The organism is Aliihoeflea sp. 40Bstr573 (assembly GCF_024105655.1).
Taxonomy (GTDB): domain Bacteria; phylum Pseudomonadota; class Alphaproteobacteria; order Rhizobiales; family Rhizobiaceae; genus Aliihoeflea.
In genome coordinates, this window is record NZ_JAAAMH010000001.1 from 1 (window position 1) to 648,286 (window position 648,286).

Sequence of the window (648,286 nt, forward strand, 5' to 3'; positions counted from 1 at the left end):
GCCTTCTTCACCCAGTCCAGCAACGTGTGGGCCGAGCAGCCGATCTTTGCCGCTATCGACTGGCAGGCGGTCCAGCGAGAGGAATGGTCAGCCTCGTGATCCAACACCAACCGCACAGCGCGCTCGCCCACCTCAGGGGAAAACTTGTTCGTCGTCTTGCTCGTCATGGCTCCATCCTATTTGGAAGTTGGAGCCTCCGGCAAACCCGGGGCGGTTCAGTTCTGGTTGACCTGTGAATTGCCCCTAGATTTGTGGACGCCTTCTTCCCTAAATTTGAGGCAAGGAGGCCATGATGGGGTCTGGCAATTTCACTGATGAGTTCAAGCGCGATGCGGTCGCGCAGACCACCGAGCGTGGTTATCCTGTCGCGGAGGTGTCGAAGCGGCTGGGTGTCAGCCAGCACTCGCTCTACGCGTGGCGCAGGAAGTTCTCGAAGCCATCAGGAGGCGATGGGGATCAGGCAGCCGAGATACGTCGTCTGAAGAAGGAACTGGCGCGCGTCACCGAGGAGCGCGACATCCTAAAAAAAGCCACCGCGTATTTCGCCAAGGATGCAAAGTGAGATACGCGTTTGTTGCCGAGCATCGCCAGCAGTTTGCTGTGCGCGCGATGTGTCGCTGCCTGCGCATCCGACCCAGCGGCTTTTATGCCTGGCTGAAGGCCCCATTGAGCAAACGGGCTCGGGAAGACGCACGTCAGACCGAACTCCTCAGCAAGGCGTGGAAAGAGAGCGGCAGGGTCTATGGTTATCGCAAGCTGCACGACGACCTTCTCGATCAGGGAGAAACAGCCTGTGCCAACCGTGTTGCCCGTCTTGCAAAGCTTGCCGGGATCAAGGCGCAGATCGGCTATAAGCGCCGGCCCGGATCCTACGGTGGCAAGCCGTCCGTCGTGGTCGACAACACCCTTGCCCGGCAGTTCGACGTCGACGCGCCGGACAGGGCATGGGTAACAGACATCACCTACATCCGAACCCAGGAAGGCTTCGCCTATCTGGCCGTGGTGATCGACTTGTTTTCACGCCGCGTCATCGGCTGGTCGCTGCAGAGCCGACAGACCACCGATGTCGTGTTGCAGGCGTTGCTGATGGCGGTGTGGCGTCGAAAGCCGAAGAGCAAGGTCCTGGTCCATTCCGATCAGGGCTCGCAATTCACCAGCATGGACTGGGTGGCCTTCCTGAAGCACCACAATCTTGAGCACTCGATGAGCCGGCGCGGAAACTGCCACGACAATGCTGTGGCAGAGAGCTTCTTCAATCTTCTCAAGCGCGAGCGAATCCGGCGAAAGACCTACCGAACACGCGACGAGGCAAGGCAGGACGTGTTCGACTACATCGAGATGTTCTACAACCCGAAGCGCAAGCACGTCAGGAACGGGATGCTGTCACCCGTCGAATTCGAACGGCAGCAGGAAATGTAACCCGAGGGTGTCCATGAAACTCGGGGCTATTCACTGCACACGCGAGAGCCATTCATAAAACGTGCCTTCAAAGCCTGAGGTCGATGCGCACAGAGGCGACGCGGCCATCCCAGGCGCCGCGCTCAGCAGCATGGCCACAATCGCGCCGCCGATAGGTCTGATGCCACATCGCAGAATTGGATCAAGGACTGCCGGACCTGAAGCGATGCGAAGGCCTGCCGGCGAACGCTTCGGCTTTGGATCCCGAGAGTTCGATCTTGGCGCGCCATGCTCGATACCGCACGATCCGCCAGATCCGCTCCCTATCGCCGAAACGGGCCCGGCCTTCCCGGATTTTCGCGCGAACGACCACCTTGCCGCCACTCGCATGACGGCATCTGAGAATGCTTGGAACATTGTCACCCCACCCGCCGGCCTCGCTCCGAAGCCCGCAATGTCGCGCCTGGCTAGCGCCCCCTTCCGCGGCAAAGCAGAATCAAATGAAACAGCTAGCCAAACTCGGCGGCGAGTAATTCGAAAGCCAACACCAACACAATGCAAATTCGATGGAGTTTACGATTGTTAATTTGGTACGTGCCGTGGCTTTGACCGTGCCGCCAGATCGCGTCTCTTTCGTATCGCGCCTCGGGTCGACCGTCCGCATAGTTCCGGAGAATTGGAGACGCCGAGCTTGTGCAAGGCCTCCCGTGAGCCTCACACCAGCTTTGGTGCACCGATCGTGGCAATGCCGCTGCGTCGTGCTCGACGGCACCGGGGACAACACGCCGGGAGCCGGCCACCCGAGCTAGAAGAAGTCCTCCTGGGACAGGCGGCATCCCGACCGTGCGGCCTTCGCGAAGCTTCCTGTCAATCTTGCGATCGTGCCCGAGAGCGAGCAGCGCATCACGGACTGGTTCGCCGTGAAGACGGTCCCGTTGCTGAACCCGGAGGATGCAACCGACAAGCAAAGCAACGCTGGCCAAACTGCCTTCCCTGGCTTCGAATGTGCGGCCGCCCGCGATTGCAGACATCACGTCACGCCTGCAGAAAAAGCATTAGGGCGGGGATCTTAGAGCACCTGAACCCGAGCGTTTTCGGGGTGGTGTGGGCGTCGAAATACAACCCCCTTGGAGAACGTGGTGGGCGATGACGGGCTCGAACCGCCGACATCTTCGGTGTAAACGAAGCGCTCTACCAACTGAGCTAATCGCCCTCACGAGGCTGGAGATTTATGCGGTAAGCGCCTTGTGCGCAAGACCGAATTGCCATCGGCCAGCCCTTCCGCAGCGTAGCGTTGGATCGCTTGCGAAATAACGTTCCGCCCGGCTTCGGGCGCTTGACACCTCCGGTCGAACCGCTTAATTCACCCACCAACGCGGGCCGCACGAAACGTGCCGCAAGCGCCAAGCGCGGGTGTAGCTCAGTCGGTTAGAGTGCCGGCCTGTCACGCCGGAGGTCGCGGGTTCGAGCCCCGTCACTCGCGCCATTTTTTCCTAGATTTTCAGCAGTTCGCTGTCTCAAGGTTTCAACTCGGTATTTGGCCGGGTTTCGAATTCGCGCGTCTATGGTTGTTCTTCCTCGCCGGTCTCGAGTTGCGGCGCGATCTCGTCGGTCGCCTCCGGTTCCGGCTCGCGCGCCTGTTGCGTCAGAAGCAGCAGCACGAGAGCGATCCCGGCCAGCAGCTTCCACAGTCCAGCGGCCAGTCGTTTGCCCGGATCGTTGATCATGGAATAACTGTCCTGCGTCGGTGGCCGTCATGCAAGGCTGAAACGAAAAAGGCCGGCTTTCGGCCCGACCTTCAAAGTCTCGACGGCGGCGCCAGTACGTCCGTGGTCACCAGCCCATATTTCAAGGGGTCATCCGCGCGGGCGTCGCCGCTCGCGACGGTTTCCCTCACCGCCGCTTTGCGAGGCCAACTTGTTGCGCATCGGGCCGATCCGGGCCTCGATCGCCTCGACGCTCGGGCGCGCGCCTTTCGTGTGACCGTCGATCGCCGCGCGCATCGCGGCCAGGTGGACGAAGGACGTGCCGCAGCAGCCGCCGACGATGCGCGCGCCGCCATCGACCGCCAGTCGCACATAATCGGCCATCAGTTCCGGCGTGCCCGAGTAATGGATTTCCGACCCGCGAAACTCCGGAATGCCGCAATTGCCCTTGACGATGATCGTGGCATCCGGCCGCGCCGCGCTCATGTCGAGGAGCGAGGCCAGGATATCGGCCGCGCCGACGCCGCAATTGGCGCCGACCGCGACGGGATGATCGGAGAGTTGGTCGCCGACCTCGTAGATCGCATCCGGCGCAAGCCCCATCATGGTGCGCCCGGCCGTGTCGAACGATCCGGTGTAAGTGTAGGGCAGGCCGACTTTGATTGCGGCCTCGGCTGCCGCCTTGATCTCGTCGGGCGCCGACATGGTTTCGATCCACGCGACTTCCGCGCCACCTGCCTTCAGTCCCTCGATCTGCTCGACGAAAGCGGCCACTGCCTCGTCATAGGTCATGGCTCCGAGGGGCACGAGGAGTTCGCCCGTCGGTCCGACCGAACCCGCCACGATGACGCGTCGGCCCGCCTTGTCGGTGATACCGCGTGCGATCTCGGCCGCCCTGCGGTTGATTTCGTGCACGCGGTCTTGCGCATGGTGCAGCTTCAGCCGGTGCCGCGTGCCGCCAAACGAGTTGGTGAGGATGATGTCGGCGCCCGCGTCGACGAAGCCCTGGTGCAAGGCCGCGATCTTGTCCGGCGCGGTTTCGTTCCAAAGCTCCGGCGCCTCGCCGGCTTCCAGCCCCATCGCGAAGAGATTGGTGCCGGTGGCTCCATCGGCCAGGAGCACACCCTTTTCGGCGATCAGGGCGTCGATCGGATTTTCCAATGAGGGTCTCGATTTGCTGTTTGCAACAGATATAAAGAAATCCTTATATCCGGTCAATCGATCGGGCCGTCAGCGAGTTGTCGGCAATAGGCGGCGGCCTCGTGAGCGTTGATCTCCGCCGCACGGATGAGATTGTCGAAGTGCCGTGTCAGCGTGCGCACGGGCGTTACCGCGTTCAGCACCAGATACATCTCGCCGACATAGATCGCCGCGCGGATCTGGCCGAAGATCGTGTAGGGGATGGAGTAGCGCTGGCGCCCGTCATAAAGATAAAGTCGGAAGCTTGGATAGAGATCGTCGACCAGCCGCGCCATATGGGCAAGCTGTTCACGCCGCGCGCTCTCGTCGAGCCCGCTCCACACGCCGTTTCCCTTGGCGAATATCTCCAGCATGTGGCGCGGCATGCAGACCTCCATGTCGGTCTCCGGCCGCCGGTTGTAGTCTATCCGGTAGTCTTTCTCGTCGATCTGGCTCTCACGGTTCTTGCGCGTGATTCCCGCCTCGTAGTCGATCACGGCGTCGGTGCGCAAAAGGTCGGGTATGCCCGCCGGCACGTAGCGGATCTTTGTCCCCGCCGCCTCCGCATGCCAGACGGCGAGAAGCGTGCGGTCGAAGCCACCGGTGCCTTCTTCGATCTCGAGGCTTTCGCGGATCTCCGAGGCAAGCCCTTCGTCCTGGCTGATACCGAGTAGCCAGTCGAGAGAAACATTGTAAGTCGAGGCCATGTTGAGAAGCGTTTCGGCCCGCGGCAACCGCGTCGATTGTCCGGATAGAAGCTGCGAAAGGGCCGAGCGGTCAATGCCGACGCTGGCGGCGAAGGCCGATTGGTTCTGGTCACTACGGGCCAGCAGAAGTTTGAGCCGCTCGCGAAAGAGTTGGGAGAGGTCACGCTTGTCCATGCCCAATGATATCGCTCTTGTTGACTAAACAAAACAATTGTCGTCTTCGATTTTCACTATCAACGAAATATGCGCAAAGTCACATTGGTGTGAGCCTCATTTGATGTCAGCATCATGTCAGCAGGATCGGGGGATCCACGCGAGTCGGGGCGGGACATTGACATGCTACGAAACGACGGAAGGGCCGCGTCGGCACCGCGCGCCCGATTTGTTTCCAGTGCCATCGAGTGGCCCACGGTCGTACTGATCGCGGGGTGCTACGGCGCCTGGCTCGCGGCGGGCACGGTCGGCTGGTTCTTCTCGCCCTGGATTGCGATCGCCATCCTCACCATAACCGTCGCATTGCAGTCCTCGCTGATGCACGAGGCCGCACACGGCCATCCGACGCGAAACGGCATCCTCAACGAAATCCTCGTCGGCCTGCCGCTCGGGATCGTCTATCCCTATCGTCGGTTCAAGAAGCTGCATCTGTGCCACCACGCCGATGAGCGGTTGACCGACCCATTCGACGATCCGGAAAGCTATTATCAGGCATTCTGGAGGCATGAGACGCTGCCGGTCTGGCTGCGCACCCTTCTGTCCTTCAACAACACCATGGTCGGCCGCTTCCTGATCGGCCCCGCCCTGTCGAATGCCGCGTTCCTGGCGTCAGACCTGAAGCTCCTGCGTGCCGGCGACCTCGGCGTCCAGCGCGCTTGGCGACACCATCTGGTCGGCCTGGCAGTCATGCTTCCAATCCTCGTCGTCGCATTCAATATGCCGCTTTGGCTCTATCTGGTGCCGGTCTATCTCGGCCAGTCGCTGATCGCGATCCGCACTTTCGCCGAGCATCAGTGGTCGGAGCGCCCGGACGGCCGCACGATCATCGTCGAGCGCTCTCCACTGGCACTGCTCTTCCTCAACAACAATCTCCACCTCGTCCATCACAAGCTGCCGACTGTGCCATGGTACGAACTGCCCAGTCGCTTCCGCGCACGGCGCGAGGAGTGGGTGCGCATGAATGGCGGCTATGTCTTTCCGAACTATCTTGCGCTCTTCCGCGCCTTCGCGCTCAAGCGCAAGGAGCCTATCGTCCACCCCGTTCTGCGCCGGCAGCCCGAGCCGGGCAGGGCGTTTCGCCCGCGCATTCGGGCCCGCTCCGTGCATTTTGCGGGGTCTGCGCCGGTCCCGGCCGAACCGTCGACCGAGTAGGGGCTTGCATCCTGCCCTGACGGCATCCGATAAGGCCTCATGAGCAATCCAATCGCCGCCCTTCCCATGTATGACTGGCCGGAAGTTCGCGCCGAGACGAATGCGCAATGGATCGCCATTCGCGATGTCCTGCGCGGCGCCGGCATCGATGCGCCGGAGGAACTGACCCGCGAGACCGGCGACCTTTACGACTTCTGGCGCCGCCCCGACGTCCTGTTCGCCCAGACCTGCTGGGGCCCGATGGGCGACGGCCTCGCCGACCATGTCCACGTCATCGGCCAGCCGGACTATTCGGACGTGGAAGGGGGCGAGGGAGAGCTGTATCGCAGCGCGGTCTTGATGCGGAGGATGGACGTGAGTTGCATGGAGCCGCCAGCTTCCCGACAGTCCCTGTCCGACCGCATCCGCCACAAGCGCTTTGCCTACAACGCTCCCGACTCGATGTCCGGCTATCTCGCCCTTCAGTCCGACCTCGCCTCGCTGGACGTTTTCAGCGAGCACATACCCACCGGCGGACATCGTGCTTCGATCCGTGCCGTTGCATCGGGCCGGGCGGACGTCTGCGCCATCGACTGTCGATCCTGGGCATTGGCGCAGCTTCACGAGCCGGCTGCAGCCGACCTCGTCCGCGTCGGCTGGACGAGCCCACGCAAGGGCCTTCCCTACATCACCAGTCGAACGACGAATCCTCAGGCGCTTGCCGCGATGCGGGCCGCGCTCTTGGAAGCTAAGGTCATTCTAGCTGCCGGCTGACTTTCTGCTCTTCGGCTTGAGGCGTATCATCAAGCCCCCTTCTTTCGGCTGGTCGACATCGAAGGCGCCTGCTTTTCGGGCAAGATCGCTGAGCTTCTTGAAACCGTAGCTGCGCGGGTCGAAATCGGGTGCGAGATTCGCGAGTTGCGTGCCGACGCCTCCAAGCCCGACCCATCCGCCGTCCGGATCGATCTGTTCTATGGCCTTTCGGATCAACGGTGCCGCCGCGCTCGGTGATTGAAGCGATTTGGTGTCGGCCTTTCGGTCGCTCTTGCTGTCCGACGAGACAGGCAGGAGGTTCTCGATATAGATGAAGCGCTTGCAGGCATGGCGAAAGCTTTCCGGCGTTTTCTGTTCGCCGAAACCGTAGACCTCCAGCCCTTCTTCGCGAATGCGGGATGCGAGACGCGTGAAGTCGCTGTCTGAGGAGACGAGGCAGAACCCGTCGAACCGGCCGCTGTGCATCAAATCCATCGCATCGATGACCAGGGTGATGTCCGAGGCGTTCTTGCCGGTCGTATGCGCGAATTGCTGTTGTGGCACGATCGCGTGCTTGGACAGGAGTTCCGCCCACCCTTTCGAACGTGCATTTGAAAAATCGCCATATATCCGGCGAACGCTGGCCTCGCCGAGGGTCGCGATTTCCTCGAACAAGCCGTCTGCGATCTTGAACGACGCATTATCCGCATCGATGAGCACGGCAAGACGCGGCAATTTCTCTGCAACGGGCATTCCGGCTCCTTGTGCCTTGTCGAGACCAATTGAAGGCAACGCTGTCTCCCGATCAACCCCGCATCTTCTCTCCCGCCGGATCGAACGGAGGCTCGACCGCGATTCGCGCCGGACGGCGCTGGCCGAGAATTTCGATCTCGAACACGCCGTCACTCGAATCTTCCGAAAGCGCCGCCGGCACATAGCCTTGCGCCATCGATTTCTCGACGAAGTGCGCATAGCCGCCCGACGTCACCCAACCGACCACCGTCCATTCGCCGTCGCGTATGCCGCGTACAGCAGAGGCGTCGGTCGCCGCCTGCGATCCGCGAACGTCCTTGCCGTCCAGATCGAAGCGCGGCGCGCCATAGCCGTGCGGCTCGATGACCGTGCCGAAATCCTGGCCGTTTATCTTCGCCCAGATTGGCTCGTCGCCCATGACGTCCGCATCGAGCGCATCGACGGTGAAGGAGACGCGCCGCAGCTTCGGACCTTCGGCCTTCTCGTTTGCCACCGCCTCGCGGCCGATGAAATCGTTCTTCTCCAGCTTGATGAACCGGTCCATCGCGCCTTCGAAGGGTCCGTAGATCGGCCGCAATTCCCGGAACCAGGTCGGGAAGTTCTTTTCCAGGCGCATCGAAAGCAGCGCCCGCATGCCGAAATCGACGATGCCGAACTCTTCGCCGTCGCGCTTGATCGCCTGATAGACGAGGCGCTGATATGCCGGCTCCATCCAGATTTCATAGCCAAGATCGCCCGTGTAGGAGATGCGGTTGACCATGCACGGCGCGCCGGCCACTGCCATCTCGCGAAAATCCATGAACTTGAACGCCGTGTTCGACACGTCCGTGTCGACCAGTTTCTGAAGCAGGTCGCGCGAGCGCGGCCCGGCGATCGCGAGCCCCACCAGTGTCTGGTCGAAGCGGATGATGCGGACCGAGCGGTCCTTGGGCAGATGCTTTTCAAACCAGCGCATGTGGTACTTCTGCGCTGCGGACGAGCCCCAGACCATGAAGCGGTCGTCATCTGCCTTGGCGATGGTGAAGTCGCCAATCAGCTTGCCGAACTCATTCAGCATCGGCGTCAGAACGATGCGGCCGGTCTTTGGCATCCGGTTTGTCATCAGCCGGTTGAGAAACGCCTCCGCACCGGTGCCCGCGACTTCGTATTTGGCGAAATTCGCTATTTCCGTCACGCCGACACGTTCGCGCGTCGCGCGAACTTCCGCCCCGATATGCTCGAAATCGTTGGAACGGTGGAAGGAAACGACGTCCTTCGGCTCGGTGCCCTTCGGAGCGAACCAGAGAGGGGTTTCCAGGCCCCATGAATCGCCCATCACCGCATTGTTGTCGCGCACCATGACGTCATAGATCGGCGTCGTCTGCGCCGGGCGCGCGGCGGGCAGTTCCTCGTTGGGAAAACGGATCGAGAAGCGCCGCGAGTAGTTCTCGCGCACCTTGGCGTTGGTGTAGCGCAGGCTCGCCCATTCACCGAAACGCGCGACATCCATGCCCCAGACATCGAAGCCGGGGTCGCCGTTGACCATCCAGTTGGAGAGTGCCAGCCCCACGCCGCCGCCCTGGCTGAAACCCGCCATGACCGCGCAGGCGCACCAGAAATTGGTCAATCCCTGAACTGGGCCGACCAGCGGGTTGCCGTCCGGCGCGAAGGTGAAGGGACCGTTGATGATCTGCTTGATGCCGGCCTTCTCGATGCCGGGAAAATGCTTGAAGCCGATCTCCAGCGACGGCGCGATGCGGTCGAGGTCCGGCTGCAGCAGTTCGTGGCCGAAATCCCAGGGCGTGTTGACCGGAGACCACGGCTTGCACGCCTTCTCATAGGTGCCGAGCAGCACACCGTTGCGTTCCTGCCGCGTATAGATTTCGCCCTTGAAGTCGAGCACGCCGACCATCTCGCGGCCGGTTCGCGCGTTGAACTCCTCGACCTCCGGCATCGGCTCGGTCAAAAGATACATATGCTCCATGGCGAGAAGCGGCAGCTCGACGCCGACCATCCGGCCGACCTCGCGTGCCCACAGGCCGCCGCAATTGACGACATGTTCAGCTTTCACGGTGCCGTTCTTGGTCACCACGTTCCAGGTGCCGTCGGCCTCCTGCGTCAGTTCGATCACCGGGTTGCGCAGCACGATCTCCGCCCCGAGCGTCTTCGCCGCCTTGGCATAGGCGTGCGTCGTGCCCGATGGGTCGAGATGGCCCTCGACCGGGTCCCACATCGCGCCGACGAAATTCGTCTCGTCCATCAGCGGAAACATCGCCTTGGCTTCCGACGGCGTGATGAGTTCGGTGTCCATGCCGAGATAGCGCCCCTTGGCATGGGCGAGCCTCAGGAAATCCATGCGCTCCGGCGTATCCGCCAGCATCACGCCGCCCGTCAGGTGCAACGAGCAGGACTGGCCGGAAATCTCCTCCAGTTCCTTGTAGAGCTGGACAGTATAGGCCTGCAGCTTGGCAACGTTGGGATCGCCGTTCAGCGTATGAAACCCGCCCGCTGCATGCCAGGACGAACCGGACGTCAGCTCCGACCGCTCGATCAGCATCACGTCCGTCCACCCGGCCTTCGCCAGATGGTAAAGCACCGAACACCCGACGACGCCCCCGCCGATCACGACCGCTTTTGCATGGGATTTCATGTGGATATGCCTGTCTTCGGAATCAGAAAGTCATGTTCGGACGATCATACTAGAAATCCGTCGGCGCGCCGCCCTCGACAATCCGCCGCTCGACGAAATCGTTGATCGCGTCCTCGATCGCCGGGTCGATCGCCGGCTTTTCCCAGGCGGCCAGCCGCTCCTTCCACACCCGGTTGGCCTTTTCGACCGTCGTCGGGCTGCCCGCCAGTTGCCAGCTTTCGAAGTTGCGCCAGTCGGAGAGGATCGGCGAATAGAACGCGTTCTTGTATCGATCCTGCGTGTGCTGGGTGCCGAAGAAGTGCCCGCCTGGGCCGACCTCGCGGATGGCATCGACCCCCAGCGCCGCGTCCGAAAGATCGAGCGGCGTCAAGAACTCTGCGACCATCTGAAGGAGGTCGATGTCGAGGATCATCTTTTCGTAGGAGCAGCGCAGCCCGCCCTCCAGCCACCCTGCCGAATGCATCATGAAATTCGCGCCAGCCTGCACCGCACCCCACAGCGAGAAGACGCTTTCATAGGCGGCCTGTGCATCGACGGCGTTGGCGGCACACACGTTCGACGTGCGGTAGGGAATGCCATAGCGCCGCGCGAGCTGTCCGCCGACGAGCTGCGCCTTCATGTATTCCGGCGTGCCGAAGGCCGGCGCTCCTGACTTCATGTCGACATTCGAGGTGAAGCCACCATAGCCGACCGGCGCGCCCTTGCGCACCATCTGCGCGAATGCGATGGCCGAAAGCGCCTCTGCGTTCTGCTGCACGAGCGCGCCCGCGATCGTCACCGGCGCCATCGCGCCGGACAGCGTGAAGGGCGTGACGATCACGATCTGTCCGCGGCTCGCCATCTGGATGATGCCTTCCATCATCGGGATGTCGAGCTTGAGCGGCGAGTTGGTGTTGATGATCGTATAGACCGACGGCTCTGCGAGAAGCTGTTCCTCGGAAATACCGCGCGCCAGCCGAGCGATCTCGATGCCGTCGACATTGCGCTCCCTGCCGAGCGAATAGATGTGGAACGGCTTGTCGGTAATCAGCGCCAGATCGCGCACGCATTCCAGATGCCGGATCGATGGGTGGATGTCGGTCGGCTCGACCGGATAGCCGCCGGTTGCGTGAATGATGTAGTGAACCTGCGCCAGCTTCAGGAAATTTCGGAAATCCTGCTGGTTGCCCGGCCGGCGCCCCCGGTCGAGATCGGAACAGTTCGGCGCCGAAGCGACCTGCGCGAAGACGAGATTGCGCCCGCCGAAATGGACGTCATGCCCCCGGTTGCGCGCATGTAGTGTGAATTGCGACGGGCAATGTGAAACCAGTTCGAGGATCAGGTCGGCGTCGAAGCGCACGCGTTCCGACCCCTCGCGCACGTCCGCCCCGGCATCTTTCATGATCCGTCGCGCCTCGTCATGCAGCACGTCGACGCCGATTTCCTTGAGCACTCTCAAGGAGGCAAGGTGGATGGATTCGAGTTCGTCCGCTGAGAGAAGTTCGGTCGGCGCGAACGGAATCGTGTGGCGGCGATAGGCAGGCTGCTCGAACGCTGCCGATCCGCCAGATCGCTTACCCGCCCGCCCGCCGCGCCGGCCGCGTTCGGTTGCGAGCGCCTCGGTGGGCATGGTCAGATCAGTCATCGCTGCCTCGACGGAACGCTGGAAATTTCGCCGCATATTGAACTGCGAACGATCCCTCCAACAACGAGCCGGCGACCTTGAGAAAGAGGGAATCGACACGCGCGACATGGCGCTATCGAAGGAGCGACATCGCCGGATTTCCGGTGTCTGGACCACCGAAATCCAACTTTTCGGCCACTTTCATTTTGCTCTGGCGCGCTGCGCATGGACAGGATCATGTCTCTGCATGGAAACGATCGCTCTGCCCGCCGCAAAGCCTGTGCCATGGCTCGCCATTGGCGCCGTGACGGCGACCGTGTCGGTGTTCGCGATCGCGCAAGGCCTGTCCTATCCGCTGCTCTCCTTCATCCTCGAGCGGCGGGGCGTCTCGCCGACGATGATCGGCCTGTCCGCCGCCATGTCTCCCCTCGGCATGATCGTCTCCTCCTCGCTCGTGTCCGCGCTCGTCAAGCGGCTCGGCGGCGTGCGCACCGTGCTTTTGTGCGCCGCATTCTGCGCGTCGCTTCTCGCCTTGATCGGCGCGACCCAGAATGTCTGGCTCTGGTTCCCGCTGCGCTTCATGATCGGAATGTCGGTCATTCCGCTCTACGTCCTCTCCGAGGTCTGGATGATCTCGCTGGCTCCCGCCCATGCGCGAGGCCGGTTCATGGGCTTCTACACCTCGACCATCTCGCTTGGCTTTGCGCTCGGCCCGACAACGCTTGCGCTGGTCGGCACGCAGGGCTGGCCGCCCTTTCTGGTGGGCATCGCAGCCTTCCTCATCTGCGGCCTCTTCGTCGCTGCCGCCGCGCCGCGTCTGCCGCAATTCCACGAGGACGAGCAGCAGGGCACCGTGCGCCGCTTCCTTCCCGTCGCGCCGACATTGCTCCTCGCGGTCATCGTCGCGGCCGGGTTCGAGACGGCGATGCTCTCGCTTCTGCCGTCCTACGGCCGCGCCTTCGCGGTCGGGGAGGCGGAGATGGCGACGCTCCTCACCGTCTTCATCATCGGCAATTTCGCGCTGCAGGTCCCGTTCGGCATCATTGCGGACTGGTGGAGTGCCCGCGCCGTCATGCTCGTCTGCACGGTGTTGACGATGGTTGGCTGCGCGCTCTTGCCAGCGGTGCTCGCCACGCCCGCGCAATGGCCGGTGGCCTTCTTCTGGGGCGCGTTCGCCTATGGCATCTACACGATGGCGATCGTCGAGCTTGGCCAGCGCTTTTCCGGTTCCATGCTGGTGGCCGGCAATGCCGCCTTCGCGTTGATGTGGGGCATCGGCGGCATTTCGGGGCCACCGAGCGCGGGGATCGCGATGCAGCTTTTCGGGCCGCACGGCCTGCCGGCGGTGCTTGCGGTTTTCTGTTTCCTGCTCGTGCTGGTCGGCGCCCTGCGCGCGCGCCAGCGCGCTTGAACCGAAACCGGGCCGCCGCTACAAAAGCCTATGCGCCGCTCTGTCAAAAGACATGCCCATGCCTCGACGCCGTCGCCGCGAACGCGGCACGCCGAGCTTTTGCGCCTGTGCGCCCGGATCGGATATTCTCCGCCGCTCTCCGCCTGAACCCCTCGTTCAACGGAGAGACATGACATGACCTACCAGAATTATTCCCTGAAGCAGCTTCAGGAGATCGATGCGGCCCATCATCTCCACCCCTTCACTGACCACAAGGATCTTCGCGATGCCGGCTCGCGCATGATCACGCGCGCCGAAGGCCCGTTCGTATATGACAGCGAGGGCAAGGAAATCCTCGACGGCATGGCCGGCCTTTGGTGCGTGAATGTCGGTTACGGCCGCAACGAACTGGCCGAGGCCGCCTATGCGCAGATGAAGGAGTTGCCCTACTACAACTCCTTCTTCAAATGCACGACGCCGACGCCGACGCTTCTGGCGAAGAAACTGGCCGAAATCGCGCCGGCCAACATGAATCAGGTCTTTTACGGCTCGTCCGGCTCGGAAGCCAACGACACCGCGCTGCGCCTCGTGCGCCACTATTGGGCACTGGAAGGCAAGCCGCAGAAGAACCGCATCATCTCGCGCAACTGGGCCTATCACGGCTCGACGATCACCGGCACGTCGCTCGGGGGCATGTCGGCGATGCACGGCCAGTTGAACGGCGCGGTTCCGAACATCGTTCACGTGATGCCACCTTATGCGTACGAACTGGCCCGGCCGGGCGAGAACGATCATGATTTCGGCCTGCGCGCCGCGAAGGCGGTCGAGGATGCGATCCTCGAGGCGGGCGCGGACAATGTCGCCGCCTTCATAGGCGAACCGGTCATGGGGGCAGGGGGCGTCAAGATCGCGCCCGAAAGCTACTGGCCGGAGATTCAGCGCATCTGCCGCAAGTACGATGTGTTGCTGATGCTCGATGAGGTCATCACCGGCTATGGCCGCACCGGCGAATGGTTCGCCGCGCAGACGCTCGGCATCGAGGCCGACACGATCACCACCGCCAAGGCACTGACCTCCGGCTACCAGCCGCTCTCGGCTCTTTTGGTCGGCGACCGGATCGCGTCGACGCTGGTCGAAAGGGGCGGCGAGTTCTATCACGGCTACACCTATTCGGGTCACCCGGTCGCCTGCGCCGTCGCGCTTGCCAATCTCGACATCATCGAGAAGGAAGGGCTGGTCGAGCGCGTTCGCGAGGAAACCGGGCCGTATCTGGCCAACGCCCTGACGGAACGCTTGGCCGGCCATGGCATCGTCGGCGAGGTGCGGAGCATCGGCCTCATGGCCGCCATCGAAATCGTCAAGGACAAGGGCACGCGCGAGCGGTTTGAAAATGTCGGCTTCGCCGCCGCCACCGTTCGCGATCACGCAATGGCAAACGGCATGATGATGCGCGCGGTGAATGACACCATGATCCTGTCTCCTCCGCTCATCTGGACGAAGGAAACGATCGACATGGCTTGCGAGCGTATCGGCAAGGCGCTCGACCTGGCAGAGCGCGACCTGCGCAAGTGACGCATGCGCCCCTTTCGCGCCTGAGCGAGAGGGGCACCTTAAACCGGAGGCCGGCTCAATGACCGCACCCATCCTGCAGCTTGTCGAATATCCCGACGCCTCGCCCGAAGTCCGCGAAGTCTACGACGACATTATGAAGACGCGCGGCACGGACTGGATCAACAATTTCTGGAAAATTCTCGCACACGACCCCGCGACGTTGAAGCGGACATGGCGGGATGTGAAGGAGGTGATGGCGCCCGGCGCGCTCGATCCCCTGACCAAGGAACTGATCTACATTGCCGTCTCGGCCACCAATGGCTGCGAATACTGCACATATTCCCACACGGCCGGCGCACGCGCCAAGGGGATGACGGACGCGCAACTCATGGAGGTCATGGCGGTGATCGGCATGGCGAACGAAACCAACCGCCTCGCCAACGGCTTGCGCCCGCCGGTCGATCGGCAGTTCATGCCGGAACAACCCAGCTCCTGACGCGTTTTGTGCGGCGCAATATCGCGCTTCTGAAAGCCTGATTCCATGCCGGCCAAGCCCACCGCTCGAAAGATCCGCGCCGCCGCCTCCCTGACGGGAAACCTTATGCTGGCGCCGGCGGTCATCGCCATGCGTATGCCGATGCTCGCGGCGGAGGCCCAGAGTTCCAACCCTTACCGGGTGGAAACCACCCGCGCAGTGACGGAGAAGATGTCAGCCATGGTCGAGGGTGCCTTAGCCGCCCAGTTGGCCTTCACACAGGCCGCCATCCAGTTCTGGCCGGAAGTCTGGTCCGGCCGCACGCCGTCGTTGATCAACGGCGTCGCTGCCGACCGGGCGCTGCGCGCTGCGCTCAAGCCGTCGGGGACGGCGGTGCGCAGCAATCATCGTCGATTGAGCCGCAGCATCTGAAACGCAAAACCGCGCTCTCCAGAAGAGAAACGCGGTCTTGCCACAAAGACGCATGGCACTTCGCGACAAGATACTTGCGAAGGTTACTGCTCCGGTACGCAATACCTGATCCGGAGCGGGAGGCGGTTGCGACGACCACCTTGTGATCTGTTCTAGCCGGACAATCTTACCAGCGGGTTAGCAGTTGCTTAAGCAAAGATGAATCTGCCGAAAATCGGGTAGCTCAACCGACTTTCCCGCGAAGAAAGTTGATGATGCCGGAAAAATCCGTGCCGCCCTGGCCCATCGCGTTGAAAAGCGCGTAAAGCTGCGCTGCCTCTGCGCCGAGCGGCGTCACCGCCCCGGCGCTCTGCGCCGCTTCCTGCGCCAGCTTCAAGTCCTTCAGCATCAAGGCGGCAGCGAAGCCCGGCTTGTAGTCGCGATTGGCCGGCGAGTTCGGAACGGGGCCGGGGACCGGGCAATAGGTTGTCAGCGACCAGCACTGGCCCGATGAGGTCGACGCGACGTCATAAAGCGCCTGGTGTGACAAACCGAGCTTCTCGGCCAGCACGAAAGCTTCGCCGACACCGATCATCGAGATGCCGAGGATCATGTTGTTGCAGATCTTCGCCGCCTGGCCCGCGCCCGCTTCGCCGCAATTGACCACCTTGCCGGCCATCGGCTTCAACACCGCAGCGGCCTTGTCGAGCGCGTCCGCGCTGCCCCCGGCCATGAAGGTCAGCGTGCCTGCCTCCGCCCCGCCAACGCCGCCGGAAACCGGAGCGTCGACCGAGAGCATGCCGGCATCGGCAGCAATCTTGTGGGCCTTGCGTGCCGATTCGACATCGATGGTCGAGGAGTCGATGAAGAGCGTCCCTTTGGCGGCAGCTGGGACGATGTCTTCATAAACGGACACGACATGCTTGCCTGCCGGCAGCATGGTGATGACCACCTCTGCGCCCGAAATCGCTTCCCGCGCGCTCGAAGCGACCGCGACGCCATTAGCCCTGGCAGTGTCAAGATTGGCCTGGACGAGGTCGAAGCCCGTTACGTCATGTCCGGCCTTGACGAGATTTGCGGCCATGGGATTGCCCATGTTTCCGAGGCCGATGAATGCGATTTTCGCCATCGCGAAGTCCTCCCGATAGATGGTTATCAGCGTCCGATCATGTGACGCGCGATGATGACCCGCATGATCTCGTTCGTGCCTTCCAGGATCTGGTGCACACGCAGGTCGCGCACGATCTTCTCGACTCCGTAATCGTGCAGGTAGCCATATCCGCCATGGACCTGCAGCGCCTGGTTTGCGACGTCGAAGCAGGTGTCCGTGACGAAGCGTTTCGCCATCGCCGACCACTTGCCGGCGTCATGCGCCTTGCGATCGAGCTTTGAGGCTGCCGCATAGAGCAGCATGCGCGAGGCACTCAACTCGGTTTCCATGTCGGCAAGTTTGAACTGCAGCGCCTGGAACTGGTCGAGAGTCTTCCCGAAGGCCTGCCGCTCGCCGGCATAGGCAAGCGCCTTGTCGAGCGCGGATTGCGCGCCGCCCAGCGAGCAGGCGGCAATGTTGAGCCGTCCGCCGTCGAGTCCGGCCATAGCGATCTTGAAGCCCATGCCCTCGTCGGCAAGAAGGTTTTCGGCCGGTACCTTGCAGTCGTCGAAGATGACCTGACGGGTCGGCTGCATGTGCCAGCCCATCTTGTTTTCACTTGCGCCGAAGGAAAGGCCGGGCGCATCCTTGGGGATGACCAGCGTCGAGACGCCCTTCGGCCCGTCTTCGCCGGTACGCACCATGGCGACGTAAACGTCCGATTCGCCGGCACCGGAGATGAACTGCTTGGCGCCGTTGACGATATAGTCGCTGCCATTGCCGCCCGAGCGCGTTGCGCGCGTTTTCAGAGCGGCCGCGTCCGATCCCGCGCCCGGTTCGGTCAGGCAATAGCTCGCGATCCATTCGAGCGAGGTCAGCTTCGGCAGGAAGCGCTGGCGCTGGGCCTGATCGCCGAACCTGTCGATCATCCATGTCGCCATGTTGTGGATCGAGATGAAGGACGAGAAGGCGGGGCAGGCGGCGGCCAGTGCCTCGAAGATCAGGACCGCGTCGAGCCGTCCGAGCCCCGACCCGCCGACATCCTCGCCAATGTAAATACCGCCGAAGCCGAGCGGACCCGTCTCACGGATGACGTTTGCCGGGAAATGCCGCTCGCGATCCCAGTCGAGCGCATAGGGCGCGACGCGCTCGGCGGCAAAGCCCGCCGTCATTTCCTGAATGGCGCGCTGGTCCTCGTTGAGTTCGAACTGGCTGGCCGTGGCGTCGGTCGCGGCGTCCATGCCGACCTCCCTGTCGCGATGGATTTTCCTCGCCGGGCAATCTAGACCATTGGCCGGCGCGCGCAACGTGAAGCCTGTGCGCCAGGCGACAAGGGGATGTGCATGGCTTCGAGTCTGTCGGTTCCGGGCCATTGGTGCTCCTTATGACCAGCTCCATTATGCTCCAGGGCACAGGCTCTGATGTCGGCAAGACGCTGCTTGTCGCGGGCCTCTGCCGTGCGGCGCTGCATCGTGGTCTGCGCGTGCGACCGTTCAAGCCGCAGAACATGTCGAACAACGCCGCGATCGCCATCGGCCTCGACGGCTCACCTGGCGAGATCGGCCGCGCGCAATGGCTGCAAGCGCGCGCCTGCAAGGTCGCGCCAAGCGTCGACATGAACCCCGTCCTGCTCAAGCCGCAAAGCGACGTCGGCGCGCAGATCGTCATCCATGGTCGCATGGCCGGCGAGGCCGCGGCGCGCAATTTCGGCGCGCAGAAAAACCGATTGATGGCGGCAGTGATGCAGTCCTGGCATCGGCTTCGCGAAGACGCCGATCTCGTCATCGTCGAAGGCGCGGGTTCGCCGGCCGAGATCAATCTGCGCGATCGCGACATCGCCAATATGGGCTTTGCGACCGCCGCGAACGTCCCGGTCGTCCTTGTCGGCGATATCGACCGTGGCGGCGTCATCGCCTCGATCGCCGGTACCCATCTGATCCTGCCCCGGGAAGACCGGCGGATGATCGCCGGTTTTATCGTCAACAAGTTCCGCGGCGAGCTTTCGCTCTTCGACGATGGCCTTGCCGCCATCGAGCGCTTCACCGGCTGGCGCTCCTTCGGCGTCGTGCCCTGGCTGAAGGAGGCGGCGACCCTGCCGGCGGAAGACGCGGTCGTGCTCGACCGCGCCTCGCGCGGCGGCAAAGGCAGGCTGACGATTGCGGTGCCGATGCTCTCGCGCATCGCCAATTTCGACGATCTCGACCCGTTGCGCGCCGAGCCCGACGTGGACGTCGTCTTCGTGCGGCCCGGCCGTGCGATCCCGCCGGTCGACATCGTCTTTCTGCCGGGCTCCAAATCGACCATCGCCGATCTCGCCTTCCTGCGTGCGCAGGGCTGGGACCGCGACATCGTCCGTCATCATGCCGCGGGCGGCACCGTGATCGGCTTGTGCGGTGGCTTCCAGATGCTCGGCCGCCGCGTCACCGACCCTGATGGGACGGAGGGTCTGGAGCGAGATGCGCCCGGCCTCGGCTTGCTCGACGTCGAAACCGCGCTCGAACCGCAAAAGACCCTGCGCGAGGCGAACGCCCTCTCAGTCCGCCACGGCGTCGCAACGTCAGGCTACGAAATCCATCTCGGCCGCACCAGCGGGCCGGATTGCGCGCGTCCGGTGTTCCGGATCGACGGCTTGCCGGACGGAGCATGCTCGGCGGACGGCCGGATCTGGGGCACATATTTGCACGGGCTCTTCACCGGCGATGCCTTCCGCCGCCGCTTCCTTGCAGAGCATGGCATCGAGGCCGCGCCGCTCGGATTCGAACGGCGGATCGACGACGCGCTTGACGCAATCGCCGAGGCCCTCGAAACCCATCTCGACTGCGACGGCCTATTCGCCGCCGCGCGCTGATCGTCAGCCGTTCTCTTTGAACCAGTTGACGATGGCCGGCATGTTGCGCTCGAAGCCGCCGGGAATGAAGAAGTTGAGCAGACCCGCGCGCGCGTCCGTCCGGTTCTCGAAATCATGGATCGTGCCGGCTGGAATGCGCAGGAAATCGCCCGGCCCAATATCGTGCCATTCCTCGCCGACGAGTACAGCCATCACTCCGCCGATCCCGTAGAACACCTCGTCATTCGCGTCATGGCTATGCGCACCCGGTCCGGTTGTCCTTGGGTCCAGCCACCATTCGGAGACGCTGTAGGCCTCCTTCGTCTCGGCCTCGTCGGCCTTGAAGATCGCGCGCATGCCCGGCATCTCATAGCTGCGGCCGGCGCCGGCTGTGAGCTTGATGACTTGCGGCTTCATCATGATGTCCAACCCGCCCTCCATCGTCGGTGAAGGATAGCGCCGGACATAGCCGGCCAGAAGGCTTCGCTGCAATCGAGGCCAACATTTCCGGGCACCGACCGCAAGACTGCCGTCACCGCAAGCATAAATCCTTCGTAAGCATAATTCGGCTAGGATTAGCAAAACGCGCAACTTGCATCGAGCGCGTATCGGAGTTGAAGCGTGGTCGAATCAGAACAGGACTTGCGGATGCCGGCCGAAATGCTGCTCGTCCTCGCCATCGTCCTGCGCGAAGGCGATCGACTGGACCAGTTCGACCTCCTTTGCGAACGTGTTTACGACTGGCTGGGCCTCCCCTCTGGGGAACGCGAATTATTGGCTGCCGAGCTGGCCCGCTATCATGCAGGAGTGAGCACGTCGGCAAGCATCCTCGCCCTGCGCGCACTGGCGCAAGAACAGCGCCGTCTGGTAGCCGAACAGGTGCTTGACTTCGCCGTGACGGACACGCTGCTCAGCCAGCATCAAAAGCGGCTCGGCATCCGCGTTCGCGACATTCTGGCCGTCGACGATCCAACCAGCTAGATGCTTGCCGCCGCGCGCCGCCGCGCAAGCGCGCGGTCGAGATCGGGCGAGGCAGCGACGAGCATCCTGCCCGCCTCCGATTGCGGACCGTCGAGCACTGCTGCGGTATCGCCGCGCTCCACGATCTCGCCCTCGTGCATCACCATCACCTGATCGGTGATCGCCCGCGCGACCATCAGATCGTGCGTGATGAAGAGATAGGCGACGCCGAGCCGCTGGTTGAGGTCGGCAAACAGGTCGAGCACCTGCGCCCGGATCGACACGTCCAGAGCCGATACCGGTTCGTCCGCGACGATCAGCTTCGGACGCGTGATCAGCGCCCGCGCGATCGACAGTCGCTGCCGCTGGCCGCCCGAAAATTCGTGCGGATACTTGTCCATATCCGCCGTCGATAGCCCAACCTCGGCAAGCGCCTGCGCCACCATCTGGCGCTTTTCGTTCCGGGAGGGCTGGAGTTCGAGAAGATGCAGAGGCTCCGCAACCAGGCGCTCAACCTTGTGGCGCGGATTGAACGAGCCGTAGGGGTCCTGGAAGACCACCTGCATGTTCCGCCGCGAGGGCCGCAGCTCCGCCTCGCTCTTCGTGGTCAGTTCCTCGCCGGCAAACCGGATCGAACCCGAGCTAGGCCGATCGAGCGCGAGGATCATGCGGGCGAGGGTGGACTTCCCGCATCCCGACCGCCCCACAAGCGCCATCGACTGGCCCTCATGAAGGGCGAACGACACACCTCTAACCGCGCGAAATGGCTCGGGCTTGGAAAAGAACGATCGCCTGCGTCCCGCATAGTCGCGGGTGACGTGTTCCAGGACAAGAAGGGGGCCGGTCTGCGCGTTGCGAGATGATTGGGCCGCATCGCGTTGGGACGGTGCGCCCCCACCCCGTGCCCCTCCCCACGAGGGGGAGGGAGACGTCGAAGCCGAGCTCTTCCCGATGAGTTTTCCGCCTGGCACCGAGGAACCAGAACCGGTCGCGGCATCCGCGTCTCCCTCCCCCTTGTCGGGAGGGGAGAGGGGTGGGGGTACGAAGCGCGGGGTCCTCGCCGGCACATGCATCGAAGCCTCGGCGAGCTGGCGCGTATACGGATGCTTCTTCTCGGTCAAAATGCGCGCTGTCTCGCCCGTATCCATCACCTCGCCATGGCGCATGATCGTGACGCGATCGGCCATGTCGGCGACCACGGCCAGATCGTGCGAGATGAGCAGAAGCCCCATCTTCCGCTCGTCGACGAGGTCGCGCAGAAGGTCGAGAATCTGCGCCTGCAGCACCACGTCGAGCGCAGTTGTCGGCTCGTCGGCGACGAGCAGCTTCGGCTGCAGCGCGCATGCGATGGCGATCACGACGCGCTGGCGCTGGCCGCCGGACAGTTCATGCGGATAGCGCGACAGCGGGAACTTGGCCTCCGGCAGGCCGACACGGTCGAGCATCGTGCGGGCGCGGTTCTCCGCATCCTTGCGGTTCGCGCCGGTGTGCCAGCGAATGCCCTCGGCCACCTGTTCACCGATGGTCTTGACCGGGTTCAGCGCCGTCATAGGTTCCTGGAAGACCATGCCGATGTCATCGCCGCGCAACTTGTTCATCGCCGCTTCCGGCGCGTTCAGGATGTCGATGCCGTCGAACGTCACGCGCCCGCTGGTACGCGCGAGTTCGGGTAGGAGGCGCATCAGCGTCAGAGCCGTCATTGATTTGCCGGAGCCGGATTCGCCGACCAGACCCAGCACCTCGCCCTGGTCAATATGCAGATCGACGCCCCTCAGGACCTCGAAATTGCCGATCGAGAGCCGCAGCTTTTCGATTTCGAGCAGGCTCATCGCTGGCGCCTTAGTCGCGGGTCGAGCAGGTCGCGCAGCCCGTCTCCGAGAAGGTTGAGGCCGAGAACCGTGATGACGATCGCAAGGCCCGGGAAGATGGCCAGGTGCGGCGCGACCATCATGCGGGTCTGGGCGTCGAATAGCATGCGCCCCCAACTCGTCATCGGCGGCTGCGCGCCGAGGCCGAGATAGGAAAGCCCCGCCTCGGCGAGGATGCCGAGCGCGAACTGGATCGTGCCCTGGACGAGCAGAATCGAGGCGATGTTGGGCAGTATGTGCTGGATGGTGATGAGCGTCGCCGACTTGCCGGAGGCACGGGCGGCGAGCACATATTCGCGCGGCCACAGCGCCATCGCGCCGGCGCGGGCCACGCGCGCGAAGACGGGAATGTTGAAGATGCCGATGGCGACGATGGCGTTGACGGCGCCCGGCCCGAAGATCGCTGTGATCATGATCGCCGAAAGGAGGGCAGGGAAGGCGAAGACCACGTCGTTGAAGCGCATCAGCGCCTCGTCGATCCAGCCGCCGCGCGCGGCCGCCCAGCAACCGAGCGGTACGCCGATCCCCATGCCGATTCCGACTGCGACGAGCGCGACGGCGATCGAGTTGCGGGCACCCATCATGATCAAGGAGAGGATGTCGCGCCCGAAATGGTCGGTACCGAACCAGTGCTGCGCCGAGATCGGCTGCATACGGTTCGCAACCGTCAAATTGATGACGTCGTGCGGTGTCCACACAAAGGAGACCAGCGCCATCAGTGCGATCAGCGCGGTAATGACGAACCCGGCGACGAAGGAGACGTTGGAGAACGCCGCGCGGGCGAACTGCCCGACGCCCTCCACCGGCGGTGAGGTCGGCTCGGCGCTCATGCGCGTGCCCTCAATCGCGGATCGACCATCGCGTAGGCGATGTCGACCAGAATGTTGACGAGGACGACGCTTGCAACGAGGAGCATCACCACGCCTTCGACGACGATCAGGTCGCGCTGCGTGATCGCCTGGAAGACGAGCCGCCCCAGCCCGGGCAGGTAAAAAACGTTCTCGATAATGATCGTCCCGGCGAGAAGAAAGGCAAATTGCAGCCCGAGGATGGTCAGCACTGGGATCATTGCGTTGCGCAGCGCATGCCGCCAAAGCACATAACGGCGCGGCATGCCTTTGGCGCGCGCGGTGCGGATGTAGTCTTCGCCGAGAACTTCGAGCATCGCCGAGCGGGTGACGCGCGCAAGAATCGCCGCCTGCGGCAGTGCAAGCGCGATCGAAGGGAGGATCAGCGCCTTGACGCCCGGCCAGATGCCGCCCGCCCAGCCGGGAAATCCACCGGCCGGAACGAGGCGCAGCCACACGGCGAAGACGTAGATCAAGAGAAGTGCAAACCAGAAATTCGGGATGGCGACGCCGATCTGCGCGGTGCCCATCGAGACCGTATCGCCAAGCCTGCCGCGCCGCGCTGCAGCGAAGATACCGACCGGAATGGCGATGACGGTAGACAACACCAGCGAAATCACCGCCAGCGGCAAGGACACGATGGCCCGCTCGGCGATCAGTTCGATCACGGGCGAGCGGTAGGTGTAGGAATTGCCGAAGTCGCCGACCGCCATGCCGGCGATCCAGTTCGCGTAGCGCTCCACAAGCGGCACGTTGAGGCCCATCTGCTCGCGCAGCGTGGCCAGCGCTTCAGGCGCGGCGTTCATCCCCAGCATGATACGCGCGGGATCACCCGGCAGGATTTCCATGATGGAGAAAACCACGATCGACGCGACGAGAAGCGTCAGGACGCCGATTGCGATGCGCTTGGTGAGGAAGAGGGTCATTGCTTCTGCGCACAGCACCGGTTTCGGCGATGGTTCTCGTCCTTCGACGGTGAACCCCCACCCATTGTCCCTACCCACGAGGGGGAGGGAGCCGCCCGCGCCGCACCGCACCCTGTCGCGTGGCGGAACGATGACGGCATGAACGCGCCGTCGAGGTCTCCCTCCCCCTTGTGGGGAGGGCTGAGCGGTGGAGGTTCAAGCGCGAACACGATGCAGGCTGGCCACGTTACTCCGCCCACCGCACCTCGGTCAGATCCGTCGACTGGATCGGCGCGTTTTCCCACATGCCTTCGAGTTTGGCGTCCCAGACGCCGATCTTCGGCAACTGGAAAAGGAAACCCACCGGAACGTCCTCGGCCAGAATCCGCTGCGCCTGGCCGTAAAGTTCATTGCGCTTTTCTTCGTCCGACGTCGCGTCGAGTTCGGCGATGACCGCGTTGAACTCGTCGTTGTGGTAGTCGAAATAGTAGTCCGGCCGCGAATAGATATCGATGTCGTTCGGTTCGGTGTGAGAGATCACCGTAAAGTCGTAGTCTTTCTCGGTGAAGACCTGGCTCAGCCAGTCTGCCCATTCCACCGGGATGATCTCCAGCTCGATACCGACCTGGCGCAGCTGCGAGGCGATAACCTGTCCGCCTTCGCGCGCATAGGGCGGCGGCGGCAGCTTCAGCGTCGCCGAGATGCCATCGGCAAATCCAGCATCGGCGAGGAGTTGCTTCGCCTTCTCGGGATCATACGGATAGGTATCGGTCAGGTCGATATAGGCCGCGTTGGCGGGCGAGAAGTGCGAGCCGATCGGCGTGCCGAGGCCCGAGCCGTTTCCGGCGATGATCTCCTCACGGTTTAGCGCGTGGGCGATGGCCTGTCGCACTTCGAGCTTGTCGAACGGCTCCCTGCCATTGTTGATCGAAAGCAGCGTCTCGCCCTCGGTCGAGCCGATCACGACCTCGAAGCGCGGGTCGGACTGGATCTGCGACAGCGCGTCGCCGGCCGGCATATTGGGGAAGGCATGGACGTTGCCCGAAAGCAGCGCCGGAATGGCTGCCGCGGCATCGGGCACGATGCGGAATTCGGCGCGTTCGAGCGCCGCCGGCTCACCCCAATAGTCCGGGTTCTTGACGAGGACGACGGACGAACCCTTGGCCCAGTTGTCGAACTTGAACGGGCCGGTGCCCACCGGTGTCTCCATGTTGCCGGCGGCCGATGCCTCCGAGACGATCACCGCGTCGCCCCAGCCCATATTGTAGAGGAATGACCCTTGCGGACGCGACAGCTTGACGGTCACGGTCGTCGGGTCGGTCGCCTCCACGCTTTCAATTGCGGCAAAAAGGCCCTTTTGCGCGTTGGTCGAATCTTTGGCACGAGCGCGGTCGAGCGAGAACTTCACGTCGGCCGAGGAAAACTCGGCGCCGTCATGGAATTTCACCCCTTCATGAAGCTTGAACGTGTAGGTCAGGCCATCTTCGGAAACTTCCCAGCTTTCCGCCAGCGCCGGCAGAACTTCGCCCGTTGGTCCGATCTTGGTCAGCCCCTCGAAGAGGTTGGCATAGACGATCTCGTCGATCGCGGCGGCCGCGCCTGCGGTGGGGTCGAGATGCGGCGGTTCGAGCACGACGCCGATCACGACATCGGCGCGCTGCGCGAAGGCGGTGCCGGACGCGAGCGCGATGGCTGCAGCGGTGAGCACAGGAACGATGATTTTCATGTCAGGCAGGCTCCCAGGGAACGGACGTGGCTGGCCGGATTGAAGCGCGAAAACAGGGCGGAGTAAATCGCGATTGTGCTCTGCGAACCCGTTGCGTTGAAAAGTTCATGTGCGGCTTGAGTGGTTTCAGCCGGTTCTGCCGCCAAGTAGGTACCCAAGCCCGATACCCATAACCTTGGCCGACTGCACCATGTCCTCGATGCCCACCCATTCGTCCGGCTGGTGGGCGAGGTCGAGGATGCCGGGGCCGTAGGCGATGCAGCTGAACAGGTGCCCGATGCGCGAGACGTGCTTCTGGTCGTAAGTACCCGGCGAGATGACGTAGTCCGGTTCGCGGTCAAAAATATCGCGAATTCCGGATGCGACAGCCTGAACGACAGGCTCGTCCTTCTCCGTCATCAAGGGCAGCACTTCCATCATGTCGCGGATCGAATAGTCGAATTTCGGCCGCTCCCGTTTCAGCCGGTCGAGGATGGACGTCACCTCGCGCTTCACGTCGCCGATGTCTTCCTCGAGCAGGAAGCGCCGGTCGATCACGGTCCGGCAGGTGTCTGCCACGTTGGGCGAGGGCAGTCCGGGGTAAAAATCCTCGGTCTGGCCGCCATGGATCGAGTTGATGTTCATGGTCGAGCGCCGCGCGCCTTCAGGCACGACGGGCGTGCGTGTCTGCTTTTTGTCGAGCGCGGGAAAGAGTTCGTCCTCGAAGGCGGCGAGCACGGCGCCCATGTGGCGGATCGCCGAATCGCCCAGGAACGGCATCGAACCGTGAGCGATCCGCCCCTTGGTCTCGATTTCCGCCCACCAGACGCCGCGATGGCCAAGGCAGATGCGATCCTTGTTCAGCGGTTCGGGAATGATGACGTGATCGACGCGCGGCTTGGAGAAGTAGCCCTTGCCGGCAAGATAGGCAACGCCGCCGAAGCCGCCCGATTCTTCGTCCACCGTGCCGGAGATTTCGATCGCGCCGGCAAAGTCCGGGTTGGTGGCGATGAAGGCTTCGGCCGCAATGATCGAGGCGGCGAGCCCGCCCTTCATGTCGCAGGAGCCGCGACCGTAGACGCGTCCATCTTTCACCACGCCCTCATAGGGATCGACCGTCCAGCCTTCGCCCGCCTCGACCACGTCGATATGCGAGTTGAAATGCACGGTCTCGCCCGGCCGTTTGCCTTCAAAGCGGGCGATGACGTTTGTACGCGGATAGCGGTCGCTGTCGCCCGGCGTGCCTTCGCCGCGCACATATTCGATCTCGAAGCCGGAACGCTTCAACCTTTCGCCGATATATTCGGCGCACGGCGTATAGGCCTCGCCCGGCGGATTGATCGTTGGAAATCGGATCAGGTCGCGCGTTAGCGCCACAAGGTCATCGGTGCGGTCCTCGACCGCCTTCATCAACTGTTCTCTCATGGCCGCAATGTGAGCGGTGGGCGGAAGGCTTGGCAAGTGCGACAGACGGACGATCGTGCTGGACCAGAACTTTCGGTGCGCTGGCGGGGGTCAAGGCACCGTTGCCCACGCAAACCCGTTTTCTTGGCATCGCGTCTTGTATAAAAGTCGGGTGAAGCAAAAAGGTACCCATGTCCAGCCAACACCGCGTCGACCTGTCCCGCCCCGTATCGGACGAAGTGCGCAAGACGACCTGCTACATGTGCGCCTGCCGCTGCGGCATCGATGTGCATCTCAAAGACGGCAAGGTCCGCTATATCGAGGGCAACCGCGACCATCCCGTCAACAAGGGCGTTCTGTGCGCCAAGGGCTCGGCCGGCATCATGCAGCACTATGCGCCGGCGCGGCTCAAGGCGCCCATGCTGCGCACCGGCCCGCGCGGTTCCGGCGAATTCAAGGAAATTTCTTGGGACGAGGCGCTGTCGCTCGCCGTCGACTGGCTTGGTTCCGTCCGCTCCAGCGATCCGAAGAAGCTCGCCTTCTTTACCGGTCGCGACCAGTCGCAATCGCTCACCGGATTCTGGGCGCAGCAGTTCGGCACCCCCAACTATGCCGCCCATGGCGGCTTCTGCTCCGTCAACATGGCTGCCGCCGGCATCACCACCATCGGCGGCGCGTTCTGGGAATTCGGCCAGCCGGACTGGGACCGCACCAAGCTCTTCGTCCTCTTCGGCGTTGCCGAAGACCATGACTCGAACCCGATAAAGATCGGCATCTCCAAGGTGAAGGCGAACGGCGCACGCTTCGTGTCGATCAATCCCGTCCGCACCGGCTATTCCGCCGTCGCCGACAACTGGATCGGCATCCGCCCGGGAACAGACGGCCTCTTGATCCTTTCTCTCGTCCACGAACTCCTGAAAGCGCGGCGCATCGATGTCGACTATCTGATCCGCTATTCGAACGCGCCCTGGCTGGTCATCGATGCCCCCGGTACCGCCGAGCATGGTCTTTTCGCACGCGATGGCGAAGGTCGTCCGCTCGTTTTCGAGACGGTGACGGAACGCGCGGTCCTGGCCGGGTCGAAAGGCGCGCGTCCCGCACTGCACGGCCGTTTCACGCTGCCGGACGGCCGCTCCGTCCGCCCGTCCTTCGAGCTTCTGGCCGCCGAATATCTCGACCCGAAATATGCGCCGGAAAACGTCGCGGCGCAGACCGGCCTCGACGCGGGCACGATCCGCGGCCTTGCCGCGGAAATCGGACGTGTCGCCTTCGAGGAAACGATCGAAATCAAGCAACCCTGGACGGATGTGAACGGCCAGCGGCACGAAAGCTTCGTCGGCCGTCCGGTCTCCTTCCACGCCATGCGCGGCATCTCGGCCCATTCCAACGGCTTCCAGACCGCCCGGGCACTCCACATGCTGCAGGTGCTGATCGGCGCGATCGACTGTCCCGGCGGCTTCCGCTACGAGCCCCCATATCCAAAGCCCGTCGAGGCACATCCGCGCCCGCACGGCAAGGCGGAGCATTTCGGTTCCAACCAGCCGCTCTCCGGCCCGCATCTCGGCTTCCCGCTCGGACCGGAAGACCTGTTGGTGGACGAAGCGGGCAAGCCGACGCGGATCGACAAGGCGTTCTCGTGGGATGCGCCGCTCTCGGCTCACGGCCTGATGCACATGGTCATCGCCAATGCCCATGCCGGCGACCCCTACCCAGTCGACGTTCTGTTCCTGTACATGGCCAACATGGCCTGGAACTCGTCGATGAATACGGCGGGGACGATCCGCATGCTGGAGGAGAAGGACGAGGCGACCGGCGAATACCGCATCCCGAAGATCATCTATTCCGACGCCTATTCGTCCGAGATGGTCGCTTATGCGGATCTCGTCCTGCCGGACACGACTTACCTGGAGCGCCACGACTGCATCTCGCTGCTCGACCGGCCGATCTCCGAGCCCGATTCGGTCAACGACGCGATCCGCTGGCCGGTGCTCGCGCCCGATCGCGACGTGCGCCCGTTCCAGACCGTTCTCATCGATCTCGGCGCACGGCTGAAGCTGCCCGGCTTCGTCGACCATCGAGGGAATGCGCTATACGCCGACTATGCCGACTACATCGTCCGTCACGAGCGTCGCCCCGGCATAGGCCCGCTGGCGGGCTTTCGCAGCGCGCAGGGTGACCGCGCGGGCAGGGGTGCGGTGAATCCGACCCAGATCGAGCGCTATATCGAGAACGGCTCGTTCTTTTCCGCGCACATCCCCTCCGAAGCGCTTTTTTTCAAGCACGCGAACCAGGCCTATCAGGACTTCGCGGTGAAGATTGGCTTCTTCGACAAGCCGCAGCCCGTCACCTTCCAGCTCTATTCGGAAATTCTGCAAAAATTCCGGCTCTCGGCGGAAGGTGTTCGCGAACCGTTCGCGCCGCAGGAGCATCGCGCGCGCATTCTCGCCAGCTTCACGCCGTTGCCCGCGTGGTACATGCCGCTGGAGGAAGCTGGCGTGGATCGCGACGAGTATCCCTATCACGCCATCACCCAGCGCCCGATGGCGATGTACCACTCTTGGGGTTCGATGAATGCGTGGCTGCGACAGATCCACACGAAGAACCCGCTCTACGTTCCCGGCGCGATCTGCGACGCGCACGGTTTGCGCGACGGCGACTGGGTCTGGCTCATCTCGCATCACGGCCGGATCAAGGTCGAGATCGCGCGCTCCAACGTCATTAACCGCGACACGATGTGGACTTGGAACGCGATCGGCAAGCGCGGCGGCGCATGGGCGCTCGACCCGAAATCGCCGGAAGCCCGAAAGGGCTTTCTCCTCAACCACCTGATCCACGAGCTCCTGCCGCCCAAGGGCGATGGTATGCGCTGGTCGAACTCCGACCCGATCACCGGCCAGGCCGCCTGGTACGATTTGCGCGTCCGGATCGAAAAGGCCGAACCAGGCATGGTCACCGAACCGCACTTGCCCGACCAGCGCCGCATTGCGCCCGCACCGGACGAATTGCGATACGGGCAGGAGTGGAGCGAATGATGCAAACTCAGCTCGGCTCACCCCCACCCTGTATCCATCCCCACAAGGGGAAGGGAGGGCATCCACGCCGCGCCTTACGTTCCGCTTGTCTGGCCGTGGGCGATAGTGCACCGCCGCCGACGTTTCCCTCCCCCTTGTGGGGAGGGGTGCGGGGTGGGGGTACGCGACCTCTGCGGCAAGGTGCGGCTCCAAATCGCGGCAGCCCAAACCCATGACCTCGCTTCCCGCAGTCCCAACCCCCAAGAAGCTCGGCCTCGTCATCGACCTCGACGTGTGCGTCGGCTGCCATGCCTGCGTCATATCCTGCAAGGAGTGGAACACCGGCGGCTATGGCGCGGCGCTCTCTGACCAGGACCCATACGGCCCCGACGTCTCAGGCACCTTCCTCAACCGGATTCACTCCTTTGAAGTGCTGCCCGTAGGCGCAGAAAAGATTGGAGAAGCAGGCGATGCGCGGATCGTCCATTTCCCCAAATCCTGCCTCCATTGCGAGGATGCGCCGTGCGTCACCGTCTGCCCCACGGGCGCGTCCTACAAGCGCGGCGAGGATGGCATCGTCCTGGTCGACGAGGATATGTGCATCGGCTGCGGCCTGTGCGCCTGGGCCTGTCCCTACGGCGCACGCGAGATGGACCTTGCCGCTGGCGTCATGAAGAAATGCACGCTTTGCGTCGACCGCATCTATAACGAGACGATCGATGAGATCGACCGCGTCCCGTCCTGCGTGCGAACCTGCCCCGCCAACGCCCGCCACTATGGCGACCTTGCAGACCCGCAGTCCGACGTTTCGAAAATGGTCGCTGCACGCGGCGGCATCGACCTGATGCCAGAGCAGGGTACGAAGCCGGTCAACAAGTACCTTCCGCCGCGCCCGCGCACGGCCCTTGCCGACAGCGCGGTTCCGCTGGCGGAGACCTCGGCCGGCGCGTCCGGTTTCTTCGCGTGGCTTGACGGCGTGCTGGAGCGTATTTGATGCATCCCGCACTCTCCATCATCGTCTTTACGACGCTCTCCGGCATGGGGTACGGCCTTGCGACCCTGCTTGGTCTCGGCCTGTTCGAGCCCGCTGCGCTTGCGACCAAGATCGGCTATCTCCTCGCCTTGGCGCTCATTGCCGGCGGGCTCGTCTCCTCCACTCTCCATCTCGGCAATCCGCAACGCGCTTGGCGCGCGCTATCCCAGTGGAAGACGAGCTGGCTGTCGCGTGAAGGCGTCATGGCGATCCTGACCTTCTTGCCGCTGACGGTCTGCGCCTACGCGTCAATCTTCCACGACCGCCATCTGGTCCTGGCTGGTGTCCTCGCAGCCGGCCTCAGCCTCGTCACCGTATACTGCACGGCAATGATCTACGGCTCCCTGCGGACCGTCCAGCTCTGGTCGCAACCTCTGACGCCCGTCACCTATCTGCTCTTCTCGCTCTCGAGCGGCGCGACCGTCGGCACGCTGCTAGCCGTGACCGGCGCGTCCCGGCCATGGCTGCTCGCTGTCCTCGCCGTTCTGTCCACCGTCGCCGCCTGGATGGTGAAGCGCCGCTGGCGCGCAGACGGCAAGGCCCTTCCGCCCCTGACGACGCCCGAAACCGCAACCGGCCTCGGCTTCATCGGGCGCGTGCGGCTCTTCGAAAGACCGCACATCAACGACAACTACCTGACGCGCGAGATGGGCTTTCAGGTCGCGCGCAAGCATGCCGACAAGCTTTTCGGCATCGCAATCCTGCTCGGCGGCTTTGTCCCGGTCGTGCTGCTCGTGGTCGCTGCGCTGGCGGCAAACGCCATGGGCCCGGGGCTGACGGCCTTCCTCGCCGCCTTCCTGGCCGTCCTGGCGCACTATGCTGGTGTGTTCGTCGAGCGCTGGCTCTTTTTCGCCGAAGCGCGCCACGCGGTCATGAACTATTACGGGCGCTAAAGCGCAGCTTCAGTCCGCCCAGCGCTTGTGAAACCACATCCACTGCCCCGGATGCTCGCGCACCCAGCCTTCGACGATGTCGTTCATCATCTGGCAGCTTGCATGAATGTCTATCGCGCCGGATGCATTGCGCGGAAACTCGATCTTTTCCTGCAGTTCAAGCCTGAACTTGTTGCCCGGCAAGCGGATCGAGCGCGCGGGATAGACGTCGCATTCGAACTGACGGGCAAGTTTCGGCACCAGCGGGTTGGTGCGGCATTCGCGGCCGAAAAATGTGGTTTTTTGGCCCTTGTGGAACTTCTGGTCGACAAGGACGCCGATATTGCCGCCGCGATCCAGAACACGCGCAAGCGCGAAGGCCGCGCCGGCGCGGGAGGCCAGCAATTCACCCATCGTGTCGCGCCGCGTCTTGAAGACGTATTCGGCCATGTACGGGTTGTTCGGCGCCCGGAACAGCGCGGTCACCGGCAAATCGTAGGCCATTGCCGCGACGGGCAGTAGCTCGAAATTCCCCGAATGAGCGGTGAAGATGATGTGCGGGCGCTTTTCCTCGCGGATGCGCAGGAAAATATCCTCGCCGATCACCTCGACGCGGCCCGGCGCCTTGCCTGGCTCGTGGTCGAAGATCTGGTCGAGGAAGATATACTCCGCCGCTAGCCGTGCCATGTTGCCCCACATGTCCGAGGCAATCTGCTGGATTTCCGATTCGGATTTCTCCGGATAGGCGCGCCGGAGATTGTTGACCGCCACGCGATGGCGTCCGAATTTCGGGCCGAGCCTGCGCGCGGTCCGGTCGGCGAAATCGAGCGCCTTGTCGGCCGGCAGCTTGCGCAAGCCCCAAAGGACGGCCATCGCCAGCCGCGCGGTCGTCCAGTATTCCGCCTGTTTCAGTGCACCCGCCGATCTGTAGACCAGCGGTCGCAGGAAAGCCGGCAGCTTGTCGCCCTTCATGACACGCGCAGAATGATCTTGCCGAAAACGTCACGGCCTTCCATGCGCTCCAGCGCGCGGCCGATGCCGTCGAAATCGACTTCCGTGTCGATCACAGGAGAGACCTGGCCACCTGCCATCTTCTGCATCGCATCGGCCATGTTCTCCATCCGGCAGCCGAACGAGCCGAAAATCTTGAGCTGCTGCTGGAAGAGCTGCATCAAATTCATCGAGGTCGAGACGCCGGAGGTCGAACCGCAGGTCACAAGCCGCCCGCCGCGTTTCAGGCAAAGCATCGACCCCGCCCAGGTGTCAGCGCCGACATGTTCGAATACGACATCGACACCCTTTTTCTTCGTGATCTTGCGAACCGCACCCTCGAACCGGTCTGTGCGGTAGTTGATGACGTGATCGGCGCCCAGCGCCTTGGCCGGCTCGATCTTCGCATCCGATCCGACCGTGGTCAGGATTGTGCAGCCCATGCGCTTGGCAAGCTGGATGGCCGCGGAGCCGATTCCCGACCCGCCGGCATGGATCAGGATCGTCTCGCCGGGCTGCAGCTTCGCATTGTCGAACAGCATGTGCTCGACCGTGCCGAACGTCACCGGCGCGACCGCCGCGCCGATTTCGTCAACGCCGGGCGGGGCAGGGACCAGCAGGCGCGCTGGCAGGTTCATGTATTCCTGCGCGAAGCCGTCGAGATGGAAGCCGTGAACGCCCGAGACGTTCTCGCAAAGATTGTCACGCTTCTCGCGGCAGGCCTTGCAAAGCCCGCAGGTGCGCGCACCGTAGATCGAGACGAGCTGCCCCTCGCGCAGGTTCGATACGCCCGGGCCGACCTTGACGACCTCGCCCGAGGCTTCCGCGCCGACAGTCAGCGGCATCTTGCGCTTTGCGAACGCCATGCCGCGCCAGCCCCATACGTCGATATGGTTCAACGCCACGGCGCGGATGCGCAGCGTCACTTCGCCCTGGCCGGGTGCGTCGGGGTCGGCAATGTCGACGGTTTCGAGGCGGCGATCCTCGATCAGTTGCAATGCGCGCATGGGTTCTTCCGTTTTGCTGTCGAAGCGGAGCTAGAACGCTTCGCGCGCCATGACAAGGCACGTGTTCTGGCCGCCGAAGCCGAAAGAGTTCGACAGAACCGTCCGCACGTCCGCCGATCGCTTGGCGTTCGGCACCACGTCGAGGTCGATGGCGGGGTCGGGATTGTCGTAGTTGATCGTCGGCGGCAGCACGCCTTCGCGCATGGTCATCAGCGAGAATACGGCCTCGATCGCGCCGGCTGCCGAAAGCGTATGGCCGATCATCGACTTGTTGGAGGAAACCGGCATCCGCTTCAAGTTGTCGCCGAAGACGGTCGCCAGCGACAGATGCTCCATCTTGTCGTTTTCCGGCGTCGAGGTGCCGTGCGCATTGACATACGCGATGCCGTCGTCACCGAGTCCGGCATCGTCGAGCGCCGCGCGGATCGCGCCGATGGCGGGCGAGCCGTCGGGCTTGGAGCGCGTGCGATGGAAGTCGTCGGCCTTCTCGCCACACCCGCGAAGGATGCCGAGCACCTTGGCGCCGCGCCGCATCGCGCTTTCCAGCGATTCGAGCACCAGCGCAGCACCGCCCTCCGCCATCACGAAGCCATCGCGGTCCTTCGAAAAGGGCTTGGACGCTTTCGTCGGCGCTTCATTGGCGGTCGAGAGCGCCGAGAGCAGGGAGAAACGGATCAGGGCTTCGGCAGTCGCCGAGCCGTCTGCGCCGACGGCCAGCGCGCGCTCGCACTCGCCGCGCCGGATTGCCTCGACGCCGAGCTGGATCGCCGTCGCGCCCGAGGCGCAGGCGGTCGAGAGCGTGATCGGCAGGCCGCGCGTGCCGTACTTGTCCGCGAGGCGGTCGGCGATGGTGGCGAATTGCGCCACGTCGAAAATCTCCGCCGTGAGCTTTTCGCGCGCGACCTTCAAGAGGCGCGGGTAGCCTTGCTCCTCGCTCGACGAAGCGTAGAGCGACAGTCGGTCCTGCCAGCCCAGCTCAACGGGTGGTGAGGCGAGGAAAAGCGGGCCGTCGAAGCGCCCGCGCGCGATGCCCGACATGCCGACCGCTTCGTCTGAGGATAGGTCCGCGAGTTCCTGCGTCAATGCCGATGCGCCTTCCTTGCTCGATGGCAGGAAGTCGACGGTGCCCGAAATCGTCGTCGCCAGATGGTCGGTCGGGAAGCGGGTGATGGGGTGGATGCCGGACTGGCCGGAGGTCAACGCGGCCCAGTTCGCATCGAGCCCCTGGCCGAGCGAGGTGACGACGCCGATGCCGGTGACGGCGACGATGGGACGTCCAAGATGATCGGTGGTCTTCACGGCGATCTCCCTTATGCCCGCGCCAGCACGGCCGCGCCTTCGAAGCGATTGTAGCCGATCGCGGTCGCGACGGCCCTGGCCGGCGGCGCGCTCGCGGCGGCTTCGTTCTCGGCGTCGAAGGGCGGGTAGGCGGCCTCGTTCGACAGCGCCAGGGCGGCAAGCGCGATTGCGAACGGGAACTGCGCTTCCTTGATGTGTCCGGTCAGCGTCGAGAAGGCGCGTACGGCGTGGCTGCCCTGTTCCCGCAGCGCCTGGCGCTCGGCGGCCGTGGCGGCATGGGCGCCCGAAGCGCCGGAAATCACGAGTTCAGTCGCGACGAAATCGGGTAGGGAGCGCAAAAGCCCGGAGACGGCCGTCGCAAGGTCGTTGCCCTCGCGCCGCGCGCGTCCGGAAGCCACGGCGTCTATCCGGGCATAGGCCTTGCGGCCGCGCGCTTCGGCATGAGCGCGCGATTCCAGAACGAGGAACGCGCCGCCGGACCCGGTGACGACGCCGCCGCCATCGTTCGCGCCGCGCTGCCAGACGGATTTCCAGCGTTTGCGATGCAGATACCCGCCAAGCTCGTAGCCCAGCAGCATGTCGGGGTGTTCGGTCTGGAACGCGCCCCCCACGAGCACATGCGTCGACTGGCCGGAGCGGATGCGCGCGGCCGCGGTCTCGATCGCGGAAACGCCGGCGCCTTCCTCGCCCATGAATGTGCGCGAGGAACCGGTGACCTTGTGGACGATGGATATGTTGCCGGCGAGAAGGTTGGAGAGTTGCGCGAGAAAGAGCGTGGGGCGCAGCTCGGTCGTCAGCTTTTCGTTGAGCAGCAATTCATGATCGTTGCGCGATCGCGAGGCCTCGAGAATCGCTTCGTCGACGGAGACGTCCCGTTCGCCGCCTCCTGCCGCCACCACCATGTCCATCGAGGCACATAGCGCCTCGTCGTCCTTGATGCCGGCGTCAGTGAGAGCCAGCCCGGCCGTATAGGTGCCGAGCCGCTGCCAGGTTTCCATCTGCCGCTGGTCCCCGCGCTTGGGGATCTGCTGGCTCCAGTCCATCTGCGGCAGAGGATGGATCGTGTAAGGTGCGAAGCGCTCGGCGTCATAGACCGGCTTTGCATCGCCGGCCGACAGTATCGACCAGTGCGCCTGCGCCCCTTCGCCAAGGCAGGAGACGAGGCCGATGCCGGTAATGACGACGTCGTTTGCGCTCATGCGGATCGGCCTTAGGCTGCCTTGGCGGCGACGAGCTGGTCGATCTTGGCGCAGAGGTTTTCCATCACGAAGTACTCTTCGGTCGTGGCTTTGCCCTCGTTGACTTCCTGGGTCCACTTCTCGAGCGGAATCTTGATGCCGAATTCCTTGTCGATCGCAAAGACGATGTCGAGGAAATCGAGCGAATCGATGCCGAGGTCGTCGATCGTGTGGCTCTTGGGCGTGATCGTCTCGCGATCGATCTCGCTCGTCTCGGCGATGATGTCGGCAACCTTGTCGAATGTGGATGTCACGGGCAGTCCCTCGATACGAGGTTGGAAAAAGATGTTCGCGCGCTCTCTAATCGCTTTTTGGCGGCAGGAAAAGGGCGCGGGGGATTTTGCGCCGATGCACGGCGGCGGGCGTCCTAGTTGAAGACGATGCGGGCGGCGGCATGAAGGCCGTTCTCGTTGAGGTTGACGACGACGGCTTCGCCCTCGCGTGAACGTGTGCCGAGCACGGCCTGGATGAAATCCCCATGCGTCACAAGCACAAGAATGCCGGAGCCGGTATAGGCCTCGATCGTCTCGCGCAGCTTTTGCGCGCGCACCTCTGCCTCCGGCGTCTCGGGCTCGACCGGATCGAGCCAGTCAGCGGTTTCGACCAGCGACGCGCCGAAGGCGAGTTCAGCCGTTTCCTTTGTGCGGCAATAGCGGCTTGCGAGCACTTCCTGCACCGGCGCGGACCGCGCCGCGAACAGCGCACCGATTCGCCGTGCCTGCTGGCGGCCCTGCTCAGAAAGATTGCGCTGCGTGCGGCATGCTTCGATGTCGAACGCAGCCGGTTCGCCTGAGCCGGGTGCGTTGGCGTGGTTGAGGAGCACGACCTGACCGCCGTTCCGCAGGAGCGCCCAGCCTGCCTCGGTCGCGTGGGCCGGCAGAGCAAGCGCCAGCGCGGCGATGATGATGAGCGCCCGGATCATGCAATCTCCATTGATTTCATGACCAGTCATATAGGGTGAACGGCAAAGAGCGAAACCGCCGACAGCACGCCTTTTGACGCGGCTGGTCCATTGCGGTGGTTTTCAGCGCGCGTTACTGCCCCGTCATGTCGCCTTTGACCGAGACCATTATCTTCGTCTTCGGACTTGTCGCGCTCGGCTACGTGTCGGGCTGGACAGGCCTGTTGAAGACGGCAGTCGGGGACGCGCTGACGGCCTTCGCGGTCGCGATCGCCGTTCCGGTCCTTCTCTTTCGAACGCTGGTCGAGGCGGATTTCGAAGGCGCAGCGCCGCTGTCGCAGTGGGCGAGCTACTTCTTCGCCGTCGCTGTCGCCTGGGCGATCGGCCAGGTGGTCACGGCAAGAATTTTCGGGCGTGACAGCCGTGCCAACGTTGTCGGAGGTGTATCGTCCGCATTCTCGAACCTCGTCCTCCTCGGCCTGCCCCTGGTGCAGGGCGTCTTCGGACAGCCGGGACTGGAAGTTCTCTCGCTCATCGTCGCCGTCCACCTGCCGATCATGATGGCGACGTCGATCGCACTCTTCGAATGGGCCGGTCGCGGCTCCTCGGAAAGTGCCGGCGTGTTCGCTGCTATCGCCGACTTCTTGAAAAAGCTCGTCTCCAACCCGCTTATCGTCGGCATCCTGGCGGCCTTGATCTGGCGGTTGACGGGCTTCGAGATGCCGTCGCTGGGCATGCGCTTCGTCGATGCGCTTGCCAATTCCGCCGGGCCGCTTGCGCTCTTCGCCATGGGGCTTTCGCTGCGGCGCATGGGCATATCGGGCAATGTGAAGGCCGGGCTTGCCCTGTCGGCGATCAAGCTTTTCCTCATGCCGGCGGCCGCCCTCGGCGCGGTGCTCGTCATCGGCCTGCCGCCGCTCGCAGCCATGGTCGTCGTCACCGCGGCATCGCTGCCCGCTGGCGTGAACCCATATCTGATCGCAACGAAATTCGGCACCGGCCAGGCGCTCGCCTCCAACGTCATGACGATCTCCACCCTCGTCGCCGCCGCGTCGAGCTTCCTGTGGCTGGCCGTGGCTCAACGCCTATTTGGCTGAATGCCTTGGTCCGGCCGGCTGGCTGCATTACATCATGCCTCACGCATTCCAATTGAAGGAAAGAGGGAGGGCATTATGCTCAAGAAGACCAGCCATTTTCTCCGCGAGGCCAATCTGATCGGCGGCGAATGGGTGCAGGCCGATTCGGGCCAGACCATCGACGTCACCAACCCCGCCAACGGCCAGAAAATCGGCGTCGTCCCCAAATCCGGCGCCGCTGAAACGCGCCGCGCCATCGAGGCCGCACACGAGGCCTTCAAAACCTTTCGCAAGACCACCGCTCTCGAACGCTCCAAGATGCTGCGCAAGCTGCACGACGCGATCATGGACAATCAGGATGCGCTCGCCGAGCTTCTGACCATGGAGCAGGGCAAGTCGCTCACCGAATCGAAGGGCGAGATCGGCGCGTCCGCCGCCTATATCCTCTGGTTCGCCGAGGAGGCACGCCGCACCTATGGCGACGTCGTGCCGTCACCATGGGCAGACCGCCGCATCCTTGTGACGAAGGAGCCTGTCGGCGTCATCGCGGCCATCACGCCCTGGAACTTCCCGTCGTCGATGCTCTCCCGCAAGATCGGCCCGGCCATCGCCGCCGGCTGCACCTCCGTCATCAAGCCGGCATCGCAGACGCCTTATTCCGGCCTTGCCTGGGGTGCGCTGTGCGAGGAAGTCGGCATCCCGAAGGGCGTGGTCAACGTCGTTACCGGCGCCGCGAGCGAGATCGGCAAGGAGCTTTCGACCAATCCGCTGGTCAAGAAGATCACCTTCACCGGCTCTACCGAAGTCGGGAAAATCCTCATCCAGCAGTCCGCTTTGACCGTGAAAAAAGTCTCCATGGAACTTGGCGGCAACGCACCGTTCCTCGTCTTCGACGACGCCGACATCGACCGCGCGGTCGAGGGCGCCATTGCCGCGAAGTACCGCAATTCCGGTCAGACCTGCGTGTGCACCAACCGATTTTTCGTTCAGTCCGGCATCTATGACGCGTTCGTAGACAAGCTCGCCAAGGCTTCGAACAAGCTGAAGGTTGGCCCCGGCCTCGAGGTAGGCGTTCAGCAGGGCCCGCTCATCGACGAGAAGGCTGTCGAAAAGGTCGAGGAATTCGTCGCCGACGCCAAGTCCAAGGGCGGCAAGGTCGTCGCGGGTGGCAACCGTCACCAGCTCGGCGGCTCCTTCTTCGAGCCCACCGTCATCGCCGACGCCACGCCCGAGATGAAGTTCATGAAGGAGGAGATCTTCGGCCCCGTCGCGCCGGTCTTCCGCTTCGAGAAGGAGGAAGAGGCGGTGGAGATGGCCAACGACACCGAATTCGGCCTTGCCTGCTACTTCTACACCGGCGACCTCGGCCGCGCGTTTCGGGTCATGGAAGGCCTGAAATACGGCATGGTCGGCGTCAATGAAGGCATCATCACCACGCCCGAAGCACCGTTCGGCGGCGTCAAGGAATCTGGCCTCGGCCGCGAAGGCGGACGACAGGGCATCGAGGATTACCTCGACACCAAATATGTCTGCATCGGCGGTCTGGGGCTTTGATCCACACTCGGGAGGCCGCCTACGGGCGGCCTCTTCAGTTCTGTCGATCCTTCACTGTCTCCATCGCCACGAAGGTCGACGTCTGCGCCACGTGCGGAAGCGCCGAGATGCGTTCGCCCAGCACGCGCCGATAGGAAACGATGTCGCGCGTGCGCACCTTGAGCAGGTAGTCGAAGCTCGACGCCATCATGTGGCACTGTTCGATCTCGCGGATCGTCATCACCGCCTTGTTGAATTCGCCGAGCGCCGCTGACCGCGTATCCGACAGTTTCACCTGCACGAACGCGATGTGTCCTTCGCCGAGCCGTTCTCGGTCGACGATCGCCGAATAGCCTCGGATATAGCCGTCCGCCTCCAGCCGCTTCACCCTCGCCGCAACCGGCGTCTTCGAAAGGCCCACTTGCACGGCCAGTTCCGCCATGGACAGGCGCGCCTCCTTCGACAGCGCGGCGATGATGTTCAGGTCGATACGATCGATTTGGTCTGGCATTGTCCGAAATCCAGTTCGGATGGCGATTTTCGAGCCATATCATCAGTCCGTTCGGTCTGAAAAGCGCATCTGTTTGGCCGAGGCGCAATTCTGCGCCATGCTATTCTCGCGTCATTCAGGCCACCCCGTCTTTCGAGGCTCCAAATGCTCGATGCCACCCGCGACCTGCGCGCCGCCATCCGCCGAAACAATCTGGCCGAAGAGGGCGAGGTTCTGCAAAGCCTCATCCGGCAGGCCGGCCTGTCATCCGAAAAGCGCGCGCGCATTTCGACGCGCGCCACCGGTCTCATCCGCCAGGTGCGCGGTCACGCCGAGCCGAAGCTGATGGAGGTGTTCTTGGCCGAATACGGCCTGTCGACGAGCGAGGGCGTCGCGCTGATGTGCCTCGCCGAAGCGCTCCTGCGCGTGCCGGACGCCGAGACGATCGACGAATTGATCCGTGACAAGATTGCCCCGCATGACTGGTCGGCCCATTCGGGCGGCTCCGGCTCGATCTTCGTCAACGCGTCCACCTGGGCGCTGATGCTCACCGGCAAGGTTCTGGACGAAGGCGAGGGCGGTATCGAGCGCACGCTGCGCAGTGTGGTCCGCCGCGTCGGCGAGCCCGTTATCCGCCGCGCGGTCGCCGCGGCCATGCGCGAGATGGGCGAGAACTTCGTTCTTGGCCGCAACATCGCCGAGGCGGTCAAGCGCGGCGCGGGCGAGATCCGCAAGGGCAACCTCTATTCCTACGACATGCTGGGCGAGGCCGCCCGCACCGAGGAGGATGCGCTGCGCTACCTGAAGGCCTACGCCGACGCGATTAGTGCGCTCGCAAAGGAGGCCCGCTCCGACGACATCCGCAAGAACCCCGGCATTTCAGTCAAGCTCTCCGCGCTCCACCCGCGCTATGAGCGCCCGCAGCGCGCGAGCATGCTGCCGGTCATGACCGAGCGGCTCCTGTCGCTTGCGCTGGCGGCGAAGGACGCCCGCATGGGCCTCAATGTCGACGCAGAGGAAGCCGATCGGCTCGACCTCTCGCTCGACGTGATCGAAGCGGTGCTGGCCGATCCGCGCCTTGCCGGTTGGGACGGCTTCGGCGTCGTCGTCCAGGCCTATGGCCTGCGCGCCGCGCCGGTGCTCGACTGGCTGCACGATCTGGCGGTGCGGCTCGACCGCCGGATCATGATCCGCCTCGTCAAAGGCGCCTATTGGGACACCGAGATCAAGCGCGCGCAGGTCATGGGCCTTGCCGGCTACCCCGTCTTCACCCGCAAACCGAACACGGACGTGTCCTACATCGCTTGCGCGGCCAAGCTTCTGGGCATGACGGACCGCATCTACCCGCAATTCGCCACTCACAACGCCCACACCGTCGCCGCCATACTCGAAATGGCCGCCGACCGCGATGCCTTCGAATTCCAGCGCCTGCACGGCATGGGTGATGCGCTGCACGAGGCGGTGCGCAAGGCCGAAGGCACGCGCTGCCGCATCTATGCGCCGGTCGGCGCCCACTCCGACCTTCTCGCCTATCTCGTCCGCCGCCTTCTCGAGAACGGCGCGAACTCCTCCTTCGTCCATCAGATCGTCGACGAAAGCGTTGCGCCCGAAGAGATCGCGCGCGATCCGTTCGATGTCGTCGCGCATCAGGGCGCCGCCCGCAATCCAGCGCTGCCGCTCCCGTCCGAAATCTTCGGCGCGGGCCGCGTCAATGCCACAGGGTTCGACATCACCGATCCGCTGACCGAAGACGCCATCGAAGCCGAACGCTCGAGATTTTCCGCCCCGCACCAATGGAAGGCGGGCGGCACCGGCCAACCGCGAGAGGTGGCCAATCCGGCCAAGCCCGCCGAAATCGTCGGCGAGATCGTCGAAGATGATGCCGTAACTGTCGCTGCCGCGATCGACCGCGCCTCCACGGCTGCCGCTGCATGGGCGGCAACGCCCGTTGCCGAGCGCGCGGACATGCTACGCCGTGCCGCCGACCTCTACGAGCAGCACGCTGTCGAGTTCTTCGCGCTTGCCACCCGCGAAGCCGGCAAATCGGTGCCCGACGGCATCGCGGAAGTGCGCGAGGCGGTCGACTTCCTGCGCTATTACGCGGCACAGGCCGCAGAGGCGGAAAAGGCGGGCGCGGCGCGTGGCGTAATCGCCTGCATCTCGCCCTGGAATTTCCCATTGGCGATATTCACCGGCCAGATCGCGGCCGCGCTCGTCACCGGCAATGCGGTCGTCGCCAAGCCCGCCGAGCAGACGCCGCTCATCGCCGCCCGCGCCGTTGCGCTTTTGCATCAGGCGGGCATTCCCGCCGACGTGCTGCAACTCGTCATCGGCGACGGGCCGAATGTCGGCGCGCCGCTGACGGCCGATCCGCGCATCGCCGGCGTCTGCTTCACCGGCTCGACCGAAGTCGCGCGTTTGATCGAGCGGCAACTCGCCGAAACCGCCACGCCCGATGCCATGCTGATCGCCGAGACGGGCGGCCTCAATGCCATGATCGTCGATTCCACCGCGCTGGCCGAGCAGGCGGTGCGCGACATCGTCGCTTCGGCGTTCCAGTCCGCCGGACAGCGTTGCTCGGCCCTGCGCATGCTCTACGTCCAGAAGGACGTCGAACCGCACATGCTTTCGATGCTCAAGGGTGCGCTCGCTGCCATGCGCATCGGCGATCCCTGGTCCATGGCGACCGATATCGGCCCCGTCATCGACGCCGAGGCGCAGCAAGGCATCGCGGAGTATTGCCGCAAACTCGACGGCGAGGGGCGACTGGTCGCAAAGCTCGACGCCCCCTCGGAAGGACGCTTCGTCGCCCCGCATATCTTCCGCGTGAAGGGCATCGAGGAACTGGAGCGCGAAGTCTTCGGCCCCGTCCTCCATGTCGCAACCTTCGAGGCCGACGAGATCGACAAGGTCATTTCCGCCATCAACAGAACGGGTTACGGCCTGACCTTCGGGCTTCACACGCGCATCGACGCGCGCGTCCAGCACGTCATCGACCGCGTCCACGCCGGCAACATCTACGTCAACCGCAACCAGATAGGCGCGGTCGTCGGCTCCCAGCCCTTTGGCGGCGAGGGCCTGTCTGGCACCGGCCCAAAGGCTGGCGGCCCGCACTATCTGCGCCGCTTCCGCAAGAGTGACGCGCCCGCTGAGCTCGTCGAGCCGGCCAAGGAAATCGCGCTGACCACGTTGCGCGATCATCTGCCGGACGCAAGGAAAGGTCATTGGGCGACACGCGCGGATCGCATCGCCGTCCTGCGCAAGCATTTGCGCGGCCGCGCAGGCGAGGCAATCGCGGCTGCGGCATCGCTCGAATACGGCCCGGTCGACCTGCCGGGACCGACTGGCGAGGGCAACGCCCTGTCGCTTGGACCCAGAGGCCGCGTGCTCTGCCTTGGGCCCTCGGAAGATGCACTTCTCGTGCAGGTCGTCCAGGCGCTTGCTGCCGGCAATGCCGTCCTCGCCGTCGCCCCCCGCGCGAATGCCATCCTGAAGCCGCTGACGGCCAAGGGGATGCCGCTCGCCGCGCTCGACGGCCAAGTCGCATCGACCGACCTCGTCGACCTCGACGCCGATCTGGTCGCAAGCGTGGCCGACGATGCGACGCTCCGGAAGATCCGGCATGCGCTGGCGCGGAAATCGGGACCGCTCGTGCCCCTCGTCACCGAGAGGATCTACCCGGCCGCCTATGCGCATGAGCGATCCGTGTGCGTCGACACCACCGCCGCGGGCGGCAATGCCAGCCTGCTGGCCGCAGCGGACTAGTCGTCGTCTTCGGTCGGCATCCCGAACTTGAGCAGGTTGCCGTCCGGGTCCCATACGTAGAACTCGGTCATGCCCCAGTCGCGCGCCATGATCGGGCTCAACTTTTCCGCGCCGCGTGCCTCGAAGTCGGCGTGCAGTGCCAGGGCGTCACGCCCGCGAATATAGGCGCAGGTGACCGGAGGAAGCTTCTCATCGTCGGTCCGCCAGAAGTGCAACTCGATGTCGCCCCGCCTGACGATGAGATAGTCATCCCCTTGGTAGTGCTTGCTGGAAAAGCCGAGCCGTTCCTCGTAAAAACGGCGCGAGCGGTCGATGTCGAGCGACGGAAGGACAGGAATCGCACGGGCGCTCTCCTCCAGTCCCTCCATGGTCAGGCCCCTTCGACGACTGAAAAGCCTTCGAACTGCGGATGCCCGATATAGGCGGGCTTGGTCGTGCCGGCATTCTTGTGCGCATCGCGGAAGTTCTGGGACTTCGTCCATGCGAGGAAGTCGTCATGGCTCGCCCACACGGTATGCGAGGCAAAGAGCGTGTAGCCTTCCTCTTCGTTCACCGGTCCCCGCAGGAGATGAAACTCGCGGAAACCCTTCATTTCGGAAAGCTTGGAATCGCGGTTCTTCCAGATGTCTTCAAACTCGGCTTCCGAGCCGTTTTTGACCTTGAAGCGGTTCATGGCGATATACATCAGGCGGTTCCTTTCGCTGCTTTGCTGTTTTCCACGTCGAGCGCCAACTCGGCTGCGCGGAGTTTGAAGTCGATCACGTTGCCGGGCCTGAATGCTCCAGGCGCAGGCGTGGGGTTCGGCCCGGCCTGCACGATCTGGCCGCGCATGCCTGCCAGATCAGCGATTCGGCTGTCGGTCTCCAGTGCCTGCCGGCGCTCGAGGAGGTCGCGCAGGACCGGATGAAGGCCGTCCCCGCGTTTGCCAGCCATGGCGTCGAAACCGAGAAGAGACATCGCAAACTACCTCGAAAAGACCAGCGGCACGGTGAACGGCCAGGAATTGCGCCCGGCCGCCGGCGGAATGGCGGGGAAAGGCGCGGCGCGCTGCACAGTCTGCAACGCTGCCTGGTCGAGCACCGGCGAACCGGAGCTGCGTGCGATGCTGATGCCGCCGACGCCACCGCTGGCGTTGACGGTGAAGCGCACATGGACTTCGCCCCGAATGCCCTGCCGCTGTGCCTCGCGCGGGTAACGTAGCGAACGCCGCAGCCGGCTCGCGACCTGTCCGGGATAGTTCGAGACGGCCGCGTTGCCGGCCGCATTCGCCCGCGTGGTCTGGCCCGATGACGTGCCGCCCGTCGATGCGGTGCCTTCGTTCGTTCCGCGTCGCGCATCGGTCTGGTTCTGCCCGCCCGAGCCCTGGCGCGGCGCCTGTCGGGCGGCCTGCTGTTGCTGCTGGCGTGGCCGTTCCGTGCGCTGCGGCGGGGGCGGGGGCGTATAGGCGGGGCGGGGCGTGGGAAGCGGGACGTCGACGAGCGCCAGGTCGTCCTCGGGCAGCGGTTCGAGCGTTTCGGGCTCGACGGCCGTCACGCTTTCCTGTTCTTCGACCGGAACCGCGTCGGGCTCGACGGCTTCGGCCTGCTCGGGCGTCTCGGCGGGCGTCGGCGTCTCTTCCTCGCGCTGCGCGGGCAGGACGGGAACGGCGGTTGCATCCTCGACAGGTTCGGCTTCGACCGCCTCGGCCTCGGCCTCGGCCTCGGGAGCGGGGGCCTCTTCGACAGGCGGTGCCTCAGCGGCCTGGGGCTGCACCGCCGCCATCTCCTGTGCCGTTTCGACCGGCTCGGCCGCTTCAATTTCGCTCGGCGTCGCGGTTTCAGAGACGTCGCCGGCTGCGACCTGGTCCTCGAAGGCATTGCCGATGACGGCAAGCTCTGTCGGCGCGCCGCCGGCGATCTTGATCTCCTCGTTGGGCGACAGGAAAAGACCCACCGCGCCGGCATGTAGCGCGGCGGAGATGGCGAAGGCGGCCGTCCATTTGAGCAGGCGGGACCTCATGGAACCGCCCGCTCGGTGATGACGCGGATCGTGCCCGCACCGGCCGCTCGCAGTTCCGCTACGACGTCGATGAGCTTGTCGGCGGCGAGGTCGCGGTCGGCGGCGAGCTTGATTTCGACGCCCTCCGTTTCCGCCTGCCGCTCGCTCTCGCGGGCGACGTAGTCTGCGGCGCTCATTTCGACGCCGCGGCTGCGCATCGTGCCTTCAGCGGTCACGTAAAGTGCGTCCGGCGGCTCCGATCCGTCCGCGTCGGCGGTGGAGATGAACGATATCTCCGAATCGATCGGCGGAGCGAGCGTGCCGGCGATCAGGAAGAAGATCAGCATCAGGAAAACGATGTTGATCAGCGCGATCGTGCTTTCGCCCTTCCGGGAGGGGCGTGGTCGTGGAAGCTTCATCGTTTTACCTGGCTACCGAAAGCGTGAGTTCCGTTTCGCGCCGGATGCGCTCGACTGCGCCCACCAGCATCTGCGAGGTGACGTCCGCGCCGCGCACCAACACGACGGCACTCTCCGCGCCCGCCTCGTGCAAGCGGGACAGTTCGGGAATTGCGTCATCCTCGCCGAACGTCACGCCATTTACCTGCCAGCCCTCGGTCGAGAGTCGGATCAACACGTCCGGGCGTTCCGCCGCGCTTGCCGTGGTCGCCCGCCCGCCCGTGATCTCGACCTCCGCGAACCGCGTGAAGGTTGAGGACAGCATGAAGAACAGCAAGAGCAGGAAGATGACGTCGATCAGCGAAGTCAGCGACAGCGGCCGCCGTCGCCTGACCGCCTGTTCAATGCGCATGGCTCCGCTCCACCAGATGGTCAGCGCGAATGGGCTGCGTCGTGCCGATCTCGCGCTGCGAAAGCAGTGAAGTCGTCATCGTCTCGATCGCCACGCGTTCGTTGTCCAGCCGCGTTTCGAACCAGGTGAGGATCAGCGAAACGGGCATCGCGACCGCAAGACCGACGGCGGTGGTGAGAAGCGCCACCCAGATGCCGCCCGCAAGCAGCGACGGATCAACGGCATTGCCCGCACCCTGCAGCGCCTGGAAAGCCTCGATCATGCCGAGCACGGTGCCGAACAGACCCAGAAGCGGTGCGATCTGGGCGATCGCGTCGAGCGCGCGAAAACCCTTCTGCAACTCGTGCAGCCGCCCGAGCGCGATGCGGCCGACCTCGTCCTCGATGACGGATTTCGAAGCCGAACGGTTCGCGGCAAGACGCATCGCGGTCGATAGGGCCGACCCGAGCGCCGAGCGGTCGTCATCGAGCAGATGGCGCGCATCGCCGTATCCGCCATGGAACCAGGCGTGCAGCGCCTTCTTGGCGCGGCCATGCCTGCCGACGCCTTCGCGCCAGAACTGCCAGAATTTCAGCACGATGATGGCGACTGCGAACACGGACAAGACGAGCAGGATGGCGACGACCGCGCCACCCAGCTCGAGGAACCAGCGGATTGTCTCGACCATTTTCCGGTCAGCTCCCGAATTCGACCGACGACTTGGTCGCGGTCTTGAGATTGCGGATGCAGGCATCCGGTTCGATGCCGTCGCCGGCGCAGTCCGTCGCATCGTTGATGAGCACGCGGCCGAGCTGGTCGCAGGGCGTTCCCTTGAAGTCGAACTGGCGAACCTTGGTCTTGTCGGCCGGCAGGTCCTGGAAGTCGACGACGGTCATCCGGTCGACCAGCCCCTCGGCATTGAACAGCACGAGTTCGAACGCCGCGCGGCTGACGTCCGCGCCCAGGCCGTTTTCCACGACGAAGGTGAGCCTGCATCCGCCTTCGGATGGCTGCAACGCATTGAGTTCCAGCGAGAGCGCCGGCGCGTCGGCCTCCTGCGCCGTCGCAGGGCCCCATGCAAGCGTAGCGGCCAATATGCCGAACAATGCGCGCTTCAAGGTCGATGTCATGAATGTCTCCGATGTAGATGTAGGCGTATGTGTCGACGGGACCGGGGCGATGCCGGTGGAGGCCGTTAAAACGTGCATCGCCCCGGTCTCCATCAGCCGCCCCAGCGCATGGTTGCGCCAACCTTGACCGACAGGCCCGGTTCGAAGACCGTCGTCGTCGTCGAGGCATTGAGCGGATTTGCGTATTTGACATCGAACAGATTGTCGATGCGGAAGTCGAGCCGGAAATTCTCGGTCGCCTGGTAGTTGGCGAAAAGGTTCACCAGCGTATAGTCGTCTGTAAAGCTTGCCCCGCTGGTCGGCACATTGTGCTGAACTTCGCCGCCGAAGGTCAGCTTGCCCTCATAGGCGCGCATGCCGAGCTGCGCCGTCACCTGGCTCGAAGGGATGGTGACGAGGTCGGCACGCACTCCGTCCTGTTCGGTGAAGCCATCGGTGATCGAGGCCGAAAGGCCGCCGAAGAACCGTCCCTGATCGTAGACGGCCTCGAATTCGAAGCCACTGATTTCGGCGGATGCGAAGTTCTGATACTGGAAACAGATGGGGATGCGGCCCGCGCCCGGGGTGAACCGGCAGCCCGATCCCGGCACGAAGGGAGACAGGTTCACGCCGCCGATATAGTCCTCCACATCGTTGTGGAAATATGCGGCCTTGACGCGCAAACTGTCATTGTCGTTGAAGACGCCGTCGCGACTGTAGTTGATGCCGGCTTCCCAGGTCTTCGCCGTTTCCGGACGCAGATTGGAGTTGGGCAGGAACGGGAACACCACGCCATTGGGGTGAAGCCCGCTTATCAGCGTCTCGGTGATCGACGGCGAGCGATAGCCCTCGGCATAGGTGCCGTAGAACTGCAGCCCCGCGAGCGCCTCTGTCTCGAACGGCGATACGCCGACCGTCAGGCGCGGCGACAGCCGGTCGCCGGAGCTTTCGGCATTCGTCCCGTCGAGGCTGTAGCTGTCGTAGCGCAGCGCGCCGATCACCTCGAGCCAGTCATAGGTCAGCTTGTTCTGCACATAGGCGCCGCCCACCTCGCGCTTGCCGGACGGCGTGTAGACGTCGCTGCCCCCGGCCGGGCTCGTGGTCGTCACGTCGTCCTGCAGCCAGTCGCCGCCATAGGTCAGTTCGTGGTCGACCAGTCCGGTTGCAAAGCGCGACGTATTCCAGATGTCGATGCCGAGCGTATCGAGATCGTAGCTCGTCTGCGAACCGGCGGGAATGACGATCGGCCGGCCGGTGAGGGAGGAGAACTGGCGCGTGTCGGTCTTGAATGTCTGCGCGAGATCCGTGGCGTTGTAGGCAAGGTTCACGTTGAGATCGAGCCACGTCGCATCGGGATCGGTGACGTTGTAGCGAGCCGTCCAGGTGTTTTGCTTCAGATCGACGTCGTAGGTGTCGGCTCCCTCGGTCCAGCCATTGTCGGCGCCGGTCCAGCCGAGCTTCAACGCGGAAAATTCCGTCAGCCGAATGGTCGATTTCAAGAGCCCGCTGAGAACGTCGAAGCCCGACCCTGCGACCCTGTCGCCGCCGCCATGCTTGTAATCGCCGAAATCGCGCCAGACGATATTTCCCAGGACGTCGATCGCATCGCTGATCCGATAGGCGCCGACCGCGCTCGTCGTCCAGCCCTTTCCGTTGCTCTCGTAGCGCCCGGAGGTGGAGACGGCATAGGTCTCATCGTCATGGAGGAAGTCCTCGGCGTCCTTCGTCTCGAAGAATACCACGCCGCCGATGGCGCCCGAGCCGTAGGTGTTGGCCACCGGGCCGCGGATCACGTCGACCTGCTGGATCAGTTCGGGATCGAGGAAGAACAGGCTCTGCGTCCCGTGGCCGGAGCGCTGGAAGTTCTGCCTTGCGCCGTCGACGATGACCGACACGCGGCCGAAATCCTGCAATCCGCGCACATTGATGCTGGAAGCAGCGCGCTTGGCATCTGACTGCGCGGTGATGCCCGGCACGCCGAAGAACAACCCGCCCGCCGTCGAGGGCTGGCGACGCTCGATCTGCTCGCGGTCGATCCGGCTCACCGACGCCAGCTGGTCGATCGGGCTTTCGCCCGTCCGGCTGACGATGGTGATCTGGTCGAGCACAGTCACGCGTGCAAGCGCCTCCGACAGATCCGTCTCCTCTTGTGCCATGGCGGGCGCACCCGCCACCAATGCTGCGCTGGCAAGCAACATGGCCCGCCTCGTTCGTGTCGCCCGGCTTGCGCCCGTTGCCCCGTTGCCCGTCATCACCACGCTCCTGATTCAGTGATCTGGTTTGCTGCTGGCTGGCGCTGGGGCTTGCTGGCACGTCTTGAACTGGCGGGTCATTCCTGACCAATTCACTCCGGTATTGCGCTTCCCTATAAAACCTGATTATCACTGTCAAGAAATCGCAATCGAGATTTGTCCTATCGCCCAGCCAGCCTTCAGCAAGCCCGGCGCGAAAAAGGGTTTGACACCGTGAATATGAGCAATTCACCGGACGCGTTCGCTGAGCGTTCAAGGACTGACTGGAAGCATGAGGAGGGGCGGGCCGAACCGCGTCATGTTCAAAGCCGCGACCTGTTTGAGGGCCGTACGGAAATTTGCATCGAGCACGAGGGCTCGGTCTATCGCCTCAAGATCACCCGGCAGGGCAAGCTGATCCTCAACAAATAGGTGCTCCATGACTGCTGTCGCGAAGCCATCGCCGCGAGAGATACGCCAGGCGCGCGCCGACAATTCGAAGATGCGCGAGCGCGACCTCGCCGCGCAACTCTCCATTTCCGAAGCCGAACTCGTTGCCGCCCATGTGGGCGAGGGCGCGACCGCTATCGGATCGCGCGTGAACGACCTCCTCGCCGGCCTCGAGGCCGTTGGCGAGGTCATGGCGCTGACCCGCAACGAGAGCGCCGTCCATGAGAAGATCGGCGTTTACGACAACGTCCATCCCGGTCCCGGCGCCGCTATGGTGCTGGGCGGCGAGATTGACCTGCGCATCTTCCCGAAAGCATGGGCCCATGGCTTTGCGGTAGAAAAGCGCGACGGCAACGAAATCCGCCGCAGCCTCCAATTCTTCGACAAGGCCGGTGAAGCGGTCCACAAGATCCATCTGCGCCCGACCTCCAATCTCTACGCCTTCCACAAGCTCGTGGCGGGCCTGACATTGGATGAGCAGTCGCAGGAACTGGAGATCGAGCCTTCTGCGCCGGTCGAGTTCGTGCCCACGAGCGCAGACGGCAATGCCGTGCGTGGCCGTTGGGCGGCAATGAGCGATCCGCACGATTTCAATGGCCTCCTGCGCTCGCTGAAGATTTCCCGTCGTGAGGCGGTCGGCCTGGTGGGCGACGATTTCGCCTGGCAGCTTGACGCAAGCGCTCTCCACGCCATGTTCAATCATGCCGCCGAGCAGGCTTTCCCCATTATGTGCTTCGTTGGCAATCGCGGCTGCATCCAGATTCATTCGGGTCCAATCATGAACGTCAAGCCGATGGGGCCCTGGATCAATGTCATGGACCCGACCTTTCATCTTCATCTGCGCGCCGACCATGTCGCCGAGCTATGGGGTGTGCGTAAGCCGACCAGGGGAGGTCACGTCACCTCCATCGAGGCCTACGACGCCAGGGGCGAACTCATCATCCAGTTCTTCGGCAAACGCAGGGAAGGCGAGGACGAACGCGCCGACTGGCGTCTGATCGCGGAAAACCTGCCGCGCATTCCGCGTTCGAGCGCGACCTGAACGAGGCAAGTACATGAAGACCACCATACTGGCTCTTGTCGCGACGCTGGCGCTTTCCGCCCCGGCGCTCGCGCAGGACGGGCCGCAACGCATCGTCGCCATCGGCGGCTCGCTCACCGAGATCGTCTATGCGCTCGGGCAGGAAGACCGATTGATCTCGCGCGACACGACCAGCGTGTTTCCCCCCGAAGCGCTTGCGCTGCCCGATGTCGGCTACATGCGTGCGCTCTCGCCCGAAGGCGTTCTGTCGGCCGATCCGGACCTGATCCTGGTGCTCGAAGGCGCTGGCCCGCCCGAGGCGATGGAAGTCATCCGTTCGGCGAGCGTGCCGGTCGTCACCGTTCCCGAAAGCTTCGACCGCGATGGCGTCCTTGCCAAGGTCGAGGCGGTCGGTAAGGCACTCGGCGAGGAGGAAGCGGCGGCCGAACTGGCGACGCGGATAGACGCCGATCTTCGCGTGGCCGAAGATGCGGCAAGCGGCGTCGATGATCCGGCCCGTGTGCTTTTCATCTTGTCGATGGAGGGAGGCCGCGTCATGGCGTCCGGCACCGGTACCGCCGCCGACGGCATGATCCGCCTTGCGGGCGGAGAAAACGCCATCACGGACTATGCCGGCTACAAGCAGTTGACCGATGAGGCCATCGTAACCGCCTCGCCCGACGTCATCCTCCTGATGGATCGAGGCGGCAATCTCGACCCCGCAACCGTCGACCTGTCTGCCCAGCCTGCGCTGGCAGCGACGCCGGCTGGAGAGGCGGGCCGCGTCATCCGCATGGACGGCGCGTTCCTGCTCGGGTTCGGCCCGCGCACCGCCGCTGCCGCAAAGGAACTGGCGGCGGCCCTCTACGCCGACGCCGATTGAGATGAGTGTGACCCAGGAAGCGGGGTCGCTTGCCCCGAGCGGTGCAAGAGCGGCCGGTGACCGCTCGCACATCGCTCGGCTGACGATCTTCGGCCTTGCGTGCCTGTTGGTCCTCGTCTCGCTTTTCAGCCTGACGTCGGGCGCGTCCGATGCATCGGTTGTCGATCTCGCCCGTGCCTCGCTTTCCGGCGAACTCGAGATTTCGGCGCGCGACCGGGTCATCATCTATGACATTCGCCTGCCGCGCGTTGCGCTCGGCATCCTCATCGGCGCGGCGCTCGCCGTTTCCGGCGCGGTGATGCAGGGTCTCTTTCGCAATCCGCTCGCCGATCCCGGGCTCGTCGGTGTCTCGGCCGGCGCCGGGCTCGGCGCAATTTCGATCATCGTTCTCGGTGGCACGGCGCTGGGTCCGGTCGTCGCGCTCTTTGGCATATACGCTCTGCCGTTCGCCGCCTTCCTCGGCGGCCTCGCGACGACGCTGCTGCTCTATAAGGTCGCCACGCGTCGCGGACAGACCTCTGTCGCGACCATGCTTCTGGCCGGCATCGCACTCGGGGCCATGGCCGGCGCCTTCTCCGGCGTGCTTGTCTATCTGGCCGATGACAACCAGCTCCGCGATTTGACCTTCTGGGGCCTCGGCTCGCTCGCCGGCGCGACCTGGGCCAAGATTCTTGCCGCCGGGCCGATAATCGCCCTTGCCCTCGTCGCATCGCCGTTCCTGGCGCGGGGCCTCAATGCGCTTGCGCTGGGCGAGGGGGCTGCGCACCATCTCGGCGTTCCGATCCAGCGCCTTAAGAACATCGCCATCGTCGCTGTTGCGGCCGCAACCGGGGCATCCGTGGCGGTTTCCGGCGGAATTGGGTTCGTCGGCATCGTCGTCCCGCACCTCCTGCGCCTGTCGATCGGCCCCGACCACCGCTATCTCCTGCCGGCCTCCGCGCTTCTCGGCTCAAGCCTCCTGCTCCTTGCCGATGCCGTCTCGCGCACCATTGTCGCACCTGCCGAACTGCCGATCGGCATCGTCACGGCCGCCGTCGGCGCGCCATTCTTTCTGTGGATCTTGCTGCGCCGGCGCGGCGTCCTGGACTTGTGAGGCGTCGATGATCGAAGCGAGAAACGTTCATGTTTCGCTTGGAGGCCGCCCCATCCTTCACGGTATCGACTTCGCCGCCAAAGCCGGCGAAATCACCGCCATCGTCGGCCCGAACGGCTCGGGAAAATCGACTTTTCTCAAGACCTTGTCCGGCGAACTGGATTCGATGGGCGAGATCAATTTCGACGGAAAGGACCTCCGGTCGATGAAGCCGTGGCAGGCTGCCAGTCTGCGCGCTGTGCTGCCGCAGGCGACGAGCCTTTCCTTTCCATTCACCGTCCGCGAGATCGTCCGGATCGGCCTGATGGGCGGCAGATCGGGGGTAAAAGGTCGCGATCTGGAAACACTGCCGGATCGCGCCTTGGCGACAGTGGATCTCTCAGGCTTTGCGGGACGGCACTATCAGGAGCTCTCGGGCGGCGAACAGCAGCGCGTGCAACTTGCCCGCGTCCTCTGTCAGGTCTGGGAACCGGTACTCGACGGCCAGCCGCGCTTTCTCTTCCTCGACGAGCCCGTCTCCAGCCTCGATATCAAGCACCAGCTCGTGATCATGGACGTCGCGCACGACTACGCTCGGCGCGGCGGCGGCGTCATCGCCGTGCTGCACGATTTGAACCTGACCGCCATGTATGCGGATCGGATCATGATGATGCACAAGGGAAGGGTCGCCGCATCCGGCGCGCCTGCCGAACTGTTGACCGACGAACTCATCGAAGACGTTTTCGACTGCCGCCTGCGCGTGGGCGTCGCCCCGTCTGGTCGGACGCCTTTCGTGCTGCCGCAGTCGATCCGGATCTAGTTGGGCACCGCAGGCCGCGGCAGCTCGACGTCGATCCCGAGCAGCGAGCGCATGTTTGGCCGCGCCTTGACGAGATCCTCGATCGTATAGCTCTCGAGCACTTCGAAGAACGCGCCGAGCGCCTTGCGCAGCGCCTCGTTCAGCGCGCAGGCGTCGACCAGCGGGCACTCCGTCGCATCCTTCTCGAAGCATTCGGCCATGGCAAAGCTGTCTTCCGTCACGCGCACGATATCGAAGAGCGTGATTTCGGAGGCCAGCCGTCCGAGCCGCACGCCACCATTGCGTCCGCGCACCGTTTCGACCAGGCCATTCTCGACCAGGGGCTGCAAGATCTTGAACAGGAAAAGCTCCGAGACGCCGTAGGCGCTCGCGATCTCTGGTATGCGGCTCAACCGCCCGGGATTGGCCGCGCAATACATCAGGATGCGCACTGCATAATTCGTCTGGCGGGTCAGCCGCATGGCATGCCTTTCACGATTTCGTCGGTCGGCTTCCTATCGTCTATTCCTTAGAATGGTTCCAGACAAGCCTTCATTCAAAAAAAACATGAGCATGGCTATCAGCTTTATGCATGCATGGCAGCCATGCTCACGCGGATTTGGCTTGAAAAGCATGTTGCAATGCACAATATTCGGCTGGTCGAGTTGCTTCGACTTCAGGGGAGGAGCCCTTGAGGAGAGCGACGATATGCAAGACCTGAGAATCAACACCGAAATGCCCCTTGGCGTCATCCGCCAGCTCCGCCCGTCGGACCTGCCGAAGTTCCGCGAACACCTCCTCCGGCTCGATTTCGAAAGTCGCCGTGACCGCTTCAACGGTCCGTCGAACGACGCGTTCGTCGCAGCCTATGCGGATCGTGCCTTCCGCGTCGGCACGACGGTGATCGGCTATGTCGAGGGAAACGAGGTGCTGGGCGCAGCCGAACTGCACGAGATCGAAGGCGAGGGCGAGCCGACTGGCGAGATCGCGTTCTCTGTCGAATTGGTTCTTCAGCACCGCGGCATCGGCAGCAGGCTGTTCCAGCGGCTGATCTGGCATGCCCACGCGCTCGGCTACACCCAGCTTCGCGTCACCACTCACCCGCAAAACCAGGCCATGAAGCGCCTGGCGTCCCGCTTCAATGCACGGCTGCGCTTCGAGGGCGGCGAAACGGTGGGGCTGATCGAGCTCGAGCCCGCCGCCGAAATCCTCGCCCCACAGGTGATGCCTCAACCCCGACCCCTTGCCGCCTGACTGACGGCACAAAAAAAGGCCCGGAAAAACCGGGCCCTTTTCTTGTCTTCTGGAAGTTCAGGCGGCGTTCTTGACCTGCTCCTGAACGACCTTCGCATTGTCGGCCATCAGCGTCTTCGCCTGGTCGGCGCCGGTGCGGATGCGCTCCATGTTGGCGGCGGCCGCTTCGCGCACGTAGTCGGCCTGGATCGTCAACGCCTCACCGACCGAATTGGCGTCGGCCAGCTTCTCGACGGTGGCAAAATAGTGCTGCGTGTTGGCGAGCGTCGCGTCGAGCATGGTGCGCGTCACGGCATCGAAGCTGCCGGCGAACGGGCCGAATACGGCCTTGCTCTGGTCGGCGAGCGAAGCGGCCTGGCGGTGCAGTTCTTCGGCGCGCTGGGCAGCGGTTGCGGCCTGCGTGCGGAAAAAGCCGCGGGTGGCTTCAGGAACCTGGATCTTCGCGCCGACTTCGTCAAATGCGCGGGTGAAGGCGTCGAAATAGGAAGCGGCGGCCTGCTGGGTCTTGGTCTTGGTCATCACTATCTCCATTCTCGTTAAGGGAGCCATGGTCGGGCCTCGCCCGTTACGGCTCGAGGCTGAAAGCTTATATAGAGAGGAATTTGTGCAATGCAACATGAAAACCGGGTGCAATGCAATATTTCATGAATCGTGGTCGCGCCCGCGCCGAAATTGCCGCGCTCAGCGATGCGAATAAGGCCCGCGCCCTGCGCCGGACCAAAGCCGTCGCGACCTTGGCGCTGGTACTGTGTGTTGCCGTCTTCATCGCCGCGCGCGCGTTCGAGCCCGTCTCTCCCGGCCTCGTCTATGTCGCCGCCTTCGCCGAGGCCGCCGCCATCGGCGGCTTCGCGGACTGGTACGCCGTCGTCGCGCTCTTCCGCCGCCCGCTCGGCCTGCCGATCCCCCACACAGCGATCATCCCGGCCAACAAGGATCGCATCGCCGACAATCTCGGCCGCTTCATCGAGACAAACTTCCTCACCGAAAAGGCCGTTCGTGCCAAGTTGCGGGAGGTGGACTTCGCCCGTCTCGTCGCCGACTGGCTGGGCGATCGCCGCCACGCCGAAGATCTGGCAGGGTTCGTCACGCGGATGACTCCGCAGGCGCTCGCCGCGCTGGAAAGCTCGAACCTGCGCGGCTTCCTCGGTAAGCGCGTCGTGGAGCGGCTCGAAGAGATCGACATCGCACCGGTTGCGGCCGAACTCCTCTCCGCCGTCACCGCCGAGCGCCGCCACCAGCGCCTCTTCGACGGTCTGATCCAGGTCCTTGGCGGCATCTTGAACGACGAAAAGACGCTGGGCGTGATGCGCGAGCGCATCCGCGCGGAACTGCCGACCCTCGCCAACATCTTCCGTGCAGACGCGTATCTCCTGAACAAGATCGTCGCCTCGGCCGGCCGCCTGATGGAGGAAGCGGGCAGCGATCCCGATCATCCGCTCCGCCAGGAGTTCGATGCTTTCGCGCTGCGCTTCATCGAGGATCTGAAGACCGATCCCACCTATGTCGCCCGCGCCGAGCGTATCAAGGCGAACCTGCTTGCCCGTCCGGAACTTGCCACCCTTGCCGATGAGATCTGGAAGAACCTCGCCTCCTTCCTGCGCGAGGACGCCGAGAGCGCCAATTCGATCATCCGCACCCATCTTGCCTCGATGTTCGTGGAAATCGGCCATCGCCTCGCGGATCATCCCGATATCCGCGCCGACATGAACGCCGGCTTCGTCGTCGCGCTCGCCTCCTTCGTGGAGAAGCAGAAATCCGGTGTCGCCATCTTCATCGCCGAGCAGGTCAAGGCATGGGACATCGCCCAGACCACGCGGCTGATCGAGCTCAACATCGGCCGCGACCTGCAATACATACGCTTCAACGGGATGATCATCGGCGGCCTTGCGGGTCTCGCCCTTCATATCGGTGAAGGCATGATCTTCGGCTGATGCGCTCGCGCGCTTGACAATATACGTGCTCTGGCATAGCAGACACTCCAACGCCGCGCCGCAACGCGCGGTGTTTCATTTGACGTGTCCCGTGGGCATCTTCATCGCATTGCGTGAGGTGCCCTGTCAGGCTCCGAAAACGGGGGCCAGAGGAGGGCGCGTTTCCTTCGCCCGGTGCGCGAGCATCCGGGTGCAATTGTTTGAAAGGGAATGCGATGAGCAAGCGCCAGTCCGCAAAGTACAAGCTCGACCGCCGTTTGGGCGAAAACATCTGGGGCCGTCCGAAGTCCCCGGTCAACAAGCGCGATTACGGCCCCGGCCAGCATGGCCAGCGCCGCAAGGGCAAGCTGTCGGACTTCGGCCTGCAGCTCCGCGCCAAGCAGAAGCTCAAGGGCCACTACGGCGACATCTCCGAAAAGCAGTTCCGCAAGACCTACGAGGAAGCTGATCGTCGCAAGGGCGATACGCCGGACAACCTGATCGGCCTTCTGGAGTCGCGCCTGGACGCGATCGTCTACCGCGCCAAGTTCGCGCCGACGATCTTCGCGGCCCGCCAGTTCGTCAACCACGGCCACGTCAACGTCAACGGCCGCCGCACGAACATCTCGTCGTTCCGCTGCCGTCCGGGCGACGTCATCGAACTGCGCGAAAAGTCGAAGCAGCTCGTCGTTGTCCTGGAGTCCGTCCAGCTCGCCGAGCGTGACGTTCCGGACTATCTGGAAGTCGATCACTCGAAGATGACCGCGACCTACAACCGCGTTCCGGGCCTCGCGGACGTTCCGTTCGCCGTGCAGATGGAACCGAACCTGGTCGTCGAGTTCTACTCGCGCTGATCCTGTCCGATCATCCAGTTTCGAAGGGCCGCGTTTCGACGCGGCCTTTCTTTTTGTGCTGTGCTTTGGTCTATACGCCCCATGACACTCCATCAGACTGAAGACGATGACGCGCAGTCCATCCCGCCCCTGATGGCGGATGCGCCGCGTTCGGTCGAGTTCAACAAGCTGCGCAAACGCCTTTTGCGTTCCACGCGCCAGGCGCTCGAAGATTTCGCCATGGTCAGGCCGGGCGAGAAATGGCTGGTCGCGCTGTCGGGGGGCAAGGATTCCTACGGATTGCTCGCGATTCTGCTCGATCTTCAATGGCGCGGGCTGCTTCCGGTCGAACTGCTCGCCTGCAATCTGGATCAAGGCCAGCCCAATTTCCCAAAGCACGTCCTGCCGGACTACCTGTCGAGGCACGGTATCGCCCATCGCATCGAATATCGCGACACCTATTCGATCGTCACCGAGAAGGTGCCCGAGAGCGCGACCTATTGCGCGCTCTGCTCGCGCCTTCGCCGCGGCAATCTCTATCGCATCGCACGGGAGGAGGGGTGTTCAGCACTCGTCCTCGGACACCATCGAGAGGACATCCTCGAGACGTTCTTCCTCAACCTATTCCACGGCGCGCGCCTTGCCGCCATGCCGCCCAAACTCCTGAATGACGACGGCGACCTGATGGTCCTGCGCCCACTTTCCTATTGCGCGGAGAGCGATCTGGCGAAATTCGCCGAGGCGATGCGCTTTCCGATCATCCCCTGCGACCTGTGCGGCAGCCAGGACGGGCTGCAGCGCAACGCGATGAAGGAGATGATCGCCGATATCGAGCGCCGCATGCCCGGCCGCAAGGAGGCCATGATCCGGGCACTGGCCAACGTCCGCCCGTCCCATCTGCTCGACACGAAGCTGTTCGACTTCGCCGCGCTCGAGAAAGCGGATAAGAACGCGTAGGGCCTTCTCTCTCCACAAGGGGAGGGAACCTTGAGCGTGGAACGTCGATCGTTCGCGCACTCGGCTTGAAGGATAAGCGTCACGCCGAGGCGCCGATACGGCAGATCGAGCGCAACCACTACCGCCGCACCGGCGCCTCATTCTGCGCCTGGAACAGCTTTCCGCGTTCCGCAAGCAGCACCATGGCCAGCGCTCCCAGTCCGGCAAAGAAGTATCCAGCCGCAAGCGGGGTCCCCGTGCCGTCGAAGGCCTGGCCGATCATCGCGCCGAGAATGCCGCCGCCCACCGTCTGCAGGAAACCCTGTACCGACGAGGCTGTGCCGGCGACATGGCCGAGCGGCTCCATGGCGAGGGAGTTGAAGTTCGCGCCCATCCAGGAAAACTGAACCATCGCGAGCGCGAAGAGCAGCGTGAATGCCCAGAGCGGGACAGGCCCCAGCAGCGACAGGAAGAAGCTGATCGCGGTGACCGCGATGAAGCCGATCAGCGCGCCATGAGCGAGCTTGCGCATCCCGAGGCGGCCGACGAGCCGCGAGTTGAGATAGGACGATACGGCCATGAGTCCGGCCACGATGGCGAACAGCACCGGGAACCACGCGCCGACGCCATAGATGCCGATATAGACCTGTTGCGCCGAGTTGATGAAGCCGAAGAGGGCGCCGAAAATGCAGGTGAACCCCGCCGTGTAGCAGATCGAGACCCTGTTGGTCAGAACGATCCGGAACCCGTCTGCGATCGCGGATGCCGTGAAGGGACGACGGTATTCCGGCTTCAGCGTCTCCGGCAGGCGCATGGCAACCCAGCCCAGCACGACGGCCGACATCAGGCCGATGAAGAGGAAGATCATCGGCCAGTCGCCAAAGAGCATCACCGCCTGCCCCACGCCCGGGGCGATGACCGGAACGACCATGAAGACCATGAAGACCAGCGACATCACCTCCGCCATTGCGCGTCCGCCAAATACGTCCCGCACGAGCGAGATTGCGATGACGCGCGTCGCCGCTGCGCCCAGGCCTTGCACGAAGCGCATCAGGAGGAGCGTCTCGAAGGACGGCGCGAATGCGCAGGCGATCGCCGCAGCGACATAGACGCTAAGCCCTGCGATCAGCGGCGCGCGTCGTCCGAAGCGGTCCGACAGCGGGCCGAACAGCAACTGTGCGAATCCAAAGCCCGTCACATAGGCGGTGATGACGAATTGCCGTCGGTTCTCGTCGCTTTCGCCGAGGCTGGAACCGATCTCCTGCAGGCCGGGCAACATTATGTCGATGGCAAGCGCGTTGAGCGCCATCAGCGCTGCGGCGAGCGCGATCAGTTCATTGCGTCCGAGCGGAAAGCTCGTCGGCAGCGCAATGCCGGAGCGGGGCTGGTCCATGCGGGTTGATCCAACGCTGTTGAGCAGACGAAAATGCGCCGGGCAGGGCCGGCGCATTCTGGTCTGGATCATTCTTCAGGAGCGGCGGGTCTCGCCGCGATGCTGGTTCAGGCAGCGCCCTTGACGGCAACACCCTTTTCGCCGAGGACGGACTGCAGTTCGCCCGCCTGGAACATTTCACGGATGATGTCGCAGCCGCCGACGAACTCGCCCTTCACATAGAGCTGCGGGATGGTCGGCCAGTTGGAATATTCCTTGATCCCCTGGCGAAGCTCGTCCGAGGTCAGGACGTTGACGCCCTTGTAGTCGACACCGAGATAGTCGAGAATCTGAACCACCTGTCCCGAAAAGCCGCACTGTGGAAATCCCGGCGTACCCTTCATGAAAAGAACGACGTCGTTGCTCTTCACTTCGCTGTCGATGAACTGGTTGATTGCGGTCATGTCTGCTGCCTTTCGTCTGCCGGTTCAAAGCCGGTAACGGATAGAAGATGTTGGCCTTAGATAAGCGACCGGGCACAAAATGTCGAGTTGCTGTGCGCCGCTGCCGTCAGTCGGGAATGCTCGTCTGCAGCGCCAGCGCATGCAATACGCCGCCCATATTGCCCTTGAGCGCGTCATAGACCATCTGGTGCTGCTGCACGCGGCTCTTGCCGCGGAAGCTCTCGGCTACGACTTCGGCGGCATAGTGGTCGCCGTCGCCGGCAAGGTCGCGAATCGTCACCTTCGCATCGGGAATCGCGTCCTTGATCATGCGTTCGATGTCGTGCGCGTCCATTGCCATAGCATATATGCCTTCAGTCCATGAATTCCGGGAACCACGATTCGTGGCGGGCCTTGAGCTCTTGGACGGATATGGCACGCGTGCCGGGCAGTTTCAATTCGGAGCCGCCCGTCTCGCCGATCCATGCAACGACGAGCCCGCGCGCCGCGCCCTCATCGATGATCTCGCGCAGAAGCTCCTTGTCGGCCCGCGGCACGGTCAGCAGATAGCGGCCCTGGTCTTCGCCGAAGAGCACAGGCGTCGGATTGGTCGGCATCGGTAGGCTGATCGCCGCGCCAATGCCCGAAGCCATCGCCATTTCAGCGACCGCGACGGCGAGCCCGCCGTCCGAAAGGTCGTGGCAGGCGGTGATCCGCCCGTCGCGGATGGCATCGCGCACGAACTCGCCAGCCTTGCGCTCATGGGCAAGATCGACCGGCGGCGGCGGGCCGTCGCGGCGCTCGTGCATGTCGCGCATATAAGCGGACTGCGCCAGATGCGTACCCCACATGTTGGAGGCGCATACGAGCAGGATCGCATCACCTTCGGCGGCAAAGCCGATCCGCGCCATCTTGGCCCAGTCGTCGATGAGCCCCACACCGCCGATGGTCGGCGTCGGCATGATCGCCTTGCCGTTCGTCTCGTTGTAGAGCGACACGTTGCCCGAGACGATCGGGAAGTCGAGCGCGCGGCAGGCTTCGCCGATGCCTTTGATCGCGCCGACGAGCTGGCCCATGATCTCGGGCCGCTCGGGATTGCCGAAGTTCAGATTGTCCGTGGCGGCCAGTGGCAGCGCGCCGGTAGCGCACAAATTGCGCCAGCATTCGGCGACTGCCTGCTTGCCGCCTTCATAAGGGTCGGCCTCGACATAGCGCGGCGTCACGTCGGACGAAAAAGCGAGCGCCTTCGTCTCGTGCCCCTCGACGCGCACGACGCCTGCGTCGCCGCCGGGCCGCTGCAGCGAGTTGCCCTGGATCAGCGTGTCATACTGTTCCCAGACCCAGCGCCTCGAGGAAAGGTTCGCCGATCCGACGAGCTTCAGCAGCGCATCCGCCGGGTCGATCGCAGGCAGGGCGGAGAAGTCGGGCAGGGCGGCCTTCGGGCTTTCCACCCAGGGCCGGTCATATTCCGGTGCTTCGTCGCCCAGTTCCTTGATCGGAAGGTTCGCAACTTCCTCGCCCTGGTGCAGAACGCGAAAGCGCAAATCGTCGGTCGTCTTGCCGACAATGGCGAAGTCGAGCCCCCATTTGCGGAAAATGGCCTCGGCCTCTTCTTCCTTTTCGGGGCGCAGAACCATGAGCATCCGCTCCTGGCTTTCCGACAGCATCATCTCGTAGGCCGACATGCGCTCCTCACGCACCGGCACCGCATCGAGGTCGAGCTCGATGCCGAGATCGCCCTTGGCGCCCATCTCAACGGCCGAACAGGTGAGGCCCGCCGCGCCCATGTCCTGGATCGCGATAACGGCGCCCGTCTTCATCAACTCGAGGCAGGCTTCCAGCAGGCATTTCTCGGTGAATGGATCGCCGACCTGTACGGTCGGACGTTTCTCCTCGATGTCGTCGTCGAACTCGGCCGAGGCCATCGTCGCACCGCCGACGCCGTCGCGCCCGGTCTTGGCGCCGAGATAGACGACCGGCAGCCCCACGCCCTTGGCCTGCGACAGGAAAATCTTGTCGGAATCGGCAAGCCCGGCCGCGAATGCATTGACGAGACAGTTGCCGTTGTAGCTCGGGTCGAACTCGACTTCCCCGCCGACCGTCGGCACGCCGAAGGAATTCCCGTAGCCGCCGACACCGGCCACGACGCCCGCAACGAGATGCTGCGTCTTGTGATGGTCCGGCGCGCCGAAGCGCAGCGCATTCATCGCAGCGATAGGCCGCGCGCCCATGGTGAAGACGTCGCGCAAGATCCCGCCGACGCCCGTCGCCGCGCCCTGGTAGGGCTCGATATAGGAGGGGTGGTTGTGGCTCTCCATCTTGAAGACCACGGCCTGCCCGTCGCCGATGTCGACCACGCCGGCATTCTCGCCAGGTCCCTGGATGACCCGCGGGCCGGAGGTCGGCAGCGTCTTCAGCCACTTCTTGGAGGACTTGTATGAGCAGTGCTCATTCCACATCGCAGAGAAGATGCCGAGTTCGGTGAAGCTTGGCTCGCGTCCGATCAGATCGAGAATGCGCTGGTATTCGTCGGGCTTCAGACCGTGCGACGCAATCAATTCGTCGGTGATCGGGATCGTGTTCGAAAGGGTCACGCGGACTAGTCTCCGTCAGGCCGGGCGGGAACAGGTGGAGGTGCCCGACGCCCAGCGGGTGACGTCGGACGAGATGCGGCTCGCCTCGGCGCCGCCATCCATCATCGGGCCGAAGGCGTTGAGCTTTGCCGGACTGCCCGAAGCCTCGACGACCAGCTTCGGCAGGCCGCCGATATTCCCTTGCGGGACGGCGAGGATGCGCGGCTTGCCCGAATGCGAGGTCAGTTCGGGCGACATGGTCAGGCCGGCAAAACGGGGGTCACCGGCGCGGAACCAGCAGCGCTGCGCCGCGACCGCGATGCGTTCCATGGTCGACAGTGCCGAATCGTCGCCTGGCCGCGACTGGGCCGTGGGTTCAGGCGTGGAACTGCGGCAGCCGGCCAGCGCCAGCGCAATGGTGACCACGACGAAGCCAGCCTTCACGCTGCACGTCCAAGCGCGGCCTCGAACAGCGCGCGGCCGTCCGTGCCGCCATGCGCGTCCTCGATCAGGTTTTCGGGATGTGGCATCATGCCCAGCACGTTGCCCTCGGCGTTGACGATGCCGGCGATGTCGTTGAGTGAGCCGTTCGGGTTTGTGCCCTCGCCATAGCGAAACGCGACCTGCCCTTCGCCCTCGATGCGTGCCAGCGTCGCCTCGTCGGCAAAATAGTTGCCGTCATGGTGCGCGATCGGGCAGCGGATCACCTGTCCCTTTTCGTAGCGGCTGGTGAAGCGCGTTTCGGCATTGGCGATTTCGAGCTTCACCTCGCGGCAGACGAACTTGAGCGAGGCGTTGCGCATCAGCGCGCCGGGCAGGAGGCCGGCCTCGAGCAAGATCTGAAAGCCATTGCAGACACCCATGACGGTGACGCCTTTTGCGGCCTTCTCGGCCACGGCCCGCATCACCGGCATGCGCGCGGCGATCGCGCCGCAGCGCAGATAGTCGCCGTAGGAAAAGCCTCCGGGAATGACGATCAGGTCGACGTCCGGGATTTCGGTGTCGGTCTGCCAGACGGTAAGCGGCGCCGTGCCGCCGATCTTGGTCAGCGCCGCGATCATGTCGCGGTCGCGATTGAGACCGGGAAGAAGGATGACGGCTGATTTCATGGGATCATCCCTGACTGTCGTCTCTAGGCGAGTTCAACCGAGTAGTTCTCGATCACCGTGTTCGCCAGAAGCTTGTCGCACATGGCCTTCAGTTCGGCTTCGGCCTTGGCGCGGTCGGCGCTTTCGAGTTCGATGTCGAACACCTTGCCTTGCCGCACATGGCCAACGCCCGAAAAACCGAGCGTGCCGAGCGCGCCCTCGATCGCCTTGCCCTGCGGGTCGAGAACGCCGTTCTTCAGCGTGACGGTGACGCGCGCTTTGATCACTTCAGACTCCGAAAGTTAGTGCGGCTTGCCCTTGCCGTTGCCGGAGGTGACGAGCACCGGTCCGGACGGGCGCGGCGGCTCGTTCTCGTTCATGATGCCGAGCCGGCGGGCGACTTCCTGATAGGCTTCGACGAGCCCGCCCATGTCGCGACGGAAGCGGTCCTTGTCGAGCTTGTCCTGCGTCGCGACATCCCACAGCCGGCACGAATCCGGCGAAATCTCGTCGGCAACGACGATGCGCATCATGTCACCCTCGTAGAGACGGCCGCACTCGATCTTGAAATCGACGAGCTGGATGCCGACACCGAGGAACAGCCCGGAAAGGAAGTCGTTGACGCGGATGGCCAGCGCCATGATGTCGTCGAGTTCCTGGGGCGCTGCCCAGCCGAAGGCTGTGATGTGCTCTTCGGAGACCAGCGGGTCGTCGAGCGCGTCGGCCTTGTAGTAGAATTCGATGATCGAGCGCGGCAGGACCGTGCCTTCCTCGATGCCGAGGCGCTTGGCGAGCGAGCCGGCTGCCACGTTGCGCACGACGATCTCGAGCGGGATGATCTCGACTTCCTTGATCAGCTGCTCGCGCATGTTGAGCCGGCGGATGAAGTGAGTGGGAATGCCCATCCGGTTCAGATGCGTAAAGATGTGCTCGGAGATGCGGTTGTTGAGCACGCCTTTGCCGTCGACCACTTCGTGCTTCTTCTTGTTGAAGGCGGTGGCATCGTCCTTGAAGAACTGGATCAACGTGCCGGGCTCGGGGCCTTCATAGAGAATTTTGGCCTTGCCCTCGTAGATGCGGCGGCGACGGTTCATGGCGGTCTCTGGTCTCGGTGGCCGGAACGGATAGGGCCCGGCAGCCTGTCATCCGCAGGAATTGCGGAAGGTCACTGAACTTGCCCGCTCTCTAGCGCAACTGGTGCGCCCGCTCAATCACCAAATGTCCCTGCCCACAAGGCGCGCCGCTTCCGATTGGCCCTTTCGCCTGACCATTCTTGCCGCCATATTGACCGCCGTGCAGCCATTTGATTTGTGGTAGCTGCCGCAACGGCATGAAATCGCAGCAGAAGATGAGGTTGGTCGATGAGCCTGAAGGATCGCGAAGAAGGGTTCGAACGCAAGTTCGCCCATGACGAGGAACTGAAGTTCAAGGCCATGGCCCGCCGCAACAAGCTGCTTGGGCTCTGGGCGGCCGAAAAGCTGGGCAAGAGCGGCGACGATGCCGAAGCCTATGCACGCGAAGTGGTGGCGTCCGATTTCGAGGAAGCCGGCGATCACGACGTCTTCCGCAAGATTCGCAAGGATTTCGATGCCGCCGGCGTCGAGCAGTCGGACCACCAGATCCGGCGCACGATGGAAGAGCTGCTCGCGACGGCCGTCCGGCAGATCGAGGCTTCGTGAGTCTCGCTGCACGTCTTCGTGCCGGCGACACGGTCTTTACGGCATGGTCGGGCATTCCGGATTCCCTGACGGTCGAGGCCATCGCCGACACGGGCTTTGATGCCGTCACGCTCGACATGCAGCATGGTGGCCATCACGAGGACAGCGTCCTGCGCGGCCTCGCCCCGGTCATTTCGGCGCAAAGGCATGCGATCGTCCGTATCCCGGTCGGGCGATTCGACATGGCGAGCCGCGCGCTCGACTTCGGGGCCGAGGCCGTCATCGCGCCGATGGTCAATTCGGTCGCCGATGCGCAGGCCTTCGCCCGATCGATGAAATATCCGCCACTCGGATCGCGCTCCTGGGGGCCGGTCTTTGCGATGCCGCGCCGTCACACGTCCGACTCGTCGGCATGGCTCGGCGGTCAGAATGAGGAAACGCTCGCCTTCGCCATGATCGAGACCCGCCAGGCTCTGGATGCGCTCGACGGCATCCTCGCAGTTCCGGGCATCGACGGCGTCTTCGTCGGCCCATCCGATTTCTCGATCGCATGGACGGACGGCAAGGTCCTCGATCCGTCCTTGTCGCAGATGTTGGACGCGGTCGGCGAAATCGCCCGCCGAACGACAACGGCGGGCAAGCTTGCTGCGATCTATATCGTCGACCCGAAATTGACCGGCCGGTACCGGGAAATGGGGTATTCGCTCATCGCACTCGGTTCCGAACAGCGTTACATCGCGATGGGAGCGAAAGCCTTGCTCGACGACGCCAAGGGCACCGTCAGGGGTTGAGCTTCGAGACGAACTTCGCGAAGGTCAGCGTGCCTTCCGGCCACGGGCCGTGGCCGGATTCGGCGTTGATGTGGCCCGATTCGCCTGCATCGATGAACAGCGAGCCCCACGCGCCGGCAATATCCTCCGCCACGTCGAACGCGCAGAACGGATCGTTGCGGCTTGCCACCGTGATCGATGGGAAGGGCAGGGGATCGCGCGGGTACGGCCCAAACGTCATCAGGTGCTTCGGGCGCACGTTCGGGTTCGCAACGTCAGGCGGCGCGACGAAGAACGCGCCTGCCACCGTATTGCGAAACTCGGGAACTGCTTGCACCGCGGTCGCGACACCCAGCGAGTGCGCCACCAGCACGACCGGCTTGGTCGCCGCATTCACGGCCTCGATCAAATTGGCCTTCCAGTCGGCCAGCACGGGTTTCGACCACTCGGCCTGCTCGACCCGGCGCGCGGTCGAAAGTTTCTCTTCCCAACGCGTCTGCCAGTGATCCGGCCCCGAATTGGTGTAACCTGGGATGATGAGGATTTCGGCGTCTTTGGCTTTCATGGCGCGCCATGTAGCGAGCACCGGCGCACTGCGCAACCTCATGGGCATTGTTCTTTATGCGTGAACAAGGTGTCGCCGAAATCAAAATTGCATCGAACAATGGCACATACGATCTTTGCGGCATCAGCGGAGACATCCGCCAAGGAGATCACTATGACGGAACTGCCCTTTTCGGCCACCACGCCGACGCATATCGCCAAGGTCGGGCTCAAGGCCCGCGACGCCGAGGCGCTTTCGGCCTTCTATCGCCATCTTCTGGGACTCGCCGAACTCGCCCGCAGCGATGGTGCCATCGTGCTTGGAGCAGGTGGCCGCGAGTTGCTTGAGATCGAGCGCGCGCCGTCCGCAAAGCCGGACGATCCGCGCAGCGCCGGCCTCTTCCACACTGCCTTCCTGCTCCCCACCCGCAAGGATCTCGCCCGTTGGGTTCGCCATGCCAGCGAAAACCGTATTCCGGTCACTGGGGCGTCAGATCATCTCGTCAGCGAGGCGCTCTATCTGAACGACCCCGAGGGCAACGGCATCGAAATCTATGCTGACCGGCCGAAGGACCGATGGACGAGGAGCGGCGGCGACATCGCGATGGCGACGGAGCGCCTCGATATCGACAACCTGCTCGGCGAGCTCGACCCATCCACGCCCGTTTGGCACGATGCGCCCAACGCAACCGTCGTCGGCCATGTGCACTTGCGGGTAGGCGATCCGAAAGAGGCGGAAGAGTGGTGGCATTCGCAGTTCGGGTTCGAGACGATGGCGAGATATGGCTCGCAGGCGGTCTTTCTCGCCTCCGGCGGCTATCATCACCACATCGGCGCGAACACGTGGGCAAGCGCGGGGGCAGGGATGCGCGATCCCGATCGCGCCGGGCTTGCCTTTGTCGAAATGGCGTCGAGCACCCACGCACCTGCAACACTTCGCGACCCGTGGGGCACGGAAATCCGGGTCAGGTCCGCTTAAGGCACCTGCACCCGTTCAGCTTCGCCAGCGTCGCTTGAGTGCTGCGCCACGTCCAAAATACGAAGAAGTCCGCGCCAGGGGAAACGCGGACTTCTTACTGGAGGGGGTCTTCTCGTCTCGCCGCTTCGGTGAGGGGGGCCGTTGCAGCTATGCGACTATAATGTCCCATTGGATTTTCGGTTCCTATAGATCGGCGATTCATTGCGATCACAAGGCCGTGAGAATATCGCAAGCGGGATTTCGCCCACCATGTCCGGTCAGATGGCTGTCGAGCAAATCGCCGGGCGGGCGGCGTCAGGTCGCACCGAACACGCGCCTGAAGATCGTGTCGACATGCTTGGTGTGATAGCCGAGGTCAAATTTTTCCCGGATGTCGTCTTCCGAAAGCGCGGCGCGCACATCTGCGTCGTTGAGCAGTTCCTCGAGGAAATCCGCCCCCTTCTCCCACACCCGCATCGCGTTGCGCTGAACGAGCCGGTAGGAGTCCTCGCGCGAGACGCCCGCCTGCGTCAGCGCAAGCAGCACGCGCTGGCTCATCACGAGCCCACGGAACTTGTTCATGTTTGCGAGCATGGTCTGCGGATAGATGACCAGCTTCTCGATGACGCCAGCGAGCCGGTTCAGCGCGAAGTCGAGCGTGATCGTCGTGTCCGGGGCGATACCCCGTTCGACGCTCGAATGGCTGATGTCACGCTCGTGCCAGAGCGTGACGTTTTCCAGCGCCGGCGTCACTGACATGCGCACGAGCCGCGCGAGGCCGGTCAGGTTCTCCGTCAGCACCGGGTTGCGCTTGTGCGGCATCGCCGAGGAACCCTTCTGGCCAGGCGAGAAGAATTCCTCCGCCTCCAGGACTTCCGTGCGCTGCATGTGCCGGATTTCGGTCGCGACGTTCTCCATCGAAGAGGCGATGACGCCGAGCGTGGCGAAGAACATCGCATGCCGGTCACGCGGGATGACCTGCGTCGAGATCGGCTCCGGCTTCAGCCCGAGCTTGGCGCAGACATGCTCTTCGACCGATGGGTCGATATTGGCAAAAGTTCCGACCGCGCCCGAGATCGCGCCGGTCGCAATTTCCGCCCGCGCGGCAAGGAGGCGGTCGCGCCCACGGGCCATCTCCGCATAGAACCGCGCGAAGGTGAGACCCATCGTGGTCGGCTCTGCGTGGATGCCGTGGCTGCGGCCGATCCGAACGTCGTCCTTGTGCTCGAAGGCGCGCTTCTTCAGCGCTGCCAATACCCGGTCCATGTCGGCAAGCAGCAGGTCGGCCGCGCGCACGAGCTGGATGTTCAACGTCGTGTCGAGCACGTCGGATGATGTCATGCCCTGGTGGACGAACCGCGAATCCGGTCCGATGAACTCGGCCAGATGGGTCAGGAAGGCGATCACGTCGTGCTTGGTCTCGCGCTCGATCTCGTCGATCCGCTCGACATTGAAAGTCGCCGCGCCGCCTTTCGCCCAGATGTTCCGTGCCGCTTCCTTGGGAATGACTCCGATTTCGGCAAGTGCGTCGCAGGCATGCGCCTCGATCTCGAACCAGATGCGGAACTTCGTTTCCGGAGACCAGATGGCGACCATTTCGGGCCGCGAATAGCGCGGGATCATGCGTCTCGTCCTGACGTTGGGAGGCTTCAGCCCGCTCACTAACAGACGAGGTCCAAAGGCTCAACGCTCTATAGCTTTGCATTCAAAGCTTTCCGGGGACGGCAATCCAGCGGTGGTCCGGTCCTTCGAAGCCCACGCGCCGCACGGCGATGAGCACGACGAAGACGGGCGCCCCGCCCTCGGGAAAGAAAGTCTGCACCGCGCCGATCCGATAGCCGAGCGGGCAACTGCGGCTTGCCGGAACGCTTTCGTCCTCATGCAGAAGCTCCGTCGCGACCCCGGCCTCATGGCTCACCTTCAGCAATCGGAAGCCGACATGCCGCTCGGCCGCGAACGTGCAGTTCTCCGGCACTTCGAAAGCGATTTCCTCGAGCCGGATCGCAAGTGGCGGGTCGATCGGCGGGAAAACCGGCCGCGGGTTGACCTCCATGGCCAGCGGCTGGGCCGAGTGTTCGGTGACTGCGTTCGCGCCGGCGGTGAAGCCACGGTTCGCGGCAAGCTCTTCCTCGCTGACGATCTCCGCGCCCCGTCGCTGCGCTTCAGCCCGCGCGTGCTCGATCGAGGCGTCCTGCTCTTGCGAGAGCACCCGGATCGGCGTGCCCTCGACGAAGCGGTCCGTCTCCGTCTCGATGTAGTAGCGGTTCGCGTAGGCGAAGCCCGAGCCGTCCTGGATGCCGTATTCCTCGAAGGCGAAGACGGCACCGTCCGCGCTGAAACCCAAAATGCCGAGTTCGGCGGCGTCTCCGGCAGCGGCAGGCCCCGCGGCAAACAACGAGAGGGCGGCAATCACCGAACGCATGGGCGTCTCCTATCTCCTGGAGGACCAGACGGGCATGATATCACCCACGTTTGCGCTCGCGGCCTGAACGCCCCGCGCGATCGCGCGCGCCATGGTCGCGGCCGCAGCGGCATGGAAATCCATTTCCGATGCGGGGTCGAGCTTCGCCGCATTCGCTCCCGTCGCGAGCGAGAAGACGAGGTCGCCGTCGTAAGGCGTGTGCGCCGGCCAGATCGCGCGCGCAAATCCGTCATGGGCCGAGATCGCAAACCGCTTCGCCGCCGCCTTGGTCAGGGCCGCGTCCGTCGCGATCACTGCGATCGTCGTGTTGGCAACGGGCGAGACCGGATCGCGGAACTTGATCAGGACGTCCTGAGCGTCCGCTGGCAGAGGGAAGGGCATTCCATGCCCGCCGAACTCGTCGCCGATCTCGAACGGCGCCGCCCAGAAATGCCGGCTGCGCCCGACCGTTACCGACCCCGTCGGGTTGACCGCCACGAGCGCGCCGATGGTGATGCCGTTTGGCAGAACGGTCGATGCCGAGCCGAGCCCGCCTTTCAACCCCGCCGTCAGCGCGCCATAGCCGGCCCCCGTGCTGCCGATGTCAAAATCCGCGCTTGCCGCCGCCACGGCGTCGAACCCGAGCTCGCGATAGGGCGGATAGCGCCCCCAGTCCTTGTCGCCTTCATTGGCAAGGTCGAACAGGATCGCTGCCGGCACGATCGGTACCTTTTGCCCGCGCACCTCAAAGCCGATGCCGCGTTCGCGCAAGGCCGCCTGCACGCCCGATGCCGCATCAAGCCCGAAGGCCGACCCGCCGGAAAGAACGATGCCGTGCACGGTCTCGACCGAATTGTGCGGCTCGAGCAAATCCGTCTCGCGCGTCCCCGGCGCGCCACCGAGCACCTGATAGCTTGCGACGGCCGGCGTCTCGCACAGAATGACGCTGGCCCCCGAGCGCACCTTTTCGTCATGGACATTGCCGACGGAAAGCCCCGCCACGTCGGTGATCAGATTGCGCGGTCCTGCCTTGAACGCCATCAGTCCGCCGGCACGAAGTTCGATCCGTCGAAACGGTAGCTGCGGTAGAGTTCGCCCTGCATGTCGCCGTTCTGGTCGAATGTTACCGGCCCGATGAGCGTCTCGAAGCGGCCATTGCCGATGCTCGTGTCGTCTTCAGATGCCGCGACAGCGATCTCCACCGCCGCATGCACGGGCAGGAAATAGCCCTGTTCCTGCACTGGTCTCTCGGGGTCCGGTGCGACCCGATCTTCCCACTGCGTCGCCGCGATCATCACGATTCCCTCGGCAAGCGGAACGTCCCCGTCCGCCGCGCGCAGGGCCTCGCCGCCGGCGATGGTCAGCGCGTATTCCAGCCCGGCCGCGTCGCGCGCCATGATCGCGATGTCCGCCCGGTCGCCGCCAACGAAGACATGCGTCGCGCCCGATCGCCGCAACCGGCCGACAAGGCCGACCTGATTTTCGAGCTGCGGCCGGAACGTGTCGACGAAAACCGGGGCGAGGCCCGATTCCTCGGCCGCGATGCGCACCGTCTCGGCGATCTCGCGGCCATAGATCGTGCCATCGTCGACGATGGCGAACAGCGATCCGCGCCAGTTCTCGACAACGTACCGCGCGGCCGCTTCGCGCTCGCCGTCGGAGCGCGGCCCAAGTCGGAACACCTCAAACCCGGTGCGCTCGCGCCGGTCGGTAAGGCTGTCGGTTCTGACGCCCGTCGCGATGACGGGAATGTCGGCTTCGGTCAGGATGGGGAGCGCTGCCTCGATCGCTTCGGTGCACAGAAAGCCCACCACAGCATCGACCTCGTCCTCGACAAAGCGTCGCGCGGCCGCTCCGCCGCCATCGGCTGAGCACGAATCGGCCTCGATCACGAGCTCGGCGTCGAGGTCGTCCGCTGCCCGTTCTGCGCCTGCGCGCATTTGCGCTTCGAGAAGCGGCGCCGTGTCGTCGCCCGGTACGGCGAGACCGACGCGCGTTTGCGCGGCGGCCGGCGCACCGGCGAGCATCAGCGCAAGGAGTACGAGAGCGGGTTTCGGTCTGTATGGCATCTGAGAGGTCGCGGCCCGCCCGGCAGTGAATGCTGCGTCAACAGGTAAAGGGTGGCAGCTGGTCGCGCAACCGGCTATTCGGAGGCCACGCGCTTGGGTTCGGACGCATGCCGCCCTATATGCGCCAAAATCGATGAAGGGGCAGCCGTGCTCGACAGGAAACAAGTGGAATCCGCGCTCTATCGTGACGCGATGAGCCGTTTTGCAGGCGCAGTACACGTCGTGACGACCGACGGTGTCGCGGGCAGGCGGGGCGTGACCATCATCGCCGGCTGTTCGGTGTCCGACGAGCCCCCGACGGTTCTCGTGTGCCTCAGCCGCTTGAAGCCTGAGAACGACGTTTTCGCCGAGAATGGTGTCTTCGCGCTCAACACGCTGTCCTCCGATCACCGGGCGCTGGCCGATGCATTTTCCGGCTTTACCGGCCTCGATCAGAAGGAACGTTTCGCGCTCGGCGAGTGGGAAACGGTTTCGACCGGCGCGCCGGTTCTCGTCGGTGCGCTGACGTCGTTCGATTGCCGCATCATCGAAACCAAGGAAGTCGCAACTCACCGCATACTTTTCGGTGAAGTGACAGGCATCCGCATCGGCGATAGTCTTTCGCCGCTGATCTATCACAACCGCCGCTACCACAGCCTCGAAACCTGATCGGTTTCACCGGAGCCCCCATGCAGACAGCCCATCCGCGTCCCGTACCGAACTCGATCGACGAGACGCTGGAACTGCTGAAATCCGCCGATTATGTCGGCGATCGTGCGCTCGCGACCGTCCTGTTTCTGAGCCTGCGCATGGCCCGGCCGCTCTTTCTGGAAGGCGAGGCCGGCGTCGGCAAGACCGAGATTGCCAAGGTGCTCGCCTCCGCGCTCGGCCGCCGTCTCATCCGCCTTCAGTGCTATGAAGGGCTCGACGTTTCATCCGCCGTCTATGAGTGGAACTACGCCGCGCAGATGATCGAGATCCGCATGGAGGAGGCCGCCGGCGAAGTGAAGCGCGATGCGATGGAGCGCAATGTCTTCTCTGAGAAATACCTGATCCGCAGACCGGTGCTCGACGCGCTGTCGGGCGAGGAGGGCGCGGCCCCGGTCTTCCTCATCGACGAGCTCGATCGCACCGACGAGGCCTTCGAGGCCTTCCTTCTCGAAATCCTGTCGGACTTCCAGGTCACAGTGCCCGAGCTCGGCACGATCAAGGCCAAGGAGCCGCCGATCGTCATCATCACCACCAACCGCACGCGTGAAATCCACGACGCGCTCAAGCGCCGCTGCCTCTATCACTGGGTCGACTATCCGACCGCCGAGCGCGAGTTGGAAATCGTTGCGCGCAAGGTGCCGCAAGCAAACGAGCGCCTGTCGGCCGAAGTCGTCGCCTTCATCCAGCGCCTGCGCCAGATGGACCTCTTCAAGGCGCCCGGTGTCGCCGAGACGATCGACTGGGCGAGTGCGCTCACCGAACTCGACAAGGTCGCGCTTGATCCAGAGACCGTGTCCGACACGATCGGCGTCCTGTTGAAATATCAGGATGATATCGCTCGCATCGGCCAGGGCGAGGGGCGTCGCCTCCTCGCCGAGGTCAAGTCCGAACTGGCGGCAGCCGAATAGCCATGAACGCGGCGCGCAGGCAGGCCGAGGGCAGGATCGCCGACAACATCGTCTATTTCGGCCGCACCCTGCGCAAGGCGGGGATGCGCGTTGGCCCGGCAGCGGTCAAGGATGCGATCGAAGCGGTTCTTTCAGCCGGCATTGGTACGCGGGAAGAATTTTACTGGACGCTCCACGCGGTACTGGTGAACCGGCGCGAGGATCACGCCACCTTCGACGAGGCCTTCCGCCTCTACTGGCGCTCGCGCGAGCTGATCGAAAAGATGATCGCAATGTTCTCGCCCGTCGCACCGGACATGCGCGAAAAGTCGAAGCCGAAACCGGCGGAGAGCCGCGTCTCCGAAGCTTTGCTTGGGCAGAACGAGCGCCAGACGAAGCAGGAAATCCCTGAAGTCGAGTTCGATGCCCGCTTCTCGGTGTCAGGCAACGAGGTGTTGCGAGGCAAGGATTTCGCCCAGATGTCTGCCGCCGAGCTTGCCGAGGCCCGCGCCGCCATCGCCCGATTGAAGCTGCCCGCCGATCATGTGACGACGCGGCGCTTTCGGCCGGATCAGCGCGGCGGCCGCGCCGACCCGCGCGCGATGATGCGCCAGGCCCTGCGCACCGGTGGCGACCTGATGCTTCCGCGCTTCAAGTCCGTCCGCACCGTCCATCCGCCACTTGTTGTTCTGGCCGATATTTCCGGCTCCATGAGCCAGTATTCCCGCATCTTCCTGCATTTTCTTCATGCCTTGAGCGAGAAGCGCAGTCGCGTGCACACCTTCGTCTTTGGCACGCGCCTGACCAATCTCACCCGCCAGATGCGCCACCGCGATCCCGACGAGGCGCTCGTCGAGGCCGCCGCTGCGGTCAAGGATTGGTCGGGCGGCACGCGCATCGGCGAGACGCTGCACGAGTTCAACCGCCTCTGGTCGCGTCGTGTGCTGGGACAAGGCGCGGTCGTGCTCCTCATTACGGACGGTCTGGAGCGCGACAACACCGACCTTCTTGCCAGCGAGATGGACCGGCTGCACAAATCCTGTCGTCGCCTGGTCTGGCTGAACCCTCTGCTGCGCTTCGAGGGTTTCGAGCCGCGCGCGCGCGGCGTCCGTGTCATGCTCGACCATGTCGACGAATTCCGCCCCGTCCATTCGCTCGACGCGCTGAGCGACCTCGTGGCCTCGCTGTCGTCGAAAAGCCGCCAGTCGACCGACCCGCGTCAATGGTTGGCACTTGGCAAGGGCGGGGCCGCATGACCATATCCAGCTTGGAGGATTCTGCGATGACATCTGATCTCCTCGGACAGGGAGCCGATCCGCTCGCACTCGCCGAACGCTGGGTCGGCGAAGGCCGCAAGGTCGCGCTCGCGACCGTCGTTGAGACATGGGGCTCTGCGCCGCGCCCCGTCGGCAGCCACCTCGTCATCGATTCAGAAGGCAATTTCGAAGGCTCGGTCTCCGGGGGCTGCGTGGAGGGCGCGGTGGTCGGCGAAGCCATCGATGTGCTCGACTCCCGGGCGCCAAAGATGCTCGAATTTGGCGTTGCGGACGAAACCGCCTGGCAGGTAGGCCTCTCCTGCGGCGGCCGCATCAAGGTCTATGTCGAGCCCGTCGCCTGACCATGGATCTGGACCTTCTCCGACAGGCCAATGCCGAACGCGCCGCTCGCCGGGCGGTGATCCTTGCGACCGATCTCGAAACCGGCGCCGCGACGATCCACCGCGAATCAAGCCGGCGCAACGGCGACCTCGGCGCCGCGCTCACCCGCGCCTTCGATTCCGGCAAGTCCGGCACCGTCGAAGTCGATGGCCGCCAGCTTTTCCTCAATGTCCATGTCCCGCCGGCGCGGCTGGTCATCATCGGCGCGGTCCATATCAGTCAGGCACTCGCTCCCATGGCGCGTCTAGCCGGCCTCGATGTCGAAATCATCGATCCCCGCACGGCCTTCCCAACGCCCGAGCGCTTCCCCGACACGGCGCTGAGCGCCGAATGGCCGGAAACGGTGCTTGCCACCCGCCCGCTTGATGCCTTCACCGCGCTCGCTGCCGTGACGCACGATCCCAAGATCGACGACTTCCCGCTTGAAGCCGCGCTGCGCGCGAACTGCTTCTATGTCGGCGCGCTCGGAAGCCGCAAAACGCACGCCAAGCGGGTCGAGCGCCTCATTGCTGCGGGCTTGGACGAAACCGAGATCGCCCGCATAAGCGCCCCGATCGGCCTTGCTATCGGGGCCGCCAGCCCCGCCGAGATCGCCGTCGCGGTCCTTGCCCAAATCATCGGCGCGCTGCGCACCCGCGCCTCGCGTCATATGGAAGCGCAGGCGTGAAGTTCGGCCCGCTGACGCTCGATCAGGCCGAAGGCGCGCTGCTCGCGCATTCCGTTTCCGTTCCGGCCCTGCGTCTGAAGAAGGCTCATCGCCTGACAGCATCCGACATCGCCTCTCTGCGCGCCGCAGGCATCGAGACTGTGATCGGGGCGGTTCTCGAAACCGGCGATGTCCCGGAAAACGACGCCGCTGCCCGCCTTGCCGTAGCCCTCAGTGTCGATGGCGTCGAAATCCGCGAGCCGGCGACCGGCCGGGTGAACATCCACGCCCGCGAAGCGGGCGTTTTCGCCGTCGACCGCGCGATCATCGACGCCATCAACCGGGTCGATCCGGCGCTGACCATCGCCACGCTCGCCCCCTTCGAAGCTGTTCAGTCCGGCCAGATGGTTGCGACCGTCAAGGTCATCCCCTTCGCCGCGCCGGAAATCGCCCTGCGGGCCGCAAGCGACGCCGCCCGAGGCGGTCAGGCGTTCGCCGTTCATGCGTTTCGCCCGCGCCGCGTCGCGCTCGTCCAGACGACATTGCCCGGCATCAAGCCGAGCGTCCTCGACAAGACAGCCCGCGTAACCGCAGACCGTCTTGGCCGTTCGCACAGCACGATAGGCACCGAACTTCGTGTTCCGCACGATGATCTGGCGCTCGCCAAGGCCCTTTCCGATCTGGACGTCGACACCCAACTGGTCCTCGTGTTTGGCGCCTCGGCGCTCTGCGACTGGGATGACGTCATCCCCGCCGCCATCCGCCGCGCCGGCGGCATGGTCGAGCGAGCCGGAATGCCCGTTGATCCGGGCAACTTGCTCGTCCTCGGTTCGCTCGATGGCCGCACCATCATCGGCGCGCCCGGCTGCGCCCGCAGCCCCAAGCCGAATGGCTTCGACTGGGTGCTCGACCGGCTGATCGCTGGCATGCCGGTTACCGCGGACGACATCGCCGGCATGGGCGTCGGTGGTCTCCTGATGGAGATCCCCGTCCGGCCGCAGCCGCGCGACACGACCTCCGCCGCGGCAACGCGCCCGGTCGTCCACGCCGCGATCCTCGCCGCCGGCCGCTCCAGCCGCATGCACGGACCAAACAAGCTCCTCGCCGAATTCGACGGCGAGCCCTTGATTCGCCGCGTCGCTGAAGCGGTGACGAATTCATCCGTCGACGCCACCCACGTCGTCCTCGGCCATCAGCGTGACCGTGTCGCCTCCGCGCTGGGCGGGCTGGACCTCGCCATGGTCGAAAACCCCGAATATGCCGACGGCCTCTCCACCTCGCTCAAGGCCGCCGAGCGTGCATTGCCGCCGGAGGTGAACGGCCTCCTCGTCGTCCTCGGCGACATGCCCGGCGTCACAGCAAAGGCCATCGACGCCATGCTCGAAGCCTTCGCCGGCGCCGGTGGACAAGCCATCATCCGCGCAACTGATGCCGGCAAGCGAGGCAATCCGGTCCTGCTGCCCCGCGCGCTCTTCGCGCAGATCGAGCGGATCGAGGGCGACACCGGCGCGCGCCACCTTGTCGAATGCGCGGCCCTGCCGGTTGTCGACGTCGAACTCGGCGCGGCCGCCAGCCTCGATCTCGACACCCAGGAAGCCGTCCGCCAGGCCGGCGGCAACATCGTGGAAGGCGCCTGATGCGCTTGCTTCTTGCCGCTGCCGTCCTTGCCGCAACGCTCTCCACAGCCGCCGCCGAACTTCTTGCCCCCTCGAGGATGGACCGCCTCTTCGCCCTCCCGGCCACCATCGAGGCGAGCGACGACGGCGCCCGCCTCGTTGTCGACTACCAGGAAATGCGTGACATCAACGGCCGTGACGAAATTCCCGAGCGTCGCGCCCACGCCACCTATGTCGATCTCTCCGTCCGCCGCGCCCAGCGCGACGTGACGGTCCAGACGCCGGCCGGTAATATCCCGCACGTCGCGGTCGGCAAGGCGCAGGGCGCAAGCTTCATCGTCGCCTATCTCCACGGTCAGGGTGGCAGTCGCAGGCAGGGCGCAGACGATTTCACCTTCGGCGGCAATTTCAACCGCATCAAGAACCTTGCCGCGCAAAATGGCGGTCTTTACCTCTCGCCCGACTTTGCCGATTTCGGCGCCACCGGTGCAGGGCAGGTGGCTGCGCTCCTGAAGACCTATGCGAACGCCTCGCCGCAGGCTCCGATCTTTGTCGCCTGCGGCTCCGCCGGCGGCGCGATCTGCTGGCAACTGGCGCAGGAAGGCGACCTGGCCACCCGCCTCGGCGGGCTTCTCCTGCTAGGCTCCCATTGGGACGAAAACTTTCTGAAAAGCCCTGCCTTCCGCGCCCGCGTACCAGTCTATCTCGGCCATGGCAGCCGCGACCGCGTCTTCCCGGTCGAGCGGCAGGAGGCGTTCTTCCGCTCCATCCGTGCCGCGTCGCCCGGCTATCCCGCCCGCTTCGTCCGCTTCGAGACCGGCAGCCACGGCACGCCCATCCGCATGACCGACTGGTGCGACGTGATCAACTGGATGAGCGACCACCGCTGATGCTTGGAAAAGGAGAGACCATGGAAGCCTACGTCGATCCAACGCGTGAGACCTTCGGAGATTTCCGGCGGCTGGCGGAGGAAGGGCCGATCCATATGCTCAATCTCGTTCGCTTGCGGGACCGGGCCGAATATCCGGATGGCCGCCATGTCAGCGGCGAAGAGGCCTACCGCGCCTACGGGCGCGAAAGCGGGCCGATATTCCGTCGCGTGGGCGGACGCATCGCATGGACAGGCGATTTCAGGCTCATGCTGATCGGCCCCGCCGACGAGCGCTGGGACCGTTGCTTCATCGCCGAATATCCAAGCGGCGTGGCTTTCGTGGAGATGGTCAAGGATTCCGACTACCAGAAGGCCGTGGTCCATCGACAGGCGGCCGTACTCACGTCGCGCCTCATACGCTTGGCGCCGGGACGCCCAGGTGACGACTTCGGTTGATCACGGCGCCTCGCCGTACCCGATCACCTGTTCGGGGTTGATCTCGCCGTCATAGGTCGCGTCGACCTCGTAGAAGACGAGCGAGAACGTGCCATAGCGAAAGATCCAGCGTCCCGACGCCGAGGCATCCCCGACGCCCCGCCACTTCTCGAACGAGGTGATCGCCTGCGTGTCTGGATCGTAGTCGGAGTTGATGAGTTCGGTGCGTGTGATCATGCCGAGTTGCGTCATCTCCTCGACCGTGCCTTCGAGATCGTCGTTCTCGTAGCGGATGTCGAGCTCGGGCACCGCGAAGGCCACCGGCTCGACCGGGCTCTCCCCGTCCGTCATCAGATAGACATGGCTGATGTTGTAGGCGCCGGACTTGCAGAAGAAACGGAAGAGCCGTGCCGTCCGCAGCGCATCGTCCGACGTCTCGTGCATGTAGCGATAGCCGATCTCGAAGCTGTCCGGCGCGCGCTCGTCGGCCGCTACCCCTTCCATGGCCCCGCCGCCACAGCGATTGGCGAAACTCGTAGCGAACACGCGCTCGGCCTCGAGCAGTGCGGCATCGGTTTCGGGCAATTCCAAATCGCCGCACTGCCGCGGTAATGCTTCCGGGCCGAATGCGGAGTGGGTTACCCGAAGGTCGCCGTCCTCGATCGCCATTGGCGTGTAGCCGTCGGCGAAATTGGCCGGGTTCGGCGCCTGCAGCGTGTAGCATCCGGCGTAGATCGTCTCCGTTCCGTCCGTCGCCACGGAGCGCAAAACGAGCGGCAGGCGGTAGTAGACGCTGCCGGCCGCACCTTCCTCCGCCGGTACACCGAGCAGAAGTTCGCTTGTGTCGGTGTCGGCATAGCCGTTCGCGTAGGCCTCGACGCTGTCGGCCGGCGGATTGGCAAAATACGAATAGGCGCGCGCGAATTCCTCGCGCTCGATCGCATTGTAGAGCGAGCGGATGACGGCATCGGGCGACGATCGGTCGTCGATGAAGTCCGTTTGAGCGAGCGCAGCGCTGCTCATCAAAAGAGTTGCCGCGCTGATCGAGACGAGCTTGCGCATGGGCAGACCTCGCGAATCATGTCCCTTCATGATCGCGAAGTCAGCCACTCATTGGCGGCAATGTCTAGAATCTGCGCTTCGATGCCATGTCGCGGGCGATGTGAGGAAAGTCGGCCGGCTTGATGCCGAGGTCCGACAGTTCCGCGCTGCCCATGGCGTTGAGGATCAGCATGCCGCGCGATTGATGGCTCGGGCGCATCGGCCGCGGCTTGGCGAAGAATTCAGTCAGAATGCCCATGGATCGTCTCCGAAGTTGCGATCCTCCCGTGCCGGAAGATGGCATCGCGACAGACGATTGTGCAGTGCAATATGTGCAGGTCTCCCATGCGTGTCGAACGCGCCGAATGGGAACCTTTCTTAGGAAATGACGATTACTGTCAGGCGAATAAACGAGAATGGCTGGGAGGCCTCATGTCCGGCACGCGCGCCAAGAGCTTCGGGGATCTGCTCGACGAGCTGATTTCGGATGAAGCGCTGGAGCGTGTCGAGCTTGGGCCAACTCCAACGCTGCAGGGCGACCTCCTCGACCAGATCGAGCGCCTTCAGGCATCGAATGCGCCCCTTTTCGAGCCAATCGCGCGGAAGGCCTATGGCGAGCCGACCTTAGCGCCGGATGTTCTGGAAGCGCTCGACACGCTGATGCCGGAACTGTCCACCGATCCTCACGAGATTGCCCTCGAACTCGGCATTGGTGGCCTTCACACAGCCGCCGACCTCGACCGGGCTCGTCGGCGTTTCGCCTTCGAAAACCACCCCGACCGGCTGGCGCCGCATCTTCGCGAGCGCGCCGCCACGCGCATGGGCATAGCCAACGGCCTGATCGATACGGCGAAGAGGACGATGGCCGAGTAGCCATCGTCCGCGAGGATGTTACCAGCTTCCCGTGTTCGGCATGGACGCCCAGGGTTCGGCCTTTTCCTTGGCCGGGCCTTTTTGCAGAAGCTCGATCGAGATTCCGTCCGGCGATTTGACGAACGCCATGTTGCCGTCGCGCGGCGGGCGGTTGATCACGACGCCCTTGTCGGAAAGCCTCTGGCAGGTCTCGTAGATGTCGTCGACCTCGAAGGCGAGATGGCCGAAATTGCGCCCGCCCTGATAGTCTTCAGGGTCCCAGTTGTAGGTCAGCTCCAGTAGTGGCGCCTGTTTCGACTTGCCGGTCTCCACGTCTTCCGCTGCGGCAAGGAAGATCAGCGTGAACCGGCCCTGTTCACTTTCAATCCTGCGCACTTCCTGCATACCAAGCTTGTTGCAGTAAAAATCGAGTGCCTCGTCGACGTCCTTTACTCGGACCATCGTGTGCAAGTATCGCATTTCGCTATCCTTTTCAGATATGCGGCCGTTTTGCCGTGGATGCGACAGATAGGATCAGCGCCGCCTGCTGGCAACCGGCGCGTCGAAGCTCGGCAACAGTGACGCGCCAGTATTTCCGGCCTGTTGCGACGAAAAAGCCACAATCAGCCCTTGCAACCACCCGAAGGCCCAATGCTATCCTGCGCATCCAGAATCAAGTGTATCGTATCTTGGAAGGGGTCGGGCATGGGGGATAATGCCTCAGCAGCGGGGAGTCTGGCGACGAACGCTAAGAGCGCCGACAGCGACGTTGAGACGTCCGACCATGTCGAGGCCTCCGGCGCCATCAAATGGTTCGACGTCGCCAAGGGCTATGGTTTCATAGCTTCGGACGATCCAGCGCTCGGCGATATCCTGATTCACGTCACCTGCCTGCGCCGCGATGGCTTTCCCACGGCCCTCGAAGGCGCGCGGGTCACCTGTCTCGTGCGCCGCGGCGACCGCGGGCTGCAGGCGTTTCGCATCCTCGCGATGGACAGTTCAACCGCGGTCCACCCCTCCGATCAGCCGGCCGACCGCACCCATGTCTCTGTCGTCCCCGAAAGCGGGCTGGAGCGCGCGCTCGTCAAGTGGTTCAACCGCACCAAGGGCTTCGGATTCCTGACGCGGGGCGAGGGCACCGAGGACATTTTCATTCACATGGAAACGCTCCGCCGTTTCGGCATCACTGAACTGCGTCCAGGCCAGGTTGTGCTCGTGCGCTTCGGTCGCGGCGACAAGGGCCTTATGGCTGCCGAAGTTCACCCCGATATCGGGACTTTGCCGGTCGCGCATTGACGCCAGCCCGTCGCTGCACGGCCCAAATCGCAAAGGATCATCAGTGAACGCACGCATCGCAGCCCTTGCCCTTTCACTCTCCTGTGCCTTTCTACCTCTGGCATCGGTGCCCCATGCCGCCGCCCAGCAGGTGGTGCAGGGCGCCCCGATGGAATTGCCGGTCGACGCCGCGCCGCTCACCTTCGAGGTGGATGGCGAGACGGTCTCCTTCGACATCGAGATCGCCGATACCGCGGAGCGCCGCGCGCGCGGGTTGATGTTCCGCACCGACCTGCCGCAGGATCGCGGCATGCTCTTCGTCTTCGAACAGACCCGGCCGGTCAGTTTCTGGATGCAGAACACGCCGTCGCCGCTCGATCTCGTCTTCATCGGCCAGGATGGACGCGTCATAGACATCCTGCCGGGTGAGCCCTTCTCCACGGCCTCGATCGGGCCGGACGAGCCGACCCGGTTCGTGCTCGAACTCAACCGGGGTACGTCCGAGCGCGTCGGCCTCGTCGCCGGCACCCGCCTGAACCATCCGACGATCGATCGGGTCGCAGGCAATTGACTCTTTTACGCCCGATGCAGCATTTCCATCACGACGGTTTCGACATTGCCTTCATGGATGAGGGTGATCGCGACGCTGAACCGGTCCTCCTTGTCCACGGTTTCGCCTCAACCCACCGCATCAATTGGGTTCAGCCTGGCTGGGTGCAGACGCTGACACGCGCTGGCTACCGTGCCATTGCCTTCGACCATCGCGGCCATGGCGAAACGTCGAAGAGCTACGACACGAGCGCCTACACGCCCTCGGCCATGGCTTCGGACGCGGCGGCGTTGCTCGATCACCTCGGCATCGCACGTGCTCACGTGTTCGGCTATTCCATGGGCGCGCGCGTCTCCGCCTTTCTCGCGCTCGAGCACCCGGAACGCGCCGCAACGCTCATATTCGGCGGCCTGGGCATCGGGATGGTCGAGGGCGTGGGCGATTGGGACCCCATTGCCGACGCGCTGCGGGCCCCCTCTCTGGATGATGTCAGCCATCCGCGCGGCCGCATGTTCCGTGCATTCGCGGATCAGACCAGGAGCGACCGCGCCGCACTCGCCGCCTGCATCGAGACGTCCCGTCAGGAGCTTTCGCCGCAAGATGTCGGCCGCATCGCACAGCCGACCCTCATTGCCGTTGGCACCACCGACGACATCGCCGGCGATGCGCACCGCCTTGCCGACCTGATGCCGCATGCCGAGGCATTCGACATCGTCGGCCGAGACCACATGCTGTCCGTCGGCGATCGCACCTTCAAGACGCGCGCGCTGGAATTCCTAAAGGAGCATCCGCTGTGATCGACGAAGCCGCCATCTCCTTCCGCGGCACTGAAGACAATCGCCTCGTCGGCTCGATTTGGGATGGCGGTGGCCAGCCCGTCATCCTGCTTCATGGCGGCGGCCAGACCCGGCATGCTTGGCAGAAGACCGCCATGCGCCTTGCCGAGCGCGGCAAGCGTGCCATCACGATCGACATTCGCGGCCACGGCGAGAGCGACTGGGTGGAAAGCGGCAATTACAGCTTCCTTCACTACGCCGGCGACGTGCGTGCGCTCTGCGTCGCGGTCGAACGGCGGTTCGGCGAAAAGCCGGCGATCGTCGGCGCTTCCCTCGGCGGGCTCGCCTCGCTCCTGGCCGAGTGCCGCGAAGGCCCGCTGATGGATGCGCTGGTGCTCGTAGACATCGTGCCGCAGATGAACCCTGCCGGCGTTGCACGCGTCATCGGCTTCATGGGCTCGCGCATGGATGAGGGCTTCGGCTCTCTCGAGGAGGCGGCGGACATGATCGCCGCGTACCTGCCCAACCGAAAGCGGCCGCGTACGCTCGATGGCCTTTCCAAGAACCTTCGCCTCGGCGAGGACGGACGCTTCCGCTGGCACTGGGACCCGGCGTTCATGCGCGGCCCGACCAGCATCGACGCCGATGCGCGAACGCTTCTCGGCGACGTGGTTGACCGGTTGCCGCATCTCGATCTGCCGATCCTGCTCGTGCGCGGCATGCAGTCGGAACTGGTCGACGAGGCCGCCGCGCGCGATTTTGTCGGACAGTCGAAGAACGCCCGATATGTCGACATTGGCGGCGCTGGCCACATGGTCGCCGGCGACCGCAACGATGTCTTCTCACAGGCCGTCATCGACTTCTTCGAAGAACAGGCAACTCCTCTGTCGACCTCCTAGCCGCGCGGGGCAGGGCCGGGGCCTACGACCAGATGTTCTTGTCGATCTTGCCCAGCAGTTCGGGGTATTCGCTCGCCTCAAAGCGTGGCGACTTTCCGGCCTTTCGCTGCCGGAAATAGTCCCGCGTCAGCTTTGCGACCGTGCCCGACAGCAGCACGATTGCGATCAGATTGATTGTCGCCATCAACCCCATCGACGCGTCGGCGGCATTGAAGACGGTCGACACGCTCTCATAGGCGCCCCAGATCACCATGCCGAGAAGTGCGAAGCGCAAGATGCCAAGCGAGACGGCATTGTCGGCCCGCAAGAAGGTCATCGCATTCTCGGCATAGGAGTAATTGCCGATAATCGAGGTGAAAGCGAAGAAGAAGATGGCGACCGCCACGAAGTAGAGGCCGAATGCGCCGAATTGCTCCTGCAGTGCGCTTTGCGTCAGCGTCGCGCCCTCGACGTCGCCCCCAAACTGGTAAACGTCGGAAAGTAGGATCATGATCGCGGTCGCCGTGCAGATGACGATGGTATCGATGAACACGCCGAGCGCCTGAACGAAGCCCTGCGAGGATGGATGATGCGGCTGGGGCGTGGCAACGGCTGCGATGTTCGGCGCCGAGCCCATGCCGGCCTCGTTGGAAAAGAGCCCACGCTTCACGCCGTTGAGCATGGCGGCCATGATCCCGCCCGTCACGCCGCCCGCAGCTTCCTGCAGGCCGAGAGCATGGGCGAAGATGGAAGCAATGACGCCGGGCACTTCCGACAAGTTCATGACCAGCACGATGACCGCCATCAGAAGGTAAAGCCCGGCCATCACCGGTACGATGACCTGGGCGACGCGCGCGATCTGCCTGATGCCGCCGAAGATGACGATGCCCGACAGAACGGCGACGATCACCCCCACCCACAGTTTCGGAACCCCGAAGGCGCCTTCTACCGCGTCGGCGATCGAATTGGCCTGCACCGCATTGAAGACGAGACCGAAGGACAGGATGAGGAAGATGGAAAAAAGCGCTCCCGCCCATGGAGCGCGCAGCCCGCGAGCGATGTAAAAGGCCGGTCCGCCGCGATACTGCCCTTCGCTGTTTTCGATCTTGTAGAGCTGCGCCAGCGTGGATTCCGAATAGGCTGTCGCCATGCCGACCAGCGCCACCATCCACATCCAGAAGATCGCGCCCGGCCCGCCCAGCGATAGCGCGACCGCGACACCAGCGATGTTGCCTGTGCCGACCCGCGAGGCAAGGCTGATCGTCAGCGCCTGAAACGGGCTGATGCCATGCTTGTCGGTTTCTTCGCTCTTGGCGATCACCCGGAACATCTCGCCGAAGTGGACGAACTGCAGGAAGCCGAGCCGCGCGGTGAAATAGATGCCGACGGCCAGAAGCCCGTAGACCAGCACGTAGTTCCACAGGATGTTGTTGAGGAAGTCGACGATAGCGGTCACGGCACGTCCCCTTGGTTGATCGAGTCGGGCGCGCAGCGGCCCTCGTGTCGAAACTGTGGCAACGAGCGCCTGTTGTCGAGGCCGCCCATTCGCAAATCATCGTTTTGGCGACAGCGGAAATTAGCGAATGCTTAACCCCGTTGCGCATTCGCCGTGCTTGCGATCCACTCCGTTAATCTTGTTGGACCAGTGTCGTAGGCTCCAAAGCGGGGTGGTGCTATGGCAAACTTCTGGCGGTCCGAGGCGGGCAATTTCGGTATCATGACGGCGGTGCTTTTGCCGGCCTTGCTGGCCGGCGCTGGCCTCGCCATGGACACGGCCAATATCGTCAGCGCCAAGTCCCGGCTGCAAAACGTGGCCGACGGCGCCGTCCTCGCCGCCTCGCGCGAAAACGCCTCGGATGAAGAGCGCGAGCGCCTGTTCGACGACTTCATCGCCAGCCAACTGCACGAATCGACCATCCTTTCGGCCGAGACCAGCCTCACCACGCGCGAAGGCCTGAACTATGTCGAGGTGACGGGCCGCGTCGATGCCAAGGTCGGGCTCTTCCTGATGAACCGTTTCGGCCGCGGCGACGTCACCGTCACCGCCACGTCCTTCCGCTCGACCAAGACGCTCGAGATCGCCATGGTGCTCGACAACACCGGCTCGATGGGGCAAGCCGGCATCAACGCGCTCAAGAAGGCGTCGAAGGCGCTCCTGGAGGCAGTGGAAAGCGACGGCGACCCGCGCCAGGACGTCAAGGTCGCGCTCGTGCCCTTCGTCACCGCCGTCAACATCAAGGGCGAGGGTTACGACGAGGCGTGGATCGATACGAAAGGCGAGGCCGTCTACAATGGCTGGAACTTCATCACCGATGCGATGCGCACCACGCGCCAGACGCAGACCGCGGTGCAGCGCCGCTCGGACCTGACCGACGCGCAGCGCGACGCGGTCGTCACGAACTGGGAGCATTTCAAGACCGGTTGCTCGATCAACGGCAATTCGCAGGACGCCAAGGACATGCGCACCATGTGCGCGAACGTGAAGAAGTACCCGCATCACCTCGAACTCTTTCGCCAGTCGAAGACGACGTGGAAGGGATGCGTCGAGGCACGTCCTGTCCCCTACAATTTCGACCTGACCGCGCCGGACCCGGCGAACCCCGATACGCTCTTTGTCCCGTATTTCGCGCCGAGCGAGCCCCGCACACGCCAGACCGAGGGCGGCAACGACGGCTCGGCGTTCAACAACGCCTGGCTCGACCACAAGACCAGGAATTTCGACATCAGCGAGGATGCCGGCAGGAACGACGTCCAGCGATCCACCGTCAAGTATGGCATCGACGGCCTGGTCAACTACGTCCCGGGGAAGTCTGTGAAGGACACCCACAACCTGACCATCGGCCCCAACCGCGCCTGCCCGACGCCGATCGTGCCGCTGACGGCCGACATGACGAAGGTGCGCGCGGGCATCGACGCGATGCAGTTCTGGAACGGCTCAGGCACCAACATCTCCGAAGGCCTTGCCTGGGGCTGGCGCGTCCTGTCGCCCGAGGCACCCTATACGCAAGGCGCGCCCTTCGAGAGCGACAGCGTTTCGAAGTTCATGGTGCTCATGACCGACGGCACCAACGTTTCCTTTGGCGCCAGCAACACCATCAACAAGTCCGACTACGGCTCCTATGGCTTCCTCGGCACCAAAGGCGTCAACAATGCAGCCAGCCGCATCGACGGCAAGACCAGCCAGGGCGAAGCCGAAAAGACGCTCAACACGTGGACCGGCTCCATGTGCACGCAGATGAAACGCCAGGGCGTCGAGGTCTTCACCGTTCTCTACAACACGACGAATTATGCCGTTAAGACGCTGTTCCAAACCTGTGCCACGAAGAAGGAAAACTTCCACATGGCAAGCAACACCGCTGCGCTCGAAACAGCCTTCGCCAATATCGGTCGCGCGGTTGCCGCACTTCATTTGACCCACTAGGCCGAAAGCTTGGAGGCGACATGCGCTCCTGCTTGACCGAGCGAACCTGTCATCGCCCTTCTGCGTCCTGCCAGACCTTTGGCGACAACGGGGAACGAACCGTCCTCCCACGCATTTCATCAGGTTAAACGCATCGTCTGATCTGGGGGAGTGCCATGTCTTTCCGCGAGTTTCGCCGCGACCGTCTCTCAAAGCCGATCTTCGGCTGGGCGAAGGGCATCATGCCGCCCATTTCGGACACCGAGCGTGACGCAATCGACGCCGGCACGGTCTGGTGGGACGGTGAAATCTTCACTGGCACGCCCGATTGGGACAAGCTCGTCGCCATGCCTCCGGCCAGCCTGTCAGCCGAGGAGCAGGCCTTCATGGAAGGCCCCGTCCGCGAACTGTGCGCCATGGTCGATGACTGGAAGCTGGCCTGGGAAGACCGCGACCTGCCGCGCCCGGTCTGGGATTTCCTGCGCGAGAAGAAGTTCTTCGGCATGATCATCCCGAAGAAATACGGTGGGCTGGGGTTCTCCAACACCGCGCATTCCGAGGTCGTGCGCACGATCTCGTCCGCCAGCGTCGTCGCCGGTGTCACGGTTATGGTCCCCAATTCGCTCGGACCGGGCGAACTGCTGATGCATTTTGGCACCGACGAGCAGCGCGACCACTGGTTGCCGCGCCTCGCTGACGGGCGCGAGATACCCTGTTTCGGCCTGACCTCGCCGGAGGCCGGTTCCGACGCGGCGGCGATGACCGACACGGGCGTCGTTGAATATGGCGAGCACGAGGGCGAACGTGTCCTGGGAATCCGGCTCAATTTCGAAAAGCGCTACATCACCCTCGGCCCGGTCGCGACCGTCATGGGCCTTGCCTTCAAGCTCTCCGATCCGGAAAACCATCTCGGCGCCGGAGAAGATCGCGGCATCACCGTCGGCCTGTTGCCGACCTCCACGCCCGGTGTCAGCCACGGCGACCGCCACATCCCTCTCCTTAACCATTTCCAGAACGGGCCGCTGTACGGCAAGGACGTCTTCATTCCGCTCGATTGGGTCCTGGGTGGACCGGAACGTGTCGGGCAGGGGTGGAAGATGCTGATGACGGCACTTGCAGCCGGGCGCGGAATTTCGCTGCCCTCGCAGTCCGCCGCATCTGCTGGCATCTGCGCGCGCGCGACCGGCGCCTATGCCCGCGTGCGAACACAGTTCAACGTGCCGATAGGCAAGTTCGAGGGCATTCAGGAACCGCTCGCGGAAATCGCGGCGAATGCCTACCAGATCGACGCCGCACGCCGCCTGACTGTCGCCGCGCTTGACGAGGGCCACAAGCCGTCGGTCATCTCGGCGATCATGAAGTTCCATGCGACCGACCGCATGCGTCGGTCGATCGAGCATGCGATGGACATTCATGGCGGCAAGGCCATCATCGATGGGCCGAAGAACTACCTTGGCGCGCAGTACCGCTCCGTCCCCATCGGCATCACGGTCGAGGGCGCGAACATCCTTACCCGCAACCTGATGATCTTCGGCCAGGGTGCGATCCGCTCGCACCCCTACATGCTCAAGGAGCTGCTGGCGCTCTCCGACGAAGACCAGAAGCGCGGGCTGGAAGAGTTCGACCGCCAGTTCTGGCATCATGCCGGCCATTCGGCGCTCAATGCGCTGCGCACCTTCGTGCGCGGTTGGACGGGCGGGCTCATCGCGCCCGCGCCGCGCAAGGCGGCGCTCTCAGGGCACTGGCGGCAGCTTTCGCGTTACGCCGCCGCCTTCGCACTCTTGTCCGATCTTGCGCTCCTGACGCTTGGCGGCGCGTTGAAGCGCAAGGAGATGCTGTCGGCACGGCTCGGCGACATCCTTGCCGAGATTTATCTCGGCGCCGCGGTTCTCAAACGCTTCGAGGACGAAGGCCGTCAGGAAGCCGACAGGCCGCTGGTCGACTACGTGATGGTTCGGGGCCGCCAGCGCATGGGCGTCGCCTTCCGTGGCGTCCTTGCCAACCTGCAGGCCCGCTGGGCCGCGTGGCTCGTGCGGGCGCTCGCCTTCCCGCTGGGTGTGCCGAACCCCGAGCCGAGCGACAGCGAGCGCACCCGTGCGGCGGAAATGCTGATGGAGCGCGGCTCGCAGCGCGACCGCCTTACGCCCGATCTGTATTTTGGCCAGGGCCATCAGAGCCATGCCCTGAAGGATCTTGAGCACGCCTTCGATCTTCTCACCGCGATCGCCCCCATCGAGAAGAAGCTGCGCGATGCCAAGGTCCGCGACCTCGACCGCGCAACCGAAACGGGTCTGCTCTCGGCGGACGAGCGCCGGCGGCTCGACGAGGCGCGCGCGGCCGTCGCGAAGGTCATCGCGGTCGATGCGTTTCCAATGGCTGAAGTTTCGCCTCTGGCAGACCTGCATGAAACCCGTGAACACCGTTCGGAACCCCGTCAAGCTGCCGAGTAACCTGGCTGTCCTTTGCCGTTGACAGGGGCGGCAAAACCAGTGACCAAGAGCCTCGATAGGAGGGGGGTCCATTGTCCGCGAGGAGCGTCGAGGAACACGGTTCTGGAGGCCGGTTGGACGACAACTCTCCTGAGCCGCTGGGGGTGGGTGCGTTCGACTGGGATCTGACTGGTCTCGGTCCGCGCTCAGGCTGGCATGCGCCCCTGCGCGCTGCGGCCGACATTGTCCTGGCCATGGACGGGCCGGCGATTCTTGTCTGGGGGGATGACGACCGGCTGGTCTACAACGACGCTGCGACGCCTGTCGTCGATCGCACCCTTCGCCCGATGCGTCGCGGCTTGCCTCTTCGCGACCTCGATGCCGAGTTGCGTCAGCCCCTGTTTACTCTTGCCGCCGAGGTTCGGGCCGACGGAAAATCCTCGAAGGCAAGCTTTCAACGCCAGGTCCTCGATTTGACCGGAAGCGTTGACCGCCGCGTGGATGTGACGGCCAGCCCGGTCGGTGACGGTGTCGGCGTCCTCTTCACACTTAAGGTGGAGACGTCGGAAAGCGGTCGCTCGCCGGTCTCCTCGCTGCGGCTGATCGACCAGATTCGCCAGCTTGCGGACGGCCTGCCGCAGATGGTGGCCTTCATCGATTCGGATTTGCGCTACACTTTCCGCAACGAGGCTCACCGCCTTTGGGTCGACCTTCCGGACGAGCAGGTCATCGGCCGTCGCCAGTCGGAAGTGTTGGGCGTCGAAGCGTACGAGGCCCTTCGTCCCTATGCAGAATCCGCGCTTGCCGGCCAGTCAGCGCACTTCGAAACGCTTCTGGCGCACCCCTCCGGCACGCAGCGCTATATCGAGGCAGATTACGTCCCCCATCGCCGTGAGGACGGCATCATCGCCGGTTTTTTCGTTGTCGCCCGTGACATGACCGAGGACCGCTTGCAGGAGGCCGAACTCGTTCGCGCTCGCGAGCGCCTGCGGCTGATTCTGGACAGCGCGATCGAGTATGCGATCATTCTCCTGGACAGGGATGGCCGCGTCACTTCGTGGAACAGCGGCGCTCAGCGCCTCCTCGGATATGACGAGCAGGACGTAATCGGCAAGGATGGTTCGATCTTCTTCACCGAGGAGGACCGGGCGCGCGGTCTTCCGCAATATGAACGGGCATTGTCACGCGAAACCGGTAAGGCCAGCAACGAGCGCTGGCATGTCCGCAAGGACGGCAGCCGCTTCTGGGGTTCCGGCTCCATCCTTCCTTTGGCCGATGGAGGGCATGGCGGCTTCCTAAAGATTCTGCGCGACCGGACGGAGGAGCGCGAAGCGCAGGAGGCGATGAACGAAGCGCGCCAGCGCGCCGAATTGATCGCTGCCGAACAGGCGGCGCTGCTCGGCCAGTTGAGCGAAGGGGTCATCGTCACCGATCCAGCCGGCCGGATAACCTTCATCAATCGCTCTGCCGCGGAGATTCACGGCGTCGCCCATCTCGACATTTCGCCGGAAGAATACGCCAATAGCTTCCAGCTCTTCCGCGAGAACGGCGAGCCCTATCCGTCGCACGAACTGCCGCTTGCCCGCGCGGTCCTCAATGGAGAAAGCGTGATCGAGGCGCGCTGGCGTATCCGGCGCCCCGATGGCGCGGAGGTTCTCGCCATTGGCAGCGCCAAGCCTGTTGTCGGTCCAAAAGGCAAAATCATCGGCAATGTCTTGACGATCCGCGACGACACGGCGCGTCAGGCGGCCGAGCAGGAACTGCGCGAAATCTCGCTGCGCAAGGATCTGGCGCTATCGGCCGGGCAAATGGGTGTCTGGGAATGGAACGCGCTGACCGACACGATGATCTGGGATGACGCCCAGTTCAGTCTGTTTGGCGTCAGCCAGGATGGCTTCGTGCCTTCTCTCGCCGCGTTCCGGGAACTCACCATCGGCGACGATTTCATGGCAATCGCCAACGCAGCCGACAAGGATGGGCCGGGAGGCCGTCTTGTGGACGTCGATTTCCGCATCCGGCGGCCCGACACCGGCGAAATCCGCTGGATGGGTTCGCGCGCCATTGCCATGCACGACGACACCGGACGGCTGATGCGTATGGTTGGCGTCAATATCGACCTGACCGAGCGCAAGCGCGCCGAGGAGCGCCGCGGCCTCCTGATCAACGAACTCAACCACCGCGTCAAGAACACGCTCGCAACGGTCCAGTCCATTGCCTCGCAGACATTCCGGGAAAACGATGTCGGGCGCGAAATGCGCGCCTTGTTCGAGGCGCGGCTGGTGGCGCTTTCCAATGCGCACAACGTGCTGACCCGCGAAAGCTGGGAAGGCGCGCCGCTGGCGGAGATCATCGGTCAGGCGATCCTGCCCTTCGTCCAGAAGCAGTCGCCGCGCATTCGTGCGAAGGGGCCGGATATCCGGTGCTCGACGAAATCGGCGCTTGCGCTGGCAATGGCCTTGCATGAACTGGCGACCAACGCCGTCAAATACGGCGCGCTTTCAGGAGCGGTCGGCGAGGTGACCATCGACTGGTCGGTCGACGGCGCTGCTGACCTTTTCAAGCTTGTCTGGCAGGAAAGGGACGGGCCTGCGGTCATCCCGCCCTCGCGGCAGGGTTTCGGCTCGCGCCTGGTCGGTCGCAGCCTTGCAGGAGAACTCGGCGGCGACGTCCGGCTCGATTTCCAGCCAGCCGGGCTGATCTGCACCATCACCGCCCCGCTCGACCAGATCGGCACCTTGGTCTGAGTCTTCGATATTTCAGCAATGCTGCAACCACCTTCCGGCCGGAAGCGTTTTGGGGATGAAGATTTCAAACAGGAGGCTCATATGCCGGAAAACGAAAAAAATCGTCATCTCGACATCGAAAAGAACGAGGACAAGAACGTTCAGGAGGAAGAATTGCAGGAAGGCCTGGAGGACACGTTCCCCGCGAGCGATCCTGTCTCCGCAACCGGCTCGAGCATCACCGGCGCGCCGGAAAAGGAAAAATCCGACAAGAAATGAGCTGAAACCCGCTGGTATTGAGCTGGCTTTCGCCGGATTAGCTCACTTTTGAGCTCAAAAAGGCGGCTTTCGAGCCGCCTTTTTCGTGTTCCGAGGACTAATAATCCCGTTCGAAGAAGACGCCCAGGCTCGAATCCCCATCGGACCCGACCGCCCCGCGCGCCTTCAATTCGTCGGTAATGTCGAGGTTGATCGTCCCTCGCGCCGTCCCGCCGGCGCCGGCTTCGACGCCCAGGTAGATATTGTCCTGAATGTAGCGCCCGGCGCGGACAGCGGCGTTGCCTTCGCTGTCGGTGACGATGTCGAGATCGTCCAGACCCGTCGCGCTGCGCAGGCTGCCCAACAGTGACGAGTTCCCGCCGCCAGCAAGCTCTGCCGCCGCTGCGGCAAGCTGCGCGATCTGGAAGGCGGAGAGCTCGCTCAGGGACCGGTTGAAGATAAGGCGGGCAAGCACTTCATCTTCCGGCAGTTGCGGCGAGGACGAGAAAGAGATGTCGAGGTCGGAGACACGGCCAGACACGGTGATGAACACGGTCGTCCCGTCGCTTTCAGAACTGGCGACGAAGTTCAGCACCGGATCGAGATCGCCAACGAGCGTGATCGTGCCTTCCTCGAATTCGATCCTTTGGCCGAGAATTCCAATCCGGCCCCGGATCAACTCGAACCCGCCAACCGGCTGTACGTTCGTTACCGGCCCCAGCACGCGAACGCTGCCGCCGAGCTCGGCATCGAGGCCGCGACCGCGTACGAAGATCTGGTTCGGCGCGTTGACCGTCACGTCGAGCTGAATGACGCTCGGTCGGGAGGAGGGGACCGGCGTGCCGTCATTTGCGCGCGCGCGCTCCAGCGTCGCTGCGACGCCCGGGGGCGGATTGCGATGGATGACATCGATACCGGCAGCGCCGCCGCCGAGATTCTCGGGAACGGAAATCTCTGCCCGCTCGATATTGAGCGTGCCCGACAGCCGCGCGTCGGCCGCAAGCGGGCCGGTGAAGGCTAGGTTGCCCGACACGGTCGCGACGATCAGGTCGCCATCGTTGTAGCGCGCCTGGTTCAGCACGATGTTGATGTCGGCAGGCAGGCCTTCGCCAAGCGAGATCGTGCCGCCCGCCGAAATCGTGCCGCCGGCGCCAAGCGTGGCGTTGGCGGACTGGATCGTGATCGTCTGGCCGTCGATGCTTGCCGACACGTTGATGCCGCGCAGCGAGACGTTGGTTTCGGGATCCACGACCTGCGCCCCTTGCGTCGAGACGGTGCCGCGGATCTGCGGATCGGAGATCGAGCCGGTGACCTGTCCCTGGACGCCGACCGTGCCGACGAGCTGCGTGCCGCGATCGATCAGGAAGCGGTTGGCGAGCGAAAGCGGTGCCTCGGCGGTCAGATTGACCGCGAGCCCTGAGCCCTGAAGCGGAACCGTGCCGCTTGCGGAAAGTGACAGCCCCTGATTGCCAGACACGGTGACCGAGGACAGGGTCACTGTCTGATCCGCGAACCGACCGGCCGCGGCCGCGTTGAGCGCGCTAATGCCGGCATCATTCAGCGGTGCGGCGGAAAGGCCGGATGCGCTGAGATTGAACGCGGCCTGCGGGTCGGAAGTGGTACCGGTCACGCGGGCGGTCCCGGAGAGATTGCCGCCAAGATTTTGATCGGGAACGACAGCGTTCAAGATGCCGAAGGGGAAGGCGGCCAGCGTAACATCGAGCGCAAGCTGGCCATCCCCCAGCGGCGCGGAGCCGCGAACCGTTGCGTCGAGCCCTTCGGGGCTGGTAGCGCGTGCGTCGATCTCAAGCCGGTCCCCGGATGTCGTGCCGCGCGCGGTCAGCCCGAGCGAGGAAAGGCCAGCATCGCGAAGAACGGCGGCCCGCAGGGTACTGCCGCGAATGTCGAAGGCGACGTCCGGCTGGTTGCGCGGTCCGATGATACGGGCCGTCCCATCGATCGTGCCGCCGAGTTCGAGGTCAGGACGGATCGTATTGGCGATCGACAGCGGCAAGGCGGCGACCCTCACGTCGAGATCGATCTGGTCCGCAATGCGGCCAGTGGCGTCGATGCTTCCACCCCCGACATCGAGCGCGAGCGCGTCGATGGTGATGGTTTCGCCAATGACGGAGAGGCTCGCTGGCTGCCGCAGCCGCGCCGCCAAGTCGCCTTGCGCAAGGTCGATGCGGGTCAATGCCAGACGGAAACCGTCTCCTTCGGGCGTCAGCGAACCTTCGGCGGCGGCTGTCGTGCCGTTGTCCAGAAGTGCATTGGCGGAGAAATCTGTCGTTTCACCCTGTCGGTTCGCCCTTGCCTGAAGCGTCGTGACGTCGACGCCGCCAGCCGAAATGCCGCGCGCGTCGCCGGAGCCGTCGATGCGCGGTACGCCGAAAAGATCGTCGATCCCGGCCTGGATGTCGGCTGCCTCGATACGGGTCTCACCGACTACGAAGCTGTCGATCGTACCCTCGACGGTAGCGCGCTGTTCGTCTTCGACCGGCTCGAGTGCGATGGTTGCCCGAACGGCGCCAGACGCTTCCTGCAGCGCAAGCGCTGCGAGGGTCGAGATGTCGGCCGCATCGATTTCGAGCGAACCGGCAAGAAGGCCGGTTTCACCCTGCACGACGGAGCCGGTCAGGCGCGCGCCTCCGGCGGAAAATACCAGGTCGGTCAGGCGACGTTCCTCCTCGACGAGCGCGATGGCCGAAGAGAGGTCGACGCGCACGCCGTTGAGGAAAGCGCTGCCCCCGATCGTGCCATCGAGGTTTCTGTCCTGGAGGGTGCCTTCGAATGCGATGGCAGCGTCGCGCAGCTGCTTGTCGGCAAGGCGGCCTGATGGGACCGTGACGTACGTCGTAAGGTTGATCAGCCCATCGCTGCCGGATGCGCGGCCTTCGGCGGTCAGCGCGCCAGAGGCCTGCGGAGAGACCAAAGCGAGGTCGGTCAGGCCGAAGCGGAAGTCGAAGTCGGCGGCGCCGGTAGCGTAGGTGCCATCAGCCAGGAGGTCGAACTGCTGGTTCTCGATGCGCAGGTCGTCGGTAACGAGACCGTTTTCTCCGCGCTCGATGCGACCTGCAATCGTCGTGCGGCCACCCATGAGGTTGTCCGCCGCTTCCTGGTCGATGCGCAATTCGTCGATGGTGCCATCGAGCGTCAAATTGAAGCCGCCGGAAATCGGCGTGACGCTGCCGTTTGCGCTGAGCGCGAGCGCGCCGGAGAGATCGCGGCCGGCCAGCCCGGAGAACGGCGCAAGGCTCGACGTCTCGACCGCGATGTCGCCATCGAAGACGTATTCGGCGACCGTGCCGGCGAGACTGAGGATCAGCGCTTCCGCTTCTATCCGCGTATCGGAAAGCACCAGCGGCTGCGATGCGTTCCACTCGCCGGATGAGGAAAGGTCGATGCGGGTGCCGAGGGCTTGCGCGACTTCCTCGTCGGGCGAGGTGACGCCATCGACGGCTCCGGAAAGGTCGAAGGTAATGCGCCGCTCGTTCGGGCTGTCGAGGTTCTGCGCCACGCCAGCAAGGTCGAGTGCCATCGTTTCGGCGGAAAAGCTCGCCGTGGCGAGCCCGCGAATGTCAAGCTCGCCCGACCAGTCGTCGTCCGCCCCTTCGCCATAGGAGAGAGCCAGAGCTGCGCGCTGGACGGTGGTATCGCCGCCGGGAACCGGCAGGACGACGACGTCGCCGCTCGGGTCTTCGACGGATGCCTCGATGGCGAGGCGACGCAGGAAGCCGTCCGCGGTCGTCTCGGCGGATGCGGAGAGCGCGAGCGCGGCGCTTTCGAGGTCGAGCGCATCGAGACGGAACCCGCCTTCATCCGGGATGAAGCCCTGGGCTTCGAGAGACGTCTCGGCGCCGAAGAAGTCGCGGAACCGCGCGGGGATCAGCTGAGCGATCGGGCCGGACAGTCGGGTCGAGAAGCCCCGGCCGGCCCGACCTTCGCGCAGCATCGCGGTGCCGGTCAAAATGCGCTCGCTGTCCGCATCGAGTGCGAGCTGAACATCGAGATTGTCGAGTTCGCCATTGCCGGCGAGTGTCAGTGCAACCGGAGGACGATCTTCGATATTCAGCAGATTGGCCACTATGCCGTTTTCCGGCTCACTCAGCGACAGATCGAGATCGACGGCTTCGGTGGCGTTCGAATAGGCGAAGGCCAGCCCGAGTTGGCCTCCCGGCCCATCGAGGCGCGTGACGTCGAGCGCAGTGTCGATCGCGCCATCCTCCAGCCGCAGGCGGCCGGCGAGCGAAAGCTCCGATTCCAGACCGAAGACGGTCGGGCCGAAGGTCGCCACCGGGATTTCGAGGCTTTCCAGATTGACCGCGACGGGCAGTTCGGGGACCGCGAAGCCGGAGGATTCGGGCGCCGGTAGCCCTTCGTCGGGCAGCGGCTGGCGTATTACGTCGATCCGATCGGCGCGCAGCGAAGAGATTTCGAGCCTTTGGCGCAGGAGTAGGGCCGTGCGGCTCCAGTCGATGGACGCGTTGGTGATACGCAGCCAAACGCCTTCCCGGTCTGCGACCGTGATTGAGCCAATGCGGGCATTGGACGACATCGCGCCTTGGATGCCGCTGATCTGAATCTGGCGGTTGGGCGTCGAAAGCTGGTTCTGGATAAAATTTGTGAAGATCGAGCGCGTCTCGGCTTCGGTTTCCTGCGCGCTGGCGGGAACCGCGAAGACGAGACAGGCAAGGGCTACAAGAACTCGGATCAAAACGCCTGTCCTATCCCAACGTAGAAGGCGACGGATGGGTCGCCCGGCCTTGGATCGAGCGGAACCGCTACGTCAAGGCGGATGGGACCAAGCCCGGTGAAATAACGCAGGCCCGCGCCAACGCCGATACGCACGTCCTCGCCGAAATCTGGCACTGAGTCCGCTCCGACGAGGCCGGCATCGGCAAAGCCGACGAGGCCGATGGAGTCGGTGACCTGCGCACGTGCTTCCACCGAGCCTTCGATGAGCGACTTTCCGCCAATGACCGTTCCGCCAGGTCCTTCGACGCCGATATTTCGGAATGCGTAACCGCGCACCGATCCGCCTCCACCAGCGAAAAAGAGCTTGTCCGGCGCGGTTTCGCCGATCGACGGGCCAACCAGGGTGCCAAGCTTGGCGCGACCGGCAAGAACGAAGCGGCTCTCCTCGCCGAAACCGTAATAGGTGCGGCCTTCGAGCGTGGAGCGGAAGGCGGCATTGCCGTACTGAAATTCGTAGAAGGGTTCGGCCATGGCCTCGGCGAAATAGCCGCGGGTCGGGTTAGGCACGTCATCGCGCGAATCGAAAGTCAGCGAGCCAAGGAGGCCGGCGGTCGTGAACTGGCGCGTGCCGAAAGCGTCGTCCTCGAACTCGGCATGGCTTGCATTGACGGCGAAGCGGCCGGCCAGTTCCTCGGTAAAGATGTGCGAATAGCCCGAAATCGCATCGACGCCGGTGCGGGTATAGGTGTCCAGCACCTCACGCGTGCCGAAGAGCGAGGCGAAGTAGTTGGTATCGGGCGTGAATACCCCAGGCTTTTCAAAGCTGACGCCGACGCGATAGGTGAAGTCCTCGGGATTGAATCCGTCGCTGTCGAGCGACTTGCCAATGCCCGCGACGCGCGCGTCGAACCGCAGGCGCTCGGCACGACCGAAGAGGTTGCGGTGCAGCCAGTAGGTCTCGAAACCGAGGCCGTCGACAGTGGAATAGGAGCCGCCGACGCCGAAGCGACGCAACTCGCGCTCCTGCACGATAAGGTCCATCGGCAAGAGCCCGTCCGGCCCGATCGCCTCTGCCTCCTGAAAGCGCGAGGCGCGAAAGACGTCGAGGCGGGCGAGGCGGTCGCCCGCGCGCTTGATATCGTCGGGATCGTATTCGCGCCCGAGAGGCAGGCCGGCCATGAAGGCCACGAATTGGGGGTCCATCCGCTCGGTGCCCTGGACCGTGATCGGCCCGTAGAACGCCTTGCGGCCGGGTTCGACCGTGATGCTGGCATTGACGATGTCGGCGTCATGCGCGGCCTCGACGCGCCGCTCGACCACCTCTGCCTTGGCATGGCCTTGCTGGCGCCAGGCTTCGACCGACAGGCGCTCGGCGCGCAGGATGACGGTGGAGCGGGCGACTTCACCGGGCGCATAGCCTTCCTCGCGCGGGTCGTCGACTTCATCGCGCCAGCTTTGCGGGGGTGGGGCCTCGTTGATGATTGAAGCCTCGCCGAAGCGGAATTCGGGACCGGGATCGATGGAGACGACGACGGTGGCGGGATTGGCGAGCGGCGTGTCGGGGGCGATGTCGGCTGCTTCCCGGCCATCGATGCGGATCGATATGGTGCCGCCGTAGCGGCCCTCCGTGTAGAGCGCGGCGAGGAGGCGGCGATAGTCGCCGCGCGCTTTCGCGAGGAGGCCGCCAGCGCCGGACGCCGGCTCGTCGCGTTCGTTCCAGAGCGTGGACGAATTGCGCAGCTTGCGCTCGAGCGCGGTTTCGGCGTCAAGCACCGTGACTTCGGCGGTGTAGTTCTGTGGCTCGCCGATGACCTCGACCTCGTCGGTGTCGTTCGAACCGAACAGGCCGAAGAAGGCGGACGCGCTGGTGACTTGCGTCATCGCGGTTGCGAGCGACAGCGAAGCGACGAGGAGCCGGTGACGTATCCCGAACTGTCCTGACAAGGCAACTCCCCGCACTCTGAGACGGGCGGGTCGAGAAGACCAAAGCTTCCCCCTCCCGCGCCATCCGTCCAACGCCACCAACTCTGGCCAAGGCCAAGCTCGTGATATTGATAATGAATCCCTAACAAATCGCGACCAGTCGCGCCGATGCAACCTATCGGTTAGTCCCCGTCCTGTCCAATCGCCTTCGTGGCCGGAAGGTCACGGCATGTGTCGTAACGTCAGGAACATTGGGTCGGCGTCACGACTTTGAACGCATGAACACGGCAAGAGGAGATCATGCCATGCCTGCCAAGTCCAAGGCGCAGCAGAAAGCTGCCGGAGTTGCCCTTTCCGCCAAGCGCGGCGAGATCAAGAAATCCGAACTGAAGGGTGCATCGAAGCAGATGGTGGACTCGATGAGCGAAAAACAGCTCGAAGAATTCGCCGAGACGAAGCGGAAAGGCCTTCCCGACAAGAAATCGTGATCGTCAGGCCACGTCGAGTGTGATGCCGTTCGGCTGGGTTTCCAGCGCTTCGAGGAACGATTTCTGCCAGGCGAGAGCGTCGCCCGCCGACACGCGCTCGTAAAGCGCTGAATGGCGTTCCTGCCTCTCTTCGAGCGGCATGGTGAGCGCTCGGTCGATGGCGGCGGCCATCGCATCGATGTCATAGGGGTTCACGATCAGCGCCTCGGCGAGTTCTTCTGCCGCGCCAGCGAACTTGGACAGGATCAGCACGCCGGGATCATCCGCATTCTGTGCGGCGACATACTCCTTTGCGACGAGGTTCATGCCGTCGCGAAGCGGGGTGACAAGGCCGGCACGGCTGACGCGGTACAAGGCGGCGAGCTTCTCGCGGGCGACGGAGCGGTGAATGTACCGAATCGGTGTCCAGTTGAAGTCGGCGAAGCGGCCGTTGATCGAACCGGACAGCGATTCCAGTTCGTTCCGGATGTCGGCATAGGCGTCGACATCCTCGCGCGTCGGCGGGGCGATCTGGAGGAAGGTGACCCTCTTCATGTGCTCGGGATAGAGATCGAGCAGCCGCCCGAACGCCTTCATCCGGTCGGGCAGCCCCTTCGAATAGTCGAGCCGGTCGACACCGATGATCTGCTTTCGGTCGAGCACCATGCGGCGCATGGAATCGATCTGGACATCGTCCGATGGCGAGGCGGCAAGTTCGGCAAAGGCTTCGGTGTCGATCCCGATCGGGAAGGCGGCGAGATGGAGGTCTCCCGCAGGTCCCGACATGCGCCCATTGACCGGCGCGGAGAGCTCCATGTGATCCTGCGCGTAGCGCGCGAGGTTGGCGACGTCCGTCTGAGTCTGGAAGCCGACGAGGTCGTAGGCGAGGAGGCTGTCGGCCAGCCACTTGTGGCCAGGCGCGGCCGCGAGGACTTCCGGTGGCGGAAACGGGATGTGCAGGAAGAAGCCGATGCGCTGCGTGCAGCCGCGCTTGCGAAGCTCGGAGGCAAGCGGGATCAGGTGATAGTCGTGGATCCAGATCGTATCGTCCGGCCTGAGCATCGGCAGGAGCGCGTCGGCAAAGCGAAGGTTGACCTTTCGGTAGCCGTCGAGGAATTCGGAATGGAAGTCGACGAGGTCGAGCCGATAGTGGAAAAGCGGCCAGAGGACGGAGTTGGCGAAGCCGAGGTAGTAGTTGGCATAGTCGTCCGGCGTCAGAGGAATGGTCGCCATGGCGACGTTGCCGGCTTCGGTCAGTTCCGGCGACGCGTCATTGGCGGTTTCCGCGGTTTCGCCCGACCAGCCGACCCAAAGCCCACCACGACGCTTGAGCGCGTCGGAGAGGCCGACTGCAAGCCCCCCGGACTGCGTGGGTTTCGTCAGATCTGCGACCCTGTTCGAGACGACCACCAACCTGCCCAATCCAAAATCTCCCTTCTTGCCGATGTCGGCCAAACCCGCTGCATGGCGATTTGATCCACGGAAAATTAAATCGATGTGCGCACAGTTTTAGCAACAATGACGGCCGATGCAAATTTAGGCAGGCACGTCGGCGAGTCGGACGAGCCATTCGCGAAGGCGCCCGGGGTCGTCCACACGCCATGACGCCGCCGTGTGGCCCGGCCCGATCTTGATCGCCACGCCGTCCATCTCGTTGACGGCAGCGAAGCCGAACTCGTCGGTGACATCGTCGCCGGCGAAGAGCGGGATGCGGCCGGCAAATGGCTCCTCGGCCATGAATGCGCGAATCGCGTCGCCCTTGTGCGCGTGCCCGGCCTTGACCTCAACAACCATCTTTCCGTGCAGAATGTCGAGCCCGTCCAGTTCGCCGAGTACGTCGTGGATCCGCGTGGCAATCGTGTCGCCGAGGTCCGGTCGGCGCCGGTAGTGGAAAGCGATGGAACCCGGCTTGATCTCGATCATCGTGTCGGCAAGAGCGAGATGCAGCTGCGTCAGACGGGCCTGCGCCTCGGCGAAGAGATCGGCGTTGTGCTGCGTCGAGTGCACGGTGCCGTCAAAGCCGCGCCGCCACATGCCATGAACGCCGGCGACCGGCAGCACGAGTGGGGCAACCAGCGCATCGATCTGTTCGATCGGCCGGCCGGTTACGATCGCAACGGCTCCCGACGTCAGGCGCGCGAGACTTTCCAGTGCCGCGCCGGTCTGCACGGGCAAGTGAACGTCGTCGGGATGCTCGACGATGTCGGCCAGCGTGCCGTCGAAGTCGAGGAAGACGGCCAGACGCTCGGTCGGGCAGGGAATGCGAAGATCGGCGAGGGATTTGGTCGAGATGATATTCACCCTTCGTTGAAGTTGCGGAACAGGCCCTGATTGACGGCGTTATCCCGCCATATAGGCAACACAATCCCAACACCAACGGGGCCGGCACGAATAGCGGCAAGGTGACATATGGCATATTTCGAGCGGGACATTCTCGACCAGTCCAAGGTCGTGGAGATCGGCAACGACACCAAGGGGGGGCCAACAGTGCGGCTGACACCAGCGGATGCGCCCAGCATCATGCTAGGCGATGGCCGTGACCATGGAGCCGCGCCGGAGACCCACAGCGGGTTCAGTTGGCGACCAACGGTGGTCGTCACTGGGTTGGTGCTGATTGTATTTTTTGCCGCTGCATTTCTTTAGTCGTATTCCTGCAGGCCTTCGGCGGGATGATGGAGGTTGATGTGATTTTGCGAATGTCGATGACCATCGCCGTTTCGTTGGCGATCGCTACCGGGGCAATCGCGCAGGGACGACCCGACAGCCGAACGATGTCGTGTGCGCAGGTGCAGGACATGATTGTGCAAAACGGCGCGGTAGTACTGACGACGGGCCAGTTCACCTATGATCGCTATGTCGCGACGCGTCAGTTTTGCAGCCACCCTTACGTCCCGGTGCTTGCGTCGGTCCCGACGCGGGATCGCGCGCAGTGTCCGGTTTATCGCTGTGGCGAAGACCTGTTCCAATTCGACGAGTGACGATCACAGGCGCACGCGTTCCGCAGTCGGATCGTAAAGCGGCTTGAGGCATGCTGTTGCCGCGTGACGAATTCCGGCAATCTCGATTTGATAGTCCGAGGACAGGATGGAATCCGGGCTTTCGCCTCTCGACGGCACATAGCCAAGGCCGATTGCGCTGCCCAGATGATGGCCGTAATTGCCGGACGTGATCGTGCCCACGATCTCTCCGTCACGCACGATCGCTTCATTGTGGAAGATGAGTGGCCGCGGGTCGTCGAGCCGGAATTGCACGAGCCGGCGTGACAGGCCGCTCTGCTTTGTGCGCAGGACGGAATCGCGGCCGATAAAGTCGCCCTTCGCTGTCTTCACGGCAAAGCCGAGCCCGGCTTCGAGAACGTGATCCTCATCGGTGATGTCATGGCCGAAATGGCGGAACGCCTTTTCGATGCGGCAAGAGTCGAGCGTGTGGAGACCACAAAGCTTCAGGCCGACATCCTCGCCTGCCGCCTCGATCGCTTCGAAGACATGAGCTGCTTGATCGGTCGGGACATAGAGCTCCCAACCGAGCTCGCCGACATAGGTAACACGGTGCGCGCGGGCGAGGCCCATGCCGATCTCGATCTCCTGGCATGTGCCAAACGGGTTGGCTTCGTTCGAGAAGTCGTTCGGGCTGATCTTTCCGATAAGCTCTCGAGATCGCGGCCCCATGAGGCAGAGCACCGCTTCGGCAGCCGTGACATCCGTGATAACGACGAATTCGTCGGCGAGATGCCGGCGCAGCCAGGCGAGGTCGCGCTGGAGCGTTGCACCGGGAACGACGAGATAGAACACCGTCTCCGACAGGCGCGTGACGGTCAGGTCGCTCTCGATGCCGCCGCGCGCATTGAGCATCTGCGTGTAGACGATCCGGCCCGGAACGACGTCGACATCATTGGCGCAGAGACGTTGCAGGAAGGCGCAGGCGTCACGGCCTTCCACTCTGATCTTGCCGAACGAGGTCATGTCGAAGAAACCGACGCCGTTGCGGACGGCGAGATGCTCCTCGCGCTGATTGTCGAACCAGTTCTGCCGCTGCCAGGAATAGCGATAGTCACGCTCCTGGCCATCGCGGGCGAACCAGTTGGCGCGCTCGAAGCCGGCGACCTCGCCGAACACCGCGCCCCGCGCCTTCAGATGCGCGTGGAACGGTGAGCGGCGGATACCGCGGGAGGTTTCCATCTGGCGATAGGGAAAATGGTCGGCGTAAAGGAGGCCGAGCGTCTCGGAAACGCGCTCGCGCAGATATGACCGGTTCTTCTGAAAGGGCTGGGCGCGGCGGATGTCGACTTCCCACAGGTCGAAAGGCGGTTCGCCATCGTTCATCCACTGGGCGAGCGCCATGCCCGCGCCGCCCGACGAGACGATGCCGATGGAGTTGTAGCCGGCCGCGACCCAATAGCCGGCAAGTTCGGGCGCTTCGCCGAGATAGTAGCGGTCGTCGGGCGTGAAGCTTTCGGGGCCGTTGAAGAAGGTGTGGATGCCGGCCGAACCCAGCATCGGCATCCGGTTGACGCCCATTTCGAGGATCGGCTCGAAATGCGCGAAATCCTCCTGCAACTGGTCGAAGCAGAAATCCTCTCGGATGCGCTCGCCGACCGGCGGCCAGGCCTTCGCCTTGGGCTCGAAGGCGCCGAGCATCATCTTGCCCGCGTCTTCCTTGTAGTAGGCGCATTCGTCCGGCACGCGCAGGACGGGCAGGCGGCCAAGGCCGGCGATGGCCTCCGTGATGAGATAGAAGTGCTCGCAGGCATGAAGCGGGATCGTGACCCCCGACAACGCTCCAAGGTCGCGCGCCCACATGCCGGCGCAGTTGACGACGATGTCGGTTTCGATTGTGCCGGATTCACCGCTCTGTTCCCAGGCAACGCCAGCAACGCGGCCGTTCTTCTGCTGGACTGCCGTCACCTTGACGTTTTCCGCGATCGTCGCGCCGTTCTGCCGTGCGCCTTTTGCCAAAGCCATGGCAATGTTGGCGGGGTCCGACTGGCCGTCGAGCGGCAGATGGACGCCCGCCTTGACGCCTTCGATGTTGAGATGCGGATACATCTCCTTGACTTCGGCGGGCGATATCTCGCGCACGTCGACATCGAAGGCACGGGCGAGCGAGGCCTGGCGGAAAATTTCCTCCCTCCGCTCGTCGGTAAGAGCGACGGTGATCGATCCGACCTGCCGCATACCGGTGGCGACGCCGGTTTCGGCCTCGAGCTTGGCGTAGAGATCTGCCGAATATTTCGCGAGCCGCGTCATGTTGCGCGAGGCGCGAAGCTGCCCCACGAGCCCGGCCGCATGCCAAGTGGTGCCGGACGTGAGCTGCTTTCGCTCAAGAAGAACCACGTCGCGCCAGCCAAGCTTCGCCAGATGATAGGCGACGGAACATCCGGAGATTCCGCCGCCGATGATAACGGCGCGGGCGCGGGTGGGAAGGGCGGTCATGGGGTGTCCTTGGGCGTTTGCGCGCGGGAAGCCTCACGCTCTATCCCTCTCCACAAGGGGGAGGAAGTTCGCCAACTCCGCGCAACGCGTTCGGCTTGGCGCAAGATCGCAGGCAGAGCCGCAACGTTCACGTCACCCTCCCCTTTGTGGGGCGGGATACAGTGTGAGGATAGCAACGCTTCCACCAGGCCGCGTTACGCTTGTAGCCGGCGACGAAGCGCTTCAGGCGGATGGCGGCGTCGCGCAGGATGTCGTCGGGCTGGGTGAGGCTGATGCGGATGTGGCCGGCGGCGGCGTCGCCGAAACTGGAGCCCGGCATGACAGCGATCTTCTCGGCTTCGAGCAGCGCCCAGGCGAAGGTCTCGCAGTCCGGGTCGACCGCGGAAATGTCGAGCATGACATACATGCCGCCTTGCGAGCCGCGCACGACGATGTCGTTGGCGCCGGCCAGCGCGTCGAGAAAGACGGTGCGGCGGGCACCGTAGCGGGCGGCGATGTCGTCGACGCCGTAGCGGTTTTCCAGCGCCTCTGTTGCCGCGCGCGAGACGAAGTCGGGCAGGCCGTAGGTCGTGACCAGATTAAGGTTGATCAGAAGCGAGATCATCGGCTCCGGCCCGGTCAGCCAGCCGATGCGCCAGCCGGTCATGCCATGGCTCTTTGACATGGAGTTGATGACGAGCGTGCGCTTTTCCATGTTTGGCAAGGCGCGCGGCGAGATGTGCTCGCGCCCGCCGGTAATCGACCAGTAGACTTCGTCCGAGAGCAACCAGAGATCGTGCCGGATGCAGATATCGGCGAGCTTTTCGAGGCTTTCGCGGGTGTAGATCGCGCCAGTCGGATTGTTCGGCGTGTTGATAAGAATTGCACGGGTGTTCGGCTCAATCGCCTTTTCGATGGCGGCGGCGTCAGGCTGAAAGCCGTCCTCCGCGCGGGTCTCCACGACCGTGAAGCCGGCGCCAGCGGCGCGGAACGTGCCGGGATAGGTCGCGTAGTAGGGCGCAACCACGATGGCGTGGCTTCCCGGATCGAGCGTCGCGGTGACGGCAGCGAAAAGGGCGGACTGGCCGCCGGGTGTCGCGAGCACCTGGTCGGCCGTGGTCGCGACGCCGGTGCATTCGGCCGAGACGGCGGCCATGGCACGGCGAAGGCGCGGCACTCCGGGCAGGTTCGTATAGTGGTGATGGCCGGCGCGCACTTCCCGCACGCAGGCCTCGACGGTTTCGCTCGGCGTATCGAAATCATGGTCGCCGACCGAAAGCATCGTGATGGCTTCACCGGCCTGCTTGCGGGTGTATGCCTCGAAATGAACCTCCCAGCCATCCTTGCCGGAGGGAATGATGCCGGAAATGCGGGCGGACGGGGTGGGCATGGCTGAACCTTCAGGCTTTGAGTCTGGCGTTTTCCGGGTCCCAGAGGGGCGCATCGCCATGAACCGTTGCGGCGAAGCGTTCGCCGAAGATTTCGATCTCGACCCGGGAGCCCGGTTTTGCACAATCCGCACGCAGCATGGCAAGGGCGATCGACTGGTCCACCCGGTGGCCCCAGCCGCCGGAGGTCGTTTCGCCGACGATTTCGTTCCCATGCCACACGGTCGACATGTAGGGCGCGTCGCAGGCGCCGGGGGTATCGAGGGTGAGGATCGCAAAGCGCTTTGTGACGCCTACCTGCTTTTCGGATGCGAGGGCGGCCTTGCCGAGGAAATCCGGCTTGTCCCACTTCACGAAGCGTTCGAGGCCGCACTGGAGAACCGAATAGTCGGTCGACAAATCCTGCTTCCAGCCGCGATACCCCTTTTCGAGGCGCAGCGAATCCAGCGCGAACATGCCGAAGGGCTTGAGGCCGTGTTTCTGGCCGGCGGCCCAGACGGCATCGAAAATCGGCGCGGTGTCTTCAATCCTGGTGTGGATTTCCCAGCCGAGTTCGCCGGCGAAGGAAACGCGGACGAGCTGGCACCATTGGCCGGCGATCTGCGCAGACTGATGGGTGAGCCAGGGACGGGACAAGTCGGCGTCAGTGATCGCGGCCAGAATGGCGCGGGAACCAGGGCCGGTGAGGATCTGGCAGGAGAAGGCGTCGGTGACGTTTTGAAGCGCGATGGCAGAGCCTTGCGGCAGATGTTTCGCCAACCACTCGAAATCGTGGAGCTCGGCAGCGGCTGCGGTGATGAGGAAGAAGAAGTCGTCGGCGACCGCCATGATCGACATCTCGGTGACGAGCCGGCCCTTTGCGTCGGCGAAATAGCCGAGGCCGATGCGGCCAGGTTTCGGCACGGCGCCGGTGATGAGCGATGCCAGCCAGTCGCGCGCGCCATCGCCCTGCACGCGGTAGCGCGAGAAGCCGGGAAGGTCGAGAATGCCTGCCGCGTCGCGTACGGTGTGACATTCCTCGCGGACGCGCTTTTGCCAGGGGCCATCGCGCTCGAAGGTCTGCGTCGCGGCCTCGGATGTGTCATCGCCGGGCTGCGCGTACCAATTGGCGCGTTCCCAGCCATTGGTCGCCCCGAACTGCGCGCCGAACGCGGCGATGCGGTCGTGAATGGCGGAGAGCTTGGCGGGTCGACCGGCCGGCCAGGCATGGCGGGGAAAGTGGATCGCGTATTCGTGGCCGTAGACCTCCATGCCCTTGGCAACCGCGTAGTCGGGCGCTGAGGCGAAGGCGGTAAAGCGGCGCGGATCGCACGACCACATGTCCCATTCGGTTGCGCCTTGCGTGACCCATTCGGCGAGCACCTTGCCGGCGCCGCCTGCCTGCGCGATGCCGAAGGTGAAGACGCAGGCCTCGAAGGCGTTCGGCACGCCCGGCATCGGGCCGATCAGCGGATTGCCATCGGGCGCATAGGGGATCGGACCGTTGATGACCTTGGAAAGCCCGGCGGTGCCGAGGATCGGGACGCGCTTCACGGCGTCTTCCAGATACCATTCCAGCCGGTCGAGATCGTCGGGGAAGAGCTGGAAGGAGAAGTCGTCCGGCATCGGATCGTCGCTCGACGCCCAATGTGCGCGGCAGTTGCGCTCGTAGGGCCCGAGATTCATGCCGGTCTTTTCCTGGCGCAGGTAATAGGAGGAATCGACGTCGCGCAGCAGCGGCAGCTTGCGGCCCGCTTCCTCCGACCAGGCGGCAAGTTCGGGGATCTCTTCAAATAAGATGTATTGATGGCTCATCACCATCATCGGTACGTCGCGGCCGAACATGCGGCCGACTTCGCCAGCGCGGTAGCCGGCGGCGTTGACGACGATTTCGCAGGCAATCTCACCTTCGGACGTCGCGAGCTTCCAAAGGTCGTTCTCGCGGCGAACGCCGGTGAGGGGGCAGAAGCGGACGATCTTCGCGCCCATGTCGCGTGCGCCCTTGGCCAGAGCCTGCGTCAACTGCGCGGGATCGATGTCGCCATCGTTCGGGTCGTAAAGCGCGCCCTTCAGGCCGTGCCTTTCGAGGAAGGGGTAGCGCGCCTTAAGCTCGTCGAGCCCGAGAAGGTCGATCTCCATTCCTTGATGGCGGCCCATGGCTTTGACGCGCGCGAACTCCTGCATCCGCTCTTTCGTGTGGGCGAGGCGCACCGAGCCGGTGACGTGATAGTTCATCGGATAGCCGACTTCGTCAGCGAGGCCGCGATAAAGCTGCGCCGAATAGCGCTGCATGTTCATGACCGACCAGGAGGACGAGAAGGTCGGGACATTGCCGGCGGCATGCCAGGTGGAGCCGGAGGTGAGCTCGTTCTTTTCAAGCAGGACGCAGTCTGTCCAGCCGGCCTTGGCAAGGTGATAAAGGGCCGAGACGCCAACGGCGCCGCCGCCGATGATCGCCACGCGGGCCTGGCTTGGCAATTCGCTCATGATGCTCCCCATTTGCCGCTCTAGCCTGCAAGCCGCGGTGGAAAAGGCAATGGGTTTGACGTTCCTGGCTCAAAGAATTTGCGTGCTGGCATGGCATGGCCTATGCCGACCTGATCCACGGGGTAGCCAAACGCGCCCGATTTGAGTCTCAAGCCGCAACGCTAGGATTTCGCATGCTGGCTCCCGACATCAATATTTCTCCGCTGGACGAAGCCGTTATCGTCGATGAAGCGATCAATTCCCGCAAGTCGGTGCGCGCCTTCCTTCCGACGCCGGTGGATGAGCAAACGGTGCGGGACATTCTGGAGATCGCCGCGCGCGCGCCCTCGGGCACGAACATGCAGCCCTGGAAGGTCTATGTCGTCACGGGCGAGAAGAAGCAGGCCATGAGTGACGCGATCCTGGGGTCCGGCATCCGCGCGGAAAAGATCGCCTGGGACGAGTACAAGTACTATCCTGACCAGTTCTTCGAGCCGTACCTTTCGCGCCGGCGCGCGGTCGGCTTCGCACTTTACAACCTGCTCGGCATCGGCAAGCGCGAAACGGAGCGCATGCGCGCCCAGCACGACCGGAATTTCACCTTCTTCGACGCCCCGGTCGGCATGATCTTCACGATCGATCGCCGACTGAACCAGGGGTCGTGGATAGACCACGGCATGTTCTTGCAGTCGATCATGATCGCTGCGCGGGGCAGGGGGCTGCATACCTGTCCGCAGGCGGCGTTCGCGCCTTATCATCGGCAGATCCGGCCGGTGCTGGGCATTCCCGATGAGGAAATCATCGTTTGCGGAATGGCCCTTGGCTACGAGGACGAATCGAAGCCTGAAAATTCTCTGAGGTCCGAACGCGCACCGCTCGAAGAGTTCGTTTCCTTCGTGAAGTGAAGCCCCAATGGCAGCGCCCCAGATACAGATCTGGGGCGCGTCGGAGGCTTTACTTGCTCAGGAAGTCGATCAGGTCCCGATTGAGCTTGTCCTTGTCGGTGAAGTGGAGGCCGTGGGGGGCGCCGTCATAGACCTTGAGCTCAGCGCTCGGCAGGAATTCCTTCACGCGATTAGCCGAGACATCGATCGGTACGGTCTGATCGTTGTCGCCGTGGATGACGAGGGTCGGGATCGAGAACTTTCGCAAATCGTCCCGGAAGTCGGTTTCGGAAAAGGCGCGAACGCAGTCGATGGTGGCCTTGGGCGAAGCCAACATCGCGAGCTGGCTCGTCCAGGCCAGCAATTCATTCGAAATCTCGAAATTGAGCATCCCGGCGCCGTAGAACGTCTTGCCGAAATCGGCGAGGAAGTGCGGCCGGTCCGCCTTGAGGCCACTGACCATCTCGTCGAATGTGCTCTTGTCGGCGCCATCGGGATTGTCGCCCGTCTTCAGCAGGAAGGGCGTGACGGAGGAGACGAGCACAGCTTTCGAGATCCGGTCGCTCCCGTATCGGCCGACATAGCGCGCGACTTCCCCGCCGCCCATCGAGAAGCCTACGAGGGAGACCTCGTTGAGGCCGAGCTCTTCGATGATCGCCTTCAGATCGTCGGCCATCGTGTCGTAATCATAGCCCGTCCATGGCTGGCTCGACCGACCGAAGCCGCGTCGGTCGTATGAGATCACGCGCATTCCGGCATCGACGAGGACGCGCGCATTGTATTCCCACATGTCGCCGTCCAGCGGCCACCCATGGATGAGAATGACGGGTTTGCCGGTGCCCCAGTCGTTGTAGAAAATCTGGGTGTCGTCGGCAGTCTTGATGAAAGGCATGAAGCAACTCCGTTTGGTTCGAGAGGCGAACCAGAACGGGCCGACTGGTGTTCCTCTAGCCAACCGTCAGAAAAAGTTGATCGTCGTGGCGTGAAGGATCAGGAACCCGTCGCCAGCCTGCATCGAGGAACACAGCCGAGATGACTGCGTCATTCAACCGTATAGCCGAACTCTTCGGCGCTTGCGCGCAGCAGGTGCCAGAAGGATCGCGCGAACGAGCGGTAGACGTAGAGGTCGAAGCGGTCGACCCCGGTGCGGTGGATGAGCGTGAAGACGTCGTGGTGCGCGGTGGATTTGGCCTGGCCGACCGGAAAGGCACCGGCTGAAAAATCGAGCGCGTAAAGTTTCGACAAAAGACGCTCCGCCCTCTCGCCCTCGACGGCGATGGCCGTGCGGCCGTGCGAGAGGTCGCAAACCGTGCCGAGATCGCTGCCGATTCTGTCGCGCAGGGTTTCGCCGCGTCCCTCGGCCTGGTCGACGACGAGCCAACGGCCGGGCGCGAAGCCGAAGGCGGCGGTGTTCTCGACGATCGCGCCCGCCCCCGGCACAGCATCGAGGTGCAGACCCGTCACGGTTTGAATGACCTTGCGCAGCGCTTCGTCCTGGCCAGGCCACGCGGCGAGTTGGACGATCGATCCGGGCTGGGTTTCCGACAGCGTCACCCCCGAGCCGCCTTCGCGATTGCCATGCGCACCGCGGCGGTAGTCGGGCTCGAGCGGGGAGACGATTTCAACCATGCATGCGGCTCCCTTCGGGATCGAAGAAGTGGTGACTGACGATTTCGACCGGGCCGTATCGGTTCCGCACGGGATCCGAGACGAAAGCGCGTTGGCCGTGGCGGGCCTTGCCGCCTTTGACGAGGGCGAGCGCGATGTATTTGCCGAGCGCCGGAGAGAAGCAGAAGCCGGTGATGTGGCCGATCGAACCGCGCGGTTCCTCGCCGAGCTGCTCCACGATGTGGCCGCCGCCCTGGAGCGGACGGTCGTCGAGCGCGACGATGCCGACGAGGCTGATGCGGTCGGGCGCGACAAGACCTTCGCGGTCGACCATGGCCGAGCCGATATAGGGCTTCTTCTTCGAAAGCATCCAGTCAAGGTAGAGATCGCGCGGCGAGGTACGCCCGTCGATCTCCGCGCCAGTGACGTGGCCCTTTTCGATGCGCAGCGTGCCGAGCGCCTCAAGCCCATAGGGTACGATGCCGAATGGCTGGCCAGCTGCCATCAGCGCATCCCAGACATGCTGGCCGTGACCTGCGCCGCAATAGACCTCATAGGCGAGTTCGCCCGAGAAAGAGAGGCGGCAGATCATGACCGGCGCCCCGGCGATCTCGCCCCTGACGATCCCCATGAAGGGCAGAGCGTCGTTGTCCACACCGGTGCTCTCGACGCAGGCTTCGAGGACGCGACGAGCGTTCGGGCCGGCGACGGCCGCGCCCGCCCACTCGTCGGTGACGGAGGTGACGTGGACGCGCAGGTCCGGCCAGACGCAGTCGAGATAGTATTCCAGATGCTGCATGACCTTGCCGGCGTTGGCCGTGGTGGTTGTCATCAGGAAATCGTGCTCGCCAAGCCGCCAAGTCGTGCCATCGTCGAAGGCGATGCCTTCCTCGCGCAACATCAGGCCGTAGCGCGCCTTGTGGACGGGGAGCGTGGAGAACATGTTGGTGTAGACGCGGTCGAGGAATTCGGCAGCGTCCGGGCCCTGGACGGCGATCTTGCCGAGCGTGGAGACGTCGACGATGCCGACGGAGGCGCGGACGGCTCGGGCTTCGCGGACATAGGCCTGCTCAACCGTCTCGCCGCCTGCGCCGTAGATCATCGGGCGATACCAAAGGCCGGCGGCATACATGCGCGCGCCGCGCGCGAGGTGCCAGTCGTGCATAGGCGTCAGCCGTTGCGGCTTGAAGTGGCCATGCCGATCTGCGGCGAGCGCGCCAAGCGAGACGGCGGAGAAGGGCGGGCGGAAGCGCGTCGTGCCGACTTCCGAGATCGGCAGCCCGCGCGCGGCGGCCATGATCGCGAGGCCCGGCACGTTGGACGATTTGCCCTGGTCGGTCGCCATGCCGAGCGTCGTATAGCGCTTCAAATGCTCGACAGACTGGAATCCCTCGCGATGGGCGAGGCGAATGTCGGAAGCGGTGACGTCGTGCTGGAGATCGACGAAGGCCTTGCCGGACTTCTTGCCGGTCGGGTGGATTTCGAACACGGGCGCTGGTTCGTACTCGATCTCGGGCTCGTTGACGGCGTGATCATCGCCGAGCGCGGCGGCGGCGGAAAATGCGCCGGTGAAAGCGCCGGCGCCGGTCCAGCGTTGCGTGGGCGACGGTGGCAGAAAGGCTCGGAGCGACTCGTCCCATTGCGGCGCGTGCCCGGCCTGGCTGGCAAGGTGAATCGCGGGCGACCAGCCGCCGGAAACAGCAAGGCAATCGACGACGATGGCCCGCGTGGCGCCATCCTTGACCTTTCCGTCGGCGAAGGGTTGGATCTCGATCTCACGCAGGCGGCGCGCGCCGGACGTGCTGGTGACGGCGTAGCCGAGCAAGAGTTCGGCGCCTGCCTCCCGTGCAAGTTCGCGCGCGGAAAGCGAGACGCCGGCGCGCACGTCGATGATGGCGGCGATCTCCGCCCCGGCATCCTTCAGCGCCAGCGCGGCTTCGTAGGCGGAATCGTTGTTTGCGAAGATCGCGATGCGCTCGCCCGGCAGAACGCCGTATTCGCTGGCGTAGCGCGCGGCGGCGGAGGCGAGCATGATTCCCGGCCGATCGTTGCCGGGGAACACGATCGGCCGCTCGAAGGCGCCTGTGGCCAGAACAACGTCCCCGGCGCGGATGGTCCAATGGCGATGGCGCGGCTCGCCGATGGCCGCGTGCGCCTTGTGGTCGCTGACACGCTCGAGCGCGCCGAGCGCATTGTCGTCGTAATAGCCCCACACCGTCGTGCGGGGCAGGAGGGTGACGTTGGGCAAGGTTGCAAGTTCGGCAATCGTGGCGGCGACCCACTCTGCTGCGGGAAGGCCATCGATGGTGGCCGACTTCCAGCGCAACGTGCCGCCGAATTCGGCCTCCTGCTCGGCAAGGAAGACGCGTTTGCCTGTCGCCGCCGCGCGCTTCGCGGCCATCAGCCCGGCGGGACCGGAGCCGACGACGAGCACGTCGCAAAAGCCGTACATCTTCTCGTAGCGATCGGTATCCGGCTCATAGCCCGCGCGGCCCAGGCCGGCGGCGCGGCGGATGAAGTGCTCGCAGAACATCCAGAAGCGCGTGCCCTTCAAGGGGCCGACGACCGGTCCCATGAAGGTCTTGTAATAGAATCCGGCTGCAAAGAGGTTCCCGGCAAGGCTGTTGAGCGCGCCGACGTCGAACGATAGCGAGGGAAAGCGGTTCTGACTCTCGACGGTGAGACCGTCGTAAAGTTCGATCTGCGTTGCGGGGATGTTCGGCTCGCGCAGCTTGCCCCTGATCACCGTGACGAGCGCGTTCGGCTCTTCGATACCGGCGGAAAAGACGCCGCGCGGGCGGTGGTACTTGAACGAGCGGCCGACGACTGAGATGCCGTTGGCCAAAAGCGCCGAGGCGAGCGTGTCCCCGGCATGGCCGGTCATCGCCGTGCCGTCGAAGGTGAAGCGGAGGCGGGTCGCGCGGTCGATCCGGCCGCCATTGTGGGCGCGGCGCGGGCTCACTTGGCGGCCTCTCGGTTCATGCTCTCGCGGGCAATGGCGACGGACTTGATCTCGTGCGTCAGCGTCGAGCGGACGACGGCCAGATGCGCGCGGCAGCCGCCGGAGTGCTGCCAGAACTCGCGATGGTCACCGGCCGTGTTGACGCGGTCGTAGACATAGGCGTTCCACGCGGACTGGTCGTTCGACATCGGGTGCGGCCGGGTGCGGTTGGCATCGCCCTGATAGGTGAATTCCGACAGGTCGCGGGGGCCGCAATAGGGGCAGGCGATCAGCATGGATGAAGCCTCAATGCCATTTGGGCGTTGCGCCCTGGCCTTTTTCGTCGATCAGGATGCCGCGCGCGAAGCGGTCGAGCGTGAAGGCGGCGTTCAAGGGGTGGGCTTCCCCGCGCGCGATCGTGTGCGCGAAGCACCAGCCGGAGGCGGGCGTCGCCTTGAAGCCGCCGTAGCACCAGCCGCAATTCAGGAACATGCCGGGCAGCGGGCCGGGCGTGATGATCGGCGATCCGTCCATCGACATGTCCATCACGCCGCCCCATGAGCGCAGCAGGCGAACGCGGGCGAGATTGGGGAACATGGCGAGAAGCTCGCTCATGACCTCCTCGACCAGCGGCAGGTTTCCGCGCTGGGCGTAGGTGTTGTAGCCGTCGAGATCCCCGCCGAACACGAGCCCGCCCTTGTCGGACTGCGAGACATAGAGATGGCCGCCGCCGAAGGTGACGACCTGGTTGATGAGCGGCTTGAGAGACTCAGAGACGAAGGCCTGGAGGACGTGGCTTTCGATCGGCAGATCGTCGATGCCGGCGAGCTTCATTACGCGGCCGGTAGAGCCGGCGACGGCGACGGCGACCTTCTTGGCGCGAATCTCGCCGCGCGTGGTGGTGACGCCGACCACGCGTTCGCCCTCGCGCAGGAAGCCGGTGACCTCGCAATTCTCAAGGATGTCGACGCCGCGCCGGTCAGCGCCGCGCGCATAGCCCCAGGCAACCGCATCGTGGCGGGCGGTGCCGGCGCGCGGCTGCAGCAGGCCGCCGAGGACGGGAAAGCGCGCCGTGGCCGACATGTCGAGGCCGGGCACCATGCGCGCGACTTCCCCGCGGCCGAGCAGGACTGCGTCGCCACCCTCGTGGCGCATCGCGTTGCCCCGGCGCGCGTGCTCGTCCATCTGGGCGGGGGAGTGGGCAAGGTTGAGAACGCCGCGCTGCGAGAACATCACGTTGTAATTCAGATCGTGGGAGAGGTTTTCCCACAGCTTCATCGAGTGCTCGTAAAAGCGGATATTGTCCGGCAAAAGGTAGTTCGAGCGCACGATCGTGGTGTTGCGGCCAATATTGCCCGAGCCGAGATAGCCCTTTTCGAGCACCGCGACATTGGTGATGCCATGCTCCTTGGCGAGGTAGTAGGCGGTCGACAGGCCGTGGCCTCCGCCGCCGATGACGATGACGTCATAGGAAGGGCGGGGGTCCGGCTTGCGCCAGGCCGGCTTCCAGTCCTCGTTTCCGGAAAGGGCGTTCCTCAGGAGGGAAAGGAACGAGTATTCGGCCATGCGGGTCCCCGCTCGAATGAAGCGTTGCGACTGGGCGACGGTATAGATCACGCCCGCGGGCCAACGCAAATAAAGCGCCATCGGCTTTCGCTATCCCGACCTATCGATGTGGCGGATCGCCAGCGTCGCGGGGCGTTTGGGCGATGTCGCAAACAGGCCTGAAAGGGACTTTCGGGCCAGCCTATTGTCCGCGAAATTCGATGCAGGCCGCACCACAAGAACTGCGCTGCCAATCTCATATTCGGGGAGCCTTCGGGGACATGAAAGACAAAGCGCGTGCGGTCGTCATCGGTGGAGGCGTGGTTGGCGTCTCGACGCTCTATCACCTCGCCAGGAAGGGCTGGTCGGACGTCGTCCTGATCGAGCGCAAGGAACTGACCTCGGGCTCGACCTGGCACGCGGCGGGGCTGCTGCCGCTCTTCAACATGAGCTATTCGGTCGGCCAGATTCACCGCTATTCGGTGAAGTTCTATCAGGAGCTTCAGGAAGAGACCGGCATGAATGTCGGCTTTTCGCAGGTCACGAATATCCGCCTCGCCCGCACCAAGGACCGCTGGGACGAATACATGTACTACGCCGGCGTCGCCGAGACGCTTGGCATCCCGGTCAATATCCTGACGCCCGGCCAGGTCAAGGAAATCTGGCCGCTGTGCGAGACGGACGGGCTTCTGGGCGCGATCCAGCATCCCGACGATGGCTATATCCAGCCGGCCGACCTGACGCAGGCGCTGGCAAAGGGCGCGCGCGACCGCGGCGCCACGATCTACCGCAACACAACCGTGACCGCGATCGAGCAGACCGCCGACGGCAAGTGGCTGGTGAAGACCGACAAGGGCGACATCGAGGCCGAGCACATCGTCTCGGCCACCGGCAATTTCGCCCGCAAGACCGGAGAGATGGTCGGGCTCAACGTGCCGGTCATTCCGGTCGAGCACCAGTACATCGTCACCGAGCCGCATCCGGCGATCGTCGAGCGACGGAAGCAGGGACTGCCGGAAATGGGCGTGCTGCGCGAGAGCGACTCGTCCTGGTACATGCGCGAGGAAAATGGCGGGCTGCTTCTTGGGCCCTACGAGCACGGCGCGCCGGTCTGCTATGTCGACGGGCCTTCTGACGATTCGGAATACGAGCTGTTCCAGGAAGAGCTCGAACGGCTGATGCCGCATATCGAAACGGCGATCGCGCGCGTGCCGGCCTTCGGTGAAGTCGGCATCAAGAAGGTCTATAACGGGGCCATCGCCTATACGCCGGACGGCTCGCCGATCATCGGGCCTGCGCCGGGGCTGAAGAATTTCTGGCTGAACGAGGGGCATTCCTTCGGCGTCACGGCCGCCGGCGGCGCCGGCTGGCAGCTTGCCGAATGGATCGTCGACGGCGAGCCGACCATCGACATGATGGGCGTCGACCCGCGCCGCTTCGGCCCCTACGCGACCGAAGGCTACCTGAAGGCGAAGAATGAGGAAGCCTACGCCAACGTCTTCACCATGCACTATCCCGACGAGGAACGCGCCGCCGCGCGCCCCTTGAAGACGACGCCGGTCTATTCGCGGCTGAAGCAGATGGGCGCGGTGTTCGGGTCGGTCTATGGTTGGGAGCGCGCCAACTGGTTTGCGCCGGAAGGTTATGAAGTGCCGGCGGCCGAACTCGGCGTCGGCGCGGACGTCCTGACCAACCACAACCATGCGCCGGCGCTGGACGATGGCCGCATCGTCGAGCGCTGGTCGTTCCGCCGCTCGAACTACTTCGACCATGTCGGCGCGGAAGTGAAGAACGTGCATGAGAATGTCGGCGTGCTCGACATGTCTGCCTTCGCCAAGATGGAAGTGTCCGGGCCGGGCGCACGCGCATGGCTGGAATCGATCCTCGCCAACAGGATCCCAAAGAAGCGCGGGCGCATCGCGCTGACGCATCTTCTGACGAAGACCGGCGGCGTCAAAAGCGAGTTCACGGTCTACGAGTGGAAGCCCGGGCGGTTCTACCTCGTCTCGGCTGGCGCTTACGAGGCGCACGATCACGACGTTCTCGCCAAGCTCGCGCCGACCGACGGTTCGGTCGTTCTCCAGCCGATCACGCAGATGTATGGCGTTCTCGTGCTGGCCGGCCCGAGGAGCCGCGACGTCCTGAAGAGGCTCACCCGCACGAGCCTGTCCAATGCCGATTTCCCTTGGCTGTCAGGCAAGGAGATCGCGGTCGGAACCGGGACGGCTCATGCGCTGCGCGTCAACTTCGTCGGCGAACTCGGCTGGGAACTGCATCACCCGATCGAGCAGCAGAATGCGATCTTCGACGCGCTGATGGAGGCAGGCGCCGAGTTCGGCATCAAGCCATTCGGCATACGCGCGATGACGGCGATGGCGATCGAGAAGAGCTATCGCCTGATCCCGCGCGAGCTCTCGATCGAGTATTCCGCCTGGGAAAGCGGGCTCGACCGTTTCGTCCATCCCGGCAAGGGCGAATTCATCGGCCGCGACGCGCTGGTGAAACTGAAGGAGACGGGTCCGAACTGGAACTTCGTCACGCTCGAGGTCCATGGCGTGACCGACTCGGACGCCCGCGGAAACGAAGCGATCCACAAGGACGGCAGGCTGGTCGGCCGTGCGACCCATGGCGGCTATGGCTGGCGGATCGGCAAGAGCATCGCGCTTGCGATGGTGAAGCCGGAAGCCGCGGCAGAGGGCACGGAACTGGAGATCACGATTCTCGGCAAGCCGCACAAGGCGACGGTGATCGCCGAAAGCCCGTTTGACCCGGAAAATGCTGCGTTGCGCACCGACGGATGAAAATTCTGACGTAACGTCATCGTGAATGGAGAAGCCCGGTATGGCCGGGCTTTTCGCTTTGTGATCGATAGAACGTGCGTATCCTCGTGACATGGCCGTGACTGTTCGAACCATGTCTTCGATCACAGGCAGCGTCACAATCACGCTGATGACGGCAAGCGTTTCCACCGACCGGGCATTCGCGGAACAGGAAATCGTCGACGTTCAGCTCGTTCTGGCAGCCGACGTTTCGCTTTCGATGTCCTATGAGGAGTTGCGCATCCAGCGCGACGGGTACGTGGCGGCGCTGACGCATGAGAGCGTGATCCAGGCGATCGAGGATGGCGCCTACGGCAAGATCGCGCTCGCGATGTTCGAATGGGCGGGGGACGAATCCCATTATCTCGTCGTGCCCTGGACGGTGATCGCCTCGCGCGAGGACGCAGAGGCCGTTGCCGCGCTTATAGGCCAGCAAAACACCAACAGCGCGCGCCGCACGTCGATCTCCGGCGCACTGGATTTTGCCGGTGACCTCTTCGCGGAGAGCAATTTCAGGGGCCTGCGCCGAGTCGTCGATATTTCCGGTGACGGACCGAACAATCAGGGTGGCCCGGTGGCCGAAGCGCGCGACCGGCTGGTGGCGCAGGGCATTGTCGTCAACGGCCTGCCGCTGATGACCAATGGCGGTATGAGCACGGTCTTCGATGTGCCGGACCTCGACGGGTACTACTCCTATTGCGTCACAGGCGGGCCGGGGTCGTTCGTTATCCCGGTCAACGACTGGGGCCAGTTCCCGGAAGCCGTCCGGCGCAAGCTGGTGCTCGAACTCGCGGGTCCCTGGTCGCCCACATGGCGGACCTATGCCGAGCGGGCCCCGGTCGTGCAGGCGGCGAATGTCGAAGAGTATGATTGCCTGATCGGCGAGAAGCGGTGGATGAACCGCAGTTGGAACTGGCCCAATCCCTAACACTTCGTCATCCTCGGGCTTGACCCGAGGATGACGAAGCGCGGGGTGGAGGCTCGCCGCGAACGCGGTCGCGGGAGTGTCTTGGCGCGGACGCCTCAGGCCACCAACAACTGGCGGCGTTCGCCGCGCTCCTGCTGCGGTGAGCGGGCGTAGACTTCGCGGTAGCACTTGGAAAAATGCGAGGCGGAGACGAAGCCGCAGGCGACGGCCACTTCGACCACCGGCATTGCCGATTGGAGCAGGAGATGCCGGGCGCGGTCGAGACGGATTTCGAGATAGTATCGCGCGGGCGAGCGGCCCATTTCCTGACGGAACAGGCGTTCGATCTGGCGGCGCGACAGGCCGACATGGTCGGCGATCTCGATCAAGGACAAGGGCTCGGTCAGGTTCGCCTCCATCAGTTCGATGATGATCAGCACCTTCGAATTCTGGACGCCGAGGCGGGCGCGCAGCGGCAGGCGCTGGCGGTCCGTGGGGCTGCGGACGCGGTCAGTCAGAACCTGTTCGCACACGCGGTTGACCAGATGCTCATCGAAATCGTCGCCGATGAGCTTCAGCATCATGTCGAGCGCGGCTGTGCCGCCGGCGCAGGTGTAGATGTTCTGGTCGACCTCGAAAAGATCGGCGAACACGTTGGCCTTCGGGAAAGCTTCGGCGAAGCCCGGCAGGTTCTCCCAATGGATCGCGCAGCGGCGGTTGGAGAGGAGGCCAGCGGCGGCGAGCACATGCGCCCCGGTGCACAGGCCGCCGATTGAGACACCGCGATTGTACTCCTCGCGCAGCCAGGCGAAGGTGGTCTTGTTGGAGTAGGTCTCGACGTTGACGCCGGAGCAGACGATGACCATGGACGGCCGATCACCGCCCGTCATTTTGCGCCGCTCGACCTCGAGCGAGGTGTCCACCGCGCACTCGACCGAATTCGACGCCTTGACGGGCTTGCCGTCGACGCTGGCGAGCCGCCACTGGTAGGCGGAATAGCCGAGCATGCGGTTGGCGGCGCGCAACGGTTCGATGGCCGTCGCAAAGGCGATCATGGTGAATTCGGGAACAAGGAAGAAGACGATCGAACGCTTGACGGTATTTCGGGCGTTCATTCCACACCTCGCCGCGGGCCGCGCGACACCGGTCTTGCCATGTCGCTTTCCGGCCAGCCTCAACAGGAAAACCCTTAGCTGTCAATGGAATGCGGCAGCTTGGTGACAGCAATTTGTCGGCAGGATTATCTAGCGGGCGCTCGACACAAAAAACCGTGCGGAACTGGCGTTCCGCACGGCATCATGTGGGCCACATGATAAAGCTCGATCAGACGAAATGTCCGAGGCGCGAGGCGTTCATTGCCCCGGTCTGGCCAGGCATGGTGCGTCCAAGGCGCTGGCGCTCAAGCGCCGTCGCAATGTTGGACGAGCGCTTCTTGACGAAAAATCGGTTCAGGAACTTCATGACACGTCTCCAGTCTTTGATGACACGCGCAACGGCCTTCGCATCGTGGAGTGGGGTCGTTCGTCGTTGCCGCAGATATAATGATGCGCTGCGCGAATTTGCGATGCAAAAGCGAAGTGCAACGATGCAAAAACGACATCCCCGGTTCCAGTTGAAGGTGTAGCACTCGCCTATCCGAGCCTCAGGCGCGGGCAGGGAGGGAATCCGTCGGGCGCACTCTCCTCGAAGGCGTCAAAAAGCGACGGGCGCAACAGATCGGTCTGCATTTCGTGCGGCAGGTTGGAGAAGAACAGGAAGGCCTGGAGTCTTCGGCGCCGTGCGCGTCGCGCTGCCAAGTGGTCGTGTAGACGCGTCAGGAAGGAGCAGATCATCGGAAGTTCCTCCCATTCCAGAAGCGGTCTTCGTCGACGCGGGAGGCGGTCCGATCGGGCCATCCGATGTCGCGGCGGGTTTCCGGCGAGAGGCTGCGCATCAACGCGTCGCTGCGCTGGCGGTGATGGATGGCGCGCAGCCCGTCTACCAGATGCGAAAAGGCGGAGAGCGTGAACATGGCAATCTCCTTTCGTTCGCTTGCTCTTCGATGGATTGACAATGCGCCGCACCCAAGGTTCAATCAAACGAAATGAAATGATCCTCGCATTCAGGAATGTTGATCATGAACGCTCCCATTAATCATCCTGTGCCGCTGCTCGATCTCGACCTGTTGCGCACCTTCGTGGCCATTGCGGAGACGGGCAGCTTCACGGCCGCGGCCAGTGCCGTGTTCCGCACGCCGTCGGCGGTATCCATGCAGATCAAAAAGCTCGAGGAGATTCTGGGGCGTTCGGTCTTCTCGCGCGATGCGCGCTCCGTGACGCTGACCAGTGATGGCGAACTCCTGATAGGCTACGCGCGGCGGCTGATCGCGCTGAACCGGGAAGCAGTATCGAAATTCGTCATCCCCGACATTTCCGGTGTGGTGCGGCTCGGCTCGCCTGACGATTACGGCGAGCGCGTGCTTCCACATGTGCTCAAGCGTTTCGCGAAGACCCATCCGGCGATCGCCGTCGACGTCGTCATCGACCAGTCGAGCAATCTGCGGCAGCGGCTGTCGGATGGCGGGCTCGACATCACGCTTTTCACCGTCTGCCGCAACATTCCGGCCGAAGCCGAAATCCTCCTGACCGAGCCGATCGTCTGGGGCGGCGCCAAGGGTGGCTGCGCGCATATGCGAGAGCCGCTGCCGCTGTCGATCTGGGAAGAAGGCTGCGCCTGGCGCTCGGTGGCGCTTGAAGCGCTCGGCCGGGCCGGTCGCGAATACCGCATCGCCTATATGAGTGCGCACACGGCCGGCCAGCGCTCGGCAATCCTGTCGGACCTCGCCGTCGCGCCGCTGCCGCGCTCCTTCATCGGCGAGGAGATCGTGGCGCTCGGGCCGGAAGAGGGCCTGCCGCTGCTGCCGACCTACAATCTGGCGATGACGGTGGCGCCGGACGCCTCGGCGCCGGTGAAGGCGGCGGCGGACCACATCCGCGCGACGTTCGAAAGCTTCCGCGAAACCGGGAAATTCTAGTCTCGGCTGCGCCTTGCCGCGCGTTCCTCGCGTGAACGGCGGCGCGGGGCGCCATCGCCTTCGTTGGAGGGGGTGGCCTTGCGTTCCGGCAGTTTCACCTGGGCCGCGAGCTTCGGGAACGGATCTACCTTGTTTGGCAGCGCCATCGCGTCGATGAAGAGCTGCTGGAAATGCGGCTCCAGTGCCGTCTCGATCTTGTCGATGCGCTTGACGGTGTCTTCGATCTCGCGGCGATGGTCGCGATTCAAGAGCGCCATCAGCGCGCCCGTGCCTGCCGCGTTGCCGACCGCCTTGACCTCGGACAGGTCGCAATCGGGGATGAGACCCAGCACCATCGCATATTTCGGGTCGATGAAGGAGCCGAAGGCGCCGGCGAAGCAGATCGTGTCGACCGTTTCCACGCCCTGCTTTTCCATCAGGAGCTTTATGCCGGCATAAAGCGCGGACTTGGCGAGCTGGATCGCCCGCACGTCGTTTTGCGTTACGGTGATGCGCTGCTTGCCTTCGTAGAGAACGTAGGTCGCAGTGCGTCCGGAGGCTTCGATGCGCGCAGACTTTGCGGCAAGAGAGCCATCGACGACGCCATCTTCAGTGATGATGCCGGCAAGGTACATCTCGGCGACGACCTCGATGATGGCCGAGCCGCAGATTCCGGTGATGCCGACGGCCTCGGCGTCCTCGAAGAAGCCCGGCTCGTCCGACCACTTGTCGACGCCGATGACGCGGAACTTGGGCTCCAGCGTCTCGGGATCGATGCGCACGCGCTCGATGGCACCGGGGGCCGCGCGCTGGCCCGACGAAATCTCGGCGCCTTCGAAGGCGGGGCCAGTCGGCGATGAAGCGGCTAGAAGGCGCTGGCGGTTGCCCAGGACGATCTCCGCGTTGGTGCCGACATCGACGAGGAGCATCATGCGGTCCTGCCGGTGCGGGCCTTCCGACAGCGTCGCGCCGGCCGCATCCGCGCCGACATGGCCGGCAATGCACGGCAGGACGTAGACGCGCGCACCGTGATTGATCTTGAGCCCGATCTCGCTCCCCCATGTGTGCACCGCGCCTGAAACGGCGAGGGCGAAGGGCGCCTGGCCGAGCTCGGTTGGATCAATGCCGAGGAAGAGATGGTGCATGATCGGATTGCCGACGAAGACGGCGTCGAGGAGCGTGTCGGGTTCGACCTCGGCTTCGGTGCAGACCTTGTCGATCAGGTCATTGACCGCGCCGCGCACGGCCTTGGTCATCGCCTCGCGTCCGTCCGGGTTCATCATGACGTAGGAGACGCGGCTCATCAGGTCTTCGCCGAAGCGGATCTGCGGGTTCTGGGTGCCCGCGGTGGCGGCGATGCGGCCTGAAAGGAGCGAAACGAGGTGCATGGCGATGGTGGTCGAGCCGATATCGCAGGCAATGCCGTAGGCCTCGTTCTTAAGACCGGGCCAAAGCGCAATCAGCGTCGGTCGCGAGGAATCGAGGTCGCGGTGGATGGCGGCGGTCACGCCCCAACTTCCCTTGCGCAGGATCGACTGCACCTGCGGCAGCAGATGCTGCGAGACGAGCAGGTCCTGCCAGCCCCAATCCTTTTCCAGCATCACCTTCAGCCGGTCGAGATCGCCGAGCGGCTTGTGCATGTCGGGCTCGTCGACCTCGACATAGCAGAGCTGGACCGCCGGATTGCGCTCGATCACGCGATCGATGGGCGACTTGCGCACGAGTTGCGCATTGATCTGCACGTCCTGCGGCACGTCGATGACGAGATCGCCCTGGATCGTCGCGGAGCAGGAGAGGCGCCGGCCTTCCTTGAGGTCGCGCACCTTGGCGTAGCGCTGTTCCTTCGCACCGAAGGGCGAGATGTGATCGGCGGCAGACGAAATCTTGTGCTTGGCGAAATGCCCTTCCTGCACTTCGATCTGACAGCGCCCGCAAGTGGCGCGCCCGCCGCACACGCTCTCCACATAGACGCCAAGCTCGCGCGCGGCGTCGAGCACGGTGGTGCCGATGGGAAACCGCCCGCGCTTTCCGGAGGGCATGAAAAGGACCAGCGGGTCCTTGATATTGGACGGGGCGTTCAATCTACTTCTTTCTAACGAAGCACCAGTTCAGACACGGAAGCCTATCCCCGCGCCATCCGGGCTTCCCGCCCGCCGCGGCGGCGGCCACCATTGCCATCGCCCGGGGCGTTGACGGGAACCGGGGCGGCGACCGCGTGACCGCCCTCGGCGGGCTTGTAGTCCTTGTAGGTACGTATCCAGGTGGTGCAGTCGCGGTCGGTGCCGTTCAGGACATTGGCGGCACGAACGGCCTCCATTTCCTGGGGACGGCAGGGGTTCATGATCGCGCTCGTCATGCCCGCGCCGATGACCATCGGAATGAAGCCGGCATTGATGCCGTGGCGGTGCGGCAGACCGAAGGAAATGTTGGACAGGCCGCAGGTGGTGTTGACCTTCAGTTCCTCGCGCAGGCGACGCAGGAGCGCGAAGACCTGGCGACCGGCATCGCCCAGCGCGCCGATCGGCATGACCAGCGGGTCAACCACGACGTCGTGCGCGGGGATGCCGAAATCGGCGCAGCGCTCGACGATCTTCTTGGCCACAGCGAACCGGACGTCCGGGTCCATCGAGATGCCTGTCTCGTCATTGGAGATGGCGACGACGGGGACGTTGTACTTCTTGACCAGCGGCAGGATAGCCTCGAGCTTTTCTTCCTCGCCGGTGACCGAATTCACCAGCGGCCGGCCCTTGGCGACCTTGAGCGCGGCCTCGATGGCGGCAGACACGGAACTGTCGATCGACAGTGGCACGTCGACGAGTTTCTGCACGATCTGCAACGTCTGGACGAGAAGCGCCGGCTCGGTCGCGTTGGGATCGACAGCGGTGACGCCGGCATTGACGTCGAGCATCGTGGCGCCGGCGGCAACCTGTTCGAGCGCGTCCTTCGTCACCGTGTCGAAATTGCCCGCGACCATCTCGGCAGCGAGCTTCTTGCGGCCGGTCGGGTTGATGCGCTCGCCGATGACGCAAAAGGGCTGATCGAAGCCGATGATGATTTCCCTTGTCGCGGAGGCGACGATGGTGCGGGTCATTTCGAGATCCTTGGGCGCGAGGATTAGCGGGATGCGTGGACGGCGGGCGAGGCGGCGTGGGTTGGCCACGAGCCGCGCTCGACGAGCCATTCGGCGCTTTTCTTCAAACCGCCGAAGGGGAAGACATGGATCTGCGCGATGGCGCTGCCGGGCGTTGACTGCCAGTGCCTCTCAATCGGACCGACCATGCCCTCGGGTGAATGGCTGGTGGCGAGCGCAGTGAGTGACAGCGCATTCTTCTTCAGAAACTGGATCGAGTTTCCGACGCCGCACATGGCAGCGAACTTGATCAGCGTCGTGATCTTGGCTGGGCCTGCCACGCCGAGATGGACGGGCAGGTCGATGCCTTGAGCCTTCAAACCTTCGGCCCAGGAGATGAACTTCTGCGGATCGAAACCGAACTGGGTGACGATGCGCACGTCGATGCCGGAGCGCTTGGCGAAATCCTGCTTTTGCCGCAGCGCATCTATGGCTTGCGCGTCGGTAAAGTCGGGGCTGCCTTCCGGATGGCCGGCGACACCGAGATGAGAGATGCCGTACTTTTCGAAAAAGCCGGTGTCGAGCACTTCCATCGTCGAGGCGAATTCGCCGGCCGGCTTGTCGAGCCCGCCGCCGATGACCAGGACGTCGGTAACGCCGGCCTCCTGTGTGGAGCGCTGGACACGCTCCTCGAGGGCGGCGCGGGTCGTCAGCCGGCGCGAGGCGAAATGCGGGACGGGCCGGTAGCCGAGATCGCGCACGCGCCTGGCGGCGGCGACCAGCGTGTCGGTCGGGTCATTGCCGATGTCTGTAATGTAAACGCGCGAGCCTTCCGGAAAGAGACCCGGCAGGTCGTTGGATTCGATGGCCTGCATGGGCGCAACCTCGATCGATGCAGCAATCTTCGTCATTCAGCGCTCCTCCGCCATATTCGCTTCACGACCACCGGATTTCACGAGCGCAACGAGGCGGTCGCGATCATAGGCGGTGTCAAATTCCATCAATGCCTTTTCGGCCTCGGCCTCAAGATCGTCTCCGACCGGCACTGGATCGGCTTTGCGCCACTCTGCAAGATACGCATCGGTCTCGCCTGCACCAGTGCGCATGGCACACATGTCGATCGCCTCGGTGAAGCGCAGGGGCAGTTCGCGCTTTGCGTTCTGCCGGCCCTTGCGCACGATCACCTGTGCGGGGATGTCGCGCCAGTACACGATGATGAGATCGGCCATGAAGGCTCCGTGAAATCAACCAGCCGGAGCATTGCCGCATGGCGACGGGCGCTGCTTGTTGCCGGGCGACGCGGGTGCCTTCAAAAGCGACGCTTGTCAGATGCCGAAGACGGCGCTCGCCAGGAACGCGCCCGCGCCGACGACGGCTGCGATGATGGCGAGCGAAAGCGCGCCGAGGCCGAGCCCGACGGCGAGGAAGATGCCGTCGCGCTCCGACAGCGCCAGTCCGATGACGGCGACGGAGAACGCCGGCAGCCAGTTGCCGAGTGGAATCGGCAGGAAGACGGCGACGGCGAGGACAAAGCTGGCCAGGCCGAGATAGCGGTCGGCCTGGGCCGTGTCGAACGGCCAGTTGCGTGGGCGCACCAGCCTTTCCAGCCATTCGAGACGTGGAACGACATAGCTGACAGCGTGACGGAAACGGTCCACGCCGATCGACTTGTCGAGGACGAAGCGCGGCAGCCACGCGGTGGGATAGCCCAGCATCATCTGCCCTGAGACCAGCATCAGCGGAATGCCGAGGACCAGCGTCGAGCCGGGCGGCAACGGCAGGAGGTTGAGCGCTGCGAAGAGAACGAGCAGCATTGCGAAACCGCGGTCCCCCATGGAATTGCGCAGTTCCTCGATTGAGACCGAGTGTTCCGATTCGGCCGCCAGGCGCCGGAAAATCTGCGACAGGCGCGCCTTGCCTGCAGCCATGGCGGGCACGGGGACTGGCAGCATTTCGGAACGGGCAAGTTCGTCGGTCATTGTCGTCCGGTCATCCTTCGCAGTCGCCCGCCAAGATGGGCAGCGTCGACCACACCGCAATAGAACTAACATCGATTCATTGTGCGAATATTGCGGTCTATCGCCTGAACTCGAGAATGTCGAAAGTGGATTCGTAGCGCGGCAGGGGGAATTCGATCTGCCAGCTTTCCGCACCGGTGCGCACGGCGTAGCCGACCTGATCACTGTCGGTGCCCGCGCCGTATTCGGGCGCGGCGTCGCCGGCGACGAAAAACGCGCCGAGATAGGTCAGACGCGTGTCGCTCTCGGTGAAGAAGCGGCCGACGGTGCGCTGTGAGCCCGACAGCTTTTCAAGACGCCAGCCGGATCCGTCATCGGTGACGCGGCAGTCGAACCAGCCATAGACGGCAAGCTTCGCCAATCCACCGGCCTTCAGCGTGCGGCACTGCCAGTTGCCCGTCATGTCGAAGTCGGAAAATGGCAACGGGTCCGCCTCTGCCGCCTTGCGTAGCGCGGCAAGCGCGGTGCGGCTGTCCGCGTTCTCCGCCTCGCCCAGCGCCTGCTGCTTGGCGCGGTCGAAGGCGGCGAGACGCTCACGGTCGGCGTCGGTGATCAAATCCTCGATCTCGCCGGTGGCGAGCGAGGCAGCTATTGAGGAGAAAATCGCGATAAGCGCGAGCGCGGGGCGGCGAAGCATCGGTAGTCCAATATGGAGGTTCAGGCGCCCTGATTGGCCTTCTCATGTGCCCTTTTCAGGGCAGGGCCAAGATCGCCATAACCTGTGAAGCGTCGCTCATAGGCAAGGCCGAGCATGTCGGCGGCGCGGATGGCCACGGCTTCCAGCGCTGGATCGTCCGTTTGGGCGAGATAGACGACCTTCTCATAATTGCCGAAGAAGTCCGTGATCAGTTCGGGATGCCGGTCGAGGCCCATCGGCTTCATGAAGAAGGCATCGAAATGCCGGCACAGGAAATCGGTCATATAGAACGATGTCATGTCGCCGTCGGCGATCGCCTCGAAGGCGGGCAGGCCCTGGTAGAAGGCAAAGCAATGCGGGCCGTCGATGCGCTCGACGCCATGGGCGGCGCAGACCTTGTCGATATCGCCCCCTGTCCCACAATCTGCATAGCCGACGAAAATGCTCGCAATGCCCTCGGCGCGGGCCCGTGCAATCGCAGTGTCGAGGGCGGGGGCGATACGGTCCGGGTGATAATGGAACTCGGCCGGCAGGCAAGTCAGGTCCAGATGATCGAGGTGCAAGGCGGCCTTAACCGCGATTATCTCGCGCGCAATCATCCCGCAGGCGATGACGAGAACCTTTTGCGGGTTGGCGCGTTCACCGAAGGAAGCTGGATTTTCCATGCCTTATCATCGCGGGAGCAGATAAAATGTCCAAGGCAATTTCGCGTGTCGCCATCGTCTTCGCCGTCGTCGCCGTGGCCAGCGGCTGTGCAAACACCATCCGAGGCGTCGGTGCAGATGCCGCCAACACGGTGGATGCGACGCAGTCGGCCGGCCGTAATGTTGCCGGCGCGGCAGAATAGCGGTCGATCACGAACCGGATTTGAAAAGGGCGCCATGGGCGCCCTTTCTTGTCAGACGGAAGCGCGGACGTTGTGCTTGCGCTTCATAAAATCCTTGGCAGTCTCGACCGCGACCGCCGCGTCCCGGCAATAGGCGTCGGCGCCGACAGCCTTTCCGAACTCCTCGTTGAGAGGCGCACCGCCGACGAGAACGACGAAATCGTCGCGGATGCCCTTTTCCTTCATCGTGTCGATGACGACCTTCATGTAGGGCATGGTCGTTGTGAGGAGCGCAGACATGCCGATGATGTCCGGCTGATGCTCCTCGATCGCGTTCAGGTAGTTCTCGACCGGGTTGTTGATGCCCAGGTCGACCACGTCGAAGCCGGCGCCTTCCATCATCATGCCGACGAGGTTCTTGCCGATGTCATGGATGTCGCCCTTGACGGTGCCGATAACCATCTTGCCCTGCTTGGGTGCATTCGTGGCGGCCAGAAGCGGGCGCAGGATATGCATCCCGGCCTTCATCGCGTTGGCCGACAGAAGCACTTCGGGGACAAAGAGGATGCCGTCGCGAAAGTCCTCGCCGACGATTCGCATGCCCTCGACCAGCGCCTCGGTAAGCACCCTGTAGGGCTCCCAGCCGCGCTCCAGCAGGATGTTCGTGCCTTCCTCGATTTCTTCCTTCAGCCCATCATAAAGATCGTCATGCATCTGCTGCACGAGTTCGTCGTCGGACAGTTCGGAGAGGATGATTTCGTCGTCGGACATCGGGGACTCCTGAAAGGCTCGGGCAGGCGAGCATGCGCCTGAATTGTCGTGCCCAATTCATATTCTGACGGCGGCGATTTCCCATAGTCGGAATGCGACGTCGGCGGAAACGAAAGCGACCGGAAAACATGCAGGATTCCGTGTCGATTTTGCGACACGGTTTGGCGCGGCCAAGCCCGTTTGCAAACGGCCCTCGACTAGATTGGCGGGAAAACGCCGCGATCGATGGCGACCGGATAAGGACGGGTTTGGACATGGACGAAAATCTCGCTCACGCGGAAGAGGCGGGCGCAGGACGGCGCGGTCGTGGAGCCAGCGGCGGCGCGGCGGCACGGCGCGCGGCGCGCTCGGGCGGCGGTCCGGGCAAGACGCTGACCTATATCAAACGCCAGATCCCGCTCTATGAGGTGCTGAACGAGGAAGGCCTCGCGCTGATCGAGGCCAATGCGGACACCGTTCTCGAAGAGGTAGGCATCGAGTTTCGCGACGACGCCGAGGCGCTGGAGCTTTGGAAGCAAGCGGGGGCGGATGTGCGCGGCGAGCGGGTGCATTTCCCCAAGGGCCTGTGTCGTGAACTGCTGAAGACCGCTCCGTCCGTCTTCACCCAGCATGCGCGCAATCCCGAGCGCTCCGTCCAGATCGGCGGCGACGCGACGGTCTTCGCGCCCGTCTACGGCCCTCCCTTCGTGCGCGACCTCGACGGCAATCGCCGCTATGCGACGATCGAGGATTTCCGCAATTTCGTGAAGCTCGCCTACATGGCGCCATCGATCCATCATTCGGGCGGAACGGTGTGCGAGCCGGTCGACATTCCGGTCAACAAGCGGCACCTCGACATGGTGTTCAGCCACATGAAGTTCTCCGACAAGCCCTTCATGGGCTCGGTGACTGCGCCGGAACGCGCTGAGGACACTGTGGCGATGGCCCGCATATTGTTCGGCGACAAGTTCGTCGACGAGAACACGGTCATCATCAACCTGATTAACGCCAACTCGCCGATGGTCTTCGACGAGACCATGCTGGGCGCGGCCAAGGTCTATGCCCGCGCCAACCAGGCGACGATCATCACGCCCTTCATCCTGGCCGGGGCCATGAGTCCGGTGACGGTGGCGGGCACGCTCACGCAAGTCCTGGCAGAGGTGCTGGCCGGCGCATCCTTCACGCAGCTCGTGCGGCCGGGCGCTCCGGTGCTCTTCGGCACCTTCGCCTCGTCGATATCCATGCAGTCCGGCGCGCCCACCTTCGGCACGCCGGAGCCGACGCTCGTCTCCTACGGCGCGGGCCAGCTCGCGCGCCGCCTCGGCCTGCCGTTCCGCACCGGCGGATCGCTCTGCGCCTCCAAAGTGCCCGATGCGCAGGCGGCATACGAAAGCGCGAACACGCTGAACTCGACGGTGCTGGCCGGCACCAACTTCGTTCTCCACGCCGCAGGCTGGCTCGAGGGCGGGCTCGCCTCCTGCTACGAGAAGTTCATGATGGATGTCGACCAGCTCGGCATGCAGCAGAAATTCGCCGCCGGCATCGATCTGTCGGAAAATGGGCAGGCGATGGACGCGATCCGCGAGGTCGGCCCCGGCAGCCATTATCTTGGTTGCTCACACACGCAGGCGAACTTCCAGACGGCGTTCTATCGCTCCTCGATTGCCGACAATAATTCCTACGAGCAGTGGCTGGCCGAGGGCGAAAAGACCGCGCCGCAGCGCGCGAACGATCTCGCTCGCCGCTGGCTCGATTCCTACGAGTCGCCTTATCTCGATCCGGGCATCGAGGACGGGCTGAAGGACTTCATGGCGAAGAAGAAGGAATCCATGCCCGACGCCTTCACTTGAAAGGAGCCCGTATCAGGCCGGGCTAAAGTGGCCGACATCATCCACAAGGAAGTCTGGCGCTCGGCAATGCGAGGGCCGGACGGGAAGGCGTGATGCCTTCGCCTGGTCGCTCTGCCGGCATGGCGGTCATCGAGCAGATCGCCGCGCACCTGTGCGCAAACGGCCTCATCCTGCGGGGCGGGTTCAACTTCGGTCGCGGCGAGGATGCGCCGGCCAAGGCGGTGCTGTTGGTCGGCCATGGCGGGGCAGGGCACTGGCCGCGTTTTCGGGCATGGCGGGCGCACAACCAAGGCGTCGCCGACCCATTGGACACGTGGTCAAGGCAGGTCATCGACGAGATCGCGAACGATGTGGGCGCGCGCGCGGCCTATCCGAATGACCGGCCCCATCTGCCGTTCCAGCAATGGGCGATGCGGGCGGAGGGGCTAAGGCCGTCGCCGATCGGGATTCTCATGCATTCCGAATTCGGGCTGTGGCACGCCTATCGCGGGGCGCTGCTGTTCGATTGTATGCTGGCGCTCGGGGAGGCACCAAGGCCGCGCCATCCATGCGATGAATGCGTGGCTCGGCCTTGCCTTCTGGCGTGTCCGGTCGGCGCATTCAGCGCAAGCGGATATGACGTGATGGCTTGTCGGAGCCATGTTCACGGCGAAGGTCTGAACTGCCGCGAGCAAGGCTGCATCGCGCGCAATGCCTGTCCACACGACGCGTATCGCTATCCCGCCGAGGTTCAGGCATTTCATATGGATGCGTTTGTGGCTGGATAGTTTGGTCGAGTGAAGCTCACTAGAAGAATTCAGATCGCCAGCCGTGTCGTATGCTTGATGCTCTTCAGCACCAGATTTGTGCGTACGTTAGCGATACCCGGCAGACGGAACAGAAACCCTTCGAGGAAGGCATTGTAGGCGTCGAGGTCGACGCAAAGGACGCGCAGATGATAGTCGGCCTCGCCTGTCGTCGAGAAGCAGTCCAGCACCTCGGGCCTTTGCTGGACCTCGGCGATGAATGTGTCGACATGGCCGTGGTCGTGGCGGGTGAGGGTGACGTGGACGATGGCATGGAAGTTCAGTCCCGCCCGGCTCGGATCGAGCAAGGCGCGGTAATCGCTGATGATCCCGGCCTCCTCCAGCGCCCGCACGCGACGCCAGCAGGCCGAGGCCGACATGCCCGCCCGGTCTGCAAGGTCCTGGTTGGAAATACGGCCGTTTTCCTGCAAGATCGAGAGAAGGCGGCGGTCCGGTTCTTCCAGTTGCATCGCAATACCCGAATGAATTGACCAGCTATCGCCGAATTCGCGGCAATGGCTTGCGCATTGATGGCTCAGCGGCCGCAAATCGGCAAGCTCTTTCACCCGATCGGGCGTATCCTGTCCCGAGCCAATCGGGAGACTAGCCATGACCGTTCACGAGCCCATTCGCGAACTCGCCCGCTACCAGCTCAAGGACCGTTACGAGATGGAACGCGGACGCGTCTTCATGACGGGCACGCAGGCGCTGGTGCGGATAGCACTCGACCAGGCCCGTCGCGACCGCGCGGCAGGCCGGAAGACCGGCGGGTTCATTTCCGGCTATCGCGGCTCGCCACTCGGCGGCCTCGATCTCGAATTGTGGCGCATCGGAAAGAAGCTCAAGGAATCGCGGATCGAATTCCTGCCGGCGGTGAACGAGGATCTGGCGGCGACGGCTGTGTTGGGCTCTCAGCAGGTCGAGACCAACCCCAGGCGCGAGGTCGAGGGCGTCTTCGGCATGTGGTACGGCAAAGGGCCGGGCGTCGACCGTTCGGGCGACGCGCTGAAGCACGGCAACGCCTATGGCTCCTCGCCCAATGGCGGCGTGCTGGTGGTGGCCGGCGATGACCATGGTTGCGTCTCCTCATCCATGCCGCACCAGTCGGACGTCGCCTTCATGGCGTGGTTCATGCCGACGCTGAACCCGGCGAGCGTGGCGGAGTATCTCGAGTTCGGCGAGTACGGCTATGCGCTGTCGCGCTATTCGGGCATGTGGGTCGGCTTCAAGGCGATCTCGGAAACCGTGGAATCGGGTGCGTCTTTCGAACTGAAAGCCGACAGGCAGTTCAAGGCGCCAGACTTCACGCCGCCGCCCGATGGTCTCCATTATCGCTGGCCCGATTTGCCCGGACCGCAGATCGAGGAGCGGATGGAGGCGAAGAAGCAAGCGGTCTTCGCTTTCGCGGACGCAAATCCAATCGACCGGCACATCTATGAGGTGCGCGACGCCAAGTTCGGCATCGTTACGACGGGCAAGGGCCATCTCGACCTGATGGAGGCGCTGCGGCTTCTGGGGATCGGCGAGGCGGAGTGCCGCGAACTCGGCATCGACATCTACAAGGTCGGCATGGTTTGGCCGCTGGCGCGCCGCGACGCGCTCGATTTCGTTCGCGGCAAGCAGGAAGTCCTCGTGATCGAGGAAAAGCGCGGCATCATCGAGAGCCAGTTCAAGGAATATTTCTACGACTGGCCCGGCGACAAGCCCAAGCGCATGGTCGGCAAGCGCGACGAGGCGGGCGAGCGGCTGGTGCCCTGGACCGGGGAATTGTCGCCGCGCCAGCTAGTGCCGATCGTGGCCAAGCGCCTCGACGGCATCTTCCCCGGACGCGGCTTCACGGAACGGGCGCAGCGCATTTCGGAAGCGCCGCGCATCGCGCTAAACGTTCCGGGCGCAACGCGCACACCTTATTTCTGTTCGGGCTGCCCGCACAATACTTCGACCAAGGTTCCTGAGGGCTCGCAGGCGCTCGCCGGCATAGGCTGTCATTTCATGGCGTCATGGATGGACCGCGAGACGAGTTCGCTGATCCAGATGGGCGGCGAGGGGGTGAACTGGGCTGCGTCCTCGCTCTTCACCGGCAAGGGCCATGTGTTCCAGAATCTGGGCGAGGGCACCTATTATCATTCTGGCTCGATGGCAATCCGGCAGGCGATCGCCGCGAAGGCCAACATTACCTACAAGATCCTCTTCAACGACGCGGTGGCGATGACCGGCGGCCAGCCCGTGGACGGGCCGATCTCGGTCCACGCCATCGCGGCCGAAGTGCGGGCGGAAGGCGTGAAGCGGATCGCGCTCGTGTCCGACGATCCGGAAAAGTTCTCGATGCAGGACTTTCCCGCTGGCGCGACGTTGCATCATCGCCGCGAGATGGACGCCGTCCAGCGTGAACTGCGGGATATCGAGGGCGTCTCGGTCTTGATCTACGAGCAGACCTGCGCGACCGAAAAGCGGCGGCGGCGCAAGCGAGGCACGTTGGAAGACCCGAAGAAGTTCGTCGTCATCAACGAACTCGTCTGCGAGGGCTGCGGCGACTGCTCGGTCGAATCGAACTGCCTGTCGGTCGAGCCGCTGGAAACCGAGTTCGGCACCAAGAGGCGAATCAACCAGTCGTCCTGCAACAAGGATTTCTCGTGCCTCAACGGCTTTTGTCCGAGCTTCGTGACGGTGGAGGGCGCGACGCGCAGAAAGAAGAGTGGCGTCGAATTCGACCTCGCGACGCTTGCCGCGGACATCGCCGCACCTGACATCCCCGCTCTGGAAAAACCGTTCGATCTCCTGATCACCGGCGTCGGCGGAACCGGCGTCGTGACGGTCGGCCAGCTCGTCACCATGGCGGCACACTTGGAGGCCAAGGGCGCGACCGTGCTCGACTTCACCGGTTTTGCGCAAAAGTTCGGCCCGGTGCTCTCCTTCGTCAGGCTGGCGGCGAGCCCACAGGCGATCCATCAGGTGCGCATCGACGGTGGCGCGGCCGACGCGCTGATCGGCTGCGACATCGTCGTATCGTCCTCGCCAAAGGCCTCTGCGACCTATCGCGCGGGGATGAAGGCCGCGGTGAACCTCGCCAAGATGCCGACCGGCGACATCGTGCGCCGTCGCGACGCGGATCTTGCCGTCGACCAGCGGCTGGCGGCAATTGCCGGCGTGGTCGGAGAGGGGGCGCTGACGGCGGTCGATGCCAACGCGCTGTCCGAAAAGCTGATGGGCGATACGGTTTTCGCGAATGTGATGATGCTCGGTTTTGCCTGGCAGCTCGGTCTCGTGCCGGTCGGCCACGAGGCGCTGCGACAGGCGATCGAACTCAACGGCGTGGCAATCGAGGCGAACCATCGCGCGTTCCTGATCGGGCGGTTGGCGGCGGCGAAGCCCGAGGCGGTGTCAGCACTGTTCAAGCCCAAGCCAGTTGGCGGCGAAACGCTGGACCAGATCGTCATGCGCCGCGAGGCGTTTCTGACCGACTATCAGGACGCCGCCTATGCCGGGCGCTATCGCGCGCTTGTGGATCGCGTTCGGGCGGCGGAGGCGGGCTTGAGGTCGCAGAGATTGACAGAGGCCGTCGCGCGCTCGCTCTTCAAGCTGATGGCCTACAAGGACGAGTACGAGGTCGCGCGGCTTCACACGCAAACGGGCCTGAAGGCAAAGCTCGCGGCCGAGTTTGAGGGTGACTGGAAGATCGTCCATCACCTCGCGCCGCCGATGTTGAACGGTGAGAAGGATGCGCGGGGGCGGCCGTTGAAGCGCGCGTTCGGACCGTGGATCAGGAAGCCGTTCCACGTTCTGGCGCGCATGAAGAAGCTACGCGGTACGCCGCTCGACATCTTCGGCTACACGGCCGAGCGGCGAATGGAACGGGCGCTGATCGACTGGTACGAGACGAAGATCGAGGAAGCGCTGGCCCGGCTTTCACCGCAAACCCATGCGGCGATCACCGAAGCGATGGCGTTGCCGATGCAGATTCGCGGCTTCGGGCCGGTCAAGGACAAGGCGGTTGCCGAGGTCAAGCCGAAGCTGGATGGCGCGCTGTCTTCTCTTTGAAGCGCGCTCACGTTTTGTGACCGGGGGCCAAGGTTAGGCTTGCGTCCTCCGGATCGCTGCGCTAACCCTCGCCGCGTTGCAACAAGGCCCATGGCCGGTCCCGTTTCAGGCTTGCGAAAGAGTCGCGCTACTTCTCTCGGCGCCACCCCGCTATAGTCAGGGATCGACGCTCAACGGGAAGTCGGTTCATGAACGAAGTGCTCACCTCATACCTGCCCATCGTTATCTTCATGGGCGTGGCGCTGATCGTCGGTCTGGCGCTGATCGCGGCGCCCTTCCTCATCGCCTACCGCAATCCGGACCCGGAGAAACTGTCGGCCTACGAGTGCGGATTCAATGCCTTCGACGACGCCCGCATGAAGTTCGACATCCGCTTCTACCTCGTCGCGATCCTGTTCATCATCTTCGATCTCGAAGTCGCCTTCCTCTTCCCCTGGGCGGTCTCGTTCGGCGAAATCGGCATGCTCGGCTTCTGGTCGATGATGATTTTCCTGGGCGTTCTGACGATCGGCTTTATCTACGAATGGAAAAAGGGAGCGCTGGAATGGGATTGATCGATAACTCCCAGACCCTCGTCGCGCCGCAACCCAAGGGTCTGGTCGACCCGCGCACGGGCAATCCGATCGGATCTGACGATCCGTTCTTCCTCAATGTGAAGGAAGAGCTCGACGACAAGGGTTTTCTCGTTACCTCGTCCGAGGCGCTGATCACCTGGGCGCGCTCCGGCTCGCTGATGTTCATGACGTTCGGCCTGGCCTGCTGCGCCGTGGAGATGATCCACACCTCCATGCCGCGCTACGATTCGGAGCGGTTCGGCGTCGCGCCGCGTGCCTCTCCGCGTCAGTCCGACATCATGATCGTCGCCGGGACTTTGACCAACAAGATGGCGCCGGCGCTGCGCAAGGTCTACGACCAGATGCCGGAGCCGCGCTACGTCATCTCCATGGGGTCGTGCGCCAATGGCGGCGGCTACTATCACTATTCCTATTCGGTCGTGCGCGGCTGCGACCGCATCGTGCCGGTCGACATCTACGTGCCCGGTTGCCCGCCTTCGGCGGAAGCGTTGCTCTACGGCGTTCTTCTTCTTCAAAAGAAGATCCGCCGCACCGGCACGATCGAGCGCTAGGACAGGACGAATGAGCGAAGCTCTCAAAGACCTTGCCGCCTACATCAAGGAGCGGCTCGATGCGCAGGTTCAGGACGCGGTCGTCGCCTTCGGCGACCTGACCATCCATGTCGAGCCGGGCGACCTGATCGCCGTGCTCGAATTCCTGAAGAACGACGTGCAGTGCCGTTTCGTGTCGATCATCGACATCTGCGGCGCGGACTATCCGGCACGCGAGAAACGCTTCGACGTCGTCTACCATCTGCTCTCGCCCTATACGAACCAGCGCGTGCGCCTGAAAGTGAAGACGGACGAGGACAACCCGGTCCCTTCTGCCACCGAGGTTTTTCCCGGTGCCGACTGGTTCGAGCGCGAAACCTACGATCTCTACGGCGTGCTGTTCACCGGTCACCCGGACCTTCGCCGCATCCTGACCGACTATGGTTTCGAGGGCCATCCGCTGAGAAAGGACTTCCCGCTGACCGGCTTCGTCGAGGTTCGCTACGACGATGAAGTCAAGCGCGTTGTCTATGAGCCCGTCGAGCTGAAGCAGGAATTCCGCAACTTCGACTTCCTCTCGCCTTGGGAGGGCACGGATTACGTGCTGCCGGGCGATGAGAAGGCGAAAGCGAATTGAGGCGCCGCAATGGCTGAGACTTCCGTCCGCAACTTCAACATCAATTTCGGCCCACAGCATCCGGCCGCGCACGGCGTCCTGCGCCTCGTGCTCGAACTGGACGGGGAGGTCGTGGATCGCGTCGATCCGCATATCGGCCTGCTTCATCGCGGCACCGAGAAGTTGATCGAGCAGAAGACGTACCTCCAGGCCGTGCCCTATTTCGACCGGCTCGACTATTGCGCGCCGATGAACCAGGAGCATGCTTTTGCCTTGGCGGTCGAGCGCCTACTCGGCATCGAGGTTCCGCGCCGTGGGCAGATCATTCGCGTGATGTTCTCCGAGATCAGCCGGATCATGTCGCACATCCTGAATGTGACGACGCAGGCCATGGACGTCGGCGCGCTGACGCCCCCGCTGTGGGGTTTCGAAGAGCGCGAGAAGCTGATGGTCTTCTACGAGCGCGCTTCGGGCAGCCGCATGCACGCTGCCTATTTCCGTCCGGGTGGGGTCCATCAGGATCTGCCCGATCAGCTAGTCGAGGATATCGGCACCTGGATCGGACCGTTCCTCAAGATGATGGACGATCTCGACAATCTCCTGACCGGCAACCGCATCTTCAAGCAGCGCAACGTGGACATCGGCGTCGTCTCGCTCGAGGACGCATGGGCCTGGGGTTTTTCGGGCGTCATGGTGCGCGGTTCGGGCGCGGCGTGGGACCTGCGCAAGTCGCAGCCCTACGAATGCTATGCCGACATGGATTTCGACGTGCCGATCGGCAAGAACGGCGACTGTTTCGACCGCTATCTGATCCGCATGGAAGAGATGCGCCAGTCGGCGAAGATCATCAGGCAGTGCGTCGATCTTCTGCTGGGCGCCGAGAAGGTCGGTCCCGTCTCGTCGACGGATGGCAAGATCGTGCCGCCGAAGCGGCAGGCGATGAAGCGCTCGATGGAAGCGCTGATCCATCATTTCAAGCTCTACACCGAGGGCTATCGCGTGCCGGCCGGCGAGGTCTATGCCGCCGTCGAGGCGCCCAAGGGCGAGTTCGGCGTCTATCTCGTCGCCGACGGCACCAACAAGCCCTATCGCTGCAAGCTGCGCGCGCCCGGTTTCGCGCATTTGCAGGCGATGGATTTCCTCTGCCGCGGCCATCTCCTGGCCGACGTTTCCGCCGTTCTCGGCTCCCTCGACATCGTGTTTGGTGAGGTCGACCGCTAAATGTCCGTACGCCGTCTCGCAGACCCGCAATTCCAGCCCCCTGCATTCGCTTTCACCGGCGAGAACCTGGCCTGGGCCGAAAAGACGATCCGGAAATACCCCGCCGGACGCGAGCAGTCGGCCGTCATTCCGCTGCTCATGCGCGCGCAGGAGCAGGATGGCTGGGTGACGCGGGCGGCGATCGAGCACATCGCGCATATGCTTGAAATGCCGCTGATCCGCGTGCTTGAGGTCGCGACCTTCTACACGCAGTTCCAGTTGAAGCCTGTCGGCACCAAAGCCCACATCCAGGTATGCGGCACGACGCCGTGCATGCTGCGTGGGTCTGAGGCACTGATGGACGTGTGCCGCTCGAAGATCCATCACGAGCAGTTCCAGTTGAACGAGAGCGGCACGCTGTCGTGGGAAGAGGTCGAGTGCCAGGGCGCCTGCGTGAATGCGCCGATGGTCATGATCTTCAAGGATGCCTACGAAGACCTGACGCCGGAGCGTCTGGCCGAAATCATCGACGAGTTCGACGCGGGCAGGGGCGACGCCGTCCCGACCGGGCCGCAGATCGACCGCGTCTTCTCCGCACCTCAAGGCGGGTTCACGTCGCTGACGGATGAGAAAGCCGTTCTCAAAGCATATCGCCAGTCAGGGCCGAAGAAGACTGGCGGCGACCAGCCGGAAGTGGCCCCCTCGCAGGCCGCCAAGCCAAAGACGGCCGCGCCCGAAACCGACCCGACGATCAAGTCGCCATCACCGGTCAAGGCCGATCCGGCTGCCGAAAAGGCCGCCAGCGCGCAAGCGCCAAAGGAAGACAAGGGTGCTGCCGATCTGGCTGAGCCGTCAGTCGAACGCGAAGTGACTGCGCGCGAGCATCCCGACAAGAAGGACGGCACGACCGCTGATTACCGCGCGCCGGAGGACATGGAAGGCGAGCCGATCGGTCCCGCCGGCCGCCGCCGCGCATCGGAGAGCAAAGCGGAAGTCGGAAAGCCGTCGCCCGAAGGCAAGACCGAGGCGAAGAAGCCAGCACGTGCGAAGAAGCCGAAGACCGGCGATGAAGGCGGAGACAAGTGATGCTGCAGGACAAGGACCGCATCTTCACCAACATCTATGGTCGCTTCGACAAGTCGCTGAAAGGTGCCATGGCGCGCGGGCACTGGGACGGTACGGCCGGCCTCATCGCCAAGGGACGCGACTGGATCGTCCAGGAAATGAAGGATTCCGGGCTGCGCGGCCGTGGCGGCGCGGGCTTTCCGACCGGGTTGAAATGGTCGTTTATGCCCAAGGCTTCGCAGGACGGTCGCCCACACTACCTTGTCGTCAACGCGGACGAATCCGAACCCGGTACCTGCAAGGACCGCGAGATCTTGCGCCACGACCCGCACACGCTGGTCGAAGGCTGCCTGATCGCCGGTTTCGCGATGGGCGCCAACACGGCTTACATCTACGTGCGCGGTGAGTTCATACGCGAGCGCGAGGCGCTGCAGCGTGCGATCGACGAAGCCTATGATGCGGGCCTTCTCGGCAAGAACAACAAGAATGGCTGGGACATGGACGTGTTCGTCCATCACGGCGCCGGCGCTTATATCTGCGGCGAGGAAACGGCGCTGCTCGAGAGCCTCGAGGGCAAGAAAGGCCAGCCGCGCCTCAAGCCGCCATTCCCCGCCAATGTGGGCCTTTATGGCTGCCCGACAACGGTCAACAACGTCGAATCGATCGCGGTTGCCCCGACCATCCTGCGCCGTGGCGCGGGCTGGTTCGCAGGCTTCGGGCGCCCGAACAATGTCGGCACCAAGCTCTTTTGCGTCTCCGGCCACGTCAATACGCCGTGCACAGTCGAGGAAGAGATGTCGATCCCGTTCCGCGAACTGATCGACCGCCACTGTGGCGGCATTCGCGGCGGCTGGGACAATTTGCTTGCGGTCATTCCGGGCGGCTCATCCGTTCCGCTGGTTCCGGCCGAGCAGATTATCGACACGCCGATGGATTTCGATTCGCTGCGCGACCTGAAGTCGGGACTTGGCACGGCGGCGGTCATCGTCATGGACAAGTCCACCGACATCGTAAAGGCGATCGCGCGGCTTTCGTATTTCTACAAGCACGAGAGCTGCGGGCAGTGCACGCCGTGCCGCGAAGGCACCGGCTGGATGTGGCGCGTGATGGAGCGCCTGGTGCGCGGCGAGGCGCAGAAGCGCGAGATCGACATGCTGCTTGACGTTACCAAGCAGGTGGAAGGTCACACGATCTGCGCGCTTGGCGACGCGGCCGCCTGGCCGATCCAGGGTCTGATCCGGCACTTCCGACCCGAGATCGAACGCCGCATCGATGAGTTCACGCGCAACAGTCACCGCGCCGAGCCGGCGCTGGTCGCTGCGGAGTAGAGACGCGCGCGATGACCGATAAAAACCCGTTCGAGGATTTCGCGAAGCCGAGCCGGTCGGCGATGCCCGACCAGTTCGCCGGCATGGCGAATTTGATGGCGCATCCCATGGCCGGCATGGCCGCCGCCTCGGCCATTGGATTTGGTGTGGCAAGTCACGCGTTCGGCCTTTGGATTGGAGCGATGGCGGGGGCGACGGAGGCCTCGCGCAGATTGCTGGCGGAAACGGAAGAAGGGGCGGCAGCCGTGCCGCGCACGCGACTCAAGTTGGTGTCGGTCAATGCGAACGATGAGGTCGCAAGCCTTGCCCGCACGGTCGAGGCCGATGGCGACAAGGTGGCGCGCGACGCCGCGCATGCTTCGGCGCGTGCCGCCGAGGCGCTGCTCGGCGATGTGAAGTCGGCGGCGGAAGGCGCGATGCGCGCCCCGGCCCAGAAGGCCAAGCCCGCCCGGCCGGACGATCTGAAGGCAATTTCAGGCGTCGGGCCGAAGCTGGAGCAGGTACTGAACGGTTTGGGCATCTGGACCTTCAGCCAGATCGCGGCGCTGGCGGATGCGGAGATCGCGTGGCTGGATGACCAGTTGGGCTTTGACGGTCGAATTCATCGCGACGGCTGGTTGGAGCAGGCGAAGAGCCTTGCATCCGGGCCCAAGTCCGGTTCAAAGGGTGCGGGCCGCAAGCGGTCCTGAAATTTCCCGGCCGACGAGGCCGGAACTGTTGGGCGGCTATAGCCGCCGGGGTTAGAGGCAAGATGGCGAAGCTCAAGGTAGACGGCAAAGAGATCGAGGTTCCCGATCACTACACGCTGCTTCAGGCGGCGGAGGAAGCGGGCGCGGAAGTGCCGCGCTTCTGTTTCCACGAGCGTCTTTCGATCGCCGGCAACTGCCGCATGTGTCTGGTCGAGGTGAAGGGGGGGCCGCCCAAGCCCGCCGCGTCCTGCGCGATGGGCGTGCGGGACCTGCGCCCCGGCCCGAACGGCGAGCCGCCGGAAGTCTTCACCAACACGCCGATGGTGCGCAAGGCTCGCGAAGGCGTGATGGAATTCCTGCTCATCAACCATCCGCTCGACTGCCCGATCTGCGATCAGGGCGGAGAGTGCGACTTGCAGGACCAGGCGATGGCCTTCGGCGTCGACGCCTCGCGCTATCACGAGAACAAGCGCGCGGTCGAAGACAAGTATATTGGCCCGCTCGTCAAGACGATCATGACACGCTGCATCCACTGCACGCGCTGCGTGAGGTTCACGACGGAAGTTGCTGGAATCTCGGAACTCGGACTGATCGGTCGCGGCGAAGATGCCGAAATCACGACCTATCTCGAGAACGCGATGACGTCTGAACTTCAGGGCAATGTCATCGACCTCTGCCCGGTGGGCGCGCTGACCTCCAAGCCCTACGCCTTCCAGGCGCGTCCGTGGGAACTTTCGAAGACCGAATCCATCGACGTGATGGACGCGGTCGGCTCGGCGATCCGTGTCGACACCCGTGGCCGCGAAGTGATGCGCATCATGCCGCGCGTCAACGAGGCGATCAACGAGGAATGGATTTCCGACAAGACCCGCTTCATATGGGACGGCCTGCGCACGCAGCGTCTCGATCGTCCCTATGTGCGCAGGAACGGCAAGCTCACTGCCGCAAGCTGGGGCGAAGCCTTCGGCGCGATCAAGGATGCTGTGGCGAAGACGTCTGGCGACAGGATCGGCGCGATCGCCGGCGACCTTGCGACCGTCGAGGAAATGTATGCGCTGAAGGGTCTGATGACGGCACTCGGCTCGGCGAACATCGACTGCCGCCAGGACGGCGCTAAGCTCGATCCGGCCAATGGCCGCGCCAGCTACATCTTCAATCCGACCATCGAAGGCATCGAGGACGCCGACGCGCTCTTGATCATTGGCGCGAATCCCCGCTTCGAGGCATCGGTTCTCAACGCCCGCATTCGCAAGCGCTGGCGCATGGGCAATTTCCCGATCGGCGTCGTCGGCGACATCGGTGACCTGCGCTACGATGCCGAGCGCATCGGCGGCGGCGCGGAAACGCTGCGCGAACTCGTTGCCGGCAATCTCGAATTCGCCAAGGTGCTCAAGGACGCGGCCCGTCCGATGGTCATCGTCGGCCAGGGCGCGCTCGTGCGTGCCGATGGCGAGGCAGTGCTGGCGCTGGCCGCCGAACTTGCCGCTTCCGTGGGTGCTGCCAGCGCCGAGTGGAACGGCTTCGCCGTCCTTCACACCGCGGCTTCGCGCGTCGGCGGCCTCGACCTCGGCTTCGTGCCGGGTGAGGGTGGCAAGAACGTTGCGGGGATGATGGGTGGGCTTGACGTGGCCTTCCTGCTGGGAGCCGATGAATTCGACATGGCCGGCCTCGGCTCGGCCTTCACCGTCTATATCGGCAGCCACGGCGATGCGGGAGCGCACCGTGCCGACGTGATCCTGCCGGGCGCGACGTACACGGAAAAGTCGGGCACCTATGTCAATACGGAAGGGCGCGTGCAGATGGCAAACCGCGCCGGCTTCGCGCCGGGCGACGCCCGCGAGGACTGGGCGATCCTGCGTGCGCTGTCGGATGTGCTTGGCCACAGGCTGCCCTACGATTCGCTGCCGCAGCTTCGGGCCGCGCTCTATGCCGAATTCCCGCACTTCGCCGCCGTCGACGAGATCGCGATGGGCGACGCGGCGCACGTCTCGGCGTTAAAGAGCAGCAAGACCGAATTCGACAAGGCGGCTTTCGTGTCGCCCATCAAGGACTTCTACCTGACCAACCCGATCGCGCGCGCATCCGCCGTGATGGCCGAGTGCTCCGCGCTCGCCCGGGATGGTTTCAGGCAGGCAGCCGAATAGGGCAGGGGTAATGGATAATTTGTTCTCGACCTACGTCGGACCCGGGCTGTTGATCCTGCTGCAGTCGGTCGTGCTGATCGTCACGCTGCTGATACTCGTCGCCTATCTTCTTTATGCCGACCGCAAGATCTGGGCGGCTGTTCAGCTTCGGCGCGGCCCGAACGTCGTTGGCCCCTGGGGCTTGCTGCAGGCTTTCGCCGACCTGTTGAAGTTTGTCTTCAAGGAGCCGGTCATACCGTCCGGCGCCAACAAAGGCGTGTTTCTGCTCGCTCCGCTGGTGACGGCGGTTTTGGCGATCTCGGCGTGGGCGGTGATTCCGGTCGCCAATGGCTGGGCGATCGCCGACGTCAATGTCGGTATCCTCTTCGTCTTTGCCATTGCCTCGCTGGAGGTCTACGGCGTGCTGATGGGCGGCTGGGCCTCGAACTCGAAATACCCGTTCCTCGGCGCGCTGCGCTCGGCGGCGCAGATGGTGTCCTACGAGGTCTCGATCGGCTTCGTCATCGTCACGGTGCTGCTACTCGTCGGCTCGCTGAACCTTTCCCACATCGTATTGGCACAGCAGACCGGTCTTGGCACGATGCTGGGCCTGCCGGGCTCGTTCCTCGACTGGCACTTCATCGTGCTGTTTCCGATGTTCGTGATCTTCTTCATCTCGGCGCTCGCCGAGACGAACCGGCCGCCCTTCGATCTGGTGGAAGCCGAATCGGAACTCGTCGCTGGTCACATGATCGAATACTCCTCGACGCCGTTCCTGCTCTTCTTCCTCGGCGAATATGTCGCGATCGTCCTGATGTGCGCGCTGACGACCATCCTGTTCCTGGGTGGATGGCTGCCGCCCTTCGACTTCGCGCCGTTTACCTGGGTGCCGGGCGTGATCTGGTTCCTGATCAAGGTCTGCTTCGTCTTCTTCATGTTCGCCATGGTGAAGGCGTTTGTGCCGCGCTACCGCTACGACCAGTTGATGCGCCTTGGCTGGAAGGTCTTCCTGCCGATCTCGCTCTTCATGGTGGTCGCAACCGCGAGCTTCATCAAACTGTGGGAAGCGATGGCGGCATGAGCATCGCGCTGATCGGAGGCCTCGTGGGACTGGGAATCGCGCTCGTCGATTTCGCCTTCCTGCGGCTTCTGGCGACCCGCGTCGATCTTGCCGAGACGAAGACCGCACTCAATGTTGCCGGGTTCACCCAGTTGGTGCTCCTCCCGGTCATCGGCTACTTCGTAGCCCCGTACGTGTTCGGAGACTGAATATGTCAGCTCTTGCCCAAGCCGCGAAATCGCTGCTCCTGCTGGAGTTCGTGAAGGCTTTCTTCCTGTCGATGCGTCAGTTCTTTGCGCCGAAGGGCACACTGAACTATCCGCACGAGAAGGGCCCGACCAGCGCGCGCTTTCGCGGCGAACATGCGCTGCGCCGCTACCCCAATGGCGAGGAGCGTTGCATCGCGTGCAAGCTTTGCGAGGCGATCTGCCCTGCGCAGGCGATCACCATCGAGGCCGGTCCGCGTCGCAACGACGGCACACGCCGCACCGTGCGCTACGACATCGACATGGTGAAGTGCATCTATTGCGGCTTTTGCCAGGAAGCCTGCCCGGTCGATGCCATCGTCGAGGGACCGAATTTCGAGTTCGCCACGGAGACCCGTGAAGAGCTCTATTACGACAAGGACAAGCTGCTGGCGAACGGCGACCGGTGGGAGCGTGAACTGGCGCGCAACATCGCGATCGACTCGCCGTATCGCTGAGGCTTGGAGAGTGGACGCAGGCACGCCTTGCGTCTAAGAGACACGCGGCTTCGGACGCAGGCCGACGCCAATGGCCGGGATGATCCCCGGCCTTCGATGAAATCCGGGGGAACCCATGCTGACAGGACTAGAGGCGATCTTCTTCTACGTGTTCGCCTTCATAGCGGTGGGCGCGGCATTCATGGTGATTGCCGCCCGCAATCCCGTGCATTCCGTCCTTTATCTGATCCTGACCTTCTTCAACGCGGCCGGGCTCTTCCTGCTGACGGGTGCCGAGTTCCTGGCGATGATCCTGCTCATCGTTTATGTGGGCGCCGTGGCGGTGTTGTTCCTTTTCGTCGTCATGATGCTGGACGTCGACTTCGCCAGCCTGAAGCGCGGCGCACTGCACTATGCGCCGGTCGGCGGGCTCGTCGGGATCATTCTTGCGGCAGAGCTGATCATTGTTGCCGGCGGCTATGCCTTCGCACCTGAGATCGGCTCGCAGATCGCCCAGCCAATTCCGGACGTGGCGACGCGCCACAATACGGCGGCCCTCGGCGACATTCTCTATACGGACTATATCTACTTCTTCCAGATCGCCGGCCTGATCCTGCTCGTCGCCATGATCGGCGCGATCGTCCTGACGCTGCACCACAAGGCGGGCGTCAAGCGGCAGGACATCGCCACGCAGGTCCGCCGCACGCCGGAAACCGCGATAGAGATCAAAAAGGTTGAAACGGGCAGGGGTCTTTGATGGAAATCGGCATCGCGCACTATTTGACGGTATCGGCCCTGCTCTTCACGCTTGGCGTCTTCGGCATCTTCCTGAACCGCAAGAACGTCATCGTCATCCTGATGTCGGTCGAGCTGATCCTGCTCGCCGTCAACATCAACTTCGTGGCGTTTTCCGCAGCGCTGGGCGACCTCGTCGGCCAGGTGTTCGCGCTGTTCATCCTGACCGTGGCCGCGGCCGAAGCCGCCATCGGTCTTGCAATTCTCGTCGTCTTCTTCCGCAACCGCGGCTCGATCGCGGTCGAAGACGTCAATCTGATGAAGGGCTGAGGGGCTCATGTATCACGCCATCGTCTTTCTTCCGCTTCTCGGCTTCCTGATCGCCGGCCTCGGCGGCCGCGCGATCGGTGCCAAGGCGTCGGAATATGTGACGTCCGGTCTCCTGGTGATCTCGGCGGTGCTGTCGTGGATCGCGTTCTTCTCGGTCGCGCTCGGAGACACTGAAGGCTTCACCGTGCCGGTGTTGCGCTTCATCCAATCGGGCTCGCTGGACGCCTCCTGGGCACTGCGGATCGACACGCTGACGGCAGTAATGCTCGTCGTGGTGAACACGGTGTCGGCGCTCGTCCACATCTATTCGATCGGCTACATGCACCACGACCCGCATCGGCCGCGCTTCTTCGCCTATCTCTCGCTCTTCACCTTCGCCATGCTCATGCTGGTTACATCGGACAACCTCGTCCAGATGTTCTTTGGCTGGGAAGGCGTGGGTCTGGCCTCCTACTTGCTGATTGGCTTCTGGTACAAAAAGCCGTCGGCCAACGCAGCGGCCATGAAAGCCTTCGTGGTCAATCGCGTCGGCGATTTCGGCTTCGCGCTCGGCATCTTCGGCGTGTTCGTCTTGTTCGGGTCGGTCAATTTCGACACGATCTTTGCGACTGCCGCGACGATGGCGCCGACTGAAGGCGCCGAAGCGGGCGAGGCGGTCTGGACCTTTCTCGGCTATGGCCTCGACCAGACGGCCGCCGTCACCGTCATCTGCCTCCTGCTCTTCATGGGCGCGATGGGCAAGTCGGCGCAGGTACCTCTGCACACCTGGCTTCCGGACGCCATGGAAGGCCCGACGCCGGTCTCAGCGCTGATCCATGCCGCGACGATGGTCACCGCCGGCGTGTTCATGCTGGCCCGTCTGTCGCCGATCTTCGAACTCAGCCACACGGCGCTGCTGGTCGTCACCTTCATCGGCGCGATAACGGCGTTCTTCGCCGCGACGGTCGGCCTCGTCCAGAACGACATCAAGCGCGTCATCGCCTATTCGACCTGTTCGCAGCTCGGCTACATGTTCGTCGCGATCGGTACCGGTTTTTACGCGGCCGCGATCTTTCATCTCTTCACGCATGCCTTCTTCAAGGCGCTCCTGTTCCTGGGTTCCGGCTCGGTCATCCACGCCGTCTCCGACGAGCAGGACATGCGCCGCATGGGGGGGCTGCGCCGCCTTATCCCCCGCACCTACTGGATGATGATCATCGGCACGATCGCGCTGACGGGCGTCGGTATTCCCGCGACCATGATCGGCACCGCCGGCTTCTTCTCCAAGGATGCGATCGTCGAAGGCGCGTTCGCCGGCCACAACGCGTTCGCCGGTCCCGCCTTCGTGCTGCTGGTGATCGCTGCGGTGTTCACAAGCTTCTATTCGTGGCGCCTGATCTTCATGACGTTCCACGGCAAGCCGCGGGCGACCGCGGACGTCATGCACCACGTGCACGAGTCGCCCCCGGTCATGCTGGTGCCGCTCTATGTCCTCGCTGTCGGCGCGCTGTTCGCGGGCGTCCTGTTCTACGGGTTCTTCGTCGGCGACAGCTACGACACCTTCTGGAAGGGCGCGATCTTCATGGCCGAGGAGAACCACATTCTCCACGAGTTCCATGAAGTCCCGTTCTGGGTGAAGGCTTCGCCGTTCCTTGCGATGATCGTGGGGTTCCTGACGGCTTACGAGTTCTATATCCGCTCGCCCGAAAAGCCTCGGCAACTCGCTGCCCGTCACCACGGCCTCTACCAGTTCCTCTTGAACAAGTGGTACTTCGACGAGCTCTACGACTTCCTGTTCGTACGCCCGGCCATGCGTCTCGGCCGCTTTCTGTGGAAGACGGGTGATGGGAAAGTCATCGATGGGCTAGGCCCTGACGGCATCTCCGCGCGCGTCGTCGACGTGACCAACCGCGTCGTCAAGCTGCAGACCGGCTACCTCTATCACTACGCCTTCGCCATGCTGATTGGCATCGCCGCGCTCGTCACGTGGATGATGCTCGGGAGTTCCTTCTGATGACCGACTGGCCCATTCTTTCCACGGTCACCTTCCTGCCGCTGGTCGGCGCGTTCCTGATCCTGCTGATCCGGGACGAGGGAACGTCCGCGCGCCGCAACATCCGCAACGTCGCGCTGCTGACGACCGTCTTCACCTTCCTGCTCTCGATCTTCATCTGGCTCGGCTTCGACAACGCGAACCCCGGCTTCCAGATGGTCGAGAAAGTGGAGTGGCTGGATTCGGGCATCTCCTACCATCTGGGTGTGGACGGCATTTCCATGCTGTTCGTCATCCTGACGACCTTCCTGATGCCGATCTGCATCTTGGCATCGTGGCAGGCGATCGAGAAACGCGTCAAGGAATACATGATCGCGTTTCTGATCCTGGAAACGCTGATGATCGGCGTGTTCTGCGCGCTCGACCTCGTGCTTTTCTATGTCTTCTTCGAAGCCGTGCTGATCCCGATGTTCATCATCATCGGCGTATGGGGCGGCAAGCGGCGCGTCTATGCGTCTTTCAAGTTCTTCCTCTACACGCTTCTCGGCTCCGTGCTGATGATGCTCGCAATCATGGCGATGTTCTGGGAAGCGGGCACAACCGATATCCCGACCTTGATGACGCACGACTTCCCCGTCGGCATGCAGCAATGGCTGTGGCTCGCCTTCTTCGCTTCCTTCGCGGTGAAAATGCCGATGTGGCCGGTCCACACTTGGCTTCCCGACGCTCACGTCGAGGCGCCGACCGCCGGCTCGGTGATCCTGGCAGCCGTTCTCCTGAAGATGGGTGGCTACGGCTTCCTGCGCTTCTCGCTGCCGATGTTCACGGATGCGTCGATCTACTTCCAGCCGCTGGTTTTCTGGCTCTCCGCAATCGCGATCGTCTACACCTCGCTGGTTGCGCTGATGCAGGAAGACATCAAGAAGCTGATCGCCTATTCGTCGGTTGCCCACATGGGCTACGTGACCATGGGCATCTTCGCGATGAACCCCGAGGGCATCCAGGGCGGTATCTTCCAGATGCTGAGCCACGGCCTCGTCTCGGGCGCGCTGTTCCTGTGCGTCGGCGTCGTCTATGACCGCATGCACACCCGCGAGATTGCCGCATACGGCGGCCTCGTCAACAACATGCCGAAATACGCCGTCGTCTTCCTGATCCTGACGATGGCCAATGTCGGCCTGCCGGGCACCTCCGGTTTCGTCGGCGAGTTCCTGACGCTGCTCGGTGTCTTCCAGGTGAATACGCTCGTTGCACTGGTTGCCACGCTCGGCGTCATCCTGTCGGCGGCCTATGCGCTTTGGCTCTACCGCCGCGTCATTTACGGTGCGCTGACCAAGGAGAGCCTGAAGAGCATGCTCGACCTGTCGGGCCGCGAGAAGGCGATCATCTATCCGCTGGTCGCGCTCGTCATCCTCTTTGGCGTCTATCCTGCGCCGATCTTCGACGTGACGGCCGCCTCGGTGGAGGCGCTCGTCAGCAATGTGAACCAGTCGATCGAAGCGGCGGAAGCCGCCGCATCGGCCGGCCTCCAGACCGCAGCGCAGCAGTAAGGCGCGGAAAAGACCATGACCCTAGACCTGTCCCAGAGCCTCGCCCTCGTCACGCCGGAGATGATCATGGCGGTCGGCGCCCTGGTTCTCCTGATGATCGGCGTCTTTTCCGGACCGCGCGCCAACATGACGGTGACGGGCCTCGCCGTCGCGGTGCTTATCGGCGTCGGCGCATGGATGCTGCTTTTTTCGGACTACGGTCAGGGTTTCGGCGGCGCCTTCGTCGCCGACCCGTTCTCGCGCTTCATGAAAGTGCTGACCATCATCGGCGCTGTCGTCACGCTCGTGATGTCGGTGGGCTTCGCCAAGGCGGAGAAGTTCGACAAGTTCGAGTATCCGGTCCTGATCATGCTGGCGACGCTCGGCATGATGGTCATGGTGTCGGCCAACGACATGCTGACGCTCTATATGGGCCTCGAACTGCAGTCGCTCGCACTCTACGTCGTCGCCGCGTTCAACCGCGACAATGTTCGCTCGACGGAAGCGGGCCTGAAATACTTCGTCCTCGGCGCGCTGTCCTCGGGCATGCTGCTCTACGGCATCTCGCTCGTCTACGGCTATACGGGCAACACGGGCTTCACCGAGATCGCGGCTTCGCTTGCGGGCGGCGAGCGCTCGCTCGGCCTCGTCTTCGGCCTCGTCTTCGTGCTGGCCGGCCTTGCTTTCAAGATCTCGGCCGTCCCGTTCCACATGTGGACGCCGGACGTCTATGAGGGCGCGCCGACGCCCGTCACCGCCTTCTTCGCCGCTGCGCCGAAAATTGCCGCCATGGCGCTTCTGGTCCGCGTCACGGTCGGCGCGTTCCAGCCGGTTGCGCCGGACTGGCAGCAGATCATCGTCTTCGTCTCCATCGCCTCGATGGTGCTCGGCGCTTTCGCCGCCATCGGCCAGCGCAACATCAAACGCCTGATGGCCTATTCGTCCATCGCCCATATGGGGTTCGCGCTGGTCGGCCTTGCCGCCAACAGCCAGGCCGGTGTGCGCGGCGTCGCGATCTACATGCTGATCTACCTTGCCATGACGCTAGGCACCTTTGCCTTCATCCTCGCGATGCGCCGCAAGGAAGGCCATGTCGAACAGATCGACGAACTGGCGGGCCTCTCTTCGACCAATCCGGTCATGGCGACAGTCCTGACGATCCTGATGTTCTCACTCGCCGGCATCCCGCCGCTCGCCGGCTTCTGGGGCAAGTGGTACGTCTTCCTCGCCGCGATCGAGGCGCAGCTCTATCCGCTCGCGATCATCGGCGTCATCGCCTCGGTCGTCGGTGCCTATTACTACCTGCGCATCATCAAGATCATGTGGTTCGACGAGCCGGCAGGCGGCTTCGTGCCGATGGCGGGCGAACTGCGCCTCGTCCTGGGCGCTTCAGGCGCGTTCGTTCTCTTCTACGTGCTGATCGGCGGTCCGATCGGCACCATGGCCGAGGCCGCCGCGCGCAGCTTCTTCTGACGGTATGGCGTTCGCGCTCGCACCTTCGGCGCTCGCTGCCGGCTACGGTCTGGAAGTCTTCGACACGGTCGGCTCGACCAATGCGGAAGCGCTCGAGCGGGCGAAAGCCGGCGGGCGCGGGCGCACTTGGTTCGTTTCCGATCATCAGGTTGCGGGGCGCGGCCGGCGTGGTCGCCCCTGGCACACGCAGCGCGGCAATCTCGCCGCATCGCTTCTCCTGACCCCGGACGTGCCGCTCGGCCAGGCAGCTGCGCTTGGCTTCGTGGCCGGTCTCGCCCTTTCGGATGCGCTGGAAGCCGTGGTGCCGCAAGCGCGGATCGGTATCGGCGTTGATGGAGGTTCGACGTCGGGCAAGGGCCGCTTCGAGCTCAAATGGCCGAACGACGTCCTCGCGCATGGCGCCAAGCTTTCGGGTATCCTTCTCGAATCGGCCATGCTGGATAGCGCGCGTTATGCGCTGGTGGTCGGCATCGGCGTCAATGTCGTAACCTATCCGCAGGACGTGCCTTATCCGGCCACGTCGCTGCGCGAGATGGGTGCAGATTTGGACGCGCAGGTACTGTTTCTCGCGCTGTCTGACGCGTGGATCGACAATGAGCGGTTGTGGCGCGAGGGGCGCGGCCTTGACGCCATTCGGGAAAAATGGCTCGCCAAGGCTGCGGGTCTCGGATCGGAAGTGGCGGTGCGCGCGGAAGGCCGCGTGGTGCGCGGCCGTTTCGAAACGATTGATGAAGAATGCCGGTTCGTCATCCGGGAAAATGACGGAAATGCAATCAGGATCGCGGCCGGCGACGTTCATTTCGGCGCCGTCGCATCCGCAAGTCTGGACGAGAAAGCAGGAGATTGATGGCCACGGACGACAGGAACGAACTCGTCTTTTGCCCGCTTGGCGGGGTTGGTGAAATCGGGATGAACTTCGCGCTCTACGGCTTTGGGCCGGCGGACAAGCGCGAGTGGCTGGTGGTCGATGTCGGGGTGACGTTCCCTGACCCCACGTTGCCGGGCGTCGATCTGGTGCTGCCGGACACGCGCTTCATCGAGGGCGAGATCGACAGGCTGCGCGGCATCGTCATAACACACGCTCATGAGGATCATTACGGCGCGCTGCTCGATACGTGGCCAAAGTTGAAGGCGCCGGTCTGGATGACGCCGTTCTCCGCCGGGATGCTGGAAGCCAAGCGCATTTCCGACAATGTGTGCGTGAAGCCTCCGATCAACATCTACAAGGCCGGAGAGCGATTCAAGGTCGGTCCGTTCGAGATCGAAGCCGTCGCCGTGACGCACTCGATCCCCGAACCCGTGTCGCTCGCGATCCGTACGCCGGTCGGCACGGTGATCCACACCGGCGATTGGAAGCTCGATCCGGCGCCGAACCTGCCCCCGATGACGGACGAAAACCGCTTCCGCCAGATTGGCGAGGAGGGCGTGACGGCGCTGATCTGCGATTCGACCAACGCCATGCGCGAGGGTGACTCGCCGTCCGAACAGGCGGTCAGCGAAGGGATTCGCGGCGTCATCGAAAAGTCGGCGGGCCGCGTGGCGATCACGACCTTTTCGTCCAATGTCGGTCGCATCGTCTCGATTGCCGAAGCAGCGCGCGACACCGGCCGCCAAGTGCTGGTTCTCGGCCGTTCGCTCAAGCGCGTGATCGATGTCGCCGGGGAACTCGGTTATCTCGATGGCCTGCCACCCTTCCTCCAGGAGGAGGACTATGGCTACATCCCGCGCGAGAATGTCGTGGTGCTGTGCACAGGCAGCCAGGGCGAGCCGCGCGCCGCGCTCGCCAAGCTCGCACGCGACGAGATGAAGCATGTCGCGCTGACGGCGGGCGACACGGTCGTTTTTTCCTCGCGTGTCATTCCCGGCAACGAGAAGGCGATCCTCGAGATCAAGAACCAGCTCATCGAGCAGGGAATCAAGATCGTCGAGGACAGTGACGCGCTGGTCCATGTGTCGGGCCATCCGCGCCGCAGCGAGCTTCTCAAGATGTATTCCTGGGTAAAGCCGCGCATCCTTGTGCCGGTGCACGGCGAGGCCGCGCATCTGGTAGCGCAAGGCTCGCTGGGTGCGAGCGCGGGTATCCCGGAGGTGGCGCAGGTTCGAAATGGCGACATGATCCGTCTTGCGCCTGGAGCCGCCGAGATTGTCGGCACTGTGCCTTTCGGTCGCCTGATGAAGGACGGCCGGATCATCGGCTCCGAGCAGGCAGTCGGCGTGCGCGACCGGCGAAAGCTCGCTTTTGCAGGTCATGTCGTCCTCAACGTCGTCCTAGATGATCGCTACGAGATGGCGGGCGAGCCCGACATCGTCGCCATCGGCGTCGCCGAGACGGATGCGAAGGGCGAGCTTCTCGAAGATCTCATGCTCGACGCGGCCATCAGCGCCGTGGAAAGCATTCCCCGCCAGCGCCGGAAGGACCTCGACATGGTGTCGGAGGCCGCGCGCCGCGCAGTGCGCTCGGCCGCCAACGATGCCTGGGGCAAGAAGCCGATCGTTACGGTTTTTGTGACGCGGTAGGGAGAAAGGTCATGCTTGGACGATTGAACCACGTTGCGCTTGCGGTTCCCGATCTTGCGGCCGCGACGGCGCTCTATCGCGACACGCTCGGCGGCAAGGTATCCGAGCCGCAGGCACTGCCTGAGCATGGCGTGACCGTGGTCTTCGTCGATGTCGGCAACACCAAGATTGAGCTGCTCGAACCACTGGGCGAGGGATCAAGCATCCAGACTTTCATCGACAAGAACCCGGCGGGTGGCATGCATCATGTCTGCTACGAGGTCGATGACATCATTGCTGCGCGTGACCGAATGAAGGAGTCTGGCGCGCGCGTTCTCGGTGACGGCGAGCCAAAGATCGGGGCACACGGCAAGCCGGTGATCTTCCTGCATCCCAAGGACTTTATGGGGACGCTGGTCGAGCTCGAGCAGGTCTGAGCGCCGGTCGCGACCAACCGACACGTTTGCGGGCCGCCGCGTTTGCGATAGGGGTTCGCCAACGGCCGGCGAGCGCGCAGGCCGTCATGAGGACGAAACATGAACTGGGTATCCGCCTTTGCGGTCTACTTTATCATCTGGTGGACGGTTCTGTTCGCCATGCTGCCCTTTGGCCTGCGCACGCAGGACGAGGAGGATGATGTCACCCTCGGGACCACGTCGAGTGCGCCGTCGGGCTCGCATATGCGAAAGGCCATCATCCGCACGACTGTTGTCTCCCTGCTGATCTACGGTGCGTTCTATGTCGCCACGTCGGTTTTCGGTTGGAGCTTCGATGACATTCCGAGGATTGGACCGGGGACCTGAAAGCCTAGCATTACCGGCGCCCCAGTATTCCATATGAACTTCGATGCCCAAAAAAAAAGCAAGGCACGAAGCCTTGCAAATTTAAACGCGTCCGATCCATTTCCAATTACAGGCGGCTGCGGGTTTATCGCGCCAGGATCGCATCCTCCCAAGACTTTGACCGCGTAGGAAAGCGAGAATGCTGTGCTCGCTTTCTCTGTTATGGTGGTGAGACTAGACCAATCGTCGCACCGCTGTCACCTTAATTTTCGCGTCGTAGCCCGTATTTTGTGCTGCAATGCACAATTATCCGGCAATCGGTTGTCGCCTGTCCAGCAATCGTTGGGCGGCGACGCGTCGCGCCATGCGCTGGGTTTTCAAGGGGCCTTGAAATAGCTATGAAGCGCGGGCAATCGCGGCTTAGCCGAGCCGTTTGATTCCGCGCCTTTCTCTACTCAATGGACGTCCTTGATGCGTTTGTCGCAGTACTTTCTTCCCATCCTGAAAGAAAATCCCCGCGAGGCCGAAATCGTTTCGCACCGGCTGATGCTGCGTGCTGGCATGATCCGGCAACAGGGGCAGGGCTCGTTCACCTGGTTGCCGCTGGGCAAGCGCGTTCTCGACAAGGTCAACCGCATCATCCGCGAGGAACAGGATCGGGCGGGTGCCCACGAGATCCTCATGCCGACCATCCAGTCTGCCGAGTTGTGGCGCGAAAGCGGCCGCTATGACGACTACGGCAAGGAGATGCTGCGCATCAAGGACCGCCAGAACCGCGACCTTCTCTACGGCCCGACAAACGAGGAGATGGTGACGGAAATCTTCCGCTCCTACGTCAAGACCTACAAGGACCTGCCGCTCAATCTCTACCACATTCAGTGGAAGTTCCGCGACGAAGTGCGCCCGCGTTTCGGCGTCATGCGCTCGCGCGAGTTCCTGATGAAGGACGCCTATTCCTTCGATATCGACTATGAGGGCGCGAAGGCGGCGTACAATCGCATGTTCGTCTCTTATTTACGCACCTTCACGCGCGTCGGCATGAAGGCGATCCCGATGCGGGCCGACACCGGTCCGATCGGCGGCGACCTCTCCCACGAATTCATCATCCTGGCCGAGACCGGCGAGAGCCAGGTCTTCTGCGACAAGGCCTATCTCGACCTTGCCGTCCCCGGCGCGGACACCGACTTTCGCGACGAAGCGGCGATGGCCGCGATCGTGCAGGAGTGGACCACGCCCTATGCGGCGACCGAGGAGATGCACGACGAAAGCGTCTGGAGCGCCGTCGGCGATGGCGACAAGCTTGCCGCACGCGGCATCGAGGTCGGGCACATCTTCCACTTCGGCGAGAAATATTCCAAGCCCATGGGCGCCAAGGTGCAGGGCCCGGACGGCAAGGAGCATTTCGTCTCGATGGGCTCCTACGGCATCGGCCCGTCGCGCCTTGTCGCAGGCATCATCGAGGCGAGCCATGACGAGAACGGCATCATCTGGCCGCAGGCCGTCGCCCCGTTCGATGTCGGTCTGATCAACATGAAGTCGGGCGACGCAGCTTGCGATGCTGCCTGCGATCGCCTCTATGCCGAACTCGGTGCGTCGGGCCGCGACGTGCTTTACGACGACACGGACAGCCGCGCCGGCGGCAAGTTCGCCACCGCCGACCTAATCGGCCTGCCCTGGCAGGTGATCGTCGGCCCGCGCGGCGTGGCCGCGAACGAGGCCGAGATCAAGAATCGCAAGACCGGCGAGCGGCGCACCGTTTCCCTCGATGCAGTCGTGCGCGAACTGGGAGTGTCCGCATGAGCGAAGCCGTGTCGAAGAAGGGCGCCGGGCCGTTTTCGGCCTTCGAGCGCATGGTCGCGTGGCGCTATCTGCGCTCCAAGCGCAAGGAAACGGTGATCTCGGTCATCTCGATGATCTCCTTCATCGGCATCATGCTGGGCGTGGCTACGCTGATCATCGTCATGGCGGTGATGAACGGCTTTCGGGCTGAGCTTCTCGACCGCATTCTCGGCATCAACGGCCATCTGGTCGTCCAGCCGATCGAGAGCGGTCTCGACGACTACGAGGAGATCGCCGCGCGCTTCAACGGCATTGCCGGGGTGCGGTATGCGATCCCACATGTGGACGGTCAGGTGCTCGCCTCCGGGCGGCGCACGGCAGGTACGGGCGCGCTCATCCGCGGCGTTCGCGCCGAGGATCTGGCCAAGATGGACAGTGTTTCCGGCAACATCCAGCAGGGGTCGCTCGAGGGCTTTTCGGGAGACCAGGGCGTTGCGATCGGCAGCCGCATGGCGGAGTCGCTCGGCCTGTCGGTCGGCGATCCGATCACGTTTGCGTCCGCCGACGGCGACGTGACGCCGTTCGGGACGACGCCGCGCGTCAAGTCCTATCCGGTGATCGCCGTGTTCCAGCTCGGCATGTCCGAATATGACGCCTCGGTCGTGTTCATGCCGATCGAGGAGGCGCAGCTCTTCTTCAACTCGGACGGCGTCGCGCAGTCGATCGAAATCTTCGTCGACAATCCGGACGCGGTAGACGAGTTGCGGCCCGCCATCGAGGACGCCGCGATGCGGCCGGTCTTCCTGACCGACTGGCGCCAACGCAATCAGACGTTCTTTTCCGCGCTGCAGGTCGAGCGCAACGTGATGTTCATGATCCTGACGCTGATTGTGCTTGTCGCCGCGCTCAACATAATCTCCGGTCTGTTCATGCTGGTGAAGGACAAGGGCCGGGATATCGCGATTCTGCGCACGATGGGCGCGACGAGCGGCTCGGTGATGCGGATTTTCTTCATGACAGGCGCTGCGATCGGCGTGGTGGGAACCATTGCCGGCGTCATCCTCGGCGTCATCGTCTGCCTCAATGTCGAGTCGATCCGTCAGTTCTTTTCCTGGCTGTCGGGAACCACGATCTTCAATCCCGAACTCTATTTCCTGAGCCAGTTGCCGGCGCGTATGGACATTGCCGAGACGATTTCCGTCGTCCTGATGGCCCTAACCCTCTCATTCCTGGCAACGCTCTTTCCGGCATGGCGGGCCGCCAAGCTCGATCCCGTCGATGCGCTGAGGTACGAATAATGGCGGCCAAGACCGTATTGAAGCTCAAGGGCGTCGAACGCTTCTACGAGGATGCCGCCGGCAAGCTCGTCATCTTGAAGGGGGCGGACTTTGCGATCGCGCAGGGCGAGATGGTCGCCCTCGTCGCGCCGTCCGGCGCAGGCAAGTCGACGCTTCTCCATACCGCCGGCCTCCTCGAGCGCCCTAACGGCGGCGAGGTGGTGCTGAACGGCCAGGAATGCGGCCAGATGTCGGATGATGACCGAACGGCGATCCGGCGCAACGAGATCGGCTTCGTCTACCAGTTCCACCATCTCCTGCCGGAGTTCTCGGCGCTCGAGAACATCATGATGCCGCAACTCGTGCGCGGACTTTCGAGCAAGGAGGCCTCCGAACGCGCGGCGCAGCTGCTCGATTACATGAAGATCGGCCATCGGAGCACGCACCGGCCGTCCGAGCTTTCGGGCGGCGAACAGCAGCGCGTCGCGATCGCGCGTGCGGTCGCCAACGCGCCCCGGCTCCTGCTCGCTGACGAGCCGACAGGCAATCTCGACCCAGCGACGGCCGGCTACGTCTTCGACGCGCTCGAAGCGCTGGTGCGCCAATCCGGCCTGTCCGCCCTGATCGCGACCCACAACCACGAACTTGCAGCGCGCATGGACCGACGCGTGACGCTTTCCGAAGGCAAGGTCGTCGAAATGGTGGCCTGAGCGCCCGTTCGCAAAAAGTGCGCCGTGCGGGAACGATCCGCGGCGCTCAGGGTTTTTCCTGCGTAGGGACGGCGCCTCGGCGCCACGCAGGAAATAAGAAAATGGCAGGCAGGTTTTTATCGACCACGCTGATTTGCGCGCTCGTGGTGGGTTCGTTCTACTTTTTCGGAAACGTGCAGGCAGAACCCCAGGCAAGGCTCTCGCTGATCAATCCGCCGATAGCCGAAAATTCCACTAACTGAGTTATTCGGCGTCGGGTTGACGTGCGGGCGACGCGTCGGCGAATGCGGAAAGCTCCATGCAGGCGTCACGAATCCGCGAGATCGTCGGATAGGGCGACATGTCGACGTTGAACCGGGCATTGTTCGCGACCTGGGCGACGAGGCAGATGTCGGCAAGGCCGGGTGTCTCGCCGTGGCAGAAGCGACCTGTCTGCGGATGGGTTGCCAGCATGGCTTCAAGCGGAACGAACGTCTCGTGGACCCACTGGCGAAACCAGTCGGCAACGCCCGCATCGTCGGCACCGTAGCGCGAGCGCAGCGTGTTGAGAACGCGCAGATTGTTCACCGGATGGATTTCGCAAGCAATCATCTGCGCTATTGCCCGAACCCGGGCCCGGTCGCCAGGTTCGGCGGGAAGCAGCGGCGGCTCGGGGATCATCTCGTCCAGGAATTCGCATATCGCCAGCGATTGCGTGACGATTGTCCCGTTCGACCAGACCAGCGCCGGCACGAGCCCTTGCGGGTTCACCGCAAGGTAGGCGGGGTCCCGATGCTCACCGTGGCGCAAGTGGTGCGCGACGTAGTCGTAATCGACGCCCTTGAGGTTAAGGGCGATGCGGACCCGATAGGAAGTCGAGGAGCGGAAGTAGTTGTGCAGGACGACCCGGCTCATGCGCCGTCCTTCATCGCTGCCAACTCATTGAGCAAGTCGATGAGGTGCTCGGTCTTCTCGCGTCCGTAGCGCGCCTCGAGGACGGAATAGATTGCGATGCTCTGCGGCGTCACGGCCCGGATCAGCTCGAAGCCGGTTTCATCGAGGCTGAGGAGCGAACGGCGCGCATCGGCATGGTCGCGCTCGCGCCGAATGATGCCCCGCTCCTCGAGCGACTTGATGATGCGGGTGAGGCTCGGCGCCAGGACGCAGGCGCGCTCCGCCACTTCGGTCGCGTCGAGCGGGCTCGTTTCCGCGAGAATGCGGATGACGCGCCACTGCTGTTCGGTCAGATCGTGCATGGCGAGCAGCGGGCGAAAGCGCACCATGACGGCTTCGCGCGCGCGCAGAAGCGACAATGGCAGCGAGCGTGACGTGTCACGCGGCAAGAGCGTGTCTTCCAGAACGTCGTTCGGTTCACCCATCCCGCGTCCCCCGATTCTAGTCGCCATAGGGTACCCAGACATTCTTCACCTCGATAGCCCGTGGCAAGAGGAGATCGTGCGGCTGAACGGTCCAGTCGACGGCCTTCCCGTTCGACGTCCACACGCGCTTGAGATTGCCGGCAGATTCGGCTTCGGCGGTGCGGCAGGTATCCTTGTCGGCGACGACCCAGAGCCCGTCGACGTCGTCGTGCATGGCAAGGACTTTGGCGAGATCACGGGCCGTTCCTGTGACGATGTTGACCGCGCCGGCCGGGAGATCGGATGTCTCCATGACCTGGTACAGATCCGTCGCAACAAGCGCATGCCGGGCCGATGGCACTGCAACGACGCAGTTGCCCATGGCAAGCGCCGGAGCGATCAGCGAGATGAGACCGAGAAGCGGCTGCTCGTCGGAAGCGACGACGCCGATGACGCCGACCGGCTCGTGGAGGGCAAGCGTGACCGCGCGGGCAGGGGGCTGGTGAACACGGCCCTCATATTTGTCGGCCAGGCCGGCAAGCGCAAACAGGCGCTCGACGGAAAGATCGACCTCCGCGCGGGATGCATGGGCCGACGCGCCGGTGAGATCGGCAATGCGAGCGGCAAATTCCTCGGCACGGGCGTCGAGGTTCTCGGCGAAGAAGTAAAGCACCTGCGCACGGTTGTAGCCGGTGGCGGACGCCCAGCCCCTGGCGCCGTGCGCAGCGGAGACGGCGTCGCGGATGTCCTTGCGGCTGCCGACGCCGACTTCGCCGGCCAGGCGGCCCTTGGCGCCGACGATCGGCATTGAATAGGCGCCGTCCGGCCGAACCTGCTTGCCGCCGATATAGAGCTTGGCCGTGCGATCGATGCCAATGCCATCGGACCCTGAAGTCGGCTCGATCGCGTTGGCGGGCGCGAGATCGGCGGCGCGGGGCATCGGCGCAGAAAGATACTCGGCAAGGCCCTCCCGCCCGCCTTCGCGTCCGAAACCGCTTTCGCGGTAGCCCCCGAAGCCGCATGCGGCGTCGAACATGTTGGTGCCATTGATCCAGACGACGCCGGCCTTGAGCTTGGGCGCGGCGTCGAGCGCGAGATTGATGTTCTCGCTCCAGATCGAGGCGGCGAGGCCGTAGCGGGTGTTGTTCGCGATCGAGACCGCTTCGTCGGTCGTGCGGAACGTCATCGCGGCGAGGACCGGACCGAACACCTCTTCCTGGGCCAGAACGTTGGCCGGTGCGAGATTGGTCGCGAGGAGTGGCAGGTGGTAGTGGCCTTCCGTCGGGACCGCGCAGTCCGGCTGCCAGCAGACTGCTCCCTCGGCCGCACCCTGCGCGACGAGGCGACGCACGCGTTCGAGCTGCGTTTTGTCGACGAGCGGGCCGATATCGGTGTTCTTATCGAGAGGGTCGCCAAGGCGAAGCTTGCCCATGCGCGCCTTGACCTTCTCTACGAAGCGCTCGGCGATGCCTTCCTGAACGAGAAGGCGTGAGCCCGCGCAGCAGACCTGGCCCTGGTTGAACCAGATCCCGTCGACGAGGCCTTCGACGGCGGAATCGAGATCGGCATCCTCAAAGACGATGAAGCCCGATTTGCCGCCCAGTTCGAGCGACAGCTTCTTGCCCGTTCCAGCGGTCGACCTGCGGATGATCTTGCCGACCTCTGACGAGCCGGTGAAGGCGACCTTATCGATGTCGGCATGATCGACGATGGCCGCGCCTGCCTCGGGGCCGCCCTGGACGATGTTGACGACGCCCTTGGGCAGGCCCGCTCGGGCGCAGATCTCGGCAAAGAGGATTGCGGTCAGCGGCGTGAACTCGGCCGGCTTCAGGACGACGGTACAGCCGGCTGCAAGCGCCGGCGCGATCTTCCAGGCGAGCATCAGCAGCGGGAAATTCCAGGGAATGATCTGGCCCGCCACGCCGACGGCCTTGTGGCCGGGAAATTCCTTGTCGAGCGACTGCGCCCAGCCGGCATGGTGGATGAAATGGCGGATCGCAAGCGGCACGTCGATGTCACGGCTTTCGCGGATCGGCTTGCCGTTGTCGATTGACTCCAGCACGGCGAACAGGCGCGCATGGCGCTGCATGGCCCGGCCGATGGCATAAAGATGGCGCGCGCGCTCATAGCCCGACAGCGCCTGCCACTTGGGTAGCGCCTTGCGGGCGGCCGCGACGGCGGCGTCGATATCGGCGGCGCCGGCCTCGCCGAGCGTTGCGAGCAGCCTGCCCGAGGCCGGATCGCGGCTCTCGAAGGTCTTGCCCGAGGCCGGCTTCCTCCATTCGCCATTGATAAAGAGCGAGGCGGAAAAATCCCGTGCGGCCAGCCAGCGATCTGCTTCCGAACGGGATTCGGGGGCGGGGCCATATTCCATGGCGTCGTAACGTTCCAGAATGTTCACGTCAGTCGGTTCCGGTTTCTTCCGTCAGGCCATGGCGTGACGGTGGGCGGCCGAATAGCGGCCGGTCAGATGGTGCTCGAGCTGCCGCTCGATGTCTGTCAGGAGGCTCGATGCGCCAAATCTGAAGAGATCGGGCTCGAGCCAGCGCCGGCCGAGTTCCTCGCGCATCAGGACGAGCCAGTCGAGCGAGGCTTTCGCGGTCGAAATGCCACCGGCCGGCTTGAAGCCGATGAAAAGGCCCGTGCGCTCGAAATATTCGCGGATCGCGCGGACCATGACGAGGCCGACGGGAAGCGTCGCATTGATGCTTTCCTTGCCGGTCGAGGTCTTGATGAAATCGGCGCCGGCCATCATTGCCACCATCGAGGCGAGCATGACGTTGCGCAGCGTTGCAAGGTCGCCCGTTCCGAGGATGACCTTCAGATGCGCCTCGCCGCAGGCTTCGCGGAAGGCGGTGATCTCGTCGTAGAGTTCCTGCCAGCGCGCGCCGAAGACGAGCCCGCGCGGGATCACGATGTCGATCTCGTCTGCGCCTGCGGCGACCGATGCGCGGACTTCGGCAAGCCTGGTCTCGAGCGGGGCAAGTCCGTGCGGGAACGCTGTCGAGACGGCCGCGACGTGGATGCCGCTCCCCTCGAGCGCTTCAACCGCGGTCGCGACGAAAGGATGATAGACGCAGACAGCCGCCGGCCGGATCGGCCGCTCGGTCAGGCCGAGGCCCGCAACGAGATCTGCGCGCAGCGGGTTGAGCGCCTTGGCGCAGAGCCGTTTCACGCGATCCGGCGTATCGTCGCTCGACAGCGTTGTCAGGTCCATCAGTGATATGGATTTCAGCAGCCAGGCCGCCTGATTGTCGGCTTTGATAGAGCGGCGCTTCGTCATGGTCTGCGCGCGGCGCTCAAGCGCACTCTTGTTGACGTGACGCATCGCTTCCAGCCAGCCGAGGTCGAGGGGTTGGCCGGGATTGCGCTTCAGCCCGTCGCTGGCCGCGCCCGCCGTGGGAAGGTGGTGCAAGGTGGCGGCTTGAAGCTTTGCCGTCATCGTTCTTGTTTTCCAGTTCGTCTTGTCCGCACGATATCGCACGAAACGCAGGCAAGTGGAATGCGGGACGGGAATACGCTGCCGCGAGATTGTTTTGCGCCATAATAGTTTGGGAACAAACAAGGTGGTTGCCACGGGCGCCAGCCTCGTTATAGGCTTGCCTACGCATCGGTCGGATGGGAGGAATGTCCGCACCGTGTGAATGACAACGGGAGGAGGAACCCATGTCAAAGAAATTTCTTGCCGCTGCTGCTATCGCCGCGCTCATGTCCACGTCGGTCCTGGCACAGGACGCGCCCGTCGAGCTTCGCTTTGCCCATTGGGTACCGCCGCAGCATCCGTTGCACGTGACCGGGATGACCGAATGGATCGAATCCATCAAGGAGGCGTCCGGGGGCTCGATCACGATCACGCTCTATCCCGCACGACAGCTCGGCCAGGCCGGCGACCACTACGACATGGCGCGCGACGGCATCGCTGACATCGCGTTCGTCAATCCGGGCTATCAACCGGGTCGCTTCCCGATCATCGCGGCCGGCGAACTGCCCTTCCTGGTATCGAATGCGACCGGCGGCTCCGCGGCGCTCGACGCATGGTATCGCGAATATGCCGAACAGGAGATGGCCGACGTCAAGGTCTGCCTTGTCCATTTCCATTCGCCCGGTACGTTCCATTCCCGCGAGCCGATCAAGGTCCCTGCGGATGTGAATGGTATGAACGTGCGTCCCGCACATGCCACCATGGCCGCTTTCGTTTCGGCGCTCGGGGGCCAGAACTTCCAGGTCTCGGCGCCGGAATCGCGCGACGCATTGGAGCGCGGTGTTGCCGACGCCATTTCGTTTCCGTGGAACTCGATCCTGATCTTCGGCATCGAGGACGTCGCGACCTACCACCTCGACCTGCCGCTTTACGCGACGACCTTCGCATGGGCGATGAACAAGGCACGCTACGAAGGCATGTCGGAAGCCCAACGCCAGGTGATCGACGATCACTGCACGAGCGAATGGGCCGAGCGCGTCGCAACCGGATGGGCCAACGACGAGGATTCGGGGCGCGAGACTCTGGTCTCCATGGAAGGCCATGAGGCCTATGCGCCGACGGACGAGGAGGTCGCTCAGTGGCGCGAGGCGGCAGCCCCTATGAAGGATAGCTGGGCACAGGCGGTGACCGGAGCCGGCCACGACGCCGACGCCGTCTTCCAGGGACTTGTCGACAAGCTGGAAGAGCACGACGCGGCCTACTGACCACCGAATGAACCAGCGGTCGATCCGGATGTTGCGGATCGGCCGGCTAACCGCGCGAGGAGGCGGGATCGATGACTGAGGGCCAAGGCCTGCTTCGGCGCGTCGTTCAATTGGTCGATGGCGCAGCGGCCGTCTTTTTGGCGGTCATCACGCTTTTGACCTTTGCGGCCGTGGTGATGCGCTACGTGTTGCAGATGCCTTTTCCCGGCTCCTTCGATGTCAGCCGCCTGCTTCTGGGCGTTGCGATTTTCTGGGGTATTGCGGCGGCCGCCTACCGCAAGGACCACATCCAGGTCGATCTCTTCTGGCAGATCCTGCCACCGGCCGGACGGCGCGTGCTGGATGTTTTTTCGGACATCGTCTTTGCCATCTTCATCGCCGCCATGGCGTGGATGCTGTTCTGGCAGGTTGGCCGGGTTCGACAGTCGGGCCAGACGACTTTCGAGCTCGCGATCCCGATCTGGCCATTCTACGGTATCGCCTGGCTCGGTATCGGCCTTTGCCTGCTCGTTCTCATCGCCCGCATCTTGCGGGGCTTCACCACCCCCGTCTCCGACCCGGCTGGCTCCCAATGATATCGACCAACTTCGTCGCCGCCGGCGGCTTCGTCACTCTTTTTGTCCTACTGATCCTGCGCGTCCCGATCGGCGTCGCAATGGGCTTGGTCGGCGTCGCGGGCTTTGGCCTGCTGGCGGCCTGGGACCCGGCGCTCAATCTTCTCGCGATCTCTCCGATACGCACGGTGACCGACTATTCGCTCGGTCTCATTCCCATGTTCATCCTGATGGGGGCGGTGGCGTCCGCATCCGGCATGAGCGGCGAACTCTACCGCGCGGCAAACTCCTTCCTCGGCCATCGCAAGGGCGGTCTGGCGATGGCGACGATCACCGCCTGTGGCGGCTTTTCGGCGATCTGCGGCTCCTCGGTGGCAACTGCCGCGACCATGGCCAAGGTCGCCCTGCCGGAAATGAAGCGCTATGGCTATCCCGATACGCTTGCGACGGGCTCGATTGCGGCGGGTGGGACGCTCGGGATTCTCATACCCCCCTCGATCGTGCTCGCGATCTATGGCGTCATGACCGAACAGGACATTGGCCAGCTCTTTATCGCCGGCCTCGTCCCGGGCGTTCTGGCGATGTTGATGTACCTCGTCACGGTGCAGGTCTATATTCGCGTGCGCGGATTGCAGATCCCGGTGCAGGAGCCGGTCAGCTGGGGCGAGCGGCTCGCGGCGCTGCGCGGCGTCTGGGCGATAATGCTGCTTTTCGTCTTCATCATCGGCGGCATCTATGGCGGCGTATTCACGCCGTCGGAAGCGGCCGGCATGGGCGCGGCCGGTGCAATCATCATATCGGTTCTGCGGCGCCGGCTCTCGATGAAGAAGCTCTTCGATTGCCTTCGGGAAAGCATGCAGGTGACCGCCGGCATCTTCAAGATCCTGATCGGCGCGATCATCTTCGGCTACTTCCTGACGATCACCCAGACGCCGCAGAAGGTCACGAGCTTCCTGCTGTCGCTTGAACTCGGGCCCTATCCGACGCTGCTGCTGATACTTCTCTTCATGATCGCCCTCGGCTGCATCCTCGACGCGATGGCGATGATCATCCTGATGATCCCGATCCTCTACCCGGTCATCATGGCGCTCGGCTTCGATCCGATCTGGTTCGGCGTCGTCATCGTCATGACGGTGGAGCTCGGCCTGATCACCCCGCCGATCGGGATGAACGTCTTCGTCATCAACTCTATGGCCAAAGACGTGCCGCTGCAGAAGATATTTGCCGGCGTGATGCCTTTCGTCATGACGGACCTCGTCCGGCTTGCATTGATCCTCGCCTTCCCGGCAATCGTGCTCTTCCTGCCCCAAACGATGCGGTAACGGTCGAGGATGGGCTACGCAAACGTTGAAGACATGCGCCAGCACGCCCGGCGCCGCCTGCCGCGGGCGGTCTTCGACTATGTTGACGGCGGCGCGGGAGACGAGCGCGGCGTCCAGCGCAATCGGGATGCGATCGAGCAGCGGCTGCTGAAGCTGAAGCCGCTCACCGACGTCAGTCGCCGCGACCCGACGGTCCCGCTCTTCGACAAGCGACTGCCTTTGCCGTTCATCATCGGTCCGACCGGCCTCAACGGCGCAATCATGCCAGGTGGTGACGTGGCGCTGGCGCGCGCTGCCGCGAGATTCGGCATTCCATTCGTGCTGTCGACAGCTTCGAGCATGTCGATCGAGGAAGTGGCCGATGCGGCAGACGGCGAGCTCTGGTTTCAGCTCTACGTGCTCAACCGCGATGCGGCCCGGCAGTTCGCGGCCCGCGCGCTCGCCGCGGGCTACCGGACACTGGTGCTGACTGTCGACGTGCCCGTGGGCGGGCGGAGGGACCGCGACTATCGTAATGGCTTCGGCGTTCCCTTCCACATGACGGTCCGTTTTGCGCTCGACTGCGCGCGCCGCCCGGCCTGGGCGCTGCAGCAATTGCGCGGCGGGGCGCCGCAGATGGCGAACTTGCGCAGCAGCGCGGCCCAGGACGCCAACAGCCAGGCGATGCTGATGCTGCGCCAGATGGATGCGAGCTTTGACTGGGACGATCTCAAGGCGCTTCGGAATGAATGGCCGCACCGTCTGATCGTAAAGGGCCTGACCGATCCGGCAGACTGCGCGCGCTGCTATTCGCTCGGCGTCGACGGCGTCGTCCTGTCCAACCACGGTGGGCGCCAGCTCGAGGACGTCGTCTCGGGGTTCGACGTGATCGAACATGTAGACGTTCCGGACGGCAGAACGCTTTTGGTGGACGGCGGTTTCCGGCGCGGCGCCGATATCGTCAAGGCGCTGGCGCTGGGTGCCGATGCGGTCATGCTCGGTCGCGCAACGCTTTACGGACTTGCCGCCGCCGGTCAGGCCGGGGTGGAGCAGGTGATCGAGACGCTTAGCCTTGAGATCGACAACACGCTGGCGCTCGTCGGCTGCCCGAATGCGGCGGACCTCGACCGCACGATTCTTCAGGTCTAGCCGATCGCGACCTCGACGAGTGCAAGCTGGCGCTTTTCCTCGATGTGGCGGATCGCGCCTTGCAGAGCCCTTGGCAGGTCGTCCGCACTGGTGACCTTCACTGCATAGGCGCGGCTCGCCTCGGCAACCTTGGTGAAATCGGGCGAGGGCTCGAGCGAGGTCAGCGGCATCCGGTTGGCTTTGGCGGCATAGCCATCGGGATAAAGACCGGTCACCGAATGGCGCACCGCGCCCCATTCGGAATTGTTGAGGATCACGACGAGGATCGGCAGCTCCAGCGCCTCGGCGATCTGGTGACAGGCGACCGGATTGGAAAAGACGTAGGATCCGTCGCCCATTGTCGCAACGACGAGCTTCGAGCGGTCGGCAAGCTGCATGCCCATCGCACAGGGAAACGACCACCCGAGCCCGCCCGCATGCGGCTCCTGATGCCAGGAATTGTGCCGGTCGAGCACGATCGGATCGAGCGGACAGCCCAGTTCGGAAAGCACCGTCGCTTCTTTGCCGGCAATGGCGTCGGATACGCACTTGGAAACGTAGGCCTTCGACATCGGTGCCGATGGCGCGGCGGCCTGCGCGAGGCGTTCGCGAAGCTGCGGCACGCGTAAGGACAGGAGCGCCTGACGGCTCATTCTCGCGCCGACGTGACGGTTCATCATGGGCCGCATTTCGGCTGCGAGCGCAAGAATGCCGTCATCGCTCGGGCAGGCGATGGTGACGTCTGATCGGAAATTGCGCACTGGCGTGCGCGCGAAAAGCGGGTCCGGTCCCAAATGGATGAATTTGGCATCCGGCGCCGGCTTGTGCATGTCCGGCCACCAGGGCGCGAGCGCATCGAGCACCAGCACGACGTCAGCTTCGCCAAGCCACGGGTCCGGGTTTGCGCCAACATAGCAGGGATGGTCCGTTGCAATGGCGGTCGCGACTGCCCACCACTGGCACACCGGGATCGACCAATCGGACACGAGTTGCGAAAGCGCCGCGAACCCGGCTTCGCTGCCAGCTCCCCGCTGGGCGACGATCAGGGGATTGCGCGCTTCGGCCAGCATCTTCGCAGCCTGGCGGATCAGCGTCATGTCCGGCCCCGCGCGGGTCGGCTGCATCGTGGCGGGCGCGTCAAGCCCGGCGGCGTCGACCTCTTCGCACAAGACTTCGCGCGGCAGGCTCAGATAGACCGGCCCCTTTGGCGTCGAATTGGCGATCGCGTGCGCTCGGTCGAGAAGGGGGCCGATCTGCTCGGCAAATCGCAGCTCGTAGTCCCACTTGGAAGCTTCCCGGACGAGCGCCGTCTGGTCGCGCATCTCCTGCCCCCAGCCGATCGGCACGGTTCGCGCCCCGAAGCGCCCTTCTTCCGTGACGGGCGTGCGTCCCGACATCATCAGCACCGGAACCTGGTCGACGGCGGCATTGATCGCGCCAATCGAGCCATTGGCAAGACCGACATTTGTGTGAAGGATCACCGCTTGTGCCTTGCCGGTCGCGAAATAATAGCCGTGAGCCATGCCCATGGCCGCGTGCTCATGCGGCATGACGATCGCGTGTGGCAGCGGGATGTCCTTCGCGGACGCCTCGGCAAGGCCCTCGATGATCGGGGGGAAATCGGTGCCCGAATTGCAGAAGACGTAATCGACGCCGAGCGATTTCAGCCGCGTGAAGAGCGCGGCGCCGGCCGTCATCTTCGCGCTGCCGGCCTTGTCTCCGGCTCGACTCTCCAGCATCGATACCTCCTGTAGTTGAGCGCAAGGGCGGTCAAACTAGTTTGGTATCAAACATTCTTTCGAAACTTCGCGCAACCCGACTCACTCGATCTCGGCGGTGATTCTGCGCAGAAGGTTAAGCAACTCGGCCTTCCGGTCGCCGACGATCCGGTCGAGACGCTTGTCATGTTCGGCCGCATGGCGCGACAGATCCACCAGGCGCGCGATGCCGGCCGGGGTCGCGAAGAGAGCGTAGCTGCGCCGGTCGCGCGCGATAGGCTGTTTTTCAACGAGACCTTCGCGGATCATGTCGCGCAGGAGGGGCGTCAGGGTCGACTTGTCGCGACCGGACGCGCGCGAGAGCGTCATCGGCGTGATGCCGGGATTGTCGTTGATGAGGCTCAACAACGCATACCAGCCCGGACGCAAATCGCTCTGCCCCGTCTGGCGCTGAAATGCGCGGAACGACGCATTCTGGGCAAGTCGGAGATGAAATCCGATGTAATCGTCAAGGTCGCCGAGCGCGATGTCGCCCACCTGCCTGTTTTCGATTTCGCCCCGAAGTGGTTTTGCGTGGTTCATATGGTTTTCCATGAAGACCTTCCCCATGATCTTACCTCTTATACGGTCGCCGGCAAATGTGGATTGCATGCACAACCATAAGAGGTTCTTGTGCGGTTGTTGCTTCCATGGAGGGTCCACTGGGAGGAGAGCTGACTCCCGAGCCGGGCGCTGCGACCCTCCCGTCTGGACCACGGTCGAAGAAACCGCGCCGAAAGGAATGGCTGTCGTTTGGCCCGATCTCTCATCGAACGCCCGGTCATCGAGAACATGGACTGGCGTGACCTTCTGGACCGCTACGCTCGGCTGCGCGCTTGGACCTTCGATTACCGGTGCTTCGGATGTGAAGGGGACTTCGGGAAAGAGTTGTTCGCTCGAGCAGACTTCGCCGTTATGGCGGCCTGCGACCCTTCGTTGCGAACGAGATGCACTCTTGATGAGTGATTACGACCAGTCTTGTGATGTCACTGCAATCCAGTCGGATCGACGCCTCGCGGAGCCTGAGGCAGGTCTCACCTGGGCGCCCTCTCAACTGCAAGTCGAGCGTCGTAGCGCTACCGCCCGCCATTCTTCTCGCGCGTCTTCGTCCATGCGCGAGCCGGCGGCTCGCTGTTAGAGGTACATGACTCGCGACGAGCGATCCGACCATCGCGTTTCACGACGATCTGCGCTAAGTAGGCCGCCGATCCGTCCTTGAGGGCGGGGTACGATGGTTCTCGTCGGTACAACATGCTCGTCATCGGTACGACAATTGTTGTGCTCTCGCCAGAACCGTCAATGACGCGCACGAACGAGCAGCAAACAGGCATGAGCACGAAAGACGCAAACCTGCATGAAGGCGGCACTCCCGCGCTTTACCGCCGTCCGGTTTTTGCTATAGCCCCGATGATGGACTGGACGGATCGCCACTGCCGGTACTTCCACCGGCAGATGACGCGCCATGCGCTGCTCTATACGGAAATGGTGGTGGCCGATGCCGTTATCCACGGCAATCGCGACCGCTTGCTCGGATTTGCGCCTGATGAGCATCCCGTTGCGCTGCAACTCGGCGGCAGCGATCCGGTGAAGCTGGCCACGGCGGCGGAGATCGCGGCTGAATGGGGCTATGACGAAATCAATCTGAATGTCGGCTGCCCGTCCGACCGCGTGCAAAGCGGCACCTTCGGCGCCTGTTTGATGCGCACGCCGGACCTTGTGGCCGAATGTGTTTCGGCGATGAAGGCGCGTGTGTCCGTGCCTATCACCGTCAAGTGCCGGATCGGCGTCGACGAGCAGGACCCGCAGATTGCGCTCGACGAGATCGCCGACAAGGTGATCGCCGCAGGCGCCGATGCGCTATGGGTCCATGCGCGCAAGGCTTGGCTGCAGGGGCTTAGTCCGAAGGAGAACCGTGACATCCCGCCGCTCGACTATGGTCGCGTCTACAGTCTGAAGGCGCGGCTCGGCGCAAACTTCGTCGGCATCAATGGCGGCATCGCCGATCTCGACGAGAGCGTGCGGCATCTGGAAAAGACCGATGGCGTGATGCTGGGACGTGCCGCCTATCACAATCCCGGTCTGCTGGCCGACGTCGACCGGCGCATCTTCGAGGCCGCCGAGGCCCCGATCGAATGGCCCGAACTGATTGACCGCATGGCCGATTACTGCGCGGCGCATATCGCCGGCGGTGGCCGGTTGACCCATGTCACGCGCCACATGGTCGGTCTCTTCCACGGCTTGCCGGGCGCGCGGCGGTTCCGCCAGATTCTGTCGACTGACGCGACGAAGGCCGGCGCGGGACCCGATGTGCTGCACGCAGCCTTTGGCCAAATTGAGTTGGACCAAGCCCGCGACGCCGCCTGAAGCGGTTTACTTTCCCTTCTCGTCACGCTAGCGCACGAGCGCAACAAATTGCGGGGGATGCGCATGTCCGGACTTGATCTGCCGTGGGGCGAGCTTGCGGTCTTCGCTGCGGCCATCGCCGCCGCAGGCGTCGTCGCAGGGCTGATGGCCGGTATTTTCGGGATCGGCGGTGGCGCGGTTCTGGTGCCAGTCTTCTACCAGGTCTTCGGCCTTCTCGGCGTTGATGAAGTCGTACGCATGCATCTGGCGGTCGGCTCGTCGCTGGCGATCATCATTCCGACGTCGATCCGCTCCTTTACGGGGCACAAGGCACGCGGGGCGGTCGACATGGATCTTCTGAAGAGTTTCCTCATTCCGGTTCCGATCGGCGTTGTGCTGGCGTCCATCACCGCCGCCTATATCTCGAGCGAAGGCCTCCGCATCGTCTTTGCCGTGCTCATGCTGCTCGTCGCGGTGAGGCTTCTGTTCAACCGCGAGTCTTGGAAGATCAAAGGTGACCTGCCGGGCGCGGGGGGGCGCACGTTGGCGGGCGTGATCATTGGCTATTTCTCGACGCTGATGGGCATTGGCGGCGGGGTGATGAACAACACGTTCATGACCATTTACGGCCGGCCGATGCATCAGGCAGTGGCGACGTCGTCGGGCGTCGGCGTCCTGATCGCAATTCCCGGCACGATCGGCTACATCTGGGCAGGCTGGAACCACCCCGACCTGCCGATCCTGTCGACCGGCTTCATCAACTGGATCGCGGTGGCGCTTATCATCCCGATCGCGCTGATCGTCACGCCCTATGGTGTCCGGATCGCGCATGCGTTGAAAAAGCGCCAGCTCGAAGTCGCCTTCGGCCTGTTCTGCATCTTCATTTCCGCTCGCTTCTTCTGGAGCTTGATTGCCTGACGTTCAGTCGCGCAGGATGAGGCGCTCGCCGCGCATGTCGAAACCGGACAGCGAGCCGATGAAATTCATGCCGAGAAGCGTGCGGTCGAGCTGACCCTCCGCTGCGACGAGCGCCGGCAGGCGAGTCCGCGAAATCCCGCCGATCCGGATTTCATCTATGACGATCCGCGCGGCCTGCGTCGGTCCGTTCGCGGTCATGATCGGGACGGTGTAGCTCAGATTCTCTGGCTCGAAGCCCACGCGGCGGGCGTCAGCAGAACTGAGGACCGTCGTGGTCGCGCCGGTATCGACCATGCTGTTGACGGTCGTTCCGTTGATCGATGCGCGGATCTCGAAGTGACCGTTCGCCATCCGGTCGATCATGACCGCAGCGCGGCCATCCTCCCCGATCATGGCGAGCGGGCTGCCGGGAATGAGCCCGGCCGTCAGGCGGCTGCCGACATCCTGCAACTCGTAGCGGTACTGATAGCCGACCATCAGTGCCATGATGATGACCAGCCAGATGGCGAGCGTACGCGCCATCGGGCCGAAGCGCTGTCCGGAGCCCAGGATGCCAACGGCGATGACCGCGCCGAGGAGGCCGAGATAGAGAGTCTGCGCGAAGCTGGCGCTGTCGAGACCGAAAATCGTACCGCTGTCGCCCGTCGCGACCAGTGCAACGAGGCCGAGGGCCATGACGGCGATGACGATCCAGAAGAGGCGGCCCATCGCTCAGTCCTGCGTCAGGTCGCGCTCGCGCGCCATACGCGCGCGGCGCGTTTCACGGCGAGGGCGGCGCTCCATGGTGGCAAGGCGCGTGGGCAGCTCGGCCATCATTTCGCGGCGCGCCTGGGGCGTCATCGTCGTCCACGCGCCGATCTCCTCACGCGTGCGCCCGCAGCCGAAGCAGAAGCCGGTCGCCATGTCGATCGAGCAGACGAGAATGCAAGGCGATTCGATCGGCGTCATTGAGTGTTCCTGGACATGCATGACAGATGGTCCAAATGAAGCGGCCTTGCAAGACGAGGGCTTGGAGGTTCGGTGTGGGCATCCGCCATTGTGATACCGACGCGACTTGGGTATGCGCTATCGCAGATTCTGAGGAGTATTCGATGACCAGCGGCCTGCCATTCGACGACTATCGCGATCTCCTTCGGCGCATGCCCGAGGCGGACAAGGAAGCGCGGCGCGAGGCCGAGGCTCGCCTGCGGCTGCTCGAGGCGCAGGGCGTGCCGCTCGGGCGATTGGGCGAACTCGCCGTCTGGCTGGCCGGCTGGCAAAGCCGCGCCCAGCCGCAGATCACGCGGCCGATGGTGACGCTTTTTGCAGGCACGCATGGCATCGCCAGGCATGGCATCAGCAGCCGGCAGGCCAATGAGACACAGGCAATGGTCGAGTTCTGCGCGGCGGGAGGAGCGGCGATCAACCAGATCTGCGCGGCGAACGATTTCGGACTGAAGGTCTTCGATCTCGCCCTCCACCTGCCAGTCGACGACATTTCGGAAGGCCCTGCCTTCGACGAGCGCGGCTGCGCGGTGACCATGGCCTTCGGCATGGAAGCGATAGCAGGAGGGGCGGATCTGATCTGCATCGGGAGCCTTGGGGTCGGCGGCGAAACGGTCGCCGCCGCGCTCCTGATGGCGCTGCACGGACGGGCCGCGCTCGACTGGATCGAGCCGATCGGAGATCCGGATCTGACCGAGCGGCGCATCCGCCTCATCGACAAGGCCGTAGAACTCCATGGCGGACATGTGAAAGACCCTCTGGAAGCGCTGCGCCGACTTGGCGGGCGTGAGATCGCGGCGATTGCCGGCGCGATCCTCGCAGCGCGCATGGAGCGCGTTCCTGTGGTGCTCGACGGGATCGTGTCGCTCGCCGCGGCGGCCGTCCTCCACGCTGCGCGGCCGGATGCGATTGACCATTGCCTGCTTGGCCACGCGACGACCAATCGCGGCCAGCGTCATGCGGCGCAGGCGCTCGGCTTGAAACCGATCCTCGATCTCGAAATGGGCGAGGGCGAAGGGATCGGCGCGGCGATGGGTGCGCTGGTTCTGAAAAATGCAGCCCAGACTTTCGGCTCCATGACCATCCGGCAGAACTGAACTCAGCGCCGTCCGGCCGCTGCCCTCTGCCGGGTCGGCAACGCCGGCAGGGCCTCCATCACGCGCGCAGGCGGCAGGATGGCGATGGCTTCAGTGCCCTCGCGCAGCTTGGAGCGAAGCTGAAATTCGCCGCCGTGCAGTTCGAGCAGCCCCTGGACGATGGGCAGGCCGAGCCCGGTTCCCTGTTCAGCACTCTTGATGGCGATCGAACCCTGGCCGAAGGCCGAGAGCACGACGGGGATTTCCTCGGCCGGAATGCCGGGGCCGTTGTCCTTGACCGAGACGTACTGACCGCCGCCGGCGGTCCAGCCGACGCGCACGCGCACTTCCGAGCCGTTCGGCGCGAACTTCACGGCATTTGAGATCAGGTTGAGCGTGATCTGGCGCAGCGAGCGCTCGTCTGCGAAGACACGCGGCAGCGTCGGCTCGAACTGCTGGACGAGGCGGATCGCCTTCTTGTGCGCCTTCAGCTCCATCAGGTGGCAGCACTCTTCGACGACGCCGGTCAGCGACAGAGGCTCCTCGTTGAGCTGGTAGCGGCCCGCCTCGATGCGGGAGAGGTCGAGGATCTCGTTGATGAGGTTGAGGAGGTGCTGGCCGGACGCGTTGATGTCGCGCGAGTAGTCGCGATAGGTCTCGTTGTGCATGGGGCCGAGAACCTCGTTGCCCATGACTTCCGAAAAGCCGAGGATCGCATTGAGCGGCGTGCGCAGCTCGTGGCTCATCGTCGCCAGAAATCGAGACTTCGCAAGGTTCGCCTCCTCTGCGCGCCGACGCGCCTCGTCCGACATGGACTTCGCCGTCTCCAGTTCGACGATCAGCCCGTCCTTTTCCGCCTGATAGGACAGGAGCATGACGGCGGAACGGTTCATGTGACCGGCGACAAATGTAAAGAAGCCGAGCGAGACAGCCAGCAGCGCGACCATGATCGCCTCGACGGGCATTGCCATATCGACAGTCAGATAGGCGAAGACGGCGACCGGCAACGCGAAGGTCAGGACCAGCGCCCCGCGCAGCGTGTGCGAGATGAGGGCAGTGGAGGCAATGGCCAGGAGCAGGATGACGGTCTTGAGGACCGTGAACTGGTCGAGCTGGCATTCAACGCATTCGATCGCCGCAAGATACGCCCAGCCGAGACCGGAGACGAAATGACCGAGCAGAAACGAGCGCTTGACGCCCACTGCGTCGAGTTCATTGATGTCGGCGCGGTCGACCCGGCGCGCGATCAGCGCGAGACCGAGATAGCAGGCGACCGTGATGATGGCCCATATGACGATCTGCGGGCCGGTGCCTGCAAAGACGCCACCGGCCATCACGACAAGCACCATCAGCGGGATCGCAGCCGCCGTATTGATCATCGCGCGTGCGTGAAGTTTCAGAAGGTCGCGCTCGAACACCGGATTGCCCTCGCGCTGGGAGAGGCGCTCGCGCGTGCGTCGCACCGCCTTGGCCACATCCGTGTTGCGATGCGCCTTCCTGCGGTCCACGATGTTCTTGTCGGCAAGTTGCGTGCCTGAAAACGCCATACGAAATATCAGTCAATGCGCGCCAATGATCGGCACGAAGTCTAGCCAAAGAAGATTAAGAGACCCTTCGCTTGCCAGTTCTTCCCTTTCGCAGACCACGGCAGGCCCGGCCACGGCGGGGGGGCAGGGGCGCGATGCGCCCGCTCGGCCTGCGCGACCTGGCGTTGACGGCCGGCATGTTCCTGGTTCTTGGCGCGCTTGCCTGGAACTTCGAGCAGCGCGCGGCGCACGAGATCGTGTCGACGGTTCGAGTGATCGACGGCGACACGCTCGACACCCGCGACGGCCGGATTCGGCTTGTCGGGATCGACGCGCCGGAGATGGGCCAGACCTGCGACGACGGCATGGCGATCTATGACTGCGGCCGCGAGGCGCGCGAGCGACTGCGGCAGCTGATCGGCGGTCGCGAGATAAACTGCGCGACTCGGCGCAAGGACCGCTATGGCCGGTTCCTTGCGACCTGTCATGCCGGTGACCTGAACCTTGCCGCGCGGATGGTCGAAACCGGCTGGGCAGTCGCCTCCGGTGACTACGACCTCGCCGAATTGCGCGCGCGCAGGGCCGGGCGCGGCATCTGGGCCGGCACGTTCGAGCGTCCGGACGAGTGGCGCGCGACGCGTGGCATGGCGACCGAGGATGGCGGGCTTTTCGATCCTGTCCTCGACCGGCTTCGGCTTTGGATCGGCCGCTGACGAAAAGCGTCTGGCGGGACAGGCGATTTCCGTTCTAGACAGGAGCTGAACGAGGGAGAGAGACGGACATGAAGCTTTACGATGGCGGCCGCGCGCCGAACCCGCGCCGGGTACGCATATTTCTCGCAGAGAAGGGAATCGACGTGCCGATCGAGCCGGTCGACATGGCCGCGATGGGACACAAATCCGAGGCAGTGACGAGCCGCAACCCGTTGCAGCGCCTGCCGGTGCTTGAACTGGACGACGGGACTATCCTAGCCGAATCGGTTGCCATTTGCCGCTATTTCGAGGAGTTGCATCCCGAGCCGCCGTTGTTCGGTATGGGCGCGCTCGGCCGCGCGCAGGTCGAGATGTGGCAGCGTCGCATGGAGCTTCATTTCCTTTCCGCCGTCGCCCAAGCCTTCCGGCATATCCACCCTGCGATGAAGGAATGGGAGGTGCCGCAGATCCCCGAATGGGGCGAGGCCAACAAGCCGAAGGCGATCGAATATCTCCACATGCTCGACCGTCATCTGGCTGACAGCCGCTTCATCGCAGGCGACGACTACACGATCGCGGACATCACCGGCCTCGTCGGCGTCGAGTTCATGAAGCCGGCCCGGCTCGAAGTGCCCGCCGAGCTTCAGAACGTGAACCGATGGTTCGCTGAGGTCTCCGCGCGGCCGAGCGCCAAGGCCTGATCCTGGGCAATGCGGAAGAATTTGTCCGGCGCATCCGGCTTTGCCGAATATGCCGGGACAAGCCGCTCAAGACGCCGCTGCCGCACGAGCCGCGGCCGGTCGTCGTGGCGTCCTCCACAGCGCGCGTACTGATAGCGGGGCAGGCGCCCGGCACGCGCGTTCACGCCACCGGACTGCCGTTCAACGATCGCTCGGGCGATCGCCTGCGCGACTGGATGGGCGTCACGCGCGAGGAATTCTACGATCCGGCGCTGTTCGCGATCGTCCCGATGGGATTCTGCTTTCCGGGGCAGGACGACAAGGGCGGCGACTTGCCACCCCGTCGCGAATGCGCCCCGGCGTGGCGGGCACCGCTTCTGGCAACCACGCCGCAGATCGAGCTCGTCCTGGCAATCGGGCTCCACGCCCAGCGCTGGCATCTTGGCCGCGAATTTGGGACCTCGCTGACATCGAACGTCGAGAGCTGGCGGGCGATATTCCTGCGCAACACGCACCCGCGTATCCTGCCGCTGCCGCACCCCTCCTGGCGCAACACCGGATGGCTGAAACGCCACCCGTTCTTCGAAAGCGAATTGCTTCCGGTCCTGCGCCGCGAAATTCGTTTGTCGACAGCGCCCTCGGATTAGGACAATTTTGCTTCGATAGAAGCTAACGACCGGACTGCATGCTTGGCTACCGCGCGAAACTTCGTCATTTTAGCATGAGATTTCTCATCGGAGCCTCATATGGACCGCCTCGACCGCAAGATTCTGCGTCTCCTGCAGGAAGATTCCACGCTCGCCGTTGCCGACGTCGCCAAGAAGGTGGGGCTGTCGACGACGCCGTGCTGGCGTCGCATCCAGAAGCTCGAGGAAGAGGGTGTGATCCGCAAGCGCGTGGCGCTGCTCGATCCGGTGCGCATCAATGCGCGTGTGACGGTCTTCGTCTCGATCCGCACCAATTCGCACAGCCACGAATGGCTGCGCCGCTTCTCGGAAGTCATCCAGGAATTTCCCGAGGTCATCGAGTTCTATCGCATGAGCGGCGACATCGACTACCTCCTGCGCGTCGTCGTACCTGACATCGCCGCCTACGACGCCTTCTACAAGCGCCTGATCGCCAAGATCGAGATCCGCGACGTGTCCTCGTCATTCGCCATGGAGCAGATCAAGTATACGACCGAACTGCCGCTCGACTATATGGTGTTGGACAAGGAAAGCGGGTCTGGCAGCAATGCGGCTTGACTACGTCAGTCGCGAGATCAGCGAGGATGTATCCCAGCGCTTGCCGCCCTTGCCCTGGACGTCCTTGTAGAACTGGTCGATGAGGGCCGTGACGGGCAGTTGCGCCCCGTTGCGGTCGGCTTCCTCGAGACAGATGCCGAGATCCTTGCGCATCCAGTCGACCGCAAAGCCGAAGTCGAACTTGCCATCGCGCATCGTCTTCCAGCGGTTCTCCATCTGCCACGAGCCGGCGGCGCCCTTTGAGATGACGTCGACCACCTTCTCGATGTCGAGGCCCGCACGCTGGCCAAAGGCGATGCCTTCCGACAGGCCCTGGACGAGACCGGCGATGCAGATCTGGTTGATCATCTTGGTGAGCTGTCCCGCCCCGACCGGACCCATCAACCCGACCATGCGCGCATAGGCGTCGATGACGGGCTTCGCCTTGTCGAAAGTCTCTTGGTCGCCCCCGCACATGACGGTGAGGACGCCGTTTTCAGCGCCGGCCTGTCCGCCCGAGACGGGCGCATCGATGAACCCGATGCCCTTTTCGCCGGCAAGCGCCGCCAGTTCACGTGCGACCTCTGCCGAGGCCGTCGTGTTGTCAATGAAGATCGAGCCGGAACCCATTGACGAGAATGCGCCATTGTCGCCGAGCGTCACGGAGCGCAAATCATCGTCATTGCCGACGCATGAGAAGACGAACTCCGCGCCCCTGGCGGCGTCCGCCGGCGTCGCGGCCGACTTGCCGGAGAACTCCGCGGCCCATTTCTCGGCCTTGGCAGCGGTGCGGTTGTAAACGGTGACGTCATGGCCGCCCTTGGTCTTGAGATAGCCCGCCATCGGGTATCCCATAACGCCCAACCCCAAAAATGCGACCTTCGCCATCGTCCTCTCCTCCGTCGTGGATCAAAGTCCCAGCCGGGACGTGATAAAATCTGCCACTGCCGCTATGTCATCGATCGGGAAAACGGGCAAGGTTTCGGCCGGCAATGCGTGGTCGCTGGCGACCGCGACGATGTTGGGATCGTCCGCCGAGAGCGGGCGCGTGTCCTTGGCGTCGCGCCGGCGCGTTTCGATCTTCAAGTGTCCCTCGCGCTTGTAACCCTCGACGATGACGAGGTCGCAGGGTGAAAGACGCGCGAGAACCGCGTCGAGCGAAGGCTCGCTCTCGTCGCGCAGTTCGTGCATCAGCGCCCAGCGATTGCCCGAGACGATCGCGACCTCGCCGGCACCGGCCGCGCGGTGGCGAAACGAATCGGTGCCGACCTGGTCGAGGTCGAAGGCGTGATGCGCGTGCTTGACGGTCGAGACTTTCATGCCCCGCGCGACGAACTCGGCCACGAGACGTTCCGTGAGGGTGGTCTTGCCCGAATTCTTCCAGCCGGTGATGCCGATGACACGCTGTGTCATGATCCGATCAACCTTGAAATTCGCTCGGCCTCGGCAAGGTCGTCGGGCGTATTGACGTTGAAGAAGGGATCAAAGGCTTCAGTTGGGAAATCGACGCCGTCGAAGCCGAATTCATCGAGAAACGTCATGACCTTGCGGGTTTCGGCTCGTACAAGAAAGTTGGACAGCGGTTCCAGTGCCGTGACGGGCCAGAGGGCGAAAACCGGATGAACGCGTCCGATCGACCGGGCGACCTGGATGCGGGCCGGGTCGCCCTTTCTCAATTGGCGCACGAGGGTTTCGGGGAAGAACGGGCTGTCGACGGCGACGCTGGCGAGCGCGGAATGCCCGCGCGACTGCGCCCATTGGAGACCGGCCTGGATGCCGGCAAGCGGCCCTTCGAAGCTTGGCGTCGCGTCAGCGATGACAGGCACGCCGGCCGCCTCTACCTGAAGCAGATTGGAACTCACGGACAGTTCGTCAACCTGCGGCTCAAGGCGTGCGACTGCGCGGGCAAGAAGCGTCCGGTCGCCGAGAATGATCATCGCCTTGTCGCTGCCCATTCGCGTCGAGCGCCCGCCGGCGAGAACGAGGCCGGCGACGCTCATTGTGCCAACTCGCCCTTTCGCGCGGCCACGTGCATAACGTAGAGCGCGGCTACGATCCCCAGGCTGGAAGACGCCAGCATGACCCATAGCAGAGGAGCCGGGCCGGTTTCAGGCCCCAGAAGGCCGCCGGCAAGAACGGAAAGCCCTGCGCCGCCGCCGATCTGCATAGCACCGCCGAGGCCGGACGCTGAGCCGGCAAGATGCGGACGCACCGAAACGATACCGGCCATCGCGTTTGGCAGCGTCATGCCGTTGCCGAGCCCGACGAACATGACGGGCACGAACAGCGATGCGGGCGTGACGTATCCTGCGAAGTAGAGAATCAGCGGCACCGTCATTCCGCCCGCCGCGATCAGATTGCCCATCAGGAGCATTCGATTGATGCCAATGCGGCTCGAAAGGCGCCCCGACAGGAAGTTGCCGAGCATGTATCCGACCGAGACGAAGCCGAAGTAAAACCCGTACTGGGAGGGAGAGAGGCCGAAGATTTCGCTCGCAACATAGGGACCACCGCCGAGAAAGGCGAAAAAGGTACCCGAGGTGCAGGCCGCAGTGAGCGTATAGCCCCAGAAGCGTTCCGACCGGACCAGTTCAGGATAGGCGCGAACCTGCGCGAAGAGCGATGAGGAGGGGCGCAGGTTCGTCTCGCCGAGATCGACCCAAATGATGGCGAAAGCGGTCAGGCCGAAAGCGAGTGTCAGGACAAACGTCGACTGCCAGCCATAGAGCTCGTCGAGGAAGCCGCCGATGATCGGTCCGATCATGGGAACAAGCGTCATGCCCATCGTGACGTAGCCGATCTTGCTCGCCGCCTGGTCCGGCCCGACCGTGTCGCGCACGATCGCGCGCGAGAGAACCATCCCCGCAGCCGAGAACGCCTGCAGAATGCGGCAGGCGAGCAGAACCTCGATCGTCGGCGCGAAGATCGCGGCAAGGGTTCCGGCGAGAAAGACCACAAAGCACAGAAGCAGGACCGGTCGACGGCCGAACCTGTCCGAGGCCGGGCCTATGAAAAACTGCAGAACGGCCGTAGCGATGAGATAGAGGGCGACGGCAAGCTGCACGACCGAATATTCGGCGTCGAAATGCCGTGCCATGGCCGGGAGCGATGGCAAGAAGACGTTCATCGCCAAGGCGCTCGACGCCGTAGCCATGACGAGCGTGAAGATGTGCGGCGGCGTCGCCGCGCGCTGGGCGAGGCGGAGCGTCATTGCAATGAACTGAACGCGTTAATCATGCCGCCTGAATAGGCCTCATCCGTTCCGGCATCAAGCGCATCAGACGCCATCGGGAGCCATGGCGGGTGTTGTGGTATCGATTACCGGCTGCGTCTTGCCGGCATGGCGCTCGCGGTAGAGCGTGTAAAGCCCCGACGCCACGACGATGGCCGCGCCAATCAGCATGGCCGTGTCCGGAACTTCGCCGAAGGCAAACAGGCCGATGAGCAGGGCCCAAATCAGCGCGGTGTAGCGGAACGGTGCGACGAAGGATATTTCGCCGACGCGCATGGCCATGATGATGAACTGATAGCCGACGATCAGCAGCAGTGCGGCTGCAAAGAGGAACGATGTCGACGTGACCGTCAACGGCGTCCAGCCGCCATAGGGGATGACGAGAACCCCGCCTACGATCGTGACGAAAAGCGCGGTCGCGAAGGAGACGGCAAGCGTCGGTATGTGTTCGGGAATGCGTCGAGTGATGAGGTCGCGGACCGCGCAGAAGGCGACGCACAAGAGCGCCAGCAGCGCGTAGGAATTGAAGCCCTCGAAGCCAGGCCGCACGATGATCAGGACGCCAACGAATCCGACGAGAATCGCCGTCCAGCGCCGCCAACCAACCGGCTCGTTCATGAAGAGCGCCGCGCCCATGGTGACGGCAAGCGGCAGCGCCTGCAGGATGGCCGAAACGTTTGCAAGCGGCATTTGCGCAAGCGCGGCAAGGAAGCACAGTGTGCTCCCGACCTCACCGATGGCCCGAATTGCCACGAGCGGGCGCCGAATAAGGCCGAGCGCTCGAAAAACACCGCTGTGCCAGGCGAGCAGTCCGATCAGGACCGTGGCGAAAGTGCCCCGGACGACCATCACCTGCGCGGCGCTCATCTCGCCGATGACCGTCTTCGTCATCGCGTCGTTGATGGTGAAGCCGGCCATCGAAATGGCCATGAACAGGGCAGCGCGGAGATTGGGCGAAAGATTCACGGAAGATGGCTCGTCGGTTGGCTCACCGATGCCATAGGATGCCGCCGTGCCGGGCGCAACGGACCAGCGCGGCGAAACTCTGCTCCACAGAACGCTTTAACCGCCGGTGACGCTCATGTGCCGGGAAACGGATGGCCGACTGGTGCGGCGGTCGATCACGAAATCGTGGCCCTTGGGCTTGCGGCCGATCGCTTCGTCGATCGCGCTCGACAGCAGCTCGTTGCCCTCTGATGCGCGCAGCGCGGCTCTCAGATCAGCGGCGTCATCCTGGCCGAGACACATGTAAAGCGTGCCCGTACATGTCAGCCGGACGCGGTTGCAGCTTTCGCAGAAATTGTGCGTCATCGGCGTGATGAAGCCGAGCCTTCCGCCCGTCTCAGCCACCTCGACATAGCGCGCAGGACCACCGGTCTTGAACGGAATGTCGGTGAGGGTAAATTGGCGCTCGAGCTGGGCGCGAAGAAGCGACAGTGGAAGATACTGGTCGGTCCGATCCTCGTCGATCTCGCCCATCGGCATCGTCTCGATGACCGTCATGTCCATGCCGCGACCATGCGCCCAGCGCAGCATGCCGGGGATTTCATGGTCGTTGAAGCCCTTGAGAGCGACGGCGTTGATCTTGATCTTGAGACCCGCCGCCTGCGCGGCGTCGATGCCGGCCATGACCTTGGAGATGTCGCCCCAGCGAGTGATCTGTTTGAACTTCGCAGGATCGAGCGTGTCGAGCGAGACGTTGATCCGCTTGACGCCGCATTCGGCAAGTTCGGCGGCGAAGCGCTGGAGCTGCGAGCCGTTGGTCGTCAGCGTCAGTTCCTCGAGCGCGCCGCTCTCGATATGGCGCGAAAGGTCGCGGATCAGATGCAGAATGTTCTTGCGCACCAGCGGCTCGCCGCCTGTCAGCCGCAGCTTTTTCACGCCCTTTTCGATGAAGACGGTGCACAGGCGGTCGAGTTCCTCGAGGCTGAGAAGGTCGCGCTTGGGCAGGAAGGTCATGTCCTCAGCCATGCAGTAGGTGCAGCGGAAGTCGCAGCGATCAGTCACGGAAACGCGCAGATAAGAGATTGCGCGTCCGAACGGGTCGATCATGCTGGGGTCACCAAATGTCATGCGGCAATCTTCCATGCTCATCCCGTCAATTTCGTGATCTTTTCGTCCGCGCGCAAGCCCACTGAGCCGAAAGTCTGGCGCTTGACGATGAATTGAGGCATTCGGATGTGAACGGCGGAAAAGGACATCACATGCGGCCACCATCGGAATTGCGCGTTGCCAAGGATCGGCGTTTGCTCACGGTCCTGTTCGACAATCACGCGCCGATCCCGCTCGATGCGGAGTTCCTGCGCGTCGTTTCGCCTTCGGCAGAAGTGCAGGGTCATTCGCCCGAACAGCGCGTGACCGTGCCAGGCAAGCGCAATGTCGCGATTTCGAAGATGGAGCCTGTCGGCAACTACGCCGTCCGCATCATCTTCGACGACGGGCACGATACCGGCATCTTCACCTGGGATTACCTGCACGCGCTTGGCCACGAGAAGGAGACGCGCTGGCAGGCCTATCTCGATGAACTGGAGGCCAAGGGCCTGTCGCGGGACTAGTCTTCCTTCAGGGCGTCGCTGATGCGGCGCATCTGGTCGCCGAGCCGCTCGCACTGGTCGGGCGTCGATTGCGCCATGACGCGGTCGAGCAGGGCCGCATAGATTTCCATGGCCGTCATCAGCCGCTTGTCGCCGTCGTCAGTAAGGTAGAGGCGCATGATGCGGCGGTCGTTGTCGTCCGGATCGCGCCGCAGCAGCCCCTGTTTCTCGAGCTGCGGCAGCAGCATGGTGATGTTCGAACGACCCACCAGAAGCCGGCGCGCAAGATCGTGCTGCGACAGGCCAGGGTGGCGGTAGAGGTTCATCAGAACGTCGAGTTGGCCGATTTTCAGCGGCGCGATCGCCTTGGCCAGTTCGCGCACGACCGCGCGCTCAGCCCGCACGACCGCGATCCAGTTGCGGAACCGGGGATTGTCCCAGGGCAGGCGGGGCGCGTCGATGGATTTCGTTGCGGTCAAGGCTTGCGCTCGGCTGGCGGATCGTAGGGCAGTCCGGCTTCCTTCCAGGCGCCGAACCCGCCTTCGATGTGCTTGACGGGAGAGAGCCCCATGTCCTGTGCGGTCTTGGTGGCGAGCGCCGAGCGCAGCCCGCCCGCGCAAAAGAACACGAACGTCTTGCCGCTGGCGAAGACCGGCTTGTGGTAGGGGCTTTCGGGGTCGATCCAGAATTCCAGCATGCCGCGCGGCGCGTGCAGGGTGTGCGGAATGCGTCCCTCGCGGTCCAGTTCACGCGGATCCCGGATGTCGACCAGAACAACGTCGTCGCGCGCAGCGAGTTCGTGTGCTTCGCTGGGCGATATCGCCTCGACTTCGGCATTGGCTTCTTCAAGCAATGCCTTGTAACCCTTTTTCATCGCAGGCCTCCTAACCTGCCGATGATGGCCGCGCAAAAGCGTCAGCGCAAGACGCTCGCGCGCTCCCGGTCAGCCAAGGTTCAGTTCCTTGAAGAAATCGTTGCCCTTGTCGTCGATGACGATGAAGGCGGGGAAATCCTCGACCTCGATGCGCCAGATCGCCTCCATGCCGAGCTCGGGGTACTCGACGACTTCCACTCGCTTGATGCAGTCCTGTGCCAGCCGCGCGGCGGGGCCGCCGATCGAGCCGAGATAAAAGCCGCCATGGCGCCCACACGCCTCACGCACTTGGCGCGAGCGGTTGCCCTTGGCAAGCATCACCATCGATCCGCCGAAGGACTGGAACTGGTCGACATAGGAGTCCATGCGACCCGCAGTCGTCGGGCCGAACGAGCCCGACGCATAGCCGACCGGCGTCTTGGCCGGGCCGGCATAGTAGATCGGGTGGTTCTTGAAATAGTCGGGCATCGGCTCGCCGGCTTCGAGGCGCTCGCGGATCTTGGCGTGCGCAAGGTCGCGCGCGACGATGATGGGGCCGGTCAATGACACGCGGGTCTTGACGGGCTGGGCCGAGAGGATTTTCAGGATCTCGCTCATCGGCTGGTTGAGATCGACCTTCACCACATGCGAGGTCAGCTTTTCTTCGTCGATGTCGGGCATGTAGCGGGCCGGGTTTGTCTCCAGCTCCTCGAGAAAGATGCCGTCCTTCGTGATCTTTCCCTTGGCCTGGCGGTCCGCCGAGCAGGAGACGCCAAGCCCGATCGGCAGCGAGGCGCCGTGGCGGGGCAAGCGGATGACCCGAACGTCGTGGCAGAAGTATTTGCCGCCGAACTGTGCGCCGACGCCCATGGATTGCGTCATCTTGTGAACTTCGGCTTCCATCTCGAGATCGCGGAAGGCGTGGCCGGTCTCGCTGCCCGATGTCGGCAGTCCGTCGAGATAGCGCGTGGAGGCGAGCTTCACGGTCTTGAGATTCATTTCCGCCGAAGTGCCGCCTATGACGATCGCGAGATGATAGGGCGGGCAGGCGGCGGTGCCGAGCGTCAGGATCTTTTCCTTCAGGAAGTCGAGCAGCCGGTCGCACGTCATCAGTGAGGGCGTCCCCTGGTAGAGGAACGTCTTGTTGGCCGATCCGCCTCCCTTGGCGACGAACAGGAACTTGTAGGCGTCCGCGCCTTCCTCGTAGATGTCGATCTGTGCAGGAAGATTGTTCTTGGTGTTCTTTTCCTCGAACATCGACAGCGGTGCCAGCTGCGAATAGCGCAGGTTCTTCTTCTCATAGGCGTCGAGCACGCCCTGGCCGAGCGCATCGGCATCGCCGCCTTCAGTCCAGACGCGGCGGCCCTTCTTGCCCATAATGATCGCCGTACCTGTGTCCTGGCACATCGGCAGGACACCGCCAGCGGCGATATTTGCATTTTTCAGGAGGTCATAGGCGACGAAGCGGTCGTTGTCGGTCGCTTCCGGGTCTTCGAGAATCGCGGCAAGCTGCTTCAGATGGCCGGGTCGCAGCAGATGGTTGATGTCCGCGAAGGCAGTTTCCGACAAGAGGCGCAGACCTTCGACGTCGACCGTCAGGATTTCCTGGCCGCGGAAGGTATCGACACTCACATGCTCCGAGGTCAGCTTGCGATAGGGCGTTTCGTCGGCTGCGAGGGGAAAAAGCTCGGCGCTTGCATAGTCGGCCATCGTCGAAAGGTCTCCGGAAAGAAACAGGTTGGCAGGCTCTTAAAGCTAAACGGGTCCGGATTGAAGCCTGCCTTTGGACCGAATGAAGGGCGTTGTATTCCTGCAATGGTCGCCACAAAACCGGCCATGCAAGACGCGGACTGCCTTGAACACCAGGCCTCGTCATCCGTAGCATCGTGATTGCGGCGGGCGCGAGTTTGCGATTTGGAAACCATATCGGGTCCAGTGTCGGCCCTAATGTTCGCAGGCACGCTTCGCGCCCGGTTGGAACTCTCACTGGATTGGACGATATGATCAAGCGTATGCGCCTTCGGGCTCTGGCCCTGACCTCAACCGCGCTCGCGGCGTCGCTCCTGACCGGTGTCGAAAATGCTTCCGCGCAGGGGTTTTTCGAGCGCCTGTTCAATCAGCCGCCGCGCCGCTATGTCGAGCCGCAATTTCCCCAGCAGCAGCAGCAGCAGGCACCGGTCCAGCGGCAGGCCCAGCGTGCCGCGCCGCCGCAGGCTCCGCGCGTCAGCGGTCCGCAATACTTTACCTACAAGACCGATGCGCTGGCCAAGGTGAACTTCGCCGCCATTACGATCGATCCCGCACTGGTCGGTTCCGGCATCGACCACGGCACGGTAGGCGCGACGACCCAGGTTACGCGCGGACCTTCACAGCCGGTTACCGTTGCCGGCGGCAGCCTGGAAGAGGCGGTGGAGAAAGCGCTTGAGGGCAATGAGATCCGCGGCGAGTCGCGCCGACGCATGGCCGAGCCTGACGATCGGCAAGTGCCGTCAATCACCGGCGCCAGTCCGAAGCTCGAGATCGACGTTCGCAAGCATGCCGTGCCTTCGCCCGAGCCGGCAAAGGCGACGGCGGCGACGATTGCCAGTTCGCTCGACGACCTCGCGACCTACGAATTTTATGCCGAGCAGGCGATCGGCGATGCGGTGGTGGCGCATTACTCCAAGCACCCGCAGGTGATCTGGTCCGACGGCGGGCGCGTCAACTCGGCGGCGCGCGACGTGTTGCGCGAACTGGCGAGCGCCGACGACTACGGCCTCAACCCCGGCGACTACGCCGTGTCCATGCCGCGAGCGAACGATGAAGCGGCGCTGGCGCGATTCGAAATGGCGCTGTCGGCGCGCATGCTGCGCTATGCGCGCGATATCCACGCCGGCCGCGTCGATCCGAACCGCATCTCCGGCTATCATGATTTCGAACTGAAGACGGTCGACTATTCCGGACTATTGGCGAATCTTGCCGATGGCGGCGACGCGCGCGACGCGTTGCGCGCGCTTCATCCGCAAAACGAGTTCTACAAGGCCATGCAGGTTGAACTCGAGGAGCTGCGCGCCAGCGAGGAGAAGAGCATCGTCATCGCGCCCGGTACGTTCATCCGGCCCGGCCAGACGAATTCAGAACTGCCGAAAATCCTCGCCGTCATCGAGAAGGAGGCGGATCAGAGCTTCCTCGCCCAGCATGCGACGGCTATCGAACTCAACCGTGCCAGCGAGGTCTATTCGGATGATCTCGTCGCGGTCATCAAGGCGGCGCAGCAAAAGCGCGGGCTGCAGGTCGACGGCATCATCGGACCGCGCACCGTTACCTCATTTGCGGGCGAGTCGAAGGCGGCGCGAATCGAGAAGGTGAAGCTTGCGATGGAGCAGCTTCGCTGGCTGCCTTCGGACTTTGGCGACCGCTACGTGTTCCTGAACGCGCCATCTGCGACGGCGAGCTATGTCGAGGACGGCCACGAGAGGCTCTCGATGCGTACCGTGGTCGGCACCAAGGCGACGCAGACGTATTTTTTCCAGGACGAGATTTCGTATGTCGAGTTCCACCCCTACTGGGGCGTGCCGCGGTCGATCATCGTCAACAAATATCTGCCGAAGCTCTATTCGGATCCGTCCTATCTCGACCGGTCCGGATTCGAGGTGACAGACCAACAGGGCCGCCAGATTTCGTCCTCGGCTATCGACTGGCCCCGCTACGGGGCGAACATCCCCTTCAACGTCCGACAGCGTCCGGGGCCTGGCAATGCGCTCGGCGAGTTGAAGATCATGTTCCCGAACAAGCATGCGATCTACATGCACGATACGCCCGACCGCCATCTGTTCACCCGCGACAACCGCGCCCTCTCCAACGGCTGCGTGCGTCTCGAAGACCCGCGCGCCATGGCGGCGGCGGTGCTTGGCTGGGATCGGGCGAAGGTCGATTCGCGCCTTGCCGGCCAGCACGGCCGGGACAATCTGGAGGACAAGATCCCGGTCTACGTCGCCTATTTCACCGCATGGCCGGAGGCTGGCGGCAAGATGGGTTACTACCCTGACGTCTACGAGCGGGATCTGAAAACGCGCGAGGCCATGGAGCGCATCGAAGCGGCGAGGGCGCCGTCGATCTGACGGCGCTCGATCGAGCAATCATCCTGGCGTGCTGATCGGGTGTCGTTCCGCGCTACAGAACGAAAAATGAGAAGCGACAATGCCGACAGTTCGGTAAATGGTGGGCGCGACAGGGATTGAACCTGTGACCCTTCGCGTGTGAAGCGAATGCTCTCCCGCTGAGCTACGCGCCCATGAGCGTCCGGCGCTCAAGGTCGTCCGGCGGACCGAACGTGGCCCGCGTATAGGAGCATCCGGCGGCGTCCGTCAAGCGGTCTTGGCGCGCGGCGAGGTTGCCGCTGCGATCAGTCGGTCGGCAAGATCGACTGTCAACTCGTCGAAATGCGAAACTATGTGCGACGGCTCGAATTCGCGCACGTGCTTGTCGGTGTAGCCGAAGTCGACGGCGACGACGGGAATGCCCGCTGCCTTGGCCGTCTTGATGTCGGTTTCAGAGTCGCCGACCATGATTGCGCACTCGGGATCGCCGCCGGCGCGTGCAATCGTCTCGATCAGGTGGCGCGGGTCCGGCTTGCGGAAGGCGAACGTGTCCTGGCCGCAGATTGCGCGAAACCGTTCGGTGAGGCCGAGGCCCTGCATCAGGCGCGTCGAATGCATCTCGAACTTGTTGGTGCAGATCGCGGTCAGGTAGCCCGCGTCGTCGAACCGGTCGAGCGCTGCGATAACGCCTTCATAAGGCTGCGATTCGCCGGGCATGTTCGAGCCATAATGCTCGATAAACGTGTCGAGCAGCTCTTTCAGGCGCTCATTTGAAAGAACCCGCTGCTGCGCCGCGTAGGCGCGCTCGATCATGACCTTGCCGCCCATACCGACGAAGCGCCGAAACTCCGCGGGCCCGGCCACGGTCATGCCATCCAGCGCCAGGCAATGATTGAGACTCGCCATCAGATCGGGCGCGGTGTCGACGAGGGTGCCGTCGAGGTCGAAGACAATGATCGGAGCAGGCATAGGGATCGTCCGTCGGTTTCCGTTGCGGCGGGTCTAACTTGGCCCAGCGGCGCGCGCAAGGCGACCGGGAAGGTTTGCCAGCGCGGGGGAAGATGATAAACGGCGTCTGCCAACGAAGGAGCGGGACATGGATGCGCGAGCGCTGAAGATCGAGGCGGCACGGGTCGCCCTTTCCCACGTGGAAGACGGGATGAAGCTCGGCATCGGAACGGGCTCGACCGCCGAGGAGTTTGTGCGGCTCCTCGCCGTGCGTGTTTCCGACGGGCTCAAGATCGTCGGCGTTCCAACCTCCGAGCGCACGGCCGAGCTTTGCCGCGATCTCGGCGTGCCGCTGGCGACGCTCGACGAGGAACCGGCGCTGGACCTCACCATCGACGGCGCCGACGAGATCGGACCCGCCCTTTCGCTCGTCAAGGGCGGCGGCGGCGCGCTGCTGCGCGAGAAGATCGTCGCCTTTGCGTCGCAGCGCATGATCGTGATTGCAGATGCCTCGAAGGTCGTCGACACGTTGGGCAAGTTCCCGTTGCCGATCGAGGTGAATGCATTTGGCCTGGGCGCCACGCGCATCGCGATCGAGGAGGCCGCTGGAAGGCTCGGACTGTCGGGAAAGATCAGTCTTCGCGAGAAGAATGGCGAGCGTTTCCTCACCGACGGGGGCCATGTCATTCTCGACGCATCTTTTGGCCGTATTCCCGATCCACTGGCACTTTCGGATGCGCTTCACGCGATCCCGGGCGTCGTGGAACACGGACTTTTCCTGGGCTTGGCGGATCTTGCCGTGGTCGCCGAACCAGATGGCGTGAAGACGATCGACGGCGTATAGGCGTCGTCAGAACGAACAAGCGGCGCGTGCGCGCCGGCAAAGAGGAGACTGGACATGAATTTCAGGTATGCGGGCATTGCGCTTGCCGTCGGTGCAGCCATCGCTCTCGGATCGGCCATGGGCCCTGCCGCCTCGCAGGAGCCTTCTGAAAGCCATCTCGCCGCCGCGCGCGCGGCCGTGGACGCCGTCGGGATGACCGACGAGTTCGACAACATCCTGCCGCAGGCCGCGATGGCCCTGAAGAACGAACTCACGCAGAAGAACCCCGACCAGGTGAGCCTGATTTCCGAGACCGTCGACGAAAAGGCGATCGCGCTCGCTGCCCGCCGCGGCGATCTTGAGCGCGAGGCAGCCGCTGCCTATGCGCAGTTCTTCTCCGAGGAGGAGCTGAAGGAAATCTCGGCATTTTACGCCTCGCCAACTGGCCAGAAATTCATCGAGACACATCCGGAAGTGACCAACCAGGTTTTCCAGGCGGCCAATATCTGGCAGTCGGGCATTGCCCGCGATCTCGCGCGCGACGTTGCCGCCGAATTGGAAGGCCAGGTCGCCGAGCCTGCCGATGACGCCGCTCCGGCGCCCGCGCAGTCGAACTGAGCGGAATGTCATGACGAGGAGCCCGGCCCAGCGCCGGGCTTTTCTTTTGGGTGTCGCAGCCTTAAGTCTTGCGCCGCAATAGCAAGAAAGGCCGCCGCATGACCCAGTACGACTATGACCTCTTCGTGATCGGCGGCGGCTCCGGGGGCGTGCGGGCGGGCCGTGTCGCGGCCTCGCTGGGAAAGCGCGTCGCTGTTGCCGAGGAATACCGTTTCGGCGGCACCTGCGTCATTCGCGGCTGCGTGCCGAAAAAGCTCTTCGTGTACGCTTCGCAGTTTCCCGAGCATTTCGAGGTTGCCGCCGGCTATGGCTGGACGGTCGGCGAGCGGTCGTTCGACTGGAAGACGCTGATCGCCAACAAGGACAGGGAGATCGCGCGGCTGGAAGGCCTTTACCGCAAAGGTCTCGAGAATGCCGGCGCGACGATCATCGAAAGCCGCGCGGTGCTGGAGGATTCGCACACGATCCGTCTTGAGAAAGACGGGCGCACGGTGACCGCCCAAACGATCCTGATCGCAACCGGAGGCCATCCGAGCCTGCACCCTGCGCTGCCTGGCCATGAGCACTGCATTACCTCGGACGAGGCGTTTCACCTCACCGAACTGCCGAAGTCGATCGCCATCGTGGGCGGCGGTTATATCGGCGTCGAATTTGCCAATATTTTCCACGGGCTCGGCGTCGAGACGACGCTGATCTATCGTGGAAAGGAGATATTAGGCCGCTTTGACAAGGATTTGCGTACCGCACTTCATGTCGAGATGGAAGCCAAGGGCATTACGATTTTGTGCAAGGAGATCTTCACGAAAATCGACAGGCGCGCAGATGGCAGGCTGGAAGCCCACACCAATGCCGACCGTACGCTCATCGTCGACCAAGTCATGCTTGCAATCGGTCGCCAGCCCAACACGGCCGGACTCGGGCTCGACAAGGCAGGTGTGAAGACCGGGCCGAAGGGCGAGATTTTCGTCGACGAGTACTCGCGTACGAATATTGAGAACGTCTACGCCGTCGGCGACGTCACCGACCGCGTGCAACTGACTCCAGTGGCAATCCACGAGGCGATGTGTTTCGTAGACACGGTCTATCGCGGCAAGCCGACAACGCCGGACCACGATGCGGTGGCGACCGCCGTCTTCTCGCAGCCCGAACTCGGGACGGTCGGTCTTTCGGAAGAGGATGCGGCAGAACAGTACGACGAGCTCGAAATCTACAAGGCGACCTTCCGGCCGATGCGCCACACGCTGTCCGGCCGTCTGGAAAAGATGGTGATGAAGCTCGTTGTGGATGCCGCGAGCCGCCGCGTCGTCGGCGCCCATGTACTGGGCGTTGACGCGGGGGAGATGGCCCAGCTCCTTGGCATCGCGGTAAAGGCGAAGCTGACAAAGGAAGACTTCGACGCGACGATGGCCGTCCACCCCACTGCGGCGGAGGAACTCGTCACCATGTACCAGCCCAGCTATCGCGTGAAGAACGGCCAGCAGGTGGCGTAAGTGTCGGGAAGTCCTGTGGATCGGCACGCCGCGCCGGTGGAAGGGCTGGTCGCCTATTTCGGATACGGCTCGCTGGTCTGCCGGCTGACGCACCGCACCGAAATCGTCGCCGCCTATCCGGCGCGACTGAAGGGCTGGCGTCGCCATTGGCGCCCGCGTCCCGACATGCCGGGCTTTCCGGCCGCGCTCCTGACCGTGCGGCCGCAGGACAAAGCCGGCTGCGACGGTCTCCTTGTCATCGACCGTGCCGAAAACCTTGCCGATGTCGATGCGCGCGAAGCCCGCTACGACCGCGTTGAGATCAACCGGGCATCGATCGATTGCGCAGCGAGATTCGACGGGATTCCGATCTATCTCTACGTCGCCGAGACGCAGGTACCGGCACACCCCGCGCCGCCCATGATTTTGCAGTCCTATCTCGATGCAGTCATGCATGGCTTTCAAGCCGAGCATGGCGATGACGGTCTTATGCGCTTCCTTGACGAGACGGATGGTTGCGAGATCGGACTTCATGCGGATCGCGATCAGCCGCTCTATCCGCGGGCGCTTGCGCATGACGACGCGCGTGCCGCGGCTTTCGATCGCCTGCTCGCGCCCTATCTGGTCGCGCCTTCGGCCAAGCAGGTGTAGAATCACCGGCTTTCGTAGTGTAAGGACGCCGCCACGGGCAGGGCGCATACCCGGCCCCCAGGCGATTTTGAACGGGTGCGATGATGACGAAATGGTCTCCGAATTCCTGGCGTGACAAGCCGATCCAGCAGGTTCCTGCATATCCGGATCTTGCTGCCCTTGCCGAGACCGAAAAGCAGCTTGCCAGCTATCCGCCGCTCGTTTTTGCAGGCGAGGCGCGCAAATTGAAGAAGCAGCTTGCCGCCGTTTCCGCCGGCGAAGCCTTCATGCTTCAGGGCGGTGACTGCGCCGAAAGCTTCGCCGAGCACGGCGCCGACAATATACGCGACTTCTTCCGCGTGTTCCTGCAGATGGCCGTGGTGCTGACCTTCGGCGGCGCGCAGCCGGTGGTGAAGGTCGGTCGCATTGCCGGCCAGTTCGCCAAGCCGCGCTCGTCCGATATCGAGACGAAGGATGGCGTTGCCCTGCCTTCGTACCGCGGCGACATCATCAACGGCATCGAGTTCAGCGAGGAGGCGCGCACGCCGAACCCGGCACGCCAGCGCATGGCCTACCGCCAGTCGGCTGCGACGCTGAACCTCCTGCGCGCCTTCGCACAGGGCGGCTACGCCAGTCTCGAGAACGTTCACAAATGGATGCTCGGCTTCGTATCTGACAGCCCGCAGTCGGAGCGCTACAAGGCGCTGGCGAACAGGATCACCGAGACGGTCGATTTCATGAATGCGGTCGGCATCACGTCCGAATCCCACGCGGCGCTGCGCGAGACCGACTTCTACACCAGCCACGAAGCCCTTCTCCTGGGCTACGAAGAAGCGATGACGCGTGTCGATTCGACCTCGGGTGACTGGTACGCGACGTCCGGCCACATGATCTGGATCGGCGACCGAACGCGCCAGCCGGACCATGCTCATGTCGAATATTGCCGCGGGATCAAGAACCCGCTCGGCCTGAAATGCGGTCCGTCCATGACGCCCGAGGGATTGATCCGGCTGATCGACCTCCTGAACCCGGAGAACGAGGCCGGGCGCCTGACGCTCATTTCGCGTTTCGGGTCAGAAGCGGTTGGCGATCACCTGCCCAAGCTCATCCGCGCCGTCGAGAAGGAAGGTCGCAAGGTTGTCTGGTCGTGCGATCCGATGCACGGCAACACGATCACGGCTGCCGGCTACAAGACGCGGCCGTTCGATCGCATCTTGAAGGAAGTGCAGTCCTTCTTCGACGTTCATGCGGCCGAGGGCACTCATGCCGGCGGCATTCATATCGAGATGACGGGCAAGAACGTCACGGAATGCACCGGCGGTGCGCGTGCCGTGCGCGACGAGGATCTGCAGGATCGCTACCACACCCATTGCGACCCGCGCCTCAATGCCGACCAGGCGCTTGAACTGGCCTTCCTGGTGAGCGAACTTCTCGCCAAGAAGACGCACGGCCAGGCACCGCGCCAAGCCGTCAACGCCTGAGACAAGGCCATGACCGAGCCGGCGATCCGCACGACGTGCTGCATCGCCGGCGGCGGGCCGGCCGGAATGATGCTTGGCCTGCTTCTCGCACGGGCCGGGATCGACGTGGTCGTCATGGAGAAGCATGACGACTTCCTGCGTGACTTTCGCGGCGACACGCTCCACCCCTCGACGCTGCAGGTGATGCACGAACTGGGATATCTCAGTGAGTTGCTCACCCTGCCTCATCAGAAAGTGGAAGATATTTCGGCCGAAATCGGCGACGAACTGGTGACTGTCGCCGATTTCCGGCACTTGCCCGTCAAGTGCCCGGCCGTCGTCTTGATGCCGCAGTGGGATTTCCTCGACTTCCTGCGCCGAAAGGCCGAAGCTTATCCGAACTTTCGCTGTCTTATGGGATGCGATGCGCGCGAAATCGTGCTCCGCGATGGCCGGGTGCGCGGTCTCGAGGCGCTTAAAGGCGGTCAGCCGATTGCCATCGAGGCAGATCTCGTCGTTGCCGCCGACGGGCGCCGGTCGCGGCTGCGCGAAGCGGCAGGGCTCAAGGTCGAACCGCGCGGCGCGCCGATAGACGTCATGTGGTTTCGCGTCGCGCGCCTGCCTACCGATACCAACGCGACGGGCGGTCGCTTCGACGCCGGCCGCATCTTCGTGCGCCTTTATCGCGGCGACTATTGGCAGTGCGGCTATGTCATCGCCAAGGGCAAGGCAGAGACGATCGAGGCGAAGGGCATCGACGCCTTTCGCCGCGAGATCGCGAGCCTCGGCCGTTGGGACCTCGCACGATTGGAAGCCGACCTGCCGGATTTCTCCTCTGTCCGCGTACTTTCGGTCGCCGTGGATCGGCTGCGGCAATGGTGGATGCCGGGTTTGCTGTGCATCGGCGATGCGGCACACGCCATGACGCCGGTGGGCGGCGTCGGCATCAACCTCGCGATCCAGGATGCAGTCGCGGCCGCCAACATTCTCGGCGATCCGCTGAATGAGGGCAGGCTTGGCGACGGCGACCTCGCAGCCGTCCAGCGCCGGCGCAGCCTGCCGACGAGGTTGACGCAGGCAGCGCAGGTCTTCGCGCAGGAGAGGATACTGGCGCCGACGCTGCGTCAGAGGCGCGGCAACAAGACCCGCCTTCCTGTGCCGCTCCGCCTCATCCGCCGGTTTCCGCTGCTGCGGCGCATTCCAGCACGGTTGATTGGCATGGGAGCGCGCCCCGAGCATGTCAGGTCAGGCGGCGGCCCTGCCGGTTGAGCCGACGCTCTCGCCGGCCGCTGATGGCGCGAAGATACTGATCGCTGCCGGGTGGACCTTGAAATGCGCCGGCGTCTGCGTGACGATCTCACCATCCGTGTTGACCGGGCGTGGCCGGTCCGTTTCGATGTCGAACTCGACGCAGCGCGCGGTGCGCACCTCTTTCCAGGCGCCATGACGGCCTGAGCGGAACGAGCGCAGCATCAGCGCAAGCTTCCAGACATTGGTGAGTTCGAGGCTATACAGGTCGAGATGGCCGTCATCGATCGCGGCCGTTTCCTCGACGACGTTGCCGCCGCCATAGTGCCGGCCGTTGCCGACGGCGATCTGGTAGGTCGAAACGCGGATCGTTTCGCCCTTCTCGGTGATCGTTGCCTTGAACGGGCGCACCTTGGTCAGGACGCGGCTCGCCGCGATCGCATAGCCGAGACGGCCCCAGCGCTTCTTGGTCTGCGGGTCGAGGCTCTGGGCAAGTTCGGTGGAAAGGCCGATCGAGGCGACGTTGAAGAACGCATGGCCGTTGACGGTGCCTACATCGACTTTTCGCGTATGGCCGGCGGCAATTACGTCCGCAGCCTCCTCGAGGTCCATCGGAATGTTGAGGGTGCGGGCAAGATCGTTTGCTGTGCCCATCGGCATGATGCCCATCGGCAGGCCCGATTCCATGACCGCCACGGCGGCCGAGGATACGGTACCGTCGCCGCCGCAGACGATAACGAGATCGGCCATTTCGCGCAGGCGAACGATGTCGCGCGCAAGCTCGGGCAGCGCCTCGAAAGGCTCGACCGTGACGTCAAGCCCGCCAGCTTTCAGGCGCGCCAAAATGGGTTCCACGGGTTCGCGCCCGCGGCGCGCCTTTGGATTGACGAGAAAGAGGGCGCGTCTGCCGGTCTGCAAGTTCAATCCTTTCCGGTTCGCGAGTCTTCGCCAGATAGGCACTGTAACTTGCGATTGCGAGCTTTTGCTGGACTTCAGCTGACGTACGGCAATCGGCGATGGCCACAAAATGCGCCGGCTGGCAATCTGCTTACCCATAGATGCAGGTTTACGGATGAAGCGAGCTGAGAGCTGCCTTTCTGGTCCGACGACGCGCTGCCCAACACCTGCACAACTGGAACGGCTCGGTCGACTGAACGCTGCGTCGCCCTTGGCGCGAGGACGCCGGCGTGCCTATTTGCGGGTCGAACGGAGCCTGTGATGGATGATATCGACCCCAAGCTGTATCTCGAAACCCGCCTCGGCCTGCCAGAGGATCTGCGATTCCTCGTCGAGAAGTATCCACGCGATAGCTGGGCCGGGCATCGCAACGTCCACGGGATGGCGTCCATGTGGCTGCAGCGGCACGACATGTTCCGCGAACTGGGAGGCATCCTAACCGGCTCGATCGCCGACTATCGCGAGGGTCGAACGGATGCGCGTGGTTTCGCACAGTTTTTCGGGCCGCGCCTCAACTTCTTCCTTGGTCAGCTCGACGGGCATCACAATATTGAGGATCATCACTACTTCCCGATCTTCGCGCGCGTCGAGACGCGGCTGAAACGCGGCTTCGACATTCTCGATGCCGATCATCATCTCATCCACGATGCGCTGGAGATGAACGCGCAGACCGCCAATGCCTTCCTCCAGGCGCTGACGGGTGACACCGACGCGCAGCACTACGCCGCCGACGCATATGCGGACCAGAATTCGCGGCTCGTCGCCATGCTGGCCCGCCATCTCGACGACGAGGAAGACCTGATCATTCCGCTGATTCTCGACAAGGGCGACCGCGAACTCGGTGGATATTGATCCGCGCTTGCGGTTCGATAGTCTGCGCGGCGGAGGATCATTCATGAAATCGTTCGAGGAAATCCGTGCGCGGGCAGCCGATCGCAAGGGCGGCAACGACGTTCTGCAATCGCTCCTGGGGCCGCGCTCCGACATTAACGCGCTCGCCAGGCTGCCGGATGATCGCGTCCTTTTGACCATGGCAAACCGCATTTTCGCGGCCGGCTTTGTGTGACGGGTGATCGAACAGAAATGGCCGGGCTTCGAGGCCGCCTTCCTCGGCTTCGAGCCGCGCGCGCTCCTCTTCCAGCCGGACGATTTCTGGCACGATCTTTCGCTCGACAAAAGCATCATCCGCAACCCGCAAAAGATCGCTTCGGTGCGCGAGAATGCGGCCTTCGTCGCCCGCATTTCCGAGGAGCATGGAGGCTTCGGCCGGTTTCTTGCCGAATGGCCGGCAGGCGACCAGCTTGGTCTGACGGCATTTCTGGGCAAGAACGGAAGCCGGTTGGGTGGCAATACGGGTCACTATCTCCTGCGCTGGCTTGGCTGGGACACCTACATCGTCTCGGCCGACATGGTCGCGGCGCTGCGCGATGCCGGACTTGGCATCGCCGAAAAGCCGACCTCGAAGAAGGATCAGGCCGCGATCCAGGCGTAGATGAGCGCATGGTCCGACGAGACCGGGCTGCCGCGCGCCCAAATCTTGCGCGTGCTCTCGATGTCGATCGGAACCAATCACACCGCCGAGGAATTGCGCGCCTATGTGGGCGAGTGAACGTCGCTGCTGCGCCATTGCCCGCCGAACGCGCCCGCGCTAGACGAACGCAATGACCAAGACGCCCGACATTCTCCGCATCGCCATCGCGCAGCTCAATCCGACTGTCGGCGACATTGCCGGCAACCTCGCCAAGGCCCGTGACGCTCGCGCGGATGCGGCACGACAGGGTGCGGACCTCATCCTCTTCACCGAACTCTTCATTGCGGGCTATCCGCCGGAAGATCTCGTCTTGAAGCGCGCCTTCGTCGCTGCCTGCGAGAAGGCGGTCGGCGACCTTGCAGCGGATACGGCCGATGGCGGACCGGGCATCGTCATCGGCACGCCGTTGGCTCGCAAGAGCGGGTTGCACAACTCGGTCGTCGTGGCCGACGGGGGCAGGATCGTCGCCGAACGCTATAAGCTCGATCTGCCGAACTATGGCGAGTTCGACGAAAAACGGGTGTTCCAGCCGGGTCCGGACATGCCGGGACCGGTCAATTTCCGCGGCATTCGGCTCGGCATCCCGATCTGCGAGGACATTTGGGGCGACCTCGGCGTCTGCGAGACGCTGGCAGAGGCCGGCGCCGAACTGCTTCTCGTGCCCAATGGCTCGCCCTATTACCGCAGCAAGACGGATATTCGCCAGCAGGTCGTCATCCGCGAAGTAATCGAAAGCGGCCTGCCGCTGATATACGCCAACCAGCTCGGCGGGCAGGATGAACTGATCTTTGACGGTGCGTCATTCGCCATCAATGCCGACAAGTCGCTCGCCTTCCAGATGAGCCCATTCGAGGAGACGCTGGCCGTCACCACCTGGCGGCGCGGCGCGGACGATTCCTGGGCCTGCACAGAAGGCCCTCGCGCGATTCTGCCCGACGTGAAGGAGGCCGATTATCGCGCCTGCATGCTGGGGCTTCGGGACTACGTCAACAAGAATGGCTTCAAGACCGTGGTGCTCGGCTTGTCGGGCGGCATCGATTCCGCGATCTGTGCCGCGCTTGCGGTCGATGCGCTCGGCGAGGAGCGCGTTCGCACGATCATGATGCCGTATCGCTACACCTCCAAGGATTCGCTGAAGGATGCCGAGGACTGCGCCCGTGCGCTTGGCTGCCGCTACGACATCGTGCCCATCGCTGAGCCGGTCGAAGGATTCTCAAACGCGCTCGCTCAGGTCTTCGAGGGTACGGAAGAGGGAATCACCGAAGAAAACTTGCAAAGCCGCGCGCGCGGCGTGATCCTGATGGCAGTGTCGAACAAGTTCGGCGCGATGGTCGTGACCACCGGCAACAAGTCGGAAATGTCGGTCGGCTACGCGACGCTTTATGGCGACATGAATGGCGGCTTCAATCCGATCAAGGATCTTTACAAGATGCAGGTCTATGGCCTGTCGGCGTGGCGTAACACGACGGTCCCGCCCGGCGCGCTCGGTCCGGCAGGTGAGGTGATTCCGCAGAGCATCATCGACAAGGCACCCTCCGCCGAGCTTCGTCCCGACCAGACCGACCAGGATTCGCTGCCGCCCTATCCGGTACTGGACGACATCCTCGAATGCCTCGTCGAAAACGAGATGGGCGTCGACGAGATCGTCGCGCGCGGGCATGACCGCGAACTGGTCCACCGCGTCGAGCACCTGCTCTACATCGCCGAATACAAGCGCCGACAGGCCGCGCCGGGCGTGAAGATCACGAAGAAGAATTTCGGACGCGACCGCCGCTATCCGATCACCAATCGCTTCCGCGACCGGAGCTGAGCCCAAAAATGACCGTCACCGTTCGCTTTGCGCCGTCGCCGACCGGCCACATCCACATCGGCAATGCGCGCACGGCGCTGTTCAATTGGCTGTTCGCCCGCAAGGCCGATGGCCGCTTCATCCTGCGCTTCGATGACACGGACGTCGCGCGCTCCAAGCAGGAATATGCCGACCAGATTCAAAAGGACCTGTTCTGGCTCGGCATCAAGCCCGACGTGACCGTGCATCAATCTGCGCGATTTGCGACTTACGACGCGGCGGTGGAGACGCTGAAGGCGAAGGGCCTGCTTTATCCCTGCTACGAGACGGCGGAGGAGCTGGAGCGCAAGCGCAAGCTGCGCCTGACGCGACGGCTGCCGCCGGTCTACGGCCGCGAGGCGCTCAAGGTCACGGCTGACGAGAAGGCGGCGTTCGAGGCGGAAGGCCGCAAGCCACACTGGCGCTTCCTCCTGCCGAACTTCGAGAGCGACCCGTTTGCGCCTCAACGCACGGAAGTCCACTGGGACGACGTGGTGCGCGGTCCACAGACAGTCGATCTTGCCTCGATGTCCGATCCGGTGCTGGTCCGCGAGGACGGCAGCTATCTCTACACACTGCCTTCCGTCGCTGACGACATCGAGATGGGCATCACCCATGTCATTCGCGGCGACGACCATGTGACGAATACAGGCGCGCAGATTGCGCTCTTCAAGGCGCTTGGCGCTTTGCCGCCGGGCTTCGGACACCACAACCTTCTGACGACCAGCACGGGCGAAGGGCTTTCGAAGCGCACTGGCTCCCTGTCGATCAAGGGCCTGCGCGAGTCCGGCATCGAGCCGCTGGCGGTCGTGTCGCTGGCGGTGCTGATCGGCACTTCGGAGAACGTGGCTGCGGTCCACTCGCTTGACGAACTTGCAGACCGGTTCGACCCGACTGCGACATCGAAATCGGCGGCGAAATTCGATCCGGCCGATCTCGACGGTCTTAATCGTGACGTGCTCCATGCGATGCCCTTCGCGATTGCAAAGGCACGGCTGGCCGAACTCGGCGTCGATGGCGAAAAGGCCGAACCGTTCTGGCTGGCGGTGCGGGGGAATCTCGACCGGTTCGAACAGGCGGCAGACTGGTGGGCAATCTTGTCGCCGAAGGGCCGACCGGCCTATGCGGCATCCGATGAGGATCGCGCGTTCCTAGAGCAGGCCTTCGCCGAACTGCCGGTCGCGCCCTGGGATCAGATGACGTGGAAGATCTGGACCGACCGCGTAAAGCAGGTGACGGGCCGCAAGGGCAGGGCCCTTTTTCTGCCGCTGAGATTGGCGCTTACAGGCCGGGAGTCCGGACCGGAGCTCGCAAATCTATTGCCGCTTCTGGGGCGGGAAGAAAGCTTGGCCCGACGACCCTGACGGGCGGCAGATCGTCGAGATCGCGCAATTCGGGTTCCACGACCGGCGCAGCCGGTGGCGCTGGCTGCGCGTAGTCGGCCAGGGACGCGCCGATCACGATCAAGCTGCCATTCGAGATCATGGCGCGCATCCGCGCAGGCGAGGCTCTGCACCCCGTATCGTGAAACGAAGCCGAAACGGCTTCGCAGGCGAGCGCATCGCCTCCGGCCAGGACCAAGGCAAGGAGGACCGGCACCGCGAATCGCAATTTGCTCGAACGGATCATGCAAGGACGCATAGCGCGCCGCGATTAATCCGTCGTTGTCTCGCCCGCCGTCTGGCTCGCCTCGACGACCGCCAGCGCCGTCATGTTGACGACACCGCGCGATGTGACCGACGGCGTCAGGATGTGCGCCGGACGCGCCGTGCCAAGCAGAATCGGCCCGACATGCAGCGAATCGGTCATCGCCTTGATGGTATTGAGCGCGATGTTTGCCGCATCTAGGTTGGGGAAGACCAGGAGATTGGCTTCGCCGGTCAAGCGAGAATGCGGGAAGACGCGGTTGCGCAGCGTCTCGGACAGAGCCGAATCGCCGTGCATTTCGCCATCAGCGACGAGATCGGGCGCGATGCGATGCAGGATTTCGGCCGCCTGCCGCATCTTGAGCGCACTTGCCGAATCGCGCGAGCCGAAATTGGAGTGCGAAAGCAGTGCCGCCTTGGGTTCGATGCCGAACCGGCGGATCTCCGTCGCCGCCAGCATCGTCATCTCGGCGACCTCCTCGGCGCAAGGATCCAACGTAACATAGGTGTCGGTAAAGAATGTAACGCCGCGCTGCGAAATCAACATCGACAGCGCCGATGCGTCCGTGACTTCCGGCCGCCGGCCGATGATGAGCTGGACGTTGCGCAGATGGCGTTCGAAGCGGCCTTCCAGACCGCAGATCATGGCGTCGGCTTCGCCGCGCATCATGGCGAGCGCCGCGATGACCGTGTTGTTGGTGCGCACCATGGTGCGCGCAGCCTCGGTCGTGACGCCGCGCCGCCCGCCGAGCCGAATCAGAAGCTCGACATAGTCGCGGTAACGCGGATCGTCTTCCGGGTTGATGATCTCGAAATCGTGCTGAGGCCTGATCTTCAGGCCATAGCGCTTCAGCCGCGTCTCGATGACGGCCGGACGGCCGATCAGAATCGGCTTGGCGATCTTTTCCTCCAGCACGACCTGCGCCGCGCGAAGGACGCGCTCGTCCTCGCCGTCCGAATAGATCACCCGGTTGGCACTCGCATTGCGGGCGGCCGCGAACACCGGCTTCATGACGAGCCCGGATCGGAAGACGAAGCGCGTCAGCCGGTCGACATAGACGCCCATATCCTCGATTGGACGCGTCGCGACCCCGGTTTCCATGGCCGCCCGCGCCACCGCAGGCGCGATGCGCAGGATGAGGCGCGGATCGAAAGGCGAAGGGATGAGGAAGTCGGGGCCAAAGATCGGCGTTTCGCCTGTATATGCGCGCGCAGCAACGTCGGACGGCTCCTCGCGGGCAAGCGCTGCGATGGCGCGCACCGCCGCCATCTTCATCGACTCGTTGATGGCCGTCGCACCGACATCGAGCGCGCCGCGGAATATGTAGGGGAAGCAGAGTACGTTGTTGACCTGATTGGGGAAATCCGATCGGCCGGTGCAGATCATCGCATCGGGACGGGCCGCGCGGGCGAGTTCCGGCATGATCTCGGGCGTTGGATTTGCCAGCGCCAGGATCAGCGGCCGCTCGGCCATGTGTGCGAGAAGCTCTGGCTTGAGGACGCCGGCGGCCGACAGGCCGAGGAAAACGTCCGCGCCGCCGATCACGTCAGCAAGCGTTCGCGCATTTGTGTCCTTGAGATAGGGGTCTTTCCAGCGGTCCATCTCCTCGACGCGCCCCTTGTAGGCGACGCCGTGCCGGTCCGTGATCCAGATGTTCTCACGGCTGGCGCCGAGTGCGACGAGAAGGTTGAGGCAGGCAAGCGCCGCCGCGCCCGCGCCGGACGTGACGATCTTCACCTCGTCAATGGCCTTGCCAGAAAGTTCAAGCGCGTTGAGGACGGCGGCCGCGACGATGATGGCCGTGCCGTGCTGATCGTCGTGGAAGACGGGAATTTTCATCCGCGCCTTCAACTGTTCTTCGACGTCGAAGCATTCGGGCGCCTTGATGTCCTCGAGATTGATGCCGCCGAAGGTCGGCTCCAGCGCCGCCACGGTCTCGACCATGCGCGCGATTTCCGGCGCGTCGATCTCGATGTCGAAGACGTCGATGCCGGCGAATTTCTTGAAGAGAACGGCCTTGCCTTCCATCACCGGCTTGGAGGCCAGCGGCCCGATATTGCCGAGCCCCAGCACCGCCGAGCCGTTCGAGATGACGGCGACAAGGTTGGAGCGCGCCGTGTAGTCGGCCGCGAGTGCCGGGTCCTCGTGGATGGCAAGGCAAGGTGCGGCGACGCCGGGCGAATAGGCAAGCGCGAGGTCGCGCTGGTTGCCGAGCGGTTTGGTCGCCTGAATCTCGAGCTTACCGGGCGCCGGATATCGATGATAGAAGAGCGCCGCCTCGTCCAGTTCCGCCGGCGCTGCTTTCGTCGTCTCGACATCCGTCATCGCTCGCCCGTCCTTTTCCTTGATGTCCATGATACCTGCGCGCTGAACCGACAGCGATGCCCGCCGCCGTCATGGCGAAATCGGCGCCAACCTATCGCCAGCGGCCCATCAAAGACAACCGTCATACGGCTGTGATCTGACTCACGCCATAGAGCGGACGACGCAATGACGAGGGCATTTCATGACCGCCACGCCGCGCCGCTTTCGCACGCTGTTCATCTCTGACGTGCATCTGGGATCTAAACCGGCCAAAGCCGACTATCTGATCGACTTCCTGCGCCATCACGAGGCAGGTTGCATCTTCCTTGTTGGCGACATCGTCGATGGCTGGCGCCTCAAGCGCTCCTGGCACTGGCCGCAGGCGCACAACGACGTCGTCCAGAAGCTGCTGCGCCAGGCGCGCAAGGGCTGTCGCATCACATACATCGCGGGCAATCACGACGAGTTTCTGCGTAATTTCCAAGGTACCCATTTCGGCGGCATCGTCGTTGCCGACCGGGCCATTCACGACGCAGCGGACGGACGGCGCTATCTGGTCATCCATGGCGATCAGTTTGACGCGGTCGTCCACAACTATCGCTGGCTCGCCTATCTCGGTGACAAGGCCTATGACGCAGCCATCGTTGTCGGGCGGCTCGTCGCGCGGCTACGTCGGCTGGCGGGCCTGCCATACTGGTCGTTTTCGTCCTGGGCGAAGCTGAGGGTCAAGAAGGCGGTGAACTTCATTGGTGCCTTCCAGAACGTGCTCGCCGAGGAAGCCCGCCGCTCCGGGGTCGACGGCGTTATCTGCGGCCACATCCACCACGCCACTGACGATCAGATTGGTGGCGTGCGCTACATCAACACCGGCGACTGGGTGGAAAGCTGCACGGCCGTCGCCGAGCATTTCGACGGTACGTTCGAGATCATCCACTGGGCGAAGGCAGGCGCCACAGCCGCGCCAGTGCTTGTGCCGATCATCATCGACGCGGCTCCAGCGAAGGCTGCGTAGTTTCATCCCCACAAGGCCGGGTCGGGTGGCGACACGAGAGAGCCGCTATAGGAGAGCCCCGGGCTCCGATCACGCGCGAGAAGAAGAGGCCCGTCGAGATCGACATAGTCCGCATCCTGCGCAAGCAGGACCGCCGGTGCCATTGCCAGCGACGTTCCGACCATGCAGCCCACCATGACGCCGAAGCCGAGGCTGCGGGCACGGTCGCGCAACTCGATGGCGGACGTGAGTCCGCCGGTCTTGTCGAGCTTGATATTGATGGCGTCGTAAAGCCCGAGCAGTTGTTCAAGATCGTCAGGCCCATGCACACTTTCGTCGGCGCAGATCGGCACCGGATGCGGAATCGACCGCAGGATTTCGTCCTTGCCCTGCGGCAATGGCTGCTCGATGAGCGAGACCTTGAATTCGGCGGCGACGAGCAGGTGCTCGCGGATGTTTTCCGGAGTCCAGCCTTCATTCGCGTCGAGGATGATCCGGCTGTTCGGCGCCGCACTTGCGACCGCATGTATGCGCGCGCGGTCGTCTGCCGTCCCGACCTTCACCTTCAGGAGAGGGCGATACGCATGGGACCTTGCCTGGGCGGCCATTTCGTCCGGCTCGCCGAGCGAGATCGTCATCGCGGTGGCAAGTGGACGGGGCGGCATGGTGCACACGTCCGAATGGGCCCGGCGGCCGCCGATCTTTGATTCGAGGTCCCAGAGCGCGCAGTCGACTGCATTTCGGGCCGCGCCCGCCGGCAGCAATCGCAGGAGATCTTGTCGCCCGGCGCCATCACGGATCGCGGGCATGACCGATTCGATGGCGCTGCGAACCTGATCGAGGCTCTCACCATATCGTGAATAGGGAACGCATTCGCCACGGCCGATGTTGTGTCCTTCGGTGATCGCGCAGGCGACGACTTCCGCCTCGGTCTTCGAACCCCTTGAAATCCTGAAACTCCCGGCGATGGGGAACCGTTCTATCTCGGCAGAAATGTCACGCCGCATGAGGAATTCTCCAGTGCTGAAATCGTGCTCCGGTTGTCAAAGTGACAGCCGGGAAATTCGCAAGTAAGACTTCCGCCATGTTCAGGAAACATGCATCGGAAGCAAGTCCGGCCTTGGCTGATAACGATTTGGCGCGCCCCGCGGTCGAGTGGCGCGACGAGGACGGCCAGCTTGTTTGCATGCTGTCCGGCGACTGGGACACCCAGACGGTCGCGCTCGTTGACGAACAAATGCGTGAACTCGAGAGAACAGACGGCACAAGACGATTGTCGGTTGACGTCTCGCGCGTCGGCCGCATGGACACGGCCGGCGCGTGGATCATCGAGCGCCTTGTCCATGCTCATCGCAGCCGCGGCGCGGAAGTCGCCGTGTCCGGAAAGACGGAATCGCTCGGTATCCTGTTCGACGCCGTCGGCGAGAAGCTGCGCAAGCCCGACGAGCGCGCCGCCGAAGACCGCCCGTCCTTCGTCATCCGCACACTGGAAGCACTGGGCCGGAACACGTACACCCTGTACGGCGATTTCCTCGCTTCCATGCACATACTGGGCGCGACGATCCGCGGCGGTCAGTTGAAGCTCGGGCGGGGACATTCGGTGAACCTCGCCGCGATCTTCAATCAGATCGACAGGATGGGTGTCGGCGCCATTCCAGTCGTCGTCCTGATGTCGTTCATCGTCGGCGCGATCGTCGCCCAGCAGGGAGCGTTCCAGCTTCGCTATTTCGGCGCCGAAATCTTCGTCGTCGATCTCGTCGGCATTCTTGTCCTGCGCGAGATGGGCGTGCTGTTGACGGCCATCATGGTCGCCGGCCGTTCGGGCAGCGCCATCACCGCCGAGATCGGATCGATGAAGATGCGCGAAGAGGTCGACGCACTGACCGTGATCGGCCTCAATCCGGTCGGCGTTCTCGTCTTCCCCCGCCTCGTGGCACTGGTCATCGCACTGCCATGCCTGACGATCCTCGCCAATTTCGCGGCAATCGGCGGGGCCATAACGGTCACCTGGGTCTATTCGGGCATCACGCCGGATGCCTTCCTCGACCGCATGCGCTCCTCGATCGACATCGGAACGATCATGGCCGGCCTCATCAAGGCACCGTTCATGGCGCTGATCATCGGCATCATCGGGTCCGTCGAAGGCATGAAGGTGGGCGGCAGCGCCGAATCGCTCGGCCGGCACGTGACGAGTTCGGTGGTCAAATCGATCTTCGTCGTCATCGTGCTCGACGGTCTTTTCGCCATTTTCTACGCAGCGATCGATTTTTGAGGCGGGCATGAGCGAAGCGATACTCCAGAACGCCCCGGCCCACCTGCACCCAACGCCCGATCGCGATGTGGTTCTGAGCGCACGCGACGTGACCGTTCGATTCGGCAAGACAACCGTGCTCGAGAACCTCTCGCTCGACGTCTATCGCGGCGAAATCCTCGGCTTCATCGGACCTTCCGGCTCGGGCAAATCGGTGCTGCTGCGCACGGTACTCGGCCTCAACCGGAAGCAGGCCGGCACGATCGAACTCTTCGGTGTCGACATCGACAAGGTGACGGACCAGCAGCGCGTCGCCATCGACATGCGGCTCGGCGTCCTCTTCCAGCACGGCGCGTTGTTCTCGGCGCTGACCGTGAAAGAGAACATCCAGGTCCCGATGCGCGAGTATCTCGACCTGCCGAAGAAGCTGATGGACGAGCTCGCGATGCTGAAGATCGAGCTGGTCGGTCTCAAGCCTGACGCTGCCGACAAGTTTCCGTCCGAACTTTCCGGCGGCATGATCAAGCGCGCCGCCCTGGCCCGAGCCCTGGCGCTCGATCCCGACATCGTCTTCCTCGACGAGCCGACATCTGGTCTCGATCCGATAGGCGCGGCCGATTTCGACGATCTGGTCGACAAGCTGCGCAACACGATGGGCCTCACCGTCTACATGGTCACGCACGACCTGGACAGCCTGTTTTCCGTCTGCGACCGCATCGCGATTCTCGGCAACAAGAAGGTGATGGTCGACGGGACGGTCGAAGAACTGATGAATTACGACGAGCCGTGGGTGCAATCCTATTTCCGCGGAAAACGCGCGCGCCAGATCGACATGTCGGCGCGCGGTTGAACGAGAGAATCTGAATGGAAACACGTGCCAACTACGTCACCGTCGGAATCTTCACTCTGGTCGCCATCCTGGCGGCCTTCGCCTTCGTCTATTGGACGGCAGCGGTGGGCGAGCGCGGCGAGACCGCGCAGGTTCGTATCCTCATTCCCGGCTCTGCATCGGGGCTGGGACGCGGCAGCGCGATTCTATTCAACGGCGTGCGCGTCGGCGATATTCGCCGTGTCTATATCGATCCGCGCAATCCCGCAGCCGCCATCGCGGACGCCCAGATCGACCGGTTGACGCCCATCACGCGCTCGACGCAGGTCGATGTCGGCCTCGCCGGCCTCACCGGCCAGGCAAATATCGAGCTGCGGGGCGCCAATCTCGATGAGCCGAGCCTTCTCGACGAAGCCGAGGCGAACAACACCGTCGCCGAACTGACCGCCAATCCATCAGCCGTGACCAATCTTCTGGAAAGCGCGCAGTCTATCTTCCGCCGGGCCGATTCGGTGCTGACCGAATTCGAGGGCTTCGCGACCGATGTTCGCGGCCCGCTGGTCGAATCGGCCCGCAACGCACAGCGCTTTTCCGAAGCGCTTGGCCGCAATGCCGACGGCATCGACACCTTCCTCGCCAGCGTTTCTGACCTTTCAGGCACGCTTTCACGCGTCTCGGGCCAGCTCGAATCGACCCTCGGAGCCGCCGAGACATTCATCGCGGCGATCGATCCAGTCCGCATCAATGCGGTCGTCTCCAACGTCGAGGAGTTTACAGGCGACCTGCGCGTGGCTGGCGACGGGTTGGAAAACATCATGGCTAACGTCGGTCGCGCCACCGAGTCGATCGCCGAATTGACGTCGAGTGCACAAGGTACCTTCGCACGCGTTGACGGCGCGGTTGCCAACGTCGAGGCCATCATTGGCAGGGTCGATCCCGATGTCATCGGGGAGGTCGTTTCCAACTTCTCGTCGGCGAGCGACACGATCCGCCAGGCGGCTGCTGATGTCTCCTCCGTCGCCGAAACTGTCAACAACCGCTCAGGTGACATCGACGCCATCATTTCCGAGGCTCGGCTTCTCGGCGACAGGCTGAACCAGGCAGCGTTGCGCGTCGACGGCGTGATCCTGCGGGTCGACGAACTGCTCGGCTCAGGCGAGGCTGATGGCGTGATCGCTGACACGCGCGAGACGTTGCAAAGCTTCCGCCAGGTGGCCGACAACCTCAATGCGCGCATCGACAGCCTGCTTGGCTCCGAGGAAACGGAGGGCCTGGTCGCGGATGCCCGCCAGACACTCGACGCCTTCCGAGGAATGGCGAACACGATCGACTCGCGCGTCGACGAAGTGCTCGGTTCGGAGAATACACGGGGTCTGATTGCCGATGCGAGCGCAACTCTGGCCGCCTACCGGCAGGTTGCAGACACGCTCAACGCGCGTGTGGGCGCGATTTCGGACAATCTCGCCCGTTTTACGGGCCAGGGGCTGCGCGAGGTCGACGGGCTCGTGCGCGACACGCGCCAGTCGATCAACCGCATCGAGCGCGCCATTACGGAACTGGAACGCAATCCGCAGCGCATCCTCGGCGGGGGCGCCGGCGAAGTCCGCCAGTTTGATGGGCGACAGCGGCGATGAGGGAACGAATCGTGCCAAACGATAATTCTAGTGAGCGGGCATGCGCGCGCCGGTTGAGCGTCGACGCTCCAAGCATCAAGTCGGGGGTAGATAAGTGACATTGCGCTTTCGCATTCTGGCGGTTGCCGGGCTCGCCTTTTCGTTGTCCGGCTGCGCCCTTCTCGGCGGCGGTCCGGCTCCCCTCGATACGTTCGAATTGACCACGACCGCGACGGTCGCTGCCGGCCCCCAGCGCGGCCGCACGCAAATCCTGATCGCCGAGCCGACGGCGCTGCAGTCTCTCGACGGACAGGAAATCGTCATCCGCACCTCGCCGGGGTCGATCGAGTATCTGTCGGGCGCCCAATGGTCAGACCGCCTGCCACGGGTCGTGCAGGTGCGCCTTGCGGAGGCGTTTCAGGCGTCCGGACGGCTGGCCGGCGTTGGTCTGCCCGGGCAGGGGCTTGCCATCGACTACCAGATCGTTACCGAAGTTCGCACCTTCGGCGTGAGGGTCGACGGTGGCGCGCGGGCGGACGTAGGGCTCTTCGTAAAAGTGCTGAACGATCGCAACGGCTCGGTGCGCGCCTCGCGGCTCTTCACCGCGCAAGCGCCGGTCTCCGGTGCCGGCAACGTCGCCTATGCCGCCGCGCTCGATCAGGCATTCTCGCAGGCGATCAGCGAATTGGTGCCCTGGGCGCTGTCTGCTATGTAGCAGCAGCGTCGCCAATGCAGGCGCGCCGGGTCAAGGAGCGGTTCATGGCGTCGATCTGGCCGATCGCGAGGTTGCGCTGGCGAACTTCCTTGGTGCGAAGATCGGGGATCAGCGGACCGACGCCCATGAAACGCGATTCGGTTGCCGGTGTGCGCTCGACCGTCTGGGACAGCCCGTATTGCGCCGCCAGCGCATTCCGTTCGCTGATGAGTTGCGCGCAGGACGTATCGTCATAGCGGATCGAATTGACCACCTCGGCTTCAAGACCCTCGTTCAGTGTCGTGCAGCCGGAAGCGGCCACCAGATTGACGGCGAGAAGAAATGAAAGGGTCTTGTGCATGGATGGCAGGCTCTTGTGAGTTTGGCGGCATAATGCACGGAATCGGGGGGCGTTCCAGCCTGAAGCGGCAAGCACATCGCGAATCTGCCGCAATTGATGCTAGAAGACGGACATGCTGCGGATTCGGGGTGTTTCCGCGCGTTCAGGGCTTATACTGGAGGGAAACTTGACTTCGATGAAGCATGCCGTTGCCGTTACGGCTCTCATTTTCGCAGCCGGTTGCACGACCGACCCATTCACCGGCGAACAGCGCATGTCCAACACAGCTGGCGGTGCAGCCATCGGCGCCGGGCTCGGCGCCCTTGCGGGTCTCGCCGTCGGCGGCAGTGACCGTGCGCAGCGCAACGCCGTTCTGATCGGCGCCGGTGTCGGCGCGCTGGGTGGCGGCGCGATCGGCAATTATATGGATCGCCAGGAAAACGAGTTGCGCCAGCAGCTTCAGGGTACCGGCGTTTCAGTGACGCGCCAGGGCGATCAGATCGTCCTGAACATGCCTTCGAACGTTACCTTCGACACCGATCAGGATCAGGTGCGCGGCGAGTTCTACAACACGCTGAACTCGGTCGCCCTCGTCCTTCGCCGCTATGAGCAGACAGTCGTCGACGTCAACGGTCACACCGATTCAACCGGCAACCCGGCCTACAATCAGGCTCTTTCGGAGCGTCGGGCGCTTTCGGTGGCGAACTATCTCAATGCTCAAGGCATCGATGGCCGTCGCTTTGCTGTCAACGGTTTCGGCGATCGCCAGCCGGTGACCACGAACGCGACGCCCGAAGGACGCCAGCAGAACCGCCGCGTCGAAATCTACCTCGCTCCGATCACCTGACCCGGCGGTTCTGACGAATCAAAAAAGGCCCCGGAAGTTCCGGGGCCTATTTCTTTCATCAAAGCGACTTGGCGATTTGCGCCGCCAACCGGGCGTTGTTTTCGACCAGCGCGATGTTCGTCTTCAGGCTCGCGCCTTCGGTGAGTTCCAGCAAACGGCCAAGGAGATAGGGCGTAACTGCCTTGCCGCTGATGCCCTTGGGGCCAAGCTCGCCTTGCGCCTGCGCGATATGACCCGACATGACCTCGGCCGGAATTTCCTCGTCCTGCGGCACCGGATTGGCAACCAGCATGCCGCCGCGAAGACCAAGTTCCTGCCGCGTGGCGTGAAACCGCGCGATGGCCGCTGCCTCGTCGAGGCGCAGCGGCGCGGGCAGGGCGGAGCGCGAGGACCAGAAAGCCGGCATGACGTCTGTGCGATAGCCGACGACCGGAACGCCGCGCGTCTCCAGCACTTCGATCGTCTTCTCCACGTCGAGGATGGCCTTCGCGCCGGCCGACACCACGATGACTGGCGTAAGCGCCAATTCGTCGAGATCGGCAGAAATGTCGAAGCTGCTCTCCGCTCCCTTGTGGACCCCACCGATGCCGCCCGTTGCAAAGACCCGGATGCCGGCGAGCTCGGCCGCGATCATCGTCGCGGCCACGGTGGTACCTCCGGTTTTCTTCTGAGCCACAGCGAAGGCGATGTCGGCGCGCGACAGCTTCATCACGTCCTTCGCCTGCGCGAGTGCGTTACGCTCCAGATCTGTAAGCCCGATCTTGATCCGGCCGTCGACTACGGCAATCGTAGCCGGCACGGCTCCTTCTTCGCGGATGATTGCCTCGACGCGTGCCGCCATCTCGCCATTCTGCGGATAGGGCATGCCATGGGTGATGATCGTGCTCTCGAGCGCGACGATGGGCTTGCCGGTGGCCTTCGCGGCGGCAACCTCGGCGCTATAGTCGAGATAGGCGTGGCTTGGCGTCATGTCAGGCTCCGATGACTTTTGGCACGTCGGCCAGGCGTTTGAACAGTTCGGCTTCGCCGAAATCCGCAACGACCGTCTCGCTCTGGATCGTCAGCGAAGCGGCGGCGATGCCATGGCGCACAGCTTCATGGAAGTCCAGCCCTTGCAGCATGCGCGCCATCGTCACGCCGGCGAGCGAATCGCCTGCGCCTGTGACATCTCGTACGTTTGGCGTAGGGGGTGGCGCCAGCGTTGAAAGGCGTCCGTCCTCCAGAACGAGCATGCTGCCGCTGCCCGATGTGACCACGGCGCGCGCCAGCCCCGTCGCGGCGAGAGCGCGCGCCAACGCTTTGTTGGGCGCGCTTGCACCAAGCCCACTAAGCGCTCCTGCTTCGTTGCGGTTGACGAAAAGGACCGAAAGCAAACCGAGAATCGGTCTCAACCGGATCACCTTGGCTGGCGAAACGCCGATTGCAAAGAGAGGCAGGGTCCCGATCGCAGCGGCAAGCCGCTCGAGCGCTGGTTGGGGCAAGTTAGCGTCGGTCAGCACGCCATCTTTGCCGTCGAGCGCGTCGCGGAAAGGACGGCGGCGCAGTTGCTTGTCGAAAGCCTGCTCGTAAAGAGCCATGTCGGCAAAGCCGCAGACGAGTTCGCCGCCCTCCTCGAGGATCGCCGTATAGCTGGGCGTCGATCTGTCGAGGAACGTCGCGGACAAATCGAAAATGCCGGCAGCGTCAATCGCGCGCTGGACCATCTGGCCGGCTGAGTCGCCGCCCCGAACGGAAAGCAACGCACCCTGTGCGCCGGCGAGACAAGCGTTTCGAAGTGCATTGAACGCGCCGCCGCCCACTTCCTCGCGCATCGTGCCCGGGTTGGAGGCGCCGCTGCGGTAAGGCCCAGAAACAACGCCGCGCCGATCTATGTGCGCCCCTCCGATGGCGAGAATCGCAGGACGATCAGTCACGGACGTCGTCCGACGATCGCGACGCCACGTGTAGCAAAAGGCCGCATTGATATCTCACGAACGGTACGGAACATATTTCGAACACGCAAATGAAACCCTCGTAATACCAGTGGCTTAGACCTACTTGCCAAAACGGAACAAAAAAGGTACAAAAATCTACGGGACACGGAACTGTCCATCTTCGCTGACCAGCACGGGGTATGTATCATGGCTCAGAATTCATTGCGGCTTGTAGAGGACAGAACTGTGGACAAGACAAAGGCACTCGACGCTGCGCTTTCGCAGATTGAGCGTGCATTCGGCAAGGGGTCGATCATGCGGCTCGGCGCGAACGAGCAGGTGGTGGAGATCGAAACCATTCCCACCGGATCGCTCGGCCTCGACATCGCGCTGGGCGTCGGCGGCCTGCCCAAGGGCCGCATCATCGAGATTTACGGGCCTGAAAGCTCGGGCAAGACGACGCTGGCGCTGCACACCGTTGCCGAAGCCCAGAAGAAGGGCGGCATCTGCGCCTTCGTGGACGCCGAGCACGCGCTCGATCCGGTCTATGCCCGCAAGCTGGGCGTCGATCTTGAAAATCTCCTGATTTCGCAGCCCGATACGGGCGAGCAGGCGTTGGAAATCTGCGACACGCTGGTGCGTTCGGGCGCGATCGACGTCCTGGTGGTCGATTCGGTCGCCGCTCTGACGCCGCGCGCGGAAATCGAAGGGGAGATGGGCGATTCGCTGCCAGGGCTTCAGGCACGCCTGATGAGCCAGGCGCTGCGCAAGCTCACGGCTTCGATCTCGCGCTCCAACTGTATGGTCATCTTCATCAACCAGATCCGTATGAAGATCGGCGTCATGTTCGGCTCTCCGGAGACGACCACGGGCGGCAATGCACTGAAGTTCTACGCCTCGGTGCGCCTCGACATCCGTCGCATTGGCTCGGTCAAGGATCGCGACGAGGTGGTTGGCAACCAGACCCGCGTCAAGGTCGTCAAAAACAAGCTTGCACCGCCCTTCAAGCAAGTCGAGTTCGACATCATGTATGGTGAGGGCGTTTCAAAGACCGGCGAACTCGTCGACCTCGGCGTCAAGGCCGGGATTGTCGAAAAGTCGGGCGCATGGTTTTCCTATAATTCGCAGCGCCTCGGCCAAGGTCGCGAGAACGCCAAGCAGTTCCTTCGCGACAACCCGGAGACGATGCGCGAGATCGAACTTGCGCTGCGCCAGAATGCCGGGCTTATCGCCGAGAAGTTCCTCGACGAGGGTCGTCCCGACGACGGCGATGCAGATTTCGACGACGCTGCGGGCATGTGATCCGCATCGGTATTGAAGCCTTTAGGCCGCCGCTCACCCGGCGGCCTTTTTGTGTTCGACGTGCCTGACAAAGCCGAACGTCGGCTACCGTCTCGGATTTCTGGACAGTGCAGGGGCCCGACGCTAAAAGGCCTTTCCTCTCCCCCGATGGCGGGGCCAGTCAGCACGTAAAGGTTTGCAGATGAGTGGCGTCAACGAAATCCGATCGACCTTCCTCGACTACTTCCGGAAGAACGGTCACGAGGCGGTCGCGTCGAGCCCGCTCGTCCCGCGCAACGATCCGACGCTGATGTTCACCAATGCCGGCATGGTGCAATTCAAGAACGTCTTTACCGGTCTCGAGACGCGCCCTTATTCGCGCGCGGCGACTGCGCAGAAATGCGTGCGTGCCGGCGGCAAGCACAACGATCTCGACAATGTCGGCTACACGGCGCGCCACCACACCTTCTTCGAGATGCTGGGGAATTTTTCGTTTGGCGACTATTTCAAGGAAGAGGCCATCACGCTCGCCTGGAACCTAATCACCAGGGAGTACGGCATCGACCCCACGCGTCTCGTCGTCACCGTCTACCACACCGACGATGAAGCAGCTTTGCTGTGGAAGAAGATCGCCGGCCTTGCAGACGATCGCATCATCCGCATCGCAACGAGCGACAATTTCTGGGCGATGGGAGATACGGGCCCATGCGGCCCGTGCTCGGAAATCTTCTACGATCACGGAGAGGGCATTCCCGGTGGGCCTCCCGGTAGCCCGGACGAGGACGGCGACCGCTTTATCGAGATCTGGAACCTCGTCTTCATGCAGTACGAGCAGATCTCGAAGGATGTGCGCGTCGACCTGCCTCGCCCGTCGATCGACACCGGCATGGGGCTGGAGCGCATCGCGGCTGTCCTTCAGGGCGAGCATGACAATTACGACATCGATCTCTTTCGCGCGCTGATACGCGCCTCGGAGGAAGCGACGGGCGTCAAGGCGGAAGGCAAGAATCGCGCGAGCCATCGGGTCATTGCCGATCATCTGCGCGCGTCGAGCTTCCTCATCGCTGATGGCGTGCTGCCGTCGAACGAAGGCCGCGGTTACGTCCTGCGCCGCATCATGCGTCGGGCGATGCGCCATGCGCAGCTTCTCGGTGCCTCCGATCCGTTGATGTGGCGTCTCGTGCCAGCGCTCGTGCGTGAGATGGGCCAGGCGTATCCTGAACTCGTGCGCGGACAGGCGCTCATCACCGAGACGCTGAAGCTGGAAGAATCGCGATTCCGCAAGACGTTGGCGCGCGGTCTCGGCCTGCTTTCCGATGCGACGGAAAAACTCGGCGAGGGCGATCGGCTCGATGGCGAGACGGCATTCAAGCTATACGATACTTACGGCTTCCCGCTCGACCTGACGCAGGATGCGCTGCGCCAGCGCGGCATTTCCGTAGACACTGATGCCTTCTCCGCTGCCATGGAGCGGCAAAAGGCTGAGGCGCGGGCCAACTGGGCAGGCTCCGGCGAGGCGGCGACCGAAACCGTTTGGTTCGCCATCCGCGACCAGGTCGGCGCAACCGAGTTCCTCGGCTATGACACCGAGGCTGCCGAAGGTGTGATCGCCGCTATCGTCAAAGCCAGCACACGGGTGGACGGCGCGTCCGAAGGTGACGAAGTCGCGATCGTCGTCAACCAGACACCTTTCTACGGCGAATCTGGCGGGCAGGTCGGCGATACCGGCCGCATCTTGGGCGAAGGTTTTGCCGTTGACGTGACCGACACGCAGAAGAAGGCCGACGGGCTGTTCGTGCATTTCGGCCGTGTAATTTCGGGCACGGTAAGGTCCGGTGCGGCAGTTGAGCTCAAGGTCGATGCGGCACGCCGCGCACGCATCCGCCGCAATCACTCGGCGACACACCTCATTCACGAGGCGCTGCGCGAGGTGCTTGGGACACATGTCGCGCAGAAGGGCTCACTCGTCGCGCCTGATCGCCTGCGGTTCGACTTTTCGCATCCTAAACCGATCGCGGCCGATGAGCTTGCGCGTATCGAAGAACTCTCCAACGAGATCGTGCTGCAGAACGCACCGGTGACGACACGCCTGATGGCGGTCGACGACGCGATCGCGGAAGGCGCGATGGCGCTCTTTGGCGAAAAGTACGGCGACGAGGTTCGTGTTGTTTCGATGGGTATGGCACTTCATGTTGATAAGGCCGGCAAGAGCTATTCGACCGAGCTGTGCGGCGGAACCCATGTCGGCGCGACCGGCGACATCGGCATCATCCGCCTGCTGGCCGAGGGTGCCGTCGCCTCGGGCGTGCGACGGATCGAGGCGCTGACGGGCGAGGCCGCGCGCCAGCACCTCGATGAGCAGGACAAGCGTCTCAAAGCGGCTGCCGCTGCGCTGAAGGTCGCACCGGCAGATGTCGTAACGCGCCTCGAGGCGGTTCTCGATGAGCGCAAGAAGCTCGAGCGAGAACTCTCCGATGCCCGCAAGAAGCTGGCGCTCGTCGGCGGCGCGGGCCCGGCCGGCGCGCAGGAGCCGGAAACCGTTGCCGGTATCGGCTTCCTCGGTCGCGTCGTCCCGGGCGTTTTAGCCAAGGACCTGAAGCCGCTCGCGGATGAGGGCAAGTCGTCGGTCGGCTCCGGCGTCGTCGTCTTCGTCGGTACGGATGACGGCAAGGCCAGCATCGTCGTCGGCGTCACCGACGACCTGACCGCCCGGTACAGCGCCGTCGACCTCGTTCGCGCTGCCGCCGCCGCCATCGGTGGAAAGGGAGGTGGTGGCCGCCCCGACATGGCACAGGCCGGTGGCCCCGACGCGGCGAATGCCGATGCGGCCATTGCCGCCGTTCGGGGAGCGCTTGCCGGCTGATCGGCACAGCGATCCAGAACTAAAAAAGCCGCGGAACAATCCGCGGCTTTTTCTTGGTTAGACTAGGACTGCGCAGATCAGCGCTTGGCGATCGGCACGTAATCGCGTTCCGCCGGGCCAGTGTAGAGCTGGCGCGGGCGGCCGATCTTCTGGTTCGGGTCCTCGATCATTTCCTTCCACTGCGCGACCCATCCAACCGTGCGCGCGAGCGCGAACAGCACGGTGAACATGGTCGTGGGGAACCCGAGGGCCTTGAGGGTGATGCCCGAATAGAAGTCGATGTTCGGGTAGAGCTTCTTCTCAATGAAGTACTCATCGGTGAGGGCGATGCGCTCCAGTTCCATCGCGACGTCGAGCAGCGGATCGTCCTTGATTCCGAGCTCGCCGAGAACCTCATGCGTGGTCTTCTGCATGATCTTGGCGCGCGGATCGTAGTTCTTGTAGACCCGGTGGCCGAAGCCCATCAGGCGGAAGGGATCGTTCTTGTCCTTGGCGCGTGCGATGAACTCGGGGATCTTGTCGACAGAGCCGATCTCCGAGAGCATGTTCAGCGCCGCCTCGTTGGCTCCGCCATGTGCAGGACCCCACAGGCATGCGATGCCTGCGGCGATGCAGGCAAACGGGTTGGCCCCCGAAGAACCCGCAAGACGCACGGTCGAGGTCGACGCGTTCTGCTCGTGGTCGGCGTGCAGGATGAAGATGCGCTCCATGGCGCGCGCCAGCACGGGATTGACCTTGTACTCCTCGCACGGCACGGCAAAGCACATGTGCAGGAAGTTGGCCGCGAAGGAGAGCTCGTTCTTCGGATAAACGAAGGGCTGGCCGATATGGTACTTGAACGCCATGGCGGCGATCGTCGGCATTTTTGCGATCAGCCGAATCGAGGCGACCATGCGGTGGTGCGGGTCGGAGATGTCGGTCGAGTCGTGGTAGAAGGCCGACAGCGCGCCCACCACGCCGCACATCACGGCCATCGGATGCGCATCGCGGCGGAAGCCGGTGAAAAAGCGCGACAGCTGCTCGTGCACCATCGTGTGGTGCGTGACGCGGTAATCGAAGTCTTCCTTTTGCGCCTTGGTCGGCAGTTCGCCGTAAAGCAGGAGGTAGCAGGTCTCGAGGAAGTCGCCGTGCTCGGCGAGCTGGTCGATCGGGTAGCCGCGGTGGAGCAGAATACCCTCGTCACCATCGATATAGGTGATCTCCGATTCGCAGCTCGCGGTCGAGGTGAAGCCGGGATCGTAGGTGAAGGCACCCGTGTTCTTGTAGAGCGTCGAGATGTCGATGACGTCCGGACCGACCGAGCCTTTTCGCACCTTGAATTCGTGGGCGTCGCCATCGAATTCGAGTTTTGCCGTCCCTTCAGTCATATCAACACCTCATTCATGCGGAAGACATTCTGTTGGCAGTGCATCATTGTCATAGATCATAACCAACGTGCCGCCGTGCGAGCACTAGCTAGCGCATTTGCAATGCCCTGCCAAGTTCACCGACAGTTGCGTGCTGCGCTGCGAAGGCGCTTCACTTTTCAGCCTGATCGCGCAACCGGCCAAGACTTTCTTCGCGCCCCAGGACAGCCAGGACGTCGAAGACGCCTGGAGAAACCGAGCGGCCCGTCAGCGCTGCACGAAGGGGTTGCGCGGCCTTGCCGAGCTTCAATCCGGTCTCTTCCGCATAGGCACGCACGGCGCTCTCGGTTTCAGGGGCGTTCCACTCGGCGACGGCTTCCAGCCGGGGCAGAAGATCGCGCACGACGGCGCGTCCGCCATCGGCGAGAATCTGCTCGGCTTTCTCCTCCATAGGCAGCGGACGGGCAGCGAACAGGAACGCCGCGCCGTCCTTCAACTCGACCAACGTCTTGGCGCGGTCCTTGAGGCCGGTCATCGCGGCAAGAAGCTGTGCGCGGCGTTCCGGCGTCAGCGCGGCGAGCATCTCATCGCCGCTGGGCAGATAGGGCAGTGTCGCCTCGAAACGAGCGAGGAGGTCGGCATCGTCGCTCTGACGCATGTAGACGCCGTTCAGCGCTTCCAGCTTGGCGAAGTCGAAGCGCGCCGCGCCCTTGTTGACGTCCTCGATCTCGAACCAATCGATCATCTGCTCAAGCGTCATGATCTCGTCGTCGCCATGGCTCCACCCCAGGCGAACGAGATAGTTGCGCAGCGCTGCTGGCAGGTAGCCCATCTCGCGATAGGCCTCGACGCCGAGCGCGCCGTGACGCTTGGACAGCTTGGCGCCGTCCGCGCCGTGGATCAGCGGGATATGCGCCATCACCGGCACGTCCCATCCCATGGCCTGGTAGATGATGGTCTGGCGCGCGGCATTGGTCAGATGATCGTCGCCGCGGATGATGTGCGTGACGCCCATGTCGTGGTCATCGATGACGACCGCGTGCATGTAGGTCGGATTGCCATCCGAGCGCAGGATGATGAAATCGTCGAGATCCTTGTTGGGAAAGCGGACCTCGCCCTGCACTTTGTCGGCGACGATGGTGTAGCCTTCCTGCGGCGCCTTGATGCGCACGACTGGCTTGACACCTGCAGGCGCCTCGGACGGGTCGCGATCGCGCCAGCGCCCGTCATAGCGCGGCGGCTTGCCTTCGGCGCGGGCCTTCTCGCGCATCTCCGTCAGTTCTTCTGGCGAAGCGTAGCAATAATAGGCCTTGCCGCGTTTGACGAGTTCCTCGCCGACCTCGCGGTGGCGCTCGGCGCGCTCGAACTGCGAGACTGGCTCGCCGTCCCAATCCAGGCCGAGCCACTTCAGTCCATCGAGGATCGCGGCGGTCGCGGCATCCGTTGAGCGCTCTCGGTCGGTGTCCTCGATGCGCAACAGCATCTCGCCGCCCGTATGCTTGGCATAGAGCCAATTGAAGAGCGCTGTGCGCGCACCGCCGATATGAAGATAGCCGGTGGGCGAGGGGGCAAAGCGGGTGACGACCTTGGAGGACATGGCTGCTCCTGGAGAACTGGGGGAGGCACACGGGCTCGACGCTTTGCGGGCGCTGTGGCCATTCGTGCTGGCTCATGTAGCATAGGCGGCCTGAGGCGCAAGCGGGCGGGCAGGGGATATGACCGGGGACACGCGTCAAGACGAGGAATGGCGCGCCTTCGCTCCGCCTGGCGAAGCGGATGAGGCCGCCGTGCCGTTCGCAACCGACGCAACCACCGCGCATTTTGAATCGCGGGCGCCCGCACCACGAGTCGTCTCGGCACGTACCCTACCCATCGGTGCAGCGACAGCTCGCGCTTTGGCTGACGAACGCGACCGGGGAACGGGCTTCGTTCTTTTGCCCGTCGCCATGGCGCTCGGGGTCATGGTCTACGGCGCGCTGCCGTTCGAACCGTCGCTGGCGCTGGTCGCGGCAGTACTGGGCGTTCTGTTCGTCCTGGCCCATCTGTCCAGGGGGAGGCCGATCCTATCCTTTGCCGTCATCGGATCGCTGGCAATCTTGTTCGGCGCGGGGCTTGCCGGCGTGGAAACATTGCGAGCCGGCACCGCAATGATGGGATCCGAGATCGGCACCGAAGTGACAGGAAGAGTGGTGCGCATCGAAAACCAGGCGACTGGCCGCACGCGGCTGACCGTCGACGTGATCGCGACAGCACGGCCCGAGCTTCGCTATGCCCCGGATCGCGTTCGCCTTTCCGCGCGAAACGTGCCGCCCGAACTGCAGCTTGGCATGACGATAGTCGGCATTGCCCGCTTGATGCCGCCATCGGGCCCCGTGCGGCCTGGCGGATATGACTTCGCCTACAACAGCTACTATGACGGCATAGGCGCGATCGGCTTCTTCCTGCGCGATCCGGCGATCGTATCGTCATCCTCGCCGCCCGACTGGCGCGAAACCCTCGCACTGCGCCTCGAAGCCGTCCGGCTCGACATCGCTGCGCGCGTGCGAGGCGTACTGGACGGCGCGGAGGCTGAAATTGCCGCAACGTTGATTGCCGGTGTCCGCGCGGGCATACCTGAGACCATCAACGAGGATCTGCGAAAGACCGGTCTTGCCCACATCCTGTCGATCTCCGGTCTGCACATGGCGCTGGTCGCCGGCACAGTGCTCGTCGCCATTCGCGGAGGCTTCGCGCTCTTTCCGGTCTTCGCCTCGCGGCGGCCGGTGAAGAAATACGCCGCAATCATCGCGCTGATCGCGGCGACGCTCTATCTCGGCATTTCCGGCGGTGCCGTGGCAGCGCAACGCAGTTACATCATGCTGGCCGTCATGCTCGTCGCCATCCTCTTCGATCGCGCAGCACTGACCATGCGCAACCTGGCAATCTCGGCCATCATCGTCATCGCCCTGTCACCGCACGAAGTTCTCGGGCCGAGCTTCCAGATGTCATTCGCTGCGACTGCCGCGCTGATCGGAGCCTATGGCTGGTGGAGTGAACGGCGCCGCACAACCGAGGCCATCCAGCAACAGCGCGGTGTCGTCGGCCGCATCGGCATGACTGCGCTCAAATTCATGCTCGGCCTCGCAGCGACATCGATCGTCGCAGGTTTGGCGACGACGCTCTACGGTGCGTACCACTTCCACCGCGTATCGCCACATGCACTGTGGGTGAACTTGTCCGCGATGCCAATCGTCTCGGCAATCGTCATGCCCTTCGCCGTCCTGTCTGCCATCTTGATGCCGATCGGTCTCGAGGCCTGGCCACTCAAGATCATGGGCGCCGGCATCACGTCCGTTCTCGAAATCGCTGCATGGTTCGCAGCACGTTCGCCGATCGATGCCGTCGGGTCCCTGCCGGTCACCGCCGTCGCCATTTTCACGATCGGTCTTCTGATCATGACCGCTCTCTCGGGGCGGTTGCGTCTTGCCGCATTGCCGTTTGTGTTCGTCGGAACCGGCCTGATCGCGAGCCGCGAACTGCCGGACGTTCTTGTTTCCGAAGACGGACGCCTTGTCGCCGTGGCAGGTACGGCGCGCACGCTTCACGTAAACCGCAACCGACCAAACGGCTTTACGATCCAAAACTGGCTGCATGGAATGGATGCCGACCGGTTCCAGAGTCCGACCGATGCGGAAACACTCTCGACCGCCCTCGCGGCATCGGAACAAACTCCCGGCTTTAACTGCGCAGACAAGACCTGCGTGGCCCGGGATGGAGAGGGACATCTGATCGCCCACGTTCCCGACGCCGTCTCGGCCTTCGCATTCTGCACGCGCGCCGCCCTGATCATCATCGACGACGCTACAGCCGGCGATGTCTGCCGTACGGGCGAGGCAGCGATACTCACCAAGCGAGATTTAGCGCGGCGGGGAAGCGCGGAAGTTCGATTCGGCGGCGGCGGCGATGGTCCGCAAATCATCCACGCGATCCGCGAACCGTACCGGCCGTGGCACACGCACCGGCAATTCTCCCGTGAAGCACGCGGGATGCCGCCCTACCGACGCGAGTGAGCCGCCCTCCGCTCAGTACTTGCGAAGGAGCCCAACCAACTTGCCCTGCACCTTGACGCGCTCGGATCCGTAAATCTTGGTCTCGTAAGCCGGATTGGCGGCTTCGAGCGCGATAGAGGCACCTTTGCGGCGGAAGCGCTTCAGTGTCGCTTCCTGATCGTCCACGAGGGCGACGACGATTTCTCCCGGCGTCGCCGACGGGCCCGAGCGAATTATGACCGTGTCGCCATCGAGAATGCCGGCCTCGATCATCGAGTCGCCATGGACTTCCAGCGCATAGTGCTCGCCGCCCGAAAGCATTTCGGGCGGAACGGCGACGGCGCGCGTCGCGTGCTGAATCGCGTCGATCGGCACGCCGGCGGCGATCCGCCCCATGACGGGAATCTCGACCGGCGCGCGTGTCACCGGGATTTGCTGCGGCTTTTCCGATTTCGGAGCCGCCCTATCCGACAGGCTGCCCTGGATGATGCTCGGCTGGAAACGCCGCTGCGGCTGCGAGATTGATTCAGGCAGCTTGATCACTTCCAAAGCGCGCGCCCTGTTGGGCATGCGCCGCAGGAAACCACGCTCTTCCAGCGCAGTGATGAGCCGGTGAATGCCGGACTTCGAAGCCAGCCCCAGCGCCTCCTTCATCTCGTCGAATGACGGCGGCACACCGCTTTCCTTCAGCCGCTGATGAATGAAGAGCAAAATTTCATGTTGCTTGCGCGTGAGCATGGCTGACCTTACAAGGAGAATCGCCGAAAAACAAAACCAGAACAAACTTAACCGTTCTTCATGTGTTCTGCAACAGGCGCGCGACAATCGACGATTCCGGGAAACTGCATGCCCCAAACAGACCGAATTCTTTTCTTCCTTGGCGCCATATGCGGCGCTCTAGGCGTCGCACTCTCGGCCGTAGCGGCACATCGGGAGGGCTCGCTCGGCACTGCGGCGAACATGCTGTTGTTTCACGCCCCGGCGCTGATTGGGCTCGCGGCCCTGCGGTTTGGCCGGTTGCAGCTGGCCGGTGCATGGGTTCTCTTGCTCGGGCTCGCGCTGTTTTGCGGCGATATCGCCGCACGTACGTTTCTCGGCGACCGACTATTCCCGATGGCAGCGCCTGCCGGCGGAGTACTCCTGATTGGCGGTTGGATACTGGTCGCCGTCTCCGCTGTCGTCAGCCGGCGCGGATCAGCCTGATCGCGTCGTCTCGCCCGAAAAGATAGAGGAGCTTGCGGATCGCCTGTCCGCGCGGTGTTGCAAGGTCCGGGTCGCGCTGGAGAAACAGCCTGGCATCGTCGCGCGCGACTGACAGAAGGTCGGCGTGGTGTTCGAGGCGGGCCAACTGGAAACCGGGCGCGCCAGACTGGCGGGTTCCGAGAAGTTCGCCTTCGCCGCGCAGTTTCAAGTCTTCCTCGGCGATGCGGAACCCGTCCTCCGTGTCGCGCATAACAGACAGCCGCTGCTTGGCAATCTCGCCGAGCGGCGACTGGTAGAGCAGGACGCAGCTCGACGCCGCCTGTCCGCGCCCGACGCGGCCGCGCAACTGATGAAGCTGGGCAAGACCGAAACGCTCGGCATGCTCGATGACGATGATCGTCGCGTCTGGCACGTCGACGCCGACCTCGATGACCGTGGTACCGACGAGGATGCGCGTTCGCCCGGCCTTGAAATCGGCCATCGCCGCGTCCTTCGCTGCACCCGGCATGCGGCCGTGGACCAGCCCGACATCCGCGCCGAAGATTTCCGCCAGCGCCTTGTGCCGGTCAGCCGCGGACATGACATCCATGCCCTCGGCCTCTTCGACCAGCGGGCAGATCCAGTAGATCTTCTGGCCTTCGTCGACGGCGCGGCGCATCCGGGCAATGAGGTCGGAGAGGCGCTCGAGCGGCAGCGTGACTGTCTGGATCGGCTGGCGGCCGGCCGGCTTTTCGTCAAGGCGCGAGACGTCCATATCGCCGAACGCCGTCAGAACCAGTGTGCGTGGGATCGGTGTCGCGGTCATGACGAGGATATCCGGCGCCGCGCCCTTGGCGCCGATCGCAAGTCTTTGGTGGACGCCGAACCGGTGCTGTTCGTCGATCACGGCGAAAGCGAGGTCATGAAAGTACACGCTCTCCTGGAAGATCGCGTGAGTTCCGATGACGATATGTATGGTCCCGTCGGCAATGGCGGCAAGGGTTTCGGTGCGCTCGCGGCCCTTCTCGCGGCCAGTGAGAATGGCGGCGCGAAGGCCGGCCTTGTCCGCCAACGGCGCAATGGTCGAAAAATGCTGGCGAGCGAGAATTTCGGTCGGCGCCATCAGCGCGGATTGACCGCCAGCCTCGGCAATGCGGGCCATCGAGAGGAGAGCGACGACAGTCTTGCCCGAACCGACATCCCCCTGGAGGAGCCGCAGCATGCGATCGGGCTTGGCGAGATCCGCTTCGATTTCGGCGATGGAGCGCTGTTGCGCTCCGGTCAGCGCGTAAGGAAGGGCGGCGCGTATGGCAGCCCCCCTGGACCCGTCGCCAAGCCGCGCCTGACCCGCGACGCGCTTCATGCGCAGGCGAACCAGCGCGAGCGCAATCTGGCCGGCGAGCAGCTCATCATAAGCGAGCCTGCGCCAAGCAGGGCTCGCGACGTCGCAATCCGTCGGCGTTTCGGGCTGATGGAGGTGGAAAAGGGCTTCGCGAAAGTCGGGAAAGGCGTAGCGGTCGAGCACGGTCCGGTCCTGCCACTCGGCGAGAACCGGCATCCGCTCCAGCGCCGACGCCATCGCCTTGCGCACGAGCTTGGCCGAGAGCCCGGCCGTCATTGGATAAACCGGCTCGATCGCGGGCAGGGCGCCGGCCTCGGCCTTGGCGACGATATGGTCAGGATGAACCATGGAGGGGCGGCCGTTGAACCATTCGACCTTGCCTGACACGACGATCTCGCCGCCAACCGGCATCAGCTTTTCCAGCCATTGTCCCTTGGCATGGAAGAAGGTCAGCGCGATCTCGCCGGTCTCGTCGAAGGCAAAGACGCGGTAGGGCAACGAGCCACGGCCGCGCGGCGGCGGCTGGTGGCGGTCGACGGTCAGGTCAAGCGTCACGATCGACCCTTCGCCCGAAAGTGCCACGCCCGGACGGCGTGTGCGGTCGATCACCGAATGAGGCGGCACGAAGAGAAGGTCGGCCGCGCGCACGTCGCGGCCCGTCGTGTCTGCGGCAACGATGCGGCGCATCAGGTCGGCCGTCTTCTCGCCGATGCCGGCGAGTGACGTGACGGGCGCGAATAGGGGATCGAGTTCGGTCGGACGCATGGCGCGGGATACTATCGACGCAACTTCACGGCCGAAAGGCTGACATCGCGTTTCCCAGACGCTATATGCGCGGTCCAACCCGGTAGGCCTTTCATGTCAGACGCGACCCCATCCCCCGACCCGCTCCAGACCCGCAAGCGCAAGGCGCATTTCCGCGCCTGGCATCGTGGCATGCGCGAGGCCGATCTCGTCATCGGCGGCTTTGCCGATCGGGAACTGCGGAGCTTCGACGAAGGCCAGCTCGAACTCTTTGAATCTTTGCTCGGCGAGTCTGACGGCGATATCGTAAAGTGGATCACCGGCGAAATGCCGGTTCCGCCGCATCAGGACAACGAAATCGTCCGCCGCATGATCGCTGACGCCCGTAGCCTCGCCACCTGACATGACCCTCTTGAACCCCATTCACCTGCCGGCAAAGCGTACCGGCGATCCGACGATCGTCGATGGTGTCGCGGACGGCTACGAGGCCTTCGCGCTGGCGGCCATCGCCGCCGCGCAGGACGGGCCGGTCGTATTCGTCGCGCGCGACGGGCAGAAGATCCCGGCACTCGCAGAGATCCTGCAGTTCGTCGCGCCGGGCCTGCCGGTGCTCGAACTGCCGGCATGGGACTGCCTGCCGTATGACCGGGTGTCACCCGGCAGCGATGCCGTTGCACGCCGGCTGGATGCCATGGCGTCGATTGCTGCGCTTCGCGCCAAGCCGCACCGAGCCATTGTCCTCGTCAGCGCCAATGCCGTGCTGCAAAAGATGCCGCCGCTCGATTTCGTCGCCGGCCAGACGTTGAGCGCCAAACCCGGCAACCAGATCGACATGAACGACCTCGTCGCGCGGCTGGGGACGAGCGGCTTCGAACGCGTGGCGACTGTGCGCGACGTCGGCCAGTACGCCGTGCGCGGCGGCATCCTCGACCTGCTTGCGCCCGGCGCTGAGGAAGCACTCAGGCTCGACTTCTTCGGCGACACGCTTGAATCGATCCGAGCTTTCGATCCCGCGTCGCAACGCACGACGGGGCAGCGGCGCGAACTGCGGCTGCAGCCAATGAGCGAGATCGCGCTGACGCCCGACACGATCAGCCGCTTTCGCCGCAACTACATCGAGCTCTTCGGCGCGCCCTCGCGCGACGATGCGCTCTACGCCTCGATCAGCGAGGGCAAGCGCTTCGCCGGTATGGAACACTGGCTGCCGCTCTTCTTCGAAACGGTCGAGACCGTTTTCGACTATCTGCCGGATGCGCCCTTCGTCTTCGACCATCTGTCGCGCGAAGCGATCGGTGAGCGGCACACGCTGATCCGCGACTATTACGACGCGCGCAAGCGGCAGTCGTCGGGCAGTGTCGGGGAGGCAGTACCCTACAAGCCGCTGCCACCGGACGCGCTCTATCTCTCTGCAGATGCAGTCAAGGCGGCCGGCGAGGGCCGCGACGTCCTCGAATTCACGCCGTTTGCGGCACCGGAAGTCGACCGACGCCGCATCATCCATGCCGGCTCGGAAGCCGGACGCTCCTTCGCCGAGGAACGCGCGGACCCTTCGATCAACGTCTTCGAGCGCGCCGCGCGCTACATCGCGGAGCTGAGAGCCAAGAAGCGCAAGGTAGTCGTCGCCGGCTGGTCGGAAGGCTCGTCAGACCGTCTCGCCCAGATTCTCGGCGAGCACGAACTTGAAGGCGTCGAACGCGTTGGCTCGTTGGCCGACCTCGAAAGGCTCGGGGCCAACAGGATTGGCCTTGCGATCCTGCCGCTCGAAATTGGTTTCCAAACCGACAAGCTCGTCGTCGTCGCCGAGCAGGACATTCTTGGCGACCGGCTCGTGCGTCGTTCGAAGAAGCGCAAGAAGGCGTCTGATTTCATTGCCGAAGTCGCCGCACTCAATGCTGGCGACATCGTCGTGCATGCCGACCACGGCATCGGCCGCTTCGTCGGACTGCAGACGATCACGGCCGCAGGCGCACCGCATGATTGTCTGGAACTGCGGTACGCGGGCGACGACCGCCTGTTTCTCCCGGTCGAGAACATCGAGCTCCTGTCGCGCTATGGCACGGAGGGATCGGAGGCCACGCTCGACAAGCTCGGCGGCGGCGCGTGGCAGGCTCGCAAGGCGAAGCTGAAAAAGCGTCTGCTCGAAATGGCGGGCCATCTGATCCGCATCGCGGCGGAACGGACCTTGCGACCCGCCCCCGTCATGGCGCCACCCGACGGCGTCTATGGCGAATTCGCCGCGCGCTTCCCGTATGAAGAAACCGACGATCAACAGAACGCCATCGAAGCAGTCATGGACGATCTGGCGCGCGGCCGCCCGATGGATCGCCTGATCTGCGGCGATGTCGGCTTTGGCAAGACGGAAGTGGCCCTGCGCGCGGCCTTCATTGCAGCGCTCGAAGGGTTTCAGGTCGCCGTCGTCGTTCCGACGACGCTGCTCGCACGCCAGCATTTCAAGACGTTCTCGCAGCGCTTTGCCGGGCTGCCGGTCAAGGTGCGGCAGGCGTCGCGTCTCGTCGGCTCGAAAGAACTCGCCGAAACCAAGAAGGGCATCTCGGACGGCACGATCGACATCGTCGTCGGCACGCACGCGCTCCTAGGCTCGGGCGTCAGCTTCAAGAATCTCGGCCTCCTGATCGTCGACGAGGAGCAGCATTTCGGCGTGAAGCACAAGGAACGGCTAAAGGAACTGAAGAGCGACGTTCACGTGCTGACGCTGTCGGCAACGCCGATCCCGCGCACGCTGCAACTGGCGCTTACAGGCGTGCGCGAACTCTCGCTCATCACAACGCCGCCGGTCGACCGGATGGCGGTGCGCACCTTCATCGCGCCCTTCGATCCCCTGGTCATCCGCGAGACGCTCTTGCGCGAGCGCTATCGCGGCGGCCAGAGCTTCTATGTCGTGCCGCGCATCTCCGACCTCGGCGACATCAAGCAGTTCCTCGACGACCAGGTCCCGGAACTAAAGGTCGCAACCGCCCACGGGCAGATGGCCGCTGGCGAGCTCGACGACATCATGAACGCCTTCTACGATGGCCAGTACGATGTGCTTCTGTCGACCACGATCGTCGAATCAGGCCTCGACATCCCGACCGCCAATACACTGGTCGTCCACCGCGCCGACATGTTCGGCCTTGCGCAGCTCTATCAGATCCGCGGGCGCGTCGGCCGGTCGAAATCGCGTGCCTATGCACTGATGACGCTGCCGGCCAACAAGATGTTGACGCAGCAAGCCGATCGCCGGCTGAAGGTGCTGCAATCGCTCGATACGCTCGGCGCCGGCTTCCAGCTCGCCAGCCACGACCTCGACATTCGAGGCGCCGGCAACCTTCTCGGCGAGGAGCAGTCCGGGCACATCAAGGAAGTCGGCTTCGAACTGTACCAGCAGATGCTGGAGGAAGCTGTCGCCGAGACGAAGGGCGACGTCGATGCGGGTTCGGGCGAGTGGTCGCCGCAGATCGCGGTCGGTACGGCCGTCATGATTCCGGAAAGCTACGTGCCGGATCTGCAACTGCGCATGGCGCTCTATCGCCGCCTCGCCGAACTCGACACCCCGCAGGAAATCGACGGCTTCGGCGCCGAGCTCATCGACCGTTTCGGCCCGCTGCCGCAGGAAGTCGAGCACCTGATGAAGATCGTCTTCATCAAGGGCCTGTGCAAGCGCGCCAACGTGGAAAAGCTGGACGCCGGACCGAAGGGCGTCGTCATCCAGTTCCGCAACAAGAGCTTCCCGGAGCCGGCCGGGCTCGTCCGCTACATCGGTGAACAAGGGGCGGCGGCCAAGATCCGCGCTGACCATTCGATCGTGCTCGTGCGCGACTGGCCGACCCCCGCCAAGCGATTGCAGGGTTCTGCGGTAATCATGACGCAACTGGCGAAAATCGCCGATCAGGCGGCTTAGCTAAGCGGCGGGCCCGAGTTCGCCGCGCGCCTTTGCGGCCGAAATCTGCCGAATAGCATCGGCGAGCACGGCGGGATCCTGCGCCCCCATCACCGCATAGCGGCCTTCGAGCAGATAGCAGGGAACGCCCGTGACGCCCATCTGCTGCGCGGTTTCGATTTCGGCGCGCGTCTCGGCGACATCGGCATCGGTCGCAAGCAGCGCCTCGACCAGCACTGCGTCCATGTCCGCCTCGCGGGCGATGTCAACGAGGACTGCGCGGTCACCGACGTTGCGGCCCTCCTCGAAATAGGCGCGCATCAGACGCTTCTTGACCTGAGTTTGCCGATTGCCCTCAGCCGAAGCCGCCCAGCGGATGACCCGATGTGCATCGAGTGTGTTCGGCGAAACCTTGATCGCGTCGAACGCGAAATTGATACCGGCCGACCGCCCCGCCTCGGCAACGCGTTCATGAATCTCGCGAAGCCTTTCCTCGCTGCCGAATTTTGCCAGCATGTATTGCTTGCGATCGCGGCCTTCGGGCGGAATGGTCGCATCGAGCTGATAGGGACGCCAGCGTACGTCGACCGGAATTTCGTCCACTTGCGCCATCGCCGCATCGAGGCGCTTCAGCCCGATATAGCACCAGGGACAGACCACATCGGAAACGACGTCGATCGAGATCGGGCTAATGTGCTCCATGGCGAATTCCCTTATTGCGCGCGCCACCAGGCAGGCAGGTGGATGCCATAGAGCGGAACCTTATCAGGGTGCTCGATATGCGACCAGTGCGCGACCCAGAGCTGTGGCTGGTGATAGAGCGGCACGACATAGGCGCCGTTGAGAAGCACGCGGTCATAGGCTCGAACGGCGTCGACAAAGTCCTCGCGCGTCGAGGCGGTGAGGAGATGCCGGATCATGGCGTTAACCGCGGGCTCGGCGACGCCGGCGTAATTCATCGTGCCCTGGGGTTCCTTCGACCGGCTGCCCCAACGGCCCACCTGCTCGACGCCCGGAGACAGCGAGGCGGTGTAGGTGTGGAGGATCATGTCGTAGTCATAGGTCAGGAGGCGCTGCTGGTACTGCGCGTCGTCGACCGAGCGCAGCGTCAGCTCAATTCCGATAGCGCGCAGCGTGCGCTGCCAGGCCGCTGCGATCTCCTCGCCGTTTCGCCCGCGCAGCATGATCTCGAAGGCGAGGGCACGCCCGTCCGGGCCGACCATGCGTCCGTCCTGCATCGAGTATCCGCACGCCTTCAGCGCCTCGAAGCCTTTGCGCAGGAAGTCGCGGTCGCGGCCGCTGCCGTTTGTGCTTGCCGGCTGGTGGGCCCCAGCGAGGATCTCGGGTTCGATCGTCTCGGCGAAATCGCCGAGCAGCGCGAGTTCGGCCTCGCTTGCCGGGCGGTCGATGGAAGAGAGTTCGGAGCGCGCGTAGTAGGAGCCCGTGCGCTCGTAGGCATCGGAGAGGAGCGTGCGGTTCACCCACTCGAAATCGAAGAGGCCTGCAAGCGCGCGCCGAACGGCCAAGTCCTGGAACACGGGCCGGCGCGTGTTCATGACGAAGCCCTGCATGCCGGAGGGCAGTCCCGTCTCGAATTCCTCCTGCACCACGTCGCCCGATGCGACCGCCGGGAAGTCGTAGCCCGTCGCCCAGCGTTGCGCGTTCGTTTCGAGCTGAATGTCGATCAGTCCCTTCTTGAACGCCTCGAACATCGTGTTCGTGTCGCGGTAATAGGTAATGCGAATCTCGTCATAATTGTCCATGCCGCGCTTTGATGGATGGTTCTTGGCCCAGTAGTCGGGATTGCGCTTCAGCACGAGGCGCTCGCCCGGTCGCACTTCCGCGATCTCATAGGGTCCGCTGCCGATCATGGGCGTCAGCGTCGAGCGGTCGAACGTGTCGCGGTCGATCGCATGTTCGGCCAGGACCGGCATCAGCCCGAGGATCAGCGGCAATTCGCGATCGGGTTCGACGAACTCGAAGCGCACCGTGTTGCCCTCGACGATCGTCTCGGCAATCTTGCGCGCAGTCGTCGCATAGCGCGGGTAGCCCTTCTCGGCCAGAAGCTCGACCGTGAAGGCAACATCCTGCGCCCTGACCGGTTTGCCGTCGGAAAAGCGAGCATCCGGATCGATCGTGAACTCGACGAAGGATCGCGCTGCGTCCGTCTCGACCGATTGCGCGATCAGCGGATAAAGCGAGAACGCTTCGTCATAGGAACGCTGCATCAAGGTCTCGAAGACATTGTTGCCAAGTTCGAGGTCGAGAATGCCGCGCGCGCCGGAGCCCTGCACTATGAACGGGTTGAGGCTGTCGAAGGAGCCCTGGACGGCGTAGTCGATCCGCCCGCCCTTGCGTGCGTCGGGGTCGGCATAGGGCAGGTGCGTGTAGTCTTCCCCGAGCGCCGGTTCGCCATGCATGGCAATGGCATGGCGTGGCTCGGCGATCGCCTGTGCAACTGGCATCGCCATGACAATGGCTGCTGCCGCTATGCCCAGTAGTGCTCGCATGCCCGGTTCTCCAGAAAATCGTGCTATGATTCGCCGCAGCCTATTCGATACGGGCCACGGTTTGAACCGATCGCGCGCGTGCCGGCGACGCATTGCTCGCCCTTTATGGCAAAACGGCAGGGGCTCTGGATTTCGGCTGGTATAAGGTGTAGACGCCCCCGGCAGTCATGCTCTCGCCGCATTTGGTCAACACGACGCCACTCGATGGACCACGGCCGGTGCCGACACTCAGATCTCACGCGAAAGGATCGCTTCGAATGACGACCCTTACCACCGCCTCTACCATTTCCACGATTGCCGCCGGCCTGGTGGGGCTGGCCCTGACGACTTCGGGCGCCAGCGCTCAGCAACAGCCTCAACTGCCGCAAGGCTGGTTCAAGGCCTGCAGCCAGCAGGAAGAGACCAATATCTGCAACGTGCAGAACATCATGGTTTCCGAAACCGGCCAGTTGCTTACCGGTGTCAGCCTGATCCAGATCGAGGGCTCGCAGGCGCGCCGCGTCTTTCAGGTCACGGTCCCGGTTGGTCGTCTGATCCCGCCAGGCATCGGCATGCAGATCGATGGCGGCGAAACGCAGAAGCTCGACTACGTCATCTGCCTGCCAGACCGCTGCATCGCCGAAGGTCAGTTGACCGACAACCTCGTTGCGTCGTTCAAGCGCGGCTCGAACCTGCGCCTGACATCGGTGAACTTCCAGAACCAGCCGAACCCGATCCAGGTTTCGCTGTCGGGCTTCACCCAGGCCTTCGAAGGCGCGCCGCTGCAGCAGTCCGACATCGAGGACCGCCAGCGTCAGCTTCAGGATTTCGTCAGCCGCAACACGGAAGACTTCAACCGCCGCCTGCGCGAAGAGCAGGAACGGGCCAAGCAGGGCGGTGCTGCCGCACCGGCGGCCGCGGAAACCGAAACCGACTGAGTCTCGGTTCAATGGAACAAGGCGAACAGGCGGCCATCGGCCGCCTGTTTTTGTTTCACGATACGGTCAGTGGCTCGCGCGCGGTTTTGGCTCGTAGCGTCCGTCGAACAGGGCGCCGAAGTACTCGCGCAGTTGCGGATGGCGCACCGGGACGCCGCTTTCGTCGGGAAGAAGATTCTGCTCCGACACATAGGCAACGTATTCCGTCTCCGCGTTCTCTGCGAGCAGATGGTAGAACGGCTGGTCCTTGCGCGGGCGCATTTCGGCGGGAATGGCACGATACCATTCTTCGGTGTTTGCAAATTCTGGATCGACGTCGAAGATCACACCGCGAAATGGGAAGATGCGGTGACGAACGACCTGACCAATGGCGAACTTTGCGTTTCTTGTCTCTGGCATGTGACTGACCTCGTGAGACTATTTGGCGCAAGGCCGGGCTAAATTCAATCCCGCTCGGGTTGACGCATGGCCGATCGCTGCGTAAGCGCGACAATCCGCACCGATTGCAGGCCACATGTCGGAAATCGTCGCACTCCTTCTGCCATTCTTCGGCATGATCTTCATCGGCGCGTTCGTCGCACGTCTGACGAAGCAACCCGTCGAAGCGCTGGGTTGGATGAACTTCTTCATCATCTACCTCGCGCTGCCCGCGCTGTTTATCCAGCTTCTTTCGCGCACCCCGCTCGAAGACCTGACCAACTGGCGTTTCATCGTTGGTGCCGTTGCGGCGACCTATTGCGTGTTCTTTCTGATGTTCGCCATCGCCTGGTTGAAAACCCGCAACATTCGCGAGACGGCGATCCAGTCGCTCGCCGCGTCCTATGGCAATATTGGCTATATGGGCCCAGGCATCGCGCTTCTGGCATTCGGCCCGGAGGCGGCTGTTCCGGTGGCGCTGATCTTCTGTTTCGAGAACGCGGTCCACTTTGCCATGACTCCGTTCCTGATGGCCGTAGCGGACCGCGACCGTCAGTCGTTTGCAAGCGTCGCGATCGACGTCCTGCGCAAAATTGCCTTCCATCCGTTCATCGTCGCCTCCGCGATCGGCGTCGCGCTGGCTTGGCTGCAATTTCGGCCACCGCTACCCCTCGAAACGCTGATCGATTTCTTCGCCCGTGCCGCAGCGCCATGCGCGCTTTTTGCGATGGGCGTGACGATTGCCCTGCGGCCGCTGAAGCGCGCGCCGGTCGAACTGTTGCCGATCACGCTCTTCAAGCTCGTCGTCCATCCCGCGATCTGCTACGCGATCCTGACCGCGATCGGCGGCTTTCCACCGATGTGGATCTACACCGCCGTGCTGCTGGCGGCATTGCCGACGGCCACCAATGTCTTCGTCATCGCCCAGCAATATGGTGTCTGGATCGAACGTGCATCCGCAAGCGTGCTCGTAACGACGGTGGTCTCGATCGCCTCTCTGACTTTGACGCTCTACGCCATCAAGTCCGGTCTTCTGCCCGTCGATCCCTGGCCTTGAGCGAGAAAAGGGCGCGCAGGCCGCTGCCCGGCCGCATGCCCTCATGCATGAACAAGGCCCGTATTGGCGAAAAGGCGCGCAGGGCCTCAAACACGGTGCTGCGGGCAAGCTGCGCGGGCAGGAGGTCGGAAAGCAGGGACCGGTTGAGAAGGTTCACTGCATTTGCCCGCATCGCGACATCCGGCCGCCGGCGAACCTCGTACTCGGCGAGCGCGGCCGAGGCCCCGGGGTCGCCGCGATAGCGGGTTGCAACGGAGACCAGGCTTTCGACGTCGCGGATGCCCAGATTGAGCCCCTGCGCGCCGATGGGCGGGAAGACATGGGCGGCCTCCCCTATGAGGGCGATGCGCTTGTCGGCGTAGCGGCGTGGCCGCGAAGTCGAAAGCGGATAGGCCTGCGGGTCGACATCAACCGTGACGCGCCCCAACATCGACCGCATCTGGCGTTCGACGCGGCTTGCGAGTTCGTTTCTGTCGAGCGCAAGCAATTCCGCCGCGTCCTGCGATTTCACCACCCAGACAAGACTCGAACGGTCGCCGGCCAGCGGAACCTGCGTGAACGGGCCTGATTCCGTATGAAATTCAGTCGAAATGCCCGAATGCGGGCGCGCGTGTGAAAACGCGAGGACAATCGCCGTCTGGCCGGTCGGGCGCACATCGACCTCGATGCCGGCGGCGAGACGGGCAGGCGAACTGCGCCCGTCCGCTGCGACCACGAGCCTTGCGGTAAGCTCGGTTCCATCGGCAATCTTTGCGCCCACACGGCCCTCGCCGGGCTCCCAGCGCTCGACCATGCTTTCGTAACGAACGACGCCGGGGCGCGCGTTGGCCGCGCTTTCGAGTGCGGCATTGAGTTCGGCATTGGTGATGTTGAGCCCAAAGGCAGGCATGTCGATCTCGGCCGCCCGGAACGTGACAGTCGGGCTGCGCACGAGCCGCGAGGTTGCATCGACGATCCGCATCGTCTTCAGGGGTTCGCCGTGTTCGTGAAGAAACGGCCCCATCTTCAACGAATCAAGAAAGCGCAGTGCGGGGTTCATGACCGCCGTCGTTCGCGCGTCGCTGGTCGAGGCCTTCGGCCCGACGAGCGCGATGCGGAAGCCGGCATCGGCAAAGGCCAGCGCCGCAATCAGGCCGACTGGCCCCGTTCCGGCGATCAGCACATCATACTCGGCACGTTCCATCGTATCAGCCCGCTTTCCGTTTGATAGGAGCTATATGTTCTCACGCGCGGGATTGATCAACGGGACGATTTGGCCCATTGCGGAGCCTTCACTTTGATTGGACGGCCCCAGTGGCCATCCCTCGCAAGCTGGACTGGCCTCGACCCGTGAGCAAGGACACCAACCGAAAGCCGCTGTCGCAGCGCATTCCGAAGCCGAAGAAGAAGGTGACATGGCCGCAGGCCCGCGCTTTCTCAGTTCACCTCCTGACGGCCTCGGGTTCGTTCCTGGCCTTCCTCTCGCTCGTCGCGGCGGCCGAAAAGCAGTGGACGGCGATGTTCCTGTGGCTCGGACTTGCGCTCTTCGTCGACGGCATCGACGGCCCGATCGCCCGCAAGCTGGACGTCAAGGAAGTGCTGCCCACCTGGTCGGGCGAACTCCTCGACAACATCATCGACTATGTCACCTACGTCCTGATTCCTGCGTTCGCCCTCTACCAGAGCGGCTTCATGGGCGAGGGACTGTCCTTCCTGTCGGCGGCGATCATCGTCGTGTCGAGTGCGATCTACTACGCCGACACCGGCATGAAGACGAAGGAAAACTTCTTCAAGGGCTTCCCGGTCGTCTGGAACATGGTCGTGTTCACGCTCTTCGTGATCGAGCCAGGCGAATGGGTTTCGTTCGCGGTCGTTCTGGTGGCCGCGCTCCTCACATTTCTGCCGCTGAATTTCCTTCACCCGGTGCGCGTCCAGCGCCTGCGACCGCTCAATCTGGGCATCTTCCTCGGTTGGTGCGCGCTCTCGGCCTACGCGCTGCTCGTGGACATGAACCCGTCTGAACCGGTGCAGATCGCGATCGCGATCCTCAGCATCTATCTGTTTTGCATCGGCATCGTCATGCAGATATTCCCCGCGCTTGGACTGAAGAAGGGCTGATCATGGCAAAGGCAATCCGCATCCACGCCCATGGCGGACCCGATGCTATGGTTATGGAAGAGGTGGACGTCGGTGCGCCCGGTGTGGGCGAGGTCCGCATTCGCCACACCGCCATCGGCGTCAATTTCATTGATGTCTATTTCCGCACCGGTCTCTATCAGGCGCCGAATGGCCTGCCGCTGACGCCCGGCCACGAGGCCGCTGGCGTTGTCGAGGAACTCGGCGCGGACGTCGAGGGCCTGAAGGTCGGCGATCGCGTTGCCTACGCCTCGGCGATCGGCGCCTACGCCACGGAGCGCGTCATGGCGGCTGAAAAGCTCGTGAAGATTCCTGAAGGGGTATCCGACGAGGAGGCGGCCGCTATGATGCTGAAAGGCATGACCGCCGAGTATCTTCTGCGCCGCACCTTTCCTGTAAAGCCGGGCCACACCGTGCTTTATCACGCGGCGGCCGGGGGCGTCGGCCTGATCTTCGGCCAGTGGGCAAAACATCTCGGCGCGACGGTCATTGGGACCGCGGGGTCGGCCGACAAGATCGAGCTGGCAAAGGCGCACGGATTCGATCACGTCATCAACTACCGCACCCAGAACTTCGTCGACGAGGTGATGGCCATCACTGGCGGCAAGAAGTGCGACGTTGTCTATGATTCGGTCGGCAACGACACCTTCCCGGACTCGCTCGATTGCCTGAAGGCGCGCGGCATGTTCGTCTCCTTCGGCCAGTCGTCGGGCCCGATCCCGCCGGTCAGCCTCGCAACCTTCGCACAGAAGGGCTCGCTCTACGCCACACGCCCAACGCTCTTCAACTATATCGCGACCCGCGCCGAACTGGAGGAGTGCGCGGGCGCGCTCTTCGACGTGGTGAAGACCGGCGTCGTGAAGATCGAGATCAACCAGCGCTACGCGCTTGCCGATGCCGGACAGGCCCATGCCGACCTCGAAGGCCGCAAGACGACCGGGACGACGATCCTCGTCCCCTGATCACATGGTTGAAACTTGAAGCACTTTCAAATTCAGGCAAGCTTTGCGCATTGGCTTCGCCAGGCATAAAGTCCCGTCAGGGAACAGAAAAAGGCAGGCCAAAGGCCGCCGCATGGGGGTTGAGTGGATCAGTCCGATCCGAGCCAGACCGAAGCTTTGCTCGCGGTTCGCGGGCTGACGAAGATGTTCGGATCGCTCAAAGCCTGCGACAATGTCGACCTGACCATCGGTCGAGGTGAAATCCACGCGCTTCTCGGCGAAAACGGCGCCGGCAAGTCGACGCTGGTTAAGATGCTGTTCGGCTCGCTGGAGCCGGCATCCGGGACAATTCACTGGAAGGGTGAGCCCGTTCGCATAGCCAGCCCCGCGCAGGCGCGCGCGCTCGGCATCGGTATGGTCTTCCAGCATTTCTCCCTGTTCGAGGCGCTGACGGCGGCCGAGAACATCGCGCTTTCCATCGACGACGACACGCCGATCATGAAGATCGCCGAGCGGGCGCGAAATCTGTCCAAGACCTACGGCCTGCCGCTCGACCCGTTCAGCCATGTCGGCGACCTGTCGGTCGGCGAGCGCCAGCGCATCGAGATCATCCGCTGCCTCTTGCAGGAGCCTGAACTCATCATTCTCGACGAACCGACCTCTGTCCTCACACCGCAGGAAGCCGACAAGCTGTTCGAGACGCTCGAGCGGCTGAAGGGTGAGGGCAAGTCCATCCTTTATATCTCGCATCGCCTCGAGGAGGTGAAGCGCATCTGCGACCGCGCAACCGTCCTGCGGCACGGCAAGGTCGTCGATCACTGCGACCCGAAGCAGGAAACAGCCGCGTCACTCGCCCGAATGATGGTCGGACTCGAAGTCCAGAACGTCACCCGCGACGTGCCGGCCAGCGCAAGCGATCACCGTCCGCTGCTTGAGGTCGACCGCCTCAGCCGCAAGCCCGCGACGCCCTTTTCGGTGGCGCTGCGCGACATCTCGGTCAAGGTCCATGCAGGCGAGGTGTTGGGAATTGCGGGCGTCGCCGGCAACGGGCAGGGCGAATTCTTCGAGGCCGTCTCCGGCGAGGCGCTCCAGGACCGCGCCGAGACCGTGCGCGTCTCAGGCCATTTGGTCGGGCGCCTCGGAATTTCGCAACGCCGCCTGAAGGGCGCCGCCTTCGTGCCGGAAGAGCGGCTTGGTCACGGCGCGGCGCCGGCCATGCGGCTTTCCGAAAACCTCTTTCTTACGCGCTACCGCACCGACGCCCGCGAATATATGGGCGCAGCCGGGACGATCCGCACGAGCCGGATCGCGGCTGCCGCGCGGCGCATCGTCGAAGCAATGGATGTGCGCAAGAGCGCGGAAGATCCTGAAGCCTCTGCGCTTTCCGGCGGCAATCTGCAAAAATTCATCATCGGTCGCGAGCTCGACCGCGAGCCGAAGGTGATGGTCGTCAATCAACCCACCTGGGGCGTCGATGCCGGCGCTGCCGCGCGCATCCGCCAGGCGCTCATCGATCTCGCCCGCTCCGGCTCCGCCGTGCTCGTCATCAGCCAGGATCTCGACGAACTGTTCGAAATGTCGGACGCGATTGCGGTCATGCATGACGGACAGTTGTCCGCGCCGATCCCGATCAGCGAAGCGACCTATGAGAAAGTGGGTCTCCTGATGGGCGGCGCCGATGCGGGCCACCCGCCAAGCCCGCTCGAAGAGGAAGCAGTCTGATGCGGCTCGAACTCGTCAAGCGGCCGCAGCAATCGACGCTGTTCAGCGCGCTGTCGCCCTTCATTGCCTTTGGCCTGACCATCGTCGCCGGAGCGACCCTCTTCGCTGCCCTCGGCAAGGACCCGGTTGAAACGCTCTACTACTATTTCATCGATCCCCTGACCGAGACCTGGTCCTTGCATGAACTGGCGATCAAGGCCGCGCCGCTGATCCTGATCGCGGTCGGCCTCTCCGTCTGCTTCCTGTCGAGCAACTGGAACATCGGCGCCGAGGGACAGTTCATCATGGGCGCGATCGCAGGCTCCATCCTGCCGGTGCTCTTTCCCGACTTTCAGTTCTGGTTCGTCCTGCCGCTGATGCTGATCATGGGCATGGCGGGCGGCGCGGCCTACGCCTTCATTCCCGCGCTCTTGAAGGTTCGGTTCAACACCAATGAAATTCTCTCGAGCCTAATGCTGGTCTACGTTGCCCAGCTCTTCCTCGACTGGCTGGTGCGCGGCCCCTGGCGCAACCCGGAAGGCTTCAACTTCCCCGAAACGCGCAACTTTCATGAATACGCGATCCTGCCAGAAATCTGGTCGGCATCGGGCCGCGCGCATTGGGGCTTCGTTTTTGCGATCGTCGCCGCGCTCGTGCTTTGGTTCATGCTGTCGAAGACGATCAAGGGCTTCGAGGTCAAGGTCATCGGCCAGAGCCCTCGGGCAGGGCGCTTCGCCGGGTTCTCGGCCGGCCGCATGGTTGTCTTCGCCTTCCTGGTCTCTGGCGCGATGGCAGGGCTTGCCGGCATATCCGAAGTTTCGGGTGCGATAGGGCAGCTCCGCCCGACGATTTCGCCCGGCTACGGTTTCACCGCCATCATCGTCGCCTTCCTCGGTCGCCTGAATCCGCTCGGCATCGTTGCCGCCGGCCTCATTCTCGCGCTCACCTATCTTGGCGGCGAGGCGGCGCAGATTTCCGTCGGCCTGTCCGACAAGGTCGTGCGCGCCTTCCAGGGCTCGATCCTGTTCTTCGTCCTCGCCTGCGACACACTGATCCACTACCGCATCCGCATGGTGCGGCCCGCTCAAAAGGCGGAGGTCGCCAATGTTTGAAGCCATCCTGCTCACCGTCTCGATGGCCGCGACGCCGCTGTTGCTGGCGGCAATCGGCGAGTTGGTCGTCGAGCGCTCGGGTGTCCTCAATCTGGGTGTCGAAGGCATGATGATCATGGGGGCGGTGACCGGCTTCGGCGTCGCACTGACGACTGGCAACCCGTTCCTGGGCGCGCTCGCCGCGATCATCGTCGGCGCGCTGTTCTCGCTGCTCTTTGCCTTCCTGACGCTGACGCTCGTCACCAACCAGGTCGCCACCGGGCTGGCGCTGACGCTGCTTGGCCTCGGGCTTTCGGGCATGATCGGCGAGAGCTTTGTCGGCCAGCCGGGTGTGCGCCTGCAGCGCCTCGACGTGCCGTTCCTTTCCGAACTGCCGATCGTTGGCCGACTGATCTTCAGCCAGGACCTGATCTTCTACGTGTCGGTTTTCCTGACCGTCGCCGTCGCCTGGTTCCTGTTCTACACCAAGGCGGGGCTGACGCTGCGCTCGGTCGGCGACAACCATGCCTCCGCCCACGCGCTCGGCATCAAGGTCATCCGCATCCGCTATATGGCCGTGCTGTTCGGCGGCGCCTGCGCGGGCCTCGCTGGCGCGCACCTGTCGCTGGTCTACGTGCCGCAATGGGTGGAAAACATGACCGCCGGCCGCGGCTGGATTGCATTGGCACTCGTCGTTTTCGCCTCCTGGCGTCCGCTACGCGTGCTCGCCGGCGCCTATCTCTTCGGTGCGGTGTCGATCGGCCAGCTTCATGCACAGGCTTTGGGCATAGGCATTCCGTCGCAGCTTCTTTCGGCACTTCCCTATATCGCGACAATTGTCGTACTTGTACTCATCTCTCGAAACCGGCGACTGACAATGGTGAACACACCGGCATCTTTGGGGCGGCCGTTTGTTCCAGATCGCTAGAAATCAAATTACGGGATATGCCCCTTGGTGACCAACAGAGGACGAACATCCATGAAAACTACGCTTCTTGCTCTGGCAGCTTCCGCTGCAGTGCTCATTCCCGCGGTCGCCTCCGCCCAGGATGATCCGACCAAAGCCTGCTTCATCTATGTGGGTCCGATTGGCGACTTCGGCTGGTCCTATCAGCACCATCAGGGCCTTCTTGAAGCCGAAGAGCATTTCGGCGACAAGCTCGAGACCGCCTATCTCGAAAGCGTGCCGGAAGGCGCCGATGCCGAGCGCGCTATCGAGCGCTTCGCCCGGTCAGGCTGCGACATCATCTTCACGACGTCGTTCGGTTACATGGACGCGACCAACAAGATCGCCGGCCGCTTCCCGGACGTCAAGTTCGAGCACGCCACCGGTTACAAGCGCGAGCACCCGAACGTCGCAACCTACAACTCCAAGTTCCACGAAGGCCGCTACGTACAGGGCGTGATCGCCGCCAAGATGTCGGAAACGGGCGTTGCAGGCTACATCGCCTCCTTCCCGATTCCGGAAGTGGTTATGGGCATCAACGCCTTCCTGCTCGGCGCGCAGTCCATTGATCCGGATTTCCAGGTCAAGGTCGTCTGGGCCAATACGTGGTTCGACCCGGCCAAGGAAGCCGACGCCGCCACCGCGCTGATCGATCAGGGCGTCGACATCATCACGCAGCACACCGACTCGACCGGCCCGATGCAGGTTGCCGCCGACCGCGGCATCAAGGCCTTTGGGCAGGCTTCGGACATGATCGAGTTCGGCAAGGAAACCCAGCTCACTTCGATCATCGACGACTGGGGCCCGTACTACATCGAGCGCATCCAGGCTGTCATGGACGGCACTTGGGAACAGCAGGATGTCTGGGAAGGCATGGCCGAAGGCCACGTTGTGATGGCACCCTACACCAACATGCCCGATGACGTGAAGGCGCTGGCCGAAGAGACCGAAGCCAAGATCAAGTCTGGCGAGTTCGATCCCTTCACCGGCCCGATCAAGAAGCAGGACGGTTCCGACTGGCTCGCCGAAGGCGAAGTCGCCGAAGAAGGCGTGCTTCTCGGAATGAACTTCTACGTCGAAGGCGTCGACGACCAGCTCCCGCAGTAAGCGCGGCTCGCGTAGCGATGGAAATGGGCGCCTTCGGGCGCCCATTTTCGTTTCTGGCAGCAAAGCTCGTGACGGTCAGGGGGCGACGAACTCGCGACAGCGACAACGTTCTTCCAAGGGAGATGGCGTCGAACCGCTGATCAGACCGCCGTGCCGGCAAGGTCGTAGGCCGATGCCTGGTCGATCTTGACGGTCACGACGTCGCCGATCCGCAGCGGACGGCGTGAAGTCACCTGAACCGAACCGTCGATTTCCGGTGCATCGTAGCGCGTACGGCCCTTAGCGGTCAGGCCCGTCGTTTCGTCGATGATGATGGGAAGTCGCTTGCCGACCTTCTTGGCCAGAAGCCTGGCGGAGACCTTCTGCTGGCGCTCCATGAAGCGGTTCCAGCGAATCTGCTTCACCTCGGCCGGCACCTCGGGCAGCGCCATCGCTTCGGACCGCGCACCGCCGACCGGCTCGTATTTGAAGCAACCGGCTCGATCGATCTTTGCCTCGTCGAGCCAGTCAAGGAGCATCTCGAAGTCTTCCTCCGTTTCTCCGGGAAAGCCGACGATGAAGGTGGAGCGCAGGGCGAGATCGGGGCAGATTTCCCGCCATTTGTGGATGCGATCGAGCGTCTTTTCCTGATGCGCCGGGCGGCGCATGTTCTTCAGCACGGCCGGCGAGGCGTGCTGGAACGGGATGTCGAGGTAGGGTAGCACCTTGCCTTCCGCCATCAGCGGGATGACTTCATCGACGTGCGGGTAGGGGTAGACATAGTGGAGACGCACCCACGCGCCCATGTCGCCGAGTTCGCGGCAAAGGTCGAGGAAGCGCGTGCGCACCAGTCGATCCTTCCACTGGCTTTCCTGGTACTTCAGGTCGACGCCGTATGCGCTTGTGTCCTGTGAGATGACGAGGATTTCCTTCACACCGGCCGCGACGAGCTTTTCGGCCTCGCGCAAGACGTCGGCCGCCGGGCGCGAGGCCAGATCGCCGCGCAGCGCGGGGATGATGCAGAAGGTGCAGCGATTGTTGCAGCCCTCGGAAATCTTGAGATAGGCGTAGTGTCGCGGCGTCAGCTTTACGCCCTGGGCAGGAATGAGATCGATGAATGGCTCATGGGCGGGCGGGACGGCCTCGTGCACAGCTCCCATCACGCTTTCATAGGCCTGCGGGCCGGTGATCGCGAGCACGTTCGGGTGCTTCTGGCGGATCAGTTCCGGCGTCGCACCCATGCAGCCGGTCACGATGACCTTGCCGTTCTCCTTCATCGCCTGGCCGATTGCCTCAAGCGACTCGTCGCGCGCGGAATCCAGGAAGCCGCAGGTGTTGACCACCACGACATCCGCGCCGTCATGCTTGCGCGAGATTTCGTAGCCTTCAGCGCGTAGGCGCGTGATGATCCGTTCGGAATCGACCAGCGCCTTCGGGCACCCAAGGCTGACGAACGAGACGCGCGGCGCTGACATGATCTGCGGACCTTCCGGATATCTGGCAATTTTGGAGATGCGCCGGCGCCATAACATACAAGATCCCTGCTGGCACCCCTGCAATCACTCCTGCGACAGTTCGGGCGCACCGGCGCTGGGGTCCGAGGAGGGAAGGGAGCGCGTGAAGGTCCGTCCGGCGAAGATAACTGTCAAAAGGTCAGGCGCGGACATCTGGTGTATTGCGCCATCCGTGCAGGTATAGACCGGCCAACCAGCCGGCTCGCAAAAGACGTAGGTCGTCCAGTTCGCGGCGGCCGTCCAAATCTCCATCCGGAACGAGCTGTCAGGCATGCGCCGGATCGTTGAGCCGTCCTGCGCCTCCCAGAAAAATGGGATGATCGTCGGACTTGAACGCGCATGGTCGAATGCGACGGAGAGAGGCTTCGGGCCATGGATGAACCAGTTGAGGCGCGCCCGCGTCATGGTGCTTGCAAAGCGGTCAGGCAGCGCCATCGGGCGCGGCGGCTCCAGGAGCCGATCATTCGCTGCCCCGGGGCCCGTCATCGCGAGCACCGCTGCAATCACTGGAAAATGCCGCAGAGAGGTCGCCAACTTGTCTGTCGCTCCCGATACCCTGAGCTGGAAGCGATACGCCATCGCGTCAGTTTGCGCCAGTTTTGCGAAACCGAAACCGACGCGCGAACGTATTGCACGTTATCGCCAGATGAAGCGGGAGTTGACTCATGCATTGCAAAGCACGGTTCGTCGTCGCACTCGGATTGCTTGCCACCGCGCCGGCTGTTGCGCAGACACTGGACGGCGCGGACATCGAAAGCCTGATTGGCGACAAGCGCGTCCTGCTTTCGACGCCCTACGGCCTTGAACTCCCGCTGCGCTACAGCGGGAACGGCGATGTCACCGGCGACATATCCGGCTTCACGATGGCGTCGATGTTCACGCCGAGCGAAACCGGTCGCTGGTGGGTCGACGGCGACCAGCTCTGCCAGCAGTTTCCGACATGGTACGACGGCCAGACCTACTGTTTCGCGATTGAACAGACTGGCGAACGGACGATTTCATGGCGGCGCAACGATGGTCTGGAAGGCACGGCCCGCATCGAAGGCTGATCGGCGGCAATTTAGTCAAACTTTAACCATGTCAGCAACGCGGCAGTAGCTGCCACATTCACGCCCGGTTCCAAACACAATCGATTAATACGCAGCTAAACAATTCGTGCGATCCACAGGATTGCTCGATGGTGGACGCAGGCAATACGTCCAAATAGGTTTTGGCTGCGCATATTCGTAGCATTGGGGATCGGGGACATACATATGGCCGAACTTGGGCGCCGCAGCACGAAGACGCTTGGCTCGATCCTGGCTCTGATTTGTGGCGCGGCATTGCTTGCCGCCTGTTCAACCGGTCCCTCTCAGGTTGCCAACGGCAAGCCGAAGCGCTCCAAGGAGTACTTTGCCGAATCCGAGTACGGGGTAAAGGCGAGCCCACGCGTCTCGCATCTTGCGTCGAACCTGCCGCGCGGCGGTGGCCGCGACCAGATCGGCAAGCCCTACCAGGTGCGCGGCAAGTGGTACACGCCGAAGGAAGACCCCGACTATCGCAGCGCGGGCCTTGCGAGTTGGTATGGCGACGCCTTCCACGGTCGACTGACCGCAAACGGCGAAGTCTACGACAAGACGCATCTGACGGCGGCGCATCCGACCATGCCGCTGCCCAGCTATGCCCGCGTTACCAACAAGAAGAACGGCAGTTCCGTTATCGTGCGCGTCAACGACCGCGGGCCATTCGCCAAAGGCAGGGTTATCGACCTGTCGCAGCGCGCCGCCGAAATGCTCGACTACAAGAATAGCGGCGTCGCCGAGGTTGCAGTGGAATATGTCGGTCGCGCCCCGCTGCACGGTCTTGATGACGAGTATCTGGTGGCGTCCTACCGCCCAGGCAATGCCGCACCCGACCCGTCGGATGGCCTGCCGACTGGCGTGATGATCGCCATGAATGGCTCTACGCCGACATCGCCCATTCCGACCGCTGCCCCAATGCCGCAGACAGCGCCGTTTCCCGGCCAGTTGATGCCGGCGCCGGCGGCCGACGGCCATCTCGTGCTGCCCGACGTTGTGCCGATCGTGCCGTCGCGTCCGTCTGTAACTCTTGCTTCTGCAGGGGCCGCTTCCGGCATTATCCTCGCCTACGCCGACGAGCGCGTCAGCACGGCAAGCGCGGTCTCGAGCTTCGGTGCGCACCAGCTCGACGCTGATGCCGTCATCGCGTCATTCGCCCGTTCCACGGCGGCGCGGGAAGGAACCGGCGCTCCGGACTACATCAATGCCGGCGCGTTTGCGTCGAAGGCCGAGGCGATTGCTGTTGCGGCACAGTTCGCCCAGCTGGCCGATGCGGCGATCGAATCCGATCCCTCTGGCAGGTGGTTCGCTGTCAGCGTCGAGGAAAACGGCCGTGCCTCGCTTGACCAGATTCTGCGTCATGCCTGGGCGCACGGCGCGCTGGACGCGATGATCGTCCGCAACTGATCCCACTTTATTGCAGTTTGGAACGCGTCGTGATCCGGCGCGTTACTGTCTTGCTACTGGCTGAATCCGAACCAATCCGCACAAGGATTGGGCAAGTTTTTCAGCGCGAGTGCAAAGGGGGAGCTCCATCATTTCAAACACTTGCTTTTTCCAGAACGAAGCTTTCGAATGCGACGAGAGGGGAGTTCTCGCGTGGTAGCTTTCGACGAAATGCGCCCGGAAAGTGCCGGGCTTCGAAATCCTTATTCTGAATATGACAACTGGCTGAACGAGCAGGACACTGCCCGGCTCGGCCAGAAGATGAAAGACGCCGAGAACGTCTTTCGGCGCACCGGCATCACCTTCGCCGTCTATGGCGAACAAAACGCCGCCGAGCGCCTTATCCCCTTTGACATCGTGCCGCGAATATTGGCCGGGGCCGAGTGGCGGCGCCTGACGCAGGGCATCGAGCAGCGCGTGCAGGCGCTGAACGCTTTCCTCGAGGATATCTATCACCGCCAGGAGATCTTGCGGGCAGGGCGCATCCCGCGCGAGCTGATCGCCGGAAATGTCGCGTTCTTGCCGGAGATGATTGGTGTGCGCCCGCCCGCCGGTGTCTACACGCATATTATAGGCACGGACATCGTGCGCACGGGCGAGAACGAGTTCTACGTTCTGGAGGACAACGCGCGTACCCCTTCGGGCGTCTCCTACATGATCGAGAACCGCGAGACGATGATGCAGCTCTTCCCCGAGCTCTTCAAACGCGTCAAAGTCCGCCCGGTCGAGAACTATCCGCAATTGCTGCGCCAGTCGCTGGCCGCCGTCGCTCCGCGTACGGCCCACGAACAGCCGACCATCGCCGTTCTGACGCCAGGCAGCTTCAACTCAGCCTATTTCGAACATGCTTTTTTGGCCGATCACATGGGCGTCGAGCTTGTCGAGGGGGAGGATCTACGCGTCGTCGACGGACACGTCGCCATGCGCACGACGGAAGGTTACAAGCGTATTGACGTGCTCTATCGCCGCGTCGATGACGACTTCCTCGATCCGCTGACCTTCAACCCGGATTCGGTTCTCGGCGTGCCGGGTATCATGGATGTCTACCGCGCTGGCAACATCACCATCGCCAATGCCCCTGGCACAGGCATCGCCGACGACAAGGCGATCTACTCCTACATGCCTGAGATCGTGGAGTTCTATACGGGGCGGAAAGCGATCCTCGGCAACATTCCCACTTGGCGCTGCTCCGAGCCCGCCAGCCTGTCCTATGTGCTGGAGCATCTTGCCGAACTGGTCGTCAAGGAAGTGCACGGATCGGGTGGCTACGGAATGCTGGTCGGCCCGGCCGCCTCGAAGAAGGAGCGCGAAGCCTTCTCCGAGAAGCTTCGCGCCCGGCCCGGCAACTATATCGCTCAACCGACGCTGGCTCTTTCGACGTGCCCGATCCTGACGGATGCCGGACTTGCACCGCGCCATGTCGATCTGCGTCCCTTCGTGCTCGTTTCCGACCGCATCCGCATCGTTCCCGGCGGGCTGACGCGCGTCGCCCTCAAGCCCGGTTCCCTGGTCGTCAACTCCTCCCAAGGGGGTGGCACCAAGGATACCTGGGTACTGGACGATTAGAGGGGGCGAGACGGATGCTGCTGGGACGTACGGCCAACGGCCTTTACTGGATGGCCCGCTACATCGAGCGGGCCGAGAACATGGCGCGCCTCGTCGATGCGGGCCTGCGTATGGCGCTTACGCGCAACGAAGGCGATGTCGAGGAGTGGACTTCGGTCATTGTCTCGAGCGGCGTGGAGGCCGGCTTTCGTCAAAAGCACGCGGAATTCAACGCGGCAAATGTCTGTGACTACCTTCTGCGTGACGTCGAGAACGGGTCGAGCGTGCTGTCGTCGATCGAGACCGCGCGTACGAACGCGCGGATGGTCCGGACGGCGCTGACCCGCGAGACTTGGGAGAGCATCAACGATGCCTGGATGTCGTTCAGGCGCATGTTGGCGTCCCCGATCGACGAGCGCGAAGTGCCGAAGGTCCTCGACGCGATCAAGCGCGAAACTGCGCAGATCCGCGGCGCCTTCCAAGGCACCATGCTGCGCAACGAGATCTACGATTTCTGCCAACTCGGCCTCCACGTCGAGCGCGCCGACAACACCGCACGCATTCTCGACGTGAAATACTACGTTCTCCTGCCGTCCATTTCCTGGGTGGGCTCGTCGATGGACAACTACCAGTGGGAATCCATTCTGCGCTCGGTTTCGGCGCACCGATCCTATCGCTGGGTCTATGATGCCGCCTACAAGCCGACGAACATCGCCGAATTTCTGATCTTGTCGCGCCGTATGCCTCGTTCGCTGGCCTTTTGCTATCGCATGATTGACGAAAGCCTCGAGGGGCTGGCCAACGATTACGGCAATCGACACGCCTCGCACGAGATGTGCGAAGCTACGCTGTCGCGGTTGAAGCGGATGACCATCAAGGATGTGCTCGATGAAGGCCTGCACGAATTCCTGACCGATTTCCTTGTCCGCACGAACAATCTGGGCGACCAGGTTGCACGCGATTACAGGTTCTTCTGAGATGCTGCTGAACATCGTCCACCAGACGACTTATCGCTACGACCAGCGTCTGCCCTATGCACTGCAGCGGGTCCGGCTGATCCCGCGCACTGACGCGCTGCAAACGGTCGATCGGTGGGAGCTTTCCTACGAAGGCGCACGCGAGGAAGTGCGTTTCGTCGACCATTTTGGCAATCAGTGCCGGCTGTTGAGCACCGAACCTGGTGCGAGCCAGATCGTCATCACGGCGAAGGGCATGGTGACGACCCGGGATCAGACCGGCGTGGCCGGCCAGCATGCCGGCTTTGCGCCGCTATGGCTGTTCGAGCGCGAAACGCCGCTGACCATGCCGTCAGATGCGCTCGGCGCGTTGTCAAAACCGCTCGGTGGGCCTGAAACACTGGAACTTCTTCACGATCTGATGGACGCAATCGCAAAGCGCGTCGCCTACGTACCCGGCTCGACGACCTCCGAGACGACGGCCGACGCGGCGCTGGCGGCGGGGCAGGGCGTCTGTCAGGATCATACCCACATCTTCATTTCCGTCGTACGTATGCAGGGTCTGCCTGCCCGTTATGTCAGCGGCTATCTGATGATGGACGACACGACGCAGCAGGTCGCTACTCACGCCTGGGCCGAAGCCCATGTGCCCGGACTGGGCTGGGTCGGCTTCGACGTTTCCAACAGCATGTGCCCGGACGAGCGTTATGTGCGAGTCGCCTTCGGTCGCGACTATCGCGATGCGATGCCGGTCGCCGGAATCCGTCAGGGACAAGCTCACGAAGAGCTTGAAGTGCGAGTGACTGTCGAGCAGTAATCATCGCTACGCTATTTCTCAGGCAGCGATTCGATGACCTATTGCGTTGGCCTCAAGATCGATCGGGGGCTCGTCTTCATGTCCGATACCCGGACGAATGCGGGCATCGACAGCATTTCCACCTTCCGCAAGATGACTGTTTGGAAGAAGGAGGGCGACCGCGTCATCGTCCTTCTATCGGCGGGCAATCTTGCAACCACGCAATCCGTCGTCAGCTTGCTCGACGAGCGCTCCAAGGCCCATGCGGACCGCGCGCCCTCCATTCTCGAGACGCCTTCAATGTTTCAGACCGCGCGCCTCGTGGGCGACACGGTCAAGGAGGTGATCTCGAACTCGGCACCGGTCGGCCAGCGGGCAGACGCATTCGGCGCGTCCTTCATCCTCGGCGGCCAGATGAAGGGTTCGGAGCCACGCCTGTTCATGATTTATCCGGAAGGCAATTTCATCGAGGCCTCCGATGACACGCCCTTCTTCCAGATCGGCGAAACCAAATATGGCAAGCCAATCCTCGTTCGCGCATATGACCCGCAGATGACGTTCGCCGAGACTGCAAAGCTGTTGATGGTGTCCTTTGACTCGACTCTGAAATCAAACCTTTCCGTAGGCCTCCCGCTCGACATGCTGTTCCTGGCGCGCGACAGCTACAGAATAGAACTGCAAAAGCGAATCGGCGGCGACGACCCGTATTATCGTCAGATTTCTGAAGGTTGGTCAGATGCGCTCAGGAATGCATTCAAGAGCTTGCCAGACTTTCCCGGCTGAGACGAAAAAGGCGGCTAAGCCGCCTTTTCGTTGATCCCCATCTATTGCTCGCTCAATAGTAAGGCGAACGGCACTGACGGCGTGGCCCGTTATAGGGCTGGAACGTGTTGTCCGAAGCGCGATACGAACGGTAGCGATCGTAGCACCACTCGACATGCGCACTGCCGTAGTCGCGCACCACAGCGCGTGGTGGCGATGCAAGCGCACCACCAATTATCGCGCCCGTGATGAAGGCTGCTCCCGGATACCAGAAGCCATCATCATAGCGGCGGTAGCCCGGCCGGTAGTCGCGATACCCACGATAGCCGCGATAGTAGCCACGCCGGTCACGGTCGCGATCCCACCTGCGGTCGGATCGGCGGTCACGGTCCCAGCGACGGTCCGCCCGGCGCTCGATGCGGCGCTCGACATTGCCTGCCCACGGACTGAATTGTCGATCGGGATCGATCGCCCGGAACGAGCCAGGGAATTGGCCTTGATTGGTCTGAACTCGCTCGACGGTGGATGGAACCGATATATCGACGCGCGGCAGTGCCGACGCGTGCCCCGTCATGCCGAGCGGCAGCGCCATTGCGAGCGCGATGAAACCTGACATTAACCTTTTCATGACGACCTCCGAAATGGATTGGAACGCAAGTCCCTTTGTCACAAAATGAAATGACGTGAGGTAAGTTCCCGACCATACCGGTCAAAGACCCCGGTCGGAAGATCAAAAGCCGGTGATCAGCCGATCGTGCGCAACATGAGGACGCGGCACGCGTCTCCGCGCCCCAGCGCCGGTGCGAAAGGCGGCCGTACGATCAGGCAATTCGCTTGGGCAAGCATGCGCAGCATCGACGAGTCTTGGAGGGTGAGCGGCGTAACGATCAGATCGCCATCGCCATCGAGGCGCGCGACGGCTCGGACATAGTCCTGGCGCCGGTCGTTTTCGCCAAGCGAGCCATCGAGCACTGCCCTAGGCAGGTGTTCGCTCGCAGGCTGGCCTTGCAGCGCGGCAAGCAACGGCCGCAGGAACAGATCGGCGCAAACCATTGCGGAAACTGGATTGCCGGGCAGGCCAAGGACCGAAGCGGCACCGAGACGTCCCGCCATCAGCGGTTTGCCGGGGCGCATCGCGATCTTCCAGAAAGCAAGTTCAACGCCCTTTGTCTCAAAGACCGTCGCGGTCAGGTCGTGATCGCCAACGGAGGCGCCGCCAAGTGTGACGATCACGTCGCATCCCACCTCCACCGCGCGATCGAGCGCCGCCCCGATCGCCGCCTCATCATCAGCGACAATGCCCAGATCGATCGCTTCTGCGCCCGCATCGCGGATGATCTGCCCAACGCCAAAACTGTTCGACGCGATGATCTGGTCGTCGGTTCGCGGCTCGCCGGGCAGGACGAGTTCGTCGCCTGTCGCGATGATCGCAACCCGCGGCCGGCGCACAACCCGAACGGCCGGGACATCGGCCGCCGCGATTAGGGCCAGAGCTTGCGGGTCGATCCGGCGACCCGCTTCGAGGAGCACATCGCCTGCATGAAAATCGAGCCCCGCGCGGCGTATATGCCGCCCGACGGAAACAGTCTCGGTCGCGATGACTGCCGCGCCGTCGCGGTCGGCATTCTCCTGGATCAGAATCGTATCCGCGCCATCGGGAACAGGGGCTCCGGTAAAGATGCGCACCGCCTCGCCGGGTTCTACGAATCCTGAAAAACGTCGCCCTGCAGCGGATTCGCCGATCACGGTCAGGCGGGCAGGGACGTTGGCGACATCGTCCGCCCGCACCGCATAGCCGTCCATCGCCGAGGCATCGAAGGGGGGATGCGTTCGCCCGGCAACGATGGGCGCCGCCAGAACACGATTCCCCGCAGCATGAAGCGCGACGGTTTCCTCGTCGAGTCGCTCGACACCGGCCAACAGCCGCTCCAGCGCCTCGGCGACCGGTATCATGGGTTCTGCTTGCCGCGCCGGAAGTCGCCCGACTTGCCGCCGCTCTTTTCGACCAGCCGCACGTCGCTGATAGTCATCGCCTTGTCGAGCGCCTTGGCCATGTCGTAGATCGTCAGGCAGGCGACCGACACCGCAGTCAACGCCTCCATTTCGACACCGGTCTGGCCCTTCAACCGCACCTCTGCAACGACGCGCAAGCCGGGGAGTGCGGCATCCGGCTCGATTTCGACCGTGATTTTCGTCAGGAGCAGCGGATGGCAAAGCGGGATCAGGTCGGAAGTCTTCTTCGCCGCCATGATTCCGGCCAGCCGGGCCGTCCCAAGCACATCGCCCTTTTTGGCGTTGCCAGCCAGGATCGCATCGAGCGTCGCGGCATCCATGCGCACTTGCCCTTCGGCCACGGCGGCGCGGTGCGTCTCGTACTTGTCGCCGACATCGACCATATGTGCTTCGCCGGTCGCTCCGATGTGGGTAAGGCCGCTCATTCGTCCCCCAGAAGCGCCCGTGTGGCGCCCGCGACGTCGTCGCGGCGCATCAGGCTTTCGCCGACAAGGAACGTGTTGATCCCCACCGCGCACAGCCTGTCGCAGTCGGACCGTGTGAAGATTCCGCTTTCGCCAATGATGACGCGGTCGTCGGGGATCAGCTTGGCAAGACGCTCGGACGTCGCCAGATCGACCTCGAAAGTGCGCAGATTGCGGTTGTTGATGCCGATCAGTGGCGAGCGCAGTTGCAGCGCGCGTTCGGTCTCGGTCTCGTCGTGAACCTCGACCAGCGCTGCCATTCCAAGCTCGTGCGCCGCGTCTTCGATATCGCGTGCCAGTTCGTCGTCAACGCTCGCCATGATGATCAGGACAGCATCGGCGCCCCATGCACGGGCTTCGTACACCTGGTAGACGTCGAAGAGAAAATCCTTGCGCAAGGCGGGCAGGGCACAGCTCTCGCGCGCGGCCATCAGAAAGGCGGGCGAGCCTTGGAAAGACAGCGCATCCGTCAGGACCGAAAGGCACGCCGCGCCGCCGGCCTCATAGGCGCGCGCGAGCGACGGCGGGTCGAAGTCGGAACGGATCAGGCCCTTCGATGGGCTCGCCTTCTTGATCTCGGCGATCAGTGCCGGCTTGCCCGCTGCGTGCTTCGAGCGGATCGAGCCGGTGAAATCGCGCGCCGCGGGCATGTCCTTCGCCGCCCGCAGGATGTCGCCAAGCGGGATCGCCGTCTTCGCGGCAGCGATCTCCTCACGCTTGTATGCTTCGATCTTGCGCAGGATATCGGCCATCACGCAGTCCTTGCGCGGTTGGAAACCTCGACCAGGTCTGCCAGACACTTTCTGGCCTTGCCCTCGTCAATCGACTTGCCGGCGAGTTCGAGTCCTGCCTCCAGCGTGCGTGCGCGACCGGCCACGACAAGCGCACCGGCAGCGTTGAGCATCGCAATGTCGCGGTAGGCTCCTTGTGCGCCCTCCAGGACACCGCGCAAGGCCTCCGCATTCGCCTGCGCATCGCCGCCCTTGAGCTCTTCCGCCCGGGCGCGCCGAAGACCAAATTGCTCGGGTTCGATCTCGAACGTGTGGATTTCGCCATCCTCCAGCGCAGCCACCTGGGTGATGCCGGCGGTCGTCATTTCGTCCAGCCCGTCGCCATGGACGACCCAGACGCGCGACGAGCCCAGCTTCTTGAGAACTTCGGCGATCGGCTCCAGCCAAAATGGGGAAAAAACGCCGACGAGCTGGTTGGAGACACCGGCCGGGTTGGAAAGCGGTCCGAGAAGGTTGAAGATCGTGCGTGTGCCAAGTTCGACGCGGCTCGGCCCGACATGGCGCATCGCGGCGTGATGCGCTGGAGCGAACATGAAGCCAAGGCCGGCCTCCCGGATGCAGGAGGAGATCTCTCGCGGTCCAAGCTCAATATTGACGCCCAGTGCCGCCAGCGCGTCAGCCGCTCCCGAGCGCGAGGAGAGGGCACGATTGCCATGCTTGGCGACCGGCACGCCAGCCCCCGACACGATGAAGGCCGCGCAAGTCGATACGTTGTAGGAACCCGACGCGTCACCGCCTGTGCCGACGATGTCGACGGCGTCCGGCGGCGCTTCGACGCGCAGCATCTTGGCCCGCATGGTCGCCACCGCGCCCGAGATTTCCGGCACCGTCTCGCCTCGCACGCGAAGCGCCATCAAGAAACCGCCGATCTGGCTTGGCGTCGCTTCGCCCGACATCATGATGTCGAACGCCTTGCGCGCATCCTCGAAGGAGAGCGTTTCTCCCGATGCAACCCGCGCGATATGTTCTTTCAGATCGGCCATCGATCAGAAACTCAGTGCCTGCTGGACCGCGCCTTGGTTGACCGTAACCGGATACTTCCCCTGGAGCCGCGTGACGAGCTGGTCGAGGAGATCGTCGCCAAGGCCCCCGGCATAGTTCTGCGCGACATTCTCGGGCAGCGTCTCGGCCGATGCGTCGGCGGGTGCAAAGACCTCCGTGACCTGCAGAACGATCTGCCGGTCGCCTTCGTTCGAACCGATCGTCTCGACACCGCGCACGGGAACGGAGAAGGCGGCAGCCACGCCTTCGCGTCCGAGATCCACGTCGTCCGCGCCGCGGCGCAGGCCGCGCTTTGTCTGTACTTCGAGGTCCAGTTCGTCAGCAACGTCGGCAAGGGCGGCGCCCTCCTCAATGCGCGTTGCGATCTCATTGGCGCGCTCGGCCAGGAGACGGCGGGCCTCCTGCTCGCGCCACTGTGCCAGCGCATCCTCGCGGACCTCGCCGAGCTCGCGCTCGCGGGCAGGGGTCACGTCTGTGACCTCGTAGAAGACGTAGCCGTTGGAGCCGAGCATGATGGGCGCGTTTTCCATGTTGGGCTCGGCCTCGAAAGCGGCCTGCAAAACTTCCTCCCTACCCGGGATGTCTGCAACTTCGTTGCCTTCTGGATCAAGTCCGTTGGCGTCGACAGCCGGGATGTTGACGACTTGCAGATTCTGCTGCGCCGCCGCTTCCCGCAGTGTCGCGCCGCCAGCACGCGCATCCTCATAGGCGTCGTAGACGTCCAGCAAGATGCGGTTTGCCTCGTCCAGAGCGATTTCCTCGCGGATTTCGGCGGAAACCTCCTCGATCGGACGCACAGCCTCGGGCATGATCTCGTCGACCCGGACAATCAGCGCTCCGAACGCGCCGTCAACGACCTCGCTGATGCCGCCTTCTTCAAGCGCGAACGCGGCCTCGGCGATCGCCGGATCGGGCACGTCCTCGCGTGTGAAGGTCCCAAGCGTCAGGTCGCCTGCCGAACGACCGAGCTCGGCGGCGATCTCGTCGAACGTCGCATCACCGGCCGCGATGCGGCTGGACGCAGCCTCAGCCGCTTCCACGTTCGGAAAGACGATCTGGCTAATCGTGCGCTGCTCTGGTTCGGAGAATGAATCGCGATGGGTCTCGTAGAACTCCGTCACCTGTTCATCGCTGACCGCGGAAGGGTCGGAAATGTCTTCAGGCTCAAGCTTTGCGTAGTCGAGCCCGCGATACTCGGGTGCCGCAAAACTGGCCGCGTTCTCGTCGAACCACGCCTGCAGCACGTCGTCAGCCGGATCTCCGATGGGTTCGACCAGCCCGCGGTCGAGAATGACATAATCTGCCGTGCGGTCTTCGCCGCGGTAGAGAGCAACGGCGTTGAGAAAAGCGTCCGGAACCCCCATCCCGTCGGCAACCGCATCGACGATCTGCTGACGGATCGCCAGTTGCTCACGATCGCGCAGATAATCGTCCGGCCGCATGCCGACCTGCTGCAGCACGAAATTGAACTGGTCGCGGTCGAACTGGCCATTGGCATTGCGGAAGGCCGGGTCTTCGGCGGTCAGCGCCGCAAGGCGATCGCGCGAAAGGCCGAGATTCATCTCGCGCGCCTGCTCGTCGAGTACCGCGCCGGCGACGAGTTGCGCGAGAACCTGCTGTTCGAGCCCGAAGGCGCGCGCCTGCTCGCGCGAAATGCGCGTGCCGAACTGCTGCGACAGAAGCTGGAGCTGGCGGTCATAGGCGAGGCGATATTCGTTGACCTGCACCCGTGTATCGCCAACCGCCAGAACGTGGTTGCCGACTCCGGTCAATATCTGCCCGGATATGCCCCAGACCGCGAAACTGACGACGAGCAGGCCAAGCAGCAGCTTCACCATCAAGGAGCCGGATTTGCCGCGCAGCCAAGTCAGCATTTTCGACCTTCCCAAATTGGTCCAACATCAAACTGGCTGACGGAATACCGTCACTAGCAGGCGCTGTCGATTGCTTTGTCGACGCTTTTTGCTACCAAGCTGCCATCCGAACCACTGTTGAACGAAGGAAGTCCGATGAGCGCCAGCATTCGCCCCGTCCTGGCAGGCAACTGGAAAATGAACGGCACGAGCGCCTCGCTTCCCGAACTTCAGGCGATTACAGCCGGCGCCGCCGGGTTCGCCAGGCTCGATCTCGTCGTTTGCCTGCCCGCAACCTTGATCTCGCGCGCGCAGCCGATCGTCGCCGGCTCATCGGTCGCCCTTGGCGGGCAGGACTGCCACACCAAAGCCTCCGGGGCCCATACAGGTGACATTTCAGCTGACATGCTGGCTGACGCCGGCGCTCGTCTTGTCATCGTCGGCCACTCGGAACGGCGCACCGACCATGGCGAAACAAGTGAAATGGTCGCTGCCAAGGCCAAGGCAGCTTGGGACGCGGGGCTGAAGGCGATCATCTGCATTGGCGAAACGCGGGCGGAACGCGAGGCGGGGACGACGTTGGACGTGCTGTCGGAGCAGATCGAAGGCTCGGTTCCTGCCGGCGCGACGGCGCAGAACACACTCCTTGCATATGAACCCGTCTGGGCGATCGGCACCGGCCTGACCCCAACCGCGGAGGACGTTCGCGTCGCTCACGCGCATATCCGCGCAAGGCTGGGGGCGAAGATTGGCGAGGAAGCGCGGTCGATTCCGCTGCTCTATGGCGGATCGGTCAAATCATCGAACGCCGGCGAACTGATGGCGGTGGCAGACGTCGACGGGGCGTTGGTCGGCGGCGCAAGTCTCAAGGCCAGCGACTTCCTGGCAATCGCTAGTGCATTTTGAACAATTCGATTTAATATGCAGCTTCAGGATTGATAGGCGCTTCACCACCTGACAATCCGATACATCTGGTTACCTGACGCAGCCATTGCCGCGCTCTATAGCATAGTCATGTGGCGAATCGCTCGAGGAACGACCTCCTGCGGCGTGTCGCCATCGGTATTGATGCGGCGGGAGTACGCGTATGAGTGATGAAGACATGGCGATCGCACCTGAGCTGATCGAACCGGGCAGGCTGCTGGAGCTGACGACGCAGATCGTTTGCGCCTATGTCAGTCATAACCCGGTTCCAGCCTCGGAAGTGTCGGGACTGATTGGCTCGGTCCATCGTTCGATTGCCGCGCAGGGCCAATCCACCGCGCCGGAACGGACTCAGGAGCCGGCCGTGCCGGTCCGCAAATCGGTCACGCCCGACTACATCATCTCGCTGGAAGACGGACGCAAGTTCCGCACCTTGTCGCGTCATCTCATGGCCAAGTACGGGATGACGCCCGAACAGTATCGCCGCAAGTGGGGCCTGCCTGACGACTATCCCATGGTCGCCCCGAACTATGCCGTCGAGCGCTCGAAGATTGCGAAATCCATGGGCCTCGGCCGGCCGGAACCGGGCAGTTCGGACCAATAAGGCAGACGGGGCGGGGGGGACCATCCCCCCGCCCTGTCGATCATCTGCCTAACCGATCAGCGGGCAGTTCGGCGCCCGGCCGAATACGACCCAGACACGTTCGCCTCGCGAACGTCCGATGATCTCGATCGAGCGCCGGCCGACATCCACCACTTCGGCCCGCCGGATGCCCATCCGCTCAGCCTTGCGCAAGGCGTCTCGCGGCGAGCAGCCGCCGCGGCCGCGCCATTCGTCGCGATCTCTGTATTCACCACGGTCCCAGCGTCCCGGGCCCCGATCGCGGCCATGGCCACGATCGGGTGCAAAGAACTCCGCGCCCGGCCTATGGCCACCACCCAAGCCGTAATAGCCGCGATCCTGCGCCGCCACAGGCAGGGCGGTCAGCAGACTGGCTGCGACAAGCCCCAGAACAGCGATTTTAATCATCACAAACCCCTCATCGACATCGCACGATTGCGACCGCGATGCACCTTGCATGTCGAAAGCTGAACAGCATGGCAAAGCCTCGTTCATCCAGCGTTCATGGGGCCGCTTAGCATGAAATGTCAGCGATGGGGGTGACCGCTAACCTACTGCTTTATCGCCACTATCTCCGATACCCTCCTCCTGCGTCTATTCCCGAGACACAAAGATGCCGAGAAAAATTCCGAGAACGCTTGAAAAGAGAACAAAACAAGAACATACTGCGTCATCAACTAAGGAGAAGAACCAATGTCCGATCTCGTCCACGACCTTGTCTCGTTCGTTTCCATTGGCGCATTCATAACCACGTTGGCGCTCTGGCTGGTTGCCGTCTGATCAATCACCAATGGCAACGCCCTCGCGACGCGGGTCGGCTGCGCCTTCGATGCCCGCGGCCGTGAACTGGATGCCATGGATGCCCGAGTTGAGTTCGCGCCCCTCGGTTTCGTAGCCCAGCGCCTGAAGGGCAGGGGCAAAGTCTTCCGCACGCGAGCCGGCCTCCAGCCAATATGGACCGGCGATATTGGCCAGATGGGGCAAGGCGATCGCTTCGTTCATCGGCATGGCCCAGTCGATCAATGCGATGAGCGTCTTGGCGACATAGGGAATGATGGTAGCGCCGCCGGGTGAGCCAAGGGCATAGACCGGCTGTCCGTCCTGGAGGACGATGGTCGGCGACATCGAGGATCGAGGGCGCTTCGACGCCTCGACCCGATTCGCCACAGGCCCGGTTTCGCTTTCGGGAACGAACGAGAAGTCGGTCAGCTGGTTGTTGAGGAGATAGCCATTGGCCATCACCCGCGCGCCGAACGCGTTCTCGATCGACGAGGTCATGGAAATGACATTGCCCTCCGCGTCGGCGATAACGAAATGCGTGGTGGCCGGTGCTTCGTACGAAAAGCCGTCGATCAGGTTTTCCGTGCGTTTGCTTGAGGGCTCCCCGGGCAGGATGCGACCGTCGGCCAGCGCCTCTTCGGATTGCAGAAGTTGCGCGCGCGCAGCCAGATATTCGCCATCAAGCAGGCCGGACGGCATATCGATAAAGTCGGGATCTGCCAAATATCTGTTGCGGTCGGCGAAGGCGAGGCGGGTCGCATCGCCAATCAGGCGCCAGGCCTTCGCATCGTCGGCGCCAAGCGCGCGCAGGTCGTACGGCTCGAGCAGGCCGAGGATCTGGCCGACGGCGATGCCACCGGAGGAGGGCGGGCCCATCCCACAAACGTCGAACTCGCGGTAGGTGACGCAGACCGGCTCGCGCTCCACGACTTCGTATTCGGCGAAATCCGAGAGCGCCAGCGAGCCGGGATTTGTCGGATGGCTGGTTACTGCGTCAACGATCGCCGCTGCAACATCGCCCCGGTAGAAGGGCGCGGCGCCATGCTCGGCGAGGATCCGCAGGGCATCCGCGTAGGCTGTGTTCCGAAGTTCGTCGCCCGCCACAAGCGCTTTGCTTCCGGGAAAGAAGTAGTCGGAGGCGGCAGGATCGATGTCGAGGCGACCCGTTTCGTCTTCAAGCAAACGCGCCAGGCGGGGCGAAACCGTAAAGCCGCCCCCAGCAAGCTCGATCGCATCCGCCAGGCTGTCGCTCAGCGCCAGCTCGCCGTGCTTTTCGGCCAGGATCTCCAGCAGCAAGGGCACGCCGGGAACACCAACTGATCGTCCACCAACGACCGCCTCGAAAAAGGGCAAGGGCTCGCCATTGTCATCGAGGAAGAGGTCGGGCGCTGCGTTCCCTGGCGCCGTCTCGCGCGCATCATAGGTGATCAGTTGTCCCGTGGCGCCGTCGAACCAGAGTGCGAAGGCGCCGCCCCCGAGCCCCGAGGATTGGGGCTCGACGAGCCCGAGAACGGCCTGCACCGCGACCGCCGCGTCCGCTGCGGAGCCGCCCAGCCGCAAGACCGTCATGCCGGCTTCGGCGGCGAGCGGATTGGCAGCTACGACCATCGCCTCCTTGCCCACCACCAAAGGGGCCGATTGCATGCCGGTCGCGGCCTCAGGTGCGATGAGGTCGCTTTGACTCTGGGCCGCTGCCGGCATGGCGGTCGAAATTGCCAGAACTGCAAGAACGGGCAGGGGCGTTCGCAAGAGCTTCGACATGGCTGATCTCCGTTGCGGGAATCAGTCTACGTTGCCGAACACCTCTTCGAAAGCTGCCTTCATTGCAAAGTCGACATCGGCCATGGTCACCGGGAGGCCGAGATCGACGAGGCTCGTGATCCCCTGGCCGCGAATGCCGCAGGGCACGATCCCGTCGAAATGGGCAAGATCGGGCTCGACATTGAGCGCGATGCCGTGGAACGACACCCAGCGCCGCAGGCGGATGCCGATCGCCGCGATCTTGTCTTCCGCCGGCGTGCCGTCAACCAGGGGCGGCCGCTCGGGCCGCACGACCCAGACGCCGACGCGGTCGTCGCGTCGCTCGCCTTTCACGTTGAAGCGGTCGAGCGTGCGGATGATCCACTCTTCAAGCGCGGCGACGAAGGCGCGCACGTCCTCGCGCCGACGCTTCAGGTCGAGCATGACATAGGCAACCCGCTGACCGGGCCCGTGATAGGTATATTCCCCGCCGCGCCCCGCCGCGAAGACCGGGAACCGGTCGGCCGCGAGGAGGTCCACCGGGTCGGCGCTGGTGCCGGCGGTGTAGAGGGGCGGGTGCTCGACGAGCCAGACGAGCTCGCCTGCCGCACCGTCGCGGATCGCGCCCGCGCGCTCTTCCATAAAGGCGAGCGCAGCCGGATAGTCAGTCAGGCCCGGCTCGATCCGCCATTCGACGGACGGCGATCCGGGGATTGCCAGAAACTGAGCGGGCAGGGCATCGCGCGTGGTCATGATCAGGCGGATGTATGGGATCGGACGGCGCGCGTCCACTCGTTGACGCAGCGTCTTGCAGGTATCGGCAAAATAATCGGCAATTCCCAGCCGGTGCTCTTGTGCGGGGTGGGGCGATTTGCTAATTGCGCCGGGCCGGTCAAGACCGGCTGGTCATGGCGTGCGGTCGTGGCGGAATTGGTAGACGCGCAGCGTTGAGGTCGCTGTGGGGCAACCCGTGGAAGTTCGAGTCTTCTCGACCGCACCAATGCCATCTCGGCGCCCCCTTCAGCGCCGCTTGCCGGCTTTCTCAAATCAGCATCCACTCATCGATCAGCCATAGCGAGCTCATCGGTCGAGACCTTGCGCCACAGCAAGGCGGTCCATTCGAAGGCGGCCTGACATCGAGCTTGATAGGTTCTCCGAAGAATCGCATTTCTGGTTCGTCGGGATGACGAGTTCCACGTCATCGCGATCAGTTACGCCGTCTCGGGAATCGCGCAGCTAAATTCGCTCGCAGAGCTGAGCACCGCCTGCACGTGAGTTCTCATGGCAGGAATGTCCTTCGAGGGTGCGGACAGACGCCGAGCAGGTAAATGAGCAGCCTTTGCCGTCGCAGCATCAGGCGCTGAGGGGACATGACCTTTGGAGTTCGCTCGCCATGCCACTCACGAAGTCCTCGGCCGATCAGGTGTAAGAGGGCGTCGACCGAGCGGACCCAGAGCTATCCGCCAGTCGCATAAGATGGATTATGGAACTCCCGGGCATCTCTTGGCCCGGCATCTCGCTCAACCTTCGAAGTCGAGAACCATCCCATCATAGGCCGGATCGACGTAACCTGGCGTCTCGGACGCTACGGTTTCGTAGTCGAGCGGAATATGCATGTGGGTCAGCACTGCCCGCTTCGGCTTCAGCCGTTCGATCACTTCCAGCGCTTCCTCGAGCGAGAAATGGCTGGGGTGCCGCTTGTACTGCAGCGCGTCGACAATCAGCACGTCAAGGCCCTGAAGCTGCGCCAGCGTATCGTCCGGAAACGCACTGACGTCGGAGCAATACGCAAGCCCGCCGATACGAAAGCCGAGCGAGATGATGTCGCCATGGATCTGCGGCAACGGCAGGAACTCGATCGCGCCCCCGGCACCGTCGATCGCGAACGCGTTGTCATGCGTAATGATGTGCGCGCTCAGGATCGGCGGATACGAGCTGCCGGGTGGCGTTTCGAAGCAATAGCCGAAGGAATCGCGAAGCCGGTCGAGCGTCGGCCAATCTGCGTGAATGTCGATGCGTCTGCGCTGGACAAGCGCGAAGCCGCGCAGATCGTCGATGCCATGGATATGGTCGGCATGCGGATGGGTGTAGACGGCTGCGTCGACAGACCCGACGCCCGCTGAGATCATCTGGTCGCGAAAGTCCGGCCCGGTGTCGATTACCACGCGTGTTACGCCAGCCGGTCCAACGCGCTCCACCATGGCGGCCGCGCGCCGGCGCCGGTTGCGCGGGTTGGCGGAATCGCAATTGCCCCAGTCGCCGGTGATCCGCGGCACTCCTGGAGACGAGCCGCACCCAAGGATCGTGAAGCGATAGCCGCTGCTCACGCTCATCAGGGCCGCGGCATCTTCGAGAACAGGCGGAAAAAATTAACGGTCGTCAGCCGGCGAATTTCGGCGTCATCTAGGCCGATCGTGTCAGCCAGAACGCGTGCCGTATCGGCGACATAGGCCGGCTCATTTCGCTTCCCTCGATGCGGCACCGGCGCGAGGAATGGCGCGTCGGTTTCAACAAGTAGCCGATTGTGCGGAATGGTCCGGGCGATATCGCGAATATCCTGCGAATTGCGAAATGTGAGGATACCAGAGAAAGACACATATCCACCGAGTTCGACGCCGACTTCGGCAAGCCGTGCTCCGGATGAAAAACAATGCAGAACAAAGGGAAAGGAGCTCGTCTTCGATTCGTCTTTCAGAATCGAGATCATGTCATCGTCCGCCGCACGGGCATGGATCACCAGTGGCAGTCCGGTCACGCGCGCCGCATCGATATGCACCCGCAATCCATGCGCCTGCGCGTCGCGCGGCGCCTTGTCATAGTGATAGTCGAGACCCGCCTCGCCGATCGCCACGACCTTTGGATGGCTGCTCAATTCGATGAGCTCGGTCGCGGTGACGTCGCGCTCCTCGCCAGCATTGTGCGGATGCGTACCGACCGAGCAATAAATCTCGTCATACGCCTCGGCGATCGCCCGAACCTGGTCGAAGCGGCGGACGCGTGTCGAGATGGTGACCATGCGCTCCACGCCTGCCGCGCGCGCGCGGGCGACGATGGCGTCGCGCTCTTCCGCGAAGTCGGGAAAGTCGAGATGGCAATGGCTGTCGACCAGCATCGTCACGCGTCCTGCACTTCCTGGTCCACATAGCGCGGAAAGATACCCTGCGGTACTGGCAGTTCGGCTCCCGGCTCGAGCCAACTTTCCGCCAGACATGCAAAGGTCCGCTCGTTCGCCGGCACGTGTAGCAGATCCAACAGCTTGTCGGCAGACTGTGGAATGAAGGCGGAGCACAAGATGCCTACGCGGCGAAGAAGCTCCGCCGTCGTGTAAAGCACGGTCTCCATCCGCGCCGGATTGGTCTTGCGCAGCGCCCAGGGTTCCTGACCGGCGAAATAGCGGTTGGCCTCGGCGACCACGCCGAAGATTGCGGCAAGCGCGGTGTGCAGCGCTTGCTGAGCCATCGCCGCGCGCGCGGTCGCCAGCGCCTCCAGTGCCTGGTCGAGGAGCGCCAGGTCGGCCTCGGCAAGTTCCCCGCGCTGGGGCACCCTGCCCGCGCAGTTCTTGGCGATCATCGACAACGAACGCTGCGCCAGATTGCCAAGATCGTTGGCAAGGTCCGCGTTGGTGCGGTTGACGATCGCCTCGTGGCTGTAGTTGCCGTCCTGGCCGAAAGGCACTTCGCGTAGCAGGAAATAGCGCAACTGATCGAGGCCGTAATGCTCGACGAGCGCGGCCGGGTCGATGACGTTGCCAACCGACTTCGACATCTTCTCTCCACGGTTGAAGACGAAGCCGTGGCTGAAGACGCGTTTGGGCAACGGAATTCCAGCTGACATCAGGAAGGCCGGCCAGTAGACGGCATGGAAGCGCGTGATGTCCTTGCCGATCACGTGCAGATCGGCAGGCCAAAAACACCAAAGCTCTGCATTAACATCGGGATAGCCAATGGCGGTGATGTAGTTTGTCAGCGCGTCGACCCAGACATACATGACGTGCTTCTCGTCGCCGGGCACAGGAATACCCCAATCGAACGTTGTCCGCGAAATCGACAGATCCTTCAGCCCCGAGCGCACGAAACTGGCAACCTCGTTGCAGCGTTCGGCGGGCCCGACGAAGTCCGGCTGGCGCTCGTAAAGGTCCAGCAGGCGTTCCTGATAGGCCGAGAGACGGAAGAAATAGCTCTCTTCCTCGACCCACTCGACCGGCGTGCCTTGCGGGCCGTAGCGAACGCCGTCGGCGCGGACCTCCGTTTCGTCCTCGCCATAATAGGCTTCGTCGCGAACCGAATACCAGCCTGCGTAGGAGCTCTTGTAGATGTCTCCGTTGGCTTCCATCGCCTTCCAGATCGCCTGCGATGCGTGCTTGTGGCGCTCCTCGCTCGTGCGAATAAAGTCATCGTTTGACGCATTCAAAAGAGCTGCCATCTTCTTGAATTCTGAGGAATTCCGGTCAGCCAGCTCTTTCGGGGAAATGCCCTCCTTGCGCGCGGTCTGCAGCATCTTGATGCCGTGCTCGTCTGTGCCGGTCAGGAAGCGCACATCCTTGCCATCGAGGCGCTGGAAGCGCGCCAGTGCGTCGGTCGCGATCAGTTCGTAGGCATGGCCGATATGCGGCTTGCCGTTTGGGTAGGAGATCGCGGTGGTGATGTAGAATTTCTCGGCTGCCATGCACTCGCTCGGTCATTGGAGCATCGGACGATGCTCGCTTAGATCTGGTCGCGGTCACATAAACCACGCACTGCCGTTTGGCCAGACGGGCAATCAGCGCGCGCCGCAAAGCTGGCCGAGCAATCCGACGACATGCTGGCGCTTGTCGAGGTTGTAGGTTTCTGTGTCAGCAATGCGCTGGCGCATGCCGCCCCATTGCTCGGCGAGCCGAGCCGCGAGTTCCGCGTCGCCGGCGTGTCCGGCAGCCTGGGCCCTCTCCTCGGCCATGCGTGCGATATACTCGTTGAACAGCCGAAACTGCACGGTCGCGTCGCGCCCGCCGACTGCGTCTGCGATCCGGTAGGCTGCAGCGACGTCGAACCGACCACCCGACACTACGGCATCCACGGCGTTGGCGATGTCGAGCCCGCCGAACTGCGTCATCAAGAGCGCCTCGCGCACACTGCCTCCCGCCTTGGCGGCAAGTTCGCCCGGCGAAAGCCCGGCGACCGTCTCGGCCCCTGGCGAGACCGCTCGCAATGCGGCGGCAAGGTCGTCGCTTGCAAGCGGCTTCAGTTTCAAAAGCTGACAGCGCGAGCGGATCGTCGGCAGCATCCGGCCGATAGAATGGACAACGAGGAGGAACAGCGTGCGCTGCGGCGGTTCCTCGAGGCTCTTCAAGAGCGCGTTGGCGGCATTGCGGTTCATGTCATCGCCGGCGTCGACGATGACCACGCGGTAGCCGCCGTCATGCGACGTCATCGAAAGGAACCGGCCGACGCGACGGATTTCGTCCACCGTGACGGCTGACTTGAAGCCAGCGCCGCGATCGGCCGTGGGACGCGTAAGGTGCAGAAGCGACGGATGCGCGCCCTGCGCCATCAGGCGAAACAGCGTCGACCCGGTGTCCGGCCGTGCAAGAATCGATGGCGCCTGGGCTGGATCGGGATTGGCGAAAAGGTGGTAGGCGAGCCGAAACGCGAAGGTCGCCTTACCGATTCCGCGCGGGCCCGAAAGGATGAGCGCGTGGTGAAACTTGCCGCCCCGATAGGCACGCGCCAGTTCGTCGCCCTCCGCGACATGACCGAAAAGCTCCGCGTGCTCGACCGGTTCGGGCACGTCGGGAATGCTGTCATATTGTTCCGGCGCGGTGCGCTCAAAGCTCATCGGCGACCTGCAAAAGGCTCCCCGATGGCGCGATCACCTTGGCGACACGCGCCCACACGGCATCAGCAACCTCCTCCTTCGCCTTCGAGGCGTCGATTATGACGCAACGCGCGGGCTCGGCGCGGGCAATGTCGATATAGGCTTCGCGCCGCTCCTCGTGCAGCGCCAAATCCTCCTTCTCGTAGCGGTCGGCGTCGTCGGAGCCCCGCCGGCTAGCCGCACGCCGCATGCCTTCCGCGGGGTCCAGATCGAGGATGATCGTCAGGTCCGGCATCACGCCGTTGATCGCGACGCTTTCGAGGGCCGTCATGAATGTCTTGTCGAGACGCCCCGAGACGCCCTGATAGACGCGCGAGGAATCGAGGAAGCGATCGCAGAGCACGATCTTCCCCGCGTCGATCGCCGGCCGGATGATCTGCTCGACATGGTCGGAACGGGCCGCTGCGAACAGCATTGCCTCCATCGCCGGACCGAACGGCTCGGCCGCGCCTGAAAGGAGCACGTGGCGAACCGCCTCCCCGCCTGCTGAACCGCCGGGCTCGCGCGAGACGACGACTTCATGCCCTTCCGCCCCGAGTCGATCGGCCAGCAGCCGAATCTGTGTCGACTTGCCTGCGCCTTCGCCGCCTTCGAAGGTGATGAAATGTCCTCGTGGCAATGGGCATCCTTTCGTCGGCCGCTGAATTCGCTCCAGCGCCTAGCAGATAATGACTGCTCGGGCCAATGCGATGAACGCCCGCGCGCGGGACGCGCCTGATCAGCGCATCCAGCCGACCGCAAGTTCCTCGATGGCGTCGAGCGCGCGCTGGTGGAGCTTGCCGGTTTCGACCGACTCGGCTGCATAGAGCGGCGTTTCCTGGCTCATCGCATCGCCGATCCAGACTTTGAGCGTGCCGACCCGCGCGCCCTCCTCCACCGGCGCCATGACGGGCCCATCATAGACGATGCGCGCAACGAGACGGTCTCGGTTCGTCAGCGGTACGAAGAGCGAGATCGGCCCATTCGATCGCAGGCCGACGCCCCCTTTCTCGCCGCCATAGACCTTGGCTTCGCCGACGATCTCGTTCTCCGCGAAGACCTCGTACTTGTCGAAGGCTCGCATGCCCCAGTCGAGAATCTTGCGTGCTTCCTCCCCGCGCACCGCATCGCTCTCCATGCCGCTCAATGCGACGAAGAGGCGCCGGTCGTCACGCGCGACCGAGCCGACGATGCCGTAGCCCGATTCTTCGGTAAAGCCCGTCTTCATGCCGTCCGCGCCGATATTCATGCGCAGGAGCGGGTTCCGGTTGCGCTGGGTAATGTTGTTCCAGGTGAACTCCGGCTGGGAGTAGTAGACGTAGTATTCCGGGTATTCGGTCCAGATGTGATGCGCCAGCATCGCGAGTTCGCGCACGGTCACCACCTGCCCTTCGGCCGGCAAGCCAGTCGAATTCTTGAATACCGACCGCGTCATGCCGATCTGCCGCGCGCGTTCGGTCATGAGCTGCGCAAAATTCTCTTCCGAGCCTGCCATGCCTTCGGCGATGATGATGCAGCCGTCATTGGCGGACTGGACGATTACGCCCTGAATCAGATTTTCGAGGCGGATTGACGAGCGAACCTCGGCGAACATGGTCGATCCGCCCGACATCGCGCCGCCCGTCCGCCATGCATTCTCGCTGACGAAGAACTCGTCCTGAAGCGTCAGCCGTCCAGATTTCAATGCGTTGAAAACGACTTCCATCGTCATCAGCTTGGCGAGCGAGGCCGGCGGGATCAGCGCATCGGGGTCTTTGGAAAAGAGCACGGTTCCCGTGTCCGCATCGATCATGAAGGCCTGCTGAGCACGCGTCTCGAAGAGCTGAGCCGATGCGTTCGACCCAAGACCCAGGACACACAGGAAAGCCGCCACCGCCACGCCCAGAATTCGCCGATCATACATTGCCCTACCCCGTGTCAGCCCCTCGATGAAGGCTAGCACCGGGTCCGGCAATTTCGCAACTCAACCTCGCGCGATCACTCGATCTGCCCAAGCCATTGCAAGATTGCAACGGTGCCACCGGCTACGGCTGCGCCCATGACCGTTCCCCAGCCGGTATCCACCAGGGCAACGACGCCGTCATAACCGCGCAGAACGGAAAGATTGGTGAAATTGTAGGTAAGATAGGCGAAGAAGCCGAACAGCGCGCCGTTGAGCGCGGCCGCATGCCAGGCGCTTGCCGCCATACCGGCCGTCACGCCGAAATAGACGAACCCGACAATGTAGACTGCGTAGAAGATGGCTGCGACGCCCCAGCGCGGTTGGTCCAGCAGCAGGTCGCCCATCCGGCTCGCATAGAAGCTGCGGGCGATGACGCCAAGCCAGAGTGCATCCAGGATCAGAAAAAGGACAAGGGCGATCCCATAGGCGGATAGATATTTGGTCATCTGGCAATCCTGGTTGCTGCGAACGACCTGTCTACGCCGTCACGAAGACGGCAGATCGCCCCGCTGCCAGCTTTCCGTGATCTCACCGGCCCGATCGGTAAACCGTCCCGCTTCGATAGAACTTCGAATATCGGCCATAAGAGATTGATAATAATAGAGATTATTCCACGTCAGAAGCATCCCCGCCAGCGATTCGCCAGACTTGACCAGGTGATGCAGATAGGCGCGGCTGTAGTCCCGCGCGGCCGGGCAATCGCTTTCCTCGTCGAGTGGCCGATGGTCCTCGGCGTGGCGCGCGTTCTTTAGATTGATCTTGCCGTGCCGCGTGTAGGCAAGCCCGTGACGGCCGGCTCGGGTCGGCATCACGCAGTCGAACATGTCGATGCCCCGGGCGACGGATTTCAATATATCGTCGGGGGTGCCGACGCCCATCAGGTAACGCGGCTTGGTCTCTGGCAGGAGCGGATTGGTCACCTCCAGCATGTCGAGCATCACCTGCTGCGGCTCGCCCACCGCCAGGCCGCCCACGGCATAGCCCTTCAGGTCGAGATCGCGCAGCGCCAACGCGGAGCGCTCGCGAAGGGCCGGCACGTCGCCGCCCTGCACGATGCCGAACATCGCCTTGCCGGGCTGCGTGCCAAATTCCGCCTTGCAGCGTTCCGCCCAGCGCAGCGACAGCTCCATCGCCTTCTCGATTGCCTGGTGCTCTGCCGGCAGCGCCGTGCATTCGTCAAGCTGCATCTGGATGTCGCTGTCGAGCAGGCCCTGGATTTCGATCGAACGCTCCGGCGACATTTCATAAACCGTACCGTCGATATGCGAACGGAATTTCACGCCCTGTTCGGTGATCTTGCGCAACTGCGCCAGCGACATGACCTGAAACCCGCCGGAATCCGTCAGGATAGGGTGCGGCCAACGGGCGAATTCGTGCAAGCCCCCCAGCCGCGCGACGCGCTCGGCGCCGGGTCGCAGCATCAGGTGATAGGTGTTGCCGAGGATGATGTCCGAGCCGAGCTCGCGGACCTGGTCGAGATACATCGCCTTGACCGTGCCGCCGGTGCCGACCGGCATGAAGGCGGGCGTGCGGATCGTGCCGCGCGGCATGGTGATCTCGCCGCGCCGCGCCGCGCCATCCGTCGCAAGCACGCGAAATTCGAAGTTCTCGGTCATCAATCGTCCGATCTGAAGAGCAGGCTCGAATCGCCGTAGGAGTAGAACCGGTAGCGGTTCCCGATGGCGTGGGCATAGGCCGCGCGCATCCGCTCGGTGCCGGCGAATGCCGAGACGAGCATGAACAGGGTTGAGCGCGGGAGGTGAAAATTGGTCATCAACACGTCCACCGCCTTGAAACGGTAGCCGGGCGTGATGAAGATGTCTGTGGGTCCGGACCATGGCGCGATCGTGCCGTCATCGCGCGCCGCGCTTTCCAGGAGCCGCAGCGACGTGGTGCCGACCGCGACGATGCGCCCGCCCCCGGAGCGAACGGCGTTCAGCCTCTCGGCCGTCGCAGCGTCGATCGTTCCGATCTCGGCATGCATCTTGTGGTCGTCGGTGTCGTCGGCCTTGACCGGCAGGAACGTGCCGGCGCCAACATGGAGCGTGACGAACGCCGTTCTTGCGCCCGCTGCCTCGACCGCGGCCAGCAGGTCGGGCGTGAAGTGCAGACCTGCCGTCGGCGCAGCGACAGCCCCCTCCTCGCGCGCATAGACGGTCTGGTAGTCTTCGCGGTCACGCGCGTCTTCCGGGCGCTTGGACGCGATATAGGGAGGCAGCGGAATGTGTCCGACTGCGTGCAGCGCCTCGTCGAGAAACGCGCCCGATACATCGAAGGCCAGCGTCACCTCCCCGGCATCCGCCTTTTCGCGCACTTCGGCGGTCAGGCGTCCTGCAAGGCACATCGACCCGCCATGGCCAAACTCGATCCGGTCGCCGACCTTCAGCCGCTTGGCGGGCCGGGCAAACGCCTTCCAGCAATCGGGCGCCGTGCGCATGTGCAACGTGACGTCGATTTCGCTGACAGCCTCGCCGCGACGACGCATTCCCGTCAATTGCGCAGGAATAACCTTGGTGTCGTTGAAGACCAGCATGTCACCGGCCCGCAGAAAAGACGGCAGGTCGCGTACCGAGCGGTCGGCAAGGCCATCCGGTCGAACGATCAGCATCTTCGCCGTATCGCGCGGCTCGGCCGGCCGCAGCGCGATGCGGTCCTCGGGTAGATCGAAATCGAAAAGGTCGACGCGCATAGAGGCTCAAGAACCGGCTGGACTGAGTTCGGCCGAAGCGGCGTCCCTCAGGATGAACGAAATCGTGCCGGAAGCGTGGGCGCTCCCGGCACAATGGGCCATTCGCAGTGAGATGGCCGCGCGTCGCATCAGGCGTCGGCGACGACCTTCATCGACACGATCGTATCGGGGTCCTGCACCGGCTCCCCGCGCTTGATCTTGTCGACATTGTCCATGCCTTCGATGACCTGGCCCCAGACCGTATACTGGCGGTTGAGGAATCCGGCATCGCCGAAGCAGATGAAGAACTGCGAGTTTGCCGAGTTCGGGTTTTGCGAACGGGCCATCGAGCAGGCGCCGCGGCCGTGATTGGCGTTCGAGAATTCGGCCTTCAGGTCGGGCATGTCGGACCCACCCATGCCGGCGCGGCTTGGATTGAAGTCCTTGCCACCCTTCTTGCCGAACTTGACGTCGCCGGTCTGCGCCATGAAACCATCGATCACGCGGTGAAAGACGACGCCGTCATACGCGCCGGCGCGCGCCAGCTCCTTGATCCGCGCGACATGGCCGGGCGCCAGATCGGGATAAAGCTCGATCGTGACGTTGCCTTTGGTCGTCTCCATGACGATCGTGTTTTCCGGATCCTTGATCTCGGCCATAGGTCGTTCCTTTCTTGTCTGTATTCAGAATTATTCGGCCGCGCCCATGCGGACGCTGACCATGCGGTCGGGGTCGGTCACCGAGCCGTTCATGGCCGGGTCGCCCTTCTTGATGTTGTCGACAAACTCCATGCCGCTCTCGACTTCGCCGACGATCGTGTAGGCGCCGTCCAGCGGCGGGGCCGCATCGAACATGATGAAGAACTGCGAGTTGGCCGAGTTCGGGTCCTGGGCGCGCGCCATGCCGACGGTGCCGCGAACGAAATTCTCATCAGAGAACTCAGCCGAGATATTGCCAAGGTCGGAGCCGCCCGTTCCGGCACGCTGGCTGTTGTAGCCATTCTCCATGTCGCCATACTGAACATCGCCGGTCTGCGCCATGAAGCCGTCGATCACACGATGGAACGCGACATTGTCATAGGCGCCCTGCTCGACCAGCGTCTTGATCTGTTCGACATGCTGCGGCGCGAGGTCGGGACGAAGCCCGATGGTCACCTCGCCGTCCTTCAGCGTGATGATCATCGTGTCTTCCGGCTCGGCGGCAAGTGCCGAGGTCGCCATGAAGGCGGCGATGAGCGTGGACGAGGCGAAACGAACGAAGGACATGTCGAACTCCTTGGAACCTAGCTGAATTTCTGACGCAGAGCGGGGGCGACGCTCTTCGGCACGAAGGCCGTAATGTCACCGCCCATGGAGGCTATCTGGCGGACGAGTGTGGCGGTAATCGTGCGGACCGAGGGACTTGCCGGGATGAAGACGGTCTGCAGCTCCGGCGCGATCGTTTCGTTCATGCCCGCCATCTGCATCTCGTAGTCGAGATCGGTGCCGTCGCGCAGGCCACGGATCATGATGGAAGCCCCGTGCTGGCGCGAGGCGGTTACGACGAGTCCATCGAAAGCGACGACGTCCAGCCGACCAGCCTCTGTGCCCAGTTCTTCGGCACAAGCATTCTTGATCAGGTCGACCCGCTCTTCGAACGAAAACAGTGGCTTCTTGGACGCCTGCACACCGATGCCGACGACAATCCGGTCGGCGACCGAAAGAGCCCCTTTGAGAACATCGAGATGGCCGTTGGTCAGGGGATCGAACGATCCCGCGTAAAAGGCAATGCGCTCAGTCATGGAAGGCTTCTACTCAGACGGGACGTGGATGGCAAATGGGAGACGCGGCGTGAACGGCAGAAGAGCAGCCGCGAAAGGCGTCCAGCGCGAAACGACAATAGTCAAGGCGAACAATGAAACCTTTTGAATCATTCGTCGTTAATTCGGCAAGGAGACACATCATGATCATCATCATGCTCGCAGCCACCATGACCCTCGCAATGCTGATAGCCACAGCCTTCGGCCTGCATCAGGAAGCCCAGCGCGTTCGTGTCGAGAACCGGCAGCAGAAGATCAACCGCTACCGGTACTGATCTCTACTACTCGGCCTGGCCCTCGGGCGCATCGCTGGCGGCATCCGCCGCGGCCTGCGCCACGATCTCGGCTTCGCTCTCGAGCTCATCTTCGCCGTTTTGCGGGTCCGAAATCCGCTCCACCGACACGACCTTTTCGTCCTTGGCCGTATTGAAGATTGTCACGCCCTTCGTGGCGCGGCTGGCAAAGCGGATGCCGTTGACCGGTACGCGAATGACCTGCCCCGCATTCGAGACGAGCATGATCTGGTCGTCATTTTCAACCGGGAAAGCTGCGACCAGCGAACCGATCTCTCCGGCCTTCGAGACGTCCGTTGCACGGATGCCCTTGCCCCCGCGCCCAATAACGCGGAAATCGTAAGAAGACGAACGCTTCCCATAACCCTTCTCGCTGACCGTGAGGACGAATTCCTCACGCGCCTTGAGCTCTTCGTAGCGCTCGGCGTCGATTTGCGCGTCCTCCGAGACATCCTCGTTGGTCAGTGCGATCTCTTCATCCTCGCCCGTCACAGCCCGCCTTTCGGCAGCCGACTGCTTCAGATATGCGGCTCGCTCGGCCGGCGTCGCGTCAACATGGTGCAAAATTGCCATCGAGATCACCCTGTCGCCGTTACCCAGATTAATGCCTCGAACGCCAGTCGAGTTGCGGCTCTGGAACACGCGGACGTCGGTGACCGGGAAACGGATGCACTGGCCAGAGCCGGCCGTCAGCAAGATGTCGTCATGCTCGGTGCAGGTGTAGACGCCGAGAATTTCGTCGCCCTCGTCATCGAGCTTCATCGCGATCTTGCCGTTGCGGTTCACCTGCGTGAAATCGGAAAGCTTGTTGCGGCGAACGGTGCCCCGCGTGGTCGCAAACATGACGTCCAGATTGGCCCAGCTCTCCTCGTCCTCCGGCAACGGCATGATGGTGGTGATACGCTCGCCTTCCTGCAGCGGCAGCATGTTGCGCAGGAACTTCCCGCGCGACTGCGGCGTACCAATCGGCAGGCGCCAGACCTTCTCCTTGTAGACGATGCCGCGAGAAGAGAAGAACAGGATCGGCGTATGCGTGCTGGCCACGAACAGGCGCGTGACGAAATCTTCGTCGCGCGTCGACATGCCCGAACGTCCCTTGCCGCCGCGCCGCTGCGCTCGGTAGATCGAGAGCGGCACGCGCTTGATGTAACCGGAATGGCTGACCGTGACGACCATGTCCTCGCGGGCGATCAGATCCTCGTCGTCCATGTCCGCGCCGCCTTCGGCAAGCTCGGTGCGCCGCGGCGTTCCGAACTCGTCGCGGACCGCGATCAGTTCGTCCTTGACGATCTGCTGTATGCGCGCGCGCGACGACAAGATGTCGAGGAAGTCCTTGATTTCGTCGCCGATGGCGTTGAGTTCATCGGCGATCTCGTCGCGGCCGAGCGCGGTTAGTCTCTGCAGGCGCAGCTCGAGGATTGCGCGGGCCTGCTCTTCGGATAGGTTGTAAGTGCCGTCATCGTTGATCCGATGGCGGGGATCGTCGATGAGGCGGATCAAAGCCTCGACGTCATGCGCCGGCCAGCGCCGGGTCATCAATTGCTCGCGCGCCGTCTGCGGGTCCGGCGCCTTTCGGATGAGTGCGATGACCTCGTCGATATTCGCAACCGCAATCGCAAGACCGACCAGCACATGCGCACGCTCGCGCGCCTTGCGCAAAAGATACTTCGTGCGCCGGCTGACGACATCCTCTCGGAAGAAGACGAAAGCGCGCAGCATGTCGAGCAGATTGAGTTGCTCGGGTTTGCCGCCGTTCAGGGCGACGATATTCGCGCCGAAGGACGTCTGCAGCGGCGTAAAGCGGTAGAGCTGGTTCAAGATGACGTCGACGACGGCATCACGCTTCAGCTCGATGACGACGCGGTAGCCCTGGCGGTCGGATTCGTCGCGGATGTCGGAGATGCCCTCGATGCGCTTGTCGCGCACGAGTTCGGCCATTTTCTCGATCATCGAGGCCTTGTTCACCTGGAACGGCACTTCGGTAACGACGATGGCCTCGCGGTCGCCGCGCATCGGCTCGACATGCACCTTGCCGCGCATCAGGATCGAGCCGCGGCCCGTCTCGTAAGCGCTGCGGATGCCCGCCTTGCCGAGAACGATACCGCCGGTCGGGAAATCGGGCCCGGGGATGATCTCCATCAATTCGTGCAGTTCGATCGCCGGATTGTCGATCAGCGCGACGCAGCCGTCGACGACTTCGCTGAGATTGTGCGGCGGAATATTGGTCGCCATACCAACGGCAATGCCGCCCGAACCGTTGACCAGAAGGTTCGGAAACCGCGCCGGCAGTACCTTCGGCTCCTGGCCGGACGAATCATAAGTGTCCTGCCAGTCGACTGTTTCCTTGTCGATGTCTTCGAGCAGTTCGTGCGCCACCTTGGTCAGGCGCGATTCCGTGTAGCGCATTGCCGCCGGCGGATCGCCGTCGATGGAGCCGAAATTGCCCTGCCCGTCGATCAGCGGCACGCGCAGCGACCAGTTCTGCGCCATGCGCACAAGTGCGTCATAGATCGAGGCGTCGCCATGCGGATGGTACTTACCCATCACGTCGGCGACGGGACGGGCCGACTTCACATATTTCCGGTTCCAGTAATACGCGCTCTCATGGCTGGCATAGAGAATGCGCCGGTGCACCGGCTTCAGCCCATCGCGCACATCCGGCAGTGCCCGGCTCACGATCACGCTCATGGCGTAATCGAGATAGGAACGCTGCATCTCCTCGATGATGGAAATCGGCTCGATGTCGTCCGGTCCGCCCTGCGGTCCGCGCGGTGTCGTCAAATCAGTCAAGTGGGTTCACGATCGTGCTGATGAATCACAGGCAACTTATATAGGAAGGGCGCCCAAAATGCCAAACCTCCAGCCTCATCACGGCACGAGATAAGCGGCGCTATATCAATGCGTTAGCCGAAATGTTTCGATTTGCCGCGACAAACTGGGGAAAAACTTGGCGTTCCGGCATCCCGACCATCGGCTCGCGTGAGGATGCGATGGCGGACCGAACATGCGATAAGTGGGTTCCAGTCAACCACTCGCACCCCGGACTTTGAAGTGTTCGACGCCATCTTCAACGCCTTCGTGACCCTATTGGTGACGATCGATCCGCCAGGTCTTGCCCCGCTGTTCCTGGCGCTTACCGGCGGCATGAACCGTGCCGAGCGCGGGCAGGTCGCACTTAGGGCAAGCATCATCGCCTTCGGCATCCTGGCGCTGTTCGCAGTGGCAGGGACGACGATCCTCGCCGTCTTCGGCATCACGCTTCCAGCGTTCCGGGTCGCTGGCGGCCTCCTGCTGTTCTACATCGCTTTCGAAATGATCTTCGAGCGCCGCAACGAGCGCAAGGAGAAGAGCGCCGATGCCGCGATTACCGTCGACCACATACGCAACATTGCCGCCTTTCCGCTGGCGTTGCCGCTGATCGCCGGCCCGGGCGCCATCTCGGCAACCGTGCTCTTGTCGGGAACGTTCGAGGCGGCGCACCACCGGGCCATGCTCGTCGCCATCATCGCCGCCTGCATCGGCCTGACCTGGCTGGTCTTCATCGCCGCAGAACGGATCGACCGGTTCCTCGGCGAAACCGGTCGATCGATCCTCACGCGCCTTCTGGGCGTCATCCTGGCCGCGCTCGCGGTCCAGTTCGTCGCCGACGGCATCAAGGCGCTGATGGCCGCACCTTGACCCTTACTGGGCCGGCGCGGGCTCTGTCGGAGCTGACGGTTGCGCCGGCTGGCCCACGGCCGCCTGAATGTACGTGTTGATCTGCTCGGCCAGCGCCGGGTCGGTCTGCGCCTGCTGAATGATCGTGCCGTACTCCTCCACGGTGATGCCATCGACGGATTCGACCGCCTCGACCATCTCTTCGCTGGCCTGCTGGCGCACCGTGTTCTGCGCTTCTTCACCTTCGGCTTCCTGGAGCTGCGGCGCATAGGTGCGATTGATCTGGTCGACCTGGAGGAAGGCGACCACGAAGGACTGCAGCTTCCCCTCGTCGTAGCTGGCAGCGGGTGCAGTCTGTTCGGCTGGAGCCTGCGCGGCCGGTGCTTCCATCGTCTCCTGCGCGAGCGCCGGAATTCCGGTCGCTCCGGCAAAGCCAAGCGTGGCAGCGAGAATTGCAGCGCGCATCTTTGTATTCATTGGCATGGTTCGCCCTTCCATTTCGATTGCCGGCAGTATTGCGACAATTTCGGCTTGTTCGGCGGCGCCATTTCGAAAGGCCTTGGAGAAGCCGAACGAAGATAACGCAACCCTATACTCATCCGACAATGTCGGGTGATTTTCAGCAGAGCGAAGACTGGCAGCGAACGCGCGAAATGCCACTCAATTGATCTATGAATATGAGACAAAAATTCAAAAAGGGCCGGCGCGATCCGCACCAGCCCTTTGCGATTTCATAACGAATGGGAAGATCAGAACGGAATTTCGTCGTCCAGATCGCGGCCATAGCCGCCTCCGCCGGACTGCCCGCCGCGACCACGATCGTCGGAAGGGCCGGACTGGCCGAAATCGCCGCCGCGGCCGCCACTCGAATAGCCGCTTCCGCCGCCATAGCCGACCTGACCCTGGTCACCGCCCTGCCCGCGTGAATCCAGCATCTGCAGTTCTCCCCGGAACTTCTGCAGCACGATCTCGGTCGTATAGCGCTCGACACCGTCCTTTTCCCATTTGCGGGTCTGGAGCGCGCCCTCGATATAGACCTTCATTCCCTTCTTGAGATACTGCTCGGCGACCTTGGCGAGGTTGTCGTTGAAGATGACGACCTGATGCCACTCGGTCTTCTCCTTGCGCTCCCCCGAATTCTTGTCGCGCCAGGTCTCCGACGTCGCGATGCGCAGGTTGACGACCGGATCGCCCGAATTCAGGCGGCGCGTTTCCGGATCGGCGCCGAGATTGCCCACCAGGATGACCTTGTTCACGCTGCCTGCCATGTCGTTCTCCAAATTACATACAATTCAACTTGTGACCGGCACCATAGTGGATGCCGTCCCGCCGCGCGCCGCCGATGTACCCGCGGTCCACAACAATCATGTTCCGTTTTTGTTCTAGCGAGCGCAAAGTGCCGCATCAAGCGGAATTTGCCTCACCGCAAAAACAAAGGCCCCTGACCATCGAGGGTGCGAGGGGCCTTCTTGTCGCCACTCAGGGCGACTTTATCGATACCCGGGTATCGATCTTTTCTCTCGAAAGCGACTGGACGTCGTTCGACAATAGTCAGAGCTTTTCAGTTGGTCGCCGACCGTTGGTCAGCGCGACTGCACTAAGGCAGTCAGACGATCCTGTCCGGTGGAGTCATGCCTCACCTCATGATTGTCTCTCGGCTGTCACCGATTTCAATCGGATGACAAATTCATCGTGCCCTTGCCTTGCCGCTAGGTCAAGACAGAATCGATGTCAGGAGCATGTTCCATATTCGTTCTTTTCGCTTGATGGGTCCGTTGAAAAGCAGCAAAAGAAATTTGACGCGCGTACCGGCCTCGACGGACGCGTTCGACTACCTACATGTGCGGCTTGGCCGGACGGCTCATTCCCGGCGACGCAATCAGGAAGGCAGCGTTCGGCCCATGGCGGACCACAAATTCATTTCCGTGCGCGGCGCGCGCGAACACAATCTCAAGAATGTCGATCTCGACCTTCCCCGTGACTCGCTGATCGTCATGACCGGCCTGTCCGGCTCGGGCAAATCGTCGCTTGCGTTCGACACCATCTATGCCGAAGGCCAGCGCCGCTATGTCGAGAGCCTGTCGGCCTATGCCCGGCAGTTCCTCGAGATGATGCAGAAGCCGGATGTCGACCAGATCGACGGCCTGTCGCCCGCCATCTCGATCGAGCAGAAGACGACGTCGAAGAATCCGCGCTCCACGGTCGGCACGGTCACCGAAATCTACGACTACATGCGCCTTCTCTTCGCGCGCGTCGGCATCCCCTACTCGCCCGCGACCGGCCTGCCGATCGAGAGCCAGACGGTCAGCCAGATGGTCGACCGCGTGCTCGAACTCGAGGAAGGCACACGTCTTTACATCCTTGCGCCGATCGTTCGCGGCCGGAAGGGCGAGTATAGGAAGGAACTCGCCGAGCTGATGAAAAAGGGCTTTCAGCGCGTGAAGGTCGACGGCACCTTTTACGAAATCGCGGACGTCCCGGCACTCGACAAGAAGTACAAACACGACATTGACGTGGTGGTCGACCGCATCGTGGTGCGGGGCGACCTGGCCACGCGACTGGCGGATTCGATGGAGACCGCGCTGCGCCTTGCGGAAGGCCTGGTCATCGCCGAGTTCGCCGACAAGCCGCTCGGCGAAGAAATGACCGGCGCGGACGCCGTCAACAAGTCGAAGAACGAGACGCATGAGCGCATTTTGTTCTCCGAGAAGTTCGCTTGCCCGGTTTCCGGCTTCACCATTCCGGAGATCGAACCGCGACTTTTCTCATTCAACAATCCGTTCGGCGCTTGCCCGACCTGCGACGGCCTCGGAAGCCAGCAGGCGATCGACCCCTCGCTGATCGTGCCGGAGGAGCATGTGTCGCTGCGCGAGGGCGCGGTCGCGCCTTGGGCGAAATCGTCGTCGCCCTACTATGTCCAGACGCTCGAAGGCCTCGGCCGAGCCTATGGCTTCAAGATCGGCGACCGCTGGCGGGATTTGCCGGACGAGGCGAAGAACGCGATCCTGCACGGCACCGGCACGCGCAAGGTCGAATTCTCCTATGATGACGGCATGCGCAGCTACAAGACCTCGAAGACCTTCGAGGGCGTGATCCCGAACCTGCAGCGCCGCTGGAAGGAAACCGAGTCCGCCTGGATGCGCGAGGAGATCGAGCGCTTCATGTCGGCCACTCCCTGCCCGGCCTGTAACGGCTACCGTCTCAAGCCCGAGGCGCTGGCGGTCAAGATCAACGGCCTCCACATCGGCCAGGTCACGGAAATGTCGATTCGAAAAGCCGTCGGCTGGTTTGAGGAACTGCCGAAAGCGCTCAACGACAAGCACAACGAGATCGCAATCCGCATCCTCAAGGAGATCCGCGAGCGTTTGCGCTTCTTGAACGATGTCGGCCTCGACTATCTGACCATGTCGCGCAATTCGGGCACGCTTTCGGGCGGCGAGAGCCAGCGCATCCGCCTCGCCTCGCAGATCGGTTCGGGCCTGACCGGAGTGCTCTACGTGCTGGACGAGCCGTCCATCGGCCTCCACCAGCGCGACAATGCGCGCCTACTCGACACGCTGAAGCACCTGCGCGACCTCGGCAACACGGTCATCGTCGTCGAGCATGACGAGGACGCGATCCTTCAGGCCGATCATGTCGTCGACATCGGCCCCGCCGCCGGCATCCATGGCGGCAAGATCATCGCCGAGGGCAAGCCGGGCGAGATCATGGCCGATCCAAATTCCCTCACGGGCCAATATCTATCGGGGTCGCTGGGCGTCCCCCTTCCGGCCGAACGGCGCAAATCGAAGAAGGGCAAGCGCGTCAAGGTTGTCGGCGCGCGCGGCAACAATCTGCGCAATGTTACGGCAGAGATTCCGCTCGGCACCTTCACCGCCGTTACCGGCGTCTCGGGGGGCGGCAAGTCGACCTTCCTCATCGAAACCCTCTTCAAGGCTGCCTCGCGCCGCATCATGGGCTCGCGTGAGCATCCGGCCGAGCATGACCGGATCGAAGGCCTCGAGTTCCTCGACAAGGTCATCGACATCGACCAGTCACCGATCGGCCGCACGCCGCGCTCCAACCCGGCGACTTATACCGGTGCCTTTACGCCGATCCGCGACTGGTTCGCGGGTCTGCCCGAAGCAAAGGCGCGCGGCTACCAGCCAGGTCGCTTCTCCTTCAACGTCAAGGGCGGCCGCTGCGAGGCGTGTCAGGGCGATGGCGTCATCAAGATCGAGATGCACTTCCTTCCCGACGTCTACGTCACTTGCGATGTCTGCCATGGCAAGCGTTACAATCGCGAGACGCTCGACGTCACTTTCAAGGGCAAGTCGATCGCCGACGTGCTCGACATGACGGTCGAGGAAGGCGTCGACTTCTTCGCCGCCGTCCCAGCCGTACGCGACAAGATGGAAACGTTGAAGAAGGTTGGCCTGGGCTACATCCATATCGGCCAGCAAGCGACGACCCTCTCGGGCGGCGAAGCACAGCGCATCAAGCTCGCCAAGGAGCTGTCGCGCAAGGCGACCGGAAAGACGCTCTACATCCTCGACGAGCCGACCACGGGCCTGCACTTCCACGACGTCGCCAAGCTGCTTGAGGTGCTGCACGAACTCGTGGACCAGGGCAACACGGTCGTCGTCATCGAGCACAACCTCGAAGTCATCAAGACGGCAGACTGGGTCCTCGACCTTGGTCCTGAAGGCGGCGACGGCGGCGGCCAGCTCGTCGCTTCCGGCACGCCCGAAGACGTCGTTGCCGAGCCGAAGAGCTACACCGGGCGGTTCCTCAAGGAACTGCTCGAACGCCGCCCCGTCATCGGCAAGGCGCAGGCAGCGGAATGAGCAGGGCAGGCAAAATCCGCGCCGGCATTGGCGGCTGGACCTTCGCGCCATGGGAAGGCACCTTCTATCCCGAGAAGCTCGCGAAGAAGAAGCAGCTCGAATATGCCAGCCGGCAAATTCCGACGATCGAGATCAACGGCACCTATTATCGCGGTCAGACGCCTGAGACCTTTGCCAAGTGGGCGGCTGACGTGCCGGAGGGGTTCGTCTTTTCGGTCAAGGGCAACCGCTTCGTCACCAACCGCAAGGTGCTGTCTGAAGCCGGTGAATCGATGCAGCGCTTCTTCGATACCGGCGTCGGCGAGATGGGTGAGAAGCTGGGTCCGATCGTCTGGCAGTTCGCCCCGACGAAAAAATTCGAGGCCGACGATTTCGAAGGCTTTCTGAAGTTGCTGCCCGCGAGCCGCGACGGCGTTTCCTTCCGCCACGTGCTCGAAGTGCGGCACGAAAGCTTTGCGGTGCCCGAATTCGTCGCGCTTGCCCGCAAACATAAGGCCGCAATCTGCTATGCGGATCACCACACCTACCCGGAGATCGCCGATGTGACGGCCGATTTCATCTATGCGCGCCTGCAAAAGGGCGAGGACGACGTGCCGACGGCATACCCGCCTGCGGAACTCGACCAATGGGCGGAACGCGCGCGCATCTGGGCCCAGGGTGGCGAACCGGTCGAGCTGTCAAAGGCCGATCCGAAATCGAAACCGGAAAAGCGCCCTCGCGACGTCTTCGTCTATTTCATCCACGAGGGAAAGATCCGTGCTCCACAGGCGGCGCAAGCCTTCATCGAGCGCGTCAACTCATAGAAGTTCGCGCAGGATGCCAGGCAGCATGTCCGGCAGATCGTCGGCGATGAGCCCGGGCCCGAAGCGCGATCCGGCTTCGGCGTGAATCCAGACGCCGGCGCAAGCAGCCTCGAATACCGGCATCCCCTGCCCGGCCAGCCCGGCGATCATTCCGGCCAGCACGTCGCCTGAGCCGGCAGTCGCCAGAAACGGCGACCCATTCCCGTTCACGGCAATGCGTCCGTCCGGCGCAGCGATAACGGTATCCGGTCCCTTGTAGACCACGATCGCACCTGAACGGCGGGCCGCCTCGACCGCGCGATCCGCCTTCGGTCCCTCTCCGATACTGGCGAACAGCCGCCGAAACTCTCCCTCGTGCGGGGTCAGGATCACAGTCCAATTCGATCGGGCGATCAGCCCGAAAAGACGATCTGGATCGTTCTTGAACGAGGTGATCGCATCCGCGTCGAGAACCGCTGTCGCGCCCCTGTCCTCAAGGGTGCTGGTCAGGATTGCCTCGACGAAGTCACGGCAGCCGCCGCCAACGCCGAATGCGGGACCGATCACGACAGTCGCCGGCAACCGCTCGGCCAGAAACGTGCGCAGCGAAGCCAAATCGTTGATCTCGGACAGCATGATCGACGTCAGATGCGAGGCATTCACCGCCAGCGCATCGCGAGGCGAGCCGACGGTGACCGCTCCGGCACCCGCTCGCGCCGCGCCTTTTGCCGACAGCCGCGCAGCTCCGGTATTGAGCGGCCCACCGGAAAGCACCAGCACGTGCCCGCGTCGATATTTGTGCGCGTCGCGCGCCGGCCGCGGCAAGGCCGCCGCCCACAGGGCGGGCAGATTATCGGGCGCGGAGAGAAGAGCCTGATCACTCATTGCATATTATCGCTGCATATTGCCTTCATTTTAGGCAGACCCTTTCGCTTCGCCGTGGCCTCGGATGCCGCTTTCCCACTGCCCCCATGCTTGCCGGGCTGTGGCCAGCGCGGCAATCGCGCCTTTCGGCAAGAAACCGCAAAACGAGACCCGGAATCACCAAAACTGGCACGGCCCGTGCATTCTTTTTGCCGAAACGGGACTGTCAGGCTCGTTTTTATCGTATCGGAGGCCAATTTCGCATGAAAAAGATCGAGGCGATCATCAAGCCTTTCAAACTCGACGAGGTGAAGGAAGCTCTTCAGGAAGTCGGGCTTCAGGGGATCACCGTGACCGAGGCGAAGGGCTTTGGTCGCCAGAAGGGTCATACCGAGCTTTATCGGGGGGCCGAATATGTCGTCGATTTTCTTCCCAAGGTGAAGATCGAGGTCGTGCTCGGCGATGACCATGTCGAACAGGCGATCGAGGCCATCCGCAAGGCGGCTCAAACGGGGCGGATCGGCGACGGCAAGATCTTCGTCTCGAATGTCGAGGAAGTCGTGCGCATCCGGACGGGAGAGACCGGCATCGACGCCATCTAGGCGCGGGTCGGTCAGGATTTCAAAGTTCAACTACAGGGATACCAAAATGACCACAGCAAATGACATCCTCAAGCGGATCAAGGACGAGGACGTCAAGTTCGTCGACCTGCGCTTCACCGATCCCAAGGGCAAGCTGCAGCACGTGACGATGGACGTGGGCGCCGTCGACGAGGACATGTTCGCCGACGGTGTCATGTTCGACGGTTCGTCCATCGGCGGATGGAAGGCCATCAACGAGTCCGACATGGTGCTCATGCCCGACACCGAGACGGCCCACATGGACCCGTTCTTCGCCCAGTCGACCATGGTCATCGTGTGCGACATTCTCGACCCCGTGTCCGGCGAAGCCTACAACCGCGATCCGCGCACGACCGCCAAGAAGGCGGAAGCCTATCTGCGTTCGGAAGGCTTCGGGGACGAGGTCTATGTCGGTCCGGAAGCCGAGTTCTTCGTCTTCGACGACGTCAAGTACAAGGCCGACCCGTACAACACCGGCTTCAAGCTCGATTCCTCGGAACTGCCGTCGAACGACGATTCCGAATACGAGACCGGCAACCTCGGCCACCGTCCGCGCGTCAAGGGCGGCTATTTCCCGGTCCCGCCGGTCGACTCGCTCCAGGACATGCGCTCCGAGATGCTTTCGGTCATGTCGGAAATGGGCGTCGTCGTCGAAAAGCACCACCACGAAGTGGCTGCCGCTCAGCATGAGCTTGGCATCAAGTTCGACGCGCTGACCCGCAACGCCGACAAGATGCAGATCTACAAGTACGTCATCCACCAGGTTGCCAACGCTTACGGCAAGACGGCAACGTTCATGCCCAAGCCGATCTACGGCGACAATGGCTCGGGCATGCACGTCCACATGTCGATCTGGAAGGGCGGCAAGCCGACCTTCGCCGGCAACGAATATGCGGGCCTGTCGGAGAACTGCCTGTTCTTCATCGGCGGCATTATCAAGCACGCGAAGGCGCTCAACGCCTTCACCAACCCGTCGACCAACTCCTACAAGCGCCTGGTTCCCGGCTTCGAAGCTCCGGTTCTGCTTGCCTATTCGGCGCGCAACCGCTCGGCCTCCTGCCGCATTCCGTTCGGCAACTCGCCGAAGGCCAAGCGCGTCGAGGTCCGCTTCCCCGATCCGACCGCCAATCCTTACCTCGCCTTCTCGGCGATGCTGATGGCCGGTCTCGACGGCATCAAGAACAAGATCCACCCAGGCCAGGCCATGGACAAGGATCTCTACGACCTGCCGCCGAAGGAACTGAAGAAGATCCCGACCGTCTGCGGTTCGCTGCGCGAAGCGCTGACCTCGCTCGACAAGGATCGCGGCTTCCTGAAGGCCGGCGGCGTGTTCGACGACGACCAGATCGATTCCTACATCGAGCTCAAGATGGCCGAAGTGCTGCGTTTCGAAATGACGCCGCACCCGATCGAGTTCGACATGTACTACTCGGTCTGATCAAGACCACCATCAAACGAGGAAAGCCGCGGCAGTGCCGCGGCTTTCGCTTTGATGGAACACAGAATTCGCCGGCGAGCTACATCTGCTGGCGAAAGTCTGCCGCGACGGCTTCGGGATCGATCAGCCGTCGATATTCGCGGCGGATTTCGATCCAGGCGAACTTGAGCGAGTTTTCTACGATCTCGCGGTCGTAGGCCTTGAGCTGAGGCGCGATGGGCGCCCACTCGACGAGAGTTGCTGGGCTCGTGCCAAAAACGTCGCCGCCAGCCGCGGCATTGTCCCACTGGACGTCGGCAAGCCGCGCCTCGAACGCCTCGTTCCAACCCGCCGCAGCATCGGCGTGCGCAAGCTGATCCGCATTGGCATCGAGCCCGTGCTGAAAGCACTGCCGGGCGAGCGCATCCTTGCCGTCCCGCGAAAGCCGGCCCTGCGCGCCGACATCGGCGACCGCGAACAACGTCATGTCGGAAAGGCATGCCGCAAAGACGTGCGCCTTCGCGATGTTGATCGAGGCGATGAACTGCTCGTCCTCGAACATGGTCGGATAGCGCGTTCCCATCCGCGTCTTCAGATAGCCGTAGAGCTTCTTCTGCGAAACATATGCCGAGCGCGTGGCAACGAAGTCCGCAAGCATGTCGGCGGTTTCGAGCGGTTGTTTTTGCGCACCGAGGCCGAACATTCCGGCAAGAACTCGACCCGCACTGCGCATCTTTTCCGCTACCGCCACACGCGTTCCTCCTCTGGGTACGACGAATGTCTCAATTCCAATCGCCCGGTACTTGACCGACACTTTGCCGTCACGATTGCGATTCCATCGCCGGGAGGCGGCAGTCGGGCTGTTGGCGGAGAGGTCGCTAACACAATTTGAGGGAGGAGGACACCATGTCCGCTGACTATCGGGAAATCCCCCAGGATGTGAGAGATCGCTACTGGGCAAAGACCAGGAATCTGACAGTCGTCATTCTGGTTCTCTGGTTCATCTTTTCCATCGTGGTTCCGCTGATGGTGCGGCCACTCAATGAAATCACGTTCATGGGCTTTCCGCTTGGCTTTTACATGACCTGCCAAGGCTCGCTCATAGCGTTCGTCCTGCTGGTGTTCTTCCAGAACTGGCGGCAGGACCAGATCGACGACGAATTCGGCGTCGGCGACTAAGGGGGGATGAGGCAATGAACGGGAGTTTTCTCGACAACCTGGGCCGGGTTTACGGCCTCTACACAGGCGGGTTCTTCGTTTTCATTCTGCTGATGGCCGTCCTCGAACAGATGGGCGTCGGCGCCGATACGATCGGCCTTCTCTTTGTTGGCTTCACCATCTTCATTTACGCGGCGATCGGCTGGCTGTCGCGTACGATGGAAGTGGAAGCCTATTACGTTGCGGGTCGTCAGGTCCCCGCCGTCTATAACGGCATGGCCACGGCGGCGGACTGGATGTCCGGCGCGTCATTCGTGGCGATGGCCGGCGGCATCTACTTCGGCGGCTACAGCTACCTGGCCTTCGTGGTCGGCTGGACCGGCGGCTACATCCTCGTCAATTCGCTTATGGCGCCATACCTGCGCAAGTTCGGCTGCTACACGGTACCGGACTACATCGGCACACGTTATGGCGGCAATTTCGCACGGATCCTCGCCGTTATCGTCCTTGTCGCGGCCTCCTTCACCTATGTGACGGCGCAGATCACCGCGACCGGCACGATCGCCGCGCGCGCTTTGCACATTCCGTTCTCGTTTGGCGTGTGGTTCGGCCTTCTCGGCATCCTGCTGTGCTCCATGCTCGGCGGCATGCGCGCCGTCACATGGACGCAGGTCGCGCAGTACATCGTGCTGATCATCGCATACCTGATCCCGGTCATCTGGATGTCCAATGCCCAGGGCTTCGGACTCATCCCGCACTTCACATATGGCGAAGCGGTCCAGACCATTACCGGGCTCGAAGCCCAATATGGGCTGACGGCGCCGCCTGAGGGGGTTGCCGGCATGAAGGCGCTGACGACTCCGCATGTCGAACCCGTCGGCGGCCTTGCGGAATGGCAGTTCGTCACGCTCGCGATCTGCATGATGGCGGGTACGGCGTCGCTGCCGCACATCCTGATGCGCTATTTCACCACCCCCTCCGTGCGGTCCGCGCGCAAGTCGGTGGCGTGGTCGCTGCTCTTCATCTTCCTGCTCTACTTCACGGCGCCGGCCCTGGCCACGCTGACGAAGCTGCAGCTGCTCGATCCGTCCTTGCCCACGGCGATCATCGGCAAGACGATCGAGGAAGTTCAGGCACTCGCATGGGTCCAGAACTGGAGCAGCGTCAACTTCCTGGCGATCGTCGACCACAATGGCGACGGCATTCTCCAGCTCAACGAGTTCTTCATGCGTGAAGATATCGTCGTTCTGGCGACGCCGGAAATTGCCGGCCTGCCCTATGTCATCTCCGGCCTCGTGGCCGCGGGCGGCATGGCGGCTGCGATGTCGACGGCGGATGGCCTCCTGCTCGCCATCGCGAACGCGCTCAGCCACGACCTTTACTACAAGGTCATTGACCCGAAGGCCGATACCGCGCACCGCCTCATCGTCGCGCGCGTCCTTCTGGTCGTCATCGGCGCTGCAGGTGCCCTGATGGCTGCGATGCAGCTCACGGGCATCCTCGGAGCGGTTGCGTGGGCATTCTGCTTCGCGTGCTCGGGGCTCTTCTTCCCGCTCGTTCTCGGCGTGTGGTGGAAGCGGGCGAACACGCAAGGCGCGATCGCCGGCATGGCAGCGGGCTTCATCTCGGGCTCGGTCTACCTGTGGTACGTCTACACGGGCGGAACGCCGATCCTGGGCCTGAACGATCTGCGCTTCGGCATCATCGGCATGGCCTTCAGTCTCGTCGCGATGGTCGTCGTCACGCTCATGACGCCGGAGCCGGATGCGGAAATCCAGCGCATGGTCGATGAGACCCGCATTCCGACGGGCATGCCGATCCTGGACCCGCACTAAAAACCAGGTTGAATACATCGCGGGGGCGGGACATTGTCCCGCCCCCGCCCTGTTGTCCCAATGAACGATCGGTTGATGGAACAGTCTCTAGGTAGTTTCCCGCTTTGGGTGATCGTCGTCGACTACGTTCTCGGCGTCATCATGTGGACGCTCATCGGCCGTGCGGCGATGAATTTCTTCCTTTCGGAAGATTCGAATTTTTTCTTCATGCGCTTCTTCGTGCGCTCGACGAACCCGATCCTCCGGCTGTTCCGGCCAATCACACCCGGCTTCCTGCTCGAGCCGCTGATCCCGCTCTATGTGGCGTGGTTCTTCTTTCTGTTCCGATTCTATGTGATGCCCTGGCTGCTCGGCTATTCCGTGATGGGCATGCTCTCCTTCCCGCTCGAAAGCGAGATCGCGCGCGCAATTCAGGCGTTCCTGACGCCACGCCCGTAGGGGAGCTATGACTTCAGCGCTTCGAGGAGTGTCGCTGCCGCCAGCATGTCACGCTTCTTGGCGGCGCGCATCTTCGCCGCTTCGCCGTCCTCACCCCACTGGGAAATGTTCCAGTCCTCGTCGATATGGGCTGCCATCCAGCCCTCCTCGGCCGTGAGTTCGCCGGCATCGACGGCCAGCGCAATCAGTGCTGATCCGGTCAGCGACGTCATGACGTGGAGCGCCGACAGTCGAAACGGTTCCTCGCGCATCTTGAGATGAATGCCGACTGCACCGATCGCTTCGCGCGGCTGGTCGACGTGCATCACGCCTTCTGCAATCACGAAGCGCGCACCGAGGCTCGCGCGTGCCCAGTCGAGGATTCGGTCCCATCCTTCGCTCTGGCGCACGACGAGTGATTCCGGCCCTTCCGCGCGGTAGCAGACGAGGTCGGTTGACGAATAGCGCAGGATGTCTTCCAGCACGGCCTGCGTATCCGTCGAAACGCCATCGATGGCGGTGTTGCCAATCCGCAGCACCGGCATGTCGAACGGGTTGATTTCCTCGGTCTGTGCGTCGAACTCGTCGGCGACAAGCCGTGCCGCTGCCTCGGTGGGGAGGGCGAGCACGGCACGCCCGGGCGTGCGAACCGGCTTGCCGTCGAGTTCCACCGCGAAATCGCCGGTGGCAGGGTCCTGGCGAACCGACGCGGATTTGTAGAAGCGTTTCGGCAGCGGCGTGCGCATCTGCTTTTGCGCCCGCTTCATCGGGTTCTCGTCAGAAACAAAGGGGGTGTCGAGATCGCTCAGGATATCGCGCATGGTCGGTCCTCGAAAAATCAGCCGGGCGGAATGCGCCGGCGCACGGGCCGGTTCACCACCAGAAGCCCGAGTGCGATGAGCGCAAGGGCTGCGAATATGTTGATAGACAGCGGCTCGTTCAACAGGAACCCGCCACACAGGACGCCGAACGCAGGCGTCAGGAAGGCGAAGCTCGCCAACCCGGTCGCCGGATAGGTGCGGATCATCCAGAACCAGAGAATGTAGGTGAATGCGACGACGAATATCGCTTGGAACAGCAGGGAGCCCGTGGCGAGCGCGGAGACGTCGCGCAGGATTGGCCCGCCCAGTGGCAGGAGCGGAACGGCAACGACGACCGAGACGACGAGTTGGTACAACAACGTCTTCTCGGCGCTCGCATCCGACAGTTTGGACTTCTTGATGACCAGCGTCGTCGCTCCCCACAGGATACCTGCTGCAAGGCACATCAGGTCACCGATGAGCGCGGCATTGTCCGGAAGGCTGAGCTGGTCCAGGAAAACCAGCGCTACGCCGAAGAACGCCATCGTCAGCCCGAGGAGCTTCGTGGCGGTGATCCGCTCGCCCAGCAGGAAATGCGCGCCAATCAGCACCCAGAATGGCATGGTGTTTATCATGAGCGCGCCGCGCGCCGCCGTCGTGTAGTCGAGGCCAAAGAAGATCAGCATGAACTCGGCGGCAAAGAGCGCGCCTGCCAATATGCCCGGCCACAGGGTACCGTCGCGCTCGAACAGGCGGATGCCGCGCCACACGCACCAGCCATAGACCAAAACGGCGGCGATCGCCGAGCGCGCCATGGTCAGGTAGATGGGGCTGTATCCGGTGTTCGCGATCTTTATGGCGACTTGGTTCAGACCCCAGGAACAGGTCAGCATCAACATCATCACGACGGCGAAAGCGTCGATCGCATCGCGCCTTTCAATGGTCGTAGCGCCCATCGCGGCCATTTTAGTCGTCTGCCGAATTCTCGTCGAAGCCGAGCAGGTTCCAGCTCTGCTTCATGTGCGGCGGCAGTTGCGCGGTAACGTCGATCTTGCCGCCGTCGGGATGCGGAATGATGATCCGGCGCGCGTGGAGGTGCAGGCGCTTTTGCATGCCGCCCGGAAAATCGTAGTTCTTGTCGGCCTCGAAATATTTCGGATCGCCGAGGATCGGGCAGCCCAGATGGGCGGCATGGACGCGTAGCTGGTGCGTGCGGCCGGTATAAGGCTCCATTTCCAGCCAGGACATGGTCTGCGCGGCCTGCTCGACAATCCGGTAGAAGGACACGGCGTGGTCAGCGCCCTTCTCGCCATGGTCGGCGACCCGCATCCTGTCGCCGTCAATGGTGGATTCCTTGATCAGCCATGTGGAAATCTTGTCTTCGCGCTTGGGCGGCACGCCTTTTACCAGCGCCCAATAGGTCTTCTTCGTCTCGCGGTGGCGGAAGGCCTCGGCAAGCTTCATCGCCGCCAGGCGTGTGCGCGCGACGACGAGCACGCCAGAGGTGTCGCGGTCGAGCCGGTGAACGAGGCGCGGCTTCTCGCCCTTCTGACTGCGAAGCGCCTCGAGCATGGAGTCCACGCTGCGCGTGATGCCCGATCCACCCTGGACGGCAAGGCCGGCCGGCTTGTCGAAGACGATGACCTTCTTGTCCTCGTAGAGCGTCATCTTCGCCAGCACTTCGGCGTCTTCCTCGCCGCGCATGGTGCGTGCGGTCACGGGTCCTGACTTGCGATCGGCGGCGATCGGCGGAATGCGCACCTGCTGGCCAGGCTGCAGCCGCGTATCGGACTTCACCCGGCCGCCGTCGACGCGGATCTGGCCCGAGCGCAGGAGCTTTTGCAGCGGCCCGAAGCCGAGGCCGGAATAGTGAATCTTGAACCAGCGGTCGAGGCGCATGCCCGACTCGTCGTTTGCCACTGCGATCTGCTCGACGCCTGCCATTTTCAGTCTCTTTCCGGTATGAACAGGGCCCATAGCACCCCAAACCCGCGGGCGCGAGGTTCAACGCGTCGAAATTTGCAATCCAGCAGGCTAGCGGCCCGACTGACGCTCCAAGCGCAGCTTTTGCCAGTAATCGAGGCGCTTGCGGATCTCGCGCTCGAAACCCCGATCCGGCGGGTCGTAGAATTTTTGTCGTCCCAACGCCTCTGGGAAATAGTCCTGCCCGGAGAACGCGTCGGGCGCGTCATGATCGTAGAAATAGCCGGTCCCATAGCCTTCTGACTTCATCAGCTTGGTCGGCGCGTTGAGGATGTGCTTGGGCGGCAGCAGCGAGCCGTTCTCCTTGGCCGCCCGCATCGCCGCCTTGTAGGCGACATAGACGCCATTCGATTTGGGCGCGGTCGCGAGATAGACGCAGGCTTCGGCCAGCGCCAGTTCGCCTTCCGGCGAGCCGAGATAGTCGTAGGCGTCCTTGGCCGCGAGCGTGATCGCCAGTGCCTGCGGGTCGGCGAGGCCGATATCCTCCGAGGCCATCCGCACGAGGCGGCGGCCCAGATAGAGCGGGTCTTCTCCCGCATCGAGCATGCGCGCGAGATAATAAAGCGCTGCATCTGGGTCCGAACCCCGCACCGCTTTATGCAGGGCGGAGATCAAATTGTAGTGGCCATCCTGCCCCTTGTCATAGACAGGCGCCCGACGCTGGACGATGCGCTGAATGCCATCCGCATCGAAAATCTCGTCGCTTCCCGCCGCACGCCAGATTACCTCGGCGAGCGTCAGCGCGGCGCGGCCATCACCATCGGCCATGCGCAGCAGAACCGCCCTCGCCTCGTCGTTGAGCGGCAACGGCAGGGCCTCTGCTTCTTCGGCGCGCGCGAGAAGGCGCTCGATGCTGTCGGCATCAAGCGGATGGAAGGTCAGCACGCGCGCACGCGACAAAAGAGCGGCGTTGAGCTCAAAGGACGGATTCTCGGTCGTCGCGCCGACAAGGATGACCGTTCCATCCTCCATCACCGGCAAGAAGGAATCCTGCTGCGCGCGATTGAAGCGGTGGATCTCGTCGACGAAGAGCAGCGTCTGCCGCCCTTGGCTGCGCCGCAGCCGCGCCGTCTCGAACACCTTCTTCAGGTCGGCGACACCGGAGAAGATCGCGGAAATCTGCTCGAACGCCAGCCCCGTCTCGCCGGCGAGAAGCCTCGCTACGGTGGTCTTGCCTGTGCCCGGCGGGCCCCAGAATATCATGGAGCCGAGCGTGCCGGAACGCAGCATGCGCGTCAGCGCCCCGCCCTCGCCCGTCAGATGCTCCTGGCCGACGACCTCTGCGAGCCGTTGCGGGCGCAGCCGGTCGGCAAGCGGCTGACCCACGGGCCGCCGATCGTCCTGATTGTCATCCGTCGAGAAAAGATCGGCCACGAGGTCCGTCCGTCAAAAACGCAGCGCCTGGCGCAGCAAACGCCCCTCGCGCTCGAGTGTAAAGCGCCACCAGCGCGTCTTCGCCGATGCGGCCGCTTGAAGCGCCTCCGGGCTGTCGATCTCGTCGCCATTCACCTCGTGCACGATATCGCCGGGCCTGAGACCAAGACCTGCAGCAGGCGACGCGCGGTCGACATTGACGATGGCAACGCCACGTGCCTCTTCCGGCAGGCGCAGCCGTTGCGCAAGGCGCGGCGACAGGCTCTCCACGGTCGCCCCGGCAAACGGGCTCGTTCCGCTGATGGTCACCGCGCTGCCCGCTGCGCCTTTCGGCGCGCGCAGGAGCGTGATGTCAACGGCGCGTTCTTCCGACTGGCTAAGCACGCCGAACCTGGCAGTCGAGCCGATTGCGAGCGTCGCGAGGCGATAGCCGAGCGCATCGGGGTGCTCGATGGCGCGGTCGTTGAGCGACAGGACGACATCGCCCGGACGCAGGCCGGCACTGGCCGCAGGCCCTTCACTGGCCACGCTCGCGACGAGTGCTCCGCGCGGGCGCGCGATGCCAAGCGCCTCGGCGATCTGCGGTGTCACTACCTCGAAAGTTGCGCCAAGATAGGGCCGTTCGAAATAGTCAGAGCCCGCCTTGGCCGCGTCCACGACGGCGCGGACCATGTTGGAGGGAATCGCGAAACCGATGCCGATCGAGCCGCCAGACTGGCTGAAGATTGCCGTGTTGATGCCGACCACCTCGCCGCTCATGTTGACCAGCGCCCCACCCGAATTGCCCGGATTGATCGCCGCATCGGTCTGGATGAAGAAGCCGAAGTCGGAAATACCGATATGGGTGCGCGCGAGCGCGGAGACGATGCCGCTCGTCGTGGTCTGGCCGACGCCAAACGGATTGCCGATTGCAAGCACGAGGTCCCCCACTTGGAGCGCATCGGAATCACCAAGCGCGATGGACGGGAATTCCTCGTCGGCTTCAATCTTCAGGATCGCGAGGTCGAGCGATTCGTCCTTGAGCAGAATTTCGGAGGTGAACTCGCGTCCGTCCGGCAGTGCCACACGCACCTCATCGGCGTCGCGGATGACGTGGTTATTGGTGACCACATAACCCGACGGATCGACCATCACGCCCGAGCCAAGCGACGACTGGACCCGTGGAGGCATCTGCCTGTTGAAGAACTGTTCGAAGAAGGGATCGCCCATGAAAGGCGAGCGGGTCTGCACCTGCTGCGACGCGTAGACATTGACCACGGCCGGCGCGGCCTTTGCCACCAGCGGAGCATAAGAAAGCTGCACCTCGCTCTGGCTGAACGGCAGCCGGCGTTGGACCTCGACTTCGCCTGCGGGCGCGTCGGCCGGGCGCTCGGTGCGCTCGGTGCCGAAGCCGAACATGTCCAGCAGGCTGCGATTGCGATCATCCTGAGCGTGGACCAGTCCGGCGCCAAGGGCCGTTGCTGCAATCGTCAAAGCCAAGATCAGTCGGCGCATCGCGAATCCCCCTATCGTTCCGCCGGCAATGTCGTGTCCGATTGTGCAAAAGGAAAGGCCGCAAATGCGAAAGGGGCCCTCGCGGACCCCTTCCAGATTCGAGCCGAACGAACGCCTTATTCGGCGTCCTTGTCCTTGGCTGCCGCCTTCTTCTTTGCGGGCGCCTTCTTCTCGGCCTTCTCCGCATTGTCGTCGGCGTCTGCCTTCTTCTTCTTCGGCCCAGCCTTCTTTTCCGCCGTCTTGGCGTCGGCCGCTTCGTCCCCGTCTTCCGCCAGGAGTTCCTCGCGGGTCACCTTGACGTCCGTCACCTTCACTTCGTTGAGCAGGTGGTCGACGACCTTTTCCTCGAAGAGCGGAGCGCGGACATTGGCGAGCGCGGCCGGGTTGTTGCGGTAGAAGTCATAGACTTCCTGCTGCTGGTGCTGCGGAACGCGACGGATCTGCTCGAAGAGCGCGCGCTGCAGTTCGTCGTCGGTGACCTGCACGCCGGCCTTCTCGCCGATCTCGGCGAGGACGAGACCGAGACGAACACGGCGCTCGGCAAGGCGCTGGTATTCGGCGCGCGCCTCGTCTTCCGTCGTCTCTTCGTCCTCGAACGAGCGACCGGCCTGCTCCAGGTCGCGGGTGACCTGCGTCCAGATGTTGTTGAATTCGGCTTCGACCAGCTTGGACGGAGCTTCGAACTTGTATTCCTCGTCAAGCGCGTCGAGAAGCTGGCGCTTGGCCTTCTGGCGGGTCAGCGCGCCGAACTGGGTCTCGATCTGACCCTTGATGATCTCGCGCAGCTTCTCGGCCGACTCGAGGCCAAGCTGCTGGGCGACTTCGTCGGTGACTTCCAGATCGCCCGGCTGTGCGACTTCCTTGACGGTGACGTCGAAGGTCGCATCCTTGCCGGCAAGATGCTGAGCGCCGTAGTCGGCCGGGAAGGTCACGTTGATGGTCTTCTCGTCGCCGGCCTTCAGGCCCACGACCTGGTCTTCGAAGCCGGGGATGAACTGGTTGGAGCCGAGCACGAGGTTGGCGTCTTCGGCCGCACCGCCGTCGAAGGGCTCGCCGTCGATCTTGCCGACGAAATCGATCGTGACGCGGTCGCCTTCGGCGGCCTTGCCCTTCTTGGTCTCGTAGGTGCGCGCGGATTCGGCGACCTTCTTGACCTGCTCCTCGATCTCCTCTTCCGGTACGTCATAGACCTGACGGGTGATCTGGATGTTCGAAAGATCCTTGGCTTCGATCGCCGGAATGACTTCGTAGTCGATCGAAAACTCGAAATCCTGGCCGCCAGAGAGGATCTTCTCGGCTTCCTTTTCATCCTCGGTCATCGTGACCTCGGGCTGCATCGCGGCCTTCTCGCCACGCTCGGCGAGGATGTTGCGCGGCGAGGACGAGATGATCTCGTTGACGACTTCGGCCATGAAGGACCGGCCGTACATCTTGCGCAGGTGCTGGACCGGAACCTTGCCAGGACGGAACCCGTTCAGGCGCACCTTGCCCTTGGCGTCGGACAGCCGCTCCATGAGCTTGGCTTCCATGTCCTTGGCCGGCACGGACACCTTGATCTGGCGCTTCAGCCCGGAATTAAGCGTTTCGGTAACCTGCATCTCACAACCTTTGTTATCGCATGCTGCTGTCGCGACGGCGCGCCGCCCAGCCTGCTGAATTCTTCTGACTTGAGCGTCTCACCCCAGCCGAACCGGGTCGACGCTCAGTTTCATTTCCCGGGGCGGCAATTGGTGCGGGTGGAGGGACTTGAACCCCCACGCTTTTCAGCGCTTGGACCTAAACCAAGTGCGTCTGCCAATTCCGCCACACCCGCATCACGAGCAATCAGCCCTTGAAATCGGCTGGTTCTATATCACCGGCTCATGATCGATCAAAGGAAAATTGCCCCGAAAACGGGCTTTTTTCTGGTCGCTCCCGCGACACGGAGTGCGTTGAGATTTGGGCATGTGCCAGGCGAAAAAGACGGAGTTCGAGAACCGCAGCGGAGTGGACATCTTGTCCGTGAGCATCGGGAGGGCATAAAGCCGGCGTTCGCAAGCCATCCACGCTCTAGGAACAGCACGCTCCTTAGAACAACGGTTCGCTGTAGACCGCGCGCCCGTCATGAAGAAGCGCCTTGATCTGCGCCGAGCCGTCTTCGTCGACGGCCGCCAGGATTTCGAAACGATCCTGTTGCATGGCCTCCTCGATCGCCCTGCCCTCGCCCTCCGGCAAGTAGTATCGCTCAATGCCATAGGCGACCTGAACCGCCCCTCCCGCGCCGGGCTCGCGCGCGACGATGCCGCGCAGATCGACCTCGTTGTCGCGCCGCTCGCCCGAGGGCGGCGCATCGAGCGCGGCTCCAGCGGGCGTGAACGAGCCATCCTCATTGCGCGCCAGACGCACATAGAGCCAGCGGCCTTTCAGTTCCTGGTCGCCTGTCTTGGCAATCAAGGACCGTTCGATACTCGAGATCGGATAGCCGAGGACGACATAGTCGCCCCGCAGGAGGTCTCGCGGATCGACCGGCTGGACGGCGAGACGGATTTCGATTCCCTCCCGCAAGATGGCGGCGCGGCCGAGGATCATCGAGCCGAGGAAGCCGATCTGCAAGGCGGCAGCGGCGAACGCAATCGCGAAAATGCGTGCGGGGCGGCTCATGTCGATGCTCCTTGCTGCGCCGGCGGCGTCATCCGCCGCTCGAAGCGGGTTACGAGCCTGGCGAAGATTGCAAGCGCTATCGCGGCGAGCGTCAGGAAGCCGAACGTGCCCAACATGGTCCCGACCGTCTGTACGTAAATGAAGACCAGTTCGCCCGCGAACGCCACGTAGACCAGCCGCCGGATGCCGCTACTTTCCTTGCCGCCGAGAAGCAGCGCCGCCGTCAGTCCCGCGAACATAAGGCTCGCGACGAGGACAAGACCGGGGCCTTCATGCAACTCGACGTGCAAAAGCACGCCTGCCAGCACGAAATACTGCAACATCGACAGTTCGATGCCGAGATGGGGCGCGCCGCTCCGTTCCCCGCGCCATTCAAGCTGCATCGCGGCGGCAAAGCCGAGCGCCGCCAGCGCCATGGTGACGACGGGAACCCATACGCCCCAGGCGAGAAACAGCACGATCACGTATACGCCGAAAGCCAGCAATGCGAGGTCGCGGGCCATGGCGACGCGTGTGTGGAGCGAGACCACCCAGCCCGCAAAGAGCATGAGCGGGAAGAGATGCGCCGAGAGCGGCAGGCTCGTCTCGATGGCATCCCAGTGCGCGATCCCGGCGACGAGCCATGCGACGCCAATCAGGATCGAAGCCATCGTCAGCGTACGCGAGCGCAGCGCGAGCGCAGAGACGATCGCAGAAAGCCACCAGACGAGATAGAGCCCGCTCTCGCTTCCCGAAAGGCGATACATCTGGCTGACGAGTGCCATGCCCGCCGCAAATGCAGACGAGCCGATCAGCCAGAGCGCGTCGGCGAGATAAAGCCGGCCGAGCGTCACGGCCCAGGCGCCAAGGCCGTTTGCGGCGAGGATGATGGTCGCGATCAGTCCGACGCGCGCAAGGCGCGGCATCGCGTCCCAGTTGGCGGCGATGAAGATCAGGAGTGCTGCCGAAAAGAGCAGCGCCGACATGACCATCAACACGCCCGATACGGCAAATCCGCCACCGCGCGTGACGACATCCTGACGAAGCCGTTCGGCGATCTCCGCATCGATCAGGCCGCGCTGCGTCCAGTCGTCGATTTCGCGCTGCACAATACGGCTTCGTCGCGACATGCACTATCCCCTCAAACCCCAGCAGCTCCGGGGCATTGACGCCCGGCCACCATGCCCGCATTTTGGCGAAGGCTCACTTTCGACACAGCTCCTAACGGCCGTTAATGGTGCAATGCACAAACTGCATTACAGGCATGCAGAAACTGCACTTCAAATATGCATCTGCCGGGATTATCTGCACGCCATACCGCAAGAACAACAGCCAACTTGAAACGAGCAAGACGATGAACCTGATCCGCAACTACCGCAACTGGCGCCGTTACCGCGACACCGTCAACGAACTGAGCCGCCTGTCGACCCGCGAGCTGAACGACCTCGGCATCGCCCGTGGCGACATCCCGTTCGTCGCACGCAAGGCCGTCTAAACGACATTCGGTTCCGCTCACCCCTTCTCCTCCCAGGGGTTCGAGCGTGGAAGACCGGCGATTATCCTCCTCCCGATCGTCGGTCGACATCAACGGCGCTCCCGGTTCCTCCCCCGGTGAGCGCCGTTCGCTTATCTGCGGCCCAGAGTGCCGCGCCCCAGCCATTCTTGCAGACGCATCACGTCCGGCGCACCGCCCGCCGGTTCGTACCAGCTATCCACTGCCCAGCGCTGGCCGCCCTTGTCACGAATGACCGCCGTCGCGTGGAAGTAGCGTCCGTCGAAGAGGACGCCACGCGTCACGTTCGTCTGTACCTCGTGGTGCTTCACCAATCCGCTCGATTGGAGATAGCGCAGGAAGGTGCGGGTGTTCGTCGACTCGTCGATGCAGTCCATCTGGCCATGCTGACCCGTTTGCGACAGGTCCGATTTCGGCTTGTCAGCGACGCCAAGCCGCGACGTCGTCGCGTTCTCGAAAATCTGGACCGCCTCGGCGATGGACTGGCGCTCGGCTGCAGCGTCCAAGGATTTCGCAAACAGCGCGCCGAGGCGCTGTTGCTCGTCTGCGGAGAACGTCAACGTCGTCTGGTTGCGGCAATCGAAGCCGTGGCAAACCGTCAGCCGTCCGTTCGAGACGTCTGCGATGTCGTCATTGTAGTTCGACGAAACGGAGGTGCAGCCGCCTGCCGCTGCGACCACGACGATGAGCGATGCGAATCGTGCCGACCAAGCCATTCGTCTTGGTAGCACCCGCGTACGCCATCGCAACGGAGCTTTGATTTGCAAAGGCGCGCGCTGTGGATTATCTCGCCGCCATGAGCACACAACCCGTACATGTCATCGGCGGCGGTCTTGCCGGTTCCGAAGCCTCCTGGCAACTGGCCGAAGCCGGCGTTCCCGTCATTCTGCACGAGATGCGCCCCGTTCGCGGCACCGACGCGCACAAGACGGAGGGACTTGCCGAACTCGTCTGTTCGAACTCGTTCCGGTCCGACGACGCCGAAACCAATGCGGTCGGGCTGCTCCACGCCGAAATGCGGCTTGCCAATTCGCTGATCATGTCTTGCGGCGACGCCAACCAGGTGCCGGCCGGCGGCGCGCTCGCGGTCGATCGCGACGGATTTTCCGATGCCGTGACCGCGAAGCTCGAGGCGCATCCGCTGATCACCATCGTGCGCGAGGAGGTCGAAGGCCTTCCCCCTGCCGAATGGGACAAGGCGATCATCGCGACAGGCCCCCTCACCGCGCCGTCGCTCGCCGCAGCGATAGCCGAGGCAACTGGCGCCGATGCCCTCGCCTTCTTCGACGCCATCGCGCCGATCGTTCACTTCGATTCCATCGATCTCGATGTCGCGTGGTTCCAGTCGCGCTACGACAAGGTCGGCCCCGGCGGCACCGGCAAGGACTACATCAACTGCCCGATGGACAAGGACCAGTACCTCGCTTTCGTCCAGGCACTGATCGACGGGGGCAAGACCGAGTTCAAGGAGTGGGAAGGCACGCCCTATTTCGACGGCTGCCTGCCCATCGAGGTCATGGCCGAGCGTGGCGTCGAGACACTGCGCCATGGCCCGATGAAACCGATGGGCCTGACCAATGCGCACAAGCCTGACGTCAAGGCCTATGCCGTCGTCCAGCTTCGCCAGGACAATGCGCTGGGCACGCTCTACAACATGGTCGGCTTCCAGACGAAGCTGAAATATGCCGAGCAGACGCGCATCTTCAAGATGATCCCCGGGCTCGAAAATGCCGAGTTCGCACGGCTCGGCGGCCTCCACCGCAACACCTACCTGAACTCGCCGACCCTGCTGGACGGTTCGCTTCAACTGAAGTCGCGGCCGGGCCTGCGCTTTGCCGGCCAGATCACCGGCTGCGAGGGCTATGTCGAGAGTGCCGCCATCGGCCTTCTCGCCGGCCGTTTCGCTGCTGCCGAGCGTCTGGGCCGGCCGCTGCTTCTGCCCCCCGTCACGACGGCCTTCGGCGCACTGTTGAACCACATCACCGGCGGGCACATCGTGACCGACGAGGAGCCGGGCAAGCGTTCCTTCCAGCCGATGAACGTGAATTTTGGCCTCTTCCCGCCGGTCGAGGCGCCCAAGTCGGAAGGCAAGCGCCTGCGCGGCAAGGAAAAGACCAACGCCAAACGCAGGGCGATCACGTCGCGCGCGCTCGTCGATGCGCGGAAATGGCTCGGCGTCGAAGCGGCGGCAGAAGCCGCGGAGTAGCTATCCGGCCGGCGGCAGACCAGGTTTTCCAGCTTCCCCGGGATTGCGCTTCACATAGGCGGCCTTGATCGTCTGCGACGTCTCGCGCGAGCCGTCATGGCTCCAGCCCGGCGGCTGGAACAGGTAGTTCAGCCGCTCGCCGATCGTCAGCCCCGGCTGCGCCGAATCCTTCAACATGCCGACCCACTCGTGAAAGGCCACCTTCACGGGGTTGTAGGTGCCGATGTTCCTGACAATGCCGTAACGCGGCGCGTCCTCGGCCAACTCGTCTACAAACGTACCGAACATTCGGTCCCAGATGATCAGCGTGCCGGCATAGTTCGCGTCGAGATAGCGCGGATTGGTCGCGTGGTGGACGCGGTGGTGCGAGGGCGTGTTGAAGACGAGCTCGATCGGCCACCACATCTTGCCAACCGTCTCCGTGTGGATCCAGAACTGCCAGACGAGGTTGAAGCCGAAGACGAAGGCGATCACCGCCGGATGGAATCCGAGCAGCACCAGCGGCACCTGCAGGACGAACATGCCGGTGAAGAGCCCGGTCCACGATTGCCGAAGCGCGGTCGACAGATTGTAGTGCTGGCTTGAATGGTGATTGACATGCTCCGCCCACACCCAGCGCACCCGGTGCGCGATGCGGTGGTAGACATAGTAGCGCAGGTCGTCGAGCAGGAAGGCAGTAAGGAAAACCCACCAGCCAAGGCCGAGATCGAACAGCCGGAACTGCCATATCCACAAAAGCGCGGTGAACGACACGACGCCCAGCAGGATGCCGGCTACCACGTTGCCCGTTCCCATGATCAGGCTCGTCAGCGTGTCGCGGGTCGAAAAGTCGCCCTTCGCGCGCCCTGTCCGCACAAGCCAAAGCTCGATCAGCATCGCGAGGATGAAGAACGGAATCGCAAGCTGCGTCACCGAGGGAAACTGATACTCATCCATGCCGGACGGACCCGATGTGATAGCGCGGCGCCCCAAGCGCCGCTGGTGGGAACCAGCTGGCGACCTCGCTCGCGACCGCCGTGTCGTCGAAGATGTAGCGTCCGCCCTTCCAGGTGAAATCGCGCAGGGAAACGATAATGGCGGCATGATCGGTCGCCACCGAGGCTGAGAGGTCCGGAGCGCCGATTTCGCGCGTCAGGAAATGCTGGCCGAACACCGCAACGAAGCCGACGCGGTCGGGCGTTGCCAGTCTAAGGAAGGCGGCGTCTCGTCCGCGCGTCAACCGGCCGTCAAGGACATCGGTTTGCGGATGGTCGCCGCGATATGCGGCAATCGCATCAAAGACGGTCTCAAAATGGGCTGCCCGGCTGCCGCCGGTGAAGTGAACGGCGAACACCACCACCGCGATGCCGAGAACGACGATCGAGGCGAGCAGGGCAAGGCTCATGTCTGGACCTCCTCCCGATCCGGATTGCCGTCAAAGTTTAGGCAGCACTGACGTTTGCGTCAACGCGACGGCCAGCCTGCTGCCGCCACCGTCGTCATCTGGACCTGTCGGCGCAGCAGCCCTGGCCACCGGCCGCCGTGGCGCACCGATGCGGCAGCCGGTGCAAGCGCGATGAAAGCCGGGCGCAACTTTTCGGGAAGCGTCTGAACGGCACCGAGAAATGCGCTGCGATGCTCGCGTGCAATCGCCTGCAAGCCTTCCACAGCGGCCATCGAGGGTTCCTCGTATCCAGCTTGCCCAAAATTCGGACGGTCGAGGCCGAGTGCGGCCAGAAGGTCGCCTGGCATGAATGGCCGCAGCCGCCCTGGCTCGTCCCGCCACCGCAATGCCTGCGCGATAGTGCCCAAGCATCCGCCATGGCCGCACGCATCCGCGGCGCCGTTTGCCGCGTCAGGGTCGAGGATCATCGCGGAAAGCTGCAGCATGATGCCGCTCGTCTCGCCGCAATAGGCTTCGAGGTCGCCGCGCGTTGGAAAGCCATCATCGTAGAGATCGAAGAGCCGCGCCTCCAGATAGGTCGCGAAAGCACCGACCGGCAGGCCGTAGGACTGGATGACCGTCGCCAGTGTATCGGCCAGCGGATTGCCGGACGCAACGTCCCCCGCAGTCTCGATACGGTCCTGCCACCAGCGGATGCGGATTTCACCTGCCATGGGCTCGCGAACCTTGCGGCGTAGCGAGGCGATCTCGGTGTCGAATGCGGCGAGAGCCAGCAGCGCAGTGCGCCTTGCGGCGGGCGCAAAGAGGCATGCAAAGTACCGGTCCGGATCGTTCTGGCGAACGAAGTCACGGACGAAGGCCGCGTCGTCCATTAGTCGACCGCGATCAGGGCAGCGGCGACGGCGCGCTCCTCGGCAAGCAGCACGTTGAACGTGCGAACGGCCGCGCCGGTCGACATCGGGTCCGCCGAAATCCGTGCTTCACGCAGCCGCTTGCGCAGTTCTGCCGGTAAGGGCCGCAGATGTGGTCCCATGCCCACGAGAAGGATTTCTATCGCGTCGCTTTCATTGAGCAGCGGCGCGAAATCGTCGATGGTCAGCGCGGCCGGGTCGGCCGGCGCCCAGCCATGGATGCCCGATGGCAAGCACAGGATCGAACCGCGATGGGACATGTCGGCAAAGCGGAACCCGCCATTGCCGTAGGCGTCGATTGGCGCGCGGCCGGGAAAATGGGCATCCCGAATGATCAGCCCCTGCGACATGACGGGTCAAGCCTTGCTCGACTGCGCCGGCGTCGCGCCGGTGGCCTCGTCCTGTTCTTCCTTCGCCGGGCGAAGGTTGAACAAGATGAGCAATGGGCCGGCCACGAAGACTGAGGAATACGTGCCGACGAGGATGCCGATGATCATGGCGATGGTGAAGGAAGCGATGACCTCGCCGCCGAACAGATAGAGCGCGAAGAGCGCGAGCAATGTGGTGACGCCCGTGAGAATGGTCCGCGAGAGGGTCTGGTTCAGCGACATGTCGAGAACGCCTTCGATCGGCATTTTCTTGTATCGTCGAAGATTCTCGCGCACCCGGTCGTAGATGACGACCGTGTCGTTGATCGAGTAGCCCACCACCGTCAGCACGGCGGCAATACTCGTCAGATTGAACTCGATCCCCAGCAGCACGTAGAAGCCGATCAGCATGATCACGTCATGTAGGGTCGAGATGATCGCGCCGAGGGCAAATTGCCACTCGAATCGAAGCCAGATGTAGACGAGCATGGCGAACATCGCGACGACGACCGCGATCGTGCCATTGAGCGCAAGCTCGCTCGAGATGGTCGGGCCGACAATCTCGACGCGGCGGAACTCGTAGTCTGCTTCCAGCACGCTGCGCACTTGTTGCACGGCCTGTTGCTCGGCCGTATCGCTTTCGGCGTCCTGCGTTCCGATGCGGATCAGAAGTTCGTCGGGGCTGCCGAATTCCTGGACCTGCACCTCGCCGAGGTTGAGGTCCGTCAATCGGTTGCGGACGTCGCCCGCGTCGGCGGGACCTTCGCGGGACTGGACCTCGATACTGGACCCTCCGCGGAAGTCGATGCCGTAGTTCATGTTGATCGTGAAGAACATCCCGATCGACGCCAGCGTGAGCAGCACGGAGACCACGAAGCCCCAGTTCCGGTACCTCATGAACGGAATCTTCGTGTCATACGGGATGTAACTGACCGCGCCCGCCGGCATCTCGGTGGGGCGCTGGCGGCGCAGCCACCAAGAGATCAGCCAACGCGTCAGCGTGTAGGCGGTGAAGACCGTCGTGATGATGCCGATCGCAAGCGTCACGGCGAAGCCTCGGACCGGGCCGGAGCCGAGGAAAAACAGAATGGCAGCAGCGATGAACGTCGTCAGATTGGCATCGACGACCGTCGCAAGAGCGCGCTGGAAGCCCGCATCGAGCGACTGTACCAGCGACCGCCCCTGGCGCCGCTCCTCGCGCACGCGTTCGAAGATGATGACGTTCGAATCGACCGCCATGCCCATCGTCAACACGATGCCGGCGATGCCGGGCAACGTCAGCGTTGCGCCAAGCATCGACAGGATCGCGATGATCATCGCGATATTGGCGATCAGCGCGATGTTGGCGATGATGCCCAGCTTGCCGTAGGCGATGACCATGAAACCGACGACCAGGATCGCCGCAAGAATGGAGGCGAACTGGCCCGCCTCGATCGAATCCTGGCCAAGGCTCGGACCGACGGTGCGTTCCTCGATGATCGTTAAATCGGCAGGGAGCGCGCCGGCGCGCAACAGAACCGCGAGGTCGTTCGCGCCCTGGACGGTAAAGCTGCCCGAAATCTGGCCGGAGCCGCCGAGGATCGGCTCGTTGATGCGCGGGGCCGAGATCACCTCGTCGTCGAGGATGATCGCAAAGGGACGGCCGACATTTTGCTGCGTCGCCTGGCCGAACCGCGTGGCGCCCTGATTGTCGAAGCGGAACGAAACCACCGGTTCGTTGGTGCGCTGATCGAACGTCGCCTGCGCGTCGACGAGGTTCTCGCCCGATACAATGACGCGGTTCTCGATGAGATAGGGAACGCGCGGCTCGTCGGACGAGTAGAGAATGTGTGTCCCCGCCGGCGGGCGGCCGTCGATGGCGTCCTGGACGTCGTTTGTGACATCGACCATCTGGAAGGTGAGCTGCGCCGTCTGGCCGAGGATTTCCTTCAGCCGTTCGGGGTCCTGCAGACCAGGAACCTGCACGAGGATACGGTCCTCGCCCTGGCGCTGGATGATCGGCTCTGTCGTGCCGAGTTCGTTGACGCGTCGCCCGACGACTTCGATCGATTGGTTCAACGCCGAGTTTAGACGATATGCAAGCCCGTCCTCGCTGAGCGACAGTCGGAAGAGGCCCGGTTCGGTCTCGGCCAGATTGACTTCGGTGACGAGCCCGGTTCCGAACAGGCCGGATGAGACCGGCTCGGCGAGTGCCTGCAAGGCGGTACGCGCCGCCTCGATCTGGCTTTCGTCGCGCACGCGCACCTGAACCGCGCTGCCGCTTTCCGTCAGACCCGTATAACCAATGCCCGCGTCGCGCAGCGTGGTGCGCACGTCGTCCCGCACCGTCGCCAGCCGATCCTCCGCCAGGTCCTGCCTGTCAATCTGCAACAGCATGTGCGAGCCGCCCTGCAGATCGAGCCCAAGCGTCATCTGCCGCTTCGGCAGCCAGTCCGGCAACCCTGCCAGCGTGGACTGGGAAAAGAGGTTCGGCAGGGCGAAGATGACGCCGAACAGAACCACGAGCCAGATCGAGATCGTCTTCCAGCGGGAAAAGTAAAGCATTGGGCCTCTTACGGGCGGTTTGTGCCGGGGCAGTCTCGCCCCGTGTCACACAGTCGGCTTGTCTATTGGGTCAACGCATGCGGTATGAAGGTCGCTGCATGCGGCCTCAACCGGGTCGTGGGCCCCAAATGCGACTACTTCTTGGCGTTCTGATTGGCGACCGGCTCGCCCTTGACGCGGACATCGGCGATCATCGCGCGAAGCGACGTGACCTTGACGCCGTTGCCCAGGTCGATCTCCAGCTCGTTGTCGTCGATCACCTTGGTAACCTTGCCGATCAGGCCGCCGCCGGTGACGACGGTATCGCCACGCCGAATGGCGGCCAGCATTTCCGTGCGCTTCTTCATCTGCGTCCGCTGCGGGCGGATGATCAGAAAATACATGATCACGAAGATCAAGAGGAAGGGCAAAATACTGACGAAAATGTCGGGGGCGCCGCCTGCTGCCTGCGCATATGCGGGGGTCACGAACATTGCTTGCTCCTGGTGAGAATACGCAAAGGGACCGCATGCGGCGGTCCCGTCAAATCGGCGCGAATATAGTCGCTAAGCCCATCAATGCAACTCTTGTTGCCGCCGGTTACACCGCTTTGCGCCCGAGCGGCTGCGTGATAGAGCCGCAGCGGATAAAAAGCCGGAGGAACTGGAACTTGGAACGCCCCGACGTCGCCGAATTGATGATGCGCCTTGATCGGCTTGCCGACGCGCTCGAACGAATGGGACCGCGCCAACCAGCGGCGCCCGATCTCGACAGCGCCGAATGTTTCGTCTGGAATGCAGAGAGGCTCACGCTCGATTCGGTCGTCAAGGTCAGCCGCATCGACATCCAGCTCATCAAGGGTGTCGACCGCGTGCGCGACATCCTCGTCGAGAACACGCACCGATTCGCTGCGGGCCACGCCGCCAACAATGTGCTCCTGTGGGGCGCGCGGGGCATGGGCAAATCCTCACTCGTCAAGGCCGCGCATGCCGAAGCGGTCCTTGAGCACCCCGGTCTCAAGCTGATCGAAATCCACCGCGAGGACATCGATACCCTCCCCCGCCTTCTCGGTCTCCTGAAGGATACGCCGTTCCGCTTCATTCTCTTTTGCGACGACCTCTCCTTCGATCATGACGACACGTCCTACAAGTCGTTGAAGGCGGCGCTCGAAGGCGGCGTGGAGGGCCGGCCGGACAATGTCGTCTTCTACGCGACGTCGAACCGCCGCCATCTCCTGCCGCGCGACATGATCGACAACGAGCGCTCCACCGCGATCAATCCGGCCGAGGCCGTCGAGGAGAAGGTATCGCTATCCGACCGTTTCGGCCTGTGGCTCGGTTTTCACAAATGCTCGCAGGACGAATATCTGGAAATGATCGATGGCTATGCGGCGCACTTCGCGCTCGACGTGCCTAGCGACGAACTGCACCATTCTGCGCTGGAGTGGTCGACGACCCGCGGCGCGCGCTCTGGCCGCGTTGCCTGGCAGTTCATTCAGGATCTCGCCGGCCAGCTCGGCCGCAGGCTCTGACGCAAGCGCAAATTGCCCGCCCCGCAAGCGGGACGGGCAGACGCAATCCTGGACTGGAGAACTAAACAGGCAGCGTCGATCGCCGACCACACTGTGCGGCAAGGCGCAAACGCCTCGCACCGCACAAATGTGGCAAAATCATTGCCTGCCTATTCGAGATAGCTTGCCGGGTTGACCGGCGCGGAGTCCTTGCGAACCTCGAAGCGAAGCTTCGGAGCGTCGGCATTGCCGCTCATGCCCGACGTTGCGATCTGCTGGCCGCGCGTCACTTTCTCGCCACGCGCCACCTTCAGGTCGCTCGCATGGCCGTAGACGGTGACAAGGCCGTTGTCGTGGCGGACCAGCACGGTGTTCCCGAACTCCTTGAGGCCGTCGCCTGCATAGATCACGACGCCGTTCTCGGCGGCCATGACGGGCGTGCCCTGGGGAACGGAGATGTCGATGCCGTCACCGCTCTGGGCGGAGCCGAAATTCGAGATCACGCGGCCGCGCACGGGCCAGCGCATCTTGCCGACGCCAGTCGAGTCGGGCGCAACGGCCGCGCCGTCCTTGACCGCCGCCTCGACCGACTGCTGCGCCGAGGAAGATGGCGCATAGGCTGCGGCCTGCGGCTGTGAGGTCTCGGCCGGTTTTTGGGGCGCAACCGTACCATTGGTGACAACCGGATCGGGCTTGGGCGCGGCGCTGGCGACCTGCGTCGTCGACTGAGCCGAGGCACCCGGAATGGTCAGGGTCTGGCCGATACGAATCAGGCCGCTGTCGAGATTATTGGCCCGCTTGATGGCGTCTGCCGAAACGCCCGTGCGGCGCGAGATGGCCGAAAGCGTGTCACCGGAGGCCACGGTGTAGCTGGCCCCGCCTGATGCCCCGGGAGCAGGCGCGGCTTGCGGCTGCTCAGCCTGTCCGGCGTCACCCACCTTCGGCGTCTGCGGCAGGACGGCGACCTGCGTCTGGTCGGGCTGCTGTGGCGCAGGCTGCGCTGGAGCTGGAAGCGCATTGGAGGCAGGCAGCGTCGGCGCCGGCTGTTTCACCTGCGGAGCGGCGGCCATCTGGCTGCCCGACGGCGGCGCGAGTGTCGCACGTCCGACGGGAGACGCGGCAACCCCCTGGCTCGCATAGACGGGCTGCGGCTGCTGGTAAACCGACTGCTGAGCCTGCGCTTGATAGACAGGCTGCCCGCCGCCAACCGTCGCGGCCGGGACCGGCGCGCCGCGCTGGCCGTTACGCGAAACCGACCCGGTATAGGTCTGGTCGACGCCGGCGACCTGCTGGTCCCCCGGATAGGGCTGCGAGACGGGCGCCACGGCGGCCGTGCTGCTCGACGAGCCGGTGAAGAGTGAATCCTGGAAGCGCTGAACGTTCGAGCTGCAACCGGCAGCCAGGCCGCCAACCAGCGCGATTGCGGCGCTGCGCAGGAGAATCTGTCGCGTCTGATGAGAAAGGCCGAAGCACATGGCAGAACCCGCAATTACCCGATACCAACTGATCTGGATTAAAGCGCGTTAATCTTACTGCCCGGTTAAATTCAGCGGCAAATTCATGGCATTTCAGCGGAATTTAGATCACCGCCGCCACACCTTTGACGATCGGCTGGAAGCGCACGCGTCCGATGTCCTCGCGCTCGAAGCGGCTGCCGACCTTGGTCAGGCGCGCGAGTGCCTGCTCGTCCTCCGCCGGGCCGATCGCCGCGATCATGATCCCGTTGCTCGACAACTGGTCGACGAAATGGCGCGGCAGCGTATCGAAAGCGCACCAGGCGATGATGCGGTCGAAAGGTCCTTCCGCGCCGACGCCGGAAAGCCCGTCCACATGGCGCACCACGACGTTCTGGAGACCGAGAGATTCGATCCGCGCCTGCGCCTGTTCGCAGAGCGTTCTGTAACGCTCGAGCGACAGCACGCGGCCCGCGACCCGGCCGAGAACGGCGGCCGTATAGCCCGATCCGGTCCCGATTTCGCAAACCCGATGTCCTGCCTGGACACTGAGCGCCGCGAGGCACTGAGCCTGTAGGTCGATGCCTTCGATGACTTCGCCGCATTCGATGGGGACCGGCCGGCGCGACCAGGCATCGGCCTGCCACTGGCTGGGCACGAAGCCCTGGCGTGGCGTTGCCTCGATCGCCGCAATCAACTCGCGCCCTGTCAGGCCGAGCGCGCGGGCGCGCAGGAGAAATGCAGCAAACCCTTCCCGCTCGACCGTGTCCGTCATTACTGCAGCGCCTTTGCGAGCTGGTCCTTGATCTCGTTTGCCGTCAGGTCGAGATGCAGCGGGGTGATCGAGATGTAGTTATCGCGCAGCGCCGCAAGATCGGTGCCCTCGCGAATTTCGGACGGCTCGCGGCCGAATCGCAGCCAGTAATAGGGAAAGCCGCGCCCATCCTTGCGCTTGTCGAGCCAGAGGCCGTGGACGCGCTTGCCCTGGCTGGTGACGCGCGAACCCTTGACCTCGCCGGGCGGGCAATTCGGAAAGTTGATGTTGAGGAAGATACCAGCCGGGATCGAGGCGTCGAGCATCCGGCGCAGGATGGACGGCGCATGCGTCTCGGCCGTCTCCCAGTGCAGCGTGCGACCTTCCTCCGTCACGTTGTAGCCCTGGCTCAGCGCAACCGACGCGATGCCGAGAAGCGTGCCTTCCATCGCGCCCGCGACGGTTCCTGAATAGGTCACGTCGTCGGCGACGTTGGAGCCGGAATTGACGCCCGACAGGATGAGATCCGGCGGCTCGGGCAGGATTTCGCGCACGCCCATGATGACGCAGTCGGTCGGCGTGCCGCGAACGGCGAAGTGCCGATCCGATATCTTGCGCATCCGCAGCGGTTCGGACAGCGAGAGCGAGTGCGCGAAGCCCGACTGGTCGGTTTCCGGCGCCACCACCCACACATCGTCGGAGAGTTCCCGCGCGATCCGCTCCAGAACCTGCAATCCTTCGGCGTGGATGCCATCGTCATTGGTGAGCAGAATGCGCAAGATGAGTTCTCCTATTTGACGCCGATCTTCTCCAGCCCGCCCATATAGGACCGCAAGGCTTGCGGGACGGTGACGCTGCCGTCCTCGTTCTGGTAATTTTCCATGACCGCGATCAGTGCGCGGCCGACCGCCGTCCCCGAACCGTTCAGCGTATGAACGAAGCCGGTGCCCTTGCCGTCCGCCCGGCGGAAGCGCGCATTCATGCGCCGCGCCTGGAAGGCGCCGCAGACCGAGCAGGACGAGATTTCGCGATAGGCATTCTGGCCGGGCAGCCAGACCTCGATGTCGTAGGTCTTGCGGGCGCCAAAGCCCATGTCGCCGGTGCAAAGGGTGACCGTGCGGAATGGGAGGTCGAGACGCTTCAGCACCTCCTCGGCACAGGCCGTCATCCGCTCGTGCTCGGCGATCGACTCGTCCGGTGCGGTAATCGACACGAGCTCGACCTTGTAGAACTGGTGCTGGCGCAGCATGCCCCGCGTGTCGCGCCCGGCGGAGCCGGCTTCCGAACGGAAGCACGGGGTCAGCGCAGTCATGCGCAGCGGCAGGCGGTCGTTCGCGACGATTTCCTCGCGCACCATATTGGTCAGGGACACTTCGGCCGTGGGAATGAGGCCGAGCCTGCCTTCGCCGTGCTTGGCGAAAAAGAGGTCTTCCTCAAATTTCGGAAGCTGGTTCGTTCCAAACAGCGCCTCGTCGCGGACCAGCAGCGGCACCTGCATTTCGGTATAGCCATGCTCGCTCGTATGGAGGTCGAGCATGAACTGGCCGAGCGCGCGTTCCAGCCGCGCGATCTGGCCGGACAGCACCGTAAAGCGCGAACCCGAAAGCCTGGCGGCGCGCTCGAAATCCATCTCGCCGAGCGCCTCGCCGATCTCGAAATGCTCGCGTGTCCAGTTGGTTTTCGGCTTCGGCTCGCCGAGCCGGCGCACCTCGACATTGTCGTTCTCGTCCTTGCCAATCGGAACGTCATCCAGGGGGATATTGGGCAGCACGGCCAGCGCATCGGTCATTTTGCGGTCGAGATCGCGCTCGATTGCCTCGCCGTTCTGGACGAATGCTTTGATGTCGGCGACTTCGGCCTTCAGCCGCTCGGCAAGATCCATGTCGCCGGAGCGCATCGCATTGCCGATTTCCTTCGAGGCGGCGTTTCGACGCTCCTGCCTTTCCTGCAGCGCGACGAGATGGGCGCGGCGCGCTTCGTCGTGGCCGATGATTTCCTCGACCTTGGCGGCAGCCTCGTCCTTCGTCCATCCGCGCTTCACGAGAGCGGCGGCAAGCGCTTCAGGCTGTTCGCGAATCCATTTGATGTCGAGCATTGGCAGAGCGTCCCGGTGATATTTCAGGGACTGCCGCGACCGAACGATGACGGCCCGGCGAGCGCCTAGACCTTCGACGACGCAGCCTCCGCTTCCTCGCGGGCGATGCGCTCCCGTTCGCGATTGCGTTCGAGCCTGCGGGCAATCCAGATTGAGACCTCGTAGAGAAGGATCGTTGGCAGCGCAAGACCGATCTGGCTGACCGGATCGGGCGGCGTGATGACGGCCGCGACCACGAACGCGGCGACAATCATGTACTTGCGCTTGTCCGCCAGGCCGGCAGCCGTGACCATGCCGACCCGGGCCATCAGCGTCGTCACGACGGGAAGCTGGAACACCAGGCCGAACGCGAAGATCAGCGTCATGATGAGGCTGAGATACTCCGAAACGCGCGGCAGGAGCGAGATCTGGATTTCCTGGTCGGGACCCACCTGCTGCATCGACAGGAAGAACCACATGACCATCGGCGTGAAGAAGAAATAGACCAGCGCCGCGCCCATCAGAAAGAGGATCGGAGATGCGATCAGGAACGGTAGGAAGGCCGCGCGCTCGTTCTTGTAGAGGCCCGGCGCGACGAACTTGTAGATCTGGTTGGCGATCAACGGAAAGGCCAGCACCATGCCCCCGAACATGCCGAGCTTGATCTGTGTGAAGAAAAATTCCTGCGGCGCGGTGTAGATGAGATCGACGCTCTTGGGGTCGAGCCCCGCCCACTCCGTCGCCCATTGGAAAGGAATGACCAGAAGGTTGAAAAGTTCGCGAGCGAAGAAGAAGCACAGGAGAAACGCGACGAAGAAGCCGATCAGCGCCCGGATCAACCGCGAGCGCAGTTCGATCAGGTGATCGAGCAGCGGCGCGGAGCTGGACTCGATATCGTCGTCATTCTTGGTCACTTGTCTGCCTTCGCCTTGGCCGTGCTCGTCTTGGCTGCTTTCGTCGCCGGCTTCGTCTTCGCGACCGGCTTGGCCGTTGCAGCCTTCGTGGGGGCGGCTGTGCCATTCCCCTTCGCGGCGGCCTTGGCGGCCGACGCCTTCGCAGGACGCGCCGCCTTGACCGGTGCCTCTGCCGGGGCAGGCGTCGCAACCGAAGGAGCCTTGGTCATCGCCTCGGGCATTGCCGTCGCGCCGGCCTTTTGCGGTGCGGCGGGCTGCGGCGTCGAGGACGGTTTTTCGGCGGAGATCGGCGTCGCAGGCGTCATCGCCTTGTCGAGCCCGGACCGCACGTCCTTTGCCGCCTGCTCCATCGGGTTCAGCGCCTTCCTGATTTCGGACGCCGGATTGAGCTTGCGCGCATCGTCGGCAAGCGATTTCAGATCCTTGAGGTCGGCTTCCTTGATCGCCTCGTCGAACTGCTTGCGGAAATCACCCGCCATCGATCGCACCGTCGACATGGTCTTGCCGAAGGAGCGCAGGAGGCGCGGCAAATCCTTTGGGCCCACGACCACGATCAGGACGATCGCGACTACGAGAATTTCGGACCAGCTAAGATCGATCATCATTCATGTCCGCGTCAGGCAATGCGGCCTTGCGCGATCAGGACGACGTCTTCCCGACCTTGTCCTTGCCCGTCGGCGCCATCGGCTCGTCGGCACGGTGATCGAGCGTCTTGGTTCCAACGTCCTCGTCGTCGGCCATGCCCTTCTTGAAGCTCTTGATGCCCTTGGCCATGTCACCCATCAACTCGGGAATCTTGCCCCGGCCGAACAGGAGAAGGACGACGACAAGCACGATGAGCCAGTGCCAAATCGAGAAGCTACCCATGATCACTCTCTTTCGAACAATTCGTTCGTTCTTGACTTATGCGTTTTCGGAACGGCTTTCAAACACGAGAACATCAGACTTTCTGACGTTTAGCCAGACGTCCCGGCTCGTCCGGGCCAATGCGCCGCAGCGGATGCGCGCCCGCACGTGTCGCTCTGCCCCTTGAACCGCAAGTTCCAGCATTTCCACCACCCCAAGGAAACGGCGTGATACCACCCGTGCCGGGATTTCGCCAACGCTTTCCGACACATCGAATGCCGAAAGCCGCGTCGCAACCGAGACGGCCTGGCCATCTTGAATGCCGTTTGCGTCGAAAATGCCGATGGGCGTCTCGACCCGCCCTGATAACGCGCGGCCATCGAAAATATTCAATTCGGAGAAGAACCCCGCCGCGAAAAGACTGACGGGCGAATTGAAGAGTTCTTCCGCCGTTCCGGTCTGTATGAGTTCACCGTTCCTCAGGAGCGCGATCCGGTCGCCCATCCGCATCGCCTCCTCGGCGTCATGGGTAACCACGACGGCGGTCGAGCGGCTTTGGCGCAGGATCCCAAGCGTTTCGGCCCGAACCTGGTCCTTGAGGCGCGAATCGAGGCCGGAGAACGGTTCGTCCATCAGGAGCACGCCGGGGCGTGGCGCAATCGCGCGGGCGAGCGCCACGCGCTGCTGCTCGCCCCCAGAAAGGACGTGCGGGTAGGAATTTGCATAGGCGTCGAGCCCGACGCGTCCGAGCGAAATCAACGCCTCGCGCTTGGCTTCCTCCCGCGACAGTGCGGTCAATCCGAACTTCACGTTTTCGAGGATCGTCAGGTGCGGAAAGAGCGCAAAATCCTGAAAAACGAGGCCGATCGAGCGGCTTTCGGGCGGAACGAAGACGTTTGGGCCGGAAATTTCGCGGTCGTTCAGAAGGACCCGGCCGCTTCGCTGCGTCTCGATCCCGGCTGCGATGCGCAAGAGCGTCGTCTTGCCGGAACCTGACGGGCCAAGAAGGCACAGGACCTCGCCGGGCTCAGCCGAAAGCGAGACGTTCCGCAGCGTCTCGGCATGCGAATTGAAGGAATGCGAGATGTTCTCGAAGGAGAGCCGCGACGCAAACGCCACGCCTGCGGTCGTGACCCGTCCGTCCTGCCTGCGTTCGCTCGTTTCAGTCACTTGACCTCCGACGCCGCGACCTGCGGCGCTCCGCGTCAATCATCCTCGACCTTGGGTGTCAACAGGCCGAGTTCCTCCAGATCTAAGTCGGTGAGCGGCTCCTCGTCCTCACCATAGATGCCGGGGTCGGCAGGCGGCTGCGGAATGTGGAGATTGGCCGGCAGCCGCGCCGACAAGAGCCCTGCCCCGCGCAACTCGTCCATGCCAGGCAGATCCCGGATCTCGCCAAGGCCGAAATGGTCGAGGAACGCTTCCGTCGTTCCGTAGGTGACGGGCCGGCCCGGTGTCTTGCGCCGCCCGCGCATCCGAACCCAGCCTGTCTCGAGCAGCGCGTCGAGCGTACCCTTGGCCGTCTCCACGCCTCGGATATCCTCCATTTCCGCCCGGGTGACCGGCTGGTGGTAAGCGATGATGGCGAGAACCTCGAGCGCGGCGCGGGAGAGTTTCTTCTGCTGAATCTGATCGCGGGCGAGCAGGAAGGACAGGTCGGATGCGGTGCGGAAGGCCCAACCTTCACCGACCCGGATCAGGTTCACGCCACGCGAGGAGTAGAGCTTTTGAAGTTCGGTCAGGACAGTTGCGATATCGACATCAGCGGGAAGTCTATCCATCAAATAACGGGCTGAAACCGGCTCAGACGAGGCAAAAATGAGCGCTTCAGCCATCCGGATGGCTCCAAAAAGGTCCGGATCGGGCGATTTCGAACTCGTCTGCCCCAAGAATGCGATGACTTTTCCGGCGTTCTGGTCCATCTCAGGCACTCTTCGACTTCAGATAGAGCGGTGCGAAAGCGCCCTCCTGACGAACTTGAAACTGTCCTTCGCGGACGAGTTCCAACGTCGCCGCAAACGAACTCGCGATCGCGCTGGCACGCTCCTCCGGTGCGACGACATAATCGATCAGGAAGCGGTCGAGCGCTGTCCACTCGGTGAAACTGCCCATCAGCCGCGTCAGGAGTTCGCGCGCGTCCTTCAAGGACCAGACGCCACGCTTTGCGATTTGCACGCTTGTCACCGCCGCCCGCTGGCGTTGGGAGGCGTAAGCGATGAGGAGATCGTAGAGCGAGGCTGTGTAGGTGCTTTCGCGGCGGATCGCGATCGGCTCAGGCATGCCGCGGGCAAAGACGTCGCGGCCAAGATGATCGCGGTTCATCAGCCGGTTCCCGGCCTCGCGCATGGCTTCGAGCCGGCGCAGACGATACTGCAGCACGGCCGCCAGCTCGTCACCGCTCTGGCCATCGTCGGTTTTCTTGTGCGGAATCAGAAGCTTGGACTTCAGGAAGGCGAGCCAGGCCGCCATCACGAGATAGTCGGCCGCAAGCTCGATGCGCAGATGCCGCGCGCGCTCGATGAATGTCAGATACTGTTCGGCAAGGGCCAGGACCGAGATGCGGGCGAGATCGACCTTCTGGCCACGCGCAAGGTGCAGGAGAAGGTCGAGGGGACCTTCAAATCCATCGACATCAACGACCAGCGCGGGATCGGAGGCGGCACGACCGCTCTCGTCCCAGAATTCGTCCAGGGGAAGCGTCGGGGCCGCTGTCGGCGTCTCTTTGGCCAATCTCGTCCTTCTAGGCTGCGGGCGCGAGCAAATCCTCAAACTCGCGGCGCAGCGCATTCCCGTCTTCGTGCCCGCCATTTGCGATGGCCGCCATGGCGCGCGCTGCGCGTTGTTTCGCCTCCCCCGAAAGAACCGGCGCCGCCGAAGCGACCGCTACCATCTCGTCCATCACGCCGTTGCAGTGAAGAACGACGTCGCAGCCTGCGGCAAGTGACGACTGCGTCCGCGTGGCGAAATCCCCAGAAAGCGCCTTCATCGAAAGATCGTCGCTCATCAGGAGGCCATCGAAGCCTATCTCGCCGCGAATGAAGTCGCGAATCGCGCGGGGCGATGTCGTCGCAGGATTCTCGGCATCGATAGCTGTATAGACGACGTGGGCCGTCATCGCGGCGGGCGCGTCCTGCAGCGCCTGGAACGGCACGAAATCATGATGGCGCAACTCGTCCAACGACGCGTCAACGACCGGCAGCGCATGGTGGCTGTCTGAGAAGGCCCGGCCATGGCCGGGAATATGCTTGATGACGGGCATCACGCCGCCGGCTAGAAGCCCTTCCGCCGCCGCCCGACCGAGGACCGCGACGGCCCGAGGGTCACGCGCATAGGCGCGATCGCCGATTACGTCATGCGATCCTTCGATGGGAACGTCGAGGACAGGGAGGCAATCTGCATTGATGCCGTACTGCATCAGATCGAGCGCATGGAGGCGCGACATCAGCCATGATGCGCGGATGCCGGCCTGCGGATCGGACGCGTGGATTCGGCCGAGAATCTCGGCTGGCGGATAGTGGCCGGCAAGCGGCGGACGCAGGCGCTGGACCCGCCCGCCTTCCTGGTCGATGAAAATCGCCGCATCGGAACGACCGACGCAATCGCGCAGATCGGCGACGAGATCTCGGATCTGCTCCGGCTCCGCCAGATTGCGGGCAAACAGGATGAACGCCCACGGCGCTTCGCCCTTGAAGAAGGCACGCTCCTGCGGCGTCAGAACGGGGCCCGAGGCACCCAGGATAAGCGCTTTCGAATCGGTCATTTCTCAACCATGGCACGGAGTTTTCGGCCGTCAATCGGCCCGTGAAACCAGAAGGCCGGGCAATGGCCCGGCCTTGGTGGTTTTATCGCGATACGAAGCAGTTGCCGCCAGCACCTTTGAAGCTTTCGCAAAGGTTGATGGCCTCGTCGCGCGTCGCGGCCGGAATGCGCACCCGGTAGAACGTACCCATGCCCTCGATGTCGGCGCGCACGATGTTGACGCCCTTGCCTTCCAGAACCGAGCCGTAGCGGCGGGCGAGGTCCTGATAGGCGCTTTGCGCGCCTTCGGCGGTTGGCTGCGAGGCGATCTGCATCGACCACTCGCCGACAGCCGGCGCGGCGGAAGCGCTTTGCGCGACAGGCGCCTGCGCCGCAGGCGCCTCTGCAGCGGCAACTTGAACCGGCGCTGGCTGGCTGACGGGCGCGGCCGAAGGCTGAGGACGCGAGGGAACAACGCCAACCGTGTCGGGCATGACTGGATCGTCGGCGAGGACTTCGCTTTGCGGAACGAGGGTGCCGATCGGCTGGGCATCCTGCACCAGCGGCACAGCCGTTCCCTGCCCGCTTGCGGCGGCGACAGTCGTCGCTTCCAGTTCGGCGCGGGTTGCGGCGAGCGGAACTTCGTCACGCGGAACGAGCGTTCCATCGGGCCGAACGACCATTGTGCGCACGCGGCGCGGCGCGATCTCGATGCTGTCCTCTTCGATGATGTCCTCGACGCTGCCAAGGCGTTCGTCGCTTTTCACCGAAGCCAGCATCTCGTTCGCCTCGGCTTCGCCGAGCATCGGGATTTCTTCCATGCCGACCAGCGGGAAATCGTCCATCGGCTCGGATGGAGCGACGGCTGCGCGGACATCCATCGGCTCCTCGACAGACGTGACGAGCTGCTCCTGGCCGCCGCCGGGCTCGCCCGAGGCTCCGGTCGCCCGGCGGTAGGCCTGGCTGTTCTGGTTCGGCACTGTGACACCGCCGCGATTTTCCGGCCGCACGCGAACCGGCTCGGGATCGGCCCGCACGATGGCTGGCGCTCCGTCGCCGGCCGGCCCGCCTGAAACGAAATAGCCGAGGCCACCGATGATTGCGATCGCTGCCACACCACCCAAAATGAAGTACTTGCGGCGCATGCCGTCCTTCGGCGCGGATTGGCGCGCGTCGAAGTCGTCGTCGTCGGCGTCGTCGTCGAATTCGACGTCGCCAAACTCGCTGCCGCCCGCGCCCTCCTGTGGCGTATAGGCATAGTCGCCATCGGCGAAATAGCCCTGAAGGGGCGGTTGCTCGAGAGCTTGGGCAGACGCGGCCTGCTGCTGCGGAGCGGGCAACTCCTCTTCCGTCGCCAAGCTGCCGAAGGCCACATCGAGTTCAGCTTCCAGATCGTCCGGCGAAAACAGCGGTGCGACGTCTTCCGGCTCGGTCAGGTCAGGAATATCGAGATCGTCCGCGAGAGCGACCGGCTGGTCTTCCACATCGACGGTCTCGATTTCCGGCGGAACGGGCCTGTTGGCGCGCGCCAGGCCGAAGAGTGGCGTGGCGGGCTGTGCTGCCTCCGTGGAACGGGCGACACTTGAACGCTCGCCCCCGCCAAAGCGGGCTATAGCGGCGGGCGCCAGCGCGGCCAACATGGCGAGCGGACCCGACTTCTTCGGTGCCACGGGTTCTTCGACAAGATTGTCAGAGGACGGCCGCGATGCAGAGAATGCAGCAGCGTCGAAATCGTCTTGGTCAGAGGTTTCGACCTCGAATGCAGTGGCTTCCTGCCCGCCATCCCAGCCATATTCGTCGGCCTCTTGCCACGCAGTGGGCTGAGGTGCGTACTCCTGCTCCAAGTCGGGTTCGTCGAAATCGAAGTCCAGCGCGATTTCGATTTCTTCGCTTTCCACTGGCGATGCGTTCGTGACGACGGGCTGCGCGTCCCCGGCCTCATAGGGCGTTGGTTCATGCCAATCGATGACCTCTTCGCGTGCCGGCACCTGCAGGGCTACGTCGTCGCCGAGCAATGCGCTGAGTTCATCTTCCAGGCTGAGGGTTTCGGATTCTACAGCGGCAGGCGCCGATGTTTCCGGCGCGACCGCGACGGGTGCCGGGTCGACGGCGGTGAAAACCGGTCTGGTCGTCACGGATGCGGCGGCGGCCGCCGGCGCTGACGGCTCGTAGTCGGCGCCCAGCCAGCTCTCAATGTCGTTCAGGACGTCGTCATCATCTGCGATCTCGCGGCGCAATTGCGGCTCGAACGGTGAAGAGAGCTGCGGCTCGACATGCGCCGCCACGGATTCGACCGGGCCTTCAGCCTGCAGTTCGAGCGGCGTCCATGCGAGACTTGCTTCCGGCTCCTGCGCATATTCGGTCTGCTGCTCATGGTCGGCGGCGGGACCGGCCTGCAGCACGTCATCATGAGCGAATGTCGGCGCTGTTTCAGCGGCGTCGGTCTCTGCAAAATGCGTGAGTTCGTCGACAAAGCGCTCGTCCTGCACCTCGTGCTCGGCGGCAACGTCCTCATGTGCCGTCGGTTCATCGAAGCGCCATTCGTCGCCTGTGGCAGCAACCGGCTCGGCCGCCATGTCCTCGGCAACTTCCAGTTCGGCGTCGAACGCGAGATCGAGGTCATCGTCCGAGACGGCTTCGACTCCCGAACTCCAGATTTCGGAACGGTGCGGCGCCGGTTCGGAGAACTGCCCGAGCTCGGTGTTCAATTCGTCGAAGGAGATGGGATCGGCGACAAGCTGAGGCTCGGCGGCGATCTCAGATTGCAGATCAGCAGCCAGGTCGAAGTCCGCAAAGGCCTCGTCCAACTCGTCCGATACCGGATTGGTCACAACCGGATCACCGGCACTTTCGGGCTGGTCCGCGATCTCCGGCACGGATTGGAAGAGCGCGTGCGAGCGGACGTCGAAATCTTCGGGAACATCGTCCTCCGCGTCGAACACAACGCTTTGTTCCACCTGCGTGTCAGCAGTCGACAAAGGCAGATGTGGCCCCTCGTCGGACATGTCGAGCTCGAAAGCCATGTCGAACTCGTCCAGCGCCGCCTCATCTCCGGACCCAGCGTACTCGGGCTCGACATATGAAGGTTCATGGATCGACGGTTCGGACTCAGCTTCCGCGGCCGCCGGCTCATATTCCGGCTCGCGCGACCAATGATCGGCGATCGAGCTGGCGACCGGTCCTGCGTCCGGCTCGTCGAAATCGCCCAGAAGCTCGCGCTCCAGATCGATATCGAAGCTCTCGTTGGCCGAGCGTGACGGTTCCTGCGTGGCCGGGCGCGGCGCGTCTGCCATGCGCATCAACTCGGCAAAGGGATCATTGTCCAGAAAACCGGACTCGTCGGGGCGCTTGAAAGGATTGTCTGCCATGCTTTTTCCCGCACTCGCACTCGGTCGGACGCCGGCGACGTCTCAATGGATCTTGGCCGCTACCAAGGCAATGTGGGCAAAAGGTGACACTTTCCCTTGAGGCAATCAGCGCATTTCGGAGGGAGCATCCGCTCCAACCAGCGCGAGCCCCGAAGAAAGAACGTTGGACACCGCCTGCACCATTCCGAGCCTGGCACGCGTCAATTCTGGGTCGTTAACCTTAATAAAGCGTAAGTCGTTGTTGTCCGTTCCACGGTTCCAGTGACCGTGGAAGGCACTGGCAAGGTCGTAGAGGTAGAATGCCAGTCGATGCGGCTCCTGGGCTAGAGCGGCAGATTCGATCACCCGGGGATACTCGACCAGCTTGCGGATGAGCGCCAGCTCGCCCTCGTCGGTCAAACGGTGAGCGGCCGCCTTCATCGCAGCCTCGTCGATCCAGTTTGTGCCGAGCTGCTCCTTGGCCTGGCGGAACACAGAGTGACAGCGTGCGGACGCATACTGCACATAGAAGACCGGATTGTCCTTCGATTGCTCGGTGACCTTCGCAAAATCGAAATCGAGCGGCTCGGAGCTCTTGCGGTAGAGCATCATGAACCGGATCGCATCACGGCCGACCTCGTCGACCACGTCGCGCAGGGTGACGAACTCCCCTGCCCGCTTTGACATGCGCACCGGCTCGCCGCCCCGGAAGAGCTTGACCAGCTGGCACAGCAGGACTGTGACCTTCAGTCTGTCGCCTGCAAGCGCCTTCGCGAGCGCCTCCAGCCGCTTCACGTAGCCGCCATGGTCGGCGCCGAGGATGAAGACGAGCTCCTCGAAGCCGCGCTGGTATTTGTCCTTCATGTACGCGACGTCGGCGGCGAAATAGGTGAACTGGCCGTCCGACTTCATCAGCGGCCGGTCGATATCGTCGCCGACGGCGGTCGATTTGAAAAGCGTCTGCTCGCGATCTTCCCAATCGTCCGGCAACTGGCCCTTCGGCGGCGGCAGCTTGCCTTTGTAGACATGGCCCTTGAGCGTCAGGTCGTTGATCGCCGACAAGATGGCGCCCCCATTGCTGCCATGAAGGCTGCGCTCGGAGAAAAACACGTCATGATGGACGTTGAGCGCGGCCAGATCCTCGCGGATCATTGCCATCATGGCGTCGATCGTGCGGTCCTTGATGATGGCGAGTGCTTCTTCGGACGGCATCTCCAGAAGGCGATGCCCGAACTCCGCCGCCAGCGCCTCACCGACCGGCACGAGGTAGTCGCCCGGATAGAGCCCGGCGGGGATTTCGCCAATCCGCTCGCCCAGCGCCTCGCGGTAGCGCACCATCACCGACTGGGCGAGCACGTCGATCTGCGCCCCGGCATCGTTGATATAATACTCCTTGGTCACGGCGTGCCCGGCGAAAGCTAGGAGATTGGCGAGCGCGTCGCCGACGACCGCGCCACGGCAATGACCGACATGCATGGGGCCGGTCGGATTGGCCGAGACGTATTCGACATTGACCTTGCGACCGGCGCCGATGGTCGACCGGCCGTAATCGGTGCCGCCGTCGAGGATTTCGCCGAGGCGGGCCTGCCAGAAGGTGTCGTTCAGGCGCAGATTGACGAAGCCGGGTCCGGCGATGTCGACGGCAGCGACGTCGGGATCGGCCTTCAGCGCTTCGGCAAGACGTTCGGCGAGCGCACGGGGATTGGTCTTCGCGGGCTTGGCCAGCACCATCGCGGCGTTGGTCGCCAGGTCGCCATGGCTCGGATCGCGCGGCGGCTCGACGGTCACGCGCGAAAGATCGACCGTGCCCGTCTCCGTCTGCAGGTCGAAGCTCTGCACGATCTTTTCAATACGTGCGTTGAATTCGGCGAAGATGTTCATCGAAAACCAATCTCGTCAGATTCTGGAAGGCGGGCGCAAAGCCAAGCGCGGCATGGGCGCGGCCCTAGCCCAAATCGGGGGTGCGGTCAAACAGGCGCCGGTGCTCGCGAACCGCATAGGTGTCGGTCATGCCGGCCAGGAAATCAGCCACGTGGCGGGCTCGGGCAGCTTCGTCGCGGACGGCTTGGCGCTCGCGCCAGTCCTCGGGCAGCGCGGCATCGTCGGTCATGTAGCGGTCGAAGAGATCGCGGACGATGACGTCAGCGGATGCGCGCACGCGCATCACCTGAGGATGACGGTACAAATGGCTGTAGAGAAAGGATTTCAGTTCGGATTCGGCTTCGCGCATCGACGCAGAGAAATTGACCAGCGTGACCCCGGCCGTATGCACTTCAGCGGGAGAGCGCGGCGCGAGCCGTTCGAGATTGGCGCTCGCCGTCGCGATGACGTCTTCCACCATCAAAGTGATCTGGCGGCGCATCAGTTCGTGCGCGGTGCGTACGGCGTCGAGATCGGGGTATTGCCTGCGCACGTCGGCCAGGATTTCGGCGCAAAGCGGCACCTCCTCAAGCATGTCGAGCGTGACCAGCCCGGCGCGCAAGCCGTCGTCGATGTCGTGCGTGTCATAGGCGATGTCGTCGGCGATTGCGGCGGCCTGCGCCTCGAGCCCGGCGTGGCGGCCCAGTTCGAGATCGTGGTGGTCGTTATAGGCGAGGATCGCCGGCGGGATGTCGCCGGTGAGCGGGCCGTTGTGTTTGACGAGGCCTTCGAGCGTCTCCCAGGAGAGGTTGAGTCCGTCGAAATTCGCGTAGCGGCGCTCGAGTTCGCTGACGATCTTCAGCGACTGCGCATTGTGGTCGAAGCCGCCCCAGGGACGCATCTTCTCATTGAGCGCGTCTTCGCCGGTATGGCCGAAGGGCGTGTGGCCGAAATCGTGGACGAGCGCGACGGCTTCGGCGAGGTCCTCATCGAGCCGCAGTGCACGCGCCAGAGCGCGGGCGATCTGGGACACTTCGATTGTATGTGTCAGCCGCGTGCGGAAATGGTCGCCCTCATGGGCAATGAAGACCTGCGTCTTGTGCTTCAGTCGCCGGAAGGCGGTGGAATGGATGATGCGGTCGCGGTCGCGCTGGAAGGGCGTGCGCGTCGCACTTTCCGGCTCCAGAACGAGGCGCCCGCGCGTTTGCGCGGGGTCGCTTGCATAGGCTGCCCGCGGCCGGTAGCCGAAACCGATCTCGGTCGTATTCACCTGCCGTCACCCGTTGCCACTTCGTTGACTTGTCCCCGCCGGCTTCATACCTATGGTGGGAATGCGAACGCAAGGTGACGTCATGGGCATGGATGCCAAGACCGATATGAAATCCGTTGAAGTGAGCGACGCCGCGATCCGCCGCGTGGCGAGCATCCTGCGCGACGAACCGGGCAAGACGGCCCTGCGCGTTGCTGTCGAGGGCGGCGGTTGCTCGGGGTTTTCCTATACGTTCGACCTCGTCGACAACCAGAACGACGACGATGTCGTCATCGCACGCGACGGCGCCAAGGTGCTGATCGACGAGATTTCGCTCGTCTACATGGGCGGATCGGTGATCGACTTCGTCGACGATCTGATGGGTCAGTCCTTCCAGATTCGCAATCCGAACGCTGTCGCCTCGTGCGGCTGCGGCACGTCGTTTTCGATCTGACCGACCGACATGAAGATCGCGACCTGGAACATCAACGGCGTCAAGGCGCGCATCGACAATCTCCTCCATTGGCTCAACGAGAGCCAGCCCGACATCGCCTGCCTGCAGGAGATCAAGTCGGTCGACGAGAACTTCCCGCGCATGGAGATCGAAGCGCTCGGCTATCATGTGGAGACGCACGGCCAAAAGGGCTTCAACGGGGTCGCGATCCTGTCCAAGCTGCGTTTCGACGAGGTCAATCGCGGGCTGGCCGGTGATGATGACGACGTGCAGGCGCGGTTCATCGAGGGTGTGTTCTCGACCGACCGCGGCGCATTGCGGGTCGTCTCGCTCTATCTGCCGAACGGCAATCCGATCGGCACCGAGAAATTTCCTTACAAGCTCGGCTGGATGGAACGGCTGGAGCGCTGGGCACAGGCGCGATTGGTGCTCGAAGAACCCCTCGTGCTCGCCGGCGACTACAACGTCATTCCCCAGCCGCATGATGCGCGCCATCCCGAGAATTGGCTCGGCGACGCGTTGTTCCAGCCCGAATCGCGAGAGGCGCTTCGCCGGCTGGCGAATCTCGGCTTCGTCGATGCGTTCCGCACCGTTTCCGATGCGCGCGACGCTTACTCCTTCTGGGATTATCAGGCGGGCGCCTGGCAGAAGAACAACGGCATACGCATAGATTTCCAGATGCTTTCCCCAGAGGCGGCGGCGTGGTTGCGCTCGTCCGACATCGAAAAGCACGTCCGAGGTTGGGAAAAGCCCTCGGATCACGTGCCGGTGGTGATCGAGTTGGACATGTGCCCCCTCGCGCAAGCGGCTTGATATGACGGAGCGTCATTCGCTGTGGTATAGTAGGGCATGCTCGAGAGCCTGCTCATCGCGGCAATGACGGTCGGTGCTGCCGCAGAACCCCAAATTGCTGCGGGTCCGACCTGCCATGCGAATGAGATGGTCTTTGACCAGGGGCAGATCGTGTGCCTCGATATCCCCTGCGCGCCGCAACTGGCGCGCTGCGGCATGGTTCTCAATAATTCCGCCTGGATCAAGATCCAGGACGGATGCGCGGTCAGCCGTTCGCAGCAACGTCCGCGTCCGAGGCTTGGCGCGCAGGCGAAGAACAAGCTCATGGCCGTACAACACCGAAAGTGATCGCTATTGGGGAAAATGCCCCGCTTCACTCTTGCTCTGGCGCAAATAGCATTTGATAGTCGGCGCGAATTTAGGCGCTACGGACCGATGCGATGTCTCAGCCGACCAAAGACGTGACTGACTGGGTCGCGAATTTGAAGACGCTCCTCGGCAGTTCCCTCGCCGAGCTTGGCTCACACAGCAGCGCTGGCTCCACGGAGAGCTATCGCGTGTACCGGGCGGCACACCAAAGCGCCGTGTTCTCCGAACTGAACTTTTCGGCGCTTTGCCATCCTGACGGCGTGGTCTACCCCTGTCCGAACGGCATGGATGATGACGTGCTCGATGCACAGTTTCGCGAACACCGCTTCTCTGGCGTTCCGATCGATACGCTGGTCTCCCGCGCGCTTGATCTGGTCATCAACGAAAACCAGGCCGAGGCCGCCACCCAGTTTCGTACGCTGCGCTTCAGGCTGCTGCGTGCGCTCGAAGCCGTCGATCTTCAACTGGCCGAACTCGATGCCAAGAAGCAAACGACGCAGTAGATCATCGCGATGGCAACGCGCCCTTGAAAAGCTGAACAATGTGTCGACTAATCGCCTCCCGGTCTGGTAGTCGCTTTGTCGTGCGCGACTGCGCGAAGCGACGGGAATTGGCCATTGGCAAGCACGAACTGGATCGAGACCGCGGAAGTCCCCAGCCCCAATCGGTACTTTGCCTATATGGGGCTGACGATAGTCTGCATTGTCTTTCTCGCAATTTTGCCGATCTGGATCGGCGAACATTTCTATGCCGAATATCTCAGCGAGGGCGGCGCGCTCCAGGTCTTCTCGGCCGCGTTCTACCTGATCGTCGCGACCACCATTGTTCGTGAATCGCGACCCGACCTCCTGGCCTCGCGATGGCACCTTGTACTGATTCCGATCCTTATGTGCCTGCGCGAACTCGATTTCCACGCCAAGCTGACAACGATGTCGATTACCAAGACATCCTTTTACGTATCGCCGGACGTGCAGCTCGGCGAAAAGCTGGTCGGGGCTGGCGTGTTGTTGCTTGTCGGCCTTGCGGCCTACCGGCTCATCCAGGTGAACGGACGCGGCTTCTTCGCCGGCCTTCGCCGATTTGACGTCGTCGCAGTGGCTGTTGCTGCCGCTGGCGCCAGCGGTGTGATGTCCAAGACATTGGACGGCGGCATCCGCAAGCTTGCCGGTTTAGGCATAACCGCGGCGCCCGAACTGCATGCCCCCTCGGTCATCTTCGAGGAAGTGCTCGAACTGAGCATCCCCGCCTTCATGGCGATCGCAGCGTTCGCCTATTTTTCCATCCATGAGCCACAGGGCCGACCCCTGGCCCGCGCGTAAACATCGCCGGCAAGGATGCGGACAAGCGCTGACGTGGATGGTCAGAGCGGTCAGGCACTATCGGGGCTTGCTGGAGCGGGTAGCGGGAATCGAACCCGCGTATTCAGCTTGGAAGGCTGCTGCTCTACCATTGAGCTATACCCGCCTCTTGCGAGGTACAACTTTCGATGTGGGCCGGTGGTGGAGGGGGCTGGATTCGAACCAGCGTACGCATAGCGAACGGATTTACAGTCCGTCTCCTTTAACCACTCGGACACCCCTCCGTCAGACCACATCGGAGCCGTGCAACGAGGCTTGGCTTGCGGGCTGGGCCAGAACCGAAATCCAAGCCAAATCCGCGATGGGCCTTATGGCGGCACCGCGAAATGCTGTCAACCGCGGCCGAGCCAATTGTCCAGAAATTCGCTATGACCTTGCGTCGCCCCATGTCCAACGGCAATCGCCGCCGCTATAGAGAACCATGAGCGAGAAGAAGACGCCTCCCGCCGGCACCGCGCGGGACACCCACTACGCAAAGCTGCGCCGCAAGTTTCGAGACGAGAAGGCCGGAGGTCCGGTCTTCCGGCCGCGCGCGCCAATCGAGCCCGGCTCCCCACCGCAGGACGGTTCCGTGCGGCTTTACGGCATCCACACCGTGCGCGCCGCGCTCGACAATCCGCGCCGCACGATCCGGCGGCTCCTCGTCACGCGCAACGCGCTGGCGCGGCTCGAACTTGCAGAGCCACTGGACCTTAACTATCCGGCCGAGATCGTCGAGCCGCGCGAGATCGACAAGCTCGTCGGCTCCGATGCCGTCCACCAGGGCGCGCTCGTCGAGGCCCTGCCGCTGAAGCCCAAGCGGCTCGGAGAGTTGCAGGACACACGGCTCCTTTTGGTGCTTGACCAGGTGACCGACCCGCACAATGTCGGCGCGATCATGCGATCGGCCGTTGCGTTCTCGGCAGGTGCGCTGATCACGACCGGCCGCCACAGCCCGCAGGAATCGGGCGTCCTGGCGAAGTCGGCTTCCGGCGCGCTGGAGCACATCGACCATATCGAGGTGCGCAATCTGGCCGACGCGCTCGGTGAACTCACCCAACTCGGCTTCCAGACCGTGGGCCTCGATTCGGACGGGCCGGAGGTCCTGGAAGATACGCTTTCCGGAACACGCATAGCGCTTGTGCTCGGCGCGGAGGGCAAGGGGCTGCGCCAGAAGACACGCGAGACCGTTTCCGCCCTCGCCCGCCTCGACATGCCGGGCGCAATCCGCTCGCTCAACGTGTCGAATGCGGCCGCGATCTCCCTCTACGCTGCGCACCTTCATCTGGGCCAACGTCCTTAGCTTGTTTTCGGCCCGCATTCGTGCTGGCCTTCCAAGGGGCGCGAAAGGCGCCGAGGGAAAAGACACGCATCATGATCAAGACCGATATCGCGCGCCGGGTCTACAACCACACCTGGAAGCTCGATCCCATCATCCGCAGCCTGCTCGACACGGACTTCTACAAGCTCCTGATGCTGCAGATGATCCGGGGCGTCTATCCTGACGTGGACGCGACCTTTACGCTGATCAACCGGACGAAGTCCGTGCGCCTTGCCGACGAGATCGACGAAAGCGAATTGCGCGCGCAACTCGACCATGCGCGCTCGCTTCGCTTTTCGAAGAAGGAGATGATCTGGCTCGGCGGCAACACCTTCTATGGCAAGAGCCAGATCTTCCGGCACGACTTTTTGCGCTGGCTGGCCGATTTCCGGCTGCCTGAATATGAGCTGACGCGCAAGGACGGCCAGTTCGAGTTGACCTTCCATGGGCGCTGGCACGATACGACCATGTGGGAAATTCCCGCGCTTGCGATCATCAACGAGTTGCGTTCGCGCGCGGCGCTGAAATCGATGGGCCGCTTCGCGCTGGACGTGACTTATGCACGCGCCAAGGCGCGGGTTTGGGAAAAGGTCGAGCGGCTGCGCGCTTATCCCGACCTGCGCATCTCCGACTTCGGCACAAGGCGGCGCCACTCGCATCTTTGGCAGCGCTGGTGCGTCGAAGCGTTGAAGGAGGGTATCGGCCCCTCCTTCACCGGCACGTCGAACGTGCTTCTGGCCATGGACACCGATCTGGAGGCCCTGGGCACCAACGCGCATGAACTGCCGATGGTGCTGGCGGCGATGGCGAATTCGGATGCCGAACTGAAGACCGCGCCCTATCGCGTGCTGCAGGACTGGCAAAGCTATTATGGCGGCAACCTGCTCATCGTTCTCCCCGACGCCTTCGGGACCGAGTCTTTCCTGCGCGGCGCGCCGGACTGGGTTGGCCAGTGGACGGGGTTCCGCCCCGACAGCGCGCCGGCGATCGAGGGCGGCGAGCGCATCATCCGCTGGTGGAAAGAGCGCGGCATCGATCCACGGGAACGGCTGATCATCTTTTCGGACGGGCTGGACGTCGACACGATCGAGCGCGCCTACCTGCATTTTGACGGCCGCGTGCGCATGGCGTTCGGCTGGGGAACGAACCTGACGAATGACTTCCACGATAGCGCGCCCGAACGCAATGAAGCGCTGAAGGCGATTTCGCTCGTCTGCAAGGTGACGTCGGTCAACGGCCGCCCGGCCGTCAAGCTTTCCGACAATCCGGAAAAAGCAACGGGCGATACGGCCGAAATCGAGCGCTACCTGCGCGTATTCGGTGGGAAGGAACGTGTAAGACAGCCGGTAACTGTCTGAAACTTCTGCACAGATGATCAAATATCGCGCAACCGGAAAAATTGCTCAAATACCGGCTTGAAATGCGCGAGCCGCGATGCTCACATGCGGGCAAGACGACTTTTCGATTGCCCGCAACCGCCGCTTTCCAGCAGCCCGTTTCGTGAGTAGATGCGATAAGCCAGGTCCTCGAAGTTCGCGATTTGCGCACGCACTTCCACACGCAGGACGGTGTGGTCCACGCCGTCAACGGCATCAGCTTCCATCTGGACGAAGGCGAACTTCTCGCCGTTGTTGGCGAGAGCGGCTCGGGCAAGAGCGTGGCGATGATGTCGCTGATGCAGCTTTTGCCAATGCCTCCGGCCGAAATCGCTTCGGGCCGCGTGAACTTTCAGGGCCAGGACCTCGTCAAGCTGAAGGCTTCGCAGATCCGCCAGGTGCGCGGCTCGCGCATCGGGTTCGTCTTCCAGGACCCGATGACCTCGCTCAACCCGGTGTTCACCGTCGGCTTCCAGATCATGGAGCCGCTGCGCGAACATATGGGATTGTCGAAGAGGCAGGCACGCGAGCGGGCGATCGAGCTTCTGGAACTCGTCGGCATTCCCGCCGCCGACCAGCGTATCGACGACTATCCGCACCAGTTTTCAGGCGGCATGCGCCAGCGCGTCGTCATCGCCATCGCGCTTGCCTGCGATCCGAAGGTGCTGATCGCAGATGAGCCGACGACCGCGCTCGACGTGACCGTGCAGGCGCAGATCCTCGAACTGATAAAGGAATTGCGCCAGAATCTCGGCATGGCGATCATCTGGATCACCCACGACCTCGGCGTAGCGGCGGGCATCGCCGATCGCATCGTGGTCATGTATGGCGGGCAGATCGTCGAGCACGCGGCGGTGGAAGATCTCTTCGACGATCCGCAGCATCCCTATACGCGCGCACTGCTGGAGTCCCTGCCCGGACGGCACGCGGCGCATGAAAAGCTGCGCTCGATCGCGGGGCAGCCGCCGCTCTTGCTCAAGCAGCCGGATTTTTGTCCGTTTTCCGCGCGTTGCAAACACGTGTTCGACAAGTGCCTGAGACAGAACCCGCCACTGATAGCCGTGGAGGGCGATCATCGTGCGGCGTGCTGGTGGAACCCTGAAACCGGAGGCGTGCGCGATGTCGCTTGAAGGCGCGATGGCACGGCCGACGCACCACGTTCCAAGCGACGAGACGCTGGTCTCGATCGACAATCTCAAGGTCCATTTCCCGATCCACAAAGGCATTTTGCGCCGCAAGGCGGGCGCGGTGCGGGCGGTCGACGGGCTGACCTTCGTGATCAGGAGGGGCGAGACGCTGGGGCTTGTCGGCGAATCCGGCTGCGGCAAATCGACGACGGGGCGCGCGCTCTTGCGGCTCTACCGCGCGAGCGACGGCAAGATCGTGTTCGACGGGACCGACATCGCCTCGCTCGAAGGCGATGCGCTGCGCCGGCAACGGCCGCGGATGCAGATGATCTTCCAGGACCCTCAGGCATCGCTCAATCCGCGGATGACGGTGGGCGCGATCATAGCCGAACCGCTGGTCGAGCATGGCGTCATGAACGCCAGGGACCGCAAGGCGCGAGTACGCGAGCTGCTCGATGCGGTCGGGCTCAATCCGGACTACGTCAACCGCTACCCGCATGAATTCTCCGGTGGCCAACGCCAGCGCATCGGCATCGCGCGGGCACTTGCGCTCGATCCCGAATTCATCGTCTGCGACGAGCCGATCGCCGCGCTCGACGTTTCCATTCAAGCGCAGGTGGTGAATCTTCTCGAGGATCTGCAGGCCAAGCTCGGCCTGACCTATCTGTTCATCAGCCACGACCTTTCCATGGTCAAGCACATCGCGGACCGCGTCGCCGTCATGTATCTCGGCAAGATCGTCGAGCTGGCGGATGTGGAATCCCTGTTCGCGGACCCGAAGCATCCCTACACGAAGGCTCTTTTGTCGGCCGTGCCTGTGCCCGACCCGAAGATCGAGGCGAGCCGGCGCCGCATCATCCTGACCGGCGACATTCCAGACCCGGCGAACCCGCCGGTCGGATGCCGCTTTTGCACACGCTGCCCGGAGGTCTTCGACCGCTGCCAGGTCGAGGAACCGGACTGGCGCGAAGTACAGCCTGGCCGTTTTGCTGCATGTCACCGAGTCGAGGGAGGAGAGGCGTCGAGCGCGACATAGGAATCCAGCATGGCGCACCGTGGCGGATGGGAGCCAACGCGGATGCGAATAACCTAGCAAAACCAATAATATCGCAAGGGGAAATGCAATGAAGAAACTGACGACGTTCCTGACGGGAACGGCAGCGGCCATTGCCATGACGGCAGGCGCTGCCCAAGCCGAGCGCGGCAGCGACGGTCACCTCAATATCCTTTACTGGCAGGCTGTTTCGATCCTCAACCCGTTCCTTTCGGGTGGCACGAAAGACGTCGAGGGCTCGTCGCTGATCATCGAGCCGCTCGCGAAGTTTAACGAGAAGGGTGAGATGGTCCCTGCCCTCGTCGACGAGATTCCGACGGTCGAAAATGGCGGCGTCTCGGAGGATTTGAAGTCGGTCACCTGGGTCCTTTCGGAAGGGCTGATGTGGTCGGACGGCACGCCGGTGACGGCGGAAGACGTCAAGTTCACCGCCGAATATTGCATGGCCGAAGATGGCGGTTGCCAGCAGGTCGCCAACTTTACCGACGTCGAAAGCGTCGAGGCGGTCGACGAGCGTACGGTCAAGGTCAATTTCTCGATAGCCAAGCCCTACCCATACGGCCCGTTCGTCGGTGCGCAGTCGCCGATCATCCAGAAGGCACAATTTGAAAACTGCGTCGGTGCCCGCGCGCCCGAATGCACGGACGCCAATTTCGGCCCGATCGGCACCGGCCCGTTCGTCGTGACGCGCTTTGCCGCCAACGACGTGATCGAACTCGAAGCCAACCCGAACTATCGCGATCCGGCCAAGCCCGCATTCGCGACGGTGACGCTGAAGGGTGGCGGCGACGCGGCGTCGGCAGCGCGCGCGGTCATGGAGACGGGCGAATTCGACTATGCCTGGAACCTGCAGGTCGAACCGGAAATCCTGGCGCAGATGGAAGCGGCCGGCCGCGGCGAACTGATCTCCTCGTTCGGCACCTCGGTCGAACGTATCAACCTCAACATGACCGATCCGAGCCCTGAAAAGGGTGCCGACCGCTCGACCGTCGAGGCAGGACCGCATCCTTTCCTTTCAGACCCGGCCGTTCGCCGTGCGCTGTCCATCGCGCTCGACCGCGAACTGATCGTGGAGGCCGGTTATGGCGAGACGGGTCGTCCGACCTGCAACATCCTGCCGGCGCCGGAAGCCTACGCATCGAAGAATGTCGACTGGTGCCTGACGCAGGACATCGAGGAAGCCAACCGCCTCCTGGACGAAGCCGGCTGGATGCCGGGTGGCGACGGCATTCGCGAGAAGGACGGCGTGCGCCTCTCGATCCTCTACTCGACCTCGACCAACTCGGTACGTCAGGCGACGCAAGCGCTGGTCAAGGACATGTGGCAGCAGATCGGTGTCGAAACCGAACTTCGTAACGTCGACGCGGCCGTGTTCTTCGGCGGCGATCCGGCAAGCCCGGACACGTTCCAGAAATTTTATGCGGACGTTCTGATGTACACCAACAATTTCGACGGGACCGACCCGGAGAAATACATGGCCGAATGGCTCTGCGACGACGCTCCAAAGCCGCAGAACGGCTGGCTCGGTGCCAATATCCCCCGCTTCTGCTCGGAGGAATATGACGCGCTGGTCGCGAAGATGGGCGAGACCGCTCCGCTCGAGGAGCGCCAGGCCCTCGCCATCCAGATGAACGACATCCTCACCAATGAGGGTGCGCATCTGCCGCTCGTCCACCGGGGCGACGTTTCCGCGAAGTCGATGACGCTGAACGGCGTCCTGATGAATTCGTGGGACTCCGAACTGTGGAACGCGGCCGACTGGACCCGCGCTGAGTAAACCCGAATCCGGCATCCGCATGCGACCCATGCGGATGCCCTTTCGCGGGTATGGGGCAAAGCCGCGCGGCTGACCGCGACGGCCGGAGTTCAGCCATATGTTTCACTACACGCTGAGGCGCCTGATGTTCGCGGTGCCGACATTGTTCGTCATCAGCTTCATCATCTTCGCGCTGCTCGACCTTGCGCCCAATGATCCGACCGGCAATCTGCCGCTGACGATTCCGCCGGAGGTGCGCGAGCAGATCCGCATGTCGCTCGGCCTCGGCGAGCCGTTCCACATCCGCTATCTGAAGTGGCTGCAGCAGTTCTTCATTGCCGAGCCGCTCAACTTCATTGAACAGGCATTCGGAATCGAGATCGGCAATTCGGCCGAGCGCGTGCGTATTCGCTCCTGGGCAACCCGCAGCCCGGTCGTCGACCTGATCGTCGAACGCATGCCCCAGACCCTGTGGGTGGTCGGCATGTCCTATGTCGTCGGCATCCTGATTGCGCTTCCCGTCGGCATCATCTCGGCCTACCGGCAGTATTCCTGGTTCGACCAGATCGGCACCTTCGTCTCGATGGTCGGCTTTTCGGTCCCCACCTTCTTCACCGGCGTTGTGCTGATCGTCGTCTTCTCGGTCTATCTGGGCTGGTTCCCCTCGATCTACGACACAACGCACCGCGTGACTGGCTGGGACAGCTTCTGGGTACAGGTGCGCCAGATGATCCTGCCGGTCATGGTGCTGGCGCTCTACAATGCGGCACAACTCAGCCGGTTCGTCCGCGCGTCGATGCTCGACAACCTCAATCAGGACTATGTCCGCACGGCGCGCGCCAAGGGCATGAAGGAAAGAGTCGTTCTTCTGGTCCACGTGCTGCGCAACAGCCTAATCCCGGTCGTGACCGTCATCGCGCTCGGCATTCCGACGATCTTCTCCGGAGCGATCATCACCGAGCAGATTTTCCGGGTGAACGGGCTTGGCCAACTCTTGATCATCGCGATTCAAGGCGCGGACATTCCGCTCGTCCAGACGCTGACCTTCATCTTCGCGGTGCTCATCATCCTGTGCAACCTGATCGCCGACATCCTTTACGGCATTCTGGACCCGAGAATTCGCTATGATTGATCAGGTCTCAGTGGCACCCGAAAAGGTCATCCCGCCCGCGCCGGGCTCGCCCGTCGCCGCCGAGCCGCGCAAGCAAAGCACGTTGACCGCTGACGTCTGGCGCCAGTTCCGCCAGCACAAAGGCGGCGTCATGGGCGCGATCGTGTTCCTGACGATCATCTTCCTCGTGGTCTTCGGGCCCTATATTCACGGCGTCGACCCATCGGCACTGAACGTGCGCGAGCGCAATGCCGGCATTTCGCTTGCCCATCCGATGGGGACGGACAATCTGGGCCGCGACACCTTCGCGCAAATCCTGGCCGGAGGACGGACCTCACTTTCGGTCGGGGTCACCGCGATGCTCCTGTCGCTTTTCGTGGGCACCACGATCGGGGTGCTGGCCGGCTACTTCAAGAAGCTGGAAGGGCCGCTGATGCGGCTGACGGACCTCTTTCTGGCGCTGCCGCTTCTGCCGCTGCTGCTGGTCATCATCATGCTTTTCCGCGACACGCTGCGGCGCTCGTTCGGGCCGGAGACGGGCATCTTCATGCTGATCGTGTTCGTCATCGGCATCACGAGCTGGATGCAGACGGCGCGCATCGTGCGCGGAGCAGTCCTCTCGGTGAAGGAGCAGGAGTTCGTGCTGGCGGCCAAGAGCATCGGCACGCGCGAGCGTCGCATCATCACGCGGCACATCCTGCCGAACGTACTGTCGCCGATCATGGTATCGGCAACACTCGGTATCGCGACGGCAATCATCACCGAGTCCGCTCTGAGCTTTCTCGGTCTCGGTTTCCCGTCCGACTTCCCGACATGGGGGCGTCTGCTGTTCGACGGCGTGAACTTCATGCAGATCAACCCCTCGCGCGTCATCTGGCCTGGACTGGCGATCTCGCTGACGGTGCTTTCGGTGAACTATATCGGCGACGGCATACGCGACGCGCTCGATCCGCGTATTCGCGGGCGGTAGGTCATATGCGACGTGGCAGGTAATGCCACGTCACCACCGCGCAGACGGCCATCAAGATCGCGAGCGAGGCGAAGACGCCGCCGAGGCCAAAGAAGATCAGGACTATGGAATAGACCAGCGGCGGCATCAGTTCCGACAGGTCGAGATAGGTGCGATAGACGGCCGTCATCTGAGCGCGTTCATGGCTGCGGACAGCGCGCATGAAGACGACGGAGCCCAGAGCGTCGAGCGCCACGCCGAAAAACGCCGTGACGAGCAGGAACGCGCCGGCGACCCAGGGCGAGGCTTCGCCTGCAGCGGCCGTGACGGTCAGCCCGACGGCCATTCCGGCAAACGCCACCGCCATGGTACGGCGCGCGCCGAATCTGGCGCCAAGTCGCCCCCACAACAGCGCGGTGAACAGGAGCGCATTTCCGGCCGAGACGATCAGCCCGCCGGCGAGGCTGCCCTGCCCCGTTACGACCATCAGGAGCGGCGCGTAGACAAAGAAGCTCGTCCAGAAACAGGAGCGGCCAAACGCGATGAACCACGCGAGCCTCAGCCGCGGCTGGGCGAGAAAACGGCCGATATTGGCAAGCGGATTGGCCGGCTTGGTCTTGCCGGGCCGGATCGCAATATTGTCGGACAGACGAAAATACCAGAAGAAGCAGAGCAGGATCGCGGCGAAAATCGCGACGGCTCCATGCGCCGCCCAGAGGCCGAACTGCGAATAGAGGGTGACGCCGAGCGTGGGACCGCACATCCATGCGATGGTGGACCAGGCCATGCGCAGCGATTCCGACTGAATGAACTGTGTCTTGCGAATGTGATCCATGATGTAGAGGTTGAGCGTGATCGACAGCGCCGACGCGCCGATGACCCGCGCCAGCATGCCGCCGAGCTGGCCCGCAAGCGTTCCCGTGACGAGGCAGAGCGAGCCAAGTCCGAGAAGCAGGACGCCGGCAGTATAGACGCGGCGGCGCGCAAAACGCTGGATCGCCAGCGGCATCAGGATGGTTGCCGACAGGCCGAGAAGCGCGACGACCGTGTAGGTCAGCGAAACGGACTGCTCGCTGCGCAGAAGTTCGTAAGCCTGGATCGGGATGACGCTGGCGACCGAGGCGCGGGCGAACGATTCCAGAGTGAACAGGATTGCAAAGGTACGCGCGCCGGGCGCGCGCGCTGCAGGAAGCCAGATCGGATGCCGGACCTGCGCGACCATGCGCCCCCTCCTTCATGGAAGACGAGCTATGCGGCGGCGCAGATCGAACGGTTATGAGGAAACCGGCATGACGTGACGCAATTTCGTCTGGACCAAGGAGCGGGTTGAGCCCGGCTCAGGCGGCGTCCCATTCCGGCGAGAAATCGTAGCCGCAGATGCGCGCGTTCTTCACGCCGAGTGCGCTGATCGCTGCCATTTCACCATCGGTGAGCGCGAAATCGAACATGTCGAAATTCTCGGCGAGCCGTTCCTTCCGCGTCGTGCGCGGGATCGCGACGACACCGTCCTGCTGGACGTGCCAACGCAGGACAATCTGGCCCGGCGTCTTGCCATGTGCCTTCGCCGCATCGACGACCGCTCGTTCCGCAAAAAGGTCGCCACCACGGGCCAGTGGACAATACGAGGTCATCGCCATGCCGGCCTTGCGACACGCGGCGTACACCTTCGCCTGGTCGAGATAAGGATGATGCTCGACCTGATTGGCGACGAGCGGCGCATCGGAAAGCGCGAGTGCTTCGGCAAGGAGCCCGGTCGGAAAATTCGAGACGCCGACATGGCGGGTCAGGCCATCTGCGCGAGCCTTGTTCAGCGCCTCGATCGTCTCGGCGAGCGGAATCTTCGGATTGGGCCAGTGGATGAGAAGAAGGTCGACCTGATCGAGCTTCAAGCGCTCGAGGCTCTTTTCGGCTGAGCGGCGGAAATCGTTTGCCGCCAGATCGGTCCACCAAACCTTGGTGGTGACGAAAACCTCGTCCCGCGCAAGACCCGAGCGGCGCAGGCCCTCGCCAACATCCATCTCGTTGCCATAGCTGGCGGCGGTATCGAGATGGCGGTAGCCGATGCCGAGCGCATGGGCGACGAGATCGGCACAGACTTCGCCTTTCAAAGTCCACGTGCCAAGGCCGAGGGCCGGGATGCTTGCGCCATTCGCTTCGATTCTGTGCATCGCTCCGTCCATCCTTCTGCTTGGCCGTGCCGGTCGGTTTCATGCTACCGACTTGTAACAACGAGATTCTTCAATGACCGACCTAGTGCACAGCCCGCCCAAAAACAAATCCCGGATCGAACTGATCGACGCGGCGCGCGGCTTTGCGCTGGTCGCGATGGCGATCTACCATTTCGCATGGGACCTTGAATTCTTCGGCTATGCGACGCCCGGCATGACCGCTGTCGGCGGGTGGCGGATTTTTGCGCGCTCGATCGCCTCGTCCTTCCTGTTTCTCGTCGGCTTCAGCCTGTTTCTCGCCCATGTGCGCGGGGTGCGCTGGCGTCCCTTCTGGTGGCGGATGCTGCAGGTAGGCGGGGCCGCAGTGGCGATCACGATCGTCACCTATTTCGCGACGCCCGACTCATTCATCTTCTTCGGAATCTTGCATCACATTGCGCTGGCGAGCATCGTCGGCCTTTTGTTCCTACGCCTGCCGGCCGTGGCAATTGTCGTCATCGCGGCAGGCGTGATCGCTCTGCCGGTGCTGTGGCGCAGCGACGTTTTCAACGCAATGGCGCTCGCCTGGACGGGCCTCGCCCCGGTCAATCCGCGATCCAACGATTTCGTGCCGCTGTTTCCATGGTTCGGTGCCGTCCTCCTCGGGATGGCGACGGCGCAGGTCGCGCGCGCTTCAGGCTGGACGGAACGGGCGGCCAGCAAATCCCTGCCCGGCTGGACCAAGCCGCTGCAATTTGCCGGACAGCACAGCCTGGTCGTCTACCTACTGCATCAGCCGATCCTGATCGGCCTGATCTTTCTCGCTTCGCTCATCGTGCCACCTCTAGCCGAGGAGCCACGCGTCGGCTTCCAGCGAGCCTGCGAGGCACAGTGCGTCGAGACCCGCGATGGCGCTTTTTGCGAAGCCTATTGCGGCTGCGTGGTCGCTCAAATCGATGGCGACGCGCGCGCGGCAGAGATTTACACTGGCGCACCGAGCCAGGGCACGACGGCGTGGCTCAGCGACGTCGCCGCGCAATGCTCGATCGCAACCGATATGGAAATGCCAGGAGAAGCCGAATGACGACGATCGATCAACCGCCGATGCGTTTTCCCTGGCCGCCGGTCATCCTCGTGTCGGCCGTGGCGCTGGCCATCATTCTGGGAAGCGTCATACCGTTGCCCTGGCTGCGCGGGCCGTTCGCCGAGTTCCTCGCCGGCGTTGGCGCGCTGATAATCGTCGGCGGGGCGACGCTCGTCGTGCTCGCGATCACGCGGTTCCGCAAGACCGGGACGCCGGTCGCACCGACCTCTTCGGCACAGCGCCTCGTGACAGACGGTCCGTTCGCGATCAGCCGCAATCCGATCTATCTCGGCGGCGTGACCATCCTCATCGGGCTCGCGCTCGTCACGCACAATGCCTGGTTCATCCTCGCCGGCTTCGCGGCGGGCATCGCAATCAGCTTCATCGCGATCCGCCCGGAAGAACGGCATCTCGACCGGCGCTTCGGAAAAGCCTATCGCGACTATGCAAAGCGGGTTCGCAGGTGGTTCTGATCAGGTATTGACGCCCAGCTCGGCGAGACGCTCGACGCAAGCTTCCTCGGCACCGTCGAGTTCCGACAGCGTTTCCTCGAGGTCACGGCGCTTCTGGCGCAGATCCTCGCGCTTTTCCTCGATGCGCTTGATCATCAGCTTGAGCTGACCCACCTCGCCGGGCGGCTCGCGGTACATCTGGATGATCTCGCGGATCTCGTTGATCGAGAAGCCGAGGCGCTTGCCGCGCATGATCTGCTTGATGAGGTGGCGATCGGCAGGGCGGAACAGGCGCGTGCGTCCCCGTCGCACGGGCATGACCAGCCCCTCGTCCTCGTAGAACCGCAAGGTGCGGGTCGATACGCCGAACTCGCGCGTGAGCTCGGTGATCGTGTAAAATTCCCGCATCCGCTTATCCGATCAAGCCTTTGGAACCGAGCCGAGACTGCCACGGCATTTACGTAAAAGTCAATTACGCCGGCTCACTGCGGTGTGCGACCGTCTAGGATCGACACCTAGAGAAGGCCGAACCACCAGGTTGCAAGGCCGAGAAAGGCGAAGAAGCCGACGACGTCGGTGATTGTGGTGACGAACACCGCGGAGGCGACGGCGGGATCTGCGCCAACCTTGTCCAGCAGCAGCGGCACGAGAATGCCCGCCAGGGCCGCTGTAAAGAGGTTGATCAGCATCGCGACCGCTATGACCATGCCGATGTCGTTGGAAAACCAGAAGGCGGCGATGCTTCCGACCAGCACCGCGAACAGGACGCCGTTGATCAAGCCGACGCCCATTTCGCGGCGTATGATGCGGCCGGCGTTGTAGATATCGAGGTCACGGGTAGCGAGCGCGCGGACGGTGACCGTCATGGTCTGCGAAGCGGCATTGCCGCCCATGCCGGCGACGATGGGCATCAGGATCGCGAGCGCGACGACCTCCTGGATCGTGGCGTCGAAAAGGCCGATCACCGAGGCCGCGAGAAAGGCCATGACGAGGTTGATCAGAAGCCAGGGCACGCGCGAGCGCGATGTGGTGCGCACGGAATCCGACAATTCCTCGTCGCCGACGCCGCCCATGCGCAGGAGATCTTCCTCGGCTTCTTCCTGAATGACGTCAACGACGTCGTCGATGGTCAGGACGCCGACAAGCCGCTCGTTCTCGTCGACGACGGCAGCGGAGAGAAGATCGTACTGCTCGAATTCCTGCGCCGCCTCTTCCTGGTCCATCGTCGCGGGGATCGCGTGACGCGTCTCGTGCATCACGTCCTCGATCCTCACACCGCGTTGCGAGCGCAGGATGCGGTCAAGGTCGACGGCGCCCATCAGCCGGAAGGTAGGGTCGACGACGAAAATCTGGGGAAACGAGTCCGGCAGGTTCTTGTCTTCGCGCAGGTAGTCGATCGTCTGGCCGACCGTCCAGAAAGGTGGCACGGCAACGAACTCCGTCTGCATGCGCCGGCCGGCGGTCTCTTCGGGATAGTCGAGAGAGCGGCGCAGCCGTATCCGTTCGGTAAACGGAAGCTGCTTGAGGATCTCGTCCTGATCCTCCCTGTCCAGGTCTTCCAGAATGTAGACCGCGTCGTCCGAATCCAGTTCCTGGACAGCCTGCGCGATCTGTGCGTTAGGCAGATGCTCGACGATGTCGAGACGGATCGCCTCATCGACCTCGGTCAGTGCCGTGAAGTCGAACTCGTCACCCATGAGAACGACAAGGCTGCGGCGCGCCTCGGCCGGCAGGGCTTCGAGAAGGTCGCCGATTTCGGATTGGTGGAAGCCAGAGACTTCGCTTTTCAGCGTGTCGGCGTCCTGATCTTCGATGGCAGCGGTGATGCGCGCGATGAAGTCCTGCCGGATCGCGCCGTGTTCATTGTAGATTTCAGGCCGAGCCTCTTCGCCGCCGCCGGTTTGGTTGTCGTGGGCAATCATCGGCGCCTCCATGGGTGTTCGGATGGAGTTTGAGGATGTCGGGCGAAACGGATGGCTGGCCGGTTCGTCTGACAGGCCGACTGGTTGGGTAAGACGAAGGCGGCAAAGCCGCAAGCCCTTGCCGCGCAAAAACGCCGGCGATCGGGTGAAGGCTGCGGCGCTGTGGCTTCGGTCGCTTCAGACGGTAAGGAAGCGGCGCACGTGCGGATCGTCGAGATCGTGCGCTTCGCCCGAATGGACGATCTGGCCGCGGTCCATGATGTGGATGTCGTCGGCAAGCTCACGGCAGAAGTCGAGATACTGCTCGACGAGGAGGACGGCGATGCCGGCGGAATCGCGCAGGTAGCGGATCGCGCGGCCGATATCCTTGATGATCGACGGCTGGATGCCTTCGGTAGGTTCATCAAGGACGAGGAGTTTGGGACGCAGGACAAGCGCGCGGCCGATAGCCAATTGCTGCTGCTGGCCGCCCGAAAGATCGCCACCTCGTCGGCCGAGCAAGTCCTTCAGCACTGGAAACAGCGCGAAAACATGATCGGGGATGTTGCGGTCGGAGCGCTTCAGCGGCGCGTAACCGGTCTCGAGATTTTCGCACACGGTCAGGAGTGGAAAGATCTCGCGGCCCTGGGGAACGAATGCGATGCCCGACCGGGCGCGCTCTGACGGCGCGCTCCGGTCGAGCACCTTCCCCTCAAAATCGATCGAACCCGTCGTCAGGCGGTGATGGCCGACGATGGCGCGCATCAGGCTGGTCTTGCCAACACCGTTGCGCCCGAGGACGCAGGTGATGCGACCGGGATGCGCGGTAAGGGAAACGCCTCGCAATGCCCGAGCAGCGCCGTAATGGAGGGTGGCGTCGGTGACGGTCAGCATGGCTTCACCTTCCCAGATAGACTTCGACGACGCGGGGGTCCGCGCTGACGTGATCGAGCGAACCTTCGGAGAGCACCGATCCTTCGTGCAGGCAGGTGACCTTGACGCCAAGCTCTCGGACGAAGTGCATGTCGTGCTCCACGACGATGACCGAGTGCGTGCGGGCGATGTCGCGCAAAAGGCGCGCTGTTTCCTCGGTTTCGGCGTCAGTCATGCCGGCCACCGGCTCGTCGACAAGCAGGAGCTTGGGATCTTGCGCGAGCAACATGCCGATCTCCAGCCACTGTTTCTGGCCATGCGAGAGATTGGCTGCGAGATCGTCGCGGCGTGCAGCCAGACGCACCGTTTCGAGGATGCCATCGAGCTTGCGCCGCGCCGCGGCGGTTTCGCGCCAGAAGAGCGTCGGGAATATGGTACGCGGCCCCTTGAGCGCGAGCAGCAGATTGTCCTCCACCGAGTGGCTTTCGAACACGGTCGGCTTCTGGAATTTGCGGCCGATACCCATGATGGCGATGTCCGCTTCATCGTGACGGGTCAGATCGACTTCGCCGTCGAAAAAGACCTCGCCGCTATCCGGCCGCGTCTTGCCGGTGATGATGTCCATCATCGTGGTCTTGCCCGCGCCGTTGGGGCCGATGATGGCCCGCATCTCCCCCTTGTCGAGCACGAGCGAGAGATTGTTGATCGCGCGGAACCCGTCGAAGGAAACCGAGACGCCGTCGAGATAGAGGATCGTGTTGGATTTCGACATGGCGCTCACTCGGCCGGTTGCGGGCTGGCATCGGCCCCCGGAAGACGGCGGACCGGCGGCTTTTCAGGACGCACGACGGGCAGGTCTGGCGTTTCCGACGCGCGAGCAGCCTTGGTATCGCGGCGATCTTCGAAATAGCGCCCGATCGTGCCGACGATACCCTTGGGCAGGAACAGCGTCACGGCGACGAAGAGGCCGCCGAGCGCGAAGAGCCAGAGGTCTGGATAAGCAGCGGTGAACCAGGTCTTGGCATAGTTGACGAGAATCGCGCCGATGATCGGCCCGACCAGCGTGCCGCGACCGCCGACGGCCGCCCAGACGACGATCTCGATCGAATTTGCCGGCGCGAATTCGCCCGGATTGATGATGCCGACTTGCGGCACGTAGAGGGCGCCGGCGATGCCGGCCATGACAGCGGAGACGACGAAGGCGAAGAGCTTCACATATTCAGGCCGGTAGCCGATGAAGCGCGTGCGGGTTTCCGCGTCGCGCACCGCGATCATGATCTTGCCGAGCTTGGATTTCGTGATTGCGCTGCAGATGACAAAGGAGAGCGCGAGTGCGACGGCAGTTGCGGCAAAGAGCGCCGCGCGGGTGCCGGGCGCCTGGATCGAGTAGCCGACGATCTCGCGAAAATCGGTCAGGCCATTGTTGCCGCCGAAGCCCATGTCGTTGCGGAAGAAGGCCAGCATCAGCGCATAGGTCATCGCCTGCGTGATGATCGACAGGTAGACGCCGGTGACGCGGCTGCGAAAGGCGAACCAGCCAAAGACGAAGGCGAGCAGACCGGGCACCACCATGACCATCAGCATGGCGAACCAGAAATGGTCGAAGCCCCACCAGTACCAGGGCAGTTCCGACCAGTTCAGGAACACCATGAAATCGGGCAGTTCGGCGTTTCCGTAGACGCCGCGCGAACCGATCTGGCGCATGAGATACATGCCCATCGCGTAGCCGCCGAGCGCGAAGAATGCGCCGTGGCCGAGCGAGAGGATGCCGACATAGCCCCAGACGAGATCGAGCGCGAGGGCGAGCATGGCGTAGGTCAGATACTTGCCCATCAGGGCGACCATGTAATTGGGCACGCGCAGGGGATGGCCGATGGGCAGAAGCAGGTTGGATACGGGAACGAGGATCGCCGCCAGGAGGAGCAGGCCGACCACCCAGTAGAGCCGCGCCCCCAGCGCCCGGATGAATAATTGCGTGATCATGCTTCGACCGCCCTTCCCTTTTGCGCGAAAAGGCCGCGCGGGCGCTTCTGGATGAAGAGGATGATGAAGACGAGGAGCAGGATCTTGGCGAGCACCGCGCCGGCATAAGGCTCGAGAAACTTGTTCAGGACGCCAAGCGTCATCGCGCCAACCAGCGTGCCCCACAGGTTTCCGACGCCACCGAAGACCACGACCATGAACGAATCGATGATGTAGCCCTGCCCCAGATTGGGCGAGACGTTGTCGATCTGGCTGAGCGCGACGCCCGCAAGCCCGGCAATGCCGGAGCCAAGTCCGAAGGTCATCGCGTCGACCCAAGGCGTGCGGATGCCCATGGACGATGCCATTCGCCTGTTCTGTGTCACTGCGCGCATCTGGAGGCCGAGTGCGGTGCGCTTGAGGACCAGCAGCAGTGCGGCGAAGACGATGAGTGCGAAGATGACTATGAAGAAGCGGTTCCAGGTGATGGCGATGCCGTAGAAGTCGAAGGAGCCGGACATCCAGGACGGATTGCCGACCTCGCGATTCGATGCGCCGAAGGTGGTGCGCACGGCTTGCTGGATGATCAGCGACAGGCCCCAGGTGGCGAGCAGCGTTTCGAGCGGGCGGCCATAGAGGAAGCGTATGACGCCCCGCTCGATTGCGATTCCGATCAGGCCTGTAACGAGGAACGCCGCCGGCAGGGCGAAGGCGAGCGACCAGTCGAAAAGTTCCGGGAAGGACGCGCGGATGAAATTCTGGACGAGGAAGGTCGTGTAGGCGCCGAGCATGACCATCTCGCCATGCGCCATGTTGATGACGCCCATGACCCCGAAGGTGATGGCAAGGCCGATGGCAGCGAGGAGCAGAACCGCGCCGAGCGAGACGCCGTACCAGACGTTCTGCCCCACATCGAGCAGCGCCAGCCGGCCCTGGATGTCGGCTATGCCTTTCTCGATGGTCGGTGTGACGTCTGCATCGGCGCTGGAAAGCGCAGCCTGGAGGATTCCGAGTGCCTGGCGGTCGCCGCGCGCGGCGATGGTGTCGACGGCCGCGGCGAAGGCGGCGGGCTCGGCATCGGAGCGCAGGATCGCGACCGCGCGGGCCTCTTCCATGACCTGCAGGACGGCGGCGTTCTGTTCCTCGGCAATGGCCTCGTCGAGCAGTTCGACATTGTCGGGATCGCCGGCCTGGAACATGGCGCGGGCAGCCGTCATGCGGGTATTCGCGTCCCCGCTCATCAAGGTGAGTTGGCCAACGGCGGTGCGCACGGCGCGGCGGAGTGAATTGTTGACGCGAATGCGCTCGACCGAAGCTTTCGCGACCTCGCCTATGGATTCGCCGGTCAGTGCGTCGACAGCGTCCAGCGGATCGCCGCGACCGGATAGCGTGACTATTTGGCCCGTGGCTTCGACGACATTCAGTTCACCGGCGGCAAGGGCGTCGAGGAGGTTTGCGGCGCGCGGGTCTCCGGTGGCGGCGATCTGGGAGACGATTTCCGCGCGATCCGAGTAACTGCCTTTGGGAAGCTGGCGAACGAGGTCTTCGACGGATTGGGCAGACGCGCCGCCGCAGGTTGCCAGCAGCGCGACGGCAATCATCATCACGTGACGGCGCAGGAAATCGGTGAAGATCATCGTCCAGTCCGGTTTGGGTCAGGATGACGCGAAGGCGGAGGGGCCGCCTTCGCTCATTTTCAGATCGTCAGATCAGTTCGCCGCTGCCTGCGCACCGCCGCAGGTTTCGGTTTCGGTGTTGAAGTTTCCGCAGTTGACCGGGTCGGTCCAGTCGGCCTCGAGGACGGCCGATTCCGGCAGGAAGTCGGACCAGGCGTCGCCAGGGACGAGGTCCTCGGTTTCCCAGACGACGTCGAACTGACCATCGTCCTGGATTTCGCCGATCAGCACCGGCTTGGTGATGTGGTGGTTCGGCAGCATCACAGCCGTGCCACCTGTCAGGTTCGGAACCTCCACTCCGACGATCGCGTCGATGACGGCGTCGGCTTCGGTGGAGCCGGCCTTCTCGACCGCGGCGACCCACATGTTGAAACCGATATAGTGGGCTTCCATGGGGTCGTTGGTGACGCGTTCCTCATCGCCGATGAAGGCGTGCCAGGTCTCGATGAACTCGGCGTTCTCCGGCGTGTCGACCGACATGAAGTAGTTCCATGCAGCGAGGTGACCGACGAGCGGCGCGGTGTCGAGGCCGGCCAGTTCCTCTTCGCCGACCGAGAATGCCACGACCGGAATGTCTTCGGCGGCGACGCCCTGGTTGCCCAGTTCGCGATAGAACGGAACGTTGGCGTCGCCGTTGATGGTCGAGACGACCGCGGTCTTCTTGCCCGAGGAGCCGAACGCCTTGATGTCGGACACGATCGTCTGCCAGTCCGAATGGCCGAACGGCGTGTAGTTGATCATGATGTCTTCGGCGGCCACGCCCTTGTCCTTGAGATAGGCCTCGAGGATCTTGTTGGTGGTCTGCGGATAGACATAGTCGGTGCCGGCCAGCACCCAGCGCTCGACGCCTTCCTCTTCCATCAGATAGTCGACGGCGGGGATGGCCTGCTGGTTGGGCGAGGCGCCGGTGTAGAAGACGTTGCGCTGGCTCTCCTCGCCCTCATACTGAACGGGGTAGAACAGAAGGCCGTTGAGCTCCTCGAACACCGGCAGGACCGACTTGCGGCAGACCGAGGTCCAGCAACCGAACACGGCGTCGACGCCGTTGACCTCGTACATCTCGCGCGCCTTTTCGGCGGCAAGCGGCCAGTCGGACGCGATGTCGATGACGACAGGCTCGAGCTGGCGACCCAGAAGGCCGCCCTTCTTGTTCTGCTCCTCGATGAGCATCAGCATGACGTCCTTCAAGGTCGTCTCCGAAATCGCCATCGTGCCCGACAGCGAGTGGAGAACACCAACCTTGATCGGCTCGTCCTGAGCGGCGGCCGCCGACATTAAAAGACCGCTGGTGACGGCCGCGGCTAGCGTTTGACGAATTCCCCTCATGATTGCCTCCAGGCATTCTTGTTTGCACCGCAATATGTGGAGCAAACGCCATGCCAAGCGGGCGCCTTCGTGAGGGCAAGTGAAGTCCTCATGGGATTTCAATTGCTTGGGCGGGCGCCAACGGACGTGGAGAGGTTGGGAGCGCGCTACAATGCAATTCGCTTGCAGACGATGTGCGCAGTGAACTCGCGAATACGCACAATAAATAGGCAACATGGCCAGCAGAAACGTGATGCATAAAAAATGGGCGACACCGCAAGCAGTATCGCCCAAGTCCTCGGGGGATGATTGAGTTCAGATCGTGCCGGACGACATCTCGTTTGCGATATGTTCTGCCTGGCGGATGGCGAGCGCCACGATGGTCAGCGTCGGGTTTTCAGCCGCGCCGGTCGTGAACTGGCTGCCGTCGGAGACGAAAAGGTTCGCGATGTCGTGCGTCTGGCCCCACTGGTTGACGACACCGTCCTCCGGACTCTCACTCATGCGGTTCGTGCCCAGATTGTGGGTCGAGGGATAGGGCGGCGTCGGGAAGGTGCGGGTCGCGCCGACCGCGTCGTAGAGCGCCATGCCCTGGCTGTACGCATGGTTGCGCATTGCCGTGTCGTTCGGGTGGTCGGTGAAAGCCACGTCCGGGATCGGCATGCCGTATTTGTCCTTCAGTTCGGCATGAAGGGTGATCCGGTTCTTCTCCTGCGGCATGTCTTCGCCGACGATCCACATCCCCGCCATGTGGTCATACTTGTCGAGCGCGGACGTGAAGGATCGTCCCCAGCCACCCGGATTGAGGAAGGCGGCCATAAAGGGCAGGCCGAGCGCTAGTGTCTCCAGCTCGTATCCGCCAACGAAACCGCGCGAGGGATCGTGCCTGGCCTCGTCGCGGACGATGCCGGCCATGGTCGTGCCGCGGTAGAAGTGGACCGGCTGCTCGAAGACGGCATAGACCGAGCCCGTCGTGTGGCGCATGTAGTTCTTGCCGACCTGGCCCGACGAATTGGCAAGTCCGTCGGGATATTTCGACGAGGCCGAATTCAGGAGCAGGCGGGGGCTTTCGATCGAGTTGCCGGCGACGGCGACGATGCGGGCCTTCTGCTGCTGAAGGTTGCCGTCCTTGTCGGCATAGACGACGCCTGTCACCTTGCCGGTATCGTCGTGCTCGATCTTGATGACGTGGCTGTCGGGCCGCACTTCCAGCTTTCCGGTCGCCTCGCCCTTGGGAATCTCGGTGTAGAGCGTCGACCATTTCGCCCCCCATTTGCAGCCCTGGAAGCAGAAGCCGGTCTGCTGGCAGCCCATGCGGTCGTCGCGGAAGTCCGAATTTATGGCCATGTTGCCGGTATGGCAATCCTTGTAGCCGAGCTTGTCGGCCCCCGCCTTCAGGATCTTGAAATTGTTGTTGCCGGGCAGGCCCTCGATGCCGTTGGTGCGGGTCACGCCCATCTTGTCCTCGGCCTTGGCGTAATAGGGCTCGAGATCGGCAAGGGTGATCGGCCAGTCGAGAAGATTGGCGCCTTCGACCGGGCCGTAGTTGGTCAGGGTCTTGAATTCATGTTCCTGGAAACGCAGCGACGCGCCGGCCCAGTGCGTCGTCGTGCCGCCAACCGCCTTGACGATCCAGGCCGGCAGATTGGGAAAGTCCTTCGACACCCGCCAGTCGCCGGACGTGGTGCGGTTGTCGAGCCAGGCCAACTGGCCGAATGAATCCCATTCGTCGTTGATGAAGTCCTCATATTCGATGCGCGGCCCGGCTTCGAGAACGACGACGTCGACGCCCTTCTGGGCAAGTTCGTTGGCCAGCGTGCCGCCGCCGGCACCAGAGCCGATGATGACGACGACCGAGTCGTCGGTAAGTGCATAAGGAGCAGGCATGATATCCTCCCGGAAACCTGTCTATGGCTGGATGGTCAGGTCGAGCGGGTCAAAGCCACTCGATATCGTCGAAGCCGCGGGTCAAGTAGCCACCCTGCGAAAACGACTCGCCCTCGTAGCCAAACAGCGGCCACAGATCCTTCTGGTTGTAGAGCCCGACGACCATTCCACCGCGAACCGCCTGGAAGAAGGGCGTCGCCTCGATGTCCTGGAGCAGCTTCACGCGGTCTTCCTCCCAGCCGACACCGCGATATCCACCCTCGCCCGCGCGCTGGTCGAGATCGGCAATGCCGGCTTCGATGAGTGCCTTGTGGGCCGCTTCGCTGCCGGCCTTGGTATCGTGATCCTTCATCGCAATAGCGTAGAAGCGATCGGCCACATGATCGTGCGGATATACATCGCGCGCCATCTGGATGAGCGTTGCCATCGTCTCGGGATTCAAGGCCGCAGGTTCGACACCCCAGGCCTGCTGCGGACTGATGACGGCACTGCCCGTCACGACGAGGACGAGAGCGGCGCCGCTGCCTTTCAGGAGGGCGCGCCGCGATAGACCGGGGCCCCTGCCGGGCTCTCGTTGATAGACTGTGACCATGGTTTCCTCCCTGGCTTGCTGGTCGCGCCCGTTGGCGCGATTGACTGGCTACGGCCGCGCCTCCCCGCGCGGCCGTGAACTCATGTGTATCGTCCGTGTCGTTGCAGCACCTCGATCTTGTATCCGTCGGGATCGGCGACGAAGAAGAAGCGGGCGATGAGTTGGCCCTCGTTCTTGAATTCGACGATGTCGCGCGGGGCGAGATCGCTTGCCTTGAACCGCGCGTGCTCGGTGTCGAGATCGTCGACGCAAAAGGCTATGTGGCCATACCCGTCGCCAAGATCGTAAGGGTCGGTCCGGCCCTTGTTGATCGTCAGTTCGACCTCGAAATCGGCCTCTACATTGCGCAGGTAGACCAGCGTGAACGTTTCGAAATCGAGCCTGTCCGCGATCTCGAGCCCGAAGGCCGTTCTGTAGAAATCGATCGAACGCTTCTCTTCCAGCACTCGGATCATCGAATGGATTGCTTTCGCCAAATCGGCCTCCGCATTGTTGTTCGGATAGGATTATGGTGCGTCCGGGCGAGCTTTGGTGGCAGCGGGCTACTACGGATGAAGCGGGCGACGAAACGCCGTGCTAAAGTACGACTTGCTCTCGTCCCGCCCATCCCGGACACTTGAAATATTGCGGGGCGGCGTGCTCGCTACGGGGTCATTGGACGTACAAGAAAAACGGTATCGCGGAGGAAAATGTCATGTGCAGGGTGTTCGCTGGACAAGATCCGGAAGGTTACCGGCCGGTCAACCGGTCGGTGCGAATAGGCGGTCATTCGACCAGCATCCAGCTGGAGGCGACGTTCTGGCTGCTGCTCGATGAGATTGCCCAGTCGCAGGGGCTGTCGACGCCGAAATTCCTGTCGAAGCTCTATGACGAGGCGATCGAGATCAATGGCGAGATTCCAAACTTCGCCTCGATGCTGCGCACGACCTGCGCGCTGTACCTGCGCGGTCACCGGCCGCTGGACACCGAGTTGGAAGCGCTGCGGCACGAGGCGGCATAATTTTCGTGTAGTAGCCCGCTACCACCACTGTTCAACCGCCGGGTCTGATCTTCCTTCCGTAAGGTAATTTGGGAGGAAGCCATGAACAAGACAAGTCTGCTTGCAGCAGCACTGATGATGACGAGCGCGTCGACGCTCGCCTATGCGCAGACACAGGATTCAAATCTTGAGCGGTTGAGCAATTTCCAGACGACTGGAACCACCCAGTTCGAGGTTATCGAACAGGGCGGTGAGAAGGCCGAGGCGATCCGCCGAATCGTCGAAAAAGTGCGCGTGCCGAGTGGCTTCAAGATCGATCTTTATGCGATCGTTCCCGATGCGCGGCACATGGCGGTCGGCCCGCAAGGTATCGTGACCTTCATCGGTACGCGCAAGAACAAAGTCTGGGCCGTGACCGACCGCGACAAGGACCGGGTAGCGGACGAGGTCAAGGATTTCGCGCCCTCGCTTGCCATGTCGATCCCGAATGGTCCGTGCTTCTCGCCGGAGGGCGTTCTCTACATCGCCGAGCAGAACCGGGTTCTCTCCTATCCCGCCGCCGAGTTCTTCTATGAGAGCCCGGACGTCGCGGCATTCAAGGTGATGGAGACGCTGGTGCCGGAATCAGAGGTTTCCTTCAACCACACGGCGCGCGTGTGCCGCGTCGGGCCGGACGGAAAGCTTTACATCTCGCTCGGTCAGCCCTTCAACGTTCCGCCGCCCGAGAAGAAGGAACTCTACGAGCGCGAGGGCCTCGGCGGCATCATCCGCGTCGGTCAGGACGGCAAGGGCCGCGAGGTCTATACGCATGGCGTTCGCAACTCGGTCGGGCATGACTTCAACCCGGCGAACGGCGAACTTTGGTTCACCGACAACCAGGTCGACGGCATGGGCGACGACATTCCACCCGGCGAGCTCAACCGCCAGACCGAGGCGGGCCAGCATTTCGGCTTCCCCTGGTATGGGGGCGGATCGGTCCGCACCAACGAATACAAGGGCGAGGAACCGCCGGCTGGCGCCATCATGCCCGCCGTCGAGATGGACGCTCATGCGGCCGACCTCGGCATGACCTTTTATTCGGGCAATCAGTTTCCGGAGAAATATCGCGGCGGCATCTTCTCGGCCCAGCATGGCTCGTGGAACCGGACCGAACCTGTCGGAGCGCGGGTGATGTTCACCGCCATCAACGAAGACGGCAGCGCCGGCGAAACGGAAGTCTTCGCTGACGGCTGGCTCGACGAGAACGGCGAATATCTGGGCCGGCCCGTCGACGTGGCGCAACTGCGCGACGGCTCGATCCTCGTTTCTGACGATCTCGTCGGCGCGATCTACCGCATTTCCTACGGAAACTGAGCACTAATCGCCGGCGACCTTCCGGGCACACGCCCGGGAGGCACGGCCACACATCCAGGAGCACTCATGAAGACTGCAATCTCGATCGCGGGCGCGCTCGCCCTTCTGACGACGGGCGCGCTGGCGGCCGACCCGGCGGAAGGCCGCAAGGTCGCCGCGCGGTGCCAGGCCTGCCACGGCATCGACGGCATCGCAAAGCTGCCGATCGCGCCAAATCTCGCCGGCGAAAGCGCCGGCTATCTGTCGACACAGCTCAAGGCATTCAAGGATGGCAAGCGCGAGAACCCGATGATGACCGTCGTGGTGAAGGAACTGACCGACCAGCAGATCGCCGACGTGGCGGCCTGGTACGAATCGATCGAGGTCACGGTCAAGCTGCCCGAATAGCCTCACGGCTGGTCGAGCATGTCCTTGACCACGGTCGCCAGCTGCTTGAGCGAGAAGGGCTTGGGCAGGAACCCGAACTTGGCTTCCGCCGGCAGGTTCTTGGCGAAGGCGTCTTCCGCATAGCCCGACACGAAGACAAACTTGATGTCGGGCTGAATTTTCAGGAGTTCTCCGAGCAGCGTCGGCCCGTCCATTTCGGGCATGACGACGTCCGAGACGACGATGTCGACCTTACCGCCCAGCTCGTGGAAGATCTCCAGCGCCTCGACGCCTGACGAGGCCTCGTGGACCGTGTAGCCTCGCGACGACAAGGCCCTGACGCCGCCCATTCGCACAGCGTCCTCGTCCTCGACGAGGAGGACGGTCGCGGTGCCGGACAGATCCTTGGCCGTACCGTTCTGCTTTGCCGGCGGCGCCTGCTCGGCCGCAGCCTCTCCGGCCGCCGTCTCGCCCTTGGCTGCGACATGCCGCGGCAGGAAGATGCGGAAGGTCGTCCCGGTGCCCTCTTCCGAATCGCAGAAGATGTAGCCGCCGGTCTGTTTGATGATGCCGTAGACCATGGACAGGCCAAGGCCGGTGCCCTTGCCCACTTCCTTGGTAGTAAAGAACGGCTCGAAGATTTTGGAGATGACTTCTGGCGGGATGCCGCTGCCCGAATCCTCGACCTCCACCATGACGTAATCCGCCGGCGCGAGTTCGCGATAGCCGAAGGCGGCGCAGTCGGCAGACGTCACGTTGCGCGTCCGGACGGCAAGCATGCCGCCCTCGGGCATCGCATCGCGTGCGTTGACCGCCAGATTGACCACGACCTGCTCGAACTGGCCGATATCCGCTTTGACGGGCCACAGGTCCCGGCCGTGCTCGACGGAGAGCTGGATATCCTTCCCGACAAGGCGGACGAGCAGCATGCGCAAGTCGGCAAGGACGTCGGTAAGGTTGAGAACCTCGGGCCGCAAGGTCTGCTTGCGCGAGAAGGCGAGAAGCTGGCGCACGAGGGAGGCCGCGCGATTTGCGTTCTGCTTGATATTCATGATGTCGGCGAAGGACGGGTCGGACGGGCGGTGGCTCGTCAGGAGAAGGTCGGACGCCATGATGATAGCGGTGAGCACGTTGTTGAAGTCGTGCGCGATGCCGCCGGCGAGCTGGCCCACGGCCTGCATCTTTTGGCTCTGCGCCATCTGCGCTTCAAGCGCCTTCTGCTCCGTCGTCTCGACGGCATAGACGATTGCGGCTTCCTCGGCGCCGTCCTCGCCACCGGCGTCGGCGACGGCGTTGACGTAGAAGCGAAGGTAGCGTTCTTCGTTGCCCGGCAGAACGGTGTCGATCGGGGCGATGTCGGCCTGACCCTGCTTGGCAGCTTCGAGCGCGGCACGGAAAGCGTCCTGGTTGCGTGCGTGGATGACCCGGTCGAGCGGCGCGCGACCGTCGATGGCATCGCGGTCCACGACACTGGAAAACAGCGACAAGAAGGGCGCATTGGTGCGCAGGATGCGTCCTTCGCCGTCGATGCCGGCGATTGCCATCGGCGTCGAGTTGAAGAATCGCGTGAACCGGATTTCTGACGCGCGCAGTTCGGCGGAGCTGTCGGTGCCCTCCGCGCGGTTGAGCACGATGGTGCGGCTGGTGCCGGCGACGCCGTCGCGCGAACTGGCCACACGATGCATGATGCGCACGGGGATCGCCGCACCCGAGACCGCCATCAGGTCGAGGTCGACCACCGCGTCGCGCGTCGAGCCGGGCTCGGCCTTGACCGACGAGAGCAGCGCCATGCCGTCGCCGGCGACGATTTGAGAAAGGCGGATCGCGCCGGGCACGAAGTTGGCGAGGTCGATGCCGAGCCAGTCGGCGAGCGTAGCATTGAGATAGGTCAGCCGGCCGGAGGCGTCGGAGGCGAAGAAGCCGGCCGGCGCGTGGTCGAGATGATCGATCGCCTTTTGAAGGTCGAGGAAGAAGCGTTCCTGCTCGGCGCGTTCCTGTGAGATGTCGACCAGCGTCCAAAGAGCGGCCGGCTGACGCATTTCGGGGACGCGGAAGGTGCGGGCCGATGCCCGATACCAGCGCGCGCCGCCCTCGCCTCCGGCACGTAGCGGGCGTGGCAGGCGGAACTCGCCGTCGGCGTTGCGCCCGTCTCGGATTGCGGTCGCGAGCTTGTAGATGACCTGGGCGGCCTCCGGGCTGTCGGCAAGCAGCGCTTCGATGGTGCGCGTTTCTTCAGGTGACGTCGCGCCTGTCAATTCGGCATAGGCTCGGTTTGCGTAGAGGATGCGGCCCCGGGCGTCGGTGACGATGGTGCCTTCCGCTGAACTGTCGATGAGCGCGCGCGAAAGGCTGTCCGACGTGGAACGACCAGCCAGATGCACGAAGCCGATGGCGGCGGCGAACAGGAAACCGACGCCGATCATCGCGAGGACGCCCAGCAGTCCGAGAAGAGTGTTCGGGCTCAAAAGGTCGTTGAAGACGATGAGCACGACCGCGCAGATGACGAGCGCGATGATGAAGCCAACGAGCCGCGACAGGGTCGAGAGGCGGACATCCTGGTCAACGATCGGCGCCGGATTGAGCTCGCCGCCATTCTTCTGCGCCATCAAGGCGGTCCCCCAACCGATCGGATCATTCGAGATGACTCCGGCATACATCATCGCAACGCGAAGCTGCAAGGACGCCGGCTCGAGGGGGAAAGCTTCGTTCCAGTCTCGACGCAACCGCTTGACGCCTGATGCGTTGCGGGGTTTAGCGACTGCTTATGCAGCTTTCAGAGCGGAGAACGAAGATGCCGACTTGGTTTGAGGATATTGCGGGACCGGGCTATGCCAATGCGATCATGTGGACGCTGGTCGCGCTCGTCGCTCTCGGCGTCGTCATGCTGCTCATCAAGATCGTCCGCAAGGTCTCAAGCGGCCAGTTTTCCTCTTCCGGCAGCTACCGCTCCCGGCTCGCCGTGATGGATGCTGCCGAAGTCGATACGCAGCGCCGCCTGGTACTGGTGCGCCGCGACGAGGTGGAGCATCTCATCATGATTGGGGGCCCGACCGACATCGTAATCGAGCAGAACATCACCGGTCCGGGCCGCAGCGCGCCGCTGTCGGCACAGGTGCCGCCCGTGGCGGAGCGCAAAGTGGAACTGGCGCGCACGGAGCCTGCAGTGAGCGCCTCGCCCGCCATCGACCACCGCGAGCCGAGCCCTGCGCCGGTTCGCCATCCTGTCGAGCCTGCCGCCGGCGAACGTCGCCGGCCGGCGACCCCGCCTCCCGCGCCCACGCCGACACCCGGGCCCGCACATGCACCCACTCCACCGGTCACCGCTGCGCGCGTCGAGCCGCGCACGGAACCGGCGATCGCAGAGCGCGTCGCGGCCAGCGAGCCGACAGTCGATGAAGCAATGGTTTCGGAGTTCGAACGGGATTTCCAGAATACGGAGGCCCCGCAGCGCCGGGAGCCCTCAATCGAGGATGAAATGGATCGCCTGCTGAATGAAGCGCCGCGTGAGCGGCGCTGAACGCTACTCGTCGCGATAGACCTTCTCGCGACGCTCATGGCGCTCCTGCGCCTCGATCGAAAGCGTCGCGATGGGGCGGGCGTCTAGGCGCTTCAGCGAGATCGGCTCGCCCGTCTCCTCGCAGTAGCCGTACGTGCCTTCGTCGATGCGGTTCAAGGCGGCATCAATCTTGGAGATCAGCTTGCGCTGACGATCGCGGGCGCGAAGCTCGATCGCGCGATCCGTTTCGGAAGATGCGCGGTCTGCGAGATCTGGATGATTGGCGTTTTCGCGCTGCAGGATGTCCAGCGTCTCGCGCGCTTCGCGAAGAATGTCGTTCTTCCAAGAAACAAGCTTGGTACGGAAGTATGATTTCTGCCGTTCGTTCATGAACGGCTCATCTTCGGATGGCATATAGTCAGACTCGATAGCCTTGCTCATCAGACTCACCCCACAGAAGCAATCCGGCGCCTATATATTCGGGTGACTTGGCCCATACAAGCACTAAGAATTCCTGTTTCACGCATTTGTCAGCCTGCGGGAGACAGCAACGAACGGTGCAAACGCTTGTACCGGACGCGCCGGAAGGCTAGGCCTGGGCGGACAGGCGACAGGGGGACCTATGCCGCGACTTTATCTCCTGCGTCATGCCAAGGCGCGCTGGGCGGAGCCTGGACAGCGCGACTTCGACCGATCGCTCGATGCGTCGGGCGTCGCCGACGCCAAAAAGCTGGGCGCCTATCTGCGGGAAAACGAGCGTCGGCCGGAGCGGATCGCGGCCTCCTCGTCATCGCGAACGCGCGAGACGGTGGCCGCCCTCGGCGACCTCACACCGGAGGGAAAAATCACCTATCTCGACAGCCTTTACGAGGCGACTGCCGTTCAGGCGCTCGACATCCTGCATGAACAGGCCGGCGCCGGAGATCTTATGGTCGTCGGGCACAATCCGGTCATGGAGGATCTTGCGAGCGCGCTCGTCGGCAAGGACGCGAAGGCGCTGCGTGCGGGTTTTCCGACCTGCGGCCTGGCGGTCATCGCCTTCGACGGCGCGCTTTCGGCGGCACAACCTGGGACCGGACGCCTCGAACTCTTCTGGACACCTTCAGGGGTGAAATAGCGTCCGGCCCTGTTTCGCAGGCTCCGCGACACCTATCTCGTCACCTAACAGGCAGCTTGGGACTTCGCATTTGGCATCTCAGACCACCCTGGGCGACGAAGCCCGCCTCGCATTCGAAACCTTCGCCGGGCGGACAGCCGGCATCCTTTCGCCATCCCTGCGTCTTGGCGTAACGGGGCTTTCGCGCGCTGGAAAGACGGTCTTCATCACATCGCTTGTCCATAACATGCTGCATGGCGGACGCCTGCCGATGTTCGAGGCCATGAAGTCCGGCCGCATTGCCAGAAGCTATCTGGAACACCAGCCGGATGACGCGGTGCCGCGCTTCCAGTATGAGGATCACGTAGCGGCTCTCGTCGGCGAGCGGGTCTGGCCGGATTCGACGCGTGCAATTTCCGAATTGCGGCTGACGATCGACTACGAATCCGCGACCGGCTGGGGCCGGATGTTCTCGCCCGGTCGGCTGTCGCTCGACATCGTCGACTATCCGGGCGAATGGCTGCTGGACCTGCCCCTCCTGTCGAAAAGCTACGAGGAGTTCTCGCAGGACGCTACGGCGCTTGCCGAACTGCCGGTACGCGCGGGCTTGTCCCGCGAGTGGCGCGAGCTTGCCGCGACGATCGATCCCCTGGCCGCAGCGGACGAGATGACCGCCCGGCGCCTGGCCGAGGCTTTCACGGGCTATCTCAAGGCCGGCAAGGACGACCGAAGCGCGCTTTCCACGCTGCCGCCCGGGCGGTTCCTGATGCCGGGCGATCTCGAAGGCTCTCCGGCGTTGACATTTTCCCCCCTGCCCTCGCTCGGCGAGGCGAAGCCCGCGCCGGGTTCGCTCCATGCAATGATGGCACGCCGCTACGAAGCATATAAATCGCATGTCGTGCGGCCATTCTTCCGCGACCATGTCGCCAAGCTCGACCGGCAGATTGTCCTGATCGACGCGCTGCAGGCGCTGAATGCCGGTCCGGCAGCAGTCGCCGATCACGAACGTGCGCTGACAGAGATCCTCACATGCTTTCGTCCCGGCGCACGCAACATCCTGACCGATCTCTTCCTACGCCGGATCGACCGCATCCTGATCGCCGCGACGAAGGCCGACCATCTTCACCACGAGAGCCATGACCGGCTCGAGGCGATCGTGCGCCGGCTTGCCGACCGGGCGATTTCGCGCGCCAGCGCCAGCGGAGCCGAGATTGAAGTGCTGGCAATGGCGGCCGTGCGGGCGACGCGCGAGGGCACGGTACGCGAAGATGGCGACACGCTGCCCGTCATCATCGGAACGCCGCTTGAAGGCGAGACGATCGGCCGCGATACCTTTGACGGCTCCAACGAAACGGCCATCTTTCCCGGCGACCTGCCGCGCGACCCGCAAGTTGCGCTAGAGGAAAGCGGCAGCCGCGCGCCAATCCGGTTCGTGCGGTTCCGTCCACCGAAGCTGGAGCGTACGGCCGAGGGCGCCACGCTCTCGCTGCCGCATATCAGGCTCGACAGGGCCTTCCAGTTCCTGCTTGGAGACCGGCTGGCATGACACGCGAACGCGAGCCCCAGTCATTTGCCGTTCCAGGCGCCAAGCAAGCGCCGGCCGCCGTCGCGCTGCCGCGCGAACCGAGAGCCCTTTCCGGCCAGGATCTCGAACGGATCGAGGAAGCGCAGATCGACGTCTTCGACCAGGTCGACGCCGAGGCGCCACCACCCGCCCTGCCGAAACGCCGGCGCGGATTGAGGCTCGGCCGCATTTTCGCCGCCGCGTTCGGGCTGCTCGTCAGCTTCGCCGTCGGGCTTTGGGCAGAGCGGGTCATTGCCGATCTCTTCGCGCGGTCCGAGGCTCTGGGCTTCATCGGCATCGGCCTTGCCGCCATCGCTGCTTTGGCACTCGTCGCGATCCTGATCCGCGAAGCGATGGCGCTGGCGCGGCTGCAGTCGGTGACCCGGCTTCGGACCGAATGCGAGCGCGTGCTGCGCGACGGTCGCCTCGCCGAGGCACGGTCCTTCGTCGACAGGCTGAAGGCGCATCTGGCGGCACGACCCGAGACGGCGGCGGGCCGCGCGCATCTTGACGCGCTGCGCGACGACGTGATGGACGGTCCGGACCTTGTCCGGCTTGCTGAGACCGAACTCGTGGCGCCACTCGACGCCGAGGCCAGGCGAATGATTCTCGATGCCGCCAAACGCGTCAGTGTGGTGACGGCGGTCAGTCCGCGTGCGCTGGTGGACGTTGCCTACATCCTGTTCGAATCCGGCAGGCTGATCCGCAGGCTGGCTGAACTTTACGGCGCCCGCCCCGGCACGCTCGGCTATTTCAGACTGGTGCGCAACGTGCTTGCGCATCTGGCGGTGACCGGTGTCATGGCTGTCGGCGACGAGTTCGTTCATCAGGTCGTCGGCCAGGGCCTTGCCGCGCGGCTTTCGGCCAAGCTGGGCGAAGGCGTCGTCAACGGGGTTATGACCGTGCGCGTCGGCCTTGCGGCCATGGAAGTTGTTCGCCCCCTGCCCTTCAATGCCGTCAAGCGCCCGAGCGTCGCGGACTTCATTGCCAGCCTTGCGTCTTTTGCGACACGCCGCGAACGCGAAACGCCAACCCCGCAACAATAGTCTTGCGCCTGCCGTGAACCTGACTCATTGTCGAGCGCACTGCTTCGTCGTGCAAATCATTAACCATTCGCGGCCAAGCTTCGCCGAGCCACGCCACGTCAACGGGTACCTGTTCGATGACCGCCCTACGCCTTGCCTCTTCCGTCCTGGCGGCCACGGCCGCAACCGTGATCGGTCTAGCCGCGCCTGCCATGGCGTCGGAGAAGGACAGGAAGTTCTTTTCCTCCGTGGAAGGATCATGGTCCGGGCCGGGCGAAATCGTCGCCGGCAAGTACAAGGGCACGAAGTTCGTCTGCAACTTCACCGGGGCGACGCCTGGCGAAAAGGTGGGCATGTCGCTTGACGGCGGCTGCCGCGTGGGCCTGTTTACCCAGAAGATGCAGGCGAGCGTCGAACATCAGGGACGCGCGGGCTATCGCGGCTCGTTCATGGACGGGTCCGACGGCACTGGCCTCGACGTGGTTGGCGGCAAGGTGGACGGCAGCAAGGTCACGCTGACGCTCAACCGCAACCAACTCAACGGCGCGATGCTTGCCCGCCTGCCCGACGAAAACACCATGACGGTGACGGTATCGGTGCTCGTCGACGAGCAGATGGTTCCGGTGATCGGCATGAACCTCAAGCGCGTCGACAGGGGCGCGGTCGGCTCCGTCGCCAATCGCTGACATGCCGGATCGACGCTTCTGAACGCTTGACAAGATCCCGAAGGACCGCGCCTCATCGTCCGGTCTTTTCGCCTTTCAGGAGCGCGTCATGGCCGGCGAAGCAGCCCATGGGGTCGATCTCATCCCGGTCGTCGCGCTTCTTGGCGCGGGCGTCATCGCGGTGCCTCTGTTCAAGCGGTTCGGCCTCGATTCGGTACTCGGCTACCTTGCCGCCGGCGTTGCGATCGGCCCGTTCGGCATCGGCCTCTTCTCCGATCCCCAGGCGATTCTCCATGTCGCCGAACTCGGCGTGGTCATGTTCCTGTTCGTCATCGGACTTGAAATGCAGCCGTCGCGATTGTGGGGGCTACGGCGCGAGATCCTCGGGCTCGGCGTGCTTCAGGTTGCGGTCTGCGGCGCCCTCTTGACCGGTGCCGGCATCGTCTTCGGCTTCTCGCCGCTCGTCGCCTTCGTCGCCGGCATGGGATTCGTGCTGACATCGACGGCGATCGTCTTCCAGCTTCTCAATGAGGAAGGCGAACTTTCGACGCCGAAGGGCCAGCGCATCGTCTCTATCCTGCTTCTGGAAGACATCGCGATCGTGCCGCTTCTGGCGCTGGTCGCCTTTTTGGCGCCGGGCGGCGAAGACGCCGGCGCGGGATCGCGCGCGGTTGCGATCGCCATCGCCCTGGCAGCCATCGCCGCGCTGGTGCTCGTCGGGCGCTATCTCCTCAATCCCCTTTTCCGTATTCTGGCGCAGGCCGAGGCGCGCGAGGTGATGACGGCCGCGGCGCTGCTCGTCGTCCTCGGTTCAGCACTCTTGATGCAGATGAGCGGATTGTCGATGGCGATGGGCGCGTTCCTTGCCGGCGTGCTCCTGTCCGAAAGCACGTTTCGCCATCAGCTCGAAGCCGACATTGAGCCCTTTCGCGGCATTTTGCTCGGCCTCTTCTTCCTCGGCGTCGGCATGGCGCTGGACCTGACCGTCATCGGGCAGAACGCTGCGCTCGTCGCAGGGCTGGTCGTCGTCTATATGGGATTGAAGGGGATCGGCATCTATGCGATCGCGCGGCTCTTGCGCACGTCGCACGGCGAAGCTCTGGAACGGGCCGGCCTGATGGCGCAAGGCGGTGAGTTCGCTTTCGTGCTCTTCGCGACGGCGGCATCGGTCGGGGTCATCGACCAGTCGTTGAACGCGATCTTCACCGCGAACGTCATTCTGTCGATGATCCTCACTCCAGTTGTCATCATGGCGCTGCGCCGGCTGATGCCCGATCGCGCGATCTCGACCGAGGGCGTCGAGATGGCAGACGGTCTGGAGGGCAGCGTCCTGGTGATCGGGTTCGGCCGCTTCGGCCAAATAGCCAGCCAACCCCTCCTCCTGCGCGGTATCGACGTCTCGATCATCGACAACGACGTGGAAATGATCCAGGCGGCGAGCGATTTCGGATTCAAGGTCTATTTCGGCGACGGGACGCGGCTCGATATTCTTCATGCGGCCGGTATCGGGCGGGTGGAGGCAGTGTTGATCTGCGTCGACAAACCGGAGGCAGCTCTGAAGATGGCGGAACTGATCAAGGCAGAATATCCGCTGCTGCCGGTGCTCGCCCGTGCGTTCGATCGTGGCTCGGCGATTTCGTTGATCAACACAGGCGTCGACTACCAGATCCGCGAAACAGTTGAATCTGCGTTTCAGTTTGGCGCGCAGTCGCTTCGGACCATGGGCCTCACCGATGAGGAGGTCGACGAGGTCATGCAGGAAGTTCGCATGCGCGATGCGGCACGGCTCGAACTGCAGGTGGCGGGCGGAATCTACGCCGGAAATGATCTCCTCCGCAGCAACGTGCCAACCCCGACGCCGCTCGCACCGCCGCGCAGAACAGGTCAGGCGTTGAGCGAAGAAACTGCCGCAATTATCACGCAGGAAAAGGCAAAAACTCCTTTGCCCTAAGGTGTGTTGCGCCACCACTCGGCCGGCAGATCGAGCCTTTCGATGCCGCCTACGTCCAGATTCCCGAGAGCTTGCGCAAGCGGGTGCCCTTCGATCGCGATATCCGGGGCTATCTCAAGCAACGGCACGAGCACGAAGGCGCGTTCGGCGATTCGTGGGTGCGGGAGCGTCAGGCCATCCTCGTGCACCGCGTTATCGGCGTAGGTCAGCACGTCGAGATCGATCGCGCGGGGACCCCAGCGCTCGTTGCGTACGCGCTTCAACGTGTGCTCGGCTGCAAGACAGGCATCGAGCAGTTGGCGCGGGTCGAGGCTGGTCTCGATTTCGGCGACCGCGTTCAGGAAATCCGGCTGATCCACGAGACCCCACGGGGGCGTGCGATAAAGCGAGGAGACGCGTGTGACGGCGATGCCGTCGTTGGCATCGAGGATGCCAAGCGCCGCAATCATCGCCGCCTGAGGATCGCCGAGATTGCCGCCGAGGCCGAGATAGGACCGCACCCTATTGCGGCCAGACAATATTGACCTCGACGAAATCCAGGACGCCGGGCACAGGCGCGCTCGGCTTGCGTACGGTGATCGAGGCTTTGATTACCTGGGGAAATCGCGCGCAAAGAGCCTTGGCGACATCGACGGCGAGCTTCTCGATCAGGAAGCGTCGCGCGCCGGTGACGACGCGCTCGATCTCGACAAAGGCGGCGCCGTAGTCGACCGTACCCTCGATGGAGTCGCTGTCGAGAGAGCCCGCCGGCACGATCGTCAGTTCCGCATCGATATAGAAGCGCTGCCCCAGCGTTTCTTCTTCGACGAAGACGCCATGTCGGGCGAAGAACGCGCAGTTCTTCAGTCGGATCGTATACATTGTCGAAGGTAACTCCCGTCAGGCGTGCTGCGCCAGAATGGCGTCGGCGACCTTTAACGCGTCGGCATTGGTCGCAACATCATGAACACGAAAAATGGCGGCACCGGCAAGTCGCAATGCGACGCTCGTTGCCGCCGTACCGACGTCGCGTTGCCCCGCCTCGCGGCCGATGATCTCACCGAGAAAGCGCTTGCGCGAGGTGCCGACGAGCCAAGGATGCCCGAGCTCGTGCAATTCCGCAAAACGCGCGATCAAGCTTAGGTTTTCATTTGCATTCTTTGCGAATCCAAAGCCTGGATCAAGGACGATCCGATCATTCGCGACGCCGGATTCGGCTGCGATTTTGAGAGAGCGTCCGAGGAAATGGAACTGGTCTTCCATCGGGTCGCCCAGTTTTTCGCGTTCGCGCCCCGTATGCATGATGACGAGGCCGGCACCGGTCGCCGCGGCTACCTTGGCCACACCCCTCTCCTTCTGGAGGCCCCAGACGTCGTTGACGATGTGGGCGCCCGCCGCGACGGCAAGACGCGCGGTTTCGGCGCGGTATGTGTCGATGGAGAGGATCATGTCGCCACGTCGCGACAGCGCCTCGACGACCGGAAGAACGCGGCTTTGCTCTTCGGCTGCCGACACCGGCTCGGCGCCGGGGCGGGTGGATTCTCCGCCAATGTCGATGATGATCGCTCCGTCAGTCGCCATTTCCTCGGCCTGGCGCAATGCGCAGTCAAGCGAGTGGAAGCGCCCCCCGTCGGAAAACGAGTCCGGCGTCACGTTCAAGATGCCCATGAGGACCGCGCGCGGGCCGAGCGTCAACGAGCGGCCATTGGCCAGCGGCCACGTGCGTTCTGAGAAGGGATCGATCAACATCGCACCGCTATGGAACGGCGGACGGCGGCAAATCAACGAATTTCGTGCCTTGGGCAGCAATTCTTCAGCTTTGCGTGCAATCGTGAAGGTGAATTTGCGCACCGATCATTGCACCATGCCCGCGCGAACCGCTTGAATAGCCCAAGGAGACAACCATGAAGCACATGCTGGCGGGCGGTATCGCCATTCTTGCGACCACGCTCGCGGCCGACGCAGCGCAGGTGTCGCGCTCATACAGCTACTTTTCCATTGGCGGGAAGACACTGAGCGAGATCGAGACCGAATTGCAGCGTCGCGGCCCACAGCTCGGCTCGACCGGCAACAGGCATCCGGGCGCTACGCGTATGGAATTCAAGACGCGCATTGGCTATCAGGAAGGCGCAACCCGATGCAGTGTGACTGAAGCGGACGTGCGCGTTTCGGCCGAGGTTCACCTGCCGCGCTGGCGCCATCGCCGCGCGGCAGAAGTGGATACGGCGTTGATGTGGGATACGCTGTCGGCCGACATCAAGCGGCACGAGGAAGGGCACATCGTGATCGCCCGCACCTACGCGCAACGCATGGAAACGACGCTACTCGGCGTGCGCAACGCGGCCTCCTGCCAGGACGCCGCGGCACAGGCGGAGGGCATCAGCAAGCGTCTGCTGGCCGAACATGACGCCGAGCAGGCACGATACGACAATGTCGAAAGCATCAATTTCGAAAGCCGGATGCTGCGTCTTTTGGAATACCGCCTGCAGCAGATCGAGGCCGGACGTCAGCCCTGACGTTCGGGAATGTGGACGGTGAGGCCGTCGAGCGCATCGGAAACGCGGATCTGGCACGACAGGCGCGAGGTCGGGCGCACGTCATACGCGAAGTCCAGCATGTCCTCTTCCATCGCCTGGGGTTCGCCGACGGCCGGTGACCATTCCTCGTCGACATAGACATGGCATGTCGCGCAGGCGCAGGCGCCTCCGCATTCGGCCTCGATGCCCGGAACGCCGGCCTTGATGGCATTTTCCATCACGGTCGAGCCATTCTCCGCTTCGACATCGAAGCGGGTGCCGTCGAAGGCGACAAAGGTGAGCTTGGTCATTGAAAAACCTGTCGGAAGGTAGCGCATCCTTGGCGGGCGCTGGTTGCGGCGATGACATAATGGCTGGAGACCGGGTGTCAACCCGGCTGCGGCCGTCGGCCGTCGACCTCGTTCCTGAGGCACGTGGTCAGGCGCGACAGGCGTTCGACCGCCGTCGGATCGGGCAGCGATGTCTCGAGATCCAGTGCGCAGTCGGCAACTGCCTTGATGCCGAGCGAGCGCGCCGTTCCCTTGAGCGAATGGGCAAGCGCAATTCGCCTTTCAGGCGATGCGCCGCCGATTTCGCGCGACGCCGCTTCAAGTTGCAGCACGAACATGCTGAGGAGTTCGTCCGCAAGGCGCACGTCGCCCATGGTCTGCCGGTCGAGGTGCGCCTCGTCGATCAATGCGGTTTGCGTATCGTTCAAGTGTGTCATTTCGGGATGCTGTGTGCCGTCAATGGAGGGTCGGTTAACGCGGCCGGTCGCATTCGCGGCGCCGCGCCAAGGATTCTTTCATCTGCATTGAGTAGCGTTAACCTTATGTTTAAAGTTTTACACATGGCCGGAATTGCGAGTTCCCATCCCGGCCTTGTGCCGATACGATACGAAATGGGCGAATTGGGCCTCAACTGGCGGGTGGTTTCAAGCCGAATACGGTGACCCGCTGCGATAGTATAGGGTAGAGCGGCATGGCGATGAAACCGGCGACCAACAAGGAACTCGACACCGATATCGAAAAGGAGCTGGAAGAGGCTCTGGATATCGAACTCGTCATGGACGATGACGAGGCTGCCGCGCCGGAAGAGCAGAATCTCGACATCGCCGCTTCGATGGAGGATTTCGAGGCGCAGATATCGCAGGCCGCTGAAGAACTTGCGATGGAGAATCGCGAGATCGAATCGAGCGCAGACGATGCGTCGCCCGGCGAAACCGTTGCGCCGGCTGCCGCTGCCGCCGCGCCGGCAGCGGTGGCAAAGGCCGCAAATGACGGCCCGACCCGCATTGCAGACCTCCAGCCCGTCGAACCGCAGGGCTCCAGCCGCCCCTCCGCTTTCGCGGCCGCCAACGACGACCGTCAGAAGGACTACAAGTCCTTCGTACAAAGCATCTCCAAGCCGGTCCCGAGCACGGTCTACTGGGTGGTCGCACTCCTGTCCGTCGTCTGGGCCGCATCGGGCCTGCTCGTCGGTCACCTCCTCTTCTCGCCGCAGATCTGGCAGATCGGATCGCTCGCAGGACTCATCGCCGCGCCCTATGCGCTCGGTCTCGCGCTCGGCATCGTCGTTCCCATCATCCTTTTCTGGGGTTTCGCGGTGATGATCCGCCGCGCGCAGGAAATGCGCTATGCGGCGCAATCCATGACGGAAGTTGCCTTCCGCCTCGCCGAGCCCGAACATATCGCGACGGACCGCGTCATGATGGTCGGCCAGGCGGTGCGCCGCGAAGTCCAGGCCATGGGTGAAGGCATCGAGCGCACGCTTGCGCGCGCCGTCGAATTGGAAACCCTCGTCCACACAGAGGTCAATGAACTCGAACGCGCCTATTCTGAAAACGAGACGCGCATCCGCGCGCTCGTCGACGGGCTCGGCAGCGAGCGGGAAGCCGTCGTCAGCCATGCCGAGCGCGTTCGCGCCTCCATTGCCGGTGCGCATGAGACGCTGAAGGACGAACTGTCCGCCGCCAGCGACGTCATCCGCCAGAACATCGTCGATGTATCCGGCAGGCTCTCCGGCACCATCGCCGACAGCGGCGCTTCGCTGATCGAACGCATGAACCAGAGCGGCTCCTCGCTGAGCGACGCGCTCGACCTGCGCATCGACACGATTTCGGACCGCATCTCGACCTCCGGCGACGCGGTGGCGAACCTCCTCGACACGCGTATCGCCTCGCTGACGGATGCGACCGACCACGCCACGCGCGCGCTGTCACAGATGCTCGACGATCGCACGACCGGAATGATCTCGCTTCTCGGCAGCTCGGCCCGCTCGCTCTCCGACGAGTTCGACACGCGCCTTCGCGACATCGAGCGCACGCTCGAGGAACGTGGCCAGTCGCTTCTTTCCCAGTTCGAGACGCGCGCCCAGGCGCTCGACACCGGCACGGAGAAGCTCAACGCCGCGCTCGAGGCCCGCGCAAAGCAGATCAACGACACGCTGATCGACCGCACCAAGGAGATCGCGCAGACCTTCACGGACGGCAAGCAGCAGGTCAACGTGCTGCTCGACGAGACGAAGGCTCGTATCGGCGCCGATTTCACCGACCTCGTCGCCTCGACTTCCTCGATGCTGGAAGAGCGCACCGCGGACTTCACCGTCAAGCTTGGCGAGAGCCGCAACGTGATCAGCGCGGCGCTCGACGACGATCTCCAGCGCCTTGCCGAAACACGCCAGGCGATGGACCATGCCATCACCAGCCATGTCGAACGCATGGCGGAGGGGCGTTCGCTCCTCACCAACGCGCTCAACGACGACATCGTGCGCCTCGCCGACACGCAGCGCGATATGGATGTCGCGATCGAGCAACAGATCTCCGGCCTGACGGAAGGCCGCGAACGGCTCGCCATCGCGCTGAAGGAGGACATGGACCTGCTCGAAGCGACGCGTCGCGGTCTCGACGATACCGTCTCACAGCATGTCCGCACGATCGCCGAGCGCGAATCCGACCTGACGACGGCGCTGTCTTCCGGCACTGCGCGCGTCGAGGACGCCTTCGCCAACCAGATCGACCGAATGGCCGAGCGCCAGGCGGAACTGTCCGCAGCCATCGCGGCCGACGCGGATCGCATGGACGATCTCATCCTTCGCGGCATCGACGCGCTCAGTGCACGACAGGGAGAGTTGCAGCAGGCGATCGGTGCGGAAGTCTCGAACATCGACACGGCTTTCGACCGGCAGATCACGCGTCTGGCCGAGCGTCAGACCGAGCTTTCCGCGACCGTCGATCAGGATATGGAGCGGATTTCGGGCCTCTTCGAGCGCCAGCACGAGGCACTCGCCGCCCGTCAGAGCGAACTCGGCGACCGGATCGGGGGCGAAGTCTCGCGTATCGACACGGCCTTCGATCGCCAGATCGAACGCCTCGCTGAACGCCAGACCGGTCTTTCTGCGGCGATTGACGCCGACATGGAGCGCTTTTCGTCGGCCTTCGACCGCCAGTTCGACGCCCTCACGGCGCGTCAGAGCGAATTCGGTTCGCGAATCGAGAGCGACGTCGCTCGCGTCGACGAGGCGTTTGCACGACAGGTCGAGGCCATCGCGCTTCGCCAGTCCGAAATGGAGAACGCGGTTCATCGCGGCGCTGAGCGCTTCGGCGAACTGTTCGGCCAGCTTGCGCGCCAGCTCGGCGACCGCCAGTCGGAACTGTCCGGCGCGATCGCCGGTGATGCGCAGAAGGTCGAGGAAGTCTTCGCCCGTCACATCGCGACCCTCGCCGCGCGCCAGGAAGAACTGACCGGGGCGATTGCCGCCGACATGGGCCGGATCGACGAGACGTTCTTGCGCCAGATCGACCTCTTCGCAGAAAAGCAGAACGAACTCGCGGCTGCGATCAACATCGACATGGACAAGGTCGAGCAGGCCTTCACGCATCATATCGAGGCACTTGGCGAACGCCGCTCGCTGATCACCGACGCCGTTGCCAGCGACATCGCGCGCATCGAAGATGCGTTCGGCCGTCAGACGGGCGTTATCGAGGAGCGCACCCAGACAATGGAACGCGCGCTGAGGATTGGCGTCGACAATGTTCGCGGAGCGCTCGAAAGCAGCGCCGTGGTCGTTGCCGGCTCGCTGCGCGACAAGGTGCTGGAGGCAACCGCGGCGATGGGCGAACAGGCCGGACAGGCCTTCGTCGACGTCGACCAGAAGATCGCCGACCGGGTCGAGCGCACGGCAGCGACGCTGGGCGCAAAGGCCGTCGAGATCTCGACCCGCCTCGATGAGAGCGACCGTCAGATCGCCGGCCGGATCGAGGAGCGCGCGACCTTCATGGCGGCCCGGGCCGACGAGATTGCTTCGCGCTTCGAGGACACGGACCGCACGCTGGCAGACAGGTTCGACGAGCGCACGCAGACGCTGTTTTCCCGTGCGGCCGAGATGGTCGACCGTTTCGCCGAGGCCGACGAATCGCTTGCAAGCCGCGCCGAAGACCGCGCGGCTGCACTCGGCGCCAAGGCCGGCGAAATTGTCGCCGCCTTCGAGACCGCCGAGCGCAGCCTGTCGTCGCGCGTCGACGACGCCGCGCAGTCGCTTGCGGCGCGCGCGGGCGATTTCGCGCAGATCGTCGAAGAGGCCGACCGAAATCTGGCCGGCAAGGCTGACGAGATTCGCGTCAGCCTTCTCTCGCGCGCCGACGAAGTCGTGTCGCGCTTCGACGACGCGGGCCAGTCGCTGGCCAACCGGACGGAAGATGCCGCTCGCATCCTCGAAGGTCGTGCGGATGAAGTCGTCGGCCGGTTCGATGAGGCCGGCAACGCCCTTCTCTCGCGCACCGATGCAGCCGCGAACACGCTCACGGCACGCGCTGGCGACCTGTCGAACGTCTTCGCCGATGCCGACCGCCAGATCGTCATACGCCTCGACGAGACGCAGGCCGCATTATCGGCGCGCGCCGGCGAGATTGCAGGCGTCCTCGATGGTTCGGACGAGCGCCTGCAGGAGCGCGCCAACGAACTCGCGCGCACCTTCGACATGGCCGAGCAGCGGATCATGGCGCGCACGCACCAGACTTCCGCCGAGCTCGACGCTCGCGCGGCGGCGATCGCCGAAGCGCTGGCCGCAGCCGACCAGGCGCTGGCCGACCGCACCAGCCTCTTGGCGTCGCGGATCGAAAGCCAGGTCGCTTCCGCCGAGGAACGCCTGACGCACGGCGCCGCCAATGTCGGCAACCGCTTGCAGGAGCAGGTGGCGCGCGTCGAATCCGAACTCATCGAACGCGCCAACGCGATTGCCGAGACGTTCGCGGCGATGAACCGCCACATCGACGAGAGCACCGAAGGTGCATCCGACAAGCTCGACGAGAAGACCCGTCAGCTCAACGCGATGCTTGCTGCGCGCTCCGCCGAGATTGCGCGCATCCTCGACGAGACGGCTCGTCCTCTGGTCGACCGTTTCACTGAGAGCAGCACGGACCTCCAGCGCAATCTCGAAGAGATCACGCAGGCTGCTGCCGAGCGGCTCCAGGCCGGCAACAGCGCTCTGGTATCCGCCCTCGACGCCAAGACGAACGAGACGGTCTCTGCCGTCGAACGCGTCCAGGGCGATCTTGCGCGCGGCGTCGACGGGCTGATCGGCCGGCTGTCCGCGTCCAATGCCCGTCTCGGCGAGCTGGTCGAGACGGCCTCGGCCAATCTCGGCGGCGTCGACGAGAAGCTTGCCGGCACTACGGAGCAATTTGCCGAGACGACCGAAAAGGCCGCCCGTTCCTTTGCCTCGTCGGCCCGCATCATCGAGGCGCAGGCCGGCAAGCTGTCGGAGGTTTCGTCCACGACGCTGCGCGACGTTGCAGGCATCGCCTCGCGCTTCGAGGACCATGGCAAGATGCTGAACAATGCGCGCGAGCTCTTGAACTCGGCGCAGGCGACGCTTGCGACCTCTCTCGACGATCGCCAGACGGCACTGGAGACGCTTGCCGCCGGCCTCGTCAAGAAGTCGGAGGAGATCGAGCGCGTGATGCGTTCGTTCGAGGGCGTCATCGGCAAAGCGCTTGAGGGCGCCGAGGGACGGACGAAGACGTCGACGGAACAGATGCGCACGGCAATCTCCGAGGTCGTCGAAAGCGCGACCAAGCGCTTCGCCGATGCGACCGACGAAATCCGCAAGACCGCCGGAACGATCCGTACCGAACTCGACCAGACACGGGCGGAACTGAAGAAGGGCGTGATGCAACTTCCCGAGGAGACGAAGGAGTCGACCAGCGCCATGCGCAAGGCGGTTTCCGAGCAGATCAAGGCCCTGAAGGAACTGTCCGAGATCGTCTCCAAGTCCGGCCGCACCTTTGACGTCTCCCCGGCCCGCATCGAGCGCCAGGGGGCTCCTGCCCCGCGTCCGGCAGCCCCCGTCGCTGCGCCGCAGGCCCCAACGCAACTGCGTGGCTCGCTCGCCGAGCCGGCTCCGCAGGGCCAGCAGGCCGGCGGCAGCTGGGTCGGCGCGCTCCTTCGCGGCGCTTCGAAGGAAGAGGCGCCTGCGCCGAAGCCGGTCCAGCCGCAGCGTTCGCCTCTGCAGATGGTCGAATCGCTCAACTCGCTGTCGGTCGACATCGCACGGGCGATCGACCATGAGGCATCCGTCGAGCTGTGGGAGCGCTATCGCAAGGGTGAGCGCAACGTCTTCACGCGGCGCCTCTACACGCTGAAAGGCCAACAGACCTTCGACGACATCCGCCGCAAGTATCAGAACGATGGCGAGTTCCGTGGCGCCGTAGATCGCTATTGCCAGGATTTCGAGAAGCTGCTCGCAGACGTCGCCAAGAACGACCGCGACAACATGATGTCGCAGACCTATCTGACGTCGGACACCGGCAAGGTCTACACCATGCTTGCCCATGCCAGCGGCCGCCTGAAGTAAGGCGTCGCAGGTCGAATTCCAGGCCGCAGCCGCCAAGCGCGACTGCGGCCTTTTTCGTGGGCGGCACATGCGCTATCAGACTGTCTCCAGGAGACCGACACGCCATGCAGCCGTCCCGAGATATTTCCCGCCTGATCGAGATCATGACCGCGCTGCGCGACCCGCAAACCGGCTGTCCATGGGACGTCGAGCAAGATTTCGCGTCGATCGCGCCATACACGATCGAGGAAGCCTATGAGGTGGCCGATGCGATCGAGCGCGGGGACCTTGCCGACCTGCGCGACGAACTCGGTGATCTCCTGCTGCAGGTCGTGTTCCATTCGCGCATGGCGGAAGAACAGGGTGCGTTCGCATTCGCCGACGTGGTGGAGGCGATCACGACCAAGATGATCCGCCGTCACCCGCATGTATTTGGCCCGCAAGCCGTTCCTGGCGCGAAACTGGCCAAGGGCATGTGGGAGAAGATCAAGTCCGAGGAGCGCGCGGAAAAGAAGGCCGAGCGGGAGGCGCGCGGCATCACGGTTGCCGAGCATGGCTATCTCGACGACGTGCCCGTCAGCCATGCCGCGCTGACGCGGGCGCTGAAGCTTCAGCAGCGCGCGGCGAAGGTCGGTTTCGACTGGAAGGAGCCGGGGCCGATCCTCGACAAGATCTCGGAGGAGGTCGGCGAGCTTCGGATGGCACTCGACGCTGGAGAGACAACGGCAATCAAGGACGAATTCGGCGACGTGCTTTTCGCGCTCGTCAATCTCGGCCGCCATCTCGGCATCGACGCGGAGGATGCGCTGCGCGGGACGAACGACAAGTTCCGCAAGCGATTTCACCATGTCGAGCGCGCGCTCAACGCGAATGGTCGCAGTCTCGACGAGGCGAGCCTCGACGAGATGGAAGACCACTGGCAGGCCGCAAAGCGCGCCTGAACTATTCTTTCGCTGACTTTCGGCGCTTGGCGACCTCAGTGATGATCGCCGAAGGAGCGCGCACAACGAGCGCGACCGTGCCGTCCTCGCGGTCCTCGCGGGCGATGACCGCACCGTTGCGGTAGACCCAGTCGATGGCAGGTCCATCCTGTGGACCGAACACGAACTCAGCCTCGTCGAGCGTGCCGGCAATCCGCGCCTCGACGACGTCGAGCAAATGGTCCACCCCCTCGCCCGTTATCGCCGAGATCAGGATCGGTCCCTCGTCGACCTGTTCGGGCGGCAGGTTCTGGCGCGCCTGTTCGTCCAGCCGGTCGATCTTGTTCCAGACTTCGAGAACATGGCGGCTGTCACCGGCCTCGACGCCGAGATCGGCAAGAATGCGTATGACATCGGCGGCTTGCGCGGCCGTGTCCGGATCGGAGACGTCTCGCACATGGAGCACGAGATCGGCCTCGACCACCTCTTCCAGCGTCGCGCGGAACGCGGCGACGAGATGGGTCGGAAGGTCAGAAATGAAGCCCACCGTATCGGAGAGAATGACGACGCTGCCATGCGGCAGGCGCACGCGGCGCAGCGTCGGGTCGAGCGTGGCGAAGAGCATGTCTTCGGCCAGCACCTCGGAGCCGGTCAGCCGATTGAACAGCGTCGACTTGCCGGCATTGGTATAGCCGACGATGGCGACGATCGGATATGGCACCTTGCGGCGCTTTGCGCGGTGGAGATCGCGCGTCCTGCGCACGGTTTCGAGCTCGCGCTTCAGCCGCGTAATCTTTTCCTGCAGCATCCGCCGGTCGGCTTCGATCTGGGTTTCGCCCGGTCCGCCGAGAAAGCCGGCACCGCCGCGCTGGCGCTCGAGGTGGGTCCAGGACCGCACGAGCCGGCCGCGCTGGTAATTGAGATGGGCAAGATCGACCTGCAGCACGCCTTCCTTGGTGCGCGCGCGCCGACCGAAGATTTCGAGGATGATGCCGGTGCGGTCGAGCACCTTGGCGTTCCATGCCTTTTCGAGATTGCGCTGCTGCACCGGCGTCAGCGGATGGTCGACGACGACGAGGTCGGCTTCGCGCGCCTTCACGGCCTCGCCGATCTCCTCGACCTTTCCACTGCCGATCAGCGTCGCGGGTTTGGGCTCGGCAATCGTCACGATCTGGCGGTCGGCGATTTCGAGCTCGATGGCGAGCGCCAGCCCCACGGCCTCTTCGAGACGTGCCTCGGGACTGCGCTGCATCAAGGCAGCGGCAATGCGCTCATCCTCCTGCCCGCGCTGTGTCTTGGTCAGAACGGGTACGATGACCACGGCGCGCGTAGGCGCCGCCATCGTCCCGTCGTCCACGGGGCCATGTGCGCGGCGCGGCTTGCGCCCTTCGTTTTCAGGTGCGGTCAATCAGCCGTCCCGGCCATTTTCTTCGCCTTCGAACATCTGCACGGGCTGGCTCGGCATGATGGTCGAAATGGCGTGCTTGTAGACAAGCTGCGAATGCCCGTCACGGCGCAAGAGCACGCAAAAATTGTCGAACGAGGTCACGACACCCGTCAGCTTGACGCCGTTGATGAGGAAGATCGTAAGGGGATTCTTGCTCTTGCGTACGGAGTTGAGGAACAGGTCCTGAAGGTTTTGCGTACGTTCCGCCATTGTTTTTTTCTTTCGCCGATGCGCTGAAGCTTATCGTTATTGATGGCTGAACATCCACGCATCCGGGCTCTGCCCACCCGAATGCGGAAGTGCTCAAGTGCCAAGATAATCAGCTCTTTCCGAACGCACAACTGGCCTGAAAAGCCCGTCGACTTGAAAAATCCCGGCCCCGCCAAGTCGTTATCAGGCTGCACTTTTCTCCGCAACGTCAAAAAAGGCACGGCGCAGCGAAAGTGCGGTCGAGCCCGGATGGCCGTTGGCGACCGTCTGGCCATCGATCTCGACCACCGGCATGACAAGCGTCGTGGCCGCCGTGATGAATGCCTCGCGCGCGGCCTTCGCCTCGTCGACGGTAAAGCCCCGCTCCTCGACTTCGAGGCCGAGCGTTTCGGCCACACGCATCACGGTCGCCCGGGTAATGCCCTTGAGAATGCCGAACTCGGCCGGGCGCGTGACGAGCTTGCCGTCCTTGGTGACGATCCAAGCATTGGTCGCCGCGCCTTCCTTGACGGTTCCATCGGGATCGACGAACCAGGCTTCCTGCGCGCCGGCCTCCTTCGCCTTCTGGCGGGCCAGCACGTTCGGCAGGAGGCCGACGGACTTGATGTCGACGCGTTCCCAGCGGTTCTCCGGCACCGTGATGACCTTGATGCCGGTTTCCGCGCGCTTGGCGGCAGCCTGAGGGCTCGCCTTCTTGGCGGTAATGACAAGGGACGGGCGCGTGTGTGCGGCAGGGAACACATGGTCGCGAGGCGCGACGCCGCGCGTGACCTGCAGGTAGACGAGACCATTGACGACGCCGTTGCGCGAAATGACCTCGCGCATGACCGTCTGCAGCGAGGCGCGCGACATCGGCCAGCCGATCTTCAGTTCGCGCAGCGAACGGTCGAGCCGGTCGAGATGCGGCGCCATGTCGATGATGTATCCACGCGCCACCTCGCACACCTCGTAGACGCCGTCGGCGAACTGATACCCCCTATCCTCGACGTGGACCGCGGCATCGCGGTGCGGAAGATAGCGTCCATTGACATAGGCGATTTTCGGCATCGGTGGTTCCTAGAAGAATTCGAGACTGACGCGGAAGAGCTGTTCGACCTGTTTCACGGCCTTGGCCATGACGAACATGACGATACGGTCCTTCGGCTTGATGCGCATTGTGCCAGATGGCTTGAGCACTTCGCCATTGCGGTAGATCGCGCCAAGGCGCATCCCGTCGGGAAGCTCGAGCTCGCGCAGCTCCGGGCCGACCAAAGGCGAGGTTTCGAGCGCCTCGGCCTCAATGATCTCGGCCGCGCCACGGTGGATCGAGTGGACGGCGCGGATGCGACCGCGGCGCACATGCTGAAGCACGCGCGAAATCGTCACCGTGCGCGGATTCACATGCGCGTCGATGCCGAGCATGTCGGTGAAGTCGTGGTAGGTCGGGTTGTTGATCAGGACAAGGTTCGACTTGCAGCCGAGTTGCTTCGCGAGCACCGAAGACAGAATATTGACCTGGTCGTCATTGGTCACCGCCACCATCAGGTCCGCTTCGGCGATGTCGGCTTCCTGCAGCAGCTTCTGATCCAGCGCGCTTCCGTTCAGCACCACCGTCCGGCGAAGCTCGTCCGCGATCGCCACTGCGCGGTGCCGCGAGGCCTCGATGATCTTCACCTTGGTGCGGCTTTGGCGAAGCTCGATCGTGCGGGCGACGTACAGGCCGATATTGCCACCGCCGGCGATGACGATGCGCGTCGCCTCCTGCTCGTCATGGCCGAAAAGACTGAGCGTGCGTCGGACCTGATCCTTGGTCGTCACGACATAGGCAAGGTCGCCCGCGACGAGCTGGTCGGCAGAATGCGGAATGAAAAGCCGGCCCTCGCGCGAAACCCCGACGACGGTCGAGGGCAGGTCGGGAAAGAGATCGGTCAGCTGCGAAAGCGGCGTGTTGATGACCGGGCAGTCTTCCATGCATTCGATCGCGACCATGGCGATCTTGTTGTCGCCGAAGCGCACAACGTCGGTGGCGCCGGGCAGCGCGATGCGGCGCAGCACCATTTCGCCAACCTCAAGCTCGGGCGAAATGATCACGTCGATCGGCAGATGCTCGCGCGAGAACAGGTCCATGTAGTGCGGCTGCAGATAGGATTGCGCACGGATGCGGGCGATCTTGGTCGGAACGTTGAACAGCGAATGGGCAACCTGGCACGCAGTCATGTTGACCTCGTCATACAAGGTCACCGCGATGATCATGTCCGCTTCTTCGGCGCCAGCGGCCGCCAGCATGTCCGGATGGGCGCCGTGGCCGACGAAACCGCGCGCGTCGAGATTGTCGCGCACCGACTGGATGAGCTCAGGCGAGGTGTCGATGACCGAGACGTCGTTGTGCTCGGCCGAAAGGCGCTCGGCGATGCCGTAGCCCACCTGCCCCGCCCCGCAGATGATTACACGCATGGACGATTCGCTCGTGTCATTTTCGGTCTGCCCCTATCCGGCCGCGTTCGACCGGCATCAAACGCCGAGAGATTTCAATTTTCGATGAAGCGCAGAGCGCTCCATGCCGATGAATTCCGCCGTGCGAGAGATGTTGCCGCCAAAGCGGTTGATCTGCGCGAGAAGGTATTCCTTTTCGAACAGTTCACGCGCCTCGCGCAAGGGCAGCGCCATGATGTGCTGGTCCGACTGCGTGGGCGTGCGCGGCATCACGTCGCCGATCTCGGACGGCAAGAGGTCTGCCGTGATCGGCTTGTCCTCCTCGCCGTCGCGCGACAGGATCATCAACCGCTCGATATTGTTCTTCAACTGCCGCAGATTTCCGGGCCAGTTGTGGGCCTGGAGAACGGCCATCGCATCGTTGCCGACGCGTCGCATGCGGATGCCGGCTTGCTGCGCCGTCTGGCGCATGAAATGGTCGATGAGGAAGGGAATGTCGTCGCGGCGCTCGGCGAGCGGCGGCACCATGACCGGCACGACCGCGAGCCGGTGATAAAGGTCCTGCCGAAAGCGCCCTTGCGCGATCAGATCTTCCAGATTGTAGGCTGTGGAGGAGATGATGCGCACGTCGACCTTGACGCGCTTGGTGCCGCCCACGCGCTCGAACTGCTGGTCGACGAGGACACGCAGGATCTTGGCCTGCGTTTCGCGCGGCATGTCGGCGACTTCATCGAGATAGAGAATGCCGCCATGGGCCTGTTCCAGCGCGCCCACTTTGCGCTCGGCGCCGTTGGCTTCCGTGCCGAAGAGCTCGATCTCCATGCGCTCCGGCGTGATGGCGGCGGAATTGACCGCGACGAACGGGCCGTTCTTGCGCGCCGAGGCGCTGTGGATGGCGCGTGCGACGAGTTCCTTGCCGGACCCCGACGGTCCGACGATCATGATGCGGCTGTTCGTCGGCGCAACGCGTTCGATGGTCTGGCGAAGCTGCGCCATAGCGGCCGACGTTCCGATCAGATCGAAACTGTCGCCCGAACGCTTCTTCAGATCAGAGACTTCGCGGCGCAGCTTTGAGGTCTCCAGCGCGCGTTCAGCAATCAGAACCAGGCGGTCGGCCTTGAATGGCTTTTCGATGAAGTCGTAAGCACCCTTGCGAATAGCCGACACGGCCGTCTCGATCGTGCCGTGGCCCGAAATCATCACAACGGCCAGGTCGGGGTGCATGGTCTTTATCGCATCGAGCAGTTCGAGCCCGTCCATCTTCGACCCTTGCAGCCAGATGTCGAGGAAGACCAGGCGCGGCACGCGGTCGGCAATCGAGGCAAGCGCGCTGTCGCTGTCGAAAGCGGTGCGCGTCTCGTGACCTTCGTCGGAGAGGATGCCGGACACGAGCTCACGGATATCCTCCTCGTCATCGACAATCAGAATATCAGACGCCATCTATTACCTCTTCAGTCTCGGGCGCGGTCGATGCCGCCGCCTCTTGTTTCTCCCCAAGGGGGAATACCATCCGCACCAGGGCGCCTACGCCGCCGTGGAAGCTGGCGGGCGCGTCGAGAAGCTGCAACGTGCCGCCATGGTCCTCGACGATCTTCTTGACGATCGCAAGGCCAAGGCCGGTGCCCTTCTCCCGCGTCGTCATGTAGGGCTCGAGCAATCTTTGGCGATTCTCCTCCGGCAGACCCTTGCCGTTGTCGATCACCTCGACGACGGCATTTAAGCCCGCACGGCGCGCGCGCACGAGTATAGCACCGGGTCTGTCCTTTACCTGCTCAATCGCCTCGGACGCGTTCTTGATGATGTTGCCGAACGCCTGCGCCAGGAGACGACTGTCGAAGCGGCCCATCAAGGGTGCCGGGCCGAAATCGCGCTTGAACTCGATATCCGCGCGGCTGACCTCGATGAGGAACGACGCCTCGCGAAGCGGCTCGCGCAAGTCGACGTTCTGCATGTCGGGCTTGGGCATGCGCGCGAAGGAGGAGAACTCGTCGACCATGCGACCGATGTCGCCGACCTGGCGGATGATCGTCTCCGTGCATTGGTCGAAGACCTCACGATCTTCGGTGATGACCTTGCCATAGCGGCGGCGGATACGCTCTGCGGAAAGCTGGATCGGCGTCAGAGGATTCTTGATCTCGTGTGCGATTCTCCGGGCTACGTCGGCCCATGCCGACGAGCGCTGGGCCTGGACGAGGTCGGTAATGTCGTCGACGGTCACGACATAGGAGCGCGCGCCCGTGCGCGAGGAACTGCGTTCGGTCGTGATCTGCACGTTGAAGGTGCGTTCCGCCCCGTTGCGGAAGAAGGCGACCTGCTCGCGATAGACGGGCCTGTCCGCCTGACGGCCCTTCTCCAGCACGCCTCCGATCTGGGGCAAAATATCGATGAGACGCTGGCCGATGAGCGATTTGGCCGAAACGGAGAGCATCTTCTCCACCGACCGGTTGACGATCGCGATCTCACCTCGCGGCCCGACGCCGATGACGCCGGCCGAAACGCCTGCAAGCACCGCTTCGGAGAAGCGGCGTCGCTCGTCCATCACATCCTTGGCGCGCACGAGCTGGTTGCGCTGCGTCTTCAGCTGCCGGATCATCTCGTTGAAGGTCAGGCCGAGCGCCCCCACGTCGCCATCGGTCTGCTTGACCGGCACCGAGACGTCGAGATTGCCGCTCGCGACTTCGTCTGCCGCGCCGATGAGCTGGCGGATCGGCCGCACGATCCGATCGGCGACCGCGATGCCTGTCCAGATCGCTGCCAGCACCACGATCAACGTCACGCCCAGATAGAGGATGGCGAAAGCGAGCTGCGTCGTCGTCCGGTTCTGTTCGAGGCCGCGATACTCGTCCGTGTTGGCGCGTACGATCTGCCGCGCCCGGATGACCTCGGGATCGAGTTCGCGCACGGTGAACAGATAGGCGTCGTCGATCTGCTGCAGGCGGATGATCGCGCCGACGACATTGCGGAAGCGCGGTTCGATCAGGACAGGTTGGCCGTCTGCGGCCGCGCGCAGCGCTTCGGGCGGTGCATCGGGCATCGGAATGCCGGATGGCGTTTCGGCTTCGATGATGAGCGATCCGTCGGAACGAATCAATGCCGCGTGAGCGAGTGCGCGGCCGCGCACGTGGTTGCTCATCAACTGGCGAAAACCCGTGCGGTCGAGACTGTAGAGCGAACGTGCCTGGTCGAGGTCGAATGCCATCGACAGCGTCGTTCCCTGCAGGCTGCGCGAGTTTTCCTGAACATAGGCTTCGGCGATCGACAGCGACGACGAGACGATGGCACGCGTGCGCAGTTCGAACCAGCGGTCGAGCCCCAGATCCAACGTCACCGAAGCGACGATGGCGACAAGAATCGCGGGGATCGCCGCGACGAGCGAGAACATCGCCACGATGCGCACATGAAGGCGCGAGGCCGCCTTTCCCCGGCGGCGAGCCTGATAGATGCGGAATATCTCGAAGACGATCAGGCCGACGAGCAGCAGGATGAAGCCGCCATTGACGCCGATCAGGATCAAGGTGTTGGACGCGTTCGGCGCCACCGGGGTCAGACCGAGCAGGATCGCGAAGGAAACGCCCGCTGAGACCAACGCACAGACGATGGCAACGATGCCCGGCAGGAAACCGAGCCGGCGCCCATCGACGGCGCGGCTCTCGGTTCCCAGCAATGCGCCCTCGGGTGCGGTGGACTGTATCGTCATTCTGCTCAATGTACCCGCAAGCGACGACTCTATGCATCGCATTGTGGCCATTGTGCAACATTTTTGGCGATGACAGAAGGCTAGCCGCCGGTTTGTCCCTTGGCGCCGCGATAGACGTTGACGCCGAGTTCGCGAATCTTCTTGCGCAGCGTGTTGCGGTTGAGCCCGAGCAGTTCGGCAGCCTTGATCTGGTTGCCCCGCGTCGCCGTTATGGAAGCCAGAACGAGCGGATACTCCACCTCGGTCAGGATGCGGTGATAGAGGCCGGGTGGCGGCAGTTCGGTGCCGAAGCCCGCGAAGTAGCGCTGCAGATGCAGCTCGACGGCTTGCGAAATGGTCAGTTGCTCGCCGTTCGGGCCGACCGCGGCCCCGTCACTGGCCTGCGCGGTCTGAAGCTCGCTCTCGATGATCTCGGCGGCGATGTCGTCCTGGGGATAGAGCGCGGAAAGGCGGCGGACGAGGTTTTCAAGTTCGCGCACGTTGCCCGGCCAGGGATAACGCTTCATGAGGTCGATGCCGGCTGGCGCGATGCGCTTTGTCGGCAGGCCTTCACTTTCCGCCTGCTTGAAGAAGTGACGGACGAGGTCCGGCACGTCTTCCGAGCGCTCGCGCAGCGGCGGCAGGCGCAGCGGCACCACATTCAGCCGGTAGAACAGATCCTCGCGGAAGAGCCCCTGATTGATGAGAGTGCGCAGGTCCTTGTTGGTCGCAGCGACAATGCGCACGTCGGTGCGGATCGGGGTGCGACCACCGACGGTGGTATACTCGCCCTGCTGGAGCACGCGCAGGAGGCGCGTCTGCGCTTCCATCGGCATGTCGCCGATCTCGTCGAGGAAGAGCGTGCCGCCCTCGGCCTGCTCAAAGCGGCCTGAAGAACGGTTCTGCGCGCCGGTGAAAGCGCCCTTTTCATGCCCGAACAGCTCCGATTCAATCAGATCACGCGGGATCGCGGCCATGTTGATGGCGACGAAGGGGCCTTTGCGGCGGCGCCCATATTCATGCAGTGCACGGGCAACCAGTTCCTTGCCGGTGCCCGATTCGCCCGAGATCATGACGGTCAGGTCCGTCTGCATCATGCGGGCAAGCATGCGGTAGATGTCCTGCATCGCGGCCGAACGGCCGACGAGCGGCATCGATTCGGGCTGATCCTCACTGTGGGCATCACTTTTCGGACGCTTCGGCTCGGCCAGCGCGCGATTGACGACCTGCAGGAGTTCGGTCAGGTCGAAGGGCTTCGGCAGATATTCGTAGGCGCCGGTCTCCGATGCGCGGATCGCGGTCATGAACGTGTTCTGAGCGCTCATGACGACGACCGGCAGGTCCGGCCGCGCCTTCTTGATACGCGGCAGCATGTCGAACGCATTCTCGTCCGGCATCACGACGTCGGTGATGACGAGGTCGCCCTCGCCCGCTGCGATCCATCGCCACAGGGTGGAGGCGTTGGAGGTAACGCGGACCTCATGTCCCACGCGCGACAAAGCCTGGTTGAGAACGGTACGGATCGCCGCATCGTCATCGGCGACAAGGATGTTGCCGCGCACTGTCATGTTGTGTGCTCCTGATGGTCGTAACTCTCGCCGGCTCTCGGCTCCTTCCAGGTCGGCATGAGAATGCGGAACGTCGTGCCGCGGCCTGACGAGTCGCACTCGATGACGCCGCCATGCTCGCCGACGATCTTCGCAACCAGCGCGAGGCCGAGGCCGGACCCGTTCTGCTTGGTGGAGATGAAGGGGTCGAACAGGATCGGACGGATGTCTTCCGACACGCCGGGACCGTTGTCGTGGACGCAGAACTCGAGCGGCAGGGAAATCCGGTCCTGCGTGCCCGGCACGGCGATGCGCATGCCTGGCCGGAATGCAGTCGAAAGCGTGATCTCGCCTGATGGTTCGTTCCCAACGGCTTCGGCGGCGTTCTTCACCAGGTTTAGAAAGACCTGGATCAACTGGTCGCGATTGGCGAAGACCGGCGGCAGCGAAGGGTCGTAGTCTTCGACGATCTTGATGCGGCTCGCAAAACCATTGCGCGCGATCGCCTTCACATGGTCGAGGACGACGTGGATGTTGACCGGATGGCGGTCGATCGGCCGTTCGTCGGAGAAGATCTCCATGCGATCGACCAGCGAGACGATGCGGTCGGTCTCGTCCTGGATCAGACGCGTCAGCGCGCGGTCCTCGTCTCCCACCGCAGTTTCCAGGAGTTGCGCCGCACCGCGAATACCCGAAAGCGGGTTCTTGATCTCATGCGCCAGCATGGCGGCAAGGCCGGTCACCGAACGCGCCGCGCCACGATGCGTCATCTGGCGATCGATCTTGTCCGCCATCGACCGTTCCTGGAACATGACGACGACCGCGCCGGGGATTTCCGCGATCGGCGAGGCGTGAAGGTCGACCAGACGGTCCGTCCCGAGCCGCGGCGATGAAATGTCGACGCGATATTCGTTGAAGGGCGCACGGCGCTCGCGCACCTGATTGATCAAGGTGATGAGCGGACTGCCGAACGGCACGAACCGCTCGATCGGATCACGCGAAAGCATCGATGCGCTCGAACGAAAGAAATCCTCCGCATCGGCATTGGCAAAAACGATGCGGCCGTCCGAATCCACCATGATGACCGGATGGCGGATAGCGTTCAGGATGAGCGCTGCGGAGTTGATCGCGGTCTGGTTCATGCGGCCACCGCCAGCATGGGGGCGGCGAACGCGTGGCGCAGGCTCGATATGACGTCACGTGGGTCGAGCCCGGTCATGATGGATGTTCGCAGCGACGGATCGGCATGCGGCGCATGGCGGTCGAGATACCAGCCGAGATGCTTGCGCGCATGACGCAGTCCCTGCCCGGTGCCGTAGAGCGCCAGCATGTCCTCGTAATGTGCCACGACGTAGTCGGCCAGGCCGGCTTCGCCCGGGATGTCGCGTGGAGCCTGCCCGCCGGCGGCCTCGACGATCCGCGCGCCAGCCCATGGCGCGCCATAATGGCCGCGCCCGACCATGACGGCGTCGGCGCCGGACAGCGCAAGCGCGCGGCGCGCCGTCCCGGCATCGACGATGTCGCCATTGACGACGAGCGGGACAGATATCGCTTCCTTGACGGCGCGGATCGCCTTCCAGTCCGCCTCGCCCTTATAAAATTGCTCGCGCGTGCGGCCATGGACGGTGATCATCCGCACACCGGCCGCCACCGCGCGCGCGGCTATGGCGGGCGCGTTGAGGCTCTCCGCATCCCAGCCGAGCCGCATCTTGACCGTGACCGGCACGTCGACCGCACCGACGACCGCCTCGATCAGCGACAGCGCGTGATCGGGTTCGCGCATCAGAGCCGAGCCGCAATAGCCACCGGTGACCTTCTTGGCCGGGCAGCCCATGTTGATGTCGATGATGTCGGCGCCCTCGCCCGCCGCGATACGCGCGCCCTCGGCCATCCAGTGCGCGTCGCGACCGGCGAGTTGGACGACATGGGTCTGGACATCAGGTCGACGGATGCGCCGCTCGGATTCCGCACGGCCGCGGGCAAGCTCCCCGCTCGCCACCATCTCGGAAACGACCATGCCGGCCCCGTGAACGAGAGCGCGACGGCGCATTGGCTCGTCCGTGACACCGGAAAGCGGTGCCAGGAAAACCCGATTGGGGATAGCGACATTGCCGATATCCAGAGGTGTCGCCAGAAGGCTCAGTTCAGTCATGCACAAAAACCCGGCACCCACATTTTCTTGCTCAACTGATAGCCATGTTCGATCAACGCCGCAACTGCCGCATGCACGCAGTCTGGAATTTCTGCCATGCGCTGATATGTGTGCTCACCAATTCGGAGACCAGAATGAAAACGCCGAAAGTCGCAGCCATCATCGTCGCCGCTGGCCGGGGCGAACGCGCCGGCGATCCGCATGAGGGGCCGAAGCAATATCGCCGGATCGGCGACAAGGCCATCCTCTCCCATACGCTTCAGACGTTTCTGGCACACCCTGAAGTCGGGAATGTGGTCGTCGCGATCCATCGGGACGATGAAAGCCTCTTCCGCGAGGCGGTCGGCGAACTTGCGGACTGCGTGAGGACGGTCACTGGTGGCGCGACACGGCAAGCTTCGACCTGGAACGCGATGCAGTCACTTGCCGGCGATCCGCCTGATGCAGTCCTCATCCACGATGGCGTTCGGCCCTTCGCCGATGCGGCGCTCATTTCACGCGTGATCGCGGGAATAGATGCCCAAACGGGCACCCTTCCCGCGGTTTCCGTCTCCGACACGCTGAAGGAAGCTGCAACGAACGGTCTTGTCGCGAGGACCATTCAGCGTGCAGGCCTCTTCGCAGCGCAAACGCCGCAGGGCTTTCCCTTCGCGGACTTCCATGCCGCCCATGCCCGCGCTGCATCAGAAGGTCGCGACGACTTCACCGACGACGCCGCCATCGCCGAATGGGCGGCCATTCCCGTGCGGCTCGTGGAGGGCTCGCCTGACAATGTCAAACTGACCTGGGCGTGCGATATCGCAAATGCCGACCTGAAGCTGAGGATCGAAGCAACCATGTTTCCCGATATTCGCACCGGCAACGGCTACGACGTCCACTCTTTCGAACCGGGGGAGGCGGTGGTCCTGTGCGGCGTCGCCATTCCGCACGACCGGAAGCTGTCGGGTCATTCGGACGCCGATGTCGGCCTCCACGCATTGACCGACGCGCTTCTGGCGACCTGCGGTGCCGGCGATATCGGCACGCATTTCCCCCCATCCGATCCACAGTGGAAGGGCGCGGCCTCGCACATCTTTGTCGAAGAAGCGGTGCGGATCGTGCGCGCGCGAAAAGGCCGAATCGCCAATGCCGACATCACCCTGATTTGCGAAGCGCCTCGGATTGGTCCATTTAGGCAGGCAATGACGGATGCGCTCGTCGCCATGCTCGGGATCTCGCCCGACCGGGTCTCGATCAAGGCGACGACGAACGAGAAACTCGGTTTTGTCGGCCGGGGCGAAGGCATCGCCGCCATCGCCACCGCGACCGTCGCCTATCCAGGAGTGCTGCCGGAATGATGAGTGTGCTGCCCGAACTCGCCCAGGACTTTCTCGATGCCTGCAAACGCCAGGGCGTTCTCGCGGCTACGGCCGAATCCTGCACCGGCGGGCAGATCATCGCCTTGCTGACCGACATTCCCGGAGCCTCTTCGATGATCGATTGCGGCTTCGTGACCTATTCAAACGAGTCCAAGCAAAAGATGCTCGGCGTGAAAGCCGAGACTCTCGAGGCGAATGGCGCGGTTTCTGCCGAGACGGCGCGCGAAATGGGCGAGGGCGCGTTGAAGAAATCGCGCGCGGAGATCGCGCTCGCGGTAACGGGCGTCGCCGGCCCTGATGGCGGCAGCGAGGAGAAGCCGGTCGGGCTGGTCTGGTTTGCCATTGCCCGCAAGGGACACCCGACCCGGGTGGAAAAGCGCCAGTTCGAAGATGGCGGGCGCGACCATATCCGGTCGGAGACCGTCCGGACCGCGCTGGTGATGGGGATTTCGGCGCTAAGCTGAAGGAACCGAATAGATCTCGTCGGCGCGCTTTTCGAAGGCTTCGGCGAACATGCGGAAGGCGCGGTCAAACATCGCGCCCATCATCGCGCCGAGAATTCGGCTCTTGAACTCGTAGTCGATGAAGAAGTGGACGGCGGCGCCGCCGTCCTCCGTCGCCTCGAAGCGCCAGCGATTGTCGAGATAGCGGAATGGGCCGTCGACATAGGAGACGTCGATGATGCTCTCGGCTGGCTTCAGCACCACGTTGCTGGTGAAGGTCTCGCGAATCGCCTTGTAGCCAACCGTCATGTCGGCAACCAGCATGGTGACGCCGTGGCGCTCTTTGCGCGAGCGCACCGACAGCGCCTCGCACATCGGCAGGAACTCAGGATACTTTTCGACATCGGCGACAAGCGCGAACATCTGTTCGGGGCTATGGTGAACCCGTCTGGTGGTCTCGTATTTCGGCATGGTCAGGCGGCAGCGAGCTTTGCGGCGCGGGCCGCCTTCAGGCGGGCGAAATCGTCGCCGGCGTGATGCGAAGACCGCGTCAACGGGCTCGATGCGACCATCAGGAAGCCCTTTGAATAGGCGACGGTCTCGAAGGACTTGAACTCCTCAGGCGTCACGAACTTCTTGACCGCGTGGTGCTTCTTCGACGGCGCGAGGTACTGGCCGATGGTGATGAAGTCGACGTCGGCGGAGCGCAGATCGTCCATCAACTGAAGGACTTCGTTCCGCTCCTCGCCGAGACCGACCATGATCCCGGATTTGGTGAAGATGGTGGGGTCGATTTCCTTGACCTGCTGCAGCAGGCGAATCGAGTGGAAGTAGCGCGCGCCGGGGCGAACCGTCAGATAGTTGGACGGAACGGTCTCCAGATTGTGGTTGAAAACATCCGGCCGCGCCGCGACGACGATTTCCAGCGCGCCCTTCTTGCGCAGGAAGTCGGGCGTCAGGATTTCGATCGTGGTGCCGGGAGCCGCCGCGCGGATAGCATGAATCACTTCCGCGAAATGCCGCGCGCCGCCGTCGGCGAGGTCGTCGCGGTCGACCGAGGTGATGACGACATGGTTGAGCCCCATCTGCGCCACGGCGCGGCCGACGCTTGCGGGCTCCTCGGGGTCGAGCGGCATCGGAATGCCGGTCGCGACGTTGCAGAAGGCGCAGGCGCGGGTGCAGATTTCGCCCATGATCATGAATGTGGCGTGCTTCTTGTCCCAGCACTCGCCGATATTCGGGCAACCCGCCTCTTCGCAGACCGTCACGAGCCTGTTCGACTTCACGATCTCGCGCGTCTCGAGATAGCCCTTCGACACCGGTGCCTTGACCCTGATCCATTCGGGCTTGCGCAGCACTTCCTGGTCGGGCCGGTGGGCCTTTTCCGGGTGGCGCGGGCGCGGACGGTTGAGCGTCGTGTCGAGTACGGTGACCATGAATGCTCCGGTGCTGTGTTCGCCGGTTGTCGTCACCTTGATCTATAGGGATTTTGCCACAAAAATGTAAGGCCGCCATGAAGCATGGCGGCCTTGCAGAAAATGGATGGGGTGACGTTTACCGGCGTATCGCCCTCGCGATGGCGATAAGCAGGCAGGCACCGATGAAGCCGACGATCAGGTAGATCAGGATACCCGTACCGGTGTAGATGCCGAGCACGCTCAGCAAGAAGTTCAAGAACGCGGCACCGATGATGCCGAGTATAACGTTCATGAAGATGCCCATATTGGACTTCATGAACTGTTCGGCGAGCCAGCCGGCAATGCCGCCCACGATGATTGCGCCCAGCAGGCCCATTCCGTTGAGATCCATTCCACTCTCCTATTGCGGTCAGTCTGCCGGAAGAACGCCCAAACCGCGTCGCGGTTCCGGGCGAATCGTTTGAATCCGCTAATTTAGGAGAATGGCGTCAGGCGTTGAGCGCGCGGCCATAGGCGTCGAGCACGCTCTCCTTCATCATCTCCGACAAGGTGGGGTGCGGGAATACCGTATGCATCAGTTCTTCCTCGGTGGTTTCGAGGTTCATCGCAACGACGAAGCCCTGAATGAGTTCGGTCACTTCCGCGCCGACCATATGCGCGCCGAGAAGCTCGCCGGTCTTCTTGTCGAAGATCGTCTTGACCAGACCCTGATCCTCGCCGAGCGCGATGGCCTTGCCGTTGGCGGCAAACGAAAAGCGACCAACGCGGATATCCCGGCCCGCCTCCTTGGCTTTCGCCTCGGTCAGTCCGACGGAAGCGACCTGCGGGTGGCAATAGGTGCAGCCGGGAATCTTGCCCTTGTCGAGCGCGTGAACGCCCTTCGCGCCAGCAATCTTCTCGATGCAGATGACGCCTTCGTGCTCAGCCTTGTGGGCGAGCATGGGAGCGCCGGCAACATCGCCGATGGCATAGACGCCCTCGACATTGGTCTTGCCATAGCCGTCGACCACGACAGTACCGCGCTCGATCTTCACGCCGGCCTCCTCGAGGCCGAGATTCTCGATATTGCCCTGAACGCCGACGGCCGAGATAAGCCGGTCCGCCGTGATCTTCTGGGTCTTCCCGTCCTTGGTCTCGACATGCGCGGTGACTGAATTTCCAGACTTCTCGACCTTGGTCACCTTGGCTTCGAGCAGGAACTTCATGCCCTGCTTTTCGAGCTGCTTTTGCGCCAGCTTGGAAATTTCGGCATCCTCGACCGGCATGATCTGCGGCAGAAGTTCGACGACGGTCACATCCGCGCCCATCGAGCGGTAGAACGACGCGAACTCGATACCGATCGCGCCCGATCCCATGACGATCAGGGATTTCGGCATTTCCTGCGGGACCATTGCCTCGAAATAGGTCCAGATCAGCTTGCCGTCCGGCTCGATGCCGGGCAGCACGCGCGGGCGCGCTCCGGTCGCAACGATGATATGCTTGGCCGAATAGGTGCCCTCGCCCTTCGTACCCTTGGGCGCCGGATGCTGCGGCTCCATCGGCTTCTTGGACGATTTGGAGACGACGACCTTGCCGCCCTTGGCCAGCTTCGCCTCGCCCCAGATCACGTCGACCTTGTTCTTCTTCATCAGGAAGCCGACGCCGCCATTGAGGCGTGCCGAAACCCCGCGCGAGCGCTCGACGACAGCCTTCACGTCTGCCTTCACCTCGCCCGAGATCGTCAGGCCGTAATCCTTGGCATGTTCGGCATAATGCTTGATCTCGGCCGAGCGCAGGAGCGCCTTGGTGGGAATGCAGCCCCAGTTGAGGCAGATCCCGCCCAGATGCTCGCGCTCGACAATGGCCGTCTTGAAGCCGAGCTGTGCCGACCGCACGGCCGTGACGTAGCCGCCCGGGCCCGAACCGATGATGATGACGTCGTAGTCGGTATCCGCCATGGCAGGCTCCTAGATTCCAAGCATCATGCGGACGATGGGCTCCAGCCCCCGCCCGATGGCGCGCGTGTTTTCCGCGTCGAGGTGAACGCCGTCCACCGGCGTCGTTTCGGCGACCGAGCCGGCGTCGAAGAAGCCGCAGCCCCATTCATCGGCAAGGTCGGCATAAAAGCTCGCCAGCATCCGCGACTGCTCGACGCCGCCGGCGAACATGGCGCTGTATTCCGTGTTCGCCGTCTCGCAGAGCGGCGGCGGCGCAACGATCAGCACCGCCGGCGGCTCCGACTGGCCGTCGCGCATGGCATTGAACTTCACCAGTTCGACCAGCCGGCGCATGCCCTGCATGGCGGCAAGCGCCGTGCCGGCGATCGCCGGCTTCATGTCGTTCGAGCCGAGCAGAATGATGACGAGGTCGATCGGCGCGTGGGTGTAGAGGACGGTCGGCAGGATGCGCGCGCCATTGCGATCGCAATCGGCCAGGTGCTCGTCGAAAGCCGTCGTGCGTCCGCGCAGGCCCTCGGCAATCACCTGGATGTCGGGCCCCAGCGCTGCCTGCAGCACGTTCGGCCAGCGATCCTCGAACGCATGCCGCCCGCCGGTTTCGGCGTCGGAACCCCAGGTGATGGAGTCGCCATAGCAGAGAATGGTCTTCATCAAGGCAATCCCAGGCTAAACCAGCATCCCCATCGGGTTCTCGATCAGGCGCTTGAACGCCGCCAGAAGCTCCGCCCCCAACGCGCCGTCGACCGCGCGGTGGTCGGTCGAGAGCGTCACGGACATGACGTTTGCGACCATGATTTCCCCGTTCTTCACGACTGCGCGCTCTTCGCCCGCGCCGACCGCGAGAATGGTCGCATGCGGCGGGTTGATGACGGCGGCGAAGTCCTTGATGCCGAACATGCCGAGATTGGAGACGGCCGTCGTACCGCCCTGATATTCTTCCGGCTTCAGCTTCTTGTTGCGCGCGCGGGCCGCCATGTCCTTCATCTCGTTGGAGATGGCGGAAAGCGACTTCTGCTCGGCCTTGCGGATGATGGGCGTGATCAGCCCGCCGGGGATCGAAACGGCAACGCCGACATCGGCATGCTTGTGCTTCAGCATCCCGCCTTCGGACCATGACACATTGGCATCGGGCACGGCGACGAGCGCCATGGCCATCGCCTTGATGACGAGGTCGTTAACCGACAGCTTGTAGGCCGGCGCCTCGCCCTTTTCGGTCTTCTTGACCGGAGCCGCATCGTTGATCTGCTTGCGTAGCGACAAGAGCGCGTCGATCTCGCAATCCAGCGTCAGGTAGAAATGCGGGACCGTCGACTTCGCCTCGACGAGGCGGCGCGCGATGGTCTTGCGCATGTTGTCGTGCGGGATGAGTTCGTAGGAGCCTTCCTCGAATAGCTTGAGGATCGCCTCGTCCGACATGGCCTTGACCGATGCAGGAGCCCCAGACGCAGCCCTTTCGGCCGGAGCAGCCTTGGCGACGCCGCCCTTGCCCGCGGCCTCAATGTCCGCCTTGACGACCCGGCCATGCGGTCCGGAGCCGGTAACCGCCGCCAGATCGATGCCCGCGTCCTTGGCGAGTCGGCGCGCAAGCGGCGAAGCGAAAGTGCGCGCGCCGTCGGCGGACTTGTCAGATGCCGCCGGTGCTTCGGACTTTGCCTCTGGCTGCTTTGGCTTTTCGGCCGGCGCAGGCTCGGACGGCTGCGCCTTCTCCTGCTTGGCCTCGGCCTTCGGTGCTTCCGCCTTGGCGGCCGCACTCGCATCCTCGCCTTCCTCGGCGAGAACAGCAATCAATGCGTTGACCTTGACGCCCTCGGTCCCCGCGGGAACGACGATCTTGGCGACCGTACCCTCGTCGACCGCTTCGACTTCCATCGTCGCCTTGTCCGTCTCGATCTCGGCGATGACGTCACCGGGCGCCACCTTGTCGCCCTCCTTGACCAGCCATTTGGCCAGATTGCCCTCCTCCATGGTCGGCGAGAGCGCGGGCATCGTGATGTTGATCGGCATGGTCCGCTCTCCCTCAGGCCTTGTAGGTGACGGCCTTCACGGCCTCGACGACCTCGGCGACGCTCGGCAAAGCGAGCTTTTCGAGATTGGCCGCATAGGGCATCGGCACGTCCTTGCCGGCGATGGTGATGATCGGCGCGTCCAGATGATCGAAGGCGCGCTGCATCACCTGGCTTGCAATGTGCGATCCGACGGAGGATTGCGGAAAGCCTTCCTCGACCGTGACGAGGCGGTTGGTCTTCTTCACGCTTTCGACCACCGTATCGAGGTCGATCGGGCGGATGGTCCGCAGATCGATGATCTCGACGTCGATCCCCTCGCCCGCCAGTTCCTCGGCGGCCTTGACCGCATAGGTCACGCCAATGCCGAAGGAGACGATGGTCGCGTCCTTGCCGGTCTTGTGGACACGGGCCTTGCCGATCGGCAGCACGAAATCGTCCATCTTCGGCACGTCGAACGTATGGCCGTAGAGGATCTCGTTCTCGAGGAAGATGACCGGGTTCGGGTCGCGGATGGCAGCCTTCAGGAGGCCTTTGGCGTCAGCCGCCGTATAGGGCATGACGACCTTGAGCCCCGGAATGTGACCGTACCAGGCGGCATAGCACTGCGAGTGCTGGGCGCCGACGCGGGCAGCCGCGCCGTTCGGTCCGCGAAAGACGATCGGCGCGCCCATCTGGCCGCCGGCCATGTAAAGCGTCTTGGCCGCCGAATTGACGAGATGGTCGATCGCCTGCATGGCGAAGTTGAACGTCATGAACTCGACGATGGGCTTCAGCCCCGCCATCGCCGCACCGACGCCAACGCCGGCAAAGCCGTGCTCCGTGATCGGCGTGTCGACGACGCGCCTGTCGCCAAACTCCTGCAAAAGCCCCTGCGTGATCTTGTAGGCGCCCTGATACTCGGCGACTTCCTCGCCCATGATGAAGACGTTCTCGTCACGGCGCATTTCCTCGGCCATCGCGTCGCGCAGCGCTTCGCGCACCGTGGTCGGCACCATTTCGGTGCCTTCGGGAATATCCGGATCGGCGGCAACATCCGCCTTGGGCGCGGCTGGAACGGATGCGGCATCCTTCTTGGCCGACGGCTCCTCGGTCGCCTGCTTGTCCTTGCCGCCGGCGGCGTCGGCCGTCTGCTCGGGCTCATCTGACGATTTGGCGGGCTTGTCCGACTTGCCGATATCGTCGGCGCTTTCGCCCTCTTCAAGCAACACGGCAATGGGCGTATTCACCTTCACGCCTTCGGTGCCGGCCGCGATCAGGATCTTGCCAAGCGTGCCTTCGTCCACGGCCTCGACTTCCATCGTCGCCTTGTCGGTCTCGATCTCGGCGATGACATCGCCGGCGACGACCTTGTCGCCTTCATTTTTCAGCCACTTGGCCAGGTTGCCCTCTTCCATGGTCGGGGAGAGCGCGGGCATCAGGATTTCAATCGGCATGGAGCGCGCTCCTCAAAGAAGAATGTCGGTGTAGAGCTCGGACGCATCCGGCTCCGGATCGTTCTGCGCGAACTCCGCCGAATCGGCGACGATTTCGCGAACCTCCTTGTCGATGGCCTTGAGTTCGTCCTCGCTCGCCCACTTCTTCTCCATAAGGCGCGCTTTCACCTGCTCGATCGGGTCGTGCTCGGAGCGCATCTTCTGCACTTCGTCCTTCGAGCGGTATTTCGCCGGGTCCGACATGGAGTGGCCGCGATAGCGATAGGTTTGCATTTCGAGGATGATCGGGCCGTTGCCGGCGCGCGCCCACTCGACCGCCATGTCGCCGGCAGCCTTGACCGCACGCACGTCCATGCCGTCGACCTGAATGCCGGGAATGTTGAATGAGGCGCCGCGCTGCGAAAAATCGGTCTGCGCAGAGGCGCGGGCGACCGAAGTGCCCATCGCGTAGCGGTTGTTCTCGATGATGTAGATGGACGGCAGCTTCCAGAGCGCGGCCATGTTGAAGCTCTCGTAGACCTGGCCCTGATTGGCCGCCCCGTCACCGAAATAGACCAGCGAGACGTTGTCATTGCCGCGATAGCGGTTGGCGAAGGCAAGGCCGGTCCCGAGCGAGACCTGGCCGCCCACGATGCCGTGGCCGCCGTAGAAGTTCTTCTCTTTCGAGAACATGTGCATGGAGCCGCCCTTGCCGCGCGAATAGCCGCTGCGGCGTCCGGTCAGTTCGGCCATGACGCCGCGCGGGGTCATGCCGGTCGACAGCATGTGGCCGTGGTCGCGATAGCCGGTGATGACCTGGTCGCCATCCTTCAGCGCCATCTGCATGCCGGTGACCACGGCCTCCTGGCCGATATAGAGGTGGCAGAACCCGCCGATGAAGCCCATGCCGTAAAGCTGGCCCGCCTTCTCCTCGAAGCGGCGGATGAGCAGCATGTCGCGATAGGCCTTGTGCTCCTCCTCCTTCGAAAACTCGGCCGGTGGCGGCATCTTGATCGCAGAAGTGGATTTGGCGTCGGACTTTGCGCGCGACGCCTTCTTGGCGGCTGTTGCCATGCCTTGGGTCTCCCAGAGCCTGTCTCTTGCGGACAACCGGAAATGCGGCACGCATTCCGGATATTGACCTTAGGCTAGCATGAGGCAATCGTTCCCGCTATGACGATTTCGCATAGCGGATATTCGCCGAAGTTGCTGAAAAAACAGTGGAATTGATCGATTAACCGAAACGAGGTTAATCACTGATCGAGATAGATGACGACCTCATCGTCGCGCACCAGATCAAGCGCCCGCCGCGCCTGTTCGTCGAGCATGTCGCGCTCGATGGAGCCATCATTGATGAGAACGAGCTTGGTTTCAAGCGCCTCTCGCTCAGCGACGAGCTGATCGAGTTCGGCCTGCAGGATCGAAACCCGCTCCTCCAGCCGATGCTTGGCTTCAATGCCATATGCGCCGTGGAAAGCGTGATAGCCGAAGTAGGCGAGAAAGGCCGACGCGATGACCGGGACGATCAGGCGGCCGGTGTTGCGCTGCTTGTGATGACGGGTCCACATGGGGCGATTCCTTGAATAGAACCATGTGAACCCGTCATACTTAATGGACGGTTACGAACCGCGTCCCGACCGTAGGATCGAGCGTCCAGCATAGCGCGCCGAACGGCCAAGCTCCTGCTCGATGCGCAGGAGCTGGTTGTACTTGGCGAGCCGGTCGGAGCGGGCGAGCGAGCCGGTCTTGATCTGCCCGCAGTTCGTCGCCACTGCGAGATCGGCGATGGTCGAATCTTCGGTCTCTCCCGAGCGGTGCGACATGACGGCGGTGTAGCCGGCCTTGTGTGCCGTCTCGACCGCGTCGAGCGTTTCCGACAGCGAGCCGATCTGGTTGACCTTGACGAGGATGGAATTGGCGACGCCCATCCGGATGCCGTCCTTGAGACGGGCGGAGTTGGTGACGAAGAGATCGTCGCCGACGAGTTGGACCTTGCCGCCGACGAGGTCTGTCAGCGCCTTCCAGCCGTCCCAGTCGTCCTCGCCCATGCCGTCCTCGATCGAGATGATCGGATAGGCATCGCACAACTTGGCGAGATATTCGGCCTGGGCTTGGCCCTCGCGCTTCGTGCCCTCGCCCTCATAGTCGTAGACGCCGTTCTTGAAGAACTCGGTCGCCGCGCAATCGAGCGCGAGCGCTACCTCTTCACCCGGCTTGAAGCCGGCCTTCTCGATCGACTTCGTCACGAAGTCGAGCGCGTCCTCCGCGCTCTTCAGGTTCGGCGCAAAGCCTCCCTCGTCCCCGACATTGGTGTTGTGGCCGGCCTGCTTCAAATCCTTCTTCAGCGTATGGAAGATTTCCGCACCCCAGCGCAGCCCCTCGCGGAAGCTCTCCGCGCCCAGCGGCATGATCATGAACTCCTGGAAGTCGATCGGATTGTCGGCATGGGCGCCGCCATTGATGATGTTCATCATCGGCACGGGCAGCACGTGCGCGCTGGTGCCTCCGACGTAGCGGTAGAGCGGCAGCCCGGCCGACTGAGCGGCGGCCTTGGCGACGGCAAGCGAGACCCCGAGAATCGCGTTGGCACCAAGCCGGGCCTTGTTCGGCGTACCGTCCAGATCGATCATGGTACGGTCGATATGAAGCTGGTTCTCAGCCTCCATGCCGCCGATCGCCTCGAAGATCTCGCCATTGGCGGCTTCGACTGCGCTCTCGACGCCCTTACCCAGGTAGCGCGACCCGCCATCACGCAACTCGACTGCCTCATGCGCGCCGGTCGAGGCGCCCGACGGGACCGCCGCGCGACCAAAGGCGCCGTCTTCGAGCGTGACATCGACCTCCACGGTTGGGTTGCCACGGCTGTCGAGGATTTCGCGGGCCGTGATGTCGATGATAGCGGTCATGGCAGAGGCACCTTTGGCTGGGGATGGTGCCGGTTTCTTACCGAAAGGCTGCGAAAAGGCAATGACATGGCGCGAAAGGCAGGCATATATCCGGCCCGATTTGCAGGGACCGGAGCCGATGAAGTCGTTCGTCATAAATCTGGATCGCGCGCCCGAACGGCTCGCCCATCTGAACGTCACATTCGGCCGGCATGGTCTCTCCTTTACCCGCATGGCGGCGGTCGATGCGAAGCTCCTGACCCCTCGGGAAGTTGCGGAGCGGTGCACACCCGATGCCAAGCTCGGCGTCAGCGAGCTTGCCTGTTTTCTGAGCCATCGCAAGTGCTGGCAAGCCATCGTGGACCTTGCCATCCCGCATGCCGTCATCTTCGAGGACGACGTGCTCCTGGGCAAGGATGCGGCCGAAATACTGAACCAGTCTGACTGGATCCCGCCACAGGCGGCACTGATCAAGCTGGAAACCAATGCCCGCCCGACGATCGTGGAAAAGGCGATCGAAGGGAGCTCGGCAGGCAGAAGCCTCAGGCGCCTGCGCGGGCCGCACTTCAATGCCGGCGCTTATGTCGTCAGCCGGGATGGTGCCCTGGCGCTGCTGGCGGCCAGCGAGCGGGTCGACCGGCCCGTCGACCTCTTTTTGTTTGACGAAAGTGGTCTCGACCGTCTTGCGACCTACCAGCTCGCGCCCGCGCTGTGCATTCAGCCCTTCGTCGCCCGGCGGCTCGATCTCGAGCATGGCGATCCCACGTTGATGGCCAGCGCCGTCGACGAAGACCGCAAAGCGCGCCGCCCGCGCGGCTTGAAGCGCGTCGGCCACAAGTTGCGCCGGCTTGCGGAAAACGTACGCGTGACGTTACGCGGCGTCGGCTGTCGGCTCGGACACCGGCACGAATGGGGTCCGGTACCGTTCATATAAAAAGGCCCCGCAATGCGGGGCCTTCAAAGACGATCTCTATCGGTCAGTACCAGTAGGGCTGAACCTTGTAATAGTCGTACGACGCATCGCGCGCGGCCTTGCCGTCCGAGCCCGTCAGCTCGTCGATATCGTGCGAGGGCGCGGCCTCAAGCTGCTCGCGCGTGAACGGCACGACATAACCTTCCTGGTTCTTCTCGTAGTCGAGGGCCGACCACGGGATGGCGTGATACTTCTCGCCAATGCCGAGGAACCCGCCAAAGCCGATCACGGCGAACATGATGTTGTTGGAGGTCTTGTCCAGCATCACATCCTCGATGGAGCCGATATGCTGACCCTCGGTGTTGTAGACGTTGGTGCCGATGACACGCGATGCGCGAATGGCTTGGGTATGGCCTGTTGCGGTGCTCATCTGGGGTGCTCCCGGAGTTGTTTCCTGTCGAGCACCCAACCGTTCAGTGCGGCGAATGTTCCGCCGACTTGGCGATGCGGTCCAAGGCAACCAGGCGCGCCAGAAGCGCTTCCAGGCGGTCGATCGGGACCATGTTCGGCCCATCGGAGGGCGCGTGGTCGGGGTCCTGGTGGGTCTCGATGAAGACACCTGCAACGCCCACCGCGACGGCCGCACGCGCAAGCGTTTCGACAAAGCGACGCTCGCCGCCCGACGATCCGCCCTGCCCGCCCGGCTGCTGTACCGAGTGGGTCGCGTCGAAGATCACCGGCGCACCCGTCTCGGCCATGATCGGCAGTGAGCGCATGTCGGAGACGAGCGTGTTGTAGCCGAAGGATGCGCCGCGCTCGGTAAGCAGCACATTGGGGTTGCCCGATTCGGTCACTTTGGCGACGACGTTCTTCATGTCCCAGGGTGCGAGGAACTGGCCCTTCTTGACGTTGACGACCTTGCCCGTGTGGGCGGCGGCGATCAGGAGATCGGTCTGCCGCGAGAGGAAGGCGGGAATCTGCAGAATGTCGACCACGTCGGCGACGATGCCACACTGCTCTTCCGTATGGACGTCGGTGAGGACGGGAAAGCCGAACTCGCGCTTCAAATCCGCAAAGACCGGCAGCGCCGCGTCGAGGCCCGCGCCGCGCGTTCCCTTCAGTGACGTCCGGTTCGCCTTGTCGAAGGATGACTTGTAGACGAGGCCGAGGCCGAGCCTGTCGGCAATCTCCTTCAATCGGCCTGCCATGTCGAAGGCATGGTCGCGGCTTTCGAGCTGGCACGGGCCCGCGATCAGAACGAAGGGCGCGTCGTTGGCAAAGGCGACGTTGCCGACGGAGACGGTCGCGTTGGGGCGGGTCATGATCTGTCCTCGAACGTGAAAATTGCACCCTGTCCCGGTGCTGGCCGAACCGTCAGGCGCCCGGCCTCGCGCTCGCACCGGACACTCCCGGCGGCAAGGGCATCGGCCGTGGCATCGATATCCGAAACGGCGAAATGGATGGCGGAAAGGCGCAGCGCCCCATTGCCCGGCTCGACTGCCAGTCGCGCTTTGCCGAGACGCGCGGAAAGTCCGCCATTCGCCGGGTCAACAGGGCCGTTGGCGAGCGTGGAGAGAAACGCTTCATATGCGAGCGGATCGGCCGCGGTCATCGTCACGCCCGCAATGCCCGTAACGCCGTTGCGATGCGTTTCGAGCGCGGCGCGCCCCGTTGCGGCTGGTGCGTCGATCCGCTGGCAGGTGAAAAAATAGGCGGCGTCGCTGGCAGGCTCCGCGGCGAAGGCGAGCCGAAACGAGACCGTGCCGGACCGCCCCGACGGGTCGACGAAGGCACGCGAGAAATCCAGGATGGGGCCGGCAGAAACGCCCGCTTCGATGAAACCGGCATGGTCCGCCTTCGCATCGTCCGTCTTGAAGACGACCGCGGAAAAGCCATTGTCGCCGGCACACTGCCGGTAGAGCGCGTCGCGCCCGACGAAGACGTTCCGCTTCTCGATCGCATCGGCGACCTTTGCCATAGCGCCGATCGCGAGCGGCTCCAGAAAGGTGTCGTCCGCGAAATAGACGCAGGCATTTATGGTGCCGAACGGATGTGTGCCCTGCGGAGCGACAGTGAAGCCGAGCGCCTGATAGCGCGCGCGGACGAGTTCAAGGTCGGGCACGGGCAGGACGCAATGATCGAGAAGTCGCGGCGTTCTTGTCATCGGGGCGGTTTGCCCCAAAGAGCCGGGAGGCGCAAGCTCAAGGCGCAGGCGTCTCCAAAGGTGCGGCTTCCGCCGTGCCGCCGACGAGATCGGGGAAGAGCTCCGGCAGGCTGAACTGATCGAGGAAGCCCGTCACCTTCTCCCATGCGCCATAGGCGAACATATCGTCGTGGCCCGCCTCCTTGAAGATGTACAGGGAGGCGAATTTCTCGTTTAGTGCCGCCAGCTTTTCGGCAAAGGACGCGGGCGTGATGCCATCCTGTCCCCCGGCAAGAAGCAGGATCGGCACGTCGATCTCGCTGATGCGCGAGCGCGTGTCGAATTGGGTTCGCACCAGCCAGACGGGCGCCCTGCCTGCCTGCTGGCGCACCGCGTCGGCGAAGGTGGTGAACGGCGCTTCGAGGATCAATGCACGCGGCCGGGACTGCGCGGCGGCGTAGCTGGCGATGCCGGTGCCCATCGAATAGCCGTAGAGAATCGTGCCGTCAGGCGCCATGTCCTCGACCGCGAGCTTTGCAATCAGACCCGCCGCGTCCCGATAAAGATGCGTTTCGCTCGGCCTGCCCGGATTGCCACCATAGCCACGATAGCCGGCGAGGAGCAGGCCGTAGCCGTCCTCGGCAAGATCGAACAGATGGCTCGGCTTCTTCACGAGATCGCCGATCCGGCCAGGGAAATAGACGATGACGGGGCGTCCCGGCGCCGGGGCGCGATACCAGCTTCGAAGCGTCAGCCCGTCCTGCGTTGCGTAGTCAAAAGGGTGCAGCTTGGCGTCGCTGTCGAGTTGCAGCACGCTCAACACCAGCCGTTCGCGAAAGAGGATCAGTTCCGGCACGGTTTGCATCGCCAAGGTGGCGGAACCGACAAGTCCAATGACGATTGCGGTCGCGATCATGCGTGGGAACTTCATCCAAACCATGCAGGCAAATGTGTCCCTTGCGAAAAAATTGGCTGCTCCACATCGAGAGCAGCCAAACATGACCGCAATTTGTTACACATCTGTCACATTGTGTGAAGTGAATGCGACCGATCGACTCAGACGAGCCGGCTTTGTTCGACCGCCGCCTCGATGAAGGAGGCGAAGAGCGGGTGCGGCTCGAATGGCCGCGACTTCAGTTCGGGGTGATACTGCACGCCGATGAACCAGGGGTGGTCGGCATATTCGATCGTCTCGGGCAGTATGCCATCCGGCGACATGCCGGAGAAGACAAGGCCGCTTTCCTCCAGCCGTTCCTTGTAGTCGACATTGACCTCGTAACGGTGGCGATGGCGCTCGGAAATCTCGGTCGAACCATAGATGTCGGCGATCCGCGTACCTTCCTTCAGCGCTGCCTTGTAGGCGCCAAGGCGCATCGTGCCGCCCAGATCGCCAGCCGCCTGACGCTTTTCGAGCATATTTCCCTTCAGCCATTCGGTCATCAGGCCGACGACGGGTTCCTTGGCGGGACCGAACTCGGTCGAGGAGGCCTCCTCGATACCGGCGAGCGAGCGCGCCGCCTCGATGCACGCCATCTGCATGCCGAAGCAGATGCCAAAATACGGTACCTTGCGCTCGCGGGCGAATTTGGCCGCCAGGATCTTGCCTTCCGCACCGCGCTCGCCGAAGCCGCCAGGCACGAGGATGCCGTGCACCTTTTCAAGGAACGGCGCAGGATCCTCCTTCTCGAAGATCTCCGATTCGATCCAGTCGAGATTCACCTTGACGCGATTGGCCAGTCCGCCGTGCGACAGCGCCTCGATCAACGACTTATAGGCGTCCTTGAGGCCGGTATACTTGCCGACAACGGCAATCGTGACTTCGCCTTCGGGATTGTGCAGGCGGCTTGAGACCTCCTGCCAGCGCTCCATGCGAGGCTTGGGCGCCGGGTCGATTCCGAAAGCGGCAAGCACTTCCGAATCAAGCCCTTCGGCGTGATAGGCCATCGGCACGTCGTAGATGTGCGCCACGTCCAGCGCCTGGATGACCGCCGTTTCACGCACATTGCAAAACAGCGAGAGCTTGCGACGCTCCTCGGCCGGAATTGACCTGTCCGCGCGCACGAGCAGGATGTCGGGCGCGATGCCGATGGATCTCAACTCCTTCACGGAATGCTGGGTCGGCTTGGTCTTGAGTTCGCCCGCCGCCGGAATCCAGGGCATCAGAGTCAGGTGGATATAGACCGCCTGCCCGCGCGGCAGGTCGTTGCCGAGTTGGCGGATCGCCTCGAGGAAAGGCATCGCCTCGATGTCGCCCACCGTGCCGCCGATCTCGCAGAGGACGAAATCGTAGTCCTCGTTGCCTTCGAGGACGAAATTCTTGATCTCGTCGGTCACATGCGGAATGACCTGCACGGTCGCGCCAAGATAATCGCCGCGCCGCTCGCGCTCGATGATGTTCTTGTAGATCCGGCCGGTGGTGATGTTGTCCTGCTGGTTGGCTGAACGCCCGGTGAAGCGTTCATAGTGACCGAGATCGAGATCGGTCTCCGCGCCGTCGTCGGTGACGAACACCTCGCCATGCTGATAGGGCGACATCGTGCCCGGATCGACATTGAGATAGGGATCGAGCTTGCGCAGTCTCACCCGATAACCACGGGCCTGCAGAAGGGCGGCGAGTGCCGCTGCTGCAATGCCTTTGCCAAGGGAGGAGACCACGCCGCCGGTGATGAATACATATCGCGCCATGGGAGTCGGTGCTTACCGTCACAAATGAAAATGCGCCAGCCAAAAATCTTCGGCCGGCGCATTTTTGGGGTGGAAGATCAGTTCAGAGGACGACGACCTGTGCGCCGACCCTGACCCGCGAATAGAGATCCATGACGTGCTCGTTGATCATGCGGAAGCAGCCATTCGATGAGGCGCTGCCGATGCTCTCGGGCTGGTTGGTGCCATGGATGCGCACATGCGTATCGACCTTGTCCTGATGCAGGTAGATCGCGCGCGCGCCGAGCGGATTTTCCGGCCCGCCATTCATGCCGTCCTTGTACTTGCCGTATTTGGCCGGCTCGCGCTCCTGCATGGCGAGCGTTGGAAACCAGCGCGGCCATTCCTGCTTGTCGCCGACGACGGCGGTGCCCTTGAACTCCAGTCCATCCTTGCCGACGGCGATCGCGTAGCGGCGCGCCGAGCGTCGATCCTCGACTAGGTAAAGAACGCGGGCCTGCGGATCGATCACGATCGTTCCCGGCTCATAACCGGAGAATGGGACGACGGCCGGCATCTGTTCGGGCTTCGGCGTGAATTTGCGGACCTTCTCGCGCTCGCCGAGCACTTCGTCGAGCGCGCGCGTCTCGGGGAGAAGTTCAGTCTCCATCGGGCGCATGAACCCGGTCGACACCTGCCGTGTCGACCTCAGTTCGCCAACATTGCCTTCAGTGCGGACGGTGGCGATGTCCTGAACGGGCAGAGCAGGAGCGGGCGCGGCCACACGCGCCGGCTGCGGCTTCGCGACCTGGCGCGGTGCCACGGTCGGCGCCTTCTCCTGCGGAAACACGAACACCGGCGGCGGCTCCTGCGACCACGACTGGGTTGCGAAACAGGCAAGGCAAATTGCCAGAGCGAGACGCTGGATCATGTGGAAAGCCCCTTGGCGCCTCACGCGCCCATGCGTCCACGAAACGATGTGAACGCCATCACATATCAAAACCGGCCCACGATCCTCAAGAGTTGCGAGGCCTTCGATGCTGCGTCGCAAACGAAATCGGGCGGCTGTGGTCGCAAGAACACAGCCGCCCGAAGAGCAAACTCAAGACGCGAATCAGTTGCCGGTCGGAACCTGATCCTCATTGGTCGGTGCGGCCGGAGCCGCGTCCGCATCCGTTTCAGGCGCAGCCGGCGCTTCTTCGGTTGTCGCCGCTGCGGGCTCATCGTCAGCGGGCGCCGTGGGCTCTGTCGGTTCCGTCGTCGCGGCTGGCTCCTCGGCGGGTGCAACGGGCACGGCCGGTGCGGCGCCGTCGTCGGACGAAGGGGCTGCGGGCGCCGCAGGCGCGCTCGGGACGTCGTCGCCGCCGAGCTGGTCGAGCACGCCGCCCGAGCCGGAGGGTGCTTGCTGGCCTTCCTGCTGCGCCGGAATGCGGTCGAGAAAATCGGTCGGCTGCTCGCCATAGCGGGCCAGCAGCGACAGCGCGAGCGAGGTGCCAAAGAAGACCGCCGCCAGAATGCCGGTAGCCCGCGTCAGCGGATTGCCCGTACCGCGCGCGGCGAAATTGCCGCCGGCCCCACCGCCAATGCCGAGGCCGCCACCTTCGGAGCGCTGCAGCAGCACGACGGCCACGAGCGCCAGAACGACGAGCAAATGGATGACGATGAGGATGGTTTGCATAAGAAAATCCGGGTGATCTGTTCTATCCCGCGAAAGGTTACGCGGGGCGACGCGGCTCAATACACGGCTTCAGCCGCCATTCCAAGCCCTATATGGCGGGCGCAAACCCCTGACTTCAAGGCTGGAGCGCCGTTTGCAGCCCGAAACCCTGCATCAGGCGGCTGACTGCAAAATCGGTCCTGCCCGAGGTGAAGATGGCATGGTCGGGAACGTCTCGCCCACCGCTGCCTGCCGGCTTGTCCTCCAGAAGCGCCAGAACTCGCCGCGCGATCGCTTCGGCCGGGTCGAGCCAGTCGACCGGCCAGGGCGCAAGCCGCCGGAACACGTTCGCCAGAAACGGATAGTGCGTGCAGGCGAGAACGACGATGTCGGTGCGCCTTCCTTCCTGCGAGATGAAGCATGGCTCGATCTCGGCGCGGATGGCATCCGTATCGATGGCTTCGCCACGGATATGCGCCTCGGCGAAGCGTGCCAGCGATTGGCTGCCGACCAACCGCACATGGCACTTGGTCGCGAATGACTGGATCAGGTTGCGCGTATAGGCGCGTTTGACCGTGCCGGGCGTCGCCAGCACTGAGATCAGGCCGGATCGCGTGCGCTCCGCCGCTGGCTTGATCGCGGGTACCGTTCCCACGAAAGGCGTCGAGGGGTAGGAAGCGCGCAGGTCCTCCAGCACCAGCGTCGAAGCGGTATTGCAGGGAATGGCAAAGACCAGTGGTTCGTGTTCGGCAATGAACTTTCCGGCCAGCTCAACGATGCGCGCCTTGAGCGCCTCCTCCTCCCAGTCACCATAGGGAAACGCCGCGTCATCGGCGACGTAGACGAACCGCCGGTCGGGCATCAGCACCCGTGCTTCGCGCAGGACGGTGAGGCCGCCGATCCCTGAATCGAAGAGGATGATCGGCCGGTCAGCCATCCGCGTCTCCAGGTTCGCGCCCTTGCGCGTCGGCTTCGGCCTTGCGCTCGGGATATCCGGCGCCGCGCGGCTGCTTCGGCGAATAGTAGTCGAGCGAATTCAGGACGCCGCGCAGGGCCTTGATCTCGGCGACGCTGAAGCCCGGCCGGGTCAGAACCGCGCGCAGGGCATCGACCATGCGGGGCTTCTTGGCGGCAGGGCGAAAATAGCCGCGCGCGTCGAGCGCCGATTCGAGATGATCGAAAAAGCCGGCGAAGATCGCCTTCGGCGCCTGTTCGATGACGGGACCCGAGAACGGCACCTGCTCGGTTTCGGAGCCGCTTTTCATCCACTCGTACGACATCAAGAGCACCGCTTGCGCGATGTTCAACGAGGCGAAGGCGGGGTTGACCGGGAAAGTGACGATCTCGTCGGCGAGCGCCACCTCTTCATTGTTGAGGCCGAAGCGCTCGCGCCCGAAGAGAATGCCGATCCCCTCGCCTGCGCGATACCTTCGGCGCAGTTCGCCTGCCGCCGAGACCGGTCCGCGCACCGGCTTGAAGCCGTCGCGCTCGCGCGCTGTCGTGGCGAGGACGTAGTTGAGGTCCCCGATCGCTTCGGCGAGCGTGTCGAACACGCGCACCTTGTCGATCACATGGTCTGCCTTGCTGGCGGCCGCGCGTGCCTTCTCGTTCGGCCAACCATCGCGCGGGTTGACGAGGCGCAACTCGGCGAGCCCGAAATTCGCCATGGCGCGGGCGACCATGCCGATATTCTCGCCAAGCTGCGGCTCGACGAGGATGATTGCAGGACCTTCCTGGATGAGCGTTCGGTCGCGGTCTGTGCCTGCCATGTCGTTTCCGTCTGAAAATGGAAGATGACAACTGGCACAGGCACGGAAAAAACGGAACAGGCCTCAGCCCACGAAGTCGCGGATGGCGTTCGCCACTGCCTGCGGCTGCTCATGCAGGATCCAGTGCCCGCTGTCTGCAAACCGCCTGACGGTCAGGTAAGGCGCATAGTCGCCAAGACCTTCGATCGTCGCCGGCCGAAGCGCCTCGTCCGCCTCGCCCCAAAGCAAAAGATGCGGCATTCGGACGAGGAAGGCTTCGCGCGGCATGTCGTCGATGGGCGATGCGGTCGCCGGCTCACCGACACCGGGAACCGCGATCGGCGAGGCACGATACCAGTTGAGCATTCCGGTCATCGCGCCGGGCCGGCTCCACGCTTCAAGATAACGCGCGCGCTCATCGCCTAACATCCAGTCCGTCTTCGAAAACCCGGACAACATGTTGAACGTGCGCCGATAATCATCCTCGGCCATGCGCGCCTCGGCGCCATCTGCCCGCAGGCAGTTCATGTATTGGCTGGCCTGACGCTGCTCCTTGTCGTTCGAGATTGCGCGTTGGAAAAGCGCCGGGTGCACGCCGTTCGCGATGACGAGATGCGACAGGCGATCCGGATGCGAGAACGCGTATGCGTAGGCGATCGACGCGCCCCAGTCGTGGCCGGCGAGCACGAAGGGCCGATCCGGCGACAGATGATCCGCGAGAGCGACGAGATCCGCGACGACGTGCTTCGAGCGGTAGGCATCGACGCCCTGCGGCTTGTCGGACAGGTTGAAGCCGCGCTGGTCGGGCGCAACGACATGGAAGTCTCCGGCAAGCGTTCGCATGACGCCTTCCCATGCAGCCCAATATTCAGGAAAGCCGTGCAGACAGATGATCAGCGGGCGAGCCGGATCGCCCATCTCGGCGACATTGAGTGAAACCTGGCCCGTATCGAACCGGAAAAAACGCGCGTCGCCGCTCATTCGCATCTCCTCGCGACAAGGCCAAAGCCTTGTGCCCGTTCGGCTTTGCCTTCCGGGCACACAATGCTATAGGGGCCGCAAATTCCCGGGCGCGACCGGCTCAGGTCGCACCTTCTCCCAACAGACAGCGAGGCATTTCTCATGGCGAAGATCAAGGTGGCAAATCCGGTCGTCGAACTCGACGGCGACGAGATGACGCGGATCATCTGGCACCTCATCAAGGACAAGCTGATCCACCCCTACCTTGATATCGACCTGGAATACTACGATCTCGGCATGGAAAACCGCGACGCCACCGACGACCAGGTGACGATCGACGCGGCCGAGGCGATCAAGAAGCACGGCGTCGGTGTCAAGTGCGCCACCATCACCCCGGACGAAGCCCGCGTCGAGGAATTCGGGCTCAAGAAGATGTGGCGCTCGCCCAACGGAACGATCCGCAACATCCTCGGCGGCACGATCTTCCGCGAGCCGATCATCATGAAGAACGTGCCGCGCCTCGTCCCGGGCTGGACCCAGCCGATCATCGTCGGCCGCCATGCCTTCGGCGACCAGTACCGCGCGACGGACTTCAAGTTCCCCGGCGCTGGCAAGCTGACGATCAAGTTCGTCGGCGAGGACGGTCAGGTCATCGAGCACGAAGTTTTCGATGCGCCCGGTTCGGGCGTCGCGATGGCGATGTACAACCTCGACGATTCGATCCGCGAATTCGCCCGCGCATCGCTGAACTACGGTCTGCTGCGCGGCTACCCGGTCTATCTGTCCACCAAGAACACGATCCTCAAGGCCTATGACGGCCGCTTCAAGGACATCTTCCAGGAGGTCTACGAGACCGAGTTCCTGGAGAAGTTCAAGGAAAAGAAGATCACCTACGAGCACCGCCTGATCGACGACATGGTCGCAGCTTCGCTCAAGTGGTCGGGCGGTTATGTGTGGGCCTGCAAGAACTATGACGGCGACGTCCAGTCCGATACCGTCGCGCAGGGCTTCGGCTCGCTCGGCCTGATGACCTCCGTCCTGATGACGCCGGACGGCAAGACAGTGGAAGCGGAAGCCGCGCACGGCACCGTGACGCGCCACTACCGCCAGCATGAGAAGGGCCAGGAGACCTCGACGAACTCGATCGCGTCGATCTTCGCCTGGACGCGCGGTCTCGCGCATCGCGCCAAGCTCGACGACAATGAAGAGTTGAAGAACTTCGCCGAGACGCTGGAGCGCGTCTGCATCGAGACCGTCGAATCCGGCCACATGACCAAGGATCTCGCGCTCCTGATCGGCGCCGACCAGCCCTGGCTGTCGACGACCGGCTTCCTCGACAAGGTCGACGAGAACCTGAAGAAGGCGATGTCGGCCTGATCGTCCAGTAGTCTTGATGCGCACGAGGGCGGCTTCGGCCGCCCTTCTTTTTTGTCGCAGCGTCGACGGCGAACCAATGTGCTTCTCGCGCATTGGGAGTTGATATCAACTCGAAGGAGCAACTCCATGTTCGCCAAGACCATTTCCCTCGCCCTTCTTTCCTCTGCGCTGCTGGCCGGGTCCGCTTTCGCCCAGACCGCGTGGGTCGAGATCGAAGACAACGTGCAGGTCTCCGCCTTCAACGCGACTGTCGACCAGATCGATGACTGGGACGTCTATGCGGGCGGCGAGGTGGTTGGAGAAGTCGAGGAGGTCGTGGGAACCGAAGCCGGCACCGCCTCCGCGCTGGTTGTCGACTTTGAAGGCAATGGCGGCTTTGCCGACCAGGACGTCGTCATCCCGCTCGACCATTTCACCTGGGAGAACGACCAGCTCGTCCTCAACGCCGACGCCGCCGCCGTCGGTGAGATGGAAGTCTGGAACGACTGATCCGCGGCAATCGTGTAACGGCCGCAAGCTGCTCATGCTTTCTGGCATGTAAGACCAGCCCCGCCGATCGTCGGCGGGGATTTTCGCATTGACCGCCGGGATGAAGCGACAAACGCGCGGCTACTGCCAGTGGCGGTGCCGCTCCGCGATGGTTGCTAACATCGCTTCGGCCCCGATTTCACCTGCCGGCCGCTCCGTGTGCAGTCGCTGCGCCACAATGTCGAAGCCATGCATCTGGGTCGCCCGTGCCGGGGTAGATGCCCAGATCTGCTCGATCGCCCGCGCCAGGTTTCCCGGGCGCACATATTCGTTGTAGTATTCGGGCACGACCGGCCAGTCGGCAATCAGGTTTGGCAACGACGCCGACCAGGTCTTCACCAAGCTCATCAGCACGCGCCAGATCGCATCCGTCTTGTAGCACGCAACCAGCGGCACCCGCGCGAGCGCGAGTTCGAGCGAGACAGTGCCGGAAGCTGCAAGCGCCGCATCCGCGCGCGCAAAGGCTGCGTACTTGCCCTCCGCATCCTCGATCACGCGCGTCGGCACCGGCCAATCGGCAATCGCCTCATGGACGAGCGCCGCCACCTTCGGGACGGTTGGAATCTCCACCTCGAAGCGGTTGCCGCGTGCGACGAGTTCTTTCACCGTGTCGCCGAACGGGCCAATAAGGCTCGAAACCTCCGCCCGGCGCGAACCGGGAAGCACAAGAAGCGACTTGGTGCCCCAGGCGGGATCGCCTCTTGTCATCTGGGCGGCGGCCGCGTTTCTCAAGCCGGCATCCTGTGTCAGGCGGTGGCCGACAAACGTCCCTGAAGGCCCGCCGAGCCGTTCGAGTTCGCTCGGCTCGAATGGCAAAAGGCACAAGATGTGGTCGATATAGGGCTTCATTTCCACTGCCCTGCCCGGCCTCCAGGCCCACACGCTCGGGCACACATAGTGAACCGTCGGCAGCGACGGCAGGAGCGCGCGCACCTTGCGCGCAACGCGCAGGGAGAATTCGGGGCTGTCGATGGTGATGAGGCAGTCCGGCCGCTCGGCCGCGATCGCCTTGGCCGTCTGGTTGAGCCTGCCGATCAGGCGCGGCAGGTCCTTGACCACGGCCGTCACGCCCATGAGCGCGATCTGTGATCCGTCAAAGAGCGAATTCAGCCCGCGCCGCTCGAGGTGCCGCCCGCCGACGCCCACGAGCGCGATCGGCCGGCCGGTCAGGCGCGCAATCGCGTCGACGAGATCGGCCCCGAGCAGATCGCCCGATTCCTCGCCGGCCACGATGGCAATCTTCAATGCCTGCATCAATCGTCACCCTTCAGGCCATAGATGAAGAGGCCGTGCGCCTCGGCGCGCGCCACGGTCGTTGCGAAATCCAGAATGAAGGCCCGCTCCGCATCGAGCGCGATACCCTTCAATCCGGCCGCAAATGCGGCATCGACCGTGTCGGGTCCGACTGCCGGCAGGTCAGCCCGCAGATCCTGGTCTGGCTTGGCGCATTTGACGAGCGCGCCGCCGCTTCGTCCGGCAAGCCGCCCGTGCCCACGCATGCCTGCAACGCGTTCGATCAGCCCCTCGGTTCCCTCGATGCCTTCGAGCGCGACCGCCCGCCCACCGATCGCGATTGCCGCCTGCCCGATGTCGAGAGCGCCGATGGCGCGGGCTGCTTGCGCCGCAGCTCGAATATCGCGCAAGTCGGCAGCCGAGGGCTTGGGGCCTGCAATCGGCCCTACCCCTGCAAGAAGGTCGGGCGCCAGTTCGTGCGCGCCGACGACCGTGATGCCGTGTGCTTCCAGATGGCCGATGATTGTCCGCAAGAGCACGTCGTCGCCGGATGCGAGCGCCCGGACGAGCCGCGGAAGCATGGCAACCAGCGCCCACGACCATCGGATCGCACTCAGCGCCGGCCGACGTGCCACCCCGCCCGCCATGACCACGCGCTCGACGCCGGCCGAGTGCAGCATAGGCACGAGCCGGCCGAAATCCTCCACACGCAGCCAGCCATGGTCATGGCCGGTAAAGAGCGGCAGAGGCTCCGCCTCGCCCTCGATCAGGATGATGTAGGGCCGGACGCCCCGTGCGTTGAGGCTCTCGATGATTTCGACGGGCAGGCGTCCGCTGCCAGCGATAAGGCCGATCCGCCCCCCTTCTCGATCAGTCCTCGTCATCGGTATCGACGCCGCGATCGCTCAGGGCCGGCACCGTGAAGTAGCGCTTTCCACGCGCCTGCAGGAAGGCGAGGATGTCTGCGACGGCGGGTGCATGCCCATATTCAGCGGCTACGAGCGGAATGGCTTCGGCAAGCGTCCGCCCTGGCGCGAACAGCATCTTGTAGGCTGCGCGCATCTCCATCAATTCGGCGCGCGAATAGCCGGAGCGCTTGATGCCGATGACGTTCAGCCCGCGCAGTTTCGCCCTGTCGCCAACCGCCATGCCATAAGGGATAACGTCGCCCACGACGGCGGCATAGCCTCCGATGAAGGCGTGGTGCCCGACCCGCACGAACTGATGGACGGCGGCAAGCCCGCCGATCGTCACGAAATCACCGATCTCGCTGTGCCCGCCGAGCGCCGTGGAGTTCGCCATGGTGACATTGTCGCCGACGATGCAGTCATGCGCGACATGGGACTGCGCCATGAAATAGCCGTTCGCGCCGACGGTCGTCGCGCCGCGCGACGTATCGGTGCCCAGATTGAAGGTTACGCCCTCGCGGATTTCGCAGTTCGATCCCACCGTCAGCGTGGTGCGTCCGCCCTTGTGGCGTACGCTCTGCGGTGGCCCGCCGAGAACGGCATTCGGCCAGATTCGGCAGCCGGCACCGATCGTCGTCGCGCCCAGCACCGTTACGTGCCCAGCCATCCGCACCCCATCGCCGATCTCGGCATCGGGCCCGATATGGCAGAACGGCCCGACATGAACGCCAATGCCCAGCGCGGCGCCAGGCTCGACGACCGCGGACGGATGGATGAAGGTCTCGTCGGCCATGGCGTCAGCCCTGCTTGGCCGACATCATGGCGGAAATCTCGGCTTCGGCGACCTTGGCGCCATCGACGATGGCCTCGCAGCCGAAACGCCAGATGTTGCCACGCTGCTTCAGCTTCTTCACATGCATCTCAAGCCGATCGCCAGGCACCACCGGCTTGCGGAACTTTGCGCCGTCGATCGTCATGAAATAGACCAGCGAAGGCGTGGTTGCGGCGGTCTTGTTGATGCAGATCGCGCCAGCGGTCTGCGCCATCGCCTCGATGATCAGGACACCGGGCATGACCGGGAAATCGGGAAAATGGCCGGTAAAATGCGGCTCGTTCATCGTCACGTTCTTGAGGCCGATGGCCGATTCGTCGCCATTGATCTCGATGATCTTGTCGACAAGCAGGAACGGATAGCGATGCGGCAGAAGCTTCAGCAGTTCCTGAATGGTCAAAGTGTCGAGCGTGGTCGAATTCGCGTCAGTCATCGCCGCCTTCCTTGGTCTTTCGCGAGCCGGATACGAGCTTGCGGATGTAGGTGACTTCACGGAAGAAGTCTTTCATCGGCTGGGCCGGCATGCCGCCCCAGCGCCCGCCCTCCGGAATGTCGTGCATCACCCCGCTGGCGGCCGCAACCGCGGCGCCGGTGCCGATCGTGACGTGATCTGCAAGGCCAACACGCCCCCCCAGCATCACATAGTCGCCGAGCGTCACGGAGCCGGACAGGCCGCAATGCCCGGCGATCACGCAGCCGCGCCCCAGCCGCACATTGTGGGCGATCTGGACGAGGTTATCGATCTTGGTCCCCTCGCCGATCACCGTGTCCGACATCGCTCCGCGATCCACGGTCGTGTTCGCGCCGATCTCGACGTCGTCCTGGATGATCACGCGACCGATCTGCGGCATCTTCTCCGGACCGCGCGGTCCGGTCACGAAACCGAAGCCATCCTGGCCGATCTGTGCGCCGCCATAGATCAAGACGCGATTGCCCAGGAGCGCGAACTGCACCGACGCGTTCGGTCCGATGAAGCAATCGCGGCCAACGCGGCAGTTGCGGCCGACGACCGCATTGGGCGCGACCACCGTACCGGCGCCGACATGCGCACCAGCGCCAATCACTGCGCCCGGCTCGATCACCGCGCCGTCCTCGACATGCGCCGTCGGATCGACGAAGGCCCGATCCGAGATGCCGGTTTCCGAGGTCAAGGGGATTGGCTTGGCGGCCGATGGAAAAAGCAGCCGCCCGACCGTGGCGAACGCATACTGGGGTTTGCGCGAAACGAGAACGGCAATGCCGGCGGGCACCTGATCGGCGACATCGGCGGTGCACAGCACAGCCGTTGCCTTCAGTCCCGTCAGATGATGCGCGTTGCGCTTGCCATCGACGAAGACGAGGGCGCCGTCGCCTGCTTCCGACACGGGCGCAATCCGGTTCACCGGTGTCTCGGCGTAAGCGGCATTGGCGAGATCCGCGCCTGTCAGCGCGGCAATCTCGCCAACCGAGAAAAGTCTCGCCGGCTCAAAGAAGAGCGGATCTGTCATTCATGCCTGCACTTTCGGGGCGTCACCCGCCCCGAAAAGCGTCTCGCCCCTTAGAATCGGGTCGAGATGCCGAAGCTGAAATTCTGGACGTCGTCGGTGTCTTCCTTGGCGACCGGCACCGCGTAGTCCACGCGGATCGGGCCGAAAGGTGACGCCCAGAGGATGCCCGCACCAACCGAGGCGCGCAGCGCTGCGTCGGTTCCCCCGACATTTGTCGCGCCGGCAATTCCACCCGGGAAGCCGTGCAGTGACGCAGCATCGGCAAACACCGCACCGCGCAGACCAAGGCTTTGCGGCAGAGCCGGGATCGGGAACTGCGCTTCAGCCGAGGCGTGGAAATATGTCGTTCCACCCAGATGATCGCCGGTCACCGTATCGACCGGCCCGATCCCGTTGAAATCGAAGCCACGAATGATGCGGTCGTTGGAACGGAACAGGTCGAACACGCGCAGGCCATCATCGCCGAAGCCCTCGATATGGCCTGCACCCGCCGTCAGGACGCCGACGAGGTCGAGTTCTTCGGAGAGCGTGCGATAGTAGTTGCCGCGCGTCGTGAACTTCACCCAGTTCGCATCGCCCCCAAGACCGGCAACTTCTGTCGTGAACGACGCATAGAAGCCGTCGCGCGGGTTCTGCATGTTGTCGATCGTGTTGTAGACGAGACCACCACTGACCGACGACTTTATCCACGGGCTCTGCGATTCAATTGCGCTCTGCAGAACGGGCGAGATGTCGCACAGCGAAGGATCGAAATTGCCGGCCGCATCCAGGCAGCCATCGCGATAATCATAGGATTCACGCGTGTAGTTGTAGGCAAGCTGCGTGCTCAGCGCTTCGGTGATCGGCAGGCCAAAGCGGATCGTGCCGCCATCGACCTGGCTTTCATAGGTGTCGAACTCTCGCGTCTGGCGGAAGATGTCGAAACCGGCCGCAATGCGGCGTCCGAGGAAGTAGGGCTCGGTAAAAGACAGCGAGTAATCGCGCGAATCGCGACCGCCCGAAGCGGCGACGCGGATGAACTGGCCGCGGCCAAGGAAGTTGCGCTCGCTGACCGAGCCTTCGACCGAGACGCCAGAGCCCCGATTGATCGTCTCGCCGGTCGAATAGCCGGCACCGATCGAGAACTCGCCGGTCGCCTTCTCGACGACCTCGACCACGAGCACGACCTGGTCGGGCTGCGAACCGGGCGCGGTCGCGATGTTGACCGATTCGAAGAAGTCGAGGCGCTCGAGGCGGCGGCGCGCCCGCTGCACCATGATCTGGTTGAAGGCATCGCCTTCGCTGAGATCGAACTCGCGGCGTATGACGTAGTCGCGCGTGCGGGTGTTGCCGCGGATTTCGATCCGCTCGACATAGGCACGCGGGCCTTCGTCAACCGTGTAGACGACGTCGATTGTGCGGGTCTCGAAGTTGCGGTTGCCGCGCGGCGTGACCTGCGCGAACGCATAGCCGGAACCTGCAACGTCCTCGGTCAGCCCGACGATCGAGCTTTCGACGTCGGCGGCGTTGTAGATTCCGCCTTCCCGCGTATCGATGCTGCGACGGTAGGTTTCGGCGTCCACACCGGGAATCGAGCTCTCGATGGCAACATTGCCGAACGTGTAGCGCTGGCCTTCGTCGATCGTGAAGACGATCGAGTACTCGTTCGTCGCTTCGTTGAACTGCGCATCGGACGAGAGAACACGGAAATCCGCATAGCCGCGATTGTAGTAGAAGCGGCGAAGCGCCTCTTCGTCCGCGCGCAGACGGTCGGCATCATAGATGTCGTTGCGCGTCAGCCAGGACAGGAAATTCGACTGGCGTGTCGATACGACGTCACGCAGGCGACCGTCGCTGAATGCCTGGTTGCCCTCGAAGGTGATCGAACCGATCTTGGTGCGGTCGCCTTCCTGGATCTGGTAGACGACGTTGACGCGGTTGTCGCCGAGATCGACGGTCTGCGCGGTCACGGTGGTGTCGTCACGGCCGACGCGGGCATAGGCCTGACGGATCGCCTCGATGTCGGAGTTCATCGTGTCGGCCGAGTAGGCGCCACGCGGACGAAGCTGCACGGCAGCCGAAAGCGCGTCGTCCTTTACGCGCGAATTGCCTTGGAACAGGACCTGGTTGACGATCGAGTATTCGGAAACCTCGACCACCAGCGTCGAGCCGGACTGGTTGATGCGGACATCCGAGAAAAGTCGCGTTTCGAACAGGCGCACGACGGCGGCGTTGATGTCCGCGCTGTCGAACTGGACCCCGGGCCGAATGCCCAGATTGCCGATTACGGTCTCGTCGCTGACGCGCTGATTCCCCCGGACATCGATGCTGCTGACGACTGCTGCATATGCTGCGCCCGCCCCCGCAAGCTGAACCGCAACCGATCCTGACGCGACGATCGCGGCCGAAAGTGCCATCGCCGACGCGGCGCCTTTGAAACTCGAAGCTGCCTTCATTTGGCTTACAAACCTTTTGTTCTCGTTGTCCCCGTGGCGAGAAGAGACCGGACTGAGCCGCAAAACCCCATACGGTATTAACCGGATTTTCCCTACACGCAAGGCTGCCGGTTAATTTGCATTTACTAAGTCCGAAAGCGTGGCATTCGCGTCACGCAAATTCCCATCCATGGTAAATGGAGCCTGAATTTTCAGGGTGTTGCGCCGTCAGCAGCCGAATATGTCGTTCCAGAAAACGAACGCCATGAAGCCCAGAACGAACAGCATCCCTACCTTGTAGAACCCCTCCATCACCCGTTCCGAAACCGGTCGTCCGCGAACGGCTTCAGCGGCATAGAAGACCAGATGCCCGCCGTCCAGAGGGGGAATGGGCAGAAGGTTGAGGAAACCTATTCCGACCGACAAAAGCGCGATGAACTGCACCACCCACATCGGCCCCATCGAGGCCGCCTGCCCCGACATCTCGGCGATTCGAACCGGACCGCCAAGCTGGCACTTGTCCTCGCGTCCGGTCGCGAAGCGCTGCAGGAAGTGTCCTGTTCGCGCGATGATATGGCCCGTTTCGGTGACCGCCTCGCCGAGCGCCTCGACGGGCCCGTAGGCAATCTGGCGAGGCTGGCCGAGTTCCTCGTTGTTGACGACGCCGATGATGCCGATGCGAATCGTGTTGCCGAGCGCGTCTGTCTGCTCGGAAAGCTCCGGCGTCGCCGTCAGCTCGATCTCCTGCCCCTCGCGGAGCATGACGAAGGTCAGTTCGTCGCCGGCGCGCGCCGAGACGACGCGCTGGACATCGCCGAAGGTCGAGATTCGCGTGCCGTTGACCGAGACGAAACGGTCGCCCGGCTCGAAACCCGCCTCGGCGGCCGGCGTGTCCGGCCGGACTTCGGCGACGGTTGGTTCGGCGACGTAGCGTCCGTAAGCGGCGAACATCACGGCGAACACGGCGATGGTCAAAAGGAAGTTGAAGATCGGCCCGGCAGCGACCGTCGCCGCCCGTTTCCAGACCGGCTGCGTGTGGAACGCGACACGACGCAGTTCTTCGGTCAGTTGCGCGGTTGCCGATGCATCCGGCTCGCTCGTCACGCTCATGTCGCCGACGAACTTGACGTAACCGCCGAGCGGCACCGCGGAGATCTTCCAGCGCGTCCCCCGCTTGTCTTTGAAGCCGAAAAGCTCGGGACCGAACCCGATCGAGAAGGCCTCAACGCCTATGCCGCACCAGCGGCCGACGAGATAGTGCCCCATTTCATGGACGAAGACGACGACCGCGAGCACCAGGATGAAGGGAACGAGCGTGCCCAGAAGGAGCCCGCCTGTTCCGAATATGCCCGTCAGGAAGTCCAATTCATCGCCCCTTTTAGGTTCAGTCGTAACTCATGTCCGTTGCGGACAAATCGCGGCGTTTCGGTGGCTCCGACGGCAGACCGTCGGTCAAAAGAACGCCAGCGCCGGCCTGTCGGCGTCAGCCAGCACGGCCCCCACCACGTAAAGCAGCAAGCTTGCCGCAACCAGACCATCGACGCGGTCCATCACGCCGCCATGGCCGGGAATGAGCTTGCTCGAATCCTTCACCTGAAAGCGACGCTTCAGCCACGATTCGAAAAGATCGCCGATCTGCGATCCGATCGACAAGGCGAGGATCAGGGCTAGCAGCGCCCCTACCGCAAGCCGCGTCTCCATCATGAAGGCGGCAAACATTCCGAAAACGAGCGCGAAGACCGCACCGCCCGCCGCCCCGCTCCAGGTCTTTCCCGGCGAGATCGACGGCGCGAGCTTCGGCCCGCCGAAGGTCCGACCGACGAAGTACGCCATGATGTCGGTCGCCCACACCACGACGAAGACGAAGACCACCGCCTTCAGGCCCGCGACGTCGCTGCCGCGCAGGAGCGCCAGCGAGAGTGCGGCAAGGCTCGCATAGGCAAGGCCGGTCGCGTTCCACCGCGTCGACCCCAGCATCGGCGCGGCGAAGAAAGCAAGGAGAACGAGCGCTGCGACCATCACGAAGCTCAGCGCACCGCCCGGCGCCGTGAGGACGATGATGCCTGCCGTCGTCATGAGGAGGGCCGACACTTGCCTCTCGGACGCTGTCGTTTGCGCCTTGGTCATCTTCAGCCATTCGTAGAACACGGCTGCGCCGATGCCCGCGCACAACATGCGAAAGGAGAAGCCGCCGACCCAGGTCACGATCAGCGTCACCGCGACCATCACGACCGCCGAAAGAATGCGCAGCCGCAATTCCTTGGTCAGAAACGTCTGGCTTGCCTCGCTCAAGATGACGCCTCGCGCGCCTCGACGGCGCCGAAGCGGCGTTCGCGATTGGCGAAGGAGGCCAGCGCGCGGTCAAGTTCCGCCCGGTCGAAATCCGGCCAGAAGCAGGGCAGGAACACGAACTCCGAATAGGCCGCCTGCCACAGGAGAAAGTTCGAAAGCCTCTGCTCGCCGCTCGTGCGGATGATGAGGTCGGGATCGGGGATGTCGGCGGTATCGAGGGCGCCGCCCAGCATCTCGGGCGTGATGGACTGCGGATCGAGATGCCCATCGGCAGCCAGTTGCGCCAGATGGCACGCCGCGCGCACGATCTCGTCGCGCGATCCGTAGTTGAAGGCGATGACGAGGTTCATCGCCGTATTTTCGTGCGTCAGCGCTTCTGCGTCGGTGATGAGCTGGCGGATGTCCGGCTCCAGCGTGTCGCGCCCGCCGATCATGCGCACGCGCACGCCGTTGCGATGAAGGTCCGCGAGGTCGCGGCGGATGAAGAGCTTCAAGAGCCCCATCAGGTCGCTGATCTCGGCTGCCGGACGCGACCAGTTCTCCGAGGAAAACGCATAGAGCGTCAGCCACTTGACGCCGCTCGCGCCAACATTGCGAACCGTCTTGCGCAGCGCCTCGACGCCAGCGCGATGTCCGGCTGCCCGCGGCAGGCCACGCGCCTGCGCCCAGCGGCCGTTGCCGTCCATGATGATCGCGATATGCGCGGGAGTGGTCACCGGCTCTCCAGTTCCCGAGGCTTCGGGGCGCAGGTCCTAGACCTGCATGATCTCGGCTTCCTTGTCGGCCAGAAGGCCGTCGATCTGCTTGATCGTCTCGTCCGTCAGTTTTTGAACGCGCTCGGACTGGACCTTGGACTCGTCCTGGCTGATCGCGCCGTCCTTCTCGGCCTTCTTGGCGATTTCCATGCCGTCACGGCGCACGTGGCGGGCGGCCACCTTGGCCTGCTCGGTATACTGGTGCGCGATCTTGACGAGGTCGCGGCGGCGTTCTTCGTTGAGCTCGGGCAGCGGGATGCGCAGATTGCTGCCGTCGACGATCGGGTTGAGACCAAGGTTGGATTCGCGGATCGCGCGGTCGACCGCGCCGACAAGCTGCTTGTCCCATACGGAAACCGCCAGCATGCGCGATTCCGGCACCGTGACGGTCGCGACCTGGTTGATCGGCATGGGTGAACCATAGGCCTGCACGACCACGGGATCGAGCAGATTGCTGGAAGCGCGGCCAGTCCGCAGCGATGCCAGGTCATGCTTGAACGCCGAGATCGCGCCGTCCATCCTGCGCTGCATATCCTTGAAGTCAACGCCTTCGCTCATCTTCGTCTCCTCTGCCGGCCGTGCCGGTCCGTCTTTTGTCTGGCCCGTGGCCGGCGTGCCGGCCCGTCACTTTCCGTAAGGTTTGCTGCCTGTCAGGCGTCGGCCACAACCGTGCAGCGCCCTTCCCCGCGCAGAATGGCGCCGAGACCGCCCTGCTCATGAATAGAGTAGACGATTATCGGAATGTGGTTCTCGCGCGCAAGCGCAATCGCCGCCGTATCCATGATCGCCAGGCCTTTGACCAGTACTTCTTCATGCGTGATCGTGTCGAAACGCGTCGCGGTCGGATCCTTCTTGGGATCGGCGGAATAGACGCCATCGACCTGCGTGCCCTTCAAAAGCGCGTTCGCACCGATCTCCGCTGCACGCAGCGCGGCAGCGGAATCGGTCGTGAAGAAGGGGTTGCCGGTCCCGCCGGCGAAGATCACCACCTTGCCCTGGTCCATGTAGGCCGTGGCCTGGCGCTGGGAAAAGCTTTCGCAAAGCTCCGGCATGGCGATTGCCGACAGAACGACGGCATCGACACCGAGCTTGATCAGGGAGGTGCGCAGCGCCAACGAGTTGATGACCGTCGCGAGCATGCCCATGTGGTCGCCCGTCACGCGGTCCCCGCCCTTGGACGCCACCGCTACACCGCGAAAGATGTTGCCGCCGCCGATCACCACCGCGACCTCGACCCCCATGGACCGGGCCTCGGAAATGTCAGCGGCGATCTGGTCGACGATGGAGACGTCGATCCCGAAGCCCTGCGATCCCATCAGGGCCTCGCCCGATGCCTTGAGAAGGATGCGCTTGTATCGCGGGGCCTGGCTCATGAAACTCTCTTCTCGCAGTGATTGGGATCGAAACCCGGTGTCAGATACATGAAAGGGCACCGCCGTGTCACCCGGCGATGCCCTTCGTTTCTGTGCAGGAAGGCGTCTTACTTCTTGGCGACCGCCGCAACCTCGGCTGCAAAGTCGCTTTCTTCCTTCTCGATGCCCTCGCCGAGCGCGAAGCGCACGAAGCCGGTCAGCTTGGCCGGCGCGCCGATTTCCTTCTCGGCCTCGGCAAGTGCCTTCTCGACGGTCACGTCGGGGTTCATGACGAAGGCCTGCTTCAGGAGCACGACTTCCTCATAGAACTTGCGCATGCGGCCTTCGACCATCTTCTCGATGATGTTCTCAGGCTTGCCCGACTGGCGGGCCTGCTCCGAGAAGACGGCCTTTTCACGCTCGACGGCGGAGGCGTCGACTTCCTCGGCCGTCAGAGCGAGCGGGTTGGTCGCAGCGACATGCATCGCGACCTGGCGCGCGAAGGCCCGGGCCGCGTCCGCATTGCCGGTCGTCTCGATGGCGACGAGCACGCCGAGCTTACCGAGATTGTCGGCAACCGCATTGTGCACATAGGTCGCGACCGCGCCGCTCGAGACCGAGAGCTTGGCCGAACGGCGCAGGCTCATGTTCTCGCCGATCGTGCCGATCGCGTCCTTGATCGTATCGGTGACCGACTTCTCGGCGCCCGCATAGGTCGCCGCGCCCACCGCATCGGTCGAGCCATCGGTCGTCAGCGCGACGTCCGCAATGTTGCGCACGATGTCCTGGAACGCGTCGTTGCGAGCGACGAAATCCGTCTCGGAATTGACCTCGATGACGACCGCGCTGGTCGCGTCGGCGGCAACGCCGATCAGGCCTTCGGCAGCCGTGCGGCCGGCCTTCTTGTCGGCCTTGGCGATGCCCTTGGCGCGCAGCCAGTCGACGGCAGCCTCGATGTCGCCATTGGTTTCGGCCAGGGCCGCCTTGCAGTCCATCATGCCCGCGCCCGTCATGTCGCGGAGCTGTTTGACCTGTGCAGCAGAAATGCTCATCGTCGCCTCTTCGATTTCATCAATTCATAAAATGGCGCGGCGCACCGTGGAGCGTTCCAGGTGCGCCGTTCGCCTCGTCCAAATGAGCGGACGGCCTAGCTGGCCTTGCCTTCTTCAGCCGCGGGCGTCTCGTCCAGGGCCGGCTCGACCGGCGCTTCGGCCGAAGCGCCCACGTCCATGCCCATCGCGCCCTGCTGGCGCGCAATGCCGTCGATGGCGGCCTTGGCGATCAGGTCGCAGTAGAACGAAATCGCGCGAGCCGCATCGTCATTGCCCGGGATCGGGTAGTCGACCTTGTCCGGGTCGCAGTTCGAATCGATGATCGCGACGACCGGAATGCCGAGACGGCGAGCTTCCTGGATGGCGATCGCTTCCTTGTTGGTGTCGATCACGAACATCAGGTCCGGCGTGGAGCCCATGTCCTTGATGCCGCCCAGCGCGCGGTTGAGCTTCTCGCGCTCGCGGTCGAGCGTCAGGCGCTCCTTCTTGGTGAAGCCCTGGGCCTCGCCGGCGAGCAGCTCGTCGAGCTTGCGCAGGCGCTGGATCGAGTTCGAGATCGTCTTCCAGTTGGTGAGCATGCCGCCCAGCCAACGCGAATTGACATAATACTGCGCAGAGCGCTCGGCCGCGTCGGCGACGATTTCCGACGCCTGGCGCTTGGTGCCGACGAACAGCACGCGGCCGCCGCGGGCAACCGTGTCCGAAACGATCTTCAGCGCCTGATTGAGGAGCGGAACCGTCTGCGACAGGTCAATGATGTGAATGTTGTTGCGGGCGCCGAAGATATAGGGCGCCATCTTCGGGTTCCAGCGGTGGGTCTGGTGGCCGAAGTGAACACCAGCTTCAAGAAGCTGGCGCATGCTGAAATCAGGCGTAGCCATCGTCATTTCCTTTTCCGGTTGGCCTCCACGGGTGTCAGGCGGAAAAACCGCCACCGGAGGTCGAGGCCGGATTTCTCCCGGCGCCAAACCCATCACCCGTGTGTGGAATGGCCGCGCATATAGACGCAATGCGCGGCGGTTGCAAGTCGCCTCACTCGGCGCAGTCGGCGGGCGCGTCGAAGAGTTCGAGATTGACCAGTCGCCCGGTGATGGCGAAATCGCCATAATCCATGGTCAGGTCACGCGTGACCCCGTTCTCGTAGAGCTTCATGGATATGCGATAGGTCGGCGTTTCTTCGCCGGAAACGTCGGTCAGGTCGAAATAGGCGATGTCGACCGGCCAGAACTCCTCGTCCGCAATCCGCGCGAGGGCGCTCGCCTCCGCGTCGCCCTCTTCCAGCCCGGTCTTCTGACCGAGGATGACAGTGGTCGTCATCAGCTTGTCGCCGTCTTCCGAACCGTCATAGATCGTCGTTTCGTAGAAATTCTCGCCCGCATTGGCCTTTTCGAGCACTTCGAGAAGGTGGTGGGTCGGGAATTGCGACGTCTCCAGCAAATATTCCTGCGGCTCCGGCATCTCGATCGAGACATCCGTTCCCGCGTCCGTCATCTCGGCGGAACCGCGCGTTTCCTTGTCGAGGCTCTGGTCGACGAAGGATCGCGTGACGAACGAGAATTCCGAGCCGTCGCCGGCCTCGAAGGTCGTTGTCTGCTGGTCGGTCAGGCGCGTCGTCTCGTTCGCCTCGATCTGGGTGACGAACCGGAACGTCACCGTATAGCCCTCGCAGGGCGAGCCGTTGAATTCGTAGACCATGCGGCCCGAAAGCCCGGTGATTCCCGAACTGTCCGTTGCATCGTCGAGGCCCAGGTCATACACCGCACGGTGCGGGAGGAGCGGCGCGGCCGATGCCTGGCCTTGCAGGAACGGCGCGGCGACTGTCGCCAGGAGCGCAAGGCGTGGCAGGGACATCCGGTTCTCCCGATTGGGTGCTGGGCAGGTTCGGCCGGCACCTGAATGCGTTTTCGTGGCAGAAGCGAGGCGATTCAGCCGCCGCCTGCCTTTCGACAAGGATCACAGGATGACCGACACAATCAATAGCCGCCTGGAGAAGCTTGGCATCGCCCTGCCCGCTCCCGCCGCCCCCGCTGCCAACTACCTGCCCTTTGTGGTCAGCGGCGACCTGCTCTTCACGTCGGGCCAGCTCCCGTTCGAAAACGGCAAGCTCGCGGCCACCGGCCGCCTCGGCCGCGAGGTCGAGATTGCAGCCGGACAGGGTGCCGCACGTCATTGCGCCATCAACGTCCTGGCGCAGGCCAAAGCCGCCCTCGGCGACCTCGAGCGCATCGCTCGGCTGGTCAAGATCACGGTCTTCGTCGCCTCTGATCCCGACTTCACCGCACACCACCTCGTCGCAAACGGCGCGTCCGATCTTTTCGCCGAAGTCCTGGGTGAAGTCGGTCGTCACGCCCGCGCCGCCGTCGGCGTCGCCCGACTGCCGCTCGATGCGGCGGTCGAGGTCGAGGCGGTCTTCGAGATCGCGAAGGGCTGACCCCGCATGGCCGACATTTCCTGGCTTACCGCCCGCCCCATCGCTCATCGCGGCTTCCATGATCTGAACAAGACGCTCTGGGAGAATACGCTTTCGGCCTTCCAGGCCGCCATTGACCGCAACTATGCGATCGAGTGCGATGTCCACCTGTCGTCCGACGGCATTCCGATCGTCTTTCACGATCATGAACTGAAGCGCCTGACCGGCACCGAGGGCCATGTCCTCGACCGGACCGCGCGCGAAATGGCGGATCTGCGCATCGGCGGTACCGGCGATCACGCCCCGACGCTCCAGGAACTGCTCGAGCTCGTCGCCGGCCAGGTGCCGCTGGTCATCGAGCTCAAGGGCACTGAAGGCCGCGACGATGGCCTCGCGGCCGCAGTCCTTTCGCTTGTCAAGGCCTATGACGGCAAGGCGGCAGTCATGTCCTTCGACCACTGGCTCATTCGCCAGCTCGTCGCGGATGCGGGCGACGTTCCGGTGGGCCTTACCGCGCACGGCAACAAGCCCGAGGAGCTCGAGGCGCATTTCTCGATGCTGGCACATCCGATCGACTTCGTCTCGTTCGGCGTCCACGACCTGCCGAGCGCCTTCGTCGCCTTCGTGCGTGAAAAGCTCGCTTTGCCCGTCATCACCTGGACGGTTCGCGACAAGAAGTCCGAGGAACTGACGGCGGCACACGCCGATCAGATGACCTTCGAAGGCTTCGATCCGGACGGACGCGGCCCGATCTGATCTACCGGCCTTGCAACCTTCATCCCGGCTCGTATGTAGGAGTGAATGAGCGGGTCGGGATGTCTTGTCTATGAGTGAGCGTGAAGCCGGGTTCGTCCTCCGCGTCGTGGACGCGATGACGAGCATCGCGGCGGCAGACTGGTCGAAGCTGGCCGGCGCCGCGCGCAGCAGTGCCGAGCCGTACAATCCCTTCCTGTCGCACGCCTTCCTCTCCGCGCTCGAGGACTCCGGAAGCGTCGGGGCTCGCGCCGGCTGGCTGCCGCACCATCTTGCGCTCGAAACCGCGGACGGCGCCCTTATCGGCGCGATCCCCTGCTACTTGAAGTCCCACAGCCAGGGCGAATATGTCTTCGACCATGGCTGGGCCGATGCGTTCGAGCGTGCCGGCGGCCGCTATTATCCCAAGCTCCAGGTCGCGATCCCGTTCACGCCGGCCACCGGCCCTCGCCTGCTGGTCGATGCCGGGCTCGATCCCGATCCCGTCCGCCTCGCGCTCGGCGAGGGCTTGAAGACGCTTAGTGAGCGGCTCGGCACGTCCTCGGTGCATGTCACCTTCGCACCGCAGGACGAAGCGGCGGCGTTGGAAGACCTCGGCTACCTGCATCGCACCGACACCCAGTTTCATTTCGTCAACGAAGGCTACACATCCTATGACGAATTCCTTGAAACACTCGCCTCGCGCAAGCGCAAGGCGCTGCGCAAGGAGCGGCGAGAGGCGCTGGCCGAAGGCATCGAGATCGACTGGCTGACGGGACGCGATCTCACCGAAGCGGTATGGGACGACTTCTTCCGCTTCTACATGGATACGGGCAGCCGCAAATGGGGACGTCCCTATCTCAACCGGCAGTTCTTCTCGCTGATCGGCGAGCGGATGGCCGACGACATCCTGCTGGTCATGGCGAAGCGCGATGGTCGCTACATCGCCGGCGCGATCAACTTCATCGGTGAAGAGCGGCTTTTCGGTCGCAACTGGGGCTGTATCGAGCACCACCCCTATCTCCATTTCGAGGTCTGCTACCACCAGGCCATCGACTTCGCCATCGCGCGCAAGCTGAAGGTCGTCGAGGCGGGCGCACAGGGCGAGCACAAGCTGGCGCGGGGCTATCTACCCGTCACGACCCACTCGGCGCACTGGATCTCCCATCCCGGCCTGCGCAACGCGGTCGCCGACTATCTGGAGCGCGAGCGCGAAGACGTCGCGGAAGTGGGTGAATACCTGACCGAGCGGGCCCCGTTTCGCAAAGGCTGAGTGAAGACTGGAGTGTTTCGCGACCGTCTACCTGTCAACGCCACCGCTGACGGTTGCACTTCCCTCGCCCCATTCTCTATTCACTACACACAACCACCAGGGAGCCAATGATGAAGCCAGAATACGACGACACCAACATCTTCGCGAAAATTCTGCGGGGCGAACTCCCGGCCCAGAAACTATATGAGGATGACGCGACTTTTGCCTTCCTGGACATCATGCCGCGCGGAGCCGGGCATTGCCTCGTCATCCCCAAGGCGCCGTCCCGCAACATTCTCGACGTCTCACCCGAGAGCCTGTCGGCGGTCATGTCGACGGTCCAGAAGTTGTCGCGTGCAGTGGTCAAGGCGTTCGATGCCGACGGCGTGACGGTTCAGCAATTCAACGAACCCGCAGGCGGACAGGTCGTCTTCCATCTCCATTTTCACGTCATCCCGCGCTTCGATGGCGTGACGCTGAAGCCGCATTCGGGGGAGATGGAAAAGCCTGACGTCCTCGCCGCCAACGCAGAGCGGATCAGGGCTGCACTGGCTCGATAGAAATCTGCGGGATGGAAACGGCGTTGGCGCCATTTCGCGCCAGCAGTCCGGCGGCCTTCCAGATGAGGGTGACGGCCACGAGCGACGCGTAGGCGTCGATCGCATAGTGCCAGCCCAGATGCACCGAACCGATGAAGATGACGACGGCGAACACGGCGGCCAGATAGCCGAGGCGGCGATCCAGACGCCGTGCCGCCAGATACAAGAGAATGCAGATTGCATTGTGCAGCGATGGCATGGCGGAAATGCCTGAGATGATTGCGAGTTCGCGGTTCTGGTAGTTGCTCCAGAGTTCGTTTTTGACGACCATCGTGCTCAGGCCATACACCTCATCGACATGGACGAGCCGGCGCATCAAATCGGTAAATGTTGATGGTCCGCCCGCGAGATCGTCATAGAAGATTGGACCGACTGACGCGAATGCAGTTGCGGCGACGATCCCCAGCAACGTCCATATCATCGCGAATGCGATAAGATACTGCCGACGCAGGACGGAGTCTGGGGCGGCCCAGATGAAATAGCCAGTAGCCGTATAGAAGATCAGGAACCAGGCATAGTACGTGTAATCTATGACTTTGGTGATGACTCCGTATCCCAGAACTGCATCCAGGATACGCCAGGGATCATTATTGAAATGAAGAATCCGGTCAATCTCGGCAAAGAGCGCGTCGAACTCATAGGGGTTGAACTGCGGGATGCTCGCCTTGAAATGGGCAAAGCTGTTCATCACCAGGGACAGGGCCAACATGGCGCAGATTGCAGGGATTATGCGACCGGGCGCGCTGAACGTTCGCCACTGCGCGGTAGCAGCTTTGGCAAGTGACCCTTCTCTCGGCATCGACATCGCAATTGCCAGCAGAAGGATGAGGATCGATGCCACGACGAAGCTGAATACAGTCGCAAACATCGTTGACGAGGCGACACTCCAGACATTGTCCAGCAGGGCCAATCTGAAAGCCACGGCAGCAACAGCAATCGAGAACAAGACCTTGTCCCCCGCCACCGTTCGCTTCAGCGCAAGCGCAGTCGCGCCGACGGCCGATTCCTCTTCGTTTGCAACACGTCGCCCCGTGATCACAGAAGCTGCTCGAGCGAACCACCGTCAGCCGGCACTGTCGCCTGTCGGGACCGCGGCTGCAGCGCAAACCAGACCATGAGCGCCACAGCTACTCCGCCGAATGCATCGGCCAGGTGATGGCCGCCATCGATCGGCGTCGTCAGGATGATCAGCACATTGACGACGAGCACGGGCCAGCGGAGATAGCGCAGCGGCCAGCAGGCAAGGATCAGGAGAACGGAAAGCGTGCAGTGATAGGACGGAAAGGCGATTAGGCCGCGCGGGTTGTCGAGCGAGATGAGCCTTTCGGCCCCGCTCCGCAGATCGAAAAACGTCTGCTTGTAGGCCAGGTCGACAACGGGCGCGTTCGCGCCGAAGAATTCGGGCGCCGGCGCAATGGTTGCCAGCGCACCGCCGGCCGGCAGCAGGCCCGAGATGACGATGCACGCGAGCGCGCTGAGCGCGACGGCCGAGACGAACCGGCCAGCAGATTTCAGCGGCCCCGTCAGCCCCAGCATGAGAACGGCAAGCGCGACCTGGCTCAATGTCGTCACATAAAGCAGGCTTGAAACGGTACCGATAGCGGGTCGAGCGTTGACAAATCCTACATAGGCTTCCCAGTCGAACCCGATCATCCGGTCGAAGGCCATGAGATGACCGTCGATCAGCGGCAGGTTCAGCGAGGTCACGAGATAGCTCGTCACCGCTGCATTGGCGGAGAAGGTCAAGAGAAAGGCGGTCTCGACACAGAGGATTTCGAAGCGCGCATTAGGCCGCTTGTAGCGGTAGAAAGTGGCTACCAGCGCGAGCACGGCGGTCATGCCGATGAGATTGGCCAGGCTCGGATAGTCGAAACGAAAATCGGTCGCCGCAATCCAGATCGCGTTGAGAAGCGTGAGGGACAAGATGCCCGCGGCCTTCCACGGCCAGCTCGACCTGTAGCTTTTATCGTCCGTGACCATGGCGCTCGACTGCTCCTTGTTGCAGCCATTCTCGCCAAGTCCGGTTAAGCCGCGATGAATCCGCCTATGCCCAGCCCGCAGCGAGGATCATCCCAGCGATCAGCACCGCCTCCGTCACGAAAATCCCGACCAGAATCCGCTTGCCGAACCAGAGGAAGGCGGCGAAGCCGACGATTGCCGAAAAGACCCGCAGTTCCAGAGTCGTGTCGGCAAGCGGCCCGTTGGGGTTGATGATCAGGTTGGAGATGACGGCGGCGACGAGCGCGGTGGCGACGCAGCGCACGAAGACGAGCGCGTCGGATTCCTCGGAAATGCGCCCGCCGAGATAGACGCCGAGAAACCGCCAGCTATCCGTTGCCAGCCATCCCGCGACGAGGATGAAGACGTAGGGCCACCACCAGGCGTCGAGCGCATCGAAGGTCATGTCGTCTTCCTGCGCTTCATCACGACATGGAAGAGATAGGCGAGAAGTCCACCGACGAGGCCGGTGGCCAGAAGGCTGAAGTCGGGAACGAGCACGTAGAAGAGCGGCCCGAGAACCAATCCAAGCACCATCGCGACATGCCCTGCCCGCTCGCGCGCCGAGACCCAGAGCGACGTCAGGAAGTAGATCGGCGTCAGCATGAAGAGCGCGGCCGAAATCATGGGCGGCAGGTTCTGCGCCAGCATGTAGACCAGCGCGACGACGATCATGTTGAGCACGACCAGCGACGAACCGACGCCGCCATACCAGGTCGTGCGGAACGCGCGCGGCACGTGCCGCACCTGTTCGAGCGCGATCACCCAGGAGGTCACGGCGACGAAATGCGACAGGAGATAGAGAACCCACGGCCGCGTGCGCGGTCCGCGCAGTTCGGGGACCAGCACCACGACCATCGGCGCAAGACGCACCGACGACAGCGCCACCGCGAAGGCGGCGCCCGCAATGCCATTGCCCGCCAGCACAGCGCCGATCAGCACCACCTTGGCCGGCAGCGCCCACACGATGCCCGTCATGAATACGGTCTGCGCCAGCGTGAAGCCTGCCTCCAGGGCCAGCGCGGCAAATCCAACGAAGCTGCTCGCCAGGATCAGCGCCGGCACCGACATCGAAGCGCGGCATCCGCGCGCGAACCACTTCAGCCGCGTGGAGAAGTCAGGATCGGGCGCATCGATATGTGATTCGGCGGGGGTAGACATGTCCGGCCCGGATAGCACAGGGGCCGGAAACTTGCGATGTTAAAAAAGCGGCGCCCGAAGACGCCGCCTTTCGATATCATTGAGCAGGTTCAGCCCTTGCGAGGCAGTTGCGGCACGCTCGCGCGCTTGCCTCCCGCCTTGTCCGGTCCGCCATCGGCGCCGACCGCCGCCTTGGCCTTGCGGGGTGTGGCCTTCTTCGGCTTGGGCGCGGGCTCCGGCGCTTCCTTCTTCGGCTTCACAGGCGCGTCATCGGCAAGGCTCTCAAGGACGATGCCCTTGGACCCGTCTTCCTTTGCCTCGACCAGAACGCGCACCGTGCCGCCCTTCTTGAGCTTGCCGAACAGCACTTCCTCGGCCAGCGGCTTCTTGATGTGCTCCTGGATGACACGGCCGAGCGGCCGTGCGCCCATGCGCTCGTCATAGCCCTTGTCGGCCAGCCATTCGATCGCTTCCGGCGTCAGTTCGAAGGTCACCCGACGCTCGGCAAGCTGCGCCTCGAGTTGCATGACGAACTTCTGCACCACCTGGTGGATCACCGGGATCGGCAGCGAGCCGAACGGGATGATCGCGTCGAGACGGTTGCGGAACTCGGGCGAGAACAGGCGGTTAATCGCCTCCATGTCGTCGCCCTCGCGCTTGGTCGAGCCGAAGCCGATCGCCGGCTTCGCCATGTCCGAGGCGCCCGCATTGGTCGTCATGATCAAGATCACATTGCGGAAGTCGATCTTCTTGCCGTTGTGGTCCGTGAGCGAGCCGTGGTCCATGACCTGCAACAGGATGTTGAACAGGTCCGGATGCGCCTTCTCGATCTCGTCGAGCAGCAGCACGCAATGCGGATGCTGGTCGACGCCATCGGTGAGCAGGCCGCCCTGGTCGAAGCCGACATAGCCGGGAGGCGCGCCGATCAGCCGCGAGACTGTGTGCCGCTCCATATATTCCGACATGTCGAAGCGCAAGAGCTCGACCCCGAGCGAGGCCGCGAGCTGCTTGGCCACTTCCGTCTTGCCGACGCCCGTCGGGCCCGAGAAGAGGTAGGAGCCGATCGGCTTGTCGGGTTCGCGAAGGCCCGCCCGCGCCAGCTTGATCGACGATGACAGTGCGGTGATGGCGGTGTCCTGTCCGTAGACCACGCGCTTCAGCTCGTCCTCGAGCGTGGCGAGCACCTTCTCGTCGTCGGCCGAGACCGTCTTCGGCGGAATCCGCGCCATGGTCGCGATCGTCTGCTCGATCTCCCGAACGCTGATCGTCTTCTTGCGCTTGTTCTCCGGCAACAGCATCTGCGACGCGCCGGTTTCGTCGACCACGTCGATCGCCTTGTCCGGCAGCTTACGGTCGGAGATGTAGCGCGCGGAAAGCTCCACCGCGGCCTTGATCGCCTCGTTGGTATACTTGACCTTGTGGAAGTCCTCGAAATAGGGCTTCAGTCCCTTCATAATCGAGATCGCATCCTCGATGGTCGGTTCCTTGACGTCTATCTTCTGGAAGCGCCGCACCAGCGCGCGGTCCTTCTCGAAGAACTGGCGGAACTCCTTGTAGGTGGTCGAGCCGATGCAGCGGATCGCACCCGAGGAGAGCGCCGGCTTCAGAAGGTTCGATGCGTCCATCGCACCGCCCGAGGTCGCGCCTGCGCCGATCACCGTGTGGATTTCGTCGATGAACAGCACCGCGCCCGGATAATCTTCGAGTTCCTTGACGACCTGCTTCAGCCGCTCCTCGAAATCGCCGCGATAGCGCGTTCCCGCCAAGAGCGAGCCCATGTCGAGCGAGAAGATCGTCGCGTCGAGCAGAACTTCGGGCACGTCCCCTTCGACGATACGCTTGGCGAGGCCTTCGGCGATCGCCGTCTTGCCGACGCCGGGATCACCGACATAGAGCGGATTGTTCTTCGAGCGCCGGCACAGCACCTGGATCGTGCGGTTGATCTCTTCCGAGCGGCCGATCAGCGGGTCGATCTTGCCCGTCTTCGCCTTCTCGTTGAGATTGACGCAATAAGCAGTCAGCGCGTCCTGCTGCTGCTTCTTCTTGGTGCCGTCCTCGTTCTCGGAAGCGGGGCTTGCAGCTTCTTCTTCCGCCCCGCGCGGCGTGCGCGCTTCCGCGCCGCCCGGCCGCTTGGCGATGCCGTGGCTGATATAGTTGACCGCATCGTAGCGGGTCATCTGCTGCTCCTGCAGGAAATAAGCCGCATGGCTTTCCCGCTCGGCGAAGATGGCGACGAGCACGTTCGCACCCGAAACCTCCTCGCGGCCCGACGACTGGACGTGGATCACAGCGCGCTGGATCACGCGCTGGAAGCCTGCTGTCGGCTTGGAATCTTCGTCGTAGCCGGTGACCAGATTGTCGAGTTCGGTGTCGATATAGGTCAGAACAGTCTGCTTGAGCTCGTCGACATTGACGTTGCATGCGCGCATCACGGCGGATGCGTCGCCATCGTCGATCAGCGCCAGCAAGAGATGCTCGAGCGTTGCATATTCATGATGCCGTTCGTTGGCGAAAGTCAGCGCCTGGTGCAGCGCGCGCTCGAGGCCTTGGGAGAATGCCGGCATTCAGTACCTCATTTCTTTTCCATCACGCATTGCAGCGGATGCTGGTGTTGGCGAGCGAAATCCATGACCTGGGTCACCTTTGTCTCGGCCACCTCGAAGGTGTAGACGCCGCATTCGCCGACACCGTGATTATGGACGTGGAGCATGATGCGGGTCGCTGCTTCGCGATCCTTCTGGAAGAAGCGTTCGAGAACGTGCACGACGAATTCCATCGGCGTGTAGTCATCATTGAGAATCAGAACACGGTAGAGACTCGGCTTCTTGGTTTTGGCCTTCGTGCGGGTGATGACCGCCGTGCCCCGTCCGGGGCCGCCATTGCCGTTTTCACCCGCTTGAGCCTTGGGTGCACGCTTGCCTGAACCTATGCTCGTCACTCGCCTTTCCAATCTTACCACTCCCGCCTCGGAAGCGTCATGTAGGTGTTTCGCCCTTGATTGTAAGCCCTGTGTCGATGGTGACAATACGGCCGGGCTTCACGTCGACGACAATATTTTCGGCGCACCTGCAAGACCATGAAAAAGGCCGCGCAATCGCGCGGCCCAAGTCACGTCGTAAGGTCTCGGCGGCTGTCACCGTACCTTGGCGCCCAGCATCTCGAAGGGCTTGTAGACCTCCTTCGCCATGTCGGCGTAAAGCTCGCTCATGCGCGTCGCCTGACCGATGAAGCCTTCATAGGCCTGCCGCGCGAAATCCATCTGGACTTCCACCGCCTTGTCCGGCGATTTCGCCTGGACCAGCTTTTCCAGCGCTGATCCCGACTGCTCGAACGCCTTGCGCGAATATTCGGTCGCCTCGACAGCGATCGCCTGCATGTTCTTCGACACCGAAGCGAAGCTCTTCAGCCCGGTATCCGTCATTTCCTTGCCGAGTTTGCCGGCATCTTCGAAGGACTGCATCATCAGCCAAAACCTCATGGGAGCTTGGGAAAGGCGCAGGAATGCTGCGGTGCGCAAACTCTATCCCGCGTCGCAACACCCGTCAATTGCGGCAGCGCTCCTGCCAAAGCTCGAATTTCGCCGACTTCATGAACGAACCGGTTACCATAAACGGATCGGTAACTTCCGACGGCTAGGTTTGAACGATGTAAAACCTCGCCAGAATGCGACCACCAAAATCTGTATGGGTGTAGTTGTGCGTCAGACGTTCGCCGGATTTCTTCCGCGTCACCAGGCCATCTTCAAGGTCCTGCTTTCCTTCCTCACCGCCCTCGCGCTGATTGCCGGCGCAGCCGGTCACGCGTCGGCCAATCCGCGCTACGCGGCCTACGTCATGGACGCCAAGACAGGTCAGGTGCTGTTCAATCGCTATGGCGACGAGCAGCGCTTCCCCGCCTCGCTCACCAAGATGATGACGCTCTACATGCTGTTCGAGCAGATGGAATCGGGCCGCGTCGCCAAGTCGACCCCGATCCCGATCAGCGCCAAGGCTGCCGCCGAGCCGCCGACAAAGATCGGCCTGCGTGCCGGCTCCACCATCACGGCCGAGAACGCGATCTATTCGCTCGTCACCCGCTCTGCAAACGACATCGCGACCGCGATCGGCGAATTCGTCGGTGGTTCGGAGCAGAACTTCGCAAGGCTCATGACGACCAAGGCGCGCCAGCTCGGCATGAACTCGACGACCTTCCAGAACGCGCATGGTCTGCCCAACAACAAGCAGGTGACGAGCGCGCGGGATATGGCCATTCTGGGCATCGCACTTCGCGAGCACTTCCCGCAGTACTACTCCTATTTCAGCACCCGGGAGTTCAAACTCGGAAAGCAGCGCTTTGGCAACCACAACCGCGTTCTCGGCCGCGTCCGCGGCGCAGACGGCATCAAGACGGGCTATATCCGCGCATCGGGTTTCAACCTGGTCTCGTCGGTGCAAGATGACGGCCGCTCGATCGTCGCCGTGGTCATGGGCGGCCAGTCCGGCCGTTCGCGTGACGACCACATGGTTGAGCTGATCCGTCAGTACCTGCCCAAGGCTTCGCGCGGAAATAAGCAACTGCTCGTCGCACGCGGCCCGCTTAGCCAGACAGTCGCCGTTGCCGCCACCGCCAATGTCCTGCCGACAAAGATTCCCGTGCCGCAATTCCGCCCCGCAGAGGAGGCCGGCGCCGCCCAGATGGAACTGGCGCTCACCTCGACGGCGGCAGCTCGGCCGGCGGCGCAGGCGCCCGCCATCGCACCCGCTCCGTCGGCGCCTCTTGGCAACGACGACGCCTCGAACCGCATCCAGATGGCCTTTGGGGGCGCACTCCCGACGGCACGTCCGACCCCGCCTGCCCCAGTCCCCTCGCAAGCTGTTCCCGCTGCGCTTCACGCGGCCAAGGAACGCGCCGCTTCCGCTGACGTCGACCCGGTCCAGACCTCCTCGACGCAGCCGGCCGGCTGGGTCATCCAGGTTGCATCCATGCCGTCTGAGAGCGAGGCCAAGTCCTTCCTGGCCAGCGCCAAGTCCCGCGCTTCCAACGTGCTCGGCGGCGCAGAGCCATTCACCGAAACGTTCCAGCACAACGGCCAGACGTACTATCGCGCACGCTTCGCTGGCTTTGGCGGCAAGGATGCGGCCTGGTCCGCCTGCGGCTCGCTGAAGAGCTACGGCATCGCCTGCTACGCCGTCCAGATGTAAAGTTCCCGTTCTCCGGGAGAGTATCGTGTCGAAGGAGAATCAACCGTGACCGGACAACAGAACGTCCTTGGCTTCATTGATCCGCGCCGCCAGGAAGGAGCTGCCGCCGAGGTCCGGGTGCAGTCTCTGCATCAGGCGCCGATGCGCCTTGCGGATATCCGCCGCGCTAGCACCCGCTTCAAGACCAAGGACCTGGTAAGCCTCTTGCTTGCTCATGGGGCCAGAAGCTGGCGCGCGAGCTTCCCCGCCGCCGACATCCGCCTGCGCGTGGTCGCGCCAGAGGGGAAGGCGGCTGTCAAGATACGTCTCAAGTAGCTGACGGCTTTCCGGGTCGTCGCCAAGCTCGGCGAGCAGTTCGTAGAGTTCCAGTTCGCTCAGATCTCCGAGCGGCTTGCCATCGAACGGCCCCGCCAGCACCACGCCATCGAGGCCGCCGGTGTCGTGGTCGAGTTCCATCTCCAGCGCGGCCGTTCGCACATGGGAACGCTTGCCTGGGGTCGGTTTCGAGCGCCGGTGCATCTTTCCAGCGCCATACCAGGCCAGCGCGCCAGACAGCGCCATGCCGCCGATCCCCGCCCGACCGATCAGGATCAGGCCGGCACCGACGATGGCGAGCGCGATCGGGCCGATCAGCCTAAGGCTCGATGCGATTTTCGCGGCGTCCGCCTTCAACAGCACGAAGATCAGGAAGAGCGCGAGCGCCGAGGCGCCGATCACGTAGATCATTTGTCGTGCCTGCCGCGCATGTGTTCGATCAGCAGCCGGTCCTCGCCGCGCCCCCTCGCCTCCAGCGCCGCATGGCCGCCAGTGGCATAGACCGCGATGGCGGACAGCAGCTTGGCCAGCGTGGCCGCTGAATTCCGGTCGAAACGGAACCAGGCGCCGCGCGTCAGCCGCGCGATCTCCTTGAAGGCCCGCTCGGCCAAGGGGTCATGGCCCTCCTGGAACAGGAAGACTGGAACGCCTTTGAGCCCGAGCCGTCCCGCCTTGTCGGCGAGTTCGTCGATTCCCTCTTCCATCGCATCGCCGATATAGACGAGCGCGTTCACCTTGTGCGCTTCGCTCTCCGAGATCGCATGCGAAAGCACCTTGCCGATCTGTGTATGCCCGCCGCGACAGTCGATCTTGACCATGAGATCCTTGAGCTTGCCGGTGTCCGCGACGAATTTGGACGAGCGACATTCGCCGAAGCCACGGAAATAGACGAGCTGGACCTCGAGCCGGCCGGTCTTGCCGACGGCGTCGAACATCTCGGCCTGCAGCGTACAGGCAAGGTCCCAGGTCGGCTGGCGGCTCATCGTGGCGTCGAGCGCCAGGATCAGCCGTCCCTTCTGCGCGCCCGGCGCATGCCCGGCGCTCAGCGTCCGCGCCTGCTTCAAGAAGGCCGCAACCTCGTTCGGCGCGCTTCTGGGGGTTTTGGTCGGCAAGGGTGCCGGCTTGGCGGGGGTCTTTTCACTCATGACATTGAAAATGAGGTTCTGCGCGCGCCAAGGCAAGACTGCGCGCGATCACAGAAGCCCGAGGTCGGCGAGTTCGCGGCGAAGCTGCGCCGGCATCTCGCGCATGTCGGACCCACCTCCGACATCCTGCGGCGCATCTTCCGTGCGAAGGTAGCGCCAGCCCTGGAACGGTCGTCGCGGTTGCCAGACTGTTGGCGTCAACTGATTGTCGAGGACGAGGTGGCAACGGCCGATTCCATCGCCGTCCGTGAACGGCCTGACGTCGACCAGCTTCTGCCGGCACTGCACTCCGCCCTTGATTACCCAGTAGAGCGACCCCCCGTCGAGCAGTTGCTCGACGCGCTTGGGCACCATCCGGGTCGTGTGGAAATGCTCGACCGGCTGCCCGGAAGCGCGCATCCGCGCTGCCCGCTCGTCGATCCACGATTGCAGGTCCTCGATCGAGTCGCAGCCAACGCAAAGCTTGAGGATGTGAAGTGCCATGGTCTCTAGATAGGCGCTGGCTTCCGCCAACTCAAAGGCGGCATGGCCTGATGTCCACAGAAAGCAGCCTTAGCATTCGACGACGTTGACCGCGAGCCCGCCGAGGCTCGTTTCCTTGTACTTGTCGTTCATGTCGAGCCCGGTCTGGCGCATCGTCTTGATTGCCGCGTCAAGCGGCACGAAATGCTTGCCGTCGCCCTTGATGGCAAGCGAGGCGGCCGTCACGGCCTTTACCGCGCCAAGCGCATTTCGTTCGATGCAAGGCACCTGCACGAGCCCGGCGATCGGATCGCAAGTCATGCCCAGATGATGCTCGAGCGCGATCTCGGCGGCATTTTCGATCTGCTCGGGCGTACCGCCCATCACAGCCGCCAGCCCCGCCGCCGCCATCGCCGACGCCGATCCGACTTCGCCCTGGCAGCCGACTTCGGCGCCGGAGATCGACGCGTTGTGCTTGATGATTCCACCGACCGCAGCCGCCGTCAGCAGGAAATCGCGGATACCGTCAGCGTCGGCTTCGGGGTGGAAATGCAGCCAGTAGCGCATCACCGCCGGCACGACGCCAGCCGCGCCGTTGGTCGGCGCGGTCACGACGCGCCCGCCCCCGGCGTTCTCCTCGTTCACCGCCATCGCGTAGACCGACAGCCAGTCATTGGCGAGCAGCGGGTTTGGCCGGTTCTGTCGCCACTGCTCCTGCAGCGTATCGTGCAGATGGCGCGCACGACGGCGCACCTTCAATCCGCCCGGCATGATCCCGTCCTGGCTAAGGCCGCGCTCGATGCAGCCGCGCATCGCGTCCCAGATCGCGTCGAGGCCGGCATCGAGGTCGGCGCGCGACTGCCGCGTCTCCTCGTTCGCCCGCTTCATCTCCGCGATCGACTTGCCCGACGCCTCCGCCATCGCCAGCATCTCGCGTGCATTGCGAAACGGATGCGGCACCTGCTCCGCCTTGCCTTCCGGCCCCTTGTCCGCAAGACGCTGCAACTCTTCCTCCGAGACGACGAAACCGCCGCCAATCGAATAATAGATGCGCTTCAGGAGCAGCCGGTCGTTGCCGTCATAGGCGCTGAACGCCATGCCATTCGCGTGGCCGGGAAGCGGTTGCTTGCGATCGAGCACCAGATCCGTGGCGGGATCGAACCGATAGGTCGGATGGCCGGGCGGCGTGATGCGCTTCGTGCCGCTCACCTCGGCCACCGCCGCGTCCATCGTGTCCGGGTCCACCGTCTGCGGCAGCGCGCCTGTCAGCCCGAGGATCACCGCCCGGTCCGTGCCATGACCGACGCCCGTAAAGGCCAGCGAGCCGTGCAGGCTGACGGAGAGCCGCGACACCACCGCGCCCTGCGGCTTCGGCCAGTCGCCGCCCTTGAGTTCGTCGAGAAAGCGGCCGGCCGCCGACATCGGACCCATCGTGTGGGAGCTCGACGGACCGATGCCGATCTTGAAGAGGTCGAAGACGGACAGGAACATGGATTCTCCGGCAGACGTTGGCGCAACTCTTCGCCAGCGGCGAGGCCGGCGCAAGGCACGGGCCGACTTTCGCTGATCCGGTTGCGACATCGCAAAGAAAAAGGCTGCGGGGCCCTGGCTCCGCAGCCTGTCGAAATTCGTCGCAAGCTCGCGGCCTGCTGCGCGTTGTCAGCTCGCGGCGATCGTGGCCACGCCTTCAGCGCCTGCACCACCCACCAGCCAGGCCAGGAGAATGATGCCTGCAAAGCCGATCACTGCCTTGGCGGTCACGCCCCAGCAGGATTTCTGAACGCTCTCGTCCATGGAATTCCCGTTTTTGAGATTTTGGTCTGCCATCGCCCCCGAACAACGCAAATGCGTTCCCCTGCTCCAGCAGGCATCTCGGTAGACGTATTCGCGCCGCCTTGCAATGCGAAAAGGCGGCAATTTCATGGCGGAAATTTCATCGCGGATTTCCGATTTCGACAACTTGAGATAAATCATCGAGTTAGCTGCAACGCGGCGTTAGCAATTTCGTAACGCATCTGGCTAAAGGATGACGACCATTCCCCGCTCCCCTGTGCCGGCCCGCGCCAATGATGCTTGAATCGATCCCCCTCGACCCGCTCGACCTCTTCGCGCTCGCCTATTTTCTGGTGGGGTGGATCGTCTTCGCGCAAGCGACGCAAGGCCGGATCTTCTCGCGCCCGACGCTCACCTCCTTGATGAACCGGCAGCGCGAAACCTGGATGCGCACCATGGCCCGGCGCGACCTGCGGATGATCGACACCGGCATCATGATGGGGCTGCAGCAGGGCACGGCCTTCTTCGCATCGAGTTCGCTCCTGGCGCTTGGCGGTTGCTTTGCGCTTCTTGGCTCGACCGATCAGGTCATTGCGGTCCTTGGGGACCTGCCGACGAACGACGACATCGCGCGTCCCGTCTTCGAGGCCAAGGTTTTCGGCCTCACCGGCATCCTCGCCTACGCGTTCTTCAAGTTCGGCTGGGCCTACCGGCTCTTCAACTATTGCTCGATCCTGATCGGCGCTGTGCCGATCGCCAAGGAGGACACAGACGATTCCGAAGTCGAACGCGCCGTCGTCCGGGCCGCCCGCATGAACCAGCTCGGCGGCAAGCACTTCAATGCCGGACTGCGCGCCATTTTCTTTGCGCTCGGCTATCTCGGCTGGTTCGTCGGACCCTGGTTCTTCATCGGAACGACGACCTTCACGCTCTTCGTCCTCGTGCGCCGGCAGTTCTTTTCCGCCGCCCGCGCTGCCGTCATCGACGCCTAGGGCAGCAACCTGTCGGTGCGCCCGGTCAGGCGATAGGCAACGAGCCCGATCCATTCGCGGATGGCGATGGCGGTGTTCTGCAGGCTGTCGATCGCGTTGTCCTGTGCCAGCCCGGGCGTCTCGTCCCCCGCGGTGCGGTAGTCCGCCGGCCAGGGAACGACGTCGAACCCGGCCTTCTCGAACAGGAGGACCGAGCGCGGCATGTGGAATGCGGAGGTGACGAGCAGCCAGGTCTGTCCGTTCTGCGGGCTCACCATGTCCCGCGAGAACCGCGCATTCTCGTCGGTGTTGCGTGAACGGTTCTCGAGCACCAGCCGCCCTTCGTCGATGCCGAGCGCGTTCAAAAGCCGTGGCGCGGTGTCAGCGTCGCCCTCGCCCTCGAGCGCGATCGTTCCAGTCCCGCCCGAAACGACCACCGGGACGTTCGGAAATAGACGAGCGAGCACGGCCGTCTCGACGAACCGATCGCCACTCGAATTCAGTTCATAGCCACCGCGCGCGAGATTGACGGAACCCTCGAACCCGCCGCCGAGCACGATGATACCGTCGATCCGCTCAGACGCCGGATCGGGCCGCGCAAAGCGATCTTCAAGCGGATGCAGCATCAGCGCCCCGATCGACGTCCATGTCGAAAGCGCCAGCACAACAAAAGCGACCGAAAACGCGGCTCCGGCCAGCCGCGTCCATTGCAGGAACAGCAGCACGAGACCGACGAAGAGCAGGATACCGGTCAGGTTCAGGGGATGAGCGAACAGCCAGAATATCTTGGAAAGATAAAAGAACACCGCCCGTCGTCCCGACCTACCACCACTTCGCCGGCTCGAACCGTCCGGCCGCCTGCTCGATCACATGCGCCGTACGGAAAAGGGTTTCTTCCTCGAACGGCCGGCCGATGAGCTGCAAGCCCAGCGGCAAGCCCTTCGAATCCAGCCCCGCCGGCACAGCGATGCCCGGCAGGCCGGCCATGTTCACCGTCACGGTGAAAATGTCGTTCAGATACATCTTCACTGGATCGGCGGCCATGTCCTGATCGGCGATGCCGAAGGCGGCAGAGGGCGTCGCCGGCGTCAGGATCGTGTCGATCCCCGCCGCGAACACGTCCTCGAAGTCCTTCTTGATCAGCGTGCGCACCTTCTGCGCCTGCAGGTAATAGGCATCGTAATAGCCGGCCGAGAGCACGTAGGTGCCGATCATGATGCGCCGCTTCACCTCACGGCCGAAGCCGGCGGCGCGCGTCTGCTCATACATGTCGGCAATGTCCTTGCCGGGCACGCGCAGCCCATATCGCACACCGTCATAGCGCGCGAGATTGGACGAAGCCTCTGCGGGCGCGACGATGTAATAGGCCGGCAGCGCGTATTTCGTGTGCGGCAGCGAGATGTCCACGATCTCGGCGCCGGCATCCTTCAGCCAGGCAATGCCTTTTTGCCAGAGAGTTTCGATCTCGTTCGGCATGCCGTCGACGCGGTATTCCTTCGGGATGCCGATCCGCATGCCCCTGACCGACTGGCCGATGGCGGCCTCATAGTCCGGCACCGGAATGTTGACCGACGTCGTATCCTTCTCGTCCACCGACGCCATCGACTTCAGCATGATCGCTGCGTCGCGCACGTCGCGCGTGATCGGGCCGGCCTGGTCGAGCGAAGAGGCGAATGCGACGACGCCCCAGCGCGAGCAGCGTCCATAGGTCGGCTTGATGCCGACCGTGCCGGTGAACGCCGCCGGCTGGCGGATCGACCCGCCCGTATCCGTGGCGGTGGCGCCGGCGCAAAGCCAGGCCGACACAGCCGACGCCGAACCGCCCGAAGAGCCGCCGGGCACGAGGTCGAGATTGGAGCCCTCGGCGCGCCAGGGGTTCTTCACAGGGCCGTAATGGCTGGTCTCGTTGGACGAGCCCATGGCGAATTCGTCCATGTTGAGCTTGCCCAGCATCACCGCGCCATCAGCCCACAGATTGGCCGTGACGGTCGATTCGTAGCGCGGCTCGAAGCCATCGAGAATGTGGCTTGCCGCCTGCGTGTGGACGCCCTCGGTGCCAAAAAGGTCCTTGATGCCGAGCGGAATGCCTTCGAGGTCCCCGCCATTGCCGCTCGCGAGCTTCGCGTCCGAGGCGCGTGCCATCTCGCGCGCCTTGTCCGGCGTCACCTTCACATAGGCGTTGAGTTCGCCATTGGCGGCGTCGATCGCGTCCAGATAGGCGTCCGTCAGTTCGGCTGAAGTGAATTCCTTGGCACGCAGTTTCGTGCGCGCCTCGGCGATCGTCAGGCGGGTCAAGTCGGTCATGGGGTAAGCTTCTTTTCGTAGAAACGGGAAAAGCCGGAATCGGGGTAGTCGAGGACGGCGCCGCAGACCGTGTAGCCGCCGCGCTCGTAGACGCGCCATGCTTCCTCGAAGCCGGGTGCCTCTCCGGTCTCAAGCACCAGCCGGGCCAGCCCGAGCGCGCGCGCCTCGTCCTCGACGCGGGCAAGAAGCCGCGAGCCGACTCGTTGGCCGCGCACGGCGGGCAGCGTGTACATGCGCTTGACCTCGCCCAGCGACGCGTCATGCGCCTTGAGCGACGCCATGCCGACCGCGCGGCCGGCCTCGTCGCGGGCGACGAAAACGCTCACGCCCGGCGTCGCCATCTGCTCCACCGTCAACTGGAACTGGAACTCGCGCGGCGTCAGCGGCATCATGTAGGCGTTGAGTTCCGCCACCATCTGCCGCACGTCGTCCTGCAGCGGCGTCTCCTGTGCGATGACGACCGACATCCTATTCGATCACCTTCGGCACGAGGAAGAAATTCTCGTCGCTCGCCGGCGCGTTGGCGACGATGTCCGCGGCCTTGCCGCCATCGGTGACGACGTCAGCGCGCTTCTTCATCTCCATCGGCGTCACCGAGGTCATCGGTTCGACGCCCGAAACGTCGACCTCTCCCAGTTGCTCGACGAAGCCGAGGATGGCATTGAGTTCGCCGGTCATCCGCTCGGCTTCCTGATCGGTGACGGCAATGCGCGCAAGATGCGCGACGCGGCGGACGGTGGCGAGATCGACGGACATGGTTGCTCCGCGGCAAGGGGCACAAAGAACGTGAAGCCCGCGCTATAAAGGCGCGGGCTTATGCGTGCAACAAGCCTCTCGCGGCTAGGCGGGAAATTCCCGTCCCCGATCAGACTTCCGTTGCTTCTCCGACGGTCGGCACCAGAACCTTGGCCTTGGTCCCCTTCATCCCCTCGACGAACTTGTCGGCGTTCTGGTCGATGATCGGGAACGTCCCGTAATGGCAGGGAACGACGGTCTCGAAATCGAAGAAGCGCTGGCAGGCCATCGCGGCCACCGCGCCACCCATCGTGAACCGGTCGCCGATCGGCACGAGCCCGACCTTCGGCTGGTGCAGTTCGTTGATCAGCGCCATGTCGCCGAAAATGTCGGTGTCGCCCATATGGTAGAGCGATTCGCCGTTGGCGAAGTGCAGGACGAGCCCGTTGGGATTGCCCAGATAGACGTTGCCGCCGCCTTCCTTGCTGAAGGATGAGGAATGGAGCGCGTTGACGAAGGTGGTCGTGAACCCGCCGCAATCGACAGTGCCGCCGTGATTGCCCGGATTGACCTTGTTCGCATCGGCGCCCTGGCTGACGAGATATTCGTAGATTTCGAAATTGGAGACCAGCATCGCGCCGGTCTTCTTGAGAATCCGCAGCGTGTCGCCAAGGTGATCGTTATGGCCGTGGGTCAGGAGCACATGGGTCACGCCGTCGGCGGCCTCTTCCCAGCCCTTTCCCCAGGACGAATTTCCCGTCAGGAAGGGATCGATCAGGATTTTCGCGTCTCCCGTCTCGATCCTGAACGCCGAATGTCCGTACCATGTGAGTTTCATGTCCCGTCCTCTCTTTGATTGGGTCGCGCGGAAGGATAGGACGGAGACATTCGAAGTCAAAGCAGCCGGACCATGAACCTCATCGACCTGGAACAATTGCTGGCCGTTTCGGATGGCCGGCCGATCGCGGGGCTCGACCTCGGCACCAAGACGATCGGCGTCGCGGTCTCCGACCGTCATCACTCGTTCGCCCATCCCCGCCCCGTGATCATGCGCACCAAGTTCACGCAGGATGCGAACGCGCTGCTGGCGCTTCTGGAGAAGGATCAGGTGGCCGCAGTCGCGATCGGTTGGCCGATCAACATGGACGGCTCGGAGGGCCCGCGCGCGCAGGCGACGAAGGCGTTCGTGCGAAACATGGCGCGGGTGACGAAACTGCCCTTCGTTCTTTGGGACGAGCGCCTGTCGACGGTCGCGGCCGAACGCGCGCTTCTGGAAATGGACGTTTCACGGAAAAAGCGCGGCGAGCGGATCGATTCGGCCGCCGCCGCCTTCATCCTGCAGGGCGTTCTTGACCGGCTGCAGTCGCTTCAACCCGAGCCAGATGACGCTCACGGCGGCGAAGCGCCCATATCCTGATCTGGCGACGCCTGCGGAAAGCGAAGATCGCGAAGATCAGCACCGTGTCGACAATGCAGGCGCGCGTGACGAGGGGCATGATCGATGCCGGGTCGACGCCGAGAATCTGCCCGTAGATTTCGAACACATGGTCATGCAGCAGGCGGCTCAGCATCAGGTAGCCGAAATGCATGTCGTTATACGAAAGATAGTACCAGCCCCAGAAGAGGCCCATCGGAAGGCCCCAGAATATCAGGATGTATTTCATCGCCAGAAATCTCCCGGCGCGCCTGAGCCCGACCGGGTCATCCGGTTGATCTTCGCATCCGTCGCGGCCAGCACGGCCAGCAGGCGGGCGGCGGCGCGGCTGTTGTCGTTGGCGCCGACCGGTGCCCGGACCACCGGGCGCTCGGCCTGCATGATGAGGTGGCTGACGAGCAATCCCGCAAACTGGAGCGCGGCAAGCTGGAGAACCGCCACATCGCCCGCCAGAGCCGGCGAGAGGGCGCCGGCGGTCGTCGCCAGAAGCCCGACGGCCACGGCGATCTTCGCGACATTGCCCTGCCCTGCCTCTTCGCTGTCGGAATCGATCAGGACGGAAACCATGGCCCAGAAGAAGGCGAGCGCCGCCATGAACTGGATGGCTGCGACCGCACCGGTCGCGATCACGTCTGTCAGCGCGGCCGTGCCCGGCGCGGCAACGGTCCGCGCGCCCGAAAGGCAAAGAAGCGCCGCCCAGTGGAAGGCGATGATGACGGTCAAAGCACGTGGCATGGAATCCCTTTCTTAACCATAGAGAAACTGGACCCCACGCCAGTTACCGGCAATCGAAACCTTTTGTTAAGGTTAACGGCACAACCGGCCAGGACGGTTTACAGGATGGGCCGCGATGCCTATGCGGAAGCATTCCCGCCGCGAAAGACCCCTCCCCCAATGCTCGCTATCTTCGAAAGCACGCTGCCGATCTTCCTCCTCGTCATTTTGGGGATGATCCTGAAGCGGCTCCCGCTCATCGACCAGAAGGTCTGGCCGGGCCTCGAACAGATCGCCTACTGGTTCCTCTATCCGGCGCTGCTCTTCATCTCGATCTACAATGCCGATTTCGGGGGATTGCGCCTCGACGCGATGCTCGTCGCGCTGCTCCTGTCGATCGCGATCATGGCGGCATTGCTCGCCCTTCTGTGGCCAGTGCTGAAGAGATCGGGACTTGTCGCGGTGAACGAATATTCGTCCGTCTTTCAGACCGCGATCCGCTGGAACGGCTTCATGGCGCTTGCCATCGCGCAGAAACTCTTTCCGCCGGCAGGAAGCGCGGTGGTCGCGCTGGTGATGGCGGTGATCATTATCCCCATCAACGTGTTCTCGGTCTTCGTCGTGACGAAATTCGCCGATTCCGAAGCCAATTGGGGCCGAATTGTCCGCACTATGGCGCTGAACCCGCTCATTTTGGCGGCGTTTCTGGCCATTCTCCTGCGTTTTGCGCCGTTCCGATTGTACGATCCGATCAACGAGACACTTATCCTCGTCGCGAACGCGGCGCTCGGAATGGGGCTCATGACGATCGGCGCGGGACTGCGTATCGCCGACGTCGCATCGCTCCGGTTTCCGCTTTGGTTGCCGGTTGTCCTGAAGCTTGCGATCTTCCCGCTGATCCTGATCACGCTCGCCTGGAGCTTCGGGCTGGAGGGCGCGCAGCTTGAATATCTGGCGCTCTGCGCCGCGGTCCCGACCGCGATGAACGGGTATTTCCTGGCACGGCAACTGGGCGGCGACGCGGAGCTCTACGCCGCCGTCACCACCTTGCAGACGGCCCTCTCCTTCTTCTCGATCCCGGCCGTCCTGGCGATCACCGCTCAGTTGACTTCCGGGTAGAGCGAATCGACGATCATCCGGGCGTCGTAGCGCGCGCCGAGCATGCCGTAGGTGGTGCGCCACTGGCCGCCGAGACGGGTTTCGGCAAAGGCGTCGGCGATCTGCCCTGCCCCGAGCCGCTTGAGTTCGGCCGCCGCGGCGGCGAGCGCCAGTTGTTCGGTCAGGATGCGCGCGGAGCCTTCGTCCTCGACGGCGACGTCCATGGCGGCGCGCAGCACCTGCGTCGTGCCGGGGCCGCTCGCGCCAAGCTCACGCTCGATCCAGCCCAGCACCTCCTCGAACGGGCCGGTGCCCCGGCGAAGGACGCGCAGCACGTCGAGCGCCATGACGTTGCCCGACCCTTCCCAGATCGCGTTGACCGGAACTTCGCGGTAATGGCGCGCGAGCGGCGCTTCCTCGACGTAGCCATTGCCGCCCATGCATTCCATCGCCTCGTAGATCAGCGCTGGCGCGATCTTGCAGGTCCAGTATTTGACGACCGGCGTCATGGCGCGGGCGAAGGCCGCCTCGGTGCGGTCGTTGGCCGCTTCATCGAAGGCGCGGGCAAGGCGAAGCGAGAGCGCCGTGGCCGCGGCGACATCGAGCGCCATGTCGGCGAGAACACGGCTCATCAAGGGCTGGTCGATCAGCGCGGACCCGAACACCTGCCGGTGCCGGGCATGGTGCACCGCCTCGGCAAGCCCCGCCCGCATGATGCCGGCATTGCCGAGCGCGCAGTCGAGACGCGTCAGCGTCACCATGTCCATGATGGTGCGAACGCCCCCTCCCGGCTCGCCCACCATCTCGCCGACCGCTCCGTCGATCTCGACCTCGGACGAGGCGTTGGAGCGGTTGCCAAGCTTGTCCTTCAGACGCTGGAAATGAAGCCCGTTCGCCGAACCGTCCGAAAGGATGCGCGGCACGAGGAAGCAGGAAATGCCCTCCGGCGCTTGTCCCAGCACCAGGAACGCGTCGCTCATCGGCGCGGACATGAACCATTTGTGGCCGGTAATGCGATAGAAGCCGTTGCCGACGCGCTCGGCCTTGGTCGTGTTGGCACGCACATCCGTGCCGCCCTGCTTCTCGGTCATGCCCATGCCGATGGTGAGGCCCGATTTCTCGACCGGCGGCTTCGATGCCTGATCATATTTGCGGGTGGTCACGCGCGGCGCCCATTCGCGAAAAAGCTTCGGGCTCGCCATCAACGCCGCGAGCGAAGCGCTCGTCATGGTGACGGGGCAAAGATGCCCGCATTCGAGCCCGGCCGTCATGTAGAAGCGCGCGGCACGGATCTGGTGGCGATGGCCCTTTTCGGACTCGTTGTTTTCCCAGATCGACGAATGGATGCCGAGCGAGATCGAGCGGCGCATCAGCGCATGGTAGGCTGGATGGAACTCGACCAGGTCGAGACGACGTCCTTGTCGGTCATGTGTCTTGAGCTTCGGCGTCTCGCTGTTCGCCAGCCGCGCCAGGTCGAGAGCCTCGGGGTTGCGAACGAACTTCCCGAGCAGGTCGAGATCCTTGCGCGCAATGTCGGAGAAACCTTCGCCGAGTTGCATCAGAAGCGGGTCGGAGCGCCACGCATTCGTTCCCGCGATCGGCGGCGTCTGGTTGGTCACCTCGTGGTTCACGTCTCGTCCTTCCGCATCATCTCGATTCCGCCGCACAGCGGAGCTGTTGCGCGATCAAAGCATGGCCGGGCCCGCGATGAAAATCCCGGGGAGGAAATTTGTCGGGGGCAACGCCGGCTTGCCCCAGGGGCGGGTCTTGCCTATAGCCCGTGATCGTCATGACATCGCCAGCGACCTTCCCGCCCTACCCGCACCGCCATCTTCTCGGCATCAAGGGCCTGTCGCCGCTTGATATCGAGAACCTTCTAGACCGCGCGGAGGCCGCCGTCGCGATTTCGCGCGGGGCTGACAAGAAGCGCGCGACGCTGCGCGGGCGCACACAGATCAACCTCTTCTTCGAAGCATCGACGCGCACGCAGGCCTCCTTCGAACTCGCCGGCAAGCGCCTAGGCGCCGACGTGATGAACATGTCGGTCGCCAGTTCGTCCGTGAAAAAGGGCGAAACGCTGATTGATACCGCGATGACGCTCAACGCCATGCGGCCGGACATCCTGATCATCCGTCACGGGTCGGCGGGCGCGGCCGCGCTTCTGGCGCAGAAGGTCGGCTGCTCGGTCGTCAATGCCGGCGACGGCGCGCACGAGCATCCGACCCAGGCCCTTCTCGACGCGCTCACCATCCGCCGCGCCAAGGGCCGTATTGCCGGGCTGACCGTCGCGATATGCGGCGACGTGCTCCACAGCCGTGTCGCGCGATCCAACATCGTGCTCCTGAATGCGCTCGGCGCACGCGTGAAGGTCGCGGCGCCCTCGACGCTGCTGCCCTCGGGCATCGGCCAGATGGGTGTCGAGACGTCCCCCTGGCTCGAAGACGCAGTTGCCGACGCCGACGTCGTCATGATGCTGCGGCTCCAGCGCGAGCGCATGGCCGGCGCATTCGTGCCGTCGGTGCGCGAATATTTCCGCTTTCACGGCCTCGATGCCGCCAAGCTTTCCAAGGCCAGGCCCGATGCGCTCGTCATGCATCCGGGCCCGATGAACCGCGGCGTCGAGATCGCGTCGGCAATCGCGGACGGACCACAAAGCGTGATCCAGGAGCAGGTCGAGATGGGCGTCGCCGTTCGCATGGCCGTCATGGAAGCACTTCTCGAAGGAGCGCCTTCATGACGACGGTGGTTCTGAAAGGTGGCCGGATCGTCGATCCGTCGCGCGGGCTGGACGAGACGGGCACGGTGGTCGTCATAGACGGGCAGATCGCGGAAGCCGGCGCATCGGCGCTCAACCAGGGTGCGCCCGAAAGCGCTGAGATCATCGACTGTGCCGGGCTGACGATCATGCCTGGTCTGGTCGACACCTCCGTCCATATCGGTGAACCCGGCGCGGAACATCGCGAGACGATCGCATCGGCAAGCGCCGCGGCAGCGGCCGGCGGCGTGACGACATTGACCATGATGCCCGACACCGACCCGGTGATCGACGACGTTGCCCTCGTCGAGTTCGTGCGGCGCACGGCGCGCGATACCGCCATCGTCAACGTCATTCCGACGGGCGCGGTCACAAAAGGACTTCTCGGCGAGGAGATGACCGAGATCGGCCTCCTGTCGCAGGCCGGCGCGGCGTTTTTCACCGAAGGCCGCAAGACGATCGCCAGCTCGCTCGTGATGCGTCGCGCCCTGACCTATGCGCGCGATTTTGGCGCCGTGATCGCGCATCGGACGCAGGACCGCGACCTCGCTTCACATGGCGTGATGAATGAAGGGCTGTTCGCGAGCTGGCTTGGCCTGCCGGGCATTCCGCGCGAGGCGGAACTGATCCCGCTCGAACGCGACCTCTTGCTGGCGCGGCTGACAAAGGGCGCCTACCACGCCGCCCAGATTTCGGCCGCCATGTCGGCAAACGCCATCCGCCGCGCAAAGGCAGAGGGCGCGAACGTGACGGCGGGCGTGTCGATCAACAATCTGGCACTGAACGAAAACGACATCGGCGAGTATCGCACGTTCTTTCGCCTCTCGCCGCCATTGCGCGCCGAAGACGACCGCCTGGCGATGATCGAAGCGCTGCGCGACGGCACGATCGACATCGTCACCTCGGCGCATGACCCGCAGGACGTCGACACCAAGCGGCTGCCATTTGCGGAGGCAGCGAGCGGCGCGATCGGGCTCGAGACGCTGCTCGCCGTCGCGCTTCGCCTTCATCACAATGGCGATGTGGGGCTCATGCGCCTCGTCGAGGTGCTTTCGACAAACCCCGCAAAGCGCTTTGAGCTCGATGCAGGCACGCTGAAGCCAGGCGCGCCGGCAGACATCGCGATCGTGGACCTCGATGCGCCATGGGTCGTCAGCGAGGCCGAGATCGTGTCGCTGTCGAAGAACACCTCCTTCGAAAGCGCACGATTGCAGGGCCGCGTGATGCGCACGCTGGTTGCAGGCCTGACCGTCTTCGCGCAACAATGAACTCCCACCTCATGATCCTCGAAAAGGGCGGTCCATGATTCTGCTGGCAGCACTCGCGTTCGGCTATCTTCTGGGCTCGATTCCGTTCGGTCTTGTCTTGACGCGGACGGCGGGGCTCGGCGACGTGCGTTCGATCGGTTCGGGCAATATCGGCGCGACCAACGTCCTGCGCACCGGCAACAAGAAGCTCGCCGCAGCCACGCTGCTTCTGGATGCGCTGAAGGGCACCGTGGCCGTGATCATCGCGAACCAGTACGGCATCGGTCTCGGCATTCTGGCTGGCTTCGGCGCTTTCATCGGCCATCTTTTCCCGGTCTGGCTCGGCTTCAAGGGCGGCAAGGGCGTCGCGACCTATCTCGGCATCCTTCTTGCCATCTCCGGCATCGCCTCGCTCGTCTTCGCGGTGATCTGGATCGCAACCGCATTTCTGACCCGCTATTCCTCTCTTTCGGCGCTCATCGCCTGCGTGGCAGTGCCGATCACGCTCCTGCTGCTCGGCTTCGGCGACGCCTCGATCGCCTTTTCGCTGATGAGCCTGATCGTGTTCTGGAAACACCGCGAGAACATCAGGCGGCTGCTTGCCGGGACCGAGAGCCGGATCGGCTCCAAGGGATGAACGCGCCAGCCTCCGCACCGCTGAAACTCAACGATGCGCAGAGGCTGAGCTGGCTCCGGCTACTGCGCTCAGACAATGTCGGCCCGGCCACTTTCCGCGACCTGATCAACCGCTTCGGTTCGGCAAAGGCCGCACTCGACGCCTTGCCCGATCTCGCAGCACGCGGAGGTGGACGCAAGATCCGCATCGCCTCGATCGTGGACGCGCAGGCGGAACTCGACCGGGTTGCGCGCTTTGGCGGGCGGATTGCCGCCATCGGCGAAGCGGACTATCCGCCTATGCTGCGCCACATGGACGTGCCGCCCCCCTTGGTAACGGTGATGGGCCGCAGCGACGTGTTTTCCGCCCCGGCGGTCGCGATCGTTGGCGCGCGCAATGCATCGGCTTCCGGCGCGAAGATGGCTCGTCAGTTGGCAGGCGAACTCGGCGCGGCCGGTTTCACGATCGTCTCGGGCCTTGCCCGCGGCATCGACGCCGCCGCGCACTGGGCGAGCCTCGAGACCGGCACCGTGGCAGTCCTTGCAGGCGGGCTCGACAAGCCCTACCCGCCCGAAAACCTCGAACTCGTCGGCCGAATTGCCCGCTCGGGCGCGGTGATCACCGAAATGCCGTTCGGCTGGGAGCCGCGCGCACGCGACTTTCCGCGTCGCAACCGGCTGATCGCGGGGCTGGGGCTCGGGCTGGTCGTGGTGGAAGCGGCCCAACGCTCCGGCTCTCTGATCAGCGCCCGACTGGCGGGCGAACTCGGCCGGCTCGTCTTCGCCGTGCCCGGCTCGCCGCTCGATCCGCGCGCAGCGGGGTCGAATGGCCTTCTGAAAGAGGGCGCGATCCTCACGCTGGGCAGCGAGGACGTTCTGGAGCATCTGCGCCCGATGATCGGTCGTCCGCCCGCCCCTGCCCTGCGCGAGGGGGAACCCGGGCCGGTCGAGCCTGCTTACGACGAGGAGCCGGCCGAGCCGGGCAAGGACGAGCGTACGCGCCTGATCGAGGCACTGAGCCCCACCCCGACGGCGATCGACGACATCGTCCGGCACGCCGATCTGTCAGCACAGATGGTTCGAACGCTGCTTCTGGAGCTCGATCTGGCTGGCCGCCTCGAGCGACATTCAGGAGGCACTGTCTCTTTGATTGCGCCCGCCTCGTGAGGGACGCGCACCGCGAAGGACGTCGTTCGCCTCGGTGCAGGCCATTTCGAGCAGATATGTCAGCATCTCATGCCCTTCGTCGGCGGTCATCTGCCGCAGCTGCCCCAGCATGGCATGGACATATTCCAGCTATTCGGTCCTGTTCGTTTCAAGCTGTCCCGTCTTTGCACTGAGTGCCTCCCGCATAAGGGCTCCCTTTAGGCTCCGACTCAAACCCCGATGCCGCGATCTTCGTCGGTTGCAAACTTGCCTGTACCGCAACTGGCAGTAATATCAGCATGTACGCAAACACTATCAATTGCAATTGCAAATTACTACAACTTAAGCGTGCATATCGCCCGTTGCAACAGGTGGCAAAATCGTTTTCCCTTGACCGGGCGACGCTGCGCCGCCATGTCACGCTCCGAGAACGGAAAGCCAAATGAGGGCCACACGCATCGTGGAGGCCCGGGGATCGCGCGGAAAATATGGACGTCGTCGTCGTCGAATCGCCTGCCAAGGCCAAGACAATCAACAAGTATCTGGGTTCGGGCTACAAGGTGCTGGCCTCGTTTGGCCATGTGCGCGACCTGCCGGCCAAGGACGGTTCCGTGCGCCCCGACGACGACTTCGCCATGTCCTGGGAAGTGGATTCGCCATCCTCCAAGCGCCTTGGCGACATTGCCAAGGCGATGAAGGAGGCAGACAGCCTGATCCTCGCGACCGATCCGGATCGCGAGGGCGAGGCCATTTCCTGGCATGTGCTGGAAGTGCTGAACCAGAAAAAGGTCATCAAGGGCAAGCCGGTCAAGCGCGTGGTCTTCAACGCCATCACCAAGGCGGCAGTGACCGAGGCGATGGCCAATCCGCGCGAGATCGACGGGCCGCTGGTCGACGCCTATCTGGCGCGCCGGGCGCTGGACTATCTCGTCGGCTTCACCCTCTCGCCGGTTCTGTGGCGCAAACTGCCCGGCGCCCGCTCGGCGGGCCGCGTTCAGTCGGTGGCTCTGCGCCTTATTTGCGATCGTGAATCCGAGATCGAACGGTTCATCCGCGAGGAATACTGGCAGATCGCTGCCCTTCTCGACACGGTGCGCAAGGACCGCTTCGAGGCGCGATTGACGGCCTATGAGGGCAAGAAGCTCGCCAAGCTCGACATCGCCAACAAGGCACGCGCCGACGAGATCAAGGCGATGCTCGACGGCGCGACCTTCACGGCGGCCTCGGTCGAGGCCAAGCCGACGAAGCGCAACCCCGCCCCGCCCTTCACCACATCTACGTTGCAGCAGGCTGCGTCCTCGCGGCTCGGCTTCTCGGCTTCGCGCACCATGCAGGTTGCGCAGCGGCTCTATGAAGGCGTCGAGATCGGCGGCGAGACGACCGGTCTCATCACCTATATGCGAACCGACGGCGTGCAGATGGCGCCCGAGGCGATCGCGGCAGCGCGCGAGCAGATCGGCAAGGGCTTCGGCGAGCGCTATCTGCCCGAAAAGCCGCGCTATTATTCGACCAAGGCCAAGAACGCCCAGGAAGCGCACGAGGCGGTGCGCCCGACCGAGTTCTGGCGCACGCCCGATCAGGTTCGCAAATATCTCGATGCCGATCAGGCGCGGCTCTACGACATGATCTGGAAGCGCGCGATCGCCAGCCAGATGGTGCCGGCCGAAATCGAGAGGACGACGGTCGAGATAGACGCCGTCAACGGGCCCAAGACCGCCAATCTGCGTGCGGTCGGCTCGGTCGTTCGCTTCGACGGCTTCATCGCCGCCTATACCGAGCAGAAGGACGAGGACGCGACCGACGCGGACGACGAGGACAAGCGTCTGCCGGAAATCCGGCAGGGCGAGGCCGTCACGCGTCACCAGATCAACGCCACCCAGCACTCGACCGAGCCGCCGCCGCGCTATTCCGAAGCGTCCCTCATCAAACGGATGGAAGAGCTCGGCATCGGCCGGCCGTCCACCTATGCGGCGACGCTGAAGACGCTCGAGGACCGCGACTACGTCACGAACGAAAAGCGCAAGCTGGTGCCGCAGGCCAAGGGCCGGCTGGTAACCTCGTTCCTGGAAAGCTTCTTCGACCGCTATGTGGAGTACGACTTCACGGCGGCGCTGGAAGAAAAGCTCGATCAGATTTCGGACGGCAAGCTCGCCTGGAAGGACGTGCTGCGCGACTTCTGGAAGGAGTTCTCCGGCCATGTCGACAGCATCAAGGAACTGCGCGTAACCGACGTTCTCGATGCGCTGAACGAGGAACTGGCGCCGCTCGCCTTTCCGCCGCGCGAGGACGGCAGCGACCCGCGCATCTGTCCCAAATGCGGCTCCGGGCAGCTTTCACTGAAGCTTGGCAAGTTCGGCGCTTTCGTCGGCTGCTCGAACTATCCCGAATGCGGCTTCACGCGCCAGCTTGACGGACCGGCCGGTAATGGCGACGGGACAGCGGTCGACGGCGACAAGGAGCTTGGCAAGGATCCGTATACGGGTGAGGAGATCACGCTGAAGAGCGGCCGCTTCGGCCCCTATGTCCAGCGTGGCGAGGGCAAGGAAGCCAAGCGATCCAGCCTGCCCAAGGGCTGGACTCCGGATTCGATCGACCACGAGAAGGCGCTCGCACTCCTGTCGCTTCCACGCGATGTCGGCAAGCATCCGGAAACCGGCAAGATGATTTCCGCCGGGCTCGGTCGCTACGGCCCGTTCGTGCTCCATGATGGGACCTATGCCAATCTGGAGACGATCGAGGATGTTTTCTCGATCGGCCTCAACCGTGCGGTGACCGTCATTGCCGAGAAGAAGTCGAAATTCGCCAATGGCCGCGAGCGCGGCGCGGCAACGGCGCTGAAGGAACTGGGCGAGCATCCGGACGGCGGCGGGAAGATCACCGTGCGCGACGGGCGCTACGGCCCCTATGTCAACTGGGGCAAGGTCAATGCGACGCTGCCCAAGGGCAAGGCCCCTGAAAGCGTGACCGTCGAGGAAGCGCTCACTCTGATTGCCGAACGGGCAGCCAAGAGCGGGACCAAGGTGCCGAAGAAGAAGGCTGCGCCGAAAGCCAAGGCGAAGGCCGCCAAGGCGGATGGCGAGACCAAGACGGCGGCGAAGAAACCTGCGGCCAAAAAGACAGCGGCCAAGAAGCCGGCCGCGAAAAAGGCCTCGGCAAAGGCGAAGGAGTAGCCCTTGGCGCGAAAGATTTCCGGGCGAAAGTCTGCCGCGCCGGCGAAGCGGTCGGACGGCGCAACCCCGTCCGGCGACTTCCGCCCGAGCCGAGACGAAATCCTCGCCTATATCGCTGAGAATCCAGACCTTTCGGGCAAGCGCGAACTCGCCAAGGCATTTCGGTTCAAGGGCGATGACCGCGTCTGGCTGAAGGACATGCTGCGCGATCTTCAGGACGAGGGCCTGCTGCAAAAGCGCGACAAGAAGCTGAAACGGCCTGGCGACCTGCCGCATATGGTCGTGCTGGACGTCGTCAGCCGAGACCCGGACGGGCTCCTGATCGCGCGTCCCGCAGAATGGCCCGCCGATCTCGGCGCCGCGCCTTTGGTCGCGATTCGAACCCAGCGGCAGGGCCGCGGTCCGGCGCCCGGAATCGGTGACCGCGTTCTCGCCAAGACCTTTCCGAACGAGGAAAAGGGCGGCCCGACCTATACGGCGCGCGTCGTCAAGATCTTCGACAAGCAGCGCGATGCGGTGCTCGGCGTGCTGCGGCATCTGGCCGATGGCGGGTTCCGCATGGAGCCGGTCGAGCGCCGCCAGCCCGAACTCACCATCGACGAGGACGATTTGAACGGAGCAGAGCCCGGAGACCTGATCGAGGTCGCGCCGCTGCGCCACGCGCGCTACGGCCTGCCCAAGGGCAAGGTGCTGGAAGTTGTCGGCTCGCTGGCGAGCGAGAAGGCGGTTTCGATGATCGCCATCCACAGCCATGACATTCCGCACGTATTCCCGAACGCCGTCATCGCCGAGGCCAAAGCCTGCCGGCCGGCAACACTCGACAACAGGGAAGACTGGCGCGACCTGCCGCTGATCACAATCGACCCGGCCGACGCCAAGGACCATGACGATGCCGTTCACGCCGCGCTAGACGAGGATGACGCCAATCCCGGCGGCATCATCGCCACGGTCGCCATCGCCGATGTCGCGGCCTATGTGTGCGCCGGAACCGAACTCGACCAGGAGGCGCTGAAGCGGGGCAATTCGTGCTACTTCCCGGACCGCGTCGTGCCTATGCTGCCCGAGCGCATCTCCAACGATTTGTGCTCTTTGCGCGAGAACGAGGACCGCCCTGCCCTTGCCGTGCGCATGGTTTTCAGCGCCGACGGCCGCAAGATCCGGCACTCCTTCCATCGCGTGATGATGCGCAGCCACGTCAAGCTTTCCTACAATCAGGCGCAGGCGGCGATCGACGGCGCTGCGGACGAGAAGACCGCACCCTTTGTCGAGAAGGTGCTGAAACCGCTCTGGGAAGGCTATCGCATCTTGAAGCGTGGCCGCGACAGCCGCCAGCCTCTGGAACTCGACCTGCCCGAGCGCAAGATTCTCCTGAAGGAGGACGGCACGGTCGACCGCGTGATCGTGCCCGACCGGCTGGACGCCCACAAGCTGATCGAAGAATTCATGATCCAGGCGAATGTGGCCGCCGCCGAGACGCTGGAAGCCAAGCGCCAGCCGTTGATCTACCGCGTCCATGACGAACCCTCGATGGCAAAGCAGGAATCGCTGCGCGAATTTCTGACGACGGTCGGCCTGTCGCTGGCGCGTGGGGCGCATTTGCGCCCATCGCAGTTCAACGGCATCCTCAAGGCCGTCGAAGGCAGCGAGCATGACGAACTGGTCAATGAGGTGGTGCTGCGCAGCCAGAGCCAGGCGATCTATTCCAAGGACAATGCCGGGCATTTTGGACTGAACCTCAGGCGCTACGCCCATTTCACCTCGCCGATCCGGCGCTATGCCGACCTGATCGTCCACCGCGCCCTTATCTCCGCTCTCGGGCTCGGCAAGGATGGGCTCACAAAGGCAGAGGAAGGGCGGCTCGAGGAAATTTCAGCGCTGATCTCGGCGACGGAGCGGCGCGCAATGGCCGCCGAGCGGGACACGGTGGATCGGCTGATCGCAGCGCATCTTGCAACGCGGCTCGACGAGACCTTTACCGGCCGGATCTCCGGAGTGACCAAGGCCGGCCTCTTCGTCCAGTTGCCGCAGTTCGGCGCAGACGGTTTCGTGCCGGTGTCAACGCTGGGTGACGACTACTATATCTACGATGAAGCGGCACACGCGATGATCGGAGAACGGACCCGCAAGGGCTTTCGCCTGGCGGACACCGTGGACGTGAAACTCGTGGAAATCGCGCCGATGGCCGGCAGCCTGAGGTTCGAGATGATGAGCGACCCGGAACCGGTCGCAGGATCGCGCGCATCGCTTCATAAGGCCAAGGGCCGCAGGCGTGCAGACCAGTCGCGCCGGCCCGGCGGACGCGGCACGACAAGGAACAGGCGATGAGCGAAATCCACTATGGCGGCGATGCCGCACGCAATGACCGGTCTCTGATCCGTTCGATGTGGCGCGGTTTTCTTTGCCGCTGCCCGCACTGCGGAGAAGGCAGGCTTTTCGACCGGTTCCTGAAGGTGGCGCCGGAATGTTCGGCCTGCGGCGAGGCGATGCACCACCACCGTGCGGACGATCTGCCTGCCTATCTCGTGATCTTCATCGTCGGCCATATCGTCGTCGGCGGTTTCATGGGCGTCGAAATGACCAGCGGTCTTGGCCTGTGGCAGCATCTTGCGATCTGGGTGCCTCTAACGATCATCGGCTCGATCGTGCTTCTCCAACCTGTAAAGGGGGCCGTCGTCGGCCTGCAATGGGCGCTCCATATGCACGGCTTCGGCGGCGAGGAGGACGTTCTGGACGACCATCCGGAGCTTTGAACGAACCGTCGCCAGGGAGGGACATCTTGGAAGGTTTTACGCGCGCCCAGATCGACCAGGCGGAGAGCAATGATTTTGCGCTCGGCGCGGGCCCCAAGCGGCCGCGTGACGCAGCGACGCTGATCCTGCTCGACCGCAGGGGCAGCGACATCTGCGTGTTGATGGGGCGCCGCCACATGAAACATGCCTTCATGCCCGGCAAGTTCGTTTTTCCGGGCGGACGCACCGACCCGAACGACAGCCGCATCGGCGTGGCGACGCCGCTCGATCCTGCCGAGGAGATCAAGCTGATCGGAACGGGCAGCCGGGCCACGGCCGCCCGCGCCCGCGCGATTGCGCTTTCAGCCATTCGCGAGACCTATGAGGAGGCCGGCCTCTTGATCGGGCGCAAAGGCCCTTTCACGACCAACAAGGCCGACTGGCAAGGATTTGTCGAGCACGGCATCCAGCCCTCGCTTGCCGGGCTTCGCTTTGTCGCCCGTGCGATCACGCCGCCCGGCCGCGTGCGCCGTTTCGATACGCGCTTCCTCTCGGTCTGGAAGGACGAGGTCGCTCTCGAACTGGAAGATGGTGGGCCGACGCACGAGTTGGAGGAACTCGTCTGGCTGCCGATCAAGGACGCGAAGGAAGCCGATATTCCGAGCATCACGCGGACAGTTCTCGGCGACCTCGAATCGCGGCTGAAGGTCGACCCTGAGTTGACGCCGGGCGGCGAGGTTCCGTTCTACCGGCTTCGCCGGGACCGCTTCGAACGCAACATCATCTAGCGTCGGGCTCCCATGCATTCCGGTCCGTCGGCTTCCAGTGACGAAACCATAAAGTGGCTCTCGGTGACGGCAGCCATCGCGTCGATCAGTGTGGTGGGAATCGCCATCGGCATCGCGATGCCGCTTTTGAGCGTCATTCTGGAAAGCCGCGGCCATTCTGCGACGATGATCGGGCTCAATACGGCGATTGCCGGCTTGGCCTCGATCGTGGCTGCACCGTTCGCGACGCCGCTCGCGGCGCGCTTCGGCGTCGTCGCGACGATGCTCGCCATGATCGTCGTCGGCGCCTTTTCTTTCGTCGGATTCTACGCTGCGCCGGAATTCTGGATGTGGTTTCCGCTGCGCGCGGCGCTGCATTTCTCGATCACCATCGTCTTCATCCTGTCGGAATTCTGGATTGCGACGTCGGCGCCGGCGGCAAAGCGCGGCTTCATCCTTGGCATCTACGCAACCGTGCTTTCGCTCGGCTTCGCCTTCGGGCCCTGGCTTTTCGCGCAGGTCGGCAGCCAGGGCTTCCTGCCTTTTGGCATCACCTTTGCCATCGTGATGATCGCCGCCCTGCCCGTTCTGGCGGCCTTCAAGGAAAGCCCGCGAATCGACGCCACGCCGACCGACACGCGCTTCGTCGGCTATATCTGGCTGGTTCCGATGGCGACGGGGGCCGTGCTCGTCTTCGGCGCGGTCGAGACTGGCGGTTTCGCGCTCTTTCCCGTCTACGGCACGCGGATCGGCTATTCGGAAGCGGACGCGGCGCTGCTCCTGACCGCCATCGGCCTTGGCAACGTCCTCATGCAGATCCCGCTCGGACTGATCAGCGACAAGATCAATGACCGTCGCCATCTTCTGATGATCTGTGCGGCGATCGGCTTGGCCGGCATGGCCGCCCTGCCCTTCGTGGCGCATGACTGGTATCTGACGGCCGGCGTGCTCTTCGCCTGGGGAGGCGTCGTCGCGGGGCTCTACACGGTCGGCCTTGCACATCTGGGCTCGCGGCTTTCAGGGCGCGACCTCGCCTCGGCCAATGCCGCTTTCGTCCTGTGCTATGGAATCGGCATGCTGCTCGGCCCGCAGGCGATCGGCATCGGCATGGACCTCTTTGGCCCGAACGGCTTTGCCTATGCGATCATGGTCTTCTTCGCGGCCTATCTTGGATTGGGCGCGGTTCGGCTCGGCCCCAGCACTTCGCGGGGTTGACAATCGGCGCCGATCCAGTATGTCTCGCGCCAAGTTTTCCGCCGCCCGGGCCCGGCTCCCGTTCGTATGCGGTGACATCTCTTTCAGAAACGGACGACCAAAATGGCCAAGGCGACAACCATCAAGATCAAGCTTCTGTCGACCGCCGACACCGGCAGCTTCTACGTCACGACGAAGAACAGCCGCACGATGACGGACAAGATGACGAAGCGGAAGTACGATCCGATCGCGCGCAAGCACGTCGAGTTCAAGGAAACCAAGATCAAGTAAGCCCTGCGCCTACGATCTGTTTAGAACGCCGCCTTCGGGCGGCGTTTCGCGTTTGTGGCTTGGAAAAAAGGGGCCGGCCGACGTCTGACAGTGGTACGAGGAGGCCACTTGAGTTGTCAGCGTCGGCCGGCCGACCCCACGGACCCAGGAGATGCGGCGGACCTGAGCATCATGGGGTAGCTTGTCGGGCAGATGCCCTCGTTTGCTGCCCTGATGGCTTCACAGTCGCGCAAGACCGGTTGAAAATCAATAATTTCTTAACTTTGACGCCAGGAGTCGCGCGTTAAGGTAAACATGCGCGCGAACGGGCCCTGACTGTCTAGATGGCGGCTTGACTAGGCTGCACTTGCAACGACGCGATTGCGGCCTGCATTCTTCGCCTGGTAGAGCGCGACGTCGGCACGCTTCATCATGTCAGTCACCGTGTCGGGCTCGCCCTTCAGCGAGGCGACGCCGACCGAAATCGTCACCTCGAGCGTCTTGCCACCCTCTTCGACGGTGAACGGGTTGCGCGCGATCTGCTCACGAATGCGCTCTGCAACCTTCTCGGCCAGGACCGGCTCGGTGTCCGGCATGACGATGACGAACTCCTCGCCGCCATAGCGGCACGCAAGGTCGAAGCCGCGTACGCTATGACGCAGCCGCATGGCGAATTCGCGCAGGATGTCGTCGCCAACGTCATGGCCATGCGTGTCGTTGATCGACTTGAAACGGTCGATGTCGGTGATCAGCACCGAGAGCGGCTTGCCGCGGCTGCGCGCCTTGGCGGCAAGGCTCGCCAGATGGCTGTCGAGATAGCGGCGGTTGTGAAGGCCGGTCAGCCCGTCGGTCACCGCCATCTCGATTGTCTGGGTGACGGATGAGCGGAGCTGGTCGTTGTAGCGCTTGCGCTTCACCTGCGTTCGAAGGCGCGCGATCAGTTCCTGTCGGTCGACGGGCCGCGTGACGTAGTCGTTGATGCCGAGTTCGAGCGCGCGCACCAGGCGCTCGTTCTCGTCCTGCCCTGCGACAAGGATGATTGGCAGGAAGCGCGTGCGGTCCAGCGTGCGAAGCTGCGAGCAGAGCCGCAGCGGATCGTGCTCGGCGAGCGCGGTGGAGATCAGCACGCACTCGTAGGGCTTTTCGGCTGCCTCGATCACGCCTGCCTGCGGGTCCGAGACGGCATCGAGCTTGCACACGCCGCGCAGATACTTCTCCATCTGATCGACGGAGGAAGCGCGATCATCGATCAGGAGCGCGCGGATCGGCGCGTCGGCCGAGAGGTCGCGCTTCTTCAAGAGCTCCTCGATGCCGATATTGCGCGTCGTGGAGGCGCGCATGCGCAGTTCGTCGGTAAGCATCTTCAAGCGCACGAGGCTCTTGACGCGTGTCATGAGCTGAAGGTCGTTGGCGGGCTTGGTGAGAAAATCGTCGGCGCCGACTTCGAGCCCCCGCACGCGGTCCGCGGCCTGGTCGAGCGCGGTCACCATGACGACGGGAATGTGGGCGGTCGCCGAATCCGTCTTCAGGCGGCGGCAGACCTCGAACCCGTCCATGTCGGGCATCATGACGTCGAGCAGCACCACGTCGACGCGGCCCGCTTCGCAGATCTCGAGCGCGTCGCGGCCATTGCTGGCGGTGAGCACCTCGAAATACTCGGCCAGGAGCCGCGCTTCGAGCAGCTTCACATTCGCCGGAATGTCATCGACAACCAGTATCCGCGCCGTCATTTCAACCCCTTGTCCGGCCGCCCGGCCAGCTCCTCACGCATCGCCCAGATAGGACTTGATGGTCTCGATGAAGCGCGCGACCGATATCGGCTTCGAAATATAGGCCTCGCAGCCGCCCTGCCGGATGCGCTCCTCATCGCCCTTCATGGCGAACGCCGTAACCGCGATGACCGGGATCGAGCGCAAATCGTCGTCGTCCTTTAGCCATTTGGTCACCTCCAGCCCGGAAACCTCGGGAAGCTGGATGTCCATCAGGATCAGGTCGGGACGGTGCTCGCGCGCAAGATCGAGCGCCTCCAGCCCGTTGCGTGTTCGCACGGTGTCGTAGCCCGACGCTTCGATGAGGTCGCGAAAGAGCTTCATGTTGAGCTCGTTGTCCTCGACGATCATCACCTTCTTGGTCATAAGTCCTCGACAGTCCAGGCGTCGGTCACTTCGACACCCGCTGAAATGTTAGCGTGATTTGATTGACGAAACGCAAACTCTTGTAACAAGCCATCGCGCGATGCTTGATCGCTGGCATGGCGCAGGTTAACCCAGCCGCATGATCAGGACCATGTCGGATTCGGGGCGCAGCGACAAGCCGCTGGCGCGGGAAGCAGCCGATGGCATCGCCATCCAGGCGCTGGGTTTCATTGCAAGCGATGCGGAATTGCTGCCACGCTTCCTCGACCTGACGGGCATCGCCGCGCACGACATCCGCCGTGCGGCAGGTGAGCCGGGCTTCATGGCCGGTGTGCTGCAGTTCATCCTGGCGCACGAGCCGACCCTTTTGAAGTTTTCCGAGGCAAGCGGCATCGCGCCGCAGGATGTCGGGCGCGCATTGCGCGCCTTGCCGACGGGCGACGATGGATACGAGATTTCCTCATGAGCGACGATCCCGAGACACTGCGCCAGATCGAGGAGCTTGCGGCCGACGACCGCCCGCTGCTGATCCTCGACGTCGACGACGTCATCCTCGATTTCATCAAGCCCTTTCCGCGCTATCTCCAGTCGAAGGGATTCGACCTGCGGCTCGACAGTTTTGCGCTGCATGGCAACATCTTCCATGCGGAGAATGGCAATGTCGCCGCAATCGAGCATGTGCGCACGCTGGTCGACGATTTCTTCCACGGCCAGGCCGACTGGCAGACCGTGACGGACGGCGCGGCCGATGCGATGGCGCAGATCGCGCGCAGCGCGGAGATCGTGCTCCTGACGGCGATGCCGCATCGCTTCCGCGATGCGCGGCGGCGTCATCTGGACGCGCTCGGACTGCCCTACCCGCTGCTGACGACCGAGATGGCGAAAGGACCCGCTGTGGCGCGCCTCCGGGGTGACACCCTGCGCCCGGTCGCCTTCGTCGACGACCAGCCGCGTAACTTGATCTCGGCACATGAGTGCGTGCCGGATGCCGCGCTGTTCCATCTGATGGCGGACAACAGTCTGCGCGAGCTGATGCCGCCCCCACCCGCCTACGCGACCATCGTCCATGACTGGGCCGAGGCATTGCCGAAGATCGAACGCGCGCTCGGCATAAGCGGTCACGAATTGGCGGCCAGCGCGTAGCGCATCAGGGGCCTGCCGGCCTTGCGTTCTGCGACCGTTTCGAAACCCGCCGCTTCGAAGACGCGGGCAGAGCCGACGAACAGGCCGATCGACCGCGAATCCCTTGACTGCCGGATCGGGCACGCCTCGACGATACGTGCGCCGTTCTGCCGGGCAAATTCGACCCCGGCCTGCACCAGCAGGTGCGTCAGGCCCTTGCCGCGCGCCGGCGAGCGCAGGAAGAAGCAGGAAATGGCCCAGGCGGCCACATCGGCCGGGTCGACATCGAGCGGCGCGGACGCCCTGCCCTTGTTGTTCCATTCGGGAACATCGGCGCGTGGGCCAATCTGCATCCAGCCGACGGCGCGGCCATTGTCGAACGCAAGGAGACCGGGTGGCGGGCCGTCCTCGATGCGCCGCTTCATGAACGCCTTGTTCGCCTCGCGGTCGTTGATGCGCCGCGTGCCGGGCGGCAAACGGAAATGGACACACCAGCAGCCATAGCAAGCGCCCTGCTTGCCGAAGAGGTCCTCGAAGGCCGCGCAGCGTTCGGGCGTCAGGGGAAGGATTTCGGCGTCCATGCCATGCTCCTTGCCGGTGCATCGACGCGCAATTCGCTTGCGACGCGGTGCGCATCGTCCTACGATGTTTGTTCCCTTTATGTTCACATCGATGCGCCAGACTGTCAATCATCCGCTTCATGGATTCTGCCGGGATTGCCTGACCCTCCAGCGTGGGGACGCGCCGCGTTGCCATGCCTGCGGCAGTCCGCGTATCGCCCGTCATGACGAGCTCTACGCGCTGCATCTGGGACATATCGACTGCGATGCCTTCTACGCGGCGGTCGAAAAGCGTGACAATCCGGCGCTCCGCGACAAGCCGGTGATCATCGGCGGCGGCACGCGCGGCGTCGTTTCCACGGCCTGCTACATCGCGCGCATCAAGGGCGTGCGATCGTCGATGCCTATGTTCAAGGCGCTGCAAGCCTGTCCGGAGGCCGTCGTGATCAAGCCGGACATGGAGAAGTACGTTCGTGTCGGGCGCGAGGTGCGCCAGATGATGGAGGCGCTGGCGCCGCTGGTCGAACCGCTCTCGATCGACGAGGCCTTCCTCGACCTTGGCGGCACCGAGACGCTGCACGGGCGCCCGGCTGCCCTGGTGCTCGGCCAATTCGCGCTCTCGGTCGAGCGCGAAATCGGAATTTCCGTCTCGGTGGGCCTCTCCTACTGCAAGTTCCTCGCCAAGGTCGCATCCGACTTGAGGAAACCGCGCGGCTTTGCTGTCATCGGCGAGGCAGAGGCGCTGGAATTCCTGGCCGGACAGCCGGTGTCGATGATCTGGGGCGTCGGCAAGGCGTTTACGGCCGTTCTGGAGCGAGACGGCGTGCGCACCATCGGCCAGTTGCAGAAGATGGAGCGCGGCGATCTCCTGAAGCGCTATGGCACGATGGGCGACCGGCTCTTCCACCTGTCACGCGGCGAGGATGTCCGGCGCGTCACCGCCGACCGGGAGGCCAAGAGCGTTTCGTCCGAAACCACCTTCGACGTCGACCTGTCGCGCGCAGAGGATCTGGTACCGGTGCTGCGGGCGTTGAGCGAGAAGGTTTCGCGGCGGCTGAAGAGCCATCAGATCGCCGGACGCACCGTCGTCCTCAAGCTCAAGACGGGGGACTTCAAGACCCGCACACGCAACCGGGCGCTGGCGGACCCGACCCAGCTTGCCGAGCGGATTTTCCAGACCGGGCTGGACATGCTGAAGCACGAACTCGACGGCACGCGCTTCCGCCTGCTGGGCATCGGCGTTTCCGAACTGGCGGATGCGGCGCGGGCCGATCCTCCCGACCTCGTCGACACCCGCGGGGCCAAGGCCGCCAAGGCGGAGGGTGCGATGGATCGGCTGCGGGACAAGTTCGGCAATGCGATCGTCGAGACGGGCTACACGTTCGGGCGCCCGCGCAACGGCCGACCACCGAAAGCCGGCTGACTATTGCCTTTCGAAGGAAAGCTGCGCCGTGACGACAGGCTCGCCCGTCTGCGGATGCGCTTCGGTGGTCACGATCTGCAATGCGTTGCCGGAGGACGAAAGCTGCATGCGCGCTTCGCGGCCGGTCTCCGGCCATGCGACGGCGAGATTGACGGTGTCGCCGCTGCGGTTACCCGAAAGACTGGCAGGACCGCGCGGCGAACCCGTATATGTTCCAGAATATGTCGCGCCTTCTACCGACAGATCCGCGCCGATCGCCCGCGACATGATGATCATCGCGCTGCAATTTCCGTCCATCGACAGCCGCTCGGCCAACGCATCGGAGGAGAGGTCGCAATTGACGTTGACCGGCTCCTGCTCGGGCTTCAGTCGGATCGAACCGCCGCCGGCCCATTGTCCTTCCAGGCTCTTCAGGAATTCGGCCTCGGATGAATGTGCCGGCATCGCAGCCATCATGGATGCCGCGGCAACAAATGCGGACAAAGCGCGCATGTCGATCCTTTCGAGTTTGACCTTCACTCGGGAAGAGAACGCGCCAATCCGGCCTTCCGAACATTCACCGTCACATTTTCTGCGACACCCGGACACGGATCGTGAAGCAACTCAAACGAGTTCAACGTCGACCACGCCTGGAACGGCCTTCATCGCAGACGCGATCTGCGGCGACAGACGGTAGCGGTCTGGAAGCTCGACCTCGATCTCGCCCTGCCCGCCTTCGCGGATGACGACGAAGCTGACCTGCCCCTCGCCGCGCTGCGACAACTGGCCGGTCAAAACCGAAAGCGGCGAGGGATCGCGCAGGAAGATGCGCAGAGCCTTCTGAATGCGGCTTGCCTCGTCTTCCAGCGACGCCATGGTCTGGACGCGCAGATTTACGCCTTCCGGCCGGTTCTCCGCCGCAACCGTCACGACGACCGACTTGCCGGGCTCGAGAAGGTCGCGATACTGCGCCAGCATCTCGGAGAAGAGCACGGCCTCGTACTGCCCAGTCGCATCGGACAACTGGATGATGCCCATCTTGTTGCCAGTCTTGGTGCGGCGCTCCTGGCGCGAGGTGATCGTGCCGGCAAGCCGCCCCGCCGAAGCCCCGCGCTTGACGGCGGCCTGAAACTCCGCCCAGCCCTGCACGCGCAGCTTTTCCAGCGTCTTCTTGTATTCGTCGAGTGGATGGGCCGAAAGGTAGAAGCCGACGGCGTTGAACTCGCGGTGGAGACGCTCGGCGGGCAGCCACGGTTCGGCGAGCGGCAGATGCAGCTTTTCGGGCTCGGCGCCCAGCGCCTGTCCGAAAATGTCAGTCTGGCCACTCGCGGCATTTTCGCTGGCACGGGCGGCGAGCCCCATCATCCGGTCAAGACCGGAAGCGAGCGCTGCACGGTCGTGGCCAAAGCAGTCGAACGCGCCGGCGGCGATCAGGCTTTCGAAGACGCGCTTGCCGACGATCTTGGGATCGACGCGCGAGCAGAAATCCTCGAGGCTCTCGAACGACTTTTCCTTGCGCAGCGCCACGATATGGTCGACCGCCCCTTCGCCAACGCCCTTGATGGCGGCGAGCGCATAGAAGATCTTCTTCTCGCCAACCTCGAACGGTCGATGGCTCGTCATCACCGATGGCGGCACGACCTCGATCCCGAGACGCATCGCGTCCTGCCTGAAATCAGAGAGTTTCTCGGTGTTGTTCATGTCATACGTCATCGACGCGGCGAGGAACTCGGTCGGGTAATGCGCCTTCAGATAGGCCGTCTGGTAGGAGACGATGGCGTAGGCGGCGGCGTGCGACTTGTTGAAGCCGTAATCGGCGAACTTGGCCAAGAGGTCGAAGATGAAGTTCGCCTGCGGCTTGGTGACCCCGCGCTCGACCGCGCCGTCGACGAAGCGCACGCGTTGCTTGTCCATCTCGGCGCGGATCTTCTTGCCCATGGCGCGGCGCAACAGATCGGCTTCGCCGAGCGAATAGCCCGAAAGCTCCTGCGCGATCTGCATCACCTGCTCCTGGTAGACGATGACGCCCTGCGTCTCCTTCACCAGATGGTCGATCTTCGGATGGATCGACTCGATTTCCTCCTCACCGTGCTTGCGGGCGTTGTAGGTCGGGATGTTCTCCATCGGGCCCGGCCGATAGAGCGCGACGAGAGCGATGATGTCCTCGATGCAGTCAGGCTTCATGCCAACGAGCGCCTTGCGCATGCCGGCCGATTCCACCTGGAACACGCCGACCGTCTCGCCGCGCGAAAGCATCGCGTAGGTCTTCTCGTCGTCGAGCGGAATGGTCGCCAGGTCAATGTCGACGCCGCGCCGCTTGATGAGGTCGACGGCCGTCTGCAGGACGGTCAGCGTCTTCAGGCCGAGGAAGTCGAACTTCACCAGACCGGCCTGCTCGACCCATTTCATGTTGAACTGGGTGACCGGCATGTCGGAGCGCGGATCGCGATACATCGGCACGAGCTGCCAGAGCGGCCGATCGCCGATGACGATGCCGGCGGCGTGCGTCGAGGCATGGCGGTAGAGGCCTTCGAGCTTCATCGCGATGTCGAGGAGGTTCTGGACGATCGGTTCCTTCTCCACCTCCTCGGCAAAGCGCGGCTCGCCCTCGATGGCGTCCTTGAGCTTGACCGGGTTGGCGGGGTTGGCCGGCACCATCTTGCAGAGCCGGTCGACCTGTCCGTAGGGCATCTGGAGCACACGGCCTACGTCGCGCAGGACGGCGCGGGCCTGAAGCGTTCCGAAAGTGATGATCTGGCCGACCTGCTCACGCCCGTACTTGCCCTGGACGTAGCGGATGACCTCCTCACGCCGGTCCTGGCAGAAATCGATGTCGAAGTCCGGCATCGATACGCGCTCGGGATTGAGGAATCGCTCGAAGAGGAGCGAGAAGCGCAGGGGATCGACGTCGGTGATGGTGAGCGCATAGGCGACGAGCGAACCTGCGCCCGAACCACGGCCCGGTCCGACGGGAATCCCTTGAGCCTTGCCCCATTTGATGAAGTCCGCGACGATCAGGAAGTAGCCCGGAAACTTCATCCGGGTGATGATGCCGATCTCGAATTCGAGCCGCTCGCGATACTGCTCGACCGTGTAGCCCTTGGTGGGGCCGTGCGCGGCAAGACGCGCATCGAGCCCTTCGCGGGCCTGGCGCGCGAGTTCGTCGGCCTCGGCCTGGAGCGCTGCATCCGCGTCGGCCTCGTCGTTGCCGGTGAAACGTGGCAGGATCGGGTTGCGGGTCTTGGGATAGTAGGAGCAGCGCCGGGCGATCTCGATCGTGGACGCGAGCGCTTCGGGGAGGTCCGCAAACAGCGCGGCCATCTCCTTTTGTGTGCGCAGATAGTGATCGGGCGTCAGCCGGCGGCGGTCGTCAACGGCGACGACCGAGCCTTCCGCGATCGCCATCAGCGCGTCATGGGCGTCATAGTCGGCGGCGGCGGGAAAGAAGGCTTCGTTGGTCGCGACGAGCGGCAAATCGTGCGCGTAGGCAAGTTCGATCGTCGCGGCCTCCTGCGGGCGGTCATAGCCGCTCGGACGCTGGAGTTCGACATAGAGCCGGTCGCTGTACCAGTCCTTCAACTGGACAAGGCGCTGCTCGGCTAGCGCCGGTTGGTCGGCCTTGAGCGCGGCGCCGATCGGGCCGCGTTCGCTTCCGGTCAGGCAGATGATGCCCTCGCTGCGGGCCGGCAGCCACTCAGCGAGCACTTGCACCGGTTCGCCGGCCGGCACGTCGAGGTAGGATTTCGAAACGAGGTCGACGAGATTGGCGTATCCGCTTTCGGTCGCCGCGATCAGCACCAGCGGCGTCAGTCCGCGGTCGTGGCGGCGCGCATTGCGGCCGTTGTCCTGCGCGTCGCCGAAATTGACGTCGATCTGGCAACCCACGATGGGCTGCACGCCGTCCTTGACCGCCTTCTGCGCGAATTCCAGCGCGCCGAAGAGGTTGTTGGTGTCGGCGATGCCGATGGCCGGCGCCTGGTCCTTGACCGCGTGGCCCACGATCTTGCCGATGGGAAGCGCGCCTTCGAGGAGCGAGTAGGCCGAATGGACCCGAAGATGGACAAAGCGATTCGAAACAGCGCTGGTCAGGCTGGCGGTCATGTCGGGCTTTCGCAAGAAGAGTCGGGCTCCATTGTCGGACCCGACCGGGTCGATGTCCACCCTGCGAGCAACGTTTCCAACAGACGTGCCGTCAGAAGTGTTCGCCTGAGCGGAACGGGCCGATCCGCATTCCCGCTGCGATCAGGTAAGCCGTCGACCAGCCGATGAGAAGGAAGCCGTTGATGCCCTCCAGCGCAGCAAAGACGCGCCAGCGCTCTGGCGGAATGACGTCGCCATAGCCAAGTGTGGAGAAGGAGACGATCGAGAAATAAAGCGCGGTCTCGATATCGCCGAAACTGCCGATCGCGAAATGGACCAGCGCCCATAGCCAGATCTCGACGGCCAGCACGACGAATGTTCCGAGAACGGTCGCGACCATGGCGACGATGCGGTTGCGCCGGTGGTCGACACCCAGGATGTGGTCAGCGCCGACGAGCAGCGCGTCACCTCAATCAGCCCGACGGCATGGATCACGACCGTCGCGGCGATCACGATCGTCCCGAGCAGAAGGTTCTCGACCACCTGCGACGCTCCGTTCACAAGAGGTTGCTTGAATGCGGGCCAGATTCCTGAAAATCTTGTAGCAACAGAAAAACGCCGAGGAAATGCCATGAAGACCCGTGCCGCCGTCGCCACCGCCGCTGGAAAGCCGCTTGAAATCATGGAGGTCGACCTCGAAGGGCCGCGCGCCGGCGAGGTTCTGGTCGAGATCAAGGCGACGGGCATCTGCCACACCGACGAATTCACCCTGTCGGGCGCTGATCCGGAAGGCATCTTTCCGGCGATTCTCGGCCACGAGGGCGCGGGCGTCGTCGTCGATGTCGGGGCCGGCGTGACGAGCCTGAAGAAGGGCGACCACGTCATCCCTCTCTACACGCCCGAATGCCGCTCGTGCCCGTCGTGCCTCTCGCGCAAGACGAACCTGTGCACCGCGATCCGCACCACGCAAGGCCAGGGACTGATGCCGGATGGCACCTCCCGCTTCTCGATCGGCAAGGACAAGATATTCCACTACATGGGCTGCTCGACCTTCGCCAATCACACGGTCCTGCCCGAGATCGCACTCGCCAAGGTCAACCCCGACGCGCCCTTCGACAAGATTTGCTACATCGGCTGCGGGGTGACGACAGGCATTGGCGCCGTTATCAACACCGCCAAGGTCGAAATAGGCTCGACCGCGATCGTCTTCGGTCTCGGCGGCATCGGCCTGAACGTCATCCAGGGCCTTCGGCTTGCCGGCGCAGACATGATCGTCGGCGTCGATCTGAACAATGACAAGAAGGAATGGGGCGAGCGCTTCGGGATGACCCATTTCGTCAATCCGCGCGAAGTCGACGGCGACATCGTGCCGTATCTCGTCAACATGACCAAGCGCGGCGCCGATCAGATCGGCGGTGCGGACTATACGTTCGACTGCACGGGCAACGTGAAAGTCATGCGCCAAGCACTTGAATCCGCTCATCGCGGCTGGGGCGAATCGATCGTCATCGGCGTTGCCGGTGCAGGCCAGGAAATCTCGACACGGCCGTTCCAGCTCGTCACCGGGCGCACCTGGAAGGGCACGGCCTTCGGCGGCGCACGCGGGCGCACGGACGTTCCGAAGATCGTCGACTGGTATATGGACGGCAAGATCGAGATCGATCCGATGATCACGCACACGCTTTCGCTCGACGAGATCAACAAGGGGTTCGACCTGATGCATGCGGGCGAATCGATCCGCAGCGTGGTCGTCTACTGACGTCAGGTCGCGGCACTTTTCGGACGCTCGCGCGTTGATGCGCGAGCGCTCCGCCATGCGCGGACTGGACGTCATCGACAATCGGGAAACACAAATGTTCGCAAATAAACTCCTGCTCGCTGCCGCGGGCGTTTCGCTGATGACACTTGCTGCTTGCGGCGAGGACGAAACGACGACCTCGCAGGCCCAGCCGACGCCGCCGGCGCAGTCCGAACCGGCCAATCCCGACCTCGATCAGACGCTGGACGATGCCGAAGACGCCGCCGGCGACGCGCTGTCGCGCTTGCGCGAGGCCGCCGACGAGGCTGCGACCGAGGCTGGCCGACTGGCTGGAGAGGCGCGAACGCGCGCCGAACAGGCGCTGGAAGACGCCGGACCGACTCTCGACCGCGCAGGTGAGGTTGCCGGCCAGATCGGCGCGTCGGTGGGCGAGATCGTCGAACGGGCACGCGACGACATCGAGCGGGCGGCTCGCGAACTGGAAGCGCGGATCGACGAGACTACCGGCGGCGACGTGCCCGAAGCGCCAGCAGGCGACCCGGCGGCGCTGCTCGTTGCCGAAGACGATCTCAACGCCGATACGCGAGCCGCCGCCCGTGCCTCGATGGCGAATGTCGGCCCCGACTATGTCGGCGTCTGGGCCGAGAACGCGGAAGGCTGTGCGCGGATCGACCAGGAGCCGATCGAGCTCTTCGCCGTGGTCACCCCGACGACCATTCGCCGCTACGAGAGCGTCTGCAACATCGAGCCGGGCGAAACGGTCGACGGCGCGACGACGGTTTCGGCGACCTGCTTTGCCGAAGGCGAGACGGAAGAGCGTCAGATAACGCTCGATACGTCAGAACCCGACACGCTGCGCATCAGCCAGGCAGCCGGCGACGAAGGGGTGTCGCTGACCCAGTGCAGCCTCCCGTGAGCAAGCCTGCCATCTTCGTCGATGCGGACGCCTGTCCGGTCAAGAACGAGGTGCTGAAGGTCGCAGAACGTCACGATCTCATCGTGACGTTCGTCGCCAATGGCGGGCTGCGCCCCTCGCGCGACCCGATGGTGCGCAATGTGGTGGTCTCCACCGGCTTCGACGCCGCCGACGACTGGATCGTGGAGAATGCGGCGGCCAACGACATCGTCGTCACGGCCGACATTCCGCTTGCCGCGCGTGGCGTCGAGAAAGGCTGCCACGTCGTCGGGATGACTGGCCAACCCTTCACGCCCGAAACGATCGGCATGGCGGTGGCGATACGCGACCTGAAGCAGAATTTGCGCGAAAGCGGGGAGATCAAGGGCTATAACGCCGCCTTCTCCCCGAAGGACCGGTCGCGCTTTCTGGAAACGTTGGACCGGACGGTCCGGCGCGCATTGAATACGAAATGAGGGACTGATGAAGTCGATATCCGAAGCCCGAGCTCATGGCGGGACACAAGGTGTCTATTCGCACATGTCGCAGGCCTGCAACTGCGAGATGACTTTCGCGGTCTTCGTGCCGCCGCAGGCGAAGGACGGCCCCTGCCCGGTTCTCTGGTACCTGTCTGGCCTGACCTGCACGCATGCGAACGTCATGGACAAGGGCGAGTATCGCCGCATGGCCGCCGAACTCGGCCTCATCGTCGTCTGTCCGGACACGAGCCCGCGCGGCGACGGAGTTCCAGACGAGCCGGACAACTGGCAGTTCGGCAAGGGCGCAGGCTTCTACGTCGACGCGACGGAGGAGCCGTTTGCCAGCCACTACCGCATGTATTCCTACGTCACAGAGGAACTGCCATCGCTGATCACCGAAAATTTCCCGGCGGATATGGCGCGGCAGTCGATCTTCGGCCATTCGATGGGCGGACACGGCGCGATGACCATCGCGCTCAAACACCCGGACCGCTTCAAATCCTGCTCGGCGTTCGCGCCGATCGTGCAGCCGTCGACGGCGGGCTGGTCGAAGCCTGCCTTCGAGAAGTATCTCGGAACGAACGACGCCGCATGGCGGCTCTATGACGCAACGGCACTGGTCGAGGACGGCGCACGGTTCCCCGAATTCCTGATCGATCAGGGCACCGCCGACGGCTTCCTCGACGACGGCCTGCGTCCCTGGCTTTTCGAGGAAGTGGTGAAGGGAACGGATATTGCCCTCACCTTGCGCATGCAGGAGGGCTACGACCACTCCTATTTCTTCATTTCGACCTTCATGGACGACCATCTCAGATGGCACGCGCAGCGACTCGGCACTGCGAAATGAGATGAGCTGGCGGTGATAGCGCCCTGATCTGAAAGGCAAATGTGCACAACGGTTGCGGTTGCAACCCACATGCTCCATGCTTGGACACGCGCCGACGACTGGTGCGCAGCAACATTCAGAGCGAACATTTCAGGGGGTGGCACAGGTGTCCGACACCGCGACGATCTATTCCGAAAATCCCGACCTCGACACGCTGGGCGGCCGGCTTTCGCGCGCCCGCGACGCGGTCGGCATGACGACCGCGCAGCTTGCGCGGCGGCTCGGCGTTCAGACGGCAACGCTGCAGGCCTGGGAGACCGATCGTTCGCAGCCCCGCGCCAACCGGCTTTCGATGCTGGCGGGCGTGCTCAATGTCAGCCTGTCCTGGCTGCTCTATGGCATCGGAACCGCGCCGGCGGAAGAGGATGCGCGCGACGACACGGTGCGCGCCATTTCCGCTCAGCTTGCCGAGTTGAAGCGGCTGCACGCCCAAAGCGCGGCGGTGATCACCCAGATCGAGGATGAGCTGCGGATATTCGCGCGCGAGGGTGACAAGGGCGGCGCAATCGTCTAGCGTCGATTCTGTCAGGGGTGCTTGCACCCCGCCGGTTTGCGGGAGAGAGCGGTTCGGGCCTTGCCGGGATCGCCGCCGAAGGGGAAATCGCCCGAAATCTCTCAGGCAAAAGAACCGTCCGCCGGCCAAGACGCTCTGGAAAGTCGGGGATCGCTCCCCGCGCCGAAGGTGTAAGCGTTGCCGACAGGGTTCCGGTCGCGCGAGTCTCTCAGGCTTCCGACAGAGGGGCACGAACATGCCGCGCAAGCGGCTGGACACGTGCGACCTTTGGAGGCCGAATGGCGGAACTGGGCGAACTGAAACGACTCCCATTACACGATCTGCATGCGGCGGCAGGCGCGAAGTTCGGCGGATTCGCCGGCTGGTCGATGCCGCTGACCTATCCCGCAGGCGTGATGAAGGAACATCTCCATTGCCGCGAGGCGACGGGGCTGTTCGACATCTCCCACATGAAGCTGTTCGCGGTGTCCGGGCCGCAGGCCGCGGCTGCACTTTCGCGCGCCTGCCCGATCGAGGCCGACGGGCTTGCGACGGGGCAGTCGAAATACACGTTCTTCCTGAATGGCGACGCTGGCATTCTCGACGATCTGATCGTCACGCGGGTGGACGGCGAGCGCTTCGTCGTCGTCGCCAACGCCGGCAATGCAGAAGCCGACGAGGCGCATCTGCGCGAGGTCGTAGCGGGGTTCAATTGCAGGATCGACGCGCTGGACCGCGTGTTTTTGGCCTTGCAGGGACCGCAAGCCGAGGCAGTGGCGCGCGACGCCGGGCTAGAGATCGATGGCCTCGCCTTCATGAACGGTAGGGAAACCAACGATGGCGGCTTCATCGCGCGCAGCGGCTACACCGGCGAGGACGGTTTCGAGATCGCCGTGCCGCTGGACGCGGCGCAAGCGCTCGCCGAACGGCTCGCAGCCGATCCGCGCGTCGAATGGATAGGCCTGGCCGCGCGCGACAGCCTGCGGCTCGAGGCCGGGCTTTGCCTTCATGGACAGGACATCACGCCGGACACCAACCCGGTCGATGCCGGACTGACATGGGCTATCCCCAAGGCGTTGCGTGCGGGCGGTTCCTATATCGGCGCCGATGCGCTGGCCAAGGCCATCGCCAACGGCCCGCGCCGCAAACGCGTCGGCCTGAAGCCGGACGGCCGCCAGCCGGTGCGGGCCGGGGCGGCGCTGGTCGACGCTGACGGCGCGGCGGTCGGATCGATCACGTCGGGCGGGTTCGGTCCGTCTTTCGGCGGGCCCGTCGCAATGGGCAGCGTCGACGCCGCCGCTTTGGAAGGCCCCATTTTTGCGGAGGTGCGCGGCAACCGCATGCCTCTCGCACTCCACCCTCTTCCGTTCCAGCCACATCGCATGCGCAAAGGATGACGCAGATGGCCCAGACCTATTTCACCGAAGACCACGAATGGATCCGCGTCGAGGGCGACATCGCGACCGTCGGCATCACCAACTACGCGCAGGAACAGCTTGGCGACCTCGTTTTCGTCGAACTGCCCGAAAAGGGCCGAAGCATCGCCAAGGGCGACACGGTTGTCGTGGTCGAATCGGTCAAGGCGGCGTCTGACGTCTATGCCCCGCTTGCCGGCGAGGTGACGGACGTCAATGACGGGCTCTCCGACAATCCGGGCCTCGTCAACTCGGCCGCCGAGAAGGATGGCTGGCTGTGGAAGATGAAGCTCGCCGACAAGGCCGCGCTCGACGGCCTTATGGACCGCGCGGCCTATGACGCGACGACGGCCTGACGGAGACCGGAACGATGAGCACTAGCTTTGCCAATCGCCATGTCGGCCCCGGCCCGGCCGACCAGCGCGACATGCTGAAGACGCTGGGCGTCACCTCGATCGACACGCTGATCGCGCAGGCCGTGCCGAAGTCGATCCGCCTCGAGGGTCCGCTCGACCTGCCGGCGCCTGCCAGCGAGCAGGAAGCGCTCGCCGAGCTCAGCAACATGATGGACAAGAACGTCGTCGCAAAAAGCTTCATCGGCGCCGGCTACCACGGCACGCACGTGCCGCCTGTCATCCAGCGCAATCTCTTCGAAAACCCGGCCTGGTACACGGCCTATACGCCGTATCAGGCCGAGATCAGCCAGGGGCGGCTGGAGATGCTGTTCCATTTTCAGACGCTGGTGACGGAACTGACCGGCCTGCCGGTCGCCTCCTCCTCGCTGCTCGACGAGGCGACGGCGGTATCCGAGGCCGTCGGCATCGCATTTCGCCACCACCGGATGAAGCGTCCGAAGATCTCGATCGCCGGCGCGCTGCATCCGCAGACGCTCGACGTGGTCGAAACGCGCGCCGAGCCGCTCGGCATGGCGATCGGCTGCGATCCCGTCGATGACGAGACGGCGGCGTTGATCGTCCCGTGGCCGGATACGAACGGCGTCTATGGTGACCACAAGAACGAGATCGCGAAGGCCAAGGCCGCCGGCGCGGTCGTCATCTTCGTCGCCGATCCGCTGGCACTCGCGGTCACGCAGACGCCGGCCTCGCTCGGTGCGGAGATCGCGGTCGGCTCGATGCAGCGCTTCGGCGTGCCGATGGGCAATGGCGGGCCGCACGCGGCCTATTGCGCGGTCGAGGACCGGTTCACGCGGCTGATGCCGGGCCGTCTCGTCGGCCAGTCGGTCGATGCCGGCGGGCGCGTCGGCTATCGCCTCGCGCTCCAGACGCGCGAACAGCACATTCGCCGCGACAAGGCGACGTCGAATATCTGCACCGCGCAGGCCCTGCTCGCCAACATGGCGTCCGCCTATGCGGTCTGGCACGGACCGGAAGGCCTGCAGGAAATCGCAAACCGTATCCACGGCTTCGCGGCGCGGCTTCATGCGGGCATGAAGGCAAAGGGCATCGAGGTCGCGGGCGACAGCTTCTTCGATACGGTGACCGTGACGACGAAGCATGCCGAGGCGATCGTCGAAAAGACGATGGAACGGGGCCTTTGGCTGCGCGACTTCGAGGACGGCCGGATCGGCATCAGCTTCGACGAGACCTCGACCGAGGTCGACCTCGCCGCGATCGCCGACCTCTTCGGCGTCAAGCTGCCCGAGGCGGCGGATGCGCGGCTGCCGGGCAAGCGCTCGGGTTCATTCATGAGCCAGCCGGTCTTCCACGAGAATCGCTCCGAGACCGAGATGATGCGCTTCCTGCGCCGTCTCGCCGACAAGGATCTGGCGCTCGACCGGGCGATGATCCCGCTCGGCTCCTGCACGATGAAGCTCAATGCGGCGGCCGAGATGATGCCGGTGAGTTGGGCCGGCGTCGCCAACCTCCATCCCTTCGCGCCCGAAGGCAGCGCCGAGGGCTACAAGGCGATGTTCGACCAGCTCGAAGCCTGGCTGGCCGAGATAACCGGCTTCGACGCCGTTTCGCTACAGCCGAATGCCGGCAGCCAGGGCGAATATGCGGGCCTCCTCGCCATCCGCCGCTACCACCGCGCGCGTGGCGACGAGAAGCGCACCGTCTGCCTGATCCCCTCCTCCGCACACGGCACAAACCCGGCCAGCGCCTCGATGGCGGGAATGGACATCGTCGTGGTCAAGTGCACCGATCATGGCGACGTCGACTTCGACGACCTCAAAGCGAAGGCCGACCAGCATGCCGACAGGCTGGCCGCACTGATGCTGACCTATCCCTCGACACATGGCGTGTTTGAGGAAGGCGTGCGCGACATCTGCGAGATCGTCCACGACCATGGCGGTCAGGTCTACTTCGACGGCGCGAATTTGAACGCGATGGTCGGGCTCGCGCGTCCGGGCGATCTCGGCGCCGACGTCTGCCACATGAACCTGCACAAGACCTTCTGCATCCCCCATGGCGGCGGCGGACCTGGCATCGGGCCCATCGGCGTCAAGGCGCATCTGGCGAAGTTCCTTCCCGGCCATGTGGCGGAAGGTTCGCGCCATGCGGTGGCGGCAGCGCCCTTCGGCTCGGCCTCGATCCTGCCGATCACCTGGATGTACATCCGCATGATGGGTGCGCCGGGCCTGAAGCGCGCGACGGAGCTGGCCATCCTTTCTGCCAACTACATCGCAGAGCGGCTGGAGGCGCACTACCCGGTGCTCTATCGCGGCCGCAACGGGCGCGTTGCCCATGAGTGCATCCTCGACACCCGCATCCTGAAGGACAGCGCGGGCATTTCGGTGGAGGACATCGCCAAGCGTTTGATCGACTATGGCTTCCACGCGCCGACCATGTCGTGGCCTGTCGCGGGAACGCTGATGGTGGAACCTACTGAATCCGAGCCCAAGGCCGAAGTCGACCGCTTTTGCGACGCGATGATCGCCATCGCCGAGGAGGCGGCGAAAGTGGCCGGGGGCAAGTGGCCGAAGGACGACAATCCGCTCGTCAACGCCCCTCACCCGGCGATCGACGTGATGGCGGCGGAGTGGGCGCACCCCTATTCGCGGATCGAGGCGGCCTTCCCGGCCGGCGATAAAAACATGGCGTCGAAATACTGGCCGCCCGTCTCGCGCATCGACAATGTGGCGGGCGACCGCAACCTCGTCTGCTCGTGTCCGCCCATGGAGGCGCTTGCAAGCTAACTTGCCAGCCGCACGATTTCGACACGGTTGCGGCCTGAGTTCTTGGCCGCATAGAGCGCCTCGTCTGCCCGCTCGATCAGCGTTTCGACTCCCGGCCGCGTATCGTCGCCGAAGACGATGCCGGCGCTGGACGTGCAGCGGAAGGAGCAGCCCTTGGCCGTGAAGTTTTCGGCGGCGAGCATGGCGCAGACGCGGCGGACGGTCGCCGCGGCCTGGTCGTCCGTCACGCGCGGCATGACGAGCACGAACTCCTCTCCGCCCAGGCGCGCGGCGACGTCGCGCCCGCGCTTTGCCTGATCGAGAATGCGCGCAAAATCGCAGAGCACCGCATCGCCCGCGGAATGTCCGTGCGTGTCGTTGACGCGCTTGAAATGGTCGAGATCGAAGATCGCGACGGCCGCGAAGGGTCCGAAGGTCTGGCCGGCCGTCGTCTGCTCAAGACCGCGACGATTGAGAAGGCCGGTCAGCGGATCGGTGATCGCGTCTGCCTTGTGCGACTGCGCAAGTCGTGTCTGATCAAGCGCGATCGACAACGCGCCGGCGCCGGTCATCGCAAGGATGGCAACGACGATGTTCACGCGCTCGGCCCAATTTTCCGGGACGCCGCCGAGCGTCCATTGCTGGCCGTAGAGCAGCACGAGGCCGCAAGCGGCAAACGAGAGCGCGGTCAGATGATAAATCGAGGCCATCAGCGTCAGTGCTGCCGGCGCTTCGCGGCGATGGCTGAAATAGACGTGACCGGACATGGTCAGGAGGATCGCAGCTGCGAAATTCTGGACGATGAAGGCAACGCCGTCGTAGCCCAGCGCCAAGGGCGGCAAGGCAAGACCAAGCGAAATCACTGACGTGATCGCGACGCGGTTCAGCGAAGGGTTCTGCTGCACGAACTGGTGTGCGGCGCCGTGGATGATCGACAGACCCAAGGGCAGGAGTGCGACGACGAAAGCGCCGATGAAGGGATGCGGGTTCTCGGCATAGATTGTATAGGCCAGAACGTGAGCGACCAGCGTGAGCACGCCGAGCGACCACGTCAGCTTGAAGGAATCGCGCTTGGCCGTGAGCCAGAAGCCCATCATGGTCGCGGCGAGGCAAATGCCGGAAATCGCGCTGGCAAGCAGTAGAGATGCGTAGTTGACTGTCACTGCCCACCTCCTTGCCGCTCGCTGACGGGCGATGCTTTAACTGTGAAACGTTTTTATTGAATTACCTTCCCTGCCGCGACGCGGGATTTGTCGTCTGACTTGCCTGTGGACGAATCGGGAACGCGCCCCTTCATTTTTGCCGCGATCTCCTGCATTAGAAGGCCCCCGGCTATGATGACAGCCCTGCGAGCACGATTCATCTGATTCGCGAACGGACCAACCTGCCGCCATGGACGACAACAACGACCTCTTCGGCGACCTCGCCGCCACAACGCCGGCCAAGCCAGCGGCGCGTCGCGCCGATCCCATCGTGGCTGCGGCTAAGCGTGCGGCAACGCCTGCGGCTGTTGCGCCGAAGGATGCCAGCGACGGTTACAGTGCCGCCGACATCGAGGTGCTGGAAGGTCTGGAGCCGGTGCGCCGCAGGCCCGGCATGTATATTGGCGGCACCGACGAAAAGGCGCTGCACCACCTCTTCGCCGAAGTGATCGACAATTCGATGGACGAAGCGGTGGCCGGCCACGCCACTTTCATCGAGGTCGAGCTTTCGGCCGACGGCTTCCTGTCGGTGACCGACAACGGGCGCGGCATTCCGGTCGACCCGCATCCGAAATTCAAGGACAAGTCCGCCCTCGAAGTCATCATGACGACGCTGCATGCGGGCGGCAAGTTCGACTCCAAGGTCTACGAGACCTCGGGCGGTCTGCACGGCGTCGGCGTTTCGGTGGTGAACGCGCTCTCCGATGATCTGGAGGTCGAGGTCGCGCGCGGCCGCAAGCTCTACCGCCAGCGCTTCTCGCGCGGCATCCCGCAGGGTGGGCTGGAATTTCTTGGCGACGTGCAGAACCGGCGCGGGACCAAGGTGCGCTTTCACCCCGATGCGCAAATCTTTGGAAGCAATGCGCGGTTCGAGCCTGCGCGGCTCTACAAGATGGCGCGTTCCAAGGCTTACCTGTTCGGCGGCGTCGAAATCCGCTGGTCGTGCGACCCAGCGCTGATCGGCGATAAGGACAAGACCCCCGACAAGGCGACGTTCCATTTCCCCGGCGGGCTGAAGGACTATCTCCTCGCTTCGCTCGGCACCGAATATCAGGTCACGCGTGAGCCATTTGCGGGCAAGAGCGAGAAATCCGGCGGACACGGCTCGCTCGAATGGGCCGTCACCTGGCATGGCGGCGACGGTTTTCTGAACTCCTATTGCAACACGATCCCGACACCCGAAGGCGGCACGCACGAGACGGGCTTGCGCAATGCGCTGTTGCGCGGCCTGCGTGCCTATGCCGAACTCACCGGCAACAAGCGCGCCTCGATCGTCACCTCCGAGGACGTCATGATCTCGGCGGCCGGCATGCTGTCTGTCTTCATCCGCGAGCCGGAATTCGTTGGTCAGACCAAGGACAGGCTGGCGACCGGCGAAGCGCAGCGCATCGTCGAAAACGCCGTGCGCGACCCGTTCGACCATTGGCTTGCCGACAATCCGCAGGAAGCCTCCAAGCTTCTGGAATGGGTCATCGCGCGTGCCGACGAGCGCGTGAAACGGCGCCAGGAAAAGGAAGTCAGCCGCAAGAGCGCGGTACGCAAGCTGCGCCTGCCCGGCAAGCTTGCCGATTGCACGCAGAACGCGGCGGCCGGCGCCGAGCTTTTCATCGTCGAGGGCGATTCGGCCGGCGGCTCGGCCAAGCAGGCGCGCGACCGCGCAAGCCAGGCCGTGCTGCCGCTACGCGGCAAGATTCTGAACGTGGCGAGCGCAGGCCGCGAGAAGCTGACCGCCAACCAGCAGATCGCCGACCTGATCCAGGCGCTTGGCTGCGGCACTCGATCGAAATATCGCGAAGAGGATTTGCGTTACGACCGCGTGATCATCATGACAGACGCGGATGTCGACGGGGCGCATATCGCCTCACTGCTGATCACCTTCTTCTATCAGGAAATGCCGGAGCTGGTGCGCGGCGGGCATCTCTACATGGCGGTACCGCCCCTCTACAAGCTGACGCAGGGCGGCAAGACGATGTATGCGCGCGACGACGCGCACAAGGATGAACTGATGCGCACCGAGTTCACCGGGCGTGGCAAGGTCGAGCTCGGCCGGTTCAAGGGTCTCGGCGAGATGCTGGCGAGCCAGCTCAAGGAGACGACCATGGACCCCAAAAAGCGCACGCTGCTGCGCGTCGAGGTCCAGGAAAACGAGGACGCAACGAAGGCGTCTATGGATGCACTGATGGGCACCAAGCCCGAATTGCGCTTCCGCTTCATCCAGGACAATGCCGAGTTCGCCGGGGAACTCGATATCTAGGCGGCGATCCGTACGGATTCGGTAGCCGCAGATCGCATCGCGTCGGCCTGAACCTGACGGAGCAGGCTGATGATCTGGCCAGCCTGCGAAGCATTCTGATCGCCCATCGCGTCGATCATCGCCTGGCTCGCCTCGCGCACGCCAGCGATCCGATCGCCGCGCGCGACGGCCCGCCAGACATGAATGGCACCGACCAGCGGCCGATGGATCGAAGCGGCAAGATGAGCCTTGTCGAAGAGTGCGGTGATCGCGAGATCACGCCCCGACACGAGTATGGTGCGCACGCGATCCTGCGGAACACTCGAGAGGTGCGCGATGAGATGGACGAAGAACTCCATCTTGCCGAGTGCCATGCAGCGCAGGACGAAGGCAGTGGTCAGATGCCCAGCCTCGCGCAGGCGACCGACGAGTTCGCACATTTCCGCAGGGCGGGCGCCCTCGACGAGCGCGATGGTCGAGCGGGCGCAGGCATCGCGCGCGACGCGCGCAGCCCGCTCGGGACCGATCATCGCCTTGACGAAAGGCGACTGGCTCAAGACATCGCCAACCCCGGCGAGAAGCCGGTGGCGGCAATCGACCGGCAGGCGCGCGTGGCGGATCAGGATTTCACGCAGCTCGGCATCTCTGCCGAAGCGCTCGACCATCTGGCGAAAGGCCGACGGCAGAATTTCGGCATCGTCGCTGCGCGCAAGCTCGACCACGGCCTCGCGCGCGCCGAAGGCACAGAGCGTCGCGGTCACGCCGGCGGCAAGCCCTGCCCGCCGCGCGATTACCGCCTGCCCGCGCGTATTGAGCGTTGCGACGAGTTCAACCAGATCGTACTCGGTCAGGAGCGGCGAGCGCAGGAGGATCGGCGCCGCGACGGATGGTTGGTCCTTGGCAAGGTGCAAAACGATGTGGAGCGGAGCGCGGTTGCTGCCGGCGAGCGCGGCCGAGATGGCGGCACGCACGATCGGCGACGGGTCTTCGGCCAGTAGGGTGAGCGCGGAAATGGCTGCGCTGCGGTCCTCGCGCGGCGTCTTGGCGGTGAGAACGGCATTGGCGAGATATTCGGCTGCAGCTGCCCGCTCACTGGCGTGCGTGGAGCGTAGATATGTTTCCGCGATAGCAGTCGTCACGCCCGTCCCCTTCGCAAACTATGCGTGGACGCTAGCTCGAATTGGTTTACGAACGGTTCACCATGTTCTTTAACGCGTCACGTTCGCGATCAGGAGGAGGCCGTTCATGGCAGGACTTTACCTCGAGGAATTCGTGCCGGGGCACGTCATCCGGCACACGCTGACCAAGTCGGTCACCGAGAGCGACAACATGCTCTTTTCGGTCATGACGCTGAACCCCCAGCCGCTGCACATCGATTTCGACTTCGCCGCGAAGAGCGAATGGGGAAAGCCGCTTGTCAATTCGCTGTTCACGCTTGGCCTGATGATCGGCATATCGGTTCACGACACCACGCTCGGCACGACGATCGGCAATCTGGGCATGACGGATACGGTGTTTCCGCACCCCCTGTTCCATGGTGACACGGTGCGGGTCGAAACCGAGGTGAAGAGCGTGCGGCCCTCGAAGTCCAAGGCCGATCGCGGAATCGTCGAATTCGAGCACCGCGCCTATAACCAGAACGACGAGCTGGTCGCCAAATGCACGCGGCAGGCCATGATGCTGAGGAAGCCTGCCTGATGCGCTCGTTGTTGTTCGTTCCCGGCGATTCCGCGCGCAAGCTCGACAAGGCTCTCAATTCCGGCGCCGACGCACTGATCCTCGATCTTGAGGATTCGGTTTCGGCTGCGAACAAGCCGGCGGCGCGCGAACTGACGCGTGACTTCGTCGCGGCGCGGCGGCCTGATGGTCCGTCCCTCGTCGTGCGCGTCAATGATTTGACGACCGGTCTGACCGGCGATGATCTTGCAGCAGTCATGACCGCGCGACCCGACGCGATCATGCTGCCGAAATGCAGCGGCTATGCAGATCTCGAGCATCTGTCGGCGAAGTTGCGCGTCCACGAAGCCGATAACGGCATCGATGACGGGGCGACGCGGATCATCCCCATCATCACCGAAACGGGCGCGAGTGTCCTTGCCGCCTCGACGTATCGAGCCCATGCGCGGCTCGGCGCGTTGACCTGGGGGGCGGAGGACCTTTCCGCCGATATCGGCGCGAGCGCGACGCGGGACGAAGCAGGCGCCTACACGGATGTCTTCAAGCTGGCGCGCGCGGTGACGCTGCTTGCGGCAAGCGCGGCACAGGCGGCTGCGATCGACACGGTATTCCCGAATTTCCGCGACGAGAACGCGTTCTACGCCGATTGCCTCGCCGGCATCCGTGACGGATTCACGGGGCGCATGGCGATCCATCCGGCTCAGGTGCCGATCATCAACGAGGTCTTCACACCGTCCGCCGACGCCATCGCCCATGCGCGCGCGGTGATCGACGCCTTCGCAGCGGCCGGAAACCCCGGCGTCGTCGGCATCGACGGCGCGATGTACGACCGGCCGCATCTGCGGCGCGCCGAGCGCCTGATCGCGCGCGCGAAGGCCGCTGGAATAGCCTAGTCGGCCTTCCAGCGCGGGCGGCGCATGGCGAAGGTTTCGCTGACGCTCGTGTAATCCATGTAGCCGAGGCGGGCGAGATTGCCCGCCTTGATGACGTCAAAGAGACCATTCGTCAGGACGTCGTCGTCAATATAGACCCCGATGACCTCGCCGATGACGACGGTCGCGGCCGACGGTTCTCCGTCGAGACCGACGGGCTGGAAGATCTGCGTCACCTTGCATTCGAGCGCGGCGTGGGCGCGCCCGACGCGCGGCGGTGCAACGAGCGTCGATGGCGCCGTGTGAAGTTTCGCGTAGTCGAACTCGTTCGTGCCGTGGGGCGCATCGACCGCGCTTGCGTTCATCGCCTCGGCCAGATCGCGGCTGGCGAGGTTGATGACGAACTCGCCCGTCGCCCGGGAGTTCAGGACGCTGTCCTTCTCCCCCTCGGACGAGAACATGACCAGGAAGGGCGAGGTCGTCAGTGCATTGAAGAAGGAATAGGGCGCAAGGTTGAGCGCGCCTTCCCCGGACAGGGTCGACACCCAGCCGATCGGCCTTGGCGAGACGATCGCCTTCGATGGGTCGTGCGGCAGGCCGTGCCCGTTTTTGGGTTCGTAGAACATCAGGCATCAGCTCCAAATTCGGTGATCAGCGTGTCGAGATCGGGGCGTGGGCGCTCGAACGCCTCGCCGTCGAACGAGCCGATATGCACGAAGCCGATGACGCGTTCCTGCGGCTTGAGACCGAGGATCGCCCGCCCCTCCTCGACGTCGGAATACCAGTTGGTGATCCAGTTCGCGCCATATCCCATGGCGCTCGCCGCGACGAGAAGGTTCATCGCAACGGCACCGCCGGAGAGGAACATTTCCCATTGCGGAATTTTCGGGTTGTCGCGCGGCACGTGAACGACGCCGACGACGAGTGGCGCGCGCGAAAAGCGTGTGCGCTCCTGCTCGCGTCGCGCATCGGTGAGCGGGCCTTCGCGCCTTTCGGCGAGTTCCGCCAGCTTCTCACCGACGCGTTCGCGAGCGTCGCCACGATAGAGAATGAACCGCCACGGCGCGAGGCGGCCATGGTCGGGCACGCGCGCGGCGATGGTCAGAAGCGTTCTGATCTCGTCATTGGAGGGGCCGGGCGCGTGGAGCTCGGCGATGGGAGCCGACTTCCTGTTGAGAAGGAATTCGATCGTCGAAGACGTCAAATCTCGGTTTCCTCTTCCAAGAGATTGAATTGGCGGGAAGAATGGCGGTCGCACGATCCGCGAATCTGCGCGTCGCCCTTTGCCGGGAGCCTTGAAATTGCCACCGCTTTCGGGTTCAACGCAAGGCATGTTTGCCGTGCCAGACCGTTCACCATGCGACTGATCCGCGCCGTTCTTCTCGCCTGCCTGGCGGGGATAGCACCGGTGCAGGCGCAGGACGGAGATCCGGGCGGCCCCGGAGGCGGCTTAGGTGGCAGCTTCGGCGGCAGCTTCGGTGGCAGCTTCGGTGGCGGTCCAGGACCGGGCGGCGGCCCAGGTCCCGGACCGGGGGGCAATCTTGGCTTCGGCGCACCATCGGGCGGAATGCCGCGACTGGACCTTCCAAACATCACAACGCAGCCGCCCCTGTCGCTGCCGTCGCTCCAGTCGCAGCCTGACGGCGGCTTGGGTGCATTGCCTCAAATCCAGCTTCCTGCCCCGCTGCCGCAGATCGAACTGCCCGGCATCAGCGGCTACGCGGCACCCTCGATCGGCGCACCGCTCGCCATACCCGGTGCGGGGTCCCTGACCTTGTCTGCCAAGCTGACCGGAGATGGCGAAGCGGTAGAGCGCGGCATGGTCTGGCGGGTGTTCCGTCCCGATCCTGGACCGGACGGCAAACTGCCCTTGATCGCCACGGCGCAGGGCGGCACCAGCAATTTCGAGCTCGATCCTGGAAGCTATCTCGTCCACGCGACATTCGGGCGGGCGGGAGCAACCAAGCGCATTACCATCGGCCCGAATGCGCGCGAGGAGCAGTTCGTGCTTGATGCAGGCGGCCTCAAGCTCGACGCGGTGCTTGCCGGCGGCGGCGGCATCCCGTCCGACAAGCTGCGCTTTTCCATCTATGAGGGTGCCGGCGACGCTGCCGGCGAGCGCGCTCTGATCGTGCCGAACGTGAGCCCGCAGGCGGTCGTTCGACTGAACAGCGGCACCTATCACGTCGTTTCGACTTATGGGAACGTCAACGCGGTCATCCGCTCCGACATCCGCGTCGAAGCTGGGCAGTTGACCGAAGCGACGGTCGAGCACAAGGCGGCCGAGATCACTTTGAAACTCGTGCGCGAGGCGGGCGGCGAGGCAATCGCCGACACGTCCTGGGCGGTGCTGACCGATTCGGGCGACATCGTGCGCGAGAGCGTCGGAGCCTTCGCGTCCATGGTGCTTGCGGAAGGCGAATATGTCGCCGTTGCACGCAACCGAGAGCGCCTGTACCAGCGCGAATTCCGCGTGATCGCCGGACGCAACAGCGATGTCGAAGTGATTGCCGACGAGAACGGCGGCGAGCGGGCCCCGGGCAGCGGTGACTAAAGCGCCGGTATTCCGCCGCAGACAGCGGAAGCCGGCTCCTCGCATTCCTCATCAGCAAGATCAAACACGGCGCGATACATGCGCTGGAGAACGGCCTTTCTGTCGCTGCCGAAGGCATCGGCATGAATGACCGGTCCGACGCGGACGTCCATCGGCCGCCCTGTCCGGCGGGTGAATTCGGGGATGAGCATCGCCGTCCGCAAGGTCATCGAGAAGCGGCTCGCGAGATGGAACCAGCGGCTGTTCTGGCCTGCAAAATGCAATGGAATAACCGACGCACCAGCGTCGCGGACGAGTCTTGCCGGGAACATCTTCCATTCGAGGTCGCTTGCCTTGCCGATGACCTTTTGAGCCGTCGCGACGCCACCAGCCGGGAAAACCACGATCGTGACCCCGTCCCTCAAAAGCCGCAGCGCCTCATTGCGAACGGCAAGATTAGCGGCAACGGCCTCGCGGGTCTCGGAAAAGTCGATCGGCAACGCGTAGGACGTCATCTCCGAAATCCGCAGAAGGTCCTTGTGGATCATGACGCGGAACGGGCGGCCGAGGCGCTCTGCCAGCGACAGCATCGCGATGCCGTCGGCTATGCCGAACGGATGGTTGGCGACCATGACCAGCGGCGTATCGGGCAGGCGTGGCGGTGGCCAGACGCCATTGATGCGAAGCTCGATGCCGACCATGCAAAGCATCGCCGAGAAAAGGTCGACGCCGCCCGGCGCGACGTCGCGGCGCCATATGTCGTAGAGTGCGGCGAAGCGCTCGCGCCCCGACAGGTTCTCGATGCTCTCGATCAGAAAACGCTGCAGCCGCCGATGGCCGTGATTGGCGTAGGTGAGCTCTGGAAACAGGCGTTGGCGGCGGATCGCGATCATGGCGGGCAATGTCGCTCGGCGCCATGACAGCCATATGAAACGGGGCGGCCGAAGCCGCCCCGATCCCATCATTCCGCAGCAGCGACCCGTTTCCGGTCCGGCGCAACGGCTTCCTGGCGCAATTGCTCGATCGCGTCTGTCAGCGACAGCGACTGCTGGTCGCGCGAGCCGAGACGACGCATGTTGACCGTCGCCTCCTCCGCTTCGCGCTTGCCGCACACGAGGATGACCGGAACCTTGGCCATCGAGTGCTCGCGGACCTTGTAGTTGATCTTCTCGTTGCGCAGATCCGGCTCGGCATGGATGCCGGCCGCCTTCAGCCTGGCGACGACCGAGTTCGCGTAATCGTCGGCGTCGGACGTGATGGTGGCGACGACGACCTGCACCGGCGCGAACCAGAGCGGGAAATGGCCGGCGAAGTTCTCGATCAGGATGCCGAGGAAGCGCTCCATGGAGCCGCAGATCGCGCGGTGGATCATCACCGGCTGCTTCTTCTCCGAATCCTTGTCGATGTAGAAGGCGCCGAAGCGTTCGGGCAGGTTGAAGTCGACCTGCGTCGTGCCGCATTGCCATTCGCGGCCGATCGCGTCGCGCAGCGTGTATTCGAACTTGGGCCCATAGAAAGCGCCCTCGCCCGGCAGGATACCGGTCTTGATGCGTCCGCCAGACTGCGCCTCGATCTGCTTCAGGACGTCCATCATGACCGATTCGGCGCGGTCCCAAAGCGCATCGGACCCGACACGCTTGTCGGGACGCGTCGATAGCTTGACCACGATCTCCTCGAAGCCGAAATCCTCGTAAACCGAGAGGATCAGGTCGTTGATCTTCAGGCACTCGGCCGCCATCTGCTCGTCCGTGCAGAAGATGTGCGCGTCGTCCTGCGTGAAGCCGCGCACGCGCATCAGGCCATGCAACGCGCCGGACGGCTCGTAGCGATGGACCGTGCCGAACTCGGCAAGGCGGATCGGCAGTTCACGGTAGGACTTCAGGCCGTGCTTGAAGATCTGCACGTGGCCGGGGCAGTTCATCGGCTTCAGGGCGAAGACGCGCTGGTCCTCCGCCTTGGGGTCGGCGGACTGCACCGCGAACATGTTCTCCTTGTACCAGCCCCAGTGGCCGGAAGTCTGCCACAGCGAGGAATCGAGCACCTGCGGCGCGTTCACCTCGTCGTAGTCATCCTCGAGCCGGCGGCGCATATAGGCCGTCAGCTTCTGGAACATGCGCCATCCCTTGGCATGCCAGAAGACGACACCCGGGCCCTCCTCCTGGAAATGGAAGAGGTCCATCTCGCGGCCGAGTCGCCGGTGGTCGCGCTTTTCAGCCTCTTCCAGCATATGGAGATAGGCATCGAGTTCAGCCTGCTCGGCCCATGCCGTGCCGTAGATCCGCGTCAGCATCGGGTTGTTCGAATCGCCGCGCCAATAGGCGCCGGCCACCTTCATCAGCTTGAAGGCATTGCCGACCTGGCCCGTCGAGGCCATGTGCGGCCCGCGGCAAAGGTCGAACCAGTCGCCCTGCGCGTAGATCTTCAGGTCCTGGTCGGCGGGAATGGCGTCGATCAGTTCGACCTTGTAGGCCTCGCCCTTGTCGGCAAAGACCTGCCGCGCCTTGTCGCGCGCCCACACTTCCTTCGTGAAAGGTTTGTTGCGCCCGATGATCTCGCGCATCTTCTTCTCGATGACCGGCAGGTCGTCGAGTGTGAAAGGTGTGTCGCGCGCGAAATCGTAATAGAAGCCGTTTTCGATGACCGGGCCGATGGTGACCTGCGTGCCGGGCCACAGTTCCTGCACCGCCTCGGCGAGAACATGCGCCGCGTCGTGGCGGATCAGTTCCAGCGCGCGCGGATCGCTGCGCGTGATGATCTCGACCGCGCCGTCGCGGGCAAGCGGGTCAGACAGGTCGCGCACCTGACCGTCGAGCGCATAGGCGACTGCCTTCTTGGCCAGCGACTTGGAGATTGAATTCGCGAGATCGGCACCCGTCGCGGCAGCGTCGTACGCGCGAACGGAACCATCGGGAAATGTCAGGGAGACTTCGGGCATCAGATGCTTCCTATCCAGTCCTGCAAACGAGCGCAGGTGGTTGTCGATGACCGCGCGTTTAGCCGATCAATCGGGTACGGACAAGGTCAGGCGGCGTCGCTCTTGCCGCTGATGCGCCACAGTCGCCACGGGGCGTACCATGCCTGGTCGCGGTCGAGGCGTTCAGGTACGAGGTCGATGCCGTGCGTGCCGCCCGGCCCGCAACGCATGACACGAAAGAGCCCCATGAACCCGCCACGCCATAGCCCATGGCGTGCGATTGCCTCGTAGGCGAATTCCGAACAGGTCGGATAGTGCCGGCAGGAATTCCCGACAAAGCCGGACAAGGTGAGTTGGTAGAACCGAACGAAACCGGTCCCGAACAGCCGCCCGGGCGTGCGAGGCCAACGACCGGACCAGTTGCGCGTTTTCGGCACGTTCTCCAAAGCCGTCAGGCCGCCGCGCCAGCGCGCTTTTTCTCGATCTGGTCAATGGCGTCGATGACGGCGTCAAAGGTAAGCATCGTGGAGGCGTGGCGGGCCTTGTAGTCGCGAACCGGCTCAAGGTAGCGCAAATCGGCGAAGCGGCCTTCCGGCGGCGCGCCATTTTCCTTCAGCATGCGGCGCATCGCCTCGCGCACGCTGCGCAATTCATCGGCACGGGCGCCGACGACATGCCGCGCCATGATCGAGGACGACGCCTGTCCGAGCGCGCAGGCCTTCACCTCATGGGCGAAATCGGTCACTTCGTCACCGTCCATCTTGAGGTCGATGGTGACGGTCGAGCCGCAGAGCTTGGAATGGGCAGTCGCACTCGCATCGGCGTCCGGCAGACGGCCGAGCCGTTCGATATTGCCGGCAAACCCTAGGATTTTAGCGTTGTAGACGTCGTCTATCATGGACGTTCCAGTTCTTGATGCCGGGTTCCGGCGGCGTGGCTGAACAATTCGTCGCCGCTGCCATCCCTTTTCATCGGTCGTTGGACGAATATATAGTGGCTGTGCGATTGACCCTACAAGCCGTGAGCGGCATCAGGGGCGACCGCATGCACGCCATTTCGGATCAACGACGAAATTCGTCGCGATTTCCGGGAAAGGCTGTGGTCCGTTCAACTCGTTCCTCCGTAGAGGGGAACTACGGGAGACGCCTTTCATGGACGCTATTGTGAAATCATTCCCCAACCGCGCCGACGCCGAGCAGAAGATCGAACAGCAGCCGCGCCCGACCCAGGCCGAGGTCGAGAGCGCCGTTCGCGTTCTTCTGCGCTGGACCGGCGACGATCCTGACCGCGAAGGCCTGGTCGATACACCCAAGCGCGTCGCCAAGGCGTATCGGGAAATGTTCTCCGGCTACGATCAGGACCCTTTCGAGGAACTGGGCCGCACCTTCGAAGAAGTGGCGGGCTATGACGATCTTGTCCTCATCCGCGACATCCCATTCCATTCGCACTGCGAACATCACATGGTGCCGATCATCGGCAAGGCGCATGTCGGCTATCTGCCGGACGGCAAGGTCGTCGGCCTGTCGAAGATCGCGCGCGTGGTCGACATCTTCGCCCACCGCCTTCAGACGCAGGAGGCGATGACGGCCCAGATCGCGGGCGTCATCCAGGATGCGCTTTCGCCGCGCGGCGTCGCCGTCGTGATCGAGGCCGAGCACATGTGCATGGCGATGCGCGGCATCCGCAAGTCGGGCTCCAGCACAATGACCTCAACCTTCACGGGCAGCTTCCGCGATCATCCCGAGGAGCAGGCGCGCTTCATGATGTCGCTGCGCGATTTTCGCGCGCCCTGATCGTTCCTCCCATCTCAACGGACGCCATGCAGTTCCCATTGCCCCCGACCTCCAAGGCGGCGCTCGAAGAGGGTGACATGCTCGCGCCGCGCTTCGACGCGGCAGGCCTGATCACCGCCGTCGTGACGGATGCGCGCGACGGCATGCTCCTGATGGTCGCCCACATGAATGCCGAAGCACTTGCGCTTTCGCTCGAAACGGGCATCGCGCACTACTGGTCACGCTCGCGCAACCAGCTCTGGAAGAAGGGCGAGACGTCCGGCAACCTTCAGCGGATCGTCGAACTCCGCACCGACTGCGACCAGGACGCGGTCTGGCTTCGCGTCGAGGTGGCCGGACATGACGCGACTTGCCACACGGGCCGGCGTTCGTGCTTCTATCGCAAGGCGGAAGCCACCGATGGCAACGTACGCCTCGTGACAGATGCGGCCCCGAAGTTCGATCCCGACGACATCTACACCAAATAGGTGATTGCACTGGTCCATCGCTCATCTTCATCCTTCGGATACCATATTCAAGTATTATGAGACCGATCTGAGACGGAGCGACCGATGCTCGACTGGGCGTCCTTCATGAGCAAGCCGGATGCGGGGGCGGGCGTTCCGCCTTCCCAGTCTATCCAGCTTCCGCAGAAGCCTGAGCCGATGGGTGTCGCGCTTGCGCTCGGTGGTGGAGCGGCACGCGGCTGGGCGCATATCGGCGTCCTGCGTGCGCTCGACGAGGCGGGCATCCGCATCAACATGATTGCCGGCACGTCGATCGGCGCGCTCGTCGGCGGGTGCTATCTCGCCGGCAAGCTCGACGAGCTCGAGGAATTCGCTCGCTCCCTGACCAAGCGTCGCATTTTCGGCCTGCTCGATTTCAATCTGCGCGGTTCGGGCCTCCTCGGCGGCATGCGCCTGACGGCGCGGATGCAGGAGCACCTCGAAGGCCTGACCTTCGCCGATCTGCCGCGTCCCTTCGTCTGCGTCGCGGCCGAAATCCGCACCGGCCACGAGATCTGGCTGTCGAGCGGGTCGCTGATCACCGCGATGCGGGCGTCCTATGCCCTGCCCGGCGTTTTCGAGCCGGTCGTCTGCAACAAGCGCGTCCTGGTCGACGGCGCGTTGGTCAATCCCGTTCCAGTCTCGGTGTGCCGCGCATACGAGCAGCCGCTCGTCGTCGCGGTGAACCTTCACTATGATCTCTTCGGCCGCGCCGCTGTCATCAAGCATTCGGCCGACATGCCGGAAGACGGCGAGGAAATGGCCGACGGCAAGAAGACACCGCTGATCGTCGACAAAGGCCCGCGCGACCGCGAATCCCGACTGGGAATCACGGGCGTGATGGTCGAGGCATTCAACATCATCCAGGACCGGATTTCGCGCGCGCGTCTCGCCGGCGACCCGCCGGACCTGTCGCTCCAGCCCAAGCTCGGTCATATCGGCCTGACGGAGTTCCATCGCGCCGACGAGTTGATCAAGCTCGGATACGATGCGACGCGCGCGCAGCTTGCCGAGCTCGACCGGCTGCAGAACGTTCTGGCCTAGGTTTTCGCCGCGTCGAGAATCCTGAACTGCACCGAGCGCGAGCCGTTCCAGTAGTTGGACGCGATCGAGCCCGCCACATGCACCGTCTGGCCGCGCGACGTCGCAAGGAAGTGGCCAAGGTCGGTTTCAGCCAACCGGAACGCCATGGCCTGAAGCCGCCCCCCCATTTCCGAAGCGAGTTCCACGCGCAGGTGGCCGGTTCCCACGACGCGCGCGTCGAGGACGCGATGACGCGGCAGGGCAAGGACGGGCTGCGGATGACCGGCGCCAAAGGGGCCTGCGGTTTCCATCGCATCCAACAGGTCGAAGCGCGCGCCCTCGGCCGAAAGGGCTGCGTCGATCTTCAGCGTCTCGCCGTCTCGCAAATCCTTGACCTGGCTGGCCGCGCGCTCCTCAAAGAATGCGCGCAATTCGCCAAGCTTTTCGCGCCGCACCGTGATGCCGGCGGCCATTGCGTGCCCGCCGCCTTTGACGAGCAGGCCGGCATCGACCGCGTCGCGCACAAGGCGGCCAAGATCGAAGCCGGGTACGGACCGGCCTGAGCCGCTGCCAATGCCGTTTGCGTTGAACGAAATGGCGAAAGCCGGCCGCCTTGCATGGTCCTTCAGGCGCGAGGCGAGAAGGCCGACGATGCCCGGATGCCAGTTGTCGCTGACGGCGACGAGCACGCCCGGCCCATCGCCATGGACGAGTTCGGCATCGGCCTGCGCCTTGGCATCGAGAAGCATGACGGCCTCCATCGCCTGCCGCTCCTGGTTCAGGCGGTCGAGCGTCTCGGCGATCGTGCCAGCCTCGACCGGATCGTCGCAGGCCAGAAGCTTCGAGCCCAGCGCGGCATCACCAATGCGCCCGCCCGCATTGATGCGGGGGCCGATGACGAAACCGAAGTGGAAGACGTTGAGCGGCTCGCCGATCTTCGAAACCCGCGCAAGCGCGGCGATGCCTGGATTGCCGAGCCGCCGCGCCGCAGCCAGCCCCTTGACCACGAAGGCCCGGTTGACGCCGATGAGCGGAACCACGTCGCAGACCGTCGCCAGCGCGACAAGATCCAGCATCGACAGGAGATCCGGCAGATCCGTAAGGCCGCGCGCCCGCAGGATGCTTGTCACGCGCACGAGCGTGACGAAGACGACGCCGGCAGCGCACAGATGCCCCTGCCCCGACAGATCGTCTTCCCGGTTCGGATTGACGACGGCAATGGCGGACGGCAGCGGCCCGCCGACCTGGTGGTGGTCGAGAACGACGACATGCGCGCCCGCCTCGTTCGCGGCATCGACGGAGGGCGCGCTGTTGGTGCCGCAATCGACCGTCACGATCAGCCGCGCCCCCCGCGCGACGAGATCGCGCATGGCATCGGGGTTCGGGCCGTATCCCTCGAAGATGCGATCGGGAATGTAGATTTCGGCCGGAACGCCGAAATGCGCGAGATAGCGCTTCATCAGTGCCGAAGAACAAGCACCGTCGACATCGTAGTCGCCGAAGATTGCGACGGGTTCTCGGCGCTGGACCGCGTCGGCGATGCGCTCGGCGGCCTTGTCCATGTCCGTCAACGACGAGGGATCGGGAAGGAGGTCGCGGATGGTCGGGTCGAGAAAGCGCGGCGTATCGTCGAGCCCGACGCCGCGCGCGGCAAGCACGCGCGCAACGATGTCGGGCACGCCATGCGACTGGGCGATGGCGAGCGCGATGTTCTCCTGGCGCGGATCGAGCCGGTGTTCCCAGGCCAGTCCCCGCACCGACCGGCGCACGTCGAAGAAGTGCCGCCGCTCCAGGGTCAAGGTTCTGCCCGGCACGCCATCAGCCGGCACGCTCGATGCGGATGACTTGCGGCGTGTCGACGAGGTGGCCATCCTTCGTCACCCCGTCGATCGCCTTGCGCACGGCCGCTTCCGTCGTCTCATGGGTCACGAGGATGACGGTCTTGCGGTCGCTACCGGTATCGCGGTCGGAGTGCTGGACGATCGATTCCAGCGAAATGTCGTTGTCGGCCATGCGGCGCGCCAGCCCAGCAAAGACGCCGGTACGGTCGTAGACGGTCAGTCGGATGAAATAGCCGCCGGCATGAGCGCGCATCTTCGCCTTCTTGCAAGGGGCCAGCTCCTTGGCCGGGCGGCCGAAGACCGGGCCGTGCTGGAAGCCGGGGCGGCTCTTGGCGATATCGGCGATGTCGCCAATGACGGCGGAGGCGGTGGCATTGCCGCCGGCGCCTGGGCCGGACAGGAGCAGTTCGCCAAGGATATCGGTCTCGATTGCCACGGCGTTGGTAACGCCATGGACCTGCGCGATCACAGATGCGGTCGGGACCATCGTCGGATGAACGCGCTGCTCGATCCCGGTTTCGGTCTTCTGCGCGACGCCGAGAAGCTTGATTCGGTAGCCAAGCTCCGACGCGGCGCGGATGTCGGCCTGCGTGATATTCGAGATGCCTTCCATGTAGATGTCGTCGGCGGCGATCTTCGTGCCGAAGGCAAGACTGGTAAGGATCGCGAGCTTGTGGGCGGTGTCGTTGCCCTCGATGTCGAAGGTCGGGTCGGCTTCGGCATAGCCCAGGCGCTGGGCGTCCGCGAGGCAGTCCTCGAACGATATGCCTTCGGCTTCCATGCGCGTGAGGATATAGTTGCAGGTGCCGTTCAAAATGCCGAAGACGCGCAGCACCGTATTGCCGGCAAGCGATTCGCGCATCGTCTTGATGACCGGAATCCCGCCGGCGACTGCCGCCTCATAGTTCAGGAGGACGCCGCGCTTTTCGGCTGCGTCAGCGAGAGCGAGGCCGTGCTTGGCGAGGAGCGCCTTGTTCGCGGTGACGACGTGATGGCCGGCATCGAGCGCGGCCTTGACGGCTTCGCGGGCCGGTCCTTCATTGCCGCCGATCAGTTCGACGAAAACGTCGATGTCCTTCGATTTGGCGAGCGCGACCGGATCGTCGAACCACTCCATGCCGTCGAGCGAAATCCCGCGGTCCCGAGACCTGTCGCGCGCGGCGACGGCGACGATCGAGATCGGCCGGCCACACTGGCGGGTGAGTTCAGCCGCCCTCTCGGTGACCAGCCGGACGACCGAAGCGCCGACAGTGCCTAATCCGGCGATACCCACGCGCAATGCTTCGCTCATGCCCCCGACCGTCCTTTCAGTATTCTGCTTTGTGTCTTGCTCAGCGCCGCGCGCCGATCTGCACCACATTGTCGGGTGCCGGGGCCGAAGACCCCATGAACTTCTTGATCGAGCGTGCCGCCTGGCGGATGCGATGCTCGTTCTCGACCAGCGCGAGGCGCACATAATCGTCGCCATGTTCGCCGAAGCCTATGCCCGGCGCCACGGCGACGTCGGCCTTCTCGACGAGGAGCTTGGAAAACTCCAGCGAGCCGAGATGCTTGTACGCATCGGGGATCGGCGCCCAGGCGAACATGGTCGCAGCAGGCGCCGGGATCGTCCACCCGGCACGGCCGAACGCATCGACCATGACATCGCGGCGGCGGTGATAGACCCTGCGGACCTCGTCCACTTCGGCGCCGTCACCGTTGAGTGCAGCCGTCGCGGCAACCTGGATCGGTGTGAAGGCGCCGTAGTCCAGATAGGATTTGACGCGGGTCAGCGCCGAAATCAGGCGCTCGTTGCCGACCGCGAACCCCATGCGCCAGCCCGGCATGGAAAAGGTCTTGGACATCGAGGTGAATTCGACGGCAATGTCCATCGCGCCCGGCACCTGCAGGATCGAGGGCGGCGGTGCGCCGTCGAAATAGATCTCGGCATAGGCGAGATCGGAGAGAATGATGAGGTCGTTCTTGCGCGCGAAGGCGACGACCTCCTTGTAGAAGTCCAGCGAGGCGACATGCGCCGTCGGATTCGATGGGTAGTTCATGATCAGCGCGAGCGGCTTCGGAATCGAGTGCTTGATCGCGCGTTCGAGCGCCGGAATGAAACCGTTGTCCGGCTCGACCTGCATCGAGCGGATGACGCCACCCGACATGATGAAGCCGAAGGCATGGATCGGATAGGTCGGATTCGGGCACAGGATCACGTCGCCCGGAGCGGTGATCGCCTGCGCCATGTTGGCGAAGCCTTCCTTCGAACCGAGGGTGGCGACGATCTGCGTGTCGGCATTGAGCTTCACGCCGAAGCGGCGGGCATAGTAGTTCGCCTGCGCGCGGCGCAGGCCCGGAATGCCGCGTGAGGACGAATAGCGATGCGTGCGCGGATCGCGCACCACGTCGACGAGCTTGTCGACGATCGCCTTCGGTGTCGGCAGGTCGGGATTGCCCATCCCCAGGTCGATGATGTCGGCGCCCTTGGCTCGCGCGGTCGCCTTGAGGCGATTGACCTGTTCGAAGACGTAGGGCGGAAGACGGCGGACCTTGTGAAACTCTTCCATGGGGCAAACCCGGCGCGGCTAGAGGGAATGGAGGCGGCTATACACAGTTTCAAGGCGACGGTCGAGACGGACGACTGCCCTCAGTTGCCTTCGATGCGGCTGATCGCGCCCTGCGCATGGGAGCCGCCAATCTGGCGCAACTGTGCGGCCGAAGACGCCGGCGGCGTTGCCGCAGCAGGGGCGAGCCCGTCTCGGCGGGCGCGCAGTTCCTCTGCGGTCGCGACGCGCTCTTCAGGCGTGATCTGCGCCGAGGCCGGCTGCAGCGGCACGTTGAGATTGGGATAGGTGCCCGAACCGACCGATGCGGTCGATGCCGAAACGCCCTGGTCCACCTGCGGCGCGGCACATGCCGTCAGAGCAAGCGCGAGGGTGGCGAGCGCCGGCATCATGATCGACAAGGGCGCAATTCGACTTACCGGCATCTTCATTTCTTCCCGAATCCACAGTCACAGTGTTGGACCGTTTCCATCCCGCCATGCTAGTCTGTAAAGAAAATGCCGCCGGGAGGAAGCACAAAAATCATGGCCGGCCCAAAGACATCGCAAGACGCGCCCAAGACGCAAGCCGCGGGCATCGAAGACTACCTCGTCAAGAACCCCGAGGAATTCGCGGCCAACGTCTCGCACATGATGGAAGAAGCGGGAAAGGTGGCGGCCGCCTGGTCGGGCCCACGCGAGGCCGGCGAAGTGCGCGACACGGTCGCCGAGCCGATGGCCGACATGGTCAAGACCTTCTCCAGGCTCACCGAATACTGGCTGTCAGACCCCTCGCGGGCGCTGGAGGCGCAGACGCGACTCTACTCGGGCTACATGGAAGCCTGGACGCGTTCGATGGCGAAGCTTGCCGATCCGGACGCGCCGCTGCCCGCCGAAGCCCCTGACAAGCGCTTTCAGGACCCCGACTGGGGCCGCAACGCCTTTTTCGATTTTCTCAAGCAGACCTATCTCGTCACCTCGCGCTGGGCGAACGACCTGGTCGAGCATGCCGATGGGCTGGACGAACACACGCGCCACAAGGCGCAGTTCTACGTCAAGCAGATCAGCCATGCGATCTCTCCGTCGAACTTCATCCTGACCAACCCCGAGCTCTTCCGCGAGACTGTGTCGAGCAATGGTGCCAACCTCGTTCGCGGCCTGAAAATGCTGGCGGAAGACATACAAGCCGGCAAGGGCGACCTGAAGCTGCGCCAGTCCGACGCGTCGCGCTTCGAGATCGGCAAGAACATCGCAACGACGCCGGGCAAGGTGGTCGCACGGACCGAAGTCGCCGAGATCATTCAGTATGAGCCGACGACGAAGGAGGTGCTCAAGCGCCCTCTCCTCATCTGCCCTCCCTGGATCAACAAGTTCTATATTCTCGACCTGAACCCGGAAAAGTCCTTCATCCGATGGGCGGTGGAGAAGGGACATACCGTCTTCGTGATCTCCTGGGTCAATCCGGACGAGCGCCACGCGCGTGCCGGCTGGGAGGAATACATTCGCGACGGCATAAAGTTCGGCCTCGACACGGTCGAAAAAGCGACCGGCGAAAAGCAGGTCAACGCGATCGGTTATTGCGTCGGCGGCACGCTTCTGGCTGCCGCACTGGCGCTCTTTGCCAAGGAAGGCGAAAAGCGCATCGCGACGACCACCTTCTTTACCACACAGGTCGACTTCGCCCATGCCGGCGATCTCAAGGTGTTCGTGGACGAAGAGCAAATCTCGGCGCTGGAGCGCGCCATGGAAACGCGCGGCTATCTCGACGGCACCAAGATGGCGACCGCCTTCAACATGCTGCGCGCCGGCGACCTGATCTGGCCCTACGTCATCAACAACTACATGCGCGGCAAGGCGCCGATGCCGTTCGACCTTCTCTACTGGAATTCCGATTCCACGCGCATGAGCGCCGCCAACCACTCCTACTATCTGCGCAACTGCTATCTTGAGAACAATCTGGCGAGGGGCAAGATGAAGCTTGCCGGCAAGACGCTCTCGCTCAAGAACGTGAAGATACCGATCTACAATCTGGCGACCAAAGAGGACCACATCGCGCCGGCCAAGTCTGTCTTCGTGGGCAGTGGCTTGTTCGGCGGGCCGGTCGATTACGTGCTGGCTGGCTCGGGCCACATTGCCGGTGTCGTCAATCCTCCGGCGGCCGGCAAGTACCAGTTCTGGACAGGCGGCGCGCCGAAGGGCACGCTCGAGGACTGGATCGGCAAGGCGAACGAGACCTCCGGCTCCTGGTGGCCGCATTGGGATACGTGGATTCGAACGCAGGACAGCAAGACGGCAAAGGCCCGAAAGATCGGCAAGAATACCGAGGTTCTAGGTGACGCACCTGGGGATTACGTCAGGGTGAGGGTGTAGACAGAATCTGCGAATTCCCTAATACTCTGCGACGATCAGCGCACCGGGCAAGTTGTGAATCATGCGATTCGCCAGCTTGACACGACGTCGCCGGGGTACGGGTCAGGTGTTGTGCTCGACAGTCAATTCCGATAGGTCTCGGCTTGGCTGGATGCTTCGCAATCATGCTTTGCGACGCTGCTTCCAGCCCCGAACGAGACGCATCAAGGGGACGCGCATTGTCTGGAGAAGGTTCGCGCCGCAATAGCGCCGTTCATCGTGCTGTGCTCGCAGCCCTGACCGCGACCTTTCTGGCTTCCTGCTCAGCGACGTCTGATACCGACATGACGATGTTCGGATTCAATCCGCAGCATGGCGCGACCGGCGTTGCGATGCCGCAAGCGGTGCAGCCCCCGAATGAGACCACGGCCGCTGTTGCTGACGGCGAAGCCGTCGCTGCCGAAGGCGCTACGCCTGACGCGCCCAGTTACGTTTTCGACGAGACCGATCCTAGCCTTCCCGAGCAGGTCGCATCCGTTCCGACTATGACCAGCCGCGAGACCGCGACGAGCGCCGAACCGGCCGCCCCCGCGGTGGAGGGCGCAGCCCAGGTCGCCGACACCAGGCAAGCCGCCGCCCCTGCGGAGGCCGGCACTCAGGAGACGGCCACCGCGGAAGAGACTGCGACACCGGCAGAGCCGCAGGCCGCCGCCCAACAGGCCTCAGCCGAAGCGCCCGAGCCGCCGAAACGTGGTTTTCTCTCGGCCTTTTTCTCGCAGCAGCCCGCGCGCGCAGCGCCTTCGCCGATCGTGCCGCAACAGGCTCCGGCTGCGCAGGCTGCATCTGCCGAGCAGGCGGCCACTGCGTCCCATTCGGAGACTGTAGCCGGAACGGCGAAGCCCATCGTCGACCTCCAGGCAAATCGTGCTCCCATGTCGGCCTCTGCGGCACAGACGCGACCGGTCATGATCAGCACCGCCTCGATCAGCGACAATGCGCTGCCCGGCGTGCGGGACAATGCGAACCTGTTCGAAATCAGTCGCCGCAATGGCGTCGACGAAGACGTCAGCGACATCGATCTGAACGAGGATGGCGGCCTTTATCAGGTGGCCTATGCGCCCGGCCTTGCCCGCCTCGCGCCGAACGGTCTCCTGAAACAGCATGACGATGTCGACGTTTCCTGCCTGCGGCCCTCGCTGGTGCGCGTCCTGAAATCCATCGAAAGCCGATTTGGCCAGAAGGTCGTCATCACCTCCGGCTTCCGCAGCGCAGAGCGCAATCGGCGCGCGCGCGGCGCACGCAATTCGCTGCACATGGCCTGCGCGGCCGCCGACATCCAGGTCGCAGGCGTCAGCAAATGGACACTGGCCGAATATGTGCGTTCCATGCCCGGTCGCGGCGGGGTCGGCACCTATTGCCACACCGAGTCCGTACACGTCGATGTCGGCCCGGAGCGGGACTGGAACTGGCGCTGCCGTCGCCGGAACTGACCCCAGCCGCGACGACGTTGCGTAACGCCTGTTTCAGCGGAAAAAGTTGGAAAATTGAGCCCGGCCGGGTTGTGCGTTTCGGCGAAGCTGACTATAAACCGCCTCGTTGTACGCGCCCATCGTCTAGCGGTTAGGACGGCGCCCTTTCACGGCGCAAACAGGGGTTCGATTCCCCTTGGGCGTACCACACCCCTCTCCTCACTTGTGAAGCATCGGACGCCCGGGCAGCATCGATTCCAGATCGACGCCCTGATCCATAATCGCGCGTTCAGGCGCGGTGCCGAGGAGTTGCGCGGCGGCGAGCCGGGCGAGCGCCGGGGCAGTCTGGATGCCATAGCCGCCCTGCCCTGCCAGCCAGAAGAAGCTGCGTCTGGCATCGCCCCAGCCGACGACCGGGTTCTTGTCGGCTGCGAACGTGCGGAGGCCGGCCCATTTGTTCTCGATCCGGCGCACCTCGATCTCGAAAGCCGTCTCCACCCGATCAACCGCGATGGCGACATCGTATTCGTCAGGCTGCGCATCGCACGGCTCCGAAGGCGTTTCGTCGGCCGGGGAGATCAGCAGGCGCCCGGCGTCGGGCTTGGCGTAGAATTCCTCGTCGATGTCGATGACCATGGGCCAGTGATGCGCCGTCGTACCCTCCGGCAGCGCGATGATCGCCGCTGTTCGCCTTTTCGGCACAAGGCCGACCGGAGCGATGCCCGCCATCTCGGCGACCACGTCGGCCCATGCACCGGCTGCATTGACGATCGTGGCAGCCTGAAAGCGCTCCGATCCCGCTTCGATGGTCCAGCCGCCGCTGCCGTGTCGGATAGCGTCAATGCCCGCATTGGCGACAAAGGTGCCGCCCCGCGCGCGGAACTGGCGAAGATAGCCTTGATGAAGCGCATGGACGTCAATATCCTGCGCGAAATGTTCGAATATGGCCGCAGCGACATGCCCGGTTCGCAGCAGCGGAACGAGTGCGCGCGCCGCGGTCCCGTCGAGCCTTTCGACGCCTGCCGCGCCGACAAGCTCGCGCTGCAGCGCGTCGAGGCTTTCCATCTGGTCATCGCGCGCGATCATCAACGCGCCGCGCGGTGTCAGCAGCGGGCGGTCGAAACCCGGCGGCGGATTGTTGTAGAAGGGCTCTGACGCACGCGACAGCGCCCGGATGACGCTCGGGCCATAGGTGGTGGAAAACAGCGCAGCGGAGCGACCCGTCGTATGATAGCCAGGCTGGCTTTCGCGCTCGACGAGAAGGACGCGAGCCTTGTCGGCCAATTCCGCCGCCACGGACGCGCCGGCGATCCCCGCCCCAATGACGCAGATGTCGAAGTCGGGGTGTTCAGCCATGGCATGCTCCTTTTTGTTCGGCATAGCTGCGTCGGCCTGCAACGCTAGCGCCAGACGAGCGAAGTTGAGGCGCCAAGGGGTTGAATGCCGCCCCGCTTGATGCCAAGTCTGTCCTCATTCGAAATTCGACGACAAGCCTTCGGGAAAACGGCAATGGTCACCTATCTCGACGCGGAGACCGCACCTCTGCGCAACACCGGCCAGATCCGGCTCTATAATGAGGACGCCTTTGCGGGCATGCGAAACGCTTGCCAGCTCACAGCGCGTTGCCTCGACGAACTGGCGTCGATGGTCAAGCCGGGCGTGACCACCGAAACGATCGACCGTTTCGTCTTCGAGTTCGGCATGGATAACGGCGCGCTGCCGGCGACGCTCAACTATCGTGGCTACACGAAAGCGTCCTGCACTTCCATCAACCATGTCGTCTGCCACGGCATCCCCGATGCCAAGCCGCTGCGCGAAGGCGACATCGTCAACATCGACGTGACCTACATTCTCGATGGCTGGCACGGCGATTCGAGCCGCATGTATCCGGTTGGACAGATCAAGCGAGCGGCAGAGCGGCTACTCGAGGTCACGCATGAGTGCCTGATGCGCGGCATCGACGCAGTGAAGCCTGGAGCACGCACAGGCGCGATTGGGGCGGCGATCCAGTCCTTTGCCGAAGCTGAGCGCTGCTCGGTCGTGCGCGACTTCTGCGGCCATGGCGTTGGCCGGCTCTTCCACGATGCGCCGAACATCCTTCACTATGGCAATTCCAACGAGGGCGTGGAAATGCGTGAAGGTATGATCTTCACCATTGAGCCGATGATCAATCTAGGCCGCCCGCACGTGAAGGTGCTGTCCGATGGCTGGACCGCCGTGACGCGCGATCGCTCGCTCTCGGCGCAGTACGAGCATACGGTCGGCGTGACCAAGGACGGCTGCGAAATCTTCTCGCTGTCACCCGGCGGGCTTGATCGCCCCGGTTTGACCTAGGTAAGGCCTATGGGTGACGCGGACCGCGAGGACGAGCGCGGATTCTTCGCCGAACGGCCGCTTGCAGGCACCCTGGACGGCGCCGCGATCCCGCCCATGCCCGAAGCTGCCCGCAAAAAGGCCGACAAGCCGCATTATCACGGTCACCGCGACCGGCTGCGCGCGCGTTTTGAACAGGGCGGCGCCGCCGCCCTCGCCGATTACGAACTGCTCGAACTCCTGCTTTTCCGCTCCATCCCACGCGCCGACACCAAGGGAACGGCCAAGGCGCTGCTCGCGCGCTTCGGCTCCTTCGCCGAAGTGCTTGGCGCTGACGCGACCCTTCTTGCCGAGGTCAAGGGCGTCGGCGCTTCGACCGCGCTCGACCTCAAGCTCGTCGCGGCGGCGGGCGGGCTGATCGCCAAGGGCCAGGTCGGCCAGCGCGAAGTACTAGGCTCGTGGAACCAGGTCATCGACTATTGCCGCGCGGCGATGGCCTTCGAGACCCGCGAGCAGTTCCGGCTGCTCTTTCTCGACAAGAAGAACGTGTTGATTGCCGACGAGGTGCAGCAGACCGGGACGGTCGACCACACGCCGGTCTATCCGCGCGAGGTGGTAAAGCGGGCTCTCCAGCTCTCCGCGAGCGCGATCATACTCGTTCACAATCATCCGTCCGGCGATCCGACGCCCTCGCGCGCGGACATCGAGATGACCAAGACGATTGCCGATGCCGCGAAGCCGCTCGGCGTAACTGTGCACGATCACATAATCATCGGCCGCAACGGGCACACCAGCATGAAGAGCCTTCGGCTTTTCTGAGCGTGCGTGGAGCGGACACGAAAAAGGGCGCCTTTCGGCGCCCTTTCGTATTTTGCACTCGGTGCCAGCCGCTTATGCGGCTTCGCTCTCGCGGTTTGCTTCTTCAGCCTCGAGGCGAACGCGGTCGGCGGCGCCCTTGGCATCAACGTCGCGATCGACGAATTCGATGACGGCCATGGCGGCGTTGTCGCCGTGGCGGAAGCCGGCCTTCATGATGCGCAGATAGCCGCCATGACGGTCGGCATAGCGCGGGGCGATATCGTCGAAGAGACGCTTGGCCGCGGCTTCCGAACGGGTCGACGAGACGACCTGGCGACGAGCGTGCAGGTCGCCGCGCTTGCCGAGCGTGACAAGCTTCTCCACGATCGGACGAAGCTCCTTCGCCTTCGGCAAGGTCGTCACGATCTGTTCGTGCTCGATGAGGGACGCAGCCATGTTGGCGAACATGGCCTTGCGGTGGCTGGCGGTACGGTTCAGCTTACGGCCGGAATTTCCGTGGCGCATGAGCTTGCTCCTTCACATTTGATGCGAGGCATCAAGCCTCAATACTGATCTTCGTAGCGCTTGGCGAGATCGTCGATGTTCTCCGGCGGCCAATCGGCCACTTCCATGCCCAGATGGAGACCCATCGAGGCGAGAACTTCCTTGATCTCGTTCAACGACTTGCGTCCGAAATTCGGCGTGCGGAGCATCTCCGCCTCCGTCTTCTGGATCAGGTCGCCAATATAGACGATGTTGTCGTTCTTCAGGCAGTTCGCCGAGCGGACCGAAAGCTCCAGCTCGTCGACCTTCTTGAGCAGCGCCGGGTTGAACGCAAGTTCGGTGACCTGCTCCGAAGCGACTTCCTTCTGCGGCTCCTCGAAATTGACGAAGAGGCCGAGCTGATCCTGGAGGATGCGCGCGGCGAAAGCCACGGCGTCCTCGCCGGAAATCGAACCGTCCGTCTCGAGCTGCATGGTGAGCTTGTCATAGTCGAGAACCTGGCCCTCGCGGGTGTTCTCGACCTTGTACGACACCTTGCGGACCGGCGAGTAGAGGCTGTCGACGGGGATGAGCCCGATCGGCGCGTCTTCGGCGCGGTTGCGCTCGGCGGGCACGTAGCCCTTGCCCGCGTCGACCGTGAACTCCATGCGGATCTCCGCGCCCTCGTCGAGCGTGCAGATCACGTGGTCGGGGTTCAGGATCTCGACATCACCCACGGTCTGGATATCGCCGGCGACGACGACGCCCGGACCCTGCTTGCGCACGACCATGCGCTTGGGACCCTCGCCTTCCATGCGGATGGCGATTTCCTTGATGTTGAGAACGATGTCGGTCACGTCCTCGCGAACGCCAGCGATCGACGAGAATTCATGCAGCACGCCGTCGATCTGGACGGCCGTGACGGCCGCACCACGAAGCGACGACAGCAGCACGCGGCGAAGCGCGTTGCCGAGTGTCAGGCCGAAACCACGCTCCAGCGGCTCGGCGACGAGCGTGGTCATGGTGCGGCCCTTGGACTTGAACTCGACCTTGTTCGGCTTGATGAGTTCCTGCCAGTTTTTCTGGATCATTCCGGTTTCCTTCCGTTTCCCCGACACCATCCTATCGTGCCGGGCAATCTGGAAAACGCAGAGGAGCGCCGCGGACGGCGCTCATGCGATGATGACGAATTAGACGCGGCGCTTCTTGCGCGGGCGGCAGCCATTGTGCGGGATCGGCGTCACGTCGCGGATCGACGTGATCATGAAGCCCGCGGCCTGCAGCGCGCGAAGTGCCGATTCACGACCCGAGCCCGGTCCGCAGACCTCCACCTCGAGCGTGCGCATGCCATGTTCCTGCGCCTTCTTGGCGCAATCTTCGGCGGCAACCTGCGCGGCGAACGGCGTCGACTTGCGCGAGCCCTTGAAGCCCTGGGCACCAGCCGACGACCAGGCAATGGCATTGCCCTGTGCGTCAGTGATGGTGATCATGGTGTTGTTGAAGGTCGAGTTGACGTGCGCGATGCCCGTCGAGATGTTCTTGCGTTCGCGACGGCGGACGCGTGCGGCTTCCTTGGCCATGGTCTTCCTTTCGATGATCTCTTCGCCGCCGTAATGCCAGCGGCTCCACCTTGCGGCATTGGGTCATCGGCAATCGAATGTCCGATTGCCGAAGCCCGATTGCCGAAATTACTTCTTCTTGCCGGCGATTGCCTTGGCAGGCCCCTTGCGGGTGCGGGCATTGGTGTGCGTGCGCTGACCGCGAACCGGCAGCGACCGACGGTGACGCAGGCCGCGGTAGCAGCCAAGGTCCATCAGGCGCTTGATGTTCATGGAAACTTCGCGACGCAGGTCACCCTCGACCTTGTAGTCGCGGTCGATCGTCTCGCGAATCTGCAGCACTTCGGCGTCGGTCAGCTGGTTGACGCGACGGTCGAGCGGAATGCCGACCTTCTCGACGATCTCGGACGCGAACTTCGCGCCAATGCCGTGAATGTACTGCAGCGCGATGATCACGCGCTTGTTGGTCGGAATGTTGACGCCAGCTATACGGGCCATCTTCTTCTCCATCTGGTGCCGGCTTTGCCGACGTTTCTGTTATGCCCGCGTCCGGTGGAGGCCGGCCCATGCGGGTGTTTTCCTGCGCCATGAGGGGCGCCAGCACCAAAGCAGCGCGCCCCGTTCACGAATTGGGAGACGCGCCGCTATAGGGCAACTTGCCAGTCGGGTCAACCCCGTCCGCTCTCAGTTCGCCTTTGCGAGAATCTCCTCGATCTCGGCGGTGACGGTATCCATGTCCTGCATGCCGTCGATCGTCACAAGTTCGCCCGTCTCGCGGTAGTACGCCGACAGCGGTGCCGTCTTCTGGCGATATTCATCGAGGCGCTTGGCAAAGGATTCGGGATTGTCGTCGCCGCGGACCGACCCCCCGGCGGCGACGGTGTCGGCGACCCGCTTCTTCATGCGCTCGACAAGCGCCGCCTCATCGACCTTGAGCTCGATGACCGCATCGAGCTTCTGACCCTTCTGCGCCAGCATCTCCGTCAGCGCTTCGGCCTGCGCAACCGTGCGCGGAAAGCCGTCGAGGATGAAGCCCTTGCGGCAATCAGCCTCGTCGATCCGGTCGGAGACGATCTGGTTGACGATGGCGTCGGAAACGAGCTGGCCCGCATCCATGATCGCCTTCGCCCGCTTGCCAATCTCGGTGCCGTTGGCAACCGCGGCGCGCAGCATGTCCCCTGTGGAAAGCTGCGGTATGCCGTGACGCTCGACCAGTCGCTGCGCCTGTGTTCCCTTGCCCGCCCCGGGCGGTCCAAGCAGTATCAGTCTCATCGTCCCCTCTTGCCCCCCCGGAGCTTAGACTTCTTGATCAGCCCTTCATACTGATGGGCAATGAGGTGGCCCTGCATCTGAGCGACCGTGTCCAGCGTGACACTGACGACGATCAGCAGCGACGTTCCGCCGAGATAGAACGGGACGCCCGTCGCCGAGATCAGGAACTCTGGAACCAGGCAGACCACGATCAGGTAGATCGCGCCGACCAGCGTAATGCGAGTCAGCACATAGTCGATATATTCGGCCGTCCGCTCACCGGGACGATAGCCGGGAATGAAGCCGGAATGCTTCTTGAGCTGGTCGGCCGTGTCCTTCGGATTGAACACGATGGCCGTGTAAAAGAAGGCAAAGAACCCGATCAGGCCTGCATAGAGCAGCATGTAGAGCGGCTGGCCGTGGCCGAGCGCGGCCAGGATCGAATTCGCCCAGGCTGGCAGGTTGGTCGTATCGGAAAAGCCCGCCGCCGTTGCCGGCAGGAGCAGCAGCGAGGATGCGAAGATCGCAGGGATGACGCCGGCCGTGTTGAGCTTCAGCGGCAGATGCGAGGTATCGCCCTGGAACATGCGGTTGCCGACCTGTCGCTTCGGATACTGGATCAAAAGCCGCCGCTGCGCCCGCTCGAAGAAGACGATAACCGCGATAAGAACGACGGCGAGAGTCAGGATCAAGAGAATGAGGCCCGTCGACAGGGCGCCGGTACGGCCGAGCTCGAGCGTTCCCGAAATCGCCGAGGGAAGGCCGGCGACAATGCCGGCGAAGATGATCAGCGAAATGCCATTGCCGAGGCCACGCGCCGTGATCTGCTCGCCCAGCCACATCAGGAACATCGTGCCGCCCACGAGCGTGATGACGGCGGAAACCCGGAAAAACCAGCCCGGATCGGTCACGATATTCGCGCCGCCTTCAAGGCCGACGGCAATGCCGTAGGCCTGGACCGTCGCCAGGAGCACCGTGCCGTACCGCGTGTATTGGTTGATGACCTTGCGGCCCTGCTCGCCCTCTTTTTTTAGCTGCTCGAGCGTGGGCACGACGGCCGTCATGAGCTGCATGATGATGGAAGCGGAAATATAGGGCATGATGCCCAGCGCAAAGATGGCCATGCGCTCGACGGCACCGCCGGCGAACATATTGAACATGCCGAGCACGCCACCCGACTGCTGCTGGAATGCCTGCGCGAATGCGTCCGGATTGATGCCGGGCATCGGAATGTAGGTGCCGAGGCGGTAGACAAGGAGGGCGCCGAGCGTGAACCAGATACGCTTCTTGAGGTCTTCGGCCTTCGAGAAGGCCGCGAAATTCAGATTTGCGGCAAGTTGTTCTGCTGCAGATGCCATTAGTCTCTCCGAACGCAGGCGGATCAGCCGAGGAAAAGCCGGCGCGCGGAAAACCTGTCACGCACAGTCCGTCGGTTCAAGCCGTGGAAGGCACGACATAAGGCCACGCCCGACAATATGCAAGCGGCGGCTCGAAGGCCGCCGCTAGGGTATTTCAGTTGCGCGCCGGGATCACTCGGCCGCGGCCTTTTCCGGCACCTTGACGGAACCGCCGGCCTTCTCGACCTTTTCGATCGCCGACTTGGAAGCACCGGCGACATCGAAGGAAACCTTCGACCTGATCTCTCCCGAGCCCAGCAGGCGGACACCGTCCTTGGCGCGACGGATGAGGCGGGCCTCGACAAGCGCTTCGATCGTCACGGCCTTCTTGCCATCCAGGCGTCCCGAATCGATCGCCTCCTGAACCTTGCCCACCGAAATCTCGTTGAAGCTCTTGGTGAACGGGTTCTTGAAGCCGCGCTTCGGCAGGCGACGATAGATCGGCATCTGGCCGCCCTCGAAGCCGTTGATGGCGACGCCCGAGCGCGAGCTCTGGCCCTTCACGCCGCGGCCGGAGGTCTTGCCCTTGCCGGAGCCGATGCCGCGACCCACGCGCTTGCGCGAATGCGTTGCGCCGTCGACGTCACGAAGTTCGTTGAGTTTCATGTCTGTCGCTCCTGCTTACGCCTCGTCCACGACGCGGACGAGGTGCTGCACCTTGGCGATCATGCCGCGAACCGAAGGGGTATCCTCCAGGGTGCGGCGACGATGCATCTTGTTCAGTCCGAGACCGACGAGCGTTGCGCGCTGCGCGTCCGGACGGCGAATTGGGCTACCGATCTGCTCGACCGTCAGCGTCTTTGCCTTCTTGGCCATCTAACCAATCCTTCCCTGTGCCCGACTACTCTTCGGACGACACGGCAGCGCCGCGGCGCGCCTGAAGCGTCGAGTACTTGATGCCGCGCTGGGCTGCGACATCCTTCGGGTGAAGCTGGTGCTTCAGCGCATCGAACGTGGCGCGAACCATGTTGTAGGGGTTCGACGAACCCATCGACTTGGCGACGACGTCATGCATGCCGAGCGTCTCGAAGACGGCGCGCATCGGGCCACCGGCGATGATGCCCGTACCGGCCTTGGCGGTGCGCAGCAGAACCTTGCCGGCGCCGTGGCGACCATTGACGTCATGGTGCAGCGTACGGCCATCGCGCAGCGGCACGAAGATCATGTCGCGCTTGGCGCTCTCGGTGGCCTTGCGAATAGCCTCCGGCACTTCGCGCGCCTTGCCGTGACCGAAGCCGACGCGGCCCTTCTGATCGCCGACGACGACGAGAGCAGCGAAGCCGAAACGGCGACCACCCTTGACGACCTTGGCGACACGGTTGATGTGAACGAGCTTGTCGACGAAGCCGTCATCGCGCTCTTCGCGATCGCGTCCGCGACCACCTTCCCTACGATCCTGTGCCATATCCTATCCTTGTTCTTTTCCGGAAGCACGGGTTGCAAAAAGGGCGGGGCGGAAAACCGCCCCTGACCCGGTTAAAACTTCAGGCCGCCTTCGCGGGCTGCATCGGCAAGCGCCTTGACACGGCCGTGATAGATGTACGGTCCGCGATCGAACACGACATCCGTGACGCCGGCCTTGACGGCCCGCTCGGCGACGAGCTTACCGATGGCAGCAGCAGCGGCCGAATCGGCACCGGTCTTGAGCGAACCCTTGAGGTCCTTCTCCAGCGTCGAGGCCGAGGCGATCGTGTGACCCTTCGCGTCGTCGATGACCTGCACGTAGATGTGCTTGGACGAACGGTGGACGGAAAGACGCGGACGCTCGCCCGCAACCTTCTTGATCTGACGGCGAACGCGCGAAGCGCGCTTAAGAGTGGATTCCTTGGAAGCCATAATTTTCAATTCCTGCCTTGAAAAACGGGGCCGGCCCTGTGCGGTAAGCGAATGCTTCCCGCGACCGCACCCCGTGGCGTTTCAATGTTACTTCTTCTTGCCTTCCTTGCGAACGATGCGTTCGCCGGCATAGCGCACGCCCTTGCCCTTGTAGGGCTCCGGCGGACGGTACTCACGGATTTCGGCTGCTACCTGACCAACCTGCTGCTTGTCAATGCCGCTGACCACGATCTCGGTCGGCTTGGTGACCTGGATCGTGATGCCTTCCGGCGTCTGGTAGACGACGTCGTGGCTGAAACCGAGAGCGAGTTGCAGGTTCTTGCCCTGCATGGCGGCGCGGTAGCCGACGCCGGTGATCTCAAGCTTACGCTCGAAACCGTTCTTGACGCCGTTCAGAATGTTCTCGATCTGCGTGCGGGACATGCCCCACTTGGAACGAGCATCCTTGGACTCGTCGCGCGGAGAAACCTGGATCGCGCCGTCTTCGAGCTTGACCAGGACTTCGTCGTTGACGACGTATTTCAGTTCGCCCTTCGGGCCCTTGGCGCTGACGGTGCGGCCATCGACGGTCGCGGTCACGCCCTGCGGGACGGAGAGAGGCTTCTTGCCGATACGAGACATGTCGTTGTCCTCGTCTTCTTCTAATGTTTCGAGAGGCCGATCAGAAGATCTGGCAGAGAATCTCGCCGCCGACGTTCTCTTCGCGGGCCTGATGGTCCGCCATGACGCCCTTCGGCGTGGAGAGAATGGCAATGCCGAGACCGTTGGCGACCTGCGGGATCGACTTGACCGACACGTAGACGCGACGGCCCGGCTTCGACACGCGGGCGATCTCGCGGATCACCGGCTGGCCTTCATAGTACTTCAGCTCGATCTCGATCTCCGACTTGCCGTTGTCGTAGTCGACTTGGGCGTAGTCGCGAATGTAGCCTTCGGACTTCAGGACTTCGAGAACGCGGGCGCGAAGGCGCGAGGCGGGCGTGGAGACCTTGGTCTTCTTGCGGCCGTACGCGTTGCGGATGCGGGTCAGCATATCGCCGAGAGGATCACTCATGGACATGGAATATCCTCCTTACCAGCTTGACTTGACGAGGCCGGGGATGAGGCCGTTGTTGCCGAGCTCGCGCATGGCAATACGGCTCATCTTGAGCTTGCGATAGTATGCGCGCGGGCGGCCGGTGACTTCGCAGCGATTGCGCACGCGCGTCTTCGACGAGTTGCGCGGCAGGGCTGCGAGCTCGAGCTGCGCACGGAAGCGCTCATCCATCGGACGGTCCTGGTCCATGATGATCGCCTTCAGCTCGGCGCGCTTGTTAGCGTAACGCTTCACAAGCTTCGCGCGCTTCTGGTTCTTCTCGACTGAGCTGGTCTTTGCCATTTCAGATATGTCCTTTATTCGCTGCCGTTACTGGCGGAACGGGAAGTTCAAGGCCTTGAGCAGGGCTCGTGCCTCGTCATCCGACCGGGCAGTCGTACAAACGATGATGTCCATTCCCCAGATCTGATCGACCTTGTCGTAGTTGATCTCGGGGAACACGATGTGCTCCTTCACGCCCATGGCGAAGTTGCCACGGCCGTCGAAGCTCTTGGGGTTGAGGCCCCGAAAGTCGCGAACGCGCGGAAGCGCGATCGTCACCAGACGATCGATGAAGTCGTACATGCGCTCCTGGCGAAGGGTCACCTTCGCACCGATCGGCATGCCTTCGCGCACCTTGAAGCCGGCGATCGACGTGCGAGCACGCGTAACGACGGGCTTCTGGCCGGCGATCATCGCGAGATCTTCCGCGGCGACCGTAGGCTTCTTGGAATCGCCGGTCGCTTCACCGACGCCCATGTTGATGACCACCTTGTCGAGACGCGGGATCATCATCTCGTTGGCGTAGTTGAACTCTTCCTGGAGCGCCTTGCGGATCGTCTCGTTGTAGAGCTTCTTGAGCCGCGGCTCGTACTTGGCGTCAGCCATTGATCACTTCTCCGGAGCGCTTGGCGATGCGGACCTTCTTGCCGTCGCGGAAATCGAAGCCGACACGGGTCGGCTTGTTGTCCTTGGGGTCGGCGATCGCGATATTGGACAGATGGAGGGGGGCTTCCTTGCGGATGATGCCGCCTTCCTGCGACGCGGACTGCTTCTGGTGGCGCGCGATCATGTTGACGCCACGGACGACAGCCTTGTCTTCCTTCGGCATCACCTGCACGACTTCACCGGTACGGCCCTTGTCCTTGCCGGCCAGAACGACGACCTTGTCGCCCTTACGAATCTTCTGCATCTTTCCGGCCCCTTAAAGCACTTCCGGTGCGAGCGAAATGATCTTCATGTGGTTCTTCGCGCGCAGCTCGCGCGGAACGGGACCGAAGATACGAGTGCCCACCGGCTCTTTCTTGTTGTCGACGAGAACGGCTGCGTTCTTGTCGAAACGGATCACGCTGCCGTCCGGACGACGGATGTCCTTGGCTGTGCGAACCACGACCGCCTTCATCACGTCACCCTTCTTAACGCGGCCGCGCGGAATGGCTTCCTTCACGGAGACGACGATGATGTCGCCAACGGAGGCATACTTCCGCTTCGAGCCGCCCAGCACCTTGATGCACATGACACGACGTGCGCCGGAATTATCCGCCACGTCGAGGTTTGTTTGCATCTGAATCATGACTGGCCGCCTTCTTATTCGTAGGAGAGCGGCTCATATACGCCCTCTCCGGCTTTATCAAGTTTCGTTCTTACTCGGCCGAGGCCGACTGGGACGGATTTTCGATCACGACCCACTTCTTGTCCTTGGAGATCGGCGCCGACTCCTGGATGAAAACGAAATCGCCCACCTTGCAGGCGTTGTTCTCGTCATGCGCCTTGTACTTCTTGGTCTGGCGAACGGTCTTCTTCATCACCGGATGGGTGAAGCGACGCTCGATCTTGACCACGACCGTCTTGTCGTTCTTGTCCGAGACGACCGTGCCCTGCATGATGCGCTTTGGCATGTTCTTCGTCCTTAAGCCTTCTTGCCGGCCGACTTCTCGGCAGCGATCGTCTTGATGCGCGCGATGTCCCGACGGACTTCCTTCACGCGCGCGGTTCTCTCGATCTGGCCGGTCGCCTTCTGGAAGCGCAGGTTGAACTGCTCCTTCTTCAGCGCAGCCAGGTCGTCATTCAGCTCATCGAGCGTCTTCGCCCGAACATCAGCGGCCTTCATGATCAGCCCTTTCCTACTCTGCGATGCGCTGTACGAAGCGCGTGCGAACCGAAAGCTTGGCAGCGCCGAGACGGAGCGCCTCGCGGGCGATCTCTTCGGACACGCCGTCGATCTCGAACATGACACGACCCGGCTTGACGCGGGCCGCCCAGTAATCGACAGAGCCCTTGCCCTTGCCCATGCGGACTTCGGTCGGCTTCGACGTCACCGGCAGATCCGGGAACACGCGGATCCAGACCCGGCCCTGACGCTTCATCTGACGCGTGATGGCACGGCGAGCGGCTTCGATCTCACGGGCGGTGACCCGGTTCGGCTCAAGCGCCTTCAGACCGAACCCGCCGAAATTGAGGTCCGTTCCGCCCTTCGCGGTGCCGTGGATGCGGCCCTTGAACTGCTTGCGGAACTTCGTGCGCTTTGGCTGCAGCATTCTAATTCTCCAAAATAGCTATGCCATTCAGGCGTGTTCGCGACGACGGCCCGAGCCGCCCTGCGCATCGCCTTCAATGGCGCGACGTTCCGAAGCCATCGGATCGTGCTCGAGGATTTCGCCCTTGAACACCCAGACCTTCACACCGCAGATGCCGTATGCAGTCTGTGCCTCGGCCGTGCCGTAATCGACATCGGCGCGCAGTGTGTGCAGCGGAACGCGACCTTCGCGGTACCATTCCATGCGCGCGATCTCCGCGCCGCCGAGACGGCCCGAGCAGTTGATGCGGATGCCCTCGGCGCCAAGACGCATCGCCGACTGAACGGCACGCTTCATGGCGCGGCGGAAGGCCACACGGCGCTCGAGCTGCTGCGCGATCGACTGGGCAATCAGCGTGGCGTCGACTTCCGGCTTGCGAACCTCGACGATGTTGAGGTGCGTCTCCGACTTGGTCATCTCGGTCAGCTTCTTGCGAAGCTTCTCGATGTCCGCGCCCTTCTTGCCGATGATGAGTCCCGGACGGGCCGCATGGATCGTCACGCGGCACTTCTTGTGCGGACGTTCGATCACGACCTTGGAGACTGCAGCCTGCTTCAGCTCCTTCTCAAGGTAGGAGCGGATCTTCAGGTCCTCGTGGAGGAGCTTGCCGTACTCGCCGGTGTTCGCGTACCAACGCGAATCCCAGGTGCGGTTGATGCCGAGGCGCAGACCGATCGGATTGATTTTCTGGCCCATCAGGCGGCCTCCACTTTCTCTTCAACTTCGCGAACGACGATCGTCAGATGCGAGAATGGCTTCTCGATACGAGATGCGCGGCCGCGGCCACGAGCGTGGAAGCGCTTCATGACAATGGACTTGCCGACATAGGCCTCGGCAACCACCAGCGCATCGACGTCGAGGTCGTGATTGTTCTCAGCGTTCGCAATCGCGGATTCGAGCGTCTTCCTGACAGTCTCGGCGATGCGCTTGCGCGAGAATTCGAGTTCGTTCAGCGCAGTGCCCACCTTCTTGCCGCGGATCATGGCAGCAACGAGATTGAGCTTCTGCGGGCTGACACGAATGGTGCGCAGAACGGCGCGTGCCTCGTTGTCAGCAAGCCTGCGCGGAGCCTTGGCCTTGCCCATCGTTACTTCCTCTTTGCCTTCTTGTCCGCGCCATGGCCGTAATAGGTACGGGTCGGGGCGAACTCACCGAATTTGTGGCCGACCATTTCCTCGTTCACGGAGACGGGAATATGCTTCTGGCCGTTGTATACGCCAAAGGTGAGGCCGACGAACTGCGGCAGGATGGTGGAGCGGCGGCTCCACATCTTGATCACCTCGTTGCGGCCGCCGTCGCGAACCTTATCCGCCTTCTTGAGCAGATAACCGTCGACGAACGGGCCTTTCCAAACTGAACGGGTCACGTTGACACCCTTTCCTTAGCTCTTGCGCGCGTGGCGCGAGCGCATGATGAACTTGTCGGTCGACTTGTTGGACCGCGTCTTCTTGCCCTTGGTCGGCTTGCCCCACGGGGTGACCGGGTGACGGCCGCCCGAGGTGCGGCCTTCACCACCGCCATGCGGGTGGTCGACCGGGTTCATCGCGACGCCGCGAACATGCGGACGCTTGCCCAGCCAGCGCGAGCGGCCCGCCTTGCCGAGATTGATGTTGCCGTGGTCCGGGTTCGAGACCGCACCGACAGTCGCCATGCACGAGCCGTGGACGAGGCGCTGCTCGCCCGAATTCAGGCGAAGGATCGCCATGCCCTGGTCGCGGCCGACGAGCTGGGCGTAGGACCCGGCCGAACGAGCGACCTGACCGCCCTTGCCCGGCTTCAGCTCGACATTGTGCACGATCGTGCCCACCGGCATCGCGCCGAGCGGCATTGCGTTGCCCGGCTTGACGTCGATGGCCTTGGTACCCGCGACGACCTTGTCGCCGACGGCCAGGCGCTGCGGCGCCAGGATGTAGGCCAGCTCGCCGTCCTCGTACTTCAACAGCGCGATGAAGGCGGTGCGGTTGGGATCGTACTCGATCCGCTCGACCGTCGCCGACACGTCATGCTTGCGACGCTTGAAGTCGATGATTCGGTAGGTACGCTTGTGACCGCCGCCCTGGTAGCGGGCGGTGACACGACCGGCATTGTTGCGGCCGCCGGCTGACTTCAGGCCCTCGGTCAGGCCCTTGACGGGCTTGCCCTTGTAGAGGCCCGAGCGGTCGACGATGACCAGCTGGCGGGTGCCTGGCGTTACCGGATTGAATTTCTTGAGTGCCATTTTCCTGTCCTTCCGGTCGCTCAGAGGCCCGTCGAGACGTCGATCGACTGTCCGTCGGCCAGCGTCACGATCGCCTTCTTCACGTCACACGTGCGCCCGATGGTGCCGCGGAACCGCTTCACCTTGCCCTTGCGGACGAGCGTGTTGACACCGGTGACCTTCACGCCGAACAGAGCCTCGATAGCGGCCTTGATTTCGGTCTTCGTCGCCTTGCGGGCGACGTTGAAAACCACCTGATTATTCTCCGAAGCCATGGTCGACTTCTCGGTGATCGACGGCGAGACGATCACGTCGTAGTGGCGAAGATCCGTCATTTGAACCGCTCCTCGAGAGCTTCGATCGCGGCCTTGGAGAGCACGAGCTTCCCACGGCGCAGGATGTCATACACGTTGATGCCCTGGACAGGCAGCACGTCGATATTGGCGATGTTCGACGCAGCACGCTTGAAGTTCTGGTCGATCTCGGCGCCACCGATCATCAAGGCATTCGTCAAGCCGAGCTTGGCGAAATTGGTGACGAGCAGCTTGGTCTTGGCCTCGTTCACCGCCAGATCATCGACGATGATCAGGTCGGAGGACTTGGCCTTGGCCGAGAGCGCATGACGAAGGCCAAGCGCGCGAACCTTCTTGGGAAGGTCGTGCTCGTGGCTGCGAACGACCGGGCCGTGGGCCTTGCCGCCGCCGCGGAACTGCGGAGCGCGAGCCGAGGAGTGACGGGCGCGGCCCGTACCCTTCTGCTTGTACATCTTGGCGCCGGTGCGCGCGATTTCCGCGCGGCCCTTGGCCTTGTGCGTGCCCTGCTGCTTCTTGGCAAGCTGCCAGCGCACAACGCGCTGCAGAATGTCTTCGCGGGGCTCGAGGCCGAAGATCTCTTCCGAGAGCTTCAGCTTGCCGGCGTCGTCGCCGGAGAGCGTGGTGACCTTGAGATCCATCATTCGGCTCCTTCAGCAGCCGGCGCTTCGGAAGCCTGGCTCTTATTTGCAGCGCGGATCGCGGCCGGCTTCGGCGCGTTGTCCGGCATGGCCGACTTCACCGCATCGCGGACGACGATCCAAGCACCCTTGGAGCCCGGAACGGCGCCACGGATCAGGATCAGGCCGCGATCGACGTCGGTCGACACGATTTCCAGGTTCTGGGTCGTCACGCGGGTCGAACCCATGTGACCGGCCATCTTCTTGCCCTTGAACACCTTACCCGGATCCTGGCGCTGGCCGGTCGAACCGTGCGAGCGGTGCGAAACCGAGTTACCATGGGTCGCACGGCCGCCACCGAAATTGTGGCGCTTCATGACACCCTGGAAGCCCTTGCCCACGGAGGTACCCGTCACGTCGACCTTCTGGCCGGCGACAAAGTGCTCCGCGGTGATCTCGGCGCCGATGTCGAGCATGTTGTCTTCCGACACGCGGAATTCCGCGAGCTGGGACTTCGGCTCGACGCTCGCGGCGGCGAAATGGCCGCGCATGGCCTTAGACGTGTTCTTGACCTTGGCAAGGCCAACGCCGAGCTGCACGGCAGTGTAGCCGTTCTTTTCCTGGGTGCGCTGGGCGACGACCTGGCAGTTCTCCATACGGAGAACGGTCACCGGCACATGCTCGCCTGCGTCGTTGTAGACGCGCGTCATCCCGACTTTCTGTGCAATTACACCTGAACGCATTGTCTCGTTCTTCCTTCAGAGGAACCCTGGGGCTTGCGCCCGGCCGGTTCGTGTCTTGCTCGTTAGAGCTTGATCTCGACATCCACGCCGGCGGCCAGATCGAGCTTCATCAGCGCGTCGACGGTCTGCGGGGTCGGATCAACGATATCGAGAAGACGCTTGTGGGTGCGCATCTCGAACTGCTCGCGGCTCTTCTTGTCGATGTGCGGCGAGCGGTTGACGGTGAACTTCTCGATACGGGTCGGAAGCGGAATGGGCCCACGGACGTTGGCGCCGGTGCGTTTGGCCGTCGACACGATCTCGCGCGTCGAGGCATCCAGCACACGGTGGTCAAACGCCTTGAGGCGGATGCGGATGTTCTGTCCGTTCATGCGTTTCTTCCTTCAAGTCTTTCGCGGCGCGGGGCTTTCCCGCGCCCGCGACAGACCGCTTTCCTGTTATTCCGTGATCGAGGCTACGATGCCGGCGCCGACGGTGCGGCCGCCTTCGCGGATGGCGAAGCGCAGCTTCTCTTCCATCGCGATCGGCACGATCAGCTCGACGTCGACCGTCACGTTGTCGCCCGGCATCACCATCTCCGTGCCTTCCGGCAGCGTCACGATGCCCGTCACGTCCGTCGTGCGGAAGTAGAACTGCGGACGGTAGTTGGTGAAGAACGGCGTGTGACGGCCACCCTCTTCCTTCGTCAGGATGTACGCTTCGGCCTTGAACTTCTTGTGCGGCTTCACCGAACCGGGCTTGCACAGAACCTGCCCGCGCTCGACGCCCTCACGGTCCACACCGCGGATCAGCGCGCCGATGTTGTCGCCAGCCTGGCCCTGGTCGAGCAGCTTGCGGAACATCTCAACGCCCGTCACCGTCGTCTTCTTGGTGTCGCGGATGCCGACGATCTCGACTTCCTCGCCGACCTTCACGATGCCGCGCTCGACGCGACCCGTCACGACCGTACCGCGGCCCGAGATCGAGAAGACGTCCTCGATCGGCATCAGGAACGGCTGGTCGATCGGACGCTCAGGCGTCGGGATGTAGGCGTCGACTTCGGCCATCAGCTTGCGGATCGCGTCCTCGCCGATCTCCTTGTTGGAGTCTTCGAGAGCGGCCAGCGCCGAACCCTTGACGATCGGAATGTCGTCGCCCGGGAAGTCGTAGGACGACAGAAGCTCGCGAACTTCCAGCTCGACCAGCTCGAGAAGCTCGGCGTCGTCGACCTGGTCGACCTTGTTCAAGAACACGACGATTGCCGGAACACCAACCTGACGGGCAAGCAGGATGTGCTCGCGGGTCTGCGGCATCGGGCCGTCAGCAGCCGAGCACACCAGGATCGCGCCGTCCATCTGCGCAGCGCCCGTGATCATGTTCTTCACATAGTCGGCGTGGCCGGGGCAGTCGACGTGGGCGTAGTGGCGGTTCTCGGTCTCGTATTCGACATGCGCCGTCGAGATCGTGATGCCGCGCGCCTTCTCTTCCGGAGCGGCGTCGATCTGGTCATACGCCTTGAACTCGCCGAAGAACTTCGTGATCGCAGCCGTCAGCGACGTCTTGCCGTGGTCGACGTGCCCGATCGTGCCAATGTTCACATGCGGCTTGTTACGCTCGAATTTACCCTTAGCCATGTGAATTCTCCATTCCTAGTTCGCCTGAACAGGCTTGATGTCGTTTATGCGCAGCCGTCAGGCACTTACGCGTATTTCTTCTGAATTTCCTGAGCCACAGCCTGCGGGACCGGCTCGTAGTGGTCGAACAGCATCGTGTACTGGGCGCGGCCCTGAGACATCGAACGCAGATTGTCGACGTACTTGAACATGTTGGCGAGCGGAACCATGGCATTGACGACGACGGCCACGCCGCGCGTTTCCTGGCCCTGGATCTGGCCGCGACGGCCATTCAGGTCGCCGATGACGTTGCCGACGTAATCTTCCGGCGTCACGACCTCGACCTTCATGATCGGCTCGAGAAGCTGGGCGCCTGCCTTCTGCGCGCCTTCACGGAAGGCAGCGCGGGAGGCGATTTCGAACGCCAGAACGGAGGAGTCGACGTCGTGGAAGGCACCGTCGATCAGCGTTGCCTTGACGCCGAGCATCGGGAAGCCTGCCAGCGGGCCGGAGGAAAGGACGCTCTGGATGCCCTTCTGGACGCCCGGAATGTATTCCTTCGGAACCGCACCGCCGACGATCTTCGACTCGAAGACGAACTCTTCGGTATCCGGGTTCGGCTCGAACACCAGCTTGACGCGGGCGAACTGGCCGGTACCACCGGTCTGCTTCTTGTGCGTGTAGTCCACTTCGGCCGTGCGCGTGATCGTCTCGCGATAGGCAACCTGCGGCGCGCCCACATTCGCTTCGACCTTGAACTCGCGCTTCATGCGGTCGACGATGATGTCGAGGTGAAGCTCGCCCATGCCGGCGATGATGGTCTGGCCCGATTCCTCGTCGGTCTTGACGCGGAAGGACGGATCCTCGGCGGCGAGACGGTTGAGCGCGAGGCCCATCTTTTCCTGGTCGCCCTTGGTCTTCGGCTCGATCGCGATCTGGATGACCGGATCGGGGAATTCCATGCGCTCCAGGATGACCGGCTTCAGCGGGTCGCAAAGCGTGTCGCCCGTGGTGGTCTCCTTGAGACCGGCCAGAGCAACGATGTCACCGGCAAACGCCTCTTCGATGTCCGAACGCGAGTTCGAGTGCATCTGCAGCATGCGGCCGATGCGCTCCTTCTTGTCCTTCACGGTGTTCTCGAGCGAAACGCCCTTCTTGAGAACGCCCGAATAGATGCGACAGAAGGTGAGCGAGCCGACGAACGGGTCGTTCATGATCTTGAAGGCGAGCATCGAAAGCGGCTCATCGTCAGACGACTTGCGCGCGATCTCGGCTTCGGTCTTCGGGTCGATGCCCTTGATCGACGGAACTTCGATCGGCGACGGCAGGAAGTCGACGACGCCATCGAGCAGCGGCTGCACGCCCTTGTTCTTGAAGGCGGAGCCACAGAACATCGGGAAGAACTTGACCGCGATCGTGCCCTTGCGGATCAGCGCGCGCAGTTCGTCGTTCGACGGCATCTCGCCTTCGAGGTAGCGCTCGAGCGCGCCTTCGTCCATTTCGACGGCGGTCTCGATCATCTGCTCGCGGAACTGGACGGCCTTTTCCTTCAGGTCGTCCGGGATCTCGACGATATCCCATTCGGCGCCGAGGTTCTCGGACTTCCAGACGAGGGCGTTCATCTCGATCAGATCAACGACGCCGGCAAACTCGTTCTCAGCGCCGATCGGCAGCTGCACGACGACCGGGGTCGCGCCAAGGCGGCTCTTGACCATCTCGACCGAGCGGTAGAAGTCGGCGCCGATCTTGTCCATCTTGTTGCAGAAGATCATGCGCGGGACATGATACTTGTCGGCCTGGCGCCAGACGGTCTCGGTCTGCGGCTCGACACCGGCATTGGCGTCGAGGAGCGCGATCGCACCGTCGAGAACGCGCAAGCTGCGCTCGACTTCGATGGTGAAGTCGACGTGGCCAGGCGTGTCGATGATGTTGAAGCGGCGCTTCTTGCCGTCACGGCCCTGCCAGAACGTGGTCGTCGCGGCAGACGTGATCGTGATGCCGCGCTCCTGCTCCTGCTCCATCCAGTCCATGGTCGCGGCGCCGTCGTGGACTTCGCCGATCTTGTGCGACTTGCCCGTATAGAACAGGATGCGCTCGGTCGTCGTCGTCTTGCCGGCGTCGATATGCGCCATGATACCGAAATTACGGTAGTCTTCGATGTTATATTCGCGGGCCATGATTGTGCCTTTCCCTTATCGCCGGGCTTACCAGCGGTAGTGCGCGAAGGCGCGGTTGGCTTCGGCCATCTTGTGCGTGTCTTCACGCTTCTTGACTGCCGTGCCGCGGTTGTTCGAGGCGTCCATGAGTTCGCCCGAGAGGCGATCGATCATGGTGGTCTCGTTGCGGTTGCGGGCAGCGGTGATCAGCCAGCGGATAGCCAGGGCCTGACGGCGCTCCGGACGGACGTCGACCGGAACCTGGTAGGTCGCGCCACCGACGCGGCGCGAACGCACTTCCACATGCGGCGCGACGTTGTCGAGCGCAGTGTGGAAAAGCGCAACCGGCTCGGCCTTTGCGCGGGTCTCGAGCTGCTCCAGCGCGCCATAGACGATGCGCTCGGCAGCCGACTTCTTGCCGTCGAACATGACGGCGTTCATGAACTTGGTGATCACCAGGTCGCCGAACTTCGGATCCGGGTTGATCTCACGCTTTTCTGCACGGTGGCGTCGGGACATGTCTCTCGTCTCTCACGATCGCGGCCGGCGGTCGAACCGCCCCAGCCGGAAAACCTTACTTCGGACGCTTGGCGCCGTACTTCGAACGACGCTGCTTGCGGTTCTTGACGCCCTGGGTGTCGAGAACGCCGCGGATGATGTGGTAGCGCACGCCGGGAAGATCCTTGACGCGGCCGCCGCGGATCATGACCACGGAGTGCTCCTGAAGGTTGTGACCTTCGCCCGGGATGTAGCCAATCACTTCGAAGCCGTTGACGAGGCGGATCTTCGCAACCTTACGCAGAGCGGAGTTCGGCTTCTTCGGCGTCGTCGTGTAGACGCGCGTGCAAACGCCGCGCTTCTGCGGGTTGGCCTGCATGGCCGGAACCTTGTTGCGCTTCACCGGCGCAATGCGCGGCTTGCGGATCAGCTGGTTGACGGTAGGCATTAAACCTTCCTCTTTCTCTCAATCTCGTGTCTCAAGCCCGTCAGGGCGCCAGCGGCAGCAATTCCATGCACGAATTCGGGCAAAACACCGCACTTGCGGTTTCGCCCAACAAACGCAGAGGAAGCGTTGCCGCTTCTTGCAAGCCGGAAATGTGTCGTCGCTCGTAATAACGAACCCTGTTTGAGACAAACTCCAAAGCGCGTCGCTTCGGAAAGGAGAGTCTCACATCGGCTCAGACGAGGCGGCTTCTAACCCTAAGCCACCGGATCGTCAACCCCATTCGGCCTCCAGCGGCGAGATAGGTCGCCCGCCCGACCACCACGAAAGAAAATATCGTGAACGTGCCGCAAAACGGAGCGAAAACGCCGCCTGACAGAAGAAGGTTGTCCCGTCCCGCGCCATATGGAATGACCGGCCGAAGGAATCAAGATCGGAAGAGCGCCATGAACGACAATGAAGAGCCGCGGGTCACCATCATCGTCGGTCGCGTGTGGCGCAGCGATTCCGCACCGGCCGAAAGAATCAACGTCCTCCTGCGCGCGCCCGACGACGACAGCGCGGTGCGCATGACTCTCGAAGCGCTTGCAAGGGAGGGCTATTCCCGCGCCGAGCTCGACCAGATCGGCGAACTCGAAGGCATGCCCGACGAAGAGCCGCACATGTCGGCCTGGCAGGGCGCGATCGAGGGCGAGATCGCGATCGTCCAGGTCGGCTGAGCCTACTTGGACGTCGCCATGGCGGCTGCCGCCGCGGCCATCACGGTCGCCCCTGCCCGGTTGGTCAGCCGCACCGCGCGCGGGGAGCGGATGAACCGACGCGCGCGCGAGGCAAGCAGCACCCAGGCAAGATCGACGGCGACGAGCACGACTAGCATGGTCGCGGTCAGTTCGGCCCATGCGAGAAGCGTCACCTGCGACAGGTCGATGATGACCGGAAGCAGCGCGACATAGAAGACCATGATCTTCGGATTGCCGATCGTGACGGCGAAGCCCGCGAGAAACATGCGCAGCGGCGAAGTTCGTGGTGCGATCTCGTGTTCTTCGATCGTCGACGGCGCGGTCCACATCTTCCAGGCAAGATAGAGAAGATAGGCGATGCCGGCATATTTGATGACGGCGAAGAGGCCTTGGAAAGTCTGCGCGATCGCGACGAGGCCGAAAACCGCGCAGGCGAGCCAGATCGCCTCCCCCAGCCACATGGCGAACAGGAACGGCATGACGTCGGAATAGCCGCGCGTCAGCACGCGCGCGACGAGCGCAGCGATGCTCGGGCCGGGCGAACCGGCCGAAATCGCCAGCGCGCCGGCGAAGATGGCGAGAGCGGTGAGGTCCATCGATTTCGATCCGTTGACGCCGAACGGTGCCACCGGCGCGCCGCCCTTGCAAGCTGCATGAAAAAGGCCGCCGGATCGATCCGGCGGCCTTTTGCGATCGGTGACGTCGCCAGCCTTACTCGGCAGGCGTCTCCGACATGTCAGCCAGCATCGGGTTGGCCATCTCGGCGCCCGACGACTTGCGGCGCTCGTCGAGGATCAGATCGTCGCGCGACGAGGCGATGCGACGGATCTGGCTCATCTGTCCGCCGGTGCCGGCGGGGATCAGACGGCCCACGATGACGTTCTCCTTCAGGCCCTGCAGCGTGTCCATCTTGCCGGCAACGGCCGCCTCGGTAAGGACGCGGGTCGTTTCCTGGAAGGACGCGGCCGAGATGAAGGACGGCGTCTGCAGCGAGGCCTTGGTGATGCCGAGCAGCACCGGCTCGCCGGCCGCAGGCTTCTTGCCTTCCTCGATCAGGCGGTCGTTGACCTCGTCGAGTTCGATCGAGTCGACGTGGTCGCCCGCGATGTACTGCGAGTCGCCCTGCTCCGTAATCTCGACCTTCTGCAGCATCTGGCGAACGATCACCTCGATGTGCTTGTCGTTGATCACGACGCCCTGCAACCGGTAGACTTCCTGGATTTCGTTGACGAGGTAGGAAGCCAGAGCCTCCACGCCCTTGATCGCCAGGATGTCGTGCGGCGCCGGGTTGCCGTCGAGGATGTAATCGCCCTTCTCGATGGAATCGCCTTCCTGGAGGTGGAACGGCTTGCCCTTCGGGATGAGGTATTCGACGGCCTCGACATCCGAGTCATGCGGCTCGATGACGATGCGACGCTTGTTCTTGTAGTCCCGGCCGAAGCGGACCGTACCGTCGATCTCGGCGATGACGGCGTGATCCTTCGGACGACGCGCTTCGAAGAGCTCGGCCACACGCGGCAGACCGCCGGTGATGTCCTTCGTCTTGGCGCTCTCCATCGGAACACGCGCGATCACGTCACCCGGCTGGACCGTTGCGCCCGGCTCGACCGAGAGAATGGCCTCGACCGAGAGCAGGAAGCGCGCGTCGCCGCCCTTCGACAGCTTGGCGACCTTGCCCTTCTCGTCCGAAACCGTGATCGCCGGCTTCAGATCCGTGCCGCGCGGCGTGGAACGCCAGTCGATGACCTCACGCTTGGTGATGCCGGTCGACTCGTCGGCCGTTTCCTGAACCGAGATGCCGTCGACAAGATCTTCGAACTCCACGCGACCGCCGACTTCCGTCAGCACCGGACGGGTGTAGGGGTCCCACTCGGCGATGCGCTGGCCGCGCTTCACCTTGTCGCCCTCGTCGACGAAGATGCGCGAGCCGTAGGTGACGCGGTGAACCGCGCGTTCCTTGCCCGCCTCGTCGGCGATGACCACCGCCATGTTGCGGCCCATGACGACCAGATGGCCGTCCGAGTTGCGCACCACGTTGCGGTTGCGGATCTTGACCGTGCCTTCGTAGGACGCTTCGAGGAACGAGCTGTCCACCACCTGGGCCGTACCGCCCATGTGGAAGGTACGCATGGTGAGCTGCGTGCCCGGCTCGCCGATCGACTGCGCCGCGATGACGCCGACGGCCTCGCCCTGGTTGACGGGCGTGCCGCGTGCAAGGTCACGGCCGTAGCAGACCGCGCAAACGCCGGTGCGCACTTCGCAGGTGAGCGCCGAACGGATGCGGACGGACTGAATGCCAGCCTTCTCGATCACATCCACGTCGCGCTCGTCGATGAGCGTGCCGCCCTTGACGAGCACGTCGCCCGACACCGGATGGAGGATATCCTCCAGCGCCGTACGGCCGAGAACGCGCTGGCCGAGCGATGCGACCACCTGGCCGGCATCGACGATCGGCTGCATCGTCAGACCCTTCTCGGTTCCGCAATCGACGGCATTGACGATGCAGTCCTGCGCCACGTCGACGAGACGGCGGGTCAGATAGCCGGAGTTCGCGGTCTTCAAGGCGGTGTCAGCCAGACCCTTGCGGGCGCCGTGGGTGGAGTTGAAGTACTCCAGAACCGTCAGGCCTTCCTTGAAGTTCGAGATGATCGGCGTCTCGATGATCTCGCCGGACGGCTTGGCCATCAGACCGCGCATGCCGGCAAGCTGACGCATCTGCGTCGGCGAACCACGCGCACCCGAATGCGACATCATGTAGATCGAGTTCATCGGCTTTTGCCGCTTGTTGTCGTCGAACTCGACCGCCTTGATGCGGCCCATCATCTCGTCGGCAACCTTCTCCGAGCACTTGGCCCAGGCGTCGACGACCTTGTTGTACTTCTCGCCCTGGGTAATCAGGCCGTCATTGTACTGCTGCTCATATTCCTTCGCGAGCGCTTCCGTATCGGCCACCAGCTTTGCCTTGGTGTCCGGGATGACCATGTCGTCCTTGCCAAACGAAATGCCGGCCATGCAAGCGCGGGCGAAGCCGAGCGCCATGATGCGATCGCAGAAGATGACCGTCTCTTTCTGACCGCAGTGGCGATAGACGGTGTCGATCATCTTGGAGATGTTCTTCTTGGTCATCTCCTGGTTGCAGATCTCGAACGGTACGTTGACGTTCTTCGGCAGAAGCTCGCCAATGAGCATGCGGCCCGGCGTCGTGTCGTAGATCTTGGACGTGACCTTGCCTTCGGCGTCGACCGAGCGGAAGCGGCCCTTGATCTTGGCGTGAAGCGTCACCGCCTTGGTCTCGAGCGCGTGCTGCATCTCGCCCATGTCGGCGAAGATCATGCCCTCGCCCGGCTCGTTGTCGTTGACGATCGACAGGTAGTAGAGGCCGAGAACCATGTCCTGCGATGGCACGATGATCGGTGCGCCCGACGCCGGATGCAGGATGTTGTTGGTCGACATCATGAGCACGCGCGCTTCGAGCTGGGCTTCCAGCGAAAGCGGAACGTGTACGGCCATCTGGTCGCCGTCGAAGTCGGCGTTGAACGCCGTGCAGACGAGCGGGTGGAGCTGGATCGCCTTGCCTTCGATCAGGATGGGTTCGAAGGCCTGGATGCCCAGACGGTGCAGCGTCGGCGCGCGGTTCAGGAGAACCGGGTGCTCACGGATGACCTCGTCGAGGATATCCCAGACTTCCGGACGCTCCTTCTCGACCAGCTTCTTCGCCTGCTTGACGGTCGAGGAATAACCCTTGGCGTCGAGGCGGGCGTAGATGAAGGGCTTGAAGAGCTCGAGCGCCATCTTCTTCGGCAGACCGCACTGGTGCAGCTTGAGCTCGGGACCGGTCACGATGACCGAGCGGCCCGAATAGTCGACGCGCTTGCCGAGCAGGTTCTGACGGAACCGGCCCTGCTTGCCCTTGAGCATATCGGAGAGCGACTTCAGCGGACGCTTGTTGGCCCCCGTGATGACGCGGCCGCGACGGCCGTTGTCGAACAGGGCATCGACCGCTTCCTGAAGCATGCGCTTCTCGTTGCGGATGATGATGCCGGGCGCGCGCAGCTCGATCAGGCGCTTCAAGCGGTTGTTGCGGTTGATGACCCGGCGATAGAGATCGTTCAGGTCGGACGTCGCAAAGCGGCCGCCGTCCAGCGGAACCAGCGGGCGCAGGTCCGGCGGGATGACGGGGACGATCTTCATGATCATCCACTCGGGACGATTGCCCGATTCCATGAAGTTCTCGACCACCTTGAGGCGCTTGAGAAGCTTCTTCTGCTTGAGGTCCGACGTCGTGGTCGCAAGCTCCGAACGCAGATCGCCCGCGATCTTCTCTAGGTCCATCCCGGCAAGCAGATCGTGGATCGCCTCGGCGCCGATCATGGCGGTGAAGGAGTCCTCGCCATATTCGTCGACGGCCATCATGTAGTCTTCCTCGCTGAGAAGCTGGTGCTCCTTCAGCGCGGTCAGACCCGGCTCGGTGACGATGTAGTTCTCGAAATAGAGAACGCGCTCGATGTCCTTCAGCGTCATGTCGAGAAGCGTGCCGATGCGGCTCGGCAGCGACTTCAGGAACCAGATATGCGCGACCGGCGCGGCAAGTTCGATGTGGCCCATGCGCTCGCGGCGCACGCGCGACAGCGTGACCTCGACACCGCACTTCTCGCAGATGACGCCCTTGTACTTCATGCGCTTGTACTTGCCGCACAGGCACTCGTAGTCCTTGATCGGGCCAAAGATGCGCGCGCAGAAAAGGCCGTCGCGTTCAGGCTTGAACGTACGATAGTTGATGGTTTCCGGCTTCTTGATCTCGCCGTAGGACCAGGAGAGAATCTTGTCCGGGCTGGCCAGCGAAATCCGGATGGAATCGAAGGTCTGGGCCGGCGCCTGAGGGTTGAAAAGATTCATGACCTCTTGGTTCATGCCGTTCTCCTTATCGGGGCGAAACGCCCCTTACCTGGAAAAACGATGAGGCGCGACGCGCCCTGATCGTTTGAATATCTCGATGTCTGAACGCCGGCCCCACCGGACCGGCGAGAGGACGGGCGCCGCATTGCTGCGGCGCCCTCGTCCCTACTCCGCCGCGTCGGGCAACTGCTGCTGTTCGAGGTCGGCCTGGGTGTTCTCCAGTTCGACGTTGAGACCGAGCGAACGCATTTCCTTGACGAGAACATTGAAGCTCTCGGGAATGCCCGCCTCGAACGTGTCGTCGCCGCGCACGATGGCCTCGTAGACCTTGGTGCGGCCGGCCACGTCGTCCGACTTCACGGTCAGCATCTCCTGCAGCGTGTAGGCGGCACCGTATGCCTCAAGCGCCCAGACCTCCATCTCGCCGAAGCGCTGGCCACCGAACTGCGCCTTGCCGCCCAGCGGCTGCTGGGTGACGAGCGAGTAGGGTCCGATCGATCGGGCGTGGATCTTGTCGTCGACCAGATGGTGAAGCTTGAGCATGTAAATGTAGCCCATGGTCACCTTGCGGTCGAACTCCTCGCCCGTGCGGCCGTCATAGACGGTCGACTGACCGCTCGTATGAAGCCCCGCCTGCGTCAGCAGCTCGTTGATGTCTGCCTCGTTCGCACCGTCAAAGACCGGCGTCGCGATTGTGACGCCGTGCTTCATCTGGTCCGCCAGACGCAGGATCGACTCGTCATCATAGTCGCGGACCGGCTCGTTGCGGTCGTTGGCCGGAATGATGTCCTCGATCGTGGCGCGCAGATGCTTGATCTCGCCGTTCTCGTTGTAGGCCTCGATCAGTTCCCCGATCTTGCGTCCCATGCCGGCGCAGGCCCAACCCAGATGCGTCTCGAGAATCTGGCCGACATTCATGCGCGACGGCACGCCCAACGGATTGAGCACGATGTCGGCATGGGTGCCGTCTTCGAGGAACGGCATGTCTTCGACCGGAACGATCTTGGACACGACGCCCTTGTTGCCGTGACGGCCGGCCATCTTGTCGCCGGGCTGCATCTTGCGCTTCACGGCAACGAAGACCTTGACCATCTTCATGACGCCGGGCGGCATCTCGTCGCCGCGCTGGACCTTCTCGACCTTGTCCATGAAGCGCTGCTCGAGCGCCTTCTTGGACTCGTCGTACTGGCCACGCAGGGCTTCGAGCTCGCTCTGCAGCTTCTCGTCGCCGACGGCGAACTGCCACCACTGCGAACGCGGGTAATCGGTCAGCGTCTCACGGGTGAGCGCCGCGCCCTTCTTATAGCCCTTCGGGCCAGCGATGACGTCCTGTCCCGTCAGCATGTCGGCCAGGCGGCTGTACACGTTGCGGTCGAGAATCGCCTGTTCGTCGTCGCGGTCCTTGGCGAGCGTCTCGATCTCTTCGCGCTCGATTGCCATCGCGCGCTCGTCCTTCTCCACGCCGTGGCGATTGAAGACGCGCACTTCGACGACCGTGCCGAAAGCTCCGGGCGGCATGCGCATGGAGGTGTCACGGACGTCCGAAGCCTTTTCGCCGAAGATGGCGCGCAGGAGCTTTTCCTCCGGCGTCATCGGGCTTTCGCCCTTCGGCGTGATCTTGCCGACCAGGATGTCGCCCGGCTGAACCTCGGCGCCAATATAGGTGATGCCGGCTTCGTCCAGGTTCTTCAGCGCTTCTTCCGAAACGTTCGGAATGTCGCGCGTGATCTCTTCCGGCCCAAGCTTGGTGTCGCGCGCCATGACCTCGAACTCCTCGATGTGGATCGAGGTGAAGACGTCGTCGGCCACGATACGCTCGGAGAGCAGGATCGAGTCCTCGTAGTTGTAGCCGTTCCACGGCATGAACGCGACGAGCACGTTGCGGCCAAGCGCGAGGTCGCCGAGATCGGTCGACGGACCGTCGGCCAGGATGTCGCCCTTGTTGACCTTGTCGCCCACCTTCACCAGCGGACGCTGGTTGATGCAGGTCGACTGGTTCGAACGCTGGAACTTCATCAGGCGGTAGATGTCGACGCCGGACTTGCCCGGATCGAGATCTTCCGTCGCGCGGATGACGATACGCGTCGCGTCGACCTGATCGACCACGCCGCCGCGGCGGGCGCCGATGGCGGCGCCCGAGTCACGGGCGACGATCGGCTCCATGCCGGTGCCGACAAACGGCGCTTCGGCGCGCACCAGAGGCACGGCCTGACGCTGCATGTTCGAGCCCATCAGCGCGCGGTTGGCGTCGTCGTTCTCAAGGAACGGGATCAGTGCCGCGGCGACCGAAACGAGCTGCTTCGGCGACACGTCCATAAGGTCGACGTTCTCGCGCGGTGCCATCATCACTTCGCCGGCATGGCGGCAGATGACGAACTCGTCCGTGAACTGGCCATTCTCGTCGAGTTCGGCATTGGCCTGTGCGACGTAGTGCTTGGCCTCTTCCATCGCCGACAGATAGACGACGTCAAGCGTGACCTTGCCATCCTTGATCTTGCGGTACGGGCTCTCGATGAAACCGTACTTGTTGACGCGCGCAAAGGTGGCGAGCGAGTTGATGAGACCGATATTCGGGCCTTCCGGCGTCTCGATCGGGCAGATGCGGCCGTAATGCGTCGGATGCACATCGCGCACCTCGAAGCCGGCGCGCTCGCGGGTCAGACCGCCAGGTCCAAGCGCCGAAAGACGACGCTTGTGCGTGATCTCGGAGAGCGGGTTGGTCTGGTCCATGAACTGCGAGAGCTGCGAGGAACCGAAGAACTCACGCACGGCAGCGGCCGCAGGCTTGGCGTTGATCAGGTCCTGCGGCATGACGGTGTCGATCTCGATCGACGACATGCGCTCCTTGATCGCGCGCTCCATGCGAAGCAGGCCGACGCGGTACTGGTTCTCCATCAATTCGCCGACCGAACGCACGCGGCGGTTGCCGAGATTGTCGATGTCGTCGATCTCGCCCTTGCCGTCGCGCAGCTCGACCAGCGTCTTGACGACCGCAAGGATGTCTTCCTTGCGCAGGACGCGCACGGTGTCGGCGGCGTCGAGTTCCAGACGCATGTTCATCTTGACGCGGCCCACGGCCGAAAGGTCGTAACGCTCGGCGTCGAAGAACAGCGAATTGAACATCGCCTCGGCGGTGTCGATGGTCGGCGGCTCACCGGGACGCATGACGCGGTAGATGTCGAACAGCGCGTCCTGACGGCTCTCGTTCTTGTCGACGGCGAGCGTGTTGCGGATGTAGGCGCCGACATTGACGTGGTCGATGTCGAGAACGCTGATCTCCTCATGGCCCGCCTCGATGAGGACCTTCAGGGTCTTCTCGTCGATCTCGTCGCCGGCCTCGAGATAGATCTCGCCGGTTTCCGCATTGACGATGTCTTCCGCCAGGTACGAGCCGAACAGGTCGTCCTCAGTCGCCTTGATGGCCTTGAGGCCCTTTTCGGCAAGCTGCTTGGCCTGGCGCGCGGTGATTTTCTTGCCAGCCTCGACGACGATTTCGCCGGTGTCCGCGTCAACGAGATCGGTCACGGCCTTCATGCCGCGGAAGCGTTCGGCCGAGAACGGGATGCGCCAATGGTCGTCGGCGCGCTCGAAGGTGAGCTTGTTGTAGAAGGTCGAGAGGATTTCTTCGCCGTCCATGCCGAGCGCCATCAGAAGCGACGTCACCGGGATCTTGCGGCGACGGTCGATGCGCGCATGCACGACGTCCTTCGAGTCGAACTCGATGTCGAGCCACGAACCGCGATAGGGGATGACGCGCGCGGCGAACAACAGCTTGCCCGACGAGTGCGACTTGCCCTTGTCGTGATCGAAGAAGACGCCCGGCGAGCGGTGCATCTGCGAGACGATCACGCGCTCGGTGCCGTTGACGATGAAGGTGCCGTTGGACGTCATGAGCGGCATGTCGCCCATGTAGACGTCCTGCTCCTTGATGTCCTTGATCGAGCGCGCGCCGGTGTCCTCGTCGACATCGAACACGATCAGGCGCAACGTCACCTTGAGCGGCGCGGCGAAGGTCAGGTCGCGCTGCCGGCATTCATCGACGTCGAACTTGGGGGCCTCGAACTCATACTTGACGAATTCCAGCATCGCGGTGCCGGCGAAGTCCTGGATCGGAAACACCGACTTGAAAACCGCCTGCAGTCCCTCGTCGGGACGGCCGCCCTTGGGCTCCGCCACCATGAGGAACTGATCATAGGATGCCTTCTGAACCTCGATGAGGTTCGGCATCTCCGCAACTTCCGGAATATTTCCGAAGAACTTGCGTACGCGCCTGCGACCGTTAAACGTCTGGGTCTGGGCCATCGTCGCTCCTTACTGCCTCTTGGCTATCTGCCAACCACGCACCGCCGTCAAAAACTCGGCGGGTATCCATCAAGAACGGGCAAAAACCCGTTTCCTGAAAGCCGTTTCCGGCCCACAGGAAAGAGGTTTTCCAGTTCCACTTTTCCCGGTGGGATCGGTGGGCAGCCTGCGCCGCCCACCGATGGAACCCACGACGGGTCTTACTTGAGCTCGACCTTGGCGCCGGCGCCTTCGAGCTGAGCCTTGATCTTGGCAGCTTCGTCCTTCGAGACGGCTTCCTTGACGGCTTTCGGCGCGCCTTCGACGAGGTCCTTGGCTTCCTTGAGGCCAAGACCCGTGATCGCACGGACTTCCTTGATGACGTTGATCTTCTGCGCGCCGGCATCCGTCAGGATGACGTCGAACTCGGTCTTCTCTTCTTCGGCGGCAGCAGCAGCGCCGGCGCCGCCGGCGGCAGCAACGGCAACCGGAGCAGCAGCGGAGACGCCCCACTTCTCTTCGAGCATCTTCGACAGCTCAGCCGCCTCGAGGACGGTCAGGCTCGACAGGTCTTCAACGATCTTTGCGAGATCAGCCATTTTCTCAGTTCCTTGATTAAGTTCGAATGTGTGTTGGATTCTTGACAGCGAAGAACAGCCTTAAGCGTCCTCGTCCTTCCGGGCGTAGGCGCCGAACACCCGTGCGAGCTGACCCGCCGGTGCGTTGACGACCTGTGCGATCCGGGTTGCCGGGGTCTGAACCATACCGACAATCTTGGCCCGGAGTTCGTCGAGCGACGGAAGCGAGGCGAGAGCCTTCACCCTGTCGGCGTCGAGCGCGGTCTCGCCCATGGCTCCGCCGATGATGACAAGCTTGTCATTCGTCTTGGCGAAGTCGGACGCGACCTTGGGGGCCACAACCGGATCGTCCGAATACGCGATCAGGGTCTGTCCCTTGAACAGATCCTGAATGTTTTCGGACTGCGTACCCTGAAGAGCGATCTTGGCAAGACGGTTCTTCGCGACCTTTACCGTGCCACCGGCTTCACGCATCTTGGAACGAAGATCGTTCATCTGCGCAACGGTGAGCCCGGCATAGTGGGCCACAACGACTGAACCCGTGTTCGAGAACACGCCATTCAGGCTTGTGACGAATTCGCGCTTTTCCGCTCTTTCCACTGCCTATCTCCATCTGGCAACCGCCGAAGCGATTGCCGGGTTGCCTTTGCCGAACGGGCCTTCCTCGAAAGGATCACCCGAACGACGTTCGAGGATCCTGCCCCCTTTTCTCCAGACCGACCGAAGCCGGCTTGTCAGACAAAAGGCACACACGGTTCGAACCTTTTCCATGGGCTGACGCCCGTAAAAAAGCCTCTCACCCGTCTCATGCAGACCCTTGCGAATTAAGGCTCCTTCTTGCGAACGAGCCGCCTGCAATCTCGGACAGGATTTCCGGGACTTGCGATCCCGGAGATCCGGGCCCCGTGAGGCCCGGAATTTCTTCAGTCGGCACTCTCGACCGAAAGGCGGCACCCGCCCTTCGGGATCATGCCTTACCGGCCGATCAGGCCGAAGGCGCGGTCACGGTCGACGGGTCGAGCTTGAGGCCCGGCCCCATGGTCGACGACAGGGCGACCTTCTTGACGTAGTTGCCCTTGGCGCCCGTCGGCTTGGCCTTGATCACCGCATCGGCGAAGGCGCGAACGTTCTCTTCGAGCGCCTTGGCGTCGAAGGAAGCCTTGCCGACGCCGGCGTGGACGATGCCGGCCTTCTCGACGCGGAACTCAACTGCGCCGCCCTTGGAAGCCTTGACGGCTGCGGCGACGTCCGGCGTAACCGTGCCGACCTTCGGGTTCGGCATCATGCCGCGCGGGCCAAGGACCTTGCCCAGGCGACCGACGAGCGGCATCATGTCCGGAGTGGCGATGCAGCGGTCGAAGTTGATCTCGCCCTTCTGCACGGTTTCCACCAGGTCTTCCGCACCGACGATATCGGCGCCGGCGGCCCTGGCTTCATCGGCCTTGTCGCCCTTGGCGAACACCGCGACGCGAACCGTACGGCCAGTGCCGTTCGGCAGATTGACGACGCCGCGGACCATCTGGTCGGCGTGGCGCGGGTCGACGCCGAGGTTCATCGCAACTTCGATCGTCTCGTCGAACTTGGCGGTCGCGCGGTCCTTCAAAAGGTTGATGGCTTCCGAAAGGTCGTACTGCTTGTCGGCATCGATGCCTTCGCGCGCCTTGGTGATGCGCTTTCCTGCTTTAATCGCCATGATCAGCCCACCACTTCCAGGCCCATGGAGCGGGCGGAGCCCTCAACCATGCGCATTGCAGCCTCAACGTCGTTGGCGTTGAGATCCTTCATCTTCGCTTCGGCGATCTCGCGAACCTTGTCGCGCGAAATCTTGCCGGCCACCGACTTGCCCGGCTCCTTGGAGCCCGACTTCAGGTTCACGGCCTTCTTCAGGAAGTACGACACCGGCGGCGTCTTCATCGCGAAGGTGAAGGACTTGTCCTGGTAATAGGTGATCACGACGGGGATGGGCGAACCCTTCTCCATCTCCTGGCTCTGCGCATTGAATGCCTTGCAGAACTCCATGATGTTGATGCCACGCTGACCAAGCGCAGGACCGATCGGGGGCGACGGCGTCGCGGACCCGGCGGGGACCTGAAGCTTGAGCTGGCCTGCAATCTTCTTAGCCATATCTCATCTGCCTTTTGTCGTTATGCCGGCAAGCCGGCGTTTTGCAGCTTGGTGGTACGGATATGAACGGCCGGCCAGGCCGCCTCCCCTTCCACCCGTGATGGACGCTCGCGCCCATCACCTCGTCGGGCCGAAACCGGCCCACTTCCAGTCAGACCTTCTCGACCTGACCGAACTCCAGATCCACCGGCACGGCGCGCCCGAAGATCGAAACCTCCACCTTGAGGCGCGAGCGCTCCTCTTCGACTTCCTGAACCGTTCCATTGAACGACGCGAAAGGACCGTCCGAGACGCGCACGGCCTCACCGATCTCGAAGGTGACCGAAGGCTTGGGACGCTCGACGCCTTCCTGCACCTGGTGCAGGATGCGGTTCGCCTCGGCCTCGGAGATCGGTACGGGCTTGGCGGTCGTGCGATCCTCGCCGAGGAAGCCGGTCACGCGCGGCGTGTTCTTGACGAGGCTGATCACCGCGTCTGTCAACTGCGCCTTCATCAGCACGTAGCCCGGGAAGAACTTGCGCTCGGCATCGACCTTCTTGCCGCGACGGACCTCGACGACCTTCTCGGTCGGAACGACGATCTGCTCGATCTTGTCCGACAGGCCCTTCTGCTTGGCCTTGTGCTCGATATCCTCGGCGACCTTCTTCTCGAAATTCGAGTAAGCGTGGACGATGTACCACCGCGCAGTCATTCTAAATGGCTCTCCGTATTGGCGGGTCTAGCGAGCGATCCCGAGGATCAGTTCGATGCCCCACGCCATCACCTGGTCGGCGACGAAAAAGAAGATCGATGCAATGAGGGCGAAGACCAGGACCATGATCGTCGAGATCAGTGTCTCGCGTCGCGAAGGCCACGTCACCTTGGACGTTTCCGTCCGCACCTGCTGAAGAAAGGTGAATGGATTGGTGGTCTTGGACGCCATCTGCCGCTCATTTTCTTGTCAGGTCCGGGCGCGAGGATCCGCGCCCTTCCCCTTTATTTCGAACAGTCCTGCCGGAACGCGAAGCTGTGCGCCGGCCAAATCTGGGAACCTTGCAACGAATCAAAGAAAATGGTTCGTCCATGCAATTCGGGCGCGTAAAGCCGCTCGCCGGCTCCACGCACCGCGTGTTCGTGGCGTGTAGATAGATTCGATTCCGCACCGATGCAAGCGCTTTGTTCGATTTGGTTTGGGAGAACCTGGCAGGGGCAGCAGGGCTTGAACCCGCGACCTGCGGTTTTGGAGACCGCCGCTCTACCAACTGAGCTATACCCCTTCAGGTGCGTGGCTTCTCCCACAACTGCCCGCGCATTTCAAGCTTCGGATGCTCCGTCCGGCGCATTTTATCTCACCCGATTCGGGCAACGCAACGTCAATGTGGAAAACGAAAGCGGGCGGCCCCGAAGGACCGCCCGCCTCACAATCAACGATGCTGCAAAAGCCGAATGCTGGCTATTCCGTGATCGAGGCGACGATGCCGGCGCCGCGGGCAAAGCGCATGCGCCCTTTGCCTCATTTCAAGTGCGTCGGCAACTTTCGGCTTCGACGCTCGATCACTCCGTGATCGAGGCTACGATGCCGGCGCCGCGGGCAAAGCGCATGCGCCCTTTGCCCCGTATCAAGTGCGTCGGCAGCTTTCGGCTTCGACGCTCGATCACTCCGTGATCGAGGCTACGATGCCGGCGCCGACGGTGCGGCCGCCTTCGCGGATGGCGAAGCGCAGCTTCTCTTCCATCGCGATCGGCACGATCAGCTCGACGTCGACCGTCACGTTGTCGCCCGGCATCACCATCTCCGTGCCTTCCGGCAGCGTCACGATGCCCGTCACGTCCGTCGTGCGGAAGTAGAACTGCGGACGGTAGTTGGTGAAGAATGGCGTGTGACGGCCACCCTCTTCCTTCGTCAGGATGTAGGCTTCGGCCTTGAACTTCTTGTGCGGCTTCACCGAACCGGGCTTGCACAGAACCTGCCCGCGCTCGACGCCCTCACGGTCCACACCGCGGATCAGCGCGCCGATGTTGTCGCCAGCCTGGCCCTGGTCGAGCAGCTTGCGGAACATCTCAACGCCCGTCACCGTCGTCTTCTTGGTGTCGCGGATGCCGACGATCTCGACTTCCTCGCCAACCTTGACGATGCCGCGCTCGACGCGGCCGGTCACCACCGTGCCACGGCCCGAGATCGAGAACACGTCTTCGATCGGCATCAGGAACGGCTGGTCGATCGGACGCTCCGGCGTCGGGATGTAGGCGTCGACCTCGGCCATCAGCTTGCGGATCGCGTCCTCGCCGATCTCCTTGTTGGAGTCTTCCAGAGCGGCCAGCGCCGAACCCTTGACGATCGGAATGTCGTCGCCCGGGAAGTCGTAGGACGACAGCAGCTCGCGAACTTCCAGTTCGACCAGCTCGAGCAGCTCGGCGTCGTCGACCTGGTCGACCTTGTTCAAGAACACGACGATTGCCGGAACACCAACCTGACGGGCAAGCAGGATGTGCTCGCGGGTCTGCGGCATCGGGCCGTCAGCAGCCGAGCACACCAGGATCGCGCCGTCCATCTGCGCAGCGCCCGTGATCATGTTCTTCACATAGTCGGCGTGGCCGGGGCAGTCGACGTGGGCGTAGTGGCGGTTCTCGGTCTCGTATTCGACATGCGCCGTCGAGATCGTGATGCCGCGCGCCTTCTCTTCCGGAGCGGCGTCGATCTGGTCGTACGCCTTGAACTCGCCGAAGAACTTCGTGATCGCAGCCGTCAGCGACGTCTTGCCGTGGTCGACGTGCCCGATCGTGCCAATGTTCACATGCGGCTTGTTACGCTCGAATTTACCTTTCGCCATAATCAGTCTTCCCTTGGGCGCGATGTGTGCGGTTGGGTTAAAAGGATGCGGGGCGATTAGCGAGTGCGGCATGAAAACACAAGTGCTTTGTTGCCGCGTCAATGGCCGGAGAGGCCATCGCGCCCTGAACATGAAGCCGCTGAGATAAGATCAGTTCGTGCCTTGCGCCAGTATGTCTTCGGCAAGGGCGATCGCGGTGCGGCGGTCGGCTTCCGGGGCGAGCGCGAACGCTTCTTCCTGCATGTCGCGAATCCAGATCTGGTCGGCAGGTGAAGCCCGATGCAGCGCAGCCGTCATCATCGCAAGGCCGCGCACCACGCGCCCGCTCTGGAAGAGAAGGTTGCCGAGCGTCGCCTCGGCGCCCGCGTGTCCCTTTTCGGCCGCAAGCTGCAGCCAGCGCGCGGCCTGCTGGACGTTGGGCTTGAAGCCATCCCCGCCAAGAAACATGCGCCCGATCTCGTACTGCGCATCCGGGTGGCGGTAGCTCGCCGCCGCGCGCATGTAGTATTCCTGCGCCGCAACCGGGTTTGCCCCGACCGGCGAGCCGGGAATGCCGCGCTTGAGATAGCCGCCGAGCGCCACCAGCGCATCGGCGACATAGGAGTCGTCCGGGCTGCCCGGCTCAACCTCCTGCTGCACGATTTCCTGATAGAACTGGAACGCCTCGTAGTCGTCCTGGGCGACGCCGTCGCCCTGCGCATACATACGCGCCAGCTTCCACTGCGCACCAAGCTGGCCGTTCTCGGCCGCGTAGCGATAGGCTTCGGCAGCCTCGTCCTTGTCGCCGTTCTTGTAGGCGGAGAAACCGAAGCGGAAAACCGCCCACGGGCTTTGCTTTTCGCTCTTTGCGGGCTCGGCGAGAACCTGCTCGTCAAACGCGAACGCCATCGTCACGCTGCCCAGAATGCTTCCGGCAAGCGATGCGGCAACCAGCCCGGCCCTGACGAAATCAGATATCAGCATAGCAATGCGTTTCTTTGGCACCGCCCGGATGGGTGACGGCTCCCTCGCGCGCGGACCCCACGGTCTGCGCATATTTCCAAATCGCGCCGGACTGGTAGTCGGTCTGTCGCGGGTTCCAGTTCGTGGAGCGCTCCGCAAGTTCCGCCTCGCTCAGCGCCACCGACAATTCGCCCGCCGTCGCGTCGATCGTGATCATGTCGCCGTCGCGCAGGAGCCCGATCGGCCCGCCAACCGCGGCCTCTGGACCGACATGGCCGATGCAAAAGCCACGCGTCGCGCCCGAAAACCGCCCGTCGGTGATGAGCGCGACCTTGTCGCCCATCCCCTGCCCGTAAAGCGCCGCGGTCGTCGAAAGCATCTCGCGCATGCCCGGACCGCCCTTCGGTCCCTCGTAACGGATGACTAGAACCTCGCCCTCGCGATAGGTCCGGTCGGTCACGGCCGCAAAGCACTCCTCTTCCGAATCGAAGCAGCGCGCCGGACCCGTGAATTTGAGATTCTTCATGCCGGCCACCTTCACGATCGCGCCGTCAGGAGCCAGATTGCCCTTCAGGCCGACGACCCCGCCCGTGGCGGTGATCGGCCTGTCTGCCGGGCGCACCACGTCCTGGTCATCATTCCAGCGAACATGCTCCATGTTTTCGGCAACAGTACGGCCGGTCACCGTCATGCAGTCGCCATGGAGGTAACCATGCTCCAGCATGGTCTTCATCAAGAGCGGAATGCCGCCAGCCTCGAACATGTCCTTGGCGACATAGCGGCCGCCAGGCTTCAGGTCGGCGATATAGGGGGTCTTCTCGAAGATGCGGGCAACATCGAAAAGGTCGAACGCGATCCCAGCCTCGTGCGCGATCGCCGGCAGGTGAAGCGCGGCATTGGTCGAGCCGCCTGTCGCCGACACCACCGCCGCCGCGTTCTCCAGCGCCTTCAGCGTGACGATGTCGCGCGGCCGGATGTTGCGGGCGATCAGTTCCATGACCTTCTCGCCGGAGGCGTAGTTGAACCGGTCGCGCATCTCGTAGGGTGCCGGCGCGCCGCACGAATAGGGCAGCGCCAGTCCGATCGCCTCGGCGACGGTCGCCATCGTGTTGGCCGTGAACTGGGCGCCGCAGGCACCGGCCGACGGACAGGCCGCCTGCTCGACCTCGAGCAGTTCCTCGTCGGAGATCGCACCGACCGAGTGCTGGCCGACCGCCTCGAAGACATCCTGGATGGTGATCTGCCGGCCACGATAAGTGCCTGGCAAAATCGAGCCGCCATAGATGAAGATCGACGGCACGTTGAGGCGCACCATGGCCATCATCATGCCTGGCAGCGACTTGTCGCATCCCGCAAGGCCGACCAGCGCATCGTAGGAATGGCCGCGCATGGTCAGTTCGACCGAGTCGGCGATCACGTCGCGCGAGACCAGAGACGCCTTCATGCCCTGGTGGCCCATCGCAATGCCGTCGGTGACGGTGATGGTGCAGAACTCGCGCGGCGTGCCATTGGCGGCCGCGACGCCCTTCTTGACCACCTGCGCCTGCCGCATCAAGGAGATGTTGCAGGGCGCCGCTTCGTTCCAGCAGGACGCCACGCCGACCAGCGGCTGGGCGATCTCGGCGCTCGACAGACCCATTGCGTAGAGAAAGGAGCGGTGCGGCGCGCGCGTGGGGCCGACGGTCACGTGTCGGCTGGGCAGATTTGCTTTGGAGATTGCCTTGGCGTCCATTTCGCTCCTCACCATCCCGGGCGGGCGGCTTGCTCCCGTTGGACGCGAACGCGCCGTCGGAAATTCAGCATTTGGCCTGCGCCCGGTTTATGGCGGGAAATGGGCGCGGCCTTCCCAGACCCGTCTATAGCCTGGAACGGGTTGCCGAAGTGTTGCGCCAAAAACACAAATCGCGCCCCGAAGGACGCGATTTGCTTCAATAACGATTCATTATCGACGTTTGGCGCTATTCGCCGTGTTTCGTCCTGTCGACCGCGGCAAGGTGTTCCGGCGTTTCTTCGCTGTCGCCCTCCTTGATCAGCCAGGACAGGAGCACCGAGCCGAGGATCAGGGCAGCCACGACGCTGAGCGAGATTTCAGACGGCAGTTTGTACCAGTGCTGGACGATCATCTTGCCGCCGACGAAGATCAGCACCAGGGACAGGCCGTGCTTGAGGAAACGGAACTCCCGCATCATGCCCGACAGCACGAAGAACAGCGCGCGCAAGCCCATGATCGCGAAAACGTTCGACGAAAACACGATGAACGGGTCGTTCGAGATCGCAAGGACGGCCGGGATCGAGTCGATCGCGAAGACCAGGTCGGTGACCTCGACCGTGACGAGGACCAGGAACAGCGGCGTCATGAACAGGACGCCGTTTCGGCGCGTCAGGAATTTCGAGCCTTCATACTCGTCTGTGACGCGGCCGGTGGACCGCAGCCATTTGACGACACGGCTGTTGCCCGGGTCGGCCATTTCGCCATCCGAGGTCATCATCTTGTAGCCCGAAATGAGAAGCACGACGCCGAGCAGCGCGCCCACCCACCAGAACTGGTCGACAAGATGGACCCCCGGCACGATCAGCGACAGCCGCATCACGATCGCGCCGACAATGCCGTAGAAAAGCACGCGGTACTGCGCTTCCTGAGGCACTTTGAAGTACGCGAAGATGAGCGCGATAACGAAGATGTTGTCGAGCGACAGGGCCTGTTCGACGAGATAGCCCGTCAGGAACTCGGAGCCGCGCTGGCGGCCCTCGAAATAGAAGATGCTCGCGGCGAAGAGCATCGCCAGGGAGACGTAGCCGCCCACGGTCAAAAGCGCTTCGCGGGTGGAAATGACGTGGTCCTTCTTGTGAAGGACGAAGAGGTCGAAGAAGAGAATCAAGGCGACGAACGCCAAGAATCCGGGCCAGAGCCACTCGTGGTCAAACATCGGTTCGGATTTTTCGGGTAGCGCTGCGTCCGCGCGTCGTCGATCGGTCCGACATCGCAGGCGACGCCTCGCCTGCCAGAGGGGCCCGGCCCGTGTGACGAGGACCAAAATGCGCTTGAAGCGCGCGACATACAAGATGCCGCGCGCATTAATCGACCGTTTTCAGCTAGGCAGCGTCGCGAACCCGCGCAAGGGCGGTTTCCAGTTTCACCTTCGCATCGCGGAATTCGGCAAGCTTTTCACGCTCTGCCGCAACGATCTCCTCCGGCGCATTGGCGACGAACTTTTCGTTGGACAGCTTCTTTTCGATGCGCAGCGCTTCGCCGTCGAGCTTGGCGATCTCCTTGGACAGCCGCGCGGCTTCCGCCTGAAGGTCGATCAGGTCGCCGAGCGGCAGGCACGCCGTCGCCTCGCCGACCACGATCTGTGCCGCGCCCTTGGGCGCCTCGGCGGCAAAGCCGATATCGCCGACACGCGCCAGGCGCCGGATCGCCGGTTCGTGCCGGCCGAGCCGCTCGCGCGTCGCCGAATTGCCGCCGACGACCACCAGCGGCGCGATCGCGGCCGGCGGCACGTTCATCTCGGAGCGAACGGAGCGGATGCCCGAGACGATGTCGATCAGCCAGTTGATCTCGGCCGCAGCGTCCGCGTCCTCGAAATCGGGCTTCGGCCAGTCGGCGTGGCAAAGCAGCGTGTCGCGCGTCGCCGTATGCGCCCATAGCTCTTCGGTCATGTAGGGCATGAAGGGGTGGAGCAGCTTATAGGTCTGCGACAGGACATAAGCCGCAACCTTCTGGCTTTCGGCCTTCGCCGCCTCGTCCTCGCCCATAAACACCGGCTTCAGGAGTTCCAGATACCAGTCGCACACCTGGTTCCAGACGAAGCGATAGGCCGCTGCCGATGCCTCGTTGAACCGGTAGGATGTGATGCCCTCGGTGACGGCCTCGGTCGCGCGGGAAAGCTCGGTCAGGATCCACCGGTTGACCGTCAGCGTCGCATCCTGCGGGCTGAAGTCGGGATCGAGCGCCGCGCCATTCATCTCCGCAAAGCGCGTGGCGTTCCAAAGCTTGGTGCCGAAATTGCGGTAGCCGGCGACGCGCGCAGGGTCGAGCCGCACGTCGCGCCCCTGCGCTGCCATGATCGCAAGCGTGAACCGCAGCGCGTCGGCGCCGTATTCCTCGATCAAGTCGAGCGGGTCGATGACGTTGCCCTTGGACTTCGACATCTTGGCCCCGTTCTTGTCGCGAACCAGCGCATGGACGTAAACCGTATGGAACGGTTCCTCATCCATGAAGTGAAGACCCATCATCATCATTCGGGCAACCCAGAAGAAAATGATGTCGAACCCGGTTACCAGCACGTCAGTCTGGTAGTAGGTCTTGAGGTCAGGGGTCTTGTCCGGCCAGCCGAGCGTCGAGAACGGCCACAGCGCGGACGAGAACCAGGTGTCGAGCACGTCCTCGTCGCGGGTCAGGATCTCGCCGGGCTGATAGTTTTCCAGCTTGTCCTCGACCCAGGCCTTCCACGGACCTTCATGGGCGATGTAGTGCTGGATTGCCGCCTCGAGCGCCAACTCCTCGTCCTTTTCGACGAAGACCGTTCCGTCCGGCCCGTACCAGGCGGGAATCTGGTGACCCCACCACAGCTGGCGCGAGACGCACCATGGCTGAATGTTCTCCATCCACTCGAAATAGGTCTTTTCCCAATTCTTGGGGACAAACTTGGTTCGCCCGTCGCGCACGGCCTCGATCGCCGGCTCGGCGAGGGTCTTGGCGTCGGCGAACCACTGGTCCGTCAGCATCGGCTCGATGACCACGCCCGAACGGTCGCCGAAAGGCTGCGTAATCTTGCGATTGTCGACGAGGGGGACGGCATTGCCCTCCCCGTCCGTCGTCATGACAGCAAGCCCTTCGGCATTGATCTGGGCGATGATCCGCTCGCGCGCCTCGTAGCGGTCGAGGCCGCGATACTCGTCGGGAACGAGATTGATCTCGTCGACCGTCGCCTCGTCCGGCAGGCGGCCGGTCCTTACGATCTCGGCGGCCTGCGCGGCGCAGGTCGCATAATCTTCGCCGTCAGCGCGCATCGCCGCCGTCAGGTCCATCAGCCGGTATAGCGGTATGCCGTTGCGCTTGGCGACCTGATAGTCGTTGAAATCGTGCGCGCCGGTGATCTTCACCACGCCCGAGCCGAAAGTCGGGTCCGGATATTCGTCGGTGATGATCGGGATCAGCCGGCGGTGCTCTTTCGGCCCGACCGGGATTTCGCACAGCTTGCCGACGAGGGGCGCATAGCGCTCGTCGGACGGATGAACCGCCACGGCGCCGTCGCCCAGCATCGTCTCCGGACGCGTTGTGGCGATGGAGATATAGTCGCGCGTTTCGCGCAGGACGACATTGCCGTCCGCGTCCTTCTCGACATATTCATAGGTTTCGCCGCCGGCCAGCGGATATTTGAAGTGCCACATATGGCCGTCGACTTCGCGGTTCTCGACTTCGAGGTCGGAGATCGCGGTCTCGAATTTGGGGTCCCAATTGACGAGCCGCTTGCCGCGATAGATCAGGCCTTCCTTGTAGAGCGTAACGAACACTTCGATGACGGCCTTCGACAGGCCCTCGTCCATGGTAAAGCGCTCGCGCGCCCAGTCGCACGAAGCGCCGAGGCGCTTCAACTGGTGGATGATCGAGCCGCCAGACTGCTCCTTCCACGACCAGACGCGCGAGACGAATTCCTCCCGTCCCATGTCGCGTCGCGAGAGACCCATTTCGGCGAGCTGGCGCTCGACGACCATTTGCGTCGCGATGCCTGCATGGTCCATGCCCGGCTGCCAAAGCACGTTCTTCCCGCGCATGCGCTCGAAGCGCACGAGGATGTCCTGCAGCGTGTTGTTGAGCGCATGCCCCATATGGAGCGAGCCGGTCACGTTTGGCGGCGGAATGACGATCGTGAAGGCTTCGGCGCCCGGCTTGGAGCCGGCACCCGCGCGGAAGGCGTCTTCCTCCTCCCAAAGGCTGGCGATCTTCGGCTCGACGGCCTTGGCGTCGTAGGTCTTCTCAAGCATGGGAAATGTCCGCTCGTTCAGGCGTTTCGTGCGGACGGTAAACCGGAAGGCAAAAGCCAAGTCAACTGCGCTCGCCGTCGGCGCAAGATCGGACCGGTCCGAAAGCCCCGATCCGCTTTTCGGTCCGACCTCCTAGCGGGTGCCGCCGCGCGCCACGCGCTCGATTTCCTCGCGCACGAGCCGCTCGACCAGCGTCGGCAGATTGTCGTCGAGCCATTCCTGCAGCATGGGGCGCAGCATTTCCTCGGCCATCTCGTCGAAGCTCTTGCGGCGCGTGGCGGCAAAGGCGTCGGTCAGTTCCCCGAAGGCGGCGGCGACCTGACGGCCGGTATTTTCCGAAACGAGCGGGGCGCGGGGCGCGGCTGGGACGGGTTCATCAAGCGACCCGGCCGGCGCGACAGGCTCGCTCGCCATCTGCGCTTCCTGTTCGAGCGCGGCCTGCAATTCCTCGAATTCAGCCGCGAAATCCTCCGGAAGATCAAATGCGTTTGCCTCGTCGTCGATGGGCGAGGTCTGGGCCAGCGGTTCGGACGCAGTTTCAGTGGCTGCCGGCTCGTCCGTAACCTCGGGCGAGAAGGACGACGTGACGTCTTCCCGATCGACAGCCTCGGATGCGGCAATGTCTGCGGGACGCAGGAAGGAAACGACGTCGGAATTGGCGGGCTCGAGCAGTGGCTCATCCGGATCATCCAGCACCGGGTGCGTAGCGGAGGAGCGCTCGAAGGCAGAGGGCTTCTTGCCCGTATCGCTGTCCTCGATGATCCGCCGGATCGATGCGAGGATTTCCTCCATCGAGGGTTCACGCTGTGCTGAAGACGCCTGTGCCATTTTCGCCCCGTGCCTTGCGGCCTGTTCACGTCGCCCACGCCGAACAGTCTGGCGACGAATCACGGGTAGAGTAACGGCAAGCCCCGGGAGAGAGAATCCCCCGGGGCCTGATCACGAAGCTTTACACAGCTTTGATTCCAAAAGCATAGGGCCGGTCGCGGAGTTCGATTTCGGATTGCTCCGATGCTCGAACTGCAATCCGCCTCAGCGGCCGTCCGGCGTGCGCGTGCCGTACCACTTGTCCTTGACCGCGTCGTAATGCTCTTCCGGATGGTGGAGCGTAACGGCCAGGCCGAGATTGGCAGCCGTCAGGCGCCCGGCCGCCGAGAGGATCGCGTAGCTCGCCACGACGACGTCGCGTTCGGAACTTGCCAGATTGATCTGGGCGTTGATTACGTCCGCCTGCGCATTCAGCACATCGAGCGTGGTGCGCTGGCCGACGTTCCGCTCCTCGCTGACGCCGTTGAGTGCAAGCTGCGCGGCAGAGACGAGCTGTCGGTTGGCCGACGAGGCTTCACGGGCTGCGATGTACTGCGTCCACGCCGCCGTCACCGCCTGCCGCACCTGGTCGCGCGTTACGTCGACTTCGATTCGCGCCTGGCCAAGTTGCTCCTTCGACTGGCGAACGAGACCCGACACGCGTCCGCCCTGATAGATGGGGATGGTCAGGTTGATGCCGACATTGGCCGAGTTTGTGGTCTCGGATCCCGACGTGACGCCAACACCTGGAAGACCGGAAACCTGACGATCCGTGTAGGTGGACGAGACGCCCGCCGATGCGGTGATCGACGGCAGGAGCGCGCCCTCGGCCGCCTTGACCGAGAAGCCCGCCGCATCGACGAGGTGCTGCGTCGCCAGGATCGCCGGGTGCTGAGTGGCGGCAAGCGTATAGGCGGCATCGAGGCTCGGCGGCAAAAGGTTGGTCAGCGGACCGGCGGCGTTGAGGCTGGACGGGTCTTCGCCGACGATCTGCCGATAGAGCGCGGCACTCGCCTGAACCTGCGCACGCGCGGCGGCGAGCTGCGCGATGGCCGAAGCGCGGCTCGCATCAGCCTGCGCGACGTCGGTGCGCGTGCCTTCGCCGACCTCGAAGCGCGAATTGGCGGCTCGCACCTGTTCGCCGAGGAAGTCGAGGTTGCGCTCCTGCAAGGCGGCAATCTGCCGGTCCCGGATGATGTCCATGTAGGCGCTGGCGGCATTGAACAGGATGTTCTGCTCGGTGTTGCGCAGCGATTGCTGGGACGCGCGCACATTCGCCTCGGCCGATCGGACGTTGTTCGTCGTCTGGAAGCCGTCGAACAGCGACTGCTGGATCGACACGCCGAAGGACCCTGTGAAGATGTCGGTGCCCGACTGGGTCTGGTAGTTGATCTGGCCGCTGCCGCCGACCGTGGGACGCCAGCCCGACTTGGCGATCGGCACCGTCTCATCCGTGATGCGGACACCGGCGCGGGCCGAATTCAGGCTTGCATTGTTTTCATAGGCCTTGGCCAGCGCCCCCAGGATCGTCTCAGCATTGGCCGGAAGGGCGGCCATCAATGCCGTGGAGGCAAACGCGGCAGACAACAGGAAACGGCGAATTGGGAACACGAGCGACCACCCTCTCAAGATATGTGCGGAGGCCCTGGAAGGGCCGGTTCGCACAAAACCGCACAAGCGATATCCGATTCGACCGGAGACACTAGCTACAGACTTTAGAAGATAGCGAAGAAACCCTGCCGAGAGGTTGCAGATTGGTAACAGGCTTTCGGTCAAAATTCGAAGGATGGAATCCGCTGGAACTCGACCAGAGGCTTGATCGCCGAATTGAACGCGCGGCGCGTGGCGATGATTCCGTTCTCTTTCAGGAACAACGTCGCCTTGCCGGCATTGCCGTGGCCGAGGACGGCGACCAGACGCCCGCCCTCTTTCATCTGGTCAAAAAGCGAGGTCGGAATCTCATCGACTGCCCCCTCGATGACGATCACGTCGAAAGGCGCCTCGGAAGGAAGCCCTTCGGCAAGCGCACCTTCGACAACGGCAACATTGTCGAAGCCGAGCCGGCTGAGGGTGTCGGTCGCCGCAGCCGCGAGATCCGGATCGCTTTCGAGAGCGATCACCGAACTGCCGATCCGCGACAGGATGGCCGCCGAATAGCCGGTGCCAGCTCCCACGTCGAGGATGAAGTCATCCGGGCGTATCTCTGCGAGTTGCAGGAGCTTTCCAAACGGCGACGGCTCCATCAGGAAGCGCGCGGGCGCATCCTTGCGCGCCGGCGCGATTTCGATGTCTTCGTCGATATAGGCGAGCGATTTTTTGCGGCCTGGGACAAATTCCTCGCGCGCAACGCTCGCCATGGCATCGAGCACGGCAACGTCCGAAACGTCGGTGGTGCGCAACTGCCCGTCGACCATCTTGCGTCGCTGCACTGCATAATCGGAAGTCATGGCCGCCCTGCCCGCGCTAACATTGCCGCATCGCGGCGCCTGCATTCACGCCCTGCGGGCGCATCGTGGCGCGCCAGTGGAGGCCTCGCCCGGAATCGAACCGGGGTGCAAGGATTTGCAGTCCTCTGCGTAACCACTCCGCCACGAGGCCATCCGGGCGTCGCGCCCTGGCGATCCATTAGGTTGGGCCGCGCCCGCCTGTCAACTGGTGAGTTGTCGTTTGCCCCTGCCCCAAGGACAATCACTGACCCCGATCGCGCCGCCCGTTGCGGCTGCGCCACCAGACGGTTGAGCGGCGGCGCCAGCGGCGAACCATCGCGAACTCGTAGGAGAGCACCAAAATGCCGAGCGGCACCATCCAGAAGCCCAAAATCGGCAGGAAGCCGAAGACGCCGCCTACCAGCAGAAGAAAACCGATCGAAATCCGCAACAGGCGGGACTGCGGCAGCGGAATGTGCCGACCGAACAGCGAAATGCGTTGCTGGAATTCAGGTTCGCCCATCGGCGCGTCCTCAAGGGTGCGTATCATTTCTCTCATCTAGGATAGATTGGGGCAGTTTCGGGGCTAACCCCCGAATTCCGCTGGCAAAGTTCCGCATCGTAACGCCCTTTGCGCCGGATCGATCCACTTTTGATGGCGTTTTTGGCACGATCCGCTTTGCAAATCGAAAAACTGTTTGCTATAGGCACGCTCGTTCTCACGAGCATCGTTCCCCGGTAGCTCAGTGGTAGAGCAACCGGCTGTTAACCGGTTGGTCGCTGGTTCGAATCCGGCCCGGGGAGCCAGCCTTTCCAAGGACTTAGCGCAGGTCTGGAAAGGTACAAAAATCCAAAAGGTACGGCATAGGTACGGATGGCGGTTTCGCTAGGCGGTTAGGTACGCTCTGCCCGTCTCTCCGCGTTCGCGAGCATTCGGCATTTTTGGCTGCAATGTTTGCCGTTTGGCCTTTGTGCGAATGGCGTTCCGCATCGTTCGCACGTCATTTTCGGTTTCCATTTCAACGCGCGGACGGCAAGCCCGGACTTCGCCCGGCAGCGTGGGCTGCAGTATTTCTGACGCGCATTGTGGCCGTTGAAGTCGTCGCCACAGATCTGGCATGTGCCGGGAAACCGGGTGCGCCGAACCTCATGGCAGGCGCGTTGTTGGCATAGGTTGCTGCAATAGATGGCTTTCGAGTTCTTCTCGACGGATATCTCGCCAGTGCAGTGCGCACATTTGCGACCGCGCTTGGCCTCGCGAATCGCCGCCTTCTGGATATCGGCATAGTCGGCCATGAAACATTCGTAGCTGCAGAAAACCGCATCCGCCCTCTTGCCCTCAAGGGATGCTCCGCAGCGCGGGCATTCGGGGCCTTTGAGATCGTCCAGCGTCAACATTTCGCGCGGCTTCCGTATTGCACCACGCGGTCATAAGCGACGGCTTCCTCGGCTTCGCGGACGGCAGAGACAAAGCCGTGATGCGCGTTGGCGCAGATCGAACTGCAGAACTTGCGGTGATCGCCTTCAAGCGGGCCATGGCAGCGAACGCACCGGGTGCGCTCGATAAGGGCGCCGCCGCCATTCTGCACATATTCGGGCTGGCCTTCCGCCCATGTCGGCCGACGAGCGCCAATGCGGCGCAAGGCTTCCTCGACGATATCGGCAGCGAGTAGATCGGCTTCCTGCCAGCGCCAGCTATTGAGACAGAGCCGCGTTCGGATGGCGTGACGGCAAGTCGCCTCGAATGCGAAGGGCGATGCTTCGCCAGATTTCAGGACGGTGGCGACGAGATCGACGAGATGGCGCCGCTTGTCGCGATTGATCTTGCGAACCTTGGGCTTGGCAGCGACGGCAACGGTGTTGTTCGTCTGCCATGCCCGTTGAATGCCTAGAAGCCGGCGGCGGGTCGCCTCGTCCATGTAGAGCATCGCATTACTCCGCCCAATCGATGAACTGCATCGCGTCCTTTACGGTCGCGGGGTCCAGTCCAGCCTCCTTTGCGGTTGCCATCGCCTGCAGCATTGTCGAGACGGCGCGGGCCTTGCCGCCGTGGTCGAATGCCTGCATCGGCCGCACCACGTCGATCGCGACCTCGCTGCCGATCTTGTCGGTCACTTCCTCGGCCATGATGTTGGCGATCGGCTGCAGAACAAGCTGCGCCAGGTGCCGCTGCGCTTCCCGCACAAGCGGGCCGGTGGTCGCGGGGTTCACCAGACCGGGCAGGACGCCGAAGACGCCGTAGACCTCTCCCTTGGCGCTTGTGAGCAGCTTGTCGGCTAGGGTGCGCTGCAGATCGGGCGATAGCTGATCTGGCGACTTGCCGAGTTGCGGGTGCATCCCTGCCCCGACCGATTGCGCTACGCCCTCGATGACGAGCGTTGCGCCACGGCGCCCGCGAAAGCCGGCCCGCATCGCGGCCATGTCGTCGGCCGTGCCTTCGGGAACCGGGACGATCTGCGAACCTAGCGGCGCCTCGCGAAAGACATCGCGCAAGGCGGTTTCGACTTCCTCCAGCAATTCCGCCGACAGGCGAGCGCGGCGCAAGGGTGCTGATCCGGCCCATGGCGTTGACGGGTCGACGCCGATGCGAAAGTGCAGGACTTCGGCCGCAAGCGCGGTCTGGGATCGACCGCCGCCGATTTCCGGGACGCTGATGCGATAGGCGCGCGGTTCGCCGAACCTCGTCGACATATCCCAATCGGTTGCCGGGATGAGCCGATCGGCGATCAGGAAGACGACTTCGCCGCGCAAGGCCAGCGAGCGCGCCGTCATCGCCATGGTGCGACGGGTCAGAAGATCGGTGCCGGTCACGTCCGCAAGCGCTAGGCCGCTTTCCCAGAGCGAGACAGAGGTTTGAACCGCTGCCGTGATCTCGGCGAGACCGGAATGTCCGCTGATCCAGCTTTCGCGCGCCGCCATCAGCGCGGCGGTGTAGCCGACCGGGACAGAGCGGGTTTCGACGGGCTTGCGCCGGAAGATGTCGAGCATTCCCATTTACAGCCTCCAGCGATTGAGCGGGTGGAAAGATGACAAGTTGTCGTCTTTTGCGGCGTCCCAGCTTCGCGCCTCGATCTGCGCGGCGGGATAGGCCGGGCGGGTGACGGCGCTGATCTCGAACAGCGCCGCCGCCGTGACGGTGCGCAGCAAGCCCTTTGAGCGACGTTCGATCCGTTCGCCGCCGGAGCGGACGCGGAAGCCGGGCGACAGGCCGCGAATGAGACCGGCGGCATGAGCGGCAAGGAAGTCACGCGCCCATGATGTCGAGCCGTCGATCGTGGCCTCGATCGTGAGCGCCTGATCGGTGTCGGAAAGCTGCAGGGTGCCGGCCGCGCGGGACGCGAGCGGCTTGTTGTAATCGTGACCGGAAAGCAGGTGAATGTCTTCGCCCGCTTCGATCCGGCCCGCGAAGGCGCGAGGGGCGACGACTTCAAGCCGCCCCTCTGCCAGTTCGGTTTCGACGCCATAGGGGAACGTCGCGCGAAGGTGGGTTGCCCCGCCCTCGGTGCGCAGTTCCAATGCGCCGTGCGACGATCCCCAGAGCATTATGGCGTGACCTCGCCGATGCCGGTCAGGATGCGCGTCTGCAGGCCGCGCGGAACGGTAAAGTCCGCCGTGACCAGACCAGTGAGGACAAGGGCGCCAGAAGCCGCTTTTGTGTAAACGTCCCTGATCAAATCGACGCCGCCATATACGCCGAGCACGCCGGGCGGAACGCCCTGAACATTCGCCGTCATGATGGCCGTTTCTGCCGGGATCACATTGGAAATCGCCGGGGTGCCGACATGCTTCGTCAGGCGATCCCACTCGCTGACGGCCGTGCCGGTGATAAGCGCCTCGTCGAGTTCGGCCCAGATCGTCGGATCAAACGCCAGATTGACCTGTGACGCTGCCGAGATCGCGTTGGCGGTCATGAAGGCGACGACTTCGGCCCGGAACGCGGCCCAGGTTGCGGTGGAGCCGACTGCCGTGGACGCGATGCCGTAGGTTGCCGCGCCGGGGATGATGCCGAGCGGTTCGCCTGCAGCGCCAGAACCATTGACGACGACACGATCAAGTTCGGCGCCGATGACCGCATTCAGATCGCGACGGATGGCCGCTTCCAGCCCTTCGCCCGACTGCTTTAGCGCCTTGCGGCTGATGACCATTTGCGCGCCGCCGGTGTGATCGGGGTTCAAGCTGCGCTCGGCAGTCTGATATTCCGATGCCGCGCCGACATTGGCGAGTTCATTCGCCTGCCATCCGAAGACCGCGCCGGCGGTCGCTACCGGGAAGGCGAGTTCGCCGGACACGATGTTGATCGACTGGATACCCAGTTTCGACGCCACGGAAGACGGGAACAGCCGATCGATGATCGGGCGGATAGACTTCGGGTTCGGAACGTCCGCCGCGACGGTCTCGCCAGCGCGGGTTTCCAGAGCCGCAAGCGGGATCGGGATGCCCTGATAGCCGCCCTTCGCCCGCATTTCCTCGACGATTTCCCGCGTCGCACCTTCAAGCGCCCGACCTTCATCAAGCGCAAACGCGACCTGACGCAGTTCGAACTTTCCGACCAGTTCCGACCATTCACGATCCGAACGGGTTTCGAGATCAGCGCCAGCGTCGCGCCGTTCCTGATCTTCGCTGATCAGCGCCGCTCGGTAACGTTGCTCCAGCACTCCATATTCCTTGTCCAGATCGGACATGGATCGCAGTTCTGTTTCGTCCGGCTTGTCCTTACCGACCAACGCCGCCAGTTGCTGACGCACTTCGCTCTGACGCTTCTGAATTTTCACGGATTCCAGCATGTCATTTTCTCCTTTGCCGATGCCGGGGTTGCGTTTCCCGTCGCCAATTCGGCAACGGCATTCGCCCAATCGTCACGATCGGGACTTTCGAAGACAGGCGACCAGCCCACCTCGATCCGGGTTTTCGCGGAATGGCAGCGCGAGCAGCGGGTCGCGAGATTGTCCGCCGCGAATGCAAGGTCCGGCCGGCTGCGAACCGCCTTCACATGATCGATCTCAAGGCGCCCGCGCCGGGTGCCGCAATCGACACAAGCCCAGCCGTCGCGCTCTAGGATTTCATGGCGAAGGACTTGCCAGCGCTTCGTTCGCGTCACGCGGCGGGAGTGGCGCTTATAGTCGTCGATCACAGCCATTCGAGCCTCGCTTTCCGGGCCGGTGCAGCCTTGCGGCGCTGCCCTTCGGCGACGGCCAGGATCGATGCGGAAATGGCGTCGATGCGTCCCAAACTGCGCATCTTCGTCACCTTGGCATTCAAGGCGTCATCAACGACGACGAGCGCATCGGCGGCAGCGGATCGGAGTAGCAGCGAGGGTGTCGTCGCGATTTCGCCATCGAAGACCGCCTTCCGGAAGCCCTCGACATCCTGCCCGCCATCGCGGAAGCCTTGGCCGCGAAAGACAATCGGGACGCGAATGCCGGCCGCTGCCATGGCGTCCATCAATTCGGCCTGCCGGTAACGGTCACACACAATCGCGCGGACATCGGCATCGCGGACAAGATCGTCCCAAATTCTGCGCAGCCACGGCCCGACCTGAACCGTGCTTTCGCCGGTGGTGAGCAGTTCGCCGCGATCGGCCATCTGCAGATAGCGATCCTTCACGCCGTCAGCTTCGCCGCGATCAGCAAGGCCGGGCTTTTGAGGGAATGCGCCCTGCACCTCCAAGCGGCCGGTGCGATACCAGTAGAGCGCGACGGCCGACATGCTGCGCGATCCGCCAAGGTCCAGCCCGACAATGCACTCGCCTTCGCGCGGTGGCATCTCGCCGACCTCGCAAGATTGCCACTCGTCAGCTGTGATCAGTTGGGCTTTGCCGACATCCGAGACACGCTGATTCAGGCTGTAGAGCCGGAAGCCGGTGAGCGCCTGCCCGCCGCGCTGGATTGCAACGCGAGCTTGTTCCTGCAGCCATTCGAGCGAGGGACCGATGCCGAACTCGGAACCGGGGTTAGCGGCCTTCAAGCCGTCGAGATCGTCCGCCGGCATTCCGAGCGGCGCCCGGCATTCGATGATGAAGGAATGCGGCGGCGGGGAGTCGAGCATCTGCGAAAACGGGTGCGTGTCGTCGCTGGCGCTTGTCGAGATGACGATCGTCTTCGCCTGCCTCTTGCCGGCGGACGTCTCAAGCGCGGAATGAAGCTGCATCCCCTTTTCGGGGTGCCAGTGGCCGAACTCGTCTTCGATGATCAGTGTCGGCGACAAGCCCAACAGGTTCTTGGCGTCCGCCGCAACTGCGCGGATCATGCCGTCGCCATCGCCTTCGTAGCTGATTTCTAGTCTCGGCGCTTGCCGGAACGTGAAGCGGGCTTGTTCCTCGGCGGGCATCAAGCCGACGATGGCCTGCACATATTCCCATGAAATCCGGGCTTGTTCTTTCACGCGGGCGGCGATGATGGCCTGCCGGCGCGGCTGCGGGTCGCTGATGCCCATGACATGCGCCAGCGCCAGCGCGGCGGAAATCATCGACTTGCCTTGGCCGCGACCAACGGAAAGCATCGCCGTCATGATGTCGACGTCGAGCAGGCCGCGAATGAACTTCTCTTGGAAGGGCGCGAGATCAAAGTTTTGGCCGTGCAACGGGCCTTCGGGAATACGCAGAGATCGGATGAATGCGACGGTGCGATCGGCAACGTCTTCGGAACGCGCGCAAAAGTCAGTCCGCCGCCGGTCCCCCTGTTTCGAGGATTTCCGGGCATTGGGACCAGATGACGACTTGCGCTTCGTCATGTCCGCACTCGTCGATATCGGGCGCAGATGCGGGCGGCGGCGATGGACAATCCCTGTTGCCCTTCACCACTGCCACGCAGATCGAACAGCTTCGTCGCGTTGTCGAGAATGGCGAGTTGTAGATCGGCCGGGATATCGGCAGGGTCGTCGGCATAGCCTGCCGTATAAGTCACGGTGACAGTGCCGGTGATGTCGTCGGGAAATGTCAGGACAGGATAGCGGCCTGCCGTGACGGCGCCGATGATAGGCTCGCCGTCAATGGTGACGACTGCATCAGGTGCGAGCGGGCCGACTGGCAGGATGACGGGATCGCCTGCAGCTATGTCGACGACAATGGTCTGCCTCAACAGCGCGATGTCGCAATATGCCTCGACCTCGGCAGCGGATGCCCGGCCCATCAGGACAAGGGCTGCATCTTCCTGATCTTGAATGATGTCGCCGTCGCCATCCCAAGCGACGGTATTGGAATGCAGCTTCAGAGCGTCAAGGTCAAAGGCGTCTGTTGCTGCAGCCGGGATGCGCACATAGGCCATGGGTCGTTTCCAATTAGTGAACAATATATCGCATGTCGTTCACTAATTTGCAACGACTAGGCCAGTTCATCCACCTCTGATTGACGCAATTCGCCCTTCATCAGCCTTGGCATCAGGGCATCGAAGTCGCCGGGGAAGACGCCATTTTTCTGCAGGATTTGCAGTCCTTCGGCTTCTGAACGGGGAGCCGGAATTAGTTCGTCTCTCGCGCGCGTGTGTGTATAGGGCAGTGCCTTTCCTTCGTGGCCCGGCGGACTATGGATATGGTTATAATTGCCATTGGCCCAACTATTAGCCGGGCTATTGGTTGGGCTATCCTGCTCGGCTTCCTTCTCCCAACGCTTGCGAGCGCCCTTCTTGCCCTTCCGAACATTGGCTATGTGCGCGGCCTCGACTTCGTGTCGACGCTTGGCGAGCCGTTCCGGTGTCCAGTCGACGCCGAACAATTCCATCATCGTGTCGCGCAGATCGGCCCATCGTTCCGGGGTGACGCGGGCGATGCGAGCGAGACGGTTATCGTCATCGGGCAAGGCGCCGTGCTGCCAGAACGCGAACGACAAAAGCTGATAGACGCCAAATTCCTCCGCCGACAGGTGCGAGGTTTCCGACAATACGTCGCCGCAGCTTTGCGAGATAAACGGAAGAACCGTCATTCGGCGCCTCCCGCCATGATCTCGGCCATGCGCTCGATGTGCGCCCGCTCGGACGCCTCGGCTGTTTTGGCGACTGCGAGCGCGCCGTCTGGCAGCAAGTTCTCGATGCACTCCCAGAGCATGTGCCGCAGAACATTCGCGGGCATGGCCTCGGCCTCGACAGTCTCCACAATATGCTGCGAACGCTTGTCGTTGGCCTTCCGGGGCTTCGTTGGAAGATCGTAGCGCTCGATCTGTTCCTCGGTGATGCCGAGACGCCAGAAATGCAGCTTGATTCCGGGATCGAGATGCTTGCGCAATTCCCGCTCGATCGCCTTGTCGATCAGGACGCCAGCCGGGTCATAATCGCCGATGTAGAGGATGACGCAATCACGGCCGCGCGCGTCCTGATTAATATATTCCGCCGCCTGATAGGCCAGGGTCCAGCTTGTGAAGCCGCCGGCAGGATAAAGGCTGACGGCCAATTCCTCGCACGTTTCCTGCACCACGCCCGCGATCGAACGCGACTCCACCCAGACCTCGCAATAGAAGTGCGATTGCTGCCAGAGATCGGCGCGGTAATGGCCGGCAACCGTGCGCAGGAAATCGCCCGCGCTCCGGTAGGTGTTGACGAAATAGCCGCGACGGGTTGCGTCGGTGATCCAGCTATACGGGATGGCGCCGGTTTCGCGCAGGGTGAGCAAGCGCCGCTGCACGACGCCATAGCCGTTGCCGGGGCCGCTATCGGTCTTGGGAACCGGCTCAGGCAAGCGCGGGTCCGTCATCCTGTAAAAGACGTGGCGAACCGATTGCGGGTGATCTTCCTGCAGCACTGCGATGATCTGCCGATCGACTTGCTCAATCTGCGCTTTGGTGCGGCGAAAGCGTTTAGTGGCCGTGCCCGTTAAATCCGTCATCGGCCGACCTCGTTGACGCCGATCAGGCCGGAGTCTGATAGTTCTCGGCGGCGGCGGTTAAGCTCCGCCTCGGTCTCGCAAAGGACCGTCTCGACCGGACAGCCGATGCGATGGATCGTGAGCGCGTAGCCCCTGCCCCAGCGTTGCTGCGTGAAGTGAGACTTGGCGCCGACGATATCCATCTTGTCGGCGGGTTGCTCGAAAGGCTTGCGGCCGCGCCGAAGATCGCGCGGGCCGCTCATATTCCAGCCTCCGGTTCGCCGAGTTCGGCAGGATCAAGCTCTAGGTCGACTGCGTGACCCCAAGTCGGATGCCCGGCAAGCCATGGCTCGTCGTCGCCGCTATCGCGCTCGTCGCAACGGTCGTCATCGACCGCCTGATCCGCGTCGGTATCTTCCAGATCGCAATCGCCGTCGAGATCGTCGAGCACCGCCAAGAGCAGTTCGGTGATGCCGGCCAGCCCGTCGCGGACGGTGCGCAGTTTCGTGATCGCGTCCGTCATGCTGCCACCTCACGATCGGCAGCGGCCTTGTCGAGCATCGCGAGGATTTCGCTACGGCGCCAGCGGGACGTGCCGGGTCCGATCTTGATCGGTGCCGGGAAGCGGCCAGTTTTGACGCCCTTGTAAAGCGTCGACGGAGTGATCGGGGTTTCCTTGCCGCCGATAAGCTGGCAGGCAATGGTGATGGTGACGAGATCGTCAGCCGGGTCTGTCATGGTGTAGCCTCGCGTGTTGAGTGGTATTCACGCGAGGAATTTGCCGGGGGCGGAACGCTAGCGGCACGCCATAAAGGGCGGCTATTTTTGGCGGTAAGCTGGCCTCTCCCACAAATCTCTTACTGCAACAGGATCGACGTTCTCACGCCCCTCAAGCCGCAACGCAATCTCGATGGCTTCGTCTTTCATCGCCGATCGAATGCCGTAATCATCAAAGCCGCTCGCTTCATGAAGCTTCCTCCAGCGCCGATAGACTACTTGCGCAGCATAGACGGCACTGTGCAGATCATGATTTCGCGGTCTGCCGCGCTTCGCAGTGGGCGCGGCAAGTGCGGCCTTCTCAATCGCGTCTGCAAGTTCAAGCTTGTCGTCTTGGCCAATTGGCCGATCTGATCTCAACCAATCCAACAAGGAATTGGGATTGCGTTCGAGACCGATCCATCGGACGAGAGCGCCTGAAAATGTTTCATTCAGATAACGTTTCATCGTCGGAGCCAAGGATTTGGCGACTGCTTGATACTGGTCCCTCATCTGCGCTTCGACAATGCGCCCGCCTTCACGCCAATCCTTCACGCGGCGCCCCTCCGCATCGGAACGATCTCGCCTCTGCCGTCAATGATGCCGGCGAGCCGATCGGCCCAAAGTTCAAGCGCTTCGCGCTTCTCCCGGTCATAGGTGTAGCGAGCATAGACGCGGCTGGTGATGCTGGCCTTGGTGACGCTCACATGGTTCAGCACATGGCCGACGATGAACGGGCTGATCCCGATTTCCTCCATGTGCGTGGCGGCAGTTCTGCGCAGATCGTGCGGGGTCCACGGCGCCATTCCGAAGATCGTCCCCTCTACCTCTAGACGCTTAACTGCCTTCGGGACGGATGCTGCCGTGACCGCTGCCCGGAAACCGGGTGCGGGAAAGACCCATGCAGGGACCGCCAAGTCCTTTCGCTCGGCAAGTGCGTCGACGGCCTCCGACTGATCGCGAATGATCTTCACGGCAACGGGCGCCAACGGCACGACATGTTCGCGGCCATTCTTGGCGCGGTCGGCGGGGATCGTCCACGTCGCCGCATCGAGATCGATTTCGTCGCGCGTCATGCCCGCAATCTCGCCGACACGTTGCCCGGTGACGAGACAGAGCCGAAGAATGCGCCGCGTTGATTCGCGCATGTCGGCATCGGGCAGCGCCAGCCATAGCGTCTTAATCTCGTCGGCAGTGAGGAAGCGGTCGCGTTCCTTCGTCTCGGTCGGCCGGCGCATTCCGTCGACAAGATTGTCGTCGAGATCGCCGCGCCCCTTCGCCCAGCGCACCATGGCGCGCATGTCCTCGAAAAGCCGGTTTGCCTCGACGGGTGCGCCTCGATCCTTCACGGCATCGATGCAGCGAGTGAGATCGCGACGATGGAGATCAGCAAGCTTGATTGTCCCGATGACATCGGAAATGTTTTTGCGGAGCCGCCGGGCGATTTCGTCGCCGCTGCGCTTCGTCGATGCGTGTCGGGCGATGTAGTTATCCACAAGGTCGGAAACGGTCTGCGAAGCCGCGTGAGCGCGCTTCTCGGCAATTGGGTCCGCTCCCTCGCCGATACCCGCCCGCGCGTCTCTAGCCTTCTCTCTGGCCTTCACAAGTTTGATCTCAGGATAGCGGCCCAACTTCATGCGGGCGCGCTTGCCGTCCGCCGGCTTCGTGTAGACAAGGTTCCAGGCGCGGGTGCCGGCTGGCGAGACGCGCAGGCATAGCCCCTTAACGACGGTATCGAAAAAGTCGGTCTGTTTGCCCTCGGCGGGCTTGGCGGTCTGGCAAAAGCGGTCAGTCAGTTCGATCGTCGGCATCCCCGTACCTTTTTTTTCTGGAACCGGTCAAAAACCCGGTTTCTGCCAATAGGTACGGAAATAGGTACGCCAGAACATGCGCTTTGTCGATATGTCTCGACACGGGTCGAAACGACAGGACAGAGTTAATGACGCATTTTCAATGCTTTGAGCGTTTCCAGAGATGGCGAGCGGTAGCCGCAAATGTCAGTGGAAAACCTCTGTTAACCGGTTGGTCGCTGGTTCGAATCCGGCCCGGGGAGCCATTTATCAGGCAGACGAACAGTCTCGCCAGAGCGAACAGCCCGGCGTCTCCCGCTAGGCACTTTACTCGCTCGCCAATTATGGTACTGCCACGGCACTGCCCTTGTAGCTCAGTTGGTAGAGCACCTGATTTGTAATCAGGGGGTCGCGGGTTCAAATCCTGCCGGGGGCACCACGTCCGCCATCATCGCTTTGCAGGCCCTCTCCAACATGCTACCCGCTTGATCGCAGGCATTTGGTGGACTAGGCGCAATTGATGGATTCACGTTCTCTTCCGCAATCGATCGCCTTCGTCAGCGCCGCCACCGAGGAGGCGCAGTCGGCTGCCCATCGGCTGGCCGCGCTTTACGGCCAGACAAGCCTCGAAGACGCTGACGTGGTCGTGGCGCTGGGTGGCGACGGTTTCATGCTGCAGACGCTGCGCGAGCAGATGGGCACCGGCAAGACGATCTACGGCATGAACAAGGGGACGGTCGGGTTCCTGATGAACGAGTTCAGCGAAGCGAACCTGCGCGAGCGCATCGCCGCCGCCCTGCCCGAAACGATCCGGCCGCTGGAAATGATCGCCGAGACTGCTGAAGGTCCGGAAAGCAAGCTTCTGGCGATCAACGAAATCGCGCTCTTTCGCCAGTCGGCCCAGGCCGCCAAGCTGCGCATCACCATCGACGGCAAGGTACGGCTTGACGAACTCGTCTGCGACGGGGTGATGGTCGCGACGCCGGCGGGCTCTACGGCCTACAACCTGTCCGCCCACGGCCCGATCCTGCCGCTCGATGCGCCCCTTCTGGCGCTGACGCCGGTCAGCCCGTTTCGGCCCCGCCGCTGGCGCGGTGCGCTCCTTCCGAACCGCGCAACGGTCAGCTTCGACATTCTCGAAGCGGAAAAGAGGCCGGTCAACGCGGTTGCGGACCACACCGAGATACGTTCGGTCCTCAAGGTGACGGTCCGCGAGGCAAGCGACGTCACCACGACCGTTCTCTTTGATGCCAGCCATTCCTGGGACGAACGCGTTCTCGCCGAGCAGTTCCGGTATTGAATGGCCAATTCGCGTTCATGTTAACGAAAACAGCTTGAAAAGCCCGGATTCGATTGACATTTGGTGGGCTGGGCCTTAACGCCACGGCAGCACTTCCACGCCGCTGGCCTGGAATCCTTGTTGCATGCGCCCATTTTGGCGCCGCCAAACCTAGCAGAGACAAACAAACACGTGTCAGCTGAAAGCAAGATTGAAGATCAGGCTTCCGAACAGCCTTTGACCTTTGCCGATCTCGGGCTCTCGCCCAAAGTCCTCTCCGCGGTGACGGACGCCGGATACGCGGTGCCGACCCCGATCCAGGCCGGGTCGATCCCCCACGCACTGCTCGGCAAGGACGTCCTCGGCATCGCGCAGACGGGCACGGGCAAGACCGCCGCCTTCGTGCTGCCGATGATCACGCGTCTTGAAAAGGGACGCGCCCGCGCGCGAATGCCCCGTACGCTGATCCTTGAGCCGACGCGCGAACTGGCCGCGCAGGTCGAGGAAAACTTCATCAAGTACGGCAAGAACCACAAGCTCAACATCGCGCTTCTGATCGGCGGTGTGTCGTTCGACGAGCAGGAAAAGAAGCTCGAGCGCGGCGCGGACGTTCTGATCGCAACTCCGGGACGGCTGCTCGATCATCGCGAGCGCGGCAAGCTGCTGCTCAACGCTGTCGACATCCTCGTCATCGACGAGGCCGATCGCATGCTCGACATGGGCTTCATTCCCGATATCGAACGCATCTGCGAGATGATTCCCTTCACGCGCCAGACGCTGTTCTTCTCGGCGACGATGCCGCCCGAAATCACGAAGCTCACCGAGAAGTTCCTGCAGGCACCGGTCCGCGTCGAGGTCTCGAAGGCTGCATCGACCGCGACCACGGTCACGCAGAGGCTGGTGAAGTCGAAGTCGAAGGACTGGGACAAGCGCGCCGTGCTGCGCGATCTGATCCGCGCCGAAGAAGGCGAACTCAAGAACGCGATCATCTTCTGCAATCGCAAGACGGCCGTTTCCGAGCTCTTTCGCTCGCTGGTGAAGCACGAGTTCGACGCCGGCGCGCTGCATGGCGACATGGACCAGCGCGCGCGCATGGCCATGCTGGCCGGTTTCAGGGACGGCAAGCTGAAGCTGCTCGTCGCCTCCGACGTCGCCGCGCGCGGCCTCGACATTCCCGATGTCAGTCACGTCTTCAATTTCGACGTGCCGATCCATGCCGAGGATTACGTCCACCGCATCGGCCGCACCGGACGTGCCGGCCGCTCCGGCAAAGCGTTCACCTTGGCGACCAAATCCGACGGCAAGTATGTCGATGCGATCGAAAAGCTGATCGGCCAGAGCATCGAATGGCACGACGGCGATCTTTCGACCATCGTCCAGGACGACAGTGCCGATGAGGCTCCACGCCGTGGCGCCAAGGGCAGCCGTGGTGGACGTGGCGGCCGCAAGGGCGACGACGAAAAGCGCCCGCGCCGTGGCCGCAAATCGGAAGAAGCTCCTGCAGTGGCGGAAGCGGAAGTCGAAGCCGCGCCGTTGGCCGAGGCCCCGGTCGTCGAGAACGCTGAGCCACGTGCCGAACGCAGCGAACGCCGCGACGCGATCCGCGCAGAAAACGCCGATCGCCAGCGTGCAGCCAATTCCTCCGATCAGCGCAACACGCGCAACCAGGATCGTGACCGGCGTCACCGCCGCGACGATCTGGGCGATGCGCCGATCGGCTTCGGCGACGACATTCCGGCCTTCATGAAGGTCGTCGCGAAGGTTTGACCTTCTTCGACATTTCGGCGCGGCGCGAAGCCGCGTCGGCTTTGCGCGCCCATTCGGCGAGTTCCGCCGGATCATCGAGCGCAGCGTCCGGAACGGACCAGTACGGCATCAACGCCGGCTTCCCCTTGCCCTCATATACCCATTGCCGCGAGCTCGCCGCCGCGAACACAGGCGCGCTTTCGCCATCCGCCTTGAGCCAGACCTCATCGAAGGAATGAAGGGCGATAATGCGGCCCTGATAATATATGCCGTGGTCGCCGAACATGCGTCGGACCGTAACCGGCCCGAATTCCGCGAACATGTCGATCAGATCTGCCGGTTGCATGGCTGGGCTCCGCGTGTGGCTGCGCTAGACTAGCGGCTCTGTGCGAAACAAGGGAGCCATTCTACATGCCCATGCGCCTGGAAGGTTCGTGCCGCTGCGGCGGCGTCAGATTTGCCGTCGCCAGCCATACCCCCGCGCCCTACCAGCTTTGTTATTGCTCCATATGCCGCAAACAGCAGGGAGGCGGCGGGTTCGCGATCAATTTGGGCGCGATGGCGCATACGCTTGAGGTTCAAGGGCGCGACGGCACCGGTGTCTACCACGCTCAGATCGAGGACGACGAACATCCGCATTGCCGGACATCGACCGGCGAGCGGACATTCTGCCGAGGCTGCGGCTCAGCTCTGTGGCTCTACGATCCGACTTGGCCGGAACTCATCCACCCATTCGCATCGGCCATCGACAGCAACCTGCCAAAGCCGCATGCGCGTGTGCATCTGATGTTGAAGTACAAGGCATCATGGGTCGAGCCTGAAATTCGCGAGAGCGACCAAAGCTTCGATCTCTATCCCGACCTTTCGATCGCCGATTGGCACAAAAAGCATGGCATGTGGGTAGATTGACGGACAGCCGTCAGACGACGGCGCCCTGCCCGCGCGCTTCGGCCAGCGCCTTTAGATCGGCGGGCTGAAGCTCGATCGATTCGCCGCATCCGCAGGCGGACGACTGGTTCGGATTGTTGAAGGTGAAACCAGAGCGCAGCTTGGTCGTCTCGAAGCCCATTTCAGTGCCGAGCAGGAACAGCGCCGCCTCGGGCGCGACATAGACATGCGCGCCGTCGCGCTCGACATGATCATCCTTCGGGCTGGCCTCGGTGACGAGGTCGACCGTGTACTCCATGCCCGCGCATCCGCCCTTCTTGATGCCGACACGGATGCCGGCAGCACCTTCGCGGGCGGCGACGATGTCGCGGACGCGGGCCACCGCCTCGTCGGTCAGGGTCAGAACTTGAAAACGTGCCATCAATTGCTCCATGCCAGCGGGTTCAAGGCCCGCGGAATGATCTGGACCCCGAAGATGGGGAAGTTTGCCTCCGAGCGCAACCCGGTCGCTAGTACCAGCCGACAGCCACCTGCGCTTCTTCGGACATGCGGTCCGGAGTCCATGGCGGGTCGAAGACCATCTTCACGTCCACGTCCGACACGCCCTCGACGGTGCTGACTGCGTTCTGCACCCAGCCGGGCATTTCGCCGGCCACCGGACAGCCCGGCGCCGTCAGCGTCATGTCGATCTTGACCGAGCGGTCATCCTCGATATCGATCTTGTAGATCAGCCCGAGTTCGTAGATGTCGGCCGGGATTTCCGGGTCGTAAACCGTCTTCAGGGCGGAGACGATGTCGTCGGTCAACCGCGCCAGTTCCTCTTCGGGGATGGTGGATGGTTGCGGCGTTTCAGCCATATTGGACGTTTCGTCAGTCATGTCTTCACCCGAAGAATGTGCGCGCTTTTTCCAGCGCTTCGGCCAGAGCGTCGATCTCGGCCTTCGTATTGTACATGGCGAATGAGGCACGGCATGTGGAGGTCACGCCGAAGCGCTTCAAGAGTGGCTGCGCGCAATGGGTGCCGGCGCGCACGGCGACACCGGCGCGGTCGATGACCATCGACACGTCATGGGCATGGATGCCCTGCAGTTCGAACGAGACAATGGCGCCCTTGTCCGGCGCGTTGCCGATGATGCGCATCGAATTGATTCGTGACAGACGCTCATGCGCGTAAGCGGCAAGTTCCGCCTCATGCGCCGCGATCGCCTCGCGGCCGATCCCTTGCATGTATTGAAGCGCCGCGCCGAGCCCGATCGCCTGGACGATGGGCGGCGTGCCCGCCTCGAACCGATGCGGCGGCTCGTTGTAGGTGACGTTTTCCTCCGTCACCTCCTCGATCATCTCGCCACCGCCCTGGAACGGACGCATCTTCTCCAGCATTTCCTTGCGGCCGTAGAGAATGCCGATACCCGACGGCCCATAGACCTTATGGCCCGTGAATACATACCAGTCGCAGCCCAGATCCTGCACGTCGACCACGGTATGAACCGCGCCCTGGCTGCCATCGACCAGAACCGGAATGCCGCGCGCATGCGCGATGCGGACGATTTCCTTAATCGGCGTCACGGTGCCGAGAACATTCGACATGTGCGTGATGGCGACGAGCTTCGTGCGGTCCGTAAGACGCTTCTCGAATTCTTCGATGTGGAACCGGCCTTCGTCGTCCACCGGCACCCACACTAGCTTTGCGCCCTGGCGCTCGCGGATGAAATGCCAAGGCACGATGTTGGAGTGATGCTCCATTACCGAAAGAACGATCTCGTCGCCCTCGCCAATATTCGGCATGCCAAAACCGTAGGCCACCGTATTGATCGCCTCGGTCGCCGATTTGGTGAAGACGATCTCGTCGACGCTCGAGGCGTTCAAGAAACCACGCACGGTCTCGCGCGCGGCTTCGTAGGCATCGGTCGCAGTATTCGACAGGAAATGCAGGCCCCGATGGACGTTGGCGTATTCGGACGAATAGGCCTTGGTGATGCGGTCGATGACCGCCTGCGGCTTTTGCGCCGACGCGCCATTGTCGAGATAGACGAGCGGCTTGCCGTAGACTTCCATCGCAAGAATGGGGAAGTCGCGGCGGATCGCCTCGACGTCATAGGGCTTCAGCGTTCCTGTCGGCGCGTTCATGGGCTTACCCGTGGTTCTCGAACCAGTCCTCGAGCCGCGATTCCAGCGCCTCGACGATCGCCTCGTCGTCCAGTTCCTCGATGACCTCGCGAAGGAACGCCTTGATGAGCAGCCCCCGCGCCAGTTTTTCCTCGACGCCGCGCGCCATCAAGTAGAACAGATGCGCGTGGTCGATCTCGGTGACCGTCGCACCATGGCCACAGGCGACGTCGTCGGCGAAGATTTCAAGTTCCGGCTTGGTGGAAAACTCGCCCTCGTCCGACAGAAGCAACGTGTTGCATGCCATCTTGGCGTCGGTATTCTGCGCCAAGCGGTCGACGCGGATCTGGCCCTGGAACACGCCATGCGCCCTGTCGGTGATGACGTTGCGAATGATCTCGGTCGAAGTCGTATGCGGCGCTGCGTGGTCGAGCACCATAGTCACGTCACAATGAACGTCGCCGCCGAGAAGATTGACACCGCGCAAGCGGAAATCCGACCCCTCGCCGGCCGCCACGACGTGGACTTCCTGGCGCACGAGCTTGCCGCCCGTGTTCATGAGGAAAATCGTGACCTTGGCATTGGCGCCGATCCGCGCGCGAATCTGACCAAGATGCGTCGCTGCCTTCGGCTGGTCCTCAATGACCAGCCAATTGATCTCGGCATCGTCGCCGATCTCGATGTCGGTCACCGAACTGACCAAGGCGTCGGCCGTGCCGGTCTGGCGCTCCACGATCGTCGCCTTCGCGCCTTTGCCGATGCGGGCGGCAAAGCGCGCATGAACCTGCCCGCCCGAATGGACGTTCTGCAGTTCGACGGGCGCACCGACCTCGACGCCGTCAGGGATCGTCAGGTCGAAGCCGTCCGATACGAATGCGGCATTGATCGCGCCGACGGCATCGTCCGCCTTCAAAGGCGCGAGGTCGCCCGCAAGCGCGCCGCTCATCAGGCGATCGGCGATCTTCTCGATCCGAACACCATCGATGCCGGCATGGTGCTGGGCATTGCCGTCGATAACGGTCAGGACGGCCGAGCCGTCAACCAGCGGGCCAAGCGCGGCGGCGTCGCCCGCACCGCCGTCGGCGGGAACAGTCGCCAGCAGGCGGCGCAGATCAGTGTAATGCCATGCCTCGACGCGGCGCGTCGGCAGTCCGGCCTTCAGGACCGCAGCGGCTTCATCGCGCCTTGCCGCGACTTCCGGAGAACCGGTCAGCGATGGACGGCGCGCGGCGAAGCCCTCGATCAGGGCCTCTTCCGCGCTCGTCAGTTTGGGTGTTGCGTGAACGTTCATGTCAGCCTCCCGCTCAGGCCGCTTCGCCGATGATGCCGGCATAGCCGTCGCGTTCCAGTTCGAGCGCCAGCGACTTGTCGCCGGACTTCACGACCTGGCCGCGCGAGAGAACATGCACCGAATCCGGCACGATGTAATCGAGCAGGCGCTGGTAGTGCGTGATCACCACGAAGGCACGGTCGGGCGAGCGCAGCGAGTTGACACCGTCGGCGACGATCTTGAGCGCGTCGATGTCGAGGCCGGAATCTGTCTCGTCGAGCACGCAAAGCTTCGGCTCCAGAAGCTTCATCTGCAGGATTTCAGCGCGCTTCTTCTCGCCGCCGGAAAAGCCGACATTGAGGGGGCGCTTCAGCATCGCCATGTCGATGTTGAGGCCGGCGGCATTTTCCTTCACGCGCTTCAGGAATTCGGGAATCTTCAGTTCCTCCTCGCCACGCGCCTTGCGCTGCGAGTTCATCGCGACCTTCAGGAACTCCATCGTGGCGACACCCGGTATTTCCATGGGGTACTGGAAGGCAAGGAAGATGCCCGACGCGGCGCGTTCGGCGGGGTCCATCTCGAGAATGGACTCACCATTGTAGAGGATGTCGCCCTCCGTCACCTCGTAGTCGTCGCGGCCCGCCAGGATATAGGACAAAGTCGACTTGCCGGAGCCGTTGGGCCCCATGATGGCGGCGACTTCGCCGTTCTTCACCGTCAGGTTGAGGCCACGGATGATCTCGGTGCCGTCTTCGGCAATGCGGGCATGAAGGTTCTTGATCTCGAGCATGTCGTCCTCTTGAGGCTAGTCGTGCCTTGTACCGTAATGCGCGCCTGCCACTGCGAGGAGGCCCGCCATGATTCCCAAATTCTTGGTGAAGAGCTGGAACTGGATCGAAGCCGCTTCACCGTCGAGCACCCAGAATGGATGCAGATACCAGTTGACCACTGCCACATAGGCAATCAGTCCAAATGCAGCGGGCCGCACCAGGCGTCCCGAAACTAGTGCCGCTCCCGCCGCCATCTGGGCGACCGAGGCGAGATAGACGAATGGCAACGGCCGCTCGAACCCCGCCCCCGAAAGCATCGTCACCATCGTGTCCGTCGCGCCGAGCTTCAAAAGCGCCGATCCGGCGAAGAAGAGCCCGAACGCGACCCGGGCAATGGCAAGCGCCGAAATCAGCCGACGCTGCCTTCAAGGCTGATACCGATGAGCTTCTGCGCTTCGACCGCAAATTCCATCGGCAGTTCCTGGATCACGTCCTTGACGAAGCCGTTGACGATGAGCGCGATGGCTTCCTCTTCGGGAATGCCGCGCTGCATGACGTAGAAGAGCTGGTCTTCGGAAATCTTCGACGTCGTCGCCTCGTGCTCGAACTGGGCCGTCGCGTTCTTGGCTTCGATGTAGGGCACCGTGTGCGCGCCGCAATCATTGCCGATCAGGAGCGAATCGCACTGCGTGAAGTTGCGGGCGTTGGTCGCCTTGCGGTGTGCCGAAACCTGGCCGCGATAGGTGTTGTTCGAGTGACCGGCCGAGATACCCTTGGAGATGATGCGGCTCGACGTATTCTTGCCCAGATGGATCATCTTGGTGCCTGAGTCGATCTGCTGGTGGCCGTTCGACACGGCGATCGAGTAGAACTCGCCGCGCGAATCGTCACCGCGCAGGATGCAGGACGGGTATTTCCAGGTGATCGCCGAGCCGGTTTCGACCTGTGTCCAGGAGATTTTGGACCGGTCGCCGCGGCAATCGCCGCGCTTGGTGACGAAATTGTAGATGCCGCCCTTGCCGTCCTTGTCGCCCGGATACCAGTTCTGGACCGTCGAATATTTGATCTCGGCATCGTCGAGCGCGATCAGTTCGACGACCGCCGCGTGAAGCTGGTTCTCGTCGCGTTGCGGAGCCGTGCAGCCTTCGAGATACGACACGTATGCGCCCTCTTCCGCGATGATCAGCGTACGTTCGAACTGGCCGGTGTTCTTCTCGTTGATCCGGAAATAGGTCGAAAGCTCCATCGGGCAGCGAACGCCCTTGGGCACGTACACGAACGAGCCGTCAGTGAAGACGGCGGCGTTGAGCGTCGCGTAGAAATTGTCGGTCGTCGGGACGACCGAGCCCAGATACTTCTGCACGAGTTCGGGATGCTCGCGTACCGCCTCGGAGATCGAGCAGAAGATCACGCCGGCTGCCGCCAATTCCTTCTTGAAGGTTGTGACGACCGAGATCGAATCGAACACGGCGTCCACTGCCACGCGGCCCGACTTGTAGACATTGTCGTTCGCCGCATCGCCGTCCTCGCCTTCGTCCTTTTGGACGCCGGCCAGGATTTCCTGCTCGCGCAGGGGAATGCCGAGCTTTTCGTAGACGCGCAGAAGTTCAGGGTCGACCTCGTCGAGCGACTTCGGCCCGGTCTGGTTCTTGGGCGCGGCGTAATAGTGAATGTCCTGGAAGTCGATTTTCGGATAGTCGACGCGCGCCCAGGTCGGCTCTTCCATGGTCACCCAGCGGCGATAGGCCCCAAGGCGCCATTCGAGCATCCATTCCGGCTCGTCCTTCTTGGCCGAAATCATGCGGATGGTTTCTTCGCTCAGCCCTTTGGGCGCGACGTCCATCTCGATGTCGGATTCGAAGCCATATTTATACTGGTCCACGTCGATCTTGCGGACCTGGTCGATGGTCTCCTGCACAGCAGGCATGAGCGCTCTCCATCCAGGCCGGGGTCAAGGCCCGGCAGTTGTCGATTTCGCATCCGCAGCAAATGCCCCGGAATGCGCGTTACATAGGGAGGATCGCCGGCAAATGCACCCCTACGGCGCGCCGATATCCTCGAAATTCCATGGCCGTCAGGCGGCCGCTCGCCTGCGGCTCATAAACCGATCCAACGCATCGGCGAAAGCCGCAATCTCGTCCTCGCCCGTCGAATGCCCGATCGACACGCGAATGCCGCTGACATCCTCGCCATGGCCCATGGCCTTCAGGACACGGCTCGCGCCGACTTTGCCTGACGAACAGGCCGAACCCGAAGAGACGGAAATTCCGGCCAGGTCGAAGGCAATCTGCGCGGTTTCGGCCTTGACGTCCGCAATACCGAAGAAAACCGTGTTGGGCAGGCGCTCCGTCTTCTCGCCAAAGATGACCGCATCGGGAACGCGCGCACGGATCGCCGCTTCGATGCGGCCGCGCTTCTCACGTAGGGCCTCGGCCTGCGGCAACAAGGCAAGGGCATTGCGCGCGGCGGCTCCGAAACCGGCGAGCGCCGCGTAATTCTCCGTCCCGGCGCGATGCCCGCGCTCCTGCCCGCCGCCTGTAGCAATCGGAGCAGGCATCAGGACGTCGCTGTTGCCGACCAGGGCGCCAGCGCCTTTCGGACCGCCGATCTTGTGCGCGGCCAGGATCAGGAAATCGGCGCAAAGCGCTGCGATATCGAGCGAAATGCGCCCGCCAGCCTGAACTGCATCGAGTATGAGCGCGCCGCCGGCGTCGTGCACGATGGCGGCGATCTCGGCCGCCGGCTGGATGACACCGGTCTCATTGTTGGCAAGGTGCACCGCCACAAGCGGCAGACCCGCCGAACGATCATGTCCGGCCAACGCAATTTTCAGCGCGTTGAGATCAAGCACGCCATTGCCGTCCACCGGAAGTTCGACGACGTCTCCCTTGGCAAATCGGCCGCCGCCGACGACGATCGAATGGTCGGTGGTCGACGTATAGAGCCTTGAATAGGTCAGCGACGAGCGGCCCATCCGCCAATCGGGCGTCAGCGCCAGCGCCACAGCTTCGCTCGCACCCGACGTGAAGACGACATGGTCCGGCTTGGCATTGCACAAAGCCGCGACATCGTGCCTTGCGTCCTCCACAAGCCGCCTGGCCTGCCGACCCTCGGCATGGACCGACGATGGATTGGCCGTCAGGTCGAGCGCGGCCACCATCGCCGCTCGCGCTTCGGGCAGAAGCGGGGCGCTGGCGTTCCAGTCCAGATAGTAGCGGCGTCCGGTCATTGCAGCAGCGTGATATCCAGTTCGCGGCGTTGTCGGGGGACGGCGTTATTTCCTTGAATTCGCAAGGCGAGCCGTCCTATCTACCCGCTTTGCGAAAAGAGGCGAACTCTCGCCACTTTTGAATAATTCTAAACTAGTTTCTATGGAGACGCCCGCCCCGCGTCAAGCCCGAACGATCAGTCACTGGGTTTTGCGGCGTCCGCCGGCGGTTCAACTGGAGTATCCCATGCCCGAGGTCATCTTCGCCGGTCCGGCCGGACGCCTTGAAGGTCGCTATCAGCCTTCCAAGGAAAAGAACGCGCCGATCGCGATCGTGCTGCACCCCCATCCGCAGTTCGGCGGCACGATGAACAACAAGATCGTGTACGACCTCTTCTACATGTTCCAGAAGCGTGATTTCACCGTGCTTCGCTTCAATTTCCGCGGCATCGGCCGCAGCCAGGGCGAGTTCGACCACGGCGCAGGCGAGTTGTCGGACGCGGCCGCGGCGCTCGACTGGGTGCAGTCGCTGCACCCCGATTCCAAGAGCTGCTGGGTCGCAGGCTATTCCTTCGGCGCATGGATCGGCATGCAACTCCTCATGCGCCGCCCGGAAATCGAGGGCTTCATCTCGATCGCCCCGCAGCCCAACATCTACGATTTCTCTTTCCTTGCGCCCTGCCCTTCCTCCGGCCTCGTCATCCATGGCGATGCCGACCGCGTGGCGCCGCCGAAGGACGTGCAGACGCTGGTCGACAAGCTCCACACACAGAAGGGCATCACGATCACGCAGAAGACCTTGCCCGGAGCGAACCATTTCTTCGCAAGCCATGGCGAAACCCTGATCGAGGATTGTTCGGACTATCTCGATCGCCGCCTTGCCGGCGAACTGGCCGATCCCAAACCCAAGCGTCTTCGCTGAACTTACGCCAAGTCGACAACTCTCGGCTCCTGCCGGGACTGATGGCAGCGATCGCTTGTCGCGAGATCATGTTCTCGTCGAAGGGGTAAAGCGGCGACAGTCATGGCCTGAGGCTTTACTCCGGCCTAGCGATCACACCGCCTGCCGCAGGCGCGCGGCAGCCGGTTGTCGTCGGCCATGTCAGCGGTAGGCCGCGCATTGCGCGGACCGCAAGGTATGCCCACGCCTCCGCTTCCATCGCGTCACCGTCGAGGCCGACATCCTCTGCGAGCAGCACCTGCGCGCCTTGCGCTTCCACACCTTTGCGCAGGTCTGCGACGATGTGCGGGTTCTTTCGCCCGCCGCCGCAGACGATCCAGTTTTTTGGCGCGGCAGGCATGTGTTCGCCTGCCTTCAGGATCGCTTCGGCAGAGACGGCAGCCAAGGTGCGCGCACCGTCGGCAAGTTCAAGCCCTGCGGCAAGTTCCAGCGTGAAGTCGTTGCGATCAAGCGATTTCGGACCTGAGCGCGCAAAGAACGGCTTGTCGAGATAGCGCTCTAAGACGCCCGTGACGATGCCGCCTTCGCTGGCGATCATGCCGTTCTGGTCGAACGCCACGCCACCCTCGCGAGACACCCATTGATCGATCAGCGCATTTCCCGGCCCGCTGTCGAATGCGACGGGCGGACCATCCACCGCTACGAAGGTGATGTTGGAAATGCCGCCGATGTTGACGAAGACGACGGGCGGCTCAGTGCCGCGGAGATCGGCCGCGAGCGCCGCGTGATAGGCGGGGACGAGCGGGGCACCCTGCCCGCCCGCCTCCATGTCCGCCGCACGCATGTCGAACACGACGGTGATGCCCGTTTCGCGCGCCAGAAGTGCGCCATCGCCGATTTGCACCGTCAGCGCTTGCTCGGGCCGGTGAAGCACCGTCTGACCATGAAACCCAATCACGTCGATTGCTCCGTGCGCCTCCACGAATTGGGCCACGGCGCGCGCATGGCGAAGGGTCAGTTCCCGCTCCAGATGCTGGAGGTCGCCGGGACGCTCGTCGCGGCTTGAAATCGTCTTCGCGACCTCAAGCGCCGCCTCGAGACGCCGCCGAAACGAAGCGTCGTAGGGAGCGAACATGGATGGCCCCCGCGTCACCGAGCTTTCCCCATCGGTCGCGACGACTGCAAGGTCGATCCCGTCCATCGACGTGCCGCTCATCAGCCCGAGCGCGCGCATAAGAGCCATATCGCCGTCCATTCTTGTGATTCCCGATGCCGGGATGCTAAAGCCGCGCTTGCCGGATTGCCAATGCGGCCCGGCTCCTGTTCGAACCCGAAAGAAAAGACCATGTCCGCCTTCAAGTCCGATTTCCTGCGCACCTTGTCCGAGCGCGGCTTCATCCACCAGATCTCGGATGAAACCGGCCTTGACGACCTGTTCGCCAAGGAGACCGTGACGGCATATATCGGCTTTGACCCGACCGCGCCGAGCCTTCATGCCGGCGGTCTGATCCAAATCATGATGCTTTACTGGCTGCAAAAGACTGGCCACCGTCCGATCGCGCTGATGGGCGGCGGCACCGGCATGGTCGGCGATCCGTCCTTCAAGGACGAAGCGCGCAAGCTGATGACGCTGGAAACCATCGCGGACAACATCGCCTCGATCAAGCGCGTCTTCTCGAACTACCTGACCTTCGGCGACGGCCCCCGGGACGCCATCATGGCGGACAATGGCGACTGGCTGCGCAAGCTCAACTACCTCGATTTCCTGCGCGATGTCGGGGCACATTTCTCGGTCAACCGCATGCTGTCCTTCGACAGCGTGAAGCTGCGCCTCGACCGCCAGCAGTCGCTGTCCTTCCTCGAATTCAACTACATGGTCCTGCAGGCCTACGATTTCGTGGAGTTGAACAAACGGTACGGCACGCGCCTACAGATCGGCGGCTCGGACCAGTGGGGCAACATCGTGAACGGCATCGATCTTGGCCATCGCATGGGCACGCCGCAGCTCTACGCGCTGACCTCGCCGCTGCTCACCACTTCGTCGGGCGCCAAGATGGGCAAGTCGCTCAACGGCGCGATCTGGCTCAACCCGGACATGCTGTCGGCCTATGATTTCTGGCAATACTGGCGCAACACCGAGGATGCCGATGTCGCGCGCTTCCTGAAGCTCTACACGACACTGCCGATGGACGAGATCGCGCGGCTCGGCGCGCTCGACGGCTCGGAGATCAACGACGCCAAGAAGGTGCTCGCAACCGAAGTCACCGCCATGCTGCATGGCCGCGAGGCTGCTGAGGCCGCCGCCGAAACCGCGCGCAAGACCTTCGAGGAAGGCGCGCTCGCCGAGAGCCTGCCCACTGTCGAGCTGCCGGCGGAGGAACTCGGCGCGGGGATTGGCGTACTCCAGCTCTTCGTCAAGGCCGGCCTGGCGACGTCCAACGGTGAGGCGCGGCGCCATGTCCAGGGCGGCGCGGTGCGCATCAACGACACGCCCGTCAGCGACGACCGCCAGGTGATCGGGAGCGGCGACGTGACAGCGGACGGCGTCATCAAGCTCTCGCTCGGCAAGAAGAAGCACATTCTGGTCCGGCCAGTCTGAGAGGCTACTCGGAAAACTCGAACACAGAACGGAAAATGCCCGGCGCGATTGCGGAGAGCGGATTGATCTGCAACTGCGGCGCGTTTGTCGGACCGGCGAGCTTGAAGGTGATGCCGATCAGCCCCCGGTCGCGGCCATTGCCGAGGATCTGCCCGATCAGCGGAATCTCGGCGAAGAGGCGGTTGATCCCGTAGGCCGGCATGAAGGTGCCGGTCATCGACATGTTGCCGGAGCCGTCATAGACGGTGCCTTGGAAACTCGAACCGATGTCCGGCCCCCGGATGACGCCGTTTTCAAGCGTCAAGAAGCCCTTGCCCTGATTGATGCGCGAAAATGCGCGGTCAAAGAACACGCGCTGAACGTCGAGTCGGCCATTGACGACATCGTTCAGCGAGCGACCACGCGTATCCGAAGGCGTCGACACGAGCGAGGCCAGACGCGGCTCGTCCACCAGCCAGAAATCTCGTGCGGCGACGCGACCCACCAGCGAGCCGCCTTCCGCGCCGCGCAGTTCCAAATTGAGCTGACCGCCTTCCATTCGCCCGTAAAGATCGAGGAAGCGCAGCACCGCACCTGCATCGCCGGTCTCCGCCCGCAGATAACGGCCACCCTGGCCGATGCCGTGATTGATCTCGACCTTGGCGCCGGAGCCGGTCGTGGCCGTTGCCGAGAGGTTTTCGATCGTCGCGCCCGTCCCCGAATAATCGATGACGACGTCGCGCAGGGTCTCGGTACCAAAGCCGGTCACGGCAGCGACATCGAGGTCGAGCGTGATCGGCACCGGCTGACCGCCGCCGCCGTGGGTAGCCTGCGATGTCGCCCGCAGCGCCTTGATCAGCGAGCGTGCATCCAACGCCTCTCCCTTGACGGTGATGACATAGCCACGCCCACGTCGGGCGATGTCGACTCCGAAATCGTCGCCGCGATTGAGCCGGACCTGCGGGAAGCTCGCCTTTGTCAGGCCGGCCTCGTCGAGCGACACTTCTCCGCCCACCGCGAAACTCTCGCCCCGGATGCCGAAACCGTGCAGGAAGGTCTGGCCGCCGTCCCGCTCCATCTGGAAGGCGGTGGTGGCGGCGATGCCCGCCCCCTTCGACCACCCGATCCAGGGAAGGCTGAGCACGGAGCCGGACAGGTCGGCCGTGACGGACTGGCGCTCGGCGCTGGTCAGGTCTATGCCGACATCGGCGTTTCCGGACAGAAGCATGGAAAGCGCCGGCAGGAGTTGCTCGCGCGCCGCATCGTCGAGCTTCAGATCGACCTTGCGCGAGCGCTCGACCGTCGTGTTGAACGGCTCGGTCATGGCAATCGTCGCAGCAACACCGTTCAGCCTGGCATCCGCCTTGATCTCGGCATGGCTCGGGCGCACGCGCAGCGTGCCGTAGGCCTCGCTCACCGTCTGGCCCTGGAAAGGCTGCGCCAATGCGACGTCCGCAACGTCGAGTTCGACGTCGAAGCCGACTGGTATGTGCCGTCCATCCTCGTTGATCGGAAACTGCGCCTGCACACGTCCAGCGACATGGCCGGAAAGGTCGCCCGGTGCGAAATCGAGGTGCCGGCCCGCGTCGATGGGCTTCAGCGAGGCGAATTCCAGCGCCGCGTCGGCATCGGCGTCTACATCGACCACGAGGTTTCCGACGAGCGGCTTGCCGCGCGTGATGTCCATCGAGAAGGATGCATCCCGGCCGGCCACCCACTTGCCGCTGTCGAGTTGCGCGCGCGTCGTGGTCACGGCGACGTCGAGCCGGTCACCGCGAAAGCGCAATTCGCCGACGTTGTCCTGAAGCACTGGCAGTTCGCCCCCGACCGCTACCGAAGCGCCAGAAATCGCGAAATTTCCCGCAACCTCGTCGGTGAAGGGAATGCCGTCGCCGAAGCGGCCAGGCTCGGTCTCGAGCCGTATGGAGCCGGTATCAATCTTGCCTCCGGCGACGTGGGCGACCGCCCAGCGCCGCGCGCCTGGCGCGGCGAAGATCGGCCAGATCGCCTTGGCATCGCTGATCTCCATGGAGCGCGCGTCGAGCGCAAGGCTGACGCCGGGGCTTTTGCCAGGCACGAAATCGATGCCCGCCCGCCCCGCGACGCGTCCCGCGCCGCTGCGCAGGTCGATGTCGCTCAGTTGCAGCAGACGCTCCACAGGATCGAACGTACCGGCAATTCGCGTGCCGACCTCGATCTCCTCGTCGCTGTCGGGCACGGCGAGCCGTGAAGCTTCGGAAACCAGTTCGAAGCGATACCGCACATTGGCGCCCTGGCGTTTCGGTTCGGGCCCGACGGCGCCGTTGAACGACCAATCCGTATCCGCCGAATGCAGATCGAGCCTTTCGATCTCGATCTTGTCCGCCCCTGTGACGGCGTAGGCCTCGAAGGCGCCCGACATGGTCACGGTATCGCGCCCGATGTCGATGGCGGCGTTGTCGAAAATCGCATCGATGTCGAGCCGGTCTGCGGCGGACGACAGGCTCTGCGAACCCGAGAGGCTGACCGTCAGACCACCAATGCGGTGCGCCAGGCCGATCCGGTCCGTTCCCTCGGCCACCGGTGCAAATCTCAGGTCGAGGTCCAGCATGGCTATGCGGGTCCGCTCGTCGTCGCGATGCGCCTTGCCCTCGAAAACGATGGTCCGCTCGGCGATCTCCGCCGTACCGGCCATTTGGAGCGCGCCTTCCTCCGTCCGTTCGAGCTGCGCGTCCGCGATCCGGACCGACGTGCCGCGCATGCTGTCGAGGACGATGGTGACGTTGCGCAGCTTGAGGTCGCGCGCCGCATTGCTTTCGACGAGGTCGAAGACGCGATGGATGGCGGCGAAGATTGCCGGCGTGACCAGGTCCGGATCCAGCAGACCGTCGGAGTTGCGCAGTCCGGCAAGCGGTCCCGGCCCGCCGCGGTCCGGCAACTGGTCGGCGACCACTCGGGCGTCGCTCAGCCTTGCGTTGGCAAGCTGCAGACGTCCCTCCAGGAGCGGCAGGAAGCGGATGCCGAAGCGGAGCAGCCCGACATCGATGAAGCCTTCGGCAGCGCCGGGACCCGCAAGCCCGGCACCGGCAATCTCGAGCGCGAGGAAACGGTCGGCGTCGATCCGCAGCCGCACTGACCCGATCGTCGCGACGACATCGCCGCCGGCAAGGTCGGTGACGACGCGCTGCGCCTCATGACGCAGCCGTTCGCCGCCGAAACCGGCCATGAAGCCACCGACGATAAGCGTGATGAGGAGAAGCAGGACGCCGACGCCAAGGGCCGCCCCCATCAGGATGCGGGCCGGCAAGGAGCGGCGGCGACGGGGAGCATGTCCACGCGATTTGGCCCCGCGCAACAGGGCACGAGCATTCGCAGGCGTCTCTGGCCGATCGGAATGGTCGGTCAAGCGTCGTTCCGTCTGTAATGCAGCGTCATGGACGAATCGTGTCCAGAGACTATAACCCCCCCTTTCGTGTCCGTAACAGCAAAATGGAGGTCAAATCATGTCCGAACTTGCCACCGGCGACATGGCGCCCGATTTCGCCCTGCCCGGTGATGGCGGCACGACGATTTCCCTTGCCGCGCTCAAGGGACGGCCGGTGGTCCTGTTCTTTTATCCCAAGGACGATACCAGCGGCTGCACCACTGAAGCCCTCGACTTTACCCGGTTGAAGGCGGAGTTCGACGCATTGGCCGTCGCGCTCGTCGGCATGTCGCCCGACAGCACAAGAAGGCACGACAAGTTCAAGACGAAGCATGGCCTCGACATTCCCCTCGCTTCCGACGAGGAAAAGACGACGCTGGAAGCCTATGGCGTGTGGATTGAGAAGAGCATGTACGGCCGCAAATATATGGGCGTCGACCGCTCCACATTCCTAATCGACAAGGAAGGGCGGGTCGCCCGCGTCTGGCGCAAGGTGAAGGTCCCCGGCCATGCAGAGGAGGTCTTGGAAGCTGCGAAGGCGCTCTGAATCGCCGGAACATTTTCGCCTTCGCTGAATTATCGCCAGGACACCTCGCGACAAACGGAGAAAGCAATGTTCAAGGGTTTGCTTCTGTGGATGATCGGCATTCCGATCCCGATTATCATTCTCCTGCTTCTGATTTTCTAGTCAGCCGCCGCCCCTTTAGACTGATCCCGACGATCTCGGCTCCGCTCTTGCGGAGCCGTTTTCGTTTGCGCATCGCGTGAACCAGCCATTAACCCTAATAAGGCGTAATGGTCCGACATCCAGCTTTTCCCGTTCTTGGAGACCGGACCCGTGCCGACATATCCTGGCAATCGCCGCGAGCCGCACACCGTCATCATTGCCCGCGGCGACCGTATTCGCCACTTCACGGTGCGACCTTGGATCGTCGGATTCATCGGTTCGGCGCTCGCCGCGCTGGCGATCGGATATCTGCTGGCGACATCCTATCTCGTGCTGCGCGACGACCTGATCGGTGCGACGGCGGCGCGGCAGGCACGCATGCAGCAAGCCTATGAGGACCGCATCTCGATCCTTCGTACGCAGGTCGACCGCATCACCAGCCGGCAACTGCTCGATCAGCAACTCGTGCAGGGCAAGGTTGCCGAACTTCTGGCGCGCCAGAGCCAGATCACCCAACGCCACGGCCAGATCAGCCCCATCATCGAGCGCGCCATGGGCACGGCAGAGGTCCTGCCCGACACCGCGCCGGTCCCCGAAGCTCGTCCCGTCCTGCGCGCCACGCTCACACCGGGCAAGGCCGCGTCCGTCTTCGCCAAACTGACCGGCGAGGAGGCAATCGACGGTGAACCGCCAAGCGTCCAGAACGCATTCTGGCCACGCCCCAAGCTGCCCGCAGAACCGGTCGATGCCGCTCCGGTCACCGTCGACGACACAGCGCCCGACGAAAAGGCCGACCTCTTCGATTCACTGGGCGCCTCGCTGGCCGCCATCGAAACCGAGCAACTCAGGAGCATCGAGACGCTGACCTCGGAGACCTTCGAAACCGCCGACACGATTCGCGAGGCGCTCATTCAGGCCGGTTTGCCGGTGAACGAGGATTTCGGCATCGACGAACAGGGCGTCGGCGGCCCGCTCGTTGCGATCGATGAGGATGCGCTTTTCGAAGAACGCGTGCGCGAACTCGAAGAAGCACTGGCACACCTCGAAACCTTGAAGGCGTCAGCACGCGACTACCCGATCTTCAATCCCGCTCCCGGCCAGGCCGTATCGAGTTCGTTCGGGGTGCGCCGCGACCCGTTTCTGCGCCGCCCGGCCATGCATGCCGGCATCGATTTTCGCGCCACGTCCGGTACGCCGGTTCAATCGACCGGCGCCGGCAAAGTCATCCGTGCCGGCTGGGCAGGCGGCTACGGCCGCCTCGTCGAGGTCGACCACGGCAATGGCTGGTCGACGCGCTACGCGCATCTGAGCCGGATCGACGTGAAGGTCGGCGACAAGCTGTCGACCGGCGACGCGATCGGCGCCGTCGGCAGCACCGGACGCTCGACCGGCCCGCACCTGCACTACGAAATCCGCCGCCACGGCAAGGCAACCGATCCGCTGCGCTTCCTGAAGGCAGGCAACCAGATCGCCGATCTGCTCTGATGAAAAGGCCGGGAAATTCCCGGCCTTTCGAGTCTAGTCGAGGTCGGCGACCACTTCGCCAGCCGATCCCTCGATCTTGTGCGAGAGCGCCGCTTCCATGAAGTCGTCGAGATCACCATCAAGCACATTCTGCGGCGACGTGCTTTCGACGCCCGTGCGCAGATCCTTCACGAGCTGATAGGGCTGCAGCACGTAGGAACGGATCTGGTGCCCCCAGCCGATCTCGGTTTTCGATGCCTCGGTGGCGCTCGCCGCCTCCTCACGCTTCTTCAGTTCGGCTTCGTAGAGGCGCGCGCGCAGCATGTCCCACGCCTTGGCACGGTTCTTGTGCTGCGAGCGTTCCTGCTGGCATGCCACCACGATGCCGGTCGCGATATGCGTGATGCGCACGGCCGAGTCCGTTGTGTTGACGTGCTGGCCGCCCGCGCCCGACGCGCGATAGGTGTCGATGCGCACGTCCGATTCCGAAACGTCGATTTCGATCGAGTCATCGATGACCGGATATACCCAGACGCTGGCGAAGGAAGTGTGCCGCCGCGCGTTGGAATCGTAAGGCGAAATGCGCACGAGCCGGTGCACGCCCGATTCGGTCTTCAGCCATCCATAGGCTTTCTCGCCCTTGATCAGGATGGTCGCGGACTTGATGCCGGCTTCTTCGCCGTCATGAAGCTCCAGCACCTCGACCTTCATGCCGCGACGCTCTGCCCAGCGCGTGTACATGCGCAACAGCATCGATGCCCAGTCCTGGCTTTCGGTGCCGCCTGCGCCCGAATGCACTTCCAGATAGGTGTCGTTGCCGTCGGCTTCTCCGGAAAGAAGTGTGTCGACCTGGCGGGCTGCCACTTCGCCGCGCATCGAGCGAATCGCGGCTTCGGCGTCCTGGATGATGGCTTGGTCGCCTTCTTCCTCGCCGAGCTCGATCAGCCCGATATTGTCGTCAAGCGACTGCGTGAGCCCCTTGATGGCGGTGATGGCGTCTTCCAGCGACTGGCGCTCGCGCATCAGCTTCTGCGCCTCCTGCGGATCGTTCCACAGGTCGGGGTCTTCGGCGCGGTTGTTCAGGTAATCAAGTCGCTTTACGGCCTGATCCCAGTCAAAGATGCCTCCTCAGCAGGGTTATGCCCTGCTTGATTTCGTCGATGAGATTTTCGGTCTCGGCGCGCATGACTGGCTCGCCTTTCATTCAATTGGGGGTTGGGAAATCGGCGCGGACCATAGGGACGACCCGCCGCCCTGTAAAGGCAGCGAACGGGCTCTTTGCGCGGTCGATCAGTAGAGACCGCCGCCCGATCCGGAAATCAGCGCCTCGCTCGCCTGCGGAGAGATTTCGCGCGCGCGCTCCGCCGTCGCCCCATCCATGCCGATGACCCAGTAGCTGTCTGCGGGGCCAGTGCCAGGCTTGAATGCCTCCATGATGACGCCGGCTTCGCCCGGATTGGCGCGCATGCCCGTCTGGCGGTTGATCGCGATCTGCTGCATGCCTTCCGGCACTCGGAAGGCGACCGGCGTCTTGTCCTTGAGGACGTCCGCCATGAACTCCTTGTAGATCGGAGCGGCAAGTCCGCCGCCGGTGGCGCCGTTGCCGAGCGTACGCGGCTGATCGTATCCCACGTATAGGCCCACGACGAGGTCAGGCGTGTAACCGACGAACCACGCATCGCGCGAATCGTTGGTCGTGCCGGTTTTGCCGGCGATCGGATGGCCGAGTTCGGCGAGCGTGGTGGCGGTGCCGCGCTGGACGACGCCTTCCATCATCGAGGTGATCTGGTAGGCCGTCATCGGATCGAGCACCTGGTCGCGCTCGTCGATCAGTTCCGGCTCCGTCTGCTCTTCCCAGGAAGCCGCATTGCAGCCGTGGCAGACCCGCTGGTCATGCTTGAAGACGGTCTTGCCATAGCGGTCCTGGATGCGATCGACGAGAGAAGGCTGGATGTAGCGCCCACCATTCGCCATCACGGCATAGGCCGAGACCATGCGCATGACGGTCGTCTCGCCCGAACCCAGCGACATGGCAAGCACCGGCAGCATCTTGTCGTAGACGCCGAAGCGCTCGGCATATTCGGCGACGACATCCATGCCCATGTCATTGGCAAGCCGCACCGTCATCAGGTTTCGCGAGCGTTCGATGCCCATTCGCAGCGTCGAGGGGCCGGCGAAGTCTCCGCCATAGTTCTTCGGCTCCCAGACATCGTTGCCGACGCGGATGGAAATCGGCGCGTCGTCGACGACCGAGGCTGGCGTATAGCCATTGTCGAGCGCCGCGGCATAGAGGATCGGCTTGAAGGACGAGCCAGGCTGGCGCATCGCCTGCGTCGCGCGATTGAACTCGGACTGCGCGAAGGAAAACCCACCGACCATCGCCATGACGCGGCCTGTGACAGGGTCCATCGCGACGAGCCCGCCGGAAACCTCCGGCACCTGGCGCAGCAGATAGCCGCCGTCCGGCTTGGCTTCGACATAGACGACGTCGCCGGCCGTCAGCACTTCGCCGATCGAACTGGCTTTCACGCGCTGACCGTCCACGGTATGGCGCAAAGCCCATTCCATGTCAGCGAGCGCGAGTGTCGCTGTTTCGCGGCCTTCGCCAAGCTCTCCGGATGCCTGACGCTCCGGCTGCAATCCAACGGTGACTTCGCTATCGCCAGTCTCCAGAACGACCGCCGGGCGCCACTCTGGAACGTCGGCCATCGCCGAAACTTCGCTAAGCGCAACGCCCCAGTCGTCGCCAGGTTCGATCTCGGCGATCGGGCCGCGGAAGCCGCGCAGCGTGTCGTAGCGGATGAGGCCGTTCTGAAGCGCCTCGCGCGCCTGGAGCTGCATCTGCGGGTCGAGCGTGGTCCGGACCGACAGGCCGCCCTCGTAAAGCGCGTTCTCGCCATAGCGCGCGATCATCTCGCGGCGCACTTCCTCGGTGAAATACTCGCCGGCCATCATGTAGGTGCCGCCGCGGCGCGGGCTGACGCCCAGCGGCTCTTCCTTGGCCTTGGCAGCCTCCTCGGCCTCGACGAAGCCGTTCGCCTGCATCTGGTCGATGACCCAGTTGCGGCGCTCGATCGCGCGGTCGACATGGCGGAACGGGTGATAGTTGGTCGGCCCCTTGGGCAGGGCCGCCAGATAGGCCATTTCGGAGATCGTCAGTTCGTTGACCGACTTGTCGAAATAGGTGAGCGCAGCGCCCGCGACGCCGTACGCACCCAGACCGAAATAGATCTCGTTGACATAAAGCTCGAGGATGCGGTCCTTCGAATAGGCCTGCTCGATGCGAAACGACAGGATCATCTCGCGGATCTTGCGGTCATAGGTCTGGCTGGAATCGAGCAGGAAGTTCTTTGCGACCTGCTGCGTGATCGTCGACGCACCCACCGGGCGGCGGCCCGAACCGATGTTCTGCACGTTCGTCGCGACCGCTCGGAAAAGGCTGAGGACATCGATGCCGGGGTGCTGGTAGAAGTTCTTGTCCTCGGCAGAGAGGAACGCCGCCTTGACGCGGTCCGGAATCGCCTGGATTGGCAGGTACAGACGCCGCTCGCGGGCGAACTCGGCCATCAGCGAACCGTCAGAGGCATGGACGCGAGTCGTCACCGGCGGCTCGTAGCGCGCCAGCACCTCGTAATCGGGCAGGTCCTTCGAGATCGTCCCGATATAGAAGGCGACGCCGGCGGCTACCACCAGCGCCAGCATCACGCCAATGCCGAAGAAATACCCGATGAGACGAATCATGCCCGCTCCAGTGTGTCATTCGAAGTGGCTTAGCAGGATCGGTGCCCGTCCGTCGTCAGCCTCTTCGCATCGCATCGTACCTGTCGTGCGCTTGTGGGCAAATTGCGGCGCGCTTGGCAAGTGCTCGTTAAAGCGGAGGATTAAATGAGAGCCTGTGGCCGTCAAGCCACGGTCCCGTGAGATCAGTTTGCCGCACCCATCTTGGCGTCGGCGAACAGCCCGACTGCGGCGACGATGCCGGCCGAGGCCTGCGCACGCCATTTCACGTCACGAAGCTGGGCTTCGTCGCTCTCGTTCGAGAGGTAGCCCAACTCTACCAGCACCGAGGGCACGTCCGGCGCCTTCAAGACCTGGAAACCGGCAAAGCGGTGCGGATTCTTGATCATGCCGATCTCGTCCGACAACTGGCCGACCAGCGCCTTCGCAAAGCGCAACGAGAAGCCGTCGGTCTCGCGTCGCACCAGATCGGTGAGAATGTCCGAGACTTCGTCGCCCGCTTCCTGCGAGGCATAGCCGGCGATCTGGTCGGCGAGGTTCTCCCTCACGGCCTTTGCGGCCGACACGACATCGGATGGAGAATCGGAGACCGTATAGACGGTCGCGCCGCGCACGCCTCGGTGGCGGATCGCGTCGGCGTGGACGGAGATGAAGAGGTCGGCTTCATGCCGGCGCGCGATCTTCACGCGTTCGTCGAGCCGCAGGAAGCGGTCCCGGTCGCGCGTCAGGTGGACCTCATAGCGGTCCGTATCCTCGAGCGCCTTCTTCAATTCCAGCCCGAAGGCGAGCGTAATGGTCTTCTCGTAGATTCCACTGACGCCCTTGGCGCCGCTGTCGGCGCCGCCATGCCCGGGGTCGATCACCACGGTGAAGCGTCGCTCGGCAGGCGCGGCGGCCACATCTGTGCCCGCGGTGGTTGCGATCTGCTCGGCGAGCGCGGCCTCGAACTGACGGTCGGAACCTGCCACCAGGTCGATGACGACGCGATGGCCTGGCTCGTCCTCGTTCTTCAGGATTTCGAGATTCTCCACGACGAACGCCCCTTCGCCCGTCAGCACCAGCCGCGATTTCGATGCGCCGGCCGGCCCGAAGGCGATACCGGCAACGAGACCGCGGGGCTTCACCGGCTCATCTTCGTGCCGGTACTCGACATCGTTGAATTCAAGCACCAGCCGATGCGGGGCGCGCACAAGGAACCAGCGCAGGTCGGGGCTTTGCGAAACGTCGATGACGATCCGCGCGCGCGACGCGTCGCCAACGACGCGCACGCCCTCCACGCGCACCGGTTCGGCCTGTGCGCCAAGGCTCGGGAGCGACATGAAAAGCGCCGCCAGCACCACGCGCATAAGCGCATGGCACCGGTCAAATCTTGGTCTGTAGCGCATGGTCGGCATCGTCTCGCCCGTCTTGCTTCGATGCGGTCGCTTGGCGACAAGGATGCCTTGAGTGGTAAGCCCGACGTGGTTAACCAATCCTTTTCGCACCGGCTGCGATCTACGTTAGCGCGGCCGAAAACAAGTTTCGGAAATCAGGGTTGCCTTGGAAGCCGTCAAATCATAAAAGCATGGAAGGACATTTGTGACGTCCGTTAAAGGTTGCGCTCACGCGCAAGCGGCGGAGTGTTCCTCCTTCACCTGATGCGGTGCATATGTCCGGACAGAATTCTTCGGCATGTCGGCTCAACCCCGTGCCGTTTGGAAAGCGGCAGGGATGATCCCGTGCCGGCTCGTAAACCGAGCAAATCGCAGCTGGTCCGGCGACCGCCGGGCCTTGGTTCAGAAAGGATCCGCAGGCTGTAGCATGGCTTCTGACACAATCAGGCTCTTGACCGCATTTGACCGCGCCTCGACGGCAGCGGGCGGCCTGCCTCTTGCGTCTCGCCATCGGCCCCGGCTCCCCCTTTTATCCGGCATGCCATTCCCGCCTCCGCGGCGCGGCGCTACCACGACCTCCCCCCGGGCGGTGCGTGCCGGGGAGACTTTGCAACATGCCCAACAAAATGCTTATCGATGCCTCCCACCAGGAGGAGACGCGGGTCGTCGTCGTTCGCGGCAACCGCATTGAAGAGTTCGATTTCGAATCCCAGGACAAGAAGCAGCTCAAAGGCAATATCTATCTTGCGCGTGTGACGCGGGTAGAGCCTTCGCTTCAGGCCGCGTTCGTGGAGTATGGCGGGAACCGCCACGGCTTCCTCGCCTTCTCCGAAATCCACCCCGACTACTATCAGATTCCTGTCGCCGACCGGCAGGCGCTGCTGCGCGCCGAGGCGGAAGCAGCCGCCCGTTCCGACGACGACGAAGATGACGAGGAGGGCAACGGTCGCAATCGCCGCCGTCGTCGCTCGGGCAAGAGCCGCGACCGCGCTAGCCAAAAGACCTCCGGCGACGCCGGGGCCGGCGATGGCGACGAGGAGAGCGCGACCGAGGAAGCGACCTCGGGCGACGAAGATGCCGGCCAGGCGATGGCCGAGAGCATTGCCGCCGACGTTGTTTCGGAAGACGCGCCTTTCGCGGAAGGCGATGACGACGATCGCCGCCCTGCCCACAATGGCGACGACGGCAATGGCAACGATGAGCACATCGAATCGGTCGGCGCCGAGGATGCGATCGAGGAGGCTGCAGCGCGCCGCCGTCCCGTCCGCAAGCATTACAAGATCCAGGAAGTGATCAAGCGCCGGCAGATCCTGCTCGTGCAGGTCGTCAAGGAAGAGCGCGGCAACAAGGGCGCGGCGCTCACCACCTATCTGTCGCTCGCTGGCCGTTATTCCGTGCTGATGCCGAACACGGCGCGCGGCGGTGGCATTTCGCGCAAGATCACCAACGCAGCCGATCGCAAGCGGCTGAAATCCGTCGTCGAAGATCTGAACGTGCCGGACGGCATGGGCGTCATCTTGCGCACGGCGGGCGAGAGCCGCACCAAGGCGGAGATCAAGCGCGACTACGAATATCTGATGCGCATGTGGGAGAACGTGCGCAATCTGACGCTCCAGTCGACGGCGCCTGCCCTCGTCTACGAGGAAGGCTCGCTGATCAAGCGCTCGATCCGCGACCTCTACAACAAGGACATCGACCAGATCATGGTCGCCGGCGAGGAAGGCTACCGCGAGGCCAAGGACTTCATGCGCATGCTGATGCCCAGCCATGCCAAGATGGTTCAGCCCTATCGCGATTCCGTGCCGATCTTCGCCCGCAACGGCATCGAGGCGCAGCTCGACAAGATGGTCCAGCCGCAAGTGACGTTGAAGTCCGGCGGCTACGTCATCATCAACCAGACAGAAGCGCTGGTCGCGATCGACGTCAATTCGGGCCGCTCGACGCGCGAGCATTCGATCGAGGACACCGCGCTTCAGACCAATCTTGAAGCGGCAGAGGAAGTCGCGCGGCAGTTGCGACTGCGCGATCTCGCGGGCCTGATCGTCATCGACTTCATCGACATGGAAGAGAACCGGAATAACCGGGCGGTCGAAAAGAAGCTCAAGGAATGCCTGAAAAACGATCGCGCCCGCATCCAGGTCGGCCGCATCTCGCATTTCGGCCTTCTGGAAATGTCGCGCCAGCGCATCCGCGCGTCGGTGCTCGACTCCACCATGCAGCCCTGCCCGCATTGCGGCGGAACTGGTCATGTGCGCTCCGAATCGTCGGTCGCCCTGCTCGTCGTCCGCGCGATCGAGGAGTATCTCCTCAAGGATTCGCGCTGCCACATCACCGTACGCACGCCCGCTTCGACCGCCCTCTACGTGCTCAATCACAAGCGGGCCACCCTCGCGGATCTGGAACACCGCTTCGACCTGACCATCACGATCGAAGCGGACGAGGAAGTCGGCGCGCAGCACTATGTGATTACGCGCGGCGCGCAGATCGAACGTCCGGAAGGCTACAAGGCGCCTACCCTGCCCGCAGCAGCCCCGACCGTCGATGACGCAGCCGAGGCCGCAAAGGACGAAGCGGCCGCGGCCGCCGCGGCAGCGCTTCTCGACGAGGACGAGGAGGACGAGCCCGGCGAAGTTGCGGCGAAGCCGCAGCAGGTCGAGCGGGAAACCGCGCATTCCACTTCCGACGACGGCAACCGCGACCGCAAGAAGCGCCGTCGGCGCCGCCGGCGCGGACGCGACCGCGATCAGCAGAACGGCGAAACCGGTCATGTCGAGACGGCAGCCGCCGACCTCGGCGACGAGGAAGCCGCGGATGCCACCGCCGCCGCCGGCGAATCGGGCCAGGACGAGGACAGCGACGCCAACCGCAAGAAGCGCCGTCGCGGCAAGCGCGGTGGACGCCGCAATCGCCGCGAGGATGGCGAGGTGACGGCCGACGAGGCGCAGGTCGAAGCTGGCGAAGCCGATGCGTCGGAAGACGTCGACGGCGAAGCGATGACTGCCGTCGAATCCACCGAACCTGTCGCTCCGGTAACCGCGGAGACGGCCGCCGAGACCGCCGGCGAAGCTCCGGCCGAAGACGCGCCGAAGCCGAAGAAGGCCCGCGCCCCGCGCAAGAGCCGCGCAAAGGCTTCAGGTGAAGAGGCCGTGTCGGAAGTCGCCTCGGCCGAGGCTGTGGCAATCTCCATCGACAGCGACGAAAAGCCAGCGCCGAAGAAGCGCGCGCCGCGCCGCAAGAAGGCTGCCGAGGAAGCCGCACCGACGCCTGAAGCTGATGCTGAGGCCGCACCGGTCGAGATGGCGACGGAAGCGGGCGAGCCCGTCGCAGCGCCCGAGGCTGAACCCGTCGAGGAGCAGGCGCCCGCAGAGCCGGTCGTCCGTTCGTTGACGCCGGAAGGCCTGGAAGCGACGGAAGAAAAACCCCGTCGGCAGGGCTGGTGGCAGCGAAAAGGGTTCTTCTAGGATTGAGTGAAAAAAGCCGGCGCAAGCGCCGGCTTTTTTCTTATCCAAGCCAGCCGGTAAGGCGGCGTATCGCCTCAGCGATGTCGTCATTGCTCCCGGCATAGGAAAACCGCATGTAGCGATCGCCCTCGAACGGATCGAAGTCGCGCCCGGGGGTTGCGGCAACGCCCGCCTCATCGAGCATCTTGGCCGCAAACGACATGCTGTCATTGGAGTGACGCGTCACATCGCAATAGGCGTAGAACGCGCCGTCCATCGGCGCGGCGAAACTGAAGCCGAGGCGTGGCAGGGCATCTGCAAGCATGGCGCGATTGACGAGATAGCGCTCGCGAACGGCTTCCAGTTCGAGCGACGCTTCGAACGCGCGAGTCGCCGCGATCTGCGAAAGGTCCGGCGCGGAGATGTACAGACTCTGCTGGATGCGTTCGATGGCGCGCACGAGCCGCTGCGGAGCGACCATCCAGCCGATCCGCCAGCCGGTCATGCAGTAATATTTCGAGAACGAGTTGATGACGGTCACGTCATCATCGAAGGCAAGCGCTGTGACGTCGTCCGCCGTGTAGCAGAGCCGGTGGTAGATTTCGTCCGAGATGGTACGAATCCCCATTTCCTTCGCGGTGGCCACCAGCGTCTTGAGCTCGTCGGCGGGGATCACCGCGCCGGTCGGATTGGCCGGGCTGGCGAACAGCAGGCCTTTGAGGCCTTCCTTGGCGTGAACGCGTTCGAGCGTCGCCCCTGTCAGGAAGGCGGCACCTTCGAGGTCGATTTCGACGACCTCGATCCCCAACGCCTTCATGATGTTGCGATAGGCCGGATATCCCGGCACCGTGATGGCAACCTTGTCGCCCGGATCGGACATGGCAAGGAAGGCGAGGTTGAAGCCTGCCGATGAACCCGTCGTCACGACGACCCGCTCGGTCGGCACGTCGAGCCCGTAGTGGTCGCGGTAGTGGTCCGAGATCGCACGGCGCAGTTCGGGGCGGCCCAGAGCATCCGTGTAGCCGAGTGCGCCGTCGACGAGCGCATTCGACGCCGCCTGGCGCACGATCTGCGGTGCCGGATCGGAAGGCTGGCCGACCGCGAGCGAAACCACGCTGCGGCCCGCCGCGCGCAGCGCATTGGCGCGTGCCAGTACGTCCATTGCATGGAACGGCTCTACTTCGGAACGGCGGGAAACGAGGATCGGCGACAAGGCAGGCAACTCCGGCGGTCGGTAAAGGGGCCGCAGAAATGCCCGAATGATATGGGGATCACAAGTCCAGGAGACGCGATCGTGGTGCTTTCCATCGCCCGCCGGCTCGATTAGTCATGAACCCGACGATCAAACTCCAGGGAATCGCCATGCTTTGGTCCGCCAGACGCGCCTGCAGGTTTCTCGCCACGGGCCTTCTCGCCGTGCAGGTCGCCTTTGCACCCGTTTCAGGTGCCCATGCGCAGCGCAATGTTCCCGTCGTGCGTGATGCGGAGATCGAGGCACTGGTGCGCGATTATGCCAAGCCGATCCTGGAAGCTGCCGGCCTGTCGCGCTCGGGCATTGAGATCATCCTGGTCAACGACCCTGCATTCAACGCCTTCGTGGCCGGGCGGCGCATGTTCATCAACACCGGCGCCCTGCTCCAGTCCGAAACGCCGAACGAGATCATCGGCGTCATCGCACACGAAGCCGGCCATATTGCCGGCGGTCATCAGCAGCGCCTGCGCCAGCAGCTCGAGGCGGCGCAGACGATGGCGATCGTCGCCGGTTTGATCGGCATCGGCGCTGCCGTCGGCGGTGCTGCGAGCGGCACAGGCGGGCTCGCGCAGGCCGGCGCCGGCCTTGCCATGGGCGGCGGCGAAGTCGCGCGGCGCGGCCTTCTCAACTATCAGCGAACAGAGGAAATCACGGCCGACCGATCCGCCATCACCTATCTTGAAAGGACGGGACAATCGGCTCGCGGCATGGTGCGCACCTTCGAGCGCATGGCAAGCGGCCTCGCCTTGATGGGGCGCCAGATCGATCCCTACCAGATCAGCCATCCGCTGCCGCGCGAGCGCATCCAGAATGTTCAGGAGCTTGCCGAAGCGAGCCCTTACCGTGATCGGCAAGACCCGCCTGCCCTGCAACGGCGCCATGACATGATGCGCGCCAAGATCGCTGCGCACACGCAAGGCCAGTCGGCCACCTCGCGCCTTTTCCGCGACACGCAGAGCATGCCCGCGCGCTATGGCGACGCCATCGTCACCTACCTGCATGGGTCGCCTTCGGCCGCATTGCAGAAGGTCGACGCACTGATCGCGGCCGAGCCCAACAATCCTTACTTCCACGAACTTCGAGGCGAAGTGCTGATCCGCGCCAACCGCCCGCAGGATGCGGTAACGGCGTTTGAGCGGGCAGCACGGCTCGATACCTCGAATTCGGGCTTCATGCAGTTCGGCCTCGGCCAGGCTCTGCTCGCCGCCGGCGGGCCGGACACGGCGGGGCGAGCGGTCGACGCCCTCACGCAGGGCCTTGCGCGCGCGCCGGAGTACGTCACCGCCTATCGCTACCTTGCCCAGGCCTACGGTCAGATGGGGGAAATCGCCGAGGCCGAACTTGCGACCGCCGAAGGTCACTATTACAGCGGCAATTTCCGCGAGGCGCGCCAGTTTGCCGCCCGCGCCCAATCGCGCCTGACGCCGGGCTCGCCAAGCCATGTGCGCGCGCAGGACATTATCAATCAGAGGCCGGCAAACTGACCGGCCGAAGGAAGGAACCGAAATGAACGCTTTGATCCCCGCCGCCGTATTCGGCGCCGTTGTTGCGCTTGGCATGGGCGCGGCCGGCTATGTCGCCGGCTCGTCGCAAGCTCCGGACGCGGTCGCGCCGGCGGCTTCGTCCGCCCCCGACCGCGCCGCGGTCGAAGCGATCGTGCGCGACTATCTCGTCACCAATCCAGAAATCATGATCGAGGTCCAGCAGGCGCTTGAAGCCCGCCAGGCGGAGACGCAGCGCGTCGCGCAGACCGAGATCATCCGCTCGGCCGAAAGCCAGATCTTCAACGCAAGTTATGACGGCATCATCGGCAATCCGGATGGCGACGTCACGATCGTCGAGTTCTTCGATTACAATTGCGGCTACTGCAAGCGCGCGCTGTCCGACATGGAGGCGCTGGTCGAGCAGGATACGAACCTCCGTTTCGTCCTGAAGGAGTTCCCGATCCTCGGGCCGGATTCGCAGCGCGCGCATGTCGTCTCCATGGCGTTCCGCAATCTCCTGCCGGAGAATTACGCCGCCTTTCACCGCGACCTCCTCGCCAGCGAGGCGCGCGTCACGGAAGACGAGGCGATCCTTGCCGCTGTTTCGCACGGTGCTGACGAAGCCGCGCTTCGGCAGGAAATGCAGAACCCCGACATCATCGCTGCCTTCCAGGAAACCTATGCGCTGGCCGATCAGCTCTCGATCACCGGTACGCCGTCCTATGTCGTTGGCGGCGAAGTCGTGTTCGGCGCCATGGGCCAGGAGGTTCTGGCGCAGAAAATCGAAGAGGTCCGGGCCGAAAATCCCTCCTAATCAAGTTTTCGACATGTTTGTCGCCTGTTGAAGGTGTCGATTGTGTCCGCAGCCTTTGCGTCGCGGAACAAGCCGACTATAGAGGGTGCGTCGCGCGAAAAGCGCGCCGCGTGGAAACGTCTGAATGCCCAAGAACATCCTGATCCTCAACGGCCCCAATCTCAACATGCTCGGCAAGCGCGAGCCCGGCATCTACGGGTCGAAGACGCTCGCCGACATCGAGAGCGATTGTCGCACCGAGGCGCAGAGGCTGGGATACGAGATCGATTTCCGCCAGTCCAACCTCGAAGGCGAGTTGGTGACCTGGATTCAGCAAGCACCGGACCTTGCCGCAGGCCTCGTCATCAATCCCGCCGGATACGGCCACACCTCGATCGCCATGCACGACGCCCTGCGGCTGTTGTCGATGCCGATCGTCGAGGTGCACCTGTCCAACATCCACGCGCGTGAGGAATTCCGTCACAAGACCATGGTGGCGCCAGTCGCGACCGGCATGATCTGCGGCTTTGGCCCGATCGGCTACACCTTGGCGCTACAGGCACTTGCCGCCCGGCTTTGACCGGAGAAAACCAAGAAAAAGGGCGAAATCAATGTCGACGAAGAAAGCCGGCGTAGACCAGCAACTGATCCGCGAACTGGCGGGCATCCTGAACGACACCAACCTGTCGGAGATCGAGGTCGAGCAGGACGATCTGCGCATCCGCGTCTCGCGCCAGGCGGCAGCGCCGATCCAGGCCTATGCCCCGGCCTATGCGCCCGCGCCGGCCAATCACCCCGCGCCCGCCGCCACCGAGGAGCGGCCGGCTGCGACCGGCGCCGCCGATCCCACCAGGAACGCCGTTCCCTCACCGATGGTCGGCACCGCCTATTTGTCTCCCTCTCCCGGCGCACGTCCCTTCATCGAGGTCGGACAGTCGATCAAGGAAGGCCAGACGCTCCTCATCATCGAGGCGATGAAGACGATGAACCAGATTCCGGCGCCGCGTTCCGGCAAGGTCACTGCGATCCTTTGCGAGGACGCGCAGCCGGTCGAGTTCGGAGAGCCACTGGTCGTTATCGAATAGGAGCGACCATGTTTCAGAAGATCCTCATCGCCAATCGCGGCGAAATCGCGCTTCGCATCCTGCGCGCGGCGAAGGAGCTGGGCATCCAGACCGTCGCCGTCCACTCGACGGCCGACGCCAATGCCATGCATGTGCGTCTTGCCGACGAGAGCGTGTGCATCGGCCCGCCGCCCTCGCGCGACAGCTACCTCAATATCCACCAGATCGTCGCGGCCTGCGAGATCACCGGCGCCGACGCGATCCATCCCGGCTACGGCTTCCTGTCGGAGAACGCCAAGTTCGCCGATATCCTCGCCGCCCACAACATCACCTTCATCGGCCCCTCGGGCGACCACATCCGCGTGATGGGCGACAAGATCGAGGCCAAGCGCACAGCCAAGCGCCTCGGCATTCCGGTCGTTCCCGGCTCTGAAGGCGGCGTGACGGACGAAGGCGAAGCCAAGCGCATTGCCGCCGACATCGGCTATCCCGTCATCATCAAGGCTTCGGCAGGCGGCGGCGGACGCGGCATGAAGGTGGCCCGCTCGGAGGACGAACTGTCGGTCGCCCTCCAGACCGCACGCTCGGAAGCCGCAGCGGCGTTTGGCGACGACGCCGTCTATATCGAAAAGTATCTCGAAAAGCCGCGCCACATCGAGGTGCAGGTGCTCGGAGACGGACGCGGCAATGCCGTGCATCTGGGCGAGCGCGACTGCTCGCTGCAGCGCCGCCACCAGAAGGTCTGGGAGGAAGCGACGTCGCCGGCCCTCAACGCCGCCGAACGCTCCAAGATCGGCGAAACCGTCTCGAAGGCGATCGGCGATCTGGGCTATTCGGGCGCCGGCACGATCGAGTTCCTGTACGAAAACGGCGAGTTCTACTTCATCGAGATGAACACCCGTCTGCAGGTCGAGCATCCGGTGACGGAGGCGATCACCGGCATCGATCTCGTGCACGAACAGATCCGCGTCGCGTCGGGCAGCGGCCTGTCGGTCACGCAGGACGACATCCGCTTCAACGGCCACGCCATCGAGTGCCGCATCAATGCCGAGGACGCGCGCACCTTCGTGCCCTCGCCCGGCACGGTGACGACGTTCCACACGCCAGGCGGGCTCGGCGTGCGCGTCGATTCGGCGGTCTATTCGGGCTACAAGATCCCGCCCTACTATGACAGCCTGATCGGCAAGCTGATCGTCCACGGCCGCAACCGCGTGGAGTGCATGATGCGCCTTCGCCGCGCGCTCGACGAATTCGTCGTCGACGGCATCAACACCACACTCCCGCTCTTCCGCGACCTCGTCGGCAATCCGGACATCGCCAATGGCGATTACGACATCCACTGGCTGGAAAAGTACCTGGCCGGGAACCCCTGAGAGCCGTGGTGAAATGAGCCGGCCCTTCGCTCCCGGTTTCACGATCCCGACCGATCTCCTGCTGCGTGCCTACGCGGCAGGAGTATTCCCGATGGCGGAGAATGCAGGCGATCCGGAGATTTTCTGGGTGCGGCCGGAAATGCGCGGCATCCTGCCGCTCGACGATTTCCACGTTCCGCGCAGCCTCGCAAAGACCGTCCGCCGATCGCACTTCGAGATCCGCTACGACACGGATTTCGAAGGCGTCATAGCTGGCTGCGGCGCGGCGCGGCCCGGGCGGCCGAATACGTGGATCAACCTGCCGATACGTGCAGCCTATGCGCGGCTTTTCGCCATCGGCCACTGCCATACCGTTGAAGCCTGGAAGGACGGCGAACTCGTCGGCGGGCTTTACGGGGTGACGCTCGGACGCGTCTTTTTTGGCGAGAGCATGTTCAGCCTTGCGCGGGACGCCTCGAAGGTCTGCCTCGTGGCCCTCGTGGAACGCCTGCGCGACAAGGGCTTCGATCTTCTGGATACGCAGTTCACGACTGAGCACCTGAAGCGTTTCGGTGCAATCGACGTGCCACGGCGCAAATACGAAACGATGCTGGAAAGGGCGCTCGACGGAGAACCCGCGGAATTCTAGCCGGCAGCGGACTCAGGCGCCGGCACCTCTGACTCTTGTTTGCAGGCTTTCAGCCACACGTCGTAGACGGCGTGCTCGACGGCGTTGAGACCGGGGCTTTCGGCAAACATCCAGCCGGAGAAAATGCGCCTGATCTTGCGGTCGAGCGTGATCTCGTCAACCTCGACGAAGCCGTCCGTTCGCGGCTCCTGACCCTCTGCGGACGAATAGCACACGCGCGGCGTCACCTGCAGTGCGCCAAACTGTACCGTCTCGTCCACATAAACGTCGAAGGAGATGATGCGGCCGGTGATCTTGTCGATGCCGGAGAATTCGGCGACCGGGTTCTTCACGCGCTGGATCGGCACCTCGGTCGGCGCCTCCTCCATCGGCAGGTCCTCGAACGAGCCACCCTCGTTAGGCGCCTCTTCGTAGATGAATTCGTCGTCCTGCGGCAGGTCGAACTGCAGATCCTGCGCGAACGAACTGCCGGGCACGGCAAGTCCGGTTGCGAAGACAAGTCCCGCAAATGCGCCCGCCAGTCTAGAATTCATGCCTGCAGCCCCGTTCCCTAGCATCGCGTCCTGACCAGCCTATCCGCCGATTGTGGCGATTATGGTCTCGTCGTCAGTTGCCGGGCGTCCAGGCGTCGTAGTCGCCGGTCACGCGCGGGCGCTGCTCCTGCGTGACGACCGACCCTTTCGGCCGGTAGGCAAATCTGGTGCCCGTCAGGTTCGGCAGATGCGGCCTCTGCCACTCGTGCGGCCGGTAGTGTTCGTCCTTCGGCGGCGTGTCGACGCGGTGATGCATCCAGCCATGCCAGCCGGGCGGGATCATGCTGGCTTCCGCATAGTCCTTGTAGATCACCCAGCGGCGCGTGCGTCCCTCGGTGTCGACGCCGCCCTCGTAGTATAGGTTTCCGAACTCGTCCTCGCCGACCGGCTTGCCATGCCGCCAGGTGTGAAAGCGCGTACCGAGCGTCTGGCCGTTCCACCAGGTGAAGAACTGCGTGAAGAAAGATTTCATAGACATTCGCACATCCGCAACTGGGTGCCCAATCGTTCCCGCCTTATGGCGTTCCGGGCTGTCGATGACAAGGGCTCAGTCAGCCCACATGATCGGCCGTTCATAGATATCGGCCGCGATCCCGGAGTCGGGCCGTCCGCAGTTCGTCGTTTGTCCAACCTTGGCAAAACCCTGCGCGAGATAGAATGCGACGGCCTTCGCATTCGCCTCCTCGACTTCGAGCCGAACCTTGTCCGCATCGGGAAAGCAGCCCTCGATCTCGTCGAGCAGCAACGCGCCAATGCCGTGGCCCTGGCTGTCCGGCCGCACATAAAGTTGGTGCAGCATCACGGTCTTGCCCTCGTCGACGGCCGTCGCAAACGCAACGCCACCGATCGCCGTCCCGTCGTCAGCCAGGAGGAATTCCGACAAAGGCGTTTCGAGCCGCTCCTCGAGCGCGGGCATCGAATGCCATTCGGCGACGATCTCGTTGACGCGCTCCTCACCATAGATGGCGTCGTAGGTAGCGTGCCACGTCTCGGCGAGAAGCGCCTGCACCGCCTTGAGGTCACGCTTCGAGACGGTGCGCACGAACACTATTCGATCCCCAGCCGCGCCTTGACGAGGTCGTTGACAGCCTGCGGATTGGCCTTGCCGCCGGTCGCCTTCATCACCTGGCCGACGAACCAGCCAGCCATGGTCGGCTTGGCGCGCGCCTGCTCGACCTTGTCGGGATTGGCGGCGATGACGTCGTCGACCGCCTTTTCGATCGCCCCCGTGTCGGTCACCTGCTTCATGCCGCGCGTCTCGACGATCTCGCGCGGATCGCCGCCTTCGTTCCAGACGATCTCGAAGAGGTCCTTGGCGATCTTGCCCGAAATCATCCCTTCCTTGATCAGCGCGATGATCGCGCCAAGCTGGTCGGGTGAGACCGGTGATTCGTCGATGTCCTTGCCGGCCTTGTTCAGCGCGCCGAGAAGGTCGTTGATGACCCAGTTGGCGGCGGCCTTGCCATCGCGTCCTTCGGCAACCTTCTCGAAATAGTCGGCAATCGCCTTGTCCGAGACGAGGATCGACGCGTCGTAAACGGACAGGCCAATGCTTTCGATCAGTCGCGCGCGCTTGTCGTCCGGCAGTTCGGGCAGATGTGCGGCGAGCGCGTCGACATAGGCCTGGTCGAACTCGAGCGGCAGAAGGTCCGGATCGGGGAAGTAGCGATAGTCATGCGCCTCTTCCTTGGAGCGCATAGAGCGCGTCTCGCCCTTGGTCGGGTCGAAAAGCCGCGTTTCCTGGTCAATCGAGCCGCCGTCTTCGAGGATCGCGATCTGGCGCCGGGCCTCCGACTCGATCGCCTGGCCGATGAAACGGATAGAATTGACGTTCTTGATCTCGCAGCGCGTACCGAAAGGTTCGCCCGGGCGACGTACGGAGACATTGACGTCGGCGCGTAGCGAGCCCTCGTCCATATTGCCGTCGCAGGTGCCCAGATACCGCATGATGGTGCGCAGCTTGGTCACGTACGCCTTGGCCTCATCGGCCGAGCGGATATCCGGCTTGGAGACGATCTCCATCAACGCCACGCCTGACCGGTTCAGGTCCACGTAGGACATGGTCGGATGCTGGTCGTGCAGCGACTTGCCCGCATCCTGTTCGAGGTGAAGCCGCTCGATGCCGACCTCGATCTCCTCGAACTCGCCCTTCTTGTCGGGACCGACGGAGACGAGCACCACGCCCTCGCCGACGATCGGCTGCTTGAACTGCGAGATCTGGTAGCCCTGCGGCAGGTCCGGATAGAAGTAGTTCTTCCGGTCGAAGACCGAACGGTGATTGATCTGCGCCTTCAGGCCAAGCCCGGTGCGAACCGCCTGCTTGACGCATTCCTCGTTGATGACCGGCAGCATGCCCGGCATGGCCGCGTCGACGAGGCTGACATTCGAATTGGGGGCTGCACCGAACGTCGTCGACGCACCCGAAAAAAGCTTCGACTGCGACGAAACCTGTGCGTGGATTTCCATGCCGATGATGATCTCCCAATCACCGGTAGCCCCGGAAATCAGGCGCTTGGGATCGGGCGTGCGGGTATCAATGAGCGTCATCGTCTGCCTGGCGTTCGCGATGGTCGGAAGTGTTCCGGTTGGCTAGACCAATCGCGCGCGCGAGGCAAGGTTTTCGCGAGGACGAGCCGGTCAGGCCGTCGCGATATAGTGGCGAATCTCGTCAGCTTCGCGCTCGACGTCCTCGATCCGCTGCTTGACCACGTCGCCGATCGACACGATGCCTGCCAGTCTCCCCTCGCGCTCGACGGGCAGGTGGCGAAAGCGCCCGCGAGTCATGATCTCCATCACCTGGTTCACCGTGTGGCCTTCCTGGCAGGTCTTCACCCTGGCGGTCATGGCGCTGGAGATGGCCTCGTCGAGAGCGGCCGCGCCGCGCAGGGCGATCTGGCGAACGATGTCGCGCTCGGAAAGAATGCCGGCGATCTTCGAACCTTCTTTGGTGACCACGACAGCGCCGATCCGCCTTTCGCTCAGGAGCCGCGCCGCTTGGGCGAGCGTCATCGTCGGCTCGACGGTCACCACGTCGCGTCCCTTGGCGTCAAGAATTGTCTTCACCGTCATGCGCAGACCTCCTCTATGACATTCACGCCGGCATGGTGCGCCCGGTTCGGGTGCTTTTCAAGCGCCGCCCCATCAAGGGAAATGTCGTGTCGTCAGCGGCGGTCGAAAAGAGCGAGGCCGAAAAATCCTGCCAGGAGGCCGCCGATATGCGCCTCCCAGGCGATCTGTCCGACGCCCGGCGAGGCGAATCCCAGCCCCATCGCCAGGTTGATGACGAACCAGGTCAGCAGGAACATGAAGGTAATGCGGTGGCGCAGCACCACGCCGACGGGAAGGATCGGCCCGGTGAAGGCTGGCTTGCCCGCAAAGCGGTCGATCTGGAAGGCAAACCGGGCGGCCGCGCCCATCATGCCCGAAATCGCTCCGGACGCGCCGACAACCGGCGTGGGATCGCCCGAATGCAGGACATAGTGAAGGGCAACTGCAGCTAGCGCGGTGAAGAGCCAGAAGGCAATGAAGCGCACCGCTCCGATGCGATGCGCCAGCGGCGAACCGAAGGCTGCCAGCCAGACCATGTTGACCGCCAGATGCGCGATGCCCCCGTGGAGAAAAGCATAGGTGACAGGTCCGGCATAAGCATAGGCGTCGATAACATACTGCCCCGAATAGCGGATCGGAATGAAAGCAAAACGCGCAATGACGCCGATATCCTGCTGTTCCGAAAGGACCAGCATCCGAACCGCATGAATGCCCACGCAGATCGCGAGCAGCGCGACGACGACCGTAGGCAGGTTGAAAACCGGCTCGCGCCGCGGCGGCGGCGTCTCGCGCCACTCGTCGTCGGAATGGGTATGAGTGGGGCGTAGCTGGTCCATCGTGCTCTCTCGCGCGTCAGCCCCGACATAGAGCGCCAAACAGCCAGCCGCCAGTGCGTGCGCAAAAAGAAAGCCGCTCGAAGCGATGCTTCGAACGGCCAATCGAGCCCCCTGCTCCCGCTGCGCGACCTGAGTTGCGCCGAGGTATTTGCTTCCCGTAGCCAAAAGCTCTCACGGCCTTGAGCTGCTGGCAACGTCAATCTTTCATTAACCTTAACGGCCCTCAGAAGCGTTAAGAACTCCTAACGGGGCTGGCACGCCCCCTGTATCCTTGGCCATGTGATGACCATCTGGCGATCCGATTCGTCTCGTTTCGGGACGGATCGGCAAGAAACTGGGAGCAGGCACTGATGAAAAAGGAGGGCACGATCGCGATGTTCCGATACTGGGACATGCTACGCGCCGGCCGCCCTTCCCCGTTTCGCACGCAGATCGACCCGACGGCGATCAAGGGGCGCCTGCCCGACACCTTCATTCTGGAATTCGACGACTCGAACGAACTGCGCTTCCGCCTCGCCGGCACGAATATATGCGCTGTCTTCGGACGCGAGTTGCGGCATCTTCCCTTCGCACAGATCTGGCGCGAGGAAGACCAGGAGGCCGTTGGCGCGCTCGCCAGGGCGACCTTGCTGCAGGAGGCCGTGGTGCTCGCCGAAGCGCGCGGAACCAGCCGCCAGGGGCGCCGGGCGACTTTCGAGGTCCTTCTTCTGCCGCTCGACGCCGGTCCAGGCCAACCCCGAGCCATCGGCCTTGCAACGCCGGTCGATCGCCCCTTCTGGATGGGCGCGCACGCAATCGAGAACCTGCAACTCGATGAAGCGCGGCTGATCGACACCGACGCCCCTCCGGCGCTCGATATCGGCGCGCAGGCGCCCAGCCTTGCGCCAGAAGACCTCGAACCTGCTGACCGGGAACGCACTCGCCGCGTGCGCCACCTCGTCGTCCTGGACGGCGGACGCAGCTAACGGCGCGGCCGGTTCGAAGGTTGGGGGCCGTGCATCTGTCAACTTGGTGTTCGACCTTTGCAGATTACGCCATGTTAACGACTAAGGCGCTATTTTGACCACCAGTCAGTTGGACACGTCCGACGGAATTGGCGGGGCCTGAGACGAAGATGAGTTCAGCGGCGGTACAGATCGCTCCGACAAGAAGCGAACGTCGCGGTTTCCAGCGCGTGCGTGTGAAGATCTATGGTCGTTTCATGCTTGAGGACCGCTCCGAGTATCCCTGCCAGGTCATCGACATGTCCCCCGGCGACGTCGCTTTGCGCGCCGAGCGTCCCGGCGAGCCCGGCGAACGGGTGATCGCCTATCTCGACCATATCGGCCGCATCGAGGGCGTGGTCACGCGCCTGACCGAAGACGGCTTCGCCATGACCGTCATCGCATCGGAACGCAAGCGTGAGAAGCTCGCTGCCCAGCTCACCTGGCTTGCCAACAAGCACGAGCTCGACCTGCCTGAGGATCGGCGCCACCAGCGTATCGCGCCGCGCAACCCGATCACCGTCCTGCAACTTGGCGACGGCCGGCAATATCAATGCCGCATCGTCGATCTTTCGCTCTCCGGTGCCGCCGTTGAGATCAATGTCCGTCCGGCGCTCGGCGTACAGGTTACGCTCGGGGCCATGCGCGGCCAGGTCGTGCGCCATTTCCAGGACGGCATCGCTATCGAGTTCGCCGCCTTGCAGCAAGAGGAAACGCTGGACGCCGCCTTCTCCGACCGCTGATCGAAAATTCCAGAAACCATCATAAGGGCTGGCCTCGCGCCGGCCCTTTTTGCGTCAAAAGCCGTTCGGATCACATGGTTACTATTGGATGAAGTGAAATTCGACAATTTGAATAAGTATTGATTAGAATATCAATTGCATTTTACTCGAATATACACTTGACTTTTGGTGTGTAATAAATCCGCATCTGTCATTGTCTCTCCAAACGGGGAGACGAGAAGATGGGGACTTCGAAGTATAACAAGATCGCGATCGCGGCGGCAGGATTTTTTGCCCTGCTCGCGACATCCGCCGCGGCGCAGCCCTTCATGCATGTGGGCGGACTGACCACGCAGCCGGTCGGTCATTACGATTTTTGCCAGCGCATGCCCGCGGAGTGCAAGCCGACGGCAGATGCGAGCGCGCCGACGGAACTGACGCGCGAATTGTGGGCCGAGATCATCAACGTCAACAACGTCGTCAACATCGCCGTGCGCCCGCGCACCGACATGGAGTTGTGGGGCATCGAGGAGTACTGGTCCTACCCGGTCAATGGCTATGGCGACTGCGAGGATTACGTCCTGGAAAAGCGCAAGCGCCTGATCGCGCAGGGCGTGCCGGCCTCGAACCTTCTCGTCACCGTCGTGCGCCAGCCCAATGGCGAGGGCCACGCCGTCCTGGTCGTCCATACCTCGATGGGCGACTTTGTCCTCGACAATCTCGAAATGCGCGTCCTGCGCTGGAACGAGACCGAATACAGCTTCCTGAAGCGCCAGTCGTCGCAGCACGCCGGAATGTGGGTCGGCATCAATGACGACCGCGACATCCTGGTCGGCAGCGTTTCTGCCAACTGAGCAAATAGCCCGGTCGAGCCCCCACTCCCCGTCCGTTCGGCCAGGCTGGAGCCGGTTCTTCCCCGAGAACCGGCTCCAACTTTCAGTCGGCGCGCTTCATGCCTTTTGTGAATCGCTTGCCGTTGGCGACATAGCTCGCGGCCGAGGCGCGCAGCGCATCCTCGTTGGACAGCGTCCGGATTGCCTTGGCGGGCGAACCGACGATCAGCGAGTTGTCGGGAAATTCCTTGCCCTCGGTGACCAGAGCGCCGGCGCCGACCAGTGAATTCTTCCCGATCTTCGCGCCGTTGAGGATGATCGCGCCCATTCCCACGAGTGTATTGTCGCCGATCGTGCAGCCATGCAGGATCGCCCGATGGCCGATGGTGCAGCCCTTGCCAACGGTGAGCGGATAGCCCGGATCGGTGTGCATCATCGTGTGCTCCTGCACATTGGAGCCCTTCCCGACCTCGATGCGCTCGTTGTCGCCGCGCAGCACGGCGCCGAACCAAACGCCCACATCCCTGCCAAGCGTGACCTTCCCGATCACATGCGCGTCCGGCGCGATCCAGTTCGTGTCCCGATCCGCGAATTGCGGCCCGATGCCATCGAGTTCATAGACCGGCATGCTCTTCCTCCAGGCTGTTGCTTTACGCCGCGTTTACCATGTTCGCGCGAAGATGAAACCGCCGACCCGGCAGGCAACCAGGCCCGAACAGAGCGCGATGACCGACTTCACACGTTTCGACAATGCCACGATCGAGGAAGTCGGCAGCGGCTTCATGATGAAGATCTTCTATGTCTTCATCGCGCTGGCGCTGGTCTCGGTCGGCATCAGCTATGCTGGCAAGACCTTCGGCCGTGCGATCGCGCTCGCTGGCCATACCGACGATACGACGATCCAGGGCGTCGTGATCGATAGTGAGATGATCGCTGTCCCCGCCAACATGATCCGCTTCGCGAAGGACCGCCGTTCGGGCGAAGCCAACCGGCTCGATCTCTACCTGTCCTGGCCACGGCTCCAAGGCTATTCGCAGGACGAGCGCGCGCTCTTCAACCATGCCGGTGCCGACAATCGCATCATCTTCGCCAGCTTCGAGCCGCGCTCGATGCCGCGCGACATGTCGAACCGTCTGACGCCGATCTATCGGCTGCTGATCGAAGAACCGGGAGAAATGGTGGAAGCCGGGCTCGTTGCCCATCGCTTCATCAAGGCGTCCGGCTATGGCGACGAGATGCTGATCGTCGACCCGACGCGGTTCGTAGCCCCCTTCGTGGCACGTTGCCTGACGGGAGCGGAAGCCGATACCGCGCTGGCGCCTTGCGAGCGCGATATCGATGTCGGCGCCAATCTGTCGCTGCGCTATCGCTTTCCGCGGGCGCTACTTGACGACTGGAAGGCGCTTGATGCCGGCATGCGCGAGTTCGCCGCAAGGGTTCTGCAGCCGGCCGGCTGATCAGGCGAGATCGACGTCCAGAATGGCCATCGAGAAATTGTAGGACAGTTCGCCGTCGTCATCGTCCTTGAAGATGATGCCCAGGAACTCGTCTCCGACATAGAGCTCGCAGGAATCATCCTTGCGCGGGCGCGCCTTCACCTCGAGCTGCGGGTTCTGGAACGTCCGCTTGAAATAGGCGTCGAGCTTTCGGATTTCTTCCGGTTTCAATGGGATTACTCCGGTCCTGGTTGGAAAGAGAGGGGCTTCTGGCATGCACTCGACGGGCATGTAAAGCCAAAAGCGCCCCTTCCAACCCGGCATCGTCAACCCTGCGAAGGCTGCGCTGTCAGGAGCTGGTCCATTGCGCGCGAGGGTTCCTCGCATCCCGCCTCGCCGACGATCCTTGCCGGCACACCGGCCACCGTCTTGTTGTTGGGGACCGATTGCAGCACCACCGAGCCGGCAGCGACCTTGGTGCAATGTCCGATTTCGATATTGCCGAGGATCTTCGCCCCGGCGCCGATGAGGACGCCGTGGCGGATTTTCGGATGCCGGTCGCCGCCCGCTTTACCGGTGCCGCCAAGCGTCACGCCATGCAGCATCGACACGTCGTCCTCCACCACCGCCGTCTCACCCACGACGAGGCCGGTCGCATGATCGAGAAAGATGCCCTTGCCCAACCGTGCGGCCGGGTGGATGTCGGTCTGGAAGATCGCCGATGATCGGCTCTGCAGGTAGAGCGCGAAGTCCTTGCGCCCCTGCGTCCACAGCCAATGCGCCAGCCGATGCGTCTGGATCGCGTGGAACCCCTTGAAGTAGAGCACCGGCATCAGGAACCGGTCGCAGGCCGGATCGCGGTCGAAATAGGCCTGGATGTCGACGCGTACGGTGGAACTCCAGTCCGCGTTGTCGCGCAGCATCGCCTTGTAGGTCTGGCGGATGAGGTCAGCGCCGAGATCTTGATGGTGCAGCCGTTCGGAAAGGCGGTGGATCACCGCGTCCTCCAGGCTGTCCTGATTGAGGATCGTCGCGTACAGGAATGCGGAGAGGATGGGATCGCACGCAACCGCGTCGGCAGCTTCCTGGCGCACCGCGCTCCAGATTGGATCGACCGGTTGCACCGGGTGGCTGCGGGCCTTCATCGAAATCGTCATCGGCTTCCCCTGTCATCGGGCTTGGCAGTCACGGAATTCTAGTCCACACACGACGCGGATTGAACTCAGATTTCCTTAACTTGGCTTCAGGTGGCGTAAATTGTTCGAGATTCAAGAAGGTTTGGTAAAGCCGGGCTTTCGTGTCAACCGCGCCGGCCTTGTGGTCTCGCTTCAGATCGAGCGTCCCGACAAGAAAAACGCGCTGACCCAGTCCATGTGGCTGGATCTGGCCGTCCTCTTCGAGGCCCTCGCAGCCGACAAAGACGTCCGCGCCATCGTCCTGTCAGGGACGGGGGGCCATTTCTGCGCCGGCGCCGACATCTCCGAATTCGACACGGTGCGTCGCGGGGAACGGGCCGCCATCTATGAGGATGCCAATTCGCGCGCGTTCCGCGCCGTGCGCGACTGCCCCGTGCCGACGATCGCTGCCATCAATGGCATCTGCTTTGGCGGCGGCTTCGGCCTTGCCGCCGCCTGCGATCTGCGCGTTGCCTCGCCCGATGCGCTGTTCAGCGTTCCTGCCGCCAGGCTCGGCCTTGCCTATCCGGTCGACGCCATGGCCGACATCGTCCATGCGCTCGGGCCGCAGCTTGCCCGCTATATGACCTTCACCGCCGGACGGCTCGACGCGCCGACAGCACAGGCGCTCGGATTCCTGCTTGAAGTGACCGACCTGCCGCCCGCGATCGACCGTGCGCTGGAGATCGCGACGGTGATCGCAACCAACGCACCTCTCTCGGTGCGCGCCTCGAAGGCAGCGATCCGGGCTGTGCTGACCGCCGATCCCCTGGATAACGCGCGGGCCGCCGAACTGGGCGGCGCGACATTCACCAGTGCCGACTATGAAGAAGGTCGGACGGCCTTCAAGGAAAAGCGCAACGCAACCTTCACCGGCCTTTAGTTCAGTATTTGATTACCACACGGCTCTGTGATCGTTCGGCGCCCCGCCAGATACCACACTCGTTAACCAAGCGCGCGTATTGGTGGGGCTTCGACTGCATTGAGGGTGGTGACGTGCTGCAAGTAATCTCGTGTCTTGTCTACGAACATGACTATCGATACGTGCTTCTGGCGGCTGTCATCTGTGTGGCCGGTTCGTTGATGTCCATGCGGCTCTTCGCGCGCACCCGGCGCACCACCGGCGCCCGCCGCGCCAACTGGCTGTTCCTTGCCGGCGTTGTGTCGGGCAGCGCCATCTGGACCACCCATTTTGTGGCCATGATGGGCTACATGCCGGCACTTCAGCACGCCTACGATCCGGCGATCACGTTGATCTCGCTCTTCCTCGCGATCGGCTTTTGCACCATCGGCATGGTCGTCGCCGCCAGCACGCGCACCAGCGTGCTGATCGAGTTCGGTGGAGCGATCCTTGGCGTTGGCATTGCCGTGATGCACTATGCCGGCATGAGCGCCATGCGCGTAACCGCGCAGATGGCATGGGATCCCACTCTGGTCGCAATCTCGGTCGCGCTCGGCGCGTTCTTCGGCGCGGTCGCGATGAACCGCATCGCACGGCCCGTCACGCGCTTTTGCCGCTATGGCGGCGCGCTGGCGCTTATCCTCGCCATCGTCTCCATGCACTTCACCGGCATGGGCGCGCTAACGCTGATGCCGGACTTGTCCATCTCCGTGCCGGATAAGGGCATCTCCGACAGCCTGCTTATCCTCGGCGTTCTCGCTGTCATGTCGCTCGTCATGGGCACGGGCCTGTCGAGCTACTTGATCGACAACCACAACGAGGTCGAAGCTGTCCAGCGCTACCGACAGCTCGCGCTGCACGACGCCGTCACCGGCCTGCCGAACCGTCACCACCTCGCAAGCAAGCTGGGTGAGATCATCGGCGGCGACTACGACGACACCTCGCGCATCGCGGTGATCGCCATCGATCTCGACCGCTTCAAGGACATCAACGACGTCCACGGCCATGCAGCCGGCGACATCGTCCTGAAGATCATTGCCGAGCGCCTTTCAGCCTGCCTCCAGGATGGCGAGTTTCTGGCCCGCGTCGGCGGCGACGAGTTCGTCGCGGTCAAGACCGGGCTCTATCAAAAGAGCCAGGCGCTCGAATTCGCTGCCCGGCTCCATGCAGTGGTCTGCAGCCCGGTCGAGGACGCGGCTCGCGTTCTGACTGTCGGCGCCAGCCTCGGCGTCGCCTATTACCCGGACGATGCGTCGGACGCGTCGACGCTCCTGAGCCGCGCCGACCTCGCCATGTACCGGGCCAAGCAGTCGGCCTTCACCAGCATATGCCGTTACGATTCGTCGATGGACGAGGCCAACCGCACGCGCTCCGCCATGTCGCTCGAGCTGCGACATGCCGTGGAGCGCAACGAACTCGAACTATACTACCAGCCGCAGAACGACGTCGCTTCGGGCGACCTGGTCGGCTTTGAAGCGCTGGTGCGTTGGAACCACCCCCAGCGCGGACTGGTCTCGCCGGTCGACTTTATTCCGCTTGCCGAGGAAACCGGGCTGATCCTGCCCATCGGCGAATGGGTTCTGCGTGAAGCCTGTACTCAGGCCGCGCGCTGGTCGAATCCCTACAAGATCGCGGTCAATGTCGCGTCGGCGCAAATCTCGCAGTCGGACCTTCCCCGACTGGTGGACGAGATCCTCGCCGAAACCGGCCTGCCCGCCTCGCGTCTTGAACTCGAAATCACCGAGTCGAGCATCATCGAGGATCACCAGCATGCCCTCTCAGTCGTCCGCAAGCTGAAGTCACGCGGCATCAGCATTGCGATGGACGACTACGGAACCGGCTATTCCTCGCTGTCGACGCTCCAGAACTTCCCCTTCGACAAGATCAAGATCGACCGCTCCTTCATCGCCAGTATCGACACGAGCGCGCAGGCGATGGCGATCGTTCGCTCGACCATCATCCTGGCTGAAAGCCTGCACATTCCGGTTCTTGCCGAAGGCGTCGAAAGCGCGTCGCACCTCAAGTTCCTGCGCGATCAGGGCTGTCACGAAGCACAGGGCTATTTCTTCGGCAAGCCCGTTCCGATAGCCAACATCCAGTCGCTCGTCGACTTGAAGGTCATCGACATGCCAATGTTGAAAACAGCCTGAGACGATTCAACTTTTCAGCCGATTATCGTAACCGGTTGATCGCATTGGCGGCTTCGACCGCCAAGGGGGCGAAGCGCGTGCGAAACGCATCCGGCGTCCATTCGCTGAGCGACCCGGCGACATGGATCGCGCCGAGGGGCTTGCCGCCCTGCCCCAGTACGGCAACGCCCAGTGCGACCTCACCCACCAGCACTTCCTCCACCGTCAGCGCATAGCCGTTCAGGCGCGCTTCGCGCACCATGGCCCGCACCTCGTCCGGCACGGTGATGGTTTTGTCCGTGAACGGGCGCCGATCCGAACGCGCGATGATATCGTCCACCTGCGTATCGGAAAGGTGCGCCATGATCGCCCGCCCCCCGGAGGTGCAGAAGGTCGGCACCGAATGGCCGACCAGCGTGGCGAAGAAGGTCTCGCGTTTGCTCTGCATCCGCGCGGCATAGACCACGCGCAGGTCGTCGAAGAGACTGAGGTCGATGCGCTCGCGCGCGTTCTTGCGCAGATCGAGCAGAACCGGCGTCGCCCGCTCGATCAATTTGTTCAGCCTCAGATAATCGACCGTGTGATCGAGCACGCGGATTCCCGGCACGAAACCCCGGCCCGTCTCGTCTCGCTCGACATAGCCAAGGGCCCGCAAGGTGTGGAGAACGCGTTGCGCGGCACTGCGCCCTGTCCCGCTCGCCTCGGCGATTTCGGTCAGGCTGAGAGGCTGCTCGGCCTTGTGGAAAACCGAAAGAACGTGCATCGCGCGGGCGATCGACTGGACGAAGAGGGGGTCGTCCTTCTGGCTCTGGTCAAGAACCCGCGCGCCGTCTTCTCCACTGCTGATGCTGCGGTTCATGTCCGCCCCCCTGAATGGCTGTTGACGGCAGGTCTTACCACCTCTACCGTTGAATTGCGATATCTCTATATCGCTAGCCGATACAGAATGTCGTCGACACTCCAGCCCTGGGAATCGAAATGTCGAAGCGTGTTGCGATCGCCGGGTTTCTGCACGAAACGAATACCTTTGCGCCATCCCCCGCCCGCTATGACAATTTCGAACAGGGCGGCGGCTACTTGCCGATCAGTCGGGGGGTGGAAATCCTGGAGCGTTGCGGGGGCGTAAATCTCGGCATCAGCGGTTTTGTCGAATACGCTGCCAAGGCCGGCTGGGAACTCGTCCCGCTTCTATGGACCGGCGCCATCCCTTCCGCCCATGTCGAAGAAGAAGCCTATGAGCGCATTGCCGGCGAGATCGCCGATCGCCTGCGCGCGGCCGGGCCCATCGACGGGCTCCTGCTGGACCTTCACGGCGCGATGGTTGCCGAGCACGTCGATGACGGTGAAGGCGAACTCCTGAAGCGCCTGCGCGCGATCGTCGGCCCGCAAGTCCCGATAGCGGCCAGCCTCGATCTCCACGGAAATGTCACGCGCGACATGGTCGACGCGGCGGACGTGCTCGTCGCCTTCCGCACCTATCCGCATGTCGACATGGCCGAAACGGGCGTGCGCGCTGCAGAGCAGTTGGACCGGTTGATGGTTCGCGGCAAGCCCTTTGCCAAGGCCTTCCGCCAACTGCCGTTCCTGATCCCGATCCCGTGGCAATGCACCATGATCGAACCGGCGAAGTCGCTCTACGCGGAAGTTAGCCGGACCGAGGGCAGCAAAGTGTCGAGCGCCTCGATCCTGACCGGCTTTCCCGCCGCCGACTTCGAGGATTGCCGGCCATCGGTCATTGCCTACGCCGACACGCAGGACGAAGCGGATGCCGCCGCGAACGCCCTTGAGCGCGCCTTCCTGGAGCGCGAAAGCCGCTTCGCGGGCAAGGCCTACGCGCCGCTCGAAGCCGTCGCTGAGGCGCAGCGCATTGCCACCTCTGCCAGCAAGCCCGTCATCATCGCCGATACGCAGGACAATCCCGGCGCGGGCGGCGATTCGAACACGACCGGCATGTTGCGCGCGCTTCTTGAGAAAGGCGTTGAACGCGCGGCCATCGGCGTCATCGTCGATCCGGTCTCGGCCGCCCGAGCGCACGAAGCAGGCGAAGGCGCCGAAATCGAGTTGACGCTGGGCGGCCAGTCAAACGTTCCCGGCGACGCGCCGCTGAAGGCGATTTACCGCGTCGAGCGGCTTTCGGACGGCCGCTTCAAGGCGACGGGCCCCTATTATGGCGGCGCCGACATGAACCTTGGCCCGTCCGCCTGCCTCTCCATTGGCGGCGTGCGGATCGTTGTCTCGACCTACAAGGCGCAGATGGCCGACCGCGAGATGTATCGCTTCGTCGGCATCGACCCGGAAGATCAGGCGATCCTCGTCAACAAGAGCTCGGTCCATTTTCGCGCGGATTTCGAGCCGATCGCGCAAGCCATTCTGGTGGCCACGGCACCCGGGCCGATGGCGCTTGACGCCGCCGACCTGCCCTTCACGCGCCTGGCGCCGGGCCTCAGGCTCTCGCCGGGCGGTCCCGCCTTCCAACCTGCGGAGGCTGCCCGCCGCGCAGGCTGACAAGACTTTCCGACAAGCCGGCGGTAAGACCGGTGCATTTTGACATTGGCGAAATCAATCGAAGAGGGTTACCGATGACATTCCATTCAAACGGCTTTTCTGCCCTGGCCAACAAGGGACGATCCATAATGCTGGCGGCCGCGCTGGCCGCCTCAACGGCGATCGTGCCGGCAGGAGCTGCGCTCGCGCAGGATGCCGAGACGATCACGGCCGTCATGCATTCGGGTCTGCGCGTCCTCGACCCGATCATCACCACCGCGCACATCACCCGCAACCACGGCTACATGATCTATGACGTGTTGATCGCGGTGAACGAGAACTTCGAGGTTCAGCCGCAGATGGCCGATTACGAGGTTTCCGAGGACGGCCTCACCTACACCTTCACCCTGCGCGACGGCTTGATGTTCCATGATGGCGAACCGGTGACGGCCGCCGATGCCGTCGCCTCGCTGAAGCGCTGGGGCGAGCGCGATTCCGGTGGTCAGCTGATCTTCGACGTGACCGAAAGCCTGGAAGCGACCGACGACAAGACGATCACCTGGTCGCTGAGCGAGCCGTTCGCGCCACTGCTCGACATTGTCGCCAAGCAGTCAGCCGTTCCCCCCTTCATCATGCCTGCGCGCGTGGCCGAGACGTCGGCGGACGAGGCGATCACCGACTATACCGGCTCCGGCCCCTTCACCTTCGTCGAGGAGGAATTCGAGCCGGGCGTGTCGGTCACCTACGAGAAATTCGCCGATTACGTACCGCGCGAGGAGCCTGCGAACTGGATGGCGGGCGGCAAGGTCGTCAATGTCGACCGCGTGGTCTGGATGACGATGCCTGACGCACAGACCGCCATCAACGCGCTCGTCTCCGGCGAGATCGACTATCTCGAACAGACACAGATCGACCTTCTGCCGATCCTGGAGGCAAGCCCCGATGTGGTGGTCGAGGTGCGCGATCCGCTCGGCTACCAGACCATGGGCCGGATGAACTTCAAGCATCCCCCTTTCGATGACGAGAAGATCCGCCAGGCTGCGCTGATGGCGATGGGACAGGAATCGGTTCTGGCGACGCTGATCGGCAATCCGGAATATTACTCGATTTGCGGCGCCATCTTCGGCTGCGGCACGCCGCTCGCATCGGAAACCGGCAGCGAGACCTTGAAGGCTGGCGGTGATCCCGAAGCCGCCCGCGCGCTTCTGGAGGAAGCCGGCTACGACAACACGCCGGTCGTCCTGATGCAGCCGACCGACGTGACGACGCTGACCGCACAGCCGGTCGTGGCCGCCCAGCAGCTTCGCGAAGCCGGCTTCAACGTCGACATGCAAGCCATGGACTGGCAGACGCTGGTCACCCGCCGCGCCAGCCAGGCGGCGCCGGCAGATGGCGGCTGGAACATCTTCTTCACAAACTGGATGGTTCCGGAAATCTCCTCGCCGCTGATCAATCCCATGGTCAACGGGCGCGGCGACGACGCTTGGTTCGGCTGGCCGGAGGATCCGGAACTGGAAGCCCTGCGCGACGAGTTCATCGCCGCGAGCGACGCCGAGGCGCGGGCCGAAGTCGCCGAGCGTATCCAGGCGCATGTCATCGAAACGGTGAACTACGTTCCGCTCGGGCAGTATCTGACCGTTCAGGCACGTCGCGCCAACATCGTCGACATGATCCCGTCGCCGGTGCCGGTCTTCTGGCAGATCGACAAGTCGGAGTAGCGGCTTTCAGCCGTCTGGGGCCCCCGGCATCTGATGCCGGGGGCCTTCAAATCCCAGTCTTCCAAGGATCATTGAGCCCATGCTCGGCTATGTCATCCGGCGCATCCTCGCCATCATTCCGGTGATGGTGATCGTCGCGATCTTCGTCTTTCTGCTTCTGCGCCTGACGCCGGGCGACCCCGCCGCGATCATCGCCGGCGATTCCGCCACGCCCGCTCAGCTCGAACGCATTCGCGAGTCGCTCGGACTTGCCGAGCCGCTGCACATCCAGTTCGTCACCTGGGTCGGCCAGCTCGTGCAAGGCAATCTGGGAACCTCGATTATCTCCAACCAGCCGGTCACGCGCCTCATCGGGCAGCGCATATGGCCGACGCTGCAGATCGGGACCTTGACGATCATCCTCTCGGTTCTGATCGCCGTGCCGCTCGGCGTTCTCGCCGCATGGCGGCACCGGACCTGGGTCGACTATGCCGTCATGACCTTCTCGGTTCTGGGCTTTTCCATACCCGTCTTCGTCATCGGCTACCTCTTCATCAAATTTTTCGCGATCGACCTGCGCTGGCTTCCCGTCCAGGGCTACACCTCGCCCTCCGAAAGCGTGCAGGGCTTCCTGTCGCGCGCCGTTCTGCCCTGCCTGACGCTCGCCACCATCTATGTCGCGCTGATCGCCCGAATGACGCGTGCGAGCCTTCTCGAAGTGCTCGGCGAGGATTATGTCCGCACCGCCCGCGCCAAGGGCGTCAAGGAGCACATCGTCCTGTTCCGGCATGCGCTTCGCAACGCTGCCGTGCCGATCTTGACCATCATCGGCACCGGCTTCGCGCTATTGATCTCGGGCGTCGTGGTGACCGAAAGCGTCTTCAACATTCCCGGCATCGGCCGCCTCACCGTCGACGCGATCCTCGCCCGCGACTACCCCGTCATCCAGGCGATGATCCTCCTGACGAGCGCCATCTACGTCTTCGTCAACCTCCTGATCGACCTCTCCTACACGCTCTTCGACCCGAGGATTCGCTACTGATGGCCGCTCAACCGCAACCGACCTCCGCCATGCAGGTCGTGCTTGGCGCGATCCAGCTTCCGCGCAACTGGCGCCTCGGCATCGGACCGATCCTCGCTGCCATCGTCCTCGCCGTGATCGTGCTCGCGACCGTAACCGCGTATCTGTATGTGCCGCACGATCCGATGAGCATGAACGCGCTGGAACGCCTCAAAGGCCCGACCGAGACCTTTTGGCTGGGAACCGACCCCTACGGCCGCGATCTCTTCTCGCGCGTCATGGTCGGCGGTCAGGTCTCGCTGTTGATCGGCATCGGCGCGGCCATCGTCTCGGTCTTCATCGGCTTGATGATCGGCCTCGTCTCGGGCTTCTTCCGCCTGGCGGACGCCATCATCATGCGCATCATGGATGCACTGATGGCGATCCCCTCGATCCTGCTCGCCATAGCGCTGGTGGCGCTCAATGGGCCGAGCATCTGGTCGGTGATCTTCGCCATCACCCTACCCGAGATTCCGCGCGTCGTCCGGCTGGTTCGCTCTGTCGTCCTTTCGGCGCGTGAGGAGCCCTATGTCGAGGCCGCGATCGCGCTCGGCTCCTCCATGCCGAAGATTTTGTGGAAGCACCTGATGCCGAACACGCTCGCGCCGCTCATCGTCCAGGGCACCTATATCTGCGCCTCGGCGATCCTGACGGAAGCGATCCTCTCCTTCCTTGGGGCCGGCGTTTCGACCGAGATTCCCACGTGGGGCAACATCATGGCGGAAGGCCGCCTGTTCTTCCAGATCAAGCCGGAGCTGATCTTCTGGCCCGGCCTCATGCTGTCGCTGTGCATCCTGTCCATCAATCTCCTGGGCGATACCGCGCGCGATCTGCTCGATCCACGCCTCAAGAAGCGGGAGGCGTAACCCATGCTGTTCCGCAATCGCCAGTTCGACGATAAGCCGGTCGCGCTTGAAATTCTCGGCCTTTCCGTCGCCACGACGGGCGACGATTCCGTTCCCATCCTCAACACGATCGACGTCACCATTCGGCAGGGTGAAACCGTCTGCCTCGTCGGCGAGAGCGGATCGGGCAAGTCGGTGACATCGCTCGCGATCATGGGCCTCTTGCCCAAGGGGGCGCTCGAGGTCACAGCCGGCCGCATCGAGCTGGACGGCCAGAACCTTCTCGATCTCGACGCTTCGCAGATGCGCGAATTGCGCGCCCAGCGCATTTCGATGATCTTCCAGGAGCCGATGACCGCGCTCAACCCGGTGATGAAGGTCGGCGCCCAGATCGAGGAAGTGCTCGACAGCCACACCAAGCTGCCCACGCGAGAGAAGAAGCGCCGCGTGATCGACATCATGGAGCAGGTGCACCTGCCCGACGTCGAGCGCATCTACAGCTCCTACCCGCACCAGCTTTCCGGCGGCCAGCGCCAGCGCATCATGATCGCCATGGCGCTGATCCTGGAACCCAAGCTTCTGATCGCCGACGAGCCGACGACCGCGCTCGACGTGACCACACAGAACCAGGTCCTGAAGCTGATCGCAGAGCTGCAGGAGAGCCACGGCACGGCCGTTCTCTTCATCACCCACGACATGGGCGTCGTCGCCGAGATCGCCGACACGGTCTACGTCATGCGCAATGGCGACATCGTCGAGAGCGCCGCGGTCGAAACGCTCCTGCGCGTGCCGCAAAAGGACTATACGCGCCGGCTTCTCGAAGCCGTGCCGAGCCTCGCGCCGCGCGATGCCCGCCCCGAAAGCTGGGCCGATCCGGTGCTGTCGGTCGATGGCCTGACCAAGATCTACAGCACGCGCGGCTTGTTCAAGAAGGGCCGGGAAACACGGGCCGCGCAGGAGGTGAAATTCCGCATTAAGCCGGGCCGCACCCTGGGCATCGTCGGCGAAAGCGGATCGGGCAAGTCGACCGTCGCGCGCTGCGTCATGCGGCTCATCGATCCGACCGAAGGACGCATAAAGGTCGGTCAAACCGACATCGCCATGCTCGGCCGCAGCGAATTGCAACCGCACAGGAAGCACATCCAGATCGTCTTCCAGGACCCGTTCCGCTCGCTCAACCCGCGCTGGACAGTGGGAGACAGCTTGATCGAAGGGCCGCTGAATTTCGGTCAATCGCGCAAGAACGCTCTCGACCACGCCCGGGAGCTGATGGAACTCGTCGGCCTTCCCGCCGACGCGCTCGGCCGCTACCCCCATCAATTCTCAGGCGGCCAGCGCCAGCGCATCGCCATTGCCCGCGCCATCGCCATGCGGCCCGACATTCTCGTCGCCGACGAGGCGGTGTCGGCGCTCGACGTGTCGGTCCAGGCGCAGGTGCTCAAGCTCCTCGACGAATTGCAGGAAAAGCTCGGCATCGCGATCCTCTTCATCACCCACGACCTGCGCGTCGCCGCTCAGATCTGCGACGAGGTCGTCGTCATGCAGCACGGCCGCATCGTCGAGCACGACACCGCCGAAAACGTTCTCTCCCAGCCGCGCCACGAGTATACGCGCGCGCTGATCGAGGCGGCGCCCGGCCGCCACTGGGACTTCGCCAATTTCAGGGAGCTTTCCCTGCGCCCGACCGAGACGGCCTGAGCGCCGCCCCCACGAGACAAGGAGACCGACATGCCGACATTGCCGCGGATTGCCGAATACGCTGACGAACTGACCGCCATGAGGCGCGATTTCCACGCCAATCCCGAGATCGGCTTCGAGGAGACGCGCACGGCCGGCATCGTCGCCGAGAAGCTGAAGTCGTGGGGCATCGAGGTCCACACCGGCCTCGGCAAGACCGGCGTCGTCGGCGTTCTCCAGGGCAAGGGCGGCAGCGAGCGCGCGGTCGGCTTGCGCGCCGATATGGACGCGCTGCCGATGGACGAGGAAACGAACCTCCCCTGGCGCTCGACCGCGCCCGGCAAGTTCCACGGCTGCGGCCATGACGGCCACACGACGATGCTGCTCGGCGCCGCGCGCTACCTTGCCGAAACGCGCGACTTTTCGGGCAAGGCCGTCTTCATCTTCCAGCCGGCCGAGGAAGGCCTTGGCGGCGCGCGCGCCATGCTCGCCGACGGCCTCTTCGAGCAGTTTCCCTGCGACGAGATCTACGGGATGCACAACAACCCGCTCGCCGCTCCGAACAAGGTCGGCGTCAAGCCCGGACCAGCCATGGCCGGTTCCACCTTCTTCGACATCCATGTGAAGGGCGTCGGCAGCCACGGCGCGATGCCGCATCATTCGAAGGACCCGATCGTCGCGGTCACCTCGCTCGTCCAGTCGCTGCAGTCGATCGTCAGCCGCAATGTCCCGGCGGTGAAGCCGGCCGTCCTGTCGGTCACGCAGATCCATTCCGGCTCGGCCTACAATGTCGTGCCCGACAAGGCGGTCATCTGCGGCACGATCCGCTATTTCGACGACAAGGTAAAAGAGCTGATCCACGCCCGCATCCGCGACATGTGCGAGGGCTATTCGAAGATGTTCGGCATCGAGGTCGAACCGGATTTGCGCGAAATCTTCACCGTCCTGATGAACGACGACAAGCTCTCCGAAGCCTATCTGGACGCCGCGTCCGACATCGTCGGCGTCGACAACATCACCCACGAAAACGAACTGGTGATGGGCTCGGAGGATTTTGCCGACATGCTCAAAGCCGTCCCCGGCGCCTACTGCACCATCGGCCATGGCGGCGACGTACCTGTCCATAATCCCGGCTTCGTTTTCGACGACGCGATCCTGCCCGTCGGCGCCAGCGTCATGGCTCGGATCATCGAGAAGCGCCTCCCGCTCTAGTCGTCTGACCCCTGCCGTTTCCCCCGCCGAGGAAGGGAAAGCGCGACGCCGACGACCTCCCTCCCCCTTGTCGCGTGGGGAGGGATGAAGGGTGGGGGTCACTTGAGAGAAAACCGCCGACCAAGACCCCCAAGGTGACCCCATGAACCTCAACGCCCTGCCCTTCGACACCGACACCATGCTGAAGGGCCTCAAGCCCTGGATCGAGTGCGAGAGCCCAACCTTCGATGCGGCCGCCGTCGACCGGATGATGGATCTTGCGAGCTACGATCTGGCCGCTGCCGGCGCCGAGATCGAGCGCATTCCCGGCCGCATGGGGTTTGGCGGCTCGGTCCGCGCTCGCTTCCCGCACAAGGATTTCGGCAAGCCCGGTATCCTGATCTCCGGCCATCTCGACACCGTCCACCCGGTCGGCACACTCCAGAAGCTGCCGTTCCGCCGCGAGGGCAACAAGGCCTATGGTCCCGGCATCCAGGACATGAAGGGCGGCAATTTCGTCGCCGTCGAGGCGATCCGCCAACTGGCGCTCGCCGCCATCGACTGCCCGCTGCCGGTCACCGTCCTGTTCACGCCCGACGAGGAGGTCGGTACGCCTTCGACGCGCGAATTGATCGAGATGGAGGCGCGCAAGAACAAGTACGTGCTCGTGCCCGAACCGGCCCGCCCCGACGGCGGCGCCGTCACCGGCCGCTACGCCATCGCCCGCTTCAACTTGAAGACGGAAGGTCGCCCGAGCCACGCTGGCTGGGCGCTCGGCGAAGGCCGCTCGGCCATCGCGCTGATGGCAAAGAAGCTGCTCCAGGTTGAACAGATGACCACCGACGACTGCACCTTCTCCGTCGGCGTCATCCATGCCGGCCAGTGGGTCAATTGCGTCTCGTCCGAATGCCACGCCGAGGCGTTGTCGATGGCCAAGCGGCAGGACGATCTCGACCGCGGCGTCGAGGCGATGCTCGCCATGTCGAGCGAGGAGAACGACGTTCGCTTCGACGTGACCCGCGGCGTCACCCGTCCCGTGTGGGAGCCGGACGCCGGCACGATGGCGCTCTACGAGATCGGCCGTCAGGTCGCCGCCGACATAGGATTCGACCTGACCCACGGCAGCGCCGGTGGCGGATCGGACGGCAATTTCACCGGAGCACTCGGCATCCCCACGCTCGATTCCATTGGTGTGCGCGGCGCGGGACTGCACACGTTGAACGAGCACATCGAGAGCGACAGCCTCGTCGAGCGCGCGCGTCTGATGGCGGGGCTCCTGATGCGGCTCGAATAGATCCAGCCCACACGCTTCGAGCAAAGGGCATATCTTGGCTCGGCTATTCGACCTTGCGAGCCTGCCATGTTCCGCGATCGACCGCATCGTGCACGAGTTGGATGACCAGCTGCTGCACGGCTTCCAGCGCATAGGAAGATGGACGCTCTGCCATCTGACACAGATGCAGCGTGCGCGACAGTTCCGGCTCGATGATGGGCCGGACCGCGAGAGCGCCTGAATCGATATACTCCTGCAGGAAGAGCCGCGTGCCTATGGCGCAGCCGAGCCCAGCGATCAACGCGCCGCCGATCGCCTGCACCGAGTTCATCTGGAAGCGCGCCTTGCTCTCGAGCTTCTTCAGGAGCGTCGCGTCGTCCACCAGGGCGCGTGCCGAGATGCCCTGGCGCAGAATGATCATCGGCATGTCGAGCGTGTCGTGAAAGGCGATCGGCCGGCCGCTTTCGCCGATGATACTCTCTAGCCCGATCAGGACCATGCTTTCCTCGAGCACCGGAGTGGATTTCAGCCTTATGTCGGCGGGCGGATTGTAGACCAGCGCCATGTCCACGTCGGCGGCAAGAAGATGCAGCAGCGTCGCCCCCGACAGGCTTTCCGACAGGGACAGGTTCAGCTTCGGGTAGTCGGTCAGTATGCGTTGGAGGAGCGGGACGCCGATTGCCTTCACCGCCGAATAGGCCATGCCGATCGTCACGTCGCCCGCGACCTCGCCGCCGGATGCCTTGATATCGCGTTCGGCCGCCTGCATGGCGCGCAGGATTGCCTTGGCGTGGATATAGAGCCGCTCGCCCGCCGCCGTCGGCTCCATGCCACGCGGCTTGCGGTGGAAGAGGCGCTGGCCGAGTTCTGTCTCGAGGTTGGCAAGATGATGGCTCAGCGCCGAAACCGCGACCCGCAGGTCGCCAGCTGCCGTGGTCAGGCTGCGTTTCTCGAAGATCGCCTCGAAATAGCGGAGTTGGCGCGAATCCATGGTTTCTCGAATTCAGAACGATGTCTTAGAAACTTTATAATTTTGCGATTTCCATACCGGCGCTACCTTGCCGCCAAGTCGTCGTCAAGCGACGGGAGGAGATGCAAGTGACGGAACCTTTCAAGCCGCTCGAGGGCATTCGCGTCGTCGAGATGAGCCACATGATCATGGGCCCGTCCTGCGGCATGTTTTTGGGCTTCCTCGGCGCCGAAGTAATCAAGGTCGAGCCGCCGGAGGGTGACAAGACGCGCCATCTGTCCGGCATGGGCCGACCGATGTTCCCGCTCTTCAATCGCGGAAAGAAATCCGTCCAGCTCGACCTCAAGACCGATAGCGGCCAGATCGCGCTCCACAAGCTCCTCGCCTCCGCCGACGTCTTCATCGAAAATTTCCGCGACCAGTCGCTGGCGAAGATGGGCGCCGATGGCGAGACGCTGCGGCGCGAATTTCCGAACCTCATCGTTGCCTCGCACAAGGGCTTTTTGCGCGGCCCCTATCAGGACCGCACCGCGCTCGACGAAGTCGTCCAGATGATGACCGGCCTTGCCTACATGACCGGCCCGTCCGGTCGCCCGCTGCGGGTCGGCTCGTCGGCGAACGACATCATGGGCGGGCTCTTCGGTGCGATGTCTGTGCTGGCTGCGCTTCTGGAGCGCAAGGTCACGGGCAAGGGCAGGAACCTGCGGATCGGCCTCTTCGAGAACTGCCTCCTGCTGGTCGCCCAGCACATGGTCCAGTTCGAACTCGAAGGCCGATCGCCGCCTCCGATGCCGGAGCGCGATTTTTCCTGGCCGATCTACGACATCTTCGACACCGCCGGAGGGGGACAGGTCTTCGTCGGCGCGGTCACAGAGGGCCAGTGGACGGCGCTTTGCCGGCTTCTGGACTTGCATGACCTGATCGATGATCCGGCACTGCAGACGCGCATGGACCAGATCAATGCCCGCGAGCGGACGGTGCCCATCGTCGCCCGGGCGATCGCTGCCCGCGATGCCGACGAACTCCTCAGGCGCTTCGAGGAGATCGGCATACCCTATTCGCCGATCGCCAGGCCGGCGGACATGTATGACGACCCGCATGTGATGCGCCCGGGCGGCCTTGCGACTTCGCGCATGCCGGACGGTTCTACCTTCCGCGCGCCCTCCCTGCCCTTCGAGGTCGACGGCGAGATGCTGACCGGCGGCGGCGACCTGCCGTCTGTCGGACAGGACACCGACGCGGTTCTGGCCGCGATCGGCCTTGACGCTGCGGCGATCGAAGCGGCGCGCGGCAAGGTGAAGGCGCGTGCGGCATGACGAAGCTTCGTGACGTCTATCCCACCGATCGGGTCGTGCTGCGAGAAGTCGGGCTGCGCGATGGCCTGCAACTCGTCAAATCCTTCCCTTCGACTGCGGCCAAGATCGAATGGATCGGGCGCGAACACGCCGCCGGCGTGCGCAACTTCGAGGTCGGGTCGTTCCTGCCCGCCTCGCGCTTTCCGCAATTCGCCGATGTCCACGAAGTGCTGTCCGCCGTAAGGGCGCTGCCGTCCGCCCACGCGGTCGGGCTCGTCCTCAACGACCGCGGTGCGGACGATGCGCTTGCGGCGGAGGTCGATGAGATCATGTGCGTCGTCTCGGCCACCGAGGCGCACTCGCAAGCCAATACGCGCCGCTCGCGCGCCGAGGCGGTTGCCCATGTGAAGCGGCTTTGCGATCTGCGCGATGCCAGCGATCATCGCCCGCTGGTCAATGCGGGCATCGCGATGGCTTTCGGCTGCTCGATCACCGGCGCGGTCGACCCGCAAGAGGTCGTAGACCTCGCCTCGGCGCTCTTCGAGGCAGGCGCCGACGTGGTCGGGCTCGCCGATACGGTTGGCTTTGCAGGACCGAACCAGATTTCTGCGCTCGTCGGACGCACGCAGGCCATCGCCGGCGACCGGGCGGTCGCCATCCATCTGCACGACACGCGCGGCATGGCGATCGCCAACGCATCAGCAGCCGTGGACGCGGGCTGTCGCATACTCGACGGATCTCTCGGCGGGCTCGGCGGCTGCCCCTTCGCGCCGGGCGCGACGGGCAATGTTGTCTTCGAAGATCTCGTCTTTCTGTGCGAAACGAAAGGATTTGCGACGGGCATCGACCTCGAGAAGCTGGTCGCGATCCGCGATATCCTTAGCCGGGAGATGCCCGCAGAACCACTCTACGGCCAGATGGCCCGCGCAGGATTGCCGCGCGTCGCCGAACTGAAGGCCGGCTGAATACCAAAACAGACCAGGTCACGATTGGGAGGAGACCAAGATGACGAAAACGTTCCTTGCAACACTGCTCGCCGCGACGGCCATGGCGGGCGCCGCCAGTGCGCAGGAAGCCATGCGCTGCAGCCACCAGCTACCGCCCGGCCACCACATCTCGAACGTGATCGAAAAGTGGGCCGCCGAAGTTGAGACGCTGTCGAACGGCGAACTCGACGTTCAGATATTCGGCGCCGACAGCCTGATCAAGGCGAATGACAACATCCTCGCCGTGGCGCGAGGCGAGATCGAATGCGCCTTCTCGCTGAATTTCCAGTGGGGCAAGACGCTGCCGATCATGAACGTGACCGTTGGCCCCTACACCATGTCCTCCATCGAGGCGTGGAAGCAGTGGCCGACCTCGGAGGCGGCCGCCTATCTTGAGGACAAGCTGCTCGAAAAGGGCGTCAAGAACATCGCATGGATGTTCCAGACCAATGTCAGCGTGTTCACCTCCAAGGGCAAGGCGCTGACGAAACCGGAGGATTTCCAGGGCGTGAAGATGCGCGGCATTGGCCCCGCCTTCGACCGCGGCCTGACGGCCATGGGCGCCTCGACCGTGTCGATGCCCGGCAGCGAGGTCTACCAGGCGCTGGCGACCGGCGTGATCGATGCCGCGGTGACTGACGTGGCCGCGGCCTATTCGCGCCGCTATTTCGAAGTGCAGGACCACATGACCGTGGTGCCGGTGCTCGCCGCGTATCTCCACGGCTACGTCACGCCGTCCTGGTATGACGGCCTTTCCGATACGCAGAAGGCCGCGCTCGACGAGGCCGGCAAAAAGGCGGCCGGCTGGGCGCTCGAAGCCTCGCAGGAGGCCTCTGCCGAGGCGCCCAAGCAGCTCGAGGAGAAGGGCGTGACCATCCACATCGCCACCGACGAGGAGAACGAGGCGTTCCGGGCGGCGATGCAACCGGCCTTCGAGGAGGGCTTTACAGCCGAGACGGGCGACGAGGGAATCGAGCTTCTGTCTCTGATCGAGAAGATCAAGTAGCCCGGCATGCGCGATCCTGCGGAAATGGAGGAGGCGCCCGTCGCCTCCTCGCCGGTCGACCGTCTCGCAGCCGCGATTGCCGGCGCGGGCGGCCTTGTCAGTTCGGTACTGATCCTGGTCGTGCTGGTCATCACCGGCGCGGGCGTGTGGATGCGCTACGTGATGGGCCGGCCGCTCGTCGGCGTCGAGGAGGCGACCGGCTTCTTCGTCGTCGCCATCGTCATGTTCGGCGCAGCCGAGGCATCGCGGCGTGACGACCACATCCGCATCGACATGATCCTCGACAAGGCCTCTCCAGCGCTACGCCGCTGGCTCGACGTCTGGGCACAGCTGTCAGTGCTCATCTTCTCGATCGCGCTTCTGGCGACCGCCTGGCACACTGTCTCCTTCTCACGCCGCTTCGGCGCCTATTCGGCTGGCTATCTGGAACTGCCGATGTGGATACCGCAATCGACGATGATCGTCGGGGGCGTCCTGATCGCGCTCGTGTGCCTGGCGCGCCTCTTCACGCTCCTGCGGGGAGGCCGGGCATGATCGTCTTCATCGTCGGGCTTCTGATCGTCCTGCTTTTGACCGGGATGCCGATCTTCGCCGCGCTCGGCCTCACCTCGCTCGCCGTCCTCTGGTTCTTCGAGGGCAGCATCTGGTCGATGGCGGACACGGTCTTCGCCTCGCTCAACAACCCGCTCCTCGCCACCATCCCGATGTTCGCCTTCATGGCGCATGTGATGATCAAAGCGAAGGTCGTCGACGATCTCTACGAGATGTCGAACAAATTGGTCGGCCACATCAAGGGGGGGCTCGGCTTTGCGACGATCCTGTCCTGCACGATCTTCGCAACCATCTCCGGCTCGTCTGTCGCCACCGCGCTCACCATCGGTTCGACCGCGATCCCCCAGATGCAGCGCTACGGCTACCGGCCACGCGACACCTACGGCATCATCGCGGCCGGCGGCACACTCGGCATTCTCATCCCGCCATCGGGCCCGATGATCCTCTACGCCGTCGTCACCAACGCCTCGATTGGCGGCCTCTTCCTCGCCGGCCTCGTACCGGGGTTGATGATCGCGCTGTTCTTCGCCGTTTTCTCCTGGTTTCAGGCGAACGCGCATGGCGAAACGCAGACGCAGGACTGGCCGGGCCTGCGCGCCGTCCTCGCCGCATTCTGGAAATCGATCTGGGCCGTGATGATGCCGCCCGTCATCCTTGGGGGCATCTATCTGGGCATATTCACTGCCGCCGAGGCCGCCGCCGTCGGCGCTGCCTACGCGCTGCTCGTTGCCCTGCTCGTCTACCGCAATGTCTCGCTGCGCGATCTCGTGGACTGCACCTGGCAGACCATGCGCACCTGCGCGATGCTGTTCATGATCATCGCGGCAGCCGGCATGTTCGGCCATGCGATCACCATCATTCGCCTTCCGGCAGAGGTGATGGAGACCGTCGCCGCGCTCGGCCTGTCGCAAACCGGCTTCATCCTCATCGTCATGATCGCGATCTTCATCCTCGGCATGTTCCTGGAGACGATCGCGATCATCCTGATCACCACCCCGATCATCCTCCCGGCGATGCTCGCGCTCGAAATCAACCCGATCTGGTACGGCATCATGCTGATGATCAACCTGGAGCTGGCGCTGATCACCCCGCCGGTCGGCATGAACCTTTTCGTCATCAAGGGTATCACCGGCGCCCCGCTGACGCAGATCATGCGTGGCGCGGCGCCCTATGTCGGCATCCTGATCATTGGCCTGTTTCTGGTGTGGGCCTTCCCGCAACTCTCGCTATGGCTCCCGCAGCAGTCGGGGTTCGGAAGGTAGGGCCGTGGTCGCGACCGGCAGCGCCATGAGGGGGCTCGACTTACCCCCGATCGGCCCCCTCGCCGTCTAGTCGCCGTGGCTGCCGATCTTCAGCCTGCGCATCTTTTCCCACAAGGTGGTGCGGGAGATGCCGAGGATGGAGGCAGCGTCCTTGGGCGATCCGGCGGCGCGGGCGAGCGCCGCGACGATGTGCTGGCGTTCTGCGGCGTCCCTGACATCGGACAGCGACGCCTCGGCACCGGCATTTCCATCGGACGGCGCTTCACCGCTCGGCCCGCCGTCGGGAAACAGATCTGCGGCCGTTAGCGTGTGGCCGTCCCCGAGCGCCACCGCGCGCTCGATCCGATTGATCAACTCGCGAATGTTGCCGGGCCAGGCGTACCGCGCCGCAGCCAGGCGCGCAGTCTCGTCGATCGCCATATGAACGCGTCCCATCCGTGTCGCCGCACCGGCCACGAGACTGTCGAGGAGTTCGGCGAGTTGCTCGCGGCGCTCGCGCAATGGCGGCAGCCGGCAGGTGATGACGTTGATGCGGAACCAAAGGTCCTCGCGAAACGCCTCGCTTGCCACCAGCGCTTGCAGATCCTTGTTCGTGGCGCAGACGACGCGAGCGTCGAAGGTGCGTGTCTGGCTTCCCCCCAGCCTGCGATACTCGCGGGTTTCAAGGACTCGCAACAGCTTCACCTGCAGGATGGGCGCCAGATCGCCGATCTCGTCGAGAAAGAGCGTGCCGCCTGCCGCTTCTTCCAGAAAGCCGCAATGAGCGGCGGTCGCGCCGGTGAAGGCGCCTTTCTCGTGGCCGAACAACAGGGAATCAGCAAGTTCGTGCGGAAGCGCCCCGCAATTGACTGGCACGAAGGGAAGATCTTTTCGCGACCCGGCCTCGTGGACGTAGCGCGCCGCGACTTCCTTGCCCGTTCCCGTCTCCCCGAGCAGCAGCACCGGCAGATCGGTTTGGGCTGCACGTTGGAGCGTGGTGGCGATTGCCTGCATGGCCGCGCTCGCGCCGAAAGGGCTGGTGCCGCTGCTGGCGCCACCGGCCATCTGCCGGCTGCCGATGCCGCGCAGGGTCTCCACGAGCGCGTCGAGATCGAACGGCTTGCTGACATAATCGAGGGCGCCGTCTCGAACGAGACGCACCGCCTGATCGATGTCGCCATAAGCGGTCATGAAGATGACCGGCACCATGCCGAAGTTGGCGAAGTGCCGCCGCATCACGCTCTCACCATCGCCATCGGGCAGGCGGATATCGGACAGGATGACGTCCGGCGCCGCTTCCTGCAATGCCGCATGCGCCTCGCCCGCCGACCTCGCCCATCGCACGACGAAGCCTTCGAGCTCCAGTCGCTGACGCAATGACAGGCCCAGCGTCTCGTCGTCTTCCACCACAAGGATGCGGATCGCACTCATCGCGTCATGCCCCGTCCGCTCCATCGGGCGCAGCCGCGAGCGTCAATCGTACCGTCGTTCCCATGCCCTCTTCGCTGCGGATCGACAAGTCGGCGCCGATTCGCTCGACGAGGCTCGCGACCACCCAAATGCCAATGCTGCGTTCCACCGGAATATCCTCCAGGTTCCCGGACACGATCGCCGCGACGAGTTCGGGCGGCATGCCAGGCCCTTGGTCGGCGACGCTGACGACGACCGTTTTCGCGACGGTGCCCTGCTCCAGCCGGATCGTCACGGTCGTACCGTTCGGCGAGACACGCACGGCGTTGAGCATCAGGTTGACCAGGATCTGCCGCAGGGCGTCGGCGTCGATCTTGATCTGCACGGTATCGTCGAGCTGCCAGCTAAGGTCGACGCCGGCACGCACGGCCTCGGGAGCAATAAGCAGTTCGAGATCTCGCAGTTCACGAGCGGAAATCACCTTTGGCCCCGAACGTCGCCGGTAGGTCGACAAGGTGACGTCGACGACGCGTCCGATGCTGTCGAGGCCGTTCTCCAAGAAGTCCAACGTTTCCTCGCGAACCTGCTCCCGGTCGCCGAAACGTCGAAGCGTGGAGACACCGTTCTTCAGCCCGGCGAGCGGGTTGCGCACTTCGTGGGCGATGCCGGCCGCCATGCGCGCAAGAAGCGAATCGCGTTCCTGCTGGGCCATCTGTTCGAGCATCGACACGCGTTCTGCCTCCGACCGTTCGCGCAGCGCCAGCGCTGCCTCCAACTGCCGCAGCTCGTCCCCGCGTCGCCAGCTTGTCGACGTTGGCGCAATGTCGCTCTGGTCCGCCAGCCTGTCGATGAAGCTGTCCAGCGGAGACAAGGCCCGCCGCGTCACCGCATAGGTGGCCACCGCGGCGATGATTGCGACGAGGATGTCGATGCCGACCGCCACGCCCGAGACCAGGTTCGCCGTTTCTTCGATCGGGGTGGTGTCGAACGTGGCTGCAAGATAGAGCCGGCTCGCCTCGAGCCCATAGCTGCGCGCGACCAGCAGGACCGACCGCTCTGCCAGGTTCCGGACGCTGGCCTCCCCCGGCGGAAGTGCCTGCGCCTCGTCAAGTGCCGCATCAAGAAGATCATGGTCGCTGTCACCGAGCACGACGGTCTGCACCGTGCCGTCCCGGTCGACCCACCGGGCGGCCATCGCCTCTTCCAGAAGTGCCGTCCGAAAGGTCAGCGACGCCGCGAGTTGCTGGCGCACCGTGCGCGGCGCATCCTCCTCGCCGATCTCCGCAGCGATGTTGCCGGCCACGGCGTCGAGAAAGACAAGGGCCTGGTCGCGAAGACCGGTCTCGTTGCTCGACCGCAGAACCATCACGCCGATCTGGGTCGTGCCGACGGCCACCAGAAACATCGCAATGGCCACGAAAAGTGGCAACGCGACCGACAATGGCAGCTTGGGGCGCGAGGAAGACCGCATGCCCAACTGCATTAGGGAACTCAGCTCCGCCCCGCCAGCCCTTTTGCACTGGAGTCGGTCTGCTCCTTCTCCATGATCAGGACATCACCGGCCATTCCCGGCATGATGCGATTGCGCCAATGGCTGCCAAACCAGTTCGTCCGCAGCGGCCGTGGCGTTTTGCCCAGAACCACGGCCCGGACGTCCGCGATGTCGGAGAGCACCACGCTTTCGCCGCCGGCCGATTGGCGTCGAACATACGCGCACCCGAAACGTGCCGCGATCTCGGCAAGTTCGCTCGGCCCCTCGCCACCTTCCGTCACGTGTACCAGCGTGGCGACATCCCACAGCCCGTTGAGGAGCGCCCACTCGGTGAGTGCTGGAAGATGGTTTTCGCCGCCATCGTGTACCACCAGCGTGCGGGCGGATTCCCGCGGGGTTTCATTGGCGACGAACAGCACTGGGCCGCGATGACAACCCGGCAGGCGCAGCAGGCCGTCCGGCTGCCAGCTCGTCAGATCCTGCCGCGCGTCCACCTGGTGATGGAACCAGCCTTCGCAGGGCAGCACGAGCAACGTCTCACCTGCCTCGGTCTCGCATCGCAGGAGACGGTCGGGATCGCCTTCGTCGTAGTTGAGGATCGGCTCCACCTCGGCCCGCGAGGTACAACCCTTGAGGTCGTGAAGCGCGGCGCTTGCGCGCTCGCGAATCGACCGGCGCATCTGGTTGGGATCAGCCGCGTGCGCGATTGCATGCGTGTCGATCAGCACATGCGCTGACAGGCTGGCGCCGCTTGCTGCGGCGAGTGCGCAGGCGCGTTCCGCCACGGGCCGCACGTAGCCGTCGATCACGACGAAGCGCACCGCTTCCATCGCCGGAAGAACTTGGGCGCGGCCTTCGAGCGGTCTGCGTTCCGGCGTCCGGAGCGAACCTCCTGCGTCCTCTGGGCGCAGCCCACTTGCCTGCTGGTCAGGTTCTGCCGGTATCCAGCCGATCCGCTCGTCGAGCGGCTGAGCCGAGCGCTGCAGCACGCCGTCGAGGGCATCGTCGCCCGCCAACGCGAGCCGGGCGCCGGAAACGTAGGCTGCCCGACCAAGAAGGTGACCGGCGACCGGCACCGTCAGGAGCAGGAAGATCACCGTGAAGATGCCAAGCACGGTTGCATCGAGCGCGCCTTGCGCAATCACGCTGCCGATGATGACAAGGCCCGCCCCCAGCGTTCCCGCCTTCGTGGCGGCGTGCATGCGCTGGAAAGGATCGGAAAGCTTCATCACGCCGAGCGCAGCGATGCACAGGAAGGCCACCCCGGTGAGCTTGAACAGGAACGAAACGATCAGGATCATTGCCCGTCCTCCTTCTTCTTTTCGAGGAGTGCCGACAGCGAGCAGGTCGCCAGGAAGCCGATCAGTGCGATTCCGAAAGCGATGTCGAGGAACTCGCGGCGTCCCGTAACGATCATGGTCAGCGCGGCAATCGCGACGGCGATGCCGGTCAGCATGTCGAGGGCGACGAAGCGGTCGGCATAGCCCGGGCCAGTCATCATGCGGATGGCGGCGAGCGTCAGCGGTACCATCAGGATCGCGATCATGATTGCGGCGAAGGTCGACAAAAAGCCGTCCAGGAACTCGATCATCCTTCGATCTCCTTGATGCGTGTCTCAAACGTGTCCTTGATACTCGCCACGACGTCGCCCGGATCGCCCGCGTCGAGCACGTGGACATAAAGCGTCGACAGGTCTTCGCTGACATGCAGCGATGTCGTCCCGGGGGTCAGGCTGACGCAGTTGGCGAGCGTCGTGATGCCGGCGCGGCTCTTCAGGTCCAGCGGCACGGCGACGATCGCTGGCCGCAATGCTGCGCTGTCGCCCAGAACCTGGCGTGCCACCGCGATTGATGACAGCACGAGTTCCTTGATGAAGACGGCGCAAAGGATTGCGGTCTGGCCGATGCGGTTGAACAGGCTCATGGCGTGACTCCTGCCGTGTGGGCTTGATCGAAGAAGGCTCCGATGAACTGCGTGCGGTCGCCCATGCTCTCGGCGGCAAGGTTCGAGAAAGCGACGAGCGGCTCCGGATTGAATCCGATGGCGAGCGTGATGATGCCGAGCACGGCGATCGGCGCGATCATGGCTGCGGGCACCGGCCGCACGCGCAACCTGCGCACCGGCTCCTTCCAGAAGGCCTCGATCCAGATCTTGCTCATGGAGAAGATCGTCAGAAGGCCGACGAACAGCGCCACGGCGGCCAGCCATGCCGCCTCGCCCTGGAACGAGGCATCGACGACCATCAGCTTCGCCCAGAAGCCCGAGAGCGGCGGAATGCCCGCCAGCGACAGAGCCGGGATGGCGAACAGCACCGCGAGCATCGGCGACGACTTCATCAGCCCGCCCGACTTGCGAAGATCGAAAGACCCGGTGGCGCGATGGATCGCGCCGGCGATGAAGAACAGGTTCGCCTTCACCACGATGTGGTGAATGATGTAGAAGACGGCGCCGGCCATAGCGAGGGGCGTGGCGATCGCAAGGCCGAGCATGATGTAGCCGATCTGGCTGATGATGTGGAACGACAGGATGCGCCGCACGTCCCACTGCACAGCGGCGCCGAAGACGCCGAAGACCATCGTCCCGGCCGCAAATAGTGCGATGAGCGGCTTCAGCGTGCCGTCATCCACCTCGAACAGCAGTGTGAAGACGCGGAACAGCGCGTAGACGCCGACCTTGGTGAGCAGACCGGCAAACACCGCCGACACGATGATCGAGGCTGTGTGGTAGGAAGCCGGCAGCCAGAAGAACATCGGGAAGAAGCCCGCCTTGATCCCGAAGGCCATTAGGAACATCATCGCCGACAAGGTCAGCGCGGCCGATGACTCGGCCTGCGGCAGCACGATCGCCAGATCGGCCATGTTGAGCGTGCCGGTCGCGCCGTACAGCAGTCCTATCGCCATCAGGAAGAGGATGGTCGAGAACAGGTTCAGGACGGCATACTTGATTGCTCCGTCGATCTGGACGCGCGTGCGATCGAGCGTGATGAGCCCGAGCGTCGCAATAAGCATCACCTCGAACCAGACGTACAGGTTGAAGATGTCGCCGGTGAGGAACGCGCCGTTGACGCCGATCATCAGCCCCATGAAGAGCGGATAGAATCCGGATTTCACCTGGCGCTTTCGTAGGTCGCCCATCGAAAATACCAGCGCGCACAGCGCCAGCAGGCTCGAGATCACCACCATGGCCGCGCTGAAGCGGTCGGCGGCGAACACGATGCCGAATGGCGGCATCCAGCCGCCGAACGCCTTGGTCAAAATGTCGCCGGCCATGACGGCATTTATCAGCAGCACGGATGCACCGAACGTCGCCGTCATGGTCGCAAGCGCGACCGCGCGCTGAACGCCGGGCCTTGCATGGAAGGCCGCAGCCAGCGCCGCGCCGGCCAGAGGCAAAATGACCGGCCACAAGAGAAGCGTGTCAGACATTCGTGGCGGCCTCCTTGTCGAAGGGCGAGCCGAGCGCTTCGGCATCGTTCTGCTCGTCGGTGAAGACCGAGCCGAGCGCGTAGTAGGCCTTCAGCACGAGCGCGGCCGCGAAGGCGACGAGCGCGAAGCCGATCACGATGGCGGTAAGGATGAGGGCCTGCGGCAGCGGGTTCGCTGCTCCCTCGCCCAGCATCTGCGCCCCCTGCTGGATCACGGGCGGAGCCGTGAACTGCAGACCGCCGGCCACGAAGATCAAAAGGTTTGCGGCCGTCGAAAGAAGGACGACGCCGAACAGGATGCGCATCACATGACGCGACAGGAGGAGATAGACGCCGGCCCCCATTTGGGCGGAGATGGCGAAAGCGTAGATCAGGCTCACTGTTCCACTCCTTCATAGAACCGGAAAACAAGGGAAAGCACGCCGCCGATGACGACCATGAAGACACCGATGTCGAAGGCGGTGGCGGTGCCGACATGCACGGAGCCAATCTCGGCCCACCAGTGCGTAAGGAAAGATCCGTCCGACAGGAGCCCCGGCAGGCCGCTGAGGAATGCGAGAAAAAGCCCGGCGCCGATCAGCACGCTCGGATGGATCATCAGCGCGCGCCGTGCGGCCTTCACGCTGTCGGCCAGAGCCAGCAGCGCGAATGCCAACGCAGCGAACAGGCCGCCGATGAAGCCGCCCCCTGGCTCGTTGTGGCCTCGAAACAGCATGTAGACCGAGGCCACGAGCATCAGGACGAAGAAGAGGCGCGACATGGTTGAAAAGATTACGGACATACCGCTCACTCCTTGGTTCGGGCAGGCTTCAGGGAACCGCGCAGCAGGCCCCAGGCGGCGATCGTGGCGAGTGCGACGACCGCGATCTCTCCCAGCGTGTCGATGGCCCGATAGTCGACGAGGATGACGTTGACGACGTTGCGGCCATAGGCTTCAAGATAGCTTGTCTGGCCGAAATAGTCGGACAGCCGCAGATCGATCGGCGTCACGCCGATGGAGGCCAAGGCAACGAACATCATCACGGCGAAGCCGGCGGCGATCATGCCGTCGCGGCGACGTTCGGCCGACGATCGCGAGTGACGGCGGCGCGATGGCAATTTCAGGAGGACCGCGGTCATCAGGATCACGATCAGCGTCTCGACGGCGATCTGCGTCAGAGCAAGGTCGGGCGCACCGTTGAGCATGAAGATCACCGCCGAGCCAAAGCCGACGATGCCGACCGAGACGAGCCCTGCGATCAGGGAGCGCACCATGATCGTCGCCGCAGCACCGATGACCGTCAGAAGGAGAACCAGCGCTACCGAGATGCGAATGCTGCCCTCGCCCGCCAGGAAGTCGGTGGACGGCGCGGCCAGGAACGCGAACGCAAGACCTGCAACAACGGTCAGCATCACGATGCTCGTGTAGCGATGCTGGTCCCCGTTTTGCAGCGTCTGCGTCGACAGCCGCGCCGTGCCCAGAACCCCGTTCAGCGCCTTGTGATAGAAGCGGTCGCCCAGCCAGCCGTAGATCGTGTCGTACTGGCGCAGCGTGTTGTGGATCCGCGTCCACTGGACGACGATGACCGCGCCGATTGAAACGACGAGAATGGACAGCACGAGCATGGGCGTCAGGCCGTGCCAGAGCTGGAACGAGACGTCGATCGGCCGTCCATGGAGGGCGGAAGCCGCCGGCCCGATGAGCCATTGCGCGGCCGGCCCCGGCATGATGCCGATCAGGATGCCGCCGGCAGCAAGCAGCAGCGGACCAACGAGCAGGCCGATGGTCTCGCCGTGGCGAACTTCTGTGACGCGCTCGGGCTTGAAGTAGAACGGGCGGATCGATACGACACCGGCAACGCCCACCATGACGGCATTGACGAGAACCGCTGCCACGACCGGCAGGATGTTCCAGTCGTTCGAAAGCTGGGCCTCGAACAGATACTCCTTGGAAATGAAGCCGACGAATGGCGGCAGCCCGGCCATGGACAGGCTGGCAAGCACCGCCGCCACGGCCGTCACCGGAAGGAAGCGGGCGAGACCGCCAAGTTTGCGCAGGCTCGCCTCGCCCGTCGCATGGATGGCCGTACCCGCGCAGAAGAACAGCGCCGCCTTGTAAAGCGCATGCGCAAGGATGAAGCCCACGGTCGCGACGGCGGCCACCTCCCCCGTCAGTCCGATCAGCATCACGAGAATGCCCAGCGAGGCCACGGTCGATTGCGCCAGCACCGCCTTGAATCCTTCGGCGCGCAACGCCTGCAATGCCGCAACGACCATGCTGAGCGAGCCGATGATGACGAGGGTGTGCCCGAAGGCCGGCATGTCGGCGAAGACGCCGTCAAACCGCGCCAGCAGGAACACGCCCAGCTTCACCATCGTCGCCGAGTGCAGGTAGGCCGAGGCTGGCGTCGGCGCGGCCATGGCATTGGGAAGCCAGAAGTGGAACGGAAACTGGGCGCTCTTGGTGAAGGCGCCGATCATGACCAGAACCGCGATCGTGCCTGCCCAGGGGCTCGCAACGAGTTTGTCCGATCGTGCCAGCACCTCGGTGAAGGAGAAGGTGCCGAGCGTCATGCCGATCACGAGAATGCCGGCGAACAGCACCAGCCCCCCACCGCCGGTCACGATGAGCGACTGCAGCGCGGACTTGCGCGATGCCTCCTTGTGGCCGTCGAACCCGATCAGCAGGAACGAAGCCAGGCTCGTCAGTTCCCAGAAGACGAACATCACGATCAGATTGTCGGACAGGACGGTACCGAGCATCGCGGCCATGAACAGCATGATGAGGCTGAGGAACCGGCCAATTTCGGCGTTCGGTTTGTCCGCGAAGTATGCGCCGGCATAGATCGTCACCAGCGTGCCGATGCCGCTGATGAGCAGCGCGAAAAGAAGCGAAAAGCCATCCAGCCGGAAGGCGAGGTCGACGCCGAGCGAGGGGACCCAGGAAAGCTGGGCGACCAGCGCCTCCCCTTCGGCCACCTGGCCGATCTGCATGAAAACGGACGCAAAGATGACGAGCGGGACCAGGCTCATCACCCAACCTGTGCTGCGCCCCAGAAGTGATGCGGCCGGCCGCGCGACGACTGCGCCCGCCAGTGCGATTAATATGCTCCACTCAAAGCTCACGGCATGCCTTCCTCTTGCTGTCCGAACACTGGGCAGCAAGTGGCGTGCCATCTGGCAATCGTGCGGCTTTGCGGGCTCTGGCAGGCCGGGTGGGATGGAAGACGTTCGGAAATCCGAACATCAGGCTTCGCCCGTTCGGAATTCCGGACAAGGAACGCCGGATCAACGCGGACAAAGCGCGGCCTTCGCATCACCTGCCTGCTTGAGCACCATCAATAGCAGGTGGCAGGCTATCTCGGTGGACTGCTTGTCAGACGATCAAGCGCCGCCGGAGGCACGGCGGATGCGGCGGAAGCTCATTGCAATATGCGCGCGCCGAACGTGTCCCGCAGCTACCAGATCACCATGCTCCACCGCTTCGGTGATGTCTGCGACCTCGCGCTGGAAGGTGACGAACTCCTTTTGCAGAAGCTCGTCGAAGCTCTCGAGGCGGGAGGCGGTTTTGAGCCAGATGCGCGCCGTCTGATAGTAGAGGCGTTCACTGATCGCACGCAGGGGTTCGTTCGTCGTCAAGGTGGTGAAGAGATGGAAGAACTCCATGTTGATCCGCGAGAACTCACGCGGATCCCCTGCTGTCACCATCTGGTCGCAACGCTCGCGGATGTCCCGGAACCGTTCAACCATGGCCGCGTCGATGGCCACAGGAGAGAGTTTTCCAACGAGTTCGGCAAGCTCGATCCTGAGCTCATACACCTGGGCGAGCTCATTGATGTCGATGTCGGTAACGATCGTGCCCACACCGTGAACCGAGCGCAGCAGGCCTTCCGCCTCGAGCTTCACGAGAACGCGGCGGAGCGGTGTTCTCGAAACTCCGAATTCCTCGGCCAGGTCTTCCTCGCGCAGGCGGCTGCCGGGCGCATAGTCCAGCATGCAGATGCGCGTGCGCAACGCCTGGTAGATGCGTTCGAAACGTCCCCGCACGCCCTCTTCTGAGTTTTTGGGGGCCTCGATCCGGGCGCTCATCTGCAATTCCTGAGCCCGCTCAAATGTGTACATCCCGCGTCGTGAGGTTGAGTCTCAGCTTGTCCAGCATCTCCAGGCAGGCGGCGAGCTGACTTGTCTCGATGAACTCGTTCGGCTTGTGCGCCTGAGTGATCGACCCCGGACCGCAGATCACCGATGAGATTCCGACATCCTGAAACAGGCCTGCCTCGGTTCCAAATGAAACCAGTTCGGCCTCCTCAGCGCCGGTAAGGGCGAACACGATGTCGCGGGCTTCTGAACGGGACACCGGCAGTAGACCGCGCACCTCGCCGATGACGTGGGTGATGATCGAAGCGTCGGGCGAAACACGGCGCATCGCCGGGTGCAACTCGTCGTCGACGTAAGCGTCGAGCGCGCGTTTCACATAGTCGCTGTCGTCGGTGTGGATCGGTCGCATTTCCCACTCGACAGAGCACTGGCCCGGGATCGTGTTCCGTGCGTTTCCACCCGTGATGCGCCCGACCTGGACGGTCGTCCATGGCGGGGAGAACCTGCTATCGGCCGGCGCGCGCGCCTTGAGGTCGACGCCCAACTCCATGAGCCGCGAGATGTAGCGGACTGCGTATTCGACGGCATTGACGCCCCTGTCCGGCTGGGAGCCATGCCCCTCGAGCCCCGTAAACTCGGTCGTGTATTCGTAACACCCCTTGTGGCCTTCGATGACGCCCATCATGGTCGGTTCGCCGATGATGGCCGCGCTGGGCCGATAGCCTGCCTTCTTGAGTTCGTCGACCAGTGCGCGCGCGCCGAGGCATCCGACTTCCTCATCATAGGTGAAGGCGAAATGCAGGGGCCTCGTCAGGTCGAGTTCGGCAAAACGCGGGGCGACAGCCAGACACGCAGCGATGAACCCTTTCATGTCGCAGGTGCCGCGCCCATAAAGTCGCCCGTCGCGCTCGCTCATCACGAACGGATCGCTGGTCCACTCCTGACCTTCGACGGGCACGACATCCGTGTGACCCGACAGGACGATCCCCCCGTCCCGCTCGGGACCGATGGTCGCGAAAAGATTGGCCTTGGTGCCGCTTTCATCGAGCGACACCGACAGCCTGGCGCCCGTGCTCGACAGGAGATCGCCCGCATAGGTGATCAATTGCAGATTGCTGTCGGCCGATACGGTCGGAAAAGCGATCAGCTCGGCGAGAATAGCCTTGGTGCGGTCCAGAGCGTTCACCGGGTCAATCCTTGACGTAGAGCTCGCGAGGCCTGTCGCACAGGCACTCTGCGGCTTGCCCATCATGGATCAGGATGCTCTCGGTAATTTCGAGACCCCAATCGTCCATCCAGATGCCAGGCATGAAGTGGAAAGTCATCCCCGCTTCGAGCACCGTCTCGTCTTCCTTGCGGAACGAAATGGTGCGCTCGCCCCAGTCCGGCGGGTACGAAATGCCGATCGGGTATCCGCATCGCGCATCGCGTTTGATCCCGGCCTTCAGCAAGGCGTCATGCAGTGCGTTGGCTACGTCGCAGGCCCGGTTGCCGGGGCGCGCCGCTTCGAGCCCCGCGTTCAGCCCTTCGACCAGCGCCTTGCTGGCGTCGATCAGATGCTGCGGCGGCTTGCCGAGGAAGACCGTCCGGCAAAAGGGCGCATGGTAGCGTCTGTAGCAGCCGGATATCTCGAAGAATGTCGCCTGACCGCGCTCGAAGGGACGGCCATCCCAGGTCAGATGCGGGGCGGCTGCATCCGTTCCGCTCGGCAGCATCGGAACGATCGCGGCATAGTCGCCCCAGTGGCCGTCGGCGCCCCGGATGGCGTCACGGTATATCTCGGCAACGAGATTGTTCTTGGCCATGCCCGGCTCGATCCGCTCGACGATGCCATCGATGATCGCCTCCGATATCCGTGCGGCGCGCCGCATGAATACGATCTCTTCATCGGACTTGACCGTGCGTTGCCAGTTCACCAGGCCGGTCGCATCGACCAGTTGCGCGTTCGGCAGGTCCTTCTGGAGGGTGAGAAACGCCTTGGCGGAAAAGTAGTAGTTCTCCAGCTCCAGGCCGATGCGCTTTGCGGCAAAGCCCTCCCGCATCAAGATCGCCGCCAGATCCTGCATCGGATGGCGGACGGTCGACTGAATGTATTCCTCACCATAGGGCTGGATGCGGTCGGGCGCCATCCACACAGTGCGCAGCGCCCCGTTGCCGTCCTGCGCACGCCCCCACCAGATCGGGTCACGGTCCTGGAAGACGATGACGCCCTGATGGACGTAGAACGACCATCCATCATACCCGGTGATCCACGCCATGTTGGACGGGTCTTCGACGAACAGGACGTCGATGCCCCTCCCCTCCATCGCGCTGCGGACCTTGGCGAGCCGACGCGCATATTCATTCCGCGAGAAAGGCAATTCCACATCGGGCATAAAGGACCTCCAGGCGCAGCGCGCACATGTGACAGAACCATGTGTACAACTAGAGGCTGGGCCGGATTTTGGGTAGCGGAATTTGGGCTCTCCGGCGGAAATTTTGTTGACACGCTCTCGCCCATCATGATGTTGTGCACAACATAACAAAAGCACGGTGGAACACAGGAGCAGCCTTATGAGAAGCGCAATCCGCAAGGGCCTCGCAGCCTTTGGCATGTCGGTGTTTGCTGCCGGCCTTGCCGGCACCGCGAGCGCACAATCCCTGATGGAACGAGCCGAGAGCGGCGAGCCCATCCGTATCGGTTTTGCGAACGAGATTCCGTTCGCCTATCCCGGTGACGACGGGTCCCCCATGGGGTTCGTCAACGTCATGACGATCGATATTCTCGAGAGCATGGGCTACGACAACATCGAGCCCGTTCAGACCGAATGGGGCGGCCTCATTCCGGGCCTGAATGCCAACCGCTTCGACATCGTGACCGGCGGCATGAACATTCTGTCGAGCCGTTGCGAGAACATCGCCTTCTCCGAACCGATTGCCACAGTGGGTGACGGCTTCATCGTCGCACCCGGCAACCCCAAGAACATCAGCGACTACGCCAGCCTGGTCGAGAACGAAGCAGTGATGGTCACCGGCTCGGGCTATTCCAACATCGAGGCCGCGAAGGCCGCTGGAGTTCCGGACGCAAACATCATGCAGGTGCCGGGGCCGACGGAGATTCTGGCCGCCGTGCGTGCAGGTCGTGCTGATGCGGGCGCCGGCACCTACTTCACGATGAAGCAGCTTGCCGACAACTCCGGCGGCGCCGTCGAGGCCTCCGACCCGAGCGCCATGCCCGAAGACTCGTTCAACTGGGCCGGCATCGGCTTCCGCGAAGCCGATCAGGAGTTCCTCGACAAGTTCAACACGGCGCTCGCCGACTACATCGGCTCCGAGGAAATGCTGGCTGCCGTGGCCGAGTATGGCTACGGCGAGGGCTCGCTTCCCGGCGACCAGTCCACCGAGTGGATTTGCGCCAACCGCTAAGATGATCGACGGCAGGCCGGCCATCGGGCTGGCCTGCTGATCTTACCGGGCGCGGTCCACCCGGCGCCCTTCCGCCTTCAGCAAGGTCTGAGCGGCATGTCCTATCTCGAGTTTCTGAGCCAATACGGCGACCGCATCGTCAGCGGCACGCTGATCACGGTCGCGCTCACCGTTCTGGCGGCGCTGCTCGCCATGGCGATCGCACTGGCTGCCGGGCTCATGCGCATGGCCCGCAATCCGGCGGTCCGCGGTGTCGCGACCGTCTATATCGAGATATTCCGAGGCACGTCGCTCCTCGTCCAGCTCTACTGGATTTTTTTCGTGCTGCCGCTGTTCGGGATTTCGCTTGAGAAGTTCACGGCCGGCTTCGTGGCCGTCGGCATGAACCTTGGCGCGTATGGCGCCGAACTCGTTCGCGGTGCGATCCAGTCGGTGCCCCGGGGCCAGTGGGAAGCTGCGCTGGCGCTCAACATGTCACCCGCAAAGCGCATGCGCCGGGTGATCCTGCCGCAGGCAATCCTCATCATGTTGCCGTCTTGGGGCAACCTGCTGATCGAACTCTTGAAGGGCACTGCCCTCGTCGCGCTGATCTCGGTCACGGACCTGATGTTCCAGGTCAAGCAGATCAACGGCACCACTTTCATGTCGGCGGAAGCGTTCGGCACCGCGCTGATCATCTACTATGTGCTGGCACGGTTCATGATCACGCCATTCATGCGCTGGCTCGAAGGCTTCATGATGCGCAAGATGGGGAGGGCCTGACGCCGTGCTCGATTGGCGCTGGGATTTTACCTGGGAGATTCTTCCACGCCTGCTGGCCGCGACCGGCAACACGCTGCTTGCCGCGGGCATCGGCTATGCCATTGCCGTGGTCCTCGGCCTGGTTCTCGCCTTGGCGCAGCGAACGCCCTTCAAGCCCCTGACCATTGCGGTCAGAGAGAGCGTCGAGTTCATTCGCTCGACCCCCCTCGTCCTGCAGATATTCTTCGTCTTCTACGTTGGACCGCAGTTCGGCATCCGCCTTTCGCCGTGGACTGCCGGTATGATCGCTATCGGCCTGCACTACGCTGCCTATCTCTCCGAGGTCTATCGCGGCGGCTTGGAGAGCGTGCCCAAAGGGCAATGGGAAGCGGCCAAGTCGCTGAACCTTTCCATGTCGCGCACCTATTTCCGCGTCATCCTTCCGCAGGCCTTGCCGCCATCGCTGGCTGGCATGGGAAACTACCTCGTCGGCATCTTCAAGGACACGCCCATGCTTTCGGTGATCGGCGTTGCCGAACTCATGCACACGGCGAACGCGATCGGCTCTGAGACATACCGCTTCCTTGAGCCCTTCACCCTCGTGGGCATCATCTTCCTTCTTATCTCGCTGCCGACCGCGGCCCTAATCCGGCTTTTTGAGGCGTGGACGCGGCGCAAACTCGGATTGGGCTGATGGAAAAAGCAGACATTTCAGGCTTGCCGCTCAGGCTTGAAGGCGACAACGTACCGATGGTCAGCTTCAAGAAGGTCACCAAGGCCTACGGCGACCTCGTCGTCCTGGACGCGCTGGACCTTGATGTCGGCCAAGGAGAGATGGTCACGATCATCGGGCCTTCCGGTTCGGGCAAGACGACCGTCCTGCGCATGCTGATGACGCTCGAAACCATCAATGGCGGCGTCATCTACGTGGATGGCGAGCCGCTCACCCACATGGAACGCGGCGGCAAGCTGGTGCGCGCAGACAACCGGCATCTGCGCAAGATCCGCTCGAAGATCGGCATGTGCTTCCAGCACTTCAATCTTTTTCCCCACATGACGGCGCTGGAAAATTGCATGGAGGGACCGGTCCACGTTCTGGGCCTGTCCAGGAAGGAAGCGCAGGAGCGATCCGAGGAACTTCTGGCGCTGGTCGGCATGGCCGACAAGCGCAACCAGCACCCTTCCCGGCTCTCGGGCGGTCAGCAGCAGCGGGTGGCGATTGCACGCGCTCTGGCCATGAGGCCCAAGGTCATGCTGTTCGACGAGGTGACATCGGCTCTCGATCCGGAAGTGATCGGGGAAGTGACCAACGTCATTCGCCAACTGGTGGGCGAGCACAACCTGACCATGCTGATGGTCACGCACCAGATGGGCTTCGCCAAGGACATTTCCGACCGCGTCTGCTTCTTCTTCGGTGGCCGGATCGAAGAACAGGGTACGCCGGAGGAGCTCTTCGGAAACCCGCAGAAGGAACGTACCCAGCAGTTCCTGAGCGCGGTCAAGGAGGCCACTTGAGCGTCACGCTGGCCGACATTCTGGCAGCGCGCCAGCGGATCGCCGGCGTGGCGGTGCGCACGCCGCTGGTGCCTTCGCCACATATGAGCAGGATTTCAGGAGCCGATTTCCTGATGAAGCTGGAAACGACCCAGCCCATCGGCGCGTTCAAGCTGCGCGGCGCCCTCAACGCCGTCGCCGGCGTTGCGGCGGGTGCACCTGGCGTCACTTGCTGTTCCACCGGCAATCACGGTCGGGGTGTCGCCTATGCAGCCAAAGCGCGCGGTCTGCCTGCGGTCGTCTGCATGTCTTCGCTTGTGCCTCAGGCGAAAGTGAACGGCATCCGCGCGCTCGGGGCCGAGGTCCGCATCGTCGGACGAAGCCAGGACGATGCGCATCGTGAGAGCTTGCGGCTGGTCCGCGATGATGGACTGACCGAGATCCCCCCCTTCGACGACCCGTTGGTGATCGCCGGCCAGGGCACGATCGGGCTAGAACTGCTCGAGGATCGGCCGGACCTCGCAGCCATTCTCGTTCCGCTGTCCGGCGGAGGTCTCGCGGCAGGCATCGCACTCGCTGCCAAAGCGATCAAGCCGGCCATCCGAGTGATTGGCATCACGATGGATCGCGGAGCAGCGATGGCCCAGTCGGTCCGTGCGGGAACTCCGGTCGACGTCGAAGAAGTCGCCAGCCTTGCCGATTCGCTTGGCGGCGGCATTGGACGCGACAACAAGCTGACGCTGTCGATCTGTCGCGATCTTCTCGACGATTACGTGCTCGTGACCGAGCAGGAGATCTACGATGCGATGCAGACGCTCTATTTCGAGGACGGCCTGGTCGCCGAAGGGGCCAGCGTGGTTGGTCTGGCGGCGGTGATGGCCGGCAAGGTTTCTGCGGGGAGCGGCCCGACGGCCACCATTCTCACCGGCCGCAATGTGGATATGGCAACCTTCACGGATGTCGTCTCGGGACGTGGAGTGACGCTCGGAGATGTCGAACTGAAGGGGCACGCCTATGGCGCATGAGGTGACGGTTCTCACAAAGGCCGAGTTGATGGGGCTGGTGCGGCTCGACCTTCCTGCGATTGACGTGGTCGAGCGCGCGTTTGCCGCGCTCGCATCGGGCACCGTGGTCATGCCTCCGATCCTGTCCATCGCCATTGCCGAAGCCAATGGCGAAGTGGACGTGAAAACCGCCTACATTCCGGGCTTCGAGGGATTCGCGATCAAGGTGAGCCCCGGCTTCTTCGACAATCCGAAAATCGGATTGCCAAGCCTCAACGGGCTGATGATCCTGTTCTCGGCAAGAACGGGGCTCGTCGAGGCGCTGCTTCTCGACAACGGATACCTGACCGACATCCGCACCGCCGCGGCCGGCGCCGTGGCCGCGCGGCATCTTGCGCCGAAGACGGTGGAGACGGCGGGCGTGATGGGCACGGGCGTTCAGGCCAGACTGCAGATGGAAGCCGCCCATCTGGTCCGGCCCTTCCGCAAGCTTCTCGTCTGGGGACGCGATCAGGAGAAGGCGCAAAGCTGCGCGGCCGATCTTGGCGCCAGGCTCGGTGTAGCGGCTCAGGCCGTGGCCGATCCGGCCGATCTCGTCGCTTCCAGCCAGCTCGTCGTGACGACGACGCCGGCCGAGCATCCCGTGCTGCGCGCCGAATGGCTTCATCCGGGGCTCCACGTCACGGCAATGGGTTCCGACCAGGCCGGCAAGAACGAGATCGATCCCGCCGCGCTCGCCAGAGCCGATCTCTACGTTTGCGACCGGGTCGCCCAATGCGAGGTGCTGGGCGAACTGCGCAGCGCGATCGCGGCCGGGACATGGCAGGGCGGCATTCCGCCCGAGCTTGGCGAGATCGTCGCCGGGCGGCATGCCGGGCGCGTCTCGGACGAACAGATCACGATCTGCGACCTGACCGGCACCGGCGCACAGGACACCGCCATTGCGAACTATGCGGTGGAAGCCGGCCGCAGGAGCGGATCGCGATCGTCGATCCTGACCTGAAAAACGTCATGGCCGCACCGCGCTACACGTCCCAGCACCCGGCTATCCATCGACAGGTATCGGAACCATGCTGAAGCTGGACGATCGTGATCTGAGGATTCTTGCCATCCTGCGGCAGGAAGGCCGCATCTCCAAGGCGGAGCTCGCCAGCCGCATCAACCTGTCGGCCGCGCCCTGCTGGGAACGGCTGAAGCGGCTGGAGGATGCCGGCATCATCGTCGGCTACCGCGCCGAGGTTTCGCTGCGCAAGATCGCAGCGCATATCGTGGTCTTCATGGCGGTCGAACTGGAACAGCACCGGGCCGACGACTTCGCGGTCTTCGAACGCACGATCGCACCGCTGGACGAGATCGTCGCCTGCTGGGCCGTCGGGGGCGGCTTCGACTATTTCCTCCAGATCGTTACCCGCGACATCGACACCTACCAGCGCCTGGTCGACCATCTGCTGGAGGCTCGCTGCGGCCTGGCCCGGTATTTCACCTATGTCGTGACCAAGCCCGTGAAGCACTCGACCACGCTCCCGCTCGAGCTGTTGCTTGCAAGCGAAGGATAGTCGGGCGATCGGCGGCATTTGCGAAGGATCGTCTGCCTGAGCAGCCAAGAACCGAAGAAATCGGGGCGGCAGCGCGGCGATACTGGCACCGTCTCACAAGTGATGGTGTCGCCCATGCCAGCCGCTGCTGCAATGTTTCAGAAAGCCTCGCTGTCCCGTCTGTCCGATCCGCGCCTATTTCGCGAGTTCGCCTATGTCGGCGGCGCCTGGACGGCAGGCTCCGGCCCCCGCGCGATCGACGTGGTCGATCCTGCCGATGGCTCGCGCGTCGGCAGCGTGCCGGCGCTGACGAACCTCGACGTCGAGCACGCGATCGCGGCCGCCAACCGGGCGTTTCCTGCATGGGCTTCGGAATTGCCGTCGCTGCGAAGTGCCAAGCTGCGTCGCTGGTATGAGCTCATCCTTGCAGCCAGGGAGGACCTGGCGCTGCTCATGGTGCAAGAGCAGGGCAAGCCCCTTTCGGAAGCGCGCGGGGAGATCGACTATGCGGCCTCATTCGTCGAGTTCTATGCCGAGGAAGCCAAACGGCTGAACGTCGAAAGCATCACCTCGCATCTGCCGCATGCAGATATGCGCGTGACGCGAAAGCCGGTTGGCGTGGCGGCACTCGTCACGCCCTGGAACTTTCCCTCGGCAATGCTGACCAGGAAGGCTGCCGCCGCTCTGGCGGCGGGGTGCACCGTTGTCGCCCATCCATCATCCCAAACACCGTTTTCGGCGCTCGCTCTGGCAGAACTGGCCGAGCGCGCGGGGTTCCCGGCCGGCGTCTTCAACGTCCTGACCGGAGACGCGCCCGAGATCGTCGGAGCGATGACGGCATCGCCGGTCGTGCGCGCCCTTTCCTTCACCGGCTCAACCGAGGTCGGACGGTTGCTTTATGCCCAGTCCGCCCCGAGCATCAAACGGCTCGTGATGGAGCTTGGCGGGCACGCGCCGTTCCTCGCCTTTGCCGACTGCGACGTCGACCGGGCCGTCGATTGCGCCATCTCGGCGAAGTTTGCGACATCCGGCCAGGACTGTCTGGCCGCGAACAGGTTCGACATCGAGCGGCCGATCTATGAGCGCGTGGTAGCCGCGTTTACGCACAAGGTGAAGGCACTGCGCGTCGGCCCGGGGATGGACGATGCCGATATCGGCCCCCTGATGAACGAGCGGGCGATCGCCAAGCAGAAGGAACATGTCGCGGATGCGCTGGCGCGCGGAGCCCGCTTGCTTGCCGGCGGCGGCGTCCATCGGGCAGGCCCGCTCTTCTTCGAGCCGACGGTTCTGGCGGACGTTCCCGACGATGCGCTGATCTTTCGCGAAGAGACGTTCGGGCCGATCGCCGCCTTCGCACCCTTCGATAGCGAAGCGGAAGCGCTCGAGAAGGCGAACCGGACGGAGACGGGCCTGGTCGCCTACCTCCACACACGCGACGAAGCCCGCATCGCGCGCCTTTGCGATCGCCTCGAATTCGGCATGGTCGCCGTCAATCGAACCAAAATCACGGGAGCGCCTGTTCCCTTCGGCGGCGTAAAGCAGGCCGGACTTGGCCGCGAAGGGTCGCGGCACGGGCTCGAAGCCTACACCGACCTCAAATACATCTGCCGCGAAACGGCGTGACAACCATCAAGCCTCCATCGGAGACACCTTATGCTGACCAATGACGTCCTCGCCCAATGGGATCGTGAGAACTTCTTCCATCCGTCGACCCATCTCGCCCAGCACGCCCGCGGCGAGTCGGCTTCCCGCATCATCACCGGCGGCAAGGGCGTCTTCATCGAGGACCGCGACGGCAACCGTCTCCTCGACGCGTTTGCGGGTCTCTACTGCGTCAATGTCGGCTATGGGCGCCTGGAGATCGCGAAGGCGATTGCCGAACAGGCGAAGGAACTCGCTTACTACCACGCCTATGTCGGCCACGGCACGGAAGCGTCCATCACCCTTGCCAGGATGGTGCTGGAACGCGCGCCGAAGAACATGTCGAAGGTCTATTTCGGGCTCGGCGGCTCGGACGCCAACGAGACCAACGTCAAGCTCGTCTGGTACTACAACAACATTCTCGGCCGACCGGAAAAGAAGAAGATCATCTCGCGCTGGCGCGGCTATCACGGCTCGGGGCTGGTGACGGGATCGCTGACCGGCCTGAAGCTCTTCCACGACAAGTTCGACCTGCCGCTGGAGCGCATCCTCCATACCGAAGCCCCCTATTATTACCAGCGGCCGGACAGTGCGATGAGCGAAGCGGACTTCGTCGCGCACTGCGTCCGCGCGCTAGAAGAACTTATCGAGAAAGAAGGCGCGGACACGATCGCTGCCTTCATCGGCGAGCCGGTTCTGGGAACCGGCGGCATCGTGCCGCCGCCTGCCGGATACTGGGCGGCGATCCAGGCGGTGCTGAAGAAGCATGACATCCTGCTGATCGCCGACGAGGTCGTCACCGGCTTCGGGCGTCTTGGGACCATGTTCGGCTCCGACCACTACGGCATCGCGCCGGACATCATCACCATCGCCAAGGGCCTGACTTCGGCCTATGCGCCGCTCTCCGGATCGATCATCTCGCAGAAGGTCTGGAAGGTCCTCGAGCAGGGCACTGACGAGAACGGCCCCATCGGCCATGGCTGGACCTATTCGGCACACCCCATCGGGGCCGCGGCCGGTATCGCGAATCTCAAACTGATCGACACGCTTGGACTGGTTCAGAATGCCGGAGAAACCGGAGCCTACCTGAACCAGGCGATGAAGGAGGCCCTTGGCGACCATGCCCACGTCGGCGATGTCCGCGGAGAGGGCATGCTTTGCGCGGTGGAATTCATCGCCGACCGCCGCGGACGGACATCCTTCGATCCTGCGAGAAAGGTCGGCCCGGCAATCGCCGCCGCATTGCTCAAGCGCCGCGTAATCGCACGCGCCATGCCGCAAGGCGACATCATCGGCTTCGCCCCGCCTCTCTGCCTGAGCACGTCTGAAGCTGACCAGATCGTGGACGCGACGGCGCAGGCAGTCAAAGAAGTGCTTGGCTGAGGCTTGTTGGAAGTGGTGATGAAGACTTTTTGAGCGCCGCAATGGGGTAGGTGGTCGACACGGCTACCTCACCCCGCGGGTAACCGCTAAAGCCTTGCCCGCCTCTCACGCGCCCGCCGACGCTCTTGTATCGCGAAAGCCGCCGCTCCGGCATTAGTGCACGGACATGACATGAGCGACGATTCGCTACGATACAAAGGAGCGCTGGCGGGCCGCGACCGATAATGATGAGCACTACATTTGCGCCATAGTCCTACGATTTGGTAAGCGCCGAGGATATCACTCGGTGGCCGGCCCTCCTTTCGACCTAATTTTCGGGCATGGTCGTTGAG

The 648,286-nt window shown here is 63.5% G+C and carries 620 protein-coding genes, 12 tRNA genes, 2 pseudogenes and 1 riboswitch; of the genes and pseudogenes, 260 read left to right on the plus strand and 374 right to left on the minus strand.

Annotated elements, in window-relative coordinates; genetic code table 11:
- Positions 1-167: pseudogene (locus GTK01_RS00005) on the minus strand (IS3 family transposase); the annotation flags it as partial.
- Between the two features lie 125 nt (positions 168-292).
- Between GTK01_RS00005 and GTK01_RS00010 the strand changes: the two are divergent.
- Positions 293-1,419, plus strand: a protein-coding gene (locus tag GTK01_RS00010; RefSeq protein ID WP_252923619.1) for an IS3 family transposase whose coding sequence is annotated in 2 segments (ribosomal slippage) — positions 293-533 and positions 533-1,419 — 1,128 coding nt in all. Because the reading frame shifts where the segments join, the coding sequence is not laid out codon by codon here.
- A 1,116-nt stretch (positions 1,420-2,535) separates the two neighbouring features.
- On the opposite strand, the gene GTK01_RS00015 is transcribed toward GTK01_RS00010, so the two are convergent.
- Positions 2,536-2,611, minus strand: a tRNA-Val gene (locus tag GTK01_RS00015).
- Positions 2,612-2,807: 196 nt separating this feature from the next.
- On the opposite strand from GTK01_RS00015, the gene GTK01_RS00020 reads away from it, so the two are divergent.
- Positions 2,808-2,884: transfer RNA gene (locus tag GTK01_RS00020), tRNA-Asp, on the plus strand.
- Positions 2,885-2,960: 76 nt separating this feature from the next.
- Here GTK01_RS00020 and GTK01_RS00025 read toward each other — a convergent pair.
- The 3 genes from GTK01_RS00025 to GTK01_RS00035 form a co-directional block, all read right to left on the minus strand.
- Entirely contained in the window at positions 2,961-3,125 is a 165-nt protein-coding gene (locus GTK01_RS00025) for a hypothetical protein (protein WP_252923621.1), read from the minus strand.
- Positions 3,126-3,254: 129 nt separating this feature from the next.
- Complete coding sequence (bmt, locus tag GTK01_RS00030) at positions 3,255-4,265, minus strand: betaine--homocysteine S-methyltransferase (RefSeq protein ID WP_252923623.1); 1,011 nt, start codon at positions 4,263-4,265, stop codon at positions 3,255-3,257.
- A 53-nt stretch (positions 4,266-4,318) separates the two neighbouring features.
- Positions 4,319-5,164, minus strand: coding sequence for a helix-turn-helix domain-containing protein (locus tag GTK01_RS00035; protein ID WP_252923624.1), 846 nt, complete (start codon positions 5,162-5,164; stop codon positions 4,319-4,321).
- 162 nt (positions 5,165-5,326) lie between these two features.
- Here GTK01_RS00035 and GTK01_RS00040 point away from each other — a divergent pair, with 162 nt between their 5' ends.
- On the plus strand, positions 5,327-6,355 hold the full coding sequence (locus GTK01_RS00040) for a fatty acid desaturase (protein WP_252923626.1): 1,029 nt from the start codon (positions 5,327-5,329) through the stop codon (positions 6,353-6,355).
- Between the two features lie 39 nt (positions 6,356-6,394).
- A complete protein-coding gene (locus GTK01_RS00045; RefSeq protein WP_252923627.1) occupies positions 6,395-7,108 on the plus strand; it encodes a phosphate/phosphite/phosphonate ABC transporter substrate-binding protein in 714 nt (237 codons plus the stop codon).
- Here the strand turns inward: GTK01_RS00045 and GTK01_RS00050 are convergent.
- The 3 genes from GTK01_RS00050 to GTK01_RS00060 are packed head-to-tail and all read right to left on the minus strand — an operon-like array spanning position 7,094 to position 12,093.
- Positions 7,094-7,840, minus strand: coding sequence for an NYN domain-containing protein (locus tag GTK01_RS00050; protein ID WP_252923628.1), 747 nt, complete (start codon positions 7,838-7,840; stop codon positions 7,094-7,096). The genes GTK01_RS00045 and GTK01_RS00050 overlap by 15 nt on opposite strands.
- 52 nt (positions 7,841-7,892) lie before the next feature.
- A complete protein-coding gene (locus tag GTK01_RS00055) occupies positions 7,893-10,469 on the minus strand; it encodes an FAD-dependent oxidoreductase (RefSeq protein WP_252923629.1) in 2,577 nt (858 codons plus the stop codon).
- 49 nt (positions 10,470-10,518) lie between these two features.
- Positions 10,519-12,093: a trimethylamine methyltransferase family protein gene (locus tag GTK01_RS00060; RefSeq protein ID WP_252923630.1), complete on the minus strand. Its 1,575-nt coding sequence runs from the start codon at positions 12,091-12,093 to the stop codon at positions 10,519-10,521.
- 226 nt (positions 12,094-12,319) lie between these two features.
- Between GTK01_RS00060 and GTK01_RS00065 the strand changes: the two genes are divergently transcribed.
- From GTK01_RS00065 to GTK01_RS00080, 4 genes are all read left to right on the plus strand, one after another.
- Positions 12,320-13,483: an MFS transporter gene (locus GTK01_RS00065; protein ID WP_252923631.1), complete on the plus strand. Its 1,164-nt coding sequence runs from the start codon at positions 12,320-12,322 to the stop codon at positions 13,481-13,483.
- 174 nt (positions 13,484-13,657) lie between these two features.
- Positions 13,658-15,034 carry an aspartate aminotransferase family protein gene (locus GTK01_RS00070; RefSeq protein ID WP_252923633.1) on the plus strand — a complete coding sequence of 459 codons (1,377 nt, stop codon included), beginning with the start codon at positions 13,658-13,660 and terminating at the stop codon, positions 15,032-15,034.
- 58 nt (positions 15,035-15,092) lie between these two features.
- Positions 15,093-15,509 carry a carboxymuconolactone decarboxylase family protein gene (locus GTK01_RS00075; protein ID WP_252923634.1) on the plus strand — a complete coding sequence of 139 codons (417 nt, stop codon included), beginning with the start codon at positions 15,093-15,095 and terminating at the stop codon, positions 15,507-15,509.
- A gap of 45 nt (positions 15,510-15,554) precedes the next feature.
- Positions 15,555-15,920, plus strand: a complete 366-nt coding sequence (locus GTK01_RS00080; protein ID WP_252923635.1) for a hypothetical protein — start codon at positions 15,555-15,557, stop codon at positions 15,918-15,920.
- A gap of 223 nt (positions 15,921-16,143) precedes the next feature.
- On the opposite strand, the gene mmsB is transcribed toward GTK01_RS00080, so the two are convergent.
- Positions 16,144-17,028 carry a 3-hydroxyisobutyrate dehydrogenase gene (mmsB, locus tag GTK01_RS00085; RefSeq protein WP_252923636.1) on the minus strand — a complete coding sequence of 295 codons (885 nt, stop codon included), beginning with the start codon at positions 17,026-17,028 and terminating at the stop codon, positions 16,144-16,146.
- 26 nt (positions 17,029-17,054) lie between these two features.
- On the minus strand, positions 17,055-18,230 hold the full coding sequence (locus GTK01_RS00090; RefSeq protein ID WP_252923638.1) for an isobutyryl-CoA dehydrogenase: 1,176 nt from the start codon (positions 18,228-18,230) through the stop codon (positions 17,055-17,057).
- A gap of 143 nt (positions 18,231-18,373) precedes the next feature.
- Here GTK01_RS00090 and GTK01_RS00095 point away from each other — a divergent pair, with 143 nt between their 5' ends.
- A complete protein-coding gene (locus GTK01_RS00095; protein ID WP_252923639.1) occupies positions 18,374-19,837 on the plus strand; it encodes a cobyric acid synthase in 1,464 nt (487 codons plus the stop codon).
- A gap of 3 nt (positions 19,838-19,840) precedes the next feature.
- On the opposite strand, the gene GTK01_RS00100 is transcribed toward GTK01_RS00095, so the two are convergent.
- The gene (locus tag GTK01_RS00100; protein WP_252923641.1) at positions 19,841-20,233 is read right to left on the minus strand and encodes a cupin domain-containing protein; all 393 of its coding nucleotides are present in this window, start codon (positions 20,231-20,233) and stop codon (positions 19,841-19,843) included.
- 243 nt (positions 20,234-20,476) lie between these two features.
- Between GTK01_RS00100 and GTK01_RS00105 the strand changes: the two genes are divergently transcribed.
- Positions 20,477-20,797 carry a hypothetical protein gene (locus GTK01_RS00105; RefSeq protein WP_252923642.1) on the plus strand — a complete coding sequence of 107 codons (321 nt, stop codon included), beginning with the start codon at positions 20,477-20,479 and terminating at the stop codon, positions 20,795-20,797.
- Here GTK01_RS00105 and GTK01_RS00110 read toward each other — a convergent pair.
- The 5 genes from GTK01_RS00110 to GTK01_RS00130 all read right to left on the minus strand — a co-directional run bounded on the left by GTK01_RS00110 (position 20,794) and on the right by GTK01_RS00130 (position 27,527).
- Positions 20,794-22,605 (minus strand): ABC transporter ATP-binding protein, encoded by a 1,812-nt coding sequence (locus tag GTK01_RS00110; RefSeq protein ID WP_252923643.1) that lies wholly within the window; start codon positions 22,603-22,605, stop codon positions 20,794-20,796. The genes GTK01_RS00105 and GTK01_RS00110 overlap by 4 nt on opposite strands.
- Complete coding sequence (locus GTK01_RS00115; RefSeq protein WP_252923644.1) at positions 22,602-23,474, minus strand: ABC transporter permease; 873 nt, start codon at positions 23,472-23,474, stop codon at positions 22,602-22,604. Before GTK01_RS00115 ends, GTK01_RS00110 begins: the two co-directional genes overlap by 4 nt.
- The gene (locus GTK01_RS00120) at positions 23,471-24,418 is read right to left on the minus strand and encodes an ABC transporter permease (protein ID WP_252923645.1); all 948 of its coding nucleotides are present in this window, start codon (positions 24,416-24,418) and stop codon (positions 23,471-23,473) included. The genes GTK01_RS00115 and GTK01_RS00120 overlap by 4 nt, the downstream gene beginning before the upstream one ends.
- A 226-nt stretch (positions 24,419-24,644) precedes the next feature.
- Entirely contained in the window at positions 24,645-26,123 is a 1,479-nt protein-coding gene (locus GTK01_RS00125) for an ABC transporter substrate-binding protein (RefSeq protein ID WP_252923646.1), read from the minus strand.
- A 126-nt stretch (positions 26,124-26,249) separates the two neighbouring features.
- Positions 26,250-27,527: an acetylornithine deacetylase/succinyl-diaminopimelate desuccinylase family protein gene (locus tag GTK01_RS00130; protein ID WP_252923648.1), complete on the minus strand. Its 1,278-nt coding sequence runs from the start codon at positions 27,525-27,527 to the stop codon at positions 26,250-26,252.
- A 170-nt stretch (positions 27,528-27,697) separates the two neighbouring features.
- On the opposite strand from GTK01_RS00130, the gene GTK01_RS00135 reads away from it, so the two are divergent.
- From GTK01_RS00135 to GTK01_RS00145, 3 genes are all read left to right on the plus strand, one after another.
- The gene (locus GTK01_RS00135; protein WP_252923650.1) at positions 27,698-30,538 is read left to right on the plus strand and encodes a molybdopterin oxidoreductase family protein; all 2,841 of its coding nucleotides are present in this window, start codon (positions 27,698-27,700) and stop codon (positions 30,536-30,538) included.
- Between the two features lie 211 nt (positions 30,539-30,749).
- Positions 30,750-31,511 carry a 4Fe-4S dicluster domain-containing protein gene (locus GTK01_RS00140; RefSeq protein WP_252923652.1) on the plus strand — a complete coding sequence of 254 codons (762 nt, stop codon included), beginning with the start codon at positions 30,750-30,752 and terminating at the stop codon, positions 31,509-31,511.
- Positions 31,511-32,443, plus strand: coding sequence for a DmsC/YnfH family molybdoenzyme membrane anchor subunit (locus GTK01_RS00145; RefSeq protein ID WP_252923654.1), 933 nt, complete (start codon positions 31,511-31,513; stop codon positions 32,441-32,443). Before GTK01_RS00140 ends, GTK01_RS00145 begins: the two co-directional genes overlap by 1 nt.
- A 9-nt stretch (positions 32,444-32,452) precedes the next feature.
- On the opposite strand, the gene GTK01_RS00150 is transcribed toward GTK01_RS00145, so the two are convergent.
- The 6 genes from GTK01_RS00150 to GTK01_RS00175 form a co-directional block, all read right to left on the minus strand.
- Entirely contained in the window at positions 32,453-33,394 is a 942-nt protein-coding gene (locus GTK01_RS00150) for a lipid A biosynthesis lauroyl acyltransferase (protein ID WP_252923655.1), read from the minus strand.
- A complete protein-coding gene (locus tag GTK01_RS00155) occupies positions 33,391-34,419 on the minus strand; it encodes a zinc-binding dehydrogenase (RefSeq protein WP_252923656.1) in 1,029 nt (342 codons plus the stop codon). The genes GTK01_RS00150 and GTK01_RS00155 overlap by 4 nt, the downstream gene beginning before the upstream one ends.
- Positions 34,420-34,449: 30 nt before the next feature.
- The gene (locus tag GTK01_RS00160; RefSeq protein WP_252923658.1) at positions 34,450-35,718 is read right to left on the minus strand and encodes a beta-ketoacyl-ACP synthase; all 1,269 of its coding nucleotides are present in this window, start codon (positions 35,716-35,718) and stop codon (positions 34,450-34,452) included.
- A gap of 11 nt (positions 35,719-35,729) precedes the next feature.
- The gene (locus GTK01_RS00165) at positions 35,730-36,917 is read right to left on the minus strand and encodes a beta-ketoacyl-ACP synthase (protein ID WP_252923659.1); all 1,188 of its coding nucleotides are present in this window, start codon (positions 36,915-36,917) and stop codon (positions 35,730-35,732) included.
- A gap of 11 nt (positions 36,918-36,928) precedes the next feature.
- Positions 36,929-37,216, minus strand: coding sequence for an acyl carrier protein (locus GTK01_RS00170; RefSeq protein ID WP_152529515.1), 288 nt, complete (start codon positions 37,214-37,216; stop codon positions 36,929-36,931).
- Positions 37,217-37,323: 107 nt separating this feature from the next.
- Positions 37,324-37,878, minus strand: coding sequence for a histidine phosphatase family protein (locus GTK01_RS00175; protein ID WP_252923661.1), 555 nt, complete (start codon positions 37,876-37,878; stop codon positions 37,324-37,326).
- Positions 37,879-38,003: 125 nt separating this feature from the next.
- Here GTK01_RS00175 and GTK01_RS00180 point away from each other — a divergent pair, with 125 nt between their 5' ends.
- Positions 38,004-38,954 carry an AEC family transporter gene (locus tag GTK01_RS00180; protein ID WP_252923663.1) on the plus strand — a complete coding sequence of 317 codons (951 nt, stop codon included), beginning with the start codon at positions 38,004-38,006 and terminating at the stop codon, positions 38,952-38,954.
- A 75-nt stretch (positions 38,955-39,029) separates the two neighbouring features.
- On the plus strand, positions 39,030-40,487 hold the full coding sequence (locus GTK01_RS00185; protein WP_252923664.1) for an NAD-dependent succinate-semialdehyde dehydrogenase: 1,458 nt from the start codon (positions 39,030-39,032) through the stop codon (positions 40,485-40,487).
- A gap of 34 nt (positions 40,488-40,521) precedes the next feature.
- Here the strand turns inward: GTK01_RS00185 and GTK01_RS00190 are convergent, their stop codons facing one another.
- Positions 40,522-40,977 (minus strand): Lrp/AsnC family transcriptional regulator, encoded by a 456-nt coding sequence (locus tag GTK01_RS00190; protein ID WP_252923666.1) that lies wholly within the window; start codon positions 40,975-40,977, stop codon positions 40,522-40,524.
- A 144-nt stretch (positions 40,978-41,121) separates the two neighbouring features.
- Between GTK01_RS00190 and putA the strand changes: the two genes are divergently transcribed.
- Positions 41,122-44,721: a bifunctional proline dehydrogenase/L-glutamate gamma-semialdehyde dehydrogenase PutA gene (putA, locus tag GTK01_RS00195; RefSeq protein WP_252923668.1), complete on the plus strand. Its 3,600-nt coding sequence runs from the start codon at positions 41,122-41,124 to the stop codon at positions 44,719-44,721.
- On the opposite strand, the gene GTK01_RS00200 is transcribed toward putA, so the two are convergent.
- From GTK01_RS00200 to GTK01_RS00240, 9 genes are all read right to left on the minus strand, one after another.
- On the minus strand, positions 44,718-45,089 hold the full coding sequence (locus tag GTK01_RS00200) for a VOC family protein (protein ID WP_252923669.1): 372 nt from the start codon (positions 45,087-45,089) through the stop codon (positions 44,718-44,720). The genes putA and GTK01_RS00200 overlap by 4 nt on opposite strands.
- Positions 45,090-45,091: 2 nt before the next feature.
- Positions 45,092-45,406: an antibiotic biosynthesis monooxygenase gene (locus tag GTK01_RS00205; RefSeq protein WP_252923670.1), complete on the minus strand. Its 315-nt coding sequence runs from the start codon at positions 45,404-45,406 to the stop codon at positions 45,092-45,094.
- Positions 45,406-45,678 carry a hypothetical protein gene (locus GTK01_RS00210; RefSeq protein WP_252923672.1) on the minus strand — a complete coding sequence of 91 codons (273 nt, stop codon included), beginning with the start codon at positions 45,676-45,678 and terminating at the stop codon, positions 45,406-45,408. Before GTK01_RS00210 ends, GTK01_RS00205 begins: the two co-directional genes overlap by 1 nt.
- A gap of 6 nt (positions 45,679-45,684) precedes the next feature.
- Complete coding sequence (locus tag GTK01_RS00215; protein ID WP_252923673.1) at positions 45,685-46,719, minus strand: energy transducer TonB; 1,035 nt, start codon at positions 46,717-46,719, stop codon at positions 45,685-45,687.
- Complete coding sequence (locus GTK01_RS00220) at positions 46,716-47,117, minus strand: biopolymer transporter ExbD (RefSeq protein WP_252923674.1); 402 nt, start codon at positions 47,115-47,117, stop codon at positions 46,716-46,718. Before GTK01_RS00220 ends, GTK01_RS00215 begins: the two co-directional genes overlap by 4 nt.
- 4 nt (positions 47,118-47,121) lie before the next feature.
- Positions 47,122-47,508: a biopolymer transporter ExbD gene (locus tag GTK01_RS00225; RefSeq protein ID WP_252923676.1), complete on the minus strand. Its 387-nt coding sequence runs from the start codon at positions 47,506-47,508 to the stop codon at positions 47,122-47,124.
- Positions 47,498-48,175, minus strand: a complete 678-nt coding sequence (locus tag GTK01_RS00230) for a MotA/TolQ/ExbB proton channel family protein (protein WP_252923677.1) — start codon at positions 48,173-48,175, stop codon at positions 47,498-47,500. Before GTK01_RS00230 ends, GTK01_RS00225 begins: the two co-directional genes overlap by 11 nt.
- A 7-nt stretch (positions 48,176-48,182) precedes the next feature.
- Positions 48,183-48,617, minus strand: a complete 435-nt coding sequence (locus GTK01_RS00235; protein ID WP_252923679.1) for a hypothetical protein — start codon at positions 48,615-48,617, stop codon at positions 48,183-48,185.
- Between the two features lie 92 nt (positions 48,618-48,709).
- Positions 48,710-50,794 (minus strand): TonB-dependent hemoglobin/transferrin/lactoferrin family receptor, encoded by a 2,085-nt coding sequence (locus GTK01_RS00240; RefSeq protein WP_252923680.1) that lies wholly within the window; start codon positions 50,792-50,794, stop codon positions 48,710-48,712.
- A 273-nt stretch (positions 50,795-51,067) separates the two neighbouring features.
- On the opposite strand from GTK01_RS00240, the gene hemP reads away from it, so the two are divergent.
- From hemP to GTK01_RS00265, 5 genes are read left to right on the plus strand one after another with little or no spacing between them, the layout of a single operon-like run.
- Positions 51,068-51,259, plus strand: coding sequence for a hemin uptake protein HemP (gene hemP, locus GTK01_RS00245; RefSeq protein WP_252923682.1), 192 nt, complete (start codon positions 51,068-51,070; stop codon positions 51,257-51,259).
- 7 nt (positions 51,260-51,266) lie between these two features.
- Complete coding sequence (locus GTK01_RS00250) at positions 51,267-52,319, plus strand: hemin-degrading factor (RefSeq protein ID WP_252923684.1); 1,053 nt, start codon at positions 51,267-51,269, stop codon at positions 52,317-52,319.
- A 13-nt stretch (positions 52,320-52,332) separates the two neighbouring features.
- Complete coding sequence (locus GTK01_RS00255; protein WP_252923687.1) at positions 52,333-53,181, plus strand: hemin ABC transporter substrate-binding protein; 849 nt, start codon at positions 52,333-52,335, stop codon at positions 53,179-53,181.
- Position 53,182: 1 nt separating this feature from the next.
- Complete coding sequence (locus GTK01_RS00260; RefSeq protein ID WP_371924228.1) at positions 53,183-54,274, plus strand: FecCD family ABC transporter permease; 1,092 nt, start codon at positions 53,183-53,185, stop codon at positions 54,272-54,274.
- Between the two features lie 7 nt (positions 54,275-54,281).
- Positions 54,282-55,073, plus strand: coding sequence for a heme ABC transporter ATP-binding protein (locus tag GTK01_RS00265; protein ID WP_252923690.1), 792 nt, complete (start codon positions 54,282-54,284; stop codon positions 55,071-55,073).
- On the opposite strand, the gene rirA is transcribed toward GTK01_RS00265, so the two are convergent.
- On the minus strand, positions 55,070-55,534 hold the full coding sequence (gene rirA, locus GTK01_RS00270; protein ID WP_252923692.1) for an iron-responsive transcriptional regulator RirA: 465 nt from the start codon (positions 55,532-55,534) through the stop codon (positions 55,070-55,072). The two genes, GTK01_RS00265 and rirA, sit on opposite strands and share 4 nt — an antisense overlap.
- Before the next feature lie 226 nt (positions 55,535-55,760).
- Here rirA and GTK01_RS00275 point away from each other — a divergent pair, with 226 nt between their 5' ends.
- Positions 55,761-56,306: a GNAT family N-acetyltransferase gene (locus GTK01_RS00275; RefSeq protein WP_252923694.1), complete on the plus strand. Its 546-nt coding sequence runs from the start codon at positions 55,761-55,763 to the stop codon at positions 56,304-56,306.
- A gap of 57 nt (positions 56,307-56,363) precedes the next feature.
- Here GTK01_RS00275 and GTK01_RS00280 read toward each other — a convergent pair whose 3' ends face one another.
- Positions 56,364-56,825: a phasin family protein gene (locus GTK01_RS00280; protein ID WP_252923696.1), complete on the minus strand. Its 462-nt coding sequence runs from the start codon at positions 56,823-56,825 to the stop codon at positions 56,364-56,366.
- Between the two features lie 125 nt (positions 56,826-56,950).
- On the opposite strand from GTK01_RS00280, the gene GTK01_RS00285 reads away from it, so the two are divergent.
- The 3 genes from GTK01_RS00285 (at position 56,951) to ttcA (ending at position 60,006) form a co-directional block, all read left to right on the plus strand.
- Positions 56,951-58,237, plus strand: a complete 1,287-nt coding sequence (locus tag GTK01_RS00285) for a DUF445 domain-containing protein (RefSeq protein ID WP_252923699.1) — start codon at positions 56,951-56,953, stop codon at positions 58,235-58,237.
- Positions 58,238-58,452: 215 nt separating this feature from the next.
- Positions 58,453-59,070: a 30S ribosomal protein S4 gene (gene rpsD, locus GTK01_RS00290; protein WP_252923701.1), complete on the plus strand. Its 618-nt coding sequence runs from the start codon at positions 58,453-58,455 to the stop codon at positions 59,068-59,070.
- Positions 59,071-59,151: 81 nt separating this feature from the next.
- On the plus strand, positions 59,152-60,006 hold the full coding sequence (gene ttcA / locus GTK01_RS00295; protein ID WP_252923703.1) for a tRNA 2-thiocytidine(32) synthetase TtcA: 855 nt from the start codon (positions 59,152-59,154) through the stop codon (positions 60,004-60,006).
- Positions 60,007-60,124: 118 nt separating this feature from the next.
- Here ttcA and GTK01_RS00300 read toward each other — a convergent pair whose 3' ends face one another.
- The 8 genes from GTK01_RS00300 to purC form a co-directional block, all read right to left on the minus strand.
- Positions 60,125-61,378, minus strand: coding sequence for a multidrug effflux MFS transporter (locus GTK01_RS00300; RefSeq protein ID WP_252923705.1), 1,254 nt, complete (start codon positions 61,376-61,378; stop codon positions 60,125-60,127).
- Positions 61,379-61,485: 107 nt separating this feature from the next.
- Positions 61,486-61,821 carry a Grx4 family monothiol glutaredoxin gene (gene grxD / locus GTK01_RS00305; RefSeq protein ID WP_252923707.1) on the minus strand — a complete coding sequence of 112 codons (336 nt, stop codon included), beginning with the start codon at positions 61,819-61,821 and terminating at the stop codon, positions 61,486-61,488.
- Between the two features lie 106 nt (positions 61,822-61,927).
- A complete protein-coding gene (locus GTK01_RS00310; RefSeq protein ID WP_252923709.1) occupies positions 61,928-62,161 on the minus strand; it encodes a BolA/IbaG family iron-sulfur metabolism protein in 234 nt (77 codons plus the stop codon).
- 13 nt (positions 62,162-62,174) lie between these two features.
- Positions 62,175-64,394 carry a phosphoribosylformylglycinamidine synthase subunit PurL gene (purL, locus tag GTK01_RS00315; RefSeq protein ID WP_252923710.1) on the minus strand — a complete coding sequence of 740 codons (2,220 nt, stop codon included), beginning with the start codon at positions 64,392-64,394 and terminating at the stop codon, positions 62,175-62,177.
- Between the two features lie 15 nt (positions 64,395-64,409).
- Positions 64,410-64,817, minus strand: coding sequence for a hypothetical protein (locus tag GTK01_RS00320; RefSeq protein ID WP_252923712.1), 408 nt, complete (start codon positions 64,815-64,817; stop codon positions 64,410-64,412).
- Positions 64,814-65,482, minus strand: coding sequence for a phosphoribosylformylglycinamidine synthase subunit PurQ (purQ, locus tag GTK01_RS00325; protein ID WP_252923714.1), 669 nt, complete (start codon positions 65,480-65,482; stop codon positions 64,814-64,816). Before purQ ends, GTK01_RS00320 begins: the two co-directional genes overlap by 4 nt.
- A 23-nt stretch (positions 65,483-65,505) precedes the next feature.
- Entirely contained in the window at positions 65,506-65,748 is a 243-nt protein-coding gene (gene purS, locus GTK01_RS00330; RefSeq protein ID WP_252923716.1) for a phosphoribosylformylglycinamidine synthase subunit PurS, read from the minus strand.
- A gap of 15 nt (positions 65,749-65,763) precedes the next feature.
- Positions 65,764-66,555 (minus strand): phosphoribosylaminoimidazolesuccinocarboxamide synthase, encoded by a 792-nt coding sequence (gene purC / locus GTK01_RS00335; protein ID WP_252923718.1) that lies wholly within the window; start codon positions 66,553-66,555, stop codon positions 65,764-65,766.
- Positions 66,556-66,822: 267 nt separating this feature from the next.
- Between purC and GTK01_RS00340 the strand changes: the two genes are divergently transcribed.
- Complete coding sequence (locus GTK01_RS00340) at positions 66,823-67,140, plus strand: DUF1476 domain-containing protein (RefSeq protein WP_252923720.1); 318 nt, start codon at positions 66,823-66,825, stop codon at positions 67,138-67,140.
- Positions 67,137-67,910, plus strand: a complete 774-nt coding sequence (locus GTK01_RS00345; RefSeq protein ID WP_252923722.1) for an aldolase/citrate lyase family protein — start codon at positions 67,137-67,139, stop codon at positions 67,908-67,910. The genes GTK01_RS00340 and GTK01_RS00345 overlap by 4 nt, the downstream gene beginning before the upstream one ends.
- Here GTK01_RS00345 and GTK01_RS00350 read toward each other — a convergent pair.
- Positions 67,900-68,454: an alpha/beta hydrolase gene (locus GTK01_RS00350; protein WP_252924373.1), complete on the minus strand. Its 555-nt coding sequence runs from the start codon at positions 68,452-68,454 to the stop codon at positions 67,900-67,902. The genes GTK01_RS00345 and GTK01_RS00350 overlap by 11 nt on opposite strands.
- A gap of 153 nt (positions 68,455-68,607) precedes the next feature.
- Between GTK01_RS00350 and GTK01_RS00355 the strand changes: the two genes are divergently transcribed.
- Entirely contained in the window at positions 68,608-69,411 is an 804-nt protein-coding gene (locus tag GTK01_RS00355; protein WP_252923724.1) for a VOC family protein, read from the plus strand.
- 294 nt (positions 69,412-69,705) lie between these two features.
- Here the strand turns inward: GTK01_RS00355 and purB are convergent, their stop codons facing one another.
- The 4 genes from purB to GTK01_RS00375 form a co-directional block, all read right to left on the minus strand.
- Positions 69,706-71,013 (minus strand): adenylosuccinate lyase, encoded by a 1,308-nt coding sequence (gene purB / locus GTK01_RS00360; protein WP_252923726.1) that lies wholly within the window; start codon positions 71,011-71,013, stop codon positions 69,706-69,708.
- An 82-nt stretch (positions 71,014-71,095) separates the two neighbouring features.
- Positions 71,096-71,812: a DUF2259 domain-containing protein gene (locus GTK01_RS00365; RefSeq protein ID WP_252923728.1), complete on the minus strand. Its 717-nt coding sequence runs from the start codon at positions 71,810-71,812 to the stop codon at positions 71,096-71,098.
- A gap of 9 nt (positions 71,813-71,821) precedes the next feature.
- Positions 71,822-72,832, minus strand: coding sequence for a P1 family peptidase (locus tag GTK01_RS00370; protein WP_252923730.1), 1,011 nt, complete (start codon positions 72,830-72,832; stop codon positions 71,822-71,824).
- On the minus strand, positions 72,832-73,860 hold the full coding sequence (locus GTK01_RS00375; protein WP_252923732.1) for a branched-chain amino acid ABC transporter substrate-binding protein: 1,029 nt from the start codon (positions 73,858-73,860) through the stop codon (positions 72,832-72,834). The genes GTK01_RS00370 and GTK01_RS00375 overlap by 1 nt, the downstream gene beginning before the upstream one ends.
- Before the next feature lie 192 nt (positions 73,861-74,052).
- On the opposite strand from GTK01_RS00375, the gene GTK01_RS00380 reads away from it, so the two are divergent.
- Genes GTK01_RS00380 through GTK01_RS00415 form a run of 8 tightly spaced genes read left to right on the plus strand, consistent with a single transcriptional unit; the run spans position 74,053 to position 80,684 of the window.
- Complete coding sequence (locus GTK01_RS00380; protein ID WP_252924374.1) at positions 74,053-74,508, plus strand: flavin reductase; 456 nt, start codon at positions 74,053-74,055, stop codon at positions 74,506-74,508.
- Positions 74,509-74,528: 20 nt separating this feature from the next.
- Positions 74,529-75,458, plus strand: coding sequence for a MoxR family ATPase (locus GTK01_RS00385; protein ID WP_252923734.1), 930 nt, complete (start codon positions 74,529-74,531; stop codon positions 75,456-75,458).
- A gap of 2 nt (positions 75,459-75,460) precedes the next feature.
- The gene (locus GTK01_RS00390; protein ID WP_252923736.1) at positions 75,461-76,693 is read left to right on the plus strand and encodes a VWA domain-containing protein; all 1,233 of its coding nucleotides are present in this window, start codon (positions 75,461-75,463) and stop codon (positions 76,691-76,693) included.
- A gap of 26 nt (positions 76,694-76,719) precedes the next feature.
- On the plus strand, positions 76,720-77,055 hold the full coding sequence (locus GTK01_RS00395; RefSeq protein WP_252923738.1) for an XdhC family protein: 336 nt from the start codon (positions 76,720-76,722) through the stop codon (positions 77,053-77,055).
- Between the two features lie 2 nt (positions 77,056-77,057).
- Entirely contained in the window at positions 77,058-77,762 is a 705-nt protein-coding gene (locus GTK01_RS00400; protein WP_252923740.1) for an XdhC family protein, read from the plus strand.
- On the plus strand, positions 77,759-79,378 hold the full coding sequence (locus GTK01_RS00405) for an NTP transferase domain-containing protein (RefSeq protein ID WP_252923742.1): 1,620 nt from the start codon (positions 77,759-77,761) through the stop codon (positions 79,376-79,378). Before GTK01_RS00400 ends, GTK01_RS00405 begins: the two co-directional genes overlap by 4 nt.
- Entirely contained in the window at positions 79,378-80,247 is an 870-nt protein-coding gene (locus GTK01_RS00410; protein WP_252923744.1) for an alpha/beta hydrolase, read from the plus strand. Before GTK01_RS00405 ends, GTK01_RS00410 begins: the two co-directional genes overlap by 1 nt.
- A gap of 20 nt (positions 80,248-80,267) precedes the next feature.
- Complete coding sequence (locus GTK01_RS00415; RefSeq protein ID WP_252923746.1) at positions 80,268-80,684, plus strand: DUF1330 domain-containing protein; 417 nt, start codon at positions 80,268-80,270, stop codon at positions 80,682-80,684.
- Here GTK01_RS00415 and GTK01_RS00420 read toward each other — a convergent pair whose 3' ends face one another.
- Positions 80,685-81,725, minus strand: coding sequence for a DUF1176 domain-containing protein (locus GTK01_RS00420; RefSeq protein ID WP_252923748.1), 1,041 nt, complete (start codon positions 81,723-81,725; stop codon positions 80,685-80,687).
- Positions 81,726-81,789: 64 nt separating this feature from the next.
- Entirely contained in the window at positions 81,790-81,963 is a 174-nt protein-coding gene (locus tag GTK01_RS00425; protein WP_252923750.1) for a hypothetical protein, read from the minus strand.
- Positions 81,964-82,136: 173 nt separating this feature from the next.
- On the opposite strand from GTK01_RS00425, the gene GTK01_RS00430 reads away from it, so the two are divergent.
- A complete protein-coding gene (locus tag GTK01_RS00430; RefSeq protein WP_252923752.1) occupies positions 82,137-82,577 on the plus strand; it encodes a hypothetical protein in 441 nt (146 codons plus the stop codon).
- Positions 82,578-82,595: 18 nt separating this feature from the next.
- On the opposite strand, the gene gloA is transcribed toward GTK01_RS00430, so the two are convergent.
- Positions 82,596-83,036: a lactoylglutathione lyase gene (gloA, locus tag GTK01_RS00435; RefSeq protein WP_252923754.1), complete on the minus strand. Its 441-nt coding sequence runs from the start codon at positions 83,034-83,036 to the stop codon at positions 82,596-82,598.
- A 225-nt stretch (positions 83,037-83,261) separates the two neighbouring features.
- Here gloA and GTK01_RS00440 point away from each other — a divergent pair, with 225 nt between their 5' ends.
- The 4 genes from GTK01_RS00440 to GTK01_RS00455 are packed head-to-tail and all read left to right on the plus strand — an operon-like array spanning position 83,262 to position 86,056.
- Positions 83,262-83,852, plus strand: coding sequence for a cold-shock protein (locus tag GTK01_RS00440; protein WP_252923756.1), 591 nt, complete (start codon positions 83,262-83,264; stop codon positions 83,850-83,852).
- 43 nt (positions 83,853-83,895) lie between these two features.
- Positions 83,896-84,402, plus strand: coding sequence for a DUF192 domain-containing protein (locus GTK01_RS00445; protein ID WP_252923758.1), 507 nt, complete (start codon positions 83,896-83,898; stop codon positions 84,400-84,402).
- Positions 84,403-84,416: 14 nt separating this feature from the next.
- A complete protein-coding gene (locus GTK01_RS00450; protein ID WP_252924375.1) occupies positions 84,417-85,178 on the plus strand; it encodes an alpha/beta fold hydrolase in 762 nt (253 codons plus the stop codon).
- Entirely contained in the window at positions 85,175-86,056 is an 882-nt protein-coding gene (locus GTK01_RS00455; RefSeq protein WP_252923760.1) for an alpha/beta fold hydrolase, read from the plus strand. The genes GTK01_RS00450 and GTK01_RS00455 overlap by 4 nt, the downstream gene beginning before the upstream one ends.
- Before the next feature lie 22 nt (positions 86,057-86,078).
- On the opposite strand, the gene GTK01_RS00460 is transcribed toward GTK01_RS00455, so the two are convergent.
- On the minus strand, positions 86,079-87,491 hold the full coding sequence (locus GTK01_RS00460; RefSeq protein ID WP_252923762.1) for an amino acid carrier protein: 1,413 nt from the start codon (positions 87,489-87,491) through the stop codon (positions 86,079-86,081).
- Positions 87,492-87,710: 219 nt separating this feature from the next.
- Here GTK01_RS00460 and GTK01_RS00465 point away from each other — a divergent pair, with 219 nt between their 5' ends.
- From GTK01_RS00465 to GTK01_RS00480, 4 genes are all read left to right on the plus strand, one after another.
- Positions 87,711-89,456, plus strand: a complete 1,746-nt coding sequence (locus tag GTK01_RS00465) for a pilus assembly protein (protein WP_252923764.1) — start codon at positions 87,711-87,713, stop codon at positions 89,454-89,456.
- A 155-nt stretch (positions 89,457-89,611) separates the two neighbouring features.
- Positions 89,612-91,885, plus strand: a complete 2,274-nt coding sequence (locus GTK01_RS00470) for an acyl-CoA dehydrogenase (protein ID WP_252923766.1) — start codon at positions 89,612-89,614, stop codon at positions 91,883-91,885.
- Between the two features lie 113 nt (positions 91,886-91,998).
- The gene (locus GTK01_RS00475; protein ID WP_252923768.1) at positions 91,999-94,608 is read left to right on the plus strand and encodes a PAS domain S-box protein; all 2,610 of its coding nucleotides are present in this window, start codon (positions 91,999-92,001) and stop codon (positions 94,606-94,608) included.
- 18 nt (positions 94,609-94,626) lie between these two features.
- Positions 94,627-94,866, plus strand: a complete 240-nt coding sequence (locus GTK01_RS00480) for a hypothetical protein (protein ID WP_252924407.1) — start codon at positions 94,627-94,629, stop codon at positions 94,864-94,866.
- Between the two features lie 97 nt (positions 94,867-94,963).
- Here GTK01_RS00480 and GTK01_RS00485 read toward each other — a convergent pair whose 3' ends face one another.
- The gene (locus tag GTK01_RS00485) at positions 94,964-99,559 is read right to left on the minus strand and encodes a translocation/assembly module TamB domain-containing protein (protein ID WP_252923770.1); all 4,596 of its coding nucleotides are present in this window, start codon (positions 99,557-99,559) and stop codon (positions 94,964-94,966) included.
- Complete coding sequence (locus GTK01_RS00490; RefSeq protein WP_252924376.1) at positions 99,556-101,421, minus strand: autotransporter assembly complex family protein; 1,866 nt, start codon at positions 101,419-101,421, stop codon at positions 99,556-99,558. Before GTK01_RS00490 ends, GTK01_RS00485 begins: the two co-directional genes overlap by 4 nt.
- 347 nt (positions 101,422-101,768) lie before the next feature.
- On the opposite strand from GTK01_RS00490, the gene GTK01_RS00495 reads away from it, so the two are divergent.
- A complete protein-coding gene (locus GTK01_RS00495) occupies positions 101,769-101,951 on the plus strand; it encodes a DUF3008 family protein (protein WP_252923772.1) in 183 nt (60 codons plus the stop codon).
- A gap of 3 nt (positions 101,952-101,954) precedes the next feature.
- On the opposite strand, the gene otsA is transcribed toward GTK01_RS00495, so the two are convergent.
- Both otsA and otsB read right to left on the minus strand, forming a co-directional pair.
- Entirely contained in the window at positions 101,955-103,352 is a 1,398-nt protein-coding gene (otsA, locus tag GTK01_RS00500) for an alpha,alpha-trehalose-phosphate synthase (UDP-forming) (protein ID WP_252923774.1), read from the minus strand.
- Positions 103,353-103,466: 114 nt separating this feature from the next.
- Entirely contained in the window at positions 103,467-104,231 is a 765-nt protein-coding gene (otsB, locus tag GTK01_RS00505) for a trehalose-phosphatase (RefSeq protein ID WP_252923775.1), read from the minus strand.
- A 108-nt stretch (positions 104,232-104,339) separates the two neighbouring features.
- On the opposite strand from otsB, the gene GTK01_RS00510 reads away from it, so the two are divergent.
- On the plus strand, positions 104,340-104,573 hold the full coding sequence (locus tag GTK01_RS00510) for a hypothetical protein (protein ID WP_252923777.1): 234 nt from the start codon (positions 104,340-104,342) through the stop codon (positions 104,571-104,573).
- Positions 104,574-104,626: 53 nt separating this feature from the next.
- Positions 104,627-104,908: a hypothetical protein gene (locus GTK01_RS00515; protein ID WP_252923779.1), complete on the plus strand. Its 282-nt coding sequence runs from the start codon at positions 104,627-104,629 to the stop codon at positions 104,906-104,908.
- A 3-nt stretch (positions 104,909-104,911) separates the two neighbouring features.
- On the opposite strand, the gene GTK01_RS00520 is transcribed toward GTK01_RS00515, so the two are convergent.
- The 3 genes from GTK01_RS00520 to GTK01_RS00530 all read right to left on the minus strand — a co-directional run bounded on the left by GTK01_RS00520 (position 104,912) and on the right by GTK01_RS00530 (position 111,195).
- Positions 104,912-107,362 carry an FAD-dependent oxidoreductase gene (locus tag GTK01_RS00520; RefSeq protein ID WP_252923781.1) on the minus strand — a complete coding sequence of 817 codons (2,451 nt, stop codon included), beginning with the start codon at positions 107,360-107,362 and terminating at the stop codon, positions 104,912-104,914.
- 127 nt (positions 107,363-107,489) lie between these two features.
- Positions 107,490-108,731 carry a pyridoxal phosphate-dependent aminotransferase gene (locus tag GTK01_RS00525; protein ID WP_252923783.1) on the minus strand — a complete coding sequence of 414 codons (1,242 nt, stop codon included), beginning with the start codon at positions 108,729-108,731 and terminating at the stop codon, positions 107,490-107,492.
- Positions 108,732-108,741: 10 nt separating this feature from the next.
- Positions 108,742-111,195 carry an FAD-dependent oxidoreductase gene (locus GTK01_RS00530; protein WP_252923785.1) on the minus strand — a complete coding sequence of 818 codons (2,454 nt, stop codon included), beginning with the start codon at positions 111,193-111,195 and terminating at the stop codon, positions 108,742-108,744.
- Between the two features lie 173 nt (positions 111,196-111,368).
- Between GTK01_RS00530 and GTK01_RS00535 the strand changes: the two genes are divergently transcribed.
- Positions 111,369-112,079 carry a nitroreductase gene (locus GTK01_RS00535; RefSeq protein WP_252923787.1) on the plus strand — a complete coding sequence of 237 codons (711 nt, stop codon included), beginning with the start codon at positions 111,369-111,371 and terminating at the stop codon, positions 112,077-112,079.
- 49 nt (positions 112,080-112,128) lie between these two features.
- Here the strand turns inward: GTK01_RS00535 and GTK01_RS00540 are convergent, their stop codons facing one another.
- From GTK01_RS00540 to GTK01_RS00560, 5 genes are all read right to left on the minus strand, one after another.
- Positions 112,129-112,950, minus strand: a complete 822-nt coding sequence (locus tag GTK01_RS00540) for an alpha/beta fold hydrolase (RefSeq protein WP_252923790.1) — start codon at positions 112,948-112,950, stop codon at positions 112,129-112,131.
- 149 nt (positions 112,951-113,099) lie between these two features.
- Positions 113,100-113,687: a sarcosine oxidase subunit gamma gene (locus GTK01_RS00545; RefSeq protein WP_252923792.1), complete on the minus strand. Its 588-nt coding sequence runs from the start codon at positions 113,685-113,687 to the stop codon at positions 113,100-113,102.
- Positions 113,680-116,628, minus strand: coding sequence for a sarcosine oxidase subunit alpha family protein (locus tag GTK01_RS00550; RefSeq protein WP_252923794.1), 2,949 nt, complete (start codon positions 116,626-116,628; stop codon positions 113,680-113,682). Before GTK01_RS00550 ends, GTK01_RS00545 begins: the two co-directional genes overlap by 8 nt.
- Positions 116,625-116,903, minus strand: a complete 279-nt coding sequence (locus GTK01_RS00555; protein ID WP_252923796.1) for a sarcosine oxidase subunit delta — start codon at positions 116,901-116,903, stop codon at positions 116,625-116,627. Before GTK01_RS00555 ends, GTK01_RS00550 begins: the two co-directional genes overlap by 4 nt.
- Positions 116,904-116,913: 10 nt before the next feature.
- Entirely contained in the window at positions 116,914-118,173 is a 1,260-nt protein-coding gene (locus GTK01_RS00560; RefSeq protein ID WP_252923798.1) for a sarcosine oxidase subunit beta family protein, read from the minus strand.
- 260 nt (positions 118,174-118,433) lie between these two features.
- On the opposite strand from GTK01_RS00560, the gene GTK01_RS00565 reads away from it, so the two are divergent.
- Together GTK01_RS00565 and GTK01_RS00570 are read left to right on the plus strand one after the other, a co-directional pair.
- A complete protein-coding gene (locus tag GTK01_RS00565; protein ID WP_252923800.1) occupies positions 118,434-120,953 on the plus strand; it encodes an FAD-dependent oxidoreductase in 2,520 nt (839 codons plus the stop codon).
- Positions 120,954-121,065: 112 nt separating this feature from the next.
- Positions 121,066-121,899 carry a DUF1194 domain-containing protein gene (locus GTK01_RS00570; RefSeq protein WP_371924229.1) on the plus strand — a complete coding sequence of 278 codons (834 nt, stop codon included), beginning with the start codon at positions 121,066-121,068 and terminating at the stop codon, positions 121,897-121,899.
- 95 nt (positions 121,900-121,994) lie between these two features.
- On the opposite strand, the gene GTK01_RS00575 is transcribed toward GTK01_RS00570, so the two are convergent.
- The 3 genes from GTK01_RS00575 to GTK01_RS00585 form a co-directional block, all read right to left on the minus strand.
- The gene (locus GTK01_RS00575) at positions 121,995-122,993 is read right to left on the minus strand and encodes a GlxA family transcriptional regulator (RefSeq protein WP_252923802.1); all 999 of its coding nucleotides are present in this window, start codon (positions 122,991-122,993) and stop codon (positions 121,995-121,997) included.
- A gap of 208 nt (positions 122,994-123,201) precedes the next feature.
- Entirely contained in the window at positions 123,202-123,339 is a 138-nt protein-coding gene (locus GTK01_RS00580; protein WP_252923804.1) for a hypothetical protein, read from the minus strand.
- A 367-nt stretch (positions 123,340-123,706) separates the two neighbouring features.
- Complete coding sequence (locus GTK01_RS00585) at positions 123,707-123,889, minus strand: hypothetical protein (RefSeq protein ID WP_252923805.1); 183 nt, start codon at positions 123,887-123,889, stop codon at positions 123,707-123,709.
- Between the two features lie 105 nt (positions 123,890-123,994).
- On the opposite strand from GTK01_RS00585, the gene GTK01_RS00590 reads away from it, so the two are divergent.
- Positions 123,995-124,891 (plus strand): LysR substrate-binding domain-containing protein, encoded by an 897-nt coding sequence (locus GTK01_RS00590; protein ID WP_252923807.1) that lies wholly within the window; start codon positions 123,995-123,997, stop codon positions 124,889-124,891.
- On the opposite strand, the gene GTK01_RS00595 is transcribed toward GTK01_RS00590, so the two are convergent.
- From GTK01_RS00595 to GTK01_RS00625, 7 genes are all read right to left on the minus strand, one after another.
- Positions 124,888-126,909, minus strand: a complete 2,022-nt coding sequence (locus GTK01_RS00595; RefSeq protein ID WP_252924378.1) for an ASKHA domain-containing protein — start codon at positions 126,907-126,909, stop codon at positions 124,888-124,890. The two genes, GTK01_RS00590 and GTK01_RS00595, sit on opposite strands and share 4 nt — an antisense overlap.
- Before the next feature lie 83 nt (positions 126,910-126,992).
- Positions 126,993-127,961: a methyltetrahydrofolate cobalamin methyltransferase gene (locus tag GTK01_RS00600; protein WP_252923810.1), complete on the minus strand. Its 969-nt coding sequence runs from the start codon at positions 127,959-127,961 to the stop codon at positions 126,993-126,995.
- 23 nt (positions 127,962-127,984) lie between these two features.
- Positions 127,985-128,851 carry a methylenetetrahydrofolate reductase gene (locus GTK01_RS00605; RefSeq protein ID WP_252923812.1) on the minus strand — a complete coding sequence of 289 codons (867 nt, stop codon included), beginning with the start codon at positions 128,849-128,851 and terminating at the stop codon, positions 127,985-127,987.
- The gene (locus GTK01_RS00610; RefSeq protein WP_252923814.1) at positions 128,852-129,169 is read right to left on the minus strand and encodes a virulence factor; all 318 of its coding nucleotides are present in this window, start codon (positions 129,167-129,169) and stop codon (positions 128,852-128,854) included.
- Positions 129,170-129,265: 96 nt separating this feature from the next.
- Positions 129,266-129,919 (minus strand): exopolysaccharide biosynthesis protein, encoded by a 654-nt coding sequence (locus GTK01_RS00615; RefSeq protein WP_252923817.1) that lies wholly within the window; start codon positions 129,917-129,919, stop codon positions 129,266-129,268.
- Positions 129,920-130,016: 97 nt separating this feature from the next.
- Positions 130,017-130,595: a DUF4893 domain-containing protein gene (locus tag GTK01_RS00620; protein ID WP_252923819.1), complete on the minus strand. Its 579-nt coding sequence runs from the start codon at positions 130,593-130,595 to the stop codon at positions 130,017-130,019.
- A 20-nt stretch (positions 130,596-130,615) separates the two neighbouring features.
- Entirely contained in the window at positions 130,616-131,260 is a 645-nt protein-coding gene (locus GTK01_RS00625) for a DUF1638 domain-containing protein (protein ID WP_252923821.1), read from the minus strand.
- A 26-nt stretch (positions 131,261-131,286) separates the two neighbouring features.
- On the opposite strand from GTK01_RS00625, the gene GTK01_RS00630 reads away from it, so the two are divergent.
- Complete coding sequence (locus GTK01_RS00630) at positions 131,287-131,442, plus strand: entericidin (protein WP_252923823.1); 156 nt, start codon at positions 131,287-131,289, stop codon at positions 131,440-131,442.
- A gap of 51 nt (positions 131,443-131,493) precedes the next feature.
- Here the strand turns inward: GTK01_RS00630 and GTK01_RS00635 are convergent, their stop codons facing one another.
- Complete coding sequence (locus tag GTK01_RS00635; RefSeq protein ID WP_252923825.1) at positions 131,494-132,192, minus strand: B12-binding domain-containing protein; 699 nt, start codon at positions 132,190-132,192, stop codon at positions 131,494-131,496.
- A gap of 254 nt (positions 132,193-132,446) precedes the next feature.
- On the opposite strand from GTK01_RS00635, the gene GTK01_RS00640 reads away from it, so the two are divergent.
- Together GTK01_RS00640 and GTK01_RS00645 are read left to right on the plus strand one after the other, a co-directional pair.
- Positions 132,447-134,021 carry a trimethylamine methyltransferase family protein gene (locus tag GTK01_RS00640; RefSeq protein WP_252923827.1) on the plus strand — a complete coding sequence of 525 codons (1,575 nt, stop codon included), beginning with the start codon at positions 132,447-132,449 and terminating at the stop codon, positions 134,019-134,021.
- A 119-nt stretch (positions 134,022-134,140) separates the two neighbouring features.
- Complete coding sequence (locus GTK01_RS00645; protein ID WP_252923829.1) at positions 134,141-134,788, plus strand: hypothetical protein; 648 nt, start codon at positions 134,141-134,143, stop codon at positions 134,786-134,788.
- A gap of 29 nt (positions 134,789-134,817) precedes the next feature.
- Here GTK01_RS00645 and GTK01_RS00650 read toward each other — a convergent pair whose 3' ends face one another.
- Positions 134,818-135,276, minus strand: a complete 459-nt coding sequence (locus GTK01_RS00650; RefSeq protein WP_252923831.1) for an Lrp/AsnC family transcriptional regulator — start codon at positions 135,274-135,276, stop codon at positions 134,818-134,820.
- Between the two features lie 139 nt (positions 135,277-135,415).
- Between GTK01_RS00650 and GTK01_RS00655 the strand changes: the two genes are divergently transcribed.
- From GTK01_RS00655 to GTK01_RS00775, 25 genes are all read left to right on the plus strand, one after another.
- Positions 135,416-138,844, plus strand: coding sequence for an indolepyruvate ferredoxin oxidoreductase family protein (locus GTK01_RS00655; RefSeq protein ID WP_252923833.1), 3,429 nt, complete (start codon positions 135,416-135,418; stop codon positions 138,842-138,844).
- A 188-nt stretch (positions 138,845-139,032) separates the two neighbouring features.
- The gene (locus GTK01_RS00660) at positions 139,033-139,398 is read left to right on the plus strand and encodes an NADH-quinone oxidoreductase subunit A (RefSeq protein WP_252923836.1); all 366 of its coding nucleotides are present in this window, start codon (positions 139,033-139,035) and stop codon (positions 139,396-139,398) included.
- Positions 139,389-139,970 carry an NADH-quinone oxidoreductase subunit B family protein gene (locus GTK01_RS00665; protein WP_252923838.1) on the plus strand — a complete coding sequence of 194 codons (582 nt, stop codon included), beginning with the start codon at positions 139,389-139,391 and terminating at the stop codon, positions 139,968-139,970. Before GTK01_RS00660 ends, GTK01_RS00665 begins: the two co-directional genes overlap by 10 nt.
- 10 nt (positions 139,971-139,980) lie before the next feature.
- Positions 139,981-140,586 (plus strand): NADH-quinone oxidoreductase subunit C, encoded by a 606-nt coding sequence (locus GTK01_RS00670; protein WP_252923840.1) that lies wholly within the window; start codon positions 139,981-139,983, stop codon positions 140,584-140,586.
- 9 nt (positions 140,587-140,595) lie between these two features.
- Entirely contained in the window at positions 140,596-141,786 is a 1,191-nt protein-coding gene (locus GTK01_RS00675; protein WP_252923842.1) for an NADH-quinone oxidoreductase subunit D, read from the plus strand.
- On the plus strand, positions 141,787-142,851 hold the full coding sequence (gene nuoE, locus GTK01_RS00680) for an NADH-quinone oxidoreductase subunit NuoE (RefSeq protein WP_252923844.1): 1,065 nt from the start codon (positions 141,787-141,789) through the stop codon (positions 142,849-142,851). It begins immediately after the preceding gene.
- A complete protein-coding gene (gene nuoF, locus GTK01_RS00685) occupies positions 142,851-144,158 on the plus strand; it encodes an NADH-quinone oxidoreductase subunit NuoF (RefSeq protein ID WP_252923846.1) in 1,308 nt (435 codons plus the stop codon). The genes nuoE and nuoF overlap by 1 nt, the downstream gene beginning before the upstream one ends.
- A gap of 107 nt (positions 144,159-144,265) precedes the next feature.
- The gene (locus GTK01_RS00690; protein WP_252923848.1) at positions 144,266-144,847 is read left to right on the plus strand and encodes an NADH-ubiquinone dehydrogenase; all 582 of its coding nucleotides are present in this window, start codon (positions 144,266-144,268) and stop codon (positions 144,845-144,847) included.
- A gap of 62 nt (positions 144,848-144,909) precedes the next feature.
- A complete protein-coding gene (gene nuoG / locus GTK01_RS00695; RefSeq protein ID WP_252923850.1) occupies positions 144,910-146,991 on the plus strand; it encodes an NADH-quinone oxidoreductase subunit NuoG in 2,082 nt (693 codons plus the stop codon).
- Between the two features lie 10 nt (positions 146,992-147,001).
- On the plus strand, positions 147,002-148,051 hold the full coding sequence (gene nuoH / locus GTK01_RS00700) for an NADH-quinone oxidoreductase subunit NuoH (RefSeq protein ID WP_252923852.1): 1,050 nt from the start codon (positions 147,002-147,004) through the stop codon (positions 148,049-148,051).
- Positions 148,048-148,239 carry a hypothetical protein gene (locus tag GTK01_RS00705; RefSeq protein ID WP_024585835.1) on the plus strand — a complete coding sequence of 64 codons (192 nt, stop codon included), beginning with the start codon at positions 148,048-148,050 and terminating at the stop codon, positions 148,237-148,239. The genes nuoH and GTK01_RS00705 overlap by 4 nt, the downstream gene beginning before the upstream one ends.
- 2 nt (positions 148,240-148,241) lie before the next feature.
- A complete protein-coding gene (nuoI, locus tag GTK01_RS00710) occupies positions 148,242-148,733 on the plus strand; it encodes an NADH-quinone oxidoreductase subunit NuoI (RefSeq protein WP_252923854.1) in 492 nt (163 codons plus the stop codon).
- Positions 148,734-148,848: 115 nt separating this feature from the next.
- Complete coding sequence (locus GTK01_RS00715; RefSeq protein WP_252923857.1) at positions 148,849-149,469, plus strand: NADH-quinone oxidoreductase subunit J; 621 nt, start codon at positions 148,849-148,851, stop codon at positions 149,467-149,469.
- Positions 149,469-149,777: an NADH-quinone oxidoreductase subunit NuoK gene (gene nuoK / locus GTK01_RS00720; protein ID WP_252923859.1), complete on the plus strand. Its 309-nt coding sequence runs from the start codon at positions 149,469-149,471 to the stop codon at positions 149,775-149,777. The genes GTK01_RS00715 and nuoK overlap by 1 nt, the downstream gene beginning before the upstream one ends.
- A 7-nt stretch (positions 149,778-149,784) precedes the next feature.
- On the plus strand, positions 149,785-151,770 hold the full coding sequence (gene nuoL / locus GTK01_RS00725) for an NADH-quinone oxidoreductase subunit L (RefSeq protein ID WP_252923861.1): 1,986 nt from the start codon (positions 149,785-149,787) through the stop codon (positions 151,768-151,770).
- On the plus strand, positions 151,770-153,299 hold the full coding sequence (locus GTK01_RS00730) for an NADH-quinone oxidoreductase subunit M (RefSeq protein ID WP_252923863.1): 1,530 nt from the start codon (positions 151,770-151,772) through the stop codon (positions 153,297-153,299). Before nuoL ends, GTK01_RS00730 begins: the two co-directional genes overlap by 1 nt.
- Before the next feature lie 15 nt (positions 153,300-153,314).
- A complete protein-coding gene (gene nuoN / locus GTK01_RS00735; RefSeq protein ID WP_252923865.1) occupies positions 153,315-154,751 on the plus strand; it encodes an NADH-quinone oxidoreductase subunit NuoN in 1,437 nt (478 codons plus the stop codon).
- Between the two features lie 4 nt (positions 154,752-154,755).
- Complete coding sequence (locus GTK01_RS00740) at positions 154,756-155,598, plus strand: biotin--[acetyl-CoA-carboxylase] ligase (RefSeq protein ID WP_252923867.1); 843 nt, start codon at positions 154,756-154,758, stop codon at positions 155,596-155,598.
- Complete coding sequence (locus GTK01_RS00745; protein ID WP_252923869.1) at positions 155,598-157,268, plus strand: ribonuclease J; 1,671 nt, start codon at positions 155,598-155,600, stop codon at positions 157,266-157,268. Before GTK01_RS00740 ends, GTK01_RS00745 begins: the two co-directional genes overlap by 1 nt.
- An 11-nt stretch (positions 157,269-157,279) precedes the next feature.
- Positions 157,280-157,684, plus strand: a complete 405-nt coding sequence (gene mce / locus GTK01_RS00750) for a methylmalonyl-CoA epimerase (protein WP_252923871.1) — start codon at positions 157,280-157,282, stop codon at positions 157,682-157,684.
- Between the two features lie 99 nt (positions 157,685-157,783).
- On the plus strand, positions 157,784-158,050 hold the full coding sequence (locus GTK01_RS00755) for a DUF1467 family protein (RefSeq protein ID WP_252923873.1): 267 nt from the start codon (positions 157,784-157,786) through the stop codon (positions 158,048-158,050).
- A 450-nt stretch (positions 158,051-158,500) separates the two neighbouring features.
- A complete protein-coding gene (gene proS / locus GTK01_RS00760) occupies positions 158,501-159,829 on the plus strand; it encodes a proline--tRNA ligase (protein WP_252923875.1) in 1,329 nt (442 codons plus the stop codon).
- Positions 159,826-161,106 (plus strand): lipoprotein-releasing ABC transporter permease subunit, encoded by a 1,281-nt coding sequence (locus GTK01_RS00765; protein WP_252923877.1) that lies wholly within the window; start codon positions 159,826-159,828, stop codon positions 161,104-161,106. Before proS ends, GTK01_RS00765 begins: the two co-directional genes overlap by 4 nt.
- Entirely contained in the window at positions 161,106-161,795 is a 690-nt protein-coding gene (locus GTK01_RS00770; protein ID WP_252923878.1) for an ABC transporter ATP-binding protein, read from the plus strand. The genes GTK01_RS00765 and GTK01_RS00770 overlap by 1 nt, the downstream gene beginning before the upstream one ends.
- Positions 161,796-161,896: 101 nt before the next feature.
- Positions 161,897-162,037 carry a hypothetical protein gene (locus GTK01_RS00775; RefSeq protein ID WP_252923879.1) on the plus strand — a complete coding sequence of 47 codons (141 nt, stop codon included), beginning with the start codon at positions 161,897-161,899 and terminating at the stop codon, positions 162,035-162,037.
- Position 162,038: 1 nt separating this feature from the next.
- Here GTK01_RS00775 and maiA read toward each other — a convergent pair whose 3' ends face one another.
- From maiA to deoC, 4 genes are read right to left on the minus strand one after another with little or no spacing between them, the layout of a single operon-like run.
- A complete protein-coding gene (gene maiA / locus GTK01_RS00780; protein WP_252923880.1) occupies positions 162,039-162,689 on the minus strand; it encodes a maleylacetoacetate isomerase in 651 nt (216 codons plus the stop codon).
- Positions 162,686-163,153, minus strand: coding sequence for a homoprotocatechuate degradation operon regulator HpaR (gene hpaR / locus GTK01_RS00785; RefSeq protein ID WP_252923881.1), 468 nt, complete (start codon positions 163,151-163,153; stop codon positions 162,686-162,688). The genes maiA and hpaR overlap by 4 nt, the downstream gene beginning before the upstream one ends.
- A gap of 16 nt (positions 163,154-163,169) precedes the next feature.
- Positions 163,170-165,533, minus strand: coding sequence for an aldehyde dehydrogenase family protein (locus tag GTK01_RS00790; RefSeq protein ID WP_252923882.1), 2,364 nt, complete (start codon positions 165,531-165,533; stop codon positions 163,170-163,172).
- Between the two features lie 24 nt (positions 165,534-165,557).
- On the minus strand, positions 165,558-166,574 hold the full coding sequence (deoC, locus tag GTK01_RS00795; protein WP_252923883.1) for a deoxyribose-phosphate aldolase: 1,017 nt from the start codon (positions 166,572-166,574) through the stop codon (positions 165,558-165,560).
- A 224-nt stretch (positions 166,575-166,798) separates the two neighbouring features.
- On the opposite strand from deoC, the gene GTK01_RS00800 reads away from it, so the two are divergent.
- The 4 genes from GTK01_RS00800 (at position 166,799) to GTK01_RS00815 (ending at position 170,822) form a co-directional block, all read left to right on the plus strand.
- Entirely contained in the window at positions 166,799-167,818 is a 1,020-nt protein-coding gene (locus GTK01_RS00800; protein ID WP_252923884.1) for a TRAP transporter substrate-binding protein, read from the plus strand.
- Between the two features lie 71 nt (positions 167,819-167,889).
- Positions 167,890-168,393, plus strand: coding sequence for a TRAP transporter small permease (locus GTK01_RS00805; RefSeq protein ID WP_252923885.1), 504 nt, complete (start codon positions 167,890-167,892; stop codon positions 168,391-168,393).
- A complete protein-coding gene (locus tag GTK01_RS00810; protein WP_252924379.1) occupies positions 168,393-169,694 on the plus strand; it encodes a TRAP transporter large permease subunit in 1,302 nt (433 codons plus the stop codon). The genes GTK01_RS00805 and GTK01_RS00810 overlap by 1 nt, the downstream gene beginning before the upstream one ends.
- Positions 169,695-169,703: 9 nt before the next feature.
- Positions 169,704-170,822: an alpha-hydroxy-acid oxidizing protein gene (locus GTK01_RS00815; protein WP_252923886.1), complete on the plus strand. Its 1,119-nt coding sequence runs from the start codon at positions 169,704-169,706 to the stop codon at positions 170,820-170,822.
- On the opposite strand, the gene GTK01_RS00820 is transcribed toward GTK01_RS00815, so the two are convergent.
- On the minus strand, positions 170,819-172,540 hold the full coding sequence (locus tag GTK01_RS00820; RefSeq protein ID WP_252923887.1) for a thiamine pyrophosphate-requiring protein: 1,722 nt from the start codon (positions 172,538-172,540) through the stop codon (positions 170,819-170,821). The genes GTK01_RS00815 and GTK01_RS00820 overlap by 4 nt on opposite strands.
- Before the next feature lie 81 nt (positions 172,541-172,621).
- The gene (locus tag GTK01_RS00825; RefSeq protein ID WP_252923888.1) at positions 172,622-173,101 is read right to left on the minus strand and encodes a MarR family winged helix-turn-helix transcriptional regulator; all 480 of its coding nucleotides are present in this window, start codon (positions 173,099-173,101) and stop codon (positions 172,622-172,624) included.
- A 786-nt stretch (positions 173,102-173,887) separates the two neighbouring features.
- Between GTK01_RS00825 and dusA the strand changes: the two genes are divergently transcribed.
- On the plus strand, positions 173,888-174,922 hold the full coding sequence (gene dusA, locus GTK01_RS00830; protein WP_252923889.1) for a tRNA dihydrouridine(20/20a) synthase DusA: 1,035 nt from the start codon (positions 173,888-173,890) through the stop codon (positions 174,920-174,922).
- Between the two features lie 63 nt (positions 174,923-174,985).
- Entirely contained in the window at positions 174,986-175,819 is an 834-nt protein-coding gene (locus GTK01_RS00835; RefSeq protein WP_252923890.1) for a sulfite exporter TauE/SafE family protein, read from the plus strand.
- Between the two features lie 3 nt (positions 175,820-175,822).
- Here the strand turns inward: GTK01_RS00835 and GTK01_RS00840 are convergent, their stop codons facing one another.
- Both GTK01_RS00840 and GTK01_RS00845 read right to left on the minus strand, forming a co-directional pair.
- Positions 175,823-176,527 carry a TIGR02281 family clan AA aspartic protease gene (locus GTK01_RS00840; protein ID WP_252923891.1) on the minus strand — a complete coding sequence of 235 codons (705 nt, stop codon included), beginning with the start codon at positions 176,525-176,527 and terminating at the stop codon, positions 175,823-175,825.
- A gap of 3 nt (positions 176,528-176,530) precedes the next feature.
- Positions 176,531-176,767, minus strand: coding sequence for a DUF1289 domain-containing protein (locus GTK01_RS00845; RefSeq protein ID WP_252923892.1), 237 nt, complete (start codon positions 176,765-176,767; stop codon positions 176,531-176,533).
- 143 nt (positions 176,768-176,910) lie between these two features.
- Here GTK01_RS00845 and GTK01_RS00850 point away from each other — a divergent pair, with 143 nt between their 5' ends.
- Complete coding sequence (locus GTK01_RS00850; RefSeq protein ID WP_252923893.1) at positions 176,911-177,900, plus strand: nicotinate-nucleotide--dimethylbenzimidazole phosphoribosyltransferase; 990 nt, start codon at positions 176,911-176,913, stop codon at positions 177,898-177,900.
- A gap of 2 nt (positions 177,901-177,902) precedes the next feature.
- Here GTK01_RS00850 and GTK01_RS00855 read toward each other — a convergent pair whose 3' ends face one another.
- Complete coding sequence (locus GTK01_RS00855) at positions 177,903-179,426, minus strand: HAMP domain-containing sensor histidine kinase (protein ID WP_252923894.1); 1,524 nt, start codon at positions 179,424-179,426, stop codon at positions 177,903-177,905.
- Positions 179,427-179,560: 134 nt separating this feature from the next.
- Between GTK01_RS00855 and GTK01_RS00860 the strand changes: the two genes are divergently transcribed.
- The 4 genes from GTK01_RS00860 to GTK01_RS00875 all read left to right on the plus strand — a co-directional run bounded on the left by GTK01_RS00860 (position 179,561) and on the right by GTK01_RS00875 (position 182,021).
- Positions 179,561-180,118, plus strand: coding sequence for a thermonuclease family protein (locus tag GTK01_RS00860; RefSeq protein WP_252923895.1), 558 nt, complete (start codon positions 179,561-179,563; stop codon positions 180,116-180,118).
- 68 nt (positions 180,119-180,186) lie between these two features.
- Complete coding sequence (locus GTK01_RS00865; protein WP_252923896.1) at positions 180,187-180,798, plus strand: glutathione S-transferase; 612 nt, start codon at positions 180,187-180,189, stop codon at positions 180,796-180,798.
- Entirely contained in the window at positions 180,798-181,424 is a 627-nt protein-coding gene (locus tag GTK01_RS00870; protein WP_252924380.1) for a uracil-DNA glycosylase family protein, read from the plus strand. The genes GTK01_RS00865 and GTK01_RS00870 overlap by 1 nt, the downstream gene beginning before the upstream one ends.
- 99 nt (positions 181,425-181,523) lie before the next feature.
- Positions 181,524-182,021: an Lrp/AsnC family transcriptional regulator gene (locus tag GTK01_RS00875; RefSeq protein ID WP_252923898.1), complete on the plus strand. Its 498-nt coding sequence runs from the start codon at positions 181,524-181,526 to the stop codon at positions 182,019-182,021.
- Here the strand turns inward: GTK01_RS00875 and GTK01_RS00880 are convergent, their stop codons facing one another.
- The 6 genes from GTK01_RS00880 to moaA form a co-directional block, all read right to left on the minus strand.
- On the minus strand, positions 182,022-182,888 hold the full coding sequence (locus GTK01_RS00880; protein WP_252923900.1) for an NAD(P)-dependent oxidoreductase: 867 nt from the start codon (positions 182,886-182,888) through the stop codon (positions 182,022-182,024).
- Positions 182,889-182,909: 21 nt separating this feature from the next.
- Entirely contained in the window at positions 182,910-183,413 is a 504-nt protein-coding gene (gene mobB, locus GTK01_RS00885) for a molybdopterin-guanine dinucleotide biosynthesis protein B (protein WP_252923903.1), read from the minus strand.
- A complete protein-coding gene (mobA, locus tag GTK01_RS00890; RefSeq protein WP_252923905.1) occupies positions 183,410-184,000 on the minus strand; it encodes a molybdenum cofactor guanylyltransferase MobA in 591 nt (196 codons plus the stop codon). The genes mobB and mobA overlap by 4 nt, the downstream gene beginning before the upstream one ends.
- Positions 183,997-185,211 (minus strand): multidrug effflux MFS transporter, encoded by a 1,215-nt coding sequence (locus tag GTK01_RS00895; RefSeq protein WP_252923907.1) that lies wholly within the window; start codon positions 185,209-185,211, stop codon positions 183,997-183,999. Before GTK01_RS00895 ends, mobA begins: the two co-directional genes overlap by 4 nt.
- Before the next feature lie 66 nt (positions 185,212-185,277).
- Complete coding sequence (locus tag GTK01_RS00900; RefSeq protein ID WP_252923909.1) at positions 185,278-186,198, minus strand: EamA family transporter; 921 nt, start codon at positions 186,196-186,198, stop codon at positions 185,278-185,280.
- A 96-nt stretch (positions 186,199-186,294) separates the two neighbouring features.
- Entirely contained in the window at positions 186,295-187,305 is a 1,011-nt protein-coding gene (gene moaA / locus GTK01_RS00905) for a GTP 3',8-cyclase MoaA (RefSeq protein WP_252923910.1), read from the minus strand.
- A gap of 131 nt (positions 187,306-187,436) precedes the next feature.
- Between moaA and GTK01_RS00910 the strand changes: the two genes are divergently transcribed.
- The gene (locus GTK01_RS00910; protein ID WP_252923913.1) at positions 187,437-187,787 is read left to right on the plus strand and encodes a gamma-butyrobetaine hydroxylase-like domain-containing protein; all 351 of its coding nucleotides are present in this window, start codon (positions 187,437-187,439) and stop codon (positions 187,785-187,787) included.
- Here the strand turns inward: GTK01_RS00910 and GTK01_RS00915 are convergent.
- The 3 genes from GTK01_RS00915 to GTK01_RS00925 form a co-directional block, all read right to left on the minus strand.
- The gene (locus tag GTK01_RS00915) at positions 187,784-188,245 is read right to left on the minus strand and encodes a MarR family winged helix-turn-helix transcriptional regulator (RefSeq protein WP_252923915.1); all 462 of its coding nucleotides are present in this window, start codon (positions 188,243-188,245) and stop codon (positions 187,784-187,786) included. The genes GTK01_RS00910 and GTK01_RS00915 overlap by 4 nt on opposite strands.
- Complete coding sequence (locus tag GTK01_RS00920; protein WP_252923917.1) at positions 188,242-188,640, minus strand: rhodanese-like domain-containing protein; 399 nt, start codon at positions 188,638-188,640, stop codon at positions 188,242-188,244. The genes GTK01_RS00915 and GTK01_RS00920 overlap by 4 nt, the downstream gene beginning before the upstream one ends.
- A 69-nt stretch (positions 188,641-188,709) precedes the next feature.
- Entirely contained in the window at positions 188,710-190,329 is a 1,620-nt protein-coding gene (locus tag GTK01_RS00925; RefSeq protein ID WP_252923919.1) for a fumarate hydratase, read from the minus strand.
- 290 nt (positions 190,330-190,619) lie between these two features.
- Between GTK01_RS00925 and GTK01_RS00930 the strand changes: the two genes are divergently transcribed.
- A complete protein-coding gene (locus GTK01_RS00930; RefSeq protein WP_252923921.1) occupies positions 190,620-192,719 on the plus strand; it encodes a murein L,D-transpeptidase in 2,100 nt (699 codons plus the stop codon).
- A 98-nt stretch (positions 192,720-192,817) separates the two neighbouring features.
- Here the strand turns inward: GTK01_RS00930 and GTK01_RS00935 are convergent.
- Both GTK01_RS00935 and GTK01_RS00940 read right to left on the minus strand, forming a co-directional pair.
- Positions 192,818-192,892 (minus strand) — tRNA-Val (locus GTK01_RS00935).
- Between the two features lie 73 nt (positions 192,893-192,965).
- Entirely contained in the window at positions 192,966-193,667 is a 702-nt protein-coding gene (locus tag GTK01_RS00940; RefSeq protein WP_252923922.1) for an HAD family hydrolase, read from the minus strand.
- Between the two features lie 127 nt (positions 193,668-193,794).
- On the opposite strand from GTK01_RS00940, the gene rpiA reads away from it, so the two are divergent.
- From rpiA to GTK01_RS00970, 6 genes are all read left to right on the plus strand, one after another.
- A complete protein-coding gene (gene rpiA, locus GTK01_RS00945) occupies positions 193,795-194,490 on the plus strand; it encodes a ribose-5-phosphate isomerase RpiA (RefSeq protein WP_252923924.1) in 696 nt (231 codons plus the stop codon).
- Between the two features lie 54 nt (positions 194,491-194,544).
- Positions 194,545-195,087, plus strand: coding sequence for a DUF2059 domain-containing protein (locus GTK01_RS00950; RefSeq protein ID WP_252923926.1), 543 nt, complete (start codon positions 194,545-194,547; stop codon positions 195,085-195,087).
- 98 nt (positions 195,088-195,185) lie between these two features.
- Positions 195,186-196,577, plus strand: coding sequence for a glutathione-disulfide reductase (gene gor / locus GTK01_RS00955; RefSeq protein WP_252923927.1), 1,392 nt, complete (start codon positions 195,186-195,188; stop codon positions 196,575-196,577).
- The gene (locus GTK01_RS00960; protein ID WP_252923928.1) at positions 196,578-197,207 is read left to right on the plus strand and encodes a gamma-glutamylcyclotransferase family protein; all 630 of its coding nucleotides are present in this window, start codon (positions 196,578-196,580) and stop codon (positions 197,205-197,207) included. It begins immediately after the preceding gene.
- 83 nt (positions 197,208-197,290) lie between these two features.
- Positions 197,291-198,667: a class II 3-deoxy-7-phosphoheptulonate synthase gene (locus GTK01_RS00965; RefSeq protein WP_252923929.1), complete on the plus strand. Its 1,377-nt coding sequence runs from the start codon at positions 197,291-197,293 to the stop codon at positions 198,665-198,667.
- Positions 198,668-198,676: 9 nt separating this feature from the next.
- Positions 198,677-199,915 (plus strand): FAD-dependent oxidoreductase, encoded by a 1,239-nt coding sequence (locus GTK01_RS00970; protein WP_252923930.1) that lies wholly within the window; start codon positions 198,677-198,679, stop codon positions 199,913-199,915.
- On the opposite strand, the gene GTK01_RS00975 is transcribed toward GTK01_RS00970, so the two are convergent.
- On the minus strand, positions 199,892-200,818 hold the full coding sequence (locus tag GTK01_RS00975; RefSeq protein WP_252923931.1) for a lipid kinase: 927 nt from the start codon (positions 200,816-200,818) through the stop codon (positions 199,892-199,894). The two genes, GTK01_RS00970 and GTK01_RS00975, sit on opposite strands and share 24 nt — an antisense overlap.
- A 294-nt stretch (positions 200,819-201,112) precedes the next feature.
- On the opposite strand from GTK01_RS00975, the gene GTK01_RS00980 reads away from it, so the two are divergent.
- From GTK01_RS00980 to gltX (GTK01_RS00995), 4 genes and pseudogenes are all read left to right on the plus strand, one after another.
- Entirely contained in the window at positions 201,113-201,703 is a 591-nt protein-coding gene (locus GTK01_RS00980; protein ID WP_252923932.1) for a hemerythrin domain-containing protein, read from the plus strand.
- A 43-nt stretch (positions 201,704-201,746) separates the two neighbouring features.
- Positions 201,747-202,460: pseudogene (locus tag GTK01_RS00985) on the plus strand (DNA-3-methyladenine glycosylase I).
- Between the two features lie 52 nt (positions 202,461-202,512).
- Positions 202,513-204,192, plus strand: a complete 1,680-nt coding sequence (locus tag GTK01_RS00990) for an NAD+ synthase (RefSeq protein ID WP_252923933.1) — start codon at positions 202,513-202,515, stop codon at positions 204,190-204,192.
- Positions 204,193-204,200: 8 nt separating this feature from the next.
- Positions 204,201-205,574: a glutamate--tRNA ligase gene (gltX, locus tag GTK01_RS00995; protein WP_252923935.1), complete on the plus strand. Its 1,374-nt coding sequence runs from the start codon at positions 204,201-204,203 to the stop codon at positions 205,572-205,574.
- 289 nt (positions 205,575-205,863) lie between these two features.
- Here the strand turns inward: gltX (GTK01_RS00995) and GTK01_RS01000 are convergent, their stop codons facing one another.
- Entirely contained in the window at positions 205,864-208,182 is a 2,319-nt protein-coding gene (locus GTK01_RS01000) for an NADP-dependent malic enzyme (RefSeq protein ID WP_252924381.1), read from the minus strand.
- A 181-nt stretch (positions 208,183-208,363) separates the two neighbouring features.
- On the opposite strand from GTK01_RS01000, the gene GTK01_RS01005 reads away from it, so the two are divergent.
- Positions 208,364-209,173 carry a UDP-2,3-diacylglucosamine diphosphatase gene (locus GTK01_RS01005; protein WP_252923937.1) on the plus strand — a complete coding sequence of 270 codons (810 nt, stop codon included), beginning with the start codon at positions 208,364-208,366 and terminating at the stop codon, positions 209,171-209,173.
- A gap of 2 nt (positions 209,174-209,175) precedes the next feature.
- Here the strand turns inward: GTK01_RS01005 and dgcA are convergent, their stop codons facing one another.
- Positions 209,176-210,159, minus strand: a complete 984-nt coding sequence (dgcA, locus tag GTK01_RS01010; RefSeq protein WP_252923939.1) for an N-acetyl-D-Glu racemase DgcA — start codon at positions 210,157-210,159, stop codon at positions 209,176-209,178.
- A gap of 77 nt (positions 210,160-210,236) precedes the next feature.
- Here dgcA and GTK01_RS01015 point away from each other — a divergent pair, with 77 nt between their 5' ends.
- The 4 genes from GTK01_RS01015 (at position 210,237) to GTK01_RS01030 (ending at position 214,560) form a co-directional block, all read left to right on the plus strand.
- Positions 210,237-211,424, plus strand: coding sequence for an ABC transporter permease (locus tag GTK01_RS01015; RefSeq protein ID WP_371924231.1), 1,188 nt, complete (start codon positions 210,237-210,239; stop codon positions 211,422-211,424).
- 7 nt (positions 211,425-211,431) lie between these two features.
- Positions 211,432-212,253: an ABC transporter ATP-binding protein gene (locus GTK01_RS01020; protein ID WP_252923940.1), complete on the plus strand. Its 822-nt coding sequence runs from the start codon at positions 211,432-211,434 to the stop codon at positions 212,251-212,253.
- Between the two features lie 14 nt (positions 212,254-212,267).
- Positions 212,268-213,866 (plus strand): MlaD family protein, encoded by a 1,599-nt coding sequence (locus tag GTK01_RS01025; protein WP_252923943.1) that lies wholly within the window; start codon positions 212,268-212,270, stop codon positions 213,864-213,866.
- Between the two features lie 94 nt (positions 213,867-213,960).
- Positions 213,961-214,560 (plus strand): ABC-type transport auxiliary lipoprotein family protein, encoded by a 600-nt coding sequence (locus tag GTK01_RS01030; RefSeq protein WP_252923945.1) that lies wholly within the window; start codon positions 213,961-213,963, stop codon positions 214,558-214,560.
- Here GTK01_RS01030 and GTK01_RS01035 read toward each other — a convergent pair.
- A complete protein-coding gene (locus tag GTK01_RS01035) occupies positions 214,553-214,900 on the minus strand; it encodes a hypothetical protein (protein WP_252923947.1) in 348 nt (115 codons plus the stop codon). The two genes, GTK01_RS01030 and GTK01_RS01035, sit on opposite strands and share 8 nt — an antisense overlap.
- 175 nt (positions 214,901-215,075) lie before the next feature.
- On the opposite strand from GTK01_RS01035, the gene GTK01_RS01040 reads away from it, so the two are divergent.
- The gene (locus GTK01_RS01040; protein ID WP_252924383.1) at positions 215,076-215,726 is read left to right on the plus strand and encodes an OmpA family protein; all 651 of its coding nucleotides are present in this window, start codon (positions 215,076-215,078) and stop codon (positions 215,724-215,726) included.
- A gap of 58 nt (positions 215,727-215,784) precedes the next feature.
- Here GTK01_RS01040 and GTK01_RS01045 read toward each other — a convergent pair whose 3' ends face one another.
- The gene (locus GTK01_RS01045) at positions 215,785-216,696 is read right to left on the minus strand and encodes a pseudouridine-5'-phosphate glycosidase (protein ID WP_252923949.1); all 912 of its coding nucleotides are present in this window, start codon (positions 216,694-216,696) and stop codon (positions 215,785-215,787) included.
- Position 216,697: 1 nt separating this feature from the next.
- Positions 216,698-217,639 carry a PfkB family carbohydrate kinase gene (locus tag GTK01_RS01050; protein WP_252923952.1) on the minus strand — a complete coding sequence of 314 codons (942 nt, stop codon included), beginning with the start codon at positions 217,637-217,639 and terminating at the stop codon, positions 216,698-216,700.
- A 207-nt stretch (positions 217,640-217,846) separates the two neighbouring features.
- Between GTK01_RS01050 and recA the strand changes: the two genes are divergently transcribed.
- The gene (recA, locus tag GTK01_RS01055) at positions 217,847-218,941 is read left to right on the plus strand and encodes a recombinase RecA (RefSeq protein WP_252923954.1); all 1,095 of its coding nucleotides are present in this window, start codon (positions 217,847-217,849) and stop codon (positions 218,939-218,941) included.
- A 181-nt stretch (positions 218,942-219,122) separates the two neighbouring features.
- Positions 219,123-221,783: an alanine--tRNA ligase gene (alaS, locus tag GTK01_RS01060; protein ID WP_252923956.1), complete on the plus strand. Its 2,661-nt coding sequence runs from the start codon at positions 219,123-219,125 to the stop codon at positions 221,781-221,783.
- Between the two features lie 77 nt (positions 221,784-221,860).
- Here alaS and gltA read toward each other — a convergent pair whose 3' ends face one another.
- Complete coding sequence (gene gltA, locus GTK01_RS01065; RefSeq protein WP_252923958.1) at positions 221,861-223,150, minus strand: citrate synthase; 1,290 nt, start codon at positions 223,148-223,150, stop codon at positions 221,861-221,863.
- A 151-nt stretch (positions 223,151-223,301) separates the two neighbouring features.
- Positions 223,302-224,726, minus strand: coding sequence for a glutamate--tRNA ligase (gene gltX / locus GTK01_RS01070; RefSeq protein WP_252923960.1), 1,425 nt, complete (start codon positions 224,724-224,726; stop codon positions 223,302-223,304).
- A gap of 298 nt (positions 224,727-225,024) precedes the next feature.
- On the opposite strand from gltX (GTK01_RS01070), the gene GTK01_RS01075 reads away from it, so the two are divergent.
- Positions 225,025-227,178, plus strand: a complete 2,154-nt coding sequence (locus GTK01_RS01075; RefSeq protein WP_252923962.1) for a ComEC/Rec2 family competence protein — start codon at positions 225,025-225,027, stop codon at positions 227,176-227,178.
- Between the two features lie 12 nt (positions 227,179-227,190).
- Here the strand turns inward: GTK01_RS01075 and lexA are convergent, their stop codons facing one another.
- On the minus strand, positions 227,191-227,895 hold the full coding sequence (gene lexA, locus GTK01_RS01080; protein ID WP_252923964.1) for a transcriptional repressor LexA: 705 nt from the start codon (positions 227,893-227,895) through the stop codon (positions 227,191-227,193).
- A 108-nt stretch (positions 227,896-228,003) separates the two neighbouring features.
- Here lexA and GTK01_RS01085 point away from each other — a divergent pair, with 108 nt between their 5' ends.
- Positions 228,004-228,360, plus strand: a complete 357-nt coding sequence (locus GTK01_RS01085; RefSeq protein ID WP_252923966.1) for a DUF423 domain-containing protein — start codon at positions 228,004-228,006, stop codon at positions 228,358-228,360.
- Here GTK01_RS01085 and recG read toward each other — a convergent pair.
- Entirely contained in the window at positions 228,338-230,446 is a 2,109-nt protein-coding gene (gene recG, locus GTK01_RS01090) for an ATP-dependent DNA helicase RecG (RefSeq protein WP_252923968.1), read from the minus strand. The two genes, GTK01_RS01085 and recG, sit on opposite strands and share 23 nt — an antisense overlap.
- Positions 230,447-230,539: 93 nt before the next feature.
- On the opposite strand from recG, the gene GTK01_RS01095 reads away from it, so the two are divergent.
- On the plus strand, positions 230,540-230,827 hold the full coding sequence (locus GTK01_RS01095; RefSeq protein ID WP_252923971.1) for a succinate dehydrogenase assembly factor 2: 288 nt from the start codon (positions 230,540-230,542) through the stop codon (positions 230,825-230,827).
- A gap of 1 nt (position 230,828) precedes the next feature.
- Positions 230,829-234,323 (plus strand): transcription-repair coupling factor, encoded by a 3,495-nt coding sequence (gene mfd, locus GTK01_RS01100; RefSeq protein WP_252923973.1) that lies wholly within the window; start codon positions 230,829-230,831, stop codon positions 234,321-234,323.
- On the opposite strand, the gene GTK01_RS01105 is transcribed toward mfd, so the two are convergent.
- Complete coding sequence (locus tag GTK01_RS01105) at positions 234,324-235,004, minus strand: DsbA family oxidoreductase (protein ID WP_252923975.1); 681 nt, start codon at positions 235,002-235,004, stop codon at positions 234,324-234,326. It abuts the gene before it with no gap.
- 11 nt (positions 235,005-235,015) lie between these two features.
- On the minus strand, positions 235,016-236,812 hold the full coding sequence (locus GTK01_RS01110) for an extracellular solute-binding protein (protein ID WP_371924233.1): 1,797 nt from the start codon (positions 236,810-236,812) through the stop codon (positions 235,016-235,018).
- A gap of 257 nt (positions 236,813-237,069) precedes the next feature.
- Between GTK01_RS01110 and GTK01_RS01115 the strand changes: the two genes are divergently transcribed.
- Positions 237,070-237,729: an invasion associated locus B family protein gene (locus GTK01_RS01115; protein ID WP_252923977.1), complete on the plus strand. Its 660-nt coding sequence runs from the start codon at positions 237,070-237,072 to the stop codon at positions 237,727-237,729.
- A gap of 66 nt (positions 237,730-237,795) precedes the next feature.
- On the opposite strand, the gene hspQ is transcribed toward GTK01_RS01115, so the two are convergent.
- The gene (gene hspQ / locus GTK01_RS01120; protein ID WP_252923978.1) at positions 237,796-238,128 is read right to left on the minus strand and encodes a heat shock protein HspQ; all 333 of its coding nucleotides are present in this window, start codon (positions 238,126-238,128) and stop codon (positions 237,796-237,798) included.
- Between the two features lie 115 nt (positions 238,129-238,243).
- Between hspQ and GTK01_RS01125 the strand changes: the two genes are divergently transcribed.
- Positions 238,244-239,203, plus strand: a complete 960-nt coding sequence (locus GTK01_RS01125) for an AEC family transporter (protein ID WP_252923979.1) — start codon at positions 238,244-238,246, stop codon at positions 239,201-239,203.
- Here the strand turns inward: GTK01_RS01125 and GTK01_RS01130 are convergent.
- Positions 239,166-240,386 (minus strand): UbiH/UbiF family hydroxylase, encoded by a 1,221-nt coding sequence (locus GTK01_RS01130; protein ID WP_252923980.1) that lies wholly within the window; start codon positions 240,384-240,386, stop codon positions 239,166-239,168. The genes GTK01_RS01125 and GTK01_RS01130 overlap by 38 nt on opposite strands.
- Before the next feature lie 146 nt (positions 240,387-240,532).
- Here GTK01_RS01130 and pcsA point away from each other — a divergent pair, with 146 nt between their 5' ends.
- The 6 genes from pcsA (at position 240,533) to GTK01_RS01160 (ending at position 247,104) form a co-directional block, all read left to right on the plus strand.
- Positions 240,533-241,300, plus strand: coding sequence for a phosphatidylcholine synthase (gene pcsA, locus GTK01_RS01135; protein ID WP_252923981.1), 768 nt, complete (start codon positions 240,533-240,535; stop codon positions 241,298-241,300).
- Positions 241,301-241,302: 2 nt separating this feature from the next.
- A complete protein-coding gene (locus GTK01_RS01140; RefSeq protein WP_252923982.1) occupies positions 241,303-242,280 on the plus strand; it encodes a quinone oxidoreductase in 978 nt (325 codons plus the stop codon).
- A 183-nt stretch (positions 242,281-242,463) separates the two neighbouring features.
- On the plus strand, positions 242,464-243,981 hold the full coding sequence (locus GTK01_RS01145) for an ABC transporter ATP-binding protein (RefSeq protein ID WP_252924385.1): 1,518 nt from the start codon (positions 242,464-242,466) through the stop codon (positions 243,979-243,981).
- Positions 243,981-245,072 carry an ABC transporter permease gene (locus GTK01_RS01150; protein ID WP_252923983.1) on the plus strand — a complete coding sequence of 364 codons (1,092 nt, stop codon included), beginning with the start codon at positions 243,981-243,983 and terminating at the stop codon, positions 245,070-245,072. Before GTK01_RS01145 ends, GTK01_RS01150 begins: the two co-directional genes overlap by 1 nt.
- Positions 245,065-245,979 (plus strand): ABC transporter permease, encoded by a 915-nt coding sequence (locus GTK01_RS01155; protein ID WP_252923984.1) that lies wholly within the window; start codon positions 245,065-245,067, stop codon positions 245,977-245,979. Before GTK01_RS01150 ends, GTK01_RS01155 begins: the two co-directional genes overlap by 8 nt.
- Positions 245,980-246,030: 51 nt before the next feature.
- Positions 246,031-247,104 carry a BMP family ABC transporter substrate-binding protein gene (locus GTK01_RS01160; protein WP_252923985.1) on the plus strand — a complete coding sequence of 358 codons (1,074 nt, stop codon included), beginning with the start codon at positions 246,031-246,033 and terminating at the stop codon, positions 247,102-247,104.
- Between the two features lie 140 nt (positions 247,105-247,244).
- On the opposite strand, the gene rimO is transcribed toward GTK01_RS01160, so the two are convergent.
- Together rimO and GTK01_RS01170 are read right to left on the minus strand one after the other, a co-directional pair.
- A complete protein-coding gene (gene rimO / locus GTK01_RS01165; RefSeq protein ID WP_252923986.1) occupies positions 247,245-248,558 on the minus strand; it encodes a 30S ribosomal protein S12 methylthiotransferase RimO in 1,314 nt (437 codons plus the stop codon).
- Positions 248,559-248,642: 84 nt separating this feature from the next.
- Positions 248,643-249,032, minus strand: coding sequence for a hypothetical protein (locus GTK01_RS01170; protein WP_252923988.1), 390 nt, complete (start codon positions 249,030-249,032; stop codon positions 248,643-248,645).
- A gap of 230 nt (positions 249,033-249,262) precedes the next feature.
- Here GTK01_RS01170 and GTK01_RS01175 point away from each other — a divergent pair, with 230 nt between their 5' ends.
- The 6 genes from GTK01_RS01175 (at position 249,263) to GTK01_RS01200 (ending at position 255,181) form a co-directional block, all read left to right on the plus strand.
- Positions 249,263-249,646: a hypothetical protein gene (locus GTK01_RS01175; protein WP_252923990.1), complete on the plus strand. Its 384-nt coding sequence runs from the start codon at positions 249,263-249,265 to the stop codon at positions 249,644-249,646.
- Between the two features lie 204 nt (positions 249,647-249,850).
- Entirely contained in the window at positions 249,851-251,062 is a 1,212-nt protein-coding gene (locus tag GTK01_RS21010; protein ID WP_305883878.1) for a septal ring lytic transglycosylase RlpA family protein, read from the plus strand.
- 192 nt (positions 251,063-251,254) lie between these two features.
- The gene (locus GTK01_RS01185) at positions 251,255-252,667 is read left to right on the plus strand and encodes a circularly permuted type 2 ATP-grasp protein (RefSeq protein ID WP_371924234.1); all 1,413 of its coding nucleotides are present in this window, start codon (positions 251,255-251,257) and stop codon (positions 252,665-252,667) included.
- Between the two features lie 14 nt (positions 252,668-252,681).
- On the plus strand, positions 252,682-253,623 hold the full coding sequence (locus tag GTK01_RS01190; RefSeq protein WP_252923992.1) for an alpha-E domain-containing protein: 942 nt from the start codon (positions 252,682-252,684) through the stop codon (positions 253,621-253,623).
- A gap of 1 nt (position 253,624) precedes the next feature.
- Positions 253,625-254,419 (plus strand): transglutaminase family protein, encoded by a 795-nt coding sequence (locus GTK01_RS01195; protein ID WP_252923994.1) that lies wholly within the window; start codon positions 253,625-253,627, stop codon positions 254,417-254,419.
- A gap of 33 nt (positions 254,420-254,452) precedes the next feature.
- On the plus strand, positions 254,453-255,181 hold the full coding sequence (locus GTK01_RS01200; RefSeq protein WP_252923996.1) for a proteasome-type protease: 729 nt from the start codon (positions 254,453-254,455) through the stop codon (positions 255,179-255,181).
- 52 nt (positions 255,182-255,233) lie between these two features.
- Here the strand turns inward: GTK01_RS01200 and GTK01_RS21025 are convergent, their stop codons facing one another.
- From GTK01_RS21025 to GTK01_RS01230, 6 genes are all read right to left on the minus strand, one after another.
- On the minus strand, positions 255,234-255,788 hold the full coding sequence (locus GTK01_RS21025) for a BA14K family protein (protein WP_371924235.1): 555 nt from the start codon (positions 255,786-255,788) through the stop codon (positions 255,234-255,236).
- 116 nt (positions 255,789-255,904) lie between these two features.
- Positions 255,905-257,113: a gephyrin-like molybdotransferase Glp gene (glp, locus tag GTK01_RS01210; protein WP_252923998.1), complete on the minus strand. Its 1,209-nt coding sequence runs from the start codon at positions 257,111-257,113 to the stop codon at positions 255,905-255,907.
- Positions 257,110-257,598 carry a cyclic pyranopterin monophosphate synthase MoaC gene (gene moaC, locus GTK01_RS01215; protein WP_252924000.1) on the minus strand — a complete coding sequence of 163 codons (489 nt, stop codon included), beginning with the start codon at positions 257,596-257,598 and terminating at the stop codon, positions 257,110-257,112. Before moaC ends, glp begins: the two co-directional genes overlap by 4 nt.
- On the minus strand, positions 257,595-258,389 hold the full coding sequence (gene trpC, locus GTK01_RS01220; RefSeq protein WP_252924002.1) for an indole-3-glycerol phosphate synthase TrpC: 795 nt from the start codon (positions 258,387-258,389) through the stop codon (positions 257,595-257,597). The genes moaC and trpC overlap by 4 nt, the downstream gene beginning before the upstream one ends.
- Entirely contained in the window at positions 258,389-259,411 is a 1,023-nt protein-coding gene (gene trpD / locus GTK01_RS01225) for an anthranilate phosphoribosyltransferase (RefSeq protein WP_252924004.1), read from the minus strand. Before trpD ends, trpC begins: the two co-directional genes overlap by 1 nt.
- A 3-nt stretch (positions 259,412-259,414) precedes the next feature.
- Entirely contained in the window at positions 259,415-261,304 is a 1,890-nt protein-coding gene (locus GTK01_RS01230) for a SurA N-terminal domain-containing protein (protein ID WP_252924006.1), read from the minus strand.
- Between the two features lie 135 nt (positions 261,305-261,439).
- Between GTK01_RS01230 and tpiA the strand changes: the two genes are divergently transcribed.
- Together tpiA and GTK01_RS01240 are read left to right on the plus strand one after the other, a co-directional pair.
- Positions 261,440-262,189, plus strand: coding sequence for a triose-phosphate isomerase (tpiA, locus tag GTK01_RS01235; RefSeq protein ID WP_252924007.1), 750 nt, complete (start codon positions 261,440-261,442; stop codon positions 262,187-262,189).
- A gap of 181 nt (positions 262,190-262,370) precedes the next feature.
- Positions 262,371-262,811: a MucR family transcriptional regulator gene (locus tag GTK01_RS01240; protein ID WP_252924008.1), complete on the plus strand. Its 441-nt coding sequence runs from the start codon at positions 262,371-262,373 to the stop codon at positions 262,809-262,811.
- Between the two features lie 48 nt (positions 262,812-262,859).
- Here the strand turns inward: GTK01_RS01240 and GTK01_RS01245 are convergent, their stop codons facing one another.
- The 3 genes from GTK01_RS01245 to lipB all read right to left on the minus strand — a co-directional run bounded on the left by GTK01_RS01245 (position 262,860) and on the right by lipB (position 266,102).
- Complete coding sequence (locus tag GTK01_RS01245; protein WP_252924009.1) at positions 262,860-263,237, minus strand: hypothetical protein; 378 nt, start codon at positions 263,235-263,237, stop codon at positions 262,860-262,862.
- A 372-nt stretch (positions 263,238-263,609) separates the two neighbouring features.
- Positions 263,610-265,370 (minus strand): gamma-glutamyltransferase, encoded by a 1,761-nt coding sequence (gene ggt / locus GTK01_RS01250; RefSeq protein WP_252924010.1) that lies wholly within the window; start codon positions 265,368-265,370, stop codon positions 263,610-263,612.
- 21 nt (positions 265,371-265,391) lie between these two features.
- A complete protein-coding gene (gene lipB, locus GTK01_RS01255) occupies positions 265,392-266,102 on the minus strand; it encodes a lipoyl(octanoyl) transferase LipB (RefSeq protein WP_252924011.1) in 711 nt (236 codons plus the stop codon).
- A gap of 162 nt (positions 266,103-266,264) precedes the next feature.
- Here lipB and GTK01_RS01260 point away from each other — a divergent pair.
- Positions 266,265-266,349, plus strand: a tRNA-Leu gene (locus GTK01_RS01260).
- A gap of 520 nt (positions 266,350-266,869) precedes the next feature.
- On the opposite strand, the gene GTK01_RS01265 is transcribed toward GTK01_RS01260, so the two are convergent.
- The 12 genes from GTK01_RS01265 to coaD form a co-directional block, all read right to left on the minus strand.
- Positions 266,870-267,676 carry an MBL fold metallo-hydrolase gene (locus GTK01_RS01265; RefSeq protein WP_252924388.1) on the minus strand — a complete coding sequence of 269 codons (807 nt, stop codon included), beginning with the start codon at positions 267,674-267,676 and terminating at the stop codon, positions 266,870-266,872.
- A gap of 5 nt (positions 267,677-267,681) precedes the next feature.
- Positions 267,682-268,461 (minus strand): TatD family hydrolase, encoded by a 780-nt coding sequence (locus tag GTK01_RS01270; RefSeq protein ID WP_252924389.1) that lies wholly within the window; start codon positions 268,459-268,461, stop codon positions 267,682-267,684.
- A gap of 2 nt (positions 268,462-268,463) precedes the next feature.
- A complete protein-coding gene (gene metG / locus GTK01_RS01275) occupies positions 268,464-270,014 on the minus strand; it encodes a methionine--tRNA ligase (RefSeq protein WP_371924236.1) in 1,551 nt (516 codons plus the stop codon).
- Between the two features lie 93 nt (positions 270,015-270,107).
- Positions 270,108-271,160: a DNA polymerase III subunit delta' gene (locus GTK01_RS01280; protein ID WP_252924012.1), complete on the minus strand. Its 1,053-nt coding sequence runs from the start codon at positions 271,158-271,160 to the stop codon at positions 270,108-270,110.
- A complete protein-coding gene (gene tmk / locus GTK01_RS01285; protein WP_252924013.1) occupies positions 271,150-271,818 on the minus strand; it encodes a dTMP kinase in 669 nt (222 codons plus the stop codon). The genes GTK01_RS01280 and tmk overlap by 11 nt, the downstream gene beginning before the upstream one ends.
- A 99-nt stretch (positions 271,819-271,917) precedes the next feature.
- Positions 271,918-273,081 (minus strand): D-alanyl-D-alanine carboxypeptidase family protein, encoded by a 1,164-nt coding sequence (locus tag GTK01_RS01290; RefSeq protein ID WP_252924014.1) that lies wholly within the window; start codon positions 273,079-273,081, stop codon positions 271,918-271,920.
- Between the two features lie 74 nt (positions 273,082-273,155).
- Complete coding sequence (locus GTK01_RS01295) at positions 273,156-273,566, minus strand: DUF2177 family protein (RefSeq protein ID WP_252924016.1); 411 nt, start codon at positions 273,564-273,566, stop codon at positions 273,156-273,158.
- A gap of 39 nt (positions 273,567-273,605) precedes the next feature.
- Positions 273,606-274,736: a tRNA guanosine(34) transglycosylase Tgt gene (gene tgt, locus GTK01_RS01300; protein WP_252924018.1), complete on the minus strand. Its 1,131-nt coding sequence runs from the start codon at positions 274,734-274,736 to the stop codon at positions 273,606-273,608.
- The gene (gene queA, locus GTK01_RS01305; protein ID WP_252924019.1) at positions 274,736-275,809 is read right to left on the minus strand and encodes a tRNA preQ1(34) S-adenosylmethionine ribosyltransferase-isomerase QueA; all 1,074 of its coding nucleotides are present in this window, start codon (positions 275,807-275,809) and stop codon (positions 274,736-274,738) included. Before queA ends, tgt begins: the two co-directional genes overlap by 1 nt.
- A gap of 128 nt (positions 275,810-275,937) precedes the next feature.
- Positions 275,938-276,447, minus strand: coding sequence for a peptidylprolyl isomerase (locus GTK01_RS01310; RefSeq protein WP_252924020.1), 510 nt, complete (start codon positions 276,445-276,447; stop codon positions 275,938-275,940).
- A gap of 30 nt (positions 276,448-276,477) precedes the next feature.
- Positions 276,478-277,053, minus strand: a complete 576-nt coding sequence (locus GTK01_RS01315; protein WP_252924021.1) for a peptidylprolyl isomerase — start codon at positions 277,051-277,053, stop codon at positions 276,478-276,480.
- A 17-nt stretch (positions 277,054-277,070) separates the two neighbouring features.
- On the minus strand, positions 277,071-277,568 hold the full coding sequence (gene coaD / locus GTK01_RS01320) for a pantetheine-phosphate adenylyltransferase (protein ID WP_252924022.1): 498 nt from the start codon (positions 277,566-277,568) through the stop codon (positions 277,071-277,073).
- Positions 277,569-277,729: 161 nt separating this feature from the next.
- On the opposite strand from coaD, the gene GTK01_RS20935 reads away from it, so the two are divergent.
- Complete coding sequence (locus GTK01_RS20935; RefSeq protein ID WP_256483276.1) at positions 277,730-277,861, plus strand: hypothetical protein; 132 nt, start codon at positions 277,730-277,732, stop codon at positions 277,859-277,861.
- Between the two features lie 6 nt (positions 277,862-277,867).
- On the opposite strand, the gene gyrA is transcribed toward GTK01_RS20935, so the two are convergent.
- Positions 277,868-280,669, minus strand: coding sequence for a DNA gyrase subunit A (gyrA, locus tag GTK01_RS01325; RefSeq protein WP_252924023.1), 2,802 nt, complete (start codon positions 280,667-280,669; stop codon positions 277,868-277,870).
- A gap of 261 nt (positions 280,670-280,930) precedes the next feature.
- On the opposite strand from gyrA, the gene GTK01_RS01330 reads away from it, so the two are divergent.
- Positions 280,931-281,557, plus strand: a complete 627-nt coding sequence (locus GTK01_RS01330; protein WP_252924024.1) for a MarC family protein — start codon at positions 280,931-280,933, stop codon at positions 281,555-281,557.
- A gap of 3 nt (positions 281,558-281,560) precedes the next feature.
- Here the strand turns inward: GTK01_RS01330 and GTK01_RS01335 are convergent, their stop codons facing one another.
- Both GTK01_RS01335 and ssb read right to left on the minus strand, forming a co-directional pair.
- Positions 281,561-282,019, minus strand: a complete 459-nt coding sequence (locus GTK01_RS01335) for a DUF4168 domain-containing protein (protein ID WP_252924025.1) — start codon at positions 282,017-282,019, stop codon at positions 281,561-281,563.
- 266 nt (positions 282,020-282,285) lie between these two features.
- Positions 282,286-282,804 (minus strand): single-stranded DNA-binding protein, encoded by a 519-nt coding sequence (gene ssb, locus GTK01_RS01340; protein ID WP_252924027.1) that lies wholly within the window; start codon positions 282,802-282,804, stop codon positions 282,286-282,288.
- A gap of 633 nt (positions 282,805-283,437) precedes the next feature.
- On the opposite strand from ssb, the gene uvrA reads away from it, so the two are divergent.
- Positions 283,438-286,362, plus strand: coding sequence for an excinuclease ABC subunit UvrA (uvrA, locus tag GTK01_RS01345; protein WP_252924029.1), 2,925 nt, complete (start codon positions 283,438-283,440; stop codon positions 286,360-286,362).
- The gene (locus GTK01_RS01350; RefSeq protein ID WP_252924031.1) at positions 286,359-287,165 is read left to right on the plus strand and encodes a DUF72 domain-containing protein; all 807 of its coding nucleotides are present in this window, start codon (positions 286,359-286,361) and stop codon (positions 287,163-287,165) included. The genes uvrA and GTK01_RS01350 overlap by 4 nt, the downstream gene beginning before the upstream one ends.
- On the opposite strand, the gene GTK01_RS01355 is transcribed toward GTK01_RS01350, so the two are convergent.
- Positions 287,160-288,029, minus strand: a complete 870-nt coding sequence (locus GTK01_RS01355) for an NAD(P)H-hydrate dehydratase (protein ID WP_252924035.1) — start codon at positions 288,027-288,029, stop codon at positions 287,160-287,162. The genes GTK01_RS01350 and GTK01_RS01355 overlap by 6 nt on opposite strands.
- A 242-nt stretch (positions 288,030-288,271) precedes the next feature.
- Here GTK01_RS01355 and GTK01_RS01360 point away from each other — a divergent pair, with 242 nt between their 5' ends.
- Together GTK01_RS01360 and glnA are read left to right on the plus strand one after the other, a co-directional pair.
- A complete protein-coding gene (locus GTK01_RS01360) occupies positions 288,272-288,610 on the plus strand; it encodes a P-II family nitrogen regulator (RefSeq protein WP_024585547.1) in 339 nt (112 codons plus the stop codon).
- A gap of 46 nt (positions 288,611-288,656) precedes the next feature.
- Positions 288,657-290,066 (plus strand): type I glutamate--ammonia ligase, encoded by a 1,410-nt coding sequence (glnA, locus tag GTK01_RS01365; RefSeq protein ID WP_252924037.1) that lies wholly within the window; start codon positions 288,657-288,659, stop codon positions 290,064-290,066.
- Positions 290,067-290,145: 79 nt separating this feature from the next.
- Here glnA and GTK01_RS01370 read toward each other — a convergent pair whose 3' ends face one another.
- Positions 290,146-290,796: a hypothetical protein gene (locus GTK01_RS01370; RefSeq protein ID WP_252924039.1), complete on the minus strand. Its 651-nt coding sequence runs from the start codon at positions 290,794-290,796 to the stop codon at positions 290,146-290,148.
- Between the two features lie 155 nt (positions 290,797-290,951).
- Between GTK01_RS01370 and GTK01_RS01375 the strand changes: the two genes are divergently transcribed.
- From GTK01_RS01375 to GTK01_RS01385, 3 genes are all read left to right on the plus strand, one after another.
- Entirely contained in the window at positions 290,952-291,224 is a 273-nt protein-coding gene (locus GTK01_RS01375; protein WP_252924040.1) for a DUF4212 domain-containing protein, read from the plus strand.
- Between the two features lie 14 nt (positions 291,225-291,238).
- Positions 291,239-293,038: a sodium:solute symporter family protein gene (locus tag GTK01_RS01380; protein ID WP_252924042.1), complete on the plus strand. Its 1,800-nt coding sequence runs from the start codon at positions 291,239-291,241 to the stop codon at positions 293,036-293,038.
- A gap of 75 nt (positions 293,039-293,113) precedes the next feature.
- Complete coding sequence (locus GTK01_RS01385; protein WP_252924044.1) at positions 293,114-293,476, plus strand: YggT family protein; 363 nt, start codon at positions 293,114-293,116, stop codon at positions 293,474-293,476.
- A gap of 5 nt (positions 293,477-293,481) precedes the next feature.
- Here the strand turns inward: GTK01_RS01385 and GTK01_RS01390 are convergent, their stop codons facing one another.
- The 9 genes from GTK01_RS01390 to GTK01_RS01430 form a co-directional block, all read right to left on the minus strand.
- On the minus strand, positions 293,482-294,276 hold the full coding sequence (locus tag GTK01_RS01390) for an ATP12 family chaperone protein (RefSeq protein WP_252924046.1): 795 nt from the start codon (positions 294,274-294,276) through the stop codon (positions 293,482-293,484).
- Between the two features lie 17 nt (positions 294,277-294,293).
- A complete protein-coding gene (locus GTK01_RS01395; RefSeq protein WP_252924047.1) occupies positions 294,294-295,220 on the minus strand; it encodes a DMT family transporter in 927 nt (308 codons plus the stop codon).
- Position 295,221: 1 nt separating this feature from the next.
- Positions 295,222-296,199, minus strand: coding sequence for an RluA family pseudouridine synthase (locus GTK01_RS01400; protein WP_252924048.1), 978 nt, complete (start codon positions 296,197-296,199; stop codon positions 295,222-295,224).
- A gap of 90 nt (positions 296,200-296,289) precedes the next feature.
- Positions 296,290-297,612 (minus strand): AAA family ATPase, encoded by a 1,323-nt coding sequence (locus GTK01_RS01405; protein WP_252924049.1) that lies wholly within the window; start codon positions 297,610-297,612, stop codon positions 296,290-296,292.
- A gap of 12 nt (positions 297,613-297,624) precedes the next feature.
- Positions 297,625-299,106 (minus strand): DegQ family serine endoprotease, encoded by a 1,482-nt coding sequence (locus GTK01_RS01410; protein ID WP_252924050.1) that lies wholly within the window; start codon positions 299,104-299,106, stop codon positions 297,625-297,627.
- 116 nt (positions 299,107-299,222) lie between these two features.
- Positions 299,223-300,704: a trigger factor gene (gene tig / locus GTK01_RS01415; protein ID WP_252924051.1), complete on the minus strand. Its 1,482-nt coding sequence runs from the start codon at positions 300,702-300,704 to the stop codon at positions 299,223-299,225.
- Between the two features lie 130 nt (positions 300,705-300,834).
- Positions 300,835-300,919, minus strand: a tRNA-Leu gene (locus tag GTK01_RS01420).
- Between the two features lie 254 nt (positions 300,920-301,173).
- On the minus strand, positions 301,174-301,746 hold the full coding sequence (locus GTK01_RS01425) for a GDYXXLXY domain-containing protein (RefSeq protein WP_252924052.1): 573 nt from the start codon (positions 301,744-301,746) through the stop codon (positions 301,174-301,176).
- Complete coding sequence (locus GTK01_RS01430; RefSeq protein WP_252924053.1) at positions 301,743-302,855, minus strand: DUF2157 domain-containing protein; 1,113 nt, start codon at positions 302,853-302,855, stop codon at positions 301,743-301,745. Before GTK01_RS01430 ends, GTK01_RS01425 begins: the two co-directional genes overlap by 4 nt.
- Before the next feature lie 224 nt (positions 302,856-303,079).
- On the opposite strand from GTK01_RS01430, the gene GTK01_RS01435 reads away from it, so the two are divergent.
- Positions 303,080-303,220, plus strand: a complete 141-nt coding sequence (locus GTK01_RS01435) for a DUF1127 domain-containing protein (protein WP_081718860.1) — start codon at positions 303,080-303,082, stop codon at positions 303,218-303,220.
- Positions 303,221-303,351: 131 nt separating this feature from the next.
- On the opposite strand, the gene GTK01_RS01440 is transcribed toward GTK01_RS01435, so the two are convergent.
- On the minus strand, positions 303,352-303,954 hold the full coding sequence (locus GTK01_RS01440) for a hypothetical protein (RefSeq protein ID WP_252924055.1): 603 nt from the start codon (positions 303,952-303,954) through the stop codon (positions 303,352-303,354).
- Between the two features lie 80 nt (positions 303,955-304,034).
- Between GTK01_RS01440 and trmFO the strand changes: the two genes are divergently transcribed.
- Positions 304,035-305,444 carry a methylenetetrahydrofolate--tRNA-(uracil(54)-C(5))-methyltransferase (FADH(2)-oxidizing) TrmFO gene (gene trmFO, locus GTK01_RS01445; protein ID WP_252924057.1) on the plus strand — a complete coding sequence of 470 codons (1,410 nt, stop codon included), beginning with the start codon at positions 304,035-304,037 and terminating at the stop codon, positions 305,442-305,444.
- Here trmFO and GTK01_RS01450 read toward each other — a convergent pair whose 3' ends face one another.
- From GTK01_RS01450 to yajC, 6 genes are all read right to left on the minus strand, one after another.
- Positions 305,445-306,380 carry a sterol desaturase family protein gene (locus GTK01_RS01450; protein ID WP_252924060.1) on the minus strand — a complete coding sequence of 312 codons (936 nt, stop codon included), beginning with the start codon at positions 306,378-306,380 and terminating at the stop codon, positions 305,445-305,447.
- Positions 306,373-306,828 (minus strand): hypothetical protein, encoded by a 456-nt coding sequence (locus tag GTK01_RS01455; RefSeq protein ID WP_252924062.1) that lies wholly within the window; start codon positions 306,826-306,828, stop codon positions 306,373-306,375. The genes GTK01_RS01450 and GTK01_RS01455 overlap by 8 nt, the downstream gene beginning before the upstream one ends.
- 59 nt (positions 306,829-306,887) lie before the next feature.
- Positions 306,888-307,700 (minus strand): squalene/phytoene synthase family protein, encoded by an 813-nt coding sequence (locus GTK01_RS01460; protein WP_252924064.1) that lies wholly within the window; start codon positions 307,698-307,700, stop codon positions 306,888-306,890.
- The gene (locus GTK01_RS01465) at positions 307,700-308,089 is read right to left on the minus strand and encodes an Mth938-like domain-containing protein (RefSeq protein ID WP_252924066.1); all 390 of its coding nucleotides are present in this window, start codon (positions 308,087-308,089) and stop codon (positions 307,700-307,702) included. The genes GTK01_RS01460 and GTK01_RS01465 overlap by 1 nt, the downstream gene beginning before the upstream one ends.
- 6 nt (positions 308,090-308,095) lie before the next feature.
- Positions 308,096-310,651 (minus strand): protein translocase subunit SecDF, encoded by a 2,556-nt coding sequence (gene secDF, locus GTK01_RS01470; RefSeq protein ID WP_252924068.1) that lies wholly within the window; start codon positions 310,649-310,651, stop codon positions 308,096-308,098.
- Between the two features lie 134 nt (positions 310,652-310,785).
- Positions 310,786-311,124 (minus strand): preprotein translocase subunit YajC, encoded by a 339-nt coding sequence (gene yajC, locus GTK01_RS01475; RefSeq protein WP_252924070.1) that lies wholly within the window; start codon positions 311,122-311,124, stop codon positions 310,786-310,788.
- A gap of 203 nt (positions 311,125-311,327) precedes the next feature.
- Between yajC and GTK01_RS01480 the strand changes: the two genes are divergently transcribed.
- Complete coding sequence (locus tag GTK01_RS01480) at positions 311,328-312,161, plus strand: ATP-binding protein (RefSeq protein WP_252924390.1); 834 nt, start codon at positions 311,328-311,330, stop codon at positions 312,159-312,161.
- Between the two features lie 149 nt (positions 312,162-312,310).
- Here the strand turns inward: GTK01_RS01480 and GTK01_RS01485 are convergent, their stop codons facing one another.
- From GTK01_RS01485 to GTK01_RS01550, 14 genes are all read right to left on the minus strand, one after another.
- On the minus strand, positions 312,311-313,615 hold the full coding sequence (locus GTK01_RS01485) for a peptidoglycan DD-metalloendopeptidase family protein (protein WP_252924072.1): 1,305 nt from the start codon (positions 313,613-313,615) through the stop codon (positions 312,311-312,313).
- A 103-nt stretch (positions 313,616-313,718) separates the two neighbouring features.
- A complete protein-coding gene (locus GTK01_RS01490; protein WP_252924074.1) occupies positions 313,719-314,369 on the minus strand; it encodes a protein-L-isoaspartate(D-aspartate) O-methyltransferase in 651 nt (216 codons plus the stop codon).
- The gene (gene surE / locus GTK01_RS01495) at positions 314,369-315,127 is read right to left on the minus strand and encodes a 5'/3'-nucleotidase SurE (RefSeq protein WP_252924076.1); all 759 of its coding nucleotides are present in this window, start codon (positions 315,125-315,127) and stop codon (positions 314,369-314,371) included. The genes GTK01_RS01490 and surE overlap by 1 nt, the downstream gene beginning before the upstream one ends.
- Before the next feature lie 11 nt (positions 315,128-315,138).
- Positions 315,139-316,443: a serine--tRNA ligase gene (serS, locus tag GTK01_RS01500; RefSeq protein WP_252924078.1), complete on the minus strand. Its 1,305-nt coding sequence runs from the start codon at positions 316,441-316,443 to the stop codon at positions 315,139-315,141.
- A 65-nt stretch (positions 316,444-316,508) separates the two neighbouring features.
- Positions 316,509-317,336 carry a twin-arginine translocase subunit TatC gene (gene tatC, locus GTK01_RS01505; RefSeq protein WP_252924080.1) on the minus strand — a complete coding sequence of 276 codons (828 nt, stop codon included), beginning with the start codon at positions 317,334-317,336 and terminating at the stop codon, positions 316,509-316,511.
- Entirely contained in the window at positions 317,333-317,938 is a 606-nt protein-coding gene (gene tatB / locus GTK01_RS21015) for a Sec-independent protein translocase protein TatB (RefSeq protein ID WP_305883879.1), read from the minus strand. The genes tatC and tatB overlap by 4 nt, the downstream gene beginning before the upstream one ends.
- 37 nt (positions 317,939-317,975) lie before the next feature.
- Positions 317,976-318,203: a twin-arginine translocase TatA/TatE family subunit gene (locus GTK01_RS01515; RefSeq protein ID WP_024585633.1), complete on the minus strand. Its 228-nt coding sequence runs from the start codon at positions 318,201-318,203 to the stop codon at positions 317,976-317,978.
- 36 nt (positions 318,204-318,239) lie between these two features.
- Entirely contained in the window at positions 318,240-319,352 is a 1,113-nt protein-coding gene (locus GTK01_RS01520; RefSeq protein ID WP_252924082.1) for an ATP-binding cassette domain-containing protein, read from the minus strand.
- A 35-nt stretch (positions 319,353-319,387) separates the two neighbouring features.
- Positions 319,388-320,104, minus strand: a complete 717-nt coding sequence (gene scpB, locus GTK01_RS01525) for an SMC-Scp complex subunit ScpB (RefSeq protein WP_252924083.1) — start codon at positions 320,102-320,104, stop codon at positions 319,388-319,390.
- A 1-nt stretch (position 320,105) separates the two neighbouring features.
- Positions 320,106-320,912: a ScpA family protein gene (locus GTK01_RS01530; RefSeq protein WP_371924237.1), complete on the minus strand. Its 807-nt coding sequence runs from the start codon at positions 320,910-320,912 to the stop codon at positions 320,106-320,108.
- Positions 320,913-320,922: 10 nt separating this feature from the next.
- Positions 320,923-321,942 carry a beta-N-acetylhexosaminidase gene (gene nagZ / locus GTK01_RS01535; RefSeq protein ID WP_252924084.1) on the minus strand — a complete coding sequence of 340 codons (1,020 nt, stop codon included), beginning with the start codon at positions 321,940-321,942 and terminating at the stop codon, positions 320,923-320,925.
- Between the two features lie 82 nt (positions 321,943-322,024).
- A complete protein-coding gene (locus tag GTK01_RS01540; RefSeq protein ID WP_252924085.1) occupies positions 322,025-325,288 on the minus strand; it encodes an SPOR domain-containing protein in 3,264 nt (1,087 codons plus the stop codon).
- A 105-nt stretch (positions 325,289-325,393) separates the two neighbouring features.
- Entirely contained in the window at positions 325,394-327,148 is a 1,755-nt protein-coding gene (gene argS / locus GTK01_RS01545) for an arginine--tRNA ligase (RefSeq protein WP_252924086.1), read from the minus strand.
- Positions 327,149-327,212: 64 nt separating this feature from the next.
- Positions 327,213-328,397 carry a deoxyguanosinetriphosphate triphosphohydrolase gene (locus GTK01_RS01550; protein ID WP_252924087.1) on the minus strand — a complete coding sequence of 395 codons (1,185 nt, stop codon included), beginning with the start codon at positions 328,395-328,397 and terminating at the stop codon, positions 327,213-327,215.
- Positions 328,398-328,479: 82 nt separating this feature from the next.
- On the opposite strand from GTK01_RS01550, the gene erpA reads away from it, so the two are divergent.
- The 5 genes from erpA (at position 328,480) to GTK01_RS01575 (ending at position 331,310) form a co-directional block, all read left to right on the plus strand.
- Positions 328,480-328,830 carry an iron-sulfur cluster insertion protein ErpA gene (gene erpA / locus GTK01_RS01555; protein WP_252924088.1) on the plus strand — a complete coding sequence of 117 codons (351 nt, stop codon included), beginning with the start codon at positions 328,480-328,482 and terminating at the stop codon, positions 328,828-328,830.
- Between the two features lie 9 nt (positions 328,831-328,839).
- Complete coding sequence (gene xth / locus GTK01_RS01560) at positions 328,840-329,643, plus strand: exodeoxyribonuclease III (protein ID WP_252924089.1); 804 nt, start codon at positions 328,840-328,842, stop codon at positions 329,641-329,643.
- Between the two features lie 36 nt (positions 329,644-329,679).
- Positions 329,680-329,970, plus strand: coding sequence for a hypothetical protein (locus tag GTK01_RS01565; protein WP_252924091.1), 291 nt, complete (start codon positions 329,680-329,682; stop codon positions 329,968-329,970).
- 92 nt (positions 329,971-330,062) lie between these two features.
- Positions 330,063-330,494 (plus strand): hypothetical protein, encoded by a 432-nt coding sequence (locus GTK01_RS01570; protein WP_252924092.1) that lies wholly within the window; start codon positions 330,063-330,065, stop codon positions 330,492-330,494.
- A gap of 114 nt (positions 330,495-330,608) precedes the next feature.
- The gene (locus GTK01_RS01575; protein ID WP_252924093.1) at positions 330,609-331,310 is read left to right on the plus strand and encodes a hypothetical protein; all 702 of its coding nucleotides are present in this window, start codon (positions 330,609-330,611) and stop codon (positions 331,308-331,310) included.
- 71 nt (positions 331,311-331,381) lie between these two features.
- On the opposite strand, the gene GTK01_RS01580 is transcribed toward GTK01_RS01575, so the two are convergent.
- Positions 331,382-331,455: transfer RNA gene (locus GTK01_RS01580), tRNA-Gly, on the minus strand.
- Between the two features lie 33 nt (positions 331,456-331,488).
- Positions 331,489-331,573: transfer RNA gene (locus tag GTK01_RS01585), tRNA-Tyr, on the minus strand.
- Positions 331,574-331,770: 197 nt separating this feature from the next.
- Between GTK01_RS01585 and GTK01_RS01590 the strand changes: the two genes are divergently transcribed.
- From GTK01_RS01590 to GTK01_RS01620, 7 genes are all read left to right on the plus strand, one after another.
- Positions 331,771-332,631 carry an RNA methyltransferase gene (locus tag GTK01_RS01590; protein ID WP_252924094.1) on the plus strand — a complete coding sequence of 287 codons (861 nt, stop codon included), beginning with the start codon at positions 331,771-331,773 and terminating at the stop codon, positions 332,629-332,631.
- A 71-nt stretch (positions 332,632-332,702) separates the two neighbouring features.
- Positions 332,703-334,007 (plus strand): nicotinate phosphoribosyltransferase, encoded by a 1,305-nt coding sequence (gene pncB / locus GTK01_RS01595; protein ID WP_252924095.1) that lies wholly within the window; start codon positions 332,703-332,705, stop codon positions 334,005-334,007.
- Positions 334,008-334,189: 182 nt separating this feature from the next.
- On the plus strand, positions 334,190-335,155 hold the full coding sequence (locus GTK01_RS01600) for an ABC transporter ATP-binding protein (protein WP_252924096.1): 966 nt from the start codon (positions 334,190-334,192) through the stop codon (positions 335,153-335,155).
- On the plus strand, positions 335,145-336,188 hold the full coding sequence (locus GTK01_RS01605; protein ID WP_252924097.1) for an ABC transporter ATP-binding protein: 1,044 nt from the start codon (positions 335,145-335,147) through the stop codon (positions 336,186-336,188). The genes GTK01_RS01600 and GTK01_RS01605 overlap by 11 nt, the downstream gene beginning before the upstream one ends.
- Before the next feature lie 88 nt (positions 336,189-336,276).
- Positions 336,277-337,983 carry a peptide ABC transporter substrate-binding protein gene (locus tag GTK01_RS01610; RefSeq protein WP_252924098.1) on the plus strand — a complete coding sequence of 569 codons (1,707 nt, stop codon included), beginning with the start codon at positions 336,277-336,279 and terminating at the stop codon, positions 337,981-337,983.
- Between the two features lie 97 nt (positions 337,984-338,080).
- The gene (locus GTK01_RS01615) at positions 338,081-339,094 is read left to right on the plus strand and encodes an ABC transporter permease (protein WP_252924099.1); all 1,014 of its coding nucleotides are present in this window, start codon (positions 338,081-338,083) and stop codon (positions 339,092-339,094) included.
- Positions 339,087-340,043 (plus strand): ABC transporter permease, encoded by a 957-nt coding sequence (locus GTK01_RS01620; RefSeq protein ID WP_252924100.1) that lies wholly within the window; start codon positions 339,087-339,089, stop codon positions 340,041-340,043. The genes GTK01_RS01615 and GTK01_RS01620 overlap by 8 nt, the downstream gene beginning before the upstream one ends.
- A gap of 1 nt (position 340,044) precedes the next feature.
- Here GTK01_RS01620 and GTK01_RS01625 read toward each other — a convergent pair whose 3' ends face one another.
- Entirely contained in the window at positions 340,045-341,244 is a 1,200-nt protein-coding gene (locus GTK01_RS01625; protein WP_252924101.1) for an MFS transporter, read from the minus strand.
- A gap of 115 nt (positions 341,245-341,359) precedes the next feature.
- On the minus strand, positions 341,360-342,190 hold the full coding sequence (locus GTK01_RS01630; RefSeq protein ID WP_252924102.1) for an aldo/keto reductase: 831 nt from the start codon (positions 342,188-342,190) through the stop codon (positions 341,360-341,362).
- Positions 342,191-342,263: 73 nt separating this feature from the next.
- Between GTK01_RS01630 and GTK01_RS01635 the strand changes: the two genes are divergently transcribed.
- Together GTK01_RS01635 and GTK01_RS01640 are read left to right on the plus strand one after the other, a co-directional pair.
- Complete coding sequence (locus tag GTK01_RS01635) at positions 342,264-343,253, plus strand: heparan-alpha-glucosaminide N-acetyltransferase (RefSeq protein WP_252924103.1); 990 nt, start codon at positions 342,264-342,266, stop codon at positions 343,251-343,253.
- On the plus strand, positions 343,250-343,726 hold the full coding sequence (locus GTK01_RS01640; RefSeq protein WP_252924104.1) for an isoprenylcysteine carboxylmethyltransferase family protein: 477 nt from the start codon (positions 343,250-343,252) through the stop codon (positions 343,724-343,726). The genes GTK01_RS01635 and GTK01_RS01640 overlap by 4 nt, the downstream gene beginning before the upstream one ends.
- On the opposite strand, the gene GTK01_RS01645 is transcribed toward GTK01_RS01640, so the two are convergent.
- The 10 genes from GTK01_RS01645 to GTK01_RS01690 all read right to left on the minus strand — a co-directional run bounded on the left by GTK01_RS01645 (position 343,727) and on the right by GTK01_RS01690 (position 354,377).
- Positions 343,727-344,113, minus strand: a complete 387-nt coding sequence (locus tag GTK01_RS01645) for a MerR family DNA-binding transcriptional regulator (protein WP_252924105.1) — start codon at positions 344,111-344,113, stop codon at positions 343,727-343,729. It lies immediately after the preceding gene.
- A gap of 107 nt (positions 344,114-344,220) precedes the next feature.
- Positions 344,221-345,627 carry a magnesium transporter gene (gene mgtE / locus GTK01_RS01650; RefSeq protein ID WP_252924106.1) on the minus strand — a complete coding sequence of 469 codons (1,407 nt, stop codon included), beginning with the start codon at positions 345,625-345,627 and terminating at the stop codon, positions 344,221-344,223.
- A gap of 177 nt (positions 345,628-345,804) precedes the next feature.
- Positions 345,805-346,500: an urea ABC transporter ATP-binding subunit UrtE gene (urtE, locus tag GTK01_RS01655; RefSeq protein ID WP_252924107.1), complete on the minus strand. Its 696-nt coding sequence runs from the start codon at positions 346,498-346,500 to the stop codon at positions 345,805-345,807.
- Between the two features lie 4 nt (positions 346,501-346,504).
- A complete protein-coding gene (urtD, locus tag GTK01_RS01660; RefSeq protein ID WP_252924108.1) occupies positions 346,505-347,251 on the minus strand; it encodes an urea ABC transporter ATP-binding protein UrtD in 747 nt (248 codons plus the stop codon).
- Positions 347,252-347,256: 5 nt separating this feature from the next.
- Positions 347,257-348,462, minus strand: a complete 1,206-nt coding sequence (urtC, locus tag GTK01_RS01665; RefSeq protein WP_252924109.1) for an urea ABC transporter permease subunit UrtC — start codon at positions 348,460-348,462, stop codon at positions 347,257-347,259.
- Positions 348,459-350,078 (minus strand): urea ABC transporter permease subunit UrtB, encoded by a 1,620-nt coding sequence (gene urtB / locus GTK01_RS01670; RefSeq protein WP_252924110.1) that lies wholly within the window; start codon positions 350,076-350,078, stop codon positions 348,459-348,461. Before urtB ends, urtC begins: the two co-directional genes overlap by 4 nt.
- Positions 350,079-350,150: 72 nt before the next feature.
- On the minus strand, positions 350,151-351,443 hold the full coding sequence (urtA, locus tag GTK01_RS01675) for an urea ABC transporter substrate-binding protein (protein ID WP_252924111.1): 1,293 nt from the start codon (positions 351,441-351,443) through the stop codon (positions 350,151-350,153).
- A 294-nt stretch (positions 351,444-351,737) separates the two neighbouring features.
- A complete protein-coding gene (locus tag GTK01_RS01680; RefSeq protein ID WP_252924112.1) occupies positions 351,738-353,309 on the minus strand; it encodes a GMC family oxidoreductase in 1,572 nt (523 codons plus the stop codon).
- A gap of 49 nt (positions 353,310-353,358) precedes the next feature.
- Entirely contained in the window at positions 353,359-353,901 is a 543-nt protein-coding gene (locus GTK01_RS01685; RefSeq protein ID WP_252924113.1) for a twin-arginine translocation signal domain-containing protein, read from the minus strand.
- A gap of 80 nt (positions 353,902-353,981) precedes the next feature.
- The gene (locus tag GTK01_RS01690) at positions 353,982-354,377 is read right to left on the minus strand and encodes a VOC family protein (protein WP_252924114.1); all 396 of its coding nucleotides are present in this window, start codon (positions 354,375-354,377) and stop codon (positions 353,982-353,984) included.
- A gap of 218 nt (positions 354,378-354,595) precedes the next feature.
- Between GTK01_RS01690 and GTK01_RS01695 the strand changes: the two genes are divergently transcribed.
- From GTK01_RS01695 to GTK01_RS01705, 3 genes are all read left to right on the plus strand, one after another.
- On the plus strand, positions 354,596-354,901 hold the full coding sequence (locus tag GTK01_RS01695; RefSeq protein WP_252924115.1) for a ribbon-helix-helix domain-containing protein: 306 nt from the start codon (positions 354,596-354,598) through the stop codon (positions 354,899-354,901).
- 81 nt (positions 354,902-354,982) lie between these two features.
- Positions 354,983-356,233, plus strand: a complete 1,251-nt coding sequence (locus tag GTK01_RS01700; protein WP_252924116.1) for a sorbosone dehydrogenase family protein — start codon at positions 354,983-354,985, stop codon at positions 356,231-356,233.
- Positions 356,234-356,299: 66 nt separating this feature from the next.
- Positions 356,300-356,620, plus strand: coding sequence for a cytochrome c (locus GTK01_RS01705; RefSeq protein ID WP_252924117.1), 321 nt, complete (start codon positions 356,300-356,302; stop codon positions 356,618-356,620).
- 2 nt (positions 356,621-356,622) lie between these two features.
- On the opposite strand, the gene cckA is transcribed toward GTK01_RS01705, so the two are convergent.
- Positions 356,623-359,205, minus strand: coding sequence for a cell cycle histidine kinase CckA (gene cckA, locus GTK01_RS01710; RefSeq protein ID WP_252924118.1), 2,583 nt, complete (start codon positions 359,203-359,205; stop codon positions 356,623-356,625).
- 185 nt (positions 359,206-359,390) lie between these two features.
- Between cckA and GTK01_RS01715 the strand changes: the two genes are divergently transcribed.
- Entirely contained in the window at positions 359,391-360,116 is a 726-nt protein-coding gene (locus GTK01_RS01715; RefSeq protein ID WP_252924119.1) for a flagellar biosynthetic protein FliO, read from the plus strand.
- 3 nt (positions 360,117-360,119) lie between these two features.
- Here the strand turns inward: GTK01_RS01715 and dksA are convergent, their stop codons facing one another.
- Positions 360,120-360,536 (minus strand): RNA polymerase-binding protein DksA, encoded by a 417-nt coding sequence (dksA, locus tag GTK01_RS01720; protein ID WP_252924120.1) that lies wholly within the window; start codon positions 360,534-360,536, stop codon positions 360,120-360,122.
- A gap of 181 nt (positions 360,537-360,717) precedes the next feature.
- Here dksA and GTK01_RS01725 point away from each other — a divergent pair, with 181 nt between their 5' ends.
- The 5 genes from GTK01_RS01725 to GTK01_RS01745 all read left to right on the plus strand — a co-directional run bounded on the left by GTK01_RS01725 (position 360,718) and on the right by GTK01_RS01745 (position 366,396).
- Positions 360,718-361,212, plus strand: coding sequence for a histidine phosphatase family protein (locus GTK01_RS01725; protein ID WP_252924121.1), 495 nt, complete (start codon positions 360,718-360,720; stop codon positions 361,210-361,212).
- 70 nt (positions 361,213-361,282) lie between these two features.
- A complete protein-coding gene (locus GTK01_RS01730) occupies positions 361,283-362,737 on the plus strand; it encodes a YcjX family protein (RefSeq protein WP_252924122.1) in 1,455 nt (484 codons plus the stop codon).
- On the plus strand, positions 362,734-363,801 hold the full coding sequence (locus tag GTK01_RS01735; RefSeq protein ID WP_252924123.1) for a YcjF family protein: 1,068 nt from the start codon (positions 362,734-362,736) through the stop codon (positions 363,799-363,801). Before GTK01_RS01730 ends, GTK01_RS01735 begins: the two co-directional genes overlap by 4 nt.
- Positions 363,802-363,917: 116 nt before the next feature.
- Entirely contained in the window at positions 363,918-364,466 is a 549-nt protein-coding gene (locus GTK01_RS01740) for a hypothetical protein (protein WP_252924124.1), read from the plus strand.
- 88 nt (positions 364,467-364,554) lie between these two features.
- A complete protein-coding gene (locus tag GTK01_RS01745) occupies positions 364,555-366,396 on the plus strand; it encodes a monovalent cation:proton antiporter-2 (CPA2) family protein (RefSeq protein WP_252924125.1) in 1,842 nt (613 codons plus the stop codon).
- Here the strand turns inward: GTK01_RS01745 and folK are convergent.
- From folK to folP, 3 genes are read right to left on the minus strand one after another with little or no spacing between them, the layout of a single operon-like run.
- A complete protein-coding gene (folK, locus tag GTK01_RS01750; protein ID WP_252924126.1) occupies positions 366,393-366,914 on the minus strand; it encodes a 2-amino-4-hydroxy-6-hydroxymethyldihydropteridine diphosphokinase in 522 nt (173 codons plus the stop codon). The genes GTK01_RS01745 and folK overlap by 4 nt on opposite strands.
- A complete protein-coding gene (gene folB, locus GTK01_RS01755) occupies positions 366,898-367,257 on the minus strand; it encodes a dihydroneopterin aldolase (RefSeq protein WP_252924127.1) in 360 nt (119 codons plus the stop codon). Before folB ends, folK begins: the two co-directional genes overlap by 17 nt.
- An 18-nt stretch (positions 367,258-367,275) precedes the next feature.
- Positions 367,276-368,124, minus strand: coding sequence for a dihydropteroate synthase (gene folP / locus GTK01_RS01760; RefSeq protein ID WP_252924128.1), 849 nt, complete (start codon positions 368,122-368,124; stop codon positions 367,276-367,278).
- Between the two features lie 155 nt (positions 368,125-368,279).
- Between folP and GTK01_RS01765 the strand changes: the two genes are divergently transcribed.
- On the plus strand, positions 368,280-368,891 hold the full coding sequence (locus GTK01_RS01765) for a DUF922 domain-containing Zn-dependent protease (protein WP_252924129.1): 612 nt from the start codon (positions 368,280-368,282) through the stop codon (positions 368,889-368,891).
- Here GTK01_RS01765 and GTK01_RS01770 read toward each other — a convergent pair.
- On the minus strand, positions 368,882-369,202 hold the full coding sequence (locus GTK01_RS01770; protein ID WP_252924130.1) for a 2Fe-2S iron-sulfur cluster-binding protein: 321 nt from the start codon (positions 369,200-369,202) through the stop codon (positions 368,882-368,884). The two genes, GTK01_RS01765 and GTK01_RS01770, sit on opposite strands and share 10 nt — an antisense overlap.
- Positions 369,203-369,279: 77 nt before the next feature.
- Positions 369,280-369,618 (minus strand): Hpt domain-containing protein, encoded by a 339-nt coding sequence (locus GTK01_RS01775; protein WP_252924131.1) that lies wholly within the window; start codon positions 369,616-369,618, stop codon positions 369,280-369,282.
- A 254-nt stretch (positions 369,619-369,872) separates the two neighbouring features.
- Between GTK01_RS01775 and GTK01_RS01780 the strand changes: the two genes are divergently transcribed.
- Together GTK01_RS01780 and mazG are read left to right on the plus strand one after the other, a co-directional pair.
- Positions 369,873-375,743, plus strand: coding sequence for a kinesin (locus tag GTK01_RS01780; RefSeq protein WP_252924132.1), 5,871 nt, complete (start codon positions 369,873-369,875; stop codon positions 375,741-375,743).
- 104 nt (positions 375,744-375,847) lie between these two features.
- Positions 375,848-376,663, plus strand: a complete 816-nt coding sequence (gene mazG / locus GTK01_RS01785) for a nucleoside triphosphate pyrophosphohydrolase (RefSeq protein WP_252924133.1) — start codon at positions 375,848-375,850, stop codon at positions 376,661-376,663.
- A gap of 1 nt (position 376,664) precedes the next feature.
- Here mazG and hflX read toward each other — a convergent pair whose 3' ends face one another.
- From hflX to dusB, 9 genes are all read right to left on the minus strand, one after another.
- On the minus strand, positions 376,665-377,984 hold the full coding sequence (hflX, locus tag GTK01_RS01790; protein ID WP_252924392.1) for a GTPase HflX: 1,320 nt from the start codon (positions 377,982-377,984) through the stop codon (positions 376,665-376,667).
- Between the two features lie 66 nt (positions 377,985-378,050).
- On the minus strand, positions 378,051-378,299 hold the full coding sequence (gene hfq, locus GTK01_RS01795) for an RNA chaperone Hfq (RefSeq protein WP_024585735.1): 249 nt from the start codon (positions 378,297-378,299) through the stop codon (positions 378,051-378,053).
- A 183-nt stretch (positions 378,300-378,482) separates the two neighbouring features.
- Positions 378,483-379,346, minus strand: coding sequence for a D-amino-acid transaminase (locus tag GTK01_RS01800; protein WP_252924134.1), 864 nt, complete (start codon positions 379,344-379,346; stop codon positions 378,483-378,485).
- A 9-nt stretch (positions 379,347-379,355) separates the two neighbouring features.
- Positions 379,356-380,732 carry a Trk system potassium transporter TrkA gene (gene trkA, locus GTK01_RS01805; protein WP_252924135.1) on the minus strand — a complete coding sequence of 459 codons (1,377 nt, stop codon included), beginning with the start codon at positions 380,730-380,732 and terminating at the stop codon, positions 379,356-379,358.
- Between the two features lie 57 nt (positions 380,733-380,789).
- Positions 380,790-382,151, minus strand: coding sequence for a sigma-54 dependent transcriptional regulator (locus GTK01_RS01810; protein ID WP_252924136.1), 1,362 nt, complete (start codon positions 382,149-382,151; stop codon positions 380,790-380,792).
- Positions 382,141-384,450: an ATP-binding protein gene (locus tag GTK01_RS01815; protein WP_371924238.1), complete on the minus strand. Its 2,310-nt coding sequence runs from the start codon at positions 384,448-384,450 to the stop codon at positions 382,141-382,143. The genes GTK01_RS01810 and GTK01_RS01815 overlap by 11 nt, the downstream gene beginning before the upstream one ends.
- Before the next feature lie 38 nt (positions 384,451-384,488).
- Positions 384,489-385,955, minus strand: a complete 1,467-nt coding sequence (ntrC, locus tag GTK01_RS01820; protein ID WP_252924138.1) for a nitrogen regulation protein NR(I) — start codon at positions 385,953-385,955, stop codon at positions 384,489-384,491.
- Entirely contained in the window at positions 385,952-387,076 is a 1,125-nt protein-coding gene (locus tag GTK01_RS01825; RefSeq protein ID WP_252924139.1) for a nitrogen regulation protein NR(II), read from the minus strand. The genes ntrC and GTK01_RS01825 overlap by 4 nt, the downstream gene beginning before the upstream one ends.
- Positions 387,073-388,086 carry a tRNA dihydrouridine synthase DusB gene (gene dusB, locus GTK01_RS01830; RefSeq protein ID WP_252924140.1) on the minus strand — a complete coding sequence of 338 codons (1,014 nt, stop codon included), beginning with the start codon at positions 388,084-388,086 and terminating at the stop codon, positions 387,073-387,075. Before dusB ends, GTK01_RS01825 begins: the two co-directional genes overlap by 4 nt.
- Positions 388,087-388,196: 110 nt before the next feature.
- Here dusB and GTK01_RS01835 point away from each other — a divergent pair, with 110 nt between their 5' ends.
- Positions 388,197-389,423, plus strand: coding sequence for a bifunctional 2-C-methyl-D-erythritol 4-phosphate cytidylyltransferase/2-C-methyl-D-erythritol 2,4-cyclodiphosphate synthase (locus tag GTK01_RS01835; protein WP_371924257.1), 1,227 nt, complete (start codon positions 388,197-388,199; stop codon positions 389,421-389,423).
- The gene (locus tag GTK01_RS01840; RefSeq protein ID WP_371924258.1) at positions 389,423-389,908 is read left to right on the plus strand and encodes a CinA family protein; all 486 of its coding nucleotides are present in this window, start codon (positions 389,423-389,425) and stop codon (positions 389,906-389,908) included. Before GTK01_RS01835 ends, GTK01_RS01840 begins: the two co-directional genes overlap by 1 nt.
- On the opposite strand, the gene GTK01_RS01845 is transcribed toward GTK01_RS01840, so the two are convergent.
- From GTK01_RS01845 to eno, 10 genes are all read right to left on the minus strand, one after another.
- On the minus strand, positions 389,900-390,358 hold the full coding sequence (locus GTK01_RS01845; protein WP_252924143.1) for a type II toxin-antitoxin system RatA family toxin: 459 nt from the start codon (positions 390,356-390,358) through the stop codon (positions 389,900-389,902). The genes GTK01_RS01840 and GTK01_RS01845 overlap by 9 nt on opposite strands.
- Positions 390,359-390,360: 2 nt before the next feature.
- A complete protein-coding gene (lipA, locus tag GTK01_RS01850) occupies positions 390,361-391,323 on the minus strand; it encodes a lipoyl synthase (protein WP_252924144.1) in 963 nt (320 codons plus the stop codon).
- A gap of 118 nt (positions 391,324-391,441) precedes the next feature.
- Positions 391,442-391,696 (minus strand): GlsB/YeaQ/YmgE family stress response membrane protein, encoded by a 255-nt coding sequence (locus GTK01_RS01855; RefSeq protein WP_024585747.1) that lies wholly within the window; start codon positions 391,694-391,696, stop codon positions 391,442-391,444.
- A 97-nt stretch (positions 391,697-391,793) separates the two neighbouring features.
- Positions 391,794-393,242: a dihydrolipoyl dehydrogenase gene (gene lpdA / locus GTK01_RS01860; protein ID WP_252924145.1), complete on the minus strand. Its 1,449-nt coding sequence runs from the start codon at positions 393,240-393,242 to the stop codon at positions 391,794-391,796.
- Positions 393,243-393,251: 9 nt separating this feature from the next.
- Entirely contained in the window at positions 393,252-393,893 is a 642-nt protein-coding gene (locus tag GTK01_RS01865; protein WP_252924146.1) for an SGNH/GDSL hydrolase family protein, read from the minus strand.
- A gap of 15 nt (positions 393,894-393,908) precedes the next feature.
- Positions 393,909-395,246 carry a pyruvate dehydrogenase complex dihydrolipoamide acetyltransferase gene (locus GTK01_RS01870; RefSeq protein WP_252924147.1) on the minus strand — a complete coding sequence of 446 codons (1,338 nt, stop codon included), beginning with the start codon at positions 395,244-395,246 and terminating at the stop codon, positions 393,909-393,911.
- Positions 395,247-395,259: 13 nt separating this feature from the next.
- Complete coding sequence (locus GTK01_RS01875) at positions 395,260-396,681, minus strand: pyruvate dehydrogenase complex E1 component subunit beta (RefSeq protein WP_252924148.1); 1,422 nt, start codon at positions 396,679-396,681, stop codon at positions 395,260-395,262.
- Positions 396,682-396,693: 12 nt separating this feature from the next.
- Positions 396,694-397,734 carry a pyruvate dehydrogenase (acetyl-transferring) E1 component subunit alpha gene (gene pdhA / locus GTK01_RS01880; RefSeq protein WP_252924149.1) on the minus strand — a complete coding sequence of 347 codons (1,041 nt, stop codon included), beginning with the start codon at positions 397,732-397,734 and terminating at the stop codon, positions 396,694-396,696.
- 179 nt (positions 397,735-397,913) lie between these two features.
- The gene (locus GTK01_RS01885; protein WP_252924150.1) at positions 397,914-398,228 is read right to left on the minus strand and encodes a septum formation initiator family protein; all 315 of its coding nucleotides are present in this window, start codon (positions 398,226-398,228) and stop codon (positions 397,914-397,916) included.
- 51 nt (positions 398,229-398,279) lie between these two features.
- Entirely contained in the window at positions 398,280-399,566 is a 1,287-nt protein-coding gene (gene eno / locus GTK01_RS01890) for a phosphopyruvate hydratase (RefSeq protein WP_252924151.1), read from the minus strand.
- 61 nt (positions 399,567-399,627) lie between these two features.
- Between eno and GTK01_RS01895 the strand changes: the two genes are divergently transcribed.
- The gene (locus tag GTK01_RS01895; protein WP_252924152.1) at positions 399,628-400,479 is read left to right on the plus strand and encodes a glycosyltransferase family 25 protein; all 852 of its coding nucleotides are present in this window, start codon (positions 399,628-399,630) and stop codon (positions 400,477-400,479) included.
- A gap of 43 nt (positions 400,480-400,522) precedes the next feature.
- On the opposite strand, the gene GTK01_RS01900 is transcribed toward GTK01_RS01895, so the two are convergent.
- The 10 genes from GTK01_RS01900 to GTK01_RS01945 all read right to left on the minus strand — a co-directional run bounded on the left by GTK01_RS01900 (position 400,523) and on the right by GTK01_RS01945 (position 409,630).
- Positions 400,523-400,888, minus strand: coding sequence for a PRC-barrel domain-containing protein (locus GTK01_RS01900; RefSeq protein ID WP_252924153.1), 366 nt, complete (start codon positions 400,886-400,888; stop codon positions 400,523-400,525).
- 43 nt (positions 400,889-400,931) lie between these two features.
- Entirely contained in the window at positions 400,932-401,780 is an 849-nt protein-coding gene (gene kdsA, locus GTK01_RS01905) for a 3-deoxy-8-phosphooctulonate synthase (RefSeq protein WP_252924154.1), read from the minus strand.
- Positions 401,777-402,622: a VOC family protein gene (locus tag GTK01_RS01910; protein ID WP_252924155.1), complete on the minus strand. Its 846-nt coding sequence runs from the start codon at positions 402,620-402,622 to the stop codon at positions 401,777-401,779. The genes kdsA and GTK01_RS01910 overlap by 4 nt, the downstream gene beginning before the upstream one ends.
- A 37-nt stretch (positions 402,623-402,659) precedes the next feature.
- A complete protein-coding gene (locus GTK01_RS01915; protein WP_252924156.1) occupies positions 402,660-403,517 on the minus strand; it encodes an alpha/beta hydrolase in 858 nt (285 codons plus the stop codon).
- A 140-nt stretch (positions 403,518-403,657) separates the two neighbouring features.
- On the minus strand, positions 403,658-405,286 hold the full coding sequence (locus GTK01_RS01920; RefSeq protein ID WP_252924157.1) for a CTP synthase: 1,629 nt from the start codon (positions 405,284-405,286) through the stop codon (positions 403,658-403,660).
- Between the two features lie 82 nt (positions 405,287-405,368).
- Positions 405,369-406,175: a L,D-transpeptidase gene (locus tag GTK01_RS01925; RefSeq protein ID WP_371924239.1), complete on the minus strand. Its 807-nt coding sequence runs from the start codon at positions 406,173-406,175 to the stop codon at positions 405,369-405,371.
- Positions 406,176-406,358: 183 nt separating this feature from the next.
- Positions 406,359-406,922: a preprotein translocase subunit SecG gene (gene secG / locus GTK01_RS01930; protein ID WP_252924158.1), complete on the minus strand. Its 564-nt coding sequence runs from the start codon at positions 406,920-406,922 to the stop codon at positions 406,359-406,361.
- A gap of 115 nt (positions 406,923-407,037) precedes the next feature.
- Positions 407,038-407,838 carry a glutamate racemase gene (gene murI, locus GTK01_RS01935; RefSeq protein ID WP_252924159.1) on the minus strand — a complete coding sequence of 267 codons (801 nt, stop codon included), beginning with the start codon at positions 407,836-407,838 and terminating at the stop codon, positions 407,038-407,040.
- Positions 407,831-408,670, minus strand: a complete 840-nt coding sequence (locus GTK01_RS01940) for an RNA methyltransferase (RefSeq protein ID WP_252924160.1) — start codon at positions 408,668-408,670, stop codon at positions 407,831-407,833. The genes murI and GTK01_RS01940 overlap by 8 nt, the downstream gene beginning before the upstream one ends.
- Positions 408,671-408,733: 63 nt before the next feature.
- Positions 408,734-409,630, minus strand: coding sequence for an alpha/beta fold hydrolase (locus GTK01_RS01945; RefSeq protein WP_252924161.1), 897 nt, complete (start codon positions 409,628-409,630; stop codon positions 408,734-408,736).
- A gap of 141 nt (positions 409,631-409,771) precedes the next feature.
- On the opposite strand from GTK01_RS01945, the gene GTK01_RS01950 reads away from it, so the two are divergent.
- Together GTK01_RS01950 and GTK01_RS01955 are read left to right on the plus strand one after the other, a co-directional pair.
- On the plus strand, positions 409,772-410,986 hold the full coding sequence (locus tag GTK01_RS01950) for an NADP-dependent isocitrate dehydrogenase (RefSeq protein WP_252924162.1): 1,215 nt from the start codon (positions 409,772-409,774) through the stop codon (positions 410,984-410,986).
- Positions 410,987-411,112: 126 nt separating this feature from the next.
- A complete protein-coding gene (locus GTK01_RS01955) occupies positions 411,113-411,475 on the plus strand; it encodes a PRC-barrel domain-containing protein (protein WP_252924163.1) in 363 nt (120 codons plus the stop codon).
- Between the two features lie 120 nt (positions 411,476-411,595).
- On the opposite strand, the gene GTK01_RS01960 is transcribed toward GTK01_RS01955, so the two are convergent.
- From GTK01_RS01960 to GTK01_RS02025, 14 genes are all read right to left on the minus strand, one after another.
- Positions 411,596-412,768 (minus strand): lipid-A-disaccharide synthase, encoded by a 1,173-nt coding sequence (locus GTK01_RS01960; RefSeq protein WP_252924164.1) that lies wholly within the window; start codon positions 412,766-412,768, stop codon positions 411,596-411,598.
- Positions 412,768-413,631 (minus strand): LpxI family protein, encoded by an 864-nt coding sequence (locus GTK01_RS01965; protein WP_252924165.1) that lies wholly within the window; start codon positions 413,629-413,631, stop codon positions 412,768-412,770. Before GTK01_RS01965 ends, GTK01_RS01960 begins: the two co-directional genes overlap by 1 nt.
- Positions 413,618-414,448, minus strand: coding sequence for an acyl-ACP--UDP-N-acetylglucosamine O-acyltransferase (lpxA, locus tag GTK01_RS01970; RefSeq protein WP_252924166.1), 831 nt, complete (start codon positions 414,446-414,448; stop codon positions 413,618-413,620). Before lpxA ends, GTK01_RS01965 begins: the two co-directional genes overlap by 14 nt.
- A 4-nt stretch (positions 414,449-414,452) precedes the next feature.
- Entirely contained in the window at positions 414,453-414,920 is a 468-nt protein-coding gene (gene fabZ, locus GTK01_RS01975) for a 3-hydroxyacyl-ACP dehydratase FabZ (protein ID WP_252924167.1), read from the minus strand.
- Complete coding sequence (gene lpxD, locus GTK01_RS01980) at positions 414,913-415,974, minus strand: UDP-3-O-(3-hydroxymyristoyl)glucosamine N-acyltransferase (RefSeq protein ID WP_252924168.1); 1,062 nt, start codon at positions 415,972-415,974, stop codon at positions 414,913-414,915. Before lpxD ends, fabZ begins: the two co-directional genes overlap by 8 nt.
- Positions 415,975-416,024: 50 nt before the next feature.
- Positions 416,025-418,409 (minus strand): outer membrane protein assembly factor BamA, encoded by a 2,385-nt coding sequence (bamA, locus tag GTK01_RS01985; RefSeq protein WP_252924169.1) that lies wholly within the window; start codon positions 418,407-418,409, stop codon positions 416,025-416,027.
- A gap of 207 nt (positions 418,410-418,616) precedes the next feature.
- Complete coding sequence (gene rseP, locus GTK01_RS01990; RefSeq protein ID WP_252924170.1) at positions 418,617-419,753, minus strand: RIP metalloprotease RseP; 1,137 nt, start codon at positions 419,751-419,753, stop codon at positions 418,617-418,619.
- A gap of 87 nt (positions 419,754-419,840) precedes the next feature.
- On the minus strand, positions 419,841-420,680 hold the full coding sequence (locus GTK01_RS01995) for a CDP-archaeol synthase (RefSeq protein WP_256483333.1): 840 nt from the start codon (positions 420,678-420,680) through the stop codon (positions 419,841-419,843).
- Positions 420,677-421,396, minus strand: a complete 720-nt coding sequence (locus GTK01_RS02000; RefSeq protein ID WP_252924171.1) for an isoprenyl transferase — start codon at positions 421,394-421,396, stop codon at positions 420,677-420,679. The genes GTK01_RS01995 and GTK01_RS02000 overlap by 4 nt, the downstream gene beginning before the upstream one ends.
- 36 nt (positions 421,397-421,432) lie before the next feature.
- Positions 421,433-421,993, minus strand: a complete 561-nt coding sequence (frr, locus tag GTK01_RS02005) for a ribosome recycling factor (RefSeq protein ID WP_252924172.1) — start codon at positions 421,991-421,993, stop codon at positions 421,433-421,435.
- 92 nt (positions 421,994-422,085) lie between these two features.
- Positions 422,086-422,808 (minus strand): UMP kinase, encoded by a 723-nt coding sequence (gene pyrH / locus GTK01_RS02010; RefSeq protein WP_252924173.1) that lies wholly within the window; start codon positions 422,806-422,808, stop codon positions 422,086-422,088.
- 107 nt (positions 422,809-422,915) lie between these two features.
- On the minus strand, positions 422,916-423,839 hold the full coding sequence (gene tsf, locus GTK01_RS02015) for a translation elongation factor Ts (protein WP_252924174.1): 924 nt from the start codon (positions 423,837-423,839) through the stop codon (positions 422,916-422,918).
- Positions 423,840-423,934: 95 nt separating this feature from the next.
- Entirely contained in the window at positions 423,935-424,720 is a 786-nt protein-coding gene (gene rpsB, locus GTK01_RS02020; RefSeq protein WP_252924175.1) for a 30S ribosomal protein S2, read from the minus strand.
- 151 nt (positions 424,721-424,871) lie between these two features.
- Positions 424,872-425,690 carry a cell envelope integrity EipB family protein gene (locus GTK01_RS02025; protein ID WP_252924176.1) on the minus strand — a complete coding sequence of 273 codons (819 nt, stop codon included), beginning with the start codon at positions 425,688-425,690 and terminating at the stop codon, positions 424,872-424,874.
- Positions 425,691-425,799: 109 nt separating this feature from the next.
- Between GTK01_RS02025 and GTK01_RS02030 the strand changes: the two genes are divergently transcribed.
- The 4 genes from GTK01_RS02030 (at position 425,800) to GTK01_RS02045 (ending at position 428,793) form a co-directional block, all read left to right on the plus strand.
- Positions 425,800-426,270, plus strand: a complete 471-nt coding sequence (locus GTK01_RS02030; protein WP_252924177.1) for a RidA family protein — start codon at positions 425,800-425,802, stop codon at positions 426,268-426,270.
- A gap of 6 nt (positions 426,271-426,276) precedes the next feature.
- Positions 426,277-427,005 carry a glycerophosphodiester phosphodiesterase gene (locus GTK01_RS02035; protein ID WP_252924178.1) on the plus strand — a complete coding sequence of 243 codons (729 nt, stop codon included), beginning with the start codon at positions 426,277-426,279 and terminating at the stop codon, positions 427,003-427,005.
- 115 nt (positions 427,006-427,120) lie between these two features.
- Positions 427,121-428,254 carry a GNAT family N-acetyltransferase gene (locus tag GTK01_RS02040; protein ID WP_252924394.1) on the plus strand — a complete coding sequence of 378 codons (1,134 nt, stop codon included), beginning with the start codon at positions 427,121-427,123 and terminating at the stop codon, positions 428,252-428,254.
- A 107-nt stretch (positions 428,255-428,361) separates the two neighbouring features.
- On the plus strand, positions 428,362-428,793 hold the full coding sequence (locus GTK01_RS02045; protein WP_252924179.1) for an HIT family protein: 432 nt from the start codon (positions 428,362-428,364) through the stop codon (positions 428,791-428,793).
- Here the strand turns inward: GTK01_RS02045 and GTK01_RS02050 are convergent.
- The 7 genes from GTK01_RS02050 to GTK01_RS02080 all read right to left on the minus strand — a co-directional run bounded on the left by GTK01_RS02050 (position 428,771) and on the right by GTK01_RS02080 (position 435,433).
- On the minus strand, positions 428,771-429,871 hold the full coding sequence (locus tag GTK01_RS02050; RefSeq protein ID WP_252924180.1) for a phosphatase PAP2 family protein: 1,101 nt from the start codon (positions 429,869-429,871) through the stop codon (positions 428,771-428,773). The two genes, GTK01_RS02045 and GTK01_RS02050, sit on opposite strands and share 23 nt — an antisense overlap.
- Positions 429,868-430,812, minus strand: a complete 945-nt coding sequence (locus GTK01_RS02055) for a phosphatase PAP2 family protein (protein WP_252924181.1) — start codon at positions 430,810-430,812, stop codon at positions 429,868-429,870. The genes GTK01_RS02050 and GTK01_RS02055 overlap by 4 nt, the downstream gene beginning before the upstream one ends.
- A gap of 64 nt (positions 430,813-430,876) precedes the next feature.
- Positions 430,877-431,236 (minus strand): AzlD domain-containing protein, encoded by a 360-nt coding sequence (locus GTK01_RS02060; protein WP_252924182.1) that lies wholly within the window; start codon positions 431,234-431,236, stop codon positions 430,877-430,879.
- On the minus strand, positions 431,233-431,991 hold the full coding sequence (locus tag GTK01_RS02065; RefSeq protein WP_252924183.1) for an AzlC family ABC transporter permease: 759 nt from the start codon (positions 431,989-431,991) through the stop codon (positions 431,233-431,235). Before GTK01_RS02065 ends, GTK01_RS02060 begins: the two co-directional genes overlap by 4 nt.
- Before the next feature lie 89 nt (positions 431,992-432,080).
- On the minus strand, positions 432,081-434,534 hold the full coding sequence (gene clpA / locus GTK01_RS02070) for an ATP-dependent Clp protease ATP-binding subunit ClpA (RefSeq protein WP_252924184.1): 2,454 nt from the start codon (positions 434,532-434,534) through the stop codon (positions 432,081-432,083).
- A gap of 8 nt (positions 434,535-434,542) precedes the next feature.
- Positions 434,543-434,899, minus strand: coding sequence for an ATP-dependent Clp protease adapter ClpS (gene clpS / locus GTK01_RS02075; protein WP_252924395.1), 357 nt, complete (start codon positions 434,897-434,899; stop codon positions 434,543-434,545).
- A gap of 204 nt (positions 434,900-435,103) precedes the next feature.
- Positions 435,104-435,433 (minus strand): phasin family protein, encoded by a 330-nt coding sequence (locus tag GTK01_RS02080; protein WP_252924185.1) that lies wholly within the window; start codon positions 435,431-435,433, stop codon positions 435,104-435,106.
- Between the two features lie 232 nt (positions 435,434-435,665).
- Between GTK01_RS02080 and GTK01_RS02085 the strand changes: the two genes are divergently transcribed.
- Positions 435,666-437,150, plus strand: coding sequence for a serine hydrolase (locus GTK01_RS02085; RefSeq protein ID WP_252924186.1), 1,485 nt, complete (start codon positions 435,666-435,668; stop codon positions 437,148-437,150).
- Positions 437,151-437,189: 39 nt separating this feature from the next.
- Here the strand turns inward: GTK01_RS02085 and GTK01_RS02090 are convergent, their stop codons facing one another.
- The 5 genes from GTK01_RS02090 to GTK01_RS02110 form a co-directional block, all read right to left on the minus strand.
- Positions 437,190-437,876 carry a DnaJ domain-containing protein gene (locus tag GTK01_RS02090; RefSeq protein WP_252924187.1) on the minus strand — a complete coding sequence of 229 codons (687 nt, stop codon included), beginning with the start codon at positions 437,874-437,876 and terminating at the stop codon, positions 437,190-437,192.
- Positions 437,873-438,610 carry a VWA domain-containing protein gene (locus tag GTK01_RS02095; protein WP_252924188.1) on the minus strand — a complete coding sequence of 246 codons (738 nt, stop codon included), beginning with the start codon at positions 438,608-438,610 and terminating at the stop codon, positions 437,873-437,875. Before GTK01_RS02095 ends, GTK01_RS02090 begins: the two co-directional genes overlap by 4 nt.
- Positions 438,611-438,658: 48 nt before the next feature.
- Entirely contained in the window at positions 438,659-439,093 is a 435-nt protein-coding gene (locus GTK01_RS02100) for a DUF1489 family protein (RefSeq protein WP_252924189.1), read from the minus strand.
- Positions 439,094-439,162: 69 nt separating this feature from the next.
- The gene (locus tag GTK01_RS02105; protein ID WP_252924190.1) at positions 439,163-440,563 is read right to left on the minus strand and encodes an L-serine ammonia-lyase; all 1,401 of its coding nucleotides are present in this window, start codon (positions 440,561-440,563) and stop codon (positions 439,163-439,165) included.
- Positions 440,564-440,731: 168 nt separating this feature from the next.
- Positions 440,732-441,046: a hypothetical protein gene (locus GTK01_RS02110; RefSeq protein WP_252924408.1), complete on the minus strand. Its 315-nt coding sequence runs from the start codon at positions 441,044-441,046 to the stop codon at positions 440,732-440,734.
- Between the two features lie 95 nt (positions 441,047-441,141).
- Between GTK01_RS02110 and GTK01_RS02115 the strand changes: the two genes are divergently transcribed.
- Complete coding sequence (locus GTK01_RS02115) at positions 441,142-441,837, plus strand: DUF599 domain-containing protein (protein ID WP_252924191.1); 696 nt, start codon at positions 441,142-441,144, stop codon at positions 441,835-441,837.
- Here the strand turns inward: GTK01_RS02115 and GTK01_RS02120 are convergent.
- The 5 genes from GTK01_RS02120 to GTK01_RS02140 all read right to left on the minus strand — a co-directional run bounded on the left by GTK01_RS02120 (position 441,834) and on the right by GTK01_RS02140 (position 445,693).
- On the minus strand, positions 441,834-442,622 hold the full coding sequence (locus GTK01_RS02120; protein ID WP_252924192.1) for an ElyC/SanA/YdcF family protein: 789 nt from the start codon (positions 442,620-442,622) through the stop codon (positions 441,834-441,836). The genes GTK01_RS02115 and GTK01_RS02120 overlap by 4 nt on opposite strands.
- A 16-nt stretch (positions 442,623-442,638) precedes the next feature.
- Positions 442,639-444,120 (minus strand): Asp-tRNA(Asn)/Glu-tRNA(Gln) amidotransferase subunit GatA, encoded by a 1,482-nt coding sequence (gene gatA, locus GTK01_RS02125; protein WP_252924193.1) that lies wholly within the window; start codon positions 444,118-444,120, stop codon positions 442,639-442,641.
- Positions 444,117-444,587 (minus strand): GNAT family N-acetyltransferase, encoded by a 471-nt coding sequence (locus GTK01_RS02130; protein ID WP_252924194.1) that lies wholly within the window; start codon positions 444,585-444,587, stop codon positions 444,117-444,119. The genes gatA and GTK01_RS02130 overlap by 4 nt, the downstream gene beginning before the upstream one ends.
- A 1-nt stretch (position 444,588) precedes the next feature.
- Positions 444,589-444,876, minus strand: coding sequence for an Asp-tRNA(Asn)/Glu-tRNA(Gln) amidotransferase subunit GatC (gene gatC / locus GTK01_RS02135; RefSeq protein WP_252924195.1), 288 nt, complete (start codon positions 444,874-444,876; stop codon positions 444,589-444,591).
- A gap of 109 nt (positions 444,877-444,985) precedes the next feature.
- Positions 444,986-445,693 carry a metal-dependent hydrolase gene (locus tag GTK01_RS02140; RefSeq protein ID WP_252924196.1) on the minus strand — a complete coding sequence of 236 codons (708 nt, stop codon included), beginning with the start codon at positions 445,691-445,693 and terminating at the stop codon, positions 444,986-444,988.
- Positions 445,694-445,765: 72 nt separating this feature from the next.
- Here GTK01_RS02140 and ruvX point away from each other — a divergent pair, with 72 nt between their 5' ends.
- On the plus strand, positions 445,766-446,272 hold the full coding sequence (gene ruvX / locus GTK01_RS02145) for a Holliday junction resolvase RuvX (protein WP_252924197.1): 507 nt from the start codon (positions 445,766-445,768) through the stop codon (positions 446,270-446,272).
- On the opposite strand, the gene GTK01_RS02150 is transcribed toward ruvX, so the two are convergent.
- Both GTK01_RS02150 and GTK01_RS02155 read right to left on the minus strand, forming a co-directional pair.
- Positions 446,187-446,519, minus strand: a complete 333-nt coding sequence (locus GTK01_RS02150) for a DUF6105 family protein (RefSeq protein WP_252924198.1) — start codon at positions 446,517-446,519, stop codon at positions 446,187-446,189. The genes ruvX and GTK01_RS02150 overlap by 86 nt on opposite strands.
- Positions 446,516-447,025 carry a hypothetical protein gene (locus GTK01_RS02155; RefSeq protein WP_252924199.1) on the minus strand — a complete coding sequence of 170 codons (510 nt, stop codon included), beginning with the start codon at positions 447,023-447,025 and terminating at the stop codon, positions 446,516-446,518. Before GTK01_RS02155 ends, GTK01_RS02150 begins: the two co-directional genes overlap by 4 nt.
- Positions 447,026-447,184: 159 nt before the next feature.
- Here GTK01_RS02155 and GTK01_RS02160 point away from each other — a divergent pair, with 159 nt between their 5' ends.
- Entirely contained in the window at positions 447,185-448,123 is a 939-nt protein-coding gene (locus GTK01_RS02160) for an AEC family transporter (protein WP_252924200.1), read from the plus strand.
- Here GTK01_RS02160 and GTK01_RS02165 read toward each other — a convergent pair.
- Complete coding sequence (locus tag GTK01_RS02165; protein ID WP_252924201.1) at positions 448,105-449,733, minus strand: acyl-CoA dehydrogenase family protein; 1,629 nt, start codon at positions 449,731-449,733, stop codon at positions 448,105-448,107. The genes GTK01_RS02160 and GTK01_RS02165 overlap by 19 nt on opposite strands.
- A gap of 158 nt (positions 449,734-449,891) precedes the next feature.
- Between GTK01_RS02165 and GTK01_RS02170 the strand changes: the two genes are divergently transcribed.
- The 10 genes from GTK01_RS02170 to rpmG all read left to right on the plus strand — a co-directional run bounded on the left by GTK01_RS02170 (position 449,892) and on the right by rpmG (position 462,016).
- Complete coding sequence (locus tag GTK01_RS02170; RefSeq protein WP_252924202.1) at positions 449,892-450,839, plus strand: aspartate carbamoyltransferase catalytic subunit; 948 nt, start codon at positions 449,892-449,894, stop codon at positions 450,837-450,839.
- A complete protein-coding gene (locus GTK01_RS02175) occupies positions 450,836-452,125 on the plus strand; it encodes a dihydroorotase (protein ID WP_252924203.1) in 1,290 nt (429 codons plus the stop codon). The genes GTK01_RS02170 and GTK01_RS02175 overlap by 4 nt, the downstream gene beginning before the upstream one ends.
- Before the next feature lie 34 nt (positions 452,126-452,159).
- Positions 452,160-452,741, plus strand: a complete 582-nt coding sequence (plsY, locus tag GTK01_RS02180; RefSeq protein WP_252924204.1) for a glycerol-3-phosphate 1-O-acyltransferase PlsY — start codon at positions 452,160-452,162, stop codon at positions 452,739-452,741.
- Positions 452,738-453,886 (plus strand): DNA-processing protein DprA, encoded by a 1,149-nt coding sequence (gene dprA / locus GTK01_RS02185; protein ID WP_252924205.1) that lies wholly within the window; start codon positions 452,738-452,740, stop codon positions 453,884-453,886. The genes plsY and dprA overlap by 4 nt, the downstream gene beginning before the upstream one ends.
- 467 nt (positions 453,887-454,353) lie before the next feature.
- Complete coding sequence (gene topA, locus GTK01_RS02190; protein ID WP_252924206.1) at positions 454,354-457,035, plus strand: type I DNA topoisomerase; 2,682 nt, start codon at positions 454,354-454,356, stop codon at positions 457,033-457,035.
- 3 nt (positions 457,036-457,038) lie between these two features.
- Positions 457,039-459,360 carry a ribonuclease R gene (gene rnr, locus GTK01_RS02195; RefSeq protein WP_256483338.1) on the plus strand — a complete coding sequence of 774 codons (2,322 nt, stop codon included), beginning with the start codon at positions 457,039-457,041 and terminating at the stop codon, positions 459,358-459,360.
- Positions 459,357-459,785 carry a DUF983 domain-containing protein gene (locus GTK01_RS02200; protein ID WP_252924207.1) on the plus strand — a complete coding sequence of 143 codons (429 nt, stop codon included), beginning with the start codon at positions 459,357-459,359 and terminating at the stop codon, positions 459,783-459,785. The genes rnr and GTK01_RS02200 overlap by 4 nt, the downstream gene beginning before the upstream one ends.
- A 26-nt stretch (positions 459,786-459,811) precedes the next feature.
- A complete protein-coding gene (locus GTK01_RS02205; RefSeq protein WP_252924208.1) occupies positions 459,812-460,552 on the plus strand; it encodes an NUDIX domain-containing protein in 741 nt (246 codons plus the stop codon).
- Positions 460,553-460,564: 12 nt separating this feature from the next.
- Positions 460,565-461,746, plus strand: coding sequence for an MFS transporter (locus GTK01_RS02210; RefSeq protein WP_252924209.1), 1,182 nt, complete (start codon positions 460,565-460,567; stop codon positions 461,744-461,746).
- A gap of 102 nt (positions 461,747-461,848) precedes the next feature.
- Positions 461,849-462,016: a 50S ribosomal protein L33 gene (rpmG, locus tag GTK01_RS02215; protein ID WP_024585495.1), complete on the plus strand. Its 168-nt coding sequence runs from the start codon at positions 461,849-461,851 to the stop codon at positions 462,014-462,016.
- Positions 462,017-462,351: 335 nt separating this feature from the next.
- On the opposite strand, the gene GTK01_RS02220 is transcribed toward rpmG, so the two are convergent.
- Positions 462,352-463,725 (minus strand): PleD family two-component system response regulator, encoded by a 1,374-nt coding sequence (locus GTK01_RS02220; protein ID WP_252924210.1) that lies wholly within the window; start codon positions 463,723-463,725, stop codon positions 462,352-462,354.
- A gap of 33 nt (positions 463,726-463,758) precedes the next feature.
- Positions 463,759-464,130, minus strand: a complete 372-nt coding sequence (locus GTK01_RS02225) for a response regulator (RefSeq protein WP_252924211.1) — start codon at positions 464,128-464,130, stop codon at positions 463,759-463,761.
- 139 nt (positions 464,131-464,269) lie between these two features.
- Between GTK01_RS02225 and GTK01_RS02230 the strand changes: the two genes are divergently transcribed.
- Positions 464,270-464,596: a DUF3572 domain-containing protein gene (locus GTK01_RS02230; RefSeq protein WP_252924212.1), complete on the plus strand. Its 327-nt coding sequence runs from the start codon at positions 464,270-464,272 to the stop codon at positions 464,594-464,596.
- Positions 464,593-465,273 carry a hypothetical protein gene (locus tag GTK01_RS02235; RefSeq protein ID WP_252924213.1) on the plus strand — a complete coding sequence of 227 codons (681 nt, stop codon included), beginning with the start codon at positions 464,593-464,595 and terminating at the stop codon, positions 465,271-465,273. The genes GTK01_RS02230 and GTK01_RS02235 overlap by 4 nt, the downstream gene beginning before the upstream one ends.
- Here the strand turns inward: GTK01_RS02235 and GTK01_RS02240 are convergent.
- Positions 465,249-465,833 (minus strand): GNAT family N-acetyltransferase, encoded by a 585-nt coding sequence (locus tag GTK01_RS02240; protein WP_252924214.1) that lies wholly within the window; start codon positions 465,831-465,833, stop codon positions 465,249-465,251. The genes GTK01_RS02235 and GTK01_RS02240 overlap by 25 nt on opposite strands.
- A gap of 91 nt (positions 465,834-465,924) precedes the next feature.
- Between GTK01_RS02240 and GTK01_RS02245 the strand changes: the two genes are divergently transcribed.
- Positions 465,925-467,235 (plus strand): DNA polymerase IV, encoded by a 1,311-nt coding sequence (locus GTK01_RS02245; protein WP_371924240.1) that lies wholly within the window; start codon positions 465,925-465,927, stop codon positions 467,233-467,235.
- Here the strand turns inward: GTK01_RS02245 and GTK01_RS02250 are convergent, their stop codons facing one another.
- The 3 genes from GTK01_RS02250 to GTK01_RS02260 form a co-directional block, all read right to left on the minus strand.
- The gene (locus tag GTK01_RS02250) at positions 467,236-467,679 is read right to left on the minus strand and encodes a hypothetical protein (RefSeq protein ID WP_252924215.1); all 444 of its coding nucleotides are present in this window, start codon (positions 467,677-467,679) and stop codon (positions 467,236-467,238) included.
- Between the two features lie 159 nt (positions 467,680-467,838).
- On the minus strand, positions 467,839-471,315 hold the full coding sequence (dnaE, locus tag GTK01_RS02255) for a DNA polymerase III subunit alpha (RefSeq protein ID WP_252924216.1): 3,477 nt from the start codon (positions 471,313-471,315) through the stop codon (positions 467,839-467,841).
- Positions 471,316-471,406: 91 nt separating this feature from the next.
- Positions 471,407-471,694 (minus strand): potassium channel family protein, encoded by a 288-nt coding sequence (locus GTK01_RS02260; RefSeq protein ID WP_252924217.1) that lies wholly within the window; start codon positions 471,692-471,694, stop codon positions 471,407-471,409.
- A gap of 231 nt (positions 471,695-471,925) precedes the next feature.
- Between GTK01_RS02260 and GTK01_RS02265 the strand changes: the two genes are divergently transcribed.
- The 8 genes from GTK01_RS02265 (at position 471,926) to gcvP (ending at position 480,378) form a co-directional block, all read left to right on the plus strand.
- Positions 471,926-473,053, plus strand: a complete 1,128-nt coding sequence (locus GTK01_RS02265; protein ID WP_252924218.1) for an S-(hydroxymethyl)glutathione dehydrogenase/class III alcohol dehydrogenase — start codon at positions 471,926-471,928, stop codon at positions 473,051-473,053.
- 94 nt (positions 473,054-473,147) lie between these two features.
- Entirely contained in the window at positions 473,148-473,969 is an 822-nt protein-coding gene (locus GTK01_RS02270; protein ID WP_252924219.1) for a hypothetical protein, read from the plus strand.
- A complete protein-coding gene (locus tag GTK01_RS02275; protein WP_252924220.1) occupies positions 473,966-474,424 on the plus strand; it encodes a YaiI/YqxD family protein in 459 nt (152 codons plus the stop codon). The genes GTK01_RS02270 and GTK01_RS02275 overlap by 4 nt, the downstream gene beginning before the upstream one ends.
- A 7-nt stretch (positions 474,425-474,431) precedes the next feature.
- Positions 474,432-475,274 carry an S-formylglutathione hydrolase gene (gene fghA, locus GTK01_RS02280; RefSeq protein ID WP_252924221.1) on the plus strand — a complete coding sequence of 281 codons (843 nt, stop codon included), beginning with the start codon at positions 474,432-474,434 and terminating at the stop codon, positions 475,272-475,274.
- A 145-nt stretch (positions 475,275-475,419) separates the two neighbouring features.
- A complete protein-coding gene (locus GTK01_RS02285) occupies positions 475,420-475,827 on the plus strand; it encodes a helix-turn-helix domain-containing protein (RefSeq protein ID WP_252924222.1) in 408 nt (135 codons plus the stop codon).
- Between the two features lie 29 nt (positions 475,828-475,856).
- Positions 475,857-475,954, plus strand: a riboswitch (glycine riboswitch).
- Positions 475,955-476,105: 151 nt separating this feature from the next.
- On the plus strand, positions 476,106-477,203 hold the full coding sequence (gene gcvT / locus GTK01_RS02290; RefSeq protein WP_252924223.1) for a glycine cleavage system aminomethyltransferase GcvT: 1,098 nt from the start codon (positions 476,106-476,108) through the stop codon (positions 477,201-477,203).
- A gap of 5 nt (positions 477,204-477,208) precedes the next feature.
- Positions 477,209-477,577: a glycine cleavage system protein GcvH gene (gcvH, locus tag GTK01_RS02295; protein WP_252924224.1), complete on the plus strand. Its 369-nt coding sequence runs from the start codon at positions 477,209-477,211 to the stop codon at positions 477,575-477,577.
- 14 nt (positions 477,578-477,591) lie between these two features.
- Entirely contained in the window at positions 477,592-480,378 is a 2,787-nt protein-coding gene (gene gcvP / locus GTK01_RS02300; RefSeq protein WP_252924225.1) for an aminomethyl-transferring glycine dehydrogenase, read from the plus strand.
- Here gcvP and GTK01_RS21030 read toward each other — a convergent pair.
- Positions 480,375-481,520: a diguanylate cyclase gene (locus GTK01_RS21030; protein WP_252924226.1), complete on the minus strand. Its 1,146-nt coding sequence runs from the start codon at positions 481,518-481,520 to the stop codon at positions 480,375-480,377. The two genes, gcvP and GTK01_RS21030, sit on opposite strands and share 4 nt — an antisense overlap.
- A gap of 229 nt (positions 481,521-481,749) precedes the next feature.
- On the opposite strand from GTK01_RS21030, the gene parE reads away from it, so the two are divergent.
- Positions 481,750-483,813 (plus strand): DNA topoisomerase IV subunit B, encoded by a 2,064-nt coding sequence (parE, locus tag GTK01_RS02310; RefSeq protein ID WP_252924227.1) that lies wholly within the window; start codon positions 481,750-481,752, stop codon positions 483,811-483,813.
- On the opposite strand, the gene GTK01_RS02315 is transcribed toward parE, so the two are convergent.
- Positions 483,810-484,931, minus strand: coding sequence for a DUF2336 domain-containing protein (locus GTK01_RS02315; RefSeq protein ID WP_252924228.1), 1,122 nt, complete (start codon positions 484,929-484,931; stop codon positions 483,810-483,812). The two genes, parE and GTK01_RS02315, sit on opposite strands and share 4 nt — an antisense overlap.
- A gap of 106 nt (positions 484,932-485,037) precedes the next feature.
- On the opposite strand from GTK01_RS02315, the gene GTK01_RS02320 reads away from it, so the two are divergent.
- Together GTK01_RS02320 and GTK01_RS02325 are read left to right on the plus strand one after the other, a co-directional pair.
- Positions 485,038-485,490 carry a MaoC family dehydratase gene (locus GTK01_RS02320; RefSeq protein WP_252924229.1) on the plus strand — a complete coding sequence of 151 codons (453 nt, stop codon included), beginning with the start codon at positions 485,038-485,040 and terminating at the stop codon, positions 485,488-485,490.
- Positions 485,490-486,362 carry a CoA ester lyase gene (locus GTK01_RS02325; RefSeq protein WP_252924230.1) on the plus strand — a complete coding sequence of 291 codons (873 nt, stop codon included), beginning with the start codon at positions 485,490-485,492 and terminating at the stop codon, positions 486,360-486,362. Before GTK01_RS02320 ends, GTK01_RS02325 begins: the two co-directional genes overlap by 1 nt.
- Here GTK01_RS02325 and GTK01_RS02330 read toward each other — a convergent pair.
- On the minus strand, positions 486,359-486,967 hold the full coding sequence (locus GTK01_RS02330) for a flavin reductase family protein (protein ID WP_252924231.1): 609 nt from the start codon (positions 486,965-486,967) through the stop codon (positions 486,359-486,361). The two genes, GTK01_RS02325 and GTK01_RS02330, sit on opposite strands and share 4 nt — an antisense overlap.
- The gene (locus GTK01_RS02335; protein ID WP_252924232.1) at positions 486,967-487,545 is read right to left on the minus strand and encodes a nitroreductase; all 579 of its coding nucleotides are present in this window, start codon (positions 487,543-487,545) and stop codon (positions 486,967-486,969) included. The genes GTK01_RS02330 and GTK01_RS02335 overlap by 1 nt, the downstream gene beginning before the upstream one ends.
- A gap of 153 nt (positions 487,546-487,698) precedes the next feature.
- Between GTK01_RS02335 and GTK01_RS02340 the strand changes: the two genes are divergently transcribed.
- On the plus strand, positions 487,699-488,895 hold the full coding sequence (locus tag GTK01_RS02340; protein ID WP_252924233.1) for a hypothetical protein: 1,197 nt from the start codon (positions 487,699-487,701) through the stop codon (positions 488,893-488,895).
- Here the strand turns inward: GTK01_RS02340 and GTK01_RS02345 are convergent.
- The 4 genes from GTK01_RS02345 to GTK01_RS02360 all read right to left on the minus strand — a co-directional run bounded on the left by GTK01_RS02345 (position 488,892) and on the right by GTK01_RS02360 (position 492,686).
- Positions 488,892-489,767 carry a lysophospholipid acyltransferase family protein gene (locus GTK01_RS02345; protein WP_252924234.1) on the minus strand — a complete coding sequence of 292 codons (876 nt, stop codon included), beginning with the start codon at positions 489,765-489,767 and terminating at the stop codon, positions 488,892-488,894. The two genes, GTK01_RS02340 and GTK01_RS02345, sit on opposite strands and share 4 nt — an antisense overlap.
- 68 nt (positions 489,768-489,835) lie before the next feature.
- Complete coding sequence (gene thrS / locus GTK01_RS02350; protein WP_371924241.1) at positions 489,836-491,809, minus strand: threonine--tRNA ligase; 1,974 nt, start codon at positions 491,807-491,809, stop codon at positions 489,836-489,838.
- 86 nt (positions 491,810-491,895) lie between these two features.
- Positions 491,896-492,225, minus strand: a complete 330-nt coding sequence (gene yidD, locus GTK01_RS02355) for a membrane protein insertion efficiency factor YidD (RefSeq protein WP_371924243.1) — start codon at positions 492,223-492,225, stop codon at positions 491,896-491,898.
- Positions 492,226-492,239: 14 nt separating this feature from the next.
- Positions 492,240-492,686, minus strand: coding sequence for an iron-sulfur cluster assembly scaffold protein (locus GTK01_RS02360; protein WP_252924236.1), 447 nt, complete (start codon positions 492,684-492,686; stop codon positions 492,240-492,242).
- A 253-nt stretch (positions 492,687-492,939) separates the two neighbouring features.
- Between GTK01_RS02360 and folE the strand changes: the two genes are divergently transcribed.
- From folE to GTK01_RS02375, 3 genes are all read left to right on the plus strand, one after another.
- A complete protein-coding gene (gene folE / locus GTK01_RS02365; protein ID WP_252924237.1) occupies positions 492,940-493,581 on the plus strand; it encodes a GTP cyclohydrolase I FolE in 642 nt (213 codons plus the stop codon).
- Positions 493,582-493,607: 26 nt separating this feature from the next.
- The gene (hisI, locus tag GTK01_RS02370; RefSeq protein WP_252924238.1) at positions 493,608-494,048 is read left to right on the plus strand and encodes a phosphoribosyl-AMP cyclohydrolase; all 441 of its coding nucleotides are present in this window, start codon (positions 493,608-493,610) and stop codon (positions 494,046-494,048) included.
- 177 nt (positions 494,049-494,225) lie between these two features.
- Positions 494,226-495,110, plus strand: a complete 885-nt coding sequence (locus GTK01_RS02375; protein ID WP_371924259.1) for a patatin family protein — start codon at positions 494,226-494,228, stop codon at positions 495,108-495,110.
- Here GTK01_RS02375 and recJ read toward each other — a convergent pair.
- The 4 genes from recJ to GTK01_RS02395 form a co-directional block, all read right to left on the minus strand.
- Positions 495,107-496,960, minus strand: coding sequence for a single-stranded-DNA-specific exonuclease RecJ (gene recJ, locus GTK01_RS02380; protein WP_371924244.1), 1,854 nt, complete (start codon positions 496,958-496,960; stop codon positions 495,107-495,109). The genes GTK01_RS02375 and recJ overlap by 4 nt on opposite strands.
- A complete protein-coding gene (locus GTK01_RS02385; RefSeq protein WP_252924240.1) occupies positions 496,908-498,221 on the minus strand; it encodes a homoserine dehydrogenase in 1,314 nt (437 codons plus the stop codon). Before GTK01_RS02385 ends, recJ begins: the two co-directional genes overlap by 53 nt.
- 40 nt (positions 498,222-498,261) lie before the next feature.
- Positions 498,262-499,479, minus strand: a complete 1,218-nt coding sequence (locus GTK01_RS02390; protein WP_252924241.1) for an LL-diaminopimelate aminotransferase — start codon at positions 499,477-499,479, stop codon at positions 498,262-498,264.
- Positions 499,480-499,559: 80 nt separating this feature from the next.
- Positions 499,560-499,901 carry a hypothetical protein gene (locus GTK01_RS02395; RefSeq protein ID WP_252924242.1) on the minus strand — a complete coding sequence of 114 codons (342 nt, stop codon included), beginning with the start codon at positions 499,899-499,901 and terminating at the stop codon, positions 499,560-499,562.
- Positions 499,902-500,000: 99 nt separating this feature from the next.
- Between GTK01_RS02395 and GTK01_RS02400 the strand changes: the two genes are divergently transcribed.
- The 3 genes from GTK01_RS02400 to GTK01_RS02410 all read left to right on the plus strand — a co-directional run bounded on the left by GTK01_RS02400 (position 500,001) and on the right by GTK01_RS02410 (position 503,480).
- Positions 500,001-501,824 carry an alpha/beta hydrolase gene (locus tag GTK01_RS02400; protein WP_252924243.1) on the plus strand — a complete coding sequence of 608 codons (1,824 nt, stop codon included), beginning with the start codon at positions 500,001-500,003 and terminating at the stop codon, positions 501,822-501,824.
- 323 nt (positions 501,825-502,147) lie between these two features.
- Positions 502,148-503,293: a D-Ala-D-Ala carboxypeptidase family metallohydrolase gene (locus GTK01_RS02405; RefSeq protein WP_252924244.1), complete on the plus strand. Its 1,146-nt coding sequence runs from the start codon at positions 502,148-502,150 to the stop codon at positions 503,291-503,293.
- Between the two features lie 112 nt (positions 503,294-503,405).
- Positions 503,406-503,480, plus strand: a tRNA-Glu gene (locus GTK01_RS02410).
- A gap of 11 nt (positions 503,481-503,491) precedes the next feature.
- On the opposite strand, the gene GTK01_RS02415 is transcribed toward GTK01_RS02410, so the two are convergent.
- Positions 503,492-504,628, minus strand: a complete 1,137-nt coding sequence (locus tag GTK01_RS02415) for an FAD-binding oxidoreductase (protein ID WP_252924245.1) — start codon at positions 504,626-504,628, stop codon at positions 503,492-503,494.
- Positions 504,629-504,781: 153 nt separating this feature from the next.
- Here GTK01_RS02415 and map point away from each other — a divergent pair, with 153 nt between their 5' ends.
- Both map and radC read left to right on the plus strand, forming a co-directional pair.
- Positions 504,782-505,606 (plus strand): type I methionyl aminopeptidase, encoded by an 825-nt coding sequence (gene map, locus GTK01_RS02420; protein ID WP_252924246.1) that lies wholly within the window; start codon positions 504,782-504,784, stop codon positions 505,604-505,606.
- Between the two features lie 9 nt (positions 505,607-505,615).
- Positions 505,616-506,404 (plus strand): DNA repair protein RadC, encoded by a 789-nt coding sequence (gene radC, locus GTK01_RS02425; protein ID WP_371924246.1) that lies wholly within the window; start codon positions 505,616-505,618, stop codon positions 506,402-506,404.
- 72 nt (positions 506,405-506,476) lie between these two features.
- On the opposite strand, the gene rplQ is transcribed toward radC, so the two are convergent.
- The 31 genes from rplQ to rpsL form a co-directional block, all read right to left on the minus strand.
- Complete coding sequence (gene rplQ / locus GTK01_RS02430) at positions 506,477-506,908, minus strand: 50S ribosomal protein L17 (RefSeq protein WP_252924247.1); 432 nt, start codon at positions 506,906-506,908, stop codon at positions 506,477-506,479.
- Between the two features lie 38 nt (positions 506,909-506,946).
- Positions 506,947-507,957, minus strand: coding sequence for a DNA-directed RNA polymerase subunit alpha (locus GTK01_RS02435; protein WP_024585447.1), 1,011 nt, complete (start codon positions 507,955-507,957; stop codon positions 506,947-506,949).
- A 99-nt stretch (positions 507,958-508,056) separates the two neighbouring features.
- On the minus strand, positions 508,057-508,446 hold the full coding sequence (gene rpsK / locus GTK01_RS02440) for a 30S ribosomal protein S11 (protein WP_252924248.1): 390 nt from the start codon (positions 508,444-508,446) through the stop codon (positions 508,057-508,059).
- A 108-nt stretch (positions 508,447-508,554) separates the two neighbouring features.
- The gene (rpsM, locus tag GTK01_RS02445; RefSeq protein WP_252924249.1) at positions 508,555-508,923 is read right to left on the minus strand and encodes a 30S ribosomal protein S13; all 369 of its coding nucleotides are present in this window, start codon (positions 508,921-508,923) and stop codon (positions 508,555-508,557) included.
- A 186-nt stretch (positions 508,924-509,109) separates the two neighbouring features.
- Positions 509,110-509,697, minus strand: a complete 588-nt coding sequence (locus tag GTK01_RS02450) for an adenylate kinase (protein ID WP_252924250.1) — start codon at positions 509,695-509,697, stop codon at positions 509,110-509,112.
- Positions 509,694-511,034, minus strand: coding sequence for a preprotein translocase subunit SecY (gene secY, locus GTK01_RS02455; RefSeq protein WP_252924251.1), 1,341 nt, complete (start codon positions 511,032-511,034; stop codon positions 509,694-509,696). Before secY ends, GTK01_RS02450 begins: the two co-directional genes overlap by 4 nt.
- Positions 511,035-511,205: 171 nt before the next feature.
- On the minus strand, positions 511,206-511,679 hold the full coding sequence (gene rplO, locus GTK01_RS02460; protein WP_252924252.1) for a 50S ribosomal protein L15: 474 nt from the start codon (positions 511,677-511,679) through the stop codon (positions 511,206-511,208).
- Between the two features lie 15 nt (positions 511,680-511,694).
- Positions 511,695-511,889 carry a 50S ribosomal protein L30 gene (gene rpmD, locus GTK01_RS02465; protein ID WP_024585441.1) on the minus strand — a complete coding sequence of 65 codons (195 nt, stop codon included), beginning with the start codon at positions 511,887-511,889 and terminating at the stop codon, positions 511,695-511,697.
- A gap of 25 nt (positions 511,890-511,914) precedes the next feature.
- Positions 511,915-512,478 (minus strand): 30S ribosomal protein S5, encoded by a 564-nt coding sequence (rpsE, locus tag GTK01_RS02470; protein WP_024585440.1) that lies wholly within the window; start codon positions 512,476-512,478, stop codon positions 511,915-511,917.
- A 71-nt stretch (positions 512,479-512,549) separates the two neighbouring features.
- Positions 512,550-512,909, minus strand: a complete 360-nt coding sequence (rplR, locus tag GTK01_RS02475) for a 50S ribosomal protein L18 (protein ID WP_252924253.1) — start codon at positions 512,907-512,909, stop codon at positions 512,550-512,552.
- Between the two features lie 87 nt (positions 512,910-512,996).
- Complete coding sequence (rplF, locus tag GTK01_RS02480; RefSeq protein ID WP_252924254.1) at positions 512,997-513,530, minus strand: 50S ribosomal protein L6; 534 nt, start codon at positions 513,528-513,530, stop codon at positions 512,997-512,999.
- Positions 513,531-513,570: 40 nt separating this feature from the next.
- On the minus strand, positions 513,571-513,969 hold the full coding sequence (rpsH, locus tag GTK01_RS02485) for a 30S ribosomal protein S8 (protein WP_252924255.1): 399 nt from the start codon (positions 513,967-513,969) through the stop codon (positions 513,571-513,573).
- A gap of 12 nt (positions 513,970-513,981) precedes the next feature.
- Positions 513,982-514,287 (minus strand): 30S ribosomal protein S14, encoded by a 306-nt coding sequence (gene rpsN, locus GTK01_RS02490; protein ID WP_252924256.1) that lies wholly within the window; start codon positions 514,285-514,287, stop codon positions 513,982-513,984.
- Between the two features lie 27 nt (positions 514,288-514,314).
- Entirely contained in the window at positions 514,315-514,872 is a 558-nt protein-coding gene (gene rplE / locus GTK01_RS02495; RefSeq protein WP_252924257.1) for a 50S ribosomal protein L5, read from the minus strand.
- A complete protein-coding gene (gene rplX / locus GTK01_RS02500) occupies positions 514,865-515,176 on the minus strand; it encodes a 50S ribosomal protein L24 (RefSeq protein WP_024585434.1) in 312 nt (103 codons plus the stop codon). The genes rplE and rplX overlap by 8 nt, the downstream gene beginning before the upstream one ends.
- A 12-nt stretch (positions 515,177-515,188) precedes the next feature.
- Complete coding sequence (rplN, locus tag GTK01_RS02505) at positions 515,189-515,557, minus strand: 50S ribosomal protein L14 (RefSeq protein ID WP_024585433.1); 369 nt, start codon at positions 515,555-515,557, stop codon at positions 515,189-515,191.
- Between the two features lie 70 nt (positions 515,558-515,627).
- On the minus strand, positions 515,628-515,882 hold the full coding sequence (gene rpsQ, locus GTK01_RS02510; protein WP_252924258.1) for a 30S ribosomal protein S17: 255 nt from the start codon (positions 515,880-515,882) through the stop codon (positions 515,628-515,630).
- 11 nt (positions 515,883-515,893) lie between these two features.
- Positions 515,894-516,094, minus strand: coding sequence for a 50S ribosomal protein L29 (gene rpmC, locus GTK01_RS02515; protein ID WP_252924259.1), 201 nt, complete (start codon positions 516,092-516,094; stop codon positions 515,894-515,896).
- Positions 516,095-516,107: 13 nt separating this feature from the next.
- Positions 516,108-516,521: a 50S ribosomal protein L16 gene (rplP, locus tag GTK01_RS02520; RefSeq protein ID WP_024585430.1), complete on the minus strand. Its 414-nt coding sequence runs from the start codon at positions 516,519-516,521 to the stop codon at positions 516,108-516,110.
- A gap of 27 nt (positions 516,522-516,548) precedes the next feature.
- On the minus strand, positions 516,549-517,256 hold the full coding sequence (rpsC, locus tag GTK01_RS02525; RefSeq protein ID WP_252924260.1) for a 30S ribosomal protein S3: 708 nt from the start codon (positions 517,254-517,256) through the stop codon (positions 516,549-516,551).
- Positions 517,256-517,645, minus strand: coding sequence for a 50S ribosomal protein L22 (gene rplV, locus GTK01_RS02530; protein ID WP_252924261.1), 390 nt, complete (start codon positions 517,643-517,645; stop codon positions 517,256-517,258). Before rplV ends, rpsC begins: the two co-directional genes overlap by 1 nt.
- Before the next feature lie 2 nt (positions 517,646-517,647).
- Positions 517,648-517,926: a 30S ribosomal protein S19 gene (gene rpsS / locus GTK01_RS02535; RefSeq protein WP_024585427.1), complete on the minus strand. Its 279-nt coding sequence runs from the start codon at positions 517,924-517,926 to the stop codon at positions 517,648-517,650.
- A gap of 15 nt (positions 517,927-517,941) precedes the next feature.
- Positions 517,942-518,778: a 50S ribosomal protein L2 gene (rplB, locus tag GTK01_RS02540; protein ID WP_252924262.1), complete on the minus strand. Its 837-nt coding sequence runs from the start codon at positions 518,776-518,778 to the stop codon at positions 517,942-517,944.
- Positions 518,779-518,798: 20 nt separating this feature from the next.
- Positions 518,799-519,092, minus strand: coding sequence for a 50S ribosomal protein L23 (locus GTK01_RS02545; protein WP_252924263.1), 294 nt, complete (start codon positions 519,090-519,092; stop codon positions 518,799-518,801).
- The gene (gene rplD / locus GTK01_RS02550) at positions 519,089-519,709 is read right to left on the minus strand and encodes a 50S ribosomal protein L4 (RefSeq protein ID WP_252924264.1); all 621 of its coding nucleotides are present in this window, start codon (positions 519,707-519,709) and stop codon (positions 519,089-519,091) included. Before rplD ends, GTK01_RS02545 begins: the two co-directional genes overlap by 4 nt.
- Entirely contained in the window at positions 519,709-520,431 is a 723-nt protein-coding gene (gene rplC, locus GTK01_RS02555; RefSeq protein ID WP_252924265.1) for a 50S ribosomal protein L3, read from the minus strand. The genes rplD and rplC overlap by 1 nt, the downstream gene beginning before the upstream one ends.
- A gap of 62 nt (positions 520,432-520,493) precedes the next feature.
- Positions 520,494-520,802: a 30S ribosomal protein S10 gene (gene rpsJ, locus GTK01_RS02560; protein WP_007066362.1), complete on the minus strand. Its 309-nt coding sequence runs from the start codon at positions 520,800-520,802 to the stop codon at positions 520,494-520,496.
- 66 nt (positions 520,803-520,868) lie between these two features.
- Entirely contained in the window at positions 520,869-522,044 is a 1,176-nt protein-coding gene (tuf, locus tag GTK01_RS02565; protein ID WP_252924266.1) for an elongation factor Tu, read from the minus strand.
- A 65-nt stretch (positions 522,045-522,109) separates the two neighbouring features.
- Complete coding sequence (fusA, locus tag GTK01_RS02570) at positions 522,110-524,200, minus strand: elongation factor G (protein WP_252924267.1); 2,091 nt, start codon at positions 524,198-524,200, stop codon at positions 522,110-522,112.
- A 27-nt stretch (positions 524,201-524,227) separates the two neighbouring features.
- Positions 524,228-524,698, minus strand: a complete 471-nt coding sequence (gene rpsG, locus GTK01_RS02575) for a 30S ribosomal protein S7 (RefSeq protein WP_024585420.1) — start codon at positions 524,696-524,698, stop codon at positions 524,228-524,230.
- Between the two features lie 55 nt (positions 524,699-524,753).
- Positions 524,754-525,125 (minus strand): 30S ribosomal protein S12, encoded by a 372-nt coding sequence (gene rpsL / locus GTK01_RS02580; RefSeq protein ID WP_024585419.1) that lies wholly within the window; start codon positions 525,123-525,125, stop codon positions 524,754-524,756.
- A 443-nt stretch (positions 525,126-525,568) separates the two neighbouring features.
- Here rpsL and GTK01_RS02585 point away from each other — a divergent pair, with 443 nt between their 5' ends.
- Positions 525,569-525,841 carry a transcriptional regulator gene (locus tag GTK01_RS02585; protein WP_252924268.1) on the plus strand — a complete coding sequence of 91 codons (273 nt, stop codon included), beginning with the start codon at positions 525,569-525,571 and terminating at the stop codon, positions 525,839-525,841.
- A gap of 2 nt (positions 525,842-525,843) precedes the next feature.
- On the opposite strand, the gene GTK01_RS02590 is transcribed toward GTK01_RS02585, so the two are convergent.
- From GTK01_RS02590 to GTK01_RS02685, 20 genes are all read right to left on the minus strand, one after another.
- The gene (locus GTK01_RS02590; RefSeq protein WP_252924269.1) at positions 525,844-526,458 is read right to left on the minus strand and encodes a LysE family translocator; all 615 of its coding nucleotides are present in this window, start codon (positions 526,456-526,458) and stop codon (positions 525,844-525,846) included.
- Between the two features lie 115 nt (positions 526,459-526,573).
- Positions 526,574-530,773, minus strand: a complete 4,200-nt coding sequence (rpoC, locus tag GTK01_RS02595) for a DNA-directed RNA polymerase subunit beta' (protein ID WP_252924270.1) — start codon at positions 530,771-530,773, stop codon at positions 526,574-526,576.
- A 150-nt stretch (positions 530,774-530,923) separates the two neighbouring features.
- Positions 530,924-535,060 carry a DNA-directed RNA polymerase subunit beta gene (rpoB, locus tag GTK01_RS02600; protein ID WP_252924271.1) on the minus strand — a complete coding sequence of 1,379 codons (4,137 nt, stop codon included), beginning with the start codon at positions 535,058-535,060 and terminating at the stop codon, positions 530,924-530,926.
- A gap of 200 nt (positions 535,061-535,260) precedes the next feature.
- Positions 535,261-535,638 carry a 50S ribosomal protein L7/L12 gene (rplL, locus tag GTK01_RS02605; protein ID WP_252924272.1) on the minus strand — a complete coding sequence of 126 codons (378 nt, stop codon included), beginning with the start codon at positions 535,636-535,638 and terminating at the stop codon, positions 535,261-535,263.
- Between the two features lie 60 nt (positions 535,639-535,698).
- Positions 535,699-536,217 carry a 50S ribosomal protein L10 gene (rplJ, locus tag GTK01_RS02610; protein WP_252924273.1) on the minus strand — a complete coding sequence of 173 codons (519 nt, stop codon included), beginning with the start codon at positions 536,215-536,217 and terminating at the stop codon, positions 535,699-535,701.
- Between the two features lie 385 nt (positions 536,218-536,602).
- Complete coding sequence (rplA, locus tag GTK01_RS02615; RefSeq protein WP_252924274.1) at positions 536,603-537,310, minus strand: 50S ribosomal protein L1; 708 nt, start codon at positions 537,308-537,310, stop codon at positions 536,603-536,605.
- 2 nt (positions 537,311-537,312) lie between these two features.
- Positions 537,313-537,741, minus strand: coding sequence for a 50S ribosomal protein L11 (gene rplK / locus GTK01_RS02620; RefSeq protein WP_252924275.1), 429 nt, complete (start codon positions 537,739-537,741; stop codon positions 537,313-537,315).
- Between the two features lie 151 nt (positions 537,742-537,892).
- Complete coding sequence (nusG, locus tag GTK01_RS02625) at positions 537,893-538,432, minus strand: transcription termination/antitermination protein NusG (RefSeq protein ID WP_252924276.1); 540 nt, start codon at positions 538,430-538,432, stop codon at positions 537,893-537,895.
- A gap of 27 nt (positions 538,433-538,459) precedes the next feature.
- Positions 538,460-538,663, minus strand: a complete 204-nt coding sequence (secE, locus tag GTK01_RS02630; protein WP_024585409.1) for a preprotein translocase subunit SecE — start codon at positions 538,661-538,663, stop codon at positions 538,460-538,462.
- A 258-nt stretch (positions 538,664-538,921) separates the two neighbouring features.
- Positions 538,922-538,997 (minus strand) — tRNA-Trp (locus GTK01_RS02635).
- 378 nt (positions 538,998-539,375) lie between these two features.
- Positions 539,376-540,551: an elongation factor Tu gene (gene tuf, locus GTK01_RS02640; protein ID WP_252924266.1), complete on the minus strand. Its 1,176-nt coding sequence runs from the start codon at positions 540,549-540,551 to the stop codon at positions 539,376-539,378.
- A 150-nt stretch (positions 540,552-540,701) separates the two neighbouring features.
- Positions 540,702-541,514, minus strand: a complete 813-nt coding sequence (locus GTK01_RS02645) for a tetratricopeptide repeat protein (protein ID WP_252924277.1) — start codon at positions 541,512-541,514, stop codon at positions 540,702-540,704.
- Positions 541,501-543,225, minus strand: coding sequence for a dihydroxy-acid dehydratase (gene ilvD / locus GTK01_RS02650; protein WP_252924278.1), 1,725 nt, complete (start codon positions 543,223-543,225; stop codon positions 541,501-541,503). Before ilvD ends, GTK01_RS02645 begins: the two co-directional genes overlap by 14 nt.
- A 226-nt stretch (positions 543,226-543,451) precedes the next feature.
- Entirely contained in the window at positions 543,452-544,420 is a 969-nt protein-coding gene (locus GTK01_RS02655; RefSeq protein WP_252924279.1) for a TerC family protein, read from the minus strand.
- 166 nt (positions 544,421-544,586) lie between these two features.
- Positions 544,587-547,481, minus strand: a complete 2,895-nt coding sequence (locus tag GTK01_RS02660; protein ID WP_252924280.1) for a valine--tRNA ligase — start codon at positions 547,479-547,481, stop codon at positions 544,587-544,589.
- Positions 547,482-547,613: 132 nt separating this feature from the next.
- Positions 547,614-548,309 (minus strand): PopZ family protein, encoded by a 696-nt coding sequence (locus tag GTK01_RS02665; protein ID WP_252924281.1) that lies wholly within the window; start codon positions 548,307-548,309, stop codon positions 547,614-547,616.
- Positions 548,310-548,513: 204 nt separating this feature from the next.
- On the minus strand, positions 548,514-549,845 hold the full coding sequence (locus GTK01_RS02670; protein WP_252924282.1) for a TolC family outer membrane protein: 1,332 nt from the start codon (positions 549,843-549,845) through the stop codon (positions 548,514-548,516).
- 215 nt (positions 549,846-550,060) lie between these two features.
- Positions 550,061-550,735 (minus strand): protein-L-isoaspartate O-methyltransferase, encoded by a 675-nt coding sequence (locus tag GTK01_RS02675; protein ID WP_252924283.1) that lies wholly within the window; start codon positions 550,733-550,735, stop codon positions 550,061-550,063.
- A gap of 77 nt (positions 550,736-550,812) precedes the next feature.
- Positions 550,813-550,886: transfer RNA gene (locus tag GTK01_RS02680), tRNA-Cys, on the minus strand.
- A gap of 90 nt (positions 550,887-550,976) precedes the next feature.
- On the minus strand, positions 550,977-551,264 hold the full coding sequence (locus GTK01_RS02685) for a hypothetical protein (RefSeq protein WP_252924284.1): 288 nt from the start codon (positions 551,262-551,264) through the stop codon (positions 550,977-550,979).
- A 182-nt stretch (positions 551,265-551,446) separates the two neighbouring features.
- Between GTK01_RS02685 and GTK01_RS02690 the strand changes: the two genes are divergently transcribed.
- Positions 551,447-551,521: transfer RNA gene (locus tag GTK01_RS02690), tRNA-Asn, on the plus strand.
- An 87-nt stretch (positions 551,522-551,608) separates the two neighbouring features.
- Here GTK01_RS02690 and GTK01_RS02695 read toward each other — a convergent pair.
- The 15 genes from GTK01_RS02695 to GTK01_RS02760 all read right to left on the minus strand — a co-directional run bounded on the left by GTK01_RS02695 (position 551,609) and on the right by GTK01_RS02760 (position 562,071).
- Entirely contained in the window at positions 551,609-552,112 is a 504-nt protein-coding gene (locus tag GTK01_RS02695) for a hypothetical protein (protein ID WP_252924285.1), read from the minus strand.
- The gene (locus tag GTK01_RS02700; protein ID WP_252924286.1) at positions 552,106-552,642 is read right to left on the minus strand and encodes a hypothetical protein; all 537 of its coding nucleotides are present in this window, start codon (positions 552,640-552,642) and stop codon (positions 552,106-552,108) included. Before GTK01_RS02700 ends, GTK01_RS02695 begins: the two co-directional genes overlap by 7 nt.
- A 4-nt stretch (positions 552,643-552,646) precedes the next feature.
- The gene (locus tag GTK01_RS02705; protein ID WP_252924287.1) at positions 552,647-553,708 is read right to left on the minus strand and encodes a phage portal protein; all 1,062 of its coding nucleotides are present in this window, start codon (positions 553,706-553,708) and stop codon (positions 552,647-552,649) included.
- The gene (locus GTK01_RS02710) at positions 553,709-554,257 is read right to left on the minus strand and encodes an HK97 family phage prohead protease (RefSeq protein ID WP_252924288.1); all 549 of its coding nucleotides are present in this window, start codon (positions 554,255-554,257) and stop codon (positions 553,709-553,711) included. It abuts the gene before it with no gap.
- Positions 554,257-555,498, minus strand: coding sequence for a phage major capsid protein (locus GTK01_RS02715; RefSeq protein WP_252924289.1), 1,242 nt, complete (start codon positions 555,496-555,498; stop codon positions 554,257-554,259). The genes GTK01_RS02710 and GTK01_RS02715 overlap by 1 nt, the downstream gene beginning before the upstream one ends.
- A complete protein-coding gene (locus tag GTK01_RS21035; protein ID WP_371924248.1) occupies positions 555,483-555,851 on the minus strand; it encodes an HNH endonuclease in 369 nt (122 codons plus the stop codon). Before GTK01_RS21035 ends, GTK01_RS02715 begins: the two co-directional genes overlap by 16 nt.
- A complete protein-coding gene (locus GTK01_RS02720) occupies positions 555,842-557,443 on the minus strand; it encodes a terminase large subunit domain-containing protein (protein ID WP_252924290.1) in 1,602 nt (533 codons plus the stop codon). The genes GTK01_RS21035 and GTK01_RS02720 overlap by 10 nt, the downstream gene beginning before the upstream one ends.
- A complete protein-coding gene (locus GTK01_RS02725) occupies positions 557,440-557,976 on the minus strand; it encodes a hypothetical protein (protein ID WP_252924291.1) in 537 nt (178 codons plus the stop codon). The genes GTK01_RS02720 and GTK01_RS02725 overlap by 4 nt, the downstream gene beginning before the upstream one ends.
- 56 nt (positions 557,977-558,032) lie before the next feature.
- Positions 558,033-558,629: a DUF1376 domain-containing protein gene (locus GTK01_RS02730; RefSeq protein ID WP_252924292.1), complete on the minus strand. Its 597-nt coding sequence runs from the start codon at positions 558,627-558,629 to the stop codon at positions 558,033-558,035.
- On the minus strand, positions 558,626-559,525 hold the full coding sequence (locus GTK01_RS02735) for a hypothetical protein (protein ID WP_252924293.1): 900 nt from the start codon (positions 559,523-559,525) through the stop codon (positions 558,626-558,628). The genes GTK01_RS02730 and GTK01_RS02735 overlap by 4 nt, the downstream gene beginning before the upstream one ends.
- Positions 559,522-559,767, minus strand: a complete 246-nt coding sequence (locus GTK01_RS02740) for a hypothetical protein (RefSeq protein WP_252924294.1) — start codon at positions 559,765-559,767, stop codon at positions 559,522-559,524. Before GTK01_RS02740 ends, GTK01_RS02735 begins: the two co-directional genes overlap by 4 nt.
- Complete coding sequence (locus GTK01_RS02745; RefSeq protein WP_252924295.1) at positions 559,764-560,027, minus strand: hypothetical protein; 264 nt, start codon at positions 560,025-560,027, stop codon at positions 559,764-559,766. Before GTK01_RS02745 ends, GTK01_RS02740 begins: the two co-directional genes overlap by 4 nt.
- Positions 560,024-560,242, minus strand: coding sequence for an AlpA family transcriptional regulator (locus GTK01_RS02750; RefSeq protein ID WP_252924296.1), 219 nt, complete (start codon positions 560,240-560,242; stop codon positions 560,024-560,026). Before GTK01_RS02750 ends, GTK01_RS02745 begins: the two co-directional genes overlap by 4 nt.
- An 81-nt stretch (positions 560,243-560,323) precedes the next feature.
- Positions 560,324-560,815, minus strand: a complete 492-nt coding sequence (locus GTK01_RS02755; RefSeq protein WP_252924297.1) for a hypothetical protein — start codon at positions 560,813-560,815, stop codon at positions 560,324-560,326.
- On the minus strand, positions 560,812-562,071 hold the full coding sequence (locus GTK01_RS02760) for a site-specific integrase (protein ID WP_252924298.1): 1,260 nt from the start codon (positions 562,069-562,071) through the stop codon (positions 560,812-560,814). Before GTK01_RS02760 ends, GTK01_RS02755 begins: the two co-directional genes overlap by 4 nt.
- Positions 562,072-562,413: 342 nt before the next feature.
- Here GTK01_RS02760 and GTK01_RS02765 point away from each other — a divergent pair.
- The 3 genes from GTK01_RS02765 to GTK01_RS02775 all read left to right on the plus strand — a co-directional run bounded on the left by GTK01_RS02765 (position 562,414) and on the right by GTK01_RS02775 (position 565,096).
- A tRNA-Thr gene (locus GTK01_RS02765) sits at positions 562,414-562,489 on the plus strand.
- An 81-nt stretch (positions 562,490-562,570) separates the two neighbouring features.
- A complete protein-coding gene (locus GTK01_RS02770; protein ID WP_252924299.1) occupies positions 562,571-563,350 on the plus strand; it encodes an NAD kinase in 780 nt (259 codons plus the stop codon).
- A gap of 216 nt (positions 563,351-563,566) precedes the next feature.
- Entirely contained in the window at positions 563,567-565,096 is a 1,530-nt protein-coding gene (locus tag GTK01_RS02775) for a DEAD/DEAH box helicase (RefSeq protein ID WP_256483435.1), read from the plus strand.
- Here the strand turns inward: GTK01_RS02775 and GTK01_RS02780 are convergent.
- Positions 565,071-565,421, minus strand: a complete 351-nt coding sequence (locus tag GTK01_RS02780) for a TfoX/Sxy family protein (protein WP_252924301.1) — start codon at positions 565,419-565,421, stop codon at positions 565,071-565,073. The two genes, GTK01_RS02775 and GTK01_RS02780, sit on opposite strands and share 26 nt — an antisense overlap.
- A 65-nt stretch (positions 565,422-565,486) precedes the next feature.
- Here GTK01_RS02780 and GTK01_RS02785 point away from each other — a divergent pair, with 65 nt between their 5' ends.
- Positions 565,487-565,984, plus strand: a complete 498-nt coding sequence (locus GTK01_RS02785; protein ID WP_252924302.1) for a GFA family protein — start codon at positions 565,487-565,489, stop codon at positions 565,982-565,984.
- 10 nt (positions 565,985-565,994) lie between these two features.
- Here GTK01_RS02785 and sufA read toward each other — a convergent pair whose 3' ends face one another.
- From sufA to GTK01_RS02825, 8 genes are all read right to left on the minus strand, one after another.
- Positions 565,995-566,384, minus strand: a complete 390-nt coding sequence (gene sufA, locus GTK01_RS02790; protein WP_252924303.1) for a Fe-S cluster assembly scaffold SufA — start codon at positions 566,382-566,384, stop codon at positions 565,995-565,997.
- 88 nt (positions 566,385-566,472) lie between these two features.
- Positions 566,473-566,841 carry an SUF system Fe-S cluster assembly protein gene (locus tag GTK01_RS02795; protein ID WP_252924304.1) on the minus strand — a complete coding sequence of 123 codons (369 nt, stop codon included), beginning with the start codon at positions 566,839-566,841 and terminating at the stop codon, positions 566,473-566,475.
- Between the two features lie 4 nt (positions 566,842-566,845).
- Positions 566,846-568,090, minus strand: coding sequence for a cysteine desulfurase (locus tag GTK01_RS02800; RefSeq protein ID WP_252924305.1), 1,245 nt, complete (start codon positions 568,088-568,090; stop codon positions 566,846-566,848).
- 4 nt (positions 568,091-568,094) lie between these two features.
- Positions 568,095-569,360, minus strand: coding sequence for a Fe-S cluster assembly protein SufD (gene sufD, locus GTK01_RS02805; RefSeq protein WP_252924306.1), 1,266 nt, complete (start codon positions 569,358-569,360; stop codon positions 568,095-568,097).
- Between the two features lie 13 nt (positions 569,361-569,373).
- A complete protein-coding gene (gene sufC / locus GTK01_RS02810; RefSeq protein WP_252924307.1) occupies positions 569,374-570,129 on the minus strand; it encodes a Fe-S cluster assembly ATPase SufC in 756 nt (251 codons plus the stop codon).
- 15 nt (positions 570,130-570,144) lie between these two features.
- The gene (locus GTK01_RS02815) at positions 570,145-570,522 is read right to left on the minus strand and encodes a DoxX family protein (RefSeq protein WP_256483436.1); all 378 of its coding nucleotides are present in this window, start codon (positions 570,520-570,522) and stop codon (positions 570,145-570,147) included.
- Positions 570,519-572,036, minus strand: a complete 1,518-nt coding sequence (gene sufB / locus GTK01_RS02820) for a Fe-S cluster assembly protein SufB (protein WP_252924309.1) — start codon at positions 572,034-572,036, stop codon at positions 570,519-570,521. Before sufB ends, GTK01_RS02815 begins: the two co-directional genes overlap by 4 nt.
- Before the next feature lie 147 nt (positions 572,037-572,183).
- The gene (locus GTK01_RS02825) at positions 572,184-573,338 is read right to left on the minus strand and encodes a cysteine desulfurase family protein (RefSeq protein WP_252924310.1); all 1,155 of its coding nucleotides are present in this window, start codon (positions 573,336-573,338) and stop codon (positions 572,184-572,186) included.
- A gap of 226 nt (positions 573,339-573,564) precedes the next feature.
- Here GTK01_RS02825 and GTK01_RS02830 point away from each other — a divergent pair, with 226 nt between their 5' ends.
- Positions 573,565-574,239 carry an alpha/beta hydrolase gene (locus GTK01_RS02830; RefSeq protein ID WP_252924311.1) on the plus strand — a complete coding sequence of 225 codons (675 nt, stop codon included), beginning with the start codon at positions 573,565-573,567 and terminating at the stop codon, positions 574,237-574,239.
- Between the two features lie 115 nt (positions 574,240-574,354).
- On the opposite strand, the gene GTK01_RS02835 is transcribed toward GTK01_RS02830, so the two are convergent.
- On the minus strand, positions 574,355-575,461 hold the full coding sequence (locus GTK01_RS02835; RefSeq protein ID WP_252924312.1) for an anhydro-N-acetylmuramic acid kinase: 1,107 nt from the start codon (positions 575,459-575,461) through the stop codon (positions 574,355-574,357).
- Between the two features lie 102 nt (positions 575,462-575,563).
- On the opposite strand from GTK01_RS02835, the gene tyrS reads away from it, so the two are divergent.
- Positions 575,564-576,817, plus strand: coding sequence for a tyrosine--tRNA ligase (gene tyrS / locus GTK01_RS02840; RefSeq protein ID WP_252924313.1), 1,254 nt, complete (start codon positions 575,564-575,566; stop codon positions 576,815-576,817).
- Between the two features lie 4 nt (positions 576,818-576,821).
- Here tyrS and GTK01_RS02845 read toward each other — a convergent pair whose 3' ends face one another.
- On the minus strand, positions 576,822-580,181 hold the full coding sequence (locus GTK01_RS02845) for an AsmA-like C-terminal region-containing protein (protein ID WP_252924314.1): 3,360 nt from the start codon (positions 580,179-580,181) through the stop codon (positions 576,822-576,824).
- A gap of 97 nt (positions 580,182-580,278) precedes the next feature.
- On the opposite strand from GTK01_RS02845, the gene GTK01_RS02850 reads away from it, so the two are divergent.
- Complete coding sequence (locus GTK01_RS02850) at positions 580,279-580,746, plus strand: peroxiredoxin (RefSeq protein ID WP_252924315.1); 468 nt, start codon at positions 580,279-580,281, stop codon at positions 580,744-580,746.
- Positions 580,747-581,037: 291 nt separating this feature from the next.
- Positions 581,038-582,351 (plus strand): peptidoglycan DD-metalloendopeptidase family protein, encoded by a 1,314-nt coding sequence (locus tag GTK01_RS02855; RefSeq protein ID WP_252924316.1) that lies wholly within the window; start codon positions 581,038-581,040, stop codon positions 582,349-582,351.
- A 33-nt stretch (positions 582,352-582,384) separates the two neighbouring features.
- On the opposite strand, the gene prfB is transcribed toward GTK01_RS02855, so the two are convergent.
- The 3 genes from prfB to GTK01_RS02870 all read right to left on the minus strand — a co-directional run bounded on the left by prfB (position 582,385) and on the right by GTK01_RS02870 (position 587,453).
- A protein-coding gene (gene prfB, locus GTK01_RS02860; protein WP_252924317.1) for a peptide chain release factor 2 occupies positions 582,385-583,516 on the minus strand; the annotation gives its coding sequence in 2 pieces (ribosomal slippage) (positions 582,385-583,449 and positions 583,451-583,516; 1,131 coding nt in all).
- A 104-nt stretch (positions 583,517-583,620) separates the two neighbouring features.
- Positions 583,621-586,071: a penicillin-binding protein 1A gene (locus GTK01_RS02865; protein WP_252924318.1), complete on the minus strand. Its 2,451-nt coding sequence runs from the start codon at positions 586,069-586,071 to the stop codon at positions 583,621-583,623.
- Between the two features lie 182 nt (positions 586,072-586,253).
- Entirely contained in the window at positions 586,254-587,453 is a 1,200-nt protein-coding gene (locus tag GTK01_RS02870) for an N-acetylmuramoyl-L-alanine amidase (protein WP_252924319.1), read from the minus strand.
- Between the two features lie 602 nt (positions 587,454-588,055).
- Between GTK01_RS02870 and GTK01_RS02875 the strand changes: the two genes are divergently transcribed.
- Positions 588,056-590,902: a ribonuclease E/G gene (locus GTK01_RS02875; RefSeq protein WP_252924320.1), complete on the plus strand. Its 2,847-nt coding sequence runs from the start codon at positions 588,056-588,058 to the stop codon at positions 590,900-590,902.
- A gap of 40 nt (positions 590,903-590,942) precedes the next feature.
- Here GTK01_RS02875 and GTK01_RS02880 read toward each other — a convergent pair whose 3' ends face one another.
- On the minus strand, positions 590,943-592,043 hold the full coding sequence (locus GTK01_RS02880) for a pyridoxal phosphate-dependent aminotransferase (RefSeq protein WP_252924321.1): 1,101 nt from the start codon (positions 592,041-592,043) through the stop codon (positions 590,943-590,945).
- A gap of 167 nt (positions 592,044-592,210) precedes the next feature.
- Here GTK01_RS02880 and GTK01_RS02885 point away from each other — a divergent pair, with 167 nt between their 5' ends.
- The 6 genes from GTK01_RS02885 to aat all read left to right on the plus strand — a co-directional run bounded on the left by GTK01_RS02885 (position 592,211) and on the right by aat (position 597,475).
- A complete protein-coding gene (locus tag GTK01_RS02885; RefSeq protein WP_252924322.1) occupies positions 592,211-593,617 on the plus strand; it encodes a M48 family metalloprotease in 1,407 nt (468 codons plus the stop codon).
- A 22-nt stretch (positions 593,618-593,639) separates the two neighbouring features.
- Positions 593,640-594,431, plus strand: a complete 792-nt coding sequence (locus GTK01_RS02890) for a DsbA family protein (RefSeq protein WP_252924323.1) — start codon at positions 593,640-593,642, stop codon at positions 594,429-594,431.
- Between the two features lie 124 nt (positions 594,432-594,555).
- Positions 594,556-594,990, plus strand: a complete 435-nt coding sequence (gene aroQ / locus GTK01_RS02895) for a type II 3-dehydroquinate dehydratase (RefSeq protein WP_252924324.1) — start codon at positions 594,556-594,558, stop codon at positions 594,988-594,990.
- Between the two features lie 31 nt (positions 594,991-595,021).
- Positions 595,022-595,495: an acetyl-CoA carboxylase biotin carboxyl carrier protein gene (gene accB / locus GTK01_RS02900; protein ID WP_252924325.1), complete on the plus strand. Its 474-nt coding sequence runs from the start codon at positions 595,022-595,024 to the stop codon at positions 595,493-595,495.
- Positions 595,496-595,503: 8 nt separating this feature from the next.
- Positions 595,504-596,847, plus strand: coding sequence for an acetyl-CoA carboxylase biotin carboxylase subunit (gene accC / locus GTK01_RS02905; protein ID WP_252924326.1), 1,344 nt, complete (start codon positions 595,504-595,506; stop codon positions 596,845-596,847).
- Positions 596,848-596,860: 13 nt separating this feature from the next.
- Positions 596,861-597,475, plus strand: a complete 615-nt coding sequence (gene aat / locus GTK01_RS02910; protein WP_252924327.1) for a leucyl/phenylalanyl-tRNA--protein transferase — start codon at positions 596,861-596,863, stop codon at positions 597,473-597,475.
- On the opposite strand, the gene GTK01_RS02915 is transcribed toward aat, so the two are convergent.
- From GTK01_RS02915 to GTK01_RS02940, 6 genes are all read right to left on the minus strand, one after another.
- Positions 597,472-598,008: a DUF2155 domain-containing protein gene (locus tag GTK01_RS02915; protein ID WP_252924328.1), complete on the minus strand. Its 537-nt coding sequence runs from the start codon at positions 598,006-598,008 to the stop codon at positions 597,472-597,474. The two genes, aat and GTK01_RS02915, sit on opposite strands and share 4 nt — an antisense overlap.
- 73 nt (positions 598,009-598,081) lie before the next feature.
- The gene (locus GTK01_RS02920; RefSeq protein ID WP_252924401.1) at positions 598,082-598,480 is read right to left on the minus strand and encodes an NADH:ubiquinone oxidoreductase subunit NDUFA12; all 399 of its coding nucleotides are present in this window, start codon (positions 598,478-598,480) and stop codon (positions 598,082-598,084) included.
- Positions 598,481-598,555: 75 nt separating this feature from the next.
- On the minus strand, positions 598,556-599,056 hold the full coding sequence (locus GTK01_RS02925; protein ID WP_252924329.1) for a GNAT family N-acetyltransferase: 501 nt from the start codon (positions 599,054-599,056) through the stop codon (positions 598,556-598,558).
- Complete coding sequence (gene gatB / locus GTK01_RS02930; protein WP_252924330.1) at positions 599,056-600,555, minus strand: Asp-tRNA(Asn)/Glu-tRNA(Gln) amidotransferase subunit GatB; 1,500 nt, start codon at positions 600,553-600,555, stop codon at positions 599,056-599,058. Before gatB ends, GTK01_RS02925 begins: the two co-directional genes overlap by 1 nt.
- Before the next feature lie 90 nt (positions 600,556-600,645).
- A complete protein-coding gene (locus GTK01_RS02935; RefSeq protein ID WP_252924331.1) occupies positions 600,646-601,077 on the minus strand; it encodes a CBS domain-containing protein in 432 nt (143 codons plus the stop codon).
- A 92-nt stretch (positions 601,078-601,169) separates the two neighbouring features.
- Positions 601,170-601,892 carry a rhomboid family intramembrane serine protease gene (locus tag GTK01_RS02940; protein WP_252924332.1) on the minus strand — a complete coding sequence of 241 codons (723 nt, stop codon included), beginning with the start codon at positions 601,890-601,892 and terminating at the stop codon, positions 601,170-601,172.
- 350 nt (positions 601,893-602,242) lie between these two features.
- On the opposite strand from GTK01_RS02940, the gene GTK01_RS02945 reads away from it, so the two are divergent.
- From GTK01_RS02945 to GTK01_RS02955, 3 genes are all read left to right on the plus strand, one after another.
- Entirely contained in the window at positions 602,243-602,857 is a 615-nt protein-coding gene (locus tag GTK01_RS02945; protein WP_252924333.1) for a PAS domain-containing protein, read from the plus strand.
- A gap of 149 nt (positions 602,858-603,006) precedes the next feature.
- Positions 603,007-603,618: a PilZ domain-containing protein gene (locus tag GTK01_RS02950; protein WP_252924334.1), complete on the plus strand. Its 612-nt coding sequence runs from the start codon at positions 603,007-603,009 to the stop codon at positions 603,616-603,618.
- 221 nt (positions 603,619-603,839) lie between these two features.
- The gene (locus GTK01_RS02955; protein WP_252924335.1) at positions 603,840-604,451 is read left to right on the plus strand and encodes a transglutaminase-like cysteine peptidase; all 612 of its coding nucleotides are present in this window, start codon (positions 603,840-603,842) and stop codon (positions 604,449-604,451) included.
- 82 nt (positions 604,452-604,533) lie between these two features.
- On the opposite strand, the gene GTK01_RS02960 is transcribed toward GTK01_RS02955, so the two are convergent.
- The gene (locus GTK01_RS02960; protein WP_252924336.1) at positions 604,534-605,058 is read right to left on the minus strand and encodes a gamma carbonic anhydrase family protein; all 525 of its coding nucleotides are present in this window, start codon (positions 605,056-605,058) and stop codon (positions 604,534-604,536) included.
- A 97-nt stretch (positions 605,059-605,155) separates the two neighbouring features.
- Between GTK01_RS02960 and GTK01_RS02965 the strand changes: the two genes are divergently transcribed.
- A complete protein-coding gene (locus GTK01_RS02965) occupies positions 605,156-605,887 on the plus strand; it encodes a hypothetical protein (protein WP_252924337.1) in 732 nt (243 codons plus the stop codon).
- Here the strand turns inward: GTK01_RS02965 and GTK01_RS02970 are convergent, their stop codons facing one another.
- Together GTK01_RS02970 and cysE are read right to left on the minus strand one after the other, a co-directional pair.
- Entirely contained in the window at positions 605,888-606,097 is a 210-nt protein-coding gene (locus GTK01_RS02970; RefSeq protein WP_252924338.1) for a DUF3126 family protein, read from the minus strand. It lies immediately after the preceding gene.
- 95 nt (positions 606,098-606,192) lie between these two features.
- Positions 606,193-607,023, minus strand: coding sequence for a serine O-acetyltransferase (cysE, locus tag GTK01_RS02975; RefSeq protein ID WP_252924339.1), 831 nt, complete (start codon positions 607,021-607,023; stop codon positions 606,193-606,195).
- Between the two features lie 100 nt (positions 607,024-607,123).
- Here cysE and GTK01_RS02980 point away from each other — a divergent pair, with 100 nt between their 5' ends.
- On the plus strand, positions 607,124-607,924 hold the full coding sequence (locus GTK01_RS02980) for an enoyl-CoA hydratase/isomerase family protein (RefSeq protein ID WP_252924340.1): 801 nt from the start codon (positions 607,124-607,126) through the stop codon (positions 607,922-607,924).
- 113 nt (positions 607,925-608,037) lie between these two features.
- Positions 608,038-610,092, plus strand: a complete 2,055-nt coding sequence (locus GTK01_RS02985) for an EAL domain-containing protein (RefSeq protein WP_252924341.1) — start codon at positions 608,038-608,040, stop codon at positions 610,090-610,092.
- Positions 610,093-610,114: 22 nt separating this feature from the next.
- On the opposite strand, the gene GTK01_RS02990 is transcribed toward GTK01_RS02985, so the two are convergent.
- Positions 610,115-610,930 carry an IclR family transcriptional regulator gene (locus GTK01_RS02990; RefSeq protein ID WP_252924342.1) on the minus strand — a complete coding sequence of 272 codons (816 nt, stop codon included), beginning with the start codon at positions 610,928-610,930 and terminating at the stop codon, positions 610,115-610,117.
- 119 nt (positions 610,931-611,049) lie between these two features.
- Here GTK01_RS02990 and GTK01_RS02995 point away from each other — a divergent pair, with 119 nt between their 5' ends.
- From GTK01_RS02995 to GTK01_RS03025, 7 genes are all read left to right on the plus strand, one after another.
- The gene (locus GTK01_RS02995) at positions 611,050-612,576 is read left to right on the plus strand and encodes a M81 family metallopeptidase (protein ID WP_252924343.1); all 1,527 of its coding nucleotides are present in this window, start codon (positions 611,050-611,052) and stop codon (positions 612,574-612,576) included.
- 74 nt (positions 612,577-612,650) lie between these two features.
- On the plus strand, positions 612,651-614,273 hold the full coding sequence (locus GTK01_RS03000; protein ID WP_371924252.1) for an ABC transporter substrate-binding protein: 1,623 nt from the start codon (positions 612,651-612,653) through the stop codon (positions 614,271-614,273).
- A 79-nt stretch (positions 614,274-614,352) separates the two neighbouring features.
- The gene (locus GTK01_RS03005) at positions 614,353-615,294 is read left to right on the plus strand and encodes an ABC transporter permease (RefSeq protein WP_252924344.1); all 942 of its coding nucleotides are present in this window, start codon (positions 614,353-614,355) and stop codon (positions 615,292-615,294) included.
- Complete coding sequence (locus tag GTK01_RS03010) at positions 615,294-616,178, plus strand: ABC transporter permease (protein WP_371924253.1); 885 nt, start codon at positions 615,294-615,296, stop codon at positions 616,176-616,178. The genes GTK01_RS03005 and GTK01_RS03010 overlap by 1 nt, the downstream gene beginning before the upstream one ends.
- Positions 616,179-616,181: 3 nt before the next feature.
- A complete protein-coding gene (locus GTK01_RS03015; RefSeq protein ID WP_252924345.1) occupies positions 616,182-617,855 on the plus strand; it encodes an ABC transporter ATP-binding protein in 1,674 nt (557 codons plus the stop codon).
- Between the two features lie 30 nt (positions 617,856-617,885).
- Positions 617,886-619,046, plus strand: a complete 1,161-nt coding sequence (locus GTK01_RS03020) for a M20 aminoacylase family protein (protein WP_252924346.1) — start codon at positions 617,886-617,888, stop codon at positions 619,044-619,046.
- 142 nt (positions 619,047-619,188) lie between these two features.
- A complete protein-coding gene (locus tag GTK01_RS03025) occupies positions 619,189-620,319 on the plus strand; it encodes a M20/M25/M40 family metallo-hydrolase (RefSeq protein ID WP_252924347.1) in 1,131 nt (376 codons plus the stop codon).
- A 43-nt stretch (positions 620,320-620,362) separates the two neighbouring features.
- On the opposite strand, the gene GTK01_RS03030 is transcribed toward GTK01_RS03025, so the two are convergent.
- On the minus strand, positions 620,363-621,289 hold the full coding sequence (locus GTK01_RS03030; RefSeq protein WP_252924348.1) for a LysR family transcriptional regulator: 927 nt from the start codon (positions 621,287-621,289) through the stop codon (positions 620,363-620,365).
- Positions 621,290-621,396: 107 nt separating this feature from the next.
- Between GTK01_RS03030 and GTK01_RS03035 the strand changes: the two genes are divergently transcribed.
- From GTK01_RS03035 to GTK01_RS03055, 5 genes are read left to right on the plus strand one after another with little or no spacing between them, the layout of a single operon-like run.
- Positions 621,397-622,584, plus strand: coding sequence for a CaiB/BaiF CoA transferase family protein (locus GTK01_RS03035; protein WP_371924254.1), 1,188 nt, complete (start codon positions 621,397-621,399; stop codon positions 622,582-622,584).
- Complete coding sequence (locus GTK01_RS03040; RefSeq protein WP_252924350.1) at positions 622,581-623,528, plus strand: hydroxymethylglutaryl-CoA lyase; 948 nt, start codon at positions 622,581-622,583, stop codon at positions 623,526-623,528. The genes GTK01_RS03035 and GTK01_RS03040 overlap by 4 nt, the downstream gene beginning before the upstream one ends.
- Before the next feature lie 40 nt (positions 623,529-623,568).
- Positions 623,569-624,555 (plus strand): TRAP transporter substrate-binding protein DctP, encoded by a 987-nt coding sequence (gene dctP, locus GTK01_RS03045; RefSeq protein WP_252924351.1) that lies wholly within the window; start codon positions 623,569-623,571, stop codon positions 624,553-624,555.
- A 6-nt stretch (positions 624,556-624,561) separates the two neighbouring features.
- Positions 624,562-625,089 carry a TRAP transporter small permease gene (locus tag GTK01_RS03050; protein WP_252924352.1) on the plus strand — a complete coding sequence of 176 codons (528 nt, stop codon included), beginning with the start codon at positions 624,562-624,564 and terminating at the stop codon, positions 625,087-625,089.
- On the plus strand, positions 625,086-626,369 hold the full coding sequence (locus GTK01_RS03055) for a TRAP transporter large permease (protein WP_252924353.1): 1,284 nt from the start codon (positions 625,086-625,088) through the stop codon (positions 626,367-626,369). The genes GTK01_RS03050 and GTK01_RS03055 overlap by 4 nt, the downstream gene beginning before the upstream one ends.
- 66 nt (positions 626,370-626,435) lie before the next feature.
- On the opposite strand, the gene GTK01_RS03060 is transcribed toward GTK01_RS03055, so the two are convergent.
- From GTK01_RS03060 to GTK01_RS03115, 12 genes are all read right to left on the minus strand, one after another.
- Positions 626,436-627,779: a sigma-54 dependent transcriptional regulator gene (locus GTK01_RS03060; RefSeq protein ID WP_252924354.1), complete on the minus strand. Its 1,344-nt coding sequence runs from the start codon at positions 627,777-627,779 to the stop codon at positions 626,436-626,438.
- 4 nt (positions 627,780-627,783) lie between these two features.
- On the minus strand, positions 627,784-629,199 hold the full coding sequence (locus GTK01_RS03065) for a sensor histidine kinase (protein ID WP_252924355.1): 1,416 nt from the start codon (positions 629,197-629,199) through the stop codon (positions 627,784-627,786).
- A gap of 50 nt (positions 629,200-629,249) precedes the next feature.
- On the minus strand, positions 629,250-630,551 hold the full coding sequence (locus GTK01_RS03070) for a monovalent cation/H(+) antiporter subunit G (RefSeq protein WP_252924356.1): 1,302 nt from the start codon (positions 630,549-630,551) through the stop codon (positions 629,250-629,252).
- Positions 630,548-630,841: a monovalent cation/H+ antiporter complex subunit F gene (locus GTK01_RS03075; RefSeq protein WP_252924357.1), complete on the minus strand. Its 294-nt coding sequence runs from the start codon at positions 630,839-630,841 to the stop codon at positions 630,548-630,550. The genes GTK01_RS03070 and GTK01_RS03075 overlap by 4 nt, the downstream gene beginning before the upstream one ends.
- Positions 630,838-631,173, minus strand: coding sequence for a Na+/H+ antiporter subunit E (locus tag GTK01_RS03080; protein WP_252924358.1), 336 nt, complete (start codon positions 631,171-631,173; stop codon positions 630,838-630,840). Before GTK01_RS03080 ends, GTK01_RS03075 begins: the two co-directional genes overlap by 4 nt.
- The gene (locus GTK01_RS03085; protein WP_252924359.1) at positions 631,170-632,675 is read right to left on the minus strand and encodes a Na+/H+ antiporter subunit D; all 1,506 of its coding nucleotides are present in this window, start codon (positions 632,673-632,675) and stop codon (positions 631,170-631,172) included. The genes GTK01_RS03080 and GTK01_RS03085 overlap by 4 nt, the downstream gene beginning before the upstream one ends.
- A complete protein-coding gene (locus GTK01_RS03090; RefSeq protein WP_371924255.1) occupies positions 632,668-633,054 on the minus strand; it encodes an NADH-quinone oxidoreductase subunit K in 387 nt (128 codons plus the stop codon). The genes GTK01_RS03085 and GTK01_RS03090 overlap by 8 nt, the downstream gene beginning before the upstream one ends.
- Entirely contained in the window at positions 633,051-633,455 is a 405-nt protein-coding gene (locus GTK01_RS03095) for an MnhB domain-containing protein (protein ID WP_252924360.1), read from the minus strand. Before GTK01_RS03095 ends, GTK01_RS03090 begins: the two co-directional genes overlap by 4 nt.
- Before the next feature lie 5 nt (positions 633,456-633,460).
- Positions 633,461-635,779, minus strand: coding sequence for a hydrogen gas-evolving membrane-bound hydrogenase subunit E (gene mbhE, locus GTK01_RS03100; protein ID WP_252924361.1), 2,319 nt, complete (start codon positions 635,777-635,779; stop codon positions 633,461-633,463).
- A 258-nt stretch (positions 635,780-636,037) separates the two neighbouring features.
- Complete coding sequence (locus tag GTK01_RS03105; protein WP_252924362.1) at positions 636,038-636,742, minus strand: GntR family transcriptional regulator; 705 nt, start codon at positions 636,740-636,742, stop codon at positions 636,038-636,040.
- Between the two features lie 19 nt (positions 636,743-636,761).
- Positions 636,762-637,937: an acetylornithine deacetylase gene (gene argE, locus GTK01_RS03110; protein WP_371924256.1), complete on the minus strand. Its 1,176-nt coding sequence runs from the start codon at positions 637,935-637,937 to the stop codon at positions 636,762-636,764.
- A 4-nt stretch (positions 637,938-637,941) separates the two neighbouring features.
- Positions 637,942-639,126 carry a M24 family metallopeptidase gene (locus GTK01_RS03115; RefSeq protein WP_252924363.1) on the minus strand — a complete coding sequence of 395 codons (1,185 nt, stop codon included), beginning with the start codon at positions 639,124-639,126 and terminating at the stop codon, positions 637,942-637,944.
- Positions 639,127-639,304: 178 nt separating this feature from the next.
- Here GTK01_RS03115 and ehuB point away from each other — a divergent pair, with 178 nt between their 5' ends.
- From ehuB to GTK01_RS03160, 9 genes are all read left to right on the plus strand, one after another.
- Entirely contained in the window at positions 639,305-640,156 is an 852-nt protein-coding gene (gene ehuB / locus GTK01_RS03120; RefSeq protein ID WP_252924364.1) for an ectoine/hydroxyectoine ABC transporter substrate-binding protein EhuB, read from the plus strand.
- Between the two features lie 96 nt (positions 640,157-640,252).
- Positions 640,253-640,918: an ectoine/hydroxyectoine ABC transporter permease subunit EhuC gene (gene ehuC / locus GTK01_RS03125; protein WP_252924365.1), complete on the plus strand. Its 666-nt coding sequence runs from the start codon at positions 640,253-640,255 to the stop codon at positions 640,916-640,918.
- A 4-nt stretch (positions 640,919-640,922) separates the two neighbouring features.
- Positions 640,923-641,591, plus strand: coding sequence for an ectoine/hydroxyectoine ABC transporter permease subunit EhuD (gene ehuD, locus GTK01_RS03130; RefSeq protein ID WP_252924366.1), 669 nt, complete (start codon positions 640,923-640,925; stop codon positions 641,589-641,591).
- Positions 641,591-642,412, plus strand: coding sequence for an ectoine/hydroxyectoine ABC transporter ATP-binding protein EhuA (ehuA, locus tag GTK01_RS03135; RefSeq protein ID WP_305883880.1), 822 nt, complete (start codon positions 641,591-641,593; stop codon positions 642,410-642,412). The genes ehuD and ehuA overlap by 1 nt, the downstream gene beginning before the upstream one ends.
- On the plus strand, positions 642,409-643,416 hold the full coding sequence (gene eutB, locus GTK01_RS03140; protein ID WP_252924367.1) for a hydroxyectoine utilization dehydratase EutB: 1,008 nt from the start codon (positions 642,409-642,411) through the stop codon (positions 643,414-643,416). Before ehuA ends, eutB begins: the two co-directional genes overlap by 4 nt.
- Positions 643,406-644,398 carry a cyclodeaminase gene (locus GTK01_RS03145; RefSeq protein WP_252924368.1) on the plus strand — a complete coding sequence of 331 codons (993 nt, stop codon included), beginning with the start codon at positions 643,406-643,408 and terminating at the stop codon, positions 644,396-644,398. The genes eutB and GTK01_RS03145 overlap by 11 nt, the downstream gene beginning before the upstream one ends.
- A gap of 67 nt (positions 644,399-644,465) precedes the next feature.
- Positions 644,466-644,951 carry an Lrp/AsnC family transcriptional regulator gene (locus GTK01_RS03150; RefSeq protein ID WP_252924369.1) on the plus strand — a complete coding sequence of 162 codons (486 nt, stop codon included), beginning with the start codon at positions 644,466-644,468 and terminating at the stop codon, positions 644,949-644,951.
- A gap of 132 nt (positions 644,952-645,083) precedes the next feature.
- Positions 645,084-646,553, plus strand: a complete 1,470-nt coding sequence (locus tag GTK01_RS03155) for an NAD-dependent succinate-semialdehyde dehydrogenase (RefSeq protein WP_252924370.1) — start codon at positions 645,084-645,086, stop codon at positions 646,551-646,553.
- Between the two features lie 30 nt (positions 646,554-646,583).
- The gene (locus GTK01_RS03160; protein ID WP_252924371.1) at positions 646,584-647,954 is read left to right on the plus strand and encodes an aspartate aminotransferase family protein; all 1,371 of its coding nucleotides are present in this window, start codon (positions 646,584-646,586) and stop codon (positions 647,952-647,954) included.
- Positions 647,955-648,286: the final 332 nt, after the last annotated feature.

Coding starts and splice junctions, on each gene's coding strand:
- GTK01_RS02065 (WP_252924183.1), bottom strand. CDS start 431,991: ATGTCTACCCCCGCCGAATCACATATCGATGCGCCCGATCCTGACTTC.
- GTK01_RS01965 (WP_252924165.1), bottom strand. CDS start 413,631: ATGACGAGGACTGATCGAGAAGGGGGGCGGATCGGCCTTATCGCTGGC.
- GTK01_RS01735 (WP_252924123.1), top strand. CDS start 362,734: ATGACACGCGAACGCGAGCCCCAGTCATTTGCCGTTCCAGGCGCCAAG.
- GTK01_RS01840 (WP_371924258.1), top strand. CDS start 389,423: ATGAGTGTGCTGCCCGAACTCGCCCAGGACTTTCTCGATGCCTGCAAA.
- hfq (WP_024585735.1), bottom strand. CDS start 378,299: ATGGCGGAACGTACGCAAAACCTTCAGGACCTGTTCCTCAACTCCGTA.
- GTK01_RS01115 (WP_252923977.1), top strand. CDS start 237,070: ATGACGACCCTTACCACCGCCTCTACCATTTCCACGATTGCCGCCGGC.
- uvrA (WP_252924029.1), top strand. CDS start 283,438: ATGGCGGACCACAAATTCATTTCCGTGCGCGGCGCGCGCGAACACAAT.
- GTK01_RS01565 (WP_252924091.1), top strand. CDS start 329,680: ATGCTCGAGAGCCTGCTCATCGCGGCAATGACGGTCGGTGCTGCCGCA.
- GTK01_RS02090 (WP_252924187.1), bottom strand. CDS start 437,876: ATGATCTACGTGATCGGCGCCTCGGCGCTCGCGCTCTTCCTGATCTTC.
- GTK01_RS00395 (WP_252923738.1), top strand. CDS start 76,720: ATGACATCTGATCTCCTCGGACAGGGAGCCGATCCGCTCGCACTCGCC.
- rplL (WP_252924272.1), bottom strand. CDS start 535,638: ATGGCTGATCTCGCAAAGATCGTTGAAGACCTGTCGAGCCTGACCGTC.
- GTK01_RS00850 (WP_252923893.1), top strand. CDS start 176,911: ATGACCAGCGGCCTGCCATTCGACGACTATCGCGATCTCCTTCGGCGC.
- hspQ (WP_252923978.1), bottom strand. CDS start 238,128: ATGCCAGAGACAAGAAACGCAAAGTTCGCCATTGGTCAGGTCGTTCGT.
- GTK01_RS02405 (WP_252924244.1), top strand. CDS start 502,148: ATGACGATGTTCGGATTCAATCCGCAGCATGGCGCGACCGGCGTTGCG.
- scpB (WP_252924083.1), bottom strand. CDS start 320,104: ATGGACCAGAACGCCGGAAAAGTCATCGCATTCTTGGGGCAGACGAGT.
- GTK01_RS01190 (WP_252923992.1), top strand. CDS start 252,682: ATGCTGCTGGGACGTACGGCCAACGGCCTTTACTGGATGGCCCGCTAC.
- GTK01_RS01490 (WP_252924074.1), bottom strand. CDS start 314,369: ATGACGGACACGGTCGAGCGGGAAGGGTTTGCTGCATTTCTCCTGCGC.
- GTK01_RS01105 (WP_252923975.1), bottom strand. CDS start 235,004: ATGGAGCACATTAGCCCGATCTCGATCGACGTCGTTTCCGATGTGGTC.
- GTK01_RS00060 (WP_252923630.1), bottom strand. CDS start 12,093: ATGACTGATCTGACCATGCCCACCGAGGCGCTCGCAACCGAACGCGGC.
- GTK01_RS00470 (WP_252923766.1), top strand. CDS start 89,612: ATGTCTTTCCGCGAGTTTCGCCGCGACCGTCTCTCAAAGCCGATCTTC.
- GTK01_RS01920 (WP_252924157.1), bottom strand. CDS start 405,286: ATGGCGCGATATGTATTCATCACCGGCGGCGTGGTCTCCTCCCTTGGC.
- GTK01_RS01915 (WP_252924156.1), bottom strand. CDS start 403,517: ATGATCGCGACCGCAATCGTCATTGGACTTGTCGGTTCCGCCACCTTG.
- urtA (WP_252924111.1), bottom strand. CDS start 351,443: ATGAGGGGAATTCGTCAAACGCTAGCCGCGGCCGTCACCAGCGGTCTT.
- GTK01_RS01875 (WP_252924148.1), bottom strand. CDS start 396,681: ATGCCGATTGAAATCCTGATGCCCGCGCTCTCCCCGACCATGGAAGAG.
- GTK01_RS02330 (WP_252924231.1), bottom strand. CDS start 486,967: ATGTTCTACGAACCCAAAAACGGGCACGGCCTGCCGCACGACCCATCG.
- GTK01_RS00450 (WP_252924375.1), top strand. CDS start 84,417: ATGCAGCATTTCCATCACGACGGTTTCGACATTGCCTTCATGGATGAG.
- GTK01_RS02100 (WP_252924189.1), bottom strand. CDS start 439,093: ATGGCACTTCACATCCTCAAGCTTTGCGTTGGCTGCGACTCGATCGAG.
- GTK01_RS00135 (WP_252923650.1), top strand. CDS start 27,698: ATGTCCAGCCAACACCGCGTCGACCTGTCCCGCCCCGTATCGGACGAA.
- folP (WP_252924128.1), bottom strand. CDS start 368,124: ATGTTGATCGATCCCTTCTCAGAACGCACGTGGCCGCTGGCCAATGGC.
- GTK01_RS01610 (WP_252924098.1), top strand. CDS start 336,277: ATGAAGAAACTGACGACGTTCCTGACGGGAACGGCAGCGGCCATTGCC.
- GTK01_RS01425 (WP_252924052.1), bottom strand. CDS start 301,746: ATGAGCCGCCCCGCACGCATTTTCGCGATTGCGTTCGCCGCTGCCGCC.
- GTK01_RS00150 (WP_252923655.1), bottom strand. CDS start 33,394: ATGAAGGGCGACAAGCTGCCGGCTTTCCTGCGACCGCTGGTCTACAGA.
- hemP (WP_252923682.1), top strand. CDS start 51,068: ATGAGCAATTCACCGGACGCGTTCGCTGAGCGTTCAAGGACTGACTGG.
- GTK01_RS00545 (WP_252923792.1), bottom strand. CDS start 113,687: ATGGTTGAAATCGTCTCCCCGCTCGAGCCCGACTACCGCCGCGGTGCG.
- GTK01_RS02170 (WP_252924202.1), top strand. CDS start 449,892: ATGACATCGCCAGCGACCTTCCCGCCCTACCCGCACCGCCATCTTCTC.
- GTK01_RS00025 (WP_252923621.1), bottom strand. CDS start 3,125: ATGATCAACGATCCGGGCAAACGACTGGCCGCTGGACTGTGGAAGCTG.
- GTK01_RS00380 (WP_252924374.1), top strand. CDS start 74,053: ATGAGCCGTTTTGCAGGCGCAGTACACGTCGTGACGACCGACGGTGTC.
- GTK01_RS00555 (WP_252923796.1), bottom strand. CDS start 116,903: ATGCTGATCGCCTGCCCCTATTGCGGCCCCCGCGACCTGTCGGAATTC.
- GTK01_RS01865 (WP_252924146.1), bottom strand. CDS start 393,893: ATGAAGACCATTCTCTGCTATGGCGACTCCATCACCTGGGGTTCCGAC.
- GTK01_RS03030 (WP_252924348.1), bottom strand. CDS start 621,289: ATGGATTCGCGCCAACTCCGCTATTTCGAGGCGATCTTCGAGAAACGC.
- GTK01_RS00400 (WP_252923740.1), top strand. CDS start 77,058: ATGGATCTGGACCTTCTCCGACAGGCCAATGCCGAACGCGCCGCTCGC.
- GTK01_RS20935 (WP_256483276.1), top strand. CDS start 277,730: ATGATCATCATCATGCTCGCAGCCACCATGACCCTCGCAATGCTGATA.
- GTK01_RS00440 (WP_252923756.1), top strand. CDS start 83,262: ATGGGGGATAATGCCTCAGCAGCGGGGAGTCTGGCGACGAACGCTAAG.
- rpsE (WP_024585440.1), bottom strand. CDS start 512,478: ATGGCACAGGATCGTAGGGAAGGTGGTCGCGGACGCGATCGCGAAGAG.
- dgcA (WP_252923939.1), bottom strand. CDS start 210,159: ATGCGGCGTGACATTTCTGCCGAGATAGAACGGTTCCCCATCGCCGGG.
- GTK01_RS00520 (WP_252923781.1), bottom strand. CDS start 107,362: ATGACCGCCCTTCCCACCCGCGCCCGCGCCGTTATCATCGGCGGCGGA.
- rplO (WP_252924252.1), bottom strand. CDS start 511,679: ATGAAACTCAACGAACTTCGTGACGTCGACGGCGCAACGCATTCGCGC.
- moaA (WP_252923910.1), bottom strand. CDS start 187,305: ATGACATTTGGTGACCCCAGCATGATCGACCCGTTCGGACGCGCAATC.
- GTK01_RS00140 (WP_252923652.1), top strand. CDS start 30,750: ATGACCTCGCTTCCCGCAGTCCCAACCCCCAAGAAGCTCGGCCTCGTC.
- gcvH (WP_252924224.1), top strand. CDS start 477,209: ATGGCCCAGACCTATTTCACCGAAGACCACGAATGGATCCGCGTCGAG.
- GTK01_RS02260 (WP_252924217.1), bottom strand. CDS start 471,694: ATGGTCGCGACCGTTCTCGGAACATTCGTCGTGCTGGCCGTCGAGATC.
- GTK01_RS01570 (WP_252924092.1), top strand. CDS start 330,063: ATGTCTCAGCCGACCAAAGACGTGACTGACTGGGTCGCGAATTTGAAG.
- GTK01_RS02705 (WP_252924287.1), bottom strand. CDS start 553,708: ATGGGAATGCTCGACATCTTCCGGCGCAAGCCCGTCGAAACCCGCTCT.
- GTK01_RS03040 (WP_252924350.1), top strand. CDS start 622,581: ATGACGAAGCTTCGTGACGTCTATCCCACCGATCGGGTCGTGCTGCGA.
- GTK01_RS00070 (WP_252923633.1), top strand. CDS start 13,658: ATGACCTACCAGAATTATTCCCTGAAGCAGCTTCAGGAGATCGATGCG.
- GTK01_RS00635 (WP_252923825.1), bottom strand. CDS start 132,192: ATGTCCGACGACGAAATCATCCTCTCCGAACTGTCCGACGACGAACTC.
- ehuA (WP_305883880.1), top strand. CDS start 641,591: ATGGAAAAAGCAGACATTTCAGGCTTGCCGCTCAGGCTTGAAGGCGAC.
- GTK01_RS02880 (WP_252924321.1), bottom strand. CDS start 592,043: ATGGACGTACTGGCACGCGCCAATGCGCTGCGCGCGGCGGGCCGCAGC.
- GTK01_RS00215 (WP_252923673.1), bottom strand. CDS start 46,719: ATGAGGTCCCGCCTGCTCAAATGGACGGCCGCCTTCGCCATCTCCGCC.
- GTK01_RS01110 (WP_371924233.1), bottom strand. CDS start 236,812: ATGCGAGCACTACTGGGCATAGCGGCAGCAGCCATTGTCATGGCGATG.
- GTK01_RS00525 (WP_252923783.1), bottom strand. CDS start 108,731: ATGCCCACCCCGTCCGCCCGCATTTCCGGCATCATTCCCTCCGGCAAG.
- GTK01_RS03000 (WP_371924252.1), top strand. CDS start 612,651: ATGACATTCCATTCAAACGGCTTTTCTGCCCTGGCCAACAAGGGACGA.
- GTK01_RS03070 (WP_252924356.1), bottom strand. CDS start 630,551: ATGATCCTGATCGTTTCGTTCCTGTTCAAGCTCACCGGGGTGGCCTTC.
- yajC (WP_252924070.1), bottom strand. CDS start 311,124: ATGTTCGTGACCCCCGCATATGCGCAGGCAGCAGGCGGCGCCCCCGAC.
- GTK01_RS02105 (WP_252924190.1), bottom strand. CDS start 440,563: ATGTTCCTGTCCGTCTTCGACCTCTTCAAGATCGGCATCGGTCCGTCG.
- GTK01_RS01740 (WP_252924124.1), top strand. CDS start 363,918: ATGACCGCCCTACGCCTTGCCTCTTCCGTCCTGGCGGCCACGGCCGCA.
- GTK01_RS02770 (WP_252924299.1), top strand. CDS start 562,571: ATGGATTCACGTTCTCTTCCGCAATCGATCGCCTTCGTCAGCGCCGCC.
- rirA (WP_252923692.1), bottom strand. CDS start 55,534: ATGCGGCTGACCCGCCAGACGAATTATGCAGTGCGCATCCTGATGTAT.
- GTK01_RS01145 (WP_252924385.1), top strand. CDS start 242,464: ATGTTCGGATCGCTCAAAGCCTGCGACAATGTCGACCTGACCATCGGT.
- GTK01_RS01380 (WP_252924042.1), top strand. CDS start 291,239: ATGAACGGGAGTTTTCTCGACAACCTGGGCCGGGTTTACGGCCTCTAC.
- ruvX (WP_252924197.1), top strand. CDS start 445,766: ATGAACCTCATCGACCTGGAACAATTGCTGGCCGTTTCGGATGGCCGG.
- GTK01_RS00910 (WP_252923913.1), top strand. CDS start 187,437: ATGCGGCCACCATCGGAATTGCGCGTTGCCAAGGATCGGCGTTTGCTC.
- GTK01_RS01900 (WP_252924153.1), bottom strand. CDS start 400,888: ATGAGCACCGCAACAGGCCATACCCAAGCCATTCGCGCATCGCGTGTC.
- GTK01_RS01635 (WP_252924103.1), top strand. CDS start 342,264: ATGACCGACCTAGTGCACAGCCCGCCCAAAAACAAATCCCGGATCGAA.
- GTK01_RS00055 (WP_252923629.1), bottom strand. CDS start 10,469: ATGAAATCCCATGCAAAAGCGGTCGTGATCGGCGGGGGCGTCGTCGGG.
- GTK01_RS02200 (WP_252924207.1), top strand. CDS start 459,357: ATGAGCGAAATCCACTATGGCGGCGATGCCGCACGCAATGACCGGTCT.
- moaC (WP_252924000.1), bottom strand. CDS start 257,598: ATGAGCGGCCTTACCCACATCGGAGCGACCGGCGAAGCACATATGGTC.
- GTK01_RS02865 (WP_252924318.1), bottom strand. CDS start 586,071: ATGATTCGTCTCATCGGGTATTTCTTCGGCATTGGCGTGATGCTGGCG.
- GTK01_RS02250 (WP_252924215.1), bottom strand. CDS start 467,679: ATGCCGGCACATTCATCCGAGGCCGAATTCCTGAAGAGCCTGGAAGGA.
- GTK01_RS21035 (WP_371924248.1), bottom strand. CDS start 555,851: ATGGCTGTGATCGACGACTATAAGCGCCACTCCCGCCGCGTGACGCGA.
- GTK01_RS01825 (WP_252924139.1), bottom strand. CDS start 387,076: ATGAACCAGACCGCGATCAACTCCGCAGCGCTCATCCTGAACGCTATC.
- tpiA (WP_252924007.1), top strand. CDS start 261,440: ATGAGCGCCAGCATTCGCCCCGTCCTGGCAGGCAACTGGAAAATGAAC.
- sufB (WP_252924309.1), bottom strand. CDS start 572,036: ATGCCTGCTGTGCAGGAGACCATCGACCAGGTCCGCAAGATCGACGTG.
- GTK01_RS02710 (WP_252924288.1), bottom strand. CDS start 554,257: ATGCTCTGGGGATCGTCGCACGGCGCATTGGAACTGCGCACCGAGGGC.
- gatB (WP_252924330.1), bottom strand. CDS start 600,555: ATGACGCTCATTGATACCCGCACGCCCGATCCCAAGCGCCTGATTTCC.
- rplA (WP_252924274.1), bottom strand. CDS start 537,310: ATGGCGATTAAAGCAGGAAAGCGCATCACCAAGGCGCGCGAAGGCATC.
- GTK01_RS00925 (WP_252923919.1), bottom strand. CDS start 190,329: ATGGCCGACTATGCAAGCGCCGAGCTTTTTCCCCTCGCAGCCGACGAA.
- GTK01_RS00560 (WP_252923798.1), bottom strand. CDS start 118,173: ATGGCCGAATACTCGTTCCTTTCCCTCCTGAGGAACGCCCTTTCCGGA.
- GTK01_RS00125 (WP_252923646.1), bottom strand. CDS start 26,123: ATGAAAATCATCGTTCCTGTGCTCACCGCTGCAGCCATCGCGCTCGCG.
- GTK01_RS00080 (WP_252923635.1), top strand. CDS start 15,555: ATGCCGGCCAAGCCCACCGCTCGAAAGATCCGCGCCGCCGCCTCCCTG.
- GTK01_RS01945 (WP_252924161.1), bottom strand. CDS start 409,630: ATGAGCGGCGACGCGCGTTTTTTCCGGTTCGATACGGGCCAGGTTTCA.
- secY (WP_252924251.1), bottom strand. CDS start 511,034: ATGGCATCTGCAGCAGAACAACTTGCCGCAAATCTGAATTTCGCGGCC.
- rpsK (WP_252924248.1), bottom strand. CDS start 508,446: ATGGCCAAGGAAGCCGCACGCGTCCGCCGTCGCGAACGCAAGAACATC.
- GTK01_RS01770 (WP_252924130.1), bottom strand. CDS start 369,202: ATGACCAAGCTCACCTTTGTCGCCTTCGACGGCACCCGCTTCGATGTC.
- GTK01_RS00210 (WP_252923672.1), bottom strand. CDS start 45,678: ATGTCTCTTCTCGGTTTCGACGCCATGGCTGGCAAACGCGGGGACGGC.
- GTK01_RS01020 (WP_252923940.1), top strand. CDS start 211,432: ATGAGCGAAGCGATACTCCAGAACGCCCCGGCCCACCTGCACCCAACG.
- GTK01_RS01715 (WP_252924119.1), top strand. CDS start 359,391: ATGCCGACTTGGTTTGAGGATATTGCGGGACCGGGCTATGCCAATGCG.
- GTK01_RS00115 (WP_252923644.1), bottom strand. CDS start 23,474: ATGAGCGCCGAGCCGACCTCACCGCCGGTGGAGGGCGTCGGGCAGTTC.
- GTK01_RS00280 (WP_252923696.1), bottom strand. CDS start 56,825: ATGACCAAGACCAAGACCCAGCAGGCCGCCGCTTCCTATTTCGACGCC.
- GTK01_RS03020 (WP_252924346.1), top strand. CDS start 617,886: ATGCCGACATTGCCGCGGATTGCCGAATACGCTGACGAACTGACCGCC.
- rpsJ (WP_007066362.1), bottom strand. CDS start 520,802: ATGAACGGACAGAACATCCGCATCCGCCTCAAGGCGTTTGACCACCGT.
- GTK01_RS00185 (WP_252923664.1), top strand. CDS start 39,030: ATGCTCAAGAAGACCAGCCATTTTCTCCGCGAGGCCAATCTGATCGGC.
- GTK01_RS00740 (WP_252923867.1), top strand. CDS start 154,756: ATGGCGTTCGCGCTCGCACCTTCGGCGCTCGCTGCCGGCTACGGTCTG.
- GTK01_RS02240 (WP_252924214.1), bottom strand. CDS start 465,833: ATGGACGCCGAAATCCTTCCCCTGACGCCCGAACGCTGCGCGGCCTTC.
- GTK01_RS02345 (WP_252924234.1), bottom strand. CDS start 489,767: ATGATCGCGATCCGCCGCCAACGCCTGTTTCCAGAGCTCACCTACGCC.
- GTK01_RS02155 (WP_252924199.1), bottom strand. CDS start 447,025: ATGCCACGTGCTTTGACCGTCATCATCGCCTTCCACTGGGCGGCGCTT.
- GTK01_RS01155 (WP_252923984.1), top strand. CDS start 245,065: ATGTTTGAAGCCATCCTGCTCACCGTCTCGATGGCCGCGACGCCGCTG.
- tatB (WP_305883879.1), bottom strand. CDS start 317,938: ATGATCGATCTTAGCTGGTCCGAAATTCTCGTAGTCGCGATCGTCCTG.
- GTK01_RS01780 (WP_252924132.1), top strand. CDS start 369,873: ATGGCGATGAAACCGGCGACCAACAAGGAACTCGACACCGATATCGAA.
- GTK01_RS02055 (WP_252924181.1), bottom strand. CDS start 430,812: ATGGTCACGGACGATAAAAGCTACAGGTCGAGCTGGCCGTGGAAGGCC.
- sufA (WP_252924303.1), bottom strand. CDS start 566,384: ATGGCACGTTTTCAAGTTCTGACCCTGACCGACGAGGCGGTGGCCCGC.
- GTK01_RS01045 (WP_252923949.1), bottom strand. CDS start 216,696: ATGACGCCAAGCCACGCCTATCTCGACTATAGCGCCGAGGTTGCCGCC.
- GTK01_RS03055 (WP_252924353.1), top strand. CDS start 625,086: ATGATCGTCTTCATCGTCGGGCTTCTGATCGTCCTGCTTTTGACCGGG.
- GTK01_RS01695 (WP_252924115.1), top strand. CDS start 354,596: ATGTGCAGGGTGTTCGCTGGACAAGATCCGGAAGGTTACCGGCCGGTC.
- nuoN (WP_252923865.1), top strand. CDS start 153,315: ATGACCCTAGACCTGTCCCAGAGCCTCGCCCTCGTCACGCCGGAGATG.
- gor (WP_252923927.1), top strand. CDS start 195,186: ATGACCCAGTACGACTATGACCTCTTCGTGATCGGCGGCGGCTCCGGG.
- GTK01_RS01615 (WP_252924099.1), top strand. CDS start 338,081: ATGTTTCACTACACGCTGAGGCGCCTGATGTTCGCGGTGCCGACATTG.
- frr (WP_252924172.1), bottom strand. CDS start 421,993: ATGAGCGAAGGCGTTGACTTCAAGGATATGCAGCGCAGGATGGACGGC.
- GTK01_RS01815 (WP_371924238.1), bottom strand. CDS start 384,450: ATGCGATGCATAGAGTCGTCGCTTGCGGGTACATTGAGCAGAATGACG.
- GTK01_RS02665 (WP_252924281.1), bottom strand. CDS start 548,309: ATGGCACAGGCGTCTTCAGCACAGCGTGAACCCTCGATGGAGGAAATC.
- tig (WP_252924051.1), bottom strand. CDS start 300,704: ATGCAGGTTACCGAAACGCTTAATTCCGGGCTGAAGCGCCAGATCAAG.
- GTK01_RS02235 (WP_252924213.1), top strand. CDS start 464,593: ATGAGCGACGATCCCGAGACACTGCGCCAGATCGAGGAGCTTGCGGCC.
- GTK01_RS03005 (WP_252924344.1), top strand. CDS start 614,353: ATGCTCGGCTATGTCATCCGGCGCATCCTCGCCATCATTCCGGTGATG.
- cckA (WP_252924118.1), bottom strand. CDS start 359,205: ATGGCGCAGAAGAATGGCGGCGAGCTCAATCCGGCGCCGATCGTTGAC.
- GTK01_RS02685 (WP_252924284.1), bottom strand. CDS start 551,264: ATGATACGCACCCTTGAGGACGCGCCGATGGGCGAACCTGAATTCCAG.
- urtE (WP_252924107.1), bottom strand. CDS start 346,500: ATGCTGACCGTCACCGACGCCACCCTCCATTACGGCGCTGCTCGGGCA.
- ssb (WP_252924027.1), bottom strand. CDS start 282,804: ATGGCAGGCAGCGTGAACAAGGTCATCCTGGTGGGCAATCTCGGCGCC.
- GTK01_RS00855 (WP_252923894.1), bottom strand. CDS start 179,426: ATGGCGTTTTCAGGCACGCAACTTGCCGACAAGAACATCGTGGACCGC.
- GTK01_RS02265 (WP_252924218.1), top strand. CDS start 471,926: ATGAAGACCCGTGCCGCCGTCGCCACCGCCGCTGGAAAGCCGCTTGAA.
- rplR (WP_252924253.1), bottom strand. CDS start 512,909: ATGGCTTCCAAGGAATCCACTCTTAAGCGCGCTTCGCGCGTTCGCCGT.
- GTK01_RS00970 (WP_252923930.1), top strand. CDS start 198,677: ATGACCGAGCCGGCGATCCGCACGACGTGCTGCATCGCCGGCGGCGGG.
- GTK01_RS00605 (WP_252923812.1), bottom strand. CDS start 128,851: ATGACGAAGATTGCTGCATCGATCGAGGTTGCGCCCATGCAGGCCATC.
- deoC (WP_252923883.1), bottom strand. CDS start 166,574: ATGACGGCAAAGCTTCAAGCCGCCACCTTGCACCACCTTCCCACGGCG.
- GTK01_RS00590 (WP_252923807.1), top strand. CDS start 123,995: ATGAACGCTCCCATTAATCATCCTGTGCCGCTGCTCGATCTCGACCTG.
- GTK01_RS00930 (WP_252923921.1), top strand. CDS start 190,620: ATGATCAAGCGTATGCGCCTTCGGGCTCTGGCCCTGACCTCAACCGCG.
- pdhA (WP_252924149.1), bottom strand. CDS start 397,734: ATGGCAACAGCCGCCAAGAAGGCGTCGCGCGCAAAGTCCGACGCCAAA.
- rpsB (WP_252924175.1), bottom strand. CDS start 424,720: ATGGCTACGCCTGATTTCAGCATGCGCCAGCTTCTTGAAGCTGGTGTT.
- GTK01_RS02990 (WP_252924342.1), bottom strand. CDS start 610,930: ATGAACCGCAGCATCAGCAGTGGAGAAGACGGCGCGCGGGTTCTTGAC.
- GTK01_RS01410 (WP_252924050.1), bottom strand. CDS start 299,106: ATGCGCCGACTGATCTTGGCTTTGACGATTGCAGCAACGGCCCTTGGC.
- dctP (WP_252924351.1), top strand. CDS start 623,569: ATGACGAAAACGTTCCTTGCAACACTGCTCGCCGCGACGGCCATGGCG.
- GTK01_RS00390 (WP_252923736.1), top strand. CDS start 75,461: ATGAACGCGGCGCGCAGGCAGGCCGAGGGCAGGATCGCCGACAACATC.
- rplF (WP_252924254.1), bottom strand. CDS start 513,530: ATGTCTCGTATCGGCAAGAAGCCTCTCTCCGTCCCGCAGGGCGTGACC.
- GTK01_RS01685 (WP_252924113.1), bottom strand. CDS start 353,901: ATGGTCACAGTCTATCAACGAGAGCCCGGCAGGGGCCCCGGTCTATCG.
- GTK01_RS00530 (WP_252923785.1), bottom strand. CDS start 111,195: ATGAGCGAATTGCCAAGCCAGGCCCGCGTGGCGATCATCGGCGGCGGC.
- rplD (WP_252924264.1), bottom strand. CDS start 519,709: ATGGATCTCAAGGTCACCACGCTCTCCGGCGACGACGCCGGCAAGCTG.
- GTK01_RS02415 (WP_252924245.1), bottom strand. CDS start 504,628: ATGGCTGAACACCCCGACTTCGACATCTGCGTCATTGGGGCGGGGATC.
- GTK01_RS00840 (WP_252923891.1), bottom strand. CDS start 176,527: ATGGGCCGCCTCTTCTGGATCGTCATCGCCGTCATGGCCCTCGGCCTC.
- GTK01_RS02220 (WP_252924210.1), bottom strand. CDS start 463,725: ATGACGGCGCGGATACTGGTTGTCGATGACATTCCGGCGAATGTGAAG.
- GTK01_RS01885 (WP_252924150.1), bottom strand. CDS start 398,228: ATGTGGACCCGTCATCACAAGCAGCGCAACACCGGCCGCCTGATCGTC.
- nuoF (WP_252923846.1), top strand. CDS start 142,851: ATGCTGCAGGACAAGGACCGCATCTTCACCAACATCTATGGTCGCTTC.
- sufC (WP_252924307.1), bottom strand. CDS start 570,129: ATGCTCGAGATCAAGAACCTTCATGCCCGCATTGCCGAAGACGGCACC.
- rpoC (WP_252924270.1), bottom strand. CDS start 530,773: ATGAACCAAGAGGTCATGAATCTTTTCAACCCTCAGGCGCCGGCCCAG.
- rpsQ (WP_252924258.1), bottom strand. CDS start 515,882: ATGCCAAAGCGCATCATGCAGGGCACGGTCGTCTCGGACAAGAACGAC.
- radC (WP_371924246.1), top strand. CDS start 505,616: ATGGGTGACGCGGACCGCGAGGACGAGCGCGGATTCTTCGCCGAACGG.
- GTK01_RS00990 (WP_252923933.1), top strand. CDS start 202,513: ATGACCAAGACGCCCGACATTCTCCGCATCGCCATCGCGCAGCTCAAT.
- rplE (WP_252924257.1), bottom strand. CDS start 514,872: ATGGCTGACGCCAAGTACGAGCCGCGGCTCAAGAAGCTCTACAACGAG.
- maiA (WP_252923880.1), bottom strand. CDS start 162,689: ATGAGCCGGGTCGTCCTGCACAACTACTTCCGCTCCTCGACTTCCTAT.
- GTK01_RS02590 (WP_252924269.1), bottom strand. CDS start 526,458: ATGGACCTCACCGCTCTCGCCATCTTCGCCGGCGCGCTGGCGATTTCG.
- GTK01_RS02395 (WP_252924242.1), bottom strand. CDS start 499,901: ATGCCGGTAAGTCGAATTGCGCCCTTGTCGATCATGATGCCGGCGCTC.
- GTK01_RS00615 (WP_252923817.1), bottom strand. CDS start 129,919: ATGACCGACGAACTTGCCCGTTCCGAAATGCTGCCAGTCCCCGTGCCC.
- sufD (WP_252924306.1), bottom strand. CDS start 569,360: ATGAACGTTCACGCAACACCCAAACTGACGAGCGCGGAAGAGGCCCTG.
- pyrH (WP_252924173.1), bottom strand. CDS start 422,808: ATGAGCCAGGCCCCGCGATACAAGCGCATCCTTCTCAAGGCATCGGGC.
- GTK01_RS00095 (WP_252923639.1), top strand. CDS start 18,374: ATGACCAGCTCCATTATGCTCCAGGGCACAGGCTCTGATGTCGGCAAG.
- GTK01_RS02115 (WP_252924191.1), top strand. CDS start 441,142: ATGCTTGAATCGATCCCCCTCGACCCGCTCGACCTCTTCGCGCTCGCC.
- GTK01_RS00180 (WP_252923663.1), top strand. CDS start 38,004: ATGTCGCCTTTGACCGAGACCATTATCTTCGTCTTCGGACTTGTCGCG.
- nusG (WP_252924276.1), bottom strand. CDS start 538,432: ATGACTGCGCGGTGGTACATCGTCCACGCTTACTCGAATTTCGAGAAG.
- GTK01_RS01085 (WP_252923966.1), top strand. CDS start 228,004: ATGCCCCAAACAGACCGAATTCTTTTCTTCCTTGGCGCCATATGCGGC.
- GTK01_RS03145 (WP_252924368.1), top strand. CDS start 643,406: ATGGCGCATGAGGTGACGGTTCTCACAAAGGCCGAGTTGATGGGGCTG.
- grxD (WP_252923707.1), bottom strand. CDS start 61,821: ATGACCGCAATCAACCAGTTCATCGACAGCGAAGTGAAGAGCAACGAC.
- coaD (WP_252924022.1), bottom strand. CDS start 277,568: ATGACTGAGCGCATTGCCTTTTACGCGGGATCGTTCGATCCCCTGACC.
- lpxA (WP_252924166.1), bottom strand. CDS start 414,448: ATGGCCGACGAGACCTTCATCCATCCGTCCGCGGTCGTCGAGCCTGGC.
- mazG (WP_252924133.1), top strand. CDS start 375,848: ATGCAGCCGTCCCGAGATATTTCCCGCCTGATCGAGATCATGACCGCG.
- GTK01_RS00075 (WP_252923634.1), top strand. CDS start 15,093: ATGACCGCACCCATCCTGCAGCTTGTCGAATATCCCGACGCCTCGCCC.
- GTK01_RS00940 (WP_252923922.1), bottom strand. CDS start 193,667: ATGCCTGCTCCGATCATTGTCTTCGACCTCGACGGCACCCTCGTCGAC.
- GTK01_RS01360 (WP_024585547.1), top strand. CDS start 288,272: ATGAAAAAGATCGAGGCGATCATCAAGCCTTTCAAACTCGACGAGGTG.
- GTK01_RS03075 (WP_252924357.1), bottom strand. CDS start 630,841: ATGATCGAGTTCCTGGACGGCTTTTTGTCGACCTTCGCCGCAATCATG.
- GTK01_RS01000 (WP_252924381.1), bottom strand. CDS start 208,182: ATGACGGATGTCGAGACGACGAAAGCAGCGCCGGCGGAACTGGACGAG.
- GTK01_RS00620 (WP_252923819.1), bottom strand. CDS start 130,595: ATGCTTCGCCGCCCCGCGCTCGCGCTTATCGCGATTTTCTCCTCAATA.
- GTK01_RS01870 (WP_252924147.1), bottom strand. CDS start 395,246: ATGCCGATCAACATCACGATGCCCGCGCTCTCGCCGACCATGGAGGAG.
- GTK01_RS01700 (WP_252924116.1), top strand. CDS start 354,983: ATGAACAAGACAAGTCTGCTTGCAGCAGCACTGATGATGACGAGCGCG.
- GTK01_RS01395 (WP_252924047.1), bottom strand. CDS start 295,220: ATGGCCGCGATGGGCGCTACGACCATTGAAAGGCGCGATGCGATCGAC.
- rpoB (WP_252924271.1), bottom strand. CDS start 535,060: ATGGCCCAGACCCAGACGTTTAACGGTCGCAGGCGCGTACGCAAGTTC.
- fabZ (WP_252924167.1), bottom strand. CDS start 414,920: ATGACTGACGCGAATTCGACCACGCTCGACACTTTGACCATTCAGGAA.
- nuoI (WP_252923854.1), top strand. CDS start 148,242: ATGTCAGCTCTTGCCCAAGCCGCGAAATCGCTGCTCCTGCTGGAGTTC.
- GTK01_RS02340 (WP_252924233.1), top strand. CDS start 487,699: ATGCGACTGATCCGCGCCGTTCTTCTCGCCTGCCTGGCGGGGATAGCA.
- putA (WP_252923668.1), top strand. CDS start 41,122: ATGCTCGATGCCACCCGCGACCTGCGCGCCGCCATCCGCCGAAACAAT.
- GTK01_RS00815 (WP_252923886.1), top strand. CDS start 169,704: ATGGGCTACGCAAACGTTGAAGACATGCGCCAGCACGCCCGGCGCCGC.
- rpsH (WP_252924255.1), bottom strand. CDS start 513,969: ATGTCCATGAGTGATCCTCTCGGCGATATGCTGACCCGCATCCGCAAC.
- GTK01_RS02320 (WP_252924229.1), top strand. CDS start 485,038: ATGGCAGGACTTTACCTCGAGGAATTCGTGCCGGGGCACGTCATCCGG.
- GTK01_RS01630 (WP_252924102.1), bottom strand. CDS start 342,190: ATGCACAGAATCGAAGCGAATGGCGCAAGCATCCCGGCCCTCGGCCTT.
- rpsL (WP_024585419.1), bottom strand. CDS start 525,125: ATGCCTACCGTCAACCAGCTGATCCGCAAGCCGCGCATTGCGCCGGTG.
- GTK01_RS00410 (WP_252923744.1), top strand. CDS start 79,378: ATGCGCTTGCTTCTTGCCGCTGCCGTCCTTGCCGCAACGCTCTCCACA.
- GTK01_RS03015 (WP_252924345.1), top strand. CDS start 616,182: ATGCTGTTCCGCAATCGCCAGTTCGACGATAAGCCGGTCGCGCTTGAA.
- GTK01_RS02390 (WP_252924241.1), bottom strand. CDS start 499,479: ATGGAAGAGTTTCACAAGGTCCGCCGTCTTCCGCCCTACGTCTTCGAA.
- GTK01_RS02040 (WP_252924394.1), top strand. CDS start 427,121: ATGACGAGCATCGCGGCGGCAGACTGGTCGAAGCTGGCCGGCGCCGCG.
- mobA (WP_252923905.1), bottom strand. CDS start 184,000: ATGAGCGTCGCCGGCCTCGTTCTCGCCGGCGGGCGCTCGACGCGAATG.
- GTK01_RS02325 (WP_252924230.1), top strand. CDS start 485,490: ATGCGCTCGTTGTTGTTCGTTCCCGGCGATTCCGCGCGCAAGCTCGAC.
- GTK01_RS02080 (WP_252924185.1), bottom strand. CDS start 435,433: ATGATGCAGTCCTTCGAAGATGCCGGCAAACTCGGCAAGGAAATGACG.
- purC (WP_252923718.1), bottom strand. CDS start 66,555: ATGAACCGTCGCCGCCGCATCTACGAGGGCAAGGCCAAAATTCTCTAT.
- GTK01_RS02785 (WP_252924302.1), top strand. CDS start 565,487: ATGCCCATGCGCCTGGAAGGTTCGTGCCGCTGCGGCGGCGTCAGATTT.
- mgtE (WP_252924106.1), bottom strand. CDS start 345,627: ATGATTGCCCACGACAACCAAACCGGCGGCGGCGAAGAGGCTCGGCCT.
- GTK01_RS00625 (WP_252923821.1), bottom strand. CDS start 131,260: ATGGAAAATCCAGCTTCCTTCGGTGAACGCGCCAACCCGCAAAAGGTT.
- GTK01_RS02920 (WP_252924401.1), bottom strand. CDS start 598,480: ATGAAATCTTTCTTCACGCAGTTCTTCACCTGGTGGAACGGCCAGACG.
- GTK01_RS02150 (WP_252924198.1), bottom strand. CDS start 446,519: ATGAAATACATCCTGATATTCTGGGGCCTTCCGATGGGCCTCTTCTGG.
- nuoE (WP_252923844.1), top strand. CDS start 141,787: ATGTCCGTACGCCGTCTCGCAGACCCGCAATTCCAGCCCCCTGCATTC.
- nuoH (WP_252923852.1), top strand. CDS start 147,002: ATGGATAATTTGTTCTCGACCTACGTCGGACCCGGGCTGTTGATCCTG.
- GTK01_RS00825 (WP_252923888.1), bottom strand. CDS start 173,101: ATGAACCACGCAAAACCACTTCGGGGCGAAATCGAAAACAGGCAGGTG.
- rpiA (WP_252923924.1), top strand. CDS start 193,795: ATGGATGCGCGAGCGCTGAAGATCGAGGCGGCACGGGTCGCCCTTTCC.
- GTK01_RS02375 (WP_371924259.1), top strand. CDS start 494,226: ATGGGTGTCGCGCTTGCGCTCGGTGGTGGAGCGGCACGCGGCTGGGCG.
- GTK01_RS00250 (WP_252923684.1), top strand. CDS start 51,267: ATGACTGCTGTCGCGAAGCCATCGCCGCGAGAGATACGCCAGGCGCGC.
- GTK01_RS02110 (WP_252924408.1), bottom strand. CDS start 441,046: ATGATTTATCTCAAGTTGTCGAAATCGGAAATCCGCGATGAAATTTCC.
- GTK01_RS01270 (WP_252924389.1), bottom strand. CDS start 268,461: ATGCTGGTCGACAGCCATTGCCATCTCGACTTTCCCGACTTCGCGGAA.
- GTK01_RS01440 (WP_252924055.1), bottom strand. CDS start 303,954: ATGGCTTGGTCGGCACGATTCGCATCGCTCATCGTCGTGGTCGCAGCG.
- GTK01_RS02450 (WP_252924250.1), bottom strand. CDS start 509,697: ATGAGACTGATACTGCTTGGACCGCCCGGGGCGGGCAAGGGAACACAG.
- GTK01_RS01290 (WP_252924014.1), bottom strand. CDS start 273,081: ATGTATGATCGGCGAATTCTGGGCGTGGCGGTGGCGGCTTTCCTGTGT.
- GTK01_RS01400 (WP_252924048.1), bottom strand. CDS start 296,199: ATGGCAGGCGTCGAGCAGATCGCAGTGGCAAACGACGAGTCGGGCATG.
- GTK01_RS00200 (WP_252923669.1), bottom strand. CDS start 45,089: ATGGAGGGACTGGAGGAGAGCGCCCGTGCGATTCCTGTCCTTCCGTCG.
- GTK01_RS00495 (WP_252923772.1), top strand. CDS start 101,769: ATGCCTGCCAAGTCCAAGGCGCAGCAGAAAGCTGCCGGAGTTGCCCTT.
- GTK01_RS01745 (WP_252924125.1), top strand. CDS start 364,555: ATGGCCGGCGAAGCAGCCCATGGGGTCGATCTCATCCCGGTCGTCGCG.
- GTK01_RS02210 (WP_252924209.1), top strand. CDS start 460,565: ATGCATTCCGGTCCGTCGGCTTCCAGTGACGAAACCATAAAGTGGCTC.
- GTK01_RS02270 (WP_252924219.1), top strand. CDS start 473,148: ATGTTCGCAAATAAACTCCTGCTCGCTGCCGCGGGCGTTTCGCTGATG.
- parE (WP_252924227.1), top strand. CDS start 481,750: ATGGACGACAACAACGACCTCTTCGGCGACCTCGCCGCCACAACGCCG.
- rpsC (WP_252924260.1), bottom strand. CDS start 517,256: ATGGGCCAGAAAATCAATCCGATCGGTCTGCGCCTCGGCATCAACCGC.
- GTK01_RS01845 (WP_252924143.1), bottom strand. CDS start 390,358: ATGCCGAAATACGAGACCACCAGACGGGTTCACCATAGCCCCGAACAG.
- rplV (WP_252924261.1), bottom strand. CDS start 517,645: ATGGGCAAGGCCAAGGCTCCGCGCAGGCTTGCTGACAACGAGGCACGC.
- GTK01_RS01705 (WP_252924117.1), top strand. CDS start 356,300: ATGAAGACTGCAATCTCGATCGCGGGCGCGCTCGCCCTTCTGACGACG.
- GTK01_RS02245 (WP_371924240.1), top strand. CDS start 465,925: ATGCGCCAGACTGTCAATCATCCGCTTCATGGATTCTGCCGGGATTGC.
- GTK01_RS00730 (WP_252923863.1), top strand. CDS start 151,770: ATGACCGACTGGCCCATTCTTTCCACGGTCACCTTCCTGCCGCTGGTC.
- nuoL (WP_252923861.1), top strand. CDS start 149,785: ATGTATCACGCCATCGTCTTTCTTCCGCTTCTCGGCTTCCTGATCGCC.
- GTK01_RS00240 (WP_252923680.1), bottom strand. CDS start 50,794: ATGTTGCTTGCCAGCGCAGCATTGGTGGCGGGTGCGCCCGCCATGGCA.
- hflX (WP_252924392.1), bottom strand. CDS start 377,984: ATGGCGGCGCCTACGCGCGCCGTGGTCATCGTACCCGTTCTGACCAAG.
- GTK01_RS00515 (WP_252923779.1), top strand. CDS start 104,627: ATGTCGATGACCATCGCCGTTTCGTTGGCGATCGCTACCGGGGCAATC.
- GTK01_RS01485 (WP_252924072.1), bottom strand. CDS start 313,615: ATGTGCTTCGGCCTTTCTCATCAGACGCGACAGATTCTCCTGCGCAGC.
- GTK01_RS00385 (WP_252923734.1), top strand. CDS start 74,529: ATGCAGACAGCCCATCCGCGTCCCGTACCGAACTCGATCGACGAGACG.
- GTK01_RS01800 (WP_252924134.1), bottom strand. CDS start 379,346: ATGCCGAAAATCGCCTATGTCAATGGACGCTATCTTCCGCACCGCGAT.
- GTK01_RS00745 (WP_252923869.1), top strand. CDS start 155,598: ATGGCCACGGACGACAGGAACGAACTCGTCTTTTGCCCGCTTGGCGGG.
- GTK01_RS01335 (WP_252924025.1), bottom strand. CDS start 282,019: ATGCCAATGAATACAAAGATGCGCGCTGCAATTCTCGCTGCCACGCTT.
- GTK01_RS02700 (WP_252924286.1), bottom strand. CDS start 552,642: ATGCTCTACATGGACGAGGCGACCCGCCGCCGGCTTCTAGGCATTCAA.
- proS (WP_252923875.1), top strand. CDS start 158,501: ATGCGTTTGTCGCAGTACTTTCTTCCCATCCTGAAAGAAAATCCCCGC.
- GTK01_RS02800 (WP_252924305.1), bottom strand. CDS start 568,090: ATGAACGCGCCGACAGGAACGCTGAAGCCCTATGACGTCGAGGCGATC.
- GTK01_RS00375 (WP_252923732.1), bottom strand. CDS start 73,860: ATGCCATACAGACCGAAACCCGCTCTCGTACTCCTTGCGCTGATGCTC.
- GTK01_RS01925 (WP_371924239.1), bottom strand. CDS start 406,175: ATGATCCAGCGTCTCGCTCTGGCAATTTGCCTTGCCTGTTTCGCAACC.
- cysE (WP_252924339.1), bottom strand. CDS start 607,023: ATGACGATTTCGATGAAGGCCCGCAGCCACCCGGTGCAACCGGTCGAT.
- GTK01_RS01280 (WP_252924012.1), bottom strand. CDS start 271,160: ATGAGCTTTGAGCGCACCGCGCCGGAACAATATGACAGCATTCCCGAC.
- mfd (WP_252923973.1), top strand. CDS start 230,829: ATGACCCTCTTGAACCCCATTCACCTGCCGGCAAAGCGTACCGGCGAT.
- GTK01_RS02890 (WP_252924323.1), top strand. CDS start 593,640: ATGAACGCTTTGATCCCCGCCGCCGTATTCGGCGCCGTTGTTGCGCTT.
- GTK01_RS01040 (WP_252924383.1), top strand. CDS start 215,076: ATGAAGCATGCCGTTGCCGTTACGGCTCTCATTTTCGCAGCCGGTTGC.
- GTK01_RS03050 (WP_252924352.1), top strand. CDS start 624,562: ATGCGCGATCCTGCGGAAATGGAGGAGGCGCCCGTCGCCTCCTCGCCG.
- GTK01_RS02025 (WP_252924176.1), bottom strand. CDS start 425,690: ATGTCCCTGCCACGCCTTGCGCTCCTGGCGACAGTCGCCGCGCCGTTC.
- GTK01_RS02400 (WP_252924243.1), top strand. CDS start 500,001: ATGGCCGGCCCAAAGACATCGCAAGACGCGCCCAAGACGCAAGCCGCG.
- GTK01_RS01515 (WP_024585633.1), bottom strand. CDS start 318,203: ATGGGTAGCTTCTCGATTTGGCACTGGCTCATCGTGCTTGTCGTCGTC.
- GTK01_RS00765 (WP_252923877.1), top strand. CDS start 159,826: ATGAGCGAAGCCGTGTCGAAGAAGGGCGCCGGGCCGTTTTCGGCCTTC.
- dprA (WP_252924205.1), top strand. CDS start 452,738: ATGAACGCGCCAGCCTCCGCACCGCTGAAACTCAACGATGCGCAGAGG.
- GTK01_RS01625 (WP_252924101.1), bottom strand. CDS start 341,244: ATGGTCGCGCAGGTCCGGCATCCGATCTGGCTTCCTGCAGCGCGCGCG.
- mobB (WP_252923903.1), bottom strand. CDS start 183,413: ATGACACAGCGTGTCATCGGCATCACCGGCTGGAAGAATTCGGGCAAG.
- GTK01_RS00805 (WP_252923885.1), top strand. CDS start 167,890: ATGACTGAGGGCCAAGGCCTGCTTCGGCGCGTCGTTCAATTGGTCGAT.
- rplK (WP_252924275.1), bottom strand. CDS start 537,741: ATGGCTAAGAAGATTGCAGGCCAGCTCAAGCTTCAGGTCCCCGCCGGG.
- GTK01_RS01245 (WP_252924009.1), bottom strand. CDS start 263,237: ATGATTAAAATCGCTGTTCTGGGGCTTGTCGCAGCCAGTCTGCTGACC.
- GTK01_RS00875 (WP_252923898.1), top strand. CDS start 181,524: ATGGACCGCCTCGACCGCAAGATTCTGCGTCTCCTGCAGGAAGATTCC.
- GTK01_RS00580 (WP_252923804.1), bottom strand. CDS start 123,339: ATGAAGTTCCTGAACCGATTTTTCGTCAAGAAGCGCTCGTCCAACATT.
- GTK01_RS00660 (WP_252923836.1), top strand. CDS start 139,033: ATGAACGAAGTGCTCACCTCATACCTGCCCATCGTTATCTTCATGGGC.
- gltA (WP_252923958.1), bottom strand. CDS start 223,150: ATGACTGAAGGGACGGCAAAACTCGAATTCGATGGCGACGCCCACGAA.
- pncB (WP_252924095.1), top strand. CDS start 332,703: ATGATCAAGACCGATATCGCGCGCCGGGTCTACAACCACACCTGGAAG.
- GTK01_RS00130 (WP_252923648.1), bottom strand. CDS start 27,527: ATGAGAGAACAGTTGATGAAGGCGGTCGAGGACCGCACCGATGACCTT.
- rplB (WP_252924262.1), bottom strand. CDS start 518,778: ATGGCACTCAAGAAATTCAATCCGGTAACGCCAGGCACCCGCCAGCTG.
- hpaR (WP_252923881.1), bottom strand. CDS start 163,153: ATGGGTGAACCGAACGACGTTCTGGAAGACACGCTCTTGCCGCGTGAC.
- GTK01_RS01390 (WP_252924046.1), bottom strand. CDS start 294,276: ATGCGCGATATCCTGAGCGATCTCGACACCCCCTTTGTTTCTGACGAG.
- GTK01_RS02850 (WP_252924315.1), top strand. CDS start 580,279: ATGTCCGAACTTGCCACCGGCGACATGGCGCCCGATTTCGCCCTGCCC.
- GTK01_RS02960 (WP_252924336.1), bottom strand. CDS start 605,058: ATGCCGGTCTATGAACTCGATGGCATCGGGCCGCAATTCGCGGATCGG.
- rplQ (WP_252924247.1), bottom strand. CDS start 506,908: ATGCGCCACGGAAATTCCGGCCGTAAGCTGAACCGTACCGCCAGCCAC.
- GTK01_RS03155 (WP_252924370.1), top strand. CDS start 645,084: ATGTTTCAGAAAGCCTCGCTGTCCCGTCTGTCCGATCCGCGCCTATTT.
- rplP (WP_024585430.1), bottom strand. CDS start 516,521: ATGCTGCAGCCAAAGCGCACGAAGTTCCGCAAGCAGTTCAAGGGCCGC.
- GTK01_RS00275 (WP_252923694.1), top strand. CDS start 55,761: ATGCAAGACCTGAGAATCAACACCGAAATGCCCCTTGGCGTCATCCGC.
- GTK01_RS00490 (WP_252924376.1), bottom strand. CDS start 101,421: ATGACGCAAGTCACCAGCGCGTCCGCCTTCTTCGGCCTGTTCGGTTCG.
- GTK01_RS00255 (WP_252923687.1), top strand. CDS start 52,333: ATGAAGACCACCATACTGGCTCTTGTCGCGACGCTGGCGCTTTCCGCC.
- GTK01_RS00045 (WP_252923627.1), top strand. CDS start 6,395: ATGAGCAATCCAATCGCCGCCCTTCCCATGTATGACTGGCCGGAAGTT.
- GTK01_RS00110 (WP_252923643.1), bottom strand. CDS start 22,605: ATGAGCCTGCTCGAAATCGAAAAGCTGCGGCTCTCGATCGGCAATTTC.
- GTK01_RS02745 (WP_252924295.1), bottom strand. CDS start 560,027: ATGACGGACGCGATCACGAAACTGCGCACCGTCCGCGACGGGCTGGCC.
- thrS (WP_371924241.1), bottom strand. CDS start 491,809: ATGCCCGAAGTCTCCCTGACATTTCCCGATGGTTCCGTTCGCGCGTAC.
- rpsN (WP_252924256.1), bottom strand. CDS start 514,287: ATGGCAAAGACCAGCTCAGTCGAGAAGAACCAGAAGCGCGCGAAGCTT.
- GTK01_RS00800 (WP_252923884.1), top strand. CDS start 166,799: ATGTCAAAGAAATTTCTTGCCGCTGCTGCTATCGCCGCGCTCATGTCC.
- GTK01_RS00565 (WP_252923800.1), top strand. CDS start 118,434: ATGAAAGACAAAGCGCGTGCGGTCGTCATCGGTGGAGGCGTGGTTGGC.
- GTK01_RS21010 (WP_305883878.1), top strand. CDS start 249,851: ATGGCCGAACTTGGGCGCCGCAGCACGAAGACGCTTGGCTCGATCCTG.
- GTK01_RS02035 (WP_252924178.1), top strand. CDS start 426,277: ATGGCCGACATTTCCTGGCTTACCGCCCGCCCCATCGCTCATCGCGGC.
- ilvD (WP_252924278.1), bottom strand. CDS start 543,225: ATGGACGCCAAGGCAATCTCCAAAGCAAATCTGCCCAGCCGACACGTG.
- gltX (WP_252923935.1), top strand. CDS start 204,201: ATGACCGTCACCGTTCGCTTTGCGCCGTCGCCGACCGGCCACATCCAC.
- rimO (WP_252923986.1), bottom strand. CDS start 248,558: ATGTCAGCGCCGCGCGTCTCGTTCGTCAGCCTTGGGTGCCCGAAGGCG.
- GTK01_RS00310 (WP_252923709.1), bottom strand. CDS start 62,161: ATGGCAATGGACGCGCACGACATCGAACGCATGATCAAGGACGCGATT.
- GTK01_RS00190 (WP_252923666.1), bottom strand. CDS start 40,977: ATGCCAGACCAAATCGATCGTATCGACCTGAACATCATCGCCGCGCTG.
- serS (WP_252924078.1), bottom strand. CDS start 316,443: ATGCTCGACATCAAATGGATTCGCGAACAGCCTGAAGCGCTTGCCGCC.
- GTK01_RS00220 (WP_252923674.1), bottom strand. CDS start 47,117: ATGAAGCTTCCACGACCACGCCCCTCCCGGAAGGGCGAAAGCACGATC.
- GTK01_RS00820 (WP_252923887.1), bottom strand. CDS start 172,540: ATGCTGGAGAGTCGAGCCGGAGACAAGGCCGGCAGCGCGAAGATGACG.
- GTK01_RS21025 (WP_371924235.1), bottom strand. CDS start 255,788: ATGAAAAGGTTAATGTCAGGTTTCATCGCGCTCGCAATGGCGCTGCCG.
- xth (WP_252924089.1), top strand. CDS start 328,840: ATGAAGATCGCGACCTGGAACATCAACGGCGTCAAGGCGCGCATCGAC.
- trmFO (WP_252924057.1), top strand. CDS start 304,035: ATGAGCACACAACCCGTACATGTCATCGGCGGCGGTCTTGCCGGTTCC.
- GTK01_RS00465 (WP_252923764.1), top strand. CDS start 87,711: ATGGCAAACTTCTGGCGGTCCGAGGCGGGCAATTTCGGTATCATGACG.
- GTK01_RS03025 (WP_252924347.1), top strand. CDS start 619,189: ATGAACCTCAACGCCCTGCCCTTCGACACCGACACCATGCTGAAGGGC.
- GTK01_RS02825 (WP_252924310.1), bottom strand. CDS start 573,338: ATGACCGGACGCCGCTACTATCTGGACTGGAACGCCAGCGCCCCGCTT.
- GTK01_RS01240 (WP_252924008.1), top strand. CDS start 262,371: ATGAGTGATGAAGACATGGCGATCGCACCTGAGCTGATCGAACCGGGC.
- GTK01_RS02095 (WP_252924188.1), bottom strand. CDS start 438,610: ATGAGTGAAAAGACCCCCGCCAAGCCGGCACCCTTGCCGACCAAAACC.
- GTK01_RS00690 (WP_252923848.1), top strand. CDS start 144,266: ATGGCCGGCATGGCCGCCGCCTCGGCCATTGGATTTGGTGTGGCAAGT.
- GTK01_RS00775 (WP_252923879.1), top strand. CDS start 161,897: ATGGCAGGCAGGTTTTTATCGACCACGCTGATTTGCGCGCTCGTGGTG.
- eno (WP_252924151.1), bottom strand. CDS start 399,566: ATGACCGCTATCATCGACATCACGGCCCGCGAAATCCTCGACAGCCGT.
- ehuB (WP_252924364.1), top strand. CDS start 639,305: ATGAGAAGCGCAATCCGCAAGGGCCTCGCAGCCTTTGGCATGTCGGTG.
- GTK01_RS00575 (WP_252923802.1), bottom strand. CDS start 122,993: ATGAACGCCCGAAATACCGTCAAGCGTTCGATCGTCTTCTTCCTTGTT.
- folB (WP_252924127.1), bottom strand. CDS start 367,257: ATGTATACGATCCGACTGAAGAACTGCGCGTTCTTCGCCCGACATGGC.
- GTK01_RS01160 (WP_252923985.1), top strand. CDS start 246,031: ATGAAAACTACGCTTCTTGCTCTGGCAGCTTCCGCTGCAGTGCTCATT.
- GTK01_RS03095 (WP_252924360.1), bottom strand. CDS start 633,455: ATGTCCGTAATCTTTTCAACCATGTCGCGCCTCTTCTTCGTCCTGATG.
- GTK01_RS02730 (WP_252924292.1), bottom strand. CDS start 558,629: ATGACGGTTCTTCCGTTTATCTCGCAAAGCTGCGGCGACGTATTGTCG.
- GTK01_RS00230 (WP_252923677.1), bottom strand. CDS start 48,175: ATGGTCGAGACAATCCGCTGGTTCCTCGAGCTGGGTGGCGCGGTCGTC.
- GTK01_RS00645 (WP_252923829.1), top strand. CDS start 134,141: ATGGCGGTCATCGAGCAGATCGCCGCGCACCTGTGCGCAAACGGCCTC.
- alaS (WP_252923956.1), top strand. CDS start 219,123: ATGAGTGGCGTCAACGAAATCCGATCGACCTTCCTCGACTACTTCCGG.
- GTK01_RS02995 (WP_252924343.1), top strand. CDS start 611,050: ATGTCGAAGCGTGTTGCGATCGCCGGGTTTCTGCACGAAACGAATACC.
- GTK01_RS00950 (WP_252923926.1), top strand. CDS start 194,545: ATGAATTTCAGGTATGCGGGCATTGCGCTTGCCGTCGGTGCAGCCATC.
- GTK01_RS00860 (WP_252923895.1), top strand. CDS start 179,561: ATGCGCCCGCTCGGCCTGCGCGACCTGGCGTTGACGGCCGGCATGTTC.
- GTK01_RS00355 (WP_252923724.1), top strand. CDS start 68,608: ATGACGGAACTGCCCTTTTCGGCCACCACGCCGACGCATATCGCCAAG.
- GTK01_RS00175 (WP_252923661.1), bottom strand. CDS start 37,878: ATGATCCGGGCGCTCATCATCATCGCCGCGCTGGCGCTTGCTCTGCCG.
- GTK01_RS01200 (WP_252923996.1), top strand. CDS start 254,453: ATGACCTATTGCGTTGGCCTCAAGATCGATCGGGGGCTCGTCTTCATG.
- GTK01_RS02870 (WP_252924319.1), bottom strand. CDS start 587,453: ATGCGCTACAGACCAAGATTTGACCGGTGCCATGCGCTTATGCGCGTG.
- GTK01_RS00155 (WP_252923656.1), bottom strand. CDS start 34,419: ATGCGCGCATTGCAACTGATCGAGGATCGCCGCCTCGAAACCGTCGAC.
- GTK01_RS00595 (WP_252924378.1), bottom strand. CDS start 126,909: ATGCCCTCCGGAAAGCGCGGGCGGTTTCCCATCGGCACCACCGTGCTC.
- GTK01_RS01095 (WP_252923971.1), top strand. CDS start 230,540: ATGTCAGACGCGACCCCATCCCCCGACCCGCTCCAGACCCGCAAGCGC.
- trkA (WP_252924135.1), bottom strand. CDS start 380,732: ATGCGTGTAATCATCTGCGGGGCGGGGCAGGTGGGCTACGGCATCGCC.
- GTK01_RS01170 (WP_252923988.1), bottom strand. CDS start 249,032: ATGGCGCTGCCTGACCGCTTTGCAAGCACCATGACGCGGGCGCGCCTC.
- GTK01_RS00755 (WP_252923873.1), top strand. CDS start 157,784: ATGAACTGGGTATCCGCCTTTGCGGTCTACTTTATCATCTGGTGGACG.
- aat (WP_252924327.1), top strand. CDS start 596,861: ATGAGCCGGCCCTTCGCTCCCGGTTTCACGATCCCGACCGATCTCCTG.
- GTK01_RS01950 (WP_252924162.1), top strand. CDS start 409,772: ATGGCGAAGATCAAGGTGGCAAATCCGGTCGTCGAACTCGACGGCGAC.
- GTK01_RS00370 (WP_252923730.1), bottom strand. CDS start 72,832: ATGGCGTTCAAGGCAGGACCGCGCAATCTGATCACCGACGTGGCGGGG.
- rpmC (WP_252924259.1), bottom strand. CDS start 516,094: ATGAAGGCCGCTGATGTTCGGGCGAAGACGCTCGATGAGCTGAATGAC.
- GTK01_RS00100 (WP_252923641.1), bottom strand. CDS start 20,233: ATGAAGCCGCAAGTCATCAAGCTCACAGCCGGCGCCGGCCGCAGCTAT.
- GTK01_RS00675 (WP_252923842.1), top strand. CDS start 140,596: ATGGCTGAGACTTCCGTCCGCAACTTCAACATCAATTTCGGCCCACAG.
- trpD (WP_252924004.1), bottom strand. CDS start 259,411: ATGGCCGATCTGAAAGAACATATCGCGCGGGTTGCATCGGGAGAAACG.
- GTK01_RS00480 (WP_252924407.1), top strand. CDS start 94,627: ATGCTGCAACCACCTTCCGGCCGGAAGCGTTTTGGGGATGAAGATTTC.
- GTK01_RS01175 (WP_252923990.1), top strand. CDS start 249,263: ATGCATTGCAAAGCACGGTTCGTCGTCGCACTCGGATTGCTTGCCACC.
- GTK01_RS01025 (WP_252923943.1), top strand. CDS start 212,268: ATGGAAACACGTGCCAACTACGTCACCGTCGGAATCTTCACTCTGGTC.
- GTK01_RS02875 (WP_252924320.1), top strand. CDS start 588,056: ATGCCCAACAAAATGCTTATCGATGCCTCCCACCAGGAGGAGACGCGG.
- purQ (WP_252923714.1), bottom strand. CDS start 65,482: ATGAAATCAGCCGTCATCCTTCTTCCCGGTCTCAATCGCGACCGCGAC.
- GTK01_RS01125 (WP_252923979.1), top strand. CDS start 238,244: ATGTCGGAAATCGTCGCACTCCTTCTGCCATTCTTCGGCATGATCTTC.
- GTK01_RS00365 (WP_252923728.1), bottom strand. CDS start 71,812: ATGCGTTCGGTGATTGCCGCCCTCTCGTTGTTTGCCGCGGGGCCTGCC.
- dusA (WP_252923889.1), top strand. CDS start 173,888: ATGAGCACGAAAGACGCAAACCTGCATGAAGGCGGCACTCCCGCGCTT.
- GTK01_RS02175 (WP_252924203.1), top strand. CDS start 450,836: ATGACGACGGTGGTTCTGAAAGGTGGCCGGATCGTCGATCCGTCGCGC.
- recJ (WP_371924244.1), bottom strand. CDS start 496,960: ATGGCCACCTCGTCGACACGCCGCAAGTCATCCGCATCGAGCGTGCCG.
- GTK01_RS02060 (WP_252924182.1), bottom strand. CDS start 431,236: ATGACCTTCGATGCGCTCGACGCCTGGTGGTGGCCCTACGTCTTCATC.
- GTK01_RS01150 (WP_252923983.1), top strand. CDS start 243,981: ATGCGGCTCGAACTCGTCAAGCGGCCGCAGCAATCGACGCTGTTCAGC.
- GTK01_RS00260 (WP_371924228.1), top strand. CDS start 53,183: ATGAGTGTGACCCAGGAAGCGGGGTCGCTTGCCCCGAGCGGTGCAAGA.
- GTK01_RS03115 (WP_252924363.1), bottom strand. CDS start 639,126: ATGCCCGATGTGGAATTGCCTTTCTCGCGGAATGAATATGCGCGTCGG.
- GTK01_RS03060 (WP_252924354.1), bottom strand. CDS start 627,779: ATGAGTGCGATCCGCATCCTTGTGGTGGAAGACGACGAGACGCTGGGC.
- nuoG (WP_252923850.1), top strand. CDS start 144,910: ATGGCGAAGCTCAAGGTAGACGGCAAAGAGATCGAGGTTCCCGATCAC.
- lexA (WP_252923964.1), bottom strand. CDS start 227,895: ATGCTCACGCGCAAGCAACATGAAATTTTGCTCTTCATTCATCAGCGG.
- GTK01_RS02695 (WP_252924285.1), bottom strand. CDS start 552,112: ATGTTGACGCTGGACGATCTCAAAGGCCCCGAATGCCCGCGCTGCGGA.
- GTK01_RS00570 (WP_371924229.1), top strand. CDS start 121,066: ATGTCTTCGATCACAGGCAGCGTCACAATCACGCTGATGACGGCAAGC.
- queA (WP_252924019.1), bottom strand. CDS start 275,809: ATGCGCGTCGACCTTTTCGATTTCGATCTACCCGAGGACCGCATCGCG.
- GTK01_RS02885 (WP_252924322.1), top strand. CDS start 592,211: ATGAACCCGACGATCAAACTCCAGGGAATCGCCATGCTTTGGTCCGCC.
- GTK01_RS00235 (WP_252923679.1), bottom strand. CDS start 48,617: ATGACATCGACCTTGAAGCGCGCATTGTTCGGCATATTGGCCGCTACG.
- lpdA (WP_252924145.1), bottom strand. CDS start 393,242: ATGGCGGATACCGACTACGACGTCATCATCATCGGTTCGGGCCCGGGC.
- GTK01_RS00415 (WP_252923746.1), top strand. CDS start 80,268: ATGGAAGCCTACGTCGATCCAACGCGTGAGACCTTCGGAGATTTCCGG.
- GTK01_RS01230 (WP_252924006.1), bottom strand. CDS start 261,304: ATGCTGACTTGGCTGCGCGGCAAATCCGGCTCCTTGATGGTGAAGCTG.
- recA (WP_252923954.1), top strand. CDS start 217,847: ATGGCTCAGAATTCATTGCGGCTTGTAGAGGACAGAACTGTGGACAAG.
- GTK01_RS00585 (WP_252923805.1), bottom strand. CDS start 123,889: ATGTTCACGCTCTCCGCCTTTTCGCATCTGGTAGACGGGCTGCGCGCC.
- gatA (WP_252924193.1), bottom strand. CDS start 444,120: ATGACCGACTTGACCCGCCTGACGATCGCCGAGGCGCGCACGAAACTG.
- GTK01_RS01140 (WP_252923982.1), top strand. CDS start 241,303: ATGGCAAAGGCAATCCGCATCCACGCCCATGGCGGACCCGATGCTATG.
- GTK01_RS00285 (WP_252923699.1), top strand. CDS start 56,951: ATGAATCGTGGTCGCGCCCGCGCCGAAATTGCCGCGCTCAGCGATGCG.
- tsf (WP_252924174.1), bottom strand. CDS start 423,839: ATGAGCATTTCTGCTGCACAGGTCAAACAGCTCCGCGACATGACGGGC.
- GTK01_RS02950 (WP_252924334.1), top strand. CDS start 603,007: ATGAGTTCAGCGGCGGTACAGATCGCTCCGACAAGAAGCGAACGTCGC.
- GTK01_RS00340 (WP_252923720.1), top strand. CDS start 66,823: ATGAGCCTGAAGGATCGCGAAGAAGGGTTCGAACGCAAGTTCGCCCAT.
- GTK01_RS01450 (WP_252924060.1), bottom strand. CDS start 306,380: ATGGATGAGTATCAGTTTCCCTCGGTGACGCAGCTTGCGATTCCGTTC.
- GTK01_RS01195 (WP_252923994.1), top strand. CDS start 253,625: ATGCTGCTGAACATCGTCCACCAGACGACTTATCGCTACGACCAGCGT.
- metG (WP_371924236.1), bottom strand. CDS start 270,014: ATGGCAGCCGAGAAATTCTACATCACCACCGCGATCTCCTACCCAAAC.
- rplC (WP_252924265.1), bottom strand. CDS start 520,431: ATGCGTTCAGGTGTAATTGCACAGAAAGTCGGGATGACGCGCGTCTAC.
- GTK01_RS00715 (WP_252923857.1), top strand. CDS start 148,849: ATGCTGACAGGACTAGAGGCGATCTTCTTCTACGTGTTCGCCTTCATA.
- GTK01_RS03150 (WP_252924369.1), top strand. CDS start 644,466: ATGCTGAAGCTGGACGATCGTGATCTGAGGATTCTTGCCATCCTGCGG.
- topA (WP_252924206.1), top strand. CDS start 454,354: ATGGACGTCGTCGTCGTCGAATCGCCTGCCAAGGCCAAGACAATCAAC.
- folE (WP_252924237.1), top strand. CDS start 492,940: ATGGACGCTATTGTGAAATCATTCCCCAACCGCGCCGACGCCGAGCAG.
- GTK01_RS01015 (WP_371924231.1), top strand. CDS start 210,237: ATGTTCAGGAAACATGCATCGGAAGCAAGTCCGGCCTTGGCTGATAAC.
- GTK01_RS01895 (WP_252924152.1), top strand. CDS start 399,628: ATGACATGGCGCGAAAGGCAGGCATATATCCGGCCCGATTTGCAGGGA.
- GTK01_RS01035 (WP_252923947.1), bottom strand. CDS start 214,900: ATGCACAAGACCCTTTCATTTCTTCTCGCCGTCAATCTGGTGGCCGCT.
- GTK01_RS01590 (WP_252924094.1), top strand. CDS start 331,771: ATGAGCGAGAAGAAGACGCCTCCCGCCGGCACCGCGCGGGACACCCAC.
- rpsG (WP_024585420.1), bottom strand. CDS start 524,698: ATGTCCCGACGCCACCGTGCAGAAAAGCGTGAGATCAACCCGGATCCG.
- dnaE (WP_252924216.1), bottom strand. CDS start 471,315: ATGACCGCCAGCCTGACCAGCGCTGTTTCGAATCGCTTTGTCCATCTT.
- GTK01_RS01910 (WP_252924155.1), bottom strand. CDS start 402,622: ATGACAAGAACGCCGCGACTTCTCGATCATTGCGTCCTGCCCGTGCCC.
- GTK01_RS02760 (WP_252924298.1), bottom strand. CDS start 562,071: ATGCCGACGATCGAACTGACTGACCGCTTTTGCCAGACCGCCAAGCCC.
- gcvT (WP_252924223.1), top strand. CDS start 476,106: ATGGCGGAACTGGGCGAACTGAAACGACTCCCATTACACGATCTGCAT.
- GTK01_RS00350 (WP_252924373.1), bottom strand. CDS start 68,454: ATGAAAGCCAAAGACGCCGAAATCCTCATCATCCCAGGTTACACCAAT.
- GTK01_RS00610 (WP_252923814.1), bottom strand. CDS start 129,169: ATGGCCGATCTCATCATCGTGTACTGGCGCGACATCCCCGCACAGGTG.
- aroQ (WP_252924324.1), top strand. CDS start 594,556: ATGCCCAAGAACATCCTGATCCTCAACGGCCCCAATCTCAACATGCTC.
- GTK01_RS01810 (WP_252924136.1), bottom strand. CDS start 382,151: ATGGCGTCTGATATTCTGATTGTCGATGACGAGGAGGATATCCGTGAG.
- GTK01_RS01375 (WP_252924040.1), top strand. CDS start 290,952: ATGTCCGCTGACTATCGGGAAATCCCCCAGGATGTGAGAGATCGCTAC.
- rpmG (WP_024585495.1), top strand. CDS start 461,849: ATGGCCAAGGCGACAACCATCAAGATCAAGCTTCTGTCGACCGCCGAC.
- GTK01_RS02160 (WP_252924200.1), top strand. CDS start 447,185: ATGCTCGCTATCTTCGAAAGCACGCTGCCGATCTTCCTCCTCGTCATT.
- bamA (WP_252924169.1), bottom strand. CDS start 418,409: ATGAAGGCAGCTTCGAGTTTCAAAGGCGCCGCGTCGGCGATGGCACTT.
- GTK01_RS01855 (WP_024585747.1), bottom strand. CDS start 391,696: ATGGATCTCAACGGAATGGGCCTGCTGGGCGCAATCATCGTGGGCGGC.
- plsY (WP_252924204.1), top strand. CDS start 452,160: ATGATTCTGCTGGCAGCACTCGCGTTCGGCTATCTTCTGGGCTCGATT.
- GTK01_RS00050 (WP_252923628.1), bottom strand. CDS start 7,840: ATGCCCGTTGCAGAGAAATTGCCGCGTCTTGCCGTGCTCATCGATGCG.
- GTK01_RS02130 (WP_252924194.1), bottom strand. CDS start 444,587: ATGTCGGTCGTCATCGCACAGGAGACGCCGCTGCAGGACGACGTGCGG.
- rpmD (WP_024585441.1), bottom strand. CDS start 511,889: ATGGCCAAGAAGGCAAAGACGCTGACGGTCGAGCAGATCGGTAGCCCA.
- kdsA (WP_252924154.1), bottom strand. CDS start 401,780: ATGACCCGCCCCAACGCGACCGTCTCCGTCGGCAACGTCGCCTTTGCC.
- rplX (WP_024585434.1), bottom strand. CDS start 515,176: ATGCAGAAGATTCGTAAGGGCGACAAGGTCGTCGTTCTGGCCGGCAAG.
- GTK01_RS02225 (WP_252924211.1), bottom strand. CDS start 464,130: ATGACCAAGAAGGTGATGATCGTCGAGGACAACGAGCTCAACATGAAG.
- recG (WP_252923968.1), bottom strand. CDS start 230,446: ATGCGTCCGACCGAACTCGATCCCCTATTCGCGCCCGTCACGTCACTC.
- GTK01_RS02735 (WP_252924293.1), bottom strand. CDS start 559,525: ATGACGGATTTAACGGGCACGGCCACTAAACGCTTTCGCCGCACCAAA.
- map (WP_252924246.1), top strand. CDS start 504,782: ATGGTCACCTATCTCGACGCGGAGACCGCACCTCTGCGCAACACCGGC.
- rplN (WP_024585433.1), bottom strand. CDS start 515,557: ATGATTCAGATGCAAACAAACCTCGACGTGGCGGATAATTCCGGCGCA.
- erpA (WP_252924088.1), top strand. CDS start 328,480: ATGGGCATGGATGCCAAGACCGATATGAAATCCGTTGAAGTGAGCGAC.
- GTK01_RS01385 (WP_252924044.1), top strand. CDS start 293,114: ATGGAACAGTCTCTAGGTAGTTTCCCGCTTTGGGTGATCGTCGTCGAC.
- GTK01_RS01640 (WP_252924104.1), top strand. CDS start 343,250: ATGACGACGATCGATCAACCGCCGATGCGTTTTCCCTGGCCGCCGGTC.
- GTK01_RS00145 (WP_252923654.1), top strand. CDS start 31,511: ATGCATCCCGCACTCTCCATCATCGTCTTTACGACGCTCTCCGGCATG.
- mmsB (WP_252923636.1), bottom strand. CDS start 17,028: ATGGCGAAAATCGCATTCATCGGCCTCGGAAACATGGGCAATCCCATG.
- GTK01_RS02660 (WP_252924280.1), bottom strand. CDS start 547,481: ATGCTTGAGAAGACCTACGACGCCAAGGCCGTCGAGCCGAAGATCGCC.
- GTK01_RS02830 (WP_252924311.1), top strand. CDS start 573,565: ATGCCCGAGGTCATCTTCGCCGGTCCGGCCGGACGCCTTGAAGGTCGC.
- GTK01_RS00420 (WP_252923748.1), bottom strand. CDS start 81,725: ATGCGCAAGCTCGTCTCGATCAGCGCGGCAACTCTTTTGATGAGCAGC.
- GTK01_RS00165 (WP_252923659.1), bottom strand. CDS start 36,917: ATGAGCGCAAACGACGTCGTCATTACCGGCATCGGCCTCGTCTCCTGC.
- murI (WP_252924159.1), bottom strand. CDS start 407,838: ATGGCTGACCGGCCGATCATCCTCTTCGATTCAGGGATCGGCGGCCTC.
- GTK01_RS02915 (WP_252924328.1), bottom strand. CDS start 598,008: ATGAATTCTAGACTGGCGGGCGCATTTGCGGGACTTGTCTTCGCAACC.
- GTK01_RS00205 (WP_252923670.1), bottom strand. CDS start 45,406: ATGTATATCGCCATGAACCGCTTCAAGGTCAAAAACGGCTCGGAAGCC.
- GTK01_RS01645 (WP_252924105.1), bottom strand. CDS start 344,113: ATGCGGGAATTTTACACGATCACCGAGCTCACGCGCGAGTTCGGCGTA.
- GTK01_RS03085 (WP_252924359.1), bottom strand. CDS start 632,675: ATGTCTGACACGCTTCTCTTGTGGCCGGTCATTTTGCCTCTGGCCGGC.
- GTK01_RS01960 (WP_252924164.1), bottom strand. CDS start 412,768: ATGCAGGCATTGAAGATTGCCATCGTGGCCGGCGAGGAATCGGGCGAT.
- GTK01_RS00865 (WP_252923896.1), top strand. CDS start 180,187: ATGAAGCTTTACGATGGCGGCCGCGCGCCGAACCCGCGCCGGGTACGC.
- GTK01_RS00880 (WP_252923900.1), bottom strand. CDS start 182,888: ATGGCGAAGGTCGCATTTTTGGGGTTGGGCGTTATGGGATACCCGATG.
- GTK01_RS01310 (WP_252924020.1), bottom strand. CDS start 276,447: ATGGCCGAGATCAAGGATCCGGAAAACACGATCGTCATGGAGACGACC.
- GTK01_RS00705 (WP_024585835.1), top strand. CDS start 148,048: ATGAGCATCGCGCTGATCGGAGGCCTCGTGGGACTGGGAATCGCGCTC.
- hisI (WP_252924238.1), top strand. CDS start 493,608: ATGCAGTTCCCATTGCCCCCGACCTCCAAGGCGGCGCTCGAAGAGGGT.
- GTK01_RS00670 (WP_252923840.1), top strand. CDS start 139,981: ATGAGCGAAGCTCTCAAAGACCTTGCCGCCTACATCAAGGAGCGGCTC.
- GTK01_RS01430 (WP_252924053.1), bottom strand. CDS start 302,855: ATGTCGCGACGAAGCCGTATTGTGCAGCGCGAAATCGACGACTGGACG.
- GTK01_RS00035 (WP_252923624.1), bottom strand. CDS start 5,164: ATGGACAAGCGTGACCTCTCCCAACTCTTTCGCGAGCGGCTCAAACTT.
- urtB (WP_252924110.1), bottom strand. CDS start 350,078: ATGATCTTCACCGATTTCCTGCGCCGTCACGTGATGATGATTGCCGTC.
- GTK01_RS01955 (WP_252924163.1), top strand. CDS start 411,113: ATGTTCGCCAAGACCATTTCCCTCGCCCTTCTTTCCTCTGCGCTGCTG.
- glp (WP_252923998.1), bottom strand. CDS start 257,113: ATGATACCGGTCGCCGAGGCGCTGGAGCGGCTGTTGGCCGGTGTCGAG.
- GTK01_RS00105 (WP_252923642.1), top strand. CDS start 20,477: ATGCTGCTCGTCCTCGCCATCGTCCTGCGCGAAGGCGATCGACTGGAC.
- GTK01_RS02585 (WP_252924268.1), top strand. CDS start 525,569: ATGAACGACAATGAAGAGCCGCGGGTCACCATCATCGTCGGTCGCGTG.
- GTK01_RS01005 (WP_252923937.1), top strand. CDS start 208,364: ATGACCGCCACGCCGCGCCGCTTTCGCACGCTGTTCATCTCTGACGTG.
- GTK01_RS00640 (WP_252923827.1), top strand. CDS start 132,447: ATGGACGAAAATCTCGCTCACGCGGAAGAGGCGGGCGCAGGACGGCGC.
- GTK01_RS02935 (WP_252924331.1), bottom strand. CDS start 601,077: ATGACGGTGAAGACAATTCTTGACGCCAAGGGACGCGACGTGGTGACC.
- tgt (WP_252924018.1), bottom strand. CDS start 274,736: ATGACCGAGAACTTCGAATTTCGCGTGCTTGCGACGGATGGCGCGGCG.
- GTK01_RS02230 (WP_252924212.1), top strand. CDS start 464,270: ATGATCAGGACCATGTCGGATTCGGGGCGCAGCGACAAGCCGCTGGCG.
- urtD (WP_252924108.1), bottom strand. CDS start 347,251: ATGTCGAAATCCAACACGATCCTCTATCTCGACGGCGTCTCGGTTTCC.
- tuf (WP_252924266.1), bottom strand. CDS start 522,044: ATGGCTAAGGGTAAATTCGAGCGTAACAAGCCGCATGTGAACATTGGC.
- GTK01_RS00120 (WP_252923645.1), bottom strand. CDS start 24,418: ATGACCCTCTTCCTCACCAAGCGCATCGCAATCGGCGTCCTGACGCTT.
- GTK01_RS01605 (WP_252924097.1), top strand. CDS start 335,145: ATGTCGCTTGAAGGCGCGATGGCACGGCCGACGCACCACGTTCCAAGC.
- GTK01_RS02940 (WP_252924332.1), bottom strand. CDS start 601,892: ATGGACCAGCTACGCCCCACTCATACCCATTCCGACGACGAGTGGCGC.
- GTK01_RS02725 (WP_252924291.1), bottom strand. CDS start 557,976: ATGGCCTATGTGCGCATCCCGGCTGCAGCAACAGACGCCTTTGACCTT.
- rpsM (WP_252924249.1), bottom strand. CDS start 508,923: ATGGCCCGTATAGCTGGCGTCAACATTCCGACCAACAAGCGCGTGATC.
- lpxD (WP_252924168.1), bottom strand. CDS start 415,974: ATGACAGATCCGCTCTTCTTTGAGCCGGCGAGACTTTTCTCGGTTGGC.
- trpC (WP_252924002.1), bottom strand. CDS start 258,389: ATGGCCGATATCCTGCGCAAGATCGAAGCATACAAGCGTGAGGAGATC.
- GTK01_RS00425 (WP_252923750.1), bottom strand. CDS start 81,963: ATGGGCATTCTGACTGAATTCTTCGCCAAGCCGCGGCCGATGCGCCCG.
- GTK01_RS01355 (WP_252924035.1), bottom strand. CDS start 288,029: ATGAGTGATCAGGCTCTTCTCTCCGCGCCCGATAATCTGCCCGCCCTG.
- GTK01_RS02945 (WP_252924333.1), top strand. CDS start 602,243: ATGAAAAAGGAGGGCACGATCGCGATGTTCCGATACTGGGACATGCTA.
- GTK01_RS02955 (WP_252924335.1), top strand. CDS start 603,840: ATGGGGACTTCGAAGTATAACAAGATCGCGATCGCGGCGGCAGGATTT.
- GTK01_RS01480 (WP_252924390.1), top strand. CDS start 311,328: ATGATGCGCCTTGATCGGCTTGCCGACGCGCTCGAACGAATGGGACCG.
- GTK01_RS00630 (WP_252923823.1), top strand. CDS start 131,287: ATGTCCAAGGCAATTTCGCGTGTCGCCATCGTCTTCGCCGTCGTCGCC.
- GTK01_RS02140 (WP_252924196.1), bottom strand. CDS start 445,693: ATGAAACTCACATGGTACGGACATTCGGCGTTCAGGATCGAGACGGGA.
- GTK01_RS01540 (WP_252924085.1), bottom strand. CDS start 325,288: ATGGCAGACAATCCTTTCAAGCGCCCCGACGAGTCCGGTTTTCTGGAC.
- ttcA (WP_252923703.1), top strand. CDS start 59,152: ATGACACTCCATCAGACTGAAGACGATGACGCGCAGTCCATCCCGCCC.
- GTK01_RS01465 (WP_252924066.1), bottom strand. CDS start 308,089: ATGTCGCAGGGGCTGATCATTCGGGATGCCCATTTTCCCGGCCGCGCG.
- GTK01_RS02360 (WP_252924236.1), bottom strand. CDS start 492,686: ATGATAGACGACGTCTACAACGCTAAAATCCTAGGGTTTGCCGGCAAT.
- GTK01_RS01455 (WP_252924062.1), bottom strand. CDS start 306,828: ATGAGCCTTGCCCTGCTCGCCTCGATCGTCGTTCTCGGCATCGCGGTG.
- secDF (WP_252924068.1), bottom strand. CDS start 310,651: ATGCTTTACTTTTCCCGCTGGAAGACGATCTCGATCTGGCTCGTGGTT.
- GTK01_RS02545 (WP_252924263.1), bottom strand. CDS start 519,092: ATGACGGATCTTCGCCACTACGACGTGATCGTCTCGCCGTCGATCACC.
- argS (WP_252924086.1), bottom strand. CDS start 327,148: ATGAACATCTTCGCCGAATTCAACGCACGTATTGAAAAGATCGTGCAG.
- GTK01_RS00770 (WP_252923878.1), top strand. CDS start 161,106: ATGGCGGCCAAGACCGTATTGAAGCTCAAGGGCGTCGAACGCTTCTAC.
- gatC (WP_252924195.1), bottom strand. CDS start 444,876: ATGTCCGTCGATCTCGCCACCGTCCGCCGCGTCGCGCATCTTGCGCGC.
- GTK01_RS01680 (WP_252924112.1), bottom strand. CDS start 353,309: ATGCCTGCTCCTTATGCACTTACCGACGACTCGGTCGTCGTCATCATC.
- GTK01_RS02675 (WP_252924283.1), bottom strand. CDS start 550,735: ATGACTTCCGATTATGCAGTGCAGCGACGCAAGATGGTCGACGGGCAG.
- GTK01_RS01295 (WP_252924016.1), bottom strand. CDS start 273,566: ATGACCAAATATCTATCCGCCTATGGGATCGCCCTTGTCCTTTTTCTG.
- GTK01_RS02670 (WP_252924282.1), bottom strand. CDS start 549,845: ATGGCCGCCCTTCCGGCCAATGCTGAGACGATCCTGGGGGCGCTGGCC.
- GTK01_RS00650 (WP_252923831.1), bottom strand. CDS start 135,276: ATGCAACTGGAAGAACCGGACCGCCGCCTTCTCTCGATCTTGCAGGAA.
- GTK01_RS02645 (WP_252924277.1), bottom strand. CDS start 541,514: ATGCTGATATCTGATTTCGTCAGGGCCGGGCTGGTTGCCGCATCGCTT.
- gltX (WP_252923960.1), bottom strand. CDS start 224,726: ATGTCCTCCAAGGTCGTCACCCGCTTTGCCCCCTCGCCCACCGGCTAT.
- GTK01_RS01460 (WP_252924064.1), bottom strand. CDS start 307,700: ATGGACGACGCGGCCTTCGTCCGTGACTTCGTTCGCCAGAACGATCCG.
- accC (WP_252924326.1), top strand. CDS start 595,504: ATGTTTCAGAAGATCCTCATCGCCAATCGCGGCGAAATCGCGCTTCGC.
- GTK01_RS02720 (WP_252924290.1), bottom strand. CDS start 557,443: ATGACGAAGCGCAAGTCGTCATCTGGTCCCAATGCCCGGAAATCCTCG.
- tuf (WP_252924266.1), bottom strand. CDS start 540,551: ATGGCGAAAGGTAAATTCGAGCGTAACAAGCCGCATGTGAACATTGGC.
- GTK01_RS01435 (WP_081718860.1), top strand. CDS start 303,080: ATGAACCTGATCCGCAACTACCGCAACTGGCGCCGTTACCGCGACACC.
- GTK01_RS00535 (WP_252923787.1), top strand. CDS start 111,369: ATGCTGGCTCCCGACATCAATATTTCTCCGCTGGACGAAGCCGTTATC.
- GTK01_RS00225 (WP_252923676.1), bottom strand. CDS start 47,508: ATGCGCATTGAACAGGCGGTCAGGCGACGGCGGCCGCTGTCGCTGACT.
- gcvP (WP_252924225.1), top strand. CDS start 477,592: ATGAGCACTAGCTTTGCCAATCGCCATGTCGGCCCCGGCCCGGCCGAC.
- urtC (WP_252924109.1), bottom strand. CDS start 348,462: ATGATCACGCAATTATTCATCCGGGCGCTGGGGGCGCGGCTCTACTGG.
- GTK01_RS01775 (WP_252924131.1), bottom strand. CDS start 369,618: ATGACACACTTGAACGATACGCAAACCGCATTGATCGACGAGGCGCAC.
- GTK01_RS00300 (WP_252923705.1), bottom strand. CDS start 61,378: ATGGACCAGCCCCGCTCCGGCATTGCGCTGCCGACGAGCTTTCCGCTC.
- GTK01_RS01350 (WP_252924031.1), top strand. CDS start 286,359: ATGAGCAGGGCAGGCAAAATCCGCGCCGGCATTGGCGGCTGGACCTTC.
- GTK01_RS02385 (WP_252924240.1), bottom strand. CDS start 498,221: ATGAGCGAAGCATTGCGCGTGGGTATCGCCGGATTAGGCACTGTCGGC.
- GTK01_RS00600 (WP_252923810.1), bottom strand. CDS start 127,961: ATGACCCGCACCATCGTCGCCTCCGCGACAAGGGAAATCATCATCGGC.
- GTK01_RS03080 (WP_252924358.1), bottom strand. CDS start 631,173: ATGAGCCTGTTCAACCGCATCGGCCAGACCGCAATCCTTTGCGCCGTC.
- GTK01_RS00920 (WP_252923917.1), bottom strand. CDS start 188,640: ATGAAAAAGGGTTACAAGGCATTGCTTGAAGAAGCCAATGCCGAAGTC.
- GTK01_RS00965 (WP_252923929.1), top strand. CDS start 197,291: ATGACGAAATGGTCTCCGAATTCCTGGCGTGACAAGCCGATCCAGCAG.
- ggt (WP_252924010.1), bottom strand. CDS start 265,370: ATGTCGAAGCTCTTGCGAACGCCCCTGCCCGTTCTTGCAGTTCTGGCA.
- GTK01_RS00655 (WP_252923833.1), top strand. CDS start 135,416: ATGACCGTTCACGAGCCCATTCGCGAACTCGCCCGCTACCAGCTCAAG.
- GTK01_RS02740 (WP_252924294.1), bottom strand. CDS start 559,767: ATGAGCGGCCCGCGCGATCTTCGGCGCGGCCGCAAGCCTTTCGAGCAA.
- glnA (WP_252924037.1), top strand. CDS start 288,657: ATGACCACAGCAAATGACATCCTCAAGCGGATCAAGGACGAGGACGTC.
- purB (WP_252923726.1), bottom strand. CDS start 71,013: ATGATCCCGCGCTATTCGCGGCCCGAAATGGTCGCCATCTGGTCTCCG.
- GTK01_RS01725 (WP_252924121.1), top strand. CDS start 360,718: ATGCCGCGACTTTATCTCCTGCGTCATGCCAAGGCGCGCTGGGCGGAG.
- GTK01_RS01620 (WP_252924100.1), top strand. CDS start 339,087: ATGATTGATCAGGTCTCAGTGGCACCCGAAAAGGTCATCCCGCCCGCG.
- ntrC (WP_252924138.1), bottom strand. CDS start 385,955: ATGACAGTGCGCGGCAACATCCTTGTCGCCGATGACGATGCGGCGATC.
- dksA (WP_252924120.1), bottom strand. CDS start 360,536: ATGAGCAAGGCTATCGAGTCTGACTATATGCCATCCGAAGATGAGCCG.
- accB (WP_252924325.1), top strand. CDS start 595,022: ATGTCGACGAAGAAAGCCGGCGTAGACCAGCAACTGATCCGCGAACTG.
- lipA (WP_252924144.1), bottom strand. CDS start 391,323: ATGGTCACCGTACTCGACACGACGCTCAACCGTCCGCGCCCGCGCCAC.
- GTK01_RS00090 (WP_252923638.1), bottom strand. CDS start 18,230: ATGGACGCCGCGACCGACGCCACGGCCAGCCAGTTCGAACTCAACGAG.
- GTK01_RS00265 (WP_252923690.1), top strand. CDS start 54,282: ATGATCGAAGCGAGAAACGTTCATGTTTCGCTTGGAGGCCGCCCCATC.
- clpA (WP_252924184.1), bottom strand. CDS start 434,534: ATGCCGGCATTCTCCCAAGGCCTCGAGCGCGCGCTGCACCAGGCGCTG.
- GTK01_RS02030 (WP_252924177.1), top strand. CDS start 425,800: ATGACCGACACAATCAATAGCCGCCTGGAGAAGCTTGGCATCGCCCTG.
- tyrS (WP_252924313.1), top strand. CDS start 575,564: ATGTCCGCCTTCAAGTCCGATTTCCTGCGCACCTTGTCCGAGCGCGGC.
- GTK01_RS02750 (WP_252924296.1), bottom strand. CDS start 560,242: ATGACAGACCCGGCTGACGATCTCGTCACCATCACCATTGCCTGCCAG.
- GTK01_RS00665 (WP_252923838.1), top strand. CDS start 139,389: ATGGGATTGATCGATAACTCCCAGACCCTCGTCGCGCCGCAACCCAAG.
- gloA (WP_252923754.1), bottom strand. CDS start 83,036: ATGCGATACTTGCACACGATGGTCCGAGTAAAGGACGTCGACGAGGCA.
- secG (WP_252924158.1), bottom strand. CDS start 406,922: ATGCAAACCATCCTCATCGTCATCCATTTGCTCGTCGTTCTGGCGCTC.
- GTK01_RS02835 (WP_252924312.1), bottom strand. CDS start 575,461: ATGGCTCTTATGCGCGCGCTCGGGCTGATGAGCGGCACGTCGATGGAC.
- GTK01_RS02435 (WP_024585447.1), bottom strand. CDS start 507,957: ATGATCCAGAAAAACTGGCAGGAACTCATCAAGCCGAACAAGGTCGAG.
- GTK01_RS02655 (WP_252924279.1), bottom strand. CDS start 544,420: ATGTTTGACCACGAGTGGCTCTGGCCCGGATTCTTGGCGTTCGTCGCC.
- GTK01_RS01940 (WP_252924160.1), bottom strand. CDS start 408,670: ATGGCAGGCACAGACCGCGACCGAACGCTCATCCAGGAAGGTCCTGCA.
- GTK01_RS01315 (WP_252924021.1), bottom strand. CDS start 277,053: ATGTCCTTCGTTCGTTTCGCCTCGTCCACGCTCATCGCCGCCTTCATG.
- GTK01_RS00835 (WP_252923890.1), top strand. CDS start 174,986: ATGTCCGGACTTGATCTGCCGTGGGGCGAGCTTGCGGTCTTCGCTGCG.
- fghA (WP_252924221.1), top strand. CDS start 474,432: ATGAAGTCGATATCCGAAGCCCGAGCTCATGGCGGGACACAAGGTGTC.
- GTK01_RS00065 (WP_252923631.1), top strand. CDS start 12,320: ATGGAAACGATCGCTCTGCCCGCCGCAAAGCCTGTGCCATGGCTCGCC.
- rpsD (WP_252923701.1), top strand. CDS start 58,453: ATGAGCAAGCGCCAGTCCGCAAAGTACAAGCTCGACCGCCGTTTGGGC.
- nagZ (WP_252924084.1), bottom strand. CDS start 321,942: ATGACCGATTCGAAAGCGCTTATCCTGGGTGCCTCGGGCCCCGTTCTG.
- GTK01_RS03160 (WP_252924371.1), top strand. CDS start 646,584: ATGCTGACCAATGACGTCCTCGCCCAATGGGATCGTGAGAACTTCTTC.
- GTK01_RS00980 (WP_252923932.1), top strand. CDS start 201,113: ATGGATGATATCGACCCCAAGCTGTATCTCGAAACCCGCCTCGGCCTG.
- secE (WP_024585409.1), bottom strand. CDS start 538,663: ATGGCGTCCAAGACCACCAATCCATTCACCTTTCTTCAGCAGGTGCGG.
- GTK01_RS01765 (WP_252924129.1), top strand. CDS start 368,280: ATGAAGCACATGCTGGCGGGCGGTATCGCCATTCTTGCGACCACGCTC.
- GTK01_RS02715 (WP_252924289.1), bottom strand. CDS start 555,498: ATGCTGGAATCCGTGAAAATTCAGAAGCGTCAGAGCGAAGTGCGTCAG.
- GTK01_RS00430 (WP_252923752.1), top strand. CDS start 82,137: ATGTCCGGCACGCGCGCCAAGAGCTTCGGGGATCTGCTCGACGAGCTG.
- dusB (WP_252924140.1), bottom strand. CDS start 388,086: ATGACTGAACTGAGCCTTCTGGCGACACCTCTGGATATCGGCAATGTC.
- GTK01_RS02965 (WP_252924337.1), top strand. CDS start 605,156: ATGACCGACTTCACACGTTTCGACAATGCCACGATCGAGGAAGTCGGC.
- GTK01_RS02780 (WP_252924301.1), bottom strand. CDS start 565,421: ATGCAACCGGCAGATCTGATCGACATGTTCGCGGAATTCGGGCCGGTT.
- GTK01_RS03010 (WP_371924253.1), top strand. CDS start 615,294: ATGGCCGCTCAACCGCAACCGACCTCCGCCATGCAGGTCGTGCTTGGC.
- GTK01_RS03105 (WP_252924362.1), bottom strand. CDS start 636,742: ATGAGCGCCCGGATCGAGGCCCCCAAAAACTCAGAAGAGGGCGTGCGG.
- mce (WP_252923871.1), top strand. CDS start 157,280: ATGCTTGGACGATTGAACCACGTTGCGCTTGCGGTTCCCGATCTTGCG.
- GTK01_RS02795 (WP_252924304.1), bottom strand. CDS start 566,841: ATGACTGACGAAACGTCCAATATGGCTGAAACGCCGCAACCATCCACC.
- ehuC (WP_252924365.1), top strand. CDS start 640,253: ATGTCCTATCTCGAGTTTCTGAGCCAATACGGCGACCGCATCGTCAGC.
- GTK01_RS00845 (WP_252923892.1), bottom strand. CDS start 176,767: ATGACGCCGATCGAATCGCCTTGCATTCTCGTCTGCTCGATCGACATG.
- nuoK (WP_252923859.1), top strand. CDS start 149,469: ATGGAAATCGGCATCGCGCACTATTTGACGGTATCGGCCCTGCTCTTC.
- fusA (WP_252924267.1), bottom strand. CDS start 524,200: ATGGCCCGCGAATATAACATCGAAGACTACCGTAATTTCGGTATCATG.
- GTK01_RS01130 (WP_252923980.1), bottom strand. CDS start 240,386: ATGGAACGTGCCGAGTATGATGTGCTGATCGCCGGAACGGGGCCAGTC.
- GTK01_RS00540 (WP_252923790.1), bottom strand. CDS start 112,950: ATGCCTTTCATCAAGACTGCCGACGACACCCAGATTTTCTACAACGAC.
- GTK01_RS02045 (WP_252924179.1), top strand. CDS start 428,362: ATGATGAAGCCAGAATACGACGACACCAACATCTTCGCGAAAATTCTG.
- GTK01_RS00895 (WP_252923907.1), bottom strand. CDS start 185,211: ATGACGCTCCGCCTCGCCCAGCGCGCGGCGACGCCGCCGCACATCTTC.
- GTK01_RS00510 (WP_252923777.1), top strand. CDS start 104,340: ATGGCATATTTCGAGCGGGACATTCTCGACCAGTCCAAGGTCGTGGAG.
- GTK01_RS00040 (WP_252923626.1), top strand. CDS start 5,327: ATGCTACGAAACGACGGAAGGGCCGCGTCGGCACCGCGCGCCCGATTT.
- lipB (WP_252924011.1), bottom strand. CDS start 266,102: ATGACCACGCGCGATGCCCTGCCCGCTCAGTTTCTGGCAATCCCCGGA.